This window comes from Pseudomonas entomophila (genome assembly GCF_023277925.1).
Taxonomy (GTDB): Bacteria; Pseudomonadota; Gammaproteobacteria; order Pseudomonadales; family Pseudomonadaceae; genus Aquipseudomonas; species Aquipseudomonas entomophila_D.
Genome location: NZ_CP063832.1, coordinates 57,672 through 970,777 on the forward strand (window position 1 = coordinate 57,672; position 913,106 = coordinate 970,777).

The 913,106-nt window shown below is 63.6% G+C and carries 788 protein-coding genes, 26 tRNA genes, 1 other RNA gene, 11 pseudogenes and 2 riboswitches (2 of these 828 cut by a window edge); of the genes and pseudogenes, 454 read left to right on the forward strand and 372 right to left on the reverse strand.

Features of this window, described 5'->3' with window-relative positions:
* The 3 genes in view from IM733_RS00260 to purM are tightly spaced (at most 8 nt apart) and all read right to left on the reverse strand, a layout consistent with a single transcriptional unit that may run on beyond the window.
* Positions 1–410, reverse strand: the 5' portion of a protein-coding gene (locus tag IM733_RS00260; protein ID WP_248919037.1) for a DUF3108 domain-containing protein. 301 nt of this gene lie to the left of the window's left edge; 410 of the gene's 711 nt are visible here — the first part of the coding sequence; it begins with the start codon at positions 408–410; its stop codon lies off the left edge, out of view.
* Positions 411–418: 8 nt separating this feature from the next.
* Complete coding sequence (purN, locus tag IM733_RS00265) at positions 419–1,072, reverse strand: phosphoribosylglycinamide formyltransferase (protein WP_248919038.1); 654 nt, start codon at positions 1,070–1,072, stop codon at positions 419–421.
* Positions 1,072–2,130: a phosphoribosylformylglycinamidine cyclo-ligase gene (gene purM, locus IM733_RS00270; protein WP_248919039.1), complete on the reverse strand. Its 1,059-nt coding sequence runs from the start codon at positions 2,128–2,130 to the stop codon at positions 1,072–1,074. Before purM ends, purN begins: the two co-directional genes overlap by 1 nt.
* Before the next feature lie 344 nt (positions 2,131–2,474).
* Between purM and IM733_RS00275 the strand changes: the two genes are divergently transcribed.
* The 6 genes from IM733_RS00275 to IM733_RS00300 all read left to right on the forward strand — a co-directional run bounded on the left by IM733_RS00275 (position 2,475) and on the right by IM733_RS00300 (position 9,796).
* On the forward strand, positions 2,475–3,527 hold the full coding sequence (locus IM733_RS00275; protein ID WP_248919040.1) for a DUF2066 domain-containing protein: 1,053 nt from the start codon (positions 2,475–2,477) through the stop codon (positions 3,525–3,527).
* Between the two features lie 12 nt (positions 3,528–3,539).
* Entirely contained in the window at positions 3,540–4,613 is a 1,074-nt protein-coding gene (locus IM733_RS00280) for an AI-2E family transporter (RefSeq protein WP_248919041.1), read from the forward strand.
* A 230-nt stretch (positions 4,614–4,843) separates the two neighbouring features.
* Positions 4,844–5,548 (forward strand): DnaA regulatory inactivator Hda, encoded by a 705-nt coding sequence (hda, locus tag IM733_RS00285; RefSeq protein ID WP_133331767.1) that lies wholly within the window; start codon positions 4,844–4,846, stop codon positions 5,546–5,548.
* A gap of 126 nt (positions 5,549–5,674) precedes the next feature.
* Positions 5,675–6,310: a C40 family peptidase gene (locus IM733_RS00290; protein WP_248919042.1), complete on the forward strand. Its 636-nt coding sequence runs from the start codon at positions 5,675–5,677 to the stop codon at positions 6,308–6,310.
* Between the two features lie 145 nt (positions 6,311–6,455).
* Positions 6,456–6,989, forward strand: a complete 534-nt coding sequence (locus IM733_RS00295) for a C40 family peptidase (protein WP_248919043.1) — start codon at positions 6,456–6,458, stop codon at positions 6,987–6,989.
* 230 nt (positions 6,990–7,219) lie between these two features.
* The gene (locus tag IM733_RS00300) at positions 7,220–9,796 is read left to right on the forward strand and encodes a dermonecrotic toxin domain-containing protein (protein WP_248919044.1); all 2,577 of its coding nucleotides are present in this window, start codon (positions 7,220–7,222) and stop codon (positions 9,794–9,796) included.
* A gap of 11 nt (positions 9,797–9,807) precedes the next feature.
* On the opposite strand, the gene IM733_RS00305 is transcribed toward IM733_RS00300, so the two are convergent.
* Positions 9,808–10,386, reverse strand: coding sequence for a hypothetical protein (locus IM733_RS00305; protein ID WP_248919045.1), 579 nt, complete (start codon positions 10,384–10,386; stop codon positions 9,808–9,810).
* Positions 10,387–10,537: 151 nt separating this feature from the next.
* Positions 10,538–10,757: riboswitch (cobalamin riboswitch) on the forward strand.
* Between the two features lie 111 nt (positions 10,758–10,868).
* Here IM733_RS00305 and cobO point away from each other — a divergent pair.
* The 15 genes from cobO (at position 10,869) to IM733_RS00375 (ending at position 23,432) form a co-directional block, all read left to right on the forward strand.
* The gene (gene cobO / locus IM733_RS00310) at positions 10,869–11,480 is read left to right on the forward strand and encodes a cob(I)yrinic acid a,c-diamide adenosyltransferase (protein WP_248919046.1); all 612 of its coding nucleotides are present in this window, start codon (positions 10,869–10,871) and stop codon (positions 11,478–11,480) included.
* On the forward strand, positions 11,477–12,772 hold the full coding sequence (locus IM733_RS00315) for a cobyrinate a,c-diamide synthase (protein WP_248919047.1): 1,296 nt from the start codon (positions 11,477–11,479) through the stop codon (positions 12,770–12,772). Before cobO ends, IM733_RS00315 begins: the two co-directional genes overlap by 4 nt.
* Positions 12,769–13,419 (forward strand): 5,6-dimethylbenzimidazole synthase, encoded by a 651-nt coding sequence (gene bluB / locus IM733_RS00320; protein WP_248919048.1) that lies wholly within the window; start codon positions 12,769–12,771, stop codon positions 13,417–13,419. Before IM733_RS00315 ends, bluB begins: the two co-directional genes overlap by 4 nt.
* Complete coding sequence (gene cbiB / locus IM733_RS00325; RefSeq protein WP_248919049.1) at positions 13,416–14,324, forward strand: adenosylcobinamide-phosphate synthase CbiB; 909 nt, start codon at positions 13,416–13,418, stop codon at positions 14,322–14,324. The genes bluB and cbiB overlap by 4 nt, the downstream gene beginning before the upstream one ends.
* On the forward strand, positions 14,317–15,309 hold the full coding sequence (gene cobD, locus IM733_RS00330) for a threonine-phosphate decarboxylase CobD (protein WP_248919050.1): 993 nt from the start codon (positions 14,317–14,319) through the stop codon (positions 15,307–15,309). The genes cbiB and cobD overlap by 8 nt, the downstream gene beginning before the upstream one ends.
* The gene (locus IM733_RS00335) at positions 15,306–16,769 is read left to right on the forward strand and encodes a cobyric acid synthase (protein WP_248919051.1); all 1,464 of its coding nucleotides are present in this window, start codon (positions 15,306–15,308) and stop codon (positions 16,767–16,769) included. The genes cobD and IM733_RS00335 overlap by 4 nt, the downstream gene beginning before the upstream one ends.
* Complete coding sequence (gene cobU / locus IM733_RS00340; RefSeq protein WP_248919052.1) at positions 16,762–17,283, forward strand: bifunctional adenosylcobinamide kinase/adenosylcobinamide-phosphate guanylyltransferase; 522 nt, start codon at positions 16,762–16,764, stop codon at positions 17,281–17,283. The genes IM733_RS00335 and cobU overlap by 8 nt, the downstream gene beginning before the upstream one ends.
* Positions 17,280–18,335 (forward strand): nicotinate-nucleotide--dimethylbenzimidazole phosphoribosyltransferase, encoded by a 1,056-nt coding sequence (gene cobT, locus IM733_RS00345; protein ID WP_248919053.1) that lies wholly within the window; start codon positions 17,280–17,282, stop codon positions 18,333–18,335. The genes cobU and cobT overlap by 4 nt, the downstream gene beginning before the upstream one ends.
* Positions 18,332–18,898: a histidine phosphatase family protein gene (locus IM733_RS00350; RefSeq protein WP_248919054.1), complete on the forward strand. Its 567-nt coding sequence runs from the start codon at positions 18,332–18,334 to the stop codon at positions 18,896–18,898. Before cobT ends, IM733_RS00350 begins: the two co-directional genes overlap by 4 nt.
* 1 nt (position 18,899) lies before the next feature.
* Positions 18,900–19,634: an adenosylcobinamide-GDP ribazoletransferase gene (locus IM733_RS00355; RefSeq protein ID WP_248919055.1), complete on the forward strand. Its 735-nt coding sequence runs from the start codon at positions 18,900–18,902 to the stop codon at positions 19,632–19,634.
* A gap of 176 nt (positions 19,635–19,810) precedes the next feature.
* A complete protein-coding gene (locus tag IM733_RS00360; RefSeq protein ID WP_248919056.1) occupies positions 19,811–20,989 on the forward strand; it encodes a glycoside hydrolase family 5 protein in 1,179 nt (392 codons plus the stop codon).
* A 54-nt stretch (positions 20,990–21,043) separates the two neighbouring features.
* Entirely contained in the window at positions 21,044–21,448 is a 405-nt protein-coding gene (locus tag IM733_RS00365) for a MarR family winged helix-turn-helix transcriptional regulator (RefSeq protein ID WP_248919057.1), read from the forward strand.
* A gap of 64 nt (positions 21,449–21,512) precedes the next feature.
* Positions 21,513–22,715 (forward strand): MFS transporter, encoded by a 1,203-nt coding sequence (locus IM733_RS00370; RefSeq protein WP_011532683.1) that lies wholly within the window; start codon positions 21,513–21,515, stop codon positions 22,713–22,715.
* Complete coding sequence (locus IM733_RS25510) at positions 22,712–22,834, forward strand: hypothetical protein (RefSeq protein ID WP_011532684.1); 123 nt, start codon at positions 22,712–22,714, stop codon at positions 22,832–22,834. The genes IM733_RS00370 and IM733_RS25510 overlap by 4 nt, the downstream gene beginning before the upstream one ends.
* A gap of 46 nt (positions 22,835–22,880) precedes the next feature.
* A complete protein-coding gene (locus IM733_RS00375; RefSeq protein ID WP_248919058.1) occupies positions 22,881–23,432 on the forward strand; it encodes a glutathione peroxidase in 552 nt (183 codons plus the stop codon).
* Positions 23,433–24,365: 933 nt separating this feature from the next.
* Here IM733_RS00375 and IM733_RS00380 read toward each other — a convergent pair.
* Positions 24,366–24,626: a DUF2798 domain-containing protein gene (locus IM733_RS00380; protein ID WP_248919059.1), complete on the reverse strand. Its 261-nt coding sequence runs from the start codon at positions 24,624–24,626 to the stop codon at positions 24,366–24,368.
* Between the two features lie 116 nt (positions 24,627–24,742).
* Between IM733_RS00380 and IM733_RS00385 the strand changes: the two genes are divergently transcribed.
* Positions 24,743–25,675: a LysR family transcriptional regulator gene (locus IM733_RS00385; protein ID WP_248919060.1), complete on the forward strand. Its 933-nt coding sequence runs from the start codon at positions 24,743–24,745 to the stop codon at positions 25,673–25,675.
* A gap of 42 nt (positions 25,676–25,717) precedes the next feature.
* Here IM733_RS00385 and IM733_RS00390 read toward each other — a convergent pair whose 3' ends face one another.
* The 3 genes from IM733_RS00390 to IM733_RS00400 form a co-directional block, all read right to left on the reverse strand.
* Positions 25,718–26,980, reverse strand: coding sequence for an OmpP1/FadL family transporter (locus tag IM733_RS00390; RefSeq protein ID WP_248919061.1), 1,263 nt, complete (start codon positions 26,978–26,980; stop codon positions 25,718–25,720).
* 146 nt (positions 26,981–27,126) lie between these two features.
* Entirely contained in the window at positions 27,127–27,609 is a 483-nt protein-coding gene (locus IM733_RS00395) for a hypothetical protein (protein WP_213659967.1), read from the reverse strand.
* Positions 27,610–27,869: 260 nt separating this feature from the next.
* On the reverse strand, positions 27,870–28,094 hold the full coding sequence (locus IM733_RS00400) for a hypothetical protein (RefSeq protein WP_011532690.1): 225 nt from the start codon (positions 28,092–28,094) through the stop codon (positions 27,870–27,872).
* 929 nt (positions 28,095–29,023) lie between these two features.
* Between IM733_RS00400 and IM733_RS00405 the strand changes: the two genes are divergently transcribed.
* Complete coding sequence (locus tag IM733_RS00405) at positions 29,024–29,428, forward strand: tetratricopeptide repeat protein (protein ID WP_248919062.1); 405 nt, start codon at positions 29,024–29,026, stop codon at positions 29,426–29,428.
* A gap of 218 nt (positions 29,429–29,646) precedes the next feature.
* The gene (gene rmuC / locus IM733_RS00410; RefSeq protein ID WP_248921102.1) at positions 29,647–31,005 is read left to right on the forward strand and encodes a DNA recombination protein RmuC; all 1,359 of its coding nucleotides are present in this window, start codon (positions 29,647–29,649) and stop codon (positions 31,003–31,005) included.
* Here the strand turns inward: rmuC and IM733_RS00415 are convergent.
* Together IM733_RS00415 and IM733_RS00420 are read right to left on the reverse strand one after the other, a co-directional pair.
* Positions 30,977–34,453, reverse strand: a complete 3,477-nt coding sequence (locus IM733_RS00415; RefSeq protein WP_248919063.1) for a hybrid sensor histidine kinase/response regulator — start codon at positions 34,451–34,453, stop codon at positions 30,977–30,979. The genes rmuC and IM733_RS00415 overlap by 29 nt on opposite strands.
* A gap of 235 nt (positions 34,454–34,688) precedes the next feature.
* Positions 34,689–35,873, reverse strand: a complete 1,185-nt coding sequence (locus tag IM733_RS00420) for an MFS transporter (protein ID WP_248919064.1) — start codon at positions 35,871–35,873, stop codon at positions 34,689–34,691.
* 163 nt (positions 35,874–36,036) lie between these two features.
* On the opposite strand from IM733_RS00420, the gene IM733_RS00425 reads away from it, so the two are divergent.
* Together IM733_RS00425 and IM733_RS00430 are read left to right on the forward strand one after the other, a co-directional pair.
* The gene (locus tag IM733_RS00425) at positions 36,037–37,176 is read left to right on the forward strand and encodes a TDT family transporter (protein ID WP_248919065.1); all 1,140 of its coding nucleotides are present in this window, start codon (positions 36,037–36,039) and stop codon (positions 37,174–37,176) included.
* Between the two features lie 282 nt (positions 37,177–37,458).
* Entirely contained in the window at positions 37,459–39,333 is a 1,875-nt protein-coding gene (locus IM733_RS00430; protein WP_248919066.1) for an MFS transporter, read from the forward strand.
* An 18-nt stretch (positions 39,334–39,351) separates the two neighbouring features.
* On the opposite strand, the gene sugE is transcribed toward IM733_RS00430, so the two are convergent.
* The gene (gene sugE / locus IM733_RS00435) at positions 39,352–39,669 is read right to left on the reverse strand and encodes a quaternary ammonium compound efflux SMR transporter SugE (protein ID WP_248919067.1); all 318 of its coding nucleotides are present in this window, start codon (positions 39,667–39,669) and stop codon (positions 39,352–39,354) included.
* 224 nt (positions 39,670–39,893) lie between these two features.
* Entirely contained in the window at positions 39,894–40,814 is a 921-nt protein-coding gene (rdgC, locus tag IM733_RS00440; protein WP_213659974.1) for a recombination-associated protein RdgC, read from the reverse strand.
* A gap of 216 nt (positions 40,815–41,030) precedes the next feature.
* On the opposite strand from rdgC, the gene IM733_RS00445 reads away from it, so the two are divergent.
* The 3 genes from IM733_RS00445 (at position 41,031) to IM733_RS00455 (ending at position 43,061) form a co-directional block, all read left to right on the forward strand.
* Positions 41,031–41,106, forward strand: a tRNA-Val gene (locus tag IM733_RS00445).
* A gap of 13 nt (positions 41,107–41,119) precedes the next feature.
* A tRNA-Asp gene (locus tag IM733_RS00450) sits at positions 41,120–41,196 on the forward strand.
* 158 nt (positions 41,197–41,354) lie between these two features.
* Positions 41,355–43,061 carry a molecular chaperone HscC gene (locus tag IM733_RS00455; RefSeq protein WP_248919068.1) on the forward strand — a complete coding sequence of 569 codons (1,707 nt, stop codon included), beginning with the start codon at positions 41,355–41,357 and terminating at the stop codon, positions 43,059–43,061.
* Here the strand turns inward: IM733_RS00455 and IM733_RS00460 are convergent.
* The 4 genes from IM733_RS00460 to IM733_RS00475 form a co-directional block, all read right to left on the reverse strand.
* A complete protein-coding gene (locus tag IM733_RS00460) occupies positions 43,055–45,682 on the reverse strand; it encodes a DUF805 domain-containing protein (RefSeq protein ID WP_248919069.1) in 2,628 nt (875 codons plus the stop codon). The genes IM733_RS00455 and IM733_RS00460 overlap by 7 nt on opposite strands.
* On the reverse strand, positions 45,679–46,371 hold the full coding sequence (locus tag IM733_RS00465) for a DUF1266 domain-containing protein (protein ID WP_248919070.1): 693 nt from the start codon (positions 46,369–46,371) through the stop codon (positions 45,679–45,681). Before IM733_RS00465 ends, IM733_RS00460 begins: the two co-directional genes overlap by 4 nt.
* A gap of 215 nt (positions 46,372–46,586) precedes the next feature.
* A complete protein-coding gene (gene map, locus IM733_RS00470; RefSeq protein WP_248919071.1) occupies positions 46,587–47,363 on the reverse strand; it encodes a type I methionyl aminopeptidase in 777 nt (258 codons plus the stop codon).
* The gene (locus tag IM733_RS00475) at positions 47,360–47,563 is read right to left on the reverse strand and encodes a ParD-like family protein (RefSeq protein WP_011532704.1); all 204 of its coding nucleotides are present in this window, start codon (positions 47,561–47,563) and stop codon (positions 47,360–47,362) included. The genes map and IM733_RS00475 overlap by 4 nt, the downstream gene beginning before the upstream one ends.
* 340 nt (positions 47,564–47,903) lie before the next feature.
* On the opposite strand from IM733_RS00475, the gene IM733_RS00480 reads away from it, so the two are divergent.
* The 9 genes and pseudogenes from IM733_RS00480 to IM733_RS00515 all read left to right on the forward strand — a co-directional run bounded on the left by IM733_RS00480 (position 47,904) and on the right by IM733_RS00515 (position 62,491).
* Positions 47,904–51,899: a bifunctional nitrate reductase/sulfite reductase flavoprotein subunit alpha gene (locus IM733_RS00480; RefSeq protein WP_248919072.1), complete on the forward strand. Its 3,996-nt coding sequence runs from the start codon at positions 47,904–47,906 to the stop codon at positions 51,897–51,899.
* Positions 51,900–52,228: 329 nt separating this feature from the next.
* Entirely contained in the window at positions 52,229–54,784 is a 2,556-nt protein-coding gene (gene nirB / locus IM733_RS00485) for a nitrite reductase large subunit NirB (RefSeq protein ID WP_248919073.1), read from the forward strand.
* Positions 54,784–55,146, forward strand: a complete 363-nt coding sequence (gene nirD, locus IM733_RS00490; RefSeq protein WP_248919074.1) for a nitrite reductase small subunit NirD — start codon at positions 54,784–54,786, stop codon at positions 55,144–55,146. The genes nirB and nirD overlap by 1 nt, the downstream gene beginning before the upstream one ends.
* A 281-nt stretch (positions 55,147–55,427) precedes the next feature.
* Positions 55,428–59,759 (forward strand): annotated as a pseudogene (locus tag IM733_RS00495) (RHS repeat-associated core domain-containing protein); the annotation flags it as partial.
* Positions 59,760–59,873: 114 nt separating this feature from the next.
* Positions 59,874–60,062 (forward strand): annotated as a pseudogene (locus tag IM733_RS25515) (GH-E family nuclease); the annotation flags it as partial.
* Positions 60,059–60,619, forward strand: a complete 561-nt coding sequence (locus tag IM733_RS00505; RefSeq protein ID WP_248919075.1) for a suppressor of fused domain protein — start codon at positions 60,059–60,061, stop codon at positions 60,617–60,619. The pseudogene IM733_RS25515 and the gene IM733_RS00505, both read left to right, overlap by 4 nt.
* Positions 60,620–60,743: 124 nt before the next feature.
* Positions 60,744–60,863 (forward strand): hypothetical protein, encoded by a 120-nt coding sequence (locus IM733_RS25605; RefSeq protein WP_432760408.1) that lies wholly within the window; start codon positions 60,744–60,746, stop codon positions 60,861–60,863.
* The gene (locus IM733_RS00510; protein ID WP_248919076.1) at positions 60,860–61,333 is read left to right on the forward strand and encodes a hypothetical protein; all 474 of its coding nucleotides are present in this window, start codon (positions 60,860–60,862) and stop codon (positions 61,331–61,333) included. Before IM733_RS25605 ends, IM733_RS00510 begins: the two co-directional genes overlap by 4 nt.
* Before the next feature lie 693 nt (positions 61,334–62,026).
* The gene (locus IM733_RS00515) at positions 62,027–62,491 is read left to right on the forward strand and encodes a hypothetical protein (protein WP_248919077.1); all 465 of its coding nucleotides are present in this window, start codon (positions 62,027–62,029) and stop codon (positions 62,489–62,491) included.
* A 103-nt stretch (positions 62,492–62,594) separates the two neighbouring features.
* Here the strand turns inward: IM733_RS00515 and IM733_RS00520 are convergent, their stop codons facing one another.
* Together IM733_RS00520 and IM733_RS00525 are read right to left on the reverse strand one after the other, a co-directional pair.
* Positions 62,595–62,852, reverse strand: coding sequence for a DUF3077 domain-containing protein (locus IM733_RS00520; RefSeq protein ID WP_248919078.1), 258 nt, complete (start codon positions 62,850–62,852; stop codon positions 62,595–62,597).
* A 124-nt stretch (positions 62,853–62,976) separates the two neighbouring features.
* A complete protein-coding gene (locus tag IM733_RS00525; protein ID WP_011532209.1) occupies positions 62,977–63,219 on the reverse strand; it encodes a hypothetical protein in 243 nt (80 codons plus the stop codon).
* 564 nt (positions 63,220–63,783) lie between these two features.
* Here IM733_RS00525 and pcaQ point away from each other — a divergent pair.
* Positions 63,784–64,716 carry a pca operon transcription factor PcaQ gene (pcaQ, locus tag IM733_RS00530; protein ID WP_248919079.1) on the forward strand — a complete coding sequence of 311 codons (933 nt, stop codon included), beginning with the start codon at positions 63,784–63,786 and terminating at the stop codon, positions 64,714–64,716.
* Here pcaQ and IM733_RS00535 read toward each other — a convergent pair.
* The 11 genes from IM733_RS00535 to IM733_RS00585 all read right to left on the reverse strand — a co-directional run bounded on the left by IM733_RS00535 (position 64,707) and on the right by IM733_RS00585 (position 76,242).
* Positions 64,707–66,053: a TolC family outer membrane protein gene (locus tag IM733_RS00535; protein WP_248919080.1), complete on the reverse strand. Its 1,347-nt coding sequence runs from the start codon at positions 66,051–66,053 to the stop codon at positions 64,707–64,709. The two genes, pcaQ and IM733_RS00535, sit on opposite strands and share 10 nt — an antisense overlap.
* On the reverse strand, positions 66,023–67,594 hold the full coding sequence (locus tag IM733_RS00540) for a DHA2 family efflux MFS transporter permease subunit (RefSeq protein ID WP_248919081.1): 1,572 nt from the start codon (positions 67,592–67,594) through the stop codon (positions 66,023–66,025). Before IM733_RS00540 ends, IM733_RS00535 begins: the two co-directional genes overlap by 31 nt.
* Entirely contained in the window at positions 67,591–68,658 is a 1,068-nt protein-coding gene (locus tag IM733_RS00545; protein ID WP_248919082.1) for an HlyD family secretion protein, read from the reverse strand. Before IM733_RS00545 ends, IM733_RS00540 begins: the two co-directional genes overlap by 4 nt.
* Before the next feature lie 73 nt (positions 68,659–68,731).
* A complete protein-coding gene (locus IM733_RS00550; protein WP_248919083.1) occupies positions 68,732–69,532 on the reverse strand; it encodes a DUF3050 domain-containing protein in 801 nt (266 codons plus the stop codon).
* A gap of 40 nt (positions 69,533–69,572) precedes the next feature.
* The gene (locus tag IM733_RS00555; protein ID WP_248919084.1) at positions 69,573–70,544 is read right to left on the reverse strand and encodes a fatty acid desaturase; all 972 of its coding nucleotides are present in this window, start codon (positions 70,542–70,544) and stop codon (positions 69,573–69,575) included.
* Positions 70,545–70,554: 10 nt separating this feature from the next.
* Positions 70,555–71,382 carry an SDR family NAD(P)-dependent oxidoreductase gene (locus IM733_RS00560; RefSeq protein ID WP_248919085.1) on the reverse strand — a complete coding sequence of 276 codons (828 nt, stop codon included), beginning with the start codon at positions 71,380–71,382 and terminating at the stop codon, positions 70,555–70,557.
* Positions 71,379–72,524 carry an acyl-CoA dehydrogenase family protein gene (locus IM733_RS00565; protein ID WP_248919086.1) on the reverse strand — a complete coding sequence of 382 codons (1,146 nt, stop codon included), beginning with the start codon at positions 72,522–72,524 and terminating at the stop codon, positions 71,379–71,381. The genes IM733_RS00560 and IM733_RS00565 overlap by 4 nt, the downstream gene beginning before the upstream one ends.
* A 4-nt stretch (positions 72,525–72,528) precedes the next feature.
* The gene (locus tag IM733_RS00570) at positions 72,529–72,972 is read right to left on the reverse strand and encodes a type II toxin-antitoxin system RatA family toxin (RefSeq protein ID WP_248919087.1); all 444 of its coding nucleotides are present in this window, start codon (positions 72,970–72,972) and stop codon (positions 72,529–72,531) included.
* 10 nt (positions 72,973–72,982) lie between these two features.
* Positions 72,983–74,224 carry an aspartate aminotransferase family protein gene (locus IM733_RS00575; RefSeq protein ID WP_248919088.1) on the reverse strand — a complete coding sequence of 414 codons (1,242 nt, stop codon included), beginning with the start codon at positions 74,222–74,224 and terminating at the stop codon, positions 72,983–72,985.
* A gap of 23 nt (positions 74,225–74,247) precedes the next feature.
* Entirely contained in the window at positions 74,248–75,321 is a 1,074-nt protein-coding gene (locus IM733_RS00580) for an SDR family oxidoreductase (RefSeq protein ID WP_248919089.1), read from the reverse strand.
* A gap of 186 nt (positions 75,322–75,507) precedes the next feature.
* Complete coding sequence (locus IM733_RS00585) at positions 75,508–76,242, reverse strand: AraC family transcriptional regulator (protein ID WP_248919090.1); 735 nt, start codon at positions 76,240–76,242, stop codon at positions 75,508–75,510.
* Between the two features lie 258 nt (positions 76,243–76,500).
* Here IM733_RS00585 and IM733_RS00590 point away from each other — a divergent pair, with 258 nt between their 5' ends.
* From IM733_RS00590 to IM733_RS00605, 4 genes are all read left to right on the forward strand, one after another.
* Entirely contained in the window at positions 76,501–77,229 is a 729-nt protein-coding gene (locus IM733_RS00590; protein ID WP_248919091.1) for an FKBP-type peptidyl-prolyl cis-trans isomerase, read from the forward strand.
* Between the two features lie 283 nt (positions 77,230–77,512).
* Complete coding sequence (locus IM733_RS00595) at positions 77,513–77,953, forward strand: YkvA family protein (RefSeq protein WP_248919092.1); 441 nt, start codon at positions 77,513–77,515, stop codon at positions 77,951–77,953.
* 90 nt (positions 77,954–78,043) lie between these two features.
* Positions 78,044–78,388 (forward strand): helix-turn-helix domain-containing protein, encoded by a 345-nt coding sequence (locus IM733_RS00600; protein ID WP_248919093.1) that lies wholly within the window; start codon positions 78,044–78,046, stop codon positions 78,386–78,388.
* Positions 78,385–78,759 carry a hypothetical protein gene (locus IM733_RS00605; RefSeq protein ID WP_011532716.1) on the forward strand — a complete coding sequence of 125 codons (375 nt, stop codon included), beginning with the start codon at positions 78,385–78,387 and terminating at the stop codon, positions 78,757–78,759. The genes IM733_RS00600 and IM733_RS00605 overlap by 4 nt, the downstream gene beginning before the upstream one ends.
* 109 nt (positions 78,760–78,868) lie before the next feature.
* Here IM733_RS00605 and IM733_RS00610 read toward each other — a convergent pair whose 3' ends face one another.
* Both IM733_RS00610 and IM733_RS00615 read right to left on the reverse strand, forming a co-directional pair.
* A complete protein-coding gene (locus IM733_RS00610; protein ID WP_248919094.1) occupies positions 78,869–80,620 on the reverse strand; it encodes a bifunctional diguanylate cyclase/phosphodiesterase in 1,752 nt (583 codons plus the stop codon).
* Between the two features lie 108 nt (positions 80,621–80,728).
* Positions 80,729–82,810 (reverse strand): carboxy terminal-processing peptidase, encoded by a 2,082-nt coding sequence (locus tag IM733_RS00615; RefSeq protein WP_248919095.1) that lies wholly within the window; start codon positions 82,808–82,810, stop codon positions 80,729–80,731.
* A gap of 142 nt (positions 82,811–82,952) precedes the next feature.
* Between IM733_RS00615 and IM733_RS00620 the strand changes: the two genes are divergently transcribed.
* On the forward strand, positions 82,953–83,915 hold the full coding sequence (locus IM733_RS00620) for an NAD(P)H-quinone oxidoreductase (RefSeq protein WP_248919096.1): 963 nt from the start codon (positions 82,953–82,955) through the stop codon (positions 83,913–83,915).
* A gap of 68 nt (positions 83,916–83,983) precedes the next feature.
* Here IM733_RS00620 and IM733_RS00625 read toward each other — a convergent pair whose 3' ends face one another.
* The 6 genes from IM733_RS00625 to IM733_RS00650 all read right to left on the reverse strand — a co-directional run bounded on the left by IM733_RS00625 (position 83,984) and on the right by IM733_RS00650 (position 89,221).
* Positions 83,984–84,637 (reverse strand): HAD family hydrolase, encoded by a 654-nt coding sequence (locus IM733_RS00625; RefSeq protein WP_248919097.1) that lies wholly within the window; start codon positions 84,635–84,637, stop codon positions 83,984–83,986.
* Between the two features lie 13 nt (positions 84,638–84,650).
* The gene (locus tag IM733_RS00630; RefSeq protein ID WP_248919098.1) at positions 84,651–85,640 is read right to left on the reverse strand and encodes an ABC transporter ATP-binding protein; all 990 of its coding nucleotides are present in this window, start codon (positions 85,638–85,640) and stop codon (positions 84,651–84,653) included.
* 1 nt (position 85,641) lies between these two features.
* On the reverse strand, positions 85,642–86,436 hold the full coding sequence (locus IM733_RS00635; protein ID WP_248919099.1) for an ABC transporter permease: 795 nt from the start codon (positions 86,434–86,436) through the stop codon (positions 85,642–85,644).
* Positions 86,426–87,265, reverse strand: a complete 840-nt coding sequence (locus IM733_RS00640) for an ABC transporter permease (protein ID WP_248919100.1) — start codon at positions 87,263–87,265, stop codon at positions 86,426–86,428. Before IM733_RS00640 ends, IM733_RS00635 begins: the two co-directional genes overlap by 11 nt.
* Positions 87,262–88,068 carry an alkaline phosphatase family protein gene (locus tag IM733_RS00645; RefSeq protein ID WP_248919101.1) on the reverse strand — a complete coding sequence of 269 codons (807 nt, stop codon included), beginning with the start codon at positions 88,066–88,068 and terminating at the stop codon, positions 87,262–87,264. Before IM733_RS00645 ends, IM733_RS00640 begins: the two co-directional genes overlap by 4 nt.
* A gap of 97 nt (positions 88,069–88,165) precedes the next feature.
* A complete protein-coding gene (locus tag IM733_RS00650) occupies positions 88,166–89,221 on the reverse strand; it encodes an ABC transporter substrate-binding protein (RefSeq protein ID WP_248919102.1) in 1,056 nt (351 codons plus the stop codon).
* Between the two features lie 325 nt (positions 89,222–89,546).
* On the opposite strand from IM733_RS00650, the gene phnR reads away from it, so the two are divergent.
* Positions 89,547–90,260, forward strand: coding sequence for a phosphonate utilization transcriptional regulator PhnR (gene phnR / locus IM733_RS00655; protein ID WP_248919103.1), 714 nt, complete (start codon positions 89,547–89,549; stop codon positions 90,258–90,260).
* Positions 90,261–90,365: 105 nt separating this feature from the next.
* Here the strand turns inward: phnR and IM733_RS00660 are convergent, their stop codons facing one another.
* The 7 genes from IM733_RS00660 to minC form a co-directional block, all read right to left on the reverse strand.
* Positions 90,366–92,510, reverse strand: coding sequence for a mechanosensitive ion channel family protein (locus IM733_RS00660; protein WP_248919104.1), 2,145 nt, complete (start codon positions 92,508–92,510; stop codon positions 90,366–90,368).
* A gap of 44 nt (positions 92,511–92,554) precedes the next feature.
* The gene (locus IM733_RS00665; protein ID WP_011532728.1) at positions 92,555–92,722 is read right to left on the reverse strand and encodes a hypothetical protein; all 168 of its coding nucleotides are present in this window, start codon (positions 92,720–92,722) and stop codon (positions 92,555–92,557) included.
* Between the two features lie 213 nt (positions 92,723–92,935).
* Complete coding sequence (locus tag IM733_RS00670) at positions 92,936–94,225, reverse strand: M18 family aminopeptidase (protein WP_248919105.1); 1,290 nt, start codon at positions 94,223–94,225, stop codon at positions 92,936–92,938.
* Between the two features lie 126 nt (positions 94,226–94,351).
* Positions 94,352–94,987 carry an RluA family pseudouridine synthase gene (locus IM733_RS00675; protein WP_248919106.1) on the reverse strand — a complete coding sequence of 212 codons (636 nt, stop codon included), beginning with the start codon at positions 94,985–94,987 and terminating at the stop codon, positions 94,352–94,354.
* 149 nt (positions 94,988–95,136) lie between these two features.
* The gene (gene minE, locus IM733_RS00680; RefSeq protein WP_011532731.1) at positions 95,137–95,391 is read right to left on the reverse strand and encodes a cell division topological specificity factor MinE; all 255 of its coding nucleotides are present in this window, start codon (positions 95,389–95,391) and stop codon (positions 95,137–95,139) included.
* Positions 95,392–95,394: 3 nt separating this feature from the next.
* Positions 95,395–96,207 (reverse strand): septum site-determining protein MinD, encoded by an 813-nt coding sequence (minD, locus tag IM733_RS00685; RefSeq protein ID WP_050704578.1) that lies wholly within the window; start codon positions 96,205–96,207, stop codon positions 95,395–95,397.
* Between the two features lie 96 nt (positions 96,208–96,303).
* Positions 96,304–97,065, reverse strand: coding sequence for a septum site-determining protein MinC (gene minC / locus IM733_RS00690; protein WP_248919107.1), 762 nt, complete (start codon positions 97,063–97,065; stop codon positions 96,304–96,306).
* Positions 97,066–97,165: 100 nt separating this feature from the next.
* On the opposite strand from minC, the gene IM733_RS00695 reads away from it, so the two are divergent.
* Positions 97,166–98,101: a lipid A biosynthesis lauroyl acyltransferase gene (locus IM733_RS00695; protein WP_248919108.1), complete on the forward strand. Its 936-nt coding sequence runs from the start codon at positions 97,166–97,168 to the stop codon at positions 98,099–98,101.
* A 92-nt stretch (positions 98,102–98,193) separates the two neighbouring features.
* Entirely contained in the window at positions 98,194–99,342 is a 1,149-nt protein-coding gene (locus tag IM733_RS00700) for a patatin-like phospholipase family protein (protein WP_248919109.1), read from the forward strand.
* A 108-nt stretch (positions 99,343–99,450) separates the two neighbouring features.
* On the opposite strand, the gene IM733_RS00705 is transcribed toward IM733_RS00700, so the two are convergent.
* Positions 99,451–100,266 (reverse strand): MlaA family lipoprotein, encoded by an 816-nt coding sequence (locus IM733_RS00705; protein WP_248919110.1) that lies wholly within the window; start codon positions 100,264–100,266, stop codon positions 99,451–99,453.
* A complete protein-coding gene (locus IM733_RS00710; protein WP_248919111.1) occupies positions 100,259–101,557 on the reverse strand; it encodes a serine/threonine protein kinase in 1,299 nt (432 codons plus the stop codon). The genes IM733_RS00705 and IM733_RS00710 overlap by 8 nt, the downstream gene beginning before the upstream one ends.
* 219 nt (positions 101,558–101,776) lie before the next feature.
* Here IM733_RS00710 and IM733_RS00715 point away from each other — a divergent pair, with 219 nt between their 5' ends.
* Complete coding sequence (locus IM733_RS00715) at positions 101,777–102,145, forward strand: hypothetical protein (protein WP_248919112.1); 369 nt, start codon at positions 101,777–101,779, stop codon at positions 102,143–102,145.
* Between the two features lie 73 nt (positions 102,146–102,218).
* Here IM733_RS00715 and IM733_RS00720 read toward each other — a convergent pair whose 3' ends face one another.
* Entirely contained in the window at positions 102,219–103,754 is a 1,536-nt protein-coding gene (locus IM733_RS00720) for a beta (1-6) glucans synthase (RefSeq protein ID WP_248919113.1), read from the reverse strand.
* 249 nt (positions 103,755–104,003) lie between these two features.
* Between IM733_RS00720 and IM733_RS00725 the strand changes: the two genes are divergently transcribed.
* The 9 genes from IM733_RS00725 (at position 104,004) to IM733_RS00765 (ending at position 116,317) form a co-directional block, all read left to right on the forward strand.
* Entirely contained in the window at positions 104,004–104,852 is an 849-nt protein-coding gene (locus IM733_RS00725; protein WP_248919114.1) for a glycine betaine ABC transporter substrate-binding protein, read from the forward strand.
* 245 nt (positions 104,853–105,097) lie between these two features.
* Positions 105,098–105,409, forward strand: a complete 312-nt coding sequence (locus IM733_RS00730) for a DUF485 domain-containing protein (protein ID WP_248919115.1) — start codon at positions 105,098–105,100, stop codon at positions 105,407–105,409.
* Entirely contained in the window at positions 105,406–107,070 is a 1,665-nt protein-coding gene (locus IM733_RS00735) for a cation acetate symporter (protein ID WP_248919116.1), read from the forward strand. The genes IM733_RS00730 and IM733_RS00735 overlap by 4 nt, the downstream gene beginning before the upstream one ends.
* 199 nt (positions 107,071–107,269) lie before the next feature.
* Positions 107,270–107,749, forward strand: coding sequence for a CS1 type fimbrial major subunit (locus IM733_RS00740; protein ID WP_248919117.1), 480 nt, complete (start codon positions 107,270–107,272; stop codon positions 107,747–107,749).
* A gap of 89 nt (positions 107,750–107,838) precedes the next feature.
* Positions 107,839–110,346, forward strand: a complete 2,508-nt coding sequence (locus tag IM733_RS00745; protein WP_248919118.1) for a TcfC E-set like domain-containing protein — start codon at positions 107,839–107,841, stop codon at positions 110,344–110,346.
* Between the two features lie 178 nt (positions 110,347–110,524).
* Complete coding sequence (locus tag IM733_RS00750) at positions 110,525–111,259, forward strand: molecular chaperone (RefSeq protein WP_248919119.1); 735 nt, start codon at positions 110,525–110,527, stop codon at positions 111,257–111,259.
* A complete protein-coding gene (locus IM733_RS00755; RefSeq protein WP_248919120.1) occupies positions 111,256–112,446 on the forward strand; it encodes a hypothetical protein in 1,191 nt (396 codons plus the stop codon). Before IM733_RS00750 ends, IM733_RS00755 begins: the two co-directional genes overlap by 4 nt.
* A gap of 30 nt (positions 112,447–112,476) precedes the next feature.
* Entirely contained in the window at positions 112,477–113,103 is a 627-nt protein-coding gene (locus tag IM733_RS00760; RefSeq protein ID WP_248919121.1) for a response regulator transcription factor, read from the forward strand.
* Between the two features lie 13 nt (positions 113,104–113,116).
* Entirely contained in the window at positions 113,117–116,317 is a 3,201-nt protein-coding gene (locus IM733_RS00765; protein ID WP_432760385.1) for an ATP-binding protein, read from the forward strand.
* A 30-nt stretch (positions 116,318–116,347) separates the two neighbouring features.
* Here IM733_RS00765 and IM733_RS00770 read toward each other — a convergent pair whose 3' ends face one another.
* Positions 116,348–116,500, reverse strand: coding sequence for a DUF3309 family protein (locus tag IM733_RS00770; RefSeq protein WP_009682861.1), 153 nt, complete (start codon positions 116,498–116,500; stop codon positions 116,348–116,350).
* Between the two features lie 216 nt (positions 116,501–116,716).
* Here IM733_RS00770 and IM733_RS00775 point away from each other — a divergent pair, with 216 nt between their 5' ends.
* Positions 116,717–117,532 (forward strand): SDR family oxidoreductase, encoded by an 816-nt coding sequence (locus tag IM733_RS00775; RefSeq protein WP_248919122.1) that lies wholly within the window; start codon positions 116,717–116,719, stop codon positions 117,530–117,532.
* Positions 117,533–117,657: 125 nt separating this feature from the next.
* Positions 117,658–117,843, forward strand: coding sequence for a carbon storage regulator CsrA (csrA, locus tag IM733_RS00780; protein WP_248919123.1), 186 nt, complete (start codon positions 117,658–117,660; stop codon positions 117,841–117,843).
* A 6-nt stretch (positions 117,844–117,849) separates the two neighbouring features.
* On the opposite strand, the gene IM733_RS00785 is transcribed toward csrA, so the two are convergent.
* The 5 genes from IM733_RS00785 to mnmC form a co-directional block, all read right to left on the reverse strand.
* Positions 117,850–118,077, reverse strand: coding sequence for a YheU family protein (locus tag IM733_RS00785; protein ID WP_248919124.1), 228 nt, complete (start codon positions 118,075–118,077; stop codon positions 117,850–117,852).
* 165 nt (positions 118,078–118,242) lie between these two features.
* Positions 118,243–119,427: an osmoprotectant NAGGN system M42 family peptidase gene (locus tag IM733_RS00790; RefSeq protein ID WP_248919125.1), complete on the reverse strand. Its 1,185-nt coding sequence runs from the start codon at positions 119,425–119,427 to the stop codon at positions 118,243–118,245.
* Positions 119,428–119,516: 89 nt separating this feature from the next.
* The gene (ngg, locus tag IM733_RS00795) at positions 119,517–121,262 is read right to left on the reverse strand and encodes an N-acetylglutaminylglutamine synthetase (RefSeq protein WP_248919126.1); all 1,746 of its coding nucleotides are present in this window, start codon (positions 121,260–121,262) and stop codon (positions 119,517–119,519) included.
* 3 nt (positions 121,263–121,265) lie between these two features.
* Positions 121,266–123,053 carry an N-acetylglutaminylglutamine amidotransferase gene (locus tag IM733_RS00800; RefSeq protein WP_248919127.1) on the reverse strand — a complete coding sequence of 596 codons (1,788 nt, stop codon included), beginning with the start codon at positions 123,051–123,053 and terminating at the stop codon, positions 121,266–121,268.
* Positions 123,054–123,315: 262 nt separating this feature from the next.
* Positions 123,316–125,280, reverse strand: a complete 1,965-nt coding sequence (gene mnmC, locus IM733_RS00805) for a bifunctional tRNA (5-methylaminomethyl-2-thiouridine)(34)-methyltransferase MnmD/FAD-dependent 5-carboxymethylaminomethyl-2-thiouridine(34) oxidoreductase MnmC (protein WP_248919128.1) — start codon at positions 125,278–125,280, stop codon at positions 123,316–123,318.
* Between the two features lie 132 nt (positions 125,281–125,412).
* On the opposite strand from mnmC, the gene pap reads away from it, so the two are divergent.
* Positions 125,413–126,903, forward strand: coding sequence for a polyphosphate:AMP phosphotransferase (gene pap, locus IM733_RS00810; protein WP_248919129.1), 1,491 nt, complete (start codon positions 125,413–125,415; stop codon positions 126,901–126,903).
* Between the two features lie 203 nt (positions 126,904–127,106).
* Positions 127,107–128,063 (forward strand): DMT family transporter, encoded by a 957-nt coding sequence (locus IM733_RS00815; protein WP_248919130.1) that lies wholly within the window; start codon positions 127,107–127,109, stop codon positions 128,061–128,063.
* 72 nt (positions 128,064–128,135) lie between these two features.
* Here IM733_RS00815 and IM733_RS00820 read toward each other — a convergent pair whose 3' ends face one another.
* Positions 128,136–129,530 (reverse strand): class II fumarate hydratase, encoded by a 1,395-nt coding sequence (locus tag IM733_RS00820; RefSeq protein WP_248919131.1) that lies wholly within the window; start codon positions 129,528–129,530, stop codon positions 128,136–128,138.
* Between the two features lie 153 nt (positions 129,531–129,683).
* On the opposite strand from IM733_RS00820, the gene IM733_RS00825 reads away from it, so the two are divergent.
* The 7 genes from IM733_RS00825 (at position 129,684) to IM733_RS00855 (ending at position 137,601) form a co-directional block, all read left to right on the forward strand.
* Entirely contained in the window at positions 129,684–130,202 is a 519-nt protein-coding gene (locus IM733_RS00825; RefSeq protein WP_213660036.1) for a DUF2059 domain-containing protein, read from the forward strand.
* Positions 130,203–130,212: 10 nt separating this feature from the next.
* Positions 130,213–130,509 carry a BolA family protein gene (locus tag IM733_RS00830; RefSeq protein WP_248919132.1) on the forward strand — a complete coding sequence of 99 codons (297 nt, stop codon included), beginning with the start codon at positions 130,213–130,215 and terminating at the stop codon, positions 130,507–130,509.
* Positions 130,510–130,699: 190 nt separating this feature from the next.
* Positions 130,700–131,632 (forward strand): rhodanese-related sulfurtransferase, encoded by a 933-nt coding sequence (locus IM733_RS00835; RefSeq protein WP_248919133.1) that lies wholly within the window; start codon positions 130,700–130,702, stop codon positions 131,630–131,632.
* Positions 131,633–131,635: 3 nt separating this feature from the next.
* Positions 131,636–132,268 (forward strand): DsbA family protein, encoded by a 633-nt coding sequence (locus tag IM733_RS00840; RefSeq protein WP_248919134.1) that lies wholly within the window; start codon positions 131,636–131,638, stop codon positions 132,266–132,268.
* On the forward strand, positions 132,261–134,093 hold the full coding sequence (locus IM733_RS00845; RefSeq protein ID WP_248919135.1) for an ABC transporter ATP-binding protein: 1,833 nt from the start codon (positions 132,261–132,263) through the stop codon (positions 134,091–134,093). Before IM733_RS00840 ends, IM733_RS00845 begins: the two co-directional genes overlap by 8 nt.
* Positions 134,094–134,320: 227 nt before the next feature.
* Positions 134,321–136,777 (forward strand): EAL domain-containing protein, encoded by a 2,457-nt coding sequence (locus IM733_RS00850; protein ID WP_248919136.1) that lies wholly within the window; start codon positions 134,321–134,323, stop codon positions 136,775–136,777.
* A 38-nt stretch (positions 136,778–136,815) separates the two neighbouring features.
* On the forward strand, positions 136,816–137,601 hold the full coding sequence (locus tag IM733_RS00855) for a TenA family transcriptional regulator (protein WP_248919137.1): 786 nt from the start codon (positions 136,816–136,818) through the stop codon (positions 137,599–137,601).
* Between the two features lie 71 nt (positions 137,602–137,672).
* Here the strand turns inward: IM733_RS00855 and IM733_RS00860 are convergent, their stop codons facing one another.
* The 4 genes from IM733_RS00860 to IM733_RS00875 all read right to left on the reverse strand — a co-directional run bounded on the left by IM733_RS00860 (position 137,673) and on the right by IM733_RS00875 (position 141,227).
* The gene (locus tag IM733_RS00860) at positions 137,673–138,413 is read right to left on the reverse strand and encodes a YciK family oxidoreductase (RefSeq protein ID WP_011532766.1); all 741 of its coding nucleotides are present in this window, start codon (positions 138,411–138,413) and stop codon (positions 137,673–137,675) included.
* Between the two features lie 52 nt (positions 138,414–138,465).
* Entirely contained in the window at positions 138,466–139,137 is a 672-nt protein-coding gene (mupP, locus tag IM733_RS00865) for an N-acetylmuramic acid 6-phosphate phosphatase MupP (protein WP_248919138.1), read from the reverse strand.
* Positions 139,138–139,139: 2 nt separating this feature from the next.
* Positions 139,140–139,838, reverse strand: coding sequence for a bifunctional 2-polyprenyl-6-hydroxyphenol methylase/3-demethylubiquinol 3-O-methyltransferase UbiG (gene ubiG / locus IM733_RS00870; RefSeq protein WP_011532768.1), 699 nt, complete (start codon positions 139,836–139,838; stop codon positions 139,140–139,142).
* Between the two features lie 63 nt (positions 139,839–139,901).
* Positions 139,902–141,227, reverse strand: a complete 1,326-nt coding sequence (locus IM733_RS00875) for a TRZ/ATZ family hydrolase (RefSeq protein WP_248919139.1) — start codon at positions 141,225–141,227, stop codon at positions 139,902–139,904.
* 111 nt (positions 141,228–141,338) lie between these two features.
* Here IM733_RS00875 and mtnA point away from each other — a divergent pair, with 111 nt between their 5' ends.
* The 30 genes from mtnA (at position 141,339) to IM733_RS01025 (ending at position 178,546) form a co-directional block, all read left to right on the forward strand.
* The gene (mtnA, locus tag IM733_RS00880; protein WP_248919140.1) at positions 141,339–142,415 is read left to right on the forward strand and encodes an S-methyl-5-thioribose-1-phosphate isomerase; all 1,077 of its coding nucleotides are present in this window, start codon (positions 141,339–141,341) and stop codon (positions 142,413–142,415) included.
* Between the two features lie 247 nt (positions 142,416–142,662).
* A complete protein-coding gene (gene gyrA, locus IM733_RS00885) occupies positions 142,663–145,425 on the forward strand; it encodes a DNA gyrase subunit A (RefSeq protein ID WP_248919141.1) in 2,763 nt (920 codons plus the stop codon).
* 135 nt (positions 145,426–145,560) lie between these two features.
* Positions 145,561–146,646 (forward strand): 3-phosphoserine/phosphohydroxythreonine transaminase, encoded by a 1,086-nt coding sequence (gene serC / locus IM733_RS00890; RefSeq protein ID WP_248919142.1) that lies wholly within the window; start codon positions 145,561–145,563, stop codon positions 146,644–146,646.
* Positions 146,646–147,740: a prephenate dehydratase gene (pheA, locus tag IM733_RS00895; RefSeq protein ID WP_011532773.1), complete on the forward strand. Its 1,095-nt coding sequence runs from the start codon at positions 146,646–146,648 to the stop codon at positions 147,738–147,740. Before serC ends, pheA begins: the two co-directional genes overlap by 1 nt.
* A 175-nt stretch (positions 147,741–147,915) precedes the next feature.
* Positions 147,916–150,123, forward strand: coding sequence for a bifunctional prephenate dehydrogenase/3-phosphoshikimate 1-carboxyvinyltransferase (locus IM733_RS00900; protein WP_248921105.1), 2,208 nt, complete (start codon positions 147,916–147,918; stop codon positions 150,121–150,123).
* On the forward strand, positions 150,120–150,806 hold the full coding sequence (gene cmk / locus IM733_RS00905; protein ID WP_011532775.1) for a (d)CMP kinase: 687 nt from the start codon (positions 150,120–150,122) through the stop codon (positions 150,804–150,806). The genes IM733_RS00900 and cmk overlap by 4 nt, the downstream gene beginning before the upstream one ends.
* A 124-nt stretch (positions 150,807–150,930) precedes the next feature.
* Positions 150,931–152,607 carry a 30S ribosomal protein S1 gene (gene rpsA / locus IM733_RS00910; RefSeq protein ID WP_011532776.1) on the forward strand — a complete coding sequence of 559 codons (1,677 nt, stop codon included), beginning with the start codon at positions 150,931–150,933 and terminating at the stop codon, positions 152,605–152,607.
* A 318-nt stretch (positions 152,608–152,925) separates the two neighbouring features.
* Positions 152,926–153,222, forward strand: a complete 297-nt coding sequence (gene ihfB, locus IM733_RS00915) for an integration host factor subunit beta (RefSeq protein ID WP_248919143.1) — start codon at positions 152,926–152,928, stop codon at positions 153,220–153,222.
* A 19-nt stretch (positions 153,223–153,241) separates the two neighbouring features.
* Positions 153,242–153,505 (forward strand): lipopolysaccharide assembly protein LapA domain-containing protein, encoded by a 264-nt coding sequence (locus IM733_RS00920; RefSeq protein ID WP_248919144.1) that lies wholly within the window; start codon positions 153,242–153,244, stop codon positions 153,503–153,505.
* A 590-nt stretch (positions 153,506–154,095) separates the two neighbouring features.
* Positions 154,096–155,148: an LPS O-antigen chain length determinant protein WzzB gene (locus IM733_RS00925; RefSeq protein ID WP_248919145.1), complete on the forward strand. Its 1,053-nt coding sequence runs from the start codon at positions 154,096–154,098 to the stop codon at positions 155,146–155,148.
* Positions 155,149–155,696: 548 nt separating this feature from the next.
* Entirely contained in the window at positions 155,697–156,854 is a 1,158-nt protein-coding gene (locus IM733_RS00930) for a glycosyltransferase (protein WP_248919146.1), read from the forward strand.
* Between the two features lie 27 nt (positions 156,855–156,881).
* Positions 156,882–158,834: an asparagine synthase (glutamine-hydrolyzing) gene (asnB, locus tag IM733_RS00935; RefSeq protein WP_248919147.1), complete on the forward strand. Its 1,953-nt coding sequence runs from the start codon at positions 156,882–156,884 to the stop codon at positions 158,832–158,834.
* 387 nt (positions 158,835–159,221) lie between these two features.
* The gene (locus tag IM733_RS00940) at positions 159,222–160,574 is read left to right on the forward strand and encodes a Wzz/FepE/Etk N-terminal domain-containing protein (RefSeq protein ID WP_248919148.1); all 1,353 of its coding nucleotides are present in this window, start codon (positions 159,222–159,224) and stop codon (positions 160,572–160,574) included.
* Between the two features lie 296 nt (positions 160,575–160,870).
* Positions 160,871–162,148, forward strand: coding sequence for a Vi polysaccharide biosynthesis UDP-N-acetylglucosamine C-6 dehydrogenase TviB (gene tviB / locus IM733_RS00945; protein ID WP_248919149.1), 1,278 nt, complete (start codon positions 160,871–160,873; stop codon positions 162,146–162,148).
* Between the two features lie 52 nt (positions 162,149–162,200).
* Positions 162,201–163,226 carry an NAD-dependent epimerase/dehydratase family protein gene (locus tag IM733_RS00950; protein ID WP_248919150.1) on the forward strand — a complete coding sequence of 342 codons (1,026 nt, stop codon included), beginning with the start codon at positions 162,201–162,203 and terminating at the stop codon, positions 163,224–163,226.
* Between the two features lie 99 nt (positions 163,227–163,325).
* A complete protein-coding gene (rfbB, locus tag IM733_RS00955; RefSeq protein ID WP_248919151.1) occupies positions 163,326–164,420 on the forward strand; it encodes a dTDP-glucose 4,6-dehydratase in 1,095 nt (364 codons plus the stop codon).
* Positions 164,417–165,289, forward strand: coding sequence for a glucose-1-phosphate thymidylyltransferase RfbA (gene rfbA, locus IM733_RS00960; protein ID WP_248919152.1), 873 nt, complete (start codon positions 164,417–164,419; stop codon positions 165,287–165,289). Before rfbB ends, rfbA begins: the two co-directional genes overlap by 4 nt.
* Positions 165,286–166,395: a DegT/DnrJ/EryC1/StrS family aminotransferase gene (locus tag IM733_RS00965; protein ID WP_248919153.1), complete on the forward strand. Its 1,110-nt coding sequence runs from the start codon at positions 165,286–165,288 to the stop codon at positions 166,393–166,395. Before rfbA ends, IM733_RS00965 begins: the two co-directional genes overlap by 4 nt.
* Before the next feature lie 17 nt (positions 166,396–166,412).
* On the forward strand, positions 166,413–167,096 hold the full coding sequence (locus IM733_RS00970; protein ID WP_248919154.1) for a WbqC family protein: 684 nt from the start codon (positions 166,413–166,415) through the stop codon (positions 167,094–167,096).
* Positions 167,093–168,070 (forward strand): hypothetical protein, encoded by a 978-nt coding sequence (locus IM733_RS00975; protein ID WP_248919155.1) that lies wholly within the window; start codon positions 167,093–167,095, stop codon positions 168,068–168,070. Before IM733_RS00970 ends, IM733_RS00975 begins: the two co-directional genes overlap by 4 nt.
* Positions 168,063–168,602 carry a GNAT family N-acetyltransferase gene (locus IM733_RS00980; protein WP_248919156.1) on the forward strand — a complete coding sequence of 180 codons (540 nt, stop codon included), beginning with the start codon at positions 168,063–168,065 and terminating at the stop codon, positions 168,600–168,602. Before IM733_RS00975 ends, IM733_RS00980 begins: the two co-directional genes overlap by 8 nt.
* A gap of 1 nt (position 168,603) precedes the next feature.
* Positions 168,604–170,103, forward strand: coding sequence for an oligosaccharide flippase family protein (locus IM733_RS00985; RefSeq protein ID WP_248919157.1), 1,500 nt, complete (start codon positions 168,604–168,606; stop codon positions 170,101–170,103).
* A gap of 1 nt (position 170,104) precedes the next feature.
* Positions 170,105–171,013 (forward strand): glycosyltransferase family 2 protein, encoded by a 909-nt coding sequence (locus IM733_RS00990; RefSeq protein ID WP_248919158.1) that lies wholly within the window; start codon positions 170,105–170,107, stop codon positions 171,011–171,013.
* On the forward strand, positions 171,010–171,540 hold the full coding sequence (locus IM733_RS00995) for a serine O-acetyltransferase (RefSeq protein ID WP_248919159.1): 531 nt from the start codon (positions 171,010–171,012) through the stop codon (positions 171,538–171,540). Before IM733_RS00990 ends, IM733_RS00995 begins: the two co-directional genes overlap by 4 nt.
* Before the next feature lie 31 nt (positions 171,541–171,571).
* On the forward strand, positions 171,572–172,756 hold the full coding sequence (gene wzy / locus IM733_RS01000) for an oligosaccharide repeat unit polymerase (protein ID WP_248919160.1): 1,185 nt from the start codon (positions 171,572–171,574) through the stop codon (positions 172,754–172,756).
* Positions 172,757–172,762: 6 nt separating this feature from the next.
* Positions 172,763–173,968, forward strand: coding sequence for a glycosyltransferase family 4 protein (locus IM733_RS01005; protein ID WP_248919161.1), 1,206 nt, complete (start codon positions 172,763–172,765; stop codon positions 173,966–173,968).
* On the forward strand, positions 173,965–174,939 hold the full coding sequence (locus IM733_RS01010; protein WP_248919162.1) for a UDP-glucose 4-epimerase family protein: 975 nt from the start codon (positions 173,965–173,967) through the stop codon (positions 174,937–174,939). The genes IM733_RS01005 and IM733_RS01010 overlap by 4 nt, the downstream gene beginning before the upstream one ends.
* On the forward strand, positions 174,936–175,952 hold the full coding sequence (locus IM733_RS01015) for an MraY family glycosyltransferase (RefSeq protein ID WP_248919163.1): 1,017 nt from the start codon (positions 174,936–174,938) through the stop codon (positions 175,950–175,952). The genes IM733_RS01010 and IM733_RS01015 overlap by 4 nt, the downstream gene beginning before the upstream one ends.
* Before the next feature lie 80 nt (positions 175,953–176,032).
* The gene (locus tag IM733_RS01020; protein WP_248919164.1) at positions 176,033–178,027 is read left to right on the forward strand and encodes a polysaccharide biosynthesis protein; all 1,995 of its coding nucleotides are present in this window, start codon (positions 176,033–176,035) and stop codon (positions 178,025–178,027) included.
* Between the two features lie 186 nt (positions 178,028–178,213).
* Positions 178,214–178,546 (forward strand): ComEA family DNA-binding protein, encoded by a 333-nt coding sequence (locus IM733_RS01025; protein ID WP_248919165.1) that lies wholly within the window; start codon positions 178,214–178,216, stop codon positions 178,544–178,546.
* Between the two features lie 49 nt (positions 178,547–178,595).
* Here the strand turns inward: IM733_RS01025 and IM733_RS01030 are convergent, their stop codons facing one another.
* A complete protein-coding gene (locus IM733_RS01030; protein WP_248919166.1) occupies positions 178,596–178,763 on the reverse strand; it encodes a DUF2897 family protein in 168 nt (55 codons plus the stop codon).
* A 180-nt stretch (positions 178,764–178,943) separates the two neighbouring features.
* On the opposite strand from IM733_RS01030, the gene pyrF reads away from it, so the two are divergent.
* A complete protein-coding gene (gene pyrF / locus IM733_RS01035) occupies positions 178,944–179,645 on the forward strand; it encodes an orotidine-5'-phosphate decarboxylase (protein WP_213660076.1) in 702 nt (233 codons plus the stop codon).
* 148 nt (positions 179,646–179,793) lie between these two features.
* Here pyrF and IM733_RS01040 read toward each other — a convergent pair whose 3' ends face one another.
* Positions 179,794–180,795 carry an NADP-dependent oxidoreductase gene (locus IM733_RS01040; protein ID WP_248919167.1) on the reverse strand — a complete coding sequence of 334 codons (1,002 nt, stop codon included), beginning with the start codon at positions 180,793–180,795 and terminating at the stop codon, positions 179,794–179,796.
* A gap of 175 nt (positions 180,796–180,970) precedes the next feature.
* Between IM733_RS01040 and IM733_RS01045 the strand changes: the two genes are divergently transcribed.
* Positions 180,971–181,732 (forward strand): SDR family oxidoreductase, encoded by a 762-nt coding sequence (locus IM733_RS01045; RefSeq protein ID WP_248919168.1) that lies wholly within the window; start codon positions 180,971–180,973, stop codon positions 181,730–181,732.
* Positions 181,733–181,737: 5 nt separating this feature from the next.
* On the opposite strand, the gene IM733_RS01050 is transcribed toward IM733_RS01045, so the two are convergent.
* Both IM733_RS01050 and IM733_RS01055 read right to left on the reverse strand, forming a co-directional pair.
* Positions 181,738–182,490: a lipopolysaccharide kinase InaA family protein gene (locus IM733_RS01050; RefSeq protein WP_248919169.1), complete on the reverse strand. Its 753-nt coding sequence runs from the start codon at positions 182,488–182,490 to the stop codon at positions 181,738–181,740.
* Positions 182,491–182,653: 163 nt separating this feature from the next.
* A complete protein-coding gene (locus IM733_RS01055; RefSeq protein WP_248919170.1) occupies positions 182,654–183,820 on the reverse strand; it encodes an MFS transporter in 1,167 nt (388 codons plus the stop codon).
* A gap of 119 nt (positions 183,821–183,939) precedes the next feature.
* On the opposite strand from IM733_RS01055, the gene IM733_RS01060 reads away from it, so the two are divergent.
* From IM733_RS01060 to IM733_RS25615, 3 genes and pseudogenes are all read left to right on the forward strand, one after another.
* Positions 183,940–185,337: a PLP-dependent aminotransferase family protein gene (locus IM733_RS01060; protein ID WP_248919171.1), complete on the forward strand. Its 1,398-nt coding sequence runs from the start codon at positions 183,940–183,942 to the stop codon at positions 185,335–185,337.
* 968 nt (positions 185,338–186,305) lie between these two features.
* Positions 186,306–186,485: pseudogene (locus tag IM733_RS25610) on the forward strand (hypothetical protein); the annotation flags it as partial.
* A 201-nt stretch (positions 186,486–186,686) separates the two neighbouring features.
* On the forward strand, positions 186,687–187,391 hold the full coding sequence (locus IM733_RS25615) for a methyl-accepting chemotaxis protein (protein ID WP_432760409.1): 705 nt from the start codon (positions 186,687–186,689) through the stop codon (positions 187,389–187,391).
* Positions 187,392–187,470: 79 nt separating this feature from the next.
* On the opposite strand, the gene IM733_RS01070 is transcribed toward IM733_RS25615, so the two are convergent.
* Entirely contained in the window at positions 187,471–188,661 is a 1,191-nt protein-coding gene (locus tag IM733_RS01070; RefSeq protein WP_248919173.1) for a benzoate/H(+) symporter BenE family transporter, read from the reverse strand.
* Positions 188,662–188,805: 144 nt separating this feature from the next.
* Between IM733_RS01070 and IM733_RS01075 the strand changes: the two genes are divergently transcribed.
* Positions 188,806–189,408, forward strand: a complete 603-nt coding sequence (locus tag IM733_RS01075) for a glutathione S-transferase family protein (protein ID WP_248919174.1) — start codon at positions 188,806–188,808, stop codon at positions 189,406–189,408.
* Positions 189,409–189,505: 97 nt separating this feature from the next.
* Here the strand turns inward: IM733_RS01075 and IM733_RS01080 are convergent, their stop codons facing one another.
* The 5 genes from IM733_RS01080 to IM733_RS01100 all read right to left on the reverse strand — a co-directional run bounded on the left by IM733_RS01080 (position 189,506) and on the right by IM733_RS01100 (position 192,333).
* Entirely contained in the window at positions 189,506–189,877 is a 372-nt protein-coding gene (locus IM733_RS01080; RefSeq protein ID WP_248919175.1) for a glutaredoxin family protein, read from the reverse strand.
* Between the two features lie 59 nt (positions 189,878–189,936).
* On the reverse strand, positions 189,937–190,482 hold the full coding sequence (folE, locus tag IM733_RS01085; protein WP_054883671.1) for a GTP cyclohydrolase I FolE: 546 nt from the start codon (positions 190,480–190,482) through the stop codon (positions 189,937–189,939).
* A 69-nt stretch (positions 190,483–190,551) separates the two neighbouring features.
* The gene (locus tag IM733_RS01090) at positions 190,552–191,112 is read right to left on the reverse strand and encodes a Smr/MutS family protein (protein WP_248919176.1); all 561 of its coding nucleotides are present in this window, start codon (positions 191,110–191,112) and stop codon (positions 190,552–190,554) included.
* Positions 191,113–191,330: 218 nt separating this feature from the next.
* Positions 191,331–191,651: a hypothetical protein gene (locus tag IM733_RS01095; RefSeq protein WP_248919177.1), complete on the reverse strand. Its 321-nt coding sequence runs from the start codon at positions 191,649–191,651 to the stop codon at positions 191,331–191,333.
* An 88-nt stretch (positions 191,652–191,739) separates the two neighbouring features.
* Positions 191,740–192,333, reverse strand: coding sequence for a cysteine hydrolase family protein (locus IM733_RS01100; RefSeq protein ID WP_248919178.1), 594 nt, complete (start codon positions 192,331–192,333; stop codon positions 191,740–191,742).
* Positions 192,334–192,512: 179 nt separating this feature from the next.
* On the opposite strand from IM733_RS01100, the gene prmB reads away from it, so the two are divergent.
* Entirely contained in the window at positions 192,513–193,421 is a 909-nt protein-coding gene (gene prmB, locus IM733_RS01105; protein ID WP_248919179.1) for a 50S ribosomal protein L3 N(5)-glutamine methyltransferase, read from the forward strand.
* Positions 193,422–193,518: 97 nt separating this feature from the next.
* Here prmB and IM733_RS01110 read toward each other — a convergent pair whose 3' ends face one another.
* Positions 193,519–194,301, reverse strand: a complete 783-nt coding sequence (locus IM733_RS01110) for a hypothetical protein (protein WP_248919180.1) — start codon at positions 194,299–194,301, stop codon at positions 193,519–193,521.
* A 124-nt stretch (positions 194,302–194,425) separates the two neighbouring features.
* Positions 194,426–195,385, reverse strand: a complete 960-nt coding sequence (locus IM733_RS01115) for an alpha/beta hydrolase (protein ID WP_248919181.1) — start codon at positions 195,383–195,385, stop codon at positions 194,426–194,428.
* A 190-nt stretch (positions 195,386–195,575) separates the two neighbouring features.
* On the opposite strand from IM733_RS01115, the gene aroC reads away from it, so the two are divergent.
* The 3 genes from aroC to IM733_RS01130 all read left to right on the forward strand — a co-directional run bounded on the left by aroC (position 195,576) and on the right by IM733_RS01130 (position 198,475).
* Positions 195,576–196,667 carry a chorismate synthase gene (gene aroC, locus IM733_RS01120; RefSeq protein ID WP_248919182.1) on the forward strand — a complete coding sequence of 364 codons (1,092 nt, stop codon included), beginning with the start codon at positions 195,576–195,578 and terminating at the stop codon, positions 196,665–196,667.
* A gap of 117 nt (positions 196,668–196,784) precedes the next feature.
* Positions 196,785–197,939 (forward strand): MFS transporter, encoded by a 1,155-nt coding sequence (locus IM733_RS01125; protein ID WP_248919183.1) that lies wholly within the window; start codon positions 196,785–196,787, stop codon positions 197,937–197,939.
* On the forward strand, positions 197,939–198,475 hold the full coding sequence (locus IM733_RS01130) for an oxidase (protein WP_248919184.1): 537 nt from the start codon (positions 197,939–197,941) through the stop codon (positions 198,473–198,475). The genes IM733_RS01125 and IM733_RS01130 overlap by 1 nt, the downstream gene beginning before the upstream one ends.
* A gap of 4 nt (positions 198,476–198,479) precedes the next feature.
* Here IM733_RS01130 and IM733_RS01135 read toward each other — a convergent pair whose 3' ends face one another.
* Positions 198,480–198,752: a DUF3509 domain-containing protein gene (locus IM733_RS01135; protein WP_248919185.1), complete on the reverse strand. Its 273-nt coding sequence runs from the start codon at positions 198,750–198,752 to the stop codon at positions 198,480–198,482.
* Between the two features lie 267 nt (positions 198,753–199,019).
* Here IM733_RS01135 and IM733_RS01140 point away from each other — a divergent pair, with 267 nt between their 5' ends.
* Both IM733_RS01140 and IM733_RS01145 read left to right on the forward strand, forming a co-directional pair.
* Positions 199,020–199,532, forward strand: coding sequence for an ankyrin repeat domain-containing protein (locus tag IM733_RS01140; RefSeq protein ID WP_248919186.1), 513 nt, complete (start codon positions 199,020–199,022; stop codon positions 199,530–199,532).
* A gap of 60 nt (positions 199,533–199,592) precedes the next feature.
* A complete protein-coding gene (locus IM733_RS01145) occupies positions 199,593–200,123 on the forward strand; it encodes a hypothetical protein (protein ID WP_213660095.1) in 531 nt (176 codons plus the stop codon).
* A 106-nt stretch (positions 200,124–200,229) separates the two neighbouring features.
* On the opposite strand, the gene IM733_RS01150 is transcribed toward IM733_RS01145, so the two are convergent.
* Entirely contained in the window at positions 200,230–201,156 is a 927-nt protein-coding gene (locus IM733_RS01150; RefSeq protein WP_248919187.1) for a ZIP family metal transporter, read from the reverse strand.
* Between the two features lie 126 nt (positions 201,157–201,282).
* Here IM733_RS01150 and IM733_RS01155 point away from each other — a divergent pair, with 126 nt between their 5' ends.
* From IM733_RS01155 to IM733_RS01170, 4 genes are all read left to right on the forward strand, one after another.
* Complete coding sequence (locus IM733_RS01155; RefSeq protein WP_011532816.1) at positions 201,283–201,474, forward strand: PLDc N-terminal domain-containing protein; 192 nt, start codon at positions 201,283–201,285, stop codon at positions 201,472–201,474.
* A 168-nt stretch (positions 201,475–201,642) separates the two neighbouring features.
* Positions 201,643–203,721 carry an LTA synthase family protein gene (locus IM733_RS01160; RefSeq protein ID WP_248919188.1) on the forward strand — a complete coding sequence of 693 codons (2,079 nt, stop codon included), beginning with the start codon at positions 201,643–201,645 and terminating at the stop codon, positions 203,719–203,721.
* Between the two features lie 140 nt (positions 203,722–203,861).
* Positions 203,862–204,098 (forward strand): hypothetical protein, encoded by a 237-nt coding sequence (locus IM733_RS01165; RefSeq protein ID WP_248919189.1) that lies wholly within the window; start codon positions 203,862–203,864, stop codon positions 204,096–204,098.
* 184 nt (positions 204,099–204,282) lie between these two features.
* The gene (locus IM733_RS01170) at positions 204,283–204,615 is read left to right on the forward strand and encodes a ribonuclease E inhibitor RraB (protein ID WP_213660099.1); all 333 of its coding nucleotides are present in this window, start codon (positions 204,283–204,285) and stop codon (positions 204,613–204,615) included.
* 51 nt (positions 204,616–204,666) lie between these two features.
* Here IM733_RS01170 and IM733_RS01175 read toward each other — a convergent pair whose 3' ends face one another.
* On the reverse strand, positions 204,667–205,473 hold the full coding sequence (locus tag IM733_RS01175; RefSeq protein WP_248919190.1) for a c-type cytochrome: 807 nt from the start codon (positions 205,471–205,473) through the stop codon (positions 204,667–204,669).
* A gap of 528 nt (positions 205,474–206,001) precedes the next feature.
* On the opposite strand from IM733_RS01175, the gene IM733_RS01180 reads away from it, so the two are divergent.
* Entirely contained in the window at positions 206,002–206,736 is a 735-nt protein-coding gene (locus IM733_RS01180; protein ID WP_248919191.1) for an amidotransferase, read from the forward strand.
* Positions 206,737–206,856: 120 nt separating this feature from the next.
* On the opposite strand, the gene IM733_RS01185 is transcribed toward IM733_RS01180, so the two are convergent.
* The 3 genes from IM733_RS01185 to IM733_RS01195 all read right to left on the reverse strand — a co-directional run bounded on the left by IM733_RS01185 (position 206,857) and on the right by IM733_RS01195 (position 209,507).
* Entirely contained in the window at positions 206,857–207,828 is a 972-nt protein-coding gene (locus IM733_RS01185) for a magnesium and cobalt transport protein CorA (protein ID WP_248919192.1), read from the reverse strand.
* Between the two features lie 87 nt (positions 207,829–207,915).
* Complete coding sequence (locus IM733_RS01190; RefSeq protein ID WP_248919193.1) at positions 207,916–208,632, reverse strand: lysophospholipid acyltransferase family protein; 717 nt, start codon at positions 208,630–208,632, stop codon at positions 207,916–207,918.
* 185 nt (positions 208,633–208,817) lie between these two features.
* Entirely contained in the window at positions 208,818–209,507 is a 690-nt protein-coding gene (locus IM733_RS01195; protein WP_248919194.1) for a crotonase/enoyl-CoA hydratase family protein, read from the reverse strand.
* Positions 209,508–209,796: 289 nt separating this feature from the next.
* On the opposite strand from IM733_RS01195, the gene IM733_RS01200 reads away from it, so the two are divergent.
* Together IM733_RS01200 and IM733_RS01205 are read left to right on the forward strand one after the other, a co-directional pair.
* A tRNA-Ser gene (locus IM733_RS01200) sits at positions 209,797–209,886 on the forward strand.
* Between the two features lie 94 nt (positions 209,887–209,980).
* Entirely contained in the window at positions 209,981–211,648 is a 1,668-nt protein-coding gene (locus tag IM733_RS01205; protein ID WP_248919195.1) for a site-specific integrase, read from the forward strand.
* On the opposite strand, the gene IM733_RS01210 is transcribed toward IM733_RS01205, so the two are convergent.
* From IM733_RS01210 to IM733_RS01245, 8 genes are all read right to left on the reverse strand, one after another.
* A complete protein-coding gene (locus tag IM733_RS01210; protein ID WP_248919196.1) occupies positions 211,645–211,833 on the reverse strand; it encodes a hypothetical protein in 189 nt (62 codons plus the stop codon). The genes IM733_RS01205 and IM733_RS01210 overlap by 4 nt on opposite strands.
* Positions 211,834–212,103: 270 nt before the next feature.
* Positions 212,104–212,703, reverse strand: a complete 600-nt coding sequence (locus IM733_RS01215) for a hypothetical protein (protein WP_248919197.1) — start codon at positions 212,701–212,703, stop codon at positions 212,104–212,106.
* A gap of 39 nt (positions 212,704–212,742) precedes the next feature.
* A complete protein-coding gene (locus IM733_RS01220) occupies positions 212,743–216,714 on the reverse strand; it encodes a transglycosylase SLT domain-containing protein (protein ID WP_248919198.1) in 3,972 nt (1,323 codons plus the stop codon).
* Between the two features lie 155 nt (positions 216,715–216,869).
* Positions 216,870–217,478 (reverse strand): virion core protein, T7 gp14 family, encoded by a 609-nt coding sequence (locus IM733_RS01225; protein ID WP_248919199.1) that lies wholly within the window; start codon positions 217,476–217,478, stop codon positions 216,870–216,872.
* An 11-nt stretch (positions 217,479–217,489) separates the two neighbouring features.
* Positions 217,490–217,633, reverse strand: coding sequence for a hypothetical protein (locus IM733_RS01230; protein ID WP_248919200.1), 144 nt, complete (start codon positions 217,631–217,633; stop codon positions 217,490–217,492).
* A 189-nt stretch (positions 217,634–217,822) separates the two neighbouring features.
* The gene (locus IM733_RS01235) at positions 217,823–219,940 is read right to left on the reverse strand and encodes a hypothetical protein (protein WP_248919201.1); all 2,118 of its coding nucleotides are present in this window, start codon (positions 219,938–219,940) and stop codon (positions 217,823–217,825) included.
* A 206-nt stretch (positions 219,941–220,146) separates the two neighbouring features.
* Positions 220,147–220,527 (reverse strand): hypothetical protein, encoded by a 381-nt coding sequence (locus IM733_RS01240; protein ID WP_248919202.1) that lies wholly within the window; start codon positions 220,525–220,527, stop codon positions 220,147–220,149.
* 558 nt (positions 220,528–221,085) lie between these two features.
* Positions 221,086–221,547, reverse strand: a complete 462-nt coding sequence (locus IM733_RS01245) for a hypothetical protein (protein WP_248919203.1) — start codon at positions 221,545–221,547, stop codon at positions 221,086–221,088.
* 390 nt (positions 221,548–221,937) lie between these two features.
* Here IM733_RS01245 and IM733_RS01250 point away from each other — a divergent pair, with 390 nt between their 5' ends.
* Positions 221,938–222,228: a DNA-binding protein gene (locus tag IM733_RS01250; RefSeq protein WP_248919204.1), complete on the forward strand. Its 291-nt coding sequence runs from the start codon at positions 221,938–221,940 to the stop codon at positions 222,226–222,228.
* A gap of 523 nt (positions 222,229–222,751) precedes the next feature.
* On the opposite strand, the gene IM733_RS01255 is transcribed toward IM733_RS01250, so the two are convergent.
* The 5 genes from IM733_RS01255 to IM733_RS01275 form a co-directional block, all read right to left on the reverse strand.
* Complete coding sequence (locus IM733_RS01255) at positions 222,752–223,747, reverse strand: hypothetical protein (protein WP_248919205.1); 996 nt, start codon at positions 223,745–223,747, stop codon at positions 222,752–222,754.
* Positions 223,748–223,886: 139 nt separating this feature from the next.
* The gene (locus IM733_RS01260) at positions 223,887–224,909 is read right to left on the reverse strand and encodes a hypothetical protein (protein WP_248919206.1); all 1,023 of its coding nucleotides are present in this window, start codon (positions 224,907–224,909) and stop codon (positions 223,887–223,889) included.
* Between the two features lie 148 nt (positions 224,910–225,057).
* Complete coding sequence (locus tag IM733_RS01265) at positions 225,058–225,903, reverse strand: KilA-N domain-containing protein (protein WP_248919207.1); 846 nt, start codon at positions 225,901–225,903, stop codon at positions 225,058–225,060.
* Positions 225,904–225,937: 34 nt separating this feature from the next.
* On the reverse strand, positions 225,938–226,942 hold the full coding sequence (locus IM733_RS01270) for an N-acetylmuramoyl-L-alanine amidase (protein WP_248919208.1): 1,005 nt from the start codon (positions 226,940–226,942) through the stop codon (positions 225,938–225,940).
* Between the two features lie 243 nt (positions 226,943–227,185).
* Complete coding sequence (locus IM733_RS01275) at positions 227,186–227,749, reverse strand: recombinase family protein (protein ID WP_248919209.1); 564 nt, start codon at positions 227,747–227,749, stop codon at positions 227,186–227,188.
* Positions 227,750–228,114: 365 nt separating this feature from the next.
* Between IM733_RS01275 and IM733_RS01280 the strand changes: the two genes are divergently transcribed.
* The gene (locus IM733_RS01280; protein WP_248919210.1) at positions 228,115–228,630 is read left to right on the forward strand and encodes a hypothetical protein; all 516 of its coding nucleotides are present in this window, start codon (positions 228,115–228,117) and stop codon (positions 228,628–228,630) included.
* 333 nt (positions 228,631–228,963) lie between these two features.
* Here IM733_RS01280 and IM733_RS01285 read toward each other — a convergent pair whose 3' ends face one another.
* Positions 228,964–231,111 (reverse strand): TonB-dependent siderophore receptor, encoded by a 2,148-nt coding sequence (locus tag IM733_RS01285; protein ID WP_248919211.1) that lies wholly within the window; start codon positions 231,109–231,111, stop codon positions 228,964–228,966.
* A gap of 239 nt (positions 231,112–231,350) precedes the next feature.
* The gene (locus IM733_RS01290; protein ID WP_011532826.1) at positions 231,351–231,728 is read right to left on the reverse strand and encodes a hypothetical protein; all 378 of its coding nucleotides are present in this window, start codon (positions 231,726–231,728) and stop codon (positions 231,351–231,353) included.
* Between the two features lie 443 nt (positions 231,729–232,171).
* On the opposite strand from IM733_RS01290, the gene IM733_RS01295 reads away from it, so the two are divergent.
* A complete protein-coding gene (locus IM733_RS01295; RefSeq protein WP_248919212.1) occupies positions 232,172–233,629 on the forward strand; it encodes a serralysin family metalloprotease in 1,458 nt (485 codons plus the stop codon).
* Between the two features lie 53 nt (positions 233,630–233,682).
* Positions 233,683–234,060 carry an AprI/Inh family metalloprotease inhibitor gene (locus IM733_RS01300; RefSeq protein WP_248919213.1) on the forward strand — a complete coding sequence of 126 codons (378 nt, stop codon included), beginning with the start codon at positions 233,683–233,685 and terminating at the stop codon, positions 234,058–234,060.
* 16 nt (positions 234,061–234,076) lie between these two features.
* Here IM733_RS01300 and IM733_RS01305 read toward each other — a convergent pair whose 3' ends face one another.
* Complete coding sequence (locus IM733_RS01305) at positions 234,077–234,229, reverse strand: hypothetical protein (protein ID WP_248921237.1); 153 nt, start codon at positions 234,227–234,229, stop codon at positions 234,077–234,079.
* Here IM733_RS01305 and IM733_RS01310 point away from each other — a divergent pair.
* Genes IM733_RS01310 through IM733_RS01320 form a run of 3 tightly spaced genes read left to right on the forward strand, consistent with a single transcriptional unit; the run spans position 234,171 to position 238,469 of the window.
* Entirely contained in the window at positions 234,171–235,826 is a 1,656-nt protein-coding gene (locus IM733_RS01310) for a type I secretion system permease/ATPase (RefSeq protein WP_248921106.1), read from the forward strand. The two genes, IM733_RS01305 and IM733_RS01310, sit on opposite strands and share 59 nt — an antisense overlap.
* Complete coding sequence (locus IM733_RS01315) at positions 235,823–237,115, forward strand: HlyD family type I secretion periplasmic adaptor subunit (protein WP_248919214.1); 1,293 nt, start codon at positions 235,823–235,825, stop codon at positions 237,113–237,115. Before IM733_RS01310 ends, IM733_RS01315 begins: the two co-directional genes overlap by 4 nt.
* A 10-nt stretch (positions 237,116–237,125) precedes the next feature.
* Entirely contained in the window at positions 237,126–238,469 is a 1,344-nt protein-coding gene (locus IM733_RS01320) for a TolC family outer membrane protein (RefSeq protein ID WP_432760386.1), read from the forward strand.
* 110 nt (positions 238,470–238,579) lie between these two features.
* Here the strand turns inward: IM733_RS01320 and IM733_RS01325 are convergent, their stop codons facing one another.
* Positions 238,580–239,770, reverse strand: coding sequence for an MFS transporter (locus IM733_RS01325; protein ID WP_248919215.1), 1,191 nt, complete (start codon positions 239,768–239,770; stop codon positions 238,580–238,582).
* Between the two features lie 107 nt (positions 239,771–239,877).
* Here IM733_RS01325 and IM733_RS01330 point away from each other — a divergent pair, with 107 nt between their 5' ends.
* Positions 239,878–240,759: a LysR family transcriptional regulator gene (locus IM733_RS01330; RefSeq protein ID WP_248919216.1), complete on the forward strand. Its 882-nt coding sequence runs from the start codon at positions 239,878–239,880 to the stop codon at positions 240,757–240,759.
* A 70-nt stretch (positions 240,760–240,829) separates the two neighbouring features.
* On the opposite strand, the gene IM733_RS01335 is transcribed toward IM733_RS01330, so the two are convergent.
* On the reverse strand, positions 240,830–241,579 hold the full coding sequence (locus IM733_RS01335; protein WP_248919217.1) for a 3-oxoacyl-ACP reductase family protein: 750 nt from the start codon (positions 241,577–241,579) through the stop codon (positions 240,830–240,832).
* 124 nt (positions 241,580–241,703) lie between these two features.
* Between IM733_RS01335 and IM733_RS01340 the strand changes: the two genes are divergently transcribed.
* The gene (locus IM733_RS01340) at positions 241,704–242,636 is read left to right on the forward strand and encodes a LysR family transcriptional regulator (protein WP_248919218.1); all 933 of its coding nucleotides are present in this window, start codon (positions 241,704–241,706) and stop codon (positions 242,634–242,636) included.
* A gap of 102 nt (positions 242,637–242,738) precedes the next feature.
* On the opposite strand, the gene IM733_RS01345 is transcribed toward IM733_RS01340, so the two are convergent.
* Together IM733_RS01345 and IM733_RS01350 are read right to left on the reverse strand one after the other, a co-directional pair.
* The gene (locus IM733_RS01345) at positions 242,739–243,221 is read right to left on the reverse strand and encodes a GreA/GreB family elongation factor (RefSeq protein ID WP_248919219.1); all 483 of its coding nucleotides are present in this window, start codon (positions 243,219–243,221) and stop codon (positions 242,739–242,741) included.
* Between the two features lie 2 nt (positions 243,222–243,223).
* Positions 243,224–243,622, reverse strand: a complete 399-nt coding sequence (locus IM733_RS01350; protein WP_248919220.1) for a hypothetical protein — start codon at positions 243,620–243,622, stop codon at positions 243,224–243,226.
* A gap of 124 nt (positions 243,623–243,746) precedes the next feature.
* Here IM733_RS01350 and earP point away from each other — a divergent pair, with 124 nt between their 5' ends.
* Positions 243,747–244,880, forward strand: coding sequence for an elongation factor P maturation arginine rhamnosyltransferase EarP (gene earP, locus IM733_RS01355; protein WP_248919221.1), 1,134 nt, complete (start codon positions 243,747–243,749; stop codon positions 244,878–244,880).
* Between the two features lie 48 nt (positions 244,881–244,928).
* On the forward strand, positions 244,929–245,498 hold the full coding sequence (gene efp / locus IM733_RS01360; protein ID WP_012271109.1) for an elongation factor P: 570 nt from the start codon (positions 244,929–244,931) through the stop codon (positions 245,496–245,498).
* A gap of 163 nt (positions 245,499–245,661) precedes the next feature.
* Here the strand turns inward: efp and IM733_RS01365 are convergent, their stop codons facing one another.
* The 3 genes from IM733_RS01365 to IM733_RS01375 form a co-directional block, all read right to left on the reverse strand.
* The gene (locus IM733_RS01365) at positions 245,662–246,090 is read right to left on the reverse strand and encodes an organic hydroperoxide resistance protein (protein ID WP_248919222.1); all 429 of its coding nucleotides are present in this window, start codon (positions 246,088–246,090) and stop codon (positions 245,662–245,664) included.
* A gap of 131 nt (positions 246,091–246,221) precedes the next feature.
* On the reverse strand, positions 246,222–246,677 hold the full coding sequence (locus IM733_RS01370; RefSeq protein WP_240065820.1) for a MarR family winged helix-turn-helix transcriptional regulator: 456 nt from the start codon (positions 246,675–246,677) through the stop codon (positions 246,222–246,224).
* Positions 246,678–246,732: 55 nt separating this feature from the next.
* Entirely contained in the window at positions 246,733–247,689 is a 957-nt protein-coding gene (locus tag IM733_RS01375) for a LysR family transcriptional regulator (protein WP_248919223.1), read from the reverse strand.
* A gap of 111 nt (positions 247,690–247,800) precedes the next feature.
* On the opposite strand from IM733_RS01375, the gene IM733_RS01380 reads away from it, so the two are divergent.
* Positions 247,801–248,550 carry a sulfite exporter TauE/SafE family protein gene (locus IM733_RS01380; protein WP_248919224.1) on the forward strand — a complete coding sequence of 250 codons (750 nt, stop codon included), beginning with the start codon at positions 247,801–247,803 and terminating at the stop codon, positions 248,548–248,550.
* Between the two features lie 30 nt (positions 248,551–248,580).
* Here the strand turns inward: IM733_RS01380 and IM733_RS01385 are convergent, their stop codons facing one another.
* Positions 248,581–249,432: a LysR substrate-binding domain-containing protein gene (locus IM733_RS01385; protein ID WP_213660121.1), complete on the reverse strand. Its 852-nt coding sequence runs from the start codon at positions 249,430–249,432 to the stop codon at positions 248,581–248,583.
* A 96-nt stretch (positions 249,433–249,528) separates the two neighbouring features.
* On the opposite strand from IM733_RS01385, the gene IM733_RS01390 reads away from it, so the two are divergent.
* Positions 249,529–249,747: a DUF1127 domain-containing protein gene (locus IM733_RS01390; RefSeq protein ID WP_248919225.1), complete on the forward strand. Its 219-nt coding sequence runs from the start codon at positions 249,529–249,531 to the stop codon at positions 249,745–249,747.
* A 131-nt stretch (positions 249,748–249,878) separates the two neighbouring features.
* Positions 249,879–251,099, forward strand: coding sequence for a winged helix-turn-helix domain-containing protein (locus IM733_RS01395; protein ID WP_248919226.1), 1,221 nt, complete (start codon positions 249,879–249,881; stop codon positions 251,097–251,099).
* On the opposite strand, the gene IM733_RS01400 is transcribed toward IM733_RS01395, so the two are convergent.
* Entirely contained in the window at positions 251,080–252,426 is a 1,347-nt protein-coding gene (locus IM733_RS01400; protein ID WP_248919227.1) for a class II 3-deoxy-7-phosphoheptulonate synthase, read from the reverse strand. The two genes, IM733_RS01395 and IM733_RS01400, sit on opposite strands and share 20 nt — an antisense overlap.
* 119 nt (positions 252,427–252,545) lie before the next feature.
* Here IM733_RS01400 and IM733_RS01405 point away from each other — a divergent pair, with 119 nt between their 5' ends.
* A complete protein-coding gene (locus IM733_RS01405) occupies positions 252,546–253,301 on the forward strand; it encodes a spermidine synthase (protein ID WP_248919228.1) in 756 nt (251 codons plus the stop codon).
* A gap of 354 nt (positions 253,302–253,655) precedes the next feature.
* A pseudogene (locus IM733_RS01410) lies at positions 253,656–255,378 on the forward strand (DEAD/DEAH box helicase).
* A gap of 48 nt (positions 255,379–255,426) precedes the next feature.
* Here IM733_RS01410 and IM733_RS01415 read toward each other — a convergent pair.
* The 5 genes from IM733_RS01415 to IM733_RS01435 all read right to left on the reverse strand — a co-directional run bounded on the left by IM733_RS01415 (position 255,427) and on the right by IM733_RS01435 (position 262,153).
* Positions 255,427–257,604 carry a lipase family protein gene (locus tag IM733_RS01415; protein ID WP_248919229.1) on the reverse strand — a complete coding sequence of 726 codons (2,178 nt, stop codon included), beginning with the start codon at positions 257,602–257,604 and terminating at the stop codon, positions 255,427–255,429.
* Positions 257,605–257,607: 3 nt separating this feature from the next.
* Entirely contained in the window at positions 257,608–258,381 is a 774-nt protein-coding gene (locus tag IM733_RS01420) for a hypothetical protein (RefSeq protein ID WP_248919230.1), read from the reverse strand.
* A gap of 14 nt (positions 258,382–258,395) precedes the next feature.
* Positions 258,396–259,217 (reverse strand): DUF4123 domain-containing protein, encoded by an 822-nt coding sequence (locus tag IM733_RS01425; protein WP_248919231.1) that lies wholly within the window; start codon positions 259,215–259,217, stop codon positions 258,396–258,398.
* On the reverse strand, positions 259,214–261,268 hold the full coding sequence (gene tssI, locus IM733_RS01430; RefSeq protein ID WP_248919232.1) for a type VI secretion system tip protein TssI/VgrG: 2,055 nt from the start codon (positions 261,266–261,268) through the stop codon (positions 259,214–259,216). The genes IM733_RS01425 and tssI overlap by 4 nt, the downstream gene beginning before the upstream one ends.
* Positions 261,269–261,400: 132 nt before the next feature.
* Entirely contained in the window at positions 261,401–262,153 is a 753-nt protein-coding gene (locus IM733_RS01435) for a DODA-type extradiol aromatic ring-opening family dioxygenase (RefSeq protein WP_248919233.1), read from the reverse strand.
* A gap of 100 nt (positions 262,154–262,253) precedes the next feature.
* Between IM733_RS01435 and IM733_RS01440 the strand changes: the two genes are divergently transcribed.
* Positions 262,254–262,904 (forward strand): thiopurine S-methyltransferase, encoded by a 651-nt coding sequence (locus IM733_RS01440; protein WP_248919234.1) that lies wholly within the window; start codon positions 262,254–262,256, stop codon positions 262,902–262,904.
* A 101-nt stretch (positions 262,905–263,005) separates the two neighbouring features.
* Here IM733_RS01440 and htpX read toward each other — a convergent pair whose 3' ends face one another.
* On the reverse strand, positions 263,006–263,893 hold the full coding sequence (htpX, locus tag IM733_RS01445; protein ID WP_213660132.1) for a protease HtpX: 888 nt from the start codon (positions 263,891–263,893) through the stop codon (positions 263,006–263,008).
* A 251-nt stretch (positions 263,894–264,144) separates the two neighbouring features.
* Positions 264,145–265,356 (reverse strand): pyridoxal phosphate-dependent aminotransferase, encoded by a 1,212-nt coding sequence (locus tag IM733_RS01450; protein WP_011532857.1) that lies wholly within the window; start codon positions 265,354–265,356, stop codon positions 264,145–264,147.
* Between the two features lie 164 nt (positions 265,357–265,520).
* On the opposite strand from IM733_RS01450, the gene msrB reads away from it, so the two are divergent.
* On the forward strand, positions 265,521–265,916 hold the full coding sequence (gene msrB / locus IM733_RS01455; RefSeq protein WP_248919235.1) for a peptide-methionine (R)-S-oxide reductase MsrB: 396 nt from the start codon (positions 265,521–265,523) through the stop codon (positions 265,914–265,916).
* A 12-nt stretch (positions 265,917–265,928) separates the two neighbouring features.
* Positions 265,929–266,417, forward strand: coding sequence for a glutathione peroxidase (locus tag IM733_RS01460; protein WP_248919236.1), 489 nt, complete (start codon positions 265,929–265,931; stop codon positions 266,415–266,417).
* Here the strand turns inward: IM733_RS01460 and IM733_RS01465 are convergent.
* Positions 266,407–268,761 carry a hybrid sensor histidine kinase/response regulator gene (locus IM733_RS01465; protein WP_248919237.1) on the reverse strand — a complete coding sequence of 785 codons (2,355 nt, stop codon included), beginning with the start codon at positions 268,759–268,761 and terminating at the stop codon, positions 266,407–266,409. The genes IM733_RS01460 and IM733_RS01465 overlap by 11 nt on opposite strands.
* A 136-nt stretch (positions 268,762–268,897) precedes the next feature.
* Here IM733_RS01465 and IM733_RS01470 point away from each other — a divergent pair, with 136 nt between their 5' ends.
* Together IM733_RS01470 and IM733_RS01475 are read left to right on the forward strand one after the other, a co-directional pair.
* Positions 268,898–269,785: an ATP-binding protein gene (locus tag IM733_RS01470; protein ID WP_248919238.1), complete on the forward strand. Its 888-nt coding sequence runs from the start codon at positions 268,898–268,900 to the stop codon at positions 269,783–269,785.
* Entirely contained in the window at positions 269,786–270,268 is a 483-nt protein-coding gene (locus IM733_RS01475) for a GAF domain-containing protein (protein WP_248919239.1), read from the forward strand.
* A 123-nt stretch (positions 270,269–270,391) separates the two neighbouring features.
* Here the strand turns inward: IM733_RS01475 and IM733_RS01480 are convergent, their stop codons facing one another.
* The gene (locus IM733_RS01480; protein WP_248919240.1) at positions 270,392–271,159 is read right to left on the reverse strand and encodes a hypothetical protein; all 768 of its coding nucleotides are present in this window, start codon (positions 271,157–271,159) and stop codon (positions 270,392–270,394) included.
* A gap of 379 nt (positions 271,160–271,538) precedes the next feature.
* On the opposite strand from IM733_RS01480, the gene IM733_RS01485 reads away from it, so the two are divergent.
* The 5 genes from IM733_RS01485 (at position 271,539) to IM733_RS01505 (ending at position 272,097) form a co-directional block, all read left to right on the forward strand.
* Positions 271,539–271,614, forward strand: a tRNA-Glu gene (locus IM733_RS01485).
* Positions 271,615–271,616: 2 nt separating this feature from the next.
* Positions 271,617–271,692 (forward strand) — tRNA-Gly (locus IM733_RS01490).
* A gap of 92 nt (positions 271,693–271,784) precedes the next feature.
* Positions 271,785–271,860 (forward strand) — tRNA-Glu (locus IM733_RS01495).
* Positions 271,861–271,863: 3 nt separating this feature from the next.
* A tRNA-Gly gene (locus tag IM733_RS01500) sits at positions 271,864–271,939 on the forward strand.
* A gap of 82 nt (positions 271,940–272,021) precedes the next feature.
* Positions 272,022–272,097: transfer RNA gene (locus tag IM733_RS01505), tRNA-Gly, on the forward strand.
* Between the two features lie 94 nt (positions 272,098–272,191).
* Here the strand turns inward: IM733_RS01505 and IM733_RS01510 are convergent.
* Together IM733_RS01510 and IM733_RS01515 are read right to left on the reverse strand one after the other, a co-directional pair.
* Complete coding sequence (locus IM733_RS01510; protein WP_213660139.1) at positions 272,192–272,602, reverse strand: PA2817 family protein; 411 nt, start codon at positions 272,600–272,602, stop codon at positions 272,192–272,194.
* A 153-nt stretch (positions 272,603–272,755) separates the two neighbouring features.
* Positions 272,756–275,203: an acyl-CoA dehydrogenase gene (locus IM733_RS01515; protein WP_248919241.1), complete on the reverse strand. Its 2,448-nt coding sequence runs from the start codon at positions 275,201–275,203 to the stop codon at positions 272,756–272,758.
* A 235-nt stretch (positions 275,204–275,438) separates the two neighbouring features.
* On the opposite strand from IM733_RS01515, the gene IM733_RS01520 reads away from it, so the two are divergent.
* From IM733_RS01520 to IM733_RS01530, 3 genes are all read left to right on the forward strand, one after another.
* Complete coding sequence (locus IM733_RS01520) at positions 275,439–276,062, forward strand: glutathione S-transferase (protein WP_248919242.1); 624 nt, start codon at positions 275,439–275,441, stop codon at positions 276,060–276,062.
* 132 nt (positions 276,063–276,194) lie between these two features.
* Complete coding sequence (locus tag IM733_RS01525; protein ID WP_248919243.1) at positions 276,195–277,127, forward strand: ABC transporter ATP-binding protein; 933 nt, start codon at positions 276,195–276,197, stop codon at positions 277,125–277,127.
* Positions 277,124–277,903, forward strand: coding sequence for an ABC transporter permease (locus tag IM733_RS01530; RefSeq protein ID WP_011532869.1), 780 nt, complete (start codon positions 277,124–277,126; stop codon positions 277,901–277,903). Before IM733_RS01525 ends, IM733_RS01530 begins: the two co-directional genes overlap by 4 nt.
* On the opposite strand, the gene IM733_RS01535 is transcribed toward IM733_RS01530, so the two are convergent.
* A complete protein-coding gene (locus IM733_RS01535; RefSeq protein ID WP_248919244.1) occupies positions 277,787–278,428 on the reverse strand; it encodes a DUF2062 domain-containing protein in 642 nt (213 codons plus the stop codon). The genes IM733_RS01530 and IM733_RS01535 overlap by 117 nt on opposite strands.
* A gap of 143 nt (positions 278,429–278,571) precedes the next feature.
* Between IM733_RS01535 and IM733_RS01540 the strand changes: the two genes are divergently transcribed.
* The 8 genes from IM733_RS01540 (at position 278,572) to murB (ending at position 285,458) form a co-directional block, all read left to right on the forward strand.
* Complete coding sequence (locus IM733_RS01540) at positions 278,572–280,773, forward strand: DNA internalization-related competence protein ComEC/Rec2 (RefSeq protein WP_248919245.1); 2,202 nt, start codon at positions 278,572–278,574, stop codon at positions 280,771–280,773.
* 148 nt (positions 280,774–280,921) lie between these two features.
* Positions 280,922–281,557 (forward strand): MotA/TolQ/ExbB proton channel family protein, encoded by a 636-nt coding sequence (locus tag IM733_RS01545; RefSeq protein WP_028690976.1) that lies wholly within the window; start codon positions 280,922–280,924, stop codon positions 281,555–281,557.
* Positions 281,554–281,988: an ExbD/TolR family protein gene (locus IM733_RS01550; protein WP_248919246.1), complete on the forward strand. Its 435-nt coding sequence runs from the start codon at positions 281,554–281,556 to the stop codon at positions 281,986–281,988. The genes IM733_RS01545 and IM733_RS01550 overlap by 4 nt, the downstream gene beginning before the upstream one ends.
* Positions 281,988–282,998 carry a tetraacyldisaccharide 4'-kinase gene (lpxK, locus tag IM733_RS01555; protein ID WP_248919247.1) on the forward strand — a complete coding sequence of 337 codons (1,011 nt, stop codon included), beginning with the start codon at positions 281,988–281,990 and terminating at the stop codon, positions 282,996–282,998. The genes IM733_RS01550 and lpxK overlap by 1 nt, the downstream gene beginning before the upstream one ends.
* Before the next feature lie 33 nt (positions 282,999–283,031).
* The gene (locus IM733_RS01560) at positions 283,032–283,217 is read left to right on the forward strand and encodes a Trm112 family protein (protein WP_011532874.1); all 186 of its coding nucleotides are present in this window, start codon (positions 283,032–283,034) and stop codon (positions 283,215–283,217) included.
* Complete coding sequence (kdsB, locus tag IM733_RS01565; protein ID WP_248919248.1) at positions 283,214–283,978, forward strand: 3-deoxy-manno-octulosonate cytidylyltransferase; 765 nt, start codon at positions 283,214–283,216, stop codon at positions 283,976–283,978. The genes IM733_RS01560 and kdsB overlap by 4 nt, the downstream gene beginning before the upstream one ends.
* Entirely contained in the window at positions 283,978–284,442 is a 465-nt protein-coding gene (locus IM733_RS01570) for a low molecular weight protein-tyrosine-phosphatase (RefSeq protein ID WP_248919249.1), read from the forward strand. Before kdsB ends, IM733_RS01570 begins: the two co-directional genes overlap by 1 nt.
* On the forward strand, positions 284,439–285,458 hold the full coding sequence (murB, locus tag IM733_RS01575; protein ID WP_248919250.1) for a UDP-N-acetylmuramate dehydrogenase: 1,020 nt from the start codon (positions 284,439–284,441) through the stop codon (positions 285,456–285,458). Before IM733_RS01570 ends, murB begins: the two co-directional genes overlap by 4 nt.
* An 85-nt stretch (positions 285,459–285,543) precedes the next feature.
* Here murB and tnpC read toward each other — a convergent pair whose 3' ends face one another.
* From tnpC to rne, 3 genes are all read right to left on the reverse strand, one after another.
* Positions 285,544–287,079 carry an IS66 family transposase gene (gene tnpC / locus IM733_RS01580; RefSeq protein ID WP_248919251.1) on the reverse strand — a complete coding sequence of 512 codons (1,536 nt, stop codon included), beginning with the start codon at positions 287,077–287,079 and terminating at the stop codon, positions 285,544–285,546.
* A 73-nt stretch (positions 287,080–287,152) separates the two neighbouring features.
* Positions 287,153–287,473, reverse strand: coding sequence for an IS66-like element accessory protein TnpA (tnpA, locus tag IM733_RS25620; protein WP_432760387.1), 321 nt, complete (start codon positions 287,471–287,473; stop codon positions 287,153–287,155).
* 188 nt (positions 287,474–287,661) lie between these two features.
* Positions 287,662–290,868: a ribonuclease E gene (gene rne / locus IM733_RS01585; RefSeq protein WP_248919252.1), complete on the reverse strand. Its 3,207-nt coding sequence runs from the start codon at positions 290,866–290,868 to the stop codon at positions 287,662–287,664.
* A 794-nt stretch (positions 290,869–291,662) separates the two neighbouring features.
* Between rne and rluC the strand changes: the two genes are divergently transcribed.
* From rluC to IM733_RS01600, 3 genes are read left to right on the forward strand one after another with little or no spacing between them, the layout of a single operon-like run.
* Complete coding sequence (rluC, locus tag IM733_RS01590) at positions 291,663–292,619, forward strand: 23S rRNA pseudouridine(955/2504/2580) synthase RluC (protein WP_248919253.1); 957 nt, start codon at positions 291,663–291,665, stop codon at positions 292,617–292,619.
* A gap of 5 nt (positions 292,620–292,624) precedes the next feature.
* Positions 292,625–293,305 (forward strand): HAD family hydrolase, encoded by a 681-nt coding sequence (locus IM733_RS01595; RefSeq protein WP_248919254.1) that lies wholly within the window; start codon positions 292,625–292,627, stop codon positions 293,303–293,305.
* A 2-nt stretch (positions 293,306–293,307) separates the two neighbouring features.
* Positions 293,308–294,291, forward strand: coding sequence for a S49 family peptidase (locus IM733_RS01600; RefSeq protein WP_248919255.1), 984 nt, complete (start codon positions 293,308–293,310; stop codon positions 294,289–294,291).
* Between the two features lie 59 nt (positions 294,292–294,350).
* Here IM733_RS01600 and IM733_RS01605 read toward each other — a convergent pair whose 3' ends face one another.
* On the reverse strand, positions 294,351–294,929 hold the full coding sequence (locus tag IM733_RS01605) for a Maf family protein (protein ID WP_248919256.1): 579 nt from the start codon (positions 294,927–294,929) through the stop codon (positions 294,351–294,353).
* Between the two features lie 95 nt (positions 294,930–295,024).
* Between IM733_RS01605 and IM733_RS01610 the strand changes: the two genes are divergently transcribed.
* The 12 genes from IM733_RS01610 (at position 295,025) to IM733_RS01665 (ending at position 304,939) form a co-directional block, all read left to right on the forward strand.
* Positions 295,025–295,552 (forward strand): YceD family protein, encoded by a 528-nt coding sequence (locus tag IM733_RS01610; protein ID WP_011532883.1) that lies wholly within the window; start codon positions 295,025–295,027, stop codon positions 295,550–295,552.
* A 13-nt stretch (positions 295,553–295,565) separates the two neighbouring features.
* Positions 295,566–295,748 carry a 50S ribosomal protein L32 gene (rpmF, locus tag IM733_RS01615; RefSeq protein WP_010223221.1) on the forward strand — a complete coding sequence of 61 codons (183 nt, stop codon included), beginning with the start codon at positions 295,566–295,568 and terminating at the stop codon, positions 295,746–295,748.
* A 3-nt stretch (positions 295,749–295,751) separates the two neighbouring features.
* Entirely contained in the window at positions 295,752–296,762 is a 1,011-nt protein-coding gene (gene plsX / locus IM733_RS01620; protein ID WP_283107514.1) for a phosphate acyltransferase PlsX, read from the forward strand.
* Between the two features lie 215 nt (positions 296,763–296,977).
* Positions 296,978–297,916 (forward strand): ACP S-malonyltransferase, encoded by a 939-nt coding sequence (gene fabD / locus IM733_RS01625; RefSeq protein WP_248919257.1) that lies wholly within the window; start codon positions 296,978–296,980, stop codon positions 297,914–297,916.
* A gap of 16 nt (positions 297,917–297,932) precedes the next feature.
* Positions 297,933–298,673 (forward strand): 3-oxoacyl-ACP reductase FabG, encoded by a 741-nt coding sequence (gene fabG / locus IM733_RS01630; RefSeq protein WP_011532886.1) that lies wholly within the window; start codon positions 297,933–297,935, stop codon positions 298,671–298,673.
* Positions 298,674–298,877: 204 nt separating this feature from the next.
* Positions 298,878–299,114: an acyl carrier protein gene (acpP, locus tag IM733_RS01635; protein WP_011532887.1), complete on the forward strand. Its 237-nt coding sequence runs from the start codon at positions 298,878–298,880 to the stop codon at positions 299,112–299,114.
* Positions 299,115–299,267: 153 nt separating this feature from the next.
* On the forward strand, positions 299,268–300,512 hold the full coding sequence (gene fabF, locus IM733_RS01640; protein WP_011532888.1) for a beta-ketoacyl-ACP synthase II: 1,245 nt from the start codon (positions 299,268–299,270) through the stop codon (positions 300,510–300,512).
* Entirely contained in the window at positions 300,512–301,327 is an 816-nt protein-coding gene (pabC, locus tag IM733_RS01645; protein WP_248919258.1) for an aminodeoxychorismate lyase, read from the forward strand. Before fabF ends, pabC begins: the two co-directional genes overlap by 1 nt.
* Before the next feature lie 3 nt (positions 301,328–301,330).
* Positions 301,331–302,503, forward strand: coding sequence for an endolytic transglycosylase MltG (gene mltG, locus IM733_RS01650; protein ID WP_248919259.1), 1,173 nt, complete (start codon positions 301,331–301,333; stop codon positions 302,501–302,503).
* 9 nt (positions 302,504–302,512) lie between these two features.
* Positions 302,513–303,145, forward strand: coding sequence for a dTMP kinase (gene tmk / locus IM733_RS01655; RefSeq protein ID WP_248919260.1), 633 nt, complete (start codon positions 302,513–302,515; stop codon positions 303,143–303,145).
* Positions 303,138–304,124, forward strand: a complete 987-nt coding sequence (locus IM733_RS01660; RefSeq protein ID WP_248919261.1) for a DNA polymerase III subunit delta' — start codon at positions 303,138–303,140, stop codon at positions 304,122–304,124. The genes tmk and IM733_RS01660 overlap by 8 nt, the downstream gene beginning before the upstream one ends.
* A 32-nt stretch (positions 304,125–304,156) precedes the next feature.
* The gene (locus tag IM733_RS01665; RefSeq protein ID WP_248919262.1) at positions 304,157–304,939 is read left to right on the forward strand and encodes a TatD family hydrolase; all 783 of its coding nucleotides are present in this window, start codon (positions 304,157–304,159) and stop codon (positions 304,937–304,939) included.
* Between the two features lie 261 nt (positions 304,940–305,200).
* Here IM733_RS01665 and IM733_RS01670 read toward each other — a convergent pair whose 3' ends face one another.
* Complete coding sequence (locus tag IM733_RS01670; RefSeq protein WP_248919263.1) at positions 305,201–306,334, reverse strand: aminotransferase class V-fold PLP-dependent enzyme; 1,134 nt, start codon at positions 306,332–306,334, stop codon at positions 305,201–305,203.
* A gap of 73 nt (positions 306,335–306,407) precedes the next feature.
* Between IM733_RS01670 and IM733_RS01675 the strand changes: the two genes are divergently transcribed.
* The 5 genes from IM733_RS01675 to IM733_RS01695 all read left to right on the forward strand — a co-directional run bounded on the left by IM733_RS01675 (position 306,408) and on the right by IM733_RS01695 (position 310,064).
* Entirely contained in the window at positions 306,408–307,043 is a 636-nt protein-coding gene (locus tag IM733_RS01675; RefSeq protein WP_213660165.1) for a TetR/AcrR family transcriptional regulator, read from the forward strand.
* A gap of 129 nt (positions 307,044–307,172) precedes the next feature.
* The gene (locus tag IM733_RS01680) at positions 307,173–308,141 is read left to right on the forward strand and encodes a GTP 3',8-cyclase MoaA (protein WP_248919264.1); all 969 of its coding nucleotides are present in this window, start codon (positions 307,173–307,175) and stop codon (positions 308,139–308,141) included.
* Positions 308,142–308,207: 66 nt separating this feature from the next.
* Positions 308,208–308,813 (forward strand): DUF4823 domain-containing protein, encoded by a 606-nt coding sequence (locus tag IM733_RS01685; protein WP_248919265.1) that lies wholly within the window; start codon positions 308,208–308,210, stop codon positions 308,811–308,813.
* 11 nt (positions 308,814–308,824) lie between these two features.
* Positions 308,825–309,385, forward strand: a complete 561-nt coding sequence (locus IM733_RS01690) for a DUF1285 domain-containing protein (protein WP_248919266.1) — start codon at positions 308,825–308,827, stop codon at positions 309,383–309,385.
* A 265-nt stretch (positions 309,386–309,650) separates the two neighbouring features.
* Positions 309,651–310,064: a cupin domain-containing protein gene (locus IM733_RS01695; protein WP_248919267.1), complete on the forward strand. Its 414-nt coding sequence runs from the start codon at positions 309,651–309,653 to the stop codon at positions 310,062–310,064.
* A 13-nt stretch (positions 310,065–310,077) separates the two neighbouring features.
* On the opposite strand, the gene IM733_RS01700 is transcribed toward IM733_RS01695, so the two are convergent.
* From IM733_RS01700 to IM733_RS01710, 3 genes are all read right to left on the reverse strand, one after another.
* A complete protein-coding gene (locus IM733_RS01700) occupies positions 310,078–311,322 on the reverse strand; it encodes a nucleoside deaminase (protein WP_248919268.1) in 1,245 nt (414 codons plus the stop codon).
* Positions 311,323–311,449: 127 nt separating this feature from the next.
* A tRNA-Asn gene (locus IM733_RS01705) sits at positions 311,450–311,525 on the reverse strand.
* A 61-nt stretch (positions 311,526–311,586) separates the two neighbouring features.
* On the reverse strand, positions 311,587–312,783 hold the full coding sequence (locus tag IM733_RS01710) for an amino acid aminotransferase (RefSeq protein ID WP_248919269.1): 1,197 nt from the start codon (positions 312,781–312,783) through the stop codon (positions 311,587–311,589).
* A gap of 290 nt (positions 312,784–313,073) precedes the next feature.
* On the opposite strand from IM733_RS01710, the gene uvrB reads away from it, so the two are divergent.
* The gene (gene uvrB, locus IM733_RS01715; protein WP_248919270.1) at positions 313,074–315,089 is read left to right on the forward strand and encodes an excinuclease ABC subunit UvrB; all 2,016 of its coding nucleotides are present in this window, start codon (positions 313,074–313,076) and stop codon (positions 315,087–315,089) included.
* Between the two features lie 176 nt (positions 315,090–315,265).
* Here the strand turns inward: uvrB and IM733_RS01720 are convergent, their stop codons facing one another.
* Together IM733_RS01720 and IM733_RS01725 are read right to left on the reverse strand one after the other, a co-directional pair.
* Positions 315,266–316,756, reverse strand: a complete 1,491-nt coding sequence (locus IM733_RS01720; RefSeq protein ID WP_248921109.1) for an MDR family MFS transporter — start codon at positions 316,754–316,756, stop codon at positions 315,266–315,268.
* A gap of 49 nt (positions 316,757–316,805) precedes the next feature.
* Positions 316,806–317,855 (reverse strand): HlyD family secretion protein, encoded by a 1,050-nt coding sequence (locus IM733_RS01725; protein WP_248919271.1) that lies wholly within the window; start codon positions 317,853–317,855, stop codon positions 316,806–316,808.
* A 143-nt stretch (positions 317,856–317,998) separates the two neighbouring features.
* Between IM733_RS01725 and gltX the strand changes: the two genes are divergently transcribed.
* The 13 genes from gltX to IM733_RS01790 all read left to right on the forward strand — a co-directional run bounded on the left by gltX (position 317,999) and on the right by IM733_RS01790 (position 325,358).
* Positions 317,999–319,480, forward strand: coding sequence for a glutamate--tRNA ligase (gene gltX, locus IM733_RS01730; RefSeq protein WP_248919272.1), 1,482 nt, complete (start codon positions 317,999–318,001; stop codon positions 319,478–319,480).
* A gap of 234 nt (positions 319,481–319,714) precedes the next feature.
* Positions 319,715–319,790, forward strand: a tRNA-Ala gene (locus tag IM733_RS01735).
* A gap of 72 nt (positions 319,791–319,862) precedes the next feature.
* Positions 319,863–319,938: transfer RNA gene (locus tag IM733_RS01740), tRNA-Glu, on the forward strand.
* A gap of 49 nt (positions 319,939–319,987) precedes the next feature.
* A tRNA-Ala gene (locus tag IM733_RS01745) sits at positions 319,988–320,063 on the forward strand.
* Positions 320,064–320,105: 42 nt separating this feature from the next.
* Positions 320,106–320,181: transfer RNA gene (locus IM733_RS01750), tRNA-Glu, on the forward strand.
* A gap of 65 nt (positions 320,182–320,246) precedes the next feature.
* Positions 320,247–320,322, forward strand: a tRNA-Ala gene (locus tag IM733_RS01755).
* Between the two features lie 42 nt (positions 320,323–320,364).
* A tRNA-Glu gene (locus IM733_RS01760) sits at positions 320,365–320,440 on the forward strand.
* A gap of 169 nt (positions 320,441–320,609) precedes the next feature.
* On the forward strand, positions 320,610–321,149 hold the full coding sequence (locus tag IM733_RS01765; protein ID WP_248919273.1) for a TetR/AcrR family transcriptional regulator: 540 nt from the start codon (positions 320,610–320,612) through the stop codon (positions 321,147–321,149).
* 27 nt (positions 321,150–321,176) lie between these two features.
* Entirely contained in the window at positions 321,177–322,010 is an 834-nt protein-coding gene (locus IM733_RS01770; RefSeq protein ID WP_248919274.1) for an alpha/beta fold hydrolase, read from the forward strand.
* A gap of 47 nt (positions 322,011–322,057) precedes the next feature.
* Complete coding sequence (locus IM733_RS01775; protein WP_248919275.1) at positions 322,058–322,492, forward strand: acyl-CoA thioesterase; 435 nt, start codon at positions 322,058–322,060, stop codon at positions 322,490–322,492.
* A 52-nt stretch (positions 322,493–322,544) separates the two neighbouring features.
* Positions 322,545–323,516 carry a tRNA dihydrouridine synthase gene (locus IM733_RS01780; RefSeq protein WP_248919276.1) on the forward strand — a complete coding sequence of 324 codons (972 nt, stop codon included), beginning with the start codon at positions 322,545–322,547 and terminating at the stop codon, positions 323,514–323,516.
* A gap of 139 nt (positions 323,517–323,655) precedes the next feature.
* Positions 323,656–324,102: an Hsp20 family protein gene (locus tag IM733_RS01785; RefSeq protein ID WP_248919277.1), complete on the forward strand. Its 447-nt coding sequence runs from the start codon at positions 323,656–323,658 to the stop codon at positions 324,100–324,102.
* 152 nt (positions 324,103–324,254) lie between these two features.
* Entirely contained in the window at positions 324,255–325,358 is a 1,104-nt protein-coding gene (locus tag IM733_RS01790; RefSeq protein ID WP_248917269.1) for an IS110 family transposase, read from the forward strand.
* A 362-nt stretch (positions 325,359–325,720) separates the two neighbouring features.
* Here the strand turns inward: IM733_RS01790 and IM733_RS01795 are convergent, their stop codons facing one another.
* Both IM733_RS01795 and IM733_RS01800 read right to left on the reverse strand, forming a co-directional pair.
* On the reverse strand, positions 325,721–329,017 hold the full coding sequence (locus tag IM733_RS01795) for a PAS domain S-box protein (protein WP_248919278.1): 3,297 nt from the start codon (positions 329,015–329,017) through the stop codon (positions 325,721–325,723).
* A gap of 61 nt (positions 329,018–329,078) precedes the next feature.
* Positions 329,079–329,957 carry a LysR family transcriptional regulator gene (locus IM733_RS01800; protein ID WP_248919279.1) on the reverse strand — a complete coding sequence of 293 codons (879 nt, stop codon included), beginning with the start codon at positions 329,955–329,957 and terminating at the stop codon, positions 329,079–329,081.
* A 130-nt stretch (positions 329,958–330,087) separates the two neighbouring features.
* On the opposite strand from IM733_RS01800, the gene leuC reads away from it, so the two are divergent.
* The 8 genes from leuC (at position 330,088) to IM733_RS01840 (ending at position 338,117) form a co-directional block, all read left to right on the forward strand.
* On the forward strand, positions 330,088–331,521 hold the full coding sequence (gene leuC, locus IM733_RS01805) for a 3-isopropylmalate dehydratase large subunit (RefSeq protein WP_248919280.1): 1,434 nt from the start codon (positions 330,088–330,090) through the stop codon (positions 331,519–331,521).
* Complete coding sequence (gene leuD / locus IM733_RS01810; protein ID WP_138221324.1) at positions 331,518–332,162, forward strand: 3-isopropylmalate dehydratase small subunit; 645 nt, start codon at positions 331,518–331,520, stop codon at positions 332,160–332,162. The genes leuC and leuD overlap by 4 nt, the downstream gene beginning before the upstream one ends.
* A gap of 107 nt (positions 332,163–332,269) precedes the next feature.
* Entirely contained in the window at positions 332,270–333,352 is a 1,083-nt protein-coding gene (gene leuB, locus IM733_RS01815; protein ID WP_011532915.1) for a 3-isopropylmalate dehydrogenase, read from the forward strand.
* 63 nt (positions 333,353–333,415) lie between these two features.
* The gene (gene asd, locus IM733_RS01820) at positions 333,416–334,528 is read left to right on the forward strand and encodes an aspartate-semialdehyde dehydrogenase (RefSeq protein WP_248919281.1); all 1,113 of its coding nucleotides are present in this window, start codon (positions 333,416–333,418) and stop codon (positions 334,526–334,528) included.
* A gap of 642 nt (positions 334,529–335,170) precedes the next feature.
* The gene (locus IM733_RS01825; RefSeq protein WP_248919282.1) at positions 335,171–335,584 is read left to right on the forward strand and encodes a GFA family protein; all 414 of its coding nucleotides are present in this window, start codon (positions 335,171–335,173) and stop codon (positions 335,582–335,584) included.
* Between the two features lie 83 nt (positions 335,585–335,667).
* Positions 335,668–336,006, forward strand: coding sequence for an FKBP-type peptidyl-prolyl cis-trans isomerase (locus IM733_RS01830; protein ID WP_011532918.1), 339 nt, complete (start codon positions 335,668–335,670; stop codon positions 336,004–336,006).
* 212 nt (positions 336,007–336,218) lie between these two features.
* Positions 336,219–336,878, forward strand: a complete 660-nt coding sequence (locus tag IM733_RS01835; protein WP_248919283.1) for a histidine phosphatase family protein — start codon at positions 336,219–336,221, stop codon at positions 336,876–336,878.
* A 45-nt stretch (positions 336,879–336,923) separates the two neighbouring features.
* Positions 336,924–338,117 (forward strand): D-amino acid dehydrogenase, encoded by a 1,194-nt coding sequence (locus tag IM733_RS01840; protein WP_248919284.1) that lies wholly within the window; start codon positions 336,924–336,926, stop codon positions 338,115–338,117.
* A gap of 109 nt (positions 338,118–338,226) precedes the next feature.
* On the opposite strand, the gene IM733_RS01845 is transcribed toward IM733_RS01840, so the two are convergent.
* The 3 genes from IM733_RS01845 to IM733_RS01855 form a co-directional block, all read right to left on the reverse strand.
* The gene (locus IM733_RS01845; protein WP_248919285.1) at positions 338,227–338,955 is read right to left on the reverse strand and encodes an aspartate/glutamate racemase family protein; all 729 of its coding nucleotides are present in this window, start codon (positions 338,953–338,955) and stop codon (positions 338,227–338,229) included.
* Between the two features lie 17 nt (positions 338,956–338,972).
* Positions 338,973–340,508 carry an NCS1 family nucleobase:cation symporter-1 gene (locus IM733_RS01850; protein WP_248919286.1) on the reverse strand — a complete coding sequence of 512 codons (1,536 nt, stop codon included), beginning with the start codon at positions 340,506–340,508 and terminating at the stop codon, positions 338,973–338,975.
* Between the two features lie 567 nt (positions 340,509–341,075).
* Positions 341,076–341,513 carry an Lrp/AsnC family transcriptional regulator gene (locus tag IM733_RS01855; protein WP_248919287.1) on the reverse strand — a complete coding sequence of 146 codons (438 nt, stop codon included), beginning with the start codon at positions 341,511–341,513 and terminating at the stop codon, positions 341,076–341,078.
* Positions 341,514–341,646: 133 nt separating this feature from the next.
* On the opposite strand from IM733_RS01855, the gene IM733_RS01860 reads away from it, so the two are divergent.
* Positions 341,647–342,546 carry a DMT family transporter gene (locus tag IM733_RS01860; RefSeq protein WP_248919288.1) on the forward strand — a complete coding sequence of 300 codons (900 nt, stop codon included), beginning with the start codon at positions 341,647–341,649 and terminating at the stop codon, positions 342,544–342,546.
* 56 nt (positions 342,547–342,602) lie between these two features.
* Positions 342,603–343,532, forward strand: a complete 930-nt coding sequence (locus tag IM733_RS01865) for a class I SAM-dependent methyltransferase (protein WP_248919289.1) — start codon at positions 342,603–342,605, stop codon at positions 343,530–343,532.
* Between the two features lie 76 nt (positions 343,533–343,608).
* Here IM733_RS01865 and IM733_RS01870 read toward each other — a convergent pair whose 3' ends face one another.
* From IM733_RS01870 to gcl, 8 genes are all read right to left on the reverse strand, one after another.
* Positions 343,609–344,607: a sulfate ABC transporter substrate-binding protein gene (locus IM733_RS01870; RefSeq protein WP_248919290.1), complete on the reverse strand. Its 999-nt coding sequence runs from the start codon at positions 344,605–344,607 to the stop codon at positions 343,609–343,611.
* A gap of 203 nt (positions 344,608–344,810) precedes the next feature.
* Positions 344,811–345,632, reverse strand: a complete 822-nt coding sequence (locus IM733_RS01875; protein WP_248919291.1) for an ion transporter — start codon at positions 345,630–345,632, stop codon at positions 344,811–344,813.
* 45 nt (positions 345,633–345,677) lie between these two features.
* On the reverse strand, positions 345,678–346,553 hold the full coding sequence (locus tag IM733_RS01880) for an urea transporter (RefSeq protein WP_248919292.1): 876 nt from the start codon (positions 346,551–346,553) through the stop codon (positions 345,678–345,680).
* Between the two features lie 144 nt (positions 346,554–346,697).
* Positions 346,698–348,113, reverse strand: coding sequence for a pyruvate kinase (pyk, locus tag IM733_RS01885; protein WP_248919293.1), 1,416 nt, complete (start codon positions 348,111–348,113; stop codon positions 346,698–346,700).
* A complete protein-coding gene (locus IM733_RS01890) occupies positions 348,110–349,384 on the reverse strand; it encodes a glycerate kinase type-2 family protein (RefSeq protein WP_248919294.1) in 1,275 nt (424 codons plus the stop codon). The genes pyk and IM733_RS01890 overlap by 4 nt, the downstream gene beginning before the upstream one ends.
* Before the next feature lie 227 nt (positions 349,385–349,611).
* Complete coding sequence (locus IM733_RS01895; protein ID WP_011532931.1) at positions 349,612–350,505, reverse strand: 2-hydroxy-3-oxopropionate reductase; 894 nt, start codon at positions 350,503–350,505, stop codon at positions 349,612–349,614.
* Between the two features lie 134 nt (positions 350,506–350,639).
* The gene (gene hyi, locus IM733_RS01900; RefSeq protein WP_248919295.1) at positions 350,640–351,422 is read right to left on the reverse strand and encodes a hydroxypyruvate isomerase; all 783 of its coding nucleotides are present in this window, start codon (positions 351,420–351,422) and stop codon (positions 350,640–350,642) included.
* Between the two features lie 54 nt (positions 351,423–351,476).
* Positions 351,477–353,252 carry a glyoxylate carboligase gene (gcl, locus tag IM733_RS01905; protein WP_248919296.1) on the reverse strand — a complete coding sequence of 592 codons (1,776 nt, stop codon included), beginning with the start codon at positions 353,250–353,252 and terminating at the stop codon, positions 351,477–351,479.
* Between the two features lie 257 nt (positions 353,253–353,509).
* Here gcl and IM733_RS01910 point away from each other — a divergent pair, with 257 nt between their 5' ends.
* On the forward strand, positions 353,510–353,950 hold the full coding sequence (locus IM733_RS01910; protein WP_248919297.1) for a GlcG/HbpS family heme-binding protein: 441 nt from the start codon (positions 353,510–353,512) through the stop codon (positions 353,948–353,950).
* A gap of 87 nt (positions 353,951–354,037) precedes the next feature.
* On the opposite strand, the gene IM733_RS01915 is transcribed toward IM733_RS01910, so the two are convergent.
* The gene (locus tag IM733_RS01915) at positions 354,038–354,649 is read right to left on the reverse strand and encodes a TetR/AcrR family transcriptional regulator (protein WP_248919298.1); all 612 of its coding nucleotides are present in this window, start codon (positions 354,647–354,649) and stop codon (positions 354,038–354,040) included.
* Between the two features lie 133 nt (positions 354,650–354,782).
* Between IM733_RS01915 and IM733_RS01920 the strand changes: the two genes are divergently transcribed.
* Positions 354,783–355,697 carry a DUF808 domain-containing protein gene (locus tag IM733_RS01920; protein WP_248919299.1) on the forward strand — a complete coding sequence of 305 codons (915 nt, stop codon included), beginning with the start codon at positions 354,783–354,785 and terminating at the stop codon, positions 355,695–355,697.
* 97 nt (positions 355,698–355,794) lie between these two features.
* On the opposite strand, the gene IM733_RS01925 is transcribed toward IM733_RS01920, so the two are convergent.
* Positions 355,795–357,738: an LTA synthase family protein gene (locus tag IM733_RS01925; protein WP_248919300.1), complete on the reverse strand. Its 1,944-nt coding sequence runs from the start codon at positions 357,736–357,738 to the stop codon at positions 355,795–355,797.
* Between the two features lie 151 nt (positions 357,739–357,889).
* Between IM733_RS01925 and IM733_RS01930 the strand changes: the two genes are divergently transcribed.
* Positions 357,890–358,198 (forward strand): hypothetical protein, encoded by a 309-nt coding sequence (locus IM733_RS01930; protein WP_248919301.1) that lies wholly within the window; start codon positions 357,890–357,892, stop codon positions 358,196–358,198.
* A 67-nt stretch (positions 358,199–358,265) separates the two neighbouring features.
* Here IM733_RS01930 and IM733_RS01935 read toward each other — a convergent pair whose 3' ends face one another.
* The 7 genes from IM733_RS01935 to puuE all read right to left on the reverse strand — a co-directional run bounded on the left by IM733_RS01935 (position 358,266) and on the right by puuE (position 365,248).
* Positions 358,266–359,048 carry an outer membrane protein OmpK gene (locus IM733_RS01935; protein WP_011532939.1) on the reverse strand — a complete coding sequence of 261 codons (783 nt, stop codon included), beginning with the start codon at positions 359,046–359,048 and terminating at the stop codon, positions 358,266–358,268.
* Positions 359,049–359,399: 351 nt separating this feature from the next.
* Positions 359,400–360,185: an outer membrane protein OmpK gene (locus IM733_RS01940; protein WP_248919302.1), complete on the reverse strand. Its 786-nt coding sequence runs from the start codon at positions 360,183–360,185 to the stop codon at positions 359,400–359,402.
* 142 nt (positions 360,186–360,327) lie between these two features.
* Entirely contained in the window at positions 360,328–361,683 is a 1,356-nt protein-coding gene (locus IM733_RS01945; protein WP_248919303.1) for a nucleobase:cation symporter-2 family protein, read from the reverse strand.
* 152 nt (positions 361,684–361,835) lie between these two features.
* Positions 361,836–363,155 carry a urate hydroxylase PuuD gene (locus tag IM733_RS01950; protein ID WP_248919304.1) on the reverse strand — a complete coding sequence of 440 codons (1,320 nt, stop codon included), beginning with the start codon at positions 363,153–363,155 and terminating at the stop codon, positions 361,836–361,838.
* 45 nt (positions 363,156–363,200) lie between these two features.
* Positions 363,201–363,704: an ureidoglycolate lyase gene (locus tag IM733_RS01955; protein ID WP_248919305.1), complete on the reverse strand. Its 504-nt coding sequence runs from the start codon at positions 363,702–363,704 to the stop codon at positions 363,201–363,203.
* 102 nt (positions 363,705–363,806) lie between these two features.
* Positions 363,807–364,322 (reverse strand): 2-oxo-4-hydroxy-4-carboxy-5-ureidoimidazoline decarboxylase, encoded by a 516-nt coding sequence (gene uraD / locus IM733_RS01960; protein ID WP_248919306.1) that lies wholly within the window; start codon positions 364,320–364,322, stop codon positions 363,807–363,809.
* Positions 364,322–365,248: an allantoinase PuuE gene (gene puuE, locus IM733_RS01965; protein WP_248919307.1), complete on the reverse strand. Its 927-nt coding sequence runs from the start codon at positions 365,246–365,248 to the stop codon at positions 364,322–364,324. Before puuE ends, uraD begins: the two co-directional genes overlap by 1 nt.
* 400 nt (positions 365,249–365,648) lie before the next feature.
* Between puuE and uraH the strand changes: the two genes are divergently transcribed.
* The 17 genes from uraH (at position 365,649) to IM733_RS02050 (ending at position 381,121) form a co-directional block, all read left to right on the forward strand.
* A complete protein-coding gene (uraH, locus tag IM733_RS01970; protein ID WP_248919308.1) occupies positions 365,649–366,002 on the forward strand; it encodes a hydroxyisourate hydrolase in 354 nt (117 codons plus the stop codon).
* A gap of 356 nt (positions 366,003–366,358) precedes the next feature.
* Entirely contained in the window at positions 366,359–367,363 is a 1,005-nt protein-coding gene (locus tag IM733_RS01975; RefSeq protein WP_248919309.1) for an aspartate-semialdehyde dehydrogenase, read from the forward strand.
* Between the two features lie 71 nt (positions 367,364–367,434).
* Positions 367,435–370,116, forward strand: a complete 2,682-nt coding sequence (locus IM733_RS01980) for a FimV/HubP family polar landmark protein (protein WP_248919310.1) — start codon at positions 367,435–367,437, stop codon at positions 370,114–370,116.
* A gap of 150 nt (positions 370,117–370,266) precedes the next feature.
* On the forward strand, positions 370,267–371,121 hold the full coding sequence (gene truA, locus IM733_RS01985; RefSeq protein ID WP_248919311.1) for a tRNA pseudouridine(38-40) synthase TruA: 855 nt from the start codon (positions 370,267–370,269) through the stop codon (positions 371,119–371,121).
* 60 nt (positions 371,122–371,181) lie between these two features.
* Entirely contained in the window at positions 371,182–371,802 is a 621-nt protein-coding gene (locus tag IM733_RS01990; protein WP_248919312.1) for a phosphoribosylanthranilate isomerase, read from the forward strand.
* A 228-nt stretch (positions 371,803–372,030) separates the two neighbouring features.
* Positions 372,031–372,924 carry an acetyl-CoA carboxylase, carboxyltransferase subunit beta gene (accD, locus tag IM733_RS01995; RefSeq protein ID WP_011532951.1) on the forward strand — a complete coding sequence of 298 codons (894 nt, stop codon included), beginning with the start codon at positions 372,031–372,033 and terminating at the stop codon, positions 372,922–372,924.
* Positions 372,924–374,231, forward strand: coding sequence for a bifunctional tetrahydrofolate synthase/dihydrofolate synthase (gene folC / locus IM733_RS02000; RefSeq protein WP_248919313.1), 1,308 nt, complete (start codon positions 372,924–372,926; stop codon positions 374,229–374,231). The genes accD and folC overlap by 1 nt, the downstream gene beginning before the upstream one ends.
* Positions 374,215–374,895, forward strand: coding sequence for an SPOR domain-containing protein (locus IM733_RS02005; protein ID WP_248919314.1), 681 nt, complete (start codon positions 374,215–374,217; stop codon positions 374,893–374,895). Before folC ends, IM733_RS02005 begins: the two co-directional genes overlap by 17 nt.
* A gap of 258 nt (positions 374,896–375,153) precedes the next feature.
* Positions 375,154–375,708 carry a CvpA family protein gene (locus IM733_RS02010; RefSeq protein ID WP_011532954.1) on the forward strand — a complete coding sequence of 185 codons (555 nt, stop codon included), beginning with the start codon at positions 375,154–375,156 and terminating at the stop codon, positions 375,706–375,708.
* 42 nt (positions 375,709–375,750) lie between these two features.
* Positions 375,751–377,256 carry an amidophosphoribosyltransferase gene (gene purF, locus IM733_RS02015; protein WP_248919315.1) on the forward strand — a complete coding sequence of 502 codons (1,506 nt, stop codon included), beginning with the start codon at positions 375,751–375,753 and terminating at the stop codon, positions 377,254–377,256.
* Positions 377,257–377,271: 15 nt separating this feature from the next.
* On the forward strand, positions 377,272–378,483 hold the full coding sequence (locus IM733_RS02020) for an O-succinylhomoserine sulfhydrylase (RefSeq protein WP_248919316.1): 1,212 nt from the start codon (positions 377,272–377,274) through the stop codon (positions 378,481–378,483).
* Complete coding sequence (locus IM733_RS02025) at positions 378,480–379,253, forward strand: SDR family oxidoreductase (RefSeq protein WP_248919317.1); 774 nt, start codon at positions 378,480–378,482, stop codon at positions 379,251–379,253. Before IM733_RS02020 ends, IM733_RS02025 begins: the two co-directional genes overlap by 4 nt.
* Before the next feature lie 255 nt (positions 379,254–379,508).
* Positions 379,509–379,584: transfer RNA gene (locus tag IM733_RS02030), tRNA-Val, on the forward strand.
* Positions 379,585–379,665: 81 nt separating this feature from the next.
* Positions 379,666–379,742: transfer RNA gene (locus IM733_RS02035), tRNA-Asp, on the forward strand.
* 83 nt (positions 379,743–379,825) lie between these two features.
* Positions 379,826–379,902, forward strand: a tRNA-Asp gene (locus tag IM733_RS02040).
* Positions 379,903–380,038: 136 nt separating this feature from the next.
* A tRNA-Asp gene (locus tag IM733_RS02045) sits at positions 380,039–380,115 on the forward strand.
* A gap of 196 nt (positions 380,116–380,311) precedes the next feature.
* The gene (locus IM733_RS02050; protein ID WP_248919318.1) at positions 380,312–381,121 is read left to right on the forward strand and encodes a DUF2242 domain-containing protein; all 810 of its coding nucleotides are present in this window, start codon (positions 380,312–380,314) and stop codon (positions 381,119–381,121) included.
* Between the two features lie 230 nt (positions 381,122–381,351).
* Here IM733_RS02050 and IM733_RS02055 read toward each other — a convergent pair whose 3' ends face one another.
* Entirely contained in the window at positions 381,352–382,392 is a 1,041-nt protein-coding gene (locus IM733_RS02055; RefSeq protein WP_248919319.1) for an AraC family transcriptional regulator, read from the reverse strand.
* 4 nt (positions 382,393–382,396) lie between these two features.
* Positions 382,397–383,515 (reverse strand): nitrilase-related carbon-nitrogen hydrolase, encoded by a 1,119-nt coding sequence (locus IM733_RS02060; RefSeq protein WP_248919320.1) that lies wholly within the window; start codon positions 383,513–383,515, stop codon positions 382,397–382,399.
* A gap of 194 nt (positions 383,516–383,709) precedes the next feature.
* Here IM733_RS02060 and IM733_RS02065 point away from each other — a divergent pair, with 194 nt between their 5' ends.
* Positions 383,710–385,746: an NADPH-dependent 2,4-dienoyl-CoA reductase gene (locus IM733_RS02065; protein WP_248919321.1), complete on the forward strand. Its 2,037-nt coding sequence runs from the start codon at positions 383,710–383,712 to the stop codon at positions 385,744–385,746.
* 199 nt (positions 385,747–385,945) lie between these two features.
* Positions 385,946–386,839 carry a 1-aminocyclopropane-1-carboxylate deaminase/D-cysteine desulfhydrase gene (locus IM733_RS02070; RefSeq protein ID WP_248919322.1) on the forward strand — a complete coding sequence of 298 codons (894 nt, stop codon included), beginning with the start codon at positions 385,946–385,948 and terminating at the stop codon, positions 386,837–386,839.
* Here the strand turns inward: IM733_RS02070 and IM733_RS02075 are convergent.
* Positions 386,830–387,375, reverse strand: a complete 546-nt coding sequence (locus IM733_RS02075; RefSeq protein ID WP_248919323.1) for a cytochrome b — start codon at positions 387,373–387,375, stop codon at positions 386,830–386,832. The two genes, IM733_RS02070 and IM733_RS02075, sit on opposite strands and share 10 nt — an antisense overlap.
* 175 nt (positions 387,376–387,550) lie before the next feature.
* On the opposite strand from IM733_RS02075, the gene IM733_RS02080 reads away from it, so the two are divergent.
* A complete protein-coding gene (locus IM733_RS02080) occupies positions 387,551–389,170 on the forward strand; it encodes a WG repeat-containing protein (RefSeq protein ID WP_248919324.1) in 1,620 nt (539 codons plus the stop codon).
* Between the two features lie 40 nt (positions 389,171–389,210).
* On the opposite strand, the gene IM733_RS02085 is transcribed toward IM733_RS02080, so the two are convergent.
* Positions 389,211–390,191, reverse strand: a complete 981-nt coding sequence (locus IM733_RS02085; protein ID WP_248919325.1) for a DUF1853 family protein — start codon at positions 390,189–390,191, stop codon at positions 389,211–389,213.
* 44 nt (positions 390,192–390,235) lie between these two features.
* Here IM733_RS02085 and IM733_RS02090 point away from each other — a divergent pair, with 44 nt between their 5' ends.
* The 11 genes from IM733_RS02090 to IM733_RS02140 all read left to right on the forward strand — a co-directional run bounded on the left by IM733_RS02090 (position 390,236) and on the right by IM733_RS02140 (position 402,272).
* Positions 390,236–391,126 (forward strand): NAD(+) kinase, encoded by an 891-nt coding sequence (locus IM733_RS02090; RefSeq protein WP_011532967.1) that lies wholly within the window; start codon positions 390,236–390,238, stop codon positions 391,124–391,126.
* Positions 391,126–392,097, forward strand: a complete 972-nt coding sequence (locus IM733_RS02095; RefSeq protein WP_248919326.1) for a metallophosphoesterase — start codon at positions 391,126–391,128, stop codon at positions 392,095–392,097. Before IM733_RS02090 ends, IM733_RS02095 begins: the two co-directional genes overlap by 1 nt.
* Positions 392,094–392,972 (forward strand): rhomboid family intramembrane serine protease, encoded by an 879-nt coding sequence (locus IM733_RS02100; RefSeq protein WP_248919327.1) that lies wholly within the window; start codon positions 392,094–392,096, stop codon positions 392,970–392,972. Before IM733_RS02095 ends, IM733_RS02100 begins: the two co-directional genes overlap by 4 nt.
* Before the next feature lie 13 nt (positions 392,973–392,985).
* Positions 392,986–393,246 carry a YeaC family protein gene (locus IM733_RS02105; protein ID WP_011532970.1) on the forward strand — a complete coding sequence of 87 codons (261 nt, stop codon included), beginning with the start codon at positions 392,986–392,988 and terminating at the stop codon, positions 393,244–393,246.
* Complete coding sequence (locus tag IM733_RS02110; RefSeq protein ID WP_248919328.1) at positions 393,243–394,073, forward strand: DUF2797 domain-containing protein; 831 nt, start codon at positions 393,243–393,245, stop codon at positions 394,071–394,073. The genes IM733_RS02105 and IM733_RS02110 overlap by 4 nt, the downstream gene beginning before the upstream one ends.
* A gap of 12 nt (positions 394,074–394,085) precedes the next feature.
* The gene (pepN, locus tag IM733_RS02115) at positions 394,086–396,743 is read left to right on the forward strand and encodes an aminopeptidase N (RefSeq protein WP_248919329.1); all 2,658 of its coding nucleotides are present in this window, start codon (positions 394,086–394,088) and stop codon (positions 396,741–396,743) included.
* A gap of 236 nt (positions 396,744–396,979) precedes the next feature.
* Positions 396,980–397,996, forward strand: coding sequence for a WD40/YVTN/BNR-like repeat-containing protein (locus IM733_RS02120; RefSeq protein WP_248919330.1), 1,017 nt, complete (start codon positions 396,980–396,982; stop codon positions 397,994–397,996).
* Between the two features lie 14 nt (positions 397,997–398,010).
* Complete coding sequence (locus IM733_RS02125; protein WP_432760410.1) at positions 398,011–400,395, forward strand: efflux RND transporter permease subunit; 2,385 nt, start codon at positions 398,011–398,013, stop codon at positions 400,393–400,395.
* 92 nt (positions 400,396–400,487) lie between these two features.
* A complete protein-coding gene (locus IM733_RS02130) occupies positions 400,488–400,775 on the forward strand; it encodes a DUF5629 family protein (protein ID WP_248919332.1) in 288 nt (95 codons plus the stop codon).
* Positions 400,741–401,868, forward strand: a complete 1,128-nt coding sequence (locus tag IM733_RS02135) for a lactonase family protein (protein ID WP_248919333.1) — start codon at positions 400,741–400,743, stop codon at positions 401,866–401,868. Before IM733_RS02130 ends, IM733_RS02135 begins: the two co-directional genes overlap by 35 nt.
* Positions 401,869–402,095: 227 nt before the next feature.
* Positions 402,096–402,272: a hypothetical protein gene (locus IM733_RS02140; RefSeq protein WP_248919334.1), complete on the forward strand. Its 177-nt coding sequence runs from the start codon at positions 402,096–402,098 to the stop codon at positions 402,270–402,272.
* A 157-nt stretch (positions 402,273–402,429) separates the two neighbouring features.
* On the opposite strand, the gene IM733_RS02145 is transcribed toward IM733_RS02140, so the two are convergent.
* Genes IM733_RS02145 through IM733_RS02155 form a run of 3 tightly spaced genes read right to left on the reverse strand, consistent with a single transcriptional unit; the run spans position 402,430 to position 407,899 of the window.
* Positions 402,430–403,023, reverse strand: coding sequence for a glutathione S-transferase (locus IM733_RS02145; protein ID WP_248919335.1), 594 nt, complete (start codon positions 403,021–403,023; stop codon positions 402,430–402,432).
* Positions 403,020–406,664 (reverse strand): AAA family ATPase, encoded by a 3,645-nt coding sequence (locus tag IM733_RS02150; RefSeq protein ID WP_248919336.1) that lies wholly within the window; start codon positions 406,662–406,664, stop codon positions 403,020–403,022. The genes IM733_RS02145 and IM733_RS02150 overlap by 4 nt, the downstream gene beginning before the upstream one ends.
* A complete protein-coding gene (locus IM733_RS02155; RefSeq protein ID WP_248919337.1) occupies positions 406,661–407,899 on the reverse strand; it encodes an exonuclease SbcCD subunit D C-terminal domain-containing protein in 1,239 nt (412 codons plus the stop codon). Before IM733_RS02155 ends, IM733_RS02150 begins: the two co-directional genes overlap by 4 nt.
* Before the next feature lie 333 nt (positions 407,900–408,232).
* Here IM733_RS02155 and IM733_RS02160 point away from each other — a divergent pair, with 333 nt between their 5' ends.
* Complete coding sequence (locus tag IM733_RS02160; protein WP_248919338.1) at positions 408,233–408,652, forward strand: DUF2628 domain-containing protein; 420 nt, start codon at positions 408,233–408,235, stop codon at positions 408,650–408,652.
* Positions 408,653–408,723: 71 nt separating this feature from the next.
* Here the strand turns inward: IM733_RS02160 and IM733_RS02165 are convergent, their stop codons facing one another.
* The 13 genes from IM733_RS02165 to IM733_RS02225 all read right to left on the reverse strand — a co-directional run bounded on the left by IM733_RS02165 (position 408,724) and on the right by IM733_RS02225 (position 422,789).
* Positions 408,724–410,349 carry a BatD family protein gene (locus tag IM733_RS02165; protein WP_248919339.1) on the reverse strand — a complete coding sequence of 542 codons (1,626 nt, stop codon included), beginning with the start codon at positions 410,347–410,349 and terminating at the stop codon, positions 408,724–408,726.
* Positions 410,346–412,058 carry a vWA domain-containing protein gene (locus IM733_RS02170; protein WP_248919340.1) on the reverse strand — a complete coding sequence of 571 codons (1,713 nt, stop codon included), beginning with the start codon at positions 412,056–412,058 and terminating at the stop codon, positions 410,346–410,348. The genes IM733_RS02165 and IM733_RS02170 overlap by 4 nt, the downstream gene beginning before the upstream one ends.
* Complete coding sequence (locus IM733_RS02175; RefSeq protein ID WP_248919341.1) at positions 412,055–413,131, reverse strand: vWA domain-containing protein; 1,077 nt, start codon at positions 413,129–413,131, stop codon at positions 412,055–412,057. The genes IM733_RS02170 and IM733_RS02175 overlap by 4 nt, the downstream gene beginning before the upstream one ends.
* A complete protein-coding gene (locus IM733_RS02180; protein ID WP_248919342.1) occupies positions 413,124–413,618 on the reverse strand; it encodes a DUF4381 domain-containing protein in 495 nt (164 codons plus the stop codon). Before IM733_RS02180 ends, IM733_RS02175 begins: the two co-directional genes overlap by 8 nt.
* Positions 413,615–414,559: a DUF58 domain-containing protein gene (locus IM733_RS02185; RefSeq protein WP_248919343.1), complete on the reverse strand. Its 945-nt coding sequence runs from the start codon at positions 414,557–414,559 to the stop codon at positions 413,615–413,617. Before IM733_RS02185 ends, IM733_RS02180 begins: the two co-directional genes overlap by 4 nt.
* Before the next feature lie 5 nt (positions 414,560–414,564).
* Entirely contained in the window at positions 414,565–415,524 is a 960-nt protein-coding gene (locus IM733_RS02190) for an AAA family ATPase (protein WP_011532987.1), read from the reverse strand.
* Positions 415,525–416,314: 790 nt separating this feature from the next.
* Positions 416,315–416,653 carry a DUF7716 domain-containing protein gene (locus IM733_RS02195; protein WP_248919344.1) on the reverse strand — a complete coding sequence of 113 codons (339 nt, stop codon included), beginning with the start codon at positions 416,651–416,653 and terminating at the stop codon, positions 416,315–416,317.
* Positions 416,654–416,795: 142 nt separating this feature from the next.
* Entirely contained in the window at positions 416,796–417,251 is a 456-nt protein-coding gene (locus tag IM733_RS02200) for a hypothetical protein (RefSeq protein ID WP_248919345.1), read from the reverse strand.
* A 9-nt stretch (positions 417,252–417,260) separates the two neighbouring features.
* Positions 417,261–418,688, reverse strand: a complete 1,428-nt coding sequence (locus IM733_RS02205; RefSeq protein ID WP_248919346.1) for a DUF6531 domain-containing protein — start codon at positions 418,686–418,688, stop codon at positions 417,261–417,263.
* Between the two features lie 269 nt (positions 418,689–418,957).
* A complete protein-coding gene (locus IM733_RS02210; protein ID WP_248919347.1) occupies positions 418,958–420,286 on the reverse strand; it encodes an MFS transporter in 1,329 nt (442 codons plus the stop codon).
* A 45-nt stretch (positions 420,287–420,331) separates the two neighbouring features.
* Positions 420,332–421,525: an L-2-hydroxyglutarate oxidase gene (lhgO, locus tag IM733_RS02215; protein WP_248919348.1), complete on the reverse strand. Its 1,194-nt coding sequence runs from the start codon at positions 421,523–421,525 to the stop codon at positions 420,332–420,334.
* Between the two features lie 103 nt (positions 421,526–421,628).
* A complete protein-coding gene (locus IM733_RS02220; protein ID WP_248919349.1) occupies positions 421,629–422,339 on the reverse strand; it encodes a FadR/GntR family transcriptional regulator in 711 nt (236 codons plus the stop codon).
* A 96-nt stretch (positions 422,340–422,435) separates the two neighbouring features.
* Entirely contained in the window at positions 422,436–422,789 is a 354-nt protein-coding gene (locus IM733_RS02225; RefSeq protein ID WP_248919350.1) for a hypothetical protein, read from the reverse strand.
* 271 nt (positions 422,790–423,060) lie between these two features.
* Between IM733_RS02225 and IM733_RS02230 the strand changes: the two genes are divergently transcribed.
* The gene (locus IM733_RS02230; protein WP_248919351.1) at positions 423,061–427,926 is read left to right on the forward strand and encodes an NAD-glutamate dehydrogenase; all 4,866 of its coding nucleotides are present in this window, start codon (positions 423,061–423,063) and stop codon (positions 427,924–427,926) included.
* Positions 427,927–428,085: 159 nt separating this feature from the next.
* Here IM733_RS02230 and ppsR read toward each other — a convergent pair whose 3' ends face one another.
* Positions 428,086–428,904, reverse strand: coding sequence for a posphoenolpyruvate synthetase regulatory kinase/phosphorylase PpsR (gene ppsR, locus IM733_RS02235; RefSeq protein WP_213660261.1), 819 nt, complete (start codon positions 428,902–428,904; stop codon positions 428,086–428,088).
* Positions 428,905–429,085: 181 nt separating this feature from the next.
* On the opposite strand from ppsR, the gene ppsA reads away from it, so the two are divergent.
* The 8 genes from ppsA (at position 429,086) to IM733_RS02275 (ending at position 437,259) form a co-directional block, all read left to right on the forward strand.
* Positions 429,086–431,461 carry a phosphoenolpyruvate synthase gene (gene ppsA / locus IM733_RS02240; protein ID WP_248919352.1) on the forward strand — a complete coding sequence of 792 codons (2,376 nt, stop codon included), beginning with the start codon at positions 429,086–429,088 and terminating at the stop codon, positions 431,459–431,461.
* 159 nt (positions 431,462–431,620) lie between these two features.
* The gene (locus tag IM733_RS02245) at positions 431,621–432,619 is read left to right on the forward strand and encodes an alpha/beta fold hydrolase (protein WP_248919353.1); all 999 of its coding nucleotides are present in this window, start codon (positions 431,621–431,623) and stop codon (positions 432,617–432,619) included.
* Positions 432,620–432,705: 86 nt separating this feature from the next.
* Positions 432,706–433,197 carry a ribonuclease E activity regulator RraA gene (gene rraA / locus IM733_RS02250; protein ID WP_240065651.1) on the forward strand — a complete coding sequence of 164 codons (492 nt, stop codon included), beginning with the start codon at positions 432,706–432,708 and terminating at the stop codon, positions 433,195–433,197.
* 27 nt (positions 433,198–433,224) lie between these two features.
* On the forward strand, positions 433,225–434,220 hold the full coding sequence (locus IM733_RS02255; RefSeq protein WP_248919354.1) for a zinc transporter ZntB: 996 nt from the start codon (positions 433,225–433,227) through the stop codon (positions 434,218–434,220).
* A gap of 117 nt (positions 434,221–434,337) precedes the next feature.
* Positions 434,338–434,601 carry a hypothetical protein gene (locus tag IM733_RS02260; RefSeq protein WP_011533001.1) on the forward strand — a complete coding sequence of 88 codons (264 nt, stop codon included), beginning with the start codon at positions 434,338–434,340 and terminating at the stop codon, positions 434,599–434,601.
* 2 nt (positions 434,602–434,603) lie between these two features.
* Entirely contained in the window at positions 434,604–435,428 is an 825-nt protein-coding gene (locus tag IM733_RS02265; RefSeq protein WP_248919355.1) for a mechanosensitive ion channel family protein, read from the forward strand.
* A 113-nt stretch (positions 435,429–435,541) separates the two neighbouring features.
* Complete coding sequence (gene sigX / locus IM733_RS02270; protein ID WP_044487874.1) at positions 435,542–436,108, forward strand: RNA polymerase sigma factor SigX; 567 nt, start codon at positions 435,542–435,544, stop codon at positions 436,106–436,108.
* Positions 436,109–436,218: 110 nt separating this feature from the next.
* Positions 436,219–437,259: an OmpA family protein gene (locus IM733_RS02275; protein WP_213660267.1), complete on the forward strand. Its 1,041-nt coding sequence runs from the start codon at positions 436,219–436,221 to the stop codon at positions 437,257–437,259.
* A gap of 244 nt (positions 437,260–437,503) precedes the next feature.
* Here the strand turns inward: IM733_RS02275 and IM733_RS02280 are convergent, their stop codons facing one another.
* From IM733_RS02280 to IM733_RS02295, 4 genes are all read right to left on the reverse strand, one after another.
* A complete protein-coding gene (locus IM733_RS02280) occupies positions 437,504–439,174 on the reverse strand; it encodes a bifunctional protein-serine/threonine kinase/phosphatase (protein WP_248919356.1) in 1,671 nt (556 codons plus the stop codon).
* Positions 439,171–440,382 carry a nitrate/nitrite transporter gene (locus tag IM733_RS02285; RefSeq protein WP_248919357.1) on the reverse strand — a complete coding sequence of 404 codons (1,212 nt, stop codon included), beginning with the start codon at positions 440,380–440,382 and terminating at the stop codon, positions 439,171–439,173. Before IM733_RS02285 ends, IM733_RS02280 begins: the two co-directional genes overlap by 4 nt.
* A 221-nt stretch (positions 440,383–440,603) precedes the next feature.
* Positions 440,604–441,179 (reverse strand): ANTAR domain-containing response regulator, encoded by a 576-nt coding sequence (locus IM733_RS02290; protein WP_213660270.1) that lies wholly within the window; start codon positions 441,177–441,179, stop codon positions 440,604–440,606.
* A 9-nt stretch (positions 441,180–441,188) separates the two neighbouring features.
* The gene (locus IM733_RS02295; protein WP_248921110.1) at positions 441,189–442,382 is read right to left on the reverse strand and encodes a CmpA/NrtA family ABC transporter substrate-binding protein; all 1,194 of its coding nucleotides are present in this window, start codon (positions 442,380–442,382) and stop codon (positions 441,189–441,191) included.
* Between the two features lie 145 nt (positions 442,383–442,527).
* On the opposite strand from IM733_RS02295, the gene IM733_RS02300 reads away from it, so the two are divergent.
* Positions 442,528–443,550 carry a quinone-dependent dihydroorotate dehydrogenase gene (locus tag IM733_RS02300; protein ID WP_248919358.1) on the forward strand — a complete coding sequence of 341 codons (1,023 nt, stop codon included), beginning with the start codon at positions 442,528–442,530 and terminating at the stop codon, positions 443,548–443,550.
* 134 nt (positions 443,551–443,684) lie between these two features.
* Here IM733_RS02300 and rmf read toward each other — a convergent pair whose 3' ends face one another.
* Positions 443,685–443,900 carry a ribosome modulation factor gene (rmf, locus tag IM733_RS02305; protein WP_003248687.1) on the reverse strand — a complete coding sequence of 72 codons (216 nt, stop codon included), beginning with the start codon at positions 443,898–443,900 and terminating at the stop codon, positions 443,685–443,687.
* Between the two features lie 548 nt (positions 443,901–444,448).
* Between rmf and rlmKL the strand changes: the two genes are divergently transcribed.
* Positions 444,449–446,641, forward strand: a complete 2,193-nt coding sequence (gene rlmKL / locus IM733_RS02310; protein ID WP_248919359.1) for a bifunctional 23S rRNA (guanine(2069)-N(7))-methyltransferase RlmK/23S rRNA (guanine(2445)-N(2))-methyltransferase RlmL — start codon at positions 444,449–444,451, stop codon at positions 446,639–446,641.
* Positions 446,642–446,734: 93 nt separating this feature from the next.
* On the forward strand, positions 446,735–449,131 hold the full coding sequence (locus tag IM733_RS02315; protein ID WP_248919360.1) for a sensor domain-containing diguanylate cyclase: 2,397 nt from the start codon (positions 446,735–446,737) through the stop codon (positions 449,129–449,131).
* A gap of 189 nt (positions 449,132–449,320) precedes the next feature.
* Here the strand turns inward: IM733_RS02315 and IM733_RS02320 are convergent, their stop codons facing one another.
* A complete protein-coding gene (locus IM733_RS02320; RefSeq protein WP_432760388.1) occupies positions 449,321–450,670 on the reverse strand; it encodes an NCS2 family permease in 1,350 nt (449 codons plus the stop codon).
* 356 nt (positions 450,671–451,026) lie between these two features.
* Between IM733_RS02320 and IM733_RS02325 the strand changes: the two genes are divergently transcribed.
* Positions 451,027–451,785 (forward strand): GntR family transcriptional regulator, encoded by a 759-nt coding sequence (locus tag IM733_RS02325; RefSeq protein ID WP_248919361.1) that lies wholly within the window; start codon positions 451,027–451,029, stop codon positions 451,783–451,785.
* Positions 451,786–452,001: 216 nt separating this feature from the next.
* Positions 452,002–452,700, forward strand: coding sequence for an aquaporin Z (gene aqpZ / locus IM733_RS02330; RefSeq protein ID WP_248919362.1), 699 nt, complete (start codon positions 452,002–452,004; stop codon positions 452,698–452,700).
* A gap of 86 nt (positions 452,701–452,786) precedes the next feature.
* Here aqpZ and guaD read toward each other — a convergent pair whose 3' ends face one another.
* From guaD to xdhA, 4 genes are all read right to left on the reverse strand, one after another.
* Entirely contained in the window at positions 452,787–454,091 is a 1,305-nt protein-coding gene (gene guaD, locus IM733_RS02335; RefSeq protein ID WP_248919363.1) for a guanine deaminase, read from the reverse strand.
* Positions 454,092–454,102: 11 nt separating this feature from the next.
* Positions 454,103–454,948 carry a xanthine dehydrogenase accessory protein XdhC gene (xdhC, locus tag IM733_RS02340; RefSeq protein ID WP_248919364.1) on the reverse strand — a complete coding sequence of 282 codons (846 nt, stop codon included), beginning with the start codon at positions 454,946–454,948 and terminating at the stop codon, positions 454,103–454,105.
* Positions 454,949–455,067: 119 nt separating this feature from the next.
* Positions 455,068–457,467 carry a xanthine dehydrogenase molybdopterin binding subunit gene (xdhB, locus tag IM733_RS02345; RefSeq protein WP_248919365.1) on the reverse strand — a complete coding sequence of 800 codons (2,400 nt, stop codon included), beginning with the start codon at positions 457,465–457,467 and terminating at the stop codon, positions 455,068–455,070.
* Positions 457,460–458,914: a xanthine dehydrogenase small subunit gene (gene xdhA, locus IM733_RS02350; protein ID WP_248919366.1), complete on the reverse strand. Its 1,455-nt coding sequence runs from the start codon at positions 458,912–458,914 to the stop codon at positions 457,460–457,462. Before xdhA ends, xdhB begins: the two co-directional genes overlap by 8 nt.
* A gap of 271 nt (positions 458,915–459,185) precedes the next feature.
* Between xdhA and IM733_RS02355 the strand changes: the two genes are divergently transcribed.
* From IM733_RS02355 to IM733_RS02385, 7 genes are all read left to right on the forward strand, one after another.
* Complete coding sequence (locus tag IM733_RS02355; protein WP_248919367.1) at positions 459,186–459,845, forward strand: GntR family transcriptional regulator; 660 nt, start codon at positions 459,186–459,188, stop codon at positions 459,843–459,845.
* 3 nt (positions 459,846–459,848) lie between these two features.
* Positions 459,849–463,337, forward strand: a complete 3,489-nt coding sequence (smc, locus tag IM733_RS02360) for a chromosome segregation protein SMC (RefSeq protein WP_248919368.1) — start codon at positions 459,849–459,851, stop codon at positions 463,335–463,337.
* A 204-nt stretch (positions 463,338–463,541) separates the two neighbouring features.
* Complete coding sequence (gene zipA, locus IM733_RS02365) at positions 463,542–464,423, forward strand: cell division protein ZipA (protein WP_248919369.1); 882 nt, start codon at positions 463,542–463,544, stop codon at positions 464,421–464,423.
* Positions 464,424–464,523: 100 nt separating this feature from the next.
* Positions 464,524–466,878 carry an NAD-dependent DNA ligase LigA gene (gene ligA / locus IM733_RS02370; protein ID WP_248919370.1) on the forward strand — a complete coding sequence of 785 codons (2,355 nt, stop codon included), beginning with the start codon at positions 464,524–464,526 and terminating at the stop codon, positions 466,876–466,878.
* Positions 466,879–467,131: 253 nt separating this feature from the next.
* An RNA gene (gene ffs, locus IM733_RS02375) (signal recognition particle sRNA small type) lies at positions 467,132–467,228 on the forward strand.
* A 150-nt stretch (positions 467,229–467,378) separates the two neighbouring features.
* Positions 467,379–467,768: a hypothetical protein gene (locus IM733_RS02380; protein WP_248919371.1), complete on the forward strand. Its 390-nt coding sequence runs from the start codon at positions 467,379–467,381 to the stop codon at positions 467,766–467,768.
* Positions 467,769–467,795: 27 nt separating this feature from the next.
* On the forward strand, positions 467,796–469,745 hold the full coding sequence (locus tag IM733_RS02385; RefSeq protein ID WP_248919372.1) for a hypothetical protein: 1,950 nt from the start codon (positions 467,796–467,798) through the stop codon (positions 469,743–469,745).
* Positions 469,746–469,776: 31 nt separating this feature from the next.
* Here the strand turns inward: IM733_RS02385 and IM733_RS02390 are convergent, their stop codons facing one another.
* Positions 469,777–470,223 carry a helix-turn-helix domain-containing protein gene (locus tag IM733_RS02390; RefSeq protein WP_248919373.1) on the reverse strand — a complete coding sequence of 149 codons (447 nt, stop codon included), beginning with the start codon at positions 470,221–470,223 and terminating at the stop codon, positions 469,777–469,779.
* Between the two features lie 84 nt (positions 470,224–470,307).
* On the opposite strand from IM733_RS02390, the gene IM733_RS02395 reads away from it, so the two are divergent.
* Complete coding sequence (locus IM733_RS02395) at positions 470,308–470,802, forward strand: DUF2938 domain-containing protein (protein ID WP_248919374.1); 495 nt, start codon at positions 470,308–470,310, stop codon at positions 470,800–470,802.
* Here the strand turns inward: IM733_RS02395 and IM733_RS02400 are convergent.
* Positions 470,799–471,569, reverse strand: coding sequence for a substrate-binding periplasmic protein (locus IM733_RS02400; RefSeq protein WP_248919375.1), 771 nt, complete (start codon positions 471,567–471,569; stop codon positions 470,799–470,801). The genes IM733_RS02395 and IM733_RS02400 overlap by 4 nt on opposite strands.
* 132 nt (positions 471,570–471,701) lie before the next feature.
* Between IM733_RS02400 and dnaX the strand changes: the two genes are divergently transcribed.
* From dnaX to recR, 3 genes are all read left to right on the forward strand, one after another.
* Positions 471,702–473,762 carry a DNA polymerase III subunit gamma/tau gene (gene dnaX / locus IM733_RS02405; protein WP_248919376.1) on the forward strand — a complete coding sequence of 687 codons (2,061 nt, stop codon included), beginning with the start codon at positions 471,702–471,704 and terminating at the stop codon, positions 473,760–473,762.
* A 65-nt stretch (positions 473,763–473,827) separates the two neighbouring features.
* Positions 473,828–474,163, forward strand: a complete 336-nt coding sequence (locus IM733_RS02410) for a YbaB/EbfC family nucleoid-associated protein (protein ID WP_011533041.1) — start codon at positions 473,828–473,830, stop codon at positions 474,161–474,163.
* Positions 474,164–474,251: 88 nt separating this feature from the next.
* Positions 474,252–474,854, forward strand: coding sequence for a recombination mediator RecR (gene recR / locus IM733_RS02415; RefSeq protein ID WP_248919377.1), 603 nt, complete (start codon positions 474,252–474,254; stop codon positions 474,852–474,854).
* Positions 474,855–474,932: 78 nt separating this feature from the next.
* Here the strand turns inward: recR and IM733_RS02420 are convergent, their stop codons facing one another.
* The 16 genes from IM733_RS02420 to ccoN (IM733_RS02495) all read right to left on the reverse strand — a co-directional run bounded on the left by IM733_RS02420 (position 474,933) and on the right by ccoN (IM733_RS02495) (position 490,582).
* Positions 474,933–475,481, reverse strand: coding sequence for an adenine phosphoribosyltransferase (locus IM733_RS02420; RefSeq protein WP_240065677.1), 549 nt, complete (start codon positions 475,479–475,481; stop codon positions 474,933–474,935).
* Between the two features lie 52 nt (positions 475,482–475,533).
* Positions 475,534–476,268 (reverse strand): Crp/Fnr family transcriptional regulator FnrA, encoded by a 735-nt coding sequence (fnrA, locus tag IM733_RS02425; RefSeq protein ID WP_011533044.1) that lies wholly within the window; start codon positions 476,266–476,268, stop codon positions 475,534–475,536.
* Between the two features lie 187 nt (positions 476,269–476,455).
* Positions 476,456–477,838, reverse strand: a complete 1,383-nt coding sequence (gene hemN, locus IM733_RS02430; RefSeq protein ID WP_248919378.1) for an oxygen-independent coproporphyrinogen III oxidase — start codon at positions 477,836–477,838, stop codon at positions 476,456–476,458.
* Between the two features lie 156 nt (positions 477,839–477,994).
* Positions 477,995–478,678, reverse strand: a complete 684-nt coding sequence (locus IM733_RS02435; RefSeq protein ID WP_248919379.1) for a sulfite exporter TauE/SafE family protein — start codon at positions 478,676–478,678, stop codon at positions 477,995–477,997.
* Positions 478,671–478,883, reverse strand: coding sequence for a cbb3-type cytochrome oxidase assembly protein CcoS (gene ccoS / locus IM733_RS02440; protein ID WP_248919380.1), 213 nt, complete (start codon positions 478,881–478,883; stop codon positions 478,671–478,673). The genes IM733_RS02435 and ccoS overlap by 8 nt, the downstream gene beginning before the upstream one ends.
* On the reverse strand, positions 478,865–481,336 hold the full coding sequence (locus IM733_RS02445; RefSeq protein ID WP_248919381.1) for a heavy metal translocating P-type ATPase: 2,472 nt from the start codon (positions 481,334–481,336) through the stop codon (positions 478,865–478,867). The genes ccoS and IM733_RS02445 overlap by 19 nt, the downstream gene beginning before the upstream one ends.
* A gap of 153 nt (positions 481,337–481,489) precedes the next feature.
* A complete protein-coding gene (locus IM733_RS02450) occupies positions 481,490–482,017 on the reverse strand; it encodes a FixH family protein (protein ID WP_248919382.1) in 528 nt (175 codons plus the stop codon).
* A gap of 15 nt (positions 482,018–482,032) precedes the next feature.
* Positions 482,033–483,448, reverse strand: a complete 1,416-nt coding sequence (gene ccoG / locus IM733_RS02455; RefSeq protein ID WP_248919383.1) for a cytochrome c oxidase accessory protein CcoG — start codon at positions 483,446–483,448, stop codon at positions 482,033–482,035.
* A gap of 247 nt (positions 483,449–483,695) precedes the next feature.
* A complete protein-coding gene (gene ccoP / locus IM733_RS02460) occupies positions 483,696–484,673 on the reverse strand; it encodes a cytochrome-c oxidase, cbb3-type subunit III (RefSeq protein ID WP_248919384.1) in 978 nt (325 codons plus the stop codon).
* Positions 484,670–484,861: a CcoQ/FixQ family Cbb3-type cytochrome c oxidase assembly chaperone gene (locus IM733_RS02465; RefSeq protein ID WP_011533052.1), complete on the reverse strand. Its 192-nt coding sequence runs from the start codon at positions 484,859–484,861 to the stop codon at positions 484,670–484,672. Before IM733_RS02465 ends, ccoP (IM733_RS02460) begins: the two co-directional genes overlap by 4 nt.
* A gap of 5 nt (positions 484,862–484,866) precedes the next feature.
* Positions 484,867–485,475: a cytochrome-c oxidase, cbb3-type subunit II gene (ccoO, locus tag IM733_RS02470; RefSeq protein ID WP_011533053.1), complete on the reverse strand. Its 609-nt coding sequence runs from the start codon at positions 485,473–485,475 to the stop codon at positions 484,867–484,869.
* Positions 485,475–486,917 carry a cytochrome-c oxidase, cbb3-type subunit I gene (gene ccoN / locus IM733_RS02475; RefSeq protein WP_248919385.1) on the reverse strand — a complete coding sequence of 481 codons (1,443 nt, stop codon included), beginning with the start codon at positions 486,915–486,917 and terminating at the stop codon, positions 485,475–485,477. The genes ccoO (IM733_RS02470) and ccoN (IM733_RS02475) overlap by 1 nt, the downstream gene beginning before the upstream one ends.
* A 480-nt stretch (positions 486,918–487,397) precedes the next feature.
* Positions 487,398–488,339 carry a cytochrome-c oxidase, cbb3-type subunit III gene (gene ccoP / locus IM733_RS02480; RefSeq protein WP_248919386.1) on the reverse strand — a complete coding sequence of 314 codons (942 nt, stop codon included), beginning with the start codon at positions 488,337–488,339 and terminating at the stop codon, positions 487,398–487,400.
* Positions 488,336–488,530, reverse strand: coding sequence for a cbb3-type cytochrome oxidase subunit 3 (locus IM733_RS02485; RefSeq protein ID WP_011533056.1), 195 nt, complete (start codon positions 488,528–488,530; stop codon positions 488,336–488,338). The genes ccoP (IM733_RS02480) and IM733_RS02485 overlap by 4 nt, the downstream gene beginning before the upstream one ends.
* 5 nt (positions 488,531–488,535) lie before the next feature.
* Entirely contained in the window at positions 488,536–489,144 is a 609-nt protein-coding gene (ccoO, locus tag IM733_RS02490) for a cytochrome-c oxidase, cbb3-type subunit II (protein WP_213660303.1), read from the reverse strand.
* Between the two features lie 13 nt (positions 489,145–489,157).
* A complete protein-coding gene (gene ccoN, locus IM733_RS02495; RefSeq protein WP_011533058.1) occupies positions 489,158–490,582 on the reverse strand; it encodes a cytochrome-c oxidase, cbb3-type subunit I in 1,425 nt (474 codons plus the stop codon).
* 49 nt (positions 490,583–490,631) lie between these two features.
* Here ccoN (IM733_RS02495) and IM733_RS02500 point away from each other — a divergent pair, with 49 nt between their 5' ends.
* Positions 490,632–491,321, forward strand: a complete 690-nt coding sequence (locus IM733_RS02500) for an alpha/beta family hydrolase (protein ID WP_248919387.1) — start codon at positions 490,632–490,634, stop codon at positions 491,319–491,321.
* A gap of 131 nt (positions 491,322–491,452) precedes the next feature.
* Here IM733_RS02500 and IM733_RS02505 read toward each other — a convergent pair whose 3' ends face one another.
* On the reverse strand, positions 491,453–491,737 hold the full coding sequence (locus IM733_RS02505) for a pyrimidine/purine nucleoside phosphorylase (RefSeq protein ID WP_248919388.1): 285 nt from the start codon (positions 491,735–491,737) through the stop codon (positions 491,453–491,455).
* 71 nt (positions 491,738–491,808) lie between these two features.
* A complete protein-coding gene (locus tag IM733_RS02510; RefSeq protein WP_248919389.1) occupies positions 491,809–492,360 on the reverse strand; it encodes an exonuclease domain-containing protein in 552 nt (183 codons plus the stop codon).
* Positions 492,361–492,550: 190 nt separating this feature from the next.
* Between IM733_RS02510 and IM733_RS02515 the strand changes: the two genes are divergently transcribed.
* Both IM733_RS02515 and IM733_RS02520 read left to right on the forward strand, forming a co-directional pair.
* Positions 492,551–493,351 (forward strand): substrate-binding periplasmic protein, encoded by an 801-nt coding sequence (locus IM733_RS02515; RefSeq protein WP_248919390.1) that lies wholly within the window; start codon positions 492,551–492,553, stop codon positions 493,349–493,351.
* A 63-nt stretch (positions 493,352–493,414) separates the two neighbouring features.
* On the forward strand, positions 493,415–494,428 hold the full coding sequence (locus IM733_RS02520) for a GNAT family N-acetyltransferase (protein ID WP_248919391.1): 1,014 nt from the start codon (positions 493,415–493,417) through the stop codon (positions 494,426–494,428).
* 90 nt (positions 494,429–494,518) lie between these two features.
* On the opposite strand, the gene IM733_RS02525 is transcribed toward IM733_RS02520, so the two are convergent.
* Entirely contained in the window at positions 494,519–495,046 is a 528-nt protein-coding gene (locus tag IM733_RS02525; protein ID WP_011533064.1) for an RNA polymerase factor sigma-70, read from the reverse strand.
* 319 nt (positions 495,047–495,365) lie between these two features.
* Between IM733_RS02525 and IM733_RS02530 the strand changes: the two genes are divergently transcribed.
* Positions 495,366–508,313 (forward strand): non-ribosomal peptide synthetase, encoded by a 12,948-nt coding sequence (locus IM733_RS02530; RefSeq protein WP_248919392.1) that lies wholly within the window; start codon positions 495,366–495,368, stop codon positions 508,311–508,313.
* 81 nt (positions 508,314–508,394) lie between these two features.
* On the opposite strand, the gene dsbG is transcribed toward IM733_RS02530, so the two are convergent.
* The 3 genes from dsbG to dsbD are packed head-to-tail and all read right to left on the reverse strand — an operon-like array spanning position 508,395 to position 511,706.
* A complete protein-coding gene (gene dsbG, locus IM733_RS02535; protein WP_248919393.1) occupies positions 508,395–509,159 on the reverse strand; it encodes a thiol:disulfide interchange protein DsbG in 765 nt (254 codons plus the stop codon).
* Position 509,160: 1 nt separating this feature from the next.
* A complete protein-coding gene (locus tag IM733_RS02540; RefSeq protein ID WP_248919394.1) occupies positions 509,161–509,991 on the reverse strand; it encodes a TlpA family protein disulfide reductase in 831 nt (276 codons plus the stop codon).
* A complete protein-coding gene (gene dsbD, locus IM733_RS02545; RefSeq protein ID WP_248919395.1) occupies positions 509,991–511,706 on the reverse strand; it encodes a protein-disulfide reductase DsbD in 1,716 nt (571 codons plus the stop codon). Before dsbD ends, IM733_RS02540 begins: the two co-directional genes overlap by 1 nt.
* 164 nt (positions 511,707–511,870) lie before the next feature.
* Here dsbD and IM733_RS02550 point away from each other — a divergent pair, with 164 nt between their 5' ends.
* From IM733_RS02550 to IM733_RS02595, 10 genes are all read left to right on the forward strand, one after another.
* The gene (locus IM733_RS02550) at positions 511,871–512,485 is read left to right on the forward strand and encodes a YjfI family protein (RefSeq protein ID WP_248919396.1); all 615 of its coding nucleotides are present in this window, start codon (positions 511,871–511,873) and stop codon (positions 512,483–512,485) included.
* A 17-nt stretch (positions 512,486–512,502) separates the two neighbouring features.
* Complete coding sequence (locus tag IM733_RS02555) at positions 512,503–513,201, forward strand: PspA/IM30 family protein (RefSeq protein WP_248919397.1); 699 nt, start codon at positions 512,503–512,505, stop codon at positions 513,199–513,201.
* Positions 513,202–513,503: 302 nt separating this feature from the next.
* Positions 513,504–514,163 (forward strand): DUF2491 family protein, encoded by a 660-nt coding sequence (locus IM733_RS02560; RefSeq protein WP_248919398.1) that lies wholly within the window; start codon positions 513,504–513,506, stop codon positions 514,161–514,163.
* A gap of 12 nt (positions 514,164–514,175) precedes the next feature.
* Complete coding sequence (locus IM733_RS02565) at positions 514,176–514,601, forward strand: DUF350 domain-containing protein (protein ID WP_248919399.1); 426 nt, start codon at positions 514,176–514,178, stop codon at positions 514,599–514,601.
* Between the two features lie 25 nt (positions 514,602–514,626).
* The gene (locus tag IM733_RS02570; protein WP_248919400.1) at positions 514,627–515,376 is read left to right on the forward strand and encodes a DUF1190 domain-containing protein; all 750 of its coding nucleotides are present in this window, start codon (positions 514,627–514,629) and stop codon (positions 515,374–515,376) included.
* A gap of 2 nt (positions 515,377–515,378) precedes the next feature.
* On the forward strand, positions 515,379–516,536 hold the full coding sequence (locus tag IM733_RS02575) for a glutathionylspermidine synthase family protein (RefSeq protein ID WP_248919401.1): 1,158 nt from the start codon (positions 515,379–515,381) through the stop codon (positions 516,534–516,536).
* Positions 516,537–517,048: 512 nt separating this feature from the next.
* A complete protein-coding gene (locus tag IM733_RS02580) occupies positions 517,049–517,534 on the forward strand; it encodes a formate dehydrogenase subunit gamma (RefSeq protein ID WP_248919402.1) in 486 nt (161 codons plus the stop codon).
* Positions 517,528–519,081, forward strand: coding sequence for a formate dehydrogenase beta subunit (locus IM733_RS02585; protein ID WP_248919403.1), 1,554 nt, complete (start codon positions 517,528–517,530; stop codon positions 519,079–519,081). Before IM733_RS02580 ends, IM733_RS02585 begins: the two co-directional genes overlap by 7 nt.
* Entirely contained in the window at positions 519,078–521,957 is a 2,880-nt protein-coding gene (gene fdhF / locus IM733_RS02590; RefSeq protein WP_248919404.1) for a formate dehydrogenase subunit alpha, read from the forward strand. Before IM733_RS02585 ends, fdhF begins: the two co-directional genes overlap by 4 nt.
* Positions 521,954–522,157 (forward strand): formate dehydrogenase subunit delta, encoded by a 204-nt coding sequence (locus IM733_RS02595; RefSeq protein WP_248919405.1) that lies wholly within the window; start codon positions 521,954–521,956, stop codon positions 522,155–522,157. Before fdhF ends, IM733_RS02595 begins: the two co-directional genes overlap by 4 nt.
* Positions 522,158–522,231: 74 nt before the next feature.
* On the opposite strand, the gene IM733_RS02600 is transcribed toward IM733_RS02595, so the two are convergent.
* Positions 522,232–522,858, reverse strand: coding sequence for a GNAT family N-acetyltransferase (locus tag IM733_RS02600; RefSeq protein WP_248919406.1), 627 nt, complete (start codon positions 522,856–522,858; stop codon positions 522,232–522,234).
* Between IM733_RS02600 and IM733_RS02605 the strand changes: the two genes are divergently transcribed.
* From IM733_RS02605 to IM733_RS02620, 4 genes are all read left to right on the forward strand, one after another.
* Positions 522,851–524,668 (forward strand): ABC transporter ATP-binding protein/permease, encoded by a 1,818-nt coding sequence (locus IM733_RS02605; RefSeq protein ID WP_248919407.1) that lies wholly within the window; start codon positions 522,851–522,853, stop codon positions 524,666–524,668. The two genes, IM733_RS02600 and IM733_RS02605, sit on opposite strands and share 8 nt — an antisense overlap.
* A gap of 280 nt (positions 524,669–524,948) precedes the next feature.
* Complete coding sequence (locus IM733_RS02610) at positions 524,949–526,676, forward strand: ShlB/FhaC/HecB family hemolysin secretion/activation protein (protein WP_248919408.1); 1,728 nt, start codon at positions 524,949–524,951, stop codon at positions 526,674–526,676.
* 27 nt (positions 526,677–526,703) lie between these two features.
* Positions 526,704–540,062 (forward strand): filamentous hemagglutinin N-terminal domain-containing protein, encoded by a 13,359-nt coding sequence (locus tag IM733_RS02615; RefSeq protein ID WP_248919409.1) that lies wholly within the window; start codon positions 526,704–526,706, stop codon positions 540,060–540,062.
* Positions 540,059–540,400, forward strand: a complete 342-nt coding sequence (locus IM733_RS02620; RefSeq protein WP_248919410.1) for a hypothetical protein — start codon at positions 540,059–540,061, stop codon at positions 540,398–540,400. The genes IM733_RS02615 and IM733_RS02620 overlap by 4 nt, the downstream gene beginning before the upstream one ends.
* 97 nt (positions 540,401–540,497) lie before the next feature.
* Here IM733_RS02620 and IM733_RS02625 read toward each other — a convergent pair whose 3' ends face one another.
* Positions 540,498–541,883 carry an IS4 family transposase gene (locus tag IM733_RS02625; protein WP_248918673.1) on the reverse strand — a complete coding sequence of 462 codons (1,386 nt, stop codon included), beginning with the start codon at positions 541,881–541,883 and terminating at the stop codon, positions 540,498–540,500.
* Positions 541,884–542,082: 199 nt separating this feature from the next.
* Positions 542,083–542,880: pseudogene (locus tag IM733_RS02630) on the reverse strand (transposase); the annotation flags it as partial.
* Between the two features lie 71 nt (positions 542,881–542,951).
* Between IM733_RS02630 and IM733_RS02635 the strand changes: the two are divergent.
* The 7 genes and pseudogenes from IM733_RS02635 to IM733_RS02665 all read left to right on the forward strand — a co-directional run bounded on the left by IM733_RS02635 (position 542,952) and on the right by IM733_RS02665 (position 547,796).
* On the forward strand, positions 542,952–543,137 hold the full coding sequence (locus IM733_RS02635) for a hypothetical protein (protein ID WP_248919411.1): 186 nt from the start codon (positions 542,952–542,954) through the stop codon (positions 543,135–543,137).
* A 36-nt stretch (positions 543,138–543,173) separates the two neighbouring features.
* The gene (locus tag IM733_RS02640) at positions 543,174–544,085 is read left to right on the forward strand and encodes a hypothetical protein (RefSeq protein WP_248919412.1); all 912 of its coding nucleotides are present in this window, start codon (positions 543,174–543,176) and stop codon (positions 544,083–544,085) included.
* A gap of 10 nt (positions 544,086–544,095) precedes the next feature.
* On the forward strand, positions 544,096–544,443 hold the full coding sequence (locus tag IM733_RS02645) for a hypothetical protein (protein ID WP_248919413.1): 348 nt from the start codon (positions 544,096–544,098) through the stop codon (positions 544,441–544,443).
* A gap of 360 nt (positions 544,444–544,803) precedes the next feature.
* A complete protein-coding gene (locus tag IM733_RS02650) occupies positions 544,804–545,145 on the forward strand; it encodes a hypothetical protein (protein ID WP_248919414.1) in 342 nt (113 codons plus the stop codon).
* A gap of 432 nt (positions 545,146–545,577) precedes the next feature.
* Positions 545,578–546,167, forward strand: a pseudogene (locus IM733_RS25625) (hypothetical protein).
* 71 nt (positions 546,168–546,238) lie between these two features.
* Positions 546,239–546,532 (forward strand): YrhB domain-containing protein, encoded by a 294-nt coding sequence (locus tag IM733_RS02660; RefSeq protein ID WP_248919415.1) that lies wholly within the window; start codon positions 546,239–546,241, stop codon positions 546,530–546,532.
* A 970-nt stretch (positions 546,533–547,502) separates the two neighbouring features.
* The gene (locus IM733_RS02665; protein ID WP_011533082.1) at positions 547,503–547,796 is read left to right on the forward strand and encodes a hypothetical protein; all 294 of its coding nucleotides are present in this window, start codon (positions 547,503–547,505) and stop codon (positions 547,794–547,796) included.
* 112 nt (positions 547,797–547,908) lie between these two features.
* On the opposite strand, the gene IM733_RS02670 is transcribed toward IM733_RS02665, so the two are convergent.
* Positions 547,909–548,223, reverse strand: coding sequence for a helix-turn-helix domain-containing protein (locus IM733_RS02670; RefSeq protein ID WP_248919416.1), 315 nt, complete (start codon positions 548,221–548,223; stop codon positions 547,909–547,911).
* Positions 548,210–548,530, reverse strand: coding sequence for a transcriptional regulator (locus tag IM733_RS02675; protein WP_248919417.1), 321 nt, complete (start codon positions 548,528–548,530; stop codon positions 548,210–548,212). The genes IM733_RS02670 and IM733_RS02675 overlap by 14 nt, the downstream gene beginning before the upstream one ends.
* A 188-nt stretch (positions 548,531–548,718) precedes the next feature.
* Between IM733_RS02675 and IM733_RS02680 the strand changes: the two genes are divergently transcribed.
* Positions 548,719–549,108 (forward strand): hypothetical protein, encoded by a 390-nt coding sequence (locus IM733_RS02680; protein WP_248919418.1) that lies wholly within the window; start codon positions 548,719–548,721, stop codon positions 549,106–549,108.
* A gap of 72 nt (positions 549,109–549,180) precedes the next feature.
* Here IM733_RS02680 and IM733_RS02685 read toward each other — a convergent pair whose 3' ends face one another.
* A complete protein-coding gene (locus IM733_RS02685; protein ID WP_248919419.1) occupies positions 549,181–549,771 on the reverse strand; it encodes a biliverdin-producing heme oxygenase in 591 nt (196 codons plus the stop codon).
* Positions 549,772–549,908: 137 nt separating this feature from the next.
* Between IM733_RS02685 and IM733_RS02690 the strand changes: the two genes are divergently transcribed.
* Entirely contained in the window at positions 549,909–550,940 is a 1,032-nt protein-coding gene (locus tag IM733_RS02690; protein WP_248919420.1) for a DUF1176 domain-containing protein, read from the forward strand.
* Positions 550,941–550,947: 7 nt separating this feature from the next.
* Here IM733_RS02690 and IM733_RS02695 read toward each other — a convergent pair whose 3' ends face one another.
* A complete protein-coding gene (locus IM733_RS02695; RefSeq protein WP_248919421.1) occupies positions 550,948–551,733 on the reverse strand; it encodes a sulfite exporter TauE/SafE family protein in 786 nt (261 codons plus the stop codon).
* A gap of 192 nt (positions 551,734–551,925) precedes the next feature.
* Between IM733_RS02695 and IM733_RS02700 the strand changes: the two genes are divergently transcribed.
* A complete protein-coding gene (locus IM733_RS02700) occupies positions 551,926–552,303 on the forward strand; it encodes a RidA family protein (protein WP_248919422.1) in 378 nt (125 codons plus the stop codon).
* Between the two features lie 123 nt (positions 552,304–552,426).
* Here the strand turns inward: IM733_RS02700 and mcpA are convergent, their stop codons facing one another.
* The gene (mcpA, locus tag IM733_RS02705) at positions 552,427–554,313 is read right to left on the reverse strand and encodes a methyl-accepting chemotaxis protein McpA (protein ID WP_248919423.1); all 1,887 of its coding nucleotides are present in this window, start codon (positions 554,311–554,313) and stop codon (positions 552,427–552,429) included.
* 135 nt (positions 554,314–554,448) lie between these two features.
* The gene (locus IM733_RS02710) at positions 554,449–555,342 is read right to left on the reverse strand and encodes a LysR family transcriptional regulator (RefSeq protein WP_248919424.1); all 894 of its coding nucleotides are present in this window, start codon (positions 555,340–555,342) and stop codon (positions 554,449–554,451) included.
* A 112-nt stretch (positions 555,343–555,454) separates the two neighbouring features.
* Here IM733_RS02710 and IM733_RS02715 point away from each other — a divergent pair, with 112 nt between their 5' ends.
* The gene (locus IM733_RS02715) at positions 555,455–555,883 is read left to right on the forward strand and encodes a PACE efflux transporter (protein ID WP_248919425.1); all 429 of its coding nucleotides are present in this window, start codon (positions 555,455–555,457) and stop codon (positions 555,881–555,883) included.
* A 114-nt stretch (positions 555,884–555,997) separates the two neighbouring features.
* Here the strand turns inward: IM733_RS02715 and IM733_RS02720 are convergent, their stop codons facing one another.
* The 7 genes from IM733_RS02720 to IM733_RS02750 all read right to left on the reverse strand — a co-directional run bounded on the left by IM733_RS02720 (position 555,998) and on the right by IM733_RS02750 (position 561,150).
* Complete coding sequence (locus IM733_RS02720) at positions 555,998–557,014, reverse strand: hypothetical protein (protein WP_432760389.1); 1,017 nt, start codon at positions 557,012–557,014, stop codon at positions 555,998–556,000.
* Between the two features lie 93 nt (positions 557,015–557,107).
* Positions 557,108–557,551, reverse strand: a complete 444-nt coding sequence (locus IM733_RS02725; RefSeq protein WP_248919426.1) for a GNAT family N-acetyltransferase — start codon at positions 557,549–557,551, stop codon at positions 557,108–557,110.
* A gap of 102 nt (positions 557,552–557,653) precedes the next feature.
* On the reverse strand, positions 557,654–558,334 hold the full coding sequence (locus IM733_RS02730; protein WP_248919427.1) for a GntR family transcriptional regulator: 681 nt from the start codon (positions 558,332–558,334) through the stop codon (positions 557,654–557,656).
* Between the two features lie 19 nt (positions 558,335–558,353).
* Positions 558,354–559,055, reverse strand: a complete 702-nt coding sequence (locus tag IM733_RS02735; RefSeq protein ID WP_248919428.1) for a FadR/GntR family transcriptional regulator — start codon at positions 559,053–559,055, stop codon at positions 558,354–558,356.
* A gap of 70 nt (positions 559,056–559,125) precedes the next feature.
* Positions 559,126–560,436 (reverse strand): C4-dicarboxylate transporter DctA, encoded by a 1,311-nt coding sequence (locus IM733_RS02740; RefSeq protein ID WP_248919429.1) that lies wholly within the window; start codon positions 560,434–560,436, stop codon positions 559,126–559,128.
* A 208-nt stretch (positions 560,437–560,644) separates the two neighbouring features.
* Positions 560,645–560,959 (reverse strand): helix-turn-helix domain-containing protein, encoded by a 315-nt coding sequence (locus IM733_RS02745; protein WP_248919430.1) that lies wholly within the window; start codon positions 560,957–560,959, stop codon positions 560,645–560,647.
* A gap of 20 nt (positions 560,960–560,979) precedes the next feature.
* Positions 560,980–561,150, reverse strand: a complete 171-nt coding sequence (locus IM733_RS02750; RefSeq protein WP_248919431.1) for a hypothetical protein — start codon at positions 561,148–561,150, stop codon at positions 560,980–560,982.
* Between the two features lie 85 nt (positions 561,151–561,235).
* On the opposite strand from IM733_RS02750, the pseudogene IM733_RS25630 reads away from it, so the two are divergent.
* The 3 genes and pseudogenes from IM733_RS25630 to IM733_RS02760 form a co-directional block, all read left to right on the forward strand.
* Positions 561,236–561,517: pseudogene (locus IM733_RS25630) on the forward strand (PAS domain-containing protein); the annotation flags it as partial.
* A gap of 174 nt (positions 561,518–561,691) precedes the next feature.
* A complete protein-coding gene (locus IM733_RS02755; protein ID WP_432760411.1) occupies positions 561,692–562,801 on the forward strand; it encodes a methyl-accepting chemotaxis protein in 1,110 nt (369 codons plus the stop codon).
* Between the two features lie 12 nt (positions 562,802–562,813).
* Positions 562,814–564,502, forward strand: coding sequence for a putative bifunctional diguanylate cyclase/phosphodiesterase (locus tag IM733_RS02760; protein WP_248919433.1), 1,689 nt, complete (start codon positions 562,814–562,816; stop codon positions 564,500–564,502).
* 37 nt (positions 564,503–564,539) lie between these two features.
* On the opposite strand, the gene IM733_RS02765 is transcribed toward IM733_RS02760, so the two are convergent.
* The 9 genes from IM733_RS02765 to folD form a co-directional block, all read right to left on the reverse strand.
* Complete coding sequence (locus tag IM733_RS02765) at positions 564,540–569,390, reverse strand: dermonecrotic toxin domain-containing protein (protein ID WP_248919434.1); 4,851 nt, start codon at positions 569,388–569,390, stop codon at positions 564,540–564,542.
* 96 nt (positions 569,391–569,486) lie between these two features.
* Positions 569,487–569,978 carry an Lrp/AsnC family transcriptional regulator gene (locus IM733_RS02770; RefSeq protein WP_248919435.1) on the reverse strand — a complete coding sequence of 164 codons (492 nt, stop codon included), beginning with the start codon at positions 569,976–569,978 and terminating at the stop codon, positions 569,487–569,489.
* A 13-nt stretch (positions 569,979–569,991) separates the two neighbouring features.
* Entirely contained in the window at positions 569,992–570,810 is an 819-nt protein-coding gene (locus IM733_RS02775; RefSeq protein WP_248919436.1) for an ABC transporter ATP-binding protein, read from the reverse strand.
* Positions 570,811–570,814: 4 nt separating this feature from the next.
* The gene (hisM, locus tag IM733_RS02780) at positions 570,815–571,528 is read right to left on the reverse strand and encodes a histidine ABC transporter permease HisM (RefSeq protein WP_248919437.1); all 714 of its coding nucleotides are present in this window, start codon (positions 571,526–571,528) and stop codon (positions 570,815–570,817) included.
* On the reverse strand, positions 571,525–572,232 hold the full coding sequence (locus tag IM733_RS02785) for an ABC transporter permease (protein ID WP_248919438.1): 708 nt from the start codon (positions 572,230–572,232) through the stop codon (positions 571,525–571,527). The genes hisM and IM733_RS02785 overlap by 4 nt, the downstream gene beginning before the upstream one ends.
* A 70-nt stretch (positions 572,233–572,302) precedes the next feature.
* A complete protein-coding gene (locus tag IM733_RS02790) occupies positions 572,303–573,085 on the reverse strand; it encodes an ABC transporter substrate-binding protein (RefSeq protein ID WP_432760390.1) in 783 nt (260 codons plus the stop codon).
* A gap of 302 nt (positions 573,086–573,387) precedes the next feature.
* The gene (locus tag IM733_RS02795) at positions 573,388–574,434 is read right to left on the reverse strand and encodes an ornithine cyclodeaminase (RefSeq protein ID WP_248919440.1); all 1,047 of its coding nucleotides are present in this window, start codon (positions 574,432–574,434) and stop codon (positions 573,388–573,390) included.
* 19 nt (positions 574,435–574,453) lie between these two features.
* Positions 574,454–575,371 carry a citrulline utilization hydrolase CtlX gene (gene ctlX, locus IM733_RS02800; RefSeq protein WP_248919441.1) on the reverse strand — a complete coding sequence of 306 codons (918 nt, stop codon included), beginning with the start codon at positions 575,369–575,371 and terminating at the stop codon, positions 574,454–574,456.
* Positions 575,372–575,653: 282 nt separating this feature from the next.
* A complete protein-coding gene (folD, locus tag IM733_RS02805; protein ID WP_011533109.1) occupies positions 575,654–576,508 on the reverse strand; it encodes a bifunctional methylenetetrahydrofolate dehydrogenase/methenyltetrahydrofolate cyclohydrolase FolD in 855 nt (284 codons plus the stop codon).
* A 252-nt stretch (positions 576,509–576,760) separates the two neighbouring features.
* On the opposite strand from folD, the gene IM733_RS02810 reads away from it, so the two are divergent.
* From IM733_RS02810 to IM733_RS02870, 13 genes are all read left to right on the forward strand, one after another.
* Positions 576,761–576,837: transfer RNA gene (locus tag IM733_RS02810), tRNA-Arg, on the forward strand.
* A gap of 35 nt (positions 576,838–576,872) precedes the next feature.
* Positions 576,873–576,948: transfer RNA gene (locus IM733_RS02815), tRNA-His, on the forward strand.
* 56 nt (positions 576,949–577,004) lie between these two features.
* Positions 577,005–577,089 (forward strand) — tRNA-Leu (locus IM733_RS02820).
* A gap of 36 nt (positions 577,090–577,125) precedes the next feature.
* A tRNA-His gene (locus tag IM733_RS02825) sits at positions 577,126–577,201 on the forward strand.
* A 311-nt stretch (positions 577,202–577,512) separates the two neighbouring features.
* Positions 577,513–578,292: a class I SAM-dependent methyltransferase gene (locus IM733_RS02830; protein ID WP_240064990.1), complete on the forward strand. Its 780-nt coding sequence runs from the start codon at positions 577,513–577,515 to the stop codon at positions 578,290–578,292.
* A gap of 134 nt (positions 578,293–578,426) precedes the next feature.
* On the forward strand, positions 578,427–578,726 hold the full coding sequence (locus IM733_RS02835) for a DUF6388 family protein (RefSeq protein ID WP_248919442.1): 300 nt from the start codon (positions 578,427–578,429) through the stop codon (positions 578,724–578,726).
* Between the two features lie 351 nt (positions 578,727–579,077).
* Positions 579,078–580,391, forward strand: a complete 1,314-nt coding sequence (gene tig / locus IM733_RS02840; protein WP_248919443.1) for a trigger factor — start codon at positions 579,078–579,080, stop codon at positions 580,389–580,391.
* A gap of 90 nt (positions 580,392–580,481) precedes the next feature.
* Positions 580,482–581,123 (forward strand): ATP-dependent Clp endopeptidase proteolytic subunit ClpP, encoded by a 642-nt coding sequence (gene clpP / locus IM733_RS02845; protein ID WP_011533114.1) that lies wholly within the window; start codon positions 580,482–580,484, stop codon positions 581,121–581,123.
* A gap of 108 nt (positions 581,124–581,231) precedes the next feature.
* The gene (clpX, locus tag IM733_RS02850) at positions 581,232–582,515 is read left to right on the forward strand and encodes an ATP-dependent Clp protease ATP-binding subunit ClpX (RefSeq protein ID WP_044487893.1); all 1,284 of its coding nucleotides are present in this window, start codon (positions 581,232–581,234) and stop codon (positions 582,513–582,515) included.
* 155 nt (positions 582,516–582,670) lie between these two features.
* The gene (gene lon, locus IM733_RS02855; protein WP_248919444.1) at positions 582,671–585,067 is read left to right on the forward strand and encodes an endopeptidase La; all 2,397 of its coding nucleotides are present in this window, start codon (positions 582,671–582,673) and stop codon (positions 585,065–585,067) included.
* A 152-nt stretch (positions 585,068–585,219) separates the two neighbouring features.
* The gene (gene hupB / locus IM733_RS02860) at positions 585,220–585,492 is read left to right on the forward strand and encodes a nucleoid-associated protein HU-beta (RefSeq protein ID WP_011533117.1); all 273 of its coding nucleotides are present in this window, start codon (positions 585,220–585,222) and stop codon (positions 585,490–585,492) included.
* 179 nt (positions 585,493–585,671) lie between these two features.
* Positions 585,672–587,531 carry a SurA N-terminal domain-containing protein gene (locus IM733_RS02865; RefSeq protein ID WP_248919445.1) on the forward strand — a complete coding sequence of 620 codons (1,860 nt, stop codon included), beginning with the start codon at positions 585,672–585,674 and terminating at the stop codon, positions 587,529–587,531.
* Between the two features lie 146 nt (positions 587,532–587,677).
* Positions 587,678–588,781, forward strand: a complete 1,104-nt coding sequence (locus IM733_RS02870; protein ID WP_248917269.1) for an IS110 family transposase — start codon at positions 587,678–587,680, stop codon at positions 588,779–588,781.
* 362 nt (positions 588,782–589,143) lie between these two features.
* Here IM733_RS02870 and IM733_RS02875 read toward each other — a convergent pair whose 3' ends face one another.
* Positions 589,144–590,184 (reverse strand): patatin-like phospholipase family protein, encoded by a 1,041-nt coding sequence (locus IM733_RS02875; protein WP_248919446.1) that lies wholly within the window; start codon positions 590,182–590,184, stop codon positions 589,144–589,146.
* 157 nt (positions 590,185–590,341) lie between these two features.
* On the opposite strand from IM733_RS02875, the gene IM733_RS02880 reads away from it, so the two are divergent.
* From IM733_RS02880 to IM733_RS02890, 3 genes are all read left to right on the forward strand, one after another.
* A complete protein-coding gene (locus IM733_RS02880; protein WP_046854892.1) occupies positions 590,342–590,620 on the forward strand; it encodes a hypothetical protein in 279 nt (92 codons plus the stop codon).
* Positions 590,621–590,635: 15 nt separating this feature from the next.
* The gene (locus tag IM733_RS02885; protein WP_248919447.1) at positions 590,636–591,394 is read left to right on the forward strand and encodes a CHAD domain-containing protein; all 759 of its coding nucleotides are present in this window, start codon (positions 590,636–590,638) and stop codon (positions 591,392–591,394) included.
* Positions 591,395–591,475: 81 nt separating this feature from the next.
* Positions 591,476–592,273 carry an acyl-CoA thioesterase gene (locus IM733_RS02890; RefSeq protein WP_248919448.1) on the forward strand — a complete coding sequence of 266 codons (798 nt, stop codon included), beginning with the start codon at positions 591,476–591,478 and terminating at the stop codon, positions 592,271–592,273.
* Between the two features lie 135 nt (positions 592,274–592,408).
* On the opposite strand, the gene IM733_RS02895 is transcribed toward IM733_RS02890, so the two are convergent.
* The 3 genes from IM733_RS02895 to IM733_RS02905 all read right to left on the reverse strand — a co-directional run bounded on the left by IM733_RS02895 (position 592,409) and on the right by IM733_RS02905 (position 595,237).
* Positions 592,409–592,777 (reverse strand): Mpo1-like protein, encoded by a 369-nt coding sequence (locus IM733_RS02895; protein WP_248919449.1) that lies wholly within the window; start codon positions 592,775–592,777, stop codon positions 592,409–592,411.
* A gap of 88 nt (positions 592,778–592,865) precedes the next feature.
* Positions 592,866–594,344, reverse strand: a complete 1,479-nt coding sequence (locus tag IM733_RS02900) for a methyl-accepting chemotaxis protein (RefSeq protein ID WP_248919450.1) — start codon at positions 594,342–594,344, stop codon at positions 592,866–592,868.
* 86 nt (positions 594,345–594,430) lie between these two features.
* Positions 594,431–595,237, reverse strand: a complete 807-nt coding sequence (locus IM733_RS02905; protein ID WP_248919451.1) for a TatD family hydrolase — start codon at positions 595,235–595,237, stop codon at positions 594,431–594,433.
* A 158-nt stretch (positions 595,238–595,395) separates the two neighbouring features.
* Here IM733_RS02905 and IM733_RS02910 point away from each other — a divergent pair, with 158 nt between their 5' ends.
* The 4 genes from IM733_RS02910 to greB all read left to right on the forward strand — a co-directional run bounded on the left by IM733_RS02910 (position 595,396) and on the right by greB (position 598,443).
* On the forward strand, positions 595,396–596,802 hold the full coding sequence (locus tag IM733_RS02910) for a transglycosylase SLT domain-containing protein (protein WP_248919452.1): 1,407 nt from the start codon (positions 595,396–595,398) through the stop codon (positions 596,800–596,802).
* A 111-nt stretch (positions 596,803–596,913) separates the two neighbouring features.
* Complete coding sequence (locus IM733_RS02915) at positions 596,914–597,348, forward strand: DoxX family protein (protein ID WP_248919453.1); 435 nt, start codon at positions 596,914–596,916, stop codon at positions 597,346–597,348.
* Positions 597,349–597,570: 222 nt separating this feature from the next.
* Entirely contained in the window at positions 597,571–597,879 is a 309-nt protein-coding gene (locus IM733_RS02920; protein WP_011533128.1) for a hypothetical protein, read from the forward strand.
* Between the two features lie 90 nt (positions 597,880–597,969).
* Entirely contained in the window at positions 597,970–598,443 is a 474-nt protein-coding gene (gene greB / locus IM733_RS02925) for a transcription elongation factor GreB (protein WP_248919454.1), read from the forward strand.
* A 118-nt stretch (positions 598,444–598,561) separates the two neighbouring features.
* Here the strand turns inward: greB and IM733_RS02930 are convergent, their stop codons facing one another.
* Both IM733_RS02930 and IM733_RS02935 read right to left on the reverse strand, forming a co-directional pair.
* On the reverse strand, positions 598,562–601,069 hold the full coding sequence (locus IM733_RS02930) for an ABC transporter permease (protein WP_248919455.1): 2,508 nt from the start codon (positions 601,067–601,069) through the stop codon (positions 598,562–598,564).
* Positions 601,069–601,752, reverse strand: coding sequence for an ABC transporter ATP-binding protein (locus IM733_RS02935; RefSeq protein WP_248919456.1), 684 nt, complete (start codon positions 601,750–601,752; stop codon positions 601,069–601,071). Before IM733_RS02935 ends, IM733_RS02930 begins: the two co-directional genes overlap by 1 nt.
* 10 nt (positions 601,753–601,762) lie before the next feature.
* On the opposite strand from IM733_RS02935, the gene IM733_RS02940 reads away from it, so the two are divergent.
* The 3 genes from IM733_RS02940 (at position 601,763) to IM733_RS02950 (ending at position 603,791) form a co-directional block, all read left to right on the forward strand.
* Positions 601,763–602,368: an arylesterase gene (locus IM733_RS02940; RefSeq protein ID WP_248919457.1), complete on the forward strand. Its 606-nt coding sequence runs from the start codon at positions 601,763–601,765 to the stop codon at positions 602,366–602,368.
* Between the two features lie 58 nt (positions 602,369–602,426).
* Positions 602,427–602,708, forward strand: a complete 282-nt coding sequence (locus IM733_RS02945) for a hypothetical protein (RefSeq protein ID WP_248919458.1) — start codon at positions 602,427–602,429, stop codon at positions 602,706–602,708.
* 105 nt (positions 602,709–602,813) lie between these two features.
* Positions 602,814–603,791 carry a L,D-transpeptidase family protein gene (locus IM733_RS02950; RefSeq protein ID WP_248919459.1) on the forward strand — a complete coding sequence of 326 codons (978 nt, stop codon included), beginning with the start codon at positions 602,814–602,816 and terminating at the stop codon, positions 603,789–603,791.
* Between the two features lie 130 nt (positions 603,792–603,921).
* Here the strand turns inward: IM733_RS02950 and oprI are convergent, their stop codons facing one another.
* Positions 603,922–604,173: an outer membrane lipoprotei OprI gene (gene oprI / locus IM733_RS02955; RefSeq protein WP_003259780.1), complete on the reverse strand. Its 252-nt coding sequence runs from the start codon at positions 604,171–604,173 to the stop codon at positions 603,922–603,924.
* A 501-nt stretch (positions 604,174–604,674) separates the two neighbouring features.
* Between oprI and IM733_RS02960 the strand changes: the two genes are divergently transcribed.
* A complete protein-coding gene (locus IM733_RS02960; RefSeq protein ID WP_011533135.1) occupies positions 604,675–604,956 on the forward strand; it encodes a GNAT family N-acetyltransferase in 282 nt (93 codons plus the stop codon).
* A gap of 53 nt (positions 604,957–605,009) precedes the next feature.
* Here IM733_RS02960 and IM733_RS02965 read toward each other — a convergent pair whose 3' ends face one another.
* A complete protein-coding gene (locus tag IM733_RS02965) occupies positions 605,010–606,086 on the reverse strand; it encodes a 3-deoxy-7-phosphoheptulonate synthase (protein WP_248919460.1) in 1,077 nt (358 codons plus the stop codon).
* 158 nt (positions 606,087–606,244) lie between these two features.
* Entirely contained in the window at positions 606,245–606,679 is a 435-nt protein-coding gene (locus IM733_RS02970; RefSeq protein WP_248919461.1) for a PilZ domain-containing protein, read from the reverse strand.
* A 121-nt stretch (positions 606,680–606,800) separates the two neighbouring features.
* Here IM733_RS02970 and IM733_RS02975 point away from each other — a divergent pair, with 121 nt between their 5' ends.
* The 3 genes from IM733_RS02975 (at position 606,801) to cysB (ending at position 609,445) form a co-directional block, all read left to right on the forward strand.
* Entirely contained in the window at positions 606,801–607,742 is a 942-nt protein-coding gene (locus tag IM733_RS02975; protein ID WP_248919462.1) for a putative 2-dehydropantoate 2-reductase, read from the forward strand.
* Positions 607,743–607,846: 104 nt separating this feature from the next.
* Positions 607,847–608,344: a universal stress protein gene (locus IM733_RS02980; protein ID WP_240064970.1), complete on the forward strand. Its 498-nt coding sequence runs from the start codon at positions 607,847–607,849 to the stop codon at positions 608,342–608,344.
* Positions 608,345–608,470: 126 nt separating this feature from the next.
* Positions 608,471–609,445, forward strand: a complete 975-nt coding sequence (gene cysB / locus IM733_RS02985) for an HTH-type transcriptional regulator CysB (RefSeq protein ID WP_011533140.1) — start codon at positions 608,471–608,473, stop codon at positions 609,443–609,445.
* A gap of 116 nt (positions 609,446–609,561) precedes the next feature.
* Here cysB and IM733_RS02990 read toward each other — a convergent pair whose 3' ends face one another.
* The 5 genes from IM733_RS02990 to IM733_RS03010 all read right to left on the reverse strand — a co-directional run bounded on the left by IM733_RS02990 (position 609,562) and on the right by IM733_RS03010 (position 614,972).
* Positions 609,562–610,296, reverse strand: coding sequence for a phosphoadenylyl-sulfate reductase (locus tag IM733_RS02990; RefSeq protein WP_248919463.1), 735 nt, complete (start codon positions 610,294–610,296; stop codon positions 609,562–609,564).
* Positions 610,297–610,414: 118 nt separating this feature from the next.
* A complete protein-coding gene (gene pabB, locus IM733_RS02995; protein WP_248919464.1) occupies positions 610,415–611,758 on the reverse strand; it encodes an aminodeoxychorismate synthase component I in 1,344 nt (447 codons plus the stop codon).
* A gap of 159 nt (positions 611,759–611,917) precedes the next feature.
* Positions 611,918–612,895 carry an alpha-L-glutamate ligase-like protein gene (locus tag IM733_RS03000; protein ID WP_248919465.1) on the reverse strand — a complete coding sequence of 326 codons (978 nt, stop codon included), beginning with the start codon at positions 612,893–612,895 and terminating at the stop codon, positions 611,918–611,920.
* Entirely contained in the window at positions 612,895–614,430 is a 1,536-nt protein-coding gene (locus tag IM733_RS03005) for an inactive transglutaminase family protein (protein ID WP_248919466.1), read from the reverse strand. Before IM733_RS03005 ends, IM733_RS03000 begins: the two co-directional genes overlap by 1 nt.
* Positions 614,431–614,435: 5 nt before the next feature.
* Positions 614,436–614,972, reverse strand: a complete 537-nt coding sequence (locus IM733_RS03010) for an ATP-dependent zinc protease family protein (protein WP_011533145.1) — start codon at positions 614,970–614,972, stop codon at positions 614,436–614,438.
* A gap of 285 nt (positions 614,973–615,257) precedes the next feature.
* On the opposite strand from IM733_RS03010, the gene IM733_RS03015 reads away from it, so the two are divergent.
* From IM733_RS03015 to prpD, 6 genes are all read left to right on the forward strand, one after another.
* Positions 615,258–615,974, forward strand: a complete 717-nt coding sequence (locus tag IM733_RS03015; RefSeq protein WP_248919467.1) for a GntR family transcriptional regulator — start codon at positions 615,258–615,260, stop codon at positions 615,972–615,974.
* Positions 615,971–616,861 (forward strand): methylisocitrate lyase, encoded by an 891-nt coding sequence (prpB, locus tag IM733_RS03020; RefSeq protein ID WP_248919468.1) that lies wholly within the window; start codon positions 615,971–615,973, stop codon positions 616,859–616,861. Before IM733_RS03015 ends, prpB begins: the two co-directional genes overlap by 4 nt.
* A 105-nt stretch (positions 616,862–616,966) precedes the next feature.
* The gene (gene prpC / locus IM733_RS03025) at positions 616,967–618,094 is read left to right on the forward strand and encodes a bifunctional 2-methylcitrate synthase/citrate synthase (protein ID WP_248919469.1); all 1,128 of its coding nucleotides are present in this window, start codon (positions 616,967–616,969) and stop codon (positions 618,092–618,094) included.
* A 141-nt stretch (positions 618,095–618,235) separates the two neighbouring features.
* Positions 618,236–620,824: a Fe/S-dependent 2-methylisocitrate dehydratase AcnD gene (gene acnD / locus IM733_RS03030; RefSeq protein WP_248919470.1), complete on the forward strand. Its 2,589-nt coding sequence runs from the start codon at positions 618,236–618,238 to the stop codon at positions 620,822–620,824.
* 115 nt (positions 620,825–620,939) lie between these two features.
* A complete protein-coding gene (prpF, locus tag IM733_RS03035) occupies positions 620,940–622,130 on the forward strand; it encodes a 2-methylaconitate cis-trans isomerase PrpF (RefSeq protein WP_248919471.1) in 1,191 nt (396 codons plus the stop codon).
* Between the two features lie 68 nt (positions 622,131–622,198).
* Positions 622,199–623,683: a 2-methylcitrate dehydratase gene (prpD, locus tag IM733_RS03040; protein WP_248919472.1), complete on the forward strand. Its 1,485-nt coding sequence runs from the start codon at positions 622,199–622,201 to the stop codon at positions 623,681–623,683.
* Between the two features lie 89 nt (positions 623,684–623,772).
* Here the strand turns inward: prpD and acnB are convergent, their stop codons facing one another.
* Complete coding sequence (gene acnB / locus IM733_RS03045; RefSeq protein WP_248921113.1) at positions 623,773–626,382, reverse strand: bifunctional aconitate hydratase 2/2-methylisocitrate dehydratase; 2,610 nt, start codon at positions 626,380–626,382, stop codon at positions 623,773–623,775.
* A 409-nt stretch (positions 626,383–626,791) separates the two neighbouring features.
* Between acnB and IM733_RS03050 the strand changes: the two genes are divergently transcribed.
* Together IM733_RS03050 and IM733_RS03055 are read left to right on the forward strand one after the other, a co-directional pair.
* Positions 626,792–627,274 carry a DUF1289 domain-containing protein gene (locus IM733_RS03050; RefSeq protein ID WP_248919473.1) on the forward strand — a complete coding sequence of 161 codons (483 nt, stop codon included), beginning with the start codon at positions 626,792–626,794 and terminating at the stop codon, positions 627,272–627,274.
* A 132-nt stretch (positions 627,275–627,406) separates the two neighbouring features.
* The gene (locus IM733_RS03055) at positions 627,407–628,510 is read left to right on the forward strand and encodes an IS110 family transposase (RefSeq protein WP_248917269.1); all 1,104 of its coding nucleotides are present in this window, start codon (positions 627,407–627,409) and stop codon (positions 628,508–628,510) included.
* A 283-nt stretch (positions 628,511–628,793) separates the two neighbouring features.
* Here IM733_RS03055 and queD read toward each other — a convergent pair whose 3' ends face one another.
* Positions 628,794–629,150, reverse strand: a complete 357-nt coding sequence (gene queD, locus IM733_RS03060) for a 6-carboxytetrahydropterin synthase QueD (RefSeq protein ID WP_011533154.1) — start codon at positions 629,148–629,150, stop codon at positions 628,794–628,796.
* Between the two features lie 53 nt (positions 629,151–629,203).
* Positions 629,204–630,283 (reverse strand): patatin-like phospholipase family protein, encoded by a 1,080-nt coding sequence (locus IM733_RS03065; protein WP_248919474.1) that lies wholly within the window; start codon positions 630,281–630,283, stop codon positions 629,204–629,206.
* A gap of 227 nt (positions 630,284–630,510) precedes the next feature.
* Between IM733_RS03065 and IM733_RS03070 the strand changes: the two genes are divergently transcribed.
* The 5 genes from IM733_RS03070 (at position 630,511) to IM733_RS03090 (ending at position 634,576) form a co-directional block, all read left to right on the forward strand.
* Complete coding sequence (locus IM733_RS03070) at positions 630,511–630,819, forward strand: PepSY domain-containing protein (protein ID WP_248919475.1); 309 nt, start codon at positions 630,511–630,513, stop codon at positions 630,817–630,819.
* Entirely contained in the window at positions 630,819–631,133 is a 315-nt protein-coding gene (locus IM733_RS03075) for a PepSY domain-containing protein (protein WP_248919476.1), read from the forward strand. The genes IM733_RS03070 and IM733_RS03075 overlap by 1 nt, the downstream gene beginning before the upstream one ends.
* Positions 631,134–631,802, forward strand: a complete 669-nt coding sequence (locus IM733_RS03080) for a response regulator transcription factor (RefSeq protein ID WP_248919477.1) — start codon at positions 631,134–631,136, stop codon at positions 631,800–631,802.
* Complete coding sequence (locus IM733_RS03085) at positions 631,799–633,121, forward strand: sensor histidine kinase (RefSeq protein WP_248919478.1); 1,323 nt, start codon at positions 631,799–631,801, stop codon at positions 633,119–633,121. The genes IM733_RS03080 and IM733_RS03085 overlap by 4 nt, the downstream gene beginning before the upstream one ends.
* Positions 633,122–633,418: 297 nt before the next feature.
* Positions 633,419–634,576: an HPP family protein gene (locus IM733_RS03090; protein WP_248919479.1), complete on the forward strand. Its 1,158-nt coding sequence runs from the start codon at positions 633,419–633,421 to the stop codon at positions 634,574–634,576.
* Here the strand turns inward: IM733_RS03090 and IM733_RS03095 are convergent.
* The 3 genes from IM733_RS03095 to IM733_RS03105 form a co-directional block, all read right to left on the reverse strand.
* Positions 634,550–635,416, reverse strand: coding sequence for a LysR family transcriptional regulator (locus IM733_RS03095; RefSeq protein ID WP_248919480.1), 867 nt, complete (start codon positions 635,414–635,416; stop codon positions 634,550–634,552). The two genes, IM733_RS03090 and IM733_RS03095, sit on opposite strands and share 27 nt — an antisense overlap.
* A 62-nt stretch (positions 635,417–635,478) precedes the next feature.
* Positions 635,479–637,170 carry an endonuclease NucS domain-containing protein gene (locus IM733_RS03100; RefSeq protein WP_248919481.1) on the reverse strand — a complete coding sequence of 564 codons (1,692 nt, stop codon included), beginning with the start codon at positions 637,168–637,170 and terminating at the stop codon, positions 635,479–635,481.
* Positions 637,171–637,274: 104 nt separating this feature from the next.
* Positions 637,275–638,567 carry a leucine-rich repeat-containing protein kinase family protein gene (locus IM733_RS03105; RefSeq protein ID WP_248919482.1) on the reverse strand — a complete coding sequence of 431 codons (1,293 nt, stop codon included), beginning with the start codon at positions 638,565–638,567 and terminating at the stop codon, positions 637,275–637,277.
* 154 nt (positions 638,568–638,721) lie between these two features.
* Between IM733_RS03105 and IM733_RS03110 the strand changes: the two genes are divergently transcribed.
* Positions 638,722–640,611, forward strand: coding sequence for a propionyl-CoA synthetase (locus IM733_RS03110; protein ID WP_248919483.1), 1,890 nt, complete (start codon positions 638,722–638,724; stop codon positions 640,609–640,611).
* A 132-nt stretch (positions 640,612–640,743) separates the two neighbouring features.
* On the opposite strand, the gene zapE is transcribed toward IM733_RS03110, so the two are convergent.
* From zapE to IM733_RS03125, 3 genes are all read right to left on the reverse strand, one after another.
* Positions 640,744–641,817, reverse strand: coding sequence for a cell division protein ZapE (gene zapE, locus IM733_RS03115; protein ID WP_248919484.1), 1,074 nt, complete (start codon positions 641,815–641,817; stop codon positions 640,744–640,746).
* A 117-nt stretch (positions 641,818–641,934) separates the two neighbouring features.
* Positions 641,935–642,177 (reverse strand): hypothetical protein, encoded by a 243-nt coding sequence (locus IM733_RS03120; RefSeq protein WP_248919485.1) that lies wholly within the window; start codon positions 642,175–642,177, stop codon positions 641,935–641,937.
* Between the two features lie 101 nt (positions 642,178–642,278).
* The gene (locus IM733_RS03125) at positions 642,279–643,190 is read right to left on the reverse strand and encodes an AraC family transcriptional regulator (RefSeq protein WP_248919486.1); all 912 of its coding nucleotides are present in this window, start codon (positions 643,188–643,190) and stop codon (positions 642,279–642,281) included.
* A 102-nt stretch (positions 643,191–643,292) separates the two neighbouring features.
* Between IM733_RS03125 and IM733_RS03130 the strand changes: the two genes are divergently transcribed.
* From IM733_RS03130 to IM733_RS03150, 5 genes are read left to right on the forward strand one after another with little or no spacing between them, the layout of a single operon-like run.
* On the forward strand, positions 643,293–643,853 hold the full coding sequence (locus IM733_RS03130; RefSeq protein ID WP_248919487.1) for a carboxymuconolactone decarboxylase family protein: 561 nt from the start codon (positions 643,293–643,295) through the stop codon (positions 643,851–643,853).
* A 49-nt stretch (positions 643,854–643,902) separates the two neighbouring features.
* Entirely contained in the window at positions 643,903–644,967 is a 1,065-nt protein-coding gene (locus tag IM733_RS03135; protein WP_248919488.1) for an acyl-CoA dehydrogenase family protein, read from the forward strand.
* The gene (locus tag IM733_RS03140) at positions 644,964–645,785 is read left to right on the forward strand and encodes an ABC transporter ATP-binding protein (RefSeq protein WP_248919489.1); all 822 of its coding nucleotides are present in this window, start codon (positions 644,964–644,966) and stop codon (positions 645,783–645,785) included. The genes IM733_RS03135 and IM733_RS03140 overlap by 4 nt, the downstream gene beginning before the upstream one ends.
* Positions 645,772–646,977 (forward strand): ABC transporter substrate-binding protein, encoded by a 1,206-nt coding sequence (locus IM733_RS03145; RefSeq protein ID WP_248919490.1) that lies wholly within the window; start codon positions 645,772–645,774, stop codon positions 646,975–646,977. The genes IM733_RS03140 and IM733_RS03145 overlap by 14 nt, the downstream gene beginning before the upstream one ends.
* A complete protein-coding gene (locus IM733_RS03150) occupies positions 646,977–647,732 on the forward strand; it encodes an ABC transporter permease (RefSeq protein WP_248919491.1) in 756 nt (251 codons plus the stop codon). Before IM733_RS03145 ends, IM733_RS03150 begins: the two co-directional genes overlap by 1 nt.
* Before the next feature lie 131 nt (positions 647,733–647,863).
* Here IM733_RS03150 and IM733_RS03155 read toward each other — a convergent pair whose 3' ends face one another.
* Positions 647,864–648,550: a GNAT family N-acetyltransferase gene (locus tag IM733_RS03155; RefSeq protein WP_248919492.1), complete on the reverse strand. Its 687-nt coding sequence runs from the start codon at positions 648,548–648,550 to the stop codon at positions 647,864–647,866.
* A 138-nt stretch (positions 648,551–648,688) separates the two neighbouring features.
* Complete coding sequence (gene argC, locus IM733_RS03160) at positions 648,689–649,615, reverse strand: N-acetyl-gamma-glutamyl-phosphate reductase (protein ID WP_248919493.1); 927 nt, start codon at positions 649,613–649,615, stop codon at positions 648,689–648,691.
* 158 nt (positions 649,616–649,773) lie between these two features.
* Here argC and IM733_RS03165 point away from each other — a divergent pair, with 158 nt between their 5' ends.
* Positions 649,774–650,655, forward strand: coding sequence for a LysR family transcriptional regulator (locus IM733_RS03165; RefSeq protein WP_248919494.1), 882 nt, complete (start codon positions 649,774–649,776; stop codon positions 650,653–650,655).
* A gap of 91 nt (positions 650,656–650,746) precedes the next feature.
* On the opposite strand, the pseudogene IM733_RS03170 reads toward IM733_RS03165, so the two are convergent.
* Positions 650,747–650,848, reverse strand: a pseudogene (locus IM733_RS03170) (4-oxalocrotonate tautomerase); the annotation flags it as partial.
* Positions 650,849–651,033: 185 nt separating this feature from the next.
* Here IM733_RS03170 and IM733_RS03175 point away from each other — a divergent pair.
* Together IM733_RS03175 and IM733_RS03180 are read left to right on the forward strand one after the other, a co-directional pair.
* Positions 651,034–651,732, forward strand: a complete 699-nt coding sequence (locus IM733_RS03175) for an MOSC domain-containing protein (RefSeq protein WP_248919495.1) — start codon at positions 651,034–651,036, stop codon at positions 651,730–651,732.
* 42 nt (positions 651,733–651,774) lie between these two features.
* Complete coding sequence (locus IM733_RS03180) at positions 651,775–652,710, forward strand: 5'-nucleotidase (protein WP_248919496.1); 936 nt, start codon at positions 651,775–651,777, stop codon at positions 652,708–652,710.
* Between the two features lie 99 nt (positions 652,711–652,809).
* Here the strand turns inward: IM733_RS03180 and IM733_RS03185 are convergent, their stop codons facing one another.
* Positions 652,810–653,460 carry a TIGR04211 family SH3 domain-containing protein gene (locus IM733_RS03185; protein WP_248919497.1) on the reverse strand — a complete coding sequence of 217 codons (651 nt, stop codon included), beginning with the start codon at positions 653,458–653,460 and terminating at the stop codon, positions 652,810–652,812.
* Positions 653,461–653,657: 197 nt separating this feature from the next.
* Complete coding sequence (locus IM733_RS03190; protein ID WP_248919498.1) at positions 653,658–653,825, reverse strand: DUF6026 family protein; 168 nt, start codon at positions 653,823–653,825, stop codon at positions 653,658–653,660.
* A 197-nt stretch (positions 653,826–654,022) separates the two neighbouring features.
* Here IM733_RS03190 and gnd point away from each other — a divergent pair, with 197 nt between their 5' ends.
* The 3 genes from gnd (at position 654,023) to IM733_RS03205 (ending at position 658,453) form a co-directional block, all read left to right on the forward strand.
* Complete coding sequence (gene gnd / locus IM733_RS03195; protein ID WP_248919499.1) at positions 654,023–655,006, forward strand: phosphogluconate dehydrogenase (NAD(+)-dependent, decarboxylating); 984 nt, start codon at positions 654,023–654,025, stop codon at positions 655,004–655,006.
* Complete coding sequence (gene zwf / locus IM733_RS03200) at positions 655,003–656,499, forward strand: glucose-6-phosphate dehydrogenase (RefSeq protein ID WP_248919500.1); 1,497 nt, start codon at positions 655,003–655,005, stop codon at positions 656,497–656,499. The genes gnd and zwf overlap by 4 nt, the downstream gene beginning before the upstream one ends.
* A 160-nt stretch (positions 656,500–656,659) precedes the next feature.
* A complete protein-coding gene (locus IM733_RS03205) occupies positions 656,660–658,453 on the forward strand; it encodes a glycoside hydrolase family 15 protein (RefSeq protein ID WP_248919501.1) in 1,794 nt (597 codons plus the stop codon).
* A 48-nt stretch (positions 658,454–658,501) separates the two neighbouring features.
* On the opposite strand, the gene IM733_RS03210 is transcribed toward IM733_RS03205, so the two are convergent.
* The 3 genes from IM733_RS03210 to glpT all read right to left on the reverse strand — a co-directional run bounded on the left by IM733_RS03210 (position 658,502) and on the right by glpT (position 661,784).
* Positions 658,502–659,635: a hypothetical protein gene (locus IM733_RS03210; RefSeq protein WP_248919502.1), complete on the reverse strand. Its 1,134-nt coding sequence runs from the start codon at positions 659,633–659,635 to the stop codon at positions 658,502–658,504.
* A gap of 2 nt (positions 659,636–659,637) precedes the next feature.
* Positions 659,638–660,018, reverse strand: coding sequence for a hypothetical protein (locus IM733_RS03215; RefSeq protein ID WP_248919503.1), 381 nt, complete (start codon positions 660,016–660,018; stop codon positions 659,638–659,640).
* Positions 660,019–660,431: 413 nt separating this feature from the next.
* Positions 660,432–661,784, reverse strand: a complete 1,353-nt coding sequence (gene glpT, locus IM733_RS03220) for a glycerol-3-phosphate transporter (protein WP_248919504.1) — start codon at positions 661,782–661,784, stop codon at positions 660,432–660,434.
* Positions 661,785–661,969: 185 nt separating this feature from the next.
* On the opposite strand from glpT, the gene IM733_RS03225 reads away from it, so the two are divergent.
* A complete protein-coding gene (locus tag IM733_RS03225) occupies positions 661,970–662,395 on the forward strand; it encodes a GTP pyrophosphokinase (protein WP_248919505.1) in 426 nt (141 codons plus the stop codon).
* A 6-nt stretch (positions 662,396–662,401) separates the two neighbouring features.
* Here the strand turns inward: IM733_RS03225 and IM733_RS03230 are convergent, their stop codons facing one another.
* From IM733_RS03230 to IM733_RS03240, 3 genes are all read right to left on the reverse strand, one after another.
* Positions 662,402–663,091: an endonuclease gene (locus IM733_RS03230; protein ID WP_248919506.1), complete on the reverse strand. Its 690-nt coding sequence runs from the start codon at positions 663,089–663,091 to the stop codon at positions 662,402–662,404.
* Positions 663,092–663,097: 6 nt separating this feature from the next.
* Positions 663,098–663,340 (reverse strand): DUF1654 domain-containing protein, encoded by a 243-nt coding sequence (locus IM733_RS03235; protein ID WP_248919507.1) that lies wholly within the window; start codon positions 663,338–663,340, stop codon positions 663,098–663,100.
* Between the two features lie 230 nt (positions 663,341–663,570).
* Positions 663,571–664,659 carry an asparaginase gene (locus tag IM733_RS03240; RefSeq protein WP_248921114.1) on the reverse strand — a complete coding sequence of 363 codons (1,089 nt, stop codon included), beginning with the start codon at positions 664,657–664,659 and terminating at the stop codon, positions 663,571–663,573.
* Between the two features lie 344 nt (positions 664,660–665,003).
* Here IM733_RS03240 and IM733_RS03245 point away from each other — a divergent pair, with 344 nt between their 5' ends.
* From IM733_RS03245 to IM733_RS03275, 7 genes are all read left to right on the forward strand, one after another.
* Positions 665,004–665,960, forward strand: a complete 957-nt coding sequence (locus IM733_RS03245; protein WP_248919508.1) for a sugar ABC transporter substrate-binding protein — start codon at positions 665,004–665,006, stop codon at positions 665,958–665,960.
* A gap of 117 nt (positions 665,961–666,077) precedes the next feature.
* Positions 666,078–667,631 carry a sugar ABC transporter ATP-binding protein gene (locus IM733_RS03250; protein ID WP_248919509.1) on the forward strand — a complete coding sequence of 518 codons (1,554 nt, stop codon included), beginning with the start codon at positions 666,078–666,080 and terminating at the stop codon, positions 667,629–667,631.
* The gene (locus IM733_RS03255) at positions 667,628–668,620 is read left to right on the forward strand and encodes an ABC transporter permease (protein WP_248919510.1); all 993 of its coding nucleotides are present in this window, start codon (positions 667,628–667,630) and stop codon (positions 668,618–668,620) included. The genes IM733_RS03250 and IM733_RS03255 overlap by 4 nt, the downstream gene beginning before the upstream one ends.
* 4 nt (positions 668,621–668,624) lie before the next feature.
* The gene (locus tag IM733_RS03260; RefSeq protein WP_248919511.1) at positions 668,625–669,647 is read left to right on the forward strand and encodes a LacI family DNA-binding transcriptional regulator; all 1,023 of its coding nucleotides are present in this window, start codon (positions 668,625–668,627) and stop codon (positions 669,645–669,647) included.
* A 9-nt stretch (positions 669,648–669,656) separates the two neighbouring features.
* Entirely contained in the window at positions 669,657–670,565 is a 909-nt protein-coding gene (gene rbsK, locus IM733_RS03265) for a ribokinase (protein ID WP_248919512.1), read from the forward strand.
* Positions 670,562–670,966 carry a D-ribose pyranase gene (gene rbsD, locus IM733_RS03270; RefSeq protein WP_248919513.1) on the forward strand — a complete coding sequence of 135 codons (405 nt, stop codon included), beginning with the start codon at positions 670,562–670,564 and terminating at the stop codon, positions 670,964–670,966. The genes rbsK and rbsD overlap by 4 nt, the downstream gene beginning before the upstream one ends.
* A gap of 133 nt (positions 670,967–671,099) precedes the next feature.
* Positions 671,100–672,110, forward strand: a complete 1,011-nt coding sequence (locus tag IM733_RS03275; protein WP_248919514.1) for a nucleoside hydrolase — start codon at positions 671,100–671,102, stop codon at positions 672,108–672,110.
* Here the strand turns inward: IM733_RS03275 and IM733_RS03280 are convergent.
* Positions 672,082–672,294: a hypothetical protein gene (locus IM733_RS03280; RefSeq protein ID WP_248919515.1), complete on the reverse strand. Its 213-nt coding sequence runs from the start codon at positions 672,292–672,294 to the stop codon at positions 672,082–672,084. The two genes, IM733_RS03275 and IM733_RS03280, sit on opposite strands and share 29 nt — an antisense overlap.
* A gap of 288 nt (positions 672,295–672,582) precedes the next feature.
* Here IM733_RS03280 and IM733_RS03285 point away from each other — a divergent pair, with 288 nt between their 5' ends.
* On the forward strand, positions 672,583–672,903 hold the full coding sequence (locus tag IM733_RS03285) for an I78 family peptidase inhibitor (protein WP_248919516.1): 321 nt from the start codon (positions 672,583–672,585) through the stop codon (positions 672,901–672,903).
* A 96-nt stretch (positions 672,904–672,999) separates the two neighbouring features.
* Here IM733_RS03285 and IM733_RS03290 read toward each other — a convergent pair whose 3' ends face one another.
* Together IM733_RS03290 and IM733_RS03295 are read right to left on the reverse strand one after the other, a co-directional pair.
* Positions 673,000–673,212, reverse strand: coding sequence for a cold-shock protein (locus IM733_RS03290; protein WP_011533204.1), 213 nt, complete (start codon positions 673,210–673,212; stop codon positions 673,000–673,002).
* A gap of 161 nt (positions 673,213–673,373) precedes the next feature.
* Positions 673,374–673,676 (reverse strand): hypothetical protein, encoded by a 303-nt coding sequence (locus tag IM733_RS03295; RefSeq protein ID WP_248919517.1) that lies wholly within the window; start codon positions 673,674–673,676, stop codon positions 673,374–673,376.
* A gap of 334 nt (positions 673,677–674,010) precedes the next feature.
* Between IM733_RS03295 and thrS the strand changes: the two genes are divergently transcribed.
* The 9 genes from thrS (at position 674,011) to IM733_RS03340 (ending at position 681,487) form a co-directional block, all read left to right on the forward strand.
* Positions 674,011–675,933 (forward strand): threonine--tRNA ligase, encoded by a 1,923-nt coding sequence (thrS, locus tag IM733_RS03300; RefSeq protein ID WP_028691465.1) that lies wholly within the window; start codon positions 674,011–674,013, stop codon positions 675,931–675,933.
* Positions 675,933–676,484 carry a translation initiation factor IF-3 gene (gene infC / locus IM733_RS03305; protein WP_248919518.1) on the forward strand — a complete coding sequence of 184 codons (552 nt, stop codon included), beginning with the start codon at positions 675,933–675,935 and terminating at the stop codon, positions 676,482–676,484. The genes thrS and infC overlap by 1 nt, the downstream gene beginning before the upstream one ends.
* Before the next feature lie 63 nt (positions 676,485–676,547).
* On the forward strand, positions 676,548–676,742 hold the full coding sequence (gene rpmI, locus IM733_RS03310) for a 50S ribosomal protein L35 (RefSeq protein WP_003250667.1): 195 nt from the start codon (positions 676,548–676,550) through the stop codon (positions 676,740–676,742).
* Between the two features lie 27 nt (positions 676,743–676,769).
* The gene (gene rplT / locus IM733_RS03315; RefSeq protein WP_003250671.1) at positions 676,770–677,126 is read left to right on the forward strand and encodes a 50S ribosomal protein L20; all 357 of its coding nucleotides are present in this window, start codon (positions 676,770–676,772) and stop codon (positions 677,124–677,126) included.
* Positions 677,127–677,237: 111 nt separating this feature from the next.
* A complete protein-coding gene (gene pheS / locus IM733_RS03320; RefSeq protein WP_248919519.1) occupies positions 677,238–678,254 on the forward strand; it encodes a phenylalanine--tRNA ligase subunit alpha in 1,017 nt (338 codons plus the stop codon).
* Between the two features lie 31 nt (positions 678,255–678,285).
* Positions 678,286–680,667 carry a phenylalanine--tRNA ligase subunit beta gene (gene pheT / locus IM733_RS03325; protein WP_248919520.1) on the forward strand — a complete coding sequence of 794 codons (2,382 nt, stop codon included), beginning with the start codon at positions 678,286–678,288 and terminating at the stop codon, positions 680,665–680,667.
* A 4-nt stretch (positions 680,668–680,671) separates the two neighbouring features.
* Complete coding sequence (ihfA, locus tag IM733_RS03330) at positions 680,672–680,974, forward strand: integration host factor subunit alpha (protein ID WP_009394049.1); 303 nt, start codon at positions 680,672–680,674, stop codon at positions 680,972–680,974.
* The gene (locus IM733_RS03335) at positions 680,955–681,311 is read left to right on the forward strand and encodes a MerR family transcriptional regulator (protein ID WP_023629031.1); all 357 of its coding nucleotides are present in this window, start codon (positions 680,955–680,957) and stop codon (positions 681,309–681,311) included. Before ihfA ends, IM733_RS03335 begins: the two co-directional genes overlap by 20 nt.
* Positions 681,312–681,410: 99 nt before the next feature.
* Positions 681,411–681,487: transfer RNA gene (locus tag IM733_RS03340), tRNA-Pro, on the forward strand.
* Between the two features lie 244 nt (positions 681,488–681,731).
* On the opposite strand, the gene IM733_RS03345 is transcribed toward IM733_RS03340, so the two are convergent.
* Both IM733_RS03345 and IM733_RS03350 read right to left on the reverse strand, forming a co-directional pair.
* Positions 681,732–682,256, reverse strand: a complete 525-nt coding sequence (locus tag IM733_RS03345; RefSeq protein WP_248919521.1) for an SH3 domain-containing protein — start codon at positions 682,254–682,256, stop codon at positions 681,732–681,734.
* A gap of 171 nt (positions 682,257–682,427) precedes the next feature.
* Positions 682,428–683,519, reverse strand: coding sequence for an HNH endonuclease (locus tag IM733_RS03350; protein ID WP_248919522.1), 1,092 nt, complete (start codon positions 683,517–683,519; stop codon positions 682,428–682,430).
* 472 nt (positions 683,520–683,991) lie between these two features.
* Between IM733_RS03350 and IM733_RS03355 the strand changes: the two genes are divergently transcribed.
* Both IM733_RS03355 and IM733_RS03360 read left to right on the forward strand, forming a co-directional pair.
* Entirely contained in the window at positions 683,992–684,228 is a 237-nt protein-coding gene (locus IM733_RS03355) for a hypothetical protein (protein ID WP_069017822.1), read from the forward strand.
* A 76-nt stretch (positions 684,229–684,304) separates the two neighbouring features.
* Positions 684,305–684,613 carry a DUF3077 domain-containing protein gene (locus tag IM733_RS03360; protein ID WP_248919523.1) on the forward strand — a complete coding sequence of 103 codons (309 nt, stop codon included), beginning with the start codon at positions 684,305–684,307 and terminating at the stop codon, positions 684,611–684,613.
* 104 nt (positions 684,614–684,717) lie between these two features.
* Here the strand turns inward: IM733_RS03360 and IM733_RS03365 are convergent, their stop codons facing one another.
* Positions 684,718–685,107, reverse strand: a complete 390-nt coding sequence (locus tag IM733_RS03365) for a hypothetical protein (RefSeq protein ID WP_248919524.1) — start codon at positions 685,105–685,107, stop codon at positions 684,718–684,720.
* Positions 685,104–685,406, reverse strand: coding sequence for a hypothetical protein (locus IM733_RS03370; protein WP_248919525.1), 303 nt, complete (start codon positions 685,404–685,406; stop codon positions 685,104–685,106). Before IM733_RS03370 ends, IM733_RS03365 begins: the two co-directional genes overlap by 4 nt.
* A 245-nt stretch (positions 685,407–685,651) precedes the next feature.
* Between IM733_RS03370 and IM733_RS03375 the strand changes: the two genes are divergently transcribed.
* The 6 genes from IM733_RS03375 to IM733_RS03400 all read left to right on the forward strand — a co-directional run bounded on the left by IM733_RS03375 (position 685,652) and on the right by IM733_RS03400 (position 689,704).
* Positions 685,652–686,137: an Hcp family type VI secretion system effector gene (locus IM733_RS03375; RefSeq protein WP_248919526.1), complete on the forward strand. Its 486-nt coding sequence runs from the start codon at positions 685,652–685,654 to the stop codon at positions 686,135–686,137.
* The gene (locus tag IM733_RS03380) at positions 686,134–686,847 is read left to right on the forward strand and encodes a DUF4225 domain-containing protein (protein WP_248919527.1); all 714 of its coding nucleotides are present in this window, start codon (positions 686,134–686,136) and stop codon (positions 686,845–686,847) included. The genes IM733_RS03375 and IM733_RS03380 overlap by 4 nt, the downstream gene beginning before the upstream one ends.
* Positions 686,844–687,131, forward strand: a complete 288-nt coding sequence (locus IM733_RS03385) for a hypothetical protein (protein ID WP_248919528.1) — start codon at positions 686,844–686,846, stop codon at positions 687,129–687,131. The genes IM733_RS03380 and IM733_RS03385 overlap by 4 nt, the downstream gene beginning before the upstream one ends.
* Before the next feature lie 832 nt (positions 687,132–687,963).
* Positions 687,964–688,266, forward strand: a complete 303-nt coding sequence (locus tag IM733_RS03390) for a DUF3077 domain-containing protein (protein WP_248919529.1) — start codon at positions 687,964–687,966, stop codon at positions 688,264–688,266.
* 242 nt (positions 688,267–688,508) lie between these two features.
* Complete coding sequence (locus tag IM733_RS03395; protein ID WP_248919530.1) at positions 688,509–688,994, forward strand: Hcp family type VI secretion system effector; 486 nt, start codon at positions 688,509–688,511, stop codon at positions 688,992–688,994.
* Entirely contained in the window at positions 688,991–689,704 is a 714-nt protein-coding gene (locus IM733_RS03400; protein WP_248919531.1) for a DUF4225 domain-containing protein, read from the forward strand. The genes IM733_RS03395 and IM733_RS03400 overlap by 4 nt, the downstream gene beginning before the upstream one ends.
* A gap of 518 nt (positions 689,705–690,222) precedes the next feature.
* Here IM733_RS03400 and IM733_RS03405 read toward each other — a convergent pair.
* A complete protein-coding gene (locus IM733_RS03405) occupies positions 690,223–690,702 on the reverse strand; it encodes a GNAT family N-acetyltransferase (protein WP_248919532.1) in 480 nt (159 codons plus the stop codon).
* A 128-nt stretch (positions 690,703–690,830) separates the two neighbouring features.
* Between IM733_RS03405 and IM733_RS03410 the strand changes: the two genes are divergently transcribed.
* From IM733_RS03410 to IM733_RS03425, 4 genes are all read left to right on the forward strand, one after another.
* Positions 690,831–691,460, forward strand: coding sequence for a LysE family translocator (locus tag IM733_RS03410; RefSeq protein ID WP_248919533.1), 630 nt, complete (start codon positions 690,831–690,833; stop codon positions 691,458–691,460).
* A 17-nt stretch (positions 691,461–691,477) separates the two neighbouring features.
* Entirely contained in the window at positions 691,478–692,350 is an 873-nt protein-coding gene (locus tag IM733_RS03415) for an alpha/beta fold hydrolase (protein WP_248919534.1), read from the forward strand.
* A 124-nt stretch (positions 692,351–692,474) separates the two neighbouring features.
* Positions 692,475–693,611: an HlyD family secretion protein gene (locus IM733_RS03420; RefSeq protein ID WP_248919535.1), complete on the forward strand. Its 1,137-nt coding sequence runs from the start codon at positions 692,475–692,477 to the stop codon at positions 693,609–693,611.
* Entirely contained in the window at positions 693,601–695,109 is a 1,509-nt protein-coding gene (locus IM733_RS03425; RefSeq protein WP_248919536.1) for an MDR family MFS transporter, read from the forward strand. The genes IM733_RS03420 and IM733_RS03425 overlap by 11 nt, the downstream gene beginning before the upstream one ends.
* A 95-nt stretch (positions 695,110–695,204) precedes the next feature.
* On the opposite strand, the gene IM733_RS03430 is transcribed toward IM733_RS03425, so the two are convergent.
* The 3 genes from IM733_RS03430 to IM733_RS03440 form a co-directional block, all read right to left on the reverse strand.
* Positions 695,205–696,122 (reverse strand): pyridoxal-phosphate dependent enzyme, encoded by a 918-nt coding sequence (locus tag IM733_RS03430; protein ID WP_248919537.1) that lies wholly within the window; start codon positions 696,120–696,122, stop codon positions 695,205–695,207.
* Positions 696,123–696,138: 16 nt separating this feature from the next.
* On the reverse strand, positions 696,139–696,831 hold the full coding sequence (locus IM733_RS03435) for a helix-turn-helix transcriptional regulator (protein WP_248919538.1): 693 nt from the start codon (positions 696,829–696,831) through the stop codon (positions 696,139–696,141).
* Between the two features lie 170 nt (positions 696,832–697,001).
* On the reverse strand, positions 697,002–698,705 hold the full coding sequence (locus IM733_RS03440; protein WP_248919539.1) for an amidase: 1,704 nt from the start codon (positions 698,703–698,705) through the stop codon (positions 697,002–697,004).
* A 163-nt stretch (positions 698,706–698,868) separates the two neighbouring features.
* Here IM733_RS03440 and IM733_RS03445 point away from each other — a divergent pair, with 163 nt between their 5' ends.
* Complete coding sequence (locus IM733_RS03445; protein WP_248919540.1) at positions 698,869–700,314, forward strand: restriction endonuclease; 1,446 nt, start codon at positions 698,869–698,871, stop codon at positions 700,312–700,314.
* A gap of 9 nt (positions 700,315–700,323) precedes the next feature.
* On the opposite strand, the gene yghU is transcribed toward IM733_RS03445, so the two are convergent.
* The 3 genes from yghU to IM733_RS03460 all read right to left on the reverse strand — a co-directional run bounded on the left by yghU (position 700,324) and on the right by IM733_RS03460 (position 705,273).
* Positions 700,324–701,169 carry a glutathione-dependent disulfide-bond oxidoreductase gene (yghU, locus tag IM733_RS03450; RefSeq protein WP_248919541.1) on the reverse strand — a complete coding sequence of 282 codons (846 nt, stop codon included), beginning with the start codon at positions 701,167–701,169 and terminating at the stop codon, positions 700,324–700,326.
* A gap of 211 nt (positions 701,170–701,380) precedes the next feature.
* Positions 701,381–703,507, reverse strand: a complete 2,127-nt coding sequence (locus IM733_RS03455; protein ID WP_248919542.1) for a TonB-dependent receptor — start codon at positions 703,505–703,507, stop codon at positions 701,381–701,383.
* A 109-nt stretch (positions 703,508–703,616) separates the two neighbouring features.
* Positions 703,617–703,821, reverse strand: a riboswitch (cobalamin riboswitch).
* A gap of 78 nt (positions 703,822–703,899) precedes the next feature.
* Positions 703,900–705,273 carry an MFS transporter gene (locus tag IM733_RS03460; RefSeq protein WP_248919543.1) on the reverse strand — a complete coding sequence of 458 codons (1,374 nt, stop codon included), beginning with the start codon at positions 705,271–705,273 and terminating at the stop codon, positions 703,900–703,902.
* A gap of 540 nt (positions 705,274–705,813) precedes the next feature.
* Between IM733_RS03460 and quiC the strand changes: the two genes are divergently transcribed.
* From quiC to IM733_RS03490, 6 genes are all read left to right on the forward strand, one after another.
* A complete protein-coding gene (gene quiC, locus IM733_RS03465; protein ID WP_248919544.1) occupies positions 705,814–707,718 on the forward strand; it encodes a 3-dehydroshikimate dehydratase QuiC in 1,905 nt (634 codons plus the stop codon).
* A 146-nt stretch (positions 707,719–707,864) separates the two neighbouring features.
* Complete coding sequence (locus IM733_RS03470; protein ID WP_248919545.1) at positions 707,865–708,527, forward strand: TetR/AcrR family transcriptional regulator; 663 nt, start codon at positions 707,865–707,867, stop codon at positions 708,525–708,527.
* 260 nt (positions 708,528–708,787) lie between these two features.
* Positions 708,788–710,965 carry an iron-containing redox enzyme family protein gene (locus IM733_RS03475; RefSeq protein WP_248919546.1) on the forward strand — a complete coding sequence of 726 codons (2,178 nt, stop codon included), beginning with the start codon at positions 708,788–708,790 and terminating at the stop codon, positions 710,963–710,965.
* Positions 710,962–711,582 carry a LysE family translocator gene (locus IM733_RS03480; RefSeq protein WP_248919547.1) on the forward strand — a complete coding sequence of 207 codons (621 nt, stop codon included), beginning with the start codon at positions 710,962–710,964 and terminating at the stop codon, positions 711,580–711,582. Before IM733_RS03475 ends, IM733_RS03480 begins: the two co-directional genes overlap by 4 nt.
* Positions 711,579–713,411 (forward strand): carbamoyltransferase family protein, encoded by a 1,833-nt coding sequence (locus IM733_RS03485; RefSeq protein WP_248919548.1) that lies wholly within the window; start codon positions 711,579–711,581, stop codon positions 713,409–713,411. Before IM733_RS03480 ends, IM733_RS03485 begins: the two co-directional genes overlap by 4 nt.
* On the forward strand, positions 713,398–714,531 hold the full coding sequence (locus IM733_RS03490; RefSeq protein ID WP_248919549.1) for an SGNH/GDSL hydrolase family protein: 1,134 nt from the start codon (positions 713,398–713,400) through the stop codon (positions 714,529–714,531). Before IM733_RS03485 ends, IM733_RS03490 begins: the two co-directional genes overlap by 14 nt.
* A 185-nt stretch (positions 714,532–714,716) precedes the next feature.
* On the opposite strand, the gene IM733_RS03495 is transcribed toward IM733_RS03490, so the two are convergent.
* The gene (locus IM733_RS03495; RefSeq protein WP_248919550.1) at positions 714,717–715,565 is read right to left on the reverse strand and encodes a shikimate dehydrogenase; all 849 of its coding nucleotides are present in this window, start codon (positions 715,563–715,565) and stop codon (positions 714,717–714,719) included.
* Positions 715,562–716,011: a type II 3-dehydroquinate dehydratase gene (gene aroQ / locus IM733_RS03500; protein WP_248919551.1), complete on the reverse strand. Its 450-nt coding sequence runs from the start codon at positions 716,009–716,011 to the stop codon at positions 715,562–715,564. Before aroQ ends, IM733_RS03495 begins: the two co-directional genes overlap by 4 nt.
* Before the next feature lie 324 nt (positions 716,012–716,335).
* Between aroQ and IM733_RS03505 the strand changes: the two genes are divergently transcribed.
* The 3 genes from IM733_RS03505 to IM733_RS03515 all read left to right on the forward strand — a co-directional run bounded on the left by IM733_RS03505 (position 716,336) and on the right by IM733_RS03515 (position 722,038).
* Positions 716,336–717,550 carry a TolC family protein gene (locus IM733_RS03505; RefSeq protein WP_248919552.1) on the forward strand — a complete coding sequence of 405 codons (1,215 nt, stop codon included), beginning with the start codon at positions 716,336–716,338 and terminating at the stop codon, positions 717,548–717,550.
* A 118-nt stretch (positions 717,551–717,668) separates the two neighbouring features.
* Positions 717,669–718,880: an efflux RND transporter periplasmic adaptor subunit gene (locus IM733_RS03510; protein WP_248919553.1), complete on the forward strand. Its 1,212-nt coding sequence runs from the start codon at positions 717,669–717,671 to the stop codon at positions 718,878–718,880.
* Between the two features lie 14 nt (positions 718,881–718,894).
* The gene (locus IM733_RS03515; protein WP_248919554.1) at positions 718,895–722,038 is read left to right on the forward strand and encodes an efflux RND transporter permease subunit; all 3,144 of its coding nucleotides are present in this window, start codon (positions 718,895–718,897) and stop codon (positions 722,036–722,038) included.
* A 172-nt stretch (positions 722,039–722,210) separates the two neighbouring features.
* Here IM733_RS03515 and IM733_RS25590 read toward each other — a convergent pair.
* Positions 722,211–722,444: pseudogene (locus tag IM733_RS25590) on the reverse strand (hypothetical protein).
* Between the two features lie 538 nt (positions 722,445–722,982).
* Positions 722,983–723,216 (reverse strand): hypothetical protein, encoded by a 234-nt coding sequence (locus IM733_RS03530; RefSeq protein ID WP_349292554.1) that lies wholly within the window; start codon positions 723,214–723,216, stop codon positions 722,983–722,985.
* 417 nt (positions 723,217–723,633) lie between these two features.
* On the opposite strand from IM733_RS03530, the gene IM733_RS03535 reads away from it, so the two are divergent.
* Both IM733_RS03535 and IM733_RS03540 read left to right on the forward strand, forming a co-directional pair.
* A complete protein-coding gene (locus tag IM733_RS03535) occupies positions 723,634–724,266 on the forward strand; it encodes a LysE family translocator (protein ID WP_248919558.1) in 633 nt (210 codons plus the stop codon).
* Positions 724,267–724,373: 107 nt separating this feature from the next.
* A complete protein-coding gene (locus tag IM733_RS03540; protein ID WP_248919559.1) occupies positions 724,374–726,548 on the forward strand; it encodes an ATP-binding protein in 2,175 nt (724 codons plus the stop codon).
* A 151-nt stretch (positions 726,549–726,699) separates the two neighbouring features.
* On the opposite strand, the gene IM733_RS03545 is transcribed toward IM733_RS03540, so the two are convergent.
* The 10 genes from IM733_RS03545 to IM733_RS03590 form a co-directional block, all read right to left on the reverse strand.
* Positions 726,700–728,877: a GAF domain-containing hybrid sensor histidine kinase/response regulator gene (locus IM733_RS03545; RefSeq protein WP_248919560.1), complete on the reverse strand. Its 2,178-nt coding sequence runs from the start codon at positions 728,875–728,877 to the stop codon at positions 726,700–726,702.
* Positions 728,878–728,989: 112 nt separating this feature from the next.
* A complete protein-coding gene (locus tag IM733_RS03550) occupies positions 728,990–729,553 on the reverse strand; it encodes an NUDIX hydrolase (protein WP_248919561.1) in 564 nt (187 codons plus the stop codon).
* 2 nt (positions 729,554–729,555) lie between these two features.
* Complete coding sequence (locus tag IM733_RS03555; protein WP_248919562.1) at positions 729,556–730,308, reverse strand: GntR family transcriptional regulator; 753 nt, start codon at positions 730,306–730,308, stop codon at positions 729,556–729,558.
* 91 nt (positions 730,309–730,399) lie between these two features.
* The gene (locus tag IM733_RS03560) at positions 730,400–730,789 is read right to left on the reverse strand and encodes a carboxymuconolactone decarboxylase family protein (RefSeq protein WP_248919563.1); all 390 of its coding nucleotides are present in this window, start codon (positions 730,787–730,789) and stop codon (positions 730,400–730,402) included.
* A gap of 139 nt (positions 730,790–730,928) precedes the next feature.
* On the reverse strand, positions 730,929–731,414 hold the full coding sequence (locus tag IM733_RS03565; RefSeq protein ID WP_248919564.1) for a flavin reductase family protein: 486 nt from the start codon (positions 731,412–731,414) through the stop codon (positions 730,929–730,931).
* Positions 731,415–731,426: 12 nt separating this feature from the next.
* Positions 731,427–732,908: an aldehyde dehydrogenase gene (locus IM733_RS03570; protein WP_248919565.1), complete on the reverse strand. Its 1,482-nt coding sequence runs from the start codon at positions 732,906–732,908 to the stop codon at positions 731,427–731,429.
* The gene (locus IM733_RS03575) at positions 732,905–733,738 is read right to left on the reverse strand and encodes an alpha/beta fold hydrolase (protein WP_248919566.1); all 834 of its coding nucleotides are present in this window, start codon (positions 733,736–733,738) and stop codon (positions 732,905–732,907) included. Before IM733_RS03575 ends, IM733_RS03570 begins: the two co-directional genes overlap by 4 nt.
* A 68-nt stretch (positions 733,739–733,806) precedes the next feature.
* On the reverse strand, positions 733,807–734,403 hold the full coding sequence (locus IM733_RS03580) for an amino acid synthesis family protein (protein ID WP_248919567.1): 597 nt from the start codon (positions 734,401–734,403) through the stop codon (positions 733,807–733,809).
* Between the two features lie 291 nt (positions 734,404–734,694).
* On the reverse strand, positions 734,695–735,735 hold the full coding sequence (locus IM733_RS03585; RefSeq protein WP_248919568.1) for an LLM class flavin-dependent oxidoreductase: 1,041 nt from the start codon (positions 735,733–735,735) through the stop codon (positions 734,695–734,697).
* 98 nt (positions 735,736–735,833) lie between these two features.
* The gene (locus IM733_RS03590; protein ID WP_248919569.1) at positions 735,834–736,319 is read right to left on the reverse strand and encodes a flavin reductase family protein; all 486 of its coding nucleotides are present in this window, start codon (positions 736,317–736,319) and stop codon (positions 735,834–735,836) included.
* 315 nt (positions 736,320–736,634) lie between these two features.
* Here IM733_RS03590 and IM733_RS03595 point away from each other — a divergent pair, with 315 nt between their 5' ends.
* Positions 736,635–738,038: a purine-cytosine permease family protein gene (locus IM733_RS03595; RefSeq protein ID WP_248919570.1), complete on the forward strand. Its 1,404-nt coding sequence runs from the start codon at positions 736,635–736,637 to the stop codon at positions 738,036–738,038.
* A gap of 75 nt (positions 738,039–738,113) precedes the next feature.
* Here the strand turns inward: IM733_RS03595 and IM733_RS03600 are convergent, their stop codons facing one another.
* Both IM733_RS03600 and IM733_RS03605 read right to left on the reverse strand, forming a co-directional pair.
* Positions 738,114–739,739: a methyl-accepting chemotaxis protein gene (locus IM733_RS03600; protein WP_248919571.1), complete on the reverse strand. Its 1,626-nt coding sequence runs from the start codon at positions 739,737–739,739 to the stop codon at positions 738,114–738,116.
* A gap of 220 nt (positions 739,740–739,959) precedes the next feature.
* Positions 739,960–741,162 (reverse strand): NAD(P)/FAD-dependent oxidoreductase, encoded by a 1,203-nt coding sequence (locus tag IM733_RS03605; RefSeq protein ID WP_248919572.1) that lies wholly within the window; start codon positions 741,160–741,162, stop codon positions 739,960–739,962.
* A 269-nt stretch (positions 741,163–741,431) separates the two neighbouring features.
* Between IM733_RS03605 and IM733_RS03610 the strand changes: the two genes are divergently transcribed.
* Positions 741,432–741,968, forward strand: a complete 537-nt coding sequence (locus tag IM733_RS03610) for an RrF2 family transcriptional regulator (protein WP_248919573.1) — start codon at positions 741,432–741,434, stop codon at positions 741,966–741,968.
* A 101-nt stretch (positions 741,969–742,069) separates the two neighbouring features.
* On the opposite strand, the gene IM733_RS03615 is transcribed toward IM733_RS03610, so the two are convergent.
* Both IM733_RS03615 and IM733_RS03620 read right to left on the reverse strand, forming a co-directional pair.
* Positions 742,070–742,288: a DUF2970 domain-containing protein gene (locus tag IM733_RS03615; protein ID WP_248919574.1), complete on the reverse strand. Its 219-nt coding sequence runs from the start codon at positions 742,286–742,288 to the stop codon at positions 742,070–742,072.
* A gap of 91 nt (positions 742,289–742,379) precedes the next feature.
* Complete coding sequence (locus tag IM733_RS03620) at positions 742,380–742,547, reverse strand: hypothetical protein (RefSeq protein ID WP_248919575.1); 168 nt, start codon at positions 742,545–742,547, stop codon at positions 742,380–742,382.
* Positions 742,548–742,685: 138 nt separating this feature from the next.
* Here IM733_RS03620 and IM733_RS03625 point away from each other — a divergent pair, with 138 nt between their 5' ends.
* From IM733_RS03625 to glgB, 3 genes are all read left to right on the forward strand, one after another.
* The gene (locus IM733_RS03625; RefSeq protein ID WP_248919576.1) at positions 742,686–744,704 is read left to right on the forward strand and encodes an alpha-1,4-glucan--maltose-1-phosphate maltosyltransferase; all 2,019 of its coding nucleotides are present in this window, start codon (positions 742,686–742,688) and stop codon (positions 744,702–744,704) included.
* Positions 744,705–744,819: 115 nt separating this feature from the next.
* Positions 744,820–748,185, forward strand: coding sequence for a maltose alpha-D-glucosyltransferase (treS, locus tag IM733_RS03630; protein WP_248919577.1), 3,366 nt, complete (start codon positions 744,820–744,822; stop codon positions 748,183–748,185).
* 50 nt (positions 748,186–748,235) lie between these two features.
* Positions 748,236–750,446 (forward strand): 1,4-alpha-glucan branching protein GlgB, encoded by a 2,211-nt coding sequence (gene glgB / locus IM733_RS03635; RefSeq protein ID WP_248919578.1) that lies wholly within the window; start codon positions 748,236–748,238, stop codon positions 750,444–750,446.
* Between the two features lie 77 nt (positions 750,447–750,523).
* Here glgB and IM733_RS03640 read toward each other — a convergent pair whose 3' ends face one another.
* The 8 genes from IM733_RS03640 to ppnN all read right to left on the reverse strand — a co-directional run bounded on the left by IM733_RS03640 (position 750,524) and on the right by ppnN (position 764,696).
* A complete protein-coding gene (locus tag IM733_RS03640; protein WP_248919579.1) occupies positions 750,524–751,600 on the reverse strand; it encodes an autotransporter outer membrane beta-barrel domain-containing protein in 1,077 nt (358 codons plus the stop codon).
* A 590-nt stretch (positions 751,601–752,190) separates the two neighbouring features.
* Complete coding sequence (glgX, locus tag IM733_RS03645) at positions 752,191–754,344, reverse strand: glycogen debranching protein GlgX (RefSeq protein WP_248919580.1); 2,154 nt, start codon at positions 754,342–754,344, stop codon at positions 752,191–752,193.
* 129 nt (positions 754,345–754,473) lie between these two features.
* Positions 754,474–754,713, reverse strand: a complete 240-nt coding sequence (locus IM733_RS03650; protein WP_248919581.1) for a DUF2934 domain-containing protein — start codon at positions 754,711–754,713, stop codon at positions 754,474–754,476.
* A 20-nt stretch (positions 754,714–754,733) separates the two neighbouring features.
* A complete protein-coding gene (locus IM733_RS03655) occupies positions 754,734–757,508 on the reverse strand; it encodes a malto-oligosyltrehalose synthase (RefSeq protein ID WP_248919582.1) in 2,775 nt (924 codons plus the stop codon).
* The gene (malQ, locus tag IM733_RS03660; RefSeq protein ID WP_248919583.1) at positions 757,505–759,574 is read right to left on the reverse strand and encodes a 4-alpha-glucanotransferase; all 2,070 of its coding nucleotides are present in this window, start codon (positions 759,572–759,574) and stop codon (positions 757,505–757,507) included. Before malQ ends, IM733_RS03655 begins: the two co-directional genes overlap by 4 nt.
* Positions 759,571–761,313 carry a malto-oligosyltrehalose trehalohydrolase gene (treZ, locus tag IM733_RS03665; RefSeq protein ID WP_248921115.1) on the reverse strand — a complete coding sequence of 581 codons (1,743 nt, stop codon included), beginning with the start codon at positions 761,311–761,313 and terminating at the stop codon, positions 759,571–759,573. Before treZ ends, malQ begins: the two co-directional genes overlap by 4 nt.
* A 15-nt stretch (positions 761,314–761,328) precedes the next feature.
* Entirely contained in the window at positions 761,329–762,888 is a 1,560-nt protein-coding gene (gene glgA, locus IM733_RS03670; protein WP_248919584.1) for a glycogen synthase GlgA, read from the reverse strand.
* A 434-nt stretch (positions 762,889–763,322) separates the two neighbouring features.
* On the reverse strand, positions 763,323–764,696 hold the full coding sequence (gene ppnN / locus IM733_RS03675) for a nucleotide 5'-monophosphate nucleosidase PpnN (protein ID WP_248919585.1): 1,374 nt from the start codon (positions 764,694–764,696) through the stop codon (positions 763,323–763,325).
* A 291-nt stretch (positions 764,697–764,987) separates the two neighbouring features.
* Here ppnN and arfB point away from each other — a divergent pair, with 291 nt between their 5' ends.
* Positions 764,988–765,401, forward strand: a complete 414-nt coding sequence (gene arfB, locus IM733_RS03680; RefSeq protein ID WP_248919586.1) for an alternative ribosome rescue aminoacyl-tRNA hydrolase ArfB — start codon at positions 764,988–764,990, stop codon at positions 765,399–765,401.
* A gap of 28 nt (positions 765,402–765,429) precedes the next feature.
* Here arfB and IM733_RS03685 read toward each other — a convergent pair whose 3' ends face one another.
* Positions 765,430–766,503 (reverse strand): IS630 family transposase, encoded by a 1,074-nt coding sequence (locus tag IM733_RS03685; RefSeq protein WP_248919587.1) that lies wholly within the window; start codon positions 766,501–766,503, stop codon positions 765,430–765,432.
* 188 nt (positions 766,504–766,691) lie between these two features.
* On the opposite strand from IM733_RS03685, the gene IM733_RS03690 reads away from it, so the two are divergent.
* The 3 genes from IM733_RS03690 to IM733_RS03700 all read left to right on the forward strand — a co-directional run bounded on the left by IM733_RS03690 (position 766,692) and on the right by IM733_RS03700 (position 775,801).
* Positions 766,692–767,507: a hypothetical protein gene (locus tag IM733_RS03690; protein ID WP_248919588.1), complete on the forward strand. Its 816-nt coding sequence runs from the start codon at positions 766,692–766,694 to the stop codon at positions 767,505–767,507.
* A 96-nt stretch (positions 767,508–767,603) separates the two neighbouring features.
* Positions 767,604–771,302, forward strand: a complete 3,699-nt coding sequence (locus IM733_RS03695; RefSeq protein WP_248919589.1) for a hypothetical protein — start codon at positions 767,604–767,606, stop codon at positions 771,300–771,302.
* A 17-nt stretch (positions 771,303–771,319) separates the two neighbouring features.
* Positions 771,320–775,801 (forward strand): RHS repeat-associated core domain-containing protein, encoded by a 4,482-nt coding sequence (locus tag IM733_RS03700; protein ID WP_248919590.1) that lies wholly within the window; start codon positions 771,320–771,322, stop codon positions 775,799–775,801.
* 257 nt (positions 775,802–776,058) lie between these two features.
* Here IM733_RS03700 and pncB read toward each other — a convergent pair whose 3' ends face one another.
* Positions 776,059–777,258: a nicotinate phosphoribosyltransferase gene (gene pncB, locus IM733_RS03705; RefSeq protein ID WP_248919591.1), complete on the reverse strand. Its 1,200-nt coding sequence runs from the start codon at positions 777,256–777,258 to the stop codon at positions 776,059–776,061.
* Positions 777,255–777,905 carry a nicotinamidase gene (locus IM733_RS03710; protein ID WP_248919592.1) on the reverse strand — a complete coding sequence of 217 codons (651 nt, stop codon included), beginning with the start codon at positions 777,903–777,905 and terminating at the stop codon, positions 777,255–777,257. The genes pncB and IM733_RS03710 overlap by 4 nt, the downstream gene beginning before the upstream one ends.
* A 142-nt stretch (positions 777,906–778,047) precedes the next feature.
* On the opposite strand from IM733_RS03710, the gene IM733_RS03715 reads away from it, so the two are divergent.
* The gene (locus tag IM733_RS03715; RefSeq protein ID WP_248919593.1) at positions 778,048–778,749 is read left to right on the forward strand and encodes an NUDIX hydrolase; all 702 of its coding nucleotides are present in this window, start codon (positions 778,048–778,050) and stop codon (positions 778,747–778,749) included.
* A gap of 2 nt (positions 778,750–778,751) precedes the next feature.
* Here the strand turns inward: IM733_RS03715 and IM733_RS03720 are convergent, their stop codons facing one another.
* A complete protein-coding gene (locus IM733_RS03720; RefSeq protein ID WP_248919594.1) occupies positions 778,752–779,345 on the reverse strand; it encodes an eCIS core domain-containing protein in 594 nt (197 codons plus the stop codon).
* Positions 779,332–779,895: a TetR/AcrR family transcriptional regulator gene (locus tag IM733_RS03725; RefSeq protein ID WP_248919595.1), complete on the reverse strand. Its 564-nt coding sequence runs from the start codon at positions 779,893–779,895 to the stop codon at positions 779,332–779,334. Before IM733_RS03725 ends, IM733_RS03720 begins: the two co-directional genes overlap by 14 nt.
* Before the next feature lie 88 nt (positions 779,896–779,983).
* Between IM733_RS03725 and IM733_RS03730 the strand changes: the two genes are divergently transcribed.
* Together IM733_RS03730 and IM733_RS03735 are read left to right on the forward strand one after the other, a co-directional pair.
* Complete coding sequence (locus IM733_RS03730) at positions 779,984–780,715, forward strand: SDR family oxidoreductase (protein ID WP_248919596.1); 732 nt, start codon at positions 779,984–779,986, stop codon at positions 780,713–780,715.
* Positions 780,716–780,741: 26 nt separating this feature from the next.
* Complete coding sequence (locus tag IM733_RS03735; RefSeq protein WP_248919597.1) at positions 780,742–781,344, forward strand: 2-hydroxychromene-2-carboxylate isomerase; 603 nt, start codon at positions 780,742–780,744, stop codon at positions 781,342–781,344.
* A gap of 98 nt (positions 781,345–781,442) precedes the next feature.
* On the opposite strand, the gene IM733_RS03740 is transcribed toward IM733_RS03735, so the two are convergent.
* The 5 genes from IM733_RS03740 to IM733_RS03760 all read right to left on the reverse strand — a co-directional run bounded on the left by IM733_RS03740 (position 781,443) and on the right by IM733_RS03760 (position 785,252).
* The gene (locus IM733_RS03740; RefSeq protein ID WP_248919598.1) at positions 781,443–781,748 is read right to left on the reverse strand and encodes a DUF7693 family protein; all 306 of its coding nucleotides are present in this window, start codon (positions 781,746–781,748) and stop codon (positions 781,443–781,445) included.
* Positions 781,749–781,755: 7 nt separating this feature from the next.
* On the reverse strand, positions 781,756–782,301 hold the full coding sequence (locus tag IM733_RS03745) for a cupin domain-containing protein (RefSeq protein ID WP_011533300.1): 546 nt from the start codon (positions 782,299–782,301) through the stop codon (positions 781,756–781,758).
* Between the two features lie 79 nt (positions 782,302–782,380).
* A complete protein-coding gene (locus IM733_RS03750; protein ID WP_248919599.1) occupies positions 782,381–783,586 on the reverse strand; it encodes an MFS transporter in 1,206 nt (401 codons plus the stop codon).
* A gap of 89 nt (positions 783,587–783,675) precedes the next feature.
* Complete coding sequence (locus tag IM733_RS03755; RefSeq protein ID WP_248919600.1) at positions 783,676–784,209, reverse strand: cytochrome b; 534 nt, start codon at positions 784,207–784,209, stop codon at positions 783,676–783,678.
* Positions 784,206–785,252, reverse strand: a complete 1,047-nt coding sequence (locus tag IM733_RS03760; RefSeq protein WP_248919601.1) for a catalase family peroxidase — start codon at positions 785,250–785,252, stop codon at positions 784,206–784,208. Before IM733_RS03760 ends, IM733_RS03755 begins: the two co-directional genes overlap by 4 nt.
* A 133-nt stretch (positions 785,253–785,385) precedes the next feature.
* On the opposite strand from IM733_RS03760, the gene IM733_RS03765 reads away from it, so the two are divergent.
* The gene (locus tag IM733_RS03765) at positions 785,386–785,904 is read left to right on the forward strand and encodes a sigma-70 family RNA polymerase sigma factor (protein WP_248919602.1); all 519 of its coding nucleotides are present in this window, start codon (positions 785,386–785,388) and stop codon (positions 785,902–785,904) included.
* Positions 785,901–786,653 (forward strand): anti-sigma factor family protein, encoded by a 753-nt coding sequence (locus IM733_RS03770; protein WP_248919603.1) that lies wholly within the window; start codon positions 785,901–785,903, stop codon positions 786,651–786,653. Before IM733_RS03765 ends, IM733_RS03770 begins: the two co-directional genes overlap by 4 nt.
* Here IM733_RS03770 and IM733_RS25520 read toward each other — a convergent pair.
* The 3 genes from IM733_RS25520 to xthA form a co-directional block, all read right to left on the reverse strand.
* Complete coding sequence (locus IM733_RS25520) at positions 786,643–786,768, reverse strand: hypothetical protein (RefSeq protein WP_283107515.1); 126 nt, start codon at positions 786,766–786,768, stop codon at positions 786,643–786,645. The two genes, IM733_RS03770 and IM733_RS25520, sit on opposite strands and share 11 nt — an antisense overlap.
* A gap of 52 nt (positions 786,769–786,820) precedes the next feature.
* Entirely contained in the window at positions 786,821–789,337 is a 2,517-nt protein-coding gene (locus IM733_RS03775) for a hypothetical protein (protein ID WP_248919604.1), read from the reverse strand.
* Positions 789,338–789,428: 91 nt separating this feature from the next.
* Positions 789,429–790,241, reverse strand: a complete 813-nt coding sequence (xthA, locus tag IM733_RS03780) for an exodeoxyribonuclease III (protein ID WP_213660552.1) — start codon at positions 790,239–790,241, stop codon at positions 789,429–789,431.
* A 164-nt stretch (positions 790,242–790,405) separates the two neighbouring features.
* Here xthA and IM733_RS03785 point away from each other — a divergent pair, with 164 nt between their 5' ends.
* From IM733_RS03785 to IM733_RS03795, 3 genes are read left to right on the forward strand one after another with little or no spacing between them, the layout of a single operon-like run.
* On the forward strand, positions 790,406–791,056 hold the full coding sequence (locus IM733_RS03785; RefSeq protein ID WP_248919605.1) for a GNAT family N-acetyltransferase: 651 nt from the start codon (positions 790,406–790,408) through the stop codon (positions 791,054–791,056).
* Positions 791,057–791,109: 53 nt separating this feature from the next.
* Positions 791,110–792,852, forward strand: coding sequence for an autotransporter assembly complex protein TamA (locus IM733_RS03790; RefSeq protein ID WP_248919606.1), 1,743 nt, complete (start codon positions 791,110–791,112; stop codon positions 792,850–792,852).
* Positions 792,849–796,523: a translocation/assembly module TamB domain-containing protein gene (locus IM733_RS03795; protein WP_248919607.1), complete on the forward strand. Its 3,675-nt coding sequence runs from the start codon at positions 792,849–792,851 to the stop codon at positions 796,521–796,523. The genes IM733_RS03790 and IM733_RS03795 overlap by 4 nt, the downstream gene beginning before the upstream one ends.
* A gap of 125 nt (positions 796,524–796,648) precedes the next feature.
* Here IM733_RS03795 and IM733_RS03800 read toward each other — a convergent pair whose 3' ends face one another.
* Complete coding sequence (locus IM733_RS03800) at positions 796,649–797,029, reverse strand: Mor transcription activator family protein (protein ID WP_248919608.1); 381 nt, start codon at positions 797,027–797,029, stop codon at positions 796,649–796,651.
* 441 nt (positions 797,030–797,470) lie between these two features.
* On the opposite strand from IM733_RS03800, the gene IM733_RS03805 reads away from it, so the two are divergent.
* Positions 797,471–797,659, forward strand: a complete 189-nt coding sequence (locus IM733_RS03805; RefSeq protein ID WP_011533313.1) for a hypothetical protein — start codon at positions 797,471–797,473, stop codon at positions 797,657–797,659.
* Positions 797,660–797,694: 35 nt separating this feature from the next.
* Here IM733_RS03805 and IM733_RS03810 read toward each other — a convergent pair whose 3' ends face one another.
* Positions 797,695–798,057 carry a fe2+ zn2+ uptake regulation protein gene (locus IM733_RS03810; RefSeq protein WP_248919609.1) on the reverse strand — a complete coding sequence of 121 codons (363 nt, stop codon included), beginning with the start codon at positions 798,055–798,057 and terminating at the stop codon, positions 797,695–797,697.
* A 199-nt stretch (positions 798,058–798,256) separates the two neighbouring features.
* Between IM733_RS03810 and IM733_RS03815 the strand changes: the two genes are divergently transcribed.
* Positions 798,257–800,572: an acylase gene (locus IM733_RS03815; protein ID WP_248919610.1), complete on the forward strand. Its 2,316-nt coding sequence runs from the start codon at positions 798,257–798,259 to the stop codon at positions 800,570–800,572.
* Between the two features lie 98 nt (positions 800,573–800,670).
* On the opposite strand, the gene lpxH is transcribed toward IM733_RS03815, so the two are convergent.
* On the reverse strand, positions 800,671–801,393 hold the full coding sequence (lpxH, locus tag IM733_RS03820) for a UDP-2,3-diacylglucosamine diphosphatase (RefSeq protein WP_248919611.1): 723 nt from the start codon (positions 801,391–801,393) through the stop codon (positions 800,671–800,673).
* A complete protein-coding gene (locus IM733_RS03825; protein ID WP_248919612.1) occupies positions 801,390–801,890 on the reverse strand; it encodes a peptidylprolyl isomerase in 501 nt (166 codons plus the stop codon). Before IM733_RS03825 ends, lpxH begins: the two co-directional genes overlap by 4 nt.
* Before the next feature lie 211 nt (positions 801,891–802,101).
* Between IM733_RS03825 and IM733_RS03830 the strand changes: the two genes are divergently transcribed.
* Together IM733_RS03830 and cysS are read left to right on the forward strand one after the other, a co-directional pair.
* A complete protein-coding gene (locus tag IM733_RS03830) occupies positions 802,102–803,805 on the forward strand; it encodes a glutamine--tRNA ligase/YqeY domain fusion protein (protein WP_248919613.1) in 1,704 nt (567 codons plus the stop codon).
* 9 nt (positions 803,806–803,814) lie between these two features.
* Positions 803,815–805,197, forward strand: a complete 1,383-nt coding sequence (cysS, locus tag IM733_RS03835; protein ID WP_248919614.1) for a cysteine--tRNA ligase — start codon at positions 803,815–803,817, stop codon at positions 805,195–805,197.
* Between the two features lie 116 nt (positions 805,198–805,313).
* On the opposite strand, the gene IM733_RS03840 is transcribed toward cysS, so the two are convergent.
* The 5 genes from IM733_RS03840 to IM733_RS03860 all read right to left on the reverse strand — a co-directional run bounded on the left by IM733_RS03840 (position 805,314) and on the right by IM733_RS03860 (position 809,539).
* Complete coding sequence (locus tag IM733_RS03840) at positions 805,314–806,705, reverse strand: sensor histidine kinase (protein ID WP_248919615.1); 1,392 nt, start codon at positions 806,703–806,705, stop codon at positions 805,314–805,316.
* Positions 806,683–807,363 (reverse strand): response regulator transcription factor, encoded by a 681-nt coding sequence (locus tag IM733_RS03845; protein ID WP_011533321.1) that lies wholly within the window; start codon positions 807,361–807,363, stop codon positions 806,683–806,685. The genes IM733_RS03840 and IM733_RS03845 overlap by 23 nt, the downstream gene beginning before the upstream one ends.
* A gap of 201 nt (positions 807,364–807,564) precedes the next feature.
* Positions 807,565–808,584 (reverse strand): branched-chain amino acid aminotransferase, encoded by a 1,020-nt coding sequence (locus tag IM733_RS03850; protein WP_248919616.1) that lies wholly within the window; start codon positions 808,582–808,584, stop codon positions 807,565–807,567.
* Positions 808,585–808,817: 233 nt separating this feature from the next.
* The gene (locus IM733_RS03855) at positions 808,818–809,171 is read right to left on the reverse strand and encodes a hypothetical protein (protein WP_248921116.1); all 354 of its coding nucleotides are present in this window, start codon (positions 809,169–809,171) and stop codon (positions 808,818–808,820) included.
* Positions 809,168–809,539, reverse strand: coding sequence for a glyoxalase superfamily protein (locus IM733_RS03860; protein WP_248919617.1), 372 nt, complete (start codon positions 809,537–809,539; stop codon positions 809,168–809,170). Before IM733_RS03860 ends, IM733_RS03855 begins: the two co-directional genes overlap by 4 nt.
* 285 nt (positions 809,540–809,824) lie before the next feature.
* Here IM733_RS03860 and IM733_RS03865 point away from each other — a divergent pair, with 285 nt between their 5' ends.
* From IM733_RS03865 to IM733_RS03920, 12 genes are all read left to right on the forward strand, one after another.
* The gene (locus IM733_RS03865; RefSeq protein WP_248919618.1) at positions 809,825–810,658 is read left to right on the forward strand and encodes an urease accessory protein UreD; all 834 of its coding nucleotides are present in this window, start codon (positions 809,825–809,827) and stop codon (positions 810,656–810,658) included.
* Positions 810,659–810,668: 10 nt separating this feature from the next.
* Entirely contained in the window at positions 810,669–810,971 is a 303-nt protein-coding gene (locus IM733_RS03870) for an urease subunit gamma (protein WP_248919619.1), read from the forward strand.
* 10 nt (positions 810,972–810,981) lie between these two features.
* A complete protein-coding gene (locus tag IM733_RS03875) occupies positions 810,982–811,299 on the forward strand; it encodes an urease subunit beta (protein WP_248919620.1) in 318 nt (105 codons plus the stop codon).
* Positions 811,296–812,999, forward strand: coding sequence for an urease subunit alpha (ureC, locus tag IM733_RS03880; RefSeq protein ID WP_248919621.1), 1,704 nt, complete (start codon positions 811,296–811,298; stop codon positions 812,997–812,999). Before IM733_RS03875 ends, ureC begins: the two co-directional genes overlap by 4 nt.
* 10 nt (positions 813,000–813,009) lie before the next feature.
* A complete protein-coding gene (gene ureE, locus IM733_RS03885) occupies positions 813,010–813,495 on the forward strand; it encodes an urease accessory protein UreE (protein ID WP_248919622.1) in 486 nt (161 codons plus the stop codon).
* Between the two features lie 19 nt (positions 813,496–813,514).
* Complete coding sequence (locus IM733_RS03890; RefSeq protein WP_248919623.1) at positions 813,515–814,060, forward strand: HupE/UreJ family protein; 546 nt, start codon at positions 813,515–813,517, stop codon at positions 814,058–814,060.
* Complete coding sequence (locus IM733_RS03895) at positions 814,060–814,734, forward strand: urease accessory protein UreF (RefSeq protein ID WP_248919624.1); 675 nt, start codon at positions 814,060–814,062, stop codon at positions 814,732–814,734. Before IM733_RS03890 ends, IM733_RS03895 begins: the two co-directional genes overlap by 1 nt.
* An 11-nt stretch (positions 814,735–814,745) precedes the next feature.
* Positions 814,746–815,420, forward strand: a complete 675-nt coding sequence (gene ureG, locus IM733_RS03900) for an urease accessory protein UreG (protein WP_248919625.1) — start codon at positions 814,746–814,748, stop codon at positions 815,418–815,420.
* 151 nt (positions 815,421–815,571) lie between these two features.
* The gene (locus tag IM733_RS03905) at positions 815,572–815,820 is read left to right on the forward strand and encodes a hypothetical protein (RefSeq protein ID WP_248919626.1); all 249 of its coding nucleotides are present in this window, start codon (positions 815,572–815,574) and stop codon (positions 815,818–815,820) included.
* A gap of 500 nt (positions 815,821–816,320) precedes the next feature.
* Complete coding sequence (locus IM733_RS03910) at positions 816,321–816,479, forward strand: hypothetical protein (protein WP_248919627.1); 159 nt, start codon at positions 816,321–816,323, stop codon at positions 816,477–816,479.
* Positions 816,480–816,676: 197 nt separating this feature from the next.
* On the forward strand, positions 816,677–817,582 hold the full coding sequence (locus IM733_RS03915) for a LysR family transcriptional regulator (protein WP_248919628.1): 906 nt from the start codon (positions 816,677–816,679) through the stop codon (positions 817,580–817,582).
* A 250-nt stretch (positions 817,583–817,832) separates the two neighbouring features.
* A complete protein-coding gene (locus IM733_RS03920; RefSeq protein WP_248919629.1) occupies positions 817,833–818,093 on the forward strand; it encodes a DUF1652 domain-containing protein in 261 nt (86 codons plus the stop codon).
* A gap of 52 nt (positions 818,094–818,145) precedes the next feature.
* Here IM733_RS03920 and IM733_RS03925 read toward each other — a convergent pair whose 3' ends face one another.
* Positions 818,146–818,433 carry a hypothetical protein gene (locus IM733_RS03925; protein WP_248919630.1) on the reverse strand — a complete coding sequence of 96 codons (288 nt, stop codon included), beginning with the start codon at positions 818,431–818,433 and terminating at the stop codon, positions 818,146–818,148.
* Between the two features lie 178 nt (positions 818,434–818,611).
* Positions 818,612–818,923: a hypothetical protein gene (locus IM733_RS03930; RefSeq protein ID WP_248919631.1), complete on the reverse strand. Its 312-nt coding sequence runs from the start codon at positions 818,921–818,923 to the stop codon at positions 818,612–818,614.
* A gap of 159 nt (positions 818,924–819,082) precedes the next feature.
* Between IM733_RS03930 and IM733_RS03935 the strand changes: the two genes are divergently transcribed.
* The 3 genes from IM733_RS03935 to IM733_RS03945 are packed head-to-tail and all read left to right on the forward strand — an operon-like array spanning position 819,083 to position 821,207.
* Positions 819,083–819,736 carry an STN domain-containing protein gene (locus IM733_RS03935; protein WP_248919632.1) on the forward strand — a complete coding sequence of 218 codons (654 nt, stop codon included), beginning with the start codon at positions 819,083–819,085 and terminating at the stop codon, positions 819,734–819,736.
* Complete coding sequence (locus IM733_RS03940; RefSeq protein WP_248919633.1) at positions 819,733–820,275, forward strand: RNA polymerase sigma factor; 543 nt, start codon at positions 819,733–819,735, stop codon at positions 820,273–820,275. The genes IM733_RS03935 and IM733_RS03940 overlap by 4 nt, the downstream gene beginning before the upstream one ends.
* Positions 820,276–820,304: 29 nt before the next feature.
* On the forward strand, positions 820,305–821,207 hold the full coding sequence (locus tag IM733_RS03945) for a FecR family protein (RefSeq protein ID WP_248919634.1): 903 nt from the start codon (positions 820,305–820,307) through the stop codon (positions 821,205–821,207).
* Here IM733_RS03945 and IM733_RS03950 read toward each other — a convergent pair.
* The gene (locus IM733_RS03950; protein WP_248919635.1) at positions 821,200–821,796 is read right to left on the reverse strand and encodes a type II secretion system protein GspJ; all 597 of its coding nucleotides are present in this window, start codon (positions 821,794–821,796) and stop codon (positions 821,200–821,202) included. The genes IM733_RS03945 and IM733_RS03950 overlap by 8 nt on opposite strands.
* The gene (locus IM733_RS03955) at positions 821,793–822,227 is read right to left on the reverse strand and encodes a GspH/FimT family pseudopilin (protein ID WP_248919636.1); all 435 of its coding nucleotides are present in this window, start codon (positions 822,225–822,227) and stop codon (positions 821,793–821,795) included. Before IM733_RS03955 ends, IM733_RS03950 begins: the two co-directional genes overlap by 4 nt.
* Before the next feature lie 116 nt (positions 822,228–822,343).
* Between IM733_RS03955 and IM733_RS03960 the strand changes: the two genes are divergently transcribed.
* The 6 genes and pseudogenes from IM733_RS03960 (at position 822,344) to IM733_RS03985 (ending at position 834,032) form a co-directional block, all read left to right on the forward strand.
* Complete coding sequence (locus IM733_RS03960; protein ID WP_248919637.1) at positions 822,344–822,790, forward strand: type II secretion system protein N; 447 nt, start codon at positions 822,344–822,346, stop codon at positions 822,788–822,790.
* 237 nt (positions 822,791–823,027) lie between these two features.
* Positions 823,028–827,356, forward strand: a pseudogene (locus IM733_RS03965) (RHS repeat-associated core domain-containing protein); the annotation flags it as partial.
* Between the two features lie 375 nt (positions 827,357–827,731).
* Positions 827,732–828,346: a hypothetical protein gene (locus IM733_RS03970; RefSeq protein WP_248919638.1), complete on the forward strand. Its 615-nt coding sequence runs from the start codon at positions 827,732–827,734 to the stop codon at positions 828,344–828,346.
* Positions 828,347–828,489: 143 nt separating this feature from the next.
* A pseudogene (locus IM733_RS03975) lies at positions 828,490–832,644 on the forward strand (RHS repeat-associated core domain-containing protein); the annotation flags it as partial.
* Between the two features lie 345 nt (positions 832,645–832,989).
* The gene (locus IM733_RS03980; RefSeq protein ID WP_248919640.1) at positions 832,990–833,322 is read left to right on the forward strand and encodes a hypothetical protein; all 333 of its coding nucleotides are present in this window, start codon (positions 832,990–832,992) and stop codon (positions 833,320–833,322) included.
* Positions 833,323–833,519: 197 nt separating this feature from the next.
* Positions 833,520–834,032 carry a hypothetical protein gene (locus tag IM733_RS03985; RefSeq protein WP_248919641.1) on the forward strand — a complete coding sequence of 171 codons (513 nt, stop codon included), beginning with the start codon at positions 833,520–833,522 and terminating at the stop codon, positions 834,030–834,032.
* A 66-nt stretch (positions 834,033–834,098) separates the two neighbouring features.
* On the opposite strand, the gene IM733_RS03990 is transcribed toward IM733_RS03985, so the two are convergent.
* The 4 genes from IM733_RS03990 to IM733_RS04005 form a co-directional block, all read right to left on the reverse strand.
* On the reverse strand, positions 834,099–835,778 hold the full coding sequence (locus IM733_RS03990) for an alpha-keto acid decarboxylase family protein (protein WP_248919642.1): 1,680 nt from the start codon (positions 835,776–835,778) through the stop codon (positions 834,099–834,101).
* Entirely contained in the window at positions 835,775–837,529 is a 1,755-nt protein-coding gene (locus IM733_RS03995) for a flavin monoamine oxidase family protein (RefSeq protein ID WP_248919643.1), read from the reverse strand. Before IM733_RS03995 ends, IM733_RS03990 begins: the two co-directional genes overlap by 4 nt.
* A 251-nt stretch (positions 837,530–837,780) precedes the next feature.
* Entirely contained in the window at positions 837,781–838,557 is a 777-nt protein-coding gene (locus IM733_RS04000) for a hypothetical protein (protein WP_248919644.1), read from the reverse strand.
* Positions 838,558–838,621: 64 nt separating this feature from the next.
* Positions 838,622–839,899 carry a bifunctional O-acetylhomoserine aminocarboxypropyltransferase/cysteine synthase gene (locus IM733_RS04005; RefSeq protein WP_248919645.1) on the reverse strand — a complete coding sequence of 426 codons (1,278 nt, stop codon included), beginning with the start codon at positions 839,897–839,899 and terminating at the stop codon, positions 838,622–838,624.
* 202 nt (positions 839,900–840,101) lie between these two features.
* On the opposite strand from IM733_RS04005, the gene IM733_RS04010 reads away from it, so the two are divergent.
* From IM733_RS04010 to IM733_RS04025, 4 genes are all read left to right on the forward strand, one after another.
* Positions 840,102–840,584, forward strand: coding sequence for an Hcp family type VI secretion system effector (locus tag IM733_RS04010; RefSeq protein ID WP_248919646.1), 483 nt, complete (start codon positions 840,102–840,104; stop codon positions 840,582–840,584).
* Positions 840,581–841,297 carry a DUF4225 domain-containing protein gene (locus IM733_RS04015; RefSeq protein WP_248919647.1) on the forward strand — a complete coding sequence of 239 codons (717 nt, stop codon included), beginning with the start codon at positions 840,581–840,583 and terminating at the stop codon, positions 841,295–841,297. Before IM733_RS04010 ends, IM733_RS04015 begins: the two co-directional genes overlap by 4 nt.
* A gap of 71 nt (positions 841,298–841,368) precedes the next feature.
* Positions 841,369–841,689, forward strand: coding sequence for a hypothetical protein (locus tag IM733_RS04020; protein ID WP_248919648.1), 321 nt, complete (start codon positions 841,369–841,371; stop codon positions 841,687–841,689).
* Between the two features lie 13 nt (positions 841,690–841,702).
* Complete coding sequence (locus IM733_RS04025; RefSeq protein WP_248919649.1) at positions 841,703–842,041, forward strand: hypothetical protein; 339 nt, start codon at positions 841,703–841,705, stop codon at positions 842,039–842,041.
* A gap of 10 nt (positions 842,042–842,051) precedes the next feature.
* On the opposite strand, the gene IM733_RS04030 is transcribed toward IM733_RS04025, so the two are convergent.
* Both IM733_RS04030 and IM733_RS04035 read right to left on the reverse strand, forming a co-directional pair.
* Entirely contained in the window at positions 842,052–842,999 is a 948-nt protein-coding gene (locus tag IM733_RS04030; protein WP_248919650.1) for an SCO family protein, read from the reverse strand.
* Positions 843,000–843,090: 91 nt separating this feature from the next.
* Positions 843,091–846,456, reverse strand: a complete 3,366-nt coding sequence (locus tag IM733_RS04035) for an Ig-like domain-containing protein (protein ID WP_432760391.1) — start codon at positions 846,454–846,456, stop codon at positions 843,091–843,093.
* Between the two features lie 480 nt (positions 846,457–846,936).
* On the opposite strand from IM733_RS04035, the gene IM733_RS04040 reads away from it, so the two are divergent.
* Positions 846,937–847,668, forward strand: a complete 732-nt coding sequence (locus IM733_RS04040; protein ID WP_248919652.1) for a hypothetical protein — start codon at positions 846,937–846,939, stop codon at positions 847,666–847,668.
* 30 nt (positions 847,669–847,698) lie between these two features.
* On the opposite strand, the gene IM733_RS04045 is transcribed toward IM733_RS04040, so the two are convergent.
* The 3 genes from IM733_RS04045 to lpxO form a co-directional block, all read right to left on the reverse strand.
* Positions 847,699–848,268, reverse strand: a complete 570-nt coding sequence (locus IM733_RS04045) for a GNAT family N-acetyltransferase (RefSeq protein ID WP_248919653.1) — start codon at positions 848,266–848,268, stop codon at positions 847,699–847,701.
* A 78-nt stretch (positions 848,269–848,346) separates the two neighbouring features.
* The gene (locus tag IM733_RS04050; protein ID WP_213660597.1) at positions 848,347–848,691 is read right to left on the reverse strand and encodes a carboxymuconolactone decarboxylase family protein; all 345 of its coding nucleotides are present in this window, start codon (positions 848,689–848,691) and stop codon (positions 848,347–848,349) included.
* An 88-nt stretch (positions 848,692–848,779) separates the two neighbouring features.
* On the reverse strand, positions 848,780–849,679 hold the full coding sequence (gene lpxO / locus IM733_RS04055) for a lipid A hydroxylase LpxO (protein WP_240063320.1): 900 nt from the start codon (positions 849,677–849,679) through the stop codon (positions 848,780–848,782).
* A gap of 282 nt (positions 849,680–849,961) precedes the next feature.
* Between lpxO and thpR the strand changes: the two genes are divergently transcribed.
* The gene (gene thpR / locus IM733_RS04060) at positions 849,962–850,507 is read left to right on the forward strand and encodes an RNA 2',3'-cyclic phosphodiesterase (protein WP_248919654.1); all 546 of its coding nucleotides are present in this window, start codon (positions 849,962–849,964) and stop codon (positions 850,505–850,507) included.
* Between the two features lie 103 nt (positions 850,508–850,610).
* Here thpR and IM733_RS04065 read toward each other — a convergent pair whose 3' ends face one another.
* Positions 850,611–851,210, reverse strand: coding sequence for an NAD(P)H-dependent oxidoreductase (locus tag IM733_RS04065; RefSeq protein ID WP_248919655.1), 600 nt, complete (start codon positions 851,208–851,210; stop codon positions 850,611–850,613).
* A 93-nt stretch (positions 851,211–851,303) separates the two neighbouring features.
* Here IM733_RS04065 and IM733_RS04070 point away from each other — a divergent pair, with 93 nt between their 5' ends.
* Complete coding sequence (locus IM733_RS04070; RefSeq protein WP_248919656.1) at positions 851,304–851,900, forward strand: TetR/AcrR family transcriptional regulator; 597 nt, start codon at positions 851,304–851,306, stop codon at positions 851,898–851,900.
* Between the two features lie 111 nt (positions 851,901–852,011).
* Here IM733_RS04070 and nhaR read toward each other — a convergent pair whose 3' ends face one another.
* Positions 852,012–852,905 (reverse strand): transcriptional activator NhaR, encoded by an 894-nt coding sequence (gene nhaR / locus IM733_RS04075; protein WP_248919657.1) that lies wholly within the window; start codon positions 852,903–852,905, stop codon positions 852,012–852,014.
* A 132-nt stretch (positions 852,906–853,037) separates the two neighbouring features.
* Here nhaR and IM733_RS04080 point away from each other — a divergent pair, with 132 nt between their 5' ends.
* Complete coding sequence (locus IM733_RS04080) at positions 853,038–853,277, forward strand: hypothetical protein (RefSeq protein ID WP_248919658.1); 240 nt, start codon at positions 853,038–853,040, stop codon at positions 853,275–853,277.
* A gap of 15 nt (positions 853,278–853,292) precedes the next feature.
* Positions 853,293–854,045: a TerC family protein gene (locus tag IM733_RS04085; protein WP_248919659.1), complete on the forward strand. Its 753-nt coding sequence runs from the start codon at positions 853,293–853,295 to the stop codon at positions 854,043–854,045.
* An 89-nt stretch (positions 854,046–854,134) separates the two neighbouring features.
* Here IM733_RS04085 and IM733_RS04090 read toward each other — a convergent pair whose 3' ends face one another.
* On the reverse strand, positions 854,135–854,314 hold the full coding sequence (locus IM733_RS04090; RefSeq protein ID WP_248919660.1) for a hypothetical protein: 180 nt from the start codon (positions 854,312–854,314) through the stop codon (positions 854,135–854,137).
* A gap of 154 nt (positions 854,315–854,468) precedes the next feature.
* Here IM733_RS04090 and IM733_RS04095 point away from each other — a divergent pair, with 154 nt between their 5' ends.
* The gene (locus tag IM733_RS04095; RefSeq protein WP_248919661.1) at positions 854,469–855,212 is read left to right on the forward strand and encodes a peptidase C39 family protein; all 744 of its coding nucleotides are present in this window, start codon (positions 854,469–854,471) and stop codon (positions 855,210–855,212) included.
* A gap of 74 nt (positions 855,213–855,286) precedes the next feature.
* On the opposite strand, the gene IM733_RS04100 is transcribed toward IM733_RS04095, so the two are convergent.
* Positions 855,287–856,570, reverse strand: a complete 1,284-nt coding sequence (locus IM733_RS04100; RefSeq protein ID WP_248919662.1) for an NAD(P)/FAD-dependent oxidoreductase — start codon at positions 856,568–856,570, stop codon at positions 855,287–855,289.
* Positions 856,571–856,772: 202 nt separating this feature from the next.
* On the opposite strand from IM733_RS04100, the gene IM733_RS04105 reads away from it, so the two are divergent.
* The 3 genes from IM733_RS04105 (at position 856,773) to IM733_RS04115 (ending at position 857,891) form a co-directional block, all read left to right on the forward strand.
* A tRNA-Val gene (locus tag IM733_RS04105) sits at positions 856,773–856,849 on the forward strand.
* A gap of 240 nt (positions 856,850–857,089) precedes the next feature.
* Positions 857,090–857,166, forward strand: a tRNA-Val gene (locus IM733_RS04110).
* Positions 857,167–857,321: 155 nt separating this feature from the next.
* Entirely contained in the window at positions 857,322–857,891 is a 570-nt protein-coding gene (locus IM733_RS04115) for an SPOR domain-containing protein (protein WP_248919663.1), read from the forward strand.
* Between the two features lie 12 nt (positions 857,892–857,903).
* Here the strand turns inward: IM733_RS04115 and IM733_RS04120 are convergent, their stop codons facing one another.
* The 7 genes from IM733_RS04120 to IM733_RS04150 form a co-directional block, all read right to left on the reverse strand.
* Complete coding sequence (locus IM733_RS04120) at positions 857,904–858,209, reverse strand: NIPSNAP family protein (RefSeq protein WP_248919664.1); 306 nt, start codon at positions 858,207–858,209, stop codon at positions 857,904–857,906.
* Positions 858,210–858,285: 76 nt separating this feature from the next.
* Positions 858,286–858,864, reverse strand: coding sequence for a hypothetical protein (locus tag IM733_RS04125; RefSeq protein WP_248919665.1), 579 nt, complete (start codon positions 858,862–858,864; stop codon positions 858,286–858,288).
* Between the two features lie 175 nt (positions 858,865–859,039).
* Positions 859,040–860,056 (reverse strand): XdhC family protein, encoded by a 1,017-nt coding sequence (locus tag IM733_RS04130; protein ID WP_248919666.1) that lies wholly within the window; start codon positions 860,054–860,056, stop codon positions 859,040–859,042.
* Between the two features lie 22 nt (positions 860,057–860,078).
* Positions 860,079–861,413, reverse strand: coding sequence for a c-type cytochrome (locus tag IM733_RS04135; protein WP_248919667.1), 1,335 nt, complete (start codon positions 861,411–861,413; stop codon positions 860,079–860,081).
* A gap of 18 nt (positions 861,414–861,431) precedes the next feature.
* The gene (locus IM733_RS04140; protein WP_248919668.1) at positions 861,432–863,678 is read right to left on the reverse strand and encodes a xanthine dehydrogenase family protein molybdopterin-binding subunit; all 2,247 of its coding nucleotides are present in this window, start codon (positions 863,676–863,678) and stop codon (positions 861,432–861,434) included.
* A complete protein-coding gene (locus IM733_RS04145) occupies positions 863,678–864,133 on the reverse strand; it encodes a (2Fe-2S)-binding protein (RefSeq protein WP_213660616.1) in 456 nt (151 codons plus the stop codon). Before IM733_RS04145 ends, IM733_RS04140 begins: the two co-directional genes overlap by 1 nt.
* A gap of 249 nt (positions 864,134–864,382) precedes the next feature.
* Positions 864,383–864,856, reverse strand: a complete 474-nt coding sequence (locus IM733_RS04150; RefSeq protein WP_248919669.1) for a GNAT family N-acetyltransferase — start codon at positions 864,854–864,856, stop codon at positions 864,383–864,385.
* A gap of 237 nt (positions 864,857–865,093) precedes the next feature.
* Between IM733_RS04150 and IM733_RS04155 the strand changes: the two genes are divergently transcribed.
* The 3 genes from IM733_RS04155 (at position 865,094) to IM733_RS04165 (ending at position 872,124) form a co-directional block, all read left to right on the forward strand.
* A complete protein-coding gene (locus IM733_RS04155; RefSeq protein ID WP_248919670.1) occupies positions 865,094–865,735 on the forward strand; it encodes a LysE family translocator in 642 nt (213 codons plus the stop codon).
* Positions 865,736–866,112: 377 nt separating this feature from the next.
* Entirely contained in the window at positions 866,113–867,834 is a 1,722-nt protein-coding gene (locus IM733_RS04160; protein ID WP_248919671.1) for a ShlB/FhaC/HecB family hemolysin secretion/activation protein, read from the forward strand.
* 45 nt (positions 867,835–867,879) lie between these two features.
* Entirely contained in the window at positions 867,880–872,124 is a 4,245-nt protein-coding gene (locus IM733_RS04165; protein WP_248919672.1) for a hemagglutinin repeat-containing protein, read from the forward strand.
* Positions 872,125–872,281: 157 nt separating this feature from the next.
* Here IM733_RS04165 and IM733_RS04170 read toward each other — a convergent pair whose 3' ends face one another.
* From IM733_RS04170 to nhaB, 4 genes are all read right to left on the reverse strand, one after another.
* The gene (locus IM733_RS04170) at positions 872,282–872,983 is read right to left on the reverse strand and encodes a YoaK family protein (protein WP_248919673.1); all 702 of its coding nucleotides are present in this window, start codon (positions 872,981–872,983) and stop codon (positions 872,282–872,284) included.
* 52 nt (positions 872,984–873,035) lie between these two features.
* Positions 873,036–873,545, reverse strand: a complete 510-nt coding sequence (locus IM733_RS04175) for a GNAT family N-acetyltransferase (RefSeq protein ID WP_248919674.1) — start codon at positions 873,543–873,545, stop codon at positions 873,036–873,038.
* 285 nt (positions 873,546–873,830) lie between these two features.
* Positions 873,831–874,439, reverse strand: a complete 609-nt coding sequence (locus IM733_RS04180) for a hypothetical protein (RefSeq protein ID WP_248919675.1) — start codon at positions 874,437–874,439, stop codon at positions 873,831–873,833.
* An 83-nt stretch (positions 874,440–874,522) separates the two neighbouring features.
* The gene (gene nhaB, locus IM733_RS04185; protein WP_248919676.1) at positions 874,523–876,025 is read right to left on the reverse strand and encodes a sodium/proton antiporter NhaB; all 1,503 of its coding nucleotides are present in this window, start codon (positions 876,023–876,025) and stop codon (positions 874,523–874,525) included.
* A 151-nt stretch (positions 876,026–876,176) separates the two neighbouring features.
* Here nhaB and IM733_RS04190 point away from each other — a divergent pair, with 151 nt between their 5' ends.
* Together IM733_RS04190 and nudC are read left to right on the forward strand one after the other, a co-directional pair.
* Complete coding sequence (locus IM733_RS04190; protein WP_248919677.1) at positions 876,177–876,989, forward strand: crotonase/enoyl-CoA hydratase family protein; 813 nt, start codon at positions 876,177–876,179, stop codon at positions 876,987–876,989.
* A 34-nt stretch (positions 876,990–877,023) separates the two neighbouring features.
* The gene (gene nudC / locus IM733_RS04195) at positions 877,024–877,854 is read left to right on the forward strand and encodes an NAD(+) diphosphatase (RefSeq protein ID WP_248919678.1); all 831 of its coding nucleotides are present in this window, start codon (positions 877,024–877,026) and stop codon (positions 877,852–877,854) included.
* A 96-nt stretch (positions 877,855–877,950) separates the two neighbouring features.
* On the opposite strand, the gene IM733_RS04200 is transcribed toward nudC, so the two are convergent.
* The 5 genes from IM733_RS04200 to IM733_RS04220 all read right to left on the reverse strand — a co-directional run bounded on the left by IM733_RS04200 (position 877,951) and on the right by IM733_RS04220 (position 884,297).
* Positions 877,951–878,730 carry a TSUP family transporter gene (locus tag IM733_RS04200; RefSeq protein ID WP_240063367.1) on the reverse strand — a complete coding sequence of 260 codons (780 nt, stop codon included), beginning with the start codon at positions 878,728–878,730 and terminating at the stop codon, positions 877,951–877,953.
* A gap of 162 nt (positions 878,731–878,892) precedes the next feature.
* Positions 878,893–880,236 carry a glutamine synthetase family protein gene (locus tag IM733_RS04205; RefSeq protein WP_248919679.1) on the reverse strand — a complete coding sequence of 448 codons (1,344 nt, stop codon included), beginning with the start codon at positions 880,234–880,236 and terminating at the stop codon, positions 878,893–878,895.
* A 174-nt stretch (positions 880,237–880,410) separates the two neighbouring features.
* Positions 880,411–880,971, reverse strand: a complete 561-nt coding sequence (locus IM733_RS04210; protein WP_248919680.1) for a helix-turn-helix domain-containing protein — start codon at positions 880,969–880,971, stop codon at positions 880,411–880,413.
* On the reverse strand, positions 880,964–882,253 hold the full coding sequence (locus IM733_RS04215) for an NAD(P)/FAD-dependent oxidoreductase (RefSeq protein WP_248919681.1): 1,290 nt from the start codon (positions 882,251–882,253) through the stop codon (positions 880,964–880,966). Before IM733_RS04215 ends, IM733_RS04210 begins: the two co-directional genes overlap by 8 nt.
* A 97-nt stretch (positions 882,254–882,350) precedes the next feature.
* Positions 882,351–884,297 (reverse strand): DNA topoisomerase III, encoded by a 1,947-nt coding sequence (locus IM733_RS04220; protein ID WP_248919682.1) that lies wholly within the window; start codon positions 884,295–884,297, stop codon positions 882,351–882,353.
* Positions 884,298–884,531: 234 nt separating this feature from the next.
* Between IM733_RS04220 and IM733_RS04225 the strand changes: the two genes are divergently transcribed.
* The gene (locus IM733_RS04225) at positions 884,532–886,382 is read left to right on the forward strand and encodes a polyurethane esterase (protein ID WP_248919683.1); all 1,851 of its coding nucleotides are present in this window, start codon (positions 884,532–884,534) and stop codon (positions 886,380–886,382) included.
* A gap of 72 nt (positions 886,383–886,454) precedes the next feature.
* Here the strand turns inward: IM733_RS04225 and IM733_RS04230 are convergent, their stop codons facing one another.
* From IM733_RS04230 to IM733_RS04260, 7 genes are all read right to left on the reverse strand, one after another.
* The gene (locus IM733_RS04230; RefSeq protein ID WP_248919684.1) at positions 886,455–886,889 is read right to left on the reverse strand and encodes a GNAT family N-acetyltransferase; all 435 of its coding nucleotides are present in this window, start codon (positions 886,887–886,889) and stop codon (positions 886,455–886,457) included.
* A complete protein-coding gene (locus IM733_RS04235) occupies positions 886,882–888,048 on the reverse strand; it encodes a cupin domain-containing protein (protein ID WP_248919685.1) in 1,167 nt (388 codons plus the stop codon). The genes IM733_RS04230 and IM733_RS04235 overlap by 8 nt, the downstream gene beginning before the upstream one ends.
* A gap of 81 nt (positions 888,049–888,129) precedes the next feature.
* Positions 888,130–889,500, reverse strand: a complete 1,371-nt coding sequence (purB, locus tag IM733_RS04240) for an adenylosuccinate lyase (RefSeq protein WP_248919686.1) — start codon at positions 889,498–889,500, stop codon at positions 888,130–888,132.
* Positions 889,501–889,700: 200 nt separating this feature from the next.
* Complete coding sequence (gene hflD / locus IM733_RS04245) at positions 889,701–890,327, reverse strand: high frequency lysogenization protein HflD (RefSeq protein WP_248919687.1); 627 nt, start codon at positions 890,325–890,327, stop codon at positions 889,701–889,703.
* Positions 890,324–891,448 carry a tRNA 2-thiouridine(34) synthase MnmA gene (gene mnmA, locus IM733_RS04250; RefSeq protein ID WP_248919688.1) on the reverse strand — a complete coding sequence of 375 codons (1,125 nt, stop codon included), beginning with the start codon at positions 891,446–891,448 and terminating at the stop codon, positions 890,324–890,326. Before mnmA ends, hflD begins: the two co-directional genes overlap by 4 nt.
* Positions 891,449–891,506: 58 nt before the next feature.
* Positions 891,507–891,947, reverse strand: coding sequence for an NUDIX hydrolase (locus IM733_RS04255; RefSeq protein WP_248919689.1), 441 nt, complete (start codon positions 891,945–891,947; stop codon positions 891,507–891,509).
* 159 nt (positions 891,948–892,106) lie between these two features.
* Entirely contained in the window at positions 892,107–894,332 is a 2,226-nt protein-coding gene (locus IM733_RS04260; RefSeq protein WP_248919690.1) for an NADP-dependent isocitrate dehydrogenase, read from the reverse strand.
* A 541-nt stretch (positions 894,333–894,873) separates the two neighbouring features.
* On the opposite strand from IM733_RS04260, the gene icd reads away from it, so the two are divergent.
* Complete coding sequence (gene icd, locus IM733_RS04265) at positions 894,874–896,130, forward strand: NADP-dependent isocitrate dehydrogenase (protein ID WP_248919691.1); 1,257 nt, start codon at positions 894,874–894,876, stop codon at positions 896,128–896,130.
* Between the two features lie 75 nt (positions 896,131–896,205).
* Here the strand turns inward: icd and cspD are convergent, their stop codons facing one another.
* Entirely contained in the window at positions 896,206–896,466 is a 261-nt protein-coding gene (gene cspD / locus IM733_RS04270) for a cold shock domain-containing protein CspD (RefSeq protein ID WP_283107516.1), read from the reverse strand.
* Positions 896,467–896,698: 232 nt separating this feature from the next.
* On the opposite strand from cspD, the gene clpS reads away from it, so the two are divergent.
* Both clpS and clpA read left to right on the forward strand, forming a co-directional pair.
* Positions 896,699–897,073, forward strand: coding sequence for an ATP-dependent Clp protease adapter ClpS (gene clpS / locus IM733_RS04275; protein ID WP_203652216.1), 375 nt, complete (start codon positions 896,699–896,701; stop codon positions 897,071–897,073).
* A gap of 30 nt (positions 897,074–897,103) precedes the next feature.
* Positions 897,104–899,374 carry an ATP-dependent Clp protease ATP-binding subunit ClpA gene (gene clpA, locus IM733_RS04280; protein WP_011533430.1) on the forward strand — a complete coding sequence of 757 codons (2,271 nt, stop codon included), beginning with the start codon at positions 897,104–897,106 and terminating at the stop codon, positions 899,372–899,374.
* A gap of 123 nt (positions 899,375–899,497) precedes the next feature.
* On the opposite strand, the gene infA is transcribed toward clpA, so the two are convergent.
* The 3 genes from infA to aat form a co-directional block, all read right to left on the reverse strand.
* Complete coding sequence (gene infA / locus IM733_RS04285) at positions 899,498–899,716, reverse strand: translation initiation factor IF-1 (protein WP_002553999.1); 219 nt, start codon at positions 899,714–899,716, stop codon at positions 899,498–899,500.
* 103 nt (positions 899,717–899,819) lie between these two features.
* Positions 899,820–900,527 carry an arginyltransferase gene (locus IM733_RS04290; protein WP_248919692.1) on the reverse strand — a complete coding sequence of 236 codons (708 nt, stop codon included), beginning with the start codon at positions 900,525–900,527 and terminating at the stop codon, positions 899,820–899,822.
* Between the two features lie 57 nt (positions 900,528–900,584).
* Positions 900,585–901,265, reverse strand: coding sequence for a leucyl/phenylalanyl-tRNA--protein transferase (gene aat, locus IM733_RS04295; protein ID WP_248919693.1), 681 nt, complete (start codon positions 901,263–901,265; stop codon positions 900,585–900,587).
* A 363-nt stretch (positions 901,266–901,628) separates the two neighbouring features.
* Here aat and ftsK point away from each other — a divergent pair, with 363 nt between their 5' ends.
* From ftsK to cysG, 6 genes are all read left to right on the forward strand, one after another.
* Complete coding sequence (gene ftsK, locus IM733_RS04300) at positions 901,629–904,046, forward strand: DNA translocase FtsK (protein ID WP_248919694.1); 2,418 nt, start codon at positions 901,629–901,631, stop codon at positions 904,044–904,046.
* A gap of 62 nt (positions 904,047–904,108) precedes the next feature.
* The gene (lolA, locus tag IM733_RS04305) at positions 904,109–904,732 is read left to right on the forward strand and encodes an outer membrane lipoprotein chaperone LolA (RefSeq protein WP_248919695.1); all 624 of its coding nucleotides are present in this window, start codon (positions 904,109–904,111) and stop codon (positions 904,730–904,732) included.
* A gap of 12 nt (positions 904,733–904,744) precedes the next feature.
* A complete protein-coding gene (locus IM733_RS04310) occupies positions 904,745–906,070 on the forward strand; it encodes a replication-associated recombination protein A (protein WP_248919696.1) in 1,326 nt (441 codons plus the stop codon).
* The gene (crcB, locus tag IM733_RS04315) at positions 906,067–906,441 is read left to right on the forward strand and encodes a fluoride efflux transporter CrcB (RefSeq protein WP_011533436.1); all 375 of its coding nucleotides are present in this window, start codon (positions 906,067–906,069) and stop codon (positions 906,439–906,441) included. Before IM733_RS04310 ends, crcB begins: the two co-directional genes overlap by 4 nt.
* 30 nt (positions 906,442–906,471) lie before the next feature.
* Positions 906,472–907,752, forward strand: coding sequence for a serine--tRNA ligase (serS, locus tag IM733_RS04320; protein ID WP_248919697.1), 1,281 nt, complete (start codon positions 906,472–906,474; stop codon positions 907,750–907,752).
* The gene (gene cysG / locus IM733_RS04325) at positions 907,753–909,144 is read left to right on the forward strand and encodes a siroheme synthase CysG (RefSeq protein WP_248919698.1); all 1,392 of its coding nucleotides are present in this window, start codon (positions 907,753–907,755) and stop codon (positions 909,142–909,144) included. It abuts the gene before it with no gap.
* Positions 909,145–909,237: 93 nt separating this feature from the next.
* Here cysG and IM733_RS04330 read toward each other — a convergent pair whose 3' ends face one another.
* The 7 genes from IM733_RS04330 to IM733_RS04360 form a co-directional block, all read right to left on the reverse strand.
* Positions 909,238–910,197 (reverse strand): glutathione S-transferase family protein, encoded by a 960-nt coding sequence (locus IM733_RS04330; protein WP_248919699.1) that lies wholly within the window; start codon positions 910,195–910,197, stop codon positions 909,238–909,240.
* 96 nt (positions 910,198–910,293) lie between these two features.
* Positions 910,294–911,277: a glycosyl transferase family protein gene (locus tag IM733_RS04335; protein ID WP_248921117.1), complete on the reverse strand. Its 984-nt coding sequence runs from the start codon at positions 911,275–911,277 to the stop codon at positions 910,294–910,296.
* Between the two features lie 14 nt (positions 911,278–911,291).
* Positions 911,292–911,627: a TusE/DsrC/DsvC family sulfur relay protein gene (locus tag IM733_RS04340; protein WP_248919700.1), complete on the reverse strand. Its 336-nt coding sequence runs from the start codon at positions 911,625–911,627 to the stop codon at positions 911,292–911,294.
* Positions 911,624–911,920 (reverse strand): sulfurtransferase complex subunit TusB, encoded by a 297-nt coding sequence (gene tusB, locus IM733_RS04345; protein WP_248919701.1) that lies wholly within the window; start codon positions 911,918–911,920, stop codon positions 911,624–911,626. The genes IM733_RS04340 and tusB overlap by 4 nt, the downstream gene beginning before the upstream one ends.
* Positions 911,920–912,279: a sulfurtransferase complex subunit TusC gene (tusC, locus tag IM733_RS04350; protein WP_248919702.1), complete on the reverse strand. Its 360-nt coding sequence runs from the start codon at positions 912,277–912,279 to the stop codon at positions 911,920–911,922. The genes tusB and tusC overlap by 1 nt, the downstream gene beginning before the upstream one ends.
* A gap of 1 nt (position 912,280) precedes the next feature.
* On the reverse strand, positions 912,281–912,673 hold the full coding sequence (gene tusD / locus IM733_RS04355) for a sulfurtransferase complex subunit TusD (RefSeq protein WP_213660654.1): 393 nt from the start codon (positions 912,671–912,673) through the stop codon (positions 912,281–912,283).
* An 86-nt stretch (positions 912,674–912,759) separates the two neighbouring features.
* A protein-coding gene (locus IM733_RS04360) for a nucleobase:cation symporter-2 family protein (protein ID WP_248919703.1) crosses the window boundary here: on the reverse strand, positions 912,760–913,106 show its final stretch. 1,033 nt of this gene lie beyond the right edge of the window; the window shows 347 of its 1,380 coding nt (coding positions 1,034–1,380); its start codon lies off the right edge, out of view; it ends in the stop codon at positions 912,760–912,762.

The following is a 913,106-nucleotide window of genomic DNA, read 5'->3' on the forward strand; positions in this document are numbered from 1 at the left end:
TGCTGCAGGGCCAGTTGATACGACGACTTGTCCAGCACGCCGCGGTTGAGTGGCAGGTTTATAGCATCGCCACGGTCCTTGCCGGTGACTTTCTTGCTGTCCCAGTCAAAGCTCAGGTCGACTTGCTTCGCTTTGCCCAGGCCTCCGCGCTCGAAGTGGTACTTCTGCGGCAGCAAGGTGTCGTTGTCGAGCTTGAGGGTGCTTCGCTCGGTCAGGCTGGCGATCATCATGGAGGCCTTGAAGTTCAGGTCCCATGTGCCGTTGGCGTTCTTGACCAGGCTGCGTTCGGCGGTACCGCTCATGGGCAACTGCTTCCAGTCGGCGGTGTAGCTGGCCGAGAACGGCTTCAGGTCAGCTGCCTGGAGCGGCAGGGCAAGCACGGCGAGAGCCAAGAGCAGGGCGCGACGCATAAAATCTCCTAATTTCGAATCAAGTGACCGCTGGCCGCCAGCGGCTGGCCATCCAGTAATGCACCCTGTTCGCCCAGACGCAAGCGTCCTTCGGCGAACCAGCGTACCGCCAGCGGGTAGATCTGGTGTTCCTGCACATGTACCCGCTGGGCCAGTGTCTGCGGCGTGTCGCCCGCAACCACTGGAACCACAGCCTGTACGACCAGAGGCCCGCCATCGAGTTCCTCGGTGACGAAGTGCACGCTGCAGCCATGTTCCCGGTCGCCAGCCTCCAGCGCGCGCTGGTGAGTGTGCAGGCCTTTGTACAACGGCAGCAATGACGGATGTATGTTGAGCAGGCGGCCTTGATAGTGACGCACGAAACCGCCGCTGAGAATGCGCATGAAGCCGGCCAGCACCACCAGGTCGGGAGCGAAACCGTCGATCAGCGCAATCAGCGCCGCGTCGAAGGCCTCGCGGCCGTCGAAGCCGGTGTGTTCGAGCACGGCCGTGTCGATGCCGGCGGCCTTGGCGCGTTCGAGGCCGTAGGCATCGGCGCGGTTGGAGATCACCGCGCGGATGCGGGCCGGGCTGTCACTGGCGCTGGTACTGTCGATCAGCGCCTGCAGGTTGCTGCCGGAGCCCGACAGCAACACCACCACGTTACAGGTCTTGCCCGGCATCAGTGTGCCTTGAGGTTGTGCAGCTCGACCTGTGCGGCGCCTTCGGCGGCCACGTCGATACGGCCGATCACCCACGGTTGCTCGCCTTCGGCGCGCAGCACGTTCAGGGCGTTTTCGACCTGGTCCTGGGCCACGCAGATGACCATGCCCACGCCGCAGTTCAGCACGCGGTGCATTTCATGCTCGTCGACGTTGCCCTTTTCCTGCAGGAAGTCGAATACCGCCGGGCGCTGCCAGCTGGCTACGTCGACCACGGCCTGGGCGCCTTTTGGCAGCACGCGCGGGATGTTGTCCAGCAGGCCGCCGCCAGTGATGTGGGCCATGGCCTTGACCGCGCCGGTTTGCTTGATCAGTTGCAGCAAGGGCTTGACGTAGATGCGGGTCGGGGCCATCAGCAGGTCGGCCAGCGGCTTGCCATCGAGCTGGGTGTTGTCGATGTCGGTACCGGACACTTCGAGAATCTTGCGGATCAGCGAGTAGCCGTTGGAGTGCGGGCCGGAGGATGGCAGGGCGATCAGGGCGTCGCCGGTGACCACTTTCGAGCCGTCGATGATGTCGGCCTTTTCCACCACGCCGACGCAGAAGCCGGCCAGGTCGTAATCCTCGCCTTCGTACATGCCTGGCATTTCAGCGGTTTCACCACCGACCAGCGAGCAACCGGCCAGTTCGCAACCGGCGCCGATGCCGGTGACCACAGTGGCGGCCACGTCGACGTTGAGCTTGCCAGTGGCGTAGTAGTCGAGGAAGAACAGCGGCTCTGCGCCGCACACCACCAGGTCGTTGACGCACATGGCGACCAGGTCCTGGCCGATGCTGTCGTGTTTGTTCAGGTTCAGTGCCAGGCGCAGTTTGGTGCCGACGCCGTCGGTGCCGGAGACCAGCACCGGCTGCTTGTAGCCGGCCGGGATCTCGCAGAGGGCGCCGAAGCCGCCCAGGCCACCCAGGACTTCAGGGCGTGCGGTGCGCTTGGCGACGCCCTTGATGCGTTCGACCAGTGCTTCGCCGGCGTCGATGTCTACACCGGCGTCCTTGTAGCTCAGGGAGGGTTGCTTGCTCATTGATCCAGGCCTTTAAGAGGGAGGGATTCGTGGAAAACGACCGGGACGGCCAAGGCCGGCTGCAAGGTGCGGCGGCTGCCTGTTCGTCTCTGGTCTGCGAAGGCGCGCGATTTTATCAGGGTTGCCCCTCAGCGGCCATCCTCAGGCCGACGGGCTGGCCGGAAAATGTAGGTAGAAACAGTGTTTCACGGTGTGCGACTGGTTGCCGCGCCAGTGCCTGTATAAGGTATACCCATGGCGGCGGGTGGAAATGGCCGGGATCATGAAGCATTTTTCGGCCCGGCACGGTCAGAGTCGAACGGCCGGCGCGCGTCGCCCCATGGTTATCTGGACAGGAATCCTCAATGCGTCTTCTCAACTACCTCGCCACAGGTTGCCTGGCGTTCGTCGCTGTCGCGGCGCAAGCCGATACGGTTTCCGGCCTTTACCAGGTGCGTGAGCCGCTCGAAGGGCAGGGCGGCGAGGCCCGCGCCCAGGCCACCAGCAAGGCTCTGGACACGCTGGTGCTGCGCCTGACCGGCGACCCCAAGGCACCTCAGAACCCTGCGCTGGCTGCCTTGCGCAAGGACCCTCGGCAGATCATCAACCAGGTCGGCACCGAGGCCGGGCCGCCCGAATCGGTGCTGGTCGAGTTCGACCCGGGCAGTACCGACCGCGCCTTGCGCCAGGCAGGCCTGGCCTTGTGGGGCAATAATCGGCCGTCGATTCTGGTCTGGTGGTTGAACGACAATGTCGACGGCAGCAACCTGGTCGGTGACGGCCAGGGCAGCGCCGACCCCCTGCGCCGGGCCGCGCAGCACCGCGGCCTGCCGCTGCGCCTGCCGTTGGCCGATCTGCAGGAGCAGTTGGTTGCCAACGCCAAGCAGCTTGAGGGTAACGACCCGGCGCCCTTGCGCGAAGCATCCGAGCGCTACGGCGCCAACGCCCTGCTGGCGGTGCATGCCCATGAGGCCGATGGCAAGTGGCAGGGTAAATGGCAGCTGTGGCTGGGCGACCAACGCGAACAGGGCAGCGCCGAAGGCACAGACCAGGCCGCCCTGGCCGACGCGCTGATGCTGGCGGTGAGCAATCGACTGGCGCCACGCTACGTCACCCGTCCGGGGGCCAGCAGTGACCTGCAAGTCCAGGTGCAGGGCATGAACCTGCAGCGCTACGCCGAGCTTGCCCGCGTGCTCGAGCCTTACGGCGCGCGGCTGCTGAGGGTCGAGGGCGCGACCCTGACCTACGCCGTCACCGGCAATCGTGATCAATTGCGCGCTCAGTTGAGCCTGGCCAAGTTGCAGGAGCTGCCTGCCGAGCAGGTGCCTGCCACGCCGGCAGCGGCGTCTCAGCCTGAGCCTGGCGTGGCGTTGCCCACGCCACCCAGGCCGTTCGACGGCCTGCGTTTTCGCTGGTAAGGAGTAACCTGCATGATCGAACTGCGTCGCTGGATCTGGCTGGGCGCTGCCCTGCTGATCGCTGTGTTGCTGTATTTGCTGCACAACATTCTTTCACCGTTCCTGGTGGGCATTCTTCTCGCCTACCTGGCGGATCCACTGGTCGACCGCCTGGAGCGGGCAGGGCTGTCGCGAACCTGGGGCGTGGTGGTGGTGTTCAGCCTGTTCACCCTGATTTTCCTGGCCCTGTTGCTGGTGTTGATCCCCATGTTGGCCAAGCAGTTGCTGCGTTTGTACGAACTGGCGCCACAGATGCTCGACTGGCTGCAGCACGTGGCCTTGCCTTGGGCGCAGAGCCGGCTGGGCCTGGCCGACGGTTTCTGGAAGTTCGACAAGATCAAGGCCGCCATCGGCGAGCACATGGGCCAGACCACCGATATCGTCGGTGTGCTGCTGTCCCAGGCCACCGCCTCCAGCCTGGCGCTGATCGGTTGGCTGGCCAACCTGGTGCTGATCCCGGTGGTGGGCTTCTATCTGCTGCGTGACTGGGACCTGATGATGGCCAAGCTACGCAGTTTGCTGCCGCGTCAGCGCGAGCCGCAGGTGGTGGGGCTGGCAGGAGAGTGCCATGAAGTGCTCGGGGCATTCGTGCGTGGCCAACTGCTGGTGATGCTCGCCCTGGGCGTCATCTATTCCACTGGCCTGATGCTGGTGGGCCTGGAGCTTGGGCTGCTGATCGGCATGCTGGCAGGGCTGGCGGCGATCGTGCCGTACATGGGCTTCATTATCGGAATTGGCGCGGCGCTGGTGGCCGGATTATTCCAGTTCGGTGGCGAGCTGTACCCTATGCTGGGCATCGTTGCGGTGTTCATGGTCGGGCAGGCGCTCGAAGGCATGGTACTGACGCCGCTGCTGGTGGGGGATCGCATCGGCCTGCACCCGGTGGCGGTGATCTTCGCCATCCTGGCCGGTGGCGAGCTGTTCGGCTTCACTGGCGTACTGTTGGCCCTGCCGGTGGCGGCGGTGATCATGGTGCTGCTGCGGCATGTGCATGACCTGTACAAGGAGTCGGACATGTATGCCGGGGAGATTGACCCGGACCTTTAGCGATTGTTCGCCGGTAAGCCGGCTCCGATGGGGAGCGCACCGCGTGCGAACTATGGGAGCCGGCTTGCCAGTGATGGGCTGGCGGGCGGCTCCAGGCGGGTTGAAATCATGCAACTTCTTGATTTTCCATGCGCTATTCCCCTCGCCGATTGTGCCGCCCGCGTTGCGGGTATAGACTTTGCACACTGTTCACCAAAGGCCCCCTGCGGTCCCCGCGACCGCCCGCGAGCATGAAACCGATCCAGTTGCCCCTGGGTGTGCGTCTGCGCGATGACGCCACCTTCATCAACTACTACCCGGGCGCCAATGCCGCGGCATTGGGCTACGTCGAGCGGTTGTGCGAAGCCGACGCCGGCTGGACCGAGAGCCTCATCTATCTGTGGGGCAAGCAAGGCGTTGGTCGTACCCACCTGCTGCAGGCCGCCACCCACCGTTTCCAGCAGTTGGGCGAGCCCGCTGTCTATCTGCCGCTCGCGCAATTGCTCGACCGTGGCGTCGAGCTGCTCGACCATCTTGAGCAGTACGAACTGGTGTGCATCGACGACCTGCATGTGATCGCGGGCAAGGCGGACTGGGAAGAGGCCATGTTCCACCTGTTCAACCGCTTGCGTGACAGCGGTCGACGCCTGCTGCTGGCCGCGTCCAGTTCGCCTCGCGAACTGCCGATCAAGCTGGCGGACCTCAAGTCCCGGCTCACCCTCGCGCTGATTTTCCAGATGCGCGGCATGTCCGATGAAGACAAACTGCGCGCCTTGCAGTTGCGCGCCTCGCGCCGCGGCCTGCACCTGACCGACGAGGTCGGCCACTTCATCCTGACCCGCGGTACGCGCAGCATGAGCGCCCTGTTCGACTTGCTCGAGCGCCTCGACCAGGCTTCGCTGCAAGCCCAGCGCAAGCTGACGATCCCGTTCCTCAAGGAAACCCTGGGCTGGTAAGCCCTTCAAACAGGGGCTTGCAGCTTCGAATCAGAAAAGTCACATGTTTTTCGATAAAATTTGCAAATGGTCCCGATAGAAGGCATAGTTTCCCCCTTCTAAAGGATTACAGACACGGTCGTGCCCATGCTAAAGCGCTTCGCACCCCTCGTGCCACTTGCACTTGTGACCCTGTTGTTCGGTTGCGCCTCCCAAGGCCCGGTTTCGCAGCAGCAGGATCAACATCACATCACCGCCCAGTCGATCAGTTCGAAGGCCTCCGCTTCTTCCGTATTCGGTGAGGAAGAACTGGCAACCGAAGAAGACATGGGCGCATTCTCCAGCAATGGCAAGCCCTACCAGTTGCCTGTGCTGGCCGACAGCATTCTCGAGCGCGGCATGTCGTTGATCGGCACCCGCTACCGCTTTGGCGGCACTTCGGAGCAGTCGGGTTTTGATTGCAGCGGTTTCATTGGCTATCTCTTCCGCGAGGAAGCGGGTATGAACCTGCCGCGCTCGACCCGCGAGATGATCAACGTCGACGCCCCCAAGGTGGCTCGCAACAAGCTCAAGCCAGGCGACCTGCTGTTCTTCAGCACCAACGGCCGTGGCCGTGTGAGCCATGCCGGCATCTACTTGGGTGACAACCAGTTCATCCACTCCAGCAGCCGCCGCAGCGGTGGCGTGCGTATCGACAGCCTGGGCGATCGCTACTGGAGCAAGACCTTCATCGAGGCCAAGCGCGCGCTCGCCATGGCGCCGACCACGATCTCGCGCAATTGATTTGATATCAAAATGCTGTACTCTCGCACGGCGGCGGAGCTGAAAAGCTCGCCGCCGTGCGCATTTATAGAAAGCGTCTAATCTAAATTCTCAACTCTTTTTACCTTCGGTCACGGCCGGAGGGTTCTGACAGGACGTTCACATCATGGCGATGTTGGCGCGCTTCGCACTGCTTTCCTTCCTGGCCCTGCTCGCGGCCTGTTCCAGCCGTGCGCCGGGTCCAGCGCCCATGGCCAAGCCTCCCGTGGTGTTCAATCAGTCGGCCTCGTCGCCAGCGGCGGAGGATGTATTGTTCCGGGCCATCGGCCTGGTGGGCACGCCCTACCGCTGGGGCGGCAATACACCGGATTCCGGATTTGATTGCAGTGGGTTGATCGGCTATGTCTACCGTGATGCGGCGGGGGTCAGCCTGCCGCGCTCGACCCGCGAGATGATTGTCATGCGCGCGCCAAACGTCGACATCAACGCGCTGCAGTCCGGGGACCTGGTGTTCTTCGCCACCAGTGGCGGCTCGCAGGTCAGCCATGCCGGCATCTATGTCGGTGAGGGGCGTTTCGTGCACGCGCCTTCGACTGGTGGGACCGTGCGCTTGGACTACCTCTCCAGCCGTTACTGGGCCAAGGCCTACCTGCAAGCCAAGCGGGTACTGCCGCCAGGGCATCTGGCCCAGAACCCCTGATAGCCGAAACCGAGCCAGTAGGGGCGACTTCTGCCGCGATGAAGTATCGCGGTGTCTGGTCCCCTTTTACGGGGGGGGCGCGGCTAAAGCGCTCCTACACAGGTTGTGTCAGGTCAATGGATTGAGTTTCGCTCCATGGGAGCGGCTCAATCCATACAAACATCTACCGCTTGTTTTGCTGCTCATGTGGCCAGGATGTCCGTTCGATAACGACATCCCGGGAGTGGGCCATGAGCACTATCAAAGACCGAGTGGAGCGTAGCTTCGACGCATTGGAAGCAGGGCGACCGCTGGTTCGTCTGGTGGATGAGATCATCCGCGAGTACCCCGATCCCTATGTGCTGGCTACCCGGCATGCGCAGCGCATCGTGCTCAAGCACACGGGCAAGGCGATCGATCCGCGTTTCATCTGGTGGCACCAGTTCGCATCGGCCAGCACCAGCCATCTCAGCTTCACCGGCTGGCAGCACAGCGGCCCGCCGGTGAAATCGTTGCGGCTGGTCGAGTTGGTGATCAAGCGTTTCGATGTCAGGTTTCAGGAGGCGCCGGATGAGCTTGACTTGTATGGCGGTTTCTATCGCCAAGGGCGGCAAGCCAGTTATTTCGACGAGCGTAACGAAGTGGCCATGCTTGGCAGCAAAGTCCAGGAGGACCTGTGGGCGTTGGACTTCGCGGTGGCCTACCGCACCGAAATCACCCGTTTCTGGAGGAAGTACGCGCAACATTTTCGCGTGCTGGCCAAGGTCAACCTGTTAGGGCAGGCGGTGCTGGCAGCCCGTGATGCTCGAATCAGCCGAGGTGATTGGGTGCAATTGCGGGCGATGGTTGCCGATGGCCTGGTCGACGGCACCTTTCCGACACTGGATAAGCTTCGCCAGGACAGTTCAGCAAGCCCATTACCGGTCAGCCGCTACATGCTGGACAAGGGTGACCGAGGTTGTCTCTACTGTTTTGCGTTAACCGGTGATCGGGTACTCCTGTATCGACCATGGGCCACTGAAGTGTTCAAGAGCTTTGCGTCCGAGCTGGCCTTGGCGCAGTGGCTGCGAACGCAACTGCAAGATGCCGACACCCTGGCCAGCTATGTCAAGGCAGCCCATACCGATGCCCGAGACCCTTCCCGTGCCCATTCGGTCAAGACTCACCTGCGAAGCATCGCCAACAGCGACTCCGGGCAGGCCGCGCTGGTCCTGCTCGACGACCTCAAAAGGCCAATCAACGCAGACATCTTCACCTACCTGACCAACCAGGCCACCACCGAGATGAACGACAACGCCACGGCGATTTTGGGCAACGCCGAATTGCGCAAGGCGATGTGGAGCGGCTATCTCTCAGCGTTCCTCAAGGTCTTTGGCGGCTTCGCCCCTATCGGGTGGCCAATGACGCTGATGCTGCTGGGGGCTAGCCTGGGTAAGTTGGGGCTGGATATCGACGCGGCCCTGCATACCATGGACGAGCAGACTCGCAAGAGCGCGTTGCGCGATGCCATGCTCGATAGTCTGTTCGCCGCCTTGAACATGACCGACCTGGGGTTCCAGTCGAGCTTTGCCTCGTTGGCCTACGAGGCGCCGGCCAACGAGGTGGATGCCAACCTGAGCCAATGGGAGGTGTCCAGCGCTGCCACGCAAACGCTAGATGGGCGTGAGAGTAACCTGGTCATCAATGGTGAGCTGGTCAGCGCCGGGCGCCTGCGGGGCATCCGAATCGGCTCTGATGGCAGTTGCTGGATAGCCTTGCATGGTTTGTCGTACCGGGTTCGCTACAACTATGGCTTGCAGGTCTGGCAGATTGTGCCGACACATAATCCATTTGCCTTCGGTCCCTTGTATCCGGTACGCCTGAGCGAATCGGGCGAGTGGGAACTGCTGGTGCCGCCAGGGCTGCTCGGTGGCGCGCCACCGGAAGTGGAAGGTATGCCCAGCACCACGTCGCAGTTCTGGAATCGTCATCTTGCCACCGACGTGGCACGCAGCGGAAAGTCTTCCGCCGCAGCGTTGCACCGTCAGAAAGCGTTGCTGCAGTCCAGCCAGATTCCGCAACTGACTCGTGACCAGGTGCCCGATGTGGACGCGCACGGCCTGGACTGCATACTTGTCGATGGCGTGGCGTATTACTCGTATCGCTATGATCGGGAGTACTTCAATTCCTTGATCGAGTACTACACCAGCGACGAGTCGAAGGTTAACGATGTGTTCCGTTCTGGCACATATCGCTACGATGACGAGGATATCTACATCCGCGAACTTGCCGATAACCTCGACGAGCTGCCACGCAGCAACGAGGTGAGCTTGTATCGAGGCGGGCACAGCTCACGGGGTACCAGTGGCGAAAACTATCGAAACGGACGGTTGCGTGTCGGTGATGTGCTGGTCAATACCGACCTGACCTCGTTTACCGAAAACCCTTACAAGGTGGCGGAATTCGCTTCTCGACCTTCCGTAAACGCGCCGGGCAATCTGCCGGGTGTGTTCGACGACAGCTCAGTGGTGTTCGAGTTGCCAGCCAATCACTACCAGGGGGGCACGCCGATCAGCGCGTTTTCCCTCTATTGGGATGAGGGCGAGACACTGTTTCTGCCAGGCCACTATTTCCGGATCGACCATCTGGAGCAGGTCTATGGTGAGCATTACCGTTTCATACATGTCACGCTCCGCCAGGTCCCCAAGCCAACTTCGGGGTCGGTCTACGATCTGCGTACAGGCCTGCTGTTTGACCGTGACGCCTACAAGGCACGCTTCAAGACGGCGGCGCTGGTGGAGCGTTTCTTCCCTGCCGACACGCAGGTTGTCACCACCGGCGCCAACTGAGGTGGCGATTCTCAGGCCTGTTTGAGCAGTAACGCTACCCCTGGGAAGTACTGCCCCAGCTCGTTGTGCAGCTTGCGATAGGCATAAGGGAAGTACCAGGCCAGGGCGCAGGCCGTGTGCTTCTGCAGGTCGTCTACCAGGTCTTGCAGTTCCTCGGGGCTGGCGTGCTGGCCGGCCTTCCAGGGGGTGACGAATAGCGCGCCGGCCTTGAGCTGGCTGGCATAGGCAATCGGCTTGGCCAGGGTGGCGGTCTCCTGCAGGGCCGCCGCCAGGTCCAGGCGGGCGATGCGTGGCCAGCGCTGGCTGGCGCGCAGGTGCACGGTCGCTTCGGCGCTGCTGATCGACAGGTCGCAGCGCCCCTCGCGTTCACCCTCGTCGCGCTGTTTCTTGCTCGCGTATTGTTCCAGCGTCACCAGCTCGCCTTGCCAGGCAGCCGCCGCAAGCACGCCGACGTTGGCGGCCGCGCCATGCCAGTAGGGCGCTTCGTTGTCACCCTGGATCTGGTTGAAGCGATCGATGCAGTCGACCCAGCGCTCGAGGGCCGGGCGCAGGAACTCCAGGCTCGGGTTGTTGATGATCAGGCCTTGCATGCTGCGCTCTCCTTGTCATTGTGATCGAGGTCAGCCGAAATGGTGGCTATGTGATATCACTGCTTTGATTGTGGCACAAGCTGGCGGATCGGCCATTGATCCAGGCCAGATCGGCCCTCGTTCGATTGACGCTCCCGGTGCAACCCTCTAACCTTCGCGGCGTGTTTCAGGTGCCCTGCGAATCTATGTTCGGCAGGGTGAAACTGGGAAGCCGGTGGGCGCCAGCAAGGTGCGATTCCGGCGCTGCCCCCGCAACGGTAGATGAGTCGACGGCTGCGCATGGCCACTGGATTTCGCGATCCGGGAAGGCGCGTGGCCTGGGCATGGCCCCACTCATGAGCCCGGAGACCGGCCTGTCACTGCCAACGGCATCACGGAGGGTGATGCGCGGTGCGATGTGGCCTGCGCCACGGTCCCTGCGTGTTCTCCGTCTGCCCGCCTATTACCTGTCACCCGCCGGTGGCAGCCTGCGGAGAACCCTGATGAGCGAATCCACCGACCGCGACGAACGCCACCTGGCGCGCATGCAGCGCAAGAAGGCGATCATCGACGAACGCATCGCCAATTCCCCCAACGAGTGTGGCCTGCTGCTGGTGCTGACCGGCAATGGCAAGGGCAAAAGCAGCTCGGCCTTCGGCATGCTCGCCCGCGCGTTGGGGCATGGCATGCACTGCGGCGTGGTGCAGTTCATCAAGGGCCGCAACAGCACTGGCGAAGAGTTGTTCTTCCGGCGTTTTCCCGAGCAGGTGCGCTATCACGTGATGGGCGAGGGGTTCACTTGGGAGACCCAGGACCGTCAGCGCGACATCGCCGCCGCCGAGGCCGCCTGGGCCGTGTCGCGCCAGTTGCTGCAGGACCCGTCGATCCAGTTCGTCGTGCTCGATGAGCTGAACATCGCCCTCAAGCACGGCTACCTCGACCTCGACCAGGTGCTTTCGGACATCCAGGCCCGTCCGCCGATGCAACATGTAATCGTCACTGGCCGTGCAGCCAAGCCCGAGATGATCGAGCTGGCTGACACCGTGACCGAGATGGGCATGCTCAAGCATGCGTTCCAGGCCGGTATCCGCGCGCAGAAGGGCGTTGAACTGTGAGTGACGCTCGCCATTGCCCGGCGGTACTCATTGCCGCCCCGGCCTCCGGCCAGGGCAAGACCACGGTCACCGCTGCCCTGGCCCGCCTGCACCGTAACCTCGGGCGCAAGGTGCGGGTGTTCAAGTGTGGGCCGGATTTCCTCGACCCGATGATTCTCGAGCGCGCCAGCGGTGCGCCGGTCTACCAGCTGGACCTGTGGATGATCGGTGCAGAGGAGAGCCGCCGCCTGCTGTGGGAGGCGGCGGGCGTAGCCGACCTGATCCTGATCGAGGGGGTAATGGGGCTGTTCGACGGCACACCGTCGAGCGCCGACCTGGCGCGCCATTTTGGCGTGCCGGTGCTGGCGGTGATCGATGGCACGGCCATGGCTCAGACCTTTGGCGCCCTGGCCCTGGGCCTGGCGCGCTACCAGCCCGACCTGCCGTTCGCCGGCGTGCTGGCCAACCGGGTCGGCAGCCTGCGCCATGCGCAGTTGCTCGAAGGCAGCCTGACCGAGGGGTTGCGCTGGTACGGCGGGCTGTCCCGCGAGCGTGGCATCGAGTTGCCCAGCCGGCATCTCGGGTTGGTGCAGGCAAGTGAATTGAATGATCTGGATGCGCGTCTGGATGCCGCCGCCGAGGCACTGGCAGCCAGTTGCGATGCGGCCCTGCCGCCGCCGGTGACGTTTGCCGCGCCGGAACGCTGCGACACCGGGACTTCGTTGGCCGGTGTGCGTATCGGCGTGGCTCGCGACGAAGCCTTCGCCTTTACCTATGGCGCCAACCTTGAGCTACTGCGCAATCTCGGTGCACGGATCGAACTCTTCTCGCCGCTGCATGACCGTGAGCTGCCGGTGATCGACAGCCTGTACCTGCCAGGCGGCTACCCGGAGCTGCATCATCATGCCCTGGCGGCCAATGCGCCAATGCTCGAGGCGATCCGCAACCACCATGCCCAAGGCAAGCCCCTGTTGGCCGAGTGCGGTGGCATGCTTTACTTGCTCGATGCGCTGACCGACGTGGCTGGCGAGCGTGCCGCGCTGCTCGGCCTGCTGCCGGGCGAGGCGACCATGCAGAAGCGCCTGGCAGCGCTGGCCCTGCAAGCAGTCGAGCTGCCGGAAGGCACCCTGCGCGGTCATACCTACCACCACTCGCTGACCGAGACGGTGCTCGAGCCGATTGCCCGAGGCCTGAGCCCCAATGGTGGGCGCGGCAACGAAGCGGTCTACCGTCTGGGCCGGCTGACTGCGTCCTACGTGCATTTCTACTTCCCCTCCAACCCCGACGCGGCGGCGGCGCTGCTGCGACCATGAACCAACATGCCTACAGCGAGGCCGAGCGCGCAGCCATCTACCGTGCCATCGGCGAGCGTCGCGACATGCGCCATTTCGCCGGTGGCGAAGTCGCCCCGGCATTGCTCGCCCGGCTGCTGGCTGCCGCGCACCAGGCCCCCAGTGTCGGGCTGATGCAACCGTGGCGCTTCATCCGTATCAGCCAGCGTGAGCTGCGCGCGCGCATCCAGGTGCTGGTGGAAGAGGAGCGGGTGCGTACCGCCGAGGCGCTGGGCGAGCGCACCGATGAATTCATGAAGCTCAAGGTCGAGGGCATCAGCGATTGCGCCGAGGTACTGGTAGCCGCGTTGATGGACAACCGCGAGCCGCATATCTTCGGGCGCCGCACCTTGCCCGAGATGGACCTGGCCTCGCTCGCCTGCGCCATCCAGAACCTGTGGCTGGCGGCCCGGGCCGAAGGTTTGGGCATGGGCTGGGTGTCACTGTTCGACCCGCTGGCTCTGGCTGAGCTACTGGGCATGCCTGCAGGCGCCAAGCCGGTGGCAGTGCTGTGCCTGGGGCCTGTAACCGCGTTTTATCCCGCACCGATGCTGGTGCTGGAAGACTGGGCCGAGCAACGGCCGTTGCATGAAATGCTCTACGAGAACCAATGGGGAGAGCGGCCATGAGCGTGGCCCTGCTGACTGTCGCGGGCGTGGCCCTGGATGCCTTGCTCGGCGAGCCGAAACGATGGCATCCACTGGTGGGTTTCGGCAACCTGGCCAAGAGCCTGGAGCGGCGTTTCAATGCCGCAGGCCGCGGTTGGCGCAGCCATGGCGTCAGTGCCTGGTTCCTGGCCGTGGTGCCGCTGACCTTGGTGGCGTTGATCCTGTCCTGGTTGCCCTGTATCGGCTGGATCGTCGATGTGCTGGCCCTGTACTGCGCGCTTGGCCTGCGCAGCCTGGGCGAGCATGTGCTGCCGGTGGCCCAGGCATTGCGCCAGGGTGACCTCGAAGAGGCGCGGCGGCGGGTCGGCTACCTGGTCAGCCGGGAAACCCGCGAGCTGGACGAGCCGGCAGTAGCCCGGGCGGCCACCGAATCCGTGCTGGAAAACGGTAGCGATGCTGTGTTCGCCGCGCTGTTCTGGTTCGTGATCGCCGGCGCGCCAGGTGTGGTGCTTTATCGCCTGAGCAACACCCTGGATGCCATGTGGGGTTATCGCAATGAACGCTTCGAGCGTTTCGGCTGGTGCGCGGCGCGTATCGACGATGGGCTCAACTACATACCTGCCCGGTTGGTGGCGCTAACCTACGCGCTGCTGGGCAAGACCCGGCTGGCCATGAATTGCTGGCGCCGGCAGGGGCCGCAATGGGACAGCCCCAATGCCGGCCCGGTCATGGCTGCCGGCGCGGGGGCGCTGGGTGTGGAGCTGGGTGGCCCTGCGGTTTATCACGGCCAGTTGCATGAGCGTCCACGCCTGGGTGACGGGCCGATGGCCGATGCCGACGCCATCGAGCGCGGCTGGAACCTGGTGCAGCGTGGTGTGTGGCTGTGGTTGCTGGTGATTTGCCTGGGAGGCTACTGGAATGCTTGAGCACGGTGGGCGCCTGCTGCGTGCGGTAGAACACTACGGGATCGCCCGTGAGCACTGGCTCGATCTGTCCAGCGGCATCGCGCCGTGGAGCTACCCGATCCCCGCGATCCCACAGGATGCCTGGGCGCGCTTGCCGGAAACCGAGGACGGCCTGGAACAGGCGGCGCGGCAGTACTATGGCGTGCGCCAGTTGCTGGCGGTGGCCGGCTCCCAGGCGGCTATCCAGGCGTTGCCGCATTTGCGTGTGGCGGGTCGGGTCGGTGTTCTGTCGCCGTGTTATGCCGAGCATCCGCATGCCTGGCAGCGCGCCGGGCACACGCTCGTTGAGCTGGACGAGGCCCAGCTGGAGGGCGCACTCGACAGCCTCGATGTGCTGCTGTTGGTCAACCCCAACAACCCCACTGGGCGCCGTTTCCCCCGCGATCAATTGCTGGCCTGGCACGCGCGTCTGGCCGCGCGGGGCGGCTGGTTGCTGGTCGATGAAGCGTTCATGGACAACACGCCTGAACACAGCATCGTCGACTGCGCCGAGTGCCCAGGGCTGATCGTGCTGCGCTCGTTCGGTAAGTTTTTCGGGCTCGCTGGCGTAAGGCTTGGCTTCGTGGTCGCAGAAAAATCACTGCTGCAACAGCTGGCCGACCTGCTGGGGCCCTGGACGGTCAGCGGGCCGACGCGGATGATCGGCCAGGCCTGCTTCGCCGACATCGTCGCGCATCAAGGGCAGATCGAACGTTGCGCGCGGGCCAGCCAGCGTCTGGTGGTAACGCTGCAAAACGCCGGCCTGGCGCCGAGCGGTGGCTGCGACCTGTTCCAGTACGTGCGCGGCGAACACGCCGCGCACCTGCATGATTTTCTTGCCCGGCGCGGCATCCTGGTGCGCCTGTTTGCACAACCGCCCGCCGTGCGCCTGGGGCTGCCTGCCAACGCGGCAGATGAACAACGCCTGGCACAGGCCCTGGCGGATTACCAGAAGGATTCGGCATGACCACCCTCATGGTGCAAGGCACCACTTCCGATGCCGGCAAGAGCACATTGGTCACCGCCCTGTGTCGCTGGCTGCTGCGCCAGGGCGTCGCCGTGGTGCCGTTCAAGCCGCAGAACATGGCGCTCAACAGCGCAGTCACCGCCGACGGCGGCGAGATTGGCCGGGCCCAGGCGGTGCAGGCCCAGGCCTGCCGGCTGGCAGCGCACACCGACATGAACCCGGTGCTGCTCAAGCCCAACAGCGATACTGGCGCCCAGGTGATCGTGCATGGGCGTGCGGTCACCAGCATGAACGCCGTGGCCTATCACGACTACAAGGTCATTGCCATGCAGGCGGTACTGGCCTCCCATGAGCGCCTGCGCCAGGCCTATCAGGTGGTGATGGTGGAGGGTGCCGGCTCGCCCGCCGAAATCAATCTGCGCGCCGGTGATATCGCCAACATGGGTTTCGCCGAGGCAGTCGACTGCCCGGTGATCCTGGTCGCCGACATCAACCGGGGTGGTGTGTTCGCCCACCTGGTCGGCACTTTGGAGCTGCTGTCACCGAGTGAGCAGGCGCGGGTCAAGGGCTTTGTCATCAACCGTTTTCGCGGCGACATCGCCTTGCTGCAACCGGGCCTCGACTGGTTGGAGCAGCGCACCGGCAAGCCGGTGCTGGGCGTGCTGCCCTATGTCACCGACCTGCACCTGGAGGCCGAGGATGCCATCGACGTACGCCAGGCGGTCAAAGGCGAGCGCGTGCTCAAGGTGATCGTCCCGGTGTTGCCGCGCATCAGCAATCACACCGATTTCGACCCTCTGCGCCTGCACCCGCAGGTGGACCTGCAGTTCATCGGTCCGGGCCAGCCGATCCCGCCCGCCGACCTGATCATTCTGCCCGGCTCAAAGAGCGTGCGCGCCGACCTGGCGCAATTGCGCGATCGGGGTTGGGACAGTGCCATCGCCCGGCACCTGCGTTATGGCGGCAAGGTAATCGGTATCTGCGGCGGCTTGCAGATGCTCGGCCATGAAGTGCACGACCCGCTGGGCCTGGAAGGGCCGGCGGGCTCCAGCGCCGGGCTCGGCTTGCTGGACTACAGCACCGTGCTGGACGCTGAAAAGCAGCTGCGTAATGTCGCCGGTACCCTCGACCTGGAGCAGGCGGCGGTGTCCGGCTATGAGATCCATGCGGGTGTGACCCACGGTCCGGGCCTTGAGCATCCGGCCGTCCAGTTGGACGATGGCCGCATCGATGGCGCCATCAGCGCCGACGGCCAGATCCTCGCCACCTACCTGCACGGGCTGTTCGAAGGCAGCCAGTCGTGCGCCGCGCTGCTGCGCTGGGCCGGGCTTGCGGATGCACAGACCATCGACTACGAGGCCCTGCGCGAGCACGATATCGAGCGCCTGGCCGACCTGGTGGAGCAGCACCTGGATACCGTGCGCCTACGCCAACTGTGTGGGGTGACCGCCAATGCGTAATCTGATCCTGGGCGGTGCCCGCTCCGGCAAGAGCCGCCTGGCCGAACAGTTGGCCACGGGCAGCAGCCTGCCGGTAACCTATATCGCCACCAGCGAACCCCAGGACGGTGAGATGAGCGAGCGCGTGCGCTTGCACCGTGAACGCCGCCCGGCCGACTGGGGGTTGATCGAAGAACCCCTGGCCCTGGCCGCCGTGCTGCGCGCCGAGGCGGCTGAAGGGCGCTGCCTGCTGGTGGACTGCCTCACCTTGTGGTTGACCAACCTGTTGATGCTCGAAGATGACCTGCGCATCGTCCAGGAGCGCGATGCGCTGCTCGATTGCCTGGAGCAACTGCCCGGCACGATCATCCTGGTCAGCAACGAAACCGGCCTGGGCGTGGTGCCCATGGGCGAACTGACCCGGCGCTACGTCGACCTTTCCGGCCTGCTGCACCAGGCCGTGGCCGCGCGCTGCCAGCGCGTGGTGCTCACCGTGGCCGGCCTACCTCTCATGCTCAAAGGACCTGCTCTATGACCCAGACGTGGTGGCGCGACGCCTGCCAACCCCTCGATACCGCCGCCATGGACCAGGCCCGCGCTCGTCAGCAACAGCTGACCAAACCCACCGGTTCCCTCGGCCAGCTCGAAGGCCTGGCGATTCGCCTGGCCGGTTTGCAAGGGCGGGAGCGCCCCACCTTGGGGCAGGTGGCGATCACGATATTCGCCGGTGACCATGGTGTGGTGGAGGAGGGTATCTCTGCGTATCCACAGGCCGTCACCGGGCAGATGTTGCGCAACTTCGTTTCGGGCGGCGCGGCGATCAGCGTGCTGGCACGGCAGCTGGAGGCGAGCCTGGAAGTGGTCGACCTCGGTACGGTCGACCCGTCGCTGGAGCTGCCGGGCGTGCGCCATCTGCGCCTGGGTGCGGGCACCGGCAACTTCGCCCGTCAGGCGGCAATGACCGACGCCCAGTTGGCTGGTGCCTTGCAAGCTGGCCGCGACAGCGCCCTGCGCGCGCTCGAACAGGGTGCCCAACTGTTCATCGGCGGTGAGATGGGGATTGGTAACACCACGGCCGCCGCCGCCCTGGCCTGCACGCTGATGGGGTGCCCGGCGCGTGAGTTGAGTGGGCCGGGTACCGGCCTGGATAGCGCCGGTGTGCGGCACAAGGCCGAGGTGATCGAGCGTGCCCTGGTGCTGCATGGGCTGCGTGCCGACGAGCCGCTACGTGCGTTGGGGCATGTCGGCGGTTTCGAGATCGCCGCACTGGTGGGCGCCTACCTGGCCTGTGCCCAGCACGGGCTGCCGGTACTGGTCGATGGTTTTATCTGCAGCGTCGCCGCCCTGGTGGCGGTGCGCCTCAATCCGCAGTGCCAGCCTTGGTTGCTGTTCGCCCACCAGGGTGCGGAACCTGGGCACAAGGCTTTGCTTGCCGCCCTGCAAGCCGAGCCGCTGTTGGCCCTGGGGCTGCGCCTCGGCGAGGGCAGTGGCGCTGCCCTGGCCGTGCCGCTGATTCGCCTGGCCTGTGCCCTGCACGGGCAGATGGCAACCTTCGCCGAAGCCGCGGTGGCGGATCGCCCGGCATGATCCTCGACCTGCTGCGCCACGGCGAGACGGCGCTCGGCGGTGGCCTGCGCGGCAGCCTGGACGATGCCCTGACACCGCTTGGCTGGACGCAGATGCGCCAGGCGGTGGCCGAGGCCGGCCCTTGGGATGTGCTGGTCAGCTCGCCGCTGCAACGTTGCGGGTTGTTCGCTGACGAACTGGGCGCACGCCTGGGGCTGGCGGTGCAGCGCGAGGCGGATGTGCGCGAACTGCATTTTGGTGAGTGGGAAGGGCGCAGTGCGGCGCAGATCATGCAAACCGAAGCCGATGCCCTTGGCCTGTTCTGGAATGACCCCTATGCCTTCACGCCGCCCGGCGGCGAGGCGGTGCTGGCATTTGCCACACGGGTACACGCGGCAGTCGCCAGGCTGGCGTGCCAGCACACGGGCAAGCGTGTGTTGCTGGTCACCCACGGTGGTGTGATGCGGCTGCTGTTGGCACAGGCCCGTGGTTTGCCACGGGAGCAGTTGCTGCACGTCGAAGTCGGGCATGGTGCGTTGAAACGGCTGGTCTGCGAAGGCGACCAGTTGCGCGAGTTGGGTTGAGATGCTGCCGTTCTGGATCGCCTTGCAGTTTCTCAGCAGCTTGCCGGTACGCCTGCCGGGCATGCCGACACCGAACGAGATGGGGCGCTCGCTGTTGTTCTATCCCGTGGTCGGGCTGCTATTCGGCCTGCTGCTGTGGCTGGCCAGCCATCTGCTTCAAGGGGCGCCGGCGCCGCTGCATGCGGCGTTGCTGTTGGCGCTGTGGGTGCTGCTCAGTGGCGCCTTGCACCTGGATGGCTTGGCCGACAGCGCCGATGCCTGGCTGGGCGGATTCGGTGATCGCGAGCGCACCTTGCAGATCATGAAGGATCCGCGCAGCGGGCCGATTGCCGTGGTCACCCTGGTGCTGGTGCTGTTGCTGAAATTCTGTGCGCTATGGGTGCTGGTCGAGTGTGGCACCGCTGGCTGGCTGGTGCTGGCGCCCGTGGTCGGGCGGGCGGCGATGCTCGGGCTGTTCATCACCACGCCCTATGTCCGAGCGGGCGGCTTGGGCGCTGCCCTGGCCGAACATCTGCCGCGCAAGGCCGCAGGTTGGGTTTTGCTCGGGAGCGTGCTGGCTTGCAGCGTACTGGGGGGCTTGCCTGTGCTTTGGATGCTGCTGCTGTCGCTTGGGGTATTCCTCTGGTTGCGGCGGTTGATGTGTGTTCGGTTGGGGGGGGGCACCGGCGATACGGCAGGCGCGATGGTGGAGCTGCTGGAGCTGGCGGTGGTGGTTGGGCTGGCTTTGATGGTTTGATTGTTCCGGCCCTTTCGCCGGTCAGCCGGCGCCCACTGGGCGGGGAGTGCCTGGCGTCGTGCTCACGTAGGAGCCGGCTTGCCGGTGGAAGGGAAGTTGCCTGCTGACGCTTCGGAGGCTTGCACGGGAAACCTGACGTATCCTCGAACGCCTCTTCTTTTTGCCAGGAGCACTGCATGCGCCACTGGATCTTCGTCTGCCTGCTGACCTTTGCGGCCTCCCCACTCAATGCCGCCGATCTCATCGGCTTCTGGAACACGCCACGCCACGGCGGCAACAGCTTCAACCGCCTGCCCCCGGAGCAAGCCTATTTCAACGCGCTCGATGGATACGGCGCCAGCTGGGTGCGGCTCTCCTACGACAAGTGGCACCCGGCGCGCCGCGACTTTCTGCTCGGCGATGCCGACGATTACAAGGGGCTGGTCGAGGCCGACCTGAAGCAACTGCTCGCTGTGCTCGACCGCGCCCATGCAGCCGGCCTCAAGGTTGTGATCACGCCACTGTCGTTGCCCGGCATGCGCTGGGCGCAGAACAACCAGGGCCGGTTCGACGATCGCCTGTGGCAGGAGAAGCGCTACTGGGAGCAGTCGGCTCGCTTCTGGCGTGACCTGGCCCGGGCACTGAAAGACCATCCAGCCATCGCCGCCTACAACCTGATCAACGAACCGGCTCCGGAAAAGCAGGGTGGCCTGGCCGAGCATGCCGATCCTGGGCAGATGAAACGGTGGTATGCCCAGCAGAAGGGCAGCGCGCGTGACCTGCCAGCCTTGTACAGGCAACTGCTGGCGGCTGTTCGTGAAGTCGACAGCGAAACACCGGTGATGCTCGATGCTGGCTGGTACGCCGCCGCCGATGCCTTCGGTTACTGGCCCGAAGCGCTGGACGACCCGCGCGTGCTATACAGCGTGCACATGTATGAGCCCTATGCCGCCACCAGTGCGCCGAACCTGGCCCGTGAACACCCCTACCCGTATCCCGGCCAAGTACCCTTTGCCGGCCAGGTGCAGCAGTGGGATGCGAAACGGGTCGCCGATTACCTGCGTCAGCCCCTGGCCTGGGCTGATGGAATCAAGCTGCCGCGCTCAAGGCTGGTGGTCGGTGAGTTCGGTTGCATGCGACGGCTTGCCGGTTGTCGGCAGTACCTGGAGGATGTCCTCACGGTGCTTGACCGTGAACAATTGCACTGGGCGTTCTACAGCTTCCGTGAGGACAGCTGGGATGGCATGGACTATGAGCTGGGCACGACGAAGGTACCGTGGGGCTATTGGCAGGCTGCCGAGCAGGGCACTCCTGACCCCGTTGAACGCGCGGCGACAGCGGCATTCGAACCGATTGCCCGACGTTTGCGGCCTTGAGTGTTACTTTGAAACGTCTTGCAACATCCATATCGCGGGTATATACACGTATCTATGTTGACCAGTGAATGCATCTGTACCCATCTACGTCGTGCCGCCCGCGGGGTGAGCCGCCGCTACGACGAAGCCCTTGCCGGTTTCGGCATCAACGTTGCCCAGTTTTCGCTGCTGCGACACCTGCAGCGGCTCGACCGCCCCAGTATCACCAGCCTGGCCGAGGCCATGGGGTTGGAACGCAGCACGCTTGGGCGCAACTTGCGGGTGCTGGAGGCGGACGGCCTGGTACAGCTGGCCGAAGGTGACGACCAGCGTAACCGTGTGGTCTTGCTGAGCGAGGCGGGCAGGGCGCGGCTGGAGGCCGCATGCCCGGCCTGGGAGCAGGCACAGGCACAGCTGGTCGAGCAACTGGGCGAAGGGCAGCGTGAGGTGCTGGTGCGGATGCTGGAGCACCTGGCGTGATGCGGTATGACTAAAAGCGGGTATATACCCGTATAAACCTTGCGATGTGCTGGAGAGAACGACAATGACTTCCGTGTGGCGGACCAGCGGGTGGGTGTTACTGGGGGCGGCGCTGATCCTGGCGTTGTCATTGGGTGTGCGGCATGGATTCGGCCTGTTCCTGGCGCCGATGAGCGCCGACTTCGGCTGGGGGCGGGGGGTGTTCGCTTTCGCCATCGCCTTGCAGAACCTGATCTGGGGGCTTGCGCAGCCGTTCTCCGGCGCTCTCGCCGACCGCCTTGGCGCGGCGAAGGTGGTGATCATCGGTGGCATTCTCTACGCCGCCGGGCTGTTGCTGATGGCCGTGTCCGATTCCCCCTGGTCGCTGTCGCTCAGTGCCGGCCTGCTGATCGGTATTGGCTTGTCCGGTACTTCGTTCTCGGTGATTCTCGGTGTGGTGGGGCGCGCGGTGGCACCGGAAAAGCGCAGCATGGCCATGGGCATCGCCAGTGCGGCGGGGTCGTTCGGCCAATTCGCCATGTTGCCGGGCACCCAGGGGCTGATTCAGTGGTTGGGTTGGTCGGCGGCTCTGCTGGTGCTGGGCTTACTGGTGGCGCTGATCGTACCGTTTGTCAGCCTGCTGCGTGATCGTCCGCTGCCCAGCCAAGGCGTCGAGCAGACCCTCGGCCAGGCGCTGCGTGAGGCGTGTACGCACTCCGGCTTCTGGTTGCTGGCCCTGGGTTTTTTCGTCTGTGGTTTCCAGGTGGTGTTCATCGGGGTGCACCTGCCGGCCTACCTGGTAGACCAGCACCTGGCCGCGACCACCGGTACCACGGTGCTGGCGCTGGTGGGCTTGTTCAATATCGTCGGTACCTATACGGCGGGCTGGCTTGGCGGGCGCATGTCCAAGCCGCGTCTGCTGACCGGCCTCTATCTGCTGCGTGCGGTGGTGATCGTGCTGTTCCTCTGGGCACCGGTCACTCAGTTCAGCGCCTACCTGTTCGGTATCGCCATGGGCCTGTTGTGGCTGTCCACGGTGCCGTTGACCAATGGCACCGTGGCCACGCTGTTTGGTGTGCGTAACTTGTCCATGCTGGGGGGCATCGTATTCCTGTTCCACCAGTTGGGTGCGTTCCTGGGCGGTTGGTTGGGGGGCGTGGTGTATGACCGGACTGGCAACTACGACCTGGTCTGGCAAATCTCGATCCTGCTTAGCTTGCTGGCAGCCGCTTTGAATTGGCCGGTGCGTGAGCGTCCAGTTGCGCGCTTGCAGGCCCAGGCGGTATGAACCGTTTGCTGGGGCGGGCACTGCTGGCCCTTGCCGCGTTGCTGGTGTTGGCCTTGGTCTGGTGGGGCTGGCAGAAGGGCGGGTTGGCGTTGATGCAGTTGGGCATGAGCCTGTGTTAGGCGCTACCCTGCACTGTCAGGGAATGTCTTGCAGGAGAACTAAACAATGCGTGCATGGTGGCTGACGATACCCGTGCTGGCCTGGGTGGCTGCTACTTCGAGTTGGGCGGCGGATTGCCCGGCACTGCTGCAGGGCAGCCTGCCGGAGTTGCGGGGCAAGGAGCAAATCGACTTGTGCGAGCGTTTTGCCGGCAAGCCGCTGGTGGTGATCAATACCGCCAGCTATTGCGGTTTTGCCCCGCAGTTCGAGGGGCTCGAAGCAACCTACAAGGACTACCACGGCAAGGGGCTGGAGATGCTCGGGGTGCCGTCCAACGATTTCAAGCAGGAAGATGCCGATAGCGACAAGACGGCCAAGGTCTGTTACGCCAATTATGGTGTGACGTTCACCATGACCAAGGCGCAGCCGGTGCGGGGCAAGGATGCGATTCCGTTGTTCGTCGAGCTGGCTCGGCAGAGCAGTGCGCCTAGGTGGAATTTCTACAAGTATGTGGTGGATCGGCGGGGGAAGGTGATCGGGAGTTTTTCGAGTTTGACCAAGCCGGATGATCCGGTGTTCAGGGCGGCTATCGACAAGGCGATCGCTTCGCCGCTTTGATTGTTTGGTTGTTTGGGTTTTGGGCTTTTTGAGCATATCCATTGGCGATGGAGACGCTGATTCACCTTTCCGCCCTTACGGCGGGTTACTTTGGTCGTGGCCAAAGTAACCAAAGCCGTGCGCTCCATCATACGGCCCCTACGCTACGCTTCGGGGTCCCTTCGCTCCGGCGCCTTCCGGGCCCGCGCGGCCTACGACTTGCTGCGCAAGTCTACATCTCGCGCCTTCGGCTAACGCCGAAGGGTGCTGCGCACCTGGCCCTCCAGACGCCTGCGCTCAGCCTCCTGAAGTCGCGAAGTTACGGGCGGCGCCTGGGCAGACGCAGCTGTCGCTAGTTTCCAGTTCTTGACCTTGAGTGCGTATTCGCCGGCAAAGCCGGCTCCTACCGGATGGTGTACGCCGCTCCATTGTAGGAGCCGGCTTTGCCGGCGAACCAATGGTGCAAACAATACGTCCATCCAGCATTACACAACTATCAAATTTTCTGCTCTTTGCTCTTTGCTTCTGCGAGCGCGTAGCGCCTCGCACGGCTTTTGATCTTGATGCGCGATAGTCCAGACGCCGCCTATTGCGACTTCAGGAGGCCGAGTGGAGTTCTTGCGTAGTGGGGCGACGGCCATGGATGGCCGTCGAGCGCTGCGGCCCAGGATGGGCCGTTCAGCGCGGTACCCACGGGAGCAAGAACGGAGCGAGGGGACCCCGGAGCGAAGCGCAGGGGCCGGATGATGGAGCAAGCGGCTTTGCCTACTTTGGCCAAGACCAAAGTAGGCCGCCGTAAGGGCGGAAAGGTGAATCAGCGTCACCATCGCCAATGGATATGCTCACAAACCTCCAAACCCAAACTCTGAAAGCCGAAGCCGAAGCCGAAGCCGAAGCCGAAGCCGAAGCCGAAGCCGAAGCCGAAGCCGAAGCCGAAGCCGAAGCCAATCCCCCTCAGCGCAAATCCACCGTAAACGCCACCAACCGAACCACCACCGGCCGCACCACCAGCACACAGACAAACGCCACCGGCATCGCCAACTGATAAGCCTTGAGCACACGCCCCATATAATCGCCATCGACCCCGCCGTTGGCCGCCGTGATCACAAAGCACATCAGCATCGCCATGATCGCCGACATGTAGAAGGCGAAGACATAGGGCATGGCCCCCGGCCGCAGCTTGCGCCGGCTACGTGGTGCAGACAGTTCGTTCATGGGAACCCCGTTCGATTGAGTGGAGGCGCAGGTTAGCAATGGCCGCCCGGCCCGCTGTAGACCTCGTTCGATGAGTTCTTTATAAAGAAAATCTTACGAATGCTCAGGGAACATCGATGGACCTGCTCAACGCTATCCGTAGTTTCATCAAGGTAGTCGAGGCCGGCAGCATCGCAGGTGGTGCCCGTGCGCTAGGGATCAGCCCGGCGGCGGTCAGCCAGACTCTGGCCCGGCTCGAGTCGCACCTGCAGGTCCGTCTGCTGACGCGCACCACCCGCAGCATGGCCTTGACCGCCGCAGGCAGCCTCTACTATGAGCGCGTCCGTGAGATCGATCGCGACCTCGCAAGGGCCGAACAGGCATTGAGCGCGCCCGATAGCGAACCCCAAGGGCGCCTGTGCATCGCATCGACTTCGGCTTTCGGCCGACACATATTGGCGCCCATGATCCCGGCCTTTGCCGCGCGCTATCCGCAGCTTTCAATAGAGTTGGTAACGACTGATCGCAAGGTCAACCACGCCCGAGAGGATGTCGATGTCAGCCTGCGCATCACCCCGCAGCTGGAGGATAACCTGCTGGCCCGGCACATTGCGCGGATTCCCTTCATCTGCTGCGCATCGCCCGGCTACCTGGCCAACGCTGGTTGGCCGGACAGCCCCGAGGCCTTGCGCGATCACCGATGCCTGGTATTCCGCTACCCCGTGGACGGGCGCTTCCTGCCCTGGGGCTTCGTTCGCGATGGGCTGCGCTTCGAAGCGCCCTTCGGTCCGGTGCTGATCAGCGATGACATCGATGCCCTGACCCAGATGGCCTTGAATGATGGCGGTATCACCCGCCTGGCCGAGTTCATCGTTCGCCCGCACCTGGATGCCGGTCGCTTGGTGCCGTTGTTCGAATTCAGTGCGCATGGCCAGCAGGCCTACGCCCAGACTGAACCCATGGACGTGTACCTGTGCCTGGCTGATCGCTTCGCGATGACCACCAAGGTCCGTGCGTTCATGGCGTACCTGGAACAACAGCTTGGCGATAGCTGGCGCGTGCAGGCATGAAAAAACCGCCCGAAGGCGGTTTTTTCATGCAGCGCGAGCGAATCAGAAGCGGTAGGTGAGGGAAGCACCGAGGCCGTGAGCGCTGTTTTCGTACTTGGCCTGGTAAGTACCCTTGGTCGGGCTTGCCAGGTTGACCTTGGTGTCTTCTTCCCACAGGTAGGAGTATGCCACGTCGATGGTCATGTCGTCGTTCGGGCTCCAGCCGGCACCCAGGCTGAAGATCTTGCGATCGCCAGTGGGGATGCGTGGCGAACGGTCCTGGTTGTTGGTCGGCGACTGGTCGACGGAGAAGCCAGTGCGCAGGGTCCACTCCTTGTTCACTTTGTACGAAGCACCAATGGCGCCTGCCCAGGTGTCGTGCCAGTTCTGCTCTTCGCTGATGGTGCCGAACTGCGCACGCAGCGCTGCCGGAACATCGTTGTTCACCGTGATGTCCTTCAGGCGGCTCCAGCGCGTCCAGGTGGTGCCTGCGTACAGGGTCCACTGGTCGTCGAGCTCGTGGGTGACCGAGAAGTCCACCGACTCAGGGGTCTTGATCTTCAGGTCGGCATCGAACTTGCTGCCGCTGTAGGGGCCGATGAGTGCGTTGTTGATCTTGGTCTTGCCTTCGAGCTTGTAGTCCACCATCGAGTGGTAGGTCAGGCCGAGGCGGGTGTGATCGGTGGCCTGGACCAGGATACCGATGTTGTAGCCGACCGCGGTGTCGTCGCCCTTGATCTTCACTTCACCATCGTTGCGACCAGGGGTGCGCGGGTTGATGGTGTTCGAGCCCAGCTCGCCCTTGATGCGGTTGATGGTCGGACCGAAGCCGATCGAAACCTTGTCGTTGAAGGCGTAGCTGACGGTAGGCTGGAAGGTTACCACTTCGACGTGGCTCTTCTTGCCCCAGTAACGTGCGGCGTCTCCACTGCCATAGTCGGTCACCAGGCCGAACGGAACGTACACACCGAAGCCGACGCTCCAGTTGTTGTCCAGCGGCTTGACGTAGTAGCCCATTGGCACACCGACGAACGGCACCATGTCACCATCGGTTTCCCCCCCGAGGTTGCTTCCACGGCCCGAAATATCGGATTTTGCGATGACGGCTGCGCCACCCACGGTAATTTGCTCGCGCTTCAGGCGCGACATGCCCGCCGGGTTTCCAAAGACCGTACTGGCATCTTCGGCAGATGAAGAACGACCCGCGAAACCTGTCCCCATGCCGCTGACACTTTGTTCGTTCAGCGCGAAACCGCTGGCGAGCAAGTGGCTGGAAGCGAGGGCAACGGCAATACCGAGGGAGGTTTTGAGCATTGCTTTTTTCATTATTAGAAACTCCTTGGGATCTCCGGGGCGAAAAGCTACCAACAAATCTCGCTCCACGCTATAGCCTGTAACGCAGGAGATAGAGCGGTTTTGTAGGACAATCCGACCAAAATTCCTTTTTTTCCGGTCTTCCAGGGAGATGGCGCTCAGGAAGTCTGGGCCAGCATCGGGGTGATGCAGTGGTGCCAGGCGAGGGTGAAGTCGCGTAGCCGCCCTTGAGGGTTGAAGGTCTGTCGCCAGATTCTCGCCAATCCCAACAAGTCGTCGGCGGGCGGCAAGGGGGAGGCCTGTTCTTCGATCAGCATCCAGGCGATAGCCGTGGCGTAGCGCAGGTTGACGGTCAGTTCCAGGTGCGGGCCGCCGAGGAAGGCGTGCTGGCTTGCCAGGCCTCGGACCAGGCTGGCGAGTTCGGGGTCGCGGGCGAGAAAGTCGTCCCACACCGATTGGTGACGCTGTTCACCGATGCGGTACAGGCCATGGCCACGGCGATCATGCAGTGCCGAACCCAGCGCCGACTGGCTTGCGGCAACGCCCAGTAACAAAGCTTCGGCGCTTTCAGAGTGGCGGTTCAGGTAGATCAGGGTTGGCCGGATCACATATCGGCTCAACTCAGTCGCAGCGATGCCCATGATGCCCTCGCCCAGGATGCCCTTGTTATGGAAAGGGCCGACGGGCGCTGGAGCTTGGCAGCTGGTGATTGGTCAGGCCCGCCGGAAGCGACCAAGGCCGCTCGAGTTGAAGTGTAGTGTGATAATCGTGGTGTAAAGGGCTGTTTTTAAATCGATTGCTGCCTGAGGGGGCGGGGCATATGCCCGCAGGCAATTAAGCCGGGAACCTTCAGGCAGTTTGGCGGGGCATGCATTCATGGTGTGAATCTGCCGCCATTCGTTCATGCAGTCAGCGATTGGCGGGTGCGCTCGATCACGGCCTGGAGCGGTTCAGCCCGGGTGTACTGGTCCGGGTAGAGGCGCTCGGAGTGGCAGGCGATGCCATGTTCGTCGACCAGGGTGAAGCTGAAGCTGCCCTTGCGTGGGGCAACGATAAGGCACTTCAGTGGAGCGAAGGCTTTGGAAAGGGTGCCGAAGGCAACCTGGATCTGTTGATGGTTACTCATATTGTTGGATGTTCCTGCGTAAGACACGGCTTTTGATCCGTGCACAATAGAAACGTTCCAGTGACATCTTTATTAAGGAGATGCAGAACCTGACCGGAACAGGGCAGCCAGAGGGGCGCATGCAATAGGTGGCGCTGGGCTGACTGGTAGGTACGACAGAAGGCAGGCAGCACACCGGGGCCAGGGTTCGAGGCGCCGGGGAAGATCCTGATCAATCTGAAACGTGATTCGTGCTTGAGCAGCGTGAGCCGCCGAGTGAATCATCGAATGGGCCGGTCCTGATGGGGCAGCGCTGTGCTGCAAGGACTGAGTGGCCAGAATTGACTTTCAGCTGGGTACTAACAGGGCGCAACCCTACACGAATGATTCAGGGGTTGCAAGTTTTTGGTGTTTGTTACGCGAAGCCGAGCATTATGGCGCTTCCATAGGCGGCTGTGAAGAGGGGCGAATGCCCCGGTAATCCCTCGAATGTACCGATTTCGTGCATGGACGTGCCGTTTGATGGTGCACTTGTACACATTCGGGCGAGGACTTGTAACCCCCTTGCAACAGGTTGTGGATGACTCGCCAATGCCTTGACTAGGGGCTTAAGTCAATGAAAAAAAACGCTAATTTTTGCTGGTGAAAAAATCGACAGTTTGACTGAAACCCCGATTTCACAGGGGTTTGCGGGCTGTGTAGGGTGGTTGTCCACCGAGTTATCCACAGCTTCTGTGGATTGTCCCATGCGCTTGCTCTAGTACGGGCGTGCCAGCAGTTTCATGAACTGTCCGACAATTGGGTTCCATGCTGGAAGTCACACGCGGGCAGCTGTAAAACGTCAAGAAAAAAACATTGAATATTTTTTTGCGTGGCCAAAAGTCGAGCACGTCACGAACGCGAAAAAGGAGTAGAGTGGCGCGCCTTACGAGTCACCATCGCTGTCGGTCATGAAGCTTCGCGGTAAACACCTCGCCAGTCCTGTTGCATCCCCTGTGCTGCCATCGCCAAAACAGTTTTCCCTGAAAGTGGCCCTGTGGCTGCTCGACAACCCGCGTCTAGGTGACAAACCCAGCGTCAAGCACCTGGCCGGGCGCATGCTCAAGCAACCGGCGCGCCAGGGCGTGGTGGTGGCCCAGAGCCGTCTGGGGCAGATGCTTTGCCGTGACTGTGGCAACGCCCGGGACCGGCGCATCGGCCATGAACTGTTGCGCCAGGCCGCGCGTGCCGGTGACTGCCGTGCGCAACTGGAATACGGCCGGTTGTGCCAGGCGCAGGCGCCAGAGCAGGCCCGTTACTGGCTGGAACTGGCGGCGGGGCAGGGGTCGCAGGAAGCCCGGCGGTTGTTGCTGTAGGAGCGGATTCATCCGCGATGCGCACGGCCATGCCTGGTGACAGGCAGCTTCGCAACCGGGCTGATAAGCTGAGCGGCAATCGTCAACGTTAGATCGGGGTAAGCATGACAGTGGATCTGACCAGCATTCTGCTGGGCTTGGTGGCCGGCGCGGTGCCCTGCCTGGGCTGGGTCATGCAGGTGCAGCGTGGTCAGGGCGCGCGCAGGGCTGAGCAGGCGCTGCTTGAGGAGCGCCTCAATGCCGCGCAGTTGGCCCAGGCGGGGTTGCAGGCGCAACTGGAGGCCGGGCGCGACGAGATCAGCGACCTCAGTGAGGCCAACACCGTCAAGCAGACCCAGCTCGCAGCTCAGGGCCGTGAACTCGAACTGCTGCAGATCGACCGTGACAACGCTCGCGACGCCGCCCACGCCTGGAGCCTGGAGCGCGCCAACCGTGAAGCCGAGCTGCGTCGCCTGGAGGCACAGGCCGCGCGCCTGGAGGCCGAATTGCGCGAGCAGCAGGAGAGCCACCAACAGCGCCTCGAAGACCTGCAAGAGGCGCGTGACACCCTGCGTGCCCAGTTCGCCGAGATGGCGACGAAGATCTTCGACGAGCGCGAGCAACGTTTCGCCCAGACCAGCCAGCAGCACCTGGGGCAATTGCTCGATCCGCTCAAGGAGCGTATCCAGGCGTTCGAGAAGCGCGTCGAGGAAAGCTACCAGCAGGAGGCGCGCGAGCGCTTCTCCCTGGGTAAGGAGCTCGAGCGCCTGCAGCAGCTCAACCTGCGCCTGTCCGACGAAGCCACCAACCTCACCCAGGCGCTCAAGGGGCAGAAGACCCAGGGCAACTGGGGCGAGTTGATCCTCGAGCGGGTGCTGGAGCACGCCGGGCTGGAGAAGGGGCGCGAGTACCAGACACAAGTCAGCCTCAAGAGCGCCGACGGCGAGCGCTTCCAGCCCGACGTGCTGATCATGCTGCCCGGCGACAAGCAGGTGGTGGTCGACGCCAAGGTCAGCCTCACCGCCTACCAGCAGTTCGTCGGCAACAACGACGAGGCTGCGCTCAAACAGCACGTGCAGTCCCTGCGCAGCCATGTCAAAGGCTTGTCGAGCAAGGACTACAACCGTCTGGACGGGTTGCACAGCCTGGATTTCGTCTTGCTCTTCGTACCGATCGAGGCGGCGTTCTCGGCGGCCTTGCAGGCCGAGCCCAACCTGTTCCAGGAAGCCTTCGACCGGCAGATCGTGATCGTCAGCCCGACCACGCTGCTGGCCACCCTGCGGGTCATCGACAGTTTGTGGAAGCAAGAGCGCCAGAGCCAGAACGCCCGCGAAATCGCCGAGCGTGCCGGCTGGCTGTATGACAAGTTCGTGCTGTTCATCCAGGACCTGGACGAACTGGGCGCTCGTCTCACCCAGGTGGACAAGGCCTATGCCGCGGCGCGGAACAAACTCTGCGAAGGGCGCGGCAACCTGGTCAGCCGCAGCGAGCAGCTCAAGCTGCTCGGTGCCAGGGCCAGCAAGAGCCTGCCCAGCGAGCTGATCGAACGGGCACTGGCGGACGAAGCGGTTACTGAACCAGGCTCAGATGCCGATTGAGCAGGGCGCGCAGGGCGGCCGGCTTGACCGGTTTGGCGAGGTAGTCGAGGCCGGCGGCGTGGACCATGGCGATGGTTTCATTGCGCCCGTCGGCACTGATCACCACGCCCGGCACCGGCTCGCCCAGGCGCGCGCGTAGCCAGCCCATCAAGCCGGTACCGGTCTCGCCATCGTCCAGGTGATAGTCCACCAGGGCCAGATGCGGGCGTAGCCCTTCGGCCAGCAGCGCCTCGCATTCAGCCTGGTTGCGCGCGGTCCACACCTGGCAACCCCAGCGCCCGAGCAGGCTGTTCATGCCGATCAGGATGCTATCCTCGTTGTCGACACACAGCACCTGCAACCCGGCCAGGGGCTGGCCGGCCTGCTCCACGGGGGCCACGACCGCGGGCGCCGGGCTGCGGGCGATCGGCACGCTGACGCGGAACACGCTGCCTTTGCCTGGCCATGAGCGCACTTCCAGCTGATGCCCCAGTACCCGGCACAGGCCATCGGCAATCGCCAGGCCCAGCCCCAGGCCTTTCTCGGCGCGGGTCTGGTGGCTGTCCAGGCGCTTGAACTCCTGGAAGATCACCTGCAGCTTGTCGTCGGCGATGCCCGGGCCTCGGTCCCACACTTCCAGCCACAAGCGCTCACCCTGGCGTCGTACGCCGAGCAGCAGCGGGCTCTTGCCGTAGCGCAGGGCGTTGGTGAGGAAGTTCTGCAGGATCCGGCGCAGCAGCTTCATGTCGCTGTCGACCCGCAGCCGGCTGCCGCGCAGGCGGAATTCCAGGCCTTTCTCGGCGGCCAGCACCTTGAACTCGGCGCCCAGGGTGTCGAACAGTTCGTTGAGGGCGAAGGGCTTGACGTCCGGAGTGACCTTGCCGTTTTCCAGGCGCGAGATGTCCAGCAGGTCGCTGATCAGCTCTTCGGCCGAGCGCAGCGAGCTGTCCATGTGCTGCACCAGTTGCTGGGCTTCGTCGTTCATGCCCTCGGCCTGCTGTGACAGGGCCGCGGAGAACAGCCGTGCGGCATTGAGCGGCTGCATCAGGTCATGGCTTACGGCGGCCAGGAAGCGGGTCTTCGACTGGCTGACCGCTTCGGCGCGGCTCTTGGCTTCGGTCAGCGCCTGGTTGAGCTGCGACAGTTCGTGGGTGCGCTCGGCGACCCGCTGCTCCAGGCTTTCGTTGGAGTCGCGCAGGGCCTGTTCGGCTTCGCGGAACGGGGTGATGTCGGTGAAGCTCATGACGAAGCCGCCACCGGGCATTGGGTTGCCGATCAGCTCGATCACCCGGCCATTGGGGAACAGCCGTTCGGAGGAGTGGGCGCGGCCCTGGCGCATCCAGTGCAGGCGCCGGGCCACATGGACCTGGGCCTCGCCCGGGCCGCACAGGCCGCGTTCGGCGTTGTAGCGGATGATGTCGGCGATCGGCCGGCCGACGCTGATCAGGCCGTCGGGGTAGTTGAACAGCTCCAGGTAGCGGCGGTTCCAGGCCACCAGGCGCAAGTTCTGGTCGACCACGCTGATGCCCTGGTTGATGTTCTCGATGGCGCCTTGCAGCAGTGCGCGGTTGAACTGCAGCACCTCGCTGGCCTCGTCGGCGATGCGCACCACGTCCTCGAGCTGCATCTCGCGGCCTTCAATGGCGGCCTTGACCACCGCACGGGTGGAGGAGGTGCCAAGCACGCCGGCGAGCAGGCGCTCGGTGTGTTCGATCCAGTCGCCATCGGCGTTCTGGTTGGGGTTGAAGCCCTTGCCCTGGCGGTAGGCGAAGCGGATGAAGCTCTGCCGTGCGCGCTCTTCGCCGACGAAGCGTGCTGCAAGTTTGAGCAGGTCGTCGATCTGCACCGCCAGCAGTGGTTTGCTGGAAGGGCGGGCGCTGGTCTGCTGGCCGATGAAGCGGCCGGCCTGCCAGTGCTCGGAGACCCGCGTGCGCGACAGGATCGAGACCCAGGCGAACAGGGTGAAGTTGCCCGCCAGCGACAGCACCACGCCTTGGGTCAAGGGGGTGATCGGCAGGTTCAGCGGGTTGCCGTGCAGCCAGGCCAGGCCCGGGAACAGTGACAGCGACCAACCCAGGCTGTGGGCGGTGATGGGCAGGACCAGGGTGTAGAACCACAGGAAGATGCCGGCGGCGAGGCCGGCGAACACGCCGCGGCGGTTGGCCTGTTTCCAGTACAGCGCGCCGAGCATCGCGGGGGTCAGTTGGGTGACCGCGGCGAAGGCGATCTGGCCGATGGTCGCCAGGCTTGCGGTGGAACCCAGCAGGCGGTAGCTGACGTAGGCCAGCAGCAGGATCACCACGATGGTCACCCGGCGCACCGAGAGCATCCAGTGGCGGAACGCTTCAAATGGCCGTTCGGCGTTGTTGCGCCGCAGCAGCCAGGGCAGCAGCATGTCGTTGGAGACCATGGTCGACAGCGCCACCGCCTCGACGATGACCATGCCAGTGGCCGCCGAGGCGCCGCCGATGAAGGCCAGCAGCGCCAGGCTCGGATGCGCCTCGGCCAGCGGCAGGCTGATGACGAACGAGTCGGAGATCACCGTGCCCGGCAGCAGCATCTGCCCGGCCAGGGCAATGGGCACCACGAACAGTGCGGCCAGCGCCAGGTACAGTGGGAACACCCAGCGCGCCAGGCGCATGTCCTGGGGCTCGATGTTCTCCACCACGGTGACGTGGAACTGCCGTGGCAGGCAGATGATCGCCATCATCGCGACGGCGGTCTGCACCACCATCGAAGGCCAGTTGATGGTCTCCTGCCAGTAGCTTTCCAGATGCACGGACTGGCGCGCCTGGGTGAACAGGTCGTCGAAGCCGTCGTACAGGTTGAACACCACGAACGCGCCCACGGCGAGGAACGCTAGCAGCTTGACCAGTGACTCGAAGGCAATGGCCAGGACCATGCCCCGGTGGTGCTCGGTGACGTCCAGGCTGCGGGTGCCGAAAACGATGGCGAACAGCGCCAGTACCAGCGAGATCACCAGCGCGGTGTCCTGTACCCGGCTGCCGGTGGCGTCGGCGTTGGCGCCGATCAGCAGGTTCACCCCGAGCACGATACCCTTGAGTTGCAGGGCGATGTAGGGCAACACGCCGACCAGGCAGATCAGCGCCACCACCACCGCAAGCGTCTGCGACTTGCCATAGCGGGCGGCGATGAAGTCGGCGATGGAGGTGATGTTCTGCTGCTTGCTGATCAGCACCATCTTCTGCACCACCCAGGGAGCGAAGATCAGCAACAGCATTGGCCCGAGGTAGATGGGCAGGAACGCCCACAACTGTTCGGCGGCCTGGCCGACCGCGCCGAAGAAGGTCCAGCTGGTGCAGTACACCGCCAATGACAGGCTGTACACCCAGGCACGCAGGCGCGGCGGCAACGGCGTGCTGCGGCGGTCGCCGTAGAAGGCGATGGCGAACATGATGGCCATATAGGCCAGGGCGACCACGGCGATCAGCCCACTGGACAACGACATGCAAACTCCGGAGCAAAAAATAGAACGCGGTCCCGATCAATCAGTCTGGCACGCGAGCGTGGGTTCGTCAGCGCAGACCATGGTCGCAGTGGCAGGAGGTCGCAGGGGGAGGGCACGGCACATCCTGCAGGCGCGGGTTTACCCGCGATCACCGGCGCAGCCGGTGCCATGCCCCGTGGAGACTGCATCGCGGGTAAACCCGCGCCTGCAAGGTCCGTGCTGCAGTCGCTAGCGCCTATTGCACCACGCTTCGCGTACCCAACCAGTAGAACACCGCCGCCAGTATCACCGAGCCGATCAACAGATAGAACACCGCCCCCGGCACCAGATAGCCCAACGCCGCCCCCACCAGCACCGGCCCCAGCGCGGCGCCAAGGTTGCCCAGGTTCTGCGCCCCGTAATAAACACCCCGCAGGTGCTCCGGCGCAATCAGGTCGATGAACATGTATTCGGCCGGGATGACGATGATCTCGCCCAGGGTGAACACCAACATGGCGACGCACCAGGCCAGTACCGAACCGGCCAGGGAGAAGCCCAGCAAGCCGGCGACGAACATCGCCATGCCGGCCATCAGCCAGGGCATCAGGCGGCGCCGGTTGATGCGTCGGCCGATCAGGTACTGCAGGGCGATCACCGTCACGGCGTTGGTGGTCACCAGGTACCCGACCAGTCGCGCCGCCTCCTCGGGGCTGCTGGTGACCACCAGGTACTGCGACAGGTAGGCGGTGAACTGGCCGAACACCACGGCGCTGAGCACGCCACCCAGGGTGAAGCACACCAGGCGCCGGTCGCGGGCCAGGCCTAGGGCCACCTGGGAAAAACCGGCGCTGGGTTGGGTTTCGGCGCGGGCCTCCAGGCCACGGGCGCCTAGGCGCTGGTAGGTCAGGCACATGCCCAGGCCGATCAGCGCGGAGGCCACGAATGGAAGATGGCCGTCCACCTCGATCATGGCAACCCCGAGCATCGGGCCGACGGCGTAGCCGATGTTGCTCAGGGTGTACTTGATTGCGAATACTTCCGCGCGCGCGTCCACCGGCAGCAGCGCGCAGAACCCCGCCTTGGCGGCGATGTCGACCATGGCCAGGGTCAGGTTGATCAGCACCAGGCAAAGGAAGAATAGCGCCGCCGAGGGGCTGGCGATGGCACCGGCGAAGGCCAGCGCGAAGATCAGCAGGCTGGCGATGACCAGCGTATGGTTGCGCACGGTATCGACCAGGTGCCCGCCGTACAGGCTTAGTAACGACGCGACGATCAGCGCGCCGCCGATCAGCAGGCCGATGCGTCCGACCGTGAGCTGGAAATTGTCGGCCAGGTAGACCACCAGGTAAGGCAGGGTGATGGCTCGGGCGACTGTCAGGGTGAAGGTGGTGAGCAACAGCAGGCGTACCGGCTTCGGGTAGCCTTTGAGAGCGGCAAGCATTGCGACGTCCTGGTCTGGGTGGGGCGGTCGCCAAGCATATTCCAAGCGATATGGCGTGCGCTATATCTGCAAAATAGATAACAGATAGAGAAATTACCCGTTATATGGATATTCTTTCCGGGCATAAGATAATTCCACCTTACACAAGGCCAGGAGACATCCCATGCCATGCCCCCAGACTCGCGCACCGTCGTGGCGCCCCTTCAGCCAGTTGGCCCATCCCCGCGAGGTGATCCGCCAGTTCACCCCCAACTGGTTTGCCGCGACCATGGGGACTGGCGTGCTGGCGCTGGCCCTGCATCAAGTCCAGGTGCCAATGCTCGATGCCGTGGCCGAGGGCCTGTGGTGGTCGACCATCGGCCTGTTCGTCCTATTCTGTGTCCTGTATGGCGCACGCTGGCTGCTGTTCTTCGACGAGGCACGGCGAATCTTCGCCCACTCCACCGTGTCGATGTTCTTCGGCACCATCCCCATGGGCCTGGCCACCATCCTCAACGGTGCGCTGGTATTCGGCCTGGCACACTGGGGCGAGGCCGTAGTGCCGTGGGTCGAAATGCTCTGGTGGCTGGACGTGGGCCTGGCGTTGCTGTGCGGCGTGGCCATTCCCTACCTGATGTTCACCCGCCAGGAACACAGCATCGACCAGATGACCGCGGTGTGGCTGTTGCCGGTGGTGGCGGCGGAGGTCGCCGCAGCCAGTGGCGGGCTGCTGGCGCCACACCTGATGGATGTGCACCGACAGTTCCTGGTGGTGATCACCAGCTACGTGATGTGGGCCGTGTCGTTGCCGGTGGCCTTCAGTATCCTCACCATCCTCATGCTGCGCATGGCCCTGCACAAGCTGCCACCGGCCAACATGGCGGCGTCGAGCTGGCTGGCGCTGGGGCCGATCGGCACCGGCGCGCTGGGCATGCTGGTGCTGGGGGGGGATGCGCCGGCGGTGTTCGCCGCCAATGGTCTTGGCAGCTTGGGTGAAGTGGCCCGGGGCCTCGGCCTGGTGGCCGGCATCGTGCTCTGGGGCGCCGGTTTGTGGTGGCTGCTGACGGCGGTGTTGATCACCCTGCGCTACATGCGCCAGGGCATGCCGTTCAACCTGGGCTGGTGGGGCTTCACCTTCCCGCTGGGGGTGTACTGCCTGGCAACCCTGAAGCTGGCGGCCTGGCTGGGGCTTGGGTTCTTCACTGTGTTCGGCCTGGTACTGGTGGTGGCGCTGGCACTGCTGTGGCTGCTGGTGGCCAGCCGGACTGTGCGTGGGGCCTGGCGAGGCGAGTTGTTCGTGTCGCCCTGCATCGCGCAGGCTTGAATGTGCCCTGCCCCTCGCAGGTGCTGGCTTGCTGCCTCTCGTAGCAGCGGCTTCAGCCGCGATGCAGGCGTCCCGGTACGTGGCACCCGCTTTGCGGGTGATCGCGGCTGAAGCCGCTCCTACAGAGGGCTGTGACAATGCAGTCCCAGGGCAATTTCCTGCAAAGTCTCTACCTGCCCTGGCGGTGTACCGATCTTGTGCCGGCACGCAATCCCGTGCAGATTTGTGGCTTCGCGCGCCCGGCGTGCCTCCAATGACAAAGCCCAACCAGGTACAAGGACGATGAGTCACCCCTCGCAATTCACCCTGCTCGGCAAGCGGCGCTTCCTGCCGTTCTTCATCACCCAGTCGCTGGGTGCCTTCAACGACAACCTGTTCAAGCAGTCGTTGATCCTGGCCATCCTCTACAAGCTGAGCCTGGAAGGTGACCGCTCGATCTGGGTCAACCTCTGCGCGCTGCTGTTCATCCTGCCGTTCTTCCTGTTCTCGGCACTGGCCGGGCAGTTTGGCGAGAAATTCGCCAAGGACCGCTTGATCCGCGCGATCAAGCTGGCCGAGATCGTCATCATGGCCATCGGTGCCACCGGTTTCGTCACCCACCACCTGGAGCTGATGCTGGTGGCCTTGTTCGCCATGGGCACCCACTCGGCGCTGTTCGGCCCGGTCAAGTATTCGATCCTGCCCCAGGCCCTGCGTGAAGAGGAGCTGGTGGGGGGTAATGGCCTGGTGGAGATGGGCACGTTCCTGGCGATCCTGGCCGGCACCATTGGTGCCGGTGTGATGATGTCGTCTTCGAACTACGCCACCGTCGCTGCCATAGGCGTGGTGGGCACTGCGGTGCTCGGTTACCTGGCCAGTCGCTGGATCCCCCGCGCCGCCGCTGCGGCGCCGCAGATGAAACTGGACTGGAACATCTTCCGCCAGTCGTGGGCCACCTTGCGCATGGGGCTGGGGCAGACCCCGGCGGTGTCGCGCTCGATCGTCGGTAACTCGTGGTTCTGGTTCGTCGGTGCCATCTACCTCACGCAGATCCCGGCCTATGCCAAGGACTGGCTGCACGGTGATGAAACCGTGGTGACCCTGGTGCTGACCCTGTTCTCGGTGGGCATCGCCATCGGTTCGCTGCTGTGTGAGCGGCTCAGCGGGCGCAAGGTGGAGATCGGCCTGGTGCCCTTCGGTTCCTTTGGCCTGACCCTGTTCGGTTTGCTCTGGTGGTGGCATTCGGGCGATGTACCGGCCGGCGCCGTGCCCCACGACTGGCTGGCGTTGCTGGGCATGAGCCAGGCCTGGTGGATTGTGCTGTCCATCGTCGGGCTGGGCATCTTCGGTGGTTTCTACATCGTGCCGCTGTACGCGCTGATCCAGGCGCGTACCCCGGAAGATCAGCGGGCTCGGGTGATCGCCGCCAACAACATCCTCAATGCACTGTTCATGGTGGTCTCGGCGGTCGTCACCATCGTCCTGCTGAGCGTTGCAGAACTGAGCATTCCGCAGCTGTTCCTGGTGGTGTCGCTGCTCAACATCGCGGTGAACGCCTACATCTTCAGGATCGTGCCCGAGTTCACCATGCGCTTCCTGATCTGGCTGCTCAGCCATTCGATGTACCGGGTCGAGCACCGTGAGCTGGAGCGCATCCCCGACGAGGGCGCAGCCTTGCTGGTGTGCAACCATGTGTCGTTCGTCGATGCATTGTTGATCGGCGGCGCCATTCGCCGGCCGGTGCGTTTCGTCATGTACTACAAGATCTACAACTTGCCGGTGCTCAACTTCGTGTTCCGTACCGCTGGCGCGATCCCCATCGCCGGGCGCGGTGAAGACGAGGCGACCTACGCGCGCGCTTTCGCCCGCATTGCCCAGTACCTGGCCGACGGCGAACTGGTGTGCATCTTCCCCGAAGGCAAGCTCAGTGCCGACGGTGAGATCGATGTGTTCAAGGGGGGCGTGAACCGCATCCTGCAGGAAACGCCGGTGCCGGTGATTCCGCTGGCGTTGCAGGGGCTGTGGGGCAGCTTCTTCAGTCGCGACCCGAACAAGGGCTTCTTCAAGCGCTTGTGGTCGCGGGTGACCATCGTGGCCGGCGCCGCCATCCCGGTGGAGGCGGCGCAGCCCGAGGCGCTACGCGAGCAGGTCAGCCTGTTGCGCGGCGATAGTCGTTGAGGGGCAGGGAAGTGGAGGTCAGCTGGCGCTGACCTTCAGGCCAACCAGGCCGGTGATGATCAGCGCGACGCTGGCCAGGCGCACCAACGCCATCGATTCGCCGAACAGGATGATCCCGGCGATCACCGTGCCAACCGCACCGACGCCGGTCCAGATGGCATAGGCGGTACCCAGCGGCAGCTCTTTCATGGCCAGGCCTAGCAGGCCGAGGCTGATGACCATGGCGCCGACCGTGAGAAGGGTGGGGAGTGGGCGAGTGAAGCCGTCGGTGTACTTGAGGCCGACAGCCCAGCCGACTTCGAACAGGCCGGCGAAGAACAGGATGATCCAGGACATGGTGAGTCTCCATCGTTATCAATGATGGGGCCGTCCCCGGAGCGATCACGCACTGCGTCGTGAGGTCGTCCTCACAGTGCGCACTATAGTGCACATAATTCGAAGGTGGGGCAAGCCAGGGGGATCAGTGGTGCAGGGTGGTTCGCCGGCAAGCCGGCTCCTACAGGTACAGCATGCTTCGTAGGAGCCGGCTTGCCGGCGAACGGGGCGGCGCTCGGAGCGACTCAGACCCCTTGCGGAATCTCCTCGCCCCCCAGCGCCTCGAACAGCGCCGGCAGGAACTCGGTGAAGGTCATCATCATCAGGGTGAAGCTGGCGTCGAATTGCTGCTGGGCTTCATCGCCGCCGTCCTGCTCGGCTTGTTCCTGCAGCAGTTCCTCGAACTTCAGGCGCTTGATCACGGTCTTGTCGTCGAGCACGAACGACAGCTTGTCCTGCCAGGCCAAGGCCAGCTGCGTGACGACCTTGCCGGTGCTCAGGTGCAGCTGGATCTCTTCACCGGTCAGGTCCTGGCGCTTGCAGCGCACGATGCCGCCGTCTTCACCGGTGTCGCGCAGCTCGCACTCGTCCAGCACATAGAAGCCTTCGGCGGCTTGTTGCGACTTGACCCAGTCGGTCATGGTCGCGGCCGGGGCGATCTTCACGGTCACCGGCCGCACCGGCAGCGAGCCCATGACTTCGCGCAGGGTCGACAGCAGGTCCTCGGCACGCTTGGCGCTGGCCGAATTGACCAGGATCAGGCCCAGGCGCGGGGCGATGGCGGCGAAGATCATCGAGCGGCGGATGAACGCCCGCGGCAGGAAGGCCTGGATGATCTCGTCCTTGATCTGGTCGCGCTCCTTCTTATAGACCTTGCGCATCTGCTCGGTCTCGATTTCCTCGACCTTCTCCTTGACCGCGTCGTTGACCACGCTGCTGGGCAGGATACGTTCTTCTTTGCGCGCGGCGATCAGCAGGAATTCACCGCTGACGTGCACCAGGGGAGCATCGGCGCCCTTGCCGAACGGGGCGACGAAACCGTAGGTGGTCAGCTCCTGGCTGGCGCAGGGGCGGGCCGGCTTGCTGGCCAGGGCGGCTTCCAGCGCTTCGGGCTCGAACGGGACATCCTGGGTCAGGCGGTAGGTCAGCAGGTTCTTGAACCACATGAGGGGGAATCTCTCCTTAATGCATAAGGCGGGCATTATTCTCCGAGCGGTGGTTCGAGGCCAGCCCTGTCAGAGGGCCAGCAAGCATATATAAGGAGGGAAAAGCCCGGCGCAGCTAGGTCTTTGAAAGGCCTGGCATTTTTTTTTGATTTTTTTGAAAAAAGTGCTTGCCAGGGTAAAGGGTCCTCCGTAGAATGCGCGCCACACCGAGACGAAGGGTGATTAGCTCAGCCGGGAGAGCATCTGCCTTACAAGCAGAGGGTCGGCGGTTCGATCCCGTCATCACCCACCACTCGATGTATAGCGCGGCGGTAGTTCAGTCGGTTAGAATACCGGCCTGTCACGCCGGGGGTCGCGGGTTCGAGTCCCGTCCGCCGCGCCATATTCAGCTTCAAGGGCCCACTGAACACCCTGAAGCTACAGAGAAAGCGACCTTAGGGTCGCTTTTTTTGTTTCTGGCATTGCGCCAGAATGCCCCCTGTCCGCCGCACGTGGCCAGCAGGCCCTGCGCCGGTTCTTATCGCAAGCAAGAGACCGACCATGCAGGATGCCAGCCTCTCTCCTTCCTCTACACAACCCACTCCGCTCCTGGGCATCGACCTGGGGACCACCAACAGCCTGATCGCAGTCTGGCAGGATGGCGAAGCGCGTCTGATCGCCAACGCCCTGGGCGAAGTGCTGACCCCCTCGGTGGTCAGTGTCGATGACGATGGCAGCATCCTGGTGGGCCAGGCTGCCCGGGCCCGGTTGACCACTCACCCGCAGCGCACGGCGGGCGCTTTCAAGCGCTTCATGGGCAGTGACAAGCGCTACGCGCTGGGTGAGCACTGTTTCACGCCTGAAGAGCTGTCGGCCCTGGTGCTGGGTGCATTGAAGCAGGACGCCGAGGCCCATCTGGGCTGCTCGGTGAGTGAAGCGGTGATTTCGGTACCTGCCTATTTCAGCGACGAGCAGCGCAAGCGCACGGTGTTTGCCGCCGAGCTGGCCGGGCTCAAGGTGCAGCGGCTGATCAACGAACCCACGGCCGCCGCCATGGCCTATGGCCTACATGAGCAGAAGTTCGAACGCACCCTGGTCTTCGACCTGGGGGGCGGTACCTTCGACGTCACGGTGCTCGAGTACGCCTTGCCGCTGATCGAGGTGCATGCCTCCACCGGTGACAACTACCTGGGTGGCGAAGATTTCACCGAGGCGTTGCTGCAGGCCTGCCTGCACGACTGGAAGCTCAAGGTCGAAGACCTCGAGCCCCAGGCTCTGGCCAGCCTTCACGACGCCGTCGAGCAGCTCAAGCGCGAGGCGGGCGAGGGTAGCCGCACATTGAACTGGAGTGGCGATGGCCAGGCCCGTGAATGGGTAGTCGACGACCTGAAGCTGCAAGCGATCTGGGCGCCGTTGCTGGCACGGGTGCGCACGCCCATCGAACAGGCCCTGCGCGATGCCCGGCTCAGCCCGCGGGAGTTGGACAGCCTGGTGCTGGTCGGTGGCGCCACGCGCATGCCGCAGGTGCAGCAACTGGTGGCCAAGCTGTTCGGTCGCCTGCCGTACCGGCACCTTGATCCGGACACCATCGTCGCCCTGGGCGCCGCCAGCCAGGCGGCTTGCAAGGCGCGCGACGCGGCGATCGACGAGCTGATCCTGACCGATGTCTGCCCCTACACCCTGGGCATTGCCTCCTCGCGTGGCGAAGACGTCACCGGGGCCTTCTCGCCGATCATCGAGCGCAACACGGTGATTCCGACCTCAAAAGTCCAGCGCTTCTACAGCAGCCACCCCGAGCAGGAATCCATTCGCATTGCCGTGTACCAGGGCGAGCGCCCCTGGGTGCGTGACAATATCCTGGTCGACAGCTTCGTGGTGCCGTTGCAGCAGACCGGTGCGGTCCAGTCGCTGGATGTGCGTTTCAGCTACGACATCAACGGCCTGCTGGAAGTGGACGTGACCTTCCTCGAAAGTGGCCAGAAACACAGCCACAGTATCGACCGCAGCCCTACCGGGCTGGATGCCGAGGCACGCCAGGCCAGCCAGGAGCGCCTGGCGCGGCTGAAGATTCACCCACGCGACACCCTGCCCAATCGCACCCTGCTGGCCCGACTGGAGCGGGCCTGGATGCAGAGCCTGGGCGATGAGCGCGAGTTGATCGGCAGCTGGCTGGATGCGTTCAACGCGGTGCTGGCCAGGCAGCAGTCCAGTGAGATCGGCCGCGAGCGCCTGGCCTTGAGCCAAGCGCTCGATGAGCTGCGTTACTGACCGTTCAGGCGCCGCAAGGTGGCCTGCAGGCCACCGTCCATCGGCATGCCCTTGCCTGGCGGCGGCCCGTACTGGTTAGGCAACTTGTTGCCGGGCAGGCCCAGCAGCACCAGGGTAACGAACGGCAGCACACGGCTGATCACCAGTAGCAGCAGCAGGGTCGGCACGCCCCGGCCGAGGTCGCGCAAGCGGCGCAGGCTGGCGCTGATCATCAGCACCGCGACCACCGCGAACAGTGCCGGGAACTTCAGGGCCATGGCGCTGCATGGCACAGTGGCCACCAGATGCCAGGCGAAGCCGGTGCGGTTCAGGCGACTGTTGAGCTTCCAGAATGCCCACAGAGGGGCGGGCGGCTGTTTCAGGTCGTTGCCCAGCATGCGTTCGGCCCAGGACAGCACGGCCATGCTTGCGCAGCGCAGGCCGGGGTACTGTTGGGTATCGTCCTTGATTTTCTGCAGGGCGCACAACGCCCGGGGCTTGGGGGGCGTGCAGTCGTTGAGCAGGCTGTTCAGCGCGTCCATCACACCCTTGAACGCCTGGCTGTCGATGCCCTGGTTACGCAGTACGTCGGCCGGCGGCCGTCCGACCTTGCCGTCCACCAGCCCGCGACGCAGCGGCTCGAACCAGGCGCCTTGCAGCGTCATGGCTTCAAGGCGGTTGCGCAGGCGCGTGCGTTGTTCCTCGCCCAGTGAGCGGTCGTGGTACAGCACCGCGCAGAACAGCAGGTAGCTCAGCGGGCTCGCGTCGAACAGGCGGCCATCATCGTTGTCCAGGCAGGCGGCCAACTGCGCGGCGCTGGGCAGGCGCGTGCTGTCGAGGGCCTGCTGCAGGGTCTGCAGGGGCGCGGACAAGACGACCTCTGGCAGGCTGTTGTCGCCTGTGCGGGCATCGAGCGCCTGCAGGAGCTGCGCGTGCTGCTCGGCGAAGGGGTGGTCGGCGGGATACTGCAACTGCCCGGGCAAGGCCGGGTCGATCAGCGCCAGCCAGCGTGATTGCTGCTCCAGCAGGGCGAGCATGAACAGCTGTTGGCGATGCCAGGCCCACAGGGCCTCGCCGTCAGGCATCGCTGGCAGCAGTACGCCGTCCTCGGCCAGGCGGCCCTGCAACGGCAGGGCGAATGGCGTGGTGAACAAGCGGAGCATGTCGAACTGGCTGTTGAGCGCGTTCAGGGCCTGGGCCGAGTAGACGCGCATGCGCCGCAGCCATTCGCGGCACACCGAGCGGATGGCGTCATCGGCCAGTGCTTCGGGCAGTTCGACTGTCGGCGCTTCGCTGGCGCAGAACTGCACCAGGGCCTGCACCACCGGCGATTGCTCGAGCCAGTGCAGGTGTTGCGCGGCCTGACGTTGGAAGCCCTCCAGGATCAGGGCATCGAGCGGGTCTTCGCCGGGCTGGCGTGACAGGATCTGGCGTAACAGGCCAGCTTCGCCGCGTTGCAGGGCCCACGCTTGCCAGTACAGGTGATGCAGTTCGCGGTCGGGCTGCTCCTGCAGCAACCAGGCCAGCAGTGGCAACTCGTCGTCACCGTCCAGGCGCCAATCGACAAAGGTGCCGGCAATCCCGCCAAGCTCCATGCGCGCGGCTTCTGCCCAGCGGGCCAAGGTCTGCGGCGTCTGTGCCGGGCTGCCCCAGGCCTGGGCCGGATCGGCCAGGTCGATGGGCCAGGAGGCGGGCATGTGCAGGTGGTCGAAGGCCTGGATCAACAACGGCAGGCGCTGCGGTTGATGGCGCGCGCACAGGTCGATCAGCCAACGCTCGGCCTGGGGGTGCTGGTGTTCGCGGTACAGTCGCAGCCAGCAGTCCAGGGCTTGCTGTTCGGCGTCCAGGGCATGGGCTTGGCGCGCCAGCAGGTAAAGCAGGTCGATGTCGTTGGGCGCCTGTTGCAGGCGCTCTAGCAGTTGGCCATGGAAGGCGCGGCTGCCGATCCCCGCCTGGCTGAACTGCACCAGCAGGCGCTGCATCAGGGCGGGGTCGTCGGGGATGGCCAGGCAGGTGTGCACGTTGACGAACTGCTTGTATTCGAACAGCGGGTGCTGCTGGTAGCAGTATTCCAGGCTGCGGAAATACCACAGGCTTTCCAGCTGTGCGCTGGGCGGCCAATCGCGCATCAGTGCGGTGTCGTAGGGGTCGGGCTCTTCCAGGCGGTCGAGGAAGGCTTCCACCTCATGAGGGTTTTCCAGGCGCAGCAGCTGTTGCGCCCAACCCAGGCGCTGGGCCAGCAGGCTGGCGCAGCGATGCGAAAGCGGGCCGGCGTCGCGAAGGGTGGCGAGCAGATGCCAGCTCAGGTCCTCCAGTTCGTCCAGTGGCAGAGTGTCCAGTTCGTCGATGTAGCGCTGCCAGGCTGGCGGATCGAAGCGGGTGGCCGGCGCTTCGAGCAGGCTGTGGAAGGCTTGCAGCGCGGGATGCACGGCGGCGTGCTCGGCCGCGGGTTCCAGGTCGTCAGGCGCTGGCGCGGTGTGTTCGCGGGCCAGGCGCTGGGCTTGCTCGTAGGCTTCACGCAGTGCCTTGAAACCTTCCGGGTCGGTCTCGGGGTGGTGCGAGGGCAGCTGGCTGCGGTAAGCCAGGCGGATGGCATCGAGATCCTGGGTCGGTTCGATCCCCAGGCGAATCCAGCAACTCATGACCAGCAGTCCTCTTCCAGCGTTGTGGGGCGTTGTGGCTCGGGCAGGGGCAGGTCCCAGGGCAGTTCGGCGAACAAGGCGTGGGCACCATGGCGCAGGTTGAGCAGGATGCAGCGGTTCCAGTGTTCGTCACCCTGGCGTTCGAGGTTGGCGGCCAGGGTGTCGTCGCTGCTGCCGCTGGCGTTCCACAACGCCTTGCCGAACAGGTAACCGGCCAGGTAGCTGTCCCAGCGGTTGTAGTAATGGCGGGCGCGCAAGGCCAGGCGGTAGTGCAGGTAGAGGCTTTCCTCACGGCTGACCAGGCCTTTCTTGACCCCGGCACGGAGCAGGTAGCTCATGCGGCCCAGGTCCCAGGCGCGGGTGCCGCCCGGGCCGCAATCGGGGAAGGTGCGCGCGGCGTACTGGTGGCGGATGCGTTCACGCGGGGGCAGGGTTTCGAGCAGCGCCTGCCATTGGCTGGGCAGACAGCGCTGGTACTGCCAGTAGGCCTCGCTCAGTTCGGTGGCGTGGCCGTTGTCGGCCATGCTCAGCATGTCCAGCAACTGGGCACGGGTGCTGATGCCCCACCAACGTTCCAGGTCGGCCTGGTCTTCGCCTTCGAAATAGTCGGGGGCGGTGTAGCTGGCGCCGTTCAGGGCGGCCATGGGGGCGGAGAGGGCATGTAGCCAGTGCTGGGCGGGTTCGTCCATGAGGGGTCCTGGGGGGCTTTGGGCTGGCGCGGATTGTAATGCAATAGTCTTGCGGCGCGCTTGAGATCGAGCGCCGCCCGCGCGGCGCATCGCGGATGAATCCGCTCCTACGTTTGTTTCGGGCCAGTTATGCCTGGGAAGGTAGCGGTGACCGCATCGTTCATGGCGCCCTCCTGAAAGGGCTGGCAAAGGGAGGGTGTCCGAATGCCAATCCGTCAGCGCCGAACCTCCTCCCCCCGAAGCGTCAGCACCTCGTACCCGCTCTCGGTCACCGCCACGGTATGCTCCCACTGCGCCGACAGCGTGTGATCCCGGGTAATCACCGTCCAACCATCACGCAGTCCGCGGGTCCCGCGGCCGCCCTGGTTGATCATCGGCTCGATGGTGAACACCATCCCCGCTTGCAGTTTCATGCCCATCCCACGATGGCCGTAATGCAGCACCTCGGGCGCCTCGTGCATCTGCGTGCCGATACCATGCCCGCAGTACTCGCGCACCACGCTATAGCCGGCGGCTTCGGCGTGCACCTGGATGGCGTGGCCGATATCACCGAGGGTGGCGCCGGGGCGTACCTGCTCGATGCCTTTCCACAACGCATCGTAGGTGGTGTCGACCAGCCGCCGGGCCTCTTCGCTGATCTGCCCGATGCAGTACATCTTCGACGAGTCGGCAATGTAACCGCCCTGCTCCAGGGTGATGTCGACATTGACGATAGAGCCTTCGTTCAGCACCTCACCGGCCTTGGGCATGCCATGGCACACCACATGGTCCACGGAAGTGTTCAGCGCATAGGGGAAACCATACTGGCCCTTGCTCGCCGGGCGCGACTTGAGCGTCTCGACGATGAACGTCTCCGCGCGGTCGTTGATCTGCATCGTCGTCACGCCCGGGCGGATGAAACCGTCGAGGTGGGCGAACACCTGGGCCAGCAGTTGCCCGGCGCGGCGCATCAGCGCCAGTTGGGCGGCGTCCTTGAGCATGACCTGGCTCATTGCAGCAGTTCCTTGAGGTTGGCCTGTTCCTGGCGCAGCAACTGGCGCAGCAGGTCCTGGTAGGTGGCTTGCGGATGCAGCTCGGCGAGCATGCCGAGGCGGATCCAGTGTTCGGCCTGTGCGTTGATCGAGCGCGACAGCGCGGCACTGGCCACGCGCAGGTCTTCGTGGAGGTCGTCGGAGATCTTGACGATGCCCATGGTGGGGTACCCGTATATATGAAACGTATACGAAGCATATCGCTTGGCCAGGCCTGAACGCCACCCAATGGTGCAACAGGCCCACTACGGTGCGACAAGACGCGATCCCACGTAGGAGCCGGCCTTGCCGGCGAACACCGGCAAAGCCGGTGCCAAGCGCCACGGTGCCTGATTCGCAGGCAGGCGCCGGTCATGGCCCGGCTTTTGCTGTCGCTCATTCATCAGGTCATCAACGCCGATGGCCGACTTTCATCACGACGAAGGCGCCGTGTTGCCCCCGTTTGCCAGTGCAGGCCGGGGCAGCCGGCGCCTTTGTCGTTTCGTCAGCAGGAGATCGCCGATGAGCAGCAGCGAGGTCCGCAGCGTTTGCCCCTACTGTGGCGTGGGGTGCGGCATCGTCATGAGCGTGACCGACGGCAAGGTGGTCAAGGTCAGTGGTGATAAACAGCACCCGAGCAACTTCGGCCGGCTGTGCACCAAGGGCCTGACGGCTCACATCCCCCTGACCACCGGGCGCATGGCCTACGCCTGGCTGCGCCGCCAGCGCGACCAGGAACCGGTGCGCGGCGCTCTGGACGAGGCCATCGCCGAAACCGCGTCCCGCCTGCGCACGATCATCGACCAGCACGGGGCGGACGCCGTGGCCTTGTACGTGTCGGGGCAGATGTCGCTGGAGGCCCAGTACCTGGCCAACAAGCTGGCCAAGGGGTATATCCGCACCCGCCATATCGAATCCAACTCGCGCCTGTGCATGGCCAGCGCCGGCAGCGGTTACAAACAGTCGCTGGGCGCCGATGGGCCGCCCGGCAGCTACCAGGATTTCGAGCACGCCGAGGTGTTCCTGGTGATCGGCGCGAACATGGCCGACTGCCATCCGATCCTCTTCCTGCGCTTGCTCGAGCGGGCCAAGGCCGGGGCCCGGCTGATCGTCGTCGACCCTCGGCGCACGGCCACCGCCGACAAGGCCGACCTGTTCCTGCAACTGCGCCCGGGCACCGACCTGGCGCTGCTCAATGGCCTGTTGCACCTGCTGCATGCCAACGGCCATACCGACCCCGACTTCATTGCCCGTCACACCGAAGGCTGGGAGGCGCTACCGGCCTTTCTCGCCGACTACACCCCTGAACGCGTCGCCGCCATCACCGGCTTGGCCGAGGCCGATATCCGCCAGGCCGCCACCTGGATCGGCGAGTCCCAAAACTGGATGAGCTGTTGGACCATGGGCCTGAATCAGAGCATCCACGGCACCTGGCACAGCAACGCGCTGTGCAACCTGCACCTGGCCACCGGCGCCATCTGCCGCCTGGGCAGCGGGCCGTTTTCCCTGACTGGCCAGCCCAACGCCATGGGCGGGCGCGAGATGGGCTACATGGGGCCTGGCCTGCCGGGCCAGCGTTCGGCGCAGGTCGAGGCCGACCGCGCCTTCGTCGAGGGGCAATGGCAGTTGGCGCCGGGTACGCTGCGCAGCGACGGCGGTGAGGGCACGGTGGCGCTTTTCGAGCAGATGAAGCAGGGCGAGGTGAAGGCCTGCTGGATCATCTGCAGCAACCCGGTGGCCAGCGTCGCCAACCGCCAGCAGGTGATCGACGGCCTGCGCCAGGCGGAACTGGTGATCAGCCAGGACGCCTTCCACGATACCGAGACCAATCGCCATGCCGACATCCTGTTGCCTGCCGCGCTATGGGCCGAAGGCGAGGGGGTGATGATCAACAGCGAGCGCAACCTCACCCTGATGCCGCGCGCGGTCGACCCGCCCGGTGAAAGCCTCGAGGACTGGCGCCTCATCGCTCGGGTGGCCTGTGCCATGGGGTATGGGCATGCTTTCGACTACCCCAATGCCGAGGCGGTGTATGAGGAAATCCGCCGCTTCTGGAACCCCGCCAGCGGCTACGACCTGCGTGGCATCGGTTACCCCGAGCTGCGTGAGCGCCCGCGGCAGTGGCCCTGCGCGCCAGGCCGGGAAGCCCCCCGCAGCCCGCTGCGCTACCGCAACGACGGGGTCAGCCAGCAGCTGTTGCAGGATGAGCAGGGGGCTCGCCCGGCACTGGATTTTCCCACGCCCAATGGCAAAGCGCGGTTCCTGGCACGGCCCTGGCTGCCAGCGGCCGAGCAGGCGGACGAGGCGTATCCCTTCGTGCTCAACACCGGGCGTGTGCAGCACCAGTGGCACACCCTGACCAAGACCGGCCAGGTGCCCAGCCTGAACAAGCTGGAGCCGGGCCCCTTCGTCGAGATCAACCCCGAGGATGCCCGGCGCCTGGGGATCCGTGACCGCGACACGGTGGCGATCCGCTCGCGGCGCGGCCTGGCGCAGTTGCCCGCGCGGGTCAGTGATCGCGTGCTGCCCGGTGGTTGCTTCGCGCCGTTCCATTGGAACGACCTGTATGGCGAGCAACTGGCGATCAACGCCGTCACGTGCGACGCAGTCGACCCGACCTCCCTGCAACCGGCTTTCAAGTATTGCGCCGTGGCCCTGGAGCGGGTCGCGGGCGAGCGTATCGACGCCATCGACCTTGTTTCGGAGCCCACCCGCATGCCCACCGCCACCCTGTCTCGGCTGCTTGGCCTGGATGCTTTGCCAGCACCGGAGCTGGCAGAGGACGAGCGCCATTACCTGCAAGGTTTCCTGTTCGGCCTGGGCCAGGCCCGTGCCGAAGGGGTTCCGCGCTTGCCGGCCGGGGCGCCCCTGGCCCCCGCCCGACGCCTGTTCGTCGATGGACTGCTGGCAGCCTTGTTCAGCCAACCGGTACCGGCCAGTGAAGTCTCCAGTCATCACGTGGTGTGGGCGTCGCAGACCGGCAACAGCGAAGCCCTGGCCGAACGATGTGCGCAGCACCTGCGCGCAGCAGGGTTGGCGGTGCGCCTCAGTTGCATGGATGCGCTCGGCCCGGCGCAGTTGCAGGGGGCTGCCAGTGTGCTGCTGATCGCCAGCACCTTTGGTGACGGCGACGCCCCGGATTGCGCCACGGCGTTCTGGCAGGCCCTGCAAGGCGAGGAGGGCGGGCACTGCGCCACGTTGCCCTACGCGGTATTGGCCTTGGGCGATTCCAGCTACGACCAGTTCTGTGGTTTCGGGCGCAAGCTCGACCAGCGCCTGGCCGAGCTGGGCGCGCGGCGCCTGCTGGCGCGGGTCGATTGCGAAGGGGATGCCGACGAGGCCTTCAGCGCCTGGCTGGACGCCTTGATGGAACAGTTGGGCAGTGCCAGGCCGACACCCGCCGAGCCCGAGCCGGTCGCGGGCTATGGCAAGCAGCAACCGTGGCTGGCGTCGGTGTTGGAAAACCGCCTGCTCAATACCCCCGGGTCGGCCAAGGAAACCCGTCAGCTGGTGTTTGACCTGCGCGGCAGTGGCTTCACCTATCAACCGGGCGACGCCCTGGGTGTGTGGCCACGCAATTGCCCAGCGCTGGTCGCGGAACTGCTGGCGCTGACGCAGCTCGATGGACAGGCCACGGTCGAGCTCAAGGGGCATGCGCCAATGCCGCTCTCGGTCGCGCTGGAGCGCCACCTGGACATTACCCGGGTCACCCCGCAGCAACTCGAGCGGTTCAGCCAGGGCAGCGACGACTTGCGGCGTCTGCTGCAACCTGAGCGCAAGGCCGAATTGAAGGCCTGGCTGTGGGGGCGGCAACTGGCCGATGTGTTGAGCGCCTTTCCACAGCGGTTGTCGCTGACCGCCTGGTTGGGCTTGCTAAAGCCCTTGCAGCCACGCCTTTACTCGATCAGCTCCAGCCCCAACGCGCATCCCGAACAGGTGCACCTGACGGTCTCGACGGTGCGCTACGGGGAACGCAAAGGTGTCTGCTCGAGCTTTCTCGCCGACCGTGCCGGCGCGCTGGAAGTGGCGATCTTCCCGCAGCCGTCGAAGCACTTCCGCCTACCCGAGGACGACGCCACACCGATCATCATGATTGGCCCTGGCACCGGTATCGCACCGTTTCGCGCCTTTCTCGAGGAGCGCGAGGTACGCGGGGCGAGCGGGCGCAACTGGCTGTTCTTCGGTGAACAGCAGGCGGCCAGCGATTTCTATTACCGCGAGCAGTTGCTGGCTTGGGAGAGCAGTGGGCACTTGCGGCTGAGCACTGCGTTCTCCCGTGATCAGCCGCAGAAGATCTACGTGCAGCAGCGCTTGCTGGAACAGGGCGCCGAGCTGTGGCGGTGGCTGGAGGATGGGGCGTGGGTGTATGTCTGCGGCGACGCCCAGCGCATGGCCAGGGATGTGGATGCGGCGCTGCGCCTGGTGGTGGCGGCGCAGGGCGGGATGAATGATGAGGCAGCGGCTGCCTGGGTCGAGGCGCTGGGCAAGGCTGGGCGCTATCGGCGGGATGTGTATTGAACGCCCCGAGATGGTGAGCCGTGCACCCGTGCGGTGCATTAATTCGGCATGACCTCTGTAGGAGCGGCTTCAGCCGCGATCATCCGCGAAGCGGATACCAGGCACCGCGCCGTCTGCATCGCGGCTGAAGCCGCTCCTACAGAGGGCAAGCAGGGTTACCCGCGAAGCCGTTGCCAGGCACATTGGCACATTCCCTGCTTCGACCATTGCACAAAAGCCCCACTGATCAACGGCGATCATCCCGGGGCCTCACACTGATGAGTACAGGCAAAGGCGCCTGGAGCTTCGGCTCCAGGCGCCTTTTTGTTTTCCGTGATCGAGGATCGGCTATGAAGGCAACAGCGAACGGCGCACCACGTGCGCGACTGGTCATCGTCGGCAACGGCATGGTCGGCCACCACTGTGTCGAGCAACTGCTCGAGCGGGGTGCCCTGGACCGTTTCGAGCTGCATGTGTTCGGCGAGGAACGCCAGCGCGCCTACGACCGGGTGCACCTGTCCGAGTACTTCGCCGGTAGCTGTGCCGAGACCTTGGCCCTGTGCGAGCAGGACTTCTACACGCGCCATGGGGTGCACCTGCACCTGGGCGAAGCGGTGCTGGAGATCGACCGCGAGCGCTGCGAGGTGGTCACTGGCGAAGGCCGCTACGGCTATGACCAACTCATCCTGGCCACCGGCTCCTATCCCTTCGTGCCGCCGATCGAAGGTTCCAGCGGCAATGCCCGGCTGGTCTACCGCACGCTCGATGACCTTGACGCCATCCGCAATGCGGCCGCCGATGCCCGCCGTGGCGTGGTGGTGGGCGGTGGCCTGCTGGGGCTGGAAGCCGCCAACGCGCTGAAGTCGCTGGGCCTGGAAGCGCATGTGGTGGAGTTCGCCCCACGGCTGATGCCGGTGCAGCTCGACGCTGAAGGCGGCGCGGCCCTCAAGGCGCAGATCGAAGCCCTTGGCGTGGGCGTGCACCTGTCCCGCGCCACCCAGTCGATCGGCGCGGGCGAAGACTATCGCTACCGCATGCAGTTCGACGGTGGCGAGTACCTGGAGACCGACTTGATCGTGTTCTCCGCCGGCATCCGCCCCCAAGACGCCTTGGGCCGTGCCTGTGGCCTGGACATCGCCACGCGCGGCGGCGTGGTGATCGACAACGATTGCCGCAGCAGCGACCCGCGAATTTTCGCCATCGGTGAATGCGCCTCGTGGAACGGCAGCGTGTTCGGCCTGGTTGCGCCGGGCTATGCCATGGCGCGCAACCTCGCGGCGCTGCAGGTCGGTGACACGGCGGGCGCGTTCACCGGCGCCGACATGTCGACCAAGCTCAAGCTGCTGGGCGTCGATGTCGGCTCCATCGGCGACGCCCACGGCGCCACGCCGGGCTCGCGCAGCTACCGCTTCATCGACGAGGCCAACGCCGCCTACCGCCGCCTGGTGGTGGATGCCAGCGGCAAGCACGTGCTCGGTGCGGTGCTGGTGGGCGACAACAGCTACTACGACACCTTGCTGCAATACGCCCAGAACGGCCTTGCGCTGCCGGCCGACCCGGCCGCGCTGATCCTGCCGCAAAGCGGCGGCGCACCAGCCCTGGGCGCCGACGCGCTGCCCGACAGCGCGACCATCTGCTCGTGCCACAACGTCAGCAAGGGCGCGGTGTGCGCGGCCATCGACAGCGGTTGCGGCGACCTCGCCGCGGTGAAGGGCTGCACCAAGGCGGCCACCGGCTGCGGTGGCTGCGCGGCGCTGCTCAAGCAGGTGTTCGAGCACGAACTGACCGCCCGTGGCGTGACCGTGGACAAAAGCCTGTGCGAACACTTCGCCTACACCCGCCAGGAGCTCTACGCCCTGGTGCGGGTCGAGGGTATCCGCAGCTTCGACGAACTGCTGGCGCGCCATGGCCAGGGCCATGTCGGCTGTGACATCTGCAAGCCGACGGTGGGCTCGATCCTCGCCTCATGCTGGAACCAGCCGATCATGGACCCGTCGCTGGTGCCGCTGCAGGACACCAACGACACCTTCATGGCCAACATGCAGAAGAACGGCACCTACTCGGTGGTGCCGCGCATCCCCGGTGGCGAGATCACCCCGGACAAGCTGATCGTGATCGGCCAGGTGGCGAAGAAATACGACCTCTACACCAAGATCACCGGTGGCCAGCGCATCGACCTGTTCGGCGCCCAGTTGCACGAGTTGCCGCTGATATGGGGCGAACTGATCGAGGCCGGCTTCGAGACCGGGCACGCCTACGGCAAGTCGACGCGCACGGTGAAATCCTGCGTGGGCAGCACCTGGTGCCGCTACGGTGTGCAGGACAGCGTGGCCATGGCCTTGCGCCTGGAAGACCGCTACAAGGGCCTGCGCTCGCCGCACAAGCTCAAGTTCGCGGTGTCGGGCTGCACCCGCGAATGCGCCGAGGCGCAGAGCAAGGATATCGGCGTGATCGCCACCGACAAGGGCTGGAACCTGTATGTCTGCGGCAATGGCGGCATGCGCCCGCGACATGCCGAACTGTTCGCCACCGACCTGGACGACGAGGCACTGGTGCGCCTGATCGACCGGGTGCTGATGTTCTACATCCGTACCGCCGACAAGCTGCAGCGCACCTCGGTGTGGCGCGAAAGCCTGGAAGGCGGGCTGGATTACCTCAAGGCGGTGATCCTCGACGACAGCCTGGGCCTTGGCCACGAGCTGGAGGCGCAGATGCAGCAGGTGGTCGACCGCTACGAATGCGAATGGGCCAATGCCCTGAAAGACCCTGAGAAGCTCAAGCGCTTCCGTACCTTCGTCAACGACCAGCGCGCCGACCCCGATGTGCATTTCGTTCGTGAGCGTGAACAGCGCCGGCCCGCCGCGCCGCTGCACCTGATCCCCACCATCACCGAGGAGGCTGTCTGATGAACCGTTCCAATGTTGCCGAGACACAACCGTTGCACTGGCAGGCGGTGTGCCAGGTCCGGGACCTGGTGGCCGATTCGGGTGTGGTGGCCTGGTTCGACGGGGAACAGGTGGCGCTGTTCTACCTGCCGGGGCGCGAGCAGGTGCTGTATGCCGTCGACAACCGCGATCCGCGGTCGGGGGCCAATGTCATTGGCCGCGGCCTGGTCGGCAGCCTGGGCGGCGAGCTCGTGGTGGCGGCGCCGTTGTACAAGCAGCATTTCAGCTTGCAGGACGGGCGCTGCCTGGAAGATCCGGCGCAGCGACTGCGGGTGTGGCCAGTGCGGGTGACCGGGGAGCAAGTAGAGATCGCCCAGCACTGACTTAGCACGAACTTTGTAGGAGCGGCTTCAGCCGCGATCACCCGCAAAGCGGGTGACGGGCACCGCGTCGCCTGCATCGCGGCTGAAGCCGCTCCTACACGCGGTCCCCTGTAGGAGCCGGCTTGCCGGCGAAAGGGCCGGAACATACACCCTTGGCCCCGCGCATTCCCACACCCCCTCAGGGTTTCCCCCATGGCCGAACCGCCCCCGCCTTAGTATCATTTCGCCCTCACGGACCACCCGGGACCTCAACGTCCCCCGCCTAGGAAGGCCCTTTCACGATGTCTGCCGCACCCGCCGTTCCCGCGCCCAGCGAGCGCGAAATCCAGATCGCCATCGCCCCCCTCGACACCCTCCTCAGCGAAGACCTCGGCGCCGCCGCCGCTTCCGTCGACCACTGGCTGCAAGAAATCAGCTACGGCCTGGTCGATCTGCAACTGCTGCGCCAGCACGCCGAGAGCATCCCGGCCATGGCCAACTCCCTGGCCTGCATCGACGCGCTGATCGACATCCTCGAACTGGTCGAAAACCCCGACCCCGATCCGCTGGTGTGGGTCAGCCTGGGCATCAACCTGATCGGCATCGTCCCCTACCCACCCGGCCTGTCCCGCGCCCGCACCGTGCTGCGCCCGGTGCTGCAACTGACCCGCCAGACCCTGCGCCGCCGCCCCGGCGCGCACATCGGCGCGGTGATCCTGGAGATCATCGACGGCCACCTGCACGCCAATATCCGCGGCGCCCTGGAGCACTACGTACGCGAGGCCCTGGCCCAGTTGCCGGCGATGCTCAGTGCCGCCGCCGACACTGCGCGCCTGTTGTTCACCTCGTTGGCCAAGACCATTGCCGCCGCCGCCCGTGGCAAGCTGGATGCCGCCAGCAGCCACCGCCTGGCCCGCGCGCAGATGGCCCAGGTGGCGCTGTACGACTCGGCCCTGGAGACCGACGCCTGGCGCCTGGCCCTGTCGGCCCTGGCCAACGCCACCGAGGGCAGCCTCAAGGACGGCTACAACAGCGTTGCCCGCCACTTCAAGGGCGAGCTGGACAGCCTGCTCGGGCCGTTGATCCGCACCCTCGAAGACCTGGCCAAGGTCGTGCCCCAGCGCCTGCAGGCCCTGGGCAGCGCTGGTATGGAAAACAGCATCGCCTGGCTGCTGACCCGCCTGCTCGAGACTGTGCTGGCCAACCCGCGCCGCCCAGGCATGGCCGTCGCCATCCGCCCCGGCGTCACCCACCAGGCCCGGCATGTCCACCCCGAAGGGCCGACCGAGGTGGTGCGCAGCCAGGTCCGCGCCAACAAGCAGCCCAAGCCCGAGAAGAACGGTCCGTGTGCCTGCACCGGCTTCAGCATCGGCCATGTGCTCGGTGACGAGACGCTGGCCCATCAGGATTTCAGTCTGTCCGGGCCGTTCCCGGTCAACTGGACGCGGGTGTACAACTCCCGGCTGGCCAAGCTGGACGACGGCAGCCTCGGCGCCCGCTGGATCACCGAGTTCACCACTTGCCTCGATGTCGTGGACAAGGGCGTGGTGTTCCACGACAGCGACGGCCGCAGCCACGACTACCCGCTGCCCAAGGTCGGCAAGCCGCACTATGACCCGATCGAGTACGTCAGCCTGGTGCGCACCACCGAGACCCAGCTCATCCTCATCCGCGGCCTCTCGCGGCGTGAGACCTACGAGCGGGTCGGTGATCGCTTCTACCTGGTCCACATCGTCCTGCGCAGCGGCGCCGGGGCAATGCTGCACTACGAGCACAGCCACAATGGCCGCCCGGTGCTGTCGGATATCAACACCTATTCCGACAACGACCCCGAAAAAGTCCACCTGCAACTGGGCACCCTGCTCGACGACCATGGGCATATCCAGGGCCTGTGGCAGGTGGTCGACGGCACGCCGCTGCGCCAGCTGTGCGGCTACCACTACGACGCTCAAGGCGACCTGATCGCCGCCCAGGACGAGCACGGCGCCGCCTGGCACTACCAGTACCAGCATCACTTGGTGACCCGCTACACCGACCGCACCGGGCGCGGCATCAACCTGGAATGGGACGGCAGCGGCCCACAGGCCAAGGCCATCCACGAGTGGGCCGACGACGGCAGCTTCGAGACCCGCTTGGCCTGGGACCCGAACATCCGCCTGACCTATGTCACCGACGCCCACGGCCAGGAAACCTGGCACTACTACGACGCCCTCGGCTACACCTACCGCCTGATCCACCCGGACGGCCGCGAGGAGTGGCTATTCCGCGATGAACGCAAGAACGTCATCCGCCACGTCCACCCCGACGGCAGCCAGGACCGCTACACCTACGATGAACGCAGCAACCTGTTGCAGCACATCCGCGCCGACCACAGCACGGTGCACTACGCCTACGACGAGCACGACCAGCCGATCAAGCTGCGCGATGCCGAGGGGGGCTTGTGGCTACGCGACTATGACGAGCGCGGCAACCTGGTCGAGAGCGTCGATCCGCTGGGCAACAAGACCGAGTTCGCCTATACCCCGGCCGGGCTGGTCAAGGCGATCAAGGATGCGCTGGGCAACGAGAAGACACTGGCCTACAACGCTGCCGGGCAGTTGCTTGAGTACACCGACTGCTCGGGCAAGACCAGCCAGTGGGCGTACAACGCCCTCGGCCAGCTGACCGAATTCGCCGATGCAGCGGGTAACACAACCGCCTACGAGTACCAGGCCGGGCAACTGGCCAAGGTCACCCATCCCGACAAGACCGAGGAACGCTTCAACTACGACGCCGAAGGTCGCCTGCTGGCCCACGTCGACGCGCTCGACCGCTGCACCACCTGGTCCTATACCGCTGCCGGTATGCTCGCTGAGCGCGTCGACGCCAACGAGCACACCTTGCGTTATCGCTGGGACAAGCTCGGCCGCTTGATCGGGCTGGAAAACGAGAACACCAGCAAGGCCACCTTCCTCTACGACCCGGTCGGCCGGCTGCTGCAAGAAACCGGCTTCGATGGCCTGGTCACCCGTTACCAGTACGACCCGTACAGCGGTCGGTTGGCGAGCACCCAGGTTGGCCAGCGCCGTATCGAGCTGACCTTCGACCCCATGGGCCGCTTGAGTGAACGCACGGCCCGCCTGGGCAACCAGAGCCAGAGCGAAACCTTTGCCTACAACGGCAACGGCCAGTTGATCCAGGCCGTCAACGCCGCCAGCAAGTTGCAATGGTTCCACGACGAAGCGGGCAACCTGACCCGCGAGCATCAGTATTACTTGGCCACCGGCACGCCGATGGTCGCGGTGTGGCAGCACGAGTACGACGCGCTCAACCAGCGCACCGCGACGATCCGTCCGGACGGCCACAAGGTCAGCTGGCTGACCTACGGCAGCGGCCACCTGCTCGGCATGACCCTCGACCAGCACGAAATGCTGGCTTACGAGCGCGACGACCTGCACCGCGAAACCGTGCGGCATCAGGGCAATAAGCTGATGCAGACCCAGGCCTGGGACCCGGCCGGGCGCTTGCAGGAACAGTTGTTGGGCAGCCACGACGGCCAGTCCACGCTGCTCAAGCGTCAGTACCGCTATGACGCCGCCGGCCAGCTGACCAATATCCACGACAGCCGTCGTGGGCAGCTGGAGTACCAGTACGATCCGGTCGGTCGCCTGCTCAAGGCCACCAGCCGCCTGGGTGTGGAAACCTTTGCCTTCGACCCGGCCGGTAACCTGCTGGACCAGAAAACCCAGGAACTGAACCGCCCGCTGGAAGCCGATCCACGGCGTAACAAGCTGATGGACAACCTGCTGCGCGAGTACGCGGGTACTCATTACCGCTACGACGAACGCGGAAATTTGATCCACCGCCTGCACAACGGCGCCCACGCGCACTTCACCTGGGACCTGTTCGACCGGCTGGCCTCTTACAACGACGATAAGCTCAAGGTCGACTACAGCTACGACGCCCTGGGCCGGCGTTTGCACAAGCATTCGGTGGCGCACTTCTGGGACCGCCCGGAAGCGGGCACCGGCTGGAACCAGCTGCAACGGGCCAAGCGCCAACGTGAACTCGGCTGTGGCTTCACCCTGTTTGGCTGGGATGGCGACACCCTGGCCTGGGAGAGCTCACCGCCACGCGACGAAGGCGACACCGGTCGCACCGTGCATTACCTGTAAGAACCGGGCAGCTTCGTGCCGGTCGCCCAGGCCCTGCGCAAGAGCCCGATCCGCTTGCACAAGCAACCGGACTGGGGTCAGCGTGAATATGACTTCGATCAGGACCCGTTGTGGCATACCGAGGTGAAGCCACAAGCGTTCGACGCGATTGCCTGGTACCACTGCGACCACCTCGGCACGCCGATGGAGCTGACCGATGAGCACGGCCACATCGCTTGGGCAGGGCAGTACAAGGCGTGGGGTGAAGTGAGGGAGGAGCGCTCGGCGTGGGCCAAACAGCACGGCCTGGGCAACCCGCTTCGCTTCCAGGGGCAGTACCACGATCACGAGACCGGGCTGCACTACAACCGCTATCGATACTACGATCCAAAGTCTGGCCGTTTTACAAGTCCAGACCCAATCGGCTATTCGGGGGGGATGAACCTTCAGGTTTATGCACCTAATCCCATCGAGTGGATAGACCCACTAGGACTAGCAAAAGGGTCAAATACGAGAGGTGATGTGACGTATCGGGCCAGATGGAGGAAAGGCTCGGTTCAGAAGGCTTGGAGTGAAGCTGATGAAGGCCCCACGGGAGGGCGCTTGTGCCCAGCCTGCCAAAAAGAGGTTAAGGTTGCCCCAGGTACTGGCCATCGTGATTGGGATATGGACCATCATCCGGAGCCTTGGTCGCTTCGAGATTTCCCGGATGACGTCACTCGGAAACAGGTTATCGATAATTATCAAGAAGGAGTGATTTTGAAGTGTCAATCTTGCAATCGTCGAGAGGGCAATAGAAAGTGACGATAATTAACCATGTTGAGAAGATATTTGGTGGGATTGAGCGTGGTTGGTCCTTTGAATATGAGAGCCATTCATACAATATCGTAGAATGCGAGGGAGGGCGACTGGAAGGTGTTAGTACATATTGTACCCTCGGCTTGTCGCGTGCGGTTCTGCAAATAGGGAGGGGGAGGGAGATATCTCATGAGATTCTAATATCTGTTGAGGAAGATTCTGTTCCGGGTAATGTCGCCGCATTGATAAGTCAGGTGGTGGAGCAGATTTTGGCAAAGCATGAGCCGCTAAAAAATGATCAGGTGCTCAGGCGAAGTGGAGTTCTCTTTAAGGGTAGGGAGTTCAACTCGTTTTGGGTTAAGTCTCCGTTCTTTTTTGGAGAAGATGCAGAGATCTATGAAAGTGATGATGTAGGGGGCGGGGTGTGCATTATTGTATGGCTGGTTCCGATTTTTGAATCAGAGGCCAGGTATATAGAGCTGCGTGGTGGCGAAGCCTTTGAAGATATATTGACCGATCTGGAGGTTGATTTCTTTTCCCTCGATCGACGTGCTGTGGTTTGAATAGTGAGTGATAATGAGGTTTGCAATGGGTGGTAGTTCGGTCGAATCTCAAGCTACGCAACCTATGATGAGCACGGCCGCATTCTGAGTGCGTGTAGACGTTACTGGTGCCGCCCACGCTGGCGTGCCAACGCCCCACGTACTAGAGTATGGTCGGAACACTTTGCCAAATGGGGTAGTCAGAGTAAACTCTCCATCCTCAAAATTGCCACCGCGCCCAGCAACTGCAGAGGAAATTCCATGAGCAAACTTTACTCCACTCCGGACTTTGGAAATCTGGAAAAGTATGAGTCATGGCGAGAGCAATGGGAAAACCCATCAGATATCAACCTTTTCTCATACCTTCGTAGTGAATGCCACCCTGAGGACACCTTGATCGTAAGCAAGTTATTATTGCCCGACATGCTATGCGTCGACGACGGTGTGTTTCTTGAGCTCTCATTCAATGAATCCACCTACCTATCGCTTAAAAAAAATGGAGAATGCACTTCAAACATAGAGCAAAGCATGAATCACACATTGCTCTACGACATGTACGATGGATGCCCAAGCAATGTATCAGATGAAGTGTTCGTAAGGCTGTCAGCGCTACTAAAGTACTCTTGGGGTTTAGTTCTGCGTGATAGATTCCCTGAAAAGCAGTTCACCATAGCTATCGAAGATAATATTGAAGACTACGGCCCCTCAATAACCTTCTACCAGCTCAATACATAAAGCAAGGCAACGTTCAGGATCTAAAGGCCAACTCATGTCGCAGCCTTGTTGAAGCCACGAAACTTGCAATTACTCTCCGCACCACAACGGTAGAGAGCCCGCGCCAGTTCAAGCGACACCCGGCCTGGGAAAGCTTACCGCCGCGCGACGAAGGCGACACCGGGCGTACCGTGCATTACTTGGGCCGAAAAGTGGACGGATGTATTTTTAACTCTAATTGCTACCTGAGCAGGGCCGAAGGGACCACAGAACTTAGGTGATATCGGCTGAAGAGAATAGTCCTATTAAATAGGCTATCTAGCGAGCATGCTGACTGGCAATAGTCGGTTCGTGGGTGATCCTATGCGATTGATTGGAAATGCATTGAGAAGATGAAGCAGGGTGGGCTGAAACTAGAGTAGAGAAAGTAAATCTACCCTTTTTTCTGTTCACCCCATTTTTCTGTCTGGAGCAAGACTTCCATAATTCCAAAAAATGCGGAAGATCTCTATAAAATGGCGATCCCTGACAGAGATGGGCTTCACTGGTACGCCATGGACGAGAAAGGCGTTATCCATCGATTTGGCAATTGTAATGATGGAACGGTTCACTGGAACGGAGATTCGGTTCAAGGCCGAGGAATCAAGCCACCGCCAGAGGTCGAGCGGAAATTTGCAGAGATGAAAAAAGACTGCATGTGCGGAATGAAGAAAAATGGTTGAACTAAAGGCAAGAGTTGACACATTCAAATCCGATGACGGAAGTGCTCACTTCACACAGTGCTGTTTGATCTTCGGCGATGTGACAGTCGGTGACTATGGCCAGCTAATGCTGGTCGGCGCTCTAGATGGCGCAATCAAGGATTTGTTTAAACGAGCAAAAAATAATGAACCAATACAATTAACAGTCAGCAATTTGGAAGCCAAAATACAAGAAGTCGAGACGGATATAAGAAATTCCTACTTACCTATTGGAGTAGAAAGTTTTGACGGTGACTTTGTAGGGTTTGTAAGAATTGACGGCCACGAGAGCATGGTGATTAGGCTTTGGGGGGAAGAGAATTTATCCCTGCTGGATATAAGCGAGTCAAACTATATAAAGTTCATGCATGACCTTAGAGAAACCTTGGCTGAGCAATGTAAAGCGCTAGGATTGAATCTTGATCAGGACTCAGCATAGGTGCAATGAATAGGGGCGACACCTGCCGCCCCAAGAAGTATCGTACTGCATGAGTGATCCAAGCCGACTGGCTACGAGACACCCAGACCGAGCCGTTCCGGCCTCAGTGCCTCATACCCAGCTCCGCATCATCCATCAGCGCCTTGGCCAGCGCGCTCAGGTAATACGACGCCCAGAGCAGTTGTGGCTTTTCTTCCATGATCCCGGCAATGGTCAGGTCGCGCACGCAGCCCATCAGATCCGAGGCTTGTTCGCGGGCGTGCTGGCAGGGGATGCCGGGTTTGATGCAGAACAGTGGGACGGTCTGGCCTTCGCCTTGGTAGAACTTGGTTTTGCCTGCGGTGGTGTCGTCTGTGGTCATTGTTTTTCTCCCCGAAGTTGTCGGTGCCTGGGTGGGCCCTTTCGCCAGCAAGGCTGGCTCCTACAGGTGTAGCGTGGCGTTCTTCGTAGGATCCGGCTTGCCAGCGAACAGGGCCGGGCGCGGGCTAGTGCAGCGTCTGCGGAGCCTTGGGCATCTGCACCTGGATCAACGCCGACTCGAGCAACACGCGCAGCGATTCGACTTCGTGGATCGACGCCATCATCAGGATCGTGGCCGGTGATCTGGGCTGGGCATGCACGGCCTGATGGGCCACGGTCAGTGCACACAGGGCGTACTCGGTGGCCTGGATGAGGGTGTCTTCGAGGGAGTGAGGGTTGTGGGGTGGATCGGGAACAATCTTAAGCATGTGGTCGGCCTCTATAAGGGCCGCTACAGGCTTGCTGTCAAACAAGTGGGTGGCAGCTGTACATGGGTTGACAGACCGGCAGGCAAACCAAAACCCGGCGCACATGAAGTGCCCCATGCACAGCAGCCATTGAGGGCTAAGCCATGTAGTTTGACTGATCGGCCTGTCAAAGCCGGTCGCTGATTCAAGCGCCCCGCCGAGACTAGAGCCGTGCCAGAACGACCGCAACGGAAAAAGGGCGGCGGGAGTATGTTTGGGAAATGGACTACAAGGAAGGGGTTAAATCTGATTTCAGAGCCTGAAATGCAATCCCATCGAGGCGTGGCATATCCCTGGCTCCACACTAACCTCAAGCCTTGCGCGATCCCTGTGGGAGCGGCCTTGTGTCGCGAAAAGACTGCATTGCAGCCCCTGGATCTCAGTATCAATGCAATGATCGCTGGGGCCGCTTTGCGCCCCTTTCGCGACACAAGGCCGCTCCCACATGGGCAAACGTAAACTACAAAAACGCTGCAAGACAGCCGCTCCCACAGGGCTTGTCGTTTTACGGATACACTGCCGGGCATGAACCTCGACACCCGCATCAAGTACCGCCACCTGCTGTGCTTCCTGGAGATTGCCCGGCAGGGCAGCCTGGCCAGGGCCGCCGACGTGCTCGCCATCAGCCAGCCGGCGATCTCCAAGACCCTCAAGGAACTGGAAGACCTGCTCGAGACGCGCCTGTTCGAGCGCTCGCGCAACGGCGTCGCGCTGACCCCGGCCGGCACCCGCTTCATGCGCTACGCCGGCCCCAGCGTGCAGGCCCTGCGCGAGGGCGTGGGCAGCGTGCGTGGCGAGGCGCGCGCGCCGTCGCAGGTGCGCATCGGCGTGCTGTCCACCGTCGAAGGGTTGCTGATGCCGGAGGTGCTCTGCCGCCTGCACCAGCGCCACGAGGCGCTGGTGATCAGCGTGGTGACCGGGGTGAGCGCGCAACTGCTCGGGCAGTTGCACCTGGGCGAACTGGAACTGGTGGTCGGGCGCATGACCGACAGCCCGCAGATCCAGGGCCTGTCGTTCGAGCACCTGTACAGTGAATCGATGGCCCTGGTGGTGCGCCCAGGCCACCCGCTGCTGGCCAGCACCCCGGTGGAGCGGGCCCAAGTGGGGCGCTACCCGTTGGTGCTGCCGCCCCAGGGCACCACCATTCGCCAGCATGCCGACAGCCTGTTCGTGCAGTGCGGCATCCCGCTGCCGGCGCAGCGCCTGGAAACCTTGTCGCTGGCCCTGAGCCGCCGCTACCTGCTGGGCAGCGACGCGCTGTGGGTGGCGCCGCGCGACGCGGTGCTGCTCGACCTGCGGCGCAACGAACTCGCCGAGCTCGACCTGGGCGTGCGCGAGCCGGGCGGCTCGGTGGGCATCTGCCGCAACGCCGCCTTGCCGCAGAGCCTGCCGGCCCAGTGGATGTGCGAGGTACTGCGCGAGGTGGCCGGGCAGTACCGGGATGGCGATTACCCCTGAGCCGGGCGGGTGAGCAGGGCACTGAGGCGCTTGAGGTTGTCGTCGCCCAGGCTGCCGCTGGCCGCCATCAGGCGCAACTGGGCCTGCAGGATGGCATAGCGCTGGCGGGCCAACTGTAGGGTGGTGCGGGTCACCTGCTGTTCGGCGTCCACCACGTCGCTGCTGATCCGCGCGCCGGCTTCGAAGGCGTGGGTGGTGATCTGCAGGTTGCTCTGGCTGGAGCGTAGCGCCTGCTGCAGGGCCTGGTACTGGCTGAGCCCGCCGGTCAGGTTGAGGTAGGCCTGGCGGGCCATGAAGTCGGCCTCGCGGCGGGCATCTTCCAGTTCATCCTCGGCGGCGCCGTGCAGGGCGCGGGCCTCGCGGGTGCGGCTCTGGGTGCCGCCACCGGCGTACAGCGGCACGCTCAGTTGCACGCCGACCACGGTCTGGGTGTACTTTTCCTCGGGCACGGTGACGTCGTAGAGGCTGCCGCCGACCGAGGCGAAGCGCCCGTGGGCGGCCACCAGGTCGAGGGTTGGCAGGTGGCCGGCCTGCTGTTTCTCCACCTCCTGCTCGGCGATCAGCCGGCGCACTTCGGCGGCCTGCACCTTGAGGTTCTGCGCCCGGGCCTGTTCGGTCCAGGCCTCCATGCGCGCCGGTTGCGGGCCGCTGAAGGCCACCTGGTCATCCAGCCGCGCCAGCTCGCCGGGGTCGCTGCCGATCAGCCGCGCCATCGCCTGTTGCTGCAGGCGCAGGGCGTTGCCGGCGGCGATTTGCTCGGCCTGGGCCAGGTCGTAGCTGGCCTGGATGCGCTGCACTTCGTTCTCGGTGCCCGAGCCTTCGCGGCGCAAGCGTTGCGCCTTGTCCAACTGCTGGCCGAGGTTGCGCACCTGCTGGTGGCTGGTGTGCAGCTGGTCTTCGGCCAGCAGCAGTTCGAAGTAGGTATCGGCCACGCGCAGCATCAGGTCCTGGCGCGCCGCCAGCAGGTCGATCTCGCCGGCGGTGGCCTGGGCCTTGCCCTGGGCATGGCCGATGACGTTCTGCCAACGTAGCAGCGGCTGGACCAGCACCAGCGCGTAGGCGTTGGAGTTGTCCTTGTCGCGCTGAGCGCCGCCGCTGTGCTCGCGGTCGACCCAGGCCGCGCCGCCTTCCAGCGACAGGTGCGGCAGCAGCGTCGCCAGCCCCTGGGGGGCTTTCTGCGCCGCGGCCTGCTGGCGTTGTTGGGCGGCGGCGTAGGCCATGTCGTGGTCCACGGCCTTGAGGTAGGTCTGGTACAGGTCGCTGGCCTGGCCAGGGTTGGCACAGAGCGCCAGCAGCGCCAGCGCGGCTACGCGGATTCGAGGGCGGTGTCCGGGCATGTCGCAGATTCCTTTGCGGGTTGAGGCTTGGGGGTCCTGGGGTTGCGCATCATCAGCACCATGGGCACGCCGACCAGCATGACCGCGCCGAGCAGGCCGAAGAGCATGCTGAAGCCGAGCATCTGTGCCTGGTCGCGGGCTTCGAGGAAGGCCAGCAGGGTGTTGGCCTGGCCGGGGTCGAGCAGGTCGGTGGACAGGCGCCTGGGGTCGAGGTTGGCGACCTCCCAGCCGCCGGCGAGCAGACGGGTTTCGTCGACGTGCTCGGACAACTGCCGGTAGCGCGACCAGGAAAAGCGCGTGAGCAGGGTGGCGGCGATGGCGATGCCGACGCTGCCGCCGAGCTGGCGCATCAGGTTGAGCACGCCGGAGCCGACCGAGATCAGCCCTTGCGGCAATTGGCGCATGGCCAGGTTGGTCAGCGGCACGAAGATCATGCCCAGGCCGAAGCCACGGATGACCAGTGGCCAGAACAGCGTGTCCGGGTTGCTTTGCAGGGTGAACTGGGTGTGCAGGTACATGGCGTAGCCGTAGATCAGGATGCCCAGGCAGATGAACACCCGCTCGTCGATACGGTTCTCCTGGGACAGCTTGCCGATCACCAGGGTGCTGACGGCGCTGGCCAGCGCGCCGGGGAAGATCACCAGACCGCTTTGGTAGGCGCTCTGCTCGAGCAGGGTCTGCAACAGCAGCGGCACCATGAACAGGGTGCTGTACAGGCCGAAACCCACGCAGAACGCGCAGACCGACCCCAGCAGGAACTCGCGGTGGGCGAACAGCGACAGGTTGACGATCGGGTTGGCGACTCGCCGCTCCCAGTAGCAGAACCCCGCCAGGCCGAACCCCGACAACAGCAGGCACAGCACGGTGAGGTCCGACTCCAGCCAGTCCCAGTGCTCGCCGCGCTCCAGTAGAATCTGCAGGCTGCCCACCCCAAGGGCGAGCAGGATGAACCCGAGATAGTCGATGCTCTGCGGGCGCCGCTCGTGGCGTGAATCGTCCACGCACAGCCAGGCCAGCAGCAGGGCCAGCGCGCCGATCGGCAGGTTGATCAGGAAGATCCAGTGCCAGGAAAACGCATCGATCAGGTAGCCGCCCACCGATGGGCCCAACGTCGGCCCCATCATCACCCCGACACCGTACACCGCCATGCCGGCGCTGACCTTCTCCTTGGGGAACACGTCGTAGATGATCGCCTGGGAGATCCCCAGCAGGCCGCCGCCGGCCAGGCCCTGGACCACCCGGCACAGCACCATCTGCCACAGCTCCACCGACAGCGCGCAGCCCAGCGAGGCGACCACGAACACGGCGGACGACACCAGGTAGTAGGCGCGCCGGCCGAACCAGGCCGACAGCCAGCCGCTGGCCGGCAGGATCACCACGTTGGCGACGATGTAGCCGGTCGACACCCAGGAGATCTCGTCCACCGACGCTCCGTAGCTGCCCATCAGGCTGGGGATCGCGACGTTGACGATGGTCACGTCGAGCAGCTCCATCATCGAGATCAGCGTGACCGTCAAGGCCACCAACCAGGGTGATTTCATAGGGTCTGGCCCTTGTCGTCACGGGTGTCGACCTCGACGAACACGCTCATGCCCTGGCTGATGGCGTCCTTCAGCCCGGCGGGCAATTCCTTGAACTCGATGCGCGTCTGTACCCGCTGCACCACCTTGGTGAAGTTGCCTGTGGCGTTCTCCTGGGGCAGCAACGAGAAGCGCGCGCCCGTGGCCGGCACCAGGCTGTGCACCACGCCTTCGAAGGTCTGGCCGGGGAAGGCGTCGACGCTGATCCGCGCCGGTTGGCCGACCCGCACGCGGCCGATCTGGGTCTCCTTGAAGTTGGCCACCACCCAGACGTGATCGGTGCTCACCAGGCTCAGCAGTTTCTGCCCGGCCACCACGAACTGCCCGGGCTGCACATCCTTGTGCACGATGAAGCCGGCCCGTGGCGAGGTCTGTCGGGTGTCTTGCAGGTTGATGCGCGCCAGGGCCAGCTCGGACTCGGCGGCCTTGATGCGGTATTCCTCCACCTTGAGTGCCGCCTGGTTGGCCAGGGTGCCCTCACGGGCGGCGTTGGAGTTGTCGCGCGCGCCCTGCAATTGGTGGCTCAGGGCGCTGTAGCGGGCGCGCGCGGCTTCCAGGTCCTGGGTGCTGACCACACCCTGTTGGGCCAGGCGCTGGGTGCGCCGGTAGTCGCTGTCGGCCTGTTCGACGTTTGCCACCAGCTGCCCGATCATGGCCTTGGCGGCCTGGCTGCGGGCGACGGCGCCGCGCACCTGGCTGTCCATCAGCCCGGGCATGCCGCCCTGGCCAGTGGCTACCAAGGCGCCGAGGTAGTTGGCCTCGGCCCGCTCCACACGCTGGTGGTATTCATCCTCGCGCACCTGGAACAGCAGGTCGCCTTTGCCTACCCGAGTGTTTTCGCGCACGGGTACCTGGACCACCACGCCGCTCAGCTTGGCGCGGATCGGGATGATGATCCCTTCCACTTCGGCGTTGTCGGTGCTGACGTACTGCCGCGCATACTGCCAGCGCTGCCAGCCCAGCAGCGCCAGGCCCGCGAGCACCGCCGAGCAGACCGCCAACTTGGCATGCTTGCCTTTCAACATGGCATACACCCTCGTTCGTGTTGCAAGGGGACAGGGACCCTTGCCCGCCGCAGCGGTGGGCAAGGGCATGGGTTCACACGGCGGCGGCGACGCTCGCCTGGCGGGCCTTGTGCGTCGCGCGCTGGTCGAGCTGTTCGAGTACGCCCTGCCACAGCAGCGTGCGGGCGACCAGGGCGTCGCGCGCGCTGTGCACCAGTTCTTGCTGCTGCTCTGGCTGGTCGACGATCTCGGCGATGATCCGCTTGGCCGCCGGGCCGTGGTCGTCGCCATCCATCTCGATGTGGCGCTTGAGGTAGTAGGTCAGCATCGGCACGTTCGACTCGTCGATCGCCCATTGCTCGAGCAGGCGGCCAAACATGTCGGGGATGATGTCTTCGCGGCCGAAGAAGAAGTACGCCAGCACCTGCACGGTCGAGCCATTCAGGGCCACGTCCAGGGTCTTGCTGACGAACACCCGGGCCGGCGCTGGAATGTCGGCGCTGTCCAGGGCATGGGCCAGGGAAGTGCCGGCCTGCAGCAGGGCCTGGAAGTGGCGGAACGGCCCGGTGTCGGCGCCGATCTCGTCCATGGCCTGCAGGTACAGCTCCAGGTGGCTGATGAAGCCGCCGCCCGGGCGCTCGTCGGTTTCCTCGCCGGTGACGATCTCGTTGATCAGGCGCGCGGCCAGGGTGTGGCGCGGTGGCAGCCAGGGCAGGTCGACGCAGGTCAGGTCGCGCTGGATGCGCTTGAGCAGGGTCATGAAGTCCCAGACGGCGAACACGTGGTTCTCCATCAGCAGGCGGACATCCTCCACTGTGCTGATGCGGGCGAACAAGGGGTGTTCCAGCAGGGTGCGGCGTTCATGCTGGATCAGGTTATCGACTTCGAAGGACATACTCGGCTCCATGAGTGTGATTGTCGTGTGTTGGGGCATTTCAGTGTTCTTGTGGGGCCTGCTGCGCAACCGTCTGCCAGGTGCCGGAGTAGGGGAAGCGCGCCTGGCAATAGCGCAAGGCGCCGAAAAAGCGGGGCTCGAGCAGCGCCCGGCGGCCTTCGTACCAGCCGCTGGCCAGCAGTTGCCGGTGCAGCTGCGGCAGGCGCCAGCACGGCACCCGTGGGTACAGGTGGTGTTCCAGGTGGAAGTTCGAGCCCAGGTGCAGCAGGGTGCTCATCAGGTCGGTGCGCGAACGGGCGACCGGCTGCTCGACACCGACGTCGAAGGCATGCTCCTGGTAGGCGTTGAGCGCCGACACCAGCAAGGCGACCAGCAGGCAGGCCAGCAGGGCCGGCAACAGCACCGGCCAGCGCATCACCAGCCACAGCCAGAACAGCGGCCACAGCACCTGGCAGGCCAGGTTGAACCTGGCCAGCAGGCGGATCTGCCCGGCCGGCAGCGGCAGCGCGCCTTCGACCTTGGCGCCGGGCAGGGCCAGGCGCAGGGTCTGCAGCAGGTAGCGCGCGGTGGCATGCAGGCGCGACACCAGCAGCCGGGTCGCGGCCAGCCGGTAGCGCCGCAACAAGCGCCAGTCCGGGTCCTTGGGGCCGCCGTTGTAGCGGTGATGCTGCCAGTGGTCGACGAAGTAGCCGGTGGCGCAGAAACCGCACAGCAGCGAGCTCAGCAGCACCGCCAGCAGGCAACTGAGCAGGCGGTTGTGGCTGAGGTTGAAGTGCAACCCCTCGTGCCCGAGGATGCCTTGCACGAACAGGCCGTAGCCGGCCGGCAGCAGCAGCGGCCAGGCCAGCAGCCACGCCCAGGGCGCCTGTTCGGCGGCCACCACGAACAAGGCCAGGGGCACGCCGAACAGCAGCAGCGCGTAGCCGATCACCAACGCCGATTCCAGCGCCGATGGCGTGAGCAGGCGGCGGTCCGGGCGCAAGGTGGGCTTGTCCAGCGGCAGGTGCTTCATCGGCCTGGCCTCAGTCGATCAGTTCGGGCTTGAGCGCCAGTTGCCCGGCCTTGCTCAAGCTGCGCAGGCGCAGGCCGATGAAGGCGTCGACCAGGCTCGGCAGCCAGCGCGCGGTGTACATCGCCACGCTACCGAGGAAGGTCAGGCCACGGTTGCGCAGGCCGTGCTTGAGGCAGGCCCGCAGCAGCCCGTTGCTGGCGTCGTCGAGATTCTCCTCCAGCGACAGCAGCACGCGGTCACCCCGCTTGAAGCTGACCAGGCGCTTGACCGACAGCCCCACCCGCTCGGCCGGGTCGTGGATGGCGGTGTCGATGAAACCGGGGAACACCGTGACCACGTCCAGTTGCCCCGGGTACTGCATGCGCAGCACGTCGGAGTAAGCGCTCATGGCGCGTTTGCTGGTGGCATAGGCGGCGACATAGGGCGCGTTGACCAGGGCGAACAGCGAGGACACGTTGACCACCTTGCCGTGGGTGCGCAGCAGCGCCGGCAGGAACCGCGCGGTCAACTGCCAGGGCGCCAGCAGGTTGACTTCAAGCGCGCGGCGCACTTCATCGTTGACCCCGGTTTCGCCACGCTCGAGGGTGAGCACGCCGGCGTTGTTCACCAGGATGTCGATGTCGCCGAAGCGCTGCTGGATTGCATCGACGGTCTCGTTCACTCGGGCCTGGTCGCACAGGTCGAGCTGGAAGTAGGCGTCGAAGTCCACGGCGGCCTGCGGTTCGAGGCGATCGATGCCGATCACCGTCGCGCCCTGGCGCTTGAGTTTGCGCGCCGTTTGCAGGCCGAGGCCGCGCGCCGCGCCGGTCATGACGACGATCTTGTTGTGCAGTTTCACGGGTTGGCTCCCTTGGCGATGCTGAAGGTGGCGGTGTGCAGGTAGTGGTCGAGGTTGGCCGACATGCTGAAGCGCCCCGGCGGGTGGAATTGCAGGCCGCGGGTGCTGTTCAGCCAGTTGCTGGTGTCGTTGGAGCGGATGAACGCCAGGCCGCCCAGCATCTGCTGGGCCAGGTCCGAGGCCCGGGCCAGCTGTTGCTCGATGCCGTAGCGGGTCAGCAGCAGGCGCGCCAGCAGGTCGTCCGCGCCGTCGTCCAACTGCTCGACTTCATGGGCCAGGCCTTCGACGGCGCTCAGGCACAGTTGCAGCTGGCTAGCCAGCTCGACACGTTGCTGGTCGTTCCAGCGCCGCTCGCCGACCACGGTCTCGGCCATCCCTAAGCAGGCGCCCAGGTAGGTGGCGCAGATCAGCAGCTCGAACCAGACGAAGCCGATGGTCTGCACTTCGCCCAGCTGCGCCTTGAGCCCGGCCGAGAAGATCATCTTGTCGCTGACGTAGACGTCCTCCAGGCGCAACTCCAGGCTCTGCGCCCCGGCCAGCGCGCTGTTGGCCCAGAACGGGTGGCGGCTCAGGCCCGGCGCGGAAGCCGGAATCAAGGCGATCATCAGCTCTTCACCCTGGTCGGTGTCGCGGCTGAAGCTGGCGGTCAGCAAGTCCATGGAACTGGCCAGGCTGCAGGGTTGCTTGCTGCCGTTGAGGCGCACACCGTCGGCCAGGCGCACCGCATCCATGCCGGCATCGAGAATGCCGCCACCCGGCACGCCCTCGGCGAAGCCCGAGGCCACCAGCAGGCGTTGCTGGGCAATGGCCGACAACAGCAAGCCTTCGGCGCCCGCGCCCTTGGCCGCCACGGCGACCAGGCTGGCGACGGAGAACTGGTGCATGGTGCTGGCGATCGCCAGCGAGGGCGACAGGGCGCCGATGGCCACCTGCACCCGTACCGCCTCGAGCGCCGTGGCACCCAGGCCGCCAGCCGCCTTGGGCACCAGCAGGCCCACCGGGCCGGTGCGCTTGAACCAATCCACGACCGGGCTGCCGTGGGCTTCGCGCTGGTCGAAGGGCAGCTCCGCCAGCAAGCGGGCGAAGCCGGGGGCGAAGTGTTCCAGGGTCTGCCTGGATCGCTGTAGCAATGACAAGGGCATTACATCAATCCTTGATATGACTGTTCGGGAACAGGCCATTGATGATGGCGCTGATGTTGTCGCGGATCGCCTGGCGGGCCACGGGGTCGAGCATGTCGGCGAGCATCGGCATGCCCAGGTCGAAGCAGGAGTGGAAGGCGATGCTGGCGCCCTCGGGCGCTTCGCTGACCTGCCAGTACCCCGAGAAGTGGTCGATGTCGCCGGCGGTCTGGCGGAAGTGGATGTGCAGGTTGGCGGGGTCGAAGACATCGCGCTCCTGCCACTTGAGAATGCCGCTGTGGAAGTTCACCTCCCAGTTGCTGAGCACCTGGTTGTCGTCGATCGATTCGATCTCGATGTTGCGCACCGACTCGCACAGTTGTGGGTACAGGCTGAAGTTGCTGATGGCGGCATACACCTGCTCGGCGCTCTGGCTGGGAACGTAGGCGTTGAGGCTGACTTCTTTCATGTCGCTCTCCTTATTGGGCGAAAGTGCGGGCGAGGGCGGTGGCGAGGCCGTCGAGCAGCCAGGCCACATCGCTGTCGCTGTACAGCGCGGGCGGGGTCAGGCGGATCACCCGGTGATCGTTGAGCGAGTGGTTGACCACGATGCGCTGGTCGATCAGGTGCATGACCATGTTGGCGGCCAGCCCGGCGTCGGCGAACTCAAGCCCCAGCAGCAGGCCGGCGCAGCGCAGGCGCACCTGGTCGGCGCGGGGCTGTTCGCGCAGCACGGCTTGCAGGCCGTTTTGCACCTGTTGGCCCAAGGCTTCGGCCCGCGCCACCAGGTTGTCGCGCTGCATGACCTCCAGCGTGGCCAGCACCGCGGCCATGGCCAGCGGGTTGGCACCGAAGGTAGTGGTGTGCATCAACGGGTTGCGGTTGAGCGGTGCCTGGATGTCGGGGGTGCAGACCATGGCGCTGACCGGCACGCAGCCGCCGGACAGGCTCTTGCCCACCAGTAGGATGTCGGGCACCACGCCTTCGTGGTCGCAGGCCCACCAGCGCCCGGTGCGGCCCAGCCCCGACTGGATCTCGTCGGCGATCAGCACCGCGTTGTGGCGGTCGCACAGGTCGCGCACCTGGCGCAGGTAGCCGGGCGGCGGCAGGATCACGCCGGCTTCGGCCTGCACCGGCTCGAGGATCACGCAGGCCCGCTCAGGCAACCCTTCGAGGGTGTGACGCAGCGCCTCGACATCGCCAAACGGCACGAACTGGCTCTCGCCCAGGCGGTTGGCGAACGGCGAGCGATAAAGCTCCCGGCCGGTCACCGCCAGCGCGCCCAAGGTCTTGCCGTGGTAGCCGCCGACGGTCGAGATCACGTGCTTGCAGTCGTTGAGCCAGGCCAGCTTGAGCGCCGCCTCGGTGGCCTCGGTGCCGGAGCTGCAGAAATACACGTACTGCAAGTCGCCGGGGCAGACCGCGGCCAACGCGGCGGCGGCCCGGGCCTGGTAGGGGTTGAGCAGCAGCTTGCTGGCCAGCGGATGGCTGTGCAGCTGGTGGCTGACCCGCTCGAGCACGTCGGGGTGCCCGTGCCCCAGCAGGAACACGCCGTAGCCGCCGGCGTCCAGGTAACGATTGCCCTGGCTGTCGAACAGGTACACCCCGGCGCTCGAGGCCTCGATCGGCAGGTTCATCATCGAGGCCAGGCGGGCGTAGCCGGCGTTGACGTGATCACGGTACTGCTGCTGGATCAGCGCCGAGTCAAAAACATCGGGCATTGTGCTGAAGCTGTTCATCGTGCTCAGGCCTCCAGGGCGACGTCGGCGCGGCGTTGCGCCGGGGTGGGCACTTTCAGCATGCGTTGCATGGCCGAGAGCTTGGGCGACAGGCGAGCGAGGGTGAGCGCCAGCTCTTCGCGCGGCGAGCGTTGCGCCAGGCGCCTGGCCGGCAGCAGCTGGGCCAGCGAGCTGGGGAGTGGCTGCAGCAGGCTGGCGTAGCGGCACAGCTGGGTGGCCCGGCCAAGGGCCGCGCGGATGTTTTCCTCAAGCGCAGGCAGGAACACCGGGCGCACCAGGCGCTCGTAGATGTCGGGGTTCATGCAGCGCGGGCGCTGGAACGGCTTGCCCTGCTGAGCCATCTCGGCGCACATCAGGTCCAGCAGCGTGCGGATGTCCAGCGCTTGCGGGCCATTGCTGAGGAAGTAGTCGTCGCCGATCAGGCGCTGGTCCAGCGCGCTGACGATGGCCGCGGCGGCGACGTCGCGGGCGATCACGTCGACCCGCCCGTCCTCGGGGCACGGGATGATCGGCAGGTAGCCCGACATCATCAGCCCCATGGTCAGGTGGAAGCCTTGCAGGATGGGCATGTGCCCGGTCTGGCTGTCGCCGATGATGATCGACGGGCGGAAGATCGACACCGGGACACCTGCCTCGCGCACCAGGGTCTCGGCCTGGCGCTTGACGATCTCGTAGGGCGTCGAGGGCATCACGCCGGGGTGGTAGTCGCACGGGTGGGTGAACGCGGTGCTGATGTGGTAGAGCGGCACCTGGGCGTCGCGCACCAGCTGCAGCACCTGCTCGGTACCCTGGTAATTGACCGAGAACACGGCTTCGGCGTGGCCGTCCAGGCGGGTGATGGCGGCGCTGTGGATCACCCAGTCGATGCGTGGCAGCAGGGCCAGGTAGTCGGCGGCGCTCAGGCCCAGGCGTGGTTGGCAGATGTCGCCGCGCAGGGTCTCGACGCCGGGGTGGCGAATGGCGCTGCGCCGGGTCAGGCAGATCAGGTCGTAGCGCTCGGCCAGTTGGTCAATCAGGGTATCGCCCAGTACGCCGGCACCGCCGGTAAGGAAAACAGTCATCCGTGAGGGACCGGACATGTGCTTGCACTCCTTGCTCGCAGAAAGTGGGTGAATTGGCAGTTTTCATGGGCGGCCGCCCGCACGCCTGTGCAAGCGACCACGTGATCGAAACGAAGAAAAAAGCCGGCCTGGGCCGGCGGCAATGCCTGCGCTAGGAAGTGGAGATCCCGATCAGCGGAGGTCGGAAGGGATGATGGCGTTTCACTACTGCTGATTCTTGAACGAATCGCTCGTATTGCGTAGCACCACGGCGACGCGGCTGGGCGACATCCCGACCATGCGCCGCATCATGCGGGTGAGGTGGGCCTGGTCGGCGAAACCGCCGGCCATGGCCGCGTCGCTGAGGCTGGCATCGTGGGCGAGGGCGTGGCAGGCACGCTCGAGCTTGCGCCAGATGATCCATTGCGAGAGGGGTACGCCCATGTGGCGGGTGGCGAAGAAACGCAGGCGCGGGCTGGAAAGGCCTACGGCGCTGGCTGCGCGGGAGATTGCGCCGATCCCCGCGCAATCGTCGCGCAACAGGTGCAGGGCATTGGAGAGCCGGGGGTCGAAGGCATCGTCGGTCACCAGCAGGCGCTCCAGGGTCTCGACCACCTCCTGGAAGCTGTCGGCCTGGCGGATGCAATTGACGATCTCGGCGCTGGCCACTGCCGTGCCGCTGGCGTCGACCAGGGCATTCAGCGCCCGGCCCAGTGGCGCGTCGGGGTAGAGATAGAGGAACGCGATGCGGTCGGGGCTGGGCAGGGAACGGTGGTCGACGAAGGGGCCGATGATCACCCCGGCCCCGGTCAGCGTGCGGCCGGCGAGCTCCACGGTGATGTCGCCGCGCAGGCCGATGCAGAGCTGGATGGCAACATGGGCATGGGCGCTGGTCTGGTCGGCCTTGCCGGTATAGCCCAGCCAGTAGTCACCGAAAGTCACCTCGCCATCCCATCTCATCGCACGTCCCTGAAGCCCGTCCCTGACAGGCTGGCCATCCCTCGGCCAGCCGTTGAATCGCCGGCAATGATAGCGGTCTGATATATGCCGGTCGATACAATTCGCAACATATAATCATTTGCACTGACGCTGACCGTTTCAGCACTGGAACTTCTTGGACTTTTGTCGCTCTCATGCCGGTAGCCATTGGTCGTGGCCGCCTGATAAGCTCGCGGCTTTACCCTGATTGCCCCTATGGCGCATGAACAAGGAAATAGCATGAAACAGCATCGTTTGGCGGCTGCGGTTGCCCTGGTAGGCCTGGTCCTGGCCGGTTGCGACGCCCAGACCAGCAGCGTCGAGCTGAAGACTCCGGCACAGAAAGCCTCCTACGGTATCGGCCTGAACATGGGCAAGAGCCTGGCTCAGGAAGGCATGGACGACCTGGACTCCAAAGCCGTCGCCCAAGGTATCGAAGACGCTGTCGGCAAGAAAGAACAGCGCCTGAAGGACGAAGAGCTGGTCGAAGCCTTCAGCGCCCTGCAGAAGCGCGCCGAAGAGCGCCTGGCCAAGGCCAGCGAGGAAGCGGCCGCCAGCGGCAAGAAATTCCTCGAGGAAAACGCCAAGAAAGCAGGCGTGGTCACCACCGCTTCCGGCCTGCAGTACGAAGTGGTCAAGAAGGCCGACGGCCCGCAGCCCAAGCCAACCGACGTGGTCACTGTCCACTACGAAGGCAAGCTGATCGACGGCAAGGTATTCGACAGCTCCGTCGAGCGCGGCAGCCCGATCGACCTGCCGGTCAGTGGCGTGATCCCGGGCTGGGTCGAAGGCTTGCAACTGATGCACGTCGGCGAGAAGTACAAGCTGTACATCCCGGCTGAACTGGCCTACGGCGCCCAGAGCCCGAGCCCGCTGATCCCGGCCAACTCGGTACTGGTGTTCGACCTGGAACTGCTGGGCATCAAGGACCTGAGCAAGGCTGAAGTCGAAGAAGCTCCAGCCAAGTAAGCCCCGGCTTGCAATCTCTGGCGCCCCGTTTCGACGGGGCGCCGTCGTTTTCAGGGGCGCTTGACGCGAACGGATGGCCTGCGTCACTGTCGCAAGCAATGCCGGGGCGTGAACGCGGGTGTTGTTGTCGCAAAACGTTTGCGTCATTGAAACGACTGTGTAAAAAACGCCCGATCCGTGCCCGGCCCTTGCCTGACGGGCACCTTGTGCCGTGAAGGCGACCCTGTTCACAAGGTTATCCACAAATTTTGTGGATAACCTTCCTGGCTCCTCTGGAGGTTTCATGAGCGCACCCTGGAATTTTGCCCGCTTCCTGCCACTGGCCGAGCGCCTGCTCAGCCGCGGGCGCTTGCCGGCGCTGCTGTTCGCCGTGGCTCGCAAGGGCCCCAAGCTTGGGCAATTGCGCGAGGATGTGCGGCTGATGCAGGCGTTGTGCCTGGCCTGGTGGCGTGGCGAGTACCGTGCCGTGAGCCCCAAGGCGCTGGTCACCATCGTCGCCGGGCTGCTGTACTTCGTCAGCCCGTTGGATGCGATCCCGGACTGGTTGCTCGGTGTGGGTTTGCTCGACGACATCGCCGTGCTGGGCTGGGTGCTCAAGACCGTCGCCGACGAACTGGGCCGTTTCAAGGCCTGGCGCGACAACCAGGCCCCGGAGAAACTGCGGGTGGTCGAGCGCCTGCCGAAAACCCCTGAAGCCCTGCGCTTGGAACGACCTGGCAACTGAGTTCACCGGATCCCCAAGGTTGGTAATATAATTGGCATAAGCGTTATGCCTACGGATTACATGCCGTGATCCAACGTCAAGGGGGTTGTTATGGGTATTCAGGTCATCAGCCGGGACGGTCAGCCCGAGTACGCCGTCGTGCCCTGGGAGCAGTACCAGGCGCTGCTCGTGGCCGCAGGCCAGGCACCTGCCAGTACATCAAGCGCCACCGACAACAGCGAAAGCACACCTCAGAACGCCAGCTTGTCTTCATTGGACCAGCTGGCGTCGTTGCGTCAGGCGAAGGGGCTTGCGCCTGAACAACTGGCGCGCACGGTTGGCATCAGCCCGGCTTATCTCGCCATGATCGAGGCCGGCGAGCGTCGCCCGGATGCGGCGATCCTGCGCAGCCTGGCTTGGCACCTGGGTGTGGCGGGCTGGAGCGAACCGTCATGAGCCAGGTCAGGATCAGCCGTCAGCAATGGGAGAACCTGTTGACCGAGCTCGACCTGGCCCGCCGTCAACGCCACCTGCTCACCTACCGGGCGCTGCTCGAGCGTCTGCAACTGCCCAGCCCGGCCATGCAGACCCTGACCGCCGCCCTGGAGTACCTCGCCGTGCTCGATGCCCGTGCCGAGCAACCCTTGCGCAGCTCGCTGGTGATCAGCCAGGGTGCCAGCCGCTTGCCGCGCACCGGGTTCTTCGAGTGTGTCGAGCGGCTGGGGCGGTTCTCGGGGCCGGTGGATGGCATGGAAGCGGCGTCCTGGCATGCGTCCGAGGTGGTGCGGGTGTTCGAGTACCGCTATCCGGAAGCTGAGCGGGCCTGAGGCGCGTGCCACGGGAGCACGCAACACACCTCTGTAGGGGCGGTTTTAGCCGCGATGCAGGCAACGCGGTACCTGGCACCCGCTGCGCGGGTGATCGCGGCTAAAGCCGCTACAGCGTGGTATCGATCAGGCTCAGGCTCGGCCCGCGGGTATCCTTGGCCTGGCGCTTGGCCTGGGAGGCCAGCTCCGCCAGTTGCCCGGCATCCAGCTCGAGGCTGCTCTCGGCCGCCAGCCACACCACCCCGATCGAGAGTGACAGCAACGCAAAGGTTTCGCGCTGCCCCTGGCGGTTGTGCGAGGTGAAACACCCAGCCTCCAGGTGTTCGCTGCGGTAGAAGCGCCGGCACTGCCGGGCAAAGGCTTCCAGCAGCAGTTGCAGACGTGCCTGCCAGTCCCTGGACCCCAGCACCAGCATGAAGTCGTCCCCGCCGATATGCCCGACGAAGTCACGGCTCGGGTCCACGCAATCGTTCAGGCACTGGGCCAGGCACAGCAGTACTTCATCGCCCCGGGCGTAGCCGTAGATATCGTTGAACGGCTTGAAGCTGTCGATATCGACGTAGCACACCGCCGCCTCGCGCCGCTGTTCCAGCACACGGGCCAGGCACTGCTGGATCGGCACGTTGCCCGGCAGCAGGGTCAACGGGTTGGCATGCCGGGCCTGCTGGAGCTTCTGCTCGGTGATCAGCTTGAGCACGTCGATTACCCGCCCCAGCCCCAGGTAACGGCCGCTCTGGGTAATGATGAAATCTTCCTCGATACGCTGGCGGGCACGGCTGGTGAGCAGGCGGCTGACCTGTTGCAGCGATTGGCCGCGCTCGACGGCCAGGTAGTCCTGGCTCATCAGCCGGCTGATCGGCTTGCGCGCGAACAGGTCGGTACCGAAGGGCTTGAGCAGTGCAGCGGAGAGCGAATGGCGATGCACGATGCCGCAGGGCTTGCCGCGCTCGTCCAGCACTGCCAGGGAGTTCAGGTTGGCCTGGCGGCGAAAGGCCTCGAGCACGTGTTGCGTGGCAGTGTCGAGGGTCACCGCCGGTTGCTCGATGAGCAAGGCGCTGAGGTCGCGGCTGTCTTCGCCCAGGGCCACGCCGCTACCCGGCGCCTGGGGCAGCAGGGTGAGGGTGTCGCGTGGTGGAAACTCCTGGGGACGGCCAAGCAGGTAGCCCTGAACCAGGTCGACACCCATCTCGCCGAGCACCGTCAGTTCCTCTTTCAGCTCGATACCCTCGGCGATCACCTGGGCGCGGGAGGCGCGGGCGATCTGCAGGATGGAGCCGACGAATTCGCGCTTGAGCGGGTCAAGGTGAATACCGTCGATGAAGTGGCGGTCGATCTTCACGTAGTCGGGGCGCAGTTCTGACCACAGGCGTAGGCTCGAATAGCCGGCCCCGAGGTCGTCGAGGGCGATGGAGAAACCCATGTCACGGTAGTGGTGCAGGGCGTTGTACAGCAACTGGAAGTCTTCGGTGGGCGTCTGTTCGGTCAGCTCGATGACCACGCGGCTGGGCGGCAGGCCGACCTGTTCGAGCATCTTCAGGGTGCGCCCGGACGGGTAATGGGGTTCGAGCAGCGACTCCGGCGAAATGTTGAGGAACAGTTTGCCCTCAAGGCCTTGCTCGCTGAAGCGGCGGCAGGCGCTTTCGCGGCACAGTACTTCCAGCTCGCTCAGGCGCCCGGCCTGGCGGGCGATGGCAAACAGGTTCAGGGGCGAGTGCAGCGGACTGTTGGATGGGCCGCGGCTGAGGGCTTCGTAACCGAGGATGCGGCGTTCGGAAAGGCAGACGATGGGCTGGAACAGGCTGTGGACGCTGCGTTGAGCCAGGATGGCGCTCAACGCGCTAAGCTGTTCGGTGACGGTCATGGACTGCTTCCTGAATGAAAAAGGGCCGGACGTTTGCACGTCCGGCCCTTCTATTTCACGACAGCCCGATGACTGTTTGATGACAGGTCACATTATTCTGCCATCACGTCAATGCTTGGCCACCGAAGTGCTCAGGCCCAGGTAGTCGAGCAGGATGCGGCCCGTCTCGGACAGGTAGGCGTCGTCCTCGGGCTTGGTGTCTTCCGGTTCGGCGGGCAGTGCGTCCTCGTCTTCCTTCTTCAGCTCCTTGAGCGGCTCCTCGCCCTTGGCCTTGCGGCGGATGTTCTCCAGGGCCAATTGCTTGGTCTCGATCTCGTCGTGGCGGGCGCGACGCTCCTGTTCGTTGAGACTGACGGTCTTCTCGTTCATCAGCTTTTGCGTCAGCGCCAGGCGGTCGCGGATGTAGACGAACTCGGCATCCTTGTCGCTACGCGCGTCATGCTGTGCCTTGAGCTGGGCCAGGAATGGCTTGAACGGGTCGGAAGCCGGCTTGACCACTGGGCGGATGGTGTCCCATGGCATGGCTTCAGGCAGCGCGCTTTCGCCGATTTCCTTCGTGTCAATAATCGACGGGTAGGCGATGTCCGGCAGCACGCCCTGGTGCTGGGTGCTCTGCCCGGAAACCCGGTAGAACTTGGCCAGCGTGAGCTTGAGCTCGCCATGGTTGAGCGGCTGGATGGTCTGTACGGTGCCCTTGCCGAAGGTCTGGCCACCGATGATCAGCGCGCGGTGGTAGTCCTGCATGGCACCGGCGAAGATCTCCGAGGCGGACGCCGAGAGGCGGTTGACCAGCAGCGCCAGTGGCCCCTTGTAGAAGGCGCCGGGGTTCTCGTCCTCGAGCACGTCGACACGGCCGTCGGCGTTGCGCACCAGCACGGTCGGGCCTTTCTCGATGAACAGGCTGGTCAGTTCGGTAGCTTCCTGCAGTGAGCCGCCACCGTTGTTGCGCAAGTCGATGACCACGCCGTCGACCTTTTCCTTCTGCAGCTCGGTCAGCAGCTTCTTCACGTCGCGGGTGGTGCTCTTGTAGTCGGGGTCACCCGCGCGGTAGGCCTTGAAGTCGAGGTAGAAGGCCGGGATCTCGATGATCCCCAGCTTGTAGTCGCGGCCGTCCTGCTTGAGCTTGAGCACCGACTTTTTCGCCGCCTGCTCCTCGAGCTTCACGGCTTCGCGGGTGATCGCGACGATCTTGCTGGTCTGGTCGTTCGGTGCGTTGCTGGCCGGGATGACCTCCAGGCGCACCACCGAGCCTTTCGGGCCGCGGATCAGCTTGACCACTTCGTCCAGGCGCCAGCCGACCACGTCGACCATTTCCTTGTTGCCCTGGGCGACGCCGATGATCTTGTCGGCGGGGGCGACCTGCTTGGTCTTCGCTGCCGGGCCAGCCGGCACCAGGCGTACGATCTTGACCTGGTCGTTGTCGCTTTGCAGCACCGCGCCGATGCCTTCGAGCGACAGGCTCATGTTGATGTCGAAGTTCTCGGCGTTATCCGGCGACAGGTAGTTGGTGTGCGGGTCGTAGGACTGGGCGAAGGTGTTGATGTAGGCCTGGAAGATGTCTTCGGCACGGGTCTGGTCCAGGCGCGACAGTTGGTTCTTGTAGCGCTTGGTGAGGGTTTCCTGGACCTGCTTGAGCTCCTTGCCGGAGATCTTCTGGCGCAGCACCTCGTCCTTGACGCGCTTGCGCCACAGGTCGTCGAGCTCGGCCTGGTTCTTCATCCATGGGGCGTCCTTGCGGTCGACCAGCAGGTCTTCCTTCACCGTGAAGTCGATCTTGTCGACGCCTTTGTTCAGTTCGCCAAGGGCGAAGTCCAGGCGCTGCTTCACGCGATCCAGGTAACGCTTGTAGATGGTGAAGCCGGGGTCGAGATTACCGCTCTTGAGGAAGTCATCGAATTGAGTTTTCCACTTGTCGAACTCGGCGATGTCCGCGGCGGTGAAGTAGCTGCGCGAGGGGTCGAGCAGCTTGATGTAGCTGTCATAGATGATGACCGAACGGGCGTCGTCCAGTGGCGGCTTGCTGTAGTGGTGGCGCTTGAGCAGCTCGACGATGTTGAGGCTGGCGACGACCTCGTCGCGGTCTGGCTGCAGGCTGTCCCACTTGTTGGCGGCGGCCGCATTGCCACCGAGCGTGAGGCTGCCGAGCCCGATCACCAGGGCGAGGGCGGTGCTGGGGAGGAAATGCTTCATGCTGATTCGACGTGGAGGCAATTGATCACGCATAGTAGGCCGTCTTTTCCGTTCGCCGGTTCCATGAAACCGGACGCATACTGCAAAAAGCCTGGGACGTGCTCGCCCAGGCTCAGTCATATGATTCAACTATGGAGGCACTGTGAAGGCATTGCAAGGCGTTGACGGACATGTGGCCTGGGTCGAGGCCGATCGTCCGGCCTGTGACGCGGGGCAGGTGCGTATTCGCGTGGCCGCTGCAGGGCTGAACCGCGCTGACCTGTTGCAGATGAAGGGGCTGTATCCGCCACCGCCAGGCGCCAGCCCGTACATGGGCCTGGAGTGCGCCGGTGTGGTCGAAGAGGTCGGTGCCGGCGCCGACTGGCGTGTGGGCGACCGGGTGTGTGCACTGCTGGCCAGTGGGGCCATGGCCGAGGAAGTGGTGGTCGATGCCCGCCATGTGCTGCCGGTGCCCGAGGGCCTGAGCCTGCATGAGGCGGCGGCGCTGCCAGAGGTGTATGCCACGGCCTGGTTGAACATTTTCCAGCTCGGTGGCCTGAAGGCCGGCGAGAAGGTGTTGGTGCATGCCGGCGCCAGTGGCGTGGGCTCGGCGGCCATCCAGCTGTGCAAGGCTTTTGGCAGCCCGGTGTGGGTCAGCGTGGGTTCGCCGGAGCGCCTGGCTTACTGCCAGGGCCTGGGCGCGGCGGGCGGCGTGGTGCGCAACGCCAACCTCGACGAACTGGAGCAGCTTGGGCCGTTCGATGTGATCCTCGATCCGGTGGGTGCTGGTTACGGGCAGTTGAACCTCAAAGTGCTGGCCCGCGACGGGCGCTGGGTGATCATTGGTTTGATGGGCGGACGCAAGTTCGAGCTGGACCTGGCGCTGGTGCTGGGCAAGCGTCTGGAAATCACCGGGTCGACCCTGCGCAACCGGGACGATGGGTTCAAGGCCGAGTTGCTGCGCGAGCTGCAGCAACAAGTGTGGCCATTGTTCAGTGAAGGACGGTTATCGCCGCAGCTGGTCGATACCTACCCGGTGGAATTCGCCCAGGCGGCATATGCCGAGCTCGAGAGCAACCAGGTATCGGGCAAGCTGGTCATGGTGATCGATCCGAGCCTGCGCTAGGCCTGTTCGCCGGCAAGCCGGCTCCTGCAGGTTCCGTGTAGGAGCCGGCTTGCCGGCGAACAGCGGCGTCACGACCAGCTCAGGATCGGCCAGCCATTGATCTGGGCATGCTCACGCAACACTGAATCCGGATTCACCACATGCGGGTGATCCACCTTCAGCAATAACGGCAAGTCGTTCCTTGAATCGGAATAGAAACTCGCCCCCTCCAGGTTCTCCTGCTCCTGGTCCAGCCACTCCAGCAACCGAGTGATCTTGCCTTCACGGTAGGTCAGCACGCCGTGGGTCTTGCCGGTAAACACTCCGTTCATCGCCTCCAGCTCGATCGCCAGGTATTCATCCACGCCCAGGCGTGCCGCGATCGGCCCCACCAGGTGCGTACCACTCGCCGAGATGATCAGGATCCGGTCGCCACGCTTGCGGTGCTCGGCGATGCAGCGGCAGGCATCGCCATAGATGATCGGCTCGATCACATCCTCCACCCACGGTTCGACCAGGTGCTCGACCTCTTCCAGCGTGCGCCCGGCGATGGGCTCCAGGCTGAAGGCCATGTAGTCCTCCATGGCCAGGTGGCCCTTGCCGTAGGCCTCCATCAGGTCATGGTCGCGCTTGAGGAACGCCTTGCCGTCGACCCAGCCCAGCCGGGCCATCTGCTCGCTCCACAGCGATGCACAGTCGCCATGGATGAGGGTTTCGTCCAGATCGAAAATTGCCAGTGCCATGCGTTTGTGCTCCTTAGGCTACTTCCCGTAGCGCCGTGGGGTCGATCGACAAGGATACCCGCTGGCCGTCGGTGTGCAGGTCGGCCGCCGAACGGTTGAGTACGTCGACCACCAGTTCCACGCCGCGAACCTGCACCCGATAGCGGATGACGTTGCCCAGCAGGCTGTGGCTGCGCACCTCGCCGTCCAGCTCACCGTTCAAGCCGAGGGTGATGGACTCCGGGCGGATGGCCAGGCGGCTGGCCACCGGGCGTTGCAGCAGGCGGCTGGCGCTGTCGGCGTCGAGCAGGTTGTAGTTGCCGATGAAGCCCGCGGCGAACAGGTCGACGGGGGCGGTGTAGAGGGTCTCGGCATCGCCGCTCTGGACGATGCGGCCCTGGTTCATCAGGACGATGCGGTCCGACATGGTCAGCGCTTCTTCCTGGTCGTGGGTGACGAAGATGGTGGTCAGCCCCAGCTCGCGCTGGATCGCGCGGATCTGTTCGCGCAGGTGCTTGCGGATGCGCGCATCCAGCGCCGACAGCGGCTCGTCGAGCAGCAGCAGGCGCGGGCGGGTAACCAGCGAACGGGCCAGGGCGACGCGCTGGCACTGGCCACCGGACAGTTGATGCGGGTAGCGCCCGGCAAAGCTGCCCAGCTCCACCAGCTCGAGCACCTCGCGCACCCGGGCCTGGCTTTCGTCGGGTCTGACCTTCTGCATGCGCAGGCCGAAGGCGACGTTCTGCTCCACGGTCATGTTGGGGAACAGCGCGTAGCTCTGGAACACCATGCCGATCCCGCGCTTCTGCGGGCTGAGCGGGACGATGTCCTGGCCATCGAGCAGGATGCGGCCGTTGTCCACCGGCGTCAGCCCGGCGATGCAGCGCAGCAGGGTGGACTTGCCACAGCCGGAGGGGCCGAGCAGGGTGACGAACTCGCCACGCTCGATCTGGCAGTCGATGTTCTCGAACACCGGGCTGCCGGCGTAGCTTTTTTGCAGTTTCTGTACGCTGACGAAGCTCATGTCAGGTCTTGTCCTTGTTCAAGCGGTTGGCGACCCAGGTCAGCACCAGCACGAAGGCGAAGTAGGAGATCACCAGGGCGCTGTTGAAGTGGCCGCTGCTGTTGCGCATGTTGTTCAGGTACACCTGCAGGGTCTCGTAGCGGGTACCCACCAGCAGGTTGGCGAACACGAACTCGCCGAACAGGAACGAGAACGACAGCAGCAGCGCCACCATCAGGCCCTTGCGCAGGTTGGGCAGCACTACCAGGAAGGCGGCCTGCCAGGTGCTGGCGCCCAGCAGTTGGGCGGCGTCCATCAGGTCGCGCAGGTTGATGGCTTGCAGGTTGTTGGTGATGGCCCGGTACATGAACGGCAGGGCGATGGTGAAGTAGCAGCCGATCAGGATCCACGGCGTGCCGACCATCGCCATCGGCCCGCTGCCGTACAGCTGCAGCAGGCCCACCGAAGACACCACCGGCGGCACCGCGAACGGCAGCAGGATTAGCACGTTCATCAGTGCGTCGAGCTTCGGGAAGTGGTAGTGCACCACGAACAACAGCGGCAGGATCAGCACCACCGACAGCAGCAGCGCACCCACGCACACCAGCAGCGACTGGCCGAACGCGGCGAGGAAGCGCGATTCGCTCCACAACGCGACGTACCACTTGAAGGTCAGGCCACTGGGCAGCAGGGTCGCCGACCAGCTGGTGGCCAGCGAGTAGAGCAAAGTGCCGGCCAGCGGTAGCAGCAGGATCAGGAACAGCAGGTACACCACCACCCGGTGGTAGAGCCCGCCTGCGTTGTGTTCAGCGCGCATGGTAGCTCCTCTTGAGCAGCCATTGATGGACCACCGTGACCACGGTCATCAACCCCACCAGCACCATTGCCAGGGCACTGGCCAGGTTCGGGTCGAGGCTGATGTCGCCGGCCACCAGCCCGGCGATGCGGATCGGCAGCACGTTGAAGTTGCCGGTGGTCAGGGCGTAGACGGTGGCGTAGGCACCCAGGGCATTGGCCAGCAGGATGACGAAGGTGCCCAGCAGTGCCGGGGTGAGCACCGGCAAACCGATGTGCCGCCAGAACTGCCAATGGCTGGCGCCGAGCAGCGCGGCAGACTCGCGCCAGTCTTCGCGCAGGGCGTCGAAGGCGGGGTAGAGCAGCAGCACGCCCAGGGGAATCTGGAAGTAGGTGTAGACCAGGATCAGGCCGGTCTTGGAATAGATGCTGAAGTCACCGAGCAGGCCCATCTGCTTGAGCAGCAGCGTCAGTGCGCCGTTGAAACCCAGCAGGATGATGAAGGCGAACGCCAGCGGCACACCGGCGAAGTTGCTGGTCATGTTGGCGAAGGCACTGACGAAGTCGCGCAGCTTCGAGTCGACCCGGCGCAACGAATAGGCGCCCAGCGTGGCGATGACAATGCCGAACAGGCTCGACCAGAAACTGATCTCCAGGCTGCGCTGCAGCGCCTGAAGGTAGAACTTCGAGGCGAAGATCTTGCTGAAGTTGGCCAGGCCCCAGCCGCTTTCGCTCTGCAGGCTGTTGATGGCGACCCAGGCCAGCGGCGCGACCTGGAAAATGATAAAGAATACGGCGAACGGCAGCAGGCAGAGCAGGGCCAGGTAGCGGCCGCGATGGCTTGCATTCACTTGAGCAACTCCCGGCAGACCGGCTTGTCGTGGGGCGCCCCCAGCAGCTCGCAAATGGTCCCGCACAGCTCGGTCTGCAACGGCTTGGCCGCCGGGTCCAGGCTGAATGCCTCGCCGAAGACGAACAGCGGCACTTCACGCTCCTCGGCCAGCAGGCCGTTGTGCGAGCGGTCGTTGTTCATGCCGTGGTCGGCGGTGACCAGCACCTGGTAGCCCTCTTCGAGCCAGCGCGGCAGGTAGTCGGCCAGCAGGATGTCGGCGCTGCGCGCGGCGTTGCGGTATTGGCTGCTGTCCAGGCCGTGGCGGTGGCCGGCGTCGTCGATGTTCATCGGGTGCACCAGCAGGAAATTCGGTGCGTGGCGGCGGCGCAGGTACTCGGCGTCGGCCAGCAGGTGTGAGTCGGGGTAATGGTCGGCGTAGTAGAACAAACCGTGCTGAATCGGCAGCTTTGGCGCATGGGTGTGGCGGTCGCGCAGCGGGTCGAACGGCGAGCGGTTGTACAGCTCGCTCATCCAGTGATAGGCCGCCGCCGCGGTACCCAGGCCCGCCTCGCGGGCGTAGTGGAACACGCTGCGCTGGTTGGACAGGCGGTTGACGTTGTTATGGACGATGCCGCTGTCGATGGGCGGCACGCCGGTGAGGATGCATTCGTACAGCGGCCGCGACAGCGACGGCAGTTCGCATTCGACGCGGTACAGCGCGGCGCGGTCGGCCTCGACGTAGGCGTGCAGGTGGCCCATGGCGTGGTGCGCGACCTGGTGGTTGAGGCCGTCGAGCAGGACCAGGATGACGTTGTGTTGCATGTTTGCTCCGGGAGGATCTGTGGTTGGGTCTTTCGCCGGCAAGCCGGCTCCTACAAGAGTGCGGAACCCGTAGGAGCCGGCTTGCCGGCGAATGGCCTTACTCCATCTCGATGATCACTTGCTCCTGCCACTTCTGCGGCAGGGCCTTGGAGGTCGCTTCCCAGGCCTCGGCGTTCTTGATCGGTTGGGCTGCCTTGTACTGCTCGTTGGGCAGCAGCTTGGCCTGCACGTCTGCTGGCAACTTCAGGTGCTCGGCACGGATCGGCCGGGCGTTGCCGATGGCCAAGTTGGTCTGGCCGGCATCGCTGAAGATGTACTCACGTGCAAGTTTCGCCGCATTCGGGTGTTTGGCGTACTTATTGATGATGGTTGTGTAGCCCGAGATTACCGAACCATCAGCGGGGATTAGCACCTCGAAACGCTTGGGATCAATCTGTTCACGGTAGCTCAGACCGTTGAAGTCCCACACCACGCCGACCTCTACCTCGCCCTTCTCCAATGTCTGGATGGTAGGGTTGGACATCGACAAGCGGTTCTGCTTGGCCAGGTCTGCGAAGAACAGCAGGCCCGGCTGGATATTCGACTCGTTGCCACCGTTGGCGATGGCGGCTGCCAGTACGCCATTGGCTGCTTGGGCTGCGGTGCTGACGTCGCCAATGGCAACTTTGTACTTGCCGGTCTTGAGGTCCGCCCAGGACTTCGGCGCGTTCTCTTTCACCAGGTCTTTGTTGATGATGAAGGCGATGGTGCCGGTATAGGCCAGGGCCCAGTGGCCGTCCTTGTCCTTGGCCCACGCCGGGACCTGCTCCCAGGTGCTCGGTTTGTACGGCTGGGTCACGCCCTTGGTGGCGGCGATCGGGCCAAAGGCGGCACCGACGTCGCCGATGTCGGCGCTGGCGTTGTCTTTTTCCGCATCGAACTTGGCGATTTCCTGGGCCGAGCTCATGTCGGTGTCGCTGTGCTTGAGGCCGTATTTCTTCGCCAGGTCCTCCCAGGTGCCTTTCCAGTTGGCCCAGGCATCGGGCATGCCCACGCTGTTGACCGTGCCTTCCTTGCGGGCGGCGTCTTCAAGGGCCTTGAGGTCCTCGGCCATGGCCGTGGTGCAAAAAGCGATGGCCGAACCGAGCAGTGACGCCATGAACAACTTTTTCATCCGAAGCTCCTTTGGTGGGTGCCTTGCATTCGTTGTTATGAATGGACCTGCGCTTGCGAACCGTTGGTCTAGGTCAGCAAACCTTGAGCCAAGGTAGGCCTGTTGCGTGACAGTTTGATGTAAGGCGGACGCCGCCAAGGGCGGCGACGGCCCTGGAAATACAGCGTAGACCACATCGAAAGGCCCGGATTTACGGGGGATGGCCCGAATCTGGCAGGTAGGGTTCAAGGCTTTGTCACAGGATGTTCATCAGCTGTGCCTAGGCTTGCACTATTCTCCGAATGCCCTGTCATGGGGCTGGACTAGTCCAGATAGGTAACCTTTGATGCAAGCGACGCCACCGCGCGCGGTAACAGCCATCTGCCAGGCCCTGCAGGAGCAGATCGAACATGGCCTGCTGGCACCGGGCGGCAAACTGCCGGCCGAGCGCAAGCTCAGCGAGGTGTTCGACACCACGCGCATCACCCTGCGCGAGGCGCTGGTGCAGTTGGAAGCGCAGGGCCTGATCTATCGCGAAGAGCGGCGTGGTTGGTTCGTAGCCCCCGAGCGGCTGACCTACGACCTGATCCAGCGTAGCCACTTCCATGCGATGGTCCGTGACCAGGGGCGCGAGCCGTGCACCGAGCTGCTCTCGGCGCGGCTGCAGCCGGCGCCGGCGGCGATCTGCGCGCGCCTGCGCCTGCCGGCGCTGTCCAGCGTGGTGTGTATCTGCCGCCTGCGGCGCATCGATGGGCGGGCGGTGCTGTATGCCGAGCACTATCTCAATCCGCGTTACTTCCCCGGGATACTCGAACTGGACCTGGCGCGGTCGCTGACCGAGATCTATGCGCGGGAGTATGGGATTCGGTATGGGCAGGTGTGTTTCGAGATTGTGCCGACTGCGTTGCCGGTGGCGGCGGCCGCTGCGCTGAAGATTTCGGCGGGGAGTCCGGGGTTGCATATCACCCGGGTCAACTGCGACCAGCATGGGCATCTGATCGACTGTGACCTGGAATATTGGCGGCATGATGCGATCCGCATCCGCGCCGAGGCCGGTTAGGGCGGTCTTTGTAGGAGCGGTTTCAGCCGCGATGCAGGCAGCGCGGTGCCTGGCACCCGCTTGGCGGGTGATCGCGGCTGAAGCCGCTCCTACAGGGAACTGGCTCTACTTCGTTTCGCCCATGGCGCCACCGCCAGCGGTCACCACCTGCACCGACAACCGCGGCGTCGCCAGGTCCAGCCCGGCTTCATCCAGCTGGCGCTTCAGCGCCAGGTTGAACGCCCGCGAGACTTCCCACTGTTTGATCGGCGCGGTCTTGAACCGCGCCCGCAGGATCGCCGAGCCCGACTCGAAGCTCTCCACCCCCTGCAACTCCAGCGGTGACCAGATGTTGCGGCGCATCAGCGGGTCGTTGCGCAGTTTCTGCCCCACCTCGCGGATCAGCGTGATGGCCTGGTCGATGTTCATGCTGTGGGGGATGGCCACGCGGAAGATCGCGTAGCCGAACTCCCGCGAGTAGTTTTTGATGCTCTTGATCTCGCTGAATGGGATGGTGTGGACGATGCCGTCGATGTCGCGCAGGCGCACGGTGCGGATGGTCAGCCCCTCTACGGTGCCCAGGTGGCCGCCGACGTCGACGTAGTCGTCGATGGCCAGCGAGTCCTCGATGATGATGAACAGCCCGGTGATCAGGTCGGCCACCAGCGACTGGGCGCCGAAACCGATGGCCAGGCCGATGACACCGGCACCGGCCAGCAACGGGGTGACGTTCATGCCCATGTTGGCCAGGGCGACGATCACCGCGATGATGAAGATCACCACGAACATCACGTTGCGGATCAACGGCATCATGGTCTGCGCCCGGGCATTGGCCAGGCCCCGGCGCGAGCGCACCAGGGCGTGGTGCACGGCGGTGTCGGCAAGGATCCACACCAGCCAGGCGACGATCAGCGTGCCGGCAAGGCCCAGCAGGCGCAGGCTCACTTCATGGCCGTCGCCTTCGGCGAAGCTGATCATCGAGTGGCCCCACACGCGCAGGCCCAGCTCGATGAACGCCAGCCAGATGAACAGGTGCACCAGCATATAACCAAAGTTGCGCAGGCGTTCGGTGTAGACCGCCTGGCGCTTGTTGGCGCGCTTGGGGTTGGCGGCGTGGCGGCGTACCAGGCCGTTGAGCACCATGCACACCACCACCAGCACCGTGCACATCAGCGACTGGCGCAGGGCGGTGCTGGTGTCGCCGGCGGAGACGAAGGTGGCGAACAGCGAGATCGCCACCAGGATCAGGGCCGGGATGTACCAGAAGCTGCCGAGGATCTCGATGGTGTCGCTCAGAGTACGGCGGGTCAGGCGCCGGGCCAGCGGCTGGTTGCGGATCAGGTGGGCGATCGGGCGGCGGAAGCGCAGGATGAACAGACCGGTGCACACGGCGGCGATGACGTTGGCGAGGGTGGCCAGGGCGTGGGCCAGGTGGCTGCCCAGGGCGGTGGTCAGGCGGGGGTCGCTCATCGCCTCGCCGAACGCGGCGAAGCTGCCGATCATCCACAGCGGGCGAAACGCCTGGTGGCGCAGGATATGCAGCGCGCGGCGGCGGTGCGGGCCGTCGAGCAGGGAGAAGGCGATCACGCAGATGGCCGAGAACAGTGTGCCGACCACCAGGGCATACGCCAGGACCATGGCCATGGACTTGCCCAGCGAGGAGGGCAGGGCAAAGCTCAGGTAGACGGTGAAGATGAGGGCCACCAACCAGGGGCCGAGCTTGCGCAGGGCGAAGCGCACCAGGTCCCAGGTGCGCGGGTGCTGGGGCAGTTCCTCGCTCAGGCCGAAGCGCACCCGCAACTGGTGGCCGACCCAGTTGAAGGCATAGGCCAGCAGGCTCCACACCGCGATGATCGCGGCGAAACCGAACAGCATCGCCGGCCATTGATGCACCGGCACCACCAGCGCGGTCAGTTCGTCACGCGCCAGGCTGATCTCCAGCGACCAGCGGTTGAACGGGCTGGCCTCGCCGCTGAACTGTTGTTCGAAGTCATGCAGGGCGCCGCCGATCAGCCCGAGAACGCCTTGCTCGACGGTGGGTTGCGATTGTTTGCTGGCGTCGCGCAGTTTCTTCAGGTCGGCCAGCAGCTTGGCCCGCTGCTGGTCGTTCTCCAGGTTCTTGATCACCTCGTCCAGGGATTTGCCCAGGGGTTCGCTGGCTTCGGGCTGGCTGGGTGCGCTCGAACCGAGCAGGCCGGGCAGGCCGGCGGCGTGGGCCGGGGTGACGAACAGGAACAACAGAAGGGTCAGGCAGCGCAGGAATGCAGGCACTGGGAAATCTACCTCAGGTCAAACGATTGCCCGAGTGTAGAGCTTTATGTGGGGAGTTTCTCGAGGATCTTCCAACAGGTGAGGCCGAAGATGCCCAGGGTGCCGATCCACATCATCAGCACGCCGATGTTGCGCTCGCGCAGGCTGAAACCGATGGTCAGCAACATCAGGAACAGGAAGACGGGCACGAACAGGGAGAGGAAGGGGGACATGTACGGCAATCCTTTTGCTTCGAGGGCATGTCCTAAGCATAGCGGGTTGCGGCGGAGGGGTATTGACCCGCGGCATCCTCTCTCGCGCAGGGAACAAGGGCCTTCGTAGGAGCGGCTTCAGCCGCGATGCGGGCAACGCAGTGTCGCGGGTGATCGCGGCTCAAGCCGCTCCTACAGAGGTCATGCCAGATCAATGGGCTACTGTTTCTGGCCTCAAGGCAGTTCGCGGCTGCGGTAGAAGGCCGTGAGCACTTTCACCAGGTGCGCCAGGTCATGGCTGCCGCACAGCTCGCGGATCGAGTGCATGGCGAAGGTCGGCAGGCCGATATCGACGGTGCGCACGCCCAGGTGGCTGGCGGTGATCGGGCCGATGGTCGAGCCGCAGCCCATGTCGCTGCGCACCACGAAACTCTGCACCGGCACTTCCTCGGCCATGCACAGGTGGCGGAAGAAACCGGCGGTTTCGCTGTTGGTGGCGTAACGCTGGTTGTTGTTGACCTTGATCACGGGGCCGGCGTTGAGCTTGGGCCCGTGGTTGCCGTCGTGCTTGTCGGCGTAGTTGGGGTGCACACCATGGGCGTTGTCGGCCGAGACCATCAGCGAGCGCTGGATGGCACGCACGTAATCGTCGCCGTCCGGCAGCAGGCGCTGCAAGGTCTGCTCGAGCATGGGGCCGTCGGCGCCGCAGGCCGAGCAGGAGCCGACTTCTTCATGGTCGTTGCACACCAGCACGCAGGTTTCGTCGCTGTCGGCAGCGAGCAGCGCCTGCAGGCCGGCATAGCACGACAGCAGGTTGTCCAGGCGGGCGGCGGCGATGAAGTCGCCGTTCAGGCCGATCAGCGCGGCGTCTTGCGTGTCGTAGAAGCTCAGCTCGTAGTCGAGCACCACGTCGGCGTTGAGGTCGTGCTCGCGGGCCAGTTGCTCGGTGAGCAGGGCGCGGAAGTCGACCCGCTCGTCGCCGGCCACTTGCGCCAGGATAGGGGGCAGCTCGGTCTGCGGGTTGATCTGCCAGCCTTCGTTGGCGGTGCGGTTGAGGTGGATCGCCAGGTTCGAGATCACCGCGATCGGCAGCTTGAAGTCGATCAGTTGGCTTTCCACTTTGCCGTCACGGCGGAAGGTGACCCGGCCGGCCAGCGAAAGGTCACGGTCGAACCAGGGGGCGAGCAGGGCGCCGCCGTATACTTCAACGCCCAGTTGCAGGAAACCCTGGCGCTGCAGTTCAGGCTGCGGCTTGACCCGCAGGCAGGGGCTGTCGGTGTGGGCGCCGACCATGCGGATCCCGCCCAGCAGCGGCGAGAGCTTGCCCAGCTTGATGGCGATGATCGAGGAATCGTTGCGGGTCACGTAGTAGCGACCGCCAAGCACCATGGCCCAGCTGTCGCGCTCGTCCAGGCGCTGGTAGCCAGCGGCCTCGAGGCGTTGCACGAGGCTGGCGGTGGCGTGGAAGGGCGTCGGGGAGGCCTTGAGGAATTCGATCAGGCCGGTATTCAGGGCGTCGCGCATAAGTCACTCCAGACAGCAGTGGCGCGAGTTTAGCGTAATTGCTCGACAAATTGTGTCGGCCTATTCGCCGGCAAGCCCGCTCCTACTGTGGGCAATCTGTAGGAGCCGGCTTGCCGGCGAACCGCATCAGAACGGTGCCGGGCACTCGAATTTCAGGCGTTCGCCCGTCACCGGATGGGTAAAGCTCAGCATCGACGCATGCAGGCACAGCCGTTCATGGGCCGCCAGCGCCTCGGGGTTGGCGTACAGCCGATCCCCCAGCAGCGGGTGCCCGATCGACAGCATGTGCACACGCAACTGGTGCGAGCGCCCGGTGATCGGGGTCAGCTCGACCCGGCAATGATCACCGCAGCGTTCGACGATGCGCCAGAAGGTCAAGGCATGCTTGCCCTGCTCGTGGTCGACCACATGCCGCGGTTTGGTGGGTGGGTCGTAGCGCAGCGGCAGGTCGATGCTGCCGCTGTCTAGCGCCGGTTGGCCCCAGCACAGCGCGGTGTAGGCCTTTTCTGTCTCGCGATCGTGGAACTGGCGCGACAGCTCGCGGTGGCTGTCGGCGTCGCGGGCCAGCAGGATGATCCCCGAGGTTTCCCAGTCCAGGCGATGGACGATCAGGGCGTCGGGGTAACCGTTTTCCTGCAGGCGGGTGATCAGGCAGTCCTTGTTGTCCTCGGCGCGGCCTGGCACCGACAACAGCAGGGTCGGCTTGTTGATCACCAGGATGGCGGCGTCTTCGTGAAGGATCTGGATGTTCGACAACGGCATTGCAGGTTCTCTTAATAGCCATTTGGGGCCGCTTTGCAGCCCATCGCCGGCAAAGCCGGCCCCTACAGAGGAATGTAATACCTGTAGGAGCCGGCTTTGCCGGCGATGGGCTGCAAGGCAGCCCCAATGATCAATTGCTTGGCGCTCTATCAGCGCTCAGGCAGGGTGATGTTCAGCTCGAGGATCGAGCAGCTACCCTGGTTCTCCAGCGCCACCTGCACGTCGTCGTTGCCGATGTTGACGTACTTGCGGATCACCTCGACCAGCTCCTTCTGCAGCGCCGGCAGGTAGTCCGGGGTGCTGCGCTGGCCGCGCTCGTGCGCCACGATGATCTGTAGACGCTCTTTCGCTACCGACGCGCTGGTCTGTTTCTGCCTGCCACGAAAGAAGTCAAAAAGGTTCATGGTTTACTTGCCTCCAAACAGACGCGCAAAGAATCCTTGCTTCTGCACGTCGATGAACCGCAGGGGCTTCTCTTTACCCAGCAGACGGTCGACGGTGTCACTGTACGCCTGGCCGGCATCGCTCTGGTCGTCAAGGATGACCGGGATGCCTTGGTTGGAGGCCTTGAGAACGGCTTGCGACTCGGGAATCACACCCTTGAGCTTGATCGCCAGGATCTCTTCGACGTCGGCGATGCTGAGCATCTCGCCCTTTTCGACGCGCTCGGGGTGGTAACGGGTGATCAGCAGGTGTTCCTTGATCGGCTCCTCGCCGTTCTCGGAGCGACGCGACTTGCTCGACAGGATGCCCAGCATGCGGTCGGAGTCACGTACCGACGACACTTCGGGGTTAGTTACGACGATGGCTTCGTCGGCGAAGTACATCGCCAGGTGCGCGCCTTTCTCGATACCGGCCGGCGAGTCGCAGATGACGTAGTCGAACTGCTCCTTGAGCTCCATCAGCACCTTCTCGACGCCTTCTTGCGTCAGGGCGTCCTTGTCGCGGGTCTGGCTGGCGGCCAGCACGAACAGGTTCTCCAGGCGCTTGTCCTTGATCAGGGCCTGCTGCAGGTTGGCTTCGCCATTGACCACGTTGACGAAGTCGTACACCACGCGGCGCTCGCAGCCCATGATCAGGTCGAGGTTACGCAGACCGACGTCGAAGTCGACGATGACCGTCTTGTAGCCGCGCAGTGCGAGGCCGGTACCGATGGCGGCGCTGGTGGTGGTCTTGCCCACACCCCCCTTGCCGGAAGTGACGACGAGAATCTTGGCCAAGGTGTTTCACCCCTAAATAATCGGGACGCAGGTCCCTGCAAATACAAAAAACGGCAACGGGAAAAAAGTTGCGCTAAAAATGCCGGCAAGTATCCGTTAAAGACGGGTGATGTTCAACACGTCGCCGGACAGGCTGACCTGCACGCCCGAGCCCCACAGCGGGTCGCGGCGCAGGTCTTCGCAGACCTTGTACTGGCCGGCGATGGAGACCATTTCCGCGGTCATCTGCTGGCAGAAGATGCGCGCTTTGGTATTGCCCTTGATTCCTGCCAGGGCACGGCCGCGCATGGCGCCGTACACATGGATGTTGCCGTCGGCGAGAAGTTCCGCGCCTGGGCTTACGGAGCCGGTGACCACCAGGTCGCCGCCCTGGGCGTAGATCTGCTGGCCGCCACGCACCGGTGAGGTGATGATGCGCGTCGGGCGCACCTCAGGTTCGGCCGGCGTCGGCGGCGGGGTGGGCTCTGGCTCGGGCTTCTTCACTTCTGGCTCGGGCTCCAGCGGGCGCTCGCGGGCACCTGACGGGGGCAGCACCGGCAGGTCGATGGCGATCGCCGCGGCGATGTCCTCGATGCGGCTGGCGCGGATCGCCAGGGTGCGCAGGCCATGGTGACGGCAGATGCGCATCAGCCCGGGCAGGTCGATGGCGCCTTCGTCAGCAGGCAGCTTGTCCAGGGCCAGCACCAGCGGGGTGTTGCTGAAGAAATTCGGCGCCTGCGCCACCTTCGCCGCCAACTGGCGGTCGAGGGATTCGAGGTCGTTGCGCGCCAGTTCCAGCACGGTGATGGCAAGCATGCTGCCCTTGAGCTGGAACACGGGGGCGTTGTCGGGTGTCTGGTTGGGGCTCATGGTCTGCATAGACGGCTTGTTGCGAAAAAAGTGCCCTGACTTATAGCGATAAGACCGTTTGCCCGCAACCGATGTAGAATGCCGGGCTCATGTCTTGCCGGAAGCTTCAATGGAACGCCCGCGTTTTCGATCCTCTTTCCTTCACCCGCGATTCTGGGGCCTGTGGCTGGGGCTGGGGCTGCTGTGGCTGGTCGCGCAACTGCCGTACCGAGCCCTGCTGGCGCTGGGGCGTGCCCTGGGCGCGGTGATGTACCGTGTGGCCGGCGAGCGCCGGCGCATCGCCGCGCGCAACCTCGAGCTGTGTTTCCCGGAACTGTCCGGCGACGAACGGCAGCGCCTGCTCAAGGAAAACTTCGCCTCCACCGGCATCGCCTTCTTCGAAATGGCCATGAGTTGGTGGTGGCCAAAGGCCCGGTTGGCACGCCTGGCCCATATCGAGGGCATCGAGCACCTGCAGGCCGCCCAGCGTGAAGGCGAGGGCGCCATCCTCATGGCCGTGCATTTCACCACCCTGGAGATCGGCGCCGCGTTGCTGGGGCAGGTCCACACCATCGACGGCATGTACCGCGAGCACGGCAACGCGGTGTTCGACTTCATCCAGCGCCGTGGCCGCGAGCGCCACAACCTCGACTCACTGGCGGTGGAGCGCGACGACGTGCGAGGCATGCTCAAGTTGCTGCGCAAGGGGCGGGCGATCTGGTACGCCCCGGACCAGGACTACGGCATCAAGCAGAGCATCTTCGTGCCGCTGTTCGGTATCCCGGCCGCCACCGTCACCGCCACCACCAAGTTCGCCCGCCTTGGCAAGGCCCGGGTGATTCCATTCACCCAGAAGCGCCTGGAGGATGGCAGCGGCTATCGTCTGGTGGTGCACCCGCCGCTCGAGGGCTTCCCGGGAGAGAGCGAAGAGGCCGATTGCCTGCGCATCAACCAGTGGGTCGAGGGTGTGTTGCGTGAGTGCCCCGAGCAATACCTGTGGGCGCACCGGCGCTTCAAGTCGCGGCCCGAGGGCGAGCCGCGGTTGTACGACCAAAAAGCACGCTGAATTGTCCGGCCCGTTCGCCGGCAAGCCGGCTCCTACGCTGCCCCTGTAGGGGCCGGCTTGCCGGTGAACGGGCGAAGATCCAGGGAGGAACCATGACCCCCACCACCGGCCTGATCCTCTCCGGCGGCGGCGCCCGTGCCGCCTACCAGGTCGGCGTGCTCGCCGGCATTGCCGAACTGCTGCCTGCCGGCGCGGCCAACCCGTTCCCGGTGATCGTCGGCACTTCGGCTGGCGCCATCAATGCCGTCAAGTTGGCCAGCGGCGCCACCCGCTTCGCTGAGTCGGTACAGCAGCTCACCACTTTCTGGCAACACTTTCGCAGCCATTTGGTACTGCGCAGCGACTGGCCGGGGGTGATCCGCCAGGCCAGCCGCTTCGTCGGGCACAGCCTGCTGGGGCTGGGTGGCCATGTACCCGTGGCGCTGGTCGACAGCCGCCCGTTGCGTGCTTTGCTGCACAAGCACCTCGACCTCGATGGCATTGGCCACTCCCTGGCGTCCAACCAGCTGCGCGCCGTTGCCGTCACCGCCTTCGGTTACGAATCGGGCCAGGCCGTGACCTTCTACCAGGGCCGCGACACCATCGAGCCCTGGCTGCGCCACCGCCGCATCGGCATGCCCACGCCGCTGACCATCGACCACTTGCTGGCCAGCTCGGCGATCCCGTTGCTGTTCGCCCCGGTGCGCCTGGGCGAGGAGTACTTCGGCGATGGCGCGGTGCGCCAGTCGGCGCCGATCAGCCCGGCACTGCACCTGGGCGCCAGCCGGGTGCTGGTGGTGGGGGTCAGCGGCAACCCACAGCGGCCCGCGCCGCCGTTGCCGACCCAGCGCGTGTTCAGCGGCCAGCAACCAAGCCTGGCGCAGATTGGCGGGCACTTGCTCAACAGCACCTTCATCGACAGCCTCGAGGACGACATCGAGCTGCTGCAGCGGCTGAACCACCTCAGTCACTTGCTGCCCGCGCACCTGGACACACGGCGCCTGGGCCTGGCGCCGATCGAGGTGCTGGTGGTGGCGCCCAGCCAGCCGCTGGATGAGATCGCCGCGCGGCACCGGCGCGAGCTGCCGGCGGCGCTGCGCCTGTTCCTGCGCGGGCCGGGGGCGACCAAGACCAGTGGGGCGGGAGTGTTGAGCTATCTACTGTTCGAGGCGAGTTACTGTAGTGAGTTGATCGAGCTGGGGCGCAAGGATGCGCTGGCAAAAAAACGGGAGCTCGCACAGTTTCTTGGATTGGCGAGTTGACCGGTTCGCCTGTGTAGGAGCAGCTTCAGCCGCGATCACCGGCGAAGCGGGTGCCGGGCACCGGGTTGCCTGAATCGCGGCTGAAGCCGCTCCTACAGCGAACAGTTGTTACTCGGCGATCTGCAACTTGCGCGCTTGGGTGTACACGTAGCGCAGCTTCTCGTACTCGAACGGCGAATTGGTCTGCCCGTAACGGAAGTTGTTGGTGTAGCGCCGGTCGATGACACGCAGCAGGGTGATCTCGGGGTGGCCCTCGGCCGCCTCGGCCATGTTGAGGTAGTTGAGCTCCCGCTCGCCCACGTAGTCCACCACCAGCCCGGTGGTGTCGCGCAGGTTCGACGGCCCCAGGATCGGCAACATGATGTACGGCCCGTCCGGCACGCCATAGACGCCCAGGGTCTGGCCGAAGTCCTCGTTCTGTTTCGGTAGGCCCATCTTCGTTGCCGGGTCCCACAACCCACCGACGCCAATGAGGGTGTTGAACATCAACCGCGCGGTGATTTCCGCCGAGCGCCTGGGCTTGAGCTGCAGCACGCTGTTGAACAGGTTGGGCACATCCCCAAGGTTGCTGAAGAAGTTGCTGACGCCGGTACGCACGAAGCCCGGTGTGACGTAGCGGTAACCGTTGACCACCGGCAGGAATACCCACTCGTCGAAGCGGTAGTTGAAGTGATAGATGCGCCGGTTCATCGACTCCAGCGGGTCGTACACATTCAGCGCGGCCAGGGTCGAGCGCTCGAACTCGCGCTGGTCCAGGCCCGGGTTGAATTTCAGCTCGCGCAGCGGGTCGAGGAAACCGTCGGTTTCCGCCGAGAGGGTGCCGATGGTGTCGGATTCGACCACGCTGGCACGCGGCGCGGTCTCCTCGGCCAGGGCGTAGCCGCTGGCGAGCAGGGCGGTGACGAGCAGCAGTCTGTTAACCACGGAAGAACTCCAGCATGGCGTCGCTGTTGACGCGGTAATTGAGGTTGCCGCAATGGCCGCCATGGGGGTAGAGCGTGAGACGGTCGCCGAACACCCGGCGCAGGAAACCGATATCGCCGGGGCCGAGGATCACGTCGTCGGCGTTGTGCATCACGGCGATCTTGGGGCTGTCGCGCAGGTAGTCTTCCAGGGCGTACAGGCTGACCTGGTCGATCAGTTGCAACACGCTGTTGCCGTCGGTGCGCGCACGCCACATCGGGATCACCTGCTCGGTGATATAGCAGTCGAAATCACATTGCAGTGCGCGCTTGAAGAACGGTTCCAGGCTGCTGCCCTCGGTGATCGGGAGCTTCGGCGGAATGATCAGGCCACGGCGGTTGATCAGGTCGGAGGTGAAGGCGATGTCGGCCGCCGAGAAACGGAACGACGTGCCGATGAGCATGGCCATCTGTTCGTTGGACAGGTGCTCGCGGGACCTCTGGAAGTCGTACAGCAGCGCGTCGTTGAGGTCGATGTAGCCCTTTTCCTGGAAGTAGCGGGTGAGCTTTTCCAGCATCAGCTCATAGAACGTGGTGCTTTTGTCGATGCCCTTGACCCGGGTCTGTACCAGCTTGTCCAGGTTGGTGACCGAGGTGTACAGGTTCACCGGTGGATTGAGCAGCAGCACGCGCTTGAAGTTGAAGCTCTTGCGAGTTTCGTCCAACTTGCTGACGAATGCCGCGTCCAGCGCCCCCAGGCTGTAGCCGGTGAGGTAGTACTCGCTGATCGGCAGGCGTGGGTGTTGCGCGCGCACCGCCTGCATGACCCGGTACAGGTCCTTGGCATCTTCGCTGGTCACCCCTGGGGTGGCGAAGCGCGAGGCGGCGCTCATGAAGTCCCAGCTGGTCGGCGAAGACAGCTGCACCACGTGGTAGCCGGCCTGGTAGAACAGTTTCTTCAGGTATTCGTTGATGCTGCTGGAGTAGGGGGCGCCGGTGCCGGCGATCAGGAAGATCAGCGGCGCCTCGTGGTCCTGCCTGGCCAGGCGATAGCGCAGCTTTTTCACCGACCAGAAGTTGTCGGGCAGGGTGAATTCGCGCTCAGGGCGCAGCGTCAGGCTGTAGTCGGCCTGATCAATGTCGTCGTCGCTGGGCAGCGCCGGGCGATGATCTGGCGGCGTGGTGGCGATGGTCGCCTCGAATGGGTTGGTCAGCGGAAAGCCGTAGCTCGCGGCGTCGATGTCCCGCGCCAGGGCGGCCGCCGCCATGAGCAGGCCGCCAAGCAGGGCGGCGAGGCGCAAAGGTCGAAGCATGTAGTCCCCCAGGTAAACGCAAGGTCGTGCAATCAATACGCAGGCTAGGACCACGGTTGGCGGGGCAAAGTTGCCCGCCGTTCATGCCTTTGTCGCGCCAGATGTTGTCACGCCAGGCAATGTTGGTCTTGTGCAACATAGCTGCAGGCGGGTGATTTTGCCTTACACCGGGCCTTGGGCGATCATGCGGCGTTTCGATTACCACTATTGGAGAACGGGATGCCGCGGTCGCTTCCGGTCGTTGCCTTGATGCTGTTCCTGGCCCTGTGGCTGGCCGCCAGTTATGGCGTGCGCTACGAATTGATGGAGGATGCCCGTTGGGTGGGCTTGTGCACCGTGCCGGCCGAGTACTGGCAGTGCCAGGTGCGTTCGTGGCTGGGCCTGGCGATTCATTTCCAGGTGATTGCCTGGGCCGGGCTGGCGGTGGCCTTGGTTGCCCAGGTGCTTCCGGCAAGGCTGGGTTGGTGGTTGGCGGTGCTGGCCTTGGTATTCGGTGTTCCGGCGCTGGTGCTCTATACCGCAAGCATCGCGGTGTTTACGGTGGTGCTGGCGGGGTTGCGCCTGGTTCGGCAAGTGCGGGGCGGTTGATGACGCGTTCCCCGGCAAAGCCGGCTCCTACACGTGTGCGCGGGCCGGCAGGAGCCGGCCTTGCCGGCGAACTTCACGTCGAGCGCACACGCAGGCTGCGCCACAATGCCCCGGTCATCATCACGCTGACCACCGCCCAACCCCAGGCCTGCTGATTGCTCAATCCCTCCTGGAACAGCTGTGGTGCAATGCCTGCTCCGATGATGAACGCCAACAACGCCACTTCCGCTCGCCGTGCCGTCACCGGTCGCAGCAGGTACACCACTGCCGGGAGCAGCAGCGCCGCACTGGGGAAGCTGCGATAGCGCGGGTCGAATACCATCGCCAGCATGCTCACCGCCGCGGCGAACCCAGCCACCAGCAACCACGTGCCGCCATGGCGCTCGAGCCAGGCGGACAAACGCTGGCGCCAACCCGCGCGACGGGCCAGGGCCAGCGCGCCCTGGGCCAGCACCAGCAGGTTAAGCCCGGCCAGCGCCACGGCCCACAGCCATTCCCCGGCAAAACGGGCGTTGGCGCGCATCAGCTCGCCCCACAACCCCAGGCTGCCGGCGCCCAGGGCCGCCAGCAGCGGTAGCAGCAAGGCGGCGCGGGCATTGGCCGGGCGCCCGGCCAGGGCCAGGGTGGCCAGCATCAGCAGCACGCTGGCCAGCAACCATTGCGGCCACAGTGCCAGGTTGCTCACCGGCCCTTCGAGCACGCCTTTGTCCCGACGGTCGGCATCGTACAGGCCCCAGTAGCCGCCCACGGCACCTTCGCTGGCGCGTTTCCACGGTTGGTCGAAAGCTTCGATCAGGTTGTAGTGCCAGCCATTGGCTTCAGCCAGGGCCACGAAACCACGGACGAAGCGCGCTTCGTTGACCCGGCTGGGAATGGCCGTCTCGCGTTGGCGACCCTCGCTGGGCCAGCCGGTCTCGCCGATCAGCACATCCTTCGGGGCGAAGCGATTGCCGAATACCTGGCGCACCTCGGCCACATGGGCCAGGGCCGCGTCGATACCACGCGGGTCGTCCTCCCAATAGGGCAGCAGGTGGATGGTGAGGAAGTCCACCGCCGGCGCCACCTGCGGGTGCTGCAGCCAGAACTCCCAGACATCGGCGTAGGTTACCGGCACACTCACCTGGCTTTTCACCTTGCCGATCAGTGCCGCCAGGCGCTCGCCGGTCACTTCCTTGCGCAGCAGTGCCTCGTTACCGACGATTACCGCGCTGACCACGTCCGGGTTGGCGTTGGCCGCGGCGATCAACAGGTCGATCTCCTGGTCGGTGTCCACCGGGTTGGCATTGACCCAGGCACCTAGCATCACCTTCAGGCCATGCTTGCGCGCCAGCGCCGGGATCGCCTCCAGGCCGGTCATCGAGTAAGTGCGGATGCACTGGAAGCGCTCGGCCAGCAGTGCCAAGTCGGCGTCCATGCGCGCCGGGCGCAGGCGGAACGGCTGGTCGAACGGCGACTGGTCCTTGTCGAACGGGGTGTAGGAGGCGCACTGCAGCTTGTGCGTCGGGCTGGCGGCATCGGGCAGGTGCACCGGCTTGCCCAGGCCGTACCAGAGGGCACCCAGGCAGGTGAGGGCGAGCAGGCAGGCGAGCAGGTAGGTCGTGCGGAGCATCGGGTGGTCACGTTCCCCTGTAGAGGCCGGCCTTGCCGGCGAAAGGGCCGGTACAGGCCGGCCAAGGCCTGTGATAGTAGCCCGGCGCCAAGCCTTTGGCATGCAAGGATCGCGCAGGCCCTCATCGCGCGATGACGTTAATGGCACAGTGCTGTCGCTGATCGTTCGTTAGAGGTCGCTGACAGAGCAGGTCGCGCGCGGGTGCAGGTCGATGATGCAATCTCCAAGACCTGACGAGGGGATGCTTTGATGAGTATGCGACGTTTCCTGGGGGTGGGCACCGCCCTGGTATTGGCCATGAGCACTGCGCAGGCAATGGCCAAAGAAGTGAGCATCGGTTACGTGGATGGTTGGTCCGACAGCGTGGCGACCACCAACGTGGCTGCCGAAGTCATCAGGCAGAAGCTCGGCTATGACGTGAAGCTGCAGGCCGTGGCCACCGGGATCATGTGGCAGGGCGTGGCCACCGGCAAGCTCGACGCCATGCTCTCGGCCTGGCTGCCGGTCACTCACGGCGAGTATTGGGCCAAGAACAAGGATAACGTCGTTGACTACGGGCCCAACTTCAAGGACGCCAAGATCGGCCTGATCGTCCCCGAGTACGTCAAAGCCAACAGCATCGCCGACCTCAAGACCGACCAGAGCTTCAAGCAGAAGATCGTCGGCATCGACGCAGGTTCTGGGGTGATGCTCAAGACCGAGCAGGCGATCAAGGACTATGACCTCACCGGTTACAAACTGACGGCCAGTTCCGGTGCGGCGATGACTGCCGAGCTGGGTCGCTCCTACGCCAAGAACCAATCCATCGCCGTGACCGGCTGGGTACCGCACTGGATGTTCGCCAAGTGGAAGCTGAAGTTCCTCGAGGACCCGAAAGGCGTATATGGCGCGGCCGAGACAGTCAACAGCATCGGCAGCAAGGAGCTGGCGGGCAAGGCCCCGGAAGTGGCCGAGTTCCTGAAGAAATTCCAGTGGCAGTCCAAGGACGAGATCGGCGAGGTGATGCTGGCGATTCAGGAAGGGGCCAAGCCTGAGGCGGCGGCCAAGGACTGGGTGGCCAAGCATCCGGAGCGCGTCAAGGAGTGGACCGGTAAGTAGCTCGATTTGGCCCATTGACCTGTTACGACCGCAGTAGGAGCGGCTTCAGCCGCGATCACCCGCGAAGCGGGTGCCAGGCACCGCGAGGCTCACATCGCGGCTAATGCCGCTCCTACAGGGCGAACGGTTGTTGCGAAATCTGTAAAACACCGTTGCATCTAAGACTAAGGTCGTCTGGTTGGCGTCCAACGGCAGCATAAAGTGGAGTTGGGTTCTCCCTACTCTGTGCTGCTAGGACAAAAACAATGAACGACAGCATTTACCAATCGATACAGAACAGTCCGCGCTTCAAGGAACTGGTCACCAAGCGCGAGCGTTTCGCCTGGATTCTCTCGGCGATCATGCTCGGCCTCTACTGCGCCTTCATCCTCCTCATCGCCTATGGCCCGCATGTGCTGGGTGCCAAGCTCAGCCCTGGATCGTCGATTACCTGGGGCATCCCCCTGGGCGTCGGGCTGATCGTCTCGGCATTCGTGCTTACCGCCCTCTATGTGCGCCGCGCCAACGGCGAATTCGACGAGTTGAACAAGGCGATCCTCGAGGAGGCCAAGCAATGATCCGACACTTGAAAAAACTGGCCATCCTGGCCTGCGGTGCCTTCGCACCCGCCGTGTGGGCCGGCGAAGCGCTTACCGGCGAGGTGCAGAAACAACCACTGAATGTCTCGGCGATCGCCATGTTCGTGGCCTTCGTCGCCTTCACCCTGGGTATCACCTACTGGGCCTCCAAGCGCAACAAGTCGGCCGCCGACTACTATGCGGCCGGCGGCAAGATCACCGGTTTCCAGAACGGTCTGGCGATCGCCGGTGACTACATGTCGGCGGCCTCGTTCCTGGGTATTTCCGCGCTGGTGTTTACCTCCGGCTACGATGGCCTGATCTACTCCATCGGCTTCCTGGTCGGCTGGCCGATCATCCTGTTCCTGATTGCCGAGCGCCTGCGCAACCTGGGCAAGTACACCTTTGCCGACGTAGCCTCGTACCGCCTCGGGCAGAAGGAGATCCGCACCCTGTCGGCCTCGGGCTCGCTGGTGGTGGTGGCCTTCTACCTGATCGCGCAGATGGTCGGTGCCGGCAAGCTGATCCAGCTGCTGTTCGGCCTGGACTACCACATCGCGGTGATTCTGGTCGGTATCCTGATGTGCTTGTACGTGCTGTTCGGCGGCATGCTCGCCACCACCTGGGTGCAGATCATCAAGGCGGTGCTGCTGCTCTCCGGTGCCAGCTTCATGGCACTGATGGTGATGAAGCATGTCGGCTTCGACTTCAACACCCTGTTCTCCGAAGCGATCAAGGTGCACGCCAAGGGCGAGGCGATCATGAGCCCGGGTGGCCTGGTCAAGGACCCGATCTCGGCGTTCTCCCTGGGCCTGGCGTTGATGTTCGGTACCGCCGGCCTGCCGCATATCCTGATGCGCTTCTTCACCGTCAGTGACGCCAAGGAAGCCCGCAAGAGCGTGCTCTACGCCACTGGCTTCATCGGCTACTTCTACATCCTGACCTTCATCATCGGCTTCGGCGCGATCCTGCTGGTCAGCACCAACCCGGACTTCAAGGACGCTGCCGGTGCCCTGATCGGTGGCAACAACATGGCGGCGGTGCACCTGGCCGATGCTGTGGGCGGCAGCGTGTTCCTCGGCTTCATCTCGGCAGTGGCTTTCGCCACCATCCTCGCGGTGGTCGCGGGCCTGACCCTGGCCGGCGCCTCGGCGGTGTCCCATGACCTGTACGCCAGTGTCTGGCGCAAGGGCAAGGCCAACGACAAGGACGAGATCCGCGTCTCGAAGATCACCACAGTCGCCCTGGGTGTGCTGGCGATCGGCCTGGGCATCCTGTTCGAGAAGCAGAACATCGCCTTCATGGTGGGGTTGGCGTTCTCCATCGCCGCCAGTTGCAATTTCCCGGTGCTGTTGCTTTCGATGTACTGGAAAAAGCTGACCACCCGTGGCGCTATGATCGGCGGCTGGATGGGCCTTGTCAGTGCGGTGGGCTTGATGATCCTCGGGCCGACCATCTGGGTGCAGATCCTCGGTCACGAGAAAGCCATCTACCCGTACGAGTATCCGGCGCTGTTCTCGATGATCATCGCCTTCGCCGGTATCTGGTTCTTCTCGGTCACCGACAAGTCCAAGGCCGCTGAAAACGAACGGGCGCTGTTCTTCCCGCAGTTCGTCCGCTCACAGACCGGCCTGGGGGCCAGCGGGGCTGTTTCTCACTGATACCTTGAGCGGTACGCACAACGCCCCGGCTCATGCCGGGGCGTTGTGTTTCCAGAACTGTCATGGTCTCAGCTGCTAGGAAATTTCTTAGGCTCGCTCGGAACGGTCTTAGTCATCGCTGCAGTGCGTTCACCAATACTTCTCCTCACCCGCTGGCCATGCGCCGGCAGGTATTGACCACTTCAAGGAGATCAGATTCGTGAAACGTACGTTACTCGCCCTTCCCCTGGCCATGTTCTTCGCCGGTTCCGCCTTTGCGTTGGACCCGATCGAGAAACAGGTCCAGGTGACCGCCCAGGTGCCGACCGACGCCTTCTTCGTCGAACCGGTGGGTGGCAACTGGATGAACGACCCGCAGGAAATGGCCTGGAACTCGTATCAGGCCAAGCTCGATCCGATCCGCAAGGAATTGCAGGTCAAGAGCACCGTGGGCCCGATCACTGCCTATCTGGTTTCGCCGGCGGTCATTGCCAGCGGCAGCGAAAACATCGGCCTCAACGTCAAGGTCGGCGACACCGTGCTGCAGACCACCCCGGCCGAAGTGGTCAGCGCCGCCCAGGCGGCGCCGGGCGCGATCATCGGCTTCGAGGTAGCGGCGCAACCGGCGCCACCTACCGGCTATGTGCCAGGCAATTACCAGGGTTTGGTCAGCATGATCTTCGAAACGGCCGCGCCCTGAGCCCCGTCTCTTCGTTTATCCGTTGTTGCCCGCCTTGACCCTCTGCGCCTGCCGAGGGGCTGGCGGGTATTGCCTGCAAGCGATAGCTCATGACCAATCATTCCTCCCTGGCGGCCGTCGGCCGCTGGTTGCTGCTGCCGGCCTGGCTGGCCTCCCATACGCTCGCCAGCCAGGCGGCCGGCACCGCCTTGGGCGCCATCGAGGGCCTGCCGCGTGAGTTCGAAGCACACTTTTTCGATGTGCCGCTGGCGGTGCGGGTCGACCTCGATGGGCGCTATCTCGGTGATGCCATGGTCGTACTCGGCCGCGATCAACGGGTACAACTGCTGGCGTTCACCGACACCCTCGACAGCCGCGAACCGGAAAGCCTGCGCCGCCGCTGGCGCGAGCGCCTGATTGATGGTCGCCCTTTAGGTGACTGCCACACCGATTGCCCCGACGGCCTGCGAGCCGTGCACTACAGCCTGGTGAACTCGCAGCTGTCGCTGTTGACCGACCAGGCTGAGCTCACCGACATCGGTGAACGTTTTCATCGCCAGCCGGAGCAGGGCAGCTATGGGCTGCTGCTGCGCAACCAGCTCAACCTGGTCAATGACGGCCACGCAACCAGTGGGCGTTACGCCTTGCAGGGCCAGGCCAGCGTGGGCAGCTGGACGACTTTGGCTGACGGCCAGCTCGACCGCGGCAACGACAGCCGGCAGGGCACGCGCCACAGGGTCGACCAGCTGTATGCCGAGCGCCTGGTCGAGAACCAGTTCTACCGGTTGGGCTACTTCACCCCCAGTGCCCAGGGGTTGACCCGCCAGCCCCGGTTGATGGGGAGTACCACCGATACCACCCTTGGCTTGATGTTGGGCAGCAGCGACAGCCTGGCCATCGACACTGGCGCACCCAGTGCCACACCCATCTACGTCACCCCCAACCGGCCGGCCGTCGTCGAGATCTACCGCAACGGCGTGCTGATCAACAGCCAACCGGTGCAGCCCGGCCTGCAGACCCTCGACACCAAGGTCCTGCCGGGTGGCATCTACGAAGTCGAGGTACGCCTGGTCGAAGATGGCCAGGAAACCTCGCGCAGCCAGGAGTTCATCTACAAGCCCAGTAACTGGCGCAGTACCGATGCGCCTTGGCGCTACAACCTTTACCTGGGGCGCCAGAGCACGTTGTTGAGCAACTGGGAGCGTGACGACGACAGTCTCGCCGCAGGCGTGCTGGCCAACTACATGCTGCATCCGCGGGCGATCCTGGGCTTGTCGGCGCAGCGTGTCGATGACGTGATGCAGTATGGAACGTCGTTGGACTGGGACGTGCGTGAGCGCTTCAAGTTGTACGCCAACCTGTTCCAGACGCAAGGCCAGGGCAATGGCTACGACTTCCAGCTGATCCATGCCTACGACAGCGGCTCGCTGGTTGCCAGCCACAGTCGAACCTGGCTAGCGCGCCCTGACTGGCGTCGCCTCGACGATGAGCCGTCGTCGCAGCCATTCCAGGCGCGCCAGACACAATCGTCGCTGTCGCTGAACCATCGCCTTGACCGGCGCAATACCGCCAGCGTGCGCCTTTCCCATGCTGAAGGCGCCAATCCCGGCACTGGGCTAGACCTGGGCTGGTCGTACTACGGTCAACTGCTGGGTTCGGATGCCAACTGGCGACTATCGCTGTTCGATCGTCCGGGTACGGCGGCCACAGGCGAGTCCCGCAGCCGAGGGGTCAACCTGAGCCTGAGCATGAGCCTGGGTGGCGGCAGTGGGCGACGGGTGTCGGCCAGTCTCGGCAGCCGCACTTCGAGAGAGGGTGGGCGCGACCTCAATGCCTCGCTGGCCTACCAGCAGGATGTCGAGATCGGCCCGCTGCGCAGTGTCGGTGCTACCGTCAGCGCCGATCGCTATGGCGCAGGGCTGGGCGGCGATACCCAATTCGAGACCCCGCTGCTGCATGGCGATGCGTACGTGCAGCGCTCGTCGTACAACGGCGACTTCAGTGGTGGTGTCAACCTGCAGAGCCTGGTCGCCGTGGGCGCGGGCAGGGCAGCAATGAGTGGCCAGTACCTACCACACCAGGCGGGGCTGATCGTCGATGTCGAAACTGATATCGACGGCCTCAAGCTGCGTGCCGAGGACCGTCACGGTAGCACCGCCAACCTGCACCCAGGACGCAATGTCGTGCCGGTGGCGGCTTACAAAGCCGGGCATGTGCAATTCGACTTCGAGGGCAGTGCGGCCACCGCGGCTGTCATTCAGCCGTCGAGCCTGGACTACCACCTCAATCGCGGAGGCATCGAATATCGCCAACTGCGCGTGTTGCGCACAGTGACCGTGCTGGGGCGGCTGCTTGATGGCCAGGGGCGACCGCTGCGTGGGGCCCAGGTGATCAACCATGCCAGCCGCAGCGTCAGTGAGACCGATGGTTTCTTCGCGGTCGAAATGAGCGAATCGACCCCCACGCTGGAAATCCGCCAACAGGGGCAGGCGGTATGCCTGCTCAGCCTGGATATGGCCACTCTGGTTCGCGAGGACGACGTGTTGCTGGCCGGCGACCAACGCTGTGCGCCTGACGTGGCGCAGGTTGTCTCTGCCACTGGCAACGAACAGGGCTAGCACGCTTGGTCGGGCTGACACGGACTTGCTCGGGCGGTAGCCCTGTCCAGTGCAAAGGTCTAATGCGATTTGAGAACTTTCTTAATGCCGTGTGGGAAGGATCCCACCGGGTCAGCCATGGCCTCAGGGCTACTCCCCATCAATACTTTCCCGTCAACCACGCACGGAGCTTCGCATCATGAAAATCTTCCGCCTGCTGGCCCCAGTGCTGCTGGCCCTGCCCCTGGCTGCCAGCGCCACCCCCGAACTGAATATCGGCGCGTTGTACGACTACCTCGATGGTGACAAAAGCACCTTGCTCAAGCGGGTGCGCAATAGCGGCGACACCACCGCATTCGTCAAGATCAGTGTCGCCGAACTGGTGTACGACGCAGCCGGTGTTGCCCGTGAAATCGACACCGATGGCCTACCCTTGGAACAGCGCGGCCTGGTCGCCAGCCCGGCGCGGCTGATCGTGCCGGCCCAGGGCATGCAGGCGGTGCGCTTGCTGTACCGTGGCGCGCGTGGGCAGGAACGCTACTTCCGCCTGCGCTTCGTGCCGGTACTGCCGGAGCAGGGCGATGGTTTCGCCGTGGATGAGCAAGAGGCTGAAAAGTACCGGGACAGCCTCAAGGCCGGGGTCAACCTGCTGGCTGGGTATGGTTCGTTGCTGTTTGTCAGGCCCGCCGAGACACATTTCCAGACTCCGGTACGGCGTGAAGGCGGGCGACTGATTGTCGCGAACCAGGGCAACGCCACGGTCGTGCTTGATCATTTCCGCCAGTGCCAGGTAGCGGGGCAAGACTGCGACTCGGCCACCAAGCATCACCTGTTGCCCGGCCGCAGTCGCCAGTTCGAGGGCCAGCCAGATGGGGTGCACCAGTTCCAACTGCATGAAGGGGGTGAGCTCACCGAGATGGTGGTGGAAGGATGAAGCTGTTTCAACCGAGGCGTGCAGCGACCGCCTGTTTGCTGATGCTCGCCTGTACTCATGCTTGGGGGCTGGAGTCCACTATTAGTGCAAGATACCGTGGCGAGGCTGCCGGCCACTTTCAGGACACCACCCCTCCTGCTGCATTTTGTGTGCGTTGGCCCGTCATGTGCCAAGGGGGAGGGGCGGCGGCGTTGCCGATTTCCTTTGTGAAGTCGTCCACCCGAGGCGCGAGCGATCCACGTGACCAGTTCTTCATCAAGCTTCCCGGACGCCGAGAGATCGATGTTTATCATCTCCAGACCGGTGAATCACACCGCCTGACGATCGAGTTCACTGCGGTGGGTCAGTCGGTCTACGAACGGACGCTGAACTACAACCCGGTTTTCAACGCATCCCTTCAAGGAGGCTGCAGTACGAATCAGGCCTGGGGCTACCCCAGCCAACCCAGCTATGCGATGTACCTATGGAACATTCGCAATCCCCAGTCACCAGCAGCCTGCAACTCTACCAGTTGGCGAGCTCCGGCAGGTTACGTGGCCACCGGCGAGGTGAAGGAAATGGGTGTGCGGTACAACCTCCAGATGCCTGCACCCTATCGCATGAAACCGGGTATCTATACAGGAAGTTCGGCTTTTAGCGTAGGGCCGGGGGGCGATTTCGATTTTGGCAACGGTGTGACCGAGCTGAACGGCAACAGCTTGACAATCAACTTCGAGCTGGATGTCGAGCATGCGTTTTTCTTCGACTTCGCTCCAGGTTCCGAGCGCGCTGTCCTTGAACCTCGCGAGGGGTGGCAGGCATGGATGGGCGGTGGGCGCGCGCCGCAAAGGCTCTACCGCGATCTACCGTTCCGGATTTGGTCCACAGGTCCGTTCAAGGCTTACAAGTTATGCCAGCACTACATGGATCAGAAATGCGGTATTCGCAATACCCAAGGAGATCTGGTTCCAGTCGACGTTGCCTTGTCCCTGCCTGCGGGCATTCAGCATGGCAATCAGCCTGTGCAGCGTCTCACTTTGCCGAGTGGGCGTGGAGCGCCCTTGCAGTTCGAGTCGGCGATGCCAACGCTGAATCGACCAGGACAGCTGCACTTCGAAGTGGATCGCGCTGGAGTGCAGGCCATGCTCCAGCATCCCGGCAGCACTTACACCGGCCAGGTCACCGTGGTCTTCGACGCCGAGCTGTAGCCGGCTGATATGGTGCACGAGGAAAACGCCATGCACAGAGTCCTGGTGGTCGACGACCATCCCTTCATCCGCAGTACTGTCTGCATGCTGCTGCGCCAGCAACATATGGAGATTGTCGGCCAGGCCGACAACGGCATCGATGCGGTGCGTTTGGTGCGTGAGCAGGCGCCGGACCTGGTGATTCTCGATATCGCCATGCCCGGCCTGGACGGGTTGGAGGTCATCGCCCGAATCAAAGCGTTGAGGAAGTCGACGCGCATCGTGGTGCTGACGTCGCAACTGGCCGAAACCTACTCGTTGCGATGCATGCAGGCTGGGGCCATGGGGTTCTTGTCCAAGACCGATGACCTGGAAGAACTCGGCAAGGCGGTGCGCGCGGTGCTGTCGGGCTACACCTATTTTCCCGAGGTAGCGCTCAGTTCGGTCAACCGCCAGGACCTGCAAGCCAGCGAGGTGCAGTGCATCGCCAGCCTGACTGATCGCGAGCTGATGGTCCTGCAACACCTGGCGCGAGGCTTGAGCAACAAAGCCATCGGCGAAACGATGCTGTTGAGCAACAAGACCATCAGCACCTACAAGATCCGCCTGCTGGAAAAGCTGCGACTCAGTTCGTTGATCGACCTGGCGGATTTCGCCCGTCGCAACGCGCTCATCTGAGCGCTGTCGCCCCGTGTTCCTGCGTGCCTTGTTGTTAGGGATACTGGGTTGCCTGGCATGCCTGCCAATCTCTGCCGCTGTGCAGTTGCATGCGCGCCCGGTGCCGCAGGTGCAGCGCCTGACCCTGGACAACGCCGAGCTGCGTTGGCTGTGGGAGCATCGCCAACTGCGCCTCGGCGTGATTGCACGGGACAACCCGCCGTTCGACATCCTCACCACGGGGCAGGCCTACGAGGGCATGACCGCCGACTACGCCGGGCTGCTGGCCAGCCAGCTACGGCTCGAGGTGCGCCTGATGTTGTTCGCATCGTTCGCCGAGGCGGCGACAGCCCTGCGCCAAGGCAGTATCGATCTGCTCGGTTCGGTCAGCCCACAGCAGGCGCTCGAGGCCGGGTTGCGTCTGTCATTGCCATATGCCCAGGATTCCCCTTTGTTGATCGCCCCGCAGCAGAACGCGCGTGAGCGGATCCGCAGTGGCACCGGTTTCAGGTTGGCCATGGTCGATGGGTATCGTCCGCGTCGGCAGGTCCAGGCGTTGTATCCCATGGCCGAAATCCAGCTTCATCCTTCGCCCTTGAGCGCCCTGGCGGCGCTGGCGCTGGGTGACGCCGACCTTTATCTGGGGAGTGCGCTGGGTAGCCGATATCTGCTGGGCCGCAACCAGTGGAGCGGTGCCGAGGAAATTGGCCATGCGGCCCTGGCGCGGCAAGCTGTCGGTTTTGCCATGGTCCCTGACAACAGGCCTTTGATCGACCTGGTCGATCAGGTGCTGGAAGGCCTTGGGGATCAACAGGCGGATATTCATGAACGCTGGCATACACGGCCTACCGCCGCGCGCAGGCCATCAAGCATTCCGCTGAGCGATGCCGAACGACACTGGGTGGCGGAAAACCCTCGTGTCAGTGTGCTGGTGGACGAACAGGCGATGCCCTTGAGTTATCGGGATGGCAAGGGGAAGCTCCAGGGGCTGAGTCTCGATCTGTTGCAATTGATCGGTCGGCGAACCGGCCTGGATTTCCAGATCGAGTCGGGCGGCAATGTGGCGCAGATGGTCGAGCAGGTGCGCCTGGGAAAGGCACAACTGATTGCCGGCTTGCCCTACAGCCCGGCGCGTGGGGAGCTCCTGCGATTCACTCGTGGTTACCTGAGCTCGGCACATGTGCTGATAACACTGGAACAGGCCAATCGACCGGCTGACCTGGCGCGGCTGGATGGGCAACGGCTGGCACTGGTCGAGGGTAGCGTGGCGCAGGATCTGCTGGCCCAGGCATACCCGGGTGTCTTGCAAGCGCCGGTCGGCAATGCGCTGGAGGCGGTGCATGCAGTAGCCGCCGGGAGGGCCGCGGCCGCCGTGCTGCCACTCGACCAGGCCCGCTTGCTGGTTGCACGGTGGTACCCAGGGCGGCTGCGGATCAGCAGCCTGGCCTTGCCCGTGGCGCATTTTGCGTTTGCCAGCGGCCAGGGGGCGGTCCACCTCCAGGGCATCCTCGACAAGGCGTTGCTCGACCTGGCCCCACGGGAAACCGATGCGTTGGTGCGGCGTTGGCGTGGTCCGCTGATCATTGCCGCCAGCGGCTTGCAGCGTTACCGAACCCACCTGCTGGTGGGGTTTCTCGGCGCCTTCGTCACTTTGGTCATCGCACTGTTGTGGATCCGCTACCTGCGTCGTCTGCAGGTGCAATTGCGCCGTGCCAAGCAGGGGGCCGAAGCGGCCAATCAGGCCAAGACGCATTTCCTGGCCGCCATGAGCCATGAAATCCGCACGCCGTTGCACGCCCTGCTGGGCATGCTGGAGTTGGCCCAACGCAAGGCAGGTCAAGGTGAGCTGGATCACTTGGCGCTCGACGTGGCCGCCGATGCCGCCCGGGGGTTGCAGGAGCTGATCGGCGATATCCTCGACGTAACCCGTATCGAGGCGGGCCAATTGCAGTTGACGCCGATGGTGGTATGCCTGCGTGAGCAGGTGGCGCAGGTTATCCAGTTGTTCGAGCACCAGGCGCGTGGCAAGGGGTTACGGCTCGGTCTTACTGTCCAGGGCGAGGTGGACCAGCCAGTCCTGCTCGACCCGGTGCGCTTCAGGCAAGTGTTGGCCAATCTGCTGAGCAATGCGATCAAGTTCACGCCCCAGGGGCAGGTGCATGTGGGCTTGCGCGCCCGGATCAATGGCGATCGCCTGGTGGTGCGCCTGGCCGTCGAGGACACGGGTATCGGTATTGCCAAGGCAGAGCTGGCGCAGTTGGGCCAGCCATTTCGTCAGGCCAGCAACCAGCGCCAGTCGCCACGCAGCAGCACAGGCCTGGGCCTGGGCATTTGCCGAAGCTTGTGCCAGTTGATGGGGGGGCGCTTGCAGTTGAGTAGCGAGCTGGGCAAGGGAACCCGGGCGGAAATCCGTCTTGAGCTGGCACTGCAGGTACTGGACCTTTGCGTACCCCTCTTGTCGCCGCGCAGCGATGTTCAACCCAGCGAAGTGCGATTGCGCGTGCTGGTGGTTGATGATTACCCGGCCAATCGCTTGCTGCTGGCTCAGCAACTCGATTATCTCGGGCATCATGCCCGGGTCGCGGAGGACGGGGCGCAAGCGTTGCGGTTGTGGCTGAAAGGGCATTTCGATGTGGTGATCAGCGACTGCAGCATGCCAGGGTTGGACGGTTATGGCCTGGCCAGGGCGATCCGTATCCATGAGCGGCGCAGTGGCAGGGCGGTATGTCGGATCGTGGGCCTTACTGCCAGCGCGCTGGCAGACGAACGGCGTCGTTGCCGTGCGGCCGGCATGGATGATTGCCTGTTCAAGCCGCTCGGGCTGGAGGCACTGGTAGGCGTGTTGGCCAGCAGTTCGAAAAGCCAGGATAACCTTCCCCCAGCTGCAGCGGCGCGTGAAGCCCCATTCGATATCGAGCATTTGCGTCGTCTGGTGGGCAACGATCAATGTGCGTTGAATGCACTGCTGGCCGATTTGCGCCGGGGCAACCATGAAGATATCGCCCGCCTGGAACGCTCAGGCGAAGACCCTGAGGCATTGGCGTCGTTGGCGCATCGGGTCAAAGGTGGCGCCCGCATCCTGCGAGCTGTCGGCCTGCTCACGGCGTGCGAGCGACTGGAGGCCAGTTGCGCCAGCGAAGCGCTGCATGGCGAGCGACTGCGGCGCGATGCCCAGGCCCTGCATGCCGTGATGCAGGACCTGGAGCGCTACCTGGGTGACTGCAGTCAGGGCTGAACATCAGCCAACGTCCAACTCCGCAGACGTTCAGATTCTACCCAGCAACAAGAGGACCAACAGGACCACCAGCACCACGCCGACGATGCCGGACGGGCCGTAGCCCCATGAGCGCGAGTGAGGGAAGACCGGCAAGCCACCGATCAGCAGCAGGATCAGGATGATGATGAGGATCGTGGTCATGGTGGAGTCCTTGCGTGGTTGAGGGTCAAGGGCCTCGGAATACTGGGCGCTTACTGTGTGCGACTACCGCAGGTGGGCAAAGATTCAATCGGATCGTGACCACGGGCCAGCGATGCCCCCGATATCCCCTTATTCAGCAGCCTGATGCCGCACCGCGGCCCCATGAGTTGTGGCTAGACTCCAGCCCATTCCCTCCGATCAGGATCAGGCTTCCCCATGCACAACCGAATGATGATTACCGGCGCCGGATCCGGTCTCGGCCGCGAGATTGCATTGCGCTGGGCCCGTGATGGCTGGCGCCTGGCCCTGGCCGATGTCAACGAAGCAGGGTTGCACGAGACGCTGGAGCAGGTGTGCGAGGCGGGTGGCGACGGCTTTATCCAACGCTGCGACGTGCGCGACTACAGCCAGCTCACGGCCCTGGCCCAGGCATGTGAGGCGAAGTTCGGCGGCATCGACGTGATCGTCAACAATGCGGGAGTCGCCTCGGGCGGTTTCTTCGCCGAGTTGTCGCTGGAGGACTGGGACTGGCAGATCGCGGTCAACCTGATGGGAGTGGTCAAAGGCTGCAAGGCCTTCCTGCCGCTGCTCGAGCGCAGCAAGGGGCGGATCATCAACATCGCCTCCATGGCCGCGCTGATGCAAGGGCCTGGCATGAGCAACTACAACGTGGCCAAGGCCGGCGTGCTGGCGCTGTCGGAAAGCTTGCTGGTGGAACTGCGCCAGGTCGAGGTGGCGGTGCATGTGGTCTGCCCGTCGTTCTTCCAGACCAACCTGCTCGACTCGTTCCGCGGGCCGGACCCGGCAATGAAGGCACAGGTCGGCAAGTTGCTGGAAGGCTCGCCCATCAATGCCAGCGACATTGCCGAGCACATTCATGGGCGGGTGGCCGCGGGCGAGTTCCTGATCCTGCCCCATGAGGCTGGGCGCCAGGCCTGGCAGCTCAAGTGTCAGGCACCGCAGCGTCTGTATGACGAAATGGCGGACATGGCCGTGAAGATGCGGGCGAAGGCCCGCAGAGTTGGCCATTGAATGGCGTTTTTTGTAGGATCTTTTACTGGTATGCGTGGGATCGGTCTATTTGTTTGGCGAACGATTGTGTAGGCAAAAGCCCTAAGTGCAGTCTCCGACTTTCCCTATAGCTGGAGGATCGGAGCATGCTGGTAATCGGACGCGAGATCGGCGAGGTGATCGTCATCGCCGATGACATCAAGATTCAGGTCATGGCGGTGGAAAACGGCCAGGTACGCTTCGGCATCCAGGCCCCTCGTGATGTTGAAGTGCACCGGGTCGAGGTGTACAAGCGGATCAAGGCGTTGGCCCAGGAGAAGCAGCGAGCCTGACGGGCGTCAGTCCAACAGTTCGCGCGGTACGTCATGCCTTGCCAGTAGCTGGCATTGCTGGCTTTCCACGTCGAACAGGATGAACGCCTGGCCCTTGGCCAGCGCCTGGCGCACGCGCAGCACGCGGGTTTCCAGGGGCGTGTCGTCGCCGTTATCGGTACCGTCGCGGGTGACGAAGTCCTCGATCAGGCGGGTCAGGGTTTCGGCTTCGAGTTGGTCGTAGGGGATCAGCATGGTCTGGGCAGCAGTGGTGGGCGTGGGCGCATGCTACGTGAAATTTGCGGACATGCGCAGTCACGCATTGATCCAGCACGACCGCTGTAGGCGCGCCTTCAGCCGCGATCAGCCGCGAACCGCGTCGCTTGCATCGCGGCTGAAGCCGCTCCTACAGAGATCGTGTCAACCCTTGTTACCCACCAGGCTGTCCACCGCCGGTACCCGTGTCTCGCTCTCCATCTGTGCGTCGTGCTCCAGCTGGTGGCTGAAGCGCTCCAGTGAGGCATTGGCCGGCTGCGAGTCGCTGGCGAACACCGGCGGGCTGAGCAGGTAGCCCGAGAGCAGGCGGCTGAGCGCGGCCAGGCTGTCGATGTGGGTGCGTTCGTAACCGTGGGTGGCGTCGCAACCGAAGGCCACCAGGGCAGTGCGGATATCGTGTCCAGCGGTCACCGCCGAATGGGCGTCGCTGAAGTAGTAGCGGAACAGGTCGCGGCGCACGGGCAGGCCCTGATCGCCGGCAAGCTTCAGCAAGTGGCGTGACAAGTGGTAGTCGTAGGGACCCGACGAATCCTGCATGGCCACGCTCACCGCATGTTCGCTGGAGGCTTGCCCCGGCGCCACCGGGGCGATGTCGATACCGACGAACTCGCTGACATCCCAGGGCAGGGCGGCTGCGGCACCGGAGCCGGTTTCCTCGGTGATGGTGAACAGCGGGTGGCAGTCGATCAGTGGCTGACGCCCACTTTCCATCACGGCCTTGAGCGCGGCCAGCAGGGCCGCCACGCCAGCCTTGTCGTCCAGGTGGCGGGCGCTGATATGGCCGCTTTCGGTGAATTCCGGCAGTGGGTCGAACGCCACGCAGTCACCGATGGCGATACCCAGCGCCTCGCAATCGGCGCGGGTGGCGCAGTAGGCGTCCAGGCGCACTTCCACATGGTTCCAACTGATCGGCATCTGGTCGATGGCGGTATTGAACGCGTGCCCACTGGCCATCAATGGCAGCACGCTGCCGCGAAACACGCCGGTATCGGTGAACACGCTGACCCGGCTGCCTTCGGCGAAGCGGCTCGACCAGCAGCCAACCGGGGCCAAGGCCAGGCGACCGTTGTCCTGCAACTGGCGCACGCTGGCGCCGATGGTGTCCAGGTGCGCGGACACAGCGCGGTCGGGCGAGCTCTGGCGGCCCTTGAGGGTGGCGCGGATGGTGCCGCGGCGGGTCAGTTCGTAGGGGATGCCGAGCTCGTCCAGGCGTTCGGCCACATAGCGCACGATGGTGTCGGTGAAACCGGTGGGGCTGGGGATGGCGAGCATCTCCAGCAGGACCTTCTTGAGGTAGTCGAGGTCGGGTTCGGGGGGGCATGAAGGCATGGGGCACTCCTTGGGCTTGGTGTCGTGTCTGCTGGCCCGTTCGCCGGCAAGGCCGGCTCCTGCAGGTGCGGCGCCGATGGCGAGGCGGTTCACACCAATGGCCGGCTATGGGGGAACAGCAGGTCGACGAATCGTTCGGCGGTAGGCTGTGGTTCATGATTGGCCAACCCTGCGCGCTCGTTGGCTTCGATGATCACGTAGTCCGGGTGCTCGGCATCGCGGACCATGAAATCCAGCCCAACGACGGGTATTTCCAGTGCGCGGGCGGCGCGCACGGCGGCATCGGCCAGCACGGGGTGCAGGCGCGCGGTGACGTCCTCCAGCGTGCCGCCGGTGTGCAGGTTGGCGGTGCGGCGCACGGCCAGGCGCTGACCGGCCGGCAGCACATGGTGGAAGCCCAGGCCCGCGGCCTTGAGTGTGCGCTCGGTCTCGTCGTCCAGGGGGATGCGGCTTTCGCCGCCCGTGGCGGCCTGGCGCCTGCGGCTCTGGGCGTCGATCAGCGCGCGGAGGTTGTGCCTGCCGTCGCCAGTCACCTGCGCCGGATGGCGGATGGCAGCGGCCACTACTTCGTAGCCAATCACCAGGATGCGCAAGTCACTGCCTGGGTGAAAACTCTCCAGCAACACGCGGCTGTCGAAGCGCCGGGCCTGCTCGATGGCCTGGTCGAGTTCGTCGATCTGGCTCAGGTTCACCGCTACACCCTGGCCTTGTTCGCCGTCCACCGGCTTGACCACCACCGCGCCATGCGCGTCGAGGAACGCCTGGTTGTCGTCGGCGGCGCCTGCCAGTTGCTGCGCCGGTACTTGCAGACCGGCAGCGTGCAGCACCTTGCGGGTCAGGCACTTGTCCTGGCAGAGGGTCATGGTCACGGCGCTGGTCAGGTCGCTGAGCGACTCACGGCAACGAATGCGTCGCCCGCCAAGGCTCAGGGTGAACAAGCCGCTGGCGGCATCGTCCACTTGCACTTCGATGCCGCGACGCAGGGCCTCGTCGACGATGATGCGGGCATAAGGGTTGAGCCCGGCTTCCGGCCCCGGGCCCAGGAACAATGGCTGGTTGATGCCGTTCTTGCGCTTGATCGCGAAGGTCGGCAGGTTGCGAAAACCGAGCTTGTGGTACAGGCGCTTGGCCTGGCGATTGTCGTGCAGCACCGAGAGGTCGAGGTAAGCCAGGCCCCGGCTCAGGTAGTGTTCGACCAGGTGGCGGACCAGTACCTCGCCGACACCCGGGCGCGTGCACTGTGGGTCGACGGCCAGGCACCAGAGGCTGCAGCCATGTTCGGGGTCGTCGAAGGCCTTGTGGTGGTCCAGGCCCATGACACTGCCGATCACCGCGTTGCTGTCTTCATCCTCGGCCAACCAGTACACCGGGCCACCGAGGTGGCGTGGGGTGAGCAACCGCGCATCGACCGGCAGCATGCCGCGGGCCTGGTACAGCGTATTGATCGCCTGCCAGTCCGCGGCGCTTTGCGCGCGGCGAATGCGAAAGCCGCGGAACACCCGTTGCGCCGGGCGGTAGTCGGTGAACCACAGGCGCAGGGTATCGGACGGGTCGAGGAACAGTTGTTGCGGCGCCTGGGCCAGTACCTGCTGAGGGGCGGCCACGTACAGTGCAATGTCACGTTCACCGGTCTGTTCTTCCAGCAGGGCCTCGGCAAGGCTGACCGGGTCAGGGTAGGTGTGCCCGATCAGCAGCCGCCCCCAGCCACAGTGCACGGCGCGAGGCTGGTCGTGGGGTTGGTTGCCGTCACCGGCCAGGCGCGCCTGCAGGCGTTCGTAGGATGGCGCCTGGCCGCGCAGCAGGCGTTGCCCGTAGGCGATTTCATGCGCTTTCATCGATCAGATTCCTTGCTCGCTGAGCCACAGGTTCAGGGCCGCCAGCTGCCATAGTTTGGAGCCGCGCAGCGGGGTGAGCTGGCCGTGCGGGTTGCTCAGCAGACGATCAAGCATTGCCGGGTTGAACAGGCCGCGGTCCTGGCTGGGGTCGGTCAGCAGCTCGCGGACCCAATCCAGGGTCGCACCCTGCAGGTGCTTCAAGCCGGGCACCGGAAAATAGCCTTTCTTGCGATCGATCACCTCATGGGGGATGACCCGCCGCGCTGCCTGCTTGAGCACCTGCTTGCCGCCATCGGGCAACTTGAAGCGCGCTGGGACGCGCGCCGACAGCTCCACCAGGCGATAGTCCAGGAACGGCGTGCGCGCCTCCAGGCCCCAGGCCATGGTCATGTTGTCCACGCGCTTGACCGGGTCGTCCACCAGCATCACCGTGCTGTCCAGGCGCAGGGCCTTGTCCACCGCGTCGGGGGCACCCGGGCGGGCGAAGTGTTCGCGTACGAAGTCACCTGCGGCATCGCTCTCCAGCAGCCAAGGCGCTTGCACGGTCTCGCGGTATTCGTCGTGGCTACGGTCGAAGAAGGCGGCGCGGTAGGCGCCGAATGCGTCTTCGGCGCCGTCGACCTGCGGGTACCAGTGATAGCCCGCGAACAGTTCGTCGGCGCCCTGGCCGCTCTGCACGCCCTTGCAGTGCTTCGCCACTTCCCGCGAGAGCAGGTAGAAGGCGATGCAGTCATGGCTGACCATCGGTTCGCTCATGGCGCGAAACGCAGCCGGCAATTGCTCGATGATCTCGCGCTCGTCGATGCGCAGCTGATGATGGCGGGTGCCGTAGTGGCGGGCGATCAGGTCGGAATACTGGAACTCGTCGCCGCGTTCGCCACCGGCATCCTCGAAGCCGATGGAGAAGGTCGACAGGTCATCGACCCCGGCTTCGCGCAGCAGGCCGACCAGCAGGCTGGAGTCGACGCCACCAGATAGCAGCACGCCGACATCCACCGCCGCACGTTGGCGGATCGCCACGGCGTCGCGGGTGGTGTCGAGCACCCGGGTGGTCCAGCCTTCGAGGTCGAGTTCGCGCTCATCCGGGTTAGGGCCGTAGTGCAATTGCCACCAGGCTTGGCGTTCGACTTCACCATGGTGGTCGATACGCATCCAGGTGCCGGGTTCGAGCTTCTGCACATTGGCCAGCAGGGTGCGTGGCGCAGGGACCACGGCGTGGAAGTTGAGGTAGTGGTTGAGCGCCACCGGGTCGATCATCGGGTCGATATCACCGCCCTTGAGCAGCGCCGGCAGCGTCGAGGCAAAGCGCAGGCGTTCACCGCTGCGCGACAGGTACAGCGGCTTCACGCCGAGGCGGTCACGGGCCAGGAACAGGCGCTGGTTGTCGCGCTCCCAGATGGCCAGGGCGAACATGCCGTTGAGCTTGGGCAGCAGCGCCGCGCCCCAGGCGTGGTAGCCCTTGAGCAGTACTTCGGTGTCGCCGTCCGAGTGGAAGTGATAGCCCAGGTCCTGAAGCTCCTGGCGCAGTTCGGGATAGTTGTAGATGGCGCCGTTGAAGGCCAGTGACAGGCCCAGGGTGTTGTCGACCATGGGCTGGGCCGAGGCGTCGGACAGGTCCATGATCTTCAGGCGGCGGTGGCCGAGGGCGATCGGGCCCTGGCTATGGAAGCCCCAGGCGTCGGGGCCGCGTGGGGCCAGGTGGTGGGTGATGCGCTCCACCGCGGCGAGGTCCGCCGGGCGTGGGGCTTGGTCGAGGGGGGTGAAACGTAACTCTCCTGCTAATCCGCACATAAGTCCTTACCGGTTTTGCCGTTGGGGAGGTGTGCCCTTTACGCTGGGCACCTAGTGAAGGACATGGTTGAGTTGCGAGAGTTTTATATCGATCTGTTATATAGGGTGATGGCAGTTTGCTCGAGTGGTACGCGAGTGCCCTCTGTAGGAGCTTTAGCCGCGATGGGGGCATCACCGTGCCTGGCACCCGCTTCGCGGGTGATCGCGGCTGAAGCCGCTCCTACAGAGGTCGTATCGGATCGCCCAACCGGCGAACAATCCGTTACTTGCCGCGAATCAGGCGGCGCAAGGCAAAGCGGTTAGGATGGCACGCCTCGGCAATGGCCCTGGGGACCGGCAACGGTTCGCCGCAGACCCACGCCGCGACCAGCTCACCCGACAACGGCGCCGTGATCAGTCCGCGCGAGCCGTGCCCGCTGTTCACATACAACCCATCCAGCCACGGGCAGGCGATATCCGGCACCTGGCGGGCATCCTTGGCCAGCATGGAATAGGTTGCGTTGAACGCCTCGACATCAGCGACCGGCCCGACAATGGGCAGGTAGTCGGGGCTGGTGCAGCGAAACGCCGCGCGCCCTTCGAGCCGTTCCACATCAAGCTCGGTGACACCGAGACGTGTGGCCAGGTCGGTAGAGATGTCCTCCAGCAACCCCAGGTTGCCTTGGTGCTCCGTCGTGGTTGGCGTCAGGTCCTCGTTATGGAAGTCGAAACTGGCCCCGAGCGTATGTTCGTCGCCACGCGGCGGCGCGACATAGCCATCGGCGCAGACCACCGTGCGCAGCGCGCGGCTGGCCTCGGTGGCCGGCAGGCGCGTGATCTGCCCGCGAATACGCTTGAGCGGCAGCTCGGCGCAGGCTGGGAAGCGGCGTACGTCGGCGGCACCGGCCAGCACCACCAGCGGCGCACTGGCCAGCAGACGCTCACCATCCCATGCCTGCCACAGGTCGTCGGCCTTGCGCAGCTCGATCACCTCATGGTGGTTGAGCAAGCGGATATTCGGATGCCGCAGCTGCGCTCGGCACAAGGCCGGCGGATGCACCCAGCCGCCTTCGGGATAGAACAGGCCGCCACTGGCCAGGGTGATGCCGGCCACCGCCTCGGCCTGGTCGCGCTCGAGCCGCTGCAGCAGGCCTTCGTCGAACGCTGTGGCCAGCTTGGCCTGGCGTGCGGCTTCCTGGTCGTCGAAGGCCAGTTGCAGCACGCCGCAGGCATCCCAGTCCTGGCCGCGCTGCAGGCGTTCAAGCCAGCGGCGGGTGTAGCCAAAGCCCGAGAGGATCATCTGTGACAGGGCGGTGCCATGGGCGGACAGCTTGAGGTACAGCACGCCTTGCGGGTTGCCCGAGGCCTCCTGGGCCGGGCCATCATGGCGCTCCAGCACGCTGACCTGCCAGCCCCGGGCGGCCAGGCTGCTGGCCGTGGCGCTGCCGGCCAGGCCGGCGCCGATCACCAGCGCTTGGCGTGGGCCTGGAAGGCTGGACGGGCGGGCGTACCAAGGGGCGCTGGGGGCTGGCGCGGCGCCGCTGTACACGCCGTGCATCACTTCCCACTTCTTGCCGATGCCCGGCACTTTCTTCATGGCGAAGCCGGCCTCGATCAGCGAACGGCGTACCCAGCCGGTGGTGGTGAAGGTACCGAGTGTGGTGCCCTGGCGCGACAGGCGAGCCAGTTGATTGAACAGTTCGGGGGTCCACATGTCGGGGTTCTTCGCCGGGGCGAAGCCGTCGAGGAACCAGGCGTCGATGCAGGCGTCGAGTTGGGGCAACTGCTCCAGCGCATCGCCGATCATGAGGGTCAGGGTGACCCGGCCGCCGTCGAGGCTGAACTGCTGGAAGCCTGGGTGGATCGCTACGTACTGCGCGAGCAGCGGCTGGGTGAAGGCTGCCAGGTCCGGCCACAGCTGCATGGCACGAGCAAGGTCGTCGCGGCTGAGCGGGTACTTCTCTACGCTGACGAAATGCAGGCGCGCCCCGGCGGGGGCCTGCTCGGTGAACAGTTGCCAGGCGCAGAAGAAGTTCATGCCGGTGCCAAAGCCCGTCTCGCCGATCACCAGGCAGTCGTGCGGCGTCAGTTCGGCGAAACGCTGGCGCAGGTGGTTCTGCTCGATGAATACGTGCAGGGTTTCGTCGATGCCTTCGTTGATGGCGAAGTAGACATCGTCGTACTGCCGAGAGTGGGGGCGGCCCTGGTCGTCCCAGTCGATCTGGGCATGTTGAAGAACGGTGGACATGGTTGGCTCGGTTGCAGCGGATGGGCGGATTTTATGTCATCCGTGGGATTTGCGCAGGTTGTGCTGGCGCAAGGGGCGGTACAGGCGAAGCACAATTCCGCTAGTCTTGCTCATCCAATGAGGGAGCCATCCATGTTCGAATCCGCGGAAATCGGTCACAGCATCGACAAGGAAACGTATGAAGCAGAAGTCCCCGCCCTGCGCGAGGCACTGCTCGAGGCCCAGTACGAACTCAAGCAGCAGTCGCGGTTTCCGGTGATCGTGCTGATCAACGGCATCGAGGGCGCTGGCAAGGGCGAGACGGTCAAGTTGCTCAACGAATGGATGGACCCACGGCTGATCGAAGTACGCACCTTCGACCAGCAGACCGATGAAGAGCTGGCGCGCCCGCCGGCCTGGCGCTACTGGCGGGCGCTGCCACCGAAGGGGCGCATGGGCGTGTTCTTCGGCAACTGGTATAGCCAGATGCTCGAAGGCCGCGTGCACAGGCAGTTCAAGGATGCCGTGCTCGACCAGGCCATCGCCGGCGCCGAGCGCCTGGAGCAGATGCTCTGCGACGAAGGGGCGCTGATCATCAAGTTCTGGTTCCACCTGTCGAAGAAGCAGATGAAGGCGCGGCTCAAGGCGCTCAAGGAAGACCCGCTGCACAACTGGCGCATCAGCCCGCTGGACTGGCAGCAATCGGAAACCTACGACCGTTTCGTGCGCTTCGGCGAGCGTGTGCTGCGTCGTACCAGCCGCGATTACGCGCCTTGGCACGTGATCGAGGGCGTCGATCCGTATTACCGCAGCCTCGCGGTGGGGCGCATTCTGCTGGAGAGCCTGCAGGCGGCGCTGGACAACAAGCCACTCAAGCACCAGGGCAATGTGACACCGCTGGGGCGCAGCATTGACCAGAAGAGCCTGCTGGGCGCGCTTGACCTGAGCAAGCGCCTGGACAAACGCGATTACGATGAGCAACTGGTCACCGAGCAGGCGCGCCTGGCGGGGCTTCTGCGTAACAAGCACATGCGCCGGCATGCGCTGGTGGCGGTTTTCGAAGGTAATGACGCTGCCGGCAAGGGCGGGGCCATTCGCCGCGTGGCGGCGGCGCTGGACCCGCGCCAGTACCGCATCGTGCCGATTGCCGCGCCCACCGAGGAAGAGCGTGCCCAGCCGTACCTCTGGCGGTTCTGGCGGCACATTCCGGCGCGCGGCAAATTCACTGTCTTCGACCGCTCCTGGTATGGCCGGGTGCTGGTGGAGCGGGTCGAGGGCTTCTGCAGCCCGGCTGACTGGATGCGCGCCTACGGCGAGATCAACGATTTCGAGGAGCAGTTGCGCAATGCCGGCGTGGTGCTGGTCAAGTTCTGGCTGGCCATCGACCAGCAGACCCAGCTCGAGCGGTTCGAGGAGCGCGAGCAGATCCCGTTCAAGCGCTACAAGATTACCGAGGAGGACTGGCGCAACCGTGACAAGTGGGATGTCTACGCGGAGGCGGTGGGCGACATGGTCGACCGCACCAGCACCGAGATCGCGCCGTGGACCCTGGTGGAGGCCAACGACAAGCGCTGGGCGCGGGTGAAGGTGCTGCGCACGATCAATGACGCCCTGGAGGCGGCGCTCGCCAAGGACAAGAATTGATCCGTGCCGCCTTCTGCTCGGGTAAACCCGCCCCCACAGGTTTGCGACAATCCCTGTGGAGGCGGGTTTACCCGCGAAGAGGCCGACATGCGTGTATCGGGCATGCCCTGAAGGAATGACCTGATGAAATCTTTTCCCGCCACTTTCCCCCCGCCAAGCCTTTAGACTGCACTTCCCCCGCTACCGGCCAGACCGAGGACACCATGCACATCTCTTCCGGACGCTGGGTCCATGGCCTGTCGCTGGCCCTGTTGACCGCCTTTCTCTGGGGCATCCTGCCGATCAAGCTCAAGCAGGTGCTGCAGGTGATCGACCCGGTAACGGTCACTTGGTACCGCCTGAGCGTCTCGGGTGGCCTGCTGTTCGCCTGGCTGGCGGCCAATCGACGGCTACCGTCGTTCAGGTACCTGGGCCTCAAGGGCAAAGGGCTGGTGGCGGTCGCGGTGGGTGGCCTGGTGGGCAACTATGTGCTGTACCTGGTCGGGCTCAACCTGCTCAGCCCCGGCACGGCGCAACTGGTGGTGCAGCTCGGGCCGGTGCTGTTGCTGGTGGCCAGCGTGTTCGTGTTCAAGGAGCGTTTCAGCCTCGGGCAAGGCCTGGGGTTGCTGGTGTTGCTGGCAGGCTTCGGGTTGTTCTTCAACCAGCGCCTGGAGGAGCTGTTCACATCGCTCGGCACCTACACCACCGGTGTGCTGACCATCATCCTCGCCACCAGCATCTGGGTGTTCTACGCCTTGAGCCAGAAGCAATTGTTGACGGTATGGAACTCGCAGCAGGTGATGATGGTGATCTACCTGTGCTGCGCGCTGCTGCTCACGCCCTGGGTGCATCCACTGGTGGCGCTGCAACTGAGCCCGGTACAGGGCTGGCTGTTGCTGGCCTGCTGCCTCAACACCCTGGTGGCCTATGGTGCGTTCGCCGAGGCGTTGGCGCATTGGGAAGCCTCACGCGTGAGCGCCACGCTGGCGCTGACGCCGCTGGTGACCTTTGTTGCCGTGGCATTGGCGGCCTGGGTGTGGCCGGAGCATGTGCATGCCGAGGATATCAATGGCCTGGGGTATGTGGGTGCGGTGACGGTGGTGCTGGGTTCGGCGCTGGTGGCATTGGGGCCATCGCTGGTGGCGGGGTGGAAGGCGAGGAGGGCAGAAGTGTTGCGCTGATCGGTTCGCCGGCAAGCCGGCCCCTACGGATGCGATCCCCTGCAGGGGCCGGCTTGACGGCGAATGTACAGATCAGCCCTTGCCTCCCGGCGCCAGCATGTTCTCCGGCCGCACCCACTGCTCGAACTGCTCGTTGGTCAGGTACTTCAGCTCCAGCGCCGCCTCCCGCAGGGTCTTGCCCTCGCTGTAGGCTTTCTTGGCGATTTCCGCCGCCTTGTCGTAACCAATGTGCGGGTTCAGCGCCGTCACCAGCATCAGCCCGCGCTCCAAGTGCGCCGCCATCTGCCCGGCATCCGGCTCGATCCCGGCCACGCAATGCTGCTGGAAGTTGCTGCTGCCATCGGCCAATAGTTCGATCGATTGCAGCAGGTTGTGGATGATCACCGGCTTGAACACGTTCAACTGCAAGTGCCCCTGGCTGGCGGCGAAACCGATCGCCACATCATTGCCCAGCACCTGGCAGGCCAGCATCGACAGCGCCTCGCACTGGGTCGGGTTGACCTTGCCGGGCATGATGGAACTGCCGGGCTCGTTGGCCGGTAGACGGACCTCGGCAAGCCCTGCGCGCGGCCCGGAGCCCAACAGGCGCAAGTCGTTGGCGATTTTCATCAATGCCACGGCGAGGGTTTTCAGTGCGCCGGCCAGGCTGGTCAACGGCTCGTGGCCGGCGAGGGCGGCGAATTTGTTCGGCGCAGTCACGAACGGCAGGCCGGACAGGGCGGCCAGTTCGGCGGCGATGGCTTCGGCGAAACCGTGCGGGGCATTGAGCCCGGTACCGACGGCGGTGCCGCCCTGGGCCAGCTCGCAGACCGCTGGCAATGTCGCGCGGATGGCGCGCTGGGCGTAGTCGAGCTGGGCGACGAACGCCGAGACTTCCTGGCCGAAGGTGATGGGTGTGGCGTCCATCATGTGCGTGCGGCCGGTTTTCACCAGTTTTTCGTGGCGCTCCGACAGCTCCGCCAACCCTGAGGTGAGTTCGCTGATTGCGGGCAACAGCTTCGCGTGTACCGCCTGGGCCGCGGCAATATGCATGGCGGTGGGGAAGCAGTCGTTGGAGCTCTGCGAGCGGTTGACGTGGTCGTTGGGGTGGACCGGTACCTTGCCGCCTCGGCCTTTGCCGGCCAGTTCATTGGCGCGCCCGGCGATCACTTCGTTGACGTTCATGTTGCTCTGGGTGCCGCTGCCGGTCTGCCAGACCACCAGCGGGAACTGGTCGTCGTGTTCGCCATCCAGCACTTCATCGGCAGCCTGTTCGATCAGCCGGGCGATGTCAGCGGGCAGGTCGCCGTTGCGATCGTTGACCCGCGCCGCCGCTTTCTTGATCAACGCCAGGGCATGCAGCACCGCGAGCGGCATGCGCTCCTTGCCGATGGCGAAGTTGATCAGCGAACGTTGGGTCTGCGCACCCCAGTAGGCGTCCTCCGGAACTTCGACCGGGCCCAGGCTGTCTGTCTCGATACGGCTCATGCTGCGCTCACTCCTTTGTAGTCCGAAATCGCAGTTTAGGCCCTGATTCGACAGCGCGGTTCCATCGCTCGTCGTGCCACTTGAGCACTTCGCCACCACGGCGCAGAATGCTCTACTCTGAGGTACTCGCCTCTCTTTCTTGAAGGAAATGCAATGACCCGTCTTCGTGTCCTCTGTGCCGCCGTTGCCCTGGTCTGCGCCAGCGGCCAGGTACTCGCTGCAACCCCCAGCCACAATGCCGCCGCCGAGAAATTCCTGACCCTCGCCAATGCCGACAAGCTGGGCACCCCGGTGTACATGCAGGTCCAGCAGATGTTCGCCCAGCGTTTCGAGCAAACCAAGGCGCCAGCCTCCAAGAAGTCCGTCCTCGACAGCTACCAGGCCAAGGCCAACGCCGCCCTGGACAACGCCATTGGCTGGAAGAAGCTCAAGCCGAAGATGGTCGACCTGTACACCGCCACCTTCACCGAAGGCGAGCTGAACGACCTGGTCAAGTTCTACGAGTCGCCGCTGGGCAAGAAAGTCCTGCGCGAAATGCCTAAAGTCACCCAGCAATCGGCGCAACTGACCCAGCAAAGCCTGGAACCGGCCGTGCCGGTGGTGAACAAGCTGCTCGACGACATGACCAAGGAACTCGACCCTAACGCCGGCAAGGCGCCAGCGAAGAAGTGAGCCTGACGCGATGAGCATGCAGCAACGCATCGAACAGCAACTGGCGCCGCTGGCCACGCAACACCTTGAAGTGCACAACGAAAGCCACATGCACAGCCGCGGCCAGGAAACACACTACAAGGCGGTGCTGGTCAGCGAGCAGTTCGCCGGCCTGAACAGCGTCAAGCGCCACCAGAAGGTCTACGCCACCATGGGTGAGCTGATGGGCGAGATCCACGCCCTGGCCATTCATACCTACACGCCCGAAGAGTGGGCGGCGGTCGGCGTGGCGCCGGCCTCGCCGGTGTGCGCCGGCGGCGGGCACTGAATCCTCTCCGTCCTTCTGGTACAATCCGCGTCATTCCCATGGGGGCCGCCGCGCGGTCCATCGCCGGCAAGCCAGCTTCTACACGACCTGTAGGAGTCGGCTTGCCGGCGATGGGCTGCGCAGCAGCCCCTTTGCTTTTGTCAAACCCGGTCCGCCCCTTACGAGGGCAACCACCTGGAGATGCACATCCATGTCCCAACCGATCGTCGTGGCGGCGCTGTACAAGTTCGTCACCCTGGAAGACTACGTCGAACTGCGTGAGCCCCTGCTCAAGGCCATGACCGACAACGGCGTCAAAGGCACCCTGCTGCTGGCCAACGAAGGCATCAACGGCACCGTGTCGGCCACCCGCGAAGGCATCGACGCGCTGCTCGCCTGGCTGCGCAACGACCCGCGCCTGGTGGATGTCGACCATAAAGAGTCGTACTGCGACGAGCAGCCGTTCTACCGCACCAAGGTCAAGCTCAAGAAAGAGATCGTCACCTTGGGCGTGCCGGGCGTGGACCCGAACAAGGCGGTGGGCACTTATGTCGACCCGAAAGACTGGAACGCCCTGATCAGCGACCCGGAAGTGCTGCTGATCGACACCCGCAACGACTACGAAGTGGCCATCGGTACCTTCAAGGGCGCCATCGACCCGAAGACCGAAACCTTCCGCGAGTTCCCCGACTACATCAAAGCCAACTTTGACCCGAGCAAGCACAAGAAAGTGGCGATGTTCTGCACCGGCGGCATCCGCTGTGAGAAAGCCTCCAGCTACATGCTCGGTGAGGGCTTCGAAGCCGTCTATCATCTCAAAGGCGGCATCCTGAAATACTTCGAGGAAGTACCGCAGGAGGAAAGCCTCTGGGGCGGCGACTGCTTCGTCTTCGACAACCGGGTCACCGTGCGTCACGACCTGAGCGAAGGCGAGTACGACCAGTGCCACGCATGCCGCCACCCGATCGATGTGAAGGACCGGGAGTCGGAGCACTATTCGCCAGGCGTGAGCTGCCCGCATTGCTGGGACAGCCTGAGCGAGAAGACCCGGCGCAGCGCCATCGACCGCCAGAAGCAGATCGAACTGGCCAAGGCGCGCAACCAGCCGCACCCGATTGGTTACAACTACAAAGCCGAGGCTTGATGCATGTCCGCACGCCTGCTCTATGTGATGGACCCGATGTGCTCCTGGTGCTGGGGTTTCGCCCCGGTGGCCGAGGCATTGATCGCCCAGGCCCGTGAAGCCGGGGTCGACACCCGGCTGGTGCCGGGCGGCCTGCGCAGCGGTGGCAGCGCCCTGGACGCCTCGACCCGCAAGTACATCCTCGAGCATTGGCAGGCCGTGCATGACGCCACCGGGCAGCCGTTTCGCTTCGACGGCGCAATGCCCGACGGTTTCGTCTATGACACAGAACCTGCGTGCCGCGCCCTGGTCGCGGCGCGCGAGCTGGATGGCCAGCGGGCCTGGAGCTTGCTCAAGCTGATCCAGTGTTCGTTCTACGAGCAGGGCGTGGACGTCACCCGCGCCCCGCAACTGGTGGATCTGGCCGAGCAGGCCGGGTACGACCGTGAGCCGTTCGCACAGCGTTTTGCCAGCCATGACACTCGTGCCGCCACCAGCGCCGATTTCGCCTGGGTGCAGGACCTGGGCATCGCCGGCTTCCCCACGCTGCTGGCCGAGCGCAACGGCCAACTGGCGCTGCTGACCAACGGCTACCAGCCGCTGGACAGCCTGCAACCCTTGCTCGGCCGCTGGCTGCAGCAGGCCGCCTGTGCTTGATCTGCCAGGGTCGCCAGACCCTGTGTCAGGGAAGCCCCCTGCTGTGCCTGATCGCCTGAGCTGGGCGGAAATCCGCCGCCTGGCCCTGCAACACAAGAAAGCCCTGTGGACCGCCAACCTGGTGGCCGTGCTGGCTGCCCTGTGCAGCGTGCCGATCCCGTTGCTGCTGCCGCTGCTGGTGGATGAGGTGTTGCTGGGGCATGGCGACGCAGCGCTGAAGTGGATGAATAACTTCCTGCCTGCCGGCTGGCAGGTTGCGGCTGGCTATATTGGCCTGATGCTGTGCGCCACCCTGGGCTTGCGCCTGGCCGCGCTGGCGTTCAACGTGGTCCAGGCCAAGCTGTTCGCCGGCCTGGCCAAGGATATTGTCTATCGCCTGCGCATCCGCCTGATCGAGCGGCTCAAACGCATTTCGCTCAAGGAATATGAAAGCCTGGGCAGCGGCACCGTGACCACCCACCTGGTCACCGACTTGGACACCCTCGACAAGTTCGTCGGCGAAACCCTCAGCCGTTTCCTGGTCGCTGTGCTGACACTCACCGGCACCGCCGCGATCCTGATCTGGATGCACTGGCAACTGGCGTTGTTGATCCTGCTGTTCAACCCGCTGGTGATCTACTTCACCGTGCAGTTGGGCAAGCGCGTCAAGCACCTGAAGAAGCTCGAGAACGACAGTACCGCGCGTTTCACCCAGGCGCTGACCGAAACGCTGGACGCTATCCAGGAGATCCGCGCCGGCAACCGCCAGGGGTATTTCCTCGGGCGCCTGGGCCTGCGCGCCCGCGAGGTGCGTGACTATGCCGTGGCCTCGCAGTGGAAGAGCGATGCCAGTGGCCGTGCCAGCGGCCTGCTGTTCCAGTTCGGTATCGACATCTTCCGCGCCGCGGCCATGCTCACCGTGCTGTTCTCCGACCTGTCCATCGGCCAGATGCTGGCGGTATTCAGCTACCTGTGGTTCATGATCGGCCCGGTGGAGCAGCTGTTGAACCTGCAATACGCCTACTACGCCGCGGGCGGCGCGCTCAGCCGGCTCAATGAACTGCTGGCGCGTGCCGACGAGCCGCGGTACCCGGCGGCCAGCGATCCGTTCGCCGGGCGTGAGACGGTGGGGCTTGAAGTACGCGACCTGCGTTTTGCCTATGCGGAAGAACCGGTACTCGATCAGCTCAACCTGTCCATTGCCCCGGGTGAGAAGGTGGCCATCGTCGGTGCCAGTGGCGGTGGCAAGAGCACCCTGGTGCAGTTGCTGCTTGGGTTGTACAGCGCCCAGGCCGGAACCATTCGTTTCGGTGGCGCCAGCTTGCAGGAGATTGGCCTGGAGACGTTGCGCGAGAACGTCGCGGTGGTGCTGCAGCACCCGTCGCTGTTCAACGACAGCGTGCGTGCCAACCTCACCATGGGCCGTGACTGCAGTGATGAAGCCTGCTGGCAGGCGCTGCGCATCGCCCAGTTGGACGCCACCATCGCCGCCTTGCCCCAGGGGTTGGACAGCGTGGTCGGGCGCTCCGGGGTGCGCCTGTCCGGAGGTCAGCGTCAGCGCCTGGCAATCGCCCGCATGGTGCTGGCCGAGCCCAAAGTGGTCATTCTCGACGAGGCGACCTCGGCACTGGACGCGGCCACCGAGTACAACCTGCATCAGGCTCTGGCGCGTTTCCTAAGTGGCCGCACCACCTTGATCATCGCCCACCGTCTTTCGGCGGTGAAGCAGGCCGACCGGGTGCTGGTGTTCGATGGCGGGCATGTGGCCGAGGATGGTGGGCATCAGCAACTGATCGCCGAAGGTGGGTTGTATGCCAAGCTGTACGGGCATTTGCAGCAGACTTGAGATTGTTCGCCCGGCTGTGCCGGGCATCGCCAGCGAGGCTGGCTCCTGCAGGGGCGGGCGTTCCCTGTAGGAGCGGATTTATCCGCGAATGCGAAAAATCAGGCGCCGACGATACTGGAAAGTTGATATTTTCGGCGGTCATCCCGCTCCCACAGGCATGGCAAATGGCCTACGCTGTGCTTGTCTAGGTCGATTCGTGCCTTATCTGCCGCAGTGACAGGGACCACATGAAGGGAAATCGGACGCTCGAGGCACCAAGGCTGCTGGGTATCATCTGGCCTTTCGTCGCCGTTGTGGTCTTCCAGGTGCTGCTGGGCAGCCTGAGCCTCTATGCGTTGTCCGCCATGCGCGCCTATGTGGCGGGCGAGAGCCTGTGGTCCAAGGCGCAGAAAGACGCCATCTACTATCTGAGCCTCTATGCCGAGGACCGTGACCCGCGGACTTTCGAGCGCTACCAGCGGGCCATCCTCGTACCGCAAGGCGACCATGACCTGCGCCTGGCCCTGGATCGCCCCGAACCCGACCTCGAAGCCGCGCGCAAGGGCATCCTGCAAGGGGGCAACCACCCCGACGACGTGGCCAGGATCATCTGGTTCTACCGCAACTTCCGTCATATCAGCTACATGGAAACCGCCATCGACTATTGGGATATCGGTGATGATTACCTGCGCCAGCTCGATGTGCTGGCCATGCAGATGCGTGACGGCTTCGCCGCCGGGGATGTCGAGGCGCGCCAGGTGCTGGACTGGAAAGCGCATATCGTCGCCATCAACGATGGCGTGACGCCAGCGGCCAAGGCCTTCAGCGATGCCTTGGGTGAAGGCTCGCGGGTGCTGCTTACCGTGCTGATGCTCACCAACCTGGCCACGGCGCTGTTCCTGATCGCCATGGCCTGGCGGCGTTCGAGCAAGTTGCTGGCCCAGCGCCAGGCCTTCGCCATTGCGTTGCAGGAGGAGAAGGAGCGGGCGCAGATCACCCTTGAGTCTATCGGTGACGCGGTGATCACCGCCGATGTCGACGGCTGCATCGCCTACATGAATCCGGCCGCCGAGCAGTTGACCCATTGGCAGGCCGCCCAGGCACAGGGGCTGCCTTTGGCAGCCTTGTTCAGCCTGCTCGACGAGAACGCCGAAAGCGACAGTCGCACCCTGGTCGAGCAGGTGCTCAGTGGCAGCCTGAAGGGCGGGGCTGAGCACGCGCGGCTGATCCAGCGCCTGGATGGCAGCACCGTGTCGGTCAACCTGGTGGGTTCTCCCATCCTCACGGACGGGCAGGTCAGCGGCATTGTCGTGGTGCTGCACGACATGACCCAGGAGCGCCAGTACATCGCCAACTTGTCCTGGCAGGCCACCCATGACGCGCTCACCGGCCTGGCCAACCGACGCGAGTTCGAGTATCGCCTGGAACAGGCGCTCAATGCCTTGGCCCGTCAGGCCGGGCGTCATTCGTTGATGTTTCTCGACCTCGATCAGTTCAAGCTGGTCAATGACACGTGTGGGCATGCGGCCGGCGATGAACTGCTGCGGCATATCTGTGCGGTGCTGCAATCCGGCCTGCGCGAGGGTGACACGCTGGCCCGGCTGGGTGGTGACGAGTTCGGCGTGCTGCTGGAGAGTTGCCCGTCAGATCAGGCCGAACGCATCGCCGAGCTCTTGCGCCAAGCGGTGCAAAGCCTGCATTTCGTATGGAAAGGGCGGCCCTTCGTCACCACGGTCAGCATTGGCCTGGTGCACATTGCCCAGCCGCCCGGCACCCTGGAGGCCTCGCTGCGCGCCGCCGACATGGCCTGCTACATGGCCAAGGAAAAAGGACGCAACCGGGTCCAGGTGTACCATGCCGACGATAGCGAACTGTCCATGCGTTTCGGCGAGATGGCTTGGATCCAGCGCCTGCACGTGGCCTTGGAGGAGAACCGCTTCTGCCTCTATGCCCAGGAAATCGCGCCCCTGCGGCCGCAGGAGGGCGCCGGGCATCTCGAGATACTGCTGCGCCTGCATGACGAAAACGGCCGCACCATCCTGCCGGACAGCTTCATACCCGCCGCCGAGCGCTATGGCCTGATGACCGCCCTGGATCGCTGGGTGGTGCGCAGTGTGTTCCAGGTGGTGCGCCAGTGCCTGGACGAAGGCCGTGAGGGGCCGCTGGCGATGTGCGCGATCAACCTGTCGGGGGCGAGTATCGGTGATGACAAGTTCCTCGAGTACCTGCAGCGGCTGTTCGAGGAGTTTTCCATCCCGCCTTGGTTGATTTGTTTTGAAATTACCGAAACCAGCGCGATCGCCAATCTGGGCAGTGCGATTCGATTCATCAATGAATTGAAGGCACTGGGCTGCAAGTTCTCCCTGGATGACTTCTGTGCCGGAATGTCGTCATTCGCCTATTTGAAGCATTTGCCTGTAGACTTCCTGAAGATCGACGGAAGTTTCGTTAAGGACATGCTCGATGATCCGATCAACCGGGCGATGGTCGAAGTGATCAATCACATCGGCCACGTCATGGGCAAGCGGACCATCGCCGAGTTCGTCGAGACGCCATTGATCGAGCAGGCGTTGCAGGAGATCGGCGTGGACTACGCCCAGGGTTACCTCATCGAACGCCCGCAGGTCTTCACCTGCGACAGCCTGCAGCGCCAACGGATAGCCGCAAGGCCCCTCCTGCACCGGGCGCCGGGGACCTTTCGCTGAACTTTGCCCGGTCATCACAGGGAATCAAGGAGCTGACAGTGATTGACTCGTTCGTAAGGATCGGACCATTGATGGATCCGGCCAGTTATCCGGATTGGGCCCAGCAACTGATCGAGGATTGCCGCGAAAGCAAACGCCGAGTAGTCGAGCACGAGTTCTATCAGCGCCTGCGCGATGGTCAGCTACGGCCGGCCACCCTCCGCCAGTACCTGATAGGTGGCTGGCCGGTGGTCGAGCAGTTCTCGTTGTACATGGCCCACAACCTCACCAAGACCCGCTACGCCCGCCACCCAGGAGAAGACATGGCGCGGCGCTGGCTGATGCGCAACATCCGCGTCGAGCTCAACCACGCTGACTACTGGGTGCACTGGTGCCAGGCCCATGGCATCCACCTGCACGAATTGCAGGCCCAGGAAGTGCCACCCGAGCTCAACGGCCTGAACGACTGGTGCTGGCGAGTATGCGCCACCGAGTCGCTGGCCATCTCGATGGCGGCCACCAACTACGCCATCGAAGGCGCCACGGGCGAATGGTCGGCGGTGGTCTGCTCGACCGACACCTACGCCCAGGGCTTCCCCGAGGAAACCCGCAAGCGTGCGATGAAGTGGCTGAAGATGCACGCCCAGTACGACGATGCCCATCCGTGGGAGGCGTTGGAGATCATCTGTACGCTGGCCGGCGAGAATCCCACGCTGGGGTTGCGCACTGAGCTGCGCAGGTCTATCTGCAAGAGCTACGACTGCATGTTCCTGTTCCTGGAGCGTTGCATGCAACTGGAAGGGCGCCAGCAGGGGCGGGTGCGCCCGGCATTGGCAGCGGGCTGAAGCGGTTCGCCGGCAAGCCGGCTCCTGCAAGGTCGATCCCGCAGGAGCCGGCGTGCCGGCGAACAGGGCCGTTATTGCGCGTTCAGTGCCTGCCCGTTCACATCCTTGCTGTCCGGCCCCATCAGGTACAGGTACACCGGCATGATCTCTTCGGGCAGCGGGTTGTTCTGCGGGTTCTCGCTTGGGTAGGCCTGGGCCCGCATTGCCGTGCGCGTGGCGCCCGGGTTGATACTGTTGGCGCGTACCGGCGCGACACCTTCGAGCTCATCGGCGAGCGTCTGCATCAGCCCTTCGGTGGCGAACTTCGAAACGCCATAGGCGCCCCAGTAGGCTCGCCCTTTGCGCCCGACGCTGCTGGAGGTGAACACCACCGAGGCGTCCTCCGACAGCTTGAGCAGCGGCAGCAGGGTGCTGGTGAGCATGAAGGTGGCGTTGACGTTGATGTGCATCACCCGCATGAAATTGTCGCCCGACAGCTGCTCAAGCGGCGTGCGCGGGCCGATGATCGACGCGTTGTTGAGCAGGCCGTCGAGGCGCCCGAACTGCTCCTCGATCATCACCGCCAGTTCGTCGTACTGGTGGGGCAGGGCGGTTTCCAGGTTGAACGGGATCACTACCGGCTGCGGGTGGCCGGCCGCTTCGATCTGGTCGTACACCTCGTTGAGGTTGGCCTCGGTCTTGCCCAGCAGCAGCACGGTGGCGCCCAGCGCCGCATAGGCCTTGGCGGCAGCGGCACCGATGCCGCGGCCGGCGCCGGTGACCAGGATGATCCGGCCCTTGAGCAGGTCGGGGCGGGCGGTGTAGTCGAACATGTGATTTATCCTTGAAATCGAAGGGCGACGCGCGCCCTGTAGGCCGAGGGCTTCAGCAGCCGCACAGCGCGCTGTCGATCACCTTGCGCAGTTCCAGCGGGTGGTCCACCACCACGTCGGCGCCCCAGTTGTTGGGGTTGTCCTCTGGATGAATATAGCCATAGCGCACGGCCGCGGTACGGGTGCCGGCGTCGCGGCCAGACTCGATGTCGCGCAGGTCGTCGCCGACGAACAGCACGCTGGCCGGGTCGAGGTCGAGGGTCTTGCAGGCCAGGATCAACGGCTCGGGGTCGGGCTTGCTGTTCTTCACGTGGTCCGGGCAGATCAGCAGTGCCGAGCGCTCGGCCAGGCCCAGGCGCTGCATGATCGGCTCGGCGAAGCGCACCGGCTTGTTGGTGACCACGCCCCACAGCAGATTGCCTTTCTCGATGTCGGCCAGCAGTTCCGGCATGCCGTCGAACAACTTGCTGTGCACCGCGCAATCACGTTGGTAGCGTTCGAGGAACTCCAGGCGCAGGGCTTCGAAGCCTTCGGCGTCCGGGTCCATGGCGAAAGTCGCGGCGACCATGGCCCGCGCACCGCCGGAAATCACGTCGCGGATGCGTGCGTCGTCGATGCTCGGCAGGCCCCGGTCGGTGAGCATTGCCTGGCAGATGGCGATGAAGTCCGGCGCCGTGTCCAGCAGGGTGCCGTCCATGTCGAAGAGTACTGCTCGCAGGCGCATGCTCATTCCTCGCGCAGGGTCTGGATCATGTAGTTGACGTCGACGTCGTTGCTCAGCTTGTAGTGCTTGGTCAGCGGGTTGTACGTGAGGCCGATGATATCCTTCACTTCAAGCCCGGCGACGCGGCTCCAGGCGCCCAGCTCGGAAGGGCGGATGAATTTCTTGAAGTCATGGGTGCCGCGCGGCAGCATCTTGAGGATGTACTCGGCGCCGATGATAGCCAGCAGGTAGGCCTTGGGGTTGCGGTTGATGGTCGAGAAGAACACTTGGCCGCCCGGCTTGACCATGCGGTAGCAGGCACGGATCACCGACGACGGGTCGGGCACGTGTTCGAGCATCTCCAGGCAGGTGACCACGTCGAACTGTTCGGGCATCTCCTCGGCCAGGGCCTCGGCGGTGATCTGCCGGTACTCGACGTCCACGCCGGACTCCAGTTGGTGCAGTTGGGCCACCGCCAGCGGCGCCTCGCCCATGTCGATGCCGGTGACGGTGGCGCCGCGCTGGGCCATCGCCTCGCTGAGGATGCCGCCGCCGCAACCGACGTCCAGCACCTTCTTGCCGGCCAGGCTCACGCGCTCGTCGATCCAGTTGACCCGCAGCGGGTTGATGTCGTGCAGTGGCTTGAATTCGCTTTCGCGGTCCCACCAGCGATGGGCCAGGGCCTCGAATTTGGCGATTTCGGCGTGGTCGACGTTGCTCATGTGAACAGTCCTCTGAATCTTCGATGAAAGTGCTACAGGGCGGCAGCCGTGGCTGCCGGCCGGTTATTCGTTGCGCCCGCCGATGCGGGCTCCCCAGGCGCGGGCGGTGCTGGCCAGCGCGGCTTCGTCCATTTGTGTCAGGCGGCGATCCTGAACCAGGGCGTGGCCTGCGACCCAGACGTCTTTCACGCAATCGCGGCCGGTGGCGTAGATCAGTTGCGAGACTGGATCGTGCACCGGTTGCTGCTGCAGGCCGGAGAGGTCGAAGGCGACCAGGTCGGCGGCCTTGCCCGCTTCCAGCGAGCCGGTAATGGCTTCCAGCCCCAGTGCTCGGGCGCCATTGAGCGTGGCCATGCGCAGGGCGCGATGGGCGTCCAGGGCCGTGGCCGAGCCCGCAACCGCCTTGGCCAGCAGGGCGGCGGTACGGGTCTCGCCGAGCAGGTCAAGGTCGTTGTTGCTGGCGGCGCCATCGGTACCGACCGCCACATTCACGCCAGCCTGCCATAGGCGCTCCACCGGGCAGAAGCCGCTGGCCAGCTTGAGGTTGGATTCGGGGCAGTGGATCACGTTGGTGTTGCTTTCTACCAGCAGCGCCAGATCTTCGTCGCTGACCTGGGTCATGTGCACCGCTTGCAGGCTGGGGCCGAGCAGGCCCAGGCGGGCGAGGCGAGCCAGCGGGCGCTCGCCGTTATCCTTGAGTGCCTGTTCGACTTCGCCGGCGGTCTCGTGGATATGCATGTGCAGTGGCGCGTCGAGCTGGTCGGCGATGATGCGGATCTTCTCCAGGTTCGCGTCGCTGACGGTGTAGGGGGCGTGCGGGCCAAGGGCGATGGTGATGCGCGGGTGGTGGCGCAGGTCGCCGAACAGCTCGATGGCCAGGTGCAGGCCTTCTTCCGGTGAGCGGGCGCCGGGGATGGGGAAGTCCAGCAGTGGCACGGCGATCTGCGCGCGGATGCCGCTGCGGTGCACGCGGTCGCAGGCTTCGCGAGGAAAGAAGTACATGTCGGCGAAACAGGTGATGCCGCCCTTGAGCTGCTCGGCGATGGCAAGGTCCGTGCCGTCGCGCACGAAGGCTTCATCGACCCAGCGCCCTTCAGCCGGCCAGATGTGCTCTTCGAGCCAAGTCATCAGGGGCAGGTCGTCCGCAAGTCCGCGGAACAGCGACATGGCGGCGTGGCCGTGGGCGTTGACCAAACCGGGGGTGAGCAGGCAGTCAGGGAGCTCTCGCACCTGGTTCGCCAACGGGGCGCGCTCGCGCGGGCCGAGCCAGGCGATCTGGCCATCGCGAATGCCTAGCGCATGATTTTCCAGCACCACGCCAGCCGGCTCCACGGGCACCAGCCAGCGTGGTGCCAGCAACAGGTCTACAGGGGGCGTGGGGGAGGGCATGCGCGGCATTTACCAGGGTCGGTTTGCTTAAACGCGCAGTATACCCGAGCGGCCGTGGCTGAGGGTCGCTATAATCGCCGCCTTTTGATGCCAGGGCGACGGGGAGAGGCGATGCGCGAGCAACTGATGGCGGCGGAGACGGTGACAGGCATCGAATGGCACGATGGCGCGCTGCACCTGCTCGATCAGCGCCTGCTGCCGCTTGAGCAGTGCTGGCTGACCTGCACCGATGTGGCGCAGGTGGCCGAGGCGATCAGCGACATGGTTGTGCGCGGCGCCCCGGCAATCGGTATCAGCGCCGCCTATGGGCTGGTGCTGGCGCTGCGTCACCGCTTGGCTGAAGGTGAGGGGTGGGAGGAGTCCCTGGAAGAAGACTTCCTGATGCTGGGCGAGGCGCGCCCCACGCCGGCCAACCTGTTCTGGGCGCTCAACCGCATGCGTGAGCGCTTGCAGCGCCTGCGTCCGGGCGAGGATGTGCTGGCGGTCATGGAGGCCGAGGCGATCGCCATCCATGAAAGTGACCGTGAAGCCAACCTGACCATGGCCCAGTTCGGTGTCGAGCAGATCCGCAAGCACCAAGGCAGCGAGCAGGCCCTGCTCACCCATGGCAACGCCGGGGCCCTGGCCACCGGTGGCTTCGGCACCGCTTTGGGGGTGATTCGCGCCGCCACGCTGGAGGGCATGGTCGAGCAGGTTTATGCCTGCGAATCCCGTCCATGGCTGCAAGGGTCGCGCCTGACCGCGTGGGAACTGGCCGCCGACGGCGTGCCGGTGACCGTGGTTGCCGATGCGGCAGCAGGGCATCTGATGAAGACCAAGGGCATCAGCTGGGTGGTGGTCGGCGCCGACTGCATTGCTGCCAATGGTGACGTGGCGGCGAAGATCGGCACTTACCAGTTGGCGGTGGCGGCCATGCACCACGGGTTGCGCTTCATGGTGGTGGCGCCGAGCAGCAGCATCGACCTGAACCTGGCCACGGGCGAGGATATTCCACTGGAGGTGCGCGGTGTTGAAGAGCTGCTGGAAGTGGCGGGCATCCAGGTGACGGCCGACGTCGAGGCATACAACCCGGTAGTCGATGTCACCCCGGCCGACCTGATCGATGTGATTGTCACCGAGAAGGGGGTGGTCGAGCGTCCGGATGCGGCGAAAATGGCCCAGCTGATGTGCCGCAAACGCCTCCATTGAGGCGTTTTTTCACCCGTTTGGATGATGCGGTACGGCAACCTGCCATATCTCCCATGCGCCCAGCGTTTGTGATACCATCCGGCAGTTTCCAAGGCCGTTCTTTGCAGCGGCCTTCATTGCGCAGATCCATGGCACAACTCATTGATTTGTCGTATGTCGTCGCTTCTCTTCACGCAGCGGCGGCGAGCTTCGTTCGTCCCACGAGGGACCAGGCGAAGTTTCACCAGAAAAAGGAATCAGGCTTCTCATGGGCGAACTGGCCAAAGAAATCCTCCCGGTCAATATCGAAGACGAACTGAGACAGTCTTACCTCGACTACGCGATGAGCGTGATTGTCGGGCGAGCGCTGCCCGATGCGCGTGACGGCTTGAAGCCCGTGCATCGTCGCGTTCTCTATGCGATGAGCGAGCTGGGCAACGACTGGAACAAGCCGTACAAGAAATCCGCCCGTGTGGTCGGTGACGTGATCGGTAAGTACCACCCGCACGGCGATACCGCCGTGTACGACACCATCGTGCGCATGGCCCAGCCATTCTCGCTGCGCTACCTGCTGGTCGATGGCCAGGGCAACTTCGGTTCGGTGGACGGCGACAATGCCGCGGCCATGCGATACACCGAAGTGCGCATGTCCAAGCTGGCCCACGAGCTGCTTGCCGACCTGCACAAAGAGACCGTTGACTGGGTACCCAACTACGACGGCACCGAGCAGATCCCGGCGGTCATGCCGACCAAGATCCCCAACCTGCTGGTCAACGGTTCCAGCGGTATCGCCGTGGGCATGGCCACCAACATCCCGCCGCACAACCTGGGCGAGGTGATCGACGGTTGCCTGGCGCTGATCGACAACTCCGATATCACGGTCGATGAGCTGATGCAGTTCATCCCGGGCCCGGACTTCCCGACCGCTGGCCTGATCAACGGGCGCCAGGGCATCATCGAGGCCTATCGCACCGGCCGTGGCCGCATTTACATGCGCGCCCGCTCGGAAATCGAAGACATCGACAAGGTCGGTGGCCGTCAGCAGATCGTCGTCACCGAACTCCCTTATCAGCTGAACAAGGCGCGTCTGATCGAGAAGATCGCCGAGCTGGTCAAAGAGAAGAAGATCGAAGGCATCACCGAGCTGCGCGACGAGTCCGACAAGGACGGCATGCGCATCGTCATCGAGCTGCGTCGCGGCGAGGTGCCGGAAGTAGTGCTCAACAACCTCTACCAGCAAACTCAGCTGCAGAGCGTGTTCGGCATCAACATCGTTGCCCTGATCGACGGTCGCCCACGCCTGCTGAACCTGAAAGACCTGCTCGAGGCGTTCGTCCGCCACCGCCGTGAGGTCGTAACGCGTCGTACTGTCTTCGAACTGCGCAAGGCCCGTGAACGCGGCCATATTCTTGAAGGCCAGGCGGTCGCGCTGTCGAACATCGATCCGGTCATCGCCCTGATCAAGGCTTCGCCGACGCCGTCCGAGGCCAAGGAAGCCCTGGTCAGCACCGCCTGGGAGTCCAGCGCCGTGCAGGTGATGGTGGAGCGCGCCGGTGCCGACTCCTGCCGCCCGGAGGATCTCCCGGAGCAGTATGGTCTGCGCGAGGGCAAGTACTACCTGTCGCCGGAGCAGGCCCAGGCCATTCTTGATCTGCGTCTGCACCGCCTGACCGGCCTGGAGCACGAAAAGCTGCTGGCCGAGTACCAGGAGATCCTGGAGCAGATTGGTGAGCTGATCCGCATCCTGAGTAGTGCCGAGCGCCTGATGGAAGTGATCCGCGAAGAGCTCGAGGCAATCCGTGTCGAATATGGCGATGCTCGTCGTACCGAGATCCTCGATGCCCGCCACGACCTCAACTACGGTGACATGATCCCCGAAGAAGAGCGCGTGGTGACCATCTCCCACGGCGGCTACGCCAAGACGCAACCGCTGTCCGCCTATCAAGCCCAGCGCCGCGGCGGCAAGGGTAAGTCGGCGACCGGTGTGAAGGACGAGGACTACATCGAGCACCTGTTGGTCGCCAACAGCCATGCCACCCTGTTGCTGTTCTCCAGCAAGGGCAAGGTGTACTGGCTCAAAACCTACGACATTCCCGAGGCTTCCCGTGCCGCCCGTGGCCGTCCGCTGGTCAACCTGCTGCCGCTGGAGGAGGGTGAGCGCATCACCGCCATGCTGCAGATCGACCTGGAAGCCCTGCAGCAGCACGCCGATCCGGAAGAAGACCTGGAAGACGGTGATGACGGTGTGATCGAAGGTGAGCTGGTCGAGGTCGAGGAAATCGACGAGGAAGATGGCGATACCCCTGAGTGGGCTGCCGAACCGACTGGCGCCTATATCTTCATGGCCACCGCCTCCGGTACCGTCAAGAAGACCCCGCTGGTGCAGTTCGCCCGTCCGCGCTCCAACGGCCTGATCGCCCTGAAGCTCAAGGAAGGTGACACCCTGATCGCCGCGGCCATCACCGACGGCGCCAAGGAAGTCATGATGTTCTCCGACGCCGGCAAGGTGATCCGCTTCGCCGAAAGCGTGGTGCGCGAAATGGGCCGTACCGCCCGTGGCGTGCGTGGCATGAAGCTGGGCAAGGGGCAGCGCATCATCTCCATGCTGATTCCGGAGTCCGGCGCGCAGATCCTCACCGCCTCCGAGCGCGGTTTCGGCAAGCGTACTCCGCTGTCGAAGTTCCCACGCCGTGGGCGTGGTGGCCAGGGTGTGATCGCCATGGGCACCAAGGGGCGCAATGGCCTGCTGACCGGCGCTATCCAGGTGCAGGAAGGCGAAGAGATCATGCTGATCTCCGACCAGGGTACGCTGGTGCGTACGCGGGTTGGCGAAGTGTCCAGCCTGGGCCGTAACACTCAAGGTGTGACACTGATCAAACTGGCCACCGACGAGACGTTGGTCGGCGTGGAGCGCGTCCAGGAGCCATCCGAGGAAGAGCTCGATGATGTAATCGAGACGGATGAGGAGGGCGCTCCGCTCGATGCGGTGGGCGAGGACAGCGCGGGCGCCGAAGAGGCACCTCAGGAGTAAGTGAAGCAACAACCCGAGCGGGGCGACCAAGGTCGCCCCGTTTGACTGATTGGAACAGGCAACGCCTGCTTTTTTGTAGGGGCGGCGAGGCCTGCACGTTACGATTTTGTTCTATTTGGCAGAGCGAGAGTGGATGTGAGCAAACGAGCCTTTAACTTCTGCGCAGGCCCTGCCGCGCTTCCCGATGCTGTCCTGCAGCGTGCCCAGGCTGAAATGCTGGACTGGCGCGGCAAGGGGCTGTCGGTGATGGAGATGAGCCATCGCAGCGACGACTACGTGGCCATCGCCGAAAAGGCCGAGCAGGACCTGCGTGACCTGCTGTCCGTCCCCTCCAACTACAAGGTACTGTTCCTGCAGGGGGGAGCCAGCCAGCAGTTCGCCGAGATACCGCTGAACCTGCTGCCGGAAAACGGTATCGCCGACTACGTCGAGACCGGTATCTGGTCGAAAAAGGCCATCGAAGAAGCGCGCCGTTTCGGTAACGTCAACGTGGCTGCCAGTGCCAAGCCCTACGACTACCTGGCGATCCCGGGCCAGAACGAATGGCAGCTGAGCAAGAACGCCGCTTACCTGCACTATGCCTCCAACGAGACCATCGGCGGCCTGCAATTCGACTGGGTGCCCGAAGCCGGCGACGTACCGCTGGTGGTCGACATGTCCTCGGACATTCTCTCGCGCCCAATTGACGTCTCCCAATACGGCCTGATCTATGCTGGCGCGCAGAAGAACATCGGCCCCAGCGGCCTGGTGGTGGTGATCGTGCGCGAAGACCTGCTGGGTCGCGCCCGCAGCAGTTGCCCGACCATGCTCGACTACAAGGTCTCGGCCGATAACGGCTCGATGTACAACACCCCTGCCACCTATTCCTGGTACCTCTCGGGCCTGGTATTCGAATGGCTCAAGGAGCAGGGGGGCGTCGAGGCGATGGAGCAGCGCAACCGCGCGAAGAAAGATCGTCTGTATGGCTTCATCGATAGCAGCGAGTTCTACACCAACCCGATCAGCCACAACGCCCGTTCGTGGATGAACGTACCGTTCCGCCTGGCCGACGAGCGCCTGGACAAAGCCTTCCTGGCGGGCGCCGATGCCCGCGGCCTGCTGAACCTCAAGGGGCATCGTTCGGTCGGCGGCATGCGCGCCTCGATCTACAACGCCTTGGGTCTGGAAGCCGTCGAAGCCCTGGTCGGCTACATGGCCGAGTTCGAGAAGGAGCACGCTTGATGTCCGATCAGGAACTCAAGGCGCTGCGCGTTCGCATCGACAGCCTCGACGAGAAGATCCTCGAGCTGATCAGCGAGCGTGCCCGTTGTGCCCAGGAAGTTGCCAAGGTCAAGACCGCCACCCTCGCCGAAGGCGAGAAGCCGGTGTTCTACCGCCCCGAGCGCGAGGCCGCGGTGCTCAAGCGCGTCATGGAGCGCAACAAGGGGCCGCTGGATAACGAAGAGATGGCGCGGCTGTTCCGCGAAATCATGTCTTCCTGCCTGGCCCTGGAAGAGCCGCTCAAGATCGCCTACCTCGGCCCTGAGGGCACCTTCACCCAGGCGGCGGCCATGAAGCACTTCGGCCATGCCGTGGTCAGTCGCCCGATGGCGGCTATCGACGAGGTGTTCCGCGAGGTGGCGGCTGGTGCCGTCAACTTCGGCGTGGTGCCGGTGGAGAACTCCACCGAGGGTGCGGTCAGCCATACACTGGACAGCTTCCTCGAGCACGACATGGTGATCTGTGGCGAAGTCGAGCTGCGTATCCACCACCACCTGTTGGTGGGTGAGAACACCAAAACCGACAGCATCACCCGCATCTACTCGCATGCCCAGTCGCTGGCCCAGTGCCGCAAGTGGCTGGATGCCCACTATCCGAACGTCGAGCGCGTGGCGGTGTCCAGCAATGCCGAGGCGGCCAAGCGGGTCAAGGGCGAGTGGAACTCGGCGGCGATCGCCGGCGACATGGCGGCCAACCTGTATGGCCTGACCCGTCTGGCCGAGAAGATCGAGGACCGCCCGGACAACTCAACGCGCTTCCTCATGATCGGCAGCCAGGAAGTGCCGCCGACCGGCGACGACAAGACCTCGATCATCGTGTCCATGAGCAACAAGCCAGGTGCGCTGCATGAACTGCTCGTGCCGTTCCATGAGAACGGCATCGATCTCACTCGTATCGAAACCCGTCCGTCGCGCAGTGGCAAATGGACCTACGTGTTCTTCATCGATTTCGTCGGCCATCACCGCGATCCGCTGATCAAGGCGGTGCTGGAGCAGATCAGCCAGGAGGCCGTGGCACTTAAGGTGCTGGGTTCCTATCCGAAGGCGGTGCTTTGATTCAAGGGAGGGTGGGGCGGCTGAAAGCCGCTCCTACAGGCGTGCGCGGTACCTGTAGGAGCGGCCTTTAGCCGCGATGGGCGGCACAGCCGCCCCAGCGGTCTCCCGGAACTGCCTAGATTTCTGAACAGGGTTCACGCTCGTGGTTAATGCTGTAACAAACAATCCTGCGCCGATTATCGGTCGGCTTGTCGTGGTGGGGCTTGGCCTGATCGGCGGCTCGTTCGCCAAGGGCCTGCGTGAAAGCGGCCTGTGCCGCGAAGTGGTCGGTGTCGATCTCGATGCCGGGTCGCGCAAGCAGGCTGTGGCGCTGGGTGTGGTCGATCGCTGCGAGGAAGACCTCGCCGCTGCCTGTGTCGGCGCTGATGTCATCCAGTTGGCAGTGCCGATCCTGGCCATGGAAAAGCTCCTGGCCCGCCTGGCCCAGCTCGACCTGGGGGGCGCGGTGATCACCGACGTGGGCAGTGCCAAGGGCAACGTGGTGCGTGCCGCACGCGAGTCCTTCGCCGAACGTCTGCCGCGTTTCGTGCCGGGGCACCCGATCGCCGGCTCCGAGCAAAGTGGCGTGGAGGCCTCCAATGCCACGTTGTTCCGCCGCCACAAGGTGATCCTCACGCCGTTGCCGGAAACCGATCCCCAGGCGCTGGCCCTGGTCGATCGCCTGTGGCGCGCGCTGGACGCCGATGTCGAGCATATGTCGGTCGAGCGCCACGACGAAGTGCTGGCCGCGACCAGTCACTTGCCGCACCTGCTGGCTTTCGGTCTTGTCGACTCGCTGGCCAAGCGCAATGAAAACCTGGAGATCTTCCGGTACGCTGCGGGGGGCTTCCGCGATTTCACGAGAATCGCCGGCAGCGACCCGATCATGTGGCACGACATCTTCCTCGCCAACCGCGAGGCGGTCCTGCGCACCCTCGATACATTTCGCAGCGACCTCGACGCCTTGCGCGACGCGGTCGATGCTGGGGACGGGCACCAGTTGCTGGGTGTATTCACCCGCGCCCGGGTTGCCCGCGAGCATTTCAGTAAAATCCTGGCCCGCCGGGCCTATGTGGACGCTATGAACGCCAACGACCTGATTTTCCTGGCCCAACCTGGTGGCCGCGTGTCCGGACGGATTCGCGTACCAGGCGACAAATCGATCTCGCATCGCTCGATCATGCTCGGCTCGCTGGCCGAAGGCACCACCGAGGTGGAAGGTTTCCTTGAGGGCGAGGACGCTTTGGCTACCTTGCAGGCCTTCCGCGACATGGGCGTGGTCATCGAAGGCCCGCACCATGGTCGCGTGACCATTCATGGTGTTGGCCTGCACGGCCTCAAGCCGCCACCCGGGCCGCTGTACGTCGGTAACTCCGGTACCTCGATGCGCCTGTTGTCCGGCCTGCTGGCGGCGCAGCCGTTCGACACCACCATGACTGGCGACGCCTCGCTGTCCAAGCGCCCGATGAATCGCGTAGCCAATCCGCTGCGTGAAATGGGCGCGGTGGTCGAGACCGGTCCTGAAGGCCGTCCGCCACTGACCATTCGTGGCGGCCACAAGCTCAAGGCGCTGAACTACACGCTCCCAATGGCCAGCGCCCAGGTCAAGTCCTGCCTGCTGCTGGCTGGCCTGTACGCCGAAGGTACCACTACCGTCACCGAGCCGGCGCCAACCCGTGACCACACCGAGCGCATGCTGCGAGGCTTCGGCTACGCGGTCGAGTCGAACGGTCCGGTGGCATCCCTGCAGTCCGGCGGCAAGCTCACCGCTACCCGTATCGAAGTGCCGGCGGATATTTCCTCTTCGGCGTTCTTCCTGGTGGCGGCGTCTATCGCCGAAGGTTCCGAACTGGTCCTCGAGCACGTCGGTATCAACCCGACCCGCACCGGCGTGATCGATATCCTGCGCCTGATGGGGGGCGACATCACCCTGGAAAACCAGCGTGAAGTCGGTGGCGAGCCGGTGGCTGACCTGCGCGTGCGCGGGGCGAAGCTCAAGGGCATCGAGATTCCTGAACACCTGGTGCCGCTGGCAATCGACGAGTTCCCAGTGCTGTTCGTCGCCGCCGCCTGCGCCGAGGGGCGCACCGTGCTGCGTGGTGCCGAGGAACTGCGGGTCAAGGAATCCGATCGCATCCAGGTGATGGCTGATGGTTTGATCACCCTGGGTGTGAAATGTGAGCCGACCCCGGACGGAATCATCATCGATGGAGGCCAGATCGGTGGCGGTGAGGTACACGGCCATGGCGACCACCGTATTGCCATGGCCTTCAGCGTTGCATCGCTGCGTGCCAGCGCGCCGATCGTCATCCATGACTGCGCCAACGTCGCCACCTCCTTCCCGAACTTCCTGGCGCTGTGCGCCGAAGTCGGTATCCGCGTCGCCGAAGAGGGCAAGTCGTGAGTTCGCAAGCACCGGTCATCACCATCGATGGGCCGAGCGGCTCGGGCAAGGGCACGGTAGCCGGCTTGCTGGCGCGTGAGCTGGGCTGGCGGCTGCTCGACTCCGGCGCCCTGTATCGGCTGCTTGCATTCAACGCCAGCAATCACGGTGTCGACCTGACCAACGAAGAACTGCTCAAGGCCCTGGCCGCACATCTGGATGTGCAGTTCATCGCTGCCGAGCCGGGCAAGCTGCAGCAGATCATTCTCGAGGGCGAGGATGTCAGCAATGTCATCCGCACAGAGACCGTCGGTGCGGGGGCTTCGATGGTCGCTTCGCTGCCGGCGGTGCGCGAGGCGCTGTTGCAGCGCCAGCGTGCCTTCCGCGAGGCGCCCGGCCTGATCGCCGATGGTCGCGACATGGGCACCGTAGTGTTCCCGGACGCGCCGTTGAAAGTCTTCCTCACCGCCAGCGCCGAGGAGCGTGCTCGCCGCCGCTACCTGCAGTTGAAGGGGAAGGGGGAAGATGTTAGTCTGTCAAGTCTGCTAGATGAGATCCGTGCGCGCGATGAGCGTGACACCCAGCGCGCAGTGGCCCCGCTTAAGCCGGCGGCCGATGCGATTCAACTGGATTCCACGGAGCTGTCCATCGAGCAGGTGCTGCAACGCATCAGAAGCGAGCTCGCGTTACGCGACCTCATCTGATGGAGAGGAGAGCAGGCAGGGGCACCAGTCAACGTCCTGCCGGCTTTTCTTTACTTAAACGAAACCCACATTGTCTGGAATGTGGCTATGGGCGTCTGTTTCGCCCGAATCTACAGGAATTAAAATGAGCGAAAGCTTTGCAGAACTCTTTGAAGAAAGCCTGAAAACCCTCAATCTTCAGCCGGGTGCCATCATCACCGGTATCGTTGTCGACATCGACGGCGACTGGGTTACCGTTCACGCTGGCCTGAAGTCCGAGGGCGTCATCCCGCTCGAGCAGTTCATCAACGAAGCTGGCGAGCTGACCATCAAGGTCGGTGACGAAGTTCACGTTGCGCTGGACGCGGTCGAAGACGGCTTTGGCGAAACCAAGCTGTCCCGTGAAAAAGCCAAGCGCGCCGAGTGCTGGATTGTTCTGGAAGCTGCTTTCGCTGCCGAAGAAGTGGTCAAGGGCGTTATCAACGGTAAGGTTAAGGGCGGCTTCACTGTCGACGTTAACGGCATCCGTGCGTTCCTGCCGGGCTCCCTGGTTGATGTCCGTCCAGTGCGCGACACCACCCACCTCGAAGGCAAAGAGCTGGAATTCAAGGTCATCAAGCTGGACCAGAAGCGCAACAACGTTGTCGTTTCCCGTCGCAGCGTCCTGGAAGCCGAAAACAGCGCCGAGCGCGAAGCTCTGCTGGAATCGCTGCAGGAAGGCCAGCAGGTCAAGGGTATCGTCAAGAACCTCACCGACTACGGTGCGTTCGTCGACCTGGGCGGCGTCGATGGTCTGCTGCACATCACCGACATGGCCTGGAAGCGTATCAAGCACCCGTCCGAGATCGTCAACGTTGGTGACGAGATCGACGTCAAGGTTCTGAAGTACGATCGTGAGCGCAACCGCGTTTCGCTGGGTCTGAAGCAACTGGGTGAAGACCCATGGGTTGCTATCAAGGCACGTTACCCAGAAAGCACTCGCGTCATGGCTCGCGTCACCAACCTGACCGACTACGGCTGCTTCGCTGAGCTGGAAGAAGGTGTTGAAGGCCTGGTGCACGTTTCCGAAATGGACTGGACCAACAAGAACATCCACCCGTCGAAAGTCGTTCAGGTTGGCGACGAAGTGGAAGTCATGGTTCTGGACATCGACGAAGAGCGTCGTCGTATCTCCCTGGGTATCAAGCAGTGCAAATCGAACCCATGGGAAGACTTCTCCGGCCAGTTCAACAAGGGTGACAAGATCACCGGTACCATCAAGTCGATCACCGACTTCGGTATCTTCATTGGCCTGGACGGCGGCATCGACGGTCTGGTTCACCTGTCGGACATCTCCTGGAACGAAGCCGGCGAAGAAGCCGTGCGTCGCTTCAAGAAGGGCGACGAGCTGGAAACCGTCATCCTGTCGGTTGACCCAGAGCGCGAGCGCATCTCCCTGGGTATCAAGCAACTGGAAGACGATCCGTTCTCCAACTTCGTTGCTCTGAACGACAAGGGCGCGATCGTCAAAGGTATCGTCAAGGAAGTTGACGCCAAAGGCGCCATCGTTACCCTGGGCGACGACATCGAAGCTACTCTGAAAGCTTCCGAAATCAGCCGTGATCGCGTTGAAGACGCTCGTAACGTGCTGAAGGAAGGCGAAGAGATCGAAGCCAAGATCATCAGCGTCGACCGCAAGTCCCGCGTCATCAGCCTGTCCATCAAGTCGAAGGACGACGCTGAAGAGCGTGAAGCCATCCAGAGCCTGAAAAACGCTCCGGAAGCGGCTGCTGATACCACCATGGCTGCGCTGCTGCGCGAAGCAATGGCCAAGCAGAACTGAGTTCTGTTTGATCGGTAAAAAGGGCGACCCTCGGGTCGCCCTTTTTTTTTGGCTTGCTGGGCTCGATGCTCCCTTGTTTCGAGGCAACTCTTGCCTCGAGAGGGGAGGGAGTCGCTCTTTAGGGCTGTTGCCTTGTTCTGGTGGTTGTCATGTGTTTGTGTCGAAGAGCTCTCGGGCCAGGCGGAAGTATTCCTTCGGGCTTGTAGTCCTCTTCTTGAATTTTTTTGTTAAGTCAAGAACCGCCCTGTTCAAATCCGCTGGAGCGTGCTACAAACTGATTAAGCAATGATCTAGCTGCTTGATAACGAAGGGAAAAATATGACGAAGTCGGAGCTGATCGATCGAATTGTCACCCATCAGGGGTTGCTCTCGTCCAAGGACGTGGAGTTGGCCATCAAGACCATGCTTGAGCAGATGTCGCAGTGCCTGGCGACTGGGGATCGTATCGAGATCCGCGGTTTTGGCAGCTTCTCTTTGCACTACCGAGCGCCGCGGGTAGGGCGCAATCCAAAGACCGGTCAGTCTGTCAGCCTTGAAGGCAAGTACGTGCCGCATTTCAAGCCGGGTAAAGAGTTGCGTGACCGAGTCAATGAAGAAGAGCATGAGTCGCTCTGAGCGATGAAGGATCAGTCTGATGCGTAACCTCAAGCGCGCCTTGGTGGCATTGTTCATGTTGCTGCTGGCGGCAGCAGTGCTGTTTTTTGTCTTGGAAAATCAGCAGGCGGTTTCGCTGGTCATGTTTGGGTGGTCGGCTCCGGCAATGCCGGTTGCGCTGTTAGTGCTGGCGGCGTTGCTCGTCGGCTTGGCGGTGGGGCCCTTGCTGGGTGCTTATGGCCTGATGCGTGGCAGGCGTAAAGCCCGCGCCATTGGTCGGCGTGTCGAACTCCCCGAGAGTTGATAAGTTTTCTTGCATTGGCTCCGGAGCTTCTCCCAATCGCAGTCCGCGCGCTTCTAGTGTTCGCGGCTGAAGGGTCTGGTGCGAGGAATGTCTTGTGGTTTCCCGACCTGGCGATGTCTATTCGGTTGCGGGCACCTGTCATCATTGCTGTCTTCTCCTGTCTGATTGGCGCGCTTCATCGGGCGCGTGGGTCTCGTTGCTCTCTTTGGCGCTGGTGAGGCGGGGTGTCTGCGTTTTTTACCTGCGCGGAAATCGCGCCGTGGTCAGGGTGTTGAGGTGTTTTCCGCGTGGGCTGATCGGCAGCAGGGTTGCACAATATGTGCTGGCGAGTAGATTTGGCAGGTATGCGGCAATAAAGGTGTGAGTTGAATGTCACATCTGTGCAATACGCTTCTGGTGGGCTTTGAGCCGTTGATCGTGGAGGGGGAACTAAGCGGTCATGATGTTCTCTAACGTCGCTTGACGCCTGGCTATGGAGTTCAAGCCTGAGATCGTAGCAAGCCAGCTATGCTCAAGGTTGGTGTGGAAGTAGTTTGGATGGAGCCAGTTGAGTGTGAGCAAACAGACTGACCCAAGGAAAAATAGAATAAATGCGCAATGAACCTGAGCGCCTGAGTGGTGATGAGATCGACCTTTATGAAATTTTCGAAAGGTTGTGGAAGCAGAAGTTACTAATTGTTGCGACAACGGTGGTTTTCGCGGGGGCGGCGTTGGCCTATGCGTTGTTGGCGACACCGATTTACGAGGCCAAGATAATCGTGCAGCCGCCAACCCAGAATGACATTGCCCAGCTAAATTATGGGCGAGGCGGAAGTTCTGGCTTGAGCATGCTTTCGGTCAAGGATGTGTACGATGTTTATCTGCGCAACTTGCAGTCAGAGTCATTGCGTCGGGAGTTTTTCCAGACGGTGTTTCTGCCTGACCTGCCAGAGGTTGAGCGCCGTGGTTCGCAGGATGACCTGTATGGCCGTTTTCAGTCTTCGCTGACTTTGGGTCTGGTTTCCAAGGACAGCCCGGGGCGCTACTACGTCAAGGTGGACTTACCGGACCCTCGGCGTGCTGCTGATTGGGTCGTCAAGTATGTCGAATTGGCTGGGCGGCGCGGTAAGGACGAGGTCGTGCAGGACATAAGGTCTGACGCCATGGTAAAGGCGAACAATCTCGAGCAGGAAATTACAGCGGCTCGCGAAAGTGCGCGCAAGCAACGTGAAGACCAGATCATCCAGTTGACGGAGGCGTTGCGGGTTGCGCAGTCGATTGGTCTGGAGAGGCCGCCAATCATCTCGAATAGCTTGTCCGGGGAGGTGTCGGCGGGCATGGATGGTTCGCTGATGTATATGCGTGGGACCAGGGCGCTTGAGGCTGAAATAGAAAACTTGCGCAAACGTACTTCGGATGACCCCTTCGTACGTAATTTGCGTCAGCGTCAAGAGGCTGTGGCGTTTTATCGAAATTTGCAGGTTAATGTTGGAAGTGTGCAGACCTATCGGCAAGATGGGGCTATCGAGTCCCCGGACAGACCTGTAAAACCCAGGAAGTTGGTTATTCTTTCCATGGGGGTGGTTGTTGGTGCTGCGCTTGGGGTGTTGCTTGCGCTCCTTCGTGGTTTTGCGCCGGGGGTTGGCCGGGGGCGGCGGTACTGAGTTTTCGAATCGGGCCCTGTGCGGTAGATCGCTGTGCAGGGCTTTCGGGTGTCTCCGTTCCCTTGGTGCAGGTCGCCTTACGGTATCATGTTTTCCTGGCCCGTCCTGGCGCGCAGCGGTGGAAGATGCCGGTACATTTTTTGGCATGCCGAGCACTCCTCATGTCGTGTATCAATGCTGTAGCCGGAGTCGGCGGCGATGTTTGAAGCGGGCTTTTCAGCGGTGTGCGTGGCGCGCGTGGATGTTTCGAGTGCGTTCCCTCCTGATTTTTGTTTTTTAAAAGCGGGTGCGGTATGGCATCATGCTCGCCGATTTCCTTCCTCTGCTGTCGGGGCTGGTGGTCGAGAGTGACTGGTTGATGTGGCTGTTAGTTGTTGTGCAGGGTGTTTGCTGATTGCCGAAGTTTCGTTTCGGAAGTGTTGCGGTTTTGTAATTATTTTTTAGAAGTTGTTGTCTGTAAGTGTCTGGGTTTTTGAAGCGCGGAAGAGGTGATTTATTCATTGCCTGTGTTTGGCTTCGATAATGATGGATGCAGTGCGGAGTCAAATATGAAGCTGCTGTATGTTGTCGTGTCCATGGAACTTGGCGGTGCCGAACAGCATCTGTTGCGAGTTTCGACCGCCTTGCGCAATAAGGGTTATCGACCTGAGGTGTTTGCGATCAGGCCGGATGGCCCGTTGACTCAATCTTTTGTTGAAGGTGGTGTGCCCGTCCATGGTGTGCGCTTGCCGCATTGGGTCTCTCGCTTGGTTCGAAGCAAGCGAATGCTCTCTGCGCTGGGCTTGCTCTGCTCTGTGCCGGCGCTTTGCTGCCTGTATTGGCGGATGCGTCCCCAGGTCACTCATTTCTTTTTGCCAGCGGCTTATCTGGTGGGGGGGATAACATCACTATTTGCCCCGGCAATGAAAAGGGGCATGAGTCGGCGTAGCTTGAACTTGTATCAATCCAAACATGGCTGGTCGCGTCGTCTCGAGCAATGGTTGCACTCGAAGATGAACTTCGTGAGTGGAAACTCTCAAGCGGTTGTGCAAGACCTTCTTGATGAGGGTGTGCGCCAAGATCAGATTCGGTTGATTTATAACGGTGTTAGCTTTGATCGTTTCGATAGCGCCCGTTCTCGTCCTCAGGTGCGGGAGCTGTTGGGTATTTCGGATGAGACTCTCGTCTTCGCGATTGTTGCGAATCTGATCCCTTACAAAGGACATGCAGATTTGATAGAGGCGTTTGGCCGTGTTCGTGGTCAGATGCCTGCTCCTTGGGTGTGTCTGTTTATTGGTCGTGATGACGGTATTGGTCGATCACTTCAAGAGCAGGCTGATGTGTTGGGTATCGGCGATAATATTAGCTTTCTCGGATCTCGATCGGATGTGCCGGATCTGCTCTGTGCCGCGGACATTGGAGTTCTGTGCTCCCATGAGGAAGGGTTCTCGAATGCGATCCTGGAGGCCATGGCGGCGCAATTGCCAATGGTTGTAACCAGGGTGGGGGGGAATGCCGAGGTTGTACTGGATGGCGAGACCGGCAAAGTGGTCGCTCCTCACGCGCCGGATGAACTTGCACAGGCATTGCTGGCGGTGGCGCTGGACCCTAGTCGGCGGGCAATGGGGGTGGCAGGCCGCCATCGAGTGGAAACCCTGTTTTCGATGAGCGCCTGTCTGCAGGCCTATGAAGATCTGTACCGCGGCAGTGACCATCACGCCGTTTAATCTCCAATTACTAACGCGATCAATCTCATGTGTGGAATAGCTGGGCAACTGAAACTGACAGGGCAGTCGACTGAGGCGTCGCTGTTCAATGAATGCATGCGGATGGCTGATGCCATTGTTCATCGCGGGCCCGATGACCATGGGGTCTGGGTGGAGCAAGGGGCAGGAATTGCGCTGGCGCATAGGCGGCTGGCGATCGTCGACCTGTCACCTGCCGGGCATCAGCCGATGCCTTCGGCGTCCGCTCGCTACGTCATGGTTTTCAACGGCGAAATCTACAACCATCTGGACCTGCGTCGGCAATTGGAAAGCGCTGGCATGGCACCGGCATGGCGAGGTCACTCCGATACTGAAACGTTGCTTGCGGCATTTGAGGCCTGGGGTATCGAGCAGGCGCTGCAGCAGAGTATTGGCATGTTCGCCATCGCTGTCTGGGATGTATTGCGCAAGACATTGGTGCTGGCCAGGGACCGGCTGGGTGAGAAGCCTTTGTACTACGGTTGGCAGGGGCAAGGAGCTGACGCTGTCTTCATGTTTGGCTCGGAGCTCAAGGCGCTGCGGGCGCACCCAGCCTTCAATGCATCAATTGATCGCCAGGCCCTAGCGTTGTATATGCGGCACAACTATGTGCCTGCGCCTCACTCGATCTATGAAGGCATCAGGAAACTTCAGCCGGGTTGCATCCTGACCCTTTCGGCCGGGCAGCGCGAACCGGAGATCAAGGCGTACTGGTCGGCGTTGGCCAAAGTCCTGGAGGGCACTGAAAGCCGACGTCGAGTCCATGATCCGCACGAAGCGGTGGATCAGCTGGAGTCGTTGCTCAAGTCTGCGGTCGCACAGCAAATGATGGCTGATGTGCCCTTGGGGGCGTTCTTGTCTGGTGGGGTCGACTCTTCGACAATTGTTGCGCTGATGCAGGCGCAGTCGAGCAGGCCGGTGAAGACCTTCACCATTGGCTTCCATGAAAAAGGTTACAACGAAGCTGAGCACGCGAAAGCAGTGGCTCGGCATCTGGGTACTGATCATACCGAACTGTACATCACGCCCGAGCAGGCAATGGCGGTGATTCCGTCGTTGCCTGGAATCTACGACGAGCCGTTCTCCGATTCGTCGCAAATCCCAACGTTTCTGGTCTCGCAACTGGCCCGTCAGCATGTGACGGTCTCGTTGTCAGGTGATGCGGGTGACGAGCTGTTCAGCGGTTATACGCGATACAACATGACCGCCAGTGCGTGGGGCAAACTCTCACGGATTCCCTTGCCGTTGCGTAAGGCCATGGCAGCATCGATTCGTTCGCTTTCGCCTGGTGCCTGGGATGCCTTGCTGGCGTGGCTGCCGGGTTCCAGGGCCCGACTCGGCGACAAGTTGCACAAAGGGGCTGGGGTGCTGACGTCTACTTCCGTGGGCAGCCTTTACCATGGCCTGGTGTCCCACTGGATGGATCCTGCAAAGGTGGTGATCGGTGGTATGGAGCCACAGACGCTGCTGACGGGGCTCATGCCTGACCTACAGGGCCTCGACCCGGTAGAGCGGATGATGGTTCTGGATCTTCTCACCTATTTGCCAGACGACATCCTGACGAAAGTCGATCGTGCGTCCATGGCGGTAACACTCGAGTCCCGGGTACCGATGCTCGATCATCGGGTTGTGGAGTTTGCCTGGCAACTGCCGCAATCGCTCAAGCAGCGTGATGGGGTGGGCAAATGGGCCTTGAGGCAGGTGCTTTACCGGCATGTGCCGCAGTCATTGATTGATCGTCCGAAGATGGGCTTTGGTATACCTATCGACGCCTGGTTGCGTGGGCCGTTGCGTGATTGGGCTGAAGCTTTGCTTGATGAAAGCCGGTTGCGGCAGGAAGGTTACCTGCATCCTGAGTTGATTCGTCAGAAGTGGCGTGAACATCAGAGTGGGGTGCGCAATTGGGCTTACCACCTGTGGGATGTGCTCATGTTCCAGGCTTGGCTGGAGGAGAGCAGGTAAGTGGTGGGGGCTGAGGCTTCGCTGACGTTACGTCAGAGGTAGTGAATTGCAAATGCACGAGCGCCGCCAGGGCGCTCGTTTTGTTTCTGGGCAGTGAGGGCCGCACGCGGAGTTTCTGTTGGCCGGTTGTGCTCGACTTGGCTTAAATTGCCGTGGGGCGCTAGTGGATTTGGCTGCTTGGGCGCTGCCGGGCAGTCCGGTAAGAAGATGTGCGCGCCGCTTCTGGCGAGTTGCTCAAAATGGTGGTTCACCGCCTGATTTACTGTCAGAATGCCACATTCGTCCGTAGGGACAGGGAAGTTCTGCCTAGCCATCATCAGGTTCAGTTGCTGGTTTCGTAAGCGGTCTCTGTCTCTGGGCTCGTCCACTTGATTGGCAGGCTAGAGTGTGAGTGGTATTACAAGCATCCCCCCTACTGCGACCCACCCTGAGATTGATCTTTTCTCGCTTCTACAGGCCCTCTGGCGCAAAAAATTGCAGATTGCTGCAGTCTCCGCTGTGTGTGGCGTGGCTGCGGCAGCCTATTCATTGAGCGTGACGCCCCAGTATGAAGTGGGGACGGTGTTGTTGCCTGCTGCGCTGAAGGACCTGGATGCACTTAACCGATCACAGGTCTACTCATTGCCGCCCTCTGAGGCGCTCCGGCGTGTGGGTGCTTCGTTGGGCTCCTACAAGACGCGTCTGGAGTATTTTCGTGGCAATGAGCAACTTCAAAAGGCCTTCGTGACGAATGGGCGCTCTGAGGAGCAAGGCTTCGAAGAGTTCAATCGTCGAGCGTTGAAGTTGGAGCAGGCCGACCCGAAAAAAGTTGAGGCGCAAGCCGCGTTTATCGACCTTGAAATGAGTTACCCAAAGGGTATCGATGGGCAGGATGTGTTGAACGGTCTTGTTCAGTTCACGCTGGAGAGGGAGCGTCAACAGATTTCCCAGGAATTCAGGGTTATTGTCGACAACCGCCTCAGTGAAGTAGACGCAAAAATTGCGGTTGCCCGTGTCGACTATGATGCGGAAAAGGAAAGCCGTCTTGCCGAGCTTCGGGAGGCCGATTCGTTGCGGCGTGCCCAGCTCAACGACGAGCTGCGTGCCTTGCGCGTGCAACTGAAGGTCATGCGCGAGGATCGTATCGCTCAGCTGAGCGAGGCCATTGAAATCGCACGCACGCTCGGGTTGTCCAGGCCGACGTCACCTTCTTCCCTGGCGCAGCAGGGAGATGAGAAGGGCGGAAATGTGATTCGTACTGAAATCAACAATCAGCAAATACCTCTTTACTTCATGGGCACTGAGGCATTGGAGGCGGAACGTCAAACGCTGCGCAAGCGTTCTTCCGATGATTTCACTGAGCCTCGGATCGCGCAGATTCGCAAGGATCTGCTGTTGCTCGAGCAGAATCGTACTGTCCAGCAGTTGCAGCAGCGCCAAAATGATGAAGTGTTCGTCAAGGGTGTCGAAAAGCTACGTGCCGAGCGGATACGTTTGTCAAATATCAGTACCGATTTGAGTGAGTTGCGGCTGGTCAATATCGATCGCCCAGCCGTAGCACCTTCCGCACCTATCTACCCGCGAAAGTCGCTGTTCGTTGTGTTGGGCCTGGTAGTGGGGGGCTTTGTGGCGAGTCTTCTGGTGTTGATGCGGCATGCATTCAAGTCGCTGCGCCGGGAGCAACTGCGCGCCATTAATTTGCCGCTATCCAGGGTGGTTGAAACCGAGGTCCCTGCGGCATTGCCTTCACGGTCTCAATGAGTGCGTGGCATTTCATGTCACAAGGAATTCTACGTGAATGATAATTGTTTGCGTTTGATTCCTTGGGCGGTGTCTGCCGACTCTTCCCGCTAGGGAAGCTCGTGTGGCTGAGGTAGAATGCGCCCAGGCGTGGCCGAGATATCGTTGAATCAAGGCGAAGTGCTATTACTTCAGGGGCGCTCATACGGCAACGGCTCAAGGCCGACACCTGTGAAGACTTCAAGGGATGTCCTCGTCGGATTATTTATCAACAATGAGGTCACGGTTGGGCCTCGTTACTAAATTTTGGATAACACATGCTTTCATTGAATGATACCAAGCTTGCTGTGATTGGCCTTGGCTATGTGGGTCTGCCGCTTGCCGTTGAGTTTGGTAAGCAGCGCGAGGTTATTGGGTTTGATATCAATCAGGCGCGTATCGATGCTTTGAACGAAGGGCACGATGCCACGTTGGAAGTCAGTGATGAGGAGTTATCGCTAGCTCGCGGTTTGCGCTACAGCGCCAATGTGGAAGATCTACGCAATTGCAATGTATTCATTGTCACTGTTCCCACGCCGATTGATGAGTACAAGCAGCCCGACCTCACGCCGCTGGTGAAAGCCTCTGAAACCATTGGCAAGGTGCTGAAGCGCGGCGATATCGTCATCTATGAGTCCACTGTTTATCCTGGGGCGACCGAGGAAGACTGCGTGCCAGTACTCGAGAAGTTCTCCGGCCTGGTTTTCAACAAGGATTTCTTCGCAGGTTACAGCCCTGAGCGAATCAACCCGGGCGATAAAGAGCACCGTGTCACCACCATCAAGAAAGTCACCTCCGGCTCCACGCCTGAAGTCGCTGACCTGGTGGATGCGCTTTACCGTGAAATCATCGTCGCCGGGACGCACAAGGCCAGCAGCATCAAGGTGGCTGAGGCGGCGAAGGTGATCGAGAACACCCAGCGCGACCTGAACATTGCTTTGATCAATGAATTGGCGCTGATCTTCAACAAGATGGGGATCGATACGGAGGCCGTGTTGCAAGCGGCCGGCACCAAGTGGAACTTCCTGCCGTTCCGGCCAGGCCTGGTGGGCGGTCACTGTATTGGTGTCGACCCGTATTACCTGACCCACAAGGCGCAGAGCATCGGTTATCACCCAGAGATTATCCTCGCCGGTCGCCGACTCAACGACAGCATGGGCGCCTATGTCGTTTCCCAGTTGGTCAAGGCGATGGTCAAGCGCCGTATCCATGTTGACGGTGCCCGTGTACTGATCATGGGCCTGACGTTCAAGGAAAACTGCCCCGACCTGCGCAACACCAAAGTGGTGGATATCGTCAAGGAACTGCAGGAGTACAACATTCAGGTGGACGTTCACGACCCATGGGTGAGCGTCGAGGAAGCACAACATGAGTACGGCATCACACCGGTCCAGCAGCCTGTTCAGGGTGCTTATGACGGTGTGATCCTGGCAGTCGCCCACCAGCAGTTCAAGGATCTCGGCATCGAGAGCATTCGCACCCTGGGCAAGGCTGAGCATGTACTGTATGACCTCAAGTACTTGCTGCCGGCAGAGCAATCGGACCTGCGCCTGTAACTCATCTGGAGGTGCCTTGCACCTCCTGTGTTTTCTTTTTGGGTGAAATTTCATGACTGCTTACCAAGACCTTGTCGAAGCACTTCCTCGTGCTCCGCGGACCTGGCTGATCACGGGAGTGGCCGGTTTCATTGGCTCCAACCTGCTGGAGACCCTGCTCAAACTCGGCCAGCGAGTCATCGGGCTGGACAACTTCGCCACTGGGCATCAGTGCAACCTGGATGAGGTTCAGGGCCTGGTCTCGCCAGCGCAGTGGTCGGCCTTCGAGTTCATCGAGGGCGATATTCGCAATCTCGAGGATTGCCACAAGGCCTGTGCAGGTGTTGACTATGTGTTGCACCAGGCTGCCTTGGGCTCGGTGCCTCGTTCGATCAATGATCCGATCACCACCAATGGCACCAACATCGATGGTTTCCTGAACATGCTGGTTGCCGCACGCGATGCGGGCGTCAAGAGTTTCACCTATGCCGCCAGCAGCTCGACCTATGGTGACCACCCTGGCTTGCCAAAAGTCGAGGAAACCATCGGCAAGCCGCTTTCCCCCTACGCAGTGACCAAGTACGTGAACGAGCTGTATGCGGAAGTGTTTGCGCGTACGTATGGCTTCACTACTATCGGCTTGCGTTACTTCAATGTGTTCGGCAAGCGCCAGGACCCTAATGGTGCCTACGCCGCGGTGATCCCCAAGTGGACCGCAGCGATGATCAACGGCGAAGATGTGTTCATCAACGGTGATGGCCAGACCAGTCGCGACTTCTGCTACATCGAGAACACGGTGCAGGCGAACCTGCTGGCTGCGACTACGCAGAACGCTGAAGCACGTAATCAAGTCTACAACGTCGCGGTCAGCGGCCGTACCAACTTGAACCAGCTGTTCGCTGCCTTGCGCCAGACGCTGGGCGACAACGGTGTCAGCTATGTTCAGAACCCGGTATATCGGGACTTCCGAGCGGGTGATGTGCGCCATTCCCAGGCCGATATCGGAAAAGCTCGCAGGCTGCTTGGGTATGAGCCTCAGTTCGATATTGCCGGTGGCATCGCTCAGGCCATGCCATGGTATGTTCGCTTTCTGAAGTAACGACCATTACCTGGAGGGGGCTGCCGGCGGGCTAGGCTCCCTTGTTTCATTTTGGCCCTGTGTGGGGCTGATAGTTCGAATATGGATTAGTCCAAGCGCATGAAAATTCTCGTCACTGGCGGAGCAGGTTTCATTGGATCGGCAGTGATCCGCCATATCCTGGCGAACACCGCCGATAGCGTGATCAATGTCGACAAGCTGACTTATGCGGGTAACCTCGAGTCTTTGGCTGAAGTAGCAGGTAGCGACCGGTATTGCTTCGAGCAGGTCGACATCTGCGACCGCGCGGCTGTGGATCGGGTGCTGCGGACCCATCGGCCGGATGCCATCATGCACCTGGCCGCCGAGTCACATGTGGATCGCTCCATCGATGGCCCGGCAGCATTCATAGAAACCAATATCGTGGGCACCTACACGCTTCTGGAGGCTACCCGTCAGTATTGGCTGGCGTTGGACGAGGCGGGCAAGGTGACCTTCCGGTTTCATCACATCTCCACCGATGAGGTATATGGTGACCTCGAGGGCCCCACGGATCTCTTCACCGAAGAGACGCCCTATGCGCCGAGTTCGCCGTACTCCGCCAGCAAGGCCAGTTCGGATCACCTGGTCAGGGCCTGGAGCCGTACCTATGGCTTGCCAGTACTGATCACCAATTGCTCGAACAACTATGGGCCCTACCATTTCCCGGAGAAGCTCATCCCGCTGATGATCCTCAATGCACTCGAGGGCAAGCCGTTGCCAGTGTATGGCAAAGGTGACCAGGTGCGGGATTGGCTGTATGTGGAAGATCATGCTCGTGCCCTGTACACCGTGCTGAGCCGTGGCGAAGTGGGTCAGACCTATAACATTGGCGGCCATAACGAACGACGCAATATCGAAGTGGTTCATGCATTGTGTGCATTGCTCGACGACTTGCGCCCGGTGGCGCAGAACCCGGCGGTTGCACATTTGTCGAGCTATCGCGAACTGGTCACCCATGTACAGGATCGGCCAGGCCATGATCTTCGTTACGCTATCGATGCGAGCAAGATCCAGCAGGCCTTGGGTTGGACGCCAGAAGAGACGTTCGAGAGCGGGATCCGCAAGACTGTACAGTGGTACCTGGACAATTTGCAGTGGTGCCGACGGGTCCAGGATGGCAGCTATCAGCGGGAGCGCCTTGGCGCCTTCGCCAACGGAGAAGCGCTCGTATGAAAGGTATCGTTCTTGCCGGAGGTTCCGGCACGCGCCTGTACCCCATTACCAAGGGTGTTTCCAAGCAACTGCTGCCCATCTACGACAAGCCGATGATCTACTATCCGCTGTCGGTCCTGATGTTGGCCGGCATCCGGGATATCCTCCTGATCAGCACGCCCGAGGATATCGGCGGTTATCAGCGTCTGCTGGGGGATGGAAGCGACTTTGGCATCAACCTGAGCTATGCCTTGCAGCCCAGCCCGGATGGGCTGGCTCAAGCCTTCATCATTGGCGAGGCGTTCATTGGCCAGGATTCGGTCTGCCTCGTCCTGGGCGATAACATCTTCTACGGGCAGGGCTTTACCCCGATGCTGCGTCAAGCAGCACAACGTACGTCAGGCGCAACGGTATTTGGCTACCAAGTGAAGGACCCGGAACGCTTCGGTGTCGTTGAGTTCGATGAACAGAAACGCGTGGTATCAATTGAAGAGAAACCCGCCAAGCCCAGGTCTCGCTTCGCGGTCACGGGGCTGTACTTCTACGATAACGATGTCATCGAGATTGCCAAGGCTGTCCAACCGTCACCTCGAGGCGAGCTGGAGATTACCTGCATCAACAACGCCTATCTCGAGCGGGGCTCGTTGGATGTAGAGCTCATGGGGCGTGGTTTTGCCTGGCTTGACACCGGTACACATGAAAGCCTGCTGGAAGCCGGGCACTTCGTGGAAACCATCGAGAAACGCCAAGGTTACAAAGTGGCCTGCCTCGAGGAAATTGCCTTCAACAACGGATGGCTGGAGGAGGATGACCTTCGCCGTATTGGCAATTCGCTGAAAAAGAACAGCTATGGCCAATATTTGTTGTCGCTAGTCGAGGAACTGTCATGAGCGAAAAACCCGTATTTGTTACCCAGCCATTCCTGCCGCCACTGGAAGAGTTCATCCCTTACCTGCAGCAGATCTGGGACAACAAGATCCTGACCAACGGCGGGCCGATGCACCAGCAGCTGGAGCAGGCCCTCTGCGACTATCTTGGGGTCGAGCACGTCGCATTGTTCAACAATGGCACGATTGCCTTGCTCACCGCCTTGCAAGCGCTGCGGGTCACGGGCGAAGTCATCACGACACCCTACTCGTTCGTAGCCACTGCGCATTCGCTATTGTGGAATGGCATCAAGCCGGTCTTTGTAGATATCGACCCTGTCACATTGAACCTCGATCCGGAAAAAATCGAGGCGGCCATCACCCCGCAGACCACGGCTATCATGCCGGTTCACTGCTATGGCAACCCATGTGATGTCGAGGCGATCCAACGGATTGCCGAAAACTACAACTTGCGCGTGATTTACGATGCCGCACATGCCTTTGGGGTTAAAGATGCGGGCGGTAGTGTGCTGCGCCATGGCGATCTGAGCGTGTTGAGCTTCCACGCGACGAAGGTCTTCAATACCTTCGAAGGCGGGGCGATCATCTGCCCGGATGCCAGGACCAAGAAGCATATCGACCGACTGAAAAACTTTGGTTTCGTCGATGAATTGACCGTTGTCGCCCCTGGTATCAACGGCAAGATGAGCGAAGTGAATGCCGCATTCGGCCTGCTTCAGTTGCAGCACATGGATCATGCAATGGAGCGTCGCCAGGCGATTGCTCAAGCTTATTGCGCTGGCTTGAAGAACGTGAAGGGAATCCGGGTGGTGGGTGATGCGGGGCAGGCCGTATCCAATAACTCCTACTTCCCGATCCTGATAGAGCACGATTATCCGTTGGGGCGTGATGAGCTCTATGAAAAACTGAAGCTCAGTAATATTTTTGCCCGCCGCTATTTCTACCCGTTGATCAGCGATTTCCCCATGTATCGCGGGATGAAGTCTGCGCAGCAGGAGAACCTGCCGGTGGCAAGGAAGGTGTCGGATAAAGTCCTGTGCCTGCCGATTTATACTGCGATGGAAGACAGCGCCGTCCAGGAAATCATTTCCATACTGAAGGCCGTGTGATCGTGAAGTTGGCAATCATGCAACCCTACCTGTTTCCCTATGCTGGGTATTTCAACCTCGTTGCGCAGGTGGACAAGTTTGTATTCTATGATGATGTTAACTTCATCAAGGGCGGCTGGATCAATCGGAATCGATTGCTACTTTCCGGTGATGTGCGGTATTTCACCGTGCCCCTGTCGGGAGCCAGCCCAAACTTGAAGATCAACCAGGTAAAAGTTCAACCGAAAGCTGCGTGGGAGCGCAAGCTTCTAGAGAGCATTCGGCAGTCCTACGCCAAGGCACCCAATTTCTCTGCGTGTTTCGATCTCATCAAGGATGTTCTTGATGGCGACGCCGAAAGCATCGCCGCATTGGCCCGACGCAGTATTATAAAGAGCGCTGAGCGCCTCGGATACGACGTGGCGTTTGTCGAAACGTCGGCGATTTATGGCAACGCGGAGCTTTCTGCCGCGGATCGAGTCATCGACATCTGCGTAAAGGAACAGGCCTCGCAGTACGTAAACTTGCCAGGAGGCAAGGACCTTTATAGTTGCGATGCATTTGCGAAGCGTGGTGTAGCGCTCCACTTCAGTCGCCCGGCGCTTGCAGCCTATACACAATTTCGGGCGCCCTTCGAAGCGGGCCTTTCGATTGTGGACATGATGATGTTCAACGATTTCGAAACCTGTGCCGCGCTGATAGCCCAAGAGCGTAATGCATGAGCGCGGCCATTGGTGGATATTTCGGCCTGGCAATGCCAGCGGCGAGCACGCAGCGTTATGCCGAGGCGCAGTATTTTCAATCCGCGCGGGCTTGCTTTTACGCCCTGCTTCAGAAGGGAAGGCCTAAGCGGGTCTGGTTACCCTTCTACAACTGTGACGCCATGCTGGGGCCCTTGGAAGCGTTAGGTATCGAGTACGCTTTCTACTCCATCAATGATGACTTCTCCGTTGCAGAGAGTGTTGAACTTGCCAGCGGTGAGTGGTTGGTCTACGTCAACTATTTTGGTCTTTGTGACCTCCAGCAAGCTGACGTCCTGCAGCGTTTCAACCCGCAACAGGTCATTTTTGACCATGCGCAAGCTTACTTCTCCCCGGCCAAGGAGTGCTTGGCAACCCTCTACTCGCCTCGAAAATTCTTTGGCGTGCCGGATGGCGGTTTGCTGATATCAAGGCTGAAGGTCGAGCAGACGCCTGCGGATGAGGAGGCCTCCCATAGACGCATGGCCCATCTTCTCAGGCGTTTTGCTGATTCGGCTGAGGCAGGATATGCCGATTATCAGGTGGCGGAGGAGAGCTTGGAGGTGTTTGACGCCAGTGAAATGTCACTGTTGTCACGTCGTCTTCTCGCCTGTGCGGATAGCGACGAGGTCATGGCGTCACGAAATCAGAATTTCAGGATGCTGCATGAAGCGTTGGCAGAACACAATGCACTTGCATTTGACCTGTCTGCGCTGCGAGGGCCGTTGTGCTACCCATTCCTGAACAAGGAAAATGAAACTGTTCGCCAGCGCATGCTGAGTAAAAAGGTGTACAGCGCCCGATACTGGAATGAGTGCCAAGCCCGCTGTGCAGAAGGGTCGAGGGAGTTGGCCCTCAGCCGGCTCTTGCTGCCACTCCCCTGTGATCAGCGCTATAGAGCAGAGCAGATGCAATACATGATCGCCAATGTAAAGAAGGGGTTGAGCGGTGACTGAATTCTACCTACGAGAGCTTGGGCGGCAGGACGTCTCGACGATCAATGAATGGCGCAATGATCGCGAGGTCATCGACTACCTCGGTAGCCCTTTCCGTTTTGTTGGGGAAGAAGTAGATGGTAACTGGCTGAACGGATACCTGGCGAATCGAAATAATGCCGTCAGACTGGCGATCTGTGAAAAAAACAGCGGTCGACTGGTTGGTGCCGTGTACTTGTTATCAATCGACTGGTTGTCGAAAAGTTGTGAGTTTGCGATCTGGATCGGAGAAAACAGCTATCAGGGGCGTGGCGTTGGGTCTTTTGCCACTCAAGAAGCCTTGCGTCATGCTTTTCATGACCTGAATTTGAATCGAGTCTACCTGACCGTGCTGGAAGATAACGATCGCGCAATCGGCCTGTATCGCAAGGTCGGTTTCTCGGTTGAGGGTACCCTGCGTCAAGCGGTATTCAAGAATGGTGTGTACCGCAATATGGTGCAGATGTCGATATTGGCAGAGGAATACCGCAGCGTAAACGGGCTGGAAACGTAACGTGTCATTGAAAAAGAACATCATTGCCAACTACGTCAGTCAGATTTATGTTGCGCTAATCGGTATAGTCATTTTGCCTCTTTATATGAAATCGATGGGGGCGGAAGCTTACGGCCTGATCGGCTTCTTTACCATGCTGCAATCCTGGTTCATGTTGTTGGACCTTGGGTTGACGCCCACCGTCGGACGGGAGACGGCCAGGTTCAAGGCTGGTAGTATGTCGGCCATTGCTTACAGGCGCCTGGTTCGGGCATTGAATAGTATCTTCCTGATTATTGCAGTCGTCGGTGGCGTAGGGCTACTGGTTTGCTCTGACACCATTTCGACTCATTGGCTTAAAGCCGAAACGTTAACGCATGATGTGGTGGTTGGGGCGGTCCAGATTATGGCGGTTTGTATTGCGCTGCGTTGGATGGGCGGGTTGTACCGAGGGGTCATTACCGGCAGTGAAAGATTGGTGTGGCTGAGTGGGTTCAACGCGGTAATCGCCTCGTTGCGCTTCATTGCGGTTTTTTTCTCGATGCACCTCTACGGGTATACGGTGATCGTATTCTTCGTTCATCAACTTGTCGTTGCGGTTATCGAGTTTGGCGGCTTGCTATTGATGGCGAGGTCATTGTTGCCCACGCTCGAAAAAGGTGAGCAACCGATCGGATGGTCGTTTGGCTCAGTCAGGCCGCTTCTCAAGTTTGCGTTGAGCATTGCTTTCACCTCATCGGTTTGGGTGCTGGTCACTCAGTCCGATAAGATGATCCTGTCGGGTGTCCTGCCGCTGGCTGAATATGGGTATTTCACGTTGGCCGTATTGGTGGCGAGCGGGATCATGGTGCTCAGCGGCCCTGTGAGCAGTGCGATTCTTCCACGTATGGCCAGGCTGCATGCGGAAAAGAAAAGTGACGAAATGATTCGCCTGTATCGAATCACCACCCGTTTCATCGCGACTTTCATTGGTTCAGTCACCATTGTGCTGGCATTCTGCGCGAGACCTCTTCTTATCATCTGGACTGGGGACGAGGCGCTTGCCGCCACCACCGCGCCCGTGCTGAGCTTGTACGCTTGGGGTAATGGGTTCTTGGCGTTGGCGGCGTTTCCTTACTATCTACAGTATGCAAGAGGTGACTTGAAGTATCATCTGGTGGGCAGCCTGGCCACCGTTTGTATTCTGGTGCCGGCAATGGTCATTGCCGCCTCGAAGTTTGGTGCCGTGGGTGCCGGATGGGCGTGGCTGCTAACCAATGGTTCATTCCTGTTGATATGGGTGACCTATGTGCATTACAAACTTGAACCAGGGTTGCAGTGGCGGTGGTTGCTGTTCGACTGTTTTAAAGTGGTTTTACCGGCAGTGTTGGTCGTTTGGGGGGGGGTACAGGTCATCGATTTCTCCTCTGACAGGTTGGCGGCACTGGCTCAGGTGATTGCGGTTGGCTTATTAGCGTTGGCTGTTTCTTGCAGTTTATCAGTGCGTTCTATTTTAGTTGCCTTCAAAGGGGCGCGAGGTTGAGATGGTCGGTCAGGTGAAAGTGTCTATTTGTATCGTGACGTACAATCAGGAGCAATACATAGCGGAGTGCCTGCAAAGTGTCGTCGATCAAGTGGCTGACTTTTCATTTGAGGTGGTTGTCAGTGATGACGCTTCATCAGATCGGACGCCAGAGATAATCAGAGATTTTTCGCTTAAGTATCCAGGGTTGTTCAAGGTGTTTTTGCACGAGAAGAACCTGGGGGCGGGCGATAATTTTGTGTTCGCACACCAGCAAGCCCGGGGTGAGTATATTGCTCATCTTGATGGTGATGATTACTGCTTGCCTGGAAAGTTGCAGGCGCAAGCGGATTACCTGGATCAAAATCCTCGTTGTAATATTGTGTGGCACAAGATGCTGGTGGAATTACCTGATGGTAGTCTCCTTGGGCACTCACAGGTGCCTGATTCCATGAGGGGGGCGGCTGGATATGTCTACGATATGGAGTTTGATCGAGGGGCAATTATTCAGTTTATTGCTGTGGGTGCCAACAGCTCGAAGATGTATCGGAAAAACGTGCGAGAGTACGAGGTAGCTGACTTCGATACGCTTGATTACTTTGCCAATGTCGAGCAGGTGGGTGACGGCGTTGGCTGTTTTGCCTGTGACAGCCCGCTGGGGGTTTATCGTGCGGGTGTTGGAGTGTCCTCTGGGAGCAGCAAGACGCGCTTGCTGCTATGCAAGACCTTCCTGTACTTCGCAAGCAAATATCCTCAGTACAGGTCGCAGGTCAACACCGCGGCATTGACCTACCTGTTGGTAGACTTGAAAAACTGCAGAGGCACGTGGTGGGATTTCTTCAAGGTTTACCTGAGAACGTTTCATCCGCTTTCCGTGGTCAGGTTTTATCGTGGCATGAATGTCATCAGGCAGTTGAGGCTAGGCAAATGATTTTACTTGCGAACATTCGTCAGGATCTTCAGCGTTACACGAACGGTGGTGGTGTGTTGCGTTCGCTCAAGATAGTGCTCGCCAGCCATGCGTTTCACCTGGTGTTTTTCTATCGACTGGGTGTCTGGCTTTCGGCAATACCGCTGGTAGGGGGGGGGGTGCGAATTCTGTTCGAATATCTTATTCGGGTGGTCTATGCGAGTGATATCTCGCTGCGCGCGCAGATCGGGCCGGGGCTGGTGATCATGCATGGGCATGACATTGTCATTGGCAGTTCTGTGGTCATTGGAAGGAACTGCAAAATACTCAACGGTGTGACGTTTGGAAACAAGGACACCGAAGCCTTGGATAATCAGCAACCCTGCCTGGGTGATAATGTGGTTGTGGGCACCGGTGCGAAGATTCTAGGGGGGGTAAAAATTGGCAGTCGCGTAAAAATTGGCGCCAACAGTGTAGTGACCAAAGATATACCTGATGGTGCGACGGCTGCCGGTGTGCCTGCGCGCGTTATTTCAGTAAATAATTAAATCAAGAAGTGATTCGCACGAGGCCTGTCAAGTGCTAGTTTCACCATTTACCCTCCTGTTGGTTCTCTATTTTGTTGCCAATTTTATCTCGTTGGTTTTCGGGATCTATGATGGTGGGATGCTGCTGGAGGGGACATTTTTTGAGTTGGGTGCAGAGTCCCTGGTCTGGGCGTTTTTACTCCAGCAGCTATTTGTATTCTTGCTGTGGGTCCTGTATCGGCTGCACATCCGGCGCTGTTCACGTGCGCCGCTGCTGTTGGGTGGCAATTACGGCCTGTTTCTTCTGGCCGTCCAATTGTTTTTCATGGCATACAATCAGATTGCCGGAATCAATGTGGCGGGGGTCGAGTCCCATGGGAGCGGCGCGCTTAACTACCTGTTTGTCGTTGTTCCACCGGATGTGTTGTTTGTTCTGATTGGCGTCGGATTGCGTTCGAGTCGTTGGTTCTGGTTGAACTGCCTGGTTTTCCTTGCGTCCATGTTCTTGCGTGGTTGGATGGGGGGGATCTTCGTCGTTGTGGTGCTGATCATGTGCAGAAGCTACCCCATTCATATTTCCATGAGGAGTTTCTTCCGCGGTATGGCCGGCCTAGGATTCGTGGCGCTGCTCCTGCCAGTCGTTATTGAAGCGAAATGGGCAATGCGAACGGGCGTGAGTATATCGGCCTTCATGGAGGGGCTCGCGGCGTTGAGCCTGGAGGGCTATGGGGAGGCGGTACGTTATGTCATGAACCGTTTGCAACACGTAGGGCATGTTGCCTTGATCATGGAACATGCAAGCACGCTGCATGATTTCTATGTGAGCGGCGCCTTCATTCCCTACTGGGCGGACGGCCTCCCTCAAATGACCGTCTACAAGGTGCTGGGCTACGATTATCTGCGTGTCAATACGTTCCTCGTCAACGAAATATTTGGCTATCCGGACGCCTACTGGAACACCAACCCCGGCCTGGCGGGTTGGGCTGCCCTGCTTCAGGAACGAGCGGTCATGCTGTTTATCTACGTTGTGGTGCTGTTGACTTTCGTCTATGCGGTACTCGGCAGGTATGGCGGTTCTCGCTATGTGTTGCTGATTGGCTGTTTTTCTCTTGTTTACCTTTACCATGGTTGGGTGGGCGCGTTTTTCAACTTATGCCTTTACGGCGTTTTCTTGATGGTTTTCGCGCGTCTGCGTTTGTTGCCGCGCTACAGCGTTCGGGCAGGGTCTGCTCAATGAGGGTGTGTGTCGGCCAATCAGTTGCCTGCTGTGCAGGACGTTTTGCAAAGTGCTGTTGAATTCGAGAGTGGCAGGGTTAGCATGAAACCGGTACTACTGATCGTTGTTAACGATCCGGCTTTTTTTATTTCTCATCGATTGCCGATTGCCGAGTCTGCGCGCGAGGCGGGGTACGAAGTTCACGTGGCTACGCGAGCGGGGGCGCGGGTCTCTGACATCTCACGTCTTGGTTTTGCTCACCATGAATTGCCCTTGTCGCGCAGTGGAAAGAATCCACTTCTTGAGTTGAAGTCGCTGCTGGCACTTTGGGCATTGTGCTGGCGCGTACGTCCCAATGTGCTGCATCTGGTAACCATCAAGCCCGTTCTATACGGCGGTATCGTTGCCCGGCTTTCTCCAGTCCGGGGGGTACTGGCCGCCATTTCAGGGCTTGGATTCGTTTTCATGGCCCAAGGCGGAAAAGCATCGGTACTGCGCAAGATCATTTCGCTGATGTACCGAGTGGCATTGGGTAAGCGAAACCTCAGGGCGGTTTTCCAGAATCCAGACGATCAGAAGGCTCTGGCTTCCCTTGGCGCGATCACAGCGGCGAAAAGTGTGCTGATTCGAGGATCCGGCGTGGACTTGCGACAGTACTCACCTTGCCCGGAGCCTGCCGGTCAGCCCGTGGTGACGCTCGCCGGGCGACTGTTGCGTGACAAAGGGGTGCTCGAGTATGTGGAGGCTGCCCGAACCCTCCAGCAACGCGGAATCAGTGCAAGCTTTCAGCTGGTCGGCGACCCGGACCCTGGCAATCCCACCAGTATCAGTGCGGATGAGTTGTCGGATTGGGGGCAGCAAGGCATTGTCACCTGCCTGGGTTATCGGGCGGATATGGAGACGGTGTTCCAGCGTTCGCATATCGTTGTCCTGCCTTCTTATCGTGAAGGTTTGCCGAAAGTCTTGGTGGAGGCTGCTGCCTGCGGCCGCGCGGTAGTTACCACCGATGTCCCTGGGTGCCGTGACGCGATCGAGCCAGGTATTTCCGGACTGTTGGTACCCGTACGCGACGCGCACGCGCTGGCCGATGCGATCGAGCAACTGGTCGTGGACACGCAATTGCGCCAGGACATGGGCAAGGCGGGCAGGGCGCTTGCCGAGCGTGCCTTTGCGATCGAAAGCATCGTCGCACAACACCTGGACATCTATCGCACCCTGGAGAACAACGCTTGAAACAGCGAAAAGTGCTGGTTACCGGAGCAAGTGGCTTCGTCGGATCCCGTGTGGTCGATCGATTGCTGCTCGACCACACCATCGAGGTCCTTGCCGGAACCCGCCGTCCCAAGGGCGATTTGCCTGCCGGTGCCACACCCGTGGTCATGGGCGCCCAGGGAGAGGGGCGTGACGAATTATCGCTGGCAGGTGTGCAAGCGGTTATCCATTGCGCTGCCCGCGTACATGTCATGAATGAGCAATCGTCAGATCCGCTCGCCGAGTTTCGCAAGGTGAATGTCGAGGGGAGTCTGGCGTTGGCACGCCGTGCCGCAGCCGACGGGGTCGAGCGCTTCATCTTCATCAGTTCGATAAAGGTCAATGGCGAGGGCACCGATGGACGCCGACCTTACCAGGCCGATGAACTGCCACACCCGGTCGACCCTTATGGTATCTCCAAGCTTGAAGCCGAGCAGGCGCTTCAGGCACTGGCGCAGGAAACGGGAATGGGCGTTGTGATCATTCGCCCGGTCCTGGTCTACGGCCCGGGGGTCAAGGCCAACTTCCAGGCGATGATGAAGTGGCTGGTAAAGAAGGTTCCTCTACCTTTGGGGCTTGTCCACAACAAGCGCAGCATGGTCGCGCTGGACAACCTGGTCGATCTGATCAGTGTCTGCATTGACCACCCGAACGCGCTCAATCAGGTGTTTCTTGCCAGTGATGGCGAAGACCTCTCTACCCCAGAACTGTTACGCAGGACCGCCAAGGCGCTTGGGACCAAGGCAACGCTTCTGCCCATCCCGGCATGGGTGCTGAAAGCGGCTGCTCGCGCCATTGGTCGAACCGGTGTGGCGGAGCGCCTGTGCGGTTCCCTGCAAGTCGATATCGGCAAGACACAACAACTGCTCGACTGGACGCCACCCCTGAGTGTTGATCAAGCTCTGTCCCTTACTGCCCGTCACTACCTGGACCTGGAACGTTCGAAAGCATGACTCTCTGGTTGATTCTACCCTTGCTTCTTTTGCTGGCCTGGCTGCTGACAGGGTGGCTGCGTCGTTATGCCTTGGCACGCAGCATCATCGACGTACCTAATGCGCGTAGCTCCCATACCGTACCGACACCCCGTGGCGGTGGGGTGGCCATTGTTCTGACGTTCCTGGCTTCGGTGCCGGTTCTGGCCAGTCAAGCGTTGCTCGACTGGAGCCTGGCTTGGGCGCTGTTGGGGGCAGGATCGGGTATCGCCATCCTGGGCTTTCTGGACGACCATGGGCACATCGCGGCCCGATGGCGGCTGTTGGGGCACTTCACTGGCGCGGCCTGGGTGCTGTTCTGGCTTGGTGGGTTACCACCGCTTCAGGGCTTTGGACATGAGCTGGCGCTGGGCTGGGTCGGCCATGTGCTAGCGCTTTTCTACCTGGTATGGCTACTTAATCTGTACAACTTCATGGACGGCATTGACGGTTTGGCCAGTATCGAGGCGATCTGTGCCTGCCTGGGGGGGGCTCTACTATATTGGCTCAGTGGCCATGGCAGCGAGGCTTGGGGAGCGATTGCACTGGCATGCGCCGTAGCAGGCTTCCTGATCTGGAACTTCCCTCCCGCACGCATCTTCATGGGGGATGCCGGAAGCGGTTTTCTGGGTATCGCCCTGGGTATCCTATCGCTGCAGGCAGCGTGGGTCGACTCAAGCCTGTTCGCGGCGTGGTTGATCTTGCTGGGGGTCTTTGTCGTTGATGCGACGGTCACGCTGGTACGTCGCTTGCTGCGTGGAGAGAAAGTCTATGAAGCACACCGCAGCCACGGCTACCAGTTCGCCTCGCGGCAGTTTGGCCGGCACATGCCGGTAACCCTGGCGGTATTGGCAATCAATGTCGTCTGGCTATTGCCTCTGGCCTGTGCGGTTGCCCTTGGCAAGCTCGACTGTGTCGTCGCTCTGATGATCGCTTACGCACCGTTGGTATTGCTCGCCATCAAGTTCAATGCCGGGCAGGCAGAGCACCGCTGATCACCTGTTAAGCTGGGCAACAGGCAATCGAAAATAATATGCCTGCGCTCAGGTGATGAGGAAGGAAATACAGAGGGGATATGGATAGATTGAGAAAACGTATGCTCGCGCTGCCACGTCGTTACAAGCGCGCGCTACAAGTCGTTACCGACCTGATATTGGTCTGGCTTGCGCTGTGGCTGGCATTTGTCGTGCGCATTGGCTTCGACGAAATGAACAATCCGATCAAGGGGCACCTTTGGTTGTTCGCCTCGGCTGCGCTGGTCGCCATTCCGATTTTCATTCGTTTTGGTATGTATCGGGCAGTAATGCGCTATTTCGGCAACGATGCCTTGATCATGATTTTCAAGGCCGTCAGTCTCTCAGCCCTTATCCTGGCGCTGGTCGTGTACTGGTACAGTAACCACACCACCGTGGTACCGCGCTCGATCATCTTCAATTACTGGTGGCTGAGCCTGGTGATGATCGGTGGTCTGCGCCTCGTGATGCGCCAGTATTTCCTGGGCGACTGGTATGCTGCCAAGCAACACATGCCCTTTACCAGCAGTGAAAACGGTCTGCCCAAGGTCGCAATCTATGGGGCCGGGGCTGCCGGCAACCAACTGCTGGCGGCATTGCGCATGGGGCGGGTGATGCGACCAGTCGCCTTCATCGATGATGATGAGTCGATCGCTGATCGGGCGATCTCCGGTCTGCAGGTGTTCCGCAGCAAGGACATCCAGCGCATGCTCGACATTACCGGGGCGGAGGAAGTGCTGCTTGCCATTCCATCAGCCACGCGTGCACGCCGTCGCGAAGTCCTGGGTGCGCTTGAGAAGTTTCCGCTGCATGTACGCAGCGTGCCGAGTGTCATGGACCTCGCCAGTGGACGCGTTAAGGTCGACGATATCCAGGAAGTGGATATTGCCGATCTTCTGGGGCGCGACGCGGTCCCGGCGCAGCAGGATCTCCTGGCCCACTGCATCACCGGCAAGGTCGTCATGGTCACAGGGGCAGGGGGGTCGATCGGCTCGGAGCTATGCCGGCAGATTTTGATGCTCCAGCCGCGTACGCTATTACTGTTCGAACACAGCGAGTTCAACCTGTATAGCATTCACAGTGAACTGGAACAGCGTATACAGCGCGAGTCGCTTTCGGTGCGCCTGGTGCCATTCCTGGGTTCGATCCGTAATCCGAGACACCTGTTCGACACCATGAGTATGTGGCACGTGGACACGGTGTATCACGCGGCGGCGTACAAGCACGTGCCGATGGTCGAGCACAATATCGCCGAAGGCGTGCTCAACAATGTGATTGGAACATTGAACACGGCACAAGCAGCGTTGCAGGCGAATGTCTCCAACTTCGTGCTGATTTCCACCGACAAGGCGGTGCGCCCAACCAACGTCATGGGCAGCACCAAACGCCTCGCGGAAATGATCCTGCAAGCGCTGAGCAAGGAAATCGCTCCTGTCCTGTTTGGTGATGCAGGCAATATTGCCCGCGTGAACAAGACCCGCTTCACCATGGTGCGTTTCGGTAACGTGCTGGGTTCGTCGGGCTCGGTGATTCCGCTTTTCCATAAGCAGATCAAGGCTGGGGGGCCGCTGACGGTCACGCACCCCAAGATCACTCGCTACTTCATGACCATTCCCGAGGCGGCCCAGTTGGTCATACAGGCAGGGTCCATGGGTCAGGGGGGGGATGTGTTCGTCCTGGACATGGGGGAACCTGTAAAGATCGCCGCGCTGGCGGAGAAGATGGTGCATCTTTCCGGTTTGAGTGTCAGGTCGGAAAAAAATCCCCATGGAGATATTGCCATCGAGTTCTCGGGGTTGCGTCCAGGCGAGAAACTTTACGAGGAGCTCCTGATCGGCGATAACGTATCGCCTACCCCGCACCGGATGATCATGACGGCGAACGAGGATTACCTCAGCTGGGATGTTTTGAAAGAGCAGCTCTCGGCTTTGGTGGTCGCCGTGGATGCGGAGGATTTCCAGGCTGTCCGACAGCTGCTGAGGGGCATGGTCAGCGGTTACTCACCTGAAGGCGAGATTGTTGACTGGGTCTATCAGCAACGCCGTCGGGATGTCTGAGCGGCGGCGTTTCCGATAGAGCTGCAAGAAGTGGCTTACAGCTGGCAGTCATTGTGCTGTCAGCTGTTCAATTTGGTAACTATTCGCTTTGCGCAAGCGCTTTCAGGACACTGTTCGAGCCGTTACTTTTGTCAAGGCAGCCATGGAGATGCTGCCTAGCAATCCTCGACTCACAGGAGTGTCCAAATGCGCAATATCACTTTCTCTCTTCTGTTACTTCCGCTTCTCGCAGGCTTATCCTTGCCCCTCAGTGCGGCGCCCTCGTCTTCCGGTATCGCTGAGGTTACGCCCATTGTCACCTCATCGGTGGCTGCTCCGGCCATGAAGATAAACATCAACAGTGCCGATGCGCCGTCTCTTCAGCAGGCCCTTGATGGTATCGGCAAGGCGAAGGCCGAGGCGATCGTGGCCTATAGGGAGGCCAATGGACCGTTTACTTCGGTAGACGAATTGCTCGAAATCAAGGGAATTGGCAATGCGCTGTTGGAGCGCAACCGTGACAAGTTGATACTGGAATAAGCCAAAGGGTGGTCGGGCATTTTCGAATGCTCGGCCTCCGTTATATTGTTCAGCGGTCCTTTGCTTCCTTGGCATCCATTTCTGCGTTGCGTTGATGAATCTTCTGCAGTTGTTCTTCGGTCAACGGCAGCTTCTTCGCGGTGTCACGCAGCATCAACAGCCCACCTACGATGGAGCCGAGCGCTATGGCGATTATAAGCCAGGCATACCAAGGCATTGTCATGCTCCTTTGCTGGTTCGAGTGCTACCCATACAGGTTGGAGCGAACAGGTTTCTCATTGGTTCAATTATAGGCGGGGCGTTCAGCGGAGCCAATTAGACCGACTCGCGGCCCCCAAAGCGCTCACTACTTCGTTTACAATGCGCGCCGTTCAAGACTTGCCAAGAGACCCTGCCCATGTCCGCCTGCCAGACGCCCCTTATCGTCGCCCTGGATTTCCCTACCCGTGACGCCGCCCTGAAGCTGGCTGACCAGCTCGATCCGGCGCTGTGCCGTGTCAAGGTTGGCAAGGAGCTGTTCACCAGCAGTGCTTCGGGGATTGTCGAGACCCTTTGCGCCAAGGGCTTCGAAGTGTTTCTCGATCTCAAGTTCCACGACATCCCCAACACCACTGCCATGGCGGTCAAGGCTGCAGCCGAGATGGGCGTATGGATGGTCAACGTGCATTGTTCCGGTGGCCTGCGCATGATGTCGGCTTGCCGCGAGGAACTGGCCAAGCGTAGCGGCCCGCAGCCGTTGCTGATCGGCGTGACCGTGCTGACCAGCATGGAGCGCGAGGATCTTGCCGGCATTGGCCTGGATGTCGACCCGCAGGAGCAGGTCTTGCGCCTGGCGGCGCTGGCGCAGAAGGCTGGCATGGACGGTCTGGTGTGCTCTGCGCTTGAGGCTCCGGCGTTGAAGGCCGCACATCCTTCGTTGCAACTGGTTACGCCAGGCATTCGTCCGGCAGGCAGTGCCCAGGATGATCAGCGTCGCATCCTGACCCCGCGCCAGGCGCTGGATGCCGGTTCCGATTACCTGGTGATCGGCCGCCCGATCAGCCAGGCGGCGGATCCGGCCAAGGCATTGGCTGCCGTGGTGGCCGAGATCCGTGGCTGATCCGAAGACGGGGGCCGCACTATGCGGCCCATCGCTGTAGGAGCGGCTTCAGCCGCGATCACCCGCGAAGCGGGTGCCAGACACCGCGTTGCCTGCATCGCGGCTGAAGCCGCTCCTACACAGTAAGCTGCTCCCTACGCGGCAGTCCTCAAACCTTCAGCACCAACTTGCCGAAATTCTCTCCGCTGAACAGCTTGAGCAGCGTTTCCGGGAAGGTCTCCAGCCCCTCCACCACGTCCTCCTTGCTCTTGACCTTGCCACTAGCCAGCCATTCGGCCATCTCCTGCGCAGCCTTGCCATACTCCTTGACGTAGTCCATGACCACGAAACCTTCCATGCGCGCACGGTTCACCAGAAGCGACAGGTAGTTTGCCGGCCCCTTCACGGCTTCCTTGTTGTTGTACTGGCTGATTGCGCCGCATATCACTACCCGGGCCTTGAAATTTAGGCGCGAGAGCACGGCATCCAGAATGTCACCACCGACGTTGTCGAAGTACACATCCACGCCCTTGGGGCATTCGCGCTTGAGGCCGGCCAGCAGGTCTTCGGCCTTGTAGTCGATGACACCGTCGAAGCCCAGTTCATCTTTGAGGTATTGGCATTTCTGCGCACCGCCGGCAATCCCGATCACCCGGCAACCCTTCAGCTTGGCAATCTGCCCGGCAATACTGCCGACCGCGCCGGCGGCGCCTGAGATCACCACCGTCTCGCCAGCCTTGGGCTGGCCGACATCGAGCAGGGCGAAGTAAGCGGTCATGCCGGTCATGCCCAGGGCTGAAAGATAGCGGGGTAGCGGGGCGAGCCTGGGGTCGATCTTGTACAGGCCCTGTGGCGCACCGGTGTAGTAGTCCTGCACACCAAGTGCACCGTTCACATGATCGCCGACCTTGAAGTCCGGATGCCTGGAGGCGATCACCTCGCCGACCCCCAGGGCACGCATCACCTGGCCAAGGGCCACGGGCGCAATGTAGGACTTGCCCTCGTTCATCCAGCCACGCATCGCGGGGTCCAGTGACAAGTAGAGGTTCTTCACCAGTATCTCGCCCTCGGCGGGTTGCTCGGTGGCGACCTCCTCATAGGTGAAGTCTTCGCGACGCACAGCACCGACCGGGCGCTTGGCAAGCAGGAAACGGCGGTTGCGGGTGGACATGGCAATATCTCCTGAAATGGGGGGCGGGGCAGTATGATCGGCTGCGATCCTGTCCTGCGTCACGCAAGATCAGCGCGAACGATAGTAGTCCAACCGTAGCCCTGATGATGCTGCCCAGGCGGTCGGCAGGCTGACTAGACTCAGGCTCGAATCCAGTTCCCAGAAGGAGCCAATGATGGGCATGACGTTCTCCGGCCAGGTCGCACTGGTCACCGGCGGTGCTGCGGGTATCGGCCGGGCGACCGCCCAGGCTTTCGCGGCAGAAGGCTTGAAGGTGGTGGTGGCCGATCTCGATGCGGTGGGTGGCGAGGCCACCGTGGCGCAGATTCGCCAGGCGGGCGGCGAAGCGCTGTTCGTGGGCTGCGACGTGACCTGCGACAGCGAAGTGCGGCAACTGCATGAAAGGATCGTCGCGACTTATGGTCGGCTCGATTACGCCTTCAACAACGCCGGCATCGAGATCGAGAAAGGCCGCCTGGCCGAAGGTAGCGAAGCAGAGTTCGATGCGATCATGAGCGTCAACGTCAAGGGTGTCTGGTTATGCATGAAGTACCAGTTGCCGATGCTGTTGGCTCAGGGCGGCGGGGCCATTGTCAACACAGCCTCGGTGGCTGGCCTCTCGGCCGCGCCGAAAATGAGCATCTACGCCGCCTCCAAGCATGCGGTGATCGGCCTGACCAAGTCGGCGGCCATCGAGTACGCCAAGAAGGGTATCAGGGTCAACGCGGTGTGCCCGGCGGTCATCGACACCGACATGTTCCGCCGCGCCTATGAAGCAGACCCGCGCAAGGCCGAGTTCGCTGCGGCGATGCACCCGGTCGGGCGCATTGGCAAGGTCGAGGAAATCGCCAGTGCGGTGCTTTACCTGTGCAGTGATGGGGCGGCGTTCACTACCGGGCATAGCCTTACGGTCGATGGTGGCGCATTGGCGATCTAGGCTCGTTACCACAGGCTCTCGATCTTGCCCTCGAGGAAAATATCACGTCGTTTCAGTCGACCAATGTCCTGATGCTTGGCTATTTCGTAGACACGCTGGAAGTCTGCCTCGCGGATCTGCGGGAAGTAGCGCGCCACTGCCTGTTTCACCTTGGCGTCATAGTCGATTTCGGTAATGAAGCGATAGATGTGCCGGTAGTAGAAGAAACCGAACTGGAATGCTAGGGTCTCGCTGAAGAAAGCTGTCGGGACCGAAAAGCTGTTCTCGAGGTCGATAGCCATGGCGGGCTCGCCGCCTTGCTCCGGCAGCATGACATTGGCAGCCCAGAGATCCATGTGGGTGATGCCTTGGACATGGAGGGCATGCAGCAGTTCAAAGGTTGCGTCCAGCAACTGGTCGACCGCCTGCGGGTGAGTGAGGATCCAGTTGTAGCCATCGAGGTAGCCATCGAGACGGTGGGTGATCAGGAAAACATCGTTGATCAATCCCACCTTCGAGCGGCTGTAGCCAAAGCCCACCAGGCCGGGTATGCGCGCGCCGCGCCGGTTAGCCTCGCAGGTGTTGACCAGCTCCTCCAGGCTCCAATCGAACATGCCGTTGCGCTTGCGTGTGCCGTGCTGGACGCGCCACTTCTGCCTGAACGAATCAAGCCGCTCGCGCTTGGTGAACAACCGGCTGCTGGCACACTCCAGCGGGGCGCTGACTCGTTTGGCGTCGGGCGTGAGGTCGATAAGACGCTTGAGCGCTTGTCGGGTCAAAGTCGGGAGTTCTTTTTGCAGGTGCAGTGTAGTGCGTTTGTGCTTGAGGGTAACGGGGTAATCGTTGCTGTGGGGCCAGGAAAAGCGAGTCACTCTGCGTCCTTGCTGCTGTCAAATTGCCATCGTCAATTCCTTGGCATATTACATTTTTTTTACATTTTTCCTACAAATTTTCAAGGTTGCGCTCTTTACGCAGAGGCGCAGGCTGCAATAGGCGGCTGGCCACCAGCAGGCAACCGGCTACCAAACCGATGCCGTACAGCGTCAGTGCGCGGTCGCTCCCCAGTTGGTCACTCAGCATTCCCACAAGCATCACCGGCAAGCTGAAGCCGCAATAGGCCAGCAGGAAGAAACCAGCAGTGGCGCGGGTTTTCTCAATACCTGCCAGTTGGCATACCCCGGTCAGCCCCCCTAAGTAGATGAAGCCATAGCAGGCGCTGCTGGTGGCGATCGCGCCTAGCAGCACAGCAGGCAGGTCGCCAGTGTGCGCGCCCCAGGCTAGCAGGGTGTAACTGCACGGCAGGATCAGCAGCCCCAGCAAGGTTGCCCGCGTGCTGGACAGGCGACGCGCGATGGGCTGGAACAATAGGCCGCAACTGATCACGCAGAAGGTCGAGAAGCCCGACCAGGCACTCAGCCCATGCTGGCGCAGGATACTCGGCAGCAGGGCGATGACCAGGCCGACGCAAGCCCAGGCCAGGAAAATCGCCATGCCATGGGTCAGGCTCCCCTTGGGGTAGAAAGGCAAGCGCAGCATGGCGCCGCGCTGGGTCGGGCGTGGGTCTGGCAGACGCCAGGCCAGTAGCAGGGCGATTGCAGCCAGTGCCAGTTGCAGGTGGAAGCTGCCAGGCGTGAGCGTGGGGCCGTGCAACAGGAACAGGCTGGTCAGTGCCGCACCCAGGCCAAAACCCAGGGAGGTGCTGGCGGTGACCCAATTGGCCGCGCGGCTGCTGTGCTCTGGCGGCATCAATTCTCCCATGTAGGCGGTGGCCGTGGCCGAGGCCAGGCCGGTGCCCAGCCCCAGCAACAAGCGCGCCACGCCCAGGGCTTCCAGGCCGGGTGCCAGCAGCATGATCAGGGTAGCGATCATCGACAGCCCCAAGGCCACGAGTATCAACGGGCGTCGGCCGACCCGGTCGGCAAGGCCGCCTAGGGCCAGTAGAACCGGCAGCACGCCGAGCACATAGCCGGAAAAGGCCACGGCGGTCGCCGCCGCGCCTCGTCCGGACAAGTCGGCGTAGGCGATGTACAGGGGGGCCTGAAGGTTCACCGCGAGGGTGATCAAGCACAGGGCAAAGGCCAGCAAGGCCGGGGCATGACGAGAGGGCATCGCAAGCATCCATTGGGGGAGTGTGCGGTGCAGCTTCGAGGTCATGGCCTGTCATCGACAAGGTACACGGCAGGGGCATTTGTGATTAACTGTTTGCCTGCAAATAGCGAACACTTGCCATGCGCCTTGAACTCGACCGTATTCACCCTACGCCATTGGTCCAGCAACTGACCGAGCAATTGCAGGCATGGATCGAGCGGCAGCGTCTGCGTCCTGGCGCGCGGCTGCCCTCGATCCGTGCCTTGGCGCGGGATCACGCGGTGAGCGCGTCCTGTGTGGTCGAGGCTTACGATCGGCTGGTCGCCAGCGGCTGGCTGGAAGCGCGCCACGGAACCGGCTTCTTCGTGGCTGAGCGCAAGCCGGGATTGCAGGCTGATGTGGGTGTGGCCTGGGGTGAGGGCATCGACGGTAGTTGGCGACAGTTTCGTGAAGGGCACGATGAGTTGCTCAAGCTGGGGTGTGGCTGGCTGCCGGTGGCCTGGCGCGCCGAGGCTGAGCTGGCCCAGGCGGTGCGCCAGGTAAGCCGTGGCGCGCCAGAAGCCTTGTTCGACTACTGTCCGCCGTTGGGGCTTGCCAGCCTGCGTCTGCAGTTGCACAAGGGGTTGGCGAAGCTCGACATTACGGCTTCACCTGAGCGTATCCTGACCACCCAGGGCGCCAGCCACGCCCTCGACCTGCTGGTGCGCACCCTGTTGGCACCCGGCGATACCGTGCTGGTGGAGCGTCCTGGCTATTACAACCTTTACAACCTGCTGCGTCTGCATCAGGTCAACATGCTTGAAGTGCCGCGCACGGCCACCGGGCCTGACCTGGCGGCGCTCGAGCGCCTGCTGGCCGAGCACCGGCCACGGTGCCTGTTCACCAACAGTCTGTACCAGAATCCCACCGGTTCCAGCCTGACGCCCAAGGTGGCGTACCGCCTGCTGGAACTGGCGCGCGAGCATGATGTGCGGATCATCGAGGACGATCTGTACGCCGACTTCCAGGATGGCGCGGCGACGCGCCTGGCAACCCTCGACAGTGATCAGCGGGTCATCTACTTGGGCAGTTTTTCCAAGACCCTTAGCAGTTCGCTGCGGGTTGGCTACCTGGTGGCTGAAGAGGCGCTGGTGGCTCGCCTGGCCGAGTTGAAAATGGTTAGCGGTATCGGTACCTCGCGCTTCGCCGAGCAGGTGGTCGGGCAGATGCTCGCCAATGGCAGCTATCGCAAGAGCATCCAGCGTTTGCGCGTGCGCCTCGGGCAATACATGGCGAAGGCGCTTGGGCAGCTGGAGGCGTACGGCTGGGAGGTGTTCTGCGAACCTTGCGGTGGCATGTTCGTCTGGGCTCGCTCGCCCGGACGCGATTTCGCCGAGCTGGAGCGACTGGCACTGGACCAGGGCGTGCTGTTGACGCCGGGCAATGCCTTCGATCCGCAAGGGCGTGCAAGTGACTGGCTTCGGATCAATGTCGCCTATGGGCAGGATGTCCGCGCCCAGGCCTTCTTCCAGCATGCCGGGCGACCTTCAGCAATCTGAAAACGACACGTTCATAGCTATTTGACACCATTGTGTCGTTCGGCTCTTGTGAGGGCGTCGATGCCGTTGTCACTCTTGCAGCTCGGAACAGTCCGGCAACGCGAGGGGTGACGGTGATGGTGGCGACCAGGCACGGTGTACTGGCCAACCTGGGCATGGCCCGCAAGCTTGGCCTGGGTTTCGCGTTGGTATTGTTGCTGACGCTGGTGGTGGCTGTGATCGGCGTGTACGCACTGACCGCTATCGGCCAGCGCTTCGACGGGCTTCGGCAGATGGCGCAGTTCAACGCCGAGCTGTCGAGGCTGCGCCAGCATGAGCAAGCCTTCGCCCTGCGTTCTGACATCAAGGAGGCCGAGGCCTTGCGTGGCGGGCTGAAAAGCCTGCTGGAGCGGGCCCAGGGCGTGCCGACCCTAGCGTCCGCGCAAGCAGACCTGTCCGCCTACGGCCAGGCGTTCGACCAGTTCGTCCAGGCGGTGCAGGCCAAGGAGCTGGCGCTGGACATGGCCAGCTGGTCGGTGTCCAGCGTGGCCAACAACCTCGATGTGCTTCAGGCGGGGCTGGCCGATGATGGCAGCTACACGCTCAAGCAGTCCCAGGGGCAGCAGGGGGCTGAGTTCCTGGAGCAGGCGGGCCAGGTGGGGCAGGTTTCACGCTTGATGCTGCAGGCCATGGACGAAGCCCGGGTTCGCCTGGACCAGAGCCGCAAGGGCGTTGAAGCTGGCCAGGGGCGAATTGCCCAGACGGTTGAGGCCGCACGTCTGGTCGAGCAGCTCAAGGGGGCGGTCAGCGACGCGGGTTACCAGAGCGTGCTCGGCGAAGTGGCCGGGCATATCGCGAGTTTTTCCGAGAAGCTCAACGAATACACCGACCTGTTGAGCCAGGAGCAGGGTATCAAGGCCCAGTTGCAAGCCAGGGCCGAGCAGGCCACGGTGCAGGTCGACCAGGCGTACGCGGCTCAGGAGCAGGCGATGCAGGGCGAGTTGGCGCGCAACGTCGTGGCCATCGCGGCCGCCACCGCCCTGGCCTTGCTGGTAGGGGTGCTGGCCGCCTGGTTGATCACCCGTGCCGTGGTCGCACCGCTCAAGCGGGTGATTGCCAGGGCCCGGCGTATTGCCGCAGGTGAGCTGGGCATCGAAGCGGAGCCGCCGCGCCAAGATGAAGTGGGGCAACTGTTGCAGGCCATGCAGCAGATGGCCGAAGGCTTGTCCGGCGTGGTCAGTGGCTTGCAGCAGGGGATAGAACAACTGGCCGGCAGCGCGCAGGCATTGTCGGCGGTCACCGAGCAGACCAACCGCGAGGTCGGTAGCCAGAAGGACGAAACCGAGCAGGTGGCCACCGCCATGCAGGAGATGACTGCCACGGTCCACGATGTGGCGCGCAATGCCGAGCAAGCGGCGCAAGCCGCGCAGGCCGCCGATGACAAGGTTGGCTCGGGGCAGCAGGTGGTGCGCCAGAGCATGCAGCGTATCGAGCAGTTGGCGGCGGCGGCTGAAACGGCCAGCAACGGCATCGACAGCCTCAGTGCCGAGATCCACACCATCGGTGGTGTGCTGGAGGTGATCAAGAGCGTCGCCGAGCAGACCAACCTGCTGGCACTCAATGCCGCCATCGAGGCCGCCAGGGCGGGAGAGCAGGGCCGTGGTTTTGCCGTGGTGGCCGACGAGGTGCGGGCATTGGCCAGGCGCACCCAGCAATCCACCGAAGAGATCGAGCGCCTGGTCGCCAGCCTGCGCGGCAATGCCCAGCAATCGGTGGCGCAGATTCGCGGCAGCACCGAGCTGGTGCGCCTGGCGGTGGCCGATGCGCTACAGACCGAGAGTGCCCTGGGCAGCATTGCCGCGGCGGTGTCGTTGATCCAGCAGATGAACCAGCAGATTGCCGCGGCGGCCGAGCAGCAAAGCTCGGTGGCCGAAGAGATCAGCCGCAGTGTCACGCAGATTCGCGGCAGTGCCGATCAAGCAGCCTTGGCCATGGAGGACAACGCCCGGTCAAGTGTCGAACTGGCCCGGCTGGGGGATGACCTGAAGGGGATGGTGGGGCATTTTCGCTTGTGAGACGTTGCAAGTCCCGGTTCGCCGGCAAGTCGGCTCCTACAGATTCCGGTAGGAGCCGGCTTGCCGGCGAACGGCTGTTTCAACCCTTGCGCGGGCTCAGGATCAGCAGGGTCAACACCCCCGCCACGATCCCCCAGAACGCCGACCCGATCGAGAACAGGGTGAAGCCCGATGCCGTCACCATGAACGTGATCAGCGCCGCCTCGCGTTCACGGGCTTCGCCCATGGCCACGCTCAGGCCGTTCATGATCGAGCCGAACAGCGCCAGGGCGGCAATCGAAAGCACCAGCTCCTTGGGCAGTGCGCCGAACAGCGCCGCCAGGGTCGCACCAAAAGTGCCGGCCACGCCATAGAAGATCCCGCACCAGACCGCCGCGGTATAGCGCTTGGCAGGGTCTTCATGGGCATGCGGGCCGGTGCAGATCGCCGCACTGATCGCTGCCAGGTTGATGCCGTGGGAGCCGAACGGTGCCAGTAGCAGCGAGGCGAAGCCAGTGGCCGAGATCAGGGGCGATGCGGGCACCTGATAACCGTCGGCGCGCAGCACGGCGACCCCTGGCATGTTCTGCGAGGTCATGGCCACGACGAACAGCGGGATGCCGATGCTGATGGTCGCCGCCAGCGAGAAGCTTGGAGTAGTCCACACCGGTGTGGCGATCTCCATTTGGAAACCGCTGAAGTCCAGCAACCCCAGGGCGCCAGACAGCGCCGTGCCGACCAGCAGCGCGGCGAGCACGCAATAGCGTGGCGACAGGCGTTTGACCAGCAGGTAACTGAAGAACATGCCCAGCACCAGCAGGGTGCGGTGCTGTGCGGCGACGAAGATCTCACTGCCGATCTTGAACAGGATGCCGGCCAGCAATGCCGAGGCCAGCGAGGCGGGGATGCGCCTGACCAGGCGCTCGAAGCTGCCGGTCAGTCCACAGGTCAGTACCAGCACGGCGCAGGTGATGTAAGCCCCAATGGCTTCGCTGTAGCTGACACCGCCCAGGCTGGTGATCAGCAGCGCCGCCCCGGGCGTAGACCAGGCCACTGTGATGGGTGTTCGGTAACGCAGCGACAGGCCGATGCTGCACGCCGCCATGCCGATTGACAGTGCCCAGATCCACGACGAGATCTGCGCGCTGGTGAGCCCCGCCGCCTGGCCGGCCTGGAACATCAGCACCAGCGAGCTGGTGTAGCCGGTGAGCATGGCGATGAAGCCGGCGACCACCGCCGACGGGGAGCTGTCTGCCAGCGGGCGCAGGGGCGCTGTGGTGGCATCGGTCATGGGGAATTCCTTGTACAGGTGTAAGCATTTTTTGCAGGCTACCCTGCGATGGCGTGAACCTTGCCATACAGCAGGCATTGCATTTAGCCGTACAGTCGCCAACTATTGGCCACGACTACGCAACTGCGTGAAAGGGGAGGGGCGATGTACAAGGTGTATGGCGATTACAACTCGGGCAACTGCTACAAGATCAAGCTGATGCTCAGCCTGCTTGACCGCCCGTATGAGTGGCATTCGGTGGATATTCTCAAGGGTGAGACCGAGACCTCCGAGTTCCTGGCCATGAACCCCAACGGCAAGGTGCCGGTGCTGCAACTGGAAGATGGCACTTGCCTTTGGGAGTCCAACGCGATTCTCAACTTCCTGGCCGACGGCAGCGAGTTCCTGCCCAGCGAACCGCGCCTGCGCACCCAGGTGCTGCAGTGGCAGTTCTTCGAACAGTACAGCCATGAGCCATATATTGCCGTGGCGCGTTTCATCCAGTTCTACCTGGGGCTGCCGCAGGAGCGCGTGGAAGAGTACAAGGGGCTGCACAAAGGCGGCTACAAGGCGCTCAAGGTGATGAACGAACAGCTGCAGATGACGCCGTACCTGGTAGGGGATCAGTACTCGATCGCCGATGTGGCGTTGTATGCCTACACCCACGTGGCGCATCAGGGCGGGTTCGACCTGGCCGATTATCCGGCGGTGAGAGCCTGGCTGGAGCGGGTGGCGAGCCATCCGCGGCATGTGCCTATGGTGGATTGAGCACGGGCACTGTTCGCCGGCAAGCCGGCTCCTGCGGGTAGGGCGCTAACGTTTCGTAGGAGCCGGCTTGCCGGCGAACAGGGGCGATGCCGTGCTGTCAGATCGCCGCGAACCGCTTGTCCAGATAGGCGATGATGTCCTTGGACTCGTACATCCAGGTGACCTTGCCGCCTTCGTCGATACGCAGGCACGGCACCTTCACCCGGCCACCGCCTTCGAGCAGCGCCTGGCGGTGCGTCGGGTCGTTCTTGGCATCGCGCAGCGCCACCGGCACGTTCAGCCGGTGCAGGGTACGGCGGGTTTTCACACAGAACGGGCAGGCATGGAACTGGTACAGCGCCAGGCCCTTGGCATCCTGCTCGACACGCGCCTGGGCGGCGCCGTCGCGCTTTTTCTTGGCCGGGCGGCTGACCCAGTCACCGAACACGATGAGCTGGCCGAGGCCGACCCGCAAGGCTTTGACGATCATGGGTAACTCCTGAAAAGAAAAAGCCGACCCCAAAGGGTCGGCTCCAGATCACCGGCCGATCACTTGATCAGGCTGAGGAACTCGCTACGGGTGGCGGCGTTCTCGCGGAACTCGCCGAGCATTACCGAGGTGAGCATGGTCGAGTTCTGTTTCTCGACGCCGCGCATCATCATGCACATATGCTTCGCTTCGATGACCACGGCCACGCCTGCGGCGCCGGTCACCTGCTGGACGGCTTCGGCGATCTGGCGGCTGAGGTTTTCCTGGATCTGCAGGCGACGGGCGAACATGTCGACGATCCGCGCGACCTTCGACAGGCCGAGCACCTTGCCTTTGGGGAGGTAGGCGACATGGGCCTTGCCGATGAACGGCAGCATGTGATGTTCGCACATCGAGTACAGCTCGATGTCCCGGACCAGTACCATTTCGCTGTTGTCGGAGGTAAACAGCGCACCGTTGGTCACTTCTTCCAGGGTCTGCTCATAACCGCGGCAAAGGTACTTCATGGCCTTCGCAGCCCGTTTCGGCGTGTCGAGCAGGCCTTCGCGGGAGACGTCCTCGCCCAGCTGGCTGAGGATCTCGGTGTAGTTCTGTTCCAGGGACATGGATCTACCTGTGGAAAATTTCGCAAAGACGAAGGGTACGGCGCCGAGCCCGGCGCTGCAAGCGCGATGTCACTCGTCGCGGCCTTCGAGCATGGTTCGCTTGAGCATGACGTACAGCGCGCCGGTGCCACCGTGGCGGGCCTGGCAGGAGGCGAAGCCGAGCACTTGCGGGTGCTGGCGCAGCCAGGTGTTGACGTGGCTCTTGATCATCGGGCGCTTGCCATCGATACGCGCGGCCTTGCCGTGAGTCACACGCACGCAGCGGACTTCGAGCTTGGTGGCTTCGGCGATGAAGTCCCACAGGGTTTCGCGCGCTTTCTCGACGCTCATGCCGTGCAGGTCGAGGCTGCCCTCGAAGGCGATCTGGCCGAGCTTGAGCTTGCGGATCTGGCTTTCCTGCACGCCATCACGGCGCCACATCAGTTCATCCTCGGCGCCGACGTCGATGACGAACTGGTCGGACAGGCCGTCGACGACCAATGGCTGGTCGCTACGGATGGTCGCCGCCTGGCGCAGGCCGGCCAGCTGCTTGCGGTCGGTCTTGGGTTTGCCGACCTCGGCGCGATCGTGCTGGATCGGCTTGACCCCGCGCACTTCACTGCGGAAGAGGGAAAAATCGTCGTCTTGCATGGTGCCTCCACGTGGGCGGCGTAGTTTACGCGACTGGGCGTCGGCGTGAAGCCTTGGGTTGTGCGTGTGAAGCCGGCGCTCATCGAACCCAGCACAACCTGTAGGAGCGGCTTTAGCCGCGATCACCCGCAGAGCGGGTGATAGGCACCGCGGTGTCTGCATCGCGGCTGAAGCCGCCCCTGCAGAGGACCCTGATCCCTGCGCGGCAGCTCATCAGGTCAGTCGTGTTTCTTCATCAGGTGCGGTGCCAGGTTGAGCCCGTGCCCGCGGCGCATGCGAATACGGTTGCGGCGCCAGCCACGCACACCGAAGTACAGCAGCAGGATACCGACCACCGCGAGCGTCGCCGCCAGTGGCTGGTTGGCGTTGAGTTCAGCGAGGGCGGGGTAGTTGCCCAGCAAGCCGGCGACGCCGGCCATGGCGAGGAGGATGCCCAGCGTCGCGAGCAGCACCGAGAAGGCCGCGCCCAGGCGTGCCCCCCAGTTGCTCGGCTCACGCTGGCGCAGGCGCTTGGCGTCGAAACGGCCTTTGAGCTTCATTCGAAGTCCTCTGGATCTGGTTACGCTGATCCGGATTTTGACCTGCGAGTCATCCTGGGGTTCCGCCCGTCCGCCGGGCGGTATCGATTCAGACCAGGCTGGCGGTGGGGGCGACGCAGGCGAAGTTGTCGGCCATCACGGCCATTTCGCACTGGTGGATCTGCGCGGCGGGTATCACCGTATCCTTGAGGGCAAGGTCACGGGTCGCCGAGGCATCTTCCACCAGGGTGCAGCGATAACCATAGTCCTTGGCGCGGCGCACAGTGGTGCTGACGCTCGAGTGGCTCATGAAACCGCAGACAATCAGGTCCAGCGGGCCGAACGCCTGCAGCGTCTCGTGCAGCTTGGTGTTCTTGAACGCATTGGGCATGCGTTTTTCGATGACGACTTCGCCATCCAGCGGCTCCAGGCCGGGGATGAACTCACCCCCCGGGCCCTGCGGGTCGAAGCGACCACCGACGGTACCGAGGTGGCGGACGTGGATGATCGGACGGTTGGCCTTGCGGGCAGCGTCGAGCAACCTGGCGATGTTCGCCACGGCCTCGTCCATGCCCGACAGTGCCAGCGGACCGCTCAGGTACTCCTTTTGCGCATCGATGACGATCAGGCTGGCTTGGCCCAGCTTGGCCGGCGGGTAGTCGCGGCCAGTGAGGCGGAACATCGTGGTTGGAACGGAGGACATCAAGGGCTCCTTGGATAGGGCTTTTGTATACCTATTCTCCCTCGCCTCGGCGCCAATGTGAATGGTTGACATTGCAGGCGGCATGGTTACTGGCCTGGGGCTATCCATTCGGCCATCGGAGAAAACAAATGTGTGGTGTGGGCTGTTAGACTTTTATCCTGTCTGAAAAGGAGTACCCCGTGATCACATCCCGCCTGCGCACCCTGCGCGACCATATCCGCTGGGCGGTCAGCCGCTTCCATGAGCACGAGCTGTTCTTCGGCCACGGCGCCGACAATGCCTGGGACGAGGCCCGCCTGCTGGTGCTCGGTTCGGTGCACCTGCCGTGGGAGGTGGCCGACAGCTACCTGGACTGCCAGCTGGAGGACGATGAACGGGTACGCCTGCAGCACCTGCTCAAGCGCCGCATCGAAGAGCGCGTGCCCACCGCCTACCTGTTGGGCGAGGCGTGGTTCTGCGGCATGTCGTTCATCGTCGACGAACGCGTGCTGGTGCCTCGCTCACCCATTGGCGAGCTGATCGAAAAGCGTTTCGAGCCGTGGCTGGCGGCGGAGCCGGCGCGCATCCTCGACCTGTGCACCGGTTCCGGTTGTATCGGCATCGTCGCCGCCGATGTGTTCCAGGATGCAGAGGTCGTGCTGGCCGACCTGTCCTTCGACGCGTTGGAAGTGGCCAACCAGAACATCGAACGCCATGGCCTGGAGCAGCGGGTCTACACCGTCCAGGGCGATGGTTTCGGCGGCTTGCCGGGGCAGCGCTTCGACTTGATTCTGTCCAACCCGCCGTATGTCGATGCCGAGGATTTTGACGACATGCCGGCCGAGTACCACCATGAGCCCGAGCTGGGCCTGGCCTGCGGCAACGATGGCCTGGACCTGGTGCGGCGGATGCTGGCCGAGGCAGCCGATCATTTGACCGAGAAGGGCTTGCTGATCGTCGAGGTGGGCAACAGTCAGGTGCACGTCGAGGCGCTGTACCCTGAAGTGGACTTCGCCTGGCTCGAGTTCGAGCGCGGAGGGCACGGGGTATTCATGCTGACCGCCGAGCAGTGCCGGCAGCACCAGGCGTTGTTTGCTTCGCGGGTGTAATGCGGATGGATTGAAGGGGGCTGCCTTGCAGCCCTTTCGCCGGCAAGCCGGCCCTTACGCCGTTTTTTCTGTAGGCGCCGGCTTGCCCGCTGAAGGATCAGCGGGTGGCGATCCAGATCAGCAGCCCGGCCTGGAAGACCGCGAAGGCCACCAGGCAGGTGATGGTGAAGCGCAGGCCGCTGTCCTCGCGACGGTACTTGGCCACGCGCTCGTCACGCTCCCGCAGCTGGGCTTCCTTCTCCATCAGGTTCTGCTCGGCCTGCTGCAGCATGCCGGCCGCCTCGATGATGTCGACGCGCTGGACCTTCTCGGTGTTCCAGCCGCCCTTGAGCTGGCCCACCGCGGTTTCCACCACGCGCCCCTTGAGCAACTGGCCATCGGTGTACTCCACCGCCAGGCCGACGCTGGCCAGCACGTGGTCGCGGCGCAGGCGAGTGTCCTCGTTGAGCGCATCCTTGTTCGGCAGGTTCATGCCTTCGACCCGATAGTGCGAGCAACGTTGCTGCAACCACTGCACCGCCTGGGCCAGCAGGAATCGACCGAGACCGCGGTTCAGTGGTTCGAGTTGCAGGCCACTGTCGCTGCCGATGCGCACCAGCCGCTGCTCGTGGTCGACGCGGATGTCCAACTGGTTCTGTTCCTTGCGCACTTTCTGCCCGGGCAGGCGGATTTCCATGCGCAGCAGGCTGTGGGCCTTGTCGTGGCGCTCGGCGTAACCGAACTGGACGAAGCGCAGCGGCCGCGCGCCGCTGTTGCGGTCGGTGGGCAGCGGCGCCAGGCGCAGCAGCTGGAAGTGTTCGGCGGCAAGGTCCGCCCACGGCTGCGGGGCGCTGTCCGGGGCTTGTTCTTCTGTCGCCTCGGCGGCGGGGGCATCGGTCATCAGGGCAATCCTCAAGTGCACGGCGGCCAGGTGTTCAGCGGGCCTTGGCGCCGTGATCACGACCTTCATAGCTGCATTATCGGCAGCTCGGGCCAAGACCTGAGCATTGTCGGTGATCGAGCCCTCAGGTGGGTGGCAGCTGGTGGATGAAGGCGACGATCCGTTCACCCAGTTCACGCGCCAGGGGCAGTTCCGGGTTGAGGTAGCTGTCGCGTTGCTGGCGGATGTCCCGGGGGCTGATACGCAGCACATGGTTCATGCCGTCGATCAGCGCCAGCTCGGCGTCGGGCTTGGCGGCCTTGAGGCGTTCGGCGTCGGCCACCTCGACCTGCACGTCGTTGCGCCCCTGGACGATCAGCGCGGGCACCTTGAGGTGGGCGAAGGCTGCCGCCGGGTCCTGGCGCAGCAGCGAGATCAGGTACGGCTGCACGCTGGGGCGGAACACCTGGCGCAAGGGCGCCGGTACGTCCAGGCTGGTCTGCCCGGACTGCAACCTGTCGATCAGCGCCACGGCGGCGTTCAGTTGCGCAGGTGGCAGGCGTTGGGCCAACTGCTCGCGCAATACCTGTGCCACCGGGCGGCCGCTGCCGGCCAGGGTGATCACCGCGCTGGCGCCGGCCTGTTCGGCGGCCAGGCTGGCGATCAGCGCGCCTTCGCTATGGCCGACCAGGATCAGCGGGCCGAAGCGTGGGTCATGGCGCAATGCCTGGCCCCAGGCGATGACGTCAGCCACGTAGCGCTCCACGCTGAGGTCGCGTTCGTCGGGCGTGGCCGGTTGGCTGGCGGCCACGCCGCGCTTGTCGTAGCGCACGCTGGCGATGTGCTCGCCGGCCAGCAGCAGGGCCAGGCGCTTGAGGTTGTCGATGCGCCCGGAAGCCGGGTTGTTGCCATCGCGGTCAGTGGGGCCGGAACCGGCGATGATCAGCACCACCGGAGGCGGGGTGTCCTGCTGCGGTAGCAGCAGGCTGCCGTGCAGCACGCCCTGGCCGGTGTCCAGGTCGATGGGGCGTTGCAGCACGGTGGGGGCGGCTTGGGCGAAACCAGCGCAGAACAGCAGGAGGAGGGCGGCCAGGCGCGACGTCATCAAGGGGCACTACATGAAGAGGTGTGAGTATGACCTTCAGGTTGGCAGAAGGTTCGCGACGCTCAATATCAGCGCTGCGCCTGGGCTGCCGGTTTTGCCGGCGAATGGGCCCGCACGGGCCACCATTGTTTCGGTGTTTTCCGTATACTGGCCGCTTTCGTTCACTTCAGGCTGATCTCGCGGAGCGTCCATGTCCGGCAATACCTACGGCAAGCTGTTCACTGTCACCACCGCAGGCGAAAGCCATGGGCCGGCGTTGGTCGCCATTGTCGATGGGTGCCCACCGGGCCTCGAGATCTCGCTCGCCGACCTGCAGCACGACCTCGACCGGCGCAAGCCTGGTACCAGCCGGCATACGACTCAGCGCCAGGAACCGGACGAGGTGGAGATCCTCTCCGGGGTGTTCGAAGGCCGCACCACCGGCTGCTCGATCGGCCTGCTGATCCGCAACACCGACCAGAAATCCAAGGACTACTCGGCGATCAAGGACCTGTTCCGCCCGGCCCATGCCGACTACACCTACCACCACAAGTACGGCCTGCGCGACTACCGTGGCGGTGGCCGCAGCTCGGCGCGCGAGACCGCCATGCGCGTGGCGGCCGGCGCTATCGCCAAGAAGTTTCTCGCCACCCAGGGCATCCGTGTGCGCGGCTACATGAGCCAGCTTGGCCCCATCGAGATCCCGTTCAAGACCTGGGATTCGGTGGAGCAGAACGCCTTCTTCAGCCCGGACCCGGAGAAGGTGCCGGAGCTGGAGGCGTACATGGACCAACTGCGTCGTGACCAGGATTCGGTGGGCGCAAAGATCACCGTAGTCGCCGAAGGCGTGATGCCGGGCCTGGGCGAGCCGATTTTCGACCGCCTCGACGCCGAGCTTGCCCACGCGCTGATGAGCATCAACGCGGTCAAGGGCGTGGAGATCGGCGCCGGTTTCGCCAGTGTCGCCCAGCGTGGTACCGAGCACCGTGACGAGCTGACCCCCGAAGGCTTTCTCAGCAACAATGCCGGCGGCATTCTCGGCGGCATCTCCTCGGGCCAGCCGATCGTCGCCCACCTGGCGCTCAAGCCTACTTCGAGCATCACCACGCCGGGTCGTTCGATCGATGTCGATGGCAATCCGGTCGAGGTGATCACCAAGGGCCGTCACGACCCGTGCGTCGGCATCCGCGCCACGCCGATCGCCGAGGCGATGATGGCCATCGTGCTGATGGACCACCTGCTGCGTCATCGCGCGCAGAATGCCGAGGTGAAGGTGGATACCCCAGTTTTGGGGCAGCTCTGATATCAGGGTGAGCCCTTTCGCTGGCAAGCCGGCTCCTACAGGTACGACACAGCCTTTGTAGGAGCCGGCTTGCCGGCGAAGGGACCGCAAGGCCAAACCGAGTTATCGATCAAGCCCATGCCCCCCATCCCCTACTGGCGCCTGTCCAGCTTCTACCTCTTCTACTTCGCCCTGCTCGGTGCCACCGCGCCGTTCCTGGCCCTGTACTTCGATCACCTGGGCTTCTCCCCAGCACGCATCGGCGAGCTGGTGGCCATCCCCATGCTGATGCGCTGCCTGGCCCCCAACCTCTGGGGCTGGCTGGGTGACCGCACGGGCCAGCGTCTGCTGATCGTGCGCCTGGGCGCATTGGCGACACTGGCGACCTTCTCGCTGATCTTCTTCGCCAAGAGTTACGCCTGGCTGGCGCTGGTCATGGCGCTGCATGCGTTTTTCTGGCACGCCGTGTTGCCACAGTTCGAGGTCATCACCCTGGCCCACCTGCACGGCCAGACGTCACGCTACAGCCAGGTGCGGCTGTGGGGGTCGATCGGCTTCATCCTTACCGTGGTCGGGCTGGGTCGCGTGTTCGAATGGTTGAGCCTGGACATCTACCCGGTGGCGCTGGTGACCATCATGGCGGGCATCGTCGTCGCCAGCCTGTGGGTGCCCAATGCCCAGCCAGTGGAGCAGGCCGAGCGGCGTGGGGCGGTGGGCTTCATCAGGCAGCTGACTGTACCCGGCGTGGTGGCCTTCTATGTTTGCGTCGCGCTGATGCAGCTCAGCCATGGCCCTTACTACACCTTCCTCACCCTGCATCTGGAACACTTGGGCTACAGCCGTGGCGCCATCGGCCTGCTGTGGGCGCTGGGGGTGGTGGCCGAAGTGCTGGTGTTCATGGTGATGAGCCGGATCTTCGCGCGGTTCTCGGTGCGCCGGGTGTTGCTGGCGAGCTTTCTGCTGGCCGCCGTGCGCTGGCTGGTGCTGGGCAATCTGGCCGAGATCCCAGCGGTGCTGGTGTTCGCCCAACTCCTGCACGCCGCCACGTTCGGTTGTTTTCACGCCGCCAGCATTGCCTTCGTCCAGGCCAGTTTCGGTGCGCGTCAACAGGGCCAGGGGCAGGCGCTGTACGCGGCGCTGTCCGGCACCGGTGGTGCGTTGGGCGCCCTGTATTCAGGCTACAGCTGGAAACTGCTGGGCCCGCACTTCACCTTTGGTATGGCCAGCGTCGCGGCACTGGCCGCAGCCGTTATCATTGCCCTCCGTCTGAAAGAAAGCAGGAACGACCCCTGATGAGCATCCTCAGTGTTTTCGACCCGTCCAGCCCGGAACTGCCGAACAAGGTGCTGACCCACCACGACGATATCGTCGCGACCCTGGCTGAACAGGGCGTGCGCCTCGACCGCTGGCAATCGGGTGTGCGGCTTCGTCCCGGCTGCACCCAGGCCGAAGTGCTGGAGGCATGCCGCGAGCCCCTCGATCAATTGATGACGGCCCATGGCTGTGCCGCGTTCGCGGTGCTCAGCCGCGAGGGTGTCGATCCAGCCTTGGACGACCTGCGCGGTGAGCATGTGCATGACAGCGAGGAAGTGTTCGCGGTGATCAGTGGGCGTGCCCAGGTCACGTTGCGCTTGGGTGGCTTCGTCCATGCCGTGTTGTGCGAGAAGGATGATGTACTGGTCATCCCTGCTGCGGCGCGGCGCTGGCTGGACCTTGGGGATGCCCCGTTCTGCCTGGCTTTGCGGCTGTTCGGCAGCGCGCAGGGCATGCAGCCTCGTTTCACCGGCGATGCCAGTGCCCGGCAGTTTCCGGGGCTCGACGAGCTCTGAGCGATCAGCGATAGGTCGGCAGGGCGAAGCGCTGCTGACTCTGCAGCCGCGAGATCACCGGCAGGTCGCAGGCCTGCTCGGCCAGGTCGCGGCGGATGGCACTGATGGCCCAGGAGAGCTGTTCGGCGCTGTGCAGTTGCGCGTACGACAGCACGCGACGGGTTACCACGCCATCGGCGGCGCGCAGGGTCAGCAGGATACCGCCGTCCGGTCGTGACTGGGTGGCGACTTGGTAGGCAGAGAAGACCGACGCGAATTTTTCCTGAATGAGGTCCATGGCAACTCCTGACTGTTGTGCTGGCAGACGTGAGTGGAGTTTTGCAGTGAGCGTGCCAGCCTTCGATATCCAGTAAAACCTTTATAAATCAATTAGTTATATTTGTTCGTGATGCCGAGTTCGTTGCATTTTGCAATGTCGTGCATTTTGCACAGTGCAATTTGCACGGTAATAGGTTTGCTCTGTCTGCCCCATAGAATCTGACGCTTTGACCCCTGGAGGGTGCCTGGCCAACACTTGGCCCCACGAAATTGCCAGGAGGTTCCGATGTCCGATCTACAGCCCGCCACTGAAGCGACCGCCGCCTTCGCTGAAGAAGTCTTCGAGTGCGCCCGCCGCGGTGATGCGCCCATGCTTGAACGCCTGCTCACCCGTGGCCTTCCGGCCGACTTGCGCAATCACAAGGGAGATACCTTGCTGATGCTGGCCAGCTATCACGGTCATGAAGAGGCGGTTCGGCTGCTGCTGGCCCATGGTGCCGACCCGCTGATCGCCAATGACAACGGTCAGTTGCCCATTGCCGGTGCCGCGTTCAAGGGCGACATGGTGATGGTCCGCCTGCTGCTGGCGCAGGGCGTGCCGGTGGATGCCGCCGCCGCTGATGGCCGCACCGCGCTGATGCTGGCGGCCATGTTCAATCGCCTGGAGATCCTCGATCACCTGCTGGCTCATGGTGCCGATCCGGCGCACCGCGATGCCATGGGCACCACGGCGCTGATCGCGGCGCGGGCCATGGGCGCGAGGGATACCGCAGCGCGTCTCGAGGCGCTGCTCGGCTAACCCCCTGGGGGCATTTGCGGCTATCCTTGGCGCCTTTTATGCCAATCCGCAGGGCCCCCAATGAAAGACCAGTTGCTCGAATTCATCAGCCTCATCGGCGCAGGTTGCATGCCCGATGACGTCATCGAGCGCATCGCCGACGAGGCCGCCCAGGCCTACGCCGACCCCGCCGCCTTCCTCGCCGCCAACCCGGACATCAACTACGACGACACCTTCCCGATCCCGCTGGGTGAATGGGTGGTGCTCGGCAGCCTGCCCGACACCGTAGTGTTCCAGGCCGACACTTACCAGGACCTGTTCCAGCAGATCAGCGACTCGTTCGACAAGAGCGTGCCGTTCACCCTCAAGCCCAAGCAGTTGGCGCGCACCGAGCCGCTGACCGCGCTCAACCGCATTCAGGTGCAGATGGGCGCGCTGAACAAAGAGGCCGGTGGTTATGTGCTGCTGAACTTCAGCCAGTTGCTCGATGACGAGTTGCAGATGGTGATGGTGGGGCAGAACGACCTGGCACGGGTGCTGGAGCTGGGTGCGGCGGTGGGGATCAAGGTGGAGCCGGCGCTGGAGGCGTTGCGCGTGGCTGTGCACGTGTAGGAGCGGCTTCAGCCGCGATGCAGGCATCGCGGTGTCTGTGTCTGGCACCCGCTTCGCGGGTGATCGCGGCTGAAGCCGCTCCTACAGAGGTTGTGCCAGGGCCGCCTTACCCTAGCGCGGTATCAAGGAACATCATCACCGCGAACCCGCCCATCAAGCCCAGGGTCGCCGCCGTCTGGTGGCCGTTGCGGTGGGTTTCCGGGATCACCTCGTGGGACACCACGAAGATCATCGCGCCTGCGGCCAGCCCCATGCTGATCGGGTAGGCCAGGGCGAAGCCGGTGGAAATCCCCAGGCCGATGACCGCCCCAAGGGGTTCCATCAGCCCTGAGCCGATCGCCACCAGCGCCGCTTTGAAGTTCGACAGCCCCGTGGCGCGCAAGGCCAGGGCCACGGCCAGCCCTTCGGGGATGTCCTGGATGGCGATGGCGCTGGTCAACGGCAGGCCGATGTTCAGGTCGCCGTTGGCGAAACTCACACCAATGGCCATGCCTTCAGGCAGGTTGTGCAGCGTGATGGCCATCACGAACAGCCATACCCGGCTGATTCGCTCGGCTTCCGGCCCGCAGGGCCCGGTGCTTTCGTGCTCGTGCGGGGTGAAACGGTCGAGCCCGAGCATCAGCAGTACGCCCAGCCCCATCCCCAGCACCACGGTAAAGGCGGCGGCCGGGCCGTTTCCGGTGATTTCCCGGGCGGCTTCCAGGCCCGGCAGGATCAGCGAGAACGAGCTGGCCGCCAGCATCATCCCGGCGGCGAAACCCAGCATCACATCCTGGCTACGCGCGCTGACATCACGCAGTACCACCGCCAGCACCGCGCCGAGGGCCGTGGCGCCGAAGCCAGACAGGCCACCGAGCAACGCCAGGTGCAGGTTGTCGGCGTGATCGCCGTTGATGGCGTTCCAGACGCTTGCCATCAGCAAGGCGAGGATGGCGAGCAGGCTCAGCAGCAGGCCGGCGCTGAGCCAGGGGGTGTCGAGCGCCTGTTGCCGCCAGGCGCTGATCATCGAGACTTGGGTGTTGGCTGGGGGCATGCGGACCTCGGAACGGTGGATAACGGCAGTCTATCCAGTGACCGGCGTGGTCGGCCAAGGATTCCCTTCTATCGGCGTCATAGCCAGCTATGCTCTGCAACACTGTCAATGAGTGGGGGCGGCACAATGGGTTCGACCTTCAATGGCCTGGTTGGCCTGATCATCCTGGCCCTGGACATCTGGGCGATTCTCAATGTCATCAAGAGCAGCGCCGAGGTGGGGATCAAGGTGCTGTGGATCCTGTTGATCGTGCTGCTGCCAGTGGTGGGGCTGATCATCTGGGCGATCGCCGGGCCGCGGGGCAACATTCGGATATAGATGCGCTGGCGGCCATGGCCGGCGCTTCGACAAAATTTTCACACTCGATTTTTGAGAATTCGCGCCGCACAATGCGGCCTTGGTCCGTGGCCACGGTAATGGTCGGACCGTCTGGCTGTCGGCGATTGTCGCCTTCCCGCAAACCGCAATCCTAGGACCTCTCCATTCATGGCTAACACGGACGCCTTGAAGCAACAGGGCGTGCGAGGCTCGTTCTCGCCAACCCTGAAATCCCACCTGGCCTACACGCTGCTCAGCGGTCTGGTGATCATGCTGATGCTCAGCCTGGTGCGCCTGGCGTTGTTGGTCTACAACAGCGACATGATCGGCGACACCCCTTACTCGACCGTCGCCGAAGGCTTCTTCAACGGCCTGCGTTTCGACCTGCGGGTGGTGGTGTACATCAGCATCCCGCTGCTGCTGGCCTTGCTCAGCCCATGGCTGATGGCCCGGCGCGGGCTGTTCCGCTTCTGGCTGACCATCGCCTCGAGCGTGGTGATGTTCCTCGGCCTGATGGAGATGGACTTCTACCGCGAGTTCCACCAGCGTCTCAACGGCCTGGTGTTCCAGTACATTCAGGAAGACCCCAAGACCGTCCTGAGCATGCTTTGGTACGGCTTCCCGGTGGTTCGCTACCTGCTGGCCTGGCTGTTCGGCACTTGGCTGCTGAGCCTGCTGTTCAAGGGCATCGACCGCCTGACCCGTGGCGCTGGTGATTCCATCCAGGCCTCTGGCCGTCGTTCGGTCGCCCCTTGGTACGGCCGCCTGGCCGTGTTCATGGTGATCCTCCTGGTGGCCGTGATCGCCGCCCGCGGCACCCTGCGGCAGGGCCCACCGATGCGTTGGGGCGATGCCTTCACCACTGACTCGAACTTCGTCAACCAGTTGGGCCTGAACGGCACGTTGACGCTGATCGACGCCGCCAAGAGCCGCTATGGCGAAGACCGCTCCAATATCTGGAAACCGGTGCTCAAGCAGGATGAGGCCACCCAGAGTGTGCGCGAGCAGTTGCTGACTGCCCACGACACCCTGGTTGACGCGGACGAAGCCGCGATCCGCCGTGACTTCGTACCGCCGCAGGACCGCGCGCTACCGATCAAGAACGTCGTGGTGATCCTCATGGAGAGCTTCGCCGGCCACTCGGTGGGCGCCCTGGGCAGCCCGAACAACATCACCCCGTACTTCGATAAGCTGGCCAAAGAGGGTTTGCTGTTCGACCGTTTCTTCTCCAACGGCACCCACACGCACCAGGGTATGTTCGCCACCATGGCCTGCTTCCCCAACCTGCCGGGCTTCGAGTACCTGATGCAGACCCCGGAGGGTGGCCACAAGCTGTCCGGCCTGCCGGCCCTGCTCAGCGCCCGCGACTATGACGATGTCTACGTCTACAATGGCGACTTCGCCTGGGACAACCAGTCCGGGTTCTTCGGCAACCAGGGCATGACCACCTTCATTGGCCGCAATGATTTCGTCAACCCGGTATTCTCCGACCCGACCTGGGGCGTGTCCGACCAGGACATGTTCGACCGCGGCAACGAAGAGCTGGCCAAGCACGATGGCAAGAAGCCGATCTACGCCCTGCTGCAGACGCTGTCCAACCACACGCCGTACGCGCTGCCGAGCAACTTGCCGGTCGAGAAGGTCACCGGCCAGGGGCGCCTGGACGAGCACCTGACCGCCATGCGCTACTCCGACTGGGCCTTGGGCCAGTTCTTCGAGAAGGCGCGCAAGGAGCCTTACTTCAAGGAGACCCTGTTCGTCATCGTCGGCGACCATGGCTTTGGCAACCACCAGCAGGTCACCGAGCTGGACCTGGGCCGCTTCAACGTGCCGCTGCTGCTGATCGCTCCCGGCATCCAGGAGAAGTTCGGCGCGGTGAACCACACCGTGGGCACTCAGGTCGACATCGTGCCGACCATCATGGGCCGCCTGGGTGGCCAGGCCCGTCACCAGTGCTGGGGCCGCGACCTGCTCAACTTGCCTGAGGGCGACGAGGGCGTGGGCATGATCAAACCGTCGGGCAGCGAGCAGATCGTCGGCCTGGTGCAGGGTGACCGCATCCTGATCGAGTCCAAGGACATGTCCCCGCGCATGTACCGTTACCAGTTGGGCCGCGAGTTCAAGGCCGAGCTGATCGAAAGCCCAGACCAGCCGCAGATGCTCAAGCGTCTCGAGGCGTACATCCAGACGGCGACCAAGAGCCTGCTGGACAACACCGCCGGTGTGGTGCACGGCACACCGAAGTAAGTGATGCGCTCCAGGGAAGCCCGCCGTCATCGGCGGGCTTTTTTTTGCGTTGCCGGTCTGCCCCCCTGAACGACGAGCGTGTATGGCGGTCAGCTACTACGGGTATCACTCAACGTTGCGCGTTTAGCGAGGGTTTATCGATGAAAGAGTGGGAAGTCATCTTTGCCGACCAGAAAGGCGAGCCGACGTCGCTGCTTCTCAATGCCGAGCAGTGCCCCAGCGAGGAAGACGCCGCGCGCGCGATACGTTCGCATCTGTTTCCGGTCATGGACGAGCTGGACCTCAACGACTTCCAGGACCGTACCCCTTCACCCACGGCGCGTTGGCTTAAGGAGCAGAACGGCGTCGTCATCACCGATATCCGCGAAGTCCCCTGAAAGCAGGCTTCTGGCGTGGTGCCTGTGCAGGCACTACGCTGGAGTGAGGCACCGGCCTAATCTGCGGGCTTGTGTCGATTCGATTCGCGTCTTGCATCAGCTCTAATTGCCAGGCATGGCACCGTTGCCAGGCAGGTGCGTCGTGCACTGAAAGTCTATCCATTGCTTTGCAGGAGGACGTTTCATGAGCAGCCAGAACGAAGACATCAGCAGCAGTGTCCTGCGCCAGATGAAAGCTGGCGGTTTCGATTTCACCCGCATCCACCCCATCGAGTTCTATGCCGTCTTCCCTGATGAAGCGGGTGCCCGGCGCGCGGCCGGGGCGTTTCGCGGCGAGTCCATCAATGCGCAGGTTCGCGAGCGTGACGATGGCGCCTGGCATCTGGAACTGAGCAAGGTCATGTACGCCACCCATGGCGGTATCGGCGCCTTCGAACAATCCTTCGAGCGTGCCATCTCGCCGTTCGGCGGCGAAGTCGAAGGCTGGGGCGTCAAGCAGGAGCGGCCAATCGCCTAGCGCGAGTACACATCTACCTGTAGGGGCCGGCTTTGCCGGCGAACAGGGCCACTAGTCGGCGGTCTTGCGCCCAGCCATATGCTTTAGATAAGCCAGTACCGCATCGAGCTCCCGCTCGCTGAGCACCTGGGTCGAGAAGCCCGGCATCTTCGCCTGTGGCCAGCGCCGAAGGCTCTGGGGGTCACGAATGTACTGGCGCAGGAACGCCGACTGGAAATACTCAGTGGGATTGTGCGGCAGGTTCAGGTCGGGGCCCAGTTGCGCGTCGCCAGCGCCATTGAAGCGATGGCAGGCGAGGCAGTTTTGCTGGAACAGGGCAAAGCCCTGGCGCACGGGGTCATCCAGGGGCAGGGCCGGATCGGGAAGCAAGGCGGGAAATCGTGCCTCGACCGCTGCCAGGCGGCGAATCGTAGTGATCTGGAACGGCCACTGCTCCGGGCGTATACCACTGGCCTGAGGTTGGGTCCAGACCAGGTAGAAAGGCCCTGCGCTCGGTTTTCCAGCGCCGATCGAAGGCCAGGGGTGAGCCGGATCCTCGATGGCCAGCCAGGCCTGCGCCGGGCCTGGCTGCAGCAACGTGGCGGCCGGCATCTCGGCGGCGAAACCGTCCAGCGCGACGGCCTGCAGGTGATCGCCCGGTTCTACCCCCTCAAGCAGCGCGGCCAGCGGTATGGCGCGGTAATGCAGGGTGCGCTTGTAGGTGACGTCCTGCTCGATGGTGATATCCCGGGCCTGGGGGTGGCCGAGCAATTGTTCGCTTTGCCAGTGGCGGCTGGTGGCCCCCAGTTCCAGGGTCAGCTGCGCGGCCCACGAAGGCAGGGCAAGCAACAGGCAGATCAGGGTGAGGCACGCGCGCATGGGCAATCTCCAACCATCAAGGTCGGCAGGTTACCTGTGCATTGCCATTAATGGCCACAGCGCTGTTCAACCGAACAGCCGGGTGAGGTTCGGCAAAATCAGCAGCAGCGTGGTGGCGAAGAGAATGAGCCCTGCTTGGCGTACTTTCGATTGTCTGAACATGGCGGACCGCCTTCTTGTTGTTATTCCTGAATAACCCTTGGCTTCCCTGTCGCGCGTCGGGTCGATCGCAGTGGCGCGATGAAGCGCCGTGCCTGCTTGCCTCTTGTGTCTGGGTATACAACCAACAGTAGGGCCCGCGTCATCCCTATTTCAGAACGCTTTGTTCTAACTGGACTTTCGATAATTTCAACGGGTTTTAAGGCCACTGGCCACACCGCTGCCACGCTGGGGCTAGACGAGTGCGCGGGCAGGGTTACCAAGGGTTACAGGGTCTACCGTTCGTCCGGATATCCTACTTGCTTGTAAGAGCCTTTCGCGTCAGTCTTTACAGCATTTCCCACACACATGTCGTTCAGGACTATCCCTATGTCGTTACGCATCTGCATCCTTGAAACCGATGTCCTGCGACCTGAGCTGGTTGCGCAGTACCAGGGCTACGGAAGGATGTTCGAGCAGCTGTTCTCGCGTCAGCCGGTCGCCGCCGAGTTCGACGTGTACAACGTGATGAACGGCGACTACCCCGAGGACGGCAAAGCTTTCGACGCCTACCTGGTGACCGGCAGCAAGGCCGATTCGTTCGGCAGTGACCCCTGGATCCAGACGCTGAAAGCCTACCTGCTCAAGCTGTATGAGCGTGGCGAGAAACTGTTGGGCGTGTGTTTTGGTCACCAACTGCTGGCGCTGACCCTCGGTGGCAAGGCCGAGCGTGCCGACAAGGGCTGGGGAGTGGGAATCCACCGCTACAGCCTGGCGGCCCATGCGCCGTGGATGGACCCGGAAGTGACCGAGCTGACGCTGTTGATCAGCCACCAGGACCAGGTTACCGAAGTGCCTGAGGGCGCCACGGTAATCGCCTCCAGCGACTTCTGCCCGAACGCCGCCTATCACATCCGTGACCAGGTGCTGTGTTTCCAGGGGCATCCGGAGTTTGTCCACGACTATTCGCGCGCGTTGCTCGATGCGCGTCAGGACTTCCTGGGCGAGGAGGTTTACCAGAAAGCCGTGGCCAGCCTGGCGAGCGAGCACCAGGGTGATCTCGTGGGTGAATGGATGTTGCGCTTCATTCAGCAGCCGGCCAAGGCGGGCGATAGCGCGGTGTGATCGTCGGGCCAGCGGTGTGTTTTGGCCTGGCCATGCTGAGCATCGCGAGCAAGGCTGGCGCCTACGGGTTGCCCAAGATCGGCGCGATACCTGTAGGAGCCAGCTTTGCTGGCGAATGGGCTAGAGCCAACCAGATCGCTTGAAGCTGTAGTACAACCCCGAACACCCCAACCCGATCACCCCAAGCACGGCGAAGTAGCCGTAATGCCAGCCCAGCTCTGGCATGTTCTGGAAGTTCATCCCGTAGATCCCGGCAATCGCCGTGGGGAACGCCAGGATCGCCGCCCAGGCGGCGAACTTGCGTTGAGTGATGCTCTGGCGTGACGACTCCAGCAGCATGCCGATCTCGATGGTCTGGCTGGCGATATCGCGGATGCCGGCCAGGTCTTCCATCTGTCGCGTGACGTGGATCTGCACGTCGCGAAAATACGGGCGCATGTTCTTGTCGATGAACGGGAAGCTCAGGCGCTGCAGCTCCTCGCTGACCTCCACCATCGGCGCCACGTAGCGGCGCAGGCGCAGGATATCCCGGCGCAGGCTGTGCAAGCGCTGGACGTCCTCTTCCTTCAACGAGTTGCTGAGCACGCTCTGCTCCAACTCCTCGATCTCGCCATGGATCGCCTCGCTGACCGGTTGGTAGTTTTCGGTGACAAAGTCGAGCAGGGCGTAGAGCACGAAGTCTTCGCCGTGTTCCAGCAGCAGCGGGCGCGCCTCGCAACGCTGGCGCACCAGGGCGTAGGACTTCGAGTGGCCGTTGCGGCAGGTGATGATGTAACCGTTGCCGGCGAAGATATGGGTTTCGATGAACTCGAGCTTTCCTTCATGGCGCACCGGCGAGTAGGTGACGATGAACAGCGCGTCACCGAAGGTCTCGAGCTTGGGCCGGCTGTGTTTTTCCAGGGCATCCTCGATGGCCAGTTCGTGCAGGCCGAACTGGCGTTGCAGGTTGGCCAGCTCCTCGGCGTTGGGCGCTTCCAGGCCGATCCAGACGAAGTGCCCGGGCTTGCGGGCCCACTCGGCGCCTTCGTCGAGGCTGATGTTGGTGACCTTCCTGCCGGCGCTGTACACCGCCGACGCGACGACTCGACCCATGGTTGTCCGCTTATTCGATTGAACACCGTGACAGCTTGGGCTGTAAGGCGGCCCGGGGCAACCTGTGGGGCGTGAAGAATTGCGTACCTACACGGAGAGTTCGTGTTCCATGTGGTCGATGCAGTGCTGCATCTGGGTGCGGCATTGTTCGATCAGTGCGGGGATGTCCTGCGAGGTGAGGCCGGCGGTGGCTATGGGGGCCAACGAGCGGATGATCACCGTGCGTTGCCGCCAGCTGTTCAGGCCCAGGCGCTTAGTGTAGCGGCTGACGCACACCGGCACGATCGGCACGCCGGCTTCGATGGCCATGTGGAACGCGCCTTTCTTGAACGCCAGCAATTGCTCGCCGGGGTTGCGCGTGCCTTCCGGGAAGATCCAGATCGAGGTGTCGTCGCGCAAGGTGCGCGTGGTCGCCTGCAGGGCTTTGCGCGCCTGGTAGGCGTTCTTGCGATCGACCAGTACATTGCCACCGAGCCAGAACAACTGGCCGAACAGCGGGATCCAGCCCAGGCTCTTCTTGCCGATGGCGACGGTACGCCGAGGCACCACGTGGCCCAGGATGAACAGGTCGTAGTTGGATTGGTGGTTGGCGATGATCACGCAACCAGGCGGCTGGTCCCACAGCGGGCCGACTTCGGCCTTTACCCGAATACGCATGAACCAGGCGGCCGGCACACTATAAAGGCGGGCGAACACGCGGCTGTTATCGGGGTTGAAGGGGCGTAGCAGGCCGATCAGCAGGCCCAGCACGCCAACCAGCAGGAAATGCAGCGCCAGCAGGAGCATGCGCAAGATATAAAGCATGGGACGGCTCACACCAGACAGTCGCGGCGCAGTGTACGGGTGTGCACTGTCCGGGGCAAATACTCGGTGAGCGTCTGGCGGGTCTTTGTAGCGGCTTTAGCCGCGATGCAGGCGCCGTGTCCCCGGCACCCGCTGCGCGGGTGATCGCGGCTGAAGCCGCTCCTACAGAGGCATAGGCTCGGCGATCAGCCCATGTGGTTCTGGTCCTGCAGGATCGCCTCGTCCAGCGCCTCCAGCAGTGCCTTGCGCACCTTCAGCTTGGTGTTCTTGTGCGCCAGCATGTTCAGCTTCTTCAGCTCACGGGCAGCCGCCAGAGCGGTCGCGTGCAGTTGTTCGGCCGGCACCACCTTGTCGAGGAAGCCGGCTTCACGCGCGCCCTGCGGGTCGAAGGTCTCGGCATTGTTCACCGCCCGCTGGAAGGCGGCGCGGCTCAGGCGGTCGCGGGCCAGTTCGATGCCGGCGTGGTGCATGGTCATGCCGATCTGCACTTCGTTCAGGCAGATCGTGTAGAGGCCTTCGACACCGATGCGGTAGTCGCCCGACAGCAGCAGGAAGGCGCCCTTGGCCACGGCATGGCCGGGGCAGGCGACGATCACCGGGAAGGGGTGCGACAGCAGGCGGCGGGCCAGGGTGGAGCCAGCAGTGACCAGGCCGACGGCCTCCTTGGGGCCGGCGGTCATCACCTTGAGGTCGTAGCCGCCGGAGAGAATGCCCGGCTGGCCGGTGATGATCACAATGGCGCGTTCTTCCACGGCGCGGTCGAGGGCGGCATTGAAGGCGACGATGAGATCCGGCGAGATGGCGTTGACCTTGCCGTTGTTCAGGGTCAGGGTGGCGATGCCGTCTTCGGCGTGGTAGGTAATCAGCTCGCTCATGGCAGAGTCCTTTGGATGGCGTGGCGACGACGTTACCCAGCGGCGCCGGCCAGGTAAAGCGCCAAGGCTGACCGGCCAGTCAGTGCCAGGCCGGCCGCCCTTGGTTAGTCGGGGCAGGGCGTTGGCGACGGGTAAAAGCGCTGGGCACAATGGCAGCATTGCCTTGATAAGCCAGCGTTTTCGGGGAATTGGCTTAAGCGCATGAAAATTCTGAAAAAAATGCTTGCCAAAGAAAAGCTCTTCTACTAAATTAGCGCGCCTCGACAGGCTGAATAGCTTGAAGAGAAACGGTGAAGTGTCCGAGTGGTCGAAGGAGCACGCCTGGAAAGTGTGTATACGAGAAATCGTATCAAGGGTTCAAATCCCTTCTTCACCGCCACATTCGAAAGCCCTTGATTCCATTAGGTTTCAGGGGCTTTTTCAATTCTAGGACCTGAAAACCCACTCACATTGGTACATTTGAGTGGTACATCATGGGCACTATGGCAAATCCCTGGAAGCATCCGACCTCGGGTTACTACTACATCAGAAGGGCAGTCCCGAAGGACCTTAAGCCCCTCTTGGGTGGTATCTACAAGAAAACCCTAGGGACCAAAGAGCTCGGGTCGGCCAAGGCCCTCTTCGCGGCTGCTTGGGTCGAGTCTGAGGCCAAGTTTGCCCTAGCAAGGTCTCAGCGAGACGGCGGGGAGCTCCTCACGGCGAGGGATGTGCAGCAATTAGCGGCGCGCTGGTTTACTCAAGAGCTCAATTCGGTAGAAGCCTCTGGGGACTTTGAGGCGTTCCTTATCCCTATCCCTGGAGAAGGTCCCGCGAGTCTTCGGTATTGCTTCGATGACAGCGGGAAGGTCTCTGCGCTGGTGCGCCCCTACATCGCCCAAGCACTGACCGCCTACAACTTACCTCCTGTACCTCCAGGGGCTCTCTACGATTCTCTTGTAGAGGCGTTCTCTCAACACCTTTTTAAGCTTTCGGACTTGGCACTGGCTCGCCACAGTGGTGACTGGACGGCTCAGCCTGACGTGCTCCCCGAAGAGCCCCTCAAGGTGGAGCGCAAGGTCAAGCGCCATAAGTTGTCAGAGGTCTTTGCCCAGCTCAAAGCCGATAAGCTCGCCACTGAAGGTCACACCCGGACAGCCCTGAAGACCTGCGACGAGTACGAAGCCGTGGTCCTCAAGTTCATCGAGCTTTTTGGTGACTTGCCAGTAGATCAGATTGATCGACAGACCATTCAGGACTATCGGATGCTCCTCCAGGAGCTCCCTTCGAAAGGAGAGGGTATCCGTGGCTTGAGTGCTAGGCAGCAGATAGAGAGGGCGAAGGCTGAAGGTCTTCCAACGCTTCAGGCTACGACCATCAAAACTCGCTTGAGGATACTTTCGGCAATCTTGGGCTTTGCTATTCAGCTCGGATTCATCAAGGAAAACCCGGTGAGCACCTCTGGGGTTGCCACCAGGCTTGCCAAGAGCATTGCCAAGTCCAGCTCCGCCCAGCGCCGTAAGGACTACACGAGAGAAGAGCTGAAGAAGATTTTCTCCAGTCCGCTCTATACCAGCGCGGGATGGTCGCCACCTCGGAAGGATCTCGGAAAGGCTCTTTACTGGATCCCATTGTTGGCTCTGTACACTGGTGCTCGCCGTGAGGAGCTTGCTCAGCTCTTTGTGCGAGACGTTCGCAGGGGCTCAGAAGGGATCGCCTACCTGAGCATCCTTGAGACGGGCGATGATGAAGAGCGCACGGTTAAGACTGCTGGCTCAAGGCGTGCCGTTCCAATCCACCCAGACCTTATCTCTTTGGGCTTCCTTGAATATGTCGAGGGGCTACCGGCCAATGGTCAGGTCTTCCCTCAACTGGCTCCTACAGAGGATGGCTGGTATGGCAAAGCGTTTGGTAAGCATTGGACCAAGTACCTAAGGGGTGTGGCTAAGCTCGAAAGCTCGGCCCCTCCATCCCACGGATTCCGACACACCTTCAAGACCCTATGTCGTGAGGTAGGGATCCCAGAGGATGTCCACGATGCACTCACGGGACACTCAGACGGATCGGTCAGTCGGGACTATGGCTCGATGCCCCTGGAGAGGCTCTCAAGGGAACTCCAGCGCTTGCCCTCGATTGCGCATGAGGTCGGCCTTCTGGTGGGTTAAGTCGCCGAAGCCTGGAGGGCCCCTAGGAGGACACCAAACGCCGCAGCGACATCAGGAGAAACGCTGTAGCCAGTAGCAGCCGCAACAGCGACCACAAAAGCCCATGTCCGCTTGTCCCGAGCCAGGACCAAGAGAGCCTTGCGGACCTTTTGAGCCTTGTCCTCATTTGCTTTCACTTCAGTCATGGAAGACTCCTTGTGAAGGGTTACTGTAGATGGTTGATCATTAATTGATCCCATCCCAGGAAGGACTCATCAGGTTTGCTCAGGACCTCCCGAGACTAACTCCTCGGTTACTCCTGAGTACACTCCTACTGTCTATACATAAGCATGCCCCTGAGTGCGTGAGGGTCTCCCTAATGTATGTGCTCTCGGGGGGGATCTAAGGTGGGGAGGAACATTTTTCTTTATAGGTGGGGAGAAACAAAAGTGCATAGATATCAATTAATCAACGTTTCACGATAAGAGCCCTTCCTTACCCAGTTGCCGCTTCTGTTGTGCGCTCAGAGTTTTCAGGAATGGGCGCTTTAATGAGACCCCTGCGACCTGTCTGATCGCCTGCAAGGCGGGAACTCCTTCAGTCAGCAGGGTCAGCAGCTTCGGTTCACTGAAGCAACGGAACTGCGCCTCGAATTTGAAGGGGGCGAGTAGCTCCCGCTTTCTTTCTAAGGTGAGAGTCTCTTTGTTGCTCACCATTGACTCAAAATGGTTTTTGGGAAAGGCCCACTCTAGATTGTCCTTCTGGCAATTCCTTCCGTTTCCATCAATGTGTTTAACCTTGTAGCGACCTTCAGGCATCACAATGAATGCACGCCCCACAAAAAGGCTCACTGGCGAATAGTGGTTGAGCCCGTCTCGCACTAGGCAGACGTATAGGTGCCCGTTGTTTAACGCGGCTTTGAGGTAACGCGGCTGCCTTCGCTTGAAACTGAGGATAAGGCCGCTTTCCGTCACCGCGTAGTGGGGAAAATCAACAATAAGTTTTGCCAAGGTGTCTTCATAGGGGAACGAGGGGGCCTCGAATTGTTTTTGAGCAAGTTCCTTTAAGCATTCCACGATTGTCTTCCTATAGAGGCCGTCCTTGGCCGTTTCTCGTTAAGGCTCGTACATTCCGTGTTCCATCAGCCAGCCCAGCGCACCCTGTGTAGCGGGGTCATTTGGCATGGTGCCTTTAAGGTTTCTGAGTAGAGCTTCTTTCTGGCGGCGAATTTGATCTTCGTCTAGATCGTTTCGGAGGAGGTTGGCAGCGTTAATCGGAATAGATGCAAACTGGGTTGCCCATTTCATGGCTGGGAAGTTGCCGACTTTTTCTGCAAGGCTAAGTGATGACCATGCCTTCGGGCGCTCTCCTGTATCTAGCTCTGTATCACGGGTAGTGCGTCCGAGGCCCGCGTAGGGCAGTCCTAGGGGACTACCGATGGTGTCCCAAGCAAGAGAGGGCCCCGCCATATAACTGGAACGCTTCAGAGCCCCAATAGCTAGAGTTGAGATATCCATCTCACCTGTATCGGGGTCGTAACCCATGGTGTTCTTGTAGAACTCCGTGCGCCTATCATCGTCCTGGATCGTTTGAGCGCGGACAGCTGCGAATGCAGCGACTCCGAGCGCGGATAGGCCCATCGACAATACGAGCTGAAGGGCCTCATCAGCATCTTTGTTGCGGATCCTGTTAGCCCCCTTCAGGAACTTCTTCTCCACGGACCTCATGGAGAATGTCTGGTATTGAGTAACGGCACCAATAAAGGGGTTTGCAGAGTCAGCCCAAATGAAGGTGTCCCCTATGGACGGCCTCTGGATCACGTCCGTGGCTGCAATATCACCCATACGCCGAATCTCCGAGAGAGCCTCACGACCTTCAAGAAGCTTGCCAGAGTCCAGGGTGAAGCGGCCTTTGGAGTCAACGGTAGAGCTCTTCTTGACGTGCTCTAGGATCAGCTTGAGCTTCGTGCGATCCACATTCATGTACTTGAGCTTCGCCGCTGAAAAGACCTTTGACGGCTCTCCGTGAGCATGCCGAACGAGTACAGCCAGAAACTCCTCCTGAGCCGCCTTGACGATCCGGTTTGTGGTCGACCCTAGTAGCTGCGCCGAAGGAGCCCACCTTGCTAACCATGCGGTGCCTGCCTTAAACGCGGCGAAAGGGGCGGGGGAGCTTTGTAAGGCTACTTGGTAGACGCTGTTCAAGTGCGAGGGGTAGACGACATTATGAATCTCCTCACCCCAGAGGCGATTCTGGAGCATGGCCAAATCGTCCGCCGTAGCCTTTCCTTTGGCTACCCGCTGGAACATCTGGCCGACTTCTGGGAGGGCCTTGAAGAAAAACCCTAGTCCGTAGTTGTGAAGACCCGAAGCTATCTCGGTGTAATTCATCGGACCCATGTAGGCCGATTTGGCCACAAACGAGAGGTTCGTCAGGCTTTGAGTCAGGTGGTGGAGCCAAGACTCGTCGTGATTACCAAGGCTCATTCCATAGAGTTTCTTTGCGGCTATCTTCAGTGCGTTGAGGTCTCCGTCCAGTTGGCGTTTAAGTACAGCGTCACCAGAGCGCCCCGCTTTCGCGTTCTGCTGTTCAATCCGGGAGAGCCTCTCAGCGAACCCCGCATAGCCAGAGTCACCCAGCCCCACGGACATCGCCAAGTCTCCAGCGGTGCGCTTGTGGTAGCTGTGCATGATCGACCGAACGTCACCGCTCCGAAGATCCTTGTTGATGCTGAACTCTGAGCCGTCCGCTAGGGTGATCTTCGCGTCAGTCGTGAAGAGTCCCCGAGACTTCATGAAATCAGGAAGCTCTGCCGGGTCCATGGTCTTGTAGAGATGGGCCTTGATGCGGCTCATATCTTGGTCCACGTAGCCCAAAGCCTGATTGCGAGCTCTCTGCTGAGCCCACTTCTGGAACTCCTCAGTGAGCTTCCCGTCAGGAGTCTCCGCTTTCACAGGCTCCAGGAGAGTCCACGTGGGGTTCTTCCGGGCTTCCTGCTCGGCCAGAGCCTTCATCTCCGCCTCAAACGCCTGGATGGCCTTGGTGCGAACCTCAGGGTTCTTCAGGGAGGCATAAAGAGCCTTCCCTGTGGTCTCAAGGAGCGCTTGGTCACCACCAGCCTTGGCCGAAGCTCTGGCGATCTTGGCGGTGTCCATGATGACCGGGGAGTAGTTCCTGACGCCTTGCCACTGGAGAGGGTTCTCAATGATGTCCGCACCAGACCCAAAGCGTCCTGCTGGAGTCAGTACGTCACCAATGCGCTGGTCATAGAAGTTACCCATCAGGTCAGCCGCTTCGGAGACAGCCTGAGGAAGCCCCTCACGGTTGCCGGATTCACGGGCGAGGGTTACCAGATAGCCGAACTCTTCCTCCAGCTCAGCCTTCGAGAGGCCTGCATGACGCTGGGAGCGGATGTAGCTTTCTGCATGCCGGGAGTAGGTGGAATCAACATCAAACCACTCGTTGTCCAGGTTCCGCTTCACCTCTTCGCCAGTCATCCGACCGAGCCCCGAGGTGCCATCCTTGTAACCCTTATCGTTCCTGAAGAGTCCCAGAGCGGCCTTGCGGATCTCTGAGTTCTGACTGGAGCGCATCCGTTCACCGATGGTCGAGATACGAGCCACGGGATTCAGGGTGTCCTCCATATCGAGGATCCCATTGAGCCGGTCGTACTCTTCAGACGCTTGCTCTTTGGAGACCGCTGGGGAGCCTTCCTTCTTGGCTGTACGCTGCTTGATATAGGAGGACTTGGAGAGTCTCTTCTCGGATCCCTCACGGAAGAACCCGAGATCCTGAGCCTGTTTCCTTGCAGCGTCTGAAGCCAAGATCCGTTCAGTCAGGGGACCGGGGCGGTAGGGTTGCTCAGAGATCACCCCAGCTTCCTCAAGGACCTTGGAGGTCTCAGCGTCCTCGACATACCGGAAGGAGTCCATGGGGTTGTTCCTACCGAAGGCCTGCTTGACCCCTACGGCGATCCCATGAAGCGCCGCTCCACCAACAGCTCCAGCGAGGATTGCAGACTGGTAGTCGGCATCGACACCTGTGGAGGACTCCCGGAGGGACTCCGTGAGGGCGCCATAGGCCGCTCCTTCGACGCCTGACCCAGCGGCTCCAGCGAGGACTCTGGCTGTGCCTGGATTGAACAAGCGCCCAACTTGTCCGAGGCCGGGGAGGAGCATTGCTCCGTAGGTGACTGGATCACCGAGCATCTCGCCTAACCCCCCCATCAGGCTTGTGAGTAGACCGCCTCTTGCGTCAGCCGCCGCACTCTCTCTGTTCTCTTTCGCAATCTCAATGAGGCCATCCAAGTCATCTCCCGAGTGAGCGTGATCGAAAACAAAAGTGGCACCTGCTTCCCCGATGCCAGCCGTTGCGACCCTTTCCACATCCTCAGCGGTAGGTGACCAATCTGGTCGAGCCTTCCAGCCGGTGACGTTATGAGCTCTGTGGTCGCTCGTGAAGGTTGACCGCCAGAGGCCTCCCATTAGGGCCTCCCAGGACGAGCGCTCGGAGTCCGTACCGAGCTCTACAGGGGTTGCTGTGGAGATCCGATCAAGGGCACTTTCTGCGGGAGCCGATGGGGTCCCAAAGTTGATGCGGCTGAGCGGTCTAGTGCCGTCTGGTGCCCAGCCTGATTGCTTTCCCTCAAGGATCTTCTGTAGATACCCACGGGTTTCCTCAGGGATCTCTGCGTTCTCGATGATGCCCCCGGCCTTATCCAGCTTCCGCTGAAGAGCTGTAGGGCCCATGTTGTAAGCCGCCAGGGCCAGCTCATCGGAGCCCCCAAAGCGTTTCTTCAGGTCTGCCATGTAGCGCGCCTGAGCGGGAATCGCTTTCTGAGGATCGTGGAAGTCTGAATCGGTGAGGAGACCATAGGCCTTGCCAGTACCGGGGATGAACTGAGCGAGGCCCCGAGCCTGACCGTACTTGGTCATCGGCCCGAGTGCCTCAGGGTTCCAACTGGACTCAGCGAAGCCTTGACGCTCAAGGAGGTCAGGACTCACGCCATGTGCTTCCCCAGCGGCCACATAGAGGGCCCGGTAGGGGGATTCTTTAGGCAAGCCGGTAGCGTCTGCGTCATTGCGCATGGTGTGGATTCCTTTTAATGCTGCCGCCTGGTTCCCTTCTGCCCTGAGTCTCCAGCGCCCACAAGGGCAACTCAGGCAGACTCAGGCGACAGGAATAAACGGGCTGGAGATTTTGAGAAAGCTGCTGGGATGCAGCGGAGAGGCGGGGCTAGTAACTACTGTCCGGAGGTGTTACCTGTCTGTCCCTTATTTGAAGGGTTATTGGCTTTGTAGGTGCTGTAAGCATTACCCGCTTGTTGTCCGAGGGAGAGAAGCTGGGCCCACTTCGAGGGCTGAGAGTTGACCACTTGGCGGCGCAGCTCGTTGAGACGCTGCTGGGTGCCAATCTGATTGGTCTGCTTGATGAGGAGGGATTGTGCGACTGTCCGCTTGAAGTTGTCCCTGATGCTGTCCTCTGCGCGGAGGTCCGAGCCTTTGGCGGCGCGCATGACCCGATCCATCGAATTCCCCTCCATACCTGTCTCAGATACAGCGGCCCGAAGGGCGGCGATGTTCATAATGGAGTTCGTCTGGGTGCTGGAAAGGTCTGCGGCGGCTTGCTCTGCGGCGGCTTGCACCTCTAAGTCAGTAGATTGATTGGCGAAGTTATACGTCTGACTTAGTGCCGCAACTTGAGCTTTGTAGTCCTCCTCAATCCTGGCGCGGTTTTCCTTGTCCGCCTTTCCGCCGACGAAGAGGCCAATCACTGCGCCGATTGCTGCTCCCCAAGGACCTGCGGCAGACCCTGCCTGAGCGCCTGCAACGGCACCGTTAAGTGCTGACATGATGGTTTCCTCTAGTGTGGACCATAGACATGGGTGTTAAAGCCCACTGGCGCTTCGCGGGATTTAAGGGGACCCACTTGGTGGCTCAAACAGGAGAGCAACTCGTCATAGGCTTCTTCCGCTTCCACCATCGTGTTCTTGACCTGCTCGGTCATGAAGTCACTTCTTGAAGAGTTCACTGGGGCTGATTGGACTGAGTATCTACAGCCGTCAGTGAAGCGGTGTTCGAATAGAACTACTCCCACTGTACCGGCTGCATCGTTAGCGACTCGAAGCATCCGAGCAGAGATCATCCTGGGAGTGCTCGGGGATTCTTTAGGGATAGCCATCCTGGCCTCCTGAAGTTATTGGGTTGATTTGAGGGCGTTCAGAGCCTTCTCAGCGTCATCCACGTCCGCTTGTTTCTTGGCGTTGAGATGGCTGTAGGGGTTAGCTTTCTGAGCCCGCTGGGCATTGAATAGGGCCTCTTCGGCACGGCTAATGGCCGCGTCACGAGTCTCCTTAGCGTTCTGTGCAACTGCGGATGCTTGGCGCTCCTCTGCGAGAGCTTGGGCACTCTTTTGGAGAATTTCTGCTTGAAGTTCCAGAGGGACCTTACCTGGAGCTCTGAGCAGTAGCGAACTTGCCGCCTGGTTGTAATCAGGGATCACATCCTCTTCACGAACCCCCTGAGATCGAGCGTATTCCGTCAGGGCCTCCGCAAGGAGATCCATACCGACATTCACTTGATCGTCAGCCTTGATGGGGGAGAAGAAGGAGGCCGGGATGGGGAACCCGTTGAGCCCCACATGGGACTGAGCGAAGGCGCTGTCAGCTTTCTTGAGGGCTTCGTCTTTAGGGATTCCCACGGAGAGCAGGCCGTTGACCATCGTCCGCATGTAGGTTTGGGCGTATTCGCTCCCTGCAAGGTTCTTGAGACCTTCAGTCTTCCCGACATGCTTTGGAGCAATGGCCTCATCGAGCAAGGCGCCCCTAACGTCTTGGTCTTGAGCTTTCTTCTCCTTATCGCTCATCTTGTGCCAACGAGCCTGACTGACGACCATATCCTTGTACCCGAGCCCCATCCCCGAGAGGACATCCAGGGTATCCAGCTTGGCGAGACCTTCGGTGTCCCCGCCGATCACCTTGCGGAAGGCCAGAGGGTCTGCCGACTTCAGGAGATTCACTGAGGCTAGGGCTTTAGGTTCCTTGATGTCTTCAGGGCGCATGAGTCCTTGGGAGACTCGTGAGGCGTCAATCGCCATTGCTCCCGAGGTGTCCTTCCAGTAGTCCTGAATGGTGCTGGAGATGTAGCCGCTGGGCATGTACTCAGCCAGTTTCAGGAGCTTCGCGGGCTGTCCTTGGTATCGTTCCAAGAGTCCGCGCTCCATCAATAGGGCGTCATCCTTGCTGTACTTCCCGAGCTCAGGATCCTTCGGCATGGTGTCGTAGCGCTGAGCATCCCGGTTGCCAGCCAGGAATCTCCCAGCTTCCTCCGTGAGGACAGCCACACGAGCGGCCTGAAGAGTTGCCTTGGCGTTCTCCGTCTGGAGCTTCGCGGCCTGAGTGGCGAGGGAGTGTTTCTTGGAGGCGATCTCCTGTTGAAGCTGGAGAGTTCTCTTCGAGGCAACCCCTCCGCTCCTGTTGAGCTCCTCCTGGTGCATCTGGAAGAGCCCAGTGAGACCGTTGGGGTCGTCCTGGAAATCCTGCACCTTCACTTGCCAGTCAAGGTCAGCCTGAGCATCCATCTTGACTTGAGTGTTAAGAGCCTTCTGGCGGAAGCCTTCCAGTTCATCCGGGTCATAAAACTCACGAACAGTCTGGGTCGTACCGGGGACCTTGGCATCCAACAGCTTGTCGACCACCGAGAGGCCACCCACCTGCGCGGACACCTGTGAGAGTGTCTGGCCGATGTCCTTGAGGGCATCCGGGAGGTCCCGATAGACGCCTGTCTCGTAACCAGTTTGCCAAGAGTCAGTGGCTACCTCAGAGGCTTCCTCAGGAGATCTCTTCACGGCCTCCGAGAGGAGGGCATTCCGAGTAGACGTGTGGAGAATGTTTGCCTGAGCCCGGTTGCGCTTGTCAGTGACTTGCGACTGGAGCCCCATGAGGGACACTTGGGCTTGGTCGGAGTTGCGGAACATCCCGTTGGTGAGCGCTTCGTCCTCTTCGGAAAAGCCGAGCTCCTTGGTGATGTCAGATCGCATTGCCTTCATCCGCGAGAAATAGTCCTCGACAGCAATGTCAGAACCCCTGCGGACCACCTTGCCGGTTGCATCCAGCTCGTCCTTATAGGCACCTCCACGGATGTTCTCCGCGACTTGCTCTTGGACTGCCGCCGATGCGTGGAACCCGTGGAGATACCGAAGCCGCGCCATGGCTATCGGGTCATCCTGGAACGGGAGGTTTCCTTCCTGAGCTGCCTTGCGGTACTCCTCAGGAGACACCGACTTCATCCAGGTCTCAGCCTTGGCCTCGGACACTTGGTCTTCTTGGCGCTTCGTGGTCACTCCGTAGCGGTGCCCTGCTTGAACAGCAGCACTAAGAAGTCCATCGAACGCAGCATTGAGACCCCCATCGGATGAGCGCCCAGCTTGGACATTGAGAGATGCCCCTTGAAGCTGTAAAGGGGATTTCTCTTGGGGAGCGAATTGCCGCCAGGTTTGATAAGCGTTGTTGATTGGGGCGCTCATACAGGTTCCTCCTTGATGTCCCGCCGAGGCTCATCAAGGGCAAGCTCTATTACTGTATTTTGATACCAGCCGGGAAAGTCGGGGTGAATCTCAAGGAATGCACCGATGTGGTTGAATACCTTCAGCGGCATCCATAGGGAGCCGTTCGCACAGTCGCATGTGGTGCTCCCCTCCTGAATTGCGAGATGCCACTTAGGGTCCTCCACGATCATGGAGGTGAATGCCCTGAGAGCATCGACTACGAGGTCTGGCGTAATCCCGAAGGCGCGCATCAAAGACTTGAATTCAATGTAACCGTCTTGCCGAAAGGTAATGGGCCTCCCTTGGAATGTCCTGTGAATGGTGATCGAGAGCTGCTCGGTGTGCTCCGTGCTCATGGATGGAATCTCCTTGGTTTTCTCGCAGGCAACAAAAAGCCCGCAATGACAGCGGGCCTTGTGATTTCTATATGTGAAACGCTTAGCTCTAAGGTGGGGAGAAACTCTCAGTGCATCGTGAGACGTTTGGGATTTGCTAGGACCACTTCATAGGCATGCTTCAAGGCAGTGGCGCTGTAGCCTTTCACGAGGATTCCCCCGTGGGTCCTCGGGCTGATCTTCAAACCCGTCCGTATCGAGTAGCTTTCGGCCACCTCTTGCAGGCGTTCCCACTGACTCGGCACAGGCAGTAGCACCCGTGCGTTAGGACCGTCTTCGTGAAGGAGCGTCAGAACTGTCTGAATTATTGTGAAGGCGCTTTGCAGGGCCGCGCCCATCTCCAGGGTTTGCCCTGCTTCGTCCTCTTGAGCGCCGCTCGGGAGGAGTGCATCAAGAAATTGAGTCGTCATAGATAGTCCAGATAGTTGCGCTGCTGTGAAGGGAGCTCCTGTGTGAAATCTGCAATAGCTCAGGTCTGCTAGCCCCTCAGATTTCACAGAGCAGCGCCCTCAGATTCCTTCAAAGGGCGTCACCGCGATCTTTTGCGTGGGAGATGTCCAGGAGACCCCGAAGGGCGCGCGGAAGAAGCGATTGGAGAGGGATAGGGTTTGTCCCGAACTGAAGCCCCTTGAGGGCGCGCCAAGTCCACGCCGGTTCATTGAAAGCTCCGACCTCCAACCACTCTTGGAAGCTATGCCGCGCCCACTGGCATCCCGTAGATGCGTTGAAGGCTCCGAAGGGGAACCTCCAGGAGTCCAGGTAAATGAAGTTCATTGCCTTGGGGCTGTGGTCCGATTCAAGGGCCACCTCAAGCGCCTTCATTTGAGCTCGGGTGGTTTGCTCATCTGCCCAGGTAAGAAGGGCCTGAGTGTCCTCATTCAGGTTCCCAGAGTCGGGCCATGCTGAGTGAAAGAGGTCGGCAAGGAATGGTAGAGCTTCTTTAGGAGCATCCAACGGCAGCTGCTTGATAAGGTCGGTCATGAGGTTGTCCTTTGGTGGGGGGGGGGGGCGTTTGCTTATGAATGGTTCGCTTCGGATGGCACTTCTCGGGTTTCCACAAGGAAACTCTCTCGTCCCGAGGCACAGTCACAAAGGGCAATTCCCACCACTTGCCCGCTCAGACCGTCCGTAACGGTGAAGCTGTGGAAGCTCCCGCGCCTACGGTGGTTGAGGGTGGTGCCAGGGGTCATGGCTGCTTGCGTCCACTCGCTGGCTGTGGTCTTAGAAATCATCTGATGATTCCTTTTCTAGGCATGAAGGGCTCCCGTGAGGCGTTCCTGAGGAAGCCCTGGCTATGCGGAATGTTGGGTAGCTGCTAATGTGCTGGAGTAAATAGTAAACCACTGTTGAGCGGAGTCAATAGTAAACTTCATGCCTATTAACTATATGAAAAGTGATTTTGATTTATCAGGACTATTGGGTAGGTCGCTATTGTTGATGCGGATGGCTGGCCCTAAGGCTTTGTCGGAGAATGGCGAGACCCCAGTATCTCGCTGGAAGAACATCGGACAGGGTAGGGCTCGCTTAGGCACCGAGGAGCTAGAAACGCTTGCCCGTATGTTTCCTGCTTACCAGCAATGGCTGTTGACTGGTGTGGCTGAAGCCTCTGTTGCGCAGACAACACCGCATGATTCAGGGGAGGTGCTTGAGATCGACGCTTGAGTATGTCCTCTTGCCACCCTACATTGAGGCGTGAGGATCAGTTCAGTCGAACTCCTCAAGCCAAGGAGGGGAGAGATGGTAAGCACATTAATCGTCGTGTGGGTCGGCTATTTGGTTTCACGCCTGAGTTCTGGTCTAGCGTTCACGGGTGTTATGGTTTATGCGGTCTATGACAGTGAGTCATGGTCCAAAGGGCTTCTTGAGGGGCTCCTGATGTGTCTAGCGGTCTTTGCGCTTGGGCTCTCTGTGGCGTTTCTGACTGGCGCGATCCGAAGGAGTCAAACCACAGAGTGAGCGGAGAGTGACGACCATGCTTAACCCAGTCATTGCAGTCATCCAGGCGAGGGCAAAGCTCCTGGATATCCAGCAGAGCCCTCAGAACTTGGATGATGCCTCCGTGACTCTTGCTGGATGGATCGAGATGAATCAGGAGGAGCTCCCAGAGGATGACCTTGCGATCCTCTGGGGGGGGGATACTGACGGGCAACCTTGTATGCGCTAGGGCCGATGACCCCAATTAGAGCTAAGGCGCTATACGAAGCCCAGCAGCTTTGTATTTTTCCCGGATCGATTGGTCAATTGAATCTACAACCCGGCTCGACGACCCTGTTAGTTGTTCGCCCGCAAGTAGATGGATTGCATCTACGATCTCGGCGCGGAGCTCTCTGTTTGCGAACAACTGTACCGTTATGAGCAAATTTGGCATTGCACAGAAATCGCTAATCAAGCCGCGCTGAAGCTTTACTTCTCGCTCCAGGACGCTCAGTCCCTTAAGTTCGTTGAGTACAGCTTCAGCCATCACCAATTCATCATTGGTCAGCCGTTTTTTCGTAGGGATGCTCTGAAGCTTGTGTAAGAAGGCGTAGGCTTGCTTAGTGTAATTGAGTTTCTCTAGCTCTAACCATGGCCCAAGACCTTTCAATGTTCCGCAGTCATGAGGATACCATGAGTTTTCAGTTATCATCTTGCCGCTGTCATCCTTGCCCTTTTTAACAATCAGGTATTCACAGCTAACTTTAGGGGTGTTGCGCTTCCAGCGATCAGCGAGGGCGATAATCAATTTTAAGGGCAGTGTCACGAATACCCGGCCAGCATCCGCTTGTAAAGACCTTACCTCTTGGAGGATGGCCTTAACGTTACTCACCAGCTCATCTTTCGTAGAGAGTAGATTTTCAATTTTGGCGCGCCTGATAGCATCCCGCTCGCTGGCGGACAGCCGTCTGAAGTCGTTTTTAACTTTGTCGTCATCTAAACCTAGATGGTTAAGAGCGCAACAGTGCCCAATGAGGACTTGCTTGTCATCGCATGTTTCGACTACGAAGCCATGTTGATGTGCCTGTCCGCAGTTCTTATTCTTCTTCAAGAACTGGCATTTAGCGTCGGCGTTGATCAGCTCGTAAGAGCGCAGGGGGCGGCGGTAAGCCTGCTTGGTGAGTACGTAATCGCGCGTGATGTTGAACATCTGGTCGATTTCTTCAAGGGTTTTTATTTCATGAATGGAGGAATTCACTGAGAGCATAGTAATTACCCTGATAGCAGAATGCCGCGCTGGTCACAAATTGGATCCTAAGCGCTTTGGTGTGGATATGCAACCAGGCTGTTTGCACATACAGCTAACCTGAAGGCGAGCCTCTGGGTTCGTGACGATGTCGTACGGCTTATCTGGGGGCCTCCCCGAGGATGCACGGGTAAGAGGAGATCACGTTGCGCTTCCATGAGAGGACCTCACGGGCCACGTCAAGGACAGGCGTGTTGATTGCCCAGCAGGCGGTCTCCTGGATGGCGTTCACGGCCGCATAGACAGGGGTGAGGTCGAGCTCGTTATAGACGCTCTTCACGACCTGCATGGGAGCCCGCACGAAGAGGATAGGGCGGGTGTGCTCAGTGTAGTAGCCACCTCCCATCCAATGGGTCCATGGATTCGGAGGGACCACGGTAGGAAGGTGCACTGTGGCCATCTCGGCCAGCTTGAGGTTGATCCTGTTGGCCCTCTCAGCGAACTCAGGGGACATCGAGAGGACCAGTGAGGTGTCCTTCACCGAGGCGGAGCCCGAGGAGACCCTCTGGAGGTGCCCAAGGCCGGTTGCCTGAAGCGCGATAGACAACAGGTGCATGCCGACCTTCACAAGGTCAGCCTCATTGCGACCATCTTCTTCGACCTCAAGCCTCCTCTCCCAGGCTTGCAGATAGGCGCGCTTAACGTGGTCCCCGTGGCGCTGTTTGAGACCCTGCTCAATAGCGCCCTGATAAGCCCTGCCATATTCAGCTTTCAGCTTCTCAGCCTTGAACTGAGTATCCAAGTCCAAGCCGATCTTCCTGGCCACGACAGTGTTAGTCATAGGCTTACCCATGAAGGCGGTCATAGTGGCCCTCAAGGTGATGTAAGCAACCACCTTCGAGTCCATCTTCTCGATGTACTTGAGTAGTGTGGACTTGCGACCACCTTTAGGGCCACTGGCCTCTTCCCTCCAGTCATCAATTGCCTTGGCAACTAAAGGAACGCCCTCGCGGAAGATCCATGAGTAAGCCTGGACGCCATTCACGTCCCCTTCCTGCATCGACTTCTCAAGTTCCTTTGTGAAGTTCAGAGTCCCAAGCTCCGATCCCTCGATTTCTAATTGTAATTGTCGTTCAGCCAACGCTGCCCCGAACTTCTCTATCAGGTGCTCATGCGGTGTCATTTGATCCCTCCAAGGATCAGCAGGCAATGGGGTGCCAACATAGAAACTTGGGAGTCATTCACACGGACACTCTTATAGAGTATCTGTATGTAATCCTAGAAGGATCTAAGGTGGGGAGAAACTAGGTGAGTTACTGTGGGGGGAAACTTTAGGCGTAGTGGTTCTTCTGCCACACGGTTTCGAGGGCTTCAAGAGGCCACACTCGGGCCCCGGCCTCTTTACCTGGCCAGATAGTCAGCCCATAGAACTTGCAGTGAACGCTAACCATGTACCCGAAGTTGCTGAGCTCGCTTCCAAAGAGCTTATGCCCCTTCATGATGCTGAAATCTTGAGCCTTCATGAACTCAGAACGCTTCTGTGGTGGCACAGGGCGTTTGGTATTGGTGAAGGGGTGAGACACCATGCCATACAGGTCCTGTTGAACCGGGCGGGATGTTGGGGCTGCGCTTATTGCGCACTCTGCAAGAGCAGGTCTCAGGTCTTGTAGGATTTCCTTACGGAGCTCCTCTTTGAAAACACCGAACATCTGAGCAACTAGCCCAGCGAGTTTCTGTGTGGTGTCCTGTTGAAGGACCTGAGGGGCGGCTACGGGAGTGGTTTTTTGAGCAGCCACTACGGACGATTCAGCAGGCTTCTCGATGGTGACTGTGGAGACCCCTCTGAGGATGTCATCAATCATCAGGGAGCAATGCACAGCGAAGCGCGGATCAAGCCACCATGCGTAGAAGACAGCGATTTTTGGATGACCCCAGGTGCCACTGTTGTAGCGCCCACGGGTGGCGATGGTTAATTCCCTGAAATCTAGGGTTTTAGAAAACTCATCCATGGCCTCCTTGGTGTTGGGACTGTCCCAGAAATTGGAAAGCTTCTTGTCAAAGTGTTGGGCGGCCTTCGTCATATTGAAGTAGCCGTCCTCCCTGAAGGTGAACGTCTTCCCCTGCCAATCCTTAGTGATTAGCGCTGGTTTACTCACGGTAATGCTTTTCGTAGACATGCGGGTGCTCCTAGGGTCCTCATGAAGAGGCCCATCAGTGCTCCTCGATCACGCTCACATCAAAGCTCGGACAGGCCAAATGGCCACAGTGATGATCTGCGAAAAGGTCCCGGTGACCGAGGATCTTGGCGCGTTCATAGCGAGACTTGAGCTGGGCCAGGAGGACCCTCAAGGTGTCGTATTGGGCTTGGGTGAAGTTGTCTGCGGGTTTCCCGTGGGCATCCACACCACCGACCATACAGACCCCAATGGAGTTGCTGTTGTGGCCGGATACATGGGCGCCGATCTCGGATTCTCGCCGGCCATTCTCGATGGTCCCGTCACGACGAATCACATAGTGGTAACCGATGGTCACGAAGCCGCGCTTGAGGTGCCATTGAGTGATCTCACGGCGCCCAATGTCAGCCTTCGGGCCAGTTGCGGAGCAATGCACAACAATCAGGTCTGTGCGGTCTCGGTCCTTGCTGGCGGAGTAGGACTGTGGCTGTTCCGAGTCTTGTAACGAGCCATACCCACCAGGATCGGGCGCTTCCTCTTCAAGGCTGAAACCAAAGGAGGATGCCTCAGGGAGGGGCGGCTCCACTAGTTTCAGGATCTTCACGGCGCGGATAAACAGGGTGACACCTGCACCCAGCAGGGCGTTGTAAAAAGGGGAGATGAATACCGAGATTCGGGCTACGGTGCCGGTGCCAATCTTCAGGTCATGGGTCAGGGCTTTGCCCTTGCCATCGAACAGAGCGATCTTGCGCTCAACGGTCTGACCGGTTTTCCGGTCGGTGTAGCTTGCCTTCGACTTGAAGTTGAAGACCAGATAGTCCTCACCGTTCTCGTCGGTCTCCTCCACTGGGAGGTCCGCCAGCATCACCTTCTTGCCGGAGCCTTTCTTCTTGGACTCCGCTTCCTGCACTTGGCGGTCGTGCTCTTCCTGCTGGACCTTCTCCAAGAGCTCCAGAAACTTCGCCGCTTGAGGGTCGGAGGCCTTGGCCTTCAAATTGGTCTTGTAGACGCCCGCCTCATCGAACTTGGTGTCAGGTTCCACCAGGCAAGGCCCTATGAGGGCTCCTATGGGAGTTACTGCTTCGAACTTCGCCTGACTTATCACACATGGTTTCCGCTATAGGCCTCAGGAAGCCCATAACGCTCCGTAGGTGTCCCTCAGTCAAGCCTTGTCCTCTGCAAGGGATCTAGAAGGGATCTCATCAGGAGGCCCTCAAAGGAGCTCTTAAAGCTAAAACAGATAGGCACAGGGATTTAGGCTATGAGTATTAAATTCCTAATAGTTTTAGTCAATTATAGGTTGTCCGGCTTTCCGGGTTCTATAAACCGTGGTGCGGTCCAATCCGAGCTCCTTGCCGATGGCTGTATCTCCCAGACCCTGCGCTTTGAGGGCCAAGATACGCTCTAGTAGAGGTTCCCCTTTGGGCTTCCGGCCCTTGTACTTCCCATCAGCCTTGGCCTTCGCTATACCCTCCCGCTGACGCTCTAGCATCATCTCCCGCTCAAACTGCGCCACAGAGCCCAGTACGTTAAGCATCAAGCGCCCGCCCGCAGTAGTCGAGTCGATCCCCATGCCCAAGATATTCAGGCCTGCCCCTATCTCATCGAGTCTCTTCAGGATCTCCCCCAGGTGATGAACGCTCCGGGCCAGGCGGTCCAGCTTGGTAACCACCAGAAGGTCTCCCTTGCGGAGATCCTGAAGCATGCGCTCAAGCTCTGGGCGCTCAGCTACGGATGACACCTGCTCCTTGTAGAGCTTTTCTACTCCAGCGGCTATGAGCTCCCGTTCCTGAGCCTCAAAGCCTGCGACCTGTTCAAGGGTAGAAGTCCGAGCGTACCCGATGCGCATGATGAGATCTCCGTGAAGTGTTGCATTAGGGTCTTAAGATGTCCATAAGGTAGTGTTGCAAAATTGAATAGTCAACTCCAATGCAACGCTTTCAGATGCTTGCTGCAACGTTGCGTTAGGGCAAGGTCTACTGCAACGGTGGGTGTTGAGAGGTTGCTCCAGAGAACGCCCATGAGGTGCCCCTTGGTCCACTTACAGAGGCGCCCACACGCAGGCGCGCATGAGTAACCGGGTGTGCGCCCACGCGCGGGGCCCCCACGGGGGTAAACCAAAGCGCGTTCACCTTAATGAGAGGTCTCACAAATTTTCCTGAAATTCCATCAGGCACTCTGCTAAAAGCAGGAGACACAACCTAGGGAAGGCCCATGGAAATTTTGATCAAAGTCACCTTGCCAATTATCACTGCGATAGTGCTCTGGTTCCTAAAAGCGTCGAAAGAACGAAGCACGATTGGCCTAGCGATCTTCGCAGAGATCAACGCCATCTGTGAGATTGCAGAAGAACGTTCATATTTGAAGGGTCTGAAGGACCAAGCGGAGGTGCTTAGGAATCGAGAGGAGGGAGATGACTCTAGCTATGCCCTTCAAGTCAAAGTGCCTGACCACTACTGTCGGCTCTACATCAACAACCTTGACGCCATAGGAAAGCTGGATGCGGACGAGGCCGCTCTGGTTGTCCGTTTCTATCAGTTCGTTGATAGCGTCGTTCAAGACATAACAGAAGGCGGCTGCTTGGCTGCTGGTGTCGATGAGCCTGATTCGTTCGATGAGACCATCACGATTTTCGAGAAGGCTCTCGCGGCTGCTGACCAGTTGAGAGCGGTTAGGGCCGCGAAGGCGGAGCAACCCTGGTACAGAAAACTACTGCGCATGATCGCTTGAGCTGGTACATGTCAGTGGTACATTTTTCTTCGTCTGTGGTCTAGAATGCCCAGCAAACATTGGGCTTTACAGGTCTGGCAGCGTATCAAGGGTTCAAATCCCTTCTTCACCGCCACATTCTACGAGAAGCCCCCGAATCGAAAGGTTCGGGGGCTTTTTGTTTTGTGGCTTGAAGCATTGTGCTCAGGCAAGGTTTGCTGCTGTCTTCACCGGCCCTTTCGCCGGCAAAGCCGGCTCCTACAGGATTTGCGCCGATCTTGAGGCTGGCGCCGCACCTGTAGGAGCCGGCTTTGCCGGCGAAAGGGCCGGCGCAGCCAACCCACACGGCCTTTGTCAGAAACTGACGGAAGCCGATAGCCGAGCGGTACGCGGCGCGCCCTGGAACAGGTAGTTGTCGCCCAGGTAGTCCCCCACGTCGCGCCAGTAGCGCTTGTCGAAGACGTTGTCCACGGTCAGCCGCAACACGGTGTCGTAACCACCGATACGGGTACGGTAGCGGCTGCCGATATCGAACACGGTGTAGCCGCCGACTTCGACATTACCTGCCTGGCTGGCGTACTTGCTGGCGCTGTAGCGTGCGCCACCCAGCAGGGCCAGGCCGGGCACGGGTAGGGCGTAGTCGGCGTGCAGGGCGGCGCGCAGGCGGGGGACGTTGATTGCCTGGTGGCCCTCGTAGGCGTCGGTGCCGCTGTTCTGCACGCGCGCGCGGATCGCCGCGGCACTGGCCTGGATCTGCAAGTTCGAGGTCACCTGGCCACTGGCGCCCAGTTCCAGGCCGGTGTTCTTTTGCTGACCCTGTTGCACAAACCTCGGGTCGGCGTTTTCTTCCGGGCGGGAATATTGGTAGGCCTGGCGAATCTGGAACAGCGCCGCACTGAAGCTCATGCCCTGCCAGTCCCGCTTGATGCCGACTTCCAGCTGTCGAGACAGCGTGGGTGCCAGGATCTCGAACTTGTTGCTGGCGAACCAGGGCGCGGTGCCGCCTGCGGACAGGCCTTTCGAATAGCTGGCATAGAGGGTGGTGTCCGGTTGTGGCTTGTAGATCAACGCGGCATTGGGCAGCAGCTGGTACTGCTGGGTGTGGCGGGTGGCAGCGCCGGTCTGGTCCCAGGTCTTTTCGTCCAGACGCACTTCGCGGGCGCCGAGCACGGTTTGCCAGTTTTCGTTGAAGGTGATGCGGTCACTGAGGAACAGACCGTACTGGCGGCTGTCCAGGCGCCGTTCGCTGTGGCCCAGTGGCTTGTCGGACGGAGCCAGCGCAGGTGCGCCGGTGTAGATATTGCCGGGATGGAGCGCATCGAGCAGCTCGTTATAGGTCGGGCGCTGATCGAGCGTGCGCCGCTGGGCGCTGGTACCCACGGTCAGTTCGTGACCGACGCCGAGCGCGTCGATGCGTCCATCGAGCATGGCCTGGGCCTCGTCGATACGGCGGGTGTCATCGGGGCTGCGGAAATCGTAGACATCGTAGTCGCCGTTCGGGCTGAAATGCGAGGCCCATCCGCCGTTGCTTCCCCAGGCAAACGCACTGTAGTCATCGATCACCACCTTACTGCGCGAAGCGCTGAGGGTGCCGTTCCAGGTGTCGTTGAACCGGTACTTGAAGCGACCGCCCAGGTTCAGCGAATCGTTCTGCACCGGCTTTGCCCATGACTGCCAGGCCAGGTGGTCCTTGGGGGCGACGCCATGGGGCACTTGGTTGCCGCCGAGCAACTGGTAGCCCGGCACCGAATACTGCTCGCGGTGCTGGTACTCGGCGTCCAGTTCAAGCACGGCATCCGGGCTGACCTGCCAGTCGAAGGCCAGCGAGGCGAAGTCGCGCTTGCCGTCGGCGTGGTCGACGTACGAACGGAGATCTTCATGGGCCAGGTTGGCGCGCAGGCCGAACTGGCGCTCGGCGCCGAACCAGCCGCCCAGGTCTGTGGCCAGGTAGCGTTCGCCCTGCTCGTTGCTCGAGACGCTGACGCTGCGCACGTCTTCCGGGCGTTTGGTCACGTAATTGACCAGGCCGCCGGGCTCCGACATGCCGCTCTGCAGCCCAGAGAGCCCCTTGAGCAGTTCGACCTGCTGCTTGTTCTCCAGCGCCACATTCTGTTCACCGGCGATGGTCTGGCCGTTGATCCGGTAGCTGCTGGCGGCGTTGAGCTCGAAGCCGCGCACATTGAAGTTCTCGTAGTAACCGACCGGGGCGTAGCTTTCGCCCACCGAGGCGTCGCTTTGCAGCACTTCGCTCAACTTGCGCACCTGGCGGTCGTCGAGCAGTTGGCGGTTGAACACGCTGACCGAGGCGGGTGTGTCCAGCAGCGGGGCGTTGTGCAGGCCGCCGACCTGGGCCTCGCGTGCCTTGTAGCCCTCGTTGCCGTAAACCTCCGAGACGCGCACGGGGGCCAGGGTCACGCTGTCGGCGGCAAGGCCCTGGCCACTGTGCAGGGCAAGGCCGAGGCTGAGCAGGCCGAGGGGCAGGCGGGGGCGAAGCGGGGTCATGCAAGGCTCCTTGGGAGGCGGACGCGCCGTTATCGGTCGGCGGCTGTCGGGCAGGCAAAAGGGCGCCATGGTAGCAGGCTGCCAAGCACGGGTTTCGATGTTTCAGGGGAACGACCGTATGCCTGAGACGAATTCTGTAGGGGCGGCTTTAGCCGCGATGCAGGCAATACGGTGCCTGGCACCCGTTTGCGGGTGATCGCGGCTAAAGCTCCTACAGAACGAACGAAGCGGTTGCGGATTCAGGCCGCGGCCGGACGCTGATGCTTGCGCCAGTTGTCGTCGATCTTCGACCAGGTCTTGCCATCGGTGATAGCCATCAGCTTGCGTCCATCCTTGAACGTGGCGACGAAGGTGACTTCATCTTCCTTGCCGCCGAGCAGCAGCCCGGCGAGCAGGCCGACCGGGCCGGCCACCAGCGCACCGGCCACCCCCCAACCCAGGGCGCTACCCAGGCTGCGGGTCGATTCGAGGTTGGCCAACCTCAGGTCTTTGATGCGGGTAAGTGAAATGCGCTCGCCTGGCGAAGGGCTGCGGGGGGTCTTGAGTGTGAGCGCTCCATTGCGATACTCGCCTTCACCTTGCAAGAAATCGCCGGATTGCACCGTGAGTCTTGTCATTGTGTCGTCCTGTCAGGGAGGGGCTGTGACCAACACCTACTGAGCGCCAGGGGCGTTGACAAGTCAACGCTCAGGCGACGGAGGGTCGTGCGGCGGGTTGTCACGCAGTAAAGCGCCTAGAACGAAGCAGCGATTGAAATGTTCAACCGAAAGTCGCGTTTTCGAAAATAAACTTCGATTCGGTGACCAATTAGTCATCGATTCATTAATAGAACTAATGGTTGTATCAGCGGGGGCCGGTAGAGCGCAGTCTGGAGGAAAAAGTACGGATCAGTGATCGTGTTCGAAAACGAAAAAATGACGCCAAAAAAGGCTGGACAGGTAGTTTCAATATGTGTCAGTTTTTTTGCGCCGCATAAAGGCGAGTGACAGGATGCTCTCGCCAACTTGGGAAACTCCTGTCTGACATCAACTGCTTTTTTGTAAACAAGGAAGTAATCTGCATGTCGAAAGTCAAAGAAAGCGCTATTGTTTCGGCCACCTCCGCACTGCAACCACAGGGGCCGAGTTCTTCTTACGGTCTGATCAATAGCTTCGCCCACCAGTACGACCGCGGTGGCGCGAACGTCAATGGCAAACCTTCGTACACGGTCGACCAGGCTGCCAACTACCTACTGCGTGACGGCGCCGCCTGGAAAGACCTGAACAAGGACGGCACCATCAGCCTCTCCTACACCTTCCTGAATAAGGCACCTTCTGACTTCTACAGCCGTGGACTAGGCACGTTCAGCCAGTTCAGCGACCAGCAGAAAGGCCAGGCCAAGCTCGCCATGCAGTCCTGGGCGGACGTGGCCAAGGTGACCTTTACGGAAGCTGCATCAGGCGGCGACGGTCACATGACCTTCGGTAACTTCAGCGCCAGCAACGGCGGGGCGGCGTTCGCCTACCTGCCGTTCGACATGCCGGGTTCGCACAAGGGTGAATCCTGGTACCTGATCAACAGCAGCTACCAGGTCAACAAGACTCCGGACACCGGCAACTACGGGCGCCAGACCCTGACCCACGAGATCGGCCATGTACTCGGTCTGTCCCACCCCGGCGACTACAACGCCGGCGAGGGCAACCCGACCTACAGGGATGCCACGTACGCTCAGGACACCCGTGGCTACAGCGTGATGAGCTACTGGAGCGAGAGCAACACCGGCCAGAACTTCGTCAAGGCCGGTGGCCAGTACTACGCTTCGGCGCCGCTCATGGACGATATCGCGGCCATCCAGAAGCTGTACGGTGCCAACTACGCGACGCGCTCCGGTGACACCGTGTATGGCTTCAACTCCAACGCGGACCGTGACTTCTACTCGGCCACTTCGTCTTCGTCGAAGCTGGTCTTCTCGGTGTGGGACGGTGGCGGCAACGACACCTTCGACTTCTCTGGGTTCACCCAGAACCAGAAGATCAACCTCAACGAGACCTCGTTCTCCGATGTTGGCGGCATGATCGGTAACGTGTCCATCGCCAAGGGCGTGACCATCGAAAACGCCTTCGGCGGCTCGGGCAACGACCTGCTGATCGGCAACGCGCTGGCCAACGTGCTCAAGGGGGGGGCCGGCAACGACATCATCTACGGTGGTGGCGGTGCTGATCAGCTGTGGGGCGGCACTGGCGCGGACACCTTCGTGTTTGGCGCTATCAGCGATTCCACCAAGGCCGCGCCGGACCGGATCATGGACTTCACCTCGGGTCAGGACAAGATAGACCTGTCGGCGATTTCCGCGTTCGCCGTGAACAAGCTGCCGCTGCAGTTCGTCAACGCTTTCACCGGCCATGCCGGCGAAGCTGTGCTGAGCTACGACCAGGGTAACAACCTGGGCAGCCTGTCCATCGACTTCACCGGGAACAGCTCGGCTGACTTCCTGGTGACCACGGTTGGCCAGGCCGCTGTCACCGACATCGTGGTCTGATGCGGGTGGGGGCGGCGCGCAAGCGTCGCCCCTTCTGCCGACGAGGTCGACGGATGCGAACGATCGAACGAATCATCGCGCTGGCCGCGATTCCATTGATGTTGATGACCGAGGTAGGTATGGCGAGCAGCCTGCTACTCCCCAACGCCGCGCAACTGGCCGGGCGTTGGCAGCTTTACCCCGAACAACAAGAGAAACAGGCCTGCGACCTGCGCCTGGTCGCCAGCGAAGGCAAGCTGGAGGGCGACCTGGAGTGTGCCGAGCGCCTGCTGGGCCTGCGCCCCGGCAGCTGGCTGGTGACCCCCGATACGCTTGCCCTGGTGGGGGGGGACGGCAGCACCGTGGTGCACTTCAGCCGCGAGGGCGCAAATCGCTACGGCTGGACCACGCCAAAAGGGACTCCACTGGTGCTTGAGCGTCTGGACAAATAAACCCAGCCCGGCACTTTCAGGTGGCCGGGTTAAAAGGGCGAAACATGAAACTACCGAGCAGGAAGCCCGGGGCGCCTTTGTGGGCAGCGCTCGGCGAACATAAGTCGACGTTGATCAGCGTTGGCTGTTTCACGGCCTTGATCAATATCCTGATGCTGGTGCCGTCCATTTATATGCTTCAAGTGTACGACCGTGTACTGAGCTCGCAGAACACTACAACTTTGTGGGTACTCACCCTGATGGTCGTTGGCTTCTTCGTATATATCGGCGGGCTTGAAGCCGTGCGCAGTTTCATTGTTATCCGGGTGGGTAACCAGCTGGAAAAAAGTTTCAACCTGAATGTCTACCGCGCCGCCTTCGAGCGCAACTTGCGCCATCGCGATGGCGCGGCCGGTCAGGCCTTGGGCGACCTCACGCAACTGCGCCAGTTCGTCACCGGCCCTGCGTTGTTCGCCTTCTTCGACGCCCCGTGGTTCCCCATCTACCTGGCGGTGATCTTCGCCTTTAACGTCTGGCTGGGGGTCATGGCCACGGTCGGTGCGCTGCTGCTGATCGCCCTGGCCGTACTCAACGAACGCCTCACCCACAAGACCCTGGTCGAAGCCAGTGGTATCCAGCAGCAATCGACGCTGTTGGCCGGCAGCCAGCTGCAGAGCGCCGAGAGCATCCAGGCCATGGGCATGCTCGCGGCCCTGCGTCGGCGTTGGTTCGACCTGCACGGGCGCTTCCTCGACCTGCAGAACAAGGCCAGCGACACCTCGGCGGTGATCACCGCCACCAGCAAGGGCCTGCGCCTGTGCCTGCAATCGCTGGTGCTGGGCTTGGGCGCCCTGCTGGTGATCGAGGGGCAGATGACCCCGGGCATGATGATCGCCGGTTCCATCCTGATGGGCCGGGTGCTCGCCCCAATCGACCAATTGATCGCCGTGTGGAAGCAGTGGAGCGGCGCCCAGCTGGCTTACCAGCGCCTGGACAGCCTGCTGCGCGACCACCCCGAAGCACCTGTGCCGATGCCGCTGCCGACACCGACCGGGCAGCTGACCGTGGAGCAGATGAGCGCCGCGCCTCCTGGGCGCACCCAGGCCACGTTGCAGCAAGTGCATTTCCAGCTTGAGCCCGGCGAGTTGTTGGGCGTGCTCGGTGCCTCGGGCTCTGGTAAGTCGACCCTGGCCAAGGTCCTGGTGGGCGTCTGGCCCACCTTGGGTGGGCATGTGCGCCTGGATGGCGCCGAGCTCGACCAATGGGACCGCGAGGCCCTTGGCCCGCACATCGGTTACCTGCCGCAGAACATCGAACTGCTGCGGGGCAGCATCGCCGAAAACATCGCCCGCTTTGGTGAGCTGGACGGCCACAAGGTGGTGGAGGCGGCGCGCCTGGCGGGGGTGCACGAGTTGATCCTGCGTCTGCCCAAGGGCTACGACACACGCCTGGGTGAAGATGGCGGCGACCTTTCCGGTGGCCAGAAGCAGCGCATTGCCTTGGCCCGGGCGTTGTACGGCAACCCGTGCCTGATCGTGCTCGACGAACCCAACTCCAACCTCGACAGCCCCGGCGAGGCGGCCCTGGCCAACGCCATCCTCCAGCTCAAGGCCCTGGGCCGCACCGTGGTGCTGGTGACCCACCGCAGCTCGGCACTGGGCCAGGCCGACAAGCTGCTGGTGATGAACGAAGGGCGCATGCAGGGCTTCGGCCCGGCGCGCGACATTCTCCATGCGCTCGGCCAGGGGCCGGCGCAACGACCGCTGCAGGCCGGAGGTGGCGCATGAGCCGGCATGAACGTGACGCGCGCTTCCATGTGCGCCTGGGCTGGGTGCTGACGCTGGTCGGCTTCGGTGGCTTCATGGCCTGGGCCAGCTTGGCCCCGCTCGACCAAGGGGTGCCGGTGCAAGGCACCGTGGTGGTCTCGGGCAAGCGCAAGGCGGTGCAGTCCATGGCCGGTGGCGTGGTCAGCCGGATCCTGGTCAGCGAAGGCCAGCAGGTGCGCCAGGGCGAGCCGCTGTTTCGCCTCGACCGCACCCAGGTGCAGGCCGATGTCGACGCGCTGCAGGCCCAGTACCGCATGACCCGTGCCAGCCTGGCGCGTTGGCAGAGCGAACGCGACAACCTCGGGCAGGTGCAGTTTCCCGCCGACCTGGTCGAGGATGCCGATGCCAAGCTCGGTTTGGTCCTCGAAGGCCAGCGCCAGCTGTTCGACAGCCGCCGCCAGGCCCAGGCCCGCGAGCAGGGCGCCCTGGCCGCCAGCATCGACGGCTCCCAGGCTCAGCTGACCGGCATGCGCCGGGCGCGCGGCGACTTGCAGGCCCAGGCCGACTCGTTGCGCGAGCAGCTCGACAGCCTGCGCCCGCTGGCCGGCGACGGCTACATCCCGCGCAACCGAGTGCTGGAGTATCAGCGCCAGCTGTCCCAGGTGCAGCGCGACCTGGCGCAGAACGCCGGCGAAAGCGCACGGCTGGAGCAGGTGATCGTCGAGTCGCGGCTGAACCTTGCACAGCGTCGCGAGGAATACCAGAAAGAGGTGCGTACGCAACTGGCCGAGGCCCAGGTCAAGGCCGCCACCCTGGAGCAACAGCTCAACTCGGCACGCTTCGAGCTGCAGCACAGCGAAATCCAGGCGCCGGCCGACGGCATTGCGGTCAACCTCGGTGTGCATACCGAAGGCGCCGTCGTGCGCCCCGGCGACACGTTGCTCGAGATCGTGCCCCAAGGTACCGCGCTGGAAGTGGAAGGGCGCCTGCCGGTCAACCTGGTGGACAAGGTCGCGCCGCAACTGCCGGTGGACATCCTGTTCACCGCCTTCAACCAGAACCGCACGCCGCGGGTCACGGGGGAGGTGGCGCTGGTGTCGGCCGACCAGTTGATCGACGAGCGCAGCGGCCAGCCGTACTACGTGTTGCGCAGCACCGTCAGCGAAGAAGCATTGGCGCGCCTGCAAGGGCTGGCGATCCGCCCGGGCATGCCGGCCGAGCTGTTCGTGCGCACCGGCGAGCGCTCGCTGCTCAACTACCTGTTCAAACCCCTGCTCGACCGTGCAGGCACTGCTTTGACCGAACAATAAGGACCGCCCAGTGAAGAAGTTCCCACTGATCGGGCTGCTGGCAGCCTGTGCCTGGCTGCCGGTGGCCGCCCAGGCGGCCATGGGGCCGTTCCAGATCTACGAGCAGGCGCTGCGCCGCGACCCCACCTACCTGGCCGCGTTCAAGGCCCAGCAGGCCGGCCAGGAGTACCGCGCCATCGGCCGCGCCGGCCTTCTGCCAACCCTGAACTACAACTACAACAAGGGCCGCAACGACTCCAAGGTGAAGTACCTGGGGGACTCGCGGCGCCAAGAAGAAGATCGCAACTACAACAGCATGGGCTCCAGCTTCATCCTCCAGCAGCCGCTGTTCGACTATGAGGCCTACTCGGCCTACCGCAAGGGCGTGGCCCAGGCGCTGTTCGCCGACGAAACCTTCCGCGACCAGAGCCAGCAGTTGCTGGTGCGGGTGATGACCAGCTACACCCAGGCGCTGTTCGCCGAGGACCAGATCGGTATCAGCGTGGCCAGCAAGCAAGCCTACCGCCAGCAGTTCCAGCAGAACCAGCGGCTGTTCGACGCCGGCGAGGGGACCCGCACCGACATCCTCGAAGCCCAGGCCCGCTACGAGCTGGCAGACGCCGAGGAAATCCAGGCGCGCAACAACCAGGATGCCGCCCTGCGCGAGCTGGGCGCGTTGATCGGCGAGCCGGCCGTGCGGGTCGAGGACCTGGCGCCGTTGCGTGTCGGCTTCGCCCTGCCGATGGTCGACCCTACAGGCTATGGCGCCTGGCAGGAGCGTGCCCTGGCCAACAACCCGCAACTGGCTTCGTCGCGCCAGGCCCTGGATGTGGCGCGCTACGAAGTGCAGCGCAACCGTGCCGGGCACCTGCCCAGGGTCACGGCCTTCGCCACCTCGCGGCGCCAGGAGTCGGACAGCGGCAACACCTACAACCAGCGCTACGACACCAACACCGTGGGGATCGAGGTCAGCGTGCCGATCTTCGCCGGTGGCGGGGTGTCGGCCTCGACGCGCCAGGCCAGCCGCCACCTGGAGCAGGCCGAGTACGAGCTGGACGGGCAGACCCGCAGCACCCTGATCGAGCTGCGCAAGCAGTACAACGCCTGCGAGTCGGGCGCGAGCCGCCTGCGCGCGTATGAACGGGCGCTGGTGGCGGCCGAGGCACTGGTGGTGTCCACCCGCAAGAGTGTGCAGGGCGGCGAGCGGGTCAACCTGGACGTGCTCAATGCCGAGCAGCAGCTGGCCACCACCCGGCGCGACCTGGCGCAGGCGCGGTATGACTACCTGCTGGCGTGGATCAAGCTGCACTACGAGGCGGGGGTGTTGAGCGAGACGCAGCTGGCACGGGTGGATGAGGCGTTTCTGGGCGTGTAGGAGCGGCTTCAGCCGCGATGCACGCAACGCGGTATCTGGCACCCGCTTTGCGGGTGATCGCGGCTGAAGCCGCTCCTACGGGGACTGTCTCGGATCAATGGGCTTGTGACTCAGGCTGCGCTGGCCGCCACCTTCACCCGCCTGTGCTCCGCCAGCCCCCACACCAGCAGCGCCAGGGCACCGATCACCAGCCCGGCGACGACGATCCCCATCCAGCCATGCACCTCGAACAGTTGCGTCCCCAGCAACGAGCCCAGTGCGCCACCGATGAAGTAGCAGGTGATGTACCCGGCGTTGAGTCGCGTCCGCGCTTCGGGCCGTAGCGCGATCACCGCATTCTGGTTGCTCACGTGGATCAGTTGTACCGCCAGGTCCAGCACCAGCACGCCCACCAGCAGCGCCACCAGCGAGCTTTGCGCGAAGCCCAGCGGCACCCACGACAGCAACAGCGCCACCAGCCCCACCGTGGTCCCCAGCGCGCCCTGGCCACGGTCGGCCAGGCGCCCGGCCCAGTTGGCCGCCAGCGCGCCCACCGCGCCGGCCAGGCCGAACAGGCCTATCACCGCATCGGCGTAGTGGTAGGGCTCGTTGCTCAGCAGGAACGCCAGCGGCGTCCAGAACAGGGCGAACAGGCTGAACGCCAATAGCCCCAGTAGCGAGCGCAGGCGCAGCACCGGTTCTTCGATGAACAGCCGGAACACCGAGCCGATCAGTGCCGGGTACTTCAGGCCGGCATGGCTGCGGTGCTGCGGCAGGCTGCGGTACAGCGCCAGGGCGGTGATCGCCATCAGCACTGCGGCCAGTACGTAGATGCTGCGCCAGCCGCCTAGCTCGGCCATGAAACCGGCGGCGGTGCGCGCCAGCAGGATGCCCAGCAACAGGCCGCTCATCAGCGTACCCACCGCGCGGCCGCGTTGTGCCGGGGCGCTAAGGGCGGCGGCCAGCGGTACCAGCACCTGCGCCACCACGGAGAACAGCCCGGTCAGTGCCGTGCCGAGGAGCAGCCATGGCAGGCTCGGCGCGCAGGCGCTGATCACCAGGCCCACGGTGGCGATCAGCACCATGGTCACGATCAGCCGGCGTTGTTCGAACAGGTCGCCCAGCGGCGCCAGCAACAGCAGGCCGGCGCCGTAGCTCAGCTGTGCGGCGATGACGATGGTGCCGGCGCTGGCGGTGCTCAGGCCGAACTGCTCGGCGATGCTGTGCAGCAAGGGTTGGGCATAGTAGTTGCTGGCCACGGCCAGGCCGGTGGCGGTGGCCATCAGTAGGATCAGGGCACGACTCAATGTCGGGGTGTTCATGGGCAGTCTCGTTGCAGGCAAGGTGGAAGGTGGCAAGTATCAGGATGTGTTAGGTATGACGCCAATGTATAGTTTTCACGCTATCCATCTCGAAAGCAGATAGAACGATGAACCTCAAGCAGCTCGAGTACGCCCTGGCCGTGGCCGACACCGGCAGTTTCACCCGCGCCGCCGAGCGCTGCCATGTGGTGCAGTCGGCGCTCAGCCATCAGGTGGCCCGCCTGGAGGCGCAGTTGAATGTCAGTTTGTTCGAGCGCAGCTCGCGCCGGGTAAGGCTGACACCCGCCGGAGAAGCCTTCGTGCTCAGTGCCCGGCCGGCGGTAGAGGCCGCACGGCGTATCGCCGACGATGTGGCTGCGGCGTGCGGGCAGGTACGCGGGCGCTTGTCGATCGGCGAGATCAGTTCGTTGACCGCGTTGGACCCGGTCGACCTGCTGGCGGTGTTCCATCGCCGCTATCCGGATGTGGACGTGCGCTGGCTCACGGCCAAGAGTGAACTGCTGATGGCCGACGTCTGCGAGCGGCGGCTGGATGTGGGCTTCGTTGGCCTGTGGCAAGGCGAGGTGTTGCACGGCGTGCAGCATCGCCTGCTGGCGCGGGAGGAACTGGTGGCGGTGTTGCCGGCGGCGCATCGGCTGGCTGGCGCTGCGCAATTGACCCTGGCCGACCTGGTCGACGAAGTGCTGGTGGACTTTCCCGAGGGTACAGGCGCACGGCGGCAGACTGACGAAGCGTTTCAGGCGGCGGGGCTGAGGCATCGGGTGCAGTTCGAGATCGGCCATATTCGCCTGGTGGAAAAGTTCGTCCAGCGCGGCATGGCCGTTGGGCTGGTACCGGAGCGGATCGCCCGGGGGTTCGAAGGGGTGGCCATGGCGCGCTTGGTGGATGCGCCGGTGCGGCATTTGTATGCCGTGTGGTCGCCCAGCCCGACACCGGCGGCGCGGGCGTTTCTCGAGGTGATGGAGCAGAGCCTCGTGGCCAGCCATTGAGTGGCTTCGCCGGCAAGCTGGCTCCTACGGGGTGGGCTGGAGGAGCCGGCCTGCCGGCGAACAGGCACTGTCAGGCGGCGAAACCACCGTCCGCCGTCAGGCTGGCACCCGTGATGTATCCCGCCTCAGGCCCGGCCAGGTAGGCGACGAAACTGGCAATCTCCTCGACCTTGCCATAACGCCCGATGGCCATCAGCGGGATCAGGCTGTCGGCGAACTCGCCCTTGGCCGGGTTCATGTCGGTATCGACCGGCCCGGGCTGGACGTTGTTCACGGTGATGCCCTGTGGCCCCAGGTCGCGCGCCAGGCCTCGGGTCAGGCCGACCAGTGCCGACTTGCTCATGGCATACGGCGCGCCACCAGAGAAGGGCATGCGCTCGGCGTTGGTGCTGCCGATGTTGATGATCCGCCCACCCTGGCCCATGTGCTTCACCGCCGCCTGGGTGGCGACGAACACGCTGCGCACGTTGACCGCCAGCAGGCGATCGAAGTCGTCCAGGTCGAACTCAGCCACAGGCGCCACGGCCAGCACGCCGGCGTTGTTGACCAGGATATCGAGGCCGCCGAAGGCCTTGACGGTATCGGCCACTGCCTGCTGCACCGCACTGGTGTTGGCGCTGTCGGCGCGCAGGGCCAGGGCCTGGCCGCCTGCGTCGACGATCTCGCCGGCCAGGGCTTCGGCGGTTTGGGCGGAGCTTACGTAGGTGAAGGCGACTTTGGCGCCATCCTGGGCCAGGCGGCGGACGATGGCCGCGCCGATACCACGGGAACCGCCCTGGACGAGGGCCACTTTGCCGCTGAGGGGAAGTTGCTGGGACATGCTGATCTCCTGCATTCAAGCAAGGCCGGATGCCTTGGATGGGCGCAGTATCCGCCCAGGATTACCTGCTGATAAGATCGCAATCACTATTGGCAGAGTAAACCTTTGGTTGTTAATGAGTGCCATGGAATCCTTCAGCAGCCTTGAATGCTTCATCCGCAGCGCCGAAGTCGGCAGTTTCGCCGAGGCCGCCCGGCGCCTGTCACTGACGCCGGCCGCGGTGGGCAAGAACGTCGCGCAACTGGAGGCGCGCCTGGGGGTGCGCCTGTTCCAGCGCAGCACCCGCAAACTCACCCTGACCGAAGCGGGGCAGCGTTTTCTGGGGGAGGTGAGCGACAGTTTCCGCACCATCCAGTACGCCGTCGCCAACCTGGCCAGCGCTGAAGGCCAGCCGGCCGGGCTGCTGCGGGTGAGCATGGGCACGGTGTTCGGGCGGCTGTATGTGTTGCCGCTGCTGGGCGAGTTCCTGCGTCGTTACCCGGCGATCACCCCGGACTGGCACTTCGACAACCGCCAGGTCGACCTGATCGGCCAGGGTTTCGATGCCGCCATCGGCGGTGGATTCGAGCTGCCCTTGGGGGTGGTCGCGCGCAAGCTGACCCCGGCTCACCGGGTGTTGGTGGCGGCGCCGGGCTATTTGCAGCGGCACGCCCAGATCGATCATCCACAGGCATTGCAGGCTCATCAAGGCATCCTCATCCGCTCGCCGCAGACCGGGCGAGTGCGCGCCTGGCCGCTGACCAGCCGCTGGCAGGAGCAGTGCCCGCTGCAATTGCCGCAGACCATGACCATGAGCGACTCCGACGCCGCCTGTGCGGTGGCCGAGCAGGGGTTGGGCATCGCGCTGGTGAGCCTGCCGTTTGCCGTCCCTTACCTCAGCGCCGGGCGGCTGAGCCGGGTGTTGCCCGACTGGTACGTGGACGATGGCAACATCAGCCTGTACTACGCCGAGCACAAGCTGCTGCCGGGCAAGACCCGGGCGTTCATCGATTTCGTGGCGCAGCGGTTCGCCGAGCAGGGGCTGGCGGAGCGTTTCAACGCTTTACACGCCCAGTGACCCTTGTAGGAGCCAGCCTTGCTGGCGATGCAAGGCGCAGCCTTGCCAGATGCCATCGAGCGGTTCGCCAGCAAGGCTGGCTCCTACAGAGGGGCGCGGTGTTCAGGTGACTTCGATGATGACCTGGACCTGGGTGATGCCGTTCACCACCAGGCTTACCTCGTCATCTATCCGCTTGCCAACCAACTGCTGGCCAAGCGGCGCCCGTGGCGTGATCACCGTCACCAGCGCGTCGGCCTCGCCAATCTTCAGCCCGGCACCTTCCGGTCCGAGGAACAGCAGGCGTTGTTGGCCATCCTCGTCTTCGAGCGTCACCAGGCAGCCGACCTGGATCCCCCGCGCCGGGTCGTAATCGCGCAAGACCATTTGCTGGTAGGTCAGCAGCGCCTGGCGGATCTCGGCGGTGCGCCGAGCCTGCCCGGTGGCCAGGTACGACGCCTCCAGCCCCAGGGTGTCGTACTTGTTTTCGGCGATGTTCTCTTCGGCGGTGGCCGCCTCGTAGGCGGTCTGGGCGGCGCGACGCAGCACCTCCATGTCGTGTTCGAGGGTGGCGATGATGCGCGGGAGCAGGCTGGCCTTGTCCATGGTCAGTAGCAGAACTCCAGCACGTTGGCCTGGCTCTTGTCGGTTGGCGCGGTGCGGTTCTGTTGCAGCCAGAACTGGCACTTGGGGTTGTTCAGGTTGCGCGGGCTGCCTTGGGCTGCGTCGGCGGCCTGTTGCAGTTCCTGCTTGTGCAGGATGTCCTTGTAGCGTTCGAACATTTCGGCCTGGGTGTCCGTAGGTTGGGCTGGTGCCAGGGCGGGCGCGGGCTGGATGAAGGCCGGTGCGACGGCCTGGGCCACCGGATGCACCTGCTCCGGCCACAGGCGCAGGGCAAGCCACAGGCTCAGGACGATGGCCACGCCCCCCAGCCACAGGCCGAAGGCGACGCACAGGATCAGTTGCGCGGGTTTCAGGGTGATCTTCAGTTCGCGGGGGCGGGGCATGACAGCCTCCTGGCAGGCAGTTCGGTGGCGGCATTGTCGCATGGGTGCGAGGATATTTTGCTTTTGTCCGCGCGTAATTATCCGCAGAATCCGCGGTCCTTTTCGCAGGTAACGGAACGTGGCCATGAAAACCACCTGGGACATCTTCTGCACCGTCGTCGACAATTTCGGCGATATCGGCGTGACCTGGCGCCTGGCCCGGCAGTTGGTGGCCGAGCATGACCTTGCCGTGCGCCTGTGGGTGGACGACTTGGCGGCCTTCGCGCGGCTGTGCCCCGAGGCCGACAGGGTGGCTGGCCGGCAATGGCAGCAAGGTGTCGAAGTTTGCCATTGGCCAACCGAATGGCAGCACGCCACGCCGGCCCAGGTGGTGGTGGGGGCGTTTGCCTGCCAGTTGCCCGAGGGGTACGTCGAGGCGATGGCCAGGCAGTCCAAGCCGCCTTTGTGGCTGAACCTGGATTATCTCAGCGCCGAAGACTGGGTGCAGGGCTGTCACGGGTTACCGTCGCCCCAGGCCAATGGGCTGCGCAAGATCTTCTTCTTCCCAGGCTTTACCGAGCAGACCGGCGGTTTGCTGCGCGAGGCATCGTTGCTACCGCGGTGCGAGGCATTCCAGCAGGGGCCGGGCGAGCGGGTGAGATTCCTGGCAGGGTTGGGGGTCCAGCCCCAGGACGGTAGCCGGCTAATGTCGCTTTTTGCTTACGAAAACCCGCAATTGGGCAACTGGCTCGACGTACTGGCGGCCGATCCGCACCCCACCCATCTACTGGTGCCCCAGGGGCGCATCCTGGGTGATCTTGGCCAATGGCTGGGCGAGCCGGACCTGCCCGTCGGCGCGGTACATCGGCGTGGCGCGTTGACCGTACAGGTGCTGCCGTTTGTCAGCCAGGACGACTACGACCGGCTGCTCTGGAGCTGTGATTTCAACGCCGTGCGCGGCGAGGATTCGTTCGTGCGCGCGCAATGGGCCGGCGCGCCGATGCTGTGGCACATCTATATCCAGGAAGAAAATGCCCACTGGGAAAAGCTCGAGGCGTTCATGGCCCTGTATTGCAGCGGATTGTCCGAGGCCGCCGGCCTGGCCCTGGCCGAATTGTGGCGGGCCTGGAACATGGATCGGCCGATGGGGCAGGCCTGGCAAGCCTTGCAGCCGCACTGGCAAGAACTGCGCCAGCATGCCCGTCAGTGGTGCGCGGCGCAGGCCGCTCAGCCGGACCTTGCCACGAGGCTGGTGCAGTTTTACCGAAATTCGCTATGATACGCGGCCTCGATTTTTATAAATCCATCCAGATTCGGATACTTCGTAATGAAAACTGGTAAAGAACTGAAACCCGGTACCGTTCTGCGCATCGACAACGATCCGTGGCTGGTTCAGAAAGCTGAATTCACCAAGTCGGGCCGTAACAGCGCGATCATGAAGACCAAGCTGAAGAACCTGCTGACCGGCTACAAGACCGAAACCGTATACGGTGCGGACGACAAGCTGGACGACGTGATCCTGGATCGCAAAGAAGCGACCCTGTCGTTCATCAGCGGTGACTCGTACACCTTCATGGACACCACCGACTACACCATGTACGAACTGAACGCCGAAGACATCGACGCCGTTCTGCCGTACATCGAAGAAGGCATGGAAGACATCTGCGAAGCTGTCTTCTTCGAAGGCCGCCTGGTATCGGTAGAACTGCCGACCACCATCAGCCGTCAGGTGGTCTACACCGAGAACGCCGCCCGTGGCGACACCTCCGGCAAGGTCATGAAGCCTGCCAAGCTGAAGAACGGCACCGAGATCCAGGTTGCCGACTTCATCCAGATCGACGAGTGGATCGACATCGACACTCGCGACAACAGCTTCAAAGGCCGTTCCAAGAAGTAATTGCTTCTTGCGATGCGCACGAAAAACCCGGCCTTGGCCGGGTTTTTTTGTGCCTGTGAAATCGCGCTGGCTGATTCGCGGGTAAACCCGCTCCTACAGGGATGATGGCAACCTCAAGACCCGTGCTGCACCTGTAGGAGCCGGCTTTGCCGGCGAACAGCCGTTACACGGTCACATGCAAGCGCACATCCACATTGCCGCGGGTGGCATTGGAATAAGGGCAGACCGTGTGCGCCTTTTCCACCAGCCCTTCGGCGTCTGCCTGGGCCAGCCCCGGCAGGTTGATGTGCAGGTCGATGTCCAGCCCGAAGCCGCCCGGAATCTGCCCGATACCCACATTGGCGGTGATCGAGGCATCGGCCGGCAGAGCCTTCTTCTCCTGGCCAGCCACAAACTTCAGCGCGCCGATGAAGCAGGCCGAGTAACCGGCGGCGAACATCTGCTCAGGGTTGGTGCCTTCACCGCCCGCGCCGCCGAGTTCCTTGGGCGTGCTCAGCTTGACTTCCAGCTTGCCGTCGCTGGAGCGGGATTTACCGTCGCGACCGCCAGTGGAGGTGGCTTCTGCGATGTACAGCGGAGTGACCTTTTGCATCTTGAGCCTCGCTTATGTGCTGTGCGCCTGGGGCGCTGAGTGGGTATGGAAATTAAATTAGCGCGCAATTGTTTAGTGCGCAAGATAATTATTCGACCATTTGTCGCAACGGCCAGTTCACAGCATAGCCGTCAGAGGTTTTCTTGGAGGTGCGCGCGCAGGGCCAGCAGGTCGGCCTGGAGTTTTCGCAGCTGTTCAGCGCTGTGGCCACTGGCCTGCAGAATGCAATGGGGCACGCGACGGGCTTCGGCCTGCAAGGCCCGGCCTTTGTCGGTCAGTTGCACCAGTACCACGCGTTCGTCCTCGCGGCTGCGGCTGCGCTTGAGCAGGCCTTCGCCTTCCAGGCGCTTGAGCAGTGGGGTCAGCGAGCCTGGGTCGGTGAGCAGGCGCTGGCTGATCTCGCCCACGGTCAGCCCGTCCTGTTCCCACAGCACAAGCATGGCCAGGTACTGCGGGTAGGTCAGGCCCAGAGCTTGCAGCAGGGGCTTGTAGACCTTGGTCATCAGCAGCGACGTGGAGTGCAGGGCAAAGCAGACCTGGTTGTCCAGCAGCAGCTCGGCGCAGGGGGCTTGGGTGTCGGCGTTCATGCAGGTCCTTGAGTCGTCTGAGTTGTAAAATCTAGCACGCCAATGTCTTGCGCGCTCATTGCCAGCGCAGCTCGCTGCGCAGGGCCAGGTCCCAGGGGGGCACCGGGCTGAATCGGCTCTTGAGGAATTCGAGCAGCAAGCGGCTGCGAGAGTTCGTTTCATGTTCAAGGCGCAGGGCGTAGATGCCACTGGTTTCCGGTTCGGGCAAACCGTTGTCGCAGAACAGCGGGATCAGCTCGCCACGCAGCAGGTAGTCACTGATCAACCAGGTGGGCAGGTGGGCGATGCCCAGCCCGGCCAGGGCGCCGAACAGCAAGGTCTCGGCATTGTTGGCGGCCATGCGCATGCGTGCCGGGCGGTACAGGCGCACCTGGCCGTCGACGCTGAAGCGCCAGGCAAAGGGCGGGGCCAGCCCGTCCCAGTCGAGACCGTCATGCCCAGGCAGTTCGCTGGGGCAAGCCGGCACCCCCCGGCTGGCCAGATAGGTGGGGCTGGCGCAGGCGATGCGCACCATGTAGGCCAGCGGTGTGGCGACCAGGCGGGTGTCGGCCAGGGGGCCGGCGCGCAGCACCAGGTCGACCTCGCCCAGGTGACTGCCCTGCAGGTCGACGAAGCTGTCGATCAGGCGCAGTTGCACGTCGAGCCCGGGGTAGGCCACCAGAAAGTCGGCAATGGCCGGGGCCAGGTGGCGGCGGCCAAAGGCGGCGGGGGCGTCGATACGGATAAGCCCCTCGGGGGCGTTGCTCAGCGACACCGCCTCGGCACGGGCCAGGCGCAACTCTTCGATGATGCGCCGGGCCCGTTCGGCGAATGCATTGCCCGCCGGGGTCGCGCGCACGGCATGGGTGCTGCGCGAGAACAGCCGGCTGCCCACGGCGCTTTCCAGGTTATCGATGCGCCGGGCCACGGCGGAGGGGGTCAACGGATGACGCCGGGCCGCAGCGGAGAAGCTGCCGGTCTCCAGTACGTCGAGAAACAGGCTCAGTTGTTCGGTGAGGATATCGGGGCTCATGGCTATGCCTTTGCGTAGTTCGCAAAGCCATTGTGCGCTGCTGTGCGTTTCCCCGCCAGCCGTCGCTGGTTAGCATGCCTGCCTCTTTGAACGCGGGTGATCGAGGCACTGATGATCGAGTGGTTGATGTATATCGTGTTGGGTGCCGCGCTGGGCACCTTGGGTGGGCTGTTCGGTATTGGCGGTGGGCTGATCGCCATCCCGGCGCTGGGTGTGCTGTTTGGCCTTGACCAGCAACTGGCCCAGGGCACCGCGCTGGTGATGGTGGTGCCCAACGTACTGTTGGCGTTGTGGCGTTACCACCAGCGCAACCGTATCGAGTTGCGCCATGCAGTGCCGTTGTCGCTGTGCAGTTTCCTGTTTGCGTGGCTGGGTTCGATCTGGGCGGTGGGCATCGACGCCCAGTCGATGCGCCTGTACTTCGTCGGGTTCCTGGTGGCCTTGGCGCTGTGGAACGTGGCGCGGATGTTCCTGCCGGTCAGGCCAGCGAGCAACGAGCTGCGCTACCCGTGGCCTTGGCTCGGTGTGCTGGGCAGCTTCGCCGGGACCATGGGCGGGCTGTTCGGCGTGGGCGGCGCGGTGGTGGCCACGCCGATCCTGACTAGCGTGTTCGGCACCACCCAGGTGGTGGCCCAGGGGCTGTCGCTGGCGCTGGCGGCGCCGAGCACCATGGTGACACTGCTGACCTACGGGTTGCACCAGAGTGTCGACTGGAGCGTCGGGCTGCCGTTGGCGGTGGGTGGTTTGCTCAGTATCAGTTGGGGGGTGAAGTTGGCCCATGCGTTGCCGGAGAAGGCGTTGCGCACGCTGTTCTGTGTGTTTCTCGTGCTGTGTGCAGTGATGCTCGGGGTCGAGCTCTAGATGGCCGGGGGCCGCTCTGCGACCCTTCGCCTACTTGAACCCTTCGACGATGTACTCGGCCATGCAGTCGGTGATTGGCGACTGGCTCTGCGTATTGCGCAACAGCATCACATTGGCCATGTGCAGCTGCGGCAAGCCTTCCTCCTCCCCAAGCATGCGCAGGTCGTCGCCCACCAGGCTGCGCAACTGCGCGGTCACCGCCAGCCCGGCGCTGACGATGGCGAAGATCGCCGCCAGGCTTGGGCTGGTATAGGCGATGCGGTACTCGATGCCGCGTTGCTCCAGCGCGTTGCAGGTCCAGGCGCGGCAGAAGCAATCGGTGTTGAACAGCGCCAGGGGCATCGGCCGTTGCTCTTCGGGGCAGAAACCGTGCGCCGCGGCCCAGACCAGGCGTTCCTGGCGTAGCATTTGGCCCACTTCGTTGCCCGGTTCGCGGGTGACGATGGTCAGGTCCAGGTCCTGGCGCAGCATCAACTGCTTGGAGGAGTCACAGTGCACTTCGACGTGGATCAGCGGGTAGTCCTGGGCAAAGCTGGAAAGAATGGTCGGCAGGTAGCGCATGGCATAGTCGTCCGGCGTGCCGATGCGCACCACCCCGACCATGTGCGGCATGCGCAGGGTGTTGAACACCTCGCCGTGCAGCTTGAGGATGCGCCGGGCATAGCCCAGCAGGACCTGGCCTTCGGCGGTCAGGCGCACCTGGCGGCCATCGCGCTCGAACAGCTGACGCTGCAGGATGTCCTCTTCCAGGCGCTTCATCTGCATGCTGACGGCGGATTGCGTGCGGTTGACCACCTCGCCGGCGCGGGTGAAGCCGCCTTGCTCGGCGATGGCGACGAAGGTGCGCAGCACGTCGGCGTCGAGACTCTGATACTGGGACATTGCATCAATCTCCGAGATGCATGGCATCAGAAACATTCGTTGGATTGATCTTAGGCCTGGGAAGAGACTGGAGCCATCCACAAGGAGGGCGTCAAGATGAAAGGTCATTTCAACGTTGCTCACCAGCCTGTGTCCGCACTCAACCACTGGCTGCACGATGCGGGCGGGTTGCTGGTGCGCTGGTACGAACTGCATCGCCAGCGTGATGAACTGGCGCGCCTGAGCGATGCCACGCTGCACGACCTGGGATTGTCGCGGGCCGATATCCAGCAGGAGGCCGAGCGGCATTTCTGGGAGGACCCGCTGCGTAAATGAGAAGACCATGAGGGCCTCTTCGCGGCTGAAGCCGCTCCTACAGGTTCACCGTTGTTTGTAGGCGCGACTTCAGCCGCGAATGCTCTGGTGCAGACACCAGAAGGGTTGCAGATCAACCGGAGGTACATCCATTGCCCCTCGAACTGTCCATCCAGCAGGTCCGCCGCCTGGCCTTGTCCGCCCAGGGGTTCGGCAAAACGCCCGACACGCCGGCCACCCTGGCCAATCTCAAACGCATGCTCCGGCGCCTGGGCGTGGTGCAGATCGACTCGGTCAATGCCTTGGTGCGTTCCCATTACCTGCCGCTGTTCTCCCGCCTGGGCGACTATTCGCCAGCCTTGCTCGACCAGCTCGCCTGGGGCCAGAGGCGCCAGCGCCGACTGTTCGAATATTGGGGGCACGAAGCCTCGCTGTTGCCGCTGGAGCTGTATCCGGCCATGCGCTGGCGCATGGCGCACGCCCGCGAAGGCAAAGGCATCTATCGGCAACTGGCAGCCTTCGGTCGTGAGCGTCGCGATGTGATCGAGCGGGTAATGGCCGCCGTGCGCGACCAGGGCGCGCTGGGCGCGGGCAGCCTTTCGACCCGTGAGGAGCGGGCCGGCCCCTGGTGGGACTGGAGCGAAGAGAAGCACGCATTGGAATGGCTGTTCGCCGCAGGCGAGGTCACCGTGGCCGGGCGCCGCGGCTTTGAACGCCTCTACGACCTGCCGGAACGGGTTCTGCCCCCAGCCATCCTCGACCAGTCGCCCCCGGATGAGCGCGAGGCGCACCGGAGCCTGTTGTTGCACGCAGCCACTGCGCTGGGCGTGGCCACCGAACAGGACTTGCGCGATTACTTCCGCCTGTCACCGCAACAGAGCAAGGCCGCCGTCGCCGACCTGCTGGAAGAGGGGCATCTGCAGGCCTGCACGGTACAAGGCTGGAAACAGCCCGGCTACCTGGCGGGGATACCCCGAATACCCAGGCGCATCGCGGCCAGCGCCTTGCTCTCGCCGTTCGACTCGCTGGTCTGGGAGCGCAGCCGCACCGAGCGCCTGTTCGACTTCCGCTATCGCCTCGAAATCTACACCCCGGCGCACAAACGGGTGTATGGCTACTACGTGTTGCCATTTCTCTACGACGAGCACATCGCCGCACGCCTGGACCTGCGCGCCGAACGCGCCCACGGGCGCCTGGCGGTGCATGCGGTGCACGAGGAACCATCGGGGCTGGATGAGGAGGGCTACCAGGCGTTGGCCACGGAGCTGTGGCGCCTGGCGGGGTGGCTGGGCCTGGAGCAGGTGCAACTGAACTGCCCCCGCGAGGAGGGCAGACGGCTGCGTCAGGCGTTGCTCAGCGGCGTACCTGCTTGAGGGTTTCGGCGATCAGGAAGGCCAGCTCCAGCGACTGGTCGGCGTTCATGCGCGGGTCGCAGTGAGTGTGGTAACGGTCGGACAGGGCGTCCTCGGTGATCGGGCGGGCACCGCCGATGCATTCGGTGACGTTCTGCCCGGTCATTTCGATATGGATGCCGCCGGCATGGCTGCCCTCGGCCTGGTGCACCTGGAAGAACTGCTTCACCTCGTCGAGAATTTGCGCGAAGTCGCGGGTCTTGTAGCCGCTGCTGGCCTTGATGGTGTTGCCGTGCATCGGGTCGGAGCTCCACAACACCTGGCGCCCCTCGCGCTGGACGGTGCGGATCAGCCCCGGCAGGTGGTCGCCGACCTTGCCGGCGCCCATGCGCACGATCAGGTTGAGGCGGCCCGGGTCGTTGTCCGGGTTGAGTACGTCAATCAGGCGGATCAAGTCTTCGGTGTTCATGCTCGGGCCGACCTTGACCCCGATCGGGTTGTGCACGCCGCGCAGGAACTCGACATGGGCGCCGTCGAGCTGGCGGGTGCGGTCGCCGATCCACAGCATGTGCGCCGAGCAGTCGTAGTAGTCGCCGGTCAGGCTGTCGCGGCGCACGAAGGCTTCTTCATAGTTGAGCAGCAGCGCTTCGTGGGCGGTGAAGAAACTGGTCTCGCGCAGCTGCGGCGCAGTGTCCAGGCCGCAGGCGCGCATGAACGCCAGGGTTTCGTCGATACGGTTGGCCAATTGGTGGTACTTGTCGGCCAGCGCCGAGTTGGCGATGAAGTCCAGGTTCCACTTGTGCACCTGGTGCAGGTCGGCGAAACCGCCCTGGGCGAAGGCGCGCAGCAGGTTGAGGCTGGCAGTGGCCTGGTGGTAGGCCTGCAGCAGGCGTTCGGGGTCGGGGATGCGGCTGGCGGCGTCGAAACCGATACCGTTGACGATGTCGCCACGGTAGGCCGGCAGGGTGATGTCGCCGATGGTTTCATCGCCCGAGGAGCGCGGCTTGGCGAACTGGCCGGCCATGCGCCCGACCTTGACCACCGGGCAGCCGGCGGCGAAGGTCATGACAATCGCCATCTGCAGCAGCACCTTGAAGGTGTCGCGGATCTTCGCCGCCGAGAATTCGGCGAAGCTTTCGGCGCAGTCGCCACCCTGGAGGAGGAAGGCCCGGCCCTGGGTAACCTCGGCGAACTGCCGGCGCAGCTCACGGGCCTCGCCGGCGAACACCAGCGGCGGGTAGCTGGCCAGCGTCTGCTCCACCTTCAGTAGATGGGCGGCGTCGGGGTAGCTCGGTTGCTGCTGGATCGGCAAGGCGCGCCAGCTGTCGGGGGTCCAGGGTTGGGTCATCGAATGCTCTATCCATAAGTGTCGGTTCAGTCGTACCTGCCATGGTACCGCTGGCAGTGCGCTTGTTGCACCACCGGCATTGGCGGACAATACGCGTTTTGCGCGGGTAGGTGGTAGGGATGGCGATGGAGCGGGAAGAGCGGCTGCTGGCCCGAGTCGAAGATGCCTTTGGCGTGATCAGCGTGTACGAGGTGGAGGATTACCGCTTCCTCGAGTTCGGTGATGCCATCGAGCAAAGCTGCACCTTCGTCGCCGACCCCAGCTGGCTGGAGTACGACTACACCCGCGCGATGCTGGTCGGCGCGTTGTGCCATGAGCAGCCGGAGAGTGCGCTGTTCCTGGGCCTGGGCGCCGGCACTCTCACCCAAGCCTGCCTGAAGTATCTACCGCTGGAGGATGTCGAGGCCATCGAACTGCGCCCGGACGTGCCGCGCCTGGCCATGGAGTACATGGGGCTGGACGACGACCCGCGCCTTTATGTGCGGGTGGGGGATGCCATTGAGCTGCTGCCCACGGCGGAAAAGGCCGACCTGCTGTTCGTCGACCTGTATACCGACACCGGGCCTGGGGTCGGGCACCTGGCTTGGGGCTTCCTGGAGAATTGCCAGAAGCAGCTCAACCCCGGTGGCTGGCTGGTGATCAACCAGTGGGCGGGGGATGATGGCCGACCATTGGGGGCGGCGTTGCTGCGTGGCCTGTACCACCGGCACTACTGGGAGCTGCCGGTGAAGGAGGGCAACGTGATCCTGCTGGTGCCGGCCGATCTCGAGCAAACGCTGGATATCGACGGGCTGCGGGTTCGGGCCGAAGTGCTGGCGCCGCAGTTGGGGTATTCGCTGGAGTACCTGATCAAAGAGGTTCGCCCGGCGACCTGAGCCGCCAGGTTCGCCGGCAAACCGGCTCCTGCGAACCGTGCGTTCTCCCCCAAATGGCCGGCTTGCCGGCGAACAGTGATGGAAACGATTCAGCGCCTCGGCAAGGGTGGCCACCTGATGGCCCTTTTGCTCGAAATATTTCTCACGGTTTTCGCCAGATTCGGGTATAGTACGCGCCGGTCTTTTAGCGGACCTCAAATCAGGTGGTGCAAATCCTCCGAACCCAGCTTCGGCTGCGCGTCCGCTAGGCGGACCTTCCCAAGACGTTCCTATTTCAATCGTTTTCGCAAATCCCCGCCGCCAAAGCTGCCTGGGTGACCGTTTGGTCTTTCAAGGCATGTGCAGCTTTGGAGCATGGGTCTTTGCGGATGCACCTAGAGGCAGACCCATGACCCAGGAAACCGGCGGATTCGCCGCTCTCGAACTCAATCCGAACATCGTTGCTGCCGTCCTGGCCACCGGCTATGAAGAGCCGTCGGCCATCCAGCAACAGTCGATCCCGATCATCCTCGCCGGTCACGACATGATCGGCCAGGCGCAGACTGGCACCGGCAAGACCGCTGCCTTCGCCCTGCCGATCCTCAACAAGATCGACGTGAGCAAGCGCGAACCGCAAGCCCTGATCCTGGCGCCAACCCGTGAGTTGGCGCTGCAAGTAGCCACCGCTTTCGAAACCTACGCCAAGCAGATGCCGGGCGTTAACGTGGTGGCTGTGTACGGTGGTGCCCCGATGGGCCCACAACTGCGTGCCATTCGCAATGGCGCACAGATCGTCGTCGCCACCCCGGGCCGCCTGTGCGACCACCTGCGTCGCGACGAGAAAGTCCTGTCCACCGTGCAGTACCTGGTACTGGACGAAGCCGACGAAATGCTCAAGCTGGGCTTCATGGACGACCTCGAAGTGATCTTCGATGCCATCCCTGCCTCGCGCCAGACCGTGCTGTTCTCCGCCACCCTGCCGTCGTCGATCCGTTCGATCGCCGAGCGTCACCTGCGCGAGCCCAAGCACGTCAAGATCCAGAGCAAGACGCAAACCGTCACCGCGATCGATCAGGCCCACCTGATGGTCCACGCCGACCAGAAGATCCCGGCCGTGCTGCGCCTGCTGGAAGTGGAAGAATTCGACGCGCTGATCGCCTTCGTGCGTACCAAGCAAGCCACCCTGGACCTGGCCGCCGCGCTGGAAGCCAAGGGCTACAAGGCTGCCGCGCTGAACGGCGACATCGCCCAGAACCAGCGTGAGCGCGTGATCGACTCGCTCAAGGATGGCCGCCTGGACATCGTCGTCGCCACCGACGTCGCCGCCCGAGGCCTGGACGTACCGCGCATCACCCACGTGTTCAACGTAGACATGCCGTACGACCCGGAGTCCTACGTGCACCGTATCGGCCGTACCGGCCGTGCCGGTCGCGAAGGTCGTGCGCTGCTGCTGGTCACCCCGCGTGAGCGCCGCATGCTGCAGGTCATCGAGCGCGTCACCGGGCAGAAGGTCGCCGAAGCGCGCCTGCCGAATGCCCAGGCCGTGCTGGATGCCCGCATCAAGAAGCTGACCAACAGCCTGGCGCCGCTGGTAGCCGAAGCGGAAGCCACCCATGGCGAGCTGTTCGACCGCCTGACCGCCGCCCTGGGTTGCAGCCCGCGTGCACTTTCCGCCGCCCTGCTGCGCAAGGCCACCAATGGCCAGGCGCTGGACCTCGCTACCGTCGAGCGCGAGCAACCGCTGGTACCCACCTACACCCCGCGCGAGCGCAGCGGTGAGCGTACCGAGCGTGGTGAGCGCAGCGACCGTGGCGACCGTGGTGACCGCGAACGTCGCGCGCCGATGCCGCTGGCCGAAGGCCGCGTGCGTTGCCGTACCGCCCTGGGTGCCCGTGATGGCATCGCCGCCAAGAACCTGCTGGGCGCAATCCTCAACGAGGGTGGCCTGGCCCGCGATGCCATCGGCCGCATCCAGGTGCGTGACAGCTTCAGCCTGATCGAGCTGCCGGAAGATGGCCTGGAGCGTCTGCTGACCAAGCTCAAGGATACCCGCGTGGCCGGCAAGCAGCTGAAGCTGCGTCGCTACCGCGAGGATTGATCCTGGCGCTGCAATGAAAAAATCCCCGGCCTTGGTCGGGGATTTTTTTTAGATGAGGTCCAGTGGGTCGTCCAGGCTGGTGAGGATCTGGTCGTAAGTGACCACCTCGATGTCCGGCCGCTTGGGTTTGATCTCGGTGGGGGCCTGGGCCAGCAGTTCCAGGCGCTGATTCTTCGGGTGTGCCTGCCAGCGGGCCAGGGCCTCTGCGAGTTGCGGCTGGCCAGCCAGGGAACCGTACACGTCCTTTTCGCTGATGGGCCTGTGGCGCAAGGTGGCCATGCGCTGGCGGGTGGCCTGGATCTGCTCCATCTCGTGGCTGAGCATGCCGAGTTCGAGGGCCCAGCGCGCCGGCTGGGTGCGCAGGAGGGTGGCGTGGCGTTTGGCGAACTGTGCCCTGATCGACTCCAGGGTTTCGTCGATCAACGTGAGTTCGCGCAGGGTCACCGCCGGGGTCTGGTTGCCCAGGGCCTGCTGGTAGCGGCGCAAGGTCGCCCAGCAGCCGGGGACATAGCTGGCGACCATGGTGTGGTCGCCAGCCCCCAGCATCTGGCCAAGCAAGGCCCGCTCCGGAAGCCCGGCCTCGGTGTTCAGCACGCGGTTGCACAGGCCGCGCTCGGTGATGGCTTGGCAACCGGGCGACCAGAGGATCGCCGAGCGCTCGCCACCGACGAAATGCACCGGCATGAAATGCCAAAGCTTGCCGTGGTGTTCGTATTGCTCGCCATCGCGGTTCACCAGCCCTGCCTGCAGCATGTCGAGGCCGAACGGTGCGCGGGCCAAGGTGGCGAGCAGGCCGGCCTTGAGCACGTCCCAGCGGGTGTTCAGCCAGGGTGGTGGAAGGCTGGGCACCGGGTCGTTGGCGAAGACGACCCGGTGGTGGACCAGGTCGGCGGCGCCGTTCATGAAGGAGGTGTCGCCGGCGCGTGGGGCGCCGTAGGTGTAGAGCTGGAGGGTAAGGCCGGGGGTAGAGCGGCGGAGCATTTCGGCGAGCAGCAATGCCACGGCGCCGCCGAGGCTATGGCCACAGATGAACAGTTGTTGGGATTGGTGAAACTTGTCCAGGTATAGCGAGGCGAATTGGTAGGCCTTCTGGGCCGATTCGTAGAAGCCCCGATGTACCTGTCCCTTGCCCTCAGTGAAAGGCACTTGCAATGCATCGACATCGCGTATGACGTCTTCGGGAAATTCGCTGGTGCCGCGAATCGCGATCACCAGCACTTCGGCATTGTGGGTAATGAATGCCTGGGTATCGGTGGTATCGATGTCGCCTCTGTCGTCCAGGAAATGAATCTTGGCGGGATTCTCCTGATCCTTTCCCAATGCCGGGTCATTGGCAGCGTATAACTCAGGATCGAAAGGCACGATCTCCCAGCGCTCGGAATAAGGAACATCTTCGTACAGTGGGAAACACTCCTGCTGTTGGGAGGCATCAACCCGCCAGATTTCCTCGGAGCTGGCCAGTGCCTTGCCAAACCAGTTACCTATGGTTGGCACATGGGGGAAGCTGACCGAGGGTGCCAGCACCGGGTGCTCGGTCGGTTTCTGGCCGAAGGGGGTGTAGCTAAGCGTTGCCATCAAGGCCAACTGGTACAGGTTCAGTGCACAGAATGCGGGATCGAACGACAGCATCGGCCTGAGTGCCCGCAGCGGGCGAACCTCCAGTACGGTGTGCTTGCCTGGCATCAGCCCGACGCCGTATCGGCCATGTTCCTCCATGAGTACGTTGATGGCTTTTGGGGGAGGGAAGGCGCGTGCGGACAGGGGCGGGAGATGACTGTTATGGCGGACGAGCTCTCGGACTTCCACTTGATAGAAGTGGTCAGCGTGGGCTTGAGCTGGATTGCTGGTGGTTCTGGAGGCATCACGATTCAAGTGACGGGTGTTTTCGGCGCGTACCTGAAGCTCGGTTATTTTCAGAGGATAGTCTTCACGTGTCTTTAAAGTTGCATGAATTTTGCTATTTCCAGAAAATTCGGTTGTAAAAACCAACGAGACTGGTCCGGTAAAGTGATTGTCTATTTCTCCTTTGCCACTGGCATCTAAATAGCCACTATAGTGTTCGCCTTCAATGTCGAAGGCTTCAAAAAATATGCCGGCATAAGACGTGCCATCCCCCATCTCGTCGACTAATTGAAAACTAGTCTGCTCTCCCCGGGTAGGGCAGGCCAGCATCATGCTATTTAAGGGTGCAAGCAGTTCTTCATTCAATTTGTTATCTGTGCTCATTGGTTACTCCTTGCAACCTGGGTAGATAGTGCAAAGCCTTCCATCGGGCATGATGAATTCGCTGAAGTCTGTGTGGTTTCCCCAGCAGTAAGCATGAAGATCTGCCATTCCTTCGCCCAGGCATCGCTTCCAACCGTTAGGGAACTCCACCCAGGTATCTTTGAAGTAGGGGCGCTCCGTGTCAGCTAGTCGTAAGTTCATTCTTATTGTTTTGCCGGGTAGTTGATCAAGCGTGTAGGCAGCAAAAGGTTTGCCGCGGCGTTTTTCTCCGCGCTCGTTGTCCTTTTTACAATCGAGGATCTTGCGAATATTTCGGACTTCGCTGGCTGTACGGAACAACCATTGGCAAACCCCGTAAAAGGTATCCTCGGTGTTGGATTGCAGCGTGCGCCGGTATTTGTCTTCCAGTGTTATATATGTACCAATGTTGGCATGGTCACTGCTTTGCTGGTGAAATTTATCGCCATATTTGGCAATGATCGTGATTTTTATTATGTCCAGTATCATCTGGCAGCCTTTGATGACTTTGCGGATTTCGACAATAGCTACCGGGTTGTACGGTACGTCTCGCTTTCGATTGAACGACGGCATGCTCCGGCGCCAATCGGTCACGGCGCATTCTTTTCCCGGCTCGGGCACATACACCGTCGAAGCGGTATAGGAAAAGTTGGGGGGGAGTTCGCCAATCAATGTAAAGGTGTTGGGCGTTTTGTCAGTGCATCCGGCCATTAGCGTGATGCCTACCCACATGAAGCTTTTGATTGCAGTGCTGTTCATCTTTGCCTCTGTACTCAAATCAACGTATGCCGACGCAAACGATCCACGTGGGCCTGGGGCGATTCGCCGAAGAGCGGCGCGCATTCCCGAGGCAGTTCGAAGCCGGGCGAACGAAGGCTGAGCACCAGCAGGAACTCGATCTGCGCCGGCGCGTGCCACCCCCAGTCCTGCGCGCGCTGCAACTGCCGTTGCAGCCAGGCACGGGGCGGTTGGCGCTCGGCCAGGGCCAGGTACGCCGGCAAGTGGTGGCTGTAGAGGTAGCGATGGGCATTGGCCCGGGCCACCGGGCCCGTGACATTCGGCGCGGGCAGTTGCAGCCAGGCGGGCTCGTTTGGCAGCGGATGGGCGCCCGGCGCGGGGTTGTCCAGCGTCGCCCAGGCCTGCCCTTGCCAGTAACACACACTGATGGCCTGCCCGAGGTAGGCCGGCAACGTCGCCCGGGCCGCGGCCAGGCCACGGGCCAGCACGCGGTTGTCGTGGAAGCGGTACAGCGCCCGCTGTGGCGGCTCGCCGACCAGCAAGCGTGCGCGCCAGTGCTCGACCCAGGCTGGCAGGTCGCCCGGCGCCAGGCTGGCCAGCCAGCCCCAGTGATCGTCCGGCAGCTCCAGCAGCGGCTGGATCAGCCGGACCTCGGCCTCGCCGACCAGGAAGCAGGCTGGCCCATGGAGCGCGAGGTAGGCAGCGTCGGTCTGCTGGTACAGCACCTGGCGACGGTCGGGGGGCAAGCTGCCCATCAGCGTCTGGCGCGCCTCGACATGGGCATCCAGCACCAGGGCGATATCGCGGCCCTGGGCGCGCTGGCGGGTTATCCACTGCCAGGGGGAGATCGCGCTCATCGGGCACCTCCCGCCGGCAGGCACAGGCCGTCGCGGCAGCTTTCGCACAGCGGGCAGTAATCGCTGGCGGTGGCCTGGCTGGTGTTAAACAGTGTCCGTTGCCAGGCGGATACGGGGGCCGACAGCGCCACCGGCGCAGCTTGCCCGGCCTGCTGCCCCGGCAGTGCCGGCGCGGTCGGCAGGCCGGTGACAGGCGCCCCGCCGATCTGCACCGGGCTGCTGGCGAAGATGCCGTTGGCGTTGATAAGCAGGTGCTGGCCCGCGACTTTCAAGCTGATGCTGTTGCCGCCCTCCACCAGCACCTCGCCATCGGCGCTCACCTGCACCCGCTGGCCCGCGTGCTGCAGCAGCACCGTGCCGACGCGGGTCTGGCTGGCCTGCTCGACGGTCAGGTGGTCATCGGTGCGCAGCAGTACCTTGCGTGCCCCGCTGACCGTGCGGTGGTCCTCGTCTTCCAGCGTGACCTGGCTGGTGCCCTTGATCAGCGCATGGCGCTGGCGGCCGATGTACAGGTGGCTGTCCTGCTCGATGCGCTCCTCCAGGTCGCGCTGGGCGCGCAGGTAGACCCGTTCCTGGCCGGCGCGGTCGTCCATGGACAGCTCGTTGTAGCCGCCGCCACCGCCCAGGCTACGGCTGCGCAGCACGGTGCGGCTGTTGTAGTCGGGCAGGGGATAGGGCGGCAGGTGCAGGCTGTCGGGCAGGCAGCCGCTGATCACCGGCTGGTCGGGGTCGTCGTCGAGGAAGCTGACCAGCACGGCCATGCCGACCCGTGGCACGGTCAGCGCGCCGTGGCGGTCGCCCGCCCAGCCCGAGGCGACCCGCAACCAGCAACTGCTGTGCTCGTCGCCACGGCCTTCGCGGTCCCAGTGGAACTGCACCTTGACCCGGCCGAAGGCGTCGCAGTACACCTCCTCGCCCTGGGGGCCGGTCACCCGGGCTTCCTGGCTGGCCGGCACACGGGGCTTGGCGTGGCTCAGGGGCGGGCGGTAGATCGTGTCCCACGGCATGGCGGTGAAGGTATTGGTGTAGTGCGCGGTGGCGTCGGCGGTGGCGTTCTCTTCCAGTACCTGCGGTTGCTGCCCTTTGTGCGCCACGCTGGTCAGCAGCCACCGCTGGTTGCACGCCGCCTGCGGGTGGCCGGTCAGGTTCACCAGGTGCCCGCTGACCAGGCCTGGCTCGTCGCTGGCCCCGTCGGCCGTGCACTGCCTGGCGCGGCAGCGTTCCAGGGTGCGCTGTGCCAGGGCGCGGCCACGGCCCTGGTCGACCGTTTGCAGCAGGCCGCCGGGGTAGGTGTAGTGTTCCCGGGCGGGCGTGTCGCCGGCCCGGCTGGTGTAGGCCAGGGCGGTGGCGCTCTTGCGAAAGTCGTGGTCGCGCAGCTCGACCCGCTCCACGCTGGATTCGAACGCCAGGGAGAAGGCGCTGGCCACGGCGGTATTGGCGTTGAGGCCGTTTTCCGGGACGAAGGCCAGTGGCTGCGGCAGGTGGGGAAAGTGCATCTGGTGATCGCTGAACACCACCCGATGGCCGTCGGGGGCGTGCTCGAAGCGATAATGGATGCCCTCTTCCTGGCACAGCCGTTCGATGAAGGCCAGGTCGGTTTCGCCGTACTGCACGCAATAGTCGCGAGGCGGGAAGGGCGCCTCGAGGCGGAACTGGCAGGCATCGGCGAGGATGCCGTGTTCCTTGAGCACCTGGCCGACGATCTGCGCCACCGTGCGCTGCTGGAATATCCGGTGGTTGTGGCGTAGTTCCAGGCGCGCCATGCGGGGCACCAGCCTGAGGTGGTAATGGGTTAGGCGCTGGCCGACAGTGCCCAGGCGTGCACGCGCCAGCATACCGTGCACACCTCGACCCTGGTCGTCGAAGGCGAGGAATGCCGGCTGGTCGAGCAGGGTCTGCAGTGCCAGGCTGGTGCTTTCGCTGACCAGCTCGATATCGAACCCGTACAGGGTGCTGATGCCTTCTGCGCCGCTGAAGGCGAGCACGTGCGCGCCGCGGGGCAGGGCGTCGGCGAACAGGCGCAGACGCTCCGGAGGGGAGGGGGTGAACATCCGATGTCCTTGTCGAGGCGGTAAAGGCCGAACGCTAACAGTGACAATCGAGGAGGTGTTGTAGGACCTGTCTGGTGCGACGGAAGGCTATATCTTTGTTTGGAGTGGGGTGTCTAGGCGCCCCTGCGTGGCTCAGTCGAACCGATAGATGTCCATGCCCAACGCCCCCAGGGTGAAGCCCTGGTGAACGATGCCGAACTGTGCGCCGGCGCCCATGGCGAAGTACAGCGGCAACAGGTGCTCATCGCTGGGGTGATTGCGTACCGCGAATGGCGCCTGTCGGCGATAGTCCAGCAGCGCGGCCTGGTCGTTCACCTGCAAGCGCGCCACCACCCAGTCGCGAAATGTCAGCGCCCAGGGCTCGACCGTATCTGGCCCGGCATGCCAGTCCAGCTCGCCCAGGTTGTGGGTGATGCTGCCCGAACCAATCAGCAGGATGCCTTCCTCGCGTAGTGTCGACAGCGCCTGCCCGACCTTCAGTTGCAGGGCCGGGCCGGCCTGGCTGGGCAGAGACACCTGGATGACCGGGATGTCGGCCTGTGGATACATCAGCGATAGCGGCACCCAGGCGCCGTGGTCGAAAGGCCGTTGCGCATCCAGCCGCGCGCCCAGGCGCTCGGCGACCTGCCGGGCCAGTTCCGGCGCGCCGGGCGCGGGGTACTGCACGGCGTACAGGGCTGGCGGGAAGCCGTGGAAGTCGTGCCAGGTCGGTGGTTGTGGGTTGCTCATCACCAGCAGCTCGCGGCTCTCCCAGTGCGCCGACACCACCACGATCGCCTTCGGGCGCTGCAGTGCGCGGGCCAGGGCGGCCAGGGCCGGGCCGCTGGCGCCGGGTTGCAGGGCGAGCATGGGGGAACCATGGGAGATGAACAGGCTGGGCAGCATGGCGAAGTCCTGGCAGGTAAGATGGCCCATCTTCGGTCAGCCAACGATCGAGATCCAATATAAGTTTTTACGGTTACCTATCGAAAAACCGGGAGGGATCATGGAGCCAGCGTTCTGGCACAAGCGATGGGCGGACAACCAGATCGGCTTTCACCAACCCCAGGTGAACCCGTACCTGCAGGCGCACTGGCCGGCGCTGGGGCTGGCCCCCGGAGCGCGGGTGCTGGTGCCTTTGTGCGGCAAGAGCCTGGACATGCTCTGGCTGGCCGCGCAGGGGTATCGAGTGATGGGCGTGGAGCTGTCGCGGCGCGCGGTGGAAGATTTCTTCACTGAGCATGGGTTGCCGGCGCAGGTGACGCAGCACGGCGTGTTCGAGGCCTGGCGCAGTGATGAGGTGGAGATCTGGTGTGGGGATGTGTTTGCCTTGCGCGCCGAGGATCTTGCCGATTGCGCGGGGGTGTATGACCGGGCGGCCTTGATTGCGCTGCCGCCTGGGATGCGCGAGCGCTACATGGCGTTGCTGGGCGCGAAGTTGCCGGCGGCGTGTCGCGGGGTACTGGTGACCCTGGATTACGACCAGGCGTTGATCGACGGGCCGCCGTTCTCTGTGCCGGATGCCGAAGTGCGTGCAGGGTTTGCCGGGTGGCGGGTTGTTGAAGTTGAGGGGCGGGAGATTATCGAGGAGAGCCCGAAGTTCATCAAGGCTGGCGTATCGAGCCTGGTCGAGCGGGTGTACCGCTTGAGTCGGTAGGAGCCGACCTTGCCGGCGAACACCGGCAAGGCCGACTTTCTAAAGGGGTATCGCAAACAAGCAAGGGCGACCGAAGTCGCCCTTGCTTGTTGCTGCCGGGATCAGCCGCGACGGCGCAGGGCGTCGATGCGGTCTTCCAGCGGCGGGTGGCTCATCAGCAGGCCGGCCAGGCCGTGCTTGAGGCCGCCGTTGATGCCGAAGGCCTTCAGGGTGTCGGGCATGTGCACCGGCAGGCCCTGTTCGGAGCGCAGGCGCTGCAGGGCGCCAATCATCGCGCCAGTACCGGCCAGGTGGGCGCCGGCTTCGTCGGCGCGGAACTCGCGGCGGCGCGAGTACCACATGACGATGATGCTGGCGAGGATGCCCAGCACCAGCTCGGCGACGATGGTGGCAACGAAATAGGCGATGCCGTGGCCTTCTTCGTTCTTGAAGATCACCCGGTCGACGAAGTTGCCGATGATGCGGGCGAAGAACATCACGAAGGTGTTCACCACGCCTTGCACCAGCGCCATGGTGACCATGTCGCCATTGGCCACGTGGCCGATCTCGTGGGCCAGCACCGCGCGCACCTCGTCGGGCGAGAAGCGCTCGAGCAGGCCTTGCGATACCGCTACCAGGGCGTCGTTGCGGTTCCAGCCGGTGGCGAAGGCGTTGGCCTCGTAAGCCGGGAAAATGCCCACCTCGGGCATCTTGATGCCGGCTTCGCGGGACAGCTCCTCGACGGTCTGCAGCAGCCACTGCTCATGGCGGGTGCGAGGCTGGGTGATGATCTGGGTGCCGGTGGTCATCTTCGCCATCCACTTGGAGATGAACAGCGAGACCAGCGAGCCAGCGAAACCGAACACGGCGCAGAAGACCAGCAGTTGGCCGAGGTTGAGGTCAACCCCGTTGGCTGCCATGAACCCGTTGAAGCCGAACAGGCTCAGGGTAATGCTTGCAACCAGCACCACCGCGAGGTTGGTGGCTACAAACAACAGAATGCGCATCATGGTTGTCACGTTCTCCTGACGGATGAGTTTGTTGCGTACTGCGGGGTATATAAGGGGGAGGGCGCGGCGATTCAACCGGGCGACTATTTCAAACTGTGTACGGCGGAGTATGGCAGAGGATGCCGGGCGTGCCGTGGGATAGAGCGTTGCAGGATGTAAGGGGATTCGGCGTGGGCGTTGTGTCGATCTTGGGAACGAGCGCCACGCGGGCGGCGCTCGATTTCCGCGCCACCCTGACTATCGAACCGAATTTACTGCGAGTAGGTGCGCAGGAAATTGCCAATGCGCCCGATCGCCTGCTCCAGGTCGTCCACCCGTGGCAGCGTCACCACGCGGAAGTGGTCCGGCCACGGCCAGTTGAACGCTGTGCCTTGGACGATCAACAGTTTCTCCGACAGCAGCAGGTCGAGGACGAACTTCTCGTCGTTGTGGATCGGGCAGACCTTCGGGTCGATCTTCGGGAACGCGTACAGCGCACCCATGGGCTTGACGCAGCTCACGCCCGGGATCGAGTTGAGCAGCTCGTAGGTGCGGTTGCGCTGTTCGAGCAGGCGCCCCGGTGGCAGCACCAGGTCGTTGATGCTCTGGTAGCCCCCCAGCGCGGTCTGGATCGCGTGCTGGGCCGGCACGTTGGCGCACAGGCGCATGTTGGCCAGCATGTCGATGCCTTCGATATAGCTCTGGGCGTGGTGCTTGGGCCCGGAGATGATCAGCCAGCCAGAACGGAAGCCGGCCACGCGGTACGACTTGGACAGGCCGTTGAAGGTCAGGCACAGCAGGTCCGGGGCCAGCGACGCGGTGCTGATGTGCACGGCCTCGTCGTAGAGGATCTTGTCGTAGATCTCGTCGGAGAACACCACCAGGTTGTGCTGGCGCGCCAGCTCCAGCATGCCCAGCAGCAGCTCTTTCGAATACACGGCGCCGGTCGGGTTGTTCGGGTTGATGATCACCAGGGCCTTGGTGTTCGGGGTGATCTTGGCCTTGATGTCGTCCAGGTCGGGGAACCAGTCGGCCTGCTCGTCGCACAGGTAGTGCACCGGCTTGCCGCCGGCCAGGCTCACCGCGGCGGTCCACAGCGGGTAGTCGGGGGCCGGGATCAGCACTTCGTCGCCGTTGTTCAGCAGGGCCTGCATGGACATGACGATCAGCTCGGACACGCCGTTACCCAGGTAGATATCCTCGATCCCGACGCCTTCGATCTGCTTCTGCTGGCAGTATTGCATCACCGCCTTGCGCGCGCTGAACAGGCCTTTCGAATCGCTGTAGCCCTGGGCGGTGGGCAGGTTGCGGATCACGTCCTGCAGGATTTCGTCCGGCGCCTCGAAGCCAAACGGCGCCGGGTTGCCGATGTTCAGCTTGAGGATGCGGTGGCCTTCCTCTTCCAGGCGCTTGGCGTGCTTGAGCACTGGGCCGCGAATGTCGTAGCAGACATTGGCGAGCTTGTTCGATTTGCTGAACTGCATGATGTGATCCTGGTTGGACAAGGCGCGGCGCGCCGCCGGCAATGGTTTGAAAAGGGCGAGGCGCATGCCAGACTGGCTGGCTGGGAAAGCCAACTAATATACGTTCCACCCGCGCCATAAATAAAGACGGTGCGAGGTGAAATTCAGCCTGCCGAGGTCCATTCATGCAAAAGATCGACAAGACACTGGAAGAGTGGCGCGCCATGCTCGACCCCGCCCAGTACCAGGTGTGCCGCCTGAAGGGCACCGAGCGGCCGTTCAGTGGTAAGTACAACAGTGAACGCGGCAATGGCGTCTACCATTGCATCTGCTGCGACCTGCCGCTGTTCGACTCGAAGGCCAAGTTCGACTCCGGTTGTGGCTGGCCGAGCTTCTACGAACCTATCGAGGAGGCCGCGATGATCGAGATCCGCGACACCTCCCACGGCATGATCCGCACCGAAGTCACCTGCGCGCAATGCGATGCCCACCTGGGCCACGTATTCCCCGATGGCCCGCCACCGACCGGCCTGCGCTACTGCATCAACTCGGTGTGCCTGGACCTCAAACCCCGCGATTGAAGGAGCAAACGCATGGCCGATGCACTGCTGGACATTCCTTGCGTCACCCTTTCCGGTGAGCAGAAATTACTGGGCGACTACGCCGGCAAGGCGCTGCTGGTGGTCAACACCGCCAGCCAGTGCGGCTTCACCCCGCAGTACAAGGGCCTCGAGCGCCTGTGGCAGGACTACGGCCAGCGCGGCCTGATGGTGCTGGGCTTCCCCTGCAACCAGTTTGGCAAGCAGGAGCCGGGCGATGCGAAGGCGATTGCGCAGTTCTGCGAGCTCAACTTTGGTGTGAGCTTCCCGCTGTTTCGCAAGATCGAGGTCAACGGCCCCAATGCCCACCCGCTGTTCGTCGAACTCAAGCGGCGCGCGCCGGGCGTGCTGGGCACGCAGAACATCAAGTGGAACTTCACCAAGTTCCTGGTCGACCCGGCCAGTGGCAAGGTTACCCGTTTCGGTTCGACCACCAAGCCCGAGGCGCTGAAACCCTCCATCGAGGCGCTGCTCAACCGCTGACCGGCGCCCAGTGGTCGATCAGCGCCAGCAGCTCCTCGCGGCGGAACGGCTTGGCCAGGTAGTCGTTCATGCCCGCGGCACGGCAGCGCTCGCGTTCCTCGGGCATGGCGTTGGCGGTCAGCGCGACGATCGGCAGTTCCGGCCAGCGCCCGCTCTGGCGAATGCGCCGGCTGGCCTCGTAGCCATCCATCACCGGCATGTTGCAGTCCATCAACACCAGGTCGAAGCGTTCCTGCTCCAGCAATTCGAGGGCCTCGGCCCCATGGGCGGCGACCTGCACCTGGCAGCCGAGCTTGGCGAGCATGCCTTTGGCCACCAACTGGTTCACCGGGTTATCCTCCACCAGCAGGATGCGTGCCCGGCGCTCTCTGGACGCTGGCACCTCGTGGGGCAGCGGCGCGTTGGGCTCGCCTTGCAGGGTGCGGCGTAGCGTCTGGTACAGGGCATTGCGCGCCAGCGGCCGGGCCAGCTGGTGCAGCGGCGCCAGTTGGGTGGCCTGTTCGCTGGGTAGAAAGTTGCCGTAGGCAGTTACCAGCAGAATCGGCGCCTGGATCGCCGGGCGCAGGTCCAGCATATGATCGAGATCGTCGGTGATCAGCAGGTCCACGGTTTTGCCCGCCAGCTGCGCGGCATTGTCGAAGCGCGCATAGTCCAGGCCCCAGCGCGGCAGCAGTTCCTGCAGCAGCTCGGCCAGGCCGCTGCCCGGTTTGCCCAGGGCCACGATACGCCCAACCAACGGCGCCGGCGGGATGGCCTCGGTGTGGGCAGGTAGCGGCAGTTCGGCGCTGAAGCGGCTGCCAAAGCCGGTTTCGGACTGGATGTGCAGGTGCCCCTGCATGGCTTGGCACAGGTTGCGAGTCAGGGCCAGCCCCAGGCCGGTGCCGCCGTACTGGCGGGTGATGCCGGCGCCGGCCTGGGTGAAGGGTTGGAAGATCCGTGCCTGGGCTTCTTCGGGGATGCCGATGCCGGTGTCACTGACTTCCAGGCGCACGCCGCCGACGATGCTGGTCAGGCGCACATCGACGCGGCCGAAGCGGGTGAACTTGAGCGCATTGGACAGCAGGTTGCTGACGATCTGCCGCACCCGGGTGGGATCGCCCAGCACCGTGCTGGGGAAGTCCGGGGCGATCAGGCAGGTCAGCTCGACGCTGGGCGCGGCATTCTGCGACAGCAGGTTGGCGGTGTCCTCGACCATCGCCCCCAGGTCGAACGGAATGCGCTCGAGCTCCAGCTGGCCGGCGTCGAACTTCGACAGGTCGAGGATATCGTTGAGCAGGTCCACCAGCACCTTGCCCGAGTCGTGGGCGATCGACAGTTGCTGGCGCTGCTCGGCGGCCATGCCGCCGTCCAGGGAGAGGGCGATCATGCCTAGCATCCCGTTGAGCGGGGTGCGGATCTCGTGGCTCATGTTGGCCAGGAAGGCGGCACGTGCCTGGGCCATGTCCAGGGCGCGGCGGCGGGCCTCTTCCAGCTCCTGGTTGGATTGGCTCAGGCGACTGTTGCTGGCCTTGAGCTCGTCGGTGCGGGCCGAGACGATGTCTTCAAGCTCGTTGAGGTACTGGGTGAGGCGGTTTTCCGCGTTGCGCCGTTGCTGGATCTCGGTGGCCATGCTGACGAACTGCTGGTTGGCGACCCGCACCAGCACCCCGATTTCGTCATTCTCGTGGCCATTGGGGCAGTCGACGCGGGTTTGCCTGGGCGTGCGCGAATCATTGCCGCTCAAGGCTCCGATCACCGTGACCAGGGGTTTGGTCAGCATCAGGTAGAACAGCGCGAGAAGGATGCCGGTGAGCACCAGGCTGCGGGCAAAGCCGTTGACCAGGGTGACCCCGGCACGGTCGAGGAAGCGCCCGCCGAAGGCGTAGGTGTCGACATCGAGGTAGAGTGTGCCGAGGTACTCGTCGGGCATATGGGCGAGGAACAGCCGGTCCTGGAACTGGCGCTGGTCGCCGAACAGGAAGTCCGACAGCGGCCGGTAGCGGCTCTCCAGGCGCGGGCGCTGCGCGTCGGCCAGCACGGTCTCGTTGTTGTCGATCAGCCGCGCGCGGATCAGTGCCGGTGACTTGAGCAAGCCGCCGGTGAGCTCCTGGGCCAGTTCGCTGTCGATGTTGTAGGCGATGCGCGAGGCCGTGTCGTGGCTGATCTTCAGCAGCGCCTGAATTTCACGATTGATGGACGCGTCTTCGCTGGCATAATCGATGCCGATCTGGATGAGACTGAGCAATGTTCCCAGGATGAAGCCGACCAGGACTGTCAACCGGGCTTGCTTGTATGACAGGCGATTGGTGAACTTGATATCCATGGGTCCCAAGCCGGTTACTTGCTCCGTGCGCTGCGCAAGCATAGCCGATCAGCCCTGGCTGCTGGCGGGTCTGTCTGTTCATTTCAGTTGATTGCCGCTGTGGGCGGCTCGCCGGCTTGCCAGCGAACCGGGCGCGTAGCGGCCCTTCAGAGAAACTGAAATCCTGCTAGGAGTTTTCATGGACGCCCGACTCACTGCTTTCCTCGACCGCGCCGAATCCGTTCTCGCGCGCCTCGAACCCCTGTTGCCTGCCCCTCGCCCGGACATCGACTGGTCCCGCACCCTCGCCGCCCGCTGGCAGCGTGATGGCCGCAGTGGCTACCTGCTGCCGTTGGAGGTCAGCCTCGACATCCGCCTGTCCGACCTGATCGGCGTCGACAAGCAGCGCGACCAGTTGGGCCGCAACACCCACCAGTTCATCAACGGCATGCCCGCCAACCACGCCCTGCTGTGGGGCTTGCGTGGCACCGGTAAATCGTCGCTGGTGCGCGCTCTGCTTGCCGAACACGCGGGTGAGGGCCTGCGCCTGATCGAAATCGAACGCGACCACCTGGCCGACCTGCCGCGGGTGGTCGAGCAACTGCAAAAGCTCGAGCAGCGCTTCATACTGTTCTGCGACGACCTGTCGTTCGAAGCCGGGGAGGGTGACTATCGCGTGCTCAAGAGCGTGCTCGACGGCTCGCTGGAGCAGGCGCCCGACAACGTGCTGCTGTACGCCACCTCCAACCGCCGGCACCTGGTGCCAGAGAAGCAGAGTGACAACGAGAACTGGAAGATGGTCGACGGCGAGCTGCACCCCAACGAGGCGGTGGAAGACAAGATTGCCCTGTCCGACCGCTTTGGCCTGTGGTTGTCGTTCTACCCATTTTCCCAGGAGCATTTCCTCGATGTGGTCGAGCACTGGGTCGGCCAGCTGGCGCGCCAGGCCGGGCTGCGCTGGCAGCGTACCGAAGCGCTCGACATCCTCGCCGTGCGCTGGGCCACTGGCCGCGGCAACCGTAATGGCCGTTGTGCCTATCAGTTCGCCCGCTACTGGGTCGGGCTGCAATTGCTGGAGCAGAAATAAATGATCGACCTCAACGCCAGTGGCCAAGGCCTCGATGGCTACGACCTGCTGGCCGCGCAAGTGCAGGCGTTGTTCGCCGACGAGCGCGACTTCATCGCCAACGCCGCGCAGTTCTCGGCCTTCCTGTACAACCAGGTGGACGACCTGAACTGGGCGGGCTTCTACATCAATCGCGACGAAGAGCTGGTGCTCGGCCCATTCCAGGGCCAGGTGGCATGCGTGCGCATCCCTTTCAGCCGGGGTGTGTGCGGCGCAGCGGCGGCTACGCGCACGACCCAGCGGGTCGAGGACGTGCATGCGTTTCCCGGGCATATCGCCTGTGACAGCGCGTCCAACAGCGAGTTGGTGATTCCGTTGGTGAAGGCGGGCAGGCTGATCGGCGTGCTTGACCTGGACAGCCCGAAGCTGGCGCGCTTTAGCGAGGCCGATCAGGCAGGGCTTGAGCGGTTGACGGCAATCTTCCTCGAATTGACCGATTGCTGAAATGAAGAAGGGGCCTGTGAGGGCCCCTTTCTTTTTGGTTGCTGGTGCTGGCCCCATCGCGGATGAATCCGCTCCTACAAGACCCGTGTAGGCGCGGATTCATCCGCGATGAGGCCACACAGGTCAATCGTAGATGACCTTCTTCTTCCAGGTCTCGTCCTCGTCGGTCTTGAGCCCCTGGGTCAATGCGTTCTGTTCATCCGCCGCCGGCTCCATCTGGTCCAGTACCTGGGCGTTGGCCCGGGCCAGCAGTTTCTCCAGGTAAGTGAGCTGCTCTTCATACTGTTTAGGTTCAGGCTGCTTGCGCAGGTACTGCACGCCACGCTCGAACGCCAGGCGCGCCTGGCCCGGCTGGTTCTGCTGCAGCGCCTGCTGCCCGAGGTTGTTGAAGAACTCGATATGCAGCAGCACCAGGATATGGCGGATCTCCTTCACCCAATACTTGCCTTCGTTGCTGGCCAGGAAACCTTCCTGGGTGGCCCGCACGATCTGGTTGTGCATTAGTTCCAGCAGGAAGCGCACGTCCTTGGCTTTGACCTCGGTCTGGATAGGAGAGGGTGGGTTGCGCACCGGGATCTTGTCGCCCAGTGCGATCAGTCCTTCGATTTCGGCGATGCGTGCCTTCAGCTCGCTGCTGTGCTTGTCCAGGGCCAGCTGGCGCTGGTTGAGGTTCAGCTCCAGGCGGGTGAGCAGCAGCTTGAGCGCCGGCGTCATGAACTGGCCGGGGAAGGTTTCGGTGATCTCGCCACAGCGACGCAGGCGGTCAGCCAGCTCGACCTTCAGGCGCGCCCGCTCGAGCTTGCCGTTCTCGACCACATTGTTGAGGTAGCCGATCACGATCAGCAGCGCGATACCCGCAACGATAAGCAGGGTGATCAGAAGTGGTGTCACCGTTAACGCCTCATGAAGAAGTTTTGCATCATTGAGTGTAGTAAGTTCGCTGCAGAGCGAACAGTGCAGCCTGGCGGACAGGGCTGAGGTGCCATTTTCGCGGGTATCCCCGTGAATGTTCCCGTACGGCCCCTATGTCGGCCGAGGCCTCGATTTCTCAAGGTGGTAGCACTTTGATATGAGCTTGCCGGGCAGCTGTCAGAAAAGCAACGTCAATCCCCGGACGCATCCTGCATCACCTTCTATGAAGACGGGAAGTCATTGATTTAAATAAATTTCTACAAAGGGGTTGACGGCCTCTCAAGGCATCCATAGAATGCGCGCCACTTGCAGCGTAAAGCACACAGCGAAACGCGGCAGGGAGTGAATGTTGTAGCGTGTCCCCTTCGTCTAGTGGCCTAGGACACCGCCCTTTCACGGCGGTAACAGGGGTTCGAGTCCCCTAGGGGACGCCAATGCGGGAATAGCTCAGTTGGTAGAGCACGACCTTGCCAAGGTCGGGGTCGCGAGTTCGAGTCTCGTTTCCCGCTCCAGTTTCTCCGGCACTGCTTCGGCAGGGCAGGAAAAGAAAATCCAGGCTGAATCGCGAGGTTCATGATCTGGTGCGCTGAAAAGCGTTGGGTTTGTCCCCTTCGTCTAGTGGCCTAGGACACCGCCCTTTCACGGCGGTAACAGGGGTTCGAGTCCCCTAGGGGACGCCATTTGCGGGAATAGCTCAGTTGGTAGAGCACGACCTTGCCAAGGTCGGGGTCGCGAGTTCGAGTCTCGTTTCCCGCTCCAGTTTAAACGGCGTCGTTCTTGACGGTGCAGGTGGTGAAGGTCTCAATGGCGCTTCACGCCGAATGCGGTAAAGCTTCACCCTGCGGGAATAGCTCAGTTGGTAGAGCACGACCTTGCCAAGGTCGGGGTCGCGAGTTCGAGTCTCGTTTCCCGCTCCAAATCGAAAACGCCACTTCACATGAAGTGGCGTTTTTTTTTGCCCTGATTTTCCCGGGATTGGAAGGGGCGGGTACGAAACCCGCCCAGCCTTGCTCAGTGCTGGCTGCCGGCGCCTGGCTGCCCCAGCAACTGCTTCTCCTGGTGCCAGTCGAACGGTTCGCCGTTCTGCTCGGCTTCGTAGCGGCGCTCTTCCAGGCGCTGGTACAAGTCGAGCTCTTCGTCGGGCATGAAGTGCAGGCAGTCGCCGCCGAAGAACCACAGCAGGTCGCGTGGCACCAGGTGGGCAATCTGCGGGTAGCGCTGGATCACCTGGCAGATCAGGTCCTGGCCCAGGTACTGGCTTTCCAGCGGGTCCTGCGGCAGCAGGGTCAGCAACTCGTCGAAGCGCTCGAGGAACAGGGCGTGGCTTTCCTCCGGCACCTGTTCGGCTTCACCCAATGCGGCCAGGATGGTGCGCAGGTGGTTGAGCAGTTGCAGGTGGTATTCCAGGTGGGGGTTGGCCATGGGGCGCTCCTCGGTGTTGTTGAAACGGGCGCGGAGTATACGCCGGTTCAAGCGAGGATGGGGTCTTTGCAGGAGCCAGCCTTGCTGGCGAACCGGCCTCAAGCCAATCGGATGGGCCGCTTCGCCAGCAAGGCTGGCTCCTACAGGGGGCGGCTAACGGATCGCCCCGGGCGTAGGCCGCAATTGCTCCTTGTCGAAGGCATCGACATCGATCACCGTCCGTCGGGCTTTTTCGGCCTCATGCAGGCGCTGTGCTTCGGAAGACTGCAGGACCCCGGCTTCCAGGGCCGCATCAATCACCGATTGCTCCGGCGTTGGTCGCACCTTGCCCTCTTTGATGCCTTGATGCAGCACCTTGCGCAGTGGCGCGACCTCAGCCAGCAGGTCACTGGCCTGTTGCAACGCCGCGACCGGGTCGGGATCCATTTCGGGCCTGTAGCAGCCGGCCAGCAGTTCTTCCAGGGCTGGATCGCCCTTGTGCCTGCCGATCACCTCGGCTACTTCGGCATCCAGTTCGTCGCTGGGCCCGGTGTGGCGGCGACCGAAGGGGAACACCAGCACCCGCAGGGCGCAGCCGATGAAGCGGTTGGGGAAGTTGTCGAGCAGCGCGTCCAGCGCCTTTTCCGCCTGGCCCAGGCTTTCTTCCAGAGCCCAGCGCAACAGAGGCCGCATGTGCTCGGGTGAGCCCAGGTCGTGGTAGCGCTTGAGCGCGGCGCTCGACAGGTACAAGTAGCTCAGCACGTCGCCCAGGCGCGCGCTGAGGCGTTCGCGGCGCTTGAGGGCGCCGCCGAGCAGCATCATCGACAGGTCGGCCAGCAGGGCGAACGCCGCCGCCTGGCGGTTGAGGGCGCGGAAGTAGCCCTGGCTCAGGGCGTCGCCCGGGACCTTCTCGAAATGGCCGAGGCCAAGCCCCAGCACCAGGGTGCTGGCGGCGTTGCCAGCAGCGAACAGGATGTGTTGCATCAGCAGGTCATCGAACTCTTTCAAGGCCTGCTCGTGGTCCTCCCTCCCGGCAAGGGACATCTCCCTGAGCACGAACGGGTGGCAGCGGATCGCGCCCTGGCCGAAGATCATCAGGTTGCGCGACAGAATGTTGGCCCCCTCGACGGTGATGAAGATCGGCGCCACCTGCCAGTTACGGCCCAGGTAGTTGTTCGGGCCCATGATGATGCCTTTGCCGCCGTGCACGTCCATGGCGTGCTGGATGCACTCGCGGCCGCGCTCGGTGAGGTGGTACTTGAGGATCGCCGACAGCACCGAGGGCTTCTCGCCCAAGTCGACAGCCTTGGCGGTCAGCAGGCGGGCGCTGTCCATCAGCCAAGCGTTGCCGCCGATGCGCGCCAGGGACGCCTGGATCCCCTCGAACGCGGCCAGGGGCACATTGAACTGTTCGCGGATGCTGGCGTATTGACCGGTCACCAGGCTGGTGTACTTGGCCGCGCCCGTGCCGACTGCGGGCAGGGAGATCGAGCGGCCCACCGACAGGCAGTTCATCAGCATCATCCAGCCCTTGCCGAGCATCGGTTGGCCGCCGATGAGGGCGTCCAGTGGCACGAACACATCCTTGCCGCTGTTGGGGCCGTTCATGAAGGCGGCGCCCATGGGCAGGTGGCGCTTGCCGATCTCGACGCCTGGCGTGTCGGTGGGGATCAGTGCCAGGCTGATGCCCAGGTCGACTTCTTCGCCGAGCAAGTGCTCCGGGTCGTAGGCCTTGAAGGCCAGGCCCAGCAGAGTGGCCACAGGGCCGAGGGTGATGTAGCGCTTCTCCCAGTTCAGGCGCAGGCCGATGACTTCTTCACCCTGCCATTGGCCTTTGCAGATGATCCCGGTGTCGGGCATGGCGCCGGCGTCGGAGCCGGCCAGGGGGCCGGTGAGGGCGAAGCAGGGGATTTCTTCGCCACGGGCCAGGCGCGGCAGGTAGTGGTTGCGCTGTGTTTCGGTGCCGTAGTGCAGCAGCAGTTCGGCCGGGCCCAGCGAATTGGGCACCATTACCGTGGAGGCCAGGTCGCCACTGCGGGTGGCCAGTTTCATCGCCACTTGGGAGTGGGCATAGGCCGAAAAGCCTTTGCCGCCGTACTCCTGGGGGATGATCAGGGCAAAGAAGCCGTGCTGCTTGATGTGCTCCCAGGCTTGCGGTGGCAGGTCGAGGTCCTGGCCGATCTGCCAGTCGCTGACCATGGCGCACAAGGCTTCGGTGGGGCCGTCGATGAAGGCCTGTTCTTCTTCGGTGAGTGTGGGGGAGGGGTAATCGAGCAGGGTGTTCCAGTTTGGGCGGCCGCTGAACAGGTGGCCGTCCCACCACACGGTGCCGGCGTCGATGGCTTCGCGCTCGGTCTGCGACATAGGCGGCAGGGTGCGTTGGAACCAGTTGAACACCGGCGCGGTGAACACCTTGCGCCGCCATTCGGGCAGGGCGACGAAGGCGACCTTGATGGCGATGATCACCCAGATGAGCGTCAGCAACCAGCCGGGGGCATGGCTGAAGAAGCCCATCAGCACCGTGTAGGCGGCCATCGCCGCGAGAATCTGCAACGGCGCCAGGCGCCGGTGCGTGAGGTACGCGGCGCCGAGCACCAGAACCAGCAACCACAACAGCAACATAATCCTTTCTCCTTGGACACGGGGGCGTACGACCGACCCACAGAGCTTAGACGCGCTGGGGCGGATGGCCTGCCTAGGAGATGACAGGGCAGGAAGCTGGGAGTTCGCTGGAAAATGGTTGCCGGGGCCTGGAGGAGTGGATTGATCCGCGACGCTCGATCTCAGTCGCACTGCAAGGCTATCGCCAGGCACTTGGAGTAGACTGTCCCCCTCCCGCATTCATAAGGACGTTGCCATGCTGAAGATCTGGGGCCGCAAGAACTCGAGCAATGTGCGCAAGGCGCTGTGGATCGCCCACGAACTGGGCCTGGACTTCGAGTCCATCGACGCCGGCGGCGCCTTCGGCGTGGTCAACGAACCCCACTACCGCGCGCGCAACCCCAACGGCCTGGTGCCCATGCTCGAAGACGGCGACCTGGTACTGTGGGAGTCCAACGCCATCGTGCGCTACCTCTGTGCCGAATATGGCCAGGAGCAAGGCTGGTACCTCGACGAGCCACGCCAGCGCGCCCTGGCCGACAAGTGGATGGACTGGACTACCTCATCCTTCGCCGGCCCGTTCCGCCCGCTGTTCTGGGGCCTGCTGCGCACCCCCGAGGCGCAGCGCGACTGGGTGGCGATCAACGCCGCGCACAAACAATGCGCCGAGTTGTTGTCGATCGCCGACGAAACCTTGGCCAAGCAACCCTACCTCTCCGGCGAACAGATCGGCATGGGCGACATCCCGTTGGGCAGTTTCGCCTACGCCTGGTTCGAAATGCCCATCGAACGCCCGGCCATGTACCACCTCGAAGCCTGGTACGAGCGCCTGAAACAACGCCCCGCCTACCAGGCCGCGGTGATGACCGCCCTGACGTGAGGCCACTTCGATAGTCATTATCAATAGATGTGACTGTACTTGTGCGGCCAGCCCTTGCACCATGGCCGCACTCACTGCGCCAGTGACTTGACCTGGCGTGCCCTGAACCCTTTTCTCGGTACCTGACCCGCCATGAGTTCCGCCCTGTCCATCCGACAGCTGACCAAGACCTACGGCAACGGTTTCCAGGCCCTCAAGGGCATCGACCTGGACGTTTCCGAAGGCGACTTCTTCGCTTTGCTCGGCCCCAACGGCGCCGGCAAGTCCACCACCATCGGCATTCTTTCGACCCTGGTGAACAAGACCAGCGGTACGGTCAATGTGTTCGGCCACGACCTGGACCGCGAACCGTCCGCGCTCAAGCGCTGCCTGGGCGTGGTGCCCCAGGAATTCAACTTCAACCAGTTCGAGAAGACCTTCGACATCGTCGTCACCCAGGCCGGTTACTACGGCATCCCGCCCAAGCTGGCCAAGGAGCGCGCCGAGCAATACCTGACGCAACTGGGGCTGTGGGACAAGCGTGACGTGCAGTCGCGCTCGCTGTCCGGTGGCATGAAGCGCCGGCTGATGATCGCCCGGGCGCTGATCCACGAGCCGCGTCTGCTGATTCTCGACGAGCCGACCGCGGGGGTGGATATCGAGCTGCGCCGTTCGATGTGGAGCTTCCTCACCGAGCTCAACCAGAAGGGCATCACTATCATCCTCACCACCCACTATCTGGAAGAGGCCGAGCAGCTGTGCCGCAACATCGGCATCATCGACCACGGCACCATCGTCGAAAACACCAGCATGCGCCAACTGCTGGGCAAGCTGCATGTCGAGACCTTCGTGCTCGACCTCAAGCACGACTTGCCGGTCGCGCCTGAGCTGCACGGCTACCCGTGCCGGCTGATCACCCCGCACACGCTCGAGGTGCAGGTGGAGAAGGATATCGGCATCACCGCGCTGTTCGGCCAGTTGGCCTTGAAGAACATCGAGGTGCAGAGCCTGCGCAACAAGACCAATCGACTCGAGGAGCTGTTCGTGTCCCTGGTGGAAAAGAACCTGTCGAAGGTGGCCGTATGAGTGTGGAACTGCGCACCAACTGGGTCGCCCTGAACACCATCGTCTACCGTGAAGTGCGGCGCTTCTTGCGTATCTGGCCGCAGACCCTGCTGCCCCCGGCGATCACCATGGTCCTGTACTTCGTGATCTTCGGTAACCTGATCGGGCGGCAGATCGGCGACATGGGTGGCTTCACCTACATGGAATACATCGTGCCAGGGCTGATCATGATGTCGGTGATCACCAACTCCTACGGCAACGTGGTGTCGAGCTTCTTCGGTAGTAAATTCCAGCGCTCCATCGAGGAGCTGATGGTCTCGCCGGTGTCGCCGCACACCATCCTGGTCGGCTATGTGCTGGGTGGTGTGCTGCGTGGGTTGGCAGTGGGGGTGATCGTGACCATCCTGTCGCTGTTCTTCACCCACCTGCAGGTGCATCACTTGGGCGTGACCATCGTCGTGGTGCTGCTGACCGCGACCATCTTCTCGCTGCTGGGCTTCGTCAACGCGGTGTTCGCGCGCAACTTCGACGATATCTCGATCATTCCGACCTTCGTGCTGACGCCGCTGACCTACCTCGGAGGGGTGTTCTATTCGATCAACCTGCTGCCGCCGTTCTGGCAGACCGTGTCGCTGGCGAACCCGGTGCTGCACATGGTCAACTCGTTCCGCTACGGCATTCTAGGGGTGTCGGACATCAGCATTGGCACGGCGATCAGCTTCATGCTGGTGGCCACCGCACTGCTGTATGTGCTGTGTGTCCGCCTGCTGGTCAGCGGCCGCGGCATGCGTGCGTGAGCCTTGCGCAGGTGAGCAACGGCACTGGCGCCGGCGCCACTGCCGGCCCACCCACCAACGCCAGTAGCCCATGGTGGTGAAGTAGGCGAGCACGCCGAGCACCACCCCGCACACCACCGAGCCCAGCAAGAACGGTTGCCAGATCGTCGCCAGCTGGTCGGTGACCCAGTCGACAGTGATCTCCTCGGGCAAGGTGCGTGGCGGCACCTGCATCAGCCAGGCGCCGGTCATGTAGGTGGCGAAGAACACTGGAGGCATGGTCAGCGGGTTGGTCAGCCATACAAGGCTGACCGCGATCGGCAGGTTGCCGCGCACCGGAATCGCCAGGGCGGCGGCCAGCAGCATCTGCATGGGGATGGGAATCAGCGCGGCGAACAGGCCGACGCCCATGGCCCGCGCGACCGAATGACGGTTCAGGTGCCAGAGGTTGGGGTCGTGCAGCAGTTTGCCGAAGAAGCGTAACGACTTGTGTTCCCGGATGCTGGTCGGGTCCGGCATGTAGCGTTTGAACAGACGGCGCGGCATGTGGGCTCCCGGCGGGGTTGAAGGGCGTCAGTATGCCTTCATTCAAGCGCAGCCTCGTTCAGAGTTTGTGACAATTGTTGAGCAAGCATTTCCCCTCGATCAGCTAAGCCTCAGAGGCCATTTCGCTTCTGGAGCTCTATCTCATGCGCACAGGGATGCTCGCGCTGGTGCTCGGGCTTTTGTGCCTGCGCTTCCTGCCTGGTCTGCCATCGGTCGGATGGCTGTTGGTCCTGTTGATAGTTGCCTTGGTCTGCCTGCCTACACGCTTGTGGTTGCTCGGGTGTTTCGTGCTGGGTGTCTGTCATGCGGGCTGGTCGGCGCAGCGGGCCTTGGATGATCGTTTGGCCGCCGAACTGGATGGCCGGACGTTGTGGCTGGAGGGGAGGGTGGTGGGTTTGCCCGCCCGTGGCCAACGCAGCGTGCGTTTCGAGCTGGAACAGCCTAGGTCGCGCCGGGCGCAGTTGCCGCAACGTGTGCAGTTGAGCTGGTTCGAAGGGCCAGCGTTGCGAGCGGGCGAGCGCTGGCGGCTGGCAGTCAACCTGCGGCAACCCAGTGGGTTGCTCAACCCCCATGGGCCAGATCGCGAGGCCATGCTTCTGGCGCGGCGAGTCGGCGCAACAGGCACTGTCAAGGCGGGTGAACGGCTTGGCGAGGCAGCGGTCGACTGGCGCGATGGCCTGCGTCAACACTTGCTGGCAGTGGAGGCTCATGGGCGCGAGGCGGCCCTTGCGGCCCTGGTGCTGGGCGATGGCGCGGGGCTGGCGCGGCAGGACTGGCAGGTCTTGCAGGCTACCGGCACGGTGCACCTGCTGGTCATCTCTGGGCAGCACATCGGGTTGCTGGCCGGGCTGGTGTATGGCCTGGTGGCAGGATTGGCGAGACTTGGCGGGTGGCCACAGCGGTGGCCATGGCTGCCGTGGGCGTGTGGCCTGGCCATGGCGGCGGCGCTGGCCTATGGCTGGCTGGCGGGGTTTGGCGTGCCGGTGCAGCGGGCCTGTCTGATGCTAGCGGTGGTGTTGCTCTGGCGCCTGCGCTTCCGCCATTTGGGCGCCGCCACGCCGCTGCTGCTGGCGCTGCTCGGTGTGCTGCTGGTCGAACCGCTGGCGAGCTTGCTGCCGGGGTTCTGGCTGTCGTTCGCCGCCGTTGCCGTGCTGGTGCTGTGTTTTTCCGCTCGGCTGGGCGCGTGGCGCCCCTGGCAGGCCTGGACCCGCGCCCAGTGGGTGATTGCCGTGGGCCTGTTGCCGGTGCTGCTGGCGCTGGGGCTGCCGGTCAGCCTGACGGCACCGCTGGCCAATCTGCTGGCGGTGCCGTGGATCAGCCTGGGGGTGTTGCCGCTGGCATTGCTGGGGGCGGTGCTGTTGCCGGTGCCGGGTGTGGGGGAGGGGATGTTGTGGTTGGCAGGCCTGTCGCTGGATGGTCTGTTTGCATTGTTGGCGCTCGTTGCGGCGCAGCAGCCTCCCTGGATGCCTGAGCCATTGCCCCTGTGGGCCTGGCTGCTGGTGTGCCTGGGGGCGATTCTGATGCTGTTGCCTCGGGGTGTGCCGCTGCGCACGCCGGGCGCGGTCATGCTGCTGGCGATCTGGGTGCCGCGAGAGCAGGTGCCCCATGGGCAGGTGGACGTCTGGCAACTGGACGTCGGCCAGGGGTTGGCGGTGTTGCTGCGCACCCGTCATCACAACTTGCTGTATGACGCAGGGCCCGCGCGGGGCGATAGCGACCTGGGCGAAAGCGTGGTATTGCCTGCCTTGCGCAAACTCGGGGTGAACAAACTGGATGCGATGCTGATCAGTCATGGTCATGCCGATCATGCTGGTGGCGCGGCGGCCGTCCGTAATGGGCTGCCTGTGAACCGGGTGCTGGCGGGAGAGGTCGCCGGCCTGGATGGGGCGCAACTCTGTGACAGTGGCGAGCGCTGGCAGTGGGATGGCGTGGCGTTTTCGCTTTGGCATTGGCCGCAAGGCCGGTCCAGCAACGAGCGCTCCTGTGTGTTGCTGGTGGAGGCCAATGGCGAACGCTTGCTGCTGGCCGGCGATATGGAAGGTGGTGCGGAACGGGCCTGGCTGGCGGCCCATGACGAGCATCGAGTCGACTGGCTGCAGGCGCCGCACCATGGCAGTCGTACGTCGTCCACCGAGCCGTTCATCCAGGCCACCGCGCCGCGTGGGGTAATGATTTCCCGTGGGCGGCACAATGGATTCGGGCATCCTCATCCGCAGGTGATCGAGCGGTATCGGCGGCATGGGGTGACGGTGCATGACACGGCCATCGAGGGGGCGCTGCGGTTGCAGCTGGGCAGCCATGGTGGGGTTGAGGGTATGCGTGGACAACGCAGGTTCTGGCGGTGATCTGTCGGCCTCTTCGCGGCAAGGCCAGCGCCTGCAGGCACCGGTCTTGTCGGCGAGCGAGGCCACGAAGGTTTCCCTGACCTCCGGCAGATGAGCCCTCGGCTTGCCTATGGTAGAGTGGCGGCCTTTTTCCGAGGGGATGCTTACTGTGTGGGAATTGGTCAAGTCCGGTGGTTGGATGATGCTGCCGATCATCCTGAGTTCCATCGCCGCCATGGCGATCGTCGTCGAGCGCCTGTGGACCTTGCGCGCCAGCCGTGTCACCCCGCCGCACCTGCTGGGCCAGGTGTGGATGTGGATCAAGGACAAGCAACTCACCAGTGACAAGCTCAAGGCCCTGCGCGCCGACTCGCCGCTGGGCGAAATCCTGGCCGCCGGCCTGGCCAACTCGCGCCACGGCCGCGAGATCATGAAGGAGTGCATCGAGGAGGCCGCGTCGCGGGTGATCCACGAGCTGGAGCGTTACATCAGTACCCTCGGCACTATCGCCGCCATGGCCCCGCTGCTCGGCCTGCTGGGCACCGTGCTGGGTATGATCGACATTTTCAGCGCCTTCATGGGTTCGCAGATGACCGCCAACGCCGCAGTGCTGGCCGGCGGTATCTCCAAGGCCCTGGTCACCACCGCGGCGGGCCTGATGGTCGGTATCCCGGCGGTGTTCTTCCATCGCTTCCTGCTGCGCCGTATCGATGAGCTGGTGGTGGGCATGGAGCAGGAGGCAATCAAGCTGGTCGAGGTGCTGCAGGGCGACCGCGAAGTGGAAGTGGCCGGAGGCAAGGCGTGAAGTTCCGGCGCAATCGCCAGCGCGAGAATGTCGACATCAACCTGGCGTCGTTGATCGACGTGGTGTTCGTGCTGCTGCTGTTCTTCGTGGTCACCACCACCTTCACCCGCGAAACGCAACTGCGTGTCGAGCTGCCCGAGGCCGCCAGTGCCGAGCAGGTGCCGGCGGACCAGGGCAAGCTGGTGGAAATCACGATCAGCGCCGATGGTGTTTACTCGGTGAACAATCACCTGCTGCCCAAGAGCGACCTGGACACCTTGACCGAAGCCATCGAGAAGGAGTCTGGCGGTGACATCACGCTACCGCTGGCCATCAGCGCCGACGGCAAGACCCCGCACCAGGCTGTGATCACCGCAATGGACGCGGCCGGCAAGCTCGGCTTCAGCAAGTTGCGCATGACCACCGTCGAGGCCGCGCAGGGCAAGCCCTGATGGCCTTCGCCGATCGCCTGTTGGCCGCTTGGTACGCCGGGCACCCCGCGCTCGCCCTGTTGCGCCCGTTGGAGGCGCTGTACCGCCGTGTGGTGACGCGCAAGCGCGCGCGCTTCCTCAGTGGCGAAAGCGCCAGCTATCGTGCGCCGGTACCGGTGATCGTCGTCGGCAACATCACTGTTGGCGGCACCGGCAAGACCCCGATGATTCTCTGGCTGATCGAACACTGCCGTCGACAGGGGGTCAAGGTCGGCGTGGTCAGCCGTGGCTATGGCGCCAGGCCGCCGCGATACCCTTGGCGTGTCCAGGCCGACCAACCTGCCGAACAGGCCGGTGACGAGCCTTTGCTGATCGTCCAGCGCACCGGCGTGCCGCTGGTGATCGACCCTGACCGCTCCCGCGCCGTGCAGGCCTTGGTGGCGAGCGATGCCCCTGACCTTATCCTGTGCGATGACGGCATGCAGCACTATCGCCTGGCCCGTGATCTGGAGCTGGTGCTGATCGATGCCGCCCGTGGCCTGGGCAACCGTCGCTGCCTGCCGGCGGGCCCGCTGCGTGAGCCTGCCGAGCGGCTGGATGAGGCCGATGCGGTACTGTTCAATGGCGCGCAGGCTGATCGTGACGATGGTTTCTCGTTCCGCCTGCAGCCATCCGCGTTGATCAACCTGCGCAGCGGTGAACGCCGCGAACTTGACCTGTTTCCCGCTGGCCAGGCGCTGCACGCCGTGGCCGGCATCGGTAATCCACAACGTTTCTTCAACACCCTGCTGGGGCTAAACTGGCAGCCAGTGCCGCATCCGTTCGCCGACCATGCGCCCTACAGCCGCGAGGTGCTGTCGTTCAGCCCGCCGCTGCCGCTGGTGATGACCGAGAAGGACGCGGTGAAATGCCGGCCCTTCGCCGCCGACGACTGGTGGTACCTGGCGGTCGACGCCGTGCCTTCGCAGGCGTTCGGCAGCTGGTTCGATGGTCAGCTCGATCGCCTGTTGCCCAGCCGCCCTCGGCCCTGAGCCTTTTTCAATTTCCGTCTCAAGGAAGCTCCCATGGACACCAAACTGCTCGATATCCTGGCCTGCCCGATCACCAAAGGCCCGCTCAAGCTCAGCGCCGACAAGACCGAGCTGATCAGCAAGGGCGCGGGCCTGGCCTACCCGATTCGCGACGGCATCCCGGTGATGCTGGAAAGCGAGGCGCGGACGCTGACCGACGAAGAGCGCCTGGACAAATGAACCTGGATTTCACCGTGGTGATTCCTGCCCGGCTGCGCTCCACGCGCCTGCCGGGCAAGCCGTTGCTGCCGATCGCCGGCAAGCCGATGGTCCAGCATGTGTGGGAGCAGGCGCGTAAAAGTGGCGCCGGCCGCGTGGTCATCGCCACGGACGACGCCAGCATCGTCGAAGCCTGCCGTGCGTTCGGCGCCGAAGTACTGTTGACCCGTGCCGACCATGAATCGGGCACTGATCGCCTGGCCGAGGTCGCTGCTCAGCTTGGCCTGGCAGCAGATGCCATCGTGGTCAATGTGCAGGGCGACGAGCCGTTGATTCCGCCTGTGATCATCGATCAGGTGGCCGCCAACCTGGCGGAGCATCCTGAAGCCGGCATCGCCACCCTGGCCGAGCCGATCCATGAGCCGGAAACCATTTTCAATCCCAACGCGGTGAAAGTGGCCAGCGACAAGAACGGCCTGGCGCTGACCTTCAGCCGCGCGCCGCTGCCCTGGGCCCGCGACGCGTTTGCCAAGGATCGCAGCCAATTGCCTGCTGGCGTGCCATACCGTCGCCACATCGGCATGTATGCCTACCGCGTGGGCTTCCTCCAGGATTTCGTTGCCTGGGGCCCGTGCTGGTTGGAGCAGACCGAGTCGTTGGAGCAATTGCGTGCCCTGTGGCACGGCGTGCGCATCCATGTCGCCGATGCCATCGAGGCGCCGGCCGTGGGCGTTGATACCCCCGAAGACCTGGAGCGCGTGCGGCGCTTGCTGGAGGCCTGATGCGCGTCCTGTTCGTCTGCCTCGGCAATATCTGCCGTTCGCCCACCGCCGAGGGCGTGCTGCGCCATCAACTGGACGCCGCCGGGCTGGCGAATGTCGTCCAGGTGGCTTCCGCCGGTACTGGCGACTGGCACGTGGGCAAGGCCCCCGACAGTCGCACCTGCATGGCTGCCCTGGCGCGTGGCTACGACCTGTCGCGCCAGCGCGCTCAACAGGTCAAGGCCGAACACTTTGGTGAGTACGACCTGGTCTTGGCAATGGACAAGAGCAACCTGCGCAACCTGCAGGCATTGCGTCCGCACAATGCCAAGGGCGAGCTCGACTTGTTCCTGCGCCGCTATGGCGCGGCCCTGGACGAAGTGCCGGACCCTTACTACGGCGGTGCGGAAGGTTTCGAGCAGGTACTGGACCTGATCGAGGCGGCTTGTCGCGAGTTGGTCGTGGAAATCAAGGGGCGGTTATGACGGCGCATTGGCAGGAGCAGGTTTCGCTCAAGCCCTACAACACTTTTGGTATCGATGTACGTGCGCGTTACTTCACCCAGGCGCACGACGATGGTGAAGTTCGTCAAGCGCTGGCCCAGGCAGTTGAGCGACAGGTGCCTGTGCTGGTGATCGGCGGCGGCAGCAACCTGCTGCTGACCCGTGACATCGACGCCCTGGTGCTACACATGGCCAGCCGTGGCCGACGCCTGCTCGACGATGATGGCGAGCGGGTGGTTGTGGAGGCCGAGGCCGGCGAGCCCTGGCATCCGTTCGTGCAGTGGAGCCTGGAGCAAGGCTTGTGTGGCCTGGAGAACCTCAGCCTGATTCCCGGCACCGTCGGCGCCGCGCCGATGCAGAACGTCGGGGCCTATGGCGTGGAGATCAAGGATGTATTCGCCGGGCTGACCGCGCTGGATCGCGAGACGGGCGAGCTGCGTGATTTCTCGTTGCAGGCGTGCGCATTCGGCTATCGCGACAGCGTGTTCAAGCGCAACCCGGGGCGTTGGCTGATCTTGCGTGTGCGCTTTGCCTTGAGCCGTACATTGCAGGCCCATCTGGACTATGGTCCGGTGCGTCAGCGCCTGGCGGAGCAGGGCGTTGAACAGCCGACCGCTCAGGCGATCAGCAACGCTATCTGCAGCATTCGTCGGGAGAAGCTGCCGGATCCGGCCGAGCTGGGGAACGCCGGTAGCTTCTTCAAGAACCCCGTGGTGCCTGCGGCATTGGTCGAGCGTATCCGCGCCGGGCATCCTGGCGTGGTGGCCTATCCACAGGCCGATGGCCAGGTGAAGCTGGCGGCGGGCTGGTTGATCGAGCAGGCGGGGTGGAAGGGTTATCGCGAGGGCGATGCTGGTGTGCACCGGCTGCAATCGCTGGTGCTGGTGAACTACGGTCAGGCAAGCGGGGCGCAGATGCATGCGCTGGCGCAGAAGATCCAGGCGGACATCCTTGAGCGGTTTGGGGTGACGCTGGAGATGGAGCCGAACCTGTATTAATCCTATTGCGGGGCCGTTGCCAGGCGCAGCTTCAGGGTTTGTGGCCGGTCTCGGGTAAGCGTCCGGCGAACTCACCTTGCGTAAGTCATGCCGGCACCCACTGATGCGGCAGCAACTGTCCGATCTCACTGGCCCGTTGGGTCGGCAGCCGCGTCAGCACATCTTTGAGATAGGCATACGGATCATGCCCATTCATGCGCGCCGACTGGATCAAACTCATGATTGCTGCGGCCCGCTTACCGCTGCGCAGGGATCCCGCAAATAACCAGTTCGAGCGCCCGAGTGCCCATGGCCGTATCTGGTTTTCGACCTGGTTATTGTCGATAGGCACAGCCCCATCATCCAGGTAGCGCGTCAGCGCTACCCAGCGTTTCAGGCTGTAATCGAGGGCTTTGGCCGTGGCTGATCCATTGGGCACCAGGTCTCGCTGAGCCAACATCCAGTCATGAAGTTTTTTGAGGATCGGCACCGCCAATTCTTGTCGTATTCGCCAGCGCTCTTCATCACTCATGTCCCGCGCCTGACGTTCGACCTCGTACAAGCCGCTGATCGAGTGCAGGGCCTGTTCAGCCAGCTGACTTTTGTTCGCCACGTGCAAATCAAAGAACTTGCGTCGGGCGTGGGCCATGCAGCCGATTTCAGTGATGCCTTGTTCGAAACCGGCTTTGTAGCCAGCGAAGTCGTCGCAGACCAGCTTGCCGTTCCAGTCACCCAGGAAGTTGCGCGCATGTTCGCCAGCACGGCTTGGGCTGAAGTCGTAAACCACCGCTTTGAGCCCTGAAAACGGCGTCGTGCTGTACGCCCAGACATAGGCCCGGTGGGTTTTCTTCTCGCCTGGCGCAAGCATTTGCACCGGTGTCTCATCAGCGTGGATCACGCCCTGGTTCAGCACGGCTTCACGCAGTGCATCGACCAGTGGCTGAAGCCGCACGCCGGTTTGTCCGACCCACTGCGCCAGGGTCGAGCGAGCAATTGCCAGCCCGGCGCGGCCAAAGATTTTCTCCTGCCGGTACAGCGGCAAGTGATCGGCAAACTTGGCCACCATCACGTGGGCCAACAAACCTGCGGTCGGGATACCTTTGTCGATAACCTGGGCTGGCACCGGTGCCTGGATCAGGGTTTCGCACTGGCGACAGGCCCATTTGCCCCGCACATGTTGCTCGACGGTAAACACGCCCGGCGTGTAATCCAGCTTCTCGCTGACGTCTTCGCCGATGCGTTGAAGTTGGCAACCACAGACGCACTGGTTGTTTTCGGGTTCGTGACGAATCACCGTGCGTGGAAACTGCGGCGGCAAAGGCGCACGTTTCGGGGATTGTCGTGGTTCGGCCTGTGGCGCATCTGGGAGAAGCTGGTTTAGCTCGGCCTCGATAGCTTCAAGGTCTGTGTCGAGCAGGTCATCCAGCAAGCTGCTTTGCGCCGGGCTGATTTGCTCGCTGCGCTTGGCAAACTTGTGCCGTTTGAGCAGGGCGATTTCGAACTTGAACTGTTCGATGAGGATTTCATCGTTCTGAATCTTCCTGCTCATCGCCTCGACCTGGGATTGCAATTGCACCGCCTGTGCCGCCAAGGCACGAAGCTGTTCCGGGGTCATCTGGTCGAGGTTGGGCGAGAAAGTCATGCCGCCGATTGTGCCAGAGCAGGCTCGGGGCGACGACAAGTAGACCGGCCAAATGGCCGGCGTTTACAGCATGCTAATCACACCGCCTGCACCGACGTGCTGCCACGGCAGGCCCAACACCAACGCCTGGAGTTGTTCGCTGTCGAGTTCGACCTCGCAGCCGTGGCGAATGCCGGGCCAGTGGAACTTGCCGTTTAGGTGCGGCTTTTAGCGGGACGAAAGCTGGTAGTGAAGCCGCTGCGGGCTGATCTCGATAGAGCGGCAGCCATTTGCGGATGACGTTGGCATTGATGCCGTGGTTGATGGCGACACTGGACACGGTTGCGCCAGGTTGCAGGCATTCCTGAACGACCTGGGCTTTGAACGGTTTCGGATAAGAGCTTCGTCGGCGCATGGAAATCCTGGCGATAAGGGTGATCGCGTCCGCTTAAAAATACGCGGACACCATCGCCCTTAATGCTGGAGTTCGGAAGGTGAGTTCGCCGGACGCTTACGCCAGGCTAAAGATCTACGTAATGTCAGCGGCAAAGAAAAAGCCCCGCCAGTTCGCACTGGCGGGGCTTCTTCATTCAGCCGTTGGTATCAACCGTGATGAGGCTTGTGCTCGTCAGCGCTTTCAAGGGCTTCTGCCGGTGCCTGGGCGGCAGCCAGGGCTGCTGCTGCGGCTTCGGCTTCACGCTTGCGGCGGCGCACTTCACGCGGGTCGTTCGGCGCACGGCCGTTCGGCAGCATGATGGTGGACGGCTCGACCGGGGCGGCTGCCTCTTCGACTGGCGCCTGTTCGGCGACAACCGGCGCAGGCTCGGCTGCTGCGGCCACTTCGGCTTGCGCTTCGGCAGGCTCGGCCTCGACTTGCGGGGCGGGTTGCTCGGTAACCGGAGTCTCGACCGTCTCGATGACCGGCGCTTTTTCGATCTCGCCAGCTTCCACTACCGGTGCCGATTCGACAGCAGCTTCAACGATTGCGGCAGGCTGCTCGACGGCTGCCTCGACTACTGGCTGTGGCGCCACTTCAACCACGGGCTCGATGCTTGGCTCGATGGCAACAGCTGGTTCGCTGACAGGTTGTTCCACCACGGGGGTGATGGAGACCTGCTCGGCGACGACCTCGGCGATTTCCACCTGGGGCTCGGCGACGGTCGCGTTGGCGCGTTCGGCCTGCTGGTTGGCTTCGACTTCGGCGTCAGCGCTGATGTTGCTGGTGGCAACGGCGGCAGTCACGGCGATGCCGGCAGCCAGATCGGCACCCAGCTCGGTGGCCTGGTGTTGCTGTGGCTGCTGTTCTTCGCTGCTGTCTTCATCGCCCTCGATCAGCTCGCCATTGGCGTTGCGCTGACGCTCGCGACGGTTGCTGCGGCGACGCTGGCCACGGGAGCGGCGGCGTGGACGCTCGCCATCGGCGCCTTCCTGCTCGTCCTGCAGCAGTTCTTCGTTCGGCAGTTGCTCTTCTGCCTGCTCGGCGGCCTGTTCGGCAACCTGCTCGTCAGGGCGCAGCTGGCGCTCTTCGCGTGGCGGACGTGGCTGACGCTCTTCGCGAGGTGCACGCTCTTCACGTGGTGCACGCTCTTCACGTGGGGCGCGTTCTTCGCGTGGGGCACGCTCTTCGCGAGGTGCGCGTTCTTCACGTGGGGCGCGCTCTTCGCGAGGTGCACGTTCTTCACGTGGGGCGCGCTCTTCGCGAGGTCCGCGTTCTTCACGTGGGGTGCGCTCTTCGCGAGGTGCGCGCTCTTCACGTGGCTGACGCTCTTCACGGGCTGCAGGTGCGGCGTCCAGCGGCTCGCGCAGTTCGCGTACGCGCTCTTCGCGGTTGCCGCGGCGGTCTTCGCGAGGCTGGCGTGGCTGGCGTTCTTCACGCGGCGCACGCTCTTCGCGTGGGGCGCGTTCCTCGCGAGGTTGACGCTCTTCACGTGGGGTACGCTCGTTACGCTCCTCTCGCGGCTTGCGCTCTTCGTCGCGACGGCCACCACGGTTGCGGCTCTGCTGGCGTCCGTTGCGACGCTCCTCGTTGCGCGACGAGCGCTCGGCGGCCGGCTTCTCGGTGTTCACGGCCGGTGCGGCGGCAGGCTCTTCCTTGCCAGCGAACAGGCTGACCAGCGACTTGACCAGGCCCTTGAACAGGCTCGGCTCCGGGGCGCTCTGTACGGGCGCGACCGGTGCGGCTGGCTCTTCAGCTGCGGCCGGTGCCGGGGCGTTGGACCGAGCCGGTGCGGTCTTGACCGCAGCTTCCTGGCGAACCAGGGTGCGAGTGGCGGTCGGTTGCGGGGCTTCTTCCGCTTCGCTCGAGGCGATCTCGTAGCTGGACTGGTTGTTCAGCACGTCCGGATTGTCGTCGCGCAGGCGCTGGACTTCGAAGTGCGGGGTTTCCAGGTGATCGTTCGGCAGGATGATGATGCGCGCGCGGGTACGCAGTTCGATCTTGGTGATCGAGTTGCGTTTCTCGTTGAGCAGGAAGGCGGCCACTGGAATCGGTACCTGGGCACGCACCTCGGCGGTGCGGTCCTTCAGGGCTTCTTCTTCGATCAGGCGCAGGATCGCCAGCGACAGTGATTCGACGTCACGGATGATGCCGGTGCCGGAGCAGCGCGGGCAGACGATGCCGCTGCTCTCACCCAGCGATGGACGCAGGCGCTGGCGGGACATCTCCAACAGGCCGAAGCGCGAAATGCGGCCAACCTGCACGCGGGCGCGGTCGGCTTCCAGGCACTCGCGCACACGTTCTTCGACGGCGCGCTGGTTCTTCGCCGGGGTCATGTCGATGAAGTCGATGACGATGAGGCCGCCGATGTCGCGCAGGCGCAGCTGGCGAGCGATCTCTTCGGCCGCTTCAAGGTTGGTTTGCAGCGCGGTTTCCTCGATGTCGCTGCCTTTGGTGGCGCGCGCCGAGTTGATATCGATGGAGACCAGGGCTTCGGTCGGGTCGATGACGATCGAGCCACCGGACGGCAGGTCGACGACGCGCTGGAAGGCGGTCTCGATCTGGCTTTCGATCTGGAAGCGGTTGAACAGCGGCACGCTGTCTTCGTACAGCTTGACCTTGCTGGCGTACTGCGGCATCACCTGGCGGATGAAGGTCAGGGCTTCTTCCTGGGCATCGATGCTGTCGATCAGCACTTCGCCGATGTCCTGGCGCAGGTAGTCGCGGATGGCGCGGATGATGACGTTGCTTTCCTGGTAGATCAGGAACGGCGCGGTGCGGTCGAGGGACGCTTCCTTGATGGCGGTCCACAGCTGCAGCAGGTAGTCGAGGTCCCACTGCATTTCTTCGCTGCTGCGGCCCAGGCCCGCAGTGCGCACGATCAGGCCCATGTCGCCCGGAACGGTCAGGCCGTTCAGCGCTTCACGCAGTTCGTTGCGCTCCTCGCCTTCGATGCGACGGGAGATGCCGCCGGCGCGCGGGTTGTTGGGCATCAGTACCAGGTAGCGGCCGGCCAGGCTGATGAAGGTGGTCAGGGCGGCACCTTTGTTGCCGCGCTCTTCCTTCTCGACCTGGACGATGACTTCCTGGCCTTCGCTCAGTACTTCCTTGATGTTGACCCGGCCTTCGGGGGCCTTCTTGAAGTATTCGCGGGAGATTTCCTTCAGCGGCAGGAAGCCGTGACGTTCGGAGCCGAAGTCGACGAAGGCGGCTTCAAGGCTGGGCTCGATCCGAGTGATCTTGCCTTTGTAGATGTTGGCCTTTTTCTGCTCACGGGCGCCGGACTCGATGTCCAGGTCGTAGAGGCGTTGGCCGTCCACCAGGGCTACACGCAACTCTTCGGGTTGAGTTGCGTTAATCAGCATTCTTTTCATGTTGTACCGTCGGTTTCCGGGCTGCCGGAAACGGCGTTCGGCACACACGACTTTTCATGATCGGTGCCAAGGTGCGCAAAGGGTGGCGGGCCACCCCGTGTCTGGCGACGTTCGGCACCAGCCGGTTGCCCAGCCTGCCGTGGTCGCGACGACGCGTCCTGTTTTGCGGTGCCAGAAGGCCTGTCGAGTTTTTCGAATGTTATCCGAATCAATCGAACGGGCCTGGTGCACTCAGTCAGGAGGAGGAATCAACCGGTCGTCCGTGGACGCCGCAAGGGCGTCTGTTCAGGACCTTGTCCGTCCATCGCCCGATCAGTGGGGCGGTGGGCGGACGCGGTGCCACACGGTCCGAGGGCTGTGCATCTCCACCCTGCACGTATCCCTGAAAATTCGGTGCTGCCGCGCGCTGAATCCGCAACGGGTTGCATTTTTCGCCAGCCCGGATGCCGGGCTGGCGCCATAACATATCCAAGGCAGGTATTTCCGAAGCATTCGCCCAAATGCGCGGAAACGACGGTGGCGGGCAGAGGTACGGCGAAAAGAATCGGGTAAGCAGGTGAAACACCGCACTTGTCGTTTTTTTTCGGTCTTCTCTACACAGCGCTGGTGGCGATTCCAGGCAATTCGTTAAACTGGCGAACGCTCCGTAGGACGGCCTCGCGTCCTCGGGGATTGCGATGGTCAGGGCCGGCGTAGAGCCTGGTGCCGCTGGCCTGCCGCTTTTGGCGGCGTTCGCGACTATAGCAGTAATGATTAAGTGCTTCAATTCCATAAAAAATTGTTATGATCCCGCCATGACGACCAATACCCCTCCGACTTCCGGCGTTCAGCTGATCGAAGTCGCGCCGGAGCTTGCCGGCCAACGCATCGACAATTTCCTCATCACGGCCCTCAAGGGCGTGCCCAAGACGCTGGTCTACCGCATCCTGCGCAAGGGTGAAGTGCGGGTCAACAAGGGCCGGATCAAGCCTGAGTACAAGCTCCAGGCGGGTGACATCGTGCGGGTGCCGCCCGTCCGCCTGCCCGAACGTGACGAACCGGCGCCGGTGGCCCAGGGGCTGCTGCAGCGCCTGGAGGCGGCGATTGTCTACGAAGACAAGGCGCTGATCGTGATGAACAAGCCGGCCGGTATCGCCGTGCATGGTGGTAGCGGCCTGAGCTTTGGCGTGATCGAAGCGTTGCGCCAATTGCGCCCGGACGCGAAAGAGCTGGAGTTGGTGCATCGCCTGGATCGTGACACTTCGGGCCTGCTGATGATCGCCAAGAAGCGCAGCATGCTGCGCCACCTGCATGCCGCGCTGCGTGGTGATGGTGTCGACAAGCGCTACATGGCGCTGGTGCGTGGGCACTGGCCAACCTCGAAGAAGCAGGTCAATGCGCCGCTGCAAAAGAGCAATCTGCGTTCCGGCGAGCGCATGGTCGAAGTGAATGACGAAGGCAAGGAGGCGCTGACGATGTTCCGCGTGCTACGCCGTTTTGGTGAGTTCGCCACCATCGTCGAGGCGCGTCCGATCACGGGGCGCACCCATCAGATTCGCGTGCATGCGCTGCATGCCGGGCACATGATTGCCGGCGACAGCAAGTATGGTGATGAAGATTTCAGCCGTGAAATCCGCGAGCTGGGTGGCAAGCGTTTGTTCCTGCACGCCTACCAGCTCACCGTGCCACTGCCGGATGGTGGTGAGCTCAAGCTCGAGGCGCCGGTCGACGAGGTGTGGGCCAAGACCGTGGAGCGCCTGAGTGCGACCTGACCCGGATGAAAAAACACTACGAACTGCTGATCTTCGACTGGGACGGCACCCTGGCTGACTCCATCGGGCGCATTGTCCAGGCCATGAACCTGGCTGCCGTGCGTGCTGGCGAGGCGCCGAGCAGTGACGAGGCAATCAAGGGCATCATAGGGTTGGCTTTGGCGGAGGCGATCGCCACGCTTTACCCGCACCTCGATTCGCGGCAGGTCGAGTCCTTCCGCCAGCACTACGCCGATGTCTACATGGCCCTGGATCAGCAGCCGTCGCCGTTGTTCGACGGCGTGGTCGAGTCGCTGGAAGCCTTCCGGCACGAGGGGTATCGTCTGGCTGTCGCCACCGGCAAGGCGCGCCGCGGGTTGGATCGGGTGCTCAGGGCCAATGGTTGGGAGGGTTACTTCGATATCACCCGTGCCGCAGACGAGACCCGTGGCAAGCCGCACCCGCTGATGCTCGAAGAGATCCTTGCCCATTGCCAGGTCGAACCCGAGCGGGCGTTGATGGTCGGAGATTCAGCGTTCGACCTGCAGATGGCCAGTAATGCTGGTGTGCACTCGGTGGCAGTCGGTTACGGGGCCATGTCCCTGCAGGCCCTGGCCGAGTTCGGGCCGCAGGTGTGCATCGAGCATTTTTCCCAGTTGCGCGAATGGCTGGCCGGCCGCGCGCATTGCAATTTCCAAGGTAGGTGAGCATGGCTGACGAATGGAAGGCTCCTGAGCCTGAGGACAATGAAGAGCGCAAAAGCTGGAAGCTGTTGGAGAAGACACTGCTCGCCGGTGTCCAGGAGCAGCGTAGGGCGCGGCGTTGGGGCATCTTTTTCAAGCTGCTGACCTTTGTCTATCTGTTTGGCATGCTGGTCTTGTTCACACCGCTGATGGATGTGGACAAGGCGGCTTCGCGCAGTGGTAGCCACACGGCGCTGGTCGAGGTGCGCGGCGTGATCGCCGACCAGGAGCCGGCCAGTGCCGACAATATCGTCAAGAGCTTGCGCGAAGCGTTCAAGGACGCGAAGACCAAGGCTGTGGTGATGCGCATCAATAGCCCGGGCGGCAGCCCGGTGCAGGCGGGCTACATCTATGACGAGATTCGTCGCCTGCGTGGCGAGTATCCGGCTATCAAGCTGTATGCAGTGATCACTGATCTGGGTGCGTCCGGTGCCTATTACATCGCCAGTGCCGCTGATGAGATCTACGCCGACAAGGCGAGCTTGGTTGGGTCTATTGGTGTTACCGCCGCGGGCTATGGCTTCGTCGGCGCCATGGACAAGCTGGGTGTGGAGCGTCGCACCTACACCGCTGGCGAACACAAAGCCTTCCTCGATCCGTTCTCACCGCAAAAGCCCGAGGAAACCGCTTTCTGGCAGGGCGTGCTGGACACCACTCATCGCCAGTTCATCGCGGTGGTCAAGCAGGGGCGGGGAGAGCGCCTGAAAGACAAGGAGCACCCGGAGCTGTTTAGTGGGCTGATCTGGTCGGGTGAGCAGGCCAAGGAGCTTGGCCTGGTGGATGGGTTGGGCAGTGCCAGCTATGTTGCCCGCGAGATCGTGGGTGAGAAGGAATTGGTGGACTTCACCGTTCAGGAGTCGCCGTTCGATCGATTCTCCAAGCGTCTGGGGGCCAGCGTTGCTGAGCGCCTGGCAATGTATATGGGTTTCCAGGGCCCTTCCCTGCGTTGACTGCTGTTCGCCGGCACCTGGCTCCTCCTCGTAGGGGTCGGTTTGCCGGCGAACAAGGCTCAGGGTGCCTGCACGCCTTCCTTGTGCAGCATGTCCACCAATCGAATCAGCGGCAGCCCAATCAGGCTTGTGGCATCACAGCCGTGGGTGTTCTGGAAGAGGCTCACGCCCAATCCCTCCGCCTTGAAGCTCCCGGCGCAGTCGAGCGGCTGTTCGGCTGTCACGTAGCGCTCCACTTGCTCCCTGGTCAATTCGCGCAATACCACGGTAAACGGCACGCAATCGACCTGGCATTGCCCGGTGGTGGTGTTGAGCAGCGCCAGGCCGGTCAGGAAGGTGACGTGCTGCCCGCTGGCGGCCAGCAACTGCTCGCACGCGCGCTCGAAGGTGTGCGGCTTGCCAAGGATCTGCTCCCCAAGCACCGCTACCTGGTCGGAGCCGATTATCAAATGATTGGGGTGAGTGCCAGCCAGTGCCTCGGCTTTTTGGCGCGCCAGGCGTCGTACCAGTTCGACGGCGGGTTCGTCATTCAGACGCTGTTCGTCTAGGTCGGGGCTTGCCCAGGCAAAAGGCAGGCGCAGGCGAGCGAGCAGTTCGCGGCGATAGGGGGAGCTGGAAGCCAGTAACAAGGGAAGCATGGTAGACTCCTGGTCAATTACCCCGAATTCTAACATGCGTGATGTGCCGAATTTCCTTTGACAGGGAGGGGGTGCATCCCTAGAATGCTGCGCCTATGTTGAATGACCAGATTCCATCTCACGTTGACCCGCGCAAATTGGCTGATCGTGGTGTAACCCTCGAGGGTTCGCTGCAACTCGCTGATTTGGAAAGACTCTGCGACCCGCTTTCCGATACTGTCGGTACGGTGCAGGCGAAGTTCGATTTTGAGCGAGACGAGCAGCACGTTGTGGTTATCCACAGCGAGCTTGATGTCGCGGTCAAAATGGTTTGCCAGCGTTGTCTTGAGCTGGTCACCCTTCCCGTCCACAGCGAATGTACATACGCCGTGGTTAAGGAGGGTGCAAATACCCAGTCGTTGCCGAAAGGCTATGACGTGCTGGAACTGGGCGAAGATCCTTTGGATCTGCAGGCGCTGATCGAGGAAGAGTTGCTGCTCGCTCTCCCCATCGTACCTGCTCATCATCCGGAAGAATGCCAGCAGCCGGCGGGCGCAGATGAGCCCGAGCCGAGCAAGGACGAGGTATCGCGGTCCAACCCGTTCAGTGTTTTGGCGCAGTTAAAGCGTGACCCAAACGTTTAGGAGTTAATCAATTATGGCTGTTCAGCAGAACAAAAAATCCCGCTCTGCCCGTGACATGCGCCGTTCCCACGACGCTCTGTCGGAAAACGCGCTGTCGGTAGAAAAAACCACCGGTGAAGTACACCTGCGTCACCACGTTTCGCCAGAAGGCGTATACCGTGGTCGCAAAGTGATCGACAAGGGCGCTGACGAGTAATCCTTGTCCGCTCAGATCATCGCGATCGACGCAATGGGCGGGGACTTCGGTCCCCGCAACATTGTCCAGGCTAGCATTGCCTGCCTTTCGGCTACTCCCTCGCTGCACCTGACCCTCGTCGGTCAACCCTCCCTACTTGAAGATCTCGTCAGTGGCCAATCGGCTGCGGATCGCGCGCGCCTGCAAATTGTTGCGGCCAGTGAGGTGATCGGCATGGACGAGCGGCCGTCGCAAGCGTTGCGGGGCAAGCCTGACTCGTCGATGCGCGTCGCCCTCGAACTGGTCCGTGACGGCAAGGCTCAAGCCTGTGTGAGTGCTGGCAATACCGGCGCGCTCATGGCGCTGTCGCGCCTTGTGCTCAAGACCCTGCCGGGTATTGATCGGCCAGCGATGGTCGCGGCTATCCCGACCCAGGCTGGTTACTGCCAGCTGCTTGATCTTGGGGCTAACGTCGATTGCAGTGCGGAAAACCTCTACCAGTTTGCCGTGATGGGCTCGGTGGCCGCCCAGGCCTTGGGTGTTCATCGGCCGCGAGTGGCGCTGCTCAATATCGGCACCGAGGACATCAAGGGCAACCAGCAGGTCAAGCTCGCCGCCAGTCTTTTGCAGAATGCCCGTGGCCTGAACTACATCGGTTTCGTCGAGGGTGACGGTTTATATCGTGGCGAAGCCGATGTGGTGGTCTGCGATGGCTTTGTCGGCAACATCCTGCTCAAGTCCAGCGAAGGTCTGGCCACCATGATTGGGGCGCGTATCGAAGCGTTGTTCCGGGGCAGTGTACTGGCGCGCGCTGCTGGCGCCTTGGCCATGCCGCTGCTCAGGCGGCTGCAGGCCGACCTGGCACCGGCGCGGCATAATGGCGCAAGCTTCCTCGGGTTGCAGGGAATCGTCATCAAGAGCCATGGTTCGGCGGGCGTTCAAGGTTTGCAGAGTGCCATTCAGCGAGCTTTGATCGAGATCCAGGAGAACCTGCCGCAACGCTTGCATGGGCGGCTCGAAGACCTGCTGCCGTGAGTTGGGGGCATCCTTATCGCGGATGAGCCCGCTCCTGCGGGCGCGTGTAGGGGCGGATTCATCCGCGATAAGGCCGGCAAGGCCTTAGGCATATCGCCCATGAAGTGCTTAAATGTGACCGCTTGGTCCGCTGCTCCATCCAAGCATTCAGATTGCGCGCCCGGCCCAAGGCCCGGCGCACCCCATCCGACGACAAGATCATAAGGGCTTGTTCAATGTCTGCATCCCTCGCATTCGTCTTTCCCGGTCAAGGTTCCCAGTCGCTGGGCATGCTCGCCGAGCTCGGTGCTGAAAAGCCGGTAATCGTCGAGACCTTCAAGGAGGCTTCCGAGGCTCTGGGCTACGACCTGTGGAAGCTGGTCCAGGAAGGTCCGGAAGAGCAACTCAACCAAACCGACAAGACCCAGCCGGCGATCCTCGCCGCCTCCATCGCCCTGTGGCGCCTGTGGCTGGAAGAGGGCGGCGCTCAGCCGGCCTTCGTCGCCGGCCACAGCCTCGGTGAATACAGCGCTCTGGTCGCTGCCGGCAGCCTGTCGCTGAAGGACGCTGTGCGCCTGGTCGAGCGTCGTGGCCAGCTAATGCAGGAAGCCGTGCCGGCCGGTCATGGTGCCATGGCCGCTATCCTGGGCCTGGACGACGCCGTCGTGGTTGAGATCTGCGCCAAGGCCGCCGAAGATGAGGTGGTCAGTGCGGTCAACTTCAACTCGCCGGGCCAGGTCGTTATCGCCGGTAACAAGGCAGCGGTGGATCGCGCCATGGCACTTTGCAAAGAGGCGGGTGCCAAACGTGCCCTGCCGCTGGCGGTAAGCGTGCCGTCGCACTGCGCCCTGATGAAACCGGCTGCCGAGCGCTTCGCCGAGTTCGTCAACGCCATCGACTGGAAGGCCCCGCAGATCCCGGTGGTGCAGAACGTCACCGCTGCCATCGCCGCCGACCTCGATGCACTCAAGCAGGACCTGCTGGCGCAGTTGTACCAGCCGGTGCGCTGGGTGGAATGCGTGCAGACGCTGGCCGCCAATGGTGCGGTCAACCTGGTCGAGTGTGGCCCGGGCAAGGTTCTGGCTGGCCTGAACAAGCGTTGCGCCGACGGCGTGAACACCTACAACCTCAATACCCCTGACGCCGTCGCCGCCACCCGCGCGGCGCTGGCCTGAATCTGGAGACGCTTGCATGAGCCTGCAAGGTAAAGTTGCACTGGTTACCGGCGCCAGCCGTGGCATCGGCCAGGCCATCGCCCTCGAACTCGGCCGCCAGGGCGCGACCGTGATCGGTACCGCCACTTCGGCATCCGGCGCCGAGCGCATCGCCGCCACCCTGAAAGAGCACGGCATCACCGGCACCGGCATGGAGCTGAACGTCACCAGCGCCGAGTCCGTCGACGCCGTGCTGAGCGCCATCGGTGAGCAGTTCGGTGCGCCTGCCATTTTGGTCAACAACGCCGGCATCACTCGCGACAATCTCATGCTGCGCATGAAAGACGACGAATGGTTCGATGTGATCGACACCAACCTCAACAGCCTTTACCGCCTGTCCAAGGGCGTGCTGCGCGGCATGACCAAGGCCCGTTGGGGTCGTATCATCAGCATCGGTTCGGTGGTGGGTGCCATGGGTAACGCCGGCCAAGCAAACTATGCCGCGGCCAAGGCCGGCCTGGAAGGTTTCAGCCGCGCCCTGGCCCGTGAAGTGGGGTCGCGTAACATCACCGTCAACTCGGTGACTCCGGGCTTCATTGACACCGACATGACCCGCGAGCTGCCAGAAGCGCAGCGCGAGGCCCTGCAAAAAGAAATTCCGCTGGGCCGTCTGGGCCAAGCCGAGGAAATCGCGAAGGTGGTATCCTTCCTGGCGTCCGAAGGCGCAGCCTACGTCACCGGCGCAACCGTGCCGGTGAATGGCGGGATGTACATGTAATATCCGCAACTCAATGTGACGGATTGCTTCAAAAAAGAGTCATACTCGAAGCCTAAAATCCGTTATAAAGCTGCAACCAGATTCCGGGCGACGGGTCGGGTGACCTGGCAGAAGGCGCGTCAAGCTTGAAAAGCAGGCGTCTTCCTATAAACTTAGTCACCGGCCAGCTGCCTGACATATGTCCATTAGGAGTGAAAACTAGGTATGAGCACCATCGAAGAACGCGTCAAGAAAATCGTCGCCGAGCAACTGGGCGTCAAGGAAGAGGAAGTCAAGAACGAATCTTCCTTCGTCGATGACCTGGGTGCCGACTCGCTTGACACCGTTGAGCTGGTGATGGCTCTGGAAGAGGAATTCGAGACCGAAATCCCTGACGAAGAAGCCGAGAAGATCACTACCGTTCAAGCTGCCATCGACTACGTCAACGCTCACCAGGGCTAAGACGCTGTAGTCGACGCATCTTGTCGAGAAAAACCGCACTGCCTTTGCCGGCGTGCGGTTTTTTCTTTGCGAGAATCGGGGTTTGCTGCCATTCCATTCGCCATGGCAAGTGCACTGGCAAGAGACTCTGTTATTTGAAAAGAGGAGAGTACTGTGTCGCGTAGACGCGTCGTGGTCACCGGTATGGGTATGCTGTCGCCACTGGGTACCGATGTACCAAGCACCTGGCAAGGCATTCTGGCTGGCCGCAGTGGCATCGGTCCGATCGAGCATACGGATCTATCTGCCTACTCCACCCGTTTTGGCGGCTCGGTGAAAGGCTTCGAGGTCGAGCAATACCTGTCGGCCAAAGAGGCCCGCAAGCTCGATCTGTTCATTCAGTACGGCTTGGCGGCCGGTTTCCAGGCGGTGCGCAATGCCGGCCTGGAAGTCACCGACGCCAACCGCGAGCGCATCGGCGTGGCCATGGGCTCGGGGATCGGCGGCCTGACGAACATCGAGGAGACCAGCCGTACCCTGCATGAGCAAGGTCCGCGGCGGATCTCGCCGTTCTTCGTGCCGGGTTCGATCATCAACATGATTTCCGGCTTCCTGTCGATCCACCTGGGGTTGCAGGGGCCGAACTACGCCATTGCCACCGCCTGCACCACCGGCACCCATTGCATCGGCATGGCCGCACGCAATATCGCCTACGGCGAAGCGGACGTGATGATCGCCGGTGGCGCCGAGATGGCTGCCTGTGGCCTGGGCATGGGTGGTTTCGGGGCGTCTCGCGCGCTGTCGACCCGCAATGACGAACCGGCCCGCGCCAGTCGTCCGTGGGACAAGGGCCGTGATGGTTTCGTGCTGTCCGACGGTGCCGGTGCCCTGGTGCTCGAAGAGCTGGAGCACGCCAAGGCTCGTGGCGCGACCATTTATGCGGAATTGGTCGGTTTCGGCATGAGCGGTGACGCCTACCACATGACCTCGCCACCCGACTCCGGCGAAGGTGCCGCCCGCTGCATGGCCAACGCCTTGCGCGATGCCGGTATCAAGCCGGAGGAGGTCAGCTACATCAACGCCCACGGCACCTCGACGCCTGCGGGCGACGTGGCCGAAGTGGCGGCGATCAAGCGCGTGTTCGGCGAGCATGCCTACAAGTTGGCGGTCAGTTCGACCAAGTCGATGACTGGCCACCTGCTCGGTGCCGCCGGTGCGGTGGAGGCGATTTTCAGCGTGCTGGCGATCAACAGCCAGATGGCGCCGCCCACCATCAACTTGGATGAGCCGGACGAAGGCTGTGACCTGGACTTCGTGCCGCACCAGGCGCGCAGCATGCCGATCGATGTGGTGCTGTCCAACTCCTTCGGTTTTGGCGGAACCAACGGTTCGCTGGTGTTTCGCCGGTTCGCCGACTGATGCACAGTTGGGTCGACGGCCAGCCAGCGGCTGCGGTCAACCTGCAGAACCGTGGGCTGGCCTACGGCGATGGCCTGTTCGAGACCATCGCCGTGCGCGGCGGCAGGCCCAGCCTGCTGACGCAACACCTCGACCGCCTGGCGCTGGGTTGCCAGCGTCTGGCGATCGAGGTGGACCTGGCCGTAGTGCGTGACGAACTGGTGCGGTACGCCAGTCAGCTGGGGGAGGGGGTGAGCAAACTCATTCTTACCCGCGGCGATAGCCAGCGCGGCTATGCTCCGGCAGCCGACTCTCCTGCCCGGCGCTTGCTTCAGGGCAGCCCGTTGCCCGCTTATCCACAAGGCAACGCCGATTCCGGTATTCGCCTGTTCCCCTGCCAGACCCGTCTTGCGGAACAACCGCTGCTGGCCGGCCTCAAACACCTCAATCGCCTTGAGCAGGTCCTGGCCCGCGCCGAATGGCAGGGCAGCACCTACGCCGAAGGGTTGATGCGCGATGTTCAAGGGCGGTTGGTCGAAGGCGTGTACAGCAACCTGTTCCTGGCGCGCGACGGCGTGCTGCTGACCGCCGATCTCAGTCGTTGTGGCGTGGCCGGGGTGATGCGTGCCGTGTTGCTGGAGCAGGCTGCGCTGCTGGGTATCCCGACAGTTGTATGCGATCTGGCGCTGGAAGACCTGCAGCAGGCCGACGAGGTGTTTGTCTGCAACAGTGTCTACGGTGTCTGGCCGGTGCGTGAATTCGGCGCGCTGAACTGGCCGGCGGGGCCGCTCACCCGTAAACTGCAGGCCGTTGCCCGCACGTTACTGGATACCTGATTAGTGAGACGCAAATTCCTGCTGCTGCTGGAGATGAGCTTGATCCTCGCCGGCCTGGCCTTTGGCTGGGCTGCCTGGAAGGTTGGCTCGGTGCTGGAGCAGCCCCTGCAAGTGGAGCAGGAACGCCTGCTCGAAGTGCCCAGTGGCACAACGCCCAATCGCATGTTCTATCGCATGCAGTCCGAAGGCCTGCTCGATGACGCGGTGTGGCTGCGCCTGTACTGGCGCTTCAATATGGGCGGCACGGCGCTGCACACGGGTGAATACCGGTTGAACCCCGGCATGACGGTGGGGCAGTTGTTCGATGCCTGGCAGCGTGGCGATGTGGTGCAGTACAACCTGACCTTGGTCGAAGGTTGGACCTTCCGCCAAGTGCGCGCCGCAGTGGCCAGGCATGAAAAAATCAAGCACACCCTCGATGGCTTGTCCGACTCGGAAGTGATGGACAAGCTCGGCCATACTGGGGTGTTCCCCGAAGGCCGGTTCTTCCCCGACACCTACCGCTTCGTTCGCGGCATGAGCGATGTCGAGATGCTGCAGCAGGCTTACATGCGCCTGGACGAAGTGCTGGCCAAGGAGTGGGCCGAGCGCACCACCGACCTGCCGTACCGTGACCCCTACCAGGCGTTGATCATGGCCTCGCTGGTGGAGAAGGAGACCGGTATTCCCCAGGAGCGCGGGCAGATTGCCGGCGTATTCGTGCGCCGCATGCGCCTGGGCATGATGCTGCAGACCGACCCGACGGTGATCTACGGCATGGGCGAGCGCTACAACGGCAAGATCACCCGTGCCGACCTGCGCGAGCCGACCCCCTACAACACCTACACCATGACCGGGCTGCCACCGACGCCGATCGCCATGGTCGGCCGTGAGGCGATCCATGCCGCGCTGAACCCGAGCGACGGCAGCAGTCTGTATTTCGTCGCACGTGGCGACGGCAGCCATGTGTTCTCCGATGACCTGGACGATCACAACAGCGCGGTGCGCGAGTATCAGCTCAAGCGCCGTGCGGATTACCGTTCCAGCCCGGCGCCGCAAGGCCAGCCGCCCGCAAGCGAGTCGACGGCGCCCGGCGATGCCGAGCCAGCGGGCGTGGAGCAGGCGCCTGCGGGCGAGCCCGCAGCCCCCGCCGATCAATCCGTGCCGGCTGATGCGCCAGCACCCGACAAACAGTAAGGAACGCCCGTGAGCGGTTTGTTTATCACCCTGGAAGGCCCCGAAGGCGCGGGCAAGAGCACCAATCGCGAATACCTGGCGGCGCGTCTGCGTGAGCAGGGTGTCGACGTGGTCATGACCCGCGAGCCTGGGGGCACTCCACTGGCCGAGCGTATCCGCGAACTGCTGCTGGCACCCAGCGAAGAAACCATGGCGGTCGACACCGAACTGCTGCTGATGTTCGCCGCCCGCGCCCAGCACTTGGCACAGGTCATCCGCCCGGCCCTGGCACGTGGCGCGGTGGTGCTGTGCGACCGCTTCACCGATGCCACCTACGCCTACCAGGGTGGGGGGCGTGGCCTGTCGGTGGAGCGCATCGCCATCCTCGAGTCCTTTGTCCAGGGCGAGTTGCGCCCGGACCTGACCCTGGTGTTCGACCTGCCGGTGGAAGTCGGCCTGGCCCGTGCCGCGGCCCGCGGTCGTCTCGACCGCTTCGAACAGGAGGGCCAGGCCTTCTTCGAAGCGGTGCGCCAGGCCTATCTGCAACGTGCCGGCCAACAACCGCAACGCTACAGCCTGCTGGACGCCGCGCAGCCGCTGGAGGCCGTCCAGCGTGCAATCGACGCGCTGCTGCCAGGCATTCTGGAGCGCTGCCGTGGCTGAAGCCTACCCCTGGCAGCAGGTGCTCTGGCAGCAGTTGGCCGGCCGTGCCCAGCACGCCCACGCCTACTTGCTGCATGGGCCTCAGGGTATCGGCAAGCGCGCACTCGCTGAACGGCTGATGGCGCGCCTGTTGTGCCAGCAGCCACAAGGGCTGGATGCCTGCGGGCAGTGCAAGGCGTGCCTGCTGCTCAAGGCGGGCAGCCACCCGGACAATTTCGTGCTGGAGCCAGAAGAGGCCGACAAGCCGATCAAGATCGATCAGGTGCGCGAGCTGGTTTCGTTCGTGGTTCAGACTGCCCAGCAGGGCGGGCGCAAGGTGGTATTGATCGAGCCGGTCGAGGCGATGAACATCAATGCCTCCAACGCGCTGCTCAAGAGCCTCGAAGAGCCCTCCGGCGACACCGTGCTGCTGCTGGTCAGCCATCAGCCCAGTCGCTTGCTGCCGACCATCAAGAGTCGTTGCCAGCAGGTTGCCTGCCCTCAACCCAGCCTGGCCCAGAGCCGCGCCTGGCTGGCCGGTGCGCTGGCCGACAACAGCGAGGAGGAGCGCGAGGAACTGCTCACCCTCGCCGCTGGCTCGCCGCTGATGGCCGTCAGCCTGCAGGCGCAAGGCGTGCGTGAACAGCGCGCACTGGTCACCGAGGGGGTAAAGAAGCTGCTCAAGCAGCAGCAATCTCCCAGCCAGTTGGCCGAGGCCTGGAATACCGTGCCCTTGCTGTTGTTGTTCGATTGGTTCTGCGACTGGTCGCACCTGATCCTGCGCTACCAATTGACCCAGGATGAAGAAGGGTTAGGCTTGGCTGACATGCGCAAGGTGCTGCAGTACCTGGCGCAGAAGAGCCGCCAGGCCAAGGTGCTGGAGATCCAGGCGTGGATCCTCGAGCAGCGCCAGAAAGTCCTGGGCAAGGCCAACCTCAACCGTGTGCTGCTGCTCGAAGCCTTGCTCGCCCGCTGGGTGCAGCTGCCGGGCATGCGCTGATTCCAACGTTCAATTCATATGTGCCTGTTCCCATGCTCGTAGATTCCCATTGCCACCTCGACCGTCTTGACCTGAGCGCCCACCAGGGCTCCCTCGATGCCGCCCTGCAGGCGGCGCGCGCGCGTGGCGTGGGGCATTTCCTGTGCATCGGTGTGAGCGCCGAGAACGCCGGTGCGGTGAAAGCGCTCAGCGAGCGCTACGCCGACGTGGATTGTTCGGTGGGCGTGCATCCGCTCGACCTGGCACCGGGCGAGACGCCAGCCTTGGAGTGGCTGTTGCGCGAACTTGCCCACCCGCATGTGGTGGCCATTGGCGAGACAGGGCTGGATTATCACTACGAGCCGGAGGCTGCGGAACTTCAGCAAGCCTCGTTCCGTCTGCACCTGGAGGCCTCGCGCCAGACCGGCAAGCCAGTGATCGTGCACACCCGTGCGGCGCGCGCCGACACCCTGGCGCTGCTGCGCGAGGCGAGCCTGCCCCAGGCCGGGGTACTGCATTGTTTCACCGAGGATTGGGACATGGCCAAGGCGGCGCTGGACCTGGGCTACTACATCTCGCTGTCGGGTATCGTCACCTTCCGTAATGCCGATGCGCTGCGTGATGTGGCCAGGCAGGTACCGGTCGATCGCCTGCTGGTGGAGACCGACTCGCCGTACCTGGCGCCGATTCCGCACCGCGGTAAGCCGAACCTGCCGCAGTACGTGCGGGAAGTGGCCGAGTATGTGGCGTCGTTACGGGGCGTGAGCTACGAGCAATTGGCCGAGCAGACCACAGGCAATTTCAAGCGCCTGTTCCCGCTGGCACGGGTACTCTAAGGCCAGTGGTGTCGATGTAGACGAAGCGGTGTACTGCCCTCGACCCGGGCAAAAAAAACCCGGGTTCTGGGGGGGGAATCCGGGTTAAGACCATTAGGAGTAAAACAAAGGCACACGGTCCCTGGGCACCTTTATCGGCGCGCCACTTGGGGGGGATGCGCCGCGCCAACACTTCAAGTATTGGTCAGGATTGGCGCGCTGCCAGCGTATGCTGATCGTTTTTTAAACAGATTTGGAATACGTCTTGATTCCATAGCGCATTCATTGCATTGCAATGTGGCGGACCTGGCGCAGTGCTTCGTCGATCAGGCGTTGATCGGTATAGAAGTGTGGGGAAAAACGCACTCCCGGGCCGCGTACCGCACAGATCACCCCACCGGCGTTGAGCGTTCGATAAATGTCGGCATTGGCGTGGCCCTCCAGGCTGAACGTGACGATGCCCGCCCGTTGCCCGGGATCATTCGGGCTGTGCAGGCGCGCACCGGGCAGGGCGGCCAACCCGTCGTGCAATTGCTCCACCCGCAGTGCCAGCTGTTCGGCGACCACGGTCATGCCCACGTCTTCCAGCAGCGACAGGCTGGCCTCCAGTGCGCAGGTGCCGAGCATGTTCGGGCTGCCGGGTTCGAAGCGCCTGGCGCTGCGGGCCGGCTGCCAGTCGCGGCGCTCGAAATCGCCCAGGTGTTCGAGCATATGCCAGCCATAGGCGTTCAGCTTGAGCTTCTTGCGCAGTTCTGCTCGACAGTAGAACACCGCCAGCCCCTCGGGGCCGAGCATCCACTTGTGGCCGTCGGCCATGGCGAAGTCGCACTGGTAGCGCTGCACATCGAAGGGCAGGGCGCCGATGTGCTGGATCGCATCTACACAGAACAGCACGCCGCGGCTGCGACAACCTTCACCGAGGCGCGTCAGGTCCAGGCGCAGGCCGCTGCCGAACTGCACGGCACTGATCGCCAGCAAGCGTGCGCGGGGGCCGCAGGCGTTCAGCAACGCAGCCTCAGGGGCTTCACCGGCCAGGCTTACCTCCAGCACTTCGACGCCGCGCTCGGCCAGGGCCTGCCAGACCACGCGGTTGGAAGGGAACTCTTCGTCACTGATGATCACCTGGTCACCGGGTTGCCAATCCAGGCCGAAAGCGACCAGCGACAGGGCCTGGGAGGTGTTGCCCACCAGGGCAATCTCACCGGTGGTCGGGGCGTTGAGCAAGCGTGCCAGACGCTCGCGTAGGCGCCGTTCGGTGGCGAGCCAGGCTGGGTATTCACGGGCCCCCAGGCGCACGTTGTCACGGGCGAAGCGTGCCACGGCCTCGCTGGCCCGGCGCGGCCACGGGGCGATGGTGGCGTGGTTCAGGTAGCACAGGCCCGGTGCCTGGTCGAACTCATCAAGAAACATAGACATGGTTGGAAGATCCGTGCAATTTGCCGCCACTTAGGCATAATAAACCGCTTCGATTGTCATCCCAGTCCTTCCTATGCAGAAAGAACCTCGTAAGGTCCGTGAGTTTCGTCGTCGTGAGCAAGAGATCCTCGACACCGCGCTCAAGCTGTTTCTCGAACAGGGTGAAGACAGTGTCACCGTCGAGATGATCGCCGACGCCGTGGGCATCGGCAAAGGCACGATCTACAAGCACTTCAAGTCCAAGGCGGAAATTTATCTGCGCCTGATGCTCGACTATGAGCGCGATCTGAACGAGCTGTTGCATTCGGCAGATGTCGACCGCGACAAGGAAGCCCTGTCGCGCGCTTACTTCGAGTTCCGCATGCGCGATCCGCAGCGTTACCGGTTGTTCGACCGCCTGGAAGAGAAAGTGGTCAAAGGCAACCAGGTGCCAGAAATGGTCGAGCAGTTGCACAGCATCCGCGCCTCCAACTTCGACCGCCTCACGCAGTTGATCAAGGGCCGGATCAGCGAAGGCAAGCTCGAGGACGTGCCGCCGTACTTCCACTACTGCGCTGCCTGGGCCCTGGTCCATGGCGCGGTGGCGCTGTACCACTCGCCGTTCTGGAGCAACGTACTCGAGGATCAGGAAGGCTTCTTCCAGTTCCTGATGGATATCGGCGTGCGCATGGGCAACAAGCGCAAGCGCGATCCTGAATCCGCGAGCTAAAGCCTCTCCTCGGATGCCCACTGTTCCTCGGTGGGCATCATCTCTTCAAGGCTCCGTCTGGAAGGCTTGCAAAAACCTGATTTTTAAGTCAGGTTTTGCCCGCCAGAATCTTCCACGCCGGAGTCATCCATGATCGTTGATCGTCAAGGCAGGCGCTTTCGCAACCTGCGCGTCAGCCTGACTGCTGCCTGCAACTATGCCTGCACCTATTGCGTGCCGGATGGCAAGCGCCTGGTAGCGGCGCAGGATGAGCTCACGGCGGACGCGTTGGCCCGGGGCGTGGCCTACCTGGTCGAGGCCGCCGGTATCGAGCGTTTGCGCATCACTGGCGGCGAGCCACTGATCAGCCCGCGGCTGGAGGCGTTCCTCAAGGCTGTGGCCGGTCTGGGCCTGGACGACATCAGCCTCACCACCAATGGCCAGTTGCTCGTGCGCAAGCTGCCCTTGCTGCGCGACGCCGGAATTCGCCGGCTCAATGTTTCCCTCGATACCCTCGATCCGGGTGCTTTTCGCGGTATTGCCCGTGGTGGCGACTTGGCCAGCGTGCTGGCTGGCATGGAGCAGGCCAGTGCCGCAGGCATGGCGATCAAGGTCAACATGGTGCCCATGCGCGGGCAGAATCTTGACCAGGTGTTGCCGTTGCTCGACTACTGCCTCGAGCGTGGCTACGAGCTGCGTTTCATCGAGCTGATGCGCATGGGGCACTTGGCGCGCGACGGTAATGCCTTCCTGCAACAGTTCGTGGGCCTTGAGCAATTGCTGGGGTTGATCGGGCAATCCCACCGCTACGAGCAGGCCCCCCGACCAGTCGATGCGACGGCATTGCGATATCACATTCCCGGCAAAGGGCATTTCGGTGTAATTGCCAATGAGAGCGTGCCGTTCTGTCGATCCTGCTCGCGCCTGCGCCTGTCGTCCACCGGTTGGTTGCATGGCTGTCTGTCGTCGAGTAACCGTCACTTTGTCGGCGACCTGCTCGACAAGCCCCGTCATCAGGCGTTACCAGCCCTGCAGCGCTTGCTGGTCAAGGCCCTGGCAGACAAGCAGGACGTGGCGTTTTCCGGCGACGTGATGGTGATGAAGGTGATTGGTGGCTGACTCTGGCGCAGATTCTGCATCTGGCGGCTATTCGCCGGTTTTTCGTCACCGGTCTCTGGAGGAAAGATGCGTAGCCTGGTCTTGCTGCTGGCGCTGATGGCGTTGGGTGGCTGCATGAATGTCAGTGATATGGGCGAGGGTGTGCGGTATCACATGAGTGACGCCGGCCTGCTGGATCACAGCGACACCACCCGGACCTTGTCGATCCGCCTGCAGCCCGACTCGTTCATCTTCATCGGCCAAGGTGCGTTCGTGCCGCCGGGCAAGGGGCCGCTGCCACGCCAGAATGTGGTAGCCGAGGAAGCATTCAAGAGCTTTGTCGAGTACTTCCCGCTGGTGCGCCGTGCGCAGGTGCCGTTGGGCCTGGAAGATGCGATCGCCGAGGCTCGCTCGGTAGGCGCCGACTATGTGCTCTACACTCGCTTTGCGCGCACCGACGACCGGATCGGTAATGGCGACGAGTGGTATGACGAACAGGCCGTTGATCGCCTGGGCTGGGACAATGGCGTGGTGCAGATGATGCTCATCGAGACCAGCACCCGTTACTTGATCGATACCGCCCGCATCAAGAGCCGTGGCGGTTTGTTGACGTTCCACGACAACACGCCACAGGATTTGCTTGCGGCGCCCATGCGCGAGTACGCTCGTAGTCTCCTGGGTATGAGCCGCTGAGCGAGAGTGAAATGACCGATTCCGGCAAGGCCAGCGACCTGTTGGCGCAGATCCCCGCGCACAAGGGCTTGCCCCCAGTGCATCTGTGGACCCCGGATTTCTGTGGCGACATCGACATGCGCATCGCCCGCGATGGCACCTGGTATTACTTGGGCACGCCGATCGGGCGCAAGCCGATGGTGCGGTTGTTCTCCAGTATCATTCGCCGGGAAGGGGATGACTATTTTCTGGTCACGCCGGTGGAGAAGGTCGGGATTCGTGTCGATGACGCGCCCTTTGTCGCTGTGCTGCTGGATGTGCAGGGTAGTGGTGAGCAGCAGGTGCTGCGTTTTACCAGCAATGTCGACGATCAGGTCGAGGCTGGCCCGGGCAATCCGCTGCGTGTCGAGATCGATCCTGTCACCCTTGAGCCTTCTCCCTACGTGCTGATGCGCACCAACCTCGAAGCGCTGATTCACCGCAATGTGTTCTATCAGTTGGTGGAGTTGGCGGTGGGGCGGGTGATTGATGGGGAGGAGTGGCTTGGGGTATGGAGCCAGGGTGAGTTCTATCCGATTGGGCGAAGTGCCTGATACTTGTTCTCAGGTCTGGCTGCCAATACTAATTGCCGCCCATTAATCAATTTATAACGCTGGCGCTGGCTAAAAGCCAAAGCCATTGGCAGTAGCCAATCACCACCGAAGGGGAATGTCTCCGGAGCGTCGCTACCTGGGGATCGGCTAGCAGCGTTCAGGCGCGATCAGGTAATCGGCCTCCCGATATTTCCCCGAATTGGCCATTTGTCGCTCACCACCCTGGGCTTAACCTGCTGGCAGACACACCACAGGAGAAGCCCTCATGCGCTCTATCTACCTCCCCGTTACCCTGCTGACGCTAGGTCTGCTAGCACCGATTTCTCCCGCCTGGGCCCATGGCGACCTACCTGACCAGGTCAAGATTCTCCAGGAACAATTCCCCGCCAACGCCCCAGGCAAGAAAGCCGTGATGCTGACGGTCAGCTATGCGCCCGGTCAGGCGTCGCCTGCCCATCAGCACCCGGGTGCGGTCATGGCCTACGTTCTGAAAGGGGCGGTGACATCGAAGCTCAACGACGAGCCGGAGAAGACCTACAAGGCCGGAGAGTTCTGGTATGAGGCCCCAGGCACCGTGCACAGCGTTTCGCGCAACGCCAGCAAGGCCCAGCCAGCCAAGCTGCTGGTATGGAGCCTGGTGGACGAGGGGCGGCCAGTGACCGAGCCCCTGTCCCGTTAAGCCACCGCAGGCGTTACAGTGCTTGCTTTGCTGCGTTGATCAGGCCCTGGTCCAGCACCTGGCTGGGCGCTACTTGCACACTCTGGGTGTAGAAGGGCGGCAACTTTTGCGCCAGTTGCGCCACCGCCTGCGGGGTGACGCCGTCGTGCAGGAGCACATATTGCAGATTGGACGGGAACGACTGGGGTACCGGCCCTTCCATGGTCGAGCCATAGGCGCCGAAGGTCATCACCGCCTCGCTGGTGCTCGGGTCCGGGATGTACAGGAACACGAAGGTGCCGTACTTGGGGTGGGTCAGGTAGTGCTCTGCCTCGGCGCGCACCTGCGGATCATTGTCATTCATCAGGGTCCAGCGCATCAGGGCGTACTGGCGCGTCGTCTCCATGAACGCCGTGCGGATCGGTGACTGGTCCTCCTGGCCGCCCAGGCAGGCCAGCAAGTTGCCGAACGGGTCGAGCAATGCCACTGCGTTGGTTCTGTCGGATACCGCGGCGGTCTCGGTCAGCGGTTTGGCCAATTCCACGCCTGGCATGCGTGGATTGTCGCTTTTGACGGTCAGTGCCCATTTGCTGAGCTTGGTCAGTGCCTGACGGACTGCGCTGGTAGCAGGCAGTGTCGCCGGATTCTTCAGCTCGGAAGGCGGCAGGCCGCTGTTGTTGCTGGCTTCGCGCACCGTGTTGACGCTGGCGTCGAAGATTGAGCCGGTCAGGCTGAACACCCGGGCGTCGATTTTCTGGTTCGCATAGACGGGGCCTTGCGAGCCCTGATAAGGGCGGTTGATGGGCGCGTCCACCGCGTAGTAGCCCCAGGTTTCTTGCGCCTTTTGCCGCAAGGTGGGTGGGAAGGTGGGGAAGTTGAACTGGCTGTTGTAGTTGACCCCGGCAAAGGTGTCGATGGCACTGACGGCCACATTGAAGCCAGCGGTCAGCAGCGAGCCCGCGCACATCGCGCACGGGTCCAGGGTGGTCACCACAGTCAGCTTGTTCGGCTCGGGGAGGTTCAACTCATGCCGTTTGTCGTAATACCACTGCACCAATTGCCGTTCGCCGTGGGCCGTCGGGTCATGGGGCAGGAAAGGCGGCTGCGCCTTGCTGCCGGGGAAGGGTTGCAGCACGTTGTTGTGCATGCTTACCAGAACTTTGCCGGTGGCGTTCTCGATGATACAGCCACCTACCGCGAACGTACCTTGCTGGGCGGCCAGGATGGCCTGATCGGCGACCTGCTCCACGGCTTCCTGGGCGTTGCGAGTGCTATTCATGATGACTCCCTGTCGTTGTTGCGCCGGATGCGCACGCTGACGATAGTCCAGGGGAGGGGGAACACAAGAAGGCGGGGCGCAAAAGAAAAAACCTCCAGTGCTTGCGCATCTGGAGGTTTTCAATGTTTGGCTCCGCGACCTGGACTCGAACCAGGGACCCAATGATTAACAGTCATTTGCTCTACCGACTGAGCTATCGCGGAATCTGTGCGCATCTTACCGCTTGCCCGGGGGAAGTCAAGCTTCCCCTAGACAATCAAGCAGTTACAGCACTTCGACGATGGCCTTGGTGACCACGTGGATGTTGCTCTGGTTCAGCGCGGCGACCGCAATACGGCCGGTGTCCAGTGCGTAGATGCCAAAGTCGCCCTTCAGGCGGGCCACTTGCTCCACGGTCAGGCCTGAGTAAGAGAACATGCCGCACTGACGGCCGACGAAGCTGAAGTCACGGTTGGCGCCGTATTCGGCCAGCAGCTTGACCATCTGCTTGCGCATGCCATGGATGCGCTCGCGCATCTCGGCCAGCTCGGTTTCCCACATCTGGCACAGCTCGGGGCTGTTGAGCACCGCGGCGACGATGCTGGCGCCGTGGGTCGGTGGGTTGGAGTAGGTAGTGCGGATCACGCGCTTGACCTGCGACAGCACACGGGTGCTTTCGTCTTTCGAGCCGGTGACGATCGACAGGGCGCCGACGCGCTCGCCGTACAGCGAGAACGACTTGGAGAACGAGCTGGAGACGAAGAACTCCAGACCCGACTCGGCGAACAGGCGCACGGCGAAGGCGTCTTCGGCGATACCGGCGCCGAAGCCTTGGTAGGCCATGTCGAGGAAGGGGACGTGGCCTTTGGCCTTGACCACTTCCAGCACGTTCTTCCAGTCGTCCAGCGACAGGTCGACGCCGGTCGGGTTATGGCAGCAGGCGTGCAGGACAATGATCGAGCCGGACGGCAGCTTGTTCAGGTCTTCGAGCATGCCGGCGCGGTTGACGTCGTGGCTGGCCGCATCGTAGTAACGATAGCTCTGTACCGGGAAACCGGCGGTTTCGAACAGGGCGCGATGGTTTTCCCAGCTCGGGTCGCTGATGGCGACCACGGCACCTGGCTGCAGGCGCTTGAGGAAGTCGGCGCCGATCTTCAGAGCACCGGTACCGCCGACAGCCTGCACGGTGACCACGCGGCCTTCGGCCAGCAGCGGCGACTCTTTACCGAAGATCAGCTTCTGCACGGCCAGGTCGTACTGGGCGATGCCGTCGATCGGCAGGTAACCACGGGAGGCGTGCTGGGCGGCACGGGCGGTTTCGGCTTCGATTACCGCGCGCAGCAGCGGGATACGGCCTTCCTCATTGCAGTAAACGCCTACGCCCAAGTTGACTTTGTCAGTGCGTGGGTCGGCGTTGAATGCTTCGTTGAGGCCCAGGATGGGGTCGCGGGGTGCCAGCTCGACTGCGGAAAACAGGCTCATTGTTACCTTGGCTCTGAATAGGAGAGTGATAGGGGTCGCCACGCTCCAGCCGAATGCACTGAAGCGGTGCACAAACGGGGAGTCAGTATAGTGATACCGGTCGGTCACTGCGACAGTCTGGCGCAGCTTTTAAGGCTGTTTGCGCAAATATTTTTCGACCATTGGTCGAATTGCCCGGTCCATTGTCATGAACGCTCACAGGTCGGACTTGAATCCCGCGCCCGGGCGGCGCATTTGGGTATAGACTACTGGCTAAATTTACAGTTGCCGCGACATCCACGAGGTCCGTCATGTCCGAGTTCCAGCTCGTCACCCGATTCCAGCCGGCCGGCGACCAGCCCGAAGCCATCCGCCAGATGGTCGAGGGCATTGACGCCGGCCTGTCGCACCAGACCCTGCTCGGGGTGACCGGCTCGGGCAAGACCTTCAGCATCGCCAATGTCATCCAGCAGGTGCAGCGCCCGACCATGGTGCTAGCCCCCAACAAGACACTGGCTGCCCAGCTGTATGGCGAGTTCAAGGCGTTCTTCCCGAACAATGCGGTCGAGTACTTCGTTTCGTACTACGACTACTATCAGCCAGAAGCCTATGTGCCGTCGTCGGACACCTTCATCGAGAAGGATGCCTCGATCAACGACCACATTGAGCAAATGCGCCTGTCTGCAACCAAGGCACTGCTCGAGCGGCGCGACGCGATCATTGTAACCACCGTATCGTGCATCTATGGCCTCGGTAGCCCCGAGACGTACCTGAAGATGGTCCTGCACGTCGACCGTGGCGACAAGCTCGACCAGCGTGCGCTGCTTCGCCGCCTCACAGACCTTCAGTACACCCGCAACGAGATGGACTTCGCCCGCGCCACCTTCCGTGTGCGTGGTGATGTGATCGACGTCTTCCCGGCCGAATCGGACTTGGAGGCCATTCGCATCGAGCTGTTCGATGACGAGGTGGAGAACATCGCCGCTTTCGACCCGTTGACTGGCGAGGTGATCCGCAAGCTGCCGCGTTTCACCTTCTATCCGAAGAGCCACTATGTGACCCCAAGGGAAACCCTGGTCGAGGCGGTGGAGGGGATCAAGGAGGAGCTCAAGGAGCGTCTCGAGTATCTGAATACGCACAACAAACTGGTGGAGGCGCAGCGCCTGGAGCAGCGCACCCGTTTCGACCTGGAGATGATCCTCGAACTGGGCTACTGCAACGGCATCGAGAACTACTCGCGCTACCTCTCCGGCCGCCCGGCCGGCGCGCCACCGCCCACACTCTACGACTACCTGCCCGATGACGCGTTGCTGGTGATAGACGAGTCCCACGTCAGCGTTCCGCAGGTCGGCGCCATGTACAAGGGCGACCGCTCGCGCAAGGAGACGCTGGTGGAGTACGGTTTCCGCCTGCCGTCGGCGTTGGACAACCGCCCCATGCGCTTCGATGAATGGGAGGCAGTCAGCCCGCAGACCATCTTCGTTTCCGCCACTCCAGGCCCTTATGAAGCCGAACATGCTGGCCGTGTGGTCGAGCAGGTAGTGCGTCCCACTGGTCTGGTCGACCCGCAGGTCGAGGTGCGCCCGGCGCTCACCCAGGTCGACGACCTGCTCTCTGAGATCGGCAAGCGCGTCGCCCAGGGCGAGCGGGTGCTGGCCACCACGCTGACGAAGCGCATGGCCGAGGACCTCACCGACTACCTGGCCGACCACGATGTGCGGGTACGTTACCTGCACTCGGACATCGACACCGTCGAGCGGGTCGAAATCATCCGTGACCTGCGCTTGGGCACCTTCGACGTGCTGGTGGGCATCAACCTGCTGCGCGAGGGGCTGGACATGCCCGAAGTGTCATTGGTGGCCATCCTCGACGCTGACAAGGAAGGTTTCCTGCGTTCCGAGCGCTCGCTGATCCAGACTATCGGCCGCGCTGCACGTAACCTCAACGGCAAGGCGATCCTCTACGCCGACAACATTACCGGTTCCATGCAGCGCGCCATCGACGAGACCGAGCGGCGGCGCGAGAAGCAGATCGCGTTCAACACGGCCAACGGCATCGTGCCCAAGGGCGTGGTCAAAGATATTACCGACATCATGGAAGGTGCCACCGTGCCAGGTGCACGCAGCAAGAAGCGCAAGGGTATGGCCAAGGCGGCGGAGGAAGCCGGGCGCTACGAGGTCGAGCTGCAGACGCCGGCGCAGATCACCAAGCGTATCAAGCAGTTGGAAGAGAAGATGTTCCAGTTTGCCCGCGACCTGGAGTTCGAGGCCGCAGCGCAGTTGCGCGACGAGATCGGGCAGTTGCGTGAGCGTCTGATTACCAGTTGACTCACCCCTGGTTCTCCAGCGAGGCGGCCCTCATGGAATAAACCGTTTCCATAGATTTGGCGCCACCTCTGTAGGAGCTTTAGCCGCGATCACCCGCAAAGCGGGTGCCAGAAACCGCGTTGCCTGCATCGCAGCTAAAGCCGCACCTACAGCGAATCACCCAGGCAGATTACAAGTCAGTGCGCTTCCCCTGCCTTCAGCCCCTGCGGCAACTTCCTGGTTAGCAACATCGCCAACATGCTTACCGCCAAGCCGATCCCGACAAAATGAAAGGCATCGTTGTACGCCATGATCAGTGCTTGCTGATGAGTGATCTCGCTCAGCTTGCCCAGCGCCGCCGTGTCATTTCCCAACCGTTCGCCCAACTGCACCAACCGCTCCGCTACCTGCGGATTACTCGGCACCACCGCTTCGCGCAGGTAGTCGAAGTACACCTTGGTCCGCGCATCCAGCAACGTCGCCAACAGCGCGATGCCAATGGCGCCACCGAGGTTGCGCAGGATGTTGAACAGGCTCGATGCCGACCCTGCGTCTTGCGGTTGTATGAAGGCCGTGGCGATCAGCGAGATGGTCACCATGATCATGGGCTGACCGATGGCACGGATCACCTGGATCTGGTTGAACTGCGGCCCGGCGAAATCCGGGTTGAGCACCCCCGAACTGAAACTGGCCAGGCCGAACAGGCAGAAGCCCAGGGCGCACAGTACTTTGGGCGGGATCACCTTCATCAGCAGCGGTACCAGGGGGATCAGGAACAGCTGCGGCACACCCATCCACATGATCACCTCGCCGATCTGCAGGGCGTTGTAGCCCTGGATCTGCGCCAGGTACAACGGCAGCAGATAGATCGAGCCGTACAGTCCGACCCCCATGCCCAGGCTGGCGATGCTTGACAGGCCGAAGTTTCGGTTACCGAGGATGCGTAAGTTGATCAGCGGGTGAGGGCGGGAGAACTGCAGGATCACGAACAGGACCAGGCTGAGCAGGGCGACGGTGCCCAGGCCCACGATCAGGTTCGACTCCAGCCAGTCCTTGCGGTGACCTTCCTCCAGAAAAACCTGGAGGCAACCCAGGCCTACACCCAGGCTGACGATGCCGGCGTAATCGGTGCTTTTCAGCAACTCCCAGTGGGCTTCTTTCTTTTCCAGCCCGTAGAGCAGGCCGGCGATCATCACCAGACCCGGCGGGATGTTGATGTAGAAAATGTACTCCCAGCCCCAGTTCTCGGTCAGCCAGCCGCCCAGGGTCGGGCCGATGGAGGGCGCGAAGGTGGCCGTCATGGCGAACATGGCCATGCCCTTGGCGCGATGGTGTTCGGGCAGCTTGATCAAGGTCAGGGTGAAGGCCAGAGGAATCAGCGCGCCACCGGTGAACCCCTGCAGGGCGCGGAACACGATCATGCTCTCCAGGTTCCAAGCCATCGAACACAGCAGCGATGACAGCAGGAAGCCCAGCGAAACCCATACCGCCAGGCGTCGGGCCGAAAGCAGCTGCACCAGCCAGGCGGTCAGCGGGATCATGATGATCTCCGCCACCAGGTAGGAGGTGGAGATCCACGAGCCTTCCTCCAGGGTCGCCGACAGCGCGCCCTGGATGTCCTTGAGCGAAGAGTTGGTGATCTGGATATCCAGCACTGCCATGAAGGCGCCGAGCATCACGCTCATCACCGCGATCCAGTCGCGCCGGGTCGGCTCGCCAGTGGGCCGCAGGAGCTGGTCACCGGTCATCCGCATCCCTATCGCGCAGGTCGACCGTGGCAGTGACCGACATGCCCGGGCGGATTCGACCGTGCAGCGGGTTATCGGCGGCGAAAGTCAGCTTGACGGGGATTCGCTGCACTACCTTGGTGAAGTTGCCCGTGGCGTTGTCCGGGGGCAGCAGGCTGAACTGTGCGCCGGAGGCGGCGAACAGGCTGTTCACGCGGCCTTCGATCGGTGTGTCGGGGTAGCTGTCGAACACCAGCTCGGCGCGCTGGCCGGGGTGCATCCTGCCGATCTGCGTTTCCTTGAAGTTGGCCTGTACCCAGATGGCCTCGTCGGGGACGATCGACAACAGGTAGGCGCCGGCCTGCACCACCTGGCCATTGCGCGCACTGCGCTGGCCGATGGTGCCGCTGATCGGCGCGTGGATCTCGCAGCGGGTCAGGTTCAGTTCGGCCTGGGCCAGGTCGGCGCGGGCGTTGGCGATCTGTGCGTCCAGGCGCTTGAGCTCAGCGGTCAGGGCATCGATTTGCTGGCGCTGGCCCTTGAGGTCGGCCTGGGCCTTGTCGACCTGGGAACGGGCGACATGGCTGTCTGCCGAGAGGGTGGTGACCCGCTCTTCCGAGATGAAGCCGGGCTTGCGCAGGGCCTGGGCGCGGTTGAGGTCGAGCTGCGAGCGGTCGAGGGTAGCCTGGCTGGCGGCGACCTGGGCCTGGCCGGCGGCGATCAGGCTGCCTTGCTGGGTCAGGCGGCTCTGTGCCTGCACCCGTTCGGCCTCGCGGGTGGCCAGGGCGGCACGGGCGCGCTCGATAGCCAGTTCGAAATCGGCGGTTTCCAGGCGCACCAGCAGGTCACCCTTGCTGACGTGCTGGTTGTCATCCACCCGCACCTCATCGATACGTGCCCCCAGTTGGCTGGAAATGCGCGTGATCTCGCCCTGCACATAGGCGTTGTCGGTGCTTTCGTAGAAGCGCCCCTTGAAATACCAGTGGGCGAGGAAGCCAAGGCCGATGAGCAGCACCAGGGTGATGAAGATCAGCAGGCGACGTTTGAGTTGGGTGGGCATGGGAGCCAAGGTTCCATAAATGTAAGCAAATTTAACAGCGGCAGCCGGCACCGTCACAAGTGACGATAGCGCCATTGCTGGAGCCCGGTGCCCGCTCCCTGCTAACATCCAGCCTTTGTTTCAATCTTCGTTCGAGACTCCCAATGACCACCGTTCGCACGCGTATCGCGCCATCGCCCACTGGCGACCCCCATGTCGGCACCGCCTACATCGCCCTGTTCAACTACTGCTTCGCCAAGCAGCATGGCGGCGAATTCATCCTGCGGATCGAAGACACCGACCAGTTGCGCTCCACCCGCGAGTCGGAGCAGCAGATCTTCGACGCCCTGCGTTGGCTCGGCATCGAGTGGAACGAAGGCCCTGATGTCGGCGGCCCGCATGGCCCGTACCGGCAGAGCGAGCGTGGCGAGATCTACGCCAGGTACGCCAAGGAGCTGGTCGACGCCGGCCACGCTTTCTACTGCTTCTGCACTGCCGAAGAGCTGGAGCAGATGCGCGCCGAGCAGATGGCTCGTGGCGAAACCCCCCGCTATGACGGCCGTGCCCTGCTGCTGAGCGACGAGGAAGTGCAGCGACGCCTGGCTGCAGGCGAGCCGCACGTGATCCGCATGAAAGTACCGAGCGAAGGCATCTGCGTGGTGCCGGACATGCTCCGTGGCGATGTCGAGATCCCGTGGGACCGCATGGACATGCAGGTGCTGATGAAGAACGACGGCCTGCCGACGTACTTCCTGGCCAACGTGGTCGACGACCATCTGATGGGCATCACCCACGTGCTGCGTGGCGAAGAGTGGCTGCCATCCGCCCCCAAACTGATCAAACTGTATGAGTACTTCGGTTGGGAGCAGCCCAAGCTGTGCTATATGCCGCTGCTGCGCAACCCCGACAAGAGCAAGTTGTCGAAGCGCAAGAACCCGACCTCGGTGACTTTCTACGAGCGCATGGGTTTCATGCCTGAAGCCATGCTCAACTACCTGGGGCGCATGGGGTGGTCGATGCCGGACGAGCGCGAGAAATTCTCGTTGGCGGAAATGGTCGAGCACTTCGACCTGTCGCGTATCTCCCTGGGCGGCCCGATCTTCGACATCGAGAAGCTCTCTTGGCTGAACGGCCAGTGGCTGCGCGAGCTGCCAGTCGAGGAATTTGCCGCGCGCGTACAGAAGTGGGCCTTCAACAGCGACTACATGATGAAGATCGCCCCGCATGTGCAGGGCCGGGTCGAGACCTTCAGCCAGATCGCCCCGCTGGGTGGCTTCTTCTTCGAAGGCGCGCTCAAGCTCGATGCAAAACTGTTCGAGAGCAAGAAGCTGTCGGCCGACCAGGTACGCCAGGTGATGCAACTGATCCTGTGGAAGCTGGAAAGCCTGCGCCAGTGGGAAAAGGACCGCATCACTGGCTGCATCCAGGCCGTGGTCGAGTCGCTGGAGCTGAAGCTGCGTGATGCCATGCCGCTGATGTTCGCCGCGATTACTGGCCAGGCCAGCTCGGTGTCGGTGCTCGACGCCATGGAAATTCTCGGCCCGGACCTGACCCGCTACCGCCTGCGCCAGGCCATCGACCTGCTCGGTGGTGTGTCGAAGAAGGAAAACAAGGAGTGGGAGAAGCTGCTGGCGAACATCGCCTGATAGCGGCATTTCCTGCTTGTGGGAGCGGGCGAGCCCGCTCCCACAGGTCCGAGTAAGGCTGAAGTAGTAGGGCAGGGCGGTAAGTGATTGTTATCTGTGAAAAAAATTTTGAATATTTTCAAAAATTCGTTTGACAGCCCTGCAATCCGATCTTAATATGCGCCCCGTCCACAGCGATGAACGAAAACGAAACGTCAGGCACCCAGCCAGCGCTTCGGTTCAAAGCGACATTGTGGGGCTATAGCTCAGCTGGGAGAGCGCCTGCATGGCATGCAGGAGGTCAGCGGTTCGATCCCGCTTAGCTCCACCAAATTCCGACTGATAGCCACGGCTGTCAGGCAAGGCCGGTTCCAGCAAGCGGGTCTTGAAGGTAAGAAGGTTCGTCCCCTTCGTCTAGTGGCCTAGGACACCGCCCTTTCACGGCGGTAACAGGGGTTCGAGTCCCCTAGGGGACGCCAGTTTTGCACAAGCGATGTTTTAGTCGCTGGGCCGAGAGGCTAGAAATCCGGGGCTATAGCTCAGCTGGGAGAGCGCCTGCATGGCATGCAGGAGGTCAGCGGTTCGATCCCGCTTAGCTCCACCAATTTTGCCGCGGTTCGTGAAAACGGATCGGCACGAAGGTTACGTCCCCTTCGTCTAGTGGCCTAGGACACCGCCCTTTCACGGCGGTAACAGGGGTTCGAGTCCCCTAGGGGACGCCACTTTTACCCGCGTTTTGCGGGAGTTGAAAGGCTCATCACCAGATGTTGAGCCTTTTGTTTTACTCGGGGCTATAGCTCAGCTGGGAGAGCGCCTGCATGGCATGCAGGAGGTCAGCGGTTCGATCCCGCTTAGCTCCACCAATTCCGCCACGGTTCGCGAAAGCGAACCGGCACGAAGGTCAAGTCCCCTTCGTCTAGTGGCCTAGGACACCGCCCTTTCACGGCGGTAACAGGGGTTCGAGTCCCCTAGGGGACGCCAATTTTTACCCGCGTTTTGCGGGACTTATAAGGCTCATTCGATTATTGAATGGGCCTTTTGTTTTTTCTGCCCTAAAAACATTTTTCGAGCCCCTCTCAGCGAGTGCAAATAGTGCTTGCGATAAAATATTATAAGCATAATATGTCGATCATAATATTTGAGGTGAGCCATGAGCGACAAGAAGAGCAAGACCCGCGAGCGGATTCTCGAAGCCGCTCGCAGCGCCTTGATCCAGTACGGTCCGGCCGACCCGAGTGTCAGCCAGGTGATGGGCGCCGCGGGTTTGACGGTGGGGGGGTTCTACGCCCACTTCGACAGCAAGGACGAGCTCATGCTCGAGGCATTCCGGCAATTGCTGGGCGAGCGTCGTGGCTTGCTGGCCAAGGTCGACCCAAGCCTGGATGGCACCGAGCGCCGGGTTCTGGCGGCTGCCTTCTACCTGTCACGCAAGCATCGCGACGCCGAGGTGCAGGCCTGCCCGATCCCTAGCGCGATTGGTGAAATGCAACGCTTGCCGCCAGCGTTTCGCGAGGTGCTGGCTGAACATATCGAGCTGATGACCGCGCAAATGGTCGACCGCCCCGAGGACATCGACAAGGCCCTGGCCGACTTCGCCCTGATGGTGGGTGGCCTGGCCGTGGCCCGGGCACTTGGGCCGAGTGAGCTGTCCGACCGTATCCTGCGTGCCGCCAAGTCGGCGGTGATCTGAACAACCTATCCCCTCTGGAGCAAGGCGATGAGTACCCTGAGCTGGATTCGTGGCGTCAACGGCACCCTTGGCCACCTGGTCCCCGAGCATGTCGCCGGCAAGATGCGCCGGGCCTTCATGACCCCGCGCACGCTGCCGCCCAAGCCTTGGGAACTGCCGTTGCTGGCGCGGGCCGAGCGTATCACTCTGCGCTTCGGGCTGTCGGCGCTGCGTTGGGGGCAGGGGCCGACCGTGCTGTTGATGCACGGTTGGGAAGGGCGGCCGACGCAGTTCGCTGCCTTGATCGAGACCCTGGTCGACGCCGGTTATACCGTGGTTTCACTGGAGGGGCCGGGCCACGGCCACTCGCCGGGCAACCAGGCCCATGTGGTGTTGTTTGCCCGCGCATTGCTCGAAGCTGCCGCCGAACTGCCGCCCTTGCGCGCGGTGGTCGGCCATTCCATGGGCGGCGCCAGCCTGATGTTGGCCTTGCAATGGGGTTTGCGCACCGAAGCGGCGGTGAGCATCGCCGCGCCGGCCCAATTGCTGGGCGTGCTGCGCGGATTTGCCCGGCATCTTGGTTTGCCGGCGCGCGCGCGTGCGGCGTTCATTCGCCAGGTAGAGCGGGATGTCGGCATCCAGGTGGCGCGCCTGGATGTCAGTGGTTACCAGTTGGACCTGCCGGGCCTGGTGGTACATGCCCAGGACGATACCCTGGTGGCGGCCAGCGAGGCACCGCTCATCCACAAGGCCTGGTTCGACAGTCGCCTGCTGATGCTGGAGGAGGGCGGCCACCTGCGTGTGCTGGCCGACCCACGCCTGGGCCAGGCGGTGCTGGAACTGCTGGCGCGCTCCACCCAGCGCGTGCGGCAAAGCGCCTGAGCTTCCGTTACACTCTGCCCGTTCACCAATACCCTGTGGGAGCGGGCATGAGCTGGGATCTGGCAGCACCATTCGTCATCGACCTGCGCGTCAGCAACGAGGACATCGACGGCCTCGGCCACGCCAACAATGCCGTCTACGTCACTTGGCTGGAGCGCTGTGCCTGGCGCCATTCGCAGCGCCTGGGGTTGGACCTGGCCGAATACCGGCGCCTGGACCGTGCCATGGCGGTGGTCCGCCACGAGATCGACTACCTGGCCGCGGCCTATGAGGACGACGAGCTGCAACTGGCCACCTGGATCATCGATTGGGACCAGCGCCTGCGCATGACCCGCCGTTTCCAGCTCAAGCGCCCGAGCGATGGCGTCACGCTGTTGCGCGCGCAGACCACCTTCGCCTGCATCGAGCTGTCCAGCGGCAAGCCCCGGCGCATGCCGGCGGAGTTCCTCGACGGATATGGCCCGGCGCTGATCGGCAACTGAAACGTGGCGGTTTTTTGCTAGACTGCCGCCCTTTTCGTCCCGAGACACTTCCATGCAAATTGCCCTGGCCCCGATGGAGGGGCTGGTCGACAACATCCTGCGCGACGTCCTGACCCGGGTGGGGGGCATCGACTGGTGCGTCACCGAGTTCATCCGCGTCTGCGACCGCCTGTTGCCGGAATCTTCGTTCGACAAGCTCGCACCGGAGCTGCGTCGCGGTGCGCGCACGGCGGCAGGCGTGCCAATGCGTGTGCAATTGCTCGGTTCGGACCCGGTATGCCTGGCCGAGAACGCTGTGCGGGCCTGCGAACTGGGTGCGCCGGTGATCGACCTGAACTTCGGCTGCCCGGCCAAGACCGTGAACAAGTCCAGGGGTGGGGCGGTGCTGCTCAAGGAGCCGGAACTGCTGCACGCCATCGTGCGCGAAGTAAGGCGGCAGGTGCCGGCGCACATTCCGGTGACCGCCAAGATGCGCCTGGGCTTCGACAGTCCGGATGGCGCCCTGGACTGCGCCAGGGCGTTGGCCGAGGGCGGTGCCGAGCATCTTGTGGTGCATGCGCGGACCAAGGTCGAGGGCTACAAGCCGCCGGCGCACTGGGAGTGGGTGGCGCGGGTGCAGGACGTAGTCAAGGTGCCCGTGTTCGCCAATGGTGAGATCTGGACCGTGGATGACTGGCGGCGCTGCCGTGAGGTCAGCGGTGCCACGGACATCATGCTGGGGCGCGGGTTGGTTTCCCGGCCGGACCTGGCCTTGCAGATTGCGGCGGCCCGTGATGGCGTGGAGTACCAGCCAATGGCCTGGAACGATCTGTTGCCGCTGTTGCGCGAGTTCTGGCGCCAGGCCCAGGACAAGCTGTCGCCGCGTTATGCACCTGGGCGGATGAAGCAGTGGCTGGCCATGTTGACGCGTAGTTACCCCGAGGCGGTGGTGCTGTTCGCCGAACTGCGTCGCGAGGAGGATTGCCAGCGGATCAGTCGATTGTTCGACGGTGCGTTGCCGGTGCTTGAGGAGTGTGTCGCCTGAACGGTTCGCATGGCGAGCCATGCAAAAATCTTTCTACCGCCCCTTGAAAGCCCATGGCCCGGCCATATCTCTTGAGTACGCGATGCCGAAGTCGGGTCGCGTAGTGACTTAACTTGCTGAATCTCAGGAGTTCATGACCATGACTACCGCTTTCTCTCTCGCACCGCTTTTCCGCAATTCCGTGGGTTTCGACCGTTTCAACGACCTGTTCGAAGCCGCCGCCCGTAACGAGGCCGGTAGCAGCTACCCGCCCTACAACGTGGAAAAGCACGGTGAAGACCACTATCGTATCGTGGTTGCCGCAGCCGGCTTCCAGGAGCAAGACCTCGACCTGCAGGTCGAGAAAGGCGTTTTGACCGTGATCGGCGGCAAGCGTGAAAACAACGGCGCGGCAGGGGTCACTTACCTGCACCAGGGCATCGCCCAGCGCGCCTTCAAGCTGTCGTTCCGGTTGGCTGACCATATCGAGGTCAAGGGCGCGGGCCTGGCCAACGGCTTGCTCAGCATCGAGCTGCTGCGTGTGGTGCCGGAAGAGGCCAAGGCCAAGCGCATCCCGATCAATGGCGACAAGCCAGCGCTGAACTGAGTTCGACGGCATGAAAGCAAGGGCACCTTCGGGTGCCCTTTTTGTATTTGCGCGACCCTGCTGTCCTCTGTAATCGGATGGACTCGCCCCCGCCGAGGCATCACAGTGCCACGGTGGCGTTCTAAAAAGCCAACGGCAGCGAGGGCGAGACCATGAGCAAGCATAGGACGAAGCGCAATTCCCTGTCTTCCAACGATGTAACGCTTTGCCAACATCTGTCAGTCGACCTGGCCAAGCAAGTCTTTCAGGTGGCCGGAGATGACGGTTCCGGGCGCGTCATCTACGAAGATCGAATCAAATCCCGTGAAGCCTTTCATGCGTTCCTGACCAGGCTGCCACCCACCGTGACGGTCCTGATGGAAAGTGGCCCCGGCGCTCAAGCATGGGGGCGTTTGCTACAGGCGCAGGGAACGCCAGTCCGCATCCTGCCCGCGCAGCGAGTGGCGGAGCACCGCAGTGGTGCCAAGAACGATCGTAACGACGCCCATGCCATCTTGCGCGCAGGCCGGGATACCAGCATTGCTGCGGTGCCGATCAAGAGCACTGCCGCTTTGGCGATTCAAGCCTTACACCGCGCCCGCAGAGGCTATGTCAGGCGCCACACCGCGCTAGGCAACCAGATCCGCGGCCTGTTACTGGAACAGGGCGTCGCCCTGGCGCAAGGCGATTTAGCCGTCAGCCACGGTGTACCGCGCATTCTTGAAGATACGACTCAACCATTGCCAGATCTGCTGCGTGAATTGCTCGATGAACTGCTCGCCGAATGGCGCTATCTGAGTGAGCGTATCGCCATCCTGACAGGACGGCTCGAAACAGCGGCGCAGGCCGACAAGGTCGCATGCCGCCTGATGACGATACGCGGTGTCGGCCCGATCATCGCCACAGCGATGCTGGCCAAGCAGCCTGAACCCTCGCGTTTCCCCAATGCTCGACAGTTTGCCGCTTACTTTGGCCTGGTGCCCGACCAGCACAGCAGTGGAAAGAAGGTCAGGCTAGGCAAGATGAGCAAGCGAGGTGACGGCTACCTGCGCAGCATGATGATCCAGGGTGCGCACGCGGTTCTTAGCCATTTGAAGCCTGATTCCGATCAGCCAGACGATCGCCGCCTCTTGCGATGGTTAACTCGACTTGGTCGCAAGGAGGCGGCGATCAGACTGGCTAATCGAAATCTGCGCATCATCTGGGTGCTGCTACAAGGTGAGCAGGTCTACCAACGCCAACCGAACGATCGTCAGGAGCCCGCCATGAGCCACTGACTTACGGTGTTACGCCACCGGGGTGCCGAGCGCCCCAGCCCCTGCTAGTGAACATCGACCCTAGGTAAGACCGTCGCGGATTAATGCCTACGCTCCTACCGGCCCAAGAGGCCTAAATGTAATGGGCATGCTGCGAGCTCACCCCGATGTTGGCCAGAAGCACCAAGCTTCCTCGAATAGGCCTGATACATAGATGCAACCGGGTAACCTTGTTCGAAAAGCAGGTAGACAATGTAGGCGAGTCCATACATAGGAGCGGCTTCAGCCGCGATGCAGGCGCCGCGGCCCTGGCACCCGCTTGCGCAGGTGATCGCGGCTGAAGCCGCTCCTGCAGCGCGTGGTGCAGAGCTTCTGAAAGCATTTCAGTAGTCCGCCGGCGCCTCCAGCAGCATCTGGCGAAACTCCGTCAGCGGCAGCGGTCGGCTGTGCAAGTAGCCCTGGTACAGGTGGCAACCCAGCCGTTCCAGGAACTCCAGCTGTTCGGTCAGTTCTACTCCCTCGGCGATCACCGCCAGTTCGAGGCTGCGTGCCATGGCCACGATGGCCCGGACGATTTCGGCGTCGTTGGGGTCGACCGGCGCATCGCGCACGAACGTCTGGTCGATCTTCAGCGCATCCACCGGCAGGCGCTTGAGGTAGGTAAGCGAGGAATAGCCGGTACCAAAGTCATCCATGGCGAAACTCACGCCGACGCGCTTGAGCTCGCGCATCTTGCTGATGGTGTCCTCGAGGTTCTGGATGACGATGCCTTCAGTGATTTCCAGGGTGAGCATGCGCCGCGGCAGGCGATAGTCGTCGAGGCTGCGCAACACCCGCTCGACGAAGTCGTTCTGGCGAAACTGCCGGGGGCTGATATTGACGCACAGGCTGAAGTCGTCGGCGTCGATGAGGTTGTCTTCGAGCATGCGGGCGCAGGCGTCGCAGGCTTCGTCAAGGATCCAGCTGCCCACTTCGAGGATCAGGCCGCTCTCCTCAAGCACCTGGATGAACTGTGCCGGCGGTTGTTGACCCAGCTGCGGGTGATGCCAGCGCAGCAGTACTTCGGCGCCGACGATGCGGTTGTCGCGGGCGTCGACCTGGGGTTGGAAGTGCAGGGCCAGTTCGCCTCGGGCCAGGGCCAGGCGCAGGTCGTTCTCCATGCGCAGGCGTTCGCTGGCGGCCTTCTGCATGGTGCTGTGGAACAGTTGGGTGGTGTTGCGCCCGGAATCCTTGGCCCGATACAGGGCGATATCGGCGCGCTTGAGCAGGTCGGCGGGGGTCGCGCCGTGGTCGGGGATCAGCGCCACGCCGATACTGGGCGTCACTTGCAGGCGCTGCCCGTCCAGCGACATGGGTTCGGCCAGCAGCTCGCGCAGGGTGTCGGCCAGCTCGCGCACCTTGCTTTCGACCAGCTCGCGGCTGCCCTCCAGGCCACTGAGCAGTACCACGAACTCGTCGCCGCCCAGGCGCGCCACGGTGTCTTCCAGGCGCACGCTGGCCTCCAGGCGGGCGGTGATGATCTTCAGCACGGTGTCGCCCACCGGGTGGCCAAGCGAGTCGTTGATGTGCTTGAAGTGGTCGAGGTCGAGGAACAGCAGGGCGCCGCGCAGGTTGTGGCGCTTGAGCAGGGCGATCTGCTGGCTCAGGCGGTCCATCAGTAGCGCCCGGTTGGGCAGGTTGGTCAGCGGGTCGTGGTAGGCCAGGTGACGGATCTGCGCCTGGGCGTTCTTCAGCAGGCTGACATCGCGGGCGGTGAGCAGCAGGCAGTCGGTCTCGTTGAGGCTGATCGGCTCCACCGACACCTCGACGGTGAGGATGTCGCCGCGCTTGTTGCGCCCGAGCATTTCACGATGATGCACCCGGCCACGCTCGCGCAACTCGTTGAGCAGGGCCGCGCGCTGCTTGTCGTCGGCCCAGATGCCGATGTCGTAGACGCTGCGCCCCACCACCTCGGCGGCACTGTAGCCGGTCAGGCGGCAGAAGCCGTCGTTGACTTCCAGGTAGCAGCCGCTCTGGCGCTCGGTGATGATGATGGCGTCGGGGCTGGAGTGAAAGGCCTTGGCGAACTTCTCTTCGCTGGCTTTCAGTGCTGCTTCGGCGCGTTGCTGCTGGGTGATGTCACGCAGCGTGGTGACGCTGCAGGGCTGGTTGTCGACGCTGATCAGGCGACTGGAAATCACGCAGGTCAGCGGTGTGCCATTGCGGTGATTGACCCCGACCGCGACGTTGCTCAGGGCCTGGTCACGGATGACTCGCTCGATGCGCTGGGCGCGTTCCGACGACTCGGCCCATAGGCCGAGCTCTTCGGCGGTGCGGCCGATGACCTGATCGGTTTGCCAGCCGAAGGTCTGGCTGAAGGCCGGGTTGATCTCGATGAACTGGCCAGTGTCCTGGCGGGTCACGCAGATCGGGTCGGGGCTGACTTGGAACAGGCTGGCGAATTTCTCTTCGGAGGCGCTCAGGCGCTGTTCGCGTTCCACCTGGTCGGTGATGTCGAGCAGGGTGCCCGCCATGCGCAGTGGGTTGCCCTGCTCGTCGCGGTACAGCCGTGCGCGGCTTTCGATAAAGCGTGTGGTGCCGTTTTCCAGCTGCACCTGGTAAGTGATCTGGTAGTTGCCGGCCGGGCCCTCGCGCAGGCTGCGGTAGGCCTGGCGCATGACATTGCGCTCGTCTTCGGGCACGCCCTCGAAGAAGGCGTCGAAAGATTCGTGGAAGGGCACCGGGGCCAACCCGTGCAATTGCGCGGCGCGGGCCGAGCCATAGAGCATGCCGCTGGGGATGTGCCAGTCCCAGGTACCCAGCTGCGCCGAATCCAGGGCCAGGTCGAGGCGCTCCTGGCTATCCTTGAGTGCTTGTTCGGCGCGTTTGCGCTCGGTGGTGTCGACGAAGGTGCTGATCAGGAAGGTGACGCCTTCCAGTTCGATGCCCTGGGTGCACAGGATGCCGTCGTGGACCTTGCCGCTGGTGGCGCGGAACTGCACCTCCATGATCAGCGGCCCGCTGCCGGCGCGGGTGGCCTCCAGCACCTGGAAGCGTTGCTCGGGGTTGACCCACAGGCCCAGCTCCAGGCTGGTCTTGCCCACCACTTGCGCACCCGGCCAGCCGAACATGTGCTCGAAATGCTGGTTGACCTCGAAGATCATGCCGTCCTGCCGGCGGGTGAGCAGGATGGCGTTGGGGCTGAGGTGGAAGAGGGTGGCGAAACGCTTTTCCGAGTTGATCAGCGCGGTTTCCCGCTCCCGCTGCCGGCTGATCTCGCGAATCACCCCGATCATCTGCGGGTGGCCGTTGGCGTCATGGGTCAGGCTACCGTTGATCTCCAGCCAGTGCACGCTGCCGTCGGCCCAGCGGATGCGGTGGCGCATGGCCTGCTCGACCGGTTCGCCATTGACCACCGCCTGGAAGGCCTGGCGAGTGCGGGCGCGGTCCTCTTCCGGCAGCAGGTCGAGGTAGTCGATGTCGGCGGGCAGAGGGCGCTGCGGGTCGAAGCCGAACAATGCCTGGGTACCCCGCGACCAACTGACCCGGCCGCTGTCGATGTCCCACAACCAGGCGCCCAGGCGCGCGCCATTGAGGGCGGCCAGCAGTTGCGGCGCGTTCTGCCAGGCCTGTTCCGACTCCTGGGGATCGGCGGCGGGGATGCGTGGCAGACGCGGAAAGCGATTTGCTGATTTGGGCATCGGTACCAGACCTTTGGCGAAAAACGCGTCCTTGTGGATGTAACGCCGTGCAGACGACCGGTCAGGAGGACCCGGCATGGCTGTCGAGCAGGGCCATGAAGGCTCTGGCCGCGTTCGACAGCGTGCGTTCGGTATGCAGTATGTAGCCTAGCTGGCGTGACAGCTGTATGCCGGGCAGGGCGATGGGCGCGACCTGCTCATCGAGCATAGTACGTGGTAGCACACTCCACGCCAGGCCGATGGAAACCATCATCTTGATGGTTTCCAGGTAGTTGGTGCTCATGGCGATGTTCGGTGTCAGGCCCTGGCTTTCGAACAGGCGCTGGACAATGTGGTGGGTGAAGGTATTGCCACCGGGAAAAACCGCCGGGTGGCGGGCGACATCGGCCAGGTCGACCTGGCCATTGCTGGCTAGGGGGTGTTCCGGCGCGGCCACGAAGTCCAGGGCGTCGTCCCAGACCGGGACGGCGCGGACCAGGTGGTGAGGCTCGGGAGCGAGGGTGATCACGGCGATTTCCGCGCGGCCATGGAGAATTTCATCATAGGCCGCTTCTGAATCGAGGAACTGGATGTCCAGCGCCACCGACGGGTACTGGCGGGTGAAGGCGCGCAGCAGCGGGGGCAGACGGTGCAGGCCTATATGGTGGCTGGTGGCCAGGGTGAGACGACCGGTTACCTCGCCGGTCAGGTTGGTCAGGGCGCGGCGGGTGTCATCCAGTACATTGAGGATCTGGTAGGCGCGAGGCAGCAGGGCCCGGCCAGCCTCGGTCAGGGTCACCTCGCGGCCCAGGCGGTCGAACAGGCGCACGTCCAGTTGCTGTTCGAGCCCGGCGATGCGCTTGCTGATGGCCGGCTGGGTCAGGTGCAGGCGTTCGCCGGCCCCGGAAAAGCTGCCGGTTTCGGCGATGGCGATGAAAGCGCTGAGGTTGGCGAGATCCATCTTTCGGATTCCTGATGGTTATGCAAAGCATGAAAAATATGAATTTGAGTTATTCAATCTATCGCCATAGGATCGTCCGTACAAGCCAAGGGGTCTTTGGCATAGAAAGACGCTGATGAGGAACAGTCTGATGGCTGGCAAAACGCTCTACGACAAACTCTGGGACGCCCATGAGGTCAAGCGCCGCGACGACGGCTCGTCCTTGATCTACATCGATCGCCACATCATCCACGAAGTGACGTCGCCCCAGGCCTTCGAAGGCCTGCGCCTGGCCAGCCGCAAGCCATGGCGCATCGACGCCAACATCGCCACCCCTGACCACAACGTGCCGACCACGCCGGAGCGCAAGGGCGGTATCGAGGCCATCGTCGACCAGGTGTCGCGCTTGCAGGTGCAGACCCTCGATGAGAACTGTGACGAATATGGCATCGTCGAATTCAAGATGAATGACGAGCGTCAAGGCATCGTCCACGTCATCAGCCCCGAGCAAGGCGCTACCTTGCCGGGCATGACCGTGGTCTGCGGTGACTCGCACACTTCCACCCATGGTGCCTTCGGCGCCCTGGCTCATGGCATCGGCACTTCCGAGGTCGAGCACGTGCTCGCCACCCAGTGCCTGGTGGCCAAGAAAATGAAGAACATGCTGGTGCGTGTCGAGGGTGAGCTGCCGGCCGGCGTCACCGCCAAGGATATCGTGCTTGCCGTGATCGGCAAGATCGGCACAGCGGGTGGCAATGGCCATGCCATGGAGTTTGCCGGCAGCGCCATCCGCGCATTGTCGATGGAAGGCCGCATGACCATCTGCAACATGTCCATCGAAGCTGGCGCCCGAGTGGGCCTGGTGGCGGTCGATGACACCACCGTGAACTACGTCGAAGGCCGCCCCTACGCGCCCAAGGGCGAGCAGTGGAAGCAAGCCGTCGCCAGCTGGAAGGGCCTGGTGTCCGATGCGGATGCGGTGTTCGACACCGTGGTCGAGCTGGACGCCGCGCAGATCAAGCCGCAGGTCAGCTGGGGCACTTCGCCGGAGATGGTCCTGGCCGTCGACCAGCACGTGCCGGACCCGGCCGCCGAGCCTGACCTGATCAAGCGTGGCTCGATCGAGCGCGCGCTCAAGTACATGGGGTTGGCCGCCAACCAGGCGATCACCGACATCAAGCTCGACCGCGTGTTCATCGGCTCGTGCACCAACTCGCGCATCGAAGACCTGCGCGCCGCCGCCGAGATTGCCAAGGGCCGCAAGGTCGCCGCCAATGTCAAGCAGGCGCTGGTGGTGCCGGGCTCGGGCTTGGTCAAGGCTCAGGCCGAGCGCGAAGGGTTGGACAAGATTTTCATCGAGGCCGGTTTCGAATGGCGTGAGCCGGGCTGCTCGATGTGCCTGGCGATGAACCCGGACCGCCTGGAGAGCGGCGAGCACTGCGCGTCCACCTCCAACCGTAACTTCGAGGGCCGCCAGGGCGCCGGTGGCCGCACCCACCTGGTCAGCCCGGCCATGGCCGCCGCTGCCGCGGTGACCGGCCATTTCATTGATGTCCGCGAGTTGATCCAAGGGAGCGCAGCATGAAAGCCTTCACCCAGCACATCGGCTTGGTCGCGCCATTGGATCGTGCCAACGTCGACACCGACCAGATCATCCCCAAGCAGTTCCTGAAGTCGATCAAGCGCACCGGCTTCGGCCCGAACCTGTTCGACGAGTGGCGCTATCTTGACGTCGGCCAGCCTTACCAGGACAACAGCAAGCGCCCGTTGAACGAGGAGTTCGTGCTCAACCATGCGCGTTACCAGGGTGCCAGCGTGTTGCTGGCCCGTGAGAACTTCGGCTGTGGTTCGAGCCGCGAGCACGCCCCCTGGGCGCTCGATGAGTATGGTTTCCGCAGCGTGATCGCCCCCAGCTTCGCCGATATCTTCTTCAACAACAGCTTCAAGAACGGCTTGTTGCCGATCATTCTCGACGCTGCCGAAGTCGACGAATTGTTCAAGCAGGTCGAGGCCAACCCGGGCTACCAACTGACCATCGACCTCGAAGCCCAGGCGGTGACCCGCCCGGACGGCAAGGTGCTGAAATTCGAGATCGACGCATTCCGCAAGCATTGCCTGCTCAACGGCCTGGACGATATTGGCCTCACGCTGCAGGACAGCGACGCGATCAAGGCGTTCGAGGGCAAGCACCGCGCCAGCCAGCCCTGGTTGTTCCGCGACGCTTGAGCGATTGCGGTTTGCCCAGCATCGCCTCGCGAATGTGAGCTACGATGCCGGGCCGGATTTTTCGGCGCACCGACAAGGCGCGCCGCTTGATTGGATACGAGGAAAGCATGAGCAAGCAGATTCTGATTCTCCCAGGTGATGGCATCGGTCCGGAAATCATGGCCGAGGCGGTCAAGGTGCTGGAGCTGGCCAACGACAAGTTCCAGCTCGGCTTCAGCCTCGCCCACGACGTGATCGGTGGTGCGGCCATCGACAAGCATGGCGTGCCACTGGCCGACGAGACCCTCGAGCGTGCGCGCCAGGCCGATGCCGTGCTGCTGGGCGCCGTGGGCGGCCCGAAGTGGGACAAGATCGAGCGTGACATCCGCCCGGAGCGCGGCCTGCTGAAGATCCGCTCGCAACTGGGCCTGTTCGCCAACCTGCGCCCGGCGATCCTCTACCCGCAACTGGCCGATGCCTCGTCGCTCAAGCCCGAGATCGTCTCCGGCCTGGACATCCTCATCGTCCGCGAGCTCACCGGCGGCATCTACTTCGGCGCACCGCGCGGCCAGCGCGAGTTGGAAGGCGGCGAGCGCCAGGCCTACGACACCCTGCCGTACAGCGAAAGCGAAGTACGCCGTATCGCCCGCGTCGGTTTCGACATGGCCCGCGTGCGCGGCAAGAAACTGTGCTCGGTGGACAAGGCCAACGTCCTGGCTTCCAGTCAGTTGTGGCGCGAAGTGGTGGAAGAGGTGGCCAAGGACTATCCGGACGTCGAGCTGAGCCACATGTACGTCGACAATGCTGCCATGCAGCTGGTGCGCGCGCCCAAGCAGTTCGATGTGGTGGTGACCGACAACATGTTCGGCGACATCCTGTCGGATGAGGCTTCCATGCTCACCGGTTCCATCGGCATGCTGCCGTCGGCGTCGCTGGACGCCGATAACAAGGGCATGTACGAGCCCTGCCACGGTTCGGCGCCGGACATCGCCGGGCAGGGCATCGCCAACCCACTGGCGACCATCCTCTCGGTGTCGATGATGCTGCGTTACAGCTTCAACCAGTCGGCCGCCGCCGAAGCCATCGAGCAGGCAGTCAGCCTGGTGCTGGACCAGGGCCTGCGCACCGGTGACATCTGGTCGGCCGGTTGCACCAAGGTCGGTACGCAGGAAATGGGCGACGCAGTAGTCGCAGCGCTGCGGAATCTGTAATCTCTCTGGCCCGCCACCAAAAATTCCCGGTGGCGGCCCACTTTTAGCAAAGGTGTAGTTGCGATGAAACGTGTAGGTCTGATCGGTTGGCGTGGAATGGTCGGTTCCGTGCTCATGCAGCGGATGCTCGAAGAGCAGGACTTCGACCTGATCGAGCCGGTGTTCTTCACCACCTCCAATGTCGGTGGTCAAGGCCCTGCCGTGGGCAAGGATATTGCCCCGCTGAAGGATGCCTACAGCATTGAAGAGCTCAAGACCCTCGACGTGATCCTGACCTGCCAGGGCGGCGACTACACCAACGAAGTCTTCCCCAAGCTGCGTGAAGCGGGCTGGCAGGGTTACTGGATCGACGCCGCCTCTTCGCTGCGCATGCAGGATGACGCGGTGATCATCCTCGACCCGGTCAACCGCAAGGTCATCGACCAGCAGCTGGATGCCGGCACCAAGAACTACATTGGCGGCAACTGCACCGTCAGCCTGATGCTGATGGGCCTGGGCGGCTTGTTCGAAGCCGGCCTGGTCGAGTGGATGAGCGCCATGACCTACCAGGCGGCTTCGGGTGCCGGCGCGCAGAACATGCGCGAGCTGATCAAGCAGATGGGCGGTATCCACGAGTCGGTCGCCGACGACCTGGCCAACCCGGCCAGTGCCATTCTCGACATCGACCGCAAGGTGGCCGAAGCCATGCGTGGCGAGGGCTTCCCGACCGAAAACTTCGGCGTACCGCTGGCCGGTAGCCTGATCCCGTGGATCGACAAGGAGCTGCCGAACGGGCAGAGCCGCGAAGAGTGGAAGGCCCAGGCCGAGACCAACAAGATCCTCGGGCGCTTCAAGAGCCCGATTCCGGTCGACGGTATCTGCGTGCGCATCGGCGCCATGCGTTGCCACAGCCAGGCGCTGACCATCAAGTTGAACAAAGATGTACCAATGGCCGATATCGAAGGGCTGATCAGCCAGCATAACCCTTGGGTGAAGCTGGTCCCGAACCAGCGTGAGATCAGCATGCAGGAGCTGAGCCCGACCAATGTGACCGGGACGCTGAATGTTCCTGTCGGGCGGCTGCGCAAGCTGAACATGGGGTCGCAGTATCTTGGGGCCTTTACGGTGGGCGACCAACTGCTGTGGGGGGCGGCCGAGCCGCTTCGTCGGATGCTGCGGATTCTGCTGGAGCGGTGATTCGGCGTTGATTTGATGCTTGATTCGAGAAGCCCGTGCCTTGAGTGGTGCGGGTTTTTTTATGGGTGGGTAATTGGGGGATGCTCTGGTTAGCTAGTTGGTTAGTTGGTTCTGGGGTATGTGGGCATATCCGTTTGCTATGTAGACGCTGAATCACCTTTCCGCCCTTACGGCGGGTTACTTTGGTCTTGGCCAAAGTAACCAAAGCCGCTCGCTCCATCATACGGCCCCTACGCTGCGCTCCGGGGTCCCTTCGCTCCGGCGCCTTCCGGGCCCGCGCGGCCTACGACTTGCTGCGCAAGTCTACATCTCGCGCCTTCGGCTAACGCCGAAGGGTGCTGCGCACCTGGCCCTCCAGACGCCTGCGCTCAGCCTCCTGAAGTCGCGAAGTTACGGGCGGCGCCTGGGCAGGCGCAGCTGTCGCTAGTTGACTGTTCTTGGCCTTGAGTGCGTATTCGCCGGCACAGCCGGCTCCTACAGGACGGTGCACACTCCATTGTAAGAGCCGGCTTTGCCGGCGAATCATCGGAACAAACAACCCATCCATCACAGTGTTACCCACACTCTGAAAACCGAAGCCGAAGCCGAAGCCGAAGCCGAAGCCTATACTCCCAATCCCTACCCCAGCATGGAACGCCCCAAATGTCCCTGGAAAAAAAAGGCTCCTGCCTTTGCGGCAAAACCCACCTCAAGGCCATCGTCGACAACAACCAGATCAGCGCCTGCCACTGCAGCATGTGCCGCAAGTGGACCGGCGGCCCGCTGCTGGCCGTGCATTGCACCCAGCCCCCGCAGATCGAAGGCCCCGAGCCCAGTGTCTACGATTCGTCCCCCTGGGCCCAGCGTGGCTTTTGCGGCCACTGCGGCACCCACCTGTTCTATCGCGTGAAACAGAGCGATATCTACATCCTGCCCATCGGCCTGCTGGACGACGACGAGGCCTGGGACTTCAACATGCAGATCTTCATCGACGAAAAACCCGCCTGGTACTGCTTCAAGAACGAGACCCAGGAATTGACGGGCCAGCAAGCGTTCGAGCTGTTCACATCGCAATAGAAAACACCCGGCACACTTGCCAAACCCCAGCATTCCTGAGAAAACGGCGCCCTTTGTTTGAATGCCCCAGGGAGAATCCGATCATGACCAGTGAACTGCACATCACCGACCTGCACGAAGGCGACGGCAAAACCGTGGTCAAGGGCGCGCTGATCACCACCCAGTACACCGGCTGGCTGGCCGACGGCAGCGAGTTCGACTCGTCCTGGTCGCGCGGCAAGCCGTTCCAGTGTGTGATCGGCACCGGCCGGGTGATCAAGGGCTGGGACCAGGGCCTGATGGGCATGCGCGTCGGTGGCAAGCGCAAGCTGCAGGTGCCCGCGCACCTGGGCTATGGCGAACGGACCATGGGCAAGATTCCACCGAATTCAGACCTGACCTTCGAGATCGAACTGCTCGAAGTACTGACCCGCGACGATTGAGCCCCTGCCACAAATCGGCAACACGCGTGCGCTAACGTGGGCTTTGTCCATGGAACGGCATGTGCACTCATGGAGGAACCAAACGGGTTGAGGGCACTCTGACCCTCACTCGCTGCCACGGATGGCATTCACGACAGGGAAGCCCTGCGGCCTCGGCCGCAGGGCGATGTGGCGGGGCATCCTGATCCTCCTTGTCACAAGAGCCTGTCCTGATGAAGCTGCCAACTCTCCTGCGCCGTCCTCGCCACCTGCTTTTGAGTCTGGCGCTTGCTGCCGCAGCCGTGCCGCTGGCACTGGGTGTGGTCGAAAGCCACGAACAGGTGGACGGCACCCAGACACTGGTGTTCCTGCGCCACGCCGAAAAACCAGGCGAGGGGCTTGGGCAGTTGAACTGCCAGGGGCTTAACCGCGCCCTGGACTTGGCCACCTTGCTGCCGGAGCGCTTCGGCAAGGCCGACTACGTGTTCGCCGCCAACCCCTCGCGGCAGGTCGAAGAAGGCAGCCAGGACCAGAGCTACAGCTACATTCGCCCGCTCATGACCATCACCCCCAGCGCCATCCGCCTGGGCCTGCCGGTGAACATCGACTACGGTGCCAACGACACCGACGACCTCGCCGAAGAGCTGCTGCGCGACAAGTACCGCAACGCCACGGTCTACACCGCCTGGTCCCATGGCTACCTCCCCGAACTCATCAATACCGTGGCCGGCAAGGCCCTCGGCGAGAAGCGGGTGATCACCGAAAACTGGAGCGGTGACGATTTCGACACGCTCTACGTGCTCACCCTGACCTGGCGCGACGGCAAGGCCAGCCTGCTCAGCCGCAACGTGCGCCAAGGGCTCGACCACGGTGCCCATGGCTGTCCGACCTGACCTGCTGCTACTGTCTCGGTCTGCAGACGTGGACAGGGATGTGCGATGAGCCAGCGGGTGACAGTGATCGGTGGAGGGGTGGTCGGCCTGGCGACAGCCTACGCATTGGTGCGCGAAGGGCTGTCGGTCGACCTGATCGAGGCACGCGACAGCCTGGCCAGTGCCACCAGCTTCGCCAATGGCGGGCAGTTGTCCTATCGCTACGTGGCGCCGCTGGCCGATGCGGGCGTGCCCTGGCAGGCGCTTGGCTGGTTGTTGCAGGGTGATTCGCCGCTGCGCTTGCGGCTACGCATGGACCCTGCGCAGTGGCGATGGTTGGCGGCTTTTGTACTCGCGTGCCGACGTACCACAAACCAGCGCAATGCGGGCCATCTGCTGAACCTGGCCCTGGAAAGCCAGGCAGCCCTGGCGCGTTGGCGCGAAGACGATGGCCTGGAGGGCTTTGCCTGGCGGCGCAACGGCAAGCTGGTTGCCTTTCGTACACCAAAGGCCTTCGCCCACGGACGTGGTCATTTGCTTGACCCGCAGAGCCAGCAGGTACTGGCCGCTGTCGATCTGCGCAAGCTGGACCCGGCGTTGGCCGATGTGCCTTTTATCGGTGGGGTGTTCACGCCCGACGAGGAAGTCGCTGATTGCCACTTGTTCTGCCAGCGTCTGGCCGAGCGTCTGCGGGCGTCCGGTCTGTGCCGAATCTTGTTGGGCAGCCACGTTTCTCGGGTGATCACGCGTGATGACAGGGTGGTCGGGCTGGCGCTTGGGGGGGAACAACTGGATGTCGAACGCCTGGTGCTGTGCGCCGGTCACCGCAGCCCGGGGCTGCGGTTACCCGGGCTGACGCTGCCAGTCTACCCACTGAAAGGCTACAGCCTGAGTGCCCCCATCACTGCCGCGCACCGGGCGCCGGAAGTCAGCATCACCGACTACGAACGCAAGATCGTCTATGCACGGCTTGACCAGAAACTGCGGGTGGCGGCGATGGTGGACATCGTCGGCTACGACGAATCGGTGGATGCTGGCCGGCTGCGCAGCATGCGCCGGCTGGCGGGCGAGACGTTGCCGGGAGCCGCGGATTACAGCCAGGCAGTGGAATGGGCTGGGATGCGGCCGGCGACGCCGACCGGGGTGCCAATCATCGGTGCCACGGTGTACCGCAACCTGTGGGTGAACCTGGGGCATGGGGCGCTGGGGTTCACCCTGGCATGCGGCAGTGGCGAGCGATTGGCCAGGATGTTGTGTTGATTGTACCGGCCTCTTCGCCGGCAAAGCCGGCCCCTACAAGTTTGGCGCTTGTCGCAAGCCTGTAGGAGCCGGCTTTGCCGGCGAAGAGGCCGGTACCGTCAACCTTCACTCAACGCCCGAAGCGCATCGGCCAGCCCACCACTTTCTTCGCCCGTGGCGTGGCGTAGGTGCGCACCTTTGACGTGCTCAACCCCATCCGCACCAGCGATTCGGTGATAGTCACCGCCGCACTCACGCCATCGACCACCGGCACCCCGGTGCGCTGGCGAATCTGCTCATCGAGCCCGGCCATCCCGCCACAACCCAGGCAGATCACCTCGGCCTTGTCCTCGCGCACGGCGCGCTCGGCCTGTTCGACGATGGCTTCCACTGCGCGCCGTGGGTCGGCCTCGAGTTCGAGTACCGCCAGCCCGCTGGCGCGCACCGAGGCGCAACGCTCGTACAGGCCGGACAGCCGCAGACGGTCCTCGATCAACGGCACGGTGCGGTCCAGGGTTGTCACCACCGAGTAGGCGTGCCCCAGGTACAGGGCGGTGCTGGCGGCTGCATCGGTGATGTCCACCACCGGTACGTCGAGCAACTCTTGCAGGCCCTCGCGGCCGTGCTCACCGTAGCCGGCCTGGATCACGGCGTCGTAGGGACCTTCATAGGCCAGCACCCGGTCCATCACGGCAATGGCGGCCAGGTAGCTCTCGAAGTTGCCCTCGACCGACTCGGCCCCGAACCAGGGGGTCAGGCCGACGATCTCGGTTCCGGGCGCGGCGACGCTGCGCGCCTGCTCGGCGATGGCCTCGGTGATGGCTTCGGTGGTGTTGACGTTGGCAATCAGAATACGCATGGAACATCTCCCTGAATTCAGTGGCTGCTGTGGTCGACGGCGATTGACTCGCCACTGACATCGGCGTACTGGCCGTGACGTGGCGTGATCAGTAGGTAAACGGCCGCGGCGATGCCAGCCCCGATCAGCCACGAGAACGGCGCCACGCCGTGGAAGTTGGGCACCAGGGCCAGGATGATGGCCAGCAGGGCGGCGGGTATGAAAGCCGCCACCGCGCGCAGGTTGATGCCGCGGGTGTAGTGGTAGGCGCCGGCGGGGTTCTCGCTGTACAGCTCGGGCACGTTGATGCGGCCCCGGCGCAGCAGCCAGTAGTCGGCCATGATCACGCCGTACAGCGGGCCTAGCAGGGCGCCGAGGCCTGAGAGGAAGTACACGATCACCAGCGGGCTGTTGTAGAGGTTCCACGGCAGGATTACCACCGCCAGGGTGGCGCTGATCAGGCCAGCGCGGCGGAAGTTCAGGTGGCGCGGCGCCAGGTTGCTCAGCACGAAGGCTGGGGCGACGAAGTTGGCCATGATGTTCACCGCCACGGTGACGATCAGGAAGGCCAGGCAGCCCAGCACCAGGAAGGCGGTGTTGGGGACGCTGGCGACGATCTGCGTGGGGCTGTCGATGATCTGGCCGTTGATCTGGAACTGCGCGCCGCACAGCACCACGGTGATCGCGGCGAACACCAGAATGTTTACCGGCAGGCCCCAGAAATTGCCCACGCGGATGGTCTTGCGGCATGGCGCCGAGCGGGCGAAGTCGCAGAAGTTGAGCACCAGTGTGCCGTAGATCGCCAGCCACAGGGCGCCACCGGCGAAGATGTTGCGCCACATCTCGTAGCCGCTCAGTGGTTCGGTCACCGACCAGGCGATGCGCGCGTCGGCCTTGACGTACATGAACACCGCCAGGCTGGCTACCGTGAGCAGGATCACCGGGCCGGCGAACGCTTCATAGCGGCGCACCATTTCCATGCCGTAGGCGAGGATCACCAGTTGCACCAGCCAGATGCCCACGAAGCACACCCAGCCCAGGCTCGACAGCCCGAGGATGCTGTCATGGTCATAGGCGGCCACCTGTGGCCACACGGCGGTCAGCAGCACGCGCAGCACCACCGAGGCGAGGTAGGTCTGGATACCGAACCAGGCGATGGCGATCACGGCGCGGATCAGTGCCGGGATCTGCGCGCCGTGGATGCCGAAGGCGATGCGGCTGATCACCGGGAACGGCACGCCGGTCTTCTGCCCCATGTAGCCGGACAGGTTCATGAAGCAGTACACCAGCGCCGCGCCGATCGCCAGGGACAGGAGGATCTGCCAACCGCCAAGCCCCAGGGCGAACAAGCCCATGGCGAAGGAGTAGTTGGCAATGTTGTGCACGTCGTTGGTCCACAGCGCGAAGATGCTGTAGCCACCCCAGCGCCGGCCTTCGAGCTTGGTCGGGGCGAGGTCGCGGTTGTGCAGACGGGGGCTCAGCTCGAGGTCGGTCGGGTGGCCTTCGAGTGGGGTGGGGGCGGGGTGGGTGCTGGCAACGGAAAGTTCAGGGGCAAGGTCGAGGCTGCTACTCATTCCGGCGGCTCCTGATGCGGTTGACTGCGATGAGCGGGCGCTGGCGCACGGGCTCGCCATCTCGTCGGTGCAGGCGTTGGCATCACTGGGTTCTGGGCGCGGCGGTCGCGGTTCGGGGCGACGCTGCGGGTTATTGTGTATTTATGTTTTTATCAACTTGTATACAAAACGCGAACACACAAAAGCCAGTTCCATGCCATATGGAATCCAACTTTCTCTTTGCCATTACTTTGAATCTATTGATTAATTTTATAACTAGCTGAAATAGCGAAATTAAAAATTGACTGAATGAACAGTTTTTAATTTTTTGAAGGTCTTTTAGTTGATCGAGTGGTCAGATTTATGGGCGAGGAGTGTGTAACCTAATGGGGCATCATTTGGTAAAAGTGCACACAAAAACGGCACTTAAGGTGACATTTGTGTGTACAAGATGATTTGGCGAGACCTCTGTAGGAGCGGCTTTAGCCGCGATCACGCGCGCAGCGGGTGCCAGAACCGTGTTGTTCGCATCGCGGCTAAAGCCGCTCCTACAGGGCTGCGCCGTTGTTGCGGAATCTACAGGGCCGATCACGCCATCGGCGGCAGGCGCCGTTTCACCGGGGACTTCTTGATGATTGCCGTATTGGTTTCGGCCAGTACATTGAGGCGATCGAGCAGGGTGTCCAGTTGTTCCATCGAGCGCACATGCAGGCGGGCGATGAAGCAATCCTCGCCGGTGACCTTGTCGCACTCGGTGAACTCGGGAATGGCGACGATTTGCCGTTCCACCTCCTGCAACTGCCCAGGCAGCGGGCGGATGCGCACGATGGCCTGCAACTGGTAACCGAAGCTACGGGCATCGACCTCCACGGTGTAGCCGCACAGCACGCCGCGTTCCTCCAGGCGGCGCAAGCGCTCGCTGACGCTGGGCGCGGACAGCCCGCTGATCTGGGCCAGGGCCTTCAGCGAGCGGCGCGAGTCTTCCATCAGAGCATTGATCAGCAGTTGGTCGATAGCGTCGGTCATGTTCACCTCGTTAGGCGATAGTCTCTATTTGCCTTGATAGTAAAGGTGATACCTGGAAAACACCTTCGCTATCCGCTGGATGGCTGCCTCCTGTCCTCCGCATACTGTGCCCATCATCGACAGGAGGTGTGAGATGGACAATTCGCTGCGCCGCGGTACCTTGGAAATGGTTGCCGCCATGCTGATCTCCGGGACCATCGGCTGGTTCGTGCTGGTGTCCGGGCAACCGGTGTTGGAGGTGGTGTTCTGGCGCTGCGTGTTCGGGGCCGGCACCTTGCTGCTGATCTGCGCGGCCATGGGCTTGCTCAAGCCCGGTGTGCTGACCCGCGCGACCTTCCTGCTGGCGGTGGCCAGTGGGGTGGCCATCGTTGGTAACTGGGTGCTGTTGTTCGCCTCCTACTCGCGGGCCTCCATCGCTATCGGCACGGCGGTGTACAACGTCCAGCCGTTTTTGCTGGTGGGGCTGGCGGCGTTGTTTCTCGGCGAAAAGATCACCCTACCCAAGCTGACCTGGCTGAGCGTGGCCTTCCTCGGCATGCTGGCCATCGTCAGCGCCCATGGCGCCGGGCAGGGCAGTGGCGGCGAGTACCTGCTGGGCATCGCCCTGGCCTTGGGCGCGGCGTTTCTCTATGCCGTGGCGGCGCTGATCATCAAGCGCCTGACAGGCACGCCACCGCACCTGATCGCGCTGGTCCAGGTGAGTACCGGTGTGTTGCTGCTGGCGCCCTGGGTGAAGCTGGGCGGGCTGCCGGACGAACTGCCGGCACTGGGCAGCCTGGTGACGCTGGGGATCGTGCATACAGGGTTAATGTATGTGTTGCTGTACAGCGCTATCCAGCGGCTACCCACGGCACTGACCGGCGCCTTGTCGTTCATCTACCCGATCGCGGCTATCCTGGTCGACTGGGTTGCCTTCGGCCATCGCCTGGCGCCACTGCAGTGGCTGGGCGTGGGGCTGATCCTGCTGGCGGCGGCGGGCATGCAGCAGGGCTGGTGGTTCCGGCGGTTCGCGGGGGCAGCACAGCAACGGTGAAGGTCAGTTGCGGGACAAGCGGTTAGAATGCCGCTTTTATCGAACCAAAGCCGAACATGACCTCAGCCATCGCCACCCTATCACAGCACCTGCTCGCTGCCCTCGATCCCGCGCCCCAGGAAACCCGCCGCCTGTTCCATGGCCGTGGCCGTTGCTGGCCGGGGCTGGAACAGATCACCGTCGACTGGTTGGATGGCGTGCTGTTGGTGGCGCTGTTCCGCGAACCGCCCGAAGGCCAGTTGGCCGAACTGGAGGAAATGCTCAAGGCCCTGGCGCAAGGCCCGCAGTGGACTGGCCAGGCCATTCTCCTGCAGCACCGCTACCTGCCCGACAGCCCCGGCCAATGGCTGCTGGGCGAGCCGTGCCAGCAGCGCGAGGTGGTCGAGGATGGGCTTAGGTACCTGCTCGACCTCGGCGTGCGGCAGAACAACGGCCTGTTCCTCGACATGCGCTATGGCCGTCGCTGGGTGCGCGAGCAGGCGGCGGGCAAGCGGGTGCTCAACCTGTTCGCCTACACCTGCGGTTTCTCTGTGGCGGCGATTGCTGGCGGCGCCGAGCAGGTAGTCAACCTGGACATGGCCAAGTCGGCGTTGTCCCGTGGCCGCGACAATCACAGGCTCAACGGCCATGACGCCTCGCGGGTCGCCTACCTGGGGCATGAGCTGTTCAAGTCGTGGGGCAAGGTGCGCAAGTATGGGCCGTATGACCTGATCATCATCGACCCGCCGACCTTCCAGCGTGGCAGCTTCGTGCTGACCCAGGACTACAGCAAGATCCTGCGGCGGTTGCCGGAGTTGTTGAGCGAGGGCGGGACGGTGCTGGCCTGTGTCAACGACCCGGGGATCGGGCCGCAGTTCCTGATCGAGGGCATGGCCGAGCAGGCGCCGGGGTTGGTGTTCGTCGAGCGGTTGGAGAACCCGCCGGAGTTTCCGGATGCCGACCCCGAGGGTGGGTTGAAGGCGTTGGTGTTCCGTTCGCAGGCTTGAAATGCTGTTCGCCAGCAAGCTGGCTCCTACAGGAGATTGCGTGGGGCTGTAGGAACCGACTTGCTGGCGAAAGCGTTTACTTGTCGGTGTAGATCTGGTCGAACACGCCACCATCGTTGAAGTGGGTCTTCTGCACGGTGCGCCAGTCACCGAAGGTTTTCTCCACCGACAGGAAGTCGACTTTCGGGAAGCGGTCGGTGTATTTGGCCAGCACCGTGGCGTCACGCGGGCGCAGGTAGTTGTTGGCGGCGATCTCCTGGGCTTCGGGCGACCACAGGTACTTCAGGTACGCCTCGGCCACGGCCTGGGTGCCTTTCTTCGCCACCACCTTGTCGACCACGCTCACCGGCGGCTCGGCTTCGGCCGACACGCTCGGGTAGATCACTTCGAACTGGTCGCGGCCGAACTCGCGGGCGATCATCTCGGCTTCGTTCTCGAAGGTCACCAGCACGTCGCCGATCTGGTTGGTCATGAAGGTGGTGGTGGCGGCGCGGCCGCCGGTGTCCAGCACGGGCGCTTGCTTGAACAGCTTGCCGACGAAGTCGCGGGCCTTGCTTTCGTCACCGCCCTGCTTGAGCACGTAGCCCCAGGCCGACAGGTAGGTGTAGCGGCCGTTACCCGAGGTCTTGGGGTTGGGCACGATCACCTGCACGCCGTCCTTGAGCAGGTCGGGCCAGTCCTTCAGCGCCTTGGGGTTGCCCTTGCGCACGATGAACACGGTGGCCGAAGTGAACGGTGCGCTGTTGTTCGGCAGGCGCGTCACCCAGTTGTCTGGCACCAGCTTGCCATTGTCGGCCAGGGCGTTGATGTCGGTGGCCATGTTCATGGTGATCACGTCGGCCGGCAGGCCATCGATCACCGCGCGCGCCTGCTTGCTCGAGCCACCAAAGGACATCTGCACATTGACCTTCTCGTTGTGCTCTTTTTCCCAGTGTTTCTGGAAGGCCGGGTTGTAGTCCTTGTAGAAGTCGCGCATCACGTCGTAGGAGACGTTGAGCAGGGTGGGGGCGGCCTGGGCGAGGTTGCCCAGGGCCAGGCCCGCGGCCAGCAGCGAGGCGCTGAAAAGTTTTTTCACTGGGGGCATTCCTTGTTCTGGTTCAAAGGGTTGGCGATTTGCCAGCGACTATAGCGGGTGGCTTTGCGCGGGTTAAAGAACAAAACGGTCTTTGGTTATGTCGTTGTCATCGCAGGCCCTCTCGCGGCTGAAGCCGCTCCTACAGGCATCACGAAAAACCTGTAGGAGCGGCTTCAGCCGCGAGAGGGCCGCTACAAGCACCTTCACTGCTTTGGAAATAACGCATTACCACAACGCGAACAGAACGCTGCGCCATGTTCGTGGTGATGCTTGGCGCAGGTCGGGCAGTCGTGCTGCAGCTGTTCGCCGCGCAGGGCATTGGCCAGTTCGGCGGTGAAGATGCCGGTGGGCACGGCGATGATCGAGTAGCCAGTGATCATCACCAGTGACGACAGCACCTGCCCCAGCGGTGTCTTCGGCACGATGTCGCCGAAGCCCACGGTGGTCAGGGTGACGATGGCCCAGTAGATGCCCTTGGGGATGCTGGTGAAGCCATGTTCCGGCCCTTCGATCACATACATCAGCGTGCCGAACACGGTGACCAGGGTCGACACGCTGACCAGGAACACGATGATCTTCTGCTTGCTGCCCTGCAGCGCCGCCAGCAGGTAATGCGCCTGTTTCAGGTAAGGGCTGAGCTTGAGCACGCGGAAGATCCGCAGCATGCGAATCACGCGGATCATCAGCAGGTACTGGGCGTCGCTGTAGTACAGGGCGATGATGCCCGGCACGATGGCCAGCAGGTCCACCAGCCCATAGAAGCTGAAGGCGTAGCGCAGCGGTTTGGGCGAGCAGTACAGGCGGGTGATGTACTCGGCCAGGAAGATTGCCGTGAACCCCCATTCGATACCCGCCAGCAGCCCGGCGTAGTTGCGGTGCACATCGTCGATGCTGTCGAGGATCACCGTGACCAGGCTGGCCAGGATGATCAGCAGGAGGATCTTGTCGAAGCGTCTTCCAGCGACGGTGTCGGTCTGGAAGACGATGATGTAGAGCCGCTCGCGCAGGCTCGAAGGGTTGTCCATGGGCGCGTTCCATCTTGAGGATGGGCAGAGCCTAGGGGCTGTGTTTCAGCTGTGCAAGCGAGGCGCGTTGCGGCGCTGGCTGAGGTGCAGCAGGTAGTTGCCCAGGTGCATCAACCAACAGGCGGTCACGAACGGTGCGGTCAGCCCGGCGATCGGCAACCAGTTGAACAGCGCTTGCAGCAGCAGCGCGCAGGCAATCGCCAGCAGGGTCACCCAGGGCTTTTCGCCCTGGCGACTGAAGGCCAGCGCGGCCAGTGCCGCGTTGAAGCCGTACAGGCCCAGCCAGGCGCCCTGGGCTTCACCGGCCAACAGCGCGACGCCGCCGCCGATCGCCGAGCCGATCACCGCCCAGGTGGCGGCATACGGGTTGGCGAAGTACATACCGGCGACGATCAGCAAGCCGGCTATGGGCTTGTCGAGCAGGAAAATCTGCCCCACGCCACGCAGCAGAGCATACATCGGGTCGGCCTCGACGTAGCCGTTGGCTGTGGGTGTCGCCATCAGCAGGGTGATCCACCCCAGGAGCACGAAGGGCGCGGTGTAGGCGACCAGCAGCTTGCCGCCGTGCTTGCGCCATTGGTGGGTGAGCATGCTCGACAGGCCGCCGGCGGCGATGATCAGTGGCGGCAGGATCGCCGACCAGGGCAGCACGGCGCTGATCAGCAGGCCGATCAGCACGCCGTTGTAGCAGTACAGCCCGGCCTGGCGGTCAGCACGGTCGTAGCCACGGCGCTGGGCGGTGAGCAGGCCGGCGAGGGCGCCGAGCAGGGCGCCGCCGACCAGGTCGGGGGCGGTCAGCAGGATGGCCAGCAGGCAGCACAGGCCGCACAACGGGTTGCGCAGCAGCAGCACCTGGCTGAAGCCGTTGAGCAGCGCCGTGGCCCAGTCGGGGCACGGGTTGACGAAATTCTTGGTGTACATGGGCAGTCAGTGAAGTGAGTGGAAGCGGTGGGCCTCTTCGGGCCTCGGGTTTCCCGCAGTGCAAAGGGGAGGGCTTTGCCCTCTCTTCGCCGGCAAGCCAGCTCCTACAGATTCATGCAGGAGCCGGCTTGCCGGCGATCAGGGTCAGACCAACGTCTCGATCCGCAGCGTATTAGTCGAACCCGGTTTGCCGAAAGGCACACCGGCGGTGATCAGCAGCGTGTCGCCACGGCTGGCCATGCCTTGCGCCTGGGCGATCTCCAGCGCCGTGGAGACCACCTCGTCGACCTGGCGCAGGCGGTCGTTGACCACCGAATGCACGCCCCAGGTCACGCTCAGGCGGCGTGCGGTGTTCAGGTTCGGCGTCAGGTTGAGGATCGGCGCCCGTGGCCGCTCGCGGGCGGCGCGCAGGGTCGAAGCCCCCGACTCGCTGTAGTTGACCAGCACCGCCACCGGCAGGATGCCGCTGATACGGCGGATCGCGCAGCTGATGGCGTCGGACACCGTCGCCTCGGCCTTGGGCCGGCCGACGTCGAGCTGGGCCTGGTAGTCCGGGCCGTTCTCCACCTGGCGGATGATCTTGCTCATCATCTGCACCGCTTCCAGCGGGTAGTCGCCCGAAGCCGTTTCGGCCGACAGCATCACCGCGTCCGCGCCTTCGGCCACGGCGTTGGCCACGTCGGTGACTTCGGCGCGGGTCGGGGCCGGGGAGAAGCGCATCGACTCGAGCATCTGGGTGGCCACCACCACAGGTTTGCCCAGCTGGCGGCAGGTGCCGATGATGCGCTTCTGGATCTGCGGCACGCTTTCGGCGGGCACTTCCACGCCCAGGTCGCCACGGGCGACCATGATCGCGTCGGACAACTCGGCGATGGCTTGCAGTTGCTCGACCGCCGAAGGCTTCTCGATCTTGGCCATCAGGTAGGCGCGGTCGCCGATCAGTTGGCGGGCCTCGAGGATGTCTTCGGGGCGCTGCACGAACGACAGGGCCACCCAGTCAACGCCCAGTTCCAGGCCGAACGTCAGGTCGCGGCGGTCCTTCTCGGTGAGCGGGGAGAGGTCCAGCACCGCCTGGGGCACGTTGACCCCCTTGCGGTCGGACAGCTCGCCACCGGCCAGCACTTCGGTATCGATGGCGTCGCTGTGCTTGGCGGTCACCCGCAGACGCAGCTTGCCGTCGTCCAGCAGCAGGTCCATGCCGGGCTCCAGCGCGGCGATGATTTCCGGGTGTGGCAGGTTGACCCGGCGGCTGTCGCCCGGGGCCTTGTCCAGGTCCAGGCGCAGGGCCTGGCCGCGTTGCAGTTGCACCTTGCTTTCGGCGAAGCGGCCGACGCGCAGTTTCGGGCCCTGCAAGTCCATGAGAATGCCCAATGGATAGTTGAGCTGCTGCTCGACTTCGCGGATCCACTGGTAGCGCAGGGCGTGGTCGGCGTGTTCGCCGTGGCTGAAGTTGAGGCGGAAGATGTTCACCCCGGCTTCGACCAGTTGGCGGATGTCATCGATGCCTTTGATCGCAGGCCCGAGGGTGGCGAGGATTTTGACTTTTTTATCAGGCGTCATGATTGCGGGGTCTCGAGGATCAGGATGGCGCGGAAGTCGTTGACGTTGGTGCGGGTCGGCTCGGTGACGATCAGCGCATCGAGCGCCTCGAAGTAGCCATAGCCGTTGTTGTTGTCCAGCTCGTCGCTGGCCGACAGGCCCAGGGCCTCGGCGCGGGCGTAGCTGGCCGGGGTCATGAAGGCGCCGGCGTTGTCTTCCGAGCCATCGATACCGTCGGTATCACCAGCCAGGGCATACACGCCCGGCAGGCCCTTGAGGCTTTCGGTGAGGCTGAGCAGGAACTCGGCATTGCGCCCGCCACGGCCGTTGCCGCGCACGGTGACGGTGGTCTCGCCACCGGACAGGATCACGCAGGGCGCCTTCAGCGGCTGGCCGTGCAGGACGATCTGCCGAGCGATGCCGGCGTGCACCTTCGCCACCTCGCGGGACTCGCCTTCCAGGTCGCCGAGGATCAGCGGGCTGAAGCCGGCCTGGCGGGCTTTCACCGCAGCGGCCTCCAGCGACTGCTGGGGCTTGGCAATGAGCTGGAAGTGGCTGCGGGCGAGGGCGGGGTCGTCGGCCTTGACGGTTTCGGAGGCCGGGTTGTTCAGCCAGTCGATGACCGCTTTCGGCGCTTCGATGTTGTAGCGCTTGAGGATCGCCAGGGCCTCGGCCGACGTGCTCGGGTCGGCCACGGTGGGGCCGGAGGCGATGACGGTGGCCAGGTCGCCGGGCACATCGGAAATCGCATAGGTGTAGACCGTGGCCGGCCAGCAGGCCTTGGCCAGGCGACCGCCCTTGATCGCCGAGAGGTGCTTGCGCACGCAGTTCATCTCGCCGATGGTGGCCCCGGACTTGAGCAGGGCCTTGTTGACCTGCTGCTTGTCGGCCAGGGTCAGGCCGTCGGCGGGCAGCGCCAGCAGCGCAGAGCCGCCACCGGAGAGCAGGAAGATGACGCGGTCGTCTTCGCTCAGGTTGCCGACCAGCGCCAGCACGCGCTTGGCCACAGCCAGGCCGGCGGCATCGGGGACCGGGTGGGCGGCTTCGACCACCTCGATTTTCTGGCAGCTGGCACCATGGCCGTAGCGGGTGACCACCAGGCCGGAGACTTCGCCTTGCCAGCTCTTCTCGACCACTTCGGCCATGGCGGCGGCGGCCTTGCCGGCACCAATGACGATGACCCGGCCGCTGCGATCGGCGGGTAGGTAGGGTTCCAGCACCTGGCGGGGGTGGGCGGCGGCGATGGCTGTGTCGAACAGCTCGCGCAGGAGTTCTTGTGGATCGACCGACATGGCAGGCTCCCAAAGTTCTTGTTGTTCTGCAGAATCGAAAACGCCCCTGGAACTGCCTCCGTGCAGGCCGAACCAGGGGCGGGTGTTGCTCGGTGCCACCTTATGGACCTGTGGTTGCAGGTTCATGGGTGTTGGCCGCATCGCGGATGAATCCGCTCCTACAGGCCATTCATTGCGATCGGATCAACCTGTAGGAGCGGATTCATCCGCGAAGGGCTGGTACAGGTTTACTTATCGTCGCGGATCGAGAAGTTGGCCATGTGTTCCAGGCCCTTGATCAGCGCCGAGTGGTCCCAGTTGCCGCCACCCAATGCCACGCAGGTGCTGAACACTTGCTGGGCGTTGGAGGTGTTGGGCAGGTTGATGCCCAGCTCCTTGGCACCTTGCAGGGCCAGGTTCAGGTCCTTCTGGTGCAGGTTGATGCGGAAGCCCGGGTCGAAGGTGCCCTTGATCATGCGCTCGGCGTGCACTTCGAGGATCTTCGACGAGGCGAAGCCGCCCATCAGCGCCTCACGCACCTTGGCCGGGTCGGCGCCGTTCTTGGCGGCGAACAGCAGCGCTTCGCCGACGGCCTGGATGTTCAGGGCGACGATGATCTGGTTGGCGACCTTGGCGGTCTGGCCGTCACCGTTGCCACCGACGCGGGTGATGTTCTTGCCCATGGCTTCGAACAGCGGCAGGGCGCGCTCGAAGGCTTTCGGGCAGCCACCGACCATGATGCTCAGGGTCGCGGCCTTGGCGCCGACTTCACCACCGGAGACCGGGGCGTCCAGATAGGCAGCGCCGGTGGCCTTGATCTTCTCGGCGAAGGCCTTGGTCGCGGTAGGGGAGATCGAGCTCATGTCGATCACCACCTTGTTCGGGCCGACACCTTCGACGACACCATTCTCACCGAACAGCACGCTTTCGACCTGCGGGGTGTCCGGCACCATGACGATGATGAACTCAGCTTCCTGGGCCACTTCCTTCGGGTTGGCCAGGGCGACGGCGCCGGCGGCGATCAGGTCGGCCGGGGCGGCGTCGTGGTGGGTGGAAACGAAGATGCTGTGACCTGCTTTTTGCAGGTTCTGGGCCATGGGCTTGCCCATGATGCCGGTGCCGAGGAAACCGATTTTAGCCATGAGAGTTCTGCCTCTTGTACTTGTTTGCGGGCGGCAGGCTTGCGAGCTCCCTGCAGGAGCCGGCCTTGCCGGCGAATCGATGTTTCGGTGTGGTCCCTGTTCGCCGGCAAAGCCGGCTCCTACAAGGGGAAGGATCAGATTGCGTTGTGCGTCTTCAACCAGCCCAGGCCGGCTTCAGTGGTGGTCTTGGGCTTGTATTCCGCGCCCACCCAGCCCTGGTAGCCGATGCGGTCCAGGTGCTCGAACAGGAAGCGGTAGTTGATCTCGCCGGTGCCCGGCTCGTGACGGCCTGGGTTGTCGGCCAATTGCACGTGGTTGATCAGCTTGAGGTTGGTTTCCAGGGTGCGGGCCAGGTCACCTTCCATGATCTGCATGTGGTAGATGTCGTACTGCAGGAACAGGTTGTCGCTGCCGACCTCGGCCTGGATCTCCAGGGCCTGCTTGGTGGTGTTCAGGTAGAAGCCGGGGATATCGCGGGTGTTGATCATTTCCATGACCAGGCGGATCCCGGCGGCCTCGAGCTTGTCGGCGGCGTAGCGCAGGTTTTCCACGAAGGTCTTGCGCACCGTGGCGCAGTCCAGGCCTTCGGGGCGGATGCCGGCCAGGGCGTTGACCTGGGTGTTGCCCAGCACCTTGGCGTACTCGATGGCCTTGTCGACACCGGCGCGGAATTCTTCGATGCGGTCGGGGTGGCAGGTGATGCCACGCTCACCTTTGGACCAATCGCCCGCGGGCAAGTTGAACAGCACTTGCGTCAGGCCATGGGCCTCGAGCTGCTGCTTGATCTCGGTGGCGTTGAAATCGTACGGGAAGAGGTATTCGACACCGCTGAAGCCAGCGTCGGCGGCGGCCTTGAAGCGGGCCAGGAAGTCCTGTTCGGTGAACAGCATGGACAGGTTGGCGGCGAAGCGAGGCATAAGTCGTCTCCTTGCGTTGAAGACCCCCGCGCGAGGCGCGGGGGCGTCAGGCGATCAGTCCAGCAGCGAGATGGCGGTTGGCGCGTCGTTACCCACCAGGGCGAGGTCTTCGAACTCGTTGACCGCGTTGATCTCGGTGCCCATGGAAATGTTGGTCACGCGCTCGAGAATAACTTCGACCACCACCGGTACGCGGAACTCTTCGGCCATCTTCTGCGCCTTGAGCAGGGCAGGGGCGATGTCGGCCGGTTCGAACACACGGATGGCCTTGCAACCCAGGCCTTCGACCACGGCGACGTGGTCGACGCCATAGGTGGCGGCGTCGGTGGCGTTGATGTTCTCGAAGGCCAGTTGTACACAGTAATCCATGTCGAAGCCACGCTGGGCCTGGCGGATCAGGCCGAGGTAGGCGTTGTTCACCAACACGTGGACATACGGCAGGTTGAACTGCGCGCCCACCGCCAGCTCTTCGATCATGAACTGGAAGTCGTAGTCACCCGAGAGCGCGACGACCTTGCGCTTCGGATCGGCCTTGACCACGCCCAGCGCGGCCGGGATGGTCCAGCCCAGCGGGCCGGCCTGGCCGCAGTTGATCCAGTGGCGTGGCTTGTACACGTGCAGGAACTGCGCGCCGGCGATCTGCGACAAACCGATGGTGCTGACGTAGCAGGTGTCCTTGCCGAATACCTGGTTCATCTCCTCGTACACGCGCTGCGGCTTGACCGGCACGTTGTCGAAGTGGGTCTTGCGCTGCAGGGTGGCCTTGCGCTGCTGGCAGTCTTCCAGCCAGGCCTTGCGGCACTTGAGCTTGCCTGCGGCTTTCCACTCGCGGGCGACTTCGAGGAACACGTCCAGTGCCTTGCCGGCATCGGAAACGATACCCAGGTCAGGGGTGAACACGCGGCCGATCTGGGTCGGTTCGATGTCCACGTGCACGAACTTGCGGCCTTCGGTGTAGACGTCGACCGAGCCGGTGTGGCGGTTGGCCCAGCGGTTGCCGATACCGAACACCAGGTCGGACTTGAGCAGGGTGGCGTTGCCGTAGCGGTGCGAGGTCTGCAGGCCGACCATGCCGACCATCAACTCGTGATCATCCGGGATGGTGCCCCAGCCCATCAGGGTCGGGATCACCGGCACGCCGGTCAGTTCGGCGAACTCGACCAGTTTGTCGCTGGCGTCGGCGTTGATGATGCCGCCGCCAGCCACCAGCAGTGGGCGTTCGGCGTCATTGAGCAGGGCCAGGGCTTTTTCGGCCTGCACGCGAGTGGCGGACGGCTTGTGCACCGGCAGCGGCTCGTAGGCGTCGATGTCGAATTCGATCTCGGCCATCTGCACGTCGAACGGCAGGTCGATCAGCACTGGGCCTGGGCGGCCAGTGCGCATTTCATAGAAGGCTTTCTGGAAGGCGTAAGGCACCTGGCCGGGTTCCAGGACGGTGGTGGCCCACTTGGTGACCGGCTTGACGATGCTGGTGATGTCGACGGCCTGGAAGTCTTCCTTGTGCAGGCGGGCGCGTGGCGCCTGGCCGGTGATGCAGAGGATCGGGATGGAGTCGGCGCAGGCGCTGTACAGGCCGGTGACCATGTCGGTGCCGGCAGGGCCGGAGGTGCCGATGCACACACCGATATTGCCCGGGTTGGCGCGGGTGTAGCCCTCGGCCATGTGCGAGGCGCCTTCGACGTGGCGAGCGAGGACGTGATCGATGCCACCGACTTTCTTCAGGGCCGAGTACAGCGGGTTGATGGCGGCCCCCGGAATGCCGAACGCGGTATCTACACCTTCACGGCGCATGACCAGAACGGCTGCATCGATTGCTCTCATTTTGCTCATGGTTTGTGCCTCATCGATTTTGTAATTGTATACAACTTGCGTTGCGGCAGAGTGTATTCATGCTCGGCGCAAAAGGTCAATCCATTTTCGTCGGAGGGTTTGACTAATCGGTCATGCCCAGGAAAGGCGTCATTTCGTCGCACTCGCCATGAATGCGTCAAAAAATTGTATACAAAACGTGCCTTCGTTGTGTTCTATTCTGTCTATCGGTTTTCAACTGCCCTCAGGGCTTCTCACAACAAGAAGAGGACCTTTCCATGAACGCATTGACCCTGAAAGTCGCCGTTGGCGTGGTGAATGCCGCGCTGGCCGCAGGCCGCAAGATCAACGCCGCGCCATTGACGGTGGCGGTGCTGGACGCTGGCGGGCACCTGCTGGCGCTGCAACGGGAGGACGGCGCCAGCCTGCTGAGGCCCGAGGTGGCCATCGGCAAGGCCTGGGGCGCGGTGGCCCTGGGCAAGGGTTCACGCCTGCTGGCGCTGGATTCGCAGCAGCGGCCAGCGTTCTACGCCGCGCTGAATGGGTTGGGTGAGCGGCCGGTGGTGCCGGTGCCGGGTGGGGTGCTGATCCGTGATCAGGAGGGCAAGGTGTTGGGTTCGGTGGGGATCAGCGGGGATACGTCGGACATCGACGAGCAGTGCGCGATCAATGCGATCGAGGCAGTGGGGCTGACGGCGGATGCCGGGGTGGCGGCTTAAGGGTCGATGCATTGGGGCCGCGATGCGGCCCATCGCCGGCAAGCCGGCTCCTCCTGCAGGAGCCGGCTTGCTGGCGAATTGGCCTGGTCAGGCGGCTTCGGGCTCGCAGCCCTTCAATACCAGGCGGATGATGGTCTGCGCCGCCGCGTCGTAATCACTGTCGGCCAGCTTCGCCTTGCCGGTCACCACGGCGATCTGCCAGTCGAAATCGGCGTACGTTTGCGTCGCCGCCCAGATGCTGAACATCAGGTGATGCGGGTCGACGTTGGCGATCTGCCCGCGCTCGATCCAGCGCTGGATGCACTCGATGTTGTGCCGGGCCTGTTCGTTGAGTTGCTCCACCTGGCTGGGCGAAAGGTGCGGCGCGCCGTGCATGATCTCGCTGGCGAACACTTTCGAAGCGTGGGGCAGGTCGCGGGAGATGCGGATCTTCGAGCGAATGTACGAACTCAGCACTTCCTTGGGGTCGCCGTCGGCGTTGAACGGCGTCGAGGCCTGCATGATCGGCGCGATGATGCTCTCGAGCACCTCGCGGTAGAGATTTTCCTTCGACTTGAAGTAGTAATACACGTTGGGCTTGGGCAGGCCGGCCTTGGCCGCGATATCGCTGGTCTTGGTGGCGGCGAAGCCCTTGTCGGCGAATTCTTCACTGGCCGCGCGCAGGATCAGTTCCTTGTTGCGCTCGCGAATGGTGCTCATTGTCGGGGATCTTCCTCGTGTCTGGCCGCCCTCCAAGAGGGATCGCGCATGGTAGCACCGCCCCGGACGGGCGCTCAAGGCAGCGACTTTGCGCTAGAATCCGGGCCTTTCACCCCACTGGATACAGGCAAACATGGCAGGAAGCAGTCTACTGGTACTGATCGACGATATCGCCACGGTACTCGACGATGTCTCGGTAATGACCAAGGTCGCGGCAAAGAAGACCGCGGGGGTGCTGGGCGACGACCTGGCGCTCAATGCCCAGCAGGTCACCGGCGTGCGCGCCGACCGGGAGATTCCGGTGGTCTGGGCGGTGGCCAAGGGCTCGCTGCTGAACAAGGCGATCCTGGTGCCGGCGGCGCTGCTGATCAGTGCCTTCATCCCCTGGGCGGTGATCCCGCTGCTGATGGTCGGTGGCGCCTACCTGTGCTTCGAAGGCTTCGAGAAGCTGGCGCACAAGTTCTTGCACAGCAAGGAAGAAGACGAGGCGCAGCACGAGGCGCGCAAGGAGGCCTTGGCCGACGCCAATATCGACCTGGTGGCGTATGAGAAAAGCAAGATCAAGGGCGCGGTGCGCACCGACTTCATTCTTTCAGCAGAAATCATCGCCATCACCCTGGGCATCGTGGCCGACGCGCCATTGAGCCAGCAGATCGTCGTGCTGTCGGGCATCGCCATCGTCATGACCATCGGTGTCTATGGCCTGGTGGGCGGTATCGTCAAGCTTGATGACCTCGGGCTGTGGATGACCAAGAAATCCTCGGGCCTGGCCCGCGCCATCGGTGGCGGCATCCTGCGTGCCGCGCCGTACATGATGAAGGGCCTGTCGGTGATCGGTACCGCCGCCATGTTCCTGGTCGGTGGCGGCATCCTGGTCCACGGTATCGCGCCGTTGCACCATGCCATCGAGGCGTTCGCCGATGGGCGCGGCGGGGCGCTGACCGGGGCCGTGCTCAACGGTGTTGCCGGTGTGGTGGCTGGCGCCGTTGTGCTGGCCGTGGTTACCGTGGTGGGCAAACTGTGGCGGGTTGTGCGACCTACTCGTTGAGGCGGGTAGATCGGTTCGCCGGCAAGCCGGCTCCTACAGGTGTTGCGTGATCCTTGTAGGAGCCGGCTTGCCGGCGAACCGCCCTTGAAGCAAGGCTTCAAGGGCTGGCAGCGACACCTTTCTCTTCCGGCTTCCACGCCAGCAGCCCTTGGCTGAACCCGTGGGCAGCGCTCTGGTAATAGGCGATCGCCCGGCGTACCAACGGGTTGTCTTCATTCACGTTCGTCTCGCGACTATTGCCCAGCGCATCTTCATGCACGCGCAGGCCACCACGTGGGCTGAGGATCGCCAGGTCCTTGCCGTCGAACAGCCCCAGGTGCTGGTAATTGCCAATCAGCACTCGTGGCGGCAACACGTCGTCGCGCAGCAGGTCGCGACCAAAGAACGTCGAGGTGTAGCTCAGGTTGAGCAAGCCGAGCAGGGTTGGCGCCAGGTCGATCTGGCTGGCCAGTTTCGGGTTCTCTCGCGGCTCGATCATTTTCGGTGCGTAGATCCACAGCGGGATCTGGTAGTTATTGACCGGCAGGTCTTCCTTGCCGGCGCTGCCTGCGGTGTGGTCGGCGACAAACACGAACAGGGTGTTGTCGAACCAGGGCTTTTCTTTAGCCTGGCGCAGGAACTGGGCGATGGCATAGTCGGTGTATTTCACCGCGCCCTCGCGCCCGTCGCCTGATGGGATGTCGATACGACCGTCGGGGTAGGTGTACGGGCGGTGGTTGGAGGTGGTCATCAGTTGCAGGAAGAACGGCTTCTGCGCGGCGTGGTCGGTGTCGGCCAGCTTGATCGCCTGGCGATACAGGTCTTCATCCGCCATGCCCCAGGCATTCTTGAAGCTGATTTCGTTCTCGTCGACGCTGCTCTGGTCGACGATGCGGTAGCCGTTGCCGCTGAAGAAGGCGTTCATGTTGTCGAAGTAGCCACGCCCACCGTAGACGTACACCGCGTCATAGCCGACCGCCGTCAACTGTTGGCCGAGGCTGGCATAGCCGCTTTCGCGGCCGATGCGCTTGACGATCGAGCGGCCCGGGGTGGGCGGGATCGACAGGGTGATGGCCTCCAGGCCGCGGTCGGTACGGGTGCCGGTGGCGTAGAAGTTGTTGAAGTACAGGCTCTGGGCGCGCAGTGCGTCGAGGTTGGGCGTGAGGTTTTCGGGGTGACCGTTGCTGCCCATGTACTTGGCGCTGAAGCTTTCGATGGTCACCAGGATGATGTTCGGCTTGCGCAATTCCCCGCTGGCGCTGATGTGGCGGCGGATGTCCTGGGCCTCGTGGGCTTCGAAGCGGGCGTTGGTGGCGGCCAGCTCCTGGCGCATCTGCGTGCCGACCGCGTCCGCGCCAAGGCTGGCGTAGAACTGGGTGTAGTCCAGTTCGTTGTTGCGGAAGGCGGCGAAGAACTGGTACGGGCCGTTGCTGACCAGTTCGCGTTGGTAGGCGTTGCCGCCCTGGCCGCGAGGGAACTGCTGATCGATCACCAGCACCGACACCACGCTCAAACCCGCCAGCACGCAGAGGCCCGCCAGGCGCTGGCGGCCGGTGAGCGCGGGGGCGGCGAGGGCATGGGTCAGCGGCCTGCGCAGCAGCAGAGTGACCAGCAGCGCCACCACCGCCAGGCTACCGAGCAGCATGGGCAGCGGGTAGGACTCGCGAATGTTGTCCAGGACTTCCTTGGAGTACACCAGGTAGTCCACGGCGATGAAGTTGAAGCGCACGCCGAACTCGTCCCAGAACAGCCACTCGGCCACCGCGACGAACAGCATCAGGAACAGGCTGGCCGCCAGCACGCCCTGCAGCAGCCAGCGGTGGGCGCGGGTGCGCCACAGCGGTGTCGGGCAGAGTGCCAGATACAGGCCCAGTGGCATTGAGGCATAGGCGAGGAAACTCAGGTCATACAGCGCGCCACCGAGGAACACGGCCAGGTAGTTGCCGCTGAACTCGTCGGCATGGGCTGCCAGCAGGATCACGCGGGTCAAAAGGAAAATGCCGAACCAGGTCGAGCAGAGTAACAGCAGGAAACGCCAGGGCGCGGCGAGCGGGGTACGCATGAAATTGGCCTATGTCCATATTGGGTTTTGAAAGCCAAGCAGACTAAAGGGCCAGTTGCAAAAAAAATGTCAAAATTTTGCAGGCTGTAGGTGGATGTCGACTTTAATAGTGCTAATTATTTATTTTTGGAACTGTATCGGGGAGGCAATCATGTTCGGCCAAGTTCTGACTTACGACGCTTATCACTTGGCGCTGTATCTGCTCACGGCGCTGGCTTGGGGCATGCTGGGGGTGCGCTTTCTGCTGCTCGACCTATCTAGTACGGCCTTGCTCAGGTGCTTTGCGATGTTCGGGGCAGCGATGATGATCAACGCCGGAATGCTGATGCTCGATATCCGAAGAGTGCTTGAACACCATCAGGTTGAGTTGCTACTGGTGGTGCTGGGAGGTTTGTTGCCTGGTGCGTTGATGTTGATTTTCAAGGCAAGTTCTACGCTAAGTAAGAGGTCGCCTATTTAGCTGTAGGTTAATTCTTACAATTTTGAAAGAAACAGCGCCTTCCGGAAGGCGCTGTTTCGTTTCACGATCAGAAGTGAACTTTGACCAGCAAGCTTGCGGTGTTCTGGTCGGTGGTGAAACCGTCGCTGTCCTTGATGCCGTACTTGTTCTTCCAGTAGTCGTACTCGATACCCACGTACAACTGCTTCTCGCCCAGGTGCAGGGCCTTGCCCAGGTCGTACTTGATCTGCGGGTTGAAGTGCAGGTTGGCCTGGTAGGTACCCCGACGGTTCTCGTCGTTGTCCACCACCCAGTCCATGAAGCCGTCGATCAGCACGTCGGACGAGCCCACGGGGATGGTGTAGGACCAGACCGGGGTGATCTGCCAGACATTGTCACCCGGGCGGCTGCCGTCGGTGGTGCGCTGGTAGAAGTTCAGCTGGAAGTAGTCGAAGCCGGGGATGGCCAGGTCGAAACCGGGGCCGATCAGGTACGACTCGGTGTCACCCTCGCCGAACTCGTAGGTCATCGCCAGCAGCACGTCCTTTACCGGGCCGAACTCGAGCTTCTGGTCGAAGATCTTGCCGAACGACAGGCGCGGGCTGATCTCGCCGTAGTAGGTGTTGGGGCCGTTGTTGGCGTCCTTCTTGCCCTGGTAGAAGATCTTGTCGACGAAGATGAAGTTGTCGCCGTACTTCCACGCATCGGCGTGCTCGAAGGTGAAGGTCTGCTGGGTCTCGGGGTTGACCTTGAAGTTCTTGCCCCACAGGTAGGTCAGGCTGTTGTTCTGCCATTGCAGCAGGTCGCCGGCTTGGCTGGCACCGCAGGCCAGCAGGCCGCCGGCGAGGATCAGGCTATTGATGGTACGCATTGCGTGTGTCGCTCCCTTGATTTGGATCTGTTGTCAGCGCTCGGGCGCTATTCTTGTCTTTTGAGTCAGCTTTTTTCGATTGGCCACAGCTGTTTGGCAAGAGCTGCGCCAACTTTTCCGCGTTGGGCACAACCATCCTGCTCGACGTCTTTCTGAACGGATGAAAAGGGTGTCTCAGGCTGGCAACACGTTGGCCAACCGCCCGAATTCATTGACTGAGCGGTCAGTAAACGCGGGCAGGATCCGTCCTGCCCTGATCGAGGGGGCGCGCAGATTACTGGCTTGCGCGCTGTACCTCAAGTGCTCCGTCCTGGAGCACGGTGCTGCAAAGTTGGGCATTCGGTCAGGTTATCAGAAATGCACTTTGACCAGCGCGCTGGCGACGCTCTGATTGCTGTCCAGGTTGCCGCGGCTGTCGATGCCGTACTTGTCTTTCCAGTAGCTGTACTCGAAGCCCACGTAGAGCTGCTTGGCGCCCAGGTTCAGGGCCTTGCCCAGGTCGTACTTGACCTGTGGGTTGAAGTGCAGGTTGGCGTGGTAGGTGCCGCGACGGGTCTGGTCGTTGTCGGTCACCCAATCCATGTAGCCGTCGATCAGGATGTCCGACCTGCCCACGGGAATGGTGTACGACCAACCGGGGGTGATCTGCCAGACGTTGTCGCCTGGGCGGCTGCCCTCGGTGTTGCGCAGGTAGAAGTTCAGGGTGAAGTAGTTGAAGCCGGGGATGTCCAGGTCGAAGCCGGGGCCGATCAGGTAGGCCTCGTTGTCGCCCTCGCCACGCTCGTAGGTCATGGCCAGCAGCACATCCTTGACCGGGCCGAAGGCCAGCTTGCGTTCGAAGATCTTGCCGAACGACAGGCGCGGGCTGAATTCGCCGTAGTAGGTGGTGACGCCTTTGCCGGGGTCGGCCTTGCCGTTGTAGAAGATCTTGTCGACGAACAGGAAGGTGTCGCCGTACTTCCACTTGTTGGCATGCTCGAAGGTGACGGTCTGCTGGATGTCGGGGTTGATCTTGAAATCCTTGCCGTACAGGTAGGTCAGGCTTTCGCCGTGCCATTGCAGCCATTCGCCGGCGTGGGAGGGGAGGGTGGCCAGCAGGCTGCTGCCCAGCAGAACGGACGTGGTGATGCGCTTCATGTTGTGGTTCCCGGACTTATTGTTTTTGTTTGGGGCTTTTTCGGCGCGCAGGCGCCCCGGGCGGCCCATTCCGGCGGGCCGACGGTCAAGCGGTTGCTGCTTGTCGGATGTTGGGGCGGCACTTGAGTGCCGCCCCGGTCACTCAATGCGGGTGACAGGCTTCGTTGTGCACGGCGCGCTCGGCGCCGCCGAGGATGTTGAACAACAGGTTCAGCACCAGTGCGCTGAGGGTGGCCATGGCGATGCCGCTGTGGGTGATGGGCTCCATCCACTGTGGCATCTGTGCGAAGAACTCCGGACGGACCACAGGGATCAGGCCGAAGCCGACACTGACTGCGACCAGCAGCTGGTTGCGACGGTCGGAGATGTCCGCCTCCTGGAGGATCTTGATCCCGGTGGCGGTGACCATGCCGAACATGGCGATGGACGCGCCACCCAGGACTGCGGGCGGGATCGAGGCAATCAGGAAGGCCGCCTTGGGCAGCAGGCTGAGCAGGATCAGCAGGGCGCCGGCCATGACGGTGACGTAGCGGCAGCGCACCCCGGTCATCTGCACCAGCCCGATGTTCTGGGCGAACGAGGAGTGGGTGAAGGTGTTGAAAAAGCCGGCGATGAACGACGCGCCAGCGTCGCACAGCAGGCCACGACGCAGCATCCCAGGCGTTACTTCACGGTCGGTCACCTTGCCCAGGGCGAGGAACATGCCGGTGGACTCGACGAAGATAATCACCACCACCAGGCACATCGACAGGATCGGTGCCAGGCTGAAGGTCGGCATGCCGAAGTGCAGGGGGGTGACCACCTGCAGCCACGGTGCCTCGCTCAGGCCCGACAGGTCGACCATGCCGATGGAGCCGGCGAGCACGTAGCCCAGGCCCATGCCCACCAGTACCGACACATTGACCCAGAAACCGCGCATGAAGCGGTTGATCAACAGGATCACCGCCAGCACCAGGCCGGCCACCATCAGGTAGATCGGCGCGCCGAAGGCCTGCGCTTCTTGGCCGCCACCGGCCCAGTTGACCGCTACCGGGAACAGCGACAAGCCAATGGAGGTGATGACCGTGCCGGTCACCAGCGGCGGGAAGAAACGCACGACCTTGGACATGAACGGCGCGATCAGCATGCCGAAGAAGCCGGCCGCGATGGTCGCGCCGAAGATCCCCTGCAAACCGACGCCAGGCATGCCGGCCATGGCCACCATGCTGCCGACCGCCGCGAAGCTGGCGCCCATCATGACGGGCATGCGGATGCCCACGGGGCCGATACCGAAGGATTGGATGATGGTGGCAACGCCAGCGACCAGCAGGTCGGCGTTGATCAGGAAGGCGACTTCTTCGCGGGACAGGCCCGCCGCCTGGCCGATGATCAGGGGCACCGCGATGGCGCCACCGTACATCAGCAGAACGTGTTGCAGACCCACCAGGATCAGTTGGAACAAGGGCAGGGGCTGTCGCGGCGGCGCAACGGGGATGTACGCCTTGCGTGACTCGGACATGCAGCACCTCGAGTTTTGTTTTTATTCTCGGATCCAAGCGTCGGCCTTCGGCGGCGGGCCCTGCAGGAAAGCCCTGGGTGCCGCCGAAGTCCTAGCTCGATGCTTGCAACGTACTACTTACAGCTTGACGTCTTGAAAACGGGGTGTCGCGATCAGTTGACCCGCGCACCAGCGGCGATCCAGTCGCCGACCAGCTTGCGTTCTTCGACGGTCATCTGAGTGATGTTGCCCAGCGGCATGATCTGGCTGGCGACAGCCTGCGCCTGGATGCGCGCGGCCTGGGCCTGGATCTGCTGTGGGGTATCGAACATCACGCCGGCCGGGGCGGCGCTGAACAGTGGGCTGGTCGGTTTGGCCGAATGGCACACGGTGCAGCGTTCCTGGATGACGTCGTGGATTTTGTCGAAGCTGCCAGTGGCCGCTTGGGCCGTGGCCTGGACGGGTTGCGCGGCAGGTGCCTCGGCAGGCTTGGCGGCTTCCTCGGCGCGCAGTTCGGCAGCGGTCTTGCCACCCACGGCGGTAGCCGGCAGCGGCTGGTACTCGACCTTCGCGGCAGCCTGCTCAGGGGCGGTTGGCAGCGGTTTCGGACCGGTCACGTAGGCCAGGCAGATCATCGCCAGGGCACCGACAGGCAGGGTCCATGCGTATTTGTTGCTGTCGTGGCGGGTGTTGAAGTAGTGACGGATCAGTACCGCGGCCACTGCGATCCCGGCCAGGATCAGCCAGTTGTACTGGCTGCCGTAGGTGCTCGGGAAGTGGTTGCTGATCATGATGAACAGCACCGGCAGGGTGAAGTAGTTGTTATGGCGCGAACGCAGCAGGCCCTTGGCCGGCAGTACCGGGTCCGGGGTCTGGTTGTTCTCGATGGCCGCCACCAGTTGGCGCTGGGCCGGCATGATGATGCGGAACACGTTACCCACCATGATGGTGCCGATGATCGCGCCGGTGTGCAGGTAGGCGCCGCGGCCGCTGAACACCAGGCTGAAGCCCCAGCAGGCGGCGATGATCAGCACGAACAGCACGGCGCCGAGCAGGGCCGGCTTCTTGCCCAGGGGCGAGTCGCAGAGGAAGTCGTAGATGAACCAGCCGGCAATCAGCGAGCCGATACCGATAGCCACGCCCTCGGCACCGCTCAGGGTGCTGCCCGGTGCCAGCAGGTAAAGCGCAGGGTTCCAGTAGAACACCACGCACAGCAGGGCAATACCGGACATCCAGGTGAAGTAGGCCTCCCATTTGAACCAGTGCAGGTTCTCGGGCATTTTCGGGGGCGCCAGCTTGTATTTTTCCAGGTGGTAGATGCCGCCACCGTGGATGGCCCAGAGGTCACCCGACAACCCATCGCGCGGGTTGCTTCGGTTCAGGTGGTTCTCCAGCCAGACAAAATAGAACGATGCACCGATCCAGGCCACGCCGGTGATCATGTGAACCCAGCGAATGCTCAGGTTCAGCCATTCGTGAAGGTGTGCTTCCACAGTATGTACCTCTCGCCAGTCACCCTTTTGATGACCGACCCTTTCTTATTGGTGGGGATTGAGGACCAACATCTGTTCCTCGGGGAAGTAATGCTCATCGCAGTTGTTGCCGGAACCACTGCGATCAACCACCAGGAAGTCATCCCGCTTTTCGATCGTCAGCACCGGGTGGTGCCAGACGCCGCGATGGTAATTAATGCCCTGCCTGCCATTACTGCGGAAGGCTCGGACCAAGCCTGATACAGGTGCATCGCCAACGGGCGCGACCACGATCAGAAAGGGGTTGCCGAGCAGCGGGATGAAAGCCTGGCTGCCCAGCGGATGGCGTTCCAGCATGCGCACGGTCAACGGCATCTCCAGCGCGTCGGCGCGGAAGATGCTGATGATCGCCTTGTCCTCGGGCTCGGCGGTCTCGACCGTGGCGAGCTTGTGGAAGCGCATGGTCGAGCCGTTGTTGATCATGAAGTGGTCGCTGCCATCGGTTTCGATCACGTCACCGAACGGGGCGAAGGCTTCTTTGGTCAGGGGCTCGATCATCAGGGTGCGCATGCGGTTATCTCTTCTGTGTTCGTTGTTCTTGAAATAGGGTGGGCTGTCTTGCCCCGGCAGGCCCTGGGTGTCATGCACTCGGGCCAGGCCGGGCGACTGCCCTCAAAGCTGCAGCAGGCGGAACAGCGCGATCAGGTTGATCTGCGCCAGGGCTTCCTTGAATTCGGTGTCTTTGTCGTTGTGGATGCGCTTTTCGAAGGCGGCGAGGATCTGGTGCCGGTTGCTGCCCTTGACCGCCATGATGAACGGGAACTGGAACTTGGCCTTGTACGCATCGTTCAGCGCGGTGAAACGAGCGAACTCTTCGGCGGTGCACTGGTGGATGCCGGCACCGGCTTGCTCGTTGGTGCTCGACTCGGTCAGCTCACCCTGGATGGCGGCTTTGCCGGCGAGGTCCGGGTGCGCGTTGATCAGTGCCAGCTGGTCCGCCTGGTTGGCGCTGAGCAGGATGTCGCTCATGCGCTGGTGCAGCGCCTCGATCTCGTCCAGCTCGGCCAGTTGCCCCAGGTCATGGGCTTTTTCGGCGACCCACGGCGAGTGCTCGTAGATATCGGCGAAAGCCTCGACGAAGGCGGCGCGGTCCAGGGTGGAGGGCTTGAGGGTGTTGAAAGCGGTCATCAGGCGTTCTCTTTCTTGTACGGGTGGGTGGCGTGCCAGTGGCGGGCGATATCCACGCGACGGGCGAACCAGACCTGCTCGTGGCTCTTGGCGTAGTCGACGAAACGCTTGAGCGCGGCCAGGCGCGCCGGGCGGCCGACCAGGCGGCAGTGAAGGCCGATCGACAGCATTTTCGGGGCGTCGGCACCTTCGGCGTAGAGCACGTCGAAGGCGTCTTTCAGGTATTGGTAGAACTGCTCGCCGCAGTTGAAGCCCTGTACCTGGGTGAAGCGCATGTCGTTGGTGTCCAGGGTGTAGGGGATCACCAAGTGTGGCTTGCCGGTCGGGTTGTTCGGCTCCCAGTAGGGCAGGTCGTCGTCGTAGGTGTCGCTGTCGTAGAGGAAGCCGCCTTCCTCCATCACCAGGCGTCGAGTGTTCGGGCCGGTGCGACCGGTGTACCAGCCCAGCGGGCGTTCGCCGGTGATCTCGGTGAGAATGCGGATGGCTTCGAGCATGTGCTCGCGCTCCTGCGCCTCGTCCATGTTCTGGTAGTCGATCCAGCGGTAGCCGTGGCTGCAGATCTCATGGCCCGCCTGGGCCATGGCACGGATCACGTCGGGGTGGCGCTGGGCGGCCATGGCCACGGCGAAGATGGTCAGCGGCACGCCGCTGTCCTTGAACAGCTTGAGCAGGCGCCAGACGCCGGCGCGGCTGCCGTACTCGTAGAGCGACTCCATGCTCATGTTGCGCTGGCCCTGGAGCGGTTGGGCGGCGACCATTTCGGAGAGGAAGGCTTCGGATTCCTTGTCGCCGTGCAGGATGTTGCGCTCGCCACCTTCCTCGTAGTTGAGCACGAAGGACAGTGCAATGCGGGCATTCCCCGGCCATTGCGGATGAGGTGGGTTGTTGCCGTAACCGATCAGGTCGCGAGGGTAGTCAGCGCTCACTGCAGTCTTCCTTCTTGTACGTGAATGCGGGTGGTGGGCGGGCCGCGTCGGGATGTCGCACCACCGGATGGGCTGATTGTATACAACTTATCAATTCTTTTGTAAGTCTGTTTTTCCGCATTTCTTCCCATTTGTCGCCTTGGAATGGCTTGCAAGAAACTTGCCCGTTTGGTCAGTTAATGACAGGGGCGTCTTTACCCGGCCTGAGTTTGCGACTGCTGGGCCTTATATAAGAGGGTGAGCGTGGGTCAGTCGGCGGTCAGGCGGGTTGGCTCAAAAAATTGTGTACAATTTATCGCTAAACTGTCTTAATGGCGCCATTCCCGCGCACCGTTGGCCTTGCCGCCCGGTAGGTGCCGTGTATTTTTTGCCCACGCATACGACAAGAGGCGACTAGCAAATGGGACGTTTGACCACACACGTACTGGATGCCGCTCACGGCTGCCCGGGCAGCTCGATCAAGGTCGAGCTGTACCGTGTCGAAGACCAGCAGCTGGAGCTGCTGAACACCGCCCTGACCAACAGCGATGGCCGCGTCGACGCGCCGCTGCTGCAGGGTGAGGATTATCGTACCGGCGTGTACCAACTGCAGTTCAGCGCGGGCGACTACTACCGTGCCCGCGGTGTGAAACTGCCGGGTACCGCGTTCCTCGACGTTGTCGTGTTGCGCTTTGGTATCGACCAGAACCAAGAGCACTACCACGTGCCGCTGCTGATCTCGCCGTACAGTTACTCGACCTATCGTGGAAGCTAGTTGGTCGCTAGAAGAATCTTCGTAGGTCCTTGCCCGCTCTCACACTGGCGGGCTTTTTTTTGCCTGGGTATCTCTTCTTTGTGGCCAAGCCTTTCAAGGTGTTCGACGTCAGAGGTGCAGCGCGTATGAGACCGAGCGCCGCCCGCGCGGCGCTCGGTCTCAATACCGCTACGGCTTCCCGGCGAACACCTTGAAAGCGCTGCGTTGTATGTCATCTTCGTCTCAAGGGCCCAGCAAATTCCCCTCGGCAGCAATCAATGCTGCTCGCTTCACCAGAAACCTCTTCCGGGTACCCAGCGCCCTACAATCCAAGTAAAGTGCCGCCCCCCGCCGTACCCGCAGAAGGAACCGAAGCCATGACCACCCCCCTAGACATCGCCGTCGTCGGCGCCACCGGCACCGTCGGTGAAACCCTCGTGCAGATCCTCGAGGAGCTGGCATTCCCGGTGGCCACCTTGCACCTGCTGGCCAGCATGGAATCAGCCGGCAGCAACGTCATGTTCGCCGGCAAGAAACTGCGGGTGCGCGAAGTGGACAGTTTCGATTTCACTCAGGTAAAGCTGGCGTTCTTCGCCGCCAGCTCGGCAGTCAGCCGCAGCTTCGCACCGAAGGCGCAAGCAGCCGGTTGCGCTGTCATCGATCTGTCGGGTGCCCTGGAAGGTGCCAGGGCAGTGGTTCCCGAAGCGAATGGCGAGCGGGTGGCGGACCTGGCGATGCCAGCGCTGATCACCAGCCCCAGCTCGGGTGCCGTGGCCCTGGCCGTGGCGTTGGCACCGCTGAAGGCGTTGCTGGATATCGAGCGGGTACAGGTAAACGCCTGCCTGGCCGTGTCGGCGCAGGGCAGGGAAGCGGTCAACGAGCTGGCGCGGCAGACCGCCGAACTGCTCAACGCTCGGCCATTGGAGCCGCGTTTCTTCGACCGCCAAGTGGCGTTCAATGTGTTGCCGCAGGTGGGGGCGCACGACGAGCAAGGCTATACGGCTGTCGAGCGACGCCTGGTGACCGAACTGCGCCAATTGCTGGGCATGCCCCAACTGAAGATTTCCGTGACCTGCATTCAAGTCCCGGTGTTTTTCGGCGATAGCTTCAGTGTGGCGGTGCAGAGCCGTCGTCCGGTCGACCTGGACGCGGTCAACGCGGCGCTGGAGACGGCCGACGGCCTCGAACTGGTCGAGCCAGGCGACTATCCGACCCCGGTGGGTGACGCAGTGGGCCAGGACGTGGTCTATGTTGGTCGTGTACGCCGTGGCGTCGACGAGGATGAGCAGCTCAACCTCTGGCTGACCACCGACAATGTGCGCAAGGGCGCGGCGCTGAACGCCGTGCAGGTGGCGCAATTGTTGATTAAACACATGGCGTAAAAGATACTGCGAGCAATTTTGTCCTACACCGCGACTGGGTTTTCGGGACCGTTCATACAAGGGAAGAGTTCATGCTTCGAATTCGCAAACTGGTTCTGGCCATCGCGGCAGCCTCGGCGCTGTCGTCCGGCGTGGCGAATGCCCTGGGGTTGGGGGAGCTGACCCTCAAGTCGGCGCAGAACCAGCCGTTGGATGCCGAGATCGAACTGCTCGATGTGCGCGACCTTACCGCCGCGGAAATGGCGCCCAGCCTGGCGTCGCCGGAAGATTTCGCCAAGGCCGGGGTGCCGCTGCCGGCCTACCTCGAAGACCTCACCTTCACACCGGTGCTCACCCCCAACGGCAAGAGTGTGCTGCGGGTCACCTCCAGCAAGCCGTTGCCGGAGCCGGTGGTCAAGTTCCTGGTCCAGGTCATGTGGCCACAGGGGCGCTTGCTGCGCGACTACAGCGTGCTGCTCGACCAGGCGCAGGCCCAGGGTAGCCAGCCGACCCAGGCCAACATCAACCCGGCGGTGAGCGCGGGCAGCTACACCACCAAGCGCCGTGACACGCTCTGGCAGATCGCCGCGCGCAACACCCATGGCGGTTCGGTCCAGCAGACCATGCTGGCAATCCAGGCGTTGAACCCCGATGCTTTCATCGGTAACAACATCAACCAGCTCAAGATTGGGCAAGTCCTGCGCCTGCCCGACCAGCAGCAGATCCAGAACATTCCCCGCCCAGAGGCCAACCGCGAAGTCGCCGAGCAGTACGCCGCCTGGCGCGAGGGGCGTCGCCTGGGGCCGCGTGCCCGCCAGCTGGATGCCACCCGTCGTGGCGAGGCTGGTGCCGCGCCTGCGCGTATCGCCCAGGGCGATAACCTGCGCCTGGTCTCCCCAGGCGGCAAGGGGGCTGCCGGTGAAACCAAGGCGCTCAACGACAAGCTGGCCGTTGCCCAGGAAAGCCTCGACACCAGTCGTCGCGACAACGACGAGCTCAAGAGCCGCATGGTCGACCTGCAGAGCCAGTTGGACAAGCTGCAGCGTCTGATCCAGCTGAAGAACGACCAGTTGGCACGCCTCGAGGCGCAGGGCGCAGCGCAGCCTGAACTGCCCGCCGCCTTGCCCGGCGAGCCAGCCCCGGCACCGGCTCAGCCAGCGGTCAACGCCCAGTTGACCCCAGCCGAGCCAGTGGTGACCCCGGCACCTGCCGCAGTCGATACCGCCCCCGCGCCAGCGCCGGTCGACGAGGCCCCGGTCGCCGAAGAACCGGGCATGCTCGACCAGTTGCTGGGTAACCCGCTGCTGCTGGGGCTGGTTGCCGGGTCCGCGTTCCTGGTCTTGCTGCTGTTGCTGTTGCTCCTGGCACGCAAACGCAAGGCTCAGCAGGAAGCCGAGAAGCACCTGCGCATGGCTCGGGCGTTGTCTGAGGAAGGCGAGCGTGGTCCGGACCTGGACCTGCCGCCAAGCAGTTTCGAAGGGCTGGACGTTTCGGCGCCCAGCGTAACCCTGTCGCCTGCCGTCGTGGCCGCTTCGGCCGCTGCCGCCACCGCTGCGGAGAAGCCGCTGCCGGCGGTCGCGACCGAGCCAGCCCGGGATCCGCGTGCTGCGTTGTTCGCCGAGGTCGATGAAAGCATCGCGCGTGGCCGCCTCAACCATGCCGCCGATCTGCTCGAGGCTGCCGTGGCGTCAGAGCCGCAGCGCAGTGACCTGCGCCTGAAATTGATGGAAGTCTATGCCCGCCAGGGTGACCAGACCGCTTTCGCCGATCAGGAGCGCAAACTGGCGCCCAGCGACACCAGCCAGGCCGAGGTCGCCTCGCTCAAGGAGCGTTATCCCGGCATGCTCGGGGTTGCGGCCGTAGCCGCAGGCGCTGCTGGCGCGGCAGCTCTGGCCGCGGAGCTGGACGAGCAGTACGTCCAGGAACTGCTGCAGGACCAGGAGCCGCCAGCGCCGGTGGTAGAGCCCGAGCCAGAGCCGCTGGTTGAGCCTGCTCCGGAGCCTGAGCCCGCTGCGTCGCTCGAACCCGAGTTGGAATCCGAACTGTCACAGGCGCCCGAACAGGATGACCTCGATAGCGCCTTCGACCTGAGCCTGGGCGACGATCTGCCGGCCGACGAGCCGCTCGACCTGCCGGTGCTGGACGATACCGCTCCACTGGAAGCCGTGCTCGAAGCTGAAGCTGAAGCGGCGCCGGTCGCCGAGACCGATGCCGACGATGACTTCGAGGCGTTGCTGGCACAGGCGCAGGCTCAGCCGGAGCCGCAGAGCGTCGACGACCTCGCCGAATTTGACCTCGACGTCGGTGAACCTGCTGCCCCGGCCAGCACCGAGGAAGCACCGGTGGACGTGGCGGCCGAACTCGCGGCTTTCGACGCCATTCCGGAATTCGACCCGATCTCCGAGCTGGAGCTGCCGGACGACTTCGACCTGTCGCTGTCCCTGGACGACGACTCGCCGGCGGCGAAGAATTTCGCTTCGGAGCTGGATGACGTCAACGCCGAGCTCGATAAGCTGTCGCAGAATCTCGAGTCGCCGTCGCTGGAGCCGCAGTTCACTGCCGAGGACGCGGCCCAGGAGCCTGCGCCGCTGGACGACCTGGACTTCGACTTCTTCTCCGGTGCCGACGAAGTGGCCACCAAGCTCGACCTGGCCCGCGCCTACATCGACATGGGTGACCACCAGGGCGCCCGCGACATCCTCGACGAGGTGGTCAAGGATGGCGATGACAGCCAGCGCCAGGAAGCCAACGAGATGCTCTCGCGCCTGGTCTGACGCAGCGTTACACATCGCGGGGCAAGGCCGCTCCCGCCGGTCTCTTTCGGAGGCAGGCGGGGCAGCGGGCTTGCCCCGCGATCATTTCGGCCCTTGCGTGGTTTGCCGGTATACTGCCCGCCTTTCGTTTCATCATCAGGTTTACCGCTCTTGGACATCATCGACAGCGCCGCCACCGAATCGGCGGCCGAAGGCTACACCCGCATCGCCCTGGGCGTGGAATACAAGGGCTCGCGCTATCGCGGCTGGCAGCGCCAGGCCAGTGGCGTGCCCAGTGTTCAGCAGGCCCTGGAGCAAGCACTGTCGAAGGTAGCCAACGAGCCGATCTCGGTGGTGTGCGCGGGTCGCACCGATGCCGGTGTGCACGGTTGCGGGCAGATCGTGCATTTCGACACCCGCGCGGTGCGCGACGAACGCGCCTGGACCCTGGGCACCAACTTCAACCTGCCCCACGACATCAGCGTGGTCTGGTCCGCGCCCATGCCGGCGCATTTCCACGCCCGCTTCAAGGCCACGGCGCGGCGCTACCGCTATGTGATCTACAACGATCCCATTCGCCCGGCACATCTGGCCGAAGAGGTGACCTGGAACCACCGGCCATTGGATGTGGCGCGCATGGCCGAGGCTGCGCAGTATTTGCTCGGCACCCATGACTTCAGCGCCTTCCGCGCCAGCCAGTGCCAGGCCAAGTCGCCGATCAAGCATATCCATCACCTGCGCGTCACCCGGCACGGCCAGATGATCGTGCTGGATGTACGCGCCACCGCGTTCCTGCATCACATGGTGCGCAACATCGCCGGCGTGCTGATGACCATCGGTGCCGGCGAGCGGCCGGTGGAGTGGGCTCGCGAGGTGCTGGAGGGGCGAAACCGTCGGGAAGGCGGGGTGACGGCCCACCCGTACGGCCTGTACCTGGTCCAGGTGGAGTACCCGCAAGAGTACGCATTGCCACAGCGTTACATCGGCCCACACTTTCTTACCGGCTACGAGGCCCTGGCAGACTGACGGGTCAAAAGCCATTTGCTAACATCGGGCCTTTCGCCGATCACTCAAGGTTCGTCCTCCATGAACAACGTGCGCAGCAAGATCTGCGGGATTACCCGCTTAGAGGACGCCCTGGCGGCTGTCGCGGCCGGTGCCGATGCCATCGGCTTCGTCTTCTATGCGAAGAGCCCGCGCGCGGTGGATGTGCGCCAGGCTCGGGCAATCATCTCGCAACTGCCGCCGTTCGTGACCACCGTGGGGCTGTTCGTCAATGCCAGCCGTTGCGAGCTCAACGAGATCCTCGAAGTGGTTCCGCTGGACCTGCTACAGTTCCACGGCGATGAAACCCCGGCCGACTGCGAGGGGTATCACCGGCCCTGGATCAAGGCCCTGCGCGTGCGCCCCGGTGACGATCTGGAGGCTGCTTGCAAACACTACGCCGGTGCCAGCGGCATCCTGTTGGACGCCTATGTAGCGGGTGTGCCGGGAGGAACCGGAGAGTCCTTCGACTGGTCATTGATTCCGCAGCGCCTGAGCAAACCGATCATTCTTGCCGGAGGCCTGTCGGCCGACAATGTCGCCGAGGCCATCCGCCAGGTGCGTCCGTATGCGGTGGATGTCAGTGGCGGTGTGGAACAGCAAAAGGGCATCAAGGACGCCGCGAAGATCGAGGCTTTCATGCGTGCGGTGAGGCAGGCGTGAGGGCGGATGTGACGGCTGGCCGCGCGCCATCGTCCATAGCTTTCGCAGCCCGATGCTGCCAGGCCATGAGGCCGGCCCAGGCATCGGCGTAAAAAAATTGGAGATGGGGTGGTGCGTGGCGAACCCATGGCCGGCCTGTCGTCGTTTCACAGCAGAATTTGAGCTCAAGGGCAGGGGTGGGGCCGGTAAGTCCAGGCCCGCCGCCCGCCGATACTGGAGAGAGAAAGCATGAGCAACTGGTTGGTAGACAAACTGATCCCTTCGATCATGCGTTCCGAGGTGAAGAAGAGTTCGGTGCCCGAAGGCCTGTGGCACAAGTGCCCGTCCTGCGAAGCCGTGCTGTACCGCCCGGAGCTGGAAAAGACCCTCGACGTCTGCCCCAAGTGCAACCACCACATGCGCATCGGCGCACGTGCGCGCATCGACATCTTCCTCGACAAGGACGGCCGCGCCGAGCTGGGCGCCGACCTGGAGCCAGTCGACCGCCTGAAGTTCCGTGACGGCAAGAAATACAAGGACCGCCTGACCGCCGCCCAGAAACAGACCGGCGAGAAAGATGCGCTGATCTCCATGAGCGGCAACCTGATGGGCCTGCCGGTCGTGGTCAGCGCCTTCGAGTTCTCCTTCATGGGCGGCTCGATGGGCGCCATCGTCGGTGAGCGCTTCGTACGCGCTGCCAACTACGCCTTGGAAAACCGCTGCCCAATGATCTGCTTCTCCGCCTCCGGTGGCGCGCGCATGCAGGAAGCGCTGATCTCGCTGATGCAGATGGCCAAGACCTCCGCCGTGCTGGCGCGCCTGCGCGAAGAAGGCATTCCGTTCATCTCGGTGCTGACCGATCCGGTCTACGGCGGTGTCTCCGCCAGCTTGGCCATGCTTGGCGACGTGATCGTCGGTGAGCCCAAGGCGCTGATCGGCTTCGCCGGCCCGCGCGTGATCGAACAGACCGTGCGCGAGAAACTGCCAGAAGGCTTCCAGCGCAGCGAGTTCCTGCTGGAACACGGTGCCATCGATCTGATCATCTCCCGTGACGAACTGCGTCCGCGCCTGGCTCGCCTGTTGGCGCAGATGACCGGCCAGCCCACGCCGGAAGCCGCCAAAGAAGTCGCTGCGGTCGCGTGATGAGCCAGCGTTCCCTGGGCGACTGGCTCGCCTACCTCGAGCAGCTGCATCCTTCGGCCATCGACATGGGGCTGGAGCGCTCGCAGCAGGTGCTTGCGGGCCTGGGCCTGGGCAAGCTGGCGCCTCGCGTGGTGACGGTCACTGGCACCAATGGCAAGGGTTCGACCTGCGCCTTCGTGGCTACGCTGCTGCGCGCCCAGGGGCTCAAGGTGGGGGTTTACAGTTCGCCACATCTGCTGCGCTACAACGAGCGTGTGCTTATCGACGGTGTCGAGGCTGGCGATGAGCAGTTGTGCGAGGCCTTCACCGCTGTCGAGGCGGCGCGTGGCGAGATTTCGCTGACCTATTTCGAGATGGGGACCCTCGCGGCGTTTTGGCTGTTCAAGCAGTCCGAGCTGGATGCCGTGGTGCTTGAAGTCGGCCTGGGTGGCCGACTGGACGCGGTCAACCTGGTGGATGCCGATGTTTCACTGGTTACCAGCATCGGTGTCGATCATGCCGATTACCTGGGTGATACCCGTGAGTCGGTTGCCTTCGAAAAGGCCGGCATCTTCCGTCAGGGCAAGCCTGCGTTGTGTGGTGATCTCGATCCGCCGCAACCCTTGCTTGAAAGGGCGCGTGAGTTGGCTTGCCCGTTTTTCCTGAGGGGTCGAGATTTCGACCTGGTCAGCACCGACAATCACTGGCAATGGCGCGGCAGCCGGCCGGACGGCTCCGTCGTCGAGCTGCGTGACCTGCCGCTGCTCGACCTGCCCATGGAAAACGCGGCGCTCGCCCTGCAGGCCTTCTTGCTCATGGATGTATCTTGGGACGAGGCGCGGGTGCGCCAGGCATTGCTGGATACCCGCATCACTGGCCGTCTCGACAGGCGAGTGCTGCACTTTGCCGGTCGGCGCGTGGAACTGTTGCTGGATGTTGGCCACAACCCGCATGCTGCGCAATACTTGGCGCGCCGCCTGGCGGCGCGGCCTGTAAAAGGGCGACGCCTGGCAGTCTTCGGCCTGCTTGCCGACAAAGACCTGGGCGGTGTGCTTGCGCCATTGCACGGGCTGGTCGATGGCTGGGCGGTCGCCCCCCTGGCCACGCCGCGCAGCCGTCCGGCCGCAGAACTGGTCGATGCCTTGACGAACCTCGGTGCGTCGGTGAAGTCTTACACCTGCGTCGATGCGGCCTTGGAAGGGCAGTGTGCGCAGGCGACGGCGGATGATCAGGTCCTGCTGTTCGGTTCGTTTTTCTGCGTCGGCGAGGCCCTGGCCTGGCTTGAACGTCAGGCCCTCGAGGATGGAGTAGATGGCAGTGCTGGATAAAGGGATGAAGCAGCGCATGGTGGGTGCGCTGGTGCTGGTGGCGCTGGCGGTGATCTTCCTGCCGATGTTGTTCACCCGTGAGGACGAGATGCGCCAGGTGCGTGTCGAGGCGCCGGAGGCGCCGGCCATGCCAAGCCTGCCCCAGGTGCAGGTCGAGCCTGTGGCGGTGCCGGAGCCACAGCCGTTGCCGGACCCTGGCGAGCAGCCACCCATGGTAGTCAATGAGTCCACGGCGCCGGTGACTGCGCCAAGCCAGCCGATCGCTCCCGCGCCAGCCGTGCCGGCAGTTCAGCCCAAGCCACAAACGCCGGTGCCGACACCCGCGGTGCCGAAGGTCGAGCCTCGCCCGGCGCCTGCACCGACGGTGGCGCCTGCTGTGTCGGTGGCCAAGCCTGCCGCGCCATCGAAGATCGATGCCAACGGCCTGCCGGTGAGCTGGTCGATCCAGCTGGCCAGCCTGTCGAATCGGGCTGGGGCCGAAAACCTGCAGAAGACCCTCCGTAGCAAGGGCTACAACGCCTACATCCGTTCGGCGGATGGCATGAACCGGGTATTCGTCGGGCCGTTGATCGAGCGGGCGGAAGCCGAGCGCTTGCGCGATGTGATCAATCGCCAGCAGAACCTCAAAGGCATCGTGGTGCGTTTCCAGCCGGAGCGCGGTTAGCAACTGTCGCTTTGATCCATTGATCTTTTGCGAATTCTAGTAGGAGCGGCTTTAGCCGCGATCATCCGCGAAACGGGTGCCCGGCACCGCGTTGCCTGCATCGCGGCTAAAGCCGCTCCTGCAGAGAATGCTGCATTTTCAAACCTGCAAAGCTGTCCCTGGAGTCAGCCTGCAGCCCTTCAAACTCCTGACATTCCGCTTACCCCAAGCCCTTCGCTCTGGTAAAATGCGCCGCCTCAAACGTCGGCAGGCAGCACCGTGGCATTTACCTGGGTTGATTGGGCGATCATCGCGATCGTCGCCATTTCCTCACTGATCAGTCTCAAGCGCGGCTTCGTCAAGGAGGCCTTGTCCCTGCTCATCTGGATTGTCGCCGGCGCGGTGGCCTGGATGTTCGGCGGCTCGCTCTCGCAGTATCTGGAAAGCTATATCCAGACTCCGTCCGCGCGGGTCATCGCCGGCTGTGCCATTCTTTTCGTCGCCACGCTTCTGGTCGGGGCGATGCTCAACTTCCTCATTGGCGAGCTGATTCGCGTGACAGGTTTGTCCGGCACCGATCGCTTCCTCGGCATGGCCTTTGGCGCCGCGCGCGGGGGCTTGCTGGTGGTGGTGGCCGTCGGGCTGCTCAGCCTGGGGCCGGTGCAACAGGATCCGTGGTGGCAGGAATCGCGCCTGATACCACAATTTCTATTGGTAGCCGATTGGTCGAAGAACCTCATACTCGGGTTTGGCGGCCAGTGGATGTCCAGTGGGGTCAGCGCACCCGTTGACCTTCCGTTCAAGGAGCAGCTGCTCGGGCCGAGCAAGCCCTGAGCGCTCTTCACTCAAGTTTCATCAAAGTAGGGGTTGCGTCGCATGTGTGGCATCGTCGGTATCGTCGGTAAGTCGAACGTCAATCAGGCGCTGTATGACGCGCTTACGGTCCTCCAGCACCGCGGCCAGGACGCTGCCGGTATCGTGACCAGCCATGACGGCCGGTTGTTCCTGCGCAAGGATAACGGCCTGGTGCGCGACGTTTTCCAGCAGCGCCACATGCAGCGCCTGGTCGGCAGCATCGGTATCGGTCACGTGCGCTATCCGACCGCCGGTAGCTCCACCTCGGCCGAGGCCCAGCCGTTCTACGTCAACTCGCCCTATGGCATCACCCTGGCGCACAACGGCAACCTGACCAACGTCGAGCAGTTGGCCAAGGAGATCTACGAGTCCGACCTGCGCCACGTCAACACCAACTCCGACTCCGAAGTGCTGCTGAACGTGTTCGCCCACGAGCTGGCCGTGCGCGGCAAGCTGCAACCCACCGAAGAGGACGTGTTCGCCGCGGTCTCTCATGTGCACAGCCGTTGCGTGGGTGGTTATGCCGTGGTGGCGATGATCACCGGCTACGGGATCGTCGGCTTCCGCGACCCTAACGGTATCCGCCCAGTGGTCTTCGGCCAGCGTCATACCGACGAAGGCGTCGAGTACATGATCGCCTCGGAAAGCGTCGCCCTGGACGTGCTCGGCTTCACCCTGATCCGCGACCTGGCACCAGGCGAAGCGGTGTACATCACCGAAGAAGGCCAGATGTTCACCAAGCAGTGCGCCGAGAACCCGAAGCTTCAGCCGTGCATCTTCGAGCATGTGTACCTGGCCCGCCCGGACTCGATCATCGACGGCGTTTCGGTGTACAAGGCGCGCCTGCGCATGGGCGAGAAGCTGGCCGAGAAGATCCAGCGCGAACGCCCGGAACACGACATCGACGTGGTCATCCCGATCCCCGACACCAGCCGCACTGCCGCACTGGAGTTGGCCAACCACCTAGGCGTCAAGTTCCGCGAAGGCTTCGTCAAGAACCGCTACATCGGCCGTACCTTCATCATGCCCGGCCAGGCCGCGCGCAAAAAATCGGTGCGCCAGAAGCTCAACGCCATCGAGCTGGAATTCCGCGGCAAGAACGTGATGCTGGTGGACGACTCGATCGTGCGCGGCACCACCTGCAAGCAGATCATCCAGATGGCCCGCGAAGCCGGCGCCAAGAACGTCTATTTCTGTTCCGCAGCCCCTGCGGTGCGCTACCCCAACGTCTACGGCATCGACATGCCGAGCGCTCACGAACTGATCGCCCACAACCGTACCACCGAACAGGTGGCCGAGTTGATCGGCGCCGACTGGCTGGTCTACCAGGACCTGCCGGACCTGATCGAATCGGTCGGTGGCGGCAAGATCAAGATCGAGCACTTCGATTGCGCGGTGTTCAACGGTGAGTACGTCACCGGCGACATCGACGAAGCCTACCTCGATCGCATCGAGCAGGCCCGTAACGACCTGGCCAAGGTGAAAACCCAGGCCGTCAGCGCGATCATCGACCTCTACAACAACTGATTTGGGAGCGACGGCATGACCGAACAATGGGATGCCGGTCGACTGGACAGTGACCTCGAGGGTGTCGGTTTCGACACCCTGGCGGTGCGCGCCGGTCAGAACCGCACGCCGGAGGCCGAGCACAGCGAAGCGCTGTTCCTGACCTCCAGTTACGTCTTCCGCACAGCCGCCGACGCCGCTGCGCGCTTTGCCGGCGAAACGCCAGGCAACGTCTATTCGCGTTACACCAACCCGACTGTGCGCGCCTTCGAAGAGCGCCTGGCGGCGATGGAAGGTGCCGAGCAGGCCGTGGCTACCTCCACCGGCATGTCGGCGCTGCTCGCCGTGGTGATGTCGCTGTGCAGTGCCGGTGACCATGTGTTGGTGTCGCAAAGTGTATTTGGCTCGACCATCAGTCTGTTCGAGAAGTACTTCAAGCGTTTCGGTGTGCAGGTGGACTATGTGCCGCTGGCCGACCTGGGCGGCTGGGAGCAGGCCATCAGAACCAACACCAAGCTGCTGGTCGTCGAGTCGCCATCCAACCCGCTGGCCGAGCTGGTGGATATCCCGGCGCTGGCTGAAATTGCCCATGCCCGTGGTGCCATGCTGGTGGTGGACAACTGCTTCAGCACGCCGGCGTTGCAGCAGCCGCTCAAGCTTGGCGCCGACATCGTGTTCCATTCCGCTACCAAGTTCATCGACGGCCAGGGCCGTTGCATGGGGGGTGTGGTGGCTGGGCGTAGCGAGCAGATGAAGGAAGTCGTGGGCTTCTTGCGCACCGCCGGCCCGACCCTCAGCCCGTTCAATGCCTGGATTTTCACCAAGGGCCTGGAAACGCTCAAACTGCGCATGCGTGCGCACTGCGAGAGCGCCCAGGCGCTGGCTGAATGGCTGGAGTGCCAGGACGGGGTGGAGAAGGTGCATTACGCCGGCTTGCCCAGCCACCCGCAGCACGAACTGGCCAAGCGTCAGATGAGCGGCTTTGGTGCAGTGGTCAGCTTCGAGGTCAAGGGGGGCAAGGAGGGCGCCTGGCGCTTTATCGATGCCACTCGGGTCATCTCGATCACCACTAACCTGGGTGACAGCAAGACCACCATCGCTCACCCCGCGACCACCTCCCACGGCCGCCTGACGCCGCAGGAGCGCGAAGCGGCGGGCATCCGTGACAGCCTGATCCGCGTTGCCGTCGGTCTGGAAGACGTGGCCGACCTGCAAGCGGACCTGGCGCGCGGCCTGGCGGCGCTGTGATCGACTGGAAGGCCGGCGAGCCCGACCACAACGGTCGGGTGGCCCTGGTGACCGGTGCCGCGCGCGGCATCGGCCTGGGCATTGCCGCCTGGTTGATTTGCGAAGGCTGGCAGGTGGTGCTCAGCGACCTGGACCGCCAGCGTGGCGCCAAGGTTGCGAAAGCCTTGGGTGAAAACGCCTGGTTCATCTGCATGGATGTGGCCGATGAAGCCCAGGTCAGTGCCGGGGTTTCCGAAGTGTTGGGGCAGTTTGGTCGGTTGGATGCGCTGGTCAGCAACGCGGCCATCGCCAACCCGCACAACCAGACACTGGAAAGCCTGTCGCTGGCCCAGTGGAACCGTGTGCTGGCGGTCAACCTCAATGGTCCGATGCTGCTTGCCAAGCACTGTGCGCCTTACCTGCGTGCCCACGGTGGCGCCATCGTCAACTTGACCTCCACCCGTGCCCGGCAGTCCGAGCCGGATACTGAAGCCTATGCGGCAAGCAAGGGTGGCCTGATGGCGTTGACCCATGCCCTGGCCATGAGCCTGGGGCCTGAGATTCGCGTCAATGCCGTCAGCCCGGGCTGGATCGATGCTCGTGATCCATCGCAACGACGAGCGGAACCGTTGAGCGAAGCCGACCACGCCCAGCATCCGACAGGCAGGGTAGGGACGGTGGAGGATGTTGCGGCGCTGGTGGCGTGGTTGCTGTCGCGTCAGGCGGGGTTCGTCACTGGCCAGGAGTTCGTGGTCGATGGCGGCATGACGCGCAAGATGATCTACGCATGAGCTGATAAGTTTGACACCGATGAAAGGGACCGAGAGGTCCCTTTCTTGTTTTGTCCATGTGGACCTGTTCGCCGGCAAGCCAGTACTGACTGATCCACCGCCGAGTTGCCGGCTAACAGGGTCATGTAGCGTCTGGATCGGCAAACCGCTTTTTTGCCCTTTTTGAAAAAAATTCAATGGGGGTATTGACTTAGCATCGGTACCTGCGTAAATTTCGCGGCCTCAGCGAAGCAAACGCAACAAGCAACATCGCGGGGGTGATTAGCTCAGCCGGGAGAGCATCTGCCTTACAAGCAGAGGGTCGGCGGTTCGATCCCGTCATCACCCACCACTTCCTGAGAACGTTTCTAGTTCTGAGTGTTTTGTATAAAGCACGCAGGCAGAGAGAGACAGGACGCAAGTCCAGCTATGCGCGGCGGTAGTTCAGTCGGTTAGAATACCGGCCTGTCACGCCGGGGGTCGCGGGTTCGAGTCCCGTCCGCCGCGCCATTATTCTCCAGATGGGTGTTCGCACCGGTCTGAGGCCGCAAGGCCAGATCCCAGTTTCAATCAGGCGCAAGCCTGAACGATACGCAGCGGTAGTTCAGTCGGTTAGAATACCGGCCTGTCACGCCGGGGGTCGCGGGTTCGAGTCCCGTCCGCTGCGCCATCTTCGCTTCGAGTCCCTTGAACAGCTCGATGCAAAACGAAAAGAGAAAATGCTCTTTTTTCGTTCCTGGCTTTCGCGCCATGAGCGCTTGAAAGCCTGGATCCCAGTTTCAATCGGGTGCAAGCCCGAATGTTACGCAGCGGTAGTTCAGTCGGTTAGAATACCGGCCTGTCACGCCGGGGGTCGCGGGTTCGAGTCCCGTCCGCTGCGCCATATTCGCCTCGAGGTCCCTTGAACACCTTGAGGCAACAAGAAAGCGACCTTAGGGTCGCTTTTTTCGTTTCTGCCTCATGAGAGGCTACGGGTCATCAAATACACCCAATTGACACAGTCTTCACCGATCAATGGTTTCAGCAGGTGATCGATGTGATGCACAATACGCCCCATTCGTATCTTCCCGGAATTGGCAATGTCTAGATCAACCGTCTATGGCGCGCTCGGGCTGGCCCTTGTGCTGGCGGGCGTCTCCGGCTGCTCCTCGAAAAAAGCCGCTGTCTACGAGCATGAGAACTTCGATGACTCCGGCACCTTTTCCCGCAGCTTCCCGGTCAGTGAGGCAAGTACCTGCGAAGCTGCCAGGCGCGCGCTGCTCAGCCAGGGCTACATCATCACCAGCAGTGACGCCAACCAGGTAGCCGGCAACAAGAGCTTCCAGCAGAACGCCGAAAACCACATGCAGATCAGCTTCAACATCACCTGCGTGCCCGATATGGGCGACAAGCAGCGTTCAACCATGTTCGCCAACGCCCTGCAGGACCGCTACACCCTGAAGAAATCCAACACCTCCGCCAGCCTGGGTGTGGGTGTGCTGGGCTCGGTGTCGATGCCGATCGGCTCCACCGATGATTCGATGGTCAAGGTCGCCAGCGAAACGGTGACCGCGTCGCAGTTTTACGATCGCTACTTCGCGTTGGTAGAAAGCTACTTGCCCAAACCCAAGGCCACAAAGAAGGCCGAGGCAGCGGTTGAGCCGGCCAAGGTCGAAAAGCCAGCTGCGGAGCTGGGCTTGCCGGAGCCTGCGCCGACTGCGCTGGCGCCCGCAGCGGCTCCGGAGCCGGCAGCGCCTGCCCAGTCGGCTGCGCCGGTGACAGCTAGCGAAGCCCCGGCGACCCCGGTAGTGGATAGCCAAGGCTCCCAGCCGGTCACGCCACCGGTGGAGGCTGCTCCGATCCAGGTGCAGCAAACACCGGGCGCCGAACAGGCACCGGCACCGTTGTGACAGTGGTCACTCACTGTTACAGCTTGCGTAAGTAATGTTCCGGGCGCCTGCTACGTTTACTTGTCACGGGGATGTAGCCATTCCTTCATCTGGCCGAACTAAATTGACGGCAGACCAGCGAATGATGAGTGAAGAGGAAGCAGGCTGATGGACGACTACCAGGAAGAACTTCTCGAATTCCAGGCGTACGAACTGGACACTCCAGAGCCCGCGGATGACGCTACCGAGCTCTAGCCCACCTGCCGCTGAAGGCGGCGAAACTCTCCCGGTGTAAGGCCCGTCCAGCGCTTGAACGCGCGCTGGAAGGCCTCCGCCGAAGCAAACCCCAATAGATAGGCGATTTCGCCAAAGGCCAGCTCCGTGTCACGGATGTAGGTCTCGGCAAGGTCCTGTCGTGTGTCATTGAGCAAGCTACGAAAGCGCGTGCCTTCTTCAGCCAACTTGCGCCGTAAGGTCCAGGTGGGCAGTTGCAGGTGCCGTGCCACTTCCTCCAGGTCCGGCTCGCGTCCACCGTTGAGCAAGGGACCCAGCAGGTGGGTGATGCGTTCGCCCAGGCTGCGTACTCGGGTGCGCAGGGCCAGTTCCGCTTCACACAGTTGCAACAGGTGCTGCCAGGTGCTCGGACAATGGTGCGGGTTGACCAGGGCAAGAGTGGCCTGGCCCAGGCGCAACTGATTGACCGGGGCGCCGAACAGTACAGGGCCATTGCACAAGCTTTGGTATTGCGCAGCGTAAGTGGGCGGCTCGAACTCGATCTCCAGCCGCTCGGCTTGCACCGGGCGCTGCACAAGGGCGCTCAGTTGCGCCAGCCAGCCGGCCAGTAACGAGTCGACCACGAAGCGGTTGTAGGTGTTGTAGGGGCTGATGGAGTAGAAGCGTAGCCAGGCGCCCTGATTGTCTTCATGAAAGCTCGACTGGCCACGGTAGTTGGCGGCATACAGTGGCTCGAAGCGCAGCAGCGTGCGGGCAGCTTCGCCGAGGGTGGGGGCCTGGGCGGCGGCCACTCCAGCGAGCCCGGCCTGGGCCAGGTGACTCAGGCGGCCCATGCGCAGGCCCAGTGCCGATTCGCCACTCATCGCGATGGCGGCATGGCCCAGATGCATGTAGCGCGGGATCGACAATCGCGCGCCTGGTTCGGCCAGGCGCTGAATATCAAGCCCATAGCGCAGCAAGAGGGGCTGTGGGTCATGCCCGAGTTGCGTCAGTGCCTGAGCCAGTGGTTGGACGAACCCTACCGACAGTTCACCCAGGCGCACGCGGGGACGAGGCATGTTGTCACAACCACAGGTTCAGCAGGCGCGCACCCTGGCTGGCGCTGCCCGCCCAGAGGATGCCGGCCTGGTTGGCGAAGCCCTGACCATCGCCACTGAGCTCCCAGAACTGGCCGCGCAGGAAAACGCTCATGCTGGTGACGCCATTGCTGGCAGCTTGGGTCAGTTGTTGCCACGCGGCTTGTTCGCTGACCTGGCCGCGCTGCAGCGGCAACTGCGCCGCAGCAGGCTGGTGGCGGTTGCCACGCCAGGGCGCTTGCCATTGATGGTGGCCACTGAGGAAGACCGGGTTGGCAATCAACTGCACCGACTGCTCAGCCAGTCGCCGGTGATTGGCGGGGTACCAGCTATCGCTGCCCACCAGAACGCCCAGGCGTCCGGCAGGGGTCTGCACGACTTGCAGGGGATGCTGGCGGCCGTCATGGATGTAACGCCGAGTTTCGCTGTCTGGGTACTGCTGGTGCTGGGGCTGCCCCAGCACGCTGCCATCGCGGCCAAAGACCACGCTGCTGTTGAACAGCGGGCCATCACCGGAGCGCAACCGACCGTCTTTCACATAGGGGGCGGGCAGCACGATTGAACCGGCAACCAGGGTGACCCCGAATTCATGCGCGAGGCCGCCGAACAGCTGTTGGTAGTCGCTGGCCATCTGCTTCGCTTTCATGCGCAGGTGCGCATCGCCGCGGCGATCATCGCCGCTGGCTTCAAGCAGCGCCAGGCCGTAGCGCAGCGGGTTGCTCAGTTCCAGCCATTGCCAGGCTTCGCGGCGGTGGGTGACCTGGTACAGCTCGTTCTTTTCGCCTCGAGCCCAGAGCCAGGTGCCGATGTGCTCAGGCAGTACCACCACGGTCCGGGCGTTGACCAGCCCCTTGTCGCGGGCCTGTTCCAGGTAGGCGGACAGTTTGCGGTGCAGTCGCTCGAGGTTCTGGTAGTCGCCCGGGTACAGCAGTGGCTCGACACCCAGCAGGTTGCCCTGGTCCCTGGGCACGCCCTGGTCAAGTGCCAGTTCGATGCGCAGGTCGGAAAGGTAGTGGCCTTCCGGACGCTGTGAGGTCCAGAAGCCGTAGCCGAACAGCGTGGCGATGACAACCAGTGCCAGGGCGCTGGCAAGCAGTTTTCCCATGGAGCGGTTCTACGCAATGAGGAATGAGGTGCTCTAGGGTAAGCCTGCTGTGCAGTAGGATCAATAAGTTGTCAGTTTCGATCATTGAGCGTGTTCAAACGCCTGTTTAATGTCGGCTTCAGACAAACGACGGGCCCCGCCGGACTGGAAGAGGTGCCCGCATTCCGTGATCACGCCAACTGTGGAGCCCCTCCATGGCAAACGCTCGTTACCCACACCTGCTGGCCCCCCTCGACCTGGGGTTTACCACTTTGCGCAACCGCACCCTGATGGGCTCGATGCACACTGGCCTGGAGGAGCGCCCAGGCGGCTTCGAGCGCATGGCGGCGTACTTCGCCGAGCGCGCCCGAGGCGGTGTCGGCCTGATGGTCACGGGGGGGATCGCGCCGAACGATGAAGGCGGCGTTTACTCCGGCGCGGCCAAGCTGAGTACTGAAGAAGAGTCTGACAAGCACCGCATCGTCACCGAGGCAGTGCATGCTGCAGGGGGCAAGATCTGCCTGCAGATCCTCCACGCCGGGCGCTATGCCTACAGCCCGAAACAGGTGGCGCCAAGCGCCATCCAGGCGCCGATCAACCCGTTCAAGCCCAAGGAACTGGACGAGGAGGGCATCGAGAAGCAGATCCGTGACTTCGTCACCTGCGCCAGTCTCGCCCAGCGTGCCGGCTACGACGGCGTCGAGATCATGGGCTCGGAAGGCTACTTCATCAACCAGTTCCTCGCCGCCCACACCAACCACCGTACCGACCGCTGGGGCGGCAGCTACGAGAACCGCATGCGCCTTGCAGTGGAGATCGTGCGCCAGGTGCGCGAAGCCGTGGGCCCGAACTTCATCATTATCTTCCGCCTGTCGATGCTCGACCTGGTCGAGGGTGGTAGCACCTGGGACGAGATCGAGTTGCTGGCCAAGGCCGTCGAGCAGGCGGGCGCCACGCTGATCAACACCGGTATCGGCTGGCACGAGGCGCGCATCCCGACCATCGCCACCAAGGTGCCGCGGGCGGCGTTCAGCAAGGTCACCGCCAAACTGCGCGGCGCGGTGAAGATCCCGCTGATCACCACCAACCGCATCAACACGCCGGAAGTGGCCGAGGCGGTGCTGGCCGAGGGTGATGCCGACATGGTGTCCATGGCGCGACCGTTCCTGGCCGACCCGGACTTCGTCAACAAGGCGGCCGAAGGCCGCGCCGATGAGATCAACACCTGCATCGGCTGCAACCAGGCCTGCCTGGATCACACCTTCGGTGGCAAGCTGACCAGTTGCCTGGTCAACCCGCGTGCCTGCCATGAAACCGAGCTCAACTATGTGCCGGTGCGCACGGTGAAGCGTATCGCCGTGGTCGGCGCCGGCCCGGCGGGCCTGGCGGCTGCCACGGTGGCCGCCGAGCGTGGTCACGAGGTGACCCTGTTCGACGCTGGCAGCGAGATCGGCGGGCAATTCAACGTGGCCAAGCGTGTGCCGGGCAAGGAGGAGTTCTTCGAAACCCTGCGCTACTTCCGCAACAAGGTGAAGAGCACCGGTGTCGACCTGCGCCTGAACACCCGGGTCGATGTGGCGGCGCTGGTGGCCGGCGAATACGACGAGATCATCCTGGCCACCGGCATCGCCCCGCGCACCCCGGCGATCCCGGGCATCGACAATAAAAAGGTGCTCAGCTACCTGGACGTGCTGCTGGAGCGCAAGCCGGTGGGTGAGCGGGTGGCGGTGATCGGCGCTGGCGGCATTGGCTTCGATGTGTCCGAGTACCTCGTACACAAGGGCGTGGCCACCAGCCAGGACCGCGAGGCGTTCTGGAAAGAGTGGGGTATCGATACGCAGCTGGAAGCCCGTGGTGGCGTCGCGGGCATCAAGCCTGAGCCCCATGCGCCGGCGCGCCAGGTGTACCTGCTGCAGCGCAAGAAATCGAAGGTTGGTGATGGCCTGGGCAAGACCACCGGCTGGATTCACCGCACCGGCCTGAAGAACAAGCACGTGCAGATGCTCAACAGCGTCGAGTACCTGAGCGTGGACGATGCCGGGCTGCATGTGCGCGTCAATGAGGGTGAGCCGCAACTGCTGGCGGTGGACAACATCGTCGTGTGCGCCGGCCAGGAGCCGCTGCGCGAGCTGCAGGAAGGGCTGGTGGCGGCCGGGCAGTCGGTGCACTTGATCGGCGGTGCCGACGTGGCGGCCGAGCTGGATGCCAAGCGGGCGATCAACCAGGGTTCGCGGTTGGCCGCGGAGTTGTGATTGCTTGGGCAGCACCTGTCTTGTGGTGACTGCCCTGGCCTATTCGCTGTAGGAGCTTTAGCCGCGATCACCCGCAAAGCGGGTGCCAGGCACCGCGTTGCCTGCATCGCGGCTAAAGCCGCTCCTACAGCGGACTGCGTGTAGCCCGTGCCATTCTTTTTCGCGATCCGTCCGCCCGGGCGCCTGATAGACTCGCGCCATGCCCGAGTTCTCCCTTCCCCAAGCCCCTTTGCAGCGCCTCGACCTGCCCTGGCTCCAGCAAGCCCAGGTCGAGCTCGCCGTCTTGCGCCTGGACCTGATCGACCCGCTGATCAGCGGCAACAAATGGTTCAAGCTGCGCCACCATCTGGCTGAAGCCCGCGAGGCTGGAGCACCGGGCTTGATCAGCCTGGGCGGCAGCCACTCCAATCACCTCCACGCCCTGGCAGCAGCCGGCAAGCGTTTCGGCTTCGCCACCGTCGGCCTGCTACGTGGGCATCCGCAGGAGACGCCGACAGTGAGGGACCTGAGGGCGCTGGGCATGGAGCTGCACTGGCTGGGTTTCGCTGGCTACCGCGCCCGCCATGACCCCGGCTTCTGGCAGCCCTGGCAAGCCGGCTATCCGGGCTGGCACTGTATCCCCGAAGGCGGTGGCGGGCTGGCGGGCGCTCAGGGGTGCCGACTGATCGTCGAGCAATGCAAGGCACAATTGGCCACGCTGGGCTGGACGGATTACGACGCCTGGTGGCTGGCGGCCGGTACCGGCACCACGCTGGCGGGCTTGGTGTTGGCGGAGGCCGGTGAGCATGAAGTCCACGGCGCCCTTGCGGTGCCACTGGATCATGGGGTGCCTGAGGCCGTCATGGCATTGGCGGGCCGCGAGGGCTATCTGTTGCATGAGGCCTGCCGGGGTGGTTTTGCTCGCATCGATGACGCGCTGCTGGCATTCATCGACGAAACCGAAAGTCTGGCCGGCATACCATTGGAAGCCCTCTACACCGGCAAGGCGTTATTGGCCCTGCGAGACCAGGTCGAGGCCGGGCGCTTTCGCCGCGGCACCCGCCTGGTCTTCCTGCACACCGGTGGCCTGCAGGGGCGCCGCGGTTACTTGTAAGGCAGCATGCGCAGCAGCGTGTTGTCGCGCCGCACATAGTGGTGATACAGCCCGGCCACGGCATGCAGCCCGATCAGCCAGTAGCCCCAGCTGCCAATGCGTTCGTGCCAGCCCTTGACGAACTTGGCCAGGTCCGGATCGGGCGCGACGATCGCCGGCAGATCCAGGCCGTAGAACGGGATCGGCTTGTCAGCGGCACTGAGGATCGCCCAGCCGGCCAGCGGCAGGCCGATCATCATCAGGTACAGCAGTAGGTGCACCAGGTGCGACAGGCCGGTTTGCCAGGCCGGAGGCTTGGGTACGATCGGTGGCGTGGGGCGCGACAGGCGCATGGCCAGGCGCAGCCAGACCAGCACGAACACGGTCAGGCCAAGCATGAAGTGCAGGTCTTTCATCAGGTCGCGCTCGGCGCTGCCCTTGGGGAACAGGCCGCGCAGCTCGATGCAGGCGTACACGGCTGCCAGCAGCACCAGCATCAGCCAGTGCAGGATGATCGACAGCCGTGCGTAGTGGGCCGCGGGAGTGGATGAAACCATGGTGGGTCCTCGTCATCAGGTCGGAATGGGCGCTCTTGCTGGCGCCTGCCCCTAACTCTAATCGTTGGAATGGAAAATTGTTTGCTTCAGATCTATCAAGCGTGGCCGACACAGCGGGCTTGGGTGGTGGCTTTGGGCCTGCACCCGATTTCCATCGCACAAGGATCCTGTGTCAATGAAACACCTCATCTCCACCCCTCGGGCCGCGCTGTTCGGCGCCCTGTCCCTGCTGCTCGCCGGCTGCGAGCAAGCCCCGGCGGTCAAGACGCCACCGATTGCCGCCCTGACCATTCCGCTGTGCGTGAACGACGAATGCGCGGTACTGGACCAGAACGGCGCCTTCCGTGTCGCGCCGGGCAGCGAGTTCACCCAGCTCTACACCCAGCCCTTCAGCAACGCCTTCATCTTCGGCCGCGGCGATTACTGGCATCTGGCCAGTGGCGACGGCAAGCAGGTGATCCGCGCCGACCTCACCGACTCGCTGTATACCCTGACCCCGGGCCTGTTCGGCTATGACCACAATGGCAAGGTCGGGGTGATGGACGAGCAGGGCAAGGATGTCCAGCCGGCCATCTTCGACACTGTCTATGTCGGCGGCGACAACGATTTCATCGTCTACGAGATCGGCGAGCTGCGTGGCATCCTCACGCCCCAGGGCGAGAAGGTCAGCGAGGCGGTGTTCGACTCGATGTACGTGCGCGAGGATTTCGCCAAGCGCGGCAATTGGGTGCTGGCCGAGCGCCAGGGCGAGAACTGGGGCTACAACCTGCAGACCAAGGTGCTGCGCAAGCTCGACTTCGACACCATCGTCAGCGCGGCCGACGGTCACCTGGTGGTTTCCCGCGAGGGCGCTGCCGGCAAGGGCCTGGCGGACGCCGCCGGCAACCTGGTGATCCCGCTCGAGAAGGGCTGGCTGGGTACGCCGGGCGGTGGCCTGGTGGCCTTCCGCGACAGCTACGACAAACCGTGCGGCTACCTGGACTACCAGGGCAAGGTGGTGATCGAGGCGCAGTACCAGAGCTGCGAGACCTTCGGCAAGGTGGGTGGCATGGTGCAGTTGCAGCGCACCGAGGACGACCGTGGCAAGGCCGGCATGATCGGCCATGACGGCAAATGGCTGATCCAGCCCGAGTACGATTCGATCGGCGACGCCGGCATGGGCCTGCTCGGCATGAGTGGCCATCGCCCGGGCTTCAACCATATCGGCAAGTTGCAGAACATGTTCCTCGCCACCTACGGGACCATCGACCTGGACCAGGGCAAGGTGGTGTTCCAGCCCACCTACCAGCAGATCGGCCTGGTTGCGCCCAATCGCTATGCCTTCTCCGAGCTGAAATCGCCGAAGAAGACCGTGATGTTCATGGGGATGCCGAACGAGACCGCCACCGTGGGCCTCATGGACGAGAAGGGCAAGGTGCTGGTCAAGCCGGAGCAGTTCGTGTCGTTCAAGCTGCTTGCTGACGGCCATCACCTGCTGGCGGCCGAGGGCAGCAAGTCGGATGCCGTGCGCGCGCTCTACGATCTGGATGGCAAGCTGCTGGTGCCCGCCAAATGGCAGGACGTGGTAGTCGACGAAGCGCGTGGCGCGATCTTCGCCTATCGGGTCGAGGGCAATGGCGACGACGCGGTGCGCACGCTGCGCGCCCTGTATCGCCTGGATGGCAGCGTGGTGTTCGACACCAACCGCCTGCCTTGCGGCGCGGAGCAAGTGGTCGACGGCAAAGGCCAGGTGCTGTGGCCGAAGGATGCCCAGGCCCATTGCCCGGCACCTGAGCCGGTGGCCGAAGCGTCCTGATGCGTGAACGCCCCGCCGTCAGTGAGGCGGCGGGGCGGTTTCAGCGTGGGGGGAGGTCAGGCCAGCCATCGGCCACCAGAAATATCCGTTCGACCTCTTCCCAATGCCCTTGCGCCTGCTGCTCCAGTCGGGTCAGCAGGTGGGCATGGGCATCGGGCGCCAACCCTTCGCGCCAGGCAGCGAAGCGCTCCGTGCTCCAGCATGCCTGCGCCTCGAGTCGCGCCGGCGCCAACCATGCCTGGCGGGACAGGGGTTGCCAGCACCTGCTGTCGGCGACGTTCCATTCGCCATGACGCATCCAGCTACCGCGCAGGTGTCCGGGATTTGACCCGCCCGGCGCGCGCGTGCACCCCGCGTGTGGGTAGAACAGATAACCGCCAAGCCAGAGGTGAGCCTGCACCTGGTTCAGCCCCAGCCCAGCCAGCACGGCATGACTCTGTGTCCCGCTCGACATGGGTAACTGATGTTGCGTCAGGTGTGCCAGCTTTCTTCCCAGTCGGTCGTGGCAACCGGGGCCAAGCCATTGGTCCGGATCGCTGCCATCACCGCTGGGTGGCCCCAGGTAGAGTTTGACCGCCAGCTCCAGGTGATGAACGCCTTCACGGTCGCGCAGCACGATGTCCAGCTCGCCCAGGGTTCGCCCGCCATCGCGGATCGCCAGGTTGGCCGCCAGCAGTTCGATGGCCGGGGCGTGGTGCAAGGCGAATTGCCACAACGCCTCGTAATAGAGCCCCAGGCGTCGGCTGGTCAGGCGCGACAGCCAGTCCAGCAGCGGCGTGGGGGCAAGATCGAGCGCGCGCAGCCAGTCGACCAGTTGGCCAGGGTCATCGGCCCAGGCGCTGGCGCTCAGCGGGTGGCGTTGCGGGGCACAGGCGTCGTCCAGCAGCGGCGGCGACAGCACCGCCCACGCCAGGTCGCGCACGGCAGGCTGGCGCAGTTGACGGAGCACGGGCTGCAGATCGGCGAAGGGCATCATCCTGCGAGCATAGCCGGTTTGCCGCTGGCCGGTCCTTTCGCCCATAATCGCGGCATTGTCACCCCGCCGCAGAGCCTCGCAGGAGCACCATGGAGCAATTTCGCAATATCGGTATCATCGGACGCCTTGGCAGCTCCCAGGTGCTCGACACCATTCGCCGACTGAAAAAATTCCTCCTCGAGCGCCACCTGCACGTGATTCTCGAGGACACCATCGCCGAAGTGTTGCCCGGCCACGGCCTGCAGACTTCGACACGCAAGCTGCTGGGCGAGGTGTGCGACCTGGTCATCGTGGTCGGCGGCGACGGCAGCCTGTTGGGCGCCGCTCGGGCCCTGGCCCGGCACAACATTCCGGTGCTGGGGATCAACCGCGGCAACTTGGGCTTCCTCACCGACATCCGCCCCGACGAGCTGGAGGAGAAGGTCGCCGAGGTGCTCGACGGCCACTACCTGGTCGAGAACCGCTTTTTGCTGCAAGCCGAGGTGCGCCGCCACAACGAGGCCATCGGCCAGGGCGATGCGCTCAACGACGTGGTGCTGCACCCGGGCAAGTCGACGCGGATGATCGAGTTCGAGATCTACATCGACGGGCAGTTCGTCTGCAGCCAGAAGGCCGACGGCCTGATCGTCGCCACCCCCACCGGCTCCACCGCCTATGCGCTGTCCGCCGGCGGCCCGATCATGCACCCCAAGCTCGACGCCATCGTCATCGTACCCATGTACCCCCACACGCTGTCGGGCCGGCCGATCGTGGTGGACGGCAACAGCGAGCTGAAGATCGTGGTGTCCAAGGACCTGCAGATCTACCCGCAGGTCTCCTGTGACGGCCAGAACCACTTCACCTGCGCCCCCGGTGACACCATCACGGTGAGCAAGAAGCCGCAGAAGCTGCGCCTGATCCATCCGCTGGACCACAATTACTACGAGGTCTGCCGCACCAAGCTCGGCTGGGGCAGCCGCCTGGGAGGCAGGGACGACTGATGCTCGATCCGGCGCGCAGTTTCGACATCATCGGCGACGTGCATGGTTGTGCGCTCACCCTCGAACGCCTGCTCGATGCGCTGGGCTACAAGCGGGTGGCGGGCGTATGGCGGCATCCGCGGCGCCAGGCGCTGTTCCTTGGCGATATCGTCGACCGCGGCCCGCGGATCCGCGAAGCGCTGCATATCGTCCACGACATGGTCGAGGCCGGCCAGGCCTTCTGCATCATGGGCAACCATGAATACAACGCTTTGGGCTGGGTCACCCCGGCGCTGCCCGGCAGCGGCAAGGCGTTCGTCCGCGAGCACACGCCGCGCCATGCGCGCCTGATCGACGAAACCCTCACTCAGTTCGCCCACCATCCTGGCGACTGGCACGACTTCATCCAGTGGTTCTACGAGCTGCCGCTGTTCGTCGACGCCGGGCGCTTCCGGTTGGTGCACGCCTGTTGGGACCACCAGTTGATCGAGCCGTTGCGCCAGCAGTATCGTGACGGGCGAATCGACGAGCATTTCGTCCAGGCCTCGGCGGTGTCCGGCAGTTTCGCCGCCACGGTGTGCAATCGCCTGCTGCGCGGCACCGACATGCGCCTGCCGGACGGCCTGACGCTCACCGGTGGCGACGGCCTGACCCGCGCCTTCTTCCGCACCAAGTTCTGGGAAGAAGACCCGCAAACCTACGGTGACATCGTGTTCCAGCCCGATGCGCTACCAGACGAGGTGGCCCGCACGCCGCTCAGCCACAGCCAGAAGAATGCCCTGCTGCGCTACGCCGAAGACGAGCCGTTGCTGTTCGTCGGTCATTACTGGCGCAGCGGCCGGCCGGCGCCGATCCGCGACAACCTGGCCTGCCTCGACTACAGCGCGGTGCTGTACGGCAAGCTGGCCGCCTACCGGCTGGATGACGAAACCCGCATCGACCCGCACAAGTTCGTCTGGGTCGATGTCGAACGCCCGCAGGCCAGTCAATGAATGTGATTGAAGTACTACGCTTGCCGTTGAAGGTCGATCTCAGCGGTTTCGTTGCCCTGCTGCGTCGTCTGCAAGTACCGCACCGGGTGGTGGAGGAGGGCGAGGAGCAGGTGCTCTGGGCGCCCCCCGCCATGGCCGACGACGTGCGCCAGCTGTACCAGCGCTTCCCCGACGGCAACGCCGATGTGGAACTTCCCGTGGCCACTGACTTGCAGGCGAGCACACCCACGGCGCCCTCCCTCAAGGAGCAGGCCCGCGCCTGCAAGGTCACCGCCACCGTCCTGTTCCTGAGCCTGGTAGTGGCCGGCCTGACCAGCCTGGGTGACAACCTCACGACCATTGGCTGGTTCACTTTCCTGCCGTTCCAGGTGCAGGGGGACTACATCTACTTCACCTCATTGCCCCAGGCCCTGGCCGAAGGCCAGTGGTGGCGCCTGGTGTCGCCGATGCTGCTGCACTTCGGCGTGCTGCACCTGGCGATGAACGGCTTGTGGTACTGGGAACTGGGCAAGCGTATCGAACTGCGCCAGGGGCCGTGGGTGCTGCTGATGCTGACCCTGCTGTTCAGCCTGGTGTCCAACCTGGCCCAGCATTTCAGCAGCGGCCCGAGCTTGTTCGGTGGCCTCTCCGGTGTGCTCTACGGCTTGCTCGGGCATGTCTGGCTGTACCAGTGGCTGGCGCCCAATCCGCAGTTCAGCCTGCCCAAGGGCGTGCTGGTGATGATGCTGGTCTGGTTGCTGATCTGCCTGAGCGGCGTGGTCGGCCAACTGGGTTTCGGCCAGATCGCCAACGCCGCCCATGTCGGCGGGTTGCTCATCGGATGCCTGACGGGCCTCTTGGGTGGCGCGCTTGCCAGGCGTAGACTGTCGGCCTGACTGAGGAGACCCCATGTCCACGTTCGCGCAAATGATCGAAAACATCACCCCCGAGATCTACGAGAGCCTGAAGACGGCCGTGGAAATCGGCAAATGGTCCGACGGCCGCAAACTGACGGCTGAACAGAAAGAGCTGTCGTTGCAGGCGGTGATCGCCTGGGAGATGAAAAACCTCCCCGAAGAGCAGCGCACCGGCTACATGGGCCCGCAGGAATGCGCCTCGAAGTCCGCGCCGATTGCCAACATTCTGTTCAAGTCGGACTCGGTACATTGATCGAACTCGCTCGTGGCTCTCTGAGCAAGATGGCGGTGCGTCTGGACGCACCGGTCGTTCAATACAGTTTCCGCCTGGATGACACCGAGCTGCCGGTCAACCCGCTGATCGGCCAGTCGATCCGCCTGGAATACCTCGGCGCCATTCACTGCACGCATTGCGGCAAGCGCACCAAGACCAGCTTCAGCCAGGGGTACTGCTACCCGTGCATGACCAAGCTGGCCCAGTGCGACGTGTGCATCATGGCCCCGGAGCGCTGCCACTACGACGCCGGCACCTGCCGCGAGCCGTCGTGGGGCGAGCAGTTCTGCATGACCGACCACGTGGTGTACCTGGCCAACTCGTCAGGCATCAAGGTCGGCATCACCCGCGCCACGCAACTGCCCACTCGCTGGCTCGACCAGGGCGCCATTCAGGCGCTGCCGATCATGCGCGTGGCCACCCGTCAGCAATCCGGGCTGGTCGAGGACGTGCTGCGCAGCCAGGTGCCGGACCGCACCAACTGGCGCGCGCTGCTCAAGGGCGACGCCGAGGTGCTCGACCTGCCGGCCATCCGCGAACAGATCTTCGACGCCTGCGCCGACGGCATCGGTGGCCTGCAGGCGCGCTTTGGGCTGCAGGCCATCCAGCCGCTGCCCGACGCCGAAGTGGTGCAGATGCGCTACCCGGTCGAGACCTACCCGAAAAAGATCGTCAGCTTCAACCTCGACAAGGACCCGGTCGTGGAGGGTACGCTGCTGGGCATCAAGGGCCAGTACCTGATCTTCGATACCGGCGTGATCAACATTCGCAAGTACACGGCCTATCAACTGGCCGTGCTCCAGTAAAGGATCGTCACCATGCGTACTGAACAACCGCAAGTGATCTACCTCAAGGACTATCAGGCTCCCGAGTACCTGATCGACGAGACCCACCTGACCTTCGAACTGTTCGAGGACCACACGCTGGTGCATGCGCAGTTGGTCATGCGCCGCAACCCCGAGCGCGGCGCCGGCCTGCCGCCGCTGGTGCTCGATGGCCAGCACCTGGAGCTGTTGAGCGTGCAGCTGGACGACCAGGCGCTGGACGCCAACGACTACCAGCTCGATGACGACAGCCTCACCGTGCAGCCCAAGGCCGAGCGCTTCACCCTCGACACCAGCGTGAAGATTCACCCGGAAAGCAACACCGCGCTGGAGGGCCTGTACAAGTCTGGCAAGATGTTCTGCACCCAGTGCGAGGCAGAGGGCTTCCGCAAGATTACCTACTACCTCGACCGCCCGGACGTGATGAGCACCTTCACCACCACGGTGATCGCCGAGCAGCATCGCTACCCGGTGCTGCTGTCGAACGGCAACCCGGTGGGTGATGGCCCGGCCGAGAACGGCCGCCACTGGGCGACCTGGGAAGACCCGTTCAAGAAGCCGGCCTACCTGTTCGCCCTGGTGGCCGGTGATCTGTGGTGCGTCGAGAGCGAGTTCAACCGCCAGTCTGGCCGTGACGTGACCCTGCGCATCTATGTCGAGGAGGAAAACCTCGACAAGTGCGACCACGCCATGGTCAGCCTGAAGAAGTCGATGCGCTGGGACGAGGAAGTCTATGGTCGCGAGTACGACCTGGACATCTTCATGATCGTCGCGGTCAACGACTTCAACATGGGCGCCATGGAAAACAAGGGCCTGAACATCTTCAACTCCAGTTGCGTGCTGGCCCGCGCCGAGACCGCCACCGACGCCGCTCATCAGCGGGTCGAGGGCGTGGTCGCCCACGAGTACTTCCACAACTGGTCGGGCAACCGCGTGACCTGCCGCGACTGGTTCCAGCTGTCGCTCAAGGAAGGCTTCACGGTGTACCGCGATGCCGAGTTCAGCGCCGACATGAACTCGCGCACGGTCAAGCGCATCGAGGACGTCGCCTACCTGCGCACCCACCAGTTCGCCGAGGATGCCGGCCCCATGGCCCACCCGGTACGCCCGGACAGCTTCATCGAGATCTCCAACTTCTACACCTTGACCGTGTACGAGAAGGGCGCGGAGGTGGTGGGCATGGTCCACACCCTGCTGGGCGCCGATGGCTTCCGCAAGGGCAGCGACCTGTATTTCGAGCGTCACGATGGCCAGGCGGTGACCACTGACGATTTCATCAAGGCCATGGAAGACGCCAACGGTGTAGACCTGACCCAGTTCAAGCGCTGGTACAGCCAGGCCGGCACGCCGCGCCTGGAGGTCAGCGAGCAGTTTGACGCCGCCGCGCAGACCTACAGCCTGACCTTCCGCCAGAGCTGCCCGCCAACCCCGGACAAGGTCGAGAAGCTGCCATTCGTTATCCCGGTGGCACTGGGCCTGCTGGACGCCCAGGGCAACGACCTGCCACTGCGCCTGGCCGGCGAAGCGCAGGCCGTCGGCACTTCGCGGGTGTTGTCGGTGACCGAGGCCGAGCAGACTTTCACCTTCGAAGACATCACCGCCAAGCCACTGCCGTCGCTGCTGCGCGGCTTCAGTGCGCCGGTCAAGCTCAGCTTCCCGTACGACCGCGACCAGCTGATGTTCCTCATGCAGCACGACAGCGACGGCTTCAACCGCTGGGAAGCCGGCCAGCAGCTGTCGGTGCAAGTGCTGCAGGAACTGATCGGCCAGCACCAGCGTGGCGAAGCGCTGCAACTCGATCAGCGCCTGATCACCGCCCTGGGCACTGTTCTGGCCAATGAGTCGCTGGACGCCGCCATGGTTGCCGAGATGCTGTCGCTGCCGGGCGAGGCTTACCTCACCGAGATCAGCCAGGTGGCCGACGTCGATGCCATCCACGCCGCCCGCGAGTTCGCCCGCCAGCAGATCGCCGCGCAGCTGTTCGATGGCCTGTGGGCGCGCTACCAGGCGCACCGCGAGGTGTCGCGCAACACCCCTTATGTCGCCGCGGCCGAGCACTTCGCCCGTCGCAGCCTGCAGAACATCGCCCTGTCGTACCTGATGCAGAGCGGCAAGCCGCAGGTGCTGGAAGCGGCCCTGGAGCAGTTCGAGCAGTGCGACAACATGACCGAACGCCTGACCGCCCTGGCGGTGCTGGTCAACTCGCCGTTCGAGGCCGAACGCGCCAGGGCCCTGGAAACTTTCGCCGAGCACTTCAAGGACAATCCGCTGGTCATGGACCAGTGGTTCAGCGTGCAGGCGGCCAGCGCGCTGCCGGGTGGGCTGGCGCGGGTCAAGGCGCTGATGCAGCACCCGGCCTTCACCTTGAAGAACCCGAACAAGGTGCGGGCACTGGTCGGTGCCTTCGCCGGGCAGAACCTGGTCAACTTCCATGCCGTCGACGGTTCGGGCTACCGCTTCCTGGCGGACCTGGTGATCGAGCTCAATGCGCTTAACCCGCAGATTGCTTCGCGCCAACTGGCGCCGCTGACCCGCTGGCGCAAGTACGACGACAAGCGTCAGGCGCTGATGAAGGGCGAGCTGGAGCGGATTCTCGCTTCCGGGGCGCTGTCCAGCGATGTGTATGAGGTGGTGAGCAAGAGCCTGGCGTAAACCGGGCCCAATGCAATCGCGGGGCAAGCCCGCTCCCACGCCACATTCGTGACGGCGTGGGAGCGGGCTTGCCCCGCGATGCTTTGGGTGGTTAACAAAACATAACGTCCCGCTCGTTGTGTTCTGTCGGACAATCCCGATAGCATGGCCCGAAGCTATTCCGGGGCTCTGGAACAGGGTTTTCGCAGTACCTGGCAATAGATTGACCCACCACAAGAACACAACAGGGGGCAGTCATGAGAGAGCGGACAACGGTTCGCCATACGCTGGCAGCTGGCGCGATGCTGGCACTGGCGCTGGGTATCGGGGCAGGCAACGCCCTGGCGGCAGTGGCCGCCGAGCAATACTCGACCGAGTCGCCCAAGGCCAGCCAGAGCCTGCTGATCGGCGCCACCCACGCAGGCCAGCGCCTGGTGGTGGTCGGTGATCGCGGCCATATCCTGTTCTCCGACGACCAGGGCAAGACCTGGACGCAAGCTCGGGTACCCACCCGGCAACTGCTCACCGCGGTGTTCTTCCTCGACGACAAGCGCGGCTGGGCCGTCGGCCACGATGCGCAGATCCTCGCCAGCATCGATGGCGGCGCGACCTGGAGCAAGCAGTTCGAAGACCTCTCCCGCGAAGCCCCGCTGCTCGACGTACGTTTCCTCGACCCGCAGCACGGTTTCGCCGTCGGCGCCTATGGCGCCTTGCTCGAAACCCTCGACGGTGGCCAGCGCTGGCAGGACGTCGCCGAGCGCCTGGACAACCCTGACCAACTGCACCTCAACGCCATCACCACGGTGAAGGACGCCGGCCTGTTCATCGTCGGCGAGCAGGGCAGCATGTTCCGCTCCAGCGACAACGGCCAGAGCTGGTCGAAAGTCGAAGGCCCCTACGAGGGCTCGCTGTTCGGCGTGATCGGCACCGCACAGCCCAACACCCTGCTGGCTTACGGCCTGCGTGGCAACCTGTTCCGCTCCACCGACTTTGGCGACACCTGGCAACCGATCGAACTGCAGGCCGAACGCGGCCCGCTCGAATTCGGCCTGGCAAGCGCTACGCTTCTTGCAGACGGTAGCCTGGTGCTGGTCGGCAATGGCGGCAGCGTGCTGCGCAGTCATGACGACGGGCAGACCTTCAGCGTGCGTAACCGCGCCGATCGCATCGCCCTGGCCGGGGTCAGTGGCCTGGCCGGTGGTGGCCTGCTGCTGGTCGGGCAGGGTGGCGTGCACCTGGCCTCGGCCGATGGCACCGGGGAGGTGCGCCCATGACTAGCCGGGAGAGCATCGACATGCACCAGCAGCACCACAAGGACAAGGCCACGCTGCTCGAGCGCCTGATCTTCAACAACCGCCCCGTGGTCATCGCCCTCTGCCTGCTGGTGAGTATCTTCCTGTTCTGGCAGGCCACGCAGATCCGCCCCTCCACCAGCTTCGAGAAGATGATCCCGCTGCAGCACCCGTTCATCGAACAGATGCTCGAGCACCGCAACGACCTGGCCAACCTCGGCAACACCGTGCGAGTGTCGGTGGAGGCGGTCAACGGTGACATCTTCGACAAGGACTACATGGAGACACTGCGCCAGATCCACGACGAGGTGTTCTACATCCCCGGCGTCGACCGTGCCGCCCTCAAGTCGTTGTGGAGCCCCAGCGTGCGCTGGAGCGAGGTCACCGAAGAGGGCTTCTCCGGCGGCGAGGTGATCCCCAACACCTACAACGGCTCGCAGGACAGCCTCGACACGCTGCGCGACAACGTGCTCAAGTCGGGCCAGGTCGGGCGCCTGGTGGCCAACAACTTCAAGTCGAGCATCGTCGACATCCCGCTGCTGGAAAGCTTTCCCGACCCGCAGGACCCGGGCAAGCAGGTCAAGCTCGACTACCAGCAGTTCTCCCACCAGCTGGAAGAGAAGATCCGCGACAAGTTCCAGGCGCAGAACCCGAACGTGAAGATCCACATCGTCGGCTTCGCGAAAAAGGTCGGCGACCTGATCGACGGCCTGGTGATGGTGGCGATGTTCTTCGGCGTGGCCCTGGTGATCACCTGGGCGCTGCTGTACTGGTTCACCTGGTGCATCCGCAGCACCATCGCCGTGCTCATCACCACCCTGGTGGCGGTGGTCTGGCAGTTGGGGCTGATGCACGCGGTGGGCTTCGGGCTTGATCCGTACTCGATGCTGGTGCCGTTCCTGATCTTCGCCATCGGCATCTCCCACGGGGTGCAGAAAATCAACGGCATCGCCCTGCAATCGAGTGACGCCGACAACGCCCTGACCGCCGCGCGGCGTACGTTCCGCCAGTTGTTCCTGCCGGGGATGATCGCCATCCTCGCCGACGCCGTCGGCTTCATCACCCTGTTGATCATCGACATCGGGGTGATCCGCGAGCTGGCCATCGGCGCCTCGATCGGCGTGGCCGTGATTGTCTTCACCAACCTGATCCTGCTGCCCGTGGCGATCAGCTATGTCGGCATCAGCCAGAAGGCCATCGCCCGCAGCAAGAAAGACGCCACCCGCGAGCATCCGTTCTGGCGCCTGCTGGCCAATTTCGCCAGCCCCAAAGTGGCGCCGGTGTCGGTGGTGCTGGCCCTGCTGGCCTTCGCCGGCGGCTTCTGGTACAGCCAGAACCTGAAGATCGGCGACCTCGACCAGGGCGCGCCGGAGCTGCGCCCGGACTCGCGCTACAACCAGGACAACAGCTTCATCATCAACAACTACTCCACCAGCTCCGACGTACTGGTGATCATGGTCAAGACCCCGGCCGAGCAGTGCTCGATCCACTCGACCATGGCACCGATCGACGAGTTGATGTGGACCATGGACAACACCCCCGGGGTGCAGTCGACCATCTCCCTGGTGACCGTGTCGAAGCAGGTCATCAAGGGCATGAACGAGGGCAGCCTGAAATGGGAGACGCTGTCGCGCAACCCGGACATCCTCAACAACTCCATCGCCCGCGCCGACGGCCTGTACAACGCCGACTGTTCGCTGGCGCCGGTACTGGTGTTTCTCAACGACCACAAGGCCGAAACCCTGGAGCGGGTCACCGCGGCAGCCAAGGCCTTTGCCGACAGCCACAACAAGGAAGGGCTGCAATTCCTCCTGGCGGCAGGTAACGCCGGCATCGAGGCGGCCACCAACGAGGTGATCAAGTCGGCCGAGCTGACCATCCTCATCCTTGTCTACATCTGCGTGGCGGTGATGTGCATGATCACTTTCCGCTCCTTCGCCGCGACCTTGTGCATCGTCCTGCCGCTGGTGCTGACTTCGGTGCTGGGCAACGCACTGATGGCGTTCATGGGCATCGGCGTCAAGGTCGCCACCTTGCCGGTGGTGGCGCTGGGCGTGGGCATCGGCGTGGACTACGGCATCTACATCTACAGCCGCCTGGAAAGCTTCCTGCGTGCCGGCCTGCCGTTGCAGGAGGCCTACTACGAGACCCTGCGCTCCACCGGCAAGGCGGTACTGTTCACCGGCCTGTGCCTGGCCATCGGCGTGTGCACCTGGATCTTCTCGGCCATCAAGTTCCAGGCCGACATGGGCCTGATGCTGACCTTCATGTTGCTGTGGAACATGTTCGGCGCCTTGTGGCTGCTGCCGGCGCTGGCACGGTTCCTGATCAAGCCGGGCAAGCTGGCGGGCAAGGAGGGCGGCTCGATCTTCGCCCATTGAAGGTTTGCGGTCGGCTCCTACGGGTCATTGTAGGGGCCGGCTTGCCGGCGAACCCGGCTATAATGGCCACCTTTTGTTCCCCAGGTGCCCCCATGACCCTCGCCACTGCCCTCGAATCCTGTGACATGCTCCTGATCGACGGCCTGCACGCTTTCGACTTCACCTTCGACGAAACCGGCCTGACCATCGAATGCATGGACGGCCGCCAGTTGCGCCGCTGGGCTTTCACCCCCGACCAGGTCGCTGCCGCCATGGGCGCGGGTGATGACTGGACCCTGAGCAGTGCCGACGGCGAGCATCGTCTAGTCTGTATGAGTGCCTTTCGCGCCCCGGATGAAGAAGACGATGAACTGGAAATGGACGCGCCTGCTGACCGCTAGCCTGATGACCCTGATGATCGACGCCCATGCAGCGACTTTGTTGGTGGGCAGCTATACCGATGGCGGCAGCCAGGGAATCTATCGCTACGATTTCGATGAGCGCGCTGGCCAGATCGCCACTCAGCCACAGCAAGTGGTCAAGAGCGTCAGCCCCTCATGGTTGGTGCTGTCAGCCGACCAGCGCCTGCTGTTCGCGGTCAACGAAACGCCGCAGGGCCATGCCAGCAGCTTCTCGCTGAGCAAGAAAGGCGAGATCAAGCCGCTGAACCAGGTGCCCAGCCAGGGCGACGAGCCGACCCACGCCAGCCTAAGTCACGACCAGCGCTACCTGTTCGTCGCCAATTACGCCGTCGCCCCCGACCCGGGTGGCAGCCTGGTGGTGATCCCGGTGGCGAAGGACGGCAAGCTCAAGCCGGCAGTGCAGCAGGAACGGCACAAGCCCAGTGGCGTGAACCCCGAGCGCCAGGCCGGTGCCCATGTGCATTCTCTGGTGCCGTCACCCGATGGGCGTCACCTCTACGCCTGCGACCTGGGCGCGGACAAGGTATTCATCTACCGCTACGATGGCGCCAGCACCGAGCATCCGCTGAGCCCGGCGATCCCGGCCTCGGTCAGCCTGCCACCCGGCAGCGGGCCTCGGCACTTGCTGTTCGACGCCAAGGGGCGGCATGCCTATCTGACTCTGGAGATGAGCGCCGAAGTGGTGGTGTTCGATGTACAGGACGGCGCCTTGGTCGAACGCCAGCGCCTGCCGCTGACCGAGCTCAAGGACGTTGCGGCCAAGGCCGCTGGCGGCTTGCACCTGTCGGCCGATGGCCGTTTCCTCTATGTGAGCAATCGCGGTACGGCCAATGAGATCGTGGTGTATGCCGTGGGCAAGGACGATGGTCAGCTCAGCGTGTTGCAGCGGCGTTCGGTGGAGGGCGACCATCCTCGTGAGTTCGCCCTGGACCCCAGCGGCAACTTCTTGCTGGTGGCCAACCAGAAGAGCAACCAGATTGTCGTCATGCACCGGGATCCGCGTAGCGGCAAGCTCGGCGACACCGTGCAGAAGTTTGCCCAGCCAGCACCCTCGGACCTCAAATTCCTGTAGGAGCGGCTTCAGCCGCGAAGCAATCGACGCGGTGTCAGGCACCGGCTTCGCCGGTGTGCGCGGCTAAAGCTCCTACAGAGGCCGCCAGCGCTGCACCTTCCAATTATCGATGACCGTGATAGTCGCTACTGCCGCAATGAATTTCTGTGGGCGAGCCCATCGGCGTAAGTTTTGACCCAAGGCCCCGACGGGCCACTGTCAAACCACCTGATGTCGAGGACCGCCCCATGAACTTCAATCTCTTCCCGGTCATTGCCGCCTCCGCCATTTCCGCTTCTGTCGTATTGCCAGCCCACGCCCAGGTGGAGTCGAGTGGCAAGGTGTCGAGCACCCACAGCTACACCCAGAAGTACCTGCAACAGAGCGCGCACTTCCACGCCGCCCTGAGCAAACACTCCAATTGAATGTGTAAAGGCATTGGTAATAGCACAAAGCCATGTGATTTAATTTGACGCTGTATTTTTGACTCGCCAAAGGGGCAGATCATGATGTGGCGTATCACGGCGGTAGTGCTGTTGTTGATGTCCGCGCCCATCCTGGCGCTTTGAGCAGCAAGCTGTCTCACTTGGCCATCACGGCCTTGAACAGCGCCGACGCCAGCCAGCCCTGCAACCAGCTCCGCAGCCGCGGATAAGCCGCCTCGGCGAACCACTCGGGTTCGACCCCGGCAAACTGGCGCACCAAGGGCAACAAGGCGGCATCGGCCAGGCTTGGGTGGTCGGCGAACAGGTACGATCGACCATTGAGCAGCGCCTCGAGCTCCGCCAGCCACGGTTCAGCCTGCTGCCGGTAATGCGCCCGTGTGTGTTCGGGGTAGCGCTCGGCATATTTGTACAAGTTCACCTGCGCCTTGAACGTGCTGTCGTTGCGTGCGATCAGGGTATCGGCCTGGCGCGCCGCCGCAGGATCGGCCTGCAGGCGCCAGTCCTCCGGGTCGTGCTGGTCGAGTGCCCAGCGCATGATGTCCAGGCTTTCCTCCAGCACGCCATCCCCGGTGTCGAGCACCGGCACTGTGCCCTTGGGCGACAGCGCCAGCAGTTCGGGGGGCTTCTCTTTCATCTTCACTTCATGGACCTGCACATTGCACCCGGCATAGCGCAGGGCCAGGCGCGCACGCATGGCCCAGGGGCAGCGGCGAAACGAGTAGAGGATCACCCGCACACTTCCACGTCGCTCAGGCCGTTGCCCTGGCGGCGCACCTGGATCTGCACCGGGATGCGCTCGTGCATCTCCTGTACGTGGGAGATCACCGCCACTTTACGCCCCTGGGCCTGCAAGCCGTCGAGAGCGTCCATGGCCAGTTGCAGCGACTCGGGGTCGAGGCTGCCGAAGCCTTCGTCGATGAACAGCGACTCGATGCGCAGGGTGCTGGAAGCCATCGACGCCAGGCCCAGGGCCAGGGCGAGCGAGACCAGGAAGGTTTCACCGCCCGACAGCGAGTGCACCGAGCGCAGCTCGTCGCCCATTTCGGTGTCCAGTACCAGCAGGCCCAGGGCGCTGCCGCCGCGCTTGAGGCGATAACGTTTCGCCAGCTGGCGCAGCTGGCTGTTGGCGTGGTGCAGCAGCAGGTCGAGGTTGTAGCCCTGAGCGATCTTGCGGAACACATCGCCCGAGGCTGAGCCGATCAGTGCGTTCAGGCGTGCCCAGCGTTGCCAGTGGCGATAGGCCTGGTCGATCTGCTCGGTAAGAGCCTGGTGCGCTTGTTGTCGGCGTTGGTCGTCGGCCTGCCGGGCGCGCAGTTCGGCGCAGTGTTGTTCCTGGGCCGCCAGTTGCTGCTGGAGCTCGGCGAACGTCTGCTCCAGCGTTTCAACCGGCATGTCGGCCTGTGCTTGGGTGGCGTGCTGCTGCAGGCGTTGTTCACGTTCCTGCAACAGCACACGGCCTTGCTCGATGGCTTTTTCCGCGGCTTGCAAGCGCTGGCGCAGCTCGCCCAGTTGAGCGTCGTCGATGGCCAGCAGGCGATCGAGGCCTGCGTCGTCGAGCTCGGGGTGCTCGCTGCGCCATTGGGCGATCTCACCCTGCAGGTGCTGGTGCTCTTGCTCCAGTGCTTGCTGGCGCTGGTGGTTGGCCTTCAATTCACCGGCCAATTCCAGGGCCTGGGTGCGCAGCGCCTGGAGGCGCTGCGCGGTGTCTGCTTCGACGGCACGGGCCTGCTCCAGCTGCGTGTCCATGTGCTGCTGCCAGGCTTCGGCAGTGGGTTGCTCGCCAAGCAGCTCGCCCAGCGTGGTGCGTGCCTGCTGGTGCTGTTCGCCCAGGGCTGTGAGCTTGTGTTGCAGCTGTTGCAGGCTGTGCTGACGGTTCTGCTGCTGATCGCGCAGCTTGTCCAGCTGGCCCTGGCGAGCCTGCTGTTCTTCCTGCTCGTCCTTGCGCTGGTCGAGCTGTTGCCGGCGCAGGGCGATCTGCTGGTCCAGGCCGAGGAAAGCATTGGCCGGGTCGTCGCGCAGGGCCTGGAGGATGTCCTGGGGTAGCACGCTGGCGAGGTCGTTAAGCCCTTGCTCGAGCTGCTGCTCGTCGCTGGCCAGGGCCTGGTGCTGCTGCTCGAGGTGGCGCTGTGCTTGCTGCTGGGCGTCACTGGCTGCCTGCAACTGCTGGTTGAGGCGCGCCGCGTCCTTTTGCAGGGCGAGCAAGGCACCCTGGCGTTTCTCGTCGCGGCTGATCTCTTCGTCCAGGCGACGCAACTGGCCATCGAGCCAGGCGCTGCGGGCCTTGTCATCCTGCGGGGCGAGGGCGGGCCACAGGGCGTGGGCCTGGACCTGCTCGACCACGGGTTGCAGTTGTTCGGCGAACTGGACCTGTTGCTGCTGGTAGTCCTTGAGCTGGGCGTTGATCACGCCCAGCTGGGTGCGTAGCTCCACCAGCGTGGCGCCCAACTGTTCAACGCGCGTCTGCGCGGCGTCCTCTTCGGCCTGATCATGGCGGCCAAGGCTGTGCAACAAGGCTTCGGGCTGGTGGAACGGGTGCTCGGCGCTGCCGCAGACCGGGCACGGTTCGCCATCGCGCAATTGGGCGCGCAGTTCCTCGACGCTGGTGTTGCGTGCCAGGCGTTGGCGCTCCAGCAACTGGCGGGTGAGGGTCAGGGCCTGTTCGGCCGCTTCCAGTTCGGCCTTGGCGGTGGTGCCTTCGGTGATCAGTTGCTGGCGCTGCTGCATGGCTTGCTGCTGGCGCTCACGCAACGCGGCGATGCCTTGGCGTAGTTCCAGTTCGCGCCCGTGCAGGCGCGCGACTTCCTCGACGGTACGTTGCTGCTTGCGGTTTTCCTGGAGCATGCCACCGAGCAGGTCGATCTGCTCGGCCAGCGCCTGGGGCTCGGCCCCGGCTTCATGGAACAGCAGTTCGAACGCGTCGCGCTGGGTTTGCAACTGGGCGTTGGCCTGGCTGGCCAGCGCTTGCAGGCCGGGCAGTTCTTCACGGCCTTTGGTCAGGCGTCCGCCGATCAGCATCACCTGCTTCAACTGCGGCAGGTAGGCCTGCCAGGCGTCGGCGAGGCTACCCAGGTGTTGGCTTGCGGCGAGGGCGGCGTCGATCTGCGCCAGTTGCTGCTGGCTGCGCAGCTGATTCCCTTCAAGCTGTTGCAGGTGTTGCTGGCTTTCACCCACGGCCTGTTCGGCGTGCTGACAGGCATCACGTTGCTCGGCCAGCTCCTTGTCGAGGCGAGCCAGGTCGCCCTGGGCGGTAAAGGCTTGGCGCAGGCGCGGGGCGTTTTCGCCGTGCTGGGCCTGGTGTTGGGCCAGGGCCTGGCGGGCCGATTGCAGTGCCTGCTCCAGCTCGCTGGCGCGGGCCTGCAGTTCGGCTTGCTGGTGCTGCTGCTGATCGATCGCCGTCAGCAGGGGCGCCAGTTGCGCGGCGAGGGCCTGTTGGCGGTGGAACTGGTGACGCTGCGGGGCCAGGCGCTCCAGGCGTTGCAGGTCCAGGCGCTGTTCGGCCAGCTGCTGCCAGTTGTGTTCGGCGGCCAGCAGCGCGTCGCCGGCCTCGGTGTGCTGGGCCTGCAAGCGGCGCTGCTCGTCGAGCCAGGTACGTTGTTGCTCCAGCTGGCGCTGGCGTGCCTGGTCAGCCTTGAACTGTTGCAGGGATTGCTCCAGCTGCTGGTCGAGGGTGGCGCGGGCTTCACCTTCCATTGGTAGCAGGTGCTCGGCCTGCTTCTTCAGGTCGTTATGCACTTCGCCGGATTCCCGGGCCTTGCTGAATGCGCGTTGGCCGAGGCGGGTGTAGATCGCAGTGTTGGTGAGCTTTTCCAGCAGTTCGCTGCGTTCCTTGTCATCCGCTTTGAGGAACGCGCCGAACTCGCTCTGGGCCAGCATCACCGCGCGGGTGAACTGTTCGAAGTTCAGGCCCAGGCGCGCCTCGACCAGTTGCTTGTATTCGTTCTTGCCGCTGCCCAGCAACTGTTCGCTGTCCAGGTCATAGAGGCTCTGGCGGCTGTTCTGCAGCTTGCCGGTGGCTTTCTCGCGGGCGCGGTTGGCTTCCCAGCGGGCGCGGTAGCAGCGGCCATCGATGCCGACGAAGTCGACTTCGGCAAAGCCGCTGCCGGTGCCTCGGCGCAGCAGGTTGCGCACATCGCCGGTCAGGATTTCGCCATCGGCGTCGGGCACCTTGGCTTCCCGGGCGATGTCATTGAGCCGTGGCACGGTACCGAACAACGCCAGGCACAGGGCGTCGAGCAGGGTGCTTTTGCCGGCGCCGGTAGGGCCGGTGATGGCGAACAGGCCGGCACTGGCCAGGGGCTCGGCGGTGAAGTCGATTTCGACCGGGCCGGCCAGCGATGCCAGGTTCTTCAGGCGGATGGCGAGAATCTTCATGGCTGCTCCTCCTCGTGCAGGACGTCTTGCAGCAGTTCGGCGAAATCGGCCAGGGCCTGTTCGTCGGCGGTGCTGCCGTAGGCCTGCTCCCAGGCGCGGCCGAACAGGTCTTGCGGGGTCATCTGGGCCAGTTCGACGAAGGCCTGCTGGTCATCTTCATCACGGCCGCTGCCGGCGTATTCGGCGCTGATGCGCACCAGGCGCACGGCCTTGCCCTGCAGGGCGCCCTCGATCTGCTGGCGCAGGTCTGGTTGCGGCTCGTCCAGGCGCACGCGCACCTCCAGCCAGGGCTGGCGGTTAGGGTCTTCGAGCAGGTCGATCACCGGCAGGTCGGCCAGTTGTTCCAGCAGTTCACTCAAGGGGGCCGGGCCGAGCCGTCGCAGCGCCACGGCGCGAGGCACCGGGCGGGCCTCGACACTGACCAGTTCGCTGCCGTCCAGCTCCACCTCGAGCACCTGGTGCGGATAGTTGATCTCGGCGAACGACAGCGGGATCGGCGCGCCGCTGTAGCGGATGCGCTCCTCGCGGTTGACCCGCTGCGGCTTGTGCAGGTGGCCGAGGGCGACATAGCTGATGGCCTTGTCGAACAGGCGTGCCGGCAGGGCTTCGGCGTTGCCGATGATCAGGCTGCGCTCGGAGTCTTCCGAGATGCTGCCGCCGGCCATATGCGCGTGGCTGATGGCGACCAACGCCTGGTCCTTCTTACGTTTCGCCTGAGCGGCGGCGATCAGTTGTTCGTGCACCTGGGTGATGCCTTGCAGGTAATCATCACCCAACGCGGGACCGGTGACTTCGGCGGGGCGCAGGAACGGCAGGGCCAGGCACCAGGCGCCGACCTTGCCGCGGGCGTTGGTCAGCGGGATCAGCAGGCGTTCGGTGTCCAGCTGGCCATCGTCGAGCCAGTGCACCCGGCCCAGGGCGTGGGTGCGCAGGCGCCGCATCAGCGGCGCGGGCAGCTCGATGCGCGAGCCGGAGTCATGGTTGCCGGCAATCATCACGATATCCAGCTTGGGCTGTTGCTCATGGGCCTGGACGATGAAGTCGTACAGCCGTTCCTGGGCTTTGACCGGCGGGTTGACGGTGTCGAAGATGTCGCCGGCGATCAGCAGCGCGTCGGGCTGGCGCAGGCGCAGTTGGCCGAGCAGCCAGTCGAGGAAGCAGGCGTGTTCGAAGTCGCGTTCCTGGCCGTGCAGGCTCTGGCCCAGGTGCCAGTCGGAGGTGTGAAACAGACGCATGGGTGACCTGTAGGTTGTCGAGTCGGGCGGCCTGAATGGGCTCTCGGAAGGGCGGCTATGGTAACCCAACTCGCGCCTTTGGATCGGTCTCCCCACGCTTGGCTTGTCCGGTTTTTACCCGAGTGTTTAAATATTTTGAAACAAGGATGTTTTATGAAGCCCTCGCAGTCCCTTCCTTCCGCCAATTCGCCATTGCCGTCCCGGACCTTGTCGTTCGAGGCCTGCGCGTGGGCGACGGAAAAGCGCTTCATCTTCCACGTGAATGGCGGCAGGGACGCTGCCGCCACGCGGTACTCGGCTGATAGCCCTACTGAAAGTCCTTAAGGAACGATTATGGAAAGTATTCCCCAGACCCAAGCCGACCTGACCCGCTACAAGCCGAAGTGGCAGGAGCGCTTCGCCTTCTTCGCCCAGCACGGCGGCCCGCTGAGCCCAACGTTCAAGGCGGCGTTCAAGGCCTTGCCGATGGGCAAGCGCCTGCTGATCAACATGAACTTTATCGCGTTCTTCTTCGGCCCGATCTACCTGTTCGTCCTCGGCCTGTGGAAGAAAAACCTGGCGCTGCTGGGGATCTCTCTGGCCGTGGGCCTGGTGCTGGGCTTCTATGAAGGGTTTACCGGGACAGAATTGCCCCGGGCCGTGGACACGGGCGTGAACTGCGGCCTGGCGGCGCTGTGGGCCACAGTGACCAACTATGCCTACTACCTCAAAGAGGTGAAAGGCCTGCAAGGTTGGAACCCGTTCGAGAAGTAATACCGTCGGGTCGCTCGCGTCCCGGCCGCGTCGTCGGCAGCCAATGACGAGGCCGGGGCAGGTCACACGGCCTACTTCGGATACAGCGGTGGCAGGTTGCCGCTCTCTGCCGACGGTGCCTGTACCTGCTCGGCGGGCGGAATGGTCCCGATCGCCCGCCACAGTTCATCCCCGTGCCAATACTGGCCGCTCTCGCTGTACAACGCCCCGTTCAAACCATCCAGCGCATCCGACAACGGCACGAACCGCGCCGCCATCTCGGCCAGGGTTTGCGGCTGCTGGCGCGCCCAGGCGTCCAGGGCCTGGCGCGTGGCCTGGGGGTCGTTGGCCTGGCAGGCGCGCTTGAGGTCGTCGAGCAGGGTGCGCGGGCTGGGGCCGGCCTGCGCGGCACGCAGCACCGCCGGTTGCGAGCGGGCCCGCCACCACAGGGCAAAGCCGAGCAGGGTGGTCAGGGCCAGGACCAGCGTGGCCAGCTGCCACGGCCAAAGCAGGGCCGTGCGACCACTGCTGTCGCTGACCGGCGTGTCGGCGCTCAGCGCCGGGTTGTCCTGCACCTCCAGGGTGCGTGCCGGCAGGCTGCTGTGCTCCAGGTGGTCCTCGCGGGTGTTCCACCAGGTGACTTCCAGCGCCGGCAGGGCCAGCTGACCACTGTGAGTCGGGACCAGGGCCTCGCGCTCCTCGCGATTGGCGACCATGCCGCGTTCGTCGATTTCGTTGCGCAGCAGCGGCTGGTCCGGGTAGCGGCGCAGGCCGACGGTCTCGGTGGCCGGCAGCGGTGGCAGTTGCGTGCTCGACAGCCCCTCGGCGCGCAGGGTGATGTTGCGGGTCAGCGAGTCGCCGATCTGCGTGGGTTGGCTGGCCGGGTCCGGGTTCCAGTGCTCTTCCAGGGTCAGGCTGCGCGCCGGTAGCCAGGGGCGGTCGCTTGGGTAGCTGGCGGGGATCGGCTTGACCGTCAGATGCATCGGCAGCGAGCTGACCTGGACCTGGCGCCCCACCCGCGGCGTACCGGCCGGCTGCTCGCCGTTGTCGGCCGCGGTAGCGGTGAAGCTCAGTGGCGGGATCTCGACGATGCCGCTTTGCTGCGGGTAGATCGCGTAGCGGGTTTCGATGACGCCGTGGCGCACGCCGTTGATTTCTTTCTCGTAGGTGCGCGACTCGCCCAGTGGCTCGACCTTGGCGTTGTCCAGCTGCAACGGGCTGAGGCTGCTGTCGTCGTACAGCGCCACCGAATGGTAGATGCGCAGGGTCAGCACGGCCTGGGCCTGGACGTAGACGGTGTCGCTGTCCAGGGTCGCTTCGACGAATACCTGCGAGGCCACATCCGGGCGCTGGCTGTCGGCCTGCTGCACCTGTAGGTCGATGGGCTGGCTGTACGACTGGCCTAGTTGCAGTTCAGGAATGCGTAGGCTGCCGCTGCGTCTTGGCAACAGGGTAATGATCCAGCGCGTGCTGGCGCGGGTCTCGCCGTCGAGGCTGTGCAGGCTGTTGAGCTGGCGAGTGCCGCGCACCTCGAAGTCGGCGTCCAGGGCGTGCAGGTCGGGTTTGCCGAACTGGGTGACGTCCTGGCTTTCGAGGGTCAGCTCGAAGGTTTCGCCGGCCTCCAGGCGCGAGCGATCGACGCTGGCTTGCAACATGGGGGCGGCCTGGGCCAGGAGGCTCCAGAGCAGGCTTGCGAGAAGGACGCCGAAGCGACTCATCGTGTGGTTTCCTGATGCAATTGCTGTTCGTACCAGAATTTGCGCCGCAGCAGCTCCGCCGGGTTGTCGGGGATCTCCCGCAGCCATTGTTCCAGGGCCTGGCGCTGTTCGGCGTCGAGGGTGCTGGACTGCGGCCGTTGGGGCGGCTGCGTGATGCTGTCGTCGTCGCCACCGGCCGTGGCGGGGGACGCCTGGGTGTTGCTGTTGTTCTCACCGGACTGCTGGGCTTGCTCGTCGCTGCCCGGCGTGCCCTGTGCCGGGCTGCTGATGGAACTGCTGTTGCCTTCGCTGTCGGCGTCCGGGGGGCCTTGATCATCGGTGTTGGCCGGTTGTTCCTCGGCTTTGGCTTGTTGTTGCTGCAACAGTTGCTGGACCAGCGCCTGGTTATCCAGGGCCGGCTTGAAGTCGGGCTGGCGTTCGAGCGCCTGTTCGTAGGCGTCCAGCGCCGCTTCGAGTTCACCGGCGCGGGCGAGGGCATTGCCTCGATTGTAGTGGGCGGCGGCTGTGTTGCCCTGGGCGAACGCGGCGGCGGCGCCCTCGAAGTCACCCGCCTGGTACAGGGCCATGCCGCGCCATTGCGAATCCTCGAAATGACGGGCGGCCTCGGCGGGTTGCTGGCGCTGCAGCAGGTGCTGGCCCTGTTGGTCGGGGCGCAGCCACAGGTCGTTGAACTCGAACGCCTGGCTTGGTTGCGGCAGGGCCAGCAACAGCGGCAGGCAGAACAGCCAGCCGCGGCGGCCGGCGCAGGCGGCGAGCAGCAACAGTGGCAGGAGCAGCCAATAGCCCTGGTCGGCCCAGCTGTCCAGTTGCACGGTCTGGCCGTCGTTGCGCAGCAGCCGCGGGTTGTCGAACAGGCCCAGGCCGCGCAGGTCGAGGTCGTCGATGCGCGCGTGGCGATAGCGCCCGCCGGTACCGTTGATGAAGCCCTTGAGCGAGGCGCTGTCCAGGCGCGGCAGGAGGATGCCGCCCTGGTCATCCTTGAGGTATTCGCCGTTGGCCTGGCGTACCGGCGCACCTTCGGCGCTGCCCACGCCAAGCATCAGCAGGCTCGGGCCTTGGCGCCCGAGGACCTGGAGGATGCCTTCGCGCTCGGGGTTGCTCAGGGAGGAGCCGACCAGCAGCAGCCGGCCCTGGCCCAGGCCGCTCTGGGCCAGCAGCGCCAGGCCCTTCTGCACGGCCAGCTCGGCGCGTTGGCCGGGCTGCGGCATGATCGAAGGGTCGATCGCCTCCAGCAGGTTGCGCGTGGTGCTCAGGTCGTCGGACAGTGGCACCAGGGTGTGGGCGGAGCCGGCGTAGACGATCAGCGCGGTCTGGCTGTCCTGGCGGTGCTCGAGCAGGTCGAGGATCTTGCGCCGGGCCTGCTCCAGGCGGTTGGGCGCGCTGTCCTCGGCAAGCATCTGCGGGGTCAGTTCGAGCAGGATCACCAGCGGGTCGGCCGGGCGCTGGCGGGTTTCTTCCAGGCGCTGCCAGCTTGGTCCGAGCAGGGCCAACACGATCAGCAGCCAAGCCAGGCCCAGGGCGATCCACGGCAGCTTGCTGGTGCTGCCGCTGCCGCCGCCGAGCAACACGGCGTGAAATTGCGGCGGCAGGATCATCTGCCAGCGCCCGGCGCGTTTGCGCCGGTGCCAGAGCTTGAACAGCAGCCAGCCGAGCAGCGGGAGCACCAGCAGCCACAGCGGGCGCAGCCATTGCGGCCAGAGGTCGATCATCGCCGCCTCCTCAGGCGCAGGCGCTTCAGGCGCTGGCGCCATTCCGGGTGGGGCTGCAGGAAGCTGGGTTTGCGCAACTGGCGCAGCAGCAGGTTGTCGGGCCATTGCACCGCCACCACCAGCAGCACGCTGAGCAGCAGTGCCAGCCCCAGGGGCCAGGCGTACAGTTCGGTGGCGGTACGCGCCTGGGTGGGCTGCTGAGCCACCGGTTCCAGCTGGTCGAGGGTGTCGCCGATGGCGTTGAGCTCGGCGCCGTCATGGGCGCGGAAGTAGGTGCCGTGGGTGATGCCGGCGATCTCCTTGAGCGAGGCTTCGTCCAGGTCGAGGCTCGGGTTCAGCCCGAGCAGGCCGGGGGTGCCGCTGGCCTCGGGGTTGGCGCCGATGCCGATGGTGTAGATGCGCACGCCTTCCTGGGCGGCCAGGCGCGCGGCGGTCAACGGGTGGATCTGCCCGCCGTTGTTGGCGCCGTCGGTGATCAGGATCAGCACCCGGCTCTGCGCCGGGCGCTGGCGCAGGCGCTTGACCGCCAGGCCAATGGCGTCGCCGATGGCGGTGTTCTTGCCGGCGATGCCGATCTGCGCCTCGTCGAGGAAGGTGCGTACGGTGCGCCGGTCGAAGGTCAGCGGCGCCTGCAGGTAGGCCTGGCTGCCGAACAGGATCAGCCCGACCCGGTCGCCCTGGCGGTCCTGCAGGAAGTCGCCCATCAGCGCCTTGACCAGGTCCAGGCGGCTGATTTCGTCGCCCTGCCACTGCATGTCGGGGAAGTCCATGGAGCCGGACACATCCACCGCCACCAGCAGGTCGCGGCCGCTGGCCGACACCGGCACCGGGTCGCCCAGCCATTGCGGGCGGGCGGCGGCCAGCAGCAGGAGCAACCAGATCAGTGCGAACGGCGCCTGCTGGCGCCAGGTCGGCAGGTTCAGGCGCGCGCGGCGCCCGGCCAAGCCTTCGAGCTCGTCGAGGAAGCCCACCTTGAGCACCGGTTCGCCGCTGTCGGCGGCCGGCAGCAGCAGGCGCATCAGCCAGGGTAGCGGCAGCAGCGCGAAGATCCACGGCCAGGCCAGTTCAAACATGCTTGCGGATCCAGGTTTCGACCGCCTGGGCGAGCCCGGCGATGGCCTTGTCGTCGAGCTTGCACTCGGGTTTGTAGGCGCCTTCGACCAGTACCATCCAACGGGTCAGGCCGGCAGCCGGGCAGCGGTTGTCGAGAAACGCCAGCCACTGGCGGCCGTTCAGCGTATGGCTGTTGGCGCCGGGGTAGTGGATGCGGCACAGGCGCTTGAGCAGGGCGTTGATCTGCTGCAACCAGGCGCCGGCCGGGGCGCCGTCGTAGGGGCGCGGCAGGCGCGCCAGCTCGGCGAGGGCTTCGATGCGCAGCGGGTCCAGCGGTTGCTCGGCCCGCACCATTTTGCGCTTGCCTGGGCGCCAGCGGCGCAGGCGCCATGCTCCCCACGCCAGCAGCGGCAGCAGGGCGAGCAGCAGCCACCAGCCGGGCGCCGGGGGCCAGAGGCCGATGGCGGGCGGAGCGACCAGCGGTTGCAACTGATCCAGCGGGCTCATTTGGTGTTCCCCGGGCGCTGGGCGTTCAGGTACTCGCGCAGTTGCTCGATCATCTCGCTCTGGGTGCTCAGCGGCATCAGCACCACGCGCAGCTTCTGCGCCAGCAGCTCCCAGCGCTCGATGCGCGCCTCTGCCTGCTGACGGTAGGCCTGGCGCAGGTTGGCGTCCAGGGTGTCGAGTTCCAGTTGCGCGCTGCGCTGGGCGAAGCGCAGCAGGCCGGCGGCGGGCAGGGCGTGGTCGAGCGGGTCGCTGACCGGCATCAGCAGCACGTCGCAATGGCGCGACAGCATCGCCAGGTGCTGCTCGACGCTGGCACTGAGGGCGCGCTCATCGCAGATGACGATGGCCAGGCTGCCCGGGCGCAGCACCTCCCGCGCCCGGCGCAGGGCCAGGCCGAGGCTGTCGGGGTGCGGCACCGCTTCGGTGTGCAGCCCCTGGTTGACCTTGGCCAGGCGGTTGAGCAACTGCAGCAGGCTCTGCTTGCTGCGCCGCGGCTTGACCTCGTGGTGCTCGTTGTCGCCGAACACCAGGCCGCCGATGCGATCGTTGTGGCCCAGCGCGGCCCAGCCGAACAGCGCTGCGGCCTGGGCCGCGAGCACCGACTTGAACAGCAGCCCCGAACCGAAGAACAGCCGCTGGCTCTGCTCGACCATGATGAAGATCGGCCGCTCGCGTTCTTCGTGGAATAGCTTGGTGTGGGGTTCCTGGGTGCGCGCGGTGACGCGCCAGTCGATGTTGCGCACATCGTCGCCGGCCTGGTAGACCCGCACCTGGTCGAAGTCCACCCCGCGCCCGCGCAGCTTGGAGTGGTGCAGGCCCACCAGCGGGCTGCGCTGGCCGGGGCGGGAGAACAGCTGGATCTCGCGCACGCGGTGACGCATGTCGATCAGCTCGGACAGGCCGATGCGGATGCCGTGCTCGGCCAGGTGTGTGATGGGCATGTCGGTCAGGCGACGGCCACGACGTCGAGGATGCGCTGGACCACCCGGTCCTGGTCGACCCCTGCGGCCTCGGCCTCGAACGAGAGGATGATGCGGTGGCGCAGCACGTCGAACAGCACCGCCTGGATATCCTCGGGGCTGACGAAGTCGCGCCCGGCCAGCCAGGCGTGGGCGCGCGCGCAGCGATCCAGGGCGATCGAACCGCGCGGGCTGGCGCCGTAGGCGATCCAGTCGGCCAGTTCGCTGTCGAACTTGGCCGGGGTGCGGGTGGCCATCACCAGTTGCACCAGGTATTCCTCCACCGCATCGGCCATGTACAGGCCGAGGATCTCCTTACGCGCGGCGAAGATCGCCTGCTGGCTGACCCGACGCTCCGGCTTCACCTCGCCACCCAGTGCCTCGCCCCGCGCTTGCAGGAGGATGCGCCGTTCCACTGCGGCGTCAGGGAAGCCGATTTTCACGTGCATGAGGAAACGGTCGAGCTGGGCCTCGGGCAGCGGGTAGGTGCCTTCCTGCTCGATTGGGTTCTGCGTGGCCATCACCAGGAACAGCGGCGACAGCTCGTAGGTGCTGCGCCCGACGCTGACCTGGCGCTCGGCCATGGCCTCGAGCAGCGCCGACTGCACTTTGGCGGGGGCACGGTTGATTTCGTCGGCCAGCACCAGGTTGTGGAAGATCGGCCCCTGCTGGAACACGAAGCTGCCGGTTTCCGGGCGGTAGATTTCGGTGCCGGTGATGTCGGCGGGCAGCAGGTCGGGGGTGAACTGGATGCGATGGAACTGCGCCTCGATACCCTCGGCGAGCTCTTTGATGGCCTTGGTCTTGGCCAGGCCCGGTGCGCCTTCGACCAGCATGTGGCCGTCGGCCAGGAGCACGATCAGCAGGCGCTCGACCAGTTTCTCCTGGCCGAGGATCTGGGAAGAGAGAAAGGTGCGCAGCGCGATCAGCGCCTCACGGTGTTCCATCGTCGACGGTTCCTGGGAATGAGCCGGCGCAAACGGGTGGAAGCGACTGCCGGGCAAGGGCTGATACTTTAATCCATCCGGGGGGGCGGGGACCAATGGAGGTTTGCAAAAATCGTGTAAAGCAGGGGAGGGGGTGGTCTGGGAGGGGCGCAGTGGTTGGCGGGTGTTCGGCGAGAGCCTTGCAGCGCCCTTCAGATCGTGCGCCGCCCGCGCGGCGCATCGCGGATGAATCCGCTCCTAAGTCTGTTGCAACGTGCCGCACCTGTCAGGCCATGGTTGCCTGCCGAAATATCGCGTCGTACAAACAAGGCGAACAACCATGGCCTATCAGGCCGTGCACGCCCTAGCCCAGGTCACCGGCCACGATCCTGATGATGGTGTCGATCCACGAAGTCGAATCGCTGCGCGTGTTGCTTGAATCGGCGTTGATCCAGGTGCAGATGTCGGCGCAGCCGCAGGTACTGCACTAGGCCCTGGCTGGCCCTGTTCGCCGGCAAGCCGGCTCCTAAGAGGGGGCTGCGATTCACCTGTAGGAGCCAGCCTTACTGGCGAAAGGGCCTGCCCAGGCCCCACCACTCCCCGGCGGGATACTCGGTTAGTACTCCAGTCAGAGAGTTGTTTTTATCCGTTTCTCTGCATCGGCTAGCGCGAAAAATACTATTGATGGAAATAGGCTTTCTAATCCAGTGAGAACCCAAATCGATTTCATAGTGGTTTTTTGGAGGGTTGTTGGACTAAAAGCGCCGAGCGAGGATTGCTCTTCGTTCGGCGCATATGATGTGAAATCTTGTTATCCTTTATTGCTTTGGAATAAGTCTATGTAAGTATCATTGTCATAGTAGTAAACAAATGCATCTGCTAATTCGAAAGCGTTCGCCCGTGGTCGTTGTGCTTTGGCATTTTCGATAATGCTTTGTATGATATCGATGCCGAGCGCATAATACAGGTCATTGTCCAGTGCGAATTTTGGCCTGTCAGGGTTCGGCTCGTTTTCGAAGTCATCGGGATCAAGTGCGGCACAAAGTGTATCCTTGTTCCAAGGGGCTCCATGAGGCATGTAAAGCGCGAAGTCCCACGGTTGGTTGTCGATGTCTGCAAGCACGGATTCGAGTGTTTTGAGCTTCATCATCTAGTGTCCTGTCTCGAAATGCGTTATCTTTTGGCGAGTGGCTTTGGTGTTCGGCCAAGGCGCCACCAAAAGTGAACAGCTTATTTCCGAGACAGGAAACTAGCCAGAAAAAACGCCTCCCAAAAAATTAATTTGAGCTTGACTACAAATTAGTCAAATGCTTTAGGATGCCCGGGTATTCAGACGAAAATTCTTTCGATTTTATAAATGAAGTTGCAATTTTTCTTTCGTTGTCTGGTGATTTTTTTATATATTCAAGTAGTAGTTCAAAGTCGCCGTAATCAAGTTCAATGCCGACTAAGGTTGTTGCCCATTCTTTATTTGGGGCTCGTTTGATTATGCCATCAAGCGCTGCGATTAAAGCCGGGTAGAAGATGCGGCGATCAGCTGCCTCAAGTATATTTCGGGTGCGTTCCTGAATGCCGAAGTCATCGGCGTCAGAGAATGTCTGAAGAAGCGCTAATGCTACTTCGTAGCTCATATGCTCTTCGGCTTCACTTAGCAGAGTCAGGAATTTCTCATCATCCCCCTCGTTTTCGAATTTTTCACATGTGTGCAATCGTGTGCGCCAGTGATCAAAATTAAAAGTCATTGTCATTTCGCATTCTCACTTTGTCAGCATTTTCTGACACTTTGCATATGCAAGCATCTCTCGCATTGCGACATTGTACCGGCGCGGATCTCCAGCGTTACGTGCTACCAGGCTGAGGTACTCGATCGGGTCATAGTGCGGCTTACCGACCTTGGGCAGCGGGTAGTCGTGGCTGCGGCCGTCGCTGTCGTGGAACACCACGCCCTTGTCCACGACATCGAGGCAGGTGGTGAACTCGGTGATCCAGCGGGCGCCGAGGCTGCCGTCGTCCAGCTTGGCCAGCCGCGAGTTGTACACCCGCGTCCAGTTGACCGGGAACGGCCCGGACAGCGCGAAATCCTGGTGGGCCAGCGTCTCGTCACCGAGCACATGGCCGATGCTGAAGCCGGTGCAGGCGCAGGGGCCGTTCTTCTCGGGCTTGGGCTGCTTGTTGGCGCGGACCTGGCTGCGTACCACCTCGGTCGGCCCTTCCGCATGAACATGCCGGGCCTGATGAGTAACGCCGGGGCGGATGGCGACGGCCATGCCCGGGCGGCGCGGGTTGGCCAGCACGGTCTCGAGCAGGCGGGTCAGCAGCCAGGCGATGCTGTTTTCCATACCAGCGCTGCCCAGCGCTTCCAGGCGCCGGGGCACGACCTTGGCCAGGTCTTCGAGGGTGCGGATCAGTGGCCCGAGCAGAGTGTCCAGCTCGCCCTTGAAGTGGCGGGCGACGCTGTTGTAACCGTCCTTGAGGCTGCCCTCGGTGGCGTTGGCCAGGGCCGACAGGGCCAGGCGCCAGGCGTCGGTCTCCAAGGCTGAGTCGTACAGCGCCACCTGGGCCATCTGCGCGCGGGCCAGGCGGTGGCTGCTGGCGGCATCCAGCTTGCCACGGGCGGCGGCGGCAAGGGTCTTGGCCAAGGAAGTAAACAACAGGCGTGCGGTGTCGGCAGCGGCACTGAGCATGGCCGGCAGCTGAGCCAGGGCCTCGCGCACGTAATGCTCCAGGGCACCGCGGATATTGGCGTGCAGGTGGCCGTCGATGATCTCCAGGATCACCGCGCCGATGTGCGCGCCGGGGCGGCGGCGCAGGGTCTGGCGGGTCAGCTGCAGCACCGGGCGCAGCACCGTGCGGGCCCGGGATAGGCCAGGCGGATAGGGGACGATACCGATCAGGTTGATGCCCAGGCTGACCCACAGCAGCGGGTCGGGGGAAGGGTTTTCGACCAGTTCGAGGATGTCGATCAGCGCGTCCATGCAGGACAGGGCGTTGGCCATCAGCGGCACACTTTCGGCGGCCTGGCGCAGCAGTTGCAGGTCGACCAGGCCGTAGCTGATTTCCCGCAGCCAGTGGTCGACGGAAGCGGCGGCGGCGCCGAGGTCTTCGCTGAGGAGAGTGTCGAGGGGAGCGATGGCGATCTGGATTTCGCGCTCGCTGGGCGCGGGAACGGCGGGTGTAGCAGACAAAGTGAAAGGGCCTTCCTAGGCGGGGGACGTTGAGGTCCCGGGTGGTCCGTGAGGGCGAAATGATACTAAGGCAGGGGCGGTGCGGCCATGGGGGAAACCCTGAGGTGGGTGTGGGAATGCTGAGGGGGCAGCTGGCCTGTGTAGGAGCGGCTTCAGCCGCGATGCAAGCGGCGCGGTGCCTGACACCCGCTTCGCGGGTGATCGCGGCTGAAGCCGCTCCTACAGGGACTGTGCCGTTGCTGTAGGAGCGGAGAGTCTGTAACGGGGGCTCAGTTCTTCGCCTTCGAATGCCGCCACCCTTGGTCAAAGCACGCGAACACCACCACCAGCACCCCGGCCACCGCCAGGATCAACGCCACGCCATCGGTGGAGTGGGTCGCCGAGCCGGCCACCAGTGCCAGACCACCCAGCGGCGCCAGGCCGCCGGCCACGGCTGTGCCGATCTCGCGCCCGGTGCCGAAGCCGGACGAACGTGTCTGGGTCGGGAACTGCCGGCTGAGGAACGACCCCTGCGGGGCGAACATCATCGGCGCCAGGATCCCGGTGCCCACGGCGATGGCCACGTAGATCAGCGTCGGCTCGCCGGTCGACAGCAGTTGCAGGAACGGGAACGCGAACAGCGCCGACAACACCCCGCCCAGCATCAACACGGTCTTGCTGCTCCACCTGTCGCACAGCCAGCCGAAGAACGGCACGGCGAAGATCGCCACCAGGCTGGCCAGGGTCACCGACAGTGAGGTGACATGGGCCTCGACGCCCTTGAACTGGGTCAGGTACGCCAACGAGAAGGTCTTGAAGATGTAGCTCAGGGCGTTATAGCCCACGGCCACGAAGAACACCACGGCCAGGCCCTTGAGGTCGTTCCTGAACAGCAGCTTGAGCGGCGACACCTGCGGCGTGTCGTCGGCCTTGTCCAGCTCCTTGAAGTCCGGGGTCTCGGGAATGCTCTTGCGCACCCACAGCCCCACGGCCACCAGGACGATGCTGGCGATGAACGGGATGCGCCAGCCACCGGCGAGCAGGAACTCGTTGCCGTTCATGGTCAGCAGGTACACGGTCAGCGACGACAGCAGCAGGCCCAGGTTCAGCCCCAGCGCCGGCCAGGCACCCTGGCTGCCGCGCTTGCCTTCGCTGGCGTGCTCGTAGGAGGTCACCGCCGCGCCGGACAGTTCGGCGCCGGCGCCCAGGCCCTGGATGATGCGGATGACCACCAGCAGGATCGGCGCCCAGATGCCAATGGTGGCGTAACCCGGGATCAACCCGATCAGCGCGGTGCACACGCCCATCATGCAGAAGGTGATCACCAGTACTTGCTTGCGCCCGAAACGGTCGCCCAGGTAGCCGAACAGCACGCCGCCGAAGGGGCGGGCGATGAAGCCGATGGCGAAGGTGGAGAACGCCAGCAGCGAGGCCACCGCCGGGTTGCTCGGGTCGAAGAAGATCTTCGAGAAGACGATCGCTGCCATGGTGGCGTAGAGGTAGAAGTCGTACCACTCCAGCATCGAGCCGAAGATGGTCGCCGCCGCCACCTTGCGCAGGCGCTTGCGTTGTTGTTCGGGCGTTTCGGTCGCGGCCAGGGCCGCCTCGTGTACCGACATCGTAGTTTTCCTTATTGTCTTTGTAGTTGTGGGTGCAGCGGATGTTCAGCGGGCCTTGAGGATCTTCTCGGCGATCATTTGGCCGATGGGGATGGCCGAGGTGGCGGCCGGCGATGGGGCATTGCAGACATGGACCATGCGCGGGGTCTCGGCGAACAGGAAATCGTGCACCAGGGCGCCGTCGCGCAGCACCGCCTGGGCGCGGATGCCGGCCTCGCAGGGCAGCAGGTCCTCGACCTCGAGCGACGGGCAGTACTTGCGGCACTGCTCCAGGTAGCCGCGCTTGAACAGCGAGTTCTTCATCTCGGTGGTGCCGGAGCCCAGGTTGTTCCACAGGGTTTTCCAGAAACCGGGGAAGCGCACGTACTCGGCGACATCGCGCCAGTTCACCGAGAACTTTCGGTAGTTCTCCCGGCCGAAACCCAGCACCGCGTTGGGGCCGACGGTGACGCTGCCGTCGATCATCCGTGTCAGGTGCACGCCGAGGAACGGCAGCTCCGGGTCGGGAATCGGGTAGATCAGGTGGTTGACGATCTGGTTCTTGCTCGCCGGCAGGCGGTAGTACTCGCCACGGAAGGGGATGATCTGGTGGTCGATCCTGACCCCGGCCAGGCGCGCCAGGCGGTCGGACTGCAAACCGGCGCAGGCCACTAGCTGGCGGGCGCGCCAGGTATGGCTGTCGCTGGTGACGGCTACGTGGTCGGCATGCTCCTGGATGGCGCGCACCGTGGTGGACAGGCGCAGCTCGCCACCGGCCCGCTGGATCACCTTGGCCATGGCGTCGCACACCTGTTTGTAATCGACGATGCCGGTGGCATCGAGGAACAGCGCGCCCTTGCCGACGATGTTCGGCTCCCGCTCGCGCAGTGCGCCGGCATCCAGGCGCTCGACCTTCAAGCCATTCTGCTGCGAACGCTCATACAGCGCCTGCATGCGCTGCACTTCCAGATCGTTGGAAGCCACCAGCAGCTTGCCGCATACCTCGAAGGCGATGTCGTGCTCGTTGCAGAAGTCCTTGGTGGCCTGGGCGCCGCGCTTGCACAGGTTGGCCTTGAGGCTGCCGGGGGCGTAGTAGATACCGGCGTGGATCACGCCGCTGTTGTGGCCGGTCTGGTGGCGGCCGAGGCTGGCCTCTTTCTCAAGGAGCAGCAGCGAGGCGCCGGGGCGTTGCTCGAGCAGGGCCATGGCGGTGGCGAGGCCGACGATGCCGCCGCCGATGATGCAGTAGTCGTAGGTCATGCAGGTTTACCTTGGTGTTCTTGTCGGTGGATCTGCTTATCAGGTTGTCAGACTAACTAGTACGCGTGAAAACCTCGCCAGGTCGCGATGCGGTTCTCCGGGGTCAGTCGAGGGCGGGGAGGTCGAGTTTCAGGCGTTTGGCCGAGGCGCGCAGGTGGGCTTCGGCGCAGGCCGCAGCCGCCAGCCGGTCGCCGTCGGCGATGGCCAGGTACAGTACCCGGTGCTCGCGCAGGGCATCGGCCGCCCCCCCCACCGATGGGGTGGCGGAGTTTTCCCAGGCAGTACGGCGCGCGGCGGCCAGCTGGCCGCCGAGGAAATCGTGGAAGGCGACGAAGTAGTCGTTCTTGCTGGCTTCGGCGATGGCGCGGTGGAAGGCCACGTCGGCGGCCGAGGCGGTGGCGAAGTCGTTGCGTGGGTCTTCCATGGTCTGCAGGGCGGCGGCCATGCGCGCGAGGTCATCGTCGTCGCGGCGGCGGGCGGCGATGGCAGCGGCCTGGGTCTCGATCCACAGGCGCATCTCGAACATCTGCACCAGGTCCGGCGTGCGCCCCTGGCTGCCGGGGAAGCGGAACACGGTGCCGCTGGGTGTCTGCGAGATGTACGAGCCGAGCCCGCGGCGGGCGATCAGCACGCCGTCGGCCTTGAGCTGCGCCACGGCTTCGCGCACCACCGAGCGGCTGACGTTCAGCTGTTCGGCCAGTTGCTGTTCGGTGGGCAGGCGCGATTCGGCGGCCAGGCGGCCGGCATCGATTTCGCCGCGGATGGCGCTGACGACCCGTTCGACGAGGGTGTCGGGGCGCTGAAGCTCGAGCATGGACAGTGGTTTCTTATTGGTCAGGTTGTCAGACAATGCCTGTATCGATAGTGGCCTGTCAATGTTCTGGAGGCAGTCCACGCTGTGGGAGCGGCTTCAGATGTCGGACACGAACGTCCCGGTCCCGTCGAGGATATTGCGCAAGGTCAGCGCCACTTCCTCCAGGTCGCTGCCGGCAGACGTGAGGATGATTTCCAGCGACTCATCTCCTTTGAGCGCATCGCGATCCCCCGGCGCCACCTCGATCAGCAGCCGCTGCGCGCTCAGGGTCACCTTCAGCCCATCCAGCGTCGAAGGCTCGTCGTCCAGTGTGAGGTCGACGGTGTCTTCGTCCGGGTAGCGGGTCAGCAGGAACATCTGGCCCTTGTCGCTGTGGCAGCACAGGGTCGCCATGTTGTCTTCCTCGTCGTCGCAGGGGGTGGCGAAGAGCAGGGCGGTTTTCAGTTGCATAGGCGGCTCGGGTCAATGGAAATGAACGGGAATTCTGACAGCCTTGGCCGTTGCGATAAACGTAAAGTTACCGCCCCTTGACCGAATATGTCGCAGCGCTGCAAGCCGCGGTGACCGTTCAGTCGTTAAGCTCCCCAGTCGATGGACATGACGCTCATGTCCAACGCCTGGTTTTACCGTCCGGCTTGCCGCGGGTTGGCTATCGTTGATCCGTACGTGGCGGACGCACGCGACGCTTCACCTATAACAAAGCCCAAGCGGAGTACCACAGATGGCGTTTTTCACCGCAGCCAGCAAAGCCGACTTCCAGCATCAACTGCAGGCGGCCCTGGCGCAGCACATCAGCGAACAGTCCCTGCCACAAGTGGCGCTGTTCGCCGAACAGTTCTTCGGCATCATCTCTCTGGACGAACTCACCCAGCGCAGGCTGTCGGACCTGGCCGGCTGCACGCTGTCCGCCTGGCGCATCATCGAGCGCTTCGACCCCCAGTATCCGCAGGTGCGGGTCTACAACCCTGATTACGAACGCCACGGCTGGCAGTCCACGCATACCGTGGTCGAGGTGCTGCACCACGACCTGCCATTCCTGGTCGACTCGGTGCGCACCGAGCTCAACCGCCGTGGCTACAGCATCCACACGCTACAGACCACCGTGCTCAGCGTGCGCCGTGGCAGCAAGGGCGAACTGGTCGAACTGCTGCCCAAAGGCACCCAGGGCGAAGGCGTCAGCCACGAGTCGCTGATGTACCTGGAAATCGACCGCTGCGCCAACGCCGCCGAACTGACCACGCTGACCCAAGAGCTGGAGCAGGTGCTGGCCGAGGTGCGCGGCGTAGTCGCCGACTTCGAGCCGATGAAGGCCAAGATCCGCGAATTGCTGGAGCTGGTGGAGCAGAACGCCTTCGGCCCGGCGCAAAGCGACAAGGCCGAGGTGAAGAGCTTCCTGTCGTGGATGCTGGACAACCATTTCACCTTCCTCGGCTATGAAGAATTCACCGTCGCCTCCGACGCCACCGGCGGCCACCTGGTCTACGACGAGGGCTCGTTCCTCGGCCTGACGCGTCTGCTGCGGGCGGGCCTTGGCGCCGATGACCTGCGCATCGAGGACTACGCCGTCGCCTACCTGCGCGAGCCGCGCCTGCTGTCGTTCGCCAAGGCCTCGCAACCGAGCCGCGTGCACCGCCCGGCCTACCCGGACTACGTGTCGATCCGCCAGATCGACAAAGACGGCAACGTCGTCAAGGAATGCCGTTTCATGGGCCTGTACACCTCGTCGGTGTACGGCGAGAGCGTGCATACCATCCCCTACATCCGTGGCAAGGTCGCCGAAGTCGAGCGTCGTTCGCATTTCGACCCGAAAGCCCACCTGGGCAAGGAGCTGGCCCAGGTGCTCGAGGTGTTGCCGCGCGACGACCTGTTCCAGACCCCGGTCGACGAGCTGTTCAGCACCGCGATGTCGATCGTGCAGATCCAGGAGCGCAACAAGATCCGCGTGTTCCTGCGCAAGGACCCGTACGGCCGCTTCTGCTACTGCCTGGCCTATGTGCCGCGCGAGATCTACTCCACCGAAGTGCGGCAGAAGATCCAGCACGTGCTGATGGAGCGCCTGAAGGCCACTGACTGCGAGTTCTGGACCTTCTTCTCCGAGTCGGTACTGGCCCGGGTGCAACTGATTCTGCGCGTCGACCCGAAGAACCGCATCGACATCGACCTGCAGCAGCTGGAAAACGAAGTGATCCAGGCCTGCCGCTCGTGGCAGGACGACTTCTCCACGCTGGTGGTGGAGAACTTTGGCGAAGCCCACGGCACCAACATCCTCGCCGACTTCCCCAAAGGCTTCCCGGCCGGCTACCGCGAGCGTTTCGCCGCGCATTCGGCAGTGGTCGACATGCAGCACGTGCTCAACCTGTCGGAAACCAAACCGCTGGCCATGAGCTTCTACCAGCCGCTCACGCAGCTGGGCGAGCGCCAGTTGCACTGCAAGCTGTACCACGCCGATACACCCTTGGCGCTGTCGGACGTGCTGCCCATCCTGGAAAACCTCGGCCTGCGCGTGCTTGGTGAGTTCCCTTACCGCCTGCGTCACGCCAGCGGCCGCGAGTTCTGGATCCACGACTTCGCCTTCACCTACAGCGAAGGCCTGAACCTTGATATCCAGCAGCTCAACGACACCTTCCAGGACGCTTTCGTCCATATCGTCAAGGGCGACGCCGAGAACGACGCCTTCAACCGCCTGGTGCTGACCGCCGGCCTGCCATGGCGCGACGTGGCGCTGCTGCGCGCCTACGCCCGCTACCTCAAGCAGATCCGCCTGGGCTTCGACCTGGGCTACATCGCCAGCACCCTGAACAACCACACCGATATCGCCCGCGAACTGACCCGGTTGTTCAAGACCCGCTTCTACCTGGCGCGCAAGCTGACCCAGGACGACCTGGACGACAAGCAGCAGCGCCTGGAGCAGGCGATCCTCACCGCCCTGGACGATGTCCAGGTGCTCAACGAGGACCGCATCCTGCGCCGCTACCTGGACCTGATCAAGGCGACCTTGCGCACCAACTTCTACCAGCCTGACGCCAACGGCCAGAACAAGTCGTACTTCAGCTTCAAGTTCAACCCGAAACTGATCCCCGAACTGCCGAAACCGGTGCCCAAGTTCGAGATCTTCGTCTATTCGCCACGGGTCGAGGGCGTGCATCTGCGCTTCGGCAACGTCGCCCGCGGCGGCCTGCGCTGGTCGGACCGCGAAGAAGACTTCCGCACCGAAGTGCTTGGCCTGGTCAAGGCCCAGCAGGTGAAGAACTCGGTGATCGTACCGGTGGGCGCCAAGGGCGGCTTCCTGCCGCGCCGCCTGCCGCTGGGCGGCAGCCGCGACGAGATTGCCGCCGAAGGCGTGGCGTGCTACCGCATCTTCATCTCCGGCCTGCTCGACATCACCGACAACCTCAAGGACGGTGGCGTGGTACCGCCATTGAACGTTGTCCGTCACGATGACGACGACCCCTACCTGGTGGTGGCGGCGGACAAAGGCACCGCGACCTTCTCCGACATCGCCAACGGCATCGCCATCGACTACGGCTTCTGGCTGGGCGACGCCTTCGCCTCGGGCGGCTCGGCCGGCTACGACCACAAGAAGATGGGCATTACCGCCCGTGGCGCCTGGGTGGGCGTGCAGCGCCACTTCCGCGAGCGCGGCATCAACGTGCAGGAAGACCCGATCACCGTGGTCGGTGTCGGCGACATGGCCGGCGACGTGTTCGGCAACGGCCTGCTGATGTCCGACAAGCTGCAACTGGTGGCGGCGTTCAACCACCTGCATATCTTCATCGATCCGAACCCGGACCCAGCCACCAGCTTCGTCGAGCGCAAGCGCCTGTTCGACCTGCCGCGCTCGGCCTGGAGCGACTACGACACCAGCATCATGTCCGAAGGCGGCGGGATCTTCCCGCGCAGCGCCAAGAGCATCGCCATCAGCCCGCAGATGAAGGAACGCTTCGCCATCGAAGCCGACCGCCTGACGCCGACCGAGCTGCTGCACGCGCTGCTGCAGGCGCCGGTCGACCTGCTGTGGAACGGCGGTATCGGCACCTACGTCAAGGCCAGCACTGAAAGCCACGCCGACGTCGGCGACAAGGCCAACGACGCCCTGCGCGTCAACGGCAACGAGCTGCGCTGCAAGGTGGTGGGCGAGGGCGGCAACCTGGGCATGACCCAGCTGGGCCGCGTCGAGTTCGGCCTGAACGGCGGTGCCACCAACACCGACTTCATCGACAACGCCGGTGGTGTGGACTGCTCCGACCACGAGGTCAACATCAAGATCCTGCTCAACGAAGTTGTGCAGGGTGGCGACATGACCGAGAAGCAGCGCAACCAGCTGCTGGGCAGCATGACCGACGAAGTCGCCGGCCTGGTGCTGGGCAACAACTACAAGCAGACGCAAGCGCTGTCGCTGGCGGCCCGCCGTGCCCGCGAACGAATCGCCGAGTACAAACGCCTGATGGCCGACCTTGAGGCCCGTGGCAAGCTGGACCGCGCCATCGAGTTCCTGCCCACCGAAGAGCAGCTGGCCGAGCGCCTGGCGGCAGGCCAGGGCTTGACCCGTGCCGAGCTGTCGGTGCTGATCTCGTACAGCAAGATCGACCTCAAGGAGCAGTTGCTCAAGTCGCTGGTGCCGGACGATGACTATCTGACGCGTGACATGGAAACGGCTTTCCCACCATCACTGGTGAGCAAGTTCGCCGATTCGATGCGCCGTCACCGCCTGAAGCGCGAGATCGTCAGCACCCAGATCGCCAACGACCTGGTCAACAACATGGGCATCACCTTCGTGCAGCGCCTGAAGGAGTCCACCGGCATGAGCCCGGCGAACGTGGCCGGCGCCTATGTGATCGTGCGCGACATCTTCCACCTGCCGCACTGGTTCCGCCAGATCGAGGCGCTGGACTATCAAGTCCCGGCCGAGATCCAGCTGACGCTGATGGACGAACTGATGCGCCTGGGCCGCCGCGCCACCCGTTGGTTCCTGCGCAGCCGGCGCAACGAGCAGGACGCAGGTCGCGATGTCGCTCACTTCGGGCCGGTACTCGCGCAGCTGGGGCTCAAGCTCGATGAACTGCTGGAAGGGCCGACCCGCGAGCGCTGGATGGTCCGCTACCAGAGCTTCGTCGAGGCCGGCGTGCCGGAGCTGCTGGCGCGCATGGTCGCGGGTACCACCCACCTGTACACCCTGCTGCCGATCATCGAGGCCTCGGACGTCACCGGCCACGACCCGGCGCAAGTGGCCAAGGCGTTCTTCGCCGTGGGCAGTTCGCTGGACCTGACCTGGTACTTGCAGGAAATCAGCAACCTGCCGGTGGACAACAACTGGCAGGCCCTGGCTCGCGAGGCGTTCCGCGACGATATCGACCTGCAGCAGCGGGCGATCACCATCTCCGTGTTGCAGATGGCCGATGCGCCGGACGACATGGACGCCCGCGTCGCGCTGTGGTGCGAGCAGCACCGGGTGATGGTCGAGCGCTGGCGCGCCATGCTCGATGACCTGCGCAACGCCACCGGTACCGACTATGCGATGTATGCGGTGGCCAACCGCGAGCTGGTCGACCTGGCGATGAGCGGGCAGGCGGTGGTGATTCCGTCCTGAGCCCTGCATTGAGGTAAAAGAAAGCCCCGGCAGCGATGCCGGGGCTTTTTCATTCAACCTGTAGGAGCCAGCTTTGCTGGCGAACCAGTCGCCACGGTGGATGGCACCGGCTGCACCGGTGTTCGCCGGCAAGGCCGGCTCCTACGGCGGCCGTGTAACCTATTTGAACCGGCGTTCCACGCCTTTCTCCACGAGGATTTTCGCCGAAATCTCCTCCACCGAGAAATGCGTGGAGTTGATGTTGGGAATGTTCTCCTTGCGGAACAGGTTCTCCACTTCGCGTACCTCGAACTCGCACTGGGCGAAGCTCGAATAGCGGCTGTTGGGCTTGCGCTCGTGGCGGATGGCGGTCAGGCGGTCGGGGTCGATGGTCAGGCCGAACAGCTTGTTGTGGTGCTTCTTCAGCACCGCCGGCAGCTGCAAGCGCTCCATGTCGTCCTCGGTCAACGGGTAGTTGGCGGCGCGGATGCCGAACTGCATGGCCATGTACAGGCAGGTCGGGGTCTTGCCGCAACGCGACACGCCCACCAGTATCAGGTCGGCCTTGTCGTAGTAGTGGGTGCGTGCGCCATCATCGTTGTCGAGGGCGAAGTTGACCGCCTCGATGCGTTCCATGTAGTTCGAATTGCCGCCGATCGAGTGGGACTTACCCACGGAATACGACGAATGAGCGGTCAATTCCTGCTCGAGCGGGGATAAAAACGTCGAGAAGATGTCGATCATGAAGCCATTGGATGTGGCCATGACCTCGCGGATGTCCTGGTTGACGATGGTGTCGAAGATGATCGGGCGCACCCCGTCGCGCTCGGCAGCGGCATTGATTTGCTGGACCATGGCGCGAGCCTTGTCCAGCGTGTCGATGTAGGGGCGTGTGAATTTGTTGAACGGAATGCTCTCGAATTGAGCGAGCAAGCTCTGGCCCAGCGTTTCTGCGGTGATGCCGGTACCGTCGGAGATGAAGAACGCAGTTCGTTTCATTTGCACCTGAGGCCTTAAGCTGCCGAATGTTTCTGGATATGATAGGTTCGGTTTGCCGAACAGGGTTGTTTGGCATTCTCACTTATTTTCCAGGTCCAGGCCACAAGCGTCCCGGCCCAGTCGCAAAGCCGGCAGGCGGGCGCCCTTGAGCTTTTCCAATACAGTTAGTGGAGAGATCACCTTGGTAGAGTACGTAGTTTCCCTCGATAAGCTCGGCGTCCATGATGTGGAGCATGTGGGGGGCAAGAACGCATCCCTCGGCGAGATGATCAGTAACCTCGCCGGTGCCGGCGTCTCGGTGCCGGGCGGCTTTGCCACTACGGCCCAGGCGTACCGCGACTTTCTCGAACAAAGTGGCCTGAACGAGCGCATCCATTCGGCGCTCGACGCGCTGGATGTGGACGATGTCAACGCCCTGGCCAAGACCGGCGCGCAGATCCGCCAGTGGGTGATGGAAGCGGAATTCCCGGCTCGCCTGGATTCGGAAATCCGAACCGCCTTCGCGCAGATGTCCAAGGGCAACGACAACATGGCTGTGGCCGTGCGTTCCTCTGCCACCGCCGAAGACCTGCCGGATGCCTCCTTCGCCGGCCAGCAGGAGACCTTCCTCAACATCCGTGGCGTCGACAACGTCATCCGCGCCGCCAAGGAAGTCTTCGCCTCGCTGTTCAACGACCGTGCCATTGCCTACCGCGTGCACCAGGGCTTCGACCACAAGCTGGTCGCCCTGTCTGCCGGCGTGCAGCGCATGGTCCGCTCCGAAACCGGCACCGCCGGTGTGATGTTCACCCTCGATACCGAATCGGGCTTCCGCGACGTGGTGTTCATCACCGGCGCCTACGGCCTGGGTGAAACCGTCGTGCAGGGTGCGGTCAACCCCGACGAATTCTATGTCCACAAGCAGACGCTGCAGGCCGGCCGCCCGGCCATCCTGCGTCGCAACCTGGGCAGCAAGGCGATCAAGATGGTCTACGGCGACGAAGCCAAGGCCGGCCGTTCGGTCAAGACCGTCGAAGTCGACCGTGCTGATCGCGCGCGCTTCTGCCTGAGCGACGACGAAGTCAACGAACTGGCCAAGCAGGCCATGATCATCGAGCAGCACTACCAGCGCCCGATGGACATCGAGTGGGCCAAGGACGGTGACGACGGCAAGCTGTACATCGTCCAGGCCCGCCCTGAGACCGTGAAGAGCCGTGCCAGCGCCAATGTCATGGAGCGCTACCTGCTGAAAGAGAAGGGCACCGTGCTGGTCGAAGGCCGCGCCATCGGCCAGCGCATCGGCGCAGGCAAGGTCCGCGTGATCCACGACGTCTCGGAAATGGACAAGGTCCAGCCGGGCGACGTGCTGGTCTCGGACATGACCGACCCGGACTGGGAACCGGTGATGAAACGCGCCAGCGCCATCGTCACCAACCGCGGCGGCCGTACCTGCCACGCGGCGATCATTGCGCGTGAACTGGGCATCCCGGCGGTCGTCGGTTGCGGCAACGCCACCCAGGTGCTGAAAGATGGCCAGGGTGTCACCGTCTCTTGCGCCGAAGGCGACACCGGCTTCATCTTCGAAGGCGAGCTGGGCTTCGACATCAAGCAGAACTCGGTGGACGCCATGCCCGAGCTGCCGTTCAAGATCATGATGAACGTCGGCAACCCGGATCGCGCCTTCGACTTCGCCCAGCTGCCTAACGCCGGTGTCGGCTTGGCACGCCTGGAGTTCATCATCAACCGCATGATCGGCGTGCACCCCAAGGCGCTGCTCAACTACGCCGGCCTGCCGCCGGAACTGAAGGACAGCGTCGACAAGCGTATCGCCGGCTACGACGACCCGGTTGGCTTCTATGTCGAAAAACTGGTCGAGGGCATCAGCACCCTGGCCGCGGCCTTCTACCCGAAAAAGGTCATCGTGCGCCTGTCGGACTTCAAGTCCAACGAGTACGCCAACCTGATCGGCGGCAAGCTGTACGAGCCGGAAGAAGAGAACCCGATGCTGGGCTTCCGTGGCGCCTCGCGCTACATCAGCGAATCGTTCCGTGACTGCTTCGAGCTCGAGTGCCGCGCGCTCAAGCGCGTGCGCAATGACATGGGCCTGACCAACGTCGAGATCATGGTGCCGTTCGTGCGCACCCTGGGCGAGGCCAGCCAGGTCGTCGACCTGCTCGCCGAGAACGGCCTGGCCCGTGGCGACAACGGTCTGCGCGTGATCATGATGTGCGAGCTGCCGTCCAACGCGCTGCTGGCCGACGAGTTCCTCGAATACTTCGACGGCTTCTCCATCGGCTCCAACGACCTCACTCAGCTGACGCTGGGCCTGGACCGTGACTCCGGTATCATCGCCCACCTGTTCGACGAGCGTAACCCGGCTGTGAAGAAGCTGCTGGCCAACGCCATCCAGGCGTGCAACAAGGCCGGCAAGTACATCGGCATCTGCGGCCAGGGCCCGTCGGACCACCCGGACCTCGCCAAATGGCTGATGGAGCAGGGTATCGAGAGCGTGTCGCTGAACCCGGACTCGGTGCTCGAAACCTGGTTCTTCCTGGCCGAAGGCCAGGGCGCGGCCTGATGCAATACCTGCGGGGGCGCCGCTGCGCTCCTGCATGAAACCTGTGGGAGCGGGCTTGCCCCGCGATAGCGCCAGCCAGGACAGCACTGTCCGTCGGCCTGGTTCAATCGCGGGGCAAGCCCGCTCCCACGTTCATGTCCTTAGTTTGTTCGTGAAACCATGCAAAGCAGCAGCACCCTTTTCCCCGTCGCGTTGCTCAGTGCCGAGCGCCGCGGCGACCTCAGCGAAGACGTCTATCGGATCAAGGCCGGTAACAGCCCGGACCCGAGCGTCGAACTGGCAGTCACCCGTCTGGGGCTGGCTGATCAACGGCGCGCCCAGGGTGTGCCGGTCATTCTGCTGCACGGCAGTTTTTCCAACCGACGGTTCTGGTTCTCGCCCAAGGGCGTCGGTTTGGGCGCCTTCCTCGCGCGCGCCGGTTTCGACGTGTGGGTCCCGGAAATGCGCGGCCACGGCCTGTCGCCACGCAATCGCGACTGGCGCCACAACCGGGTGGCGGACTACGCCCGCTACGACTTGCCGGTGATCGGCGCGTTCGTTCATGAACAGACCGGCCAGGCGCCGCACTGGGTGGGGCACTCGCTGGGCGGTACCACCCTGGCCGCCGCTCTGGGGAGTGGATACCTGGAGGCCGGGCTGGTGGCCAGCGCGGCGTTCTTCGGGACCCAGGTCAGCCGGATCTACTGGCCGTTGAAGGTGCCACCGGTGGAGTGGGGCGCGCGCCTGCTGATCAAGCGTTTTGCGCAGATATCCGGCTCGCGCCTCAAGCGCGGCCCGGAAGACGAGCCTATCGGGCTGGCCCTGGAAAGCCTGCGCTGGAATGGCCTGTTCGGGCGCTTTGGTGACAAGGAGCAGGACTGGTGGGCGGGGCTGGCGGACGTCGAATTGCCAGTGCTGGCGGTGGCGGGTGCGGCGGACTTCCAGGACCCTGTATGGGCCTGCCGCAAGCTGTTCGAGCAGTTCGGCGGCGACAGCAAGCAGTTCCTGCGCCTGGGGCGCGAGGAGGGCTTCGAGGCCTTCGGGCATGTCGACATGCTGGTCAGCAAGGCGGCGCAGGCGCAGGTGTGGCCGCTGGTGGAGCGCTGGTTGAGGGATCCGCTGGTAGCGGTGCATGCCTCGACGGTGGCGGCTGAGCCGGTACCGGCAGCAGCAAACTGACTGACCGGTCCCGGATGACTGCCATGCCGTCCAAGGTGTAGCCTTGAGGCCACCTTCGCTTTCGTTGTGACTGACAGGAGTTTCCCATGCAGCATTACGTAACGCCCGACCTGTGCGACGCCTACCCGGACCTGGTCCAGGTGCTCGAACCCATGTTCAGCAATTTCGGTGGCCGCGACTCGTTCGGTGGCCAGATCGTCACCATCAAGTGTTTCGAGGACAACTCGCTGGTCAAGGAGCAAGTCGACCTCGATGGCAAGGGCAAGGTCCTGGTGGTCGATGGCGGCGGCTCGCTGCGCCGCGCGCTGCTGGGTGACATGCTCGCCGAGAAGGCCGCGAAGAACGGCTGGGAAGGCCTGGTGATCTACGGCTGCGTGCGTGACGTCGATGTGCTGGTGCAGACCGACGTCGGCGTGCAGGCCCTGGCCAGCCACCCGATGAAGACCGACAAGCGCGGCATCGGCGACCTCAACGTCGTGGTCACGTTTGCCGGCGTGACCTTCCGTCCGGGTGAGTACGTGTACGCCGACAACAATGGCGTGATCGTCTCGCCAAGCCCGCTGAAGATGCCGGAGTGACGCGCCGCGGGCGCTGATGGAGCATTGATGTTCGAGGAAGACAACGCGCAGTGGGGCCTGGTGCATGCCCTGGTGCTCGATGGCAAGGGTGGCGCGCGTTCGATCGCCCGGACCGAGCTGGACGATCTGCAGTTGAATGCTCAGGAGAGCCTGTGGCTGCATTGGGATCGCAGCCACCCGCAGACCCGCACCTGGCTGCAGCAGGACAGTGGCCTGAGCGAATTCGCCTGCGACCTGCTGCTGGAAGAGAATACCCGCCCACGCCTGTTGCAACTGGCCAACGAGCAGATGCTTCTGTTTTTGCGCGGCGTCAATCTCAACCCGGGCGCGGAGCCTGAAGACATGGTGTCGGTGCGCATCTTCGCCGAAGCGCGCCGGGTCATCTCGTTGCGCCTGCGCCCTTTGCGCGCCAGTGACGAAGTTCTCCAACAGCTGGACGAGGGCAGGGGGCCGAAATCGGCCTCTGAACTGCTTCTGCTGATGGGTGAACTGCTCACGGAAAAGGTCCAAGCGCTGGTCAGCGACCTGTCGGAGGCCGTCGATCTCGAGGAAGAGAAGGTGGAATCCGACGAACGGTATGCGCCAGAGCAGGGCAGCCTGCAGCAGACCCGCCGTCGTGCCGCCGGCCTGCGTCGTTTTCTTGCCCCGCAACGGGACATCTACGCCCAGTTGTCGCGCAACAAGTGCAGCTGGTTCGCCGACCCTGACGCAGACTACTGGAACGAGTTGAACAACAGCCTGATCCGTTATCTGGAAGAGCTGGAGCTGGCCCGCGAGCGCGCGGCTCTGGTGCTGGAGAGCGAGGACCGACGGCGCAGCGAGCGGATGAACCGGACCATGTATCGCTTTGGCATCATCACCTGCATCTTCCTGCCCATGAGTTTCGTCACCGGGCTGTTGGGTATCAACGTCGGCGGTATTCCGGGCTCCAACAGCCCCTACGGCTTCCTGTTCGCCAGCCTGATCGTACTGGGGTTGGCGGTGGGGCAGTGGCTGTTGTTCCGGCGGCTGAGGTGGGTGTGATGCGTTCCATTGTGGTGCAAGTCGGGTGCAATTTTCATTTTGAAACATTCGTCCCACATTCATGTGTGACCCATCGGGCGGCGCCCTCGTCTTTGACTCACATTGCGCGAGGTGCCCATGCACGATCCGTTTGAAGAATCCCTGCGCGACCTGCTCAAGGCGTCGCCGTCCGGCCAGGACCGTGACGATGCCGCCTGCCTGGGTCGCGTGCTCAAGACCGCCAACCGCCAGGTTGGCGCGGGCGATCTGTTCAGCTTGCTTGGCCGCTGGAGCCAGGCGCTGCTGATCGCCGTGAACAATGGCTCGGCGCATGTCGCGCCGGTCCGTCGCAACTCTACCCGCAACGCTGCCGCTGGCAGGCACGCAGATAAGGCCGATTGAATATGGAACTCGATCTCTGGACCCAGAGCCTGGTCACCGCCATGACCGCCCTTTGGACCAAGGTGGCGAACTTCATCCCCAACCTGTTCGGCGCACTGGTCGTGGTGCTGCTTGGTTTCGTCGTGGCCAAGCTGCTCGACACCTTGCTCTCCAAGTTGCTCGCCAAGTTCGGCCTCGACCGCCTGATGAGCGGCACCGGGTTGACCAAGATGCTGGCCCGGGTCGGCATCCAGGTGCCGATCTCGACGCTGATCGGCAAGATCGTCTACTGGTTCGTGTTGCTGATCTTCCTGGTTTCGGCCGCTGAATCGCTTGGGCTCGAGCGGGTCTCGGCAACCCTCGACATGCTCGCCCTGTACCTGCCCAAAGTGTTCGGCGCGGCACTGGTGATGCTGGCCGGTGTGCTGCTGGCGCAACTGGCCAACGGCCTGGTGCGTGGCGCCGCCGAGGGTATCGGCCTGGAGTACGCCGCGGGCGTCGGGCGTATCGTCCAGGGCCTGGTGATCATCATCAGTATCTCAGTGGCCATCAGCCAGCTCGAGGTCAAGACCGACCTGCTGAACCACGTGATCGTCATCGGTTTGATTACCGTTGGTCTGGCAGTTGCGCTGGCGATGGGCCTGGGCAGCCGTGAAATCGCCGGGCAAATCCTGGCCGGAATCTATGTGCGTGAGCTGTTCCAGGTAGGCCAGCAGGTGCGTATTGGCGAGGTCGAAGGGCATATCGAGGAGATCGGTACGGTCAAGACGACGCTGCTCACGGATGATGGCGAATTAGTGTCGTTTTCCAATCGCGTGCTGCTCGAGCAGCGTGTGAATAGCCGCTAACCGCACAAAAGCTGTTAATGTATGCCGCCGCGAAATCGGCCCACGTGGGCCGAGCGGCGACATTGACCTGACTGTCGGCCAGATTCGTTTTGAATAAAGTTCATTCGCCGCCCATGCGCTATGACCCCCGGGAGCTCACCGACGAGGAGTTGGTGGCGCGTTCGCATGAGGAGCTGTTTCACGTTACCCGCGCCTATGAAGAGCTCATGCGGCGCTACCAGCGGACGCTGTTCAACGTCTGCGCACGCTACCTGGGGAACGATCGGGATGCCGACGATGTCTGTCAGGAGGTGATGTTGAAGGTGCTGTACGGGCTGAAGAACTTCGAGGGTAAATCGAAGTTCAAGACCTGGCTCTACAGCATCACTTACAACGAATGCATCACCCAGTACCGCAAGGAGCGTCGCAAACGAAGGCTGATGGATGCCCTGAGCCTGGACCCTGTCGAAGAGGCGTCCGAGGACACGGCACCGAAGCCTGAAGAGAAGGGCGGGCTGGATAAATGGCTGGTGCATGTGAACCCGATCGACCGGGAAATCCTGGTGCTGCGATTTGTCGCAGAGCTGGAATTCCAGGAGATCGCGGACATCATGCACATGGGCCTGAGCGCCACGAAAATGCGCTACAAGCGCGCGCTCGACAAGCTTAGAGAGAAATTTGCAGGCCTGGCTGAAACTTAGTCGGCTGCAAATACCTCTAACCAACCGGCAAGTTCTGCTAGACTAGCCGTCGAGTTGTCCCCCGGATGTTGGTGGGACTGCTTAACTATCACCAGATGGGGATTTAACGGATGAAATTGAAAAACACCTTGGGCTTGGCCATTGGTACTCTCGTAGCCGCTACTTCGCTCGGTGCTCTGGCACAGGGCCAAGGCGCGGTCGAAATCGAAGGCAACGTCACCAAGCAGTTCTACGATAGCGAGCGCAACTTCAAGAACGACGGCACCAACCCTGGTGTTCGCCTCGGTTACTTCCTGACCGACGACGTCTCCCTTGACCTGGGCTACAACGAAACTCACAACGCGCGTGGCGAAGTCTTCAACAAAGACATCAAAGGCTCGAAAACCAAGCTGGACGCCACCTACCACTTCGGTACCGTCGGCGATGCACTGCGTCCGTACGTTTCCGCTGGTTTCGCTCACGAGAGCCTGGGCCAGGCCACTCGCAGTGGCCGTGACCACTCCACCTTCGCCAACGTTGGCGCTGGCGCCAAGTGGTACATCACCGACATGTTCTTCGCCCGTGCCGGCGTCGAAGCCATGTACAACATCGACAACGGCAACACCGAGTGGGGTCCGACCGTTGGTCTGGGTCTGAACTTCGGTGGCAGCGGTGGCCAGAAAGCCGCTCCTGCGCCGGCTCCAGTTGCCGAAGTCTGCTCCGACAGCGACAACGACGGCGTCTGCGACAACGTCGACAAGTGCCCTGACACCCCAGCCAACGTTACCGTTGACGCTGATGGCTGCCCGGCTGTTGCCGAAGTCGTTCGCGTTGAGCTGGACGTCAAGTTCGACTTCGACAAGTCGGTCGTCAAGCCAAACAGCTACGGCGACATCAAGAACCTGGCTGACTTCATGAAGCAGTACCCACAGACCACCACCACCGTGGAAGGTCACACTGACTCCGTCGGCCCAGACGCTTACAACCAGAAGCTGTCCGAGCGTCGTGCCAACGCTGTCAAGCAGGTCCTGACCCAGCAGTACGGCGTAGAATCGAGCCGTGTTAGCTCGGTTGGCTACGGTGAGACCCGTCCGGTCGCCGACAACGCCACCGAAGCTGGCCGCGCCGTCAACCGTCGCGTAGAAGCTCAGGTAGAAGCCCAGGCCAAGTAATTGGTTTGACGCTTCACGAAAAACCCGGCCTTGGCCGGGTTTTTCTTTGCCTGGCGTTCAAGGGCGCCAGATCGCCCGGCCCCTTGTGCTGCGCTGGCGCGCGGGGAACAGGGTTATCTGTAGGGGCAGCTTCAGCCGCGAAGCAGGTAGCGCGGTGCCTGCTACCCGCTTCGCGGGTGATCGCGGCTAAAGCCGCTCCTGCAGGTGGCACGCCAAATCAATGGGCTATGAGAGCCGCCTTGGTTCATCCCTTGAGCAGGGCGAGCAGCACCACCAGGTTGAATAGCAGGGACAGTAGCGCCACCGTTCGCCATACCTTCAGCGGCTCACGCTCCAGCAGCGGACGTGGTCGGTCGGGCAGTTCCTGTCGATCCCCGCGCTCAAGCAGCAACAACCACTGTTCAGCCGTCTCGAAACGGTGTGCTGGATTGACGGCCACCGCCTGCTCCAGATTGCGCTGCAACCACTCAGGCAAGTCGGGGCGATACCGAGCGGCACTGACTGGAACGCCGAAACGCGGCCGCTGGAAGGCTTCGATTTCACCGTAGGGGTAGTGCCCTGTCAGCAGGTGGTACAGCGTCACACCCACCGCGTAGAGGTCCTGACGTGGGCTGGGTGGCTGGCCATCGAAGGCTTCCGGAGCGATGTACGACGGCGTGCCGGGCAGGGTGTGGGGCAAGTTCTCGGACAAGCCTGGGCAGTAGGCCAGGCCGAAGTCCAGCACACGCAACTGACCGTCGCTACCCAGATGCAGATTTTCCGGCTTGATGTCGCGATGCAGCAGATTGCGCCGATGCAGTATGCCGACCGCCTGTAACAGCTGGCGAGCGACCTCCAGCCACTGTGGCAGGGGCAAAGGGCCGTGGTTGGCAAGCAGGGTGGCGAGGGTCGTACCTGGATACTCGCGCATCAGGTAGTACAGGTGTCGGCGCTGGCTGGCCGGGTGCGTCTCGGGGAAGTGCCGGCCGGCGACCCGGCGCAGGAACCACTCTTCCAGCAGCAGGCTCTGGGTCGCCTTGAGCTCCACCTCGCGGGTTTCGGGCAACGTCTTGAGCAACCAGGCCTGGCCGTGGTCATCCCGCACGCGATAGAGCAGCGACTGACGGCTTTGGCTGAGCATTCCTTCGACCACCCAGCCATCGACCATTTGCCCGCTGCGCAAGGCGCCTGGCAGCGGCCATTGTTGCGACTGCGCCAGTGTATCGGCGAGGTTGGCCGAGCCCAGCGCATCGACGCGGACCAGCAAGGCGCTGGCGTTGTCCTGGCTACCGCAAAGATGAGCCGAGGCCACCAATGTATCGACGGCTTCCTGCAGATCTGGCTGTTCACGCAGGATCGCCTGGATATGCGTGTCTCCCAGACTGGCCCAGACGCCATCGCTTAGTAGCAGGAAGCACTCGCCTTCGTGCAGGTCACCCTCCAGGTAGTCCACCAGCAACTGCTGATCCAGCCCCAAGGCGCGCTTGAGCACGTGCTGCATGCCTGGCTGATCCCAGACATGGTCCTCGCTCAGGCATTGCAGGCGGTCCCCATGCCAGTGGTACAGGCGGCAATCGCCGACATGGGCGAGGGTGAAGCGTCGCCCGCGCAATATCAGGGCGCTGAGGGTGGTCAGCAGGGGCTGGCCATTGCCCTGGGCGCGTAGCCAGCGGTTCTGTGCCAGCAGCAGGCGATCCAGGGCCTGGGTCACGCTCCAGGTGGCGGGTGTGGCGTAGTAGTCCAGCGCCAGCGCCTGGAGGCTGGCCCGCGCCGCCAGGCCGCCGTCGGCGCAATGGCTGACGCCGTCGGCGAGGGCAAACAGGTAGCCCTTGCTGGCGGCCAGCTCCGGCGCGGGGGTGACCAGGCGCAAGGCGTCCTGGTTTTCCTCCCGTGGCCCGATGGCGCTGGCCTGGGCGAAACTCAGGCGCAGGCTCATACCCGTGCCGCGGTGACCGCCGCCGAGCCCCAGGTAGTACGCCAGCGCAGCTTGACGCCATGCAGGCCGAACCAGGCCAGCAAGCCGAGGCTGGCGAACAACCACAAGCCCAGCTGGTAGTCGCCGGTATGTTGCTTGATGGCGCCCAATCCGGCTGCGAGCAGGAAGCCGCCGATACCACCGGCCATGCCGATCAGCCCGGTCATCACCCCGATCTCCTGGCGGAAGCGTTGCGGCACCAGTTGAAACACCGCGCCATTGCCGGCGCCCAACCCCAGCATGGCGCTGACGAACAGTGCCAGTGCGGCGGCCGCGCTGGGCAGGTTGAAGCCGACCGCGGCAATGCACACGGCCGCCACGCCGTACATGCCCAGCAAGGTGCGGATGCCGCCGAAGCGATCGGCCAGGGCTCCGCCCAGCGGGCGCATCAGGCTGCCGGCGAACACGCAGGCGGCGGTGTAGTAGCCAGCGGTGACCGGGCTCAGGGCGTACTGGTCGCTGAAGTAGCCGGGTAGGGCGCTGGCCAGGCCGATGAAGCCGCCGAAGGTGACGCTGTAGAAGAACATGAACCACCAGCTGTCGCGGTCGCCCAGGGCCCTGAGGTAGTCGGCCATGGCCTTCGGTTTGGGTCGCGCTGGGGCGTTGCGCGCCAGCAGGGCGAACAGCACCAGGGTCAGCAACAGTGGCAGCAGGGCAAAGCCGAATACATTGTTCCAGCCAAAGCCAGCCGCCAGGGCGGGCGCCAGCAGGGCGGCGAACACCGTGCCGGAGTTGCCGGCGCCGGCGATGCCCATGGCTTTGCCCTGGTGCTGCGGTGGATACCACTGCGAGGCTAGTGGCAAGGAGACGGCGAACGAGGCTCCGGCGAAACCGAGGAACACGCCGAGCAACAGCGCCTGTTCATAGCTGTGCACGCCCAGGTGCCAGGCGCAGGCCAGGGCGACGATCACCACCACCTGGCCGATGAGGCCGGCGGTCTTCGGTGACAGGCGGTCGACCAGCAGGCCCATGGCGAAGCGCAGCAGCGCGCCGGCCAGGATCGGCGTGGCTACCATCAGGCCCCGTTGCTGGGCACTGAGTTGCAAGTCGGCGGCGATTTGCACCGCCAGAGGGCCGAGCAGGTACCAGACCATGAAACTCAGGTCGAAGTAGAGGAAGGCGGCAAACAGGGTGGGCAGATGCCCGGATTTCCAGAAGCTCTTATTCATCGAACACCTCGTTGGGCGCACAACACAGGGGCGGAAACGCAAAGACGCCGCTGCCCGGTCCACGGTTGTGGAGAGGGGAGCGACGTCTTTGTCGGGGTTTGGCGGCAACCGCCGTTGGCTACCTGAATCTTCAATGAGCAAGAGGCGGGCCAGGTTCTTGTGCGGGTGAATGGTGGCGCCTGGTTCGCCAGCAAGCTGGCTCTTACAGTGTGTCGGAGTGTTCAGCCGAGCATTTCGGACAGGGCGATGATCTGTTCCGCCACCTGGATCAGCTTCTGCTGGCGGCTCATGGCCTGGCGGCGCATCAGGGTGTAGGCCTGCTCTTCGTTGCAGTCCTTCATCTTCATCAGCAGCCCCTTGGCCTGCTCGATACGCTTGCGTTCAGCCAGCTGCTGGTCGCGGGCCTGCAGTTGGGCGCGCAATGCCTGGTCGCTCTCGAAGCGTGCCATGGCTACATCGAGGATGGGCTGCAGGCGTGCCGCGTGGATGCCTTCGATGATGTAGGCGCTGACGCCGGCCTGGATCGCCTGGCGCATCACCCCGGGATCGTGCTCGTCGGTGAACAGCACGATGGGCCTTGGGTGGTCGCGGCTGACCAGCACCATCTGCTCCAGTACATCCCGGCCGGGTGACTCGGTATCGATCAGCACCACGTCCGGGCGCACCGTTTCAACGCAGCCGGGCAGGTCGATGGTCAGGCCGCCGGCCTCGATCACCTCGAAGCCCGCCTCGCTCAATGCGGCCTTGAGGCGGCCAACCTTCTTTTCGGTGTCGTCGATCAGCAGGATACGCAACATGATCGTCCCTCAGCGTCCGACGCGCGCGCCGGGCGCCACGTCCAGGGCGTGCAGGCTGAAGCTGCGCGCATAACCATGGGGGTCGCTGCCGTCCCAGCGGTTGCCGTCGATCAGCAGGCTGCTGCGCATCGGTAGCTCGGCGCAGGGCACGTGCAAGGCTTCGGCGGCCTCACGGTACAAGGCCAGTTGCTGGACCTGGCGTGCCACCGCGAGGTAATCCGGGTCTTCGCGCAGGATGCCCCAGCGACGGAACTGGGTCATGAACCACATGCCGTCTGAGAGGTAAGGCAGGTTGGCGCGACCCTGGTCGAACAGGCGCAGTGCGTGGCGGTCCTGCCAGCGGTTGCCCAGGCCGTCCTGGTAATCGCCAAGCAGGCGCGGTTCGATGCTGCTCACCGGGATGCCCAGGTAGCTGTCGCCACTGAGCAACTGCGCGGCGCCACGGCGATTCTCGAGGTTCTGCTCGATGAACCGGCTGGCGGCGAGGATCGCCTTGATCAGCGCCCGGGCGCTGTTGGGGTACTGTTCGACGAAGCCGCGAGCGCAGGCCAGCACCTTTTCCGGGTGGTCCGGCCACACCGCCTGGCTGGTAGCCAGGGTGAAGCCCTGGCCTTTGGCAATGGCGTCGGCCGACCAGGGCTCGCCGACGCAGAAGCCGTCGATACGCCCGGCCTGCAGGTGGGCGACCATCTGCGCGGGGGGGACCACCACGCTGTCGACGTCGCGCAGCGGGTGAATGCCCTGGCTGGCCAGCCAGTAGTACAGCCACATGGCATGGGTACCCGTGGGGAAGGTCTGGGCGAAGGTCAGCCGTGCGCCATGCTGGTGCACCAACCGGGCCAGTGCCTCGGGGCTGGTCACGCCCTTGCGTTGCAGTGCCGGGGAGAGGTTGATGGCCTGGGCGTTCTGGTTCAGGCCCATGAGCACCGCCATGTCCCTGGCCGGGCCGCCGCCCACGCCCAGCTGTATGGCATAGACCAACCCGTACAGGCAGTGGGCAGCGTCCAGCTCGCCCCGGGTCAGCTTGTCGCGCAGGCCGGCCCAGGAGGCCTGGCGGTGCAGGTTGAGGGTCAGGCCCTGCTGCTGGGCGAAGCCCTGGGTGGCGGCCACGATCACCGAGGCGCAGTCGGTCAGGGCCATGAAACCGATGTCCAGGCAGGTCTTCTCGGGGGCATCGCTGCCGTTGACCCAGGCCAGGGGCATTGTCGGGAGAGCTGTATTCACGGGGATCCTCGGCGGGCGGCGCAGTTGCGTGGGGCAGAAGAAGCAACCCATGTGCCAGGGCCCTGTCGCCATGGCGGCGCGCTGGCTATAATCGCCCCCTCACACACCGCGAGTCCGCCTGCCCATGTATACCCTGGCCCGCCAGCTGCTGTTCAAGCTTTCCCCGGAAACCTCCCACGACCTCTCGCTGGACCTGATCGGCGCCGGTGGCCGCCTCGGGCTCAATGGCCTGCTGTGCAAGCAGCCAGCGGCGTTGCCGGTGAGCGTCATGGGCTTGAACTTCGCCAACCCGGTCGGCCTGGCCGCGGGCCTGGACAAGAACGGCGCGGCCATCGATGGCTTCGCCCAGCTGGGTTTCGGCTTCGTCGAGATCGGCACCGTGACGCCGCGTCCGCAACCGGGCAACCCCAAGCCACGCTTGTTCCGCCTGCCCGAGGCCACCGCGATCATCAACCGCATGGGCTTCAACAACCTGGGTGTCGACAACCTGCTGGCGCGGGTGCGGGCCTCGAAATACACCGGCGTGCTGGGTATCAACATCGGCAAGAACTTCGACACCCCGGTCGAGCGTGCCCAGGATGACTACCTGATCTGCCTGGAGAAGGTCTACAACGACGCCAGCTACATCACCGTCAACGTCAGTTCGCCCAACACGCCGGGCCTGCGCAGCCTGCAGTTTGGCGATTCGCTCAAGCAATTGCTCGATGCCCTGGCCGAGCGCCGCGAGCGATTGGCGGTGAGCAATGGCAAGCGCGTGCCGCTGGCGATCAAGATCGCCCCGGACATGAGCGACGAGGAAACCGCCCTGGTGGCAGCGGCACTGATGGCGTCGGGGATGGACGCGGTGATCGCCACCAACACCACCCTTGGCCGCGAAGGTGTCGAGGGGCTGCCGTTCGGGGGCGAGGCGGGTGGGCTTTCGGGGGCGCCGGTGCTGGAGAAGAGCACTCACACAGTGAAGGTGTTGGCGGGTGAGTTGGGTGGCAAGCTGCCGATCATTGCCGCAGGTGGTATCACCGAAGGCCGTCATGCGGCTGAGAAGATCGCTGCGGGTGCGAGCCTGGTGCAGATCTATTCGGGTTTCATCTATAAAGGCCCGGCGCTGATTCGCGAGGCGGTGGACGCGATTGCCGCGATGCCGAGGTGAGCCCATCGCGGATTAATCCGCGAGGAGGCACATTGATTCAGGGCCATAAAAAAGGGCCCCTCAAAAGGGGCCCCTGGGCCGCAGCCCGCCGCCCGGATAGGGCGCGCATGGTAACTCGAATTCAGTGTCCTCGTTCAGCCAACGGCGTGATTTTCGTTGAGTCTATGAATGCCAGCGGTACCGGTCATGCCGTCCCAATTGTCGCCGCGACCTTCGCGCCAGCCGTTGATCCAGGCCTGGCGAACGGATGGCAGGTTGAAGGGGCAAAGTTCGCGGGATTTGCCGGTGACCCCATACTGGTAGCCACGTGAATATGCTCTTTCCAACGGATCACGCTTAAGTCTTCTCATAGGGTGTTGCCCTCACTTGTTGACTGTAATGTCCCGTCGGCCTCTCCGAGGCCGGGCAGAATCGTTCTGCCGGTGTGCGCCCGCTGCCGGCGTGGCGGGCTGAAAGTGCCGTCCCGTTGCGAGACGACCTAAGGCCAGTTCTAACGAATGCAGGTCACAGTGTGAATGATCGATTTGTCATAAGGACGTAACCTTTTCGAGGGTGAGGGGATAAGTAAATAAATGCGACTGAACCTTGTTTGCCGTTGAGCCCGCTATGATCAGGGTTTAACCAACATTGACGTCAATTGGCCAGCGTTGCTGGATGATGATCGTCATACTTGCTGATGCGACGAAGGGTCGCCCTTGCACCCGCTGTCCAGGAAATTTTCATACTGCTTGACGATCAAAGCTGCTCTCGCTGATGGCGTGGTGGTGATGCGTCGGGCGGCCCGGTCTTGCAGGTTGTCTGCAAGGCCACCCGGGCGCCTGTTGGAAGGCGTGCGGGCAAACAGCGGCAGGTCGCGCGGCGGCCTGTCATCTACCTAGCCAAAGGCTCTGGAATAATCATGTCGGACCGTTTCGAACTCTACCTCACCTGCCCCAAGGGCCTCGAAGGCCTGCTCGCCGAAGAGGCGAACCACCTGGGCCTGACCGAAGTGCGTGAACACACTTCGGCCATCCGCGGCTCGGCCGACATGGAAACCGCCTATCGCCTGTGCCTCTGGTCGCGCCTGGCGAACCGTGTGTTGCTGGTGCTCAAGCGCTTTTCGATGAAGAACGCCGACGATCTGTACGATGGCGTGCATGCCGTCGACTGGGCCGAACATCTGGAAGCCGATGGCACCCTCGCGGTGGAATTCAGCGGCCATGGCTCGGGCATCGACAACACCCACTTCGGCGCCCTGAAAGTGAAGGACGCCATCGTCGACAAGCTGCGCAACCGCGAGGGCCTGCGTCCGTCGGTGGACAAGCTCGACCCCGACCTGCGCGTGCACCTGCGTCTGGACCGTGGCGAGGCGATCCTGTCCCTCGACCTGTCCGGCCACAGCCTGCACCAGCGTGGTTACCGCTTGCAGCAAGGCGCCGCGCCGCTGAAGGAAAACCTGGCGGCGGCAGTGCTGATCCGTGCCGGTTGGCCACGCATCGCCGCCGAAGGCGGCGCCCTGGCCGACCCGATGTGCGGCGTGGGCACCTTCCTGGTCGAGGCGGCGATGATCGCTGCCGACATCGCGCCCAACCTCAAGCGCGAGCGCTGGGGCTTCAGCGCCTGGCTCGGCCATGTGCCGGCACTGTGGCGCAAGCTGCACGACGAGGCCCAGGCCCGTGCCCAGGCTGGCCTGGCCAAGCCACCGTTGTGGATTCGCGGCTACGAGGCCGACCCACGCCTGATCCAGCCGGGGCGCAACAACGTCGAACGCGCAGGCCTGGGTGACTGGGTGAAGATCTACCAGGGCGAGGTGGCCAGTTTCGAGCCGCGCCCTGACCAGAACCAGAAAGGCCTGGTGATCAGCAACCCGCCCTACGGCGAGCGGCTGGGTGACGAAGCCAGCCTGCTGTACCTCTATCAGAACCTGGGCGAGCGCCTGCGCCAGGCCTGCATGGGCTGGGAGGCCGCGGTGTTCACCGGCGCGCCCGAACTGGGCAAGCGCATGGGCATCCGCAGCCACAAGCAGTATGCGTTCTGGAACGGCGCGTTGCCGTGCAAGCTGCTGCTGTTCAAGGTCCAGCCCGACCAGTTCGTCACCGGTGAACGTCGCCAGGCCGCAGTTGAAGAGGGCGAGACCCGTCGCCAGGCCCCGGTGGCCAGCGAACCGGCACGCCTGTCCGAGGGGGCGCAGATGTTCGCCAACCGCCTGCAGAAGAACTTCAAGCAGTTGGGCAAGTGGGCCCGTCGCGAGCAGGTCGATTGCTATCGCGTCTACGATGCCGACATGCCCGAGTATGCCCTGGCGGTGGATCTGTACCAGGACTGGGTGCACGTCCAGGAATACGCCGCGCCCCGTTCGGTCGATCCGGACAAGGCCCAGGTGCGTCTGCTCGATGCCCTGGCGGCAATCCCCCAGGCGCTGGGCGTCGACCCACAGCGCGTGGTACTCAAGCGCCGCGAACGTCAGAGCGGCACCCGCCAGTACGAGCGCCAGGCTACCGAAGGCCGCTTCCAGGAAGTGACCGAGGGCGGTGTCAAACTGCTGGTCAACCTCACCGACTACCTGGACACCGGCCTGTTCCTCGACCATCGCCCGATGCGCATGCGCATCCAGCGCGAGGCCGCCGGCAAACGCTTCCTCAACCTGTTCTGCTACACCGCCACAGCCACCGTGCACGCGGCCAAGGGGGGCGCGCGCAGCACCACCAGCGTCGACCTGTCCAAGACCTACCTGGACTGGGCCCGTCGCAACCTGTCGCTCAATGGTTTCTCCGAGCGCAACCGCCTGGAGCAGAGTGACGTGATGGCCTGGCTGCAGAATGCCCAGGACAGCTTCGACCTGATCTTCATCGACCCGCCGACCTTCTCCAACTCCAAGCGCATGGAAGGCGTGTTCGATGTGCAGCGTGACCACGTGGAACTGCTTGACCTGGCCATGGCGCGCCTGGCCCCAGGTGGGGTGCTGTATTTCTCCAACAATTTCCGCAAGTTCCAGCTCGATGAGCACCTGAGCGCGCGGTATGCCGTGGAAGAGATCAGCGCCCAGACCCTGGACCCGGACTTCGCCCGTAACAACCGTATCCACCGGGCCTGGCAACTACGCCTGCGCTGAGTCGCGGGACTGCTGGCATGGCTTCTTGCTATTAGCTATAAAGTAGTAGGGGTGGAGCCATTCGCAGGACGCTGACGTTGACGAGAGTTATCCATGTCGAACCCAGGCGTACCTGCGAAGCTGCCCGGCCGGCTCGGCGACGAGCTGTCCGCCTGGGGTGTGGCCCTGGCAGCACTGGTCGTCGGCTGCCTGCTCACGGCCGCGCTGGCCACCGCCACCCATGCCTTCTACAAGCAGCAGTTGCGCCAGCGTTTTGAACTGCTGGCCAGCGAGCGCCATAGCCGCATCGCCGAACGTTTCGATGAGCAGGAGCGACGCCTGGACGGGTTGCGCCGTTTCGTCGGTTACTCCCGTGAAATTACCCCCCGCGAATTCGATGGTTACGCCCGGCCACTGCTGCACCGCACCCAGGCCTACTCCTGGGCGCCACGGGTGGCGGCCAACCAGCGTGAAGCGTTCGAGCAGCATGCTGGCGACTTGCTTGCGCAACCCTATCGCATCCGTGACCGGGATGCCTTGGGGGGCTGGCAGGATGCTCCGCCCCGCGCGTTCTACTACCCCGTGCTGTATACCCAGGCCGCGAGCCAGCAGGATCAACCCTATGGCTTCGACCTACGCGGCCAGCCCCAACGTGAGGCCACCCTGGCCCGGGCCTCCCGCCCGGGAAGCATGGCGGTGTCCGAGCCGCTGGACATGCTGAACGTGGAGCCTGCCTACACCCGTGGCCTGCTGATGGTCGCGCCGGTGTTCACCGATGCGGCGCCGCAGGATGGCCCGCCCGGCGGCTATGTCATGGCCTTGCTGAGCCTGCACCAGTTGATCGCCGAAAGCCTGCCGACGGCCGTTGACGACAGTTTGGTGGTACGCATCCTCGACCTGTCGACCGAAGACAATCATGAGGTGCTGTTCGACTCGGGCAACAGGCCCGCGCAGATCGGGCTGGCCAGCAGCTTCCTGTTGCGCCTGGCCGATCATCAGTACCAGCTCGATATCCGACCGAGCCTGGGCTTCCTGGTTGCCAACCGTTCCTCTGCGGTCCTGGTGGTCAGCCTGTTGGGTGGCTTGCTCAGCGTGTTACTGGCGACGTTGCTGTTCAGTCTGTTCAGCCAGCGTCAACGTGCCCTTGGGTTGGTTGCCCGACGCACCGCCGAGTTGCGGGTCAGCGAGCAGTCACTCAGGGAAACCCACAACCAGCTGCGCAGTGTGCTGGATGCCGCGACCCAGGTCGCGATCATCGCCACCAGCCTGCGCGGGGTGATCGGCACCTTCAATGCCGGTGCCGAGCGCATGCTGGGTTATGCGGCCGATGAGGCGCTGGGGCACCTCACCCTCGAGGACCTGGTCCAGCCCGAGGAGCTGCACCGCCGCGCCCACGCCTTGAGCGTGCGCTATGGCCGCGAGGTCGGCGCGGGCCAGGCGATGTTCGCCGAAACCGTGCAGGAGGCGGGAGGCGAGCCGGTCGAATGGACACTGGTGCGCAAGGATGGCAGCCATTTGCTGGCCAACATGCTGGTGACTGCCGTGCTCGACGAACAGGGGCTGTGGGTCGGTTACCTGGCGATCTGTATCGATGTCACCGAGCGGCGGCGAGTGCATGAGGCACTGGCGGCCCGTGACCGGTTGCTGGAAAAGCTCAGTGCGGAGGTGCCGGGGGGGATCTATCAATATCGCCTGGATGCCGACGGCCACTCGTGTTTTCCCTACGCCAGCGCGGGGCTGCATGACATCTACGAGGTCGAGCTGGCCGAGTTGCGCCGGGACGCCAGCGCCGTGTTCGAGCGCATCCACCCCGACGATCTGGAGCAGGTGCGGCGCTCGGTACTGTATTCGGCCGAGCACCTGACACCCTGGCGCGAAGAATACCGGGTGTGTCTGCCGCGGGCAGGGTTGCGCTGGGTCCGGGGGGAGGCGACGCCGGAGATCGGTGACCATGGTTGTACGTTGTGGCATGGCTACCTGACGGATATTTCTGATCTCAAGCGGGTGGAGGAGGAACTGCGTGCACTGTCGATCACCGATTCTCTTACGGGGATCCACAATCGGCGGTACTTCCAGGAGCGCCTGCGCATCGAGCTGGACCGTGCCCAGCGGGATGGGCTGGGGTTGGCGGTGATCATGCTCGACATCGACCACTTCAAGCGCATCAACGATCAGTTCGGGCATGCGGTGGGGGATCGGGTGCTGCGCAATCTGTGCCAGCGGATCGGTCAGCGGTTGCGGCGTACCGATGTGTTCTGCCGGCTGGGTGGCGAGGAGTTCATGGTGCTGTGCCCGGGGAACAACGCCGAACAGGCGCGGTTGTTGGCGCTGGAGTTGTGGCAGGGAGTGCGAAGCGTGCCGATAGAGGGGGTGGGGCGGGTGACGGCGAGTTTTGGCGTGGCCGGGTGGCGGGCGGGGGAGGGAGCGGATGCATTGTTGTTGCGGGCGGATGCGGGCGTGTATGCGGCGAAGCAGGGGGGCAGGGATCGGGTGGAGGCAGAGTTGGGGTGAGATAGGTTCCGGCGGCCGGGCGCTGCCCGTGCGGCGCATCGCGGATGAATCCGCTCCTACAGGCCGGTGGGGTGGCAGCGCCGGCCAAAATGGCCATGTTGCAACCGGTATAGGAAGCGGATTCATCCGTGATGCGCCGCGCAGGCGGCGCGTCGATCTTAGAGGCGCTGCAGCAGTCCAGGCCTCATCTCAAAGAAACACGAACTTGGCAATGAAGATCACGCACAACACCCAGAGGCTCGCGGAAATCTCCTTGTACTTGCCAGTCCCCGCCTTCAACGCCACATAGCTGATGAACCCCAGGGCAATCCCGTCCGCCACGGAGAACGTCAACGGCATCATGATCACCGTGACGATCGCCGGAATGCTGTCGGTGGCCTCGTCCCAGTTGATGTGCGCCATGCTGCCCATCATCAGCATCGCCACATAGATCAGCGCGCCGGCCGTTGCATAAGCCGGGATCATCCCCGCCAGTGGTGCGAAGAACATCGCGGCGACGAACAGCAGGCCGACCACCACGGCGGTGAGCCCGGTGCGGCCACCGGCTGCCACGCCCGCGGCACTTTCCACGTAGCTGGTCACCGGGGGCACGCCCACCGCCGCGCCAAACACGCTGGAGGCACTGTCGGCCTTCAATGCCCGTGACAGGTTCTCGATACGCCCGTCAGGTGCCACCAGCCCGGCCCGCTGGGCAACGCCCATCAATGTGCCGGCGGTATCGAACATGTGCACGAACAGGAACGCCAGTACCACGCTGATCATGCTGACGTTGAACACCCCTGCGACGTCCATGGCCATCCAGGTCGGCGCCAGGCTCGGCGGCAGCGAGAACACCCCGCCATACTGCACCAGGCCCAAGCCCCAGCCGGCGAGGGTGACGCTGATGATGCTGATGAGGATGGCACCGAATACCCGGTGGTAGCTGAGCACGGCAATCATCAGGAAGCAGATCGCCGCCAACAGCGGGCCGGGCTCATGCAGCGAGCCGAGCTTGATCAAGGTGGCCGGGCTGTCGACTACGATACCGGCGGTCTTCAGGCCGATCAGCCCGAGGAACAGGCCCACGCCAGCGCCCATCGCGTGGCGCAGGCTCACTGGAATGCTGTTGAGCAGCCATTCGCGCACCCGCGACAACGTCAGGAACATGAACAGCACGCCCGAGATGAACACAGCCCCCAGCGCGGCCTGCCAGGTGTAGCCCATGGTCCCGACCACGGTGTAGGTGAAGAAGGCGTTGAGCCCCATGCCCGGTGCCAGGCCGACCGGCCAGTTGGCGTACAGGCCCATCAGCAGGCAGCCCAGCGCGGCGGCGATGCAGGTGGCGACGAAGGCCGCCCCGTGGTCGATGCCGGCGTCGGCCATGATGTTGGGGTTGACGAAGATGATGTAGGCCATGGTGATGAAGGTGGTCACCCCGGCGATCAGTTCGGTCCTGACGGTGGTGCCATGTCGCTTGAGTTTGAAAATCCGCTCCAGCCAGCTCGTTTCGAGCGGTGGGGCGAGATCCAGCGTAGGGGCTTCGGATTTGCGGCTTTCCACAGCGATTACTCCTCAAGTCGTTCTTGTTGTTCGAAGCCTGGTCCTGAGCCAATGCACTTGGGGGCTTCGCGAGGGAGGGTGTGGCAGACGTCCGACCATTTTGTTGACTTATGGGTCAGGAAGTTGCTCGCAGGATTATGCTTTTGTGTACAAAGAATGCAAATAATGTTTTATCTTTCGTGCGCACAAACGGCCGTACAACGGCTATATAGGGTGTAGGCCACCTGCAGAAACGGGTCAGCCTGTGTACAATGGCGCCATACCTTGGTCCTTCATCTTTTTCCCGGACTCGCCCCACCCGCTGACAGGTACTACAGTCACGGTCCGACAGGCAGATCCTTCGTGCTCGAGAGCCCATGAACGAACAGTTGCAACCTCTGAAAAAACCTGCGCGCCCTGGCAAGGCCGGCCGCAGTGGTACCCAGGACGACATCGTCTATGCGCACATCTTCGAGGCAATCCTCGAGCAACGCCTCGCGCCGGGCACCAAGTTGAGCGAGGAAGCGCTGGGCGAAATCTTCGGCGTCAGCCGCACCATCATCCGTCGCGCCTTGTCGCGCCTGGCCCATGAGAGCGTGGTGCTGCTGCGGCCCAATCGCGGCGCGGTGGTGGCCAGCCCGACGGTCGAGGAGGCGCGCCAGGTGTTCTTTTCCCGGCGGATGGTCGAGCGCGCCATCACCGAGCTGGCGGTACAGCACGCTACCGTCGAGCAGCTCAACGAACTGCGCCAGATGGTCCGCGAGGAGCGTGACAGCTTCTCCCGTGGCGACCGTGGCGCGGGTATTCGCCTCTCCGGCGAGTTCCACCTCAAGTTGGCCGAGGCCGCTGGCAACGCGCCGCTGGTCAGCTTCCAGCGCAGCTTGGTGTCACAGACCTCGCTGATCATCGCCCAGTACGAAAGCGGCAACCGCTCGCACTGCTCCTACGACGAGCATATGCAGTTGATCGACGCCATCGAGGCGCGTGACGCGCAGCAGGCGGTGAGCCTGATGATGCATCACATGGATCACATCGACAGCAAGCTCAACCTCGACGAGGAAAGCGCCTCGGACGACCTCCACGCGGTGTTCTCGCACCTGCTACAGAAAAAGCCCAAGGTTTCGGCCAAGGGTTGATCGTTTGCCTCGGTAGGCAAGCCATTGGGGCCGCTTCGCAGCCCATCGCCAGCACGCTGCCCCTGTATGGGCCGGCGTGCTGGCGATGGGCTGCGAAGCGGCCCTTGTCATGACTGGCCTTCGGCCAGATACCTGATAAATTTACTAGTTGCAGACCCCTGAAAAATGTAGTTGGGCTTGCGCAGCTGTTGCGTTCAACTACGTGAGGAAGGGTTCATGACTACATCCCTCGGTGTGCGCATGGGTGCCGAGCTGGTCGGCACTTTCTGGCTGGTGCTGGGTGGTTGCGGCAGCGCGGTGCTGGCCGCCAGCTCACCTGTCGGCATCGGTGTCCTTGGTGTCGCCTTCGCTTTTGGCCTGACTGTCCTGACCATGGCCTTCGCCATCGGCCATATCTCCGGTTGCCACCTCAACCCCGCCGTGTCGTTCGGGCTGGTGGTAGGCGGGCGTTTTCCCGCCAAGGAGCTGCTGCCCTACGTGATTGCCCAGGTGATCGGGGCGATCATCGCGGCGGCGGTGATCTACTTCATCGCCAGCGGCAAGGCGGGCTTCGAGCTGTCTAACGGGCTGGCGTCCAATGGCTACGCCGAGCATTCGCCAGGCGGTTATACGCTGGCGGCCGGTTTCGTCAGTGAAGTGGTGATGACGGCGATGTTCCTGGTGGTGATCATGGGCGCCACCGACGCGCGTGCGCCGGCAGGCTTCGCACCGATCGCCATCGGCCTGGCCCTGACTCTGATCCACCTGATCTCGATCCCGGTGACCAATACCTCAGTGAACCCCGCGCGCAGCACGGGGCCCGCTTTGTTCGTCGGAGGCTGGGCCTTGCAACAGCTGTGGCTGTTCTGGGTGGCGCCACTGATCGGGGCGGCGATCGGCGGCGGGCTGTACCGGGGGCTGGCTAAACAGCCTTAGTGCTTGAGGCGCTTTGCGGCCAATCGCGGGGCGAGCCCGCTCCCACGCCTCTACCTGCATGGGAGCAGGTCTGCCCACAGTTGCTGTCAGCGTTGGTGTACGCGGCGCCCGGCAGCATAGGTTTCACGAACGGTACGGTCGTCACCCAGGGTGGTGAGCACGAACAGGGTTTCTTCGATGCTGTTGGATTGCTGGATGCGGTAGTCCAGCAGCGGTGTGGCCTTGTAGTCGAGCACCACGAAGTCGGCATCGTTGCCCGGGCGCAGGCTGCCGATGCGGTCGTCCAGGCGCAGGGCGCGGGCGCCGCCGAGGGTGGCCAGGTACAGCGACTTGAACGGGTGCAGGCGCGCGCCTTGCAGCTGCATCACCTTGTAGGCCTCGTTCAGGGTGTTGAGCAGCGAGAAGCTGGTGCCGGCGCCTACGTCGGTGCCCAGGCCCACGTTGACCTTGAATCGCTCTGCCTGAGGCAGGTTGAACAGGCCGCTGCCCAGGAACAGGTTGGACGTCGGGCAGAAGGCGATGGCCGAGCCGGTTTCAGCCAGGCGCTTGCACTCGTCATCGCACAGGTGCACGCCGTGGGCGAACACCGAGCGCTCGCCAAGCAGTTCGAAGTGGTCGTAGACATCCAGGTAGCCGTTCTGCTCGGGGAACAGCGCCTTGACCCACTCGATCTCCTTGAGGTTCTCGGACAGGTGGGTGTGCATGTACACGCCCGGATGCTCCTTGAGCAGTTGGCCGGCCAGGGCCAGTTGCTCCGGGGTGCTGGTGGGGGCGAAGCGCGGCGTCACCGCATAGTGCAGGCGCCCCTTGCCGTGCCAGCGCTCGATCAGCGCCTTGCTCTGGGTGTAGCCGGATTCGGCCGTGTCGGTCAGGTAGTCGGGGGCGTTGCGGTCCATCATCACCTTGCCGGCGATCAGGCGCAGGTCCAGGCGCTCGGCTTCCTCGAACAGGGCGTTGACCGACTCGGGGTGCACGCTGCCGAACACCAGGGCAGTGGTGGTGCCGTTGCGCAGCAGCTCCTTCAGGAAGATCTTCGCCACCTTGTCGGCATGGGCCTTGTCGGCGAACTGCTTCTCGCACGGGAAGGTGTAGGTGTTCAGCCAATCCAGCAGTTGCTCGCCGTAGGAGCCGATCATGCCGGTCTGCGGGAAGTGGATGTGGGTATCGATGAAGCCTGGGGTGATCAGGGTGTCTGGGTAGTGCACCACCTCGATGTCGTCATCCAGGGTCGGCAGCAGGTCGCAGGCGTGGCCGAGGGCCTTGATGCGGCCGTTGTCGACCACCAGCAGGCCATCCTCGAAGTACTCCTGGGAGGCTTCCAGGCCAACCTCGGCCGGGTCGGCGATGCTGTGCAGGATGGCGGCGCGGTAGGCTTTGCGTGTTGCGGTCATGGGTACGCTCGTCAGTGGGTCTGGCTGCGCCGGGAGGGCGGCAGCAATTGGGCGATCGGGCCTGCGTTCACGGCAGCGTCGTGCTGGCCGAAGCAGGCGTTGTAGGTGGCAATGATTTCGGCGGCAATGGACACGGCGATCTCGATCGGCAGCTTGCCCTTCACTTCAGCCAGGCCCATCGGGCAGCGCATCCGCGCCAGCAGCGCGTCGTCGAAGCCGCGTTCGCGCAGGCGGTGTTCGAACTTGACCCGCTTGGTCTTCGAACCGATCAGGCCGAACCAGGTGAAATCATTGCGTTTGAGAATGGCGGCGGTCAGTTCCAGGTCGAGCTGGTGGTTGTGGGTCATGACGATGCAGTAGCTGCCGGCGGGCAAGTCCGCGACTTCGTCGACCGGATCCTCGCTGACCACTTTGCTTACCCCGTTGGGGATCTGCTCGGGGAACTCCTGCTCGCGCGAATCGATCCAGCGCACCCGGCAGGGCAACGCGGCGAGCAAGGGTACCAGAGCGCGGCCAACATGGCCCGCGCCGAACACCGCGATCTGCGCCTGCACGCCGGTCATCGGTTCGAACAGCAGCACGGTGGCGCCGCCGCAGCACTGGCCGAGGCTGGCGCCCAGGCTGAAGCGCTCCAGGTGCGGCGTGCTGCGGTGTTCCTCGAGCATCTGCCGGGCGATGTGCAGCGCCTTGAACTCCAGGTGGCCGCCGCCGATGGTGTCGTACAGGCTGCTGGCGCTGACCACCATCTTCGAGCCGGCGTTGCGTGGCGTGGAGCCGCGCTCCTCGATGATGGTCACCAGGACGCAGGGCTCGCCACGGGCCTGATGGTCGGCGAGGGCGTTGATCCATTGGTGCATGATTCAGATCCTCGTTTCTGGGTCGCCTGTCAGGGCCTCTTCGCCAGCAAGCTGGCTCCTACAGGTTTTTCGTAGGAACCGGCTTGCCGGCGAAAGGGCCCGAAAGCCCCCTCCAAACCTCAGTGAGTAACGCTTTCAAGTGCCTGCTCGGCAGGCTGCGTGGCGGTCACCGCCTTGCGCATCTGCTCGCAGCCCCACAGCACCCGCTCCGGTGTCGATGGCGCGTCGATGTCCGGTTGCACGCGGTAGTCGGCGATGCTCGCCACGGCGTCCTTGATCGCGCACCAGGCGGCGATCCCCAGCATGAACGGCGGCTCGCCCACGGCCTTGGAGTGGAACACCGTGTCCTCGGGGTTCTTGCGGTTCTCCACCAGCTTCACGCGCATGTCCACCGGCATGTCGGCGATGGCCGGGATCTTGTAGCTGGCCGGGCCGTTGGTCATCAGCTTGCCCTTGTTGTTCCACACCAGTTCTTCGGTGGTCAGCCAGCCCATGCCCTGGACGAAGCCGCCTTCCACCTGGCCGATGTCGATGGCTGGGTTCAGCGAGTCGCCGACGTCGTGCAGGATGTCGGCGCGCAGCATCTTGTATTCGCCGGTCAGGGTGTCGACGATCACTTCCACGCAGGCGGCGCCGAAGGCGAAGTAGTAGAACGGCCGGCCACGGGCCTGGGAGCGGTCGTAGAAGATCTTCGGCGTGCGGTAGAAACCGGTGGTCGACAGCGACACCTGGGCGAAGTACGCCTGCTGCACCAGTTGCTCGAAGCTGACGATCTGGTCGCGTACCCGCACATGGCCGTTGCGGAACTCGACGTCTTCCTCGGTCACGTTGTAGTGCCGCGCGGCGAATTCGGTCAGGCGCGTCTTCAGGATCTCGGCGGCGTTCTGCGCGGCCTTGCCGTTCAGGTCGGCGCCGCTGGAGGCAGCGGTCGGCGAGGTGTTGGGCACCTTGTCGGTGTTGGTGGCGGTGATCTGGATACGGTTGAAGTCGACCTGGAACACTTGCGCCACTACCTGCGCGACCTTGGTATTGAGGCCCTGGCCCATCTCGGTGCCGCCGTGGTTGAGGTGGATGCTGCCGTCGGTATAGATGTGGATCAGCGCGCCGGCCTGGTTGAGAAAGGTGGCGGTGAACGAGATGCCGAACTTCACAGGCGTCAGCGCCAGGCCCTTCTTCAGCACCGGGCTGTTGGCGTTGAAGCGGCGGATCGATTCGCGGCGCTCGTGGTAGTCGCTGCTGGCCTCGATCTCGGCGGTCATCTCTTCGAGCATGTTGTGCTCGACGGTTTGGTAGTAATGGGTGACGTTACGCTCGGTCTTGCCGTAGTAGTTGGCTTTGCGCACGGCCAGCGGGTCGAGCGCCAAGTGGCGGGCGATATGGTCCATCACCTGCTCGATGGCGACCATCCCCTGTGGGCCGCCAAAGCCACGGTAGGCGGTGTTGGAGGCGGTGTTGGTCTTGCAGCGGTGGCCGTGCACCGTGGCATCGCCCAGGTAATAGGCGTTGTCGGAGTGGAACATGGCGCGGTCGACGATCGAGCCGGACAGGTCGGGCGAGTAGCCGCAATTGCCGGCCAGGTCGAAGTTGATCCCGTGCAGGCGGCCGCTGTCATCGAAACCGACGTCGTACTCCACGTAGAACGGGTGGCGCTTGCCGGTCATCATCATGTCTTCGACGCGGGGCAGGCGCATCTTGGTTGGCTGGCCGGTCAGGCGCGCGATCACCGCGCACAGGCAGGCGGGGCTGGCGGCCTGGGTTTCCTTGCCACCGAAGCCGCCGCCCATGCGGCGCATGTCGACGACGATCTTGTGCATCGGCACGTCGAGCACTTCGGCGACCAGTTTCTGCACCTCGGTGGGGTTCTGCGTGGAGCAGTAGACGATCATGCCGCCATCTTCGCTGGGCATCACCGAACTGATCTGTGTCTCCAGGTAGAAGTGTTCCTGGCCACCAATGTGCAGGCTGCCCTGGATGCGGTGTGGCGCACTGGCCAGGGCCGCGGCCGAATCGCCGCGCTGGTGGGTGTGGCTGTCGAGCACAAAGTGCTTCTTGCGTAGCGCCTCGACCACGTCCAGCACCGGTTCCAGGTCTTCGTACTCGATGATCGCCGCCATCGCCGCGCGGCGGGCGGTGTCCAGGTCGCGGGCGGCCACGGCGAGCACCGGCTGGCCGAAGAACTCGACCTTGTCGATGGCCAGCAGCGGGTCGCCGGCGACCACCGGGCCGATGTCTTTCAGCCCTGGGATGTCCTCGTGGGTGATGGCGATGCGCACGCCCTCGAACTGGTAGCAGGGGGTGGTGTCGATGCGCAGGATGCGCGCATGGGCGCGGTCCGCGGTGCGCGCGTAGACGTGCAACTGGTTGGGGAATTCCAGGCGGTCATCGATGTACACCGCCTCGCCCGCCACATGCTTGTCGGCGCTGTCGTGCTTGAGGCTGCGGCCGACCCCAGTGGTCAGATCCTGGCTGAACAGTGCGGCCATCTCGGCCTGGCTCTTGACGGCGTGATGGTTAGACATAGGCGGTCACCCGGGTTTCGATGTGCGGCGATTGCAGTTCGATGAAGTACTTGCGCAGCAGGTTCTGCGCGGTCAGCAGGCGGTACTCGCGGCTGGCGCGGAAGTCGCTGAGCGGGGTGAAATCCTCGGCCAGGGCCTGGCAGGCGCGCTCGACGCTGGCCTGGTTCCAGGGTTTGCCGCGCAGGGCGGCTTCGCAGGCGCGGGCGCGCTTGGGGATCGCCGCCATGCCGCCGAAGGCGATGCGCACGCCGCTGACCACACCGTTCTCGATGCTCAGGTTGAAGGCTGCGCAGACTGCGGAGATATCATCGTCCAGGCGCTTGGACACTTTGTAGGCGCGGAACGTCCAGTCATTGCTGGCGCGCGGCACGATGATCTTCTCGATGAACTCGCTGTCCTGGCGCGCGGTGATGCGGTAGTCGATGAAATAGTCCTCCAGCGCCAGGGCGCGCTGGCGCTCGCCCTGGCGCAGGACGATCTGTGCATCCAGGGCGATCAGCAGGGGTGGTGAATCGCCGATCGGCGAGGCGTTGCCGATGTTGCCGCCCAAGGTGCCCTGGTTGCGGATCTGCAGCGAGGCGAAGCGGTGCAGCAGGTCGCCGAAGTCGGGGTATTCCTCGTTGAGCGCGGTGTAGCAGTCGGTCAGTGGTGTGGCGGCACCGATCTCCAGGTGCGTGGCGGTCTTGTCGATGCGCTTGAGCTCGGCGACGTGGCCGACGTAGATCATCACGGGCAAGGTGCGGTGGAACTGGGTGACCTCCAGCGCCAGGTCGGTGCCGCCGGCCAGCAGACGCGCCTCGGGGTGCGAGCTGTAGAGGTCGGCCAGGTCGGCCACGGTCAGCGGTACCAGGCAGCGTTTGTCGCCGCTGTTGAGCTCACCGGTGTGTTGCGGGGCAATCGCCTTGAGGCGGGCGATGGTCTGCGCCTGTTGCGCGTCGAACTGGTCGCGGCAGGGCCGGGCGCAGCTCTGCTCGGCGGCGGCGAGGATCGGCCGGTAGCCGGTGCAGCGGCACAGGTTGCCGGCCAGGGCTTCCTGGGCCTGATGCAGGTCGTGGCCTTCACTGTTCTTTTGCAGGGCGAACAGTGACATGACGAAACCGGGGGTACAGAAGCCGCACTGCGAGCCATGGCAATCGGCCATGGCTTTTTGCACGCTGTGCAGCTCGCCCTGGTGCTTGAGACCTTCGACGCTGATCAGTTGCTTGCCATGCAGGGAGGAGACGAACGTCAGGCACGAGTTGAGGCTGCGGTAGCGGATGCTGTCGCCGCCGTGCGGGTCCTGGACGAGTTCGCCCACGACCACGGTGCAGGCGCCGCAGTCGCCGCTGGCGCAGCCTTCCTTGGTGCCGGGCTTGCCCAGGTGCTCGCGCAGGTATTGCAGCACCGTCATGTTCGGGTCCAGGGCGTGTTCGCTGTGCAGCTCCTGGTTGACGAGAAACTGGATCACGGGGGAGGGCCTCGCAATGATTTTATTGTTGTTCGGGCGGACTCTAAGCAACGGCTGACCTTGTGGTCAATAAATTTCTGACCTTTGGGTCAAGAATTTGCTCGAGCAGTACCGAACGACCTCGATGAGCCTTTCCCCAAGCATAGTTCGCGCCGGTCACACCGGCTGACCGACAAGTCGCACAAAGCCCCATGTTCCGCTGCGCGCAGGCCGGGCAAGTGCGCTACAATCGCGCCCTTGTGCACAGCTATCCAGACTGCGAAGGAAAACCATGACGTTCAAGGCGCCGGACAGCCTCTCCGAGCAAATTGCCCACTACCTGGCCGAGCGGATCATCCGCGGCGAACTCGCGCCCGGGGAGCGCATTCAGGAGCTGAAGGTCACCCAGGCACTGAATGTCAGTCGTGGTTCGGTGCGCGAGGCGCTGCTCATCCTCGAGCGTCGCCACCTGGTGGCGATCCTGCCGCGCCGTGGCGCCCATGTGACCGAACTGGACGAAAACAGCGTGCGCAGCCTGTGCGAACTGATGGGCGAGTTCTACATCCTGCTGGGCAACGCCGTCGCCCAGCATTGGCGCACCGAAAGCGACCTGCGCCCGTTCCTCGATATTCAGCAGCGCCTGCAGCAGGCCCACGCCGGTCGGGACATCAAATCGTTCGTCGCCGACAGTTTTGCGGTGATGCGCGCCGCCTACCCATTCGCCAACAACCCCTATTTGCAGGAAACCGTCGAGAACCTGCAGCCGGCCATGAGCCGCGCCTACTATCTCGCCCTCGACCAGCGCCAGGCCAACATGGTCGACTACCTCGACCTGTTCGCCAGCCTGCTCGGTGCCGTGGTCGCCCGCGACCTGCCGCGCATCCGCGAGGTGCTCACCGCGTATTGCCAGCGCAGTTGCGAGCTGGTGCTGGCGGCGTTGGCGCGGACCTGACCGATGCGCCTGAAGTGCATTCGCCTGGCTGGGTTCAAGTCGTTCGTCGATCCGACCACGGTCAACTTCCCCAGCAACATGGCGGCCGTGGTCGGCCCCAACGGTTGCGGCAAATCCAACATCATCGACGCGGTGCGCTGGGTGATGGGCGAGAGTTCGGCGAAGAACCTGCGTGGCGAATCGATGACCGACGTCATCTTCAATGGCTCCACCAGCCGCAAGCCGGTCAGCCAGGCCAGCATCGAGCTGGTGTTCGACAACAGCGACAACACGCTGGTGGGCGAGTACGCCGCCTACGCCGAGATTTCCATTCGCCGCAAGGTCACCCGCGACGGGCAGAACACCTACTTCCTCAACGGCGCCAAATGCCGGCGCCGTGATATCACCGACATCTTCCTCGGCACCGGCCTGGGGCCGCGCAGCTATTCGATCATCGAGCAGGGCATGATCAGCAAGCTGATCGAGGCCAAGCCCGAAGAGCTGCGCAACTTCATCGAGGAGGCGGCAGGTATCTCCAAGTACAAGGAGCGCCGCCGCGAGACCGAGAACCGCATTCGCCGTACACAAGAGAACCTCGCGCGCCTGACCGACCTGCGCGAGGAGCTTGAGCGCCAGCTCGAGCGCCTGCACCGCCAGGCCCAGGCCGCCGAAAAATACCGCGAGTACAAGGCCCAGGAGCGTCAGCTCAAGGCGTGCCTGTCCGCCCTGCGCTGGCGTGACCTGGATGCGCGCGTGCGCCAGCGCGAGACGGTCATCGGCGACCAGGAGATCGCCTTCGAGGCGCTGGTGGCCGAGCAGCGCAACGCCGATGCCAGCATCGAGCGCCTGCGCGACGGCCACCATGAGCTGTCCGAACGGTTCAACCAGGTGCAGGGGCGCTTCTATTCGGTGGCCGGTGATATCGCCCGGATCGAGCAGAGTATCCAGCATGGGCAGCAACGCTTGCGCCAGTTGCAGGACGACTTGAAGGAAGCCGAACGCACCCGCCTGGAAACCGAGTCTCACCTGGGCCATGACCGCACGCTGCTGGCCACGCTCGGCGAAGAGCTGGCGATGCTCGAGCCGGAGCAGGAACTCACGCTGGCCGCGGCTGAAGAGGCCGCCGCGACGCTCGAGGAAGCCGAGCTGGGCATGCACGGCTGGCAGGAGCAGTGGGACAGTTTCAACACCCGCTCCGCCGAGCCGCGCCGCCAGGCGGAAGTGCAGCAGGCGCGCCTGGCGCAGCTCGAATCCAGCCTGGAGCGCCTGGCCGAGCGCCAGCGAAAGCTGGGCGAGGAACGCGACCAGTTGGGCGCCGACCCGCAGGATGTCGAGATGGCCGACCTCACCGAACAGGTGGCCAGCAGTGAGCTGCTGCTCGAAGACCTGCAGCTTCAAGAGCGCCAGGTGGTCGAGCAGCTCGACGCGGTTCGCGAGCAGTTGCAGCAGGCCAGCCAGGCCCAGCAACAGCAGCAGGGCGATCTGCAACGCCTGGGTGGTCGTCTGGCTTCGTTGGAAGCCTTGCAACAGGCCGCGCTGGAACCTGGCGCCGATGCCGCCGACTGGCTGCGCGGGCAAGGGCTGGCACAGCGCCCTCGGTTGGCGGAAGGCCTGCGGGTCGAGCCAGGCTGGGAGCTGGCGGTGGAAACGGTGCTGGGCGCCGACCTGCAGGCCGTGTTGCTCGACGATTTCGACAACCTCGACTTCGGCTCCCTGGAACAGGGTGAACTGCGCCTGCTGCTGGGCGGGGGCGATGGCGCGCGGATCCCGGGCAGCCTGCTCGACAAGGTCGAGGGGCGCACCGACCTGTCGCCCTGGCTCGGCCAGGTCAAACCGATGGAAAACCTTGAACAGGCGTTGGCCTTGCGGGCCTCGCTTGTCGATGGCCAGAGCCTGGTCAGCCGCGATGGCTATTGGGTTGGGCGCCATTTCCTGCGTATCAGCCGAGGGGGGGAGGCCCAGGACGGCGTGCTTGCCCGTGGCCAGGAAATCGAACGCCTTGGCCAGGAACAGCTGGAGCAGGAGGCGCTCCTCGAACAGCTGGACGAGCAGTTGCAGCGCCTGCGTGAGCAGCAACTCGACTATGAAGAACAGCGCGAGCAATTGCGCCGACGCAGTCAGGACGAAAGCCGCCAGCATGGCGAGCTCAAGGCCCGGCTGTCGGCCGGTCGTGCCCGTGCCGAACAGCTCGAGTTGCGTCTGCGCAGGTTGCAGGAAGAGCTGGCCGAGGTGCAGGAACAACGCGCCCTGGAGCATGAGCAGTTGGGGGAGGCGCGGCTGCTGTTGCAAGAATCCCTGGACCTGATGGCCCAGGACACCGAGCTGCGCGAGCAGTTGATGGCGCGTCGCGACACCCTGCGCGAGGGCCTCGACCGCGTTCGCCAGGAAGCTCGCCAGCACAAGGACCATGCCCACCAACTGGCCGTACGCATGGGTTCCCTGCGTGCCCAGCATGATTCCACTCGCCAGGCGCTGGAGCGCCTGGAGCAACAGGCCGCGCGCCTGAGCGAGCGCCAGGAGCAACTGAACCTGAACCTGGAGGAAGGGGAGGCGCCGCAGGAAGAGTTGCGCCTGAAGCTCGAGGAGCTGCTCGAGCGGCGCATGAACGTCGACGAGGAAATGCGCCAGGCCCGCCTGCACATGGACGAGGCCGACCGCGAGCTGCGCGATGCCGAGCGGCGCCGCACCCAGGCCGAACAGCAGGCCCAGCTGCTGCGCGGCCAATTGGAGCAGCAGCGCCTGGAGTCGCAAGGGCTGGACGTGCGCCGCAACACCTTGCAGGAACAACTGCTGAGCGACGGCTACGATCTTCAGGGCGTGCTCGCGACGCTTGACGCAGAGGCCAGCGAGCAGGGCACCGAACAGGAACTCGAGCAGGTCGAGGCGCGCATCCAACGCCTTGGGGCGATCAACCTGGCGGCCATCGAAGAGTACGAGCAACAGTCCGAACGCAAGCGTTATCTCGATGCCCAGGACGCCGACCTGGTCGAGGCGCTGGAGACCCTGGAAAACGTCATCCGCAAGATCGACAAGGAAACCCGCAACCGCTTCAAGGATACCTTTGATCAGATAAATGCCGGATTGCAGGCACTTTTCCCAAAAGTTTTCGGTGGCGGCAGCGCTTATCTGGAACTGACGGGCGAAGATCTACTCGATACAGGGGTGACGATCATGGCGCGCCCGCCGGGCAAGAAGAACAGCACCATCCATCTGCTGTCCGGTGGCGAGAAGGCGTTGACCGCCCTTGCGCTGGTGTTCGCCATCTTCAAGTTGAACCCGGCACCGTTCTGCATGCTCGACGAGGTCGACGCGCCGCTGGACGATGCCAACGTGGGGCGCTACGCGCGCCTGGTAAAGGAAATGAGCGAAAGCGTGCAGTTCATCTATATCACCCATAACAAGATCGCCATGGAAATGGCCGATCAATTGATGGGGGTGACCATGCACGAGCCGGGCTGTTCACGCCTGGTCGCCGTCGATGTGGAGGAGGCGATGGCCATGGTCGACGCCTGATGAGCGAAGATGGGGTGTGAACCTGTGGGCAAAACCCCCAGCAGGTGCGACAGACGGTGTAAAGTTGCCTTTGGTCGTGCTAGCTTAATGTCACTTGTTTTTTGCGTGGGTAAAACGCCTGTCAGAACATAGAGTTGGCGCCACGTGTTAAAGGCCTTTGAAGCCTTTGTTTTCAAGCATATTTTTATAGAGGCACGGGATTACATGGAAATCGGTCTGCGCGAGTGGCTGATCCTCATCGGCATCATTGTCATCGCCGGTATTCTTTTCGACGGCTGGCGGCGCATGCGCGGCGGCAAGGGCAAGCTGAAGTTCCGCCTGGATCGTAGCTATGCAAACGCGCCGGACGACGAGGGCGGCGCCGAGGTGCTCGGCCCTGCACGCGTGCTGGAAACACACAAAGAGCCCGAGCTGGACGAGTCCGACCTTCCCTCGGTCAGCGCACCTGCGCGTGAGCGTGAGCGCGAACCCAAGCCGGCCAAAGCCTCCAAGCGTGGCAAGCGCAACCAGGGCGAGCCGCAGCAGGGTGACCTGAACCTGGCCGCCGAAGCCCGTGAGCCGGACCTGTTCGCCGACGACAAGGACGACTTTGCCGCCGGCAACAGCCGCCATGGTGCTGCTGCAACCAGCACACCGGTCAAGGAGCTGCCACCGGCCGAGGAAGTGCTGGTGATCAGCGTCATCTCCCGTGACGAAGGGGGCTTCAAGGGCCCGGCGCTGCTGCAGAACATCCTGGAAAGCGGCCTGCGCTTCGGTGAAATGGACATCTTCCACCGCCACGAAAGCATGGCCGGCCACGGCGAAGTGCTGTTCTCCATGGCCAATGCGGTCAAGCCGGGCGTGTTCGACCTGGACGACATCGACCACTTCAGCACCCGTGCGGTGAGTTTCTTCCTGGGCTTGCCCGGCCCACGTCACCCGAAGCAGGCCTTCGACGTGATGGTCGCCGCCGCCCGCAAGCTCGCCCACGAGCTCGATGGCGAGCTCAAGGACGACCAGCGCAGCGTGCTGACTGCCCAGACCATCGAGCACTATCGCCAGCGTATCGTCGAGTTCGAGCGCCGCGCGCTCACGCAGAAACGCTGATGTAACCGAGCGGGTGGGCCTTGCCTCGGTCCATGCCGCGATGATTCAAGCAAAAGAGCAGCCTGGGGCTGCTCTTTTGCTTTGCAAGAGAAGACGAAGAATGAACGCCGAATCCCGAATCCATGCATTGCGCGCTGAACTCGACCAGCACAACTATCGCTACTACGTGCTCGACGAACCCAGCGTGCCCGACGCCGAGTATGATCGCCTGTTCAACGAGCTCAAGGCCCTGGAAGCCGAGCATCCGCACCTGGTGACCGCCGATTCGCCGACCCAGCGGGTCGGTGGCGCGGCGCTGGCGGCGTTCAGCCAGGTGCGCCACGAAGTGCCGATGCTCAGCCTGGGCAACGCCTTCGAGGAGGATGACCTGCGCGATTTCGACCGTCGCGTGGTCGAGGGCCTGGACCTGCCGGGCGGCGACCTGTTCGCCGCCCGGGCCGCCGTGGACTACAGCTGCGAACCCAAGCTCGATGGCCTGGCGGTCAGCCTGCTGTACCGCGATGGCCTGCTGGTCCAGGGCGCCACGCGGGGTGATGGCACCACCGGCGAGGACATCAGCGCCAACGTGCGCACCGTGCGCAACATCCCACTCAAGCTGCAGGGCGAGGGGTGGCCGGCGGTGCTGGAAGTGCGGGGTGAGGTGTACATGAGCAAGGCCGGTTTCGACCGGCTCAACGCGGCCCAGGCCGAAGCCGGTGGCAAGACCTTCGCCAACCCGCGCAATGCCGCGGCGGGCAGCCTGCGCCAACTGGACTCCAAGATCACTGCCAGCCGTCCGCTGGAGTTCTGCAGCTATGGCGTAGGCCAGGTATCCGAGCCGTTCGGTGATAGCCATATCGGCATCCTTGAAAAGCTCAAGACCTGGGGCCTGCCGATCAGCCGCGAGCTCAGGCACGCTGCCGGTATCGAAGAATGCCTGGCTTACTACCGTGATATCGGGGCGCGCCGTAACGACCTGCCCTATGAGATCGATGGCGTGGTGTTCAAGGTCAACAGCCTGGCGTCGCAGCGTGAGCTGGGTTTCCGCGCCCGCGAGCCACGTTGGGCGATCGCCCACAAGTTTCCGGCCATGGAAGAGCTCACCGAAGTGCTCGACGTCGAGTTCCAGGTCGGGCGCACCGGCGCGGTCACGCCCGTGGCGCGCTTGAAGCCGGTCAAGGTGGCCGGTGTGACGGTCTCCAACGCCACCCTGCACAACATGGACGAGGTTGCGCGCCTTGGCTTGCGCGTCGGTGATACGGTGATCATCCGCCGTGCCGGCGATGTGATCCCGCAGGTGATGCAGGTGGTGCTCGAGCGCCGCCCGGAGAACGCCCGGCCGGTGGCGGTGCCCACGGCATGCCCGGTGTGCGGCTCGCAGGTCGAGCGCACCCAGCTGGTCAAACGCAGCAAGGGCAAGGAAACCACCAGCGAGGGCGCGGTGTACCGTTGCGTCGGGCGCCTGAGCTGCGCCGCCCAGCTCAAGCAGGCGATCATCCACTATGTGTCGCGTCGCGCCATGGATATCGACGGGCTGGGCGAGAAGAGCGTCGAGCAACTGGTCGATGAAGGCCTGATCCGCTCGCCGGCCGACCTCTACACGCTCACGTTCGAGCAGGTGGTCGCGCTCGAAGGTTTCGCCGAGGTGTCCAGCCGCAAGCTGCTGGAGGCCATCGAGGCCAGCAAACGCCCGAGCCTGGCTCGCTTCATCTATGCCTTGGGCATCCCCGATGTGGGCGAGGAGACCGCCAAGGTGCTGGCGCGCTCGCTGGGCAGTCTGGCGCGGGTACAGGTGGCGCTGCCGCAGGTGCTCACCTACTTGCCGGACATCGGCCTGGAGGTCGCCTACGAGATCCACAACTTCTTCGAGGATGGGCACAACCGCGACGTCATCGCGCAGCTGCTGGCCAGAGGCATGCAGTTGCAGGAGGAGGGCGAACTGGGGGCCGAGTTCGCTGCCAGTACCACGCTCGCTGGCATGCTGGCCAAGCTCGACATTCCTTCGGTCGGCCCGACTGGCGCGGAAAAGCTGGTGGACAAGTTGGGCACCCTGGACAAGATTATCGCCGCCGATGGCATCGATCTGCGCCAGGCCTTGAACACCAAGCAGGCCGAAGGCGTGCGCGAGTTCTTCAAGGACGAGGCCAACCAGCGCCTGGCCCGTGCCATCGAGGCCCAATTGCTGGACTTCGGCATGCACTGGTCCTGCGAGAAGAAATCCGCGGAGGGCCTGCCCCTGGCCGGCCAGACCTGGGTGCTGACCGGAACTTTGGAACGCATGAGCCGTGACGTCGCCAAGGAGAAGCTGGAAAGCCTGGGCGCCAAGGTGGCCGGGTCGGTGTCCGGCAAGACCCACTGCGTGGTCGCCGGGCCGGGCGCCGGTTCCAAGCTGACCAAGGCCAATGAGCTGGGGGTCAAGGTGCTGGATGAAGAGCAGTTCGTGGCCTTCATGGCCGAGCAGGGCATCACCCTCTGACCCTAACCTGCTGACAAGCTGGAAGCACTGTAGGAGCGGCTTCAGCCGCGATCACCCGCGAAGCGGGTGCCAGGCTACGCGGCGTCTGTTTCGCGGCTGAAGCCGCTCCTACAAGGTTCGGGTCGACACCGCTATGGCGTCATGCCCACAAGTCCTTGAGAAATGATGGTTTTTTCTCGCTCAAAGGTTGTAACTTCTTCCCGGCGCTGTACAATGGTGCGGCTCGTCACATGGCGAGCCGTCGTGGTGGCCCCATCGGTCCCCCCGCATTGATTACCCGTTAACCTGGTCAGGCCCGGAAGGGAGCAGCCATAGCGGGAACATCGAGTGCCGGGGTGTGGCTGGTGGGGCCGCCTCCATTTTGGGCGTAGGCTTTTTCCCGCCCGCTCTCGTTTCATCCCCGCCTTCACATCCAAACACGCCTTTACGCCTGCACAATCCTGCGCGGCGCCTTATCATGCACCCATCGTGTCAGACCGTTCGGCCAGGAGAGAGCGACCGTGGAACATGTCGACGAGATTACCCGTCACAAGATCCGGGAGTGGCAGATGCGCCGCCTGGAGATCAAGGACCAGATGATCGCCCACCCGGAGCGGGTGCTGGAGCTGTCACAGGTGCTCGACCAGATGGAAGAGGAGCATGAGCGCATCCTGGGCGAGGCGACCCCGCCAGCCACCGAAGTGCAGCCGGCACTCGAACTGCAGGTGAGTGTATCGGCCGGCAATGCACGGGACCTGCGCAAGTTGCTGGAGCTGGCGTTGCACGAACTCGACAGTGCACTGGACGAACAGGCACCTGGCACCACCTATCCGGGTGAGATGTCGGGCTCGTTGGGTGCCTACCGCTTCGAGCTGGTGGTCGGGCAGGGGCCCGACGCAAGCCCTAAATGATCCTCCGCACCTGGACCACGAACGACGATGCAACCTGAACACTTCGACTTTTCCCGCCCGGTGTTCCTGCCGATCACTGCAGAGTGCTGCCAGGGCTTGCTGCAGGCCGAGGGGGTGCCGCTGCTCGATGGCTTGAGCGACCCCGAGCTGGCTGCGCTGCTGGTGATCCAGAACCTGGCCCAGACCTCGGGCAGGGTCGATGCGTTGGCGGCAGAAAAGATCCTCGGCAAGTTGCTGGCATGGGCTGTCGACGGCCCCCACGCCGAGGATGTCGGGTTGTTGTCGGAGGCGTATCGATTGTTCGATGCGCGCAAGTTGTATTTCGGGCTCGAGGTGATCAAGGGGTCGAAACTTCACCTGCTCGACGCGCAAGACGTGAAAAGCCGGGAGTACCTGCTGGCCGATGGCAAATGGGACTTCGACTACCGCATTCGTCGGCACCTTCAGGACAACCCCTTCAGCCAGCACGTGGTCACCGGTTTCGACAAGGAGCGCTGGCTGACGGTCGAACAGGACAAGCTGCTCAAGGTCGTACGCGCCAACCTCGACGAGGACCTGCATGTTCAGGGCTATGCCGGCATCGGCAAGAGCTACCTGCTGGGTGCGCTCATGGATTGCCTGCCGCGCGGCCGGGTGCTGCCCCTGGCGCGTACCCCGGCCAAGCTGGCGACGCTACGCCAGCGCATGGGCCTGGACGCGCAGGCGAAGGTCGGCATGACCTTTGGCCAGTTCGCCCAGGCGCTGCTCAGGGATCGCGCGGCGGCGCCTGCCAGGGCGACCGCTCGAGGGCCGGGCAAGCGCAAGCTGGCCGAGGAGCTGGGGGTCCTCGGTGTGCGCCAGTACGACGCCGAGCATACCTTCGAAATCTGCCTGGAAGTGCTGCACAACTACTGCGAATCACGGGATTACAGCCTGTCGAGTCGGCATCTGCCGTTCTTCCGTCAGGCGCTGTCGAACCTGGATGCCCAGGTGTTGCTCGAGTACGCCAGCCGCCTGTGGCGCTATGTCGAAGCGCACCCGGCGTGGGCGGCGCAGACCGGGTTCGAGGCGTTGCTGCTGATCAAGCGCGCCAGCCTCGCCGGGTGCAGTGTGCCCGGGCGCTTCAGCCACGTCATCATCGATGAAAGCCAGGATCTGCCGGCCGCGCTGTTGCAGGTCATCGAGCGCGGCCGCCAGGTGCTGATCACCCTGGGCGACGAATATCAAAAGGCTTCGGGGGCCGTGGTTCGGCGCGAGCGTCAGGTGCGCCAGAAGGATATCGCCTTCGCCGTGCGTTCCGGGCCCAAGGTCGAGCGCCTGATCAACCCATTGATCGGTGTGCACTCGCAGAAGTCGAAGGTGGCTTTCGAGGCTGCGCGCAGTGTCGATGTGGGCATCGAACATTACCCTGAGGGCTTTGTCCCGCCCGAGGGATGTGTGGTGTTGACCGCCTCGCGCTGGGACAGCATGCGCTGGGCAATGGAGATGGCCGAGTCGAACTGCTTGCTGAAGTTTCCCGACTGGGCCGACATGCGACGCTTCATGACCACGGCGGTAGGCCTGTTCAGGGCGGGGTTCTATGCCCCTGGGCAGGATGCCGAGGGCGCGCATCCGCACTTTGCCCATCTGCTTGATTGGCAACAAGTGCGTGAGGCGGAGCGCTTCGATGCTTCCTTCCGCTGGGTCGAGGCGCGACTCGAAGCTGGTTACAAGCTGGCCGACCTGACCGTGCTTGCAGCGCGGGTGGCGGATCATCGCGCCAGCCTCACCCTGATGATGGCGGAACAGGCCGGGGGGCTCGAGTTCGACCATGTGCTGCTCACGCCGGAGCTGATGGCCACTGATCGCTTCAAGGATGCCTACGCTTTCGATGCACGGATCTGCGCCGTGTATATCGCATTGTCGCGGGCGCGCCGGCAGCTGTACCTGCCGTTCGATGTGGAAGAGTGGGTCAACTACCACAAGGGCCAGCCGTTTCGCGAACTACACGGCCATTGAGCGATGGTTCGCCTGCGGTGGGCGCCGGCTTTCAATGATCCATGGCACCGGCCTTGTCGGTGTTCGCCGGCAAGGCCGGCCCCTTCAGGTGTTTGCGTCGTTTGCCCTGGGTGGCGGACACCTGTATCAAGCGCTGGAATGTCGGGCACTGCAGGTGGTTCTCTTGCGGGCATGCCGCCGCATGGCGCAACCCTTTGCTCATTGCCTGCAGGCGCTTCACGCGTCGGTCGATCTCGTCAGCTTTGGCCAGCAGCATCTGCCGGTCGACCTGTTGCGCCACCAGCATCGCCGCCACTTCGTCCAGCGAAAATCCGGCTGCCTGGCCCAGGGCGATCAAAGCCAGGCGCTCGGGCGTGTCGGCGGGAAACTGCCGCCGCTGGCCGCGTATGGACAATGACCTGAGCAAGCCCTCGTTGGCGTAGTAGCGCAGTGTGGACGCCGGTACTCCCGTGCGCCTGGCGACATCGGCGATGTCCATCCCTGCTCCCTTGACTTGAAGTTGACTTCAACTTGCATGCTGCGCGGCATGGACTTTTCCGTCAATCCAACAAGGGCATTCATCATGATATCTATCCCGCTGAGTCTCTCCATCCTGTCGATAGGTGTCGGCGCCACGCTGGTCATGGACCTGTGGACGTTCGTGCTCCGTCGCCTGGGTGTCACCACCCTGAACTACGCCATGATTGGGCGTTGGGCCGGGCATCTGCTCGAGGGCCGCTGGCGGCACTCGGCAATCAGCCAGGCAGCCCCGGTCGATGGTGAGTTGATAGGGGGTTGGCTGATCCACTATGCCACCGGCTTGTTGTTCGCCGGGCTTTTGGTTGGGGTGGTCGGGCAGGGTTGGCTGCTCGACCCGACACCCTGGCCCGCGTTGCTTTTTGGGGGTGTGTCGGTGCTGGTGCCGCTGTGCGTGGTCCAGCCTGCATTGGGGGCGGGCTACTTCGCCGCGAACACGCCTGCGCCGCTGAAGAGCTGCCTGCGCAGCCTGGCCACCCATGGTGTGTTTGGTCTTGGTCTGTACCTGGCTGCGCTCGGTGTGGCCTGGGTGACAGGCTAGGTTCCGTCGGCCTCGGCCTGGTTTCGTTGTAGGCGCTCATGGGTATAGCGCTCGATGATCCGCTCGATCTCCCCGGACTGCTTCAGCCGCACCAGGGCCCTCAGCAGCGCCTGGGTCGGTAGTGCCGGGTCGTTGCGTACCAAGCAGCCCAGCGCCTGCTCCTGCAGCACGGCCAGGCCGCGCAGCCGTTGCGCCGCCGGCAGCTGGCGATTGAACCACTGCAGTGACAGCTGGTTGCTCACAGTATGGCGATAGCGCCCGGCCTGGAGCTTCTGCAGGGCCAGCAGCTGGTTGCGGCTGTCCTCGCGTTGCAGGCGGCCGCTGCTGAACAGCGGTTCGAGGGTGGGGTAGGTGTAGCCCAGCACGGTGCCGATGGCTTGGGGGGCCAGGTCTTCCGGGCGGGACGGGCCACTGTCGCCGGCATGGCCGACCAGCAGGTCGCGCTGTTCGATCAGCGGGACGCTCCACAGATAGTCGCCAGGGCGGTCGCTCAGCCACTGAGGGGAGACGTAGCAGCGCACGTCGATATCGCCGTTTTGCATGGCCTCTTGCAGGCGCAGGCGGGCCATCACATGGTACTGCGGGCGCACGCCTACCTCGCGGGCGAGGGCCTGGATCAGGTCGAACAGGATGCCCTCCACCGGTTGCTCTTGCTCGGTGCGCATCAACGGCATGCTCCAGCTTTCGGCGATGGAGAAGCGCAGCACTGGCTGCTCGGCCAGGCTCTGGGTGGTCCACAACAACAGCAAGGCCAGGACTCGGCGCACGTCACATCCTCCCTGATCTGTCTGGCCGTGTACCCGTCACTGAGCTTAGACGAGATCGGCAGGGTGCAATTTCGGCCCCGCTCCGCTAGCATTAGCGCTCTTTCCGCCCGCTCCGGTCACGATGGTTTTTTGATGAGTTATCAGGTTCTTGCACGTAAATGGCGTCCGCGCTCGTTCCGCGAAATGGTCGGCCAGACCCATGTGCTCAAGGCTTTGATCAACGCCCTGGACAACCAGCGCCTGCACCACGCCTACCTGTTCACCGGCACCCGCGGGGTGGGCAAGACCACCATCGCGCGGATCATCGCCAAGTGCCTGAACTGCGAGACCGGCATCACCTCCACACCTTGCGGCACCTGCTCGGTATGCCGGGAGATCGACGAGGGGCGTTTCGTCGACCTGATCGAGATCGACGCTGCCAGCCGCACCAAGGTCGAGGACACCCGCGAACTGCTCGACAACGTGCAATACGCGCCCAGCCGCGGGCGCTTCAAGGTCTACCTGATCGACGAAGTGCACATGCTCTCGACGCACTCGTTCAACGCCTTGCTCAAGACGCTGGAAGAGCCGCCGCCCTACGTCAAGTTCATCCTGGCCACCACCGACCCGCAGAAACTGCCAGCGACCATCCTGTCGCGCTGCCTGCAGTTCTCGCTGAAGAACATGAGCCCGGAGCGGGTGGTCGAGCACCTCAGTCACGTGCTGGGCGCCGAAAATGTGCCGTTCGAGGACGATGCCCTGTGGTTGCTCGGGCGTGCCGCCGATGGCTCCATGCGCGATGCCATGAGCCTGACCGACCAGGCCATCGCCTTCGGCGAAGGCAAGGTGCTGGCTGCCGATGTGCGGGCGATGCTTGGCACCCTTGATCACGGCCAGGTCTATGGCGTGCTGCAGGCGCTACTGGAGGGCGATGCCCGGGCGCTCCTGGAGGCGGTACGCACGCTTGCCGAGCAAGGGCCGGACTGGAACGGCGTGCTTTCGGAAATGCTCAACGTGCTGCACCGCGTGGCCATCGCCCAGGCGTTGCCCGAAGCCGTCGATAACGGCCAGGGCGACCGTGATCGTGTGCTGGCCCTGGCCCAGGCGCTGCCGGCTGAAGACGTGCAGTTCTATTACCAGATGGGGCTGATCGGCCGTCGCGACCTGCCGTTGGCGCCAGACCCACGTGGCGGCTTCGAGATGGTGCTGCTGCGCATGCTGGCGTTCCGCCCGGCCGACAACGACGATGCGCCGAAACCGGTACTAAAGCCGGTGGGGATCAGCCAGGCCACAGCTGATCCGGCCCAACCGGTGGCAGTGGCGGCGGTTGCCGTCGAGAGGCCCGTTACCGAACCCGCCGTTCAAGTCGCCGAGCAAGCGCCTGCACCTGCCGAGCGCCCGCCTGAACCGGTCGCCGAACCTGTAGTGCAAGCCGCCCCGGTGGTGGCGCCCGAGCCAGTGCCTGAGCCTGAGCCTGAGCCACAGCCGGCCGAGGAGGTGCTCGACCTGCCGTGGGAGGAGCCTTCCGCGCCTGCTACGCCGGTCGTCGAGCCGCAGCCGGAAGCCGCCCGGACGCCGGTGGCCAAGCCTGTCTCCGGCCCACCTGAGTATGACGAACCGCCGTTCGATCCGTCCGCTTACGGCGCGGCCGGGATGGAGCGTGACGATGAGTTGCCAGCCGACGATGACTACTATGTCACGGACAGCGACCCCGCCAGCTTCAGCTATCTCGACGAGTTGGCGGAGCATGTGCAGGAAGAACAGCCGGTCAAAGCCCCGGAACCCCTGCCTGCATCCAAGCCGGCCACTGGCCTGGCCCTGCAATGGCTGGAATTATTCCCACAGTTGCCTGTCTCTGGTATGACAGGCAACATCGCCGCGAACTGTACGCTGATCGCTGCCGACGGTGACGATTGGCTGCTGCACCTGGACCCAGGGCAAGGCGCGCTGTTCAACAGCACGCAACAGCGCCGCCTCAACGAGGCGCTCAACCAGCAGCTCGGGCGTGAGATACGCCTGAAGATCGAGCTGATCCGCCCGGAGCAGGAAACGCCAGCCCAGGCCGCCGCGCGCAAGCGCTCGGAGCGCCAGCACGAGGCCGTGGTGTCGATCGAGCAGGACCCGCTCATCCAGCAGATGATCCAGCAGTTCGGCGCGACGGTGAGGCAGGATACTATTGAGCCTGTGGACGCCCTGGCAAGCCCGGGGCAGTGAACGAATAACCATGCGGCCCGCCCCGTGCCGGGCCGCATCACATGACCCAATCGAGGTATACCCCCATGATGAAAGGTGGCATGGCCGGCCTGATGAAGCAGGCCCAGCAGATGCAGGAAAAGATGCAGAAGATGCAGGAAGAGCTGGCCAACGCCGAAGTCACCGGCCAGTCCGGTGGCGGCCTGGTAAGCGTGGTGATGACCGGTCGCCATGACGTCAAGCGCGTCAGCATCGATCAAAGCCTGATGTCGACCGACGCCGACGACAAGGAAGTGCTCGAGGATCTGATCGCCGCCGCACTCAACGACGCGGTGCGCAAGATCGAGCAGAACAGCCAGGACAAGATGGGCAGCATGACCGCTGGTATGCAGCTGCCGCCTGGTTTCAAAATGCCGTTCTAATCGGCCTCTTGCTTCAAATGGGGAGCAACGACCCGGCGGTCGTTGCTCCCTTGTTCATTCTGATTCCTGAATTGGCAGGCCTGCACACATGAGCTTCAGCCCCCTGATCCGCCAACTGATCGACGCCCTGCGTATCCTGCCCGGTGTCGGCCAGAAAACCGCCCAGCGCATGGCCCTGCAGCTACTGGAGCGCGACCGCAGCGGCGGCACGCGCCTGGCCCAGGCCCTGAGCCAGGCCATGGAGGGCGTCGGCCACTGCCGCCAATGCCGCACGCTGACCGAGCAGGAGCTCTGCCCGCAGTGTGCCGACCCGCGCCGTGACGACACGCAACTGTGCGTGGTCGAGGGGCCGGTGGACGTGTATGCGGTGGAGCAGACCGGTTATCGTGGCCGTTACTTCGTGCTCAAGGGCCATCTATCGCCGCTGGACGGCCTGGGGCCGGAGGCTATCGGTATTCCGCAACTGATGGCGCGGATCGACGAACAGGGCACCTTCAGCGAGGTGATCCTGGCCACCAACCCCACGGTGGAAGGGGAGGCTACGGCCCACTACATCGCCCAGCTGCTGGCCGAGAAGGGCCTGATCGCTACGCGCATCGCCCATGGCGTACCGCTGGGGGGGGAGCTGGAGCTGGTGGATGGTGGGACGCTGGCCCATGCCTTCGCGGGGCGCCGGCCTATATCGCTGTGAGTGGGTTCGCCGGCAAGCCGGTTCCTACAGGTTCACCGCGCACCACTGTAGGGGCCGGCTTGCCGGCGAACAACTGACTCAGTACTCGCTGAGAGAAAACTCGGTCAGGCAGAAGGTCGGGACCCCGGCCGCCTGCAGGCGGCGCGAGCCTTCAAGTTCTGGCAGGTCGATGATTGCCGCTGCTTCGAATACTTTCGCCCCAGTGCGACGTACCAGGTTCGCCGCGGCCAGCAGGGTACCGCCGGTGGCGATCAGGTCATCGAAGATCAGCACCGAGTCGCCGTCGCAGAGGCTGTCGGCGTGCACTTCCAGGAAGGCTTCGCCGTACTCGGTCTGGTAACCCTCCGACAGCACATCGGCCGGCAGCTTGCCCTGCTTGCGGAACAGGATCAGCGGCTTGTTCAGCTGGTGGGCGATGATCGAGCCGATCAGGAAGCCCCGTGCGTCCATGGCGCCGATGTGGCTGAAGTCGGCTTCGACATAGCGCTCGATGAACTGGTCGGCGACATAGCGCAGCCCGCGTGGCGATTGGAAAAGCGGGGTGATGTCGCGGAAGATCACGCCCGGCTTGGGGAAGTCCACTACCGGGCGGATCAAGGCTTTGAGGTCGAAGGTGTCGCTGTGCATGGGCGGGTATCCTGGAAAAACTCGGCGCCAGTATACCCTGTTCACATGGCCATCAGGCTTCGAGTGCGCCACCGGCCAGCGCGCACAGCTGGATCGGGTCGAGGATGTGCACTTCCTTGCCCTCGGCCTTGAGCAGGCCGTTCTGCTGGAAGCGGGTGAACACGCGGGACACGGTTTCCACGGCCAGGCCCAGGTAGTTGCCGATCTCGTTGCGCGACATGCTCAGGCGGAACTGGTTGGCCGAGTAGCCACGGGCGCGGAAGCGCGCGGACAGGTTGACCAGGAAGGTGGCGATGCGCTCGTCGGCGGTCTTTTTCGACAGCAGCAGCATCATCTGCTGGTCGTCGCGGATTTCGCGGCTCATCACCCGCATCAACTGGCGGCGCAGCTGCGGCAGCTGGACCGAGAGTTCGTCGAGGCGCTCGAAGGGGATCTCGCACACGGAAGTGGTTTCCTGGGCCTGGGCCGATACCGGGTAGGCTTCGGTGTCCATGCCGGATAGGCCGACCAGTTCGCTGGGCAGGTGGAAGCCGGTGATCTGCTCTTCGCCCGCATCGCTGAGGCTAAAGGTTTTCAGGGCGCCGGAGCGGACCGCATAGACCGAGCCGAAATTGTCACCCTGGCGGAACAGGAACTCGCCCTTCTTCAGCGGGCGGCCGCGTTTGACGATTTCATCCAGTGCGTCCATGTCTTCCAGGTTCAGGGACAGGGGCAGGCACAGGGGGGCCAGGCTGCAATCCTTGCAGTGGGCCTGGTTGTGTGGGCGCAGTTTTACTGGCTCGGACATTTCTTTCGATCCTTGTGGGAAAGCACACATAAGCCGTAAGGATAACCTGCGGCATGGGCTGTAGGCCAGTGTGCGCATTTTGGGTGCACGCTAGCAGCGGGCCGGAAGGGGTGTTCCGGCACCGTTCGACTGTCCATAGTGTGCCTCGAAAGGCGGGCTGTCCATGCGGTGAAACGACTCAATATCCTCAGATCACCCGCGAAAAACGCTGGCGATTGTGCTGGGCCAGGTAGCCATCGAAGACCATGCACACCGAGCGTACCAGCAGGCGTCCGGCCGGCAGGACGCGGATGCCCTTTTTATCCAGGCTGATCAGTCCGTCGCGTTGCATGGTCAGCAGTTCCGGCCACTGATCATTGAAGTACCCACGGAAATCGATGGTGAAGGCTTGTTCGATCGCTTCGAAGTCCAGTTCGAAGTGGCAGATCAACTGCTGGATCACCGCCCGGCGCAGGCGGTCGTCCTGGTTGCACAGCAAGCCGCGCTGGGTGGCCAGCTGGGCGCTGGAAAGGGTGTCCTGGTAGGTGTTCAGGTCGCTGCTGTTCTGGCAGTACAGGTCGCCGATCTGGCTGATCGCCGAGACGCCCAGGCCGATCAGGTCGCAATGGCCGTGGGTGGTGTAACCCTGGAAGTTGCGCTGCAGGGTGCCTTCTTCCTGGGCGATGGCGAGCTCGTCGTCGGGCAGGGCGAAGTGGTCCATGCCGATGTAGCGGTAGCCGGCGGCGGTGAGCTGGTCGATGGTGGCGTGGAGCATTTCCAGCTTGGCGGCCGGTGCCGGCAGGTCGTTGCTGTCGATGCGCCGCTGGGGCATGAACCGTTCGGGCAGATGGGCGTAGTTGAATACCGACAGGCGGTCGGGCTGCAGGCGGATGACTTCCTCCACGGTGCGGGCGAAGCCTTCCGGGGTCTGCTTGGGCAGGCCGTAGATCAGGTCCAGGTTGATCGAGCGGAACTGCAGGGTCCGCGCGGCCTCGATCAGGGTGCGGGTCTGCTCCAGGCTCTGCAGGCGGTTCACCGCGCGCTGCACGGCCGGGTCAAGGTCCTGCACGCCAAGGCTGACACGGTTGAAGCCCAGTTCGCGGAGCAGACCCATGGTCGACCAGTCGGCCTCGCGTGGGTCGATCTCGATGCCGTAGTCGCCCGAATCATCGTCCAGCAGGTTGAAGTGCTGGCGCAGGGTCGCCATCAGCTGGCGCAGTTCCACGTGGCTGAGGAAGGTCGGTGTGCCGCCGCCGAAGTGCAGTTGCTCGACCCGCTGCTTGGGGTCCAGGTGGCAGGCGATCAGCTGGATTTCCTGCTCCAGGCGTTGCAGGTACGGTGCGGCGCGGGCGCGGTCCTTGGTGATGACCTTGTTGCAGGCGCAGTAGTAGCAGATGTTGGCGCAGAACGGCACATGCACGTACAGCGACAGGGGGCGGGTGGCGCGGCGGCTTTCACGCAGGGCGTGGAGCAGGTCGAACGAACCCACTTCGCCGTGCAGTTGCACGGCGGTCGGATAGGAGGTGTAGCGTGGCCCGGCCAGATCGTAGCGACGAATCAGGTCGGCGTCCCAGCGTAGGTCGTCGAGCATGTGGGTGGTCCCCGGATAGAGCTGCAGTGTCCGGAGTCTAGGGGCGCAAGGGCTGGGGCGTGTTGATTTGTATCAAGGGCGTTCGCCGGCAAGGCCGGCAGTCCAGAGGCTGGCGCGGAACCTGTTGGAGCCGGCCTTGCCGGCGAACCGCGTTGCTCAGTGCCCCATGAGCCAATGCTGGTGAGGTCCAGGCAACGTCCATACGCCAAACAGGATAACCAGCACACCGCCTGCCATTCGCACCCCACGCTTGCGCAACAGTGCGCCAACCCGCTCGGCTGCCAGCCCCGTGGCCAGCAGCACCGGCCAGGTGCCCACGCCGAAGGCCAGCATCAACGCTGCACTGTGCAGCGCATCGCCCTGGCTCGCCGCCCACAGCAGGGTGCTGTATACCAGCCCGCAGGGTAGCCAGCCCCACAGGGCACCGAGCAACAGAGCGCGAGGCAGGCTGGACACCGGCAGCAGCCGCGTGGCCAGCGGTTGCACGTGCCGCCACAGGCCGCGGCCGAGGGTTTCGATGCGGGTCAGGCCGCTCCACCAGCCCGCCAGGTACAGGCCCATGCTGATCAGCAACAGCGCCGCGACTACTCGCAAGCCGATGGCCAGCGGACTGCTGGCCAGGGCCACGCCGGCCACGCCTAGCAGCAAGCCGGCGCAGGCGTAGCTGAGCACGCGCCCGAGGTTGTAGGCCAGCAGCAAGCGCAGGCGGCGGCCGCGTTGCTCTGGGGGGATGGCGAGAGTCAGGGCGCCCATCAGGCCGCCGCACATGCCCAGGCAGTGGCCGCCACCCAGCAGGCCCAGGACCAGCGCCGAGCCGAGCAGGGGAAGCAGTTCAGGCACGCGGGGTCGAGTCCTTGTCTTCGGGCTGGTCTGGTTCCGGCTTGGCGGCCGCTTGGTGTCGCGGATCCTGGTCGTCGAACAGGATGCTGTGGGCCGGGCCTTCGAGGTCATCGTACTGGCCGCTGTCCACCGCCCAGAAGAAGATGTACACGGCGACGCCGACCAGCAGCAGGGCGGCGGGGATCATCACATAGAGGGCGGGCATAGGTTGGTCCTTCCGGGCTGGGTCGCCTCGTTCGCGGGCTTGCCCGCGCCCACGGGCAGGCGGGTCAGGCGCAGGGCATTGAGCACGACGATCAGCGAGCTGACCGACATGCCGACCGCCGCCCAGACCGGGGTAATCCAGCCCAGCGCGGCGAACGGCAACATCAGGCCATTGTACAGCGTCGCCCAGAGCAGGTTCTCGACAATGTTACGGCGGGTGCGGCGGGCCAGGTCGAAAGCCTGCGCCAGCGCCTGCAAGCGGTTGGACAGCAGCACCGCGTCGGCGCTGGTCTTGGCGAGGTCCGTGGCGCTGCCCATGGCGATACTGATGTCGGCGGCGGCCAGCACCGGCACGTCGTTCACCCCGTCGCCCAGCATCAGCACCTTGCGGCCCTCGGCCTGCAAGGCTTTGAGGCGGGCCAGCTTGTCGTCCGGGCGCAGGCCGCCGACGGCCGTGTCGATGCCCAGCTGGGCGGCGACTTCGTTAACCATTGGCGAGCTGTCGCCGGACAGCAGCAGGGTCTGCCAGCCACGCGCCTTGCAGGCCGCAACCAGGTCCGGGGCGTCGTCGCGCAGGCGGTCGTCGAGGCCGAACCAGGCCAGCGGGCCGCGACGATCACCCAGCAGCAGCCATTGTCCGCGCGGTTCGGGCACGGCAGGCACCTCGGCACCGCTCAGGGCACAGACGAAGGTGGCTTGGCCGATGCGCAGGCGCTGGCCGTCCATCTCACCCTCCAGGCCCAGGCCGGGGACGGCGTTGACCTCTTCGGCGGGCCGCGCAGCGCGGCCGAACGCACGGGCGATGGGATGTTCGGAACGGTTTTCCAGGGCGGCGGCCAGCGCCAGGCACTTGTCACTGTCCAGCCGCCCCAGCGGGCGAATGCTGCGCAGGGCCAGACGGCCTTCGGTGAGGGTGCCGGTCTTGTCGAAGATCACCGTATCGATCTGGTTCAGGCCTTCCAGCACATGGCCGCGAGTGATCAGCAGGCCGAGCTTGTGCAGGGTGCCGGTGGCGGCGGTGAGGGCGGTGGGGGTGGCCAGCGACAGGGCACAGGGGCAGGTGGCGACCAGCATTGCCAGGACGATCCAGAACGCCCGCGAGGAATCGAGCTGCCACCAGGCCAGGCCGATGACTGCTGCGGCCACCAGGCTGAACAGCAGGAACCATTGCGAGGCGCGGTCGGCAATTTCGGCCAGGCGCGGCTTCTCCAGTTGCGCCCGTTCCAGCAGGCGAACGATGGCCGATAGTCGCGAGTCCTGGCCCAGGGCCTGGACTTCGACGGTCAGGGTGCTCTCGACGTTGAGTGTGCCGCCGGTCACCGGGTCGCCGCTGCGCCGCGGCAGGGGCAGGTATTCGCCGGTGAGCAGCGACTCGTCGACACTGGAGCGGCCCTCGAGGATGCGGCCGTCGGCCGGGATCACCGCGCCGGGCAGCACCTGGACACGGTCGCCACAGCGAAGCTCGCCCAGCAGGATGCGCTCGGCCTGGCCGTTTGAATCCAGGCGCAGGCACGAGGCGGGCAGCAGGTTGACCAGCTGCGCGGTGGCCGCCGCCGTGCGTTCGCGGGCGCGGCGCTCCAGGTAGCGGCCGGTGAGCAGGAACAGCGCGAACATGCCCACGGTGTCGAAGTACAGTTCCCCGTGGCCGGTGATCGCCGTCCAGATCCCGGCGCAGAAGGCCAGGCCGATGGCCAGCGACACCGAAACGTCCATGGTCAGGTGGCGGGTGCGCAGGTCGCGGGCGGCGCCCTTGAAGAACGGCGCGCAGCTGTAGAACACGATGGGGATGGTGAGAAACAGCGCGACCCAGCGCAGGATGGTGTGCAGCTCGGGGGACAGGTCGATGTTGAACTCCGGCCAGGTAGCCATGGTCGCCATCATCGCCTGGAACCACAGCAGCCCGGCCACGCCGAGGCGGCGCAGGGCGCTGCGGTTTTCCCGGGCCAGTTGCTCGGCGGCCTGGTCGGGTTGGTAGGGGTGGGCGGCATAGCCAATCTGGCGCAGCTCGGCGAGCAGTTTCGACAATGGCAGCTGGCTGTCGGCCCAGGTGACCAGCAGGCGGTGGTTGGACAGGTTCAGGCGCGCCTCGGCGACGCCGGGCAGATTGCGCAGGTGCTTGTCGATCAACCAGCCGCAGGCGGCGCAGCTGATACCTTCGACCATGAGGGTGGTTTCGGCCAGTTCGCCTTCATGGCGCACGAAGGACTGCTGCACATCGCTGCGGTCGTACAGGGCCAACTCGTCCTGCAACTGGCGGGGCAGGGCTTCGGGGTTGGCACTGGTGTCGCTGCGGTGCTGGTAGTAGTGCTCCAGGCCACCGGCGACGATGGACTCGGCCACTGCCTGGCAGCCGGGGCAGCAGAACGGCCGGGGCTCGCCGAGGACCACGGCGGTGAAGCGGCTGCCGGCGGGGACGGGCAGGGCGCAGTGGTAGCAGGCGGTGGGTTGGGTCATCGACATCTCTTCTGGCTGGCGCGGACCTTGTAGGGGCGGCTTCAGCCGCGATCACCCGCTTGGCGGGTGCCACACACCGCGTAGCCTGCATCGCGGCCGAAGCCGCTCCTACAGAAGGTTCAATGTTGGCGAGGCAGCCCCGCCAACAGGGTGTTACTGATGCTCGGCACCTTGCAGTGCTTCATCCCCCAGTTGCAAGGTCACGCCATGCTCGACCTTCTCCTCTTCGAACAACCGCCACACATGGTTGTCCTGGCTGCCTAGCAACTCGACGAAGCGCCGGCCCTCGACCTTGTCCACGAGCTGGCCGACATAGCGCCCAGGCTCGCTGCGTGCCAGCTGGACCTTGCGATCCTTGTCCGGCTGGGTCGGCGAGATCAGGTTCAGTTCCAGGGCCTCCGGGCTGCTGTTGCCAGTCAGGCGCACCTCGACTTCGCCGGTCAGTTCGTCCAGGTGCACGCTGGCCTTGAGGTTGAGGGTCTGGGCCAGCAGTTCGCGGTCCAGCGAGCGGTTGATGCCCTTGCCGGCCTCGTAGTAGTTGTCGTTGACCAGATTGTCCGGGTTGCGCACGGCGATGCTGACCATGGTCAGGCTCAGGCACACCGAGGTGGCCAGGATACCGATGATGATCCAGGGCCAGAGGTGCTTGTACCAGGGGCTGGCGGCGGTGGCGGCAGGCATTGATCGTTTTCTCTCTCAGCGGATCTGTGGGCCGATGAAACGGCTCTTGGCTTCAACCTGGCTGGCGCTGTCGTCGGCGTCCTTGAGGATGAAGGTGATTTCGTTGGTGGTCGAGGGCAGTTTTTCCGGGGCGACCGACAACTGCACCGGCAGGTTGACGATATCGCCGGCGGCGACACGGATCTCGCGATGGCCTTCGAGCTGTAGGTCGGGCAGGCCGGCGGCGTCGAGCACGTAGACGTGGTCGCGCTGGTCCTTGTTCATCACCTTCAGGCTGTAGACGTTCTCGATCCGGCCTTGTGCGTTCTCGCGGTACAGCACGCGGTCCTTGGCCACGTCGAAGCCCACCAGCGAGCGGGTGGCGAAGGCGGTGGCCAGGGCGCCGATCATCACCAGCAGCACCAGGGCGTAGCCGATCAGGCGCGGGCGCAGCATGTGGGTCTTCTGCCCGGACAGGTTGTGCTCGGTGGTGTAGCTGATCAGCCCTTTGGGGTAGTTCATCTTGTCCATGATGCTGTCGCAGGCGTCGATGCAGGCGGCGCAGCCGATGCACTCGATCTGCAGGCCGTCGCGGATGTCGATGCCGGTGGGGCAGACCTGCACGCACATGGTGCAGTCGATGCAGTCGCCCAGGCCCTTGGCCTTGTAGTCGATGTCTTTCTTGCGCGGGCCACGGGTTTCGCCGCGGCGCGGGTCGTAGGAGACGATCAGGGTATCCTTGTCGAACATCACGCTCTGGAAGCGCGCGTAGGGGCACATGTAGATGCACACTTGTTCGCGCAGCCAGCCGGCGTTGCCGTAGGTGGCCAGGGTGAAGAAGCCGACCCAGAAATAGGCCCAGCCGTCGGCCTGCCCGGTGAAGAACTCGATGGCCAGCTCGCGGATCGGCGAGAAGTAACCGACGAAGGTCATGCCGGTAACAAAACCGATCAGCAGCCACAGGCTGTGCTTGGCCAGCTTGCGCAGGAACTTGTTCGCGCTCATGGGCGCCTTGTCCAGCTTCATGCGCTGGTTGCGGTCACCCTCGGTGACTTTCTCGCACCACATGAACACCCAGGTCCACACGCTCTGCGGGCAGGTGTAGCCGCACCAGACCCGGCCGGCGTACACGGTGATGAAGAACAGGCCGAAGGCGGCGACGATCAGGATGCCCGAGAGCAGAATGAAGTCCTGGGGCCAGATGGTGGCGCCGAAGATGTAGAACTTGCGCTCGGGCAGGTTCCACCAGACGGCCTGGTGGCCGCCCCAGCTCAGCCAGACTGTGCCGAAGTACAGCAGGAACAGTGCCGCGCCGCCGACCATCCGCAGCCTGCGGAAGATGCCGGTGAAGGCGCGGGTATAGATTTTTTCACGCGAGGCGTAGAGGTCGACGGAATCCTTTCCCTTGTTGGCAGGCGGGGTGACGTCATGTACCGGAATTTGCTTGCTCATCATCAAGTCCCACGGCAGTGGAGAAACGCCGCGGCCAGTGCGTGCCGGCCGCAGTCTCGCGCGTTCTGCTAGCGCTCTGCGGCCCATGATACGCCTGTGATGGCGCGTGCGGGGCGCGCTGCGACCTTTAGTCGCGTTGGGTTCGTGGTGTGAATCGTGTTATGGCGGGTGTCAATTGATCCAGGTCAGCTGGTGCTGAGTTTGCCGGCCTCATCGCGGACTCATCCGCGATGAGGTTTGGCTTGGCTTACTCAGCCTTGGCCGGCTCCGCCTGATGCGACAGGCTGTACACATAAGCGGCCAGCAGGTGAACCTTGTCGTTGCCCTGCATCTGCGCCTGGGCCGGCATCTGGCCCTGGCGACCGTAGCGGATGGTCTGTTGCAGTTGGGCGAAGCTCGAGCCGTAGATGAACGCCTGCGGGTGCGTGAGGTTCGGCGCGCCCATGGCCGGGGTGCCCTTGCCTTCGGGGCCGTGGCAGGCCACGCAGTTGGTGGCGAAGATCTGCTGGCCCTTGACCGGGTCGGCCTTGGCGTCCTCGGGCAGTTTGCGGCCGTCGAGGTTGGTCAGCACGAAGGCCGCCACGTCCGCCACGCCTTGCTCGCCGATCACCGTCGCCCAACCCGGCATCACGCCGTGGCGACCATTCATGATGGTGGTCTTGATGGTCTCCGGTTCGCCGCCCCAGCGCCAGTCGTTGTCGGTCAGGTTGGGGAAACCGTAGGCGCCTCGGGCGTCGGAGCCATGGCACACCGAACAGTTGGACGCGAACAGGCGTGCGCCCATCTTCAGTGCCTGCGGGTCCTTGGCCACTTCCTCGACGGGCATGGCGGCGAACTTGGCGAAGATCGGCCCGAAGCGGGCATTGGCCTTGGCCATCTCCTTTTCCCACTCGTGCACGCCGGTCCAGCCGGCCTGGCCGTTGGAAAACTCGGTCTTCTTGTCGTTGTCCACGTACGCGTAACCGGGGAGCAGGCCTTTCCAGTTGCCCAGGCCCGGGTACAGCACCAGGTAGCCGAGGGCGAAGACGACGGTGCCGACGAACAGCCAGAACCACCACTTTGGTAGCGGGTTGTCGTATTCCTCGATGCCGTCGAAGGCGTGGCCGACGACTTCGTCGGTGATCTCTTCGCGCTGGCCCTTGCGGGTCGACAGCAGCAGCCAGGTCAAGGCGAAGATGGTGCCCAGGGTCAGGACGGTGACGTACAGACTCCAGAAGGTTGTCATTGTTGTTTGCTCCTAGACGCTTGTGCTTGCTCGACGTGTCGGGTGGCCTCGGGGTCGTCGGCGAACGGCAACTGCGTTGCCTCGTCGAATTCCTGCTTGCGCCGCGGGCTGAACACCCACAGCGCCAGGCCCACGAAGGCCACCAGCACCACGACGGTGCCCAGGCCGCGAATCGTGCCGATATCCATCAGGGTCACCGTTTGCTCTTGATGAGGGTGCCAAGGCCTTGCAGGTACGCGACGAGGGCGTCCATCTCGGTCTTGCCCTTGACCGCGTCGCGGGCGCCGGCGATGTCCTCGTCGGTGTACGGCGTGCCCAGGGTGCGCAGGACCTCCATCTTCTTGGCGGTGTCCTTGCCGTCGAGCTTGTTCTCGACCAGCCACGGGTACGACGGCATCTTCGACTCGGGCACCACGTTGCGCGGGTTGTACAAGTGCGCGCGGTGCCAGTCGTCCGAGTAGCGGCCACCCACGCGGGCTAGATCCGGCCCGGTGCGCTTGGAGCCCCACAGGAACGGGTGGTCCCACACGCTCTCGCCAGCCACCGAGTAGTGGCCGTAGCGTTCGGTTTCGGCGCGGAACGGGCGGATCATCTGCGAGTGGCAGCCCACGCAGCCCTCGCGGATGTAGATGTCGCGGCCTTCGAGCTCCAGCGCGGTGCGCGGCTTCATGCCCTCGACCGGCTTGTTGGTGACGTCCTGGAAGAACAGCGGGACGATTTGCGTGAGGCCACCGACGCTGACGGCGATGACCATGAAGAAGGCCATCAGGCCGATATTCTTCTCGACTGCTTCATGCTTCATCAGTGGGCTCCCACGACGACGATCTTGGCGGCTTCCTCAGCCTGTACCGGGTTGGCGGCACGCACGGTGCGCAACACGTTGTAGGCCATCAGCAGCATGCCGGAGGCGAAGAACGCACCGCCCAGGGCGCGGACGATGAAGCCCGGGTGGCTGGCCTGCAGCGCTTCGACGAAGGAGTAGGTGAGGGTGCCGTCGTCGTTGATGGCGCGCCACATCAGGCCCTGGGTGATGCCGTTGACCCACATCGAGGCGATGTACAGCACGGTGCCGATGGTGGCCAGCCAGAAGTGCGCGTTGATCAGCCCGACACTGTGCATCTGCTCGCGGCCGTAGAGTTTCGGGATCATGTGGTAGACCGCGCCGATGGAGATCATCGCCACCCAACCCAGGGCGCCGGCATGGACGTGGCCGATGGTCCAGTCGGTGTAGTGCGACAGCGAGTTGACCGTCTTGATGGCCATCATCGGGCCTTCGAAGGTGGACATGCCGTAGAACGCCAGCGACACGACGAGGAAGCGCAGGATCGGGTCGGTGCGCAGCTTATGCCAGGCCCCCGACAGGGTCATCATGCCGTTGATCATGCCGCCCCAGCTTGGGGCGAGCAGGATGATCGACATCACCATGCCCAGCGACTGCGCCCAGTCCGGCAGGGCGGTGTAGTGCAGGTGGTGGGGGCCGGCCCAGATGTACAGGGTGATCAACGCCCAGAAGTGCACGATGGACAGGCGATACGAGTAGATCGGGCGTTCGGCCTGCTTCGGTACGAAGTAGTACATCATCCCCAGGAAACCGGTGGTGAGGAAGAAGCCCACGGCGTTGTGGCCGTACCACCACTGGATCATCGCGTCGGTGGCGCCGGCGTAGGCCGAGTACGACTTGAACAGGCTCACCGGCAGCGAGATGTGGTTGACGATGTGCAGCATCGCGGTGACCACGATGAAGGCGCCGTAGAACCAGTTGCCGACGTAGATGTGCTTGGTCTTGCGCTTGACGATGGTGCCGAAGAACACCAGGGCGTAGGTGACCCAGACGATGGCCAGCAGGATCGCCAGCGGCCACTCGAGCTCGGCGTACTCCTTGGTGGTGGTGAAGCCCATGGGTAGCGTGATCAGCGCGCCGACGATCACCGCCTGCCAGCCCCAGAAGGTGAAGGCGGCCATGCTGTCGGAGATCAGGCGGGTCTGGCAGGTGCGCTGCACCACGTAGTAGCTGGTGCCGAACAGGGCGCAGCCACCGAAGGCGAAGATCACCAGGTTGGTGTGCAGCGGGCGTAGGCGGCCGAAGCTCGTCCATGGCAGGTCCAGGTTGAGCTGGGGCCAGACCAGTTGCGAGGCGATGAAGACGCCGAGCCCCATGCCAAGGATCCCCCAGACCACCGTCATGATGGCGAACTGGCGGACGACCTTATAGTTATAAGCAGTCGGACTGATTGCAGTGCTCATTCTAAGGTTCCACGGTTTGGGTGTTCTTGTTGGTTGGTAAATCGGCGCCAGTATCGATAACCACCAGGGTTATGGCAACGCAAGGAGACTTGCGCCGACCCGTGTCCAGGCCCTTTCCGCCACCGTCCCGTGGCGTGTGGGCTGAACGATTGTACACAAATAAATATTTGTAATGTGTACCGTTTTCCATGTTTTTCTGATCGTTCGGTCAAGCTTTTTAGTCGGGGACGGGCACGCAAGGCGTCATCCCAAAGCCGCAGGCTCGTGCGCGTGGAGTCGATGCGTGATGTCAGGCTGTGCACCACGTCTGTTCCGGTCGCTGCGAGCGAAGCCACTGTGGCAACAAGCTTAGTTGCGTTCGGAGGGGGTGCAAGGAAGGGGGGGAGGGTGGGGCTGCTTTGCAGCCCTTTCGCCGGCAAGCTGGCTCCTACCTGAAGGGCGCAGGGCCCGTAGGAGCCGGCTTGCCGGCGAAGAGGGGGGTTACTTGGCGGTGACGGTTTCCGGCACTTGTTCCTGCGACAGGCTATACACATAGGCCGCCAGCAGGTGGACCTTGTCGTTGCCCTGGATGTCATGCTGCGCAGGCATCTGGCCCTGACGGCCATAACGGATGGTCTGCTGCAACTGGGCGAAGCTCGAACCGTAGATGAATGCCTGTGGGTGAGTCAGGTTGGGCGCGCCCATGGCTGGGGTGCCCTTGCCCTCAGGGCCGTGGCAGGCCACGCAGTTGGTGGCGAACAACTCCTTGCCCTTGGCCGGGTCGGCCTTGGCGTCTGCCGGCAGGGTGCGGCCGTCGAGGTTGGTCAGCACGAATGCCGCCACATCGGCCACGCCCTGCTCGCCGATCACCGTGGCCCAGCCCGGCATGATGCCGTGGCGGCCGTTCATGATCGACGCCTTGATGGTCTCCGGCTCGCCGCCCCAGCGCCAGTCCTTGTCGGTCAGGTTGGGGAAGCCGTAGGAGCCCTTGGCGTCCGAGCCGTGGCATACCGAGCAGTTGGAGGCAAACAGCCGGCTGCCCATCTTCAGCGCCTGCGGGTCCTTGGCCACGTCCTCCACCGGCATGGCGGCGTACTTGGCGAAGATCGGCCCGAACTTGGCATCGGCCTTGTCCATCTCTTTCTGCCACTCGTCCACCTGGGTCCAGCCATTCTCGTAGCCGGGCAGGATGCCTTTCCAGTTGCCCAGGCCCGGGTAGAGGATCAGGTAGCCCACCGAAAACACCAGGGTGCCGACGAACAGCCAGAACCACCATTTTGGCAGCGGGTTGTCGTACTCCTCGATGCCATCGAAGCTGTGGCCCATGGTCTGGTCGGTGGTGTCGCTGCTCTGGCCCTTGCGGGTGGCGAGCAGCAGCCAGGTCAAGCCGATCAGGCTGCCGAGGGTCAGTACGCTGATATACGTACTCCAGAAGGTGGTCATTGCCGAGTACTCCTCATGGCAGCAGGTTCCTGCCCGGCAGGGGGCAGGCGGTCGTCGACGAAGGGCAGCAGGCGCGCTTCGGCGAAATCACGGTCGCGGCGACGGTTGAACACCCAGAGCGAGAGGCCGATGAAGGCGATCATCACCACCAAGGTGCCCAGGCCGCGGATCATGCCGATGTCGATGTCCATCGCATTCACCTCTTGTTCTTGATCGCGGTGCCGAGCACCTGCAGGTAGGCCACGAGCGCGTCCATCTCGGTCTTGCCTTTGACGGCGTCCTTGGCACCGGCGATGTCGTCGTCGGTGTAAGGCACACCCAAGGTGCGCAGGGCGCGCATCTTGACGTCGGTGTGGCTGTTGTCGACCTGGCTGGCCACCAGCCACGGGTAGGACGGCATCTTCGACTCGGGCACCACGTTGCGCGGGTTGTACAGGTGCGCGCGGTGCCAGTCGTCCGAGTAGCGGCCACCGACGCGGGCCAGGTCCGGCCCGGTGCGCTTGGAGCCCCACAGGAACGGGTGGTCCCACACGCTCTCGCCAGCCACCGAGTAGTGGCCGTAGCGCTCGGTCTCGGCGCGGAACGGCCGGACCATCTGCGAATGGCAGCCCACGCAGCCCTCGCGGATGTAGATGTCGCGGCCTTCGAGCTGCAGGGCGGTGTAGGGTTTCATGCCTTCGACCGGCTTGTTGGTGACGTCCTGGAAGAACAGCGGGACAATCTGCGTCAGGCCGCCGATGCTGACGGCGAACACCATCAGCAGGGCCATCAGGCCTATGTTTTTCTCAACGACTTCATGGTTCATCAGGCTCTACTCCTCAAGCCAGCTGGGCGTTGGCGGTGGCTTGCTCGGCGGCGGGGGCACGCACGGTGCGCCAGGTGTTCCAGGCCATCAGGAACATGCCGCTGAGGAAGATCGCGCCGCCGACGAAGCGCACGACGAAGCCGGGGTGGCTGGCCACCAGGGTTTCGACGAACGAGTAGGTCAGCGTGCCGTCGCTGTTGACTGCGCGCCACATCAGGCCTTGGGCAATGCCGTTGACCCACATCGAGGCGATGTAAAGCACGGTGCCGATGGTGGCCAGCCAGAAGTGCGCGTTGATCAGCCCGAGGCTGTACATGCGCTCCTTGCCGAACACTTTGGGGATGGTGTGGTACAGCGCGCCGATGGAGATCATCGCCACCCAACCCAGGGCACCGGCGTGGACGTGGCCGATGGTCCAGTCGGTGTAGTGGGACAGGGCGTTGACGGTCTTGATGGCCATCATCGGGCCTTCGAAGGTGGACATGCCGTAGAACGCCAGCGACACCACCAGGAAGCGCAGGATCGGGTCGCTGCGCAGCTTATGCCAGGCCCCCGACAGGGTCATCATGCCGTTGATCATGCCGCCCCAGCTCGGGGCCAGCAGCACCAGCGACATGATCATGCCCAGCGACTGCGCCCAGTCCGGCAGGGCGGTGTAGTGCAGGTGGTGGGGGCCGGCCCAGATGTACAGGGTGATCAGTGCCCAGAAGTGCACGATCGACAGGCGATACGAATACACCGGGCGTTCGGCCTGTTTCGGTACGTAGTAGTACATCATCCCCAGGAAGCCAGCGGTGAGGAAGAAGCCCACGGCGTTGTGGCCGTACCACCATTGCACCATGGCGTCGGTGGCGCCGGCGTAGACCGAGTAGGACTTGGTCAGGCTGACCGGTATTTCCAGGTTGTTGACGATATGCAGGATCGCCACGGTCAGGATGAAGGCGCCAAAGAACCAGTTGCCCACATAGATGTGCTTGGTGTTGCGCTTCATCAGCGTACCGAAGAACACCACGGCATAGGCCACCCAGACGATGGTGATCAGGATGTCGATCGGCCATTCCAGTTCGGCGTATTCCTTGGTGCTGGTGTAGCCCAGCGGCAGGCTGATCGCCGCCAGCAGGATCACCAGTTGCCAGCCCCAGAAGGTGAACGCGGCCAGGCGCGGCGCGAACAGGGTGGTCTGGCAGGTGCGTTGCACCGAATAATACGAGGTGGCGAACAGGGCACAGCCGCCGAAGGCGAAGATCACCGCGTTGGTGTGCAAGGGTCGCAGGCGGCCGAAGCTGGTCCACGGCAGGTCGAGGTTGAGGGCGGGCCAGGCGAGCTGGGCGGCAATGAAGACGCCGAGCCCCATCCCGACGATGCCCCACACCACCGTCATGATGGCGAATTGGCGGACCACCTGGTAGTTGTAGGCGGTACTGCTGGTTGTGTTCATGTATGGGTTCCCATCCACGGTTATAGGCAGGCTAAACAGCGAGGCAAGCATGAGTAATGGGCAAAGTGCCGGTATTGACGGGGATCAATGGGCGAAGATCGCAAATGTCCCAGGCTTGCGCTGCGATCCTCCACGAATCTCGGCCGATCGCGGTTACCGCGGTTGCCTGATCCTGGCCCACGGCGCGGGTGCGCCGATGGACAGCGGGTTCATGGAGGACATCGCGCAAAGGCTGGCGGGGCAAGGGGTAGGGGTGGTGCGCTTCGAGTTTCCGTACATGGCCCAGCGCCGTGTCGACGGCGGCAGGCGGCCGCCCAATCCGCAGAAGGTATTGTTGGAATGCTGGCGCGCTGTGTATGAACAGGTGCGACCATTGGTCGCAGGCCCGGTAGCCATTGGCGGCAAGTCCATGGGCGGGCGCATGGCCAGTCTTCTGGTCGATGAACTGGGGGCCGATGCCCTGGTATGCCTGGGCTATCCGTTCTACGCGGTGGGCAAGCCGGAGAAACCACGGGTCGAGCACCTGGCGGGGTTGCGCACGCGCACGCTGATCGTCCAGGGGGAACGCGATGCCCTGGGCAATCGTGAGACGGTGGAGGGGTACGTATTATCGCCCGCGATAGAGGTGAGTTGGCTGGTGGCGGCGGATCATGACCTGAAGCCGCTGAAGGTTTCCGGGTTCAGCCATGAGCAGCATCTGCAGGCGGCGGCGGAGCGGGTGGCGGGGTTTCTCTCATGAAGAGAACCGTGCTGGCACTACCCCTGTAGGAGCGGCTTCAGCCGCGATCACCCGCATAGCGGGTGCCAGGCTTCGTGTTGCCTGCATCGCGGCTAAAGCCCTACCCGCAAGTGGCGTAGGAGCGGGCTCACTTAGTCGCGGTATTCGCACAGGTAGGCGGTGTCTACTGCCACCTTCAGTTGGAACTTGCTGTCAGCCGGCACGTTGAACTGGCTGCCTGCCGCGAACTTCTCCCAGTTGTCGCTGCCCGGCAGCTTGACGGTCAGGGCACCGCAGACCACGTGCATGATCTCGCGCTTGGCGGTGCCGAACTCATATTCGCCCGGCGCCATCACGCCCACGGTGGCCGGACCTTCCTGGCTTTCGAAGGCGATCGACTTGACGGTGCCATCGAAGTATTCATTGACCTTGAACATGGGCGACTCCTGGGAAAGGGATGAAAAAAGGCTGGCCAGTATGCCCAAGGCCTGCCCTTGCGTCATCTGTTTCAGGCGCCGCCAACCGGCAGGCTCAGGGGCAGCAGGCGAGCCGTGTTGCGGGCATCCTCCAGGGCCCGATGCTGCTGCCCGGAGAACTGCAGCCCGGCCAGTTGCAGGGCGCTGTTGAGCCCCGCCGGCCGTTGCAGGTGGCGGGCCTTGGCGAAGCGCTGCTTGAGGTTGATGTGTGGCAGTTGCAGCAACAGGCTGTCGACATGGTGCAACTGCCATTCCTGCCGCAGTTGCTTGCGATCGTAGTCGCCCCAGCTCACCCAGGCTTGCAGTTGTGCCTGGTGGCTCTCCAACCAGCGTTCGCATTGCCCCCAGACCTCGCTGAACGGCGCGGCGTTGTCGACATCGGCCTGGCTGATATGGGTCAGCTCGCGGCAGAATGGCGTCAGCTGCGGCCGCCGCCTGGGCCGTACGAAGCGCTGGAAGTGGTCGACCTCGCGGCCTTCGCGGGTAACCAGGCTTGCGCCGATCTCTATGATTTCCATCTCCGTGACTGGCCAGCCGCCGTCATCGGTGGTGGCTTCCAGGTCGATCACCAACCAGTGGCCCATGCCAGGCTCCCTATCAATGCACAGTCGCCTGCGGATGTCGCAAGGACCTTTCGCGCAGGCCCGTAGAGCGTAGCCAAAGTCGCGGCGTACGGCATCCCCTGGCACTTTGGCATATCCGGCGGTTGTGCCCGCCCGGGAAAACGCCTAGCTTAGGTGAATTAAGGCCACAACCCGTGATGAGTGTCTCGACTTGATCCCACTGCCCCGCCTCAAGGTGTCGTCCTCCCTGCTGCTGTTCGCCGCGTTATTGCTCAGTGCCGTGGCCCGGGCCGACGAGGCGGTCGAGGTGAAGATCGGCGCGGCGCATTTCCCACCCTACACCGTACGCCCGGAGCAGGGCGCCGACACCGGCCTGCTGCCGCAACTGGTCGAGGCGTTGAACCAGCTGCACCCCGGTTATCGGTTCGTGCTGGTGCCCACCTCGATTCCGCGGCGCTTCGGTGACTTCCAGCAGGGGCGCACCGACATGGCGATCTTCGAGAACCCACAGTGGGGGTGGCAGGGGATCGCGCACAAGGCGGTGGACATGGGGCTCGAGGATGCCGAGATCTATGTCGCCCGGCCGCAGGCAGGGCGCGACCAGCACTATTTCGATGACCTGGAAGGCAAGCGCCTGGCGTTGTTCAACGGCTACCATTACGCGTTTGCCGATTTCAACGCCGACCCGGCTTATCTGAAGGAGCGCTATCGGGCGGCACTGACCTATTCCCACGACAGCAACCTGTCCATGGTCGAGCGTGGGCGTGCCGACATCGCCCTGGTCACTCGCTCGTATCTGAGCGACTTCCTCAAGCGCAATCCGCAGAGCAGCGGCCAGTTGATGGCCTCGCAGCGGGTCGACCAGGTCTACCATCACTACGCCTTGCTGCGCCCCGGCGCGCCGATCAGCCCCGAAGCATTTGCCGCGCTGATGCGTCGTCTGCGCGAGAACGGTGAATTGCTGCGCATCTTCCAGCCTTACCAGATCACCGTGGAAAAACCCCACGACTAAATTCCACGGGCGTGGCCACGTATTCAGGAGTGAGCCTTTATTTCATTCCCGTGAGCCATGACCATGCCGTTCGATGCCGCTTCGCAGCCTTCTTGTGCACCCCGCTGGCACAGCCTGCAGGCCGACGAGGGCGATTGCCGCCTGAGCCTGACCCTTGAAGGTCGCCCGTTGATCCAGGTGCGTCTGGTGGCGGCAGCCTGTCTTGAAGTCCACCTCGAGCAGCTCTGCCCGGAACGCCCGGAGCAGGCGTTGTGGGCGGCGTGCTACTGGTTGCTGTGCCGCGATCCGGCCTGCCAGCGACTGGCCTGGCAACTGCCGCAGCCGATATTGCAGGCGCTGGCCAGCGGGCTTTTGGTGGCCGGTGAACGGCCGGGCGAATATTTCTGTGAGCGCACCCTGTTCTGGCAATTGCCCCAGCCCTGGCTGGGCGAGCCCGTTGCCGGGGCCTACCCCCAGCAGATGCAGATCAGCAACGGCAAGCGCCACCCCCGGCGCGGGCCCAAGCCGCAGGGGGAGGTGTACCGGCGTTTCGATGCGCGCCTTGGGGCCTGGGTGTCACTGCGTACCCTGGAAATCGACCAGGACCTTGAGCGGTTCAACCGCTGGCAGAACAACCCGCGGGTCTTGCACTTCTGGCAGGAAGGCGGCTCGCTCGCCCAGCACCACGAGTACCTGGCCAAGCTGGAAACCGATCCGCATACCCTGACCTTGATTGGCTGTTTCGATGATGAACCCTTTGCCTACTTCGAAGCCTACTGGGCCAAGGAGGACCGCATCGCGCCGTTCTATTCGGCCGACGATTACGACCGTGGCATCCACATGCTGGTGGGGGAGGAGGCGCACCGTGGCCCACACAAGGTGGCCAGCTGGTTGTCGGCGCTGGTTCACTACCTGTTCCTCGACGACCCGCGCACCCAGCGCGTGGTGGCCGAACCGCGGGCCGACAACGGCAAGATGATCGGCTACCTGCACGACCAGTGCTTCCACTGCGAGAAAGAGTTCGATTTCCCGCACAAGCGTGCGGCGCTGATGATCCTGGGGCGCGAGCGGTTCTTCGAGCGCTGCACATTGGTGTGAGGCGGGTTCGCCAGCAAGGCTGGCTCCTACTGCTGGGTGAGATACCTGTAGGAGCCAGCCTTGCTGGCGAAGCGATCGTGATGTCGGCAATCAGCCCAGGCGGCTGCTCTTGCGGCAATGGATCAGCGCATCGCGGATCATGAAGTTGACCAGCGTCGGCGATACCCCCAGCTCCTTGGCGATGTCCTTCTGCGGTACCCCGTGCAGGCGATACATCTCGAAGGCGTAGCGGGTGCGTTGGGGCAGTTCGTTGAGGGCGTCGGCGATGTGTTCAAGGGTGGCGAGGTTGATATGGGTGGCTTCGGGCGAGGCGTTCTGGATGACCACGTTCAGTCCTTCCTCTTCGCTGCCTGAGTACTTCAGCTCCATGGCCTGCTTGCGGTAGTGATCGATGGCCAGGTTGCGCACGATCTGGAACAGGTAGCTGAGCTGGGCCTTGAACGACGAGGTGATCTGCGGGGCGGCACTGAGCCGGAAGAAGGCGTCCTGCACCACATCTTCGGCGCGGGACCGGCAACCGGTGATACGCGCGGCGATCTTGACCAGGATGCTGCGGTTGTCGACGAACGCCTGGAGCAGTGGTGAATCGCACTTACTTGTGGATAGTTGTTCCGCCATGGAAATCACCTTGTCTCTGTGGAAAAAGGGAGCACACCAAACTAGGAGGCTTCCTACGACGTGCGACAAGCTATTCATAATGATAATGATTGTCAAATACGAAAGTTAATGATTGTGCATTGCATTTGATTCTAAGCCGCAGGCTGTGACGGCCTTCAGCTTTTCCCGATGGCCGCGTCCCGCCCTTCGGGCCGGCCACGCTAATTTCTTCCCCGGTCCATCCGTTCCCCTGTGTACATCCGGCTGCCGAGCGCCGCCTGCCCTGATGGGCGGGGCGCCGCTCTGGCACGACTTACCCAGACACTGGCAGGAACATTCCATGACGGACGCCTTCGAACTCCCGCACTCGCTGGTCCAGGCCCTGGCGCAACGCGCCGCCCAGACCCCGGACCGGATCGCCTTGCGCTTCCTGGCCGATGCGCCCGGTGAGCAGGCCGTGCTCAGCTACCGGGACCTCGACCAGCGCGCACGGACCATCGCGGCCGCGTTGCAGGCCAGGGCCGGTTTCGGCGACCGTGCGGTGCTGCTGTTCCCCAGTGGGCCGGACTATGTCGCGGCGTTCTTCGGCTGCCTCTACGCCGGGGTCATCGCCGTGCCGGCCTATCCGCCGGAGTCCTCGCGCCAGCACCATCAGGAGCGGCTGCTGTCGATCATCGCCGACGCCGAGCCGCGCCTGCTGCTGACGGTAGAAGCGCTGCGCGACAGTTTGCAGGGCCTGGACGCGCTCACCGGCAGCCAAGCCCCTGGCTTGCTGGCGGTGGACCGGCTGGACCCGGCGCTCGCGGGCCAGTGGCGTGAACCGGCGCTGGCGGCGGATGACATCGCCTTCCTGCAGTACACCTCCGGCTCCACCGCACTCCCCAAGGGCGTGCAGGTCAGCCACGGCAACCTGGTGGCCAACGAACAGTTGATCCGCCACGGCTTCGGCATCGATGTGAACCCCGACGACGTCATCGTCAGCTGGTTGCCGCTGTACCACGACATGGGCCTGATCGGCGGCCTGCTGCAGCCGATCTTCAGTGGTGTGCCGTGCGTGCTGATGTCGCCGGGCTACTTCCTGGCCCGGCCGCTGCGCTGGTTGCAGGCGATCAGCGAGTACGGCGGCACCATCAGCGGCGGCCCGGACTTCGCCTACCGCCTATGCAGCGAACGGGTCAGCGAGGCCGCGTTGGCCGGGCTCGACCTGAGCCGCTGGCGCGTGGCTTACTCCGGCTCCGAGCCGATCCGCCAGGACAGCCTCGATACCTTCGCCGAGAAATTCGCCGCCTGTGGCTTCCAAGCCAGCAGCTTCTTCGCCAGCTACGGCCTGGCCGAGGCCACCCTGTTCGTCAGTGGCAGCCGTCGTGGCCAGGGTATCGGCGCCCTGCAACTGGATGCCGAGGCCTTCGCCGCCAATCGTGCCGAGCCGGGCCAGGGCAGTGTGCTGATGAGCTGCGGCTACCCGCAGCCGGGCCACGCGGTGCGCGTCGTCGAGCCTCAGCGCCTGGAGGTGTTGGGCGACAATCGTGTCGGTGAGATTTGGGCCGGCGGTCCGAGCATCGCCCTTGGCTACTGGCGCAACCCCGAAGCCAGTGCCCGTACCTTCGTCGAGATGGACGGCCAGACCTGGCTGCGCACCGGCGACCTGGGCTTCATGCGTGACGGTGAAGTGTTCGTCACCGGGCGGCTGAAGGACATGCTCATCGTCCGTGGCCAGAACCTCTACCCGCAAGACCTGGAAAAGACCCTGGAGCGTGAGCTCGAAGTGCTGCGCAAGGGCCGTGTCGCGGTGTTCGCCGTCGACGATCAGGGCGAGGAGGGCATCGGCGTGGCGGTGGAAATCAGCCGCAACGTGCAGAAGTCGACACCGCCCGACACACTGATCAACACCCTGCGCCGGGTCATCGCCGATGCCTGCCACCAGGCGCCGGCGGTGGTGCTGCTGCTCAACCCGGGCGCGTTGCCCAAGACCTCCAGCGGCAAACTGCAGCGCTCGGCCTGTCGCCTGCGTATGAACGACGGCAGCCTGGATTGCTATGCGCGCTTCCCGGCACAGGCCCAGGCATCGACCGGTGAAACCGAGGGTGACGACCTGCAGGCGCGCATCGCCGCGGTATGGCGCGACCTGCTCAAGGTCGAAGCCGTGGCGGCGGACGATCACTTCCTGCTGCTGGGCGGCAACTCCATCGCCGCGACCCAGGTGACCGCGCGCCTGGCTGACGAGCTGGGCGTGGCATTGAGCCTGCGCACGCTGTTCGAGGCGCCGACCCTGGCCGAGTACTCGGCGGCGCTGGCGGCCATCCTCGCCGAAGGCGGCGAGGGTGCCGGGCGTATCGTCCTGCAAACCCGCGACCAGGCCTTGCCGCAATCCCTGGCGCAGAACCGTCTGTGGCTGATGTGGCAACTGGAGCCGCAATCAGCCGCCTACAACATTCCAGCCGGCTTGCACCTGCGTGGCGAGCTGGATGAAGCCGCGCTCGAGGCGAGCTTCCAGGCCCTGGTTGCTCGGCACGAGTCGCTGCGCACCGTGTTCGACGAGGTCGATGGCCAGGCGCTGCAGCGCATCCTGCCGAGTTCGCCGCTGAGCGTGACGAGGCTCGACCTGGAAGGGCTGGATGCCGAGGACGTGGCTGCCCATCGCGAGCGTGAAGCACGGCAGCCGTTCGACCTGCGTGGCGGCCCGCTGCTGCGGGTCACCCTGGTGCGCCTGGACGACGAAACCCATCAACTGTGGGTGACCCTGCACCACATCGTCGCCGATGGCTGGTCACTGAACATCCTTCTCGACGAGTTCGCTCGCCTGTATGCCGCGCAAGACCAGGCAGCGAACCTGGCCGAGCTGCCCCTGGGCTACGCCGACTACGGTAACTGGCAGCGCCAGTGGCTGGCCGAAGGCGAGGCCGCACGACAACTGGCGTACTGGGCCGACAAGCTGGGCGATGAACTGCCGGTACTTGACCTGAGCACCGACCAGCCACGCGGCAACCAACGCAAGCACAGCGCGGCGCGCCTGAGCCTGAAGGTGCCGGCCAAGCTCGGCGGCGCCCTGAAAGACCTGGCCCGCGACCAGCAGGCCAGCCTGTTCATGGTGCTGCTGGCCGGCTGGCAGGCACTGCTGCACCGCTACACCGGCCAGGGTGATATCCGCGTCGGCGTGCCCAACGCCAACCGCCCGCGCCTGGAAACCCAGGGCATGGTCGGCTTCTTCATCAACACCCAGGTGCTGCGCGCCGAGCTCGAGGGGCGCCTGCCGTTCGAGCAGCTACTGGCCCAGGTGCGCCGAGCCACGCTCGAGGCCCAGGCCCACCAGGACCTGCCGTTCGAGCAATTGCTCGAAGCCTTGCCCCAAGCCCGTGAGCAGGGTCTGTTCCAGGTCATGTTCAACCATCAGCAGCGCGACCTTTCGGCCCTGCGCCGCCTGCCCGGCCTGCTCGCCGAAGAGCTGCCGTGGCACAGCCGCGAGGCCAAGTTCGACCTGCAACTGCACAGCGAGGAAGATCATCAGGGCCGCCTGAGCCTAGCCTTCGACTATGCCGACGAACTGTTCGATGCCAGCACCATCAAGCGCCTGGCCAATCACCTGCTGGCCCTGCTGGAGCAAGTCTGCGCCCAGCCGGCGTTGGCCCTGGGTGACGTGCGCCTGCTTGACGAGGCGGGCCGCGCGCAGCTGCTGGCCTGGGGGCAGGCGCCAATGCTGGCCGCGCCTCGCTTGTTGGTCGAACAGCTCAACGCGCAGGCCCGCCTGACCCCTGAACACACCGCGCTGGTGTGGGCGGGCGGTCAGCTCGACTATGCCGAACTGCACCAGCAGGCCAACCGCCTGGCCCACTACCTGCGCGACAAGGGCGTCGGCCCGGACACCTGCGTGGCCATCGCTATCGAGCGTTCGCCGCAACTGCTGGTCGGTCTGCTGGCCATCCTCAAGGCCGGTGGCGCCTATGTGCCGTTGGATGTCGACTACCCGACCGAACGCCTGGCGTACATGCTGGGTGACTGCCAGACCAGCCTGCTGCTCAGCCACAGCAGCCTGCTCGAGCGCTTGCCACAGCTCGACGGTGTCAGCGCCATCGCCCTCGACCAACTTCACCTGGACAGCTGGCCGAGCCAGGCCCCTGGCCTGCACCTGCACGGCGACAACCTGGCCTACGTGATCTACACCTCCGGCTCCACCGGCCAGCCCAAGGGCGTCGGCAACACCCACGCCGCATTGGCCGAGCGCCTGCACTGGATGCAAGCGACCTACGCGCTGGACAGCACCGATGTGCTCATGCAGAAGGCGCCGATCAGCTTCGACGTCTCGGTGTGGGAGTGCTTCTGGCCGCTGGTCACCGGGTGCCAGCTGGTGCTGGCCGGCCCTGGCGAGCACCGCGACCCGCAACGCATCGCCCAGCTGATTCAGCAGCACCAGGTGACCACGCTGCACTTCGTACCGCCGCTGTTGCAGGTGTTCGTCCAGGAACCGTTGGCCGCCGGCTGCACCAGCCTGCGTCGGCTGTTCTCCGGCGGCGAGGCACTGTCCGCCGCGCTGCGTGACCGTGTGCTGCGGCTGTTGCCACAGGTCCAGTTGCACAACCGCTATGGCCCGACCGAAACCGCGATCAACGTCACCCACTGGCATTGCCAGGGCAGCGATGGTGAACGTTCTCCGATTGGCCGCCCGCTGGGCAATGTGCTGTGCCGGGTGCTGGACGATGAATTCGAACTTGCCGCCCCTGGCGTGCCGGGTGAGCTGTGCCTGGGGGGCGTGGGCCTGGCCCGTGGCTACCTGGGCCGCCCAGGGCTGACCGCCGAGCGCTTCGTGCCCCAGCCCGACGGCGACGGCGCGCGCCTGTACCGCAGTGGCGACCGTGCCCGCTGGCATGTGCAAAGTGAAGCCCTGGACTACCTCGGTCGTCTCGACCAGCAGGTCAAGGTGCGTGGCTTCCGCGTCGAGCCGGAGGAGGTGCAGGCCGTGCTGCTGGCCCAGCCAGGGGTCGAGCAGGCCCTGGTGCTGATCCACCAGGGCGCCGTTGGCGCCCAACTGGTCGGCTACTACAGCGGGGGCGCGCAGAACGACGGGTTGCTGGCTGCCCTGGTCGAGCGTCTGCCGGCGTACATGGTACCGGCGCAATTGATCCACCTGGCGCGGATGCCCCTGGGCCCAAGTGGCAAGGTCGACCGCAAGGCACTGCCGGCGCCGGTGTGGCAGCAGCGCGAGCATGTCGAGCCGCACAGTGCATTGCAGCGGCAGGTCGCGGCCATCTGGCGTGAAGTGCTGAACCTGCCGCAGGTGGGTTTGCAGGATGATTTCTTCGCCCTCGGCGGCCACTCGCTGCTGGCCACCCAGATCGTTTCGCGCACCCGCCAGGCGCTGGATGTCGAGCTGCCGCTCAAGGCGCTGTTCGAAGCCAGCGAGCTGGGCGCCTTCTGTTCCGAGATCGCCCGCCTGCAAGCCAGTGGCGAACGCAACCTGCAAGGCGCGATCGCCCGGGTCGACCGCCGCCAGGCCGTGCCACTATCCTACTCGCAGCAGCGCATGTGGTTCCTCTGGCAGATGGAGCCGGACAGCCCGGCCTACAACGTCGGTGGCATGGCGCGGTTCAAGGGTGTGCTGCATGTGGACGCCTTCGAGCGCGCCCTGCAAGCCCTGATCGTGCGCCATGAAACCCTGCGCACCACCTTCCCGAGCATCGACGGCAAGCCATACCAGTGCGTAGCGGGCGACAGCACCCTGCACCTGCACTGGCACGACTTCAGCAGCGACGCCGCCGAGGTTCGCCAGCAGCGCCTGCGGCAACTGGCCGACGACCAGGCGCACCAGCCCTTCGACCTGGAGTGCGGCCCGCTGCTGCGCGCCTGCCTGGTCAAGGCCGACGAGCGCGAGCACTACTTCGTGCTGACCCTGCACCACATCGTTACCGAAGGCTGGGCCATGGACATCTTCGCCCGCGAACTGGGCGAGCTGTACGAGGCCTTCGTCGACGAGCGCGAGTCGCCGCTGGCGCCGCTGCCGGTGCAGTACCTCGACTACAGCGTCTGGCAGCGCCAGTGGCTGGAGGGCGGCGAGGGCGCGCGCCAGCTGGCCTACTGGAAAGACCGCCTGGGCGACGAGCACCCGGTGCTGGCCTTGCCGGCCGACCGCCCGCGCCCGGCGGTGCAGAGCCATCGTGGCGAGCTTTATCGTTTTGACCTGGCCCCGGCGCTGGTCGAGCGCGTGCACGCCTTCAACAGCCAGCGCGGCCTGACCCTGTTCATGACCATGACCGCCACCCTGGCCGCGCTGCTGCACCGCTACAGCGGGCAGCGCGACTTGCGCATCGGCGCACCGGTAGCCAACCGCATCCGCCCGGAAAGCGAAGGGCTGATCGGCGCCTTCCTCAACACCCAGGTACTGCGCTGCGAGGTGGATGGGCAGATGAGCGCCGACGCGCTGCTCGATCAGGTGCGCCAGGCCATCATCGACGGCCAGTCGCACCAGGACCTGCCGTTCGAGCAACTGGTCGAAGCACTGCAACCGCCGCGCTCCAGCGCCTACAACCCGCTGTTCCAGGTGATGTGCAACGTGCAGCGCTGGGCCTTCCAGCAAAGCCGCGAGCTGGTGGGCATGCAGGTGGACTACCTGGTCAACGATGCCAGTGCCACCAAGTTCGACCTGTACCTGGAAGTCACCGACCTCGATGGCCGCCTGGGCTGTTGCTTCACCTACAGCCGCGACCTGTTCGACGAGCCGCGCATCGCGCGCATGGCCGAGCACTGGCAGCACTTGCTGGTGGCCTTGCTCGACGATCCTCGCCAGCGTCTGTGCGAACTGCCGATGCTGGCCGAAGCCGAGCAGCAGGTGCTGGTCGGCCAGCTCCAGGGCGAGCAGGACTTCGAGCTCACCCAGACGCTGCACGGCCTGTTCGCCGCCCAGGCCGAACGCACGCCACAGGCGCTGGCGCTGACCTTCGCCGGCACCCACCTGAGCTACGCCGAGCTCGACCAGCAGGCCAACCGCCTGGCCCGCGCCCTGCGTGAACGCGGGGTTGGCCCGCAGGTACGGGTGGGCCTGGCGCTGGAGCGTTCGCTGGAGATGGTGATCGGCCTGCTGGCCATCCTCAAGGCCGGTGGCGCCTATGTGCCGCTGGATCCGGAGTACCCGCTCGACCGCCTGCGCTACATGATCGAGGACAGCCGCCTCGGGTTGTTGATCGGCCAGCGCGCGCTGCTCGACACCCTGGGCGAGCTGCCCGAAGGCGTCACCCGCTGGAGCCTCGAGGACGACGCCGCCAGCCTGGCCGCCTACAGCGACGCGCCACTGGACAACCTCAACCTGCCGCAACACCAGGCCTACCTGATCTACACCTCAGGTTCCACCGGCAAGCCCAAGGGCGTGGTGGTCAGCCATGGCGAGATCGCCATGCACTGCCAGGCGGTCATCGCTGAATTCGGCATGCGCAGCGACGACTGCGAGCTGCACTTCTATTCGATCAACTTCGACGCCGCCAGCGAACGCCTGCTGACGCCGCTGCTGTGCGGCGCCCGCGTGGTGCTGCGGGCCCAGGGCCAGTGGGGTGCCGAAGAAATCTGCCAGCTGGTGCGCGACCAGCAGGTGAGCATTCTCGGCTTCACCCCGAGCTACGGCAGCCAGTTGGCCCAGTTCCTGGCCGGGCAGGGCGAGCAACTGCCGGTGCGCCTGGTGATCACCGGGGGCGAGGCGCTGACCGGCGAGCATCTGCAACGCATTCGCCAGGCCTTCATACCCCAGCAGTTCTTCAACGCCTACGGCCCGACCGAAACCGTGGTCATGCCGCTGGCGTGCCTGGCGCCGGATACGCTGCCCGTCGCTGCCGGCAGCGTGCCGATCGGCCGGGTGATCGGTGCGCGCACCGCCTACATCCTCGACGAGGACCTGGCCCTGCTGCCGCAAGGTGGCATCGGTGAACTGTACGTGGGCGGCACAGGCCTGGCCCAGGGTTACCACGACCGTCCGGGGCTGAGCGCCGAGCGTTTCGTCGCCGACCCGTTCAGCCACGACGGTGGCCGCCTGTACCGTACCGGCGACCTGGTGCGCCTGCGCGCCGATGGCCTGGTGGAGTACGTCGGCCGTGCCGACCAGCAGGTGAAGATCCGCGGCTTCCGTATCGAGCTGGGCGAGATCGAAAGCTGCCTGCTGGAGCATGCCGATATCGAGGAGGCCGTGGTGCTGGCCCTCGACCTGCCAGGTGGCAAGCAACTGGTGGGTTACCTGGTCTGCCCGCAGGCCAGTGGCGACCCGGCTGCACAGGCCGCGCTGCGCGAAGCAGTCAAGGCCGACGCTCGCCTGCACCTGCCGGACTATATGGTGCCGGCGCACCTGGTGCTGCTCGAGCGCCTGCCGCTGATGGGCAACGGCAAGCTCGACCGCCGCGCGCTGCCGGCCCCGGACCTGGAGCAGCCACGCCAGCACTACCAGGCCCCGGCCAACGCACTGGAAACCCAGCTGGCGCAGGTCTGGCGTGAAGTGCTCAACGTCTCGCGCATCGGTGTGCAGGACAACTTCTTCGAACTGGGCGGCGACTCGATCCTGTCGATCCAGGTGGTCAGCCGCGCTCGTCAGCTGGGGTTGCAGTTCACCCCGCGCGACCTGTTCCAGCACCAGACCATCCAGACCCTGGCCGCCGTGGTCACCCGCAGTCAAGCACCCAGCGATATCGAACAAGGCCAGCGCCAGGGGCGCACCGGCCTGACCCCGATCCAGCACTGGTTCTTCGACAGCGAAGTGGCGCAGCCACAGCACTGGAACCAGGCAGTCCTGCTGCGGGCGCTTCAGCCCCTGCAGGCCGAGATACTGGAGCAGGCCTTGAACGCACTGGTGGCGCATCACGACAGCCTGCGGCTGCGCTTCGAACAGCACAACGGACGTTGGCAGGGCAGCTATGGCCAGCCGATGGGCCAGCCGCTGCTGTGGACGGCCACGGTGACCGACTTCGACGACTGCCAGGCCCTTTACACCGATGTGCAACGCAGCCTCGACCTGGCACAGGGGCCGCTATTGCGCGCGCTGCTGGTGACCGACGGCCAGGGCGCGCAACGCCTGTTGCTGGCGATCCACCACCTGGTGGTCGACGGTGTGTCCTGGCGTGTGCTGCTGGAAGACGTGCAGGCGCTCTACCGCGGCGAAGCCCTCGCGGCCAAGACCCACGCCATGGGCGACTGGGCCGCGCGCCTGGCCGGCTATGCCAGCAGCGACTCGCTGCGCGATGAGCTGGGTTGGTGGGAAGGCCAGCTGGGCAGCGCCCGCCGTGAGCTGCCGTGCGATCACCCGCAAGGCGAGAACCTGAATCGTCATGCGCGCAGCGTGGCCATCGATCTGGATGTAGAACAGACCCGTCAGTTGCTGCAACAGGCTCCAGCGGCCTACCACACTCAGGTCAACGACCTGCTGCTGACCGCTCTGGCCCGCACCCTGTGCCGCTGGAGCGGCGACGAGCAGGTGCTGGTGCAACTGGAAGGCCACGGTCGTGACGGTCTGTTCGAGGACATGGACCTGACCCGCAGCGTCGGCTGGTTCACCAACGCCTACCCGCTGAGCCTGACCCCCGCCGCCGGCGAGGACGAGCCAGCCCGCGCGGCGTCGATCAAACGCATCAAGGAACAGCTGCGCCAGGTGCCGCACAAGGGGCAGGGCTACGGCGTGCTGCGCTACCTGGCCGATGACGCCGACCGTGAGCGCATGGCCGCGCTGCCCCAGGCGCGTATCACCTTCAACTACCTCGGTCAGTTCGACCAGCAGTTCGATACGGCCGCGCTGTTCCAGCCGCTCGACGCCCCGGCCGGCCTGGCCCATGACCTGGATGCGCCGCTGCCCAACTGGCTCAGCGTCGACGGCCAGGTGTACGGCGGCACCCTGCAACTGCGCTGGAGCTTCAGCGCCGAGCGTTACGACGAGGCAACCATCGCCCAGTTGGCCGAGGCCTATCGCCAGGAGCTGCTGGCCCTGATCGCCCACTGCCTGGCGGATGGCAACGGCAGCTTCACGCCATCGGACTTCCCGCTGGCGCAACTGAGCCAGGAACAGATCGACGCGCTGCCGGTACCGGCTGCCGAGATCGAGGATGTCTACCCGCTGACGCCGATGCAGGAAGGCCTGCTGCTGCACACCCTGCTGGAGCCGGGCACCGGCCTGTACTACATGCAGGACCGTTACCGCATCAACAGCGCCCTGGACCCCGAGCGCTTCGCCCAGGCCTGGCAGGCCGTGGTGGCGCGCCACGAAGCCCTGCGCGCGTCGTTCAGCTGGAATGCCGGCGAAGCGATGCTGCAGATCATCCACAAGCCGGGCCACACACCGGTGGACTACCAGGACTGGCGCGGCCTCGACGAGGCCACCCAGGAGGCGCGCCTGCAGGCTCTGCACAGGCAGGAGCGCGAGGCCGGCTTCGAGCTGCTGCGCGAGGCGCCGTTCCACCTGCGCCTGGTGCGGGTGGACGACGCGCGCTATTGGTTCATGATGAGCAACCACCACATCCTCATCGATGCCTGGTGCCGTTCGCTGCTGATGAATGACTTCTTCGAGCTCTACCGGGCCCTCGGCGAAGGCCGCCAGGCGCAACTGCCGGCACCGCCGCGCTACCGCGACTATATCGGTTGGTTGCAGCGCCAGGACCTGGGCGAGGCGCGCCAGTGGTGGCAGGACAACCTGGCCGGTTTCGAACGCGCCACGGCGATCCCCAGCGACCGCCCGCTGCGCCATGAGCATACCGGCGATGGCATGGTGGTCGGCGATTGCTACACCCGCCTCGAAGTCGCCGAGGGTGCCCGCCTGCGCGAGCTGGCCCAGGCTCACCAGTTGACCGTCAACACCTTCGCCCAGGCGGCCTGGGCCCTGACCCTGGCACGCTACAGTGGCGAGCGTGACGTGGTGTTCGGCGTCACCGTGGCCGGGCGCCCGGTGAGCCAGCCGCAGATGCAGCGCACGGTCGGCCTGTTCATCAACAGCATCGCCCTGCGCGTGCAGTTGCCGCAGCCGGGCGAGCGCGCCAGCGTGCGCCACTGGTTGCAAGGCTTGCTGGACCGCAACATGCAGCTGCGCGAGTACGAGTACCTGCCGCTGGTGGCGATCCAGGCGTGCAGCGAGTTGCCCAAGGGCCAGCCGCTGTTCGACAGCTTGTTCGTGTTCGAGAACGCCCCGGTGGAAACCGCGGTGCTCGACCACGCCCAGCACCTGAACGCCAGTTCCGATTCGGGCCGCACCCACACCAACTTCCCGCTGACTGCGGTGTGCTACCCGGGCGACGACCTGGGCCTGCACTTGTCGTTCGACCAGCGCTACTTCGACTTCCCCACCGTCGAACGCCTGCTGGCCGAGTTCAAGCGCCTGCTGCTGGCGCTGGTCGAGGGCTTCGAAGGGGAGGTGGGTGAGCTGCCGTTGCTCGGCGCCGATGAGCAACGCTTCCTGCTCGACGACTGCAACCGCACCGAGCATGCCTATCAACTGGAGCAGAGCTATGTCGAACTGTTCGAGGCGCGGGTTGCCGCCCATCCGCAACGCACCGTTGCCCGCTGCCTGGACGCCGCGTTCGACTATGCCGGGCTTAACCTGGCGGCCAACCGCCTGGGCCATGCCCTGGTCGCGGCAGGCGTGGCCGTCGATCAGCCGGTGGCGCTGTTGGCCGAGCGTGGCCTGGCATTGCTGGGCATGATCGTCGGCAGCTTCAAGGCCGGCGCTGGCTACCTGCCGCTGGATCCAGGCTTGCCGTCGGCGCGCCTGCAACGCATCGTCGAGTTGAGCCGTACGCCGGTACTGGTGTGCAGCGCCGCCTGCGCCGAGCAGGCGCGTCTGCTGCTCGATGAAGTGGCGGGGGCCGTGCGGCCCAAGTTGCTGGTGTGGGAAGAGGTACAGGCGAGCAACGTCGCCAGCCACAACCCAGGCATTCACAGCGGGCCGGACAACCTCGCCTACGTGATCTACACCTCAGGCTCCACCGGTTTGCCCAAAGGGGTGATGGTCGAACAGCGCGGCATGCTCAACAATCAGCTGAGCAAGGTGCCGTACCTGGCGCTGGACGAGCAGGACGTGATTGCCCAGACCGCCTCGCAAAGCTTCGACATCTCGGTGTGGCAGTTCCTTGCCGCGCCGTTGTTCGGGGCCCGGGTGGAGATCGTGCCGAACGCCATCGCCCACGATCCCCAGGGCTTGCTGGCCCACGTGCAGGCCACCGGCATCACCGTGCTGGAAAGCGTGCCGTCGCTGATCCAGGGCATGCTGGCCAACGACCACCAGGCCCTCGACGGCCTGCGCTGGATGCTGCCCACCGGCGAGGCGATGCCGCCGGAGCTTGCCGCGCAATGGCTGCAGCGGTATCCGGCCATCGGCCTGGTCAACGCCTATGGCCCGGCGGAGTGTTCGGACGATGTGGCGTTCTTCCGCGTTGACCTCGAATCGACCCAGGGCAGCTACTTGCCGATCGGCACGCCGACCGACAACAACCGCCTGTACCTGCTGGGCGAGGACCAGACCCTGGTACCGCTGGGCGCGGTGGGCGAGCTGTGCGTCGCTGGCACTGGCGTGGGCCGAGGTTATGTCGGCGACCCGGTGCGCACGGCGCAGGCTTTCATCCCACACCCTTACGGGGCACCGGGTGAGCGCCTGTACCGCACTGGCGACCTGGCCCGCCGCCGCCCGGATGGCGTGCTGGAATATGTCGGCCGTATCGACCATCAGGTGAAGATCCGCGGCTACCGCATCGAGCTGGGCGAGATCGAAGCGCGCCTGCACGAGCAGCCGGAACTGCGCGATGCCGCCGTGGGCGTGCAGGAGGGCGTCAACGGCAAGCACCTGGTCGGCTACCTGGTGGCGCACCAGGGTGTCGAGGCCGATGCTTCGCTGCTCGACCAGCTCAAGCAACGCCTGCGTGCCGAGTTGCCGGAATACATGGTGCCGCTGCACTGGGGCTGGTTCGACAGCCTGCCGCACAACGCCAACGGCAAGCTCGACCGCAAGGCGCTGCCGGCCATCGACATCGGTGGCCAGCACAGCCAGGCCTACCTGGCGCCGCGCAACGAACTGGAGGAGACCCTCGCCGGTATCTGGGCCGATGTGCTCAAGGCCGAGCGGGTAGGGGTGTGCGACAACTTCTTCGAGCTGGGTGGGCATTCGCTGCTGGCCACGCAGATTGCCTCGCGGGTGCAGAAGGCGCTGAGTTTGAACGTGCCGTTGCGGGCGATGTTCGAGTGCGGCACGGTGGAAGAGTTGGCGGCCTATGTGCAGGGGCTGCAGGGCAGTGCGCTGGACGATGACAAGGTCGATCGCCTGAGTGACCTGATGGCGGAGCTCGAGGCGCTCTGACAGGTTCGCCGGCAAGCCGGCTCTTACAGGGGATGCGATACCTGTACGAGCCGGCTTGCCAGCGAAAGGGCCGGAACAGGTTTAGCGCTTGCCGAGAATCTTCCCGAGCATCTCTGGCCGCGGCGCCCCTTGCTGGCTCTGCAGCTGACCTTTCTCATCCTGATAGAAGATCGCCGGCGTCGCTGCCAGCCCCAGCTCTTCCATCAGTGCCTGGTTGCCCTCGAGCTTCTTCTGCACCGCCTCGGGTACTTTCTCAAGCGGCTTGAGCGTGCTGGCCTTGCCAGCCTTCTCGTGGGTTTGCAGGGCCATCGCCGGGTCCTTGGCGGCCAGCAGGGCGGCGGACTTGCCCGGGCTGTCCTCGCGGATGATGCCGACCATGATGTGGCGCAACTGCACCTTGCCCGACGCCACCCACGGCCGCGCCTGCTCCCAGAACATGTTGCAGTAGGGGCAGTTGGGGTCGCTGAACAGGTAGACGATGCGCGGCGCGTCAGCCTTGCCGTCCTGGATCCAGGCGGCCTTCTCCATCTTCGCCCAGATCGCCTTGCTCATGGGCGCGTACACCAGTTTCTCCAGCGGCTCGGCGCTGAGGTCCTTGCCCTGCTCGTCGAACAGGCTGCCCACCAGCACATGCTTGCCGTCGGGTGTCAGGTACAGGGCGATGCCGTTGTTGTGGTATTCGGCGGCATAGCCGCGCAGGCCGTTGGGGGCGTCGAAGCTGCCCTTGATCACAGCGCCCTTGGCCTGCAGTTGCTGGATCGGCTTGGGCAACTCTTCTGCGTGCAGCACGGGGGCGGCGAGCAGGGCGAGGGTCAGGGGCAGGGGCAGCAGCGCATTCAATCGCATGTCAGTTTCCTTGTGGGGCGGGCGCGTCGGCGCGTTCAAAGGGTTCCAGGGCGTGGCGCAGACTGGCGCGCGACAGTTCGCCCAGGTGGCTGCCGACCAGCCGGCCATCGGCGTTGTAGAACAGGGTGGTGGGCAGGGCCATGGAGCCGACCCGGCGGGCCAGCTCGCCGGTGCCGTCGAACAGCACATGGGACAGCATCAGGCCGGTGGTGGCCATGAAGGTGCTGACGTTTTCCGGGGTTTCGCCCTGGTTGACGAACAGGAAGGTCACGTGGGGGTAGTCGTCCTCGGCCTGTTGCAGCACCGGCATCTCGCGGCGGCAAGGTGGGCACCAGGTGGCCCAGATGTTGATCACCAGCGGCCGGCCACGGTAGTCGTGCAGGGCCACAGCCTGGCCGCGGCTGTCGTGCAAGGTCATCTGTGGCAGCTCGGTGCCCTTGCTGTAGAGGTGGCTGGCCAGGCTGCCGAGCCCCCAGAACAGCGCACCGCTGAACAACGCCCAGCCCAGTGGCCGGCGCAGGCCTGGACGGCGCCAGCCCTGCCAGAGGGTGCCCAGCACCACGCCCAGCAGGCCACCCCAGAGCAGGAAGCCGCCGTCGCGGATATCGATGATCTGCAGCGGGTCGTCGCGGTATATCGGCCAGTAGGCCAGCACGAAACCCAAGCGGGCGAACAGCAGGCCCAGCAGGAACAGGTTGAACAGCGCCGGCTCGGGGTTCTCGCCCCCGCGCCTGGCCACGCGCCAACCCACCAGGCTGGCGATACCCAGGGCCGCAAGCAGCAGCAGGTGGTTCAGGGCCATGGTCAATGGCCCGAGGGTGACGGTCAGCATCAGCCTTGACTCCTGGTCTGGGCCCAGTGCTTCAGGAAACCGGCGGCGTCGACTTCGCCGGTGATGCGCTGGGCGCGGCGTTCATCGCCCTCGGGGCCGATCCAGATCAGGCTGGGCGGGCCGGGGACCTGGTAGCGCTGCAGCAGCTCGCGGCTGGCCGACGAGTCGGCGGTGACGTCCAGACGCACCAGGTGAACGCCGGCCAGACTGGTCAGTACGTCAGGGCGGGCGAACACCTGCTTCTCCATTACCTTGCACGACACGCACCAGTCGGCATAGTAGTCCAGCATCACCCACTGGCCACGGGCCTTGGCGGCATCGAGTTCGCGCTGCAGGTCGGCGGGGGCGCTGACGCTGACGAAGGCATCGTGGGCATCGCCCCGTGCGGTGCCGTCAGTTTGGCCGGTGAATGGCTGCAGTGGTTGCCACAGGTCATTGCCACCGGCGGCAGCACCCACCAGCAGCAGGCCCCCCCACAATGCACCCAGCAGCGGCACCGCGCGCAGCGCCGGTAACGCGTGCAGGGCCGGCCAGGTCGCCCAGCCCAGGGCGATCAGCCAGCCCCCTGCCAGGGCCAGCAACAGCGGTTCGGGCAGCAGGGTGCGCACGGTGTACAGGGCCATGGCCAGGAACACGAAGCCGAACACCCCTTTGACCCGGTTCATCCAGGCGCCCGGGCGTGGCAGGTAGCGGTTGCCCAGGGTCACCAGCAACAGCAGCGGCACGCCCATGCCCAGCCCAAGGCTGAACAGCACCAGTGCGCCTTGCAGCATGTCGCCGCTCTGGGCGATGTAGAGCAGGGCGCCGGCCAGCGGGGCGGTCATGCAGGGGCCGAGCAGCAGGCCCGACAGCGCGCCGAGCAGCGCCGCACCATACAGGTTGCCGCCCCGGGTGCCTTGCCCGGCGCGGTCCAGGCGATCGCGCAGGGCGGCGGGCAGTTGCAGTTCGAAGGCGCCGAACATCGGCAGGGCCAGGAGCACGAACAGCGCCGCCAGGCTGCCCAGCAGCCAGGGTTGCTGTAACCAGGCCTGCAGGCTGGCGCCCAGCAGTGCGGCGACCACCCCCAATGCGGCGTACACCAGCGCCATGCTCAGTACATAGACCCCGGCCAGCAGCCAGCCGCGCCGGGCGCTGGCGCCGTTGCCCAGGACCAGCCCGGCGAGGATCGGCAGCATGGGTAGCGAGCAGGGCGTGAAGGCCAGCAGCAGGCCCAGGCCGAAGAAGGCCAGCAGGCTCCAGGCGAGGGTGGATTGTTGCAGGTCGCTGGCCAGTGCCTGGTCGCTGGCTTGCGCCGTGTCTTGTGCCGGTGTCACGCCGCCAAGCTCAATGGGTGTGGTCTGTGGTGGATAGCACAGGCCGGCATCGGCGCAGCCTTGCCAGCCCAGGCGCAACTCGCCGCTGGCGCTGGGCGGTAGCAAGAGTTCGAGCTGGTCGCGGTAAACCGCGCTGTCGCCAAAGAACTCGTCGTTGTGATTGAGCGCAGGAGGTAGCGCTGGGTGTTGTTCTTCAGGCAGGCCATCGAACTTCAGGCGCTTCTGGTAGAGGTAATAACCATCCTTGATCTGGAAGTGCAGGCGCATCTGGCCGTCAGGCAGGCGGTCGTGGGTCAGCACGAAGGCCTGGTCGACCGGCAGGAAGTCCGGTTTGACAGCAAAGGGGTTGGCCTGGAGCGGGCCGGCGAGCAGGAATGTCAGGAACAACAGGAGTACACGCATGTCGACGCCTTGGCAGAGCTTTGAAGGGGATCATGCTGGGCGCGGTTCATTAACCCAAGGTTAACCCAGTCCTAAGAAAGGAATTACAACGCAGGAAAAGTCGCGCTTGATCCTGTCTTGAAGCAGGCGTACCGTTCCTCACATGTGAGAAAAGGATACCCTCGATGGCAGGCAAGAAAAGCTCCACCGACTACATGCGCGACATGCGTGCCCGGCTCAAGGCCGCCGGCTACGTCAAGCGCGAGTTGTGGATCCTGCCCGAGCACGCCGCCGCCCTGCGCGGTATCGAGAAGGCATTACGCCAGCCCCATGGGGGCCAACAGGTCAGAACGGAGGATTTCATGACCGAGCACAAACACTGGACGATCGAATCGCTGCACAGCGCCCTGCAGGCGCTGGACGAAGTGCGCGAAGGGTCGATCGGCCTGTCCCTGCCACAAGGCGCCGAGCCCAGCCTGAAGCTGGAAATGCGCGATCTGGACGGCCTGCCGATCTATATCGCCGTGGCCGGCGAGCAAATCCTGGTCGACACGCTGCTGGTGGCGGCGAGCCAGGTCAAGGACCATGCCGCGTTCAACGACGCTGTGCTGCGCACCCGCGACGTGTTCCCGCTGTCGTCAATCGGCCTGCACACGCTGCCTTCGGGCGAATCGGTGTACACCATGTTCGGCGCCCTGAGCGCCGCCTCGTCGCTGGACAACATCGTCCAGGAAATCCATACCCTGGCGGAAAACGTCATCAACGCCGCCGACGATTTCGGCGTCTACTTCGCCCACTGATATTCCGGAGATTCCCCATGAGCCTGTTGAAAAAGATCGTCACCGCCCTGCGTGGCGGCGCTTCGGAAGTCGGTGAGGCGATCGTCGACTCCCAGGCCCTGCGCATCCTCGACCAGGAGATCCGCGACGCCGACAACAACCTGATCGACGCGCGCAACCAGTTGGTCAAGATCATGGCCAAGCACAAGACCGCGCAGCAGCGCATCGAAGAGTTCAACAAGACCATCGGCGACTGGGAACAGAAAGCCATCGCCGCCCTGGACAAGGGCGAGGAAGGCCTGGCCCATGAATGCGCCGCGCGTATCGCCGACCTGTCCAACCAACGCGATTCCGAACAAGCGCTGGCCGACCAGTTCGGCGCTTCGGTGAAGACCCTGACCGACACGGTCAACAAGACTGAAAGCCAGATCAAGGGCCTCAAGCAGCAGGTGGACCTGATCAAGGCCCGCGAAAGCGTGCAACGCGCCCAGGTCAGCGCGGCCTCGGCCACTGGTGGCGCCAATGGCAGCCTGGAAACGGCGGTGGGTTCGCTGGACCGCATCAAGAAGCGCCAGAGCGAGCGCGCCGCCGAGCTGGAAGCGGCGGCGGAGCTGGCGGGCAAGGCGGATGGCAGTGATCTGGAGGCGCGCCTGAAGGCGGCTGGCATCGGTGGCAGCAACAGTGGCGCCGATGATGTATTGGCGCGTTTGAAGGCCAAGGCGGCGAAGCCGGAGTGATCAAGGGTGCGTGAGGCCAGTAGGAGCGGCTTTAGCCGCGATCACCCGCCAAGCGGGTGCCGGACACCGCGTTGTCTGCATCGCGGCTAAAGCCGCTCCTACCGTGCACGTTATTCCCTGCATGTCAGCAGGCGCGCACCATTGGCGCGGCCAATGAAAACCAGTATCGTGTCGCCCCCGCCAAAGGACTGCCGCGACCCCAAGGGATTCTCAATGTCGCCCTCATCACACAGGCCCTGCCTGTTCGCGTCACCTCTGGCCTGCGTCCACGCTCCGTCACAACCTCACCAAGGAGACACCCCGTGGGTTGGTTGAAACGCTTCATGGGCTTCGAGGCGCCCAAGCCCGCAGCCACTAGCGCCAAAGCCTCCGGCAACCTGCCGTTCGGCCTGGCCAGCGGCCGCCTGCTCAAGCTCGACAGCTCGCTCAAGCTGCTGCTCGACGGCCACAGCGAACTGCAAGTTCCCGACCAGGAAGTGGTCTGGGCCGTCGGCGAGGTTGACCTCGGCCAGTCGATGCGCCTGGCGCGCTTCTACATGGAGGACGAGGACTACTGGCTGCAGGTGGTGATGAATGGCGCGTCGGCCGACGATGTGCGCGACATCATCCTGTTCGGCTACTACAGCGCGGTGCCCATCAATAGCGACGCCGAACTCAAGCGCCTGGTCGGCCCGGACTCGAGCATCGGCCTGCCGTACTACGAGCACGAAGGCTACGAATTCGTCCGCCAGTGGGGCAGCGAGGAAGGGCAGACCGAGCTGACGCCGATCAGCGAGTGGGTGACCAACCCTGAAACCAGTTACCGCATCCAGCACCAGTCCATGCTGTATGCCCGCGAGACCGGCCTGACCGATCGCCGCGAATTCCTCCTGCTGTCAGTGGAGGAAGACGAAGAAGGGAATGTCAGCCTCACTACCTCGGTGGGCGTCACCCTGCAATCAACGGACTTTCACGTCATCTGACAAGGATCTACCATGCTCGAAGCACTTCGCATGTCGCTCAACGCCGAGGCGGTGATCGGCTTCATTCTCTATATCAGCGTGGCGCTGGTGCTGTTCTGGGTGTTCCAGTTCATCTACACCCATCTCACCCCACACCGCGAGTTCGCCCTGATCCGCGACAACAACAGCGCCGCGGCCATCGCCCTGGGCGGCGCGCTGATCGGCTTCTCGCTGCCGGCCAGCAACATCATCGCCTACAGCGTCAGCCTGCTCGATTTCGTGGTCTGGGTAGTGATTGCTGCTGCGGTCCAGCTGTTGGCCTTCGGCATCACCAGCCTGGTGCTCAAGGGCCTGGCCGGTCGCATCGCCAAGGGCGAAATGGCCGCTGCGATCTACGCCGCCGCCGTGGCGATCAGCGTGGGCTTCCTCAACTCGGCCTGCATGACCCCCTCGGTCTGACTCGTTCGCGCGCAAGGAGCCCTTCATGAGACGCAGTTCCGTCAAGCTGGTATTGGCCAGCTCCCTGCCACTGGCGCTGACCGCGTGCAGCGCGCCGGAGGAGACCTACACGGTCAGCAAGCGCACCAACTACACCACCGTGCAGGCGTGTGTCGACGACAAAGTGCCGGTGGACGTGTGTTCCGACGCCTACATGCAGGCGCTGGCCGACCACCGCCGCATCGCCCCCACCTACGGCGACAAGGCCGCCTGCGAGGCCGACTTCGTACCGGACTATTGCCAGGTGACCAGCGATGGCCGCTACATGCCACGCCTGGGCGGTTTCGAGCTGGCGGTGTCGGGCGAAGTCAGTCAGTCCCAGGTCGACGCGGCCCGCGCCCAGATCCAGAACAGCGGCCAGGGCGGCAGCGGTGGCAGCAATGTCAACGGCCTGCTCACCGGCCTGCTGCTCGGCCAGGTGCTCAGCGGCGGCAATCGCCAGTACTATTCGCAACCGGTCTACCAGTACCGTGACAGCCGTGGCGACTACCGCAACTCGACGTTGGGGCAGCAGGTCGACCAGGGCAAGCGTTTCGAGCGCTCCGACCAGGCCCAGAGCAGTGGCACCGGCAGCTACACCTACTCAGGCGGCTCCTCCAGCCGCAGCTACACCTCCAAGTCCTCCACCCGCTCCAGCGTCTCATCGTCGACTTCCCGTGGCGGCTTCGGCAGCCAGGCTACCGCGCGCAGCGGTTGGGGCGGCAAGAGCAGCGGCGGCTTCAGCTTCGGCGGTTGAGCATGCGCAGGATCAGCATCGAAGAACGCCCGGACTGGCGCGCCACCGCCGAGCGTGAGGGTTTCACCTTCCACACCATCGACGGCGAGCGCTACTGGGACGAGCGCGGCTATTACCAGTTCAGCGAAGCCCAGGTCAGTCGTGACCTGGAGGCGCCGACCCAGGCGTTGCACGCCATGTGCCTGGACGCCGTCGAGCGCATCGTCGACAGCGAGGCGCTGATGACCCGCCTGGCCATCCCGCCGGCGTTCTTCGACCTGGTGCGCCGTTCGTGGAAGGAGCGGCAACGCCACCTGTACGGGCGCTTTGACTTCAGTTACGACGGCAGCGGCCCGGCCAAGCTGATCGAGGCCAACTACGACACGCCGACCTCGCTCTACGAGGCGGCGGCATTCCAGTTGATCTGGCTGGAGGAGCAGATCCAGCGCGGCGTGCTGGCGCCGCACACCAGTCAGTTCAACACCTTGGCCGAGGACCTGGTGAAGGCCTTCGCCGCGTTCGAGCGCGAGGGTACGTTCTACTTCTCTGCCATCGGAGGCTCGGCGGAGGACCGTGGCACCACCGACTTCCTGCGCAAGATGGCCGAGCACGTGGGGATCGCCACCCGGCACATCGATCTGGAGGATATCGGCCTGGACGGTGCGGGGCGCTTCGTCGACCTGGAAGGCCGGCCGATCCCCCGGCTGTTCAAGCTGCATGCCTGGGAGCACATCTTCCACGAGGACTTCGGCCGCGCCATCGCTGGGTGCGACACCCAGTTTATCGAGCCGGCCTGGAAGTCGCTGATCTCCAACAAGGGTATCCTGCCGCTGTTGTGGGAGTGGCACGAGGGGCATCCCAACCTGTTGCCAGCGTACCTCGACCAGGACCCGCGCAGCCCGGTACCCAAGGGCTGGGTGCGCAAGCCGTACTTCTCCCGCGAGGGGGCCAACGTCGACATTCGCACGCCTGACGACCAGCGGGTGTTCGAGGATGGTCCCTATGACGATGCGCCCTACATCCTGCAGGCATTCGCGCCGCTGCCAAAGTTCGGTGACAGCTACACGCTGATCGGTTCGTGGGTGATTGGTGACCTGGCCTCGGGCATCGGCATTCGCGAGGACGATTCGCTGATCACCAAGGACAGCTCGCGCTTCCTGCCCCATGTGGTGCTGGACTGAGGGCGTGACAGACGTCGACGACTCCGATGATTGCATCTGGCTATCCAAGGCTGCGGCCAAGCAGGTCAAGGCGCCCGACGAGGCGTTCTGATCTGGGCGACAGTTTTGCAGGGTGTTCGGGATTCACACCTGCCGTTGTAGGAGCGGCTTCAGCCGCGATCAGAGGCGCCATGCGTTGCCTGCATCGCGGCTAAAGCCCCTCCTGCAGGTGCCGCGCAAGCCCGTTCCCACACCGGTTTCCTGATACCCGCGCCAGCCCGGCCATGGGGTTGCAATTATTACGGCATCCAATGGTCGGTTTCAGGACGCGCCGGGTCGCCCGCGCACATCCCCCCCTCGCCAGACCTGCCATGCTCTGAAGATGCCCACGGACCGAGTGCGCCTAGACACCCGGCCACGGACAAGGAGGGCGCCCGCCCCACGCCGCCGTGACGTGGCCGGTGCGCCGCAGCTGAACACCGCCGGACACCTGCCCGCCACTTGGGCCGCTCCGGGCTGACGAGGTTTGCTGTATGCCTGACGAGTCGAACCACCTGCCCCTGATCCAGCACGTCCTGGCGCGCGAAAAGCACGCCCCCGGCGCCTTGTTGCCGATCCTCCATGCCATCCAGGCCGGTATCGGCTACCTACCCGATGCCGCCGTCGGCGAAATCGCCCATGCCCTCAACCTCAGCCTGGCCGAGGTGCGCGGGGTGATCAGCTTCTATCACGATTTTCGCACCACGCCACCGGCCCGCCATACCCTGCGCCTGTGCCGTGCCGAGTCATGCCAAAGCCGCGGCGCCGAGGCGCTGGCGGCGCAGTTGCGCGAGCAGTTGGGGCTGGATGACCACGGCACCAGCGAAGACGGTGCGCTGAGCCTGCGACCGGTGTATTGCCTGGGGGCCTGCGCCTGCTCGCCGGCCCTGGAACTCGATGGCCAACTGCATGCCCGGGTCACGCCGGAGCGCCTGCGGGCACTGGTCGCCGGCTGCCGCGAGGAGGTGAAGGCATGTTGAACCTGTGCATTCCCTGCGATTCCGTGGCCCGCGCGGTCGGTGCGGATGCGGTGGCCGACGCCTTGGTGCGTGAAGCCGAACACCGCCAGCTGCCGTTGCGCGTCAAGCGCACCAGCGCCCGTGGCCTGTATTGGCTGGAACCCTTGGTGGAGTTGGAAAGCGAAGCGGGCCGTCTGGGCTTTGGGCCAGTCACGGTCGAGGACATTCCTGGCCTGCTCGATGCGCTGGCCAACGATCCCGGCAGCCATGCGCTGGCCCAGGGGCCGGTGGAGCAGATCCCTTATCTCAAAACCCAGCAACGCTTGCTGTTCGCCCGTGCCGGCATCACCCGGCCATTGTCGCTGGACGACTACCACGCCAACGGCGGCTTTGAAGGGCTGCGCCAGGCCACCCTGATGGAGGGCGACGAGGTGGTCGCCGCCGTGCTCGACTCCGGCCTGCGTGGACGAGGCGGCGCGGCCTTCCCGGCGGGCATCAAGTGGCGCACCGTGCGCCAGGCCCAGGCGGCGCGCAAGTACGTGGTGTGCAATGCCGACGAGGGCGATTCCGGTACCTTCGCCGACCGCATGCTGATGGAAGGCGACCCGTTCCTGCTGATCGAAGGCATGATCATCGCCGGGCTGGCGGTGGGCGCCAGCCATGGCTACATCTATATTCGCTCGGAATACCCAGACGCCATCCGCGTGCTGAATGAAGCCATCCTGCTGGCCCGTGAAGCGGGCTATCTGGACGTTGCCGGCAATGGCCTGGCCTTCCACCTGGAGGTACGGGTAGGGGCGGGGGCCTATATCTGCGGCGAGGAAACCGCACTGCTCGAGTCGATCGAAGGCAAGCGCGGCATCGTCCGGGCCAAGCCACCACTGCCCGCGCTGGAAGGGCTGTTCGGTCAACCGACCCTGGTGCACAACGTGCTCACCCTGGCCTCGGTACCGATCATCCTGGCCAAGGGGGCTGCTTTCTACCGTGACTTCGGCATGGGCCGCTCGCTGGGTACCTTGCCATTCCAACTGGCTGGCAATGTCCTTCACGGCGGGTTGGTGGAGCGTGCGTTTGGCCTGACCTTGCGCGAACTGGTGGAGGGCTACGGCGGTGGTACCGCCAGTGGCCGGCCGCTCAAGGCGGCGCAGGTCGGCGGCCCACTGGGCGCCTGGGTGCCGCCCGCGCAGTTCGACACTCCGCTGGACTACGAAGCGTTCGCCGCCATGGGCGCGATGCTCGGCCACGGTGGCGTGGTGGTAGCCGACGACACCCTGGACATGGCCGGCATGGCCCGCTTCGCCCTGCAGTTCTGCGCCGAGGAGTCCTGCGGCAAGTGCACCCCGTGCCGGATCGGCTCGACCCGTGGCGTCGAGGTGATCGACAGGCTGATCGCCAGCACCGACCCGGCGTATCGACAGAGCCAGGCCGGACTGCTGCGCGACCTGTGCGACACGATGCAGTACGGCTCGTTGTGCGCCATGGGCGGGATGACCCCGTACCCGGTGGTCAGCGCCCTCGAACACTTCCCCGCCGATTTTGGTCTGACCACCGCGGAGGCTGAGCGATGATCCACTACTTCGACCCCAGTAACGACATCGACCTGGGCACCCCCTCGCGCACCAGCGAGACGCAGATCAGCCTGACCATCGACGGCCGAGCGATCAGCGTGCCGGCCGGCACCTCGGTGATGCGCGCCGCCGCGCTGCTTGGCACCACGATCCCGAAACTGTGCGCCACCGACAGCCTCGAAGCCTTCGGTTCATGCCGCATGTGCATGGTCGAGATCGACGGCATGCGCGGTTATCCGGCGTCCTGCACCACGCCGGTCAGCGCAGGCATGGTGGTGCGCACGCAGACCCCGCGCCTGGCCGACCTGCGGCGCAACGTGATGGAGCTGTACATCTCCGATCACCCGCTGGACTGCCTGACCTGCTCGGCCAACGGCAACTGCGAGCTGCAGACCGTCGCCGGCCAGGTTGGCCTGCGCGAGGTGCGCTATGGCTATGAGGGCGCCAACCACCTGGCCGAACAGAAGGATGTATCCAACCCTTACTTCGATTACGAGCCCAGCAAGTGCATCGTCTGCAACCGCTGCGTGCGCGCCTGCGAGGAGATCCAGGGCACCTTCGCCCTGACCATCACCGGGCGTGGCTTCGACTCGCGGGTGGCGGCGGCCGGCGGCGACAACTTCCTCGCGTCCGAATGCGTGTCGTGCGGTGCCTGCGTGCAGGCCTGCCCCACCGCCACCTTGAGTGAAAAGAGCCTGGTGCAGCTGGGCCAGCCCGAGCGGGCGGTGATCACCACCTGCGCGTACTGTGGTGTGGGTTGCTCGTTCCGTGCGGAAATGAAAGGCGACCAGCTGGTGCGCATGGTCCCGGACAAGCAGGGCGGCGCCAACCACGGCCATGCCTGCGTCAAGGGCCGTTTCGCCTGGGGCTACGCCACGCATCCGGACCGCATCACCAAACCGATGATCCGCAAGCGCCTGCAAGACCCCTGGCAGGAGGTCAGCTGGGACGAAGCGGTAACCTATGCCGCCAGCGAGTTCAGGCGCATCCAGCTCAAGTACGGGCGTGACTCGATCGGCGGCATCACCTCCAGCCGCTGCACCAACGAAGAGGCGTACCTGGTGCAAAAGCTGGTGCGCACGGCCTTCGGCAACAACAACGTCGACACCTGCGCGCGGGTCTGCCATTCCCCCACCGGCTACGGTTTGAAGCAGACCCTGGGCGAGTCCGCCGGTACCCAGAGCTTCGACTCGGTGATGCAAGCCGACGTGGTGCTGGTGATCGGCGCCAACCCCACCGACGCCCACCCGGTGTTCGGCTCGCAACTCAAGCGCCGCCTGCGCGAGGGCGCGCGGCTGATCGTCATCGACCCACGGCGCATCGACCTGGTCGATTCGCCCCATGTCCGCGCCGAACTGCACCTGCAACTGCGCCCAGGCACCAACGTGGCCATGCTCAATGCCATGGCCCATGTGATCGTCACCGAAGGCCTGCTCGACCAGCGCTTCATCGACGCCCGCTGCGAGACCGAAGACTTCGCGCGCTGGCGTGATTTTGTCGCCCAACCGGACAACGCGCCGGAAATACTTGGCCCGGTGTGCGGCGTGCCCGCCGAGCAGATCCGTGCCGCCGCCCGGCTATACGCCACCGGCGGCAACGCGGCGATCTACTACGGCCTGGGCGTCACCGAGCACAGCCAGGGCAGCACTGCGGTGATGGGCATCGCCAACCTGGCCATGGCCACCGGCAACATCGGCCGCGAAGGGGTGGGGGTGAACCCGCTGCGCGGGCAGAACAACGTGCAGGGCTCGTGCGACATGGGCTCGTTCCCCCACGAGCTCCCCGGCTACCGGCATATTTCCAACGAAAGCGTGCGCGCCGAGTTCGAGCAGGCCTGGGGCGTGACCCTGCAACCGGACCCCGGCCTGCGCATCCCCAACATGTTCGAGGCAGCGCTGGACGGCAGTTTCAAGGCGCTGTACTGCCAGGGCGAGGACATCGCCCAGAGCGACCCGAACACCCAGCACGTCACCGCCGCGTTGCTGGCCATGGAATGCGTGGTGGTGCAGGACATCTTCCTCAACGAGACGGCCAAGTTCGCCCATGTGTTCCTGCCGGGCAGCTCATTCCTGGAGAAAGACGGTACCTTCACCAACGCCGAGCGACGCATCTCGCGGGTGCGCAAGGTGATGGAGCCGCTGGCCGGCAAGGCCGACTGGCAAGCCACCATGGCCCTGGCCGGCGCCTTGGGCTATGTCATGGACTACCAGCATCCCGCGCAGATCATGGACGAGATCGCCCGCCTGACCCCGACCTTCCGCCGGGTCAGCTACGCCGAGCTCGACCGCCACGGCAGCCTGCAATGGCCGTGCAACGATGCCGCGCCCGATGGCACGCCCACCATGCACATCGACCAGTTCGTGCGTGGCAAGGGGCGCTTCATGCTCACCGGCTACGTGCCCACCGACGAGAAGGTCAATACCCGCTACCCCCTGCTGCTGACCACCGGGCGCATTCTCAGCCAGTACAACGTTGGCGCGCAGACGCGACGCACCGGCAATGTCGCCTGGCACAACGAGGACCGCCTGGAGATCCACCCCAGCGACGCCGAAAGCCGCGGTATCGGCGACGGCGACTGGGTAGGCATCGGTAGCCGTGCCGGGCAGAGCGTGCTACGCGCCAAAATCAGTAGCCGGGTGGCACCGGGGGTGGTGTACACCACCTTCCATTTCCCTGAGTCCGGGGCCAACGTGATCACCACCGACAACTCCGACTGGGCCACCAACTGCCCGGAATACAAGGTCACTGCGGTGGAGGTGGTGAAGGTGTTCCAGCCGTCGGAATGGCAGAAGCGCTACCAGAGCTTCAGTGATGAGCAGCGGCGCTTGCTCAAGGAGCGGCGCCACGCCGAGGCGAAGGAGGAGGTGCGCCGATGAGCAGCGACAACCTGGTGAAGATGGCCAACCAGATCGCCCATTACTTCGACAGCGAGCCGGACCATGCGAAGGCGGTGCAGGGCGTTCGCCAGCACCTGCAGAGCTTCTGGACGCCGGCGATGCGGCAACAGCTGCGGGCGTGGAGCGATGCACACGCGGGGGCGGAACTGGACTCGAAGGTGCGCGAGGCGTTGGCTTAGGCCGCCGCTATCGCGCGCCTGCGCTCACCGCTTGTTGGGTTCAGGCGTGGCGTGGGCTCGCCCCGCAGTGGGGCTCAATCCGCCATCCACACATAGACCTGCTCTGGATCCCCTTCGTCGAGGTGCTCGATAACCCCGCTCTCGACGAACCCCAAACGCTCCAGCAGCCCGCGCATCGGTGCATTGGAGCGATTGGTCGAGGTGAACAACTTCTGCCCCCTGCAATCGGCTTGCAGGTGAGCCATCAGCGCCAGCCCCAGCCCGCTGCGCCGATGGCGTTCGCCAACCATCAGCATCTCGATGAACGCACAGCCGAAAAAATGCCGGTGCATCACCGCATACGCGGCTACCGTGCCGCGCACCTCGGCCACGAAGCAAGCATATTGTTTGAGCCAAGTGGCAATCTGCCCGGCACGGCGCGAGTCCCATCGGGCGACGCTGTCGATGGCAATCAAGGCCGGGAGGTCCTGTGGTCCAGCACGTCGAAAATCCATGATCTGGCTCTTGGGTGGGGCGCTATCGGTGTGCGATGCATGCGCTTGCATCTGCAGCATATCTGGGCACAGGCGCTTTTGCTGGTGCTGCATCCTGTTGGCGCCGGCTTTGCCGGCGAAGATGAAATGTCGGTCATGAATGCAAGGGGGTGGCAGTGCAGATGCTACGCTCGCGAAAACACTTTGACGGATATCCACCATGGACATGAACTGGCACCAGGCCCTGCAAGAGAGCCTGAGCTGGCTGGCAATCGCCTCGTTGATCACCCTCGTCTGCTTCACCGGCGCCGCCGCACTGGCCGTGCGCTGTACCCGTTGGGGCAGTCAGTTCTGGCAGTTGGCCGGGCCCTATTTCAGTTTCAGGCGCAGTTGGCGGCCGTTGCTGGCCTTTGCCCTTCTGTTGGTGCTGACGCTGTTCTCGGTACGCCTGAACGTGCTGTTCTCGTTCTGGTACAACGGCTTCTACAGCGCCTTGCAGGGGTTGGACCAGACCGCTTTCTGGTACCTGCTGGGGGTGTTCGCGGTGCTGGCCACCATCCATGTGCTGCGCTCGCTGTTCACCTTCTACGTGACCCAGGCTTTCAATATCCATTGGCGGGTATGGCTGACCGAACGCCTGAGCGCAGATTGGATGCACGGCGACGCCTACTACCGCGGGCAGTTCCTCGCGGAACCGGTGGACAACCCCGACCAGCGAATCGAGCTGGACATCAATGCCTTCGTTTCCGGCTCCGTGTCCCTGGCGCTGGGGGCGGTGAGCGCGCTGGTTTCGCTGGTGGCCTTCACCGGCATTCTCTGGGGCCTGTCGGCGCCGTTGACGGTGGCTGGCATCGAAGTGCCGCGGGCGATGGTGTTCGCCGTGTACGTCTATGTGCTGATCGCCACCTGGATCGCCTTCCGCCTCGGTAAACCGCTGATCCGCCTGAACTTCCTCAACGAAAAACTCACCGCCAACTTCCGCTACGCGCTGATGCGCCTGCGCGAGAACGCCGAGAACATCGCCTTCTATCAAGGTGGCCAGGTGGAGCGCGGCACCTTGCTGACGCGCTTCTTCGCCCTGATCGGCAATGCCTGGGCGCTGGTGTTCCGGAACCTGAAGTTCAGCGGCTTCAACCTGGGCATCAGCCAGGTCGCCGTGGTGTTCCCGTTCATTCTCCAGGCGCCGCGCTTCTTCAGCGGCGCGATCAAGCTTGGCGACGTGATGCAGACCTCCCAGGCCTTCGGCCAGGTGCAGGATTCGCTGTCGTTCTTCCGTGAGTCCTACGACACCTTCGCCCAGTACCGCGCCACCCTCGACCGTCTGACCGGTTTCCTCGACGCCAACCAGCAGGCCAGCGCCTTGCCCCGGGTATTCAGCGAGGACCAGCCGCATGCCCTGGATATCAGCGGGCTGCAGGTGATGCGCCCCGATGGCCATGCCCTGATCGCCGACCTCGACCTGAGCCTGCAGGCCGGCCAGGCCCTGCTGATCAAGGGCCCGTCGGGCAGTGGCAAGACCACCTTGTTGCGTGCCCTGGCGGGGCTGTGGCCCTATGCCGAGGGCGAGGTGCGACGGCCCATGGGCAAGCAGGCGTTGTTCCTGTCCCAGCGCCCGTACTTGCCGCTGGGTGACCTGCGCACCGCCATCGCCTACCCGGCTGACGCCACGCCCGCGGATGATGCGCGCATGCAGCAGGCCCTGCGCCAGGTCAACCTGGCGCACCTGGCCGAGCGCCTGGACACGCCCAACGACTGGGCGCACATCCTCTCGGTGGGCGAGCAGCAGCGCCTGGCGTTCGCCCGGGTGCTGTTCAACCAGCCGCAGGTGGTGTTCCTCGACGAGTCCACCTCGGCGATGGATGAGGGGTTGGAGCATGCGCTGTATTCACTGCTGCGCATGGAGATGCCGGCGACATTGCTGGTCAGTGTCGGGCATCGTAGTACGTTGTCCGGATTCCATACGCACCGCCTGGACGTGGACGGGCAGGGGGGCTGGTCCCTGCTGGAGCAGCAACCTGCGGTCGGAACGCCTGCCTGATATCGCACACCGGCCCCTTGGGCTGTGCTGTCCCCTGTAGGGGCGGCTTCAGCCGCGATCACCCGCGAAGCGGGTGCCAGGCACCGCGTTGCCTGCATCGCGGCTAAAACCGCTCCTACAACTGGGCGTATTGCCGCTGGCAAGGAAGCACTTCCCGATATCCCATTCCCCCAAGGTCAGCACACTGATCTCTATTGATGTTTAATTGACGTCAAGATGATGGCAATTTAACATCGCGCGCTTTATCGATTTTGCCGTTGCGATTTTCGAAGGATCGAGGATGTATCTCTCTACTTCTGGTGCACGCCTACGTGTCGTGCTGACCAGCTTTTGCCTTTTGGCGGCGTTCAACACGGCGGCCGCACCGTTCGACAACCCTGGTGACCAGGACCTGATCCGCGATCGGCAGAACCGCCTGCTGGAAGAGCAGCAGCGGCGCCTCGAAGAGCTCAAGAACCTGCCCGGCGAGCGTGCCGCGCCACAGGCCCCCGCGGCCCCCGGTGAGGGTCGCTGCTTCCCGATCGAGACCGTCGACCTCAAGGGCGCCGACAGCCTGTCGGTGGGCGACCGCGCGCGCCTTGTCGCACCCTACATCGGCCAGTGCCTGGGCGCGGCCCAGCTCAACGAGCTGCTCAAGGTCATCACCGATCGCTACATCGCCAAGGGCCTGGTGACCAGTCGCGCCTACCTGCCCCAGCAGGACCTGTCGACCGGCCACTTGCAGGTGCTGGTGGTCGAGGGCCGCCTCGAAGGCCTGAAGGCCAACGAAGGCAGCCGGCTCAGCCCCCGTGAACTGGCCATGGCATTCCCTGGCCGGGATGGCGAGCTGCTCAACCTGCGGGACGTGGAGCAACTGGTGGATCAGCTCAATCGGCTGCCGTCCAACCAGGCCAAGATGCAACTGACGCCCGGCCAGGCCGTCGGTGGCAGTGTCGTGCAGGTCGCGAACACTCCGCAGAAGCCCTGGCGCGCCGGCCTGTCGCGCAGCAACGACGGGCAGAAGAGCACCGGTGAGCAGCAGTGGGGGGCTTCCCTGGAATGGGACAGCCCGCTGGGGCTGGCCGACCAGTTGGTCGTGCGTGGCGGTCACGATGCCATCAGCGACCACCAGAAGACCTCCAGCAACGCCATGCTCTACTACAACCTGCCGTTCGGCTGGTGGAACCTCAGCTACAGCTACAGCCAGAGCGACTACCGTTCGCTGGCGCGCGCCGATGGCTACCCCTTCAAGTGGAGCGGCGACAGTCAGAACCACCAGTTGCGCCTGGACCGGGTGATCCACCGTGACGCGGTCAGCAAGACTTCGCTGAGCGCCGGCCTGGCCCACCTGCGCACCCACAACTACATCGAAGACAGCAAGCTCGCCGCCAGCAGCAACCGCTTGAGCGAAGCGCAGTTCGGCATCAACCACGGCCGGCGCGTCGGCGGCGCCTTCGTCAACCTCGACTTCGGCCTGCAGGAGGGTGTCGGGGCGCTGGGTGCCCAGGAGCAGGACGAGCGCGACCAGCGCGGCAACCGCCAGCCCAACGCCCGCTACCGCAAGTACACCGCCACCGTCAGCTATCTGCAGCCGTTCAAGCTGGGCGGCGAGTCGCTGGTGTTCAGCAGCCTGGTCACGGCGCAGCGCAGCGAGGACATCCTGTTCAGCCCGCAGCGCATGAGCCTGGGCAGCCAGGCCTCGATCCGCGGCTACAAGGACCAGAGCCTGGCCGGCGACAGCGGCTACTACTGGCGCAACGACCTGCGCTGGAGCCGCCAGGTGGGATGGGACTGGCTGCGCCCGGTGCTGGCCGAGTACGGCGTCGGCCTGGGCTATGACCTGGGCGCCATCGCCCACGGCCGCTACAACGCCGCCCAGCACGGGCGGATGTCCAGTGACTCCATCGAACTGTTCACCCGTGGGCGTCACGTCGCCGCCAGCGTGACCTTCGCCCACTCCCTCGAGCGCCCGGACGTGGTGGCGGACGCCGAGGCCCCGGTCTACTTGCGCGTGGATTTCTTCCTTTAACACCGTTTTGCAATCGAGATGCCCGACATGGACGTTCGTCAGTTCACCTTCCTGGCTCGCCAGCCTTCCGCCGCCCTGAAACCGCGTGACACCTTCTGGGGTCTGTCCAAGCGTGGCCTGGCGTTCATGCTGGCGAACATGATGTTCTGGCAACCGCTGGTGGCCATGGCCGACGGCATCGTGGTCAACGGTAGCGCCACCCGCGTCGGCCAGGCCGGCAACGGCGTGCCGGTGATCAACATCGCCACGCCTAATGCCGCCGGCCTGTCCCACAACCGCTTCAGCGACTACAACGTCGGCCAGCAGGGGGTAATCCTCAACAACGCCACCGAGCGTACCCAGGCCACCCAGCTGGGCGGCTTCGTCGTCGGCAACGACCAGCTCCAGGGCCGCGCGGCGAACGTGATCCTCAACGAGGTCAACGGCACCCGTCCCAGCCAGCTCAACGGCTACACCGAAGTGGCGGGGCAGTCGGCCCATGTCATCGTCGCCAACCCCTATGGCATCACCTGCAACGGTTGCGGCTTCCTCAACACCCCACGCGCCACTCTCACCACCGGCCAGCCGGTGATCGAGAACGGCCAGGTGCAGCGCTACCAGGTCGAGCAGGGCAGCGTCGCCATCGAGGGCGCGGGGCTCAACGCCAGCAATGTCGACCAGTTCGAGATCATCACCCGCAGCGCCAGGATCAATGCCCAGCTGCAGGCCCGCCACCTGGCGGTGGTCGCTGGCGCCAACGACGTCGACGCCCAGAGCCTCAAGGCCACGGCACGGGCCGCCAACCCGGCGGACGCGCCACAGCTGGCCATCGACTCGTCGGCCCTGGGGGGGATGTACGCCGGGGCCATCACCCTGGTCGGCACCGAAGCCGGTGTGGGGGTCAAGCTCGACGGCCAGTTGATCGCCAGCGGCGGCGATATCCAGCTCGATGCCAATGGCCAGTTGCGCCTGGCCGAGGCCAAGGCAGAACAAGGCGCGGTGACTATCGCCGCCGGCCAGCTCGATGCCCGGGGCGCGGTGTACGCCGGCACTGATGTACGGGTCAAGACCCAAGGCGACCTGGACAACCGCCAGACCCTCGCCGCCGCCGGGCGCGTCAACCTCGACAGCGGCGGCCGCCTGAGCAACCACGGCATCGTCGAAGCCGGGGTCAACCCCGACAGCAGCCGCAACGCCACGGGGGACGTGCAGTTGCGCGCCCAACACCTGGACAACCGCGGCCAGAGCGTGGTGGCCAGCCGCGACTTGCACGTCAGCGCAAGCCAGACCCTCGACAACCAGGGCGGCACCTTGAGCGCCCAACGCAAATTGACGGCCAGCGCCGAGACGCTGGACAACCGTGGCGGCGGCCGGCTGCTCAGCGCCAGCCAGAGCGACCTGCAAGCCACCCGCCTGAACAACGGCCAGGGCGGCCTGATCAAGGCCGACGGCGCCATCGATGCCAAGGTCGGCCATCTGGACAACAACGCGGGCGAGCTGTCCAGCCAGGGTGTGCTGAGCGCCCAGGTGGCCAGCCTGGACAACCAGGCTGGCACGCTGACGGCCGGCCAGCAGCTGAACCTTGTGGCCAGCGGTGCGCTGAATAACCAGGCCAAAGGCCGGATCACCGGCAAGCAGGTACTGAACCTCAGCGTCGGGCAGTTCGACAACCGTGGCGGGATTGTCTCGGCCGAGGGCACGCTGCATATCGGCGGCACCCGCCTGGACAACCGTGAAGGTGGCCTGGTCAGTTCGGGCCAGGCCATGTCCCTGGCCGTGCAAGCCCTGGACAACCGTGCAGGTGAAGTCTCCAGCGTCACCGACCTGACAGTGGCCGGCAGTGAACTCGACAACAGCAGCGGCGGCCGCCTGCTCGCCAGCGGCGACATGCACTTGACCTTGCAGCGCCTGGACAACCACCTCAAAGGCCTGGTGTCCGGCCAGCAGGCGGTCGAGCTGCATGCGGCGCGGTTGGACAACAGCGAACAGGGCAGCCTGTATGCCAAGCGCGAGTTGTCGATGCAACTGAGCGCCGGGCTGAACAACCGCCAAGGGACGTTGCGCAGCGATGCCGGCCTGACCCTGCAGGCCGCCAGCGCCGACAATGACGGTGGCCGTGCCAGCAGCGCCGCGCCCCTGGTGCTGAGCACCACGGGGGCGTTCAGCAACCAGAAGGGCGAACTGCTGAGTGCGGGCACTGTGACCCTGAACAGCGCCAGCCTCGACAACCGTGGCGGCACCCTGCGCGGCGACGGCAGCGTGCAAGTGACCACCGGTGCCCTGGACAACCGGCAAGGGCAATTGACCAGCGCCGAGCGCCTGAAGCTGGTGGCGGCACAGGTGGACAACCGCCAGGCTGGCCACATCGCCAGCACCCAGGCGCTCGACGCCAGCGTCAGCGGTCTCGACCAGCAGGAAGGCGGCAAGCTGTACAGCACCGAGGGGCTGACCCTCGACCTGCGCGGCGGGTACCTGAACAACGCCACTGGCTTGATCAACGCTCACGGCCCGCTGGTGTTCAAGCAACTGGCCCAGGTCGACAACCAGAGCGGCGAGATCTCCAGCCAGCAAGGCTTCACCCTGACCGCGCGCGGCCTCGACAACAGCGGCGGCAAGCTGCTCAGCGAGCAGGCCCTGAACATCCGCCTCGAGCAGGCGCTGCGCAACGTCAAGGGCGAGGTGTCGGCGGCCGGGCTGAGCGCAACCGCGGCGAGCCTGGACAACAGCAACGGTGTGTTCGGCAGCCGCCAAGGGCTCGACCTGACCCTGGCGGGCGAACTGCTCAACGTCAAGGGCGAAGTCTCCAGTGCCGGTGTCGGCGTGATCGATGTCGCCACCCTGAACAACCGCAATGGCCAGGTCGAGGCCGATACCCGCCTTGTATTGACGAGCCATGGCGCGCTGCTCAACCAGGGCGGCACCCTGGGCGGCAAGCACCACGTGCAGGTGAACGCGGCGAGCCTGGACAACAGCCACGCCGGCAGCCTGTTCAGTGATGGCGGCCTGACCGTGAAGGTGGATGGCCTGCTGGACAACCAGGCCCAGGGCAGCATCCAGACCCACGGCGTGAACGACCTGCAGGCCGCGCAGCTGGACAACCGCGGCGGGACCCTGCGCGCCAACCAGGGCCAGGTGCTGCGTGTCGGCCAGCTGGACAACCGCGAGGGCGTGCTCAACAGCAAGCAGGGCCTGACCCTGAGCGGCCAGCACCTGCGCAACCAGCAGGGCCTGGTCAGTGCCGAGGGGCCGGTCACCCTGACCCTGGATGCCATCGACAATGACAAGGGTCGAATCTCCAGCAAGCACGACCTGCGGGCCACCGTGGGGGTGCTGGCGCAGCAGGGCGGTGAACTGGTCGCCCAAGGCGACCTGGCGCTCACCGGCAGCCGCCTCGACAACCGCGATGGCGGCATGGTCGGGGCGAAAAAGGCACTGACACTCACGGTCGAGCGCATCGACAACCGCGCCGGCGAGCTGTCCAGCCAGACCGGCACCGAACTCACTGGCCAGCACCTGGACAACAGCGCCGGCAAGCTGCTGGCCGGCACCACCCTGCAACTGACCGTCGCCGAGCTGATCAACCAGGCCAAGGGGCTGGTGTTCGGCCAGGCTGTCCACCTCACCGGTGACCGCCTGGACAATGCCGGGGGCAGCTTTGGCGCCGGGAAAACGCTGACGCTGCAACTGGCGGCGGGGCTGGACAACAGCGCCGGCAAGCTCACCAGTGAAGGGACCCTGGACCTGCACGGCCAGCGCATCGACAACAGCGACGGCCGCCTCTCCAGTGGCGGCGCGCTGAAGGTTGTCAGCACCGGCGAGCTGATCAACCAGGGCGGCGTCGTCGAAAGTGCCCAGGCCCTCACTCTGACCAGCGCCAGCCTCGACAACCGGCGCCAGGGGCTGCTCAAGAGCGAAGGCGCCGCCATCGTGGACAGCGGGCGCTTCGACAACCGCGACGGTGGGCGTCTGATCGCCGCCGGCAGCCTCGACCTCAAGGCCACGCAACTCGACAATGACGGCCGCATCGCCAGCGCCGGGCTGCTGACCGCCAACCTCGGCGGCCTCAAGCAGCAGGGTGGCGAGCTGAGCAGCAGCACCCAGCTCGACCTGGACATGAACGGTGCCGACCTGCACAACGCCGGTGTGATCAATGCACCGCTGCTGGTGCTCAAGCAACTCGGCGGCGTCGACAACCAGCACGGCGAGATCTCCAGCCAGCACGCCTTCACCCTGGCGGCCCGCAGCCTCGACAACAGCCACGGCAAGCTGGTCAGCGACCAGGCCCTGACCCTGCGCATCGAGCAGCTGTTGAGCAACCTCGCAGGCCGCATCAGCGCCAACGGCCTGGACAGCCGCAGCGCCAGCTTGGCCAATGCCGATGGCGTGATCAGCAGCCAGGGCGGCTTGCAGGTCACTGCCGACGGCCTGCTGGACAACCAGCACGGCACCTTGGTCGGCGATGGCGCCACGCAGGTGCATGCCAGCCACCTCGACAACCAAGGCGGCAGCTTGCACGGCAAGGGCGCGCTGAGCCTCGAAACCACCCGCCTGGACAACCAGGACGGCAAGCTGGTCGGCACCGACACCCTGCGCATCAGTGCTGCCAACCTGGATAACCGCAACGGCCTGATCGGCGCTACAAAAGCGCTGGAACTCGAGGTTGCCAGCCTCGACAACCGAGCGGGCGAACTGACCAGCAACACCGACCTCAGCGTGACAGGCCAGACCCTGGACAACAGCGACGGCGGGGTAGTGACGGCCGACCAGCACCTCAACCTGGGTGTCGCCCAACTGCTCAACAGCAACGGCGGCAAACTCAGCGGCCAGCGCTTCACACTCACCGGCACCGGGCTGGACAACAACGGCGGCAGCCTGCGCAGCCAGCAGCCGCTGGTGCTGCGACTGGCGGGCGAGCTGGACAACCGCGACGGCCTGCTGAGCAGCGAAGGCACCCTGGTGCTCGAGGCCGCCAGCCTCGACAACCGCCAGGGCCGGCTGTCCAGCGCCAAGGACCTGAAGGTCGAAGTCACTGGCCAACTGCTCAACCAGCACGGCGAGCTGGTCACCGACGGTACCCTGGCCCTGCGCAGCGCCGGCCTGGAAAACCAGGACGGGCGCCTTAGTGGGAAAGGCGCGACGACGCTGACCACCGGCACCCTGAACAACCAGGGCGGCCGCCTCGACAGCGGCGATACCCTGAACCTGACCACCGGGCAACTGAACAACGGTGGCAGCATCGGCAGCGCCAAGGGCCTGACCGCCAGCGTCAGCGGCCTCGACCAGCAGGGCGGCAAGCTGTTCAGCGATGCCGGCCTGACCCTCGACCTGCACAAAGGCCAGTTGAACAACCAGGGCGGCCTGATCAACGCGCTCGGCCCGCTGCAACTCGACAACCTCGCCGGCGTCAGCAACCACGAGGGCGAGATTTCCAGCGCCCAGGCCTTCACCTTCGCCGCCCAGCACCTGGACAACGCCCAGGGCAAGTTGCTGAGCAACCAGGGCCTGACCCTGCGCATCGCCCAGTTGCTGGACAACACCAAGGGCCTGATCGGCGCCGCCAGCCTCGATGCCCGCGCCGCCACCGTGGACAACCGCGGCGGCACCTTGAGCAGCCGTGGCGACCTGCTGCTGACCAGCGACGGCCGCCTCGACAACCGCGACCAGGGCCTGATCAGCGCCAACCAGGCCCTGACCCTACGTACCATGGCCCTGGACAACAGCGCCAACGGCCTGGTCAACAGCCAGGGCCGCCTCGAGCTGCACAGCGCCAGCCTCGACACCGGCAGCGGCGGCGAAGTCTCCGCCAAGGGCGCCATGGCCCTGGACCTCGGCGCGATCGCGCTGGCGGGCGGCCGCCTGGTTGGCGAGGATGCCGTCACCCTGGACCTGAACGGCAATGACCTGGACAACCGCAAGGGCAAGATCCTCGTCCAGGGGCCGCTGACCCTGGAGCGCCTGGGCGCCATCAACAACCAGGGCGGCGAGCTCTCCAGCCAGCAGGCGCTGACCCTGACCACCGACCTGCTCGACAACACCGACGGCAAGCTGATCAGCAGCCAGGTGCTGACGATCAACGCCGCCAGCCTGCTCAACCAGAACGGCCTGGTGTCCGGTTGGAAAGGCCTGGCCGTGACCGGCGCGAGCGTCGACAACCGCCACCATGGCACGCTGTCCAGCCGCAACGGCGCGCTGGATGTGCAGCTGTCCGGCGCCCTGCTCAACAGCGCGGCCGGTGCCTTGGTCAGCCAGGGCCGGCTGAGCGTCGCGGCCGCCAGCCTCGACAACACGGCCGGCATCCTTTCCAGCGGCGCCGGCCAGAGCCTGACCATCGCCGGTGAGCTGAACAATGGCGCCGGCGGCCTGATCGACAGCGGCGCCGAACTCGGCCTGCAAGCCACCACCCTCGACAACCAGGGCGGCACCGTCAATGGCCAGCAAGCCATGACCGTCACCGCCACCGACCTGCGCAACCAGGGCGGCACATTGGCCAGCAACGGCGGCCTGACCCTCGACTTGCTCGGCAAGCTGGAAAACGCCAACGGCAAGCTCGCCAGCGGCGGCCCGTTGCTGCTGCAACGCGCGACCCAGGTCGACAACCAGGGTGGTCAGATCGCCAGCCAGGGCCTGCTGACCCTGCTGGCCGGCAGCCTCGACAACCGCCAGCACGGCACCGTGGTGAGCAAGGGCCGCATGGCGATCACCACCACCGGCATCCTGCGCAACGACGCCGACGGCCTGATCTATAGCGAAGGCGCCGACCTGCAGGTCACCGCCGCCAGGCTGAGCAACCGTGGCGGCCTGATGCAAGGCCAGGGCGGCCTGAACCTCACCATTGATGGCGAGCTCGACAACCAGGGCGGCAAGCTGCTGGCCAGCACCGGGGACGTCGACGTCAAGGCCAGTACCTTGAACAACCAGGGTGGCACCCTGGCCAGCCTCAAGGGGTTGTTGCGCATCGAGGCCAACCAGAAGCTGCTCAACGGCCAGGACGGCGCCGGCAAGGGCGGTGTCCTGCATGGCCAGCGCCTGGACCTGACCGCAGGCAGCATCGACAACCAGCACGGCCGTATCGCCGCCCAGAACGGCGATGCGCTGATCAACACCGCCACCTTGGTCAACACCAACGGCGGCCTGTACGCCAGCAACCTGCTGAAACTCAAAGGCACGACCCTGGACAACAGCGCCGGCCAGATCGCCGCCGGGCGGGTCGAACTGGCGCTGGACGGGCAGCTCGGCAACCGCGCCGGGGTGATCGAAACCGACAGCACCCTCGCCGTGAAGGCCAGCGGCGTCGACAACCAGGGCGGCCAGTTGCGCGCCCTGGGCGTCGATGGCAAGACCGACCTGCAGATCGGCGGCGTGTTCGACAACCGCAACGGCCAGTTGGAAACCCGCAACACCGACTTCACCCTGAACGTCGCCGGCCTGCGCAACCAGGGTGGCAGCCTGCTGCACGGCGGCGCCGGCACCTTCGATGTCGCCACCGCCAACCTGCTCGACGCCGGTGGCAACGTGCTGACCCGTGGCGGCCTGACGCTGACCGCGGACACCTGGACCAACAGCAGCGTGATCCAGGCCGGGCGCCTGACCCTCAACGTCAACCAGTTGAACCAGACCGCCCAGGGCCAGTTGCTGGCCTCGGACCGCCTGGTGGGCACCGGCGGCAACTGGAACAACGACGGCCTGATCGCCAGCGATGGCTCGGCGCAGTTGACCCTGGCCGGGCGCTACAGCGGCAACGGTCGCTACAGCAGCCTGGGCGACCTCGGCCTGAGCGCCGGGCAATTGGACCTGGGCGCCGCCGGCAGCGTGGCGAGCGGGCAGGACACCACCGTCAACGTCGCCGGCCAGCTCAACAATGCCGGCCGCCTGACCGCCGCCGACAACCTCACGCTGACGGCGGGTGGCGTCACGAACAGCGGCACGCTGGCCAGCGGTGAAGACCTGACCCTGACCACCCCGGTGCTGCTCAACAGCAAGGGCCTGATCACCAGCGGCGGCGACATGCGCCTGCTGGCCGCAAGCTTCACCAACAGCTACGCCGACGTCTATGGCCTGGGCAACGTCCTGATCGCCCGTGACCCGAGCCAGGCCAAGGCCGACCTGCTGGACAACCGCTCGGGCACGATCGAAAGCGGTCGCAACCTGACGATCAACGCCACCACCGTCAACAACCTGCGTGACGTGTTCGACCATACGGAGCCGGAAAAGAAGTCGATCAAGATCACCGAGCTCGACTGCAACCTGATCCCTGGCCCCGGCTGTGATTTCCGCAAGAAAGGCCGGCGCAATGGCCTGTGGCAGATCGATGAGGTCGACAGCCTGACTGTCACCCGCAGCAGTGCCGCCGCCAACCTCAACAGCGGCGCCGACCTGCTGATCAACGCCCAGGTGCTGAACAACAGCAGCAGCGCGATCAGCGCCACCGGCAACCTCACCGCCAATGCCGTCACCATCAACAACAAAGGCTTGCAGGCCCAGGAGACCAAGACCACCCGCAAGTTCGTCAGCCACGTCAAACAGATCCACGGCGCGATTCCGGCCGCGGCCGCCTTCAACGCCAGGAACGCCACCAAACCGTCGGCGACGGTCGAGGCCGACCTCAGCAACTTCCTGAGCCTGATGGGCGGCGGCATGATTGCCAGGGAAGTCACCACCCTCAACGGTGATGGCCAGGCCTACGACGCGGTGATCCAGGCCGGCGGCAACGTGGCGTTGAATGCCGCGCAGAACATCAACAACAGCGTGGTCCGCTCGCACTACGCCTATATCGCGGCCGGGCGCACCAAGACCGACACCGGCGCGGGCAGCGGCTACTCCACCGCAGTCTCGATCAACGCCCAGCTACCGCCGGACCTGGCCCAGCAGCAGGTCAACCCGGTGACGCTACCGGGCTTCAGCCTGCCGACCAGCCAGAACGGCCTGTTCCGCCTGAGCGAGCAGGGCGCCAGCAGCGCGCAGGCGGCCCAGGGCAGCAGCACGGCGCAGCACTGGACCCTGGGTGGGGCCAGCGTCGACCTGGCCCAGCGCCAGCAACAGCCTGACAGCCAAGGCCGGACCCTCCAGCTGGACGCGGTCACGCCACTGGCCGCCAGCACCCGTGAAGTGACGGTGGCGGCACGCGAGGCCGCTGGCATCGATACCCGCGCCAGTGTGATCGAAGTGGCCGGCGTCGGCAGCGCCGATGTCGGTACGCTACAGCCCGTGCGCAGCCAGCCGGGTGCCATCACCCGGGTCGAAGGCATCGAAGCGCAGGCGCCGCTCGCCGTTGCCGAGCCGACGCCGAGCGTGGTCGCCGTGGTTGAACCGGCCCAGGTACCGACCCTGGTCGCCAGCCAGGCCATCACCCGCGTGCAGGGCCTGCCCGAGCGCCAGGCGCAGCCGCAGCCGCACAAGTACCTGGTCGAAACCAACCCGGCACTGACCGAACTCAAGCAGTTCATGAGCTCGGACTACCTGCTCGCCAACCTCGGCTACAACCCCGACCAGAGCGCCAAGCGCCTGGGTGACGGCTTCTACGAGCAGCGCCTGATCCGCGATGCGGTGATGGCCCGTACCGGCCAGCGCTTCATCGACGGCCAGAACACCGACGAGAAGCTGTTCAAGTACCTGATGGACAACGCCATCAAGAGCAAGCAGCAGCTCAACCTGGCGGTGGGCGTGAGCCTGAGCGCCGAGCAGGTCGCGGCCCTGACCCACGACATCGTCTGGCTGGAAAAGACCACGGTGCGCGGCGAGGAAGTGCTGGCGCCGGTGCTCTACCTGGCCCACGCCAACCAACGCCTGGCGCCCAACGGCGCGCTGATTGCCGGTAACAACGTCAATCTGATCGCCGGCCAGAACCTCGACAACGCCGGTACCCTGCGCGCCCTCGAAAAGCTCACCGGCACGGTCGGCAACGACCTGGTCAACAGCGGTCTGATCGAAGCGGGTGGCCGCCTGGATGTGCTGGCTGGCAACAACATCGTCAACAAGGCCGGTGGCATTATCGCTGGGCGCGATGTGTCGCTGGTCGCCACCAACGGCAGCGTGCTCAACGAGCGCAGCGTCACCGTGCACGAAAGCAGCGACGGCGTGCTCAGCGAGCGCACCGACTTCCTCGACAGCGCGGCCCGCATCGAGGCGGCCAACGACCTGAGCGTCAAGGCCGGGCGCGACGTCATCAGCAGCGCCAGCGTGTTGCAGAGCGGTCGCGACTTGACCCTGCAGGCCGGGCGCGACCTGAGCCTGGGCGTGGTCGAGCAGGTCGGCAGCCATGCCAACGCGGCGGCGCGCCACAACAGCTCGACAATCACCCAGCATGGCTCCGCGGTCCTGGCCGGGCGTGACATATCGGCGGTCGCCGGCCGGGACCTGGCGGCGATTGCCAGCCAGATCGAAGCCAAGCGCGACGTGGCGATGTCGGCCGGTGCCGGCCTGAGCCTGATCTCGGCGGCCAACGAGCAGCATTCGGCGGTGAACACCAAGAAGGTCAAGGCGCGTGAAGACCACGTGCAGCAGGTGTCCACCACCGTCAAGGCCGGTGGCGACGTCGCCCTGATCGCCGGCCAGGACCTGGCGATGAGCGCCAGCCGGGTCGAGGCCGGGGACGAGGCCTACCTGGTTGCGGGCGGCCGGCTGGGCTTGCTGGCGGCCGAAGACAGCGATTACTCGCTGTATGACAAGAAAAAGAAGGGCAGCTTCGGCAGCAAGAAGACCCAGCGTGATGAAGTGACCAAGGTGACCCAGGTGGGCAGCGAGGTCATCAGCGGCGGCAACCAGACCCTGCAAAGCGGCGGCGACCAGCTGTACCAGGCGGCCAAGCTCGACAGCGGCCAGGACATCACCATCGCCAGCGGCGGCGCGGTTACCTTCGAAGCGGTCAAGGACCTGCATCAGGAGAGCCACCAGAAGAGCAAGAGCGATCTGGCGTGGACCAGTGCCAAAGGCAAGGGCCACACCGACGAGACCCTGCGCCAGACGCAGATGGTCGCCCAGGGCGAACTGGCGATCAGAGCGGTCGATGGCCTGAACATCGACATCAAGCAGATTGACCAGAAGTCGGTGCACCAGGCGATCAACGCCATGGTCCAGGCCGATCCCAAGCTGGCCTGGCTCAAGGACGCCGAGCAGCGTGGCGATGTGGACTGGCGCCAGGTCCAGGAACTGCACGACAGCTTCAAGTACAGCAATTCCAGCCTCGGCCAAGGGGCCATGCTGGCGATCATCATTGTCGTGACCGTGTTGACGGCCGGGGCTGCAAGTGCGGCGGTAGGTTCTGCTGCGGGCGCCACTGCGGGGTCCGGTTCGGTAATGGCGGCGGCAGGCACTGCCACGGCTGCGACCACGACCACCGCCACGGCCGCCGCTGCGACCACTGCCGCTGCGAGCACCGCTGCGACGGCAGCCGCGACCACTGCTGCCGCGACGACCGCTGCGACGACCGCCGCGACCACTACGGTGGCTGCTGGCTGGGGCAATGTCATGGCCTCCTCGGTGCTGACGGGGATGGCCAGCAACGGCGCGGTCAGCTTCATCAACAACGGCGGCAACCTGGGCGCGACGTTCAAGGATGTCACCTCGAGCCAGAGCCTGCGCGGCTACGCCACAGGCGCGCTGACCGCCGGCTTTACCGCCGGCGTGCTGGACAACGCGTTCGGGGTCACGGGGGACAACGTCAACCGGGTGACCAAGGGCTTCGACCTCAGCAAGCTGTCCGATATCGGCAAGTTCACCGCCTACTCAGCTGCGCAGGGCGCCGCCCAGGCGTCGTTCAGCACGGCTCTGCAGGGTGGCAGCCTCAAGGACAACCTGCGCAACTCCCTGGCCTCCCAGGCGCAAGGCGTGCTGCGTGGCGTGGCGTTCAATGCCGTGGGTGACTTCGCCAGCGATCACAAGTGGGCGAACGCCAGCGTCGAGAAGACCGCGCTGCATGCACTGGTCGGCGGCCTGCTTAGCGAGGCTGCGGGCAAGGGCTTTGCCACCGGCGCACTGGCGGCGGGCGCCAACGAGGCGATGAGCGAAGGCTTGAGCAAGCTGGTCAAGGGTGACAAGCAACTGGAACTGATGGCTTCGCAGTTGGTGGGTCTGACTTCGGCGGCGATGGTCGGTGGCGACCTGCAGACCGGGATCGACATCGCCAAGGACGCGACGGCGTACAACCGTCAGTTGCACCCTGAGGAGAAGCGCCTGATCAAGGAGAAGGCGGCTGAACTGACGCGTGAGCGTGGGCAGCCGAAGCTGGAAGGGTTCACCTGGGAAGAGTTGTTGACACTGGCCAGTGACAGCCAGCTGGACAACAGCGCCGAGCGTAAATACAACGCCCTGCGCGCCCAACTGCAGGCCAGCTCGCAACAAGGCAACCCACTGACCGCGAAGTTCGACAGTGACATGGAGTTCGCCAATTTGGTCGTGCGGCAGATGAGCGAGCAGGGCACGCCGCTGCACTGGAAGGATGGCTCGGTCATCACCGCGCATGGCAAGGAGGTGCGGGCGTTCCAGGCGACGGCCGAGCAGAAGGCGGACAGCCAGCTGTTTGCCAGCAATGGCAGCGGCAGCTTCGGGCCCATCAGTGGCAACCTGCAGGGCGATGTCGAGCGTTTCGGTGCGGGGACTACGCTGAAGCGTCACTCCGAGATCGGCCTGTTCAATGGGTCAAGCGATGCGTCCGATACGACGATGCAGCGTGTCCGGGACTCGACCATTGGCGGGTTGAAGGACTTCACCCTGCTGGATGTGTTGCCGTTGGGCCGTGCGGCCAGTGTCGGCGGCAAAGCGGTTGCGGCCGTCGAAGCCAAGGTGGCGGAGCAGGTGGGGGAGGCTGTCCTGAAGGGCGGTGCGACCTACGTTGAGAGCAAAGTCATCCAGGCCAATACCACGGTACAGCTGAGCGAGGCGGTGACGCTGGCGGGCGGGAAGGTGCTGCCCAAAGGCAGTGTGGTGACGGTGGCCGACGATACGATGAAGGTCGTTTACCCGAATGGGGTGAGTGAGATAGGGTCGTATGGTAAGGCGGTGGGGCAGCCGTTGGCGTTGCCGGGGGCTAACGGTGCAAAAGGGGCCGCGACGGCCGCTGAAACAGCGACTCAAGTTCCTGGGCGTGTCCAGTCACGTGTCAACTTGATGACTGGTAACAAAAGTGCAGGTTGGGAGCACGTTGTTAGCCGTCATTTCAATTCAGAAGTGAATGCAAGCCAGTTCACAGTTTCTCAAGGTGAGCTTCGTATGTTGCTTAAAAGTAAAGAGGTGGTTGGTGCTCCCGTAATCAGAACACTCGAAAGCGCACAGGGTATTAGATATGTCCGAGAAATAAATCTTGCTCAGCCTGTCGGTGTTGATAAATTCAGTGGTCAGCCAACCTCTACCATGACTGTACTTACTGATAAGTTGGGAAATTTAATTACAGCTACTCCGGGGGTTATCAAGTGAAACTAATTGGGAGCCTTGTTGAGCAGGATTTTCGTGAGGAGCTTTCTAAATCATGGGATGGGCTTAGAAGTCAGGGTAGTAGAGTGCTGTCAATTTTACAAAGTAGGCTGGGGGGTATTAATAGCGCTTTTGTGCTGAGCTGGACGCCTGAGCAGGCAGAGGATTTGTATATAATAATGGTTAATGGGGTTTATGTGGTTTGGCTTGAGGCTTTAAGAGAGAGTGGGGAGTTGGTAAGTTTTGAGATGACCACTGTAAAAGAATATGAGAAATCGCTTCGCTCTCGGCAGCATAAAATTAAATTGGCGGTTGCGCTTGATTTGGCAGGTAGGCTTTAATATTAATTGCCGGCTATTGAAGGTGCTGTTATCGCTGGCGAATATCTTCGGGAAAAGGGGGCGGGACGCGGGAAAAGGGGACGGATTTGAATGGCACTTACTTAACATGCTTCGGATGCCCATATCTTCTGATCTCTGCCCTTGCTGATCGACGTGGCTTGGTCAGCAAGGGGTAGGCCTGAGGCCTTCGTTTTATGGCCCGAGGCTCGACACGACCAGGCCGGTTGCCCACACGCCTTTGAGCAATCAGCATCAGCAAATCTGCTAATTGATCTTCCCCATCACCGTAGCTGCGCTGTCGTAGCGCCAGCCATAGCTGGAGACTGTGCTTGAAACTCAGCTCGCGGGGCAAGCAATCGGCCATTAACGCCGATTGCGACATGAGCATCCGGATCAGGTTGTGTGCCAGCAGATAGACCCACAGCTCCTTGACCGCCATCCCTGGGGTTTTGCAGCTCAGTTTCCCCAATCCCAACGTTGCCTTCAGGTTTCGCAAATCCAGTTCGACATGCCAGCGTCCTTTGTAGAGCGACCTGAGGGCTGACTTGGGTGTTTGTTTTGGGCATTGCAACGTTGTCACCAGGATCTTTCCACCGGCCTTCAGCTCTCTCACCGTCAGCCTCTGCGGCGCCTGTTCATAGTGCGCCATGCTCATCCATGGCGGCCTGCATGCAGGCTTTTTCAGCTCGATCAAATGGTCATCCGATCCGAGACGTTGTCCTAAAGCAAAATCAGTACTGCGCCGCCGCGCTCCATATTGTTCGAACACGCCATCGATGCCCCTTCGCTGCAGCTCACACAACAGAAAGTAAGTGGCGTAATAGGCATCGCCCAACAGAATATCGCCTGTTTTCAGCACATTGAGCATTGACCTGAGCAAGGTCTGTTCATCGCCGCCTTTGCCTCTGAAGCGGCCCAAAGCAGCGTCCAGAACGGTACCGCTACATAGACAGACAATGCCAACCATTCGGCAGAGTGGGAAACCCAGGCCGACCTTCTGCCCCCGTGATTGTGGATATGCAACCTGATTGGCAGCCGTGTCGGGCATCGAAACGGTTGTTCCATCAACAAGACGCACGGGCCGTCCCCTCCAACGCCACGACGAGGGGGCTTGATCACTGATCGATGAAGCCGTGTGACGAACCAGTGTTGAGACCATCTCCACCGGTAGGCGCTGTCTGGCTCTGCAGAAGGCGCCTGTACGAGTGCTGTTGGGCTTCATACCGTTGCAGGATCGCTTGATGGAAAAGTCATTGACCGCCTGCTGGCAGGAGCGATCAGCATTCATTGCTTGAGCCAGGAACATCGAGAGCGTTTCAGTCGGTGGGAATAGGCGCTCTCGATGTGCTGGCAACGCTGACTCGACACGCTTTAGCAGTTCGGGGGCCATGAGGAGATCGAAAAATGCCTGAGCGTCACTGGTCGAAGCATGGTGGCGAAAACGCTGCTGTTGATGCTGAAGGATTTGACGTCTACGATCCATTCTGGGCTGCGTCCTTGGCTTAATGGTGTGTGTTCGCAACTATCACCGTAGACCAAGGCCAGCCCTTCTTCATTTTTTTCTTATGGATCAAAGGGTTGATGGCTAAGTAAGTGCCATTCGGGACGGATTTATTTTCCTACTCTAATTTCAGCCTTTTGTGGTGAGAAAAGGGAGAAAAGGGGGCGGATTTGAATGGCACTTACTTAACATGCTTCGGATGCCCATATCTTCTGATCTCTGCCCTTGCTGATCGACGTGGCTTGGTCAGCAAGGGGTAGGCCTGAGGCCTTCGTTTTATGGCCCGAGGCTCGACACGACCAGGCCGGTTGCCCACACGCCTTTGAGCAATCAGCATCAGCAAATCTGCTAATTGATCTTCCCCATCACCGTAGCTGCGCTGTCGTAGCGCCAGCCATAGCTGGAGACTGTGCTTGAAACTCAGCTCGCGGGGCAAGCAATCGGCCATTAACGCTGATTGCGACATGAGCATCCGGATCAGGTTGCGTGCCAGCAGATAGACCCACAGCTCCTTGACCGCCATCCCTGGGGTTTTGCAGCTCAGTTTCCCCAATCCCAACGTTGCCTTCAGGTTTCGCAAATCCAGTTCGACATGCCAGCGTCCTTTGTAGAGCGACCTGAGGGCTGACTTGGGTGTTTGTTTTGGGCATTGCAACGTTGTCACCAGGATCTTTCCACCGGCCTTCAGCTCTCTCACCGTCAGCCTCTGCGGCGCCTGTTCATACTGCGCCATGCTCATCCATGGTGGCCTGCATGCAGGCTTTTTCAGCTCGATCAAATGGTCATCCGATCCGAGACGTTGTCCTAAAGCAAAATCAGTACTGCGCCGCCGTGCTCCATATTGTTCGAACACGCCATCGATGCCCCTTCGCTGCAGCTCACACAACAGAAAGTAAGTGGCGTAATAGGCATCGCCCAACAGAATATCGCCTGTTTTCAGCACATTGAGCATTGACCTGAGCAAGGTCTGTTCATCGCCTCAAGGAGAAGGCGGCAGAGCTGACGCGTGAGCGTGGGCAGCCGAAGCTGGAAGGGTTCACCTGGGAAGAGTTGCTGACACTGGCCAGTGACAGCCAGCTGGACAACAGTGCCGAGCGTAAATACAACGCCCTGCGCGCCCAACTGCAGGCCAGCTCGCAACAAGGCAACCCACTGACCGCGAAGTTCGACAGTGACATGGACTTCGCCAACTCGGTCGTGCGGCAGATGAGCGAGCAGGGCACGCCGCTGCACTGAAAGGATGGCTCGGTCATCACCGCGCATGGCAAGGAGGTGCGGGCGTTCCAGGCGACAGCCGAGCAGAAGGCGGACAGCCAGTTGTTTGCCAGCAATGGCAGCGGCAGCTTCGGGCCCATCAGTGGCAACCTGCAGGGCGATGTCGAGCGCTTCGATGCGGGGACGGCGCTGAAGCGTTACTCCGAGATCGGCCTGTTCAATGGGTCAAGCGATGCATCTGACTGGACGATGGAGCGTGTTCGGTCCGATGCGGTTGCCGGGGTGAATAACCTCACCCAGGACCTGCTGGGAGTGTTGCCGTTAGGCCGTGCGGCCAGTGTCGGTGGCAAAGCGGCTGCGGCCGTTGAAGCCAAGTTGGCGGAGCAGGTGGGGGAGGCTGTCCTGAAGGGCGGTGCGACCTACGTTGAGAGCAAAGTCATCCAGGCCAATACCACGGTACAGCTGAGCGTGGCGGTGACGCTGGCGGGCGGGAAGGTGCTGCCCAAAGGCAGTGTGGTGACGGTGGCCGACGATACGATGAAGGTCGTTTACCCGAATGGGGTGAGTGAGATAGGGTCGTATGGCAAGGCGGTGGGGCAGCCGTTGGCGTTGCCGGGGGCTAACGGTGCAAAAGGAATAGAAATTGCATCAGGTAAGTTTGACTATCTGTTTGGCCGTGTTGCTAGTAACTCCCATAATGCTGCCCGTTCGAATCAGCTAGCGCTTGAAATGAAGAGACTTGGTGTTCCAGACAATGCTGCTGGTCGTCAAATGCTGACTGAACACTTGACGCTTTCTGCCAAAGCCGAGGGTAATGTGATGAGTACTTTCTCCAACCAGTACGGAAAATTTGAGGTCAGAGAGTCCTTGTTCATGGGGCCATCAGGTAAGGCTGCTAATTTCCAGAGCACGTTCCAGGTTCTTGATGATGGAACTCGTAAGCTCAGCACAGTCATACCACTTCACTGAGGAGACCCCAATGGAATTTCCAAGTACAAATGACTTTTTGGAGGAGTTTGGTATCGAGCCTGTTGAGGTAGATCCAGGCTTGGCTCTATGTCGCTATATAAAGAAGTCAAAAGATAGTGGGCTTGAAGTTGATATTTCTTTTAGTGCTGTAATGGAGTCATTTCAGGTGGTCCTAAGGCTTGCTACACATGAGTTGGCAATTGTTTCCTCGGAAAATGTAAAGTCTATTGAACTGGTGCGGGATAGTTCGGGGGCAGGGGTTCGTGTTGTTTTTGATATTTGTGAGTCGACTTCAGAGGCTAGGGTGATATTTGAACCTGAAGTGAGTTGTCGATGGTGGGTATTGCGTAATGTGTAGGGGGAAAGGGGGGATTTGAATGGCACTTACTTAGCAATCAATCCTTTGATTAGTAAGAAGAAATGAAGAAGGGCTGGCCTTAGTCCCTGGTTTTGCCGAATTTGACCGGGAAATGGGGACGCGGGAAAAGGGGGCAGATTTATTTTCCTACTCTAATTTTTGCTCTTGAGGCTCCGTAGAACGCAAGTGATTGTGTCGGGTCGTATACGAATTTGCGTGGGTCAAGGGCAGACGCATTGAGCGGAGGAAGCCGGGTAGGTCGAAATTAGAGTAGATCAAATAAATCTGTCCCCATTTTCCCATGACTGTACTTACTGATAAGTTAGGAAATTTAGTTACAGCTACTCCGGGGGTTATCAAGTGAAACTAATTGGGAGCCTTGCTGAGCAGGATTTTCGTGAGGGGCTTTCTAAGTCATGGGGTGGGCTTAGAAGTCAGGGCGGTAGAGTGCTGTCAATTTTACAAAGTAGGCTGGGGAGTATTAATAGCGCTTTTGTGCTGAGCTGGACGCCTGAGCAGACAGAGGATTTGTATATAATAATGGTTAATGGGGTTGATGTGGTTTGGCTTGAGACTTTAAGAGAGAGTGGGGAGTTGGTAAGTTTTGAGATGGCCGCTGTAAAAGAATATGAGAAATTGCTTCGCTCTCGACAGCATAAAATTAAATTGGCGGTTGCACTTGATTTGGCAGGTAGGCTTTAATATTAATTGCTGGCTATTGCTGGCTATTGCTGGCTATTGCTGGCTATTGCTGGCTATTGCTGGAAAGTTTTTTGTTGCCGATGAACGTGAGAAACAGGAAAGGAGGCGAACAGGAAAAGGGGACGGATTTGAATGTCTCTTACTTGGCAATCAATCCTTTGATCTGTAAGAAAAAATGGAGAAGGGCTAGTCTTGGCCTACGGTGATATGGAGAAAAGGGGGCGGATTAATTTTATCTACTCTAATTTTTTACTCTTGTGGCTCAGGAGATAGCGAGTGATTGTGTCGGGTCGTATATGAATTTGCGTGGGTTAAAGGCAGATGTATTGAGCGAAGGAAGCCGGGCAGGTCGAAATTAGAGTAGATAAAACAAATCTGTCCCCATTTTTCCAGAGTGTACAGTCAAGAGGGATTCTTGAGGGGGTTTGGACAATGACTTTTAACGAACTGCTATCTGAAGAGTTGTGGAGTGGTGAAAAAAGTGTGTGTTTTTTTGTGTGTAAGGGGGTGTGCTATTGGGTTTTAGATTATAAATATAATTTCTCTCTTGATGCGGAGAAGGATTATTCTGCGTATTTGAAGAGGGGGTATATAACGCAGGAGCAGTATGAGCAAGCATGCAAAGAGTTTAGGGGGGTGTTTTAAAACTTACCTCTGATAATTTTCGGGAGTATTTGGTTTGCTCGAGTGCAACCCTTGTCTCTAAAGTGGAATTGGAGGATTATTTCAATTCAGCCGGGGAGGGAGGGTTGCTGAGAACTGTTGAGAATTATTATTTGTCGGGAGGTGAGCTAGAGGCGGATGTAATTTGTTCTGTTGGAAGAGCTGTGTCTAAACTGCCAATGTTTTATATTAATTTTGATAGAAAAATATACATGCACATGGATTATGGTAGGTCGCATGAAGAGCTGGCTTATGCTGATTGGTTTGCTAAATGCTCAGATTTTGGCTTTTTGATTCCAGATGTAGAACGATATTGGGTAAGGGGTGGTGATTATTGGAAGCTTAGGTTTATTCATTAAGCAGGCCAGGCTACGGAGAGGTGTTGAAGGAGTGGTTGTGCGGCTGCTTAGGGAAAAGGGGGCAGATTTGAATGAACCAATTGATGATCACTTATGCATGTGCGTTGAAGAGGGTAAAGGAATATTTAATGGATTCGGAAATTCCTTTGCAAATCACATATGAAGGTGAGTTTTCCGAGGGGTGGTATTTCTGCTACCAGTCAAAGGAATTTATAGAGACCGGTGAGTTGTCAGCTCAGCTCGCAGGGAATGCCCCATTTTTGATTGATAGGCAGTCTGGTGAGCTTCATGTTCTCGGAACAGCAAAACCCTTAGAGGGTTATCTGGATGACTACATAAAAAACAAATCCGTGAAATCGAGATGATGTAGTGGTGCAAAACGGGGAAAGGGGGCAGATTTGCGGAAAGGGGTTCGGAAACGGGGACAGATTTGAATGGCACTTACTTAATATGCTTCCGGAAAAGGGGACGGATTTGAATGGCACTTACTTAGCAATCAATCAGTAAGAAGAAATGAAGAAGGGCTGGCCTTGGTCCCTGGTTTTGCCGAATTTTGCGAAGCTTCGAGGTGTACGACGGGAGAGGTGCAGCGCCTATCAGATCGAGCGCCGCCCGCGCGGCGCATCGCGGATGAATCCGCTCCTACGCTTGTTGCAACGTGGCCATGACCGCTAGGCCATGGTTGTTCGCCTTGTTGGTACGGCGCGGTTTTTCGGCTGGCACTGCCGCCGCCCCGCCCGGTTCACGCCATGCGCCAAGGCTGGCAACCATGGCCTCACAGGTGCGGCACGTTGCAACAAGCGTAGGAGCGGATTCATCCGCGATGCGCCGCGCGGGCGGCGCTCGATCTCGAGCGCGCTGCAAGGCCGACGGCGAACACCTGGCCGCCAATACGCGGTCAAAAGCCCTGCGTCCAAAGGCCTCGAATAAGCAAGCTGTAAGAATGCTCTTCAGACTTTCCTGATTCCATGTAGTCCATTTCCCATTCAAGCTTTCACGGCCTTTTCGCTGTTGTTCCAGCCTGCCGCATTCCTTAGTCTCGCCCGGTCGTTGCCAATTCAACGACCGGGTGTGCAAGCCCGTACAGGTACAGCGCGAAAGCGCCTTGTGAGCCTGTCGCTATCTGCGACAAGGGTTCTTCAATGGCGGCTATGCGTTGGGAGACCTTCGGGTCTGCCGGGTTCCTGTATCCTCGGTCTTGCACCCCTGCGCATAGCTGCCACCTATTCGAGTGCAAGCGGATTTCGGCAGTTTTCCCATGACGGTACAGGAGTGCTGAACCATGCTGAAAATAGTGCCCGATCCACCCCAAGCCTTACCCCAGGAGGTTCACCCATGAGCCTCGACCCTCGCAATAAAACCCACCCCCCACGCCCAACCACGGCCCATGCCCATTTCGGCACCTGCAACGACGCCCACCCACCCATGTTCTCGGTACACGCCGGCATCGACGGCGAGGATGCGCTGGTGTGCGCCGTGGCCGCGCTGCGGGCGGCCTATGAAACCAATGCGATGGCATTGGAAAGGGCAGGCGAGCCGTTGCGCAGCCTGCTGGTGGCGACGGAGAACTCCCTGGAGAAAGGCCTGGCGCTGTCGTCGGCGGTGCTCGACGGGATAGAGCGCGGCTAGTGCCGAAGCCCGTTCGCCGGCAAGCCGGCTCCTACATCAGAAGTATTTGGCTCTCGTTGTAGGAGCCGGCTTGCCGGCGAATGGGCTTACGATGTTTGCACTGGGGCCGCTATCAACGCGCCTGCAGCACTTCGCGAAACACATCCGGCCGCGAGGCGGCAATATGGAGCAAGGAGCGGGCAGCCCCTGAAGGTTTGCGCCTGCCTTGCTCCCATTCTTGCAAGGTGCGTACAGAGACCCCCAACAGTTCGGCAAACCGAGACTGTGACAACCCGGTTCTGCTTCGCGCTTCGGCGGCTGGGGTCAACTCGACCTGGTGAACGGCGCCATGGTGCCCGGCTTTTACATCACGGATGGATTCAAGCAATTCGGCACCGATATCGCGCTTGCTGTCTCGCAGCAGTAGATCTTTCTCAGTCAGGGGCATGATTCAGTTCCTTCGCGATCTTGCGCAACACATGCGCGGGAATGTTGTCTGTGGCGCCCTTGCCATAGATGAGCAGCACGACCAGAGCGCCACTTGCGAGCTGAGCTGTGTAGATAATCCTGACAGCGCCTTGCTTGCCTCGGCCGTCCAAGCTCCAGCGAACTTTGCGACACCCTCCCGAACCTGGCACGACCGCTCCGGCTTCCGGTTCGTTGGCAAGGTAGTGCATGAAGGCGCCGTGTTCGTCCAGGCTCCAGTAGTCTGGCCACAGCTTTGAGAAAAGTGGGGCCTCAATGATTGTCAGCATACCGCATCCCTACGTCTTTGACGTGGGGATGTTGATGCCAATGACCCTGGTTCATAAAGCAGCTGCTTGTATCGAGAGGTTGCTTGCGAAGGTGCCTGTGGCTTGTCGACAGCCAGCCTTGCCCGTAGCATCCGCAACCCCGCCAAAGGCCTTTCGGGATTGCAGGCCGGCTATAGGACCAAGGAAGAATGTTGCCGCTGTTTTCACGCCTGCTGTTGCACACCCTGGCCTGCGTGGCCTTTCCCTTTCTACTGCAGCTAGGCTTCGACCTCTACCGGGCGCACGTCGGCCCGCCCATGGCGCGTGGCGTCGGGGTCGGCCTGGCCACGATGCTGGTGTTCTACACGTTCATCTTCTTCAACCTGCTGATGGTGGCCATCCCGCAGGCGGCGGTCCGTTATGGGTTGGCGCTGTTGCTGGTGCTGGTGGTGCTGGTCTACTTCAACCCTTTGCATCCGGTGCGCGCACTGGGGTTCGCCGCGTTGTGCGGGGGGCTGTGCCTGGTGGCGATCGTGTTGACGCCGTGGGGCACCCGGTTGCTGCGCTTGGTCGGCAGGCGGGGCGGGCGGTTGGCTTGACTGGTGTACTGAATTGCCCTGAAGCGGGTGCCTGGCACCGGCTTTGCCGGTGTTCGCCGGCAAGGCCGGCTCCTACAGGGGGAGGGCCGGCTGCAGTAGCACGCCTTGTTGATCGAGCCACTGCTCGAAGCACTCGAAAGTCGCGATGGCGGCGTCGACCGATTGGGCCTGGGTTGTAGCGCTCGCCTCGGCCAGCCGTTGCAGGAATGCCCGCCAGTTCGCGCCCGTCGCCGGGCCATACACATCGAGGAAGGCGCCGCCGCTGTCGGCGTCGATGCCCAGGCGTTCGGCCATGGCGCGCTTGAGCACCTGGCCACCGAGGGTGGAGCCTTCGAGCACGTACATCACGCCCAGGGCGCTGGCCGCGCTGTCGATGCCGGGTAGGGAGTGGCAGCGGGGCAGGGCGGCGATGGCGTGGGGCGTGTGGTTCAAGGCGCGCAGGTCGCGGGCCAGGGCCGGCGCTTTGCGTCGCTCGAGGGGCTGGTAGCCGGCCAGTGCGGCATCCAGTGGCGCGTGGAAGCCATGGTAGGCCTCGACCAGGCGCCGGTAGGCCGGCAGGTCGAAACCTGCGCTGAAGAACGGCAGGCGTTGTTCCAGGCCCTTGTGGCAGGCGCGGGTGCCTTCGCGCAGGGCGTGCAGCAGGGGGCTGGCGGTTTCGGGCATCGTCACGCTTCTGGCCGTGGGGGTAGACGCGATACTGCCAGAAACCCGTGGCCAGTCACCACTGCGGCCGTGCTTGTACTCTGCCGCGTATCTGCAATCATGGCGCCTTTCGAGACGAGCTGACTCAAGGACGCAGCATGGAACGTGCGACAAGATGGAACTGGTTGGCCCTGGCGCTGTTGCCGGGCCTGGTGGCGGCGGCCCCTGAGCCGGTGCCGCTGTACCGCGAGATCAAGGATTGGGCGGTGGGCTGCGACAACACCCGCGCCTGCACGGCCTTGCTGGCGATTGACGATGAGCTGATGACCGGGCTGCACACCATCGTGCGCCGCGAGGCGGGGCCCAAGGGCACGCTCGAACTGACCCTGCGCGTGGGGCCGACCTATGTGGACCAGCTGTTGCTCGATGGCCAGCCGCTGTCGGCCGGCTGGCAGCCTATCCAGCGTCAGTACGATTACGACCTGCGCCTTGAAGGCGATGAGGCACTGGCGTTGCTGCGTCAACTGCGCAATGGCGAACGGCTGAGCGCGCTCACCGAGGATGGCGAAGTGGTCGCTTCGTTGCAGGGGCTCAGCGCCGCGCTGCTGGCGATCGATGCCGTGCAGGCGCGGGTCGGGCATGCCGATGCGCTGGTGCGGGTGGGGGATGCGCCCGCCGCCAGCGTGCCCGCCGCACCGCCCGTGGCGCATTTGCCGCGCTACATCGCGGCGCCGGCACTGGATGACAACCACCGCCAGGAGATGGGGGATGCGGTGCTGCGCTGGGCGACCGAGCAGGGGGTGATGGAGGACAGCCGTTACAACAACCTGGAGCTGCATCCGCTGGATGAAGCCCATGCCCTGGGGATCCTGAGCACCGGATGCAGCGGGGAGTTCTGCGCCAACTACCTGTACCGGGTGTCCCGCAGTGCGCCCTATCAAGTCAGCGAGTTGAGCGTAGAGGCACCGGTCCCACTGCTGGCGCCCAACCTGAGTGGCTTCATGGCGTTCGACGCTCTCACGGGCCAGCTGTATGCCACCGACAAGAGCCTGCTCGAACGCGGCTGTGGCCTGGTGCAGCACTGGCGCTACGACGGTGCGCTCATGCGCCCGGAGCGGGTGGCCAGGATGGACCGTTGCGGTTATGTGAAACCGGAGTTCTGGCCGGTGCTGTGGCGGGCCGAGGGTTAGCCCCGAATCAGAACGCCAGCTTGTAGCCGATCAGCAGCAGCATGGTCGCCAGGCACGGCCGCAGCACGCGGTCGGAGATGCGCCCGGTCAGGTGGCTGCCCAGGTAGATGCCCGGCAACGACCCCAGCAGCAGGTAGCCCAGCAGCGACCAGTCCATGTTGCCCATGCCGGCATGGCCCAGGCCGGCGACCAGGGTCAGCGGCACGGCGTGGGCGATCTCGGTGCCGACCAGGCGGCGGGTGACCAGGAACGGGTAGAGCAGGAACAGCGCCACGGTGCCCAGGGCGCCAGCACCAATGGACGTCAGGGTGACCATCACCCCGAGCACCACGCCGGTGATCACGGTGAGGATGTTCAAGCTGCGGTCGCTGAGCTGGTAGTGATCGCCGGCATGCTTGCTGGCGAAGGCCTGCAGGCGCGATTTGAACAGGATCGCCAGGGCGGTGAGGATCAGCACCACCGCCAGGCCTTGCTTGATGATGGCGTTCAGCGCAGAGGTGTCGGTGTGCAGGGTGCTGAGGAACCACAGGGTGAGGGCGGCGGCCGGCACGCTGCCCAGGCTCAGCCAGCCGGTGATCTTCCAGTCGATGTTCTTGTTGCGCCCGTGCACCCAGACGCCACTGGCCTTGGTGATGGCGGCGTAGAGCAGGTCGGTGCCCACGGCGGTGGCTGGGTTGATGCCGAACCACAGCAGGATCGGGGTCATCAGCGAACCGCCGCCAACGCCGGTCATGCCGACGATGAAGCCCACTACCAGCCCGGCAATGGTGAAACCGAAAGAACCTACGTCCATACGCTACTCGACTGCCCAGCTTGCCCGTGATCGGATGCTTGCCAGCATATAGATTTTTTTATAGCCAAATAGACTTGTTCGTTATTAGGTTATAACCGCTGACCTGTTCAATAGTTTTGATGGGCACGTTGCAGTGTCGGCGAATTCGAACGTTATAAGTTCATCTGTTCCCAACCCTGAAAGGAGTGTTCCATGAGCAATGACATCCAGCGTTTCCCCAGCAGCCTGCCGTTTCCGTTTTCCCGCGCGGTGAAGGCCGGGGGCTTCCTGTTCCTCTCCGGGCAGATTCCGCTGAATGCGGCCGGCGAAGTGGTCAAGGGCGATATTCAGGAGCAGACCCGCGCGGCCTGCGAGCGGATCGGCGAAAGCCTGGCGGCATGCGGGGCGCGCTTCGACCAGGTGGTGAAGTGCACCGTGTGGCTGTCGGACATGAGCCATTTCGCCGGTTTCAACGAGGTGTATAAGTCGTTCTTTGGCGCGGCGTTGCCGGTGCGCTCCACGGTGGCCTCGGCGTTGGCGCTGGGGGTGGATGTGGAGATCGAGGTGCAGGCGTTCGTCGGGCAGGAATGACAGCGTCGCCGTCGTAGGGATGGTCAGGTGCGGCGGGTAAGGGATATCGCGGTGGCCTGAGCGGCCGTTCGCCGGCAAGCCGGCTCCTACAGTAGGAGCCGGCTTGCCGGCGAAGAGCACGACTTAGATACGGAAGCTGCCCACCAGTTGCTTCAGGCGCCCGGCCTGCTGGCTCAGGGCGTCGCAGTGGCGCAGGGTCTCGTTGAGGTTTTCCACGCCTTGCTGGTTGAGGGCGTTGATCTGGGTGATGTCCAGGTTCAGGCTCTCGACCACGGCGGTCTGCTCTTCGGTGGCGGTGGCCACCGACTGGTTCATGCCGTCGATCTCGCCGATGCGCTGGGTGACGCTGGCCAGGCGCTCGCCGGCCTGGTTGGCCACCTGCACGGTCTGCTCGCTGGACACCTGGCTGGTGTTCATGGTGTGCACCGCTTCGCGCGAGCCCACCTGCAGGCTGGTGATCATGCGGTGAATCTCTTCCGCCGATTCCTGGGTGCGGTGGGCCAGGTTGCGCACTTCGTCGGCGACCACGGCGAAGCCACGGCCGGCTTCACCGGCACGGGCAGCTTCGATGGCGGCGTTGAGTGCCAGCAGGTTGGTCTGCTGGGAGATGCCCTTGATCACGTCGAGAATCTTGCCGATCTCGTCGGTGCTGGCGTTGAGGGTCTCGATCTGCTCGCAGGACTCGCTGATGCGCTGGGACAGCGCGGTCATGGCGCTGATGGCTTCTTCGACCACTTCGCGGCCACCGTTGGCCTGCTCGCTGGCGCCACTGGCGTGCTGCGAGGCGTCGGCGGCGTTGCGGGCGATTTCCTGGGTGGCGGCACCCAGTTCGTTGATTGCCGCGGCGACGCTGTTGGTGCGCATGCTCTGCTCTTCGGAGCCGGTCAGCGAGGCGTTGGAGGCGCCCACCACTTTCTCCGACAGGTCATGCACCAGGCGGGTGGCCGACGACACTTCGCTGATCGAGGCGTGGATACGCTCGACGAAGCGGTTGAACGAGGTGGCCAGCTCGCCGAACTCGTCCTTCTGCTCCACGACCAGGCGGCGGGTCAGGTCGCCTTCGCCTTCGGCGATGTCCTGCATGGCGCGGCCCATGGTGGTCAGCGGGCGCATCAGCACCGGGATCAGCAGGCCCAGCAGGCCGGCGATGACGGCCACGGCGATGAGCATGGCAATGATCGCCGAGGTGCGGAACTGGCTCAGGGGGGCGTAGGCTTTCTCTTTGTCGATCGACAGGCCGATGTACCACTGCGCCGACGGCAGGCCTTCCACCGGGGCGAAGGAGATGATGCGGTCCTTGCCGTCGAGGCTGACTTCCTGGATGCCGGGCTCGACACGCAGTGGGCTGCCTGGGTAGATGTCCTTCAGGTTCTTCATCACCCGGGTCTTGTCAGGGCTGACGATGACCTGGCCATTGCGGTCGACCAGGAACGCATGGCCGATGCCGCCGAAGTCCACGGCGTTGATGATGTCGACCAGGGTGTTCAGGCTCAGGTCGCCACCGACCACGCCGAGCAGCTCGCCGTTGGCCTTGGCCTTGACCGGCATGGCGATGGTTACCACCAGGCCACCGACCGCGGCTTGGTAGGGCGGGGTCAGCATGGTCTGGTTGGCGGCCACGGCCTGGCTGTACCAGGGGCGCTGACGCGGGTCGTAGCCGTCAGGCATCTTGGCGTCGGGGCGCTGGGTGAACAGGCCGGTGCTCTGGCCGAAGTAGGTGAACTGGAAGTTGCTGGTGTACGACGGCTGGTCGACCAGGCCGGGTACGTTGTTGCCGGCGCCTTGCTGGGCGATGTCCTGGGCGAGGTTTTCCAGCACCAGGATGCGCCCGCTCATCCAGTTCTGCACGCTGCTGGCGGTTTGCAGGCCGGCCTGGCGTACCGAAGATTCGATGTTCTGGCGAATGGTGTTGCGCTGCAGGTAGTCGTTGTAGAGCGTGAACAACGCAAATGCCAGGACGACGACGCCGCAGGCACTGAGCAGGATCTTGTGGCGGAATTTCAGGTTCATGTTTCGAGACCTTGATTCAGTGAAGGGAGGGCGCCGCATGCTTGTGGCACGAGTGACGGGGCCTGTCTTCACGGTATCGGCCGTTTGCGCAAAATGTTGAAAGACTAAATGTCGCAGTGCCTGGCAGAAACGCCATTACCCTGTGACACGTTGTTTCGAAGCCAGCAAGGCCACCAGCGCCCTGGCCGCCTGCCCGAGCGGTTGTTGCTTGAGCCAGAAGGCGTGTACCGGCAATTCAAGGGCGTTATGGGTGTTGCGAAAGTCCAGGCGCACCAGGCGCCCGGCGTTGATCAACGAAGCCACTCGCGACAGCGGCAGGTCACCCCAGCCGAGCCCGGCCTCGACCATCTGCAGGGCGAGGTCGAAGCTGTCGGTGCGCCAGTGCGAGGTGCCGATCAGCGAGCGCGGGTCGAGCAGCGGCAGGTCGCGGCTGCGCACCAGGATCTGGCGCAGGTTGACCAGGTCCTCGAGGTCGCGGATACGGCCTTGCAGATAAGCCGGATGCTGCGGTGAGAGGGTCGCCACCAGCGATTCCATGGCGATGTACTGGAAGCTGCGGCGCGGGTCAACCTGCAGGCCGGCGAAGGCCAGGCACAGGTTGACCCGGCCGCTGTCGAGCAGTTGCAGGGCCTCTTCCTGCGGGGCGGCGAGCAGTTCGATGTCGAGCAGCGGATGGCGGTCACCCAACTGGGCGATGGCATTGAGCAGCGGTTGCTGGTCGATGTCCGGCACCACGGCGATGGACAGGCTGCTTTCCAGGCCCCGGGACAGTTCCAGGGCGTGGACCTCCAGTAGCCCCAGCTGTTCGGCGATCAGCCGGGCGTGGGGTTCCAGGGCCAGGGCCTGGGCGGTGGCGCGGGCTTCGCGCGGGCCGCGGTCGAACAGGGCGTAGCCCAGCTCCGCCTCAAGGTTGCCGATGGCCATGCTCACCGCCGACGGTACTCGGCCCAAGGCCCGGGCCGCCGCGGAAAACGAGCCGCGGTCCAGCACGGCGAGGAACAATTGAATGGTGTCGCTGGAAAAGTTCACGGATAACCCTGGAGGCGAAGGTGTCAGCAAATCTGATGGCTGCTTACTTTTGCTGTCAAGTTCGTTGAAGCATCATGCCCGCTTTCGACGTACCCGCAATCAAGGTAATTCCGTGCAAGGACTCAAACGAAAACTGGTCTACGTGACCTTTTATGAACTCATCGGCCTGTGCATGTCGACCCTGGGGCTGGCCTACCTCTCCGACACCCAGGCCTCGCACACCGGCCCGCTGGCGGTGATGATCACCACCATCGCCATGGCCTGGAACCTCATCTACAACAGCCTGTTCGAGTGGTGGGAGAGCCGCCAGGCCAAGCGCGGGCGCAGCCTGGCGCGGCGGGTGGCGCATGCCATCGGCTTCCAGCTGACCCTGGTGGTGTACCTGATCCCGCTGATCGCCTGGTGGCTGGACATGACCTTGCTGGAGGCGCTGCTGGTGGACATGGCGTTCATCATCCTGGTGCCGTGCTACACCTTCGTCTACAACTGGGCGTTCGATCGGATTTTCGGCCTGCCGGCCTCGGCCCTGGCAACGGCCTGAGCTCAACGACCGGATTTGCAGGAGCGGCTTCAGCCGCGATGCAGGCACCGCGGTGTGTGGCACCCGCTGTGCGGGTGATCGCGGCTGAAGCCGCTCCTACCGGAACTCGTCGCTTCAATTCGGCAGGCGAATCAGCAACGGTTCCTGCGAACGATTCCCGAGCACACTGTCCTCCACCTGCCCCGACAGGTAATACACCCCCGCCATGGCTCCGCTCTGGCGGTTTTCCATCAGCTCCTGCCATTCCTCATTCAGCGCGACATTGAGGATCACCCGCAACTGTTCGACCATCTGCGGTTGTTCGCGGTCATGGCTGATGATTCCGTAACCGGCCGCCGCCAGCGAGATCAAAGCGCCCGCCGCCTTGCCCACGGCCGCGGCGATGGCGCTGGCGGCCCCGCGCGGGGCGAGGGTGGCGCCCAGTTTCTCGCTGGCTCGGGTGGCCACGGACGACAGCCCGGCCTCTGTCTGCCCGGGCGCCTTGGCTGCCAATTGGTGCAACGCTTGGCGCAAGGATTGCCAGGCCGGCTGCTGGTCCAGCGACTTGGCCCGGAGCAGTTGGTAGAGCGTGGCATTGCGCGCCTCCGGCGGGCCCAGGGCGATGGCCTGGATATGGTTCAGGCGTTGGCTGAATTGCTCGGGCGGGGCGTTGTAGCGCTGTGTGATCTCAGGCAACTGCTGGCCGAGCAGTTGCAGGTACAGCTCGCTGGCGCGGTCACGGATGATCTCGGGGTTGATCTGTTCGGCCACCGGTTCGATCACCCGTTCGTGGTACTGCTCCTGCAGGTACAGGGCCAGGCGTTTTTCCGGTGGTTCGTTGTCGCTGTTCATCTTGTACCAGGCCACCTTGAGGGTGAGCCATTGCTGGGTCCAGTAGCCGGTGAACCAAGGGATGAAGTCGTTCTCGGTGCGTTGCTGCACCTGTTGTTTCCATACCCGCATGGAGCGCCGGGCATAGTCGTTGGCCGAGCCTGCGGCGGCGGCCGAAGCCTCGATGATTTCCTGGTCGATGCGTTGCCAGACGGCGGCCGGGAGGTTTTGTGGCGGGGGTGGGGCAGGTGGGTGTTTACCGGCGCAGCCGGCAAGCGCCAGCAGGAGGCAGAGCGGGAATGCCACGAGGAGGGATTTCACGTGGATTGCCTCCCAGGCAAGAGGCTGTGGGTGAATTATCCGAAGTATAGGTTGGGCCGCGAAGCGGCCCTCTTTGCAGGTTCGATTGGCATGTCAGCCCCCCAGTTTCAGGTGCAGCAACGGATAGGGATCACCCTGCCCATCCACCTCGGACCGTCCGGCCCGGACGAACCCCTGCTTCAGGTAGAACCCCACCGCCTGGGGGTTTTGTTCGTTGACATCGACCGCGCTTACGCCCAGCCCATCGACCACGCTGGCCAGCAGTGCCTTGCCGATACCCTGGCCACGGCAGGCGGGATCGACGAAGAGCATTTCCAGCTTGCCGTCATGCACGCCGGCAAAGCCAAGGATGCGTCCGTCATCATCGCGCCAGGCGCGCAGCTCGACGAAACCCAGGTACTGCTCGCGCACCAGTGGGCGCAGGCGCTCTATATAGCCTTCAGGCAGAAAATCGTGGGTTGCCCTTACCGAGGCTTCCCAGAGCTCGGTGAGGCGCTCGTAGTGTTCCGTGCCCACCGGCACGATGCTGTGGTTCATGGTGTCTCCAGATGAAAAGGGCCTCATGGTGTTCGCGCATCCCTGTGCGACCAGAAGTGTACTGACTGCACTGGCCCGTTCGCATCGCTACAGGGGAGGGTGTCACTCCAGGTCGAGTTTGGCCTCGAGACGGTCGAGGTGTTCGTGCATCAGGGCCAGCGCGACTTCGCTGTCGCCGCTTTCCACCGCGTCGATGATCGCCGCGTGCTCTTGCCAGGCACAGTGCTCGCAACAGGGCGATTCGTAGCGGGCAATGATCAGCGAGGTCATCGGCACCAGGCCATTGAGAAAGCGCGCCAGCGGTGCATTGGCGGCCATCTGCGCCAGCTTCATGTGGAACTCGCCGCCCAGGCGGATCGCCGTACAGCGCTGGCCCTGCTCGTGGTGGAGGCGTTCACGCTCCACCAACTGGCGCAACTGGCGGACCTGCGCCGGCCGGGCACGCTGGGTGGCCAGGCCGATCAATGTGGTTTCTGCCAGGCGCCGGGCACTGAGCACCTGGCGCGCCTGCTGCGCATCGGGCGCCGCCAGCTGCGCGGTGTGGCTGGGGCGCTGCACGATCACCTGCTGGTCGGACAGGCGGCCGAGCACCCGGCGGATCACCGTGCGGCTGACGCCGAAGGCATTACCAAGGGCCTGCTCGGGCAGCGCGGTGCCCGGTGGCAGGCGCTGTTCGAGGATGGCGTCGAACAGGCGTGGGTAGATCTGTTCGGCCGACAGGCGGGTTTCACCGATACCGAGCAGGGCAGGCAGGTGGGGGGCGGCTTGGGCGCAGGCGGTCATGGTCGCTCTCCTTCTTTATTCAGGTGCCCGGTTGGTCGTCCGGAATGTTCAGGGCAATGCCCATGCGCTGGCCCTCGGCGAGAATGTGCAGGCGCATCTGTTGGCTGGCCTTGGCGCTGTTGCGCTCGCGGATGGCCCGCACCACGGCTTCGTTCTCGCTCAGGCGCGCGGCCAGGTGCTCGGGCGAATTGCGCAGCATTTCGGCGCTCTGCTTGAGGGCGTTGCCGGTCTGCTGCACCACGCTCTGGAAGATCGGGTTGGTGGTCAGGGCGAACAGCGCCTCGTGGAAGGCGATGTAGGCATTGATGCCGGCCTCGCTGTCACTGGCGTCGAGGGCCTCGCGCATGTCCATCAGGGTCAGGCGCAACTGGCCGATGTCCTGGCTGCCCGCCGATTGTGCGACCAGCCCGGCGATGAAGGGTTCGAGGGTGTAGCGCAGTTCGAGCACGTCGGCCAGGCTGGCGGCGGCGATGGCCTCCGGTTCCTGGGCCTGGGCGCTTTCGGCGTCCAGCACCAGCACCCCTTTGCCCGGCATCGAGCGCACCAGGCCCAGGGTTTCCAGCACGGTGACCGCCTCGCGCAGGCTGGGGCGGCTGATGCCCAGCTGCTCGGCCAGCTCGCGCTGGCCGGGCAGCATGTCGCCGCTGCGCCACTGGCCACGGGCCAGGGCCTGGCGGAGTTTCTCCACCACTGAATTGACTACCGTCGACGAGCTGATCACGTTTCGCTCCTTGGTTGACGCTGAATCTTCGCGTCTGACGGGCCGGCGCCGGGCGCCGGCCTCGCGTGGCTCAGAATTCCTGTTGATGGGGTTGGCCCTGCTTGCGGGTGATCGGCGCGAAGCCAGGTTTGTTGGCCAGCACATTGTGCGCACGTTCCAGGTCGATATCTTTCTCCCAGCGTGCGATGGCCACGGTGGCGACGCAGTTGCCGATCAGGTTGGTCAGTGCCCGGCCGATGCCCATGAACCAGTCCACCGCCAGCACCAGCACCAGGCCCACCACCGGGATCGCCGGCACGGCGGTCAGGGTGGCGGCGAGAATCACCAGCGCCGAGCCTGGGATGCCGTGGGCGCCCTTGGAAGTCACCAGCGACACCAGAAGAATGGTCAGCAGGTCGGTCATGGCCAGCGGTGTGCCGGTGGCGTTGGCGATGAACACGATGGCCAGGGTGAGGTAGATGGAGAAGCCATCGAGGTTGAACGAGTAGCCGGTGGGGATCACCAGCCCGACCGTGGAGCTGCCGATCCCCAGGTGCTCGAGCTTGCGCATCACCTGGGGCAGCACGGCGTCGGACGAAGCGGTGCCGAGCACGATGGTCAGCTCTTCACGCAGGTACTTGATGAGTGGCAGCAGCTTCAGGCCGGAAATACGCATCACTGTACCGAGAACGATCAGCACGAAGCCGGCGCAGGTCAGGTAGAAAAGCGCCACCAGGCCACCCAGGTGCTGCAGCGAGCTCAGGCCATATTTGCTGGTGGTGAAGGCGATGGCGCCGAACACGCCGATGGGGGCCAGGCGCACGATCATGCCCATGATGCGGAACACCACGTGGCTCAGTTCGTTGATCAGCCGCGAGATGCCCGAGGCCGATTCGCCGACCAGGTTCAGCGCGCTGCCGAACAGCACCGAGAACAGCAGCACTTGGAGGATGTTGTTGTCGGCGAAGGCGCCGACCACCGAGGTCGGGATCAGGTCCATCAGGAACGTGGCCGTGCCGTGGATGTGCTGGCCGCGTTCGGCGAGGGCTCCGGCATCGGCGCTGGACAGCTGGTCCAGGTGGATGTTGGCGCCGCTGCCGATGCCGCTGCTGAAGGCGAACACCAGGCCGATCACCAGGGCCAGGGTGGTCAGCACTTCGAAGTAGATGACCGACTTCAGGCCGATGCGCCCGACTTTCTTCAGGTCGCCGGCGCCGGAAATGCCGCTGACTACCACGCAGAACACGATCAGGCCGATGAGCATCTTGATCAGCTTGATGAAGCCGTCACCCAGGGGTTTGAGTTGCAGGGAGAGGTCGGGGAAGCTCAGACCGCAGACGATGCCGAGAGCAAGGCCGAGCACTACCTGGAGGAAGATCGAACGCGAACACCATTTGAGCATGGGAGGAGTCTCTGGTCGGTGTCCTTGCCCCCCAGCCACACGGAGCGAAAGAGTGCAGGACTTAATTATTGTGGTCTTACCGGTTTGTTCACTGCGAGGGCCATGAAACGCCGAAAATTCAGACATTGCAAGGTTTTTTGGCCTGACCGGTCTGACCAGTTGTGGTGCATCGATGGAGAACCTGCTCTAGCGTGGTGCGCGGGGGATATCAGGGTTTGGACAGGGCCTGATCGACGGCGGCGATCAGTTTGCCAAGGTCCTTGGGCGGGGCATTGTGGATGACGCCGAACAGGTAGGCGCGTTGCTCTTCTTCGTCGTCCGGCTCGGCGAAAAAGACTTTGGGTTTCACCCCCAGCGCTTCGGCGAAGTTCATCAGCGCATCGATGCTGGGGGTGTACGTGCCGGTTTCGAAGCGGCTTATGGTCTTGGGGTCGAAGCCGGTGCGCTCGCCCAGTTGCGCCTGCGTGAGGCTCGCCAGCTTGCGGTAGCGGCGCAGGGCAGGGCCGAGGCCTGTTCTGGTCATCGCTTAATTCCCATTTAGAATCAAGCACTTAACGATATCTGCCGGCGCAGTGCAACGCCATGATCCATCACCTTTATTTGCAAAGTGTGATGGAATTCGTAGAATTCGCCGCTTTGATTGGTCAGCCATTCAAGCAATTGTCCAAGGTGATCCGGCCATCTGCCGGCTTGCGTGCGCCTGTTGTCGAACATTGGAACTGATCCGGGATGAACGGTTCCGGCACCCCTGGCGACCCGCCAGGCCACTCGTCGGACCGCCTATGAAGGGAGTCTCATCGTGCGTCTGAACCTGCCGGTCAATCCGGTCGAGCAAAGCTTTCCCGAGCACCAGCGGCTCATCTCGGCGACCGACACGGCCAGCCTGATTACCTACTGCAATGCCGAGTTCGCCGCTATCAGCGGTTACAGCCAGGAAGAGCTGATCGGCAGCCCGCACAACCTGGTGCGTCACCCGGACATGCCCGAGGCGGTGTTCGAGCTGATGTGGCAGTACCTCAAGGCGGGTCGCAGCTGGATGGGTATCGTCAAGAACCGCTGCCGCAACGGCAATTTCTACTGGGTGAACGCCTACGTCACGCCGATCCTGGAGCAGGGCCGGGTGGTCGGCTACGAGTCGGTGCGCGTGCGCCCCAGCCGTGAGCAGATCGCCCGGGCCGAAGCGTTGTATGCGCGGTTGCGCGCGGGCAAGGCGGCGCTGTCACCGGCACGCCGCCTGGCCCTGCTGGCACGCGGCATGACCCTGCCTTTGCTCGGCGGCGTGTTGGCTATCGGCGTCAACCAGCTGTGGCCAGGCCTGGCGGCCCAAGGCCTGACCCTGGCACTGTTCGCCGGTGTCGGGGCCTGGGCGCAAAGCCGGATCGGTCGTCACCTGCGACGCATCGCGGAAGGCGCGGGCAACACCTTCAGCGATCCGGTGGCGGCGTTGACCTATAGCGACCTGCCGGGTGCGGCCGGGCAGTTGGAGCTGATCCTGATCAGCGAAGAGGCGCGGCTGAAGACCGCGCTTACCCGTCTCAGCGACCTGGCCGCGCAGATGGCCGAGGCCGCCCTGGATGCTGGGCGCTTGTCCCGTGGTACCGAGTCGGCCTTGCTCGAGCAGCGTGCCGAGACCGACCTGACCGCCACCGCCATGACCGAGATGGCCGCGTCCATCGGCGAAGTCGCCGGCCACGTGCAGTTGACAGCGCAGGAGGCGCACACCGCGCACCTGCTCGCCGAGCAGGGCAGCCAGGTCGCCGACGCCAGCGGCGCGGCGATTCGCGACCTGGCCGGCACGGTCGGGCAGATCAACCAGGCGGTCAACGACCTGGCCGGTCAGACCGGTGATATCGCCGAGGCCGCCGGGATGATCCGCGCCATTGCCGAGCAGACCAACCTGCTGGCGCTCAATGCTGCGATCGAGGCGGCGCGGGCCGGCGAGCAGGGGCGCGGTTTCGCCGTGGTCGCCGACGAGGTGCGCGCGCTGGCCGACAAGACCCGTCAGTCCACCCTGCACATCCAGGCGATCATCGACAGCCTGCGCGATGGTGCGGGGCAGGCCGTGAGCATCGCCAGCCAAGGCCTCGCAGGCGCGGAACAGGGGGTCACCCAGGTGGCCCAGGCGCAGCAGGCGCTGCAAGGCATCCGCCAGGCTGTGCTGCGTATCAGCGACATGAGCCAGCAGATGGCCGCCGCTTCCCAGGAGCAGTCGGCGGTGGCCGAGGATGTCTCGCGGCAGATCAACGGCGTGGCCGGCACGGTGCAGCAGAGTGCCCGGCGGGCCAACGCCGCCGCTTCGCGCGGGGCCGAGCTTGAGCAGGTCTGCGCCGGATTGCGCGCCTTGGTGGAGCGCTTCAACCGCTAGGGCGGGCTATTTATGGATGATATCTACCGCGCGGCCGTGGATGCGGCCGCGATTTTTTCCGAGACCGACCTGAGTGGGCGTATCACCTACGTCAACCAGCAGTTCTGCAGTATCTCCGGCTACAGCCGCGGGGAACTGCTGGGCGCCAACCACCGTATTCTCAATTCCGGGCTGCACGAGCCGGCGTTCTTCCTCGACATGTGGAGCGCCCTGGCGGCCGGCCGGGTATGGAAAGGCGAGATCTGCAACCGGGCCAAGGACGGTTCCTTGTATTGGGTGGACAGCACCATGGTGCCGCTGATCGACCCGCACAGCGGCAAGGTGCACAAGTACGTGTCGATCCGCTTCGACGTTACCGAGAAGCGCCAGTTACTGCACACCTTGCAGTGGCGTGTCGGGCATGACGTGCTGACCGGGCTGCCCAACCGCGCGTACCTGTCCGACCTGCTCAACCAGGCCCTGGCGTTCTCCCGCCGCGAGCGCATCCCGCTGGCGGTGTGCATGCTCGACCTGGATGGTTTCAAGGCGGTCAACGATGGCTATGGCCATGCCACCGGCGACCTGTTGCTGGTCGAGGTGGCGCAACGCCTGCAGGGCATCCTGCGCGGCGGCGACGCGGTGGCGCGGTTATCGGGCGACGAGTTCGTGCTGATCCTGCGCCACATCGAGGGCCCCCGCCAGTTGCATGCCGCGTTGCAACGGGTGCTGCTGTCGCTGGCGGCCCCCTACGTGGTCCGTGAACACGCCCTGACCCTCAGCGCTAGCATCGGCGTGACCTTGTTCCCCCAGGACAACGAGGACGCCGACACCCTGGTGCGTCACGCCGACCAGGCGATGTACGTGGCCAAGCAGCAAGGGCGCAACCGCTACCACCTGTTCGACGTGTCCCAGGCGCTGGAACTCAAGGCCACGCACCAGACCGTGGCGCGTGTGCGCCAGGCCATGCGCCAGGGCGAGCTGTGCCTGCACTACCAACCGAAAGTGAACATGCGCAGCGGGCAGGTGATCGGGTTCGAGGCGTTGTTGCGCTGGATGCACCCCGCGAAAGGGCCGGTGCCGCCGGGCGAGTTCCTGCCGTTGGTGGAGCAGACCGACCTGATCGTCGAACTGGGCGAGTGGGTCATCGAGCAGGCGCTGGCCCAGCTGGGCCAATGGCGGCAGGAAGGGCGGGGGTGGTCCTTGAGCGTCAACATCGCCGCCCGCCAGTTGCAGCGTGGCGACTTTTCCCAGCGCCTGGCGCGGCTCCTCGAGCGTCATCCCGGCGTGGACCCAGCGCTACTGGACCTGGAGATCGTCGAGTCGGTGGCCATCGATAACCTGGCGCGGGTCGGCCACTGCCTGGATGCCTGCCGCGCACTTGGCGTGCGCTTCTCGCTGGACGACTTCGGTACCGGCTACTCGTCGCTGAGCTACCTCAAACGCCTGCCGGCACAGACCATCAAGATCGACAAGTCGTTCGTGCGCGACATCCTGCATGACCACGACGACCTGGCCCTCGCCGGTGCGGTGATCGGCCTGGCGCGTGCGTTCGGCCGGGAAGTGATTGCCGAAGGGGTGGAAACCGTCGAGCACGGGCGGGTGCTGATGGGGCTGGGGTGCGAGCTGGCCCAGGGTTACGGCATTGCGCGGCCCATGCCGGCGGGCGAGGTGGTCGGGTGGGTGGCAGGTTATCGCCAGCCTTCGCAGTGGCTGGCGGGTTGAGGCGGGGCGAGCGGGCGCCCCGCCAGCAGCGCGGTTGTCAGCCTGCCGATTGCCGTGGCAGGGCATGCGCCTGAACCAGCGTGTCGGTCAGCGTTGCCTGCAAGGCCGCCTCGGCGTTGCGCCGAGCCTGCAGCAGGACACCGCCAACCCGGTCGAGCACGGCCGGTAAGTGAGGGGCAAAGCGTGCAGCGCCCAGGTCGAACCTTTGCACGATGCCACCCAGGCGCCAGGCTAGGCCTGGGATGTCGTCGACCTCGCGTTGCAACGCGTCGATGAACGCCTCGGGCACGGGCGGGCCGGTGTAGTCGCCGTCGATGCCGCCCGCGCTGGCGAGCGCGTCGTAGTACTCCGATGCGCCTTCCCAGGTACGCGCCAGGGTTTCGAAGGCCTGGGGCGAAAGACGTTGCAGCCAGGCTTGCCAGAAGGGCTGCGCCATTGCCCACTGGCCCAGGCGTTGGGCGTTGTAGCTACTTTCGACCCCCACTGCCAGACGCTGCAGTGTCGCCTCGCTGAGACGTGCCAGATAGGCATACCTGATTTCACTGGGTTGTGCCGGCAAGTGCAGGCGTTCGCGCAACTGCATGCGCGCGTGCAGGGCCATCTCCAGTTCATCGAGCAGGTAGTCGGGCTCGGTCAGCGCGGCATCGGCGATATCGTCATCGGTGTGGCGTGGCGGTGCGGCCTGACGTTGCAGGTCGTCGGTCGCCTCGGCCAGGTAGCGGCGCCGGTTCACCCGGGCCTGATACAGCTCGCCCACCCGAGCGTCCAGCAGGCGCTGGCGGTACAGGCTGCCCGCAGCGTCCACGGCGACCGCCTCGTCGGCCAGCCCGGGCGCGGCGCGGTTCACCGCCTGCCACACCTGCACGTCGGTCTCGACCTGTTGGAACAGCAGGCTGGCCTGGTCGACACATTGCTGGCCGGCATCCCTGAGCAGGTCGCCGATTTGCTGATGCAACTGGGCCTGGCCCCAGCTGGCTTGCGCCAGGCCATCCTGGCTGCCGGCCAGCGTGCGAACCACGTGTTGCATGCGGCGGCGCACGGCTTCAGGGCTGCGCTGGTACTCGGCGCTGTACATCAGCCTGTCGAACAGCTCGTAAAGTGCATGCCATTGGGGATCTTCCATGGTGTCGGACAAGTGGATCTGCAGCTCCGGCGGCCAGCCATCCGACCATTCAATGGGGCCCCGGCCGGGAGCGGTGGTCTGCAGGCCGGCGTTCTCCAGGCGTTGGCGCGCGGCGTCGCCGAACGGGTTGTCGTTGACCGAATAGGCGATGTCCGGGACGTCGTCCCGCACCGAACGGGCGAAGGCACTGTTGCGCAGGTCGGGGGCATCGGTCAGGCCGTTGTGGCTCAGGTCGATCTGGCGCAGTGCCAGCGGCTGTTGGTTCATCAACGTCGTCAACCCTTCGGGCCATTGGCTGATGCCCGTGCTTTCCAGGTCCAGTTGCTGCAACGCGGTCCATCCGCTGACATCGGGCGCGAGAGAAAGCGGGTTGTCGTAAAGCATCAAGGCCTCCAGACGGTTCAGGCCTGCCAGTGCCGATCGGCCAAGCTCATCCAGCACGATGGCGTTACGGCCCAGGCTTATCCCGCGCAATGCCGGCCAGTGTTGCAGCGCCCGGAAATGCTCGGCGCCGAGCGCCAGCTCGTTCGCGTCTGCCTGGAACCAGCTCAGCGCAGGTAATTGCGCGAGCCTCTCCAGCGCCGCCTCCGACAGGTCCTGGATGCCATCGGTGAGGTTGAGCCGGCGCAGCTGGGGCAACTGGCCGATCAAGGTGAGGCTACTGGCCTCATCCAGGTCGATGTTGTTCTCCGACAGATCGAGCGATTGCAGCTCGCTCAGTTCTCCCAGGGTGGCGGGCAGGCGATTGAGGGCGTTCTGCGCCAGGTCCAGGTGGCGCACGCCGGGAAACGCCTTGAGCAGCTGTCCAAGGTTCGTGGCGTGCGGATCGGTCAGGCCATTGACGGTGAGTTGGCGTACATGGGGCAGTTTCACCGGGATTGCCGGCAGGGAGTCCAGTTGGTGCACTTCCATCAGCAGGGTGACTTGATCGATGTTGCTGGACGGGTCGCCCGTGCCTTCCCGGCGCCAGGCGCTGCGGATACGCTGGGCCAAGGCCTCGCGGCGGGCGCTGCGCTGCTCCAGGCCGACGACGCTCACGCCCTCGGGGTCGTGCACCCAGCGTTGCAGTTCGAAATCGAGCTGGCGATAGTCGGCGCGCATTCGTGTCAGCAGGCGGCCAAACGCGCCTGGCTGGTCCCCGGCCTGGTAGCGCAGGCGCAACCGCAGCATTTCCCGGTCATCGGTGGGCGTGGCCGGGAACAGTTGATCGAACAGTTCATCTTCGCTCACCCAGCCGCGGGCGCCGCCGCTGAGGCGGTAGCCGAGCCGTCGCTCACCGGGGAGGCGGGATGGCAGCCGGTACAGCGGGCGCACCGGTACCATGCCAAGATCGGTCGCGGCCTGGCGACGGTCGCTGGCAGCGAATTCGAACAGTTTATCGCGCAGCGCCTCGGGCTCGCCTATCTGCACGCCCAAGGCGACGCGTTCGCGGTCTGGGAGTGCTTGAAGGAGGGCATGGAACAGGTCGCTGTTACCGCCCAGTTCGAGGCCGTGCTCGTCGAAGGGCACATACCCCCTGCTTGTGCGCGCCAGCACTTTGGCAGGATGTCCAGGTTTGCCGGCAGCGGCCTTCAGCGGCCCGCCCAGGCGTGCCTCGCGGACTTCTATCCGTACTTCGCCAGTCCAGCCAGGCAGGCGTTGCAGCGCGCCCAGCGCCAGGGTGTCGCGGTCGGGCACGTTGCCCGACGCCTGGTGGAATCGGGCCAGCGCCTTGTTGATGCGGCCTTCGCGTGCATAAAGGCGCGCGGTCTCGGCGATGGGCAGCGGCAGCCGGCCGGTGCGTTGCAGTTGGGCCAGGTCGCGTGGATTGGCCTGGGCGAGGATTTCCATACGGGCCGGGCGGCTGAGGGACGGGAACGCCCGGGCGAGAGGGGCGGCCGATGCCGGCTCGGGGGGCGTGCCGTTCATTGGGCGAGCACCGAGTGCTTCCAGGCTATCGACAAGCAGCGCTGGTAGTGGGCGGTGATTTTCCAGTGTCTGACGCAGCACGCTGGTGTCGTAGCCGCTGCTGACCAGCGCCCGCTCCAGCGTGGCCTGGTCGAGCCCGACCCCAAGCGGGCCGAGGTGGCGCAGCAACGCGTCCTGCGGCCAGGTCAGCGGTCGATCCTGTTCGAGCAGCCAACTGCCCTGGCCGTTGCCCAGCAGGGCAGGCTGGTGGCGATGCCCCTTGCTGGCAGCCAGGCGCAGGGTGCCGTCACTGGTCCGCTCCAGCGGCAGGGCCAGTGTGTCGCGTTGCAACCATTGCTGCCCTTGCCATTCGTACAGCCCTTTGGCGCCGACGGCGTACCCTTCGGGCCACGGGCGAGCACGGGCAAACGGCGTCAGCTCGCCATGCCACAGGCGTTCCTCGCCTGGGGCACCGACCTGGTGCCAGCCCTGCAGAACGCCCACCGGTTCGCTGAAGTGCACGGCAGCCCCCAAGGCCGCGAACTGCACCAGGTTCTCGAAGACATCGAAGAGTTGGCGGATGGCAGCATCGGCATCACCTTCATTGGCGCTGTGCACGCCCTCGAGGAACTCATCGACCAACTGTGCGCCGCCAACCACCAGCATCACCTCGCCCAGCCCCGGCAGGAACAAGCCCGCCACGTTGAGCACCGTCAGGCCGATACCCAGCCAGCCTTCGATGCGCGCCAGACGTGCCAGCGCATCACGTTGCGCGGTCGGTACCGCCAGCGCCGCGGCGTCCTGCAGGCGGCGCTCGACCTGGGTGCGGGCACGTTCGACGAACGCGTCCTTGCGCCATGGGGTGGTGGTGAAGTGCAGTCGTGCGTTCTTGTCGAGTGTTTCTTGCCAGATACCTTTTGGTGAGGGGAAGGCGCGGCTGAACCAGCTGACGCTTTCGCCCTTCTCCAGCACGGGCAGGGAGGTATGCACTCGGGCATAGGGATAGCGCGGGTAAAGGGTGGCACGCAGATGCGCGACAAAACGTGGCTGGTTGGCGAGGTCGACGTAGCGGACGAAGAACTTCCGTTCCTGCGCGTTCCACAGCCGTTGGGTGAGCGCCGCGACTGCCACTGTCTGCGAAGCATATTCACGCAAAGGGCTGCTGGGGTGGCCAGGCAGGTAGAGCAGGCAGGTGTCGATGTTCCGGGAGGGGTCGAGATGGATCAGCATCGGACCATTCAAGGGCATGCCGAACAGGCTCAGGAAGCTGCAATGCAGTTCGCGCCGGGCCGATTCAGCCAAGCCGGCCACCACGGTTTCGCCGATCAAGGCACCCTGGGCTTTCACGTGGCCCCGCAGGTGGGCCAGGCTCAGGGCGGCGGCGAACGCGGCATGGTCCTGCTGGCGCAGCAACTCACGGAAGTCGTCGGTGTCGATCCGATCGGCCAGGTGGTACCGGTAGCGTTGGCCCAGGTCGAGGTTACGCACGCCTTTGACGAAGCTGTCGACATCCACGGTGGAGTGTCGGGTGGCGCCTGCGGTGTCGAGGAGGGTCGGCTTGTCATCGCTGTCGAAGTTCTGCAGCGCCGCCTCCAGCCATGACTGATCGTGCCGGCCCATCAGTACCCGGCCCAGGTCGACCGCAGGCAACGTGGCCTGCGGGAACCAGTCGCGCAGGGCCTGTTCGAGCAACGGGCGGCAGAAAGCCTCGATATCCTCGAGTGGCGCCAGTGTCTCGGCTACCCGACGGCTGGCGGTGTGGCTGCGACGAATTCGCCGCTCAAGGGCTCTCCGTTGAGCCGGCGATGCCTGCGCCAGCCAGGCGGGCAGGCGTTGGTGAATGAAAGCGAGGTGGGGGGAAAGCGGGGAGTGGGTCATCGCTGCTGCTTCATGTACGAAAAGAGCAGCGAGCGTAGCGGCACCCGCGCGCCCGCCCGGGCTACATGGATAGCACCCAGCGGGCGGCGTGGTGGTTCAGGCCAGGGGCGCCATGCTTTTGACCGCCGCCAGCTCCGGATGGGCGACCAGCTTGTCGATGTGCAACTCGTCGTTGTTCATCCAGGTCTCGGTCAGTACCCGGTAATGCTCCATGTCGCGGCAGCGCATGCGCAGGCTGTAGTCGAAATGGCCGCTGATCAGTTGGCATTCGTACACCTGCGGGCAAGCCCGCACGGTGGCTTCGAAGGCCTTCTGCGCGGAGCGCCCGCTCTGGTTGGACAGCGCCACCAGCACCAGCAACGACAGGCCGGGCGAGACCTGTTGCAGGTCGATGATCGCCCCATAGCCGCGGATAACGCCGCGTCGTTCCAGCTTGCGCACCCGCTCCAGGCAAGGCCTGGGCGTCAGGTGCACGAGGGTGGAGAGTTTTTCATAGGTGATCCTTCCTTGGTGGCGCAGCACGTCGATGATGGCTTCATCGATGCGATCCAGCGATGCGGCGGCGGGGCTAGTGGCCTTGGTATCCATATGCGGCGTGACTTCACTTGAGGCGGTTGGAGAGGAACTGCCGCAGGCGCTCGCTCTGGGGCCGGTCGAGGATCTCGGCGCTGCCGTGCTCTTCGACCAGGCCCTGGTGCAGGAACAGCACCTGGCTCGACACCTGGCGGGCGAACCCCATTTCATGGGTGACCATGAGCATGGTACGTCCTTCCTCGGCGAGCGTCTGTATCACCTTTAGCACTTCGCCGACCAGCTCTGGGTCGAGGGCCGAGGTGGGTTCGTCGAAGAGGATGATCTCCGGCTCCATGGCCAGCGCCCGGGCAATGGCCACGCGTTGTTGCTGGCCACCGGAGAGGAACGCCGGGTACTGCTCGGCGGCGCGCGCCGGTAGGCCGACTTTGTCCAGGTACTTGCGGGCACGCGCCTCGGCTTCGCTGGCACTGACGCCCAGTACCTTGCGCGGCGCCAGGCAGATGTTCTCCAGCACCGTGAGGTGGCTCCACAGGTTGAAGTGCTGGAACACCATCGCCAGGCGCGTGCGCAGGTTCTGCAACTGGGCCGGTGGCGGGGTGCGGGTACCGGGATGGATCTCCAATGTCTGGCCATCGAGGGTAATGCTGCCGGCGTCGGGCTGCTCGAGGAAGTTGATGCAGCGCAGGAAGGTGCTCTTGCCCGAGCCGCTGGCGCCGATCAGGCTGATCACGTCGCCCTTGCGCGCCTGCAGCGAGACGCCCTTGAGCACCTGGTGCTCGCCGTAGTGCTTGTGCAGGCCCTCGACGCTGAGCTTGATGGCGCCGGCATGGGGGTGCGCTGCTGGGGCCTGTTCGAAGGTGGTGAGTGGCAGTGCGGTAGCAGTCATGAAATCAGCCTCGGGCAGGGACAAGGAAGCGCATCCAGCGGCGCTCGGCCAGCCGGAACAGGCCGACCAGGGCGAAGGACAGCAGCATGTACAGCAGGGCGGCCACACCAAAGGCCTGGAAGGTCAGGAAGGTCGCGGCATTGGCGTCGCGGGCCACCTTGAGGATGTCCGCGACGGTGGCGGTGAAGGCCAGCGAGGTAGCATGCAGCATCAGGATCAGTTCGTTGCTGTAGGCCGGTAGCGAGCGGCGCAGGGCGGCGGGCAGCACCAGGAACAGGTTGAGCTTCCAGCCCCTCAGGCCATAAGCCTGGGCTGCCTCCAGCTCACCGGCCGGCAGGTTGCGGATGGCCCCGGCGAAGATCTCCACGGTGTAGGCGCAGGTGTTGAGCACGAACGCCAGCAACGTGCAGTTGAGCGCGTTACGGAAGAACTGGTCGAGCAGGGCATGCTCGCGCACCACCTGAAGGCTATAGAGGCCGGTGTAGCAGATCAGCAACTGGATATAGAGCGGCGTGCCGCGGAACACGAACGTATACAGCTGCACAGGCAAGCGCAGCCAGGCGTTGCGCGATGCCCGGGCCAGGGCCAGGGGCAGCGAGAGGGCCAGGCCCAGGACCATGCTGGCGACGAACAGCCAGAGGGTCATGGCCAGCCCCGACAGGCCGTTGCCATCGCTGTACAGGTAGGCCAGGCCGTATTCCTGAAGGAGTTCGATCATCGCGCCAGCTCCTTGATGCCGATGTTGTAGCGCCGCTCAAGGTGCTTGAACAGGCGGTTGGAGAGGGTGGTGATGAGCAGGTAGACCAGCCCCGCCAGGCTCAGGAAGAACAGCACGTCGTTGGTGGTCTTGCCAGCGTTCTGCGCGGCCTTGACCAAGTCGGCCAGGCCGATGATCGAGACCAGTGCGGTGGACTTGAGCAGCACCAGCCAGTTGTTGCCCAGCCCCGGCAGGGCGAAGCGCATCAATTGCGGGAACAACACCAGGCGAAAGCGCTGGGCACGGCTCAGGCCATAGGCGGTGGCCGCCTCCAGCTGGCCGGCCGGCACGCTGAGGATGGCGCCACGGAAGTTCTCGGTGAAGTAGGCGCCATAGATGAAGCCGAGGGTGATCACGCCGGCGCCGAATGGGTCGATCTCCACATAGTCCCAGCCCAGCGCCTCGGTCAGGTCGTTGAGCCAGATCTGCATGCTGTAGAAGATCAGCAGGATCAGTACCAGGTCGGGAACGCTGCGGATCAGCGTGGTGTAGAGGGTGGCCGGTACGCGCAGCAGGGGGGAGCGGGACAGCTTGGCGCTGGCGCCGAGCAGGCCGAGCAACAGGCTCAAGGCCAGCGACAACAAGGCCAGCTTGATCGTCATCCAGGTGCCTTGGGCCAGCAGCGGGCCGAAGCCTTGCAGGCCGCTTGAGAGGAAATCGTGCATGGGCGGAATCTCGCGGGGAGGCTATCGCGGGGCAAGCCCGCTCCCACAGGGAGGCGGGCAGCCTGCCGGGTCACTCGTTGTAGATGTCCAGGTCGCCGACATACTTCTTCTGGATCTCGGCGTAGGTGCCATCGGCATGGATCATGGCGATACCCTTGTCGAGCAGGGCCTTGAGCTCCGGGTCGGTCTTGCGCAGGCCCATGGCGATATCCAGCGGCAGGGTCGGGTCCTTGATCGCCGGGCCGCTCTTGAAGTCGGCGCCTTCAGGCTTGGAGAGGAAGTTGAGCTGGGCCTCGAGCTTGTCGGTGACGGTGGCGTCGAGGCGCCCGTTCATCAGGTCGGCGTAGTTCTGGTCCTGGGCCTGGTAGGCCTTGACCTGCGCGCCCAGCGGCGCCAGCACGGCGCGGGCGTAGGCTTCCTGCAGCGAGCCCTGCAGCACGCCGACCTGCTTGCCCTTGAGTGATTCGACCGTGTCGCCGAAATCAGCCGACTTGCGCACGATCACCGAGGTCGGGCTGAGGAACAGTTTGTGGGTGAAGTCGATTTGTTTCAGGCGCGCCGGAGTAACCGCCATCGACGACATGATGGCGTCGAACTTGCGTGCACGCAGGGCGGGGATCATGCCATCGAATTCGTTGTGAACCCAGGTGCATTTGACCTGCAATTTCAAGCAGATGGCGTTGCCCAGTTCGATGTCGAAGCCTTGCAGGCTGCCATCGGCGGCAACGGATTCGAAGGGGGGATATTCGGGGTAGACACCAAAGCGGATCTCGGTCCATTCCTTGGCGTGGGAAACGGTGGTGGCACACAGCGAGAACAGCAGCACGCCGAGGCGTTTTCGCATGGAGAGCATGGTCTTGGGTCCCTGGGTGTTGTTATTGGTAGTAGGGCGATTACCGCGTGTAGGTCCGTCGGTGACTCATGGGTCGGGCTCAGGATGCGCGAGATAGACAGGTTTTTTGTGTCGTTTACTAGCGCACTGGGTGCCGGAATCGGCTGTTAGGCTCCTCGTGGCAGCGGAATCGGCTGTTCCGACAAAGTTTTATGGAAGTGCGACAGCCGATTCCGCGAGTTGAGCGCACCCTGTAGCGGCTTCAGCCGCGATCACCCGTACAGCGGGTGCCAGGCGGCTAAAACAGCACCTACAAAGCGCAATCAGGCTGCGCTGGCCTTGACCCGTGCCGAGGCGGGCTGCAGCAAGGCGAACAGGTCCTTGGGGTTCTCAAGCGCTGGCACCAGTGCGATCTCATGCCCGATATCCATCGCCCGGGCCACATCCAGCACATAACGCAGCGCCGCGTAGTCCTCAAGGGCGAAGCCGACCGAGTCGAACAGCGTGACCTGCCCCGCGCTTTCACGTCCTGCGGCACTCCCTTCGACGACTTCCCAGAATTCGGTGGTTGGCGAGTCGCTTGGCATCTGCTGGATCTCGCCCTCGATACGGCTCTGCGGTTCGTACTCGACGATCACCCGCGCATGCTCGACGATGTCGCGGTGCAGCTCGGTCTTGCCCGGGCAGTCGCCACCGACCGCATTGAGGTGCATGCCTGGCTCGATCATCCCCGGGGTGAGGATGGTGGCGTAGGCCTTGTCGGCGGTCACCGTGGTGACGATGTCGGCGCCGCGCACCGCTTCGGCCACGCTGGCAGCGATGGTCAACTTCAGTTGCGCATAGCCGGCCAGGTTGGCGGCCAGTTTCTCGCTCGCCGCGCGGTCGATGTCGAACAGGCGAATCTCGTCGATGCCCAGCATCGTGTGGAAGGCGATCGCCTGGAATTCGCTTTGCGAGCCGTTGCCGATCAGCGCCATGCGCTTGCTGTCCGGGCGCGCCAGGTAGCGGGCGGCCAAGGCCGAGGTGGCGGCGGTGCGGATCGCGGTGGTCAGGGTCATCTCGCTGAGCAGCACCGGCGTGCCGGTGTCGACATCGCCCAGGGCGCCGAAGGCCATTACCGTGAGCAGGCCATTCTGGGTGTTCTTCGGATGCCCGTTGACGTACTTGAAGGCGTACAGGTTGGCGTCGGACACCGGCATCAGCTCGATCACCCCGTCGGGCGAGTGGTTGGCCAGGCGCGCGCACTTCTCGAAGCCGTGCCAGCGCAGGTAATCCTGGCGAATGTACTCGGCCATCTCTTCCAGGCAGGTGGGCAGGCCCTTGCGGTTGACCAGGTGGGCAAGGTCTTGCACATCGATATAACGGGTCATGATGAGGCTCCTTTTCAAGTCAGTGGCGCGAGGGCAGGTGGACTTCGGCGAGCATGCAGCGCGCACTGCCGCCACCGATGCGTTCGATATGGTCGATATTCACCACCACGGGATGGCTGTGCTGCTCCACCTGGCGGCGTTGCCGCGCATCCAGCGAGCGCCAGGCGCTGCGTGACATCACCAGTAGCGAGCGGCCATCGCGGTCGTGGACTTCGAGCATGTTGCCGGCGAAGTTCTCCAACTGTTCGAAGGTCAACGCCAGGACCTGTTTGCCGGTATCGCGCAGCGATTGTTCGAGAGTGCGGCGTTCCTTGGCGTGGGGCAGGGCGTCGAGGCAGGCAGCGGCCAACTGGCGGCCGACGTTCATCATCACGTTGCTGTGGTAGATCGGGGCGTGCTGACGGTCGACGGCGTGGAACAGGCACAGGCGGTAGTCGAGCTGTTCGGCGAACTGGCGCAGGGCGTGTTCGTGGGTGCGGCCAGAGTGGCAGGCATAGCTGATGCGGTGCTCGCGGTCGAGAACCATGCTGCCGGTGCCTTCGAGAAACAGATTCTGCTGTTCCAGCGAGCTCAGGTCGACGGTGCGCTGGATGGCAAAACGCTCCTCCAGCACGCGCAAGGCACCCTTGTCGCGCTCCAGGCGACGGTTGTGGCCTTCCATCGGGTAGAGCACCAGGCTGCCATCGGCGTGACTGCTCCACCAGTTGTTGGGGAAGATCGAGTCCGGCGTGTGCGGCTCGGGCGTATCCTGCACCACCAGCACCTCGACACCATGCAGGCGCAGGGTTTCGACGTAGCCGTCGAATTCCTCCAGGGCCTTCTCGCTGGCCATCGCTGGGTCCAGTGGCGCTTGCTGGAAACGGTTGTTGAGCGCGGTGTCCGGGTTGAAGGTGAACCGCGCGGGGCGAATCATGAGGACGGTATTTGTTGTTTGCATTGGGCACGCATCCACGGGTGGGCTGTGTGACCATTGTCGGGGGGATCGGTAAAAGATCCCGGCTGAAGCGTGAATGAGTGGCAGCCGGAACCAGCTGAAATAGGGCGGCAGCCAGCCGAATCGGTTGCCCCCTCGTGGGGGCCGGCTTTACCGGCAAACACCGGCGCAGCCGGTACCATGCGCCGTGGCGTTCTTTTCGCCAGCAAGGCTGGTTCCTGCAGGGTGACGTGCAAACAAAAACGGCGCCTGGAAGGGCGCCGTTTCATTTATTGCCGGAGCAACTTACTTATGCAGCTCTTCAGCGGCATACAAGGTGTTCTCCAGCAGGCATGCACGGGTCATCGGGCCCACGCCGCCCGGTACCGGGGTGATCCAGCCCGCGCGGGGCAAGGCGGTCTCGTAGACCACGTCGCCCACCAGCTTGCCGTCTTCCTGGCGGTTGATGCCGACGTCGATGACGATGGCGCCTTCCTTGACCCACTCACCCTTGACCAGGCCTGGCTTGCCGGCGGCGACCACCACCAGGTCGGCACGGCCGACATGGCCGGCCAGGTCCTTGGTGAAGCGGTGGCAGACAGTCACGGTGCAGCCGGCCAGCAGCAGCTCCATGGCCATCGGCCGCCCGACGATGTTCGAGGCGCCGACGATCACTGCGTTCATGCCGTACAGGTCCTGGCCGGTGCTTTCCAGCAGGGTCATGATGCCTTTCGGGGTGCAGGGGCGCAGCAGGGGAATACGCTGGGCCAGGCGACCGATGTTGTACGGGTGGAAACCGTCGACGTCTTTATCCGGGCGGATGCGCTCGAGCAGCAGCGAGGCATCCAGGTGTGCCGGCAGCGGCAACTGCAGCAGGATGCCGTCGACGGCCGGGTCGTCGTTGAGGCGGTCGATCAGGTCGGTCAGGGCTTGCTGCGTGGTATCGCTGGGCAGGTCGAACGCTTGCGAGATGAAGCCGACTTCTTCGCAGTCCTTGCGCTTGTGCGAGACATAGACTTGGGAGGCCGGATCGGTACCGACCAGGATCACCGCCAGGCCTGGTGTGCGCAGGCCCTGCTGGCGGCGCTCGGCGACACGTTGGGCGATCTGCTGGCGCAGGTTGGCGGCGATCGCCTTGCCATCGATAAGGTGTGCAGTCATAGACGCGTGATTAACCATCGAGAAGGGAACATGAAGAAGGCGGCATTCTCTCACGAGACGGCCCGAGGGCAAAGGCGGATGGTCGGGCAAATTCCCTAAGCCCTTCAATAAATTATATTTTTTTGAAAAAAATGTTGACGCCCTGCGGGGCCGTCTATAAGATTCGCCGCACTTGTCGGGCACTGCCTGGCACGGGTTGGCAAGGTCGAGCAGAATAAGCGGTTGGTTTGTTCGGCTTGACTGTAAGCTTAAGCGCCCGTAGCTCAGCTGGATAGAGCATCCGCCTTCTAAGCGGATGGTCGCAGGTTCGAGTCCTGCCGGGTGCGCCATTAAGGCCTGGGCAAGTAAGCAGTACCGCAATATGGTGGGCGTAGCTCAGTTGGTAGAGCGCCGGATTGTGATTCCGGTTGTCGTGGGTTCGATTCCCATCGTCCACCCCAGATTTTGCAGGGGCGCCTCGATTGAATGATCCGGCGCCTTTGTTTTTGAGTTTCATGCGGACGTGGTGAAATTGGTAGACACACTGGATTTAGGTTCCAGCGGCGCAAGCTGTAAGAGTTCGAGTCTCTTCGTCCGCACCATGTTTCTCTAAGGCTGTACCGCAATATTGCACTATGGTGGGCGTAGCTCAGTTGGTAGAGCGCTGGATTGTGATTCCAGTTGTCGTGGGTTCGATTCCCATCGTCCACCCCATATTTCAAAAGGCGCTTCGATTCTTTGATCGGGCGCCTTTTTTGTATTTGTCCCTTATGAACAATGCCGCTAACGCGGCATTTTTCGTTTTTGCGGCGTTGGTCAGGTGGGGCGGATTTCTGGCGCGAGCGTCATTTCGCTGGCGTCGTGCATCTCGCAATTGTGTTGCTGGGGGCGTTGAGCGCAGGCGTCGCAAGGGTTGCGGGTGGCGGGTTGGAACTGGTCGGTTTCTTGCTAGGGGTTGGTCATTGTGCGTGCGTCCGTGGTGTGTCGTCATGGGCGTGGCCATCCTCTGAAAATAAGGAAAGTCCATGAAAGTCTGTAACGCGTATCGGGAAAACATGTATCACCTGCTCGGTGCGGTATTCAATGCGCTGGAAAAGCGCCCGGTAGTGGCCGAGCTGGGTGTTCTGCGTGGGGGGAATGCGATCAAGTTGCACGAGGCACTGGCGCCGGAGCGCATGGTGCTGATCGACAGCTGGAGCAAACTGTCCAATGAGGCTTACAGCCCCTTCGATCAGCTGCCGCCATGGGTTTCTCCGGTGGACGAGTACGAGTACTACTATGGTGGCTCGCTGCATGATGATGCCACCTGGGAGAAGCTCTATCAGGAGTGCCTGAGTAATGTTGCTCATCTGTCCGATGTGACGGTGATTCGCTCCGACACCATCGGTGCCATCGACAAGGTGCGCCAGCAAACGGGTATCGAGCAGTTTGACGTGGTTTACGTCGATGCCAGTCACCAATACGAGTTCGTCCTGCGCGACCTTATGTACTACCAGGAGCTGGTCGGCCCGGATGGCGTGATGATGCTCAACGATTGCTGCCATAGCGTTAACGGCACCAAGCAGAACCTGGGTGTGCTGGAAGCCCTGGGTAGCTTCATGAAGCGTTCTGATTTCATTCCTGTGGCGATGACTAATACCGATTGGTCTGATGTGATCCTGGTGCGCCGTAATTCGGTCATGGTTCAGCTGCTGGACATGGCGCTGGCAAACTCGGACGTGCCTTACGTTGAAATCCCTCATCAGTTGATCACTGCAGCGCGCGTGGTCTACGGTGCGCAGCGTCACAACGTCAGTTTCGTCTGATTCCTGCGCGGGCGTTTCGTCAATCTGGCGCTCTTTGCGTGGGTCGGCAGTGCTTCCTCTGGTGGCGGCAGCCTGAAAGCTGATAGATTTCAGCCGGTTGAAATACCGGCCTGGAGCCGGCAGGGGAAATACCGATGATTGCCAAAGAAGCTCGCCAGGCCCTGGCATTGCAACGTTTTGCCGAAGCCCATCCGCAATTGCTCGAGGAGATCCGCGAGCTGGATGCGCGCGAGCAGGCTCAGCAGGTCGAATGGGCGTTCGAGGATGCGGCGCAGGAGCAGGGTGTCGAGCCCTGGGAGTATGCGCTGCAACTGATCGCCGAGTCGCCGCAGCAGCTGCAGGCCATGCGCCTGGAAACCCATCGAGAGGTGGCCGAGGCGCTGGGGATGGAGTGGGAAGAGTATTGCCAGTTCAATGAAATCGATCCGCAATAGGGTCGTTTTGTTGGGGGAGGGCGGCGCTCGGCCTGAAGCGCGCTGCAAGGTATTCGGCGAGTACATGCCGGCTTCCAGGCAAATGCTCTTGAAATTCCGAAAACAGGCCGCATATCGGCTGGCTGTGGTTTGTTTGACAAGGTTTTACAGTCGCGCGCCCTCCAATGGTCGGTGCGACCCTGATAACGAACGGCTCGACGCCACGCGGGCGGGCCTTTCAATGAATTCGACCGGCGTGGTGTGCCGACCCTCCAGGTGGCGTGACTTCTGCTGTATGAGTCACTAGAATGTTCGCCCTTGATTCTGGAGTCGGGCTATCGCCGGCTAACGTCTGTGCAACGAGGAATATCCATGCAAGTTTCTGTTGAAAACACTTCTGCTCTCGAGCGCCGCATGACCATCGCCGTTCCGGCCGAGCGCGTCGAGAACGAAGTCAACAAGCGTCTGCAGCAGACTGCCAAGCGCGCCAAGGTTGCCGGCTTCCGTCCGGGCAAGGTGCCGATGAGCGTGATCCGCCAGCGTTTCGAAGCCGACGCCCGTCAAGAGGCTTTCGGTGACCTGGTCCAGGCTTCCTTCTACGAAGCCATCGTCGAGCAGAAGCTGAACCCGGCCGGTGCTCCTGCCGTTGAGCCGAAGTCGTTCGAGAAGGGCAAGGACCTGGAGTTCGTCGCCATCTTCGAAGTCTTCCCTGAATTCACCGTTGCCGGTTTCGAGTCGATCGCCGTCGAGCGCCTGAGCGCCGAAGTGGCTGACGCCGACCTGGACAACATGCTGGAAGTCCTGCGCAAGCAGAACACCCGTTTCGAGGCCGTCGAGCGCGCCGCGCAGAACGACGACCAGGTCAACATCGACTTCGTTGGCAAGATCGACGGTGAAGCCTTCGCCGGTGGTTCGGCCAAGGGTACTCAGCTGGTGCTGGGCTCCGGCCGCATGATCCCAGGCTTTGAAGACGGCCTGGTCGGCGCCAAGGCTGGCGAAGAGCGCGTGGTCAACGTGACCTTCCCAGAGGACTACCAGAACCTGGACCTGGCTGGCAAAGCCGCTGAGTTCACCATTACTGTGAACAGCGTTTCCGCTCCTGTGCTGCCTGAGCTGAACGAAGCCTTCTTCGCCCAGTTCGGCATCAAGGAATCTTCGCTGGAAGGTTTCCGCGCCGAAGTTCGCAAGAACATGGAGCGTGAACTGCGCCAGGCCATCAAGGCCAAGGTCAAGAACCAGGTCATGGACGGTCTGCTGGCTGCCAACCCGATCGAAGTCCCGAAAGCCCTGCTGGAAAACGAAGTCAACCGTCTGCGCGTGCAGGCTGTTCAGCAGTTCGGTGGCAACATCAAGCCTGAGCAACTGCCGGCCGAACTGTTCGAAGAGCAAGCCAAGCGCCGTGTCGTGCTGGGCCTGATCGTGGCCGAAGTGGTCAAGCAGTTCGAACTGAAGCCTGATGAAGCCGAAGTTCGCAAGGTGATCGAGGAAATGGCCTCGGCTTATCAAGAGCCTGAGCAGGTCGTTGCCTGGTACTACAAGAACGACCAGCAACTGAACGAAGTCCGTTCGGTTGTACTGGAAGAACAAGTTGTAGATACTGTGCTGCAGAAAGCGACTGTGACCGACAAATCGGTCTCGTACGAAGAAGCTGTCAAGCCAGCACAGGCACCTGCCGCCGCTGAGTGATAAGGCTTCTCTCGTAGGAACCCCACAAGCCAGCCTTCGCGCTGGCTTGTGCGTATTCAAGCCATGACTATTTGGGAGTGAGTGCAGGACATGTCCCGCAATTCTTATATTCAGCAGAGCTCTGACATCCAGGCCGCAGGCGGCCTGGTCCCGATGGTTATCGAGCAGTCCGCCCGTGGCGAACGCGCCTATGACATCTACTCGCGCCTCTTGAAGGAGCGGGTGATCTTCCTGGTTGGCCCCGTAGAAGACTACATGGCCAACCTGGTGGTGGCGCAACTGCTGTTCCTTGAGGCGGAAAACCCGGACAAGGATATCCATCTGTATATCAACTCGCCGGGCGGCTCGGTGACTGCCGGCATGTCGATCTACGACACCATGCAGTTCATCAAGCCGGACGTCTCGACCATCTGCATCGGCCAGGCCTGCAGCATGGGCGCCTTCCTGCTGGCGGCCGGTGCCGCCGGCAAGCGCCACTGCCTGCCCAACTCGCGGGTGATGATTCACCAGCCGCTGGGTGGCTTCCAGGGCCAGGCGACCGACATCGAGATCCACGCCCAGGAAATCCTCAACATCAAGGCGCGCTTGAACGAGCTGCTGGCCCACCATACCGGCCAGTCGCTGGAGACCATCAAGCGCGATACCGAACGTGACAACTTCATGAGCGCTGCGCGCGCGGCCGAGTACGGCCTGATCGACTCGGTCTACGACAAGCGGCAACTGGCATCCTGAAGCAATGCGCCAGAGCGGGCCGGCACGGATTGTGCCCGCCCGCGGACTTGAAAAAGCCAGCGATTGCCTTCATCTTGTGTTTCAAGCCTACCGGATTGGATCGATCGAATGACTGACACCCGTAATGGCGAGGACAACGGCAAATTGCTCTATTGCTCCTTCTGCGGCAAAAGCCAGCACGAAGTACGCAAGTTGATTGCCGGCCCCTCGGTATTTATCTGCGACGAGTGCGTCGACCTGTGCAACGACATCATCCGTGAGGAGGTGCAGGAAGCCCAGGCCGAGAGCAATGCGCATAAATTACCCTCGCCGAAAGAAATCAGCGGCATCCTGGACCAGTACGTCATTGGCCAGGAGCGCGCGAAAAAGGTCCTGGCCGTAGCGGTGTACAACCACTACAAGCGCCTGAACCAGCGTGACAAGAAGGGCGACGAAGTCGAACTTGGCAAAAGCAACATCCTGCTGATCGGGCCGACCGGCTCGGGCAAGACGTTGCTCGCCGAGACGCTCGCGCGCCTGCTGAACGTGCCGTTCACCATTGCCGACGCCACGACACTGACCGAAGCGGGTTATGTGGGCGAGGACGTCGAGAACATCATTCAGAAACTGCTGCAAAAGTGCGACTACGACGTGGAAAAGGCCCAGATGGGCATCGTCTACATCGATGAGATCGACAAGATCTCGCGCAAGTCGGACAACCCGTCCATCACCCGTGACGTCTCGGGCGAGGGCGTGCAGCAGGCACTGCTGAAGCTGATCGAAGGCACCGTCGCTTCCGTACCACCACAAGGTGGCCGCAAGCACCCGCAACAGGAATTCCTGCAGGTCGATACCCGCAACATCCTGTTCATTTGCGGTGGCGCCTTCTCTGGCCTGGAGAAAGTCATCCAGAACCGTTCCACCAAAGGTGGCATCGGTTTCAGTGCTGAAGTGCGTAGCAAGGAAGAAGGCAAGAAGGTTGGCGAGTCGCTGCGTGAAGTCGAGCCGGACGATCTGGTCAAGTTCGGCCTGATCCCCGAGTTCGTCGGTCGCCTGCCTGTACTGGCCACGCTGGACGAGCTGGATGAGGCTGCACTGATGCAGATCCTCACCGAGCCGAAGAACGCGCTGACCAAGCAGTATGCCAAGCTGTTCGAGATGGAAAGCGTCGACCTCGAGTTCCGCAGCGATGCGCTCAAGGCCGTGGCACGCAAGGCTCTGGAGCGCAAGACCGGCGCCCGTGGCCTGCGTTCCATCCTCGAAGGCGTGCTGCTCGACACCATGTACGAAATTCCTTCGCAGAAGGAAGTCAGCAAGGTGGTGATCGACGAAAGCGTCATCGAAGGGACCTCGCAGCCGCTGCTGATCTACGAGAACAGCGAGCCGCAGGCCAAGGCCGCCCCCGACGCCTGATCGGGCAGGGGTGCAGCAACCAGCAAAGGGGCCTTCGGGCCCCTTTCTGCATTTCATGGACACTGCGCTTGTAATTTCCCAAGGCTGCCCCCACATTAGCCCCAAGCACCATTTCCAAAGGTTTCCGGCCACAAGGCCGCTGTAGAGGCGAAATCATGAAGACCACCCTCGACTTGCCTCTTTTGCCATTGCGGGACGTCGTCGTCTATCCGCACATGGTCATCCCGCTGTTCGTGGGGCGTGAGAAGTCCATCGAAGCCCTCGAGGCCGCGATGACGGGCGAAAAGCAGATCCTGCTGCTGGCCCAGAAGAACCCCGCCGACGATGATCCGGGCGAAGACGCCCTGTATCGCGTCGGTACTGTCGCAACCGTGCTGCAATTGCTCAAGCTGCCTGATGGCACCGTCAAGGTGCTGGTCGAAGGCGAGCAGCGTGGCGCGGTCGAGCGCTTCACCGAAGTCGAAGGGCACATCCGTGCCGAAGTCAGCCTGATCGACGAAACCGAGACCGCCGAGCGCGAGTCCGAGGTGTTCGTGCGCACCCTGCTGTCGCAGTTCGAGCAGTACGTGCAGTTGGGCAAGAAAGTCCCGGCCGAAGTGCTGTCCTCGCTCAACAGCATCGAGGAGCCAGGCCGCCTGGTCGACACCATGTCCGCGCATATGGCGTTGAAGATCGAGCAGAAGCAGGAAATCCTCGAGATCGTCGACCTGCAGGCCCGTGTCGAGCACGTGCTGGCATTGCTGGATGCCGAGATCGACCTGTTGCAGGTCGAAAAGCGCATCCGTGGTCGCGTGAAGAAGCAGATGGAGCGCAGCCAGCGCGAGTACTACCTGAATGAGCAGATGAAGGCCATTCAGAAAGAGCTCGGTGACGGCGACGAAGGTCACAACGAAGTTGAAGAGCTGAAAAAGCGTATCGACGCCGCTGGCTTGCCCAAGGACGCCCTGGCCAAGGCTCAGGCCGAGTTGAACAAGCTCAAGCAGATGTCGCCGATGTCGGCTGAAGCCACTGTTGTGCGTTCGTACCTGGACTGGCTGGTGCAAGTTCCATGGAAAGCCCAAAGCAAGGTGCGCCTGGACCTGGCCAAGGCCGAGGAGATCCTCGATTCGGACCATTACGGTCTGGAAGAGGTCAAGGAGCGTATCCTCGAGTACCTCGCCGTACAGAAGCGCGTGAAGAAGATCCGCGGCCCGGTGCTGTGCCTGGTCGGCCCGCCCGGCGTCGGCAAGACCTCGCTGGCTGAGTCGATCGCCGCCGCCACCAACCGCAAGTTCGTGCGCATGGCCCTGGGTGGTGTGCGTGACGAGGCAGAGATCCGTGGCCACCGCCGCACCTACATCGGTTCGATGCCGGGTCGTCTGATTCAGAAGATGACCAAGGTCGGTGTACGCAATCCGCTCTTCCTGCTCGACGAGATAGACAAGATGGGCAGCGACATGCGTGGCGACCCCGCCTCGGCGCTGCTGGAGGTGCTCGACCCCGAGCAGAACCACAACTTCAACGATCACTACCTGGAGGTCGACTACGACCTCTCGGACGTAATGTTCCTGTGCACCTCGAACTCGATGAACATCCCGCCGGCGCTGCTCGACCGCATGGAAGTCATCCGCCTGCCGGGTTACACCGAGGACGAGAAGATCAACATCGCGGTCAAGTACCTGGTGCCCAAGCAGGTCAAGGCCAACGGCCTGAAGAAGGATGAGTTGGAGGTCGATGTCTCGGCCATCCGCGACATCATTCGCTTCTACACCCGCGAAGCCGGCGTGCGTGGCCTTGAGCGGCAAATCGCCAAGGTCTGCCGCAAGGTGGTCAAGGAACACACCGGCAACAAGCAGGTGAAGGTCAAGGTGACGGGCGAGCAGCTCGAACAACTGTTGGGCGTGCGCAAGTTCCGCTACGGCCTGGCTGAGCAGCAGGACCAGATCGGCCAAGTCACGGGCCTGGCCTGGACCCAGGTCGGGGGCGAACTGCTGACGATCGAGGCCGTGGTGATTCCGGGCAAGGGCCAACTGATCAAGACCGGCTCGCTCGGTGACGTCATGGTCGAGTCGATCACCGCCGCGCAGACAGTCGTGCGTAGTCGTGCCCAGAGCCTGGGGATCGCTGCAGACTTCCATGAGAAGCGCGACGTTCATATTCACATGCCGGAAGGGGCCACTCCCAAGGATGGCCCGAGCGCGGGCATCGGCATGTGTACCGCACTGGTGTCGGCATTGACCCAGATTCCTGTGCGTGCCGACGTCGCGATGACCGGTGAGATCACCTTGCGTGGTCAGGTTCTGGCCATTGGTGGGCTCAAGGAAAAACTGCTGGCGGCGCACCGTGGTGGGATCAAGACGGTGATCATTCCTGAGGAAAACGTTCGCGACCTCAAGGAGATTCCGGAAAACATCAAGCAGGATCTTCAGATCAAACCGGTCAAATGGATTGACGAAGTCCTCCAAATTGCGCTGCAATACGCCCCGGAGCCCTTGCCGGATGTGGCTCCGGAGATTGTCGCGAAAGATGAAAAGCGCGACGGCGATGCTAAGGAAAGAATCAGCACGCACTAGTACGTATTTCGCTGGGGGGCTTGGTTGACAGTATTTTCGGGGCCTTGCTATAAAGCGGCACGCCAGTGTCAACAGGCCACTCAGCGCTCGTTTCATTAGCTTTTCATTACATACTTAGAAACAAACTCAATAGAGAAATAAGGGGACTTAGAGTGAACAAGTCGGAACTGATTGACGCTATCGCCGCATCTGCTGACATCCCGAAAGCTGTAGCCGGCCGTGCGCTGGATGCAGTCATCGAATCCGTCACCGGCGCCCTGAAGCAAGGTGACGATGTGGTACTGGTTGGCTTCGGTACCTTCTCGGTCAAGGAGCGCGCCGAGCGTACCGGCCGCAACCCGCAAACCGGCAAGGCGATCAAGATTGCTGCCGCCAAGGTTCCAGGCTTCAAGGCTGGCAAGGGTCTGAAAGACGCTGTCAACTAAGTCGTCTTTCAGCCGGCTCGGGCTTCAACGAGCCGACCGCGTGACGGCGGGTCGCAAACGTTCCCGCTGGCACGCTCGCTTCGAAAAGGCGCATCCACTGGATGCGCCTTTCTTCTATCAGGATTCTACCCACGCTCCGCGGTTGTCGACGCAGTGGTACAGCCGTTTCTGGGGGACGCATGCTGCAGAATATCAGGGACAATTCACAAGGTTGGATTGCCAAGACCATCATTGGCCTCATCGTCGTGCTCATGGCGTTGACCGGCTTCGAAGCCATCTTCCAAGCCGCCACCCATAGCCAGGACGCCGCCAAGGTAAACGGCCAGACCATCAGCCAGAACGAACTGAGCCAGGCCGTCGACATGCAGCGCCGCCAGCTGATGCAACAGCTGGGCAAGGATTTCGACCCTGCGCTGCTGGACGAGAAGATGCTGCGCGAAGCCGCGCTCAAGGGGCTGATCGATCGCAAGCTGCTGCTGCAGGGGGCCGAAGACGCCAAGTTCGCTTTCTCCGAGGCCGCGCTGGATCAACTGATCCTGCAGACGCCTGAATTCCAGGTCGATGGCAAGTTCAGCGCCGATCGTTTCGATTCGGTCATCCGCCAGATGGGCTACGGGCGCATGCAGTTCCGCGAGATGCTGGCCCAGGAAATGCTCATCGGCCAACTGCGCACCGGCCTTGCCGGCAGCAGTTTCGTCACCGACAAGCAGGTCGAGGCCTTCGCTCGCCTGGAGAAGCAGACCCGTGACTTCGCCGCGCTGACCTTCAAGGCCGACCCGGCCGCAGTCAAGGTGAGCGACGAGGAGGTCAAGGCGCACTATGACCAGCACGCCAAGGAGTTTATGACCCCCGACCAGGTGGTCATCGACTACATCGAGCTGAAGAAGTCGGCCTTCTTCGCCCAGGTCAAGGTCAGCGACGATGAGCTCAAGGCGCTGTACGAGAAGGAGATCGCCAACCTTGGCGAGCAGCGCCATGCCGCGCACATCCTGATCGAGGTCAACGACAAGACCACCGATGCCCAGGCCAAGGCCCGCATCGAGGAAATCCAGCAACGTCTGGAAAAGGGTGAGGACTTCGCCAAGCTGGCCAAGGAGTTCTCCCAGGACCCAGGTTCCGCCAATGCAGGCGGCGACCTCGGCTTTGCTGGCCCAGGTGTGTACGACCCGACCTTCGAGGACGCGCTGTACAAGCTGAACAAGGATCAGGTGTCCGCCCCGGTGCGCACCCAGTTCGGCTACCACCTGGTCAAGCTGCTGGGCGTCCAGGCACCTGACGTGCCGAGCTTCGCCAGCCTGAAGGATAAGCTGACCCACGAGCTGAAGACCCAGCAAGTGGAGCAGCGCTTCGTCGAGGCGACCAAGCAACTCGAGGATGCTGCGTTCGAGGCATCCGACCTGGTTCAGCCTGCGCAGGACCTGGGCCTGAAAGTGCAGACCTCCGCGGCGTTCGGCCGTGAAGGTGGCGAAGGTATCACGGCCAACCGTGCGGTGATCCAGGCTGCCTTCAGCGAGCAGGTGCTGGAGGATAGCGCCAACAGCAACGGCATCGAGCTGGACCCGGAGACCGTGGTGGTATTGCGGGTCAAGGAGCACCGCAAGCCTGAACAGTTGCCCCTGGAGGCCGTGGCCAAGAACATCAGCCAGCACTTGGCCAAGGAGAAGGCGACCGCCGAACTCAAGGCCAAGGCCGACAAGCTGATCGCCGGCCTGCGTGATGGCTCGGTCAAGGCCGCGAGCCAGAGCTGGAAGGTCCAGGAAGCGGTGACCCGCGGTCAGGACGGTATCGATCCGGCCGAGCTGCAGGCGGTGTTCCGCATGGCCAAGCCCGAGTCCAAGGACAAGCCCGTGTATGGCAGTGTAGTGCTGGGCGATGGCAGCCTGGTGGTCCTGCAGCTCAAGGGTGTCAACGAAGGCGCTGCCGCCACCGACGAGGAGAAGGGGCAGATTCGCCGCTACCTCGCTTCGCGTGCCGGTTCGCAGGACTTCGCGGCCTACCGCAAGTTGCTGGAAGGCAGTGCCGATATCACGCGCTACTGAGTGGTGCACCGATCACGAAACAGGCCGCTTATGCGGCCTGTTTCGTTTCCGGGGGTTCTGCCTGTAATCGGATGGACTCGCCCCCGCCGAGGCATCACAGTGCCACGGTGGCGTTCTAAAAAGCCAACGGCAGCGAGGGCGAGACCATGAGCAAGCATAGGACGAAGCGCAATTCCCTGTCTTCCAACGATGTAACGCTTTGCCAACATCTGTCAGTCGACCTGGCCAAGCAAGTCTTTCAGGTGGCCGGAGATGACGGTTCCGGGCGCGTCATCTACGAAGATCGAATCAAATCCCGTGAAGCCTTTCATGCGTTCCTGACCAGGCTGCCACCCACTGTGACGGTCCTGATGGAAAGTGGCCCCGGCGCTCAAGCATGGGGGCGTTTGCTACAGGCGCAGGGAACGCCAGTCCGCATCCTGCCCGCGCAGCGAGTGGCGGAGCACCGCAGTGGTGCCAAGAACGATCGTAACGACGCCCATGCCATCTTGCGCGCAGGCCGGGATACCAGCATTGCTGCGGTGCCGATCAAGAGCACTGCCGCTTTGGCGATTCAAGCCTTACACCGCGCCCGCAGAGGCTATGTCAGGCGCCACACCGCGCTAGGCAACCAGATCCGCGGCCTGTTACTGGAACAGGGCGTCGCCCTGGCGCAAGGCGATTTAGCCGTCAGCCACGGTGTACCGCGCATTCTTGAAGATACGACTCAACCATTGCCAGATCTGCTGCGTGAATTGCTCGATGAACTGCTCGCCGAATGGCGCTATCTGAGTGAGCGTATCGCCATCCTGACAGGACGGCTCGAAACAGCGGCGCAGGCCGACAAGGTCGCATGCCGCCTGATGACGATACGCGGTGTCGGCCCGATCATCGCCACAGCGATGCTGGCCAAGCAGCCTGAACCTTCGCGTTTCCCCAATGCTCGACAGTTTGCCGCTTACTTTGGCCTGGTGCCCGACCAGCACAGCAGTGGAAAGAAGGTCAGGCTAGGCAAGATGAGCAAGCGAGGTGACGGCTACCTGCGCAGCATGATGATCCAGGGTGCGCACGCGGTTCTTAGCCATTTGAAGCCTGATTCCGATCAGCCAGACGATCGCCGCCTCTTGCGATGGTTAACTCGACTTGGTCGCAAGGAGGCGGCGATCAGACTGGCTAATCGAAATCTGCGCATCATCTGGGTGCTGCTACAAGGTGAGCAGGTCTACCAACGCCAACCGAACGATCGTCAGGAGCCCGCCATGAGCCACTGACTTACAGTGTTACGCCACCGGGGTGCCGAGCGCCCCAGCCCCTGCTAGTGAACATCGACCCTAGGTAAGACCGTCGCGGATTAATGCCTACGCTCCTACCGGCCCAAGAGGCCTAAATGTAATGGGCATGCTGCGAGCTCACCCCGATGTTGGCCAGAAGCACCAAGCTTCCTCGAATAGGCCTGATACATAGATGCAACCGGGTAACCTTGTTCGAAAAGCAGGTAGACAATGTAGGCGAGTCCATACATAGGAGCGGCTTTAGCCGCGATGCGGTTGACGCGGTACCTGGCATCGGCTGCGCCGGTGTTCGCGGCTGAAGCCGCTCCTACAGGTATCTGAGCATCGGGCAGGGCCCCGGGCTAGCGGCGCTGCCCTTCATGGGCGTCCAGCGTGTCCCGCGCAATTTCCCGTCCCAGGGCAATCAACTCCGGCGCCTTGTAGAACTCGAAGAACCGGCAGACCCGCTTGGGCACATTGATCAGCACATCGGGTGGATAGCCCGCGATCTTGTACTGCGCCAACGACGTCTGCATCACCTCGAAACTCTGGTTGATCAGGTCGAGCAGGGAGGCCGGGCCGACGTTGTCGATGATGAAAGAACCCGTGGCCGATTTCGGGGCGCCTTCGCTTTCCGGCGCCGCTGCTGGTTGCTGGCCTTCGGGTTCGGCACTCTCACCCAGCCAAGGATTGGGGGGGGCCAGGCTCTCCACGGTGATCTCCTGCTCGATGCGTATCAATTGCTCGGCCGGCTTGCGGCGAAAAGGCAGGCGTGAGCCGAGCGAACTGATCAGTGAGTCAAAACGCATCTTGAACGCCGCCGGGCGCTCGATCACAGGTAGCTGGTATTGTTTCTGGTTGGTGGCGTTGAGGTTGACCGCGATGATCAGGTCACAGTGGCTGGACACCACCGGCACGATCGGCAGCGGGTTGAGAATGCCGCCGTCGACCAGCATCCGATTGCCCTGCACCACAGGGGTGAACAGGCTGGGGATCGCCGCCGAGGCGCGCATGGCCTGATGCAGGCAACCTTCCTGGAACCAGATTTCCTGTTGATTGGTCAGGTCAGTGGCCACCGCAGTGTAGGGAATGCGCAATTGTTCGATGTTGATCTCACCGACGATCTTGCGAATCTGCCCGAACACCTTGTCGCCCCTTATGGCTCCCAGGCGAAAGCTCACATCGACCAGGCGCAGCACGTCGAGGTAGTCCAGGCTTTCGATCCAGTTACGGTACTCGTCCAGCTTCCCGGCGGCATAGATGCCGCCGATCACGGCGCCCATCGAGCAGCCGGCGATACAGCCGATCTCGTAACCACGTCGCTCGATTTCCTCGATCACGCCGATGTGCGCGTACCCCCGGGCGCCGCCCGAACCGAGTACCAGTGCCACGCGTTTGCTCATGATTTTCCCCCCAGGCTTGTGCCACCATGGTCCAACAATGCACCCATTGCCGCCTGTGCTTCAATGTAGCCCGCGCTGGACTACGCTGAGCAGGGCACTTTTCGTTTGCTTTGCCGTCGAACGGCCAGTTATGTCATACAGCCTTGAGGTATCACCGATGAAAGCTTGGATCACCCTTCCTCTGATTGCCCTGGCCCTGGCGGGTTGCGCGGGCAAGACGGCCTACCGCGACAGCTGCGCGACACAGCTCGATGCCGCCTGGAAGGAGTTGGACCTGGCCAAGGCCGAAGGCTTCGCGGGCACCGTCAGTTACTCCAAGGCACTGTCGTTGCTGACCGGGGCCAAGACCCAGCAACAGTTCGAAGGCTTCGAGGGCTGCACCCGCAAGGCTGAGAAGGCGCGGTTCTATATTCGTGAGTCTCGCGCCGGACGTTGACCCGAGGAGGGCGCCATGCTCGACCATGTGGTTTGCCAGGTACTTGCCCTCAACATACGCCTGCTGGCCTGCCGCGAGCGCTTGGCCGCGGATACCGACAGCGAGGCGCTGCACGACCTGCGCATAGCGCTGCGCCGTCTGCGCAGCTTGCTGCGGCCCTTGCGCGAACTTCCGGGTGTCGAGCAACTGGATGGCGCCACGGCGTCGCTGGGTACGCTTACGACGCCGCTACGTGATCGCGAGGTACTGGCGGCGCAACTGATCGAGCATGGCCACCTGCAAGCGGGGCAGCTTCGCCTGGAGGGCAGGGCGGGTACCTTCGCCAGTGTCGCGGCAAGCCCTCAACTGGCACGGGTGTTGGCAATCCTGGATGCCTTTCCACAGTTTCTCCGGGCGGCGGACCGCGAGGGGTTGGCGAAAGATCTCCGGCGCCGTATCGACAAGCGCCTGGAAAAGCAGTGGCGCACGCTTGGCAAGGCGTTGGAAGACCCGGCCCACGATCGCCATCGCCTGCGCCTGCTGATCAAGCGGGTGCGCTACGGCGACGAAGCCTACCCGCAACTCGAGCATGCCCGCAGGCCACTGCAGCGGTTGCTCAAGCGCGCGCAGGGTGACCTGGGCGACTGGCATGACCGTGTGCAGTGGTTGTTGCAGGTTCGCGAACATAGCGACCTGGCCGGCTGCAAGGTGGCCTGGGAGCGCGAGCTGCATGCGGCCGAGCGCCGCTCCGACACCATCCTCGAAGCGCTGCGCGAAGCTCTAGCGCGCCGATAGTCGCTGCAAATGACCGATATGCGGGCTGTCGTCGAAGCGACCGCTGGTTAAGATCGAGACTTTTGCGCAGGAGCCTGGGGCATGAACTTCACTGATTTGATAGCGGCGGCGCGCGCGCACCCCGAGGCGGTCAGCGTGCCGGCCAGCTGGGCACAGGGGCGGGCGGTGTTCGGTGGACTGATGGCGGCGATGGTGCATGAGGCGATGCGCCAGAAGCTGGTGGATGATCGCCCGGTGCGCTCGCTGGCCATCACCTTCGTCGGCCCCGCGGCAGCGGATGTGCCGATCAGCCTCGAAGTCGAAGTGTTGCGTGAGGGCAAGGCGGTCAGCACGCTGCTGGGGCGCGCGGTGCAGGGTGGCCAGGTGGTGACCTTGGTGCAGGGCAGCTTCGGTGCCGGGCGGCCGTCGGGGGTCGCGGTTGAAGCGCTGCCGGCCATGGCAATCCAGCCTCTGGAGCAATCGGCGCCTGAGCTGCCCTATATCAAGGGTGTGACCCCCGAGTTCATGCGCCATGTGGCGTTGCGCTGGGCGATTGGCGGCCTGCCGTTCAGTGGCAACGCTTCGCGGCACATGGGGGGCTGGGTGCGTTTGCGTGATGTGGCCGAGGGGCCGGTGGAGGTGGCGCATCTACTGGCGCTGGTCGATGCCTGGCCGCCAAGCCTGATGCCGTTCCTCAAGCAACCTGCTGCCGGCAGCACCCTGACCTGGACCATCGAGTTCATACAGCCCATGCCCAGCCTGTCGACCCTGGACTGGTGCCGCTACGTCGTCGAAACCGAGCATGCGCGCGATGGCTATGGGCATGCCGCGGCGGCGTTGTGGACGGCGAAAGGGGAGTTGCTGGCGTTGAGTCGGCAGACGGTGACAGTGTTCGCTTGAATGATGCGACCACCCAGCCTTTTGGGCTGGGCTGCCGCGCCCTCTGTATGGCACCCGCTTTGCGGGTGATCGCGGCTCAAGCCGCTCCTACAGGCCTCGTGGCAACGGGCAGGTAATCCACGCGCCCCGGGTGCTTTAATGCCGATGCTTGTGCCGTTCGCGCCACGCACGCCACCAGGCGCCGCTGAGGACGAACCGCGGGAAGGTGATGAACTGTTCGGTCAGCAGCCGTTGCACGGCGTCCTTGCGGTTGGCGAAGGGCTCGGGTTGTTCGGCCTCCAGGCGGTGTCCCTGGCGTTGCAGGCCGAGGCCGGCAATCAGGGCAATGACGCCAACGGCAATCTGCGACAGCTCCAGTCCGAACAGCCCCGACAGCACCAGCAGCGCCCCCAGGATGAACAGCGGCACGGCGATCAGGTGCAGGACCAGGTTGGTCGGGTGGCGGTGATTGTGGTGGTAGCCACGCCATTGCCAGGCGGGCAGATTGGGCAGTCGTTTGCTCATGGACAGGTTCCTCGCACGGATGTCCAAAGCTTAGTGCGGCCCCCGGGTGGGGGCCAATCGAGGCTGGCTATGGTGGCTATAGCATGGCCTAGAGCTTGAGCTGGCCGATCGCCTTGTTCAGCTCGCCGGCCAGGGTAGCCAGTTCGCTGCTGGTGGTGGCCGAGCCCACGGTCTGCTGCACGGTCTCTTCGGTGACATCGCGGATACTCACCACCGCACGGTTCATCTCTTCGGCCACCTGGCTCTGCTGCTCGGCCGCCACGGCGATCTGGGTATTGCTCTCGCGCATCTGCGCCACCGCGCTGGTGATCTCGGCCAGGGCCTCCCCAGCCTCGCGGGCCTGCTTGACGCAATCGTCGGCCTTGTACGAGCTCTCCTGCATGAAATCCACCGCGTCACGGGTGCCGGCCTGCAGGTCGGCGACCATGGTGGTGATCTCGTCGGTGGAGGTCTGCACGCGCTTGGCCAGGTTGCGTACTTCGTCGGCGACCACGGCGAACCCACGGCCCAGGTCACCGGCCCGGGCCGCCTCGATGGCTGCGTTGAGGGCGAGCAGGTTGGTCTGTTCGGCGATGCTGTGGATCACGCCGACCACGCCGTTGATTTTCTGGCTGTCGTCGGCCAGCTGACGAATCATCTCGGCGGTCTGCTGCACGCCGCTGGACAGGCCGGCGATCGAGTCCTGCACGCGGCTGACCACGGCCTGGCCGCTACCGGCGAGGGTGTCGGCGGTCTGCGACAGGTCGCGAGTGGCGCCGGCGTGCTGAGCGATGTGGTGCACGGTGGCGGTCATTTCGTTGATCGCCGTGGCGGCCTGGTCGGTCTCGCTTTGCTGGCCGATCATGCCGTGGCGCACCTCGCTCATGCTGCCGGCCAGGCGTGCGGCACCCGAGTCGAGCTGGGCAGCGGTGCGCGCCACGGTGCTGACCACGCGGTGGTAGGTGGCCTGCATGGCGTTGAAGGCCCCCGCCATCTGGCCAACTTCGTCGCCGCAGGCCAGCGGAACGCGGGCCGAGAGATCGCCGGTTTTTTCGACGTGGAGCATTACATCCTTCAGCGTGTTGAGCTGGCTGAGCAGGAAGCGGATCAGCAACTGCGAGGCGCACAGCATGGCCAGCATCAGGATCAGCACGCAGACGGCGTAGTTGCTGAAACGATCGAAATAGACTTGGCGCAGGCTAGGGGATTGGGCGAGGACGGCCAGGTGCTGGTCGCCCTGGCGAATCACTTGGGCGCCGAACAGAGGGTTGTCGCCGAGGATCCAGGCGGCGGGTAGGGTGACCCAGCCTTGGGCATCGCGCAGGGCTTCCAGTGGCTCGCCGGCGAAGGTGGGGGTCTGGCCGGTGCGCCAGGCGATTAGGTTGCCTTGGGCGGGCAGGGGCTGCCCGGCTGGCCAGGCGGCCAGCAACTGCGCCTGGCTCTGCACCTGGGCCTCGACGCCGTTGGCGCGGGCCTGTTGCTCCAGGTACACGGCGTAGAGCACGAGCATCAGGGTGGTGACGAACGCCACCGCGTTGACGGCCCAGAACTTGTACTTCAGGGAAATATTGCTAAGCCAGGCACCCATGGTAGGTCTTCTCTGAGTTGGCGGAAACATTATTGGCAAGGTGCCATCATTGTGCCCGCCAAGGCCAGAACCCTTCTTGATATGCGTCAAGAAACCTCAGGCAGACCAAAGAAGGTACGGGCGCAGGCGGTGGTGTGGGCCGCGGTGTGTTCGACCGTTTCACCGCGATGCAGCGCCACCTCGCGCAGCACTTCGGGCAGGAAGGCCGGTTCGTTGCGGCCGTTCTTCGGTTTCGGGCGCAGGCTGCGCGGCAGCAGGTAGGGCGCGTCGCTTTCCAGCATCAGGCGGCCAGCCGGGATGTTGCTCACCAGCGGATGCAGGTGCGTGCCGCGACGCTCATCGCAGATCCAGCCGGTGATGCCGATATGCAGATCCAGGTCGAGGTAGGCGAACAGCGCCTGGCGCTCGCCGGTGAAACAGTGCACCACGGCAGCGGGGAGTTGGTCGCGGTAGCCCTTGAGGATGGCCAGCAGGCGCTCGCTGGCGTCGCGCTCGTGGAGGAACACCGGCAGGCGCAATTCGACGGCCAGGGCAAGTTGCGCCTCCAGGGCCTTTTCCTGTTGGGGGCGAGGGGAGAAATCGCGGTTGAAGTCCAAGCCACATTCACCCACGGCCCTGGCCCGGGGTTGCGCGAGCAGGTCGCGCAGCCGTCGCTCGCTGTCGGCGTTCCAGTGGCTGGCGTCGTGGGGGTGTACGCCCGCGGTGCTGAACAGGCGTTGGCCGGCCTCATCCAGCTGCTGGCACAGTTCGAGTGCCGCATGGCTTACGTCAAGGCTGGTGCCAGTGAGGACCATTTGCGTCACGCCAGCCTGCACAGCGCGCTCGACGATTGCCGCCTGCTGGTCGTGAAAACTGCTGTTGGTCAGGTTGACGCCGATATCGATCAGTTGCATGTTGCTACCTTGAGCCGCGGGGCGGTCAGCATAGCAAAAACCGGGAAAACACAAAAAATCCCAGAACTTCAAACGTTTGCCGTGGTCTTTTGCGGTCATTTATCAAGGATCGATCACAGCACATGGTGCCCGCCAACCCCTCTCGGACCCTTTCTTCCATGCTGCGAACGTTGCTGATCACGTTACTGGTGTCTGGGGTGATCGTGGCTGGGCCTGCCCGTGCCGCCCAGCCAGGACCACAGCGGCATGTACCGGCCGGCCAGGCGCGCGACCTGGAGCAGGTGCGTTCGAGCAAGGTGCTGCGGGTGCTGGTCAACCAGAGCCGTAACAGCTCCGGTGAGGTCAAGGGCGAGCCGGTGGGCGTCGAATACTATCGGTTGAGGTCGCTTGAGCACGCCCTCAATGCCCGTGTTGCGGATGGGCAGGATATCCGCCTGAAGATCATTCCTCGGGCCAAGGAGCAACTGATTGGTGCCTTGCAGCGCGGCGAGGGGGATATGGCCGCGCCCGGTGAACTGCTCGACCCGACCCAGGTGCTGGGCGTCGAAGCCAGTGCACCGGTGGTGGACCAGGTGCCCTTGCTGCTGGTCGGGCGCAAGGGTGACCGTAGCTACAGCCATGTCGAGCAGTTGTCCGGGCGCACCATCGCCTTGACCAGCGCCAGCGCCGCGGGTGCGGCGATCCAGGTCATCAACCAGCAGTTGCAATTGCGCAAGCGTGCACCGATCAAGGTGGAGTGGGTCGACCCGACCCTGGCGGTGGAGGATGTGCTGGAGATGGTCCAGGCCGGCATCTACCCGCTGACCGTGGTCGAGCGGCCGATCGCCCAGCGCTGGGCGCGGGTGATGCCGCGCCTGCGCCTGGACGGCAAGGTGGTGCTGGCGCAACCTGGGGCGATGCGCTGGTACGTGCGGCGCGACGCCCCTCAGTTGAAGGCCGCGATCGATCGCTTCCTGGCCAGCTACCGGGCACCGGAAAACCAGGATGCCGCGTTCGAGCGTATCTACCGGCGCCAGTACCGGGTGCACAACCCGCTGGCCAGCAAGGACCGCCAGCGCTTGGCGTCGTTGCGTGCGGTGTTGCAGAAACATGGCGGCGACCTGCAGATCGACTGGCTCAACCTGGCGGCCCTGGCCTACAAGGAGTCGACCCTGGACCCCTCGGCAAGGGGCATGGGCGGTGCCCATGGGCTGATGCAGATCACCCCGTCGGCGGCCAAGCGTGTCGGGGTTGGCAACACCGCCACGGTCGACGGCAATGTCCAGGCCAGTGCCCGCTACCTGGCCATGATCCGCCGGCGCTTCTTCGCCAGCCCCCAGCTCAACGAGCGTGAGCGCATGGCGTTCGTCCTGGCGGCCTACAATCTCGGCCCGGAGCGGGTCCAGGCCATGCGCGCCGAGGCGCGGCGGCGCGGCCTCAATGGCAATCAGTGGTTCTTCCAGACCGAGCGTGTCGCGATGGAGCAGGTCGGCATGGGGCCGGTGAACTTCGTCAACAGCGTGAACAAGTACTTCCTGGCGTTCAATCGTGAACGTGCGTCGCTCGAGCGGGTGGCGAAGCGCTAATAAATCTAATTAGTAGATATTAAAGGCGCATTTTTTGCGATTTTATTATCTGCTTTTATGATTAAGATGGCGCTCATTCCACACACACCTGCTCACTCAAGGAAGCAAGAAATGAACAACGCCCTCAAAGCCCTGTTTGCCACCCGCGCCGGTTTCGGCCTGAGCGTCGTGCGTATCCTGGTCGGTGTCATCTTCATGGCGCACGGCGCCCAGAAACTGTTCGGCCTGTTCGGTGGCTACGGGCTGGAAGGCACCGGCCAGTGGATGGAGAGCATCGGCCTGGCGCCAGGCTATTTCATGGCCCTGCTGTCTGGCAGCGCCGAGTTCTTCGGCGGCCTGGCCCTGGTGGTCGGCCTGCTGGCCCGCCCGGCGGCGCTGGCCCTGACCGTGACCCTGGTCGTGGCGATCTTCTCGGTGCATATCAATAACGGCCTGTTCATGTCCAACAACGGTTATGAGTTCGCCCTGGCCTTGATGGCCGGTACCGTGGCGGTGCTGATCGAGGGCGCCGGCCGACTGTCACTGGACCGACTGATCGCTCGCTGAGTAATCTGGAAAGCGCGCGGGGCTTGAAGGCCCCGCGCGTTTTTCATTTCCAGCTTGTAACTTGAAGCATCAGCCTCTAGCATACGGACTGCGCCGATTTAAACAGCTACTTGCGGGGCGCGGGAGAAGCCCTGGTGGGTCATCCGAAATACCGCTAAAGCGCTGGTTCGGTGACGCCTCCCACCGCTGCCCAGCGGGTTCAGCGAGGCGGAGAGAGACTCCATGAGTTGCCCACGTACCAGTGTCTGTTTGACCCCCCTGGCCAAGAATCAGGCCTCCCGCACCCCGCGCATCCTGCTCGGCGGCCAGCATCAACCCACGCTTTTGCGCAATCTCGACGGCTTTTCCCGACGCAAGGGCCAGGCCTGTGCCTTCCTCATTCAGTTTTCCGATACCTGTGATCAGCTCGATCAGTACGGTAACGACCGCTTCGACCTGGCCGTGATCCCGGCCCCAGCAGCCGAGGATGCCGCCGAAGTCATCGGCCAACTGACCCGCATCGCTCGCCAAGGCCTGATCACACGCCCTTGAACGGCATGTCGCCGCCGCGCGTTTTTCGCTAAGCTCGGTCACTCGGTGGGCGCCCTGGCGCCTGCCGCGGATGCACTGAGGAGACAGTCGTTGAGCACCAACATCATCACGACGGAAGGTCATGAGGCCCTGAAGAAGGAGCTCGACCATCTGTGGCGGGTCTATCGCCCGGAAATCACCCAGAAGGTGACCTGGGCGGCATCGCTTGGCGATCGCAGCGAGAACGCCGACTACCAGTACAACAAGAAGTTGTTGCGTGAGATCGACCGCCGCGTGCGCTACCTGCGCAAGCGCCTGGAGGACGTCAAGGTCGTCGCCTATTCGCCGCAGCAGGAAGGCAAGGTGTTCTTCGGCGCGTGGGTCGAGATCGAGAACGACGACGGCGAGCAGCTGAAGTTTCGTATCGTCGGTTATGACGAGATCCATGGGCGCAACGATTACATCTCCATCGATTCGCCCATGGCTCGTGCCCTGCTCAAGAAAGAGGAGGGCGACGAGGTAGTGGTGCATACGCCAACGGGTGAGGCTACCTGGTATGTCAACACCATCAGTTACAACCCGTAGGGTTCTTGGCTATTGTCCTGCCATGATCCCTGTAGGAGCGGCTTCAGCCGCGATCACCCGCTAGGCGGGTGCCAGACAACGCGATGCCCGCATCGCGGCTGAAGCCGCTCCTACGGTCTCAGCTTTCTCGCAAGACCGCCAACGGGCTGGCATTGAGTGCCCGGCGCGTACCGATGACGCCGGCACCACCCACCAGTATCGCGCCTGACAAAGGCAGCAGCAGTAACCACGGATGCGGCGCCCAGTGCAGGTCGAAGGCGTAGCGATACAGTGCCCACGTGATCAGTTCACAGCCCAGTGCGGCCAGCAATCCGCTGGCCGCCCCGAGCAGGCCGAACTCGATGCGCCGCGCCTTGACCAGCAGCGGCCGCGCGGCCCCCAGCGCACGCAGCAGCGCACCCTGGCGGATACGCTCGTCCAGCGTCGCCTGCAGCCCGGCGAACAGCACCGCCAACCCTGCCGCCAGCACGAACAACAGCACATACTCCACCGCCAGGGTGACTTGGGCGAGGATGCTGCGCAGTTGAGCGAGCAGGGCGTCGACCTGGAGGATGGTCACCGCCGGGAAGGCCCGTGACAGGGCCACCACCTCCTGGTCATGCCCCGGCGCCAGGTAGAAGCTGGTCAGGTAGGTGGTGGGTAGCCCCTGCAGGGTGCCGGGCTGGAAGATCATGTAGAAGTTTGGCTGGAAGCTGTCCCAGTGCACCGTGCGCAGGCTGCTGACCCGTGCCTGGCGCTGCAGGCCACCGATGTCGAAGGTAAGCAGGTCGCCCAGTTGCAGCTTGAGGCTCTGGGCCAGCTCCGCCTCCACGGAGACGCCGGGCACCTGGTCGCCGGAAGGTGCCTGTTGCCACCAGGTGCCGGCGCTCAGGGCATTGCCCTGTGGCAGATCGGCGGCCCAGGTGAGGCTAAGGTCGCGCTGGATGGCGCGTTCGCCGGTGGACTCCTTGCTCACCAACTGGCGGACCGGTTGATCGTTGATGTGCGTGAGGCGCCCGGGGATCACCGGGTACAGCGGCGCGGAGGTGGCGTTGATCTGCGCGAGGCGTTCGGCAAAAGGCTGGCGGTCGTCGGCGAGGATGTTCAGGGCGAAATGGTTGGGGGCGTCCTTGGGCAGTTGTGCCTGCCAGGTGTCGAGCAGCTCCGCGCGCAGCAGGGCCACCAGCCCCATGGCTAGCAGGATCAGGCCGAAGGCCAGGGTTTGACCCGCGGCGGCCAGCGGGTGGCGCAGCAGTTGCCCCAGTCCCAGGCGCCAGGGGAGTGGCGCGCCGGCCAGCAAGCGACGCAGGCTGCGCAGCCCGAGCAGTAGCAGGCCGCCGAGCAGCAGGGCGGCGATCAATCCCCCCCCTAGCAAGGCGAAGGTGAGCAGCAAGTCCAGGCTCAGGCGCCACATGATCAGGCCCAGGGCGAACAGGGCAGCGCCATACACCAGCCAACTGCTCGGTGGTATCGGCAGCAGGTCACGGCGCAGTACCCGCAATGGCGGCACGCGGCCCAGAGCTGCCAGGGGGGGAAGGGCGAAACCGGCCAGGGCCACCAGGCCGGTGCCGATCCCGGCCAGCGCTGGCGCAAGGCCGCCGGGGGGCACCTGGCTGGGCAGCAAGCCGGCGAGCAGGTGGAACAACCCCAACTGCGCCAGCCAGCCGAGCAGAGCGCCGGCGAGCGCCGCGACCACGCCAAGCATGGCCAGTTGCAGGCAATAAAGGCCCAATGCCTGGTACCGGGACAACCCAAGACAACGCAACAAGGCGCTGGCATCCAGGCGCCGGGCGGCATAGCGCGAGGCCGACAGGGCCACGGCGACGCCGGCCAGCAGCACAGCCACCAGGCTAGCCATGTTCAGGTAGCGTTCGGCCTTGCCCAGGGCACCGCCGATCTGTCGGTTGCCATCACGGGTATCGAGCAAGCGCTGGCTGGCCGTCAGGCTGTTTTCGGTAGTCTGGCGATAGCGTGCCAGGGGCTCGGCATCGCCTCGCCAGAGGTCACGGTAACTGACTCGGCTGCCCGGCTGGATGACCCCGGTGGCGTCGAGGTCGACGATGTTCATCAGTACCCGTGGGGTGAGGCTGTAGAAGTTGTTGGCGCGGTCCGGCTCGTAGGTGAGCACGCGGCTCATGCGCAGGGTCGTCATGCCCACGTCGATGCTGTCGCCAATTGCCAGGCCAAGGGCCGCCAGCAGACGTGGCTCGACCCAGGCCTCACCCGGCGCCGGCCCGCCACCGACTATCTCCTGCGCATAGGGTTCCGGTGCGCTGCGCAGCTGACCACGCAGTGGATAGGCGGGATCGGCGGCCTTGATGCTCGACAGCTGGATGCCGCTGTCGCCGCCAACCACGCTGGTGAACTCCACCACCCGCGCGTGGCTCAGGCCCAGTGCGGCACCGCTGGCAATCTGTTGCTCGGTGGGCGGGGCGCTACCCTGCAATACAAGGTCGGCACCGAGGAACTCGCTGGCACGCAGTTGCATGGCGCCATTGAGCCGCGCGCCGAAGTAGCCGATGGCAGTGCTGGCGGCCACTGCCACGAGCAAGGCGAAGAACAGTACCCGCACTTCACTGGCGCGGGCGTCGCGCAGCAGTTGACGCAGGGCCAGGGCGCACAGGCGCGGGAAGGGCAGTCGGGTCATCATGGCTCCAGGGGGGGCACCAGGCGCCCGGCATCCAGGCGGATCCGGCGGCGGCAACGTGTGGCCAGGCGCTCGTCGTGAGTAACCAGCACCAGCGTGGTGCCCTGCTCCTGGTTCAGTTCGAACAGCAGGTCGCTGATGCGCTCGCCGGTGTGGCTGTCGAGGTTGCCGGTGGGCTCGTCGGCGAACAGTACTGCCGGTTGCGCAGCGAAGGCACGGGCGATCGCCACCCGTTGCTGCTCGCCGCCGGAGAGCTGGCGTGGTGTGTGGCTCAGGCGCTTGCCCAGGCCGACCCGTTCGAGCAGGCTGCGGGCGTGTTCGCGGGCGTCACGACGGCCGTCCAGCTCCAGCGGCAGCATGACGTTCTCCAGGGCATTGAGGCTGTCGAGCAACTGGAACGACTGGAACACGAAGCCGACATGCTCGGCGCGCACCCGGGCGCGCTGGTCCTCGTCCAGTGGCCCAAGGTCGTGGCCGGCCAGCACGACCTTGCCAGCGCTGGGGCGGTCGAGGCCGGCGAGCAGGCCGAGCAGCGTCGACTTGCCCGAACCGGACGCGCCGACGATGGCCAGGCTGTCGCCCTGGGCGAGGTCGAGGGAGAGGGCGTGGAGGATGATCAGGTCGCCTTCCGCGCTGGGGACCACTTTGCTAAGGTTCTGCGCAACGAGAATGCTGGGGCCCATGGAGAATCCAATGCGTATGTGGTGGTTGAGTGCCGGGCTTGCCCTGTGTTGCCTGGCCCAGGGCGCGGTGGCCGGAACCGTACTGGTCGTCGGCGATAGTATCAGCGCCGGTTTTGGCCTGGATACCCGCGAGGGGTGGGTAGAGCTGTTGCAGCAGCGCCTGAAGGAGGAGGGTTTCGACGACCAGGTGGTCAATGCCTCGATCAGTGGCGACACCAGCGCGGGAGGTCGGGCGCGGCTGCCGGCGTTGCTTGTAGCGCACAAGCCGGACCTGGTGGTGCTGGAATTGGGGGGCAACGATGGTCTGCGAGGGCTATCGCCACAGCAATTGCAACAAAATCTTGCCCAGATGATCGACCGTGCCCGCCAGGCCGGAGCCCGGGTGGTGCTGTTGGGCATGCGCCTGCCACCTAACTATGGCGTGCGCTACACCACGGCTTTCGCCCAGGTCTATGAACAGTTGGCCAGCGACAAGAAGGTGCCGTTGGTACCGTTTTTCCTTGAGGGTGTGGGCGGGGTGCCGGCGATGATGCAGGCCGATGGTATCCACCCCGCGCCGGTCGCCCAGCCGCGCTTGCTGGAAAATGCCTGGCTGACGATAAAACCCTTGCTGTGACGCTTTAATCGGGGGCCGCTTTCGGATAATGTTGCGCCCCCCGTTTCGAGTGCCCCCGATGCCGCGCCCCGCCTGGTCCCTGTACGCTTATCAACTGATCGAGCCCGACGAGCAGTTGGATCTGTTCGCCTGCCAGGAAGTGCGCATCCACCTGGCGGCCCGCCAGCTCGAGCTGGGTGTCCCGGTCGACCGCACCCTGTGCGGTGGTCTGCTGCCGGCGCAGCCACGCTGGTCCGGTGTGGAGCGCTCGATCTACCGCGACGAACGCCTGTGCCTGCTGTGCAAGGCGATCCTCGATGCCCAGCGGCGCGGCATGCGCCCGGTGTGGCCGGAACTCTGAGCGCCTTTCATCATCTGAAACGCTTGCAGGGCGCGTGCGCCTCCCGCTTGTTTCCGCGCGGGTGTACAATCGATCTCTTGACTGAACTTTCGAAGGATTTACCGGATGTTGCCGCGCTTTCCCGCCGTCACCCGTAGCCTCTCGCTTGCCGCCTTGCTGGCAGCAGGCCCCGCTGTTGCGCTGGAGCTGCCGTTGCCACCTCCCGGTGAGGACGTCGTCGGCCAGGTCCAGACCATCAAGGCCAAGTACGAAGACACCTTCGCCGATATCGGCACCGCCAACGACCTGGGCTACCTCGAGATGATCGCCGCCAACCCGGGTGTCGACCCATGGTTGCCGGGCGCCGGCACCGAGATCGTCCTGCCCACCCGCTACGTCCTGCCACCTGGGCCACGCGAAGGCGTCGTCATCAACCTCGCCGAGTACCGCCTGTACTACTACCCGAAAGGGCAGAACGTGGTGTACACCTTCCCCCTGGGTATTGGCCGTGAAGGTTGGGGCTCTCCGATCGCCAACACGAAGATCACCGCCAAGACCCCGAACCCGACCTGGACGCCGCCAGCGTCGATCCGTGCCGAGCATGCCGCCGATGGCGATATCTTGCCGGCGGTCGTGCCGGCAGGCCCCGACAATCCGCTGGGCCCGTTCAAGTTCACCCTGGGCGTGCCGGGCTACCTGATCCACGGTTCGAACAAGAAGTTCGGCATTGGCATGCGCACCAGCCATGGCTGCTTCCGCATGCTCAACAACAATGTGGTTGAACTGTCGAAGATGGTGCCGGTGGGCACGCCGGTACGAATCATCAACGAGCCCTACAAGTTCGGTATCAGCGGCGGCAAGGTCTACCTCGAGGCGCATACACCGTTGGACGACCATGGCAACCCGTCGGTGGTCGACAAGCACACCGCCGTCATCAACGCCTTGCTCAAGCGGGAAGACCTGGCCAACAACTTGCGCATGAACTGGGACATGGTGCGTGACGTGGTTGCTGCTGAAGATGGCATGCCCGTTGAAATCGCCGTGCCGGTCGGTGCCGCTGCCGGTGCTCCGATCGTGTCGAGCATTCCGCCCGAACTGCAGTAAGCCATTGCGTACTACTCACGAGGGCCTGCCTTAGTGCAGGCCCTTTTTTGTTTGTGCGGTCTGGCGTTCTTCGGGCAATAAAAAAGCCGACCCACAAGTGGGTCGGCTCCATAACAATCCGTGAGGATTATTACTTGCGGCTGGCTTTGTCCAGCATGCGCAGAGCGCGCTCGTTGGCTTCGTCAGCGGTCTGCTGAGCCTTCTGAGCAGCTGCCAGAGCGTCATCAGCTTTGCGGTAGGCTTCGTCTGCACGAGCCTGGGCGCGAGCTGCTGCGTCTTCGGTAGCAGTCAGGCGAGCTTCGGTTTCTTTGGATACGCTGCTGCAACCGGTAGCCAGAACTGCGGCCAGAGCCAGAGCAGAGAATTTCAGAACGTTGTTCATCGTGTTCCCCTTCAAGGACTTTCTATTAAATAGCCATCTCTCGGAAAAGAGAAACTGGCCGGCGTACATAGTACCCATTACTTGTAGTAAGTAAACTGACTGAGCGCAAGAACTGCAAAAAAAATGTCGGGATGGGGGGCGCGACGGGGTTTGTGAGCAAAGTGTGAAAATCTTGCACGGCGTTCGCAAGCGATTGTAGTACAGGAACTTTTTTGTTGAACTAATGGTGACTTTAACTGTCGGTTGGCGTCTTAGCCCTAGAACATCCGGTTGCTGTTGTCTGGCCAGGGCATGGGCGGGGGAGGTTGCTGTCAGCATTTTCATACGTGATGGCTTGAGCAATCTTGTAGGCGCCGCCTACTATTTGAGGGTGCCATGCGCGGCAGAACGACCCATGTCGCCCCGCTGTCCAACGGCCAACAGGTGGCGTAGAGGTTCCTCCGCCGGATAATCCCCATCGGTAAGGTAAGGGTCTGCCGACAAGACCTGCGAGGAGTAGAGATGAGCGAGACGCTGACCATCCACCATGACCAGGCGGGTCATCAGTTCGAGACCACCGTGGACGGTCACCGGGCCTACCTGACGTATATGGACCTGGGCAAGCAGACGCTGGATATCTATCGCACATTCGTGCCCAATGCCTTGCGTGGCCGTGGGATCGCTGCCGCGCTGACCGAAGAGGCCTTGGCCTACGCCGAACAGATGGGCTACACGGTGATCCCCTCCTGCTCCTACGTCGAGCGCTACATGGAGCGCCAGCAGCGCCACTCAAGCAAGGTCTGAGCACCCCACACACGAAAACGCCGGGCATTGCCCGGCGTTTTCGTGTGTGGCGGTCAGCCGCGCTGACGCTTGGGGAGGATATCCTTGAGCTTGGCGTGCATGCTGCGCAAGGCTTTCTCGGTGGCCGCCCAGTCGATGCAGGCGTCCGTCACCGACACGCCGTATTGCAGTTCGTCGAGGTTCTTCGGAATGGCCTGGCAGCCCCAGTTCAGGTGGCTCTCGACCATCAGACCGATGATCGACTGGTTGCCTTCGAGGATCTGGTTGGCGACGTTCTCCATCACCAGTGGCTGCAGTGCCGGATCCTTGTTGGAGTTGGCGTGGCTGCAGTCGACCATGATGTTGGCCTTGATCTTGGCTTTGGCCAGGTCCTGTTCGCACAGGGCGACGCTGACCGAATCGTAGTTGGGCTTGCCGTTGCCACCGCGCAGCACCACGTGGCCGTAGGCGTTGCCTTTGGTCGTGACGATCGATACACCGCCTTCCTGGTTGATACCGAGGAAGCGATGCGGCTTGGAGACCGATTGCAGGGCGTTGATCGCCACGGTCAGGCCACCGTCGGTACCGTTCTTGAAGCCGACTGCCGAAGACAGGCCCGAAGCCATTTCGCGGTGGGTCTGCGATTCGGTGGTGCGCGCGCCGATGGCCGACCAGCTGATCAGGTCCTGGAGATACTGCGGGGAGATCGGGTCGAGCGCTTCGGTGGCGGTGGGCAGGCCCTTTTCCGCGAGATCCAGCAATAACTGGCGACCGATGTGCAGGCCGTCCTGGATCTTGAACGAGTCATCCAGGTACGGGTCGTTGATCAGGCCTTTCCAGCCCACGGTGGTGCGCGGCTTCTCGAAGTAGACGCGCATCACCAGGTAGAGGGTGTCGGAGACTTCTTCGGCCAGCACCTTGAGGCGCTCGGCATACTCGTGGGCGGCCTTGATGTCGTGGATGGAGCAGGGGCCGACCACGACGAACAGGCGATGGTCCTTGCCGTCGAGGATATTGCGCACCACTTCGCGGCCGGCAGTCACGGTCTGCAGGGCCTTGGTGCTGAGGGGGATTTCCTTCTTGAGCTGATCAGGGGTGATCAAGGTCTCGTTGGAGGCAACGTTCAAGTCATCGATCGGTAAATCAGCCATCGTGTTACTCGTCAGGTCACGGGTGCCGGCCGCCAGCAATCCCCGTGCGGCCCAGCAGCAGTTTGTTCGCAGCGGGGAGCCCCGAACCATAACGCGTTAGCGGGGGCGCGACAATGGCCTGGGCCCGTAATCACGGGGTTTTTGCAGGTGGGGCGGGCTCAGGTGGGCGAGGAAGTGTGCAGGCTGGCCTCGGAGAAGGCGTCAGCGTGCTGGTCGACCCATTGCGCGGCCAGGCGTTGGGTGGTGTCGCTGTCCAGCTCGCCGGGTACCTGCTGTTGGCAATAATGATGGATCTGGCATACCTGTTCGCTCATGCGCGCGGCGAACAGCGCCTGGCTGTCGGTGAAGGCCACGCCCACCCGATAGCCTGCGTCGAGCTTCTGGCACCAGGCGACATAACCGGGGTAACGCGCTTCCAACCCCAGCGAGGGCATCAACACCTCCACCGCAATGCCGCGTCGGTATGCACGTGGCTGGTTGCAGGCGATACCGCCCAGGCCCAGGGTGTGGAGGTGACGACGAAAGAGGCTGGACGACGGGCGCAGGGCCAGTTCGACTGGAATATCATCAGGATGTGGCAGGTATACGCACATGCTCGACTCCGTGTCGATTATTTGACCATCATTGCCCCAGTATAGTGAGGGATCGAAAAACGGCGGGTTTGCGTGTAGAAAAACTGGACAAACAACAACGACACTCGAACAGGAGTGCAGCATGGTTCCTCGCAATATCCATATCGGCATCATCGGCAGTGGCGCTATCGGCGGCTTCTATGGGCTGATGCTTGCCCGTGCCGGGTTCGATGTGCATTTTCTTCTGCGCAGCGAGTATGACCTGGTGCGTACCGAGGGCCTGAGGCTCGACAGTGCCGTGCATGGCCAGGTGCGGCACGAGAAGGTGCAGGCCTATGCCTCGGTCGGCGCCATGCCGCCGTGCGACTGGTTATTGGTGGGGGCGAAAGCCACCAGTAATGCTGAGCTGGCGCCGTTGATCGTCCAGGCGGCGGCACCGGGTGCAAAAGTGCTGCTGCTGCAGAACGGTCTGGGGGTGGAGGATCAGTTGCGGCCTGCGCTGCGCCCGGACATGCATCTTCTTGGGGGGCTTTGCTTTATCTGTGTAAACCGCGAGCGCCCCGGTGAAATCCGCCATCAGGCGTTGGGCGCTGTCAACCTGGGTTATCACAGCGGGCCGGGTGGCCTGGAGGTGGTGGAAGAGGGGGCTGCGCTGTTCCGTGCCGCAGGTATCGACTCCCAGGCCATGACCGACCTCAACCAGGCGCGCTGGCAGAAGCTGGTGTGGAACGTGCCCTACAACGGTCTTTCGGTATTACTGAAGGCCAGCACCACGCCGTTGATGAATGACCCCGACAGCCGAGCGCTGATCCAGGCGTTGATGGCCGAAGTGGTCGAGGGGGCCAAAGCGTGTGGGCATGAGTTGCCGGCGGGGTATGCCGCTCACCTGTTCCGCGTCACTGAACAGATGCCGGACTACTGGCCGAGCATGTACCACGATCATGTAAAACAGCGGCCGCTGGAGCTGCAGGCGATCTACGCCGAGCCCCTGGCTCGCGCTCGAGCGGCTGGATGCAACCTGCCGCGCATGGAGGCGCTGTACCAGGCGCTGGCGTTCGTCGACCGGCACAATCGCATGCCTTGACCCTCCCGCAGCCCGCGCCGGCAGCGCGCTGGACGGCAAGGCACCCGTCCATGGCGCTGCTAAGCTGAACCTTGCTCTGCCGCAGCGGCAGTCGAGGAGGTCGAATGATCCGTTCCATGTTGTACGCCACTGACCTCGGTGTGTACGCGCCTTTTGTCATGCAGCACGCGCTGGCGCTGGCACGGACCTTCAACGCAGAGCTGTATGTCATCCACGCGGTCGAACCGATGGGCCAGTTCGCCGAATCCCTCCTGCAGAGCTACCTCGATGAGCAGACCCTCGACGCCTTGCACAGCGAGGGGGTCAACACGGTAATGGCCAATATCGAGCAGCGGGTGCTGGACAACTTTCGTGAAGAGTTGGGCGAGGCGGCCGATCTTGCGCTGATTCGCGCGGTACGGGTGCGTCAAGGCGACCCGGCACAGGTGATCCTCGAACAGGCGCAGCGCCTTTCGGTCGACTTGCTGATTTTCGGCAGCCACAGCGCGGGTGCCGGGGTGGATGTACCCATCGGTCGCACGGCGGTGCGGCTGTTGCAGCTGTCCCCGGTGCCGGTTTACATGGTGCCCCTCGCCCAGCATCTTGGGCGTAGGAAAGGGTGAAGTTAGTGGTAGGTGTTTTCCGGCGATCGTAACAAAATAGTTCTAGATTTATTTCTCAAGCCACTAATATAGTTATAACTCGTCGCTGCCGGCGCGCCGGTGACCTACCGCCTTTGAGGGATATCTATGAAGCTTCAGCAACTGCGCTACATCTGGGAAGTGGCGCACCATGACCTCAACGTTTCCGCGACGGCGCAGAGCCTGTACACCTCCCAGCCCGGTATCAGCAAACAGATCCGCCTGCTTGAGGATGAGCTGGGCGTCGAGGTCTTCGCCCGCAGCGGTAAGCACCTGACCCGCGTCACCCCGGCTGGCGAGCGCATCATCAATACCGCTGGCGAGATCCTGCGCAAGGTCGAGAGCATCAAGCAGATCGCCCAGGAATTTTCCAACGAGAAGAAGGGCACGCTGTCCATCGCCACTACTCACACGCAAGCGCGCTACGCCTTGCCGCCGGTGATCAGCAACTTCATCAAGCAATATCCGGAAGTGGCCCTGCACATGCACCAGGGCTCGCCCATGCAGATCGCCGAAATGGCGGCCGATGGCACCGTCGATTTCGCCATCGCCACCGAGGCGCTGGAGCTGTTCGGTGACCTGATCATGATGCCTTGCTACAAGTGGAACCGCTGCGTGGTGGTGCCGCAGGGGCACCCGCTGACCAAGCTGCCGAAGCTGACGCTCGAGGCGGTGGCCGAGTACCCGATCGTCACCTACGTGTTCGGTTTCACTGGCCGTTCCAAGCTGGACGAGGCCTTCAACCACCGCGGCCTGACCCCGAAGGTGGTGTTCACCGCCGCCGATGCCGACGTGATCAAGACTTATGTACGTTTGGGGCTGGGTGTGGGCATCGTGGCCAAGATGGCGGTCGATCCCAAGCTCGACAGCGACCTGGTGTGCCTGGATGCCAGCGAGCTGTTCGAGGCCAGCATCACCAAGATCGGTTTCCGCCGCGGTACGTTCCTGCGCGGCTTCATGTGCGACTTCATCGAGAAGTTCGCGCCGCACCTGACCCGTGAGGTGATGGCCAAGGCGATCCAGTGCCATAACAAGCAGGAGCTCGAAGAGCTGTTCGAGGGCGTCGAGCTGCCGGTGCACTGATTCGACATCGTACGGGGCCGCTTGGTGGCCCTTTCGCCGGCAAGCCGGCTCCTACATTGACCTTCGTAGGCGCTGGCTAGCTGGTGAAAGGGGCGCCAAGCGGCCCCTTTGCATTTTCAAGACTTGGTAATCAGGTTGCCGGCATGCAGCCCGCATTCCTTCTGCGTCGACTCTTCCCACCACCAGCGCCCCTCGCGCTCATGCTGGTTCGGCAGCACCGGCCGAGTGCATGGCTCGCACCCGATGCTGATGAAGCCACGTTCATGCAGGCTGTTGTACGGCAGCTCGAGCATGCGGATGTAGCCCCAGACTTCCTCGCTGGTCATCTGCGCCAGCGGGTTGAATTTGTACAGAGGGCGCTCGGGGGTGGAGAAGGCGCTGTCGACCTCCAGTGCCGCGACCTGGCTGCGGGTGCCGGGGCTCTGGTCGCGACGCTGGCCGGTGGCCCAGGCGCTCACGGTGGCCAGCTTGCGGCGCAGCGGCTCGATCTTGCGGATGCCGCAGCATTCGCCGTGACCGTCCTTGTAGAAGCTGAACAACCCCTTCTCCTTGACGAAAGGATCGAGCTTGTCGCGGTCAGGGCTGAGGATCTCGATGGGCAGGTTGTACTGCTCGCGCACCTGGTCGATGAAACGATAGGTTTCCGGGTGCAGGCGCCCGGTGTCGAGGCTGAACACCTTGACTTGCTTGTTCAAGCGCCAGGCCATGTCCACCAGTACCACATCCTCGGCGCCGCTGAAGGAGATCCACAGGTCGTCGCCGAAGTGTTCGAAGGCGAGCTTGAGGATCTCCTGCGGGGACTTGCTGGCGTAGGTCGCGGCCAGGGCGGCGACGTCGAAGGGTTGGCTCATCAGGCGGTTTCCATCAGGTGAGTGGCGCTGTGCGCTCGTAGTGTCCAGATGGTAACAAAAAATGGCAGGCCAGACTGCGGCGGCCGATTCGCTGGCAATCCGGCTTGCCGGCGATGCTTCAGAGGCTTTGCAGTGTTTCCATCAGTACCCGCACCTTGGCGATCGACTCTTCGTATTCGGCCTGCCAGTGTGAGTCGGCCACCACCGCGCCACCGCCCCAGCAACTGACCTGGCCATCCTTGACCAGCAGGCTGCGAATGGCGATGGAGCTGTCCATCTCGCCACGCACATCGATATACAGTAGCGAGCCGCAGTACAGCGCTCGGCGGGTGGGCTCCAGCTCGTCGATGATCTGCATGGCGCGGATCTTCGGCGCGCCGGTGATCGAGCCGCCCGGGAAGCTGCCGCCGATCAGGTCCAGTGCATCGCGGCCAGCGGCCAGGCGTCCGGTGACGCTGCTGACCAGGTGGTGAACGTTGGGGTAGCTTTCCAGGCTGAACAGCTCCGGCACCTTCACCGAGCCGATCTCGCAGGTGCGCCCGATGTCGTTGCGCAGCAGGTCGACGATCATCAGGTTTTCCGAGCGGTCCTTCGCGCTGTTCAGCAGCTCGTCAGCGTTGCGCGCATCCTCGATGGGGTTGCTCGCGCGTGGCCGGGTGCCCTTGATCGGGCGAGTTTCGACCTCGCCTTGGCTGACGCGGATGAAACGCTCGGGAGAAAAGCTGAGCAGGGCCGTACCGGCATCCAGCTGCTGGTACCCGGAAAACGGCGTCGGGCACGCAGCGCGCAGGGCCTGGTAGGCGTGCCACGGATCGCCCTGGCAGGGGGCACGGAAGCGCTGGGTCAGGTTGATCTGATAGCAGTCGCCGGCCTGGATGTACTGCTGGACCTTGTCGAACGCGCAGCGGTACTGCTCGGGGGCCAGGTCGCCCTTCATGGGGGCGAGCAGGCGGAAGTTGCCGGGCTCGGTATGGGGCAGTGTCGTGAACAGCCGGACCAGACGGTGCCGCTCGGTCGTCTCGAGGCTCGGGTGGAACACCAGCTGGCTGCGCTGCAAATGATGGTCGGTCACCAGTGCCCAGGCATAGAGGCCCAGGTCGGCGTCGGGCAGTGCGAGGTCGTCCAGGGCCGCGGCCGGCAGATGCTCCAGGCGGCGTCCGAAGTCGTAGCTCAGGTACCCGATCAGCCCGCCGGCGAATGGCAGCTCCACGCCTTGCGGCAGTTGTGCCGTGCCCAGGTCGGCCAGGGCCTGGCGCAGGCGTTGCAGGTAACCCTGGCCGGTTTCGCCAGGCTGCGCCTGCAGCTGTTGCCGTGGCCAGGCGCTGAGCAGGTCGAAGCGGCCGCGCTCGGCGCTGGGGCGGGCGCTGTCGAGCAGGATCGCGCCTAGCGCTGTGCGCAGGCGTGCGAAATAGAACGCGGGGTCGGGCTGGTAGGGCAGGGGGTGGAGCGTACAGGTCGGCATCAGAATGGACGGCGATGAAAAAAGCGAGGGGGCGATTGTAGACCTGTGTAGGAAATGCGCCTAGCGTTGAGGGCGACATTCACATGCTGTACTCAGTCATGGAGGGGTTCGCCGGCAAGCCGGCTCCTACCGTAGGAGCCGGCTTGCCGGCGAACAGGGTCACTGCTGAACGTGCCCGAACAGCCCTTGCGATACGCGGACACGCTGCGCGGCGTCCTCGGTCCGGCCTTCCTTGGCCAGCATTTCCAGGTGCGCCTCGATGGCGTGGGTACGTTGCGTGAGCCCGCAGTCGTTGGCGATCTGGATGTTCAGGCCGGGGCGGGCGTTGAGCTCGAGGATCAGCGGCCCTTTATCCTGGTCCAGCACCATGTCCACGCCGATGTAGCCCAGGCCGCACAGTTCGTAGCAGCTGGCGGCGAGCTTCATGAAGCCGTCCCAGTTGGGGAGTTGCACGCCGTCCACCGCGTTGGTGGTGTCCGGGTGTTTGCTGATGATCTTGTTCAGCCAGGTGCCGCGCAGCGTCAGGCCCGTGGCCAGGTCCACGCCCACGCCGATGGCGCCTTGGTGCAGGTTGGCCTTGCCGCCGGACTGGCGGGTGGGCAGGCGCAGCATGGCCATCACCGGGTAGCCCATCAGCACGATGATGCGGATGTCCGGCACGCCTTCGTAGCTGATGCTCTTGAAGATCTGGTCCGGGGTGACCCGGTACTCGATCAACGCGCGGTCGCGGTGCCCGCCCAACGAGTAGAGGCCGGTAAGGATGCTGGAGATCTGGTGCTCGATCTCTTCGTGGCTGATGATCTTGCCCGACACCGTGCGGTAGCGGTCCTCGAAGCGGTCGGCGATTACCAGGATGCCGTCACCGCCCGCACCTTGCGCGGGCTTGATGACGAAGTCGTTGCGCTCGCCGATGATCTCGTCGAGCTTTTCGATCTGCTTCTCGGTCTCGATGATGCCGTACATCTCTGGCACATGGATGCCGGCCGCCAGTGCGCGCTCCTTGGTGATGATCTTGTCGTCGACGATCGGGTACAGGTGGCGCTTGTTGTACTTCAACACGTAGTCCGCGTTGCGCCGGTTGATACCCATGATGCCCCGGGCCTCCAGGGCTTTCCATGTCTTGAGCAGGCCGAACATCAGGCGTCAGCCTTCTTCAGGAAGGCCTTGAAGCGCACGAGCTCGGTCAGGCGGTAGCCGCGGTAGCGACCCATCGCCAGCATGAAGCCCACCAGGATCAGCAGCACTGCCGGGAAGGTGAAGACGAAGTAGGTCAGTTCCGGCACGGTCATCAGCAGGTGCGCGACGGACGCGGCGAACAGGGTGCCGATGGCCACTTTCATGGCGTGGCCGCCACCGCGCTCTTCCCAGGTGATCGACAGGCGTTCGATGGTCATGGTCAGGATCACCATCGGGAACAGCGCCACCGACAGGCCGCGTTCAAGGCCCAGCTTGTGGCTGAACAGGCTGATGGCGGCGATCAGCACCACGACGAAGGTCAGCACCACCGACAGGCGCGGCAGCATCTGCAGCTTCAGGTGCTCGAGATACGAGCGCAGCGACAGGCCCAGGGCGGTGATCACCGTGAACAGCACGATACCAAAGCCCAGTTGCGTCTCGCGGAAGGCCAGGGCGATCAGCACCGGGGTGAACGTGCCGAGGGTCTGGATGCCGATCAGGTTGCGCAGCACCAGGATCACCAGCACGCCGATCGGGATCATCACCATGATCATGAAGGTTTGCTGGGTCTGCAGTGGCAGGCCGTACAGCGAGTACTCGAGGAAGTCAGCGTCGGTATTTTCGTCGGTCAGCTTGGCCAGGCGAATGGCGTTCATCTCGCTGTTGTTCATGCTGAAGGTGACGTTGGCCTTCTTGCCGCCATCGACGGTGATCAGGTTTTCGTCGCCGGTCCACCACAGCAGGCGATCGGCGGGCAGGCCTTGTTCGCCGGTGTCCGGGTTGAAGTACAACCAGTCGTTGCCGTTGAAGCTGCGCAGCCACAGTTCAGGGGTTTGCGGGGTGTCGGCAATCAGGCGGATGGTGTGGACTTTCTCGAGTGGCACGTGGGCGATGGATAGCAGCAGATCGATGATCTGGGCCTTTTTCATCGACGAGGTGTCGCCAGCCAGCAGCAGTTTGACGTTGTCGTCGTTGAGATTGTTGACACGCTTGATTGTTTCGCTGACGAAGGTCTCGACGTCGGCCGAGTGCTGGCGGATCGGTGCCATCAGCGCTTCGGCGGCGATCTTCTCCGGGCCCTCGAGCGCCAGGCTGTCGCGGAACGTCGGGCCCTTGATCTTGGCCTTCTCGTTGCTGTAGCGCTTGGTTAGCACCAGGCGGTAGTAGAGGGTCTGGTTGCCACTGGCGCGGCGCGCCGACCAGGTGACCTTGCGGTTGCCGTCGACGCGGTTGACGCTCACCCCATAGTTGTTGGAGATGAAGCTCTCGTTGAGGCTGACGTAGTCGCGGTTCAGCGGTGGCACGAACATCTGCACCTTGACCGGGTCCTTGGCGCTGGCGACGAACTCGACCTTGGCGTCGATGTTCCACAGGTCGTCGGTTTCATCCTCGGTCACCGGGATGCCAAGGGCGAAGATCTGGTAGGCCGTGATCGCCACGCCCAGCAACACCAGGACGGTGATCAAGACTTTCAGGTGGAGGGTAAGAGAGCGCATCGGAATTACTCTGCTTTGGGAGCTTCGGTGGCACAGGCAGGTTTGCCGGCCGCGTATTTAAGACTTGGGTCGACCAGCGCGCCAAAGTGCTTGAGAGCCTCGGAGCCGATCAGCAGCGGGAACTGGAAGGCGCTGCGGTCGGTGAGGTTGACCTCGATGGTGCGGCGTGTCTGGCCCATGCAGATATCGAGCTCGATAACCGGGCGGGCGGTGTAGGCCTTGCCGGATTCGGCATCATAGTCCCCAGCGCGGCGCTTGATCTTGCTGACTCGGGCCAGGGGGCGTTCGATGGGGTGTTTGTGGGCGGCGTCGATGGCCAGGTAGAAACGTACCCAGCTCTCGCCATCGCGCTTGAAACGCTTGATGTCGCGGGCACTGAGCGAGGCGGTCTTGGCGCCGGTGTCGAGCTTGGCCGCCACTTCCAGGTCGAGATCGCCCAGGCGGGCATATTCGTTCAGACCGTACACGGTCTTTTCCGCCGCGGGCGCAAGGGCCGGCAGCAGGGTCAGGCAGAGCAGCAGTGAAGCGGGTGTGAGTCTCATAATCCTGGCGCGGTGCTGTGCGGGGTTCAGGGCAAGGCGACTGGCCAAGCGTCCTCAAGAGTGTGTCGGTAGCATGAAAAGATGACAGGTACATGCTCCATGCTCCGAAAGGAGCGCGGCATTCTATCACGCCGATGTCTTGACGCCAGCGCGCCCGCGATCAGACCGCGCAGAGGCGGGGTAAGTTCGTTATTAGACGATTGTCGACAATATTCTTTTTGTCTTTGACTACAAGCCGTGGTTTAGCTAGTTTTGCCGTCATTGATTTTGAAGGTGTCGACAATCATGCTGGACACAGCCCAGGCCACGACGATCACCCAGGACGAAACCGAGACCCTGTCGGAGAACGTCTTCCGGCGCATCCAGGCGGCCATCGTCAAGGGCGAGATCGCCCCCGGCAGCAAGATCTCCGAGCCGGAGCTGGCGCGCACCTACGGCATCAGCCGCGGCCCGTTGCGCGAGGCGATCCACCGCCTCGAGGGCCAGCGCTTGCTGGTGCGTGTACCCCATGTCGGCGCGCGGGTGGTGTCGCTGAGCCACGCCGAACTGATCGAGCTGTACGAGATTCGTGAATCGCTGGAAGGCATGGCATGCCGCCTGGCCGCCGAGCGCATGAGCCAGGCCGCCATCGATGAGCTGCGCCATGTGCTCGACACCCACGAGCGCGACGCCGCGTTCCAGGCCGGGCAGGGCTACTACCAGCAGGAAGGCGACTACGACTTCCACTACCGGATCATCCAGGGCAGCGGCAACCAAACCCTCTACAAGATGCTCTGCGGCGAGCTCTACCAGCTGGTGCGCATGTACCGCATCCAGTTCTCCACCACGCCCAACCGGCCACGCCAGGCCTTCGCCGAGCACCACCGCATCCTCGACGCCATCGAAGCCCGCGACGGCGAACTCGCAGAACTCCTGATGCGCCGCCACATCGGCGCGTCCAAACGCAATATCGAGCGCCACTACCAGGGCGCCGACAACAATAGCCCACGAGGTGAGTCATGACAGTGAAGAGCACCCCCGGCCAGCGTTTCCGTGACGCGGTTGCCGCCGAACATCCGCTGCAGGTGGTCGGGACCATCAACGCCAACCACGCCCTGCTGGCCAAGCGCGCCGGCTTCAAGGCCATCTACCTGTCCGGCGGCGGTGTCGCCGCCGGCTCCCTGGGGCTGCCGGACCTGGGCATCAGCGGGCTGGACGACGTGCTCACCGACGTGCGTCGCATCACCGACGTATGCGACCTGCCACTGCTGGTGGATGTCGACACCGGCTTTGGTGCTTCGGCCTTCAACGTCGCCCGCACCGTCAAGTCGATGAGCAAGTTCGGCGCCGCGGCGATCCATATCGAGGACCAGGTCGGCGCCAAGCGCTGCGGCCACCGCCCGAACAAGGAGATCGTCAGCCAGCAGGAAATGGTCGACCGTATCAAGGCCGCGGTGGATGCCCGCAGCGATGACAGCTTCGTGATCATGGCGCGCACCGACGCGTTGGCGGTGGAGGGCTTGAACGCCGCGCTGGACCGCGCCGCGGCCTGCGTCGAGGCGGGTGCCGACATGATTTTCCCGGAAGCGATCACCGAACTTTCGATGTACAAGACCTTCGCCGACCGGGTGCAAGCGCCGATCCTGGCCAACATCACCGAGTTCGGCGCCACGCCGCTGTACACCACCGAAGAGCTCGCCTCGGTCGATGTGTCGCTGGTGCTCTACCCGCTGTCGGCGTTCCGCGCCATGAACAAGGCCGCCGAGAATGTCTACACCGCGCTGCGCCGCGATGGCACGCAGAAGAACGTGATCGACACCATGCAGACCCGCATGGAGCTCTACGATGCCATCGGCTACCACGCCTTCGAGCAGAGCCTCGATGCGCTGTTCGCGCAGAAGAAGGGATGAGTCAAGCGCACACCGCCCTGTAGGAGCCGGCTTGCCGGCGAACAGGCCAGACACCCGATTAGCCAGAAAAGACTTCGATAACAAATTCAAGAAAGGAGAAACACCATGGCCGAAGCAAAAGTACTCAGTGGCGCAGGCCTGCGCGGCCAGGTGGCCGGGCAGACCGCGCTGTCCACCGTCGGTCAGGCCGGTGCCGGCCTGACCTATCGCGGCTATGACGTGCGCGACCTGGCCGCCGGCGCCGAGTTCGAGGAAGTCGCCTACCTGCTGCTCTACGGCGAGCTGCCAAGCAAGGCCGAGCTTGCCGACTACAAACGCAAGCTCAAGGGCTTGCGTGACCTGCCGCAAGTGCTGAAAGAAGTCCTCGAGCGCATCCCGCGCGACGCCCACCCGATGGACGTGATGCGCACCGGCTGCTCGGTACTCGGCACCCTGGAGCCGGAGCTGACCTTCGACGCCCAGCGCGACAAGACCGACCGCCTGCTGGCGCTGTTCCCGGCGGTGATGTGCTACTGGTACCGCTTCACTCACCACGGTGTACGTATCGATTGCACCAGCGATGAAGAGACGATTGGCGGCCACTTCCTGCACCTGCTGCATGGCAAGAAACCGAGCGAGCTGCACGTCAAGGTGATGAATGTCTCGCTGATCCTCTACGCCGAGCACGAGTTCAACGCCTCGACTTTCACCGCCCGGGTCTGTGCCTCGACCCTGTCCGACCTGTACTCCTGCGTGACCGCCGCCATCGGTTCGCTACGCGGCCCGCTGCACGGCGGTGCAAACGAGGCGGCGATGGAACTGATCGAGCGCTTCCAGACCCCGCAGGAAGCCACCGCCGAGCTGCTGCGCATGCTCGAGCGCAAAGACAAGATCATGGGCTTTGGCCATGCGATCTATAAAGAGTCCGATCCGCGCAACGAGGTGATCAAGGGCTGGGCGAAGCAGTTGGCCGACGAGGTGGGCGACAAGGTCCTGTACCCGGTATCCGAAGCCATCGACAAGACCATGTGGGAGCAGAAGCGCCTGTTCCCCAACGCTGACTTCTACCATGCCTCGGCGTATCACTTCATGGGCATCCCGACCAAGCTGTTCACCCCGATCTTCGTCTGCTCGCGCCTGACCGGCTGGGCCGCGCACGTGTTCGAGCAGCGCGCCAACAACCGCATCATCCGCCCGAGCGCCGAGTATGTCGGCGTCGAGCAGCGCCAGTTCGTGCCGATCGAGCAACGCTGAGTCAGCCCGCGCTCCCTGTAGGAGCCAGCCTTGCTGGCGAACCCCGGCGACGCCGGGGCCCCTTTCGCCGGCAAGCCGGCTCCTGCAGAAAGCAGGGCGGCCGCAACAGCACCGACCTTACCGTGATTGAGTCCCTGTGCCATGAATACTGAATTCCGCAAGCCCCTGCCAGGCACCACCCTGGACTATTTCGACGCCCGCGCCGCGGTCGAGGCGATCAAGCCCGGCGCTTATGACGGCCTGCCGTACACCTCCCGCGTGCTGGCCGAAAACCTGGTGCGTCGCTGCGCCCCGGCCACCCTCAACGCCTCGCTCGAACAACTGATCGAACGCAAGCGCGACCTCGACTTCCCCTGGTTCCCGGCCCGTGTGGTCTGCCACGACATCCTCGGCCAGACCGCGCTGGTGGACCTGGCCGGCCTGCGCGACGCCATTGCCGACAAGGGCGGTGACCCGGCCCAGGTCAACCCGGTGGTGCCGGTGCAACTGATCGTCGACCACTCGCTGGCCGTGGAGTGCGGCGGCTTCGATCCGCAGGCGTTCGAGAAGAACCGTGCCATCGAGGATCGCCGCAACGAGGACCGTTTCCACTTCATCAACTGGACCAAGCAGGCGTTCAAGAATGTCGACGTGATCCAGCCGGGCAACGGCATCATGCATCAGATCAACCTGGAGAAGATGTCGCCGGTGATCCACAACGACCACGGCGTCGCCTACCCGGACACCTGCGTCGGCACCGATAGCCACACCCCGCACGTCGATGCCCTGGGCGTGATCGCCATCGGCGTCGGTGGCCTGGAGGCCGAGAACGTGATGCTGGGGCGCGCCTCGTGGATGCGCCTGCCGGAGATCATCGGCGTCGAGCTGACCGGCCGTCTGGCGCCGAGCATTACCGCGACCGACCTGGTGCTGGCGCTCACCGAGTTCCTGCGCCAACAGAAGGTAGTCGGCGCCTATCTCGAGTTCCACGGTGCCGGCGCCAGCGCACTGACCCTGGGCGACCGCGCCACCATCTCCAACATGGCCCCGGAATACGGCGCCACCGCGGCGATGTTCGCCATCGACCAGCAGACCATCGATTACCTCAAGCTCACCGGCCGCGACGAGCAGCAGGTGCAGTTGGTGGAAACCTACGCCAAGGTTGCAGGCCTGTGGGCCGACAGCCTGGCCAAGGCCGAGTACGAACGCACCTTGAGCTTCGACCTGTCGAGCGTGGTGCGCAACATGGCCGGCCCGTCGAACCCGCACGCCCGGGTGTCCACCCGCGACCTGGCGGCCAAGGGCATTGCCGGCCAGTGGCAAGAAGTGCCGGGGCAGATGCCGGATGGCGCGGTGATCATCGCCGCCATCACCAGTTGCACCAACACCAGCAACCCGCGCAACGTGATCGCCGCGGGCCTGCTGGCGCGCAATGCCAACAAGCTCGGGCTTGCCCGTAAACCCTGGGTGAAGTCGTCGCTGGCGCCCGGCTCCAAGACCGTGCAGTTGTACCTCAAGGAAGCGGGGCTGGAGCAGGAGCTGGAGCAGTTGGGCTTTGGCATCGTCGCCTTCGCCTGTACCACTTGCAACGGCATGTCCGGCGCGCTGGACCCAGTGATCCAGCAGGAGATCATCGACCGCGACCTGTACGCCACCGCCGTGTTGTCGGGTAACCGCAACTTCGATGGGCGCATCCACCCTTACGCCAAGCAGGCCTTCCTTGCCTCGCCGCCGCTGGTGGTGGCCTACGCGATCGCGGGCACCATCCGTTTCGACATCGAGAAGGATGTGCTGGGCGTGGTCGATGGTAAGGAGATCCGCTTGAAGGATATCTGGCCGAGCGATGAAGAAATCGACGCCGTGGTGCGTGCGTCGGTGAAGCCGGAGCAATTCCGCCAGGTGTACATCCCGATGTTCGCCATCGAAGAGGACAGGGGGCCGAAGGTCGCGCCGCTGTATGAATGGCGTCCGATGAGCACTTACATCCGCCGCCCGCCGTATTGGGAAGGCGCCCTGGCCGGTGAGCGCACCTTGCGCGGCATGCGCCCGCTGGCAGTGCTGCCGGACAACATCACCACCGACCACCTGTCGCCGTCCAACGCCATCATGCTCGACAGCGCCGCCGGCGAGTACCTGGCGAAGATGGGCCTGCCGGAGGAGGACTTCAACTCCTACGCCACCCACCGCGGCGACCACCTGACCGCGCAGCGTGCCACCTTTGCCAACCCCAAGCTGTTCAACGAGATGGTGCGCAAGGACGACGGCAGCGTGAAGCAGGGTTCGCTGGCGCGCATCGAGCCGGAAGGCAAGGTGACGCGCATGTGGGAGGCGATCGAAACCTACATGCAGCGCAAGCAGCCGCTGATCATCGTCGCCGGTGCCGACTACGGCCAGGGCTCGTCCCGCGACTGGGCGGCCAAGGGCGTGCGCCTGGCGGGGGTCGAGGCGATCGTCGCCGAAGGTTTCGAGCGCATCCACCGCACCAACCTGGTGGGCATGGGCGTGCTGCCGCTGGAGTTCAAGCCGGGCACCGACCGCAACACGCTGGGGCTGGACGGTAGCGAGACCTACGACGTGCTCGGTGAGCGCACGCCGCGCGCGACGCTGACCCTGGTGGTCACGCGGCGCACTGGCGAGCGTGTCGAGGTGCCGGTGACCTGCCGGCTGGATACCGCCGAAGAGGTGTCGATCTACGAAGCGGGCGGGGTATTGCAGCGCTTTGCCCAGGATTTCCTGGAAGGCGCAGCCTGAGCCGTGTTCGCCGGCAAGCTGGCTCTGCAGGGGGCATGATCTTCTGTAGGAGCCGGCTTGCCGGCGAAAGGGCCCTAGGGTTTTCTGTTTTTATTTCAGACAGGACAGCAAGGTAATGGCGCACGTACCACAAGTAAAAATCCCCGCCACCTACATCCGTGGCGGCACCAGCAAAGGCGTGTTCTTCCGCCTGCAAGACCTGCCCGAGCAGGCCCAGGTCCCCGGCCCGGCGCGCGACGCCCTGCTGTTGCGGGTGATCGGCAGCCCCGACCCGTACGGCAAGCAGATCGACGGCATGGGTGGTGCCACCTCCAGCACCAGCAAGACAGTGATCCTGTCGAAAAGCATCAAGGCCAACCACGACGTCGACTACCTGTTCGGCCAGGTGTCGATCGACAAGGCCTTTGTCGACTGGAGCGGCAACTGCGGCAACCTCTCCGCCGCGGTCGGCTCGTTCGCCATCGCCAGCGGCCTGCTCGATGCCGCGCGCCTGCCGCGCAACGGCATCGCCACCGTGCGCATCTGGCAGGCCAATATCGGCAAGACCATCATCGCCCATGTGCCTATCACTGAAGGCGAGGTCCAGGAAACCGGCGACTTCGAGCTCGACGGCGTAACCTTCCCGGCCGCCGAGGTGCAGCTGGAGTTCCTCGACCCAGCGGCCGACGAGGATGGCGACGGCGGGGCGATGTTCCCCACCGGCAACCTGGTGGACGAGCTCGAGGTGCCGGGTGTCGGCACCTTCAAGGCAACCCTGATCAACGCCGGCATCCCGACCATCTTCGTCAATGCCGCCGACCTCGGCTATTCCGGTACCGAGCTGCAGGAGGCCATTAACGGCGATGTTGCCGCGTTGCAGCGTTTCGAGGCCATCCGCGCCCATGGCGCGGTGCGCATGGGCTTGATCGAGCACGTCGATCAGGCTGCCGGGCGTCAGCACACACCCAAGGTGGCCTTCGTCGCGGCGCCGACCACCTACACTGCTTCCAGTGGCAAGGCGGTCAATGCCGATGAAGTCGACCTGCTGGTGCGTGCGCTGTCGATGGGCAAGTTGCACCACGCGATGATGGGCACCGCCGCGGTGGCTATCGGCACGGCGGCAGCGATACCCGGAACGCTGGTCAACCTCGCAGCCGGTGGGGGCGCGCGCAGTGCCGTGCGCTTCGGGCATCCATCCGGAACGTTGCGGGTCGGTGCCGAGGCGCGTCAGGTGGACGGGCAGTGGACCGTGACCAAAGCCATCATGAGCCGTAGCGCTCGGGTGCTGATGGAGGGCTGGGTGCGCGTACCTGGCGACAGCTTCTAACGCAGCATCGGCGCACGGCTTTCGTTGAGCGGGGCTGCGTAGCAGCCCCTGTTCCAAGGGAGCTATCAATGAGCGCCAATACCGATCTCAACACTCGCCCCGACTACGACCAGATCCTGCAGGCTATCGCCGACTACGTCCTCGACTATCAGGTCGATTCCCCTGAAGCCCTCGACACCGCCCGCAACTGCCTGATGGACACCCTGGGCTGCGGCCTGCTGGCCCTGCGCTTCCCCGAGTGCACCAAGCTGCTCGGCCCGCTGGTCGAGGGCACCGTGGTCCCCCATGGCGCACGGGTGCCCGGCACCCGCTACCGCCTGGACCCGGTCAAGGCCGCCTGGGATATCGGCTGTGCCGTCCGCTGGCTGGACTACAACGACACCTGGCTGGCCGCAGAGTGGGCCCACCCCTCGGACAACCTCGGCGGCATCCTCGCCGTCGCCGACCATCTTTCGCAAAAGCGTGTGGCCGGTGGCGAGGCGCCGCTGGCCATGCGCACCGTGCTCGATGCGATGGTCATGGCCCATGAGGTCCAGGGCGTGCTGGCGCTGGAGAACGCGTTCAACCGGGTCGGCCTGGATCATGTGCTGCTGGTCAAGGTGGCCTCCACGGCGGTCTGCGCCAAGCTCATGGGCGCCAACCGCGAACAACTGCTGTCGGCGCTGTCCCATGCCTTCGTCGACGGCCAGGCGTTGCGCACCTACCGCCATGCGCCCAATGCCGGTTCGCGCAAATCGTGGGCGGCGGGGGACGCCTCCAGCCGTGGGGTGCGCCTGGCCGATATCGCCATGCGTGGCGAAATGGGCGTGCCCAGCGTGCTGACGGCGGCACAGTGGGGCTTCTACGATGTGTCGTTCAGCCACACCAACAAGGACCTGGCGCTCAAGCCTGACGAGCAGCAGGCACTGCGCCTGCCCCAGGCCTTTGGCAGCTACGTGATGGAGAACGTGCTGTTCAAGGTCAGTTTCCCCGCCGAATTCCATGCCCAGACCGCCTGCGAGGCTGCGCTGGTTCTTCACCCTCAGGTGCGCAACCGCCTGCATGAAGTCACGCGGATCGTCATCACCACCCAGGAGTCGGCGATCCGCATCATCTCCAAGGAAGGCCCGCTGGCCAACGCCGCCGACCGCGATCATTGCCTGCAGTACATGACTGCCGTGCCGCTGATCTTCGGCAGCCTGGTGGCCGAGCATTACGAGGATGCGTTCCACGCCGCGCACCCGAGTATCGACCGCCTGCGCGAGAAGATGGAGGTCGTCGAGGATCCGCGTTTCAGTCGCGAATACCTTGAGCCCGACAAGCGTTCGATCGCCAATGGCCTGCAGGTGTTCTTCAAGGATGGCAGCCATACGCAGCAGGTAGTGGTGGAGTACCCGGTCGGCCATCGTCGGCGCAGGGCAGAGGGGATACCGTTGCTGGAGGCCAAGTTCAGGGAGAACCTGGCGACACGGTTCGTACGGCAGCGGTGTGAGGAGATCGTCGAGTTGTGCAGGGACCAGGCTGCGCTTGAAGCCATGCCGGTGCACAGGTTCGTCGATCTTTTCGTGATTTGAAAAGCTTCGCCGGCTTGCCGGCGAACAGGCCAGAACGAAAAAGCCCCGGTATGGCTACCGGGGCTTTCTTTTACAACGTACTGCTCAGCTTACGCCTGAACCACCGGGATCTTGGCGTTGGCCGCGGCTTCGCGGAACTCGGCGATCTGGTCGAAGCTCAGGTAGCGGTAGACGTCGGCAGCCATGCTGTCGATGTCTTTCGCGTACTGCATGTACTCCTCGACGGTTGGCAGCTTGCCGATGATCGAAGCGACTGCGGCCAGTTCGGCCGAGGCCAGGTACACGTTGGTCGCGTCGCCCAGACGGTTCGGGAAGTTACGGGTCGAGGTGGACACCACGGTCGAACCGGTCTGCACACGTGCCTGGTTACCCATGCACAGCGAGCAGCCTGGCATTTCCATGCGCGCGCCAGCCTTGCCGTAGATGCCGTAGTAGCCTTCCTCGGTCAGCTGGTGGGCGTCCATCTTGGTTGGCGGTGCCAGCCACAGGCGGGTCGGGATGCCGCCCTTGACCTTGTCCAGCAGCTTGCCGGCGGCACGGAAGTGACCGATGTTGGTCATGCACGAACCGATGAACACTTCGTCGATCTTCTCGCCCTGTACCGAAGACAGCAGGCGGGCATCGTCCGGGTCGTTAGGTGCGCAGAGCACAGGCTCTTTCACGTCGGCCAGGTCGATTTCGATGATCTCGGCGTATTCGGCGTCGGCGTCGGCCGACAGCAGCTCAGGCTTGGCCAACCAGGCTTCCATCGCTTGCGCGCGGCGCTCCAGGGTGCGGGCATCGCCGTAGCCTTCGCCGATCATCCAGCGCAGCAGGGTGATGTTGGACTGCAGGTACTCGGCGATGGCCTTCTCTGGCAGCTTGATGGTGCAGCCGGCGGCGGAGCGTTCGGCCGAGGCGTCGGACAGCTCGAAGGCTTGCTCGACGGTCAGGTCGTTGAGGCCTTCGATTTCCAGGATGCGGCCGGAGAAGGCGTTCTTCTTGCCCTTCTTCTCGACGGTCAGCAGGCCTTTCTGGATGGCGTAGTAAGGGATCGCATGCACCAGGTCACGTAGAGTGATGCCGGGCTGCAGCTTGCCCTTGAAGCGCACCAGGATCGACTCTGGCATGTCCAGCGGCATGACGCCGGTGGCGGCGGCGAAGGCCACCAGGCCGGAGCCGGCCGGGAACGAGATGCCGATCGGGAAGCGGGTGTGCGAGTCGCCACCGGTGCCGACGGTGTCCGGCATCAGCATGCGGTTCAGCCAGCTGTGGATGATACCGTCGCCTGGGCGCAGCGACACGCCGCCACGGGTGCGGATGAAGTCTGGCAGGGTGTGGTGGGTGGTGACGTCGATTGGTTTCGGATAGGCCGCGGTGTGGCAGAACGACTGCATCACCAGGTCAGCGGAGAAGCCCAGGCATGCCAGGTCTTTCAGCTCGTCGCGGGTCATCGGGCCGGTGGTGTCCTGGGAGCCGACGGTGGTCATCTTCGGTTCGCAGTAGGCACCTGGGCGCACGCCCTGGCCTTCCGGCAGGCCGCAGGCACGACCGACCATCTTCTGCGCCAGGGTGAAGCCCTTGGTCGAAGCGGCAGGCTGTTCGGGTTTCTTGAACAGGTCCGAAGCACCCAGGCCCAGCTCGGCACGGGCTTTCTCGGTCAGGCCACGGCCGACGATCAGCGGGATACGACCGCCAGCGCGGACTTCGTCCAGCAGCACTTCGGTTTTCAGCTCGAAGTTGGTGACCAGTTCGTCGCTGCCGTGACGGCGTACTTCACCTTTGAAAGGGTAAACGTCGATGACGTCGCCCATGCCCAGGTTGGTGCAGTCAAATTCGATCGGCAGGGCGCCGGCGTCTTCCATGGTGTTGTAGAAGATCGGGGCGATCTTGGTGCCGAAGCAGAAGCCACCGGCGCGCTTGTTGGGGACGTACGGGATGTCGTCGCCGAAGAACCACAGCACCGAGTTGGTGGCGGATTTACGGGAAGAACCGGTACCGACCACGTCACCAACGTAGGCGACTGGGTGGCCTTTGGCCTTGACCGCTTCGATCTGTGCCAGCGGACCGACCGAGCCCGGTTGCTTGGGCTCGATGCCGTCGCGGGCCATCTTCAGCATGGCCAGGGCGTGCAGCGGGATGTCAGGGCGCGACCAGGCGTCCGGAGCAGGCGAGAGGTCGTCGGTGTTGGTTTCGCCGGGTACCTTGAACACGGTCAGGGTGTACTTGTCGGCGATGGCCGGGCGGGCGGTGAACCACTCGCCGGCGGCCCAGGATTCCAGCACGGCCTTGGCGTGGACATTGCCGGCCTTGGCTTTTTCAGCCACGTCGTGGAAGGCATCGAACATCAGCAGGGTGTGCTTGAGCTGTTCGGCCGCGACGGCGCCCAGTTCGGCGTCGTCCAGCAGCGCGACCAGCGTTTCGATGTTGTAGCCGCCCTGCATGGTGCCCAGCAGTTCGGTGGCGCGCTTGCGGTCGATCAGTGGCGATTTGGCTTCGCCCTTGGCGACGGCGGAGAGGAAGGCGGCCTTGACGTAGGCGGCTTCGTCCACTCCTGGCGGGACGCGGTTGGTGATCAGGTCTACGAGGAAGGCTTCTTCGCCGGCCGGCGGGTTTTTCAGCAGCTCGACCAGGCCTGCAGTTTGTTCGGCGTTCAGCGGCTGGGGCACGATACCCAGAGCGGCACGCTCTTCGATGTGTTTGCGGTAGGCTTCAAGCACAGTTATTACCCTCATCAGTGGTCCCTAAAGGGAGTCCGGGACGCTCATCCAGCATTCCCATGCACCCATGCGCTAATGGCGGCTTTTTGAGCCGGCAAGCCAGGGTCGCAGAGAATCCTTACAGAAGCTGCTTTCAAAGTTTTACGCCTGTAGAACGGAAGGCTGATGAGGGGTTGGCCGTGGACATGCGCGTTTGCATGTACAGGGCCAACGCCGTTCTACCGGATGAACTGTGCTCGTGACGCTTTGAAAACAGCTTCCAACGGACATTGTTGCCTTGAAAAGGCGGAGTGATTCTACGGCAAAAATTAGCCGAAGGTAAGGCGGCGAAGATGACTTTAACGGGTGACCCTGGTTAGACAAAGGGCTAACATGAACCGGTGTTCCCCCGCCAAGCCGTTGTTTTTACATGTCCAACCAATCCATCAAGACCCCTTGCGTCGGCCTCTGCTCCACGGTGTATGGCGACCTGGTGTGCCGTGGCTGCAAGCGCTTCCACCACGAAGTGATCCACTGGAACGGCTACGACGACGCGCAGAAGCGTGCGGTCTGGCTGCGCCTGGAGCAACTGCTGGTGCAGGTGATGATGGCCAAGCTGGAAGTGTTCGACAAAGCGCGCTTGCGCGAGCAGCTCGAACAGCGTTCGATCCGCTATGTGGCGCAACAGTCGGAATATTGCTGGGCCTACCAGCTGATCGCCCGCGGGGCTCGGATGATCCGCGACCTGGAGGCCTACGGGATGGCCTTGCTGCCGGAGTTCCGCGATTGGGAACTGCCGCAGTTGCGCGATGCCATCGACCGGGAATTCTTTTTGCTGTCGGAGGCGCATTACCAGCGCTATATCGCCCCGAGCTTTCTGCGTGATGCCTTGGAGAGCGGGCAGCAGGGCTGAGGTATTGCGGCCCTGTCGCGGATGAATCCGCTCCTACAGGCAGGCGCATGTAATCGGATGGACTCGCCCCCGCCGAGGCATCACAGTGCCACGGTGGCGTTCTAAAAAGCCAACGGCAGCGAGGGCGAGACCATGAGCAAGCATAGGACGAAGCGCAATTCCCTGTCTTCCAACGATGTAACGCTTTGCCAACATCTGTCAGTCGACCTGGCCAAGCAAGTCTTTCAGGTGGCCGGAGATGACGGTTCCGGGCGCGTCATCTACGAAGATCGAATCAAATCCCGTGAAGCCTTTCATGCGTTCCTGACCAGGCTGCCACCCACCGTGACGGTCCTGATGGAAAGTGGCCCCGGCGCTCAAGCATGGGGGCGTTTGCTACAGGCGCAGGGAACGCCAGTCCGCATCCTGCCCGCGCAGCGAGTGGCGGAGCACCGCAGTGGTGCCAAGAACGATCGTAACGACGCCCATGCCATCTTGCGCGCAGGCCGGGATACCAGCATTGCTGCGGTGCCGATCAAGAGCACTGCCGCTTTGGCGATTCAAGCCTTACACCGCGCCCGCAGAGGCTATGTCAGGCGCCACACCGCGCTAGGCAACCAGATCCGCGGCCTGTTACTGGAACAGGGCGTCGCCCTGGCGCAAGGCGATTTAGCCGTCAGCCACGGTGTACCGCGCATTCTTGAAGATACGACTCAACCATTGCCAGATCTGCTGCGTGAATTGCTCGATGAACTGCTCGCCGAATGGCGCTATCTGAGTGAGCGTATCGCCATCCTGACAGGACGGCTCGAAACAGCGGCGCAGGCCGACAAGGTCGCATGCCGCCTGATGACGATACGCGGTGTCGGCCCGATCATCGCCACAGCGATGCTGGCCAAGCAGCCTGAACCCTCGCGTTTCCCCAATGCTCGACAGTTTGCCGCTTACTTTGGCCTGGTGCCCGACCAGCACAGCAGTGGAAAGAAGGTCAGGCTAGGCAAGATGAGCAAGCGAGGTGACGGCTACCTGCGCAGCATGATGATCCAGGGTGCGCACGCGGTTCTTAGCCATTTGAAGCCTGATTCCGATCAGCCAGACGATCGCCGCCTCTTGCGATGGTTAACTCGACTTGGTCGCAAGGAGGCGGCGATCAGACTGGCTAATCGAAATCTGCGCATCATCTGGGTGCTGCTACAAGGTGAGCAGGTCTACCAACGCCAACCGAACGATCGTCAGGAGCCCGCCATGAGCCACTGACTTACGGTGTTACGCCACCGGGGTGCCGAGCGCCCCAGCCCCTGCTAGTGAACATCGACCCTAGGTAAGACCGTCGCGGATTAATGCCTACGCTCCTACCGGCCCAAGAGGCCTAAATGTAATGGGCATGCTGCGAGCTCACCCCGATGTTGGCCAGAAGCACCAAGCTTCCTCGAATAGGCCTGATACATAGATGCAACCGGGTAACCTTGTTCGAAAAGCAGGTAGACAATGTAGGCGAGTCCATACATAGGAGCGGATTCATCCGCGATGGAACATTCGATCAATCGCCGGTGTACTCGCAACCGCTGGTGCAGGTTTCGTGAATGCGCACCTTCGACAGCTCCGGCAGCAACGGCTTGACCTGCTCCCAGATCCACTTGGCGATCACTTCGCTGGTGGGGTTCTCCAGGCCTGGAATATCGTTCAGGTAATTGTGGTCGAGCTGCTCGTAGATCGGTTTGAAGATCGCCTTGATCTCGGAGAAGTCGCGGATCCAGCCGGTGTGCGGATCGAGCGGGCCGGTCAGGTGCAGGGCGACCTTGAACGAATGGCCATGCAGGCGGCCGCACTTGTGCCCGGCCGGGACGTTGGGCAGGCGGTGGGCCGATTCGAACGTAAATTCCTTGAAGATTTCCACGCTGGCATAACTCTGTGTGAATCAATGATTGGCGAAGTCTACCAGCATGCCGGCTACAAGGCTTGCAGGCGATCCTGCAAGCGCCCGGTGGCGATCAGCTCGAGCAGCTCGTCGCCCAGGCGCCGGCTTTCGGCGATGGCCTGGTACCAGTAGCGCTTGCGGCTGGGGGCATCGCCCATGAAACGCTTGAAGTCGTTGCGGTCGGGCAGCTTGCCGTAGGGCAGGGCGGCCAGGTATTGCGGCGAGGGGGTCATCAGCAGCACGTTGCGCAGGCGTGTAGCGTCGCCCTTGCGCCAGGGCAAGGCCTTGTCGAACCAGCCGGGCACCACTTTGTCGGTGAAATGCGGGTAGAGCACCAGGTCGTCGCCGCGGTAGGGCAGGTCGAGGTGGTAGTCGAGCAGGCCGCCGTCGCGGTAGGTGCCGGCGCCCGCGCCCGGGATGTCGCGCACGCCTTCCATGACCATCGGGATCGAGCCCGAGGCGAGCAGGGCGTGGCGCAGGTTGGCCAGGTCCAGCGGCAGGTTGCGCGAGGGGAAGTCGGTGAGCGCCTCGAGTGGCGGGGCCTGGCGTACATCATGCAGGATGACCCTTTCGAAGTGCCGCCCAAGGCGCTCGCGCCCCAGCAGGTTGCTGGCGATCACCGAGCCAAGCCCCATGCCCAGGCGGCCGCGATGGTCGTGGGCCAACTGGCCATGGCTCTTCACCACCAGGATGTTCAGGCGGTAATGCGGGTTGGCGAGGATCTGCCCGTCGCGGCCTTGCAGCAGGTCGTCGAGCATGCGTTGGCTGCTCTGGCTGATTTCCTTGGGTGTCACGCCCTTGGCGAAGTCCTGTTCGGTGTACAACTCGCCCAGACGGCGGATGCCGGCGACCGGGTCGTCGAGGCAGGCGCTGGCGAAGCACCAAGAACCAATCGAGGCGCCGATCAGCGAGCGTTGGCGTGGCGCTGACGGCAGCCATTCACCGAACAAAGCCAGGTCCAGGCCCTGGATGCCCAGTGGTTTGGGGCCGCCTGCCGCGCCCGGTAGCACACCGACATCGGCTGCCTGCAAACCACGCTCGCGGATCTGCCGCAGGGCGCGGTGGCCGGCCTTGAAGGTCAGCGCGGGGTACTTGATGTGGATGGCGCTCATGGCAGGGTCTCGAGCAATACAGGCGGCTCATTATAGGGGCAGATGGCCCATCGCGGATGAACCCGCTCCTACACGCCCTGCAGGAGCGGGCCTCATCCGCGATGAGGCCGGTACAGACCTGTCAGCCAACTGCGCTATCATGCGGCCAGCTGTTTTCAGGTTGAGTTAAGGACCCCCGGTTAGTCTTGATCCCGTAGACAACTTGCACACCCCGATGGAGTGACCCCATGAAAACTTTGACTGCCCTGTTCACCGCCGCCACCCTCGCTTTCGCCGCCAACGCCGCCCTCGCCAAAGATGTGCAGCCCGATGAAGTGGTCAAGCTGGTCAACGCCAAGACCATCAAGTCGCTGGACGAACTGAAGGCCACCGCCCTAGCCAAGCACCCAGGCGCCACTGTCACCGACAGCGAGCTCGAGGACGAGTACGGTCGTTACATCTACAAGGTCGAACTGCGTGACGCACAGAACGTCGAGTGGGACGTCGACCTGGACGCCAAGACCGGTGAAGTGTTGAAGGACGCGCAAGACAAGTGATGAATGAGCGACCGCGAACGGTGCGCTACCTGGCCTTGGCTTTGATGGCCGCCTGTTCGCTGGCCAGCGCACGCGACCTGGATCAGGACGAAGCCCTGGCGCTTCGCCAGCAAGGCATCATCCTGCCCCTCGAGCAATTGCTCGAGACCGCCCTGGGGCGTTACCCCGGGGCGCGCCTGTTGGAGGCGGAGCTGGAGGAAAAGCACGAGCGCTACGAATACGAAGTCGAGCTGCTGACCCCCGAAGGCGTGGTGCGCGAGATCAAGCTGGACGCGCGCACCGGCGCGCTGCTCAAAGACGAGGAAGACGACTGAATGCGCCTGCTGCTGGTCGAAGACAATGTGCCCCTGGCTGACGAACTGATGGCCGCGCTGCAACGCCAGGGCTATGCCGTGGACTGGCTGGCCGATGGCCGCGACGCGGTTTACCAGGGCCAGACCGAACCCTATGACCTGATTATTCTGGACCTCGGCCTGCCGGGTCTGTCGGGCCTTGAGGTGCTGGGACAATGGCGCGCGGCGAACCTGGTCACTCCGGTGTTGATCCTGACCGCGCGCGGTTCCTGGGCCGAGCGTATCGAAGGGCTCAAGGCCGGGGCCGACGACTATCTGACCAAACCCTTCCACCCGGAAGAGTTGCAATTGCGCATCCAGGCCTTGCTGCGCCGCGCCAAGGGGCTGGCCAACCAGCCCAGGCTGGAGGCCGCCGGCCTGCACCTGGATGAGTCGCGCCAGTGCGTCAGCCGCGAGGGTGTCGATATCCAACTGACCGCCGCCGAGTTTCGCCTGCTGCGCTACTTCATGTTGCATCCGGGGCAGGTGCTGTCCAAGAGCCACCTGGCCGAACACCTCTACGATGGCGAGACCGAGCGTGATTCCAACGTGCTCGAAGTGCACGTCAACCACCTGCGGCGCAAACTCGGGCGCAGCGTGATCGAGACACGTCGGGGCCAAGGTTACGTGTACGCCGGGAGTGCGGCGTGAAGTCGATCCAGGCGCGCCTGAGCCTGGGCCTGGTGGCGGTGCTGGTGGTGGTCGGCGTGGGGTTGGCGCAACTGACCTTGTGGCTGTTCGAGGCCGGCCTGCAGCGTTACCTGGAAACCGGCTTGCGCCAGGAAAGCGAAAACCTGCTAGTGGCGCTGGTGCGCGGTCCGTCCGGTTTGCAGCTGGACGAGCGGCGTATTTCTTCGGCGTACCAGAGGCCCTTCTCGGGTTATTACTTTCGCATCGATTTTGACCAGGGCACCTGGCGTTCGCGCTCGTTGTGGGACTTGGATATGCCCAAGCCTGGAAAGCCCGGGCTGGACGACGGCCATGAACTGGGCCCGGAAGGCCAGCAGCTGTTGGCTTACCGCGGTGACTACCGACGCCTGGGGCAGGATATTTCGATCAGTGTCGCCCAAGATTACTCCCCCGTGCGCGAAGGCTTCCGGCGCATGCAGCAGATCGGCCTGGGCATGGGCCTGGTGGCGCTGGTGCTGGTGCTGGTGCTGCAGCGTATCACCGTGACCCGCTCGTTGCGCCCGCTGGAGCGGGCGCGCCAGCAGATCGCCCAGTTGCAGCAGGGGCAGCGTTCGCAATTGGATGCCGAGGTGCCCAGCGAACTGCAGCCGCTGGTCGACCAGATCAATCATCTGCTGGCACACACCGAAGACAGCCTGCGCCGTTCGCGCAATGCCCTGGGCAACCTTGGGCATGCGCTGAAAACGCCGTTGGCGGTGCTGCTCAGCCTGGCGTCCAGTGAGCGTTTGCAGGCGCTGCCCGAGGTTCGCGGACAGATGCGCGAGCAGTTGGAGCAGATCCAGCAGCGCCTGGCCCGCGAGCTCAACCGCGCCCGCCTGGCAGGGGATGCATTGCCCGGCGCGCAGTTCGATTGCGACGCCGAGCTGCCGGGGTTACTGGCCACCCTGGGCATGATCCATGGTGAAGGTTTGCTGCTCGAGCGCGACGTGCCACCGGGCCTGCTGTTGCCCTGGGACCGCGAGGACCTGCTGGAACTGCTCGGCAACCTGCTGGACAACGCCTGCAAGTGGGCCGACAGCGAGGTGCGGGTGGGCATTGCACCGACCAAGGCGGGCTACCGGTTGTGGGTGGATGACGATGGTCCGGGCATCCCCGAGTCGCAGCGCCTGCAAGTGCTCGAACGGGGTTCGCGGCTGGACGAGCAGGTTGACGGCCATGGTCTTGGGCTGGGGATCGTGCGCGATATCGTCGAAGCCTGGGGTGGGCAAATCGCGTTGCTGGAAAGCCCGCAGGGCGGCTTGCGAGTCAGTATCGAATTGCCGCGCAAGGGGGGGCTGTAGGCGCGGCTTCAGCCGCGATGCTGGCGCCCCGGTTGTGTGGCACCCGCTGGGCGGGTGATCGCGGCTGAAGCCGCTCCTACCGGGACGTGGATCATTTCTGCAAAAAAATTGCAGTACAGCCGCAGTTTTTTGAATTGGCCGCCCCGACACCCGCCCGGCAGAATCCGCTGCCATGAAACCCTTCGGTTTCCATCTCTCCATGGACGGAGCCCCTTGCGCCACTGCATTGCGCAACACCAGGCCCAGGCCGATCGCGCTGGGCTTTTTTTAATCAGAAGAACACGACCGAATACCCAGATGCCTGCCTCGCGTCCCGAAACCCTTTTGCAGCGCCTGCTCCCGGCGCCCTTGAACATCCCTTCCAAAGAATGGCTGCGCGCCGGCATTGGCGCGCTGCTCGGCCTGTTCCTCGCCGGTTACCTGTGCAGCCTGGCCTATGGCCCATCCATCGCCTTGCACCTGCTTGGTCCGCTGGCGGCCTCGGCGGTGCTGGTGTTCGCCGTGCACTCCGGGCCCTTGGCCCAGCCCTGGCCGGTGCTGGGCAGCTACGCCCTGGCCGGGGTCGTGGGGTTGGCCATGCGCCAGGGTTTCGGCGACGGACTGTGGGTGGCGGCGGCTGCGCTGGGTATCGCGATCCTGGTGATGTGCCTGCTGCGCTGCCTGCACCCGCCCGGTGGTGGCGTTGCCGTGAGCGCAGTGCTGGCTGACCCGGGGCTGGTGGCGCTGGGCGACCATTTGCTTGAGCCGGTGCTGCTCAACGCCCTGGTGCTGGTTGCCGTGGCGGTGCTTTACAACCGCCTCACCGGAGTGCGCTACCCAAAGGGCGCGGCGCCGCGCAAGGACCTTCACCACACCCGCGACCCACTGCCCAGTGAGCGGGTTGGTGTCAGCAGCGCCGACCTTGACCTGGCCCTGGCGGAGATCGGCGAGTTCGTCGACGTCACTCGCGACGAGCTCGAACGCATTGTCCTGGCCACTGAGCAGCATGCGTTGCAGCGCAGCCTGGGTGGCATCGATGCCGGCGCGGTGATGTCCCGCGATGTGCAGGTGGCAACGCCCCACACGACCCTTGAACAGGCCTGGAAGCTGCTGGCCAGCCATCACCTGCAGACCCTGCCGGTGCTGGACGAGGGGCGTCTGGTGGGCATCGTCGGTGTCGCCGATCTGGTCGATGCGGCCATGGCCCGTGGGCGCATCCGCTGGCGCAACCTGTTGCGACGCCAGCCTGTGCGCCTGGCTCAGGTGATGAACCGCCAGGTGGTCAGCGTCACCCCCCGGCACCCGCTGGAACGCCTGTTGCCCTTGCTCGGCGAGCAGGGCCGGTACTGCCTGCCAGTGCTGGACGGTGAGCGTCTGGTCGGGGTGATCACCCAGACCGACCTGATCGCCGGGCTCAAGCGGCACCTGCTCACTGCTGCCGCGCAGGACTCAGATCAGCGAGTCCCAGCGTTGTGACCAGTCGCTCTCGCCGGCCGCGACCAGCCGGCGCAGGATGGCGAAGGCCTGTTGCAGGGCCGCGCTGTCACGCTCGCGGGCATAGACCAGGTAGGTTGGGTAGGTGAACTCCGGTGCCTGGGGCACTCGCTCGAACACCCCGTTCTGCAGGTAGGCCTGCACTACACGCGTGCGGAAGTAACCGCTGCCGCCGCGGTCGAGGATGAACTGCAGCGCCAGCGGCCCGAGGTTGAAGCTCAGCGGCGCGCGTGCCAGGTCGGGTAGGGCGGCGTCGTGGCGGCGACGGAAGGCGGCGCCCCAGTCGATGTAGACATACGGCTCGGGCTGGTCGACCCGGCGGATGCGGATCAGCTTTTCCTCCATCAACTGCTCCACCTGCAGGCCCGGGCCGTACGTTGGCTGATACACCAGCGCGGCGTCCAGCAGCCCCATCTCCACCTTGCGCAACAGCGACTCACCGTCGCTGACTTCGCTGCGGATGGCATGGTTGGGCATCGCCTGGTGCAGGGCGCTGACCCAGTCGAGCATCATCGGGTTGCCCAGGCTCACCTCGCCGCCCACATGCAGCACCTGCTGGCAGCCTTGTGGCAGCGGCAGGTCCCGGCGTGCGGCTTCCCAGGTCTGCACCAGCTGGTTGGCGTAGCTGACGAACGCCTCGCCGTCGGCGGTCAGGCTGGCGCCACTGCGGTTGCGCACGAACAACTGGCAGCCCAGTTGCTGCTCCAGGCGCTGCACGCGGGCGGTGATGGCAGTCTGCGACACGAACAGGCGTTCGGCGGCGGCCACCAGGCTGCCGCAACGGACGATTTCCAGGAAAGTACGGGCCTGATCAATATCCATGGTTGCTCGGTTGTATCAATAATTTCGTACGGAGGTTGTGGGTCCCACCAGAGGAGCAGGTTTCAGGTACGCGTGCTCCATGTTGTTCCTGGCTTATAGCTGATATAGCTGCCGTTCCAATGAGTTGAATAGATTTCATAGAGGTCTTGCAAGAATGGCACGTTGGCGGCAATGAAGTCGTAGTAGCCGGAATTAATATAAAATGCCGGTTCCATTTCCCAATCCACATCCGTGAGTTCGTAGACGTGTTCGCTGTCGTCGTTCGAATCGACTTTATAAGAGGCATAGCGCATGCCTATATCTTTGGCGATCTTGGCGTCACGGGGCTCATACCCTCCCCAGTTGAGGTTGTGGAGGAAACCCAGGGGGGTGTTGTCATAGTATTCACGTAGCACTCCACCAAATGAAGGGGCTTTGCCAGTGGGTCTCATAGTGCCAAAGTAGATACCCTCAATTACGTCGTCGCGCTGTACGCTTATTGTGTACCTTGGTAGATAATTTTCGTCATCTTTACTGATCAGTAGGTAGAGCGAAAGGCAGAGATTGCTAGGGTTGTAGACGTCTATCGTGACGCGTGTTTTTGCATCTTCGGTAATGTGCTCTTCGAGGATGCGTAAAATATGTATCCGCCAGGCTGGGTTTCCCGCGAGGCAGCGGTTAATTGCATTTTTTACCTCCAGGCTTTCTGATTTTACGGCTGGATTGAAGGTCCTGTAGTATTTTTGCGGGCGGTTTCCATCGTTCCCCATCAGGTCGTTGATGATGGCCTCGTCATGTAAGGCGTGGTTGGCCAGTAGCGTCCCGTATCTGCGAGTTTCCAGGATTTCGGCGCCCTCGCCGAAAATCAGTTCCATGAATTTTGCACTGTAGCCGATCTCGGCATAGTCGCTCCTGATACAAGGCCCTGCTGCAAAGGCATTCTCATGAAGCATGCACAGTCTTTCATCGCTGCCCTTTGTGTGGCTGAGGGTTGCTTTCGTCTCCTCGTAAGATGCGGTCGTGCAGTGCTGCTCGATAATTGCAAGGCACTCGGATTCCGTAAGTTGTAGGCAGGCGAAGTAAAGGCTGTAGACATATTGAGGTAGTGACTTGACGATTTCTTCTCGCGGCCTCATTGCGTGAGGATGAACCTTGTCCATGACATCCATAATCAGGTCCATTCTTCGGGTTCTTGTCTGGAACTCAATGGGGTTTTTTATGATGATCAGGGTATAGCTTTCAATTTTTTTGGCTGAACAGCTTTTTTCGTAGTCAGCGATTCCGGCGGCGAGAGATTCCTTGCTGGTATACAGCGTCAACTCATGCCAAGGGGCAAATATCCTGTCGTCAGATACTTTGACTGGGGTGACAGGCGTGGCAGCTATTGGGCAATAGTCCGCAGTGACCTGTAACTGAAAACCGCTGACCTCACATGCGATGCGTTGTGTGAAAGATGAGAAGGGGACGAGTAACTCCACCCACTCCGTGGAGACGATGACAAGTCGTATTTCCGAGTCCTTTGCGCATATTTTCAGCTTGAATGCCTCAAGGTACTTCAATAACTCGTGGAGTGCTTCGCGACTAGCGGCGTTGCTCCTTTTCAGCTCAATGAGTACATATTTCCCATTGGTGTCCAGGGCCAATATGTCAACGAAACCGCGCGTGCCGTGGGGGTTAGGTAAATAAGCTTCGATGTCGAGCAGCTTGAGCCCGGGCTCGATCAGATGCAACTTTTCTGCCAGATTGTCGCGTATTTTCGGCTCAACTCGTTCCATGAAGATCGTCCAGTCTCTGAGGCGTCGGTGGTGGTGTGCGCAATCATATAGACTGCGGAGTTTCGTGCAGGCGTCAGTGTGTCACAGTTTGTTTATGCGACGCGTCACCAGTTAGCGATCTCAAAGGTCAGTTCATTGAATCCTGGGCGTTCCAGAACCTTGGGGTGCTGACATTGTCTTGCCATTGCGAATAGGCGTGTATCGAATACTTGGAAGTGCGTCAACAGTTCTTCGACAAGGATACCGAATGCCCTTACTTCCATGCGTTCTAGCGCCTGTGCCCGAAGGCTGTTGTCCTGTGGATGGAACGAGGCGGCGCCGAAATCCCCCAGCAGGCATTGACCTTCCCCGTCGGAGAGGATGTTGTGGGCGTACAGGTCGCCATGGCTCAGACCGCGCCCATGCAGGTGCGCGCACACCGAGGCGATGCCGCTGGCCAGTCGAAGCACGCCCGTCAGGGGCAGCGCTATCGTTTTGGCATAGCGGTCGCGGGTGCAGCTGTCGAGGCTGGGTGGGCCGGCCAGGTTGCGCCAGTGCGGGGCGATCAGGTGCATCACCAGGGCAGGCAGCTGTTGTGGGTGATCATCGATACGGCCGGCCAGGCGCACCAGGTTCGGATGATCGCCGGCAGCGATGCAGGCGCTCATTTCCGCCAGGGGGGAGCCATCGCTGGTGAGCGCGCCCTTGTACAGCTTGACCGCCATCGACGCATCCTGGCCTTGACAGGTGGCGCGGTGGATCACGCCAGAGGCGCCCTGGCCCAATACGTGTTCGAGGTGAACATCCTGCCAGGCGATCCGTGGGCAGTGCCCTTCTGCGGTGGGCGCGACGAAGCCCTCCGGCATCGGGTTGTCGGCATAGGCCAGCCAAGCCAGGCTGGGCATGCGCAGCAGCCAGTCGGGCAGGGCCGGCAAGCGATTGCTGGCGATGCGCAGCAGTTCAAGCCGTTCGCAACGGGCGAGGCCCTCGGGCAGGGCGGTGAGGCGGTTGCCGGCGAGCATCAGCTTTTGCAGCCAGGCGCAGTCGCCCAAGGCCTCCGGCAGCGTTTCCAATGCGTTTTCGGTAAGGATCAGTGCCCGCAGGCTGGCAGGCAGCGCTTGGGCGGTAACGAGCTGGATCCGGTTGTCGCGAAAACCCACCGTTTCGAGGTTCGCGCAACGTCCCAGCGCCTTTGGTAACTCGGTAAAGCGATTGCCGGAGCAGAACAGCACTTTCAACCGTGTCAGGCGGTGCAGGTCGTCAGGCAATTCGCTCAGTGCGTTGTTGCTGAGGTTAAGCACTTCCAGGCTGTCGGCCAGCGTGAAGATCTCATGGGGAAACGTGGTGAGGCCTTGTTCAAGGTCAAGGCGGGTGATGCCGCGCAGGCGGCCGGCGCGCAGGTCGTCGAGGTTGTGCATGGAACGGGTCTGGAGTCGGCGGGCAGCCATTCTAGCCAGATGGCCACTGCAAATCTGCATATGGGTTGCGACTTAAGTCAAATGGCAGGCTGCAGGCACCGGTCCATACTCAGATTTCGCCCTTCTATAACAACAAGTACCGGGTTGCGAACCAATGACCTACCAGCACAGCTACGCCCGCTCCATCAGCGATCCCGCCGCCTTCTGGCAAGCCCAGGCCGAACAGCTTGCCTGGCACCGCAAACCCTCGCTCACCTTGCAGGACAACCCCGACGGTACCCACCGCTGGTTTGCCGATGGCCGGCTGAACAGCTGCCACCTGGCCCTCGACCACCAGATCGATCAGGGGCGTGGCGAGCAGTTGGCGCTGATCTACGACTCGCCGGTGACCGGCGTGCAGCAGGCGTTCACCTACAACCAGTTGCGGGACGAAGTCGCGCGCCTGGCTGGCTTGTTGCGCTCGCTGGGTGTGAACAAGGGCGATGGGGTGATCATCTACATGCCCATGGTGCCCCAGGCGGCGATGGCCATGCTCGCCTGCGCGCGGATCGGCGCGGTGCACTCGGTGGTGTTTGGTGGCTTTGCCGCCAACGAGCTGGCCCTGCGCATCGACGATGCGCGGCCTACGTTGTTGCTCACGGCCTCCTGCGGGCTGGAGTTCGACCGGGTCATCGAATACAAGCCACTGGTCGATCGTGCCCTACAACTGGCCCGGCACCAGCCGCGGCATGTGCTGGTGCTGCAGCGTCCACAGGCAAAGGCCCAGTTGCAAGCGGGCCGCGACCTGGACTGGGCGTCGGCCTTGGCGGGCGTCGCGCCGGTTGCCCCGGTGGAACTGGACGCGGGCGACCCGCTGTACATCATGTATACCTCCGGCACCACCGGCAAACCCAAGGGCATCGTGCGTGAGAACGGCGGCAACGCCGTGGCCCTGTGCTACGCCATGCGCCATGTCTATGGCATGCAGGCGGGCGATGTGTGGTGGGGGATTTCCGATGTGGGCTGGGTGGTCGGCCATTCGCTGATCGTCTACGGGCCGCTGATGAGCGGCTGCACCACGGTGTTCTACGAAGGCAAGCCGATCCGCACCCCGGACGCCTCGGCCTATTGGCGGGTGGTGGAGCAGTACAAGGTCAATGGCGTGTTCTGCGCGCCCACCGCGATGCGTGCGATCCGCAAGGAAGACCCGGAAGGTGAGCTGATCCGCCGCCACGACCTGGGGTCGCTGCGCCAGTTGTTCCTGGCGGGCGAGAAGCTCGATTCCAGCACCCATGAATGGCTGGAGCGCGTCAGCGGCAAGCCGGTGCACGACCATTGGTGGCAGACCGAGACCGGTTGGCCGGTAACCGCGCCCTGCGTGGGGTTGGAGGGCAGTGCCGCCCGGCCAGGGTCGAGCAACCGTGCGGTGCCGGGGTACAACGTGCAGGTGTTGGATGACGAGGGCAAGCTTCTAGGGCCTAACCAGCAGGGGGCCATCGTGATCGCCTTGCCGCTGCCGCCCGGTTGCAGCCAGACGCTCTGGGGCGATCACCAACGCTATCTGGACGCCTACCTGCGCACCTATCCGGGCTATTACCACACCGGCGACGGTGGTTACCTGGATGACGACGGCTTCGTCTACATCATGGGGCGCACCGATGACGTGATAAATGTCTCCGGCCATCGCCTGTCCACGGGCGAGATGGAGGACCTGGTGGCGCGTCATCCGGCGGTGGCCGAATGCGCGGTGATCGGCGTGCATGACGAAATCAAGGGGCAGGTGCCGCTGGCGCTGGTGGTGCTCAAGGACGGGCAAGGCATCAGCGAGGCACAGTTGCAGGGCGAACTGGTGGCCAGTGTGCGCGAGCAGATCGGCGCGTTGGCCTGCTTCAACCGCGTGCGGCGGGTCAAGCGCCTGCCCAAGACCCGCTCGGGCAAGATTCTGCGGGCGGTGCTGCGCAAAATTGCCGACGGGCAGGACTACGTAGCGCCCTCGACCCTCGACGATCCGGCGGTGCTGGGGGAGATCGAAGGGGTGCTGGCGGATTTGCCCAGGGCGGGTTGAACCCATTGACCTGACACGGCCTCTGTAGGAGCGGCTTCAGCCGCGATCTCCCGCGAAGCGGGTGCCAGGCACCGCGATGCCTGCATCGCGGCTGAAGCCGCTCCTACAGGGATGGATTGCCCCGCGGTATCGTCAGGCCGGGCCAATCCGATGCAGCTGCCCCAGTCGGCTTCGTGTACGCATCAAATCGGCGAGCGCCCCGCCAAGGCTCTGCTCCAGCGGCCGCTGGCCGATCACAGTTACCCGGCAGTCCTGGTCATACAGCACATCCACCAGGTTGACGAACCGCTGTTGCGCGGCGAGCGAGCACTCGGCCAGGTCGTCCAGGCCATCGATGATCCAGTGCTCGAAACGTTCGGCCAGCGCCAGATAGTCGATCACTGCGGTGGGCTGTTCGCACAGGTCATCGAAGGCGAACATCACCTGCCGATCTTCGCAGGCCAAGGCGCGCAGCGGCCGCTTGTTGATGTCCAGCAGGCATGGCGTAGTTGTCGGCAGCGCCAGCGCCTGGCGCTGTTGCGCGGAGCCAGGCCATACGTAATGCCCCCGGGTGAAGCGCTGCTGCTCACGGTTGGCCGGCAGGCTGCGAAAATCCGTGTCGCCCCCGACTTCAAGTACCTGCATGCGGCTGTTGATCAGGCGGATCACCGGCAGGAAGCGTTCGTGGTACAGCGGGTTCGGCAGCAGCCCTTCGGGGGCGTAGTTGGAGGTCACCAGCAGGTGTACGCCGCGTTGGAACAGGGTGCTGAACAGCCGGGTGAGGAGCATGGCATCGCCGATGTCGTGCACATGGAACTCATCGAAGCACAGCACCTGGCAATCGCCCAGCAGCACGTCGAGGGTCGCCCCCAACGCATCGTCCAGTGCCCGGTGATGGTGCATGCCCTGGTGCAGGCGGGCGAAGAAGTCATGGAAATGCAGGCGTCGCTTGGCAGGCGTGGGCACGGCCTGGAAGAAACCGTCGAGCAGCCAGCTCTTGCCGCGCCCCACCGCGCCATGCAGATACAGGCTGCGCGGCTCACCCGTGTCGAGCGTGGCCAGTGTGCGGGCCATGGCTTCGATCACCCGCTTCTGGCTGTCGCTCAGGGTGTAGCCATGCTCGATCGCCTTTTGCTGGAAGTGGCCTGGCAGCGCGCTGTCCCCGACGGGTTCGCTGCGCAGGCGCTGGCTGAGTTGGCGCAGTGGAGCGGGAATCCAGGTGGACAAGGGGCAGGTTCCTCGAACAGGGACGGGCAGGGCGCAGCTTGCGCGAGCGCGGGCATTTTGACCAATCGAGAATGTGCCGGGCAATGATCGTGAAATGCGATAGGTAGGCGGCCCTTTTCAGCCCTTGTGTTCAAGCTGGCGCTCGATCATGTACTTGATCGCCAGGCGGCGCTCCTTGAGGTGGCGCAGGTCGTCATCGACGAAGTTGCCCGCCGAGATCGATTCGGCGGCCAGCACCTGGTTGTCGATGTCGATGTACTCGTCCAGCAGGCGGTCGAGTTGCGGGTCCTGTTGGCGGCGTTGCTGGACGATTTCGCGGGGGTAGTGCAGGTCCTGGTAGAGGTCATGGGAAACTGGCATGGCGCCCTCCTTGTGATGCGCAGATGGGGTCTATCTGATTGGAAGGGGGGAATGCGATTGCGTTGAGGCGCGTCGGGGGAAAAGCGACGAGTGGTCAGCGCTCAGGGTTCATTGCGCTGCCTGCGATAAGCGCCCGGCTGCACCCCCACCGCCTTGGCAAACGCCCGCGTAAAAGCCGCCACCGATTGATACCCCACCTGCGCCCCCACCTGCTCGACGGTATTCCCCGCCTTGAGCAACTGGCAGGCATGGCGCATGCGCAGCGCCAGCAGCACCTGCCCCGGCGACTGCCCGGCCAGTTCGTTGAAGCGCTTGAAGAACGCCGAGCGTGAAAGCCCCGCGCAGGCTGCCATGCTCTCCAGCGTCCAGGCCTGCCCAGGCTGCTCGATCATCTGCTCCAGCAACCCGGCGAAGGCCGGCAGGCGGGCGAGGGCGACCAGGCCCCCGAGCGAGGGCCCTTCATGCACCTGCCGGCGCAGCACGTAGAGGAACAACAGGTGAGTCAGCCGTTCGAGCAGCGTGGCCGACGGTTGAGGCGCGCGCCGACACTCCGCCAGGATCAGCTCGAACAGCGCCCGTGCCGCGCTCCCGGCCGGGTCTGCGGCACGGAGCAGGATCCAGCCCGGCAGCCCCTCGACGATCAGCGTCGAAAGCCCCGTCTGGAAATGGAAGAACCCGCACACCAGCCCCACGCCATCACCCGCTTCCAGATCCAGCCCCTGCATCGTCTGGCGTGGTTGTGCGCAGGCATCGGTTGCGTTGCGGTCACTAGACAGTCGATAGCCCAGGTCACGCAGCAGGAACACCGCGTCGCCGCTTTCCAGCCGCAGCGCCTCGGGCTGGCCATCGATGTGCAGCCAGCAATGCCCCTGCACCACGAGGTGGAAACTGGCCCGGCCCATGCCCTGGGTGCTGGCATGCCAGCCACCGCAGTAGCGGCCGACATGAAACAGGCTGGCGTCGAGCTCCAGGCCTTCTAATAACCAATCGACGAGGTGGCTGGATGAAATCATCTAATGCAAGGACTCTGGAGCAAGGAAAGGCGACTGATGAATATGGATGCTACTTCTTATAACCAACAGACTGTAGCGACCTACATCAAAGGAGACCACTCCATGTCCGCGCGCATCACTTTACACAGCCTGCAGACCGCCCCGGAAGCCGCGCGTCCGTTCCTCGAGAACGCGCAGAAGAACTCAGGCTTCATCCCCAACCTGCTGGGCATCCTGGCCAACGCCCCGGCCGCCCTGGAAACCTACGTCACGGTGTCGGCGCTCAATGGCAAGTCGCAGCTGACCCTGGCCGAGCGCGAAGTGGTGCAGTTGATTGCCGCCACCCAGCACGGCTGCGACTTCTGCGTGGCCGGCCACACAGCCGTGGCGCTGAACAAGGCCAAGTTGCCGCAAGAGGTGGTCGATGCGCTGCGCGCCCGTGGTGAATTGCCGGATGCCCGCTTCGAGACCCTGGCCGAGTTCGCCCGCGAAGTGATCGCCACCCGCGGCAATGTCAGCGATGCCACCTATCAGGCCTTCCGCGACGCTGGCTTCACCGAGGGCAATGCCCTGGAAGTGATCCTCGGTGTGAGCCTCGCAACCCTGTGCAACTTTGCTAATGTGTTCGCCCAGACGCCGCTCAACGACGAGCTGGGCAAGTACCGCTGGCAGCCTTCGGCGTAATAAACCACGCCCGGTGCCGGCGTGGCCGGCGTTTCAAAGGAGTAGGGACATGCTTGATTCCGCATTTCGCCACTGGCTGGATGCCAATGCCGAGGCCATCGATCAAGGCCGGTGCGACCCGCACCTGGTCCTGGCGCACATCGCCGAGTCGCAACTGTTGCGCGTCGGCGTCGACCCAGCCCTTGGCGGCTCGGGCGGCGACGTCACCGAGGCGGTGGAAGCCATTGCCGCCATCGCCAGCCGCTCGCTGGCCGCAGCCTTCGTCTGCTGGGGGCAGCGCGCCTTCATCGAATACCTGCTGCAAAGCCAGAACCTGGCCCTGCGCGAGCGCTTGATCCCCGACCTGCTCAAGGGCGAGCTGGCCGGCGCCACGGGGTTGTCCAACGCTATGAAGTTCCTGTCCGGCATCGAGGCCCTGCAAATACGCGGTCGGCCCGAGGCGGACGGCTGGACCCTGGAAGGCCGCTTGCACTGGGTGACCAACCTGCGCAAATGCGGCTTCGTGGTGGCCGCGGCCATCGAGGACGATGCCGGTGGCCCTCCGTTCGTGGTCGCGATTCCCTCCACCGCTACTGGCCTGGAGCGTTCCGACGACCTGCAACTGATGGGGCTGCAATCGAGCAACACCGCCGCACTGGCCTTCCACCAGGTGGGGCTGGCCCGCGACTGGCTACTGCACGACAATGCCCGCGAATTCCTGCCCAAGGTACGCCCGGCGTTCCTCGCATTGCAGTGCGGTATGGCCATCGGCCTGGCACGGCGCGCCCTGGACGAGGTACAGGAGCACCTGCAAGGCCGTGGCTCGTTCCTCGAAGAGGCCCGCCTGGTGCTCAAGGAGCGCCTGGAGAACACCGTCGGTGAACTCAAGCAGGGCCTGCTTGACGGCCGCTTCCTCAAGCAGCCGGCAGCCCTGTTCAAGCTGCGCATCACCCTCGCCGAAAGCGCCGCCGACGCCGTGCAACTGGAACTGCAGGCCAGCGGTGGCAAGGCTTACCTGACGGCCTATGGCGAAGGGTTCGCCCGCCGCTGGCGCGAGTCGGCGTTCGTGCCGATCGTCACCCCGAGCCTGGTGCAACTGCGCGCCGAGTTGCAACGCCAGGCGGCCACGGCATGAGTGAAGCGTTGCTCGAGGCCCGGGACATCAGCCTGGGCTACCCCCGCGAGGGTGGCTGGCAGGCGGTGCTGGCGCAGTTCGACCTGACTCTGGCCGCTGGCGAGGTGGTCACCATTCTCGGCCCCAGCGGGGTGGGCAAGTCCAGCCTGCTGCGGGTGCTGGCGGGTTTGCAGCAACCACGCGCGGGCATCGTCACGCTGCATGGCGAGGCGTTGCAGGGGCCGCACCCGCGCCTGGCGGTGGCGTTCCAGGACCCGAGCCTGCTGCCCTGGCTCAGCCTGGAGAAGAACGTCGCCTTTGGCCTGGATTTCGCCCGTCAGCCCAAGCTCTCGAGCAACGAGCGCCGCGTGCGGATCGACCATGCCATCGAAGCCGTCGGCCTGGCCCATGCGCGCGCTCAGTACCCAGCCCAGTTGTCCGGTGGCATGGCCCAGCGCACCGCGCTGGCCCGCTGCCTGGCCCGCCAACCTGAAGTGTTGCTGCTCGACGAGCCGTTCGGTGCGCTGGACGAGGTGACCCGTGCCGACATGCAGCAACTGCTGCTGCAACTGATCGCCACCCACAACACCGCTGCCGTGCTGATCACCCACGACATCGACGAAGCCCTGTTGTTGTCCGATCGCGTGCTGCTACTGGGCGACCACCCGGCGCGCACCCTCGGCCAGTGGCGTATCGACCTGCCGCAGCCGCGCGCACAGCGGGTCGAGGAGCTGGGCGCCTTACGTATCGACATCCTGAAAACCCTACGGCGGGCAAGCCGCGTAGCCGAACCCACTCCATCCCCCTTGCCCTCGGAGGCTGTCCATGTGCATGGATGACTGCTGTTCCTCGACGTCTCGTCGCGATTTCCTTAAGTTGAGCGCCATGCTCACCGCCGCCGGTGCGTTGCCGCTGCTGTCCAGCCTGCAGGCCCGCGCCGCCGCCGAACCGGATGCGCCGGTGCGCATCGGTTACCTGCCGATCACCGACGCCACGCCGCTGCTGGTGGCGCACAACAACGGCCTGTTCGAGGCCGAAGGCATCAAGGCCGAGCGCCCAGTGCTGTTGCGCAGTTGGGCCCAGGTGATCGAGGCGTTCATCTCCGGCCAGGTCAACGTGATCCACCTGCTGTCGCCGATGACCGTCTGGGCGCGCTACGGCAGCAAGGTGCCGGCCAAGGTCGTGGCCTGGAACCACGTCGGTGGCTCGGGCCTGACCGTGGCCCCGGACATCACCGACATGAAGCAGCTCGGCGGCAAGACCGTGGCCATCCCGTTCTGGTATTCGATCCACAACGTGGTGCTGCAACAGATGCTCGCCGACAACGGCCTGAAGGCGGTGTCCAAGCCTGCCACCGCGCAACTGGCCGCCAACGAAGTCAACTTGCTGGTACTGCCACCCTCGGACATGCCTCCGGCCCTGGCCAGCAAGCGCATCGCCGGCTACATCGTCGCCGAGCCGTTCAACGCCCTGGCCGAGAATCTCAAGGTCGGTCGTGTGCAGCGTTTCACCGGCGATGTCTGGCGCAACCATGCCTGCTGCGTGGTGTTCATGCATGAGCACGATCTCAACAATCGCCCCGAGTGGTCGCAGAAGGTGGTCAACGCCATCGTCAAGGCCCAGCAATGGACCCGCGAGCACCGCGCCGAGGCGGCCGCGTTGCTGTCCAAAGCTGGCCCCAACAAGTACACCCCACACGAGCCGGCGGTGCTCACCCGGGTGCTGGCACCGTCGGCCGACGACCGCGCGGGCTATATCGCTAGTGGCGCCATCCAGCACCAGCAGTGGGATGAAAAACGCATCGACTTCCAGCCGTACCCATACCCCAGCTACACCGAGGAGCTGGTCAAGCGCCTGAAGAACACGCTGATCGAAGGCGAGAACGGTTTCCTCGCCAATCTGGACCCGGCCCACGCCGCCCGCGACCTGGTCGACGACCGTTTCGTGCGCAACGCCATCGCTGCTGTCGGCGGCCCGGCGGCCTTCGGTATCGCCGAGAACTTCGAGCGTAGCGAGGAGTTCGCGGTCTGATGCGCAAGCACGTCGTACATGGCGCCCTGGGCCTGGCCGGCCTGGCAGCGCTGTTGTTGCTGTGGTGGCTGGGGGTGCGGGTGTTCGGCGAGGTTGACGGTTTGTCCGCGCGCTTTTCGCCCCAGGCCACCTTGCACAGCCTGGTGGAGCTGCTGGGGCAGGGCGAGGTGTACGGGCATGTCTGGGTGAGTCTCAAGCGCATCCTGGTCGGCCTGCTGCTGGCGCTGCTGATCGGTGTGCCGCTGGGGTTGCTGGTGGGCAGCTACCGGCACCTGGAGGCGGCGACCACGCCAGCGTTCCAGTTCCTGCGCATGATCTCGCCGCTGTCGTGGATGCCGGTGGTGGTGATGTTGATGGGTGTGGGCGATCAGCCGATCTACTTCCTGCTGGCGTTTGCCGCGCTGTGGCCGATCCTGCTCAACACGGCGGCGGGCGTGCGCCAGCTCGACCCACGCTGGCTGCAGTTGAGCCGTAGCCTCAGCGCCACGCGCTGGGAGACCTTGTGCAAGGTGATCGTCCCCGGGGTGATCGGCCATGTGCTGACCGGGGTACGCCTGGCCATCGGCATCCTGTGGATCGTGCTGGTGCCGTGCGAGATGCTCGGGGTGAGCGCGGGGCTGGGTTACTTCATTCTCGATACCCGGGATCGGCTGGCGTATTCCGAGCTGATGGCGATGGTACTGTTGATCGGCGTGCTCGGCTTCATGCTCGATGCGCTGGCACGCGGGCTGCACCGGCGTTGGGTGCATGCCTGAAAATGGCCGTGGGGCGCTTTGCGCCCCTTTCGCCGGCAAGGCCGGCTCCTACAGGTGTGGCGCTGGTCCTGCGGGCGACGCGGGCAAGGTAGGTGCCGGCTTTACCGGCGAATAGGCCGCGATGTTCTCTCTCAATGCCGCGTAAGCCTTTGCTTCACGCAAACCCTGGCCTGCTCTGCCAGCTCATCCAGCCGTGCGTCGCGCAGCTGCTCTGCCTCCACCATCGCCTCCTCACCCTGCTGCTTGAGCAGGTACGCATGGATCTGCCGCACTTCGACGGTCTGGTAGATCGGCGCGATGTCCAGCCGCCCGATCAGCGCCCCGCTGGCATGCCCGGTGCTGCTCATCAGTACCTGCGGCCCGGCGCTGGCCACCACTTGCAGACCCATGGCTTCGAACCACGGTACCTGTGCGGCGAAGGCGCTCAGCTCGACGCAGCTGTAACGCGCGCGCAGGTCGTCCAGCAGAGCGCGAGCGATGCCTTGGCGGCGATGCCGGGGATCCACGGCAAGATAGGCCAGGGCACAGGCTTGCGGGTTGTCTTGTGCCGGTAGCGCCAGGGCGAAGCCCAGCAGCTGGTCCGGGGCCTCGGCGTCCAGCGCCAGGGTCAGCTCCACGGCCAGGCCACGGGTGCCGTCCAGGGCCATCAGGTATTGGTGCACCTCCAACCCCACGCCGTACTGGTACAGCGGGTAGAGCGGGTTGTCCGCGCTGATGGCGACACTGCTGAGCTGGCCGACATGGTCGATCACCAGCTGGCGGATCTGGTTCTGGAAGGATTCGGGCGGCACGCCGTCGAGGCGGCGGAGGATGAACATCGCGGGCAGGGCTCCGGTTGGAACGTGACGAAGCTGCCATTCTACCCGCTATGTAGCCAGGTGTAGGAGCCGGCTTTGCCGGCGACGCAAGGCGCAGCCTTGCCCGCTGTCAAAGCGGCTCGCCAGCAAGGCTGGCGCCTACAGGGCGGCCAGCATCAGGTCGAGGTTCTGTACCGCAGCACCCGAGGCGCCCTTGCCCAGGTTGTCGAACACGGCGGTCAGCAGCACCTGGCCATGCTCGGGGTTGGCGTACAGGGCCAGGCGCAGGTCGTTGCTGTCGTTCAGCGCCTGTGGGTCCAGCGCGGTGGCCGGGCCGTGCTGATGCAGCGGCATGACCTGCACATGGCGGGCGCCCTGGTAGTGCTGTTCCAGGCAGGCCTGCAACTGTTCTGCTGCAACCCCCGGAAGCAGGCGCAACTGCAGCGGGATGCTCAGCACGATGCCCTGGCGGTAGGCGCCGTAGCCCGGCACGAACACCGGGCGCGCGCTGAGCCCGGCGTGCTGCTGGATCTCCGGCACATGCTTGTGCGCCAGCTCCAGGCCATACAACTGCAGCGTCGGCAGGTAGTCTTCGCTCGGCTGTTCATGGCGTTCGACTGCGGCGCGGCCGCCACCGGAGTAGCCGGAGATGGCGTGGATGCTCAGCGGGTAGTCCGCAGGCAGCAACCCAGCCTCGACCAGCGGGTGCAGCAAGGCGATGGCGCCGGTGGGGTAGCAGCCGGGGTTGCTCACCCGCTTGGCCTGGGCGATGCGCTCGGCTTGCTGGGCGTGCAGCTCCGGCAGGCCGTAGACCCAACCCGGGCTGGTACGGTGGGCGGAGCTGGCGTCGATCACCCGCACCGCCGGGTTGTGGATCGTCGCCACGGCGTCGCGGGCGGCGTCATCGGGCAGGCAGAGCAGGGCGATGTCGGCACTGTTGATGGCCTCGGCGCGGCGCGCCGGGTCCTTGCGGTCGGCGTCGGGCAGGGTAAGCAGGCGCAGGTCCTGGCGGCCGTTGAGGCGGGCGTGGATCTGCAGGCCGGTGGTGCCTTGGTCGCCGTCGATGAAGACGAGTGGCTGGTGCATGGCGGGTGTCCGTAGGGAAGGAGTAGGGAATATCCTCGCCTGCGGCTGGATGAAAGAAAATTTGCATATCATGATGTTCAAGTTCAGAAAAAATGAATAATTTTGAAACCGGCCCAGCCCTCTGTAGGCGCGGTGTCATTCACCAAACGCGAGACCCCATGCGAGAAATCAGCCTCGACCGCCTGCGCACCCTGGTGGTGATCGCCGACCTCGGCTCGTTCGCCGACGCTGCCCGCCAGCTCAACCTGGCGCCGCCGACCATCAGCCTGCATGTCGCCGAACTGGAGGCACGGATCGGCGCGCCATTGCTCACCCGTACCCGGGGCCAAGTGCGGCCCACCGCCGTCGGCGAGACGTTGCTGGCCCGCGCCCGACGTTTGCTGGCTGACGCCGACCAGGCGTTGGACGAGGTGCGTCGGCAGGTCGAGGGCCTGACCGGCCGGGTGCGTCTGGGCGCTTCGACCGGTGCCATCGCCCACTTGCTGCCCCAGGCTCTGGAAGCCTTGCGCGTGGATCACCCAGGGATCGACGTGCAGGTCCAGGTACTCACCTCGCAAGCTTCGCTGGCGCGCCTGCGCGAGGGCACCCTGGACATCGGCCTGGTGGCGTTGCCTCAGGTGGCGGGCAAAGGGCTGCAGGTCACCCCCTGGCGACGCGACCCGATCATGGCCTACGTACCCGCCGACTGGCGGCCACCGGCGCGGGTCACGCCGGGCTGGCTGGCCGGGCGGGCGTTGATCCTCAACGACAGCACCACGCAGTTGTCGCGGGTGACGTCGGAGTGGTTCGCGGCTGCCGGGCTGTACCCCGAGCCGCGCATCGAATTGAACTACAACGATGCGATCAAGAGCCTGGTGGCGGCAGGGTACGGGGCGACGCTGCTGCCCCAGGAGGGCGAGGTGCAGCAGCACAACCCGCGGATTGCGCAACGGCCGTTGCGGCCGGGGTTGTGGCGGCAGTTGGGGATCGCCTGCCGCGAAGGTGAGGTGGAACGGGCGACGGGCCATGTGCTGGCTGCACTGCAGAGGTTGCGCCAGTAGTCGTGGGTGCGGGCTTGCCCCGCGATGCACGTGCGCGGGGCATGGTAAGTGTTTGCGGGGCAAGCCCGCTCCCACAGAGGCCGGCACGCCGTCAGGTTGTTCGTTCACGCCGACGCAGCGCCGTCACCGTCTTGCCTAGCACTGCCCAGTTATCGGTGGGCACCGCTTCGATCACCACGAAGGTACTGGCCGGCCTGCCACGCGTTGCTCAAGGAGACGAAGGGAGCACAGGCCAAGGGTGACATGGAGACCTGCATGAGCCAGGCCGACCGTGCCAAGACCATTTACAACAAGGCGCGCGGCAAGTAGCCAACGGTAATTTCCGAAGGCGGTCAGGTCTCGTGTAAGCTCGCGCCCGACCTTCCACGAGACCGCCGCATGAACCCGACCCATCCGCGCCTCGACAGCCTGCTCACCGGCAGCGCCCGGCCGTTCACCCGCCCAGGCTCGCACAGCGCCATTGACAAGCACCCCCGCGAGGGCGCCTTGCACGTGACCTCCCTTGGTATCGCCGGGGATGAACAGGGCGACCTGCGTGTGCACGGTGGGGTCGACAAGGCCATCCATCACTATCCCCGCGACCACTATCCGGACTGGGCCGCCGAACTCGGCGATCACCCGTTGCTGGCCAAGCCAGGCGCCTTCGGCGAGAACTTCAGCAGCCATGGCTGGCGTGAAACCGACGTCTGCCTGGGCGACCGCATCCGTGTCGGTACGGCGCTGCTGGAGATCTCCCAGGGCCGCATGCCGTGCTGGAAACTCAACGATCGCTTCGACGTGGCGCAGATGGCGCTGCGGGTGCAGCAGAGCGGGCGTACCGGCTGGTACTACCGGGTGCTGGAAGAAGGGGTGTTGGCGGCGGGCGATACCCTGGAGCTGGTCGAGCGGCCCCATGGGCAATGGTCGGTGGCGCGCCTGTCGGCGGTACTGTTCGACAAGCGCCTGGAGCCCGAGCTGCTGCGCGAATGCCTTGAGCTACCGCTGGTACCGAGCTGGCGCCGCACCCTGGAAAAACGCCTGGAGCAGCACCAGGTCGAGGATTGGACATCGCGCCTGCAAGGCCGTACCGACGCCTGAGCCCAGGGTGTTTTCAACTGTTTTCATGACAAGGATTGCCCCATGCCTTTCGAACTGGATGACCGCCTGGTGATCGGAGTCGCTTCCAGCGCGGTGTTCGACCTGAGCGAGTCCGACGCGGTATTTCGCCGCGATGGCGAGGCCCAGTACCGCAAGTACCAGGAACAGCACCTCGACGTGCCCCTGGGCAAAGGTATCGCCTACCCGTTCATCAAGCGCCTGCTGGCCCTCAACGACCTGCGCGATGACCCGGAAGATCCGCTGGTGGAAGTGGTGCTGCTGTCGCAGAACGACCCGGACACCGGCTTGCGGGTGATGAAGACCATCGGCCATTACGGGCTGAACATGACCCGGGCCATCTTCACCCAGGGCCGCTCGCCCTACGAATACATCCCGGCGCTGAACATCGCGCTGTTCCTGTCCGCCGACAAGCAGCACGTCGACGCGGCAATCAAGGCCGGTTACCCGGCGGGGCAGGTGCTGGATTCGAAGTTCGATGACGATGAAAGCGACGACAACCTGCGCATCGCCTTCGACTTCGACGGCGTGTTGGCTGGAGACGAGTCGGAGGCGGTGATGCAATCGGGCGGGCTGGACAGCTTCCACGCCCACGAAGTGATGAATGTCGCCCAGCCACATAATCCGGGGCCGCTGAAGGAGTTCTTCGTGCGTATTGCGCGGATCCAGGCGGCGGAGGAGCAATACAAGCTCGAGCACCCCGGTTACGAGAACCGCTTGCGGGTGTCGATCGTCACCGCGCGCAACGCGCCATCCCATGAACGTGCGCTCAACACCCTGAAAAGCTGGGGAGTGATGGCCAACGACGCGTTCTTTCTCGGGGGCATCGAGAAGCGCCGGGTGTTGCAAGTACTCAAGCCACACATCTTCTTCGATGACCAGTCGGGGCACCTGAAGAGCACCAGCACCGTGGTGCCTTCGGTGCACATCCCCTTCGGCGTGACCAACCAATCACTGTAGGCGCCGGCCTTGCTGGCGAACCGAGCCAATCCCGATCTCTGGTCTGCGTGCGAAGTTGTTCGCCAGCAAGGCTGGCTCCTACAGGGGGCGTGCCTGGTTTCAGAACCAGCGATCGTTGCGCTTGCGGCCACGAGTCAGCGCCGGCAGGATCAACCCCACCAGTAGCCCGGCACCGGCGATGCTGCCGCCGTAGACCATGTAGCGCATCATCACCTGCTTGTTTTCGTCGCCCAGGCGCGCCTGGGTGTCGCGCAGGTTCGACTGGCTTTGTTCCAGTTGTTCGTTGAGTGCCTTGTTGCGAGTTTCCAGCTCGTCGATCAGCGCCTTGCGCGAATCAAGGGTTTCCTGCATGCCCTGCACACGGCTCTTCCAACTGTCATCGATGGTCTTGAGCTGGCCGGACAACTCCGCCACCTGAGCGTCGAGCTGTGGCAGGCGCTCGTTCTGCCCCGGTACCGCCTGCAGGTCGCTGGTGAGGATCCATACCAGGTCGCCGCTTTGCCCACGTACCTGGCTGTAGTTGCCCTGGGTGGTCTGCAGCGTGACCTTCTGCCCGGACTTGAGCGTGCCGACAATGCGGTGGCCATCGGTGGGGCCACTGCGCACATAGGTGCTCAGGCTGTCGCTGACCCAGCGCGCATCGCTGGCCGGTTCTTCGGCGTGGGCAGGCGCGGCCAGGGCGATCAGGGCGGCGATCAGGCCGCCGCGCAGGGCGGGCAGGGCGGAGGAGGCAGGCTGGTTTTCTGGCATGGTGATCTTCGCTGCAACAGGACAAGTAAAGGCCCGATGACTGGGCCGGCGATCCGGTCGGGTGGATTGACCGTCAGCGAAAGACCGCATTTTTGTAGGCAGGTTCACTGCTTGCGGTGGGGATTGTCTGCAGGATGTTGCTTGATGCGATGCATGCGGGGGCGCGGTGGGCGCCATCAAGCGCCCACGGCGGGGTATCAACGGGTGGCGGTCTTGCCATCCAGGCGGGCCTGCTCCAGCAGCAGGTTCAGTTGTGCGACCTGCTGGCGCAACTGGTCACGTTCATCCTTCAATTGGCGCAGTTCGTCACGGCGCACAGTCACGTAGAGGGTCTGGGTGGGAGTGGCAGGCATCAAGGTACCCATTGGCACACCTCGCTTGGCTGGTGACATTCAAAAGCGTAGACGCTTCAGGCGGCGCGCATTCTGAATTCTTTGCAGGCCCTTTGGAACTTTTTTGTTTATCGTTGTCACCCCGTTCGTCGGTGAACCCTCGAGCGGATCGCTGGACTAATCTGAAATCTTCAAATGTTGTCATCCAAATCCAAGGGGAGCGTCGCTACATGCAACTGGGAATCATCGGGCTGGGCCGCATGGGCGGCAATATCGCAAGGCGCCTGATGCGCGATGGCCATCGCACCGTGGTCCATGATCGCAGCCGCGAGGCTATCACCGCGTTGGAAGGCGAGGGCGCGCAAGGGGCCCACGACCTCGGCGCGCTGGTGCAGAAGCTCAAGGCGCCGCGCGCGGTGTGGGTGATGCTGCCCGCTGGCGAGCCTACCGAGCAGACCATCGCCCAACTGGCCGAGCTGCTCGAGCCGGGCGACGCGATCATCGATGGCGGCAACACCTTCTACAAGGATGACGTGCGCCGTGCCGCCGAGCTGGCCAAGCGCGGCCTGCACTACCTCGACGTCGGCACCTCTGGCGGCGTGTGGGGCCTGGACCGCGGCTATTGCATGATGATCGGTGGCGAGAAAGCGGTGTTCGAGCGTCTCGAACCCCTGTTCAAGACCCTGGCCCCCGGCGTAGGCGAAATCCCGCGCACCCAGGGCCGCACGGGCGAGCCCGAGCGTGCCGAGCACGGCTACATCCATGCCGGCCCGCCCGGTGCCGGCCACTACGTGAAAATGGTCCACAACGGCATCGAGTACGGCCTGATGCAGGCCTACGCAGAAGGCTTCGACCTGCTGCGCAGCAAGGGCGGCAACGAGCTGCCGGAAGACCAGCGCTTCGACCTCAACGTGGCGGAAATCGCCGAGGTGTGGCGCCGTGGCAGCGTGGTCACCTCCTGGCTGCTGGACCTGACCGCCGATGCGCTGGTCGCCGATCCGCAGCTCAGCGAATTCAGCGGTTCGGTCTCCGATAGCGGCGAAGGGCGCTGGACCATCGATGCCGCCGTCGAGCAGGCCGTACCGGTACCGGTGTTGTCCAGCGCGCTGTTCGCCCGCTTCCGTTCGCGCCAGCAACAGGGCACCTACGGCGACAAGATTCTCTCCGCCATGCGCCTGGGCTTTGGCGGCCACGTCGAGAAGAAGGGCGAATGACCAAGCAGACGACCCCTGCCGCGCCGCCTTGCACGCTGTTCCTGTTCGGCGCCAATGGCGACCTGGTCAAGCGCCTGCTGATGCCGGCGCTGTACAACCTGGCCCGCGATGGCCTGCTCGACCGCAACCTGCGTATCGTCGGGGTCGACCACAATCCCGCTAGCGCCGAAGCGTTCGCTGAACGCCTGCATGCCTTCATGCAGGAGCGCGACAAGGGGCATGAAGGTGATGAGCGCTGCTTCGATGCCGCGCTCTGGGAGCGCCTGGCCACGTGCATCGACTACCAGACGGGTGATTTTCTCGACCCCGAGACTTACAAGGCCTTGGCGGCGCGCATCGACGCGACCCGCCACGGCAATGCCATCTTCTACCTGGCCACCTCGCCACGCTTCTTCCCTGAGGTGGCCCAGCGCCTGGGCGCGGCCGGCCTGCTCGACGAGTCCGCTGGCGGTTTTCGCCGGGTGGTGGTGGAGAAGCCCTTCGGCACCGACCTGGCCAGCGCCGAGGCGCTCAACGCTTGCCTGCTCAAGGTGATGAGCGAGCGGCAGATCTACCGTATCGACCATTACCTCGGTAAAGAGACGGTACAGAACATCCTGGTCAGCCGTTTCTCCAACGGCCTGTTCGAGGCGTTCTGGAACAACCACTACATCGATCACGTGCAGATCACCGCCGCCGAGACCGTCGGCGTCGAGACCCGTGGCGCCTTCTACGACAGTACCGGCGCCCTGCGCGACATGGTGCCCAACCACCTGTTCCAGTTGCTGGCCATGGTGGCGATGGAGCCGCCGGCTGCGTTCGGCGCCGACGCCGTGCGTGGCGAAAAGGCCAAGGTGATCGGTGCCATCCGCCCCTGGTCGGCGAAGATGGCCTTGAAGAACTCCGTGCGCGGCCAGTACACCGCGGGCAAGCAACTGCCCGGCTACCGTGAAGAACCTAATGTCGACAAGGACAGCCAGACCGAAACCTATGTCGCGCTCAAGGTGATGATCGATAACTGGCGCTGGGCCGGGGTGCCGTTCTACCTGCGTACCGGCAAACGCATGAGCGTGCGCGACACCGAGATCGCCATCTGCTTCAAACCTGCGCCCTATGCCCAGTTCCGCGAAAGCGAGCTGGAGCGGCCCAAGCCCAACTACCTGAAGATCCAGATCCAGCCCAACGAGGGTATGTGGTTCGACCTGCAGGCCAAGCGTCCGGGGCCGGAACTGGTGATGGAGAATGTCGAGCTGGGGTTCGCCTACAAGGACTTCTTCAAGATGACCCCGGCGACCGGTTATGAAACCCTGATCTACGACTGCCTCACCGGCGACCAGACCTTGTTCCAGCGCGCAGACAACATCGAGAACGGCTGGCGCGCCGTGCAGCCGTTCCTCGATGCCTGGGCTGCCGAGGGCAGCGAGGTGCACGGTTATCCGGCAGGCGAAGATGGCCCGGAGGCTGGCAACGAGTTGCTGGCGCGCGACAAGCGGGAATGGCACAAGCTGGGTTGAAGTACCTGTTCGCCGGCAAGCCGGCTCCTACAAAGTGACGCGCAACCTGTAGGCGCCGGCTTGCCGGCGAACCGCGTTCAACCGCAACGCGGCTCGCTCAGCGGAACGCCTACCCAATCCACGCATCCAACACTCCGAGTGCCCGCCACCAGGAGCCCAGATGCCCGCCCTGATCGAAGACTACGCCCTCATCGGCAACTGCCGCAGCGCCGCCCTGATCAACCGCGACGGTGCCCTTGATTGGCTTTGCCTGCCGCGCTTCGATGCCCCGGCCGTGTTCGCCGCCCTGCTGGGCAACGAAGAAAACGGCCGCTGGCGGCTGGCCCCCAGCGACCCCGTCGAACACACCTCGCGTCAATACCTCGAAGACACCCTGGTACTGGAAACCAGCTGGACCACTGCCAGCGGCCATGCCCGGGTGCTCGACTGCATGCCCTTGGGCGATGGCAACGCGGTGCTGCGCATCGTCGAAGGCCTGGTCGGCGAAACCGCGTTCGAGATGGATTTGGTGCTGCGCTTCGACTACGGCCGCAGCGTGCCCTGGGTGGAAAAGCTCGACCCGCTGACCCTCAGCGCCGTCGCCGGCCCCGATCGCCTGATCCTGCGCGGTACCACCGAAACGCACGGCCGCGACCAACACAGCGTCACGCGGTTTCGCGTCCGCGCCGGCGAACGCCAGGTCTTCAGTCTCTGCCACCAGCCCTCGCACCTGCCTGTGCAGCCGGGCTTCGATGCCGACCACGCCCTGGCGCAGACCATCGAGCAGTGGCAGTCCTTCGCCGCCCGCTGCCCCGACATAGGCCCCCACACCGCCCTGGTGCGTCGCTCATTACTGACGCTCAAGGCCATGACCTACGCACCCACCGGCGGTATGGTCGCCGCCGTTACTACCTCGCTGCCCGAGCGGGTCGGCGGGGAGCGCAACTGGGACTACCGCTATTGCTGGTTGCGCGACGCCACCATGACCCTGCTGGCGTTCATGAGCCTCGGTTACTTCGACGAAGCCCAGGCCTGGCGCGAATGGTTGCTGCGCTCGGTGGCCGGCAACCCCGAGCAGATGCAGATCATGTATGGCCTGGCGGGGGAGCGCGACCTGCCCGAGTTCACCTTGCCCTGGCTGGCGGGCTACGAGCGCTCGCAGCCCGTGCGCGTGGGCAATGCCGCCTCCGCGCAGCGCCAGCTCGACATCTACGGCGAACTCGCCGATGCCATGGCCCAGGCGATCAAGGGTGGCCTGCCACGTCACCCGCGCAGCGCTGCCATCTCCCGGGCGATCCTGCCCTATGTGGAGCGCATCTGGCGCGAGCCCGACGAAGGCCTGTGGGAGGTGCGCGGTGGCCGCCAGCACTTCGTCCACTCCAAGGTCATGGCCTGGGTCGCCTTCGACCGCGCGGCGGGGCTGGCCGACACCACCGAGGACGGTCGCGAGCACAGCCGCCACTATCGCCAGGTGGCCGACGAGATTCATCGCGAGGTCTGCGCCCTTGGTCTGGACACCCAGGGCAGGTTCTTCGTGCAGGCCTACGGTTCGGCCGAACTCGACGCCAGTCTATTGCAGATCGCACTGACCGGGTTCCTGCCGGCCGATGATCCCAGGTTCCTGCACACCCTCGAGCAAATCGAGCGGCGGTTGCTACGCAACGGGCTGCTGCTGCGCTATGACAGCGACAGCTGCAGTGACGGCCTGACGCCGGGAGAGGGGACGTTTCTGGTGTGTTCGTTCTGGCTGGCGGATGTGTATGTGCTGTTGGGGCGGCGGGAGGAAGCGCAGGCGTTGTATGCGCGGTTGACGGGGTTGTGCAACGACGTCGGGTTGCTGGCCGAGCAGTACGACCCGGTGGGCAAGCGCATGCTGGGGAATTTTCCGCAGGCGTTCAGCCATGTCGGGATCATTAACACGGCGTTGAACCTGCACCGGGCACAGTGCCCGGTGCGGGATCGGGTAAAAATGTGATTGAGGCGTGCAGCGTTACGCTTGAAGCATGGAGTTGAAGCCAGACCTTCAGGTGAGGTTATCTGGGATGGCTTCGATATCACTGATTTCCAGAACGGCCTTGGCATGCTTGAGTCGGCCTGTGACGCTGATGCTCACTTCACTGGCAAAATGTTCGACGACGTCGTCGTACAAGGTATCGCTGAAGGCGCATTTGAGTTCGGTTTCCGCGTCGGGACGACTGCGAAGTATGAACGTGAGGTTATCCTTATCCAGCTCTCGAATCTTGCCGCTGGTCTTCATGAGCTGATGCCTTGATGTCTGATGCCGTGCCAGGGTTTCACTGATCAGCTTTCGATGGGCGCGGGTGAGGCGAAACACGTGATTGTTGCTGATCAACTGACCACGAAGTTCGGCAGACTCCACTTGGCCATGGGTGGGGGGCGTTAGGTCCTTGAGGGCCTCCAGTACGGACAGTTCGGGTTCGCCACCTGATTGGTCGACGAGCCAGCGTAACCCGTTTTCGAGTACCTGTGCACTTTGGGTATAAGTGCTGATGCCCGGAACTTGCAAGTCCAATTGCTCGGGGCTGGGTGTGGAGAAGGATACTTCGAAACTGTTGTAGGCAAATCGCGTTGCCGGAAGGTCATACGATTTCCTGAAGCTTTCTTCCGGCCTTCCCTGGGCAATGCTCTGGGTGATGGTTTCCAGGATTTTCTTCAACGCATTTGCAGGGCTGTTCACTGCGCGCGCAATGACACTGGCGGGGACCGAGCCCTCTTTCAATCCTTGCCCTATCAAGCGATACGATAGTAGCGGCATGTGCTCCGGGCAAAGCGTGGCGTGGGGCTCTGGTTTGAACTTGGCGGGTACTTCATCCAGGCTTTCGAGATGCCAGGCTCTTGACGGCGACATGTCATAGCGCAGGTCTACAGCCCAGAGCCAGCTCTGCTTGAGCAGGTCATGCACCGATTTATGTCCGCACTTCAACTGCTGGATCAGCAAGGCGCTGCTTGGGGTAACCAGGTAGCGAATCAGTTTATCGTCCCGGTCTTCCTTGCTTTCGTACCAAAAGCGCAGGAAGCCATCCTGGTCAAGGGTGGTGAAGATCTTGGGGCCATCGAACTCGTAAAGAACCTCTGCGATTTGCAGGTCTTCAAAAGGTTGGGTACTGATGGCGGGTGAGGTGATGGGCCACAGCATGTTCAGGCCTCCACTGCCTTGAAGAGCACGCTGCGCTCGAGATCTTTGCGCGGCCACCAAGTCATGTGCCGAGGATTGCTTTTAGTGGGGGTGTTCATGGTTTTGCCGTGACTAGGGTCAAGTTGGGCGGCAACGATATGTTCTCCAAGCGAGGGGAACAAGGATTGCTGATGGCTGCAACTGGCGAAGTCGGGAAATACGGAAAGCCCGTGACGTGTGCATGCAAGATCGCCAGTTGCATTGACTGCGCGGCCACGCTCCGCCTGTGAGAGGCAATCCTGTTGGTCCACGGGGTTGTTGGGGGAAACCATGTAAATAGTTCCAGAGCAGCTCACGGCATTTGGCAGCGGGCAGTTTTCGGGTAGCCCATCGGGGAAAATCATTGGTGCGTCCTTTCGTGTCTGGCAGTTTAGGTCTGTAGCAGCGGAGCGTCCATGCGGCTCGACTCGATGGTTGGAAGCGTTTCGCAGGGCGTACTGTGTGAAGCCTCTATCGTAGGTGGGAATCGATGAGCTTGGGAACTGAGTCCGAACTCATTTTCTGCTTTGTTTTCTGTGGTCAGTTTCCCAAATATTGAGGGTACAAGCGGTCGCTGGAGGATGGTTTAGCGTGGTTGTTTATGCGCAAGTTGCTGGCTGGCCCGCAACAGCCATGAACGCTCAGGCCGGCTCGCCGATGCATCACCAGTGCTGTCACATCCTTGCACCATCAGCGCCACGCGGCTGTTCCAGGCAACCTGAAAACACAAAGCCCGGGGCGAAACCCCGGGCTTTGTCATTTACACCTGCCCCATGTGTCAGGCCAGTGCTTCACGCTCGCTGCTGGCGACCTTGGTATGGCGCAAGGTCGGGATCAGGAAGGCGATGGCCAGCACGCAGGCGCTCACCAGCAGTACGAAGCCGCCGTCCCAGCCGAAGTGGTCGACGGTGTAGCCCATCGCCGCGCTCGCCGCGACCGAACCGCCGAGGTATCCGAACAGGCCGGTGAAGCCGGCCGCGGTGCCAGCGGCTTTCTTCGGTGCCAGCTCCAGCGCCTGCAGGCCGATCAGCATGACCGGCCCGTAGATCAGAAAACCGATGGAGAACAGCGCGATCATGTCGATGGTCGGGTTGCCCGGCGGGTTGAGCCAGTACACCAGGGTGGCGACGGTCACCAGCGCCATGAACACGATGCCGGTCAGGCCACGGTTGCCACGGAAGATCTTGTCGGACATCCAGCCGCACAGCAGGGTGCCGGGGATGCCGGCCCACTCATAGAAGAAGTACGCCCACGAGGTAGTATCGACGCTGAAGTGCTTGGCCTCTTTCAGGTAGGTCGGCGCCCAGTCCAGCACGCCGTAGCGCAGCAGGTAGACGAACACGTTGGCCAGGGCGATGTACCACAGCAGTTTGTTGCGCAGCACGTACTCGACGAAAATCTGCTTGGCGCTGAACTCCTGCTCGTGGCTCTCGTCGTAGCCTTCGGGGTAGTCGTTCTTGTACTGCTCAACCGGTGGCAAACCGACCGATTGCGGGGTGTCGCGCATCATGGCGAAGGCGAACACGGCCACCAGCACCGCCACGGCGGCAGGCACGTAGAAGGCCGCGTGCCAGTCGTTGGTCCAGCCCAGGCCCAGCAGGAACAGCGGGCCAATCAGGCCGCCGCCGACGTTGTGGGCGACGTTCCAAACCGACACCACACCGCCGCGTTCTTTCTGCGACCACCAGTGCACCATGGTTCGCCCGCTCGGTGGCCAGCCCATGCCCTGGGCCCAGCCGTTGATGAACAGCAGCACGAACATGATTGCCACGCTGGAGGTGGCCCAATGCGCGAAACCGAAAATGAACATCACCCCGGCCGAGATCAACAGGCCAAAAGGCAGGAAGTAGCGCGGGTTGGAACGGTCCGAGACCAGCCCCATGAGGAACTTGGACAGGCCGTAGGCAATGGCGATGGCCGAGATGGCCAGGCCCAGCTGGCCACGGGTATAGCCCTCTTCCTCGATGAGGTAGGGCATGGCCAGGGAGAAGTTCTTGCGCAGCAGGTAGTAGCCGGCATAGCCGAAGAAGATCCCGGCGAAGATCTGCCAGCGCAGGCGGCGGTACGTGCTGTCGACGCGCTCGTCGGGCAGCGGCGCCCGGTGCGGGGCAGGGCGGAAAAAGGCAAGCATCTGAAGCTCCAAGCTTGTTATAGGTATGCGAATGCGAATATTACATTTTCGTTACAGAAAAAATATCGCTTTTATTGTGTAGGCCTGTTGGTTTGTGAACCTTTTGCCGAGTGCAGGCCTGGCTGTCGCAGCGGTGAGGGCGCGGCTATGCTGTCTAGGGCGGGGGTTGAATGGGGGATCACTTCATGGCGACGCTGGAGCGGGCTATTGCGATGGCCATCAAGGCACATGAAGGGCAGTTCGACAAAGGCGGTGCGGCTTACATCCTTCATCCGTTGCGGGTGATGGAGCGGGTGATCACCCCGGAGCAACGTATCGTCGCAGTGCTGCACGATGTACTGGAAGATACGCCGCTCACGCTGTCCGACTTGGCCCGCGAGGGTTTCCCGCTGAAGATCCTCGCTGCACTGCTGGCCCTGAGCCGCCGCGAAGGCGAAAGTTACGAGGCGTTCGTCATCCGCCTGGGCGTCGACCCCCTGGCCCGCCAGGTCAAGCTGGCGGACCTGGCTGACAACAGCGACCTGTCGCGCATTGCCCACCCGGGCCCGGCGGACATGGCACGGCTTTCCCGCTACCGGCAAGCCAGCGCCTATCTGCAGACGCTGACCTGACAGCGCTCAACCGCAGGCCTTGAGGTTGACCGGGCCGACGAACTCGTTGCCGCGGCCCATCACGCAGGCCACCTGCTGGTTGCGCTGCAGCTCCCAGGCTTGTGGTGGGTAGGTCTTGTTCCAGGCCTCGAACAGCTGTCGGTCCTGCCTGGACAAGCGCAGGTCGTACTGCTTGCTCATATAGAAGTAGGTGCGCGCGATCATGCCGCGAATCGACGGGCGTGGCATCACCTTCTTGGCCTTGAAGTCGACCTGGGTCAGGCAACTGCCGTACTGGCCATGCTGCTCGGGCAACCAGCCAAAGCTGAAGTTGCTGCGATCGCCGTTGACCTCACCGATGCTCGGTACCAGGTTGTGCAGGTCAGCCTCGGCACGCTGGTAGACCTTATCGTTGCGCGAGCAGTTCTTGCGCCCGCCGTCCTGCCAGCACTGGCGCTGGTGGCCGATCTGCCAGGCCGGGACGATGTGTTCCCACTCGATGCGCGAGGCGCGGTTGAGGTTCTTGCGTGGTTCATAGCCACAGGAGGCCAGGTCGACCTTGTTGCCCTTGTACTTGCAGCCGCAGTAGAACTCGGTGGACTGCGGCGCGTACAGCTTCCAGGCGACCTTCTTGGCCTCCTGGAAGGTGCGTGGGGCGTCGGCGTGGGCGAAAGGGGTGATCAACAGCAGGCAGGCGGTGAAAAGTGAAGCTCTCATGCGCGGTCAATCTTCCTTCGGCACGGTCCAGAAAATCTGCACGCCACCATCGTCGCGATGGGCGAGGGTGACGTTATCGTTCTCGGCGATTTCCTCGAGCAAAGTTTCCCAGTCGTCGGGCGACTCGTGCTCCAGGCGGAAGATCAGCGCGGCGCGGCTGCGCTGGGCGATCGGGCTGTTGATGATCTTCTGGATGCGCTGACCCAGTTGCTCATAACTGCTTGGCGAGGCGGAAGAGGGGTTGGCCACGGGGCTGCTCCTTGTTTTGCTGTATGTGCATACAGTATTTGACTGTAGGCCATTTCGCAACATCAGGTAGGGCGAAAGCCCCATAAGACCGTGGTAGCGGGATTGGTTCCCTGGGAGGGGTGTTCGCCGGCCAGCCGGCTCCTACGGGTGTGGCGCAATCCCCTGTAGGAGCCGGCTTTGCCGGCGAACCGGCCGCAGCAAACAACGCCTCGGCCCATTTCAAACGCCGATCAATATTCCCAGAAGATCCGCTGCAGCTCCTTGCTGTCCTGGGTCTTGGTCATCGCCACCATGGCCAGGATCCGCGCCTTCTGCGGGTTCAGGTCATGGGCCACGACCCAGTCGTTCTTGTCGTCAGGTTGCTCGGCGTTGCGCAGTACGAAACCACCCTGGTTGACGTGGGACGAGCGGATGATCTGCACGCCGTCCTTGCGCAGCTCTTGCAGGGCCGGCACCACGCGCGACGACACCGAACCGTTACCGGTACCGGCATGGATGATCGCTTTGGCGCCCCCCTGGGCCAGGGCCTTGTAGGCGGTGTCGGTGACGTTGCCGTAGCCATAGGCGATGTCCACGGCTGGCAGGCTGCTGATGGTCTTGATGTCGAACTCGGAGTTCAGCGTGTGGCGCTTGGCCGGCAGGCGGAAGAAGTACGACTTGCCTTCCACGACCATGCCCAGCGGGCCCCACTGGCTCTTGAAGGCTTCGGTCTTGATGTTGACCGCCTTGCTCACGTCGCGACCCGACTGGATCTCGTCGTTCATCGTTACCAGCACGCCCTTGCCGCGGGCATCCTTGCTGCTGGCCACGGCCACGGCGTTGTACAGGTTGAGCATGCCGTCGGCGGACATGGCGGTGCCGGGGCGCATGGAGCCGACCACGATGATTGGCTTGTCGGTCTTCTCTACCAGGTTGAGGAAGTAGGCGGTCTCTTCCAGGGTGTCGGTGCCGTGGGTGATGACGATGCCATCGACATCCTTGCTGTCGGCCAGTTCGGCGACGCGCTTGCCCAGTTTCAGCAAGTCGTCGTTGCCGATGCTTTCGGAGGCGATCTGCATCACCTGCTCGCCGCGAACGTTAGCCAGGTCCTGCAGCTCCGGCACCCCGGCGATCAACTTGTCGATGCCCAGTTTGGCCGCCTGGTAGGTGGCGCTGTTGGCGGCGCTGGCGCCAGCGCCGGCGATGGTGCCGCCGGTGGCCAGGATCACCACGTTGGCAAGCTTCTGTTGTTGCGCGGCTTCCTTGGCGGAAACCGAGGTTGGCAGGACCAGCAGCAGGGCCAGGGCGCCCGGTGCGAAGGTCTGGAATGCGGATTTCATCATTTCTGCTTCTCTCTTCCTGGGTGAGATGTGCGTTATGTCGCACTTCTGGCAAGGCAGATTTCGTACCAGCAACTACCGCTCGTCGTATTTCATCTTCAAATCCCCTGAAAGGACTGGGGGTATCAGGAGCTGACCAGAAAGTCATCAAGGTCACGCAGGTTCGGTTTTCCGAACAGCTTCAGGAAAAGTTGTTCGGTTTTCCGGATAAATTGCGGATAATCCGACCGGCGTAGTCAGGGGCGGCCTGCGCATGGATTTGACAAAAGCGGCGCCTGTTTCCATAGTTGCTCACCGCAAACGTTTGCGATCCGATAAAAACCACAAGATTCGGAGTCATTTCCATGAAACTGCCGTTCTCCGGCCGTCCGTTGGCCCTTGCCGTACTGTCTTCGCTGATCTTCTCCATGTCCGCCGCCCACGCCGAGAACACGCCCGGCGCGCCCAAAGTTGCCCTGGTGATGAAATCCCTGGCCAACGAGTTCTTCCGCACCATGGAAGACGGCGCCAAGGCCTACCAGAAAGAACACCCGAACGACTTCGAGCTGGTGGCCAACGGTATCAAGGACGAGACCGACACCGGCAACCAGATCCGCATCGTCGAGCAGATGATCGCCACCGGCGCCAAGGCGCTGGTCATCGCCCCGGCTGACTCCAAGGCGCTGGTGCCGGTAATCAAGAAGGCCATGGACGCCGGCATCACCGTGGTCAACATCGACAACCGCCTCGACCCCGAGGTGCTCAAGAGCAAGGGCATCAGCGTACCGTTCGTAGGCCCGGACAACCGCAAGGGCGCGCGCCTGGTCGGCGACTACCTCGCCCAGCAGAAGCTCAAGGCCGGTGATCAGGTCGGGATCATCGAAGGTGTGCCGACCACCACTAACGCCCAGCAGCGCACCGCCGGTTTCAAGGACGCCATGGAAGCCTCGCAGATGAAGATCGTCTCGGTGCAGTCCGGCAACTGGGAGATCGACAAGGGCAACGCCGTGGCCGCCTCGATGCTCAACGAATACCCCGAACTGAAGGCGCTGCTGGCCGGCAACGACAGCATGGCCCTGGGCGCGGTCTCGGCGGTGCGCGCCGCCGGCAAGACTGGCCAGGTGCAGGTGGTCGGCTACGACAACATCAATGCCATCAAACCGATGCTCAAGGACGGCCGCGTGCTGGCCACCCTCGACCAGGCGGCCAGCGAGCAGGCGGTGTTCGGCATCCAGGCGGCGTTGAAGATGCTCAAGGGCGAGAAGCCCGACGTGGATGCCGACAACGTCATCCAGACCCCGGTCAAACTGATCACCGAGTGACTGTAGGCGCGGCTGAAGCCGCGATGCAGGCATTGCGGTGCCTGGCACCCGCTTTGCGGGTGATCGCGGCTGAAGCCGCTCCTACAAAGGCGGTATGTCTATCTAGGAGTAATGGCCATGTCATTACCGGCCAATGAAACCGTGCTTGCCGTCAGCGGCCTGGGCAAGACCTACGCCCAGCCCGTGCTCGGCGACGTCACCCTCGCGCTGCGCGGCGGCGAAGTGCTGGCCCTGACCGGCGAGAACGGCGCGGGCAAGTCGACCCTGTCCAAGTTGATCAGTGGCCTGGAGGTCCCCACCACCGGGCAGATGACCTATCGAGGGCAGCCTTACAGCCCCGTCAGCCGTGCCGAAGCCGAGCGCCTGGGCGTGCGCATGGTGATGCAGGAGCTCAACCTGCTGCCCACCCTGACCGTGGCCGAGAACCTGTTCCTCGACAACCTGCCCAGCCGCTTCGGCTGGGTCAATCACAAACGCCTGCGCCAGTTGGCCACGGCGGCCATGGCCCAAGTGGGGCTGGACGCCATCGACCCGGACACGCCGGTAGGCGAGCTTGGCATTGGCCACCAGCAAATGGTCGAGATCGCCCGCAACCTGATCGGCGACTGCCATGTGCTGATCTTCGACGAACCCACGGCCATGCTCACCGCCCGTGAGGTGGAGTTGCTGTTCACCCAGATCGAGCGCCTGCGCCAGCGCGGCGTGGCCATCGTCTACATCTCTCATCGCCTCGAAGAGTTGCAGCGCGTGGCCCAGCGCATCGCCGTACTGCGCGACGGCAAACTGGTGTGCGCCGAGCCGATCCAGCGCTATAGCAGCGAACAGCTGGTCAACCTGATGGTCGGCCGCGAACTGGGCGAGCATATCGACCTGGGTCAGCGCACGATCGGCGCGCCGTTGCTCAAGGTCGACAAACTCAGCCGCAGTGACAAGGTGCGCGAGGTGTCGTTCGAGGTCAGGGCAGGGGAGATCTTCGGCATTTCCGGCCTGATCGGTGCCGGGCGCACTGAGCTGCTGCGCCTGATCTACGGCGCCGACCGCGCCGACAGCGGCCAGGTCGCCCTTGGTCAGCCGCCACAACCGGTGGCCATCGACTCGCCCAAGTCCGCAGTCAAGGCCGGCATCGCCCTGATCACCGAGGACCGCAAGGGCGAAGGCCTGCTGCTGACCCAGTCGATCAGCGCCAACATCGCCTTGGGCAACCTCGGTGCCGTGTCCCGCGCCGGGGTACTCGACAGCAACGCCGAGCGTGAACTGGCCGAACGCCAGATCGGCGCCATGCGCATCCGCAGCGCCAGCCCTGCGCAGGCGGTGGGCGAGCTGTCCGGCGGCAACCAGCAGAAGGTGGTGATTGGCCGGTGGCTGGAGCGCGACTGCCAGGTACTGCTGTTCGACGAGCCCACCCGTGGCATCGACGTCGGCGCCAAGTTCGATATCTATGGCTTGCTCGCCGAACTCGCGCGCCAGGGCAAGGCCATCGTCGTGGTGTCCAGCGACCTGCGCGAACTGATGCTGATCTGCGACCGCATCGCCGTGCTCTCGGCCGGGCGCCTGATCGACACCTTCGAGCGCGACCGCTGGAGCCAGGACCAGCTCCTCGCCGCTGCCTTCGCCGGCTACCAGAAACGTGATGCCCTGCTGCACGACGCAGCCCCCAGGATGGACGCATGAAAACCACACTCGACACCCCGGGCACAGTGCCCGCCCGCCGCAGCGGCAACTACTATGGCCTGGGCACCTACCTGGGCCTGGCCGGCGCGTTGCTGGCGATGATCGTGCTGTTCTCGATGCTGAGCAGCCACTTCCTCTCCTATGCCACCTTCAGCACCTTGGCCAACCAGATCCCCGACCTGATGGTGCTGGCGGTGGGCATGACCTTCGTGCTGATCATCGGCGGCATCGACCTGTCGGTGGGCTCGGTGCTGGCCCTGGCCGCCTCGGCCGTCAGCGTGGCCATCCTCGGCTGGGGTTGGAGCGTGCTGCCCGCCGCCTTGCTCGGCATGGCCGTGGCGGCGCTGGCCGGCAGCATCACCGGCAGCATCACCGTGGCCTGGCGCATCCCCTCGTTCATCGTCTCACTGGGCGTGCTGGAGATGGCCCGAGGCCTGGCCTACCAGTTCACCGACTCGCGCACCGCCTACATCGGCGATGCCTTTGCCTGGTTCTCCAACCCCATCGCCTTCGGCATCTCGCCGGCCTTCATCATCGCCTTGCTGGTGATCGTGCTGGCCCAGCTGGTGCTGACCCGCACCGTGTTCGGCCGCTACCTGATCGGCATCGGCACCAACGAAGAGGCCGTGCGCCTGGCCGGCATCGACCCGCGCCCGTACAAGATCCTGGTGTTCACCCTGATGGGCGCGCTCGCCGGCCTGGCCGCGCTGTTCCAGATCTCCCGCCTGGAGGCCGCCGACCCGAATGCCGGTGCCGGCCTCGAGCTGCAGGTGATCGCCGCCGTAGTGATCGGCGGCACCAGCCTGATGGGCGGGCGCGGCTCGGTCATCAGCACCTTCTTCGGCGTGCTGATCATCTCGGTGCTGGCTGCGGGCCTGGCCCAGATCGGTGCTTCGGAACCCACCAAACGCATCATCACCGGGGCGGTCATCGTCATCGCCGTGGTGCTCGACACTTACCGTAGCCGGCGCGCGAACCGGCGGAACTGAAACCATGGCAACCATCAAAGATGTCGCGGCACTGGCGGGTATTTCCTACACCACCGTGTCCCATGTACTGAACAAGACCCGCCCGGTCAGCGAGCCCGTGCGGCTCAAGGTCGAGGCAGCGATCGCCGAGCTCGACTACGTGCCCAGCGCCGTGGCCCGCTCGCTCAAGGCGCGCAGCACCGCCACCATCGGCCTGCTGGTGCCCAACAGCGTCAACCCGTACTTCGCCGAGCTGGCCCGGGGTATCGAGGATGCCTGCGAGCGCAATGGCTACTGCGTGATCCTGTGCAACTCCGACGACAATCCGCAAAAGCAGCGCAGCTACCTGCGCGTGCTGCTGGAAAAGCGCATCGACGGGCTGATCGTCGCCTCGGTGGGCGAGGACCAGGACCTGCTCGACAGCCTCGGCGGCGTGCGCACGCCCATGGTCATCGTCGACCGCGCCCTGGACGGCGTGGCCGCCGACCTGGTGCGCATCGACCATGAACATGGCGCCTACCTGGCCACCCGTCATCTGCTGGAGCTGGGCCATCGCGAGATCGCCACCATTGCCGGCCCCGCCGATACCGGCGTGAGCCAGCTGCGCCTGGCGGGCTTCCGTCGCGCCATGGCCGAAGCCGGGGTGGCGGTGGCCAAGGGGCATGTGCTGCACAGCGACTTCACCAGCCCCGGCGGCCATGCCGCGGCGGCGCGGCTGCTCGATGGCGAGCGGCCCACGGCGATCTTCGCCGCCAACGACATGATCGGCTTCGGTGTGCTGCGCGCGGCCGCCGAGCGCAACATCGACGTGCCGGGCGAGCTGTCGGTGATCGGCTTCGACGACATCGAACTCAGCCGCTACGTGTACCCGGCGCTGACCACGGTCGGCCAGTCGATCCGCGAGCTGGGCGAAAGCGCTGCGGGCCTGCTGCTGTCGCGCATCGGCGCGCGTCAGCACGAGGGCGCGGAGCAGCGCATCGTCGCCCCGCGCATCGTCCTGCGCGAATCCACCGGGCCGCGCCCGGACCTGTTCAACGATTACCGTTAAGGAATACCCATGGATGCCAAGGTGGTAGTGGTCGGCAGCCTCAACATGGACCTGGTGGCCCGCGCCCAGCGCCTGCCCCGGGGAGGCGAGACCCTGGCTGGCGAGAGTTTCTTCACCGCCCCTGGTGGCAAGGGCGCCAACCAGGCCGTGGCCGTGGCCCGGCTGGGCGCCAGCGCGGCGATGGTCGGCAATGTCGGCGACGACGCCTATGGCCAGCAGTTGCGCCAGGCCCTGCTGGCCGAGGGCGTCGATTGCCAGGGCGTGAGTGTGTGCGAGGGTGTGTCCAGTGGCGTGGCGCTGATCGTGGTGGATGCCGCCAGCCAGAATGCCATCGTCATCATTCCTGGTGGCAACGGCCTGCTCGGGCCGGAGTCGGTACGCCGTTTCGACCACCTGCTGCAGCAAGCCGAAGTGATCATCTGCCAGCTGGAAGTGCCCGGCGCCACCGTGGCCTGGACCCTGGCCCGCGGTCGCGAGTTGGGCAAGACGGTGATCCTCAACCCGGCGCCGGCCAGCGGCCCGCTGCCGTCCGAGTGGTTCGCCCATATCGACTACCTGATCCCCAACGAGAGTGAGGCCGAGGCCTTGGCCGGCGTGCCCGTCAGTGACCAGGACAGCGCCCGCCGCGCCGCCGAGCGCCTGCGCCAGCTGGGGGCGGGCAAGGTGATCGTTACCCTGGGCGCCGACGGCGTGCTGCTGGTCGATGCCGCCGGCAGCCGGCACTTTCCGGCCCCTCGGGTACAGCCGGTGGATACCACCGCGGCGGGCGACACCTTCGTCGGCGGCTTTGCCGCTGGCCTGGCGCACGGCCTGTCGGAAGAGCAAGCCATCGGCTTCGGCCAGCGCGCCGCCGCATTGTCGGTGACCCGTGTTGGTGCGCAGCCGTCGATACCCTACCTGAAGGAGTTGGTGCCATGAAAAAGGGGCCACTGCTGAATATCGCCCTGTCGCGGACCATCGCCGGCCTGGGGCATGGCGACATCCTGGTGATCGGCGATGCCGGCTTGCCGGTTCCACCTGGCGTGGAGGTCATCGACCTGGCGCTGACTCCAGGCATTCCGGACTTCACCAGCGTGCTGCGCGTGGTGCTGAGCGAGATGCAGGTGGAGCGGCATGTGCTGGCCGAGGAAATGTTCCAGGCCGCTCCGCTGGGCCTGATCGAGGTTGAACAAATGCATGCCCGTGGCGAGATCGGTCAGCGGGAAGTGATGAACCATGCCGATTTCAAGGCGCTGTGCCGGCAGGCGCGGGCCGTGGTTCGTACCGGTGAGTGCCGGCCCTACAGCAATATCGCGCTGGTGGCTGGCGTCACCTTTTGAATGGGTGCGCGGCCACCGTAGGAGCCAGCTTTGCTGGCGAAGAGGCCCTGGCAAGGCTGTGCCTTGCATCGCCAGCAAGGCTGGCTCCTACAGGTGCCCCGTTAGCCTGAAACCTAGCAACAAGGAGTGCTGAATGTCCCTCAAACGCCTGCTCCAAGGAGCCGTCCTCATGTCCGCGCTAGCCGCCACCGCCCTGCAGGCCGCCCCTCGCGACCTGATCATCGACACCGACCCCGGCGCCGACGACGTGGTGGCACTGCTGCTAGCCATGGCTTCCCCTGAGGAGCTGAAGATCCGCGCCATCACCACCGTCGCCGGCAACGTGCGCCTTGAGAAAACCTCGCGCAACGCCCGCCTGGCCCGTGAGTGGGGTGGGCGCGAAGAGATCCCGGTATACGCCGGGGCAGGGCGCCCGCTGGTGCGCACACCCATCTACGCGGCCAACGTGCATGGCGAGGAGGGGCTCACCGGCGTGCAGGTCCACGAGCCGAAGAAGCCCTTGGCCAAAGGCAACGCTGTGCAGTACCTGATCGATACCCTGAGCACCGCCGAGCCCCACAGCATCACCATCGCCATGCTTGGCCCGCAGACCAACCTGGCCCTGGCACTGATCCAGAAGCCCGAGATCGTCAACGGCATCAAGGAAGTGGTGGTGATGGGCGGTGCCCACTTCAACGGCGGCAATATCACCCCGGCCGCCGAGTTCAATCTGTTCGCCGACCCCCATGCCGCCGAAGTGGTGCTGGCCAGCGGCGTCAAGCTTACCTACCTGCCGCTGGACGTCACCCACAAGGTGCTCACCAGCGAGGCACGCCTCAAGCAACTGGCCGCAGTGAACAACCACGCCAGCAAGCTGGTGGTGGACATTCTCGATGCCTACATCAAGTACGACATGGATACCTATGGCATCCCTGGCGGGCCGGTGCACGACGCCAGCGTCATCGCCTACCTGCTCAAGCCCGAGCTGTTCAAGGGGCGCCAGGTGCACCTGGCGGTCGACAGTCGCGAAGGCCCGACCTTCGGCCAGACCGTCGCCGACTGGTACGGCGTGCTCAAGCAGCCAGCCAATGTGATGTGGGTGAAGGAGGGCGATGCCCAGGGCTTCTTCGACCTGCTCAGCGCACGGCTGGCGCGATTGAAATAGCCCCCTGCGGCGCGTGGTGCTCGAGCACCTGCTCGATGAAGCTGCGCGCCGCCTCGCCGCCCAGGTCGCGTACCAGCAGGTCGATGGCGATCAGTACCAGCTCTTCGGGCGTGCCCGGGCTGTAGGCGCTCTGGCCTTCGTCCCACTTGACCTTGATGTCGGCATCGATGCTGTGGCTGCTCATGGGGCGGTTCTCATTGTGGCCTTTGTGATAGGTCGAATACCGCGTCCTGGCGTTCGAAGGGGAGGCATGTCGCGCTCCACTTCTTGCAGTAAATCATGCCTTTGCGTCAAGCGGCCTGCGACTTAGGCATAAGGGGCGGCTTTGGCCGAACCGGCGGTTCGGTGCAATATCCGTTCACGATTGCCTTTCGCGTCAAGCGGCGAGTTCGGGCAGAATTGTGCGGTTTTGCAACAAACATTCCGCGGTACTGTCGGATAAGGCAGTACCCAGATCGATCTAGGAGGATTCATGTTCCGTACCCGCGCTTCCCTGGCGACCCTGCTGCTGGCCACTGTTCTGGCAGGTTGCAGCACTGGCGGCTCCTCGGGCGGCGGCAGCGCCCCAAGCGCCCCGGCCGGCAACGACGGCCGCTGCGAAGCCAGTGGCGCCGACTTCACCCTCGGCAAGCAGGCCACTCCAGCGCTGCTGGATCAGGCGCGCAAGGCCAGTGGTTCGCAAATGGCGCGGGTGCTCACCCCGCACGACGTGATCACCCTGGAGTACCGTTCCGAGCGGCTGAACCTGAATGTCGATGAAAAGGGCGTGGTGACCCGCGTCAACTGCGGTTGACCCAAGGCCTGCAGCTATCCCTGTAGGAGCTGCAAGGCTCGAAACGCGCCCAATAAAAAACCCGCCACAAGTGGCGGGTTTTTGTTTCGATCCGAATTACTCCGGACGAACCTGTGCAGCCTGCATGCCCTTCTGGCCTTTCTCGGCAACGAAGGTTACAGCCTGGCCTTCTTTCAGGCTCTTGAAGCCGTCGGATTCGATGGCCTTGAAGTGTACGAACAGGTCGTCGCCGCCGCCTGCTGGGGTGATGAAGCCGTAGCCTTTTTCATCATTGAACCATTTGACGGTGCCGTTTTGGCGATTGGACATGAGGTGAATCTCCAGAAACATGATTTTTATCGAAGTGCGATGTTGCCGAGGCTACAGGTGCACCGGCGACATCATAGTCCATTTCTGCGCATCTAGCGCCTTTTACCTTCGCAGGATGTTGATCCAGCGCAAAAGATGCGTCGAATCGTCCCGCGGCCCCTCTATTTCGGCTTGCAGGCTGCCTGCACGGCCATCTGGGCCTTCTGCATCAGCTTGGCATCCACGCCGTCCTGGCTGTCGAGGTCCTCGATCTCCTTGTCGTTGAAATTCTTTTTGATGGTTTGGGCGCCGCACTCGCAGTGCTTCTTCGCCTTCGCCTCGTCCAGGCCCTGGCCCGTTGCCACTTGCTGGCATTGGGTCATGTAGGCCGCTTCCTTGCCTGCTGGGAAATTGCCTGCATGAGCGGCCAGGGGCAGCAGCAGGGCACTTGCGGCGCAGGCAGCCAGAAGGGACTGAAGTCGCATAACCAGACACTCCTTGGGTTAAGGTCTCATCAAGAGTAGGTTGCTTCAGAAGGTCTGATAGAAAATTTTCCGTACAAGTTCACCCCAAGGCCGTAATTTCCAAATATTTCTGCTTTCCGGTGCAACCTGCGTGCTAGCATGCTCGGCTTGCAGCTCGCCACTTGCGGCTTGCAGCTTTTACCTTCCAGTCACTCTGGTTCGTCCCTGGCAGACCGAACAGGTCTCTGCCACTGTGAGGCAGGCTTTCCCGCGGGAAAGGCAGGGCGGATCTTGTACTGGCTCATCCCAACCCACGTGACCTTTGGTAGGGGTCACCACTAGGAGAGGAGGCGCCATGCCCGTTATTACTCTTCCCGATGGCAGTCAACGCACGTTCGACCAGCCGGTATCCGTAGCCGAAGTCGCCGCCTCGATCGGTGCAGGCCTCGCCAAGGCGACGCTCGCCGGCAAGGTCGACGGCAAGCTCGTCGATGCCTGCGACAAGATCGACCACGACGCCACCCTGCAGATCATCACCCCTAAAGATGAAGAGGGACTGGAGATCATCCGTCACTCGTGCGCCCACCTGATCGGCCACGCGGTGAAGCAGCTGTACCCGACCGCCCGCATGGTGATCGGCCCGGTGATCGACGAAGGCTTCTACTACGACATCGCCTACGAGCGTCCCTTCACCCCGGACGACCTCGCCGCCATCGAAAAGCGCATGCAGCAGCTGATCGACACGGACTACGACGTCGTCAAGAAGATGACCCCGCGCGCCGAAGTCATCGACGTGTTCACCCAGCGTGGCGAAGACTACAAGCTGCGCCTGGTCGAGGACATGCCGGATGAACAGGCCATGGGCCTGTACTACCACGAAGAATACGTCGACATGTGCCGTGGCCCGCACGTGCCGAATACCCGCTTCCTGAAAGCGTTCAAGCTGACCAAGCTCAGCGGTGCCTACTGGCGCGGCGACGCCAAGAACGAGCAGCTGCAGCGCGTGTACGGTACCGCCTGGGCCGACAAGAAGCAGCTGGCCGCCTACATCCAGCGCATCGAAGAAGCCGAAAAACGCGACCACCGCAAGATCGGCAAGCAGCTCGACCTGTTCCACCTGCAGGAAGAAGCCCCAGGCATGGTGTTCTGGCACGCCAACGGCTGGACCGTGTACCAGGTGCTCGAGCAGTACATGCGCCAGGTCCAGCGTGAAAACGGCTATCAAGAGATCAAGACCCCGCAGGTCGTCGACCGCATCCTCTGGGAGCGTTCCGGCCACTGGTCCAACTACGCCGAGAACATGTTTACCACTTCGTCGGAAAACCGCGACTACGCGGTAAAACCGATGAACTGCCCGTGCCATGTGCAGGTGTTCAACCAGGGCCTGAAGTCGTACCGCGACCTGCCGCTGCGCCTGGCCGAGTTCGGTGCCTGCCACCGCAACGAGCCGTCCGGCGCCCTGCATGGCATCATGCGCGTGCGTGGCTTCGTGCAGGACGACGCGCACATCTTCTGCACCGAAGATCAGGTGAAGAAGGAAGCCGCCGACTTCATCAAGCTCACGCTCGATGTGTACAAGGACTTCGGCTTCACCGACGTCGCCATGAAGCTGTCGACCCGTCCGGCCAAGCGCGTGGGTTCCGAAGAGCTGTGGGACCGTGCCGAAGGCGCCCTGGCCGACGCCCTGAACGAATCGGGCCTGGAGTGGGAATACCAGCCGGGCGAGGGCGCGTTCTACGGCCCGAAGATCGAATTCACCCTGCGCGACTGCCTCGGCCGTAACTGGCAGTGCGGCACCCTGCAGTACGACCCGAACCTGCCGGAACGCCTGGACGCCAGCTACATCGCCGAAGACAACAGCCGCGTGCGCCCGGTGATGCTGCACCGCGCCATCCTCGGCTCGTTCGAGCGCTTCATCGGTATGCTGATCGAGCACTACGCCGGCGTGTTCCCAGCCTGGCTCGCCCCGACCCAAGCCGTGATCATGAACATCACCGACAAGCAGGCCGATTTCGCCCTCGAAGTGGAAAAAGCCCTGAACGGTAGCGGATTCCGTGCCAAGTCGGACTTGAGAAATGAGAAGATCGGCTTTAAAATCCGCGAGCATACGTTGCTGCGGGTCCCTTATCTTTTGGTTATAGGGGATCGCGAAGTCGAAACGCAAACCGTCGCTGTGCGCACCCGCGAAGGCGCAGACCTGGGCTCGATGCCCGTCGCGCAGTTCGCTGAGCTGCTGTCGCAAGCGGTTTCCCGGCGTGGTCGCCAAGAATCGGAGTAATGACTATTAAGCGTGAAATGAGAAACGATAAACGAACTGCACCGAAAGCCCCGATCAACGAGAATATCTCGGCACGCGAGGTTCGGTTAATTGGTGCTGACGGCGAGCAGATTGGCATCGTCTCGATTGATGAAGCGCTGCGTATCGCTGATGAAGCGAAGCTGGATCTGGTGGAAATCTCTGCAGACGCGGTACCGCCCGTCTGCAAGGTGATGGACTACGGCAAGCACCTCTTCGAGAAGAAGAAGCAGGCCAACGAAGCCAAGAAGAACCAGAAGCAGATCCAGATCAAAGAAATCAAGTTTCGTCCAGGGACGGAAGAAGGGGATTACCAGGTAAAACTACGCAACCTGGTACGTTTCCTTAGCGATGGGGACAAGGCCAAGATCTCTCTGAGATTCCGCGGCCGTGAGATGGCCCACCAGGAGCTGGGCATGGAGCTGTTGAAGCGGGTCGAAACCGACCTCGCCGACTATGGCACCGTTGAGCAGCATCCGAAGATGGAAGGACGCCAGCTTATGATGGTCATCGCCCCCAAAAAGAAGAAGTAATCTCCCGGGCACGGCAGGCCTGATGATTATTGTGTAATTTTTATTCGAATGCGGAGTTCCAACATGCCAAAAATGAAAACCAAGAGCGGTGCTGCGAAGCGCTTCCTGAAGACGGCTTCCGGCTTCAAGCACAAGCACGCTTTCAAGAGCCACATCCTGACCAAAATGTCGACCAAGCGTAAGCGTCAACTGCGCGGTGCCAGCTTGCTGCACCCGTCTGACGTGGCAAAAGTCGAGCGCATGCTGCGCGTTCGTTAATTCTGGTTAAGATAGAGGAAGTTACTCATGGCTCGTGTTAAGCGCGGCGTTATCGCTCGTAAGCGTCACAAAAAAATTCTGAAACTGGCTAAAGGCTACTACGGTGCGCGCTCGCGCGTATTCCGCGTTGCCAAGCAAGCGGTCATCAAGGCAGGCCAATACGCCTACCGCGACCGTCGCCAGAAGAAGCGTCAGTTCCGCGCACTGTGGATCGCTCGTATCAACGCCGGTGCCCGCACCAACGGTCTGTCGTACAGCCGTCTGATTGCTGGCCTGAAAAAAGCGTCGATCGAAATCGACCGTAAGGTTCTGGCTGATCTGGCAGTGAACGAAAAAGCGGCGTTTGCTGCGATTGTCGAGAAGGCTAAAGCCGTACTGGCTTAAGTACCCACGACAATCATCCGGCGGCGCCTGCGCCGTCGGGTGTAAAACGTCATCGGATAGGGGAAGAGCCTTCAAAAGCTCTTCCCCTATTTTCGTATCTGGAGTCTGTACATGGAAAACCTGGACGCGCTGGTCGCCCAAGCCCTCGAGGCCGTGGAACGCGCTGAAGACATCACTACCCTGGAACAGATCCGGGTCCAATATCTCGGCAAGAAAGGCGAGCTGACCCAGGTGATGAAGACCCTGGGCAACCTGCCAGCCGAAGAGCGCCCCAAGGTCGGCGCGCTGATCAACGACGCCAAGGAACGCGTCACCGACGTGCTCAACGCACGCAAGGCCGCTTTTGAAGAGGCCGAGCTGAACGCTCGCCTGGCCGCCGAATGCATCGACGTCACTCTACCAGGCCGTGGCCAGACCACCGGTGGGCTGCACCCGATCACCCGTACCCTCGAGCGCATCGAGCAGTTCTTCACCCATATTGGCTACGGCATCGCCGAAGGCCCCGAGGTCGAAGACGACTACCACAACTTCGAAGCGCTCAACATCCCCGGCCACCACCCGGCCCGGGCGATGCACGACACCTTCTACTTCAACGCCAACATGCTGCTGCGCACCCACACCTCGCCGGTCCAGGTGCGCACCATGGAAAGCACCCAGCCGCCGATCCGCATCGTCTGCCCAGGTCGTGTGTACCGTTGCGACTCGGATATCACCCACTCGCCGATGTTCCACCAGGTCGAAGGCCTGCTGATCGACCGCGGCATCAACTTCGCCGACCTCAAGGGCACCATCGAAGAGTTCCTGCGGGTGTTCTTCGAGAAAGAACTGGCCGTGCGCTTCCGCCCGTCGTTCTTCCCCTTCACCGAGCCGAGCGCCGAAGTCGACATCCAGTGCGTGATGTGTTCCGGCAAGGGCTGCCGCGTGTGCAAGCAGACCGGCTGGCTGGAAGTGATGGGCTGCGGCATGGTCCACCCGAACGTGCTGCGCATGTCCGGCATCGACCCGGAAGAGTACCAGGGCTTCGCCTTCGGCATGGGCGCCGAGCGCCTGGCCATGCTGCGCTATGGCGTCAACGATTTGCGTCTGTTCTTCGACAACGACCTGCGGTTCTTGGCTCAATTCCGCTAGGCCCAATCGACGCAACTTTCAGGAGAACAGCATGAAATTCAGTGAACAGTGGCTGCGCGGTTGGGTAAACCCGCAAGTCTCCCGTGACGAACTGGTCGCCCGCCTGTCCATGGCCGGCCTCGAAGTCGACAGCGTGACCCCCGCTGCCGGCCAGTTCAGCGGCATCGTGGTGGGCGAGATCCTCACCACCGAACAACACCCGGACGCCGACAAGCTGCGCGTGTGCCAGGTGAGCAACGGCGCAGAGACCTTCCAGGTGGTCTGCGGCGCCCCGAATGCCCGCCCAGGCATCAAGATCCCGTTCGCCATGATCGGTGCCGAACTGCCGGGCGACTTCAAGATCAAGAAGGCCAAGCTGCGCGGCGTCGAGTCCTTCGGCATGCTCTGCTCGGCTTCCGAGCTGCAGATCAGCGACGAGAACGACGGCCTGCTGGAACTGGCCGCCGACGCCCCGGTTGGCCAGGACATCCGTCAGTACCTGAACCTGGACGACGCCAGCATCGAGATCGGCCTGACCCCGAACCGCGGCGACTGCCTGTCCATCGCCGGCCTTGCCCGTGACGTCAGCGCCCTGTACGACGTGCCGGTCACCCGCCCGGTGGTGCCAGCCGTACCGGCTGCCCACGACGAAGTGCGCCCGGTCGACGTCAGCGCCCCGGCCGCCTGCCCGCGTTACCTGGGCCGCGTGATCCGCAATGTCGACCTGAGCAAGCCGACCCCGCTGTGGATGGTCGAGCGCCTGCGCCGCAGCGACGTGCGCAGCATCGACGCCGCCGTCGACATCACCAACTACGTGATGCTCGAGCTCGGCCAGCCGATGCACGCCTTCGACCTCGCCGAAATCAACGGCGGTATCCGCGTGCGCATGGCCGAGGAGGGTGAGAAACTCGTCCTGCTGGACGGCCAGGAAGTTGCCCTGCGCGCCGACACCCTGGTGATCGCCGACCACACCCGCGCCCTGGCCATTGCCGGCGTGATGGGTGGCGAGCACAGCGGCGTCAACACCGAGAAGACCCGCGACCTGTTCCTCGAGAGCGCCTTCTTCGAGCCGATCTCCGTCGCCGGCAAGGCCCGTTCCTACGGCCTGCACACCGACGCCTCGCACCGCTACGAGCGCGGCGTGGATTCGCAACTGGCCCGTGAAGCCATGGAGCGCGCCACCGCCCTGGTGCTGGAGATCGTCGGCGGCGAAGCAGGCCCCGTAGTCGAAGCCGTGAGCGAGCAGCACCTGCCGAACATCGCGCCGATCACCCTGCGCGACGAACGCATCACCCAGATGCTCGGCATGCAAATGCAAGCCGCCCAGGTCGAGCAGCTGCTCAACGCCCTGGAGCTGAAAACCAGTGCAAGTGGGGCAGGGGAGTGGACTGTCACCGTCCCAAGCCACCGCTTCGATGTCAGCCTGGAAGTCGACCTGATCGAAGAGCTGGCCCGCCTGTACGGCTACAACAACCTGCCGGTCCGTTACCCGCAAGCCCGCCTGGCCCCGCAAGCCCGCCCGGAAACCCGTGGCGAGCTGCCGAACCTGCGTCGCCTGCTGGTTGCCCGCGGCTACCAGGAAGCCATCACCTACAGCTTCATCGACCCGAAACTGTTCGAGCTGTTCACCCCAGGCGTCGAGCCGCTGCTGCTGGCCAACCCGATCTCCAACGACATGGCCGCCATGCGCGCCTCGTTGTGGCCGGGCCTGGTCAAGGCCATGCAGCACAACCTCAACCGCCAGCAAGACCGCGTGCGCTTGTTCGAAAGCGGCCTGCGCTTCGTCGGCCAGCTCGGTGACCTCAAGCAGCAGCCGATGATCGCCGGCGTCGTCACCGGCAGCCGCCTGCCGGAAGGCTGGGCCAACGGCCGCGACAGCATCGACTTCTTCGACGTCAAAGCCGATGTGGAAGCCCTGCTGGGTTACTCCGGTGCCCTGAGCGACTTCACCTTCGCTGCCGGCAAACACCCGGCCCTGCACCCCGGCCAGACCGCACGTATCGAGCGCGACGGCAAGGAAGTCGGCTACCTCGGCGCCATCCACCCCGAGCTGGCCAAGACCCTCGGCCTCGACCGCCCGGTGTTCGTCTTCGAGTTGGTGCTCGGCGATGTAGTCGAAGGCCGCCTGCCGAAGTTCAGCGAGCTGTCCAAGTTCCCGGAAACCCGTCGTGACCTGGCTTTGATCGCAGGACGTGATGTAGCTTCTAGCTCGGTGCTTGAAGTAATTCGTGACAATGCGGGCGAATGGCTCACAGACCTCAGGCTGTTTGACGTCTACCAGGGTAAAGGCATTGATCCTGATAGAAAAAGCCTGGCGGTCGGCTTGACCTGGCAACATCCATCGCGCACTCTTAACGACGATGAGGTGAATGAAACCCTGCAAACCATCCTCACCTCGCTTGAACAAAAGTTGAACACCACGTTAAGGAAATAACGGCATGGGTGCTCTGACGAAAGCTGAGATGGCCGAAAGGCTGTACGAGGAGCTGGGGCTTAACAAGCGTGAGGCCAAGGAGCTGGTCGAGCTGTTTTTCGAAGAAATTCGGCACGCGCTTGAAGACAACGAGCAGGTCAAGTTGTCCGGTTTCGGCAACTTCGACCTTCGCGACAAACGCCAGCGGCCGGGCCGCAACCCTAAAACAGGGGAAGAGATCCCGATCACCGCGCGCCGCGTCGTCACCTTTCGTCCAGGGCAGAAGCTGAAAGCCCGGGTAGAGGCCTATGCTGGAACCAAGCCATAACGACGAGCTGCCCCCCATCCCGGGCAAACGCTACTTCACCATCGGTGAAGTCAGCGAGCTCTGTGCGGTAAAACCGCACGTGCTGCGTTACTGGGAGCAGGAGTTCACGCAGCTCAACCCGGTGAAGCGCCGTGGCAACCGGCGGTATTATCAGCGCCAGGACGTGCTGATGATCCGCCAGATCCGCGCTTTGCTGTATGACCAGGGCTTTACCATTGGCGGGGCGCGGTTACGGCTCTCCAGTGATGAGGTCAAGGATGAGTCCAGCCAGTACAAGCAGCTGATTCGGCAGATGATTGCGGAGTTGGAGGATGTGCTGGTGGTATTGAAGAAGTGACCTGGTTGGCGACGAGTGGAAATTTTTGAAAAAAAGCTTCCATTATTCAAAAGGTTAGGTTAAATTCTTCAACGTTCTCAGCGGTATCGAGAATGATGTCGGGGCGTAGCGCAGCCCGGTAGCGCACTTGCATGGGGTGCAAGGGGTCGAGTGTTCGAATCACTCCGTCCCGACCAAAAATCCCTAAAAATCCAGTCACTTAGCGGTGACTGGATTTTTTTATGCCTACACATTTTGCTGCTGATAGAAATTTTGCCTCACTTTCTGCCCACCGAGATGTTGGTTAGATTTCGCGGGCTGCTTAGAGGCCTGAGTATGAGCTTACCGCCAAAGGCTTGCACCAACGCAGTGCGATACGAGGACCGACTTTCCACTGACGGCATTGGCAGATCTACAGAACTCAGCCATTAGCGAGAGACGCTAAACGCCGTACCGTTTGTTTCCCCCAGATGTGATGCAGTAGCGACCGCCTCTTGGGCCTATGCAGATACGACCCGAAGAGCAGGGGCACGATGAACCATATTCTGACGTTGTGCTGCGAGCTGGTTGTGGAGTGGGTCGCTCTCTTTTGGGCTGTAAGCTAATAAAGCAATTTACGCCGCTGCAGAGATTTTTATAGGAAATCCACCGCTGCGGCTGTCCATCAAGGCTGATGCGGGCCCACTCATTCTGCTGCTCATAGACCCGCACCTTCTCACCGCGTTTGAGCTGGGAAATCACTTTTCCGCCTGGCTGAGCGCGCAGGTTCAGCTTGTCCGCGTTGACGAAGTGCTCTGTTGTAGATTCTTGTGTTGTCTGTGGCGTCAGTGATGAGGCCGTTGTCAAGGGCCTCACGGGCGTCTGGCTAAGTGGCGCCTCTATTCTAGGCGAGTCCTTTTTGTTGACTGCCCAGACCACTACAAAGAAGACAAGCAGTAACAGCCAAGATTGACCCTTTTTGCGCATATCCCTTGCACCCTCGAATAGAACTGTCCCAGCGACGGAACCTCATGAAACGCCTCACCTTTTGGCCATCAAGGCAGGTTGTACAGCGAAAGTTCCGGTGGGTATGTATGCCTAAGCTTTTCAGCTTAGCCGAGTAGCGCAGTTAGCACGGAGGATTGTGACAAATTAAACTCAGCCTTCAATTGCGTTAAGTCGCTGCTTCAACTGCTCGTTGAGCGACACCCCGTGTAAACCTGAGTGAATTTCGCGATGGCAAGATGGGCAGACAGCACCTACGTACCGAGGGTGGTCGAGGCCTCCGTCGGAGAGCCGATTTACATGATGCGGCTCCAGGTATGGGGTTCCATCTTTCTTAAAAAATGGAGCTGGCTTGTCGCAGCTTTCACATAAGCCTTTGGCACGCATGAGGACGTAGTGAGCGACCTTCCGGCTGCGCTGGTAAATTTTGCGATGCGCCGATTGGTCCATTGCATTCGTTACCGGCTTGCAGGCAGCCAGAGCGGCTATCCGAGCAGCAGCTAACGAATCTTCGAGTTCAACCCCCGTCCCCAACTCAGTTTCGATATTCAGCTCTGGACTGCCCACAGGCACCAATCTGAATACAAGAGCAGTACGATCCTTGCCATCAACATCCGGCTGGGTTCGTTCAAAGACGTCGGCGCAGCAGAACTCACCTATATAGCGATTACCTTTTCCTTTGCCGAGCGACTTGAACAGATGAAGCACACGACCTGTCTCCGCATGCTCAGCGACAGCTCTGTTGCCACGGTTCAATTTCATAGGCCCACGCTTCCCTTCACCGGTGTAGAGAAACGCACCGTTGTCCCAGCTGTCGGCATAGCCATATTGCTCGCCACTATCGCCTGTAAACAAGAAAATCGCCGGGTGGGTAGCGGATGCCGCTATGCCGCTCTGCCGGCTACCCCCGAATGGTCCGTTGATTTCAGTCACGCGATCGTAAATGGCCCCAGGCTCGAACTGCAGGACTGGTTCTAGACCAGTGCTCTGCAGCTCGATGATGGAAAATCCACGCTTTTCTAAATAGCGGTTTGTGAGGTGTCCGCCTGGGAATTGGCTAACTGCGATGCCGGTAGCCAAGGAGACTATTTTCTTTGCTGGGTACGATGTACCCCCTACAGCAATCGCGTAGCGGTGGGCAGGGTTCGTCTCCCAACCATGCCACTCTCGTCTTCCTCTAAAGTCGCGGTCAAATTCCAGCAAAGCCTCATCAATACGTTCCTTCGATACAGCTTTGATCGCCACGTGCGCTGCCCTTTGTCGCCGATGTTTGTAGGAAATTTCCCCATCGTCGCCAAAGTGATCAAACGGTTCAAGAAAAACTGGCAAAGCGCCACTGCGATCGTAGCGTCCGCGCGAGAGTTCGTATGCGTTCCAGGTCCATATTCGTTGTGGCAGCAGGCGTGCCTAAGGTCTACGGAATCGGATTTTCCCTCTTCTCTGTAGTCCGTTTCCGAAACATACTTCTACCCCCTTACAGCCCGTTGCAGCCGCTGCATCACCCATCTAGTCTCGCCAAGTCGCTGCCAATTCAGCGAACGGTTTTGACAGACCGGGAAGATAGTAACGCGCGTGCACGGCCGTCTATGGTGGCTGTACGTGGGGCACTTCGGTGCGCCGGTTTCCTATTTTCCCGGTCTGTCAACCCGCGTACAGCTGCCACCTTTCTGTTTGACAGCAGAGAACGGTAGCTCCATTTGAAAATAGGAGCTCTACCATGCTGAAAATAGTCCCCGATCCACCCCAGCACGACAAATACACCACCCACACCCTCGAAGACCTCCTGGTCCAGATCTCCGAATACCTCGTCTGCGCCCTGACCGTCAGCCAGCAGACTGTCCTGCTCCACGCCAAACCCCCAGGCCAGGTCCTGACCCTCGCCGCCATGCACGAAATCGACAGCGCCCGCACCCTGGTGGAAGTGGCACTGAGCCGCGTGCAATCCCGGCACTGACCTGGCGAGCCTGGGCTCGTACTTGATGTTCACCGATCAGGCCCCGCGCCGTTCGCGGGGTCGCAGGAGGAATGGTATGGATAAGGAGTTGCAAATCCCGCGCATCAAGAAACTCGCCACCACTGGCGTCGGTCATTTCGGCGAAGGCGCGGAGGTGGGTGTGCGAGACCCGCTGTTCCGTGTGGTGGCGGGGCATCCGCTGGACCATGCGGTGGAGCAGGCGACCGTGCTGATGTGTGCGGTGCACAAAATCAGTGATCTGGCGATGGTGGAGACTGATCATCTGCCTACGCTGCTGACGGCGGTGCATTACCTCAGCGGCATGGCCAAGGCGTTGGCCCAGGATGTGAATCATGGGTTGATGGTTGGGCGGGGGGCTGAGTAGGGGAGGGTATCTGGCTGGGGCTTGGTTGCCTGGGCGGGCGCTATCGCGGTGCAAGCCCGCTCCCACGAGTCCGGACAGGCTTGCTTTCGCGTTCCGGCTAGCCGCTATGGCGCCAGGTTCAACCCGTTACAGCGGCCCTTGGTGGAGAAATCGTTGATCTGCCGCGCCTTGTTCACCGACATCAGGATCGTGCAGCCGCCAGGGTGGGCCACGTCGTCCCAGTAGTTGGTATGGACCATCACGTTGCCTTGCATCTCGGCGGTGCTGCCGACCACCTCCTTTTGCACGTAGGTGGTATCGCGGTACCAGCCCAACTGCACCCCAGCGCCGTCGGGCAACGGCTCCATGCGCATGGACGGGCCGAAGAAGTCGATGGCCTGCTTGGCGTCGCGCCCTTGCCATTGGTTGCCCGCCATCAGCTCCGGCAGGGTCGGGATGCAGCCGGCCAGCGCAGGCAGCAACAGGCCAAGTACCAGCAGAGGGCGCGCTCTCATCGTGGGGTGTTCGCCAGCATGTCGTCCAGCTCCTGCACCGCCTGGCTGTTGGCCTGGACGCCAATCAACTGGATGAACATGGTCTGGATGGTGGCGACCATCTTCGCCGCCGGCATCTTGCCGATCGACAGCATCTGGTTGCGCGCGCGGTTATCGGGGGCGCAGACGAAGGCGAAGGTGCGCTGCAACCAGTAGTCCTTCGGTGCGACCCAGCCTTTGACGCTGGTTTTTACATCCCTCTTGGCACCGTCGAAGCGATGTATCGCCCGGACGCTTTGCACGCCACCGAGCTTTTGCATGATGCCGACGGCATCGGCGACGTAGACCTCGTTGTGTCTTTGCCGTAGATGATCCAGTAGGCGCCCGCAGCTTGTTTTGCCATGGTTGAGGTGCTGCAGGCCAGAGCCAGGATGGCCTGACGCCTGTAGCAGTCAGGCGCAGTAAACAGGGCGTTCCGCGCCCGGCGAATATTTGGGATGCGTCCGGCATACAACGGGTTGTCGTTTTCGTAGGCTGCATCCCTTGTCTACAGGGAGAGCAGACCATGGCGTTCAATGGCTACATGAGTATCAAAGGCAATCGACAGGGGTTGATTTCGGCGGGGTGCAATACCCAGCCATCCATTGGCAACAAATGCCAGCTCGTGCACCAGGACGAAATAACGGTGCTGTCCTTCAATCACGCTCTTGCCACCCCTGATACCAACCAACGTGCTGTGCATCAGCCCGTGGTGATCACCAAGCACATCGACAAGGCCACACCCTTGCTGGCCCAGGCCGTGGACTGCCGGGAAGTGGTCGACTGCGATATCCAGCTGTACCGCATTCATTCGGCGGGCCATCGGGAAAAGTACTTCTCCGTAAGGCTGGAGGGTGCGGTGGTCGTCAGCCAGGAGCTGGACGTGCCCCACGCGACGCTCTTGACCGACCAGGATGCCGAGGAGCGGCTGCTTATCAGCTATCGGGCCATCAGCTGGATTCATCACGCCGCTGGTACCACCGGGTACGCCACGTGGGGGGAGCAGCTATGAGCCAGCGCGAGGAATATGGTGAGCGGCTTGATGAGGCGTATTGGGAGGTGAATGCGGCGGCATCTAGGTTGATCAGTTATGGCTGTGGGGTCAGTGCCAAACACCTGAGCGATCGGCGGTTGCGGATGCAGTTCAATCGGGAACTGGCTTATTACGCGCGGCGAGTTTTGGACGATGTGTACCACCGTAAATCCAGTGCTGGGGATGCACTTATTGAGCTGAGGAATGAGAGGGACAGGCTGAAAGCTCAGTCGGAACGCATCACTTTGCAAGCGATTGGTGTTATTGGCGGGACAGGACAGATTATCACCGGTGCCGGTATTTGTTATGGGTCGCTTGGGTTGCTGTGCGCAACTTTGGGAGCGCCAATGATTGCGCACGGAGGAAATAATATATATGAGAGTGCAAGGGGGTTGTATGAGGGTCGTGATGATATAGAGGGGCCGGTCAAAAAAGGCTATCGTGAAGTCTCTAAGAGTTTAGGGTATACCGAGCGGGAGGGTACACTAGCATACTTGGCCGCCGATGCAGCGCTGTCGGTGGGCGCTCTGTTTCGGCCAGTTTTAAAAGCGGATGCATGGAGACTTTACAAGTACTATTCCGTTGATAATGAGGCTGCGATACGACAGATGAGCACAGCAGCGGGTGTTGTAGAAACAACCACAACCGGTGCCACGGCATATCAGTTTAATAAAGAATACAGGGAATGAGTGTGTTTGAGTTTCTTCTGATTATCGTCGTGGACGTGCCGACTACGTTGCTGATCAGACGCTACTTGTGCTCCACGAAAAGCAGTGTATTCCTTGTGGTGCTGGCCTATATTCATGCGATTGTGATAGGAGGCTTCTATGTCACGCTCTTGAAGGGTGATGACGTGTTTTTTGTGGAAATAGACTATGGAGATAACTTTTTTCGTGACTTGATTTTTGTCAATGTTGGGGTTTTTGTCATGGTCATGTTTCATGGCTGGTCTGTTTCTTCGCGCTATAAATAATGTTGTGCCTTGCGTTATGCGCCGTCTTGGCTGCTGGCGAGTTTAGTGAGAAGTGCGTGGGATGAGTGTGTTCGAATTTATGTTGGTGATTTTGGTGGATGTGCCGGTGACGCTATCGAGGGTAGAGAAGGGGTTATTCGTTTTTTCACGGCGCGGCTTAATGACGTGGGCTTTTGGTTTGTGATCTCCGTTACTGAGAAAATGGTTTTTTCATATTTGGGCTATGGCCTCGCGAAGCGTTGACTGGTCCCAAGTTTTGGCCATGGCTGAATAGTAGGGGCATGGTGGTGTTTCATGGGCGTGCAAGATGGCTTTATGAGGGCGAGATGGCGTGGAAGGGCTGGTCAGGAAAGGCTATCAGGAGGTCTCGAAACGCTTAAGGTATACCTAGTGTCCCGCACGGTTAATTCGTTTATCTACTTAAATGGTTTCGCCCAATGATTCCGGGGCTTTTAGATTAACGAACTACCCGAGCGGGACACTAGCAGGAGGGGCACTAGCCCACTTGGCCGCCGATGAGGCGCTGTAGGCGGGTACGCTGTTAGATCGTGCCCCGCGAAAGGTTGGCGATGGCACTGCATCCAGCCAATTCTGTAGGTCCTACAGCCATTCTTCCGATGTTCGTGTAGTCCTTTTCCTAAAGGGGCGTTTTTCCCTGTTCGGCCGTTGTCGCGAGGGGATACGCGCTTTAGTCTCGCCCTGCCTGTCGTGTTTCACCGTCCGGGGTTGGCCGGGCTTCTGGGCAGAACGCCGCGCAAGGATCGCGCGGTCTGGTCCGGGGGCCCTGGAGGGTGAAATGCGGCGGGCTCATTCTTTTCTTGGGGGTTAAGTCATGGACAAGGACGAGCAAGCGAAGGGCACTGGGGATCCGAAAATCATCAGCCTGGTCGAGCGCAGCAAACGGCGTTCGGTACGCGACTGGGTGCAGGCGATCCCCGGGTTGCCGACGGAGGACGTGCTGCAGGAAACATCGATCATCCTGGGCTGCATCACCGGGCTGACGTACCAGGCATTGAGCAAACCGAAAGAGGCGCAGACGCTGATGCGCGCCACCTACTACCTCAGCGGCATGGCCAAGGCGATGATCGATGGGCAGTTGCCGGGGAGCCAGGCTGGCAAGGGTGAGCGCGAGTGATTCCGCCAGGCCTGTGCTGAACGCAGGCAACACGAGTTTCACACAAGCCGCTTCCGATACCTTCGGAAGCGGCTTTTTCATGCTTACTCGGTGGGTCGCAGGGAACAAGGCAGGGCAGGGTGGAGCACCGACCTGGGATAAACATCCCGTGTAAAAGCGGGCCGGCAATTTCAGACGCAGCTGGCATACACGGCGGAGTCGAGCCCGTAGCCTGCTGGCCTGGTCAACAAGGAGTCGACCCCATGGCTTATCACGGCTACATGCGCATCATCGGCAAGCTTCAAGGCCTGATATCGGCAGGCTGCGGTTCCCAGGCGTCCATCGGTAACAAGTGCCAGGCGGGGCACGGCGACGAGATCATGGTGCTCTCGTTCAATCACAGCCTCTCCAACCCCATCAATGCCATACGCAGTACCCACCATCCGGTAATCGTCACCAAACTCGTCGACAAGGCCTCGCCCTTGCTTGGCCAGGCAGTGGATGGCCGGGAGGTGGTCGACTGCGATATCCATTTCTACCGTACGCACCCGGCGGGGCACCGGGAAAAGTACTTCTCTGTCAGGCTCGACGGCGCGTTGATCGTGGCTCAGGACCTCGATGTGCCCCATGCGGTGCTCATGACTGATCAGGAGCCCGAAGAGCGATTGTACATCCGCTATCGCACCATCAGCTGGATTCATCACGCGGCCGGTACCAGCGGGCATGCCTCGTGGGGAGAGCAGCCATGAAGCAGAAGGATGAATTTGGCCTGCGGCTGGATGAAGCGTTCTGGGAAGTCAATGCAACGGCCTCTCGGCTGATTAGTTATGGATGTGGTGTCAGCGCGCGGCATTTGCAGGACCGGCGCTTACGGATGCAGTTCAATCGGGAGCTGGCGTACTACGCAAAACGGGTGGTGGAAGATGTTTATGAGCAAAGAATCAGTCCGGATGAAGGACTTGGGCTGATCAAGCGTGAAAAAGAAAGTCTGTACGCTCAGTCATCCAGGATTTTGAATCAGTTAGGTGGTATGGCGGGAGGGGGCTCACAAGTCTTGACAGGCGTGGGGAGTTGCCTTGGGTCTTATGGTGTTGGTTGTGTAGCGCGTGGAGGACCGATTCTCGCACACGGGTTAAATAATTTTTATGAGAACGCCAAAGGGCTATATGAAGGGCGAACGGATGTTGTGGGTCCTGTCAGAAAACGCTATCAAGATGCCGCCAAGCGTTTGGGGTATGAGGAGCGCGAGGCAAATATCGCTTATTATTCTGCAGACTTGTACCTTTCTGGGAGAGCGCTTAGGCGGATGGTCCCGAGGCGAGATGCATGGCGCCTGTTTCGGTATATGGAGAGCGACAAAGAGCGAGCTTTCAGGCAAATGAGTAAAGCTGGGTTAGCCCTTGAAGTGGCAACGTCCTCGATAACAATAAAAGATTTAATTAATGAGATTTTGAAATGAGCGTATGGGGGCTGATATTGCTCACGCTGGGGGATATTGCTTTCACATTGGCGCTAAGCAGATTCGTGTTCAGGGATCTTGTTACCGGTTGGCAGTTTTGGGGCGCCTTGCTATATGCGGCATTCGTGAGTGGGTCCTATTACGAGTTGATGAGTGGACAAGGATTCGTTCCTTTTGCCCTAGAGGAGTTTTCACTGTTCGAATATGTCGTTCTTGTAATTTTCAGCTTGTTGATGACTGCCTTTCATTTCTGGGCGTTAAAAATATGGTAGGGGTACTACCGAATACGTGTGCTGCATGGCACCGGCTATGCCGGTGATCGCGGGGCAAGCCCGCTCCAGGGAGGTGCAGGCCGGGAAGGCTGCGTTGTCACGTGGAGAACAGAGCCCTTTGTAGAAGCTTTAGCCGCGATGCAGGCAACGCGGTGTCGGGCACCCGCCTGCGGGTGATCGTGGCTGAAGCCGCTCCTACAGAATTCGCTGAAATTCAATTCGGGTTTGTCCCGCGATCAGCACGCCTCACCCTTCGGCAAACTGCCGCAACCGCTCGCCGTCCAACCGGTAGCGAACCCATTCATCCTGCGGCTGCGCCCCCAGCGACTGGTAGAAACCGATCGCCGGTTCGTTCCAGTCCAGCACGCTCCACTCCAGGCGCCCGCAGTTGTTCGCCAGCGCTTCACGGGCAATGTGCCGCAACAGCTTGCGCCCGGCGCCGTCGCCGCGTTGCTCGGGCGTCACGTAGAGGTCTTCCAGGTAAATGCCATTACGCCCCAGCCAGGTGGAATAGCTGTAGAAGTACACGGCAAAGCCAATCGCCTGGCCGTCGCGCTCGCACATCAGGCTGCGCACGGTGCTGCCTTCGTCGAACAGGCTGTGCTCGATATCGGTGAGGGTCGCCACCACTTCGTGGCGGGCGCGTTCGTAGTCGGCCAGTTCGGTGATGAAGGCGAGGATCTGCTGGGCATCGCCGCGCACCGCAGGGCGGATGGTCAAGCTCATGGCGTGTCTTCCTTGTGAAAGGCTAAGGACCGTATCAGTAATGTGTATCTGTGCAATTTTCACGAACTGTACCGGTCGATTGTCGCCGGGCTCCGTTAGTGTGGCCACACGATAACCAGAAAACGGAAATGCCCGCCATGCTTGCCTCTCTCGACCTGCTCAGCGCTTTCGTGCTGTTCGCTTTCGTCTCGTCCATCACCCCAGGCCCAAACAACACCATGTTGCTGGCCTCGGGGGTGAATTTCGGGGTGCGTCGCACCATCCCCCACGCGTTGGGGATCAGCGTCGGGTTCATGGTACTGGTGCTGGCGGTGGGCCTGGGGCTGGGCGAGGTGTTCAAGGCCTGGCCGCCGCTGTACAGCATCCTGCGCTATGCGGGCGCCGCGTACCTGTTGTACCTGGCCTGGAAGATCGCCACCTCCGGGCCGATGTCCGGTGATACCGCCAGTGGCCGCAAACCGCTGGGTTTCTGGGGCGCGGCGGCGTTCCAGTGGGTCAACCCCAAGGCCTGGGTGATGGCGGTGGGGGCGATCACCACCTACACACCGGCCCAGGGCTATGTGTTCAACGTCATCGTCATCGCCGCGGTGTTCGCCCTGGTGAACCTGCCCAGCGTGGGGATCTGGGTGATGTTCGGCAGCGCGCTGCGCAACCTGTTGCGCAACCCGCGCGCGGTGGTGCTGTTCAATGTCCTGATGGCCGTGTTGCTGGTGATTTCACTGTATCCGCTGCTGTTTGTAGAATCGGCGTTTTCCTGAAGCAATGAGTGCAGTCGATGGAGTTGATTCCCTGGTCCCATGAATGCGCCGAAGGCTTCACCCTGCGGGGTTGGCGCACACCACCGAGTGGCCGGCCGCTGTTGCACTTCCTGCATGGCAATGGTTTTTGCAGCCTGGCCTACCAGCCGCTGCTGATGCGCCTGGGCGAGCATTTCGACCTGTGGCTGAGTGATGTCCAGGGCCATGGCGATAGCGACCATGGTGGTGTGTTCCGCGGCTGGAACCGCACGGCGGCGCTGGCGGTGGAGGCATTCGCGGCCGAGCGTGGCGAGTATGGCGAGGTACCTCGGTATGCCGTGGGGCACAGCTTCGGCGGGGTGCTCACCGGGTTGATCCTGGCGGCCGAACCTGGGCTGTTCCAGCGTGCGGTATTGCTCGACCCGGTGCTGTTCAGCCGCGGCATGATCGGCATGATGGGGGCGGCGGCGATGGTCGGCCTGCACCGTCGCCATACCCTGGCGCGCAAGGCCGCGACCCGGCGCAGCCACTGGCCTGACCGCGAGGCGGCGCTGGCGTCGCTGCAGGGGCGGGGGATCTTCAAGGGCTGGAGCGACACCGCCTTGCAGGCGTATGTGGAGCATGCCATCGGCGATTGTGGTGAAGGGGTGGTGCTCAAGTGCCGGCCCAGCCGCGAGGTAGAGATCTTCAGCTCGTTCCCCGAGCGCATGTGGCAGAACCTGGCGCGAATCCAGACCCCGACGCGGATTCTCTATGGTCAACACACCTACCCCTTCGTGCCGCATTCGGTGCGCCGGCTGGCCGAGCTCAATGCCCAGGTGACCGCGCAGCAAGTGGCGGGCGGGCATTGTTTCATGCAGGAAGATCCAGCCGCCGCCGCAGAGCAGGTGGTGGCGTTCCTGCAGGGGTGACCCAGTCTCGGCGGTGAATTGTGCAGGCTGCTGTCCATTACGCGACGATTGCCTGCCGATTCGCGCGCGAACGACAGGTGCAGATTCCTTACGCTGACGCTCCCCCAATGGAAGGAGCCCCAGCATGAACCAGGCGGTCAGCCCAGACCCACAGCCTACCCTCGAACACTCCCGTGCCCGGCACCGGCAGCGCTGGCTACGTTTCGGCCTGGCCGGCGCGGTTGGCCTGGCGCTGCTGGCCTACGGCGGCCATTGGTGGCTGGCCGGGCGGTTCCTGGAGCAAACCGACGACGCCTATGTGCGTGCCGACTGGGCGCCGATCAGCGCACGGGTCAGCGGCTATGTGGCCGAGGTGGCGGTGGCCGACAACGCCACGGTCAAGGCCGGCGACCTGCTGGTGCGCCTGGATGCACGCGACTTCCACGATCGCCTGCGCAAGGCCGAGGCGCGCCTGGCGGTGAGCGAGGCGGCCGTGCAGGTGCAGCGCATGCGTTTGCGCACCTTTGCCGCCGAACAGGACGAACAGGTCCAGGCCATTGCCCGCGCCGAAGCCGAGCGCGGTGGCAGCCGGGGCGAGGCGCAGCGTGCCGAGGCGGACTGGCAACGCTATCAGCGCCTGGCCGAGTGGCAGGCGGCCAGCGTGCAGCGCATGGAGCAGGCCCGTGCCACGCGGATCCAGGCCCACGCCCTGCAACGCGCCGCCGATGCCGAGCTGGCCCGCCAGCAGGCGCGCAAGGCGGTGCTGGCCCAGCAGGGGCGGCAGCTGGAGGCGGAGCTGGTGCAGCGCCAGGCCGACCTCGACCAGGCCCGTGCCGAGGTTGCGTTGGCCCGCAGTGCCCTGGCCGATACCGAGGTCCGCGCACCGTTCGATGGCGTGGTGGGGCAGCGCAAGGTGCGCCAGCAGCAGTACGTCACGCCCGGCCTGCCGCTGCTGGCGGTGGTGCCGGTGGCGCAGGCCTACGTGGTCGCCAACTTCAAGGAAACCCAGCTGGCCCACCTGCGCCCGGGGCAGCCGGTCACGCTCGAGGTGGACACGTTCGGCCAGCACTGGCGGGGCACGGTCGACAGCCTGTCGCCGGGCTCCGGCGCGGTGTTCGCCTTGCTGCCGCCGGACAACGCCACCGGCAACTTCACCAAGATCGTCCAGCGCTTCCCGGTGCGTATCCACCTCGATCCAGCAGCGGACGGTGCGCCCGGGTTGCGGCCTGGCATGTCGGTGATCGCCACCGTGGATACCCGGCAGGCACGTCATGAGCGCTGAGGAGAAAGTCAGCGCGCGCGCCTGGGTGGCGGTGATCGGCGGGTTGTTCGGCTGCTTCATGGCGGGCATGAACGTGCATGTCACCAGCGCCGCCTTGCCCGAGATCGAGGGCGCGCTGGGCGCAAGCTTCGAGGAGGGCTCGTGGATCTCCACCGCATACCTGGTGGCCGAGATCAGCATGATTCCGTTGACGGCCTGGCTGGTGCGGGTGTTTTCGTTGCGCCGGGTGATGCTGGTGGGCTCGGCGATCTTTTTGGTCAGCTCGGTGAGCTGCGCGCTGGCCCCCAGCCTGGAGGCGATGATCGCGCTGCGGGTGATTCAAGGCGCTTCCGGGGCGGTGCTCATTCCGTTGTCGATGCAACTGATCATCACCGAACTGCCGGCCAGCCGCATTCCGCTGGGGATGGCACTCTTCAGCCTGGCCAACAGCGTGGCCCAGGCAGCCGGCCCGTCGATCGGCGGCTGGCTCACCGACATGTATTCCTGGCGCTGGATCTTCCTGCTGCAGTTGCCGCCCGGCGTGGCGCTGCTGGCGGCGGTGGCCTGGTCGATCAAGGGCCAGGCCGGGGACCGCAGTGCCCTGCGCCAGGCCGACTGGTTGGGCATCGCGGCCATGGCGCTGGGCCTGGGGGCGTTGCAGGTGGTGCTGGAGGAGGGCGGGCGCAAGGACTGGTTCGATTCGCGTTTCATCGTCACGTTCAGCATCGCCGCGGTGGTCGCCCTGGCCTTGTTCATCCAGCGCCAGCTGTGGGGTACGCGGCCGTTCATCAACCTGCGCCTGTTGGGCAGCTACAACTTCGGCGTCTCCAGCCTGGCCATGGCGGTGTTTGGCGCGGCGACCTTCGGCCTGGTGTTCCTGGTGCCCAACTACCTGTCGCTGGTGCAGGGTTACAGCGCCAGCGAGATCGGCAAGAGCCTGATCGCCTATGGGCTGGTGCAGCTGTTGCTGGCGCCCTTGCTGCCACGGTTGATGCGCTGGCTCAACGCCAAGCTGCTGGTGGCCAGCGGGTTCGCGATCATGGCCCTCGGTTGCTGGCTGGGGTCGCAACTGACGGTGGATTCGGGCAGCAATGTGATCATCCCATCGACCGTGGTGCGTGGCATCGGCCAGCCGTTGATCATGGTGGCGCTGTCGGTGCTGGCGGTGAAGGGGCTGGACAAGGCCCAGGCAGGCTCCGCCTCGGCGTTGATCTCGATGTTGCGCAACCTGGGCGGCGCGTTGGGCACGGCGTTGCTCACGCAGCTGGTGTCGCAGCGTGAGCGCTTTCATTCGGTGCGGGTGGGGGAGGGGCTGACACCCTTCGATGCCGCGCTGCAGGCGCGCCTGCCGGGGGGCATGGTCGACCCGCAGTCGCCCGAGGTGATGCAGGCCCTGGCGCTGATCGACCGGAGCGTGCGGGAGCAGGCCTACCTGATGGCCTACTCGGATGCCTTCTACCTGTCTTGCGTGGCGCTGCTGGGGTGTGCGTTTGCAGCGTTGCTGCTGCGTAACCGCTAGGCCTCTTTCGAGTAGGCGGCTGACGGTGTTGGCGATACACAGTGGCCCTGCAGCCAGCGAATTCATGCCGGGCCTTCGACCCGGCTTGAAAGCGTTCAGCTTGCCTGGTCGAGCCAGGCGTGGATCTGCTCCAGGGTGGCGGTGGCACCGCCGCAGACGATGACCAACACATTGCCCTGCGCAGGCAGCGCCTCGGGGTGGTTCAGCAGGGCCAGCGCCGCGCCGCAAGCGGGCTCGACCAGCAGCCGGTGGTCGAACAGGAACCGCTCGCACGCCTCCAGCGCCTCGCGATCACTGACCAGGTGGCTGTGCAGCGGATGGTTGTGCGCGCAGGCCAACGCTTGTTCGGCCACGCGCTTGGCGCCCAGCGATGTGGCCACCGAGGTGATGGCCGGCAGCTCCACGGTGTGCCCGGCGGCGATGGCCGCGTGCAGCGAGGCGGCGCCTGCGGTTTCCACGGCGAGCACCGGCACATCGTGCCAGCCGTTGCGCTCAAGGCCCTCGACCACGCCGCTGAGCAACCCGCCACCGCCGACCGAGAGCACCACCGCGGCAGGCTTGAGGCCTGCCGCCGCCACTTCGTCGATCATGCTGGCATGGCCCTGCCACAGCATCGGGTCGTCGAAGGGGTGAATGAAGGCGTCGCCGGGGCCGACCAGGGTCTGCGCATGGGCGTTGGCTTCCTGCCACGAACCGCCCTGGACCACCACCGTGGCGTCTTCGAGGCGCAACAGTGCCTTGGCGCGCTCGGTGGTGGTTTCGGGCACCACCACGGTGACCGGCACACCCAGCTTGCGCCCGGCGTAGGCCACCGCCAGCCCGGCGTTGCCACCGGACGAGGAGACAAAATGGCGGGCGCCTTGGGCATGGTGCGTTTCGCAGGCATGGCCGACGCCGCGCAGCTTGAACGAACCGCACGGCTGCAAGGCTTCGAGCTTGAGCCAGACCGGGCGGCCGGCGGCCAGCGACAGGGGGCGGGACTCGATCAACGGGGTGGCGATATGCAAGGGCATGGGGGGCTCCGGGGTGTCAGTCGCGGGCGGCCGGGGCGTGTTCGCCGCGCAGCTGCTCCAGGTAGTTGTAGATGGTGTAGCGGGTCACGCCGAGGGCTTCGGCGGCTTTCTCCACGCCGCCCTTGACGATGAACAGGCCGCGCTCCTGCATCACGCGCACGGCCTCGACTTTGGCCTGCCTGTTCATCCGGCCCTGGGCGCTGCGCTGTACAGAGGCCTGGATGATCTCGGCCATCAGCACGGTCATGTCGGCGGGTTCGCTGGCAGTGGGGGGCGCCGGCGTGGCACCGAGGGGCTGGAAGTGCTGGAGGAAGGCCATGGCCGCGTCAAGGCCGGTGACGTCGGTGTTCACGCACACGCTGGCGAAGGGGTGGCCGTGGCGGTCGCGGAAGATCGCCGTGGCGCTGCGCAAGGTGCGGCCCTTCAAGGTGGTGGGGTAGTCGGGCAGCACCACCGGTTCATAGCCTTGCTGGTCGGCGCAGGCCTGCATCAGGGCCTTGAAACCCTGGTCCTGCTCGGGGGCGGCGAGAATCGGGCTGCCGACCTGGCGCCCGGAAAGGTGGCCGTTGACGATGGCCACCACGGAGCGTTCCGGGTGGTCGAGGTCGTGCAGGAGGATTTCCAGGTTGCGCGGGGCGACGCTGCCCAGGGCCTGGAGCGTGGCCTTGAGGACGGTGAGGGTGAGTTGGCGTTCTTGGGTGGGGGTCATGGCATCATGCAAAAAATCAACACACGGTTGATATTTGCATGATTTGTTGAAATTCCCAAGGTGTTTCTTGTAGGAGCCAGCTTTGCTGGCGAACCGGTCTCATGGCAAGGCTGCGCCTTGCGTTCGCCAGCAAGGCTGGCTCCTACAAGCAAAAGGGGCGCTTTTGTGAATCAGCCCAGCTTGGGGGTGCGCGGCGGGATCATGCGCCGGGAGCCGGTCGACTCGAAGGCGGCGGCGAACTTCAACAGATTGTTATCGCTGTACGCGCGGCCGGCGAAGGTCAGCCCCACCGGCATGCCGATATCGGCCATCACGCCCATGGGCACGGTCACGGTGGGTACGCCCAGGTGGCGGATCGCCAGGTTGCCGTTGGCCACCCAGATGCCGTTGCTCCAGGCGATGTCCGCCGATGCGGGGTTGACGTCGGCGTCGGCCGGGCCCACGTCGGCCACGGTGGGGAACAGCACCGCATCCAGGCCTTTTTCGTCCATCCAGTCTTCCAGGTCGATCTTGCGGGTCTGCTCCAGGCCGCGCAGGCCATCGGGCACGGTGGCGATCTGGTCCCAGGCCTTGAGCCCACGCTTGGCCATGTTGACGTACTCGTCCATGCCGGCGGCCAGGTCGTCCTCACGGTTGGGCAGGGTGCCTGGGTCGTGGGGGAAGATCAGCGGGCCGTCGACATCGGCCAGGCGGTTGAGCTTGGGGTCGTCGTTGGCCCGCAGGAAGTCGTCGAAGGCCCAGCCGGACAGCTCCCATAGTTCGTCATGCAGGAATTCCTTGCTGACGATGCCACGGTTGAACACGGTCGGTGCGCCGGGGCGATCACCCTCGCAGTTGGAGACCAGCGGGAAGTCGGTCTCGACCACTTCGGCGCCGGCCGCTTCCAGCGCCTGGCGCGCCTGTTGCCACAGGTCGATCACGCTGGCGCGGGTGTGGATGCGCTGGCCGGTTGGGCCGCCGATGCCGGGTTTCTCGGAAGTACCGGCTTCGTCGTCGGCATTGATATACATGCGTGGCACGCCGAAACGCTTGCCTTTGAGCGAGTCGGCGTTCGCCGCCAGATCCAGGTACGAAACCGGGCGCACGCTCGAGGCGGCCGGGATCGGTACCCACGGCTGCAGGCGCCACAGGTCGCCACGCTTGTCGGGGTCGTCGGCCACCACCACGTCCAGAATTTCCAGCAGGTCGGCCATGGTCCGCGCGTAAGGCACGACCACGTCCATGGTCGGGGTCAGCGGCCAGTTGCCGCGTACCGAGATCACCCCGCGCGACGGGGTGTAGGCGCACAGGCCGTTGTTCGAGGCCGGGCCACGGCCACTGGACCAGGTTTCCTCGGCCAGGCCGAAGGCGCTGTAGCTGGCGGCGGTGGCGGTGCCGGCGCCGTTGGAGGAGCCGGAGGCGAACGGCGCGGTCAGGTAGCTGGCGTTGTACGGGCTTTCGGCGCGGCCATAGACGCCGCGCTGCATGCCGCCGTTGGCCATGGGCGGCATGTTGGTCTTGCCCAGGCAGATGGCGCCGCCGGCGCGCAGGCGCTCGACGGTGAAGGCGTCGCGTTGGGCGACCAGGTCCTTGAACGCCGGGCTGCCGGAGGCGGCGGTCAGGCCCTTGACCAGGTAGCTGTCCTTGGCGGTGTAGGGGATGCCGTCCAGCGGGCCGAGGGTCTGGCCTTGGGCGCGACGGGCATCGGAGGCCTCGGCCTCGTTGAGCGCTTCAGGGTTACGTACCACCACGGCGTTGAGGGCGGTGGCGGTGTCGGCTCCATCGTAGGCGTCGATGCGGGCCAGGTAGGCCTTCACCAGCTCGACCGCGGTGGTGCGGCCGGACTCGAGCGCGTCGCGCAGTTCGGCAATGGAAACCTCGGTTACATCGATCATGCTGTCACCAGTTGTGCAGGTGGAAATCATGGCGGCGAGTGTAGCAAGAAGGGCTTGCTGAACGCAGGCATGCACACCGGAAATGGTTCTGTGCACCGTGGCATTGCTGGTGTTTCGCAAAACCGGGATGCTGTGTTGCCAAATGCCACGCCACGGAGCCTGCATGAGCAAGCACGAATCGATCTGCCTCGACTTCACCGAAATTCCGCCGTCGCGGCCGCCTTCGTCGGACGTGAGTGCGTTCGAGAAGTTTGCCCGCGAGTTCTTCGTCACATTGTTCGATGCACAGGTGATCAAGACGGTGGGGCGCGGGGCAGACAACGGTGCTGACCTGGTGCTGAAGGTGGGCGATGAGCGTTGGTTGGTCAGTTGCAAGCACTACCAGGGTGGCAGTGTTCCTCGCAGCGTAGAGACGTCGCCACTGGGGGATATGCAGCAGTGGGGCTGCCAGCGGTTCATCGGCTTCTATCTGCCAGAGGCTTCGGACGGATTGGTGACCCGATTGAGGCAGACCGAAGAAAACTGCCCCGAATTCCGTCACGAAATCTTCGATAACAGAGTCATCGAGCGCCACCTGATCTCCAGCACCAGCGCGGACGGCTGGTTGCTGGCCAAGCGTTGGTTTCCGAGAAGTTACGCGAAGATCAGCAGGTCGCTGGTCTATCCGATCACCCATTACAACCACGGGGACATCATTAGCGAGCCGGGTAGTACCCGCATCGAAGGCATCCCCACGCGAATCTGGTTCAACCAAGACAATCCTGTCGCCGCGCAGGAGGCTGCGCAAGCACTCATTGCCCACGCCAATGAGCTGGAAACGGGGCGTGCCTATTCCAGTCTGTTCCTTGAACACATACGCAATTTTGCCTTGATGTGCCCAGGTGCTTTTTTGCGTTATTCGGGAACTGAAGACAAGGACGTGAATATCCGGGGGCTTGCCCCGAGCTGGGACATGGCGCTGGTGAGGCGGCTGTGCCTTGGGCAAAACCGCCATGCGCTGGAAAACCTGTGCCTGGTCTGGTCAATGTGGGGCCACGGCTTGGCCTGCCGGGTCTATCGTTTCGCACGCTATTGGCTGGATGGGGATATCGACGCACAGCAGGCGCTGGGGGTGATGTATGTCGAGGAGCTTGAGGCCCTGCTTGTCGCCTTTGAGCAGGACGAGCTGATCAAGCCAAAGGCCAGGCGCCTGGATCACGACTTGAGCTTCGCCCACGTGGCGGCATGTGGGCAGACACTCGAGCGCGGTTACTACGCGGCACTGATGTGCTTCAGCCCTGGCAAGTTGTATGGCCACCTGTCACGGGAGAGGGCACTGGTACGGTCAGCGATCCGGCATGGGGAGCAGGATCTGTTGCAGTCCGCGATCTGGGCTGTTGCGCAAACATACGAGATGAGCGACTGGCACTACATCGTCCAGAAATCCCCGACATTGGAGGAGCTGCTGGTGTCGATCAACGTCATCGACCATGACTACCTGACCCACGCCAGGGCCCAGGCAGCAGGGCTGCGCTGCCTGAGCGAACCGCTGCTGTCGGTCTGGGAGCCTGAAGGCAGTGTTGACCGGCAGTTGGCCATGGCGTTGGGTTTCATGCCGGATCAAGACTGACACTTTAGTTCAAAGGGCCGTGATGTCTGTTGCCGAGTGCCGCTCTGGCACTTGGCTGGCTTCATCGCCCCAGGTGCGGTTGACCCGGGTGCCGCGCTGCACCGCGGGACGCTGGGCGATGGCGTCGGCCCAGCGTTGCACATGCGGGTACTCGTGCACCGCCAGGAACTCGGCCGCGCCGTACAGGTTGCCGCGCACCAGCTGGCCATACCAGGGCCACACGGCAATGTCGGCAATGCTGTATTCGTCACCGCCCAGGTAGGCGCTTTCGGCCAGGCGGCGGTCGAGTACATCGAGCTGGCGCTTGGCTTCCATGGTGAAGCGGTTGATGGCGTACTCGAACTTTTCCGGCGCATACACGTAGAAATGGCCGAAACCGCCGCCCAGGTAGGGCGCCGAGCCCATCTGCCAGAACAGCCAGTTGAGCGTCTCTGTACGCGCAGCCAGCGACGTGGGCAGGAGTGCGCCGAACTTTTCGGCCAGGTAAAGCAGGATTGAGCCGGACTCGAACACCCGTACCGGCGGCTCGACACTGCGGTCGAGCAGGGCGGGGATCTTCGAGTTCGGGTTGACCCCGACGAAGCCGCTGCCGAACTGGTCGCCTTCGCCGATGCGGATCAGCCAGGCGTCATATTCGGCGCCCGTATGGCCGAGGGCCAACAATTCTTCGAGCAGGATGGTCACCTTCACGCCGTTGGGGGTGGCCAGCGAGTACAACTGCAGCGGGTGCTTGCCCACGGGCAGGTCCTTGTCGTGGGTCGGGCCGGCCACCGGGCGGTTGATACTGGCGAACTGGCCGCCTGAGGGGGCCTCGTGGGTCCAGACCTTGGGCGGGACGTAAGGGTGCTTGCTCATGCGTGAAACTCCTTGAGGCTCGATACGGGCACATACACGTGTGGACTCGCATCTATGCCATGGGTTCGGCGCAAAGGGCAAATGCAATGAGCGCGGGCGCAAGTAGGAGCTTTAGCCGCGATACAGGCACCGCGGTGTCTGGCCACCCGCTTCGCGGGTGATCGCGGCTGAAGCCGCTCCTACAGAAGTTGTGTCAGGTCAATGGGAAGGGTCAGAAGCTGTAGTCGACCGTGGCGAAGTACGAACGCGGCGCGCCGAGCAGCCATTGCTCGCCGCTGTGGGCCGAAACCACGTAGTCGCGGTTGAACAGGTTGTTCACCTGCAGGCCGAGACGCACGTCCGGCAGCACCTGCCAGCCGAGGTTGGCATCCACCACGGTATAGCCCGGCACGGCCTGTTCGTTGTCGACGCTGGCATAGCGCTCATCTACATAACGCAGGCCCACGCCGGCATCCAGCGTCTGACCGAAGCCTTTGCTCAGCCACAGGTTGGCGGTGCGCCGCGGCACGTTGGCGGGGCGGTTGCCGGCACGGTCCATCACCCCCTGCGCCGTGCTTTGCAGGTACTCGTCGTATTTGGCCCGCACCAGCGCGGCGTTGGCCGACAGCTGCCACTGGTTGCCCAGCGCCAGTTCCAGCGAGGCCTCCAGGCCGTCGGAGGTCTGCTGCCCGGCCTGCTGCTGGGTCTTGCTGGCCGGGTCGTAGACCAGCAGCTTCTTCTTGACGATGTGGTAGGCCGCCAGGGTCCATTCGCCTTGGCCGTCCCAGAAGCGCTGCTTGACGCCGAACTCGGTCTGCTTCGCCTCGGTGAGGTCGAAGTCCATCTGTTTCTGGCTGAGGCTGATCAGGTTGCCGACGCCGTCCTCGCTGGTGGAGTACTGGCCGTAGACCGACAGATCGTCGCTGAGCGCATAGACCAGCCCGGCGCGCCAGTTGCCGCCGCGCAGGCTGACGTCGCTGCGCGAGCCATCGATCAGGTTGTCGCGGTCGATGTGGTTCTGGTCGCGGCGCACGCCGGTGACCAGCGACAGGCGCTCGGTCAACTGGGTACGGTTTTCCGCGAACAGCGCGACGGTGTGGGTGGTGGAAAGGTTTTGCGGGCGCAGCGGTGAGGCGCTGTGGAACCCACTCGGTGCCGGGTTCCATGGGTCGACCAGGTCGACGCCGTCGTCGTTGTAGGGCGCGTTGCTGTCGACGTTGAAGCGGATCTTGTTGTACTCGACACCCACCACGGTCTTGCTCGCAAGGCCGAACAGCCCGTGGTCGAAGGTGAAGCTCTGGCGGTCGCCGAGCTGCTCCTGGTTGTGCTTGATCTCCAGGTAGCTGCCCCGTTGCAGCAGGCCCTCATCGGCGTTCCAGGTGTAGTCCTCGGCGTTGCGCCAGTGGCGGCGGCTTTTGATGTAGTACAGCAGGTTGCTGGCCGAGACCGTGTCGCTGAGCGTCCAGTCGGTGGTCAGGCGCGTCCACTCGTCGTGGTAGCGCTGCACGTCGTTCTGCACGTTGTAGTTCTTCTTGCGCAGGCTGTCGCGGTAGTGGCCGTCGATCAGCGGCGTGCCAAAGTAGTTGGCCGGCTCGGCGTCGCCACGCTCGTGGGCGAGGGTGAAACTCAGGTCGTCACTGGCATCGAAGCGCAGGGCGGCGCTGAGCGACAGGTTGCGCGAGTCGGTGCGGTCGACCCAGCCGTTGCCTTCCTGCTTGTTGAGGGTGACCCGGTAGCTCAGGCGTTCGCTCAGGCTGCCGCCGCTGTCCAGCCCCAGCTGTTGGCGATCCCACGAGCCGTAGCCCAGGCGCAGGCGGTTGTGGATCTCGCCGGCGAAGGGTTTTTTCGGGATCACGTTGACCACCGCGCCGGTGGCGCCTTCGCCGTACAGCACCGACGCCGGGCCGCGCAGCACGTCGATGCGCTCGACCATCCACGGGTCGACCGGGAAGGTCAGGGTGCCGGCGCCGGTGTACAGCCGCGCGCCGTCGAACAGTGTCATCACCGAACCCTGGCCGCTGAAACCGCGCGCCGACAGGCCGGTGCCGCCATCACCGGGGGTGCCGATGAAGGTGATGCCCGGGGAGCGGGTCACGGCGTCCTGCACGGTGAGGTTGTTGCGTTGCAGGATCTGCTCGGCGCTGATGCTGCTGGTGCTGGCCGGGGTTTCCAGGGCGCTGAGGTTCAGCCGTGAACCGGCCTGGGTCGGGGTGGCCAGGTCGATGGCCGAGGGCTCGCGGGTCTCGGTGACCGCCGTCGAGGGCAGGGTGAGCGGGGCACCCTGGTGGTCGTCGGCCAGGGCCGGGAGCGAGACGGCCAGGCAGGCCGCCAGGGTGTGAAGCTTGTTGAATCGGGACATGTCGTTCCACTGCTGCAGGAATGAATGGATCCCGGTGGAAAACACGCAAAGGCGAACCACATACGCAGGCGCGCACGCGATGACCGGCCTGCGCCCGCCCACCGCGGGTTGCCAAGTAAGGCTTCAGGCCGGTCTCCGGGCTTGCGAGGGGCATGAAACCTTCACCTTCCCATGCGGGTGCACAGTGGTCTGTCGAAGGGGTCGCTCGCTTACCGTTGCGGGGGCAGCGCCGGACTTGTCGTGACAACGACTCACCGGCTTCCCGTTTCACCCTGCGCACGGCGGCGCAGGACACCTGAAACTGGCGCGCATCTGACCATCGAACGAGGGGGGAGTCAATCATCTGGATGGGCCAGGCACTGTCAGTGCGCGACAGGTCTGCCCCGCGGCGTTCAATGCCCGAACGCTTTCAGGTTGCCCTTGCGGTTGGCTTCATAGGCTTCCTGCGCCATGGGCGTTGCCTGCGGGTTGCCCAGGTCTTCCATGGCCAGCCGGTGGGTCTCCGGCGCCAGGTATGCCGCGAACGCGCACACGCAGGTGATGAAGAATGCCAGCCCGCCCACCACCAGCGGGATGTTGTCCGAGCCCGGCGGTGCCACGGTGGCGAACAGCGCCGGCAGCATGGCGGTGAGCATGGTGCCGACGTTCTGCGCGATGGCCATGGCCGAAACCCGGTAGCGGGTCTGGAACAGCTCGGGGTAGAAGCTTGGGAACACCGCGTTGTAGCCCTGGTAAACCATGCCCCACATGACGATCGAGGCGGCGAAGGCCAGTGGCACGTTGTGGATGCTGATCGCATACAGGTAGACAAACGCCAGCAGGCCCGAGCCCAGGCAACCGGCGATCATGGTCGGGCGGCGGCCGATCCTGTCGGAGAGGTTGCCGACGAAGGGGATCACCAGCACCGCGACGATATTGCCCACCACCGGGATCCACAGATACACGCTCTTGTCGAAGCCCACGCCGTAGGCCGGCTGCACCGCGTAGGCCGCGCCAAAGATGGTGGCGACCACCGGGATCACGTTCATCAGCGCCATGAACATCACCAGCACCATGTGCTTCCAGCTGTGACGGAAGGCTTCGCTGATCGGCGACTTGGCGACCTTGTCCTGCTGCTCTTCCTGGACGAAGGCCGGGGTTTCGTGGACCTCCTTGCGGATGATGAAGCCGGCCAACAGCACCAGCGCGCTCATCAGGAACGGAATGCGCCAGCCCCATTCGTTGAAGGCCTCGCTCGGCATGAAGTAGGCCAGCGGCAGGAACACCGCCGCCGCCATCACCTGGCCGGCCTGCACGCCCTGCAGCGTGTAGCTGGCGTAGTAGCCACGGCGGCCGAACGGCGCGTGCTCCATGATCATCGAGCTGGCCCCGGAGATCTCGCCGGCCACGGCGAAGCCCTGGACCAGGCGCAGCAGCACCAGCAACGCCGGGGCGAGCAGGCCGATGTCGTGGTAAGTGGGCAGCAGGCCCACGGCCATGGTCGACAGGCCCATCAGGAACATGCACAGCAGCAGCACGTTCTTGCGCCCGCGGGTGTCGCCCCAGTGGCCGAGCACGAAGGCGCCCACCGGGCGGGCCAGGTAGCCGACGCCGTAGGTGGCCAGCGAGGCGATGATGGCCATTTTCGGGTCGGTGGAGGGGAAGAAGATCTGCGGGAAGATCAGCGCCGCGGCCTGGGCATAGATGAAGAAGTCGTAGTACTCGAGGGCAGAGCCGATCCATCCGCTGGCGGTGGCTTTCTTGGCTTGGGAGCTTGTGCGGGCCATGTTGTCTCCGTTGTTCTTGTCGGTGGCCGAAAGGTCAGCGCGCACAGGGCGCGTGAACCGTGGGGCGATAAGGAGAAGACGAACGTGACGGTGCGGATCGCAGGGCGAGGAACGTGAGCATAGGTCGGTACCCGTTTTATTGAACTTATTATGTGGTGACGTTGGGCGGTGCGGCGCAGGACCCGCCGAACGACCGGCGTGGCAGCGAGAAAGGCCGGCGGGGCCTGCGACTGGTGTTCATGGTTGTTCACGGGGGTGGGTGAATCAATTCGCCGGAACGGGTTTTGTTCGGTAATCGAACGAAAACTAACTGTTCCGTACAAAGTTCGTTGCCGGGGTGACTTTACCTGCGAATAATCGCTCATGCCAGGCCGATTGATGGGCTGTCGTTACCGCTGCCCTCATCGATCTGGCATGACCTCTGTAGGAGCGGCTTTAGCCGCGATGCAGGCGCTGCAGTGCCTGGCATCTGCTTCGCGGATGATCGCGGCCGAAGCCGCTCCTAAAGAGGAACGCCCCACAACAACAAGGAACCCCAGCATGCAGCGTTCGATTGCCACCGTGTCCCTCAGCGGCACCCTGCCGGAAAAGCTCGAAGCCATCGCCGCCGCGGGTTTCGACGGCGTCGAGATCTTCGAGAACGACCTGCTGTACTACGCCGGCAGCCCGCGCGAGGTGCAAAAGATGTGCGCCGACCTCGGCATCGCCATCACCCTGTTCCAGCCTTTCCGTGACTTCGAAGGCTGCCGCCGCGACCGCTTGCACAAGCAGCTCGACCGCGCCGAGCGCAAGTTCGACCTGATGCAGGAGCTGGGCACCGACCTGGTGCTGGTGTGCAGCAACGTGCAGCCCGACGCCCTGGGCGACGAGCAACTGCTGGTGGACGACCTGCGCCTGCTCGCCGAACATGCCGGCAATCGCGGCCTGCGTATCGGCTACGAGGCCCTGGCCTGGGGCCGCCACGTCAACACCTACCAGCAGGCCTGGAACCTGGTACGCCAGGCCGACCACCCAGCGCTGGGGGTGATCCTCGACAGCTTCCACACCCTGTCGCTCAAGGGCGACCCCCGGGCCATCCGCGATATCCCCGGCGACAAGATCTTCTTCGTGCAGATGGCCGACGCGCCGCTCCTGGCCATGGACGTGCTGGAGTGGAGCCGGCATTTCCGCTGTTTCCCGGGGCAGGGCGAGCTGAACCTGGCCGGTTTCCTCGCACCGATACTTGCCACCGGCTATCGCGGCCCACTGTCGCTGGAAATCTTCAACGATGGATTTCGCGCGGCGCCGCCCCGGCAGAATGCCGCGGACGGCTTGCGCTCGCTGTTGTACCTGGAGGAGAAAACCCGCCGCCAGCTCGAGCACGAAGCGCGGCAGGTGGAACCGGGCGTGCTGTTCGCGCCGCCGGCGGCCAGCACCTACGGCGGCGTGGAGTTCCTCGAGTTCGCGGTCGACGAGGCGGTGGGCGCGCGGCTCGGGGTGTGGCTCAAGCGCCTGGGTTTCGCCGAGGCGGGCGAGCACCGCAGCAAGGCGGTGCGCCTGCTGCGTCAGGGCGACATCAACATCGTGCTGAACGCCGAAGCCTATTCCTTCGCCCACAATTTCTTCGAGGCCCATGGGCCGTCGTTGTGCGCCACCGCCTTGCGGGTGAAGGACGGCCAGGCGGCCTTGCAGCGCGCCACCGCCTACCGGGGCCAGCCCTTCCGTGGCCTGGTCGGCCCCAACGAGCGGCAGATCCCTGCAGTGCGCGCGCCAGATGGCAGCCTGCTGTACCTGGTGGAGCAGGAGGCTCACGGCCAGACCATCTACGACAGCGATTTTCACCTTGCGCCGGGCGTACAGGGCACAGGTGGCCTGCAACGGATCGACCACATGGCCCTGGCCCTGCCGGCCGAGGCGCTGGACAGCTGGGTGCTGTTCTACAAGAGCCTGTTCGACTTCACCGCCGATGACGAGGTGGTGCTCCCCGACCCCTATGGCCTGGTCAAGAGTCGCGCGCTGCGCAGCCCGTGTGGCACGTTGCGGGTACCGCTGAACATCTCCGAGAACCGCAACACTGCCATTGCCCACGCGCTGTCCAGCTACCGGGGCTCGGGGGTGCACCATATCGCCTTCGACTGCGACGACATCTTCCGCGAAGTGGTGCGGGCCAAGGAGGCCGGGGTGCCGTTGCTGGAGATCCCGCTGAACTACTACGACGACCTGGCGGCGCGGTTCGAATTCGACGACGAGTTCCTCAGTGAGCTGGCGTATTACAACGTGCTGTACGACCGCGACGCCCAGGGCGGTGAGCTGTTCCACGTGTACACCGAGCCGTTCGAGGAGCGTTTCTTCTTCGAGATCATCCAGCGCAAGGGCGGTTATGCCGGGTATGGCGCCGCCAATGTCGCGGTGCGCCTGGCGGCGATGGCCAAGCGGCGCAGCGAACGCCCGCGCCCAGTCCTGTAGGCGCCAGCCTTGCTGGCGAACCGGGGCCAGCACGGACCCCAGGTTCACCAGCAAGGGCGCCGTGGGGCGCACTCACACCGCGCTTCCCTGCGCCGTCCGGCTCACGGATAATCCCCCGGATTCCTATAACGAGCCTGTGAGTCGGTATGCGTGATTCGGTAGCCAAGCCTGAAGTCGAAGGGGCGCGCAAAGCGCGCAAGAACAACCCGGAGAAGACCCGCGAGAATATCCTCCAGGCCGCCATCACCGAGTTCGTCCAGCAGGGCCTGGCCGGCGCCCGGGTCGACGCCATCGCCGAGCGCACCGCCACCTCCAAGCGCATGATCTACTACTACTTCGGCAGCAAGGAGCAGCTGTACGTCGAGTGCCTGGTCAAGCTCTACGGCGATATCCGCAAGACCGAGCAGCGCCTGGACCTCGAGTCGCTGCCTGCCGAACAGGCGATCCGCCGGCTGGTGGAGTTCACCTTCGACCACCACGACCACAACGTCGATTTCGTGCGCATCGTCTGCACCGAGAACATCCACTACGGCGAGTACGTCAAGCAATCGCCGGTGATCCGCGAGATGAGCAGCCTGGTGCTGGAGTCGCTTGGTCGCACCCTGCAACGTGGCGTGGAGGAGGGCGTGTTCCGCCCGGGCATCGAGGTGATCGACCTGCACATGCTGATGAGCGCGTTCTGTTTCTACCGGGTGTCCAACCGCCACACCTTCGGCGACATCTTCCAGATCGACCTGGCCGACGAGCAGATCAAGCTGCGCCACAAGCAGATGATCGGTGACGCGGTGATGCGCTACATCAAGGCCTGACCTGGCGGCACTGCAGCATTAGCGAGGCTCATGCTTGTCGCCAATGCGGCCCGTTTTACATTTTCATGACCACTGTCCAATATCCCCCTCGCAAAACGTTTTAAGCATATTCCCTCGTATCAGGAAGATGCTTCGCATCAAGGACGATGCACTCTTCACACAGGTCTTCGGCCGCCAGCCTACGCGATAACCTCGCGCGGCCCGGCCTGGCCTGGGTGAGGTCTGTCTTCAGGCCATCATGAAGAGGAGGGGCTGGCGCAATGGCCAACCTGGCGCAGGAGGTGCCTGCGTTCACTGCACCCAGCTTTCTGGCGATCACGCCGACAGCACTCGGGCAGGTGCGACTGAACGCCCGGCAATGGTTCTTCAGACTGGTCAACCAGGAAGAGCGGCATGGCTTGCTGGAGCTGGTCTGGACGCAGGTGACGCAGCGCTTGGCGGCGTATCGCGACACCGGCACGCTGCAAGCGGCCGTAGTCGACCAGCCATCGCGAGCGCTTCAACAGCGCCTGCGGGCCGACTATCCCGCGCTGATCCCCGATAACGCGCGCAAGCGTCACTTCTATTTCCAGCACGCGCCCTTGTTCAAGGTGATGGGGGGCTGGCTCGATGGTGTGACCTCGATCGCCCACGCCTGGCGAGCGGACAGCGGCCAGTTGCTCAAAATCCATGCGCTGATGGTCGGCGGTGGTTATCCGCAGCGTAGCCAGAGCCGGCTGTTCGACCAGGCGGCGCAGCGTGTGGGCATGGCCGTGGCCGAGGTGTTCAGCCATCGTTTCTGCGACGATCCCGCCATCGAAGACGCGGCATTCGAGCTGCCGGTGTTCCTGCTGGCCCTGGCCTGCTTCCCGCGGGCGCTCCATGCCGAGACGCTGGGCGTCAACCTGGCCCTGTGCGACTACGTCGACCAGCTCAATGCCCTGCGCGAAGGCGACACAGCGCTGTTTGGGCAGCCGCAGGCAACGGCCTACCATGGTATGGCCGTGTCCGCGCTCGATCTCTTCCTGCAACGGGCATCGGTGGCCGATAGCGCCCGGGTTGCCACCGGTTACCGCTGCGCACTGGCGATGATCGAAGCCCACGAGCGGCAATTGGCCCAGGTGCTGGCCGACCCACAGCGCTTCAATGAGCACGCCGCCATGGTCACCCTCATCGACAGGCTGGGGCTCCACGGCTGCGGTTACCACCAGCGGGGACAACTGGCGGGTGAGCCCATCGACCAGTGGCTGGCGCCGGCGACCTTCTGCCCCCACGCCACGGTCAAGGCATTGGCCGATTCGCGCTATGTCCGGCCGGGCCAGCCGACGCGCAGCGCGCTGCTGAACATCATCGGCAAACCCACCGGCAGCATGTTCGGGGTGTTCTCCAGCGACGATATCGCGGTGGTCGAGCGCTGGATCTCGACACTGGCACCTACCGCCGAGCACTCGACGGCAAGCACCGAGGGCCCCCCGCCCACGCCTGTGGCCGTGACCCTGTGCGACCAGGCATTGGCCCAGGCCAAGCGGCTCGCCTTGAGAAAGTACCGGCACTTGCCGCTGCGGGCCTTGTATCCCTTGTTCCTGCAGATCGACCAGGCGCCCGATGCGCTGCCGACGGCGCGCGCTTTCGCAGATGCCTGGCTGGCACGGCACCGGCTTGGCCTGCGCCGCGAAGGCCTGCCGTTCAGCCCATACAGCCACGAAGCCCTGGCGCAGTGGCTGGAGGCGCAGCATGCGCGCCAGGTACAGAGTTATCGCCCCTTGGTCGGCGCCCCCGAGGAAACCCGCGAGGAAATCATCGCCGATGCCTTGAGCCTGGCCCCCCTGACCCTGATCGATGGCGCCTGGCTGCGCCAGGTGGTGGCCCCTGCCAGCGTCACCACACCGATCGGCGCCTTGCTCTACCGCACGCTGATCGACGAACTGGGGCAGGGCGACAGCGCACTGCACCACGGCAACATCTACCAGCAGTTGCTGGCGAGCATGGGCCAGGAGGTGGGCAGCTTCGTCGAACCGGGCTTCGCCGCGGCGCACCATTTCGAGGAAGACGACCTGCGGGTGCCGGTGTTCTGGCTGGCCATCTCGCTGTTCCCGCAGCGCTATCAACCGGAAACCCTGGGCTTGAACCTGGCCATGGAGCTGTCGGGCGTGGGCGGCGAGTACCGGCGCTCCGCCGACGTCCTGCGCCACTATGGTTTCAGCGCGCTGTTCACCGACCTGCACAACACCATCGACAACGTGGTCAGTGGCCACACCGCCTGGGCCATCGAGGCGATCCGCCAGCACCTGGACGATGCCCTGCAGCGCGGTGGCGAGCAGGAGCAGGCGCGGCACTGGGAGCGGATCTGGGTGGGTTACCGCGCCCTGAGCCCACCTTCGGGGTCGCCGTTGCAGTGGGTCAAGGACCGCCTGCACAGCATTCGCCATACACTCACTCAACGACGAGGTACGCCATGACGTACGGCTTTCTCTCCTTTCTGCTGGCAGTCCTGATCATCAACGCCTCGCCCGGCCCGGCCATGCTGTACGTGATGAACCAGTCGCTGCGCCACGGCGTGCGCACGGGGCTCAAGGCCGCCGCCGGGGTCGAGTTCGGGGTGTTCTTCTACGTGCTGCTGGCGGCGTTTGGCCTGGTACTGATCTTCAAGGAAGTGCCGTTGCTGTACCGCATCGTCCAGGTAGCCGGCGCCCTGTACCTGTTGTACCTGGCCTACACGTGCTGGCCACGGCGCGCCGCCGCCGCCGGTGCCAGCGCCAGCGGCGAAGGTACGCCACCGCCGGCGCGCTTCGCCTTCGGCAAGGGCATGCTGATCAACCTGTCCAACCCCAAGATCGGCCTGTTCTTCGTCAGCCTGCTGCCGCAGTTCGTGCCGGCCGACGCCCAGCCGGCCTGGCTGTATTTCCTGATCTACGGCCTGGTGTTCAACATCGGCGGCATCCTGGTGAACATGACCGTGGGCCTGGCCGCCCACAACCTGCGGGCGTTCATCCAGCGCAGCTCGTGGTTCGACTACGTGCCACCGGTGCTGTTCCTGGCCATCGCGGTACTGACCCTGACACGGGAGTTCGCATGACTTACATTCTCGGGCTATCGGCCTTCTACCACGACAGCGCGGTCACCCTGATCAAGGACGGGCAGATCGTCTGCGCCTTGCAGGAGGAGCGCTTTTCCCGCATCAAGCAGGACCGCGGCTTCCCCCGCCATGCCCTGCGCGTCTGCCTGGAGCAGGCCGGCATCAGCCTGGCCGATGTCGCCTGGCTGGCCTACTACGAAGACCCAGAGGTGAAGTTCGAGCGCATCTGCACCACCTACAAGCGCAATTTCCCCCGCGGTGCGTTGGCCTTCGCCCAGCAGTACACCCGCTTTGCCGCGCGCCGGGACATCAAAGGCATCATCAACACCGAACTGCAAGGGCTGTTCCCGGACCAGCCGCTGCCGGCGATCTTCATCAGCCAGCACCACCTGAGCCACGCCGCGTCGGCGTTCTACCCGTCGCCTTATCAAGAGGCCGCCGTACTGTGTGTGGACGGGGTCGGCGAGTGGTCGACCACCACGGCCTGGCAGGGCAAGGGCAACCAGCTTGAGCCGCTGTTCGAGGTGCGCTTCCCGCACTCGCTGGGCTTGCTCTATTCGGCGTTCACCTACTACTGCGGCTTCAAGGTCGATTCTGGCGAGTACAAGCTGATGGGGCTGGCGCCCTATGGCGAGCCGCGTTTCGTCGACACCATCTTCGAGCACCTGATCACCCTCGAAGACGACGGCAGCTTCAGCCTCAACCGCAAGTACTTCGACTACGAAGTCGGCGAGCGGATGATCAGCACGGCGTTCGAGGCCCTGTTCGGCGCGCCGGCTCGCGAACCGGAAAGCCCCATCGGCCAGCGCGAGATGGACCTGGCGGCGTCGATCCAGGTGGTCACCGAGCGTGTCATGCTGGCCCTGGCACGGCGAATCAAGGCACAGACCCAGGCCGACTACCTGTGCCTGGCCGGTGGCGTGGCGCTCAACTGCGTCGCCAACGGCAAGCTGTTGCGCTCCGGGTTGTTCAAGGGCTTGTTCGTCCAGCCCGCTTCAGGTGACTCGGGTGGTTCGCTGGGCGCGGCGCTGCATTGCCATTACCAGACCAGCCAGGCGGCGCGCCAGGCCAACGGTGTGGACGATGCCATGCAGGGCGCCTACCTGGGCAATGCCTACGACAGCCCGCAGATCGAGCGCACCCTCAACCACCACGGCGCGCCGTACCAGAAGCTCGACCGTGCCGCGTTGCTTGCCGCCACCGCCGCGCACCTGGCCGAGGACAAGGTGGTGGGCTGGTTCCAGGGGCGCATGGAGTTCGGCCCACGCTCGCTGGGCGCGCGCTCGATCCTGGGTAACCCGCGTTCGGCGTCGATGCAAAGCGTGATGAACCTGAAGATCAAGAACCGCGAGTCGTTCCGCCCGTTCGCCCCGGCGGTGCTGGCCGAGCAGGCCGGGCAGTGGTTCGAGCTGGACACGCCATCGCCCTACATGCTGATCGTCGCCCCGGTGCATGCGCAAAAGCGCATCGCCGGGCTGGACGAGCGCGGTTACAGCGGCATCGAGAAACTGCAACTGGTGCGTTCGCACATCCCGGCGGTGACCCATGTCGACTGCTCGGCCCGGGTGCAGACGGTGGACGGGCGCCACAACCCGCTGTTCCGCGACCTGCTGGCCAGCTTTGCCGACCTCACCGGCTGCCCGGTGCTGATCAACACCTCGTTCAACGTGCGCGGCGAACCCATCGTCGAGAGCCCGGAAGACGCCTACCGCTGTTTCATGCGCACCGAAATGGATTGCCTGGTGCTCGGCGACTACCTGCTGGTCAAGGCCGAGCAGCCGCAGTGGCACGAAGTGGCCGACTGGAGAAGCCAATATGCACTCGACTGACAAGCCTGTACTGAGCCACCACGAGGCCGTGCAGGAGGTGTACCGCTGGACCCCGCAGATCCGCGACTACGACCGCTTCATGCACATCGGCGCGCGCTGGGTGCCGTACACCATGTATTTCCACGAAAAAATGTTCCGCTCACCCACCATCAACACCGATGCCCTGGGCTTTCGCTACACCGAGTTCGACGGCAAGCGCCATTCGGTGGCCGAGCGCCCGCTGGCGGGCAAGGTCAACCTGCTGGTGGGCGGCTCCACCGCCCTTGGCGTGGGCTCGACCCACGACGGCGCCACGGTGGCTTCGTACCTGAGCGCGATCACCGGCGAGGTGTGGCTGAATTTCGCCGGGCGCGGCTATAACGCCACGCAAGAGCTGCTGATGTACCTGATGCAGCAGAAACGCATCGGCGAAGTCGGCCACGTGGTGGTGTTCAGCGGCATCAACACCCTGGCCCTGGAGGGCATTCCCGACGCCTTCGCCAGCGACCATGGGCGCTACTACTACTCGTTCGAGTTCCAGCACTACATGAACAAGTTCAACGAGGACATGAAGCGCAAGAAGAACACCTTCGGCGGCGCCGGCGGCGAATCGCTGTTCAAGCGCTGGAAGAGCGCCCTGTTCGACGAGAACCCGGCGGATGAGGTGATCACCGACGAAGGGGTCTCGCTCGATGAGCGCCTGGAACGGGCAGCCCTGGCGATCACCGATGCGCTCAAGCAGTGGCGGTTGCTGCTGGCCGGCCATGGCGCCAGCCTGAGCTTCGTCCTGCAACCGCTGGCGCACTGGTGCCGGGAGCGCCTGACCGCTGAAGAAGAAGCGGTGTTCCATGCCATCGACAGCTGCCCGAACAACTTCTACCGCCTGTTCAGCGGCGTGCTCGGCAAGGAGGTGCATGCACCGTTCTTCCAGCACATCCAGGCCAGCGCCGACGGCATTCCCTGCCTGGACATGAACGCGATGCTCAAGTCCAGCCCCGTCTTCGAGGAAACGCTGTTCGTGGACCGTGTCCACTTCAACGACCTCGGCAACCAGCAACTCGCTCAATTGATCAGTGACGAACTCGGCCTTTATCAGGAGAAAAGCCATGAGCCTCATTCGCAAGCTGTTAAGCCTGTTTAAGCGCAAGAAGAAACGCGGCGGGTCGATCTACCCGCTGCGGTAGCTGTAGGAGCGGCCTTGCGCCGCGAAAGGGCTGCGTGGCAGCCCCAGGATTTCAGCTTTAGCAAAGATCGCCGGGGCCGCTCTGTGGCCCTTTCGCGGCGCAAGGCCGCTCCTACAGGGGGCGCGTTGAACCCGAACCATGTTCAGCCCAGGCGGGCGAAATGCGCCTGCATGCGCCCGGCATCGGCCGGGCGGCCGCTGAACAGCTCGAACGCCTTGACTGCCTGGAACACCGCCATGGCGCCGCCATCGAGGGTGCGGCAACCCCGCGCCCGGGCCTGGCGCAGCAGCTCGGTCTCCAGGGGAAAGTAGATGATTTCCGCCACCCACAGCCGTGCCTGCAACAGCTCGGCGGGCAACGGCATGCCCGGCAGCTTGGTCATGCCCACCGGGGTGGTGTTGACCAGGCCATCGGCTTCGGCCATCGCGCTTGCCAGGTCCTGGCCGAGCACCGCGCGCCCGGCACCAAAACGCTGCGCCAGATTGGCCACCAGGGCCTGGCCACGTGCTGCGTCCACCTCGAACAGCACCAGCCGCTCGACACCTTCAGCCAGCAGCGCATGGGCCACCGCCGAGCCTGCGCCGCCCGCGCCCAACTGCACTACCTGGCGCCGCTCGACATCCGGCAGGCCACGCCGAAAGCCCTCGGCAAAGCCCAGGCAGTCGGTGTTGTGGCCAATCCGTCGACCGTCGCGCAGTACCACGGTGTTGACCGCGCCGATGCCCCGGGCCTCCTCCGACAATTCATCGAGCAACGGCAGGATCGCCTGCTTGAACGGGAACGTGACGTTAAGCCCGGTGAAGCCGGTGCGCTGGGCGGCGTCGAGCAGCTGGGGCAGGGCGCTGTCGTCGACGCCCAGTTGGTCGGCGTCGATCAGCCGGTAGAGGTAGCGCAGCGCCTGGGCGTCGCCTTCGGCCTCGTGCAGCGCGGGGGTGCGCGAGGCCTGGATGCCACGGCCGATCAGGCCGGCGAGAATGCCGGGAGCGCTCATGCCGTCTGCTCCTTGAACAGCCCGCTGAAGTAGCCGAGGGCCATGGCGTAGCCCTGGCTACCGAGGCCGCAGATCACGCCGACAGCGATGCTGGAGACGAATGACAGGTGGCGAAAGGGCTCGCGCTTGTGCACGTTGGACAGGTGTACCTCGATCACCGGCAACTCGGTGGCCAGCAGCGCATCGCGGATGGCCACCGAGGTGTGGGTCCAGGCGGCGGGGTTGATCAGGATGCCGTGGCAGCGGCCACGGGCGGCGTGGATCCAGTCGATCAGTTCGCCTTCGTGGTTGGTCTGGCGGAACTCCAGTTCCAGGCCTAGCTCGCGGGCGCTGGCGGCGCACAGGTTGGCCAGGTCGGCGAGGGTTTCGTGGCCGTACTGGGTGGGTTCGCGGGTACCCAACAGGTTCAGGTTGGGGCCGTTGAGCACGAGGATTCGAGGTGTCATGGCGGGGCATCGCTTTGTTGTTTTTGGATGTTTTTATATATGTACCACCTAGTTAGTTTCGTCAAATGTCGACCCCTGGATAATGGGCGATTATCGAACTTGGTTTGCTTGGCACGCTCTCTGTAGGAGCGGCCGCGATCACCCGCGGAGCGGGTGCCAGCCACGGCGTTGTCTGCATCGCGGCTGAAGCCGCTCCTACGGAGATAACCGTTCGGCATGGCTTGATTACAGAATTGTAATTTTCCCGCCACCGCCCCGATAACCACCCCTCCCTAGAGTCCCACGCCAAAGCATTCCGCCGCTTTGTCGACGAGGACTCACGCCGTGCCCATCCCCCGCAAGATCGCCTTGCTCTGCCTGCTCCTGGCCGGCCCCGCCGGTGCCCAGGGCCTGAGCCTGGAACAGGCGCTCGACGCCGCCTACGCCCGCAACCCGGACCTCGCCGCCGTCGGCCGCGAAATCGGCATCGCCGAAGGCGAGCGCCGTCAGGCCGGGCTGATCCCCAACCCCGAGCTGTCCTGGGAGGTCGAGGACACCCGTCGCGATACCAGCACCACCACCGTCACCCTCAGCCAGGCCCTGGAACTGGGTGGCAAGCGTGGCGCACGCATCGAAGTCGCCGAGGCCGGCCAGGCACTCGCCCGGCTGGCGCTGGAGCGCCAGCGCAACGGCCTGCGCGCCGACGTGATCCAGGCTTTCCACGCCGCCCTGCGCGCGCAGACCGCGCTGGAGCTGGCGCAGCAGTCACAGGCGCTGACCGAACGTGGCCTGCGGGTGGTGCAAGGGCGGGTCAAGGCAGGCCAGTCCTCGCCGGTGGAGGCCACCCGCGCCCAGGTGCAACTGGCCCAGGCTCAGGCCGCGGTACGCCGCGCGCAGACCGAGCGTGGCGTCGCCTGGCAGTCATTGGCACGCCTGACCGGCAGCGCGCAGACAAGCTTCGACCGGCTCGACGCCACGACCCTTTCACCGGGGCCGGCGCCCAAGCCCGAGCCGCTGCTGGCCAAGGTCGAGCAGACCGTCGACTGGCGCCTGGCCGCGGCGCAGATCGAGCGCGGCGAAGCGAGCCTGGGCTCGGAGAAAGCCCAGCGCATCCCCAACCTGACCGTCAGCCTCGGCAGCCAGTACAGCCGCGAGGACCGCGAGCGGGTCAACGTGGTCGGGCTGTCGATGCCGCTGCCGCTGTTCGACCGCAACCAGGGCAACGTGCTGGCCGCCGCGCGCCGCGCCGACCAGGCCCGCGACCTGCGCAACGCCGTGGAGCTGCGCCTGCGCAGCGATACCCGCAGCGCCCTGGAGCAATGGGCCACCGCCATGGGCGAGGTGCAGGCCTACGACCGCACCATCCTGCCGGCTGCCCAGCAGGCGGTGGACACCGCCACCCGTGGTTTCGAGATGGGCAAGTTCGCGTTCCTCGATGTGCTCGATGCGCAGCGCACGCTGATCGAAGCGCGGGGGCTGTACCTGCAAGCACTGGCTTCGGCCACTGATGCGCGGGCGCAGGTGGAACGGATTTACGGCGATCTGGCGGTAGGCCGGTGATGCATTCGTTCGCCGGCAAGCCGGCTCCTGCATGACCCGTAGGAGCCGGCTTGCCGGCGAAAGGGCCGCGCAGCGGCCCCGGCGATTCGACTGACGACCCTTTCCAGCAGGAACGACAATGACCAACCCACGCAAACTCGCCATCCTCGCCGCCGCCATTGCCGCCCTCGGCCTGGGTGGCCTGGCCTGGACCGGCTCCCTCGGCCAGGCCTCCAACGGCCAGGCCCAGCACGACAACCATGGCCATGAAGAAAAGCAGGACGACGGCCACGGCGCCGCCGAAGGCGAGGGCGAAAGCCACGGTGAGGAGGAGGGCACGCTGCACCTCAGCGCCGAGCAGATCCAGGCCGCCGGCGTGCAACTGAGCACCGCCGGCCCGCAGACCCTGGGCACCGCCATCAGCTTCCCCGGCGAGATCCGCTTCGACGAAGACCGTACCGCCCACGTGGTGCCCCGGGTGCCGGGCGTGGTCGAGTCGGTGCACGCCGAGCTGGGCCAGGCGGTCAAGCGCGGCCAGGTGCTGGCGGTGATCGCCAGCCAGCAGATCTCTGAGCTGCGCAGCGAGCAGCAGGCCGCCCAGCGCCGCCTGGAACTGGCGCGGCTGACCTTCGAACGCGAAAAGCAGCTGTGGCAAGAGCGCATCAGCGCCGAGCAGGACTATCTGCAAGCCCGCCAGGCCTTGCAGGAGGCCGAGATCGCCGCCGCCAACGCCGGGCAGAAGGTCGCCGCCGTGGCCCCGGCCGGCAAGGGCAACCGATATGAACTGCGCGCGCCGTTCGACGCGGTGGTGGTGGAGAAGCACCTGACCGTGGGCGAGGTGGTGGACGAGACCAGCAACGCCTTCACCCTGTCCGACCTGAGCCGGGTCTGGGCCACCTTCGCCGTCGCCCCGCGCGATCTGGACAAGGTGGTCAGCGGCCGTGGCGTCACCGTCAGCGCGCCGGACCTCGGCGCCCAGGTCGAGGGCAAGGTCAACTACGTCGGCAGCCTGCTCGGTGAGCAGAACCGCGCCGCCACCGTGCGCGCTACCCTGGCCAACCCCAACGGCGCCTGGCGCCCAGGGCTGTTCGTGAATATCGCGGTCACCGTCGAGCGCTTCGACGCCGCCGTGGTGGTGCCGCAAAGCGCCCTGCAAACCTGGGAGGAGCAGACCGTGGTGTTCGTGCGCAACGACGAAGGCTTCGAAGCCCGCCCGGTCAAGCCTGGGCGCCGCGACAGCGGCCATGTGGAGATTCGCGAGGGGCTGGCCGCCGGCACCGTGGTGGCTGCCGCCGGCAGCTTCGTCCTCAAGTCCGAGCTGGGCAAAGGCTCGGCCGCGCACAGCCACTGACCGGGAACGCTGACATGTTCGAACGCCTGATCCAATTCGCCATCGAGCAGCGCCTGGTGGTGATGCTCGCCGTGGTGCTGATGGCCGCCGTGGGCATCCACAGCTACCAGAAACTGCCCATCGACGCCGTGCCCGACATCACCAACGTGCAGGTGCAGATCAACACCGCCGCGCCCGGTTACTCACCGCTGGAAACCGAGCAACGCATCACCTTCGCCATCGAGACCGCCATGGCCGGCCTGCCGGGCCTGAAGCAAACCCGCTCGCTGTCGCGTTCGGGCTTGTCGCAGGTGACCGTGATCTTCGATGACGGCACCGACATCTTCTTCGCCCGGCAACTGGTCAACGAGCGCCTGCAGGTAGCGCGCGAGCAGTTGCCCGAGGGTATCGAGGCGGCCATGGGGCCGATCTCCACCGGCCTTGGCGAGATCTTCCTGTGGACGGTCGAAACCAAGGAAGGTGCGCTGAAGGACGATGGCACGCCCTATACCGCCACCGACCTGCGGGTGATCCAGGACTGGATCATCAAGCCGCAGCTGCGCAACGTGCCCGGCGTCGCCGAGGTCAACAGCATCGGTGGCCACGCCAAGCAGTACCTGGTTGCCCCCGACCCCAAGCGCCTGGCGGCCTACAAGCTCACCCTCAACGACCTGGTCGCCGCGCTGGAGCGCAACAACGCCAACGTCGGCGCCGGTTACATCGAGCGCAACGGCGAGCAGTTGCTGATCCGCGCCCCAGGCCAGGTGGCTTCGGCCGAGGATATCGCCAACATCGTCATTTCCAGCGTCGACGGCACGCCGATCCGCGTCAGCCATGTGGCCCAGGTCGGCCTGGGCCAGGAACTGCGTTCCGGCGCTGCCACCGAGAACGGCCGCGAGGTGGTGCTGGGCACCGTGTTCATGCTGATCGGCGAGAACAGCCGCACGGTGTCCCAGGCCGTGGCGGCCAAGCTCGAGGAGATCAACCGCAGCCTGCCCAAGGGCGTGGTGGCGGTCACCGTGTACGACCGCACCAACCTGGTGGAAAAAGCCATCGCCACGGTGAAGAAGAACCTCATCGAAGGCGCGATCCTGGTCATCGCCGTGCTGTTCCTGTTCCTGGGCAACATCCGCGCCGCGCTGATCACCGCCATGGTCATCCCGCTGTCGATGCTGTTCACCTTCACCGGTATGTTCAGCAACAAGGTCAGCGCCAACCTGATGAGCCTCGGGGCGCTGGACTTCGGCATCATCGTCGACGGCGCGGTGGTGATCGTCGAGAACGCCATCCGCCGCCTGGCCCACGCCCAGCAGCATCACGGGCGCATGCTGACCCGCTCCGAGCGCTTCCACGAGGTGTTCGCCGCCGCCCGCGAGGCACGTCGGCCGCTGATCTACGGGCAACTGATCATCATGGTGGTGTACCTGCCGATCTTTGCCCTCACCGGTGTCGAGGGCAAGATGTTCCACCCCATGGCCTTCACCGTGGTGATGGCGCTGCTGGGGGCGATGATCCTCTCGGTGACCTTCGTGCCGGCGGCGCTCGCGCTGTTCGTCACCGGCAAGGTGAAAGAGGAAGAGGGCGTGGTCATGCGCACCGCCCGCCGTCGCTACGCGCCGGTGCTGGACTGGGTGCTGGCGCGCCGCAACCTGGCCTTCGCCGGCGCCGCCACTGTGGTGCTGCTGTCGGGTGTGCTGGCCAGCCGCATGGGCAGTGAGTTCATCCCCAGCCTCAGCGAGGGCGACTTCGCCCTGCAGGCCCTGCGCGTGCCGGGCACCAGCCTGTCGCAGTCGGTGGAGATGCAGCAGCGCCTGGAGCAGACCATCATCCAGCAGGTACCGGAAGTGGAGCGGGTATTCGCCCGCACCGGCACCGCCGAAATCGCCTCCGACCCGATGCCGCCGAATATTTCCGACGCCTATGTGATGCTCAAACCACGCGAGCAGTGGCAGGACCCGAGCAAGCCGCGTGACGCGCTGATCGCCGAAGTGCAACGCGCCGCGGCCAGCGTGCCGGGCAGCAACTACGAGCTGTCGCAGCCGATTCAGCTGCGTTTCAACGAGTTGATTTCCGGGGTGCGCAGCGATGTCGCGGTGAAGGTGTTCGGCGACGACATGGAGGTGCTCAACCGCACCGCCGCGCAGATCGCCACGCGCCTGCAGCGCGTGCCGGGCGCTGCGGAGGTGAAGGTCGAGCAGACCACCGGCCTGCCGGTGCTGACCATCGACATCGACCGCGACAAGGCCGCCCGCCATGGCCTGAACGTCGGCGACGTGCAGGACGCCATCGCCATTGCCGTGGGCGGGCGCACGGCGGGCACCCTGTATGAAGGCGACCGCCGCTTCGACATGGTGGTGCGCCTGTCGGAGACCTTGCGTACCGATGTCGACGGCTTGTCCAGCCTGCTGATTCCAGTGCCGGCCAGTGCCAGCAACGGCGCCGCGCAGATCGGTTTCATCCCGCTGTCGCAAGTGGCCACGCTGAACCTGCAGTTGGGCCCCAACCAGGTCAGCCGCGAGGACGGCAAGCGCGTGGTGGTGGTCAGCGCCAACGTGCGCGGGCGCGACCTGGGCTCGTTCGTCGAGGAGGCGTCGCAGGCGCTGATCGACCAGGTGCCGATCCCACCAGGCTACTGGACCCGCTGGGGCGGCCAGTTCGAACAGCTGCAATCGGCGGCCGAGCGCCTGCGGGTGGTGGTGCCGGTGTCGTTGCTGCTGGTGATGGCGCTGCTGCTGATGATGTTCAACAACCTCAAGGATGGCCTGCTGGTGTTCACCGGCATCCCCTTCGCCCTGACCGGTGGGGTGCTGGCGCTGTGGCTGCGGGATATCCCCTTGTCGATCTCGGCGGGCGTGGGCTTCATCGCGCTGTCGGGGGTGGCGGTGCTCAACGGCCTGGTGATGATCGCCTTCATCCGCAACCTGCGTGAAGAAGGGCGTGGCTTGCGCGCGGCGGTCGAGGAGGGCGCGCTGACCCGCCTGCGGCCGGTGCTGATGACGGCGCTGGTGGCCTCGCTGGGCTTCATCCCCATGGCCCTGGCCAGCGGTACCGGTGCCGAGGTGCAGCGGCCGCTGGCGACGGTGGTGATCGGCGGCATCCTGTCGTCGACGGCGCTGACCTTGCTGGTGTTGCCGGCGCTATACCAGTGGGCGCATCGGCGGGAGGAAACGAGCGAGTAACAGCGCCACTGAGGGGCCCATGCTCCCCCCACGGATTTTGCCCCCATGTCGGTTCCTTTTAGGAGCCGGCTTTGCCGGCGAACAGGCCTCACCTTCAGCGCACAGTGCCTGATTCTTGTGCTGGATGTGCCGGCCCTTTCGCCGGCAAAGCCGGCTCCTACGGAGCGGAGAGTCAGGCGGTGCGCATCCGCGCCTTTGCCAGCTGCTGCATCTCCAGCCCGTCGAGCAACGCCTCGACCACCGCCTTGGCGGTATCCAGCCCATGGTCGTTGCCCAGCAACAGGTCGCGGCAGGTGCCGGTCGCCTGTTCCATTGCCTAGAGGTTGGTCGCGAATGCGGCCTTGAGCAGCGTGGAGAGATGCACCAGCGCATCTTCAAGGTCGACACCCTCGCGCACGGCGAACAAGGAAGGGTGGCTGCACTCGCAGTTGCCGAAGCTGGAAGGGGCCGTGGTGGCGCGAGACGGAGGATCGGGTAAGGCTTTTGTCATTGTGTCGCTCCTTGATTCAATGGAGCCGCCACTCGACGTGACCAAACGAAGGGGTGGCGACTGTGCGCGGGTTGGTCAACCGGGAATCAAGGAAACCGGCGCGCACGGAGGCGCCCCACGCACAGCCGCCATAACATGAGACAGCCGGCCACAAAAAAGCGCCAACTGAATAGCTATGCGGCGCTTGTGCGCCTTGATGTTCGCGGGTGACCAAACCCGGCTGCTGGATTTACAGCAGCGCGCAGAGGTTACCGGGCTCGGGAACACGTTTCAAGGCGGGGTCATGTGCGGATACACTTCGTGCCTCCCCAACACGGATTGGGCCCCCATGCCGGTCCCTGTAGGAGCCCGCTTTGCCGGCGAACAGGCCTCACCTTCACCGCACAGTGCCTGATTCTTGTGCTGGATGTGCCGGCCCTTTCGCCGGCAAAGCCGGCTCCTACGGAGCGGAGAGTCAGGCGGTGCGCATCCGCGCCTTTGCCAGCTGCTGCATCTCCAGCCCGTCGAGCAACGCCTCGACCACCGCCTTGGCGGTATCCAGCCCATGGTCGTTGCCCAGTAACAGGTCGCGGCAGGTGCCGGTCGCCTGTTCCATTGCCTTGAGGTTGGTCGCGAATGCGGCCTTGAGCAGCGTGGAGAGATGCACCAGCGCATCTTCAAGGTCGACACCTTCGCGCACGGCGAACAAGGAAGGGTGGCTGCACTCGCAGTTGCCGAAGCTGGAAGGGGCCGTGGTGGCGCGGGACGGAGGATCGGGTAAGGCTTTTGTCATTGTGTCGCTCCTTGATTCAATGGAGCCGTCACAAATCGCTACCAAACGAGTGGTGACGGCTGTACGCAGGTTGGTAGACCGGGAATCAAGGAAACCGGCGCGCACGAGTGCGCCCTACGCACAGCCGCCATTGAACGAAACTAGCGGGCACAAAAAATGCGCCTACTGAATCGCAGAGCGGGCGCTTGTGCGCCTTGATTGATCGCGGGCTACCAAACCCGGCTGCTGGACTTACAGCAGCGCGCAGAGGTTACCGGGCTCGGGAACACGTTTCAAGGCGGGATCATGTGCGGATACACTTCGTGCCTCCCACCCCCACAAGGATTGTGCCCCATGCCCGACACTACCTCCCTCCTGGCCTTCGCCCTGATCTGCCTGGGCATGGTCCTCACCCCCGGCCCGAACATGATCTACCTGATCTCCCGCGCCATCTGCCAGGGGCGCATGGCCGGGCTGATCTCGCTGGGCGGGGTGGCCGTGGGCTTCGTCATCTACATGCTGTGCGCGGCACTGGGCATCACCGCCCTGGTGATGGCCGTGCCGTTGGCCTACGACGCCTTGCGCATCGGCGGCGCGTTGTACCTGCTGTACCTGGCCTGGCAGGCCCTGCGCCCAGGCGGTCGCTCGCCGTTCCAGGTCCGCGACCTGCCAGCCGACAGCCCGCGCCGGCTGTTCGGCATGGGCTTGCTGACCAGCCTGCTCAACCCCAAGATCGCGGTGATGTACCTGTCGCTGATGCCGCAGTTCATCGAACCGGGCCACGGCAGCGTGCTGGCCCAGTCCCTGGTGCTGGGTTGCACGCAGATCGCCATCAGCGTCACGGTGAACGCGATGATCGCGATGATGGCCGGTTCGATCGCCGTGTTCCTCGCCGGGCGGCCACTGTGGCAGCAGGTTCAGCGCTGGCTGATGGGCACCGTGCTGGCGGGGCTGGCGCTGCGCATGCTGGCCGAAGGGCGTCGTTGAACGCTTTGTTGGCCTGACAATCGAATTGATTGGAACGTCTGGCGCCGGCTGATTTCATACGCTGTGAAGGATGGCAATCTGACAGGATCGACCATGGCCTGCACAACATGAAATCAGCCCGGCACTCTCCCGCCAAATGCCGCGATCCCGCGGCGAACTTCCTGCTCCACGGCGGCGTGGTCAGTGGCCTGCTGCAAGCCATGGACTGGTCCGCCTCACCGCTGGGCCAGCCGGTTGACTGGTCGCCCGGCCTCAAGTCGGTCACCGCCACGTTGCTCTCGGCCCAGGCCCAGATCGTGCTGTTCTGGGGGCCGCAGTACATCGCCCTGTACAACGACGCCTACTTCCCGACCATCGGCAACAAGCACCCCCGCGCGCTGGGGCGGCCCGGGCAGGAAAGCTGGGGCGAGCTGTGGGACGACCTGGAACCTTTGCTGCGCGGTGTGCGCGAAACGGGCGACACATTCTCGGCGAAGGACCGGCCGTTCTACATCGAGCGCAGCGGCGCGGGCGAAACGGTCTATTTCGATGTGTCCTATTCCGCCGTGCGTGAGGCCGACGGTGGGGTGGGCGGGGTGTTGGGCATCGTCACCGACACGACGCAGCGGGTGCGTTTCGAGCGTCGCCAGGCATTCCTCCTGGAACTGCGCCAGGCCTTGCCCGAACTGGGCGATGCCGAGCATATCGAAGGGCATGCCACGCGCCGGCTGGCGGAGGAGCTGGGCGCCGCGCGGGTGTGTTTCGGCGAGCACCTGGGCGATGGCAAGCGCTTTCGCGTCGCCCACGAATGGGCCGATGGCGTGCCCTCGCTGCTGGGCGACTTCCCCTTCTCGGACTTCGACTCGAACCTGTACGGGGCCATGCAGGCTGGGCACGTCGCCCGGCACAGCTACCAGCAGGGCGAGCCACGCCCGTTGCACCTGGAGGGGCTGTGCGCCGCGCTGCATGTGCCAGTGCTGCGCGCCGAGCGCCTGGAGGCGATGCTGATCGTGCATTTCCATGGCGCGCACCCGGTCCTGGACGATGAATGCCTGTTGGCCGAAGAAGCCGCCGAGCAGACCTGGACGGCGATCACCCATGCCCGGGCCGAACGCGCCCTGCATGTGCTCAACGAACACCTGGAAGAGCGCGTGGCGACCATGCTGGCCCAGCGCGAGGCGGGCCTGCAGCAACTGCATGAAGCGCACAAGATGGAGATGATCGGCCAGCTCACCGGCGGTATCGCCCACGACCTCAACAACATGCTCACGCCGATCATCGCCTCCCTGGAGCTGCTGCGTCGCCACCCCGAGCCGGCGCGGGGCCACCGCCTGATCGACGGCGGCCTGCAGGCGGCGGAGCGGGCGCGCAACCTGGTCGGGCGCCTGCTCAGCTTCGCCCGGCGCCAGACCCTCAACCCGCAGGTGGTCTCGCTGGCGCTGCTGGTCGACGGCATGCGCGAGCTGATGGCGCGTTCGCTGGGGCCGACCATCGCCGTGCAGGTGCGCATCGATGCGGCGCTGCCGCAGGTGCTGGTCGACCCCCATCAGCTGGAACTGGCTTTGCTCAACCTGGTGGCCAACGCCCGTGATGCCATGACCGAGGGTGGGCGCCTGAGCATCGTTGCCGGCCTGGATGACGACAGGAAGGGGCCTGGCAGGCCCGTCGGACTAGCTGCGGGCCGCCAGGTGTGGCTGCAGGTGGCGGATACCGGCTGCGGCATGAGTGCGGACGTGTTGAAGCACTGCATCGAGCCGTTCTACTCGACCAAGGGCGTGGGCAAGGGCATCGGGTTGGGATTGCCGATGGTTCAGGGCTTGGCGGTGCAGTCTGGCGGTGGCTTTGGCATTCGCTCGCGGCCGCAGAAGGGGACCGAAGCGACCTTGTGGCTGCCTGTCAGTGACAGCGAGGCAGCCGCTGTCAGGCCCGCCGAGTTATCACGCCCGCAGCGGCCGCCCCGGGTGTTGCTGGTGGAGGACGAGCCGCTGGTGCGCCAGGCCACCGTGCTGCTGCTGCGTGAGTTGGGGTATGAGGTCACCGAGGCGGAGGGGGCGGCCCAGGCGCAGGGGTGGCTCGAGGGCGGGCTGTGTCCGGATGTGCTGGTGACCGACCATGTCATGGTCGGGATGACGGGGGTGCGGTTTGCCCGGCAGGTGCGTGAGCGGTTCGTGGATTTACCGGTGTTGGTCCTTACCGGTTATGCCAATCTCACCCCCCGCGAGCTACATGGGTTCGAGGTGCTGCGCAAGCCGTTTCGCCAGGAGGAACTGGCGCGCAGCCTGGCGCGGTTGCTTGGGGGGTGAGCAGTGGGCCTTCAAGGTGCCTGGCGAGAGGGTCGCAGTGCCTGTCAGATCGAGCGCCGCCCACGCGGCGCATCGCGGATGAATCCGCTCCTACCCAACGTGCCACCACGGTTCGGCTGCCTGTAGGAGCGGATTCATCCGCGATGTGCCACTACGGCGGCGCCCCACCCAGCACCGCCCCCAGCATCTGGCACACTTGCTCGGCCGAATACGGCTTGGCCAGGAACGTGAACCCCTGGTGCCCTTCCTCGGCGATCGCTTCGCTGTAGCCCGAGGTGAGGATCACCGGCAGGTCTGGGTGGCTCTGGCGCAATTGGCGTGCCAGCGCCAAGCCGCCCATGCCGGGCATCACCACATCGGAAAACACCGCATTGAACGGCACCGGCGTATCGCTGATCAGTGTCAGGGCCTGCTCGGCGCTGGTCACCCAGCTGATCTGGTAGCCATGGTCGCGCAGGATCTGCGCGGTGAAACCGCCGACATCGGCATTGTCCTCGACCACCAGGATCCGCCGCCGTTCGCCATGGGCGGGCAACACCGTGGCGGCAACGCCGTGCTCCACCTGGGCCAGGGCTACCTGGGGCAGGTAAAGGGTGAAGGTCGTACCCTTGCCCTCGACACTGCTGACCTTCACGTCGCCGCCGGACTGCTTGGCGAAACCGAACACCTGCGACAACCCCAGCCCCGTGCCCTGGCCCGAAGCCTTGGTGGTGAAGAACGGGTCGAAGATGCGTTCGAGCAGGTGCGCGGCGATGCCCACGCCGCTGTCGATCACCGAGATCGCCGCGAACGGCCCGGCCTGCTCGTGTGCCCCGGGCATGGCCTGGTCGGCTTCCAGGCGAAGGCACAAGGTGCCTTCGCCGGCCATTGCGTCGCGGCCGTTGATCATCAGGTTGATCACCGCGGTTTCCAGCTGGCCCAGGTCGGCGTGGATGTGGCAGGGGGCCTCGGGCAGCTCCAGCTTAACTGTGATGCGCGCACTGGTGGCGGTGTCGAGCATGTCGGCCATGGCTTCGAGCCTGGGGCCGGCTTCGAACACCTGGGGGCTCAGGGCCTGGCGACGGGCGAAGGCAAGCAACTGCCCGGTGAGTTTGGCGCCGCGGTCGACGGTGTCGGCCACGGTCTTGAAGTAGCGGGCGCGGCGGGTCTTGTCGAGGTCGGGGCGCTGCAGGAAGTGGATCGAGGAGCGGATGATGGTCAGCAGGTTGTTGAAATCATGGGCCACGCCGCCGGTAAGCTGGCCGATGGCCTCGAGCTTTTGCGTCTGGTGCAGCACGGCCTCGGTGTGCTGCAGTTGGCGGGTGCGTTCCTCGACGCGTTGTTCGAGCGTCGTGTTGAGCGCCTCGAGCGCCGCGAACGCCTCGCGCACTTCGGCATGGGCCTGGCCCCGCTGGATGTGCGCCCAGCAGCGTTCGGTCACTTCGCCGAGCAGCATCTGTTCGTAGTGGGTCCAGGCACGTGGCGACTTGTCGTGAATGGCCATCAGCGCGGTCAGGCAACCCTCTTTGATCAGGGGCATGCAGATGGTCGCGGTGATGCCGATGGCTTGAAAGGTCGCCGCGGCCTTGGCCGGCAATTGCATGAGGTTGTCGTCGATCACCAGCGGCAGGCCCGAACGCAGGCGGCTGACCGCCAGCTCACCGAAATCGGCCAGGTGGTAACTGCCCAGCAGCCGTGGCGAGCCGGGCGCGACCCAGTCGCCGCAGATGGTGAAGCCGTCCTGGTCGGCGGCCATGACCGCATAGGCGCAACTGGAAAGTTGCAGGTGCTCGCCTAGCAAACGTGTGGTGGTGGCCATGATCCGCTCAGGATCGTTGGTGTTGGCAATGGCGCGGCCCAGGCTGTCGAGGAACTTCAGGCGGTGGTTGGCGACCACGCTGGTGGTGGTCTCGGTGACTGTGTCGAGCATGCCGACGATCTTGCCCTCATGGTCGCGGATGGGGCTGTAGCAGAAGGTGAAGTAGGCGCGCTCAGGGTTGCCGTGGCGCTCGATCAGCAGCGGGAAGTCCTCGATGTACACGGCTTCGCCGGCCAGTGCCTGCTCGGCCAGGTGGCTGATCTCGCTCCAGGCTTCCTGCCACACGTCGCTGAACGGGCGGCCCAGGGCGAAGGGTTTTTCACCGAGGATGGCGCTGAAGGCGTCGTTGTGCAGGGTGATCAGCGTGTTGCCCCACAAAACGGCCTGGGGGAAGCGCGAGGCCAGGCACAGGGCGACGGCGGTGCGCAGCACATCGGGCCAGGTGTCCAGCGGGCCGAGCGGGGTCGCCGCCCAGTCGTGGGTGCGGATGCGTTCGGCCATCAACCCGCCGCCGTCCAGCCATTTCGCCATGAGGTTTGCCGGTCCATTTACGTGAGAGCATCAGGGTGCACCGTGAAGCAGTGCTTGGCGAGGGTTTTGTTTCAAAACCCACCGCCGCGTTCGCCGGCAGTCAGCACAGGGCTCAGCGAATGAAATGCACCTTCCCGGTGTCGTCATTGCCCATGTAGATCCCGTACACCCCGGCCTGCCGTTCGAGGATATAGCGTTCGAGAATTTGCCGGATCGCCGGGTAGTAGATCTCGTCCCAGGGAATCTCGTCCGGCGCGAAGAAGCGGTAGGCCAGGGTCTCCGGGCCGTACTGCCCGGTCTCCTCGGTGGCGATGGCGCGGAAGATGATGTACACCTCGCTGATCGTCGGCACGCTGAAGATCGAGTAGGGCGAGACGATCTCGCCGCGCACGCCGCTCTCTTCCCAGACCTCGCGCAGCGCCGCCTGCTCGGTGGTCTCGCCGGCCTCCATGAACCCGGCCGGCAAGGTCCAGGTGCCGGGGCGTGGGGGGATGGCGCGCTGGCACAGTAGGTACTTGCCGTCGCGCTCGATGATGCAGCCGGCGATGATCTTCGGGTTGAGGTAATGGATGTAGCCGCACCCGGTGCAGTGCAGGCGTTCATGGGTGTCGCCAGTGGGGACGCCCCGGGCCAGTTCCATTGTGCAATGTGGGCAGTAGCGCGGGGCGGTGGGCATGGTCAGCGGCCTATGCGAGGGTCCTTGAGGGGCAGGGGTTCGACGATCTCGCGGACCTTGGCGTTGTCGTCCTGTTTCTGGCGCAGGTAGTCCAGGGCCACCTTGGCGGCGGCGCGCACGTGGTCGACCGAGGCCTGGTGCGCGGCCTGGGGGTCGCCGCTCTTGATCGCCTCGACGATCTTCTCCATTTCGCGGTTGCTGGCGCCACGGCGGTTTTGCTGGGACACCGAGGTGGCGCGCAGGTAGCTGATGCGCGCCTGCAACTGGCGCAGCTGCTGGGCGGCAACCTGGTTGCCGGAGCCTTCGAGCAGCACGTCGTAGAAACCCTGCACCGAGTCGAGCACCTGGGCTAGCTCGCCTTCCTCCAGCGCTTCGCGGTTGACCTCCAGGGCGCGCTCCAGGGCGCGGATGTCCTTGGTCTTGGCGTTGAGGGTGAACAGCTGGACGATCAGGCCTTCGAGCACGCAACGCAGCTCGTAGATGTCGCGGGCGTCCTCCAGGGTGATGATGGCCACGCGCGGGCCCTTGGCGTCGGCGAACTCGACCAGGCCTTCGGATTCCAGGTGGCGCAGGGCTTCACGCACGGAGGTGCGGCTGACACCCAGGCGCTCGCACAGGTCGCGCTCGACCAGGCGATCGCCGGGCAGCAGGTGGAAGTTCATGATCGCGCCGCGCAGCTTGTCGAGCACGATTTCACGCAGGGTGACGGGGTTGCGGTTGACCTTGAAGCTGTCGTCGAGGGGCTGGCGTTTCATCAGGGGCGCTCTGTATGAGGCTGTTGCGCCAGGTTCGCGCAGCACCACGAACCGTGGGGCTGCTCCTTGCCGTGGTTCGCACAGCCCGCGGTTAACGGGGTTGCTCCGCGTCGGCTTCGGCGAACGCTTCGCGGGCCAGGCGGAAACTGTCCACCGCCGCGGGCACGCCGCAATAGATGCCGACCTGGAGCAGGATCTCGCGAATCTGTTCGCGACTCAGGCCATTGCGCAGGGCGCCGCGGATATGCAGCTTGAGCTCATGGGGCCGGTTGAGCGCGGAAATCATCGCCAAGTTTATCATGCTGCGCTCCTTGAGCGACAAGCCATCACGGCCCCAGACATGGCCCCAGCAGTACTCGGTGACCAGGTCTTGAAGGGGCTTGGTGAAGTCGTCGGCGTTGTGCAGGGAACGGTTGACGTAGTCCTCGCCCAGCACCTGGGTGCGGATGGCGAGGCCTTGCTCATACTTCTCGTTGCTCATGGGGCCGGTCCTGTGTGAGTGAGTAGGGCTATCCCTGTAGGGGCCAGCCTTGCTGGCGAACCGGCCATGGCACGGCATTGCGACGCCAGCGCGCCCGTTCGCCAGCAAGGCTGGCTCCTACAGGTGAGTGTTCGCAGCTTTAGCCCAGCGGCGGCAACCCGCCGAGCTTGCCCTTGTGGTACACCATCGGTGTCACCGGTTGATCGGGCAGCACCAGGTTCTTCACCTGGCCGACGATGATCGCGTGGTCGCCGCCGTCGTACTCGCGCCACAGTTCGCACTCGATGATTGCCGTGGCTTTGCTCAGTAGCGGGTTGCCCAGCTCGCTCAGGTGCCAGTCGATGCCCTTGGCCTTGTCCTTGCCTTTACCGGCGAAGGCATAGGCCTCGGCGGTCTGTTCGGCGGACAGCAAGTGGATGGCGAACTGCTTGCTGTCGCGCAGCACCGGGTAGGTGTCGGAGGCGTAGTTGGGGCAGAACAGCACCAGTGCCGGCTCGATCGACAACGCGCTGAACGCGCTGGCGGTGATGCCGACGATGCCGCCGTCGGCGTCCAGGGTGGTGACCACGGTGACGCCGGACGGGAACGAGCCCATCACGTCTTTGTAGATGCCGGGTTCGATCATCGTACGGTTCTCCTAGCGCATCACAAAGGGGTCGGGCATGGGCGCGGTGGACAGGTTGATCCACACGGTCTTCAGCTCGGTATAGGCCAGCACCGAATCGATGCCGCTCTCGCGGCCGTAGCCGCTGTTCTTGAAGCCGCCGATCGGGGCCATGGCCGACACCGCGCGGTAGGTGTTGACCCAGATGATCCCCGAGCGCACGTCGCGGGCCAGGCGGTGGGCGCGGCCCAGGTCGCGGGTCCAGATGCCGGCGGCCAGGCCGAACTGCGAGTCGTTGGCCATGGCCAGGGCCTCTTCCTCGGTCTTGAAGCGGATCACCGCGGCGACCGGGCCGAACACCTCTTCCTGCATGATGGTCATCGCGTTGCTGTCGCACTCGAACAGGGTTGGCTCGTAGAACCAACCGTCGCCTTCGACCTCGGCTCGCTTGCCGCCCATGCGCAGCCGGGCGCCTTCGGCCTTGGCGGCGGCGACCAGGCCTTCGACCACGGCCAGTTGCTGGGCGGTGGCCATCGGGCCCATCTCGCTGCTGTCGTCCTGGGGGTTGCCGATGCGGATGCGCTGGGCGCGGGCGATCAGGCGCTCGACGAATTCATCGAAGATCTCGTCCTGCACCAGCAGGCGCGAGCCGGCCACGCAGCTCTGCCCGGAAGCGGCGTAGATGCCGGCCACCGCGCCGTTGACGGCGCTGTCCAGGTCGGCGTCGGCGAAGATGATGTTGGGCGACTTGCCGCCCAGCTCCAGCGACAGCTTGGCGAAGTTCTCGGCGCTGCTGCGCACCACATGGCGCGCGGTGGCGGCGCCGCCGGTGAAGGCGATCTTGCGCACCAGCGGGTGGCGGGTCAGCGCCGCGCCGGTGCTGGGGCCGTAGCCGGTGACCACGTTGACCACGCCGGCCGGGAAGCCGGCTTGCAGCGCCAGGCGGGCCAGTTCGAGGATGGTCGCCGAGGCGTGCTCGGAGGGCTTGAGCACGATGGTGTTGCCGGCGGCCAGGGCCGGGGCGAGCTTGATCGCGGTGAGGTACAGCGGGCTGTTCCACGGGATGATCCCGGCCACCACGCCGATCGGTTCGTGCACGGTGTAGGCGAACAGGTCGGGCTTGTCCAGCGGCAGGGTGCCGCCTTCGAGCTTGTCGGCCAGGCCTGCGGTGTAGTGGAAGAACTCCGGCAGGTAGCCGACCTGGCCGCGGGTCTCGCGGATCAGCTTGCCGTTGTCGCGGCTTTCCAGCTGGGCCAGGTGCTCCTTGTTTTCGCCGATCAGGTCGCCCAGGCGGCGCAGCAACTTGCCTCGGGCGGTGGCAGTGAGGCCGCGCCAGGCCTTGCTGTCGAAGGCGCGCTGGGCGGCCTGCACGGCCAGCTCGACGTCGGCTTCATCGGCGTCGGGCAATTGCGCCCAGACCTTGGCGGTGGCCGGGTCGAGGCTGTCGAAGGTCTTGCCGCTGTGGGCATCGCGCCATTGGCCGTCGATGCACATCTGGAAACGAACGAGGGTCATGCAACTATCCCCTTGGCGGATTCGGTGAGGGTGCGGGCCTGCCTGAGGAAGTCCAGCAGCATCTTGTTGACTTCGCGCGGCGCTTCCACCGGCATCATATGCCGTTGCTCGGCGAGCACCACGCAGTGGGCGCCGGGTATGCGCGCGGCGAGCTGGCGGGCCATGGCCGGGGTGGAGCCGGCGTCGAGCTCGCCGGTGGCGATCAGCGTCGGCACCTGGATGCTGGCCAGGTCATCGGCGCGGTACATGTCTTGTGTGGCGAACAGCGCGTAGGTGGTGTGGTAGCCCTGCGGGTCGTTGCTGGCCAGCACCTGGCGAATGGCGGCGACCTGGGCCGGGTTGGCGGCCTTGTACTCGCGGCTGAACCAGCGCTCCAGCGCGGCGTCGACGTTGGCGTCCGGGCCTTGGGCCTGCGCCTGGGCGGCGCGGGCGATGACCCCGGCGCTCTGCTCGGGGGTGCGGTTGAACACGCTGTTGAGCACCACCAGCGCTTCGAGGCGTTGCGGGTGGTTGAGGGCGAAGGCGCGGGCCACCAGGCCGCCCATGCTGAAGCCGATCACGGTGGCTTGCGCGACTTGCAGGTGGTCGAGCAGTTCGGCGAGTTGGTCGGCGTAGCCTTCCAGCGCGGTGTCGGTGGCGGGCACGCGGCTGTGGCCGTGGCCGAGCATGTCGTAGGCGATGACGCGGTAGTCGTTGGCCAGGCCCACGAACTGCCCGCCCCACATTTCCTTGTTCAGGCCCACGCCGTGGATCAGCACCACGGGGTGGCCCTGGCCGAGGGCCAGGTAGCTGGTCCCGGCCGGTGTACGTTCAGCGACTGGCTGAATCATGGAGGGCGCTCCTTGAAGGTCGGGCGCGGCGGGGGAGTTCGCCACGCCCTGGCCCGTCTTGGTTGTTGTTATCGAGCGTTGGCCTGTTCCGCCGCCAGTTCTTCCAGGTCGATGTAGCGGTTACCGATGCGTGGGTGCAGACGGCCGCCGTCGGCGGCGCCCAGCACCACGACGATCTCGTCGGCGCGCGGGGCGTCCTCGATCTGCATTTCCAGGGTGATGTAGTGCGAGCGCAGGCCCTCGTCGTCCTTCTGCATCATGGGGATCTGGATCGAGGTTCCGGGGCCGCCGCGCTTGTTGGTGAAGCTCAGGTAGCTCTTGGCCTGCACGGCTTCACGGTAGTGGTTACCAAAGCGCAGGGTGTGGATCACCGCCGAGGCGTGCTCGATCTCGCCGTCGGCGCCGACCACGGCGGCCTTGCCGTAGGCCTCGATCTTGTCGGCGCCGCCAATGGCGGCGGTCAGGCGCTCGACCATCAGCGCGCCGAGGTCGGAGCAGTGGGCGCGGATTTCAGGCTTGAGGTCCTCGACGAAACCGCGACCGGCCCAGGGGTTCTTGATCACCACGGCCAGGCCGACCATGGTCACCGGCTTGTCGCTGGCCTTGCCGCCTTCGATGTGGGTCTCTTCGGAGTAGGTGACGATCTTGCGGATTTCGAAACTCATGGGGGGCTCCTGGGTAGGGTGATCAAGTCTTGTTGTCTGATGGTATACCATAATATTTGATGTGCAAGAGGGGGTTGGAAAAATCGCTGGGCAGGGGATGAAAGGTGGCGGGTGGCCCGGGTTTTGTGGTGTTTGGGCGATCGAGCGCCGCTGTGCGGCGCATCGCGGATGAGTCCGCTCCTACAGGCAGGGGGATTTCGGGGATGGCCACATTGCTGTAGGAGCGGATTCATCCGCGATGCGCTGCGCAAGCCGCGCTCGACCTCACAGGCGCCATGCATGCCCTGGCGTTCAGGCGAACGCCGGCACCACTTCCTTGATGAACAGCGCCAGCGACTTCTTCTTCTCGCTGTGGGGCAGGCTGTTGTCGCACCAGAAACTGAACTCATCGACCCCCAGTTCCTGGTAATAGCGGATGCGCGCGATGACCTCCTCGGGCGTGCCGATCATGGTGTTCTTGCGGATGTTCTCCAGCTGGAACGCCGGCACCTCGGCGAACTTCGACTCCGGGCTGGGTTCGAGGAAGCCATTGACCGGCACCGTCTTGTTGCCGAACCAGGCATCGAAGGTGCGGTAGAAGCGCGAGATGGCCTGGGCACCGACCTTCCAGCCGTCCGGCTCGGCCGGGCTGTGCACATGGGTGTGGCGCAGCACCATCAGTTGCGGGCGGGGCACGCCGGGGTTGTTGTCGAGGGCGGCCTGGAACTTGTTCTTCAGGTCCAGCACTTCCTCGTCGCCCTTCATCAAGGGGGTGACCATGACGTTGCAGCCGTTGGCCACGGCGAAGTTGTGCGAGTCGGGGTCGCGGGCGGCGATCCACATCGGCGGTTCGGCGTTGAACGGCTTCGGCACGCTGGTGGCGGTGGGGAACTTGTACACTTCGCCATCGTGGGCGTAGTCGCCCTGCCACAGCTTGCGCACCACCGGCACCATCTCGCGCAGCGCCTTGCCGCCGTCGGTGGCCGGCATGCCGCCGGCCATGCGGTCGAATTCGAACTGGTAGGCGCCACGGGCCAGGCCCACTTCCATGCGGCCGTTGCTGATCACATCGAGCAGGGCGCATTCGCCCGCCACGCGGATCGGGTTCCAGAACGGCGCGATGATGGTGCCGGCACCCAGGCGGATCTTCTCGGTGCGCGCGGCGAGGTAGGCCAAAAGCGGCATCGGGCTGGGTGAGATGGTGTACTCCATGGCGTGGTGCTCGCCGATCCACACCGTGCTGAAACCGCCGTCCTCGGCCATCAGGGTCAGTTCGGTCAGGTCTTCGAACAGCTGGCGGTGGCTGACCTGTTCATCCCAACGTTCCATGTGCACGAACAGCGAAAATTTCATGGGGCCTTCCTCGTAGCGTGTTGTTGTCGCCTGCCGGGCAGGCTTGGGTGTGGGGGGCGGCGTGCCGGCGAAGCAGGCGACGCGGTGTACCGCGCAACTCAGGCGAAGACCGGCAGGCTGGCCATCTTGCCGCGGCAGTAGACCATCGGCCGTGGCGCCTCTTGCGCAACGATCAGGTTGCGCACCTTGCCGACCATGATCGCGTGGTCGCCGCCTTCGTATTCACGCCACAGTTCGCACTCGATGACGGCGGTGGCGCCGGCCAGGATCGGGTTGCCCAGTTCGCTCAAGGTCCAGTCGATACCCGCCGCCTTGTCCTTGCCCTTCCTGGCGAACGCATAGGCTTCGGCCTGCTGCTCACCGGAGAGCAGGTGAATGGCGAAGCGCTTGTTCTTGATCAGCACAGGGTAGGAGTCGGAACTGTAGTTGGGGCAGAACAGCACCAGCGGCGGCTCCATCGACAAGGACGAAAAGGCGCTGGCGGTGAGGCCGACGATCGAGCCGTCGTCGTCCAGGGTGGTGATGACCGTGACGCCGGACGGGAAGGAGCCCAGGACGTGCTTGCAGACGGTTGCGTCGATCATGGTGTGATCCTCGAAGGGCAGCGGTGGTCCGCGGTTTTTATCGTTGGCGTGTCTGATGGTATACCGTAATACCTGCTTTGCAAGCGAATTTTTCCACGCAACGCGGAACACGATGAACGGCACAGTCCCCGGATTCACTGGTCTTGCTGCTGAAAACGGTGTGCGGCGGGAGGGCGCGGAGCAGATCAGCTGCGCCGAAAAAGCACGGCTCAGTGTTGTCAAAAGCTTGGAATACCATAATATGGTGCGCAGCTGAGAGGCCGCCCCAAGCGGTTTCCTTACAACGATAAAAACGACCTTTCGAGCTGAAATCCTATGTCCCAACCGTCGTCGCAACACGCCTTTGTCGAAAACCACACGGTCGATTACGTGCCTCCCGCCGAGCGCCACGGGAAGGCGCGCGACCTGTTCACCCTCTGGTTCAGCACCAACATCGCGCCACTGCCCATCGTCACCGGCGCCATGGTGATCCAGGTGTTCCACCTGAACCTGTTGTGGGGCCTGGTCGCCATCGTGCTGGGGCATCTGGCCGGCGGCGTGGTGATCGCCCTGGCCTCGGCGCAGGGGCCGCAGTTGGGCATTCCGCAGATGGTGCAGAGCCGTGGCCAGTTCGGCCGCTACGGCGCGCTGCTGATCGTGTTCTTCACCGCGCTGATCTATGTCGGCTTCTTCATTTCCAATATCGTCCTGGCCGGCAAGACCATCCATGGCATCACCCCGAGCGTGCCGATGCCGGGGGCGATCGTGATCGGCGCGTTGAGCGCGACGGCCATCGGTGTGATCGGCTACCGCTTCATCCACATCCTCAACCGCATCGGCACCTGGGTGATGGGTTCGGCGCTGCTGGCCGGCTTCATCGGGATGTTCGCCCAGGACCTGCCGGCGGACTTCTTCAGCCGGGGGGCCTTCAACCTGTCGGGCTTCATCGCCACCGTGTCGCTGGGCACCATCTGGCAGATCAGCTTCTCGCCGTACACCTCCGACTATTCGCGCTACCTGCCGCGTGAAGTGGGCATCGCCAGGCCGTTCTGGGCCACCTATTTCGGTGCCACCCTCGGTACCATCCTGTGCTTCAGTTTCGGGGCGGTGGCGGTGCTGTGCGTGCCCGAAGGCACCGATGCGATGGAGGCGGTCAAGCAGGCCACGGGTTGGCTGGGCCCGATCCTGATGGTGCTGTTCCTGCTCAACATCATCAGCCACAACGCGCTCAACCTGTATGGCGCGGTGCTGTCGATCGTCACTGCGATTCAGACCTTCGCGGCGCAGTGGACGCCGAGCATCAAGGTGCGGGTGGTGTTGGCCTCGGTGATCCTGGTGGGGTGCGGGCTGGTGGCGCTGAATGCGTCGGCGGGTTTCATCGGCCAGTTCATCGGGCTGATCCTGGCGCTGCTGCTGGTGTTGGTGCCGTGGGCGTCGATCAACCTGATCGACTTCTATGTGATCAAGAAAGGGCAGTACGACATTGCGTCGATCTTCCGTGCTGACGGTGGCGTTTATGGCCGCTTCAACCACCACGCAATCATCGCCTATGCCTGCGGCATCCTGGTGCAGTTGCCGTTCGCCAACACGTCGCTGTATGTGGGGCCGTATTCGAACATCGTCGAAGGGGCGGATTTGTCGTGGGTGTTCGGTTTGATCGTGACGGTGCCGCTGTATTACTGCCTGGCGACGCGCGGCCAGCCGGTGAGGGCGGGGCGGGTGATCGAGGTGAATGACTGACAGCGTGGTTCGCCAGCAAGGCTGGCTCCTGCAGGGGATCGCTGTAGGAGCCGGCTTGCCGGCGAACGGGCTGCGTCAAACCTTGAACTGCGCCACCATCCCGTTCAATTCAACCGCCAACCGCGAAAGATCCTGCGCCGCCGCGCTGGTCTGGTTGGCCCCCGCCGAGGTCTGCATGGCCAGGTCGCGGATGTTCACCAGGTTGCGGTCCACCTCCCGCGCCACCTGCGCCTGCTGCTCGGAGGCGCTGGCGATCACCAGGTTGCGCTGGTTGATCGCGGCGATGGCCTCGGCGATCACTTCAAGCGCCTGCCCGGCCGATTGCGCCACCTCCAGCGTGCCACTGGCCCGGCCCTGGCTGCTGTGCATGGCGCTGACCGCGCGCTCGGTGCCGGTCTGGATGCCGCCGATCATCTGTTCGATCTCGGCCGTGGACTGCTGGGTGCGGTGGGCCAGGGCGCGCACTTCGTCGGCGACCACGGCAAAGCCGCGCCCGGCCTCGCCGGCGCGGGCGGCTTCGATGGCGGCGTTGAGGGCCAGCAGGTTGGTCTGCCCGGCGATTGAACCGATCACATCGAGCACCTGACTGATTTCGTTGGCGCGGGTGGCCAGCTGTTCGATCTCCTGCGAGGTGCCGGTCACGTCCGCGACCAGCAGTTGGATGGAGCTCAGGGCCTGGTTGACCCGCTCGCGGCCGTCGCGGGTATTCTGGTCGGCGCCTTGCGAGGCATCGGCCGTGCTCACCGCGTTGTTCGCCACTTCTTCCACGGCGGCGGTCATCTGGTTGACCGCCGTGGCGGCCTGGTCGATTTCCGCGCTTTGCTGGTGCAGGCCGCGGCTGGTGTCTTCGGTGACGGTGTGCAGCTCTTCCGAGGCCGAGGCGAGTTGGTCGGAGGAGGCGGCGATCTTGCACAGGGTCTCGCGCAGGCTCTGTTGCATCTGGCCGAGGGCGCGCAGCAGCAGGGCCGGTTCGTCGCGGCCGGTCACCACGATGTCGCGGGTCAGGTCACCCACGGCGACGCGCTCGGCCACTGCCACGGCGTCAGCCAGCGGCAGCACGATGCTGCGGGTGAGCAGGGTGGAGATGGCCACCAGCGCCAGCAGGATCACCATCAGTGCGCCGATCAGCAACCTGAAGGCCTCGTCGGAAGCGTCGCTACTGCGCAACGAAGCCTGTTCGGCGCCCTGGGTGTTGTATTCCACCAGTGCGCCCAAGGCCTTCATCATGCTGTCGGCATATTCGGCCAGCGGGCCGTTGACCAGGCGCCGGGCCTCGTCCATCTGGTCGTGGCCGGCCGCCTCGCGGATGGCTTTCTGCAGGCCGTGGTAACGCTCGCTCAAGCCCATGAACGTGGTGAACAGGGCACGGTCGTCCTCGGCGATGATGGTGCTTTCGTAGGCGTTGAGGTCGCCTTCGAGTTGCTGGTTGACCTCGACGATGCGGGCCAGGGTGGCGTGGCGGGTGGCGGGGTCGTCCTCGAGCACGCTGCGCAGGGTGAGGGCGCGGGCACGGCCCAGGTTGGTGCTGACATCGCCCAGGGCGATGACCGCGGGCATCCAGGTGACGCGGATCTGCTCGGTGGCGCTGTCCATCTTGCGGGTTTCATAGAGGGCGATCAGGCCCATGGCCAGGACCAGGATCCCGAGGAGGGTGAACACACTGGCTGCCCGAATGCCGATCTTCATGTTCCTTAATTGCATGCAACGCTCCTTGACGATGGCTGGCAGGCGTCAAGAGCGCGGGTTTACCGGGCTCGGTCGTTCAGGCTCTCGATGCACTGCGTTGGGGGGTGTGATGTCCTCATCTTTCGTATTGTTTTTCTTCGATGGTGCCACAATGCCACTATTATTGACCAGCCATTCAATGTAATGACGGAAATAGAAAGGCCCGTCACTTGAGGGACGGGCCTGTCTTTTAGCGTCACGCCACGATCGGGATCATCGGGTCGGCGGCCGCCAAGGCTTGCTCGCGATCGGCGGCGGGCGGGTAGATCCACACCGAGTTGATCTGGCGCTTGAGGTGCTTGCCTTCCTGGCCTTCGAGCACCAGTTCGCGCTCCCAGCCCTCGCTGTACGCCGCGCCCCAGTCGCCCAGGTCGAGGCAGGTGACGTACTTGGGCTGGCGGTAGGCGACCGGTGCCAGGCCCAGCAGGTCGGCCATGGCGTTGTTACCCGAGTGGCGGCCCATGGGGATGGCGTGCTGGCAGGTCATCAGGGCGTGGTTGCCCAGTTCGTCGACCTTGGCCCAGGCGGTGTCGCCGGTGGCGTAGATGTGCGCCTGGCCGACCACTTTCAGGTGGTCGTCGACCCGCAGGCGGCCGAAGCCATCGCGTTCGCCCTCGACCTGCGCGGTCAGCGGGCTGGCCTTGACACCCACGGTCCAGATCACCGTCTTGCTGGCAATGTACTCGCCGTTGTCGAGGGTCACGCCACCGGCGTCGACCGCCACCACCGAGGTGTTGGTCAGCCACTGCACGCCAGCCTGTTCGCTGGCGGCGACGATGGATGGGGTGATGCCGGCGCCCAATGCCGCGCCGATACCCTGGCCACGGTCGACCAGGATCACCCGGGCATTGCCTTCACCCAGGATGCTGCGCAGGCGGGCGGGCATCTCGGTGGCGGTCTCGATGCCGGTGAAGCCACCGCCACAGACCACCACGGTGTTGCGCGCGGGGGAGGCGGGTTGCCTGGCCAGGGCGACCAGGTGCTGCTCCAGGCGCATGGCCGCCTCCATCTGGTCGACATCGAAGGTGTGCTCGGCCAGGCCCGGCACGGCGGGGCGGGCGACCTGGCTGCCGGCGGCGAGGATCAGGCGGTCATAACCGAGCTGCTGGCGCTGGCCGTTGCCGTCGAGGTAGCCGACCTGGCGTGCGGCGCTGTCGATGTGCTCGGCGTTGCCCTGGATGAACTCGACCCCGACCGCGTCGAGCAGTTCGCCCACCGGGGCCATCAAGGTGTGCACGTCGGCCTCGTAGAAGCGTGGGCGGATACGCAGTTCCGGTTGCGGAGCGAGCACGCTGATGTGCACGTCGCCACGTTGGGCCTGGTCGAGCAGACGGGCGGCGCTCAGGGCGCTCCAGACACCGGCAAAGCCGGCACCAATGATCAGGATATGGGACGTCATGTGGGTACTCCGCAAGGGTGGGAAAGGGGCTTCGGTCAGGGTTTGGCTAGCTGGCGAATAACTACGACTGTATTGATCGTAGTTATGCAGGGCAAGTGTTTTTTCCATCCGACCCTGCCGATGACGCCGCTGGAACCTGTCGCAAACGGCGTGATTGAAGGCTTACGGGGGCTCAAGATTTTTTTGGCGAACGACGGACGGCGTGGGGTGGCTTTGCTTGAACGTGTTGGAAGGCGTACTATTTGCGACAAATTAAGTCGGAGATTGACATGTCGCTTTACAGTGCCGGCGTCGAGTACGGCATTCATTGCCTGTTGTTCCTGGTGGACGAGCGCGGGAACAGCCGCGAGGCCAGCGTGCGCGACCTGGCCGAGCTGCAGGGGGTGCCCCAGGAGTACCTGGCCAAGGTGTTCACCAAGCTGGCCCGGGCCGGGCTGGTGGTGGCCACCGAGGGCGTGCGCGGCGGCTTTCGCCTGGCGCGGCCGTCGGACGAGATCACCGTGCTGGATATCGTCACGGCCATCGATGGGGTGAAGAAGATTTTCGATTGCCGGGAGATCCGCGAGCGCTGCGCGGTGTTCGAGGGCTCGGCGCCGGGGTGGGCGACCGAGGGCACCTGCGCGATCCATGCGGTGATGCTGGGGGCGCAGAAGCGCATGGAGGAGGCCCTGGCGCAACAGACCATTCTCGACCTGGCGCGCCGGTTCGGGCGCAAGGCGCCGGCTGAGTTCGGGCAGAAGGTCAATGACTGGATGAGCGAGCGGCGGGACGGGAAGGGCGGAGATATTCCTGTGGTGGTTGTTTGATCCGCTGGTGATTTGCAGTGCCTTCAAGATCGAGCGCCGCGCGGGCGGCGCTCGATCTCAAGCACGCTGCAAGGCTATCGCCAAGCCCCTGGCCGCGCCAATCACCGCGCCGTCAAATGCATCGCCAACTGCACCAACCCAATCAACACGAAAATGAACAGCAGGGTAAACACCGTCCCCATCACGATGAAATGACTGGCCTTGCCATAGGTGAAATCCCGCGCCCGGTTCTTGCCGCTCTGCACCCCAAACGCCGCCGCCAGCACGCTTTGCAGCATCTGCCAGAACCCGGGCGCCTTGCCGGAATCATGATCGTCCATGAGTAGCTCCTCAAGTCAGAAGCAATCACAACCAGTGTAGGAGATCGCCCGGCAGGCTGCCCGTAGCGGCCACTCATCTGGCCAGTCTTGGCTATCCTTGCCCTTTCACCGGAGGCTCCTCGCTGGGTGGATCACCCACGGTCGGCGGCACGGTCGGTTTGATCGGCAGCTCGTCCGGGTCTTGTTCAGGAGCCGGCGGCGGCAACGTCGGGTCGTCGATGTTCGGGTCGGGTGTCTCCGGTGGAATGGGAATGTTCATGGCCTGACCTCGCGCGGTGAATGAAGAGGTAGTGCAGGCTTCGACCCTGGCCACCGTCATTCGCTCATTTTTTTTGAACCCCCGCGCGCCAGCACGGCTCTGAACCCATACCGCCACCAGCCAAACGGAGCGCGTGCGATGTCAGGTAACGAGCCCTTCGAAAGCGGGCCCACGGCCAACGATCACCCGGAGCAGGCCATCAGCCTGTCGCAAGCGTTGCTGGCGCCGCGCATCGTGATCGAGGATGTAAGCCCGGTGCTCGACGCCGGTGCCTTCGCAATAAAGGCGGTGCGTGGGCAGAAGGTCGACGTCAGCGCCAAGGTCTACAGCGATGGCCATGATCGTCTGGCCGTCACGCTGCACTGGCGGCAGGCCCATAGCCGACGCTGGCACTGCGTGGCCATGCACTCGCCAGGCAACGACCTGTGGCTGGCCGCGTTCACCCCCACCGACCTGGGCCTGCACGTGTTCAATATCCAGGCCTGGATCGACCCTTTCGCCACCTATTGCCATGACCTGGAAAAGAAATACGCTGCTGGCGTGGATGTGTGCCTGGAACTGGAAGAGGGCCGCCTGTTGCTGGGCAAGGGCATCGAGCGCAGCGACGGTGCCTTGCGCGAGCAGCTCGGGCAATTGTGCCAACGCTTGCCCGAGCTGCCAGTGGACGACCAGGTGGCACTGCTGCTGCACCCCGACGCCGCGCGGCTGATGGGCGAGGCCGAGCACCGCGGCTACCTGACCCATAGCCCCGAGTACCCCGTGGATGTCGACCGCGAGGCGGCGTTATTCGCCAGTTGGTACGAGCTGTTCCCGCGTTCGATCACCGACGACCCACAGCGTCACGGCACCTTCGACGCTGTGCACCAGCGCCTGCCGATGATCCGCGACATGGGGTTCGATGTGTTGTACTTCCCGCCCATCCACCCGATCGGCATGAAGCACCGCAAGGGCCGCAACAATGCGCTCCAGGCCGAGCCCGGCGACCCTGGCAGCCCCTACGCCATTGGTAGCCCCGAGGGTGGCCACGACGCCATCCACCCGCAGTTGGGCAGCCGCGAGGACTTCCGCCGGCTGGTGGCCGCGGCCGCCGAGCACGGCCTGGAGATCGCCCTGGACTTCGCCATCCAGTGCTCCCAGGACCACCCCTGGCTGACCGAGCACCCGGGCTGGTTCAGCTGGCGCCCCGACGGTACCATCCGTTACGCCGAGAACCCGCCGAAGAAGTACCAGGACATCGTCAATGTCGACTTCTACGCCCCCGAGGCCGTGCCGTCGCTGTGGCTGGCCCTGCGTGACGTGGTGGTCGGCTGGGTGCAAGAGGGGGTCAGGACGTTCCGCGTCGACAACCCGCACACCAAGCCGCTGCCGTTCTGGCAATGGCTGATCGCCAATGTGCGCGGCCAGTACCCCGACGTCATCTTCCTCGCCGAAGCCTTCACCCGCCCGGCGATGATGGCGCGCCTGGGCAAGGTCGGCTATGCCCAGAGCTACACCTACTTCACCTGGCGCAACAGCAAGCAGGAGCTGCGCGAATACTTCGAGCAACTGAACCAGCCGCCCTGGAGCCAGTGCTACCGGCCGAACTTCTTCGTCAACACGCCGGACATCAACCCGTTCTTCCTGCACACCTCCGGCCGCCCGGGCTTTCTCATCCGCGCCGCCCTGGCGACCATGGGCTCGGGGTTGTGGGGCATGTATTCGGGCTTCGAACTGTGCGAGGGCACACCGTTGCCAGGCAGGGAGGAGTACCTGGATTCGGAGAAGTACGAGATTCGCCCGCGCGACTTCAACCAGCCGGGCAACATCGTCGCCGAGATCGCCCAGCTCAACCGCATCCGCCGGCAGAATCGCGCGTTGCAGACACACCTGGGGGTTGTGTTCCTCAACTGCTGGAACGACAACATCCTCTACTTCGCCAAGCGCACCCCCGCACGCGACAACGTCATCCTCGTCGCCATCAGCCTCGACCCCTACAACGCCCAGGAAGCCAGTTTCGAACTGCCGCTATGGGAGCTGGGGCTGGACGACAACGCCGACACCCAGGGCGAGGACCTGATGAACGGCCACCGCTGGACCTGGCACGGCAAGACCCAGTGGATGCGCATCGAGCCCTGGCAACAGCCGTTCGGTATCTGGCGCATCGAGCGTACCCGATAGGCTCGCTTCGCGGCCCATCGTCGACAAGGGCGCGCGGTACCTGTAGGAGCCGGCTTGCCGGCGATGGGCTGCAAGGCAGCCCCGATACAGCAACCCGAACAGAAAGGAGTCGCACATGGCCAAGCATTCCCGCCCGGCAGCTTTCATCGACGATCCGCTGTGGTACAAGGATGCGGTGATCTACCAGTTGCACGTCAAATCGTTCTTCGATTCGAACAACGACGGCATCGGCGACTTTGCGGGGCTGATCGGCAAGCTCGACTACATCGCCGAACTGGGCGTCAACACCCTCTGGCTGCTGCCGTTCTACCCTTCGCCCCGGCGCGATGACGGCTACGACATCGCCGAATACAAGGCGGTGCACCCGGACTACGGCAGCATGGCCGACGCCAAACGCTTCATCGCCGAGGCCCACAAACGTGGCCTGCGGGTGATCACCGAACTGGTCATCAACCACACCTCCGACCAGCACCCCTGGTTCCAGAAGGCCCGCCACGCCAAGCGCGGCAGCAAGGCGCGGGACTTCTACGTGTGGTCCGACGACGACCAGAAATACGACGGCACGCGGATCATCTTCCTCGACACCGAGAAGTCCAACTGGACCTGGGACCCGGTCGCCGGCCAGTACTTCTGGCACCGTTTCTACTCGCACCAGCCGGACCTGAACTTCGACAACCCGCAAGTACTGAAAGCGGTGATAGGCGTCATGCGCTTCTGGCTCGACATCGGTGTCGACGGCCTGCGCCTGGACGCCATCCCCTACCTGATCGAGCGCGATGGCACCCATAACGAGAACCTCCCCGAAACCCATGCAGTGCTCAAGGCGATCCGCGCCGAGATCGACGCCAACTACCCCGATCGCATGCTGCTGGCCGAGGCCAACCAGTGGCCGGAGGACACCCGGCCGTACTTTGGCGAAGGTGACGGTGACGAATGCCACATGGCCTTCCACTTTCCGCTGATGCCGCGCATGTACATGGCCCTGGCCATGGAAGACCGCTTTCCGATTACCGACATCCTGCGCCAGACCCCGGACATCCCGGCCAACTGCCAGTGGGCGATCTTCCTGCGCAACCACGATGAACTCACCCTGGAAATGGTCACCGACCGCGAGCGCGACTACCTGTGGAACTACTACGCCGAAGACCGCCGCGCACGCATCAACCTCGGCATTCGCCGGCGCCTGGCGCCACTGCTGCAACGCGACCGTCGGCGTATCGAGCTGCTCACCAGCCTGCTGCTGTCGATGCCCGGCACCCCGACCCTGTACTACGGCGACGAACTGGGCATGGGCGACAACATCTACCTGGGCGACCGCGATGGCGTGCGCACCCCCATGCAATGGTCGCCGGACCGCAACGGCGGGTTCTCCCGGGCCGACCCGCAGCGCCTGGTGCTGCCGCCGATCATGGACCCGCTGTACGGCTACCAGACCATCAACGTCGAGGCCCAGGCCCACGATCCCCACTCGCTGCTCAACTGGAACCGCCGCCTGCTGGCGGTGCGCAGCCAGCAGAAGGCCTTTGGCCGGGGCAGCATGAAGATGCTCAGCCCGAGCAACCGGCGCATCCTCGCCTACCTGCGCGAATACACCGACGCCAACGGCAGCAACGAGATCGTGCTGTGCGTGGCCAATGTCTCGCGCACCGCCCAGGCGGCAGAGCTGGAGTTGTCGCAGTACGCCGACAAGGTTCCGGTGGAGATGCTCGGGGGCAGTGCCTTCCCACCCATCGGCCAGTTGCCGTTCCTGCTCACCTTGCCGCCCTATGGGTTCTACTGGTTCCTGCTGGCGGCCCACGACCGCATGCCCAGCTGGCATCTCCAGCCCAGCGAAGGGTTGCCCGAACTGACCACCCTGGTGCTGCGCAAGCGCTTGGAGGAACTGCTCGAAGCGCCTTCACGCGACGCCCTGGAGCAATCGATCCTGCCGCAGTACTTGCCCAAGCGGCGCTGGTTCGCCGGCAAGGAAGGGCCGATCGACCAGGTGCGCTTGCACTACGGTGTGCGCTTCGCCACGGCCACATTGCCGACGCTGCTTGCCCAGCTTGAGGTGCACAGCGCTGGTGTGGTCAGCCATTACCAGTTGCCGTTCGGCCTGCTGCCGGAGGAGCAGATCCATGCCGCGCCACCCCAGCAGCTGGCGCTGTCGCGGGTGCGGCGCGGGCGGCAGGTGGGCCTGATCACCGATGCCTTCGTGCTGGAGCCTTTTGTCCGTGCGGTGTTGCAGGCCTGCCAGGGCAACACCCGGCTGCCCTGTGCTGATGGCTTGGGCGAGCTGCGTTTCACCGGCACGCCACAACTGGCCGCACTGGGCATCGATGACGAAAGCGAAGTGCGTTACCTCGGTGCCGAGCAATCCAACAGCTCGGTGGTGGTGGGCGGCAGCCTGGTACTCAAGTTGATCCGCCGGGTCAACCCGGGCATTCACCCGGAGCTGGAAATGAGCGCCTACCTCACCGCCGCAGGCTTTGCCAACATCTCGCCGCTGCTGGCCTGGGTCAGCCGGGTGGACGCGGCGGGCGAGCCGCACCTGCTGATGATCGCCCAGGGTTACCTGAGCAACCAGGGCGATGCCTGGGGCTGGACCCAGAACACCCTGGAGCGGGCCATCCGCGACCAGATGGAGCCCACCACTGGCGAGGCGGACGCGCACACCGATGCCCTGGCCGAGCTCACCGGTTTCGCCGCCTTGCTTGGGCAGCGCCTGGGCGAGATGCACCTGCTGCTGGCCGCGCCGACCGAGGATCCGGCCTTCCAGCCACGGGCAAGCGATGAACAGGATAGCCAGCGCTGGAGCCGCCAGATCAACGCCGAGCTCAACCATGCCCTCGACCTGCTGGCCGAGCACCGCGCCGCGCTGGACGGCGACAGCCAGACGCTGGTCGACGAACTGCTGCAACAGCGCGAAGGCCTTGCCCAGCATATCGACAACCTCGCCCGGCAAGCCCAGGGCGGTGTGCTGATGCGCGTGCATGGCGACTTGCACCTGGGCCAGGTGCTGGTGGTCCAGGGCGATGCCTATTTGATCGATTTCGAGGGCGAGCCGTCGCGCCCGCTGGACCAGCGCCGGGCCCGGCACAGCCCGTACAAGGATGTCAGCGGCGTGTTGCGCTCCTTCGACTATGCTGCTGCGATGATCCTGCGCAGCGCCTCGGCGGTCGACCTTTCCGACGCGGCGCGCCAGGCCCGTCAGCGGGTCGCCCGGCAGTACCTGCATCAGTCGCGTCATGCCTTCGTCGAAGCCTATGGCCTGGCCACCGCGGCCATGCCCCATGCCTGGCAGCAGGCGGAAGGGGAGCGCGCGGCACTGGAACTGTTCTGCCTGGAGAAGGCCGCTTACGAAATCACCTACGAAGCCGAGAACCGGCCGGGCTGGCTGGCCGTGCCTTTGCATGGGCTGCATGGGTTGAGTAGGAGCGGCTTCAGCCGCGATGAAGGCAGCGCGATGTCTGGCACCCGCTTCGCGGGTGATCGCGGCTGAAGCCGCTCCTACAGGGGCATGTTCAAGAACCTATGAAAAGGGGCAGTGAGATGAATGCAACCATGCGTGACAACGGCGGCCTTCGGCAACGGGACCTGGATGCCCTGGCCTGCGCCGAGCACGCCGACCCGTTCGCCGTACTCGGCCCGCACTCCGATGGTGCGGGCGGTCAGTTGATCCGTGCCTTCCTGCCCAACGCCCTGAGCGTGCGCGTGCTGGCGCGCCACGACGAGCAAGTGCTCGTCGACATGCAACCGGCCAGCCTGCCGGGCCTGTACACCGCGCACCTGGACCAAGCGATCCCTTACCTGCTGCAGATCGGCTGGGCCGGTGGCGAGCAGGTCACCGAGGACCCCTACAGCTTTGGTCCGCAGTTGGGCGACATGGACATGTACCTGTTCGCCGAGGGCAATCACCGCGACCTGTCCGGGCGCTTCGGCGCTCAGCCCATCCAGGTCGACGGTATCGACGGCGTGTGTTTCTCGGTATGGGCACCCAACGCCCGGCGGGTGTCCGTGGTCGGCGACTTCAACAACTGGGATGGCCGGCGCCACCCCATGCGCCTGCGTCACAGCGCTGGGGTGTGGGAGCTGTTCGTGCCCCGGCTTGGTGTGGGGGAAACCTACAAGTTCGAAGTGCTCGGCCAGGACGGTGTGTTGCCATTGAAGGCCGACCCCCTGGCCCGCGCCACCGAACTGCCGCCCAGCACCGCGTCGAAGGTGGCCGGGGCGCTGGTCCACGAGTGGCGCGATCATGGCTGGATGGCGCAGCGTGCCCAGCGCCACGCCTACAACGCGCCGCTGTCGATCTACGAGCTGCATGCCGGCTCCTGGCGCTGCGAGCTGGACGATGCTGGCGAAGTCGCGCGCTTCTACAACTGGCGCGAACTGGCCGACCGCCTTGTCCCCTATGTTCAGGAACTGGGCTTCACCCACATCGAGCTGATGCCGATCATGGAGCACCCGTTCGGCGGCTCCTGGGGCTACCAGCCGCTGTCGCTGTTCGCGCCCACCTCGCGCTACGGCAGCGCCGAGGATTTCGCCGCGTTCGTCGACGCCTGCCATCAGGGCGGCATCGGCGTGATCCTTGACTGGGTGCCGGCGCATTTCCCCACCGACGAGCACGGCCTGGCGCGTTTCGACGGCACTGCGTTGTATGAGTACGACAACCCGCTGGAGGGCTTTCACCAGGACTGGAACACGCTGATCTACAACCTTGGCCGCAACGAAGTGCGCGGCTTCATGCTGGCCTCGGCGCTGCACTGGCTCAAGCACTTCCATATCGACGGCCTGCGCGTCGACGCGGTGGCGTCGATGCTCTACCGCGACTACTCGCGCAAGGCCGGTGAATGGGTGCCCAACCGCCATGGCGGGCGCGAGAACCTCGAGGCCATCGACTTCATCCGCCACCTCAACAGCGTCGCCGCCCATGAAGCGCCGGGCGCGCTGATCATCGCCGAGGAGTCCACCGCCTGGCCCGGCGTCAGCCAGCCGGTGCAGCAGGGTGGGCTGGGGTTCGCCTACAAGTGGAACATGGGCTGGATGCACGACACGTTGCACTACATTCAGAACGACCCGATCCACCGCACCTACCACCACAACGAAATGAGCTTCGGGCTGATCTACGCCTACTCCGAGCATTTCATCCTGCCCATCTCCCACGACGAGGTGGTGCACGGCAAGCACTCGCTGATCGACAAGATGCCCGGCGACCGCTGGCAGAAGTTCGCCAACCTGCGCGCCTACCTGACCTTCATGTGGACCCACCCGGGCAAGAAGCTGCTGTTCATGGGCTGCGAGTTCGGCCAATGGCGCGAGTGGAACCATGACCAGCAGCTGGACTGGTACCTGCTGCAGTATTCCGAGCACCAGGGCGTGCAGAAGCTGGTGGCCGACCTCAACCGGCTGTACCGCGAGCTGCCGGCGCTGCACGAGCAGGACTGCCAGCCCCAGGGCTTCCAGTGGCTGATCGGCGACGACGCGCACAACAGCGTGTATGCCTGGTTGCGCTGGAGCAGCCAGGGCGAGCCGCTGCTGGTGGTGGCCAACTTCACCCCGGTGCCGCGGGAGGGGTACCGCATTGGCGTGCCGTTCGGCGCGCGGTGGGCGGAGTTGCTCAATAGCGATGCCGAGCTGTATGCGGGGTCGAACGTGGGCAATCTCGGGGCGGTGGTGGCCGATGAAGTCGCCAGCCATGGGCAGCCTTTGTCGTTGGCGCTGAACCTGCCGCCGTTGGGGGTGTTGGTGATGAAGCCGGCATAGCCCGTACCACCGCTGTTCGCCGGCAAGGACGGCTCCTACAGGGTCCAGGTAGGAGCCGGCCTTGCCGGCGAATAGCGCTACCAGCGCATCCGAACGCCCAGGCTGCCGATCAACCCATTCAGGTCGTTGTCATCCACATCGCTGCTGTAGTCGGCGCTGACGAACAGCGCCACATTGGGCGTGACCCGCGCCACCAGCCCTAACCCCAATTCCACCGTGGTGGCGCTGCGCGAGCTGGAGATCTTGTCCACCTGGTCCAGCTTCACCGCGTCGGTGTTGCTGAAGTCATGCCAGACGTTGGTGCGCACGTAGGGTTCGATGGGCATGCCGCTGACTTCGTAGCGCGCCGACAGCTTGGCACCGACCCGACCGCTCCAGGTGGGCTGGCTGTCGAAGGCTTGCAGGGTTTCTTCCTGGGCCTGGTTGCCGGGGAAGAACTGCTGGTTGATCAACTGCGCCTGGGGTTCGATCACCCAGCCGCCACCCAACCCGATGGGGTAGCCGCCTTCCACCGAGAAGGTCATCGCATGGCCGCTGTCATCGACCCGTTCGCCGGCCTGGGAGCGGCCGTTGACGTCGATGCGCGTGCCCATGGCCACCGCATCCACGTGCCAGCCCTGCTCGTGGGTCATGCTCCAGTAAACGCCCAGGCTCTCGCCGCTGAGGTTGACCGCGTCGCGCTGCTTGTCACCCAGCAGGGGGCGCATGCCGTTGAAACTGCTCTGCAGGTTGTTGTGCCCCATGAAGATCCCCGCGCGGTGCACGCTGCCGTCGCTGGCCTCGCGCACGAACAGGTCCGGGCCGATCATCAGTTGCTGGCTGGGGGCTTCCAGTTGCGCCGGCGCCTGGGCGCCAATGCGCGGTGCGCCGGGGAAGAACTGCGCCCACTGGCTGGCGATGGTATCCGGCGTCGCCAGGCTGTGGCGTTCGCCCATGCGCTCGGAGAAGGCGTTGAGCAGGCCCTGGTTGAGGCCGCTGGCGTTTAACGGGTCCAGGGATAGTCGCGGCACCTCGGCCTGCTCGAGAAAGCGGGCGAAGGGCTCGCCTTCCTGCGCTTCGAAAGCGAAGGTTTCCACCGGGGTTGCCAGAAGCAGCGACGTGGAAACCGCGTAGAAAAAGACATCGAAACGCGAGGGATTCGAGGTGCTTTTCATGGCGGATCTCCTGTTGAGGGTTGAGGGACAGCGCGTGGGGCAACCGCAGAGCAGGCCTTATGTCACGTGCTGTACGTCAAAAACAGGGCGACCAAAGCCGGCGCGCCAGCCTCGAAGGGCGCGCACGAAGGCGCGAGCTAGAGGCCCGGCACGAGTTTTTACGTCTGCTGATTACTGTTCAGCTAAGGAGAGGACGGGGCTTGCGTCAAGAAAGCGTGAATGGCGTGGTAAAGGTTCGTTTATCAATGCAACTGTTTGATTTTTGGCATTTTTTAAATCGGCATATCGACAATGGTGATTTGCCGTTCCCGCGCTATGCCGAATCGTTGCTAGCGTCGATGTTTTTCAGGTGTTCGACGGTAGAGTTGCATCGTCTATGAGAGCGAGCGCCGCCGGCGCGGCGCATCGCGGATGAATCCGCTCCTACAGATTTTGTTTAGGGCCAGTCATGCCGCAGGGACCGTCCCACGGTTTTTCGGCTGGAGCCGCGGTCGCCCCACTTGCTTGTAGGAGCGGATTCATCCGCGATGCGCCGCGCGGCGCTCGATCTCAAGAACACTGCAAGGCTAGCGACAAGCACATCCGTCGGCTCACTCCTCCTCACGCTGCAGCGCCATCAACAACAACGACCGCCCCTTGACCTCGAACACCGTCTCGAACTGCAGGTGCTGCGGCTTGCGCATCTCCGGCCGGTCGGTGTCCACCAGGCAACTCCAGTAGTCGCCCTGCGGCACCGTCGGTAGCTTGAATGGCACCACGTCGTGGTAGGCGTTGACGATCAGCAGCAGCGTCGCTTCGGCGCCGGGCCGGGCGATGCCGCTGGCCTGGGCGCGACCGTCCATCAACATGCCCAGGCAGCGCCCGTGCGGGTCTTCCCACTGCTCGACGGTCATCTCCTCGCCGTCGGGGGCGAGCCAGGTCACGTCCTTGACACCGATCGCCTCGTTGTAGTCGCCGACCAGGAAACGCGAGCGGCGCAGGATCGGGTAGGCCAGACGCAGCCGGGTCAGGCGCTTGACGAAGGCCAGCAATTCCTTGCCTTCCTGGTCCAGTTCCCAGTTCACCCAGCCGATTTCGCTGTCCTGGCAGTAGGCATTGTTGTTGCCGTGCTGGGTACGGCTGAATTCGTCGCCGGCGACGATCATCGGCGTGCCCTGGGCCAGCAGGAGGGTGGCGAAGAAGTTGCGCATCTGGCGCATGCGCAGGGCGTTGATCTGCGGGTCGTGCGTGGGGCCTTCCACGCCGCAGTTCCACGACAGGTTGTTGGGGGTGCCGTCCTGGTTGTCCTCGTCGTTGTCCTCGTTGTGTTTCTCGTTGTACGAAACCAGGTCGCGCAGGGTGAAACCGTCGTGGGCGGTGACGAAGTTGACCGAGGCGTAGGGGCGCCGGCCGCGGTTGTTGAACAGGTCGCCCGAGGCGGTGATGCGCGCGGCGAAGTCGGCGAGCATGCCTTCGTCGCCCTTCCAGAAACCGCGCACGGTGTCGCGGAAGCGGTCGTTCCACTCCGCCCAGCCGGGGGCGAAGTTGCCCACCTGGTACCCGCCGGGGCCGCAGTCCCAGGGTTCGGCGATCAGCTTGACCTGGCTGAGCATCGGGTCCTGGCGGCAGGCGACGAGGAAGCCGTGGCGCTCGCTGTAGCCGTCGTGGTAGCGGCCAAGGATGGTCGCCAGGTCGAAGCGGAAACCATCCACGTGCATTTCGCCGGCCCAGTAACGCAGTGAGTCGGTGACCAGTTGCAGCACGCAGGGGTGGCTGAGGTCCAGGGTGTTGCCGGTGCCGGAGTCGTTGATGTAGAAGCGCTTGTCGTCGGGCATCAGGCGGTAGTACGAGGCGTTGTCGATGCCGCGCATCGACAGCGTCGGGCCGCGCTCGTTGCCTTCGGCGGTGTGGTTGTAGACCACGTCGAGGATCACCTCGAGCCCGGCGTCGTGCAGGTGGGCGACCATCTCCTTGAACTCGGCGATCTTGCCGCTGGCCAGGTAGCGCGGGTGGGGGGCGAAGAAGGCGATGCTGTTGTAGCCCCAGTAGTTGTTCAGGCCCTTGTCCAGCAGATGCTGGTCGTTGACGAAGGCGTGGATCGGCAGCAGCTCGATGCTCGACACCCCAAGTGCCTTGATGTGGCCGAGCAGTTCGTCGTTGGCAAGGCCGGCGAAGGTGCCGCGCAAGTCCTCTGGCACGGCGGGGTGGCGCATGCTGATGCCGCGGGTGTGGGCCTCGTAGAGGATCGTGCGCTCCCAGGGGATCAGCACGCGCTGGTCGCGGCCCCAGGTGAAGGCCGGGTCGATCACCTTGCACTTGGGCACGAAGGGCGCGCTGTCGCGCTCATCGAATGACAGGTCGCCGTCGGGGTGGCCGATGGTGTAGCCGAACAGCGCCTCGGACCATTTCAGCGTGCCCACCAGTTGCTTGGCGTAGGGGTCGATCAGCAGCTTGTTGGGGTTGAAGCGATGGCCGTTGGCCGGGTCGTACGGGCCGTGCACGCGGTAGCCATAGACCAGGCCAGGATGGGCGTCCGGCAGGTAGCCGTGGTAGGTCTCGTCGGTGTACTCGGGCAGCTCGATGCGCTCGAGCTCGTGTTCGCCGGTGGCGTCGAACAGGCACAGTTCGACCTTGCTGGCATTGGCCGAGAACAGGGCGAAGTTGACCCCCAGGCCGTCCCAGGTGGCGCCGAGCGGGAAGGGCAGGCCTTCGCGGATGCGCGACGGGGCGACGGAGCGGGTTTTCTTCGGGGCGCGGGGGCTCATGGCGGTCCTCGTGGTGCGGGGGAAAGCTTGGGTGGCAATACTGGCCTCTTCGCGGGTAAACCCGCTGTGTCAGGAGAGCAGCGCGCACCTGTCACAGCGGGCCTGCCCGCGAAGAGGCCGGTGCAGGTGTCAGCCCGCCGTTGGCTTCTTCACTGCCCGAGGCTTCTTGACGGCAGCAGGTTTCTCCACCGGCGCTACCTTCGGCTTGGCGGCCGCCTTCTTGCGTGGCGCGACTTTAGGCGCCAACGATTCGGCCTCGGCGAGCTTGCGCGCCATGTCCCAATGGCGGTCTTCCTGGCCGGCCGGCTTACCCTCCGACTCCCAGATCTGATAGGCGAATTCGCGAATACGTTTTTCATCGACACTCATCACGACACTCCTGAATGCAGTTAGGCATGATCAATCAACACATTGACCGGAAACTCTGCCAGTGCGGTGCTCAACAACAGCTCCCTTGAAGGGGGGACCGCGGCACTGGCGAAAAGTCCCGAACAGTTGGCAGGCGACAAGGCGAACGGCAAGGTCAGCCGGGTATCGTCCCAGTTCTGCGCCGGGATCAAGGGGGTCGGGGCGTTGCCCAGCAGGGCGCTGGCCAGCCTCGGTACGACGATGACAGCGCGTTCGCCTTCGCCCAGGCGGGCGAAGGCGAACACCTGGTCAGCATGGCGGCCGTGCACGGTGAGCGGCAGGTAGGCGCCACGCTGGAACAGTTCGGGGTGGGCCTGGCGGCAATCCAGTACCCGCGCGAGCAAGGCCTGCTTGATGCGCCCATCGCGCCAGTGGGCGAGCAGCTCGGCCGGCGTCGTGCTGCCGTCCAGGCTGGCCCGCCGTGCAGCGTAGTCCACCGGGCGGCGGTTGTCCGGGTCGACCAGTGACAGGTCCCAGTACTCGTTGCCTTGGTAGAGGTCGGGCACGCCGGGGGTGGTCATGCGTAGCAGGCACTGGGCCAGGCCATTGAGGGCGCCGGGGCAATCGAGGCGGCGCGCGGCGTTGTGCAGGGATTGGCGCAGTTGCTGGTTCTCGGTGTTCAGCAACAGGCCATCGACATAGTCGGCGCAGGCCTGTTCATAGGCGTCGTTGGGCGCCGCCCAGCTGCTGTGCAACTTGGCTTCGCGCAGCGCCTTGCGTTGCCACTGGCGAATGCGTTCGGCGTAGGCGCGCAGAGCCGCGGCGTCGTGCAGGTCGAGGTCCAATGGCCAACTGCCGAGCAGGGTCTGGTACAGCATCAGCTCATCGCCCGGACTGGGGGCGGCGCCATCTTCCAACGCCGTGCGCAAGGGCGTGGCCAACTCGCGCCAGTGTTCGCAGCGGCTGGCCAGCCATGGCCCGTGCTCGCTGAGCACCGCCAGGCGGGCGCGGCAGTCCTCGCCACGCTTGTGGTCGTGGGTGGCGGTGGCCAGCAGGTTGTCGGGGAAGTCGCGCAGGCGGCGTTGTACCTCGTTGTGGAACCAGGAGGGATCGGCGCTGAAACGTTCGGCGTCGAAGCCGACATCATTGCGCGACAGCAAGCGGCCGGAGCGGTAGAACGCGGTGTCCTCCACCGCCTTGGCGGCGCTCGGCGCGGTCAATTGCTGAAAGCGTACGCAGGCGTGGCGCCGATGCTTGCGGGGGCGGCCAAGTGGTAGCTGGCGCCAGGGCTGTCCGCCGAGCCACTGCTCCAGGTGATCGAGCAACGGCCAGTCGGCTTCACCCAGTGATCGGCGCGCGCCGGCCAGTGCCTGCTGGAAGAATGCTTCGTCTTCGGTGGGGCGGCCCCCGGCATGGATGTAGGTGCGGTAGACCGGATAGTGCTCGACCAGTGCTTGCAATGCGCGACGGATGGCCCCCAGGGTGAGGTCGCGGGTCATCAGGTCGTCGCGGGCCACCTGCAGCAGGGCCTGGGCCACCGACTCGCAGTCACCGGCCAGGCTGGCGTTGAGCACCAGGTGGCGGGCTTCGCGCACTTCGTCGGGGAAGTCGGGGCGCTCGCTGACATCACGCCACAGGTCGCTCAACGGGGCTTCGCCGGCGGGGTCGTGCTGCAACAGCGCTACCTGGTTCATGAACTCGTAGCCCGTGGTGCCGTCGGTGAGCCAGTCGCGGTGCAGATGTTCGCCTACGCCGAGGATCTTCTCCACGTAGATCGGGAAATGTTCGACAGCTGCCTGCACAGGCCGGCAGGCCAGCAGCCGCTCGACGCGCCGCCGCAGGTTGCGGCAGTAGCGGCGTGGGTCGGCGAGGCCGTCGATATGGTCGATGCGCAGGCCATCCACCAGCCCCCGTTCGATCAGCTCGAACAATTTAGCGTGGGTCGCTTCGAACACTTCCGGGCGCTCCACCCGCAGGCCGCCCAGTTCATTGATGTCGAAGAAGCGCCGCCAGTTGATGTCGTCGGCGGCGGTGCGCCAGCTGGCCAGGCGGTAGACCTGGCGTTCGAGCAGCAGGTGCAGGCGCTTGAAGCCCGCTGCGTCGCGGCTGTCGAAGGCGGCGAGGGCGCCTTCGAGGCGCGCCCCGGCAGCGACCAGGCGTGCCAGCTCCCGGTGCAGGGGCCGGGCGTCGGCCAGCGGCTCGACGGCTTCGTGCAGGGCGCTGAAGCGTTGGGCCAGGGCGTGCAGGCGACGGTCCTCGGCCTGGCCGAGGATGCGCCCGTAGTCCGGCGGGCAGATTGGGAAACGGTGTTGATGGTGGGCAACCTCGAACAGGCCTTGATCCGCGTCGAAGGTCAGCGGGATCTCACCGTCGCGCAAGGCCACGCCGTAGTCGCTCCCCAGGAAGGGCAGCAGCAGTTGCCCGGCCAGCAGCGGGTCGCTGGAGTGCCACTGGATATCGAAGAAACTCGCGTACGGGCTGCGCCGCCCCCAGGCCAGCAGGCTCTGCCACCAGGGGTTGTCGGCGCCGCCCACGGCCATGTGGTTGGACACTGTGTCGAGGATCAGCCCCATGCCGTGCTGGCGCAGGGCGGCCACCAGGCGCTGCAGCGCCGCCTCGCCCCCCAGTTCCGGGTTGACCCGGGTCGGGTCGACTACATCGTAGCCATGGCGTGAGCCTGCGCGGGCGGTAAGGATTGGCGAGGCATAGACGTGGCTGATACCCAGCCGGGCGAAGTAGGGCACCAGCGGCACCGCGTCATCGAGGGTGAAGTCGCTGTGCAATTGCAGGCGCAGTGTCGCGGTCAGCGCTTTCACCGGTCACGCTCCCAGGCCTGCTCGCGGGCCTGGGCCAGCAGCTCCAGGCGGCGGGCGGCGTCTTCGTCGTCGAGCAGGTCACGCACTGGCGTCCTGAAGCGTCGCCGCCAGTTGGGGTGGCTCTCGGTGGTGCCGGGCAGGTTGGACTGCTCGTCGCAACCCAGCAGGTCCTCCAGGGGCACCAGCACCAGCGGGGCGCGGGTATGGCCGAGGTAGCGGATCGCGGCGTCGATCAGCGCGCTGTCGTCCGCTTGCGGTCCGTAGTTCTGCTCAAGGGTGCGACGCAAGCCGTCGCGCTCCAGCGCCCGGGTATGCCGCCAGTGCAGCTCGGCGGCGGTCTCGATCAGCTTCAGGCGGTGGCTCCAGTCGATATCGCGGCCCGCCAGCCAGCCGGCCAGGGGCGCGAGGTCATGGGTGCCGGTGGTGGCCAGGGCGTTGTCGGGCCAGTCGAGGATGGGTGTGAAGTGCCCGGGTGGGGCCTGTTCGAAAGGCAGCACGCGCATGCCCAGCACGGCCTTGTCGGCCAGGCGTTCACGCAGCCCTTCAGGCACGGTACCCAGGTCTTCGCCGAGGATGATCGCCTGGTGGCGCACCGATTCCAGGGCCAGAAGGCGCAGCAGGTCGGCCAGCGGATAGTTCAGGTAGGCGCCTTCGCTGGGTTTGGCGCCGCGGGGGACCAGCCACAACCGGCGCAGGCCCATTACATGGTCGATACGCAGGCCGCCGGCATGGGCCAGGTTGGCCCGCAGCATCTCGATGAAGGCACGGTAACCATTGCGCTTGAGGCCTTCGGGCGAAAATGCGCAGATGCCCCAGTCCTGCCCGGAACGGTTGAGGATATCCGGGGGCGCACCGACCTTGAGATCGGCCAGCAGTTCGTCCTGGCGGCTCCAAGCCTGGCTGCCGGCACCGTCGGCGCCCACCGCCAGGTCGGCGATCAGGCCGATGGCCATGCCGTTGCCGCGCGCGGCGTCCTGGGCCCGTTGCAGGCTGCGTTCGGTCAGCCACTGGCAGAAGGCATGGAACTCCACGCGGGCGGGGTAGGCATGGGCGAAGGCCTCGACTTCCGGGTGGTAGGGGTCGTGCCAGGCCGCTGGCCAGTTGCGCCAGTCGGCGCCCAGGCCGTGTTCCATGGCGTGGGCTTGCAGCACCTCGAAGCGGCAGTGATGTTCAAGCTTTTCGCCGCCGTTGGCACGGAACTGGTCGAAGTCTTCGCGCAGCGGGTGATTGCCCTGGCTGAAGTCCTGGTAGAGCGCTTCGAGCAGGCGCAGGCGGGCGTCGGCGGCGCGCGGCCAGTCGACCAGCGGGCGTTGTTCCAGGTCTTCGAGCGTCTGCTCCAGGCCGCAGGCTTCGATTGCCATGCGCACGGCGCGCTCGCCCAGCAGGGCGGCGGGGCTGGCGTACAGGGTGTTGAGCAGCAGGCGGCTGGAGGGCGAGTAGGGGCTGTAGTGCTGTTGGTCGACGATCGACAACGCATGGATCGGGCTGATCGCCAAGGCATCGGCGCCGCGTTCTGCGGCGCTGCGCGCCAGTTGCTCCAGGGCCAGGCAGTCGCCATAGCCGCCATCGCCGGGGCGACGCAGGCTATACAGTTGCACCGCCAGGCCCCAGCAGCGGGGTGGCGCCTGCTTCACGGCATCTTGCAGGGCATGGCAGCGCGCGGGCGCCACCGCCACGGTGAACGTTCGGCCGTCGATGTCCAGTTGGTGGTAACCCAGCGGCAGTTCGCCCGGCAGGCGGGCCTGGGCGTCCAGTTGCAAGGTGCGCTGCGTACCGTCCTCCAGGGTGCATCGCACGGTGCTTGCGGTACTGAAGTAGCGTTGCAGGTCGAGCGGCTGGCCGCGGTCGACGGTCAGCAAGGGTGGCAGGTGCTCGCTGTCCTCGGCCTGTTCGACGGCGCGCAGGCTGGCTTCGATGGCCGCGCGGTCATGGGCCGGGTGCCCCAGGCCTTGCAGCACCTGGCGCAACACGTCGTCGCTGACCTGCTGTGGGCGGTTGTTGGCGTCGACCCAGTCACGGGCCAGACCTACCTGGGCCGCCAGGCGATGGAGGGGCTGTTCGCTCATGACGTCTCCTGGTCGGGGGGCAGCAGGCTGACCACGCAACTGTGCGCGGCCAGCGACGAGTCGGGATGGGCGTTGTCGCTACTGTCGTACAGGCGCCGCGTCAGTGGCGGCAGCTGTACCGCCTGCGCCTGCGTCGCGAGGTTGAGGTCGATGCGCAGCACGTGGCCGTCACCCAGGCGCCAGCGGCTGGTCAGGGCCTTGTCGCCCAGCGTGTCGGCGCCCAGGGCGCGGGTACCGGGCAGGCGCGGGATGATGTGGCGCCTGCGCAGGTCGAGCAGTTGCTGGTACAGGCCGTGCCAGCCGGCGAGTACTTCCTGGGGCCGGGGCCGGGAGGCCTCGAAGGTGGCGGTGGCGTTGGGGTCGGGGATTCGCTCGCGCTGCCGTGGGTCGGTGAAGGCGCTGAAATGGGTGAACTCGCCGCGTCGGCCTTCGCGCACGGCGTCGGCCAGTTCGTCGTGGAAGTCGGTGAAGAACAGGAACGGCTCGCGGCTGCCGTCGTCGTCACCCATGAACAGCAGCGGAATCATGGGCGCCAGCAGCAACAACGCGGTGGCGGCACGCAAGGCCTGTGGCGGGCACAGGCGGGTCAGGCGCTCGCCCAGGGCGCGGTTGCCGACCTGGTCGTGGTTCTGCAGGAACAGCACGAACGCGCTGGGTGCCAGGTGCCCGCTGGGCTCGCCCCGTGGCACGCCATGGCGAGTGAGCTGGCCCTGGAAGGCGAAGCCTTCGGCGAGGCAGCGGGCCAGTTGTTCGATGGGGCGTTCCTGGTAATCGGCGTAGTAGCCTTCGGTTTCGCCGGTCAGCAGTACGTGCAGGGCATTGTGGCCGTCGTCGTTCCACTGGGCGTCGAAGCCTTGCTGCAGCAGCGAGGCCTGGTTGTGTTCGTTTTCCAGCACCAACCAGACGTGCCGCCCCGGTGCGACGGCACTGCGCACCCGCTGTGCCAGCTCGACCAGGAAGTCCGGTTGGTCGATGGCGTGCACGGCATCCAGGCGCAGCCCGTCGCAGCGGTAGTCGCACAGCCACATCAGTGCATTCTGGATGAAGTACTCGCGCACCTCGGGCCGACGCAAGTCGATGGCCGCGCCCCAGGGCGTCTGCCGGTCTTCGCGAAAGAACGGGCTGGCATAGCGGTGCAGGTAGTTGCCGTCGGGCCCAAAGTGGTTGTAGACCACGTCCACCAGCACCATCAGGCCGTGGCCATGGGCGGTGTCGACCAGGGCGCAAAGCGCCTGTGGCGTGCCATAGCTGTGTTGGGGCGCGAAGGGCAGCACACCGTCATAACCCCAGTTGCGCTCGCCAGGGAACTGCCCCAGGGGCATCAGTTCGATGGCGCTGATGCCGAGCGCGGCCAGGCGTGGCAATACCTCGGCGACACCGGGATAACCGTCGAGCAGACCGACGTGCAGCTCCTGGATCACCGCCTCATGCCAGGGTCGGCCCTGCCAGGGGTGTTGCCAGGGGTAGCCGCTCAGGTCCACCAGCGCGCTGGGGCCCTGTGCGCCTTCGGGCTGGTAGCGCGAGGCCGGGTCGGCCACCCGCAGCTCATCGTCGATCTGAAAGTGATAACGGTCACCCGCCTGGCAGGCGGTGACCACGCTGTACCAGCCATCGCCGTCGGTTTGCAGTACGACGGGCGGTCGCTGCTCGATCATCACGCTCACGCTGCGCGCATCCGGTGCCCAGAGGGCGAAGCGCGCCGACGTGGCGTCCAGCAACTGTGCGCCATGCCTGTGCATCATGCGCTCCCTGTCTCAGTAGTGGGCGAAGTGCGCCTGCTTGACCAGGTCCTCGTACAAACGGGCGTAGGGTTCCACCGCCTGGCACCAGTTGAACGGTTGGGTCATCGACAGGCAGCGCATCGCGTTGAGCAGGTGCTTCTTGCCGTACACATAGAAGGCGCGGCCAAGGGCCTCGCGGTAGCTTTCGACGGTCGAGTCGTCGAACAGGAAACCGGTCACGCCGTTCTCGATGGTGTCGGCCAGCCCCCCGGTGTTGCGCGCCACCGGCAGCGAACCAAAGCGCTGGGCGTACATCTGGCTCAACCCGCAGGGCTCGTAGCGCGAGGGCATCAGCAGGAAGTCGGAACCGGCGAACATGCGCCGGGCGTCGGTTTCGTTAAAGCCGATGCGCACGCCGATGCGGCCAGGGTGACGCAGGGCGAGTTCGCGCATGGCCTGCTCCTCCTCCGGCTCGCCCCGGCCGATGATCGCCAGCTGGCCGCCTTGCTCGACAATGGAGTCGGCCACGCCCAGGGTCAGGTCGAGACCTTTCTGGTAGACCAGCCGCGACACCACCGCGAACAGCGGCCCCTCTGACGGCTCCAGCTCGAACAGCTCGCGCACCTGCTGGGCGTTGCGTGCCTTGCCGGCCCAGTCGTTGATGCTGAAGTTGTGATGCAGGTGCTGGTCGGTGGCCGAATCCCAGCTCTCGTCGATGCCGTTGGGGATGCCACCGAGCAGGCCTTGCTGGGCCTTGCTGGCGAGGAAACCGTCCAGCCCGCAGCCGAACTCCGGCGTGGTGATCTCCCGGGCGTAGGTGGCGCTGACCGTGGTGATGTGGCTGGAATAGGCAAGCCCGGCCTTGAGGAACGACAGCTTGCCGTAGAACTCCATGCCTTCCTGTTGCATGGCATGGTCCGGGATCGCCAGTTCAGGGCTGCAACCACGGCTGTACACGCCTTGGTAGGCGAGGTTGTGGATGGTGAACAGGGTCGGGGTGCTCAGCCCGCGCCAGTGCATGTAGGCCGGGGCCAGGCCGGCCGGCCAGTCGTGGGCGTGCACCAGGTCCGGGCGCCAGTGGGCCATGCCTTCGCCGGCGGCGATCTCGGCCGCGGCCAGGCCCAGGCGGGCGAAGCGGATATGGTTGTCCGGCCAGTCGCGGCCGTTGTTGGCGCCGTAGGGGGTGCCATCGCGCTGGTACAGCTCGGGGCAGATCAGCACGTAGATCACCAGGCCGTCGGCCAGGTCCATGCGCCCGATCTTGCAAGGGGGCAGCGCGGCATGGCCGCCCAGTTCGCCGACGATATGGATGGGGTTGTCGCTTTCGACCACTTGGCGGTAGCCGGGGATCAGCACGCGCACATCGTGCAGGTGCGCCAGGGCCCGGGGCAGGGCCGCGGACACGTCGCCCAGGCCGCCGGTCTTGACCAGGTCGGCGATCTCCGAGGTGACGAACAGGACCTTGCGCTTGTTCGGGTTGTGCTGGCGCTGGGCGCCAGGTGCCTTGGCTGTCGGGGCGAAATCCGGGCTGAGCGGTTCGCGATTGTCCGGTTTGAATGCGTCTACGTGAGGTTCGACAGCGGCACTGATCATACTTCTCTCCGTCCCATGTGCATTTCAGGTGCGTGGTGTTGGCTCGTTGTGGTTCTCTCTGGTTTTGGTCACTGCATCTTCGTAGTGCGATCCTTGCCCCAAAGCTGTGCGCGCAAGCGCTGCACGTGCGGCGTTCCGGCCGAAAGGCGCGTGGACTGGCTGGGGTGGGTTGGCCTGGCGTGAGGAAGTCCCTTTGCGTTGGCCTACTTAGTTCCTGACCTGCCCGTATTTCGGAAAGTTCGACTTTTTTACGTCACTTTTTCCGAGCAATTCGCGGGCCGAAACTGGAGTGTAGGAGACGAACGGGCATTAAAGTGACCCGTTGGTCATTTTTGTTGCGGTGTTTTTTGCGCAAACGTTGGCGGGCTGTCACGGCATGTGACTGATGCGCGGAGGGGGATAAAGGAGGGGCCGCGATGCGGCCCCGGGGTGTCTCAGGTCACGACCTGGTAGCACGGCACATAGGCCGCGCCACCCGGCAGTTTCATCCGGTGCTGGTCGACGAACGCCTGTAGCAGGCGCCCCAGCGGGTCGAGGATCGCCGCGTCGCCACGGATCTGGTAGGGGCCGTGTTCTTCGATCAGGCGGATGCCCTTATCCTTGACGTTGCCGGCGACGATGCCGGAAAACGCCCGGCGCAGGTTGGCCGCCAGCTCATGGGGCGGCAGGTCGCGGCGCAGGGCCAGCGCGGCCATGTTCTCGTGGGTTGGGTCGAAGGGATGCTGGAAACCTTCGGCGATCTTCAGCAGCCAGTTGAAGTGGAAGGCGTCGTTGCGCTCGCGGCGGAACTGCTTGACCTCCTTCAACCCCTCGACCATCTGCCGGGCCACTTCGGTCGGGTCGTCGATGATGATCTGGTAGTGGCGCTGGGCGGCTTCGCCCAGGGTTGCACCGACGAAGGCGTGCAGTTGCTGCAGGAACGGCTCGGCGCTGCGCGGGCCGGTGAGGACCACCGGGAACGGCAGGTCCTGGTTGTCCGGGTGCATGAGGATGCCGAGCAGGTAGAGGAATTCCTCGGCGGTGCCGGCGCCACCGGGGAAGATGATGATGCCGTGGCCGACACGGACGAACGCCTCCAGGCGCTTCTCGATGTCCGGCAGGATCACCAGTTCGTTGACGATCGGGTTGGGTGCCTCGGCGGCGATGATGCCCGGCTCGGTCAAGCCGAGGTAGCGGCTGCCGTGCATGCGCTGCTTGGCGTGGGCGATGGTGGCGCCTTTCATCGGGCCTTTCATCACGCCCGGGCCGCAACCGGTGCAGACGTCCAGCTTGCGCAGGCCCAGCTCGTGGCCGACCTTCTTGGTGTACTGGTATTCCTCGCTGCTGATCGAGTGACCGCCCCAGCACACCACCATCTTCGGTTCCACGCCCGGGCGCAGCGTGCGGGCATTGCGCAGCAGGTGGAAGACGTAGTCGGTGAGGCCCTGGGAGCTTTCCAGGTCGATGCGCTGGCTGGCCAGCTCGCTTTCGGTGTAGACGATGTCGCGCAGGGCGCTGAACAGCATTTCCCGGGTGCTGGCGATCATCTCGCCATCGACGAAGGCGTCGGCCGGCGCGTTGAGCAGTTCCAGGCGCACGCCGCGGTCCTGTTGGTGGATGCGCACCTCGAAGTCCTTGTAGGCCTCGAGGATGGTCTTGGCATTGTCGACATGGGCGCCGGTGTTGAGGATGGCCAGGGCGCACTGGCGGAACAGGGTGTAGAGGCTGCCGGTACCGACTTCGCTCAGTTGCTGGACTTCACGTTGCGACAGCGTCTCCAGGCTGCCCTTGGGGCTGACGGAGGCGTTGATGACATTGCGTTGGGGCATGTAAGTCTTTCCTGTGCGGGTAAAACATCCTTCTTGGACAACACCATACAAGCAAATGTGCGTGGCAACGAGGGGGAGGGTGAAAATCCGGTTCGCCACAATCAGAACCTCCACAGCCCATGGATTTGGTGCAACCACTGTAGGAGCGGCTTCAGCCGCGATCACCCGCCAAGCGGGTGCCATGCACCGTGATAGCCTGCATCGCGGCTGAAGCCGCTCCTACGGAGAAAGGGTGGGGTATGGCAGAGCGGCGGAGGCTGTGATAATGGCGGCAATTACAAGGGCCATACCATGCTGACCATCTCCAAAAACGTGCATCTGCCGGATGCCGAAATAGAGCTCACCTACATCCGCGCACAAGGCGCGGGTGGGCAGAATGTCAACAAGGTGTCCAGCGCCGTGCACCTGCGCTTCGACATCCCAGCCTCGTCGCTGCCCGAGTTCTACAAGGCGCGGCTGCTGGCGCTGCGTGACAGCCGCATCACCGGCGACGGCGTGTTGATCATCAAGGCCCAGCAGTACCGCACCCAGGAGCAGAACCGTGCTGACGCGCTGGCGCGTCTTGCCGAGTTGATCATCGCGGCCGGCAAGACCGAGAAGAAACGCCGCCCCACCAAGCCGACCCTCGGCTCGAAGACCCGCCGCCTTGAAGGGAAAGCCAGGCGGAGCACTGTCAAGGCGGGGCGGGGCAAGGTGGATTTCTAGTGTGGTGTTTCAGAAATACCGATGAAAATTATTTACCCAGCGCTCGCGCCGCGCGAGCGGCTGAGGCAAGGATGTCCTCGGCCTTCTTGTGCCACCGAAATGGCTTCGGATTCTGGTTGTACGTTTCCAGATAGTGCTCAATCGAAGCTTCCAGATCTTTGACGCTGACATGTGCCTGTCGCTTGATCCATTTCTCGCTCAACGTTGAGAAAAAGCGCTCGACCAAACTCAGCCAAGAGGCCGAAGTGGGCGTGAAGTGGATGTTGTAGCGTGGACGCGCTGCAAGCCAGGCCCTGCCTTTGTCGGTCTTGTGTGTTGCGTAGTTATCCATGATCAGATGAATAGGCATTTCAGCGGGTACCGACGCATCAATTTCTCTCAGAAAGGCGAGGAATTCAGTGCTGCGGTGCTGACGCTTCAATCGGTCAACAACCTCACCCGTTGCCACATCCAGAGCGGCGAACAGAGAGGTTGTTCCATGTCGTTTGTCATCGTGCGTGCGAGTTGCAGGATTGCCATGGGAAAGGGGCAACCCAGGCTGGGTGCGGTTTAACGCCTGGATCTGACTCTTCTCATCAACGCATAGCACCAGAGCTCTTTCGGGGTGATTCAAGTACAGCCCAACGATGTCGTGAACCTTATCGACAAACAAAGGATCGGTGGAGAGCTTGAAGGTCTTTTCCAGATGCGGCTTGATCCCGAATGCGTGCCAGATGCGCATGATGCTGGCAGGAGACAGACCGGTTTCGCGACTCATACGCCGCGTACTCCAGTGGCTGGAGTCGTCTGGCTTGCCTTTCAATACCTGATTGACTACCTGCTGAACTTGTTCATCCGAAATAGTACGCGGCCGACCAGAGCGCGGTTCATCGTTCAAACCCAGCAACCCCAACTTAGAGAAACGTTGGCGCCATCGTGACACCACATCCTTGCTGGTGCCCAAGCGCTTGGCGATGTCGTTACCTGATTCGCCGGCGGCACAGGCGAGGATTATCTCGGCGCGTAGGCATGCATCCTGGGCACCTTTGCGAAGCTTGACCCGACGCAGTAACTCCGCATGTTCAGTTTCAGAAAGGGTAATGACAGTTGCTGGTCGGCTCATGTCGATACACATCTCTTGATGAGTGGGTTTCTACAGAGCCTAGCTCAAATTTTCAGTGGGACTTCTGAGACACCACACTAGCATTTTTGCTAGGTGACGGCTGACGGCAAATCGGTGACCCTCAACTTGTCGCGTTGAAAGAGTTTCTCTGACTACCGCCATCCAACCACTATGGCAGGGATCCCGCTATGAGTCGATTCACAGAAGCCACCGTCTACGGTTATAACAAGGATGTCATCGAAAAATCGGGCTTGAAATACGGCTCTCGGATGACGCTCAACGGCGATGTTTGTTGGCTCGTGGAGGCAGAAGATAGCGGCTTGTGTATTGTATATACGACCCACAAAGTCGAAGGTGAGACAGTACCGAATTATCGCCACGCCGTGTACCGGGCATACGAAGGTCTCGGTATCATTTCCGAGGTTGAACGTGAATACGTCAGCTTGCTAAGCCAGAACCCTGAGACGTACCGGCGGCTAGAGTATACCTATGAAGATAATCTCAGATGCTTGATCGAAGCAGGCGGTGCGCACATTACGCTTGAAGACATCAAGCAGCAATCGACGCCCTGCATTCCTGTATTGATTGAATTGAAGCTGGGGACCATCACACAGTACCTAAGTGATTACCGCTATGCTTCGGACGAAACGGGGTTCTACGGCTTGATCTGTTATATAGACGCCCCTCCCTCACTAACCGGGATGGGGGTCGGCATTTCGACTGATGCGGCGCTCGCTGATATTTATGAGCAACTCGCCAGCACACAGGATTTGTTCAGTAAGTTCTTCCTCACAGACAAAACCGAAGTCGACAGCCAGCATATTCAGGCGATTTACACGCTCACGGAGCTTCCCGAGCTTGAACGCCTCAAAGCGAGCTTGATCGAACGCGCCAAAACACAGCAGGCATTGACCGCCGCAGGCGCTGTAGAAGTAGCCCCCGACCAATGGGCATCCCTCACCGATGAATCTGGCCCGTTCTTGGTGGAAGCTGATGACGACTAGGGTGAACGCCGAAGCTACTATGCAGGCACTGCGACATTCGGCCAGATTAACCATTGGACAGGGCTGCCGGAAAACATCGAGCTAAATTGCGACGAATTGGCCAAGGAAATACAGGATTCACTTAGCATTTCACATTCAATTTTTTCTAGCTACACACCGACTGCCAACACGACGATCCCCTGGGAAAACATTCAAGCCATTTATACGTTGGCTACTGCAGTGCCGGAAAAAGAAACGTTAACGCCGGTCCAGCCCATCCCCGAGCCAAGCGAATCCGGAACGCCATTCGATAGCGCTGTCTTGCCAGAGATGACCGGCTTTGAGCCGGAGCGCATAGGTATTCCCAGGTGTGAGTGGACATCGCCCTGCTATCTGTTGGCCGACAGAGACCTTGCGGAAAATGAGGTGGTCCGTGTCTGGGCCGTCGATCGGCGCGATGGGCGGGTACTGAAAGTTGTTGAGCTGACCGCGACTGGCGCAACCTGCGATAGAGCAAACTGGCCAGCGGCCCTGGTTAAGGCCATCCGTGACGACGACGCGCTAGTCAACGACTCCAAGTTACTTCATGCCGGTGTTATCAAGGGCACCTCGTTCGAAGTGGGCACATCAAGCCATTCCACAGCTGACTGCGTCTCGGCGTCTTCCCGTGAGGATTACAATCGTCTGTGGGTGTTTTCCACGTACGCGCGGGTGTTTACCAATGCACCGTTCGCTGCCAATCAGGTGGTTGGCCACAACCTGGGCAATGTCGATCTCACCGGCGCTCAACGCCTGTGTGTGCAAGTGCGTGACCGTGTCAGCCAGGGGGTGTTCGAGTCAATCGTGGTGACCCTGGATGCCAATAACGACCAGGCTGCCCAAGCCAAGCTGCTGTGCGAGCGTGTCGGTGAGAAGAGCCGAGTGATGCGTGCCGGTGCATTGGGCGATGACGGAATAAGCATCGTGCCAGCCAGCCAGGGAAACGTGCTGTGGATTCCACAGCTTTCGGACCTGTCGGTGACTGTGGAGCCTGCGCCATGGGTGTTTCACAGCAACTTTACCGCCTCGCGGGCATTGGCGGTAGATGAAGTGCTGCGAGTCCATATACATGACGATGTCACAGGCATGCAACTGGCGGGTTCGCCGTTCGTTTTCCAGCCTAGCGCTGAAGAACTCGATCAATGCAAATGGCCAGCAGCCTTGGCCGAAAAGCTGAGAACCTCAATGTTGGCCGATTATCTGGTCTTGGCGCTTGACGAGGGCGATGAGGCAATCACAGGAAAATGGAAGTGCGCGGGAGTTCCATTGCGGATTTTGATGAGCGCGCCCTTGGAGGAAAAAACTGAGTGGGTGCCAATGCTGCCCGATAATGGCCAACTTGATCAGGCGCTTACACTTAACGAGCAGTTGCTTCACTTGGCAAGCCAAAAGGCGAGCGCCGACGCTGATGCCAGGAACGCTGGATATTCTGTAGCGGAGGAACATCATCATGAGTTTGATACTTACGGAAACGGAAAAATCTGGAGAATTATTTCGCTAGAAGCAGAGTTGCAAGATATTCGCACAGGCCATGTTTGCTATCATTCGGAGCTAAAGTTTATAGAGGGATATCGCGATGCCGTCAAAACATTCAGCCAGAAGTTGATGGGCGATATGCGGCGCTGTGGAATTTCCGGGGTTCGTTTTAGGCCAAGCGGTTCACCTGCCGAACAAGCTGGGAACTCAGAAGATGTGGGGGCTTTGTGGCTACCCAAAAAACTTGGTATGACTGGTGTTTTACGTTTGCAGTCACCTAAAAAGCTGGCGCAAGTGTTGGGTGAGATGCCGATTGACCTTACACACGCCGCCCAATCTTTTTATGGTGACATTGAGGACCTTGAAGCTCCTATGGGTAATATGTCCTCTGCTCATCGTGATGATCTTCGGCGTGAGCTTTGGCACTTTGAAGTTGGTGATGTTTATGATGATATTCGTCGATTTGGACACTCCGCGGTCAAGAAGTTTTTAAATGAAGATCTCGTATCTCAACCCGAACTAACCAAGTGCCTTCGCGCCATTAAAGACTCTATAGACTTCAGAGGTTATGGTTGCCTTAATGGATCTAATGGCTTCGAGGATGCTGAAGGCGCTGAAAGTTTTACTGCACCTGCCCAATACGCAGTGGATTCGCATCGGTTTTCTGTGTCTGATAATGCGATTATAGTAGCTGGCGAACTGTTTCAGTTTAAACTTGAGCCTGAAATGATCAGTGCAGGTGTACGTTTTGTATTGTCTGGAGTGACTGGAGAATTTGGTGATAGAACAAATATTTTTCTTTTTGCTCCCGCCCACTCACCTTCCTCCACACCAGTCAGTGTAGTGGGGGCCTTCTTCAGCCCTAAAACCCCTTGGGATCAACCTCTTCGAATCGACCTGAAAACGCCAGTTGATCACATAGCTTCATTCACTCCCGCTAGTACGCTCTGCGCTGACCGCTGTATGACCTTGGGGGCGCATGTCTACGATACGGGGGGCGCTCGGGACAACGGTGTAGACGAAAACACCGGTTTGTTCCATGCCCACTACCCGCTCGCCACACTGAGGGGACTTGGAGGTAACGGCCCCGGAATGGACCTGACGCTGCACTACTCCGCAGTACGGGCCAATGAAGGGGCATTGGGTGACGGTTGGGCGTTTCGCTTCTCCTACTTCGATAACCGGCGACGGGTATTGACGTTAAGCAGCGGCCAGACATTGACCTTGACCAAGGCGCAAATGAAGTCACTCAGCGCCGACCGGACCAGATTCCTCGATCAGGATGGCTACCGTATCACGGCTGTCGAGGGTGACGAGGATGCCTGGACCGCCCTGACGGTGCAGATGCCTGCGGGCGCCGAGGCTCCTCAGGAGGTGCTTCAGTTACCGGTAACCCATGACGGGAAAGAAGCAGGTGAAGCCTTCAAGTCCACGTACAAAGAAAAGCTGGAAAAGATCATCGCCAACCTGACACGCTGGATCGACAAGGAAAAAATTACAAGCGAGCAGATCGAAGACCTGAAAAAACAGCGTGAAACCTGGGAAGCGGAATTAGCGGAGATCGACCGCACGAGCCTGGTGCTGGTGACATCGAGTATCCGCTCTGCCGAAGGCGGGGAACTCAAGCTGGCATGGCAGGGCATTGAAGGGCATATCCGGCTTGACAGCATCACCGACACCGGCTCCGGCACGGTACTGTTACGGGCCGAGCATGGCTCGATAGTCGCGCAGGGCTCGTCACGAAGCACATTCACTGTATGGCCTGATACACCTGAGTGCTATGAGGTAACGCTGGACATCAGAAACTGCCTGCTGGAGTCGATCAGGCGTCACCGGATCGGGCAGGGTGAAACACCAGAGCGCCATGTCCGCTTCGGCTATGACGATGATCCAGAGCTGGATTGCGTACTTACCAGCATTGCGGAGGAAGATGGTTCGCTGGAAGTCGTGAGGTACCGCTTAGTCGGGCCCGACTTGGCCCCTCGTGTCGCGATGCACACGCTAGTCCCGGGCGCCGGACAGCCGTGCATTTCCCATACCTACACGTGGAAAGGTGACTACTTGGTTGAGCGGTTACATAAGCGGCGCCAAGGCATTACCAGGGAAGATGTGGTGACCCATTGGACCTTTAACGGCGGCGTGCGAGTGGTTGATCGGATTGTGGAAGAGCAGCCAGGTGCTTTACGGCGTACGACGCGCTTCACTTATCCCGCAACTGCCCCGGCAAGTGATTGCAAGCACCTGATTCTATCGCGCCCGATCAAAACCGAAGTCACCACCGAATCCCTGGCCTCAGCTTGAACCGTGGAGGACGAGCCATGACCGACAATGCCAAAGCCCAGTCATCGAATACCCCGCTGCTCGAAAGCACCTCGGCGGTTTATGACCAACGCGCGCTACCGACCTCGACCGCTACCAGCGATGGGCAGAGAACGTGCATGCGGTACTACACGGGGGCGGACACCTCGAGTGGCAATCGCAAAAATCAGTTGCCCGTGATCAGCCCGTTGATCAGCGGGCTCAAGCTGGCTGATCAAACCCTGCTGGCGGACGCAGCTGCCTTGGAGTGCCCGAAGATCATTGACCCCCGTCAACCACCGTTGATGGCCCGCCTGGAGTACCTGGCGTTCGACGGCACGGCCACTTCGGCGGCAACCCTGACGCTTTGTGGTTATGCGCAGGCCACCCGGGATTCACAGGGCCGGTTGATGCCAGACACCGTGCTGGTGCTGGAAGGTGTAACGGTCGCCAGTATTGAGCCTGAGGCAAAGGACTGGGCGGTATCGCTCGCCGAGTCCTGGAATGGCATCAAGGTGACGCTGATTCAGAGTCAGGCCAATGCGCGGGAAGGGGCATTGCGAAGCATCACCCGGACAGCGACGACCTGGTACAAGGACGACACCGCTCGCAGTACCCAGAAGGTCACTGAAACCACTTACCGTGGAAACCAGCCCAATACGTGGAAGCTCGTCACCACCGCCCCCCTGGTCACCGGCGGCGACGCCGTTCTCAGCCAGCAGGTCCAGTCGGCGTTCAGCGGTCGATTGCTGCGCGAGTCGCATCAGGACGGCCAGGGGACGCCTGTGCGTTTTACCTGCCATGAATACGATACACGTGGCCGCGGAACGCGCAGTGTGACGTACCCGTACGATGCCGATGCGTTCGATTCAGGGGACGTCGAGGGCCTCGTGAGTATCGAGGAGCAACTCTGTTCCCGTTCAGAAACGGGTTCAGGTACCTGGCTGACGAGCCTCTGCCTGGACGGCCGCAAGCAGCGCACATTGTACGATGGCGCACAACGGGCAGTCAGACGCGAAATGCAACGTGAAGCGAGTGACACAAGCGAGTTCGTTTTGCTGGAAGAAAGCACCTGGGGGTGGGGTGAGGCCCCTGAACAGGTCAAGCGCTACGATTTCTTGCCCGGCGGCCTGTGCATTCACGATGACAGGGCAATCGAGGTGCCCGCGCAACTGCGCCACCACTTCTGGCAGGCCTACGCCGATCCTGTCGTCGAGAAGAACGCACAGTCTGAGCAGACACTCACCCACCAGTCGGCGCTTGCGTTATTGAATGGCGGCATCCAGTACACCCGCCGTCAGCAACAGGTGAACCATGCCGCAGGGGCCGTGACGTTGTCGTCTGCGATCTGGAGCGGGCCTGACAGCAACGATGAGGCCAAGGCGCTGAGAACCGAGGAGAAAATCGATGCCCGTGGGCGCAATGTGCTGCTCAAGCAGCATGTGCCAATGGAGGATGAAACGGTCAAGTCGCGGGAGTGGACCACGACCTGGGATGACCTGGATCGCCCACTCTCGCGTACTCAGCCCGACGAGTCGGTGATTACCTGGCGTTACCAGGGAATGAGTTCGGTACCGATCAGCGTCAGCATCAAGGCCAAAGGCAAGGCGAACCAGGTGCTCGGCAGCCAGACGCTGGCAGGCGGCGGAAACCAGGGCGACAGAGTGACGGGCTTGGTCATCGGCGGAAAAAATGGCTTGGTTTACAGTGAGCAAGCCGGAAGCGTCACCGGGCCAGACGGCAAAAAACGCTACAGCAAAGAAACCGACAACAGGGTCGAGTGGTATATAGAGGGTAAGGACGAGAGTACCGCTACGCTGCTGGCGTCATTCGAATACAGCAGACTGACTCAGTCCCTCAAGTCCGAGCGGCCGGCGCAGGGCACCCAGCAGAGCACAGTGACCAGTGAAGCCCTGGCCCCGCTGTTGCTGGGAAGCTGGCACTTCAACCGTACTGTGCATGCCCAGCGGCAGCGGCAGGAAGCCTTGGTCTCATTGCGTGGCAAACTTCAGCGGACGAAACATGCCAATGGCGTGACAAGTCAGGCCTGGAAGGGGCCGCAGGGGCAATGTGACCGCGTTGTCCGGGGTTCGCTTGAATACTGGTACGAATACACAGCTCTGGGCCAATGCGAGCGGATGACCGTACGTGATCTGAAGAGTGGCCGAAACATGGCCGTGTCCTACACCTACGACAAGTTGGGTAATGAGGTTGAAAGACAGTACCGGCTCGATGATCAGACCAAAGCACGGTATGTGCAGACGTGGTCGTCAATGGGCCAGTTGTTGAGCAAGACCTTGTTCCGCGATGGCCAATCCTCGCCGACGCGTACCGAGACATTTGTTTACTACACCAGTGTGAGCGGCACGCGTGATGAACTGCAAAAATGGACGGTTGAGGCCACCTCCGGCAATGAGATCAAGGATGCTGAAGGTCATCCACTCAAGGAACAACGGTATAAGTACGATGTGCTGGGCAACCTTACAGAGTGCCGCACCACACGTGGAAATGGCGATGTGGTGCTGGTGACCTATGCCTATGACAGCGATCATCCCACGCGCCGCAGCCAGCAAAGCACCCAGTTGACGCCCAGCGGAGGGCAGCCGGGTAACGTTCAGACATTGACGTACACCTACGATGGTCGGGGGCAACTGACGCTTAACGAACGAAAGCAAACCCTCGCCTATTCGGATACCGGAAGGTTGCGTTCAGTCACCGAACATGGCCAGGCTGGGCCTTCAACCTATTACGAGTACGACGAACATGACTGTTTGATCAGCCAATGGGTCGCAACGGGTAACCAGCGTCGGGTCCTTGCCTACACGGGTGATGGGCTCTGCGGTGAAACCTGGCTGGACAAAGATGGCAAGGTTGTTCGTGCTCTGACCCTGGACGAGTACGCTGGCGTGGTGGTCAAAAACCGTCAGGGAACAGCAGAGACACAGTTGTTCGTGCTGGGCGATCCGCAACAAGCGGGTGGCGACGAGTATTGGGTGGATGCCAATGGTGCCTGGCAGCACCGGTCATTGGCGTTCACGCCATGGGGTGAAGCGCCATTGGCCAGCATTCAGACGATGCAGAGTGGCCTGGGCCGTGACGGGCAGCGGCTGGACCCATCAACCGGGTGCTCCCATCTGGGCAACGGTTACCGTGTCTATGATCCGCGACACCGGGCGTTCTATCAGCGAGACAGCTGGAGCCCGTTCGGCGCGGGTGGGCTCAATGACCGGGCCTATTGCGCGGGTGGGGACCCTGTGAACTGGCATGATCCTAGCGGGCACATCATGCTGAGCCGGCGTGACCAATCTGAAAGTCTGGCGCGGCTTGACAGGGTAATTACAGAGAGCCAGCCACCGGTGCATGAAGCCGTTCCTTGGTGGCAATGGCTGACCTTGGCAATCTTTACGGTTGTCGCCATCGCGGCGACTATCGCCACGTTCGGGACGGCAGGCCCGGTCATGGCCGGGATCGGCATGGCGCTCTGCACCGGGATCATGGTGGGGGCTTCCATCACGGCCGCAGGCATGGCCCAGCGCCAGAGTAATCCAAGGTTGTCCTCCCGCCTGGAAGGGGCGGGACACATTGTAATGGGGCTGACGAGCCTTCCGGGCATGGTTGGCGGCTTGTCTGTGTTGATTGGGGGAATCGTGGTGGTGACCACGCTGGCTTCGCTAGCGCTTGAGGTGACGAAGTTGGCGGTGGAACAGGACAATCCGGAGCTGGCGGAAAAACTGGGATGGGCATCGATGGCGACGGGGATGGTTGGGATGGTTGCGACGTTACCGTCCATGCTGAAGGGCCTGGGTAAATCGTTGCAACGGTTGCGGGGCCTTCGTTATTGGAAGGACGCGTACGGTAAATGGATAGATGCAAGAACGATGGAACACGCCTTCAGCAAACCGGTTAGGCCCATTGGCTATCAAGTTATTACTCATAGCCGAACTGTGACCATGGGGGGGGAAATGCATGAAGTCATGCCCTTTAATGAGGGGATCTACTTTTATCGAGATGCTTACAAGGGAGGGCGTAGACTTAATGTGGTAGCGCACGGCGCAGACAACGTCAGCACTATCTCTTCTAAAACAGTGATAAATGTGAATAATGTGCCTTGGGGGCCTGAGCAATTGTATGCCGCCGTGACAGGTATGGTTGGCGAGCCTAACAAGACGTTTCACAGTATCAGGCTAATCGTTTGTCATGCAGGCGAAGGTGGTGCTTATTCCTTTGCGCAAAGATTCTCGACACTGACAGGGCTTCCGGTCAAAGCCTTCGAAAATGAAGTAAAACTGAATTTCGAGTCCACAAGAATATGGCAAATATTTGAAGCGCCCGGAATTGATAGAAACATCAAAAAGTTTAGTACCTTGTTTGAAAATGAAACGCTGACCATCTACAAGACAAACCCTATGAAGGATGGTGTTCCCACCTTTGCGTCACTTACCTACGACCCTAAGTATTTTAAGCCATTCCCTAAAATGCTGCCCGCTCATTATGTAAAATAAGTCTTTGATGCGCCTAACTATAAGCGACTCTGCCAGCCGCCCAAGCCAAGTTAGGCTCTGTACCGAAAGAGATTCAACGTTGCTCCGTGATCCCCGCTGCCGCGCTGAATCTTTCAGGGCGGCAGCGGGTGACCGTTGCTAGGTGTTCAGTCGCAGAGAGTCATGGTGCTTGATATCAAAGAGCCCCAGCGTTTTGAGCAGCAGGTCTTCGAGAGTCCAGCCATCTCTGCAGAGTGGATGCGCCTTCCGGGCTCGTATCAACCAGCCTGAAACACATGCCGCAGATACGCCACGAAGTTCTCATCCCGGCATTGGGTCTTCCCAGGGCTATCGGAAATCTTCGCCACAGGCGCGCCGTTGCAGGCAGTCATCTTGATCACCATGTTCATCGGCTTCACCCCAGGAATGTCGCAGGTGAGGTTGGTACCGATGCCGAAGCTGACATGGATCCTGCCATTCAACGCCCGGTACAGCTCAAGCATCTTCTGGAAATCCAACCCATCGGAGAAGATCAACGTCTTGCCCTTCGGGTCGATCCCCAGCCGTTCATAGTGGGCGATGGCCTTCTCGGCCCAGGCCAGCGGTTCGCCCGAGTCATGGCGCAAGCCGTCGAACAGCTTGGCGAAGTACAGGTCGAAATCGCGCATGAAGGCATCCATGCCAATGCAGTCAGTCAGGGCGATACCCAACTGCCCCCGATACTCACGCACCCAGCATTCCAGCGCGGCGGCCTGGCTGTCGACCAACCGTGGGCCAAGCTGCTGGTGGGCCATGAACCATTCGTGGGCCATGGTGCCGATGGGCTTGAGCTGGTACTCGCGGGCCAGGTGCACGTTGCTGGTGCCGACGAAACGCCCTGGGAAGTCGCGCTTGAGGATATGCACCACCTCTTCCTGCACCCGGTAGGAGAAGCGCCGGCGGGTGCCGAAGTCGGCCAGTTGCAGGCCGGCCAGTTCATCCGTGCTGGCTTCGGCCTTGAGCCAGTCGAGCTTCTGGCACAGGCGCTCGCCCACCTGCTCGATCACCACGTCGCGATAGCGGTAGCGGTTGCGCACCTCGGAGATGATCGCCAGCAGCGGGATCTCGAACAGGATCACGTGCAACCAAGGCCCGCGTATGCGGATCGCCAGTTGCCCAGCGTCGTCGAGGCCGACCTGGACATAGCGCAGGTTGAAACGGAACAGGCTGAGAAAACGGATGAAGTCCGGCTTGATGAACGGGATCTTCTCCAGGTACGCCAGCTGGTCGAGGGTCACCGAGACATCGGCCAGTTGCTCGACCTGGTAGCGGATCTCGGCGAGGTAGGGCGCCAGGTCCTCGTCGTTGCGGCAACGGAACTCCCACTCCACCTCGGCGTTGGGGTAGTTGTGCAGCACCGCCTGCATCATGGTGATCTTGTAGAAGTCGGTGTCCAGCAGGTTCTGGACGATCCGTGGGCCAAATACGCTGTCGGTCATGGGCGTGCTTCCTGCAGCAGGGTGAGTCGGGCGTCGAGTGCGGCTTCGTCGGCGCAGAGGTGGATGCCGGCGGCGCTCATCGCGTCGCAGGCGTCGTTGGCGCCTTTGGCGCTCAGGGCACGACAGGCCGGGAGGTACAGCAGCACCTCGAAGCCGGCCCGGCGTAGTTGCAGGGCGGTGGTGCGCACGCAGTAGTCCAGGGCCAGGCCGCCGACGATGATCGCCTGCACCTGTTGCACCTTGAGGTATTCGATCACGCCGGTGGAGCGGCGCTCGGCCAGGTCGTGGTAGCAGGCGCCGTAGGGGTGCAGGTCGGGCTCGACGCCTTTCCAGACGAAATAGTCGTAGTCGATCGGCGCGGGCAGGCCGGGCAGCAGCTCGAAGCCTGGGGTGCCGGGTACGCAGTGGCTTACCCAGGTCAGGTCGGCATTGGCCAGCGCCAGGGGTTGCAGCATCTGACCGGGCTCGGCCACGACCCAGGCGGCGTTGGCCGGGTGGGCGTCCTTGCTGCCCAGGCGCAAGGTGGCGCGGCGGGCCATCAGGTTGAGCGCGGGCGCGATCTGCTCGCCGCCAGGCACCGGCAGTTCCTGCGGGGCGTTGGCGGTGAAGCCGTTCTGCGCGTCGACATCGAAACTGGCGATTTTCATCGGAGGGGTCTCCTCGGCTGGAATGTCGATATAATTCACCTGGTGTATTAAGTGTGTCAAGTGGCAAATAACGATTGATTGGCACTTGATTGATTTATTTTCTCTGGTGGAATATATGGCGATCTTGGACGGGAGCCTTACCGTGAGCACAGCAGAAGTCCTGGCCAGCGTGGATATCGTCGCGCTGCGCCTGTCACCGCACACCCAGCGCCTGCAGGTACTGCTCCATCAGCGTGAGCGCGAGCCCCATGCCGGGCAGTGGGCCTTGCCGGGGGTGATCGTCAACGGGCGCACGCCGGACAACAGCCTCGACGCCGCCGCCGAACGGGCCTTGGCCGAAAAAGCGCGGGTGGTGCCGCGCCACCTGGAACAGGTGGGGACCGAGGGCAATGCCTTCCGTGACCCGCGGGGCTGGTCGCTGAGCACCTATTACCTCGCGTTGCTCGAACCGACCGTGGCGGTGGAGGAGGGGGCGCTGGCGTTCTTCGACCTGGACAGCCTGTTGACGCGCAAAGTGTTGCTGCCGTTCGATCACCGCCTGCTGGTCGAGCGGGCCTGCGAGCGCCTGGCAAGCAAATCGGTGTACACCAGCCTGCCGCTGTACCTTGTCGCGCAGTGCTTCACCGTGCTTGATGCCCTGGCAGCGGTGCAGGCATGCCTGGGCCAGTCGATCAACAATACTTCGCTGCGCAAGCGCCTGGAGCGCATGAAGGCCGCAGGCTGGGTGGAGGACACCGGCGAGAAGCACCAGCCCAGGCTGGGGCGCCCGCAGCAGCTGTACCGGCATACACCGCAAGGGGCAGGGGCCTTCGTGTTCGACCGTAGCCTGCTGGCGGCGGGCTGAAGTCAGCGGGGGCCGCCCGTGCCGTGTGCACGCAGGGCCTTCGCCACTTCGGCCTCGATCTTGTAGGCCGGCCCCTCCAACTCCTGCGAATTGTGGGTGTAGCGCTGGGCGAAGGTCTCGACCCCCAGTTCCTGATACTGCTGCACATGCTTGAGCTCATGGGCCCACAGCGCCACGTTGTCCTCGGCGTCGCCCGGGCGGCGGAAGATGACCGTATCGATCAGGGTCACCGCGTTCACATCGGGGTTCTGCAGCAGTGCATTGGCCGCGCTGATCTGCTGCTCGTCGCCGACCCGGTAGCGGGCGGCGTCGAGCACGGCAAAGTCGTACCAGGGTTCGAGCTGGGCGCGAATGTGCAAGGGGATGGGCTGGGTGCCGTTGGCCGTGGCTTCATCCCGTGCCTGGCGCAGGGCGAAGGCCAGGCTGGCGGCGGCCACGCGCTCGACATCCTGCAACACCTGGCCGCCCTGGCCGGGGTCGATCGGCGCGCAGAAGCACACCACCAGGCACACCTGGTATTGCCCGACGGGGCAGCTGTTCTGGGCGAAAGCCGGCAGGGCCAGCAACAAGCCGAGCAGGGCACTAGCACTCTTCATCGAGCACCTTGTCGACCAGTGTGCGGCTGGAGCGCAGCACCTGCTCCTGGACGTCTTCACTGGCCAGCATCCGCCCGACCACCAGCGCGCCGACGCACTGACTGATCAAGGCCCAGGCCAGTTGCGGGTCTTGCAGGGTGCTGCTCCAGGCATCGTGCAGCGCCACCAGCCAATGCTCGGCTTCTTCACGCACCGGCCGTTCGGCACGGGCGATCTCCACGCCCAGGGGCGGCAGCGGGCAGCCGCCTTCGGCATTGTGCAGGTGGGCGAGGCTCAGGTACTGGTCGAGGCAACGTTTCAGGCGCCCATGATCGGTACCGCGACTGGCCTGTCGCCCCAGTGGGCTGTTTGAAAGTTCTCGGCGAACCACTTCGGTGAACAGGTCATCCTTGGACGGGAAGTGGTTGTAGAACGCACCACCGGTCAGGCCGATGGCCTTCATCAGCCCGGCCACCCCGGTGCTGGCGAAACCGCCGCGCTTGGCCAGCGCGCCACTGCTGGCCAGCAGTTTCTCGCGGGTCTGTTGTTTGTGTTCGAGGGAGTAGCGCATCCGGAAACCTCTTGGCGCTGGCTTGACGTTCGGCTGATCGTAGCATAGCGTTCGTTTACTAAACGATCATTCACCAATGGAGAGGTCCATGGCAGAACAACAAAAAGTCGTGCTGGTGATCGGGGCGGGCGATGCCACTGGGGGCGAGATCGCCAAGCGCTTCGCCCGTGAGGGCTACATCGCCTGCGTCACCCGGCGCCAGGCCGAGAAGCTGCAGCCGCTGGTGGACGAGATCCGCGCGGCGGGCGGGCAGGCCCATGGTTTCGGCTCTGATGCGCGCAAGGAAGAGGAGGTGGCCGAGCTGGTCGAGACCATCGAGCGCGATATCGGCCCGATCGAGGCGTTTGTCTTCAATATCGGCGCCAATGTGCCTTGTAGCGTCCTTGAAGAGACGCCACGCAAGTACTTCAAGATCTGGGAAATGGCGTGTTTCGCCGGTTTCCTCACCGCCCAGGCGGTAGCCCGGCGCATGGTGACCCGCGAGCGCGGCACCATCCTCTTCACCGGCGCCACCGCCGGCACCCGTGGCGCCGCCGGTTTCGCCGCCTTCGCCGGGGCCAAGCACGCCTTGCGCGCCCTGGCCCAGAGCATGGCCCGGGAGCTGGGGCCGCGGAACGTCCATGTCGCCCATGTGGTGGTCGATGGCGCCATCGACACCGCCTTCATCCGTGACACCTTCCCTGAACGCTACGCCCTCAAGGAGCAGGACGGCATCCTCGCCCCGGCGCATATCGCCGACAGCTACTGGTTCCTGCACACTCAGCCGCGGGACGCCTGGACCTTCGAGCTGGACCTGCGCCCCTGGATGGAACGCTGGTAACCCCTCACTCACACAAGGATCGCCGCATGAGCAAGACCGTCGAGTTCTATTTTGACCTGGGCAGCCCGGCCACCTACCTGGGCTGGACCCAGTTGCCCGCCCTCTGTGCCCGCCAGGATGCGCAGCTGGTGTATCGGCCGATGTTGCTGGGGGGCGTGTTCCAGGCCACCGGCAATGCCTCGCCGGTGATGGTGCCGGCCAAAGGGCGCTACATGTTCACCGACCTCCAGCGTTTCGCCGACCGTTACGGTGTGCCGTTCGGGCTGCCACCGGGGTTCCCGGTGAATACGCTGACCCTGATGCGGGGGGTGATCGGCACACAAGTGCAGGCGCCGATGCGGTTCGAGGCGTTACTGAAAGCGTTGTTCGAGGGGTTGTGGGTGCACAGGCGCAACCTGTCGGATCCGGTCGTGCTGGCTGACACCCTGGCACAGGCTGGGTTCGATGCTGAGGCCTTCTTGGCACTGGCTGGCCAGCCTGAGGTCAAGGAGGCGCTCAAGCAGGCGACAGAGAAGGCTGTGAACCGGGGCGTATTCGGGGCGCCGACCTGCTTTGTCGGTGAACAGATGTTCTTTGGCCAGGACCGGCTGGATTTCGTCGAGGAGGCGTTGTTGCGGAGGGCTTTGTAGGAGCGGCTTCAGCCGCGATGCAGGCAACGCGGTGCCATGCACCCGCTGCGCGGGTGATCGCGGCTGAAGCCGCTCCTACAAAAACAGGGCGAGCCAAATCAATCGAGAGTGGGCTTAGCCGCCAACAGTTGCTCGATGCGGCCGCGCTCCCAGATGCTCAGGTGGTCGACTGGGTTGGTGCCGTAGCGGTGCCAGTGTTGGAGATCAGCCTGGCGGCCGTCGGGGCTCTGGCACCCGCTGCAGCAGGCCAGGCCTTCGCCGTCCTGCAGCAGGGTCAATGACCAGCTGTCGATGCGCACTTCGACCTGCCCATCGGGCAGGCGGGCAACAACCTCCAGCACCATGCTGCCAAGGGCGGCATCACGCAGGCATTGCCAGGCTTCCCGGCTGCTGACGATGGGCATTGCGCTATCAGAAGTTCGCCGGGGTGTTGGCGCTGATGATTTCTGCTTCGTCCGGGCCGATGTTCTTGAAGCTGTGCGGCAGCGTGGTGGGGATGTAGTAGCCATCGCCAGCGTTGAGCACGCTGACCTGGCCGTCGACCCACAGCTCCATGGTGCCGCGGGTGACCAGGCCGCATTCCTCGCCTTCGGAATGCACGATCGGCTCGCCGGAGTCGGCGCCTGGCGCATACAGCTCGCGCAGCATGCGCATCTGTCGGCCTTCGACACTGGCGCCGACCAGCAGCATGCGCAGGCCGTTACGGCCCAGGTCCGGCTGCTCGCCGCCACGGAACACGAAGCGCTCCTCGCGCACCGGTTCGTCGAAACTGAAGAACTCCGCCAGGGACATCGGGATGCCCTCGAGCAGCTTTTTCAGGGAACTGACCGAGGGGCTGACACGGTTCTGCTCGATCTGCGAGATCGTCGAATTGGTCAGGCCGCTGCGGCGGGCCAGCTCCCGTTGGGAGAGGTTGTTGCGTTCACGCACCAGCTTGAGTCGTGTCCCCGTGTCCATAGCCGCCTTGTTTGTAGAGGTGTCAAAAATAATGGGCGTCGCATTAAAACACACTCTGCAGGCTTGCGCGCTGTGCGTGTCAGTGGCGCTGGTCGGCTGGCGCGGGCCACAGCCCGACTACCAGCAGCAGCAGGCCCACGGCCAGGAACGGCAGCCGCGCATCGAGGGCATAGACCAGGGTGCCGGCCAGCGGCCCGATCACCGCGCCCATGCCCTGGGCGGCGCCAATGGAGCCGGCGGTGGCGCCTTGTTCGCCGGCCTGCATGGCATTGGCCGCCAGCGCGGAGAACGCCGGGAAGACGAAGCCCATGCCGAATGCGGCGACGAAGAACGCGCTCCACAGCCACGGTGCGTGAGTAGCCAACGCGGCGGCGGCGAAGCCCAGCCCGGAAACGCTGGCACCGATGCGGATCATCTTCGCCGGCGGCCATTCGAGCCGTCGCAGGAACACCTGGGCCACCATCAGGGCCACACCCACGCAGGTCAAGGCAATGCCGGCGGCCTGGGCGGCATCCCCGGCCTCCAGTTGCAGGCGATCGAGGGCGAAGAATCCGACGGCGATCTGCGACACGGTGATGCTGAGCATGGCGCTGAAGGCCACCAGCAGCGGGCGGCGCAGGCGTGGGTCGGACAGCCGCACCGGATTGGGCGCATGGGCCTGGGCCAGTGGCTGGGGCTTGAGCTTGAACAGCAGCACCACGAACGCCGTGGCCGGCAACAGCGACATCGCATAGAACGGCAGGCTCAGGCTGTAGCGCGAGAGCAGCGCGGCCAGTGCCGGGCCCACCACCAGGCCGACGGCGTTGGCCGCGCCCAGCGAGGCCATTGCCCGCGCCCGGTGCTGGGGCTGGACATGGTCGGCGATCAGCGCGTTGCCGCCAACCGGCAACGCGGCATAGAAGGCGCCGATCAGGCCGCGGGCCAGCATCAGGCCGAAGAACGCCAGGGTCGCGCCCGGTAGCCAGCGCAGCGCACCGTCGATGAACAGGCACAGCACCCAGTAGGCCAGGGTGAAGCCGCCGCTGCCCAGCAGCAGTACCCGGCGCCGGCCATAGCGGTCGGCCAGGCGCCCCCAGGGGCGCGCCAGGATCACCCAGACCACGCCGGCCACGGTCACCGCCGCACCGGCCTGCCAGGTGGCCATGCCCAGCAGGCGGGCGATGGGGCCGATCAGGGCGACGAAGGCCATCATCGACATGGTGCAGGCCATGTTGGCCAGCATCAGCGGGCGCAGGTCGAGGGTGCTGGCGGGGGTAAGTGAAGCAGGATCCTTTGCGACGGTCATCGGGCAGTCCAGGGGGCAGTTCGGCAAAATAAGATGCCGATACTAGTAATAATTATTTACATGTGTCGACCCCGAGGGCATGCCGGTGTTCATTCGCTTCGGCGCAATGGGCCTGGCCACATGCTACGCAACACGCCGTCGCGATGCACCAGTGCATGCATCAGCGCCGCCCCCAGGTGCAGCAGTAGGGTGGCGAACAGCAGGTAACCGGCCCAGCCATGGGCCTGGCGCAGCACGGCATACAGCCGCAGGTCGTGGGGCGCGATGGCGGGTAGCTGCAGGGGGCGCGGGTAGCCACCTGCCGATAGCATCGCCCAGCCCAGCAGCGGCATGGCGAGCATCAGGGTGTACAGCAGCAGGTGCGAAGCCCCGGCGGCCAGGCGCTGGGTAGCGGGCAGATCGCGGGGCAGTGGTGGATGGGGCAGGGCCAGGCGCAAGGCGATACGCAGCAGCACCAATGCCAGCAAGGCCAGGCCGGTAGCCTTGTGCAGCTCGACCAGCAAGGGATGCCGGGGCGACAGGTCGCCGACCATGGCCGCGCCAATGAACAGCATGGCCAGGATCAGTGCGGCCATCAGCCAGTGCAACAGACGGGCCAGGGGATGAAAGGCAACGGGGGTCATGGGTGGGCTCCTTCGCTCAGCGCTTCGTGGCTGCGGCGGTTGAACGATACCGAGTAGGCGGCCGAGCGAGCGGCAAGGATCGGGTCGTTGGAGGGTTCGATCCCTCGGGGCAGGATCAGCGGGTCGAAGTTGAGGTCACGGCAGGCGCCTTGTTCCGGGCCATCGACGTGCTCCAGGACCAAGGTGCCGGCGTCGATGCCGCGGCGTTCAATGGGCCATTGACGGGCCGGGTCGTCCACTGGGTCGCCAGGCTCGGCCAGGGTCAGGCGCAGCGTCCAGCGCAATGGGCCCTGAGCCAGGCGTTGTTGCAGGTCGTGCTGGAGGAACTGCTTGTCGTCGACCTGGCCGGGCAGGGCGGTGAAGGGCGTCTCGGGTTGCAGCGACCAGCGTACCGGATGGGGCTGGCCCTTGGCGTCGATCAGGCGAAACGCGTTGATGCTGTTGTAGGCGGTGCTGGCGAAACTGTCGCTTGCCCGGTAGCCGGCCGCCCACTGGCGGAACGCTGCGCTTTCCGGGTGGGCGGCGAAGAATGCCTGCAACCTGGCGGGGTCGGGCTTGCCGGTGGCCGGGTCTGGTGTGGCGGCCAGCACCTGTTCATAGAAGCCTTCGGGTGTGCTCACCGCCAGCACTGGTGGGTTGTTCATGCCGGTGCGCCAGACCTGCCCATCGTCGCTGGCCAGCTGGATCGCCAGGCTGCGCACCGGCACGGCGGTGTCGGGCGCGAACGGGTTGGCGCCGCCAATGGCGAAGCGCCCGATCACAGGCACCCTCTGCTGGCTGAAGACCCTCGCGGTAGAAAGCTGTGCGGCCTGGCCGCTGCTTTGGAAATAGCCACTGACGCACAGGCCCTTGGCGTGGTTCTTTCGATAGCCTGGATGGTGGCCGGCCTGGGCCTCGAAGGTGTCGATGATGCGCTGGGGGGTAAGCCTGGGTGCGCCGATCCAGCCGGCCGCATAGGCAAAGCCCGCACCGAGCGCTGCCAGGGTGGCGCCGATGGCGGCCAGGCGCAGGGCCTTTGTGGGGCCGTTGACGGGAGTCTGCATGTTGGAGGGTTCGCTGCTGGGGAATGAGCCGGTACGACGCCGGGCCTGAAGATTTATTCCGGGGCGGGAATAGATTTCGTGTTGCGCCGTCTGCCTCTTACACTGACTGCCCCGCAGGGCCCGGAAACTGACCATGCACGAACTGGACGACCAACAGTGGCGCGAGCTGTTGCAACGCCTGCGCCGCTTCGCCCTGTGGCTGACCCGCGAGCCCGGCAGCGCCGACGACCTGGTCCAGGCCACGGTCGAGCGCGCCTTGAGCCGCGGGAGCCAACAGCGGGGAGTGGACAGGCTGCGCCCCTGGCTGTTCACCATCCTCTATCGATTGTTTCTCGACGGTAAGCGTCGCGAGCGCCTGCATGCCCGCTGGCTGGCCTGGTTCGGCCGTGGCCAGGCGGCCGAGCCGCTGGGGGCGGATACCGAAAGCATCGTGCTGGCCCAGGCCGACCTGCAGGCCTTCGCCAGGCTGTCGGCCGAGCAACGTGCATTGCTGTTGCTGGTCAGCGTCGAAGGCCTGAGCTACAAGGAGGCCGCCGAAGCGCTCGGCATCCCCATCGGCACGGTGATGTCGCGCCTGTCGCGGGCCCGGGCCGCCCTGCGTGAACTGACCGAGGGCGAGCCTACGCCCCCGGCCTTGCGGAGACTCAAATGACCCCCCTGATCCCCACCGAGCACGAGCTGCACGCCTACGTCGACGAGCGCCTGGACCCGCAGCGACGGGTCGAGGTGCGGGCCTGGCTGGCGGCCAACCCCCAGGAGGCGGCACGCCTCGAAGCCTGGCGCGAGGATGCCCGGCGCCTGCGCGCGGCATTGGCCGGTTTTGGCGAGCGCCCCAGCGATCCGGCCCTCGACCTGGGCCCGTTGCGCCAGCGTCTGCGTCAGCGTCGGCGACGGCAGTTGGCCTCGGCGGCGGTCCTGCTGATCGCCGTCGGCCTGGGCGGGCTGGGCGGTTGGCAGGCGCGGGAGGTGACGCTGATGGCGGGTAGCCTGCCGATGGCCGACGCGGTCCAAGCCCACCGGATGTTCGTCGACGCCACCGCGCTGGATATCCAGGCCAGCGATCCGGTTCAATTGCAAGCCTGGCTGGGCCGCCATTTCAACCGTGTCGGCCAACTGCCGGACCTGGCTGGGTATGGCTTCAAGCCGGTCGGGGCGCGTCTGCTCAGCAACGAGGCGGGGCCGGCGGCGTTGTTGGTATTCCAGGACCGCGACGGGCAACGCATCAGCCTGTTCCTGCGCTCGCCCGGCGAGCACTTCGAGCGCATGCCCACGGGCCAGCGCACCGAGGGGCAGCTCGAGGCGCGCTACTGGTCCCATGGTGACTACAACTTTGCGTTGGTCAGCGCCGTCGATGACGCCCGGGGCGAGCAGGTGCGCCAGGCGCTGGGCGTCAGCCTGTAAGCAGTTCGAGCAAGCGCTGGCGGGCCAGCGAGCCGTCGCCGGCGCGCCAGGCCAGATAAAGCGGCAAGGGCGCGGCGACATCCCGCAGTGGGCGGAAGGCGTGGTTGCTGGACACCGTTGCAGAGCGGTGTGGCCCCGGCGCTGAAGCGGGGGACGCTCGACGGAAACTACTCGGTTTTGCGAGCAAGCCCCGAGACGATCGCCACAACCAGCAGGCCGATGGCCCAACCGAATAGAGTTTGCACCCAGATCAGCAGGCGCACGCCGTGTTCGACGGAGTGCGAGAGGTACTCTACCATCCAATCTTCGTTGGGTGTGGGTACGCGAGGCGCCCAATCAGACTCTTGCTTGAGGTCGACAAAGGGCATAAGGATATCCAATGAATAGGCAAGGGGGCTGAACCCTGAGTATTCCGCGGGTAGTTTTTCGCACAGGTACCAGTTGCCTTTCCCTGCGACGGATACGTCAGGGTTGCGCAAATTCCACGTCTCGAGACCGTCGGGTTGGCAGGCTTGGTAGGCGGGGTTCTGGAATATCAGAGGGTCGCTCGGTGCGAAGATACCCAAGAGTGCGGCATACCAATAGATGGCCCCGCATACGATCCACGTTCCGACAAACCAATACAGAAGCCTGATCGGGCGGTAGCCATAGCCAGTGAAGAAGCCATAGGTCCAGTGCAGAAAACGAGTCAGGGTGCGACTGACGGAATCTCTGCGCCTACGTTTCGAAGCAGGATCAGCCTGGCCTACCATACCCAGCTTGCGTTTTTCGTTTTCCAGTGCGATCCCGATTTCACGTGCCTCTGAGAAGTGCGCCATATCCTCCAGCACGTTCTTAAGGTGCCACCAGGGTTGAGGACGGAAATTTTCGGGAGTCGACTGATTGTCCACTTTCTTTCGCTCAGTGCATTTGGCTAGCAGGAATTTGAGGTGCTGAAACCTGGTGGGGCGCCGAGGTTTATCAGTGCTGCGCTGTGCACTGAGGCCTGCAACCTGTGAGCGTAACCAATCAAGCCGATGCTGTGTGCTAAATGACTGGTTGACTGCCAGAGTGTCGTACTTGAAACCGTTGAGGACGATCCGCTTTCCCCAGCTCGTTAAGTCGTCGTGCAGGCGTGCCACATGTGCGTTGGCCAGGGAGGCGTTGCGTAGAGGCACTTCAAGCTTTTGCAGATCCAGAGTGCCCTTGATTCGAGCACCCTCAAGACTGAGTGACAGAGGCCCTTGGACGGTGAACTCGGAGCCAGCGCAACGAAGTTCACCTTCAATGGTAGCGTCGTTGAAAACTACACAGCTATCCGCTTTGATCTTCAGGACAACCTTGCCGAGGATCGTCGACTGGCTGAGCGTAAGTGAACGTCCGTTATCGGGCGACTCAAAACGGGCGTCATGGCAAATCAGGTCGCCCTCGAGTCGTGTACACAGCAGCCGGACAGTTCCCTGAGCACTGAACCCGTCGCTAAGCCTTACATCCCTGCCGACTACGGCGGCATCGGCGGATAGAGCCTGACCATTGGCCGCGAGGATTCGGGTGCCCCGACAAATCAATTGTTGACTGATTCGAGTCGTTATCAGTCGGACTTCCCCGGTGATGTCGGCATTCGATAAGTCCAGGTTGCCGTCGATGTAGGCTCCGTCGAAGCAGATGGCCTCCCCAGCGGCCTCGAACCGTCCAGCCAGAACGGCTCGATCATTTATCTGGGCCTTGTTGAAAACGACGGGGCCTTTAGCGCTGAAGCTCCTGATCAGAAACACTCCTTGCCGGAGGGTTGCACCATAGGCTTCCACTGCAGGTTCACCCTGGCCGTCAAAGGAGCCCGCAAGGGCGAACATCCCGTCAACCTGGGCATTGGCAAGGTGGACCTGGCCGTTCGCCGTGGCGTTGTGCAGCATTGAGAAATTCTGTTTTACATGAGAGCCAAAAAAATCGAGTGCCGGGCCGCTATGACTGGTAAGTGTGGCACCGTCCAGCGAGAAGTCACCGCCTATCGTTGCATTGAGACAGACGATGCATCTGTGGCCACCCTCCAACCTGGAATTGACAAGGCTGATATCAGACTCGATTACGGCATTTGTCAGATTCAGGGCATGCTTTTCCCCTCCGTGAAGCAAACTTGCGACACATGCGAGCCCGCCCCTGATCTCGACCCCTCCAAGATCCAAGCTGCCTGTAACCTGGATGTTGTCGAAGCTCACATCGCCAGTAATTTTTGCCCCAGGGGCTGAAAGCCCTGTCGCATTGTCATCGTCGATGATCGTTCTCGAAAGGTTGAGGCTACCGTGAATGAGGCTGCGAGGGGCAACCATCGAAGGCATTCGGCATTCGTCCAGATTTATCGGGCCGCGGAGGGTGGTATCGCTAAAGACGAGCGGTTGATCGAATGTGCAGTGAGAGAGGTCGAAAGGTGCGCAGGTGGTAGCGTTCTGTAGATCCAGCGAGCCTTGAACGTAGGCACCCCGCAATCGGATACCTCGTTCATGTACAGCGATATCTTGGCCACCGCCCAGAATCAGGAACCTCAGAAAACCTGCGCGTATGGTCTGGATGGGGTGAGGGACTCTGGGCCGATTCAGGTTCAGCACTAGTTGCTGACCATCCCTGCAATGATCGAGAAGCTTCTGTTCCGCTACCGTCAGTTGCCCGAAATCGTCGAGTGACCTTCCTTTGGTTTTGATCGTGCTCACTGTCGTCCCAGTCAAAATTAATGCAGGCCAGGTGGGTCATCGCGAAGCCTGCGGTTGATACATGCAGAAGGTCAGGTACTGACACTTCGTTTTAATCAAGCTCAAGCCAGATCGGCGCATGGTCCGACGGCTTCTCCATCCCGCGCAGCTCATAGTCGACCCCGGCCGCCTTCAGCCGCGGCAGCAGCCCCTGCGAAGCCATGATCAGGTCGATTCGCAGCCCGCGCTTGGGTTCATCCTCGAACCCGCGGCTGCGGTAGTCGAACCAGCTGAAGCGGTCGGCCACCTCCGGGTGCAGGTGGCGGAAGCTGTCGACCAGGCCCCAGCCCTTCAGGCGCTCCATCCACTCGCGCTCCTCGGGCAGGAAGCTGCACTTGCCGGTCTTCAGCCAGCGCTTGGCGTTGTCCGGGCCGATGCCGATGTCGCAGTCCTGGGGCGAGATGTTCATGTCACCCATCACCAGCACCGGCTGGCCATTCTGGAACTGGCCTTCGAGCAGGGCCTGCAGGTCGCTGTAGAAGCGCTGCTTGGCTGGGAACTTGGTGGGGTGGTCGCGGCTCTCGCCCTGGGGGAAGTAGCCGTTCATCACGGTGATCGGCGTGCCGTCGCGGTCGGCGAAGGTGCCCCAGATGAAGCGGCGCTGGGCATCCTCTTCATCGCTGGCGAACCCCTTGGACAGCGACAGCGGCTTTTCCCGCGAGAGCAGGGCGACGCCGTAGTGGCCCTTCTGGCCGTGGTAGTGCACGTGGTAGCCGAGCGCTTCGACATCTTTGAGCGGGAACTGATCGTCACTGACCTTGGTTTCCTGCAGGCCGATCACGTCCGGCTGGTGTTTGTCGATCAGCGCTGCCAGCTGGTGCGGGCGGGCGCGTAGGCCGTTGATGTTGAACGAGACGATCTTCATGGAAAGACGATCCTGGTAAAAGCCTCGGATGCTAGCCGACATCGCCCGCAACGGCCAGCGTGGCGCCCTTGGTTTGGCGCTGCTAACGTGCTCTGGTGAGGTGAACGTTACGCACTGGAGCACCTCCAAGGCACTGTACGCCCATTCCAGGAGGACTGCCCGCCATGCCCGACGCCACTGCCGCCCCGGCCCAGGTCACCCTGCTCGATGCGGGTTTCGCCCGTGAAGCGCGTTCGCTGCTCTACCACGCCTACCGACACGAACCGACCTTCGCCTGGTTGTTCGAGGGCCTGCGGCCGGGCTACGAACGCCGACTGCGGGTGATGGTGCGCGAATGGGTGCGCCAGCACTTCTACCTGGCGCTTCCGGCGATCGGTTTGCTGGTGGAGGATCGCCTGGTGGGGCTTGCCTTGATCGTGCCGCCGCACCGGCGCCTGGGGGTGGCCGACAGCTGGGCCTGGCGCCTGCGCATGATCCTGGGCACCGGCTTGCGTTGCACTCGGCGCTACCTGGACTACCAAGCCGCGCTTGCCGGTTGCCTGCCTGGCGAGCAGGTGCATGTGTTGCCGTTGCTGGGGGTGCATCCGCAATTCCAGGGCCAGCACTATGGCGAACAGCTCTTGCAGGCGGTGCATGACTGGTGCGCCGAGGACCCGGACACCGATGGCGTGGTGCTGGATACCGGCAACGCCCACTACCTGGCGTTCTACCAGCGCCAGGGTTATGAAGAGATCGGTGAGATTGCTGTAGGGCCAATCCGAGAGAGGGTGTTCTTTCACCCGAATCCTGTGTCGTCCAAGGTATCAAACCTGTGACTGGTATTTACTGACGGCTCCGTTGAGTGTGTGGCTCTGGTAGCATGCGCCGCATGACGTATTCAGGAAGACTTGGCTGGGGCCTGCTGTTGTTGGTCGCCAGCTCCATGGCATGGGCACAGAGCGAATTGCTGGTGCGGGTGAAACCCGCCAACAAGGCGCTCAAGGCCAATATCGAAGGTTATATCGGCAACCTTGGGGATCGCGACGAAGAGGCGCTGGCGCGCTTCAGCCGCGGTGCCGAGGAGCAGGCGCGCAAGGCAGCCCAGGCGCTGGGCTACTACCAGGCGCAGATCGACGCCGAGGTCAAGCCGCCACCAGACAACGACAAGCCAGCGCAACTGATCCTGCGCGTGGACCCGGGTGAGCCGGTGCGCCTGCGCAACGTGACGGTGCGCATCGAGGGGCCGGCCAGCGAACTCAAGGCGTTCCGCATTCCCGACAGCAAGGCGCTGCGCCCGGGTGAACAGCTCAATCATGGTCACTACGAGGACGCCAAGCGGCTGATCCAGAACCAGGCGTCGCGCTATGGTTTCTTTGCCGGCCGCTTCGAGCGTCAGCGCCTGGCGGTCGACCCACAAGCCGGCGTGGCCGATATCGAGCTCATCTACCAGAGCGGCCCGCGCTATCGCCTGGGGGCGGTGACCTTCGGCGGCGATGCGCCGCTGGACAACGACCTGCTGCAGCGCATGGTGTCGTTCAAACCTGGCACGCCCTATGACTCCGAACTGATCGCCGAACTCAACAACGACCTGCAATCGAGCGGCTACTTCGAAGGGGTGCGTGTCGACGCGGCGCCGACCTCCGCGGTGGGTGAGGATATCCCGGTGGCTGTCCAGCTCGATATCCGCAAGCCGCGCACCCTGGGGCTTGGCCTGGGCTTCTCGACGGACGTCGGCCCGCGTGGCAAGGCCAACTGGACCCGGCACTGGGTCAACCCGCAAGGCCACAGCTATGGCTGGGAAACCGAACTGTCCGCCCCACGGCAGAACGTCGGCTTGTGGTACGACGTTCCCCTGGACCCGCCCCTGACCGACAAGCTGCGTTTCGCAGGTGGTTACCAGAACGAAGAGCTTGCCGGCACCGACACCCTGAGCAAGCTGCTCACCGTCGGCCCCGAGTGGCACAGCAAGCTGGCCAGCGGCTGGCAGCGGGTGATCTCGCTGAAGTACCAGCGTGAAGAATATCGTCTGGGCGACGATTCGGGCCTGAGCAACCTGTTGATGCCCGGCGTCAGCTTCTCCTACCTGCGCAGTGACAACCGCATCGACCCGCACAACGGCTATCGCCTGCAGTTCGACCTGCAGGCGGCCAAGGAGGGCCTGGGCTCGGACACCAACCTGGTACACGGCAACGTGCTGCTCAAGGGCCTGACCACCCTCGGCCAGAACCACCGGTTCCTGGGGCGTCTGCAGTTCGGTGGCAGCGCCACCAATGGCTACCAGCAGAACATCCCGCCGTCGCTGCGCTTCTTCGCCGGTGGTGACCAGAGCGTGCGCGGCTATGACTACCAGTCGCTGTCGCCGACCAACAACAAGGGCGACAAAATCGGTGGCCGCTACCTGGTGGCGGGCAGCGCCGAGTACCAGTATTCGATCGCCGAAAAATGGCGCCTGGCGACCTTTATCGACCAGGGCAACTCATTCAATTCGCTGGAACTGCCCAGCCTCAAGACGGGCGTCGGTGTCGGCGTGCGCTGGGTCTCGCCGGTCGGTCCGTTGCGCCTGGACCTGGCCCATGCGCTGGACGACGATGGCGGGTTCCGTTTGCATTTCTCCATGGGGCCTGAACTGTGACGCGCGTGTTCAAATCCATTTTCCTGGGCCTGTTGGCACTGTTGCTGCTGGTTGCCCTGGTGCTGGGCCTGGTGCTGGGCACCCAGGCCGGCAGCCGCTGGGTGCTGGGGCAGGTCCCCGGGGTGCAGGTCGACGATTTTGCAGGTCACCTGGGTGGCGCCTGGCAGGCCAGCCAGCTGCGCTGGAGCGACGGCGATAACCGTGTGGAACTGCTGGCGCCGCAACTGAGCTGGTCGCCCGCGTGCCTGCTGCGGGCCACCCTTTGTATCGAGCGGTTGCAAGCTAAGCGCATCGACATGGCCTTTGCCCCGAGCGAGGCGCAGGCCGATAGCGGCTCGCTGAGGTTGCCGGCCTTGCGCCTGCCGTTGGCCATCGAAGTGGGTGAGGTCAACGTGGGCCAGGTGCGCCTGGATGGCGATGACCTGCTCGGGGATGTGCAACTGGCGGCGCGCTGGACCACCGCAGGCCTTCAGGTAGACAGCCTGCAATTGCGCCGCGACGACCTGCGCCTGGAGCTGAAAGGTGAACTGCAACCGGAAGGTGACTGGCCCGTGCAGTTGCACGGCACGCTGCAGTTGCCCGCCGTCGATGGCCAGGCCTGGCAACTGGACCTGAATGCCAAGGGTGAATTGCACAATACCCTGGCCCTGGACGCGACCAGCCGGGGTTATCTCGACGCCCACCTGACGGGGGAGCTGCAAGCCCTGGCCGAGCATTTACCCGCCAGCGTCAGTCTTCGCGCCGATGCCTTCAAACCGGCCGGCAGCTTGCCCGACACCCTGCAACTGAATCAGCTGCGGCTGGATGCCCGGGGTGACCTGCTCAAGGGCTACCAGGTGTCCGGGGCGGCCAGTCTGCCCGCCGAGCAGGGGCCAGTCGGCCTGGTGCTGGCCGGCAAGGTCGATGCCAAGGGCGCCCGTATCGACGCCCTGGACCTCAACGCCAGCGACACCCAGCGATTGAAGCTGCAGGCCAATGCCGACTGGCAGAAAGGCCTGAGCGCCGACGCCACCCTCGACTGGCAGGACTTCCCTTGGTTGCGTCTCTACCCCCTGGAGCAGCCGCCCCAGGTCACGCTAAAGCGGTTCAATGCCCAGGTGCAGTATCGCGACGGCAACTACAAGGGCGCCTTCGGCGGTGAGCTCGATGGCCCAGCCGGCGCATTCAAGCTGGCCAGCCCATTCGAGGGCGATCTCGCCCAGGTTCGCCTGTCGCCGCTGGCCTTGAGCGCGGGGCAGGGCAAGGCGGGCGGCAGCCTCGCATTGCGCTTCGCCGACACCCTGGCCTGGGATGTCGACCTGCAACTGTCGGCGCTCGATCCGGCCTACTGGCTGGCGGAACTGCCCGGCACCCTGGCGGGGCCACTGCGCAGCCAGGGCGAGTTGAAGAACGACCAGCTCAAGCTCACGGCGCAACTCGACCTCAAGGGCCGCCTGCGTGGCCAGCCGGCGCAGCTCAAGGTCGATGCCGATGGCGGAGGTGACAACTGGACGCTGGGCAGCCTGACCGTGCAGCTGGGTGACAACCGCATCAACGGCAGCGGCAGCCTGCAACAGCGCCTGGCCGGGCGTATCGACCTCGACCTGCCGCGCCTTGGCCAGCTCTGGCCGCAGTTGCAGGGGCAGGCCAAGGGGCGCCTGGACGTCAGTGGCACCCTGGCGGCGCCGCAAGGCACCCTGGTGTTGCAGGGGCAGCAGTTGGCACAGGCCGACAACCGCGTGCAGCGGCTCGACCTGGATGCGCGCCTGGACAACGCGCAGCGCGGGCTCGTCACGCTCAAGGCCGGCAATATCCGCCTGGGCGACACCGCCTTGGGCACCCTCGATGTGCAAGGCAAGGGCGATGCCCGTCAGCAGGCCGCGACACTGGCCCTGGACGGCCCGCAGCTCAAGCTCGACTTGGCCCTGGATGGCGCCTTGAGCAAGGGCGATTGGCGCGGGCGCCTGGCCAGTGGCCGAATCCAGGCCGGCGGCCAGGACTGGCAATTGCAGGCACCCACCCGCCTGCAGCGCCTGGCCAGCGGCCAGTTGGACTTGGGTGCGCACTGCTGGCGTTCGGGCCAGGCCAGCCTGTGCAGCGAGGAGCAGCGCCTGGCCCCGGAGCCGCGCCTGCGCTACCACCTCAAGCAGTTCCCACTGGACAGCCTGGCGCAGTGGCTGCCCAAGGACTTCGCCTGGCAAGGGCTGCTCAACGCCGACATCAACCTCGACATGCCCGCCAGCGGGCCCAAGGGCAGCGTCCGTGTCGACGCCGGCGCGGGCACCTTGCGCGTGCGTGACAAGGGGCGTTGGATCGACTTCCCGTATCAAGTGCTGCGTCTGGACAGCAACCTTGCGCCGCGCCGGGTCGATACCCGCCTGGATTTCCGTGGCGAGCGCCTGGGTGAACTGAGCCTCGACGCCCGGCTCGACCCCCTGGGGCGCAACAAACCGTTGTCCGGTGAATTCCGCCTGGCCGGCCTCGACCTGGCGATCGCCCGGCCGTTCCTGCCGATGGTCGAGCGCCTGGCCGGCCAGCTCAATGGCAGTGGGCGTCTGTCGGGCAGCCTGCTGGCCCCCCAGGTCAATGGCAGCCTGGCCCTGACCGGCGGTGAAGTCAGTGGCGCCGAGTTGCCCATCAGCCTGCAGGCGCTTTCGTTGCGTGCGTTGATCGCGGGCGAGCAGGTTCAGCTCAGCGGCGACTGGCGCAGTGGCGATGCCGGGCGTGGGCAATTGGCCGGGCAAATGACCTGGGGGCAGGCGCTGGCCATGGACCTGCGCCTGCAGGGGCAGCAATTGCCGGTCAGCGTCGAGCCCTACGCGGCCCTTGAGGTGGCGCCGGACCTGAACATCCGCCTGGTCGACGACAAACTGGCGATCACCGGCAAGGTGCGGGTGCCAAAGGGCACGATCACCGTGCGTGAGCTGCCTCCCTCGACCGTCAAGGTGTCGGACGACACGGTGATCGTCGGGCACCAGACCGAAGCGGGCAAACCGCCCTTGGCGATGGCCATGGACATCGACGTCGAGGTGGGCAGCGACAAGCTGTCATTCAGTGGTTTCGGCCTGACCGCCAACGTGCTCGGCCACGTGCACATCGGTGACAACCTCGATACCCGTGGTGAGTTGAGCCTGGCCGATGGGCGTTATCGCGCCTATGGCCAGAACCTCGCCATCCGCAGGGCGCGGTTGCTGTTCGCCGGCCCGATCGACCAGCCGTACCTGGACATCGAAGCCATTCGCAAGGTGGACGATGTGATCGCCGGCATCCGCCTCAGCGGCAGCGCCGAACAACCCACCACGAAGGTGTTCTCCGAGCCTGCGATGAGCCAGGAGCAGGCCTTGTCCTACCTGGTGCTGGGCAGGCCACTGAACAGCACGGGCGAGGACAGCAACAGGGTGGCCGAGGCGGCACTGGGGTTGGGGCTGGTGGGGGCCGAAGGGCTGACGGCGGGCCTGGCGTCGAACTTGGGTATCGATGACTTCCAGCTGGATACCCAGGGCGCGGGCAACACCACCAGTGTGGTCGCCAGCGGCAACCTGACCGAGCGCCTGAGCCTGCGTTACGGCGTGGGGGTGTTCGAGCCTGCCAATACCATCGCCTTGCGTTACAAGCTGAGCAAGAAGGTCTACCTGGAGGCCGCCAGCGGCCTGGCCAGTTCGCTGGATATCTTCTACAAGCGCGACTTCTGACAGCCCGCCAGCATCCTCATCGCCCCTTGTGGTCGGTGAGGATGCCACTGGCCGTGTTCTCCTTCGGCCGTCCTTTCCATACATGCCGTGATCCTGTCCATGGATCCTCCTGCGCACCGGGCCGCTCAGCGAGTGTGATGGTCCTGGCGACGAATATTGCCGATCTGGCGCAGGCTCAATCCGTATTTGTCAGCCAGCAGGCTGCGCGACAGGCCGTCCGCGCTTTCCCTCTGGATCTGCTGGTTGCGCAACTGGCGCTGGAAGTGGTCGGCCTTGGGGATCTCCAGGGCGATGCCCGCGAAGCGTTCGATCAGCGCGTCAAGTGCTTCGGCTGGCAGCACGTCGACCAGTTTGGTGCGCTCGCGGTGCTTGGGGATGTACTTGGGACGGCCCCCGAAAGCACAGGTCAGGTGGTAGGCATTTTCGATGCCGATGCATTCGATCAACGATTGCAGGGAGTGCGGCAGCTGGCTTACTTCTATGTTGTTGAGGTCTGGCATTTCCATACAGGCATTCCTTCTACTGAATCTAGTTGTCATGACGCTTGACCGTCGATGGCAAGTGTCGAGGGTGCCACTGGGTGGCTTGGCTCGATTCTCAGTTAGCTCCAGAAAGCGCCGCTAGGCGCGAAGCGGAACGGGGGTTGTAGCCTGCACGTATTGTCGTTCGCGGGCAGTCGCCCAATTTGATGTAGGAAATTCCTTCACCCTTGCGCTACAGGCCCCAAAACTCCTAGAGAAGACCTTCCGTGGTGGCATTCTGGGTGCTGATGTATAGGGGTAATCTTGCCAATGCACGACTTGCCTAGCGGACACACAGGTGCTGTGCTCGATAGCGTGTAAGGAAAGTGGCTTGCGGCAGGAATGTCAGCGTAGGAAAAGTGGGCGCGGTATCATGGCGCTGGCTCCGCGGGAGCCTCATGTCCCCGATGTCGCAAGGAAACTCCGATGACACATGTGCAGCGCCTGAAATATTCGATCCTGATCATCCTGGTGGTCCTGGGCATCATGCTCGGCCTAAGTTACCTGCAGAAGCAGGGCACTATCAGCGAGCAGACGTTCCAGTACATCGCCATCGCCATTGCGGTCGTGGTGGTGGTGATCAACGGGATCCTGCGGCGCAAGGTCAAGCCCTGAGGCGAACGGGCCGGCGGTCCTGGCCGGCCAGGCGCTCAGCGTGTGGCCGGCAGCTCGAGCACGGCCCGGGCCTGGGCCTGCAGGCTGTAGCACTTGTCGCTACCCAGGCTGATGACGCCTTCGGCACATAAACGCTTGAGCACTTCTCGCACGCTCAGGAACGACAGGGGAATATCCAGTTGCTCGAGCTGCGCGTGCACGCCCCGCACACCAATGCTGCGGCCATCACGGGCCGCACTGTGCAGGGCGTCGATGACCTTGAGCCGGATCAGGCTGGTGCGCAGGCCGTAGGTGCGCAGCAGCTCGCGGATCTGCTCGTTGCCGACGCGCTCGTCCTGCCCGCTGGGTGCCTGGGCCGGGCCTGGCGGCGTGTGCAGGGAAGGTTGCGGGTTGTACATGTGAATGCTCCTTTTCGTGGACTGTCCCGAAATCATGAGTGCCTCACTACTTAAGACGAATGAGAACGGGAAAACTGCAATCCCCGTGGAAAAAAATCTGACGCGCCTTGTTCAAGACGTTGCAACCCGCCACGAGGCGTAAAATTTTCATCCGGCTTTTCGTCTGATCGGGATAACCCCGATTGCACGAGGAGTGCTTGTGATCTCTCTTTCGCGTCCCCTGTTCCACCTTGGGCTAGCCACCCTGCTGGTTGGTACCAGCCTGGCTGGCCAGGCGCGGGAGGCTGCTGGTGAAGCCTCCGCGCAGATTCGTCGGACCAGCTTCGGCGTGCCGCATATCCTTGCCAAGGATGAACGTGGCCTGGGCTACGGCATCGGTTATGCGTATGCCCAGGACAATCTGTGCCTGCTGGCCAATGAAGTATTGACGGTCAATGGTGAGCGTTCGCGTTACTTCGGCGCGCAGGCAAAGACTGTGGAGCAGCGTGAAAACCTCGCCAGCGATCTGTTCTTTACCTGGCTGAACAACCCGCAGGCGGTGAATGGCTGGCTTCAGGCGCAGCCTAGTGCCGTGCGCGACCTGCTCGAAGGGTATGCCCTTGGCTACAACCGTGCCTTGGGCGAGCGGCGAGCGCAGGGCTTGCCCGCCGAGTGCGGAAAAGGCGATTGGATACGGCCGATCACCAGCCTCGATCTGGTCAAGCTGACCCGTCGCTTGCTCGCCGAGGGCGGGGTAGGGCAGTTCGCCGAAGCGGTTGTGGCTGCCACGCCACCGAAGCTGGCGGCGCAACGTCCCACGGTCGATTACAGCGTGGCCTTGGCGCGGCAGGCGGCGTTTGCCGCGGAGCGTGGCAGCAACGCGGTTGCCGTCGGTGCCGAGCGTTCGGCCAACGGCCGCGGGCTGCTGCTGGCCAATCCACATTTCCCATGGGTGGGCGGGCTGCGCTTCTACCAGATGCAATTGACCATTCCCGGTCAACTGGACGTGATGGGCGCGGCGTTGCCTGGGCTGCCGGTGGTCAATATCGGTTTCAACCGGCACCTGGCCTGGACCCACACGGTCGATACTTCCAAGCATTTCACGCTCTATCGCCTGCAACTGGACCCGAAGGATGCGACGCGTTACCTGCTCGATGGCCAGTCGCTGCCGCTCGAACGGCAGATGCTGAGCGTCACGGTCAAGGGCGAAGATGGCGCGTTGAGCCAGGTCGAGCGGCCGGTCTACCTGTCGAAATTCGGCCCGGTGGTGCAATGGCCTGGTCGGTTGGACTGGGATCGCCAGGCCGCCTACAGCCTGCGTGACGCCAACCTGGATAACACCCGGGTGCTTGAGCAGTGGTACCGGATCAACCGCGCCGACAGCCTGGACGCCTTGAAGGGCAGCATCGAGCAGTTGCAGGGTATTCCCTGGGTCAACACACTGGCGGTGGACAGTGCAGGGCGGGCGGTTTACCTGAACCAGTCGGTGGTGCCTTACGTTGACCACGCGTTGCTGGCCGAGTGCGGCAATCCCCAGGCTTCCGGCCCGCTGGTGGTGCTGGATGGCTCACGTGGCGCCTGCCAGTGGAAGGTCGATGCGCAAGCGGCTCAGCCCGGTATCTTCCCGGCCCGCCTGCTGCCAAGCCTGGAACGTGGTGATTTCGTGCAGAACTCCAATGATTCTGCCTGGATGGCCAACCCGGCGCAGCCATTGACCGGCTTCTCGCCCTTGGTCAGCCGAAACGACCAGCCGTTGGGTATGCGCAGCCGTTTTGCCCTGCAGCGTTTGCAGGGTGGCGCCAAGCTGGGTGTCGCCGACCTGCAGCACATGGTGTTCGATGGCGAGGTCTACCTGGCCAGCCTGCTGCTGCCGGATCTGCGGCAATGGTGCAAGGGTGCACAGGCCGATCTGCAACCCGTGTGTGCCAGCCTTCAGGCCTGGAACGGCAAGGCGGACCTGGACAGCGGTGTCGGTCTGGTTCATTTCAGCAACATCCTCAACACCCTGTCGCAGCACCCGCAAAGCTGGCGTGTGCCGTTTGACCCTGCGGACCCGCAGCACACGCCCCGTGGCCTGGCGGTGGAGCAGGCGGCGGTCGGCAAGCTGCTGCGCGAGGCGGCCCTGGCCTCGCTGGAGCAGGTCGGCAAATCGGGTATCGGCGCCGATCAGCGCTGGGGGCAGATCCAGCAGGCGGCGGATGGCACGCCGGTGCCGGGTGGCCCGCAGGCCTTGGGGGTATACAACGCGATGGTCAGCGTGCCGGTGGGGCCGGGCAAGCGCTTGGTGGTGAGCGGTACGAGCTATTTGCAGGTGGTCAGTTTCACCGAGCAGGGGCCGCAGGCCCAGGGTTTGCTGGCGTTTTCGCTGTCGAGCGAGGCGGCATCGCAGCATGCGGGGGACCAGACGCGCGCGTTCGCGGCCAAGCAACTGGCGCCAATTCCGTTTACCGCGGCGCAGATCAAGGCGGATCCACAGTACCGGCAGTATGTGATCAGCGAGCGTGACAAGGCGTCGGTGGCGAGCAGCGTTCAGTAGCCTTGGCCCGGCCATGCCGGGCATCGCCAGCAAGGCTGGCTCCTACAGGTATCGTTGTAGGGGCCGGCTTGCCGGCGAACACTGGCACAGGCCAGGGGTCAGGAAAACTCGAACGGCGCCAGCTGGAAGCCCTGTTCATCCACCTGCAGCACCCAGCCGCGTCTATCCCAGTCTCCCAACACAATACGTCGCGCCGATTGGCCATCGACCACCAGCTTGTGGATCGCCGGGCGGTGGGTGTGGCCGTGCACCAAGGTGCGAACGCCGTGCGCCGCCATCACCTTCGGTACTTCGTCCGGGGTGACGTCGACGATTTCGGTGTTCTTCATGCGGGTCTGCGACTTGCTCTCGCTGCGCAGCTTGCGTGCAAGCCTTTGCCGCGTGGCCAACGGCAGGTGCCGCAGGATCCACAGGCTCAGCGGGTTGCGCAGGTAGCGGCGCAGTTTCATGTAGCCGACATCGCGGGTGCACAGCGTATCGCCATGCATCAGCAACACGGCTTCGCCGCCCAGTTCGATCACGCTCGGGTCGCCCAGCAGGGTGCAGCCAGCGGCCTGGCAGAACGCCTGGCCAATGAGGAAGTCGCGGTTGCCGTGCATCAGGTAGATCGTCGTGCCGCTGTCGCTCAGCTGGCGCAAGGCCTGGCAGATCGACTGCTGGAACGGCGTCATGGCATCGTCGCCGATCCAGGCTTCGAAGAAGTCGCCGAGGATGTATAGCGCCTTGGCGTGCCGCGCACGGCCATCGAGCAGATCAAGAAACGCCCGGGTGATGTCCGGGCGTTCTTCTTGCAGGTGCAGATCGGAGATCAGCAGTATCACTCAATGATCTCGGCTTTCTCGATGATCACGTCGTCTTTCGGTACGTCCTGGTGGCCGGCCTTGGAGCCGGTGGCCACGCCTTCGATGGCATCGACGACTTCACGGCCTTCGATCACTTCGCCGAATACCGCGTAGCCCCAGCCCTGGACGTTCTTGCCGCTGTGGTTGAGGAAGTCGTTGTTGCTGGCGTTGATGAAGAACTGCGCGGAGGCCGAGTGCGGCTCCATGGTACGCGCCATGGCGATGGTGTACTTGGCGTTCTTCAGGCCGTTGTCAGCTTCGTTCTGGATGCTGGCGCGGGTCTTCTTCTGGCTCATGCCGGATTCGAAACCGCCGCCCTGGATCATGAAGCCCTTGATCACGCGGTGGAAGACGGTGCCGTCGTAGTGGCCATCCTTGACGTACTGGACGAAGTTCTCGGTGGTCAGTGGGGCTTTTTCGGCGTCCAGTTGCAGGACGATGTTGCCGTGGTTGGTGCTCAGTTTGACTTTGGACATGCTTAAGTTCGCTCTCAAGGCATCGGGAATAGGGTGCGCCAGTTTGTGCCGGTTACCGGACACAAGGCGCGCGGTCGCCATTTTTGCACGGATCGCGATAATTCGCGCCAGTTTGTCGGTGCCTGGCTGTCGGCAGCTTGACTGCTTCGGCTATGATAGGCCCTTTGATTCAATCGGCCTACCCGGCCGGCTACCTGTATTCAAGGACACTATGAGCAAGCCCACTGCCGACCACGCGCCCAACGCCGCCGCAAAAGGCGCCCCCGCCGTCCCTGCGAACTTCCTGCGGCCGATCGTCCAGGCCGACCTGGACGCGGGCAAGCACAGCAGCATCGTCACCCGTTTCCCGCCGGAACCGAACGGTTACCTGCATATCGGCCACGCCAAGTCGATCTGCGTGAACTTCGGCCTGGCCCAGGAATTCGGCGGCGTCTGCCATCTGCGCTTCGACGACACCAACCCGGCCAAGGAAGACCAGGAGTACATCGACTCCATCCAACGTGACGTCAAGTGGCTGGGCTTCGAGTGGGCAGGCCCGGTGCGTTATGCCTCGGACTACTTCGACCAACTGCACGACTGGGCCGTGGACCTGATCAAGTCGGGCAACGCCTATGTCTGTGACCTCAGCCCCGAGCAAGCGAAGGAATACCGTGGCAGCCTGACCGAGGCCGGCAAGAACAGCCCGTTCCGCGAGCGCAGCGTCGAAGAGAACCTCGACCTGTTCGCGCGCATGAAGGCCGGCGAGTTCAAGGACGGCGAGCGCGTGCTGCGCGCCAAGATCGACATGGCCTCGCCGAACATGAACCTGCGCGACCCGATCCTGTACCGCATTCGCCATGCCCACCACCACCAGACCGGTGACAAGTGGTGCATCTACCCGAACTACGACTTCACCCATGGTCAGTCGGACGCCATCGAAGGCATCACCCACTCGATCTGCACCCTGGAGTTCGAAAGCCACCGTCCGCTGTACGACTGGTTCCTCGACAAGCTGCCGGTGCCGGCGCACCCACGCCAGTACGAGTTCAGCCGACTGAACCTGAACTACACCATCACCAGCAAGCGCAAGCTCAAGCAACTGGTGGACGAGGGCCACGTCGAAGCCTGGGACGACCCGCGCATGTCGACGCTGTCGGGCTACCGCCGCCGCGGCTACACGCCCGCCTCGATCCGCAACTTCTGCGAGATGATCGGCACCAACCGTTCCGACGGCGTGGTCGACATGGCAATGCTTGAATTCAGCATCCGCGACGACCTGGACCGCACCGCACCGCGCGCCATGTGCGTACTGCGCCCGCTGAAAGTGGTCATCACCAACTACCCGCAAGGCCAGGTCGAGCAGCTCGAACTGCCGCGCCACCCCAAGGAAGACATGGGCGTGCGCGTGCTGCCGTTCGCCCGCGAGCTGTACATCGACCGTGACGATTTCATGGAAGAGCCGCCCAAGGGCTACAAGCGTCTGGAACCGGCCGGTGAAGTGCGCCTGCGCGGCAGCTACGTGATCCGCGCCGACGAGGCCATCAAGGACGCCGACGGCAACATCGTCGAGCTGCGCTGCTCGTACGATCCGGACACCCTTGGCAAAAACCCCGAAGGCCGCAAGGTCAAGGGCGTGATCCACTGGGTACCGGCCGCAGACAGCGTCGAGTGCGAAGTGCGCCTGTACGACCGCCTGTTCCGTTCCGCCAACCCGGAGAAGACCGAAGAGGGCGGCAGCTTCCTCGACAACATCAACCCCGAGTCGCTGCAGGTGCTCACCGGTTGCCGCGCCGAGCCATCGCTGGCCCAGGCTCAGCCGGAAGACCGCTTCCAGTTCGAGCGCGAGGGCTACTTCTGCGCCGACCTGAAGGACAGCCAACCGGGCCGTCCGGTGTTCAACCGCACCGTCACCCTGCGTGACTCCTGGGGCAGCTGAGGAACCGCCGTGCTTACGATCTACAACACGCTGAGCAAGACGAAGGAAGCCTTCAAGCCGCTCGATGGCAACAACGTGCGCATGTATGTGTGCGGCATGACCGTGTACGACTACTGCCACCTGGGCCACGGTCGCAGCATGGTGGCGTTCGACCTGATCACCCGCTGGCTGCGCAAGAGCGGCTATGCGCTCACTTATGTGCGCAACATCACCGACATCGACGACAAGATCATCAACCGGGCCAACGAGAACGGCGAGTCGTTCGACGCGCTGACCGCCCGCATGATCGACGCGATGCACGAAGATGAGCGGCGCCTGAACATCCTCAAGCCTGACCTGGAACCCCGTGCCACCGACCACATCCCCGGCATGCACGCGATGATCCAGACGTTGATCGACAAGGGCTACGCCTACGCGCCAGGCAACGGCGACGTGTACTACCGGGTCGGCAAGTTCGTCGGCTACGGCAAGCTGTCGCGCAAGAAGATCGAAGACCTGCGTATCGGCGCGCGAATCGAGGTGGGTGAGTCGAAACAGGACCCGCTGGACTTCGTGCTGTGGAAGGGCGCCAAGCCGGGCGAGCCGTTCTGGGATTCGCCGTGGGGGCCGGGGCGTCCGGGCTGGCACATCGAGTGCTCGGTCATGTCCACCTGCTGCCTGGGCGAGAGCTTCGATATCCACGGTGGCGGCAGTGACCTGGAGTTCCCGCACCACGAGAACGAGATCGCCCAGAGCGAGGCGGCCACCGGCAAGCAGTACGCCAACGCCTGGATGCACTGCGGCATGATCCGTATCAATGGCGAGAAGATGTCCAAGTCGTTGAACAACTTCTTCACCATCCGCGACGTGCTCGACAAGTACCACCCGGAGGTGGTGCGCTATCTGCTGGTGGCCAGCCACTATCGCAGCGCGATCAACTACTCCGAAGACAGCCTGCGCGATTCGAAGGGGGCGCTGGAGCGTTTCTACCACGCACTGCGTGGCTTGCCCCGGGTTGCCGCGAAGGGTGGCGAGGCGTTCGTCGAGCGCTTCACCGTGGCGATGAACGACGACTTCGGCACACCGGAAGCCTGCGCCGTGTTGTTCGACCTGGTGCGCGAAATCAACCGCCTGCGCGAAAGCGATGTCGAGGCCGCCGCTGGCCTGGCCGGTCGCCTGCGTGAGCTGGGTGACGTGTTGGGTGTACTGCAGCTGGAGGCGGATGACTTCCTGCGGGCCGGTGCCGAAGGCAAGGTCGATGCCGCAGAAGTGGAAGCACTGATCCAGGCGCGCCTGCAGGCGCGTGCCGACAAGAACTGGGCCGAGTCCGACCGTATCCGCGACCAGATCACCGCTATGGGTGTGGTGCTGGAAGATGGCAAGGGTGGCACCACCTGGCGTCTGGCTGACTGATCAGCGAAATTGGGGCTGCTTTGCAGCCCATTCGCCGGCAAGGCCGGCCCCTACAGGTTGATGCCGATGTAGGAGCCGGCCTTGCCGGCGAATGGGCCGCAACGCGGCCCCAATGATTACTTGACCGGGCCCGTCAACGGGCAATGCAGTACCAGCTTCGCCCCTCCCAACTCGCTGGCCCCCACCTCCAAGCCGAAGCCATGCAGGTCGACGATCGCCGCGACGATCGACAAGCCCAGCCCGAACCCTGGGTGGCGATGGCCTTCATCACTGCGATAGAACCGCTTCAACACCGCCTCGCGCTCTTGCGCCGGGATCCCTGGCCCACTGTCTTCGACGGCGATACGCACGCCATCGTCGTCCTGCATCGCCTCGATCCAGACTTGCCCACCCTCTGGGGTGAACTTGATTGCGTTGCCCACCAGGTTGGCCAGCGCCTCGAACAGTAATTCGCGGTCGCCATGCAAGGCAGGCAATTGCTCGGGCTGTGCCAGGCGCAGGCGGATGCCGCCATCCTCGGCCAGTGGCAGATAGAAATCATGCAACTCCACCAGCAACGCATGGGGGTCGAGCTGTACGAAACCGGCACGCCGCTGGCGATCTTCCAGTTCGCTGATGCGCAGCAGGCCGCGGAAGCGCGCCATCAGTGTATCGGTCTCGCCGATTGCCTGGTCCAGTGCCTCGCCCTGCGCCGAGTCGATGCCGTTCTGCTGGCGAATGCGATAGAGCTGGGCGCGCAGCCGGGTCAATGGCGTGCGCAGGTCATGGGCGATGTTGTCGCACACACCCTTGACCTCGTGCATCAGCCTTTCGATGCGGTCGAGCATGGCGTTGACGATGGCGGCGAGCATGTCCAGCTCATCACGCCTGGCTGACAGCGGCAGGCGGTGGGTGAGGTCGCCGGCGACGATCAGCTCGGCCTGGGCCTGGATGGCGCGGATGCGCTTTAGTGGTCGGCGGCGCAACAGGTACCAGCCGGCGAAACCGGGGATCAAGGTGAGCGAGATACCCCAGAGCAGGGCGTGGAGGATGATCCGGGTGACCACGAACAGCGAGCCGTTGTCGCGCACCAGCACCAGCCAGCGGCCGTCCTGGACCTTGATCGCCACCGCGTCGCAGCTGTCCGGCGGCAGGCGCGGGTCGTCCGCGTCCAGGCAACGCTTGAGTTCGTGGATCTTGCCATCCAGGCCCAGGTCCGGGGGAATGGCGCGGATGCGCCCGCCAATCGGGTTGAGCTGCGGATCGAACAGGCCGTAGGCGTCGAAGCTGCGCTCTTCGAAGGCCTGGCTGGCGATCAGGGCGTCGTCCAGCTGCTTGCCGCTCATGTGGGCGAACAGGTGCTGGCGTTGCAGCATGGAGTGACGGGTGAGCTTGTTCAGGTAGCTGGACACCTCGAAGTACAGCACCCCCATGAGGATGCTGCTCCAGGCCACGAAGAGAAAGCTGTACAGCGCCAGCAGGCGGCTGGTGGAGGAGCTCCAGCCCTTAGACGGGTTCGGCAATAGCATAGCCGGAGCCCCGCACGGTACGGATCAGGGGAGTCTGGCCGGGCGAGTCGATCTTCTTGCGCAGGCGCCCGATGTGCACATCGATCAGGTTGGTGCCGGGGTCGAAGTGATAACCCCAGACCTCTTCGAAGATCATCATCCGGGTGATCACCTGGCCGGAGTGGCGCATCAGGTATTCCAGCAGTTTGTATTCGGTGGGCAGCAGGTTCAGCGACTGCTCGCCGCGGCGCGCCTCGTGGCTGATCAGGTCCAGCTCCAGGTCGGCGACCTGCAGGCGGGTCTGGGTCATGGGCGTGCTGTTGCGGCGCAGCAGCACTTCGACCCTTGCGGCCATTTCGTCCGACGCGAACGGCTTGGTCAGGTAGTCGTCACCACCGGCGCGCAGGCCACGCACGCGCTCGTCGACATCGGAGAGGGCGCTGATCATCAGGATCGGGGTGGCGATCTTCAGGCTGCGCAGGGTGGTAACGATGGTCAGGCCATCGACCTCGGGCAGCATGCGGTCCACGGTGATCAGGTCATAGCCACCGGCGATGGCTTTGGACAGGCCTTCGCGACCATTGTCGGCCCAGTCGACCTCCAGGCCGTGGCTGGTGAGTTCGGCGACGATTTCCTGGCCGGTGACGGCGTCGTCTTCGATGGTCAGTACGCGTGGCATGCTGGTTCCTGGGCGGCGAATGGAGGCTTGATTGTGCCAAAGAATAGACAAACGGCGATTTAAGAAAAATTCATCTGCGTCAAAGGAACCTGTATCGCTACGCAGGGGCCAGCCTGTTGGAGAACAGCATTTCGCCGTGCCCGTAACGAAAACGGGGCATGCCATCGCTGGCATGCCCCGTTCTCACAACAGGCGACCGTCTCAAACGACCTTGACGATCCAGCCTGCCGGGGCTTCGACGTCGCCGCTCTGGATACCGGTCAGCTCGTTGTAGAGCTTCTGGGTGACCGGGCCGACTTCGGTTTCGCTGTGGAACACGTGCAGCTTGCCGTTGTACTGGATACCGCCGATCGGGGTGATCACGGCAGCAGTGCCGCAAGCGCCGGCTTCAACGAAACGGTCGAGCTTGTCGATCTCCACATCGCCCTCGATGACCTTCAGGCCCAGGCGCGATTCGGCCAGTTCCATCAGCGAAAGGCGAGTGATGCCCGGCAGTACCGAGATCGATTTCGGTGTGACGAACTCGTTGTTGGCGGTGATGCCGAAGAAGTTGGCCGAGCCGACCTCCTCGATTTTCTTGTGGGTCAGCGGGTCGAGGTAGATGCAGTCGGCAAAGCCGGCTTTCTTGGCCTCGTAGCCTGGCTGCAGGCTGGCTGCATAGTTGCCGCCAACCTTGGCTGCGCCAGTACCTTGCGGGGCCGCGCGGTCGTAGTCGGAGATCAGGAATTTGTGCGGGGTCATGCCGCCCTTGAAGTACGAGCCGACCGGGATGGCGAAGACCGAGAAGATGAACTCGGGGGCGGTGCGCACGCCGATGTTGTCACCGGTGCCGATCACGAAGGGACGCAGATACAGCGCGCCTTTGCCGTGCGGCGGGACGAACTTCTCGTTGGCTTTGACCACCTGTTTGCAGGCTTCGATGAACTGCTCGGTCGGTACGCGTGGCATCAGCAGGCGGTCACAGCTGCGCTGCATGCGCGCGGCGTTCTGGTCCGGGCGGAACAGGTTGATCGAGCCGTCCTTGCAGCGGTAGGCCTTCAGGCCTTCGAAGCACTGCTGGCCATAGTGCAGGGCGGTGGAGCCTTCACTGATGTGCAGCACGTTGTCGTCGGTCAGGGTGCCCTTGTCCCACTCGCCGTTACGCCATACGGACAGGTAACGTTTGTCGGTCTTGATGTAGTCGAAACCCAGCTTGTCCCAGTTAATGCTTTCGTTACTCATGACACCCTCATAGCTCTACGCCCGAACACGGCGGGCTGCTTTTATATGCGCACCCCGCCACCTTAATACATCCGGCGCGGATCGGGAACTGTAGGAGATCACACAACCCTTTGGGGGGAACAGGGTCTTCTGTAGGGGCGGCTTTAGCCGCGATCACCTGCGAAGCGGGTGCCAGACACCGCGTCGCCCGCATCGCGGCTAAAGCCGCTTCTACAGGTGAATGGGCGCGGCACTCAACGCAAGCGCCGGTTCCAGTCACCACCATGATCCCGCCAGCACGCTTCCTCGCTGTCGAAGCGCACATGCCAGGCGACATGGTCCAGCAGGATGCCGGCACCCGCGAGCGCCTGGGCCGTCAACGCGAGCATCCGCGCCTTGTCCTCGCCCGCCAGCGCCCTGGCCTTGTCGGTGTCGTCGGTGAACACCCAGGTGATGCGCAGGCTGGCGGGAAAATCGTCGAGATCGACCAGGTGCGTGAGCCAGGCGAAGCCGACGATCTCGGCCTGGGCCGTTGCGCAGGCCTCGGTCAGGCAGGCGACCATTTCTCGTTCCAGGCGCGCCAGTGCCCGTTTGTCGCCGGCCATCAGGCGTCGTCGCCAATCTGCTGGCAGAAGCGCAGGCGGTTGCCGAATGGGTCGACGATCTGCATCTCCAGGCCCCAGTCGACGGTTTCTGTCTGGGGGCGCGCGTAGCCGTACTGCTTGCCCAGCAGTTCGCGCTCCAGGGCCTTGAGGTCTTCTACCCGGGCAAACACCGCCGAGCCCGGCGTGGCGTCACCGTGATGCTCGGACAGGTGCAGGATCAGGCCGTCGCGATGGACTTGCATGTACAGCGGCAGGTCCGGGGCGAAGCGGTGTTCCCAGTCGAGCTGGAACCCAAGAAAGTCGAGGTAGAACTCCCTGGCCTTGTCGATCGAAAAAATGCGCAGGATCGGGATGGCGGGGGCGAATGTCATGGGTACGTCCTTGCATCGAAAAGGGGCGGGAGCGCCACTTTAGCGCAGCTGCGCGCGCGGGAAGGCACGTTAAGCGCGCGCCAATGCGCCGGCCGCTCTGGCCCAAGGCCAGACGGCATGACCGACGGTCCGGAAGTTTCATCTTCGTTCACCTGCGGACTTGGCCCGCTACCTGCTATATCCAGCCAGCGAATATTGATCGAGTGGTCAGCCTGGCGCGCCTGCACGCGCCCAGCGCACGGCCCTCCGGACGGCCGCAAGGCCACGGATTCCAGGGGTTCCAGGATGTCGTTGGCGCAGCAGATCGAACCACCACAGGCAGACCCGGGCTGGAGCGCGCACCTGCAGTTGCGCTTCATCCTGCGCGATGGCGTGACCCGCCTTGGTGCGCGGCGCCATGTCGGACCCCTTTTGGTGCAGCGCCCGTTCTACCCGGAGGGCGCCCCTTGCCATGTCTATGTGCTGCATCCGCCTGGCGGTATCGTCGCCGGTGATCGCCTGGAGCTGGATATTGACCTCGAAACCGGCAGCCACGCACTGCTGACCATGCCCGGCGCCAGCAAGTTCTACCGCAGCATCGGCCCGACCGCGCGCCTGGCCCAACGCTTTCACCTCGCCGCTGGCAGCACCCTGGAGTGGCTGCCGCAAGACAGCATTTTCTTCAATGGCGCCCGGGCCAGCCTCGACAGCCGCTTCAGCCTTGAGCCCGGCGCCCGTTTGCTGGCCTGGGAAACCCTGTGCCTGGGCCGGCCGGTGATGGGCGAGCGTTTCGCCCAGGGCGGCCTCGACAGCCGCCTGTGCATCGAACTGCCTGGCGATCCCGGCTTGCACGAGCGCCTGCGCATCGACGGGGGGCACCTGGACAAGGTGGGCGGATACCCGCTGATCGCGACGTTCTGCGCAACGCCGGCCGACCAGGCCGTGCTGGAGCAGGTCCGCCAACAGCTAGAGGCCCTCGACACCCCGGCTGGCGCGACCTTGCTCGGCCCGCTGCTGGTGATCCGCCTACTCGACCACGACAACCAACACCTGCAACACAACCTGCAGCGCCTCTGGCACCTGCTGCGCCCGGCCGTGCTCGGCCTGGCGCCGTGCCCGCCGCGCATCTGGGCCACTTGAGAGAGCCGCCATGGAGCTGACCCCGCGAGAGAAAGACAAACTGCTGCTGTTCACCGCCGCGCTGCTGGCCGAACGGCGCCTGGCCCGTGGCCTGCGGCTGAATTATCCGGAAGCGGTGGCACTGATCAGCGCCGCGGTGCTGGAGGGCGCCCGTGACGGTCGCAGCGTGGCCGAACTGATGAGTCTCGGGCGCGAGGTGCTGGTGCGCGAACAGGTCATGGACGGCGTGCCGGAAATGCTCCATGACGTCCAGGTCGAGGCGACCTTCCCCGACGGCACCAAGCTGGTGACCGTGCATGACCCTATTGTCTGAGGAGCCCCGCATGATTCCCGGAGAGGTCCAGGTCGCCGCAGGCGACATCGAACTCAATGTCGGCCGAGAAACGCTCAGCGTCAGTGTCGCCAACCACGGTGACCGCCCTGTGCAAGTCGGTTCGCACTACCACTTTTTCGAGGTCAACGACGCCCTGGTGTTCGAGCGCGCGCCGACGCGCGGCTATCGCCTGGACATCCCGGCCGGCACCGCGGTGCGCTTCGAGCCGGGCCAGGCGCGGACCGTGCAACTGGTGGCCTACGCCGGCAAGCGCGAGGTGTACGGCTTCCAGGGCAAGGTGATGGGTGCGCTGGAGGGCAGGGCATGAGCCGCATTTCCCGGCAGGCCTACGCCGACATGTTCGGCCCCACCGTCGGTGACCGCGTGCGCCTGGCCGACACCGCGCTGTGGGTGGCGGTGGAGAAGGACTTCACCATTTATGGTGAAGAGGTCAAGTTCGGTGGCGGCAAAGTCATCCGCGACGGCATGGGGCAAGGCCAGATGCTCGCCGCCGAGGCCATGGACCTGGTCCTGACCAACGCCCTGATCATCGACCACTGGGGTATCGTCAAGGCCGACATCGGTGTCAAGCACGGGCGCATCGCCGCCATCGGCAAGGCCGGCAACCCTGACGTGCAACCCGGCGTCACCGTGCCCGTCGGCCCGGGCACTGAAGTGATCGCGGCCGAAGGCAAGATCGTCACGGCGGGCGGTATCGACTCGCATATCCATTTCATCTGCCCGCAGCAGGTGGAAGAGGCGCTGACCAGTGGCGTCACCACCTTCATCGGCGGCGGCACCGGGCCGGCCACCGGCACCAACGCCACTACCTGTACCCCCGGCCCCTGGTACCTGGCGCGCATGCTCCAGGCCGCCGATTGCCTGCCGATCAATATCGGCCTGTTGGGCAAGGGCAATGCCTCGCGCCCCGAAGCCTTGCGCGAGCAGATCGCCGCGGGTGCCGTGGGCCTGAAACTGCACGAGGACTGGGGCTCGACGCCCGCGGCCATCGATTGCTGCCTGGGCGTGGCCGAAGAGATGGATATTCAGGTGGCGATCCACACCGACACGCTCAACGAGTCGGGCTGCATCGAGGATACCCTGGCCGCCATCGGTGACCGCACCATCCACACCTTCCACACCGAAGGTGCCGGCGGCGGCCATGCCCCGGACATCATTCGCGCGGCGGGGCAGGCCAACGTGCTGCCGTCATCGACCAACCCGACCCTGCCGTACACGGTCAATACCGTCGACGAGCATCTGGACATGCTGATGGTCTGCCATCACCTGGACCCGAGCATCGCCGAGGACGTGGCCTTCGCCGAATCACGCATCCGCCGCGAAACCATCGCCGCCGAGGACATCCTCCACGACATGGGCGCGTTCGCCATGACCTCGTCCGACTCCCAGGCCATGGGCCGGGTCGGCGAAGTGGTGTTGCGCACCTGGCAGGTCGCTCACCAGATGAAGTTGCGCCGTGGGCCGTTGGCGCCAGACTGCCGCTACAGCGACAACTTCCGGGTCAAGCGCTACATCGCCAAGTACACGATCAACCCGGCGCTGACTCACGGCATTGCCCACGAAGTGGGCTCGGTGGAAGTGGGCAAACTCGCCGACCTGGTGCTCTGGGCCCCGGCGTTCTTCGCGGTCAAGCCTGCGCTGGTGCTCAAGGGCGGGATGATCGTCACCGCGCCCATGGGCGATATCAACGGCTCGATCCCGACGCCGCAACCGGTGCACTACCGGCCGATGTTCGGCGCCCTTGGCGCGGCCCGGCATGCCACGCGGATGACCTTCCTGCCCCAGGCGGCCATGGACCGTGGCCTGGCCGAGGAACTCAACCTGCGCAGCCTGATCGGCGTGGCCCACGGCTGCCGACGGGTGCGCAAGGCCGACATGCTCCACAACACGTTGCAACCACGGATCGAAGTCGATGCGCAGACCTACCAGGTGCGTGCCGATGGTGAGCTGCTGGTTTGCGAACCGGCCCATGAATTGCCACTGGCCCAGCGCTATTTCCTGTTCTGAAGGAGCGAACATGATCGTACTCACCCGACGGGTCCCTGAAGCCGCACTGGTCACCGGCACCCTCACGCTCGATGTCGACAGCCGTATCAAGAGCCGTCTACGGGTCAAGCTGGACGATGGCCGCGAGGCAGGGTTGATGCTCGAGCGTGGGCACCTGTTGCGCGGTGGCGAGCTGCTTGCCGACGCCGATGGCCGCCAGGTAGTCCGCGTGCTGGCGGCGCCCGAGGCGGTGTCGACGGTACGTTGCGCCGACCCGCACCTGTTGGCCCGCGCCGCTTATCACCTGGGCAACCGCCATGTGCCGCTGCAGATCGAGCCCAACCTGTTGCGTTACCAGCATGACCATGTGCTTGACGACATGCTGCGTGGCCTGGGCCTGGAGGTGCTCGAAGAGCAGGCACCATTCGAGCCCGAGGCTGGCGCCTACCAAAGCGTATCCCATGGTCATTCCCACGGCCACGATCATCCCTTCGTGCGTGTGCCAGCCCATTCCTGACCTCACCCTGGAGCCAACCATGAAAAAGCTTTTCGCCCTGGTATTGCTGATGGTGGCCTTGCCGGCCTTCGCCCACCCTGGTCACGACGCCAACCCGTTGCAGGATGGCCTGCTGCATCCGCTGACTGGCCTCGATCACTTGCTGATGCTGATCGGCACGGGTGTGCTCGCGGCCTTGACTCGGCGCACCCTCATGCTGCCGCTGGCCACTCTGGTGGCCATGTTCGCAGGTGCAGTGTGCGGCCACCTGTTCGGCGATGTGCTGGGCATGGAGCAGATGATCGTCGCGTCGCTGCTGGTGGCCGCCGCTGCCATGCTGCTACCGAGCCGTCAGCTGCTGCTGTCACTGATCATGCCGGTATTCGCCTTGTTCCATGGCTGGGCCCACGGCGTCGAGGCCACGCCCAGCGCATTCTGGCTGTTCAGCGCCGGTTTCGTCACGGTCAGTGGCGTGCTGCTGGTGGTCGGTTTCGCTGTGGGCTGCCTGCTGCGACGCCATGCCCGTCTGCAGAAAGCCTTCGGTGGCGGCCTGCTGGCCGGTGCCGCACTCGTGCTGGCTGGCTGATGAGCACTGACCTGGCGCTGCTGCGCTTGCTGCAGTTGGCAAGCCCAGGCCTGCCGGTGGGGGGCTTTACGTACTCGCAAGGCCTGGAGTGGGCCGTCGAGGCCGGTTGGGTGAGGGATGCCGCAGGTTTCGCCGCCTGGCAGCGCGAGCAACTGCGCGAGACCCTTGGCTGCCTCGACTGGCCGGTGCTGGCACGCTTGTACCGAGCTTGCCTGGCCGATGATGCCGAGGCGTTCGGCCGCTGGAGCCGTTTCCTGCTGGCCAATCGCGAGACGGCTGAGTTGCGTCTGGAGGAGACCCAGCGCGGCAGTGCTCTGGCGCGCCTGCTCGATGGCTGGCAGCTGGGCCAGGACTCAGCTTGGCGCTCCAGCCTTGGGCTCAGCCAGCTCGGCGGCATGGCCTGGCTCGGCGCGTACTGGTCGATCCCGTTGCGCCAGCTTGCCTTGGGCCATGGCTTCGCCTGGCTGGAAGGCGCGGTGATGGCCGGGGTGAAGCTGGTGCCGTTCGGCCAGCAGGCCGCCCAGACCCTGCTGCGCGACCTCGGCGAGGCGTTGCCCGCCGTGTTCGATCACGCCTTGACGCTCGATGATGACCAGATAGGCGGTGGCCTGCCCATGCTGGCCATTGCCTCATCGCGCCACGAAACCCAATACACCCGATTGTTCCGTTCCTGAGGATTGCCACGATGCAAAACTACCAGCAACCCCTGCGTGTCGGTGTCGGCGGCCCGGTTGGCTCCGGCAAGACCGCGCTGCTAGAAGCCCTGTGCAAGGCCATGCGCGACAGCTATCAGATCGCCGTGGTCACCAACGACATCTATACCAAGGAAGACCAGCGCATCCTCACCGAAGCCGGTGCCCTGGAGCCCGAGCGCATCGTCGGTGTCGAGACCGGTGGTTGCCCGCACACCGCGATCCGCGAGGACGCCTCGATGAACCTGGCCGCTGTCGAGGCGCTGGCACGCAAGTTCGGCAACCTCGAAGTGATCTTCGTTGAGAGTGGCGGCGACAACCTCAGTGCGACATTCAGCCCCGAGCTGGCCGACTTGACCATCTATGTGATCGATGTCGCCGAAGGCGAGAAGATCCCGCGCAAGGGGGGGCCTGGTATCACCAAGTCGGACTTCCTGGTGATCAACAAGACCGACCTGGCGCCGTACGTCGGCGCCTCATTGGAGGTGATGGAGCGTGATACCCGGCGCATGCGCCCTGAACGGCCGTGGACGTTCAGCAACCTGAAGCGGGGCGACGGCTTGCAGGCGGTGATCGATTTCATCGTCGAGCGAGGCATGCTCGGCGAAAGACGTGGCGGGGGCGAGGGTGTGCCATCCGGCAATTTAACGGGCCAAGAGCCTGCGTAACGGTTGGCTGACGAGGTCTCCTACGTGGTTGCCGGCATCTGTGCTCAATCAATGGGTGGCACAGGGTTGTACAGTTTTATAGTGCTGAACGCGCAGTGGTGCCCTTCACGTCCAGCACATGGCGGCGGAGCCCTCATTCAAGGAGAGAACTATGAAAAGGATCGTATCGATCGCACTATTGGCCACTGTAAGCCTGGCCCAGATGACCTATGGCAACGAGTACATGCACTCAACTGACCCGGTGATGGCTGTCGCATCACCGTGCAACTGGGGCGATACCATGACGACCGCTGACCTTCGGCCCGTCGGCTATATTGGCAACATTGCCCCCATCGCATGTACGGAGGGCACGTTTCTTACTGGGGCCGGGCACTGCCAGCCAAGCTTTGAATTTGACTGACCGACTCCGCGTCTTATGACCTTCATGCACCTGCGTCTGCGAATACCGTTCCCAGGCGTTGGTGTGTTCGTGCTCCTGTCGCTACCACCCACACCCCAGCCAATCGGTATCAGCACCTGACCCGACAACACGCGCCAGTGTTTGAAAATGGGCAGTATCGTGCTTCCAGGCTCTGTGCCAACCCTGTCTGAGCGCCTGCTCCAGGCGAGTGTTGTCGACCCTGTTCCTCATCCGGCCAGAACAGCCAGAGGTGCTGAGCTTAAGCCCAGGCCTGGCGTACGAGCAGCCCAGGGGAAAGTCCTTGTAGGCTCATCGCTGCGTGAGTTGGTTGGCGGGGATTTTGCCTGCGAAGCTGAGATAAATTTTCGGGGTATTCCTGAGGTTTGAGCTAACGCTTGTGCCGGGGACGTTGCGTAAAGTTTGTCGGGCTGACGGCAGGGATGGGCAGGATTAATCACCTGTCGCAGTTTGAGTCCCGAAATTTCACCCAGGAAACATGTATGAAGAAGTTCGCACTGATCGCCCTCATCGCAACCGCAGGCCTAATTCCGGTTGCCCATGCCGCTGGGGGGTGGTCGCCTGTTCCGGCGATCCCATGCCCAGAAGGCACCTATCTGACAAGTGCTGGACATTGCCAGCCGCCCTTTGATTTCGACTGATTGCCCTCAGGTCCAGCGGACCTTGTAGATCACTGTCAGTGGGGCCCCACTGACAGTGATCTTTGGAGCAAGGCCACTGAAAATATCCTCAACGTCCAGCTAAATCCTTGGCTGGGCCATCCCCGCACCTCACCGACGACGAGGTAAGCTGACAGGAAAATTCCCCGCGCGTCGGCAGTGGCGCCAGAGAGGTACCCGTGGCTTCCTACACCTTGCGTCAACTGAAGTACTTCGTCACCACGGTGGAGGCCGGCAGCGTCGCCGAGGCATCGCGCCAGCTCTATATCGCCCAGCCTTCGATCTCCACGGCGATCAAGAGCCTGGAAGAGAGCTTCGGTGTCCAGCTGTTCATTCGCCATCACGCCCAGGGCGTGTCGCTGACCCCTGGCGGCAAGCGTTTCTACGCCAAGGCCAAGTCGCTGCTGCAGATGGCCCATGAATTCGAGCAGAACGCCCTGGCCGACAACGATACCGTGGCCGGCCAGATCGATATCGGCTGCTTCGAGACCGTGGCGCCGTTGTACCTGCCCAGGTTGATCGCGGGCTTTCGCGAGCGCTACCCAGGGGTGGACATCCGCCTGCGTGACGGTGAACAGCAGGATTTGATTCAGGGGCTGACCGCAGGCACCTTCGACCTGGCCTTTCTCTATGACCACGACCTGGACGGCACCATCGAGACCGAGCCGTTGATGCCACCCCAGAAACCCTATGTTCTGCTGCCGGACAAGCACCGTTTTGCCGGGCAGGCCCAGGTGTCGCTGCGCGACCTGTGCCCGGAGCCGATGATCTTGCTCGACGTGGCGCCCAGCCGCACTTACTTCGTCAGCCTGTTCAACGAGCTGGGGCTGACGCCCAACATCGTCTTCAGCTCACCCTCCATCGAGATGGTGCGAGGCATGGTGGGGCAGGGCTTCGGCTTTTCGCTGCTGGTCACCCGGCCCTGCTCGGAGTTCACCTACGACGGGCAGCGCCTCGTGATGCTGGATATCGTCGAGCCCGTGGCCTTGTCGGGGTTGGCGGCGGCGCACCTCAAGCGTGTGCAGTTGACCAAGCCGGCGCAGTTGTTCGTGGAGTTCTGCCGGGAGGAACTGGCGCGGTTGTAGCGCCGATATGGCAGCGCCTGCACCAGGCCGCTCATCGTCCTGTTTCCGACCACCCGTCGCGCCGTTCGCGCAAATGATCGAACGAACACTGCCTGGCAGGATTCTTCCACTAAGGTGCTAGAGGATCTTGCATGCCTGCATTAGGCGCGACGCATGGAGCACCGCTTGGGCATGGGCAATATCAATTGGCGCTCGGCCACGCGAAAGCGTACTCACATCACAGGCCATCCAGCATAGAGAGGGTCGTACCATGTCGTTGATAGGAGTTTCAGTGCTTGAGATGCGGCAGATGATCGAGCAGGCCTGCCTGCCGGATCGCTGCGAGGTAAGCTGCCCGGACGGCGAAAACCTCACCATCCGCCTGGGCCAGGGGCAGAACCTGGACGACTGCCTGACCCTGACCGGCGTTCCGCTCGCCAGCCTCAACAGTTGCCGCGACCTGGTAGGTTTGGTGACGCAGTTGAAGGCGCAGCGTCAAGCGCATCCATCCGCACTCAAGGCCATCGCCTGAGCATCAGGCCAACCCGGCCGACCAAGGTTGGCCGGGTGCACACCGGGTTGCTTCATTGCAGTTCGAGCAGAAGGTTCAGCCCGCCATCCCCACATTTGACGTGATCGCGAACGACGCCCCGATAGCTTCGCCCCTCCCAGGTGAACGACACACTGTGCGCACGGTCGACCTTGCCAGGCAGCGGCGGCTCGATATGCAGGCGCAGGGCCGGGCGGCCCTGGAGGCTGAGGGCGGCGATCTGGACCTGGCATTCGGCGTGTTGCGCCACCGAGCCAAACAGGGTGTCGCGTACGTAGTCCAGTTCCAGGCAGGCGCAGGGGGCACGGCAGGACATGCGCATGGCGGAGCTCCGGATGAACAAGGGCAGTCATCAATCATTGGAAGCTTGCCGCGCTCAAACGTTCAAATTGTTTCAATGCCAATGGGCGAACATCCCCTGTGGGGGCCGCCGCCTTGTGTTGATTGCACTGGCCCACTCGCCGGCAAGGCCGGCTCCTGCAGGGGTGGCGCACTTGATTTCAAGGTCGTTGCGGTATCACCGAGCCACCGAATGCATTACCCATCCGTGTCGAAGTCGCCGCCGGCGTGGCCAACCCCTTCTGGTTCGGCGCCTGGCGTTGCAATTGCTGCACCGGATCAAGCCGCTCCCGCAGCCCTTTGGCCGCCCGCGGATCGCTGCCTTGCAGCTGCTGGCTCAGGCAGTCATAGGCCAATGCCCGTGACTGGCCTACCTGCACGTCGATACAGCCTTGGCCGGCCTTGGGCCCCTCGGCGAGCGCTGGCCACGCACAGGCCAGCAGCGCGAAGGTAGCCAGCGACATTTTGCCCATGGGCACACTCCTCGAACCATTCCTGGCCGAAGTCTAGCCCGTGCTATGTCGAACCCGGGTGAAGCTTTGGTTGCGGCACGCTGTCACCACAGCGTCATGCACAAGCCCCAGGATGACGTTTCCCCGGCAGCGGCGGCCAGCAAGGAGGCTCGTTCATCCATGCGTGCATTGCGTGTGACCGGCCTGGTAGCCCTGGCCTGGTTGCTGGTTTCGCTGCCCGCGCGCAGCCAGGTGTTGTTGGCCCTGGTTATTCCGGCACAGCCTTTGAACCTGGCCCTGGACAGCTTCGCCAGGCAGAGCGGCCTGGCGGTGCTGGTCGACCGGGCGCTGCTGGCCGGGCAACGCTCAAGCCCGGTACAGGGGCGTTACACCGCGCGGGAAGGCCTGCAGCGCCTGTTGCAAGGCACCGGTTTGCAAGCCCACTACAGCGGGGCGGGTGGTTTCACCTTGCAGCCAGTGCGCCAGGCAAGGGGGACGGGAAGGGGGCGCGGCAACCCGACAACAACGGTGGGCAACAGTTATGCCCTGGCATTGCAACAAGCGGTGGAGCAGGCCTTGTGCAGTTCCGCGCTGACCCGCCCCGGTAGCTATCGGGCGGCCGTGCAGGTGTGGATCGACGCAGGTGGCCAACTGGTGCAGAGCCGGCTGCTGGCCTCGACCGGCGATTTCCTCCGCGATGCCGAACTGGTCGAACGTTTGCGCGCGGTGCGCCTGCAACGCGCACCGCCGACATCCCTGGCGCAGCCGGTCACCCTGCTGTTGCGCCCGGTACCCATGGATTGCCCTTTATCGCAAGGAGCTGCGGCGGCATGAACACACCTCGGGACAGTGCGTTACTCAAGCTGTTTCTGAATTCCTACGATGCCCTCAGGCTGCGTCTGAAGCGTCGGTTCGGTTGCGATGACCTGGCCCATGATGTGCTCCAGGAAACCTACCTGCGGGTCGACCGCATGGAGGCTGTGCACAACCTGCAGAAGCCGGACGCCTATCTGTACCGCATGGCCCTGAACGTCGCCGCCGACCGCCGCGAGGCCGACGCACGGCTGCTTACCGGGGCCGAGATCGAAGCCCTGCTGCAAGTGGCCGAGGATCAAGACCCGGCGCGCATCGTCGGTGGCCAGCGCGAGATTCAGAACCTGCTGGGTGCGCTTTACGAGCTGCCGGCCAGGCGCCGCAGAATCTTTATCGCCGCGCGTCTGGAGGAGGCTTCGCACCTGGAAATTTCACAGCGTTTCGGCATATCCACGCGCACTGTGGAAAAAGAGCTCAAGGCCGCCCTGGGGCATTGCGCGATGCGTCTGGACCGAAAAGCGTTCCAGCGGTTCGGTCCAGGGGCGGGAAAACCGTCTTGATCAATAGTCGACTCTTTCATGTGAGCACCATGGCCCAGATTTCGCCCGATCCCGACTTGCAGCGCCAGGCCCAGGCCTGGCTCGTGCGGCTGACCTCCGGCCAAGCCACCGAGGCCGATGCCTGCGCCCTGCGGCAATGGTGCGCGCGCAGCCCGGCGCATGCCGAAGCCTTCGCCCAGGCACGTCGCTTGTGGCGGCTGCTGGAACCTGCCGCACAGCAGGCCAACCCAGTGATGCCGAGCCTGGGGCGCCGCGCCTTGCTCGGTGGCGCGGTGGCGGCCACGGCGGCGTTCGTTGCCTGGAACACCGGCCTGTTGGGCGACGCGGATGCCCAGCCGGCGGCCTTCGAGACGGCATTGGGGGAGCAGCGTCGTGTCGAACTGGCACCGGGGATCGACCTGGAAATGAATGTACGCACTCGTGTAAGCCGCCAGGCTCACGGTATCGCGCTGTTGGGGGGCGAGATCGAGGTGTTTGCCCGTCATGCCGTGCAGGTGAGCGCGGGCGAGGGGGTGATCAGTGCCGAGCAGGCGCGTTTCAACGTGCGTGAGGACGACGACGGCGTCTGCGTCACCTGCCTGAATGGTGAGCTGCGCATTACCGTGCTGGGGCGTGTCGAGGCGTTGCCGGCTGGGCGCCAGCTGCGTTTTGGCGCCCGGCATATCGGCGAGCCCCAGGCCTTCGACAGCCGCCAGGTGATGGCCTGGCGCGAGCGTATGCTGGTGTTCAACGACGCACCCTTGGCCCTGGTGATCGACGAGATCAACCGCTACCGGCCCGGGCGCCTGCTGCTGCTCAACCCATCCCTGGGGCGTCGCCGGGTACAGGCACGCTTGAGCTTCGAGCAGTTGCCCCAGGCCGCCGAGTTGATTCGCGCCGCCTACGGTGCCCGCTGCCTGGAGTTGCCAGGTGGCGTGGTGCTGGTCAGTTGAAGGGGCCCAGTACCTGGCGGTAACGTTCCTCGCCCTGGGGGCCGCGCCAGGCCAGGCGCACTTCCAGGCCGGCAGGGGCGTCTTGAGGCTGGCTCCCCGGTGCCTGCCACCCGCCCTTGGCCTGCCAGCCACGCAGGCTGAAAGCCGTCACGTTGGCCAGTACCGCCGTCGCCGTCTTGGGCGCCGGCAGCGGGTAGCGGTCACTTGCAGGTGCGGTGGCGCGATACAGGGTGCCGCCGCGTAGGTACCAGCGTACGCGTTGCAGGCCGCTGCCTGGCACGGCGCCGTTGCGTATCAGCTCGAGGCGGTCGATACGGGCACGCAATGCCGGCAGTGGCGCTTTGTCGGGCGGCTCGCGCCCTGGCAGGGGCGGTTCGGCCAGCTCCAGGGTCGCGCGCAGCGCCAGGTCGCGCTCCAGTTGCTGGAACACCCGCAGCACCGCCTGGCTGTCCTCGCTGGCCTGGCGCACATGGCGGTCGGCGCGGCTGACGCTATCCAGCCCGCGCCAGGCAATCAGGCTGACCACCGCCATCAGCAGGATGGCGATCATCACTTCGATCAGGGTGAAACCTTGGGCGCGGCGCGTCATGGCTGGCTCACCCGGACCTGACCGCTGCCTGTGCGCGTCAGTTGCACCGTGGCCTGGCCGCTGTGCAGGCGCAAGCTCAGGGGCGCCGTGACCCATTCACCGTCCAGCCACAGTGGGCCGCGCGGCTCGACCTGGACCTTGACCGCCTCGGCCTGCCAGCGCCGAGGCCGCAACGGGCCCTCTGCAAGTACCTGCCCGTCGGGCCTGACGAAGCGATAGCCCCCCGGCTCGCGTTGCCAGCGCAGGGGCTGGCCGTCAGCCTGGGCCTCGCCTTGCGCCAGTTCCAGCAATTGCGCCAGGCGTTCGCCGTCGGCGTGCAGGCGCTTGCCTGGGGCGGGGCGGATGTTCAGGCTGATAGCGGCACTGGCGATCCCGACGATCACCAGCACGACCATCAGCTCGATCAGGGTGAAACCGCGTTGTCCATTCATGGGGTGGCTCCTTGTCCTGCAAGGCAGCATGCCCGACGAAGATGATCGTGATGTGAAACAAAACCGTGAGAATTGGCCGCTATGCTCGGGCGCTGGTACACAAGGAGCCCGTGACCATGCAGATAGCCCACATCACCGTTTCCCCCAACCTGCTGCTGCAAGGGGTGGGGGCACTGGCCGCGGTCGCCGGCGTGCTCGCCTGGGTCTGGGTATTGTTGCCGTCGGCTCCGTTGGCCGGCCCGGTCGAACCCGCTTCCGCGCAGGCCATGGGCGAGGTGCCTGCTGCCCGTTGGTTCGCCGATATCCCCGTTCAGGTGGACATCAAGGTCAGTGGGGTGATGGCGGGTAGCCAGGGGGCCGTGGCCATCGTCAGCCTGGACGGCGGCCCGGCCCGTGCAATGCGCAGTGGCGAGGAACTGGCCCGCGGCGTGCGCCTGGTCGCCATCGAAGCCGACGGGCTGTTGATCGAGCGTGCAGGGCAGCGCAGCCGCGTCGAGGTGCCTGTACTGGCGCGCACATCGTCCTGGAGCAATGACAATCTGAACGCAAAAAGCGAACTATAGTTGTGACGCCCCGTGTAACCCCGCTTGTTTTTGTCGATTGGCGCTCACCTGTCGCAGGCCAAGCATGGAACCATGACCTGCCAGGTTCGCGCGGTAAGTCACGGGGACTGTTTGCGCCATCTCGTTTACTGGAGGTGGCATGGATTGAACAGCAAGAGGGATAAGGATGATCGCCTCAGTCGTTCGTACCCACGCAAGCCTGCGCTTCGACGGCCCGCTGAGCCATGAGGTGCTGGCATGACCGAAGCCAAACAACGCGAACCGCAGGTCGCCGTCGCCCCGCTCAACACCATCGATGCCAAGGACGTCGGCCGCGGCGCCGCGGCCTTTGACGCCTGGCTGCAGTCGGTCAGCGGCGGCTACGTCACCCTCGAACGCATCAAGACCGTGGCCGGCGCGCTGCCGGTGGTGGGCAACATCATGGCCCTGGTCGACGCCCTGGGCGACGTGGTGACCCTGGTCAAGAGCAAGAACCGCCAACTGCTCGACTGGGTGAGCCTGGGCATCAACCTGATCGGCGTACTGCCGGCGCCACCGACCATGGCCGCAGCGCGCATGAGCCTGCGCCCGACCCTGTTCCTGGTGCGCCAGGAGCTGCGCAACAGCGCCAAGATGCTGCTGGGGGATTCGCTGATCCAGGTGCTGATCGGTCATCTCAACGCCACCATCGCCGGGACTATCGACGATTTCGTAGCCAAGGCCCAACCGAAGATCGCCAGCATTCTGGCCGACGCCGGTGCGCTAGGTACCAAGATGACCAGCGAGATCGCCACCGGCCTGGAGAAGGTTGCCCTGAGCCAGCTAGACGCCAAGGGCGACATGTCGAAGGCGGGCAAACAGGCGTCTGCCGCCGCCGACAAGCTGCTCAACGACCCCAAGGCCGCCTTCAGCAACTTCTTAGGTGCCGTACATAGCGCCTACAAGGCTGCGGGCAAGGGGCTGGCCAACAGCGCCACCAGTAAACTGCTGCCGGACGAGATCAAGACCAAGGTCTTGGCCAACACCGGCCAACTGCGCGCACTAGGGCCGGAGATGGCCCGGCAATTCGCCAAGCTGGCGGACCCCGGCACACAGATGAGCATCGGCTGGATGCTGACGGTGCTGGGCGGGGCGGTGAAGGGCTTCCGCAAGCGCAACAAGAATGGGCAGCCGGGGGTGAGCAAGCCGGGGACCACCACGCAGGTGGAGCGAGAGAAGGGCAAAGGGGAGTTGGCGGTCAGTGGCTCGCAAGCGAAGGCGGAAGGGACAGCCAGCCCCAAGCGTAAGCCTTGCCCTCCCGAACCCAAGGCACGTACAGGCCATAGCATCAGTTTCTCGCTGGGCTCCGAATTCATCCTGCATACCGATTTCAGTCTGCCCGGACCATTCCCCATCGAATGGGAGCGGACCTACCACTCGCGCCTGGCCGAATACGATCAAGGCACCCTCGGTGCGCGCTGGGTCACCGAGTTCACCACCCGTATCGACGTAGTGGGCAAGGGGCTGGTGTTCCATGACCACGACGGTCGAAGCCACGCGTTCGAACTGCCGAAATTAGAGCAGTCGCTGTTCAATGCCATCGAGGACCTGCTGCTGGTTCGCAGCCGCGAAAACGAACTGGTGATCTGCCGAGGCTTCGAGCGCAAGGAATACTACCTGCGGGTTGAGGAACGCTATTACCTGCAGAAGATCACGCTCGCCAGTGGCGCCAGCTGCATGCTGCATTACGAGCACCGCCACAATGGCCGGCCGGTGCTCTCGGACGTCATCACCTATCAGGATGACCCGAGCCAGATTCACCGCCACCTCGGCACCTTGATCGATGACCACGGCCATGTCATCGGCCTGTGGGAAATGCGTGACGGTCAACCACTGCGCCAGCTGTGTGCCTACCACTACGATGATCAGGGCGACCTGACCGCCGTCCAGGATGAGCACGGCGCGGCCTGGCATTACCATTATCAGAACCACCTGGTGACCCGTTACACCGACCGTACCGGCAGGGGCATGAACCTGCACTGGGACGGCAGCGCCTTCGACGCCAAGGCCATTCGCGAATGGGCCGATGATGGCAGTTACGACACCCGCCTGGAGTGGGACGAGAACATTCGCCTCACCTACGTCACCGACGCCCACGGCCAGGAGACCTGGTACTACTACGACATCCAGGGCCACCTCTATCGGGTTCGCCACCCCGACGAACGTTCGGAATGGTTGTTCCGCGATGAGCGCAAGAAGCTGCTGCGTCACGTTCACCCGGATGGCAGCGAAGACCGCTATGACTACGACCAGCAAGGCAGTGTCATCCGCCATATCCGCGCGGACCATACCCAGACGCACTTTGCCTACGACGACCGCCGTCACCTGATCAAGATACGCGACGCCGAAGGCGGCCTGTGGCTGCGGGACTACGACCAGAAGGGCAACTTGGTCGAGACCACCGACCCGCTGGGTAACAAGACCGAATTTGCCTACACGTCTTCCGGGCTGGTGAAGGCAATCAAGGACGCCAGCGGCAACGAGAAGAAACTGGCGTACAACGCGGCGGATCAATTGGTCGAGTACACCGATTGTTCGGGCAAGACCAGTCAATGGGAATACGACGACTTCGGCTATCTGACCCAGTTCATCGATGCGGCGGGCAGCAAGACGGCTTATGAATACAAGACTGGCCAGCTCGCAAAAGTCATTCACCCGGACAATACCGAAGAGCGTTTCGAACGCGATGCTGAAGGCCGTTTGCTGGCTCATGCTGATGCACTGGACCGTTGCACCACCTGGGCCTATAACGCAGTGGGCCTGCTGGCCGAGCGGGTGGATGCGGCCGAGCACACTTTGCGTTACCGCTGGGACAAACTGGGTCGCCTGATTGGGCTGGAGAACGAAAACGAAAGCAAGGCCACCTTCCTCTTCGATCCTGTGGGGCGTCTGTTGGAGGAAAAGGGCTTTGATGGCCTGGTCACGCGGTACGAGTACGATGCTGAAAGCGGTCGCTTGAGCAGTACCTATGTCGGACAGCGTCGTACCCAGGTGTCCTTTGATGCCGTGGGGCGTATCGTTTCCCGGGTTGCTAGCCTGGGTGATCAACGTCAGGAAGAAACCTTTGCCTACGACGGCAACGGCAAGCTCGTGCAGGCGGTCAACGCCGACAGCAAGCTGCAGTGGTTCCATGACGAGGCGGGCAACCTGACCCGCGAGCACCAGTACTACCTCGGTACCGAGGTGCCGATGGTCGCAGTGTGGAAGCATGAGTACGACGCGCTGAACCTGCGCACGGCGACCATTCGCCCGGATGGCCACAAAGTCAGCACGCTCACCTACGGCAGCGGTCACGTGCTCGGCATGACCCTCGACCAGCATGAGTTGCTGGCCTACGAGCGCGATGACCTGCACCGTGAAGTGGTGCGTCATCAGGGCAACCAGTTGATGCAGACCCAGAGCTGGGACCCGGCAGGGCGTCTGCAAGAGCAACTGTTGGGCAGTCATGATGGCCAGTCCACCCTGCTCAAGCGCCAGTACCAATACGATGCCGTGGGCCAGTTGACCGATATCCACGACACCCGTCGCGGGCACCTGGCCTATCAGTACGATCCGGTGGGACGGTTGCTGCAAGCCACCAGCCGTCTCGGCGTGGAGACCTTCGCCTTCGACCCGGCCGGCAACCTGCTGGATGACAAGACCCAGGAACTGAATCGTCCGCTGGAAAGCGACCCGCGTCGCAACAAGCTGATGGACAACCTGCTGCGTGAATACGCCGGTACTCATTACCAGTACGACGACCGTGGCAACCTGATCCATCGCCTGCACAACGGCGAACAGGCGCGCCTGAGCTGGGACTTGTTCGACCGATTAGTCCGTTTCGACGATAGCAAGCTCAGCGTGGCGTACAGCTACGACGCCTTGGGCCGCCGTCTGCACAAACACTCCACCGCGCACCATCAGGATGATCCGCGTGCGGGCAGTGGTTGGAACCAGATGCAGCGGGCCAAGCGCCAACGCGAACTGGGCTGTGGTTACACCTTGTACGGCTGGGATGGCGATAACCTGGCCTGGGAAAGCTCGCCGCCACAGGATGAAGGCGACACCGGGCGGACCGTGCATTACCTGTACGAGCCGGGCAGTTTCGTGCCGGTTGCCCAGGCGCTGCGCAAGAGCCCGATCCGCTTGCTACGCCAGCCGGACTGGCGCGACCGGGAGTACGACTTCGATCAGGACCCGCTGTAGCAACACGAGGTGAAGCCGCAGCCAATCGACGCCATCGCCTGGTACCAGTGTGACCACCTCGGTACGCCGATGGAGCTCACCGACCACCATGGTGAAGTGGCGTGGACGGCGCAGTACAAGGCGTGGGGGGAGATCAAGGAGGCCCGTTCGGAGTGGGCGAAGCAGATTGGCCTGAGCAACCCGATCCGCTTCCAGGGCCAGTACCACGACCCTGAGACCGGGCTGCATTACAACCGCTATCGGTACTATGATCCGAGGGCCGGGCGGTTCATCAACCAGGACCCGATCAGTTACGCAGGGGGTATAAATCTCTATTCCTATGGAGATAACCCAGTTTATTGGTCTGATCCGTTAGGGCTGGCGGGGAATCCCGCGACTGCTACCCACATAACCTATAGAGGTCTAGATGCTAAAACTGGTAAGCCTTACATTGGCTATGCCAGTATGCAAGGCCAGCAGTCTCCAGAGAAGGTGCTGAATTACCGATACAGTAGCTTTGACAGGTTTGGAGGTAATGCGCCTGAAATTCTTTACAGCGGTTATGGACAGCAGGGGAAGGACACTGCCCGAGGTTTGGAGCAGCGCTACTACGAACGCTACGAGAAGGTGGAAAAAGGCTCAACTGCGAATAGGCAGAACCCGGTTGGCGCGCAGAATCAAAGGCGAGATAAGTATCTAGCCGCTGCAGACTCGCACCTATCGGGTGCTTCGAAAGTTTGTCCGATTTAAGGTAGAGGAATGGTCGTGGGGAAGAGAATTATTTGGAGAGACGGTGATTTCATTGTTCTCAGGCTGAGAGACGATCTTTTTACTGTCGCGCGTATGGAAAGGCAGGCGGAAATGTGTTTTTTCGACATTTTTCAATCTCACGATGATTGGAATAATGTTGATTGGGATAGTGTTTTGCCGATATTTCATGGGTTTGTTGGGTCCGTTGTGTTAAAGCGCCTTGGTCATAGAAAGCTTGATGTGGTTGGCTCGATTTTAGGAGTTCGCCCCCAGGATCTTTGGATTAAATCATACTCTATATTTGATTCTGGGCACTTTGAGGGTGATGTTGAATCGTTTCCGATGCTAGGGGGAAGGTTGATTGACTTGAGGGGGGGCATGTTTGATACGTATAGTGCACCTGTTGTTAAGCACGATCTGAAGGTCTTGCAAGATAGGGAGCAGATCGAAAGGTATGAGCTTGTTAATATGTGGGGAGATTTGGATCTTGCAGATCGACTTGTACGCTATCATGAGACTGGTGTTAATAGAGATGATCTTAAATTTGAAGTGTTTCCGGGTCTTTGGGATGATAGGGAGCAATTGCGCCCGTTGACAAGAAGGTTGCCTGTTCCATTTCGCTAGGTATTTGTGTCTGAGATAAGTCTGCAAATGGTAGGTGGCGGTAAAGTTATGTAATTCTCACAAGCCGAGTTGTAACTTTTTCAAGGTTTTGCCATCGAGCGATCAAGACCGTGGCCGGTGCCTTGCCGGTGGTGGGCAACATCATGGCCCTGGTCGACGCCCTGGGCGACGTGGTGACCCTGGTCAAGAGCAAGAACCGCCAGCTGCTCGACTGGGTGAGCCTGGGCATCAACCTGATCGGCGTGCTGCCGGCGCCACCGACCATGGCCGCGGCGCGCATGAGCCTGCGCCCGACCCTGTTCCTGGTGCGCCAGGAGCTGCGCAACAGCGCCAAGATGCTGTTGGGGGATTCGCTGATCACGGTGCTGATCGGCCACCTCAACGCCACTATCGCCGGGACCATCGACGACTTCGTCAAACAGGCCCAGCCGAAGATCGCCGAGATCCTCGCCGACGCCGGCGCGCTGGGCACCAAGATGACCAGAGAGATCGCCACCGGCCTGGAGAAGGTCACCCTCGGGCAACTGGACGCCAAGGGCGACCGTGACAAGGCGGGCAAGCAGATGTCGGCTGCCGCCGACAAACTGCTCAACGACCCCAAGGCCGCCTTCAGCAACTTCTTTGGCGCCGTGCACAGCGCCTACAAGGCTGCCGGCAAGGGGCTGGCCAACAGCGCGACGAGCAAACTGCTGCCGGATGAGATCAAGACCAAAGTCTTGGCCAACACCGGCCAGTTGCGCGCCCTGGGCCCGGAGATGGCCCGGCAATTGAACAAGCTGGCCGACCCTGCCACGCAGATGAGCATCGGCTGGATGCTGACGGTGCTGGGCGGGGCGGTGAAGGGCTTCCGCAAGCGCAACAAGAATGGGCAGCCGGGGGTGAGCAAGCCGGGGACGACCACGCAGGTGGAGCGGGAGAAGGGCAAGGGCGAGTTAGCGGTCAGTGGTTCGCAGGCGAATGCCACCCAGACGCCGAGCCCGATTGAGCCCAGTTGCCCAATCCCAAGACCGATTCCGAAGTCCACGACGGGGCGCAGTATCAGCTTTGCCCTGGGTTCGGAGTTCATCATCCATACGGACTTTAGCCTGCCCGGTGCATTCCCCCTTCAGTGGCAGCGGATCTACCACTCGCGCCTGACCCAGTACGACAAAGGCTGTCTAGGTGCACGTTGGATCACCGAATTCACCACGTGTATCGATGTGGTCGATAAGGGTTTGTTGCTCCATGACTTCGATGGCCGCAGCCATGAATTTGAACTACCCAAGGTAGGCAAGTCATTGTTCAACGCCATCGAGGACTTGCTGCTGGTACGCAGCAGCGACGATGAGCTGGTGATCTGCCGTGGCTTCGTGCGCAAGGAGTACTACCTGCGCGTGGGTGACCGTTACTACCTGCGCAAGATCCTGCTGCAGAACGATGCCGGTTGCATGCTGCACTACGAGCATCGCCACGAGGGGCGTCCGGTGCTGTCGGACATCATCACCTTCCTGGGCGATGTGAAAGACGTCCTACGCCACCTGGGCACGCTGACCGACGAACAGGGCCATATCACCGGGCTGTGGGAAATGCAGGACGGTCAGCCGCTGCGTCAGATGTGCGCCTACCACTACGATGATCAGGGTGACCTCGTCGCCGCCCAGGATGAACACGGCGCGGCCTGGCATTACCAGTACCAGAACCACCTGGTAACGCGTTACACCGACCGTACCGGTCGGGGCATGAACCTGCAGTGGGACGGCAGCGCTTTCGACGCCAAGGCCATTCGCGAATGGGCCGATGACGGCAGTTACGACACGCGTCTGGAATGGGACGAGAACATCCGCCTCACCTACGTCACCGACGCCCATGGCCAGGAGACCTGGTACTACTACGACATCCTCGGTCACCTGTACCGCGTGCGTTACCCGGACGAGCGCTCGGAGTGGATCTTCCGTGACGAGCGCAAGAATGTGGTGCGCCATGTACACGCCGACGGCAGTGAAGACCGCTACGACTATGATGAGCAAGGCAGTGTCATTCGTCATATCCGTGCTGATCACAGTCAGACACATTTCTCTTACGATGATCACCGCCACCCTATAAAGCTTCGTGATGCCGAAGGCGGTCTGTGGCTGCGGGACTATGACCAGAAGGGCAACCTGGTCGAGACAACCGACCCATTGGGCAACAAGACCGAATTTGCCTACACGCCTTCTGGGCTAGTCAAGGCGATCAAGGACGCCAATGGCAACGAGAAGAAGCTGGCGTACAACGCGGCGGGTCAGTTGGTCGCGTACACCGACTGCTCGGGCAAGACCAGCCAGTGGGCATACGACGCCTTCGGTCAGTTGGTGCTGTTCACCGATGCGGCGGGTAATAAGACAGCTTACGAATACAAAGCCGGCCAACTGGCAAAAGTCATCCACCCGGACGCCACTGAAGAGCGTTTCGAGCGTGATGCCGAAGGTCGTCTGCTGGCTCACGTCGATGCACTGGACCGTTGCACTACTTGGACCTACAACGCTGTGGGCCTGCTGGCCGAGCGGGTGGATGCCAACGAACACACGCTGCGTTATCGATGGGACAAGTTGGGCCGACTGATCGGCCTGGAAAACGAGAACGAGAGCAAGGCCAACTTCCTTTACGACCCGGTCGGGCGCCTGCTGCAAGAGCAAGGCTTCGATGGCCTGGTGACGCGTTACCAGTACGATCCTGATACGGGCCGGCTGGCCAGCACCCAAGTCGGTCAGCGCCGCATCGACATCACCTTCGACCCGGTGGGGCGTCTGATTTCACGTGCGGCCAGCTTGGGTGACCAGCGCCAGGAAGAAACCTTCGCTTACGACGGCAACGGCAATCTGATCCAGGCGATCAACGCGGCTAGCAAGCTGCAATGGTTCCACGACGAAGCCGGTAACCTGACCCGTGAGCACCAGTACTACCTCGGTACCGAGGTGCCGATGGTTGCGGTGTGGCAGCATGAGTACGACGCACTGAACCTGCGCACGGCGACGATTCGCCCGGATGGCCACAAGGTCAGTGTGCTCACCTACGGCAGTGGTCACGTGCTGGGCATGACCCTCGATCAGCATGAGTTGCTCGCCTACGAGCGCGATGACCTGCACCGTGAAGTGGTCCGGCATCAGGGCAACCAGCTGATGCAGACCCAGAGCTGGGACCCGGCAGGGCGTCTGCAAGAGCAACTGCTGGGCAGCCACGATGGCCAGTCGACCCTGCTCAAGCGCCAGTACCAATACGATGCCGTGGGCCAGTTGACCGATATCCACGACACCCGTCGCGGGCACCTGGCCTATCAGTACGACCCGGTTGGCCGCCTGCTGCAGGCCACCAGCCGCCTCGGTGTCGAGACCTTTGCCTTCGACCCGGCCGGCAACCTGTTGGACGACAAGACCCAGGAACTGAACCGTCCGCTGGAAAGCGATCCGCGCCGCAACAAGCTGATGGACAACCTGCTGCGTGAATACGCCGGGACCCATTACCAGTACGACGAACGTGGCAACCTGATCCATCGTTTGCACAATGGCGAACAGGCGCGCCTGAGCTGGGACCTGTTCGACCGTCTCACGCGTTTTGGCAATGACAAGCTCACGGTGCTGTACAGCTACGACGCCCTGGGCCGCCGTTTGCACAAACACTCCACCGCACACCACCAGGACGATCCGCGGGCCGGCAGTGGCTGGAACCAGATGCAGAGGGCCAAGCGTCAGCGCGAACTGGGTTGTGGTTACACCTTGTACGGCTGGGATGGTGACAACCTGGCCTGGGAAAGCTCACCGCCACAGGATGAAGGAGACACCGGGCGCACCGTGCATTACCTGTACGAGCCGGGCAGTTTCGTGCCGGTTGCCCAAGCGCTGCGCAAGAGCCCGATCCGTTTGCTACGCCAGCCGGACTGGCGCGACCGGGATTACGACTTCGATCAGGACCCGTTGTGGCAGCACGAGGTCAAACCGCAGGCGATCGACGCCATTGCCTGGTACCAGTGCGACCACCTCGGCACGCCGATGGAGCTCACCGACCACAACGGTGAGGTGGCGTGGACGGCGCAGTACAAGGCGTGGGGGGAGATCAAGGAGGCCCGCTCGGAGTGGGCGAAGCAGGTCGGCCTGACCAACCCGATCCGCTTCCAGGGTCAGTACCACGATCACGAGACCGGGCTGCATTACAACCGCTATCGGTACTATGATCCGAGGGCTGGGCGCTTTATCAGTCAGGACCCAATAAGCTACCTGGGTGGGGTCAACCTCTATCAGTACGTGCCGAACCCGATTGATTGGATTGACCCGTGGGGGCTGAAGCGGATCAAGAACGCGGTTGAAGGAGATCGTCGTCACCAGGAATTTAATGCTGAGATTAAAACGAAGCATCCGAATGCGACGATACAAAGTGAGTGTTACCTGCGAGATGCAAGCGGGAAGTCAGTCAAAGACCCTCGTACCGGAGAACGCCGTCGGGTAGACACGGCTGTGATTGAGAACGGACAGGCGAAGATCTATGAGGTTACGAGTATGACGGCTGATAAAACGGATCAAATTCTTAAAGAGCGTCGAATATTAGCGACGGGTGGTACATTTGTTAAAGATCGCTCTACTGGGAAGCTAGTACCTGTGGTGGGCGTTTCAGAGGTGGTTAGGAGAGATTGAATGAGCGACTATCCGGTATGGGATATAGATGGTGTGCTTGAAGCATATACTGATATTCCAGAGTGGCATGCAAGTATTGGTAGAGCCCTTGAAAACCTATTTCTTTTCATGGAGCGTAACGGTCTGTTGACTTGTAGGGTAAGTGATGAAAGTGGAAAAATAGTAAAGCGTGTGATTATGAGTAGCGAAATTACTGCGGAGGGCGATCTGCTATCAAGTGGTCGTAATAATGCAGTCGATAAGTGGTTGCGCTCAAAAGCAAGATTCAAAGACCCAGATGACTTAAGGTCTCTTGAGAAGGCCTTGGCGGATGTTCGAACTAAGAAGCACTAGTTGCGCTACTTTCTGAGCTGGCTAACCTATAGGTGAGATTAAGACGAAGCATCCGAATGCGACGATACAAAGTGAGTGTTATCTGCGAGATGCGAGCGGGAAATCTGTCAGGGATCCTGAAAGCGGTGAGCGGCGCAGGGTGGACACGGCTGTTATTGAAAATGGGCAGGCAACGACTTACGAAGTGACGAGCTTGAATGCATCTAAGTTTGAGCAACAGCAGAAAGAAAGTCGAATTCTCGCAAATGGCGTTCTACAAGGAACTGCCGGAGTGTTTGGAAGCGGTCGATGTCAGTGAGCGTCTATTCCGGCCTGTGCTCTGTTCGTTCAATTTCGCCGAAATCCCTCGGTGGCGGGTCTTGTTTCAGGATGATGCATACGAGAAGGCACAGTCTTCCTTCGCGGACATCGTTCTGGAGTTCGTACCGTATCTTTGGGTTGGTGGAGAGAAACGCCCCAAGGGCAGCGTGGCGCAGGGGAAAGGGCTCGAGCGCTCGGTGTGTTGGCGGACGCTGCATTTGATATTCAGGGTGAACGCGCATCTGGCGGGCATCTTCAAGCAGGACGAACCCTACGATTACCATCGTTTGCCGGCTGACATGCGAGTGGATGACGATGCGGCTATTCAGGCTGTTATCGCGCTTGCGGCATCGGTGGAAAAAACGCTGGCCATGAAGGAAGCGGCCTGGAAGAAAAGGGTCAAGGCATGAGCACACCGTGACGAAAAAGCCGCTTTCATCGTTGCGAAAGCGGCGTTTCACGTCGATCTAAGAGGGTTAGCTCACCATCGCCAACCGCTTGATCTGCTCGGCCAGGTCCTTCTCGGCGATCTTGATCTCCACCAGCACCGGCCGGCCCACGACCGTCAGCAATTGCGGCAGCAGTTGCTCCAGCTGGTCCACCGTTTCCACCCGATACCCCAACGCGCCATACCCCGTGGCCAACGCGGTGTAGTCCAGCGTGGGCAGGGTGTCGAACGGCGCGAACTCACCGCCTGGGGTAAACGCATCGGGATCGACGAACGCCTGCTCGATCGCATACACCTGGTTGCTCATCACGAACACCACGGCGTTGACCTGGTTGCGCGCCAGCGCTGCCAGTGACTGGCTGACCATCATGAACCCACCATCGCCGGCCACTACCACCGGGCGGCGGCCGCTGCCCAGCGCCACGCCAAGGGCGCAGCCAGTCTCGTGGCCGAGCGAGCCCCAGATGGCGTCGGAGATGAAGCTGCCGCGGGGCATGCCGTTGATGTTGCTGGCCACGTACAGCGACGAGCTTTCCCCCAGGATCAGCGTGCTGCTTTGCCACAGGCGGTGTTCCTGGGCGAAGTTCACCAGGCTGTCGAAGAAGCTCGCGTAGCTCAGCACGCTGGGCAGCGCGCCGCTGCCCAGCAGCGGGCGCGAGGCGTTGAGTGCCATGCCCTGGCGGGGGAACTGGGTGTCGACCTTCAGGGCCTTGAGCAGGGCGTCGACGTAGTCCGGCAGGCGCACATTGGGGTAGTTGTCGCCGCCGGCGCGGGCCAGCTCGCAGTTCACCTGGATGATCTGGCCGTAGCGGGCATTCAGCAGGTCGAGGTAGTCGTCAGTGAAGATCACGCCGATGGCCAGGATGCAGTCGCAGGAGTCCACCCGCGCCGAGGTTTCCGGGCGCGAGGCGGGGCCGGCGTAGGTGCCGATGAAGGGCGCCTGGCTTTCGTCGAGCACGGTCTTGGCGTCGAGGGTGGTGGAGAAGGGCAGGCCGCAACTGTCGATCAGGTGTTGCACGGCATCCTGCAGGCCGTAGCGGATCACCTCCACGCCCAGCAACACCAGGGGCTGGCACGCCGTGGCCAGGCGCTGGACGGTGGCGTCGACCAGCTCCTGCAGGGCCTGTGGGTTGGACGGGCGCGGGGCCGGGGTCAGTTGGCCATGGGGGCGGTTGACCTCTTCGCCCCAGATGTCCTGGTAGGCCTCCAGGTAGATGGGTTGGCGGTGGGTGAGCGCAGCGATCAGGGCGTTGTCGATCTGCCAGGGCGCGCGGTGCGGGTCGGACAGGATCTCGCAGGCCACGGTCACCTGTTCCAGTACGTTGCGGTCGGCTTCGAAGTCGCCGGTGGAGTGGTGGAACAGCACGTTCTGGCTACTGGCCTTGCGGCGGTCCTGAGTCGAGGGGCTGGCGGAAATCACCACCACCGGGTTGCGTTCCACAAACGCGCCGGCGATGGCGTTCACCGCGCTGAAGGTGCCCACGCCATATTGCAGCGACACGGCACCCAGGCCATGCACCCGGGCGTAACCATCGGCGCTGTAGGCGGCGCCCATCTCGTAGATTTCGCCCACGGCGTCGATACCTTCGAAGGCATCCAGCGCGCTCATGAAGTTCGAGCAATAGTCCCCCGGTACCTGGAACACCTTGTCCAGGCCCAGTTGCTTGAGCCGGGTGAGCAAGTAGTCGGCTACGGTGAATTGACTCATGGCTTGATCCCCGCACAGATGTTCTGGGTGATGCCGTCGAGCAATTGTGCAGGATGCGTGGGCATGGGCGGTTTGCTGTAGTCGATCTCCTCCGGCGCCGGGGTCGGCAGCAACTGGTAGCTGGCGGGTAGCCAGCTGGGGCGCGGCAGTTCGAAGAACTCCTGCAGGGCGGACTCGGCGGTGGTCAGCGCGCCCTCGACCCAGCCCTGGCCGTAGGAGTAGGCCTCGCCGACGATGAACACCTGTTGGTCCTTCACCGGATGGCGCATCTTCTGGATGATCAGGTCCACGCGGTAGTTGGCCTTCCACTCGTGCCAGCCGCCGCCGTATGGGTCGGCGTCCCAGGCGTGGTAAACGGCCGAATACGGCGCCGGCAGCTCGACCTGTGCATGCAGCTGGGTGACCTGGCGCTGGGCGATGCGCACCATCTCGTCACTGATCTGGAATTGCGTGCGCGGCACCACCGCGTCGTTGGCGATGCGCCCTTCGAGGCTGCGCGGGGTGTAGCCGACGAACTCGGGGCCGTCTTCCAGGCCTTTCCAGAACGGCACGGTGCCGATGTCGTTGTAGGAGGCCATCAGCAGCGAGTTGAAGGTCTGTTCGCCACCTGGTTGATCGCACTCGGTACCCATGTAGTAGCACTGGCGGATCGGCAGGTCGGTGACCGAACGCCCGGCGACCAGGCCGAGGTTGCGCCACCAGGGTTGCTCGTAGGCCAGGAACAGCTTGAACGCCGACTGCACCAGCACCGATTTCAGGTTGTCCTTCAGCCACGGATCGTCGAACAGCGGTGAGTCGATCAGCTCCAGTGAGCGGCGCGGCAGGGCCAGGATCACCTGGCGGGCCTCGACGATATCCTCGCCGTCGAGGTCGTGGGTCTTGCCGTTGATGGTCTCGGTGTGGCGCAGGTGCAAGCGGTAGGGGTACTCGCTGTTGCCGCTGTAGCTCAGGCTGGCCAGGCGGCGGTTCATCTGGATGCGCTGGTCGCCGGGCACCAGCCCTCCGGCGTGCTCGACGAAGCGCTGGGCCAGGGTCAGCGGCAGGCTTTGGAAGCCGTCCTTGAGCGTGCGGAACTCGGTGGCGTCGCTGTACTCGGTGGCGGGCAACTGGGTCACGGCGCTGGCGTTGGCGACGTTGGCGTCGTAGCCGCCGGCGTCCTTCATGAACTGGTAGCCCTCGTTGCTCAGCACGCGGTAGAGCAGGTCCCAGAAGCCGTAGCGCCAGATCGGCTTGCCGAACACCTGCACTTGCATCTGCTCGGCCAGGCTCAGTTTGTCGAAGCCGGGGTAGAGGCTGTTCATCACGTTGACCTGGAGGTCTTCGGGGTTGTAGCCGCGCTCGGTCCAGCCCAGGTCGTAGGGGATCTTGTGCGGCGCCTCGACGAAGTCGCGGAAGCGGAAGCGCTGGCCGCGCAGGTAGAACAGATTATCCTTGGCGCCGATGGGGGCACCTTTTGGCTGTTCATTGCCCATGGGAAAATCCTTGCTTGGCAGACCCAGGTGCTGGACCAGGGTGTCGACCATCACATGGCCATCGGCGCCGGGCATGTAGCGCATGCCGCCCACTTCGGCGACCACATTGGGCAGGCCGGGCAGGTTGATGCTGAACAGGCGCCCGCCGATGCGATCACCGTATTCGAAGAGTTGGATGCGTTGGCTGGTGCCATGGGCCTGTTGCAGGCGCCAGGCGCTGTAGGTACCGGAGACACCGCCGCCGATGATGGCGACGTCCAGGGGGTGGTTTTGGCTCATCGCAAATTCCCTTTTGTTGTGTGTGTGGACAAGGAAATCCATGTGACGAGCCAGTATCGTCGAGGTTTGCCGGAATGCCAGTTTGCCATCATCGATTTTTGGGGCGGACTAGCTTCACCCCTTGCACGCTGCCATGGAACAAAACATATCCCATTGATTTGGCAAAACTTCTGTAGGAGCGGCTGAAGCCGCGATCACCCGCGAAGCGGGTACCAGACACCGCGTTGTCTGCATCGCGGCTGAAGCCGCTCCTACGGAGGGCTCTGTTTCTTGCGTGACAGCGCCGCCAGCCCGACAGTCAGCACCACTGCGATCGCCATGGCCAGGCTGATGGTCACTGCCACGCCCAGCCGCTCCAACAGTCCCGCCATTGTCAGGTAGAACGCGATCACCCCCACCGCGCCGATGGCATTGCCCCGCACCATCGCCGCCATCCCGGCCCGCCCGCCCTGCACATGGGCGAACACCACCAACGGCCAGGCGATCACCGGGATCGGCGCGAGCATGCCGCTGGTCGCCGGGCCCAGCCAGCTGGCCAGGTGGGTGGTGATCATCAGCAGCGAGGTGGCGGACACCATGCGCAGAGGGATCTCCCAATAACGGTGCCGGGGGCGGGCGAGGGTATCGGGGCTGGGCTCCTGCCCACTGACGCGTATCAGAACGCCGATCAGCACCAGCGCCACCGCAATCGACAGGTGCAAGCTGCCCCAGTGGGTGAAGGCATGGGCCGCCAGGCCATAGAACAGGATCGCCAAGGCGACTGCCGGGGCGATACCGAACCTACGTGTGGCAAACAGGTAGAACGTGTAGGTTGCCTGCACCGCCGCCAGCCCTCCGAGCGCGCCGGGCACCGCGGCCAGGGCGAAGCCCGTGCCTTGTTCCAGGCACAGGAAGGTCATCACCAGGGCCGAGGTGATCGGCAGCCCGGACAGCAATCCGCCCAACAAGCCACCCCAACGGCGTGAGGCAAGGGAAATGGCCCACATCAGCAGCGGTGTGACGATGAGTTTCAGATAGAAAAGGGTCATTGTGCGGGGTTCCGGTTCTGCAAGGTGCGCGCCCGCCGTTGGCATTGGGTGGGGCGCGGGTGACTCAAGCGCGGCTGGCCTCCAGTGCCTGCGCGAGGTCGGCGATGATGTCGTCGCTGTGCTCGATGCCGATCGACAGCCGCACCATGTCCCGTGGTGCGCCGGCCTTTTCCAGCTCTTCGTCGTTGAGCTGGCGGTGGGTGGTGGAGGCGGGGTGGCAGGCCAGCGACTTGGCGTCACCGATGTTTACCAGGCGCACCACCAGCTGCAGCGCATCGATGAAGCGCGCCCCGGCCGCCTGGCCGCCCTTGATGCCGAACGACAGGATCGACGCCGGCTTGCCGCCGGTGTAACGCCGGGCCAGCTCATGCTCGGGGTGGTCGGGCAGGCCGGCGTACTTCACCCAGGCCACCTGGTCGTGTTGCTGCAAGTAGCGGGCGACCTTGAGCGCGTTCTCGGTGTGGCGCTCCATGCGCAGGGCCAGCGTCTCCAGGCCTTGCAGGATCAGGAAGGCATTGAACGGCGACAGCGCGGCACCGGTGTTGCGCAGCGGCACCACGCGGCAGCGGCCGATGAAGGCGGCGGGGCCGAAGGCTTCGGTGTAGGTGACGCCGTGGTAGGAGGGGTCGGGGGTGTTGAGCAGGGCGAAACGTGCCTTGTTGTCGGCCCAGGGGAACTTGCCCGAGTCGATGACGATGCCGCCGATGCTGGTGCCATGGCCGCCGATGTACTTGGTCAGCGAGTGCACGACGATATCGGCGCCGTGCTCGAACGGGCGGCAGAGGATCGGCGTGGCCACGGTGTTGTCGACGATCAGCGGCACGCCATGGCGGTGGGCGGCTTCGGCCAGGGCCGCGATGTCGACGATATTGCCGGCGGGGTTGCCGATGGACTCGCAGAACACTGCCTTGGTGCGTTCGTCGATCAGCGCTTCGAGGGCGGCGATGTCGTCGTGGGCGGCGAAGCGGGTGGTGATGCCCATGCGCGGCAGGGTGTGGGCCAGCAGGTTGTAGGTGCCGCCATACAGCTTGGCCACCGAGACGATGTTGTCGCCGGCTTCGGCGACGGTCTGCAGGGCGTAGGTGATGGCGGCCATGCCGGAGGCCACGGCCAGCGCGCCGACCCCGCCTTCGAGGGCGGCCATGCGCTGTTCGAGCACGTCGTTGGTGGGGTTCATGATGCGCGAGTAGATGTTGCCGGCCACCTTCAGGTCGAACAGGTCGGCGCCGTGCTGGGTGTCGTCGAAGGCGAACGAGGTGGTCTGGTAGATGGGGACGGCCACGGCTTTGGTGGTCGGGTCGGGGCTGAAGCCCGCGTGGATGGCGAGTGTTTCCAGCTTCATGCGGTCATTCCTTGAGCGTGGGGTGGAAGCGGCTGAGCATGGGGCGGGAGGTGTAAGGCGGTCAAGCGCGTGGGGTGGCACACCAGGGCGCGGCTGTCTGTCGTACTTAGTAACTTTTCATTGGCGTAATTTCGGACGCGTCCGACATACAACAAGGTTTTACGTTTTTTACAGTGCGAACTTTTTACAGGGAGTTCGCAGCATGGCGTATCACGGCTACATGACGATCACGGGCGCGCTTCAGGGCCTGATTTCGGCGGGGTGTTCCACCCAGGATTCCATCGGCAACAAATGCCAGGCGGGCCATCGGGACCAGATCATGGTCCTGGCCTTCGATCACAGCCTTTCCAACCTCGACAACGTCAGCCGGGCGCTGCACCGGCCGGTCTACCTCACCAAGTTCGTCGACAAGTCCACCCCGTTGCTGGCGCAGGCGCTCGATTCGCGGGAGCGGGTGGAGTGTGATCTCACCTTTTTCCGCACCAGTGCTGCGGGCCTGCAGGAAAGGTACTACTCGGTAAGGCTCGGCGGCGGGCTGATCGTCCAACAGAACGTGGCCATGCCCCATGCCGTCCTGCTCAATGAGCAGGAACCGCAGGAGCACCTGGCGATCCGTTATCGGGAGATTTCCTGGGTGCACCATGCGGCGGGGACCACCGGCTATGCGACCTGGGGTGAGGAATGACGGCGCGCAGCGAGCACGAGGTCCCGTGGGATGACGACTTCTGGGAAGTGAGCCATGCGGCGGCCCGGCTGACCCAATATGCCTGCGAGGTGGCCGCGCGGTGTTTGGATGAGGGGATGCTGCGGCTGCAGTTCACGCAGGAGATGGCGTATGTCGGGAAGGGCATTGTGGAGGAGGTTCGGACGGGGAAAATATCTTCAGCTGAAGGGCTGAAAAAAATAAGGGATGAGCATGTACTCTTGGTTGATCAACTATCGACGTATTTACGGATAGTTGCTGTGTTTGCATCGGGTGTTTTAGTCGCCGGGACAGGTGTCGCTGTCTGCAAAATGTCATTGGGATTGGCATGTGGAGGATTCGGTGTGCCTATGATGCTTCATGGCATTAATGCAATGTTTGAAAGCGGGCTAAATATTTATCTGGGGCGTTCTAATGTTGAAGGTCCTGTGAGGAAAGCTTATCAAGAAGTGGCGGTTCGGATGGGGGGGGAGGCTTCTCACGGAAATATAGCTTATGGAGTTGTTGATCTAGGACTTTCAGCGTATGGGCTTGGAAGAAAGGTAATTGCTCCGGGTGCTAGGCGCCTTTGGCATTACATTGATTCGGATAAAGTAAGAGCATACAGGACGATGGGGGTTGGGAGCAAAGCTTTTGAGCTTGGAATTGATGTGATGACTGGGCAGCAAATCTGGGTGGAGATTGAAAAACAATAAATTTTTTGTTTTGCCCATCAGCGTGAATGTTCGGGAATTGTGTTTTTGACTTTTAGAGAAGGCGGGTGTGTATGCTGGCAATTTACATGATTTTTTCAGTCGTCGGTCTTGCTGGTTCCCGCCTTATTCGTTGCTTGGTCACGGTAAGGGGAGAAGAGCATCTGAGGCATGGGTTGGTCATTTTTTACAATTTTATTTTTGCTTTTATGCACATGGCAGTGATAGCGCAGGATAAATATTTTTATGTTTATAGGCGGCCGGATCTGGTGGAAATTCATCCTTGGTTGGTTTGGTTTGCCTGGTTGTTTATGGTTTTGCACTTCTGGGCTAAATATCGTGATAATGATGTCAATTGCTTTCGCTGGAAAAAAGATATGGATCGGCTTAGGTGATAGTGAGGCGAAAATGAGTGTTGTGGTATTTGTTCTTATCGTGATGTGGAGTTTTATTTCTTCACCTCTTTTGGTTTTTGTGCTTTCGGGAGCTGATCTGACCGAGGGCAAAGAAGTTATCGGCATTTTTTACAATAGCTCGTTCGCGGCTTTTTACTACTTCAATGTATTCCCTGGGGAGCATGGTGGCTTCGGCCCACCTCCTGACGTCATCTTGGATCATCCCTGGATCGTATGGCTCTCCATCCCGATGATCCTTTTCCACCTCTGGATGTTCCCTGGTCTGCGCCCCTCTCCTCTTCGTCTACGCCGAAAATGGAACTCCACGTTCAAACGCCACGGTGAACCATAGCCTCGCCACCTCACCGCCCCTGCACCCGCACGGTCTCCTCCTCCAGATACGCCAGCAACGCCGCCACCTCCGTCTTCCCCAACCGCAGGTTGGGCATCGCCAGCTGGTTGTACTGCCCGTACAGCAGCATCGCCAGCGGATCGCGCTCGGCCAGCATCTGGTCTGGCGCTATCAGCCAGCGTTTCAACCACGCCTGCTCCCGCTGCCGGGTGACACCGAGCAGATCGGGCCCGATGCCGCGGGAGGCGCCGGGTACGGCCTCTCCGACGGTGTGGCAGGACGAACAGCGGGTGCGGAACAACTGCTCGCCCGCACTGGGTGGGCGGACTTCGGGGGCCTGGGTGTAGTCGCGGTGCTGGGTGCTGGCGGCCTTCCAGTTGTGCAGGCTGTTGGCCAGGCGGTCGGCGAGGATGTATGGGCTCTCGAACGGCGACGCCTTCATCCAGCGACCGGTGGCCTGGTTACCAATGATCAGGCTGAGGTTGTGGTCCCTGCTGCGGCCGTTCTCCAACCCTTCGATATACAGGCCGAGGCTACGACGCAGTTGCTCGATGTCGGCGGCTTCGCCGGTGAGCAGGGTCCAGCCGGGGCCGATGGCGAATTTCTCGGCGTAGCGTTTCAGGGTGGTTGGGGTGTCGTTGTAGGGGTCGATGCTGATCGAGTAGAAGAAGATGTCCTGGCCGACGCGCTCGCCCAGCAGCTTTTGCACCTGGCGCAGGCGGGCGGTTTCCACCGGGCAGGCGTCGCCGCAGCCGGTGAAGATGAAATTGATGGCGACCACCTTGCCCTGGATCAGGTCGTCGTAGAAATGCACTTGTTGGCCGTCCTGGGTGAGCAGGGGGATGTTAGGGAAGTAGTCGGCGCCCCAGGGGCTGGGGTCGGCGTTGGTGGCGGGAAGGGCGCCGGGGAGGGTGAGGAGGATCAGCAGGGGGAGCAGCAGGCGCCAGTGGCGGGGCATGGTGGTCGTCCTTTGTCGCGTGCATTGGGCCTGCTGCGCAGGCCATCGCCGGCAAGGCCGGCTCCTACAAGGAGCAGGCCTTGCCAGGGCGTTACTTGATACTGATCGGCGCGGTCACGCTCTGCCCCAGCGCCGAACGCACGATCACCGTCGGCGGCGAGGCCGGGCCGCTGCCGAGGGTGGTCACCGACAGCCGCCAGCGCGCGCCGGTGCCGCTGCTGGTCAGTGTCGCGGCCCCCAGTTCCAGTGGGCCGCCGGTGGTGTTGGCGGTCACGCTGATGCTGTTGTTGGCCGCCACCGAGGTGGTGCCGGACAGCTCCCAGGTCCAGCGGTTGTTGCTGCGCAGTTGCACCGTGGCACTGATGACCTGGATCTCGTCGATGGCCACCGCCGGCGTCACGGCGACGCTCACCGTGGCCGGCATCAACGACTCCAGGCCTTTGGCGTCGCGCGCGGCATAGGTGAAACTGGCGGTGAACGGGCTGGCCACCGTGGCCGGCGGGGTGTAGGTCACCTGGGTGCCGTTGCTGCTGACCGTACCCTGGCCGGAGTCGGGCTGGGCCAGGCTGCTCACGCTCAGCGGCAGGTTGCCGTCAGGGTCGCTGTCGTTGGCCAGCACGTTGAGCACGATCGGCTTGCCGGCGCTGGTGGCGGCGCTGTCGTTCGCCGCCACGGGCGGCTTGTTGCCGCTGTTGTCGTCGCTGCTGGCGGCCGTGCGGAAGGTCGGCAGGGCAGCGGAGTTGACGTACTCCACCCCATCCCAGCCAGGCAGGGGCGTTGGCATCAGCTGGAACTGGCCGGGGTGCTCCAGGTCCCAGCGCAGCAGCATGGAGGTGTCTTCGTGCTGGGTGTTGTGGCAGTGCTCCATGTAGGTGCCGGCGAACTCGCGGAAGCGGATGGCCATTTCCACCTCCGCGGTCGACTCGCTGTCCGGGCCGATGCGGTAGACGTCCTTGCGTGCCCACTTCTCCCACTCCGGCGGGGCCTTGCCGCCACGGCTGAGGATCACCCCTTCCTCGAAGTGCACATGCACCGGGTGGCTCCAGCCGTTGCCGCCGTTCTTGATCTTCCACACTTCCAACGTGCCGTCGCCGCTGAAGCCGGCGTCGGTGGCCTCGCTGGCCAATTGCGGGGCGGCGTTGATGCGCCGTGGGTCCATGCCGTAGCCGAAGCCGCCGTCGGTCTTGATGGTCCAGGGCGCGCTGTCGGTGCCGTCCGAGCGGCCGAAGACGAACTCGCGGTGGCGCGCCGCCTTGAGCTTGGCCTGGTCGCTGGTGCTGCCGGGGTCCAGGGGCAGGGGGATCATCACCAGGCCAGCGGCCTTGCTGGGCTTGGCCGGTTCGTACAGGGCCGGGTCCATGCTCAGGTCCTGGCCGCTGTAGGGCTGTACCAGCAGTTGCAGGAACTTGCCGACCGCAGGGTCGCCCTTGTCCCATTCCGGGCCTTTGCTGGTCTGCTTGATCACCGCCTTGTACTTCTCCGACAGCACGTCGGCCAGGGCGATGGCCTTGTTCGGGCCCTTGCCGGTCTGGTGTTCCATCAGGTTGACGAAGTACAGCTTGTCGCCAGGCTTGATCCCGTTTTTCGCGAAGTTGACGATGATGTCGTAGCGCTCGGCAATGCCTTGCATGGGCAGGATCGCGTTGTGGTCCTGGCGGTCGCCGTCGCCGTTGAGGTCCATGCTACCGTCGAAGGGCACGGCGTGCTCCATGAGGTTGCCGTCGTTGGCGACCAGGTGGAACGGCACGCGGTTGTAGGAGAGGTTGGAGCCGGACGGCCCCTTGAACTCGCCACTGTTGCCGGCCACCTCACGTACCACGGCGAACTTGAAGTAGCGCGACACCGAGCCGTTGAGAAGGCGGAAACGGTAGCTGCGCGCGCGCACCTTGAGCCTGGGCTGGTACTGCCAGTTGACCAGGATCTGGTCACCGAGGAAGCCGTCGCTGTTGAACGGGTTGAACCACAACTGGCCATTGGCGTCCCAGGCCTTGTCGGCCACCACCAGGTTGACGTCGTAGTCGCGGTTGCCCCAGGGCATTGCGCTGCCGCTGGGCAGGCGCAGGTTGACGCCGTCCTGCAGCGCCTCGTTGCCACGGTCCAGGGCCGAGTAGTAGTTCATCATCACCGCGTTGCCCTTGTAGACATTCTGCGCGGTGAAATCGAGCATGTGGTCGTGGAACCAGTGGGTGCTCATGGTTTCGCGCCAGTCGCCACGGATTTTGATGCTGCCGTTCTCGCAAGTCTTCAGGCCGGGGGACGCGTCGTTGACGAACAGGGTTTCGCCCGGCGAGCAGGGGAAGGCGGCGCGTGGGTCCTGGGCACGGGTGTTGACGGTGTCGTAGCCGGCCAACTGGATCGGCCAGCGGTAGTCGTAGTACTGGCCGGGGAAGAAGTAGGCGTTGGCGAAGCCGTCGCTCTCGGCCGGGGAGTGGCCGTTATGCTCGTGGGTGGAGATGGTATGCAGGCCGAAGCCTGCATTGGCCGACGGGTCGATGGGCAAGGCGTTGTAGTGGCGCATCAGCAGCGGTTGGCCATAACGCACCATCAGCAGCTTGACCGGGAAGGTGCCGTCGAAGGTCCACAGCGCCTTGTGGCCCTGCAACGGCATTTTCGGGTGGAAGCGGGTGTCGATGCCCTTGGTGGTGCCGAGGGTGGTGGGGATGTCGGAGGTCTGGTAGTACAGCCCGCCGGGGCCGAACTCACCCTTGCTGTAGCCGTGCAACTGCTTGCGGTCGCGCAGGCCCTGGTTGATGCGCGCGCCGGCCTGCGCGGTCTTGAACGCGGCCTGGGGGTAGAACTCGTTCCAGCGCTGGTGCGACCAGCCCTTTCCTGGGGGCCGCCCTTCGGCGGGGGAGCCGACCGAGTTGCGGTTAAGGAAAGCTTCGATCTGCGCCTTCCACGGGTTGCGGTCGAGCACGTTGGCGTACTGCGACGGGAAGGGGGTCAGGCCCGGTTGGGTGAGGAAGGCCTCCAGGGCGTTGCCGTTGGGGCTGCTGCGGGCGACGTTGTTCGGGTCCTGGGCGGGCGCCGGGCCGGTCACGGGCAGCGGGAAGGTGAGGGTGTACGGCGGGGTGGCCGGGTCGAGCTTTTCCGGGCCGAACTCCTCGAACAGCAGCAGTTGCTGGGTGAACGGCTCGGCGCCGAACAGCGGGCTGGGCTTGCCGTTGGTGGGGTACTGGCTGGAGGTCTGCTGCACAGGGGGCAGCACATTATCGGTACTGACCGTGGCGCGGGTGCCGAACACGCCGTCGTTCAGCTCCAGCGAGCCCTCGTTGGCTTCGGGCATCGACTTCAGCGCTTCCAGCGCCGCCGCCGTGGCCATCGGGTCTGCAGGCGGATCGCTGTAGGCCGACGGGTCGGTGGGGGGCGGCGGGCTCACATCGTCGAGCCCGCTGGCGACCGCGCAGGTCACTCCGAGGCCGAGCAACAGCACCGTGACAGAGGATAACCTGGACATGTGCGCGGACGTCGCAGTTGGTTTCTTCATAGCTGTGTGCCCCATGTTGTGCAGCCTGGCATCTGCTACCACCGGCGAAGGTGGCGATGTGCCTTGTTTCAAATGGGCTGAGCAACGGTTATGCCAAGGTGAAAACGGCTGGAAGGCACATGTTTCAAGATGTTGCGGTGGTGCGAAATAGAACCGATCCGGTCTGCCCCGCAAACCTGGGGCTGGACACCCACTCCTGGGTGGGGAATGCTGCCCACGACCACCCTGCAGGGAGCACCCAAGGCCCCGTTGACCTCATCGCACGCGGGGCCATCGTCGCCGGTTTCGTCCAGGGCCTGCTGACCTTGTCGGGGTGGCGATGCTGGTGGTAGCGGTGCCGGGCTTGCTGGCGCGGGGGTGAGTGGCCAACCCTTGCTCCGCACTCTGCTTCTTGGCACCCTTTGCCGGCCTTTGCTGGTCATCGACACCGTAGAACAAGGAAACACCAAGGTGAGCTGGGAAAAAGTCGGTAAATCTCTCGTGGGCCTGCTAGTGGTCGCCATCATCGCAGCCGTGCTTTATGCGGTGCTGCGCAATGCCGACCGCCTCGAGGCGCGCCTCACCTATGCCTACCTCACCTACCCGGGCCAGTTCAGCGAACGCATCAGCCAGACCAACGAATTGCTCAAGTACGAGCGCTTGCATGCGCGCGTCAGTGAGGTCAGCGACGGGGCGCTGAGCCATCCGCAGATCGAACGTCTGGTCGAGCTGGCACAGGCGCCGTACCTGCAGCTGTTCGCCAAACCGTTCGAGGCTGGCCTGGTGGACCACCGTACCGGGTTGCTCATCGAGCTGGTCAACCACCGCAAGGCACCGGTCAAGGCCGTGAAGATCCGTCTGCCGGCCAAGGGGTTGGTGCAGGTTCGTGACGATGCTGGCAACGACAGACTGATCCCGGCGCCGACCGGCATCGTCGAAATCCCTGCCATCGATGCGGCAGGCCAGAGCAAGGTATGGGTGTATTTCGACTCGGACTACTCGTTGGTTCGCCACGGCGGGGTCAACATTCGTTACGCCGGTGGCACGGCCGATATCCAGGTGTACCGTGAGGTGATCGGTTTCCCGGCGCTGGTGGCGCGCTACAGCCGGGAACTGATGGTGCTGTTGGTGGTACTGGTGGCCTGCGTGCTGGGGCTCGGTTATTACAGCCTTGGACCGCGCCGCGCCAGAGCTTCCCTGTAAACCTGTAGGAGCCGGCCCCTACAGTGGCAGTTACCGGCCGCGTCGGCGGGAAACCCGTGCCTCGATATTCTTGCGGCCGATCAGCAACGGCGGCTTCTCCACCACGGGCTCATCAGCCAGCCACTTGTACATCACCAGGCAATCCACCAACCCATGCTCGGCATGGCGATAGGCCTTGGGCAGTCGCCCGACGGTCTCGAAGCCCAACGCATGCCACAGCGCCACGGCCACTTCGTTGGTGGCCACCACTGAATTGAACTGCAGGGCCAGGAAGCCTTCCTGGCGCGCCAGCTTCTGCGAGTGTTCGCACATCAGCCTGGCCACGCCACGGCCACGGGCCTGCTCGCAGACCATGTAGCCGCAGTTGCCCACGTGCGCGCCGGGGCCGGCGGCATTGGCCTTGAGAAAGTAGGAGCCGAGCAGTTCGCCGTCTTCCTCGGCGACCAGGGTGCGCAAGGGCAGTTCCAGCCACAGCTGACGGGCCCGGTCAATGTCGAGTCCGGGGTCAAAGGCGTAGGTCTGGCGTGCCTGGACGATGGCCTGGAAGGTGGGCCAGAAGCGCTCGAAGTCTTCCGGGGTCATGGGGCGAATGTGGATCATGGTGATACCTGCACGGGCTGGGCCGCCCAGTCTGGGTATCGCGGCGCCGTCGCGCAAGGGCGGCGACGCCGCGCGGGGTCAGGCGCCGGCCTTGCCGACGGCATCCAGCGCCCGTGCCGAGTAGACCAGCGCCGCGCCGGCGTTCATCGCCACGGCGACGCCGAGCGCTTCGGCGATTTCTTCGCGGGTGGCGCCGTGCTTGACCGCCTGCTGCGAATGCACGGCGATGCAGCCATCGCATCGGGTGGTTACAGCCACGGCCAAGGAGATCAGCTCGCGGGTCTTGGCGTCCAGGTGATTGGTCTTGGTGCCGGCGCCGCTGGCGGTCATGTAGCCGGCCACGGTGTCGGGGGAGAGTTGCTTGAGATCGCCGATGCCGGCCATCAACTGCTTACGGTAGGCGTCCCAGTCCATCATGCTCATCGTCTTCACCTTGTCAGGTTGGCAACAGGAGCTATCAGGCTAGTCGAAGTTGAGGTCCTTGGGGCTGCGTGGCAGCCCCAGGAGGCAATCAGATATAGATGAACACCAGTACCAGCGCCGCGACCACCGCCCACTTCTCCAGGTAGTAGCGGGTGCGGTTGCGCTTCTTCATCGCCTTGCCGCGCTCACGGATCTTGTAGATGCGGGTGAACAGGCGGTTGATGCCGCCGGTCTTGTCATTGGCGTCATTGGGCGCGGCGGCGGCGGCCATCACGTTGCGGCTGAACCAGCGGTTGAAGGCGCTCGCCCAACGGTACTTGAGCGGGCGCTCGACGTCGCAGAACAGGATGATGCGGTTGTGCTCGGTGGTGTTGGCGGCGTAGTGGATATAGGTTTCGTCGAACACCACGGCCTGGCCGTCACGCCACGAGTACTTCTCGCCGTCGACGTCGATGTAGCAGCCGTCATCGTTGGGTGTGTCCAGGCCCAGGTGGTAGCGGTACGAACCGGCATAGGGGTCGCGGTGGCGCACCAGCTTGGCGCCCGGTGGCAGGGTGGCGAACATCGCCGCCTTGACCGAGCCGATACCCTGCAGCAGCTCGGTGGTGCGTGGGCACAGGGTCATCGCCGATGGGTGGCTCTCGCCGTACCACTTCAGGTAGAAACGCTTCCAGCCGGTCTTGAAGAATGAGTTGAAACCGACATCGTCGTAGTTGTCGGACTTCTTGATCTCGCCCGCGTGCAACAGTTGCTGCGCCTCTTCGCGGATTTCCTGCCAGTGGTCCTGGAGCGTCTGCAGCTCGGGGAACGCCTCGACCGGCAGGTAGGGCTTGGCCGGATGTCTGGAGAACAGGTAGAGGAAGCTGTTGACCGGCGCCAGGAAGCTGGAGTGGTCGCCCAACTGGCGGGTCAGCTTGTGACGCACCCGACCGCGTAGGTGAACATAGGCGATCGAGAGGACGAAGATCAGTACGAGTGCGATTTTCATGGACGGTTACTTGTCTAAAAAATGGCCATGCGCCATGGCTTGAGCCCGCCAGCATAAACAATCGTGACCTGGGTTTGTACTTATTGTTACGACAATTCCGGGCGACTTAGGTGTAATGGCCTACAGGTTGCGTAAACGATTCAACTGGAGGTGGGCCGGTCATTTGTGCTGCGAGCCAGCACTTTGCAGGTGCCTGGCAAAGGTTCACCGGGGCTGCTGCGCGCCCCCGGCATTGGCAGAATTTGTACACTCGAACATCCCTCCGCGCCCAAGGAGTTTCATATGGTCCAGGATGCACGCCCCAGCGGCGCCCCGTTCAAGCGGCTGTTCTTCGCCCTGTCGGTGAACGATACCCAGCGCCGCGCCCTGGCCCAGTGGCGGCGCGAACTGAACCTGCGCAGCGGCAAACCGGTACTGGCGGATAACTTCCATGTCACCTTGCTGTTCCTTGGCGATGTGGATACTGCCCAGGTGCCGGCGATCTGCGCCGCGGTCGATCAGTTGCAGCACCCGCAGGCACCGCTGCACTTGCTGCTCGACCGCTTGCAGGTTTGGCCGCGCGCCAATGCCCTGGTGCTGGCGCCGCAGGACACGCCAATGCCCTTGCGGCAACTGGTGTATGGCTTGCACCAGGCGCTGCTGCCGCTAGGGGTGGAGGTCGCGAGCCGTGAGTACCGGCCACACCTGACCTTGTCCAGGGACTATCGTGGCCAACCACCGGAGGCCGGCACGGCACCGGAGTTCTTCCTCACGCCCCGACAGTTCACGCTGTACGAGTCGCGCAAGGGCCGCTACTGGCCACTGGCACAGTGGCCATTGCCGAAGTAAGGTCGTGCTCGGAACTGTGGCGTGTAGTTGACCGAGAGCATGAGGTTGCGTGGCTCGCCATAGGCTGTTGCTGCCGATCACCGGCTTGAGCGGCGCGCAAGCCTCACGCCGCCGCTTCGTGGTCTTCGAACAGTGCCTGGCCCAGTGCGTGAGCCGGCGCCAGGAAACTGGAGCCGGGCTCGATCTCACTGTCGGTGAACAGGGTCGAACTCAGGACCTTGGCACCGCAGTAGTCAAAAATGCCGTGCTCGATCTGCACGCGCATCGCCTCGCCATAGCCATGCCGGTCGAAGGTACCGGCGTCGGCGCCGGCCACGCCGACCAGGTGCGCGGTCCGGCCCTTGAGCAGCTTGTTGATCTTGCCTTCAGCGGTATAGGCGAACGCCCAGCCATGGCTGAACACCCGCTCGACCCAGCCCTTGAGCAGGGCGGGCAGCGACCACCAGTAGACCGGGTAGACCAGCACCAGGGTGTCGGCGCGGTCGATGCGCGCCTGTTCGGCCAGCACATCCGCAGGTGGTGCGGCCTGTAGGCGGTGGACGGCGTGGTCGGCCAGGCTAAAGCGCGGGTCGAAGCCTTCGCCAGCCAGGTCGGCTAGTTCGCTGGTGTGGCCGGCGGCGCGCAGGCCGGCGGCGATCTGCTCGGCGATGGCGTGGGTGAGGGAGTCGGGGTCATGGTGACCGATGACGATCAGGGCATGCATGGCGGGTTCTCCAGATGCAGGGTGCACGGATGGGGCGAGCGCTATATACTCGCAGTAAGTTACCCTTGGTAAGTTACTTTTGGTAGGTAAGCGATGTCAAGCGATGACAAACCAACGGCGCGCAAGCGCCTGTCCCGCGAGGAGCGTCGCCGCCAGTTGCTGGACATGGCCTGGCGGCTGGTGCGCGAGGAGGGGACTGATGCCTTGAGCCTGGGGCGCCTGGCCGAACAGGCCGGGGTTACCAAGCCAGTGGTGTACGACCATTTCGAAACCCGCACCGGGCTGCTGGTGGCGCTGTACCAGGAGTACGACGCGCGCCAGACCGCCATGCTCGACAGCGCCCTGGCGGGCTGCGCGGCCGATCTGCCGGGCAGGGCCTGGGTGATCGCCGAGGCGTATGTGGATTGCGTGATGAGCCAGGGCCGGGAGATTCCCGGCGTGAGCGCGGCGCTGGCCGGCTCGCCGGAACTGGAGGCGCTCAAGCGTATCTATGAAGGGCCGTTCCTCGCCAAGTGCCGGGAGGCGTTGCAGCCGTTCTCGGCCGGGGGCAGGATTGGCCAGGCCGGGATGCGGGCGCTGGTGGGGGCGGCGGAGGCGTTGTCCCAGGGCGCGGCGGCCGGTGAGCTGGGGGCGCGGGAAGCCAAGGAGGAATTGCAGGCGACCATTGTCGCGATGGTGGGCCGGCATTGATCTGGCCTGGCATCTGTAGGAGCCGGCTGGGCCGGCGAACACCGGCAAGGCCGGTGCCAGGCACTGTGCGCCTCGCGGGGGTGAGTCCATTTGATCGCAGGCGATCGAGCCTCACCAGTTGAACAGCTCCCGCCGCGCCCCCTCGGTGATCGCGATGATCCCGGGGTGCTTGACCTTCCTCTCCACCGAGATGGCATAGAACGACTCGTTCACCGCCTCGGTCTGGCCGATCAGGCGCACGCCATATTGCCGGCACACCTCCTCGGTGATCACGCTGGGGGCGACGAAGATCCCGCTGCCGGACTGCCCGAACGCCTGCATCAATGCGCTGTCATCGAACTCGCCGACGATCCGTGGCTGCACCTGCTGCTCGGCCAGCCAGCGCAGCAGTCGGCTGCGCACCACGGTTTCCTGGCCAGGGATCAGCAGCGGCGCGTCGTCCAGGCAGGCGGGGAAGGGCTTGTCGAGCAACTCGGCCAGGGCGTGGGTGGCGAAGAAGCTCAGGCCGCATTCGCCGAGCTTCTGGCTGTAGCCCTTGATGTCCAGGTGGCTGGGCATCGGGCTGTCGGAGATCACCAGGTCCAGGCGCTGGATCGCAAGGTCCGCGAGCAGGCGCTCGAACTTGTCCTCGCGGCAATTGATGCGCAGCACCTCGTCCAGCTCCATGGTCGGTGCCAGCAGGCGATAGACGATGGACTTGGGCACCACATCGGCTACCCCGACGCGGAACAGGATCTGTTCCTGCGGCCCGGACCGCAGCATGGCTTCCAGCTCGCCGCCGATCTGGAACATCTGCTCGGCGTAGACCAGGGTCTGGCGTCCTGTCTCGGTGAGCTCCAGTTGGCGGCCGACGCGCTGGAACAGTTCGAGGTTCCAGGTTTGCTCGAACAGGCTGATCTGGCCGCTGATGGTCTGCGGGGTGAGGTTCAGTTGCTCGCTGGCGCGGGCGATGCTGCCGGTCTTGGCCACGGCCCAGAAATAGTGGAGCTGGCGGTAGTTGAGCATGGCGCGTCCATATTCGTAAAAACCGAAGTATATACGCTGAAAATACGAATTTTCCGGATGTTTCAGTCTCTCTAGAATGCGACCCCATCAGGCGCATGACGCGCCGCATGCAATTCGACAAGCGAGGACTCCATGCTACAACTCAAATCCATTGGTACACCGCTGGTGCTGGCGCTGGCACTGTTCGCCATGTCCGGCTGCGACCAGGCCGAGAAGTCCGCCCAGCAGATGCTCGACCAGGCAGCGGAAACCGCCAAGCAGGCCATCGACAAGACCAACGACGCCGCCCAGGAGGCCCTGAGCGAGGCTATCGGCAGCGATGGCGATAAAGCCAAGGCCGAAGACGACAAGAAAGACACCCAGGACATCTGAGAGCAGGACTGACCAATGGAATATTTGCTGGAACTCGCCGCAAGCCCCACCGCCTGGGTTGCCCTCGCCACCCTGGTGGCCATGGAGGTCGTGCTCGGCATCGACAACCTGATCTTCATCTCCATCCTCACTAACAAGCTGCCTGAGCAATACCGTTCCAAGGCCCGCCGCATCGGTATCAGCATGGCCCTGGTCATGCGCCTGGCGCTGCTCAGCACCGTGGCCTGGATCGTCCAGCTGACGGAGCCTGTGATCGAGGTGTTCGGCCATACGTTCTCGTGGAAGGACATGATCCTCATCGCCGGTGGCCTGTTCCTGCTGTGGAAGGCGACCAAGGAAATCCACGAAAGCGTCGACCCCCATGGCGCCAAGGAAGAGGCCAAGGTCGGCAGCACCGTGACCATTGGCTTCACCGCGGCGATCTTCCAGATCCTGCTGCTGGACATCGTCTTCTCGATCGACAGCATCATCACCGCCGTGGGCATGACCGAGCACCTGCCGATCATGATCATCGCCGTGATCAGTGCCGTGATCGTGATGTTGGTGGCCGCCGACCCGCTGGCCAAGTTCATCAACGACAACCCGACGGTGGTGATGCTGGCCCTGGGCTTCCTGATCATGATCGGCATGACCCTGATCGCCGAAGGTTTCGGCGCCCATGTACCGAAGGGTTACGTGTACGCGGCCATGGCCTTCTCGACGGCTATCGAGATCCTCAACATCTTGGCGCGTCGGGCACGCTTGAAGCGTGAAGCGGCTGAAGGGTAACTGAACTGCAAGCGACGAGCTTCAGGTGAAAAGCAAGAGGGGGCCGCGGCTCCCTCTTGTCGTTCATGGCGTGTAGCTCGAAGCGGCTGTCAATGCGCCCCGGCATGGCGCCGGGCACGGCGCACAGGTTGCGGTTTGGCCAGGGGCTTGGGGGGCAGATGGTGAGGGTGGGCATGCCGCCGCACGATGCGCAGCACGCCCCAGAGCATGGCGGCCGCGACGCTCAGCCACATGCCGACCAGTATGAGGATTGCCATTGTCAGGCTCATGTGTGCCTCCTTCGTGCTGGCGAGCCGGGCTCGCCATCCGGACACAGCTTCAGTCTAGCGCGATGCCTGTGACGTTCCATTGACCGAAGGTCTAGTGCTTGGGCCATTTCGCTCCAAGCCCGTGCCGGGCTATACCCGCAGGCGCCCGACGCCTATGATCTGTGCCCAGGGCCGGGCGTCGCCTGCCTGGCATCGGAACAAGCGAGTGCCCATGTTGCAACATTTACCCAACTCCCGAGTCTTCGGCCCACGCCGCCTGCTGGCCGCCTGCCTGGTGGCCGTCGTGTTGTCCGGTTGCGCCAGTGCGCCGCCGGCATCGCTCAACAGCCTGCCGCAACGGGTCGAGATCAGTAGCGTGCCGTTCTACCGCGGCAATGCCAACCACAGTGGCTCGATGGCCTTGGCCGCGGTGCTGTCGCAGAAAGGCGCGCCGATCACCCCGGGGCTGCTGGACAAGTCGCTGGGCCTACCCAAGGCCGCTGATGCGCTGGACATCGGCATCCCACGGGTGGCCCGCGAGTACGGCATGGTCGTTTATCCCTTGGACAAGCGCATCGATGCCTTGCTGGCGCAGGTGGCCGCGGGCTATCCGGTGTTGCTGCGCTACCAGGAGGGTTCGGCCTGGTGGAGCGAGACGCGCTATGCGGTGTTGATCGGTTATGACCGTTACAAACAGCGCGTACTGCTGCGTTCGGGCATGCATCGACGCCAGCTGCTGAGCTTTGCTGACTTCGAGTCGGCGTGGGCGAAGGAGGGGCGTTGGGCGGTGCTGGTGCAATCGCCAAGGCAGTTGCCGGCTCAGGTGGATCGCCAGCGCTGGTTGCAGGCGGCCGATGAACTGGCCCGCGCCGGGCAGGAGATCGCGGCGAAGCAGGCGGTCGGCAGCCTGGGGCATTGAGGTTGAAATGATCGCGGGGCAAGCCCGCTCCCACGAGGTGCGTGGAAGCGGGCTTGCCCCGCGATGGCGTTACCTCAGAAGCCCAGGCGGTCGCGCAGGCTGTAGTACCAGGCACCGATGGCGCTGAACGGCACACGCAGCATCTGCCCACCCGGGAACGGGTAGTGCGGCAGGCCGGCGAACGCGTCGAAGCGTTCGGCCTGGCCGCGCAGGGCCTCGGCCAGCACCTTCCCCGCCAGGTGGGTGTAGGTCACGCCGTGGCCCGAGCAACCTTGCGAGTAATAGATGTTGTCGCCGATACGGCCGACCTGCGGCAGGCGCGACAGGGTCAGCAGGAAGTTGCCGGTCCAGGCGTAGTCGATCTTGACGTCCTTCAGTTGCGGGAAGGCCTTGAGCATCTTCGGACGGATGATCGCCTCGATGTTCGCCGGGTCGCGCGCGCCGTACACCACGCCACCGCCGAAGATCAGGCGCTTGTCGCCGGTCAGGCGGTAGTAGTCGAGCAGGTAGTTGCAGTCTTCGACGCAGTAGTCCTGTGGCAGCAGGGTGCGGGCCAGTTCTTCGCCCAGCGGCTCGGTGGTGATCACCTGGGTGCCGCAAGGCATGGACTTGGCGGCCAGCTCCGGCACCAGGTTGCCCAGGTAGGCGTTGCCGGCGACGATGATGAACTTGGCGCGGACCTTGCCTTGCGGGGTGTGCACCACCGGGTTGGCGCCACGCTCGATGCGCACGGCCGGGGTCTGCTCATAGATGATGCCGCCCAGCGACTCGACCGCGGCGGCTTCGCCCAGGGCCAGGTTCAGCGGGTGGATGTGGCCGCCGCTCATGTCGAGCATGCCGCCGACATAGCTGTCGCAAGCCACCACTTCACGGATGCGCTTCTGGTCCATCAGCTCGAGCTGAGTGTGGCCAAAACGTTCCCACAGGCGTTTCTGCGATTCCAGGTGGCCCATCTGTTTGCTGGTCAGCGCGGCGAACACGCCGCCGTCCTTCAGGTCGCACTGAATGTTGTACTTGGCCACGCGCTCACGGATGATGCGCCCGCCTTCGAAGGCCATCTGGCCAAGCAGTTGTGCCTGCTTGGGGCCGACGGTGCGTTCGATGACGTCGATGTCGCGGCTGTAGCTGTTGACGATCTGGCCGCCATTGCGGCCCGAGGCGCCGAAACCGACCTTGGCGGCCTCGACGATGCTCACCGTGAAGCCGTTCTCCAGCAGGAACAGGGCGCTGGACAGGCCGGTGTAGCCGGCACCGATGATGCACACATCGGTTTCCACCTCACCCTGCAGCGCCGGACGTGGCGGCACCGGGTTGGCCGAGGCGGCGTAGTAGGACTGGGGGTAGGGGGTGTTGGCCATGCTCGAGGAACCTCGTGTTTTATATTTTTAACGAATGTACCGATGCTATCAATAATAATAAACACCCGCTAGTCGTCCGGTGAAAATCCTTTACGGGTACATGCAACCTGGCCTTTCTATAAATATTTTAAGATTCAGTGAGTTAGCGTGAAAAAAACGGTTGACACCGGTTTTGGATCGCGTAGAATGCGCCCCACACGACAGGCACATAGCTCAGTTGGTTAGAGCACCACCTTGACATGGTGGGGGTCGTTGGTTCGAGTCCAATTGTGCCTACCAAATCAGAAGAGGGCGACCCGCAAGGGTCGCCCTTTTTGCATTCTGGCGTTCTCACGCACCCCGTGGGAGCGGCTTCAGCCGCGAAACCCGCCAAGCGGGTGCCAGCCGCCACGGTGCTTGCTTCGCGGTCGCAACAGGTCCCACAGAGGTGGCGTGAAGCTGTTTCGCAAAGTTTTTGATTTTTTTGAAAAAAACGCTTTACAGGTGTGCATTCGCTCACTAATATGCGCCCCACACGACAGGCACATAGCTCAGTTGGTTAGAGCACCACCTTGACATGGTGGGGGTCGTTGGTTCGAGTCCAATTGTGCCTACCAAATCAGAAGAGGGCGATCCGAAAGGATCGCCCTTTTTGCTTTCTGCGTTGTTGTTGCTGCGGACACACGCTGCAACCTTCCACCTTCGCCACCTCTCCCCGGCAACCCCCTCCCGCCATGCTAGAATCCGCCCCTTCGAATCTGGAGGTACAGGCGTGCGCAAACTGGCGGTGGTAATGGCGGTGTTGGCCCTGGCGGGCTGTAACAACGAGGTCGAGGGCGTGCACAAGCAGGTGGCCGAACACCTGCACAACCCCAAGACGGCCAAGTTCGCCAACGTGCGTTTCGACACGCAAGGCTCGATCTGCGGCCAGGTGCGTGGCAAGGACGATGCGGGGCAGTACGAACCCTACCGCAGCTACGTGGCGATCAAGCATGACGGCCAGTACGAGATCCTCATCGACGAGACCGGCAACAACCTGCGCATCCGCGAGGTTTGCGGTGGCGCCGACCTGCAGCGTCGCGCCGAGGCGCTGGCCGAGCAGCCGGCACCGGAAGGTTGGGATGTCGAGGTGATCCAGGGCCCGAACATGGGCGCCCTGACCGACATGACCGCGCGCCTGATCGAGAAGGGCATACCGTCCTGGGTCGAGTACCGCGACGGCAAGCCGGTGGTGCTGATGGGCCCGTTCCCGGCCAAGGCCGAGGCCGACGCGCGCAAGGCTGAGGTCATGGCCAAGCTCGGTACCGACTCGATCGTCATCCAGCACGGCGCCAAGCGCTGACCTTTATTGTGCTCAGCCAAGCATCGGGCGCAGGAAACTGCGCTCGTAGCTGAGGATGAAGCGCTGCTCCTCGGCCAGGGCGAAGGCGGCGATGCACTCAGGGTCGGTTTGCGACGCCTTGCGGTACTGTTCGTAGGTTGCAAGGCTTTCGAAGCTGAACAGTGCGTAGGCAATGTTGTTGGCGCCTTCGCTGGGCAGGAAGTAGCCGTGGTGCACACCGCCCATGCGGTTGACCAGGTCGATCCATAGCTTGCCGTAGGCTTCGAAGGCCGGGAGCTGGTACGGGTCGATGACGTACTTGAGGTGGCAGGTGATCATGGCGGGCATTCCTTTGAGTGGGCCGGGTGGCCCACCTTACAGGCAACGCCCCGCCGGGGCGAGGGCGCGAACACTTCTAGCGCGAGGTCTCCACGCGCAGTACCTCCGTGTAGATGGCGTCGACGGTCTGGCCGACTTTGAGGTTTTTCATGCGGGCCTGGAGCTCGGGTTTCTCGACCTTGACCACCTGCACCTTGCCCTCGGGCGGTAGCAGGGTTACCTCGTGAGTCTTCAGGTCGATCTTTTCGATTTTCGAGGTGACCCGCACCTGGCGGAACGCCTCGCCACCGGGGTGGGGGTTATCCTTGGTGGCGCGGAGGGTGCCGGACTCCTCACTGGCCTTCGGCGCGCCCCCCACCTCGGTGTCCAGCACATAGGCGATGGCCCGGGTCACATAAATGTCGACCTGGTCGCCGACCTTGAGGTTGGGCAGGGCCTTGGCCTTTTCGGTGAGCTGGAAGGTCACGTCCTTCTCATGGGGGCCCTTGACCGTTACCTGACGGTTGGCCAGGTCGATGGCGGTCACCTGGGTAGTGATGTGGCTTTCCAGGGCTTCGCTGGCGATGGGCAGTTCGGCGGCATGGGCGGTGAAACTGGCGGCGGACACCAGTGAAGCGAGCGCGATGGCACGAGCGAGGGAGCGGGTGGGTTTCATGGGCCTGTCTTCCTTGTGGTCGATACCGGTGGGTTTTTGCGAGGTGAAGCATAGCCACTGGCAGGCAGAACGGGAGCAACGGCCCAAATTCTGCTGTAGGAGCCAGCCTTGCTGGCGAACAGAGGCCGCACAGATTTCAGAACGGAGTGGGCTTCTTCGCCAGCAAGGCTGGCCCCTACAGGTGCATGTCTTCAAGCTCGCCCTTTGCCTGGGACACGTCGACCGCACCTGGCAAGCTGACGGCGTTCTTCGCCGCAAGCACTTCGGCCATCACGCTGACCGCGATCTCCGCCGGGGTCTTGCTGCCGATATAGATGCCAATGGGGCCGTGCAGGCGTTCGAGCGAGGCTTCGCTTTCCCCGAAATGCTCGATCAGCCGCTCGCGGCGCAGCTGGCTGTTGCGCCGCGAGCCGATGGCACCAATGTAGAAGGCCGGGCTGTGCAAGGCTTCGAGCAGGGCCAGGTCGTCAAGCTTGGGGTCGTGGCTGACGGCGATGATGCAGGTGCGCAGGTCGGACCTGAACTCACGTACCACGTCGTCCGGCATGCCCTTGAGGTGCTCCACGCCCGCGACCGACCAGGTGGCCATGTGCTCGGGGCGCGGGTCGCACACGGCCACCTTGAAACCGTTGAACAGCGCCATCGTCGCCAGGTATTCGGCCAGGGCGCCGGCGCCGATCAGCAGCATGCGGTAGCCGGGGCCGAGGGTAGTGATCATGTGTCGGCCGTCGAAGCTGAACTGTTCGGGCTTGGACGTGCATTCGAGATGGGTCGCGCCATCGGCCAATGCCAGGTGGCGGCGTATCAGGTTGCCGCTGTCGAGTTGATCGAGCAGCCGTTGCAGCGGCTCTGGCGTGGGACTGAACTCCAGGACCAGCTCCAGGGTGCCGCCACACGGCAAGCCAAAACGGTGGGCTTCATCGGCGCTGACGCCATAACGGACTACCTCGGGAACCCCTTCGGGTAATCCGTTACCGCCGTACGCCGTGGTGTAGCGGTGGATCAGGTCATCCTCGATGCAACCGCCGGATACGCTGCCGACCACCCGCCCATCATTGCGCAGGGCCATCATCGAACCGACCGGTCGGGGCGATGAGCCCCAGGTGCGGGCGACAGTGGCCAGCAGCACGCGGTGGCCGGCCTGGAGCCAGTGGTGGGTGGTGCGCAGGACCAGCAGGTCGATGCTTTCCATGGTGTCCTCCTTTGTCTGCAGGTCAGCGCATGTGCAGGATGATCGGGCTGCTGCTGGCCGGGTTGGTATGGCCACGCAGCTTGCCGACTGCCTGGGCATCCACCGCGCCACCCTGGTTGCCCCAGGTGGCGCGGGCAAAACTCAGTACCGCGGCGATCTCCTGGTCTGACAACTGTTCGCGAAATGCCGGCATGCGATAGGCGTCCGGCACGCCGGCCGCGACGATGCGCTGCGAACCATTGAGGGTGATGTTGATCGCCGAGGCGTTCTCCTTCGCCAGCATCGAGGTGGCGCCCGCCAGCGGCGGCATCCACTCGGCCTGGCCCTTGCCATCCAGGCCATGGCAGCTGGCGCAACGGGTCGTATAGGTATGAGCCCCCAGCGTGTCGAGGCCTGCGGACATCGTCTGGTACTGCCAGGGTGTGCCGTCACGTCGCGGGTCGCCGGGCAGTGACTTGAGGTAGCGGGCGATCGCAGCCAGGTCTTCATCGGTCATGAACTGCGTGGAGTTGTTGAACGCCTCGGTCATCGAGCCGTATACCACCGCATGCGGGTTGCGCCCGGTCTTGAGAAACTGCACGATCTGCGCTTCGCTCCAGCGCCCGAGCCCGGTGTTGTGATCCTGGCGCAAGCTGGGCGCGTACCAGCCATCGAGCAGGGCGCCGGCCAGGAACGGGGCGCCTGCTTCGTCCAGGGCCTTCTCGTTGAAGGCCAGGCCACGCGGCGTATGGCAGCTGCCACAGTGGCCAGGGCCCTGGACGATATAGGCGCCGCGATTCCACAGCGGGTCCTGTTCGGTTTTCCGTGCATAGGGCGTGGTCGGCGCGAACAGGCCGTTCCACAGGGCGATGGGCCAGCGCAGGTTCAACGGCCAGGGAATAGCAGCGGGGATGTTGGCCTCGGCGGCCGGTTGCACACCCTTCATGAAGAACGCATAGAGCGCGCGTATGTCATCGTCGCTGAGCTTGACGTATGAGGGGTAGGGCATGGCCGGATACAAACGTCGCCCACCCGGCGCGACACCATGGCGCACGGCGCGGTCGAAGTCGGCCAGGCTGTAGGCGCCGATGCCCTGCGTCGGGTCGGGGGTGATGTTGGTGGCATGGATCGCCCCCAGCGGTGTGGCCATCTCCAGCCCACCGGCGAAGGGCGCCTTGCCGGGCAGGCTGTGGCAGGCCACGCAATCGCTGAGGCGGGCGACGTATTCGCCACGGCTGACCAGTGCCGCATCGGCGCTGTCTTCAGGGGTGAACGGCGAGGCGGGCTCGCGGGTGACATACCAGGCCAGCAGGCCTGCCGCGACCAGGCACGGCAGGGCCAGCCAGCCGGCGGCTCTGGCGAATCGGCTATTGCTCATTGGGCGGTCCTTGTCGTGTCAGCTGAACGTATGGCGGCTCAGGGGCATGCTGCGCACGCGCTTGCCGGTCAGTTGCGCCACGGCGTTGGCCACCGCGGGTGCCACGGCCGGCAGCGGCGGTTCACCGATGCCGCCCATTTTCGCGCCGCTTTCGACGATGCGTACATGCACCCGCGCCATGCGCGATGGTGGCAGCACCGGGTACAAGTCGTAGTTGCGCGCCCGTGGCATGCCGTTCAGCCACACCGCCTCTTCCAGCAGCACCTGGGACAGCCCCAGGGATACCGCACCGTTGACCTGCGCCTCGATGATCGCCGGGTTGACGATGCTGCCTGGGTCGATGGCCTGCCAGATGTCGTGCACCTTGACCTGGCCACCCTCCAGCGAGACTTCGGCGATCACCGCCGCTTCAGAGCCGAACGGCGAGGCCATGGCCACGCCACGGGCGCGCTTGCTGCCGTCCTCGGCGGTGAACGGGCCACGCTTCCAGCCACCGGACAACTCGCCCACCGCCTGCAGCAGCGTGGTCAGGCGCGGATTGTCGCGCAGCAGGTGCAGGCGCAGTTCGAAGGGGTCATGACCACCCTTGTCGGCGAGCTCATCGAGGAACGATTCGTAGAAGAAATCGTTCAGCGAATTGCCCACCGAGCGCCAGTAGCCCAGCATGGCCGGGCCCTTGACGTAGATCTGCGCGATGCGTTTGTTGGCGATGGCGTAGGCCTTGCCCGACAGCCCTTCCAGGGCGGTGGGGTCGACTTTGTCGCCTTGCTTGCCGGCGATGGCTTCGGTCGGGCCTTCGGTGGCGCTGACCGCCTCGATGGCCACCGGCAGGCCCTTGTCGTCCAGCCCGGCGCGAAACTTGACCACGGCCATGGGCCGCATGGCGTCGCGCAGGAACTCCTCTTCACGGCTCCAGATCAGTTTCACTGGTCGGCCCACTGCCTTGGCCAGGGCGATGGCCTGTGGGTAGGGGTTGGCCGAGTCGTAAAGGAAGTGCCGGCCGAAGAAGCCGCCGAGCAATGGCGAGTGCAGGGTGATCCGCGCCGGCTCCAGGCCGGTGCGCCTGGCGATGTCGTCGCGGAACATGTCCTGCGCCTGGTTGGGCAGCCACACCTCCAGCGAACCGTCGGGGTTGAAACGGGCGGTGGCGGAGGGCGGTTCCAGCTGTGCATGGTTGAGGAACTGGTTGTGGTAGGTGGCCTCGACCGTGGTCTTGGCGCCGGCCAGGGCGGCGGCGACGTCGCCGTCGTTTTCCTCGTCGCGGCTTGGCCCGGTCTGGGCGGCCAGGTGGTCGCGCCAGCCGTCGCTGGAGAAGTCGGCGGGCATTGGCCGCACCTGGCTGTCGGCGCCGGGCGCCTGCCAGTCCACCTGTAGTGCTTCCACGGCGCGCTTGGCGTGCCACCAGCGCTCGGCGACCACTGCCACCGCGCCGGGCAACTGATGCACCGAGTGCACGCCTTTCATGGCCTTGACCTGGTCTTCGTTGCGCAGGCTGCCCACGCTCATGCCCAGGCGTGGCGCGTGCTGCACGGCGGCGTGGAGCATGCCGTCGACCTTGATGTCGATGCTGTAGATCGCCTTGCCGGTGGACTTGTCGTGGGCGTCGAGGCGCTGCACCGGCTTGCCGATCCAGCGGAACTGGCCGGGGTCGCGCAGCGTGACGCTGGCCGGGTCCGGCACCGGCAGGTCCAGGGCCTTGCCGGCCAGTTCGCCATAGCCCAGCTCACGGCCCGAAGCCGTGTGCACTACCTTGCCGGGCTTCGTGGTCAGTTCACTGACCGGCACACCCCATTGCGCGGCGCCGGCCTGCAGCAGCATGGCCCGGGCCAGGGCGCCGAGGCGGCGCATGGTCGGGTAGCTCATGCGCACCGACATGCTGCCGCCGGTGATGCGCCAACCGTTTTCCATCACCACGTAGGCTTCCCCAGGTGGCGCACTGTCGACCACAAAGGTGGCAGGGTCGGCATCCAGCTCCTCGCCGATGATCTGCGCCATGGCGGTATTGATGCCTTGCCCGCCTTCCATGAACGGGCTGAGCAGGTGGACGCTGCCGTCCGGGCGGATTTCCAGGAAGGCCGGCACCTGGGTGCCGCGTTCGGTGGTGGCCGCAGCGGCCTGGACCCGTGGCGAGCCCAGTGGCAGCCCGAAGCCCAGCACCAGTGCGCCAATGGCAGTGCCGGCGAGGAAGCGCCGGCGCGACAGGTTGACGGTTTCGCCGTTGCGCAGGCGCAGCAGGTCATCGGGGCAATCGATACGCGCGTTCATCAGGCGTTCTCCCCTTGGGCCAGGTCGTGCACGGCGGCATGGATGGCATTGTAGGTGCCGCAGCGGCACAGGTTGACCATGGCCGCGTCGATCTGCGCATCGCTCGGTTTGGGGGTGTGCTTGAGCAGCGCGGTGGCCGCCATCACCTGGCCGGACTGGCAGTAGCCGCACTGGGCCACCTGGTGCTCGACCCAGGCGGCGACCACGCGCTTGCCGACCGCGTCTTGCTCGATGGCTTCGATGGTGGTGACCTCGCGGCCGACCACGCCGGCCACCGGGGTGACGCAGGCGCGCACCACGTTGCCGTCCACCAGCACCGAGCAAGCGCCGCATTGGGCCAGGCCGCAGCCATATTTGGTGCCGGTCAGGCCGAGGTCGTCGCGGATCACCCAGAGCAAGGGCGTGTCGGCGTCGGCCTCGACCTGATAGGTCTGCTGGTTGATGCGTAGTTCCATGGGCTCACCTGCTGATCATCGGTTGGTTTCGCGGCAGGGGAATACGTTGTTCCCCAATCTGGAAACGCTAGCACAGGGGGAGCGTTGCGGAACCGATCCAGCCTTTATGCCAGAGGATCAGGCAAGCAATTCGGCGGAATGCGCAAGCGCAGCCCATTGGGCCGCGCAATACCTGTAGGAGCCGGCTTGCCGGCGAAAGGGCCAGTACAGTCAACCCAGGACAGTGGCTCGCGCAGGGGGCATGGCATGTCAGGGAGCAGTGGCGGCAAGGTCACGAGACATGAGCCATTGCCCCTCGCCCCATGCCTCGAACCGTTCCAACAGGTGCCATCCACGCTTCGCGTAATAGGCGTGCTGGTCATGGGTATGCAGGTACAGCGTCGAGACCCCGCCGTCACGGGCGTGATTGCAGATCCCTTCGATCAACCGTTCGGCGAGCCCCTGGCCACGTGCCTGCGGGCTGACGAACACGCAAGCCAGCCAGGGCCCGAGTTCCGGTCGTTCGGGCAGGTCGTCGACGGCCAGTGCGGCACTGCCGAGCAAGCGGTCGCCATCCAGCGCCACCAGGCACTTCCATTTGCCATTGCGCTGCCCTTCGGCAAATTCACGTTGCCAGGCCGGCAGGGGGAAGTCCTGGAACTCGTAGTGGAACTGTTGGTGCAGCCATTGCGCCAAGGTGTCGCAATGGGCCATGTGGTGTTCGAGCCAATCCAGGCGGGGCATGGGCAGTTCCTTGTCGTGTTGTCGATTACAGGGCGGCATCATGGCGCACTTCTGGTGCCTGGTGTTGCTGCGGGGCATCTTTAAGAGCGGGTTTACCCGCGAAGACGGTAGTGTGTTCGCCGACGTAATCGCGGGTAAACCCGCTCCCCCGGTGACACGACATTGTCCGAGGGCCGCAGCTTTGCATGATGGCTCCGCTGTATGATGCGGGTTCCGTAGCCTTGCACGAGCCTGAACATGGACACTCACGCGCTTCTCGCCTTCACCCTGGTCGCCGCGATCGCCATCGCCAGCCCCGGGCCCGCCACGCTCATGGCGATCAACAACAGCCTGGCCCATGGTCAACGCAGCGCGGTGTGGTCGTCGCTGGGCAACGCCACCGGGCTGTTCTGCCTGTCGGCGGCGGCGATGCTCGGGCTGGGGGCGTTGCTGGCCAGTTCGGAAATGCTGTTCAACGCAGTCAAGGTCATCGGCGCCGGCTACCTGTTCTACCTCGGCGCACGGCAACTGCTGAAGAAGAGCCCGATGCTGGTCGAGGGCGTGGAGGAGGGCGCGGGCAAGCGCCGGCCGACGCCGTTGAAACTGTACAAGTCAGCGTTCCTGACCGCGGTCACCAACCCCAAGGCGACGATGTTCTTCACCGCGCTGTTCCCGCAGTTCATCGACCAGGGCGCGGCGCTGCTGCCGCAGTTCCTGGTCCTCACCGGAATCTTCATCCTGCTGTCGCTGACCTCCCTGAGCCTTTACGCCGCGCTCGCCGCACGGGCCAAGGGCGTGTTGACCCGCCCGTCGCTGTCACGTTGGGTGGGCCGGGTGGTGGGCTCGACCTTCATCGGGTTTGGCGCGGCGATCCTGGCGATGCGTCGGCAGGCGGCCTGAACAACTTTTCTGACGGGGCGCCTGGCGCCCCGTACTGCAACTTTCCCGCGCAATGGTCTTCATGGCCGTCCCTCTTCGAATCCCGCTCTAAAGTTGTTGCCCGGTGATTCGTGTCTATGTGAAAGCGAGTGTTCTGCTTCTGCTGGATTGTCCGACAATCCTTGTCTCGTGTTTTATGGAACCTGCGAGGCAGGTGGGTTCGCGTAGGTTGCTATCAAAATGATGTGCAACTAATCGTCGAACTAATGACGCCAATTTTCCGAACTTTCTCAAGTTTCAAGACGAGGGCCGATAACCTGAAGTAGGCGCGCCGGAAAGTTAAAAAATCCGACTGCCTGAATGCGTCAGTTGTGCAGCTCTGTCCGAATGGGTGTTGTATGTTGTACCTGCCTGCCATGTCCCGCCGTCCCGCCATGCCCAGCCGGTTGTTGCCTGCCATGTGGCTGTGCCTGTGTGCCGGTTTTGCGCACGCCGAAACAGTCGCCCCAGGGCAGGAAGTGCTGCGCCAACAGCAACAGCAGCAGACCGACCTGCAACAGTTGCAGTTGGAGCAACGCCGTCGACAACTGCAACGCGGAGCGTTTGGCCCCTCGGCGACGACAGCGCAGACGCCCCAGGCCGTGGCTCCGGATGCGCAGTGCTGGCCCCTGGCGGGCGTACGCGTCGGTGGCGTCACGCTGATCGACCGCGCCACGCTCAACGCCCGTATCGAGCCCCTGGTCACCCCTTGCATGGGCGTGGGCCAGATCAATCACCTGCTGGCGACCCTCACCGCGCTGTATGTCGAGAAGGGCTATATCGCCAGCCGGCCTTACCTGAGCCGTGCGCCCGCCGCAGGGCATTCGCTGGATATCTTGGTCGACGAAGGCTACCTGGAAGCCATCGAACTGGCCGACCAACGCCTGCCGGTGTCCCTGGCTGGCGCCTTCCCCGGCATGCTGGGCGAGCCGTTGAACCTGCGCGACCTGGAGCAGGGCCTGGACCAGCTCAACCGCCTGCGTTCGGTCGACCTGACCGCCGATATCGCCCCGGGCAGCCAGCCCGGCGCCTCGCGCATCGTTTTGCGTTCACGCAGCGCCGGGCAGGGGCGGGTGGCCGTGGGGCTGGGCCTGGACAACCTGGGCAGCGCCGGCACCGGGCGTGATCGCCAGGTGCTCAGCCTGAGCCTGGACAACCCGTTGGCGCTCAACGACCTGCTCAGCCTCAGCGCCAGCGACACCCTCAACCAGGGCGATCGCTACAGCCGCAATGCCAGCCTGTACTACGCCATCCCCTACGGCTACTGGACCTTCAGCCTGTTCGCCAGCCATGCCGAGTACCGCTCGCCGTTCAAGCTCAGCAGCGTCACCCTGCACAGCACCGGCATCACCGACCAGCTCAGCCTGCGCAGTGAGCGGGTGCTGTGGCGCGACCAGCAGCACCAGCTGAGCGCCAACCTGCAGTTGGCGCACAAGGAGGTCGACACTGAGTTCGCCAAGGTGCGGCTGGATGTGCAGAGCCCGACCCTGACGGTGGCCGAGGCCGGGGTCAACCTGTTCTGGCTCGACCGCGCCGTGTGGAACCTCGACGTCAACTATGCCCAGGGCCTGCGTTGGCTCGGCGCCGACGATGATGGTCGGCGCCTGAACGGTGACCTGCCCAAGGCGCAGTTCCACAAGTACCGCGCCAGCCTCGGCCAGTGGCGCAACGGCCAGCTCGGCGGGCAGGCCTGGCAATGGCAGAGCCAACTCAACTTGCAATACAGCCCCGACCCGCTGCCGGCCATCGAGCAGTTGCTCGGCACCGACGATTCCGCCGTGCGCGGCTATCGGGTCAACAGCGTGTCCGGGGCCAACGGGGCGATCTGGCGCAACACCTTGCGCCTGCCCCTGCGCCATGACGGGCCCTTTGCGATCACCCCGCGCATTGGCCTCGACCATGGCTGGATCAAGGCCGACCACGGCGCTTCGAGCCAACGCCTGAGCGGCGCCAGTGTCGGCCTGAGCCTGGGCTACAAGGCCCTGCAGATCGATGTCGACTACCAGCGTGGCCTGACCACGCCCAGTGGCCTGCGCCACGAACCCGAAGTCTGGCTGTTCCGGGCCGGCCTGCAGATCTGACCGCGATCGCGCAGTGAATTGCAGCACCTACATGGAGAGTGACCTATGCCAAAGCACACCTTTGCCTTCCACCTTTCGCCGCAGGGCAAACTGCGCTGGGCGATAGCCAGCCTGTTGCTCGCCGCCAGCCTGCCGCAGGCATTGGCCGAGGGCGTGGTGGTAGCGCCCGGCCCCGGTGGCACGGCGCAATTGCAGACCCAGGGTGGCGTGCCCATCGTCAATATCGTCGCCCCCAATGGCGCGGGGCTGTCCCATAACCAGTTCCTCGACTACAACGTCGACCGCCAGGGCCTGGTACTGAACAACGCCTTGCAGGCTGGCAATTCCCAGCTCGCCGGCCAGCTGGCGGCCAACCCGCAGTTCCAGGGCCAGGCGGCGAGCGTGATCCTCAACGAAGTGGTCAGTCGCAACCCGTCGGCGATCAACGGCGCCCAGGAAATCTTCGGCCGCGCTGCCGACTATGTGCTGGCCAACCCCAATGGCATCTCGGTCAATGGCGCCAGTTTCATCAACACGCCCAATGCCAGCCTGCTGGTCGGTCGCCCCGAGTTGAACGACGGCAAACTCAAGGCTCTGGGCACCCAGGACGCCAGCGGCCAACTGCAGGTGCAAGGTGGCGGGCTGCGTAACGACGGCGGCTCGGTCAACCTGATTGCCCCGCGCATCGACAGCCAAGGCCGCCTGGATGCGCGTGACCAGCTCAACCTGACCGTGGGCCGCCAGCAGGTGGATTACGCCAGCGGGCAGGTCACTCACGTCGACCCAAGCGCCAACACCACCGAGCAACGCATCGACGCCAGCCTGTTCGGCGCGATGCAGGCCGGGCGCATCAACATCGTCAGCACCGCGCAGGGTGCGGGCGTGCGTGTCGGCGCGGTGCAGGTCGAGGGGCGTGACGGCGTGCGCATCGATTCGGCCGGCGACCTGAACATCAGTGGCGCGGCCGTGGCCGACAAGCTGGAGGCGACCCGTGCCGGCATCCACAGCAGCCAGGGCGATATCGGGTTGCGCAGCGGCCAGGACCTGACCCTGGCCGCCGCCGATGTCAGCGCACGCGACGTCGGCCTCGACGCCGGGCGCAACCTTACCCTGAGCACCGTGCAAAGCCGCAAGCTCCAGGAAAAACGCGAGAACTGGCGCAGTGGCGCGCTGGGCATCGACTGGGAAACCTACCAGCGCACCCAGACCGACAGCGACACCCGCGAGCACGGCACCCAGGTCGTGGCCCGGCGCGACGCCCAGCTGAAATCGGGGCAGGACACGCAGCTCAATGCCGCCAGCGTCGAGGCGCCGGGCCACTTGAGCGTGACCAGCGGCGCCGACCTGCGCGTGACCGCAGCCACCGAACGCCACGTGCAAACCGACCAGGGCAAACACACCAAGGGCTTCTGGAAGGCCGACTGGGACACCCGCAGCGAAGAGCAGCGCAGCGTCACCAGCCAGCTCAAGGGCGGCGACATCGAACTGCACGCCAAGGCGGCGGTGCTGGCCGAGGGCGCACAGCTGACCAGCGGCAAGGACATCCGCATCGCCGGCAAGCAGGTACAGATCAACAACGCCTCGCGCACCGACCAGCGCGACAGCCAGAACCAGCAGAGCAAGTTCTTCGGCGTCAGCCACAACGAAGCCAAGCAGAACACCCGGGAAAGCACCTCGGTGCGCAGCGAGCTGGTGGCCGGTGGCAACGTCGGCCTGAACAGTACTGAAGGCATCGATGTGGTCGGCTCGACGGTCAAGGCCAGCGGTACGCTGAACGCCGAGGCGGCGGGTGATGTGAAGGTCACCTCGGCCCAGGACACCCGTGAACAAAGCAGCGCCAGCAGCAATCGAGGTTTCGTGGCCTCTGCCAAAGAGACGGCGCCTGGCGCCGGGCAGTACCGTGCGGGCGTGGGGTATGCCAGCGAGCAGCAGGGGGCGACCCGCACCGACGTCAAGCAGCAGGGCTCGAGCCTCAGCGGCAGCGAGGTGCAGGTCAATGCCGGTGGCGAGCTGGCGCTCAAGGGCGCGACGGTGAAGTCCACTTCCGGCGACACCACCCTGACCGGCAAGCAGGTGTCTTTGCTGGCCGAGCAGGATCGCCACAGTGAATCCAGTGACAGCAGCCGCACTTCAGGGGGTGTCTACCTCACCGCCGGCCTCGATCGCGCGGGCGCCGGGGTCGACTTCGCCCATGGCACGCAGCAGGACGCCTCGAGCACGACCACTGCGAAGACCACCGGCGTGGACAGCGCTGGCAAGCTGACGATCAAGGCCGACACCCTGGCCAGCGAAGGGGCGCAGGTGAACAGCGCCGGCCAATTGAGCGTCACCGCCAACCAGGTGGACAACCGCGCGGCCAGCGATACCACCCGCAGCAGCCACCAGCAGAGCAACTGGTCGGCGGATGTCGGTGTCAACGTCGAGTACAAGGACATCGCCCGGCCGATCGCCGGCGTGGTCAAGGATGTGGTCGATGGCAAGGTCACGGTCAAGGATGCGCTCGACGGCAAGCTGCCGCTCAAGGACGTCAAGGATGTACTGGACGGCAAGACCTCGCTGACCGACGCCCTGGGTAAGCTGGGCACGCCGAACCTGGGCGTCGACCTGGCCGTTGGGCATGCCAGCGAGCAGCGCAGCGAACAGACCGGCACCGCGGTGGTCGGCCAGTTCAATGGCCAGGGCGTCGAACTGAACGTGGCCGGCGCAGTGAAGGACCAGGGCACCCAGTACAACGCCAACGGTGGCGTGCTGAGCGTCAAGGCGGGCTCGCTGCAGGCCGAGGCGGCCAGCAACACCCACAGCCGCACCGAGCAGCAGGTGACCGCCGATGTGTCCGCCCGGGTCTACACCAAGACCGGTGAGGACCTGAACGTGACGGCCAACGGTTCGGGGGGGAGCAAGTCCCTGGCCGAAGACAAATCCACTGCCGTGGTGGGCAGCTACACCGGCAGCCACGGCTTGAACATCCAGGTCGGTGGCGATGCCCGCTTCGAAGGCAGCCGTATCGACGGTGGCCAGGGCGCCGTGGCCGTCACCACCGGTGGCAAGCTGGCCCTGGACCAGGCCAACAACCATGAGCGTCGCGACACCGGCAGCCTCGGTGGCAGCGGTTCGCTGACCGTGGGCACCTTGCCGGTGGGTGACAAGATCGACCTGGGGGCCGGGTTCCAGCTCGACCATGCTGGTGAGCACAGCGTCGACAGCAAGGCCCAGGTGGTGAGCGTCAAAGGCAATGGCCCGGTGCAATTGGGCAGTGCTGGCGACCTGACCCTGCAAGGCACGCGCATCGACGCGGGCGGCCCGGTCGAGGTCAAGGCCGGTGGCGCGCTCGACCTGCAAGCGGCCAGCGATACCCGTACCGTCACCGGCAGCCACCTGGGCGGCGGCCTCAACCTCGGCGGCAAGGCAGCCACCGGTGAGCAAGGCCGCGACCTGAGTGGCAAGCTGGGCGGCAACTTCAATGTGGGGCAGACCAACGAGCGCTCGCAGACCCTGACCGGTGGTCAGCTCGACAGCCGCGGCACCCTGGGCCTGGAAGGCCAGTCGGTCCACCTGCAGGGCACGCAGGTCGGCGCGGTGGGCGTCAATGTCGCGGCCGGCGAGGGTGGCCTGGTGCTGGAGTCGGCGCAGTCCACCCAGAGCCGCGGCAACTGGGGTGTCGACCTGAAGGCCGGCAGCAACCTGAGCCGCAACACGCCAGCGGATGCCGGGCAACAGGTCACCACGTCGAAAGATTTCGACCTGGGTGGCAAGGTGCACGTCGACTACCTGCAAGGCGCCACCCAGCAGAACAGCCACATCACCGCTGGCGAAGTGACGCTGAACAGTGCCGGCACAGCGCAGCTCAGCGGCGCACGGGTCGATGGCCAGCAGGTCGGCGGCAAGCTGGCGGGTGGGCTGACGGTCCAGGACCGGCAGGACACCACCACGTCGGTTCGTCTTGACCTGGGCGCGGGCCTGGCCGGCAAGCCGGGCAAGGTGAAGGAGGACCAGGAAGGCCAGGAGAAGGCCGGCTTCGACTACACGCCATCGTTCAACGCCCAGGGCGAGTTCATGCGCAAGGCTTCGACGAAGGAGTCGTCGCACATCGCAAGTGAGCGCAACCTGGCGCTGGAAGGCAAGGGTGTCGAGCAGGCCGGGACGCAGATCGGTGCCGAGGTGAAGCCGCTGGGCTATGAGGTCAAGGCCACGCTGGACCTGCCCAAGCTGCCTGAGGGTGGCGTGCCGAGCGTTTCGCTGGACAACGGCAAGCTGAAGGTCGGGCCTGTCACGGTCGAAGGCCATGTTGACGGCCTGACCACCAAGGGCTGATCGACACCCGCCGCAGGCGCCGGCATGGCCGACTCCTGCGGTGGGGCGCTGATCTTGAGGGCGACGCGGTCCCTGTAGGAGCGGGTTTACCCGCGAATGCGCCAGTGAGTCCACCATCGCATCCGCGGGTAAACTCGTTCCCACAGGGCTTGGTCGCTCAACGTGGCATGTAGCCCAACTGCCAGGCCCTGGGGATGAACCGCGTCACCAGGGCCAACAGGCAGGCCAGGGCACAGCTGGCCGCCAATGCCCGCAACCCGAGCCGCTGCTCCAGCCAGGCGCCCACCGCCGCCCCCAGCAGCATGCCGCTCCACGGCACCAACTGCACGCGCCAGCCATGCCGGCGCTCGCCCAACAGCCAGCGCCCGAGCCCGCGCCCGAACCGCGAAAGCGCCCCGGTCACGTAGGTCAGGCCGATGGGCAGGCCATTCACCTGTTCGACCACGGCATTGAGCATGCCCATGGCGAGAATCGCCGCGACCAGCGCTGCAAAGGTCGAGGGGCCAGGCCAGGCGGCGGCGAAGGCAAGCAGCATGGCGACCAGCATCAGCAACGGCGATGCCTGGCGTTTGAACTGCCGGGCCAGCAATACGCCCAAGGCATTGCCCAGCACGAAGCTGAGGATCGCCAAGGCCAGGCGCAGCATCAGGGCGAAGTCCGCCTGGCTGATCGCCACGGCCAGGCGGGTGGTGTTGCCGCTCATGAACGAGACGAAGTCCCCCAACGCCAGCAGGCCGATCGCGTCGGTCATGCCCGCCAACACCGAAAGCCCGGCCACCAGCCCAAGGCCGACCCGCCCGCGCAGTACTTGCAACCTGACCCGGCGGGCGCTGTGCAGGGAGGAAGCGGTGGGCAGCATGCGAGGTATCTCCGGTACAGGACGGGGCGGGACCCCAATCATATACCTGGTGTCATGCGCTTGGACAAAGCGTCAGGCACATGCCTTGAACCTGCAGTTCGCTGTCCTCGCGCAATGGCTCCGGCGCACCGGAAGGGTAGAACCCATTCGCCCGATACAAGCCCATGGCCGGACTGTCAGCCACTGTCACGCCCAGACGCACCTCGTGCACCTGGTGATCTCTACTCCAGTCCAGAGCCGCCCGCAGCAGCGCGCGGCCGGCACCTTGCCTGCGGGCCTCAGGGGCAACCCACATCTGATAGAGGTCGGCCGAGACTGGTTCGGTAGCGGACAAACGACACCATACGAGCCCACATGGCAGGTGGTCGAGCACCGCGATCAATAACTGATCTTTGCCGGAGGCGAGGGCGGATTCGACTCGCGCTTGCCAGGCCTGATCGCTACGCAACGATTCCGTTGCGTAGGTGCTGCCGAATGCATCAGGCGTGTCGAGCAGGGCCTTGAGGCGCAAGTCGCGATAAATGGGCCAGTCGGCACTGCCCACGGTACGGATCCGGATCATGCTTTGCCTCGGTTGTGTGAGGGTTAGTCGAGTGGCACGGGCTGAAATCGACAGGAGCACTGAACGATAGCTGGATATGGACGGCTGTCAGCCTTCTGGGACGGGGAGGGTGATCGTCTTGCAGTGCTCTCGAGATCGAGCGCCGCCCGTGCGGCGCATCGCGGATGAATCCGCTCCTACAGGTTTGTTTCGGGTAGGAGCGGATTCATCCGCGATGGTGGCGCTCGATCTTGAATGCGCTGCAACGCCCCCGTCGCACACCCAGAAAGGGCAGCGACCACCTGCTCAAGGACGACCTGGCAGCAACGCGATCATTCGGTCGAAGGCTGCAATCGAATAGCGTTCAACCGGGCTTTCCAAGGCAGGCAATTGCGTGGGAAAGCCGAAATGGACACGCCCAGGCAGCACCTTGCCCAAGGCCGAGTACCATGCCATCAGCGCCGGTTGCAGACGCACATGCAGCTCGAAGCCGCTACGTCGGCGGGTACTGTCCGCCTGGGCTCGTTCCCGCGCCAGACGAGGGTCGATACGGCCGACAAGGTAGCGGTCGGCAAAACTGATACGCCCTTGCGCGATCGTTTTCCGGGTGGCCGCAAGCTCCAGGCGCCAGTCGTGCTCGCTCGCCTCGCCGATCTGCCAAAGGCTCCAGATGTAGTGCAACTTGAGCGGGTCGCTGTCGCACACGGCCCATGTCGCGGTGCTTTCCATCGCCAGCGCCGCTTGCCAGCGATCCACGTTGCGCTCAGCCCAAAACGCTGCCGCGCCGACGGGGTCGGCCTGACGGTCTGGTACATGGGCGAAACGTCCGTGTTCGGCAACGACCTGCTGCCCTCCATGCTGCGTGCACCAAGTGGTCTTGCCACAGGCGCTGATCCCTTCGACCACCAGAATCATGCTTCGACTGCTCCGTTGCTTGCCTCATCCTCGTGGGCAGGCCCATGACGCCCCTGCCCGAGGATATTCGAAAGGCGCGCACTCTACAGCCAGTAGGTCACCGCCCACCAGCCCAGCCCACCCATGACCACGGTGTAGGGCAGGGCCATCCACACCATGCGCCCGTACGACAGGCGAATCAGCGGTGCGATCGCCGAAGTGAGCAGGAACAGGAACGCCGCCTGGCCATTGGGTGTGGCCACGCTGGGCAGGTTGGTGCCGGTATTGATCGCCACCGCCAGGGTCTCGAAATGCTCGCGGCTCATCGCGCCGTTGAGGAAGGCCTGCTTGACCTCGGTGATGTAGATGGTGGCGACGAACACGTTGTCGCTGATTGCCGACAGCAGCCCGTTGGCCAGGTACAGCATGCCCGGCTGCTGCTCGCTGGGCAGGGCCAGCACCCAGGCGATCAGCGGGCTGAACAGCTGCTGCTGGTGGATCACCGCGACCACGGCGAAGAACACCACCAACAGCGCGGTGAACGGCATGGCGTCCTGGAACGCACGGCCCAGGCGATGCTCGTCGGTGATGCCGGTGAAGGCGGTGATCAGCACGATCATCAGCAGGCCGATCAACCCCACCTCGGCGACATGCAGGCCCAGGCAGACGATCAGGGTCAAGGCGGCCAGGCCCTGGACCACCAGGGCGATACGTTGCGCTTGGGTGCGTGCGGCGTCGTTTTCGGCGGCATAGGCGGCCAGCACCTGGCGCACACGCTCGGGCATCAGCGTGCCGTAACCGAACAGCCGCAGTTTTTCCACCAGCACGCAGGTCACCAGGCCCGCCGCCAGCACCGGCATCGACACCGGCGCGACCTTGCTGAAGAACTCGGCGAAGTGCCAGCCCATCTCATGGCCGATCAGCAGGTTCTGCGGCTCGCCCACCAACGTGCACACGCCGCCCAGGGCAGTGCCCACCGCACCATGCATCAGCAAGCTGCGCAGGAAGGCGCGGAACTGGTCGAGGTCTTCGCGGTGCAGTTGCTCGACCTGGTAGTCGCTCTCCAGCGCCGACTCCTCGCGTGGATTGGTGCCGGATGCGACCCGGTGGTAGACCGCATAGAAACCCACCGCCGCGCTGATGATCACCGCCGTCACGGTGAGGGCGTCGAGGAACGCCGACAGAAACGCCGACAGCACGCAGAACAGCAGGCTGAGCACAGCCTTGGAGCGCACCCCCAGCAGGATCCGCGAGAACAGGAACAGCAGCAGCTCCTTCATGAAGTGGATGCCGGCGACCATGAACATCAGCAGCAGGATCACCGGGAAGTTGTGCTGCAGCTCTTCATACAGCGCCTCGGGCGTGGTCATGCGCAGCAGCAGCGCTTCGACCAGTAGCAGCCCGCCAGGCATCAGCGGGTAGCACTTGAGCGCCATCCCCAGGGTGAAGATGAACTGGATCACCAGCACCCAGCCGGTGACCACCGGGCCGAGGGTCGCCAGCAGTAATGGGTTGAGGATCAGGAACAGGGCGATGACGGCCTTGTACCAACGCGGCGACTGGCCCAGGAAGCTGTGGGCGAGGGCGCCGGTCAGGGAATGGGACATGAATTTGTATCCTTTTGATTCAGCAGTCGCGCACGGTGCCCCATCAAGCCGCGCGGCGCAAGGCATCCAGTCCAGCTTTTGGCACATGCACGGCCTTGCCGCTGCGCTAAGATCCTGCACTTTGAACCCTTTCTCCACAGGAGTGCCGCCCGTGACCGACTACACCGCATTCAAGGTTGAACTGACCGACAACATCGCCCACGTGCAAATCAACCGCCCGGAAAAGATCAACGCGATGAATGCCGCGTTCTGGGAGGAGATCGTCGACATCTTCCAGTGGATCGACGACACCGACGCAGTACGCGCGGTGGTCATCAGCGGGGCGGGCAAGCACTTCTCCTCGGGCATCGACCTGATGATGCTGGCCTCGCTGGCCGGCCAGATGGGCAAGGACGTCGGCCGCAACGCCCGCCTGCTGCGCCGTACCATCCTGCGCCTGCAAAGTTCGTTCAATGCCGTGGACAACTGCCGCAAGCCGGTGCTGGCGGCAATCCAGGGCTACTGCATCGGTGGTGCGATCGACTTGGTGTCGGCCTGCGACATGCGCTACTGCGCCAGCGACGCGCAGTTCTCGATCAAGGAGATCGACATGGGCATGGCCGCCGATGTCGGCACCCTGCAACGTCTGCCGCGTATCATCGGCGACGGCATCCTGCGCGAACTGGCCTACACCGGGCGCAACGTCGATGCCCAGGAGGCGCTGCGCATCGGTCTGGTCAACCGGGTCTACGATGACCACGCGGCGCTGCTCGACGGGGTCTTTGCCATTGCCCGCGAAATTGCCGCAAAATCACCGGTCGCGGTGGCCGGCACCAAGGAGATGCTCAGCTACATGCGCGACCATCGCATCGACGATGGCCTGGAGTACATCGCCACCTGGAACGCCGCCATGCTGCAGTCCGAAGACCTGCGCGTGGCCGTGGCCGCCCACATGAGTAAACAGCAACCGACGTTCGCCGACTGACCGGGTTGGCGGGCGCCCTGAAGGGACCGCAAGCATGTCAGCACGCTGGACAACCGCAGTACTCGACCCGCAGACCACCGGGGGCTGGGCTGTCGCCCGCAGCCCGGAGGGGTTCCTGGTGGACGCCAACGGCGCGCTGTTTCCCCGCGACTGGCTCAAGCGCCAGGAACTGGACGTGCTGTGCGAGCACGGCATCGGCTATTTCGACGGCCAGCCGGTGTTCCTGCTGGAGTTGCGCACCGCCAGCGAAGTGCAGGGGTGCAACTGGCAGGGGCTGCGCCGGTTCATGCTCGAAGGTGACTTCGACACCTACAAGGTGCTGGGTTACGCCGCGCAGATCGGCACCTGGGCCCGCGAGCACCGCTTCTGCGGCAGCTGCGGGCAACCCATGACGCAGATCCGCTGGGAGCGGGCGATGTACTGCCAGCCGTGCGACCTGCGCAGCTACCCGCGCATTTCACCCAGCATGATCGTGTTGATCACCCGTGGCGACCAAGTGCTGCTGGCGCGCTCTCCGCGCTTCGTCACCGGGGTGTACAGCACCCTGGCCGGCTTTGCCGAACCGGGTGAGTCAGCCGAAGAGTGCCTGGTGCGCGAGGTGCGTGAAGAAGTGGCGATCGAAGTGAAGAACATCCAGTACGTGGGCAGCCAGTGTTGGCCGTTCCCGCATTCGATGATGCTGGGCTTCCATGCCGAGTACGCGGGCGGGGAGATTGTCATGCAGCCGGACGAAATCGAGGACGCACAATGGTTCAACGTCCACGACCTGCCGCCATTGCCGGCCGGGCGCTCCATCGCCCGGTACCTGATCGACCTGTACGTAGCGCAGCGTTTGGGGCTGGCGGAGCCTGTACTGCCAAGCTGATGGGCCCCGGTAGGAGCCAGCTTTGCTGGCGAACGCAAACACTGCGGTGCATGGCACCGCTTGCGTCGCTGTTCGCCGGCAAAGCCGGCGCCTACCTCAGGCCTGACCGAACCAATGCTGCCAGGCCAAGCGTACGGTCAACGCCAGCACCACGGTGATGAACACCGGACGGATGAACTTGCTGCCACCGCTGATCGCCGTGCGCGCACCAAAGAAGGCACCGACCATCACCGACAGGCCCATGCACAGGCCGACGATGTAGTCCACCTGCCCGGAAATGACGAACACTGTCAGTGCCGCGATGTTGCTGACGAAGTTCATGCTGCGGGCCACGCCGCTGGCGCGGACCAGGTCGATGGGGTAGAGCAGCAGCGTGCTCACGGTCCAGAACGCGCCAGTGCCGGGGCCAGCCACGCCGTCGTAGAAACCCAGCGAGAAGCCTTGGGGAAACTGCCATTTCCGCTTGATCGGCGCGTCGGCGTCCAGCGGCGCCTTGGGCGTGCCACCGAACAACAGGTAGACGCCGCAGGCGAAGACGATCACCGGCAGCATCTTGTTCAGCCATTCGGCCGGCATGTAGTGGGCGGCCACCGCGCCGATCAGCGCGCCCACCAGCGTGCCGAGAATCGCCAGGCGCCATTGCGCCGGGTGAAACAACTTGCGCCGGTAGTAGGTGATGCTGGCGGTGGCCGCGCCGAAGGTCGAGCTGAGTTTGTTGGTGCCCAGCACCAGGTGTGGGGGCATGCCGGCGGTCAGCAGTGCCGGGGTGGTCAGCAGGCCGCCGCCGCCGGCGATGGCATCGATGAAACCGGCGACGAAGGCGACCAGGGCGAGGATCAGCAGGGTGAGCGGTTCTACGGTGAGTTCGAAGGGCATGGGGGCTTGGGCTGGCTGGACGGCGGGGTGCGGCAAAAGGCCGCGCTAGAGGCGGTACATGGTAATCCTCGTCCGGTTGAGTTGCCAGCGTCGGCCTTGTTCGCCGGCAATCCGGCTCCTACGAGGACCTCTGTAGGAGCCGGCTTGCCGGCGAACAAGGCATCACAGGAACCAGCGATATTCCCGCGCGCTCACCTCCTGCATGAAGGCAAGATGGTCTTGTCGCTTGTTTTCGCAGTACACCATCACGAACTCCTGCCCCAGCCCTTCATTGACCACCGGATGCCCACGCATGGCCGCCACCGCGCCAAGCATGTCCTTGGGGAAATCGATGCCGCTGCCACGGTTCTCGTTCAGTGGCTCGATCGGCTCCTGCGCGGCATCGAGCCCATGCTCCATCCCGCAAAGGATCGCCGCCAGCACCAGATACGGGTTGGCGTCCGCCCCCGCCAGCCGATGCTCGATACGCAGGTTGCGTGGGGCCGACTCGGGGATGCGGATACACGCATCGCGATCCTCGAAGCCCCAGCTGGCACGGCTGGCGGCATTGACCATGGCGCCGTAGCGGCGGAACGCATTGTGGTTGGCGGCGAAGATCGGCATACAGTGCGGCAGCAGCGCCAGGCAGCCGGCCACCGCGTGGCGCAGCGGCCGTTGCTGGTCGACGGCGAGCACATTATTGCCATCCCGGTCGTAGAGGCTGACATGCACATGCATGCCGCTGCCCGGCGCCTGCAGGTAGGGCTTGCTCATGAACGAGGCGCGCAACCCGTGTTTCAGCGCTACGCCACGGGTGCTGCGGCAGAACATCGCCGCCCAGTCGGCGGCGCGCAGGCCATCGTCGCAGTGGCCGAAGTTGATCTCGAACTGGCCCGGCCCCAGCTCGGCGGTGATCACGTTGGCGTCCACGCCCTGGGCGTTGGCGGCCTCGACCATCTCGCGCAGGACATCGGAGAAGCGCGACAGGCGTTCGATGTGCAGGTTGGGCTGGTCGTCGGCGTCGTTGCTGAACGGGTCGTGGGGAAACTGGGGCAGGCCTTCCTTGAGTGCGCGATCGAACAGGTAGAACTCCAGCTCGAATGCCACTACCGGGCGGATACCGCGCCGTGCCAGGCGCTGCAACACGCGGGTGAGCACTTCGCGGGGTTCGAACTCGATGGGCGCGGCGGTGCCGTCGGAAGTGATCAACATCTGGCCCAGTGGCTCGCGCTCCCAGCTCACCGGTTTGAGCGTGCCCGGTACCAGGCGGCGCAGGGCGTCCGGGTCGCCGTCGTTGAAGCAGTAGTCGCCAATCGGGAACAGCCCGCCCTGGACACCCAGCAACACGCAGTTCTGCGGCAGCTTCAAGGGGCTGCCAGCGGCGACCTTTTCCAGCATCTCGATGGGGTAGCGCTTGCCGTAGAAGTGGCCAGGAATGTCCAGGCTGATCAAGTCGACGTAGCGCACGTCAGGATGCTGTGAGCGGAAGGTACGGACTTCGTCGAGCAAGCTGTGGTGCGTGGTCATCGTGTGCTCCATTGCAATGAAACATGATTCGGTGATCGGTGGGGGGGCGCCAGCTTCAAGGTCAACGCCGCACCAGTAGGAGCCGGCTTTGCCGGCGAATGGACCAGCGCAGTCGACACAACACAGTTGCTCCCGGCACGGTGCTGGTCCCAGGCAGGCAACGAAGCCGTGCCGTCAACGGAACACCCAAAGCACACGCGTCACCAGGGACGTCAGGTTGGCGTAGCGAAACTGGCTGTGCGGCGGCAGCTGGAAGCTGTCGTTGGGGTGCAAGGTCACGGTCTCTTCGTGGCCGTGCAGCCATAGGGTCAGCTCGCCTTCGAGGACGAAGCCTCCCTGCTCCGAGCTGTCGTCCAGGTGCCCCTCGCCACTGCTGGCGCCCGGTGCCAAGTGGCTTTCGAGCATGGCGAAGCGGCCGTTGAGGGTGGGCGAGACCAGCACATCGGTAACCCCGGCGGCGTAATACAGGGTGCGCCGTTCGCCGGGGCGGGTGACCCAGTCGATCTCCCTTGGCGGCACCGCCTGGTAGAAATAGGTGGTGGGTACCTGCAACGCTTCGCTGATGGCGGTGAGATCGGCCACGGTGGGGCGTGACAGCCCGCGCTCCACCTGGGAGAGAAAACCCACGGAGCGGTTCACCCGCGTGGCCAGATCATCCAGGGTGAAACCTCGGTGCTTGCGCAGGTCGCGGACCAGGCGCGCCAGGTCTTCGCGTGCATCACGTGGCTCAGACATGATCGCGCATCCTGTACCAGGCCTTGGCCGCCGCTTCCAGCGGGGCCGCCAGCAGGTCGCCACCGAAGAAGCAGCCGTTGTCGATGCCTTGGTACAACGCCAGCAGGTCATCGTTGCCGAGGATCGCATCGCTGACCGCGCGCGCCCCGGCCAGGGTCGGCAGTACGCCGTGCCCGGAGAAACCCTGCAGCCAGTAGCGCTGGCCCTGGCGGCCGATATCCGGCGTGCGTTGGAGGCTGCAGTCGATATGCCCACCCCAGGCGTGCTCGATGGCTACGCCCTTGAGTTGTGGAAACACCCGTTCCAGGCAGGGGCGGGTGGCGGCGGCGACATCCTTGGGGATGCCGCCAAGATAGGTGCAGCCGCCACCAAACAGCAGGCGGTGATCGGGGGTGAGACGGAAGTAGTCGGGGATGAACTGGTTATCGATCACGCAACTGTTGCGGGGTAGCAGCGAGGCGGCGAGGCCCGTATCGAGCGGCACGGTGGCCACCTGGTAGGAACCTACTGGCAGCAAGCGGCGCGAGAGGGCGCGGTCGAGGCCGTCGATGTAGGCATTGCAGGCCAGCACCAGCACGCGGCTGCGCACTTCACCTGTGGCGGTGCGGGCTACGAAGCCGTCTGCCTGTTCCTGGTAGTCGAGCACCTGGCTCTGTTCGAAGATGTCGCCTCCGGCCGCCTCGATCGTGGCCGCCAGCCCCTGGGCCAGTTTCAGCGGGTTGAGGTGGGCACCGTTGGGGTCGTACAGCGCGGCCTGATAGCGCGGGCTGTCGATCCATTCGGGCAGCTCATCGCGGCTGATCAAGCGCAGGCAATCGTAGTGGAGCGTGGCCTGCGCTTCACGACGAGCTTCCTCCAGCAGCTTGACGCGACGCGGCAGCACCGCGGCCCATAGGCTGCCGAGGCGGTAGTCGACATCGAAGCCGTGGCGTTGGGGTAGCTCGCGCATTTCCCGAGCGGCCCAGCACATGCTGTCCCACAGGCGGCGCCCGCGTTCCAGGCCAAGGGCCTTGAGCAGGGGTGGCATGTCGCATGACCAGCCGAGCAACGCCTGGCCGCCGTTGCGACCGGACGCCGCCCATGCCACCCGGCTGGCCTCCAGCAGGGCCACGCGCTTGCCGGCCAGGGCCAGGCGCAGGGCGGTGTGCAGGCCACTGAAACCGGCGCCGATGATCAGTACATCGGTGTCGACGGCGCCTTGCAGGGTAGGGCGCAGGGGGATGGGGGCGGGGTAGGTCTGGGCGTAGTAGCTGGCGACGTGCTGGGCGGATTGCTTGAACATGCCGGGGCCTCGTGAAATTTTTTATGATTATTTTCATGAAAAAATAGCAGAGGATTTTCACATCGCCAGTCGAAGGCATTGTTCGAGGCAAGCCGTGCTAGGTTGCCGCCTTGCGCCGAGGCTGTCGGGGCTTGCTGGTTGCTGCCTTGCCCTTGGCCGCCCCCTTGCGCTTCTTCTTCCAGGGCGCCGTGGCCTTGCCTGCCGCTGGCCCGGTGATGTTCAGGCGCATGCCACTGCAGCGCTGCACCAGCTTGCCCATCCACGCCGACTGGCGGGTGACGAACTCGTCCAGGCTCATCTCGCCGCTCTGTACCATGTCCAGCGCCTGTTCCCAGATCGCCGTGGTGCCGGGGTCGGCGATGGCCCGGGGTACGGCATCGATCAGGCTGAAGGCTGCTGGTGTGGCCGACAGTGCCTTGCCGTTCTTGGCCAGGTAGCCGCGATCGAGCAGGCCCTGGATGATGCTTGCGCGAGTCGCCTCGGTGCCGATGCCAGTGGTCTCCTTGAGCTTCTGCTTGAGCAGTGGATCCTGCACCAGCTTGGCGACGTTCTTCATCGCCTTGATCAGGTCGCCTTCGGTAAATGGCTTGGGGGGCTGGGTCCACAGGTCCTTGAGCTGCAAACCCTGCACCGCGCAGTCCTGCCCCTCGCGCAGTGCCGGCAGCACCTGGGCCGGTGGCGCCTCGCGGCCCTTCGTGGGGGTCAACGCCTCGGGTAGCGCCCGGCGCCAGCCCGGCTCGATGATCTGCTTGCCGACCGAGCGCAGCGTGTGCCCGGCGCAGTCGAAGTCGGCCTGGGTGCGGTCGTACTCGTGGTTGGGCAGGAACTGGGCGAGGTAGCGGGCGCGAATCAGGGTGTACACCGCCTTGTACTTCGGCGGCAGGCGCGACGGGTCGCTGGCGGCGGCGGTGGGGATGATGCCGTGGTGGGCGCTGACCTTCTGGTCGTTCCAGGCCCGCGAGCGGCGTTGCGGGTCGAGGTACGGCTGCAGCGGTGCAAGGCTGCCATCGGTGCGTTGCAGCGCGGCGAGGATGCTCGGTGCCTCGCCGTGCTGGCTGAGGGGCAGGTAACCGCTGTCGCTGCGCGGATAGGTGATCAGTTTGTGGGTTTCGTACAGCGCCTGGGCGATGTCCAGTGTCTCCTGGGCACCGAGCCCCAGTTTCTTCGAGCAGACCTCTTGCAGGGTGCCCAGGTCGAAGGGCATGGGCGCGGCCTCGCGGACGCGCTCGGTGGCGATCTTCATCACCCGGGCGCTGCCGGCAGTTTGCATATCGAGGGCAGCCTGCTGCGCCAGGGCCTGCTTCAGGCAGCGGCCCTGGTCGTCGCAGGCATCCTCCGGCGCGCGCCATTGAGCGTTGAACACATTGCCGGCACTCTCCAACTGCACGTCGATGGCCCAGAAGGGCACCGGCACGAAATCGGCGATGCTGCGGTCGCGGTCTACCACCAGGCGCAGCGTCGGTGTCTGCACCCGCCCCACGGGCAATACGCCTTGATAGCCGGACTGGCGCCCGAGCAGGGTGAACAGGCGGCTCATGTTCATGCCAATCAACCAGTCCGCCCGCGAGCGGCCCAGGGCGCAGTGGTAGAGGTTGAAGGTTTCCTGGCCGGGCAGCAGGCGCGCCAGTGCCTTGCGGATCGAGGCGTCGTCCAGGGCCGATAGCCACAGGCGCTGGATCGGCCCGCGGTAGCGGCAGTGTTCGACCAGCTCGCGGGCGATCATCTCACCCTCGCGGTCGGCGTCGGTGGCGATTACCAGTTCACGAGCCTCGCCGAGCAGGCGCTTGACCGCCTTGTACTGGCTGGCGGTCTTGGGCTTGACCGTCATCTTCCATTTTTCGGGGATGATCGGCAGGTCGTCGAGCGACCAGCGCTTGTAGCGCTCGTCGTAGCTGTCGGGCGGGGCGGTTTCCAGCAGGTGGCCGATGCACCAGGTCACGCAGACATCGGTACCCAACCAGCAGCCGTCGCCCCGGCGGTGGGCGCCGAGCACCTTGGCGATATCTTTTGCCTGGGAGGGTTTTTCACAGAGAAAGAGGCGCATGGCCGCAACGCTTGATCGATGGGAAAGGGCACTAGGATGCGCAAGGCAGGGCGCGTAGGCAAGTTTTATCTGTATGCATGTACAGTTTTCTTGTGCGCGATTTTGGCAGGGTTGCCACTCCCAGGGGCTTGAATCATGTGGCACCGGCGTGCCAGCTTTGCCTTTCGCCTGCCAGTCGTGTCAGAGGACGATGTCGCTGAGGCGCCTCAACTACAACCAACAGGGATGTATCCAATGCCCATATTCGATTACCGCCAACTTGGCGGCTCTGCCTCTTCCGCCCTCTACAAAGATGCCATGGCCTTGGCGATGTATGCCTACCACGGCATCGACGATGGATTCGCCGCAGGCTACCAGCAGCATGGTTTCGGCCTCGGCTTGCCCGCCACACTGGTCAAAGCACTGGTAGGCGGCACCGACAGTCAGGGCGTGATCCCCGGCATACCCTGGAACCCTGACGCAGAGGCCAAGGCCTTGGCCAACGCCAAGGCGATCGGCTGGAACCCGATCAGCGCCGCGCAGCTGGGCTATCAGGGCAAGACCGATGCGCGGGGGACCTTCTATGGTGAAAACGCCGGCTATACCACGGCACAGGCTGAAGTCATGGGTCGCTACGACGCTGACGGTCACCTGACGGGCATCGGCATCGCCTTTCGCGGCACCGGTGGGCCACGGGAAGTGCTGATTGGCGACACCATCGGCGACGTGATCAACGACCTGTTGGCGGCGTTCGGGCCACCGGGCTATGCCCGCGACTACACCGGCAACGCCTTCGGCCGCCTGCTCGACAATGTGGCGGCATTTGCCAAGGCCAACGGCCTGACCGGCGCCGATGTCACCGTCAGTGGCCACAGCCTTGGCGGGTTGGCGGTGAACAGCCTGGCAGACCTCAGCACCTCGCGTTGGGGCGGCTTCTACCAGGATTCGCGCTACGTCGCCTTCGCCTCGCCGACCCAGGCCGCCGATGCCAACAAGGTGCTCAACATCGGCTACGAGAACGACCCGGTATTCCGTGTGCTCGACGGTACCTCGGTCACCTGGGGGACCGCCGGCGTGCACGATAGCGCCAAGGCCTCGGCCACCAACAACATCGTCAACTTCAACGACCACTACGCTTCTGACGCCTGGAACCTGCTGCCGTTCTCCATCGCCAACATCGCCAACTGGCTGTCGCACCTGCCGGCCGCCTACACCGATGGCCTGGGGCGGGTGGTGGACTCGTCCTTCTATCAGTGGACCACCCGCGACTCGACCGTGGTGGTCAGCAACCTGTCCGATGTGACCCGGGGCTCGACCTGGGTCGCGGACCTCAACCGCAGCGCCGAGCCTCACAAAGGCAGTACCTTCATCATTGGTACCGACAAGGACGACCTGATCCATGGCGGGCGTGGCAACGACTACCTCGAAGGGCGTGCCGGCAACGATACCTTCCGTGATGATGGCGGCTTCAACCTGATCGATGGCGGCGACGGGCATGACACGTTCAAGCTGCAGGATTCACTGGCTAGCCTGAACATCGCCCGCGACGGCGAGGGCACGGTGTATGTGCAGGATGCCGTGGGCGGCATCAGCCAGTTGCACGGCGTCGAGAACCTGGTCAGCAAGGAGCCGAGCCTGGTGATCTTCACCAAGGAGGTGGCCCATCAGCTAGGCGTAGATGGGTTGCTGAACAGTGGCAAGCTCAACCCCTACGCAGCGTCGATCAGTGGTAGCCAGGCGGGTGACCAGCTGGTGGCGGGGAGCCAGGGCCAGTGGTTGTTCGGCCTGGGTGGGGATGATCGCCTGCAGGGCGGCGCGGGCAATGACGTGCTGGTCGGTGGCACCGGCAACGATGTGCTCAGTGGCGGTGCCGGGCGCGATACGTTCCTGTTCAGCGGGCACTTCGGTCTGGACCGGGTGCTGGATTTCACCGGCCAGGACCGCCTGGTATTCATGGGCGTGGAGGGCGGCACGGCTGTACCGGCCTGGCGTGATCATGCCAGCCAGGTGGGCAATGACCTGGTGCTGACGTTCGGTGCCGACAGCGTGACGCTGGTGGGGATTGCGGCGCAGTCGCTGGGTGATGGCCAGGTCGTGATTGCCTGACCAGGCGGTTCGCCGGCAAGCCGGCCCCTACGGGAATATCCTGTAGGCGCTGGCTTGCCGGCGAATGGCGGCTTAGACGATCTCGCGCGAGTCGCGCACCATGTCCACGTGCGGGATCCCGGCCTCGAGGAACTCCTCGCTGACCACGCGGAACCCCAGGCGCTCGTAGAATGGGGTGGCATGCACCTGGGCGCTGAGCATCTGCTGTTTGAGGTCGCGGTTCTGCGCCTCGACGATCACCGCCTGCATCAGTGCATCGCCCACCTTCAAGCCGCGCCAGTCCTTGAGCACCGACACCCGGCCGATGGTGCCGTCGGGCAATAGGCGCGCGGTACCGATCGGGTAGTCGCCTTCCATGGCGAGGAAATGCACGGCGCTCGGGTCTTCAGCGTCGAACTCCAGCTCCGGTGGCACATGCTGCTCGGCGACGAACACGGCGCTGCGGATGCGGTGGATATCGGCGTTGTCTTTGTGCCAGTCGGCCAGTCGAACGCTGATCTTATTCATCGGCGAACCCCAGGCTGCCTTGCATGACCAACTGCTGGACCAGCATCAGGCCGTCTTCATCCGGCAGCCACTGGGCCAGGTTTTCGCTGTGCAGGGCGTCGGCGGAGCAGATCAGTTTCAGCAGCTCGCGCAGTTTCCCCGGCAGCGGGCAACTGCGGCCGCTGGCGAACAGCAGCAGGTCGTCGCCGAACTCCGACCAGGCCAGGCGTGCGCTCGGGTTGCGGATCAGGATGGCGCCCTGGCCGAGGTAGTCGAGCAGCTCCTGTTCAGACAGTTCCTCGCCTACTACCTGCTCGGGGTAACGCGGCTCGGTCATGAACTGGCCGAACCAGGTCAGCAGCAGGTCCTTGTCGGCCATGTGCTTGTCGATCAGGGCCTTGAGGCGGTCCAGGGCGTCGTGCTGGATCTGGTGCGGGTCGCTGACCGGCTGGGCGTCGGCATCGCTGTAGCGCTCTTCGTCCGGCAGGAACTGGCCGAGGAAGTCGGTGAAGTGGGTCAGCACTTCGGCCGCGCTGGGGGCGCGGAAGCCCACCGAGTAGGTCATGCACTCGCCCTCGGCGACGCCGTAGTGGGCCAGGCGCGGCGGCAGGTAGAGCATGTCGCCGGGCTCCAGGGTCCACTCGTCGCTCTGCTCGAATTCGGCGAGGATGCGCAGGTCAGCGTGGTCGATCAGCGCGCTGTCGCTGTTGCACATCTGGCCGACTTTCCAGTTGCGCTTGCCATCGGCCTGCAGCAGGAACACGTCGTAGTTGTCGAAATGCGGGCCGACGCTGCCGCCGGGCGCTGCGTAGCTGATCATCACGTCGTCGATACGCCAGCTGGGCAGGAAGCGGAACTCTTCGAGCAGCTCGGCCACTTCCGGGACGAACTGGTCCACCGCCTGTACCAGCAGGGTCCAGTCACGCTCGGGCAGGTCGGCGAAGGCGTCCTCGGCGAACGGGCCGCGGCGCAGCTCCCACGGGCGCTCGCCGTGTTCGAGCACCAGGCGCGACTCGACTTCTTCTTCCAGGGCCAGGCCGGCCAGTTCGTCGGCGTCGATGGGGCTGATGAAGTCGGGGAAGGCCTGACGCACCAGCAGCGGCTTCTTCTGCCAGTAGTCGCGCAGGAATTCACGGGCCGTCAGGCCGCCCAGCAGTTGCAGTGGAGTATCAGAATTCATGTTCAACCTATTGAAAAAACGTAGTTTTCAGACGGGAATAAAAACGCCCGGCCAGGCCGGGCGTTAAGCGCGGAGCGCAGGTCAGATGCGTTTGGCCTGGGCCACGGCGTTGCCAATGTAGGTGGCAGGGGTCAGTTGCTTGAGCTCGGCCTTGGCGTCGGCCGGCATGTCCAGGCCGTCGATGAAGGTCAGCAGCGCTTCAGGGGTGATGCCCTTGCCACGGGTCAGCTCCTTGAGCTTCTCGTAGGGGTTCTCAATGTTGAAGCGGCGCATCACGGTCTGGATCGGCTCGGCCAGGACTTCCCAGCAGGCGTCCAGGTCGGCGGCGATACGCGCGGCGTTGACTTCCAGCTTGCCGATGCCTTTCAGGCTGGCTTCATAGGCGATGACGCTGTGGGCGAAGCCCACGCCCAGGTTGCGCAGCACGGTGGAGTCGGTCAGGTCACGCTGCCAGCGCGAGATTGGCAGTTTGCTGGCCAGGTGCTGGAACAGCGCGTTGGCGATCCCCAGGTTGCCTTCGGAGTTCTCGAAGTCGATCGGGTTGACCTTGTGCGGCATGGTCGAGGAGCCGATCTCGCCGGCGACGGTCTTCTGCTTGAAGTAGCCCAGCGAGATGTAGCCCCAGACGTCGCGGTCGAAGTCGATGAGGATGGTGTTGAAGCGGGCGATGGCGTCGAACAGCTCGGCGATGTAGTCGTGCGGCTCGATCTGGGTGGTGTAGGGGTTGAACACCAGGCCCAGTTCGTCCTCGATGAAGGCGCGAGCGTTCTGCTCCCAATCGATCTGCGAGTAGGCCGACAGGTGGGCGTTGTAGTTGCCTACGGCGCCATTGATCTTGCCCAGCAGCGGTACGGCGGCCACTTGAGCGATCTGGCGCTCCAGGCGGTAGACGACGTTGGCCAGCTCTTTACCCAGGGTGGTCGGCGAGGCCGGCTGGCCGTGGGTGCGCGACAGCATGGGGACTTCGGCGTGGGCGTGGGCCAGGGCACGGATGGCCTCGGCGATCTGGCGCATTAGCGGCAGCAGCACTTCGTCGCGGCCAGCGCGCAGCATCAGGGCGTGGGACAGGTTGTTGATGTCCTCGCTGGTGCAGGCGAAGTGGATGAACTCGCTGACCTTGGCCAGTTCAGGCAGTTGAGCCGCTTGCTCCTTGAGCAGGTACTCGATGGCCTTGACGTCATGGTTGGTGGTGCGCTCGATCTCTTTGACGCGTTCGGCGTGCTCGAGCTTGAAATCGGTGGCCAGGCTGTCCAGCAGGGCGTTGGCTTCGGCGGAGAACGCCGGCACTTCGCCGATCTGCGGGTGGGCGGCCAGGCGCTGCAGCCAGCGCACTTCGACCAGGGCGCGGAAACGGATCAGGCCGAATTCGCTGAAGATGGGGCGCAGGGCCTGGGTTTTGCCGGCATAACGGCCGTCTACAGGGGAAACCGCAGTGAGCGAGGAGAGCTGCATGGGGTGTTCTCGGACAGTCAGGCTTTTGGAAGGGCGCATATCATACATGAAAAACGCGCCCGAGTCGGGTGGCTGACCAAAGGTCGGGCCATTTCGAGTCTTGCTTGGGCCCCAGTAGGAGCGGGTTTACCCGCGATGCAATGCTGGATTTACTGGCGCATTCGCGGGTAAACCCGCTCCTACTGGGGCACGGTGTTCGTTCAGTCGTTGGTACGCATCATCCCGTACAGCTCGTTGAGCAACTTGCGCCGGCTGAACACCAGTTGCCAGCGATGCCCGCCCAGCTGGCGCCACAGGCGCGCGGCGCGGATGCCGGCCAGCAGCAGGGCACGGATCTTCGAGGCATTGCTCGCCTGCTGCAGGAAACGCATGTCGCCGTGCACCTGGATGCGTTGGCGCAGGGTGCTCAAGGTGTCCTGGTACAAGGCTCCGCTGGAAGCGATGACGTTTTCGTGAACCAGGCCGAAATGATCGGCCTGCGATTGAATCTGCGGCAGGCGATTGCCGATGATGTCGAGCATGTCGCCGCGTTTGTTCAGCTGGCGCTCAAGGCCGAGCATCGACAGGGCGTAGCGCAGCGGCTCGCGCTGCAGGCTGCTGGGGTCGCGCTCCAGGGCGCCGACCAGCGCGCGATAGCCATCGCGCAGGTTAAGGTCGTCGCCGCCGAACACTTCCAGCGTATCCTTCGGGTCGCGCACCAGCAGGCTACCAAGCATGCAGCCGATGTGGGCCTCGCTGGCCTGGCCGGTGCGGGCGATGCGGTCGACCAGTACTGCGGCCTGGAACACGCCGCCCAGGGCGACCAACTGCTCCTGGAGGTTGTTCATTGACGCGGGCTCCACGGCTCGGCGGTCTCGATCACGCCACCACCCAGGCACACCTCGCCGTCGTAGAACACCACCGACTGGCCGGGGGTGACCGCGCGTTGAGGTTCGTCGAACACCGCGCGGTAGCCGTTCTCGGTGCGCTCAAGGGTGCATTGTTGGTCGCCCTGGCGATAGCGCACTTTGGCGGTGAGCCGGCGCGGGCTGCTCAAGTCGATCGGGTTGACCCAGAAGATTTCCGAGGCAAGCAGGGCGCGGGAGAACAGCCAGGGGTGTTCGTTACCCTGGCCGACCACCAGCACGTTCCGTGCGAGGTCCTTGTGTAGCACGTACCACGGTTCGTCGCCGGCGTCCTTCAGGCCGCCGATGCCCAGGCCCTGGCGCTGGCCGATGGTGTGGTACATCAGGCCGTGGTGGCGGCCGATGACTTCGCCATCGGTGGTCTGGATCTCGCCCGGCTGGGCCGGCAGATACTGCTTGAGGAAGTCGCTGAAACGGCGCTCACCGATGAAGCAAATGCCGGTGGAGTCCTTCTTCTTCGCCGTGGCCAGGCCATGTTTCTCGGCGATGGCGCGGACTTCGGGCTTCTCTAGCTCACCGACCGGGAACAGGGTGCGGGCGATCTCCTTGCCGCCCACGGCGTGCAGGAAGTAGCTCTGGTCCTTGTTCGGATCCAGGCCTTTGAGCAGCTCGGTCAGTTCGCCGGTATCGCGGCGGCGCACATAGTGGCCGGTGGCAATCAGGTCGGCGCCCAGCGACAGGGCATAGTCGAGAAACGCCTTGAACTTGATCTCGCGGTTGCACAGGATGTCCGGGTTCGGTGTGCGGCCGGCCTTGTACTCTTCGAGGAAGTGCTCGAACACGTTGTCCCAGTATTCGGCGGCGAAGTTGGCGGTGTGCAGCTTGATGCCGATGCGGTCGCACACGGCCTGGGCGTCGGCGAGGTCTTCGCGGGCGGTGCAGTATTCGGTGCCGTCGTCCTCTTCCCAGTTCTTCATGAACAGACCTTCCACCTGGTAGCCCTGCTCCATGAGCAGAAGGGCGGAGACGGAAGAGTCCACGCCGCCGGACATGCCGACGATGACGCGGGTCTTGGCGGGGTCTTTGAGTGCTGGGCTGGTCATGGCTACCGGTGTGTATCTGGGGGAAAAGCGCGGATTCTATCAAACCCGCGGGCTGGCGTCAGTCGCGCAGCAGTTCGAGGCTGTGCAGAGGGCCTTTCAGATAGTCGTCGAGGCAACGGGGCACCAGTTCGCTGCGCCAACGCGACGGCTCGGCCAGCAGCTCGTCGCGGCTCAGCCACACGGCGCGGACGATGTCGCTGTCCAGAGCCAGGTCTGTGTGGTGGTGTACGGGGCGGGCGGCGAAGCAGATACGCTGGTAGGTTACACCGTTGCTCGGGGCGGTATAGAGGTAGATGCCGACCACGCCGGTGAGTTCGACTTCCCACGCGGTTTCTTCCAGCGTCTCGCGCAGAGCGGCCTGGGTGATGGTTTCGTTGGCTTCCAGGTGGCCGGCAGGTTGGTTGAGAACGTGCTGGCCGGCCTTGAATTCCTCGACGAAGAGGAACTTGCCCTCATGTTCGACGATGGTGGCGACGGTGATGTGGGGTTGCCAAGACACGGTCGATTCTCTCCCTAAGTGGCAAGTTTCAAGCTGCAGGCCACAAGTAGAAGCGGTAAGCGACTGCTTTGACTTGTCGCTTGCAGCTGGCCACTTGTGGCTGAAAAAGCACAAACCCCGGTGCGTGGCCGGGGTCTGTGTTGTTACTGCAAGCGAACCTTACAGTGCGGCAATGGCGCTGTTCAGGGTTTGGCTTGGGCGCATCACCTTAGCAGTCAGCTCGGCATCCGGGGCGTAGTAGCCACCGATGTCGGCCGGCTTGCCCTGGACGGCGTTGAGCTCGGCGACGATGGTCGCTTCGTTCTCGCTCAGGGTTTTTGCCAGTGGGGCGAAGCGCGCCTGCAGGGCGGCATCGTCGGTCTGGGCGGCCAGGGCTTCTGCCCAGTAGAGCGTGAGGTAGAAGTGGCTGCCGCGGTTGTCGATACCGCCGACCTTGCGCGAAGGCGACTTGTTGGTGTCGAGGAACTTGCCGGTGGCCTGGTCCAGGGTGTTGGCCAGGACTTTGGCGCGCGGGTTGTCGTAGGTGTTGCCCAGGTGCTCGAGCGAAGCGGCGAGCGCGAGGAATTCACCCAGCGAGTCCCAGCGCAGGAAGTTCTCTTCAACCAGCTGTTGCACGTGCTTCGGTGCCGAACCACCGGCGCCGGTTTCGAACAGGCCACCGCCGTTCATCAGCGGGACGATCGACAGCATCTTGGCGCTGGTGCCCAGCTCCATGATCGGGAACAGGTCGGTCAGGTAGTCGCGCAGGACGTTGCCGGTCACCGAGATGGTGTCCTTGCCTTCGCGGATGCGGGCCAGGGAGAACTTGATGGCGTCGACCGGGGCCAGGATGCGGATGTCCAGGCCGGCAGTGTCGTGGTCCTTCAGGTACGCCTGCACCTTCTCGATCATCACGCCGTCGTGGGCGCGCGCCGGGTCCAGCCAGAACACCGCCGGGGTGTTGCTCAGGCGGGCACGGTTGACGGCCAGCTTGACCCAGTCCTGGATCGGCGCGTCCTTGGTCTGGCACATGCGGAAGATGTCACCGGCTTCGACGTTCTGCTCCAGGATGACCTGGCCCTTGCCATCGACCACACGCACGACACCGTCGGCCTTGATCTGGAAGGTCTTGTCGTGGGAGCCGTACTCTTCGGCTTTCTGGGCCATCAGGCCGACGTTGGGGACGCTGCCCATGGTGGTCGGGTCGAAGGCGCCGTGCTGCTTGCAGTCTTCGATGGTGGCCTGGTAGATGCCGGCGTAGCAGCGGTCCGGGATCACGGCCTTGGCGTCCTGCAGCTCACCGGCGGTGTTCCACATCTTGCCCGAGTCGCGGATCATCGCAGGCATCGAGGCGTCGACGATGACGTCACTCGGTACGTGCAGGTTGGTGATGCCCTTGTCCGAGTTGACCATGGCCAGCGCCGGGCGAACGGCGTACAGGGCCTGGATATCGGCTTCGATCTCGGCTTGCTTTTCAGCAGGCAGGTCCTTGATGCGGGCGTACAGGTCGCCGATGCCGTTGTTCGAGTTGAAGCCTACTTCAGCCAACGCCGCGGCGTGCTTGGCCAGCACGTCGTTGTAGAACTCCTCGACGATCACGCCGAACATGATCGGGTCGGAGACTTTCATCATGGTGGCTTTCAGGTGCACTGACAGCAGCACGCCGGAGGCCTTGGCATCGGCGATCTGCTCGGCGATGAAGGCCTTCAGGGCCTTGCGGCTCATGGTGGCGCAGTCGATGACTTCGGCGGCCTTGACCGCGGTTTTCTCTTTCAGGACGGTGGTGGTGCCGTCCTTGCCGACCAGTTCGATGCGCAGGCTGTCGTCAGTCTCGATCAGCGCGGCCTTCTCGCTGCCGTAGAAGTCGCCGTGGGTCATGTGGGCGACGTGCGACTTGGAGTCGGCGGCCCAGGCGCCCATCTTGTGCGGGTGCTTGCGTGCGTAGTTCTTGACCGACAGCGGGGCGCGGCGGTCGGAGTTGCCTTCGCGCAGGACCGGGTTCACGGCGCTGCCCTTGATGCGGTCGTAGCGGGCACGGGATTCTTTTTCTTGCGCGGTGGCCGGCTCGTCGGCGTAGTCAGGGATGTTGAAGCCCTTGTTCTGCAGTTCCTTGATCGCCGCCTTCAGCTGTGGAACCGAAGCAGAGATGTTCGGCAGCTTGATGATGTTGGCTTCAGGGGTGGTGGCCAGCTGGCCCAGTTCCGCCAGGTGATCGCCTACCTGCTTCGCGCTGCCCAGTTGCTCCGGGAAGGCCGCGAGGATTCGGCCGGCCAGGGAGATGTCGCGGGTTTCGACGGCGATATCGGCCGAAGCGGTGAAGGCTTCGACGATCGGCAGCAGCGAGTAGGTGGCGAGGGCGGGGGCTTCGTCGGTGAAGGTGTAGATGATCTTGGAACGGGTGGGCATGCGGGTTAACTCTCTATGTGCTGAGCGTACTCGAGTCTCGAGGTGCGCAGGGTAGGCGCTTCGCCCTGGCGACGCCATGAGCGGAAAGTCGAGAGGCTGCGAGCGGTGATGGTGGATGCATCAGTCGAGCGTCAAGTGCTGGGCTGCGGTAACAACCCAGGCTTATGGCCATTTCCTGGCCAAGGGCGAGCCGCATTTTCCTAGGGTTCGCCCCGATGACCCTTCGGTCGCGCCGGAGTATATCAAACCCTTTGGGCTAATCAGCAAGGTGAAGTCGTATCAGCGCATTTATAAGACCAAAGACGTAGGAGCAATGTGACGTGTTGCCGCAGGTTCGGGCAACATGATTCCCCGGTGTGGACCGGCCATCCTCAGGGCCCGCATGGCGCCCGTAGGAGCCGGCTTGCCGGCGAATGGGGCGGTGCGGTCAACCCAAAACAGTTGCTGCCAACGGGTGCCACCTTGCAGGTCGACGGATGTGGTTTAGGCTCAGTGGATCGCACGATTTCCAATCACACCAGGAAAAGCGGAGTAGTGCAGCATGGGATATCAGAAAATCAAGGTGCCGTCTGATGGTACCAAGATCACCGTCAATGCAGACCATTCGCTCAATGTTCCCGACAACCCCATCATTCCCTACATAGAAGGCGACGGCATCGGCGTGGATGTCTCGCCGGTGATGATCAAGGTGGTCGACGCCGCCGTGCAGAAGGCCTACGGCGGCAAGCGCAAGATCGCCTGGATGGAGGTCTACGCCGGCGAGAAGGCGACACAAGTCTATGACCAGGACACCTGGCTGCCCCAGGAGACCCTCGATGCGGTGAAGGACTACGTGGTCTCGATCAAAGGGCCGCTGACCACACCGGTCGGCGGTGGTATTCGTTCACTCAACGTGGCCCTGCGCCAGCAGCTCGACCTTTATGTGTGCCTGCGCCCGGTGGTCTGGTTCCAGGGGGTGCCGAGCCCGGTCAAGAAGCCTGGCGACGTCGACATGGTGATCTTTCGCGAGAACTCCGAGGACATCTACGCCGGTATCGAATGGAAGGCCGGCTCGCCCGAGGCGAACAAGGTGATCAAGTTCCTCAAGGAGGAAATGGGCGTCACCAAGATCCGTTTCGACCAGGACTGCGGCATCGGCGTCAAGCCGGTTTCGAAGGAGGGCACCAAGCGCCTGGTGCGCAAGGCGCTGCAATATGTGGTGGATAACGACCGCAAGTCGCTGACCCTGGTGCACAAGGGCAACATCATGAAGTTCACTGAAGGGGCTTTCAAGGATTGGGGATACGAGGTGGCGCGCGACGAGTTCGGCGCGGAACTGCTTGATGGTGGCCCATGGATGAAGTTCAAGAACCCCAAGACCGGCCGTGAGGTGATCGTCAAGGATGCCATTGCCGACGCCATGCTCCAGCAGATCCTGCTGCGCCCGGCCGAATACGACGTGATTGCTACCCTCAACCTCAATGGCGACTACCTGTCCGACGCCCTGGCGGCGGAGGTGGGTGGTATCGGTATCGCGCCGGGCGCCAACTTGTCGGACACCGTGGCCATGTTCGAGGCCACCCACGGCACCGCGCCCAAGTATGCCGGGAAGGATCAGGTCAACCCGGGGTCAGTAATCCTGTCTGCCGAAATGATGCTGCGGCACATGGGTTGGATCGAGGCTGCGGACCTGATCATCAAAGGAACTAATGGCGCTATTGCGGCCAAGACCGTGACCTATGATTTCGAGCGCCTGATGGACGGTGCGACCTTGGTCGGCAGTTCCGGTTTTGGCGATGCCATGATCAAGCATATGTAAGGCAGGCAAAAAAACCGGCCACCTTCTTATTAAAGAGGTGGCCGGTTTTTTCGTATGCCGAAAATTAGGCGGGGATCAGGCTTCTTGAGGGATGGATGTAACATTGCCTGTGCTGGTACCTGAAGGGGTGGTGCTGGCACTCTGGATGTTCACTGCGTGCGTGCCCTTGGGGCCTTGCACGAGCTCGAACGTCACGGCCTGTCCGGCTTTCAATGTTTTGTAGCCATCCATCTGGATGGCGGAGTAATGGGCGAACAAGTCTTCGCTTTTACCCTCCTCATTGATGAATCCGTAGCCCTTGGCGTTGTTGAACCACTTGACTTTACCGCTTGCCATCCCTATGTCCCTCTGCAAAGGACTCCATCACTGGAGTATCATCCACTTCATCCGCATACGAACCATGCGAGAAAATCTGGTTGACTGCGCGGATCTTTATAGACCACGGTGGGTTCTTATTGGTTGTAACACCGTTTTGCCGTTAGTCAAGGTCAGCCGGCGCCCGCGCCGGCAGCCACCTGAAGCGGTCAACCCACAACCTTAACCTGTCGCTCATGATGAAATTCTTTCCATGCATGTACCCAGTGAGATTCGACTAACATTCAATCAGGATCGCCCGCAGTCGAACGAGGACGGGCATGAGGACGATGGCGCGGGCCTTGCGGTCCAGGAGGCCAAGCCGATCCTGCAGGCGCCACCGATGTACAAGGTGGTTTTGTTCAACGATGACTACACGCCAATGGATTTCGTCGTCGAAGTGCTCGAGACGTTCTTCAATCTGAACCGCGAGCTGGCAACGAAGATCATGCTGACCGTCCATACCGAAGGGCGGGCAGTGTGCGGATTGTTTACCCGTGACATCGCCGAGACAAAGGCCATGCAGGTCAACCAATACGCCAGGGAAAGCCAGCATCCGCTACTCTGTGAAATCGAGAAGGACGGTTAATCGCCGACCACTTGGGTATGAGGTGAAGCTATGTTAAACCGCGAGCTCGAAGTCACCCTCAATCTGGCCTTCAAGGAGGCGCGTTCGAAACGTCATGAGTTCATGACCGTCGAACATCTGCTGCTGGCACTCCTTGACAATGAGGCTGCCGCGACCGTTCTGCGCGCCTGTGGCGCCAATCTCGACAAACTCAAGCATGACCTGCAGGAGTTCATCGATTCGACTACCCCGCTGATCCCCGTGCATGACGAGGACCGCGAAACGCAACCGACGCTGGGTTTCCAGCGCGTGCTGCAGCGTGCCGTGTTCCACGTGCAGAGCTCCGGCAAGCGCGAGGTTACCGGCGCCAACGTGCTGGTGGCGATCTTCAGCGAACAGGAAAGCCAGGCTGTGTTCCTGCTCAAGCAGCAGAGCGTGGCCCGCATCGATGTGGTCAACTACATCGCCCACGGTATTTCGAAAGTGCCGGGCCATGGCCCGCATACTGAAAACGAACAAGACATGCAGGACGAGGAAGGTGGTGAAACCTCTTCTTCCGGCAACCCGCTTGACGCCTATGCCAGCAACCTGAACGAACTGGCCCGTGCCGGGCGCATCGATCCGCTGGTGGGGCGTGAGCAGGAGGTCGAGCGCGTCGCGCAGATCCTCGCTCGTCGGCGCAAGAACAACCCGTTGCTGGTCGGTGAGGCTGGCGTGGGCAAGACCGCGATCGCCGAAGGCCTGGCCAAGCGCATTGTTGATGGCCAGGTGCCGGACCTGCTGGCCCAGAGCGTCGTCTACTCCCTCGACCTTGGCGCGCTGCTGGCAGGCACCAAGTACCGTGGTGACTTCGAGAAGCGCTTCAAGGCGCTGCTCGGTGAGCTGCGCAAGCGTCCGCAGGCGATCCTGTTCATCGATGAGATCCACACCATCATCGGTGCTGGCGCGGCATCCGGTGGCGTGATGGATGCCTCCAACCTGCTCAAGCCACTGCTGTCTTCCGGCGATATCCGTTGCATTGGTTCGACCACGTTCCAGGAGTTTCGCGGCATCTTCGAGAAGGACCGTGCCTTGGCGCGTCGTTTCCAGAAGGTCGATGTCAGCGAGCCTTCGGTGGAGGACACCGTGGGTATCCTGCGCGGCCTGAAAGGCCGCTTCGAGAGCCACCACAACATCGAGTACAGCGACGAAGCCCTGCGCGCCGCCGCCGAACTGGCCTCGCGTTATATCAATGACCGGCATATGCCGGACAAGGCCATCGATGTGATCGACGAGGCGGGTGCCTACCAGCGCCTGCAACCGGAGGCCAATCGCGTCAAGCGTATCGATGTACCACAGGTCGAGGACATCGTTGCCAAAATCGCGCGAATTCCGCCGAAACATGTCACCAGCTCCGATAAAGAGCTGTTGCGCAACCTCGAACGTGACCTCAAGCTCACGGTGTTTGGCCAGGATGCGGCGATCGATTCGCTGGCCACTGCCATCAAGCTGTCACGTGCCGGCCTCAAGGCACCGGACAAGCCTGTCGGCTCGTTCCTGTTCGCCGGCCCGACCGGTGTGGGCAAGACCGAGGCGGCTCGCCAGCTGGCCAAGGCATTGGGTGTGGAGTTGGTGCGCTTCGACATGTCCGAGTACATGGAGCGGCACACTGTGTCGCGCCTGATCGGCGCGCCGCCCGGCTATGTCGGGTTCGACCAGGGTGGCCTGCTGACTGAGGCCATCACCAAGCAGCCGCACTGTGTGCTGCTGCTGGATGAGATCGAGAAGGCACACCCCGAAGTCTTCAACCTGCTGCTGCAGGTGATGGACCACGGGACCCTGACCGACAACAACGGGCGCAAGGCGGACTTCCGTAACGTGATCCTGATCATGACCACCAATGCCGGCGCTGAAACCGCCGCGCGGGCCTCGATCGGCTTCACCCACCAGGACCATTCCTCCGATGCCATGGAGGTCATTCGCAAGAGCTTCACGCCGGAGTTCCGCAACCGTCTGGATACCATCATCCAGTTTGGCCGTCTTTCCCACGAGACGATCAAGAGCATCGTCGACAAGTTCCTTATCGAACTGCAGGCGCAGCTGGAGGACAAGCGTGTACTGCTGGAGGTCACCGATGCCGCGCGCGGCTGGCTGGCTGCCTCGGGCTACGACGTGCAGATGGGCGCGCGTCCGATGGCGCGGCTGATCCAGGACAAGATCAAGCGGCCGCTGGCCGAGGAGATCCTGTTTGGTGAGCTGGCCGAGCATGGTGGCGTGGTGCACATCGACTTGCGCGATGGTGAGTTGGTGTTCGATTACGAGACCACGGCTGAGGTCGCGTAAAGCTGGGGCCGCTTTGCGGCCCATCGCGGCTGAAGCCGCTCCTGCAGGAGTGGCTCCAGTCGTGATGTATTGTTCAGGCACAAAAAAGCCCGGCACATGGCCGGGCTTTTTCATGGCTCGAGCTTAGCGCGCACGGTAGGTGATGCGGCCCTTGCTCAGGTCGTATGGCGTCAGTTCGACGCGGACCTTGTCACCAGTGAGAATACGGATGTAGTTCTTGCGCATCTTGCCGGAGATGTGCGCGGTAACGACGTGCCCGTTTTCCAACTCCACGCGGAACATGGTGTTGGGCAGGGTGTCGACGACAGTGCCTTCCATTTCGAAGCTGTCTTCTTTCGACATGCAGTAAAGCCCTCGGTATCCAGTGTTGGCCCGACGCACGACTGCACCGGGCAAAAAAAGTGGCGTGGAGTATGCCCGAAAACTGCGTGTCAAGCCAATGCTTTCAGTTGAGGGTGACCCAGCGCTGATTGATCAGTAGTTCGATGGGGCGATATTGGGTCTTGTAGTTCATTTTCTTGCAGTTCTTGATCCAGTATCCCAGGTACACGGCGTCGAGGTTCTGACGCAGGGCTTCGGTGATCTGCCAGAGGATGGCATAGCGGCCCAGGCTGCGCCGTTCTTCATCGGGCTCGTAGAAGGTGTACACCGCCGATAGGCCATTGGGCAGCAGGTCGCAGACTGCCACCGCCATCAGGCGCCCTTCGAGGCGGAACTCATAGAACCAGCAGAACGGCAGGTCGCGGACCAGGAAGGTCGAAAACTGGTCACGGCTGGGCGGGTACATGTCGCCATCGGCATGGCGCTGCTCGATGTAGCGGCGGTACAGCTCGAAATACTCTTCCTTGAATACCGGGCGCACGGCGCTGACGGTCAGGTCGGCATTGCGCTTGAGAATGCGCCGCTGCTGGCGGTTGGGGATGAAGCGCGCAGCAGGGATGCGCGCCGGTACGCAGGCATTGCAGTTTTGGCAATGCGGGCGATACAGGTGGTCACCGCTGCGGCGAAAGCCCATTTCCGACAGGTCAGCGTACACATGCACGTCCATCGGCTGGCTCGGGTCGAGAAACAGCGTGGTGGCCTGCTCATCCGGCAGGTAGCTGCAGGAGTGGGGTTGAGTGGCATAGAACTTCAACCGCGCCAACTCTGTCATGTTCAACCCCTTCGATGAGTCGTTGTCTCTAAGTGTAAGCCAGCTCTGGAAACTCGCCTAGCGAACCCAACTGGCGCCGCTGGGCTGGTTGAGGTGGCGTGCCAGGTGGTCGGCGAATTCGGCCCGACTGATGGCCCGGGCGCCCAGGCTGTGCAAGTGGTTGGTGGGCATCTGGCAGTCGATAAGGGTGAAACCGGCCTGTTTCAGGTGCTCGACCAGTGCCACGAAGCCTACTTTCGAGGCGTTGTCGGCGCGGCTGAACATCGACTCGCCAAAAAACAGGCGGCCCATGGCCAGGCCGTAGAGTCCGCCGACCAGTTCACCTGCCTGGCGCACTTCCACCGAATGGGCGAAGCCGCGGCGGTGCAGTTCGCAGTAGGCCGCGCGCATGCTGTCGGTAATCCAGGTGCCATCCGCGTAGTCGCGCGGGGCGGCGCAGGCCTTGATCACGGCCGGGAAGTCGCTGTCGAAGCTGACCTGGTAGTGGCCCTGGCGGATGAACTTGGCCAGCGAGCGCGAGACGTGCAATTCCTCCGGAAACAGCACGGTGCGTGGGTCGGGTGACCACCAGAGGATCGGTTGGCCATCCTGATACCAGGGGAAGCAGCCGTGACGATAGGCGGCCACCAGCCGTTCGGGGGTGAGATCACCTCCAGCGGCAAGCAGGCCGTTGGGGTCGTGAAGGGCCTTTTCCAGGGGTGGGAAGGTCAGCGAGTCGCGGGTGAGCCAGGTGAGCATGGTGTTCTTGGGCGGCGGGGGAGGGGAGGGCGACCAGCATGGCGCGGCTTGCGGATGCGGTCAACGGCCGCTATCGCGGGGCAAGCCCGCCGCCAAACGCGACGACTACAAGGTGTTTCACGCTTGCTTTGGCACCATCTGGTACATTTGCTGTCACACCTGTGCAAAAACACAGCATAAGCCTTTGTCACAAAAGAAAATGCATGCTCAAATTGCAACCATTGTGAAAGTAGCCCCCGTTCACGCTCCAGCAGCGTGCCGCCATGGCGGCTGGCGGGCAGTAATGTTAAAAGTAGTGGTTCAAAGGCCTGCGTACGGCCTTTCACTGTTTGGACGCGCAGCACGCGCAGGAATAGACGCGTTTTGAAGAAATCCACCGCAACTCCAGCCCCTTTGCCAGTGCCTCTTTGGCGGCAGCAGCTGCACTACCGTCTGAAGGAAGGTGCGCTGATCGCCGTAGGTGCCCTGTGCCTGTACCTGTGGATGGCACTGGTCACCTACGACACTGCCGACCCAGGCTTCAGCCACACCAGCAACGCCGACCAGGTGCAGAACGCCGCCGGCCGTGCCGGGGCCTATTTCGCCGACATCCTGTTCATGGTGCTTGGCTACTTCGCCTATATCTTCCCGCTGCTGCTGGCGATCAAGACCTGGCAGATCTTCCGCGAACGCCACCAGCCCTGGCAGTGGAGTGGCTGGTTGTTTTCCTGGCGACTGATCGGCCTGGTGTTCCTGGTGCTGTCGGGCGCGGCGCTGGCGCATATTCATTTTCACCCTTCGGCCAGCCTGCCGTTCTCTGCGGGCGGGGCCTTGGGCGAGAGCCTGGGTGACCTGGCGCGCAACTTGTTGAATGTGCAGGGCAGCACGCTGATGTTCATTGCCCTCTTCCTGTTCGGCCTGACGGTGTTCACCGACCTGTCCTGGTTCAAGGTGATGGACGTCACCGGCAAGATCACCCTCGACCTGTTCGAGCTGATGCAGGGTGCCGCCAACCGTTGGTGGGAGGCGCGCAACGAGCGTAAGCGCCTGGTGGCGCAGCTGCGTGAGGTGGATGATCAGGTTGAGGAAGTGGTTGCCCCGGTGGTGGCGGACAAGCGTGAGCAGGTCAAGGCTCGTGAGCGCATCATCGAGCGCGACGAAGCGTTGACCAAGCATGTTGCCCAGCGCGAGCAGCAACCGGCCCCGGTGATCAATATTCCGCCTGCGCCGGTCAAGGCGCCAGAGCCAAGCAAACGGGTGATGAAGGAGAAGCAGGCGCCGTTGTTCATCGACAGTGCGGTGGAAGGCACTTTGCCGTCGATCTCCATCCTCGACCCTGCCGAAGAGAAGAAGATCGAGTACTCGCCTGAGTCACTGGCCGGTGTCGGCCACCTGCTGGAAATCAAACTGAAGGAATTCGGTGTCGAGGTGTCGGTCGACTCGATCCATCCGGGGCCGGTGATCACCCGTTACGAGATCCAGCCTGCCGCGGGCGTGAAGGTCAGCCGTATCGCCAACCTGGCCAAGGACCTGGCGCGTTCCCTGGCGGTGACCAGTGTGCGCGTGGTCGAGGTGATTCCCGGGAAGACCACCGTGGGTATCGAGATCCCCAACGAGAACCGCCAGATGGTGCGTTTCTCCGAGGTGCTGTCGACGCCGCAGTATGATGAGCAGAAATCACCGGTCACCCTGGCCCTGGGCCACGACATCGGCGGCAAGCCGGTGATCACCGACCTGGCGAAGATGCCGCACCTGCTGGTGGCTGGTACCACTGGCTCCGGTAAGTCGGTAGGTGTGAACGCGATGATCCTGTCGATCCTGTTCAAGTCGGGCCCGGAAGACGCGCGCCTGATCATGATCGACCCGAAGATGCTCGAACTGTCGATCTACGAAGGTATTCCGCACCTGCTGTGCCCGGTGGTCACCGACATGAAGGACGCCGCCAACGCGCTGCGCTGGAGCGTTGCTGAAATGGAGCGCCGCTACAAGCTGATGGCGGCCATGGGCGTGCGTAACCTGGCGGGCTTCAACCGCAAGATCAAGGATGCAGAAGAGGCTGGCGAGGTCGTTCACGACCCGTTGTACCGCCGCGAAAGCATGGACGACGAGCCGCCTACGCTGAAAACGCTGCCCACCATCGTGGTGGTGGTCGACGAATTCGCCGACATGATGATGATCGTCGGCAAGAAGGTCGAGGAGCTGATTGCCCGTATCGCCCAGAAGGCCCGTGCCGCCGGTATCCACCTGATTCTTGCGACCCAGCGCCCATCGGTGGATGTGATCACCGGCCTGATCAAGGCCAACATCCCGACCCGCATGGCGTTCCAGGTATCGAGCAAGATCGACTCGCGGACCATCATCGACCAAGGTGGCGCGGAGCAGCTGCTGGGCCACGGTGACATGCTCTACATGCCGCCGGGCACCAGCCTGCCGATACGTGTGCACGGCGCCTTCGTCTCCGACGACGAGGTGCACCGCGTCGTCGAGGCGTGGAAGCTGCGCGGTGCTCCGGACTACAACGACGACATCCTCAACGGCGTCGAAGAGGCCGGTAGCGGCTTCGATGGCGGCGGTGGTGGCGGTGATGGCGACGATTCCGAGAGCGACGCCTTGTATGATGAAGCCGTCCAGTTCGTGCTCGAAAGCCGTCGCGCGTCGATTTCTGCCGTGCAGCGCAAGCTGAAGATCGGCTACAACCGCGCCGCCCGGATGATCGAGGCGATGGAGATGGCTGGCGTAGTCACCCCCATGAACAGCAACGGCTCGCGGGAAGTGATTGCCCCGGGCGGCCCGCGCGACTGATGAACACCCTGCCGGGCACCAACGAAGGTGCCCGGCCTATCCAATGCTCAATGAGGATTCCCATGCGCGCGATTCGCATGCTGTTGGTTTCTGCCCTGGCCATGGGCGCTGTGTCGGTACATGCCGACGAAAAAGACGTGGCTCGCCTCACCCAGCTGCTGGAAAAGTCCCGGACCATCACCGCGCGCTTCTCCCAGCTGACCCTGGACGCCAGCGGCACCAGCCTGCAGGAAGCCAACGGTGAAATGGCGGTCAAGCGCCCGGGGCTGTTCTACTGGCATACCGACGCGCCCCAGGAACAGGTGGTGGTGTCCGATGGCCAGAAAGTCACCCTGTGGGACCCGGATCTTGAGCAGGCCACCATCAAGAAGCTCGATGTGCGCCTGAGCCAGACGCCCGCGCTGTTGCTGTCCGGTGACGTGTCGAAGATCAGCCAGAGCTTCGATATCAGCTCGAAGGAGCAGGGCGAGGTGACCGACTTCACCCTCAAGCCGAAAACCAAGGACACCCTGTTCGACTCGCTGCGGGTATCGTTCCGCAAGGGCCTGATCAACGACATGCAGTTGATCGACAGCGTCGGCCAACGCACCAACATCCTGTTCAACGGGGTCAAGGCCAACGAAGCTATCCCGGCGACCAAGTTCAAGTTCGATGTCCCGAAAGGCGCGGACATCATCCAGGAGTAACCAGAGCCCGCCATGGACCTGTTTCGTAGCGAACCCGTCGCCCAGCCCCTGGCCGCCCGCCTGCGCCCGTCCAGCCTGGACGAGTACGTCGGCCAGGAGCACCTGCTGGCGCGTGGCAAGCCACTGCGCGAGGCGCTGGAACAGGGCGCCCTGCACTCGATGATCTTCTGGGGGCCGCCGGGGGTGGGCAAGACCACCCTCGCGCGGTTGCTGGCGCAGTTCTGTGACGCCCACTTCGAGACGGTCTCGGCCGTACTGGCCGGGGTCAAGGAGATCCGCCAGGCGGTCGAGGTGGCCAAGCAGCAGGCGGGGCAGTATGGCCGTCGCACCATCCTGTTCGTCGACGAAGTGCACCGCTTCAACAAATCGCAACAGGACGCCTTCCTGCCCTACGTGGAGGACGGCACGTTGATCTTCATCGGCGCCACCACCGAGAACCCTTCGTTCGAGCTGAACAACGCCTTGCTCTCGCGGGCGCGGGTGTATGTGCTCAAGAGCCTCGACGAAGCGGCGCTGCGCAAGCTGGTCGATCGTGCCCTCAGCGAACAGCGGGGCCTGGGCAAGCGCAACCTGCGTGTGGGCGACGAAGCCTTCAAGATGCTCATGGCCGCCGCCGATGGCGATGGCCGGCGCATGCTCAACTTCCTCGAGAACGCATCGGACCTGGCCGAAGACGGTGGTGAGATTGCTGTCGAGTTGCTGCAGAGCTTGCTCGGTGACAGCCGCCGCCGCTTCGACAAGGGCGGCGAGGCGTTCTACGACCAGATCTCGGCCTTGCACAAATCCGTGCGTGGCTCCAACCCGGACGGCGCGCTGTACTGGTACGCGCGCATGCTCGACGGTGGCTGCGACCCGCTGTATATCGCCCGTCGCGTGGTGCGCATGGCCAGCGAGGATATCGGCAACGCCGACCCCCGGGCCCTGAGCCTATGCCTGGCGGCGTGGGATGTGCAGGAGCGTCTGGGTAGCCCCGAGGGCGAACTGGCGGTGGCCCAGGCCATCACCTACATCGCCTGCGCACCGAAGAGCAACGCGGTGTACGTGGGTTTCAAGGCGGCCATGCGCGAAGCGGCCGAGCACGGTTCGCTGGAGGTGCCGCTGCATCTGCGTAATGCCCCAACCAAGCTGATGAAGCAGCTTGGCTACGGCGAGGAGTACCGCTACGCCCATGACGAGCCTGACGCCTATGCCGCTGGCGAAGACTATTTCCCCGAGCAGCTTGAACCACGCCAGTACTACCAGCCGGTGCCACGCGGCCTTGAGCTGAAGATTGGCGAAAAGTTGCGCCACCTGGCCGAGCTCGATCGCAACAGCCCCCGCCAGCGGAGAAAACCGTGATCGCACTCATCGCCGCCGTCAGCGCAGGCGGTATTGCCGGCACGCTGCTGCGCTTCGCCACCGCCAACTGGGTGGCGGCCCACTGGCCACGGCACTTCTATGCCGGTACGCTGGCGGTCAATCTGGTCGGCTGCCTGCTGATCGGCCTGCTTTACGGGCTGTTCCTGCACAAGCCCCTGGCGCCGGTCGAGCTGCGCGCCGGATTGATCGTCGGGTTTCTGGGCGGTCTGACCACATTTTCCTCTTTCTCGCTCGATACCGTGCGCCTGATGGAAAGCGGGCAAGTACCGCTGGCCATGGGCTATACCATTATCAGCGTTGTAGGCGGCCTGCTCGCGACCTGGGCCGGCCTGTCCCTGACCCGATTCTGAACCAACTTTTACACATAACGAGAGAACGACATGCTCGATTCCAAACAGTTACGCACTGAACTTCAGGTAGTGGCGGAGCGCCTGGCCACCCGTGGCTTCAGCCTGGATGTCGCGCGCATCGAATCGCTGGAAGAGCGCCGCAAGTCGGTGCAGACCCGCACCGAGCAACTGCAGGCCGAGCGTAACGCCCGTTCCAAATCGATCGGCCAGGCCAAGGCCAAGGGCGAAGACATCGCGCCACTGATGGCCGATGTCGAGCGCATGGCCAACGAACTGGCCGAAGGCAAGACCGAGCTGGACACTATCCAGGCGGAGCTGGACGCGATCCTGCTGACCATTCCCAACCTGCCGGACGCCAGCGTGCCGGTCGGTGCCAGCGAGGACGACAATGTCGAAGTCCGTCGCTGGGGCACTCCGCGTGCCTTCGACTTCGAGATCAAGGACCATGTGGCCCTGGGCGAGATCAGCCGTGGCCTGGACTTCGAGGCCGCCGCCAAACTGTCCGGTGCCCGTTTCGCCGTGCTGCGCGGCCCGATCGCACGCCTGCATCGCGCCCTGGCGCAGTTCATGATCAACCTGCACACCGGCGAGCACGGCTACGAGGAACACTACACCCCGTACCTGGTGCAGGCCCCGGCCCTGCAGGGCACCGGCCAGCTGCCGAAGTTCGAGGAAGACCTGTTCAAGATCAGCCGCGAAGGCGAGGCCGATTTCTACCTGATCCCGACCGCCGAAGTGTCGCTGACCAACCTGGTGGCAGGCGAGATCATCGACGCCAAGCAGCTGCCGATCAAGCTCGTCGCCCACACCCCGTGCTTCCGCAGCGAAGCGGGTGCCTCGGGTCGTGACACCCGCGGCATGATCCGCCAGCACCAGTTCGACAAGGTCGAGATGGTGCAGATCGTCGAGCCGTCGAAGTCGATGGAAGCCCTGGAAGGCCTGACCGCCAACGCCGAGCGTGTATTGCAATTGCTGGAACTGCCGTATCGCGTACTGGCCCTGTGCACCGGCGACATGGGCTTTGGCGCAGTGAAGACCTACGACTTGGAAGTGTGGGTCCCAAGCCAGGACAAATACCGCGAGATCAGCTCCTGCTCGAACTGCGGTGACTTCCAGGCCCGCCGTATGCAGGCCCGCTGGCGCAACCCGGAAACCGGCAAACCTGAGCTGGTACACACCCTCAATGGTTCGGGCTTGGCCGTCGGCCGTACCTTGGTCGCGGTGCTGGAGAACTACCAGCAGGCCGACGGCTCCATCCGTGTGCCGGAAGTGCTCAAGCCGTACATGGGTGGCGTCGAGGTCATTCGCTGAATGGACTACCTGCCGCTGTTCCACAAGCTGCAGGGTGGCCGCGCGCTGGTCGTCGGCGGTGGCGAGATCGCCTTGCGCAAGGCGCGTCTGCTGGCTGATGCCGGCGCCGCGCTGCGGGTAGTGGCGCCGGAAGTCGACGGCCAGCTCGCCGCGCTGGCCCGTGAGGGCGGTGGCGAAGTCCTGGTGCGTGGCTATCAGTCGTCGGATCTGGAGGGCTGTCGCCTGGTGATCGCGGCCACTGATGACCCTGGGCTCAACGCCCAGGTCTCGGCTGATGCACAGGCGCGCAGCCTGCCGGTCAACGTGGTGGACGCACCGGCCCTGTGCAGCGTGATCTTCCCAGCCATCGTCGACCGTTCACCCCTGGTGGTGGCGGTGTCCAGCGGTGGCGACGCCCCGGTGCTGGCGCGGTTGATCCGCGCCAAGCTGGAAGCGTGGATTCCATCCGCCTATGGCGAACTGGCCGGGCTCGCCGCGCGTTTTCGCGACAAGGTCAAGGCCTTGTACCCAGACGTCAACCAGCGTCGCGGTTTCTGGGAGAACGTGTTCCAGGGACCGATCGCTGAGCGGCAGTTGGCCGGGCAGGGCGCGGAAGCCGAGCGCCTGTTGCAGGCAATGGTCGACGGCGCGCCCTTGCAGCAAGGGGGCGAGGTGTACTTGGTTGGTGCCGGTCCAGGTGATCCGGACCTGCTGACTTTCCGCGCCCTGCGCCTGATGCAGCAGGCCGATGTGGTGCTCTATGATCGCCTGGTGGCGCCGGCGATCATCGAGATGTGCCGGCGTGACGCCGAACGCATCTATGTCGGCAAGCGCCGCGCCGACCATGCCGTGCCCCAGGACCAGATCAACCGCCTGCTGGTGGACCTAGCGCGCCAGGGCAAGCGCGTACTGCGGCTCAAGGGCGGTGACCCGTTCATCTTCGGCCGGGGTGGCGAGGAGATCGAGGAGCTGGCCGATGAAGGGATTCCGTTCCAGGTGGTGCCAGGGATCACGGCAGCCAGTGGCTGCTCCGCCTACGGCGGTATTCCGTTGACCCATCGGGATTATGCCCAGTCAGTACGTTTCGTGACCGGTCACTTGAAGGATGGCACCAGCAACCTGCCCTGGCACGACCTGGTGGCGCCGGCCCAGACCCTGGTGTTCTACATGGGGCTGGTCGGGTTGCCGACCATCTGTGCCGAGCTGGTCCGCCATGGCCGCGCGGCAAGTACGCCTGCGGCGTTGGTGCAGCAAGGCACCACGCGTAACCAGCGGGTGTTTACCGGTACCCTGGCTGACCTGCCTGAGCTGGTAGCCCGCCATGAAGTGCATGCGCCGACCCTGGTGATCGTCGGGGAGGTGGTGAAGTTGCGCGACAAGCTGGCGTGGTTCGAAGGGGCGCAGAATAGCTGAAGCATTTGCGGTCCATCGCCGACAAACCGGCTCCTACGAGATGGCTGTAGGGGCCGGCTTGCCGGCGATGGGCTGTACGCCGCCCCAATTGTCTCAGGCCTGCCAGATACCTTCGCCCGGCAACCGCTGCCGATCATGCGGCAGGTTGAAATCCTGCTGCGGCCCCTTGGGCACGATCCCATTCGGGTTGATGGTCTTGTGGCTCATGTAATAGTGCTTCTGGATATGCTCCATGTTCACTGTCTTGGCCACGCCAGGCCACTGGTACAGCTCGCGTAGCCAGTTGGACAGGTTCGGATAATCGCTCAGGCGACGCAGGTTGCACTTGAAGTGACCGTGGTACACCGCGTCGAAACGCACCAGTGTCGTGAACAGGCGAATGTCGGCCTCGGTCAGGTACTCGCCGGCCAGGTAACGCTGGCGTCCCAGTACCCCCTCCAGATGGTCCAACTCGTTGAACACGTCATCGAATGCTGCCTCATAGGCGGGTTGCGAAGTGGCGAAGCCTGCGCGGTACACGCCGTTGTTGACCGCAGGATAGATACGTTCATTGAGCGCATCGATGGTGGCGCGCAGGGCCTCTGGGTACAGGTCCAGTGTATTGCCGGTGAGCTCGTTGAATGCCGAATTGAAGATGCGAATGATCTCTGCCGACTCGTTGTTGACGATGCGCTTCTCCTGCTTGTCCCATAGCACCGGTACGGTCACGCGCCCGGTGTAGTGCGGGTCGTCCTGGGTGTAGCGCTGGTGCAGGTACTGCAAGGCTTCCAGGTGGTCGCCGGTGGAGCCTTCCTGCTGGTCGAAGGTCCAGCCATGTTCGCCCATCAGCCAGCTGACCACCGAGATGTCGATCAGCGATTCGAGGCCTTTGATGGCTCGAAAGATCAGGGTGCGGTGGGCCCAGGGGCAGGCCAGCGACACGTATAGATGATAGCGACCAGCCTCTGGAGCGGGCAGCGTATTGCGGCGCTGTGCGTTTTCGCGCTGGAAGGCGCCATCCTTGCTGCTCTGGTACCACTGGTCATGCCAGCGACCGTCGATCAAAAGGCCCATGCTGGAGCTCCTCGAACAAAGTTGTCTGTCGTTGGAGCTCAGTCTAGATAAAAACGTTCGAAGAAATAGTGCAAATACTGCGCTGTTTTAATCTGGTTATCCGATGTTTTTACGGCTAGCCCAGTAGGTGTGCGCGGTGCTGAACGCTTGCTCGCGAGGCTGTCCGAGCCCGCGCAGGGCCAGCGCCATGGTGGCGATCACCGCCAGTTCGCCATAACTGTCGTTGGTTTCGCCGCGCCACACTGCCAGCAAGTGCTCAGGTTGCAGGCTGGCGGGTTTGACGTGGCGCTGGGTGCTCAGGGCCGGCCATTCCTCGTCCCACGCCTCGCCGGCGGACGTGCCATAGAGATGACTGATCACGTCCGGATTGATCTCGATCTCGCCACCATCGCCCTTGATCACCAGCGCATGGTCACCGAGCAGGCGGCTGGCTTCACGGTGCACGGCCTGGTAGCCGGGGTGGAAGATGCTTTGCAGCCCGCAGCGTGCACCAAGGGGGTTGAGCACGCGGGCCAACGAGTGGATCGGCGAGCGCAGGCCAAGGGTGTTGCGCAGGTCGATCATGCGCTGCAGTTGTGGGGCCCAGTCCAGCAGCGGAGCAAAGGCCAGTCGACGAGCGTCCAGCGCCTGTTCCACCGATGCCCAGTCGCGGCACAGGGGAATGTCCAGCAGGCCAAGCAGTTGCTCGGTGTAAAGCCGCCCTGCGGTGTGTGCGCCGCCTCCGTGCATCAGAATGCGCAGGCAGTTGCCTGCCAGGCATTTGGCAGCCAGCAGGTACCAGGGCAGGTGGCGCTTCTTGCCAGCGTAGCTCGGCCAGTCCAAGTCGACGCAAATGCGTGGCGCCTGCAGGTGCGCGCGCAGGGCCTCGGTGAAACCGGCCAACTCCTCGGCGCTTTCCTCCTTGTGCCGCAACAGCATCAGGAAGGCGCCGAGCTGGGTGTCTTCCACCTTACCTTCGAGCAGCAGCGTCATGGCGGCACGGGCCTCTTCGCGCGTCAGCCCACGGGCGCCACGTTTGCCTTTGCCGAGAATGCGCACGAATTCAGCGAAGGGGTGTTCAGCCGGGGTTTCCAGGGTCAGTGCAAGCGGTTCGGTCATATGCAGTTGGTCGGCTTGGGCAGGCCCGCCAGCTTGGCGGCAAGTTTGGCGGGAGTGCCGTTGAACAGGCGGTTCAGATGTGGGCTGTTGCCCTTTTCCGCGCCCAGCTTGAGCGCGGTGTACTTGATCAGCGGGCGGGTGGCCGGGGACAGCTGGTATTCGTCGTAGAACTGGCGCAGCAGTTCGAGGATCTCCCAATGATCCGTGGTCAGGGCGATGGCTTCGCGGGCGGCGAGGGACTCGGCAACCTCATGGGACCAGTCCTGCAGATCGACCAGGAAACCATCCTTGTCCAGGGCGATCGAACGATCGCCAACAGTCAGTGTACTCATAGCCAGCTGTTGACCTTGTCGTAGTGCAGGGTGAGCTCGACGAAGGCTGGGTAGTCCACGGGCTTGGCCATTTGGCTGTCCAGGGCGCGGGCTTGCAGGTCCTCGGTGAGCGCGAACAGGCGGTTGCCGAGATTGGCAGCTTGCAGGCCTGCGTAGGGCTCGCTGCCGGCCTTGAGTGCATAGGTGGCATCGCCACATAGCAGCAGCGCGTCTTGCGGGCCCAGTAGGCGCAGGCAACTGGCCAGGCGCTCGTCACCGAACGGTGAATGGGCGATTACATGCAGGGTTGTCATCAGAGCGTCACCACCTGGTCGAAACGGGCAATCAGTGCAGCCAGCGCGGTATCGTCGAGCACCTCGACCGGCAGGCTCAGCGTGTCACCGCCCAGCCCGCGGCGGGCCAGGCTATGGCCACAGGCGAACAGTTCCTCGACACCGAACATCGGCAATGCCTGTAGGTTGGCGGCAAGGTTCTTCTGCTGCAGGGCGTCGGGTTGCTGGCCGGCCGCGAGCTGGAATACGCCGTCGTCAAGGAACAGCAAGCCCAAGGGTAGGTCGAAGGCACCGCCAGCCAAGGCAATGTCCAGCGCCTCGCGAGCGGACGGGCCGTTCCAGGGCGCCTGGCGGCTGATGATCAATAGCGACTTGGCCATCTCAATCCCCTCCGAAACAGACCAGGCGATCGGCCAGTTGCGCCGCCTCGTGCAGTTGGCCCAGGCCTGACAGTTCCCAGGGCATGGGCAGATTTACGGCCGGACGCTGGTAACGGTTGGCCTCCGAGTCGTCCAGCACGCCACGGCGCAGGGCGGCGGCAATACACACCACGGCGTCGAGCCGGTGTTCGCTGACGAACGCACGCCATTGAGCCGCCACATCCAGCTCATCCTGCGGTGCGACGATGTTGGCCGAAGCGCTGTGCACGCCGTCCTGGTAGAAGAACAGCCGGGCAATTTCATGCCCGCCGGCCAGCGCCGCCTCGGCGAAGCGCAGGGCGCGGCGCGAGGAGGGCGCATGGGCCGGGGAAAAAACCGCAATGGCGAATTTCATGGGAAGCTCGTACAAAGGAATGTGGCCATGATAAAGCAAAAAGCCCGCGCTAGTGGGCGCGGGCTTTCGGTTCAACCGGGCATGGCTCAGGCCGCTTCCTTGCTCTCCGGCAGGAACCAGTTGAGCACTAGGGCGCAGATGCCGCCGGTGGCGACACCTGACTCCAGCACATGGCGCAGTGCCGACGGCATGTGCGACAGGAACTCCGGTACCTGCGCCACACCCAGGCCCAGGGCCAGTGAGACGGCGATGATCAGCAGGGCGCGGCGGTCGAGGCGGGTGCTGGCGAGGATGTTGATGCCCGAGGCGGCCACCGCGCCGAACATCACCATGGCCGCGCCACCGAGCACGGGCTCCGGCACGGCCTGGATTACACCGGCAACGGTCGGGAACAGGCCCAGTAGGACCAGCATGGCCGCGATCCAGATACCGA

What these genes read in the sequence shown, in the direction of transcription:
- IM733_RS02750 (WP_248919431.1), bottom strand. Translation starts at nt 561,150, where the DNA reads ATGTTCGACAACAGGCGCACGCAAGCCGGCAGATGGCCGGATCACCTT.
- IM733_RS03950 (WP_248919635.1), bottom strand. Translation starts at nt 821,796, where the DNA reads ATGACGCGCCGCGCCCAAGGTTTCACCCTGATCGAAGTGATGATCGCC.
- IM733_RS00800 (WP_248919127.1), bottom strand. Translation starts at nt 123,053, where the DNA reads ATGTGCGGATTAGCAGGAGAGTTACGTTTCACCCCCCTCGACCAAGCC.
- IM733_RS00995 (WP_248919159.1), top strand. Translation starts at nt 171,010, where the DNA reads ATGATTTTACTTGCGAACATTCGTCAGGATCTTCAGCGTTACACGAAC.
- IM733_RS01325 (WP_248919215.1), bottom strand. Translation starts at nt 239,770, where the DNA reads ATGAACACCCCGACATTGAGTCGTGCCCTGATCCTACTGATGGCCACC.
- IM733_RS00695 (WP_248919108.1), top strand. Translation starts at nt 97,166, where the DNA reads ATGGAACGCCCGCGTTTTCGATCCTCTTTCCTTCACCCGCGATTCTGG.
- prpB (WP_248919468.1), top strand. Translation starts at nt 615,971, where the DNA reads ATGACAGTGAAGAGCACCCCCGGCCAGCGTTTCCGTGACGCGGTTGCC.
- uraH (WP_248919308.1), top strand. Translation starts at nt 365,649, where the DNA reads ATGGGACGTTTGACCACACACGTACTGGATGCCGCTCACGGCTGCCCG.
- earP (WP_248919221.1), top strand. Translation starts at nt 243,747, where the DNA reads ATGAAAACCACCTGGGACATCTTCTGCACCGTCGTCGACAATTTCGGC.
- gcl (WP_248919296.1), bottom strand. Translation starts at nt 353,252, where the DNA reads ATGAGCAAAATGAGAGCAATCGATGCAGCCGTTCTGGTCATGCGCCGT.
- IM733_RS03180 (WP_248919496.1), top strand. Translation starts at nt 651,775, where the DNA reads ATGCCTTTCGAACTGGATGACCGCCTGGTGATCGGAGTCGCTTCCAGC.
- IM733_RS02150 (WP_248919336.1), bottom strand. Translation starts at nt 406,664, where the DNA reads ATGAAGATTCTCGCCATCCGCCTGAAGAACCTGGCATCGCTGGCCGGC.
- IM733_RS03805 (WP_011533313.1), top strand. Translation starts at nt 797,471, where the DNA reads ATGACACATGTGCAGCGCCTGAAATATTCGATCCTGATCATCCTGGTG.
- IM733_RS02665 (WP_011533082.1), top strand. Translation starts at nt 547,503, where the DNA reads ATGAGCCTCGACCCTCGCAATAAAACCCACCCCCCACGCCCAACCACG.
- IM733_RS03955 (WP_248919636.1), bottom strand. Translation starts at nt 822,227, where the DNA reads ATGAATGGACAACGCGGTTTCACCCTGATCGAGCTGATGGTCGTGCTG.
- IM733_RS01180 (WP_248919191.1), top strand. Translation starts at nt 206,002, where the DNA reads ATGTCGTTACGCATCTGCATCCTTGAAACCGATGTCCTGCGACCTGAG.
- IM733_RS03860 (WP_248919617.1), bottom strand. Translation starts at nt 809,539, where the DNA reads ATGACATTCGCCCCCGCCATCCCGATCCTGCGCATTTTTTCGATCGAC.
- IM733_RS04090 (WP_248919660.1), bottom strand. Translation starts at nt 854,314, where the DNA reads ATGAGCCTGACAATGGCAATCCTCATACTGGTCGGCATGTGGCTGAGC.
- IM733_RS04010 (WP_248919646.1), top strand. Translation starts at nt 840,102, where the DNA reads ATGGCGTATCACGGCTACATGACGATCACGGGCGCGCTTCAGGGCCTG.
- IM733_RS02230 (WP_248919351.1), top strand. Translation starts at nt 423,061, where the DNA reads ATGGCGTTTTTCACCGCAGCCAGCAAAGCCGACTTCCAGCATCAACTG.
- IM733_RS00590 (WP_248919091.1), top strand. Translation starts at nt 76,501, where the DNA reads ATGAAACAGCATCGTTTGGCGGCTGCGGTTGCCCTGGTAGGCCTGGTC.
- IM733_RS00415 (WP_248919063.1), bottom strand. Translation starts at nt 34,453, where the DNA reads ATGTCGTTGTCCAGTGGGCTGATCGCCGTGGTCGCCCTGGCCTATATG.
- IM733_RS02945 (WP_248919458.1), top strand. Translation starts at nt 602,427, where the DNA reads ATGCCGCGCCCCGCCTGGTCCCTGTACGCTTATCAACTGATCGAGCCC.
- IM733_RS03790 (WP_248919606.1), top strand. Translation starts at nt 791,110, where the DNA reads ATGACGTATTCAGGAAGACTTGGCTGGGGCCTGCTGTTGTTGGTCGCC.
- fabG (WP_011532886.1), top strand. Translation starts at nt 297,933, where the DNA reads ATGAGCCTGCAAGGTAAAGTTGCACTGGTTACCGGCGCCAGCCGTGGC.
- IM733_RS02500 (WP_248919387.1), top strand. Translation starts at nt 490,632, where the DNA reads ATGAGTAATGGGCAAAGTGCCGGTATTGACGGGGATCAATGGGCGAAG.
- IM733_RS02195 (WP_248919344.1), bottom strand. Translation starts at nt 416,653, where the DNA reads ATGATGAAGCTCAAAACACTCGAATCCGTGCTTGCAGACATCGACAAC.
- prpD (WP_248919472.1), top strand. Translation starts at nt 622,199, where the DNA reads ATGAGCGCCAATACCGATCTCAACACTCGCCCCGACTACGACCAGATC.
- IM733_RS03135 (WP_248919488.1), top strand. Translation starts at nt 643,903, where the DNA reads ATGCTTGATTCCGCATTTCGCCACTGGCTGGATGCCAATGCCGAGGCC.
- IM733_RS01725 (WP_248919271.1), bottom strand. Translation starts at nt 317,855, where the DNA reads ATGCCCACCCAACTCAAACGTCGCCTGCTGATCTTCATCACCCTGGTG.
- htpX (WP_213660132.1), bottom strand. Translation starts at nt 263,893, where the DNA reads ATGATGCGCATTCTGTTGTTTGTAGCCACCAACCTCGCGGTGGTGCTG.
- IM733_RS00525 (WP_011532209.1), bottom strand. Translation starts at nt 63,219, where the DNA reads ATGCTTAAGATTGTTCCCGATCCACCCCACAACCCTCACTCCCTCGAA.
- IM733_RS25615 (WP_432760409.1), top strand. Translation starts at nt 186,687, where the DNA reads ATGACTGCCACGGTCCACGATGTGGCGCGCAATGCCGAGCAAGCGGCG.
- IM733_RS04235 (WP_248919685.1), bottom strand. Translation starts at nt 888,048, where the DNA reads ATGAATTCTGATACTCCACTGCAACTGCTGGGCGGCCTGACGGCCCGT.
- IM733_RS04145 (WP_213660616.1), bottom strand. Translation starts at nt 864,133, where the DNA reads ATGGAACTACGCATCAACCAGCAGACCTATCAGGTCGAGGCCGACGCC.
- IM733_RS02540 (WP_248919394.1), bottom strand. Translation starts at nt 509,991, where the DNA reads ATGCTGACCGTCACCCTCGGGCCATTGACCATGGCCCTGAACCACCTG.
- IM733_RS03240 (WP_248921114.1), bottom strand. Translation starts at nt 664,659, where the DNA reads ATGAAATCCGCATTCCAGACCTTCGCACCGGGCGCCCTGGCCCTGCTG.
- IM733_RS01780 (WP_248919276.1), top strand. Translation starts at nt 322,545, where the DNA reads ATGCAAATTGCCCTGGCCCCGATGGAGGGGCTGGTCGACAACATCCTG.
- IM733_RS00540 (WP_248919081.1), bottom strand. Translation starts at nt 67,594, where the DNA reads ATGAAATCACCCTGGTTGGTGGCCTTGACGGTCACGCTGATCTCGATG.
- IM733_RS02890 (WP_248919448.1), top strand. Translation starts at nt 591,476, where the DNA reads ATGAACTTCACTGATTTGATAGCGGCGGCGCGCGCGCACCCCGAGGCG.
- IM733_RS01250 (WP_248919204.1), top strand. Translation starts at nt 221,938, where the DNA reads ATGCCTATTAACTATATGAAAAGTGATTTTGATTTATCAGGACTATTG.
- IM733_RS03280 (WP_248919515.1), bottom strand. Translation starts at nt 672,294, where the DNA reads ATGAGCAGCCACAGCATCGATGCCGACATCAAGGTCAAGTGGGACGAA.
- IM733_RS03165 (WP_248919494.1), top strand. Translation starts at nt 649,774, where the DNA reads ATGCGAGAAATCAGCCTCGACCGCCTGCGCACCCTGGTGGTGATCGCC.
- IM733_RS00555 (WP_248919084.1), bottom strand. Translation starts at nt 70,544, where the DNA reads ATGAAGCACCTGCCGCTGGACAAGCCCACCTTGCGCCCGGACCGCCGC.
- IM733_RS00405 (WP_248919062.1), top strand. Translation starts at nt 29,024, where the DNA reads ATGAAGCTTCGCGGTAAACACCTCGCCAGTCCTGTTGCATCCCCTGTG.
- IM733_RS00350 (WP_248919054.1), top strand. Translation starts at nt 18,332, where the DNA reads ATGATCCTCGACCTGCTGCGCCACGGCGAGACGGCGCTCGGCGGTGGC.
- IM733_RS03850 (WP_248919616.1), bottom strand. Translation starts at nt 808,584, where the DNA reads ATGAGTAACGAAAGCATTAACTGGGACAAGCTGGGTTTCGACTACATC.
- lpxO (WP_240063320.1), bottom strand. Translation starts at nt 849,679, where the DNA reads ATGAAAATCGCACTCGTACTGATCTTCGTCCTCTCGATCGCCTATGTT.
- IM733_RS02875 (WP_248919446.1), bottom strand. Translation starts at nt 590,184, where the DNA reads ATGAGCAAACGCGTGGCACTGGTACTCGGTTCGGGCGGCGCCCGGGGG.
- IM733_RS03910 (WP_248919627.1), top strand. Translation starts at nt 816,321, where the DNA reads ATGAAGAAGTTCGCACTGATCGCCCTCATCGCAACCGCAGGCCTAATT.
- IM733_RS00665 (WP_011532728.1), bottom strand. Translation starts at nt 92,722, where the DNA reads ATGTCCCCCTTCCTCTCCCTGTTCGTGCCCGTCTTCCTGTTCCTGATG.
- IM733_RS01040 (WP_248919167.1), bottom strand. Translation starts at nt 180,795, where the DNA reads ATGTCCACCCGCAACCGCCGTTTCCTGCTTGCCAAGCGCCCGGTCGGT.
- IM733_RS01855 (WP_248919287.1), bottom strand. Translation starts at nt 341,513, where the DNA reads ATGACCGACGCTATCGACCAACTGCTGATCAATGCTCTGATGGAAGAC.
- IM733_RS01850 (WP_248919286.1), bottom strand. Translation starts at nt 340,508, where the DNA reads ATGAGTAGCAGCCTCGACCTTGCCCCTGAACTTTCCGTTGCCAGCACC.
- IM733_RS01795 (WP_248919278.1), bottom strand. Translation starts at nt 329,017, where the DNA reads ATGCCCAAATCAGCAAATCGCTTTCCGCGTCTGCCACGCATCCCCGCC.
- IM733_RS03945 (WP_248919634.1), top strand. Translation starts at nt 820,305, where the DNA reads ATGGCCCAGATTTCGCCCGATCCCGACTTGCAGCGCCAGGCCCAGGCC.
- IM733_RS00850 (WP_248919136.1), top strand. Translation starts at nt 134,321, where the DNA reads ATGAAGGGAAATCGGACGCTCGAGGCACCAAGGCTGCTGGGTATCATC.
- IM733_RS02965 (WP_248919460.1), bottom strand. Translation starts at nt 606,086, where the DNA reads ATGGCTGATTTACCGATCGATGACTTGAACGTTGCCTCCAACGAGACC.
- IM733_RS02870 (WP_248917269.1), top strand. Translation starts at nt 587,678, where the DNA reads ATGAGCAAGCATAGGACGAAGCGCAATTCCCTGTCTTCCAACGATGTA.
- IM733_RS00510 (WP_248919076.1), top strand. Translation starts at nt 60,860, where the DNA reads ATGAGCAAACTTTACTCCACTCCGGACTTTGGAAATCTGGAAAAGTAT.
- IM733_RS02130 (WP_248919332.1), top strand. Translation starts at nt 400,488, where the DNA reads ATGACCCTCGCCACTGCCCTCGAATCCTGTGACATGCTCCTGATCGAC.
- xthA (WP_213660552.1), bottom strand. Translation starts at nt 790,241, where the DNA reads ATGAAGATCGTCTCGTTCAACATCAACGGCCTACGCGCCCGCCCGCAC.
- IM733_RS01595 (WP_248919254.1), top strand. Translation starts at nt 292,625, where the DNA reads ATGAAAAAACACTACGAACTGCTGATCTTCGACTGGGACGGCACCCTG.
- IM733_RS02200 (WP_248919345.1), bottom strand. Translation starts at nt 417,251, where the DNA reads ATGACAATGACTTTTAATTTTGATCACTGGCGCACACGATTGCACACA.
- rfbA (WP_248919152.1), top strand. Translation starts at nt 164,417, where the DNA reads ATGAAAGGTATCGTTCTTGCCGGAGGTTCCGGCACGCGCCTGTACCCC.
- IM733_RS03985 (WP_248919641.1), top strand. Translation starts at nt 833,520, where the DNA reads ATGCATCTAAGTTTGAGCAACAGCAGAAAGAAAGTCGAATTCTCGCAA.
- IM733_RS03090 (WP_248919479.1), top strand. Translation starts at nt 633,419, where the DNA reads ATGCCTGCCTCGCGTCCCGAAACCCTTTTGCAGCGCCTGCTCCCGGCG.
- IM733_RS02220 (WP_248919349.1), bottom strand. Translation starts at nt 422,339, where the DNA reads ATGCTCGAGCTTCAGCGCCCCGACACCCTCGTCGAACGGGTCGTCAGC.
- IM733_RS01210 (WP_248919196.1), bottom strand. Translation starts at nt 211,833, where the DNA reads ATGACTGAAGTGAAAGCAAATGAGGACAAGGCTCAAAAGGTCCGCAAG.
- IM733_RS04080 (WP_248919658.1), top strand. Translation starts at nt 853,038, where the DNA reads ATGCTACAACTCAAATCCATTGGTACACCGCTGGTGCTGGCGCTGGCA.
- IM733_RS01955 (WP_248919305.1), bottom strand. Translation starts at nt 363,704, where the DNA reads ATGCGCACCCTGATGATCGAGCCCCTGACCAAAGAAGCCTTCGCCCCG.
- IM733_RS02070 (WP_248919322.1), top strand. Translation starts at nt 385,946, where the DNA reads ATGCCCGAGTTCTCCCTTCCCCAAGCCCCTTTGCAGCGCCTCGACCTG.
- IM733_RS04340 (WP_248919700.1), bottom strand. Translation starts at nt 911,627, where the DNA reads ATGAGTACACTGACTGTTGGCGATCGTTCGATCGCCCTGGACAAGGAT.
- IM733_RS00965 (WP_248919153.1), top strand. Translation starts at nt 165,286, where the DNA reads ATGAGCGAAAAACCCGTATTTGTTACCCAGCCATTCCTGCCGCCACTG.
- hisM (WP_248919437.1), bottom strand. Translation starts at nt 571,528, where the DNA reads ATGATCGAACTCCTTCAGGAATACGGCCTGGCCTACCTGTACAGCGAT.
- IM733_RS03355 (WP_069017822.1), top strand. Translation starts at nt 683,992, where the DNA reads ATGCTGAAAATAGTCCCCGATCCACCCCAGCACGACAAATACACCACC.
- IM733_RS02525 (WP_011533064.1), bottom strand. Translation starts at nt 495,046, where the DNA reads ATGGCGGAACAACTATCCACAAGTAAGTGCGATTCACCACTGCTCCAG.
- IM733_RS01425 (WP_248919231.1), bottom strand. Translation starts at nt 259,217, where the DNA reads ATGAGCGCGATCTCCCCCTGGCAGTGGATAACCCGCCAGCGCGCCCAG.
- IM733_RS00305 (WP_248919045.1), bottom strand. Translation starts at nt 10,386, where the DNA reads ATGCAAGGCCTGATCATCAACAACCCGAGCCTGGAGTTCCTGCGCCCG.
- IM733_RS01440 (WP_248919234.1), top strand. Translation starts at nt 262,254, where the DNA reads ATGGAGCCAGCGTTCTGGCACAAGCGATGGGCGGACAACCAGATCGGC.
- IM733_RS02960 (WP_011533135.1), top strand. Translation starts at nt 604,675, where the DNA reads ATGAGCGAGACGCTGACCATCCACCATGACCAGGCGGGTCATCAGTTC.
- IM733_RS01875 (WP_248919291.1), bottom strand. Translation starts at nt 345,632, where the DNA reads ATGGACAACCCTTCGAGCCTGCGCGAGCGGCTCTACATCATCGTCTTC.
- IM733_RS03590 (WP_248919569.1), bottom strand. Translation starts at nt 736,319, where the DNA reads ATGATCGACGCAACCGTCTGCAAGCACGTCCTGGGCTCCTTCCCGTCC.
- IM733_RS04000 (WP_248919644.1), bottom strand. Translation starts at nt 838,557, where the DNA reads ATGACCCTTTTCTATCTGAAACTCATCGTCACACCGCTGCTGATGTGG.
- IM733_RS02785 (WP_248919438.1), bottom strand. Translation starts at nt 572,232, where the DNA reads ATGCACGATTTCCTCTCAAGCGGCCTGCAAGGCTTCGGCCCGCTGCTG.
- IM733_RS01205 (WP_248919195.1), top strand. Translation starts at nt 209,981, where the DNA reads ATGGGCACTATGGCAAATCCCTGGAAGCATCCGACCTCGGGTTACTAC.
- serS (WP_248919697.1), top strand. Translation starts at nt 906,472, where the DNA reads ATGCTCGATTCCAAACAGTTACGCACTGAACTTCAGGTAGTGGCGGAG.
- IM733_RS03485 (WP_248919548.1), top strand. Translation starts at nt 711,579, where the DNA reads ATGACTTACATTCTCGGGCTATCGGCCTTCTACCACGACAGCGCGGTC.
- fnrA (WP_011533044.1), bottom strand. Translation starts at nt 476,268, where the DNA reads ATGTCCGAGCCAGTAAAACTGCGCCCACACAACCAGGCCCACTGCAAG.
- IM733_RS03410 (WP_248919533.1), top strand. Translation starts at nt 690,831, where the DNA reads ATGCCCGCCATGCTTGCCTCTCTCGACCTGCTCAGCGCTTTCGTGCTG.
- IM733_RS01990 (WP_248919312.1), top strand. Translation starts at nt 371,182, where the DNA reads ATGAACAACGTGCGCAGCAAGATCTGCGGGATTACCCGCTTAGAGGAC.
- IM733_RS02315 (WP_248919360.1), top strand. Translation starts at nt 446,735, where the DNA reads ATGTCGAACCCAGGCGTACCTGCGAAGCTGCCCGGCCGGCTCGGCGAC.
- zwf (WP_248919500.1), top strand. Translation starts at nt 655,003, where the DNA reads ATGACCAAGCAGACGACCCCTGCCGCGCCGCCTTGCACGCTGTTCCTG.
- IM733_RS03845 (WP_011533321.1), bottom strand. Translation starts at nt 807,363, where the DNA reads ATGCCACGCGTACTGACCATCGAAGACGACGCCGTCACCGGCCAGGAA.
- IM733_RS03370 (WP_248919525.1), bottom strand. Translation starts at nt 685,406, where the DNA reads ATGCAAAAGCTCGGTGGCGTGCAAAGCGTCCGGGCGATACATCGCTTC.
- pheS (WP_248919519.1), top strand. Translation starts at nt 677,238, where the DNA reads ATGGAAAACCTGGACGCGCTGGTCGCCCAAGCCCTCGAGGCCGTGGAA.
- IM733_RS03245 (WP_248919508.1), top strand. Translation starts at nt 665,004, where the DNA reads ATGAAACTGCCGTTCTCCGGCCGTCCGTTGGCCCTTGCCGTACTGTCT.
- IM733_RS01385 (WP_213660121.1), bottom strand. Translation starts at nt 249,432, where the DNA reads ATGTCCCAGTATCAGAGTCTCGACGCCGACGTGCTGCGCACCTTCGTC.
- IM733_RS00400 (WP_011532690.1), bottom strand. Translation starts at nt 28,094, where the DNA reads ATGAGTAACCATCAACAGATCCAGGTTGCCTTCGGCACCCTTTCCAAA.
- tssI (WP_248919232.1), bottom strand. Translation starts at nt 261,268, where the DNA reads ATGTTCACCCCCTCCCCTCCGGAGCGTCTGCGCCTGTTCGCCGACGCC.
- ubiG (WP_011532768.1), bottom strand. Translation starts at nt 139,838, where the DNA reads ATGAGCAACGTCGACCACGCCGAAATCGCCAAATTCGAGGCCCTGGCC.
- nhaR (WP_248919657.1), bottom strand. Translation starts at nt 852,905, where the DNA reads ATGCTCAACTACCGCCAGCTCCACTATTTCTGGGCCGTGGCCAAGACC.
- IM733_RS02910 (WP_248919452.1), top strand. Translation starts at nt 595,396, where the DNA reads ATGCTGCGAACGTTGCTGATCACGTTACTGGTGTCTGGGGTGATCGTG.
- leuD (WP_138221324.1), top strand. Translation starts at nt 331,518, where the DNA reads ATGAAAGCCTTCACCCAGCACATCGGCTTGGTCGCGCCATTGGATCGT.
- IM733_RS03935 (WP_248919632.1), top strand. Translation starts at nt 819,083, where the DNA reads ATGCGTGCATTGCGTGTGACCGGCCTGGTAGCCCTGGCCTGGTTGCTG.
- IM733_RS02395 (WP_248919374.1), top strand. Translation starts at nt 470,308, where the DNA reads ATGATATCTATCCCGCTGAGTCTCTCCATCCTGTCGATAGGTGTCGGC.
- IM733_RS02795 (WP_248919440.1), bottom strand. Translation starts at nt 574,434, where the DNA reads ATGACCCGTTATATCGATGTGCAAGACCTTGCCCACCTGGTCAACCGC.
- IM733_RS02410 (WP_011533041.1), top strand. Translation starts at nt 473,828, where the DNA reads ATGATGAAAGGTGGCATGGCCGGCCTGATGAAGCAGGCCCAGCAGATG.
- IM733_RS02700 (WP_248919422.1), top strand. Translation starts at nt 551,926, where the DNA reads ATGAGCAATGACATCCAGCGTTTCCCCAGCAGCCTGCCGTTTCCGTTT.
- clpA (WP_011533430.1), top strand. Translation starts at nt 897,104, where the DNA reads ATGTTAAACCGCGAGCTCGAAGTCACCCTCAATCTGGCCTTCAAGGAG.
- IM733_RS03640 (WP_248919579.1), bottom strand. Translation starts at nt 751,600, where the DNA reads ATGAAAAGCACCTCGAATCCCTCGCGTTTCGATGTCTTTTTCTACGCG.
- ccoN (WP_248919385.1), bottom strand. Translation starts at nt 486,917, where the DNA reads ATGAGCACTGCAATCAGTCCGACTGCTTATAACTATAAGGTCGTCCGC.
- IM733_RS00610 (WP_248919094.1), bottom strand. Translation starts at nt 80,620, where the DNA reads ATGACCGTCACCGAACAGCTTAGCGCGTTGAGCGCCATCCTGGCTCAA.
- mnmC (WP_248919128.1), bottom strand. Translation starts at nt 125,280, where the DNA reads ATGTCCACCGTTCTTCAACATGCCCAGATCGACTGGGACGACCAGGGC.
- msrB (WP_248919235.1), top strand. Translation starts at nt 265,521, where the DNA reads ATGCAAAAGATCGACAAGACACTGGAAGAGTGGCGCGCCATGCTCGAC.
- IM733_RS01600 (WP_248919255.1), top strand. Translation starts at nt 293,308, where the DNA reads ATGGCTGACGAATGGAAGGCTCCTGAGCCTGAGGACAATGAAGAGCGC.
- IM733_RS02565 (WP_248919399.1), top strand. Translation starts at nt 514,176, where the DNA reads ATGCTCGAAGCACTTCGCATGTCGCTCAACGCCGAGGCGGTGATCGGC.
- IM733_RS00950 (WP_248919150.1), top strand. Translation starts at nt 162,201, where the DNA reads ATGACTGCTTACCAAGACCTTGTCGAAGCACTTCCTCGTGCTCCGCGG.
- IM733_RS01510 (WP_213660139.1), bottom strand. Translation starts at nt 272,602, where the DNA reads ATGGCCAACCCCCACCTGGAATACCACCTGCAACTGCTCAACCACCTG.
- IM733_RS01675 (WP_213660165.1), top strand. Translation starts at nt 306,408, where the DNA reads ATGCAGAAAGAACCTCGTAAGGTCCGTGAGTTTCGTCGTCGTGAGCAA.
- IM733_RS01135 (WP_248919185.1), bottom strand. Translation starts at nt 198,752, where the DNA reads ATGGACCTCATTCAGGAAAAATTCGCGTCGGTCTTCTCTGCCTACCAA.
- IM733_RS02690 (WP_248919420.1), top strand. Translation starts at nt 549,909, where the DNA reads ATGGAACGTGCGACAAGATGGAACTGGTTGGCCCTGGCGCTGTTGCCG.
- IM733_RS00475 (WP_011532704.1), bottom strand. Translation starts at nt 47,563, where the DNA reads ATGGGCATCGTCAAGATCTCCGACGACCTCCACGAAGACCTGCGCGTG.
- IM733_RS02185 (WP_248919343.1), bottom strand. Translation starts at nt 414,559, where the DNA reads ATGCCCATCACACACCTGGCCGAGCACGGCATCCGCATCGGCCTGTCC.
- IM733_RS03005 (WP_248919466.1), bottom strand. Translation starts at nt 614,430, where the DNA reads ATGCGCTCTCTTACCCTCCACCTGAAAGTCTTGATCACCGTCCTGGTG.
- IM733_RS03545 (WP_248919560.1), bottom strand. Translation starts at nt 728,877, where the DNA reads ATGGCGAAATGGCTGGACGGCGGCGGGTTGATGGCCGAACGCATCCGC.
- IM733_RS02260 (WP_011533001.1), top strand. Translation starts at nt 434,338, where the DNA reads ATGCACGATCCGTTTGAAGAATCCCTGCGCGACCTGCTCAAGGCGTCG.
- ccoO (WP_213660303.1), bottom strand. Translation starts at nt 489,144, where the DNA reads ATGAACCATGAAGTCGTTGAGAAAAACATAGGCCTGATGGCCCTGCTG.
- IM733_RS03095 (WP_248919480.1), bottom strand. Translation starts at nt 635,416, where the DNA reads ATGGATATTGATCAGGCCCGTACTTTCCTGGAAATCGTCCGTTGCGGC.
- IM733_RS01830 (WP_011532918.1), top strand. Translation starts at nt 335,668, where the DNA reads ATGACCAGTGAACTGCACATCACCGACCTGCACGAAGGCGACGGCAAA.
- IM733_RS02580 (WP_248919402.1), top strand. Translation starts at nt 517,049, where the DNA reads ATGCCTGACGAGTCGAACCACCTGCCCCTGATCCAGCACGTCCTGGCG.
- IM733_RS01375 (WP_248919223.1), bottom strand. Translation starts at nt 247,689, where the DNA reads ATGAGCCCCGATATCCTCACCGAACAACTGAGCCTGTTTCTCGACGTA.
- ngg (WP_248919126.1), bottom strand. Translation starts at nt 121,262, where the DNA reads ATGAAAGCGCATGAAATCGCCTACGGGCAACGCCTGCTGCGCGGCCAG.
- IM733_RS03960 (WP_248919637.1), top strand. Translation starts at nt 822,344, where the DNA reads ATGCAGATAGCCCACATCACCGTTTCCCCCAACCTGCTGCTGCAAGGG.
- IM733_RS04035 (WP_432760391.1), bottom strand. Translation starts at nt 846,456, where the DNA reads ATGTCCAGGTTATCCTCTGTCACGGTGCTGTTGCTCGGCCTCGGAGTG.
- IM733_RS02245 (WP_248919353.1), top strand. Translation starts at nt 431,621, where the DNA reads ATGCAAAGCAGCAGCACCCTTTTCCCCGTCGCGTTGCTCAGTGCCGAG.
- zipA (WP_248919369.1), top strand. Translation starts at nt 463,542, where the DNA reads ATGGAAATCGGTCTGCGCGAGTGGCTGATCCTCATCGGCATCATTGTC.
- IM733_RS03225 (WP_248919505.1), top strand. Translation starts at nt 661,970, where the DNA reads ATGGCGACGCTGGAGCGGGCTATTGCGATGGCCATCAAGGCACATGAA.
- rraA (WP_240065651.1), top strand. Translation starts at nt 432,706, where the DNA reads ATGCAGCATTACGTAACGCCCGACCTGTGCGACGCCTACCCGGACCTG.
- fabD (WP_248919257.1), top strand. Translation starts at nt 296,978, where the DNA reads ATGTCTGCATCCCTCGCATTCGTCTTTCCCGGTCAAGGTTCCCAGTCG.
- IM733_RS03385 (WP_248919528.1), top strand. Translation starts at nt 686,844, where the DNA reads ATGAGTGTGTTTGAGTTTCTTCTGATTATCGTCGTGGACGTGCCGACT.
- IM733_RS00390 (WP_248919061.1), bottom strand. Translation starts at nt 26,980, where the DNA reads ATGAAAAAAGCAATGCTCAAAACCTCCCTCGGTATTGCCGTTGCCCTC.
- IM733_RS04020 (WP_248919648.1), top strand. Translation starts at nt 841,369, where the DNA reads ATGCTGGCAATTTACATGATTTTTTCAGTCGTCGGTCTTGCTGGTTCC.
- hflD (WP_248919687.1), bottom strand. Translation starts at nt 890,327, where the DNA reads ATGAACAACCTCCAGGAGCAGTTGGTCGCCCTGGGCGGCGTGTTCCAG.
- IM733_RS00385 (WP_248919060.1), top strand. Translation starts at nt 24,743, where the DNA reads ATGGACCTGCTCAACGCTATCCGTAGTTTCATCAAGGTAGTCGAGGCC.
- IM733_RS03720 (WP_248919594.1), bottom strand. Translation starts at nt 779,345, where the DNA reads ATGAAGAGTGCTAGTGCCCTGCTCGGCTTGTTGCTGGCCCTGCCGGCT.
- IM733_RS01800 (WP_248919279.1), bottom strand. Translation starts at nt 329,957, where the DNA reads ATGGATCTCGCCAACCTCAGCGCTTTCATCGCCATCGCCGAAACCGGC.
- IM733_RS00920 (WP_248919144.1), top strand. Translation starts at nt 153,242, where the DNA reads ATGCGTAACCTCAAGCGCGCCTTGGTGGCATTGTTCATGTTGCTGCTG.
- IM733_RS00770 (WP_009682861.1), bottom strand. Translation starts at nt 116,500, where the DNA reads ATGACCACGATCCTCATCATCATCCTGATCCTGCTGCTGATCGGTGGC.
- IM733_RS03260 (WP_248919511.1), top strand. Translation starts at nt 668,625, where the DNA reads ATGGCAACCATCAAAGATGTCGCGGCACTGGCGGGTATTTCCTACACC.
- IM733_RS04180 (WP_248919675.1), bottom strand. Translation starts at nt 874,439, where the DNA reads ATGATTCTGGTGGTCGAAGGGATCAGCGCCTGTGGCAAGACCACTTGG.
- IM733_RS03750 (WP_248919599.1), bottom strand. Translation starts at nt 783,586, where the DNA reads ATGACCGTCGCAAAGGATCCTGCTTCACTTACCCCCGCCAGCACCCTC.
- IM733_RS01130 (WP_248919184.1), top strand. Translation starts at nt 197,939, where the DNA reads ATGAGCATCCTCAGTGTTTTCGACCCGTCCAGCCCGGAACTGCCGAAC.
- IM733_RS03100 (WP_248919481.1), bottom strand. Translation starts at nt 637,170, where the DNA reads ATGGAACGAGTTGAGCCGAAAATACGCGACAATCTGGCAGAAAAGTTG.
- IM733_RS00425 (WP_248919065.1), top strand. Translation starts at nt 36,037, where the DNA reads ATGCCATGCCCCCAGACTCGCGCACCGTCGTGGCGCCCCTTCAGCCAG.
- IM733_RS01015 (WP_248919163.1), top strand. Translation starts at nt 174,936, where the DNA reads ATGACTCTCTGGTTGATTCTACCCTTGCTTCTTTTGCTGGCCTGGCTG.
- ccoN (WP_011533058.1), bottom strand. Translation starts at nt 490,582, where the DNA reads ATGAACACAACCAGCAGTACCGCCTACAACTACCAGGTGGTCCGCCAA.
- IM733_RS02990 (WP_248919463.1), bottom strand. Translation starts at nt 610,296, where the DNA reads ATGAGCCAACCCTTCGACGTCGCCGCCCTGGCCGCGACCTACGCCAGC.
- mcpA (WP_248919423.1), bottom strand. Translation starts at nt 554,313, where the DNA reads ATGAACCTGAAATTCCGCCACAAGATCCTGCTCAGTGCCTGCGGCGTC.
- nudC (WP_248919678.1), top strand. Translation starts at nt 877,024, where the DNA reads ATGTCAGCACGCTGGACAACCGCAGTACTCGACCCGCAGACCACCGGG.
- map (WP_248919071.1), bottom strand. Translation starts at nt 47,363, where the DNA reads ATGAGCCAGGTCATGCTCAAGGACGCCGCCCAACTGGCGCTGATGCGC.
- IM733_RS01080 (WP_248919175.1), bottom strand. Translation starts at nt 189,877, where the DNA reads ATGATCGTCAAAGCCTTGCGGGTCGGCCTCGGCCAGCTCATCGTGTTC.
- IM733_RS01190 (WP_248919193.1), bottom strand. Translation starts at nt 208,632, where the DNA reads ATGCTTTATATCTTGCGCATGCTCCTGCTGGCGCTGCATTTCCTGCTG.
- IM733_RS01690 (WP_248919266.1), top strand. Translation starts at nt 308,825, where the DNA reads ATGACCGATTCCGGCAAGGCCAGCGACCTGTTGGCGCAGATCCCCGCG.
- IM733_RS02760 (WP_248919433.1), top strand. Translation starts at nt 562,814, where the DNA reads ATGGATGATATCTACCGCGCGGCCGTGGATGCGGCCGCGATTTTTTCC.
- IM733_RS02165 (WP_248919339.1), bottom strand. Translation starts at nt 410,349, where the DNA reads ATGAGTCGCTTCGGCGTCCTTCTCGCAAGCCTGCTCTGGAGCCTCCTG.
- IM733_RS04170 (WP_248919673.1), bottom strand. Translation starts at nt 872,983, where the DNA reads ATGCTGCCCACCGCTTCCTCCCTGCACAGCGCCCGCCGGGTCAGGTTG.
- ureG (WP_248919625.1), top strand. Translation starts at nt 814,746, where the DNA reads ATGCAAAACTACCAGCAACCCCTGCGTGTCGGTGTCGGCGGCCCGGTT.
- IM733_RS01525 (WP_248919243.1), top strand. Translation starts at nt 276,195, where the DNA reads ATGAGTTCCGCCCTGTCCATCCGACAGCTGACCAAGACCTACGGCAAC.
- IM733_RS01845 (WP_248919285.1), bottom strand. Translation starts at nt 338,955, where the DNA reads ATGCGTATTCTGATTGCCAACGTCAACACCACCGAAGCCATCACCGAG.
- IM733_RS02900 (WP_248919450.1), bottom strand. Translation starts at nt 594,344, where the DNA reads ATGGGTGCCTGGCTTAGCAATATTTCCCTGAAGTACAAGTTCTGGGCC.
- infC (WP_248919518.1), top strand. Translation starts at nt 675,933, where the DNA reads ATGACTATTAAGCGTGAAATGAGAAACGATAAACGAACTGCACCGAAA.
- IM733_RS04085 (WP_248919659.1), top strand. Translation starts at nt 853,293, where the DNA reads ATGGAATATTTGCTGGAACTCGCCGCAAGCCCCACCGCCTGGGTTGCC.
- IM733_RS02975 (WP_248919462.1), top strand. Translation starts at nt 606,801, where the DNA reads ATGGTTCCTCGCAATATCCATATCGGCATCATCGGCAGTGGCGCTATC.
- folE (WP_054883671.1), bottom strand. Translation starts at nt 190,482, where the DNA reads ATGTCCCTGGAACAGAACTACACCGAGATCCTCAGCCAGCTGGGCGAG.
- IM733_RS00925 (WP_248919145.1), top strand. Translation starts at nt 154,096, where the DNA reads ATGCGCAATGAACCTGAGCGCCTGAGTGGTGATGAGATCGACCTTTAT.
- lhgO (WP_248919348.1), bottom strand. Translation starts at nt 421,525, where the DNA reads ATGACCTACGACTACTGCATCATCGGCGGCGGCATCGTCGGCCTCGCC.
- IM733_RS03255 (WP_248919510.1), top strand. Translation starts at nt 667,628, where the DNA reads ATGAAAACCACACTCGACACCCCGGGCACAGTGCCCGCCCGCCGCAGC.
- mtnA (WP_248919140.1), top strand. Translation starts at nt 141,339, where the DNA reads ATGCGCGAGCAACTGATGGCGGCGGAGACGGTGACAGGCATCGAATGG.
- IM733_RS03685 (WP_248919587.1), bottom strand. Translation starts at nt 766,503, where the DNA reads ATGAGCCGACCAGCAACTGTCATTACCCTTTCTGAAACTGAACATGCG.
- ureE (WP_248919622.1), top strand. Translation starts at nt 813,010, where the DNA reads ATGATCGTACTCACCCGACGGGTCCCTGAAGCCGCACTGGTCACCGGC.
- IM733_RS01090 (WP_248919176.1), bottom strand. Translation starts at nt 191,112, where the DNA reads ATGCAAGACGACGATTTTTCCCTCTTCCGCAGTGAAGTGCGCGGGGTC.
- IM733_RS01230 (WP_248919200.1), bottom strand. Translation starts at nt 217,633, where the DNA reads ATGACCGAGCAGGTCAAGAACACGATGGTGGAAGCGGAAGAAGCCTAT.
- oprI (WP_003259780.1), bottom strand. Translation starts at nt 604,173, where the DNA reads ATGAACAACGTTCTGAAATTCTCTGCTCTGGCTCTGGCCGCAGTTCTG.
- IM733_RS03405 (WP_248919532.1), bottom strand. Translation starts at nt 690,702, where the DNA reads ATGAGCTTGACCATCCGCCCTGCGGTGCGCGGCGATGCCCAGCAGATC.
- IM733_RS01665 (WP_248919262.1), top strand. Translation starts at nt 304,157, where the DNA reads ATGCTCGTAGATTCCCATTGCCACCTCGACCGTCTTGACCTGAGCGCC.
- aqpZ (WP_248919362.1), top strand. Translation starts at nt 452,002, where the DNA reads ATGACTACATCCCTCGGTGTGCGCATGGGTGCCGAGCTGGTCGGCACT.
- IM733_RS01520 (WP_248919242.1), top strand. Translation starts at nt 275,439, where the DNA reads ATGCTGAAGATCTGGGGCCGCAAGAACTCGAGCAATGTGCGCAAGGCG.
- IM733_RS02450 (WP_248919382.1), bottom strand. Translation starts at nt 482,017, where the DNA reads ATGCCTGCCGCCACCGCCGCCAGCCCCTGGTACAAGCACCTCTGGCCC.
- IM733_RS02135 (WP_248919333.1), top strand. Translation starts at nt 400,741, where the DNA reads ATGAACTGGAAATGGACGCGCCTGCTGACCGCTAGCCTGATGACCCTG.
- IM733_RS03760 (WP_248919601.1), bottom strand. Translation starts at nt 785,252, where the DNA reads ATGCAGACTCCCGTCAACGGCCCCACAAAGGCCCTGCGCCTGGCCGCC.
- IM733_RS04165 (WP_248919672.1), top strand. Translation starts at nt 867,880, where the DNA reads ATGCCAAAGCACACCTTTGCCTTCCACCTTTCGCCGCAGGGCAAACTG.
- IM733_RS02605 (WP_248919407.1), top strand. Translation starts at nt 522,851, where the DNA reads ATGGACATGAACTGGCACCAGGCCCTGCAAGAGAGCCTGAGCTGGCTG.
- IM733_RS02105 (WP_011532970.1), top strand. Translation starts at nt 392,986, where the DNA reads ATGTCCACGTTCGCGCAAATGATCGAAAACATCACCCCCGAGATCTAC.
- IM733_RS03360 (WP_248919523.1), top strand. Translation starts at nt 684,305, where the DNA reads ATGGATAAGGAGTTGCAAATCCCGCGCATCAAGAAACTCGCCACCACT.
- IM733_RS02550 (WP_248919396.1), top strand. Translation starts at nt 511,871, where the DNA reads ATGGCAGGCAAGAAAAGCTCCACCGACTACATGCGCGACATGCGTGCC.
- IM733_RS03495 (WP_248919550.1), bottom strand. Translation starts at nt 715,565, where the DNA reads ATGAGCGCTCCCGGCATTCTCGCCGGCCTGATCGGCCGTGGCATCCAG.
- IM733_RS01155 (WP_011532816.1), top strand. Translation starts at nt 201,283, where the DNA reads ATGGGTTCGACCTTCAATGGCCTGGTTGGCCTGATCATCCTGGCCCTG.
- IM733_RS03475 (WP_248919546.1), top strand. Translation starts at nt 708,788, where the DNA reads ATGGCCAACCTGGCGCAGGAGGTGCCTGCGTTCACTGCACCCAGCTTT.
- IM733_RS01225 (WP_248919199.1), bottom strand. Translation starts at nt 217,478, where the DNA reads ATGTCAGCACTTAACGGTGCCGTTGCAGGCGCTCAGGCAGGGTCTGCC.
- IM733_RS01220 (WP_248919198.1), bottom strand. Translation starts at nt 216,714, where the DNA reads ATGCGCAATGACGCAGACGCTACCGGCTTGCCTAAAGAATCCCCCTAC.
- pap (WP_248919129.1), top strand. Translation starts at nt 125,413, where the DNA reads ATGTTCGAATCCGCGGAAATCGGTCACAGCATCGACAAGGAAACGTAT.
- IM733_RS04045 (WP_248919653.1), bottom strand. Translation starts at nt 848,268, where the DNA reads ATGATCCACATTCGCCCCATGACCCCGGAAGACTTCGAGCGCTTCTGG.
- ppsR (WP_213660261.1), bottom strand. Translation starts at nt 428,904, where the DNA reads ATGAAACGAACTGCGTTCTTCATCTCCGACGGTACCGGCATCACCGCA.
- IM733_RS02730 (WP_248919427.1), bottom strand. Translation starts at nt 558,334, where the DNA reads ATGACCGCCTGCGCCCAAGCCGCCCCCCACCTGCCTGCCCTGCTCGGT.
- IM733_RS00990 (WP_248919158.1), top strand. Translation starts at nt 170,105, where the DNA reads ATGGTCGGTCAGGTGAAAGTGTCTATTTGTATCGTGACGTACAATCAG.
- IM733_RS01910 (WP_248919297.1), top strand. Translation starts at nt 353,510, where the DNA reads ATGAACGCATTGACCCTGAAAGTCGCCGTTGGCGTGGTGAATGCCGCG.
- IM733_RS02275 (WP_213660267.1), top strand. Translation starts at nt 436,219, where the DNA reads ATGAAATTGAAAAACACCTTGGGCTTGGCCATTGGTACTCTCGTAGCC.
- mnmA (WP_248919688.1), bottom strand. Translation starts at nt 891,448, where the DNA reads ATGACCAGCCCAGCACTCAAAGACCCCGCCAAGACCCGCGTCATCGTC.
- IM733_RS00645 (WP_248919101.1), bottom strand. Translation starts at nt 88,068, where the DNA reads ATGCAACACAACGTCATCCTGGTCCTGCTCGACGGCCTCAACCACCAG.
- ccoP (WP_248919384.1), bottom strand. Translation starts at nt 484,673, where the DNA reads ATGACAACCTTCTGGAGTCTGTACGTCACCGTCCTGACCCTGGGCACC.
- prpF (WP_248919471.1), top strand. Translation starts at nt 620,940, where the DNA reads ATGGCGCACGTACCACAAGTAAAAATCCCCGCCACCTACATCCGTGGC.
- IM733_RS04310 (WP_248919696.1), top strand. Translation starts at nt 904,745, where the DNA reads ATGGACCTGTTTCGTAGCGAACCCGTCGCCCAGCCCCTGGCCGCCCGC.
- IM733_RS04095 (WP_248919661.1), top strand. Translation starts at nt 854,469, where the DNA reads ATGATCTGTGCCCAGGGCCGGGCGTCGCCTGCCTGGCATCGGAACAAG.
- IM733_RS00480 (WP_248919072.1), top strand. Translation starts at nt 47,904, where the DNA reads ATGAGCAGCAGCGAGGTCCGCAGCGTTTGCCCCTACTGTGGCGTGGGG.
- IM733_RS03175 (WP_248919495.1), top strand. Translation starts at nt 651,034, where the DNA reads ATGAACCCGACCCATCCGCGCCTCGACAGCCTGCTCACCGGCAGCGCC.
- IM733_RS01710 (WP_248919269.1), bottom strand. Translation starts at nt 312,783, where the DNA reads ATGAGCCTGTTTTCCGCAGTCGAGCTGGCACCCCGCGACCCCATCCTG.
- IM733_RS00670 (WP_248919105.1), bottom strand. Translation starts at nt 94,225, where the DNA reads ATGCGCGACGCCCTGAATACCGGCCTGATCGAATTCCTCAAGGCCTCC.
- IM733_RS02915 (WP_248919453.1), top strand. Translation starts at nt 596,914, where the DNA reads ATGAACAACGCCCTCAAAGCCCTGTTTGCCACCCGCGCCGGTTTCGGC.
- thrS (WP_028691465.1), top strand. Translation starts at nt 674,011, where the DNA reads ATGCCCGTTATTACTCTTCCCGATGGCAGTCAACGCACGTTCGACCAG.
- IM733_RS01285 (WP_248919211.1), bottom strand. Translation starts at nt 231,111, where the DNA reads ATGACCCCGCTTCGCCCCCGCCTGCCCCTCGGCCTGCTCAGCCTCGGC.
- IM733_RS01605 (WP_248919256.1), bottom strand. Translation starts at nt 294,929, where the DNA reads ATGCTTCCCTTGTTACTGGCTTCCAGCTCCCCCTATCGCCGCGAACTG.
- IM733_RS02210 (WP_248919347.1), bottom strand. Translation starts at nt 420,286, where the DNA reads ATGTCGGTACACGAGGCGGCCCTGGCCGCGACCGAAACGCCCGAACAA.
- pepN (WP_248919329.1), top strand. Translation starts at nt 394,086, where the DNA reads ATGCGTACTGAACAACCGCAAGTGATCTACCTCAAGGACTATCAGGCT.
- pyk (WP_248919293.1), bottom strand. Translation starts at nt 348,113, where the DNA reads ATGACGCCTGATAAAAAAGTCAAAATCCTCGCCACCCTCGGGCCTGCG.
- IM733_RS03535 (WP_248919558.1), top strand. Translation starts at nt 723,634, where the DNA reads ATGCCCGACACTACCTCCCTCCTGGCCTTCGCCCTGATCTGCCTGGGC.
- IM733_RS01380 (WP_248919224.1), top strand. Translation starts at nt 247,801, where the DNA reads ATGATCGAGTGGTTGATGTATATCGTGTTGGGTGCCGCGCTGGGCACC.
- IM733_RS01790 (WP_248917269.1), top strand. Translation starts at nt 324,255, where the DNA reads ATGAGCAAGCATAGGACGAAGCGCAATTCCCTGTCTTCCAACGATGTA.
- IM733_RS02755 (WP_432760411.1), top strand. Translation starts at nt 561,692, where the DNA reads ATGACCCTGCCTTTGCTCGGCGGCGTGTTGGCTATCGGCGTCAACCAG.
- IM733_RS01765 (WP_248919273.1), top strand. Translation starts at nt 320,610, where the DNA reads ATGAGCGACAAGAAGAGCAAGACCCGCGAGCGGATTCTCGAAGCCGCT.
- IM733_RS03000 (WP_248919465.1), bottom strand. Translation starts at nt 612,895, where the DNA reads ATGTTCGGCCTGCTCAAGACATGGAAAGCCCTGGAGGCCCGGGGCATC.
- purF (WP_248919315.1), top strand. Translation starts at nt 375,751, where the DNA reads ATGTGTGGCATCGTCGGTATCGTCGGTAAGTCGAACGTCAATCAGGCG.
- tnpA (WP_432760387.1), bottom strand. Translation starts at nt 287,473, where the DNA reads ATGCGCCGACGAAGCTCTTATCCGAAACCGTTCAAAGCCCAGGTCGTT.
- IM733_RS03970 (WP_248919638.1), top strand. Translation starts at nt 827,732, where the DNA reads ATGGTCGTGGGGAAGAGAATTATTTGGAGAGACGGTGATTTCATTGTT.
- IM733_RS01775 (WP_248919275.1), top strand. Translation starts at nt 322,058, where the DNA reads ATGAGCTGGGATCTGGCAGCACCATTCGTCATCGACCTGCGCGTCAGC.
- IM733_RS03335 (WP_023629031.1), top strand. Translation starts at nt 680,955, where the DNA reads ATGCTGGAACCAAGCCATAACGACGAGCTGCCCCCCATCCCGGGCAAA.
- IM733_RS00930 (WP_248919146.1), top strand. Translation starts at nt 155,697, where the DNA reads ATGAAGCTGCTGTATGTTGTCGTGTCCATGGAACTTGGCGGTGCCGAA.
- tusD (WP_213660654.1), bottom strand. Translation starts at nt 912,673, where the DNA reads ATGAAATTCGCCATTGCGGTTTTTTCCCCGGCCCATGCGCCCTCCTCG.
- cysB (WP_011533140.1), top strand. Translation starts at nt 608,471, where the DNA reads ATGAAGCTTCAGCAACTGCGCTACATCTGGGAAGTGGCGCACCATGAC.
- IM733_RS00625 (WP_248919097.1), bottom strand. Translation starts at nt 84,637, where the DNA reads ATGGCACTGGCAATTTTCGATCTGGACGAAACCCTCATCCATGGCGAC.
- IM733_RS02080 (WP_248919324.1), top strand. Translation starts at nt 387,551, where the DNA reads ATGAAACACCTCATCTCCACCCCTCGGGCCGCGCTGTTCGGCGCCCTG.
- IM733_RS03605 (WP_248919572.1), bottom strand. Translation starts at nt 741,162, where the DNA reads ATGACGTCCCATATCCTGATCATTGGTGCCGGCTTTGCCGGTGTCTGG.
- malQ (WP_248919583.1), bottom strand. Translation starts at nt 759,574, where the DNA reads ATGAGCGAACAGCCCCTCCATCGCCTGGCGGCCCAGGTAGGTCTGGCC.
- IM733_RS02285 (WP_248919357.1), bottom strand. Translation starts at nt 440,382, where the DNA reads ATGAATAAGAGCTTCTGGAAATCCGGGCATCTGCCCACCCTGTTTGCC.
- IM733_RS00630 (WP_248919098.1), bottom strand. Translation starts at nt 85,640, where the DNA reads ATGAGCTTCGTCAGCGTACAGAAACTGCAAAAAAGCTACGCCGGCAGC.
- tviB (WP_248919149.1), top strand. Translation starts at nt 160,871, where the DNA reads ATGCTTTCATTGAATGATACCAAGCTTGCTGTGATTGGCCTTGGCTAT.
- IM733_RS04330 (WP_248919699.1), bottom strand. Translation starts at nt 910,197, where the DNA reads ATGGGCCTTTTGATCGACGGTCGCTGGCATGACCAGTGGTACCAGAGC.
- IM733_RS02940 (WP_248919457.1), top strand. Translation starts at nt 601,763, where the DNA reads ATGCGTATGTGGTGGTTGAGTGCCGGGCTTGCCCTGTGTTGCCTGGCC.
- glgX (WP_248919580.1), bottom strand. Translation starts at nt 754,344, where the DNA reads ATGAGCCCCCGCGCCCCGAAGAAAACCCGCTCCGTCGCCCCGTCGCGC.
- bluB (WP_248919048.1), top strand. Translation starts at nt 12,769, where the DNA reads ATGAACCAACATGCCTACAGCGAGGCCGAGCGCGCAGCCATCTACCGT.
- IM733_RS01890 (WP_248919294.1), bottom strand. Translation starts at nt 349,384, where the DNA reads ATGTCGGTCGATCCACAAGAACTCCTGCGCGAGCTGTTCGACACAGCC.
- IM733_RS01435 (WP_248919233.1), bottom strand. Translation starts at nt 262,153, where the DNA reads ATGCTGCCCAGCCTGTTCATCTCCCATGGTTCCCCCATGCTCGCCCTG.
- IM733_RS04130 (WP_248919666.1), bottom strand. Translation starts at nt 860,056, where the DNA reads ATGGAAAGCATCGACCTGCTGGTCCTGCGCACCACCCACCACTGGCTC.
- ccoG (WP_248919383.1), bottom strand. Translation starts at nt 483,448, where the DNA reads ATGAGCAAGCAAATTCCGGTACATGACGTCACCCCGCCTGCCAACAAG.
- IM733_RS04175 (WP_248919674.1), bottom strand. Translation starts at nt 873,545, where the DNA reads ATGATCCGGATCCGTACCGTGGGCAGTGCCGACTGGCCCATTTATCGC.
- IM733_RS03390 (WP_248919529.1), top strand. Translation starts at nt 687,964, where the DNA reads ATGGACAAGGACGAGCAAGCGAAGGGCACTGGGGATCCGAAAATCATC.
- ihfA (WP_009394049.1), top strand. Translation starts at nt 680,672, where the DNA reads ATGGGTGCTCTGACGAAAGCTGAGATGGCCGAAAGGCTGTACGAGGAG.
- IM733_RS01670 (WP_248919263.1), bottom strand. Translation starts at nt 306,334, where the DNA reads ATGTCTATGTTTCTTGATGAGTTCGACCAGGCACCGGGCCTGTGCTAC.
- IM733_RS01475 (WP_248919239.1), top strand. Translation starts at nt 269,786, where the DNA reads ATGATCGACCTCAACGCCAGTGGCCAAGGCCTCGATGGCTACGACCTG.
- IM733_RS02695 (WP_248919421.1), bottom strand. Translation starts at nt 551,733, where the DNA reads ATGGACGTAGGTTCTTTCGGTTTCACCATTGCCGGGCTGGTAGTGGGC.
- IM733_RS00375 (WP_248919058.1), top strand. Translation starts at nt 22,881, where the DNA reads ATGCGTGCATGGTGGCTGACGATACCCGTGCTGGCCTGGGTGGCTGCT.
- IM733_RS02670 (WP_248919416.1), bottom strand. Translation starts at nt 548,223, where the DNA reads ATGCCCCTGACTGAGAAAGATCTACTGCTGCGAGACAGCAAGCGCGAT.
- tig (WP_248919443.1), top strand. Translation starts at nt 579,078, where the DNA reads ATGCAAGTTTCTGTTGAAAACACTTCTGCTCTCGAGCGCCGCATGACC.
- IM733_RS02830 (WP_240064990.1), top strand. Translation starts at nt 577,513, where the DNA reads ATGAAAGTCTGTAACGCGTATCGGGAAAACATGTATCACCTGCTCGGT.
- IM733_RS00585 (WP_248919090.1), bottom strand. Translation starts at nt 76,242, where the DNA reads ATGAGATGGGATGGCGAGGTGACTTTCGGTGACTACTGGCTGGGCTAT.
- recR (WP_248919377.1), top strand. Translation starts at nt 474,252, where the DNA reads ATGAGCTTCAGCCCCCTGATCCGCCAACTGATCGACGCCCTGCGTATC.
- IM733_RS03145 (WP_248919490.1), top strand. Translation starts at nt 645,772, where the DNA reads ATGTGCATGGATGACTGCTGTTCCTCGACGTCTCGTCGCGATTTCCTT.
- IM733_RS00355 (WP_248919055.1), top strand. Translation starts at nt 18,900, where the DNA reads ATGCTGCCGTTCTGGATCGCCTTGCAGTTTCTCAGCAGCTTGCCGGTA.
- IM733_RS01515 (WP_248919241.1), bottom strand. Translation starts at nt 275,203, where the DNA reads ATGTTGCTGTTGTGGTTGCTGGTTCTGGTGCTCGGCGCCGCGTACCTC.
- IM733_RS01245 (WP_248919203.1), bottom strand. Translation starts at nt 221,547, where the DNA reads ATGACCGACCTTATCAAGCAGCTGCCGTTGGATGCTCCTAAAGAAGCT.
- IM733_RS03150 (WP_248919491.1), top strand. Translation starts at nt 646,977, where the DNA reads ATGCGCAAGCACGTCGTACATGGCGCCCTGGGCCTGGCCGGCCTGGCA.
- dsbG (WP_248919393.1), bottom strand. Translation starts at nt 509,159, where the DNA reads ATGCGATTGAATGCGCTGCTGCCCCTGCCCCTGACCCTCGCCCTGCTC.
- IM733_RS02745 (WP_248919430.1), bottom strand. Translation starts at nt 560,959, where the DNA reads ATGACCAGAACAGGCCTCGGCCCTGCCCTGCGCCGCTACCGCAAGCTG.
- IM733_RS00760 (WP_248919121.1), top strand. Translation starts at nt 112,477, where the DNA reads ATGCACAGAGTCCTGGTGGTCGACGACCATCCCTTCATCCGCAGTACT.
- uraD (WP_248919306.1), bottom strand. Translation starts at nt 364,322, where the DNA reads ATGACCGCTTTCAACACCCTCAAGCCCTCCACCCTGGACCGCGCCGCC.
- IM733_RS03710 (WP_248919592.1), bottom strand. Translation starts at nt 777,905, where the DNA reads ATGAAAATCGCCAGTTTCGATGTCGACGCGCAGAACGGCTTCACCGCC.
- IM733_RS02675 (WP_248919417.1), bottom strand. Translation starts at nt 548,530, where the DNA reads ATGCTGACAATCATTGAGGCCCCACTTTTCTCAAAGCTGTGGCCAGAC.
- IM733_RS00750 (WP_248919119.1), top strand. Translation starts at nt 110,525, where the DNA reads ATGAAAATCTTCCGCCTGCTGGCCCCAGTGCTGCTGGCCCTGCCCCTG.
- fdhF (WP_248919404.1), top strand. Translation starts at nt 519,078, where the DNA reads ATGATCCACTACTTCGACCCCAGTAACGACATCGACCTGGGCACCCCC.
- IM733_RS03445 (WP_248919540.1), top strand. Translation starts at nt 698,869, where the DNA reads ATGAGCAAGCACGAATCGATCTGCCTCGACTTCACCGAAATTCCGCCG.
- rpmI (WP_003250667.1), top strand. Translation starts at nt 676,548, where the DNA reads ATGCCAAAAATGAAAACCAAGAGCGGTGCTGCGAAGCGCTTCCTGAAG.
- IM733_RS01770 (WP_248919274.1), top strand. Translation starts at nt 321,177, where the DNA reads ATGAGTACCCTGAGCTGGATTCGTGGCGTCAACGGCACCCTTGGCCAC.
- IM733_RS01415 (WP_248919229.1), bottom strand. Translation starts at nt 257,604, where the DNA reads ATGAGCACAGATAACAAATTGAATGAAGAACTGCTTGCACCCTTAAAT.
- IM733_RS03215 (WP_248919503.1), bottom strand. Translation starts at nt 660,018, where the DNA reads ATGATTTTCCCCGATGGGCTACCCGAAAACTGCCCGCTGCCAAATGCC.
- IM733_RS01350 (WP_248919220.1), bottom strand. Translation starts at nt 243,622, where the DNA reads ATGCCCCGCCCCCGCGAACTGAAGATCACCCTGAAACCCGCGCAACTG.
- smc (WP_248919368.1), top strand. Translation starts at nt 459,849, where the DNA reads ATGCGCCTGAAGTGCATTCGCCTGGCTGGGTTCAAGTCGTTCGTCGAT.
- IM733_RS00675 (WP_248919106.1), bottom strand. Translation starts at nt 94,987, where the DNA reads ATGCCGTTGTCGAACATCCAGATCCTTCACGAAGACGCCGCCATCCTG.
- IM733_RS01530 (WP_011532869.1), top strand. Translation starts at nt 277,124, where the DNA reads ATGAGTGTGGAACTGCGCACCAACTGGGTCGCCCTGAACACCATCGTC.
- IM733_RS00465 (WP_248919070.1), bottom strand. Translation starts at nt 46,371, where the DNA reads ATGGACGAACCCGCCCAGCACTGGCTACATGCCCTCTCCGCCCCCATG.
- IM733_RS03295 (WP_248919517.1), bottom strand. Translation starts at nt 673,676, where the DNA reads ATGCGACTTCAGTCCCTTCTGGCTGCCTGCGCCGCAAGTGCCCTGCTG.
- IM733_RS02505 (WP_248919388.1), bottom strand. Translation starts at nt 491,737, where the DNA reads ATGTTCAAGGTCAATGAATACTTCGATGGCACCGTCAAGTCGATCGCC.
- IM733_RS01835 (WP_248919283.1), top strand. Translation starts at nt 336,219, where the DNA reads ATGAAGCTGCCAACTCTCCTGCGCCGTCCTCGCCACCTGCTTTTGAGT.
- IM733_RS03510 (WP_248919553.1), top strand. Translation starts at nt 717,669, where the DNA reads ATGACCAACCCACGCAAACTCGCCATCCTCGCCGCCGCCATTGCCGCC.
- IM733_RS02090 (WP_011532967.1), top strand. Translation starts at nt 390,236, where the DNA reads ATGGAGCAATTTCGCAATATCGGTATCATCGGACGCCTTGGCAGCTCC.
- purM (WP_248919039.1), bottom strand. Translation starts at nt 2,130, where the DNA reads ATGAGCAAGCAACCCTCCCTGAGCTACAAGGACGCCGGTGTAGACATC.
- IM733_RS04100 (WP_248919662.1), bottom strand. Translation starts at nt 856,570, where the DNA reads ATGGCCAACACCCCCTACCCCCAGTCCTACTACGCCGCCTCGGCCAAC.
- tusC (WP_248919702.1), bottom strand. Translation starts at nt 912,279, where the DNA reads ATGGCCAAGTCGCTATTGATCATCAGCCGCCAGGCGCCCTGGAACGGC.
- IM733_RS01860 (WP_248919288.1), top strand. Translation starts at nt 341,647, where the DNA reads ATGGACAATTCGCTGCGCCGCGGTACCTTGGAAATGGTTGCCGCCATG.
- IM733_RS00615 (WP_248919095.1), bottom strand. Translation starts at nt 82,810, where the DNA reads ATGAAGCATTTCCTCCCCAGCACCGCCCTCGCCCTGGTGATCGGGCTC.
- IM733_RS02445 (WP_248919381.1), bottom strand. Translation starts at nt 481,336, where the DNA reads ATGACCCAACCCACCGCCTGCTACCACTGCGCCCTGCCCGTCCCCGCC.
- IM733_RS03490 (WP_248919549.1), top strand. Translation starts at nt 713,398, where the DNA reads ATGCACTCGACTGACAAGCCTGTACTGAGCCACCACGAGGCCGTGCAG.
- IM733_RS00785 (WP_248919124.1), bottom strand. Translation starts at nt 118,077, where the DNA reads ATGCTGATCCCCTACGACCAACTCGAAGCCGAAACCCTGACCCGCCTG.
- IM733_RS04205 (WP_248919679.1), bottom strand. Translation starts at nt 880,236, where the DNA reads ATGACCACGCACCACAGCTTGCTCGACGAAGTCCGTACCTTCCGCTCA.
- cbiB (WP_248919049.1), top strand. Translation starts at nt 13,416, where the DNA reads ATGAGCGTGGCCCTGCTGACTGTCGCGGGCGTGGCCCTGGATGCCTTG.
- IM733_RS03700 (WP_248919590.1), top strand. Translation starts at nt 771,320, where the DNA reads ATGACCGACAATGCCAAAGCCCAGTCATCGAATACCCCGCTGCTCGAA.
- IM733_RS02555 (WP_248919397.1), top strand. Translation starts at nt 512,503, where the DNA reads ATGAGCCTGTTGAAAAAGATCGTCACCGCCCTGCGTGGCGGCGCTTCG.
- IM733_RS01330 (WP_248919216.1), top strand. Translation starts at nt 239,878, where the DNA reads ATGAACCTCAAGCAGCTCGAGTACGCCCTGGCCGTGGCCGACACCGGC.
- aroC (WP_248919182.1), top strand. Translation starts at nt 195,576, where the DNA reads ATGTCCGGCAATACCTACGGCAAGCTGTTCACTGTCACCACCGCAGGC.
- IM733_RS03375 (WP_248919526.1), top strand. Translation starts at nt 685,652, where the DNA reads ATGGCGTTCAATGGCTACATGAGTATCAAAGGCAATCGACAGGGGTTG.
- IM733_RS01345 (WP_248919219.1), bottom strand. Translation starts at nt 243,221, where the DNA reads ATGGACAAGGCCAGCCTGCTCCCGCGCATCATCGCCACCCTCGAACAC.
- IM733_RS01610 (WP_011532883.1), top strand. Translation starts at nt 295,025, where the DNA reads ATGTTGAATGACCAGATTCCATCTCACGTTGACCCGCGCAAATTGGCT.
- IM733_RS03205 (WP_248919501.1), top strand. Translation starts at nt 656,660, where the DNA reads ATGCCCGCCCTGATCGAAGACTACGCCCTCATCGGCAACTGCCGCAGC.
- IM733_RS03345 (WP_248919521.1), bottom strand. Translation starts at nt 682,256, where the DNA reads ATGCGCAAAAAGGGTCAATCTTGGCTGTTACTGCTTGTCTTCTTTGTA.
- IM733_RS04135 (WP_248919667.1), bottom strand. Translation starts at nt 861,413, where the DNA reads ATGAGCAATAGCCGATTCGCCAGAGCCGCCGGCTGGCTGGCCCTGCCG.
- IM733_RS03440 (WP_248919539.1), bottom strand. Translation starts at nt 698,705, where the DNA reads ATGATCGATGTAACCGAGGTTTCCATTGCCGAACTGCGCGACGCGCTC.
- IM733_RS03125 (WP_248919486.1), bottom strand. Translation starts at nt 643,190, where the DNA reads ATGATTTCATCCAGCCACCTCGTCGATTGGTTATTAGAAGGCCTGGAG.
- IM733_RS01895 (WP_011532931.1), bottom strand. Translation starts at nt 350,505, where the DNA reads ATGGCTAAAATCGGTTTCCTCGGCACCGGCATCATGGGCAAGCCCATG.
- IM733_RS02005 (WP_248919314.1), top strand. Translation starts at nt 374,215, where the DNA reads ATGGCAGTGCTGGATAAAGGGATGAAGCAGCGCATGGTGGGTGCGCTG.
- IM733_RS01465 (WP_248919237.1), bottom strand. Translation starts at nt 268,761, where the DNA reads ATGCTTGCGCAGCGCACGGAGCAAGTAACCGGCTTGGGACCCATGGAT.
- IM733_RS00570 (WP_248919087.1), bottom strand. Translation starts at nt 72,972, where the DNA reads ATGAAAGAAGTCAGCCTCAACGCCTACGTTCCCAGCCAGAGCGCCGAG.
- IM733_RS03010 (WP_011533145.1), bottom strand. Translation starts at nt 614,972, where the DNA reads ATGAGACTCACACCCGCTTCACTGCTGCTCTGCCTGACCCTGCTGCCG.
- pabB (WP_248919464.1), bottom strand. Translation starts at nt 611,758, where the DNA reads ATGCCGACCTGTACGCTCCACCCCCTGCCCTACCAGCCCGACCCCGCG.
- IM733_RS03290 (WP_011533204.1), bottom strand. Translation starts at nt 673,212, where the DNA reads ATGTCCAATCGCCAAAACGGCACCGTCAAATGGTTCAATGATGAAAAA.
- IM733_RS01030 (WP_248919166.1), bottom strand. Translation starts at nt 178,763, where the DNA reads ATGCCTTGGTATGCCTGGCTTATAATCGCCATAGCGCTCGGCTCCATC.
- IM733_RS00710 (WP_248919111.1), bottom strand. Translation starts at nt 101,557, where the DNA reads ATGCTTCGACCTTTGCGCCTCGCCGCCCTGCTTGGCGGCCTGCTCATG.
- IM733_RS00300 (WP_248919044.1), top strand. Translation starts at nt 7,220, where the DNA reads ATGAGCACTATCAAAGACCGAGTGGAGCGTAGCTTCGACGCATTGGAA.
- cspD (WP_283107516.1), bottom strand. Translation starts at nt 896,466, where the DNA reads ATGGCAAGCGGTAAAGTCAAGTGGTTCAACAACGCCAAGGGCTACGGA.
- pheA (WP_011532773.1), top strand. Translation starts at nt 146,646, where the DNA reads ATGTCCGATCAGGAACTCAAGGCGCTGCGCGTTCGCATCGACAGCCTC.
- IM733_RS02595 (WP_248919405.1), top strand. Translation starts at nt 521,954, where the DNA reads ATGAGCAGCGACAACCTGGTGAAGATGGCCAACCAGATCGCCCATTAC.
- IM733_RS02065 (WP_248919321.1), top strand. Translation starts at nt 383,710, where the DNA reads ATGGCAAACGCTCGTTACCCACACCTGCTGGCCCCCCTCGACCTGGGG.
- IM733_RS01290 (WP_011532826.1), bottom strand. Translation starts at nt 231,728, where the DNA reads ATGACAAGACTCACGGTGCAATCCGGCGATTTCTTGCAAGGTGAAGGC.
- IM733_RS03600 (WP_248919571.1), bottom strand. Translation starts at nt 739,739, where the DNA reads ATGCAATTAAGGAACATGAAGATCGGCATTCGGGCAGCCAGTGTGTTC.
- IM733_RS01865 (WP_248919289.1), top strand. Translation starts at nt 342,603, where the DNA reads ATGACCTCAGCCATCGCCACCCTATCACAGCACCTGCTCGCTGCCCTC.
- IM733_RS00295 (WP_248919043.1), top strand. Translation starts at nt 6,456, where the DNA reads ATGGCGATGTTGGCGCGCTTCGCACTGCTTTCCTTCCTGGCCCTGCTC.
- IM733_RS03210 (WP_248919502.1), bottom strand. Translation starts at nt 659,635, where the DNA reads ATGCTGTGGCCCATCACCTCACCCGCCATCAGTACCCAACCTTTTGAA.
- purN (WP_248919038.1), bottom strand. Translation starts at nt 1,072, where the DNA reads ATGCCGGGCAAGACCTGTAACGTGGTGGTGTTGCTGTCGGGCTCCGGC.
- IM733_RS02725 (WP_248919426.1), bottom strand. Translation starts at nt 557,551, where the DNA reads ATGAACCACAGCATCGTGCCGGTGGGCACGGAACACTACGAGCGCCTC.
- IM733_RS03625 (WP_248919576.1), top strand. Translation starts at nt 742,686, where the DNA reads ATGTCAGGTAACGAGCCCTTCGAAAGCGGGCCCACGGCCAACGATCAC.
- IM733_RS02680 (WP_248919418.1), top strand. Translation starts at nt 548,719, where the DNA reads ATGTTGCCGCTGTTTTCACGCCTGCTGTTGCACACCCTGGCCTGCGTG.
- IM733_RS03155 (WP_248919492.1), bottom strand. Translation starts at nt 648,550, where the DNA reads ATGTTCATCCTCCGCCGCCTCGACGGCGTGCCGCCCGAATCCTTCCAG.
- arfB (WP_248919586.1), top strand. Translation starts at nt 764,988, where the DNA reads ATGCTGACCATCTCCAAAAACGTGCATCTGCCGGATGCCGAAATAGAG.
- IM733_RS02895 (WP_248919449.1), bottom strand. Translation starts at nt 592,777, where the DNA reads ATGAGCAAACGACTGCCCAATCTGCCCGCCTGGCAATGGCGTGGCTAC.
- IM733_RS01825 (WP_248919282.1), top strand. Translation starts at nt 335,171, where the DNA reads ATGTCCCTGGAAAAAAAAGGCTCCTGCCTTTGCGGCAAAACCCACCTC.
- IM733_RS02770 (WP_248919435.1), bottom strand. Translation starts at nt 569,978, where the DNA reads ATGGATACCAAGGCCACTAGCCCCGCCGCCGCATCGCTGGATCGCATC.
- IM733_RS01100 (WP_248919178.1), bottom strand. Translation starts at nt 192,333, where the DNA reads ATGTCCTCCGTTCCAACCACGATGTTCCGCCTCACTGGCCGCGACTAC.
- IM733_RS04220 (WP_248919682.1), bottom strand. Translation starts at nt 884,297, where the DNA reads ATGCGCCTCTTTCTCTGTGAAAAACCCTCCCAGGCAAAAGATATCGCC.
- IM733_RS02095 (WP_248919326.1), top strand. Translation starts at nt 391,126, where the DNA reads ATGCTCGATCCGGCGCGCAGTTTCGACATCATCGGCGACGTGCATGGT.
- IM733_RS03905 (WP_248919626.1), top strand. Translation starts at nt 815,572, where the DNA reads ATGAAAAGGATCGTATCGATCGCACTATTGGCCACTGTAAGCCTGGCC.
- IM733_RS02225 (WP_248919350.1), bottom strand. Translation starts at nt 422,789, where the DNA reads ATGCAACTGAAAACCGCCCTGCTCTTCGCCACCCCCTGCGACGACGAG.
- IM733_RS03840 (WP_248919615.1), bottom strand. Translation starts at nt 806,705, where the DNA reads ATGCTATTGCCGAACCCGTCTAAGGGCTGGAGCTCCTCCACCAGCCGC.
- glgA (WP_248919584.1), bottom strand. Translation starts at nt 762,888, where the DNA reads ATGATCAGTGCCGCTGTCGAACCTCACGTAGACGCATTCAAACCGGAC.
- IM733_RS03575 (WP_248919566.1), bottom strand. Translation starts at nt 733,738, where the DNA reads ATGATTCAGCCAGTCGCTGAACGTACACCGGCCGGGACCAGCTACCTG.
- ureC (WP_248919621.1), top strand. Translation starts at nt 811,296, where the DNA reads ATGAGCCGCATTTCCCGGCAGGCCTACGCCGACATGTTCGGCCCCACC.
- IM733_RS01935 (WP_011532939.1), bottom strand. Translation starts at nt 359,048, where the DNA reads ATGCGTACCATCAATAGCCTGATCCTCGCCGGCGGCCTGCTGGCCTGC.
- IM733_RS02355 (WP_248919367.1), top strand. Translation starts at nt 459,186, where the DNA reads ATGACGTTCAAGGCGCCGGACAGCCTCTCCGAGCAAATTGCCCACTAC.
- IM733_RS04140 (WP_248919668.1), bottom strand. Translation starts at nt 863,678, where the DNA reads ATGAACGCGCGTATCGATTGCCCCGATGACCTGCTGCGCCTGCGCAAC.
- IM733_RS03555 (WP_248919562.1), bottom strand. Translation starts at nt 730,308, where the DNA reads ATGAAACGCCAGCCCCTCGACGACAGCTTCAAGGTCAACCGCAACCCC.
- IM733_RS02155 (WP_248919337.1), bottom strand. Translation starts at nt 407,899, where the DNA reads ATGCGTCTGTTTCACACCTCCGACTGGCACCTGGGCCAGAGCCTGCAC.
- icd (WP_248919691.1), top strand. Translation starts at nt 894,874, where the DNA reads ATGGGATATCAGAAAATCAAGGTGCCGTCTGATGGTACCAAGATCACC.
- IM733_RS03980 (WP_248919640.1), top strand. Translation starts at nt 832,990, where the DNA reads ATGAGCGACTATCCGGTATGGGATATAGATGGTGTGCTTGAAGCATAT.
- IM733_RS03250 (WP_248919509.1), top strand. Translation starts at nt 666,078, where the DNA reads ATGTCATTACCGGCCAATGAAACCGTGCTTGCCGTCAGCGGCCTGGGC.
- clpS (WP_203652216.1), top strand. Translation starts at nt 896,699, where the DNA reads ATGCATGTACCCAGTGAGATTCGACTAACATTCAATCAGGATCGCCCG.
- glpT (WP_248919504.1), bottom strand. Translation starts at nt 661,784, where the DNA reads ATGCTTGCCTTTTTCCGCCCTGCCCCGCACCGGGCGCCGCTGCCCGAC.
- IM733_RS04155 (WP_248919670.1), top strand. Translation starts at nt 865,094, where the DNA reads ATGGACACTCACGCGCTTCTCGCCTTCACCCTGGTCGCCGCGATCGCC.
- gyrA (WP_248919141.1), top strand. Translation starts at nt 142,663, where the DNA reads ATGGGCGAACTGGCCAAAGAAATCCTCCCGGTCAATATCGAAGACGAA.
- IM733_RS00430 (WP_248919066.1), top strand. Translation starts at nt 37,459, where the DNA reads ATGAGTCACCCCTCGCAATTCACCCTGCTCGGCAAGCGGCGCTTCCTG.
- dnaX (WP_248919376.1), top strand. Translation starts at nt 471,702, where the DNA reads ATGAGTTATCAGGTTCTTGCACGTAAATGGCGTCCGCGCTCGTTCCGC.
- IM733_RS02880 (WP_046854892.1), top strand. Translation starts at nt 590,342, where the DNA reads ATGAAAGCTTGGATCACCCTTCCTCTGATTGCCCTGGCCCTGGCGGGT.
- IM733_RS03830 (WP_248919613.1), top strand. Translation starts at nt 802,102, where the DNA reads ATGAGCAAGCCCACTGCCGACCACGCGCCCAACGCCGCCGCAAAAGGC.
- IM733_RS03595 (WP_248919570.1), top strand. Translation starts at nt 736,635, where the DNA reads ATGTCCCAACCGTCGTCGCAACACGCCTTTGTCGAAAACCACACGGTC.
- IM733_RS01335 (WP_248919217.1), bottom strand. Translation starts at nt 241,579, where the DNA reads ATGTCCCAGCAACTTCCCCTCAGCGGCAAAGTGGCCCTCGTCCAGGGC.
- IM733_RS02790 (WP_432760390.1), bottom strand. Translation starts at nt 573,085, where the DNA reads ATGCTCTCCATGCGAAAACGCCTCGGCGTGCTGCTGTTCTCGCTGTGT.
- IM733_RS02050 (WP_248919318.1), top strand. Translation starts at nt 380,312, where the DNA reads ATGTCTAGATCAACCGTCTATGGCGCGCTCGGGCTGGCCCTTGTGCTG.
- murB (WP_248919250.1), top strand. Translation starts at nt 284,439, where the DNA reads ATGACGGCGCATTGGCAGGAGCAGGTTTCGCTCAAGCCCTACAACACT.
- dsbD (WP_248919395.1), bottom strand. Translation starts at nt 511,706, where the DNA reads ATGCGTGTACTCCTGTTGTTCCTGACATTCCTGCTCGCCGGCCCGCTC.
- IM733_RS02060 (WP_248919320.1), bottom strand. Translation starts at nt 383,515, where the DNA reads ATGGGAAAACTGCTTGCCAGCGCCCTGGCACTGGTTGTCATCGCCACG.
- rpsA (WP_011532776.1), top strand. Translation starts at nt 150,931, where the DNA reads ATGAGCGAAAGCTTTGCAGAACTCTTTGAAGAAAGCCTGAAAACCCTC.
- IM733_RS00715 (WP_248919112.1), top strand. Translation starts at nt 101,777, where the DNA reads ATGCCGCGGTCGCTTCCGGTCGTTGCCTTGATGCTGTTCCTGGCCCTG.
- IM733_RS02970 (WP_248919461.1), bottom strand. Translation starts at nt 606,679, where the DNA reads ATGTGCGTATACCTGCCACATCCTGATGATATTCCAGTCGAACTGGCC.
- IM733_RS00840 (WP_248919134.1), top strand. Translation starts at nt 131,636, where the DNA reads ATGTCCGCACGCCTGCTCTATGTGATGGACCCGATGTGCTCCTGGTGC.
- IM733_RS01275 (WP_248919209.1), bottom strand. Translation starts at nt 227,749, where the DNA reads ATGCGCATCGGGTACGCTCGGACTTCTACCCTTGAACAGGTCGCAGGC.
- IM733_RS03730 (WP_248919596.1), top strand. Translation starts at nt 779,984, where the DNA reads ATGGCAGAACAACAAAAAGTCGTGCTGGTGATCGGGGCGGGCGATGCC.
- IM733_RS01680 (WP_248919264.1), top strand. Translation starts at nt 307,173, where the DNA reads ATGATCGTTGATCGTCAAGGCAGGCGCTTTCGCAACCTGCGCGTCAGC.
- IM733_RS02865 (WP_248919445.1), top strand. Translation starts at nt 585,672, where the DNA reads ATGCTGCAGAATATCAGGGACAATTCACAAGGTTGGATTGCCAAGACC.
- IM733_RS00700 (WP_248919109.1), top strand. Translation starts at nt 98,194, where the DNA reads ATGACCCCCACCACCGGCCTGATCCTCTCCGGCGGCGGCGCCCGTGCC.
- gnd (WP_248919499.1), top strand. Translation starts at nt 654,023, where the DNA reads ATGCAACTGGGAATCATCGGGCTGGGCCGCATGGGCGGCAATATCGCA.
- IM733_RS03875 (WP_248919620.1), top strand. Translation starts at nt 810,982, where the DNA reads ATGATTCCCGGAGAGGTCCAGGTCGCCGCAGGCGACATCGAACTCAAT.
- IM733_RS03930 (WP_248919631.1), bottom strand. Translation starts at nt 818,923, where the DNA reads ATGGGCAAAATGTCGCTGGCTACCTTCGCGCTGCTGGCCTGTGCGTGG.
- IM733_RS04050 (WP_213660597.1), bottom strand. Translation starts at nt 848,691, where the DNA reads ATGAGCATGATGGACTGGGACGCCTACCGTAAGCAGTTGATGGCCGGC.
- IM733_RS00460 (WP_248919069.1), bottom strand. Translation starts at nt 45,682, where the DNA reads ATGAGTTGCTGGATTCGCCTGGGGATCGAACCGACCCAGGATCTCGAT.
- quiC (WP_248919544.1), top strand. Translation starts at nt 705,814, where the DNA reads ATGCAGCGTTCGATTGCCACCGTGTCCCTCAGCGGCACCCTGCCGGAA.
- IM733_RS02570 (WP_248919400.1), top strand. Translation starts at nt 514,627, where the DNA reads ATGAGACGCAGTTCCGTCAAGCTGGTATTGGCCAGCTCCCTGCCACTG.
- ligA (WP_248919370.1), top strand. Translation starts at nt 464,524, where the DNA reads ATGAACGCCGAATCCCGAATCCATGCATTGCGCGCTGAACTCGACCAG.
- IM733_RS03755 (WP_248919600.1), bottom strand. Translation starts at nt 784,209, where the DNA reads ATGACCCCCGTTGCCTTTCATCCCCTGGCCCGTCTGTTGCACTGGCTG.
- pyrF (WP_213660076.1), top strand. Translation starts at nt 178,944, where the DNA reads ATGTCCGCCTGCCAGACGCCCCTTATCGTCGCCCTGGATTTCCCTACC.
- IM733_RS00395 (WP_213659967.1), bottom strand. Translation starts at nt 27,609, where the DNA reads ATGGGCATCGCTGCGACTGAGTTGAGCCGATATGTGATCCGGCCAACC.
- IM733_RS02160 (WP_248919338.1), top strand. Translation starts at nt 408,233, where the DNA reads ATGGAAAGTATTCCCCAGACCCAAGCCGACCTGACCCGCTACAAGCCG.
- lolA (WP_248919695.1), top strand. Translation starts at nt 904,109, where the DNA reads ATGCGCGCGATTCGCATGCTGTTGGTTTCTGCCCTGGCCATGGGCGCT.
- IM733_RS02575 (WP_248919401.1), top strand. Translation starts at nt 515,379, where the DNA reads ATGCGCAGGATCAGCATCGAAGAACGCCCGGACTGGCGCGCCACCGCC.
- IM733_RS02765 (WP_248919434.1), bottom strand. Translation starts at nt 569,390, where the DNA reads ATGACCCACTCCCCGCTTTCCCCCCACCTCGCTTTCATTCACCAACGC.
- IM733_RS03870 (WP_248919619.1), top strand. Translation starts at nt 810,669, where the DNA reads ATGGAGCTGACCCCGCGAGAGAAAGACAAACTGCTGCTGTTCACCGCC.
- IM733_RS02075 (WP_248919323.1), bottom strand. Translation starts at nt 387,375, where the DNA reads ATGGTTTCATCCACTCCCGCGGCCCACTACGCACGGCTGTCGATCATC.
- IM733_RS01975 (WP_248919309.1), top strand. Translation starts at nt 366,359, where the DNA reads ATGACCACCCCCCTAGACATCGCCGTCGTCGGCGCCACCGGCACCGTC.
- IM733_RS00370 (WP_011532683.1), top strand. Translation starts at nt 21,513, where the DNA reads ATGACTTCCGTGTGGCGGACCAGCGGGTGGGTGTTACTGGGGGCGGCG.
- IM733_RS03550 (WP_248919561.1), bottom strand. Translation starts at nt 729,553, where the DNA reads ATGCCCACCGCCCCGCGCTACTGCCCACATTGCACAATGGAACTGGCC.
- IM733_RS03690 (WP_248919588.1), top strand. Translation starts at nt 766,692, where the DNA reads ATGAGTCGATTCACAGAAGCCACCGTCTACGGTTATAACAAGGATGTC.
- ihfB (WP_248919143.1), top strand. Translation starts at nt 152,926, where the DNA reads ATGACGAAGTCGGAGCTGATCGATCGAATTGTCACCCATCAGGGGTTG.
- IM733_RS01305 (WP_248921237.1), bottom strand. Translation starts at nt 234,229, where the DNA reads ATGGACGGCACCAGCATCAGGATATTGATCAAGGCCGTGAAACAGCCA.
- IM733_RS01300 (WP_248919213.1), top strand. Translation starts at nt 233,683, where the DNA reads ATGCGAACGATCGAACGAATCATCGCGCTGGCCGCGATTCCATTGATG.
- rdgC (WP_213659974.1), bottom strand. Translation starts at nt 40,814, where the DNA reads ATGTGGTTCAAGAACCTGCTGACCTACCGCCTGACCCAGGATGTCCCG.
- sugE (WP_248919067.1), bottom strand. Translation starts at nt 39,669, where the DNA reads ATGTCCTGGATCATCCTGTTCTTCGCCGGCCTGTTCGAAGTCGGCTGG.
- IM733_RS03420 (WP_248919535.1), top strand. Translation starts at nt 692,475, where the DNA reads ATGAACCAGGCGGTCAGCCCAGACCCACAGCCTACCCTCGAACACTCC.
- ctlX (WP_248919441.1), bottom strand. Translation starts at nt 575,371, where the DNA reads ATGCAAACAACAAATACCGTCCTCATGATTCGCCCCGCGCGGTTCACC.
- IM733_RS01460 (WP_248919236.1), top strand. Translation starts at nt 265,929, where the DNA reads ATGGCCGATGCACTGCTGGACATTCCTTGCGTCACCCTTTCCGGTGAG.
- IM733_RS01880 (WP_248919292.1), bottom strand. Translation starts at nt 346,553, where the DNA reads ATGTACACCAAGAATTTCGTCAACCCGTGCCCCGACTGGGCCACGGCG.
- IM733_RS03015 (WP_248919467.1), top strand. Translation starts at nt 615,258, where the DNA reads ATGCTGGACACAGCCCAGGCCACGACGATCACCCAGGACGAAACCGAG.
- IM733_RS02170 (WP_248919340.1), bottom strand. Translation starts at nt 412,058, where the DNA reads ATGATCGACCTCTGGCCGCAATGGCTGCGCCCGCTGTGGCTGCTGGTG.
- lpxK (WP_248919247.1), top strand. Translation starts at nt 281,988, where the DNA reads ATGGCCTTCGCCGATCGCCTGTTGGCCGCTTGGTACGCCGGGCACCCC.
- IM733_RS00790 (WP_248919125.1), bottom strand. Translation starts at nt 119,427, where the DNA reads ATGCCTTCATGCCCCCCCGAACCCGACCTCGACTACCTCAAGAAGGTC.
- IM733_RS03895 (WP_248919624.1), top strand. Translation starts at nt 814,060, where the DNA reads ATGAGCACTGACCTGGCGCTGCTGCGCTTGCTGCAGTTGGCAAGCCCA.
- IM733_RS00360 (WP_248919056.1), top strand. Translation starts at nt 19,811, where the DNA reads ATGCGCCACTGGATCTTCGTCTGCCTGCTGACCTTTGCGGCCTCCCCA.
- IM733_RS01785 (WP_248919277.1), top strand. Translation starts at nt 323,656, where the DNA reads ATGACTACCGCTTTCTCTCTCGCACCGCTTTTCCGCAATTCCGTGGGT.
- IM733_RS03275 (WP_248919514.1), top strand. Translation starts at nt 671,100, where the DNA reads ATGTCCCTCAAACGCCTGCTCCAAGGAGCCGTCCTCATGTCCGCGCTA.
- IM733_RS01915 (WP_248919298.1), bottom strand. Translation starts at nt 354,649, where the DNA reads ATGAGCACCATTCGCGAGCGCAACAAGGAACTGATCCTGCGCGCGGCC.
- IM733_RS04150 (WP_248919669.1), bottom strand. Translation starts at nt 864,856, where the DNA reads ATGCCCCGCCTGGATTGGCTCGAACACCACATGGCCCATTGCGACACC.
- clpP (WP_011533114.1), top strand. Translation starts at nt 580,482, where the DNA reads ATGTCCCGCAATTCTTATATTCAGCAGAGCTCTGACATCCAGGCCGCA.
- IM733_RS01070 (WP_248919173.1), bottom strand. Translation starts at nt 188,661, where the DNA reads ATGACCGATGCCACCACAGCGCCCCTGCGCCCGCTGGCAGACAGCTCC.
- IM733_RS00420 (WP_248919064.1), bottom strand. Translation starts at nt 35,873, where the DNA reads ATGCTTGCCGCTCTCAAAGGCTACCCGAAGCCGGTACGCCTGCTGTTG.
- asd (WP_248919281.1), top strand. Translation starts at nt 333,416, where the DNA reads ATGAAACGTGTAGGTCTGATCGGTTGGCGTGGAATGGTCGGTTCCGTG.
- IM733_RS00825 (WP_213660036.1), top strand. Translation starts at nt 129,684, where the DNA reads ATGACCCGTCTTCGTGTCCTCTGTGCCGCCGTTGCCCTGGTCTGCGCC.
- IM733_RS02265 (WP_248919355.1), top strand. Translation starts at nt 434,604, where the DNA reads ATGGAACTCGATCTCTGGACCCAGAGCCTGGTCACCGCCATGACCGCC.
- IM733_RS01160 (WP_248919188.1), top strand. Translation starts at nt 201,643, where the DNA reads ATGGCTAACACGGACGCCTTGAAGCAACAGGGCGTGCGAGGCTCGTTC.
- IM733_RS02935 (WP_248919456.1), bottom strand. Translation starts at nt 601,752, where the DNA reads ATGGGCCCCAGCATTCTCGTTGCGCAGAACCTTAGCAAAGTGGTCCCC.
- IM733_RS02190 (WP_011532987.1), bottom strand. Translation starts at nt 415,524, where the DNA reads ATGGAACACCGTGAGGCGCTGATCGCGCTGCGCACCTTTCTCTCTTCC.
- IM733_RS02180 (WP_248919342.1), bottom strand. Translation starts at nt 413,618, where the DNA reads ATGAGCCCGCTGGATCAGTTGCAACCGCTGGTCGCTCCGCCCGCCATC.
- IM733_RS02610 (WP_248919408.1), top strand. Translation starts at nt 524,949, where the DNA reads ATGTATCTCTCTACTTCTGGTGCACGCCTACGTGTCGTGCTGACCAGC.
- treZ (WP_248921115.1), bottom strand. Translation starts at nt 761,313, where the DNA reads ATGCACAGGCATGGCGCACAGTTGCTGGACGCCACGTCGGCGCGCTTC.
- IM733_RS01165 (WP_248919189.1), top strand. Translation starts at nt 203,862, where the DNA reads ATGAAAGAGTGGGAAGTCATCTTTGCCGACCAGAAAGGCGAGCCGACG.
- IM733_RS02020 (WP_248919316.1), top strand. Translation starts at nt 377,272, where the DNA reads ATGACCGAACAATGGGATGCCGGTCGACTGGACAGTGACCTCGAGGGT.
- IM733_RS00725 (WP_248919114.1), top strand. Translation starts at nt 104,004, where the DNA reads ATGAGTATGCGACGTTTCCTGGGGGTGGGCACCGCCCTGGTATTGGCC.
- IM733_RS01570 (WP_248919249.1), top strand. Translation starts at nt 283,978, where the DNA reads ATGCGCGTCCTGTTCGTCTGCCTCGGCAATATCTGCCGTTCGCCCACC.
- IM733_RS03400 (WP_248919531.1), top strand. Translation starts at nt 688,991, where the DNA reads ATGAAGCAGAAGGATGAATTTGGCCTGCGGCTGGATGAAGCGTTCTGG.
- IM733_RS01940 (WP_248919302.1), bottom strand. Translation starts at nt 360,185, where the DNA reads ATGAAGCGCATCACCACGTCCGTTCTGCTGGGCAGCAGCCTGCTGGCC.
- IM733_RS00575 (WP_248919088.1), bottom strand. Translation starts at nt 74,224, where the DNA reads ATGCCCGATGTTTTTGACTCGGCGCTGATCCAGCAGCAGTACCGTGAT.
- IM733_RS03050 (WP_248919473.1), top strand. Translation starts at nt 626,792, where the DNA reads ATGTCCAACCAATCCATCAAGACCCCTTGCGTCGGCCTCTGCTCCACG.
- IM733_RS01405 (WP_248919228.1), top strand. Translation starts at nt 252,546, where the DNA reads ATGGCGATGGAGCGGGAAGAGCGGCTGCTGGCCCGAGTCGAAGATGCC.
- infA (WP_002553999.1), bottom strand. Translation starts at nt 899,716, where the DNA reads ATGTCGAAAGAAGACAGCTTCGAAATGGAAGGCACTGTCGTCGACACC.
- hda (WP_133331767.1), top strand. Translation starts at nt 4,844, where the DNA reads ATGAAACCGATCCAGTTGCCCCTGGGTGTGCGTCTGCGCGATGACGCC.
- IM733_RS03080 (WP_248919477.1), top strand. Translation starts at nt 631,134, where the DNA reads ATGCGCCTGCTGCTGGTCGAAGACAATGTGCCCCTGGCTGACGAACTG.
- ccoP (WP_248919386.1), bottom strand. Translation starts at nt 488,339, where the DNA reads ATGACCACCTTCTGGAGTACGTATATCAGCGTACTGACCCTCGGCAGC.
- IM733_RS03995 (WP_248919643.1), bottom strand. Translation starts at nt 837,529, where the DNA reads ATGAGCCAAAACCACCCCCTGGACGTCGCCATCATCGGCGGCGGTGTC.
- IM733_RS02585 (WP_248919403.1), top strand. Translation starts at nt 517,528, where the DNA reads ATGTTGAACCTGTGCATTCCCTGCGATTCCGTGGCCCGCGCGGTCGGT.
- phnR (WP_248919103.1), top strand. Translation starts at nt 89,547, where the DNA reads ATGCAAGCGACGCCACCGCGCGCGGTAACAGCCATCTGCCAGGCCCTG.
- IM733_RS02485 (WP_011533056.1), bottom strand. Translation starts at nt 488,530, where the DNA reads ATGGACATCGACATCGGCATGATCCGCGGCCTGGGCACCTTGGTGGTG.
- IM733_RS03395 (WP_248919530.1), top strand. Translation starts at nt 688,509, where the DNA reads ATGGCTTATCACGGCTACATGCGCATCATCGGCAAGCTTCAAGGCCTG.
- accD (WP_011532951.1), top strand. Translation starts at nt 372,031, where the DNA reads ATGAGCAACTGGTTGGTAGACAAACTGATCCCTTCGATCATGCGTTCC.
- IM733_RS03735 (WP_248919597.1), top strand. Translation starts at nt 780,742, where the DNA reads ATGAGCAAGACCGTCGAGTTCTATTTTGACCTGGGCAGCCCGGCCACC.
- IM733_RS02140 (WP_248919334.1), top strand. Translation starts at nt 402,096, where the DNA reads ATGAACTTCAATCTCTTCCCGGTCATTGCCGCCTCCGCCATTTCCGCT.
- IM733_RS02300 (WP_248919358.1), top strand. Translation starts at nt 442,528, where the DNA reads ATGTATACCCTGGCCCGCCAGCTGCTGTTCAAGCTTTCCCCGGAAACC.
- IM733_RS00835 (WP_248919133.1), top strand. Translation starts at nt 130,700, where the DNA reads ATGTCCCAACCGATCGTCGTGGCGGCGCTGTACAAGTTCGTCACCCTG.
- IM733_RS01400 (WP_248919227.1), bottom strand. Translation starts at nt 252,426, where the DNA reads ATGACCCAACCCTGGACCCCCGACAGCTGGCGCGCCTTGCCGATCCAG.
- IM733_RS03740 (WP_248919598.1), bottom strand. Translation starts at nt 781,748, where the DNA reads ATGCCCATCGTCAGCAGCCGGGAAGCCTGGCAATGCCTGCGTGATGCC.
- IM733_RS01365 (WP_248919222.1), bottom strand. Translation starts at nt 246,090, where the DNA reads ATGCAAAAGGTCACTCCGCTGTACATCGCAGAAGCCACCTCCACTGGC.
- IM733_RS01280 (WP_248919210.1), top strand. Translation starts at nt 228,115, where the DNA reads ATGGAAATTTTGATCAAAGTCACCTTGCCAATTATCACTGCGATAGTG.
- IM733_RS03285 (WP_248919516.1), top strand. Translation starts at nt 672,583, where the DNA reads ATGTTCCGTACCCGCGCTTCCCTGGCGACCCTGCTGCTGGCCACTGTT.
- IM733_RS04260 (WP_248919690.1), bottom strand. Translation starts at nt 894,332, where the DNA reads ATGCCCACCCGTTCCAAGATCATCTACACCTTCACCGACGAAGCCCCC.
- asnB (WP_248919147.1), top strand. Translation starts at nt 156,882, where the DNA reads ATGTGTGGAATAGCTGGGCAACTGAAACTGACAGGGCAGTCGACTGAG.
- IM733_RS02625 (WP_248918673.1), bottom strand. Translation starts at nt 541,883, where the DNA reads ATGGATCGTAGACGTCAAATCCTTCAGCATCAACAGCAGCGTTTTCGC.
- IM733_RS03990 (WP_248919642.1), bottom strand. Translation starts at nt 835,778, where the DNA reads ATGAGTCAATTCACCGTAGCCGACTACTTGCTCACCCGGCTCAAGCAA.
- IM733_RS01695 (WP_248919267.1), top strand. Translation starts at nt 309,651, where the DNA reads ATGCGCTCTATCTACCTCCCCGTTACCCTGCTGACGCTAGGTCTGCTA.
- IM733_RS04125 (WP_248919665.1), bottom strand. Translation starts at nt 858,864, where the DNA reads ATGAAACCCACCCGCTCCCTCGCTCGTGCCATCGCGCTCGCTTCACTG.
- IM733_RS01020 (WP_248919164.1), top strand. Translation starts at nt 176,033, where the DNA reads ATGGATAGATTGAGAAAACGTATGCTCGCGCTGCCACGTCGTTACAAG.
- IM733_RS00635 (WP_248919099.1), bottom strand. Translation starts at nt 86,436, where the DNA reads ATGCGCGCTGAACACAACGCAGGCGGGCTCTACCACCGGGTGGTGGTG.
- IM733_RS03110 (WP_248919483.1), top strand. Translation starts at nt 638,722, where the DNA reads ATGACCTACCAGCACAGCTACGCCCGCTCCATCAGCGATCCCGCCGCC.
- IM733_RS03770 (WP_248919603.1), top strand. Translation starts at nt 785,901, where the DNA reads ATGACCCCCCTGATCCCCACCGAGCACGAGCTGCACGCCTACGTCGAC.
- pcaQ (WP_248919079.1), top strand. Translation starts at nt 63,784, where the DNA reads ATGAACCTCGACACCCGCATCAAGTACCGCCACCTGCTGTGCTTCCTG.
- IM733_RS01045 (WP_248919168.1), top strand. Translation starts at nt 180,971, where the DNA reads ATGGGCATGACGTTCTCCGGCCAGGTCGCACTGGTCACCGGCGGTGCT.
- IM733_RS00815 (WP_248919130.1), top strand. Translation starts at nt 127,107, where the DNA reads ATGCACATCTCTTCCGGACGCTGGGTCCATGGCCTGTCGCTGGCCCTG.
- IM733_RS01540 (WP_248919245.1), top strand. Translation starts at nt 278,572, where the DNA reads ATGCGCACAGGGATGCTCGCGCTGGTGCTCGGGCTTTTGTGCCTGCGC.
- purB (WP_248919686.1), bottom strand. Translation starts at nt 889,500, where the DNA reads ATGCAGCTCTCCTCGCTCACTGCGGTTTCCCCTGTAGACGGCCGTTAT.
- IM733_RS03620 (WP_248919575.1), bottom strand. Translation starts at nt 742,547, where the DNA reads ATGAACATTCCCATTCCACCGGAGACACCCGACCCGAACATCGACGAC.
- IM733_RS03650 (WP_248919581.1), bottom strand. Translation starts at nt 754,713, where the DNA reads ATGAGTGTCGATGAAAAACGTATTCGCGAATTCGCCTATCAGATCTGG.
- cobT (WP_248919053.1), top strand. Translation starts at nt 17,280, where the DNA reads ATGACCCAGACGTGGTGGCGCGACGCCTGCCAACCCCTCGATACCGCC.
- IM733_RS01140 (WP_248919186.1), top strand. Translation starts at nt 199,020, where the DNA reads ATGTCCGATCTACAGCCCGCCACTGAAGCGACCGCCGCCTTCGCTGAA.
- IM733_RS03615 (WP_248919574.1), bottom strand. Translation starts at nt 742,288, where the DNA reads ATGGACGATCATGATTCCGGCAAGGCGCCCGGGTTCTGGCAGATGCTG.
- IM733_RS00520 (WP_248919078.1), bottom strand. Translation starts at nt 62,852, where the DNA reads ATGACCACAGACGACACCACCGCAGGCAAAACCAAGTTCTACCAAGGC.
- IM733_RS03435 (WP_248919538.1), bottom strand. Translation starts at nt 696,831, where the DNA reads ATGACCCCCACCCAAGAACGCCAACTCACCCTCACCGTCCTCAAGGCC.
- IM733_RS04230 (WP_248919684.1), bottom strand. Translation starts at nt 886,889, where the DNA reads ATGAATAAGATCAGCGTTCGACTGGCCGACTGGCACAAAGACAACGCC.
- cobD (WP_248919050.1), top strand. Translation starts at nt 14,317, where the DNA reads ATGCTTGAGCACGGTGGGCGCCTGCTGCGTGCGGTAGAACACTACGGG.
- IM733_RS00365 (WP_248919057.1), top strand. Translation starts at nt 21,044, where the DNA reads ATGTTGACCAGTGAATGCATCTGTACCCATCTACGTCGTGCCGCCCGC.
- nirB (WP_248919073.1), top strand. Translation starts at nt 52,229, where the DNA reads ATGAAGGCAACAGCGAACGGCGCACCACGTGCGCGACTGGTCATCGTC.
- IM733_RS00970 (WP_248919154.1), top strand. Translation starts at nt 166,413, where the DNA reads ATGCAACCCTACCTGTTTCCCTATGCTGGGTATTTCAACCTCGTTGCG.
- IM733_RS02280 (WP_248919356.1), bottom strand. Translation starts at nt 439,174, where the DNA reads ATGAGCCTGCGCCTGAGTTTCGCCCAGGCCAGCGCCATCGGGCCACGG.
- IM733_RS03075 (WP_248919476.1), top strand. Translation starts at nt 630,819, where the DNA reads ATGAATGAGCGACCGCGAACGGTGCGCTACCTGGCCTTGGCTTTGATG.
- IM733_RS03865 (WP_248919618.1), top strand. Translation starts at nt 809,825, where the DNA reads ATGTCGTTGGCGCAGCAGATCGAACCACCACAGGCAGACCCGGGCTGG.
- cobO (WP_248919046.1), top strand. Translation starts at nt 10,869, where the DNA reads ATGAGCGAATCCACCGACCGCGACGAACGCCACCTGGCGCGCATGCAG.
- IM733_RS01055 (WP_248919170.1), bottom strand. Translation starts at nt 183,820, where the DNA reads ATGCCCTCTCGTCATGCCCCGGCCTTGCTGGCCTTTGCCCTGTGCTTG.
- IM733_RS03565 (WP_248919564.1), bottom strand. Translation starts at nt 731,414, where the DNA reads ATGATCGAACCCGGCATCTACAAAGACGTGATGGGCTCGTTCCCGTCC.
- rplT (WP_003250671.1), top strand. Translation starts at nt 676,770, where the DNA reads ATGGCTCGTGTTAAGCGCGGCGTTATCGCTCGTAAGCGTCACAAAAAA.
- IM733_RS00605 (WP_011532716.1), top strand. Translation starts at nt 78,385, where the DNA reads ATGAGCCAGGTCAGGATCAGCCGTCAGCAATGGGAGAACCTGTTGACC.
- IM733_RS03070 (WP_248919475.1), top strand. Translation starts at nt 630,511, where the DNA reads ATGAAAACTTTGACTGCCCTGTTCACCGCCGCCACCCTCGCTTTCGCC.
- IM733_RS03785 (WP_248919605.1), top strand. Translation starts at nt 790,406, where the DNA reads ATGCCCGACGCCACTGCCGCCCCGGCCCAGGTCACCCTGCTCGATGCG.
- IM733_RS01095 (WP_248919177.1), bottom strand. Translation starts at nt 191,651, where the DNA reads ATGAAGCTCAAAGGCCGTTTCGACGCCAAGCGCCTGCGCCAGCGTGAG.
- IM733_RS03825 (WP_248919612.1), bottom strand. Translation starts at nt 801,890, where the DNA reads ATGTCCAAAGTCAAACTGAGCACCAACCACGGCAACATCGTCCTGCAA.
- IM733_RS03610 (WP_248919573.1), top strand. Translation starts at nt 741,432, where the DNA reads ATGTCGCTTTACAGTGCCGGCGTCGAGTACGGCATTCATTGCCTGTTG.
- IM733_RS04225 (WP_248919683.1), top strand. Translation starts at nt 884,532, where the DNA reads ATGCCCATATTCGATTACCGCCAACTTGGCGGCTCTGCCTCTTCCGCC.
- rbsK (WP_248919512.1), top strand. Translation starts at nt 669,657, where the DNA reads ATGGATGCCAAGGTGGTAGTGGTCGGCAGCCTCAACATGGACCTGGTG.
- IM733_RS03470 (WP_248919545.1), top strand. Translation starts at nt 707,865, where the DNA reads ATGCGTGATTCGGTAGCCAAGCCTGAAGTCGAAGGGGCGCGCAAAGCG.
- IM733_RS02530 (WP_248919392.1), top strand. Translation starts at nt 495,366, where the DNA reads ATGACGGACGCCTTCGAACTCCCGCACTCGCTGGTCCAGGCCCTGGCG.
- IM733_RS03415 (WP_248919534.1), top strand. Translation starts at nt 691,478, where the DNA reads ATGGAGTTGATTCCCTGGTCCCATGAATGCGCCGAAGGCTTCACCCTG.
- ccoS (WP_248919380.1), bottom strand. Translation starts at nt 478,883, where the DNA reads ATGCCCGCCCTCTATGTGATGATCCCCGCCGCCCTGCTGCTGGTCGGC.
- IM733_RS03120 (WP_248919485.1), bottom strand. Translation starts at nt 642,177, where the DNA reads ATGCCAGTTTCCCATGACCTCTACCAGGACCTGCACTACCCCCGCGAA.
- acpP (WP_011532887.1), top strand. Translation starts at nt 298,878, where the DNA reads ATGAGCACCATCGAAGAACGCGTCAAGAAAATCGTCGCCGAGCAACTG.
- rpmF (WP_010223221.1), top strand. Translation starts at nt 295,566, where the DNA reads ATGGCTGTTCAGCAGAACAAAAAATCCCGCTCTGCCCGTGACATGCGC.
- IM733_RS00830 (WP_248919132.1), top strand. Translation starts at nt 130,213, where the DNA reads ATGAGCATGCAGCAACGCATCGAACAGCAACTGGCGCCGCTGGCCACG.
- IM733_RS00280 (WP_248919041.1), top strand. Translation starts at nt 3,540, where the DNA reads ATGATCGAACTGCGTCGCTGGATCTGGCTGGGCGCTGCCCTGCTGATC.
- IM733_RS03920 (WP_248919629.1), top strand. Translation starts at nt 817,833, where the DNA reads ATGTCGTTGATAGGAGTTTCAGTGCTTGAGATGCGGCAGATGATCGAG.
- IM733_RS01535 (WP_248919244.1), bottom strand. Translation starts at nt 278,428, where the DNA reads ATGCCGCGCCGTCTGTTCAAACGCTACATGCCGGACCCGACCAGCATC.
- IM733_RS02465 (WP_011533052.1), bottom strand. Translation starts at nt 484,861, where the DNA reads ATGGATATCGGCACGATTCGCGGCCTGGGCACCGTCGTGGTGCTGGTG.
- rlmKL (WP_248919359.1), top strand. Translation starts at nt 444,449, where the DNA reads ATGTCGGACCGTTTCGAACTCTACCTCACCTGCCCCAAGGGCCTCGAA.
- IM733_RS02055 (WP_248919319.1), bottom strand. Translation starts at nt 382,392, where the DNA reads ATGCCTCGTCCCCGCGTGCGCCTGGGTGAACTGTCGGTAGGGTTCGTC.
- IM733_RS00580 (WP_248919089.1), bottom strand. Translation starts at nt 75,321, where the DNA reads ATGTCCGGTCCCTCACGGATGACTGTTTTCCTTACCGGCGGTGCCGGC.
- IM733_RS03940 (WP_248919633.1), top strand. Translation starts at nt 819,733, where the DNA reads ATGAACACACCTCGGGACAGTGCGTTACTCAAGCTGTTTCTGAATTCC.
- IM733_RS01340 (WP_248919218.1), top strand. Translation starts at nt 241,704, where the DNA reads ATGGAATCCTTCAGCAGCCTTGAATGCTTCATCCGCAGCGCCGAAGTC.
- IM733_RS01110 (WP_248919180.1), bottom strand. Translation starts at nt 194,301, where the DNA reads ATGACCGATGCCCCCGCCGCCGAGGCGACAGAAGAACAAGCCCCGGAC.
- IM733_RS03460 (WP_248919543.1), bottom strand. Translation starts at nt 705,273, where the DNA reads ATGGCCCGCACAAGCTCCCAAGCCAAGAAAGCCACCGCCAGCGGATGG.
- leuB (WP_011532915.1), top strand. Translation starts at nt 332,270, where the DNA reads ATGAGCAAGCAGATTCTGATTCTCCCAGGTGATGGCATCGGTCCGGAA.
- IM733_RS01145 (WP_213660095.1), top strand. Translation starts at nt 199,593, where the DNA reads ATGAAAGACCAGTTGCTCGAATTCATCAGCCTCATCGGCGCAGGTTGC.
- IM733_RS01175 (WP_248919190.1), bottom strand. Translation starts at nt 205,473, where the DNA reads ATGCGCGCGTGCCTCACCCTGATCTGCCTGTTGCTTGCCCTGCCTTCG.
- IM733_RS01370 (WP_240065820.1), bottom strand. Translation starts at nt 246,677, where the DNA reads ATGAACGCCGACACCCAAGCCCCCTGCGCCGAGCTGCTGCTGGACAAC.
- IM733_RS02660 (WP_248919415.1), top strand. Translation starts at nt 546,239, where the DNA reads ATGAACCAATTGATGATCACTTATGCATGTGCGTTGAAGAGGGTAAAG.
- IM733_RS03570 (WP_248919565.1), bottom strand. Translation starts at nt 732,908, where the DNA reads ATGACCCTCGTTCGTTTCCAGATGTGCATCGACGGCCAATGGCGCGAT.
- IM733_RS03810 (WP_248919609.1), bottom strand. Translation starts at nt 798,057, where the DNA reads ATGTACAACCCGCAACCTTCCCTGCACACGCCGCCAGGCCCGGCCCAG.
- IM733_RS01450 (WP_011532857.1), bottom strand. Translation starts at nt 265,356, where the DNA reads ATGCAGTTCAGCAAATCGAACAAGCTCGCCAATGTCTGCTACGACATT.
- IM733_RS00745 (WP_248919118.1), top strand. Translation starts at nt 107,839, where the DNA reads ATGACCAATCATTCCTCCCTGGCGGCCGTCGGCCGCTGGTTGCTGCTG.
- IM733_RS01265 (WP_248919207.1), bottom strand. Translation starts at nt 225,903, where the DNA reads ATGTCTACGAAAAGCATTACCGTGAGTAAACCAGCGCTAATCACTAAG.
- IM733_RS02100 (WP_248919327.1), top strand. Translation starts at nt 392,094, where the DNA reads ATGAATGTGATTGAAGTACTACGCTTGCCGTTGAAGGTCGATCTCAGC.
- pncB (WP_248919591.1), bottom strand. Translation starts at nt 777,258, where the DNA reads ATGACCGACAGCGTATTTGGCCCACGGATCGTCCAGAACCTGCTGGAC.
- IM733_RS00650 (WP_248919102.1), bottom strand. Translation starts at nt 89,221, where the DNA reads ATGAAAAAGTTGTTCATGGCGTCACTGCTCGGTTCGGCCATCGCTTTT.
- IM733_RS04070 (WP_248919656.1), top strand. Translation starts at nt 851,304, where the DNA reads ATGTCAAGCGATGACAAACCAACGGCGCGCAAGCGCCTGTCCCGCGAG.
- IM733_RS03380 (WP_248919527.1), top strand. Translation starts at nt 686,134, where the DNA reads ATGAGCCAGCGCGAGGAATATGGTGAGCGGCTTGATGAGGCGTATTGG.
- tusB (WP_248919701.1), bottom strand. Translation starts at nt 911,920, where the DNA reads ATGACAACCCTGCATGTAATCGCCCATTCACCGTTCGGTGACGAGCGC.
- IM733_RS03580 (WP_248919567.1), bottom strand. Translation starts at nt 734,403, where the DNA reads ATGAGTTTCGAAATCCGCAAGATCGTCACCTACTCCGAAGAGACCCAC.
- IM733_RS00730 (WP_248919115.1), top strand. Translation starts at nt 105,098, where the DNA reads ATGAACGACAGCATTTACCAATCGATACAGAACAGTCCGCGCTTCAAG.
- IM733_RS00860 (WP_011532766.1), bottom strand. Translation starts at nt 138,413, where the DNA reads ATGTTCGACTACACCGCCCGCCCCGACCTGCTCAAGGGCCGGATCATC.
- IM733_RS03065 (WP_248919474.1), bottom strand. Translation starts at nt 630,283, where the DNA reads ATGAGCGCCATCCACATCAAGTACCCCGCGCTGACCTTCAAGGCCGGC.
- xdhB (WP_248919365.1), bottom strand. Translation starts at nt 457,467, where the DNA reads ATGTCTAACCATCACGCCGTCAAGAGCCAGGCCGAGATGGCCGCACTG.
- mupP (WP_248919138.1), bottom strand. Translation starts at nt 139,137, where the DNA reads ATGCGCCTGCGAGCAGTACTCTTCGACATGGACGGCACCCTGCTGGAC.
- minE (WP_011532731.1), bottom strand. Translation starts at nt 95,391, where the DNA reads ATGAACCTTTTTGACTTCTTTCGTGGCAGGCAGAAACAGACCAGCGCG.
- IM733_RS03105 (WP_248919482.1), bottom strand. Translation starts at nt 638,567, where the DNA reads ATGCACAACCTCGACGACCTGCGCGCCGGCCGCCTGCGCGGCATCACC.
- IM733_RS25510 (WP_011532684.1), top strand. Translation starts at nt 22,712, where the DNA reads ATGAACCGTTTGCTGGGGCGGGCACTGCTGGCCCTTGCCGCGTTGCTG.
- IM733_RS03185 (WP_248919497.1), bottom strand. Translation starts at nt 653,460, where the DNA reads ATGCCAGAAAACCAGCCTGCCTCCTCCGCCCTGCCCGCCCTGCGCGGC.
- IM733_RS00735 (WP_248919116.1), top strand. Translation starts at nt 105,406, where the DNA reads ATGATCCGACACTTGAAAAAACTGGCCATCCTGGCCTGCGGTGCCTTC.
- folD (WP_011533109.1), bottom strand. Translation starts at nt 576,508, where the DNA reads ATGACTGCACACCTTATCGATGGCAAGGCGATCGCCGCCAACCTGCGC.
- IM733_RS03890 (WP_248919623.1), top strand. Translation starts at nt 813,515, where the DNA reads ATGAAAAAGCTTTTCGCCCTGGTATTGCTGATGGTGGCCTTGCCGGCC.
- xdhC (WP_248919364.1), bottom strand. Translation starts at nt 454,948, where the DNA reads ATGCACCAATGGATCAACGCCCTCGCCGACCATCAGGCCCGTGGCGAG.
- aat (WP_248919693.1), bottom strand. Translation starts at nt 901,265, where the DNA reads ATGCTCACCTGGCTCACCCGCGACTCGCTGACCTTCCCACCCCTGGAA.
- IM733_RS04290 (WP_248919692.1), bottom strand. Translation starts at nt 900,527, where the DNA reads ATGACAGAGTTGGCGCGGTTGAAGTTCTATGCCACTCAACCCCACTCC.
- IM733_RS03365 (WP_248919524.1), bottom strand. Translation starts at nt 685,107, where the DNA reads ATGAGAGCGCGCCCTCTGCTGGTACTTGGCCTGTTGCTGCCTGCGCTG.
- hyi (WP_248919295.1), bottom strand. Translation starts at nt 351,422, where the DNA reads ATGCCTCGCTTCGCCGCCAACCTGTCCATGCTGTTCACCGAACAGGAC.
- IM733_RS01700 (WP_248919268.1), bottom strand. Translation starts at nt 311,322, where the DNA reads ATGAATAGCACTCGCAACGCCCAGGAAGCCGTGGAGCAGGTCGCCGAT.
- yghU (WP_248919541.1), bottom strand. Translation starts at nt 701,169, where the DNA reads ATGAGCAAGCACCCTTACGTCCCGCCCAAGGTCTGGACCCACGAGGCC.
- IM733_RS03745 (WP_011533300.1), bottom strand. Translation starts at nt 782,301, where the DNA reads ATGGACACGGGGACACGACTCAAGCTGGTGCGTGAACGCAACAACCTC.
- IM733_RS00515 (WP_248919077.1), top strand. Translation starts at nt 62,027, where the DNA reads ATGGTTGAACTAAAGGCAAGAGTTGACACATTCAAATCCGATGACGGA.
- IM733_RS00565 (WP_248919086.1), bottom strand. Translation starts at nt 72,524, where the DNA reads ATGCCCTTGTCATTGCTACAGCGATCCAGGCAGACCCTGGAACACTTC.
- IM733_RS01075 (WP_248919174.1), top strand. Translation starts at nt 188,806, where the DNA reads ATGTACAAGGTGTATGGCGATTACAACTCGGGCAACTGCTACAAGATC.
- rluC (WP_248919253.1), top strand. Translation starts at nt 291,663, where the DNA reads ATGACGACCAATACCCCTCCGACTTCCGGCGTTCAGCTGATCGAAGTC.
- IM733_RS00595 (WP_248919092.1), top strand. Translation starts at nt 77,513, where the DNA reads ATGAGCGCACCCTGGAATTTTGCCCGCTTCCTGCCACTGGCCGAGCGC.
- rbsD (WP_248919513.1), top strand. Translation starts at nt 670,562, where the DNA reads ATGAAAAAGGGGCCACTGCTGAATATCGCCCTGTCGCGGACCATCGCC.
- rfbB (WP_248919151.1), top strand. Translation starts at nt 163,326, where the DNA reads ATGAAAATTCTCGTCACTGGCGGAGCAGGTTTCATTGGATCGGCAGTG.
- IM733_RS00275 (WP_248919040.1), top strand. Translation starts at nt 2,475, where the DNA reads ATGCGTCTTCTCAACTACCTCGCCACAGGTTGCCTGGCGTTCGTCGCT.
- clpX (WP_044487893.1), top strand. Translation starts at nt 581,232, where the DNA reads ATGACTGACACCCGTAATGGCGAGGACAACGGCAAATTGCTCTATTGC.
- IM733_RS01315 (WP_248919214.1), top strand. Translation starts at nt 235,823, where the DNA reads ATGAGCCGGCATGAACGTGACGCGCGCTTCCATGTGCGCCTGGGCTGG.
- IM733_RS01420 (WP_248919230.1), bottom strand. Translation starts at nt 258,381, where the DNA reads ATGAACAGCACTGCAATCAAAAGCTTCATGTGGGTAGGCATCACGCTA.
- IM733_RS03515 (WP_248919554.1), top strand. Translation starts at nt 718,895, where the DNA reads ATGTTCGAACGCCTGATCCAATTCGCCATCGAGCAGCGCCTGGTGGTG.
- IM733_RS00775 (WP_248919122.1), top strand. Translation starts at nt 116,717, where the DNA reads ATGCACAACCGAATGATGATTACCGGCGCCGGATCCGGTCTCGGCCGC.
- IM733_RS04120 (WP_248919664.1), bottom strand. Translation starts at nt 858,209, where the DNA reads ATGATCACCTGCCACCTCAAGTACGTCATCGACCCGTACCAGCTCCCG.
- acnD (WP_248919470.1), top strand. Translation starts at nt 618,236, where the DNA reads ATGAATACTGAATTCCGCAAGCCCCTGCCAGGCACCACCCTGGACTAT.
- IM733_RS03425 (WP_248919536.1), top strand. Translation starts at nt 693,601, where the DNA reads ATGAGCGCTGAGGAGAAAGTCAGCGCGCGCGCCTGGGTGGCGGTGATC.
- ppnN (WP_248919585.1), bottom strand. Translation starts at nt 764,696, where the DNA reads ATGCCCCAACGCAATGTCATCAACGCCTCCGTCAGCCCCAAGGGCAGC.
- IM733_RS03055 (WP_248917269.1), top strand. Translation starts at nt 627,407, where the DNA reads ATGAGCAAGCATAGGACGAAGCGCAATTCCCTGTCTTCCAACGATGTA.
- IM733_RS02085 (WP_248919325.1), bottom strand. Translation starts at nt 390,191, where the DNA reads ATGGGCGAAAGGACCGGCCAGCGGCAAACCGGCTATGCTCGCAGGATG.
- IM733_RS01390 (WP_248919225.1), top strand. Translation starts at nt 249,529, where the DNA reads ATGAAAGGTCATTTCAACGTTGCTCACCAGCCTGTGTCCGCACTCAAC.
- IM733_RS01170 (WP_213660099.1), top strand. Translation starts at nt 204,283, where the DNA reads ATGAGCAGCCAGAACGAAGACATCAGCAGCAGTGTCCTGCGCCAGATG.
- IM733_RS00335 (WP_248919051.1), top strand. Translation starts at nt 15,306, where the DNA reads ATGACCACCCTCATGGTGCAAGGCACCACTTCCGATGCCGGCAAGAGC.
- IM733_RS01685 (WP_248919265.1), top strand. Translation starts at nt 308,208, where the DNA reads ATGCGTAGCCTGGTCTTGCTGCTGGCGCTGATGGCGTTGGGTGGCTGC.
- IM733_RS03540 (WP_248919559.1), top strand. Translation starts at nt 724,374, where the DNA reads ATGAAATCAGCCCGGCACTCTCCCGCCAAATGCCGCGATCCCGCGGCG.
- IM733_RS02905 (WP_248919451.1), bottom strand. Translation starts at nt 595,237, where the DNA reads ATGCAACTGATCGATATCGGCGTCAACCTGACCAACAGCAGTTTTCAC.
- IM733_RS03130 (WP_248919487.1), top strand. Translation starts at nt 643,293, where the DNA reads ATGTCCGCGCGCATCACTTTACACAGCCTGCAGACCGCCCCGGAAGCC.
- IM733_RS01470 (WP_248919238.1), top strand. Translation starts at nt 268,898, where the DNA reads ATGGACGCCCGACTCACTGCTTTCCTCGACCGCGCCGAATCCGTTCTC.
- treS (WP_248919577.1), top strand. Translation starts at nt 744,820, where the DNA reads ATGGCCAAGCATTCCCGCCCGGCAGCTTTCATCGACGATCCGCTGTGG.
- IM733_RS00600 (WP_248919093.1), top strand. Translation starts at nt 78,044, where the DNA reads ATGGGTATTCAGGTCATCAGCCGGGACGGTCAGCCCGAGTACGCCGTC.
- IM733_RS02420 (WP_240065677.1), bottom strand. Translation starts at nt 475,481, where the DNA reads ATGCACAGCGACACCTTCGACCTCAAAGCCTTGATCCGCCCGGTAGTG.
- IM733_RS04025 (WP_248919649.1), top strand. Translation starts at nt 841,703, where the DNA reads ATGAGTGTTGTGGTATTTGTTCTTATCGTGATGTGGAGTTTTATTTCT.
- IM733_RS02295 (WP_248921110.1), bottom strand. Translation starts at nt 442,382, where the DNA reads ATGCCCCTGGCCTGGGTCAACGGCAGCGATGCCCCCGAGAAGACCTGC.
- IM733_RS01980 (WP_248919310.1), top strand. Translation starts at nt 367,435, where the DNA reads ATGCTTCGAATTCGCAAACTGGTTCTGGCCATCGCGGCAGCCTCGGCG.
- IM733_RS02980 (WP_240064970.1), top strand. Translation starts at nt 607,847, where the DNA reads ATGATCCGTTCCATGTTGTACGCCACTGACCTCGGTGTGTACGCGCCT.
- IM733_RS01295 (WP_248919212.1), top strand. Translation starts at nt 232,172, where the DNA reads ATGTCGAAAGTCAAAGAAAGCGCTATTGTTTCGGCCACCTCCGCACTG.
- csrA (WP_248919123.1), top strand. Translation starts at nt 117,658, where the DNA reads ATGCTGGTAATCGGACGCGAGATCGGCGAGGTGATCGTCATCGCCGAT.
- ccoO (WP_011533053.1), bottom strand. Translation starts at nt 485,475, where the DNA reads ATGAAGCATGAAGCAGTCGAGAAGAATATCGGCCTGATGGCCTTCTTC.
- IM733_RS01240 (WP_248919202.1), bottom strand. Translation starts at nt 220,527, where the DNA reads ATGAGCACGGAGCACACCGAGCAGCTCTCGATCACCATTCACAGGACA.
- IM733_RS01255 (WP_248919205.1), bottom strand. Translation starts at nt 223,747, where the DNA reads ATGCTCTCAGTGAATTCCTCCATTCATGAAATAAAAACCCTTGAAGAA.
- IM733_RS03140 (WP_248919489.1), top strand. Translation starts at nt 644,964, where the DNA reads ATGAGTGAAGCGTTGCTCGAGGCCCGGGACATCAGCCTGGGCTACCCC.
- IM733_RS04005 (WP_248919645.1), bottom strand. Translation starts at nt 839,899, where the DNA reads ATGAAGCTGGAAACACTCGCCATCCACGCGGGCTTCAGCCCCGACCCG.
- IM733_RS00290 (WP_248919042.1), top strand. Translation starts at nt 5,675, where the DNA reads ATGCTAAAGCGCTTCGCACCCCTCGTGCCACTTGCACTTGTGACCCTG.
- IM733_RS04160 (WP_248919671.1), top strand. Translation starts at nt 866,113, where the DNA reads ATGTTGTACCTGCCTGCCATGTCCCGCCGTCCCGCCATGCCCAGCCGG.
- rne (WP_248919252.1), bottom strand. Translation starts at nt 290,868, where the DNA reads ATGAAAAGAATGCTGATTAACGCAACTCAACCCGAAGAGTTGCGTGTA.
- IM733_RS00875 (WP_248919139.1), bottom strand. Translation starts at nt 141,227, where the DNA reads ATGCCCTCCCCCACGCCCCCTGTAGACCTGTTGCTGGCACCACGCTGG.
- IM733_RS02175 (WP_248919341.1), bottom strand. Translation starts at nt 413,131, where the DNA reads ATGTTTGAACTGGCCTGGCCGTGGATCTTCGCGCTGCTGCCGCTACCC.
- IM733_RS01195 (WP_248919194.1), bottom strand. Translation starts at nt 209,507, where the DNA reads ATGAGCGAGCTGATTACCTACCACGCCGAAGACGGCATCGCCACCCTG.
- IM733_RS04210 (WP_248919680.1), bottom strand. Translation starts at nt 880,971, where the DNA reads ATGTCTGAGCCACGTGATGCACGCGAAGACCTGGCGCGCCTGGTCCGC.
- IM733_RS02885 (WP_248919447.1), top strand. Translation starts at nt 590,636, where the DNA reads ATGCTCGACCATGTGGTTTGCCAGGTACTTGCCCTCAACATACGCCTG.
- IM733_RS02775 (WP_248919436.1), bottom strand. Translation starts at nt 570,810, where the DNA reads ATGACTGCTACCGCACTGCCACTCACCACCTTCGAACAGGCCCCAGCA.
- leuC (WP_248919280.1), top strand. Translation starts at nt 330,088, where the DNA reads ATGGCTGGCAAAACGCTCTACGACAAACTCTGGGACGCCCATGAGGTC.
- IM733_RS02290 (WP_213660270.1), bottom strand. Translation starts at nt 441,179, where the DNA reads ATGTTGCGTATCCTGCTGATCGACGACACCGAAAAGAAGGTTGGCCGC.
- IM733_RS01920 (WP_248919299.1), top strand. Translation starts at nt 354,783, where the DNA reads ATGGCAGGAAGCAGTCTACTGGTACTGATCGACGATATCGCCACGGTA.
- IM733_RS00455 (WP_248919068.1), top strand. Translation starts at nt 41,355, where the DNA reads ATGCAGGATGCCAGCCTCTCTCCTTCCTCTACACAACCCACTCCGCTC.
- IM733_RS02930 (WP_248919455.1), bottom strand. Translation starts at nt 601,069, where the DNA reads ATGACCCGACTGCCCTTCCCGCGCCTGTGCGCCCTGGCCCTGCGTCAA.
- IM733_RS02615 (WP_248919409.1), top strand. Translation starts at nt 526,704, where the DNA reads ATGGACGTTCGTCAGTTCACCTTCCTGGCTCGCCAGCCTTCCGCCGCC.
- efp (WP_012271109.1), top strand. Translation starts at nt 244,929, where the DNA reads ATGAAAACTGGTAAAGAACTGAAACCCGGTACCGTTCTGCGCATCGAC.
- IM733_RS01060 (WP_248919171.1), top strand. Translation starts at nt 183,940, where the DNA reads ATGCGCCTTGAACTCGACCGTATTCACCCTACGCCATTGGTCCAGCAA.
- IM733_RS02325 (WP_248919361.1), top strand. Translation starts at nt 451,027, where the DNA reads ATGAACGAACAGTTGCAACCTCTGAAAAAACCTGCGCGCCCTGGCAAG.
- IM733_RS03480 (WP_248919547.1), top strand. Translation starts at nt 710,962, where the DNA reads ATGACGTACGGCTTTCTCTCCTTTCTGCTGGCAGTCCTGATCATCAAC.
- nhaB (WP_248919676.1), bottom strand. Translation starts at nt 876,025, where the DNA reads ATGTCCCATTCCCTGACCGGCGCCCTCGCCCACAGCTTCCTGGGCCAG.
- hemN (WP_248919378.1), bottom strand. Translation starts at nt 477,838, where the DNA reads ATGCTCGACGACCTACGCTGGGACGCCGACCTGATTCGTCGCTACGAT.
- IM733_RS02835 (WP_248919442.1), top strand. Translation starts at nt 578,427, where the DNA reads ATGATTGCCAAAGAAGCTCGCCAGGCCCTGGCATTGCAACGTTTTGCC.
- IM733_RS00720 (WP_248919113.1), bottom strand. Translation starts at nt 103,754, where the DNA reads ATGCTCCGCACGACCTACCTGCTCGCCTGCCTGCTCGCCCTCACCTGC.
- IM733_RS01125 (WP_248919183.1), top strand. Translation starts at nt 196,785, where the DNA reads ATGCCCCCCATCCCCTACTGGCGCCTGTCCAGCTTCTACCTCTTCTAC.
- guaD (WP_248919363.1), bottom strand. Translation starts at nt 454,091, where the DNA reads ATGACCGCAACACGCAAAGCCTACCGCGCCGCCATCCTGCACAGCATC.
- IM733_RS01930 (WP_248919301.1), top strand. Translation starts at nt 357,890, where the DNA reads ATGTTCGGCCAAGTTCTGACTTACGACGCTTATCACTTGGCGCTGTAT.
- IM733_RS01925 (WP_248919300.1), bottom strand. Translation starts at nt 357,738, where the DNA reads ATGCGTACCCCGCTCGCCGCGCCCTGGCGTTTCCTGCTGTTACTCTGC.
- IM733_RS02390 (WP_248919373.1), bottom strand. Translation starts at nt 470,223, where the DNA reads ATGGACATCGCCGATGTCGCCAGGCGCACGGGAGTACCGGCGTCCACA.
- IM733_RS04215 (WP_248919681.1), bottom strand. Translation starts at nt 882,253, where the DNA reads ATGTTCAAGCAATCCGCCCAGCACGTCGCCAGCTACTACGCCCAGACC.
- IM733_RS02740 (WP_248919429.1), bottom strand. Translation starts at nt 560,436, where the DNA reads ATGCTCAAATGGTGTTCGCGTTCGATCTTCCTCCAGGTAGTGCTCGGC.
- IM733_RS00535 (WP_248919080.1), bottom strand. Translation starts at nt 66,053, where the DNA reads ATGCCCGGACACCGCCCTCGAATCCGCGTAGCCGCGCTGGCGCTGCTG.
- IM733_RS02510 (WP_248919389.1), bottom strand. Translation starts at nt 492,360, where the DNA reads ATGGGCCACTGGTTGGTGATCGACCTGGAAGCCACCACCGATGACGGC.
- IM733_RS01945 (WP_248919303.1), bottom strand. Translation starts at nt 361,683, where the DNA reads ATGTCCGAGTCACGCAAGGCGTACATCCCCGTTGCGCCGCCGCGACAG.
- argC (WP_248919493.1), bottom strand. Translation starts at nt 649,615, where the DNA reads ATGCACCAGCCACTCGTCTTCATCGACGGCGACCAAGGCACCACCGGC.
- gltX (WP_248919272.1), top strand. Translation starts at nt 317,999, where the DNA reads ATGACCACCGTTCGCACGCGTATCGCGCCATCGCCCACTGGCGACCCC.
- IM733_RS00380 (WP_248919059.1), bottom strand. Translation starts at nt 24,626, where the DNA reads ATGAACGAACTGTCTGCACCACGTAGCCGGCGCAAGCTGCGGCCGGGG.
- folC (WP_248919313.1), top strand. Translation starts at nt 372,924, where the DNA reads ATGAGCCAGCGTTCCCTGGGCGACTGGCTCGCCTACCTCGAGCAGCTG.
- glgB (WP_248919578.1), top strand. Translation starts at nt 748,236, where the DNA reads ATGAATGCAACCATGCGTGACAACGGCGGCCTTCGGCAACGGGACCTG.
- uvrB (WP_248919270.1), top strand. Translation starts at nt 313,074, where the DNA reads ATGTCCGAGTTCCAGCTCGTCACCCGATTCCAGCCGGCCGGCGACCAG.
- minC (WP_248919107.1), bottom strand. Translation starts at nt 97,065, where the DNA reads ATGCAGACCATGAGCCCCAACCAGACACCCGACAACGCCCCCGTGTTC.
- IM733_RS00975 (WP_248919155.1), top strand. Translation starts at nt 167,093, where the DNA reads ATGAGCGCGGCCATTGGTGGATATTTCGGCCTGGCAATGCCAGCGGCG.
- IM733_RS00545 (WP_248919082.1), bottom strand. Translation starts at nt 68,658, where the DNA reads ATGTTGAAAGGCAAGCATGCCAAGTTGGCGGTCTGCTCGGCGGTGCTC.
- IM733_RS01150 (WP_248919187.1), bottom strand. Translation starts at nt 201,156, where the DNA reads ATGCCCCCAGCCAACACCCAAGTCTCGATGATCAGCGCCTGGCGGCAA.
- IM733_RS01840 (WP_248919284.1), top strand. Translation starts at nt 336,924, where the DNA reads ATGAGCCAGCGGGTGACAGTGATCGGTGGAGGGGTGGTCGGCCTGGCG.
- IM733_RS04065 (WP_248919655.1), bottom strand. Translation starts at nt 851,210, where the DNA reads ATGCATGCCCTGATCGTCATCGGTCACCATGACCCCGACTCCCTCACC.
- IM733_RS03190 (WP_248919498.1), bottom strand. Translation starts at nt 653,825, where the DNA reads ATGGGTACCTTGATGCCTGCCACTCCCACCCAGACCCTCTACGTGACT.
- cysG (WP_248919698.1), top strand. Translation starts at nt 907,753, where the DNA reads ATGGACTACCTGCCGCTGTTCCACAAGCTGCAGGGTGGCCGCGCGCTG.
- IM733_RS02645 (WP_248919413.1), top strand. Translation starts at nt 544,096, where the DNA reads ATGGAATTTCCAAGTACAAATGACTTTTTGGAGGAGTTTGGTATCGAG.
- cobU (WP_248919052.1), top strand. Translation starts at nt 16,762, where the DNA reads ATGCGTAATCTGATCCTGGGCGGTGCCCGCTCCGGCAAGAGCCGCCTG.
- IM733_RS03765 (WP_248919602.1), top strand. Translation starts at nt 785,386, where the DNA reads ATGCACGAACTGGACGACCAACAGTGGCGCGAGCTGTTGCAACGCCTG.
- IM733_RS01025 (WP_248919165.1), top strand. Translation starts at nt 178,214, where the DNA reads ATGCGCAATATCACTTTCTCTCTTCTGTTACTTCCGCTTCTCGCAGGC.
- IM733_RS03725 (WP_248919595.1), bottom strand. Translation starts at nt 779,895, where the DNA reads ATGCGCTACTCCCTCGAACACAAACAACAGACCCGCGAGAAACTGCTG.
- kdsB (WP_248919248.1), top strand. Translation starts at nt 283,214, where the DNA reads ATGAACCTGGATTTCACCGTGGTGATTCCTGCCCGGCTGCGCTCCACG.
- IM733_RS01185 (WP_248919192.1), bottom strand. Translation starts at nt 207,828, where the DNA reads ATGGGTCGAGTCGTCGCGTCGGCGGTGTACAGCGCCGGCAGGAAGGTC.
- IM733_RS03230 (WP_248919506.1), bottom strand. Translation starts at nt 663,091, where the DNA reads ATGAGAGCTTCACTTTTCACCGCCTGCCTGCTGTTGATCACCCCTTTC.
- IM733_RS02255 (WP_248919354.1), top strand. Translation starts at nt 433,225, where the DNA reads ATGTTCGAGGAAGACAACGCGCAGTGGGGCCTGGTGCATGCCCTGGTG.
- IM733_RS02600 (WP_248919406.1), bottom strand. Translation starts at nt 522,858, where the DNA reads ATGTCCATGGTGGATATCCGTCAAAGTGTTTTCGCGAGCGTAGCATCT.
- IM733_RS02950 (WP_248919459.1), top strand. Translation starts at nt 602,814, where the DNA reads ATGTTGCCGCGCTTTCCCGCCGTCACCCGTAGCCTCTCGCTTGCCGCC.
- tnpC (WP_248919251.1), bottom strand. Translation starts at nt 287,079, where the DNA reads ATGACTTTCTCGCCCAACCTCGACCAGATGACCCCGGAACAGCTTCGT.
- IM733_RS01115 (WP_248919181.1), bottom strand. Translation starts at nt 195,385, where the DNA reads ATGACGTCGCGCCTGGCCGCCCTCCTCCTGCTGTTCTGCGCTGGTTTC.
- aroQ (WP_248919551.1), bottom strand. Translation starts at nt 716,011, where the DNA reads ATGACACCTCGAATCCTCGTGCTCAACGGCCCCAACCTGAACCTGTTG.
- pheT (WP_248919520.1), top strand. Translation starts at nt 678,286, where the DNA reads ATGAAATTCAGTGAACAGTGGCTGCGCGGTTGGGTAAACCCGCAAGTC.
- IM733_RS03925 (WP_248919630.1), bottom strand. Translation starts at nt 818,433, where the DNA reads ATGCGCATGTCCTGCCGTGCCCCCTGCGCCTGCCTGGAACTGGACTAC.
- rmf (WP_003248687.1), bottom strand. Translation starts at nt 443,900, where the DNA reads ATGAGAAGACTTAAGCGTGATCCGTTGGAAAGAGCATATTCACGTGGC.
- IM733_RS04015 (WP_248919647.1), top strand. Translation starts at nt 840,581, where the DNA reads ATGACGGCGCGCAGCGAGCACGAGGTCCCGTGGGATGACGACTTCTGG.
- IM733_RS03800 (WP_248919608.1), bottom strand. Translation starts at nt 797,029, where the DNA reads ATGGAAATGCCAGACCTCAACAACATAGAAGTAAGCCAGCTGCCGCAC.
- IM733_RS03560 (WP_248919563.1), bottom strand. Translation starts at nt 730,789, where the DNA reads ATGAGCAACGAGAAGTATGAGCAAGGCCTCGCCATCCGCACCCAGGTG.
- pabC (WP_248919258.1), top strand. Translation starts at nt 300,512, where the DNA reads ATGCACAGTTGGGTCGACGGCCAGCCAGCGGCTGCGGTCAACCTGCAG.
- IM733_RS02920 (WP_011533128.1), top strand. Translation starts at nt 597,571, where the DNA reads ATGAGTTGCCCACGTACCAGTGTCTGTTTGACCCCCCTGGCCAAGAAT.
- IM733_RS00550 (WP_248919083.1), bottom strand. Translation starts at nt 69,532, where the DNA reads ATGTCCTTCGAAGTCGATAACCTGATCCAGCATGAACGCCGCACCCTG.
- IM733_RS02685 (WP_248919419.1), bottom strand. Translation starts at nt 549,771, where the DNA reads ATGCCCGAAACCGCCAGCCCCCTGCTGCACGCCCTGCGCGAAGGCACC.
- IM733_RS00820 (WP_248919131.1), bottom strand. Translation starts at nt 129,530, where the DNA reads ATGAGCCGTATCGAGACAGACAGCCTGGGCCCGGTCGAAGTTCCGGAG.
- IM733_RS03430 (WP_248919537.1), bottom strand. Translation starts at nt 696,122, where the DNA reads ATGCCCTTGCATATCGCCACCCCGTTGATCGAGTCCCGCCCCCTGTCG.
- IM733_RS02120 (WP_248919330.1), top strand. Translation starts at nt 396,980, where the DNA reads ATGAGAGAGCGGACAACGGTTCGCCATACGCTGGCAGCTGGCGCGATG.
- IM733_RS03585 (WP_248919568.1), bottom strand. Translation starts at nt 735,735, where the DNA reads ATGAAATTTTCGCTGTTCGTGCACATGGAACGTTGGGATGAACAGGTC.
- IM733_RS02520 (WP_248919391.1), top strand. Translation starts at nt 493,415, where the DNA reads ATGCCGTTCGATGCCGCTTCGCAGCCTTCTTGTGCACCCCGCTGGCAC.
- IM733_RS04200 (WP_240063367.1), bottom strand. Translation starts at nt 878,730, where the DNA reads ATGCCCTTCGAACTCACCGTAGAACCGCTCACCCTGCTGATCCTCGCC.
- thpR (WP_248919654.1), top strand. Translation starts at nt 849,962, where the DNA reads ATGGTCCAGGATGCACGCCCCAGCGGCGCCCCGTTCAAGCGGCTGTTC.
- IM733_RS00755 (WP_248919120.1), top strand. Translation starts at nt 111,256, where the DNA reads ATGAAGCTGTTTCAACCGAGGCGTGCAGCGACCGCCTGTTTGCTGATG.
- nirD (WP_248919074.1), top strand. Translation starts at nt 54,784, where the DNA reads ATGAACCGTTCCAATGTTGCCGAGACACAACCGTTGCACTGGCAGGCG.
- sigX (WP_044487874.1), top strand. Translation starts at nt 435,542, where the DNA reads ATGCGCTATGACCCCCGGGAGCTCACCGACGAGGAGTTGGTGGCGCGT.
- IM733_RS01260 (WP_248919206.1), bottom strand. Translation starts at nt 224,909, where the DNA reads ATGACACCGCATGAGCACCTGATAGAGAAGTTCGGGGCAGCGTTGGCT.
- lon (WP_248919444.1), top strand. Translation starts at nt 582,671, where the DNA reads ATGAAGACCACCCTCGACTTGCCTCTTTTGCCATTGCGGGACGTCGTC.
- IM733_RS04030 (WP_248919650.1), bottom strand. Translation starts at nt 842,999, where the DNA reads ATGCCCCGCCACTGGCGCCTGCTGCTCCCCCTGCTGATCCTCCTCACC.
- IM733_RS03455 (WP_248919542.1), bottom strand. Translation starts at nt 703,507, where the DNA reads ATGTCCCGATTCAACAAGCTTCACACCCTGGCGGCCTGCCTGGCCGTC.
- IM733_RS01560 (WP_011532874.1), top strand. Translation starts at nt 283,032, where the DNA reads ATGGACACCAAACTGCTCGATATCCTGGCCTGCCCGATCACCAAAGGC.
- IM733_RS02385 (WP_248919372.1), top strand. Translation starts at nt 467,796, where the DNA reads ATGCAACCTGAACACTTCGACTTTTCCCGCCCGGTGTTCCTGCCGATC.
- prpC (WP_248919469.1), top strand. Translation starts at nt 616,967, where the DNA reads ATGGCCGAAGCAAAAGTACTCAGTGGCGCAGGCCTGCGCGGCCAGGTG.